The sequence below is a fragment of the Mycobacterium sp. NGS56 genome, assembly GCF_059812425.1.
The window spans coordinates 796,187-1,579,994 of sequence record NZ_JCALCQ010000001.1 but is presented as its reverse complement, the minus strand read 5'-3'; the positions used below and the strand labels follow the sequence as shown (position 1 = coordinate 1,579,994).

The following is a 783,808-nucleotide window of genomic DNA, read 5'->3' as shown; positions in this document are numbered from 1 at the left end:
CGCCATCGAACCGAGCGCTAGGCTCCACACGAGATGACAGATCACCTCTGGCTGCACTTCGCCCGGCACGGCCCGAACATCACGCCGCCGATCATCACCCGCGGCGAGGGTGTCACCATCTTCGACGACCGCGGCAACAGCTACCTCGACGGCCTGTCCGGACTTTTCACCGTGCAGGTCGGGCACGGCCGCACCGAACTCGCCGATGTCGCCGCCCGGCAGGCAGGCACGCTGGCGTTCTTTCCGCTCTGGGGCTACGCGACTCCCCCCGCGATCGAGCTCGCCGAACGCCTCGCCGGCTACGCGCCCGGCGATCTGAACCGGGTCTTCTTCACCACCGGCGGCACCGAGGCCGTCGAAACCGCGTGGAAACTGGCTAAGCAATATTTCAAGCTCACCGGCAAACCCGGTAAGCACAAGGTGATTTCGCGCGCGATCGCCTACCACGGCACCACCCAGGGCGCCCTGGCGATCACCGGGCTGCCCCGTTTCAAGGCGCCGTTCGAGCCGGTGACGCCCGGCGGATTCCGAGTGCCCAACACCAACTTCTACCGTGCGCCCGAGCCCTTCGGCACCGACCCGAAGGCCTTCGGGCAGTGGGCCGCGGACCGGATCGCCGAGGCAATCGAGTTCGAGGGCCCCGACACCGTTGCCGCGGTGTTTCTGGAGCCGGTGCAGAACGCGGGTGGCAGCATCCCGCCTCCCCCAGGCTATTTCGAGCGGGTGCGCCAGATCTGCGACTCCTACGACGTGCTGCTGGTCTCCGACGAGGTGATCTGCGCGTTCGGCCGGATCGGGTCGATGTTCGCCTGCGACGACTTCGGCTACGTGCCCGACATGATCACCTGCGCCAAGGGTATGACGTCGGGTTACTCGCCGATCGGCGCCATGATCGCCAGCGAGAGATTGTTCGAACCGTTCAATGACGGCGCCACCACGTTCCCACACGGGTATACCTTTGGCGGCCACCCGGTTTCGGCGGCCGTCGGGCTGGCGAACCTCGACATCTTCGAGCGTGAGAGCCTCAACCACCACGTCCGAACCAACGCGCCCGCGTTGCGCGCCACCCTGGATAAGCTCTACGACCTGCCCATCGTCGGCGACGTGCGCGGCGAGGGTTTCTTTTACGGCATCGAACTCGTCAAGGACAAGGCGACCAAGCAGACGTTCACCGACGACGAACGCGGGCCGCTGCTCACCCGAGTCGGTGCGGCGTTGTTCGAGGCCGGGTTGTACTGCCGCACCGACGACCGGGGCGATTCGGTCATCCAGCTGGCGCCGCCGCTCATCAGCGGCCAGGCCGAATTCGATACCATCGAAGCCATCCTGCGCATCGTGCTCGCCGACGAGTCCAAGCGCATCTAAAGTCCTGGGCATGGCCCAAAAACCCCGTATAAACCCGGTGCGGTGGCAGCCACCGCCGGTCGAGGAATTGCCCGGCATGCCGGCGCCGCGCGTCACCGTCGTCCCGCTGCCCGGCAACGGTCCCGAGGACGTCGTCGTCGACGCGGCCGGCCAATTGTGGACCGGCCTCGAGGACGGGCGCATCGTGCGGATTGCGCCCGGGGACAAACCCGCCGTCGTCGCCGACACCGGCGGACGGCCACTCGGCCTGCACGTCGCCCGCGACGGACGGGTCCTGATCTGCGATAGCCATCGCGGGTTGCTCGCGCTGGACCCGGACCACGGCACGCTGGACGTGCTTGTCGAATCGGTCGCCGGCAGACGGCTCAAATTCTGCTCCAACGTCACCGAAACACCCGACGGGACAATCTATTTCACCGAGTCGACGAGCGACTTTCATTTCGAGCACTTCACCGCCCCCATCGTGGAGGCACGCGCAACCGGGGGCTTGTTCCGGCTCGGCACGGACGGCACCGTCAGCACGCTGGCCGACGGGCTGTACTTCGCCAATGGCCTGACGCCCACGGCCGACGGGTCGGCGCTGGTCTTCGCCGAAACCCAGGCGCGCCGGCTGTCCAAGTACTGGCTGAGCGGGCCGCAGGCCGGATCGGTGACGCCGTTGGCGGTGCACCTGCCCGGCATGCCCGACAACCTGTCCACCGGCGCCGATGGGCGCATCTGGACCGCGATGGTGAGCGAAGCGAATTCGTCGCTGGAATGGATGCTGCCGCGCGCCCCGATCATCCGCAAGCTGGTGTGGCGACTGCCCGCGCGGCTGCAACCGCAGATCAAGCCAGAGGTCTGGGCGGTCGCGTTCGATCCGGACACCGGTGCGGCCGTCGCCGGCCTGCGCACCCGGCATCCGGAGTTCGGCTCCGTCACCGGCCTGGTCGAGGCGGACGGCAAGCTGTGGATGAGCACGATCAGCTTCTCGGCGCTGGCCCACGTGGACCTGGCGGCCACCGCGCTGTAAGCCTCGCTAGCCGCCGGGCACCCGCCTGACCGCGTCGGCGGCCATCACCACCTCGCGGGCGTGCGTGGCGGTCGGGTTGTGCCCGAATCGCGACACGGCGTTGCACAACCATGCCAGCGCCGACCGCAGCTCCGGGTCGGTGGCGGCGTCGCGGTGCAGCGTCAGCTCCGCCAACACCTGGTCGAACCCGGAACGCCGTACCTGCGTTGCCTTCTCGACCTGCTTGAGCAGATCGGTCAGCGCGCGAACACCGGGCGCAGCGCCGCCACTATTCCGCCGCCAGGCGGACCAAAACCGATCGCGTGAAATGGCAAAACTCCTGGAAATCAGGTGCGGTCGGTGGCTTCGAAATGACCGCGCGCCCAGCCTATCGCCGCTTTGCCGACACCGCCCAGTAACTTCCGCCTCACCAGTCACAGCGCGGCTCCTCGGATTCGGGCCGCCGATCGCTTACTGTGCACAGACGATGACCCTGTTACGTTCCGCATCATGCCTGGCAGCGGCACTTTTCCTAACGGCCGCCCCGGTCACGTTGGCAGCACCGGCGAACATGCCGCTCGCAAAGGCCGAACCCGGCGCCGAACCCGGCGCCGCGCCGGCTAACTGCCCGTTCAAGGTGAACACCCCGCCCGCGGTGGACTCGTCGGAGGCTCCTACCGCCGGTGACCCGCCGATCCCGCTGGCGGTGCCCGCCAGGCCCGTCGGCGGTGACGCACTGGGCAGCTGCGGCATCGTCGTCGCACCGAACACGCCGCCGCTGCCCAACGACGTCTCTGCCGACGCCTGGCTGGTGGCGGACCTGGACAGCGGCGCGGTCATCGCGGCCAAGGACCCGCACGGACGGCACCGCCCGGCCAGCATCATCAAGGTGCTGGTCGCGATGGCCTCCCTCAACGCCCTCAACCTGAACAAGTCGGTCCCCGGAACCGCCGACGACGCCGCCGCCGAGGGCACCAAGGTCGGCGTCGAGGAGGGTGGCGTCTTCACCGTCAACCAACTGCTGCACGGGCTGCTGATGCACTCCGGCAACGACGCCGCCCACGCGCTGGCCATGCAGCTGGGCGGCATGCAGCAGGCGCTGGAGAAGATCAACCTGCTGGCCGCCAAGCTCGGGGGCCAGGACACCCGGGCCGCGACGCCGTCGGGGCTGGACGCGCCCGGCATGAGCACCTCCGCCTACGACATGGGGCTGTTCTACCGCTACGCCTGGCAGAACCCGACATTTGCCGACATCGTCGCGACGCGGACGTTCAACTTCCCCGGCCACGGCGACCACCCGGGCTATGAGCTGGAGAACGACAACCAGCTGCTCTACAAATATCCCGGTGCTTTGGGCGGCAAGACCGGCTACACCGACGACGCGGGCCAGACGTTCGTGGGCGCGGCCAATCACGACGGGCGACGCCTGATGGCGGTGCTGCTACACGGGACGCGGGTGCCGATCGCCCCATGGGAACAGGCTGCACACCTGCTGGACTACGGCTTCTCCACCCCGCAGGGCACACAGGTCGGCTCGCTGATCGCTCCCGACCCATCCCTGGCGCCGGCCAAGCACGACGCCGCGGACCCGCTCGCCAATAACGCCGCGGCCGGCGGGATCATCGCATCCGCGGACGCCATGCCGATCCGGGTGGGCGTGGCGGTGATCGGCACCATCGTGGTGTTCACGCTGATCATGATGGCCCGCTCGCTGAACCGCCGACCGCAACATCGCTGAGCGCCGTGGCAAGCGGATCGCTGCGCGGACTGCAGGTCGGGCTGACCGCGGCCAGCGTGGGCGTCATCTACGGCTACGACCTGTCCATCATCGCCGGGGCGCAGTTGTTCGTCACCGAGGACTTCGGGCTGTCCACCCGCCAGCAGGAACTGCTGACGACGATGGTGGTGATCGGTCAGATCGCCGGGGCGCTGGGTGCCGGCGTGCTGGCCAACGTGATCGGGCGAAAAAGGTCGGTGGTGCTGATACTGGTCGGTTACGCCGCTTTCGCTCTGCTGGCCGCGTTCTCGATCTGTATGCCGATGTTGCTGACGGCGCGGTTGCTGCTGGGGCTGACCATCGGCGTGACGGTGGTGGTCGTCCCGGTCTACGTGGCGGAATCGGCACCGACGGCGGTGCGCGGTTCGCTGCTGACGGCCTATCAGCTGGCGATCGTCAGTGGCCTGATCCTGGGCTATCTGACCGGCTACCTGCTGGCGGGCACCCACAGCTGGCGCTGGATGCTGGGGCTGGCCTGCCTGCCCGCAGTATTGTTGCTGCCGTTGGTGATTCGGATGCCCGACACCGCCCGATGGTACGTGCTGAAGGGCCGGACGGACGACGCCCGGCGGGCACTGTTGCGAGTCGAGCCCACCGCGCAGGTGGACGACGAGCTCGCCGAGATCGGCCGCGCGTTGAGCGAGGCCTCGCCCGGGGCCGGGGGCGGTTTCTCCGAAATGCTGCGGCCCCCATACCTGCGGGCCACCGCCTTCGTGGTCGTCCTCGGCTTCTTGATCCAGATCACCGGCATCAACGCGATCATCTATTACAGCCCCCGCATCTTTCAGGCCATGGGCTTCACCGGCAATTTCGCGCTGTTGGGGCTGCCGGCGCTGCTTCAGGTCGCCGGGTTGGCGGCCGTCGGCGCTGCGCTGCTGTTGGTCGATCGGGTGGGCCGGCGGCCAATCCTGTTGTGCGGCACCGCCATGATGATCGTCGCCGACGTCGTGCTGATGGCGGTGTTCGGGCGAGGTCTGGGCGGCACGATCGTGGGGTTCGCCGGGATCTTGCTGTTCATCTTCGGCTTCACCATGGGTTTCGGCTCCCTGGGCTGGGTGTACGCCAGCGAAAGTTTCCCGTCCCGGTTACGCTCGATCGGGTCGAGCACCATGTTGACCTCCAATCTGGTGGCTAACGCCATCATCGCCGCCGTCTTCCTGAGCCTGCTCCATTCACTGGGCGGCGCAGGTACTTTCGCGCTGTTCGCGGTGCTCGCGGCGGTCGCGTTCGTCTTCGTGTACCGGTACGCGCCGGAAACCAAAGGCCGCCAGCTCGAGGACATCCGCCACTTCTGGGAGAACGGCGGCAGATGGCCGTGATCGCGGCGGGCACCATGGTGCTCGACGGTCAGGTGTGCAGTCCAGGGTGGCTCCAGACCTCCGGCGGACGGATCGCGGCGTGCGCGTCGGGCCCGCCAACCCGCGCGGCCGACTTCGACTTCCCCGATTGCACCGTGGTACCGGGTTTCATCGACATGCATGTGCACGGTGGTGGGGGTGCGTCCTACACCGACGCCGACGGCATCGACGACGCCGCCGCGTTTCACCTGCGTCATGGCACCACCACCACGCTGGCCAGCCTGGTCACCGCCTCGCCGCCCGACCTGCTGGGCGGGGTGCGCGCGCTCGCCGAAGCCACCGGGCGGGGCGCCGTCGCGGGCGTCCACCTGGAGGGGCCGTGGCTGAGCCGGGCGCACTGCGGAGCACACGACGCCACCCAGATGCGTGATCCGGACGCGGCGGAGATCGACGCGGTGCTGGCCGCGGGCGACGGCACGATCCGGATGGTGACGCTGGCACCCGAGCTACCCGGCGCCGACGCCGCGATCCGGCGTTTCGTGGACGCGGGAGTCGTTGTCGCGGTGGGACATACCGATGCCAGCTACGAACAGACCACGGATGCCATCGCGCTGGGCGCCACGGTGGGCACGCACCTGTTCAACGCGATGCCGCCGCTGCACCATCGCGAGCCCGGCCCCGCGCTGGCCTTGCTGCGCGACCCGCGAGTGACCGTCGAGGTGATCGCCGACGGCGTGCACCTACACCCTGACGTGGTGGCGGCGGTGATCGAGTCAGCGGGTGCGGACCGCGTCGCCACGATCACCGACGCGATCGCCGCCGCCGGTCGCACCGACGGCGCGTTTCGGCTCGGCGCGGTGCCCATCGATGTCGTCGCCGGTGTCGCACGGGTGCACGGAACATCGACGATCGCGGGCAGCACCGCCACCATGGATCGGCTGTTCCGCACGGTGCATGCCGATGCCGGCCTGGCCACCGCGGTGCAGACGACCGCCGCGACGCCGGCGCGGGCACTCGGGCTGCAGCGGGTGGGCGTTCTGCGCACCGGCTACGACGCCGATCTTGTTGTGCTGGATCAACGTCTGGGCGTATCGGACGTCATGGTGCGCGGCGCCTGGCGCGGCCAACCGTTGGAGGCTTGTTAACATCTAGCCCGTCAGCACCGGACGAGGGGCCCCGTACCCGGCCAGCGACAAGACGGCGCCGTGGAGGTGAGTGATGGCCTGGCTCGTCTTGATTGCGTCGGGGATCTTAGAGGCCGTGTGGGCGAGCGCCCTGAACAAGTCCGGCGGCTTCTCCCGGCTCGGGCCGTCGCTGGTATTCCTTGTCGCCCTGGCTTTTTCGATGACCGGACTGGCGATCGCCATGCGCACCCTGCCGGTCGGAACCAGTTATGCGGTCTGGGTCGGCGTCGGGGCGGTGCTCACGGTCGGCTACGCGATGCTGATCGGCGACGAACCGGCGTCGTTGATCAAGCTGGTGTTGATCGGAGGGATCATCGCCTGCCTCGCAGGCCTGAAGCTGGTCGACTAGCGATCGCGGCGGGTCAAGCGGGCGATGCGGGAAACTGTCAGCGCACCAACGGCTCCCAGCGCCATGGCGGTCAGCGTCTGGCGGGTATTGAGGCCCTCGTCCATCTGCACGCGTGGCGCGATGATCGCCGGGGCCGGAGGCGCGACGGGTCGGCGGCGCGGATCCTTGGAGGCAGTCGCCGCCCACGCGGTGCAGAACAGGACGAGATACGCCGTGATGTAAGCGAACACCATCAGCCCCAGCACCGGGCCGAATGCCGCGCCCGCCGGGCTGCGCAGCACCGTCCGCAGATAGATGGAGGCGACCTGTTTGAAGACCTCGAACCCGATCGCCGCGATCAGCCCGGCCCGCATCGAATCGACGAGGCTGACCTTTTCGCGGGGCAGGCGGGCGATCATCCAGGTGAACAGCAGCCACGACACCAGCGTCGCGATCAGGATCGAGAATAGCGAGAAGAGCCAGTCGAACACGACAAACTGTGGTATCCCAAGCCATCTCAGCAGCGCAGCCATGGGTGCGGCATGGCCGACGGTCGTCAGCGCGACGGTGGCCACGATGATCGCGAACGTCCCCAGCATCGCCAGCAGATCGGAAAACTTGTTGTGCACGAAGCCCGGTGACTCGATCTGTTCGTCCCACCACATCTCCGTCAACGCCTGGCGCAGGTGCGATATCCAGCCCAGTCCAGCCCACACGGCGGTGGCCAAACCGATCACACCGACCGACGTGCGGGCGTCGATGGCCGAGTTCATCAACTCGTGCAGCTGATTGCCCAGCGTGCCGGTCACCTGGGAACGGATGTGGTCGTCGATGGTGCTCAGCAGCTGCGGACGGCGCGCCAACACGAACCCGAAGATCGCGAAACCGACCATGAGCAAAGGAAACAACGCGAAAATCGTGTAATAGGTGAGGCCGGCCGCGAAGAACCCACCGTTGCGCTCATCGAACCGTTGGTAGGCGCGAATCACGTGATCGATCCACTCGTGTCGGGCCCGCAACCGATCGAATACGCCCGCCTTGGCCGGCTCGCTCATCGTACGGCTCCAATTGGAAGCAAGTCATCCTCGTTGCGCAAGGAACCCTAGTCGATCGTAGACCCGCCGAACGGTTTTTCCGGCCACATCCTCAGCGCGCTGCGCGCCGGCCGCGAGCACCCCCTCCAATTCGGCTGGGTCGGCGAGCAATTCGTCGACGCGGGCCTTGATCGGACTGACGAACTCGACGACCGCCTCGGCGGTTTCCTTCTTCAGGTCGCCGTAACCCCGTCCGGCGTAACCCGCGACGAGTTTGTCGACGCCAACGCCCGTGACCGCCGACTGGATGCTCAGCAGATTGGACACACCCGGCTTGGCGTCGGTGTCGAAGCGGATCTCACGCTCGCTGTCGGTGACCGCGGAGCGAATCTTCTTCGCGGACGCTGCGGGATCGTCGAGCAGGTTGATCAGCCCCGCATCGCTGGCAGCGGACTTGCTCATCTTCGTCGTCGGGTCTTGCAGGTCATAGATTTTGGCGGTGACCTTGGGTATCAGCAGGTCGGGAACCACGAAGGTGTCGGGGAACCGGCTGTTGAACCGCTGCGCCACGTCGCGCGCCAGCTCGAGATGCTGACGCTGATCTTCCCCCACCGGCACCAGCTCGGCGTCGTAGGCCAGTACGTCGGCGGCCTGCAGAACGGGGTAGGTGAACAACCCCACGGTGGTGGAGTCGGTGCCTTGGCGCAGCGACTTGTCCTTGAACTGCGTCATCCGCGACGCCTGCCCGAAGCCGGTGAAGCAGCCGAGCACCCAGGCCAGCTGGGAGTGGGCGGGCACATGGCTCTGCACGAAGATGGTGCTGCGGGCGGGGTCGATACCCAGCGCCAGGTACTGGGCGGCTGTGACCAGGGTCCGGCGACGCAGCGCCTCGGGATCCTGAGGGACGGTGATGGCGTGCAGGTCGACCACGCAAAAGAAGGGCTCGTGATCGTCCTGCAGCGCGACCCACTGGGTGATGGCACCCAAAGCGTTTCCCAGGTGAAGCGAATCGGAGGTGGGCTGCACGCCGGAGAAAATCCGGCGGGATCCAGTAGCGGTGCTCATGATGCACCGATCTTTTCACGGGAAGCCGCTGGGCCTGCACAGACGGGTGCGCCCGGACACCGCTCGCTTGCGGTACCGGCGGTACCGCATTTAATGTCGGCGGTATGGGGAGTAGCAAGGGGAGCACCTTGGGCACGCGGCCCGCGATTCACCTCGGTTCGGGTGAGCCGGTCCTGTTGCTGCACCCGTTCCTGCTGTCCCAGGCGGTATGGGACGACGTCGCCCGGCTGTTGGCCGACACCGGGCGGTACGAGGTGTTCGCCCCGACGATGGCCGGCCACAACGGCGGGCCGCCGGCCGGTACCTGGTTCCTGTCGTCCGCGGTGCTGGCCGACCACGTGGAACGCCAAATGGACGAACTGGGCTGGAAGACCGCGCACATCGTCGGCAACTCGCTGGGCGGTTGGGTCGCGTTCGAATTGGAGCGGCGCGGTCGGGCCCGCAGCGTCATGGGCATCGCCCCGGCCGGCGGATGGACCCGGTGGAGCCCCGCCAAGTTCGAGGTAATCGCCAAGTTCATCCTCGGCATTCCGCTGCTGGTGTTGGCCGCGCTGTTCGGCCCGAAGGTGATGCGCCTTCCGTTCAGCCGCCGGCTGGCCACGTACGCGATCAGTGCCTCCCCGGACGGAGTCAGCGACTCACAACTGCTCGGCTGCATCGACGACGTCGCCCACTGCCCCGCCTACTTCCAGCTGCTGGTCAAGTCGCTGCTGTTGCACGGCCTGCAAGAACTGGCCGAAAACGAAGTCCCGGCACACCTGGTGATCTGCGAGAAGGACCGGATTGTGCCCGCACCCAGGTTCAGTCGGCATTTCACCACTCACTTGCCCGACGACCACCAGGTGACCAAGCTCGACGGCGTCGGACACATCCCCATGTTCGAGGCGCCCGAGCGCGTCACCGAACTGATCATCAACTTCCTCGATGAGTGCAACTCGGCGAGCCGGGGCGCCAACCCATCGGCTAGTTAGCCAGTTTCTTTTCCAGGTTCTCGGCGATCGAGTTGAGAAACTCCTCGCTGTGCTGCCATTTCTGGTCGGGGCCGATGAGGATGGCGAGATCCTTGGTCATCTTCCCGCTCTCCACGGTGGACACCACGACGTTCTCCAGCGTCTGCGCGAACCCCGTCACCTCGGGGGTGTTGTCCAGCTTGCCGCGGTGCGCCAGTCCGCGCGTCCAGGCGAAGATCGAGGCGATCGGGTTGGTCGAGGTCGGCTTGCCCGCCTGGTACTGGCGGAAGTGCCGGGTGACGGTGCCGTGCGCGGCCTCGGCCTCGACCGTCTTGCCGTCGGCGGTCATCAGCACCGACGTCATCAGCCCGAGTGAGCCGTAGCCTTGCGCGACGAGGTCCGACTGCACGTCGCCGTCGTAGTTCTTGCAGGCCCATACATACCCGCCCTCCCATTTCAGGCAGGCCGCAACCATGTCGTCGATCAACCGGTGCTCGTAGGTCAATCCCTCGGCCTCGAACTGGTCTTTGAACTCCTCGTCGTAGACGCGCTGGAACTCGTCTTTGAACATGCCGTCGTAGGCCTTGAGGATGGTGTTCTTGGTGGACAGGTACACCGGCCACTTGGCGTTCAGCCCGTACTGCAACGAGGCGCGTGCGAAGTCCCGGATGGAGTCCTTGAAGTTGTACATCCCCATCACGACGCCGCCGTCCTCAGGGATGGACACCACCTCGTGCACCATCGGCTCACCGCCGTCGGCGGGGGTGAAAGTGATTGTCACGGTCCCGGGTTGGTCGACCTCGAAGTTGGTCGACCGATATTGGTCGCCAAAAGCATGTCGGCCGATGACGATCGGCTTGGTCCACCCGGGTACCAACCGCGGCACGTTCGAAATCATGATGGGCTCGCGAAAGATGGTGCCGCCCAGAATATTCCGGATTGTCCCGTTGGGCGAGGGCCACATCTGCTTGAGATTGAACTCCTGGACGCGGGCCTCGTCGGGGGTGATGGTCGCGCACTTGACACCGACGCCGTGCTTCTTGATGGCGTTGGCCGCGTCGATGGTCACCTGGTCGTCGGTGCGATCGCGCTGCTCGATACCCAGGTCGTAATAGTCCAGATCGATGTCGAGGTACGGCAGGATCAGCATGTCCTTGATCATCTTCCAGATGACGCGCGTCATCTCATCACCGTCGAGCTCCACGACGCGGCCTTTGACCTTGACCTTCGCTTCGCCTGCCATGTCAAGCCCAGCTTCCTGCTCGGGGGTCTAGCCTGTCGAAGCCGCTAGCGCCTCATTGAAGGTCTTGCTCGGGCGCATGATCGCCGTCGTCTTCTCTGTGTCCGGGTAGTAGTAGCCGCCGATGTCGACCGCCTGTCCCTGGGCTTCGGCGAGCTCGGCCACGATGGTGTCCTCGTTTCTGCTCAACGATTCGGCCAGCGCGCCGAAGTGCTTGCGCAACTCGTCGTCGTCGGATTCCGCAAGCGCCTGCGCCCAGTACAGCGCCAGGTAGAACTGGCTACCACGGTTGTCGAGTTCACCGGTCTTGCGCGACGGGCTCTTGTTGTTCTCCAGCAGCTTGCCGATGGCGGCATCCAGCGTCTTGCCCAGAAGCTTCGCGCGCTCGTTGTCGGTCTTGATCCCGATGTCTTCGAAACATGCTCCGAGAGCAAGGTATTCACCCAGGGAGTCCCAGCGCAAATGGTTCTCCTCGACGAGCTGGTGGACGTGTTTGGGCGCCGAACCGCCGGCGCCGGTTTCATACATTCCACCGCCGGCCATCAGCGGCACGATGGACAGCATCTTGGCGCTGGTGCCCAGCTCCAGGATCGGGAACAGGTCGGTGAGGTAATCGCGCAGGATGTTGCCGGTCGCTGCGATGGTGTCCTGGCCGCGCATCGCGCGCTCGATCGTGTACCTCATGGCCCACACCTGCGGCATGATCTGGATCTCCAGGCCCTCGGTGTCGTGTTCCTTCAGGTAGGCCTTGACCTTCTTGCGCAGCTCGACCTCGTGCGGCCGCTCGGTGTCCAGCCAGAACACCACCGTCATGCCGGAGTTGCGCGCCCGGGTGACCGCGAGCTTGACCCAGTCGCGGATCGCCGCATCCGTGACGATGGGCATGCGCCAGATGTCACCCTCCTCGACGTTCTGGGTCAGCAGCACCTCCCCGCTGTCGAGGTCGACGATGTTGGCGACGCCGTCCTCCGGTATCTCGAACGTCTTGTCGTGCGAGCCGTACTCCTCGGCCTGCTGCGCCATCAGGCCGACGTTGGGCACGGTGCCCATGGTCGTCGGGTCGAACTGTCCGTGGGTTTTACAGAAGTTGATGATCTCTTGGTAGATACGGGAGAAGGTGGACTCGGGGTTGACGGCCTTGGTGTCCTTCTGCCGCCCGTCGGCGCCCCACATCTTGCCGCCCGCGCGGATCATCGCCGGCATCGACGCGTCCACGATCACGTCGCTGGGCGAATGGAAGTTGGTGATGCCCTTGGCGGAATCGACCATGGCCAGCTCGGGGCGATGTTCGTGGCAGGCGTGCAGGTCCCGGATGATCTCCTCGTGCAGCGACGCGGGCAGTGACTCGATCTTGTTGTAGAGATCGACCAACCCGTTGTTGACGTCGACGCCGAGTTCGTCGAAGAGCTCCTGGTGCTTGGCGAAGGCGTCCTTATAGAAGATCTTGACGGCGTGGCCGAACACGATGGGGTGCGACACCTTCATCATCGTCGCCTTGACGTGCAGCGAGAACATCACACCCGTCTCGTAGGCGTCCTGCATCTGTTCCTCGTAGAACTCGACCAGGGCCTTCTTGCTCATGAACATGGAATCGATGACGTCGCCGTCGCGCAGCTCGACCTTTCCCTTGAGCTCGAGGGTCTGTCCGCCCTTGGTCTCCAGCACCATCTTCACGTTGCGCGCGTGGTCCAAGGTCATCGACTTCTCACCGTGATAGAAGTCGCCGTAACGCATCGTCGCGACGTGAGTGCGCGAGGCCGGTGACCAATCCGCCATGCTGTGCGGGTGCTTGCGGGCATATTCCTTGACGGCCTTGGGCGCACGTCGGTCCGAATTGCCCTGTCGCAGTATCGGGTTGACAGCGCTGCCTAGGCATTTGGCGTAGCGTGCGCGGATCTCCTTGTCCTCGTCCGTCTTTGGACTTTGCGGAAAGTCCGGGATTTTGTATCCCTTGCCCTGCAGCTCCTTGACGGCGGCGATCAGCTGGGGAACCGAGGCGCTGATGTTCGGCAGCTTGATGATGTTGGTGTCGGCGAGCTCTGTCAGCCGGCCGAGTTCACCCAAGTTATCCGGTACCCGCTGCTCTTCGGTCAGATGATCGGGGAACTCCGCCAGAATCCGGGCGGCCAGGGAGATGTCGCTGGTCTTGATCTCGATGCCCGCCGGCTCGGCGAAGGCGCGCACGATCGGCAGGAACGCGTACGTCGCCAGCAGCGGCGCTTCGTCGGTCAGTGTGTAGATGACGGTCGGCTGTTCGGCGCTCACGATCCCTCTCCCGGCGGCAATGATGGGGTTGAAATTTTGGGGGCTCAGCGTTCTGACTGCCACGTTATCAAGGGTGTTTGGACAGGTGTCGAGCTGCAGGTGCACCGCGATAGTTGGCACCGACTCGGCACAGTAAGATAACCTTCGTATTGGTCATGAGCGCCAGCATCAAGCCCCGGCTTGCTGGCCGGCAACCCTCCAACCGCGGTGGGGTGCCCCGGGTGATGACCAGGTTGAGTAGCCACACAACCGGCTATCCGGCAAGCGCGGGTCCGCCATGACGGGCCCCTGAGTAGACAGGGCAACGTGATGTGCATTCTCCTGGGCTTTCCGCGTCTCTTCGTGTGTCGCTGCTAACCCACCGCGCCGGATGACGCCCATCCCGGCGTCCCGGCCGTCGATCAGCAGATTCCCTACCAGCAGAAAGCAAAACCCGTGACCTCCGACAACGCCGATCACGACGCCGACCCGACCGCAAATTGGTCGTTCGAGACCAAGCAGGTGCACGCCGGCCAGCAACCGGACACCGCCACCAGCGCCCGAGCCCTGCCGATCTACCAGACCACGTCGTACACCTTCGACGACACCACGCACGCCGCCGCCCTGTTCGGGCTGGAAGTGCCGGGCAACATCTACACCCGCATCGGCAACCCGACCACCGACGTCGTCGAGCAGCGCGTCGCCGCGCTCGAGGGCGGGGTGGCCGCGCTCTTCCTGAGCTCAGGCCAGGCCGCTGAGACCTACGCCATATTGAACCTGGCTTGTGCCGGCGATCACATCGTCTCGAGCCCGCGGCTCTATGGCGGGACGTACAACCTGTTCCACTACTCGCTGGCCAAGCTCGGCATCGAGGTCACCTTCGTGGAGGACCCCGACGACCTGGATTCGTGGCAGGCCGCGGTCCGGCCGAACACCAAAGCCTTCTTCGGTGAAACGATCTCCAACCCGCAGATCGATGTGCTGGACATCCCCGGCGTCGCGCGGGTCGCACACGCCAACGGTGTCCCGCTGATCGTCGACAACACCATCGCCACGCCATACCTGATCCAGCCGTTCTCCCACGGCGCCGACATCGTCGTGCACTCCGCCACCAAGTACCTCGGCGGGCACGGCTCGGCCATCGCCGGGGTCATCGTCGACGGCGGCACCTTCGACTGGACGCAGGGCCGCTTCCCGGGATTCACCACCCCCGATCCGAGCTACCACGGCGTGGTGTTCGCCGAGCTCGGTCCGCCCGCCTACGCGTTGAAGGCGCGCGTGCAACTGCTGCGCGACCTGGGTTCGGCCGCTTCGCCGTTCAACGCGTTCCTGGTCGCCCAGGGCATCGAGACGCTGAGCCTGCGCATGGAGCGCCACGTCTTTAACGCGCAGCGCGTGGCCGAGTACCTGGCCGCCCACCAGGGCGTGGTGTCGGTCAACTATGCGGGCCTGCCCAGCTCACCCTGGCATGATCGGGCAAAGAAGTTGGCGCCCAAGGGAACCGGCGCGGTGCTGGCCTTCGAGCTGGACGGCGGCGTCGAGGTCGGCAAAGCGTTCGTGAACGCGCTAAGGCTGCACAGCCATGTCGCCAACATCGGCGACGTGCGCTCGCTGGTGATCCACCCGGCGTCCACGACACACGCCCAGCTGAGCCCGAAGGAACAGCTGAGCACCGGCGTCAGCCCCGGGCTGGTGCGCCTGGCCGTGGGCATCGAGGGCGTCGACGACATCCTCGCCGACCTGGAGCTCGGCTTCGCCGCGGCACGCAAATTCGGTGCGGCGGCACAGGCCTCGGGCACCGATCCGCAAGCCGTGGCGGCGTTTTGAGGGCACCGGCGGTGACGATATCCGACGCTGCTACCCAGCCGCTGCCGGCCGAAGGCGAAATCGGCGTCGTGCGCATCGGCTCACTGACCACCGAAAGCGGCGCGGTGATCGACGATGTCTGCATCGCCGTCCAGCGCTGGGGGGAGTTGTCCCCCAACCGCGACAACGTGGTGGTCGTGCAGCACGCGCTGACCGGCGACTCGCACATCACCGGGCCCGCCGGACCCGGGCACGCCACACCCGGGTGGTGGGACGGCGTGGCCGGCCCGGGTGCGCCCATCGACACCAACCGCTGGTGCGCGGTGGCCACCAATGTGCTGGGCAGTTGTTATGGCTCGACCGGGCCCAGCTCGCTCGCTCCGGATGGAAAGCCGTGGGGCTCCAGGTTTCCCCACATATCAGTGCGGGACCAGGTCGAGGCGGACGTCGCCGCGCTGGCGGCGCTGGGCATCACGGAGGTTGCCGCCGTCATCGGCGGATCCATGGGCGGCGCACGGGCTTTGGAATGGATAGTCAGCCATCCCGACAGGGTCCGCGCCGGACTACTGTTGGCGGTCAGCGCCCGCGCCACCGCCGACCAGATCGGTCACATGACCATCCAGATCGAGGCCATCCAGCGTGACCCGAACTGGCAGGGCGGCGACTACTACGACACCGGGCGCAGGCCGGATGTCGGGCTGTCCATCGCCCGTCGCTTCGCCCACCTGACCTACCGCGGCGAATTGGAACTTGACGACCGGTTCGGTAACGGCAGCCAGGGTGGCGAGGATCCGGCCAACGGCGGGCGCTACGCGGTACAAAGCTATCTGCAGTACCAGGGCGCCAAATTGGTAGACCGCTTCGACGCCGGCAGCTACGTGACCTTGATCGCGTCGATGAACCACCACGACGTGGGCCGCGGCCGTGGTGGAGTACGAAAAGCGTTGAGCGAGTGCCGGGTACCAGTCGTGGTCGGCGGCATTACCAGCGACCGGCTCTACCCGCTGCGCCTGCAGGAGGAACTCGCCGAGCTGCTGCCGGGCTGCACTGAATTGGACGTCGTCGAGTCCCTGTACGGACACGACGGTTTCCTGGTCGAATTCGAGGTAGTCAGCGAATTGATCCGGAAGACACTGGTGTTGGCGGACTTGAACAATGGGGAAGGCGCGTCTTAACGGTGGCATCGTCGCGGCACGACCGCTCCCTATCCTTCGGTTCTGCGGCCGCAGCCTACGAGCGGGGACGCCCTTCCTATCCCCCGGAAGCTATCGACTGGCTGTTGCCGGTCGGGGCACGACAGGTACTCGACCTGGGTGCCGGCACCGGCAAGCTGACGACGCGCCTGGTGGAACGCGGCCTGGACGTGGTGGCCGTCGATCCGATACCGGACATGCTCGAAGTGTTGCGTGCCTCGCTGCCGGAGACCCGGGCGCTGCTGGGCACCGCGGAAGAGATTCCGTTGGAAGACAACAGCGTTGATGTGGTACTGGTGGCGCAGGCCTGGCATTGGGTGGATCCGGAGCGGGCGATCCCGGAAGTGGCGCGGGTGCTGCGGCCCGGCGGGCGGCTGGGTCTGGTGTGGAACACCCGCGACGAAAGGCTCGGCTGGGTGCGCGAACTGGGCCAGATCATTGGCAGCGACGGCGACGGCGGCCGCACCCGGGTCACGCTGCCCGAGCCCTTCACCGAACTGGCGCATCATCGGGTCGAGTGGACCAATTACCTTACGCCGCAGGCGTTGATCGACCTTGTCGCGTCGCGCAGCTATTGCATCACCTCGCCGACCGAGGTCCGCACCCAAACGCTCGATCAGGTGCGCCAACTGTTGGCCACCCATCCGGCGCTGGCGAATTCGACGGGCCTGGCGCTGCCCTACGTCACCATGTGCACCCGGGCGACCCTGGCAGTCTGACTACTACTCCTGCCGGCTTTTGAACCAGCGCTGCGGATGCGTTTGCCGGTCGGTGATCTAGATCACCCGCGGAAAGCGACCACAACCACGTCCAGCGCCATGATGGCACGCTACATTTCCGACGACTTACTAATGGATTCCACCACTAGATGGGATGAACGACAACGTGATTCGTGCTCTACTGGTCGCCGCCGCTGCGGTCTGCGCTATCGCCGGGGCCACCTTTACCGCTCCCGCGGCAAGCGCCAGCGGGCCGTATCGGAACTGCACCGAGGCCCACCGGGACGGCCGGTACAACATCCCGAAGGGTGACCCCGACTACCGACCCAAGCTGGACCGGGACAACGACGGCATCGCCTGTGAAGGCTAATGAGGGCGTGTACCTAGTGCTCGGGGTCAAGTTCATGTCGCGCGAGGGAATCCGGGGCTTTTGCCCGCGTTCAGATCACGGTGTGGTCTCGATCTGACGGTCGTCCTTGCGAAACCGGGCCGCCTAATAACCGATGTCGCGGGCGCAGCGACCTCACGAAACGCTTATTGTGCGAACCTTTATCCCACCGTGTCACAAACGTAACAGTCATGGCTCAGAGTTCCTTACGTGATTCGAGTGCCGGTGACGCACTCCATGGCGGACGGGGAGGCTGGCGTGAAGGCACTTACACGAACTCATCAATGGATCTGGGTTTTTCGTCGTCAGCCCTTCACCATCCGCCTGCTGGCCGCGGCGGCCGGCCTGCTGACCGTGGCCTCTGCGTTCGCTGCGCCGGCCGGGGCGGAGGGCACCGGTGACGACTTCATCGACGCGCTCAACCACGCCGGCATCGACTTCGGCGAGCCCGGAAACGCGATGTCCGTCGGGGAATCGATCTGCCCGATGCTGTCGCAGCCGGGCGGCAACTTCGCGGCGGCCGCGTCCAGCGTCGCCGGTCGGGGCATGTCACCGATGATGGCCCGCATGTTCACCCAGATCGCGATCCAGACGTACTGCCCCGAGGAGATGGCAAACATCGCCAGCGGCAACCTGTCCGGCGCCTTGCCGCCGGGAATGCCGGGAATGGCCGGGCAAATTCCGGGCATGCCCGGACAACTGCCTGGCATTCCGGGCCAAATCCCAGGTATGGCAGGCCAACTACCCGCGATGCCCGGGCAGGCCCCGGCGCTGCCGAGGTTCTAGCGAGTGCCCAGCGGGTCGATCGTCCACGCGATATAGAACATCGCCGCCCCCACCGTCGCGGTGGTGATGAAGTCGATTCCCTTGCCGCGCACCACCAGCAGGCCGGCCCGGTCCTCGGACAACACCAGCCGCAACACCGCCGCCACGCCCACACCGATGCCTATCAACAGCGAACCGCGACGCCAGAAATTGGCCCCGACCAGGGCAAGCGCCGTGGCAAATACCAGTCCCACCAACATAATTGGCCATTGGGCCCGCAGCACGGCGCGCGCGGTCATTGCCGCTCGGCGAGCTCGACGACATTGGTCAGCAGGAACGCGCGGGTCAGCGGTCCCACGCCGCCCGGGTTCGGCGACACATGGCCGGCCACATCCCACACGTCCGGGTGCACGTCGCCGGTGAGCTTGCCGTCGACGCGGCTGACGCCGACGTCGAGCACCGCGGCGCCGGGACGCACCATGTCGGCGGTCAGCATGCGCGGCACTCCCACGGCCGCGACGATGATGTCGGCCTGCCTGGTCAGCGCGGGCAAGTCACGAGTTCCCGTGTGGCACAACGTCACCGTGGCGTTCTCGGAGCGGCGGGTCAGCAGCAGCCCCAGCGGGCGGCCGACCGTGACACCGCGGCCGATGACGACCGCGTGCGCCCCGGCGATCTCAACGTCGTAGCGGCGCAACAGGTGCACGATGCCGCGCGGTGTGCACGGCAGCGGGGCCGGGTTGTTGAGCACCAGCCGGCCCAGGTTGGTCGGGTGCAGTCCGTCGGCGTCCTTGTTCGGGTCGACCCGCTCTAACGCCGCGTTCTCGTCGAGATGCCTGGGCAGCGGCAACTGCACGATGTACCCGGTGCATTCCGGGTTGGCGTTGAGTTCGTCGATGGTCTCGTTGAGCGTCGCGGTGCTGATGTCGGCGGGCAGGTCACGGCGGATCGAGGTGATGCCCACCTTCGCGCAGTCGGCGTGCTTGCCCCGGACGTATGCCTGGGAACCCGGGTCATCGCCCACCAGGATGGTGCCGAGGCCGGGGGTGCGGCCCGCTGCGGTCAAGGCGGTCACGCGCTCTTTGAGGTCGACGAAGATCTCGTCACGGGTGGCCTTGCCGTCCAGCGTGATTGCTCCCACGCTGACAGTCTGGCACGCTCCCGGTATGTCTAGTCCTCCGGACGTCTTCAGTCCCGCGAAGCTCGGTCCGATAACCCTGCGCAACCGCACCATCAAGTCCGCCACCTTCGAGGCGCGCACGCCCGAAGCGCTGGTGACCGACGACCTCATCGAATACCACCGGCTGCCGGCCGCCGGTGGGGTAGGCATGACGACCGTCGCGTACTGCGCCGTCTCCCCCGGCGGCCGCACCGAGGGCAACGGGATCTGGATGCGACCCGAGGCCGTGCCCGGGTTCCGCCGGCTGGCCGAAGCGGTGCACGCCGAGGGCGCCGCGGTCAGCGCGCAGATCGGCCACGCCGGCCCGGTGGCCAACGCCAAGTCGAACCAGGCCAAGGCATTGGCGCCGGTCCGGTTCTTCAACCCGATCGGGATGCGGTTCGCCAAGAAAGCCACCCGCGAGGACATCGACCAGGTGACCGCCGGGCACGCCAACGCCGCCCGGCTGGCCATCGAGGCCGGCTTCGACGCCGTCGAAATCCACCTGGGCCACAACTATCTGGCGAGCTCGTTCCTGTCCCCGCTGATCAACCGTCGCGACGACGAGTTCGGCGGATCGCTGCAGAACCGGGCCAAGGTCGCCCGCGGCATCGTGATGGCCGTTCGGCGTGCGGTGGAAAAGGAAGGCACTCCCATCGCCGTGACCGCCAAGCTGAACATGACCGACGGCGTTCGCGGCGGCATCAGCACGGAGGAATCGCTGACCACCGCCAAATGGCTGGAGGAAGACGGCGGGCTGGACGCGATCGAACTCACCGCGGGCAGCTCGCTGGTCAACCCGATGTACCTGTTCCGCGGCGACGCGCCGCTCAAGGAGTTCGCCGGCGCGTTCAAGCCGCCGCTGAGTTGGGGCATGCGCATGACGGGCAAGAAGTTCCTGCGCGAATACCCCTACCGCGAGGCGTATTTGTTGCGCGATGCCAAGCTATTCCGCAACGAACTGAAGATGCCGCTGATTCTGCTCGGCGGAATCACCAATCGGGAAACGATGGATCTGGCGATGGCGGAGGGATTCGAGTTCGTCGCGATGGCCCGGGCGCTGTTGGCCGAGCCGGATCTGATCAACCGAATCGCGGCTGATGGCGCCCAGCACCACGTGCATTCGGCGTGCACGCATTGCAACCAGTGCATGCCCACCATCTACACCCGAACACACTGCGTGGTCACCGGCGCGCCCGACGCTCAGCGGTAAAGCACAGGGCTGCAAGCTACAGTTGTGGCGATGTCAGCACCAGCCCCGCCAGCGCTAACCGTCCATCACGAAGGATCGGAACGCACCTTCGCAGCGGGCCACGATGTAGTAGTCGGGCGCGATCTGCGAGCGGACATGCGTATCACCCACCCGTTGATTTCGCGCGCCCACCTGCTGCTGCGCTTCGATCAGGGCAAATGGCTGGCCATCGACAACGGTTCGCTCAACGGAACTTTCGTCAACGGCCGGCGCGTGCCGGTCGTCGAGATCCACGACGGCCAGAACTTGAACATCGGAAACCCGGACGGACCGCTGCTGACTTTCGACGTCGGCCGCCACCAGGGCATGGCCGGGCGTCCGCCCCGAACCGAATCGATGAACATCCCGGTGGCGGCACCGCCGCAGGCCGCGGCGTGGTCGGCGCAGCCGGCACCGCCCGCCGCCGCCCCACCTCCTCCGCCGCCCGGGCGCACGCCCAATTGGGCGGCACCGCCGCGACGACCGCAACCCGCGCCCGCGCAGCGGCCAGGGCCGCCGGGTCAGACCATGTACGGGGGCGGCGGTGGACGCCCACCCGCCGCGCCACCCCCGCCGCCGCGCAACGCCCCGCCCATCGCGCAGATGCCGGCCGCGGGCTCGGGCACCCCACATACCCAGATGGCCCCCGCCTCCGCCAAGCCGCCCGAGGTGGCGAACCTGGCGACGAAGATGTTCCAGGCGCTGCTGCCGTCGCGGTCCGGCGCGATCCAGCAGCCCGCCGGGTCGCAAACCATCGGCCGGGCCACCGACAACGACATCGTCATCCAGGACGTGCTTGCCTCACGCCACCACGCCTTCTTGATTCAGACGCCGCTGGGCACCGAGATCCGCGACGCGCACAGCGTGAACGGGACCTTCGTCAACGGCGTGCGGGTCGGTTCGGCGGTACTGACCGAGGGCGACGTGGTCACCATCGGCAACGTCGACCTGGTCTTCACCGGCGACGGCTTGGTCCGGCGCACCGAGGCCGCGACACGCAGCGGCGGGCTGGAGGTCAACTCCGTCTGCTACACCGTCGACCACGGCAAGCAGCTGCTGGACCACATCTCGCTGACCGCCCGACCGGGGACACTCACCGCCATCATCGGTGGGTCGGGCGCCGGCAAGACCACCTTGTCGCGACTGATCGTCGGCTACACCAGCCCCACTTCGGGCAGCGTGACATTCGAGGGCCACAACATCCACACCGAGTACGCGTCCATGCGCAGCAGGATCGGCATGGTCCCGCAGGACGACGTGGTGCACCGCCAGCTCACGGTCAACCAGGCGCTCAACTACGCGGCCGAACTGCGGCTGCCGCCCGATACCAGCAAAGAGGAACGGGCCCGCGTCGTCGCGCAGGTGCTCGAGGAACTCGACATGACCCAGCACGCGGACACCCGGGTCGACAAGCTCTCGGGCGGTCAGCGCAAGCGTGCCTCCGTCGCCCTCGAGCTGCTCACCCAGCCGTCACTGCTCCTGCTGGACGAGCCGACGTCGGGCCTGGACCCGGCGCTGGACCGTCAGGTGATGCTGATGCTGCGTCAGCTGGCCGACGCGGGCCGCACCGTCTTGGTGGTGACCCACTCGGTGTCGTATCTGGACGTGTGCGACCAGATCCTGCTGGTCGCCCCCGGCGGCAAGACCGCGTTCTGCGGGCCGCCCGACCAGGTCGAGTCCGCCATGGGGACGCGCAACTGGGCCGACATCTTCGCCAAGGTGGGTGCCGACCCGGACGAGGCCAACCGCAGGTTCAAGGAGCGCAACCAGCAGTCGTCGCGGCCACCGACGCCGGAGAGCCCGGCGGATCTGGGCGAACCACCGCAGACCGACCTTTTCCGGCAACTGTCCACGATCGCCCGGCGCCAGGTTCGCCTCGTAGTATCCGACCGCGGTTACACGATCTTCCTGGCGATTCTGCCGTTCCTCATCGGCGCGCTGTCGCTGACGGTGAAGGGCCCGCACCCGGGCCTCGGTCCGGCCGACCCGATGGGCCCTGCTCCCACGCAGCCGCAGTACATCATGGTGCTGTTGAACATCGGTGCCGTCTTCATGGGCACGGCGCTGACCATTCGCGACCTGATCGGCGAGCGCGCCATCTTCCGCCGGGAGCAGGCCGTCGGCCTGTCCACCACCGCCTATCTGCTGGCCAAGATCGCGGTGTTCTGCGTCTTCGCAACCGGCCAGGCGGCGATCGCGACCATCATCGTGCGACTGGGTAAGGGCGCGCCGACGGCGCATCCCCAGTTCTTCGGAAACTCGACGTTCTCGCTGTTCGTCACCGTGGCAGGCACCTGCGTGGCCTCGGCCATGCTCGGCCTGCTGCTGTCGGCCCTGGCGCAGTCCAACGAGCAGATCATGCCGCTGCTGGTGGTGTCGATCATGTCGCAGCTGGTGTTCTCCAGCGGCATGATCCCGGTGTATCAGCGCATCGGTCTCGAACAAATGGCGTGGCTGACGCCCGCCCGCTGGGGGTACGCGGCGGGGGCATCCTCGATCGACTTCCCGTCGCTGGTGAAGGTCAAGCAGATCCCGACCAACGACCCGATCTGGCAGCACTCCAAGCACATTTTCGTGTTCGACATGCTCATGCTCGCGGCGCTGTCGATCGGCTACACCGGCTTCGTCCGCTGGCATATCCGGCTGAAACGCTAGGCCGACCCCCCACCGCGACTTCTGGCCCTGGATGTGATGACTCGACCTGCGCAGCCCGTGCTGACGGCTCGATCCGACCGCTCCGAAGGTAGTTTCGCCGCCGGCCGCGACGTGGTGGTCGGCAGCGACCTGCGGGCCGACCTGCGCGTGGCACACCCGCTGATCGCCCGCGCGCACGTGCTGCTGCGCTTCGACCAGGGACGGTGGCTCGCGGTCGACAACCACTCGCTGAACGGGGTCTACCTCGACGGCCGACGGGTGCCGGTCGTCGACATCCACGACGGCCAGACGATCAACATCGGCAAGCCCGATGGCCCGCGGATCACCTTCGAGGTGGGCCAGCATACGGGCAACGTGGGCCTGCTCCCGCCGACCACGACGTCTTTCCCCATCATCAGCGCTCGGCCCGACGCCTCGGCGCCCGTGCGGGCGCAACCCACCGGCCCGGGACCCGCCGCCGCCCCGCCACGCCCGGCTGCGCGTCCGCCAAGGCCGCCCGCCGCGCCGCCGTCGCGTCCCTTCCCATGGCGAGACACACAGCGCACGTCGGCCGGCCCGAGCATCCCGCCGCCCGCCGCGACGCGCGCGGTACCGCAGTCCGGCGCGCTGAACCCGCCCACCGGCAGGAGCAGCGACGCCGGGGAGTTCCCGACCACCTGGGTCAGCGTCCCGGGAGGTGAATCCGAACGCCGGCCCGCCGCCGGCCGCGCCGCCTGGATCGGGCGCGCGCTCAACAACGACATCGTCGTTCACGACGTGCTGGCCTCACGCCATCACGCCTTCTTGAACCCAACCCCGACCGGCGCCGAGATCCGCGACGCGAACAGCATCAACGGCACCTTCGTCAACGGCGTCAGGGTCGGATCGGCGGCGCTGTCCGACGGCGACGTGGTGACGATCGGCAACGTCGACCTGGTGTTCCACGACGGCATGTTGGTTCGCCGCCACGAGGCGGCGACCCGCGCCGGCGGCCTGGAGGTGCGCGAGGTCAACTTCGGCGTCGACGGGAAGAACCTGCTCGAGCGCGTCTCGCTGGTCGCCCGGCCGGGCACCCTGACCGCGCTGATCGGCGGGTCGGGTGCGGGCAAGACCACGTTGTCGCGGTTGATCGCCGGGTATGCCACGCCGTCGTCGGGCTCGGTCACCTTCGAGGGGCACGACATCCACACCGAGTACGCCTCGCTGCGCACCCGGATCGGGATGGTCCCCCAGGACGACGTCGTGCACCGTCAGCTCACGGTCAGCCAGGCGCTCGGCTACGCCGCTGAGCTGCGCCTGCCACCCGACACCAGCAAGGCCGATCGCGCGCAGGTCGTCGCCCAGGTCCTCGACGAGCTGGGCCTGACCGAGCACGCGAACACCCGCGTCGACAAGCTCTCGGGGGGCCAGCGCAAACGCGCCTCGGTGGCGCTGGAACTGCTGACCGGTCCGTCGCTGCTGATCCTCGACGAACCGACCTCCGGCCTGGACCCGGCGCTGGACCTGCAGGTCATGACCATGCTGCGACAACTCGCCGACGCCGGGCGCGTGGTGCTGGTGGTCACCCATTCGCTGACCTACCTCGACGTCTGCGACCAGGTGTTGCTGATGGCACCGGGCGGCAAAACCGCGTACCTCGGCCCGCCCGGCCAGATCGGCGCGTCCATGGGAACCACCAACTGGGCGCACATTTTCGCCAAGGTGGGCGCCGACCCCGACGAGGCCAACCGCCGCTTTCTGGCCCAGAACAGACCCCCGCCACCCACGCGGACCGAGGCGCCCGCCGAGCTGGGCGCCCAGCCGCGCACCAGCAAGCGCCATCAGTTCTCCACGATCGCCCGCCGCCAGGTCCGGCTGGTGGTGTCGGACCGTGCCTACTTCGTGTTCCTGGCGGTACTGCCGTTCGTCATGGGCGCGCTCTCGCTGACCGTTCCCGGCAACGTCGGTTTCGGTTACGCGGATCCGGTGAGTGAGTCGGCCGGCGAGGCGGGGATGATCCTGACCCTGCTCACCATGGCGGCCGTGTTCATGGGAACGGCGCTGACCATCCGCGACCTGATCGGTGAGCGGCCGATCTTCCGGCGAGAACAGGCGGTCGGCCTGTCGAGCACGGCCTACCTGCTGGCCAAGGTCGCGGTGTTCTCCACGTTCGCGATCATTCAGGCGGCCATCGCCACGGCCATCGTGGTGCTGGGCAAGGGGCCGCCGACGCGGCCGGCGGTGCTCCTCGGTAACCCCACCCTCGAGCTGTTCGTCGGGGTCGCGGCGACGTGCGTGGCGGCGGCGATGATGGGTCTGCTGCTCTCGGCGCTGGCCCGCTCGAGCGAGCAGATCATGCCGCTGCTGGTGGTGTCGCTGATGATGCAGATGGTGCTCTCGGGCGGGATGGTGCCGGTCACCGATCGGATCTTCCTCGACCAGCTGTCCTGGCTGGTGCCGTCGCGGTGGGGTTACGCGGCGCAGGGGTCGACCGTCGACCTGTGGACGGTGTCGCCCGGCCCGCAAAGCCCGCGGGACAGCCACTTCGAGCACACGGCGGCGGCGTGGCTGTTCGACATGGGCATGCTCGCGGTGCTCACCGTCGCCTACGCCGCGCTGGTGCGCTGGCGCATCCGGCTCACCCGCTGAGCGCTGCTGGGTCAGCCGTCCAGCCGCAGCCCGTGGGCGAGCGCGAACGCCACCGCGTGGTCGACGTCGACGGGCAAGTCGCGGCCCTCGAATTCTTGGTCGACCCACCGCGTGGTCAATTGGCCGACAGGCTGGCCAGGGCGTATTCGCTGACCGCGATCAGGGCGTCGGTCGCCGACCTCCGATCCCTGGCGTCGACGGTGATCACCGGGATGTGCGTCGGCAGGGTCAGCGCCTCGCGCACCTCGGCGACCGGATAACGCGGCGCCCCGTCGAACTCGTTCACCGCGACGAGAAACGGCAGGTTGCGATGCTCGAAGAAGTCGACCGCGGCGAAGCTGTCCTGCAGACGACGGCAGTCGACCAGCACGACCGCGCCGATCGCGCCGCGCACCAGGTCGTCCCACATGAACCAGAAACGGCGCTGACCCGGCGTGCCGAACAGGTAGAGCACCAGGTCTTCGGCCAGGGTGATTCGGCCGAAATCCATTGCGACCGTGGTGGTCCGCTTGTCCGGGGTGGCCTCGAGCGCGTCGACACCCGTCGAGGCGTCGGTGAGCATCGCCTCGGTGCGCAGCGGCATGATCTCTGACACCGCACCGACGAACGTGGTTTTACCGGCCCCGAAGCCGCCGGCGATCACGATCTTCGTCGACGCATGAGCGCCGGAATCGCGCTGTACCTCAGAGTGCGCGTAGGCCACGCAGTGTCCTTCCTATGAGTTCGTGGCGCTCATCCCTGGTCGAACGCTCGGATAATGTCTTGTGCACTCGAACGTAGCCGGACAGGACCAGATCTCCGACCAGGACGCGCGCGACGCCCAGCGGAAGATCCAGCCGGGCCGAGATTTCGGCGACCGATGGGCTGTCGACGCACAGTTGGATGATTCTGCCTCGCGGATCGTTGAGCGGCCATCGGTGCGCCAGGCCCGGCTGCAGCGTCTGAATCGGCGCTTCGAGGGGAAGGTCGACGTTGGTGTCGGTCCGCCCCGACGTCAGTGTGTACGGGCGGACCAGATTTCCCTTACGGTGCGCCGGCCAGTTCTCGGAAGTGTCCATCGGATCTCACGAGTGCTGCTGCACGGCCGACCGGCGGGTCGACTGGACTACGCCGCCCACCCGCTCGACCAGGACGGCCATCTCGTAGCCGATCTGACCGATGTCGCACGACGCCACCGCGAGCGTCGCCAGGTGCGAGCCGTCCCCGACGCGCATCAGCAACAGGTAGCCATTCTGCATTTCGACCACCGACTGCAGCACCTGGCCGCCCTCGAACAGCTGCGCCGCTCCCACGGCCAGGCTGGACAGCCCGGATGCCACGGCCGCGAGCTGGTCGGCGCGTTCCCGCGGGAGATGCTCGCTGGCGGCGATGGGCAGCCCATCGACGGACACCAGCAGCGCGTGCGCGACGCCGGGGACCTCGCGGGCGAACCTGGTAACCAGCCAGTCCAGGGAGTTGTCCGATGACGTCATTATTGGTCGGATCCTTGGTCGGTCTCACGGGCGTGCGAACGTCCGGTGCGCACGCCACCGAAATGGCTACTGAACGAGGCGCGAACCGCCTCGGGGTCCCGCGCTAAAGGTCCGGTGGCCGCGTGCTGCGGCTCCCGGTGCGACGGGGATCGGCCGTTCAGGCCCTGGTCTGCTTCGGCCGGCTCGTCCTGTTGGATGCCGTTGGCTCCGCCGGGCACCAGCCGGGCGCCGGGCGTTCGCACCGGCAGGCCGTGGTCGGTGGTGTGCGCCTCGACGGGCTTCTCCTCGGCCGCGGCCGCCAGCGTCCAGCCGCGATCCCAGACCGACTGCCAATCCAGGTCGGGGCTGTTGACCAGGTCGTGTGGGTCGCCCAGCATCTCCGACAGCATCCGTCGATAGATGACGTCGTCGTCAGTAGTGCCCGCTTGGGCCTTCGGTGCCGCCGGGACGGACGAGAACGGGGTCGGTTGCGCCGGCTGCTCGTGCCGGGACTCCGCGCGGCTGTCCGCCTCCCGGGAGCGCGCGGAGAAGAACGCCGAGGTGTCCGACGCCGCCCGGGCCGGCTGCGCCTCCGCCGGTTTCGGCTCGGGCGCCGATTCGGGCTCCGAAACCGGCGTGGACGCAGGCTCGGGGGCGTTCTCCCACCAGGGGGTGGCCAGCTCGCGGCGCTGGCGGCGGGGTTGCTGTTCGGCGGGTGGGGCCGGAACTTCGGTGATGCCGCTGGAACCCGGGTTGCGGCGGGGCAGCAAGGTGACCGACGGCCCGGAGGCCTCCGCTGCGGTGCGCGCCGCCGGCTCCTGCGCGCCGCCGTTTTGCCCGGCGTCTTCCGCGGCGGTGGCGTTTGCGTTCGCGAGCTTGACGCTCGGCGAGGAGACCGCGCGGATGTGGCGGGGCGCCGTCGACTCGGCGACGGCCGAGCCGGCGAGCACCGTCGGCGGCAGGTAGACCTCGGCGGTGGTACCCGAGCCCTTTTCGTTGGGCGCCGGGCCGCGCAGGCCTACCCGGAGCGCGTGCCTGGCCGCGATCCGGCCGACCACGAAAAGACCCATGTGCCGGGCGTTGTCGGGGCTGACGTCGCCGCCGGCCTGCAGCCGCATGTTGGCCATGCGCCGGTCGGCGTCGTTCATGCCCAAACCGGCGTCGGCGATCCGCACCACGACGCCCCCGTCGCCGCCGCGCGACGCCGAGACGCGGGCAGAGGTCGCCGGCGGCGAGTAGCGCAACGCGTTGTCGATCAGCTCGGCGAACAGGTGGATGGCGCCGCCGGCGGCCGCGCCGATCAGCGCACAGTCGGGCAGCCCGGCGAGTTCGACCCGGCGGTAGTCCTCGACTTCTGACACGGCGGCGTTGATCACGGTGGCCAGCGGCACCGGGTCGCGCTGGTCGCGGGCGAGCGGCGCACCGGCCAGCACCAGCAGGTTGGCGCTGTTTCGGCGCAGCCGTGCCGCAAGGTGGTCGAGCCGGAACAGGCTGTCGAGCCGGTCGGGGTTCTCCTCGTTGCGCTCCAGCCGGTCGATGAGCGCCAGCTGCTGGTCCACCAGCGTGCGGTTGCGCCGCGACATGGTCTCGAACATGTCGTTGACCAGCAGCCGCAACCGCGCCTCGTCGCCGGCCAGCAGCAGCGCCTGGGTGTGCAGCTCGTCGACCGCGTGGGCGACCTGGCCGATCTCCTCGGTGGTGTACACCGGCAATGGGCTCGGAACCGGTTCAGCCCCACCGGCTTTCACGCTCGCGATCTCCTCTTCGAGATCGGTGTGGGCGACTTTGAGGGCGCCGTCGCGCAGGATGCGCAGCGGCCGCACCAGGGCGCGCGCCACCAGCAGCACCACCAGGAGCGCGACCACGATGGCGGCCAGCACCAGCACGGCGTCCAAGATCGCGGCCGAGCGGCGCTCGGCGGCCTGCGCGTGCACCGACTTGGTGACCGACGCGGTGGAATCCTTGATGACCTGATCGGCGATGTCGTCGGTGGTCTGGATCGAACGCAGCAGATCGGCGTTGTCGACGAGCACGCTGGCCGGATCGGACATGATCGCCATCCGCTTCACCATCTGCTGTTGCAGCGTCTTGGCCTCGGGCGATCCGGCGCCGAGCACTTCGCTCATGCCGAACAGCGTCGACGGTTCGGTGCCGGCAAGGGTGATCATCGACGTCCGCAGCTGCGGCTCGGGAAGCTCGGCCCCCCGGGTGATCAGGATTTTCTGCATCGTCATCTGTCCGCGGGCCCCGACCGCCCGGCTCAGGCCCTGCGCCTGGGCGCGGATCTTTTCGTCATCGACGCGGACCGAGGCGTTGATGACGTCTTCGGCCGTCAACAGGATCGGCGCGTAGAGCGTCACCCGCTCCCGCAAACCGAGTCCCGGGTCGGACGCCTTGCTCACCAGCATCTGACCGCCATCGAGCAGGTTGCTCACTCCCGAGCTGACCTCGGGGCTGACGTCGGTGTCGTCCAGCCTGCTCTGCAGCTCGTACTTGCGCGCCTCATAGTTCTTCTTGGCGCCCTCGGCGTCGCGTCCGGTGGAGCTCGCCAGCAGCGCGACGTCCAGTGCCGACATGTACTTGGTGATCACCGGCACCATGTCGGCGCGGGTGGCGGCCAGCCGCAGGCCGGCCGCGTTTGCCATGGCGCCGTGGATGCGCAGCGTACCGAACACCGTCGCCAATACCAGCGGGACCAGCACAATCGCCAGTACCTTCCAGCGCACCGGCCAGTTGCTCAGCGACCAGGTCGGCGGGCGTTTGGCCGACGCGGCCTCGGCACCGCCGTTGGGTGCCGGCTCTACGACATCCGCCCCGGCCGGGTTGGCCGGGCGGGTGAACATGGTCACGTCATCGCGGCCGTGCTACCGGCCGCTGAGCTGACACCGAGCGTTGAGAGAAACGAGAGGCTCATGAAACTTCCTGCTTTATTTGGCCCCGCCCCGCGCCAAATACGCGTGTGCGTGTAGGTGTGGCAATCCGACGAGTATGACAGCCCACGGCGCATGCCACCAGAATCGTTACTGAGCAGACAGGTCCCTCCAAGGTGGCGTCGCACCCGCGCGGTTAAGCCTGGCAAACACTTAGAGCGCGAGAGCCTAGGCCGGCCGAAGGAGCGCGACGAGGAAATCGGAGTCGTCGGTGAACGGGCGCATATCCCAGGTCGACAGCAGCAGATCGGGTGCGAAGCCCGCGTCGGCCGCATCGTTGAGAAAGTCGGCGAACTCGTATTCGCGGTAGGCGCCGAAGCCGATCGCCGCGCGGCCATCGTCGGCAATGTGGGCGCGTAGCCGGCTCAGCACCTGGACCCGGGTGCTCGGGGCAAGGAACGTCATGACGTTGCCGGCGGACACGATCACGTCGAAGGGTTCGGCGATGCCGCGGGCGGGCAGGTCCAGCTCGGCGAGGTCGCCGACCAGCCAGCGCGGGCCCGGATAGTCCTGCTCAGCCGCCGCGATCAGCGCCGGATCGACGTCGACACCGACCACGTCGTGACCGGCCTTGGCCAGATACCCGCCCAACCGACCGGGCCCGCAGCCGGCGTCGAGAATCCGCGCGCCGCGCGGCGCCATGGCGTCCACGAAGCGGGCCTCGCCGGCCAGGTCGTCGCCGGCGCGGGCCATGGCCCGGAAACGCTCGATATACCACTGCGAATGCCCCGGATCGGCAGTGACCTTCTGCATCCAGATGCTCTGCTCGACCATGGGACCATTATCCCGTTGTGTTCAAGCTGATGTTCTACGCGCCGCGGATCCCGCCCAACACCGGCAACGCCATCCGGACGGTGGCGGCGACGGGTTGCGAATTGCATCTGGTCGAGCCGATGGGATTCGACCTGTCCGAACCCAAACTGCGCCGGGCGGGCCTGGACTACCACGACCTCGCGTCGGTCACCGTGCACGCGTCGCTCGCGGCCGCCTGGTCGGCGCTGTCACCGCGGCGGGTGTTCGCTTTCACCTCGCAGGCGCCGACCTCGTTCGCCGACGTGCGCTACCACGACGGCGACGTGCTGATGTTCGGTCCCGAACCCACCGGGTTGGACGCCGCGACGCTGGCCGACCCGCACATCACCGCCCAGGTGCGAATCCCGATGCTGGCGGGCCGGCGCTCGCTTAATCTCTCCAACGCCGCGGCGGTCGCCGTCTACGAAGCCTGGCGGCAGCACGGCTACCCGGGCGCGGTGTAGCGACGAGTTGTGTATCACAGAAGAGTCAGCATCAATATGCCCATCTTCATCACGATCGGTTACGGCAAAAGGCCGGATACCGCCTTGACATTGAAGCGGCAATCGAGCGGGTGAGCCAGACGCCGTGTGCGGTCGCGCGCGGGATCGTCGAGGTTTGGCCTCTTCAGACCTGATTACCAGGCATTCCAGTGAGTGAGCTGCTCGGCGGGCAGCCGCTTGGCCCGGTGGAAGTCGGTGCCCTTGGTGTAGGCGATGGGAAACAGTCCGCCCTGGCTGTATGTGTCGTGCGGGATGCCGAGCACGTCCGCGACCTGCTGTTCACCGTCACCGAGCAAGTGCAGCGTCGTCCAGCAGGACCCCAAGCCCCGGGAGCGCAGCGCCAGGCAGAAGCTCCACACGGCCGGAAACAGCGAAGCCCAGAACGAGACCCCGCCCAGCGGCTGCTTCTCCTCCCGGCCGAAGAGGCAGGGGATCATCAGCACCGGCGCCTCGTGCATGTGCTCGGCGAGGTAGCTCGCGGAGTCGCGGACCTTGTCCATCCGCTCGCCGCGGGCGTCCCCTTCGCCGTACTCCGGGGTGGGCGAGGCGAGGTAGGCCCGCGCGTTCTTCAGGTACACGTCGGCGATCGCCTTCTTCTTGTCCGCGTCCTCGACGAACACCCATTGCCAGCCTTGTGAATTGGAACCGGTCGGCGCCTGCAGCGCCAGTTCGAGACATTCCATCAGCACGTCGCGGCCGACCGGCTTGTCGAAGTCGAGACGCTTGCGGACCGAGCGGGTGGTGGTGAGGACTTCGTCGACGGACAAATTGAGGGTCATGCAGTGGACACTACCGAGGCGGCCGGGCGCCGCCGAACGTGCACTCACGGCGAAGTTTTCGCGAATTTCTCGCCGTGAGTGCACGTTCGGCGCCGGAATCAGCGAAAGTCACGAGACTTCGAGCCGACGGACAGCGAAATGCGGCCCAACCGTTCGGCGACGACAGTGATCGCGCCGCTGGCGTTTTGCACCTGCCCGCGCACCAGCAACGCCGGGGCCGAGTTCGCCAGCTTGCGGTGCCGCGCCCAAACCCCCGGCGCGCAGAGCACGTTGATCATCCCGGTTTCGTCCTCGAGGTTGATGAACGTGACCCCCTGGGCCGTGCCGGGCCGCTGCCGATGGGTGACCGCGCCCGCGATCAGCACGCGGTCGCCGTCGGGCACCGAGCCCAGCTTCTCGGCGGGCACCACCCCCATCGCGTCCAGATCGGCCCGCAGGAACTGCGTCGGATAGCTGTCCGGGGAGACCCCGGTGGCCCACACGTCGGCGGCGGCCAATTCCAGCTCGCTCATCCCGGGCAGCGCCGGGATATGCGACGACGATCCCACCCCGGGCAGGCGGCCCGGCCGCTGGGTGGCCGCGGCCCCGGCCGCCCACAACGCCTCGCGCCGGGACATGCCGAAGCAGCCAAGAGCCCCCGCCGTCGCCAGCGCCTCGGTCTGCGGCACCGAAAGCTGCAGCCGGGTCGTCAGGTCCAGCACAGAAGCGAACGGGCCGTTGGCTTTTCGCTCGTTGACGAGTTGTTCGGCCAGGTCGTCGCCGATATGTCGGACCGCCCCCAGACCGAGACGCACCTCGGTTCCTCTGGCTTCCAAGGTGGCGTGCGCCAGGCTGGCGTTGACGTCCGGGCCGTGCACCGTCACGCCGTGCCGGCGCGCATCGGCCACCAGCGACTGCGGCGAGTAGAACCCCATCGGCTGGGCGCGCAGCAGCGCGGCGCAGAAGGCCGCCGGATGGTGCAGCTTGAACCACGACGAGTAGAACACCAGCGACGCGAAGCTCAGCGCATGGCTTTCGGGAAAACCGAAATTGGCGAAGGCTTCCAGTTTTTCGTAGGTGCGGTCTATCACCTCGTCCGGGGCGCCGTGCAGCGTGCGCATGCCCTCATAGAACCGGCCGCGCAGCCGTCGCATGCGTTCGGTCGAGCGCTTGGACCCCATGGCGCGGCGCAGCTGATCGGCCTCGGCGGCCGAGAATCCGGCACAGTCGACCGCGAGCTGCATCAGTTGTTCCTGAAAGAGCGGAACCCCCAGCGTCTTTCGCAATGCCGGCTCCATCGACGGGTGGTCATAAACCACTGGATCCAGGCCGTTGCGCCGCCGGATGTAGGGATGCACCGACCCGCCCTGGATGGGGCCGGGACGGATCAGCGCGACCTCCACCACCAGGTCGTAGAACACCCGCGGCTTCAGCCGCGGCAGCGTGGCCATCTGCGCGCGAGACTCCACCTGGAACACGCCGACGGAATCGGCGCGGGCCAGCATCTCGTACACCGCCGGTTCGGAGAGGTCGAGGCGGGCCAGGTCCACCTCGATCCCCTTGTGCTCGGCCACCAGGTCGATGGCATAGTGCAGCGCCGAGAGCATCCCCAGCCCCAGCAGGTCGAACTTCACCAAACCGATTGCCGCGCAGTCGTCTTTGTCCCACTGCAGGACGCTGCGGTTCTCCATGCGCGCCCACTCCACCGGGCACACGTCGGCGATCGGGCGGTCACAGATCACCATGCCACCGGAATGAATTCCCATGTGCCGCGGAAGGTTCCGGATCTGGTTGGCCAGGTCGACCACCGGTTCGGGGATGCCCTCCACATCGGGTGAGTCGGCCAGCCCGTTCCAGTGGCTGATCTGCTTGCTCCACGCGTCCTGCTGCCCCTGCGAGAAGCCCAGGGCGCGGGCCATGTCGCGCACCGCGATCTTGCCCCGGTAGGTGATGACGTTGGCGACCTGGGCGGCGTAGTCGCGGCCGTATTTGTCGTAGACGTACTGGATGACCTTTTCGCGCTGATCGGATTCGATGTCCATGTCGATGTCGGGCGGCCCGTCGCGGGCCGGTGACAGAAAGCGCTCGAACAGCAACTCGTTGGCCACCGGGTCGACGGCGGTGACACCAAGGGCGTAACAGACCGCGGAGTTGGCGGCCGATCCCCGGCCCTGGCACAGGATGTTGTTGTCCCGGCAGAACCGGGCGATGTCGTGCACAACCAAAAAATAGCCCGGGAACGCCAGCTGGGCAATGACTTTCAGTTCACGTTCGATTTGGGCATACGCGCGCGGCGCGTGCTCGGCCGACCCGTAACGGTCACGCGCCCCGGTCATGGTCAACTGCCGCAGCCAGCTGTCCTCGGTGTGCCCGACGGGCACGTCGAAGGGCGGCAACTGCGGCGCGATGAGCGCCAGGCCGAACGCGCACTGCTCGCCCAGCTCGGCGGCCGCGGTCACCACGTCGGGCCGCTGCCCGAACAACCGGGCCATCTCCTCACCCGAGCGCAGGTGCGAGCCGCCCAGCGGGGCCAGCCATCCGGCGGCCGAATCCAGCGACTCCCGCGCCCGGATGGCGCCCATCGCCATGGCCAGCCGGCGCCGCGACGGCCCCGCGAAATGCGCGCCGGTGGTGGCGACGACACCGACACCGAAGCGTGGGGCCAGCGCGGCCAGCACCCCGTTGCGTTCGTCGTCGAGCGGTTGGCCGTGATGGGTCAGCTCGATGCTGACCCGGTGAGCCCCGAACCGGTCCACCAGATTGGCCAGCGCCCGCTCCGCCGCCGATGGGCCGCCTTCGGAAAGTGCCTGGCGGACATGCCCTTTGCGGCAGCCCGTCAGGATGTGCCAGTGCCCGCCGGCGGCCTCGGTCAGCGCGTCGAAATCGTAGCGCGGCTTGCCTTTCTCGCCGCCGGCCAGATGGGCCGCGGCCAGTTGTCGCGACAACCGCCGGTAACCCTCCGCGCCCCGGGCCAGCACCAGCAGGTGCGGGCCGGGCGGATCCGGCTGCTCGGTGCGGGCACCCGGGCCAAGCGACAGTTCGGCGCCGAACACGGTGCGCATGTCGAGCTCGGCCGCCGCTTCGGCGAACCGCACCGCCCCATACAGTCCGTCGTGGTCGGTGAGCGCCAGGGCGCGCAGGTCTAGCCGGGCCGCCTCCTCGACCAGCTCCTCGGGTGTGCTCGCCCCGTCCAGAAAGCTGAACGCCGAGTGCGCATGCAGTTCGGCATAAGCGACGGATGAGCGGGACGCCCGGCCGTCATCCGGCGGCTGATACGTCGCTCGCCTGCGCGACAGCGGGCCGTCGGATTCCGGGCCCGCCGACTCCCCGGCGTGGCGGGGCTTGCTGTCGAGCACCCGCTCCATTTCCGCCCAGCTCGGCGGCCCGTTGAACCAGCCCACGAGTCCGAGTATATCGAACTGGTGTTCGATTTAACCGAGGCTCAGCACAACGGTTGTTAAGCCGAACTTCAACTCCTAAACAAGCTCTTAACGTGCGCGTACTACCGCAAATCACTGGGTCGACAGATACTGGCACAAGTTCAACAAAGCGGACTAGCGGGAGCCGGCATGGCACAGACACTGGATACGGCATTTCTTCAAGCCCACGATCCGGACCGGCATGCGAGCTTGGCGATCGGCGCGGTCGCCATCGTCGACGGCACCGCCCCCGATTACGAGCGGCTCAAACGCCTTCTGGCGGAACGCATCCAGCCGATCACTCGCTGCACGCAGCTGCTGCGTGCGCATCCGCTGCACCAGGAATGGATCGACTGCCCGGACTTCGACCTGGCCCACCACGTGCGCCGGGTAGCCATTCCCCACCCCGGCGACGAGGCCGAGCTGTCCCGGGCCATCGCCTACGCCCTGGAACGCACCCTCGATCTGAACCGCCCACCGTGGGAGTGCTGGGTCATCGAGGGCCTGCAGGGCAACCGGTGGGCGATCCTGATGAAAACCCATCACGGACTGCTCGACGGCAACTCGGCCGCCCGCCTGATCAGCAGGCTGTGTGACGACGCCGACGCGGATGTCTTCGCCAACAGTGCTGCGGCAAAACAGGTTTCGTCACCGGTCGCAGGCAAGCCTGGCTGGGTCGACGCGCTGTGGCGGGCTTCGTCGACCGCGGGCAACATCACCGGCGCCCTGGTCGACGCGATGTGGCCGGGGATGCGGACCGAGGCGGCCACCGCCCTGCGGCGCTACAGCACGGTACGCGTGCCGATCGCGGACGTCGACAGCGTCTGCCGCAAGTTCGGGGTCAGCGTCAACGACGTCGCGCTCGCCGCCGTCACCGAGGGATTTCGCACGGCGCTGCTCGGGCGCGGCGAGGAACCGCGGGCGGACTCGCTGCGCATCCTGGCGCCGATGCCGGTGCGCTCGGCGATGCTTTCACACCTGCCCGTCGAACACGACGATCCGGTGCGGCGGTTGCAGACGGTCCATACCAGGTGGCAGGCCAAGCAGACAGCTCAGCCGCGACCGGCCGGCATCGTAGAATCGATGATCGGCTGTTTGCCAACCACGTTGCGTAGCAACGTGTTACAACTGCTCTCCCACCTCCCGCAGCGCGCCATCGTAACCTTGGCCACCAACGTGCCCGGGCCACGCCGTCACCTGCGGGTGATGGGCCAGACCTTGGAGCGGCTGCTGCCGATCCCCCCGACCGCCGCGGCGCTGCACACCGGTGTGGCGGTGTTGAGCTACGGCGACGAACTGGTCTTCGGAATCACCGTCGAACAGGGCGACGCGTTCGACGTCAAGCAGCTGGCCGCAGGCATCGAGTTGGGCATGGAGCGCCTGGTGGCCCTAGGCGACGATTCCGTGTTGTTGTTCGCGCGCAAGCCTTCCGCGCGCCCGGTGGTCCGCCCCGTGCCGCCGACCCATCCCTCGGCGCCGGGTCGCGCGCGTCACTGACCCAGTCTCCGCACGGCGGACCACCGTGAGAAGGTGGGTCAATGGGCAAGTCCGGGCCGGTCATCATCGACCCGCGCCGCCACGACGCGGTGCTGTTCGACATCGACACCGCGCCGGGCTCCACACTGGCCGCACACCTGCGCGAAACCGGGGTGAGCAGCACCGTCATTTCGGCGGACGGTCCGGTGCAGGCGGCCAACCGCCTGGGGGTACGGCCCGGCCGTTGCGTCGTGGTCGCCGGGCACGCCGAGGGCGTCGAGGCCGCGCGCGCCGCCGGCTTCGCGCTGGTGATCGCTGTCGATCCGGCCGGGCACGGCGACGCGTTACGCGAGGCGGGGGCCGACGCGGTGGTCGCCGATCTGGACGACGTCACCGTGCGGACCGGCGATCGCCGCATGTCGCAGCTGCCCGATGCGTTTCAGGCCTTGGCCGACGGGCTGGCCGACAGGCGACCGGCAGTGTTCTTCGACTTCGACGGCACGCTCTCCGACATCGTCGATGACCCGGACTCGGCGCGGCCAGTCGCCGGGGCCACCGAGGCGCTGGTAAATCTGGCCGCGCGGTGTCCGGTCGCGGTGCTGTCCGGGCGCGACCTCGCCGACGTCACGAATCGTGTTGGCGTACCCGGTCTCTGGTATGCGGGTAGCCACGGTTTCGAGCTGACCGCCCCCGACGGAACGCACCACCAGAACGACGACGCGGCCACCGCCATCCCGGTGCTCGAGCAGGCGGCCGGTCAGCTGCGCGACCAGCTCGGCGCGATTGCCGGTGTTGTGGTGGAACACAAGCGATTCGGGGTGGCCGTGCATTACCGCAATGCCGATCGCGACCGCGTCGGCGAGGTGCTGGCGGCGGTGCGCGCCGCGGGTCGCCGCGACGAGCTTCGCGTCACCACCGGCCGCGAGGTCATCGAGCTGCGCCCCGACCTGGACTGGGATAAGGGAAAAACGTTGCGCTGGGTGCTTGATCACCTGCACGACGCCGGGTCGGTTGCCCTGACGCCGGTGTACCTCGGCGACGACATCACCGACGAGGACGCGTTCGACGCGGTGCGAGCCGATGGCGTGCCGATCCTGGTGCGGCACGGCGACGACGGAGACCGCGCCACCGCAGCGCTGTACGCGCTGGACGGTCCCGCTCGGGCAAGCGAATTCACCGCCCGGCTGGCGGATCAGCTGTCGCGCTAGCGACGGTCGCAAGCGCGGCGAAGCCGCGCGCAGCGGGCCGGCGCCATCAGCGCCAGCGACGGTCGCAAGCGCGGCGAAGCCGCACGCAGCGGGCCGGCGCCATCAGCGCCAGCGACGGTCGCAAGCGCGGCGAAGCCGCGCGCAGCGGGCCGGCGCCATCAGGACTGGGCGTATTCCACGGCGCCGTCGTCGAGCACCACCCGGGTGTCGGCCCCGTCCGGACCGGACGCCTCGGTGCGGAACACCGCCTTACCTTCCTCGGTACGCCAGATCAGCGTGGTCAGTGTCTCGCCGGGGAACACTGGCGAGGTGAACCGTGAGGCGATCGACGTGATGTTGGCCGCGACGCCCTGGCCCAGCTCGGCGACCAGCGCGCGGCCCGAAACCCCATAGGTGCATAACCCGTGCAGGATCGGCTTGGGGAAGCCGGCCAGTTCCCGGGCGAACCACGGGTCGCTGTGCAGCGGGTTGCGGTCCCCGGAGAGCCGGTAGATCAGCGCCTGGTCTTCGCGGGTGGGCAGCGCGACGCGCGCGTCGGGCTCGCGGTCCGGGAATTCCGGTGCGACCGGCCGCTGACCCGGCATCCCCCCGAAGCCGCCCTCGCCCCGAATGACGAGCGTGGTGAGCGTCTCGGCGATCAGCTGCCCGGATTCCGGGTCGGTGCCCCTGCCGCGCAACACCAGGATCGCGTTCTTGCCCTCGCCCTTGTCCTGGATGTCGGCGACCTCGGAAACCACCGAGAGCCTGCCCGCGGGCGGCAGCGGTGCGTGCAGCCGGATGCTCTGCGATCCGTGTAACAGCATGGCCCAGTTGAACTTTCCGACCAGGCCGGCCGCTCCGAAGGCCGGGCAGCAGATGACTGCATAGGTGGGCAGCACCTGCTGGTCGATGTCGTGGCTGTTCTCGGTGGTGAATGCCAGGTCGTCGACCCCGGCTCCGACACCGAGCGCGTAGAGCAGCGTGTCCCGGTCGGTCCATTCGAACTGCATGGGCTCGGTGACCGCCCCGACGGCACTCGGATCAATCGCCATGGAAGTCTCCTGATCGTTGGTAGGGATCCTCGGTCCACTCTGGCATCTGACGGAATCGCGGCGCGAAAGGCCCGCGACTCGGGCGACGGCGGACGTTCCTTGCCGCCCGGCGCCGCGTCGATCATCGCGCGAGCCGGGCTGGCCGAGGCCGCGCGGTAACAAACCGTCGCAAACCCTTCCCACCGGAGGCGTCGGCAGGGCAGGCTATCGACATGCCCAAGCGCAGCATGATCCGGAAAACCGCGGTAGCGCTCGCCGCGCTCACCGCCACCATGATCGTCGGCGGCTGCGGTGGTTCACCGCAGGCCAAGTCCATCACCGTGACATTCATCCGGCACGCCCAGTCCGAGGCCAACGCCAGCGGCACCATCGACACCGAGGTGCCGGGGCCGGGGCTGACCCCGGAGGGCAAGGGGCAGGCCGAACAGCTTGCGCACCAACTGGGCCGCAAGGACTACGACAGCATCTACACCTCAACCATGACGCGTGCTCAGCAAACCGCCGCGCCGGTGGCCGCCGCGCTGGGCAAGCAGGTGGAGGTGCTGCCCGGCATCCAGGAGATCAACGCCGGCTGGTTCAACGGCAAACCCGAGTCGATGGCGAAGTCGACGTACATGCTGGCGCCGGTGGACTGGATCAACGGCGACGTCTCCAATAGCATCCCCGGCTCGGTCAGCGGCAAGGAGTTCAACGACCGGTTCACCGCGGCGATCAACAAGATCTACAACAGCGGCCACCACAACCCGGTGGTGTTCTCGCACATGAACGCGATCATGGTGTGGACGCTGATGAACGCGCAGAACGCCAAGAACAGCCTGATGAAAAGCCACCCGATCCCCAACACGGGTCGCGTGGTGATCAGCGGTAACCCGATGACCGGCTGGACGCTCGTCGACTGGGACGGGATCCGCGACTTCCACAATTAGTGGCGATCGCAAGGGCGGCGTAGCCGGGCGCGGCGGGTCGCCACCATCGGGACGCGTGGCGATCGCAAGGGCGGCGTAGCCGGGCGCGGCGGGTCGCCACCATCGGGACCGGTCGCGCTGAAGATCACAGTTGACGTGTGCGGCTGCCACCGCCACCATGTCTTCATGCGGTATGTCGTTACCGGCGGTACCGGGTTTATTGGTCGCCGAGTCGTGTCTCGCTTGCTGGAATCCCATCCCGATGCGCAGCTGTTCGTGCTGGTACGACGGCGGTCACTGGGCCGCTTCGAGCGGCTCGCCGAACACTGGGGCGAGCGGGTGAAGCCGCTGGTCGCCGAGCTGCCGGAGCTGGAGCTGAGCGACGAGGTCTTCGCCGAGCTGGGCGAGATCGATCACGTGATCCACTGCGCGGCGATCTACGACATCACCGCAGGTGAGCCCGAGCAACGGGCCAGCAACGTCGAGGGCACCCGTGCGGTGATCGCGCTGGCGCAGCGGCTGGACGCGACGTTGCACCACGTGTCGTCGATCGCGGTGGCCGGCGATTTCGCCGGTGCATACACCGAGGACGATTTCGACGTCGGCCAGCAGCTGCCGACGCCGTATCACCAGACCAAGTTCGAGGCCGAGCTGCAGGTGCGCTCGGCGCCCGGGCTGCGTTATCGCATCTACCGCCCGGCGGTGGTGGTGGGCGATTCACGCACCGGCGAGATGGACAAGGTGGACGGGCCGTACTACTTCTTCGGCGTGCTGGCCAAGTTGGCCGTGCTCCCGTCGTTGACCCCGATCCTGTTGCCCGACACCGGTCGCACCAACATCGTCCCGGTCGACTACGTCGTCGACGCACTGGTCGCGCTGATGCATGCCGACGGCCGTGACGGACAGACGTTCCACCTGACCGCCGAGAAGACGATTGGCCTGCGCGGCATCTACCGCGGCGTGGCCAAGGCGGCCGGGCTGCCGCCGCTGCGCGGTTCACTCCCCCGCTCGGTGGCTGCCCCGGTGCTCAAGGTGCGCGGACGCGCCAGAGTGGTGCGCAACATGGCGGCCACCCAGCTCGGTATTCCGGCCGAGGTGCTCGACGTCGTGGACCTGGCTCCCACCTTTGTCAGTGAGAAGACTCGAAAAGCCCTGCGGGGCACCGGCATAGATGTTCCGGAGTTCTCCAGCTACGCACCCAAGCTGTGGCGGTACTGGGCGGAGCACCTCGATCCGGACCGCGCCCGGCGCGACGATCCACAGGGGCCGTTACAGGGCCGGCACGTCATCATCACCGGCGCATCCAGCGGCATTGGCCGGGCGGCTGCGATCGCGATCGCCGAGCGGGGCGCAACCGTTTTCGCGCTGGCCCGCAACGGCGAGGCACTGGATGCACTGGTCGACGAGATCCGCGCCAATGGTGGTGCCGCCCATGCGTTTACCTGTGATGTCACCGATTCCGCGTCGGTGGAACACACGGTCAAAGACATCCTGGGGCGCTTCGACCACGTCGACTACCTGGTGAACAACGCCGGACGGTCGATCCGCCGCTCGGTAATCAACTCCACCGACCGGCTGCACGATTACGAACGGGTGATGGCGGTCAACTACTTCGGCGCGGTGCGGATGGTGCTGGCGCTGCTACCGCATTGGCGGGAGCGCCGATTCGGTCACGTCGTCAACGTGTCGAGCGCCGGCGTGCAGGCACGCAATCCCAAGTACAGCTCCTACCTGCCGTCCAAGGCAGCGCTTGACGCGTTCTCCGACGTGGTGGGTTCGGAGGTGCTGTCGGACCACATCACCTTCACCAACATCCATATGCCGCTGGTGCGCACCCCGATGATCGTGCCATCCCACCGGCTCAACCCGATGAAGGCGATCAGTCCCGAGCGCGCGGCGGCGATGGTGGTGCGCGGGCTGGTGGAAAAGCCGGCCCGCATCGACACCCCGCTGGGCACCCTCGCCGAGGCCGGCAATTACTTCGCGCCGAAAACGTCGCGGCGCGTTCTGCACCAGCTCTATCTCGGCTATCCCGATTCGGCCGCGGCGCGCGGGCTCGCCGCCGAACCTGCGCCGACGCCGGCTACGCGGACTGCGCGGCGCAAGCCCAGCCGGCCCGTGCGCGCCGCCGCCCGAGGCATCCGGGCACCCCGTCCGGTCAGGCGGCTGGTCCGCCTGGTGCCCGGTGTGCACTGGTAGTCATTTCTGCAGTGTGAACTGGTTGACGTCGATGTAGCCGATCCGGAATGCGTCGGCGCAACCGGTCAGGTATTTCATGTACCGCTCGTAGACTTCCTCGGATTGCACCGCGATGGCCTCTTCCTTGTGGGCCTGCAGTGCGGCGGCCCAAAGGTCGAGCGTCTTCGCGTAATGCGGCTGCAGCGACTGCACGCGACTCACCGTGAAGCCGTTCGCAGTGGCGCGCTCTTCCACCATCGGTATCGACGGCAGCCGCCCACCCGGAAAGATCTCGGTGACAATGAATTTGATGAATCTGGCGAACGTGAACGAGATGGGCATGCCGCGCTCGGCCATCTCCGTCGGGTGTAGCCCGGTGATGGTGTGCAGCAGCATGATCCCGTCGTCGGGCAACAGGTCGTGCGCCAGGGTGAAGAACGCGTCGTAACGCTCGTGCCCGAAGTGCTCGAAGGCGCCGATGCTGACGATCCGGTCTACCGGCTCGTCGAACTGTTCCCACCCCTCCAGCAGGACCCGGGCCGAACGCGGGCTGTTGGACTCCTCGATCAGCTGTTCGACATGTTCGGCCTGGTTGCGGCTCAGGGTCAGGCCGACGACGTTGACGTCGTACTTTTCCAGGGCACGCATCATGGTGGCGCCCCAACCGCAGCCGACGTCGAGCAGCGTCATGCCCGGCTGTAGGCCGAGTTTGCCGAGCGCGAGGTCGATCTTGGCAATCTGCGCCTCTTCCAGCGTCATGTCCTCGCGCTCGAAGTAGGCGCAGCTGTACGTCTGGGTCGGGTCCAGAAACAGCCGGAAGAATTCATCCGACAAGTCGTAGTGGGCCTGCACATCGCCGAAGTGCGGCGTTAAATCAGTTCCCTCGGGGGGCTCCGACGTCGTTGGCATCGTGCCAGCCTAACCGCCGGTATCTTGGAAACAATGAGCGCGCCCGTTTTCGTCGACGTCGATACCGGCGTGGACGATGCGCTGGCGCTGATGTACCTGTTCGCCAGCCCCGACGCCGAGGTGGTCGGCATCGCCTCGACCGGGGGAAACGTTGGGGTGGACCAGGTTTGCGAAAACAATCTGGGCCTGCTGGAGCTGTGCCAGCGCACCGGTGTCCCGGTTTCCAAGGGCTCCGGACAGACCCTGACCGGGCCGATGCGGCTGCCGTCAAAAGTCCACGGCCCCAGGGGATTGGGCTACGCCGACTTGCCGCCGGGCACCCGCGGGCTCACCGACTACGACTCGGCCGGCGCCTGGATACGCGCAGCACGCGCGGCTCCCGGTGAACTCATCGGCGTGGCGACCGGGCCGCTGACCAACCTGGCGCTGGCGCTGCGCGCCGAGCCCGAGCTGCCGACGCTGCTCAAACGGCTGGTGATCATGGGTGGTTCCTACGATCACCGGGGTAACACCACCGCGGTGGCGGAGTGGAACATCAGTGTGGACCCCGAGGCGGCGGCCGAGGTGTTGGCCGCATGGCGTCCGGAAACCGTTGGGCGAGGGCGGCTTCCAATCCTGTGCGGACTGGATCTGACCCGTAAGGTTGCGATGACGCCCGATCATCTGGCGCGGCTGGCAGCGGCCGCGGAGTCGACGACGACACGGCTGAGCGAACACGACGCTCCTGGCACCCGGTCGGCGGCGTCCAACCCGCTGATCAGGGTGATCGAGGACGCGATGCGGTTCTACCTGGAGGCCTATCACGAACTCGGCCATGGGTATCGGGCGCACATGCACGATCCGCTGGCCGCCGCCGTCGCGCTGGATCCCGAACTGGTCACGACGCGCCCTGCGACGGTGGACATCGAGCTGACCGGAACGCTCACCCGCGCCATGACGGTGACCGATTGGTCGGACCGTCGAGAACCCAACGCGCTCATCGGGATTGACGTGGACGCGGCGGCATTCTTCGATCGGTTCATCGAACGGGTGGGACCGTTTGCGCGTCAATTAGGAGGTCTCTGATGAAGATTCGCGTGATCGAAGTGGTCCGGGCGCTGTGGGGCTCGGCGCTGCTGGTCGCCCCGGCCGAGGTGCTCCACCACATTCACGGGGTGCGGGTCGACCGCAAGGCGCTCGTCGTCACCCGGATCCTGGGCGCGCGCCACCTGACCCAGGCGCTGCTGTCGGGAATCAATCCCAGCCCGGAGGTGCTGGCGGCTGGGGTCTGGGTCGACAGCGTGCACTCGGCGACAGCGCTCGGCCTGGCCGCGGTCGACCGGGAGCGCGCTCGCGGCGGGGTGACAGACGCCCTCGTCGCGGCGTCGTGGGCGATACTGGGCTGGCGACACCTACGCGCCGGCAAAGCCAGGACCGACGCCGTGCGGGGCCGCGACCGGCTGGCCCGTACAGTGGTGGGCGCGTTGCCCGGTGGCCGGGGGCTGATGGCGCGAGCGGAGGCGGTCCGCGCCGAATAAGGCCAGGTGAGCGCGCGATTGCCGCAAAACGAAAGGTGGCCGTCCGACGTTTGCAGCGTTGGGGACAATGCACATTGTGTTTTCATGGTTCGGTGGGGAGTGGGCTCGACGTCCTGCGTTGGCAGCTCTCGAGTGTGAAAGGTTTTGCAAGTCATGACGGAGTTGGTTACCGGGAAAACGTTGCCCAATGTGGTGGTCACTGGCGTCGCCATGACGACCGCGTTAGCTACTGATGCCGAAACCACCTGGAAGTTGTTGCTGGACAGCCAAAGTGGTATCCGCAAGCTCGAGGATTCGTTCGTCGAGGAGTTCGACCTGCCGGTGCGCATCGGCGGGCACCTGCAGGAGGAATTCGACGCCGGACTGACGCGCGCCGAACGCCACCGGATGGGTTATCTGCAGCGGATGTCGACAGTGTTGAGCCGGCGGGTCTGGGAGAACGCCGGCTCGCCCGAGGTCGACAGCAACCGGCTGATGGTGTCCATCGGCACCGGCCTGGGGTCTGCCGAGCAGATCGTGTTCAGTTATGACGATTTGCGGGCTCGCGGTATCAGGGGGGTCTCACCGCTCGCGGTGTCGAAGTACATGCCCGACGGCGCGGCCGTCGCGGTGGGGCTCGAGCGGCATGCCAAAGCCGGCGTGATCACCCCGGTGTCGGCGTGCGCGTCGGGTTCCGAGGGCGTCGCGCAGGCGTGGCGCAACATCGTGTTCGGCGAGGCCGACATCGCCATCTGTGGTGGCGTCGAGGTCAGGATCGAGGCGGTCGCGATCGCGGCGTTCGCCCAGATGCGCATCGTGATGTCGACCAAAAACGACGACCCGGCCGGGGCGTGTCGCCCGTTCGACCGCGACCGGACCGGCTTCGTGTTCGGCGAGGCCGGCGCGCTCATGGTCATCGAAACCGAGGAACACGCCAAAGCACGCGGCGCCAACATCTTGGCCCGCATCATGGGCGCCAGCATCACTTCCGACGGGTATCACATGGTGGCCCCGGACCCCAACGGCGAACGCGCCGGCCACGCGATGAGCCGCGCCATCCAGCTCGCCGGGCTCATGCCGTCCGACATCGGCCACGTCAACGCCCACGCCACCGGCACCTCGGTCGGTGACGTCGCCGAGGCCAGGGCCATCAACAACGCGCTGGGCAGCAACAAACCCGCCGTCTATGCCCCCAAAGCCGCACTCGGCCACTCGGTGGGCGCCGTGGGTGCCGTGGAATCCATCCTGACCGTGCTCGCCCTGCGCGACCAGGTGGTCCCCCCCACGCTCAACCTGGAAAACCTCGACCCCGAAATCGACCTCGACGTCGTCGCAGGCAAACCACGGCCGGGCAACTACGAGTACGCGATCAACAACTCGTTCGGGTTCGGCGGACACAACGTGGCCATCGCCTTCGGGCGCTACTAGACCCGGGCACCACCGAATATCAGGAGACCTGCGATGACTATCACGGCCCCCGAGACGGTTGGCGAGTCGCTCGACCCTCGCGACCCGCTGTTGCGCTTGAGCAATTTCTTCGACGATGACAGCGTCGAGCTGCTGCACGAGCGGGACCGTTCCGGCGTCCTTGCCGCCGCGGGGACCGTGAATGGCGTGCGCACCATCGCGTTTTGCACCGACGGAACCGTCATGGGCGGCGCGATGGGCATCGAGGGGTGCACGCACATTGTCAACGCCTATGACACCGCCATCGAGGAGCAGAGCCCGATCGTGGGTATCTGGCACTCCGGCGGTGCCCGGCTGGCCGAGGGTGTGAAGGCACTTCACGCGGTGGGCCTGGTCTTCGAGGCGATGATTCGGGCGTCCGGTTACATCCCGCAGATCTCGGTGGTCGTCGGCTTCGCCGCCGGCGGCGCCGCCTACGGGCCGGCCCTGACCGACGTCATCGTGATGGCGCCGGAAAGCCGGGTGTTCGTCACCGGGCCGGACGTGGTGCGCAGCGTCACCGGCGAGGACGTGGACATGTGCTCGCTCGGCGGGCCGGAGACCCACCACAAGAAGTCCGGGGTCTGCCACATCGTCGCCGACGACGAGCTCGACGCGTACGAACGCGGCCGCCGGCTGGTCGGGTTGTTCTGCCAGCAAGGGCATTTCGACAAGAACAAGGCCGAGGCCGGTGACACCGACATCCATGCGCTGCTGCCCGAGTCGTCGCGCCGGGCCTACGACGTGCGGCCGATCGTGACCGCGATCCTGGACGACGAGACGCCTTTCGACGAATTCCAGGCCAACTGGGCGCCGTCGATGGTGATCGGCCTTGGCCGGCTGTCCGGCCGCACGGTCGGCGTGCTGGCCAACAACCCGTTGCGCCTGGGCGGTTGCCTGAACTCTGAAAGTGCCGAGAAGGCAGCGCGGTTCGTGCGACTCTGCGACGCATTCGGCATTCCGCTGGTGGTGATCGTCGACGTGCCCGGCTATCTGCCCGGTGTCGACCAGGAGTGGGGCGGGGTGGTGCGCCGCGGCGCCAAGCTGCTGCACGCGTTCGGCGAGTGCACGGTTCCGCGCGTCACATTGGTCACCCGAAAGACCTACGGCGGGGCCTACATTGCAATGAACTCCCGGTCACTGAACGCGACCAAGGTGTACGCGTGGCCGGACGCCGAGGTCGCGGTGATGGGCGCCAAGGCCGCCGTCGGCATCCTGCACAAGAAGAAGCTGGCCGCCGCGGCGGACCACGAGCGCGAGGCGCTGCATGACGAGCTCGCCGCCGAGCACGAGCGGATCGCGGGCGGCGTGGACAGCGCCATCGAGATCGGCGTCGTCGACGAGAAGATCGACCCGTCGCACACCCGCAGCAAGCTCACCGAGGCTCTGGCCCAGGCGCCCGCGCGCCGCGGCCGCCACAAGAACATCCCGCTGTAACTGGCCGGCGACGCCCGTTGTCGCCACAAGGTGATCCGCGAATCCGCTGGCGCTGATGCTATCGGATCCGAGAAGTCTGTCGTCATCCCCCGCCGCGGCTTAAGATCGCCGAAAGCGCTTGCCGCAGTTCCCCTTCGGGGTCATCGGGAAGTTCGTCGGTACGCCACCCGACGAAATCGTCCGGCCGGATCAGCAGCGCGCCCTCCGACGGCAGCCCGGTAACCGCCGCCCACTCGTCGCTGTAGCAGCGGTGTGCGGTCACCGTCGCCGAAGTCGCCGCCGCACACCACCGCTCGTCCCCGGACAACACGGTGAAACGGGGTCCCAGCAGGTCAAGTGTCGACACTCCCTCGCGAACCCAGACGTGCGGCAGCCGAGTGCCGGGTTGTGCGCGCAATTCGTCCACCAACCCGCCATCGCCCGCATCACCTGTCACGACCGCGGTCGAGCGGTAGCGGTATCCGATGAGCAGGGCGAACATCGAGCACTCCTCGTCGGCCGGCAACTGCGGCGCGTCGCCACCCGCGCGCAGCAGCGCCACGGACGGGCCGGTGAGCGACTGACGCGCGGCGAATCGGCCAACCGGATGACGCTCGGCCTGGTAGGTCGCCAGCAGTTCCGGTGCGGCGGTGCCGTGCAGAACGGCGGCGAGTTTCCAGGCCAGGTTGTGCGCGCTCTGGATGGCGGTGTTGGCTCCTCCGGCTTTGAACGGCGGCATGGTGTGTGCCGAATCGCCGACGAGAAATGCTCGCCCGCAGTGGAATTGGTCGGCCACCTGTTCGTAGGGTTGCCACGCAGCGACCTCGATGATGTCGATGTCGATCCGCTCGCCGATGGCCTTGATGAGCACCTCGCGGCAACGCTGCGGTGTGAAGTGATCGGCCGTCTCACCTGCGCCGGGAAAGTAGGTGGTGATGAACATGCCGAGATCGCCTTCGGCGACCAGGAATATGCCGTCCACGTCGTCGTTTTTCACCTGCACTCCGTCGCCGTCGTGTAACTCCGGGACGAATTGTCGCCATCGCGCCCGGAAGTAGACGAACACCACATAGATCGGTAGCGCGCCGTACCCCGATGTGGTGATTCCCAGCCCGTCACGGATTGGACTGTGCACGCCGTCGGCGCCCACGAGATAGTCGGCCCGGACGGTCTGCGACTCCCCCAACTCCGCGTCGCGCACCACCGCGGTGACTCCCGTTTCATCCATCGCGATCGAGGACAGCTCCGTGCCGTAGCGCACCTCGCTGCCGCCTCGTCGCGCCGCGTCGCGCAGGATCGGCTCGAGCCGGCTCTGCGGGCAATACTGCGCCGCCGGCTCCGGGCTGAGCTTGTCCAGTCCGGCGAAGATCGCGTCGACGTCTAGGCCCGGCCGTTGCACGGCGCTGTTGAGCGTGGGCCTGACCACCAGCGTCGAGACCCGTTCGGCGACCGCCCGCACCTCGTCGCGAACCCCCAGGCCGCGCAAGATTTCCGAGCTGCGAAAACTCAGGTTGCGGGCCTTTGGGTAGAGGAAGAATTCCCGTCGCTTCTCGACCAGGAGCGAATGCACCCCGTGCTGGGCCAGCAGCGCCGACGTGGCGAGGCCGCCAACACCGGCTCCGACGATCAAAACCGGGACACGCGTCGCCATAGCAACCACCTCCGAGCTCCAGAGCCGCCTGGCTTTTTTTGATAGTAACTATCATTAGCAATTTACTGTCACATTATCAATGAGTTCGTTGTTGGCCAAGGTCTCCCAATGGCTCACCGGCAATTCCTGCTAAAGGCCGTTGCGCTTTGACCGGGAGTGGGTAAACAACGCCTAGCGCGGGATCAGTTTGAGTCAGTCCTAACCGGAAGGGGCATCGGATGGTTCGTGAAGAGGGGGGCCGGTGGGACGTCGGCATCCAGGACAGCGCGGTTCACCTTGAGCGCATCTCTGAGAGCGACGAAGGGTTATTCGATGATTCGCTGTCACCTGAAGAGGCCCGTGACCTCGCCGGCCTGTTGACGAAATTCGCAACCAAGCTCGAGGAGGCCGCGGGCTCCGGCAAGACCGAGGGCTCCAAGGACAGCGGAGATTCCGAGGACTCCAACGACTCCGATGACTCCAACGACTCCGAGGACTCCAAAGACTCCGATGACTCCGATGACAGCGACGAATCGGACGACAGCGACGACAGCGACGACTCCGACGAATCCGACGACAGCGAAGACTCCGACGACTCCGACGAATCCGACGAATCGGACGACAGCAAGGACTCCAATGGGTCTTCGAACTAGGTTCGGTGCTCACCCCGCGCACGGCGGTTAGCGACGCGCGCCAAGAACTCGGTTGCCACTGGAACAGCGCGCTCTCGATCGCGCCCCACCAGTCCGATCCGCGTCCGCCGATCGACGATGTCGGAAACATCCAGCGCGCCCTCATGCGTGATCGCGTATTCGAATTCCGCTCTGGTGACGTCGATTCCCTCCACGACCGGTTCCGTGGGGCGCTCGCAGGTGGCGGAGCCGATCACCTTGGGCGCCTCGGCCCCGTAGCGCTGCACCAGTGACACCGGCGGCGCGGAGTCCGGCGCCGCCACCACCCCGGGGTTGGCCGGCGCCCCGATCAGCGGCAGATTGCGGGTCCGGCATTTCGCGGCCCGCAGCCGACGCACCCGGATCGCGCGGTCCAGCACATCCTGTGCCATATAACGGTATTCGGTAAGCTTGCCGCCGATCACGCTGATCACCCCGGACGCCGATTCGACGACGGCGTGTTCGCGGGAAACGTCGGCGGTGCGGCCTTCGCCGGTGTCGATCAGCGGCCGCAGCCCCGCATAGGCGCCGATGACGTCGGTCGCGGTAAGGCCGATCCCCAACCCGGTGTTCACCGTGTCGAGCAAGAACGTGATCTCTTCAACCGTCGGTTCGGGCACATCGGGAACGGGACCGGGCGCGGCCTCGTCGGTCAGACCGAGATAGACGCGGCCCAGCTGTTCGGGCATGGCGAAGACGAAGCGGTTGAGCTCACCGGGAATCGGAATGGTAAGCGCCGCAGTCGGATTGCCGAAGGCTTGGGCGTCGAACACCAGGTGCGTGCCGCGGCTGGGCCGCAGCCGTAACGAGCCGTCGATCTCGCCCGCCCACACCCCGGCCGCGTTGATGACCGCGCCCGCCGACACGTCAAACGATTCCCCGCCGCGCATGTCGGTCAGCCGCACCGACGTGCCGGTCGCCCGGGACGCCGACACATAAGTCAGGATCCGGGCGCCATGCTGCGCCGCGGTGCGGGCGACCGCGGTGACCAACCGAGCGTCGTCGATGAGTTGACCGTCGTAAGCCAGGAAGCCGCCGTCCAAGCCGTCGCGTCGCACGGTGGGCACCATCTTCACCACGCGCTCCGCCGAAATCCGGCGCGAGCGGGGCAGGGTCGACGCCGGGGTGCCGGCGAGGAACCGCAACGCGTCACCCGCCAGGAATCCGCCGCGCACCAGCGCTCGCTTGCCCGCACTCATCGATGGCAGCAGCGGCACCAGTTGGGGCATCGCATGAACCAAATGAGGGGCGTTGCGCGTCATCAAGATTCCGCGCTCGATGGCGCTGCGCCGGGCAATGCCCGCGTTTCCGGTCGCCAGGTAACGCAGCCCGCCGTGGACGAGCTTGGAACTCCACCGGCTGGTGCCGAAGGCCAGATCATGTTTCTCCACCAGCGCCACCCGCAGCCCGCGCGCCGCGGCATCCAACGCGATCCCGGCACCGGTGATGCCGCCGCCGATCACGATCACGTCGGAAGGCTCACCGTCGGCGAGTGCGGTCAGGTCGGCCGTGCGGCGCTCGGCGTTCAGGGCGGTCGGGTCGGGGATCACGACAGATATCCGTTCAGCGTGTGGGTGAGCTCGGTGTCCAGCGCTTGGGCGTCGAGCATCGCCTCGACGATCCCGGCCGACTGGATGGTGGATTGCGCGATCAGCAGCACCATGGTCGCCATCTGGACCGGATCGCCGAGCCGAACACTTCCGTGCCGCTGAGCCACCCGCAGCCGGGCGGCGAGCGCGTCAATCAACATGCGCTGGCTCGTCCCCAGGCGTTCGGTGATATAGGTCGACGCGAGATCCGAGTGCAGCACCGACATCACCAGTCGGTCCGCCCGCAGCAGATCGGTCACCGCAACTATCTGCCGCACAAGCGATTCACGATCCTCGCCGAGTAAAGGGGCGTCGCGCATCACTTCGGTGATGTGTTGGGTCAAAAGCGCCGCCACGATCGATTGTGTGTCCGGCCACCGCCGGTACACCGTCGGTCTGCTGACGCCCGCACGTCGGGCTATCTCGGCCAGGGTCACCCGCTCCACCCCGAAATCCACCACGCAGCTGGCCGCCGCGGCGAGAATCCGCTCGCCGGTGTCCAGTGGCGCATTACGTGTTGACAGCATGTGTAATACTGTAACGCATGACCGACCCTCACGGGCTCTTGCCACCGATGAAATGGAACGCGTGGGGAGATCCCGCCGCGGCCAAGCCCCTGTCGGAGGGGATCCGGTCCTTGCTGCAGCAGGCCGTGGGGGTCGAGGGGTCCCACACGGCCGAACTGCGATCCGACCAGGTCAAATTGCGCCCGTCAGCGTTGTCGCAGTCCGATCAGGAGGCCCTGGGCGCCATCGTCGGCGCCGAGTACTGCCGCACCGCGGACCCCGACCGGCTGCTGCGCGCGGGCGGCAAATCCACCATCGACCTGCTCAACCGCGCGGAACACGGCACCCAGGACGCGCCCGACGCCGTGTTGCTGCCCGCCGATGACGACGCCGTTGCCGCGATCCTGCGCTACTGCTCGGACCATCGCATCGCCGTCGTACCCTTCGGCGGGGGCACCAGTGTGGTCGGCGGCCTGGATCCCATCCGCGGGGAGTTTGCCGCCGTCGTCTCGCTCGATCTACGCCGGTTCGACCAACTGATCTCGCTGGACGACGTGTCCGGCCAAGCCGTTCTCGGGGCCGGGGTCACCGGGCCGGACGCCGAACGCCTGCTTGGCGCACAAGGCTTTTCGCTCGGTCATTTCCCGCAGAGCTTTGAGTACGCCACTATCGGCGGCTTCGCCGCGACCCGCTCCTCCGGTCAGGATTCGGCGGGCTACGGCCGGTTCAACGACATGGTGCGCGGGCTGCGCGTGGTCACCCCGGTGGGCACCATGGATCTGGGTCGCGCGCCGGAATCCGCCGCGGGTCCCGACCTGCGCCAGCTGTTGATCGGCTCGGAGGGCACCCTGGGCGTCATCACCCGGGTGCGGCTGCGCGTGCACCGCGTTCCAAAAGCGGTCCGCTACGAGGCGTGGTCGTTCCCCGATTTCGAGACCGGGGCGGCGGCCCTGCGCGCCGTCACCCAAAATGCCACGGGCCCCACCGTCATTCGGCTCTCCGACGAGGCCGAGACCGGAGTCAACCTGGCCACTACCGAGTCGATCGGCGAATCTCAGATCACCGGCGGATGCCTGGCCATCACCATGTTCGAAGGCACCGAGGAGCACGTCGAAAGCCGGCACGCCGAGACCAGCGCGCTCCTGGCGGCCCAGGGCGGAACCTCGCTGGGCGACGGTCCGGCGCGGGCGTGGGAGCGCGGCCGCTTCGGCGCACCGTACCTGCGCGATTCGCTGCTCGCGGCGGGCGCGCTGTGCGAAACGCTGGAGACGGCCACCGATTGGTCGAATGTCTCCGCGCTGAAAAATGCTGTCACCCAAGCGCTTATCGATGCGCTAGCCGCAACGGGTACCCCCGCCTTGGTGATGTGTCACATCTCCCACGTGTACCCCACCGGCGCCTCGTTGTATTTCACCGTCGTCGCGGGGCAACGGGGCAACCCGATCGAGCAATGGAAAGCCGCCAAAAAGGCGGCGTCGGATGCCATCATGGCCACCGGCGGGACCATCACCCACCATCATGCGGTCGGTGCCGACCACCGGCCGTGGATGCGCGACGAGATAGGCGAGCTGGGAGTGCAGGTGCTACGGGCCGTCAAGCAGACTCTGGACCCGGCCGGAATTCTCAATCCCGGCAAGCTGATTCCGTGACAGCCGAAGCCCGCCGCCGGGAAATCGGCAGGGTGACCGCGCTGACCAACCCGGTGTCGGGCCACGGCGCCGGGGTCCACGCCGCCCAGCGCGCGATCGCGCGGCTGCACCGTCGGGGCGTGGAGGTCGTCGAAATCATCGGCGACGACGCCCAGGACGCGCGGCACCTGCTCGGCGCGGCCCTGGAGAAGGGCACCGACGCGGTCATGGTGACCGGAGGCGACGGCGTCGTCTCCAACGCCCTGCAGGTGATGGCGGGCACCGACATTCCGCTGGGCGTGATCCCGGCCGGCACCGGCAACGACCACGCCCGCGAATTCGGCATTCCCACCAGGGATGTCGAGGCCGCCGCGGACATCGTCGTCGACGGCTGCACGGAATCCATTGACCTGGGCTTGATTCGGGACAGCAACGGAGTGGAGAAATGGTTCGGCACGGTGGCGGCCGCCGGCTTCGATTCGCTGGTCACCGATCGCGCCAACCGGATGACCTGGCCGCACGGCAGGCTGCGCTATTACCTCGCGATGCTCGCCGAGCTGTCGCAGCTGCGGCTCCTGCCGTTCCGCATGGTGTTCGACGGCACCAAAGAGGTCGATGCGGATATCACGCTTGCCGCCTTCGGCAACACCCGCAGCTACGGCGGCGGGATGCAGATCTGTCCCGGCGCGGACTACACCGACGGTCTGCTCGACATCACCATGGTGCACGAGGCATCCCGCACCAAGCTGGTCCGGCTGTTCCCCACCGTGATGAAGGGCACCCACGTCAACCTCGACGAGGTGAGCACGGCGCGGGCCAGATCGATTCACGTCGAGTGTCCCGGCATCAACGTCTACGCCGACGGCGACTTCGCCTGCGCGCTGCCGGCCGACATCTCGGCGGTCCCGGGCGCGCTACAGATTCTGCGGCCGGCCAAGCGGTAGGTCCCCCCGGTCTCCACGAACCATTAGCGCGTGTCCGAACGCGCTAGCTGTTTTGAGAGCCGCTTATTGCTTCCAGAGAGGCGGCCGGAATAAGCCGCCGATCCACTAACCGACTCCCCGGCTGAGCCAGGTCACCTCGCCGACGTCGCCGCCATCGCGGTAGGGCTCCAGCGCCTCATCCCAGGCGGTGCCCAGCACCGAGTCCAATTCCGCGGCCAGGGTGTCGGCGCCCTGGGCCATCATCGCCCGCAGACGCATCTCGCCGACCATGACGTCGCCGTTGGCGCTCATCGCCCCGCTCCACAGGCCGAGTTGCGGGGTGTGGCTGAACCGGTGGCCGTCGACTCCAGGGCTGGGGTCCTCGGTGACCTCGAACCGCAGCACGGACCAGGACCGTAAGGCGTTGGCCAGTTTGGCGCCGGTCCCCACCGGTCCGACCCAGTTGGTCACCGCGCGCAACTGTCCGGGCATGGCCGGCTGCGGCGTCCAGGTCAGATTCGCCTTGGCACCCAGGGTCGACGACAACGCCCACTCGACATGCGGGCAAACCGCCGCGGGCGACGCGTGCACATACACCACGCCGGTCGTCACGTCGGCGAATTGATTCGACGCTCGCATTTCCTGCTCCTTCGGTTCCACGAGGGACGTCTTCCCCAACGACCTGCGGACCCGACAAACAGGGCAGCTTGCTGAAATCTTCGATTTTTTGTGTGTCGTGCGTGTCTATTGTGCCTTGTGATACCCCTGTTGCGCTAGTGTGCGTTTCCCACTAGCCGTAATCGGCTATCACGGCGTCAGAAACCGCCGGCCAAGGCGCCAGTGCCCACTCCCCGAATTCGCGGTCCGTGAGGACCACCAGCGCCAGGTCTTTTTCGGGATCTGCCCAGATAAAACCGCCTGCTTGGCCGAAATGGCCGTACGTTCGCGTGGAATTATGCGCGCCCGTCCAATGCGGCGATTTCGAGTCCCGAAGCTCAAAACCCAGCCCCCAATCATTGGGCCGCTGCACCCCGTAACCAGGCAGAACGCCGTCCAAACCCGGAAACTGCACTGTCGTCGCCTCGGCGTGCAGGCCCGCCGAGACCGTCGCCGGGCGCAACAAGTCCCCGGCGAACGCCGCCAGGTCCGCCACCGTCGACCTCGCCCCGAATCCGGCGGCCACCGCGCCGCCGTCCAGGTGGGTCGCCGCCATGCCCAGCGGTTCGCACACCGCCTCGGCCAGGTAGCGCGCGAACTCGATGCCGGTGTGTTGCTCCACGGTCTGGGCGAGCACCGTAAAGCCATGGTTGGAGTAGATCCGGCGGGCGCCGGGCGCGGCCAGCACCTGGTCGGACTGCATCGACAAGCCCGAGGCGTGGGCCAGCAGGTGGCGGACGGTCGCCCCGGGCGGGCCGGCGGCCGTGTCGAGGTCGACCGCCCCTTCCTCGATGGCGACCTGCACCACCCGCGCGGCCAGTGGCTTGGTCACCGAGGCGAGCTCGAACACCCGCCCGACGTCACCGTGGCTGGCCAGCACGCCGCCGGGCCCAACCACCGCGGCGGCGGCGGCCCCGACCGGCCAGACTTCCAGGGCGTCGAGGGCCGCCATCACTTCCTGGCGATGTAGTAGTTGTTGATCGGGTCGGACTCGATCTCGGCCACGCTGACGTCCTCGAAGCCGGCATCCCCCAGCATCGAGACGGCCAGCTGCGTCCCCCAGGCGGTGCCCAGTCCGGCGCCGTCGGACGCCAGCGAGACCGTCATGCAGTGCATCAGCGATGTCGTGTACAGGTAGGTGCTCATCGGAACGCCGATGTTCTCCTCGAGCCGGCTCGACGCCTTGATGTCGGCCATCAGCAGCACGCCGCCGGGCCGCAGTGCCCGGTAGATGTTCTCCAAAACCCGCGCCGGCTGCGCTTGGTCGTGGATGGCGTCGAAGACGGTGACGACGTCGTAAGCGTCCGCCTTTTCCAAATCAGCCAGATTGTGGCTTTCAAAGGCCGCATTGGTCAGGCCACGATCGGCGGCTTCCCGGATCCCGGTGGCGATGGCCTCTTCGGAAAAGTCGATTCCGGTGAAGCGGCTGGCCGGAAACGCTTGTGCCATCACATTGATGGCGTGTCCGCTGCCGCAGCCGAAATCCGCCACCTCGGCTCCGGACCGCAGGCGCTCCACGAGGCCGTCCACCAACGGCAGCACCGCGTCGACCAACGCGGTGTCGTACACCACGCCGCTCTGCTCGGCCATCAACGCGTGAAAACGGGGAAACTCGCTGTACGGCAGCCCGCCGCCGGCGCGGAAGCACCCGATGATTTTTTGTTCGACCTCGGCGAGCACCGGAACGAGCAGGGTCACCAGGGCCAGGTTGTCCGGTCCGGCCTCACGTGTCAGCACCTTGGCGCGCTGCGGGGGCAACGAGTACCTTGCGGTATCGGGGTCGTACTCGACGACGCGCCCGGTGGTCATGCCCGCCAACCACTCTCGGACGTAGCGCTCGTTCAGTCCGGCCGCCGAGGCGATCTCCTCGCTGGTGGAAGGTGCCAGCCCGGCCATCGTGTCCAGCAGTCCCGTCTGATGCCCGATGCTGAGCAACAGCGTCAGACTGGCGCCGTCGATGGCAGAGGTCATCCGTTCGGTGAATTCTTCGGTGGTTTCCCAAGCTGTCACGCCCAGGGACGCTACACCGAGTAATCGGCCAGCCGGTTGCCAACGGTAGCAGGGTGAACACCCGCCACCAGATGTATGGCGACGAACGCCTAGGTTGGAGCCCATGAGTCAGACAGTGCGCGGCGTCATTTCACGCAAGAAGGGCGAACCCGTCGAATTGGTGGACATCGTTGTGCCGGACCCCGGGCCCGGGGAGGCTCTGGTCGACGTCATCGCCTGCGGGGTGTGCCACACCGACTTGACCTACCGCGAGGGCGGCATCAACGACGAGTATCCCTTCCTGCTCGGCCATGAGGCCGCCGGCCGGGTCGAGGCCGTCGGGCCCGACGTGACCGCCGTGGCGCCGGGCGACTTCGTCGTCTTGAACTGGCGCGCGGTGTGCGGGCAGTGCCGGGCCTGCAAGCGCGGCAGACCGCACCTGTGCTTCGACACCTTCAATGCCACGCAGAAAATGACGCTGACCGATGGCACCGAGCTCACGCCCGCCCTGGGCATCGGGGCGTTCGCCGACAAGACGCTGGTGGCCGCAGGCCAGTGCACCAAAGTCAATCCCGAGGCCGACCCCGCGGTCGCGGGCCTGCTGGGTTGCGGGGTGATGGCCGGCCTGGGTGCCGCGATCAACACCGGCGCGGTCACCCGGGATGACACGGTCGCGGTAATCGGTTGCGGCGGCGTGGGCGACGCCGCCATCGCCGGTGCGGCGCTGGTGGGCGCGCGGCGGATCATCGCCGTCGACACCGACAACACGAAACTGGAGCTGGCCCGCAAGTTCGGCGCCACGCACACCGTCAACGCCCGCGAACTCGACGTGGTCAAGACGATTCAGGACCTCACCGACGGGTTCGGCGCGAACGTGGTGATCGACGCGGTGGGCCGGCCCGAGACCTGGAAGCAGGCCTTCTACGCCCGCGACCTCGCCGGAACCGTTGTGCTGGTTGGTGTTCCGACCCCCGATATGCGCCTGGACATGCCGCTGGTGGACTTCTTCAGCCACGGCGGCTCGTTGAAGTCGTCGTGGTATGGCGACTGCCTGCCCGAACGTGACTTCCCCACGCTGATCGACCTGTACCTGCAGGGCCGTCTTCCGCTGGACAAGTTTGTCTCGGAGCGAATCGGGCTAGACGGCATCGAGGAGGCGTTCAAGCGGATGCACGATGGCAAGGTATTACGTTCGGTGGTGATGCTCTGATGGTGATGATCGATCGGGTGGTCACGCACGGCACCTTTGAACTCGACGGCGGCAGTTGGGAAGTCGACAACAACATCTGGCTGATCGGCGACAACTCGAATGTCGTGGTTTTCGACGCGGCGCACGACGCGGCGCCGATCGTCGAGGCGGTAGGGGGTCGCCATGTGGTGGCGGTGGTGTGCACGCACGGCCACAACGATCACGTCACAGTGGCGCCGGAACTCGGCAGCACGCTGGACGCACCTGTGCTGCTGCATCCCGCCGACGAGGTCTTGTGGCGAATGACCCACCCGGACAAGGATTTCCGTACGATATCCGATGGGCAGACACTGAAGATCGACGGCACCGAGCTGACAGCATTGCACACTCCGGGCCACTCCCCGGGATCGGTGTGTTGGTACGTGCACGACCTGGGCGTCGTATTCAGCGGCGACACCTTGTTCGCCGGCGGCCCCGGCGCGACCGGGCGTTCGTACTCCGACTTCCCGACGATTCTGGAATCGATTTCTGGGCGGCTCGGCAAGCTGCCCGGCGAGACCGTCGTGCACACCGGCCACGGCGACAGCACCACCATCGGTGACGAGATCGTGCACTATGAGGAATGGGTGGCCCGCGGACACTAGGCGACCAGACTGAGACCCGGACCGCACCGGTAAGGAGTGATACGCATGGCCAGCAACCTTGTCGCCACCGTGCCCGATCTGTCTGGAAAACTCGCAGTCATCACCGGGGCGAACAGCGGTCTGGGATTCGGGCTGGCTCGGCGACTTTCGGCAGCCGGCGCCGACGTCGTCATGGCCATCCGCAACCGCGCCAAGGGCGAGGCGGCGATCGACGAAATCCGCAGCACGGTTCCCGCGGCCAAGCTGACCATCAAACCCCTCGACTTGTCGTCGCTCGCCGCCGTCGCCGCGCTGGGTGAACAACTCAACACCGAGGGCCGTCCGATCGACATCCTGATCAACAACGCCGGTGTCATGACGCCGCCGGAACGCGCCTGCACCGCCGACGGATTTGAATTGCAGTTCGGCAGCAATCATCTCGGGCACTTCGCGCTCACCGCCCACCTGCTGCCACTGCTGCGAGCCGCCCAGGGCGCGCGAGTGGTTTCGCTGAGCAGCCTGGCGGCGCGCCAAAGCGGCAAGATCCACTTCGACGACCTCCAATTCGAAAAGTCCTACGCCGCCATGTCGGCCTACGGTCAATCGAAGCTGGCGGTGTTGATGTTCGCCCTCGAGTTGGACCGGCGCAGCAGCGCGGCCGGGTGGGGCATCCTGTCCAACGCCGCACACCCCGGCCTGACCAAGACCAACCTGCAGATCACCGGACCTTCGCACGGCCGCGAGAAGCCCGCGCTGATGGAGCGGTTGTACAAGGCGTCCTGGCGTTTCACGCCGTTCCTGTGGCAGGAGATCGACGAGGGGATTCTGCCGGCGCTGTACGCGGCCGCCGCGCCGCAGGCCGAAGGTGGCGCGTTCTATGGGCCCCGCGGACCCTTCGAGGCCGCCGGCGGCGGGGTGGCTTTGGCGAAGGTGCCCAAGCGCGCACGCAACGAAGACGACTGCCGGCGACTGTGGGAGCTTTCCGCGCAGCTTACCGGCGTGAGCTACCCGACGGCGAACTGACAATCAGCGCAACGATTATCGTTGATCCATGCCGCCTGAACCCCAAATGCCCGAATCGAGCATTGTGGTGCGGCCCGAGCCCGACTACACCGAGGCGACGCGGCTTCGGGCCGCCGGTTTGGCACGGGCGATCGCGGCGTTCGAGCGGGCCGCCGAACAGGTGACGCTGCCCAAGGCTCCGCAGCCGATCGTCATCGCCGACTACGGCGCCGCCCATGGGCATAATTCACTGAAGCCGCTCTCGGCGGCCATCGCGGTGTTGCGCCGCCGCACCCGCCGCGATCACGCAATCCTGGTGGCGCACACCGATGTACCTCGCAACGACTTCGCGGCGCTGTTCGAGACGGTGGCCGACGACCCGGAAAGCTATCTGCACTCCGACACCGCGACGTTCACCTCCGCGGTCGGCCGCTCGTTTTATGACCAGATCGTGCCGTCCAAAACGGTCAACCTGGGCTGGACGTCGTGGGCAACCCAATGGCTGAGCCGCACTCCCTGCGAGGTTCGCGATCACGTGCACGTCTCGCGCAGCGCAGACGAGGCGGCACACTCGGCCTACGCCGACCAGGCCGCGCTGGACTGGCATAACTTCGTCGCCTTCCGCGGCCGCGAGTTGGCTCCCGAGGGGCGGCTGGTGGTGTTGACGCTGTGCGCCGATGATGACGACACGGCAGGCTTCGCCCCGCTGCTCGATGCCATCGTCGAGGAACTGGACGATCAGGTGCGCGACGGGTTGCTGCACTCAGATGAGGTGCGGCGCATGAGCATTCCGACGTTCGCCCGTGCCGAGAAGGATTTTCGCGCCCCGTTCGCGCCGAAGGGCCGGTTCGAAGGCCTGATGATCGAGCACCTCGAGATGTTCATCGCCGAGGATCGATTCTGGGCTCGTTACCAGTTGGATCACGACGCAGAGGCTTTCGGCGCGCAGTGGGCGGCCTTCGCTCGCTTCGCGATGTTTCCGTCTCTGGTGGGCGCCCTCGACGGTGGTATCCACGACGAGCGAGCAGCGAAATTCGTCGAGCAACTTCAGGCCGGGCTCGCCGAGCGTCTGTCAAGCGCGCCCGAGCCGATGCGGATTCCGCAGGCGCTGGTCGTGCTGGTCAAGCGCGACACATCGCAGCGATGAGAGTTTCGGCACAGCGGCACAGCGGGTAATCCCTAGCAATCGTCAACCTGCGACCGCAAGGGGGTAAACGCATGAGCGTGCAGGACGATAAGGGGACTGAGGACGACAAGGCGACTAACAACGACAGGCAGTCGAGTCGAGCTGAACAAGCTGATCAGACCAGTCAAGGGGATGATGAGCAGCGCCTGACCGAGAAACCTGAGCCGGACGAGGGCGACAAAGAAGAGGCCGCCAAGATGATGGAGGCCTACAAGGACAAGCCCACGATCGTGTTGCCCGGCACCGGGGGAAGCGTGTCCGGCACCGCGGTCAACGACTGGCTGGACGACGACGGCAATCCTAAGCACGAAACGCCCGAGGGCTCGGATGCTCGAGGTGTGGATGCCCAGGACAAGGGCGATGACGAGCGCGACGAAAAAGCTCTGCAGAAGCAGATCGAGAAAGACAAGGCCCTCAACGAGAAGCTGAAAGAAGCCGCCCAGGAGGAGAACAAGGGCGAAAAGAGTAAAAAGGGCGAAAAGGGCTGAGCCATAGCCGGATTCCCGCCTCTGGCTTCAGCGTGCGGGCATCGGCCCCAATGCGCCGATGCCCAGGTTGCCCTCGATCTCCTGAATGATCTGGTTGACCCTGTCTAGCCCGGGAATGGGCTCGTTGACACCCGGAATGGGTGGAATCGCTGGCGCCGCCACCCTGCGCGGAGCCGCCGGACCCATCGGTGCGGCCGGTGGCGCCGCCTGAGGAGTCGCCCGAGGCGTGGTGGTCATCGGCGTCTCGGTCTCGGCGGGCGGGTTGGTGTCGGAGGTCGACGGCACCGGAACGTCCGGGGGCGGCGCGACGGGCTCGGCGCTCGCGCTCTTGGGAGCTGGCGGCGGAACCGCTGGCGTCGTGCTCAGGACCGGAGTTGGCGTGGTCGCCGATTTGTTCTGCGAGGTCAGTCCGATCGCCACGGCGGTCCCCACCAGCAGCACTGCCGCGGCGGTGATGATGATCGCCGCCGCAGGCAGCAGGTGCCGGCGAGAAGGCAGCCGCTTGCGGGGGCCGGGTGCGGATTCGGCGGCAACCGTCGGAGAGCTTGCCCGCGCCGCACGCCCCGTCGCGACCGCGGGGCTGACCCGCGAGTGATGCCCGGTCGCCGACCATGCCCGCGCGGTCGCGGTGGCGGGCGCGGCAGGCGCGGAGAGCGTCGCGCCGGCATCGCCGGAGCCGTGCGCCGCCCGCAACGCGGCGCCGACCGCTGCCGTGAGTTGCGGGCGCGGCGTCGTGGCCACGGGAACGCGGAAATGCCGCGACAGCGTGGTGGTGACGGTGGGCAGGTTCGCCCCGCCGCCCGTCGAGACCACCGCGACGAGATCACGGATTCCGTTGCGCGCCAAAGCCTCCTCCAACGCCGCGATCACGTTGTCCAGCGACGGGCGGATCGCGTCGTCGAGTTCGTGCCGGGTGAGCCGGACTTCGCCGCGCGTACCGGTCAGCCCGTCCGTGAGCGTGGCCACCATGCTCGACGACAACTGTTCCTTGGCGATCCGGCATGCGTTTCGCAGCCGGCTCAGCGAGCCGATCGCCGCGGTGCCGGTCGGGAACGCGCCGGTGGTCGGCATGTTGGCGATAGCGACGCCCAGCAATGCCTGGTCGATCAGGTCACCGGAGAAATCGCGGTGCCGAACGGTCGGAGCCAACGCGTGGTAGTCACCGTCGGCGCGCATCAATGTGATGCTGGTGCCGCTGCCGCCGAGATCGCAGACCGCCACGGTCCCGCCCGGCGGTATCCCCGGGCTGGTCCGCAGGGCGAGCAGTGTCGCCGCGGCATCGGGGATCAGCAGGATGGGCCGCGCGCGCCGCGACCATTCGGGGACCTCGCCCAGGGCGGCGCCGAGGGCCTCCACCGCGGCTGACTCCCAGTGGGCCGGATAGGTCACCGCGACGTCGTCGGGCACGGCACGGCCGCCGGTGGCGGCGGATGCGAGCGCCCGCAACGCGTCGGCGAGTAACACCTCGCTGCGGTGCACCGAGCCGTCGACGGCCACGACGCCACGCGGGTCGCCGACCCGGTCGACGAAGCCGGTGATCACCACGCCGGGGCCCTGCAGTCTGGGGTTCTCCGCCGGGAGGCCGACCTCGGCGGGACGATCCGGATAGAGCGTCAGAACGGGCTTGCGGGTAATGGCGTTGTCGGACGTGACGGCCGCCAGGTTGGTGGTTCCGATCGACAAGCCCAGCGCGGTCCCGACTCCATCGGCCATATTCGATCCCCGTATCCGCAGCACCAACTCGCATCGGCTAGCCGTTATTGTCCCGCCAACTCCTGTACTCCGCGTCAGCGGCGGCTATGCGCCCGCTGTGCGCCGGTCAGCGGATGCTGCCTTCGCCGGCGATCAGCGGGAGGTCGAGCGGGGTGACCCAACCCGGCCGCAGGTCGTTGACCGCGGGGACCGCATTGAGTGCTCGCAAGCCCGTCGCCAGGCATCCGGCCGCGGCCGCGTCCCGGCCCGAGCCGTCGGTGAAACGAAACGCGGTCTCCTGGAAGATGCTCGGGGTGCCCTCGATGTCGACGCGGTAGACGTCGTTGTCGTGGCCGGTCGGCCAGTCCGGGGCGGCATCCAGCCCGATCCGGTTGACGTGCTCGAGCTGGATGCGGGTTTCGCCCTGGTAGACGCCGTTGATGGTGAACCGGACTGCGGCCACGTGCCCTGGCTTGATGACGCCCCTGGCGGAGTTACGCTCCGTCGGGGTCACCCACTTGTCCCAGGTGGTGGTGATTTCGTCGAGCATGATGCCGGCGGCGTGCGCGATCATCGGGACGGTCGCGCCCCACGCGAAGATCAGCATGTCGCGGTCTTCGAGCATGGGCTTGAACTCGGGCTCGCGGCCGATGCCCATCTCGAATTCGTAGTCACCCTCGTAGTTGGTGTAGTCCAGCAACTCGGACGCCCGGACCCGGCGCACCTCCGAGCACAGCCCCATCAACGTCATCGGGAACAGGTCGTTGGCGAATCCGGGATCGATGCCGGTGGTGAAGCACGACGACTCCCCCAGCTCGCAGGCCTCGGTGATCGGCTGGATCCAGTTCGGCGGGTTGAGGCTCATGGTCGGCCAGACCCACGGTGTCATCGCGGTCGAGCACACGTCGATGCCGGCCCGCAGGAAGCGGGTGATCAGCGAGATGTTCTCCTTGGCGTGCATGGCCGTCGGACCGTAGTGCACCAGCGCGTCGGGTTTCAGGGCGATCAGCGCGTCGACGTCGTCGGTGGCGGTGATCCCGACCGGCTCGGGCAGCCCGCAGATGTCGCCGACGTCGCGGCCGACCTTGTCGGGGTTGCTGACGCCAACACCGACCAACTCGAACAACGGATGCTTGACGACCTCGGCGATCACCATCTTGCCGACGAAGCCGGTTCCGTACACCACCACCCGCTTTGAACCGCGTTCCGCCATGCTTTGACGCCACCTTTCCGGTCACCAGCCGAACATCACCATAAGCTTCCCTACCGTCGCTCGTGGTGACACGATGCAATTCATGATGAAGCACCTCGCCGGACCTTCGGTCCTGTTGGCCGTCGGTTTCGGTTTCGCGAATGCGTGCGGCGTGGCCCACGCCCTGCCCCAGATGCCGAAGGTTCGCTATGAGGTCAACGGGCCCGCCGTCGCCGAGTTCATCTACTACCAAACCGACAACGGGCAGCTGCATCAGGTGAATGCGCCGCTGCCCTGGTCGACGGAGTTCACCGGCTACGGCGGGGAAGTGTTCACCATCAGCGCGCAGGGGCCCGGCCCCATCTCCTGCAAGATTTTGGTGGACGGCAACGTGGTGAGCGCGGCGACGGCGACGGTGGGGGCGCCCGCCAGAACGGTCTGCACGCACTGACCCATCTCCCCCTCGAAGGAGGTTTCGATGAGCCTCAAGACGGGTCCCACGAACGCTCTGGCGCCGCGGACGAACGGGGCGCCACCGCCCGACATCCCGCTGGCCGACATCCATCTCGACTCGCTGGACTTCTGGGCCTTGGACGACGACGTCCGCGACGGCGCTTTCGCCACCCTGCGCCGCGAGGCGCCGATCTCGTTCTGGTCCGCGGTCGAGTACGAGGGGTTCGAGCCGGGCGGCGGGCACTGGGCGCTGACCAAACACGACGACGTGTACTTCGCGAGCCGTCACCCCGACATCTTCAGCTCCAGTCCCAACATCACGATCAACGACAACACCCCGGAAATCAGCGAATACTTCGGCTCGATGATCGTGCTGGACGATCCGCGACACCAACGGCTTCGCTCGATCGTCAGCCGCGCGTTCACCCCGAAAGTGGTGGCGCGCATCGAGGTCTCGGTGCGCGAGCGGGCCCGCCGCCTGGTCGCGTCGCTCGTCGCCAATCATCCCGACGGGGAGGCCGAGCTAATCAGCGAGCTCGCCGGTCCGCTGCCGCTACAGGTCATCTGCGACATGATGGGCATCCCCGAAGAGGACCATCAGCGGATATTCCATTGGACCAACGTGATTTTGGGGTTCGGCGACCCGGATCTGGCGACGGATTTCAATGAGTTCCTTAAGGTGTCGATGGACATCGGCGCCTACGCCAGCGCGCTGGCCGAGGACCGGCGATCCAATCACCACGACGATCTGACCACCAGCTTGGTGGAGGCCGAGGTCGACGGGGAACGGCTGTCTTCGGCAGAGATCGCGTCCTTCTTCATCCTGCTGGTGGTGGCGGGCAACGAGACGACGCGCAACGCGATCAGCCACGGTGTGCTGGCGCTGTCCCGCTACCCCGCCGAACGGGAGAAGTGGTGGACCAACTTCGACCGCCTGACGCCCACTGCCGTCGAGGAGATCGTGCGGTGGGCCTCCCCGGTGATCTACATGCGACGCACGTTGACCCGGGACTTCAAGCTCGGCGGCACCAAGATGAAGGCCGGCGACAAGGCCACGCTGTGGTACAACTCGGCGAATCGCGACGAGTCGACGTTCGACAATCCCTGGGTTTTCGACTTGGCGCGCACCCCCAATCCGCACTTCGGCTTCGGCGGCGGCGGTGCCCATTTCTGCCTGGGCGCCAACCTGGCTCGCCGTGAGATCAGGGTCGTCTTCGACGAATTGCGCCGCGAGATACCCGACATCGTCGCAACGGACGAACCCGCGCGGCTGCTGTCGCAGTTCATCCACGGCATCAAAACACTGCCGGTGGCCTGGACGCCGCCCAGGTAGGCCCGCCTCGAATTCCTTTCTGTCCGAAGGCATGTCGCCTGCTCACTTCCGCTAGCGCACGCGCTAGCGGGTTCGGCGAAGGCCCATGGCCCACCCGGAGACCCGCCCGGGAGGTATATCGCTGTTTCGAAACCGATAGCGCATGCGCTATCACGTCTGGGCGGCTTACGCTGACCACGTGACCATTCCCGCGTTTCCCGCCGCCGAGGTGCTGGCCGCCCGCCAGAAAATCGTGCTCGACCACTTCCACGACGAGGTCCGCCAAGCCTGGGACGACGTCTTGTCGACCTTTCCGCATCCGCGCTACGAGCTGATCCCCCAGATGCTCGTGCACGACGGCGACGCGGCGGTGCGCGACTACTACACCTACACGCGGGCCGCGTTTCCCGACCAGGACCACGAAATCATCGCGCTGCGCCACAGCGCCGACGCAGTGATCGTTGAATTCTGGCTGATGGGCACCCACCGCGGGTACTTGGGCAAGGTCCCGCCCACGGGCAGCCGGTTCCGCGTGCGCATGACGGCATACTTTGTCTTCGATGACACCGAAACCCTTGTCTGCGAACGTATTTACTTCGACACGCTGACCATGATCAAGCAACTCCTGGGCGGGCTGGACATGAGAAAGCCGGCCAATTGGTGGCTTGCCGCGCGCTGTGCGCGGGGGTTTTTGTCGATGTCGTCGGAAAAGCCCGACCCGGCGCTGACCAAAACCGCTGAGGCCTAGGCGATCACGTAATCGCTGAGCGGGAAGGTCTCGGCTTCTCGCACCGAGTTGAGTGTCGACGTCGGCCGCAGCAACGACGCCTCACCGCTGGGGCTGAAGTAGTACGAACGAGACGTCGCGCAGTTACCGGAGTAGAACACCGTGTTGTCCAGCAGTTTGGTCATCCGCTGCATGAACCGGTCGTTGGCCTCTTCGGTTACCTCGAAGGTCGTCGCGCGGCGGCGCTTGACCTCGCCTAGCAGCCTGTCCATGTGCCGCATCTGGTATTCGATGGTGTGGAAGAAGGACAGTCCGGAGAACGCGAACGGGCTTGCCAGTCCCAAGTAGTTGGGGAAGTGGGGAATGGACACGCCCTGGTAGGCCTGGAACCTGGTCTCCCGCCACCATTTACCCAGGTTGCGGCCCTTGCGGCCGACCACCTCGATGGCCGGGAAGTTGGCTTCCCACAGGTCGAAACCGGTCGCCAATACCAGGGTGTCGATGACGGCCTTACGTCCGTCGGTGGTGACGATGCCGTCCGGCTCGATCCGCTCGATCGAGTTGGTCTCCAGGTGCACGTGTGGCTTGGTGAACGCGCGGTAGAAGCCGTTGGAAAAGGTCGGCCGCTTGCAGCCGAGGTCGTAGTCCGGCGTCAACTTGGCGCGCAGTTCCTTGTCCCGGATCCACCGGAATCGGCTGATCTTGGCCAGGTCGGAGGCGGAAATGTTTCCGCGCCCCCGGGATTCCCGGAAGTGCAGCGCCCCCACGACCATGATGATTTCGAGGATGACGTCGGTCACCCACCGCAGCGCGCGCTGCGTCACCGGCATCCGCGCGAACAGACGCCGCACCGCCGGAGAGAACTCGAAGTCAAGCTTGGGTATCACATGGGTCGCGGTCCGTTGGTAGACCGTCAGCTCTGCGGCCTCTCTGGCCAGCTCGGGAACGACCTGCACCGCGGACGCGCCGGTCCCGATGACCGCGATGCGCCGCCCTTCGTAGCGGTAGTCGTGGTCCCACGCCGTGGTGTGGACCACTTTGCCCTGGAAACTGTCGATTCCCGGGATATCCGGCATGCGCGGCTGGGACAGGAAACCGGTAGCCGTGATCAGGAAGCGGGTCGTCAGCGTTTCGCCGCCGGCCAGCGCCACCCGCCACACCGCGGCCTCCTCATCCCACTGGGCACCTTCCGCCGTCGTGTTGAACCGCATGTGGCGGCGCACGTCGTACTTGTCGGCGACCTCCTCCGCGTACTGCTTGACCTCGGCGCCCGGCGCGAATAGCCGTGACCAGTCCGGCTTGGGCTCGAACCAATACGAGTACGTGGTTGATGGGATGTCGACAGCGATGCCCGGGTAGTGATTGACATGCCAGGTGCCGCCCAGGTCGTCCTCGCGGTCAAGGATGACGAAATTGTCAAACCCGAGGCGCTTGAGCTGAATAGCGGCACCGATGCCGCCGAAACCCGCGCCCACAATGATCGCGTCGAACCGGTCCGTGTCCACAGTCTTGCTCCGTGCTACCCATATTCATACTTAACGAAATCATAAGCTTTCCCTAAGATACGCAACTCTAATAGGGCGCCACGCCGATCGCATCAGAGCTTTGCCGGTATGTGACCATGCTGACACAAGAGCGGTAACCCATTGACGGATCTATCAGACCTGGTCATCCCGGCGATTAACCGCGTAAACGGCCGCCCTGCCCTGGGTTACGCGACCCTTGGCAGCCGGTGGCAAAGTCGCCACAACACAGGACGGAATCTCCTGGCCGGCTCGCCGCGGGCCGTCGCAGTTCTTATCTCGTGACGGGTCGGGCCGCAGGCGTCCCCTGCAGTTGGCCCGAAAACTCGTGGCATCGGCGTGCGCGTTCGGATCCTGAGCCATTACTTCGTTGAAGAAGGACTCGACATCAGCCACACCCAAGTTTTTCGCATCGCGGACGTACCGACCGTAATCATGCCCCGCCTTCAGCGAGTGATATTGAAGGGAAATAAGATCGACGGATAGGTCGTCGAAACCCGTTTCACCCGTTGCCATGTCGCCACCACCCTGACAGTGGGCGCCAGTCTGGTGCTCGCCGTCTCCGGCTACCATGAATGGACAACACCCAACGACGACTCGAATTGTTTACCGCGACCCACTGGGCCGGTGCGATAGCGGCGACGCGGCCGCTATCCGAGCCTGCCCTCGATACACAGGAAACGTCACCTATCGGTTGGCAACTTGACAGGTTTGGGAGGGGCTTGCATGGGCACTTTGGACGCCATGAGCGCACGTCACATCATCCGTTCCATCGGTTCAGCAGCGGTTATCGCAGCGTCGGGCGTGGCCGTGTCGGCCGTGTCGGCCGCCGTCATCCCGTCGGCCTTCGCCCAGTGTCCCGACGTGCAAGTGGTATTCGCCCGCGGCACCGGCGAAGCACCGGGCGTCGGCCCCACCGGCCAGGCCTTCGTCGACTCCCTGCGCCAACGCGTGGGCGGACGGTCGCTCGACGTCTATCCGGTCAACTACCCCGCCAGCGACCAATGGGCCACCGGCATCGATGGCATCAGAGACGCGGGCGCCCACGTCAATTCGATGGCCCACGACTGCCCCAATACCAAGATGGTGCTCGGCGGCTACTCCCAGGGCGCGGCCGTCATGGGCTTTGTCACCTCAGCCGCCGTACCCGACGGCGTCGACCCCAACACCGTCCCCAAACCGCTGTCCCCCGACGTCGCCAACCACGTCTCCTCAGTCGTGCTCTACGGCATGCCCAACGTGCGCGCCATGAACTTCCTCGGTGAACCGCCGGTAGTCATCGGCCCCGCCTACCAAGACAAGACCATCAAGGTCTGCGCCACCGAAGACCCGGTGTGTTCCGACGGGATGAACTTCGCCGCCCACGACACCTACGCCGACGACGGCGCCATGATCGACAAGGGCGTCGCCTTCGCCTCCAGCCACCTGGCACTGGGCGGGCAGGCTCCGGTCGCGGCGCCGGTGGGCGGGTTTGGCAGCTGAGGCGTCCCTAGCCGGTCGGGGCTTTGGAGTTCAGGAAGGCGACTATCCCCTGGGTGACGGCGTCGGCATATTTCGCCCGGCCGTCCGGACTTTCCATTCGGGCCAGGTCAGCGGCGTTTTTCATGTTGCCCAGTTCGACCAGGACCGCCGGGTACCGGGCCAGGTTCAGTCCCGCGAGGTCGTCGCGACCGTACAGGCCGTCCGAGCCGATGTAGTTGGCCGGCTGTAAACCGGACTGGACCAAGGCATCCCGCATCGCATGCGCCAGCTGCACGGCGGGTCCGGATTGGACGTCGTTGAGCGGCGGGCTGGAGTAGTTCACGTGGAATCCGCTGCCGGACGCAGGCCCACCGTCGGCATGGATGCTCACGATGGCGTCCGGGTGCATGGCGTTGGCCGCCGCGGCGCGCTGGTCGATGCAGGGACCGACGCCGCCGTCGCTGTCGCGCGACAGCTGGGTTCGAACGCCCATCTGGTTCAGTGCATCGTTGATCAATCCCACCACCGCCCAGGTGAACGCGTGCTCGGGATAGCCATCGTCGGCAGCGGCGCCCGACGTTTGACACGGCTTGGTGCCGCCGCGCCCATTGGTGACCTGCTGGTTGATCGACGCGTCATTGACGGCGTTGTGACCCGGGTCGAGAAACACCGACATCCCGGCCACCCCGGCCTTTGCCCGCGGGGTCGGCAGCAGTGCGCCGGCGGCGGCGATCACCGGCATCACACCGGCGACCTTCAGGACGTCGCGGCGGGCAACGGATCGCAGCCCACTTAGGCGATCACTCACCGCGCGATGGTAGCAATTCGCCCTTCGGCCGAGCCGCGGCGGTTGATGGTGCTGGTCGAAATGTACTGGCGTGCAACGGCATCGCGATCAGCCGCGCCCCGCGCGGGCGAGCAAACCTCGGAGTCATTCTCGCCACCGGATGTCGACGTACTAAAAGGTATGTTACGGTCGGCGGCATGTCCGTGGTCGAAAGCCGCCCTCTGCACGGCGTCACCGACGAGTTCGTCGCACGGCTGGCCGATCGCGCCGACGAGGCCGAGCGATTGCGGCGCCTACCCGCTCCGACCATCAGCGACTTCAGGCAGACCGACCTGTTTCGGTTGCTGCTGCCCGCCCGGTTCGGCGGCATCCAGGCCTCGTTTCCCGAACTGCTGCAACCGATTCGGCGGATGGCGCATGGCTGCGCATCGAGCGCCTGGACGCTCGGTTTCTACGCGCTGCACAACTGGATGCTGTCACTGTTCGATCCGCGCGCTCAGGACCAGGTTTTCGCGTCGGGCCCGGTGCTGGCGCCGGCTCCCCTGGCTCCCACCGGCCGCGGCGTCCCGGCCGACGGCGGAGTGCGCCTGACCGGCAGGTGGTCGTGGGCGACGGGCGCGATGGATGCCGATTGGGTGATCGTCGGCGTGCTCATCGAAAGGCAAGACCGGATCGATCCGGCGTTGGCCGTGCTGCCCGCCGAGCAGGCCGAGGTCGTCGACACCTGGCACACGGCCGGCATGCGCGGTACGGGCTCGCACGATCTCGTCATCACCGACGCGCTGGTGCCCGAATATCGATTGGTCGCCGTGGCCGACATCTACGCCGGGACGGCACCGGGCGCGCGCGAGCACGGCGTCCCGACGTATCGGTGGCCGATGGTTCCGGCGCTGGCGCTGACGGCATCCATGCCGGTGCTCGGGGCCGCGGAGCGGGTGACCGAACTGTTCGCTGAACGGCTCAGCGGGCGTGTGCTGGCCTACAGCGGGGTGGCGCAAAAGGATCAGCCGGCTGCGCAGATCCGGCTGGGCGAGGCCCGGGTACGGCTGAATTCGCTGCGGGCATTGGTGGCCAAGACCGCCGACGACATCGAGGCGATTGTGGTCAGCGGGGAACGGGTGAGCCGATCGGTGCGGGCCGACGCCCGGCTGGCGGCCGCGCGCACCGTGCACGAAAGTCGCGCGATCATCGCCGATCTCATGGAGGCCTCCGGCGCCAGCGTGCACTTCCTGTCGAACCCCATGCAGCGCGCCAAGCGCGACGTGGACATCGCCGCGGGGCACGTCGTGTTCGATTACGACACCAGCCGGGAGTTGGCCGGGGCGTTGGCGATCGGTGCGAAGATTTCACCCATCGCCATGATTTGAGTTGTCCGTCTCGCCCAGCATCAGGGCCAGGAACCGTTCGCGCTGCGACACCGACTGGGCCTGCTCCGCCGAGCTGGTGAGATGCAGCAGTCCGATTCCGGCCGCGAAGGTCAGTTCAGCGCGCAGCCGGGCGTCCTCGAGGCTGAAACCGTAGTCGCTATAGGCCTTTATCACGGTGCGCAGCAGGAGCCGGTCGGTGGCGCGGATGCTTTCGGCGGCCACCGGGTCCACGCGGGCCCACTCGCGCATCGCCCGCTCGAGCATCCAGTACTGCGGGCTGACCAGGGTTCGGGTCAGGGCAGACAGCCGTTCCCGGGGTGGCAGCCCGTCGAGCTCGCACAGCGCTTGGCGGTCCCGTTCGAGGAACTTGTTCCACGACTCGACCAGCGCGGCCCGATACTGCTCGATGTCCTCGAAGTGCCAGTAGAAGCTGCCGCGCGTGACGCCCGCCTGCTGGCAGAGGCGCTCGACTTTGAGTGCGCGCACCCCCTCCTCGGCGAGAACGGTATAACCCACCTCGAGCCAGTCTTCTGCGGACAGGCGGGTCGAAGGCTGCTTTCGCACCACCACACCATGCAGGTTACGGGAGGCGTTCCTGGCTCGTCGGCGGAACCGGGAGTCGGGCGGTGTCGTCGAGGTCGACGTCGAGCGCGTTGAGCATCAGCGCCAGGCCGGCATATCGGCTGATGACCATCAACGCTTCCATGGTGGCCTCCGAGCCGAGGGCAGTGTGCACCTGGTCGAACAGCGGGGCCGCGACGCGGCGGGAAGTCACCAGCTCGGTCGTCAGGCGCAGCACCGCCAGCTCGGTGGAGTCGAATTGTCCCGTTTGCCAATCGGACTCGGAGGTGACGGCGTCGATGGTGGCGGTGTCTACTCCGACCGTTTGCGCGACGTCTCGGTGTTGTCCCAGTTCGTATGCGCACTCCATGAGATAGGCGGTGCGCAGCACGATCAGTTCGCGAAGCCTTCTCGGCAACACTGGGCTGGTCAGGGCGGCGTCGCCGGCCACCATCCAGCCGGTGAACACCTTCTCGGCGTTGGCCAGTGCGCGGTAGACGTTGAGATTGCCCCGCCGCACGGTCAATTCGCGGGCGAGTTCGGTCATGTCTTCGGGCCGGCGATAAGGGACGCGGGTCATTTCGCGTCGATGTCGAGGTCGACGGCGTTGAGCACCAGCGCCAGGCCGTAGTAACAGCTGACGATCATCAGCAATTCGGTGAGTGCCTCGTCGCCGAGCAGGGTGTGGGCAGTGGCGAAGGTGTCGTCGCTGAGCCGGCGGGTGGTGCACAATTCTGTGACGGTGTCGATGACGGTGCGTTCGTCGTCGCTGAATCCGGCCGCGTCCAGGTCCGCGTTGTTCTGCAGGGCGTCGATTTGTTGGTCGTTGAGTCCCGCCCTGCGGGCGAAGATCACGTGCTGGGCGAGTTCATAGGGCGAGTCCTGCAGATGCGCCACCCGCAGAATAATGACTTCGCGCATCCGTGGGGTGAAGGTGGGGCTCTCGAAGAGCTGGCTGGCCATCTGCGCCCATCCGTCAAACACGTTGGGGGCGTTGGCGAGCAGTCGTAGCACGTTGAGGGTGCCGGGACGTGTCAGCAGCTCCCGGATTTGTTCCGGTTGTCCGTCCGCGCTGGCCAGAGACATTCGCGTCATCCGCCGAGGCCCTTTCTCGTCCAGGAAGGATCCCTCGACTGTAGTGAACACCTCGGTTCGGATGCATAGAGCGTTGCCGAAAACTGCTAGCTCATGCGCTATCGCATTCGGGCTCTACCCGCGGACCCGGCGCTCGCAGTCACGGCTATTTCGATTGCGTTTGATTGCGAGCTATTTCGCTTTCGCGCCGTCGCCGACCGTCATTTGGTCACGATAGCCGAGTTGTAGTTAGGGGCCCACGCCTGCTCGAAGACGGTGATGGGAACCTGCTCGTCGCGGCCGGTACTGATGCCGCTGTCGTTGAGATGCACCACACCGGCCTTGCTGTCAATGCCGGTGACCACCACGAAGTGGTTCGCAGAGTTCCGCTTCCCGGGCCGGTTCCAAATTGTTTCGGCATTGAGGATGACGATGACCTTGTGGTTCCCTCCCAACTTGCGCGCCACAGCATCGGTATCGGTCTGAATGTTGTCGGCTCTGATCCAGTAGTGCCACAGCAGTACCGGAAGGTCGGCGATATTGGTGGTGCCCGTTGGCTTCCAAATCGGCCCGTGACCCGCTGTGCTCGGTGTGTTTTCGGCCAAAGTGATCATCTGCTGCTCTGTTGGTTCGCGTCCCGTAATATGGCCGACCACATCGGCCACCGCCATTTCCCCACAGTCGGAACCGTGTTGCTCGCGCCAGTAGGGCGCGGCGGCGACGGGATCGCCATACATTCCCAACTCATGATCGGCGTCGGGGACGGGAGCGCCCGGGTTGGCGTGCACCCCAGCGGCCAGAATCACCGGCGACGCTGCCATCGTGGCGGACAACAAAACGACCCGGCCGACCGTTCGTGCGGCGCCGGCGACCTTTGCCCGCGTGGTGCTCGTCATGGGTGTCCGCTCCGGGGCCGCCGCGACGGCGTGTAGATGTGACGAAAGAGGTGCAGGTTATGGCCCTGGACGGAGATTGACAGAAAGTTGGCGCAAATACCCCACCGACACGCAGGTAGTTATCAATCGGGTAGCCGTAAGGCCCTAGACTGCGCGGCGCACGACTAGCACCCCGGCGGCCAGTGCGAATTCAAATAGGCTGCGGCGCATCGGTTTCCGGCGCGAGCGTCGTACTGAGTTGCTGTCCAGAATTGGCGGCGACATGCTACCGGCTTTCCTCTAGATCAGCGCACAATGGATGGGCACGTGAAAGTCGGGTTTCGCTGAGTAACACGTCCACTCCGACTTCGAGAAGCTCGCCATCATCAAATAAATACAAACCTTTCTAGGTAAATCCCTGCGAAGCCGCAGCCGTACGTCAGATACTGGCCGCGGCGATTGAACGCAGGAGGGGTGTCGTGTCGCTCGTCGGCAGCAAGTTCGGCAAATATGAAATCAGGCAGCTGCTTGGCGAGGGCGGCATGGGTGAGGTGTACGAGGCTTACGACACAAATAAGGGCAGAACCGTTGCTTTGAAGATACTCACCGCTAGATACGCCGATGATGAAACCTTCCGTGCTCGATTTCTGCGCGAGTCCCGCGCCGCCGCAGTCCTGCAGGAACCGCATGTCATCCCTATCCATGACTGGGGCGAAATCAACGGCGTTCTCTATATCGATATGCGACTGGTCCGGGGCCAGACACTGCATGAAATCCTCAAGAAGGGTGCCCTTGAACCGCACCGCGCTACCGATATCATCCGGCAGATCGCATCGGCTTTAGACGCTGCCCACGCTGTCGGCCTGATTCATCGTGACGTGAAACCGCAGAACATCATTGTTGCGCCAGAGGATTTCGCGTATCTGGTCGACTTTGGTATCGCCGAGGCGAGAGGTGACACGCACCTGACCATGGCGGGATACACGGTCGGCACCTTCGACTACATGGCTCCCGAACGATTCGGTGACGAGGAAGCAACGTCAGCGGTCGACGTCTACTCCTTGGCATGCGTACTTTACGAAACGCTCACTGGCGCCAAGCCTTTCCCGGTTCACAGTGCGGAGCAGGCCATACGGGCTCACGTGTCATCGCCGCCTCCGCGGCCAAGTGCCGTCAATCTTCACGTACCGGCCTCCTTTGACGACGTGATTGCCCGCGGCATGGCAAAGCACCCGGATGACCGTTACGGCAGCGCCGGAGCGCTGGGGCGTGCGGCGAAGCGCGCAATCGAGCCGTGCTCGCCCACCCCGGCCGGCACAGACACACTGCTGGCGCCCCACTACACCGGTGCGCCTCCGAGTTATCCGCTGTTCAATGCGCAATACCCCTATCCCGCAACGGTTCCGACAGGCGCAAGTGGTGCGGGGCAAGGCATCTCAAAAAAATGGATCTTGCTGACCGCTGTAGGGGTCGCTGTGGCGCTGTTAGTGGGCGGCATTGGACTGGTCTTTGCTGTACGCGCTCAACGAGATTCAAGCAACTCGGAGGCCTCGACTGCGCCCACTGTCACTTATACCAACCCCGTGCCAACATATGAGACTGAACCCCCAACCTCGGCTACCCAGTCGGCTCGATCACCCAATACGGCGAGCTCTGCACCACAAGACTCCGTGCAGCAGCTACGCCAGATCGCGGATGACGACCGATCGTACGTAAGCGCGCAACTCGCCGGCCGCTGGGTCCCGCAACTCAGCTCCAAGCGTCCCGGCGTCGTCGACAACGGCGTTGTGTGGGATAACACGAGGACGCTGCAGGAACACCTACAGCTCAGACAGCGCTATCCCAACGTGAAATTGCTTTGGTCAGGTGATTGGTCGACATTTTCTGCGCCGGACTTTTGGGTGACGGTCGCCGGCATCACCTTCACCGACTCCGCCGGCCCGCTAGCCTGGTGCAGGTCCCAAGGATTTGATCGAGACCACTGCGCCGCCAAGCTCATCAGCACGACGCATCCCGAACCGGGAAGTACGGCGTACAACTGATTCAATTCAATCTGCGTGCCGCGTGTACTCCCGCCGGCGCGATCTACAGACAGCCTAGGATCGATGATGATAATTCCCGGAGAGGTCATCTCCTATTTGGACATGTGCCGTGAAGAAGGCATTAACCTGCAGCGGGGCATGAACTATCGCAGCGGAAATCGCCCAAGCATCATCCTGATGAGTCGTCGACCTGGGGCGCCTTATGACGATCGCATTGAGCAAGATGGCCGCGTCTTGATTTATGAAGGCCACGACACACCACAGACACGAGGCGGCCCGGATCCGAAGACGGTCGACCAACCAGAGCGCGGGCCAGGCGGCACGCTAACGCAGAACGGCTTGTTCCTAGAAGCTGCGCGGCGTCATCGGGAAACGGGGAACTCCGCTGAACACGTGCGGGTCTACGAGAAGATGCGCACCGGGATTTGGGCCTTCAATGGCACGTTTCGCCTCCTCGATGGCTGGCGCGAGGAATCCAACGGACGAATGGTTTACAAATTCCGTCTCGAGGTAGATCCCGCCGCGACCCCATTCATCGATTCTCGAGAGTCACCACTTGAGCAAAACCGTGTGATCCCAACCAATGTGAAACTGGCGGTATGGAAGCGAGACAGTGGTAGGTGCGTGAAATGCGGAAGCAACGACAACTTGCATTTCGACCATATAATTCCCTACTCACGCGGAGGTTCGTCGTTGGTGGCCGACAACGTTCAATTACTGTGCGCACGTCACAATCTGGCGAAACATGACAAGATTGAGTGATCGAAGGAGGTTATCGCAGAACCGATTACACAGGCTTACACCAGCAGGGCGCGTTGCTGGCTCGCTCAATTTTGGGTTGCACTTTGTCCACTCGAATGTCGACGTTTACCGAGGCCTTCTGACGGTTGTCCCACTTGAAGCATCTAATTTCATGTACCTTTCACCCGGCGGGATACTGCTGCGGCCAGATTATCGGGAATCCAGGACATGACATCGGCATTGGCTTGTCACAAAGCCGTTGCGGATTTCGATAAGTTCATCGACGGTAGTTTGATCTCATGGGCTGGCTACCCGATATTTAAGTCACCGAGTGCAAAACGGTGTGTATGCCCGTCTAACCATTTTTCAAGCCGACCGACCCAGTCCACCAACCGATTGTCCGGCGGTGAGGAACCATAGGAACCACAATAGTGTGGCTTACTACGGCCGCGCCGGCAACGCCGCCAACCACCCATCCGAAAGCAACTCCAACAGCTGCCCATCCGGGTCCCGGATCATCGCCATCGCCTCACCCACGGTCGCGTCGACCACCGTTCCCCCGAACTCCGCAACCTTCCCCAACACCCCAGGAAGGTCGGACACCGAGAACGAGATGTGCGTCAGCCCGATTTGATCCATCACCCGCTCCGAGCCGGCGTGAACCTGCCGCTTCGAGTAGTCCATCAGCTCCAGCACCAAGCCGTCGCGCACCAGATACGTCGCGTGCACGCCGAGCGGCTCGGGCAGTCCTACCAGCTGGGAGGTCGGGCCGTCGGGCGGGTCGAGTTCCCACCAGAACTGGAACCCCAGCAACCCCTCGTAGAAGCGGCGCGATCGCTCGCGGTCCGTGACGCATAATCCAACGTGATTGAAAACCGTCCGATGGCTCGTCATGACAGCCTTTCCGCAGCAAATCGGGCCTCCACGGCCGCGCGGCCGGCCTCGAAGCCGCTTCCACCACCCAGCCCAAACGCGTAATAATGCAAAGATAATAAGCGCACCGCCGAGCAGGCAGATCACCTTCCGTTGGAGGGCTTTTCGATGGCCACACGTCCGAACGTCAGTGCCGACGCAATCGTTGACTTCGACCATCATTCCGACGCCTTCAACCTCAACGAGCTCGCCGTCAACGCCGACCTGCGGCAGCGATGTCCGGTGGCGTGGAACGAGAACTACGGCGGGTTCTGGTTCCTCAGCAGCTACGACGCCGTCAGCCAAACCGCCCGCAACGGAGGCACTTTCGCCCACAAATACGAGCCCAACGCCGAAGACGGCGTCGACTATCAGGGCGAGATGGGCGTCCCCCGCCCCGAAGGCCAGCCGGCCCTGGGCATCGGCGAGGTCGATGGCCCCTACCACCAAGCGCTACGGCACGCTCTGGCGCCGTTCTTCTCCCCCGGCGCCGTCGAGAAGCTCAAGCCCTTCATGGAGCAATCCGCGCACTGGTTCCTCGATCAACAAGTAACTAAAGGGCACATGGACCTGGTGCTCGACTATGCCAGCCCGGTCCCGGCGATCCTCACGATGAAGCTGATGGGCCTGCCCTACGATAACTGGCACCTGTACGCCAACCTCTTTCACTCCGTCATGGCCGTCTCGCAGGACAGCGACGAGTACGCCAGCGCGATCGCCAAAGTGCCCGCCATGATGGAAGAGGTCCTCGAGTTCGCCGCCAACCGACGGGCCGATGCCCGAGAAGACTTGACCAGCTTCCTCATTCAGTTCGAATTCGACGGCCAGCGCCTCACCGACGAGCAGCTGCTCAACATCCTGTGGAACCTCATCGGCGGCGGTGTCGACACCACCACCTCCCAGACCGCGCTGACCCTGCTGCACCTGGGCACCCACCCGGAGACCCGACAGCAACTCATCGACCACCCCGAGCTCTACCGCACCGCCACCGACGAGTTCCTGCGCTACTTTTCGGTCAACCAAACCCTCAGCCGCACAGTCACTCACGACGTCGTCCTCGCCGGCCAACGCCTGCGCAAGAACGACCGCGTCGTCATCAGCTGGCTCTCGGCCAACCACGACGAAAACGAATTCGACCGCCCCGATCAGATCATCCTCGACCGCACACCCAACCGCCACGTCGCCTTCGGGCTGGGCCCACACCGCTGCATCGGCTCGCACCTGGCCCGGTTGATGTCTGGCGTGCTGGTCAAGGCCGTCCTCGATCGCCTCCCTGACTACCAGGTCGACGTCGAGAACGTCCACCAATACCTGGGCAACCCGAGCATGACCGGCCTGGGCAAGCTCCCGGTCACGTTCACACCGGGGCAGACCCGGGAAACGCCACGCCCATGGTGACCCACCCTAACGCACGGCCAAGACCGGCCATCGGTGCCGCACACCTTTGAGTTCGTGGCGACCGCGGTCTTCGAAGGCAATCCGTGACCCGAGGACCAGCGGCGGAAACGCCCCGGACACCAGCACCTCGTCGGGCCCGGCGAGCGCCATGATGCGCGCAGCGATATGGTCCGCGATGCCATGCACATCGTGGTCGATCATCTCCACCTCGCCGGTATGCAGACCGGCCCGGATGTTGAGCCCTAAATCCTGCACCGCATCTCGAATGGCGCACGCACAGTTGATCGCTCGGGCCGGGCCGTCGAACGTCGCCAGCGCGCCGTCGCCGGTGAACTTGATGACTTCGCCCCGTGCGCCCAACACATATTTCTCCACGATCTCGTTGTGCGCGGCGAGGGCCGCGGCCCAGGCCTCATCACCGAGCGCTTCGGCGCGTTCGGTCGATCCCACGATGTCGGTGAACAACACCGTCGACAGCACCCGGTTGGTCGCCGCGGCCGCACGCGAGCCGGTGACAAACGATTCGATCTCGTCGAGCACCCGGTCGCAGTCGCCGGCGAACCACACATTGTCTTCCCCATCGAGCTCGATCAGTCGAGCATTCGGAATCCGCTCGGCGACAAAGTGAGCGTGCGCGCCGGTCACGTGGCGGTCATCGCGGCGATGGAGCACCAGCGTCGGCGCCTGGACGCTGTCGAGTACGGCCCGAATGTCGGTGCGCAGGAACAGGTTAAAGATGGCTTTGAAGTAGCCGGGCCCGCCGGCCAGGCGCTCGCCGCGAGCAAACCAGCGCTGCTTGCCGGCATCACCGCTCCAACTTGGGGCCAAAAGATCAGCGACGGCACCGGTGCCGACGGTGTCGCCGAAGGAGTCGACGTATCGGCTAAACGCCGGTTCGGGCATCCCCTGCGGATAATCGGCGGCCCGCAAAAACCGCGCGTAAGGGCTGAAGAGCACCAGCGAGCGGACGCGCTGCGGATGGGTCGCCGCCAAAAGCAGGACAGGAAGCGCCGACTCCGACATCCCGAACACCGACGCGCACTCGCTGCCGACGGCGTCGAGCACCGCGACCAGCCCGTCCGTCCAAGCCTGCATCGCCGGAAGGTTATGGATCGGCACGGCATCCGAACTTCCCATCCCGAGCAGGTCGGAAATGATCAGCCGGCTGAACGACGCCAGGTGGCGCAGGTGGCCCGCGACCGTCGGGTCGTCCCACAGCAAGTCGATGGGGAACGTCGCGGTGGGGACGAAAAGCAGGTCGGATCCGTTGTCAGAGACCAGTTGATAAGCGAGGTGTACATCGCCATCTCGCGCATAGACCGTTTGGGGGACGGCCGCCATGGTAGAAGCATGCCACTTCACACCCGCTCAGTGAGGCATCATGCGCAGCAAAGCGCCCGAATCGCTCAAAGCACTTGCGCCACAACACCGGCGATTAGTTCGTCGGGGGCTCGAATAATCCCGACGGCACTCAGTTGACCGCCGATGGCAAGCGACGCGATGCCGTGCACTAGCGACCAGAGCGGCGCGGCCACCTCTCGCGGGTCGCGACCCTCGACGATCCCCGCCTCCTGGCACTTGGCGATCGCGTCGAGCAGGTCGTCGAACGCCTGCTCTCCGGCGACCGCCATGCCCGGCTGCTCGGCCTTCAGCGACTCCGCGCCGAACATCACCTGATAGTGGTCGGGATGGGCAATAGCCCACTGCACATAGACCCGGCCGAGCTCGACCACCCGCTCCTTCGGATCCAAGACGCGCTCGGCGGCCGCAGCGAGGTCGGCGTGCAACGCGTGAAATCCCTGTTCGGCGACGGCGGCCAGCAGCTCGGCCTTATCGGCGAAGTGCCGGTACGGGGCCGCGGCGCTGACCCCGGCTCGTCGCGCCGCCTCGGTCAGGGTGAATCCCTTCGGCCCCTTCTCGGCCACCAGCGAGAGCGCGGCGCTGGTCAGCGCGCGTTTGAGGTCGCCGTGGTGGTAGCTCTGGCGCCGCCTGACGGCCGCCCGCTGCACTGCCATGTTGACGACATTAACATTACCGTCTATGTTAATGCTATTCACATCGGCGACCCAGGAGGCGACATGTCGAATCCGCTCGAAACCACATCCACGCTCGCTGGCACCCGGGACCGTGAGAAGACGGCCGACCTACTCGGTCAGGCGCTCGCCCAGGGCTACCTGCAGGTCGACGAGTACGACCAACGGCTGCAATCGGTGTTCCAGACGCACACGGCCGAAGAACTGCGCGAACTCACCGCGGGCCTCCCGGTCGATCGCATCCGGCGTCACGATCCCCGCCGGCGTGCCGCTCGCATCGCCGCGGCGCGTCGCGGACTGCGCGCCCACCTTTACGCGTACCTCGCCATGTGCGTCATCGTGCTCACCGTCTGGGCAGCCGTCGCCATGACAACCGACGCGACCTACTTCTGGCCCATCTGGCCCATCCTCGGTGCGGGCATCGGGCTGGTCAGCCACGCTTTATCGGTACCGCGTCGCCCAAAGTCATTGGAAAACGGAATAACTCATTAGATCATGCAGAAATCAGTGGCGCCACTTGGGAACTGGCGCGATCTTCGCACAGCAGCTGGTGCGACGGGCCCTCGGACCGATAGGCGACTTTCAAAAGGGCTAGCACATCCGCCAGCACGTTCGAGAAACGTGTCATGGCCGGAAGGCGGTTAGTCACGGGGCCTACACTATGGACGCTGCGCCGAGAGACAAAGCGCTCGTGGTGATTACGACGCGGTAGCGTACTGCAGCACGGGCTCCGACGAATCGACGTGGCCGTAGCTGATGATCCGCAGCCGGTTCGGGCGTACCTCGTAAACCACGCCGTCGACCGGATTGGTGACGTCGAACCCGTCCTCGACCCGCTCGGCATTGGAAAGCTCGATGTGGGCACCGTCGCGAATCCGCTCGCCGCGATAATAATAAGTCCCACTGAGGTTTTGACACACCACTGCCAACGACTTGCTCGTTCGCACCACGGCGGCCGGCGGATTACCCGGATCGCAGCGGGCGGTCTCGCCCACGAACCCCAACCCATCGGCGCCCTTCACCGGACGCGACAGTGTCGGCGTCAGCGGTGGCACGGAGGTCGTCGGGGCCGGAGGCGCCGCCTCAACCGTTTGCGACGGCGGCGAGGCCGAACCGTTGTGATGAGTTGCACCAACCAGATTCACCGATAACAGCAGCCCGGCGATCAACATGACTGCCGCCACCGCCGCCACCACGACGGGTGTGCGGCCGATCGCCGGCCAATGCCACGCCGACCTGGAGGCGGCGGGCGGCTCGGGGCGGTCAGCGGGCGCATCGAGCTCCGCAAGGGGGGCGGTCGGCAATGGATGCGTCTTCGGGGGACCGCTTCGCCCGGCCGCGGCACCCACGGGTTCGTAGGCGGCGAACACCGCCTCACTGGCGGCCCGGGCAAGCTCACCCGCGGAAGCGAACCGCGCCGCGCCCTGCTTGGCCATGCCCCGGGTGATGATGTCGTCGTACTCCCGGCCGACGCCGCGGCGCATGATGCTCGGCCGGGGCGCCGGCGCCAATATGTGCGCGCGCTTCAGCTCCCCCGCGTCCTCGCTTTCGAACGGCGGTTGGCCGGTGAGGCATTCGTAAAGCACACACGTCAACGAGTAGACGTCGGTCTGCGGTCCCACGCGTCCGGTGGTGAATCGCTCGGGCGCCATGTAGGTCCGCGAGATTTTCTCGTCGCCGGCGGCCTGGGCGGTGCCGAAGTCGGCAAGGTAGGTGAAGTGGTCGTGGGTGAGCAGGATGTTCTCAGGCTTGACGTCGAGGTGCAGCAACCCACCGGCATGCGCGGCGTCCAGCGCACGCGCCACTTGCGCGGTGATCGACGCGGCACGCGACGGTTCCAGCCCGCCCTGCTCGCGCAGCAGGTCCTTGAGGCTGCCGCCGTCATCGACCAGGAGCATATCGATGAACGGCACGCCTTCGATCTCGCCGAAGTCATGCAGCGGCAGGACATGTGGCTCCTGCAGCCGCGTCACCTTTCGGCACTCGCGCCAAAGACGTTGCTGGAAGCCAGGGTCCGCTGCCGTCTCGCCACGTAAGAGCTTGAGCGCGACCATCCGGTCTTTAACCGTGTCGTACGCGCGGTAGACCTCGCCCATGGCCCCGGTGCCGATCAGTGAGCGCAGCTCGTACGGCCCGAACCGGGTACCGAGCCGCGAACCGCGGGACGAGGAGGTCACTGCCGCACTCCTTTCTCAAGACAGTCCAGGTCGCGAGTTCCCGAATTGGGCGCCGACATAACGTGCGCAGCCTCACGCGTGTCGCTACTCCGAGACATCGCCGAGGGCCGCTATCGTTCGCCGGCCGGGATGACCAACAGCGACACGGCGCCAGTGCCACCCTAGCGGCAGCGGCACCGTCCAGTCTCGAGCCGCACGCCCCGATACAGTGACTAAGTGTCCGGCACGTAAGACGGTGAGGCCTTCGATGACCGACATGACGGCGCAGTTCGCGGGGATCGTCGGCGAGCACAACCTGCTCACGGGCGACGCCATCCTCGAGGACTATGCGCACGACGAGGTGCTGACCAAGCCGCCGCAAAAACCGGCATACCTGGCCAAACCCGCGACCGCCGACGAGGTCGCGCGGTTGCTCAAGCTCGCCACGGAAACCCGCGTGGCGGTGACGGCCCGTGGTTCGGGCACGGGCTTGTCGGGCGCGGCGATCCCCCGGGCGGACGGGCTGCTGATCTCCTTCGAGCGCATGAACGCCGTGCTGGAGGTCGACGTCACCAACCAGGTCGCCGTCGTCCAGCCCGGGGTGACGCTCACCGAACTGGACGACGCGACCGCCGGCACAGGGCTGCGGTACATGGTGCACCCGGGCGAGCTGTCGTCCAGCGTCGGCGGCAACGTCGGCACCAACGCCGGCGGCATGCGCGCGGTCAAGTACGGCATCGCCCGCCACAACGTGCTCGGGCTGCAGGCCGCGCTGCCCACCGGCGAGCTCATCCGCACCGGCGGCAAGATCGCGAAGGTCTCCACCGGCTACGACCTGACCCAGCTCATCGTCGGCTCCGAAGGCACCCTGGCCCTGGCCACCGAGGTGACCGTCAAGCTGCATCCGCGGCTGGACCACAGCGCCACCGTCCTCGCCCCGTTCGCCGACTTTGACCAAGTCATGGCAGCGGTGCCCAAGATCCTCGCCAGCGGTCTGGCGCCTTACATCCTGGAGTACGTCGACAACGTGACGATGGCCGCGCTGGTCCATACCCAGAATCTCGAGCTGGGCGTGCCCGATAACATCCGGGACAGCTGTCAGGCCTATCTGGTTGTGGCGCTAGAGAATCGGACCACTGACCGGCTGGACGAGGACGTCGAGAGAACCGGCGAACTGCTCGCCGAGCTGGGTGCGGTGGACGCCTACGTGCTCGAAGGCGGCTCGGCGCGCAAGCTCATCGAGGCGCGGGAGAAGGCGTTCTGGACGCTCAAGGCGCTCAACGCCGACGACCTCATCGACGCAGTGGTGCCGCGCGGCGCGATGCCGAAGTTCCTTTCCGGTGCGCGCGGCCTGGCGGCGGCGGCCGGCGGCGCGGCGGCGGGCTGTGGGCATGCCGGTGACGGCAACGTGCACCTGGCCATCTTCTGCCCGGACGCGGCGATTCGAAAGAAACTGTTGACCGACATCTTCGCGCTCGCAATGGAATTGGGCGGCGCGATCTCCGGCGAACACGGCCTGGGCCGGGCCAAAGCCCCGTACTTCGTGGAGCTCGAGGATCCGGTCAAGGTCGACCTGATGCGCCGGATCAAGGCGAGCTTCGACCCGGCGGGCATCCTCAACCCCGACGTCGCGTTCGCTGCGGGCGACGAGGTGTGAGCCCTCGCCGCCGCCCGAAGTGAACCAGCACACACAACGCGCAGTTGTGCCTTCACAACATATGACCTCTACTGACGCCCTCGTAGGTAGTGCACCATGGAAATCGCGACCCGTGGGTCCAACGACGAACTTACGGGTGCCCACAGACCCAACTTCATCGCGATGACGCGGCACGATACGCCCGCTCCGCGACCGCAGACGGCCCGATCCGAGGCCAGACGCGCCATAAGGAACGAGAACGCCACATGACCACCGCACGTCCCGTCAAGACCCGCAACGACGGTCAGTGGGCGCTGGGCGATCGCGAACCGCTCAACCACACCGAGCAGTTCAAAAACGACGACGCGCCGCTCAACGTGCGCGAGCGCATCATCAACATCTATTCCAAGCAGGGCTTCGACAGCATCGCCAAGGACGACCTGCGCGGCCGGTTCCGCTGGATGGGCCTCTACACCCAGCGTGAGCAGGGCTACGACGGCAGCTGGACCGGCGACGACAACACCGAGAAGATCGAAGCCAAGTACTTCATGATGCGGGTCCGCTCCGACGGCAAGGCGATGACCGCGCACACGATGCGCACGCTGGGGCAGATCTCGACCGAGTTCGCCCGCGACACCGCCGACATCAGCGACCGGGAAAACCTGCAGCTGCACTGGGTCCGGATCGAGGACGTGCCCGAGATCTGGCGTCGGCTCGACTCCGTGGGCCTGCAGACCACCGAGGCCTGCGGCGACTGCCCCCGCGGCATCCACGGCTCGCCGTTGGCCGGCGACTCGCTCGACGAAATCCTCGACCCGTCGCCCGCGATCGACGAGATCGTCCGGCGCTCGCTGAACAACCCCGAGTACGCCAACCTGCCCCGCAAGTACAAGACCGCGGTCTCCGGCCTGCAGGACGTCTCGCACGAGACGCACGACATCGCGTTCGTCGGCGTCAACCACCCCGAACACGGCCCCGGCCTGGACCTGTGGGTGGGCGGCGGCCTGTCGACCAACCCGATGCTGGCCCAGCGGCTGGGCGTGTGGGTGCCGCTGGACGAGGTCGCCGACGTCTGGGAGGGCGTGACCCGGCTGTTCCGCGACTACGGCTACCGGCGGCTGCGGGCCAAGGCCCGGCTGAAGTTCCTGGTCAAGGACTGGGGCGTGGAGAAATTTCGTGATGTTCTCGAACAGGAGTACATGAACCGCCGGCTGATCGATGGACCGGCGCCCGCGCCGGTCAAGCACACCATCGACCACGTCGGGGTGCAGCGGATCAAGAACGGGCTCAACGCGGTCGGCGTCGCGCCGATCGTCGGGCGGGTATCGGGCAGCACCCTGTCGGCCGTGGCCGACCTCATGGAGAAGGCCGGCTCCGACCGGGCGCGGTGGACCCCGTTCCAGAAGCTGGTGATCCTCGACGTCGCCGACGACAAGGTCGACGAGCTGGTCGCGGGGCTGGAGGCGCTCGGACTGCCGTCGCGGCCGTCGTCGTGGCGCAAGAACACCATGGCGTGCACGGGAATCGAGTACTGCAAGCTGTCGTTCGCCGAAACCCGGGTGCGGGCACAGACTTTGGTGCCCGAGCTGGAACAGCGCCTGGCCGACGTCGATTCCAGGCTCAACCTGCCGATCAGCGTGCATCTCAACGGGTGCCCGAACTCGTGTGCACGAATTCAGGTCGCCGACATCGGGTTCAAGGGCCAGTGGATCGACGACGGCGAGGGCAACTCGGTCGAGGGTTTCCAGGTGCACCTCGGCGGCGGCCTGGGCGAGCAGAGCGGCTTCGGCCGAAAACTGCGCCAGCATAAGGTCACCAGCGCCGAACTGGGCGACTACATCGACCGGGTGACACGCAAATACCTCGACGGGCGCCAGGACGGGGAGACGTTCGCGTCCTGGGCGCTGCGTGCCGACGAGGACGAATTGCGCTGAGGCCGTAGTGAACACACTGGTACTCACCGCACACGGCAGCCGCGACCCCCGGTCGGGCGCCAATGCCGAGGCCGTGGCCGACCGCCTGGCGATGATGCGGCCCGGCCTCGACGTGCGGCTGGCGTTCCTCGAGCTGAACACGCCGAGCTTCGCCGACGTGCTGGCCGGGTTGCCGGACAGTCGCCGCGCGGTGGTCGCCCCATTACTCCTGGCCAGCGCCTATCACGCGCGTTTGGACATCCCCAAGCAGATCGCCGAGGCCGGCGCCCATGGCATCCGGCAGGCCGACGTGCTCGGCGAGGACGAGCGGCTGGTCGCAGTGCTGCGCGAGCGACTCGTCGAGATCGGGGTTTCCCCGCTGGACGACGATCTCGGGCTCATGGTCGTCGCGATCGGTTCGTCGAACCTCGCTGCCAATGCACGCACCTCCAAGGTGGCGGCCAGGCTGGCTGCCAGTACCCAATGGGCCGGGGCCACAACGGCGTTCGCCACCCGGCCCGAGGCGTCGGTGGCCCGCGCCGCAGACCAGCTCCGCCGTCGGGGCGCGCGCCGGCTGGTCATCGCACCATGGTTCTTGGCGCCGGGCCTCATCACCGACGGGGTGTCAAACTTTGCCCGCGACAACGGCATTCTCATGGCGGCGCCGCTGGGGGCGCACCGGCTGGTGGCCGAGACTGTGCTCGACCGCTACGACGAGGCGCTGGCCGAGGACGCCGCGGCCTGAGCTTTCGACGCCGCCGTGCGGCTGGTGATGTGGCTGAGCAGGTCGCGGATCGCTCCGGCCGGCGGGGTGCGCCCGCCGATCCAAATGGCCCGAAACTTGCGGCGCAGATCCAACTTCGGGATGTGCACGGCGTGCAGGCGGCCGACCGCCAAATCGTCGGCGACGGCCAGCCGGCTCATGGTCGCCGGTCCCGCGCCGGCGAGCACCGCGGCGCGCATCGCCGCCGCCGAGGTCAATTCCAGCACGGGCGCGGCCTGTTCCATGTCCTCGCCGAGCACCCTGCGCAACGCCACTGTCAGCGAATCGCGGATGCCCGAATGCATTTCGCGGGCCACCAGCGGTGTCTGCGCGAGTTCGCGCGCGGTCACCACCCGCCCGCGTCGCGCCCACTTGTGTTCGGGCGCAACGACGATCACCAACTCGTCCCCTCCCACCACACAACTACCTAAACCCTTTGGCGTGCCCGGGTTTTCGACGAATCCAAGGTCGGCGCTGCCGTCGCGGACCGCGGCGATCGCGTGGTCGCTGTTGGTGGCGGTCAGAATCACCTGAGGCGCGGTATCGCCGCGCCGCGCCGCCTCGGCCTGCAGGGACAGCAGCCAGTGCGGCATGAGTTGTTCGGAGATCGTCTGGCTGGCCGCCACCCTGATCCGTCCGCGGCCTTCCTTTCGCAGCGAACCCAGGCCCGCATCGATCTCGCCGGCGACCTCGAGCAGGCGGGTCGCCCAGTCCGCGACGATCAGGCCCGCGGGCGTCAGTTGCGAACCGCGCGTGGTCCGAACGGCCAGGGTGACGCCGATCTGGGCCTCCATGGTGGCAAGCCGCCGGGATATGGCCTGCTGGGTCAGCCCGAGTTCGCGCGCGGCGCGGCCGAGGCTGCCGGTCTCGGCTATCGCCAAAAACGCCTCGAACGCGGCGAGGTCGGGCAACCGAGGGCTCAGCGGCATGGCGGTAGCTCACAATCAAATGGTGTGACACAACTATAGCTTGTGACACCACAACGCCAAGCCTCCCGTCCCGCCCGGAACGATGGGCGACATGACTCGCGCGGCCCAAGAGGTTCAGACCCCCCAGCCTGGGCCCGCCGTTTTGCGGATTACCGATCGCTTCAAACCAAGAGGCCGGTAGCCCCCGCGCGCGCTGTCGCGCTAAATTAGCCAGCCAGACTGTGTTTTGACGGCTCGCAGCCGGCAACCCCGCTGGCCAAAGGAAGGACATCACTCGTGGCCTACGTGATCGCCGAACCCTGTGTCGACATCAAAGACAAAGCATGCATCGAGGAATGCCCCGTCGACTGCATCTACGAGGGCGCCCGGATGCTCTACATCCATCCCGACGAGTGTGTCGACTGCGGTGCCTGCGAGCCGGTTTGCCCGGTCGAGTCCATCTTTTACGAAGACGATCTGCCGGACGAGCACAGCCAATACCTGCAGATCAACGCCGATTTCTTCACCGAGCTCGGCTCGCCCGGCGGCGCCGCGAAGGTCGGGCTGACCGAAAACGACCCGGCCCCGGTCAAGGCACTGGAGAGCAGAGCCGAGGCGTCATAGCCTCCGCGCTAGTCCCAGCCGGAGAGCCCGAAGGTGTCGCTCGGTCTGCGCCCGGAGAGTTTCTGAACCACCCACTGGTTCATCGAGACCTGTTGTTCGGCGGCTTCGACGGCCAGGCGGCTATGCAACTCCGGGGACGTCCTGATCACGATCGTGCCGCTGTAGCTGCGGTCCGCCATGGGCGTCGGCGGCGTTTCGCCGGTGTTCAGCATGATTTCGATGTGGCGGTCGACGGCCGTCTCGACGGCCTCGATCGCCTCTTGCGCGGTCGGCGCTTCGCGGCGCATGAACGGCAATTCGAGACACGAGCCCACGTATTCGCCGTGGTACGGCGACCATGCGACGCGGTAGGTGTAGTGGTTCACGCCGGGGTTGATAGCACGGGTGCTAGCGGATTCGCGAGTCACTTATCCCCAGCGGAGCGGTGACGGCCGCGGAGCGTTGTGCCGCCACACCCGGGGCGTCGGCGCCTCGTCGGGAGCCATGCGGGCCGTCCCGAATCAGCTAGCGCGGGCGCTATCACTTCAGAGAGTCCGCTACCAGTTTCGTAAGGTGGGGAAATGCGGATAGCCCGAATAGTCCACGTCATCCGGCAACTTGGGTCGTTGGGGGTCACCACCGTGACCGCGGCGTCCACCCTCAACGCCTACCGGCCGTTGGCGCGCAGCGGATACGCCTCGCTGTTTTCGTGGATGTTCGGGCTGGTCGTCACCGAATTCCCGCTGCAAACGCTGGTGAGCCAGCTCGGCGGACTGGCGTTGACCGGTCGTCGCCTGACTCGGCCCGTGCGAATAACCGCCTGGATTGTCGCCTGCCTCTCGGCGGTGGGCCTGCTGAACTTCAGCCGCGCAGGGCATCGGGCCAATGTGCCCCTGACCGAGGCGCTGGACAGCGGGCTGGGGACCGACCGGTTCACCGAGTCGGCAAGCCTGTGGAGACGGCCGTCCGGCGGCGGCACCGCCAAGACCCCCGGGGTGCTGCGCATGCTGCGGATCTACCGCGACTACGCCCACGACTCCGACATCAGCTACGGCGAATACGGCAGCGCCAACCACCTGGACATCTGGCGGCGTCCCGACCTCGACCCGGCGGGCAAGGCGCCGGTGCTCTTCCAGGTCCCCGGCGGCGCATGGACGACGGGAAACAAACGCGGACAAGCCCATCCGCTGATGAGCCATCTCGCCGAGCTGGGTTGGATCTGCGTGGCGGTCAACTACCGGCACAGCCCACGCAACACCTGGCCCGACCACATCGTCGACGTCAAGCGCGCCCTCGCCTGGGTCAAGGAGCACATCGCCGAATACGGCGGCGATCCCGACTTCGTCGTCATCACCGGGGGTTCGGCCGGCGGCCACCTGTCGGCGCTGGCCGCGCTGACGCAGAATGACCCGCAGTTTCAGCCGGGATTCGAAGACGCCGACACACGCGTGCAGGCTGCGGTGCCGCTCTACGGCATCTACGACTTCACCCGGTTCGACAAGACGCTGCATCCGATGATGCCGGGGCTGCTGATCAAGTCGATCATCAAGCAGAAGCCGTCGACACACCTGCAGACGTTCGAGTCCGCGTCGCCGGTCAACCACGTGCACGCCGACGCTCCCCCGTTTTTCGTCCTGCACGGAACCAACGACTCGCTGGCCTACGTCGAGCAAGCCCGCACGTTCGTCGAGAAACTTCGGCAAGTCAGCGCGCAGCCGGTGGTGTACGCCGAATTACCGCTCACCCAACACGCTTTCGACATCTTCGGCTCAATCCGCGCCGTCCACACCGCGGTGGCCATCGAGCAATTCCTCGCCGAGATCTACGCCGCGCACCTGCGGGCCGACGTCGTCGCGGCTCCCGAGGTGTCGTAACCGCTAGGGCTTCGGACGCACCCCGGCGGCGCGGTACACGAACACCGGTTCCACCGGAAAGCGCAGCGTCGTCCTGGGTAGGGCTGTCAGCACCTCGTCGGGAATTCGCTTCTTGTAGTTGAGCCTCATCGAGCCGCTGAAGGCCGGGTCGACTCCACGAAGGTCGATGTCGATGCCGAGGCCCTTGTCGGTGATGGTGGCCCGGCCCGGCCCAGAGTCGGTGTCCCACGCGCAGTCGATGGACCGTAGGTTGGCGTCGCCGCGCGCGGGAAAGGTGGCGACGACTCGGGCGGCGCTGAACGCGAACCCGCCCGTATACCGCGAGACGCCACCGGCCGAATACACCCCGGGCACATGGCCATTGAAGTGCCGGACCACCCCCACCCGGCCGGCGCTGAAGATGGTGCCCTCGGCTTCGAGTGCCTCACGCAGCGCCGCGGGCAACTGGCCGATCTGGGACAGATTGCGGAGGAACGCGAACACGTCCGAACCGTAGCCCCGCGTGCGGCCGGTCCGCAGGCTTATTGGACCGTCACGGTCAGCGTGTAGGTGCACGCCGGTTTGGCGTCCTTGTCCACGAAGCTGGTGTACGACGTGCTGACGGTGGTGGTTCCCGGTCTCAGCGCGGCGAACGTCCACTCTTCTTTGCCGGGCGCCCCCAGCGCGTCAGAGGTCGGCTGGACGAACTGGTGGCTGACTTGCTTGACGATCGATGCGTCGCCGATCTTGGTATCGGGCGTCCACCGGTACGGGGTGGTGTAGTTCGAGCCCAACTCCACCACCAGGGTGTTGCCGACGGAGAGGGTGGTGTTCTGGGCGATCTCGCTCTGCGTCAGCACATCCTTCATGGGAACCTGGAGCGTTCTGGTCGATGGCGGGTTTCGGGACGCGAAGTGGCAGCCCACCACCGTCGACAACGTCAGCATGGCGACTGTTACCAGTAGCCTGAGCTTCACCAAATCCCCCTTTGATTTCCGCCCCGGAGCCTAATAGGTCTGATCCAGACCGAAGATAGGCGACGACGCCGCCCTTCAGCGCGTCCGGCAGGATGGGCTGGTGTTTGGCCTCGAACTGATCGTTGCCCTGGTCTCCACCGTCATCGTCGGGACGGTCATCGGCCGGCGCTATCGCGTCGGGCCCCCGGTGTTGCTGATCTTGCTAGGCGTCCTGCTGGGGCTGATCCCCCACTTTGCGCACATCAAGGTGAACGGCGAGATATTGCTGCTGCTGTTTCTGCCGGCGATTCTTTACTGGGAGGGCCTAAACACCAGCTTCCGCGAGATCCGGGCCAACGCACGCATCATCGTGTTCCTCAGCATCGTCCTGGTGATCGCCACCGCGGTCGCGGTGTCCTGGACGGCGCGAGCGCTGGGCATGAATCCGCACGCCGCCGGCGTTTTGGGCGCGGTGCTGTCGCCCACCGACGCGGCCGCGGTGGCTGGTCTCGCGAAGAAGCTGCCACGCCGGTCGCTGACCGTGCTCAAGGCCGAGAGTCTCATCAACGACGGCACCGCCCTGGTGCTGTTCGCCGTCAGCGTCAACGTCGCGATCGGTGGGTCGTCGATCACCCCGCCCGAGGTGACCGCCCGGTTCATCGGCTCCTATCTGGGCGGGATCGCCGCCGGGCTGCTGGTCGGTGGCGCGGTGACGTTGCTGCGCAAGCGAATCGATGCGCCCCAGGAGGAAGGGGCGTTGAGCCTGCTGACGCCGTTCGCCGCCTTCCTGCTGGCGCAATCGATGGACTGCAGCGGCGTGGTCGCGGTGATGGTGTCGGCGCTCGTCCTCGCCTACGCCAGCCCATTGGTGATCCGGGCCCGTTCCCGGCTGCAGTCCTTTGCCTTCTGGGACATCGCGACCTTCCTGCTCAACGGCTCGTTGTGGGTGTTCGTCGGTGTCCAGATCCCGGGAGCGCTGCGCGGCATCGTGGGCGTCGACGGCGGAGTCCGGCACGCCCTGTTCGTGGCGCTGGTGATCACGGGCGTGGTGATCGTGTCTCGCATATTCTGGGGCGAAATCACCACGCTGCTGATCCGGCTCATCGACCGCCGCCAGGCGCAGCGCGAACGCCGGGTCAATTGGCGTCAGCGTTTCGTCACCGCCTGGGCGGGATTCCGTGGCGCCGTGTCGCTGGCGGCGGCGCTGGCCGTGCCGATGACAACCCTGAGCGGCGCACCCTTCCCGGACCGCAGCATGCTGATCTTCATCGTGACCGTCGTCATCCTGGTGACCGTCCTGGTCCAGGGCAGCACGCTGCCCGCGGTGGTTCGGTGGGCGAAGATGCCCCAAGATGTCACCCACGCCGAGGAATTGCATCTGGCTCGTTGTCGGGGAGCCCGGGCCGCCCTCGCCGCGCTGCCCACGGTGGCCGACGAGGTCGGCATCGGCGATGACTTGAGGCGGCGGCTGCAAAAGGAGTACGAGGAAAAGGCGGCGCTGGTGTTGGCCACCGAGGACGGTTCGCCAAACACCCGCATCGTCAAGGGCCGGGAGAAGCTCCGGCGGGTGCGCCTGGGCGTGCTCGAACACAAGCGCCGGGAAATCACCGCGCTGCGCAACCAGAACCTCATCGACGACATCGTGCTGCGCGAGTTGCAGAACGAGATGGATCTGGAGGAAGTGCAGCTGCTCGCCGCCGCTGCCGACGACGACGACGAGGACGAGTAGGGCCCGTCGGTGGCCGATCGTACAGTCGGCCCCATGCTGCACACCGTCGCGATTCGCGGGTATCGCTCGCTGCGCGAGGTCATACTGCCCCTGGGTCGTCTATCGGTGATCACCGGCGCCAACGGCGCCGGCAAATCCTCGCTGTATCGCGCCCTGCGCCTGCTGGCGGACTGCGGCCGCGGCGAGGTCATCGGGTCGCTCGCCCGGGAGGGCGGGCTGCAATCGGTGCTGTGGGCCGGTCCCGAGCAGCCGGCCGGCGCTCGACGCTCCGGGAAGACCGAGGGCACCGTGCGTACCCGGCCCGTGTCACTCGAATTGGGCTTCGCCGCCGATGATTTCGGCTACCTGGTGGATTTGGGTATCCCGCAGTCGGCCGGCAAATCGGTGTTCGCCCGCGATCCGGAGATCAAGCGGGAAGTGTTGTTCGCCGGCCCCGTGCTGCGGCCCAGTACGACGCTGGTGCGCCGGTCCCGAGTGTTCGCCGAGGCCAGCGCGGAGTCCGGCAGCGGTTTCGACGAGCTGTCCCGATCCCTGCCGTCGTATCACAGCGTGCTCGCCGAATACGCCCACCCGCATGCGCTCCCCGAGCTCGCGGCGGTGCGAGAACGGTTGCGCGGCTGGCGGTTCTACGACGGCTTCCGAGTCGACGCGGGAGCGCCCGCGCGGCGCCCGCAGGTGGGCACCCGCACCCCCGTGCTCTCCGACGACGGCAGCGATCTGGCCGCCGCGATCCAGACGATCCTCGAGTCGGGGTTCGAGGACCTCAACCGCGCCGTCGCCGCGGCATTCGACGGCGCCACCCTCTCGGTCGCCATCCACGACGGGCTGTTCGATCTCCAACTGCGCCAGCGCGGCATGCTGCGCGCGTTACGAGCGGCCGAATTATCCGATGGCACACTGCGTTTCCTGCTTTGGGCCGCCGCCCTGCTGAGCCCGCAACCGCCCTCGCTGATGGTGCTCAACGAGCCGGAAACCTCGCTGCACCCTGACCTGGTTGCCCCGCTGGCCTCGCTGATCCGCACCACCGCCGCGAAGACGCAAGTCGTGGTGGTCACCCATTCCCGCTCGCTGCTCGATTTTCTCGACACGACGCCGGTCGCAGACATCGAGGCCATCGCCGAGGGCCAAGCCGTCGAGATCGAGCTTTACAAGGACTGGGGCGAAACGCTTATCAGCGGTCAGAGCTTGTTGACGACGCCCCGGTGGGATTGGGGCACTCGCTAGCCGCGGGGTGCGTTCGCCGCGTCGGGCGCCTTCGCCGTCGCCCCTCGGCGGGGCCGTCGGCGGGGCCGAGTGTGAAACCTGGGCGGGGCCGCCCGGCGTGTCGCCGCCGTGGCTTCACACTCAAAGCCTTGGACGCACACTCAGCCGACGAATTCGGCGCGGCACAGGAAGCGGGCCTGCGTGCCCCGCTACAGCGTGGTTCGGGCCGCCAACGGGCGGTCAACGTCGCCCGGCTAGCGAAGTTCATACAGAGTTCAGGCACGCGTCGGTTCAGCATTGATGAGTGCACACGAGAACCGCGTGTCCTCACGTTATGCGTGTCGTACAGGTCGCCAATTTCTATGGCCCCCGCTCCGGCGGCCTTCGCACGGCAATCGACCGGCTGGGCGCGGAATACTGCGCCAGCGGGCACGAAGTCTTCTTGATCGTCCCCGGCCAACGCACCGAACGAGCCGAGCTGTATACCGGCGTCGTGCGAATCACCTTGCCGGCCCGCCTGATTCCCTACACCGGTGGCTACCGAGCGGTGATGCCGGGCCCGGTCAAGGCGCTACTGGCCGCGCTGCGTCCCGACGCGCTGGAGGTGTCGGACCGGCTCACCCTGCGATCGCTGGGGCTTTGGGGCCGCGACTACGGCGCCACGACGGTGATGATCTCCCACGAGCGCTTGGATCGCCTTGTCGGACAGCTACTCCCGCGTCGGGTCGCACAAAAGTTCGCCGACGTGGCCAACGCGCGCACCGCCGCGAACTACGACACCGTCGTGTGCACCACCGGTTTCGCGCGCGAGGAATTCGACCGGATCGGTGCCGAGAACACCGTCACGGTTCCGCTTGGTGTGGACCTGCAGACGTTTCATCCTCGCCGCCACTCCTACCTGGTGCGCGAAAAGTGGGCCGCGCCACCGCAGATGCTGCTGGTCCACTGCGGGCGGCTGTCGGTGGAAAAGCGTGTCGACCGCAGCATCGACGCGCTGGGCGCGCTGCGCCACGCCGGTGTCGACGCGAAGTTGGTGGTCGTGGGCGCGGGCCCATTGCGGCCCAGGCTAGAGCGACAGGCCGCGCGACTACCGATCGACTTCACCGGTTTCATCTCCGACCGCAACACCGTGGCACAGCTGCTCGCGTCGGCCGATGTGACGCTCGCGCCAGGGCCGCATGAGACATTCGGGCTGGCCGCGCTGGAATCGCTGGCGTGCGGAACCCCGGCCGTGGTCTCCCGCACGTCGGCGCTCAACGAGATCATCACCGCCGACAGTGGCGCGTCGGCCGACAACGACCCGGCCGCCATCGCAAAAGCGATCAGCGCCATCGTCAGTCGGCCTGAGTGCCGGCGACGCGTTTCCGCCCGGCGCCGCGCCGAGGACTTCACCTGGCACCGCGCCGCGACCGGCATGCTGGCGTCGTTGGGCGCACCGACATTCAACGACCCGCGCGGCGAGGCCGAACAGACCGATTAACGGTCAGAAGTCCGAGGCCGCCCACGTCCCCGGCGGGTAGGGCGGAACTCGTCCGGCGAAGGCGCCGTCGGTGAGCTTGCACAGCGTGTCGGAGATCGTCCCGGCGTTCGCGATGACCTTCGGCCGGGCGCCCGGTTCGACGTGGGCGATCACCGCGTGCCAAGAGGATCCGATGCCCCCTTGTTCGTACCAGATGAACCAGTCGCTGCCGCGATTGCCGGCGCGAATCAGGCGGCGAAACGGCGCGTTTGGATCGCTGATCGAATCGGTCGAATTGAACGGAGCCCCTATGTCGGCCATGGGCGGCAGGAGTTTGGTGAGCTCCGGCGGCACTTGCGCGAGGTGCCGCACCTCCTGCACGGGGGTCGTCAAGGCGCACTGGGTGTTTGGCATCGCGAAGGCTGGGGTCGCCAATGCGACAGCGGATGCGGCGCCCATGAGGATCAAGATGCAAGCCCGGGTCACGACGTGCCGTCCACGCGAGAGGACACGTCCGCCCCGACGACGATGTCGAGCGCGCTGAGAATCCCGGGTTTCGCCGCGCAGACCGCAGGGATCGCGTTCAGCACGCGGGCAGCGGTGGCCGTCGAGCCGGGCAGATCTCCGCCGTTGAGGGCGAAATCGACCTGCACGGGGGGCTCACCGTCGATCGTGATCCGAGTCAGCCGGCGAACGGCGCTACCCGCCGCGATCGCGGGCTGCCAGTCTTCTACCGGCTCGTCGGGCATCGACCAGATCGACGAGAATTGCACGCGCGGTTGCCCGTTCACGATTGCATCGAACCGCATCCGCACGCTGGCTATCGTGCCAGGCAGAATCTCACCGGCCGCAAAGCTATAACAACGTTCAGCTAGGGCGACATCGCGATACTCATGGACATCGTCCACAGTCCATCCGAGCCCCTGCGCTACGAGCCGCAATGGCGGCCCGATATGGCTGATCATCGCCCCCGCAGGGTAGACCTCGGCGTCCTGTTCTGGTGTACGGCCAAACCCCAGCCCCGCGAAGAACCCCGGTACACGGTACGCGCCGCAGGGAATGCGTTCTTGGATAATCACTTTCGTCGGTCGATCGGTCATGCTCGCCGCGTGTATGGCGAGGATGTCACTGGTAAAGCCCGGCGCAATGCCGGTAGCGAACAATGAGCTATTGCCTCGGCGGCACGCATCTTCGAGCCGCTCACGCGCTGAGTCCTCTAGTGACGGCGGATGAAACAGCGCGAAGAACGAGGGCGTCACGACATTCTTCCGGCTTGCCAGGAACGCGCACAGGTGGTCTACGACTTCGTTGCTGTCACGACCAGAGACCGTGGCGAAATAGGTCACGCTGTCGGCGTCGACCGCGAGAAAGTCCTCTACACTGCCGACCGCCTCGACGCCGACGGCGCTCTGCCCGACCAGGTCGCCCGAATCCCGGCCGACCTTGTCCCGGCTGTGCACTAGGTGAGCGACGAGGTCGAAATGGGGCGACCGCAGGATCTTTCGCAGCGCGTTCGACCCGGTATAACCGGTGCCCACATGCGCCACGCGATATTTTTCGCCCACTGCGGCTCCTGTTTGCTCTGCTGCTCACCAGCACACTACGTCACACTTTGCTGGAAGGGGACGCTTTCAACCAGGCGGCTAGGCTCGCTGCAAACCGATGAGGAGGATCAGGTGGGAGCACGCAGTCAGGTATTGATCACCGCCGCCGGGCTGGCGGACATCGTCCGGGCCGGCGATCCGGTGACCATCCTGGACGTGCGGTGGAGAGTCGATGCTCCGGACGGGCGGCCGGCCTACCTCGAGGGGCACATTCCGGGCGCCGTGTACGTCTCGCTCGACGACGACCTCAGCGACCAGACGATCTCCGGCAGGGGCCGTCATCCGCTGCCGTCGGGACGCAGTGTGGAGGCCGCCGCGCGTAGCTGGGGAATCCGGCAGGACGCCCTGGTCGTGGTGTACGACGACTGGAATCGCGCGGGTTCGGCACGAGCGTGGTGGGTGTTGACCGCGGCCGGGCTGGACAACGTGCGCATTCTGGACGGCGGCCTGGCCGCGTGGCGATCGGCCGGACACAGCCTCGAGACCGGGCCGGTCAACCCAACGCCCGGGAATGTGACTGTGCCGCACGATGATCTGTATGCCGGAGGGCGGCGCACGCTGACGGCCGAACAAGTCGCCGAAGACACTGTGACGCTGCTTGATGCGCGCGCACCGGAACGCTACCGCGGCGACATCGAACCGCTCGACCCCGTCGCCGGCCACATTCCCGGCGCGAAAAATCTCCCCAGCGGCTCGGTGCTGACGGCCGGCGGCACCTTCTTCGACGACGACTCACTGGCACAACTGTTGTCCGATCGCGGAATCGAGCGTCACGACGCGGTGGCCGCCTACTGCGGCTCGGGCGTCACCGCCACGGTCACCATCGCCGCGCTCGCCGCGGTGGGCCGGGAGGCCGCGCTGTATCCGGGATCGTGGTCGGAGTGGAGCTCAAATCCCGACCATCCGGTGGAACGCGGCGCCGGGTAGCGGTCAGCAGCCGGTCCAACTCTGCAGGAAAGCCGCGGTTACCCGGGCGGCGTTCTTCGCCGCGATCCGCATGTAGCAGAAGAACTGGAACGGAAAACCCGGCAGCTGCAGCGGATCGCCGGGCCCGTCGGTAATGGCCCGGATGCCAAGGAACGGGACACCATGCGTGTCGACCACGGCCTGCGCGGCCGCGGTCTCCATGTCCGTCGCGTCGAAGGCCGGGTCTGCCGCCGATACGATATTCAGGTTGCTGATCAGGGCGCGTCTCAGCCAGGGGCCCGTCGCCCGAAAGAAGTTGCCGGAATACAGCAATGAATGACCGGGCGTGCTGCGGGGCTGGCAGCCGAAAACGCTGCCGCCGTGCGGGATGCACGGGAACGCCACCCCTTTGTTGTTGTCCCAGCTGCACCCGTCGCCGCCGGCGAAAACCTGCGGCCGGTGCCGCAGTTTGATGAGCCCGGCAGCGTTGTCCAAAGCGACGGACAGTCCGGCTGCCGTGGCCAGCATTCCGGGGTCAACCGAATGAAATGTCTTGCCGCCGTCTGATGTCCACCGCGCCGGTACCGCCACATCCGCGATGCTGGTGCGGCCGCCCCCTCCGGCGACGCCCGAAAACACCACTGCACCAATCGTAATGGCGGACCCACCAGCGAAGCGGACGAAGGCGGTCTCGGTGGTGTCGGTGGCGTTCGTCAGGCCGATGCCGGTCATCGCCACGATCACCTTCTTGCCGCTTATCGATCCAAGGTAAAAACGCCGACGGTCAGCGACGACCACCGGATCGGGATCGAGCGTGGTGTGCGACAGCACCGCGTCGGCTTCACCCGGAAAGGCGGACAACACCAGCGTGCGCCGTTCGCCGCGATCCGCGCCACCACCCACCGACACAGTAAACGCCACGACGCGGATGACGCGGAAGGGCTCACGCCGCTTTGCCGATTCCGGCCCTCTACGTCTGGCCAGCGGTTAGTCTCAGCGGCGTCGCCGCGAAGCCGGGAGCACGGCGCGCACAGGAATCTGGGCTCGGGAGCCGAAGATGACATTTGTTTCATGCAACAGGATGATGAGCCGTGACATGATGCGCGACCCTGGGCGGCCGGCGGTCGCCGAACTAATCCACGTGTGGCTCGAACTATGCCTGCCCGCAAACTGACTGCGTCATGACCGGCCGGCTCGACGGCAAGGTCGCGATCATCACCGGCGCCAGCAGCGGCCTGGGACCGGTGCTGGGGTCGCTGTTCGTCCGAGAAGGCGCCAAGGTGTTGCTGGCCGCGCGGCGTACAGAGCTGGTCCAGGCTGCTGCGCAGGCGGCCGGTCCCGGCGCCATCGCGATGCGCGCCGATGTGACCGATGAAAACGACGTCGCCGCCATGGTGGGGCACGCGGTCGACGAGTTCGGCCACGTCGACATCTTGTGCAACAACGCCGCCGCACCCGGACAGGACCATTGGATCTGGGAGCAGACGCTGGACAACTGGAACGCCACCATCGCCATCGACGTCACCGCCGCGATGTTGTGCACCCGCGAGGTTCTCAACCGGTCGATGCTGCAGCGCCGCCGCGGCGTCATCCTGAACTTCTCCTCCACAGCCAGCTACGCGGGGATGGTCCGCAAAACGCACTACGTCACCGCCAAGGCGTCACTGCGCGCGTTCACCAAGGCCGTCGCGCTCGAGGTCGGCCCGCACGGCATCCGGTGCAATTGCATCGTGCCGGGGGCCATCGACACCGAACTGTGGCGCAAATGGGTGCAACGCACCGCGGACGAGCAGGGCGTGGACGCCGAAACCATCCGTGCCAGGCAGCTCAAAGGCGTTGCGTTGCAGGATATCTCCTTGCCCGAGGACGTCGCCAACCTCGCGTTGTTCCTCGCCAGCGACGAAAGCCGCACCATCACAGGCCAATCGATTCCCGTCGACGCCGGAGGGTACATGCAGGGATGAGCGGACCCGCCAAACTGTCGGTGGCGACCCCGGTGGTGACGATGTTTCCAGGCAGCAGCGGTGAGTGGGAAAAGACGGCGACCATCGAGGATCTGGCGCGCATCGCCGAGGCCGCAGACCGGCTCGGCTACCACCACCTGACCTGCAGCGAACACATCGCGCTGCCCGCGGCCGAGCGGGCCCGCCGCGGTACCCGCTATTGGGATCCGCTTGCCACCTTCGGCTACCTGGCCGCCCGCACCCAACGAATCCGGTTGGCCACCAACGTGCTGGTGCTCGGCTATCACCATCCGCTCGAAATCGCCAAGCGCTACGGCACCCTGGACCAGATCAGCGGCGGCAGGCTGATTCTTGGGGTCGGCGTCGGGAGCCTCGAAGAAGAATTTGAGCTCATCGGCGCGCCCTTCGACGACCGTGGCCCCCGCGCGGACGACGCGTTGCGGGCCCTGCGCGCCTCGCTGTCGGTCGACGAACCGGCCTACGATGGCGAGTTCTATTCGTTCGGCGGGATGGTCGTCGATCCCTGCGCGGTCCAGGAGCACGTACCCATCTGGATCGGCGGGCGCACGCTGCGATCCCTGCGCCGCGCCGCAACGCTGGCCGACGGCTGGGCCCCCTTCAACGTGAGCCTGCAGCAGGTCCGAGATTGGCTGGGCCGCTTCGACTTTCATCCCGGATTCGATGTCGTCTTATCCGCTCCCGCATTGCTCGACCCGATCGGCAAGCCGGAGAAGACCCGCGACCTGTTGGACGAGACCATTGCGGCTGGCGCGACCATCGTCAACGCAGCCTTCCGCCACACCTCGTTGCAGCACTACCTGGAGAGCCTGCAGGCCCTCGCCGAACTCCATCCCACGACCGGTGGCTCGGCGTGACGCGGGTCAGGGCAGGAATATTCAGCCTCACCGCCGCAGCACCCGAGGACGACGGCAGTTATCTGCGTTGGCACCTGCTGGACCACATGCCCGAGCAATATCAGCTGCCCGGCATCGTGCATGGGTTGCGGTGGATCGCCGATGGCGATTACCCCAACCACCGCCTGGCCGCAGACGGACCGCTCGGTGAGATCGGCAACGCGGTGCACTACCTGGTCGGCGATCCCGTCGAGCAGACCTTCGACGACTTCGTCACGCTCGGCCGCACCTTGCGCGAGAACGGTCGCTTTCCGGTGGTGCGACCGTCACTGCAGGTGGCCGGCCTGCGCCTGCTGCAGTGGCATTCGTCGCCGCACGCGTTGGTGTCCCCCGAGGTGGTGCCGTTTCGGCCGCATCGCGGCGTCGTGCTGATCGTCGAGGAACCCGCCGAGGGCCGGCCGGACGACTGGCTGCAGTGGCTGCATGCCGAGCACTACCCGGCCCTGCTCGCGACGCCGGGCACGGCCGGCGCCTGGACCTTCGGTTCCAGCGCCGGGTGGGGCCACCTGCCCCGCGGCTGGCGGACCGATCACCAGTACATCACCGTGGTCTACCTCGACGAGGATCCGCTGACCATCGTCGGTGCGCTGGCGCCCGTCATCGAAGAGCGTTGGCGTTCAACGGCGGTGCGTCCAATATTCGCCGGCCCGCTGCGCAGCATGGTCAGCTGGGAAGCCTGGCCGTAGGCCGCGACCGCTGCCTATGAGGCGCAGCAGGTGCGCTCCGTTTGGTCGGCGGGCCCGAAGGTCTCGGAGTCGGCCTTCACCGTGTAGATTTCCCACCGTTCACCGCTCGGGCCACTGACCCACACCTTGTCCTGCGTGGCGAAGCAACACGTTGTGTCGGTCTCTTCGTCGGTCAGCAGCCCGCAGCTGGCGAGCCGTTGGGATTCGCTATACACGCTCTCGCTGGAACCAACCTCGACGCCGAGGTGGTTCAGCGTGCCGCCGTGGCAGGGGTTCTCCAGCAACACCAATTTCAGCGGTGGCTCGGCGACGGCGAAATTGGCATAACCGGGTTTGACCTTGGCCGGGTCGACTCCGAAAAGTTTGGTGTAGAACGTGATTGCCTCGTCGAGATTGTCGACGTTGAGGGCCAGTTGAACACGTGACATGATTACCTTCCTTTCGCCGGCCATTCGGGAATCTCAGCAACGAATCTCGGTCGCAGGGCCAGCGAGACATAGACGAGGGCGACCAAGACAGGGACTTCGATGAGCGGTCCGACCACACCGGCCAGAGCCTGGCCCGACGCAGCGCCGTAGGTGGCGATCGCCACCGCGATCGCGAGTTCAAAGTTGTTGCCGGCGGCGGTGAATGCCAGCGTGGTGGTGCGGGCGTATCCCAATCGCAGCAAGACTCCAAGCGCATATCCCCCGGCCCACATGATCGCGAAGTACGCCAGCAGCGGCAACGCGATCCGCGCTACATCCCCCGGCCGGGACGTGATTTGTCGTCCTTGCAGCGCGAAGAGGATGACGATGGTGAACAACAACCCATACAGTGCCCACGGAGCGATCCGGGGCAGGAAGCGACTCTCATACCAGTTGCTGCCTTTTGCGCGTTCACCGAGACGTCGCGACAGGTATCCGGCCAGCAGTGGCACACCCAGGAAGATAAGTACGGATTTCGCTATCTGCCAAGCGGATACGTCGATATCAGTTGTGCTCAGCCCCAGCCAGCCCGGCAGCACCGACAGATAGAACCAGCCCAGGGCGGCGAACATGACGACCTGGAAGATCGAGTTCAGCGCGACCAGAACCGCGGCGGCCTCGCGATCGCCGCTCGCGAGGTCGTTCCAGATGATGACCATGGCGATGCAGCGCGCCAAACCCACGATGATCAGCCCGGTACGGTATTCCGGCAGATCCGGCAGCATCAGCCAGGCCAGAGCGAACATCACGGCGGGTCCGATCAGCCAGTTCAGCGCCGCCGAGGCCATCATGAGCCTGCGGTCAGCGGTGACGCCTTCGAGCTTGTCGTAGCGCACCTTGGCCAGCACCGGGTACATCATCACCAGCAGGCCTATTGCGATGGGCAACGAGATACCGTCGACTGCAACGGCGCCGACGGCCCGGCCCAGGCCGGGGACGAGCCGGCCGAGCAACAGCCCCGCGACCATGGCGATCGCGATCCATCCCGGCAGGAACCGATCCAATGTCGACAGCCGGGCGCCCATCGCCGTGCCGGTCGAGCTCATATCCCGCATTCCGCGGCCGACCGTACGTCGACGCTCAACACCGACGAAAGCTGTTGCAATGCAGCGGGAACCACCCAGTAGTACACCCAGGTGCCGCGCCGTTCGCAGTCCACAAGCCCCGCCGACCGTAGCGTCTTGAGGTGATGGGAGATCGTCGGCTGCGATACGTCGAATGTCTGGGAGATCTCGCAGACGCAGGCCTGGCCACCGGGGTGGCTGGCGACCAGGCTCAACAATCGCAGCCGCACGGGATCGCTCAGCGCTTTGAACATCGCGGCCAGCTCCGCGGCCTGCGGCTCGGCCAACGCCGCCGTCCCCAACGCGGGGCAACAGCCCGATTGATTTGACATTCATCTATATAAACACATATCGAATCAAAACGCCACAGTGGAGTTTCTCCAGTAGCCCGGTTCTAGTCAGGCGGGGGAACCGAAGCCGTCCTATAGTCCTCGTGACGTCCTAGTCCAAGGGAGTGCCATGACCAATGCCGACAATCGGCGCAGCCAGCGGTCGGTCGTTCGCGCGGCCGCTGCGCTCGGCCTGGCGGCGTTGGCGGCCGGCCTGCCGGCCTGTTCCGGCAAGGAGGATCACCGAGCCACCGCAACGAGTTCGGGTCCGCCGTTGGCAAGCACAACGGTAATGATCGATGGAAACAGGCACACGATCATCGCCGCGGTGGACTGCACGCGATCGGCGGCGCAGCCGAGCGCGTCGCCCCCGGAATCCGGTGACCTCACCACCCGGATCAGCGTGCACGACGATGCCGCATCGGTGTCGCTGGCCATCTCCGATGAGCAGCCGCCCAGCGTCGACGGCTTCGCCATTTCGCTCAAGCTGGACGACGGCCGATACCAATTGCCTTACCAGGGAACCAAATCACCCACCCAGGTCCAAGCAACCAAGGTCGGCAAGGGCTATACGGTTACCGGAACGGGCCAGGCGACCGTGCCCGGCCAAAGCGGTTTGCGGGACGTGACCTTCGGGATCCACGTGACGTGCCCGTAGGTTTGCCCCGAGCCCGAGCGCCCGTGGATGGCAAGTCACTTCTCGGTGCCGGCGCGACGGTCACTGAGCGATGTACTTGACGTCCAAATACTCATCGATGCCCTCTAGACCCCCTTCCCGCCCGTATCCGGATTCTTTGACTCCGCCGAACGGTGCGGCGGCATCGGAGATGACCCCGCGGTTCACCCCGATCATCCCCACCTTCAGCGCGCGACTGACCCGTGCGATCCGCCGCACATCGCGGCTGAAAACGTAAGCCGCGAGCCCGTATTCCGTATCGTTCGCCGCCGCGATCGCCTCATCCTCGTCTACAAAGGAGACCACTGGGGCAACCGGGCCGAAAATCTCCTCGCGTAGCAGACGGGCGTTACTCGATACCGTGTCCAACACCGTTGGCTCGTAGTAGTACCCCGTGCAGGCCGGCGCCTTGCCGCCAGCCCTGATGCGCGCGCCACGAGCCGTGGCGTCATCGACGAGCGCGGCGACCGCAGTGACCTGCCGCGCACTGATCAACGGGCCGATGTCCGTCGAGGGTGCGGTTCCCGGCCCGAGCCGCAGCGACGACACGCAGCTCACCAGTCGATCGACGAACTCCTCGACCACTTGCTGCGCGACGTAGAAGCGATTCGCGGCGGTACAGGCCTGCCCTCCATTGCGGAACTTCGCGGCGACGGCTTCCTGCACTGCGGTGTCGAGATCCGCGTCCTCGAAGACCAGAAGCGGAGCGTTGCCGCCAAGCTCCATCGACGTCCGCAGCAGGCGGTTGGCCGACAACTTGACCAAGTGCTTGCCCACCGGTGTGGAACCGGTAAACGTCAGCTTCCGCAATCGCGGATCCCGGATCAGGGGTTCGGACAACGCTGCGGCCGACGACGTGGGCAAGATCGACAACACCCCCTCGGGAAGTCCCGCGTCGGCGAAGACCTGACCGAGTAACTGCATCGTCAAAGGGGTTTCCGGGGCGGGCTTGACGATGATGGTGCAGCCAGCCGCCAGCGCCGGTGCGATCTTGCGAGTGCCCATCGCCAGTGGAAAGTTCCACGGCGTGATCGCCAGCACCGGTCCCACCGGTTCCTTGGTCACGACGATCTGGCCCGGTCCGGCGACCGCGGCTGCCGTGCGCCCTCCGATCCTGACCGCTTCCTCGGCGAACCAGCGTAAGAACTCCGCGCCGTAGACGACCTCCTTGCGGCTCTCCGCGAGGGGCTTGCCCATTTCGAGCGTCATCACGGCGGCGAACTGTTCCGCGCGACTGATCACCGATTCGAAGACTCGCCAGATGATTTCGCTGCGCTGCCGGGCCGGGGTCGCCGCCCACATCGGCTGAACCCTACTGGCGACGTCTAACGCGCGCATCGCGTCGGTCGGGCCTGCATCGGCTACTCGGGCCAGCAGTGCGCCGGTAGCGGGATCGACGACGTCAAACCGACGAGCGCTGCAGGGTTCCGCCTGTCGGTTGCCGATCCACAGATTTGTGGGGACCGAGTCGATCACTTCCGCAGCGTTGCTCGGCGGTACGAGACCGGTCACCCCCGCGGTCATGCCTTACCGCCATCGGTATTGATGATCACCCCGGTGAGCACGCGGGACTTGCACGTATCCGCCAAGTACACGTAGGCGCAGGCGTGGTCGGACGGGGTGGGCAGGACCCCCAGAAGGGTGTTCGCCCGTATGCGTTCGTCGCGGCCGTCGACGGTGCCGGCGGTCTCCGTCTGTCCGAGCGCCCGCAATCCCCCGAAGTTTGTACCGGTCGTGCCGCCTGGCGCTACACCATTGACGCGGACCTCCGGGGCGAGGTCCCGAGCCAGATGCGAGACCAGCCCGCGCAGGGCCCATTTCGCGCTTCCGTACAGGACACCACCGCCGACGGGATGAAAGGCCGACTCGGACAGCGTCAGCGTGACCGAGCCACGCCGGCGCCGCAGATGCGGGTAGGCGATACTTACCGCCAGCAAGGCGCTGAGAACGTTTGCCCGCCAGGACTCTTCGGCAGCGACTGCCAATTCGGACAAGCTCATATCTCGCAGCGATGCGTAAAAGTCGAACACGCCGACGCAGCAGGTCACATTGTCCAGCCCGCCGAAGCCGCTCACCGCGGTGTCGACCGCCTCGGTCAGCGTTGCCGCATCGGTAGCGTCGCCGACCATGAGCCGTACGGCGCTGCCATGATCACGACGTACCCGCGCGGCCGCCTCTGTGGAGCGCTCGATGATCGTGATCCGGGCACCCTCTGCGACATACGCGTCGACGACGCCGCGGCCGATGCCGGAGCCCCCGCCACACACCAGCATCGACGCCCCGGACAATCCACCGGTCACTGAACTGACCTCTTCCTTTCCGCCTCCGCCACAGCAGCATTGGCCACGCCGTCGGAGCGCGTGGCCGCGCTCCGACGGCGCCACGTGATCCACTAAAGGTGCCCGGCCTACTTCTCGACGGTGTGCGTGACACCGAACCTGTCGCCAACCTCCTTGATCACCTGCTGGTAGCGTCCGATGTGTTCCTTGGTGTCCCGGACGTGCACCTCCGGCACCAAGTCCTCGGTGTAGGGTGGCCGGCACTTGCCGACATGGATATAGCCCGCTTCGTTCACGCGTATCTTCTCCAAGGGAACGTTGTACTTCGAGAACTCCATGAAGTCCTGGCCGACCAGAAACGGCTCGTGCGCCCAGCGCAGCCGCTCGTTCAGCCACCGAGCATCGTCGATCCTGCCCTCCCGCAGGGCGTCGCGCAGGGCCAAGACCGGCGCCGGACCGCACGCGGTCGTCGACGACCACGCCATGCCCACCAGATCCTCGCCGTACATCTCCCATGCGGGTAGCCAATCGGTTTCGATCGGCATCAAAGGAAAGCACGTACCGGTGTGGGCCATGTCGTTGTGGTAGCGAAAACCCGTCGATGCCCCACCGGCGTACTTCACCGCGACAACCTGGGGCAGTTCCACCAGCGTGCGGTACACAACCCGTGGGATCACACCGCCGAAGGCAGCGGTGTTGTCGTAGACGACGATCGCCAGTTCTGGAACCGCCTCGGCCACATCGCAATAAAAGCGTTCCATGACCGGAGCGACCATGCTCCCCCACATCGGCCGCCCCAGGAGAGTGCCGGTGATGCCAAGATCGGCCAGGTACTTCATCCGGGCCACCGTGTCACGGGTGTTCAGCGTTGTCGTCCCGATGAACACCGGAAAGTCCGGGTTGACCGCGTTGACGGTCTCGGCAACGCAGCCGGCGAAACTCTTCCATTCGTCCAAAGTCAGTGTGGCGCATTCGCCGAGGGTGCCGTTGAGCGCGATGGCGTCCACACCGTCTTCGATCAGAATGCGGATCATCCGCTCGGTCTCGGCCAGGTCGACGGTGTCGGTGGCATCGACACGTTCGGCACCGGGAAGCGCCGGTGTCGGCGGATACGCCATGACTCCGCGCATCTCGCGTCCGGTCACTTTTGGCAGCTTGTTCATTCTTTCTGCGCTCCTTCTTTCATTGCTACAGTCGGGCGGCGGCGATCGCCGTCCCGGTCAGCCATGCCGAAACTGGTTGATAAGTAAGTGTTTCGAACGCCGCCCCCGCGGCGCCGGCGGCGACGAGCCAGGTGCGCACCTCGTGCGCCCCGTTGCCCGCCGCTTCGATCTGGGCCTGGCTGTAATCGATCAGGCGATGACGATCGCCGCTTTCCATCCGGTCGAGAAAATCACGGTCGAACCGCTCATTCACCCGGCCGGATTCGGCCATGCCGACCCAGTGCGACAGCCCGCCCGTCCCCAGGACGACGACCCGCTCGGCGATGCTCTGCGCCTCCACCGCGGCCCTGATCATGGTTCCGAAGTCATAGCAACGTCCCATCGTGGGGCACGGCGGGTTGACACCGTTGACGATCACCGGCACCAACGGCAGCCGTGACTGTGGGTCGATGTACTCCAGTGGCACGCAGAAGTTTTCGTCGAATTCGAGCTCTCCGCCGACCATCGCGGGGTCGAAGTCCGACTCCAGCGCGAATCGATAGAGGTGCTCGCCCAGAGCCGGGCAACCGCGGTATTGCCGTTGTTCGACCCGCAAGAACGCGGCCATCTCCGGGGTCACCGGGCCGAGGTAGGACTCAGCAGTGGCGATCGCGAACGCCGGCAGGTTACTGAGGAAGAAATTGGTGAAATGTTCGACGGACACAGCGATCACCGCATCGGGATCGAGCTGTTCCACCCGCCGTCGCACTTCGGCGAAGGCATCCTGGACGGCCGCGCGCTCGCTTGGTTGTGCCCGGTCGGGAAAACCCGTGAGGCCCGGGGCATGCGAGGCGGTGAATGCACCGACAATTTTTCCCATCTGATGCTTCCTCAGCCGATCTCTCCACGTATGCGGCCGTAATATTCGGCCCGATCGACGCCAATCTGCAGCGCGCAGAAGTAGAGCAGATATGGATTGACGCCACCGTCGTACAGGGCTTTCAGATCCAGGGAAGCCATGGCAACGCGTTCCTCTCCGTCGATGTGGTATTCGTCGAGAACGCCATTCGGATCAGCCCTGAACCTTTCGGCGAGGGTGGGATTCTTCCGCACATCCCACAACAATCTCTGAAGCGCGTACACCTGCTCTCGGTCTTCCTTCCGGCGCCGTGGTCCCAGTCGAAACGGTACGCAGGCGCACCGGGTTTCGCGTCACCCTTTGGGGTGAAACCGCTTGTGGACGCCCCCTACTCGGCGATCACGTCGTTCCATGGGGTCCGCCTGGCGATCGCGGCACGGTAGCGCGCTAGTTTTCGCGGCTCATTCACACACAGCGCGCCGCGGATCAGCCCACCGGCTCCGAAGAGGACAACCATCGATGTGTCGTTGTCTTGCCGCATGTGAATATGTTCAGCGCCGTCGGCGCGTCCGGCAAAACGGATCTTGGCATCGAACTGGTCGGACCAGAAGTAGGGAATCGACGCAAGGGGACCCGCGTGTCCGAGTAACGTGCGGGCTGCTTTTCGGCCCTGCTCGACCGCGTTGCTCCACTGTTCGACGCGCATCTGTTCGCCGAATAACGGGTTGTACCAACGCGCGATATCGCCGGCGGCGACGACACCGGGAGCACTCGTGCGCAGTTGCGAATCACAGACCACGCCATCGGACACAGCGACGCCACTACCCCGTAGCCAGTCCGTCGCGGGCGTCGCGCCCACTCCCGCCAAGACCACATCGGCGGCAAGCACCGTTCCGTCCCGCAAGTGCAGCTTGTAGCCGCATCCGTTGGTCTCGACCTGCGTGATCATGTTTTCGCAGTACATAGTTACGCCATGACTCTCATGCCGACGCTTGAACCAGTGACCCGCCTCGCTACCCAGCACCCGGGTCAACGGAGTTGGTGCCGCTTCGACCACTGATACGTCCATTCCGAGCGCGGACGCGGTCGCGGCGACCTCGAGTCCGATGAACCCCGCACCGATCACCGCGAGGTGGCTGCCCGCGTCAAATTGCGTATGCAGCGCTGTCGCATCGTCGAGGGTGCGCACCGTGTAAGCGTGTGCGTCGCTATCGAAGAGGGGAAACCGGCGCGCACGCGACCCCGTGGCCAGAATCAGCCCGTCGTAGTCGAGGTGCGCACCGCCGGCCAGTTGCACCCTGCGGCGGCGCGCGTCCAGGCCCACGGCGGGTCGGCCAAGACGTAGATCGACGTTGTGCGATGCATACCAGGCTGGTTGCTTGAGCAACAGTTTGTCGACGTCGGGACCAAGGCGCAAAGCGTCTTTCGACAGAGGCGGGCGGTCATACGGGAGATGGCGTTCGGCCCCGACAAGCGTGATCCGGTCTTGGTATCCGTTCTCGCGGAGGCTTTCGATCGCGTGCACTGCGGCCAGCGAAGCGCCCACGATGACGACCTGGCGCACCAGCTAGCCGTTCTCGACGGTGATGGCGCGGGCGGGGCAGGCGCGGGCCGCGTCCGCAGCACGCGCCCGCTGCTCTTCCGGCGGATCGTCCGTGAGCAGTACGGCCTTTCCGGAGACGTCGTCGAGGTCGAACAGTTCGGGCGCTTCCATCATGCAGCAGGCATAGCCCTGGCACGCCGTCAGATCGATTCGCACCTTCAAGCCCATCTGTGTTTATCTCCTCCCAGCAACAAGTTTCGGGGTTAACGCGGCAGGGATTGCCTGCGCATCCTCGAGGTGCCGCAGCTCCGGCTCGATGGTTGCGAGCCGTGCCGCCCGCGGCGTATTACGGCTGCGCAGGGCGGTCACCTCGCCGCCGCACACCACGGCACTGATGCCCGGGATATCGCCGATCGCCAGTGCTCCCCGCGCGTCGGGTGCGGTAGAACCCCACGGCGCGTCCATGATGACGAAATCGGCGGCGGCCCCTTCGTAGATCAACCCAGCTTCCAACCCCCAGACGCGAGCGTTGTTGCCAGTCGCCATTGCCCACACCCGAGCGGGATCCATCCCCGACAGCGAGGACAGCTCGGCGATTGTTTTGATCACTCCCAAGGGCATCACGCCAGTGCCGGTGGGCGTGTCGGAACCGATGACGACGCGGCGCAGCTGTCCGCAGTCTTCGGCCTTGCGCAGGATGCGAACCGCCGACTTCAAGTTGCCGGCCTGCACCAGCTGCAGCGCCATCGCGGTCTGCTCGATGACCTGGTCGACCCCAGATTCCGCCAGGGCGGTGGGCCCGCCGTTGATGTGCCCGCACACGTCGGGCCGCAGGGTCATCAGGTGCTCCGGCGATATCGGTTTGCTGCCGGGGATGCTCGCCCCGCCCGAATGACACATCACGGTGATCCCATGCTGTTGCGCCCACCGGACTTGATCCGCACCATCGGCCGGGTCAGCGTAGGCGCCAAAGCCGAATTTGGCCAGATGAATCCCCGCGCGCTGCAGCTCGGCGAAATCCTCCTCCTGAAGCGTCGGTTCCAACACCACCGCGCCCGCGTGAACGGTCATTCCCCCTGGCCGGAAATTGTCGAAGCACTCCTTCGCCGCGATCGCCAACGCCTTTACACCCAACGCGGTGTGTGGCCGCCCCTGCGCATGGATTTCGCCGGGAGAGATGACCCGGGTGATTCCCCCGTGGACGTAGCTGGCCAAAAAGTCGACCGTCTTCTGTCGGGGCGTGTAGTCACCGAGGACTACGTGACAGTGCGAGTCGATCAGCCCGGGCGCGACCGTGCTGCCCTGTGCATCGAGAACTGAATCCGCACTGTCGATTTCGTCGATCACGTCGGCGTGGTGACCGACCGCGATAATTACGCCCTCGCGGCAGACGACGCTGTCTGCGTCAGCGAGAACGGGCTCGTCCAGATCACCGGAGAGAACGGCGCCGGCGCCGGTGATGGCGAGGGTGCTCACACCGATGCCTTTTCCCGCGCCTGTTCCCGGGCCTCCTCGACTGTCATCCCACCGACCCGCGCGTTGATGCGGCCGCGGTTGGCGACAGCGGCGATCACCACCAGTTCGTCGGGATGGGGGGCATCGGGAAGGTGTACCGCGACCGCGTCGTAGTGGCTGCGCACCCAAATCTCGTCTTTGTAAGCCAGCGGAATGTCGATCACTACCCCTGGCGCACCGACCTTGGTGACCGAGGTGATCCACGCCTTGCCGCCACCCACGGCGTCGCGCAACGCGTTGCCGAAGATCGTCGTCAACGCCGCGTTGATGTGTTCCTGCTCTCCGTCGACGCCGACCAACCCGCCCTTGCCGTAGCTTTCGACCGGCTCACCCAGTAGCCGCGCCGCCTCGACTCCGAGCCATGTCCCCAGCTGCTGGGATGCCTCGACAAGCGAAGACAGGTCTTCGACGAATTCTTGCCCGGCGAATGGATTTTTGACGATCGCACACACGGCCACCTTGCGTAACGGCGCGCCATCAGAGCGCCCTGCAACGAGCCGGGTCTCGTCGACCACAGCAAAGGATTTACGAACGATCAGCCCGGGTCGTTGTTCCACCGGTCGCCTCCAAGTCTCATTTCGGTCGTGAACTCGTATGCGAGCGTATGGAGCGCAGGACATCGATTTCTTGCCCCAACTGGGTAAATTCGAGGGCTTCGCGCCACCCGACGACGCCCTGGGGTCAGACTGGGCGTGAGTTGTTTCATGCCCAACGTCTAATGTGAGGGTTGACACAACCATGGGCCTGATTCGGCTCACCGTCCCTGGCAACGCGTCGACGTCAGAAGGTGCAGAACCATGCAGTCGATAGACCTCGAAAGCTCAGACATTCGCGGCTCCTACGCGAGCGCGTTGCAAGCGGCCCTCACCCTCGACGAGGTAACCGCAGCCTTCATGACAGTGGCCGACGCCCTGATTGGCTCCGATGCCTTCGGTGTCTATCGGTTCAGCTCGAGTGTCTACGAGGTGGCGTCGTGCCACGCGTCGACTTCGTCGCACTTTCTGGACGCGTACGAACGCTTCGGTCGTGCGGACGACCCCGTGTTGAACTTCGCCGTCAACCGCAAAACGCCGATCGATTCGTCGCGGCTTAGTTCTCCCTCGATGTGGGAAAGCTCGGCTGCCCGCGCGGTATTGGCGATCGAAGGCTACTGCCACTCGCTGGAGGCACCGGTGATCGTCGGGGGCAACGTTTTCGGAACCATCAACTTCGCCCGTCGCACGGATCGGTCGGAATTCACCGAGGATGACCTGATCCTGGCCCAGTTCGCTTCCGAACAACTCGGCCTTGCGGCCGAACGAGCGCTGCGGTTCGAAGGTATCGGCCGCAAGGCAAACGTTCTGGAAGACGCTTTCGACCGCATGCCCCAAGCTGTCTTCATCACCGACCTGGAATCGCGGATTCTCTTTCAAAACCGCGCCGCGAGCACCCTGATCTCTTCGCGACAGTCATCGACGGGCCAATCGGTCTCCGATGCGATCGCGGATGCGATGCGCGTCTTCCGTACCGAAGACAAGCGTGTTCACACCCGCAGCGTGAAGAGCTCGGCCGGCCAAGATCTCATCACGAAGTCGTTCCGTCTGCCCGACTCCCAAAACGCCGCAATGACGTTGGCCTACCAGGCCGACCGTGAAGCGGCGAAAACCCTGCCCGTCTGGAATGTCTTGTCGCGCCGCGAACAGGAGATCGCCGAACTGGTCGCGCGGGGACTGACTACCAAGCAGATCGCCGGGCAGGCTTTCGTCAGCGAGAACACGGTGAAGCAGCATCTCAAGCGGATCTTCGCCAAGGCCGACGTCCACAATCGCGCGGAGCTTGTCCAGTTGATTTGGTCACACGGAGACAAACCAGAACGATAAGGCTTTTGCCACCTCGGAATCCGCCGGCAAAGGTACCCGTTCGGGGTTCGCGGCGGCCGTCTGCGCACTTTTAGATTGGTGACGTAGGCCGAGGCCGGCATCCGCATCGCGAGAGGCTGCACGATATTCAACCGGGTTCGCCGCGCCCGCAGGTCGACGACTCGTATCGATGCAAGAGAAAGAGGGCCACATGACCACCAGCGGTTCAGCCGTGTCGAACCAGGACGCGCTTTCGCTCATCGAACTGTTTCCGCAAGACGAGGATTGGTCGATACAGACCATGCGTCTGCTGGCCCAGGTGTCGGTTGGAGGTGCCGACCTTTTCGAGTGTAGCCGTACCGCGGCGCGCATCGGCACCAAAACCACCGACACGGAAATCTGGTACCGCGAATGGCACAAGACAGCCAATGACGTTGCTGCCCAAGGGGAAGAGGCGTTGGCGCGGGGCGAGCGGATGACCGCTCGTCGCGCCTTCTTCCGATCGTGCAGCTACCATCGTCACTCCGAGTTCTTCCTTAGCTCCGATGATCCGCGCCGCACTCAGGCATACACCGACGGCCGCAACAACTTTCGGCGCGCAGCCGAATTGACGGGTGGATTGATCGAGCGGATCGAAGTGCCCTTCGAAGGCCAGACGATGGAGGGGTACATTGTGCGTCCGGACGGGTCCGGGGCCGCTCGGCCAACGGTGCTCTTTCTAGGAGGCGCCGACTCATGGGCGGAAGAGCTGTATTTCCTCGGCGGCTCGGAGTTCCCCGCCCGCGGGATGAACGTTGTCATGGTCGACACCCCCGGCCGCGGCAGCTCACTGCGATTCAAGCAAATGTACAGCCGCCCAGACTATGAGGTGCCCGTGCAGGCTGTCCTCGATCACCTCGAACATCGTGGCGACGTCGATTCCGAGCGCTTTGGTTTGGCCGGAGTCAGTTTCGGCGGTTACTACGCCCCGCGTGCGGCGGCCTTCGAGCCCCGGATCAAAGCGGTGGCCGCGTGGTGTGGCACATGGAGCATCCTCACCGATTTTTACGAGTTCTATCCCGCGCTGCAAGATCAGCTGCAATGGCTGAGCGGATCGAAGGATGACGCCGAGGCCCGCCGCAAATTGGCCGCGTTCACCCTCGAAGGTGTCGCGGACCGAATCACCGTTCCCGTCTACGTCATGCACGGCACTCGTGACATCATCATGGACGTCGCCGGCGCCCGGAGGTTCGTCGACGCGCTAACCACGAGGGATGTCACCGTCGACATCTATGACGAGGCCGGCTCACTGCACTGCAGCTATGACTATCTTGTGGTCGCCGCCTCGCGCCTGGCCGACTGGTTCGTCCACCGTCTCATCGAATGAGCTTGCCGTCGCGGCGGGCAAAGACACCGGAGGCCGCCTGATCCCTCGGTTTGACGACGATCTGGTCGAGGTTGACGTGTGCTGGGCGGCTGGCGACGAACCCGATGACTTGCGCGACGTCTCGTGCGAGCAGTGGCTCGATGTCCTCGTATACGCCGGCGGCACGCTGCTCGTCACCACCGAAGCGAACCATCGAGAATTCGGTCTTCACCCGGCCCGGCGCGATCTCGGTCAAACGCACGGGCAGGCCGAGCAACTCGCCACGTAACGTGCGGTGCAGCGCGGCCTGGGCGTGCTTGGCGGACGTGTAACCCGATCCGTTATCGTAAACGCTCAGCGCCGCAACGGATGTGACAGTCACGATCAGTCCGTCGCCGGAGCCGACCAGCTTGGGCAGCAGAGCTTTGGTAAGACGCAAGGTGCCCAACACGTTGGTTTCCCACATCCATCGCCAATCGTCGAGGTTCGCGTCGGCCACGGAAGCCAAACCTTTCGCGCCGCCCGCGTTGTTCACCAACACATCGACTCGTTCGACCGCGTCGGCGAATTCTCGGACGGAGTCCTCTGACGTCACATCCAACGGCAGTGCGGTCGCATCTATGCGCTTAGCCAATCGACGCAGCCGGTCAATCCGTCGAGCACCGACGTAGACGTGAAATCCCCGCTCTGCCAACTCTTCAGCGGTGGCTTCGCCGATGCCCGAGCTGGCGCCTGTGACCACCGCCACCCGTTGCGCAATCTTCGAGGTATCCGTCATATCGGTCAGATCTCCCCACAGTTGGGAGTCGTGGGTACTCCGTTGAATCGGCCCGCGACCCACTGCATCCCACGCTCGCCGTCGACGAAATACGTCAGTAAATCGTTGATTGCCAGCTTGTTGAAGATCGGGGGTTCTTCGTTGGTCCAGAATTGAACGTCGGCGCCCTTGGCGCACCAGTCCAACGCCGTTTGGTGGGCGGCGCCCCACGGTATCAACGGGTCGTATCGATTGATATCGATGAAGACCGGCGCTTTCGGACTCAACGTGCCTACCCGCTGCGCGGCGAAGACGGTTTTGAGTGGATCGGACTCGAGCATCTGCTGATAGTCGGTGTTGAAGTAGGGCTGAGAATGCCGGAATTCGTATCGGATGACGGTTTGGCCAAAACACTCCAGCCGGGTCTGGTCAACAAGTTGCGCCCCCCTGGGCGTGAGGGTCTCCATCAGGCCGGGCCTGAGTTCGGGATAGGCGGCGAGAACGCCGTTGACCAGGTAACCCAGTCCGCCCTCGAGCAATCCGCCGTCGGCAAATGCTGGGATGAGGACGGGGTCAGTGGCCGGCGCACCGGCCCATGCCCCGACGACATGCAGCTCCGGAGCGTAGCTTGGGGCCAGCTCCACAGCTGAAGCTGACGCACCGCCGCCCTGTCCATATCCCCAAAAAGCCACCGGGCCATCTGGATTCAGTGAGGTGTCCGGCAGACGCATCGCGGCTCGTGCCGCATCGATCAGCGCATAGCCCTGGGGAAGCCGCATGAACGCCGGGGACGGGAGACCGGTGCCCACCCCGTCGTAGTCGGTGACCACGATGGCGAATCCGCGCGCCACCATGGTCGCGATGAACCCCTCCTCGTACCACATGGTGATGTCCGTGCCGCCGCCATAATGGATGCCCTGATTGGCAAGCCGGGACGGCGCACACTGGTCACCCAGACCGGGCAGGTTTGGCCCGTAGGCGATAAGGGGGCGCGGCCCAGTGCCGGGCCACGGATTGTCGGGTTCGTAGTAGGTACCGGTGACCGCGATCGGTACGCCACGATTATCGGTGCTGCGGTACATGATTCGCGTTCCGCGCGCCACATATGCGCCGAGCTGACCGGATGGCTCCAGCACCAACCGCGACGGCTCGGACCGAATCAGATCGCCCGGCACGCCGTCGGGCAACGGATCGGGAATCGTGTAAAACTCGGTGTACTGGCTCTCATCGGCGTGAGCCGTGGCGGGTGCGGCTATCAGGCACAGTAGCGCGGCCAGCACGACCGCAACGACAGCACACCGCTTGGTCACGCCCAGTCCAATTGACGTTAGCATTGGACTACACCACTTTATTGTGCGTCGCGGACGGTAAATTGTCATCGCAACTTGGGCATGCATGTGATTCCGGTCTCCTTTGAGCGGCATATGTGATTCAGGCCAAATCTTATTGGTCCAGACGACTCCATTTGTCACCCAGTTACGTACATTTATTAATGCATCGTTGCCCGGCGCGCGATTGCCGCGGTACGGAGAAAATTAGCGATGCCGCAAGAGGATGTTCGAGGATGCGCGGCCCGATCCCGCTGGTGCGCAATGTAAATCGACCGGACCCCTTATGCCGGGACACCCGGTATGGTCCAGCCTGCTGACGGCTGATTTACGATTACGGCGCTATTCTTTGTGCCGGTCTGAGTCGTTATTTTAATTGCCCGGGACGGCCGCCGCGAGTATTGATGTGAGCACGTCGGAATCAACTGCCGTCAATGCCTCCAAAACGACAGGATCGACAAATGCCTCGGTTCCTCTGCGTAGTGACTTAATGTGCAGCCGCGACCCATTGCCCCGAACGGCCGCCCGGACGACGACTTCTGCAAATTCATTCGTTAGGCGGAGGCTGTGCGAGTCACAATCTTCATGATGCTGGGTCATAACGCCGGCCTCACCTAGAAGAACATCGAAAGGTTGTGTGTGGACAGAGTGCTCTGGTCCAAAGCGACCCAGCGATGCGCGATCTTCCAGCCGGCATCCGCGCGCCGCACCCGATCGACCCGCTGGGCGGAGATGATGTTGAAATCCGTGACATCCCCCCGGCTGCGGTAGATCAATTCATTGGACCGTGCGATCAACTCCCCCGACTCCGGCGTCGTCTCGGTGATGACGTTGGTGATGAAGTGGCGCACTCGTGATGGCGGCTGCTCAGCCCAGGCGTATTCGGTGCTCAGCCGGTTTACTCGGATGGCGAGCGTCTGGCGCGTGTCGTCAAACGACTTCGAGTGCGACTCCCAGGCAGCGCCGTCCTCCCGGTTCAACCGCACCGGCATCACATAGCGGGCGTCCTCGGCGAAGAGCTCAATCCATTCGCCAAAACGCCGCTCGTCGAGCAGTCGCGCCTCGCGATAAAGGAATTGCTCTATCTCGTAGTGCGTCTCCATCGGGATGATTGCGCCCAGAGAATCCGCGGGTGCGGTCGTCATTTGCCCCGTTCCTCATCGCCGGACAGATACGCGGCCCACGTGGACCAAAGGTTCCGGAAGTTCGAATCATTCATGTATGGCTGGTACGCGCACCCCGGACCGGGGAAGCCCGCAACGGGCTGTTGATCGAGGCCCATGACGTACGGGAAGTCGAGCTCACGCACGACAGACCCCCTGAGCTGCCGGGTGATGTTGGTCCAGTTCTCCATGTCGTCCTGCTCGAACATTCCACCGGGACCGAAGGCCAAGGTATAGGCGCGGTAGACCTCCTGTTTGTACTCATCGGAGGCGGCCTTGGGCACCAGGCACCACGACGACATCTGCATTCGGCCAGCCGACAACGGTCGCACGTGGCGCAGGGTGGTGAACCGAACACCCGGTTCACCCGGGACCAGGCTGAACGGCTGACTCAAAAACGACAGGTTCGGGAACACGATCCCGACCGCCGTGCGCACCGGCGCGAAAACCTCGATTTGGTCGGCTGTGAGACGCCGCTCGAGGCAATCGACGATCTCGGGCGGGTATGCGAAAAATGGTGGAGTTCCCGGGGTTTCACCCAGCCCGATCCCGTGGCCCTTGCCCGGGATGTGAACGCTGTGACCAATGCTGTGTGTGCTTCCCGACGAGGCGAAATAGCCCAGGTGGAAACCGAACTGGTGGGTGACGGGGGTATGGTAACCGTCGCCAGAGCCATTCTCGGTGTACAACTTCCAGTCGCAGTTCGACTCCCAGATGTCTGGCGGCCCGTAGACCTCCACGCCGGTCTCGCTCGTCTTCAAGAAGTAATCTAGATAAAACTGGTAACCACCCAAGAAGTCTTCCAATGGTTCGACGTCGGGGTTGAGCGACCCGAAAATGAGGCCCTCGTAGCTGTCATTCCGGACCGGGACCAAACCCCAGTTCCGTTTGTCCAGGTTACCGCCGAAGGCTTGCCTGTGATACGGGACAGCGACCAGTTCGCCGCTGTTCTTGTACACCCAACCGTGGTAAGAGCAGCGAAAATGTGACGAATTGCCCAGGTCCGATTTGCACATTTGGTTTCCGCGATGCCGGCAAAGGTTGAGGTGCACGTGGATCCGCCGGTGCTCGTCGCGCGCGACGAGCACCGAGTTGTCGGCGATGGTGCGAACGACGTAGTCGCCAGGTTCGGGAATCTCGCTTTCGTGGGCGACGAAGTTCCAAGTGCGCCCGAACAGCCGCTCGACCTCCAACTGATATATCTCGGGATCGTTGAAGATTTTTGCCGGCACGATGCCGTCCGAGACGCCCGCGCGCAGTTTTTCGACGAGTTGCATCGCCCCGCGATCGGCGAAGGTGGTCAAAGTCCTTCTCCTAATCATTGATTCGCCGAATGACTCTTCGATTAATGAGCCACCGACTCGGCTTCATTATGGCTCCGCAAGTCGCCCCGGCGCTGGGCCCGAACGGGTACATTGCGAGCCCGCCACATGGCCACGGCTGGCGTTTGCGTCTTGCCCCGCCACCGATCAACTCAACAGGGTCCGGCTGCGGTCTGGGACTAGGACCAACGCACGGTCTGACGGTCGTTGATTACCGCGAAAAGTACCCCTTAGGGTGCTGATCGCCCTTGTTGCCCGGATTTACGCTGCTCGACACATTCGCAATACGGCGAAAGTGACATCGCCGATGAATCGCCCCGGGGTGTACGCGGACTCCCGGAAATCAACCGTTCGTCTGCAGAGGCCTTGCGTTCCACCAGAAAGGTGTAAGGATGACGATTCAGACCGACGAGTACGACGTCGACGGCATTCGTGTGTTGCGCACGGCGCCACTACAATTTGCTCGCACCGCTTCATTACTTCTCGTACACGGTGGATGCCACGGTGCATGGTGCTGGGACAAATACCTGCCGTACTTCGCATCAAAGGGTTGGGACTGTCACGCACTCAATTGGCGGGGGCGCGGGGGCTCAGCGCAGCTGGCCGAGACGGAAGCGATATCACGGCCGCTGGAGCATGTTGCAGAGGACATCGCTACTGTAGCGGAAACCTTCGCCGTTCCGCCGGTAGTAGTTGCGCACAGCATGGGGGGACTCGTCACCCTCAAGTTCGCCGAAACCAACGTGTATTCGGGCTTAGTGCTGATAACTCCCGTCCTACCCGGCGAAGTCTCGCCCGCGCCGATCGACCTCGTGGTCGATCCTCGGGAGCTTTGGGGACCACCGCCTTTGGACCTCGCCAAACATCTGTTCTTCACCGCCGCAAGCGAAGACGACGCGCGCCGCTATCACAGCATGCTGGTGTCGGAGTCGGCCCGGGCTGTCGAGCAAGCCGTCACCGGGAAGCGGGTAAGCATCGACCCGGTGAAGATCTCCGGACCGGTTCTGGTGGTCGCGGCGGAAAAGGACGTCTTGTGCCCGCCAGAAGAGGTTAAGCGTCTCGCCAACTTGCTTGGCGCGGATTACCGCTACGCCTCCGGCTTGGGCCATGGCGTTATGATGGCCCAAGACTGGAAGCACATCGCGCAGGCCATTCACCAATGGCTCACCACACATGTCGTCGGGTTGGACGTCGTAAGCAGTGCTTCGATTCGCCCCGACCCGTCGCTACTGACTAACGATGCCCGCTCGCTCGAGGCGATAACCTCGGTAGCAGACCATCTCTGAGGCCTCTCGAAGAGATTCCAACATAGACAGTGGTTGTCTGCCACGACCACCTCTGCGATGCTGACAGCTTGGATATCTTTGACCAGTGGCAAGACGGCGGCACCGAGCTTCGTTGGCGCTCGACGACCGCCGCTAACGATGGCCGAGAGGTCGCCGTGTTCAGTCGCCGGTGCGGCACTGCCGGCGCGCCCGCATTGGTGTTGGTGCACGGCTTTCCGACCAGCAGCATCGACTATTTCGCGCTGGCAGGCGAACTGAGCGCTGACTTCGACATCTATCTGCTGGACTTCCCGGGCTACGGGCTCTCCGACAAACCACGCGCGCCCTATGTGTACTCGCTGTACGACGACGCGCGCCTGCTCGTCTACGCGATCACTCAGGAATGGGGACTTACCGATTACCGGATGCTCACCCACGACCGCGGGAGCAGCGTCGGCATGATCGCGGTGGGCATGCTGGCCGCACACGATCCGCCGGCGGTACCCGTCGACTTGATCTTGACCAACGCCAACATCTATCTGCCGCTGTCCAACCTCACGGCCTTTCAGATCGCGCTACTCGACCCAACGACGGCGCGGGCCACCGCGGCGGCCACGACGCCGGAGATGCTGGCAGCCGGCATGGGCGCGAGCACGTTCATGCCGCGGCGGACGCTGGAAGACCCGGAGATCGCCGCATTGGCCAAATGCTTTGCCTATAACGACGGAATCCGCGTGCTGCCCGACACCATCCAATATCTCCACGAGCGTGCCGGCGACGAAACCGGTTGGCTGGAAATGCTTTCCACTAGTGACGTCAACACGACGGTGGTGTGGGGCCTCCACGACAACATCGCACCGTTGCGAGTCCCCAACCGCGTCTGGCAGACGTACCTGAAGAAGAAGCCGGGCCGCAACCGCTACTGGGTGCTCCCCAGCGCCGACCACTATCTGCAGTGCGACGCACCCGGGCAATTAGCCCAGATCGTGCGGCTCACCGCCCAGGGTGAGGATATTGCGTTGCAGACGTTGGGGAATCAGCCCGACGGCGCGGTGTTGGTGGATCAAAGCGACGCCTAGCCCCGCCGAGCCTGAAACTAACTTCACGCTCGGCTAAAAGGGCCGGCCCCTGCCTAACGGGTGACGACGGGCAAGCGGGCCCACCCACGCACGCTCGCGGTATGCGCCCGTTGGGCGTTCGCATAGTCGACTTCCCAGTCCGGCCAACGCTTCAGCACCTCTTCGAAGGCCACCCGCGCTTCAAGCCGGGCCAGCGCCGAACCCAAGCAGAAATGCAGGCCCTGCCCAAAGCTGAGATGGCTTCCCCGACGGTGGATGTCGTAGCGATCCGCATCCGGGAAGTGGCTTTCGTCGCGGTTGGCCGAGGCGTTCAGCAGCAGCATGAACGACCCCTCGGGAACCTTGCGACCATAGTGCTCGGCGTCTCGCGCGACGTAGCGGGCCTGCACCGGTGATGGCGGCTCGTAGCGCAGCGTCTCCTCGATCGCGCCGGGGATCAGCGACGGGTCCGCGACCAGTTCGCGGCGTTGATCGGGGTGATCGGACAACAGTTGACCCATGAAACCGATCAGCCGAGCGGTGGTCTCGTTGCCGGCACCGGCGATCATCGCGGTGTAGGCGAGCACCTCGGTCCGCGACAGCGGCCGCCGCGTGCCGTCCGGCTCATCGATTTCGGCCCGCAAGAGTTCGGTCATGAGGTCGTCGGATGGATGATTGGCCCGCCACTCGATATATTCGGCAAACAGGGCAATAGAATTCGCGAAGACATTCGCATCGACCGCGGCGGGGTCGCTCTCCCTGGACAAGGCGATGTTGGCGACGCTGCGGTCGCGGATCTTTTCTTGGTCCGCCTCTGGAATGCCCAGGAGGTAACCGATGGTCCGCATCGGCATCATCGCGCCGAGGTCCGCGATGAAATCGAAGCCACTCCCGCCGACCAGCGGGTCGAGCTCGCGGACACAGAACCCCCGCACCAGATCCTCCACAGCGAGCATGCGCCTGGGCGTGAAGACACGGGACAGCAGTTTGCGGTGCAGGTCGTGCAGCGGAGGATCCTCGAACAGCAGGATGCCCGGGGGCACTTCGATGTTCGCGAACAAGATGTCGGCGGTCGTGCCTCGGCCGGAACGATACGTTTCCCAGTTCGGCAGTTCGCGCACCACGTCGTCGTATCGACTGAGCGCGTAGAAGTTGTACTTCTCGTTGTAGTACAGCGGTGCTTCTTCGCGCATCCGCTTCCATACCGGATACGGGTCCAAGTCGATCTCGACGTCGAACGGGTCGTAATACAACTCGATGGTGTCTGTCATTTCCAATTCCTCTGGTAAAGAACGGCTCAGCCGTTCCGGTGCAGGAAGCCGTGCAGGATTGCCTGGATGAGTTCGTCGACGATGGTCTCCCGCGACGGCGGCTCGGTGCCGAAGTATGCGGACCGCAGCGCCGCCATGCCGGCGATCATCGCCACCGTCGAGTGGGCGGGCAGGTCGGGGTGGTCCGACCGCAGCCCCCGCAGGTGCATCCCCTCGGCGCTGATCTGTCCGAGCGAGGTGATGGCCTGCCTGATCTCGGCGATGCCGGCGTCGCCCTTTTCCTCCTCGCTCAGCGTTTCCGACGTCATCAGGGTCAATAGCAGGCCCTGGTTTTGGACGAACACGTCGTAGAGCTGCCCGACGAATCGCCGTGCCAGCTCTTCCTCGTCCGTCTCCTCCGGGACGACCGACTGCCAGGTCCGGCGGAACTCCTCGACGAAGTCGGTGAACGGCAGTACGAGCGCCTCGCGGAACAGCGCGGCCTTGGAACCGAAGTGGCGAAACAACAAGTGCTCGGTGACGCCTGCGGCCTGCGCGATTTCGCGCGTCGTCGTGCTGCGGTAGTCCTGTCGCGCGAAGCGCGCCCGGGCGGTATCGAGCAACAACTTGCGTGGCGCACCCCGAGGCCGGCGAACGGAGGCCGGCGCCTCCGCCATGCTGCGCTTGGTGGTAGACGGCCGCTGGGCCACGTCGTTGTCTCCTCACCGATGGTTGACTGCCCTTAGGATAGTGTGCACTATCTAACGAGTCGAGCTCGGATTCGAAAGGGGTGCGACCGTGGGCGCCGTCATCATGCTTGGCACGTTGTTCGGACTGCTCGTGCTGATATTCGGTCTGGTCCTGCGTTTTGACCCGCAAGCACGCCGGACTCAAGAAGAGAACCAATGAGCTCGCAGATGACACCGGTGATGCAGGCGGCCAGTGACTTCGCGCTCATCGGTGGCACCGGGTTCACCGCCCTGGGGATCTACCTCAGCGTTCGGCAGCACCGCCTGCACCCGCTCCTGCTGCTGTGCATCTCGGCGATCTCCTTCTCCTGGATCGAGGCGCCCTACGACTGGGCGATGTACGCGCAATTCCCGACCGCCATCCCGCGCATGCCGTCGTGGTGGCCGCTGAACATGACGTGGGGCGGGTTGCCGTTGTTCGTTCCCGTCGGCTACATCTCGTATTTCGTGCTGCCGGCCGTGACGGGCACGGCGCTCGGCCGATGGTTGAGCGCACGCTTCGGTTGGCGAAGGCCCCAAACGCTTTTGGTGGTCGGCCTCATCGTCGGCTTCTGCTGGGCGCTGTTCTTCAACGGATTCCTGGGCGCCAAGCTCGGAGTGTTCTACTACGGCCGGGTGATTCCCGGGCTGGCGATCCGCGAGGGAACACTGCACCAGTACCCGCTCTACGATTCGCTCGCGATGGCCATCCAGATGATGGTCTTCACCTACCTGCTGGGTCGCACCGACGCACAAGGACGCAATGTCATCGAGATGTGGGCCGACAACCGGTCGAAGAGCCGTGCGGGCGCGTCGATCCTGTCCGTCGTCGCGGTGATCGTCGTCGGAAACGTCCTCTACGGCGCGGTTTTCGCGCCCCACCTGGCCACGAAGCTGGGCGGCTGGGTGACTACGGCACCGCTTGGCGAACTGTTCCCCGGCGTACCGAACCAGCCGAAGTAGTGGCCGGCAAAACTCGGCGAGGAGTAGCGCTCAGCCGAGAGCCTCGGGCAGCACAATCTCGCCGACGCGCCTGAGGTAGGGCCATGCGATGTCGGGTGGTAGCCCGCCGCACAGCGGCGACAGGTTGAGCACCTGGCCGGCTTTGACGCGCGAGATCGCTTCGGGGACAGAGATAATCACGTGCGACGTCCCGGTCTCACGCAGTTCGTCGACGGTGTTGACGTGGCTGAAGCCCGCCGTGGTCTCGTCCCCGGGGTTCCACGCGGCGTAGCTGCGCACGTCGTGCAGCAGATGCTCGCCGACCTCCTTCCACGCCTGATCCACGTCGTCGGCGACGAACACGACCGAGGCGGTATTGCGGTCGGGAAACATCGTCGGCCCGGGCGTATGGCCGTGCTCGCGACACGCCTCTTCGTAGGCCTTTTGCATGCCCGGTGCGTTGGCGTTGCCCAGCATGCCCAGCCCGTACCTGCCGGCCCGGCGGGCCGCGGCGACCGTCCCCCCACCCCACATCAGGCCTGGGCCGCCGGGGGTCAGCGGGCGCGGTGTCACGGTGATCCGCCGTCCGTCTTCGACAACGGTCTCTCCGGCGAGCAGCCGCCGTAACAGCGCGAGCTTCTCGTCGCAGAGCCGGCCACGCTTCTTGATCGGCACGCCGAAGTGCTCGAACTCCTCGGGCCGGTAGCCCAGGGCCAGGATGTAGGAGGCGCGCCCGTCGCTGATGATGTCGAGCACCGCCATGTCCTCGGCGAGTCGCACGGTTTCGTAGAAGGGAAGGATCAGGATCAGACTCAGCGCCAGCCGCTGCGTGCGTGCGGCCACCGCCGAGGCCAGCAAAAACGGCGACGGCAGGTATCCGTCCTCGGACCCGTGGTGTTCACACAGGACGGCGGCCAGCCCACCGTGTTCTTCGGCCCACGAAGACATTTCGGGCGCCGCGGCGTACAGCTCGGCTGGGGACGCTGCCCATTCGGGATCGCGCATGTCGAAGCGCAATGTGTACACAGGCAAACTCCTAGCCGACCTAATCTTTGCGACGTACGTTACACCTTTAGTCGAATGCGTAAAGCGGCAGCGTGGTCGGGATGTCCAGCGAGCTCAGCAGGCCCGGGGGCGCGTCGACGGCGAGACGCCCGCCTCTGAACGACAAACACGGTCCCGAATTGTCGCTCGAAGGCGGACAAAACGCTGGTTAGCCCGCACAGCTGCAGACTAACCTAAAATTTGTTCGTTAAGATAGTGTCTGCTTTCTTAAATTCTTGACCGCGCGGATGGGCGGCTGTAGTTTCCAAGTCGGATGCTGGGCTAAAACCCGCCGGTTACGTAAGGGCAACGGCCGACCCGGCTTTCGTCGTGCGCGCGCACGCGCCTGAGGAGGAACAAGATGACGGCTCATCGTGTGGTGGTGTGGGCGACGGGTGGCATTGGCTCGATCGCCATCCGCGCTATTTCGCGGCGCCCCAATCTGGAGCTGGTCGGCGTGTGGGTGCACTCGGACGACAAGATCGGCAAGGACGCGGGCGAACTGGCCGGCGGTGAGCCGATCGGTCTGAAAGCGACCAACGACGCCGACGCGCTGGTCTCGCTCAAACCCGACTGCGTCATCTATGCGGCCAGCGGTCCGGAGCGGGACGCGCTGGCCATCCCGGATTACGTCAAACTGCTCGAAGCCGGGGTCAACGTCGTGACCACCAGCACCACGCGATTGGTCAACCCGCACGCCTACGAGCCCGCCCAGTGGCGCGACCAGCTGGTCGCCGCCGCCAAGCAGGGCCAGGTGTCGCTGTACGCGTCGGGGATCGAGCCGGGATTCGCCGCCGACTATCTGCCGCTGGTGCTGTCCACGCAATCGTCGTCGATCGACAAAATCCACTCTTTCGAGATCGGCCTGTATGACGACTACGGGGTTCCCGACATCATGAGTGACGCGCTGGGCTTCGGCCGCCCGCTCGACTACCAGCCCTGGATCGGCTTTCCCGGTGCCATCGCCGGCGAATGGCAAGGCCAGATCCGCTTGATCGCCGACGCGTTGGGGGTCGAAGTCCAGGAAGTCCGCGAAGGTTTCGACCGCGCCGTCACCAACCGGACGCTGGAGGTCGCGATGGGCACCGTCGAGGCAGGAACCTGCGGCGCGCTGCGGATGCAGGCGATCGGCGTGGTCGACGGTCGGGAAGCCATCGTCATCGAGCACGTCACTCGGCTCGCGCACGACGTCGCCCCCGACTGGCCCACCGGGATCGGCGACCTGTCCTACCGCGTCCTGATTTCCGGCGATCCGGACATCGACTGCACCATGGCCGCGACCCTGAAGGATCCCGCCAAGGCCGGCATCGGCGGGATGACCTCCGGGGCGGGCGCCATGGTCGCCACCGCAATGCGCGTCGTCAACGCCGTGCCGTACGTCGTTGCCGCGCAGCCGGGATTGCTGAGTTCGGTGGACCTTCCGTTGACGATCCCGCAAAACGCGTTTGTCGGGGGGTAGGTCGCGCCGGTTAGTCTGCGGGCGTGACGGTTAATCCGCTCGAGGAATTGAGGCTGCAGCAGCTCCGGCTTCGCACCAGCATGAAATGGCGCGCGCACCCCGCCGATGTCCTGCCACTGTGGGTCGCCGAGATGGATGTCAACCTGGCGCCGACGGTGGCCGAAGCGCTGCGTAAGGCCATTGACAACGGCGATACCGGATATCCCTACGGAACCGCGCTGGCCGAAGCCGTCAGCCACTTCGCGGCGCAACACTGGCAGTGGCATGACCTGGACGTCAGCCGCACTGCGCTGGTCCCCGACGTCATGCTCGGTATCGTCGAGGTGTTGCGCCTGCTCACCGATCGCGGTGACGCCGTCGTCGTCAACCCGCCGGTCTATGCGCCGTTCTACGCATTTGTGTCCCACGACGGCCGGCGCGTCATCGAGGCACCGCTTGCGGAAGGCCGAATTGATCTGAACGCCTTGGAGAATGCCTTCGTTCGGGCTCGCGCGGAAGGCAAAAAGGACACAAAGGTCGCCTATCTGTTGTGCAATCCGCACAACCCGACCGGATCGGTCCACACCGCCGACGAACTGCGTGCGGTCGCCGAGCTCGCCCGGCGATTCGGCGTGCGGGTGGTGTCCGACGAGATCCACGCCCCGGTCATCCTGCCGGGATCGCGGTTCACCCCCTTTCTCGCCGTCCCGGGGGCGGAGAACGCCTTCGCCGTGACCTCGGGGTCGAAGGCCTGGAATCTGTCCGGCTTGAAGGCGGCGCTGGCCATCGCCGGACCGGAGGCCGCGGCTGACCTGGACCGGATGCCGGAGGAGGTCAGTCACGGACCCAGTCACCTCGGCGTCATCGCGCACGCGGAGGCGTTTCGCAGCGGCGGCGACTGGCTGGACGCGACCCTGCAGGGCCTGGGCGAGAACCGGACGTTGCTTGGTGAGTTGGTCGCCGCGCACCTTCCCGGCGTGAAATATCTATGGCCGCAAGGCACTTACCTGGCGTGGCTTGATTGCCGGGAGCTCGGTTTCGACGAAGAAGTCACCAATGGTCTTGCGGTGGTTGCCGATCTGTCGGGGCCGGCCCGCTGGTTTCTTGATCACGCGCGAGTGGCGCTGAGCTCCGGTCACGTGTTCGGCACCGGCGGATCCGGACACGTGCGCTTGAACTTCGCCACGTCGCAGGCCATTCTCACCGAGGCGGTGTCGCGAATGGGCCGGGCCCTGGCCGCCGCGCGATAATGAATAAGCTTCCGGCACAATTGTTTTCGGCTATGCGGAGATCTCCTCGGCTCCCCGGCCCAAGTTGCGGAACCCTTGGGCGGGCTCCTTCATGCCGAGTGTGAAGGGCAGGGTGTCGAACTCGAACTTCGTCGTCGCGCCCAGCCGGCGGAAAAGGCTGCGCCGCGGCGGCGCGACGGGAACCTGCAACGCCGCAAGGTCGATGTAGTGTGTCGACGTTTCTCCGATTCCCTCGAAAACGTGCACCAACGGCATGCAGAGCTCGCGCATCGGTTGATCGAGGCATGCCGCGACGGGATCGGTCATCAGTACGTACTCGGCAACCGGCACCATGTTTTTCAGCATCCGGTGCACCAAAATGACATCGAAGCCGGCCAGCTCGACGTGGCGCTTCACCTTCTGATCCGCCACCTCGCCCACGTGTACGACGAACTTGAGCGACAACTTCTCGAGCTGTTCGCAACTCGCACACTCGCAGGCGATGTCATTTTTCATCTGCTCGCGCCGCTGCAGGAACGACGCGCGCATCCGTGACAGGCGCTCGCACACCACTACTTTGGCGTCGCTGTCCGGAGCCCAGAAGAACGCGGCGTCGCCCTCGAGCTTGGCCAGCTTCAAACCCTTGCCCGCGTTGATCACCGATTCCAACAAGCCGGCAACCGTAAGTTGGGCATGGGCGAGGTGCGTCCGGTTCCACTGCATGTAATGCGTGTACCCGCCGATGTCGGCTATGAGCAGAACCGCGCGCCGAATTGCCATGAAAAAACGAGTCTAATCTGCCTTGGTGCCCGACTCAATGAATCTGCCACTAGACGAATGAGCGTCGGCGCGAGAGGCTTACAGAGGTGCCGGTTCACTTCAGGAGCTGATATGCATGTGCTGCGAACCCCGGACTCCCGATTCGAGAACTTGGAGGACTACCCGTTCGTTGGGCACTACCTTGACGTAACCGCAAGCGACACCCGGCCGCTTCGCATGCACTACCTGGACGAGGGCACGATCGAAGGGCCGCCGATCGTTCTGCTGCATGGCGAGCCGACGTGGAGCTACCTCTACCGGACGATGATCCCGCCCCTGACCGACGCCGGGAACCGCGTGCTCGCGCCCGACCTGATCGGTTTCGGCCGCTCGGATAAGCCCAGCCGGGTCGAGGATTACACCTACCAGCGCCACGTGGAGTGGGTGATCTCGTGGTTCGAGCATCTGAACCTCAGGGATGTCACGCTGTTTGTGCAGGACTGGGGATCGCTGATCGGCCTGCGCATCGCCGCCGAGCAGTCCGACCGGGTCGCGCGGCTGGTGGTGGCCAACGGTTTCCTGCCCACGGCGCAGCGGCGCACCCCGCCCGCCTTCTACGCCTGGCGTGCGTTCGCTCGCTACTCCCCCGTCCTGCCCGCCGGCCGCATCGTCAGCGTCGGCACCGTTCGCCGGGTGCCGTCGAAAGTGCGGGCCGGCTACGACGCACCCTTCCCCGACAAGACGTATCAAGCCGGGGCGCGCGCGTTCCCCCAGTTGGTGCCCACCTCACCCGCCGACCCGGCGATCCCGGCCAACAGGAAGGCATGGGATGCCCTCGGCCGCTGGGAAAAGCCGTTCCTGGCCATCTTCGGAGCCCGCGATCCCATCCTCGGCCGGGCGGACAGTGCCCTGATCAAACACATTCCCGGCGCCGCGGGCCAGCCGCATGCCCGCATCGACGCCAGCCACTTCATTCAAGAGGACCGCGGCCCCGAACTGGCCGAACGCATCCAGTCTTGGCAGCAGGCCTGGCTCTGAGCGGAGGTCAGCGGGTGTTGATCAGCCGTACGAAGCCGCGCATGGCCGCCCTGCTGGCCGCGTGGCGCACCTGATCCAGGGTCGAACCTGCGTCCGCGGGGGGCGCCGCCCCCAGCCGCGGGAACAGCGAGAGCGCGTTGCTGCGATCGATCGCCGCCCGGGCGCCCGGGTCGAGGCCGGGGTAGGTTTCCAGGCCGGCGGCGAACATCTTTGCGACCGCCAGCGGAGCAAACGGAGAGTCAGAGCCGAAGGTGACGTGTCCGGGCTTGGCGAACGCGAGCAGGCTGGGCAGTGCGGCGGCGCTCGCGGACAAAGCGGTGTCGAAATAGAAGCCCGCGAAGTCGTCCAGGATGTCGAGCGGGCTGCCGCCGGTGTCGCCCACGATGGCCATCGCCAATCGATGCGAGGCGTATGGCACGAATCCGCCCGCATGACTGAGGATGAACCGAATGTTGGGGTACTTGCGCCGAATCCCGTTGCGGACAAGAAGATACGCCGCCCTGGTGGTGTCGAGCAGGAAATCTGCCGCGAACGGTACGGCGCCGTCCACGGCGGGGCCGGGTAGCTCGGCGGGATGGATGAACACCACGGCCGAACGCGCGTCGAGCACGGCGAAAAGGTCGTCCTGACCGTCCTGGCCGAGGTACGTCCCCGCATGGTTGGCCAGCAGCACGACGCCATCCGCGTGCAATTCGTCCAGTGCCCTGACTACCTCGTCGACGGACTCGTCGACGTGCGGCATGGGCACGGTTGCGAATAAGCCGAACCGATCCGGTTGTGCGGCAACGACACTGGCCAGTTCGTCGTTGAGGTCGCGGGCCAGCGCGGTGGCATCGCCGGGGTTTGGCATGAACGTGGTGCCGGGAGCCGACACTGACAGGATCGCCGTTCCAATGCCCACCTCGGACATGACCTCCAGCGACCCCTCCGCACTCCATTCCGGCACGGCGCGTCCGCCGGCCTCGTCAATTCCCGCCTTGCGCAGGAACGTTCGGTAGTCGGCCGGGACGGCGTGGTGGTGCGTATCGATTCGTAGCATCATTGCTCCTTGGCGGTAGTCATCAATTCTCCGCAATGCCCGCACTAAAATGTGGTGGTTTGGCGGTTTTCGGATTTCACGAGCGGCGAGTCAACACCTCATCGTCGGGCACATGGACCGACCCGGCGGCCATCGGCGCCACGAAGTACCGCTCGCCCTTGGCGATTGAGATTCGCCCCGCCCAACGTGGCGGTGACCTCAGCGGGTAACCGCGAGTACGGCTTCCGCCAATTCGGGGCGGCAGACCACAAGATCGGGCAACTTCGGGTCGGGCTGGTTGTATGCCAGCGCGGACCCGTCAATGCGAGAGGTGTGCAGCCCCGCCGCGCCTGCCACCGCCACCGGCGCGGCGGAGTCCCATTCGAATTGCCCGCCGGCATGCACGTACACATCGGACAGCCCCTGGACGATCGAGGCGACCTTGGCTCCTGCGGAACCCATTTCCACCAGGACTCCGTCCAGCGCATCTCGCACGCTCAAGGCGACGGCGGGGGGACGGGTGCGTGACACCACGATGCGCGGCTTGCCCGGCACGGCAGGCGGCGAATCCACGTCGGGAGTCGCCAGCGTGAGGCCCTGGGCCGGTAGCGCCACGGCGCCCGCGACGAGCTCGCCGGACTGCCAGAGTGCGACGTGCACCGCCCAGTCGTCGCGCCCGAGCTCGGCAAATTCCCGCGTGCCATCCAGCGGATCGACGATCCAGACGCGGTCCGAACGCAATCGAATCGGGTCATCGGCGCCCTCTTCGGACAGCACCGCGTCACCGGGACGCTCTGCGGCCAGCGCCTCCATCAGGAAATCGTGGGATCGCTTGTCCCCCGCGGCTTTCCGGTCAGCCGCTTCCGCGTCGGCGAATTCTTCTCGGACCCCGAGCAGTAGCCGACCGGCCTCGGTGGCCAGCCGTGCGGCCAGATCATGGTCATTCATCGGGAGCCCCGGGGAATCCTTTATATGTTGGTTCTAATGGCCGACTTTACCTTGTCATCCTGTTCCGCGGTCACCACCCCGGCGAAGAAGTTTCACCCGTAATCTGGTGACCGTGAGCGGCAACGCCAACGCATCTTTAGTGAGGCGGTTGCGGCACACCTCGCGGGGGCGCTGGATCGGGGCCGGCATCGTGGCGGCCGTGGTGCTGATCGGGGTCCTCGTCGTGGTGGGCGTGCAGCTGACCAGAAGCCAGCAGAGCGCGACGGCGCCCAGCACTCCGCCGTCGCCGGCACCGCCGGAGAGCTACGCCATCCCGGGGTGTTACAACCCGTCCGTTCCGCCGGTCGCGCGCCCCAAGAAGCTCAACGTGTTGGGCTGCGCCAGCGTGGCCGTTGCGCTGCAGGACATGTCGTGGAGTTCGTGGGGCCCGCAAGGCGCCGACGGGACAGGCACGGCGTTGTTCAAGCTCTGTGATCCGAATTGTGCGGCGGGATCTCAGCTGACCGAGCCGGTGATCGTGCACGCGTGGAATCCACAGCCGCCGCGGCGCGAGGCCATCTGCCAGGCCGGCTTGAAGATTTTCGCCGACATGATCCTGGCCTTCCCCCAAGGCGTTCCACCACCGAACGTCCAGAAGATGAACACCCAGTACAACGGGAAGCCGGCCGTGCATTTTGCCAACTACTCAAGCGGCGACACGCGTGGCACCCAATTCATCGGCTACACATTCTGTAACTAGCCGGCGCGGGTCAGCGCTCGCGAACGCCGCTAGACCTCGATGACGACTGCGCCACCCTGGCCGCCGCCGGCACACATCGCGGCGACGCCGACGCCACCACCCCGACGCGCGAGCTCGTAGGCCAAGGTCGTCACCATGCGTGCACCGGAGGCCGCGATCGGGTGGCCGAGGCTGCAGCCGCTACCGGAGAAGTTCACCTTCTCCTCGTCGAGGCCGTATTCGCGGCACGCCGCGATCGGCACCGAGGCGAACGCCTCGTTGATCTCCCACAGCGCGACGTCGCCTGGCGTCAGGCCGGCCCGCTGCAAGACCTTCCCGATGACCTTGACGGCGCCAAGACCGCAGTCGCGGGCCGGTACGCCCGCGGCGGCCCAGGCCCTGACCGTGCCCAGCACGTTGAGCTTCTCGGCCTGGGCGTAATCGCTGTCGACGAGGGCGACGGCGGCCGCGGCGTCGTTGGTGCCACTGCTATTGCCCGCCGTGATCGAGAAGCCCTCGATCTCGGGGTGCAGGACCTTCAGGCCGGCCAGCTTTTCGACGGTGGTGTCCCGACGCGGGTGCTCGTCCACGGCGAACTCGGTGACCGAGCCATCGAACTGGGTGATCTTCAGCGGCAGGATCTCGTCGGCGAACTTGCCGGCGTCCTGGGCCGCGACGGCGCGCTGATGCGAGCGGGCCGCCCAGGCGTCCATCTCCTCGCGGGTGATGCCGACCGCGTGCGCGGTGTTCCAACCCACGGTGATGGACATGTCCCTGGCCGGCGCATCCGGCGTCTCCACGTGCGTCGGCGGCATCCAGCGCTCCTCGAACTTCAGCTCGGGGCCGGGGATCCGCCAGTTGGTCAGCGGCGTCATCGACAGCGACTGCACACCGCCCGCGATGAGCACGCGCTCCATGCCTGAGCCGATCTGCGCCGCCGCATTGCCGATTGCGGTGAGGCTGCCCGCGCAGTGCCGGTTAACCGACTGTCCGGGAACGTGCTCCAGGCCCGTTGCGGTCGCCGCATAGCGCGCCAAATCACCACCGCCGTAATGTGATTCGGCGAAGATGATGTCGTCGATGTGTGCGGGGTCGACACCCGACCTGCGGACCACCTCGGGAAGCACGGCGGTGATCAGGGTCTCGGGAGGCGTGTTGACCAGGGTCCCCTTGAACGAACGGCCGATCGCGGTCCGGACGGCTCCGACAATGACGGGTGTTCCCATGTTTTCAACCTCGTTGTTGTGGGCGGTCAGACGCCGCGAATCGTATCAAATACTGTATAGGCAATAGTAATGGTCTAAATTCGATCGGCCGGGCTGCTGTGACGGCGCTAACAATTAAGCGGTTCGGGTAAACACGCGGGCCAAGTCGCCGCGACGTGCTGGAAGGCCAGCAACGTGCGCGGCATCATCCGCTATATCGACCGCGCCCAAGCAGGAGGCCGCACGGGCACAATGACTTCATGACAACCCGGCCGCTCGCCACCCGGGACGCCAACGAGCAACTCGCCTACCGCGTCGCGGCGATGCTGCTCGGCATCGGCACCCTGCACTTCGTTGCGCCCAAACCGTTCGACGCCATCATTCCGGTCGAGCTGCCGGGAAACCCGCGGCTGTACACCTACGGGTCCGGCGTGGCCGAGTTGGCGATCGGGGCGCTGCTGGTGCCGCAGCGCACCCGGCGATCCGCCGCGCTGGCCGCCGTTGCGCTGTTCATCGGCGTCTTCCCGGGCAATGTCAACATGTGCCGGTTGTGGTGGGGCAAGCCGTGGCCCATGCGCATCATCGCCCTGGCCCGGCTGCCGCTGCAGATCCCGATGATCACCACCGCGCTCAAGATCCGGCGCAACAGCTGACGCGCTGCGCCGGCAATAGTGACACGAAAGATATTCTTCCGCAACGGAAAACGGCTCCGCTCAGCCCAGGAGTGACCCGATCCGGTGCGCGGCAACTCAGCCGCGGCGCGAAACCCCAATAGCCTTCTGCCGTTTACCTGTTGACGGTAGCCATCCCCGGCGAGGCGTGCGTATGCTGTGGCCGCCGAGACGGTCCGACGATCGATTTCAATCCGCATGGCGCCGCGACCCTTCGTTTCGGGGTAGGTTGGCCGCGGGTTCGGTCGTACCGCCTTGAGGAGGGATACGTGAGCACATCGGAGAAGCCGTCCACGGCTCGCGCCGGGCAGCCGATCATCCACCTCTCCCAGCTGTTGCGTGCGCCAGTGCTGGCGCGTTCCGGCGAAACGGTCGGCCGGGTCGAGGACGTCATCGTGCGACTGCGCGGGGCCGAGGAGTACCCCCTGGTGGCCGGGATCGTGGCGGGAGTCGGCGGACGCCGTGTCTTCATCGGTGACAAAACCATCGACGCGTACTCGGCGGACCGAGTTCTGTTGACCAAGAACAAGGTTGACCTTCGCAGCTTCGAGCGCCGCGAAGGGGAGGTGCTGTTGCGCGCCGACGTGTTGGGCCACCGGTTGATCGACGTGGCCACCGTCGAGCTGGTGCGCGCCTACGACGTCGAGCTGGAGCAGAGCGGCGAAGGCTGGATGGTCACCCGCCTGGACACCCGCCGTCCGCCGCGATTGTTCGGGCTGATCAAACACTCGGGCGGGCATGCGTCTCGCGATTGGAAGGCATTCGAGCCGCTGATCGGGCACGCCCGCTCGGACGCGGTCCGGCGTCTTTCGGACCGGTTCGGCGAGCTCAAGGCCGCCGAGATCGCCGATCTTCTCGAGGAAGCGGACAAGGCCGAGGGCGGCGAGATTCTCGACCGCGTGCACAGCGACCCGGAATTGGAAGCCGACGTCTTCGAAGAACTGGACCCCGACAAGGCCAGCCGGTTGCTCGACAACATGCCGGACAACGAGGTCGCCGCGCTGCTGGGCCGGATGCGCGCCGACGACGCCGCCGACGCCATCGCCGATCTGCGCCAGTCCCGCCGCCGGCGCGTGCTCGAGCTGATGCCCGCCCCGCAACGCACCAAGGTCATCACCCTGATGGGATTCAACCCCGAAAGCGCCGGCGGGTTGATGAATGTCGACTCCGTGACATGCTCGCCGGCCACAACCGCGGGCGAGGCGTTGGCGTTGATCGCCGCCTCGCGCAGCATCCAGCCGGAAGCGCTGATCAAGGTGCACGTGCTCGACGATGACAAACGCCTTGACGGCGTTGTCTCCGTGATCACCCTGTTGCAGGTCGATCCCGCCGAAACCCTCGGGGCGCTAATGGATTCCGACCCGGTACGGGTGAATGCCGACGCGGACCTGACCGATATCGCGCTGCTGATGGCCGATTTCAATCTCTATTCCATACCCGTCGTCGACGAGCAGGACCGTCTGCTCGGAGTGGTCACCGTCGACGACGTGCTGGAGGCGACCATCCCCGAGGACTGGCGCCGCCGGGAGCCCGCGCCGCGCCCCATCCGCGAAATCGCCGGCGACGATGAGCGTGACACCACCCCGCCAGCGGGAGGCACCCCGCAGTGAGTTCCGGCGGCGAGGACACCACCCAGGCCGACGCGCGCGGTGTCGACGTGCAGCGCTCCCAGCGGGCGCAGGCGCGGCGCACGGCCGTGCTGGACAGCGCGCACGTGGGTGATATCGAGGGTGCGTTCGGGCGCATCAGCATTGCGGAGACCGAGCATGCCCGGACCTGGCGGACGCGGCTGCTGACCCTGCTCGCGATCGTGGGACCCGGAATCATCGTGATGGTCGGCGACAACGACGCGGGCGGGGTGGCCACCTACGCCCAAGCCGGCCAGAACTACGGCTACTCGCTGCTGTGGGTGTTGCTGCTGCTGATCCCCGTGCTGATCGTCAACCAGGAAATGGTGGTCCGGCTCGGCGCGGTCACCGGGGTCGGGCACGCCCGCCTGATCAACGAACGCTTCGGCCGCGGCTGGGGCTGGTTTTCGGTCGGCGACCTGTTCTTGCTCAACTTCTTGACGATCGTCACCGAGTTCATCGGCATCAGCCTGGCCGCCGAGTACATCGGCATCTCCAAATACGTGGTCGTGCCGATCTCGGCGGTGGCGCTGGTGGCGATCATGGCCAGCGGCAGCTTCCGGCGCTGGGAGCGGGCCATGTTCGTGTTCATCGCCGTCACGCTGCTGCAGATCCCGATGCTGTTGATGTCACATCCACAGTGGGTGCATGCGGCGAAGTCTTTTGTCGTGCCCAGCATTTCGGGCGGGATCAGTTCGGACGCGGTGCTGCTGATCATCGCCATCGTCGGCACCACCGTGGCGCCGTGGCAGCTGTTTTTCCAGCAGTCCAACGTCGTTGACAAGCGCATCACACCCCGGTTCATGGCCTACGAACGCGCGGACACCGTGCTGGGCGCCTTCGTAGTGGTGGTCGGCGCCGCCGCGCTGGTGATGACCGGCGACTGGGCCGCCCGCTCCACCCAGACCGTGGGCGGCTTCACCGACGCCGGGGCCGTCGCCCACCTGCTCGGCCAACGCCACGAGCCGCTCGGCTGGATCTTCGCGATCGTGCTGATGGACGCCTCGATCATCGGCGCCGCCGCCGTCACGCTGGCCACCAGCTACGCCTTCGGAGACGTCTTCGGGCTGAAGCACTCGCTGCACCGCGGCTTCTCCGACGCCAAGCAGTTCTACCTGTCCTACACCGCAATGGTGGTAGTGGCCGCGGCCGTCGTGCTGATCCCGGGTGCCCCGCTCGGGCTGATCACCACCGCCGTGCAGGCCCTCGCCGGTTTACTGCTGCCCAGCGCCAGCGTGTTTTTGCTGCTGTTGTGCAATGATCGAGAAGTATTGGGCCCCTGGGTGAATCGGTCCTGGCTGAACTGGGTCGCCGGGCTGATCGTCGGCACGCTGCTGCTGCTGTCGGGGATCTTGATGGCCACCACGCTGTTTCCCAACATCGATGTCCTGAAGGTTTGCGGCTACCTGGTAGTGGCCATGATCGTCTTCGCCGCCGCGGGCGCGCCCGCGCTGCGCTGGATGGCCCGCCGCCAACCCCCGCGGCCCGTCGCACAGCTTCCGGTCCGGGGCGTCGACCGCAGCACCTGGCGCATGCCACCGCTAGCGCTGCTCGAACCGGTCGTCTGGTCGCCCGGCACCCGGCTGGGCATGATCGCCCTGCGCACCTATCTGGTCGCCGGCGCGCTGCTACTCGTGGTCAAAGCCATTCAGCTCAGCCGCTGATCGTTTGCAGCCGGCGAGCCACCTCGCCGTACCGCTCGAAGCGCTCCTGATCGGCAACGGCGTTGTACATCACCAATCGCGTTGCCGTTCCGGCGTATTTCTCGATCAACGCGTCGGCCAGCCCGTCCCAGGTCGACTCGGTCGCGAAGACCGCGATGTGATCGTCGCTGACCTGGGCCGCCATCCCGGCGAAGTCGCCGGCCTTCTGCTTTTCCCGGATCCGGGCGGTCGTGCCCTCGAAACCCGCCTCATCCCAGATGAATGCGTAGTTGGGCGTACTGCCGTAGAAGGCCATGCTGGCGCGCACGGCTTCGCGTTGCGTGTCGAGCTCCTCGTCGGTGTCTCCGACGATCGTCATGACGGGCACGATGATCGCGATGTCCGACGGTGAACGTCCCGCTTTCGCCGCCCCTTCGGCAATCGTCGGCACGACGTGCCGGGCCAGGTAGCCCGGTTCGCCGATCGGGTGGACGTGCAACCCGTCGGCCACTTCGCCCGCCATCCGCAGCATCCATGGATTGACCGCTGCGATATCGACTTTGGGGTCCGGGGCGTCGATGGGCCCCGGGCTCCACTGCGGGGTGATGAAGTCGAGATCGTAGAAGTCGCCGTGGTGGTCGAGCGTCCCGGAGCGAAACGCCGCGAAGCACGCCTTCACGGCGAGCAGGTAGTCGCGCAGCCGCGGCCCGGGCCGCTCGAAGGCCGTGCCGTAGCGCCGCACCACATGGGTGCGTACCTGCGTTCCGAGGCCCAGCCGGAACTTGCCCTTGGTGGCCTCCTGCAGCTCCCAGGCCGCGGCGGCGGTAACAAACGGACTGCGCGGAAAGGCCACCGCGACGCCCGTCGACAGTTCGAGGCCGGGCGCGGCCTGCGACGCGACGGCGGCGTTCAAGTACGCGGTGCGGCCGGTCTCGGTGAACAACAGACCGGAGAACCCGGCCGATTGGGTCCGCCGGGCAAGGTCACCGATTTGGCCGAGCGGCTGGGGAATCGTCATCGCGTCGACATGCATGGTGGGAGCGTACGTCGAGCGATGAGCCGCGTCGCGAGCCGCGTTAGCCCCTTGCTCGACGACCGACCCAGGGTGTTAGCTCTGTAGTTGTCAGCAACCATCGTTCTTTCGCCTAACAGGAGGCCCCCGAACGTGCTTCGTGGATTGTTCACCGCTGGAGCAATCGCCATGGGAATTGCGGCGATGCCCATCGCCCTGGCCGATCCCTCGACGACGCCGCCGTCACCGACGAGTGGTGGCGGCGCCGCCCCCGGCCCCAGCGGTGCGCAGCCGTGCGTGGGGTTATCGATATGCACACCACCACCGCCGGACGCCCAGGGCAACCCGCCTTGCTATTACGCCGACGGCTGGCGCGCCAATGACTCTGGCGCCGGGATCGAGGTGTGGTACTTCCAGGACCCCAAGAGTCCGTCCCAACCGGAGAAAGTGACGGCGCTGGTCCGCAAGAAGGACGGCACCAGCGAGTCGCAGGACGCTGGCATCGAGCGCGGCCAACAGGTGCACCGCTTCGAATTCCCGGCCATCGCGCAATCCGCGGTTGATGAAGTCCTGTTCGTCAGCGGCGCCGGCCGCTGTTTTGTGATCGGACCATAAGCGGGAAGCCGGCGCGGTACGGCGAATGTGCCCGCGCGATCAGTGCCGTTCCGGTCGCCGGCTCACCGGGGCGGTGAAGCCTTCGGTGTCATCGAAGAACGCCCATTGCCCGTCGTCGTTGACCTCCATACGCCAACCCAGCTCGGTATCGCCGCTAACCGAGTTGACGAACCAGGTGTGCGCGGCGTCCGCATTGGCAAAACTCTTCGTCGCGACGACCCGGCCACCGGGGTCGATGACGCGAAACGCGGGCATGGGATCCAAGTATCCCTGCCAGCGAGTTTTCAATCGCAGAAATCGCCCATTTGCCCGGTAAACCCTGCGTTACACCGTGCGGGCCAACCGGCCTGCGAGCAGCTCGGCAAACCTCGCCGGATCGTCGAGTGCACCGCCTTCGGCCAGAAGTGCTGTGCCGTAGAGCAATTCCGCGGTTTCCGCGACCTCGGCGAGCGCAGCGTCGTCGTCCGCGTTCTTTTGCGCTTGCCGCAGGCCGGTGACGAGCGGGTGGTTGGGGTTGAGTTCGAGTATCCGCTTCCCCACGGGAATGGCCTGCCCGGAAGCGCGGTACATGCGCGCGAGGGCCGGTGTGATCCCGAAGGCGTCGGTGATCAAGCAAGCGGGCGAGTCCGTCAAGCGGTTGGACAGCCGAACTTCCTTGACGTGATCCGTGAGGGTCTCCTTCAGCCAGGTCAGCAGGTCGGCGAATTCCTTCTGCTGCTCCTCGCGCTCGGCCTCGCTCTCGTCATCGTCGGCGCTGAGGTCCACCTCGCCCTTGGCGATGGACTGCAGCGGCTTGCCGTCGAACTCGGTCACGCTTCCCACCCAGACCTCGTCGACCGGGTCGGTGAGCAGGAGCACCTCGTAGCCCTTGGCTTTGAAGGCCTCCAGGTGCGGCGACTTCAGGATCTGCTGACGCGACTCCCCCGTGGCGTAGAAGATCTGCGTCTGGCCCTCCTTCATGCGCTCCACGTACTGGGCGAGCGTGGTGGCTTCCTCCTCGCTGTGCGTCGAGGCGAATGAGGAGAGCGCCAACAGCGTCTCCCGGTTGTCGAAGTCGTTCAGCAGGCCCTCCTTGACGACCCGGCCGAATTGGGTCCAGAAGGTGCGATAGTCGTCCGGGCGCTCGGACTGCAGATCCTTGATCGTGGAGAGGACCTTCTTGGTCAACCGGCGCCGGATGGCCTTGATCTGCCGATCCTGTTGCAGAATCTCGCGCGACACGTTGAGCGACATGTCCTGCGCATCAACGACCCCCTTGATGAAGCGCAGGTATTCGGGCATGAGCTCGTCGCAATCGCCCATGATGAACACACGTTTGACATACAGCTGGATCCCGGTGTGGGCGTCCCGGTTGAACAGATCGAACGGGGCGTGCGACGGGATGAACAGCAGTGCCTGATACTCGAACGTGCCTTCGGCCCGCATCGAGATGACCTCGAGCGGGTCGTCCCAGGCGTGCGCGATGTGCTTGTAAAACTCCTTGTACTCCTCCTCGGAGACCTCTTCTTTGGGCCTGGCCCACAGGGCCTTCATCGAGTTGAGGGTCTCGGTCTCGATGGTGACCGTCTCCTCGCCGCTCTCTCCTTCTTCGTCCGAGGCGGCCGGTTCCCGTCGCACGACCTCCATCCGGATCGGCCACGCGATGAAGTCGGAGTACTTCTTGACCAGGCTCCTGATCTTGAACTCCGCCGTGTAGTCGTGCAGTTCGTCCTCGGCGTCCTCGGGCTTGAGGTGCAGGGTGACCGACGTTCCCTGTGGGGCGTCGTCGACCGATTCGATGGTGTAGGTGCCCTCGCCGCTCGATTCCCACTTGGTGGCCTCGCTCTCCCCGGCCTTGCGGGTGAGCAGTTCCACCTTGTCGGCGACCATGAAGCTCGAATAGAAACCGATTCCGAACTGGCCGATGAGTTCCTCGGAGGCCGCGGCGTTCTTGGCCTCGCGCAGTTGTTTGCGCAGCTCGGCGGTGCCGGACTTGGCCAGCGTGCCGATCAGATCGACCACTTCGGCGCGCGTCATCCCGATGCCGTTGTCGCGGACGGTCAGCGTGCGCGCGTCCTTGTCGACGTCGATCTCGATGTGCAGGTCGGAGGTGTCGACGTCGAGGTCCTTGTTCCGGAACGCCTCAAGCCGCAGCTTGTCCAGAGCATCGGAGGCGTTGGAGATCAGCTCCCGCAGGAACGAGTCCTTGTTGGAGTAGACGGAGTGGACCATCAAATCCAGCAGCTGGCGAGCCTCTGCCTGAAACTCCAACTGCTCAACTTGCGCGCTCATGCGATTCCTTTCGACAACATGACAAACCAAATTTACCGAGCCGCCGGCGAGTGGTGTGCGGTGGACCCGTGCTGTCCGGGGGCGATCGCTCTAGGCTGAACGGATGTCTGTTGCTCGACGCGAACGTGCCGCCCTGGTGGAAACCATGCGCGGCGTTGGGCCGGATGCGCCCACCCTGTGCGAGGGATGGAAGACGCGGGACTTGGCCGCCCACCTGGTAATCCGTGAATACCGACCCGACGCGGCACCCGGCATCCTGTTCCCCTTCTTCGCCTCTCACACGGAGAAGGTGCAGAACCAGGTGGCCGAGCGAAACGGTTGGGACGAGCTGGTGGGCAAGCTGACCGCCGGCCCGCCGGTCTACTCGCCACTCAGACTGCTCGACCCGGTGGCCAATGTGGCCGAGATGTTCATCCACCACGAGGATGTGCGCCGCGCGCAGCCGGGCTGGCAGCCGCGCTCGTTGGAGCCCGCGCTGAGCAAGTCGTTGAGGCGCACCCTGCCGCTGATGGCCCGGGTCACACTCGCCAAGACGCCCGGCCGCGTGGCGCTGCGCACCCCGGAGGGCAAGACGCTGCTCACCGTGGGTCAGGGGCCGGCGGTGACCGTGACCGGTGCGCCCGAGGAGCTGCTGCTGTTCGCGGTCGGACGACAGGCCCGGGTCGAATTCGACGGCGACGCCGCCGCGGTGCAGGCCGTCCGCGATGCGCCCAAGGGGCTCTAGGCGTCCGCTGTAGGGCGCGCGGTGTGCAGGGATCGTCACCGCATTTTAAGACCCGCTAGGGCATGCGCTATCGAGTGCGCCGCACGCGTCACCCAAAGGCCGCGCGCAGGTCCTTCTTGATCACCTTGCCGATTTGATTGCGCGGCAACGTTTCGACGACCACCAGGTGCTCGGGATGTTTGTGCCGGCTGAGACCCCGTGATTGGCAATGCCGCACAAGGGATTCCAAGGAAACACCACCGGCCGTCGCAGGGACCACGACGGCGCAGACGCGTTCGCCGGTGCGCGGGTCGGGAATTCCGATGACGGCGACTTCGGCGACGGCGGGGTGGGTGGCCAGCGCATTCTCGATTTCCAGGGCCGAGATGTTCTCCGCATTGCGGACGATCGCGTCCTTGGTACGGCCCGTGACGCGGACATTGCCGTCGGCATCGATCAGGCCGAGATCGCCTGTGCGCAACCAGCCGTCGCTATCGAACGCGTCGGCGTCAAGCGTCGGGTCGGCGTAGCCGAGGAAGCACTGGGGCCCCTTGAGCCGCAGCTCCCCTTCCTGTCCGGTGCCCACTTCGACGCCGTGGCCGTCGACCACGCGTACCTTGACCCCGGGCACTGGCGGGCCGACGGTATGGTCGAGCACTTCGGGTGCAGCGGTCAGTGGTGGCGAGGTGGCGCACGGAAACTCGGTCATCCCCCAGGCGTTCGCGATTCCGGCCAGGCCGAAGGTTTCGCGGACCTGGCGTCCCAGTTCGGCGGTGACGGGCGCACCCCCGGCGAGGCAGCCCCGGACCAACGGAAACAGCGGCCCATCGGCTTGCGCCCGTTGGGCTTCGAGGAAGGCAACGAAGAATGGGGTCGCGGTGCCCAGGAATGTCGGGTTGTGCGCGGCGATGGCCCATGGGGTGGTGGCCGGATCGAACGCCTCGAAAAGCGCCAACCGCATGCCGGTCAGCAGCGCGGTGGCCAGCATCGCGGCCCCACCGATGTGGGCGACCGGGAACGCGACCGGATCCACGTCGCTGCTGTTGGCTCCCACCATGCCCACCACTCCGGCCGACCCGGCGATGACCGACGTGTCGGTATGACGGATCCCCTTGGGGGCCGCGGTGGTCCCCGAGGAGTAGTAGACCCAGCGAGCGTCGTCGGCGGAACTTGGCGGGGCCGGAAGGGCGTCGACGGCGGCGCCGGGCAGCCGCAGCTCACCGGCGGCCGGGGGTGTTGCCAGGTCAAGGGTGATGACTTCAAAGCCCTTGTCCCCGGACAATTCCCGGGCCAAGCCGCCGTGATCGAAACCGCGCCAAAACTCGGGCACCACAAAAAATTCGGTATCCAGCTGGCCAGTGATGAAACCGACTTCGCTTTCGCGCAGAATCGGGATGATCGGATTCTGCACCGCACCGAGTCGGGCCAGTGCGGCCATCACCACCATGGTCTCCAGCGTGGTGGGCAGCTGCCAGGACACGACGTTTCCCGCGCGGATTCCCCGTTCGGCGAGGGCGGCGGCGGTCGAGCACGCCGCGTCGTGCAGCTGACGAGCCGTCAGGCTGCGACCGTACTCGTCGGCCAGAAGCGTTCGGCTCGATCCCCGCTGCGCCGCATCGCCGATCAACGCCCAGAACGTCACTGCGCGCCTCCCTCAGCCGGCCGATGGATCAGTGGACCGCGGACGAAACCCCGAATGCGCGATCGCGACGGACACCCCGGTACCGATCGGCCCGTTCGCGTCCACCACGACCGCCGAGCCGCTGGCCACCCCGTCGTGACTGTGGTGCGTCAGCGAGGCCAGCCCGATGTGGTCGCCCGCGGGCGGTCGGGTGAGCGTAAGGGTGTAGTCGACGTTGATGAATTGCAGGGAGTTGGTGCCCCAGTTGGCAATCGAAGCCGTGATGTCACCAGCCATCGCCGCGCGAGTGAAGGCGGTGAGTGGTTCCTCGTCGATCAATGGGCGTGTCTCGTGTATCCATGTGTATTTCGGGCCGTCCGTCTGAGGCCAGTCCGGATCGGGGTTCTGTGCCTCGGAACCCCAGTTGTAGGTCCGCATGAACAGCGTGGAATAGGTCTCGTCCAGCGGGATCGGTGGCATCTGCACCGGCGGTGACCAGATGTGCCCCTCGGGCTGCCTGCCGCGGCGCAAAAACAATGCGCTCGCCTGTGCGACCGGGGCGCCGTCCTGGATGATCACGGCTTCGATCAGCCGTAATCGGCGCCGGTCCTGCACCACCTGGGTGTGCACCTCGAGGGGCGCCAGTGCGGTTGGGCGTGGCAGGTCGACCGTCAACCGCGCCGGTTGCAGTTGCGCATCGTGAGCAGCGTCCTCGACCGCCCACGCCAACAGTCCGCCGACCACGTGGCCGCTCAGCGATGGACCCCATCCCCCGCGCGCGATTCTGGTTGGCAGGAAATGATTTTCGTCGCGCACGAAGTACGGCATCGGTTCCGCCCATTGAGCTTCATCCGGCACGATATCGGGCTCGGCCACTGCATGCCCCTCCGTGTGATGGGATTGCGGGCTCTGCTGAGGACCGCAACTGTGAATGTTACAGTTGCGCTTCCAGTCGCTGGGTACGCACCGTCGCGACACCCCCGACGCTCAGCCGATTGCGGCGCCCACCAGATGGCCGATCAGGTAGGTGATCGCCAACGCAAGACTGCCGCCTATGGCGTTGCGCAGCACCGCACGGCCCTTCGGCGCGCCGCCCAGTCCGGCCGAGACCGCCCCGGTGATCACCAGCGCCGTGAGTACCGCGACGACGGTGACCGGGACTCGCCACGTCGTCGGCGGGACCAGGATTGCGATCAACGGCAACAGTGCCCCAATCGCGAACGAGAGCGCCGACGACGATGCCGCCTGCCAGGGATTCGTCAACTCCTCGGGGTTGATGCCCAGTTCGACCTCGGCATGGGCGAGCAGCGGATTGTGGTCGGTGAGTTCCTCGGCCACGGTGCGAGCGGTGGCCGGCGTCAGGCCTTTCCCCTCGTAGAGCGTGGCGAGCTCGTCCAATTCGGCGACGGGATCCTCGCGCAATTCGCGGCGCTCCTGGCGCAAGAGGGCCTTCTCCGTGTCGCGCTGGGTGCTGACGGAGACGTACTCGCCCAGCGCCATCGACACTGCGCCCGCGACCAGTCCGGCGCTGCCGGCGGTGAGTATCGGGGCACGATCGACGGTGGCCGCCGCGACCCCCACGACGATGCCCGCGGTTGAGACGATCCCGTCATTGGCGCCCAGGACGCCCGCGCGCAACCAATTCAGCTTCGACGACACCGACCCGACGTGGGGTTCGTGCGGATGTGACGCAGTCGACACGGCCGCAACCATATAGAGGAAAACCCCGCCGGACTAGCCAACGAAGCCTTGCCAAACACGTCCGCGTGCCGCCCGACGACAGCGTCGATCCGCCGTCAAGAAGCTGGTAATGAAGCTGGGGCGGCCACGCGGCGTCTGGACGAGCTTGGCTGCGACATGCACGACATTGCAACGTTCGTTGGACGGCCGCCAAAAGTTCTGCACGGGCGAGTCACAGCTGATCCATAGAAAGCCTATTTAGCGTCGGGATTGTAAGGGGGGTGTTCCAAGGAACTTCCTTGTACGTAATCCCTAGTGGATAGGTGAAGAATTATGAAGTTGAAGCAACTTGTCGGAGGGGTGACCATCGCCGGAGCGCTCAGCGCTGCGGCCTTGGGAATGGGCGCCGGGTTCGCCAACGCTGCTCCCGGTGCACCACAGCCTCCGGGTGGTCACGGCGCCTCGCCTGCGGGTGGTCCTGGCGGTAACCATGGCGGGCCGGCTCCTGCCGGTCCCAATGATCCCGGCGGTCCCGACGGGCCCGGTGGTCCGGGTGGTCCTGGTGGACCGCATGGCGGCCCAGGTGGACCCGGCGGTCCCGCGGAGCACCCCGGTGGCCCAGGTGGTCCTGGCGGTCCCGCGGAACAGCCAGGTGGTCCCGGCGGTCCCGCGGAGCACCCCGGCGGCCCCGGTGGACCCGCTGATCGCCCCGGCGGCCCGAGCGGTCCGGGCGATCACCCCGGTGCCCCCAACGGATTCGGTGGACCCGATCCTCACCCTGGCGGTCCGTGGCACGGAGATGCCCAGCGTGGTTACTTCCACGGGGCGCCGTGGGGCGAGGGGCCCGGCCCGTGGGGGCCGGGTGCGCCGCCCCGGCCGGCGTGGGATCGACCGCTACCGCCACCCGGTGGGCACTGGGACTACGGCCCGATCAACTACTGGGGCTACCAGGAAACCCCAATCTGGGATCCTGGGTTCAACCAGTGGGGCTTCTGGCTCTTCGGAGTGTGGATCCCGCTGTGATCGATAGCTGACAAGACGCCCGCTTCGCCAATCGGCGAAGCGGGCGTTGTCGCTATATGCGATGGCGCCGAGCGGCTTCACGCCCCATGCCGGCTCTAACTTTTGGTGCCGACCGTCAGCAAGTCGGACACCAGCGCCGTCCACACAGGTCGCGGGATCCGATATTGGTCCGTGATGACGAAGCCGGCCTCCTCGAACAACGTCCGCATCTCGGGCGCGGACGTGTTGTGCTGGGGCTTCCATCGAGAGTTCGCGGATGACTGCAGCCGCGGTTGCCTCGTGCTCAGCGCCGAGACGGCCACCAGACCGCCCGGAGCCAGCACACGGTGGAATTCACGCAACGCCGCCGGTTGATCGAAGAAGTGGAAGGCCGAGGTCGTCACGACCGCATCGAGGGCGCCGTCGTCGAACGGAAGCCGCTCGGCCGGACCGCGCATCCAGTGCACCCGATCCGATCGGGCACGAGCCTGGCCGAGCATGCCGTCGGACATGTCGACGCCGTAGATCTCGTCGGGGTGTAGTTCACGCTCGATTCGGTCGGTCAAGATGCCTGTGCCGCAGGCTATATCAGCGATCTTGCGGGCGCCATGGTTGCGCAGCTGGGCAATCACCTCGTTGTGCGGCGGTCGGTATACCCACCGTTGCAAGAAGGGCAGATCGTAAGCCGGCGCGAGGAAACTCCACATCCGCGTGACGGCGTTGTTGAGCCCTCGTCGCTGCGGGGCGGTCATCTGCTCAGCACCGAGGCGTAGTAGATGGTGTCGGCCACCGATACGGAGTCGTTGGTCTGCGGAATCGCATCGAGACCGGATTCGGCCAACAGCTCACTCATCCGGATGCTGTCCGAACGCCAACCCAGGTTGTCCAGATAGACGGCGACGTCGTTGCGCTCGCCCTGGTAGCCGAGCTCGCCGAATTCCAGGTCGAAGCCGTGCTCTCGCCACTTCGCGGTGGCCCTGCTCATCATCTCGTGGGCTTTCTCGGTGTCTACCTCTGACATGTCCGGAATAGCTTCGCACGCCAGCCGGCTGCCGTCCGCGCTGAGTGCGGTGATGTTGTCCAACAGACGATCTTGCGCCTCCGGCGGCAAATACCCGAAGAGTCCCTCCGCGGTTCCCATGTGCCGGCGCCCAGCTGGTTCGCCGGCCGAATGTCGCGTTGCCGCCGGATGGCGGATTCCTAGCGCGGTCCGGGGTGTCCGGGGCCCGCCGGTCCCGCCGGTCCCCCGGGCCCACCAGGTCCACCCGGTCCCCCGGGTCCACCCGGGCCCCCGGGTCCGCCCGGGCCGTTAGCGAGCGGGGCCAAGAACACACACTCATTCAGATCGACGCTCCAGCCCCAACCGGGGGCGCATTCGCCGTCGGCGCGGCTGATCGCCGACGTGGTGAGCACCGTCACCGGCAACCCGGCCAACGCGAAAGCCACCGCGCCGATCACACAACTCCGCAGGTAATGTCTCATCGCCGACCTCACTTCATCGTTCGGGGCGTGATGGTCGCATCCGGCCCAACACCCGCGCCCATCATTGTGCGGCAATAAACCCGTTGAGGTGCTCGATTGGCGGGCATGGACGCCGTTGGCGTGCCGTGTCTTCAGTCGGTGACCAATTCGAAGACCGGGATGAGCCGATCGGTGCGTTGCTGATATTCGCCGAACCCGGGGGCGCGCTCGACCACCACCGGATAGATCGAATCCCGTTGGTCACGCGACAATTCGCGCGCGGTCGCGGGCTTCGCGGGTTCCGAGCCGATCTCGACAGACACGCGAGGGTTGGCGCGAATGTTGTGTACCCAGCTGGGGTTGTTGTCCCGGCCCGCCGCGGAGCCGACGACATAAATTTTGCCGTCGATATCGAAGTAGGCGACCGGGTTGACCCGTTGGGCGCCGCTTCGCGCACCAGTCGAAGTCAGCAGCAGCAGCGGGAAACCCTCGAATTGCCCGCCGACTTTTCCGCCATTGCGGCGGAACTCTTCGATGTTCTGCTCGTTGAACTCCCGTTCCGGGCTCAACGCGTCGTCAGCCATCTCGCCATCGTGGCACGCTGCGCGACTGTCCGCCACCGTCGCTGGACTTAGGCTGTGCGGCAAGATTATTCGACTCTCACCCGCCGCTGGCCGGCAGCGCTTGTATGCCGGCGGGGCCCACGATGCTGTTGCTCCCGCCCGGGTTGCTGATTTGCGGAAACGCTCCACCCGGCCCTTGCTGCCAGGTGATGTGGTTGCCCGAACCGCTGGCCTTGATGATGGCGACCGTCTGCAGGTTCACCGTGTTAGCAGAGCCGCTGACATCGACCTCGCCACACGACCCGGTCAAGGTGACGTTGGAGTCGATGCTCACGACATTGATCGGAGACTGATTCCCGCAGTCATAGGCGACGGTCGCGACGCTCTTGTCGATTTTTGCGGGTGCGACGTCAAGGGGCGCAGGCCAGCGTCCCACCGGGGAAGCGACCACCCCCGCGGGCGAAGTCGCGGCACCCCCCATCAGCACGATGCCCGCTATCGGCGCATGGTCGCCCGGCGCCGCGCCGGCAGCCCCGCCGAGGATTACCGTCGCCGCAATGAAGGGTGCCCGAATCATCATCGCGGACATATAGATTCAGTCCTTCGAATTGGCCCACTGTGAGGCGTTAACGCTAGCGCGTCTCCGCCGTGCTTGTGAACCCGACAGCGATCCACCAAAGCTGGTCAGCCAGCTGGCCGCAACGCGTCACCGCTGCCTGTGAGCGCGGCATCCCGGCAACGCACTCCGCGTACGGGCAAAAATCACCAAGCGGCGAACATGACTTTCGCCGGTGTGTCACTGCACCGCTGTCGGCGCTGCGGGTTCGATGGTGGTCAGTTCGGTGAGGCCGCTGACCTTGAGGACTGGGATCAGGACGGGGTGCGCGACCAGCTCGATCCGATCGGCGTTAGCGGCCAAGGCATTGATGGCCGCGCTGTCCAGGTACTCCACCGCGCTGAGGTCGACGAGCAACGCTCCGTCGCCGCCGGTGGCCTCGGTCGCGGCGCTGGCCAAGGCCTGACTGAACGCGTCGATATTGCTCAGGTCGATTTCCCCTGCGGCGACCAGCACGAATTTCCCGTCGCTGCCGCGCGCGGTGTCGAGCGTGAGCGGGGTGGTCATCAGATGATCCTCGTAGATAGATGGACGGTGGTGCCATCGGTATCCGGACGTATGTCGACATCGCGCATGAGGCTTCGCATCAGCGGGATGCCCCGGCCGCGATGAGGATACGAAGCCGGTTGCGGAGCCTTCCACGAGCCGGTGTCGGTGATGGTCAACTCGAGCTCGTCACCGAGTGCGATCGCGCCCAGACGAATTGTGCCCTGCGGTCTATGGCGATGACCGTGCTCGATGGCATTCGCGACGGCTTCCCCGGCGGCGACGAGCACGTTCAGGGCTTGATCGGGGTCCAACCGGGCCCGGGTCAACCAGTTGCGCAGGGCAGTACGGGTGGGCGCGAGTTGGCTGACGTCTGCGGGAAACGTCAGCTCCAACGGGGCCGGGTGGCGGTAGAGCAGCAGCACAACGTCGTCCTGGTATCCGCTGTGCGGCGCGAGACGGGACATGACCTGGTTCGCCACGTCCTCCAGTCTCAAGGCGCGGGAATCCTGCGCGACGGCCGCGACGCGGGAGATGCCATGGTCGAGCGGAACCCGGCGACGTTCGACTAGGCCGTCGGTGTAGAGCAACAGCGTCGAACGTGCCGGGATGGTGACACGGGCTTCCGGGCGAATCCAGTTTCCTCGTATCCCCAGGGCGATCGTGTGGCCATCGTCGAGAATCTCGGTGCTGCCGTCTCCATGTACCAGGATGGGCGGCGGATGACCGGCACTCGAGTAGACCAATTCACCCGTCTCGGGGGTAAGCACCGCACACACCGCGGTGGTGCACTGCGCGCCGGGCAGCCGCGCGGCAAAGCGGTCCATCCCCGCGAGAGCCGCACCGGGACTTGGGTTTTCGAACAGCAGCGCGCGGCAGGCACTGCGTACCTGGCCCATCACGCTGGCGGCGGCCAGGCCATGGCCGACGCAGTCGCCGACGATCAACGCGATGCGTCCATCGTCCAGCTCGACGATGTCGTACCAGTCACCGCCGACCTGGAGGGGCCGAGTCGCGGCCTGATAACGCACAGCGAAACCGTCGGGCAGATCGGAGGGGCCCAGGATCGCGTGCTGCAGCGCCAGCGCGGTCTCGCGCTGCTGATCTACCTGGTACACCCGCTGCAAACCCTGGCCGAGGCGGGCGGCCAGGACGGTGAGCAAGGTCTGGTCCTCGAGGGTGAATGGGCGCTGGGCGATCAGGTCCATCCATACGACCAGCACGCCTTCGGGGTGCTGCAGCGCAATGCCCGCGGTGCCGGGCTGCGCCGCATGGGGGGTGAGCAGGTCGCCGTCGCGCAAAGCGCCGAGCACCTCCTGCATGGGCGGCGGCAAATCGTCCCACTGCGCGGACTCGCCCACCGATACCACCCGCGGTGCGCCGAAAACGGTTCCGGTGGAGGGACTTTGGCTCGGGAAGGTGACGGCCAGAACGCGCCGCGCCCGCCAGAGCCGGCGCAGTTCCTCGGCGGCGGCCCGCACCGCGTCATCGACGGTGTCGGCTTGGGCCAATTCCTGGTTGAGCGCGTGTTCGCGGCCCGCCGCCAACGCCAAGGCGATCGCCGCGTGCCTTGCGAAGTCACTGACCAGGTCGAGGTAATCGTTACCGAACGCGGGCTGGTGCGGGTCACGTGCGACGGCGATGACTCCGAGCACGACTTCGTCCGCGATCAGCGGCATGACGATCGCGGAGCGTTCGCCGACGTCGGTGAAGCCCTCGATCGGGTATTGAAAGGAATCGGTGATCAGCGGGATGCCGCGGCGGGCCACGCCCCCGGTGGTCGAACCGTCCATCGGAACTTGTCGTCCGATTACCTCCGAGGAATACCGGCCCGCGGTCGCCGCGACAACCAGAGTGTCGACCTGGTCGACGGGCAAATCGGCCTCCCTGGGCACCAGCAGGATGGCCTGCTCAGCGCCGGCCAGCTCCAGCGCGCGGTTGACGATGAGCTGCAACGGCCCGGTCTGCGGGTCACCGGACAGCAACGCGGTGGTGATCTCGCGGCTGGCCCTAGTCCATTTCGCCGCTTCGCGTTCGCGCTCGAAGAGCCGCGCGTTGTCGATGGCGGCGGCCGCCGCCGTGGCCATGGCGCGCACGGCGCCTTCCTGCGTGTCGGAGAAGACCCGGCCTGGCCGGTCGTCGGCCAGGTACAGGCTGCCGAAGTTGGCCGCCCGCACGGTAATCGGGATGCCGAGCAGCGCATGCATCGGCGGTTCGTGTCCGGCCAGGTCGGCGGTGGCCGGATGGGTGCTCAGATCATCGATGCGCATGCCATCGCCCACCGGAAGATCGCCAAGCCGCCGGGCGGTCTCAACGTCGATTCCGGAATGCACGAAAGAAACGAGCGCCCCGTCGGGGGCGCGGATACCCAGGGCGGCGTAGCGGGCTTCGGTCAGCTCCATCGCGGCATCGAGGACTCGACGCAGCGTCACGTCCAGGTCCAGATCGGAGCCGATCTCGACGATGACCCGCACGAGTTGTTCCATCTGGTCGCGCGCCGCCACCAGCTCGTCGAGCTGATCATGCATCCGGCTCGCCAGGTCGCGCCGGCCCTGCCAGGTGAAAGCGGACTCGCCCTGGTCGCTGTCCATAGATACCAACGGTAAACGGTCGGGCGAACGCGACTGTTCGGTATCTGGATGGGTCCAGCGCCACGGCGGCCGTTTCAGCCACTGATGGGCGAGCACCGGCTCAATAGCTGGCCGCCATCCACCGAGGTCATGCAGCGTTGCTGGCACTCAATGAACTGCAGGCAGCGGGGCTTTACCCGATCTTGACCAGGTATTGAATTGTGCCGCCGAAGATAGCTGACGTGAGTACGCTTTCATCGGTGGAACTGGGCGTTTTGGGACCTCTCCAGGTCCGGCGAGGCGGAGCGTCCGTCGCCATACCGGGCGCGAAACCCCGCGCCATTCTCACGATGCTCGGATTGCACAGCGGTTCCGTCGTGCCAGCGGACACGCTCGTAGAGCTGCTCTGGGGCCAGGATCCGCCGCGCACCGCCGCCAAGGCCCTGCAGACCCACATCTCTTCGCTGCGTCGCACCCTCGGCGACGGCTTCGTGGTGACCCAGGGGGCGGGTTGGATTCTCGCCGAAAGCGAGGTTGATGCCGCGCGCTACAAGGCGGCGGCCCGGCTGGGACGCGAGGCCGCCACGGCGGGCGACACGAGCCAGGCGTTGGCCCGGTTCGAGGAGGCCCTTGCCCTCTGGCGCGGAATTCCCGAACTGCCCGACGGTCGGCGCGGCACGTCTGAAAAGACGCGATGGATCGAGAGCCACGCCGCGCTGGTCGAGGAGCGAGCCGACGCGCTGCTGGATACCGGTCGCGCCGCGGAAGTCATCGGTGATCTCGAGGGAGCGGTGGCTGACGCTCCGCTGCGGGAGAGGCGATGGGGTCAGCTGATGCTCGCCCTGTACCGCGCCGGCCGGCAAGGTGAGGCCCTCGGTGCCTATCAACGGGCTCGATCGCTGCTCGCCGACGACCTGGGGGTCGATCCTGGGCCAGAACTTCGCCGGCTCGAGGCCGCGATCGTCACTCAGGACGCCTCGCTGGATATCGCTGTAACACAACATGTTCCGTCGGTGATGCGCGCCGTCACATTCTTGCTCACGGACATCGAGGGGTCGACGGCGGCGTGGGAGGCGGATGCCGATGCCATGGCGGTGGCGCTGGCACGCCACGATGAGCTGGTCGAACAGGTCGTCACGTCACGTGGCGGTCGGCTGATAAAGACCCGCGGGGAGGGTGACGCGACATTTTCGGTCTTCGACCGACCTTCCGCGGGCGTCGCGGCGGCAATCGAGCTGCAGGACGCGATTGCCCACGAGCCGTGGGGGTCGCCGGACCCCATCCGTGTCCGCATGGCGCTGCACACCGGCGAGGTCGAGCTTCGCGACGGCGACTACTTCGGCCGAGCGGTCAACCGGGTCGCGCGATTGAGGTCCCTGGCCGAGGGCGGCCAAATCCTGTGCTCCGGTGCCACCGCCGAGCTCGTCATCGACTCGCTGGCCGATGATGTCATGCTCACCGACCTCGGGATGCGTCAACTGAAAAACCTCGCGCGGCCCGAGCATGTTTTCGAATTGCGATTGGAGACCGGTGCGGACCAACCGCAATCGCAGGCGCCCGTACCGCCGATGGAGCGGCCCAACGTCCCGGCCGTACTCGTCGGCGCGGGTCCATTCGTAGGTCGTGGCCGCGAACTCGAAGGGCTGCTTTCGGCGTGGCAGACGGCGCTCGCCGGTGGTGTGCGTGCGGTATTGATCGCCGGCGAACCCGGCGTCGGCAAGACGCGCCTGGCCGGTGAATGGGCGCAACAGGCTTACGCGCAAGGAGCGGTCGTGCTGTACGGCCGGTGCGACGAAGATCTCGGGGCCCCTTATCAGCCGTTCGCCGAAGCGCTGCGTTCGCTAGCACCGTGCGTGGGCGCTGACCGGCTCAGAGGGCTGCGCGGCGTCGAAGCGTTGCTGTCAATCGTGCCCGGGTTGGCCGACATCCTCCCCGACCTCACGTCCCCGGCACACGCCGACCCCGACACCGAGCGCTACGCCCTGTTCGATGCCGTCGTCGCGCTGCTGGAAACCGCTTCCGAGAGCGCGCCGGTGGTGATGATCGTCGACGATCTGCACTGGGCAGCCAAACCGACGCTGCTCTTGTTGCGGCATCTGCTGCGATTCGGCGACCATGCCCGCGTGCAAGTCGTCGGCACCTACCGCAGCACCGACCTCGACCGCTCGCATCCCCTCGCCGCGACGCTCGCCGACCTGCACCGCGACGGGACGGCCGACCGGCTAACGCTCAGCGGGCTCGGCGAAGACGACGTGACGGCCTATGTCGCGGAGGCGGGTTACGACGACGACGAACTCGCCCACGCATTGGCCTCTGTCACAGGCGGTAACCCCTTCTTCCTCATTGAGGCCTTGCGCCATGTCGATGAGAGTGGCGGCGTGTGGGACCAGAGCACCCTGCCCCAAGGTGTGCGGGAAGCAGTGAGCCGCAGGCTTTCTCGACTCCCCGCCGATACCAACAAGGCCCTTGCCGCGGCCGCGGTCGTCGGCAGCCGGTTTGCTCTGGAGCTGGTAGAGCGGGTGGTAGGAAGTGACCTCATCGACGCGTTCGACGAAGCACGCCAGGCCGGCATCGTCATCGAAGAGCCCGGCGGGTACTTCCGGTTCAACCACGCCATCGTCCGCCAATCACTGCTCGCCGAGCTGGCGTCCGTGCGCCGCATGCGACTGCACCAGCGCATCGCCACGACACTCGAGACGCTGCCCGGCGCCGACGATGAGCTGCTGGCCGAACTGGCCCACCACTATTTCGAATGCGCTTGGGCGGGAAACGCGGCCAAGGCCGCCTTCTACTGCCGGCGTGCCGCTGACCAGGCGATGGCGCGACTCGCCTACGAGGGTGCCGCCGACCTTTACGATCACGCGCTGCACGCGCTCGAGGACATTGACGACGAGCTTCCCGACCGCGACGACCAGACCGTTGAACTATTGGTTGCGCGCTGCGAGGCTTTGCTAGCCGCGGGCGACGTGGTTTCCGCGGTCGGTGCGGTCTCTCGATTACAAGCCGCGGCAACGGATTCGGCCCGGCTAGCAGCGTGGGCGACATGCTTCGAAGGCCAATTGTCGATGTTGATTCACCCCGAGCGATTGGACGACGTCGAAGTCGCCTTGGGGGCGGCCGCCACCAAGCTGGCCGAACTGGACGACGCCGCAGGAGAAGCCAAGGCGCACACCGTTCGCGCGGGTTGCCTCAACCGTCTTGGGCGGATCGGCGATTGCGAAATTGCCCTGGACGACGCCCTCACGGCGGCGCGGCGGGCGCGTGAACACCGCCGGGTGAACGCCGTATTGGCCGGTGCTCCGCTCGCGGCGCTGTGGGGCCCCAATCCGGTTCCGCGCGCGGGTGGAAGGTGTCTTGACGTGGTCCGGCTGCTGCGTATCACGACCGACTCCCCCGCCGTGGAGGCCACCTCCACGCGGTGCCAAGCCGTGTTGGAGGCGTTCCGCGGCCGTACGCCTGCCGCCCGGCGGATGATCGACTCGGCCCGCCGCACCCTCACCGAGCTCGGCCTGCGCCACGCGCTGCTGGAAGTTGACCAATTCGCCGGCATCGTCGAACTCATCGGAAACGATGCTGCCGCCGCGGAGCCGCATCTGCGCAAGGCCTGCAACGGCTTTCGCCGGATGGGGCTGGACGCCGACACCGCCGAAACCGCCGCGCTGTTGGGCCGCGCATGTCTAGCTCTAGACCGCGAGGACGAGGCGGGCGAATTGTGCGCGGAGAGTGAGCGTCTCGCCGGCCACGCACTCAAGGCGTCGATCGCCTGGCGGACGCTTCGGGCACACCTGCTGGCGCGCAAAGATGATTTCCAAGCGGCTCGACGGGTCGCCGAGGAAGCGGTCAGTCTGGCCGAACGCACCGACGCACTGGTCGATCACGGCGACGCATGCCTGACGCTGGCGACGGTTCTAGGCGCCGCCGGTGACGTCGCGGGAGCGCGCGCCGCCGCCGAGCAAGCGATCGATTTGTATGAGCGGAAAGGCGCTGCCGCGCTGGTGGACATGGCGCGGCAAATTCTCGGCGAGCCGGCTCAGCCGCCTACCCCGGCTCCCCCCGTTGCGCCCGTTGTCGAGCTGGACAGCGAATGCGTGCGAGTGGGTGAACGCGTCATGGCCGCTGTTCGTCGCAAGGACTGGGATGAGTTCGAGCGGCTGTTCGCACCAAATGTCTCGATCGAGAATCGGCGGAAGATCGTCGGCGTGGCCCTCCCATCGGACGCGGTGCGACGTGAGATGAGGCGTGATCTCGAAGCCGGCGTCACGCGTATCGACCATGTCATGATCGCTGCGCGAGGCGAGCGGCTGGCTCTGTCTCGATTGATCACGAGCGCTGTCGACGAGAGTCCCGGAGCGCCGCACGACGAGCTTCTGCAGCTATACGCCATCGACGAGAATGGCCAAGTCGTGCGACAGGTGTGGTTCGACGTCGAAGACATGGACGCCGCGATGGCCGAACTCGACGCGGCCTACGCTCGACTCGAGCACGAGCATTCGCAAACGCTTCAGCTGGAAAATGCCGCGACGCGCGCATACGAGCGCCTGCACGCGTATTTCAAAGCCCGCGACTGGGACGCGATAACCCAGCTCCTCACCGACGACTACTGCGGCGACGATCGTCGTTCGGTGGTAGGTTCGGGGATCCGACGCGGCCCGGATGCTGCGATCGAAGACTACCGGTCGGCCGCCGACATACACGTGACGGATGCGGGTTCGGAGACCATTGCAACCCGTGGGGCGCGCCTGGCCCTCACTCGTGCCCACTACGCGCGAAGCACCTTGGAATCGGAGACATTCCGCGTCGACTTCCTCCAAATCGTCGAACTCGACGCCGCCGACCGGATCGCGGCGATGGCCGCGTTCGACCTCGACGACTTCGACGCTGCCATCGCCGAACTCGATGCCCGGTATCTCGCTGGCGAAGCGGGGCCGCACGCGCACACGTGGTCGGTGATCGCGGGAACTTACGCCTCGATCAGGCGGCACGAATTCCCCGCGCTGACATCTGATTGCGTGACTATGGACCATCGACGGACCACTGCGTTTGCGCCCGGTGAGCTTCCCGCATACATCCGTGCCGGGTGGGACATCGGGCAAGAGATCCGACCGTACGTCGCGGTTGTGCACCGGTTGACCGATCTCGGAGCGGTCTGCAGCGCTGCGTCGCATGGCGTTTCGCATGAGGGCTTCGACGCCGAATGGCGGCACCTTGCCCTTTCGACGGTCCAGGGCGACATGGTCAACCGCTGCGAGATGTTCGACGACGCCGACCTCGACTCCGCGATCGCAAGATTCGAACAACTCAGCCGGCCGGCACCGCGATTAAAAAACACGGCCGCGCACGTATTCGAGCACGTGTGGTCGCACTTCGCGGCTCGCGACTGGGATACCATGGCGCAGACGGTCGCCGACAACTACGTCGGAATCGATCACCGACGAATCGTCGGCGCCGAAACCCAGCACGGTCGACATGACGTGATCAGAGACCTTCAAGCCGCCGCGGAAGTCGGATTCACGATCTCGATGGTGAACGCGATTGCGATCCGCGGAGAACGTCTGGTACTCGCGCGAAGTCGCGCCTCCGGCCCCGACCCCGAGTCGATCCGAAACGAGGCCCTCCACGTCGTGGAGGTTGACGCCGACAACCGAATCGCGACCGTCGTCTCGTACGACCCGGAGGACTTCGACGCCGCCATCGCCGAGCTGGACGCTCAATACCTCAGCGGCGAAGGGGCCACCCACGCGCAAACGTGGTCCGTCGTCGCGGCTAGTTATGCCGCGCTCAACAAGCACGAGTTGCCGATGACCAGGCCGGACTGCGTCAACATCGACCATCGACGGGAGACCGCGTTCGGGCCCGGCGATGTGAACGCATACATCAGCGCGGGATTGGATTCCGAGCAAAGAATCAACGTCTATGTCGAGCAAGTGCATCGGCTGAGCGACGTGGCCGCGGTCGTCACCTATGCGGCGCACGAGACCTCGAAAGAGGGCTTGCTCGCAGAGTGGCGCGGGATTGCCGTTTTCACGGTCGGCGGCGACATGATCAACCGCACAGAGGTTTTCGACGAATCGGATCTCGACGCCGCGATCGCCAAATTCGAACAACTGACCCGGCCGGCGCCGCAACTGGACAACGCGGTAAGCCGCGTGTACAAGCGCGTCCAGGCGCTATTCGCGGATCGCGATTGGGACGCGGCAGGCATTTGGTTCGCCGAGGATTACCACCACGACGATCGCCGTCGGGTGGTGAATGCCGGGGTCCGGCGCGGTCGGAAGGCCGCGATCGAAGACCTACGGGCGGCCACAGACGTCGGGTTGCTGACGAAGATCGCGTCGACAAGCATTGCCACCCGGGGTGAACGCCTTATCTTGATGCGCTTCCACGGGGCGAGCGACGACGAGGCGGTTCAGGTCGACGTCCTTCAGGTTGTCGAAATGGACGCGGGCGAGAGAATCGCTGCAGTCGTCGTGTTCGACATTGACGATTTCGATGCCGCCATCGCCGAACTCGATTCTCGTTATGGTGCAGGCGAAGCCGCACCTTACTCACATTCGTGGTCGGTCGTAGTAGAGACGTATGCCGCAGCGAACAGCCAACACCTCCGATTGACGTCCGACTGCGCGAATGTCGATCACCGACGAGCGAGAGCATTCGCCCCCGGTGAACTGACTGCATACTTGCACGCCACGTGGGAAATCGCACCCGACGTCAAGGGCTACGTCGAGGCGGTGCATCGGCTAGGCAGCTTCGGTGCCGTCGTCACCCACGTGGTGCGCGGAAGCTCGCAAGAGGGTTTCAACGCCGAATGGCGAGAACTCATTTTGGTCACCTTCGAAGGCGACATGGTCAACCGCTGCGAGCTTTTCGACGAGTCAGATCTCGAGGCTGCCCTCGCTAGGTTCGATCAGCTGCAGCCACGAACGCGACGACTGGAAAATCAAGCAAGCAAAATCAGCGACCGCTTCCTGGCATACTTCGCGGCACGCGACTGGGGCGCGATCGCCGAAATGACCGCCGACGACTTTTCGAGTGACGATCGTCGTCGAGTCGTGGGCGCGGGAGTCCAAGTGGGTCGAGACGTCGATATCGCAAATATGCGGGCGTGGGCTGATGTCGGCATCAGGAACATGGTGCCCGACGTCATCGCGATCCGAGGTGAGCGCCTTCTGCTCGCACGAACCCGGTTCTTGGGCCCCGAGCACGGGCCGAAGGCTTTCCACAGCGAGGTGCTCGGTCTCGTCGAGGTCGATGCCGAAAACCGGATCGCAGCCCGGGTCGTGTTCGACACCGATGACATCGACGACGCCACCGAGGAACTCGAAAAACGCTACATCGCAGGCGAAGCCGCACCTCATGCCCATACCTGGTCGGTGATCACTCGCGCCTACGCCGCGCTCAATCGGCGTGAGCATCCGCTGACGACAGTCGACTGGTCGAACGTCGATCACCGGCGAGGAATATCGTTTGCGCCCGGTGAAGGGTCTGCGCTACTGGCCAATTGGAATGCCACACCCGACTTGAGCAATTCCGTCGAGGCGGTGCACCGGCTGAATGACCTCGGCGCTGTGGTCACCTCTGTGTCACAGGAAACCTCGGATGAGGGCTTTCACGCCGAGTGGCGAGTGGTGAGTCTTCTGACGATCGAAGGTGACCTGATCGACCGCCTGGAAGTCTTCGACGAGCCGGACCTGTCGGCTGCCCTTGAACGCTTTGAGGCAATGCAGGCGCCGGCGCGACGACATCCGGAAAATGCGGCAAGCCGGCTGTATGAGCAATTCAAGTCGTACTATGCGGCTCGCGACTGGCGCGCGGTAACCGAACTGATGGGCGACAACGTTTGGAGTGACGACCGTCGTCACGTGATCAATTCCGGCGTCCGAGAAGGGCCGGCTGCTGTGATCGCCGAAATCGCGGGGCTGGATGACGCCGGAATCGACCTGACATCAGAAATCGTCGCGACCCGCGGCGAGCGGCTTGTCCTCAGTCGCCTCCGAACCACCGCGCGCGGCCAAGGACCCGATGGGTTCCACTCCATCGATTTGGACATTCTGGAGCTCGACACCGAAGGCCGCGCCGTAGCACGCATCGTGTTCGACCTGAACGACATTGACGCGGCATTTGACGAACTGGAGGCCCGATACATCGCTGGCGAAGCGGCCGCTCATTCAGACACGTGGTCGGTGATTGCCGGCGTACACGCGATGTTCAACCGGCACGAATATCCCGCCGCGGACTGGGTGACCATCGACCATCGACGAGGCACACCATTCGCCGCCGGCGACATGACTTCAGCCATTCACACCCTCTTCGATCTCACCCCGAATTTCAAAGTCCACATCGAAACCGTTCACCAAATAAACAGTTGTGGCGCGGTGATCACCAACTGCGCACACGGGTCCTCGCCGGACGGCTTAAGCGTCGAATGGCGCATGCTCATGCTTCTCGTTGTCGATGGCGACCGACTCACTCGCTGTGAGGTGTTCGACGAGACCGATTTAGACGCCGCGAACGCGCGGCTCGACGAGCTCACCCGGCCGCCATCGCGGCTGGACAATGCCGCGACCCGGGTGATCGAGCAGTTCCTGGCGGACTTTACGGCTCGCGACTGGGATGCCATGGCAGAGCTGATCGATGAAGACTTTTGCTCGGACGACCGCCGTCGGGGCATAAACGCCGGAATCCGACGCGGTCGCGAGGTCGAGATGGCGAATTGGCGCGCCACCGCCGAGGTTTGGACTTCTGATATGCGGGCGGCGGTCATTGCGACCCGCGGAGAGCACCTCGCGCTCTTCCGATTCACCTTCGTTAGCCAAGATTCGCTGCCCGCAGCCTTCCAAGCTGCGGCGCTTTCCGTCGTGCAGGTCAATGCTGACAACCAATGTATGGCTGTCGTCATTTTCGACCCCGACGACTTCGAAACCGCCTTCGCTGAACTCGAAACACGTTACCTGGCAGGAGAAGCGGTCGCCTATGCGCATACGTGGTCGACTCTGTTGCGGGGTTTCGCCGCGTTCAACGAACACAAGCTTCCCGCGACCACACCCGGCTGGGTGAATGTTGACCACCGGCGAGGGCGAGCGTTTTCGCCCGGCGACCTGGTTCCCTACATCCATGCCACATGGCAGGTGATGCCGCAAGCCAAGATCTACGTCGATGCGGTGCATCGGCTGAGCAACCTTGGAGCAGTCGTCACCCAGTCGACGCATGGGACGTCGCCGGACGGCTTCGACGCCGAGTGGCTCGAGGCTAACGTTCTGACTCTGGACGGTGACCTGATCAACCGCTGCGAGGTCTTCGACGAGACAGACCTCGACGCGGCGCTCGCGAGGTTCGATGAACTCACCGGCGAAGATCGGCCGAAGTGACGGCGCCACAACGGCAGCCGCTCTATCTGCTGGCGGACAGTCAGCTGCTGTTCTGGAGGCGTGACGGCAGACTGCTGCTCGAAACCGCCCTCGATGGATTGGCTCAGGACGCGCCGCTGAGCGCCGCCTACATCGGCGCCTCCAACGGGGATCGTCCCGAGTTCTACGAAATCTTCGAAGCCGCAATCGATGCCGTGGGAATCACCGAGCGTCGGATGATCGATTCGTCCTTCGGCCCGGACGACCGCGCATTCCTGGAGCGAGCCCGCTTGATCGTCCTCGCGGGCGGCGATGCGCGACTCGGCTGGAACACGTTCGAGGAAACCGGCATGACAGAGGTGATCCTTGACCGGCACACCAAAGGAGCCGTCGTAGCGGGCATTTCGGCCGGTGCCGTCCAGCTTGGGCGTTACGGAATCGTTGAGACTTCGGACACCGACGGGACGGAGTTATTCGGCGTGTTCGATCTGGTCCCCCTGGTCATCGACGCGCACGACGAGCGGACCGCGTGGGCGCGGCTCTCGCGGGCGATTCAGACACTGAAGGGATCTGTCACGGGGCTCGGAATTCCCACCGGCGGCGGAGTTATCGCCCACCCGGATGGCAACGTCGAGGCCCTGCGCCGTCCCGCACATAGATTGACGTTCGAGAGCGCTGGCGGGGTGCGCTCCGAATTGATCCTGCCGGTCAGCGGGTAGACGCCTTGCCGCGTCGTCGTGGCGTGCGGTGGGCTTCCACGACGTCGGCATTGGCCAGCGTCTGCGCTTGAGCGGCCAGTGTCGATGCCCTGTTGGCGTATGCGATGGCATCGGTGTCGTTTCCCGTTTCCGTGCCGTGCGCAGCGGCCAAGTGCCGTTTCGCCTCGTCCAACCGGGCTTGGGCCTCACTGCCGATGTTGGAGCGATACCTGGCGACATAGTCGGAGATTTGACGCACTCTGGCCTCCGCGGTGGACAACGCCCGCTGCGTCGAATGATCGCCCCCGCCAATGTCCAACTGGCCACTGCCCCGGGCGGCGCGCCGGCGGCGGCGCGCGCGCAACAGTATCAGCAGCAGGAGGAACGCGAGGATAAGCACGACCACGATCACGGCGATCGCGATCAGCGGCCAGACCGGCTTCGACGAGCTTGCCGGCTCAGACGCGCTCGACGACTTGTCCAACCCGTCGGCCGCGGCGACCGCAGCACCGCTCCAGTCTTTAGCGCCCAGTACCGGTTCAATCTGGGTGGTTCGCAGTTTGTTCGACTCGGCCGCTGTGAGGATCTGTGGCGGCACGCTGAACGCGCACGATTTGGTGTTCGTGGCCACGGCCAGCAGCGCGTCATGGTCGCCCATCGCGCTGGCACTGCGGGTCCGGTCGGCCCAGTTGTCGGGTTTGAACCTGTTGAAGTTGTCGACGTAGACCACCCACAGTTGAATGTGACGGTCGCGGTTGAGCCGGTCGATGGCGGCGCTGACCGCTGCCCGGTCGGACGCCGCCAACACCCCGGTGCTGTCAGTGATGTGATCGGTGAGCTTGGACGGCGGTTGCGCATCGGCAGGGGTTGCCCACAACAACGCCGCTGTGAGGATCGTCAGGACTACGCCGAACAGGCGAAAAACCCGCATAGGGGTAATCTAGCCGCCAATTCACGGCGGCGCGGACGTAGCTAGCGTCCGCCCGGCGGGTTGAGCACTCGCTGCGAGCACCTCGTTGACCAGCGGAATCCGCCCCGCCTCGTCCCTGGCAGGGCCCCCGGGCGTGCTGGACACCCTCTGGTTACGCGCGTAACCTCTCTCGCGCGACGGCAGCATTTCCGCGAGTGAAGGGCTATGAGGAACATTGAGTAACACCATTGCGGTCTTCAACCCGTCTACCGAGGAGCAGATCGCGGAAGTCCCCGATTCCGACCAGGCGGCGGTCGACGCGGCGGTAGCCCGGGCACGGGAGACCTTCGAGTCGGGGGTCTGGCGCAAGGCGCCCGCGTCGCACCGCGCGAACGTCCTCTTCCGCGCCGCGCGCATCATCGAGGACCGTACCGAGGAGCTCGCCGCGCTCGAGGCACAAGACAACGGCATGAACACGACCGCCGCGCGTCACATCATCCCGGTGTCGGTGGAGATGCTGAAGTACTACGCCGGCTGGGTCGGCAAGATTCACGGTGAGTCGGCCAATCTCGTCTCCGACGGCCTGCTCGGCACGTGGGAGACCTACCACACCTTCACTCAGCTCGAGCCCGTCGGAGTCGTCGGCCTGATCATCCCTTGGAACGGGCCGTTTTTCGTCGCGATGCTCAAGGTCGCGCCGGCACTCGCCGCGGGATGCAGCGCGGTTCTCAAGCCCGCCGAGGAAACGCCGCTCACCGCGCTGAAGTTGGAAGAGATCTTCCGCGAGGCGGGCCTACCCGACGGTGTGCTGAACGTCATCACCGGCTACGGCGAGACCACCGGTGCGGCGCTCACCGCGCATCCGGACGTCGACAAGATCTCCTTCACCGGGTCGACGGAGGTCGGGCGGCTGATCGTCAAGGCGGCCGCGGGCAACCTCAAGCGCCTGACGCTCGAACTCGGCGGCAAGTCACCGCTGATCATGTTCGACGACGCCAACTTGGACAAGGCGATCATGGGGGCCGGCATGGGACTGCTCGCCGGCTCGGGGCAGAACTGCTCCTGCACCTCGCGTATGTATGTTCAGCGCGGCATCTATGACCAGGTGGTCGAGGGCCTCGCCGGATTCGCGCGGATGCTGCCGATGGGCGGCAGCGATGACCCCGATTCGGTGCTGGGACCGCTGATCAGCGAGAAGCAGCGCAAACGCGTGAAAGGCATCGTCAACGACGGCGTGGCCGGCGGCGCGCAGGTGATCACCGGTGGCAAGCCGTTAGACCGCAAGGGCTACTTCTACGAGGCGACGATCATCACCAACACCACCCCGGACATGCGGCTCATCAAAGAGGAGATATTCGGCCCGGTCGGCTGTGTCATCCCGTTCGACGACGAGGACGAGGCGATCGCCGCCGCGAACGACACGCACTACGGGCTCGCCGGCTCCATCTGGACCGAGAACCTGTCTCGCGCCCACCGTGTCGTGAATGAGCTTCGCGCGGGCCAGATTTGGGTGAACTCCTCGCTCGCGGCCGACCCGTCGATGCCGATCAGCGGGCACAAGCAGTCGGGTTGGGGCGGCGAGCGCGGCCGTAAGGGCATCGAAGCCTACTTCAACACCAAGGCCGTCTACATCGGCCTCTGACGGGGTCGACGCCGCAGGATCCCGCAAGCACCATTTCGCTTGTCCACCAAGCCGACTCCCCACCCGCGCGGCGTTTCCCGACCGCAGTTGCGCACGGTGAGAGGCCGCGTCCGGAGGTCACCTCCAGGCCATCGCCTCGACCCTTGACGACGACGCTTGGGTTTGGATGGCGCAACGAGGGATACGCTGGATGTCGAGCAGGGTCCGCTTCAAGCCAGGTGGGAGGGGCGGTGGAAACCGTACTCGGTGTGTCGATGACGCCCACAGCGGTCCATATGGTCGTGGTCGAAGGGGAAAACGCCGATGGCGCCACGGTCGACACCGACGGGTTCGAAGTGCCCGCTGTTCAAGATCGGTCAAATCAGACGGCGCCGCATCAGGTTGTCTCGGCGATTCTGGGAACGCGGGAAGCAGCGGCTGATAGCGGTTGGCAGCTGGCTTCGATCGGCGTGACGTGGACCGACGCCACCGAGGCCGCCGCCCTGCAAGAGTTGCTGTCTGGTCAGCGGCTCGAGAAAGTCATGCTCGTCTCGGCCTTTCTGGCCGCGGCCGCGTTGACCCAGACGGTAGGCAGCGCGACCGGATACGCGCACACCGCGTTGTTGTTTGTTGAGCCATCCACGGCGACGATGGCTGTGGTCGACAGTGCCGACGGTTCGGTCGCCGGTGTGCGCCGCCAGGAACTCCCCGACGACGAATATGAAGCGTTGACCGCCTTAACCGCGATGGCCGCGGATGCCGCGACGATGGAACAGCGGCCAGACGGTTTGTTAGTCGTCGGCAGCGACGGTGTTGACATCGCCGCAATCCGGGAGCAATTGCAGGCAGCCAGTTCCCTTGTCTTGAGCACACCGGAAGAGCCGGAGCTGGCGTTGGCCAGGGGCGCGGCGCTGGCATCGGCACATCCGCCGCTGTTTTCGTCGTCGACCGCAGCGATCGCTTACGCGCAGGATCCCGCGACGGGCTCGCCCGTTCCGCATGCGGTGGCTCTCGGCTTCGCGGACGGCGTTGCCACCGTGGAACGCGGTGCGCCCGCGTTGGCTTATAGCGCCGATCGCGCAGAGGCGGGCGAACCCGCTGGTGCGTTCGCCACCGGCGCCTATCCACCGTTTCTCGGCGACGACGAATCGCTGGCGGGCTTCGGTGCTGCGCCGGGTGAGCAGCGGGCAACCCGACCGTTTTTGGTGGCGCTGAGCGTGTTGGCATTGTTTGTCGGCGGCGTCTTGGCCCTGGTCATCGCGCTGGCGATCGCGATTCGCCCGCATTCCGACACGAGACCACAAATCGGCGCACGCGTCGTCGCCCCGGCTCCGCCCGCACCGGTTCCGCCTGCCAACGCCCCAACGCCGGCACCGGCAGGTGTTGCACCGGCGCCGGTCGCACCAGCGCCTGCCGCCCCGCCGCCTGCACTACCGCCGCCCCCTGCGCTCCCGCCACCCCCGGGCGGGTTGCCCTTGCCTCCACCCCGTATTCCCGGGCCGGCTGCACCTCCGCCGGGGCCGCCGATCCCCCCGCTGCGCCCGCCGATCCCCGCCGGTCCGCCGGGCCTGCCTGTCCCGCATATCCCACTGCCCGGCATTCCGCATCTCTAGGACGAGGTCAGCGGGCGCGCACGTGAGGTGGAACGCGTGGGCTACGGATCTCCCCCGACGGCGTCGAGGTAGAACCATCGGCCGGCGCGGCGTTGGAAGCGACTGCGCTCATGCAGGCTGCCCGCGCGACCGCCGGACTCGTAGCGGGCCGTGAATTCCACTTCGCCGAAATCATCGTCTGGCCCACCCGCCAAGGTGTCGATCACCTGTAGGCCAGTCCAAACGATCTTTAAGTCGGCGGTCACGTCTGCCGGACGTGTGCGCGGATGCCAGGTGCGGAACAGGTAGTCGCCGTCACCGTAGGTGAAAGCCGAGTACCGCGAGCGCATCAACTCCTCGGCCGTCCGGGCCTGCGACTCGCCCTCATGCAACGGCCCGCAACAGGCGCGATAGCTTCTGTTGCTGCCGCACGGGCACGGCGGCCCGAGAAGGTCGTTCACATCAAAAGCTTGACAGAGCCTAGGGCGACTCGCCCGGTGGCGTCGCGCCTGCGGCGTCCTGCAGCACCCGCTGCAACTTGTCGAGCGGATCGCCGCCCGCGGGATCAAGCCGGCGCGGGGGGTTGTCCCCGTCGTCGATCGCGGCGCTGCCGAGCGGCGGTGGCGGTGGGGGTGGCGCCGCCGGTGGCGATGGTGGCGGCGGCGGTGGCGCTGTCGGCGGCGCGGCGCTGAGTGCAGACCTCTTGGCCGCCAATCGGTTTGCTGCTTCGTCGCGGATGGCGTGTCGCTGCGGGTCCGGGTCGGTGTTGCCGGCGAAGCAACCCTGCGGCGCGGCTTCGACGATGGCCAACGCACTCGTGTAGCGTTCGTCGGCCCGTGCGCGGTCCCCCGCCGCCGCGGCCCGGTCGCCCTGAGTCTCGCGAACCAACTCGAGATTGACCCGCACCGGGCAGGAACCGACGCTGTCGCTGCGGGCCATCGCGTCGGTGAAGCGAGCGTCGGCGTCCTCTAACCGACCGCTGAGCACGGCGGCCGTGCCCGCGACGAACGGCGCCCTCGCCGGTTCCACCACATTGACGACTCCGAGGATCGCCGCGTCCCGCCGCACCGCGGTTGCGTCGCCACTCGCAAAGGCGTGGGTTGCCGAATTGCCGGCCAACACAACCACAAACAGCTTGATTGCGACCAGCAGCGCGGCGGCGGCGACCGGCGCCGAATAAATGAAGAGCCGCCGCCGCAGCCGCAATCGCACCGGTCCGCGTGTCATGACGCCAAGTCCCGCCGCGCGATGCGACCGCGACGAAACTCGCGGACCGACAGGTAGATTTCCGCGAGCAGCAGCCCAGCCGCGAGCAGCGCAGGCAGCCAGTACAGCTCGGCGCGTTCGGAGGCGTCTACGCGGCTGGGCGGTGAATCGGGAAGGAGCGGCTGAAGGGGCGCTCCGAGGTCGCGGTGCAAGTAGTTGACATCGAGTTGTGCTGCCAATCTTCGCAATTCGGCTTCATCGATCGTTTCCGCGCGACCGTAACCCAGCACCGCTCCGCCGGCGACCGACCCCCGTATGAGGTTGAACTCGCCTTGTGTCACGCGCGATCCGGGCGCACCGGAGCCGAAGTAGAGCACCACGTTGCGCGAACCCGGGTACTGCTGTGTCGCCTGAATCAGCTGATATCGCAAGACATTGTCCGCCGCTCCCGCGTCGGCATCGGGACTCGGGCTCTGGGCGGTGAGCGCCGTGATGGTTGGGCGCAGACTCCAAACATCTTCGGAAAGCGGCCAATCCAGCGAAGCCTTCGAGGCGAAGCCGACGAGCGCATACCGTGCCGCGGGGTACCGTTTGATCAACGCCTCGATGTCCTCGCGCATGCCCACGATCCGTGGTTGACCGTAACCGTCGTTCTCGACCCCCGAGTAAGCCGAGCGATCGACGACGAGAAACACGTTGAGATTCGCGCCGGCGGGCGTTGCGCCCCGTTGGTTTCCGTCATCGAGAAGTGCCGGGCGGGTGGTCGCAGCGATGAGCATCAGCACCGCAAGCGTTACGGCAGCCCATCGCAACGCGGTCCGCCTTCGGCGTCCGGCCGAGAGCAGCGCCTGCCGTAGCGCCACCAAGCGCGCCAGCAATAGCGCGCCCGCGACGACGGCGAGGATCGGCCAGGGCAATACGGGCTGAAAGGTCATCGGCGCAACACCAGTAGGGCCACCGACAGCACTGCCGACGACAATAAGGCGATCACCAGCGGCACCACCGGCGCATCCCGGAAGTCCGCTGTCACAGCGGTGCCGTCGGCGCGGCGCGCCGGCGGCTTGTGCGCGCGAATCTCGTTGAGTGCCAGGGCCACTGATCGTGGATCCGGTGCACCGTACCGGCCACCGGTCTGCTCGGTAAGCGCGGCCAACGCACCGCTTGTGGGTGAGGGGGCCGTGTCGATCACATTGACTTGGGCCCGGGCGTGTTCGGCCAGGGCCCGGACACTGCCATCGGTGAACAGTTCGGCACGCTGCTCCCCGGCGGCGCGGAGATCCGCAGGACCGAGATAGATGACCGAGCGCCGGTCAGGGCCGCGCTGCTCGGCGGACGGGAACCCAGAGAGGCACAGCGCGAGAACGTCGTTCACGCTTGCGGCGTAGTCGGTGTAGGAAACCGGCGCTGTGAACGACGCCGACAGCGCCTGGCGGGCACCGATATAGTCGCCGAAGCGCGCGGCGGCGTACTGATGGTCGCGCGTCAACGGCACCAGACGCCGGTTGGCCGATGTCAGGCCGATGCGTTGCCCCTGAGGGGACGCCGCGGCCTGCCGCGCGAAGTAGTCGAGCAGCTCCGTCGTCGCCGCGTCGCTCACCGACTGCCCGACGCACAGCATGATGTCCTCGGGGTGGGCGGCGTCGAAATCCTTGCTCGGCACGGCGGGACGGGCGGCGGCCCAGGTCGCGGCGCTGAACATAACCGTCAGCACCACCAACGTCACAATCGTTGAGAGCGAGCGCAGCCGCGCCACTTTCGCGTACTCGGGCAACCGGGTAAGCCGCGCGACATTGGCCAATGGCCGCAGTCGCCTCCGGGCTGCGGTCATCGGAAGCAACGCGGCCAGCGCGACAACTGCGATGAAAGCGGCCGCTCCGACCGCAGCTACCGGCCACCACGTCAGGTCCACGCGCGGATCAACTCCTGCGCCTGGGCACTCATATCGGCGACATCGATGCGCGATTCGGCATTGAATTGTGCATCACCGAGCTGGGTGAGCAGCGGTGCCGCCGGGGCTAGTTCCCCGTCGGCAATCGCGTTGATCTGCAGGTACTGGGCGCGCGCACCGGTCGCTTGATGCAGAAAGCTGCGCACCGTCCGGCTGATTGCCGCACATGCCGTCGGAGCCGACATCCGCTCGGCGTCGTGCTCGCGCGCGATGCGCTGTACGCAGCGTGCGAATCGGTTGCGAATCAGCCAGCCGTGCATTCGCCGTACGATCGGGATGCGCCGTAATCGGTGTGACGGCAATGTCCACATGACAATGCCTGCATACCAGGCGATTACGGCTATAGTCAGCACGGCCGCCAGCCACAGCCAGCACAACGAGTACGGCTGCGGACCGAAGATGTGGCGCAGCAGGTCATCCGGCACGCGCGGCCACCTCGGTCAGGCGAACGAGTTCGCGCCGGATATCCCTGCTGCCGGCGATCGTCGCGTGCGCAATGGCGTGAGCGGTCAGGAACGCATCGAGGCGATCGCGGCGCGCCCGCTCGGCACGGCGGTACGCGGTGACGACCCGCGGGCCCAGGTCGGCTCCGTTCAGGACGAAGCGACCGGTGGCGACGTCGTACCCGTCGGTGTTGTCGGGGCCCACCGCGGGCATGTCCGACACCATCGCCCAGATGATGTCGTGGCGCGCGGTCAATCTGGTGAGCACATCGTCGAGCCCGCCGTCGACATCGGGCTCATCGGATACCACGACGATGAGCATGGTATGTCGGTAATGCGTTGCGACGTACTCGAGTTGGGCGGTGACGTCGCTGCGGCCGGGACGGGTCGTGGTGTGCTGGTACCAGCGGTGCAGCAAGCCCTCGATGTGCGACTCGCCGCGGCGCTGCGGAATGTTCACGCAGCCGCGGCGGTCACCATAGACCATGCCGATCTGATCGGATCGCCGTAATCCGATCAATCCCACCGCGCCCATGACGTGCGCGGCGACGTCGCGCTTGCACTCCCCGCTGGGGGCGAGCGCCGACATGTTGCGGCCGGCGTCGGCGACCAGCAGGATCTTGTGATGCTTTTCGGATACGAACCGTTTGATGAGCACGCCGCCCGAACGTGCGGAAGCCTTCCAGTCGATGTCTCGCACGTCGTCGCCGGGAACGTACGGGCGTAGGTCGTCGAATTCCATGCTGCGCGTATGCAATAGCGCGTAGCGCCCGCCTTCGAGTAACCCGCGGGTGTCGGTGCCGAAATGCGCCTTGGCGCGGTTGAGATGCTTACCCAAGATGACCTCAGGGCACGCGCACAGCACGCAGCGCCGCGTCGACCACGACCTCGGAGGTGATGTCAGCGCTGGCCGCCTCGAAGCCGAGGATGAGCCGGTGCCGCAGCACCCGGTGCGCGAGGTTCGCGATGTCCTCGGGCAGCACGTGCGCGCGCCCGGCCAGCACCGCCTGCGCCCGGGCCGCCTTGCAGAACGCGATGGTGGCGCGTGGGCTGGCGCCATACTCGACCAGGCGCGCGATCTGCTTGGGCAACGCTTGCGCGGGGTGGCGGGTGACGTCGACCAGTTGGCTGGCGTACAGCATCAGCGCACGGTCCATATGGACATGGCGCACCACCTCCTGCACGCGCAGAACATCATCGAGGCTCACTACCGGCGCAGTCGGCCGTCCCTTGTCGTAGATGCCGGCGTCGATCCGCGACATGACTTCTACCTCCTCCTGCGGAGAGGGGTAGCGCACGATCTCCTTGAGCAGGAAGCGATCGGTCTGCGCCTCGGAAAGCGGATAGGTGCCTTCCTGGTCGACGGGGTTCTGGGTGGCGATGACTAGAAACGGATCCTCGAGGGGGTGCACCTGCCCGGCGATGGTGGTCTGCCGCTCCTCCATCGCCTCGAGCATTGCGCTCTGCGTCTTGGCACTGGATCGGTTGATTTCGTCGAGTAGCACGATGTTGGCGTGCACCGGACCCAGTTGAGTGACGAACGAATTGGTCGCCGAATCGTAGATCTGGGTGCCGATGATGTCGCTCGGCAGCAGGTCGGGCGTGCACTGAATGCGCTGAAAGCGCCCGTGAATCGACTCGGCGAGCACTTTCGCGGCCGTGGTTTTGGCCAGGCCCGGCACGCTTTCGAGCAGGACGTGGCCGCCGGCGAGCAGGCCGATCAGGAGCGACTCGCGTAGGTCGCGCTGCCCGACAATCTTGGCTGCGAAAGCCTGGGAGATGGCGTCGACGGTCCCCCGGACGCTATCGATTTCACGCTGATCCGATTGTGTTTGTGCTGTAGACATACGTCCGCTGGGATACCCAGGTGCCGGAGAACGACACGCCAAGCTGCCCGCTTACTACGGTTTGTTCCCTTGCCGCTTGGCTTTGGCTTCAGCCTCCAGCCGCAGCCGGATTGCGCGCGCCCGCGCCTCGGCCGCCACCGCTTGGGCTTCCGCGGCTTGCGCTCCTGCCCAAACCTCGGCTGCCCGAGCTCGGGTTTCGGCGGCTTCCGCGCGCGCCCGCCCCTCGGCAGCCAGCGCTTCGGCCTCGGCGGCTTCTGCGCGCGCCTGCTCGCGTGCCCGCGCCTCGGCGGCCATGGCTTGGGTTTCGGCGGCTTCCGCGCGCGCCCGCGCCTCGGCGGCCAGCGCTTCCGCTTCGGCGGATTTTGCCCGTTCCCGCGCTTCGGCGGCCAGGGCCTGAGTTTCGGCAGCTTCTGCCCGCTTCCGCGCTGCGGCGGCCAGCGCTTCGGCTTCGGCGGCCTCTGCCCGCTTCCGCGCCTCGATGGCCCGGGCTTCGGCTTCGGCGGCTTCAGCGCGGGCCCGTTCTCGCACCCGCGCCTCGGCCGCCAGCGCTTCAATTTCAGCGGCTTCTGCCTCCGCCCGCGCCTCGGCGGCCAGCGCTTCGGGTTCGGCGGCTTTGGCCTGCTTACGGGCTTCGGCGGCCAGGGCCAGGGCTTCGGCGGCTTTGGCCTGCTTGCGAGCTTCGGCGGCCAGCGCTTCGGCTTCGGCGGCCTCTGCCCGCTTCCGCGCCTCGGCGGCCAGCGCTTCGGCCGCTGCGGCTTCTGCATGCGCCCGCTCCCGTGCCCGTGCCTCGGCCGCCAGCGCTTGCGCTTCGGCTGCCTCTGCCAGTGCCCGGGCCTCGGCGGCCACCGCTTCGGGTTCGGCGGCCAGCGCTTCGGCGGCGGCGGCTTCTTCCTGCGCCCGCGCTTCGGCGGCCAGCGCTTCGGCTTCCGCGGCCAGCGCTTCAGCTTCCGCCGCCAAGGCTTCGGCTGCGGCCGCGTCTGCCCGTGCCCGCGCCTCGGCAGCCACCGCCTCGGCGTCAGCGGCCAGCGCTTGGGCGGCGGCAGCTTCTGCATGCGCCACTGCCTCGGCTTCGGCGGCGCGCGCTTCGGCCGCCGCGGCTTGTGCCTGCGCGTCCGCCTCGGCTTTGGCGGCCAACGCTTCGACGGCCGCGGCTTGTGCCTGCGCCTCTGCCTCGGCTTCGGCGGCGAACGCTTCGGCTGCCTCGGCTTCTTTCTGTGCCCTCGCCACCTCTTTCTGCGCCCGCGCCTCGGCTTTCAATTCCCGTCGCGACGGCTTTTGCTCGACCTGGGTCGTGGGTTGGCTGGCGCGCGGCTGAAGGTTCCGCTTCTGGGTGCCGGTGGCGACCCGCGACTTTTGTTCCACCGCCCTGTACGGGCCGGCCAGGTAATCAAACAAAACCAGGGCCACGCCAGCCAGCAACACCAGCGGTAGGGCCAAGGTCGGGCATGTGACCATGCCCCAGAAGCCGGCGACCGCCACTGGAACCGCCAATAACACGGCGGCCCCCGGATACCTAGTGCCTAGTTGCAAAATATTCGCGGGCAACGCGGACGACCGCGCGACCAACGGAAGTCGATCCGGCCGACTACCGACGACTTTCTGCGATCCCACGATCCCTCACCCTCACGGAGACGCTGGCACACCTACAGTGGAGACGCTGGCACATAAACAGTACTGTGCGCGCGGTCGCGGCGGAATCTTAATTCTTAGTGTTTCCGTAGCAATTTCACCGCAGTACGGGCGTCACGCCAAGCAAACCGGCGGCGAGGTGAAGCAAGCCCGCGGCAAATGGCGGCTTCCGCAACGCCGCCGAGCGCCACATGCGGCTCATCCGCCACGCGGGTCGCACATGACACGCAGGAGTTGAGCGGGCACCGGGCCTCCTGCGCCGAGCGCCGGAATCCTCAATTCCACCGTGGATTACGCGTCAAGCCTCTACGCTGCCGATTAATCATGACGTGTCATCCGGCGAGGAGGCTCAGCGCATGAATTTCCACCCCCCATGGCGTCGCTCATGTCGATCGGTGTGGTGGCGGACGGCGTGGTGGGCGCATGGCCGTTCGGCGTAAAGAGATACCGTAGATGACCCCAGAACTTGCGCGTAGCAACGGGTTCGACTGGGACCGATTGGTGAAGATGCCCTCCGCGAGCGAAGAGTGGCATAAAGGGCACCAGGTTCTCAACTTTTATCCGATGGACAAGGATTATCGAGATTCACCGGCGGCTCGCGCAATGGTGACGGAATACTTTGCCGATGCAAAGCCTCTGAATACCGATGCGGCCGTGCTCAAGTTCGGCTCCGATGCCGTTAGGTTGCGCGGCGCGTACCTGGAGATGGGCGTGTGTACGGGAAGGACCATCAATTTCATCGCCGCGCTCAATCCGGAGCAACGCATTTGGGGATTCGATTCCTTTGACGGGCTTCCGGAAGAATGGGCTCGCACCGACCTTACCGTCCCCCAAGGTACCTTTCGGGTCAACACTGAAGGGTGGATGCCACCGGTTCTGCACAATGTAAGCCTGGTGAAAGGCATGTTTCACGAAACCCTTCCGCAGTTCAAATCTCAGATTCTGAAAACTACGCCCATCGCCTTCGTACATATGGATTGCGATTTATACGCTTCCGCAAAGGAGACCTTCGACCAGCTGGCCGATAACATCGTTTCGGGCACTGTGATAGTCTTTGACGAATTCTATAATTACCCCGAAGCCGCAGAACATGAATTCAAAGCATTTCAGGAGTTCCTGGATTGGAGCGGGAAAGAGGCTGTCTACCTCGCATACAACCAGTACTTTGAACAGGCGGTCGCTCAGATAATCTGAGACCCGGCAGAGCGGTCAGGAACGGCGGTCGACGCCTCGAGCTCTGAGTCGCGCCCGCGCCCATCTAGCGGGATCGAGCGCGTCTGACGGGACCCCCCTCCGCAGCCGGCAAACACCTTTACTCGACCTTGACCGTGCGTTGATTCAGCTCCCTGACTATCGCAACGTGAGTACGCTTCATGCGGTGGAACTGGGGGTTTTGGGACCTCTGCAGGTGCGGCGGGACGGCGCGCCCGTCGCAATCCCGGGCGCCAAACCGCGCGCGATCCTGACCATGCTCGGGCTGCACGGTTCTTCGATCGTGTCCGCCGAAACCCTGCTCGAGCTCCTGTGGGGCGACGATCCCCCGCGCACCGCCGCCAAAGCGCTCCAGACTCATATTTCCGCGCTACGGCGCACGCTGGACGACGGCTTCGTCCTGACCGAGGGAACGGGCTGGGTCCTCACTAAATCCGACACCGATGCGTCGCGCTACAAGGTGGCCACCAAGATTGGCCGTGATGCCGCAGCGGCCGGCGACAGCATCCAAGCGGTGGCCTACTTCGACGAGGCGCTGACCCTCTGGCGCGGAATCCCGGAGCTGCCCGATACCCGCCGAGGAGTATCCGAGAAGACACGCTGGATAGAGGGCCACGCCGCGCTGGTCGAGGATCGCGCCGATGCTCTATTGGCGACCGGCCGGGCCGCCGAGATCATCGGCGAGCTCGAGGCCGCGGTGTCCGACGCACCCCTGCGCGAAAGGCGATGGGGCCAGCTGATGCTGGCGCTCTACCGCGCAGGTAGGCAAGGCGAAGCGTTGGCCGCTTACCAGCGGGCGCGGTCACTGCTGGCCGATGAGCTGGGGGTCGACCCCGGGCCAGATCTTCGGCGGCTGGAAGCCGCGATCGTTTCCCAGGACGCATCGCTGGAAGTCCCCGTAGGACAACAGCTTACGACTGTGACACGCGCCGTGACCTTCTTACTCACCGACATCGAGGGGTCAACCGCCGCTTGGGAGGCCGACGCCGACGCCATGGCGATCGCGCTCGCGCGTCACGACGAGCTCGCCGAACAAGTCGTCACCTCCCGCGGAGGACGGCTGCTCAAGACCCGCGGTGAGGGTGACGCTACCTTCTCGGTCTTCGATCGGCCGTCGGCGGCGGCCGCCGCAGCTCTGGAGCTTCAAGATGCGATCGCCAAAGAACCATGGGCGCTGACCGAACCCATCCGCATTCGCATCGCGCTGCATACCGGCGAGGCAGAACTCCGCGACGGCGACTACTTCGGTCGGGCGGTCAACCGTGCTGCACGCCTGCGGTCCCTGGCGTCGGGCGGGCAGATCCTTTGCTCCGGTGCGACAGCCGAACTCGCTATCGACTCGCTGCCCGACGATGTCGTGTTCGACGACTTGGGGATGCGTCAGCTCAAAAACTTGGCACGCCCCGAGCACGTGTTCGAGCTTCGCTTGCAGGCTACCGAGGACAGTCCTACGGAAGAGACGACCGATGCACCCCTCGAGCGGCCCGGCCTTCCCACGGTACTGATCGGTCCGGGTCCATTCGTCGGGCGCACCCACGAACTCGAAGGGCTCGTGTCGGTTTGGGAGACGGCGCGCACGGGCGGCATCCACGCGGTTCTGATTGCCGGCGAACCTGGTGTAGGAAAGACGCGTCTTGCCGGCGAGTGGTCTCAGCGGGCCTATCAGCAAGGAGCCGTCGTGCTTTACGGCCGCTGCGATGAGGATCTCGGTGCGCCGTACCAGCCTTTCGCAGAGGCGCTACGTTCGCTGATGCCGTGCATCGGCGCCACCCGGCTACGCGGACTGCGCGGTGTCGAAGCACTACTCGCATTGGTTCCCGGGCTGACCGATGTCCTACCCGATCTGACCGCGCCAAGCCGGGCAGACCCGGACACCGAACGCTACGCACTTTTCGACGCGGTCGTAGCGCTGCTGGAAGTCGCGTCCGCGAGCGCACCCGTCGTCGTGGTACTCGACGATCTGCACTGGGCAGCCAAACCCACGCTGCTCTTGCTGCGTCATCTGCTGCGCTTCGGCGACCAGGCCCGCGTACAGATCGTCGGGACGTACCGCAGCACAGACCTCGACCGCTCACATCCGTTGGCGGCCATGCTCGCCGACCTTCATCGCAGCACTGATTCCGGCACTGCAAACCGCCTCCAACTCAGCGGCCTCGACGAGGGGGACGTGACCGCATACGTCAGCGAGGCCGGCTACGACGACGAAGAGCTCGCGCGGGCGTTGGCCTCGGTGACCGGTGGCAACCCGTTCTTCCTCATCGAGGCACTGCGCCATGTCGATGAAAGTGGCGGCGTTTGGGATCCGACTACCCTGCCGCAAGGAGTCCGGGAAACCGTGAGCCGCCGGCTGTCGCGGCTTTCGCCAGAGACGAACAAGGCCCTTGCCGCAGCCGCCGTGGTTGGCAGTCGGTTCGCCGTGGACCTCGTCGAGCGGGTGGTCGAGCAAGATCTCGTTGACGCTTTCGACGAGGCGTGCAAGGCGGGCATCGTCATTGAGGAGCCCGGCGGTCTATACCGGTTCAACCACGCCATTGTGCGACGGTCGCTCCTTGCCGAGCTGGCATCGGTGCGCCGCATGCGGTTGCACCAGCGTATCGCCGCGACGCTGGAGACCGAGCCCGGCGCCGACGACGAGCTGTTGGCTGACCTGGCGCACCACTACTTCGAATGCGCCTGGGCCGGAAACGCCGCCAAGGCCGTCGAATATTGCCGGCGTGCCGCAGACCAGGCGATGGCACGACTCGGCTATGAAGGCGCCGCCGAGCTGTACGACAGAGCACTGCACGCACTGGAGGAGCTCGACGACGAGCTCCCCGACCGCGACGACCAGGCCGCCGAGCTACTGATCGCGCGCTGCGAGGCCCTGCTGGCCGCGGGTGATGTGTCGTCGGCGGCGGGCGCGGTCTCGCAATTACAAGCAGCGACAGTCGATTCCGCGCGACTGGCAGCTTGGGCGACGTGTTTCGACGGCGAGCTGTCGATGCTGATCCACCCCGACCGACTGGACGAGGTCGAAACCGCGCTAGGCACGGCCGCGGAAAAGCTGGCCCGATTGGACGATGCCGCAGGGGAAGCCAAAGCGCACACCGTGCGCGCCACATGCCTGGCGCGCCTGGGGCGAATCGCTGATTGCGAAATCGCCCTGGATGAGGCTCTTACCGCGGCGCGGCGCGCGCGTGAACACCGCCGAGTCAACGCCGTGCTCGCAGGCGCGCCACTCGCCGCGTTGTGGGGTCCGAATCCTGTTCCGCGCGCCGGTGGCCGGTGTCTTGACGTGGTGCGGCTGCTCCGGATCACGACCGACTCCCCCGCGGTCGAGGCGACGTCGACGCGATGCCAGGCCGTGCTGGAGGCCTTCCGCGGCCGCGGCGCCGCGGCACGACGGATGATCGACTCGGCCCGGCGCACGGTGACCGACCTGGGCCTGCGCCATGCGCGTTTAGAAGTCGAGCAATTCGCCGGCATTGTCGAACTTGTCATCGATGATCCCGCCGCCGCTGAGGCGCCGCTACGTAAGGCCTACCACGGCTTTCGCCGTATGGGCCTGGACGCCGACACGGCCGAGACCGCTGCGCTGCTCGGCCGCGCGTGCCTTTTACTCGACCGGGATACCGACGCGGACGAATTATGCACGGAAAGTGAGCATCTCGCTGGTCACGCGCTGAAGCCCTCGATCGCCTGGCGCACGCTTCGGTCGCAGCTGCTCTCGCGCAGCAATGATCACGACGCGGCGCGTCGGTTCGCCGAGGCCGCCGTCAGCCTGGCCGAGCGCACCGACTTGTTGGTTGACCACGGCGACGCATGTCTGGCACTGGCTAACGTTTTGGCCACTGCAGGCGACGTCGCGGGGGTACGAGCCGCCGCTGAGCGAGCTGTAAGCCTGTGGGAGAGGAAAGGTGCTGCGGCGCTGGTCGAGAAGGCGCGTGTCCTTCTTGATGTGCGCAAGGTGCCGACTGCCCCGGCGCCGCCTGAAGCTCCGACCGTCGAACCCGATACCCCGTGCGTGCGCGTCGGTAAACGGGCAATGGATGCTGCTGCTCGCGGGGCCTGGGACGAGTTCGAGCAGGTGTTTGCACCCCACGTTCACGTTGAGAGTCGCCGGAAGGTCGTCGGCTTCACGCAAATCGACGTCGAATCGAGCGAGTGGGCACATGAGAACAGGCGCATTCATGAGACCGACCGCGTACGACCAAGCCAAGTCGTTATCGCCGTGCGCGGCGACCGGCTGGCTCTCACCCGATTAGAGTTGGGCACCGCCGACATGAGCCCGGGAGCGCCGCGCGATGAATTGCTCCAGCTTTACGGGATCGACATAGAGGGCCGAATCGCGCTGCACGTGTTCTTCGACGTCGATGACATGGACGCCGCGGTCGCCGAACTCGACGCCACACACGCCCGATTCGAGGAGGAGCAACACACGTCGGCACGGCGGCTTCAAAACGCCGCAAGCCAAGTGTACGAGCGCATCCAAGCGTGCTTCGCGGCCCGCGACTGGGATGCGATGGCAAACCTCATGGCGCAGGACATGATTGACCATGATCGTCGGCACGGGGTGAACGCAGAAATCCGACGCGGCCGTGATGCCGAAATCGCCAACAGTCGAGCAGTCGCCGAGTTAGGCAGCGAGAAGATTACGTCGAACGTCACCGCGACCCGCGGCAACCGCCTCGCGCTATGTCGCTCATGCATCTTCATGCAGGACAACCGCATCGAGTTTCTTAGCGTCATTGAGAGCGACACTGACGACCGGTTGGCAGCCCACCTTGCGTTCGACGTCGACGACTTCGACGCCGCCATAGCTGAACTCGATGCGCGCTACCTCGCGGGGGAAGCGGCGCCGTACGCGGACACGTGGGCAATGACCACAGCGGGCTACGCTTCACTGAATCGGCACGAACTCCCCGCGACGACGCAGGACTGGGTCAACATCGACCATCGAGCGGTCGTACCGGTTGAGGCAGGTGTCCTGGGCGAATCCATTCGCGCCGTGTGGGACCTCGTGCCGCAAGCCACCAACTACGTCGAGACGGTGCTTCGGCTAAGTAGCGTCGGAACGGTCACCACTCATGCGGTGCATGCGACGTCGCGCGAGGGCTTCGACGCCGAATGGCGAGACGTCATCGTTCTCACGTTCGAGGGCGAAAAGATCAACCGCTGCGAGGTATTCGACGAGACCGACCTGGATGCCGCGCTCGCGAGATTCGAACAGCTCGACCGGCCGGCACGGCGACTGGAGAACGCGGCAACACAAGTGTTCGAGCGCATGTTGGCCTTTTTCGAAGCCCGTGATTGGGTGGCCCTCAGCGGCGTAGTCGCCGAGGCCGAGTTGATCGACGATCGCCGGCGAGTGGTGAACGGCGGACTCCGACACGGTCGCGATGCCGGAATCGAGGAATTGCGGGCGGCGGCCGACATCGGCTTCACCATAACGATGGTGGACGTCAGAGCGGCTCGAGGCGAGCGTCTCGCTCTGGCGCGCGTTAGGGCGGCGGGGCGCGATCCCGCTGCGATCCAAAACGATGTACTGCAAGTCGTCCAGATCGATTCCGACGAACGGATCGCGGAAGTGATTACGTTCGATCTCGATGACTTCGAGGCGGCCATTGCGGAACTCGATGCGCGCTACCTCGCCGGGGAAGCAGCGACCTATGCGCGCACCTGGTCGGTGGTCGCGAAAACCTTCACCTCGGTCAATCAGCACGAGCTCCCCGCGACGACACACGACTGTGTCACCCTCGACCATCGCAGCGTCACCGCATTTGAGCCCGGCGAGCTGACCGCGTACATCCGGGCTTCGTGGGACCTCGCCGCGGAGCTGAACGTATACATCGAGGCCGCGCACCGGCTGAGCGACCTCGGCGCGGTTTACAGCTATGCGGCGCAGAGTATTTCACACGAAGGCTTCGACGGCGAATGGCGCGGAGCCAATGTTGTGACTGTCCAGGGCGACATGATCAACCGCTGCGAACTATTCGACGAAGGAGACCTCGATGCTGCGCTCGCGAGATTCGAACAGCTCAGCCGGCCAGGAGCGCAGCTGCAAAATAAGGCAAGCAAAGTGGCCGACCGCTTCTTTGGCCGCTTCGCGATCCGCGATTGGGACGCGATAGGGGAGGTCCTCGCCGAGGACGTTTCCGTTGAGGATCGTCGCCGGGCCGCGAATGCCGGCATCCGACGCGGAAGAGCCGCCGAGATCGAAGACCTGCAGGCGGCGGCCAGCGTGGGCTTCGCCGACTTGGCGCCGACCGTCATCGCAACCCGGGGCGAGCGTCTCATCCTTTCGCGCACTCAAGCCACCGGCCACGACCCCGAGGCGATTCGAGTCGAAATCCTTCAAGTCATCGAAATCGACGCCAACGAACGGATCGCAGCCCTCTTGGTGTTCGAGCTCGATGACCTCGAAGCCGCCTTCGCCGAACTCGAAGCCCGATACCTCGCCGGTGAAGCCGCGGCCCATGCGGCCACATGGTCGGTGATCACCGGCGCCTTGGTTGCGCACAATCGGCGCGAAGTTGCTGCCGCTACACCGGATGTGGTGAGTATCGACCATCGCCGGGTGGCATCGTTTGCACCCGGTGAGGGTATCGAATACATCCGTGCCGGATGGGACCTCGACATAAGCCTCGACATCTTCGTCGAGACACCACATCGGGTGAACGACTTCGGCGCCGTTTTCACGTGGGCGGCGTATGGAAGCTCGGACGAGGGCTTCGCCGCCGAGTGGCGGGGCGTCGAAATCATGATGGTCGATGGCGAAATGCTGAGCCGGGCTGAGGTATTCGACGAGGCAGACCTGGCCGCCGCGCTCGCGAAGTTCGATGAGCTAAGCCGCCCGACACCGCGGCTGGAAAACGCAGCAAGCCAAGTGTACGAGTGCTTCTTGAGCTGCTTCGCGAGCCGCGATTGGGAGACCATGGCCGAGATCTTGGACGACGAAGTCTGCATTGACGATCGTCGCCGCATGGCGAACGCCGGGACCCGATTTGGACGAGATGCCGAGATCGAAGACTCGAAGGCGGCCGCGAATGTAGGTTTCACGAAGTTGGCGCCGATCATCATTGCGACTCGGGGCGAGCGGCTCATCCTTTCGCGCACTCAAGCCACTGGCTATGACCCAGAGGCGATTCGAATCGAAGTTTTTCATCTCATCGAGATCGACACTGAAGAGCGGATTGTGGCGCTTGTAGTGTTCGAACTTGATGACTTCGACGACGCCATAGAGGAACTCGATCGTCGCTACCTCGCCGGCGAAGCTGCCGCCCACGCGCAGACATGGTCGGTGCTGGCAAAAACCTGTGCCCTGTTCAATCAGCACGAACTTCCAACGACGACGCCGGATTCGGTGTACGTCGACCATCGACCGGTCTTAACCGTCGAAGCGGTTGATCTGCCCGCATACCTTCGCGGGGTGTGGGATCAAACGCCTGACGCAAGGATCTACACCGAGGCCGTGCATCGGCTGTCCAATGACGGAGCCGTCGTCACCCATGCGGTGAGGGGGACCTCGCCCGAGGGCTTCAACGCCGAATGGCGGATGATCGACATTCTCACAGTCGAGGGTAGCCGGATCAGCCGCTGCGAGGTGTTCGACGAGTCCGACCTCGAAGGCGCACTCGCGAGATTCGAACAACTCGGCCCACCAGCGCCGAGGCTAGAAAACGCGGCAAGCCGAGCCTACGAGCGCATCTACGCGTGGTTCGCAGCCCGCGACTGGGACGCCATGGCCGCAAATGTGGCGCATAACTTTTCTAGCGAAGATCGCCGGCGAGTGGTGAATGCCGGGATCCGACGTGGTCGAGACGCCGGGATCGAAGATGTGCGGGCGATTGCCGACGTCGGCTTCACACTAACGCTGTTAGGGATCGTGGCGATCCGCGGCGGACGCCTCGCCCTTGTGCGTGTTCGCGCAGCGGGCCCTGACCCCGGGACGATTCAAAACGATGCCCTAAATATCGTCGAGATCGACGCCGAAGAACGGATCGTCGCGTCGATATCGTTTGACCTCGACAACTTCGACGCCGCTATTGCCGAACTCGACGCCCGCTATCTCGCCGGCGAAGCGGCCCCTTATGCCCACACGTGGTCGGTCATCACAGGTATCTACGCGGCGTTCAACCGGCACGAACTGCCTGCGACCGACTGGGTCACCATCGACCACCGGCGAGCCACGCCCTTCGCGCCCGGCACGATCCTCGCGTCCATCCGTGCCATCTGGGATCTCACCCCGGACCTCAACATCCACGTCGAGGCGGTGCATCAGCTCAGCAAGCTCGGAGCAGTGATCACCCATGTGCAGCGAGGAACGTCATCAGAAGGCTTTGACGTCGAGTGGCGACAGATCCAATTCTTAAGGGTCGACGACGACCGAATCGACCGTTGCGAAATCTTCGACGAAACTGACCTCGACGCCGCGCTGGCCCGCTTTGAGGAACTGCATCCGAATGTTCCCCAGCTGGAAAACGCGGCAAGTCAAGTCCTTGAACGGGTCTTCACCTACTTCGCTGCGCGCGACTGGAACGCGCTGGCGGAATTAGTGGCCGAAGACATTTGCTCCGAGGATCGCCGTCCAGTGGTGAACGCCGGCATTCGTCACGGTCGAGATGCCGAAGTCGCGGACATGCGAGCCATCGCGGACGTCGGGGCCAAGTACGCCACGATTACCGCGATGGCAACCCGCGCTGCGCACCTGGCCCTTTGTCATGTCCTTTTGGCGGTTGAAGATCAAGGGTCCGAGTCGTTCCGCACCGAAGCGCTCTGCCTGGTCGAAGTCAACGCCGACCACCGCGTCGCTGCCCGCCTGCTATTTGGCCTCGACGACATCGACGCCGCCATCGAGGAGCTTGACGCCCGCTTCCTGGCCGGCGAAGCGGCACCGTACGCGCGAACGTGGTCGGTCATCTCGAGCGCCTACGCCGCGATGAACCGGCATGAGCTTTTCCCGACGACGCCGGATTGGGTGAACATCGACCACCGACGACCAACGATTATCGTGGAGGGCCGCCTCAACGAGTTCCTGGAATCGCTGTGGAAACTCGCACCGGACGTCAGCTTCCGGGTAGAAGCAGTGCATCGATTGAATAACCTCGGGGCAGTCTGCAGTCATGTGGCACAGGGGATTTCACAAGACGGCTTTGAAGCCGAGTGGCGGGGAATAGAAGTCATGGCTGTCGACCGTGGTCTGATCAGCCGCTGCGAAATCTTCGACGCAACGGACCTCGACGCGGCGCTCACCCGCTTCGAAGAACTTCAGCCGCGCTCCCCCCGACTGAAAAGCGCTGTGGCGGACCGCTTCCTGACGCACTTCGCGACTCGCGACTGGGACGCCATGGCGCAGGACTTTGCCGAGAACTATCACTTCGACGATCGCCGCCGGGTCATCAACGCCGGAATCTATCGCGGTCGAGATGCCGCAATCAAAGACCTGCGGGTGGCTACCGACATCGGATTGACGACAACCGCCATCGTGGACATTATTGCGAGCCGGGGCGAGCGCCGTATTCTCACGCATTGGCGCGCCTCAGGACCCGACCCCGACGCGGTTCAATTCGATGTGCTGCAGGTCCTTGAGTTCGACACAGACGAACGGGTCGCAGCGGCCGTCATATTCGACCTCGACGACATCGACGCGGCTTTCGCTGAGCTTGACGCGCGGTACGTTGCCGACGAGGCTGCCGCCCACGCGCGCACGTGGTCAGTCATCACTGATACCTATGCCGCTTTCAACCGGCACGATCTCACCAAGGCCGACTGGGCCGTCGTCGACCATCGTCGGGTTGCACTGTTCGCTTCCAGCAACATGGTTGCCTCGGTCCGCGCCTCTTGGGAACAGACGCCAGACCTCAGCATCCGCATCGAGGCGGTGCATCGGATCAGCGCTGTAGGAGCGGTCGTCACGCACATTGCGCATGGGACCTCACCAGACGGTTTCGACGCCGAATGGCGAATGATCCAGGTCTTGACCCTCCAAGGTGACCACATCGGCGGCTGCGAGCTTTTCGACGAAGTCGACCTCGATGCTGCCCTCGCCCGCTTCGAGGAACTCCAAACGGAGCCGCGGCAAGTCGAGAACGCGGCAAGCCGAGTCGAGCAAAGCATCTTGGCCTCCTTCGTGGTCCGCGATTGGGACGCCATGGCGGGTCTGATCGCCGACGACATCCGCGTCGATGATCGTCGTCGCGTCGTGAACGCTGGTGCTTATCTCGGTCGAGATGCGGAGATCGCAAGCCTGCGAGCACTCGCCGGTGTCGGTGTCACAAATATGACCGCAATGACGATTGCGACCCGTGGGCAGCGCCTCGTCCTCAGCCGTCACTGCGTCTGGGACCACTGGTCTGGGCCCGGGACGTCGAAGGCACTAGCCGTCGTTGAGATCAACGCGCAAAACCAGGTCGTGTCGCGCGTGATATTCGATCCCGACGACTTCGAAGCAGCCATCGCTGAGCTCGACGCTCGCTATGCAGCCGGTGAAGCAAGCACCCACGCGGAAATCTGGTCGCTTGTTGCGCGGATCACCGCCGAGGTAAATCGGCAGGAAGTGCCCGCAACCACACCGGATTCGGTCTACATCGATCATCGACCGCTGGTGTCGATCGAGGGCGTTGATCTCGCCGCGTCCCTACATGCATTGTGGGACATCACTTCGGCTTTCAGCGCCTACGTCGATGCGGTGCATCGGCTGGATGAACTCGGAACCGTCGTCACCCAGGTGGTGAACGCGACCATGCGTGAGGGCGACGCCGAACTGCGGTACATCGAGATGGTCACATTCGAAGGCGACCTCATTAGCCGCGTCGAATGCTTCGACGAGGCAGACCTCGACACCGCGCTCGCCCGGTTCAACGAACTGCACTTTCAGGCGAGGCGGCTCGAAAATGCGGCAAGCCAAGTATTCGAACGCTTTCTGACGCACTACGTTGCCCGCGACTGGGACGTGGTTTCGGAGATGCTGGCAGAAGACATTTTCAACGACGATCGCCGCCGAGTGGTGAGCGCAGGCGTCCGCCGCGGTCGAGACGCCACGATCGCGAGCATGCGGGCCTCAGCCGACCTCGGGCTTACGTCCTGGGCCTCAACGGTTATCGCGACGCGTGGGGAGCTCCTTGCTCTGAGCCGCGATCGCATCTCGGTCCGAGACGAGCAGTCCGAGGCGGTTGTTGCCGAGGTCCTCGGCATCGTTGAGATCGACGCCGACGAACGGATCGTGACACGCATCGCATTGGACCTCGAGGACTTCGATGCGGCCATCGCTGAGCTTGACGATCGCTACGTTGCCGGCGAAGCCGCCACCTACGCGGATACGTGGTCGGTGATCGCGGGTGTCCAGGCCGCGGTCAATCGGCGCGAGCTTCCCGCGATGACGACCAATCCGGGTTACATCGATCATCGCCCGCTGGTATCCATCGAAGGGCCTGATCTGGCCTCATCTATTCGCGCAGTGTTCGACATCTTTTCCACTTACGACGTCTACGTCGAGGAGGTGCATCGGCTGGAAGAACTCGGCGCCGTCTACACCCAGGTGCACACAGGAACCTCGCACGACGGTGTTGACGCCGAGTTGCGGATGATCGAAGTTCAGACAGTCGAAGGTGGCCTGCTGAGCCGTGCCGAAGTTTTCGACGAGGCCGATCTCGATGTGGCCCTTGCACGATTCGACGAATTGCAGCCGCAGGCGCCGGGGCTGGAGAATGCGGCAAGCCGACTGTACGCCCGCTCCAACGCCTACCTCGCGGCTCGCGATTGGGACGCGATCGCGGAGCTGCTCGCCGACAATGTTTCCACGGACGACCGTCGCCGGGTGGTGGGCGGCGGCGTCCAACGCGGCCGAAATGCGCAGATCGCAAATATGCAGGCCGTTGTTGACCTAGGGGTCAACAACATCGAGGCGGTTGTCATCGCGACCCGCGGGGAGCGCCTCGCGCTCACTCGTACCCGCGTATCGGGTGGTGCCCAGGGGCCTGAGGCGTTCAGCGTCGAAATGCTCAACATCGTCGAGACCAACGCCGACAATCGGATCGCGGCGGCGGTCCAGTTCGACACCGACGACATCGACGCCGCGTTCGCCGAGCTTGATGCCCGCTACCTCGCGGGCGAGGCCGCCACACAGGCGCAGGCGTGGTCGCTTGTTGCACGTACCTACGCCGCGGTCAACCGGCGCGAACTTCCAGCGACGACTCCGGATGCGATTTACATCGATCGTCGACCGATCGTATCGATCGAAGGCGTCGATCTGGCCGCGTCTCTTCGTGCACTGTGGGACATCACTTCGGCCTTCAGCGTGTACGCCGAGGCAGTGCATCGGTTAGACGCACTCGGAACCGTCGTCACCCAGGTCGTAAACGGGACCTCGCAAGAAGGCTTCGACATAGAGGTGCGGACGATCGGCATATTCACAATCGAGGGCGGCCTTTTCAGCCGTGTCGAAATCTTCGACGACGCGGATCTCGATACCGCACTCGCCCGCTTCGATGAACTGCACGCACAGACGCGACGGCCACGAAACAGAGCAAGTCAAGTCGTCGAGCGGTTCCTGGCACACTTCGCCGCCCGCGACTGGGACGCGATAACCGAGGTTCTGAACGATGGCTACTACAACGATGACCGCCGTCGTGCGGTGGGAGCTGGGCTCCGGCGCGGTCGCGAATCCAATACCGCGGAAATGCGGACGACCGTCGACCTCGGCGTCGAGGTCATAACGTCACAGGACATCGCGACCCGCGGGGAGCACCTCCTCCTCAGTCGTGTCCGATGGTCCGCCAACGACGAGTTGGCTGGGGGGTTCCACACTGAAGCGCTCGGCATCGTCGAGCTCGACGCCGCCGAGCGGATCGCTGCAATCGTCACGTTCGATCCGGACGACATCGACGCCGCATTCGAGGAACTCGACGCCCGCTACCTCGCCGGCGAAGCCGCCGCCCACGCGCAAACGTGGACGAACATGATCCAGGCCCAGGCCGCCTACAACCGACACGAAGTAATGCCGACGACGCAGGACTGGATCAACATCGATCACCGGCGAGGTCGAGCGTTCGCGCCCGGCGACATGATCCCTTACATACGTGCCACCTATGACATGGCCCCAAACGTCAAGGGTCACATAGAATCCGTGCACCGGCTGAGCAGCCTTGGCGCGGTCATCACAGAGGTAGTTACCGGGACGTCACACGAGGGCTTCGATTTCGAGTTGCGCGAGATCGCCATTTTCACATTCGACGGCGACATGGTGAGCCGGTTCGAGATGTTCGACGAGGCAGATCTCGATGCCGCCCTCGCCAGATTCGACGAGGTCCATCGCTCGGCACCGCTGCTTGAGAACGTCGCGACACGCGCCCGTGTATGCGTCGCCGATGCTTTCAATCTTCGTGACGTGGAAGGCCTTCTAGCGCTGAACACTGCCGACGCGCGATATGACGACCGGCGACGGGGCCTGCGTGATGAGGGCTTGGCGGCCCGGCCCGAACTTGTGCGCGGGATTTTCGAGGCACCGAAGGGATGGCGGTTGGAAGTCGCGCCGCTCGCGGTCAGGGGATCCCGCCTCGCGTTGACTCGCGACACGTACCGCGACGTCAACGAATTCGACCGGCCAATCACTAACGAGCACTTGATGCTCACCGAACTCGATGCCGATGGACTAGTCCGCAACTCGGTGATTTTCGACTCCGACGACCTCGACGCCGCCTTCGAGGAGCTCGATGCCCGATATGTCGCCGGTGAGGCGGCCGCCCACGCGCACACGTGGTCGGTAATCGCGGGCGTCACCACGGCGCTCAACCGGCACGAATTGCCCTCTGCGGACTGGGTTGTCATTGACCACCGGCGAGGCACACCGTTCGCGCTCAGACGCGGGAGCGACACCAACGTCTATGCGTCCATCGGCGCGATTTGGGACCTGACGCCAGACCTCAACATCTACATCGAGGCCGCGCATCGGCTAAGCAACCTCGGCGCTGTCGTCACGTGGAAGGGGCGTGGGACCTCCCAAGAAGGCTTCGAAGCCGAGTGGCGAATGATCCAAGTTCCAATCGTCGAAGGCGATCTGATCCAGTACTGCGAGCTCTTCGACGAGACAGACCTCGATGCCGCCCTCGCCAGATTCGACGAGCTCGACCGGCCGGTCCCCCGCCTTGAGAATGCTTCGACCCGGACCTGGTCGCGCCTGGTCGATGCGTACAACCGCCGGGATATGAGTGCTTTCCTCGCCATGATGACTGAGGACATTCAATTGGACGACCGACGAAAGGGTCTGCGCGCCAGACTAACCGGGCTAGCAGTGTGGAAAAACGTCCAAGAACTGTTCCAGGCGCCAACCAGTTGGCGACTGAGCATGCAAGCCATCGCAATCAGAGGGTCTCATCTTTCACTGACTCGCCATTGCATCCGCGACATCGGTGCTGCCGACCAGCCGATCACCTGGGAGGTCTTGTCCGTGATGGAGGTCGGCGAAGACGATCTGATGCGCGAGCAGGTGACATTCGATCCGGACAACATCAACGACGCGTTCGATGAGCTCACCGCTCGGTGGATCGCATCTGGCGAGGTCGCCCACCCGGAGGTGATCGAGGCGGTGCAGCGGCTCAACGAAATCTCCAACCGCCATGACTGGGATGCGATCGCCGCCAGCCTCGATGGCGCTGCGTACGTCAGCCACCGGCAGCTCGCCCACGCACGCGCTGAGACGATCGATGACTACATGTCCTCGATCCGGACGTTGGCGTCGCTGGTACCCGATTACCGGGCCGAGTATGCCCAGATCCTTGCCCATTCGGGCTTGGGGGTACTGGCCGATGTGGTCGTGAGGGGCACCTCGACCGAGGGCGTCGCAATCGAAATCCCCCTCATCCAGCTCGGCCTTCTCGACCGTGACCGCGTCACCCGGGTCGAGTTCTTCGATCCCGACCAGCGCGACATGGCGCTGGCCCGGTTCAACGAACTCAGCCGAATGGATCAGCTGGAGTAACTGCCATCCATCGTGCTTCGCGAGGACCTATCGTCAGTGCATGAGGCGTCGAACGGTGCTGAAGCTGCCGCTGCTAGTCGCGGCCGGCACCACGCTGGCCCCCATGCCGCGCGCGGCAGCTGAGCAAAGCCCCTGGTCGCCCGACCGAGCCACCCGCTGGTATCAAGCGCAGGGATGGCTCGTCGGTGCCAACTACATCACCTCGAACGCGATCAACCAGCTTGAGATGTTTCAGGCCGACACCTTCGACCCCCGGCGCATCGATACCGAGCTCGGCTGGGCCCAGCTACACGGGCTCAACACGGTGCGGGTCTTCCTCCACGATCGGCTCTGGGCGCAAGACTCGGGAGGCTTCCAAAAACGTCTGGCCTCATTCGTCAGCATTGCGGCCCGCCATCGCATCAAACCAATGTTTGTCTTCTTCGACTCGTGTTGGGATCCGTTCCCCAACCCGGGGCGGCAACCGGCGCCGAAGCCTGGCGTCCACAACTCCGGCTGGGTGCAAGGCCCGGGCGCAGAACACCTCGATGACCTCGACTACCGCCGCACCCTGCGCGACTACGTCACGGGCGTGTTGAGGCAATTCCGCACGGACGATCGCGTTTTGGGATGGGACTTGTGGAATGAGCCCGACAATCCCTCGCGCGAATATCGCAAGGTTGAAAGGAAAGACAAGCTCGACCGCGTCGCCGACCTGCTCTCGCTGGCGTTCGGGTGGGCACGTTCGGCTAACCCGAGTCAACCGTTGACCAGCGGCGTGTGGGACGGCGCATGGGGAGATTCCGCGAGGCGTAGCGACATCGCTGACATGCAACTGAACAAGTCCGACGTGGTCACTTTTCACTGCTACGACAAACCAGCGGGTTTCGAGGCCCGGATCGCGGAACTTTCCCCATTGGGGCGTCCGATCATCTGCACCGAATACCTGGCGCGGACGATGGGCAGCACCGTTGACGGAGTCCTACCAGTTGCCAAGCGGCACAACGTCGGTGCGATCAATTGGGGGCTGGTCGCCGGTAAGACCCAAACCTACTTGCCGTGGGACTCCTGGGAGCATCCGTATACGACGGCTCCGAGGCTCTGGTTTCAAGACCTGATCCAGCCCGACGGGCGGCCGTACCAAAACTCTGAAATTCAGACCATCACGAAACTGACCAAGCTGTGACGACAGGACATGGGTTGCACAGAGCTTCGACGGACGGTTTGCGCGGTGGGATAGTCGGGCCCGGCTCAGCATGTCATCGCACCGGCCGGTCGACGTGATCGACCCACATCGACTGTTCTCGTAGAGGTGCCGGCCGGAGTGGCCGATGCGAGTCAAATTGTTGGTTGTCCGGCCACACCGGCTGCGGCAGGTCTCCGCGGCGCATGGCTCAGCCGGAAAACGGGTAGTCGCCACTCGACGCATTACTTGCAACCGAAAAGAAGGACACGCTGATGAGCGGCGCGGATAAAGCCCGGAACAAGCTGAACCGGGTTGGGGGCAAGTTCAAGGCGGCGATCGGCCGCGCGTTCAACGATCCGACGCTAGAGGACGAGGGCAGGGCAGATGAACGGACAACCCACCTGAGGGACGCGGGCGAAAAAGTCAAAGACGCCTTCCGGCCCCGGCGACATCGACAGATATAGCCGGGGAGCGCCAGCCAAATGGCCGGGGCGAGCAGTCCCACGGATGCCGTGCGGCGCGCTACATCCGAGCGCGGCGCGCAGATCGCGGCGCGCGTGGGGTATCTCATCAGTGGGCTGATGCACCTGTTGGTCGCCTACCTGGTCATCCGCATAGCCTTCGGAGGCAACGGTGATGCTGATCAGACCGGCGCGTTGAGAACTATCGCCGACACCACCGGCGGTTTCCTCGCTCTCTGGGCAGTAGCGGTGGCGCTGGTTCCCCTGATGCTTTGGCGGCTTGCGGAAACCGTTGTCGGGCTCCACCCGGCAGAACGTCGGCGTGATCCTCAAGATTTTCGAACGGTCAACCGGCTCAAGGCTTTCGGCCTCGCCATCGTGTATGCAGCGGTCGCCGTCACCGCGATGCAATTCGCGCTGGGCCGGCGCAAATCGAGCGCCGCGCAAAACGCGGGGCTTAGCGCGCGGTTGATGCAATCCACGCAGGGCAAATTGGTCCTCATCACGGTCGGCCTTGTGATCGTTGCAATCGGCAGCTACTTCGCCTACAAGGGAGCATCGCGGAAGTTCTGCAATGATCTCACCGTGTCACCCGGGCGGGCGATCACTGCGTTGGGTTTTTGTGGGTACGTCGCCGAAGGTGCGGTCTTGGCCGGTGCCGGCCTGCTGGTCGTCGTCGCCTCCATTCGCGCCGACCCGTCGAAGGCGACGGGTCTCGACGGCGCGGTGAAAACGTTGCGGGAAGCCCCGTTCGGCACAGGGCTGATCCTGCTGGCGGGAAGTGGATTTGCCGCCTACGGCCTGTACAGCTTCGCCCTGACCCGGTATTCGCGGATGTGACTCGGACTCAGAGCTTCTTGACAATTAGTAGGGCAATCTTCACCCCGTACCAGACAGCGCCAATCGCTTCGCCAGATACGGCCCCGTGCGACTGTGTTTCGCCCGTGCCACCTTCTGCGGCGGGCCGGCCGCCACGACCCGACCGCCGTCGCTGCCGGCTCCCGGTCCCAAATCGATCACCCAGTCCGCGCCCGCGACCATCCGCATGTCGTGTTCGGCTACCACCACGGTGTTGCCCGCGTCGACCAGTTGGTGTAGTTGACGATCGAGCAGATCGACATCGGCGGGGTGCAGCCCAGTGGTCGGCTCGTCGAGGACGTAGACAGTATGCCCTCGCCGGGGTCTCTGTAGTTCGGAGGCGAGCTTGATCCGCTGTGCTTCCCCGCCCGACAGCTCGGTCGCGGGCTGTCCGAGCCGGAGGTATCCCAGTCCAACCTCTTGCAGCGTGGTCAGGCTCCGCGCTGCGCTGGCGACGTCGGCAAAGAATTTCGCAGCCTCATCGACGGTCATCGCGAGCACGTCGGCGATCGTACGGTCGCGATAACGCACCTCAAGCGTCTCGTCGGAGTAACGCGCTCCTTGACATGCCGGACATGTCGCGTATGTGCCTGGCAGGAACAACAATTCGACTGAGACGAATCCCTCTCCCTGACAGGTGGGGCAGCGACCTTCGGCCACATTGAAGGAAAACCTGCCCGCTGTCCAACCGCGGCGACGCGCCTTGGGGGTCGCGGCGAATTCGCGGCGGACGGCGTCGAACAGGCCGGTGTAGGTCGCCAGCGTCGAGCGCGGTGTGCGTCCGATGGGGCGTTGGTCGACTGATACCAGCCGGTTGATCTTCTCGGCGCCCTGCGCCGTCACGCCGACACTCGCGTCGTGATCGAGATCGATGATCCCGCCGTCGGCTTCGTCGTCGTCGGGTTCGGCTTGCTCGACTGCTCGTCCCGTGCCGAGATGGCTGTTCACGACATCGCCGAGAACCTTGACGACGAGCGTCGACTTACCCGAACCGGATACACCGGTGACTGCGGTGTACACGCCAAGTGGGAAGTCCACCTTGAGGTCTCTCAAGTTGTGGAAGCGGATCCCGCGCAGCCGCAGCCACCCGGACTGTGTGCGGGCTTGACGCGACGGCCCCCCGGCCTCCTCGAACAGGTACTTACCAGTGACCGACCCCTCGATGTCGGCGAGACCCGGCACCGGCCCGCTGTAGAGCACGTCCCCACCAAGCTCCCCCGCCCCTGGCCCAACGTCGACGACCCAGTCGGCACGGCGTACCACGTCCATGTCGTGCTCGACCACGAATAGCGAATTCCCCGCGCGCCGCAAGCGATCGAGCACCTCGAGAAGCGGCTCGGCGTCGGCGGGGTGCAGTCCAGCCGACGGCTCGTCGAGCACATAAAGCACGCCGAACAGGCCGGCGCGCAGTTGCGTGGCCAGCCGCAACCGCTGCAGTTCGCCGGGTGACACCGTCGGGGTGCGGCGGCTGAGGGTGAGATAACCGAGCCCGAGATCCATGAGTACCTGCAGGCGTGCGACGAGGTCGGCGGCGATCCTGGTCGCCACTTCCGTAAGCTCACCGGATTGCGTTGACTCGTACGCGGCGGCGGCATCGGTCCGAGAAGCCGTCGGGCGCAACGTATCAGCAAGCTCGGCCAACGGCATCGCCGTGTAGTCGGCGATGGTGCGCCCGGCAAAGGTCACCTTCAGCGCCTCCGGGCGCAGCCCGGAACCGTCGCATACTGGACACTCGACGCTGTCGACGAATTGCAGCACGCGGCGGCGCATCATCGCGCTATGCGAGTTGGCCAATGTGTGGCGGACGTGGCGTTCGGCGCTGGAGAACGTGCCGTTGTAGTAATACTCGGCCTGCACGGGATGCTGACTCGGATCAATTTCGACTGTCGGCTGCTCATCGGTGAAAAGAATCCAATTACGTTGACGCTTAGGCAGTTTCCGCCATGGCTTGTCGATGTCGTACCCGAGCGTAACGAGGATGTCGCGCAGATTTTGGCCCTGCCACGCGCCCGGCCATGCGGCAACGGCACCTTCGCGGATGGTCAGCGTCGGGTCTGGTACCAGGGTCTCTTCGGTCACCCGGTGGATTCGCCCCAGCCCGTGGCACTCCGGACACGCCCCAACCGCGGTGTTCGGTGAGAACGCATCGGAATCCAGTCGTTCCGTGGCCCCCCGCGGGTAGGTCCCGGCACGGGAGAACAGCATCCTCAGCAGGTTCGACAGGGTGGTCACGGTGCCCACCGTCGACCGCGACGTCGCCGAACCACGGCGTTGCTGCAGTGCGACGGCGGGCGGTAGCCCGGTGATGTCATCCACCTTTGGCGCACCGGTTGGCAATAGCAGGCGACGGGCGTATGGAGCAACCGATTCGAAGTAGCGGCGCTGGGCCTCCGCATAAATTGTGCCGAAGGCCAATGACGATTTCCCAGATCCGGAGATTCCGGTGAACGCAACCAGCGCATCGCGCGGCGCCGCGACATCGACACCCCGCAGATTGTGGACCCGCGCCCCGTAAACGCGCACACAAGGGTCGATGTCGTCCGTAGTTGGATCGGACATTTTCCTCATCTTGCTCGGCCGAGTACCCCCGTCGCAGGTCGCGCAAGCGCGATGCTTGCTGCTCGACATCGGGACCGGCGCCCAGGTCGTTGTCGTCTACGCTGTCGAACTCCATCGATATCGTCTGTCCTAGCAGCGACGAGCGGGATTTGGTCTGCAACCCCGTTTTAACGGCTGACCAGCCGGGAATTCCGCCGTGGCCATGACGCAGACATCACCAAGTCGCATCCGCCTGAGTCATCATGCAGTGGAACTCGATGACGGGCGCCGGATCGGGCTTTCAGTCGGCGGCCGGGGAGTGCCGTTGTTGTTCATGCACGGGCTGCTGCTGAGTCGTAAGGCCTATCTGCGAATGCTCAGCCGGATCGCAGGTATGGGATTTCTCGTCGTCGCCGTCGATGCCGCCGGTCATGGCGATACCGGGCGACTGCCCGGCGACGCATGCGGCTTCACAGACCGCGCCGATTCGGTGTTGCGCACGCTGGACGCCCTCGGCATCGGGCAAGCGTTGTTCGTCGGCCATTCGATGGGCGGGCGAATGACGATCCACCTGGCGGCACGCGCGCCCGAGCGGGTACTCGCCGCCGTGCTGTTCGACCCGGCGGCCGGAGCCCGGTTCGACACGACCATCCCCAAACTGGTGAAGTCGCCCACCAAGGCGCTGGGCGCCGCCTACACCGCGGTCCGCGACACCCTGGGTGACCCGACGCAGCTGTCAGCCGCCGAGCAGCTCGGATACTTTCGCGTGCTGGCGGCGGTGGCGGTGCCAAACCTGCGTTATCCGATTGGAGCCGTCCGGACGATTAGGGCCATCGTCGAGTCCGGTGACTACACCTCGCTGTTGCACACCATGCGCGACGAGGGCATGCCCACCATGGTGGTGCACGCCGAGAAGGACATGATCGTGCCGTTCCCGCACGCATGGGACATCGCCAACGAGTCCGACGCCACGCTGTACAGGGTGCCCGACGCGTACCACTCGTGGATGATCGCCAATCCGCGGCAGGGCGCCGACGCGTTTCGTCAACTGCTAGACGGCGAACTAGGCGAGGTGCTGCGCGACGCTGCCGACGCCATGGGCATCGCAGACGTCGATGACCACGAGGCCTGGGAGCGCGAATTGCTGGACCCCGATGCGCTGCTTTTGGAGTTCATCCACGGTCGCGACCGGGTTGAGATCGGGGCGGAGGAGCTCGACCACGTCGAACTCGAACTCGTGCGGCAAACGGAGCGTTCGCACGAGCGGATGTCGTGGGCCCAACGAATGTATCGCAGGTGGGCCGTCAAGCATCTGCATGAGGCGCGATCGATGATTCGGCAGAAGACCCGGATTCAGCCGGAACGCCGCTGATGGTCAGCAGGGGCCGGTGTCCGCGACTCGCGAACAATGCATTCGATGGCAAAGCCGAAATCCATGGGCCACAGCTGGTTTCGCAGCTAACCGGCTGTTGCCGCGATGGCAGCAACGGCACCAACGGATTATCACGAAGATTCGCATAGCGCAGCATCTTTCGTGCACGTGCGGATGGCGCCGGGCTGTCCGTTGCTGCTTGCCAACTCAGCCGCAGCGGCGCCACGAACTGCCCGAGGATGTCCGACGGTATCGGTGTGCTGGTACCGATGTCACACGGCGGCCGCCTTTGCTGGCGATAGTGGGTACGAAACAGCACATCCCAAACCATCGTGATCTCACCGTAGTTGTTGTTGCTCTCGGTGAGCACGCGGGAATGATGCCAACGGTGAACGCCGGGGGTGCAAAACAACCAGTCGAGTGGGCCGCAACGCATATTGACATTGCAGTGCGACAGCATGCCGATGAACGTGGTGAACGAGAACAGCCATACCACCATGTCGTCGGGAGCGCCGAGTAAGTACAACGGGGCCATCGAGAACGCCATCATGAGCGCCGAGTCGACGGGATGGATGCGCCCGGTATTGAGATACCACAGGCGTGACACGCTGTGGTGCACAGCGTGATACGGCCACATCCAGGAAACGTTGTGAAATGAGCGATGGCCCCAGTACGCGCCGAAGTCGCCGACCAGCACCACCAATGCGATCTGCGCCGCAGCTGGCCAGACATGCGGCCACAATGAGCCTCCGACGTGGCGAGCGAGCCACTGCGCCACGCCGACCGTGCAAGCCAGCACGAAGCTGTCGGCCAGCGTGCCGGGCAGGCTGGTGCCGACCAGGGTGAAGACCACGTCGTGGGTGACTTGGCCGTCGGAGCGGACCCATTGGCGCTCGAACGGCAGCACGCGCTCCAGGCTCCCCAATGCGAGCGCGAGGGTGAAGTAGACGCCGGCGAGGATGAGGGAGCCGTTGACGCCGTGGCGCAGGCCTGCGGCGGTGATCGCACAGCTGATGGCGACGAGCAACGGCCATAGGATCCACGATGCGGCGAGGCGCATGCGCGGAGTTTACGGGTTTGCTGGCAACTCTCACGCCGTTTTCCTCAACGAGGTGACAAGCGATGAGAAAGCGGCGATGAGAAAGCGGGTCGACATATCACGATCACTACGCCGAGCACAGGGGCCCTAATCGTCGTCCCGTGGCCTTGAATCGGACCGGCTTGGCGGCCGCTTGATCCGATTGGCACGTGCTTTGGCTGACTTGCCGAATTGCCCGGCGCATGGTGGCATACTTTGCCCGTGCGCCTCAAAGAACGTCCGGGATTCGCCCGATCCCGGAACTCTTTTGGCTTCTTGGCGAATTACTGGTTTCGCTGCCTTAGCCACTTCAGCAACGATGATTTCGTCTTCATTGGATCGGGTTACGAGGAAGATCCGCCGATGGACTTGCCGTTGGAGGCGTCTGACGAGCCCAATCGGTTCTTCATCCAGCTCTATCACTGCGTGGCGACCCAAGTCGATCTCATCGGCCAGCGTGTGCTGGAGGTCAGTTGCGGACATGGGGGCGGGGCCTCCTACCTCATGCGCACCCTGTTTCCGGCCTCCTACACGGGACTGGACTTGAACCCGGTTGGCGTCGACTTCTGCCGCAAAAACCACGACCTGCCCGGCCTGGACTTTGTGCAAGGCGACGCTCAGGACCTACCGTTTCCCGAGCAATCCTTTGACGCAGTCGTGAATATTGAAGCCGGGTTTTGCTATCCATCGTTACCCCGTTTTCTCGCTGAAGTGGCGCGCGTGCTGCGACCGGGGGGGCATTTCCTATACGCCGATATCCGCCGCAGCGACCGTATCGCCCAGTGGGAGAAGGAGCTGAGCGATTGTCCCATGCGGCTCATATCGGAAAGTGTCATCAGTGAACAGGTTGCGCTGGGACTCGAAAAGAGTTTGCCGCGCTTGAAGGAGCTGAACGGCTACAGTCCGGCCTTCCTCGTCGACGCGGTGTGGGCGAAGGCCTGCCGCAAGGGACTGCACAACGGAGACTTGTCTTACCGGATGTACACCTTCGGCAGTGAGTGAGGCCGCGCCTACCCGCGCGCGGGTAGCGTCGGAAAGGACGGTTCGGCGTCGCGCCACAGTGTGCGATGCGGGACGCGGCGTAGACCTGACCGGCCGACGTCAGACCTGGAGCCCAAGGCTCGACTCTTCGACCGCGGGTCGACGGCAGCCGAGCGGGCAGCGGTGTTCACGACGGGAGGTCCGATGTCCGGATTTGGTCGAAAGACCGTGCTGATCACCTTCGGTCGGTCATACCTGTCACTTCACCTGGCCCGCCTGATGGGCGCCGCGGGACACGACGTGCTGATCACGGACTCGGTGCGGTTTCCCGTGACCAGGTTCTCCTCGGCGGTCAGAAAGACGTTCCGTGCGCCCCGGCCGAGGTATGAACCGGTCGAGTGGACGCGAGCGCTCGCGCACATAGTCCGCGAGGAGGGCGTAGACATGGTCGTGACGGTCCACGAGGGGACCGAAATCCTGGCAAACACCATCAAGCGATACCCCGACCTGTTCCCGGACACCCAGAAGTTGTTCTTGTCCAGTTTCGATCTCGAGGCCCGGCTGGAAAACAAGTACGAGTTCCAGGCCGCGCTCAAGACGCTGGGCATACCCACCCTCGACTTCGCACTCGTCCGCAGCCAGGAAGAGCTCGAAGCGTTGGACTTCGACCAACCCTTCGCCCTCAAGCGCGTCTACTCGCGCGGGTCGCAGGACGTCCACAAGGTGCGTCCGGGTGAACTGCCGCGCGGCCTGAGCTTCGAAGAAGACAATCCGTGGATCGCCCAGGAGTGGGCCGAGGGCGCGAACTATTGCTCGTATTCCGTGTGCCACGAGGGTCAGGTGAAAGCGCACGCGCTTTACCCGGTGCGTTATGCGATCGACGGCACGTCGTGCCTGATGTTCGAGTCCGTCCAGCACGAGGGCATCGCCGAATGGACGCGCGAATGCGTCAAGGCGTTCAATTTCACCGGACAAATGGGGTTGGACTTCATCGAGGTGCCCGGCCGAGGTCTCTTCACCGTGGAATGCAATCCGCGGGCCACCAGCGGAATCCTGTTGTTCGATCCGGAAACGCGGGTCGACCGTGCATTTTTCGGCGTGAACGACGAGGTCATCACGCCCCAGCCCGGTGCGTGCAAGATGCTGGGCCCGGGGATGTTGATGTATGGGTGGCGCAAATCGTCGCTTCAGGGCAACACGTTTCGTGGATTTCTGCGCGATTTCCGCCGCACCGACGACGCCGTGTTCACCCTCGCCGATCTCAGGCCGACGCTGGCGCTACCACTCGTCGCAGCAACCATTTTTGCCGAGGCCGCTCGTTATCGGGTGAACATCCCGGACGCGTTCATGCACGACCACGACTGGGACGGCGGTGACCTACCGCTGTGAATCGCGGTGCGCGCGGCAGAAATTGGTGATCCGGGCGACGCTGTTGCCGGGGGCGGTGAAGATTCCGCCGTGGCCTGCGCCGTCGATCCGTACGAACTCCGCGCCGGGGATCAATCGTGCCGTCGCCTCGCAGAGGGCCGGCGGAAAGAACAGATCGTGTTCGAATGCCAGGACCAGCGTGGGCACGTCGATCGCGCCGAGATGTTCCGGGGTCGGCTCGCCGGACGTGATCCACTGCTGCGACGCCATCAGCTGTCCTTTGAAGCCTTCCTGTCCGGCCCAACCGCTCTCGTAGCCGGCCGACAGCGCCTGCTGCCAGCCCCGTACGGTCGCCGGATCTTGCAGCATCGGCAGGTGAAGGGTGGTAAGCAACTGCTCGAAAACCAATACTTCGCGCGGCAATTCGCCGTAGCGCTCGATCAGGCCCAGTTCCATCTCCCCCACCATCGCACCCACCGGCGAGGGCTGCAGCCCGGCGAACAAGACCATCGCACGAACCAGCTCCGGTCGGCTACGCAGCAGCGTCTGGGCGGTGTAGCAGCCCATCGAGTAGCCGACGACGGTGGCCTGGTCGACTTTGAAATGGTCGAGGATGGCGGCGGCGTCGTCGGCTAGCTCTGCCACCGAGTACGGCGCGGCCGGTGCGCAGGATGGCGACATTCCGCGCGCGTTGTAGGCGATGACCTGAAATCCCGCATCGACGAGCGACTGGGGTAGTCCGCAGATGTTCCACGTAATGCTCGGCATGCCGAGGCCGCCGATCAATAGCACGGTCGGGCCTTCGCCGGACCTTTGCACCGAGAGCTCGACGCCCGGTTCTGCGATGACAAACTCGAAGCCGTCATTCGGCGTTGCGCCCGCTGCATCGGTCATTGGTTCCACTGTAATAGCGCTGCTGTGCGAGTCGCCAGGGTTGCCCGGATAGTTGTCTATCGCGTGATCTCGAAAGTGAATTCGTGGCCGCAGATGCAAATGCGGTCGCCGTCGGTCAGCGTCGCGCTAGCCCGGATCCGCTGCTCCCCGACATCGACGCCGTTGGCTGACCGGAGATCGGTGATGACAAAAGCATTACCGGTATCAACGATCACCGCGTGGGAGCGACTGACGGTGTCATCCTCGAGAACGATGTCATTCTCGGCGAGGCGGCCGATCCTGGTGACGGTTCCTCGCAGCGGATAACGTCTTCCGTGCGCATCGCGCAGGTGGGCAACGACGGATTCTTGCGCAGGCTCGGCGGGCCGCCGACGAGTCGCCGCAGCACGTTTGGCTGTCGCGCGCGCGACGTGCTCGACGTCCAGTGACTCTTGGCGAAGGATCCGCTGATGAAGGCGCTGCAATGTGGGACCGGGATCAATGCCCAAATCGTCCGCGAGCGTGGTTTTGAGTCGGGCGTAGGTGTCGAGCGCGTCGTATTGGCGTTCCGTCAGATAGTAGGCGCTGATCAGTTGTGCCCACAGCGGTTCTCGGTACGGATGCTCGGCCGCCAGGGCTTCGAGCTCACCAATGATCGAACGGGTTCGACCGCACGCCATTTCGGCTTCCGCTCGTGCGGTGAGCGCCATTAGCTTGTCCTCGGTCAGCGCCGCGGCGAAGGCATCCACGAATGGAAAGTCACGCAAATCCTCGAGCACCGGTCCACGCCACTCGGCCAGTGCGGCCGACAGGTGACCGCTGGCCTGTTCGAACCGGCCGACGGCCGACGCGTCGATTCCTGCTTTGTGTTCGATCGAGAAACGGCCTACGTCGCAATCCTTTTCGTGAAGTAGGAGCCGATACCCCGGCTGGATGCTGACTAGCATCGCGGCGGAATCGGCGCCAGCGCCGCTGATCAATCGGCGGATTCTGGAGACGTGTGCGTGCAGGCTCGCGCGAGCTTCCGGCGGCGGATTTCGTTGCCACGCAGCGTCGATCAATGCATCCACCGCAACGGTGCGGTTGCGGTTGATCAGCAGCACGGCCAGCACAGCTCGTTGTTTCGCCGCGCCCAACGGTAGGTCGTTACCGTCGGCACTGATCTGCAGCGGTCCCAAGAGCCCAAATCGCAACGCGCTATGGGTCATCGCGACAGCAAATCCTTCGCCTTTCCCTCACCACAGGTACACACGCGCGCTGCTTCCACCTGAACAGGTGATCCAGCTGTCCCCCGCTTGCTGCTGGCAGCGCATGAGAAAATTGGAGCCGTTGCACAGCGCGCCGGGCACGGTCTTGCAGTCGACAGCGCCCGGCGCCGAGACCGCCCGGGGTAGCGGGCTGGCGTTGCCGTATTCCGCCCAGTAGGTGCTCAAGACGCTGTTGGCAAAAAGACATGACGTTTCGGGGGTCCCGCGGCCGGCGTGGCTGCCGAACCCGGTGGCGTTCGGCAAGGAAAAGCCCTGATCGCAGGACTGGTGCAGGCTGCTCAGGTCGGGACCGGTCACCAATGGGGGCAGCGCAGCACGCGCCGGCGTCTCCTGCTGCGCGCTCGGCCCATTGGCGAAAAGGCCGATGTCCAAACCGATGCCCGCCAGAACCAAGACCGCCGTTATCGCGGTCACGCTTGGCAGCACCCATCGTCGCTTGCCTCGGCTGCGAGGCTCCGCGACCAAGGAGCCCGGTCGGACTGCTGCGGCGAGCGATCGAGTGCCGTCGACGATGGGGTCGGTGATGTCGCCTCCGCTTCCCAACGCGCGCTGGGCCGCGCGGGCCAGGGCGCCCGCCGATCCGTACCGGTCGTCGGGATGTTTGGCCATGCCGCGGGCGACGACGTTGTCGAGCGCGACCGGAATCCTCGGATTCACCTGACTGGGTCGCGGCGGTGGCAGGGCTAGGTGGGCCGCCACCACATGCTCAAGGCTGTCACCGGCGAACGGGGCGTCTCCGGTGAGAGTCTCGTACAACACGCACGCCAGTGAGTAGACGTCGACCGCGGGAGTGGCCGCTTCGTTGCGAAATCGTTCCGGCGCCATGTAATTCAGGGTCCCGATCTGAGTTCCCACCGTAGTCAGGCGCGGATCTCCTCGGCCCTCGGCTATTCCGAAGTCGACGAGATACACGAAGTCGGCCCCGGTGACGATGATGTTCTGCGGCTTGACGTCTCGATGGACTAATCCCTCGACGTGTGCGGCATCCAGCGCGGCGGCGATCTGACTGATGATCGCCACCGCGCGTGCGGGCGTCAGGGGGCCGTCCGCGATCAATTCCAGAAGCGTCTGCCCTTGCACCAGTCGCATTTCGATGTACAGACTGCCGTCGATCTCGCCCCAATCGTGGATCGGAATGACGTGCGGCTCCTGCAGAATGGCGGCGGCCTGCGACTCCCGCTGAAATCGTGTGCGGAACGTCGGATCAGTTGAGAGCTCGTCGGCCAGGATCTTCACCGCGACAGTCCGCTGTTTGCTGGTATCGAAGGCCTCGTATACCGCCCCGCCCCCGCCCTTTCCGAGCAGGCGCGTGAGGTTGTATTTGCCGAACGCCTCACCGACGCGCGAGTCCACCGCCATCCCCTTGATTCCTTCGGGTACCGACGAAGTATCTCGCTCGCGGCCCGCTCACGCACCGATTTGCCGAGGAAGCCTTTGGCTGCGGCTCGCCGAGCCGGCACAAGCCCGACGCAAGAAACACGCAAGGCAAGCGGCGCAGCCTCTACGTGCCAGCTCACAGCCAGCCAGGCCGGAGCCCAGATTCGGCCAAGATTTTCAAGGACACGAAGATGCTCAAGACAACGCATCACGCACCCCCCACGCCGCGAGACAGGAACCGTCGTAACACACATTCGCGCACCCGGTTCCGGCGACGGATGGAGATGGCGACGCTCGCGCTGGCAATCTCCATGCTCGCGGCGGGCATGGCCTCGTCGCCGACCGCACACGCCGAGCCCGACAATGCGCCGGCGGTGGCGGCCCACGGTGTCGAGGCTCCTCTCGAGAGCGTTCCCTGGTCGTACGTCGGTCCGGGCTGGATGCTCGCGATGTGGAGCCCGGTTCCGGGGTTGCACCCCGGTGAAGTGCCACCCCCCGGGTCACCAACCTGGGAGACGGCCACCACGACGCTCTACCTCGTCGATCCTGCGGGTGGTCGCTACCCGATCACCACCTTCCCGCCGCCGGGCCGGGGTTCGAGTCCGAGATTGGCCGATTGGTCGGGCGACGCGACCCGCGCCCTCTTCGTCACCGAGCAGAAGGACCACAACGCCATCATCCAGGTCGACCTGCACACGGGCGAGAAAACATCCTTCACCATCGACGGCAGCCACGCGTCCCCTCGCTACACGCGGCCGGACGGCAAAGCGATCCTGCTCGACAGATCGGATCTATCGAGGACCGGATCGCTCGAACGCGTCGACGTTGCGGGTAACCACCAGCTGACGTACCCGCTGGGCCAAGGTGTCGAGGGGTACCTCTCGACACCGGACGGCGCCCAGCTGGTGCTGGGCACCCACTCCGGCATGGCGTTGATGGGCAACGACGGGGTGGCCGGGGCTACTCTGCCGATCGCGGGGCAAAAAGACTGCAGACCTGTGCGCTGGTGGGACACCGGCGTTGCCCTCGCCCACTGCGGTATCTCCGCTGGGTCGCAGCTGTGGTTGGTGCCTATCGACGGCAGGACACCGACGGCTCTTACAGCGCCCAACGACGGGAAGGGGCCTGACTACGGCGACCTGAATGCCTGGCGGCTCCCGGCGGGGACCTTCCTGCAGGCAACCGGCGCATGTGGCGTCGTGTTCGTCGCCAAGCTCAACGACGACGGCACAACGTCACAGGTCTCGGTCCCCGGCGTGAAAGGCCGCAGCGTCGTGGTGGTCGGCGTCAACGGGGGCAACCTCGATCTGCAAGCCAGGGCCGGGTGTGGAAGCGGCCAGTCACTCATCGACTACAACCCCTCGGCCGGAACCTCGTCGGTGCTGCTCGGCCAGACCGTCAACGGCGGAGGCGTCGTCAGCGCAGTGCCCTACCCGGGCCAGCGGTAGTGAGCGGATGGTTGCAGTGTCAAAAACCGCCCGCCTGATCGCCCTTACCGCCACGATGAAGCGAGTGCTGCGGCTCGCGCGAGGCTCGGCAAGCCCGACAGCGTTGCCGTTCAACGCTATTGACCCCAACGGTGTGGCGGTGGACTTCAACGACGGTCTATACATCGTCGACTCGGGCGGCAAGCAAGTGCTGGAGCTAGCGCCCGGCGCAACCACCCCGACCGTCCTGCCCTTCACCGGCCTCAAACTGCCCACCCGAGTGTCGGTGGACACCAGCGGCCGTGTGTACGTCGTCGACCTGCATACGAACCGCGTGTTGGAGTGGGATCGTGGCGCGAGCGTTCCAATCGTGTTGCCGTTCAACGACCTCAAGGACCCTTCCAGCGTGACAGTCGACAGCACGGGCAACGTGTACGTCGACGATGGGTTGCATTTCCGCATTCTCAAGCTGCCGGTCCAGTGATGACGACGGCATGGGCTGGCCGCGTCGCGGCGATAGGTACCGACCGTGAGTACGAGGCCACCGTGGAGCCTGACTGAGCCTTAACTCCTGTAAGCGCTCTGAGATGAAAATTTGGTACTCGGCGGCCAGCTTATGGCCGCCATTAGTGGCAGGAATGGATCTGCAGAAATCGCCGGCTCGCTCAAGTGCGTTATGGGTGTCGAGTACAGAGTGTGCTGCAAGGAAGGAAACTATGGCGAAATCCATTCGGGTCGGCGTCCAGCTCTGGCCGGGAGGAACACCCGACTATCGGACCTGGCGAGACTCGGTGATCCAAGCCGAGCAACTGGGCGCCGATGCCATCTTTGGCTACGACCACTTTCACAAGGTGTTTAGCATTCCGTCGCAGGATGGCATGCCCCAGCTGTTACCAGACCAGCTTGACGTCAACAACTTCGAGGGCTGGACAGCTTTGGCGTCATGGGGCGAGATAACTCGGCGCGCCGAGATTGGATTGCTGGTGACCGGCGTCGGTTACCGCAATCCCGATCTACTCGCCGACATGGCCCGCACGGTCGACCACATCAGCGGCGGCCGGCTGATCCTGGGCCTCGGGGCAGGTTGGTACGAAAAGGATTACAGCGTTTACGGATACGAGTACGGAACCGTCACCTCTCGGATGGATTTGTTCGAGCAGCGCCTTGCCCGCATCCAGAACCGCCTCGAGCACCTGGTGCCGCAACCGATGCACGAGATCCCCATACTGATCGGCGGAATCGGAGTTCGGCGAACGCTGCCGATAGTCGCCAGACACGCCGACATTTGGCACACGTTCGCCAGTGTGCAGGAGTATCGCCGCAAGAACGCGATCCTCAAGGACATGGTCGCCGAGACCGGGCGCGACGAACGCCAAATAGAGCGCGCGGTCCATTGGACTGGACGAGACAACGCCGACGCCTTCCTCGGAGAGGGCGTCACGCTGTTCACGACGGAAGTTCACCCGACCGACGACGGTTACGACTTCTCGGAGTTCAAAGACATGTTGGCCTGGCGAGACGAAAGCCGATGAGGACTACGGAACCACTGTCGCAGGACTGCGGAGGGGAGTTTGAATAGATCATGACGAACACACTCGAGGGTTCGACCGCATTGGTGACTGGGGCGACGGCGGGCATCGGCCGCGCGATCGCTCTTCAGCTGGCTGTCCTCGGCGCCGAGGTTGTGGTGCACGGCCGCAGCGCCGAACGCGGTGCCGAGTTGATTCGCGAGATCGAAAATGCCAGCGGCAAAGCGCGTTTCGTCGCGGCCGATCTCGGGGACGCCGACGATGTGCGTCGCTTAGCCGCCGACGCGGGCGACGTCGACATCTTGATCAACAACGCGGGCGTTTACCGGTTCGCCGCAACCGCCGAGAGCGACGATGCCTTTTTCGACGAGCACATCAACGTAAACCTGCGCGCGCCGCATATCTTGATGCAGCAACTTGCCCCCGGCATGGCCGAGCGCGGCAGAGGTGTGGTCGTTAACCTGAGCACGGTCGCGGCTGGGACACCCGCGCGCGGAGCCGGAATCTACGGTGCGAGCAAGGCCGGCCTCGAACTGCTGACCCGCGTATGGGCGGACGAGTTCGGCCGCGACGGGGTCCGAGTCAATACGGTGCAGGCCGGTCCGACCGAAACACCTGGCACCGCAGCTACTCCCGGCGTCACTGACGCGCTCGGCGAGGTCACCACACTCGGCCGGGCAGCGGTCGCTGACGAGATCGCAAACGCCGTCACATTCCTTGCCTCACCCGCGGCCAGCTACATAAACGGCGCGATTTTGCAGGCCAGCGGCGGTCAGGCCGCGATCGCGCCGTGATCAGTAATCCACCGGAACATCGAAGGCCGTTACGAGCTGGCCGATGTCTCGGCGGCGCGAATTTGCCGGCCAAACCACCCATGTGCGCCGAACCAACGGGTGACCGACGAGCGGACTCCATGTCACGGATTCGGGAATCTGATGCGGCCAATTCGCGGGCGCCAGGGCGAATGAGCTACCCGCGGTGACCGCAGCAAGCTTGACCTCGGCGATGAGCTGCTGGTCCTCCGGCGGCGGCGGGCCCAGATCGACGCCATGACTGCGCAAGATGGCTGTGATTTCGTCGTGCCAGGCTGGGCTGTTCGATCGTGGGAAACAAAGCCATTGCAGTCCGGTCAGCGCGTCGAGCCGGATACCGTGCGAGCCGATGAGCCCGGCGGCGAGTTCGGACGCCAACAACACGCCCAGATTTTCGCGCACCACCAGCATCGCGTCGAAGTCTTCCGGGGCGGGCCGCTCACGGAGCAGGCCGACGTCGATCTCCCGACTGCGCAGCCCGGAAATCTGTGCAGCAGTTGACAAATGCCGGGGCATCACCCGCGTGTCCGGACAGTTCGCTGCGAACTGCTCGAGCGCGCCCTGCAGGAGGCCCGGCGGTAGCTCCATCGGCACCCCCAGCCGCAGCACCCCGCCACCTTCAGTGGTGAACTCGGCCATCCGGCGCAGCGCCTGATCGTGCCTGGCAAGGATTGCGCGTGCCTCCGTGAGCAGCGCGGCGCCCGCTGCCGTTGTCCGTACCCCGGTGCTGCTGCGCTCCAAGAGTTTGACGCCGAGCTGGCGCTCCAAAGAGCTCACGGTCTGTGACAAAGCGGGTTGGCTGATATTGAGTCGGCGTGAGGCGGCCGACATTCCGCCTTCTTCAGCTACCGCCACGAATGCCGTCAACTCTCGCAGCTCCATTCGTCCAGCCTAGGGCGGCGATCACAACGGTGAAGCCCCGTCCCGGACAATGTCCGCGCCGGGGCGATCTTCGCGCCGCGGTTAACGAGCGTTGGTCGAGTGCCGTTGGACGGCCCGGATGGAGTCGGCAAGTGTCCAGAACGATAAACCGAGCAGCGGGATGTCTTTGACGAGAAACTCACCCAGGAGGGAGATGGCCGGGAAGCCGCCGCCAGCCGGCTCGCCGATCCCCGGTGTTGTGAAGAGGAAGCCAACCGTGGACACAAACAGGACAATGGCCATCAGGCTTCCCACTACCGACAATCGCGGCGCGACCGGCTTGATCGCCAGGAGGAACGCGGCAGCGACCTCGAAGACACCTAACAGCGCCGAGAAGGTGTAGACCGGGAAAATTTGATAGACCAAACCCAGCCAGGGACTGTTGGCCACCAGCGGCTGAATCTGGTGTGCCTCGTAGTTGGCGAACTTGAGGGCGCCTATCCAGCCGATGACGATCACGAGACCGTATCGACCAAGGGCGCCGGCGACGGTCTCGATGGCCGACGTCCTGAGAAATACGCTGACTTTGGTTCTCATCTTTTCGTTCCAATCTGATCGATTGACTGGCTAGAACGGATTGCAGGGCTTGGTTCCTTCGTAGGATCGCCGCGCGATGCTGCTGACCTTCGAAACATCGTGATGCCGGTCGGTATGTCGGCGTCGCCAGTGCGAATTTCGATAACCGCGATTGGCTGTCCCGATAGCCATCGCCAAGAAGTGTTGATTGGCCGACCAAGCCAATTTCCGATGCCAAACTCCTTCGCGGACAACGGTGATCGTCATAGCCGGGCTATCAAACTGACATCGCGTACCTTCCGCTTTCCCGCGCACCGGCGACATCGGGCTTTGGGGTGGTCTTTCGGTGGAGGGTGTTCGTGCCGCCGCGAGTCGACCGTTCGCACAAACTTGGGAGAATCTTGATGACTGTCGATCTGGATCTAGAGGGTAGGACGCAATGAGCGAGGAGCAGTACGACGCGATCGTGATAGGGACCAGTCAGGGCGGTCGCTTTCTTCCTGTCGATCTGGCGAAAGCGGGCCAGAAGGTCGCGCTCATCGAGCGCGACCAACTCGGCGGCGTCTGCGTCAACACTGGGTGCACCCCGACCAAGACGATGGTCGCCAGTGCGCGCCTCGCCTACCAGGCGCGCCGCGCCGCAGAGTACGGCGTTGATACTGGCCCCGTAACGGTGGACCTGGCCGAGGTGCGCGAGCGCAAACGTGCCATGGTCGCCGGTGCGCGGCAAAACTACGCGAGCCGGTTGGCGCAGGACGGACTTGACCTGATCGACGGCGAGGCCCACTTCGTGGGGCCGAGGACCGTCGACATCGCCTTGACAAATGGCGGGACGCGGCAGATCAGCGCCGCGGTGGTCGTGATCGACACCGGCACCCGATCCAAGCCGCTGGAGATCCCTGGCGTCGCCGATGTTCCCGTGCTCGATTCGACATCGATCATGGAATTGAATGACCTCCCGGAGCACCTAGTCGTCCTTGGCGGGGGCTACATCGGGCTCGAGTTCGGGCAGATGTTCCGACGATTCGGCAGCCAGGTCACCATCATCCAGAGAGCCGCCCGCCTGCTGACCATCGAGGACGAAGATGTCTCCGACGAGGTCGCCGCAATCTTGCGCGACGAGGGAATCACGGTCCTGACGTCGTCGACGCCGGTCCGGGTTGAGCAGGCCGGCGGGAACCGCCTCCGGTTGACCGTGCGCACCAAGGACGGCGAGCGACAGGTCAAAGGCTCCCACCTACTGGCCGCCACCGGCCGCATCCCTAACACGCAGGCCCTCACCCTCGAGGCCGCCGGCATCCGTCTCAACGACCGCGGGTTCATCGACGTCGACGAATACCTGCAAACCAGCGCCCCGGGCGTCTACGCGATGGGCGATGTCAAGGGCGGGCCGGCCTTCACCCACAGTTCCTACGACGACTACCGCATCCTGCACGCCAACCTGATAGCGCACGAAAAGAAGAGCGCGCATGATCGCATCGTCCCCTATGCGGTGTTCATCGACCCGCAGCTTGGCCGCGTCGGCATGACCGAGCGCGAGGCCAGGGCGCAAGGACGCGACATCCGGGTGGCGAAGCTGCCGATGAGCGCTGTCATCCGGGCGATCGAGACCGGGGAAACGCGCGGTTTCATGAAGGCCGTTGTCGACGCGGGCAGCGGACAGATCCTGGGCTGCGCGGTCCTGGGCAGTGAGGGCGGCGAGATCATGACCGTGATCCAGGTCGCCATGTTGGGCAAGCTCACTTACACCGCGTTGGCGGATGCGATCTTCACGCATCCGCTTTTGGCCGAAGGCCTCAACACCCTCTTCGCGATGGTCGACGCCTAACTGGGTTTACTTGCGCGTCAACACGACCGAGACCCATGTAAGCATCGGCCGAAACACTTCAGTGTGGATGGAATGTTTTAGCCGACCTGCATTCCTGCCACCACTCCGCCCCGACGGATTGGTCAGGCTGGCGTCAGGTGGATCGGTAGGTGGGTCGGGCCACGTAATGAACTGTGCGTCGACCAGATGGTCGAGCCATTGGGGTTTAGGCGACTGACGTGGGTCACGAGGTGTCGAAGTACGGCTTGGGCTTCCATTCGAGCGAGTGGTGCGCCGATGCACATGTGTGGGCCGTAGCCGAAAGCGACGTGGTTTCGCGGGTTGCGGTCGGCGCGGTACTCGTCGGGTTCGTCGAAGGCTGCGGGGTCGCGATTCGCCGCCCCGAAGGAGAGCAGGACGCGTGACCCGGCGGGAATGGTGATGCCTCCGATTTGATAGTCGGCGCGGGTGTAGCGGTAGAGGTTCTGTATCGGCGTCGTGATGCGGAGGTGCTCCTCGACTGCGATCGGGATGAGGTCGGGGTTGGTGCGTATCAAGTCGTACTGATCGGGGTAATGGGCGAGAGTGTCGAACATTCCGCCGAGAAGGTTCGTGGTTGTTTCGTTCCCGGCGATCAACAGGTGAATTGCGATGATCCAAAGCTGACGATCGGTGAGGCTGCCATCGGTGTTGTGTTCGAGGAGGCGCCCCAGCACAGTGCCCGATCCTTTAAGTGCGCCGTGTGCGATTTGCTTCACGAAGTAGCGCTGCAACGCCACCATTGCGGATATGGATCTGGTTGCCTCTGCGAGACCTGCGCGTGTCGGGGTCAAATCCATGACCTTCACGGCGTTTTCTGACCACCGACGGAAGTCGTTGACGTCGTCTTCCGGTACCCCGAGGATCTGAGCGATCAGGCGGATCGGCATTGGTATCGCCAAGTGCTGCACGACATCGCAGCCGGGGTTGTTCAACAGGCCAGAGACGAGTTCCGCGGCTAGCTTCTCGACGATTCCCTGCCAGGCGCTCATGGCGCCCTTGCTGAATCCCGGCTGGATCTGCTTACGGAGTCGGGCGTGTTCTTCGCCGTCGGTCAGCACCGCGAGCGGTGCCGACATTCTCAATCGGGTGACCCCTTGAGTACTGGTGACCTGATCGGTGTCGCGCAGTGCAGCTCGCACGTCGTCGAGTCGGCTGACGATCCAGGTGGCTCGCCTGGGGTTGTAGTGCACGCGGCCACTTCTGTGTAGGGCGCGGTAGGCGTCGAATGGGTGTTCAGCAGTGATCGGATTCTGTGGGTCGTAGTCCGTGTTCACCGCGCCGGTCCAAGCGTCGTAGCCGCGCCGGCGGGTGCGCACGGCGGCAGCCAGGTTCATCCGGACGGCATTACTGAAAGGCCGAATGGCTTCGGCAACCCCTTGGGCGGTCTGACTGATCGACATTTCGCTCCCCTTACCCGAGCCACCGGCTTCACTGACCGCATCCGTGCCGAATTCGGACTTGATTGCGCACGATGTTGCCCGTCAAATGAATGACGTAACAAGCAGATACGATGGTCAACTGCCGACTCATTCGAGGATTCGCCATCATGACCCCGATGGTCGTTTCGACGGCACCGTTGATGTAGGTGAACATGCGCGCGTGTTCGGGGAAGCCGAGGCGGTTGATGGGGTCGAAGAACTTTGGAACAAGGAAGTGCGCGACACCGATCACGGTGACGATGACCGCGACGCGCTGTTCGCGGCCTCTTTCCGAACTACGAGCAGTTGTGTCGGTCATTGAAGTTGCCCAATCGTTCCGAATGCCACTGATTGTCGACCAGCTCGGGGACAGAGCATGCCGGCCCGCGCCTCCGGTGATGATGCACAGTTCCGCGCATTCGCGACCTTTCCGCTCGGCGGGAAGTCTCATTTCGAGGCGAACCTATCCCCCTCAATCGCGGTCTGACACCTAGCTGATCGGGTCCGCCACTATTTACGAGACATATTTTCTCGTAAATAGTGGCACAATGTGGCTCCGATGTATATGGCTGCCTCGCCCAGACGTACAGAAGACAGGACGCCCAAGATTTGCTTTAGGGTCGTGACGTGAGCCAACCTCGCCGAGGGCGACCGCGTAGCGCGGCCGTACATGAGGCCATACTCGACGCCACCCGCACCCTTCTGATCGAAGTCGGGTACAGCGGAGTGTCAATGGACAAGGTCGCCGCCAATGCCGGAGTGGGAACGCAAACGGTTTATAGACGGTGGCCGTCGAAAGCTCCTTTGGTGGCCGAGGCGGTAATGCAGGCCTATGCGCAAGCCGACTTCACGCTTCCAGATACGGGAGACACGGTCGAAGATCTGAGGACCTGGATGCACGAGTCCGCCGCGCTGAGTGCCGCCCCCGAGAACATCGCACTCGTCCGCGCTCTTGCCGCTGCCGCCGCTGAGGACCTTCGAGACCGCGACACCTTATACCAGCAACTCACTAGCCGCTTCCACGCTGCGGTGATGCAGCGGTTGCACACCGGCATCTCGTTGGGTCAAATTCGCGCCGACGCCGACATCGAAGCTGCCGCTGACGCATTGATTGGAGCCACGCTATATCGCATGCTCAGCGTCACATCGACCGTAGGCGAGGCGATGGGACGTTACGACGGGCTAATAGACACGTTGATGGGTGGCCTCTCGACGAGCTGACCCGATGGCCTTAAGTGATCCGGACGGAGCAGAGTGCAGGCTACGTCAGTTCCGCGCCGGCCCGCTCTCCCGACGACGGTGTCGCTTCGCGGGAATGAAGTCGAGGCGCCACCGCTCGTTATTCTTATCTGCGACAAATGTATTGAGCGCGTCATCGGTTCAGGCAGAATCCGCGACAGTCGAATGTGGAACTCCGAGTCCTTCCGCCAGATTCTGTAAGGCGATTTTGGCCAGGGGAAGATCGACGTCCAGTTCCCTGCCAAGACGTAGCGCCAGGCTGAGATCCTTCTCTCCCAGCGCGCACGTGTGGGTGAACGGCTGGTACAGGAAATGATCCGGGTCGAGTGGTCGGCTCATGTCATCGCGATACATCATGGCGCCGGCGCCACCGCTTTGCACGTCTGTATGACGCACAATACGGCCCAACGCTTGGACATCGAGGCCCGCACGTTCTGCCAGCTGCATCGCCTCACAAGCGGCCGCGAAGGAAGTGAAGGTCAGCATGTTGCGCGCCAGTTTCATTCGTGTGCCGGCGCCCGGCTCGCCGGCATGGACGACCATCGACGCCCACTGTTTGAACGCCGGCTTGACCCGTTCGTAGGTTTCCCGGCCTGCGCCCACCATGACAGCGAGTTCACCCGTCTTGACCGCCTCCACACCACCGCTGACCGGCGCGTCGATGAGCTGAATGCCCTTGGCTTGAAGCTCCGTTGCCAATTCGGACGCAGTGTTGTGGTCGATCGTGGAATGTATTGCGATGACGGTACCCGGTTCGGCGTGAGCGGTGAGATCGGCCACCACACCGCGGACTTGCTCGTCGTTGAGCACCATGACACTGATGATGTCGGCGACCGCCACGTCGCTCGCGGTCCGCGCCACTTCGGCCCCGGCTTCGGCGAACGGCATTGTGGCGCTAGTTCTTACGTCGAAAACAATCAGACCGCCGGGCCACTCGACGAGTCGCTTGGCCATCGGCGCACCCAAATTTCCCAGACCGATGAACCCCAACTTGGGTGCTTGAGTCTCAGCCATCGACATTCCTCCTTGGACGTGGTGACCGTCTGGTTATCTGCATTCTCACACCTGCCGCAGCAACATCGCCGTGGTGCCGCTGTTAGCTGCTCCTACGCCTACCGCAGCCAGCTTTGCATCGTGGACCTGTCGCTCTTTACCCTGGCCACGAATTTGCAAACACGCTTCGTGCAGATGTCCAAAGCCGTGCAAACGTCCTCCCGATAGCTGCCCTCCGGCAGTGTTGAGGGGCAATTCTCCGCCGAGCGAAATGCGATGAGGGTCCGAAACCCATTCCCCGGATTCTCCAACCGGACAAAAACCAAAGTCTTCGAGCCAGCAGAGCACGAAGACACTGAAGCCGTCATACAACGAGGCGACGTCGACATCGGCGGCGGTGAAGTCGGTCCGCTCCCAGATTGTGGACCATCGTGAGCTGATCCGGGTGATGTCTTGACCGCCTTCCCAAGTGAAGCGGTCGTGGTGAGCACAGTCGACCGCCTCGACGGTCACTGCCGGGTGGTCCAGCCCCGCGGCGTGCTCGGCGCGGGAGACAACGAATGCGGTGGCGCCGTCGCAGGCGATGTCGCAGTCGAACATGCACAGCGGGTCGGAGACCATGCGCGCGCTGAGATAGGTGTCGAGGTCGAGCGGATCGCGGTAGATCGCCGAGGGGTTGCGAGCGGCGTGGCTCCGTTGCGCGATGGCGATCGACGCGAGCTGCTCGCGAGTAAGCCCGTATCGCAACATCCGTGCGCGAATCTGAAGAGCCGCCAAGTTAGCCGCCGTGGCACCAAAAGGGATCTGCCAGGCCAGCATTCCGCCTGGACGGCCACCCCCGGAACCGTATCCTTTGCGTCGGCCGGCGCCTTGCGCGGTGCCCTCCCAGATGCTGCGCCAGCACAGCACGTGGTTGGCCAGCCCGCCGGCCACAGCGAGCATGGCGTCGACCACCGCCCCGAGCTGACCCGGGGACTCCACTCCCCCTGCGACCCAATTCGGCTCGATTCCCAAAGCGTCATGAATGTCACGCAGTGACGCCCCAGAGAACCCGAGGCCCGGTTGGGAACTACCGGGATACGTTGTGAGGCCATCTATGTCGGCCACCGTCAGACCGGCGTCGGCAACTGCGGCCAGACATGCTTCGGCGGTGAGCTCTAGCGGATCCCGCCCCAGTCGACGACCGATTGCCGACTGACCGATGCCGCTGATGATGGTCCGATCCGTCAACGCCTTAGTCATCAGCGCTCCGGTTCGAACAACGGAATGAATACCTCGTCGTCGCCATCTACACATCGATCGAAGATGACGCGCACCGGCATGTTCTGGGTGACGTCGTCAGGTTCGACGTTTACCAGGTTGGTCAGTAGGCGCACCCGTTCGTCCTCGACCGGATTTACGAACGCGATCAGGTATGGCGGTGGGAACCCAGGAAACCATCCGTGACGATTCACCGTCCAGGATTCGACAAACCCCTTGCCGCTGAGTTCGACGTATTCGGTCGCCGCATGGTCATGAGGGCACAACAGCGAGGGCGGCTGACAGAGCCGCCCGCAGGAGGTGCAGCGTTGCATGCGCAGCACTCCGTCCGCACCCGAGGTCCAGAAGGGCCGATTCAGCGCGGTAAGCGCAGGGGCGGGCCGGTGAGATTCTGGCATCTGCATCATGCGTCGTCGGTGAATTGGCCTGTTAACCAAAGACTCCCGGCGATTGCGAGTAGTCCACCGTCGATAGCTCGGTCATGCCACCATCGACTTGCAGTATCGTGCCCGTCACGAATGCCGCATCGTCTCCCGCTAAAAAAGCCACTGCCGGCGCAATCTCAACTGGATCAGCGCCGCGTTTCATCGGCGAGGCGGCTGCGGTCCGCGTGTAGTTGTCCCATTCGGTGCCGATCATCTTTTGCTGGGCCTCGGTCAGGGCAAACGGGCACACCGCATTGACTCGGATGCGGTGGCGAGCCCACTCGTTGGCGGCGACCTTGGTCAGCGCGGCTATCGCGCCTTTGGCCGCCGAGTAGGGAGCGGTGTAGGCGATGCCGGCCAGAGCGGACCCTGACACAAAGTTGATCACCGACGCCCGTCCGGACTCACGGAGGAACGGAAAGCAGAGCTGCATGAACCGGAAGGTCGCTTTCGGTCCAGTGACCTCTGAGAGTTCCCAATCCTTTTCGGTGACAAGTTCCAGCGCCTTGGGCATGGCGAAGAACTGGGCCGCATTGACCAAGACATCGATCCGGCCGTTCCCGGTATCGGCCACCTGATGCACGGCGCCTTCAATCGCTTCCCGGTGGGCCACATTGGCCTTGATGAAGGAGGCCCGGCCGTGGTTTGAACGAATCCGCTCTACGCGCTCCTGGCCCTTCTCGGCATTCAAATCGACGATAGTGACATGGGCGCCCAGACCGGCCAACTCCTCGGCAACCGCTCCTCCCAGCCCCTGAGCTCCGCCGGTGACCAGCGCGTATCTGTCCTCCAAACGAGACAACACCACTCCTTGTGCCATGTAACAATGGAACATCAGACGTTCTATTATTCAATAATTGCAGATCCTCGCCGCCGTGCCTAGTGGGGCTGGTCCAAGCGGCTGTGTAGTCAGTGCGTATGAAGACCCGCAGGCGGAGGGACGCGAATGGAAGTCAAGGTGGACCGCGACCAATGCGAGTCCAATGCGGTCTGCCTGCTCTGCGTGTCGTAACGCGATTGGCGCGCTTCAGCAGCCCGACATCGCGTGTCACGTAGCATTAAGAGCTCGGAATATAGGTACCGCACGCGGAGGAACGACATGTCGACTGACCGAGCAACTGCCGAAACAGAGGTCGCCGACGAGCTCGATCGACGCGAACAGATTCTCGACGCCGCCAATGAGTGTTTTACACAATTGGGCATCCAGCGCACCAGCGTGCAGGACGTAGCGCGGATGGCCAAGGTCTCCCGGGGCACCATCTATCGGTACTTCGTCGATCGCGACGTGCTTATCGAGGCGGCGATCGAGCATGGAGCTCAACGCTTTTACCGTGAGGTCGCCGCGGCGATGGAAAAGAAGACCACGCTCGCTGAAAAACTCGGCGCTATGGCCGAAACGAACGCAAAGATCCTCCTCGAACACCGCACCCGCAATCGACTGATGGCCGATGACGCCGAGCTCATGCGACACATGGTCTCCGATGGCGACAGTGCAGTCCGGCGCACGACGAAGTTTCTCGAACCCTACGTGCGCGACGCGCAAAAACGCGGTGAGGTCGGAGCAGGAATTAACGTCACAGCGGCCAGCGAGTGGCTCGCGCGCATCATCTATTCCTTCTCGACGGTCAATCAAGGACTGAGCTTCGATATGACCAAGCCAAAAACGGTCCGCGACTATGTAGAAAAGTTTGCCATCAACGGCCTGCGCTGAGGCGAGGCTTTTACCCGGAGCTGACCCGCCCACGCACTAAAACGGCTGCGGCGCATTGACGCGTTTCTGGACGCTTGCGGGCGATGATCCCCCTACGCCGATCACATAGCCGTTCGACTGTCGTGCCCCATGGAGGCGGGATCGGCCGCGAATTCGCGGACTATCGCCTGGATCGTGTACGACGCGGCCAGCCGACCGTCTTGGCTGAACACCCGCCCGTCGCCCTGCACCAGGCCGCGCCCCGACCAAAATGCGTGGTTGGTGTACAGCAACCAGTCGGCAATATCGACCTCGTCGTGAAACGCGATGGTGGCCTTGATGATCCCCGTCGATAGGCTGACGTGCGCGCGAGCTTCGCCTAGTCCACGGTGGGGAAGCATACCGGCCGCGATAGTCCAGTGCGTCGTCGACTGAGCGAGCAGCGCGGCCGCTAAATAGCGTTCACGCGGCGCCTCACGAAATCGAACCCAGACATTGATCACTGGCGGTCCGACCCGGTCAGGGTCCGGATCGTAGGCCCCGTCAACCACGCGGATTTCGCGACCGGTCATCCCAAAGCCCGGAAAAGCTACCGCCCCATCAGGTCCCGGCACGTCCGGCATCCGCTCAGCGTCCCGCATTACCTCGCTCGCACCACGATCCGCGAGAATCATCCCCGCACTGCGTAGCTCGTCGCGCTGATTCACGCGAACTTCGGCCGACGAGAACGTTCTGCCACGGCGGAGAACATCGACGGTCAGTTCCACCGGTGCATCGAACGACGCCGCTTTGGTGAAAATCATCGATGCCGACGTAACTCTTTGCTCTGGAAGCACTTTCGATACGGCGACGATGGCCTCGGCGAGGAGTTGTCCACCCTCGACAACGTTGCGGCGGGTCGGTCCATGAGCCGGCCCAACGAAACAGCCGTTCCTCATGGGCTGAACATCGATCAGCCTCTGCAGCTCGTTTGCGTCTCCCCAAAGTGGGAACGTGACAGGAACCTTCGAGCCATCAGGCCAGTGTTCGACGACGACAACACGCAATGCATTGTCGTAGAAGGAGACGTGCCCCGCGATCGCGACAACTTCAGGCAACGGGGTGCGGTATGTCCACACCACGTTTTCGACTGCGGGGTCAGCACTATTCAACGTCCAGTAACTTGCTCGGCCCTTGAAGGGGCACACGGTGGTGTGGTCCGACGGCGCGAAGAGTTCCCACCGCACATCGGGTTCGGGGAAGTACAGCCGGTCGTCGTGGTCGGTCTCGGTGACCACGAGGCAGCGGTCACTTTCGGCGACGAGCACATCGCCGAACCACACTTGACCGGTATGAGGGCACGGGATTGCTTCGATTCGGTATTCGGGGTGATCGGGCCACGCTGATTGGACTTGCGCTGTCATGCCGTCACCGCCCTACGCATTAATGACGGCGGACGGACGACGAGCTGCTCGAGGCCGACGGCGGGAGAGTTCAGTGCACTCGCGAAAACGCCTGCCAGCACGTCGGCAACGTCTTCGGGCGTCATCAGCTGTTCCTGAAGCAGGCCGCGCGCGATCCAATCCTGGACAACCACCCCCAGCAGATCGGGGTCAAAGGCCGCGGTGAACTCCGTGGGCACGGTTCCTCCCACCGTAATGCAGCAGAACCGAAAACTCGGATGCTCGGTGCGCCAAGCGTTAAGGCTCTCCGACAGCGCGGCCTTACTGGACGAATAGGCGCCGAGGGCGGTCCTCGGCTGACCCACGGTTTCGGAGGACAGGGCGCTGACGATCGCGGCGGGCGCAAGCACCGGCACACAAGACTTGATCACTTGATGAACGCTGATGACGTTCGTACGCATTACGTCCAGCCAGTCGTCGGCGGAGGTATCGGCGAACATGCGCAACGGGGCGTAACCCACCGATATGAACAGCAAGTCGATGCCCCCCAGGGCGTCTCGCGCGACATCGGCGAGGCGCGCGCAATCCTCCATGCTGCGCACATCTGCGATCACGGCGCTACCGCGGCCGGCCTCGGTGGCAACCTCTTCCAGCCGATCCCGGCGGCGGGCGGCGATGAGCAACTCCGCGCCCTCCTTACCCGCACGCACCGCGAATGCTCGCCCAATCCCGGCCGATGCGCCCACGACCACGACGCGCTTGCCGGCCAAAGTCCGCTCACTCATGGCGCCCTCTTCTCACGTTCGCGGCTCAGCCCGCATCCGCCTTCGGAGAACACTAGTACATAGGTTGTTCAGTTGCGCCCAAGCCTGTCTTGCGCAGGACAAAGATCAGCGGAGACCGTTTATCGCGAAAGTTTCGACGTAGCGCCGCACCGTCGCCGGCTTGGACATGTCGAATGTCTGTGCCTCGTTGACGGTGGAAAACGAGTAGATGATGCGCGCCAGCCATTCGCTGGCGGCCGTCACATCGACACCGGCGCCGATCTCGCCGCGTTCCCGGGCGTCGCGAACGTAGGGCATCAGAAATGCCGTCGTGCGGCGCACTGCGGTGTCTCCATCGGAGATCATGTGTCGCATCAGCTCTGCATCATCGGCCATTAATCGGTTTCGAGTGCGGTGGTCAATCAGTATCTTCGCGTGGGTTTCGGCCATCGCACCAACCTGTTCGGCCAGCGTCGCCTTCGCGGCCATCGCCACCGCGACTTCGCGATAGAACCGCTGTGCCCCGAACTCGATGGCGGCCTCGATGAGCACATTGCGGTCCTCAAAGTAGCGGTACACCGTGCCGCGCGACACGTTGGCTGTGCGCGCGACATCCTGCACGCTGGTCCGCGCGATCCCGAGCTGGGTGAAGCATTCGTTCGCCGCTCCCAGAATTTGGTCCCGGCGATCGAACTCCTCGGTCGAGTCCAGCTCGGCAGTAGCCCGTTCCGTTGGCATTTTGCTCCTCGTGCCGTGATAGCCGCCCACCCGAAAAGCCCATATTACGCGACAAATATGCTCAATGTGTTCAATCTATGCCCATGATCGGGCTTGCGACAGGCAGATTAGTGGTCATTTCTACATCTTCCGTACTTTTGTTTAGTATGAGCCTTTGCCCGACGCGTCGCGTCAGGTTCAATCACGGAAGGAGCTGGGGGTGGACCTAGGCGTGGCGGGGCGCAACTTCGTGCTCGTGGGCGGCACCACCGGGATGGGGTTCGCCGCCGCCCAGCAACTCGCCGAAAACGGAGCCAACGTGGCTCTTTTGGCTCGCGATGGCGAGCGCGCCAGCGACCGCGCCGGGCAACTGAGCGCCGACCACGGCGTCCATGCGGTCGGCATCGCCGTTGACGCCGCTGCCACCGGCGACGGCGTGGACCGCGCTATCGATCACGCCGCCGCGTGCCTCGGTCCGCTGCGAGGTCTCGCCGTGACGGCTGGCCCCATGAACCAGCAGGGACCGTTCCTCGAACACGGCGACGACTCGTGGGACTGGTACTACCAGCTGATCCTGATGGCTACCGTCCGCTCGTGCCGCGCCGCCATCCCCCACCTGCAGCGCAACGGCGGCGGGACGATAGTGACCACCGCCGCGTACTCGGTTCGGGCGCCGAAGATTCTGATACCGCCCTACAACGCGCTGAAAGCGGCGGTGCTGACCTTGTCGAAGATCATGGCCAAAACGCACGGTCCCGACGGCATCAGGGTGAACACCGTGTGCCCAGGGTTGTTCGACACAGAGGTGAACGACTCCATTCGCGCTCAGCGGGCGGCGGAATACGACGTGCCATTGGAGGACGCTATCTACACGCACTTGGCAAGCAATCCGGACTGGAACATGCGGGTCGCACTTCGCCGCGGGGGTCGCCCCGCCGAGGCGGGCGAGCTGATCGCGTTCCTGCTCGGCGAGCGCGCGGCCTTCATGACGGGTGCGGCCATCAACATCGATGGGGGCACGGACTTCTGAGACGTTGGCGAGGCAGCATGACAGGTCTCAGATCCCGATCTCGTCGGCGAGCAGTCCCCGGTGGAACGTGGCATCTCCCAACAGGTGGCCGGAGGATTTTGCTCGCTTGTAGTAGAGGTGCGCCGGGTGCTCCCAGGTGAAGCCGATCCCCCCGTGAATCTGGATGTTGGCCGCGGCGGCGCGTGCATACGCATCCGAGCTGAATGCCTTGGCCAATGATGCCGCCGCCGGTAGTTCATCGGAGAGTTCCGCTGCAGCGCGCACCGCGTAATGTGCTATGCCGCGGGCACATTCGACGTCCAGCAAGACGTCGGCGCACTTGTGGCGGATGGCTTGAAATGATCCGATCGGCTTGCCGAATTGTCTGCGCATCTTGGCGTAGTCGACGGCCAGTTCGAGGCAGCGCTGTGCGCCGCCGACCTGTTCGGCGGCCAGCGCGGCACAACCGAGCGCCAGGGTCCGCACTAACACCGGCCACGCCGCACCATCGCGACCGACCAGCGACGCCGGCGTTGCGTTGAACTCGATGCGCGCCTGCTTGCGTGTCTGGTCCAAGGTCGACAACGGCCGGCGAATAACGCTGTCAACGCGGTCAACGGCGAAGAGCGACATGCCCGCCTCGGTGTGGGCCGCCACGAAGAGTACATCGGCGCTGCAACCATCGAGAACAAACGTTTTGGTTCCGTCCAACACCCAGCCGTCGCTTGTGCTGCGCGCCCGCGTCCGGATGGCGCCGGCTTCCCAGCGGCCCGATTCTTCGGTGACCGCCAGCGTCGCGACGGTGCCACCGGATGCGATGTTTGGCAGGTACCGCTTCTTGGCGGCGTCATCGCCGGAATGCATGATCAGGTTGGCGGTCAGCACGACTGCCGCGAAATAGGGCGACGGAAGCAGAGCCCGGCCCATTTCCTCGCAGACGATTCCGAGTTCGACGAAGCTGAAGCCCTGGCCGCCGAATTCTTCCGGGATGGCCAGCCCAACCAGGCCCATCTGGTCAGACATCTGAGCCCATACAGTCGGGTCGTAGCCCAGCGGCGATTCCAGCTGCCGACGCACCTCTGTCTCGTTGGCCTTGCTCGCCAGGAAAGAGCGCACGGTGCGGCGCAGTTCGTTCTGCTCATCGGTGAACGCGAAATTCATAGCATTGCCGGGCATTTCAGGTCTCCGTGGCGCCACGGCCGGTGGGGTCGACGCGAGGCACCTCGGCACCTCGACGCAGGGTGCGCAACCACTCGCCGACGACGGCCGGGGCCGGGACGGGCGCGTCGAAGCGTCCGGGATCGGCGGTCCAGAAAGCCTCCCACGATGGGAAGGCGTCGTGGAATGCGCCGTCGTGCGGCGGGGTACCCGGCCAGCGCATCTTGCGCGGCCCGACCGGCGGGTCGGTGATGTCGCTCTGGTACCAGAACAGCGGTGTGCGGCGGGCGAAATACCAATGGCCGTCCCGCCGTTCATAGCTGTCCAGATAGGCCAGCAGCTCGATGACCCAGTTCGACTCCGTCTCTAGGTCGTTGCGTGAATAGACGAGTCCGCTGGCGTTGTCGGCGTCGTGCACGTCGATGACGTGGCCGAGAACACCATGTGCGCTTCCCAACAGCGAGTGCCTGATCTGGGCGTCGTACCACTCCCGCATCGCCGCGCGGCCGCGACCCTTGCCCGGCACGCCGATGTCGTCCACGAAAAGATTTGCCAAGGAATCGAAGTCGCGCATGTCCAATGCCACCGCATACTTGGCGGCCAGTTGCCGGATCTCGTCGATGGCCTCCAACCGGGCGACGCGCGCCTTTAAGTCCGTCACGCCAACTCCCCGGACTCCAGTAGCTGCACCAACCGGTTCTTGTCGATCTTGTTGGTGGTGGTGTACGGCAGCCGATCGGCGTCGGGAAGGATCACCCATCTCTTCGGGATCTTGTAGGCCGCGAGTTCTGTTCGGCATGCGGCGACGAGCTCGTCTTGCGACGTGTGCCGGCCTTCGTTGCACACGACCACCGCACAGACCACCGCGCCCCTGTCCGCGTCGGGAACACCGACGACATAAGCGATCCGGACACCGTCGACGCTGGTGATCACCGCTTCGACCTCAACGGGCGCGACGTTGGCTCCCGAGGTCTTGATCATGTCGTCGGTCCGGCCGGTGAAGTACACGAACCCGTCATCGTCCAGATACCCAGCGTCCTTGGTGTGATACCAACCGTCGGCGTCGAACAGGTCGGCGCGCTGCCGCCCGATTATGCCTCGCATCATGGCCACACCTCGGACGCATATCTCGCCTACCGTGCCGTTGGCCACGTCCGCGCCGGAATCGTCGACAATCCGGTGCTCGTAGCCGGGCGCGGACACGCCGAGCGAACCGCGCTTGGCCTCGGGCACCGGCTCGTGCGGCGGCCACCACGTGTGCGAACTGCACGTTTCGGTCATCCCAAGCTGCGTTACCCGCAATGAAGGATCGGCGGCGCGCAGTTCCGGCGCCAGCAGGACCTGGTGGTATCCCTCCCGCAGGCTCGACAGATCGGTGCACGCGAAGTCGGGGTGATTCGCCAGCGCCGGACCGACGTGCGGGAAACCCGTTGCGTAGGTGGCCCGCTCGGATTCGAGGAGACGCAACACATCACCGGCGTCGAATCGATGCTCGGTCAGAATCGTCACCCCGGTCTGCATCGGCCCCAGCAGTCCGAAGACCAGTCCGCCCACCCAGAAGAACGCCATCGGGATGTAGACCCGGTCATGGGGCTTCCACTCGTGCTGGGTGGCGATGAAGCGGGAGTGTGCGATCACCGTGGCGTGCGTGTGGATGACGCCCTTGGGATCTGACATGCTCCCGGATGTGTAGATGACCACCAGGTCGTCGGAAGGGCGCACGGTAGATTCACACGCCCGCAGGAATGGATCGGACACTGGCTGCGGCCACGCCGTCGGCCAGCGCCGATCGGTGTCGCCGAGCGCAAATACGTTGCGCAAGTGCGGTAGTCGCTCTACAGCCAGCTGCTCGGCCGAGGTGGAAAAACCTCCGGCCGCCTCGGTGACCCGCGCGAGCATGTCTTTGCCGAGCAGCGAGTCGACCGACAGCAGCGTGTGGATGTCGGCATCACGAAGCAGCCATCTCAACTCCTGCGGCTGGAAGAAAGTGTTAATGGGCACCGCAACGGCACCGATCCGGGTGGCGGCCAGGAACGCGACGACGAAATCGGGGCCGTTCGGCGCGATCACTCCGACGCGCGCAGCTTTGGTCACCCCCGCGGCTATAAGTCGCCGGGCCATCTCGGCCGACCTGGAATCGGCTTCCGCATAGGTGATCCGCTCGACCGTGCCGTCACCGACCGACGAAACGATGAAGTCGTTGTCGCCGTAGTCAGCAACCAGACTGGCCAGCATCGCCGGCAGCACCGGTGCGTACGGCAACGGATCATAGGTGAACGTCCGTGCGGACTGCCTCATGGCGCGCCAGTCATTCCACCACCCAGCGTGGTTCACGCTTTTCGGCGAACGCGAGCATCCCTTCCCGGTAGTCAGGATGGGTCAGCTGGTGTTGCAGCACATAGCGGTAGGCGACGTCATTGGCCGCGTGCAGCCCGACGTCGAGGCTGGCCCACATCGCCTTGATGGACGCCTGGACAGTGGCCGGTGAGAGTTTCGCTATTTCCAAAGCGATTTCCCGGGCGCGCTGCTGCAGTCGGTCCGCGGGTACCACCTCGTTTATCAAGCCGATCTCGTAGCCTCGTTGTGCGCTGATACGCCCTTGCTTGGTCATCAGCCCCAGCTGCATCACCATCGATAGCGGCATTCGGCGCAGCAGCACCGCGGGCTCGAGCGCGAACACGTTGCCGACCGCCAAGTGTGTGTCGATCAGTTCGGCATGTTCGGCTGCGATGATCAGGTCGGAGTCGGCTACCTGATGTAGAGCGCCTCCGACCGCCATCCCGTTTAGGGCGCAGATGACCGGCTTCCATACGTTGTGGTGGAGCCGAGAACCGGGAATCTTGTTGCGGATGCCGCCCTCTGCCGTTGCCCGAATGTCCTGGCCCGCGGAAAATGCGCGGTCCCCCGCTCCGGTGATGATGGCCACTCGAACGTTGGGATCGTCGCGAACGTGCGCCCACGCATTGCCGAGCTCGGTGCGGGTCAGATCGTCGGTAGCGTTGAGCCGCTCCGGGCGGTTGATGGTGATCGTGGCGACATGCTCGCTGACCTCGAACAAGATTCTCTTCAGTTCCACGGCATCCCCTGGCATCGATATGTAGCAGCTAAACACTATAGCAGAATTTGTCTCATCGTCTCACCGGAGACTTTCATGGCATCCACTGGCCACCGGACACCGAAATCAGCTGGCCTGTCAGGTGTTTGGCGGCAGGTGAGCACAGGAATGCGACCACCCCGGCAACGTCCGCCGGTTCGCCCAGCTCCCCGGTCACGGTGGTCCGGCGCATCTGTGCCAGCTCGTCCTCGGTCTTGCGCCCCACTAGCCAGGGCGTCGCCGTGGTACCGACTACAACCGTGTTAACGCGCACGCCGTGCACACCCAACTGGACGGCCATCAGCCGGCTCAGTCCCTCCACACCCGCCTTAGCGGCCGCATAGGCCGGCGGACCGGTGCGCACGCCGTGGGCCGACACCGAGCTGATGTTGACGATCGCCCCACGGCCTTCGGCCACCATCTGTCGGGCCGCAACCTGCGCCATGATGAACGTGCCCTTGAGGTTGACTTCCACGATGCGATCCCAGTCCTCGTCACCCTGCTCGAGAAACGTTCCGGGCAGCGTCATCCCGGCGTTGTTCACCAGTGCACTAATGGGCCCGTGCTCGCGGGCGAGGTTGTCTAGCGCGTCCTCTACGGCGCCACGATCAGTGATCGACAGGCTTACGGGGATGAGATCTCCCGAACGTGCGGCGTCCGAATCAGATGTTCGTGCAATCGCTTTCGCGTTAACGTCGACTGCGGCCACCCGATGACCCGTGGAGATCAACTCGGCGACGATGGCCTCTCCGATGCCGCGGGCTCCGCCGGTGACGACCGCAAGCGGACGAGATTCAACCGACACGCTGACCCCCCGTCGTCGCTGCCGCACGCTCGATCGCGACGATGGAAGGCCGGACCAATTCAACGGCTTCGGCCATCAGCTTTGGCAGATTTCCCTGACCACCGCCGGCCACCCACACATCGATGGCTGCACGGTTGGCGCTATTGGTCAGCGTGGCGGCGAGACGAGGCCGCAAATCCGTCTCCCCATTGCTGTTTAGCCACCGCGCCACTTCGGCGGTGAGCTGATCAATCCAGTCTTCGTTGATCCGCAACATCGTTGCGCGCAGCGATGGCACGTTGTGGTACATGTTGGCGCGGACCACGAAGATCTCGGGCTGTTCGATGATCGCCTCCGCCACCGCGGACGACGCTTCGGCAAGGGCGCCCCACAAGGAGCTCGACCGCGCGGCACGGAACCGTCGAGTGGCCTCCTGGAGCCGATCGGCGTAGCCGTCGAACAGTATGTCGTCTTTGGTGGCGAAGTGGCGAAAGAATGTGCGCGGCGCTACACCTGCCGCGGCCGAGATCTGCTCGACTGTGGTCGTTTCGTAGCTCTGGGTGGCGAAGAGCTCGATCGCCGCGTGAATGAGTGCCTGTCGGTTGCGCAATCCGCGGGCCCGCCGTTGGTCCATGGTCATCCCCCTGCCAAGGTGGCAGTTCCTGAGCTCAACGCGACGATGTCACCTTGCAGTGTCCTGAAACGCACGGAATCTCCGGTTCGCCACATCTCGGTGCGCAGCGAGCCATCGAGTTCGACCGGCTTGGCAAACCGGCAACTCAAGGATGTCAACGACTGTGGATCGCCGTGGCCGATTTCGTTGATCACCGCCCGTGCGGCGAATCCCAGCGTGCACAGCCCGTGCAGGAACACGTCGTCGAAGCCGAATTTGCGGGCTGCGGCCGGGTCGATGTGGAGCTGGTTGCGGTCGCCGGACAATCGATAGATTGCGGCCTGTTCCGGCCGGATCACGTCGTCGAAGCATTCGTCCGGGGGCCCGTCCGGATCCGGCTCGGCCGACGGTCCCCGCTCGCCACCGAATCCCCCGGCTCCTAGGACCATGGTCTGCGACCGGGCGACAAAGACGGTTCCGTCTGCGTCGACCCCGCGACTGGTCAACTCGACGGCGGCGTGTTTGCCTTTGTCCCATACCGACGACACCTGAGCCTGCACTGATAGTTCGCCGCTGGCGGCGATCGGTCGATGCAGCTCCAGCGACTGGGCGGAGTGGACGATAGGGAACGTACCGAGGTCGAGAACACTGCGGAGATCCTTGACTGCCCACCAGTTGGCGATGAGGGCAAAGGTCGGCAACACCGCAGGACCGCAGGCCTCATTGAGCAGTGTCAACTCGGTGGGTGGGCGGGCGCCAACCCCCAGCGCGTAGAGGATCACGTCGGTCTGATCCCACGTGAATGACGCCGGCCTCAGGGGGGTCCCGACCACGGAGTCGGAGAGGGTCACGGCGCCTCCCTACGTTGAACGGATTGACGATATATGTTCAATCGTGCAATATAGTGGCAGTAACTGCAACTATTTTATTGAGGGTCTGAAGGAAGGACCGATATGAAGTTCGGCGTGTTCATCCTCGGCGACAAGCCCAACCACCTCAGCGAGAAAGAGGTGCTGGCCAACGTGCTGCAGGAAGCCCGCTGGGCGGAGGAACTCGGCTACGACGAGGTCTGGCTGGCCGAGCACCACTTCTCCCCGTACGGCATGCTCCCGGACCTCCCACAGGTAGCCACGGCCATTGCGGCGCAGACGGAGCGCATCCGCATCGGGACCGCATGCATGGTCGCGCCCTTCCACAATCCCATCCAACTGGCGGAGCGCATCGCGCTGGTCGATGTGCTGTCGGGCGGACGCTTCGACGCCGGCTTCGGACGCGGCTATCAGGCACACGAATTTCAGGGATTCGGCATCTCAATGGACGAGGCGACCGGTCGATACCAGGAATGCGTGGATATCGTCAACCGCCTGCTGACGGAGGAGAACGTCAGCCATCAGGGCAAGTACTTCCAGCTGGAAGACGTCACCGTCTATCCGCGCCCGGCACAGCAGCCGATACCGGTGTGGGGCACCGTGATGAAGACGCCGTCGAGCTTCGAGTGGCTGGCGGAGAAGGGTTTCGGTGCGATCATCGGCAACCCCTACCAAGTGGACCCCGACCTGCAAGGAGCGCTGGATATCTACCTGAAGGTGCAGTCCGAGAAGGGACTCGAAGCAGCCACCGGCAACGTATGGGCGCTGCTCAACGCGTTCTGCCATGAGGATGACGCGTTCGCCCGCAGCTACCCGCGTGAGAGTGTCGAGCTGTCCATTCAGACCCATCGCAAGTATTCGAGCCCCTTCGAGCGGGGCGGCGAGATACCGGCCGACTACAAGGCCTACTCGGACTGGTTCGACAAGCATGACAAGCAGAGCTACGAGCAGGTGCTGAATTCACACCTGACGCTGATGGGTGACCCGGACCGCATTGTGGAGAAGATGCGTACCGTCATCGACATGGGTTGGCGCAACATCATATTGCGCATGTCGCGAGGCGGGGCGATGGAACGCGCCAAGGTCTACGAATCGATGAAGTTGTTCGCCCAAGAGGTGATCCCGGCGGCCACCGAGCTCGCGGCAGCTGCGGCTTGAGCCAGCAGCTGGCCGACCGCATCCGCGCGGTTCTGGCGCTCGACCCCGGGGCACCCGCCATCGAGTACCACGGTTCTTGGACGACTTGGCAGGCGGTGGCAGACATCGCTTCGGGAGTTCAAAGCCAGCTGACAGCAGTAGGTTTGGACGAGGGGTCTGCTGTCGGCCTGGTGCTGCGTAATCATCCCGCGATGGTCGGGGCGATGCTCGGCGTGTTCTTGGCCAACGGTTGCATCGTCACGATCAACCCGTCACACGGGGACGCCGGACTCGCATCGGACATCCGTGGGCTGAGGTTGCCCGCGGTGGTCGCAGTGTCGACCGACTGGCAGCGCACCGGCGTCATCGGCGCCGCTGCCGGGGCGATGGGGCTGCAGGTGATGACCGAGCCAGCCGCCTGCGCAACCGTTGCCGGCCATGAAAATCCCGGGCCCGGCCCATTCCGTGAGCAAGCCGCCGGCATCGCAGTCGAGATGCTGACCAGTGGCACTACCGGCCCTCCAAAGCGAGTCCCGCTGTCCTACCGCTCTTTCGAGCACACGGTTGCCGCAGCGGGCGCGCACTACGGTTCGGGACATGTGCCGGAACTCAGACTGCGTTCCGGCATCGCGATCGTCGCCTCGCCGCTGGTGCACATGTCGGGCCTGTTTCGCACGCTGCTCAACGTCTGCGAGGGCCGAAAGATCGCACTGCTGGAGCGATTCCGGGTGCCCGATTTCGTGGAATTGGTGGTCCGACATCGGCCACGCGCCGTGAGCCTGGTGCCGTCGGCGCTGTCGATGGTGCTCGACGCCGGGGTGGCGCCTGAGGTGTTCTCCAGCGTCGAGGTGGTGACCTCGGGCACCGCGCATCTGCCCGTCGACATACAGGAGGAGTTCGAGCAGCGCTACGGCGTTGCGGTCTTGCCATCCTACGGCGCAACGGAATTCGCGGGCGGAGTGGCGGGCTGGAACCTTGCTTTACATCGGGAGTGGGCCGCAGCCAAACGCGGCAGCGTAGGACGGCCCCAGCAGGGGCGCGAAATCCGCGTCATGTCCATAGAAGGCGACAGCGAGATGCCGGCCGGCGAACAGGGTCGCATCGAGGTCCGTACCTCCGGTGGCGCCTGGGTGCGGACCACCGACCTTGGCCGTGTCGATGACGACGGCTTCGTGTTCATCGATGGGCGCATCGACGACGTCATCATCCGCGGTGGCTTCAAGGTCGCCCCCGCCGAAATCGTCGAGGTCCTGCGCAGTCATCCGGCGGTGCGCGACGCCGGTGTGGCCGGTCTGCCCGACGAGCGGCTCGGCCACGTGCCGGTCGCAGCAGTCGAGTTGGTACACGGTGGTCAGGTCACATCGGAGGATCTTCTGACCTATGTGCGCGAACGAGTCAGCCGCTATCAGGTTCCGGCCCGTCTGGTCATCGTCGACGAGTTGCCACGGACGCCCTCGCTCAAGGTCAGCCAGCCCGGCGTGCGCGGATTATTCGAAGGGGTGCGGAGTTGACAACCGACATCCGAGGGGCGGCGGCCGTCGTCGGTGTGGCCGACGAGGTCTCGCCGACCGGTGTGATCGACGTTCCGCTGCGGGAATTGGAAGCGCGCGTGGTCACCGCGGCGTTGGCCGATGCGGGCTTGTCGCTGCGGGACGTCGATGGCCTGTGCACCTGCACTGGCGGAGCGCTCATGCATTCGGTCGAACTGGCCGAATATCTCGGAATTACGCCACGATTCACCGATGCCACTCAAGCCGGGGGCGCCAGCTACGGGCTGTACGTCGAGCATGCCGCCGCGGCGATCGCCGCCGGTGAAGCCGAGACGGTAGTAATCGTCTATGCATCCACACCGCGTGCCGCACGAAAGCGCGGCGAAAAAGGCCTGGGCGTCTTCGCCACCCCCGAGCGGCTCGAGTGGGAGAACCCGTTTGGCGTGATGCTCCCGATCAGTGCCTACGCGCTGGCCGCCAACCGCCACATGGCCACTTTCGGAACCACCGCCGCTCAGCTCGCTCAGATCGCCGTCGACACCAGGCGTTGGGCGGTAATGAATCCGCGCGCTCACCTGCGCGAAACGATCACCGTGAACGACGTCCTGGACTCCGGCTTCATTGCCGAACCGCTGCACAAGCTCGAGTGCTGCCTAGTCACCGACGGCGCCGCGGCGCTGGTGGTCACGAGCGCCGAGCGCGCCCGCGACCTGGCCAAGCCGCCGGCCTTCGTCCTGGGTGCGGCGTCGGCGGCGTCGCACGCGATGATCTCCCAAATGCCCGACCTCACCGTCACCCCGGGGGGCCTTTCGGGGCCAGCCGCCTTCCGTGCAGCCGGCCTCACCCCGGCCGATATCGACGTGGTCGAGCTCTACGACTCGTTCACCATCACGGTGTTGCTGGCGCTCGAAGATTTGGGCTTCTGCCCGAAGGGCGAAGGCGGTCCGTTTGTCGCGGACGGCGCATTGGGACCCGGAGGAACGCTGCCCGGTCAGACGTCCGGCGGCGGGCTCGCCTACACCCACCCCGGGGCGTTCGGGGCATTTCTGCTCGTCGAGGCCACGCGCCAGTTGCGCGGTGAATGCGGCGAACGCCAGGTCCCAGAAACGAAAACGGCTGTCGCACATGGCACCGGCGGGGTGCTCTCGGCCACCTCGACGGTGATTCTGGGAACGGAGGCGGCGCTGTGACCGATACGCTGCCGGTCCCGGAGCCCAGCCCGGCGTCCGCGCCCTTCTGGGACGCGACCCGGCGTCGCGAGTTGAAGGTCCAACGATGCGAATCGTGCGCGCGGCTCGTCTGGTACCCACGGTTCGTCTGTCCGCACTGCGGCGGTTCATCGCTGGTGTGGGAGAAGTTGAGCGGCGACGGGGTCGTTTACGCGGTCAGCGTGCACCACCGCGCCGCGCTGCCCGCGCTGGCCGACATGGTGCCGTACTCTGTGGTGCTCGTCGATCTGGACGAAGGTGTCCGTATGATGTCGAACGTGTTCGGTCCCCCTCCCACAGTCGGTGACCGTGTCACCGTGGCGTGGGTGCCGCTCGAGGACGGCCGCAATCTCGCTGTCTTCGAACCGAAGTGAGTCCTGATACCGCGCTGCGGCGCGCCCGCGAAGAAGTCGTGCTCCGGCACGTCGCGGCCGAGAATGCGCGCGACCTGGACGCGGCGATGGCCACCTTCACCCATCCGCGCTACGAGATCATCCCTACGGGAACCGTTTTCGACGGTGACGAGGCGGTCCGCGCAATGTTGTTGCAGCAGTGGGTGGATCTCCCCATGCTGCGATATGCCGCCGAGGCGATCTACCACGGGGACGACGGTCTGGTCGTGGAGACGCGAACGACCGCACCTGGCACACCGCTCGACATGTTGAGCGTCAACCTTTTCGGCTTCCGCGGGCCCGATCTCGTCCTGGAACGTTGTTATTTCGACCGGATGCTGCTCGCTGCGCAACTCGAGTCGATCCGCACGCCCTAGTCATCGACAGCGTCACGGACCGCCTGGACGAGTGCGGGGGTGTCGCGGTCCCGATTCGCGCCAGGCAACGGCCAGTGCGTCATTCGCAGGTCGGTCACGCCGGCCTGCGCCAGCGCGGTCGCTCCCGCGGCGACCGCGGAGAGGTCGAGCCGGCCATCGGCACTCGTCTGCACACGCAGCGTCCCGGCAACACCGAACCCGTCCGGGTTTCCGCCGGCGCGTTCGACGGCGGCGCGCATTCGACTTATTCCCGCGGCGACATCCCGCGCATCCGGACCCCACGGGATCCAGCCCTGTCCAAAGCGAGCGAGCCGGCGAGCGACCGCTCGGTTCACCGTCCCGCTCACCCAGACCGGTACTCCGCCGGGCTGCACGGGTTTGGGCATCTGGTGTATCCGCTCGAAACTCAAATCGGCCGAGTGGTAGCTCACCTCGTTCTCCCGCCATAACCGCTGGCATACCTCGAGCGTCTGATCCAGGATCGCCCCGCGTCGGTCGAAGTCCACCGCAGCCGCGTCGTATTCCTCACGCTGCCAGCCGACGCCCACCCCGACATCGAGGCGGCCACCGGACAGAACATCCATGGTCGCAAGGGTTTTCGCAAGGACCGCGGCCGGACGCAGCGCGGCGAGCAAAATGTTCGTGCCCAGCCGGATTCGCTCGGTCCTTGCCGACAGGTAGGTCAGCGTCGTGAGTGGTTCCAGCCAGTGCCCGTCCGGCCCGGTCGGTTGGCGGCCGCCTATTGTTCCGCCCGTCCGTGGATCCGCGTACGCGTCCATGTTCATGCCGAACGCGACGTGTTCCGAGACCAGCAGGCGGTCCAATCCAGCGCCCTCCAACAGTTGCGCCCATTCGGTAAGGTGATTCCAATTGGACGGCGCCGCCGCCGAGTACGACGGAATCCCCATTGAAAGTTGGATCGGGGCAATCACTGAGTTTCTCCGATCGATGCGGTCCGGTCTTCGGTCGCATCGACGACGACCCTGCGATGCCTGATCTGCCACCGTCCTTCGCCGTCGAGCGAGTATTGGTCCAAGTAACGAATGTGCATGACGTGGTTGCGGCCGTCCGACTCGCCGCCACGAAAATGATTGGCCGTGCAGTAGATTTCGCCGACCGCCGACTCCCCCTCGACGACGTAGAGGCCTTGGGCGATGATGTGGGCGGTGCGTGGCCACCCCGCGACGATGCCGATTATCCGTTGAATCTCGCCGTGACCGGTCAACGTTCCCGGTTCGCGCCCGGGCCTTTCGACGAGCATGGACGCGTCGGGGGCGAACACCGCCAGAAGCGCGTCGCGATCTCGGCGATCGACCGCCGCAGCATACCTGCGGGACAGCGCTTCAAGTTCCGCATGGGCAACTGCCCGCGAGATATCCATCTGTTCCCTGTGCCGGCCGGATAAAGACCCGTAGACGATACCGCCAGAGGTTGTCGGGTCAGCGGCCGGCGGTTTCGGTGCGCGCCTCGTCGGAGGTTCGTGCGCCGAAGCTGGGCACGGTGACGAGCTCGCCGTCGTGCGTCTCGTTGACGCCACGCTGCAGCGGTATCAGGAGCGGCACGAATAGCAGTTGGTCGGCGACCATCGGTGTCAGCAGCCGGTTGTGTACGAAGCCGAATGAGCTTTTGGTGATCGGGTCGGCCCAGCCGATGGTCCCGCCCAGTCCGGCATGCCCAAAGCCCCGCAGTAGACCCGGCACCGGTGATCCGTGGTAGCCGAGGTGAAATGACATCGGGAACAAGACGTTGAGGTCCGGCCGGAAGCTGCGCCTGCCTGTCAGCGACTCGACCAATTCCTCCGAAAGGAATCGCTGCCCATCGATACTTCCGCCGTTGGCGAGCGCTCCGTACATCTTGGCGAGCCCCCGCGCGGTCACCACCGCATTCACCGCGGGAATCTCGCTGTCCAGCAGCGCCATGTCGCCCTGGACCAGGGAGGTGATGCCGGGTACGTAGGTCGCACCGAGCGGGCCTGGAACCGGCAGTTTGGCCATCAGCGAGATCAGCTGGCCAAGCACCGGCCCGCCCGAGAAGCGTTGCGGGAACATGGTCTGGGCGGCCTTCGTGGACCCGTCGGCCGGCGGCCGCCCTAGGTGGACACCGTCGGTGTCCAGTGGTCGCGCGATCTCCGTGCGGAATAGCTCCCGCATGCCCTTGCCGGTGATCGCGCGGGCCAATCCGGATGCCAACCATCCAAAAGTGAACGCGTGATATGCCGCCCGGCCGGCGAGGCGGTCAACGGACGCGGCGGCCAGCCGCTCTTCCATGAACCGGTGGTCGAGCAACTGTTCGGTGGTGATGGTCCCGAGCCGGGACAGGCCCGTCGTGTGACGCATCATGTCACGCACGGTGATGTCGGATTTACCGTTGGCGCCGAACTCGGGCCAGTACTGCGCGATGGGGTAGTCGTAGGACAGCAACCCACGGTCGGCGAGCCGATGCAGGACCGTTGACGCCACGCCCTTACCCGCGGAGAAGACCATCGCGCCGGTGTCCGCAGACCAGGGCACCTGCCCCTCGCGATCGGACCAGCCGGTCCACACGTCGACGACGGGTTCCCCGTCGACATACACAGACAGCGCCCCACCACCATACCGTGGGCCGGGAAAGAGCGTGGCGAAAGTTTTCACTGCGCAGGCAAATCGAGGGTCGGCGGCACCGCGAACATGGGTGGGCAGACCGTCACCGGCTTGCAGGGTTGGTCGCTCGGGCATCGCGGTCGAAGTTCTCCCCAACTGGCGTTTGAGCCGCCCATCGGACGACTGAACAAATATCGTATTGTTGTATTGTATGCTCGTCGGCGGATGCGCATCGCGAAGGAGTGGTGATGGCCACGCAAGTAGACATGGGAACCCGGGCCCTGAGCAGCGATCGTGCCCTCGAGTTGTACTGCCTGATGAGCAAGGTGAACCACAGCGACCAGCGCGTCCGAAAAGGGCTATCATCCGGCGAGATTGCCATGAGCTATTGGCCAGTCGAGGGACAGGAGGCGATGTCGGCCGGGGCGGCCCTTGCCCTCTCCGATAACGATCAGCTGGTCACCACCTATCGCGGTCTCGGTGATGTGGTGGCCAAGGGCATCGACCTACCCAAGTACTTCGCCGAAATTCTCGGCCGAAGCACCGGTTTGTCAAAGGGCAAAGCCGGGGCAATGGGCATCTACGACCCCGATCACGGGGTCGCGTGGACCACCGGCATCGTCGGCGCGGGGCCGCTGATCGCGAACGGGATCGCCCTGGCCTCGGACATAAAGGGCAGCGATCAGGTGGTCCTGGTGAGCTTCGGTGACGGTGCGACGAGCATCGGCTACGTCCACGAGGCCATGAACATGGCGGCGCTCTGGTCACTCCCTGTCGTGTTCTTCTGCCAGAACAACGCGTGGGCCGAATGCACTCCGGTGGCCGGCTACACGCGTTCTGCCCGGCTGTCCGACCGCGCCGCGGGCTACCCCATGCCAGGGGTCACCGTCGACGGCACGGATCCTCACGCGGTGTATCACGCCGTGGCCGAGGCCGCCGAGCGCGCGCGGTCCGGCGGCGGCCCATCGTTCGTCGAAGCGGTGGCATATCGCCTACAGGGCCACTATTTCGGGGACCAAATGCCGTACGCGGACCCCGACGAGCTGGCGGCCAAGCGCGCCGACGCCCCCTTCACGCGCTACCGGCGCCGTCTCATCGACGACGGTGTGGCCACCGAGCCGGAGTTGGACCGCATCGACGCCGACTTGAAAGCCGAGATCGATGCGGCGTTTGCCGCCGCCCGCGACGCAGAGCCTCCCGCTGTCGACGAACTCACCAGAGATGTCTTCGCCACCCACGGCACGCAGCTAGCGGCGCCAGTGACGCAGCGTGCCACGGTGCCCGAAGGCGAAACGGAGAATCTCGGCCTCGTGCAAGCGATTCACCGCACGCTGGATCGGGCCATGGCCGCCGACGAATCGATCGTGCTTCTCGGAGAAGATATCGCCGACCCGTCGGGCGGCATGTTCAAGATCACTGCCGGGTTGTCCACCAAATACGGCGCCGACCGGGTGCGCGACACCCCGATCGCCGAGTCCTCGATCATCGGTGCCGCCGTCGGTGCCGCGCTGGGCGGGCTGCGACCGGTCGCGGAACTGATGTTCATGGACTTCCTGGGTGTCGCCATGGACCAGATCGCCAACCACGCCGCCAAAATTCGCTACATGTCCGGTGGGCGACAGGGCGCGCCGATGGTCATCCGCGCCATGGTGGGGACCGCCGCCGGACCGCAACACTCGCAAGCGTTCGAAGCGTGGGCGATGCACACCCCGGGGATCAAGGTCGTGTGGCCCAGCACCGCCGCGGACGCCGTCGGCCTGCTCAATGCGTGCCTGGCAGAAGATGATCCGTGCCTGTTCATCGAGTCAATGAAGCTCTATTACGGAGGCGGCAAGGGACCCGTGCCGACCGCCGACTATGTGATTCCGCTCGGGCAGGCCGAAATCAAACGGCCCGGAACCGACGTCACGATCTGCACCTACGGCACCATGGTCCACGCCGCGCTCGATGCGGCTAACCAGCTTGAAACCGCTGGAGTTTCGGTTGAGGTCGTCGATCTGCGAACCCTGGTGCCGCTGGATCTGGCCACCGTGATCGAATCGGTTCGCAAGACCCGCCGCCTGGTCGTGGCGCACGAATCGGTCGGATTCTGCGGGCCCGGGGCCGAACTCGCCGCCGCCGTGGGCACCGAACTGTTCGGCGTGCTGAGGAGCCCCATTCAGCGGGTGGCCGGCACCTACACTCCGGTGCCGCGCGCGGCCACCCTGGAGGCGGCCTGCCGTCCCGATGCCGGTCAACTCGTCGAAGCCATCGGGAGGATTGTGTGATGGAGGTGCGGATGCCCAAGCCGGGCGATGCGATCACCGAAGCGGAGCTGACCGAGTTGTACGCAGCGGACGGGCACCACGTGTCCGAAGGCGACCCGCTCTATCAAATCGCCACGGACAAGGTCGAAATGGATATCGAGGCGCCGGCCTCGGGTGTCGTCTCCTGGAAGGTCAGCGCCGGCGAAACCTACAACGTCGGCGAGCTCCTCGCGATGATCGAGGAAGGGTGACAGCACTACCCGATTCGGTCGACGTTGACCTCGGCACCCCAGAGCTGATCGGGCGTATCGAGGGCGACACATTGACCGTTACGATCAGCCGTCCCGAGAAGAAGAATGCCGTCACGGCAGACGGCTATCACGGCATCAAGCGGGCAGCGATGATCGTTGCCGACGAACCGGGTTTGAGCTTCCTGGTCATCACCGGATCTGGCGAGGCGTTCTGCGCGGGTGGCGACATGAACGCGGTGGAGAACCCGGACCGGACGTGGGATGCATTCACCGAATCATACGACGGTACGCCGTTCGAAACGCTCGGCAAGATACCGAAAGTCGTCGTCTGCGCGGTAAATGGGATTGCCCTGGGCGGTGGTTTGGTGATGACGCTGTTCGCGGATCTGGTCGTCGCATCCGATCGAGCCCGATTCCGCGTCCCCGACCTCACCCGCGGGGTGTACGAGGCATTCGTCGCCGCTCGGCTGCCGCAACGGCTGGGAACGCTAAGAGCCAATCACCTTATCTATGGCAACGATTGGATCGACGCGCAAGAGGCCGAACGACTCGGCCTGGTCGGCAAAGTCGTGCCACACGACTCCTTGCTGCCGGAAGTGGACGCCTTGCTAGAACGAGTCCGAAAGACCGGCCCCGTCGCGCGCGCTGCAGTCAAACGCGAGATGGCGCGCGCGTTGCCGCCCGTGGACGTCACGGGCTACTGGTCGTCCATCGGTACCGCCGAACAGATCGAAGCTTTTACGGCGTTCTTACAGAAGCGATCACCAGCGTGGCCTGTCAACAACGACCGCGACGCTTTCGTCCAGACCCGTCGGCCTGCGTGGCTACCGTCTCAAAACGCCGACTAAACGCCTAACTGTCCGACTTTGCTCCCAGCATGCTGCCGCTCGGAAGGAACCACACCAGGATTAATTCGGCGCCCCGTTGCAGCGGTGTGCAGTGCTCCCCCGGACCGTCCCACCAGCAACCAGTGGTACTAGCCAGGATGGTAACGCGAGAACGATGTTGCCGAGCACGTCGACGGTGAATGTGGGCTTGATGAACCCGACTTCCATGCCGATTGTGGGGACCAAGGTGAACAAAGTGAGGACAAGCAGACCACCGCAGTAAATCTTCAACGGACGCGGCGCGAACGGAACGTGCCACGTTGAGAACGTGTTCAATCATCGGTTCGGACCGCCGTGACCTCCTCACGACTCGCGGCCTTGATGCGTTTGCATAGCTCGAAAGTGCGGTTGAGGGCGACCGCCGCCTCCTCCAGCGACGTGACGAAGCGCATGTAGTCGACCGGCATGACCCAGTCGACGCCTGCGTCGACCCACCCCTGCAGTTGGTCGGCCACCTCTTCGGGTGTGCCATTGATGAAGCTGCGGCTTGCCATTTCGCGCGTGGTACGAGCAAGAGCATTGTCGAGAAAGGATTGCTCGACTGAAAGTGGCTTGAGGTTCAGGTGATAGGTCCACTTGTCGGGTACGGCAGGTTCGATGCCCTCTTTGCGCCAATCGTTTGGGTTTACTCGGCCGAAGATCGCCGACTGCCAACGAATGACGGGATTGTCGAGCGCTCTCTCGATGACGTCGGGGTCCTCATGCAATAGAACTAGACTCCACATGCCGAACCGAAAAGTCGCAGGATCACGGCCCTTGCGTTCGAGATCCTGGCGGATATTTTTGATCTCAACGCTGGCGTGCTCGGGTGTGGACCACACATTTGGCACCGCTACCGCGACGCCGTCGAGATAGCTCGTTGCCAGGTCGATCAGCCTGGGGCCGCCACCCAGCGCCCACATTTGAGGGCGGTACGGCCTGGCGGACCCCAGGTAGGCCCCCTTGAGCGAAATGTGATGTCCCTCGAAGTCGACTGGCTCATCGGACTCCCACATTAGGTTGAAGATTCGGCAAAGATCCTCCATTCGGGCGAGTCCTTGAGAACGCTTGTGCCCATATGGTGCGCACTGCTTAACTTCACCCGCGCCAATGTGGAAGAGGGCTTTGCCCTTAGTCAATTTGGCTAGTGACCACATTGTTTGAATCAACTCCACAGGCGGGGTCCGTATGCAATCGGTGCCGATTGTCAGACCCATACCGGGGGCGCTGGTGGCAGCAACCGTCGCCGTGACGATTCCGGCGTCTAGTGAATCGGGCTCGTCGATGATCGCCGCGGCGGGCACGTTCGCCTCGTTCCAGATGCTGGGCGGCAAGAAGCCGACGGGCTGATCAGAGACCTCGATATAGTCGACAACGCCGCTGCGCTGAATGGTTTTCGCGTCCATTGCGGTCACTTCCCACGGAAGGTGCCGATCGCCGGAGATATTGACTGCGGTTTCCATCGTCATCTTATCGGTCCCGTCGAATGAGAGTCGTCGATCACGACCCGCTACGGGCTAGCTCCGCGGGGCTCATTTGTTCCACCGGTTTAGCTGGCGTCCGTCGCCGAAGCCGGTTCCGTAGCCGTGCGTGAAAGCGATGATGTGACTGACCACGATGCCGCTCGTGAAGAACAGCCAGCAAAACGCGGTGAGATGACACCCTGTCGGCGCAGGCGGACGGCAAGCGGGTTGCGTACAGGTTCTGCTGTGGTTGTCATCGCGACCCGGTTCCGTTGTGCTGCTGGGTGTCTCGGGCCAGGCGTTGCTCGTGGATTGTGACGAGCTGGCGGAACCCGAGCCGCGGGTAGTGCGGTTTGGGCTGAACTCCCCAGGTGTCTTGGGATGTCTTTTCGCCGGCCGCTTCTGCCGGGCTGAGTAGTGGGTAGGGATACTTGCACTGCCGGGTCTCATCGGAATACATGACCTTCTGTAGCTCGTCACATATCTCATGCATCGACAGCGTCGGCCAGCCGTACCAGACCACCAAAAACGGTACGAACAACGTGCCCTCGACCACCAGCGCAAAGAGGCACACATAGATCGCTCTACGTAGCCAGGTATGCAGTCCCTTGTAATACGCGGTGGTGCCCTCGGGGAGCACTTCCTCACGTGCGGTCTGCTCAATTTCGGATGGGGGGTTACTCACTGCCATCTCCCTTCACAGGAACTAGCTGCTTCAATCCGAGAACAGCTCGCGGTTGACGGTGTGCAGGTAGGGAATCGCCAAGAAAGGTGTGATGTAGAAGATGTCGTAGATCCACCAGGCAATGACGGGGAAACCGATGTTCGTGTAACGAAGGTCGGCGTACACGGTCATGTTGAACACGTAGCCGACCCAGATCACCACTCCGAACCAACAGGTGACGATCAGCCACTGGTGGCCCCACCGCTTCATCTGCAGGAAGGCGATCGCAGCGGCCATGCGCATCGGGAAAACGACCAGGACACAGGCCACCTCCCAGGACTTCTCGCCGGGCGCCCCGGACCCGCCGATCCAGAGTTGGTTGTAGTGCCAGAAGTAGCCGGCGTCGAAGAAGTTCCCCCACGCGACCGTGATCGTGCGATTGATCAGAGTGTGGTTGGCCACCAGATCCAGTGCCCATCCGAAACTATTCAGCGCCGCGTCGATGAACACCAGAAAACCGATCAGCGTGACCATCAACGGGCGGACTGAAAGTCCCTCTTTGCCGGCGCGACGCAGGATCGTCAAGCCGTAGAAGAAGATCGGAAACCCGATCACGCCCAGCACCAACGTGCCCATCAGAAATCCGCCGATCATCAGGTAGATATCGGCCTTACGTTGGACCCGCTTGGATTCGGCCATGTGGTCCTCGTAGCTCAACGAATTCGGCGCTGCGTTCTCGGCCACGGGCGGAAGAAGGTTGCGGTGTCCCGCTTTCAGCCTGGGATGGTTCATGATTGGCTTGTCACCAGCCCCGGTTGAAGCTCATGTACAGCTGAATGAAGAAGTTGCCCAACAGAAATCCATAGATTGCTATTTGGAACCAGAACAACGCCAATCGCCGCTTTCGGTCCTGTTCGTTGACTACCATGGCCGTTCCTTTCTCATAGATCGACTTTCTGCCTTGGGGGCTCCGGCCAGGCTTGCGACCGCCACTTCACGCAGGCCGTCGGAAATGGCGCCGTCCGTGCTCAGTGGCGCCAAGACAGACGCGGTGACCGCTTCCAGTTCATCGGCGCCGACCGCGATGAGCTGCGCGGCGGTCACCAACACTCGCGTCGACGGCGGCTCGAAGTGGAAGACCTCGTCGGCAGCACGGATGCTGTTGGCGCATTTGATCAGAGCCTCGGCGACGTCTCGGCTGACGCCCGCCTCGTTCATCAACACTTCGGCTTCCCGATCTGGGGGCAGGTAGTCCATCGCGATGGTGACGAACCGCTGCCGAAACGACGGCTTGAGCTCTTTCAACGAACTCCTGTATGCGGGGTTGTAGGAGCATACGAGCATGAAAGTGTCGGGCGCGTGGACAGTCTCGTTCGACCGGTCCAGATGCAAGGTGCGGCGATAGTCGGTGAGCGAGTGCAGGACGGCGAGTGAGTCGTGGCGTGCCTCCACCACCTCGTCCAGGTAGCAGATCGCCCCGTCACGCACGGCACGGGTCAGGGGCCCGTCGGTCCAGACGACGTCGCCGCCGGTTACCACGAATCGACCGACCAAATCGGAGCTGGTGAGGTCGTCGTGACAGCTCACGGTGACCGCGGGACGGCCCAATAACCCGGCCATGTGCTCGACAAACCGTGTTTTGCCGCATCCGGTCGGACCGGTGAGCATGACCGGGAGGCGCCGTTCGTAGGCCTGTTCGAAGAGTTTGACCTCGTTGCCGCTGACCGAATAGAAGTCGCTCAACATACACTCCTTGAGAATTATGGCTAGGCCGCGATGAGTTCGCGGTGAACGTGACCCAACACGCGCGGCAGCTCGTCGACCCGGCGGATGCGTCGTGATCGGCGCGAGCCGAAGACTTCGGGAAGTGGATCGACCCGCGTCAATCCCACCCCGATGTAGTAGACGAAAACGCCGGCATCTTCGGCCTCCTCGACGGCGTGGTTGACGTCCGCCCAGGCGTAGCGGCCCTCGTAACCCTCGTCGGAGATCAGGCCGTCCCCGATCACGATGAGTAACCGCCGCTCCGTCGGTTGCACCAGTAGCCGGGTCGTCAAGTGACGCAACGGTGCGCCAAGTCGGGTGTAGCCGGCAGTGACCAGGCCCTGAGTGCTGGGGGCGACGAAGTCGCGGTCGGTGAAATCCTTGAGGCAGCGAACCTCGACGCGGTGGCGAGTGTTTCCGGTGAAAACGAAGATCCCGTGTCTTTCCTTGGCCTGGGTCATCGCCTGTGACAGCGCGTCGGCACACTGTAATTCGAGCTGGAAGATGTGGCCCTGGTGTGCTCCGAGTGAGGAACTACCGTCCAGCAGAAGGCATGTTGTGACATCGCGGTGCGTCGGAATGAGGTCACGAAATACACGACCGTCGCTGAACTTGCCGGTCGATAGGTCGATGTAGTGATCGACGTAGCGGTCGATGTCCAGATCGCAACCGTCCTCGAGACCGTTCCGCATTACCCGCTGTGTGCGCATCTCGAAGTACCGTCTTAGGTCTGCTGGCCGGCGGCTCGGTCGTTGTGATGATGCGGTGTGCGTGCGTTCGAGCACCGCGACGTGATCGGGAAGGAACCGATTGGACCAAAAGTCCCACTCTGGATAAGGCACACCCACGCGTTGGTCCACAGAGATCTCGATCTCTTCGTCCTCGGGGCGGCTTGGTAAAGGGAGATTGGGGTTTTTGACGCCGCCTTCGCCGCCGACCGGTACCGAGTAAATGCGGTAGGCGTCCTGACGCCGTGACGTCCACGGCATCCTGCCCCACATTCTGCGGGTGCCTTCCACCATTCCGCGGCGGTTGGCGACGGGGCTAGGCAGCCTCCCAAGCAGCCGCCACGAGGGCAGCGGCGCGCCGGAATCTGCCAGGGCAAGGGCGTAGTCGAGCATCGCCTCGGCGTCGAGCTCGTCGAAGATCGGCTCCAGTCCGGGTAGTCGTCGTCGAAGTTCTGCCATCGTGCCGGGCCAGTTCGTCGCCAACCAGCCCATCGCGACGCGGCCCTCGATGACCATCAGGGCTCGTAGTTCCCGGGCCGTCAGTTCGTGAATCGAACGCTGCGCGAGGAGATCTTTCGAAGGTGCGCATTGCAGGCCCACGCCACAGGAAAGCGTGCGCAACGTCCAGTCCGGCTCCAGCATCGGGAAAGGCACGTTAATGATCGTGCGGCCGCTGTTCAGACTGAAGGCGCGGTGGGTCCCGGAAACAAGGCGTACGCCCTGGCGCTTACCACTCGAAAACGCCACCGCGACAAGGGAACAGCTTTTCTCAGCGTGGAGTGCAGATAGCGTGCCGTCAGCCATGGCCGGTTCCTGGAGCCGGAACCGGCAGCGTACGGGCCGCCCTAGGGGCGGACCTCAGAAGGTGCCGATGTTCGCCATCACCCAGTACCAGAACCAAATGATCAGTGCGCAGCCGCCCCACGCGACTACGAAGCGGATGATGTCTTCGACCATGACGAGACCTCCAAAAGGGTGGCGAATCTTCGAACTTGAAAGTCACCGGGCCTCCAGCCCGCGGCAGAAGTGAGCGAGGTACTTCTCGAGCATGGATACTCGGCCGGGCGAAGCCTCCCGGTTGGTGACCAGCAGCCCATACAAGCCGATGAGGAAGAAGACGGCGCTGGCACCGGCATCGACGTCGGCGCAGACCTCACCACGGTCTCGGGCCATCTCGATCTGCTGGATGACGATGAGCACGATCGGGTGCGTCGCCGAATCATTCAGCTCGGGTTGAGTGGCCGAAAAATAGAGGTTGAGAACGTCACGGAACAGCACATTGCCCAAGCGCTCTTCCTCTGCCACAACGCCTTTGATCACCTCGGCCAAAGCCGACTCGAGGTCGACCGTTGAGGTTAGCGCTCGGGTGAGTTCGTCGGCGATCTTGGTCTCCTCGCGGCGGGTGAGCTCGGCCAATACGTGTTCCTTAGTGGGGAAGTGGAAGTAGAAGGTGCCCCGAGCTACGCCTGCGCCCAGCACAACCGCATTGACATCGGTGTCGGCGACGCCGTTGCGCCCGAACTCACGCACAGCAGCGTTGAAAACACGCTCACGCGTCTCGATCCGTTGAGCTTCACGACTCGGGAACTTCACATCCGGGCGCCTGAGGCCCGCACCGTCAGCAAACGACCGCGTCGCATTTGCCATCCAAACCCCTTGGTACACGTAAATCTATCTGCGCACGCTAACTCTATAGCCAATTTCTGACGGTCGTCAATGACTAATGTCGACGACGAATGTCAAAAGAAGATCTGCGCCTTACGGGCGCCGTCTCGCGCGTGCGGGGCACCGAGGAACGTGACAAATGAACATAAAGTGTTCTATTATTCACCCTGATGACAGACCTGCCTGAGGGCACCTCGGAGCTCACCGGGTGCGACGAGATCCTTGTTGCTGTCCACGGTCCCGTGCGGATCGTGACGTTGAACAACCCCGACAACGCCAACGCGGTCAACAACAGGATGCACACCGCGTTCACCCGGTTGTGGGGCACGCTGGCCGACGACCCCGACGCCCGGGCAGTGCTCATCACCGGCACCGGCGACTACTTCTCCGCCGGGGGAAACCTGGTGGAATGGCTGGAAACCCACGTCAACAACCCGGTCACACGCCGTGCCGGAATGCGCGACGCACGGCGGATCGTGCGCGACATGATCGACTTTCCCCTGCCGGTGGTCGCGGCCGTCAACGGGCCCGCCGTCGGCTTCGGGTGCAGCATCGCCGTGTTGTGCGACATCGTGTTGATGTCCGACCGGTCGTTCTTCGCCGACACCCACGTCGCGAGTGGTCTGGTCGCCGGCGATGGCGGGTCGGTGCTGTGGCCGTTGCTGATGAGCCTTATCAAGGCAAAGGAGTACCTGATGCTCGGTGAACGCATCAACGCCGACAAAGCCGTAGAACTCGGCTTGGCCAACCGCGTTGTACCGCACGCGCAGATCAAACAGGAGGGCCTGGCAGTGGCCCACCGCCTGGCCGCGCTGCCGCCGCGGGCAGTGCAGGACACGAAGAGAACGTTGAATCTGCATGCCCAACGCGCGATCACCGGCATCCTCGAGTACGGGATATCGGCTGAGACAGAGTGTTTCACCACACCCGAGCACCGGGCTGCTATCGACAAGTTCCTGAACCGGTAGGACTGGTCCGATGGTCGACGACGCTGACGCGGACGCTCTGCTAGTCCGTTACGAAGAGCGGGACGGCATCGCTGTGGTCTTATTGGACCGGCCGCGCCAGCGTAATGCCTTGTGCTACGAATCGTGGACCGAGCTATCGATCGCACTCGGTGGCATCGTTGCGTACGGCGCCCGCGGTGTGGTCTTGGCCGGCGCGGACGGATTCTTCAGCTCCGGAGGTGATTTGAAGACCGGACCCGCCCGTGGCAGCGGGCCGTTGGGGCCCGCAGGCCGCGTCGAGCACGCGCAACGAGTGATGGAACAACTCAAAGCTGTGCCGGTGCCGACCATCGCGGCGGTTGAAGGCGCGGCGATTGGCCTCGGCTGGAGTCTGGCGTTGTCGTGCGACCTAGTTGTAAGCGCCTCCGATGCCTTCTTCGCTGCTCCATTCGTGGCACGCGCGGTGATACCCGACGGCGGGCTGGCCTGGCGCCTCACTCAACAGCTGGGCCGACACCGCGCGGCGTCCCTATTACTGCGCGGCATACGGCTATCGGCCGCCGAGGCCGAACGGCTAGGACTGGTGACCGACGTCGTCGAACCCGGATCGGCGATCGATCGCGCCGTCGCGATAGCCAACGAACTAGCACAGGCCGATGCAGGGGCGGTGGAAATGACGAAACGGTTGATCAATTCTGCTGAAAGTGCGCAACTTGCCGCCTTTCATCCGCTTGAGCTGGCAATGGCGACCGTAGCGCAGCAACGTTCGGCGGCCACCGAGGGACGAGCCGCCTACTCCTGATTTCAGCGGGGCATGCCCAGCCCAACCGTCGAGATCAGATCTCGCTGAATCTCGCTGGTGCCCCCGCCTATCGAGTGCAGGAGAGACAGCAGCAACCCCTCCGAGAAATGGCCATCGAGCACCGAGTCCGGATCGTCCGGCATGAGTTCGCCTGCGTGCCCGAGGATCTGGGCCCCGAGCCCCCGCAATTCGGCGGTCAATTCGGAGTGATACAGCTTCGATAACGACGGCAGTGCGGCATCCATGGCACCTTCGGCCTGCAGGTGTGCCACCCGATACGACAGGGCGCGACCCACCTCGACGCGTTCGACGGCGCGAGCGAGCGCAACGCGATTGGCCGGATCGGACAGTGGGTCGTGCGTCGATCCCTTTTGCGCGTGGCACCAGTCGATCAGCTCGTCAAGATAGCGCTGAGCCTGAGCGGCCCTGGTGATATTCGACCGTTCGACGTCGAGCAGTGCCTTTCCGACCGTCCACCCCTCCCCCTCGGCCCCGACAAGATTGGCCGCGGGAACCCGCACACCATCGAAGAACTCCTCGGCAAAGGTGGGGTAGCCAGTCATCGACCTGATGGGTCGACGGGTGATCCCTGGCGAGTCCAGGTCGACGAGAAAGAACGAGATTCCGGCCTGACGCTTGCCCGCCACCGGCGACGTGCGGGCCAGGACGAAGATCCAGTCGGCGAGCACGCCGTTGCTTGTCCACGTCTTCTGCCCGTCCAGGACGTAATAGTCGCCGTCTCGTCGAGCGGTCATCCGCAAGGCCGCCAGGTCCGAGCCCGCCTCCGGCTCCGAATAGCCCTGTGCCCACATACGTTCCGAGCGCGCGATGGCCGGCAGATGCTCCGCTTTCTGTTCTGACGTACCGAATTTGAACAATACTGGCGCCAACATGTTCACCCCGTTGGTGTTCACCAGTGGCGCGCCCGCATACGCAAGCTCTTCACGGATGACCACCTGCTCCACGACACCGCGGCCGCCGCCTTCGTACTGGGCCGGCCAGTGCGGCACAAACCATCCCTGCTCGTGTAACGCCTTACAGAACAAGACCGCACGCTCGTGGGCGTCGCGCGGCAGGTAGTCGGGATTGGCCGCAGTCCGACGGAACTCGTCAGGCAGGTTGTGCGCCAGCCAATCACGCACCGACGCACGAAGTGACTCGGTGTCCTCGTCCCCGCCAAACCGGATGATCGGCTGAAGTGGCATGGTCAGATGCGCTCACTGGGTTTGGAACTCTTCTTCATCAGCTCCGCGAGGAACTGCTGGAACTCCTGGCTACCGGTCACCACCGCCTGAAGGTCGTTGCTCGCTTGTTGGTGCGTGCGGAAACCCATTGTTTCCCACGCCCGGATTACACCTGATTTGACGGCCTGCAACGTGATCAGGGGCGCGGTGGCAATCTTCGCGGCCAGTTCCTCGACGGCGGCTTCGAGTTGATCGGTGGGCACCACTCGATTCACCAGACCGAACTCGAGCGCTTGCGCGGCAGTCAACCGTTGAGCCGTGTACAAATATTCGGCCGCCCGCTTGTAGTTCATGAACACCCACGGCTCGAACATCGTTTCGGCACCGGGCAGCCCAAACCCCGGCACCAGAGGCATCTGGAACCACGCATCCTCGGAACAGACGGTGATCTCGGGAATCAGCGCCCAGGTCGTGCCCCCACCGATCGCGTAGCCGTGTACCTGGGCGATCACCGGCTTGGGGAACTCCCACAACTTGAGGACGGGCCACAGGAACAATTGCGCCGCAGAACGCCACACTTTCCCCGATGCTTCCAGCTCGGCTTTGAACTCCGGGTACGCGCCGGTGGGGACGTGACCAGAGCAGAAGCCCTTGCCATTGGCTTTGATGATGACCACCTTCACGTCGTAGTCGTACTGCGCGTCGTCGAGGGCCGCGTTGACGCTATGGACCATTTCCGAGCTCTGCGCGTTGGCGGCGTCAGGATTGTTCAGGATGATGCGCGCGATCGGGCCGTCCTTCTGGTAGATCACGTGCTCCAGTTCTCGCGTTTCCACTTCGGTTCTTCCTCCTCAACACCGGGCGGCCCACCACCGCATGGTGCAACTATACAGATAATGTATTACTGTTCTTCAGGAAAGGACGGTGCCGATGACGACAACAGACTTACGTTGGGATCCGTTCGACCGCGCCCTGCACAAGGACCCCTACGCCGTCTGGAAACGGCTGCGCGACGAAGCGCCGACCTACTACAACGAACAGTACGACTTCTACGCGCTCAGCCGGTTCTCCGACGTGCTGGAGGCGTCGCTGGACACCGAGACGTTCTCGTCGGAGCACGGGGTCACCCTGGATGCGATCAGCGAGCAACCGTGGCCGTCGCCCAGGGCGATGATCATGATGGACCCGCCAGATCACACCGCGTTGCGAAAGATGGTCAATCGCACCTTCTTCCGAACCGAGATTGCCCGACTCGAGGACCGCGTCCGGACGCTGTGCAGCCATTATCTGGATGCCTTCGTCGGTACCGATGGCTTCGACTACGTGCGTGACTTCTCGATGAAGTTACCGGTGATGGTGATCAGCTCGCTGCTTGGTTTTCCCGAAGAAGATCACGACAACCTGCGCGAGTGGTCGGATGCCCAGCTCCACCGCGATGAGGGCACAACCCAGCTCAGCGAGGACGGCCAGCAGGCCAACGTCAAACTGCTCGGCTACTACGCCGACCAGATTCAGCGCCGCAGGGTCGCACCGAGCGACGACATCGTCGGCAACCTGATGACCTCCGACCTCGTCCAGGCAGGTCGCCAGACCCGTCGCCTCGACGATCGTGAAGTGTTGATGTTCATCGCGATGATCAACGTCGCCGGCAATGAGACGGTTGCGCGCCTGCTGGGATGGGCCGCGCTGACACTGGCGAACTATCCCGATCAACGCGCCAAGCTGGTGGACCGCCCAGAACTGATCAGCAACGCCGTCGAGGAACTGCTGCGTTACGACGCCCCATCACCAGTACAGGGGCGCTACACGAAACGCGACGTCACCTACAACGGCACCCTCATTCCAGCCGGCTCGCGCGTAGCACTGCTGACCGGATCGGCGGGCCGCGACGAACGCCAATACGAGAACCCGGACGTCCTTGACGTCGAGCGCGCGGGAATCCGTCACATCAGCTTCGGTCACGGTTCGCACTTCTGTCTGGGCGCGGCGCTGGCCCGCCTCGAGGCCCGCGTGGCGCTGGAAGAGACGCTGAAGCGTTTTCCCGCCTGGGATGTCGACGAAGACGCCGTGACCTACGTGCACACCAATTCGGTGCGCGGGCCCGCCAGCGTGCCGATCCGGCCGTGACCCCCGACCTCGCGGCGCACACACAGGACGCGGTGCGCTGGCTGGTTCTGGACCGACCGGACGCCGGCAATTCGGTGACGCGTGCCATGCAGCGGAGCCTGATCGAGAATCTTCAGTCCGCATCCAGCGATCCCGACATCAGAGCGGTGGTGCTCACCGCTCGGGGCGACCGGCATTTCTGCACCGGACCGAATCTCCACGATCCAGGAATGCAACCCAAAAAAGACAGGGTCGCCGGCGACGCCGCCCGCATTCTGCACACTGGGTCTCAAGCGGTGGTCTCAGCGTTGCTGGACTGCGAAAAGCCCGTGCTGTGCGCGCTCAACGGCATCGCCGCCGGGGTGGGCGCGAGCATGGTGCTCGCCTGTGACCTCATCGTGGCCGCCGAAAGCGCGCGACTCATAGAGCTTTTCACGCGGCGAGGGCTCGCGCCCGACGGTGGTGCCGCATATCTGCTGGCCCGTAAGGTGCCCTTCAATGTCGCCAAGCAGCTGCTGTTTTTCGGCGAGGAACTGTCCGCGCCCGAGGCCTACCGGATCGGCCTGGTCAACAAGGTGGTCGCCGACGGCGACCTCGAGGACGAGGCGGCGGCCTGGGCGCGGCGGCTCGCTAAAGGACCAACACGTGCGCTGGCGGCGGCCAAGGCGATGCTCAACCAGGCACTCGACGTGGGTCGTGACGCCGCCCTTCGAACCGAGGCATTGTTGGTGGAACAGGTAGCCGCGACCGACGACGTCGCCGAAGGGATGGCTGCCTTCGTCGAGCGACGCGATCCCGACTTCCGCGGACGGTGACGGCTACCTAGCGAATGTCATTGCTAGAGGCCCAGCTTCAATCCTGCGCCGGCGTCGACGAATATCTGCTGTCCGGTAACGTAACGGGATTCGTCCGACGCCAGGTACACCACCAGGTGGGAGACATCATGCGGCTCGATCCACGGGACGGGCATCGCCTGCAGGATCGGAAAGACGATTTCGGCGTCCTCGCGGCTCGGTTCGGGCAGGTCCGGACGAAACGTCCGGTACATCGGGAGGTTATGCAGCATCCCGGTGTTGACGTTGGTCGGGTGCACGGTGTTGATCCGGATCTGCTCGGGTGCCAGCGTCAAGGCCAGCCCCTTCGTGTACTCGCACAGCATCTTCTTCGCCAGTCCGTAGCCGGCGCCCCCGGGACCTTGCGGCCCACCGCCGGTGGCCAGGTCTTTCTGCGGAACCAGTCCGGCGATCGAGCCGGTGACAATTATCGACGCACCCGAGCGCAGGTGTTCCATGCTGATATGAATGGTGTTGATGACACCAACGAAGTCGACGTCGAAGGCATCGGTGAAACCGCGTGACGGAACATCGTTGCCTAGCGGGCAGATGCCTGCGTTCGCCACGACGACATGGAGGCCGCCCAACTCGGCGACGGCCTCGTCGATCGCCTTCTTCAGCGCGGCGCGGTCGCGGACGTCGACGACCGCTGAAACCGCGCGGCGACCCGACTTTTCGACGAGCTTGACCGTCTCGTCCAGATCCTCCCTGGTAGCAAGCGGGTACTCGTTGGTTTCGATGTCGGCGCACATGTCCAGCGCGATGATGTCGGCGCCCTCGTCGGCAAGATGGACCGCGTGGCTGCGGCCCTGTCCGCGGGCGGCACCGGTTATCACGGCCACCTTGCCGTTCAAGCGCTGCATCTGCTCCTCCATGGTCATTCGACGAGCCAGCTGCTCGGCCGCACACCCGGCACAAGCCACAGGACCGTTGTTCCTGCGGGCGCCGCGACCCCCGACAGCATTATTGGATAATAGAACACTCAGTGTTAATCTGTCACGTGTGTGGATACGGCGCCTAGTCTGATTCGCGTGAGGGAAAGCGAGTGACGCTGCACCGCGAGGCCGCGTCCCTGGACGGCCGGGTGGCCGTGGTGACGGGAGGCGGGGCCGGCATCGGCCGCGCCGTTGCGTCAGCGTTCGCTGAATTCGGCGCAAAGGTCTCAATTTGGGAAAGGGATGCGCAGACGGCGACAGCTGCGGCCCGGGAAATCGACGGCCTCGCGTGCGTCACCGACGTCCGCGACGCTGAGCAGGTTGATGCCGCCCTGGCCGCCACCGTCGAGAAGCTAGGAACCCCAAACCTATTGGTGAACAATGCCGGTGGAGTCTTTTGGTGTGGTCTGCTCGAAACCTCCCCCAACGGATGGGACGCGTTGATCCGCATCAACCTGACCCAGGTCTTGCTGTGCACTCAACGGGTCGCCCGCGCCATGGTCGAAGCCGGCACGGGCGGCAGCATCATCAACGTCAGCACGATCGAGGCGGTGCGGGCGGCGCCCGGGTTTGCCGCCTATGCAGCGGCGAAGGCCGGGGTTGTTAACTTTACGAAAACCGCTGCGCTCGAACTCGCGCCGCACGGTATCCGTGTCAACGGATTGGCTCCCGACTTCACCCTGACCGAAAGCCTCGCGAAGATGGCCCCTGCCGGGGCCGAGAACGCCAGATTCATGGTGCCGATGGGCAGAGCCGGCCACGTCGACGAAATGGCAGGGGCAGCCGTCTTTTTGGCCAGCGATCTCAGTGCATACGTGACCGGACAGACATTGCATGTCGACGGCGGTACGGCAGCGGCTGGGGGCTGGTACCACCATCCCCAGACCGGGCACTACATCCTCGGCCAGCCGACGCCCATCACTTGATGCGACCCCATAGAAGTCAAATGCAATGCATCCGTTCATGACTCATCCCATCCACACGTTGGAAGACATCGACCAATAACTGTGGCGGAGGAGGATTCGGTGGTCACGATAGATCCAGCCGTACAAGCCATGCTGGCGCGCGAAGAGATTCGCCAACTGCCGTTTCGCTACGCCACCGCGATCGAAACCCGCGACGCCGACGCGATGGCTGATCTGTTCGTCCCGCATGCGCGGTTCGGTGATTATGGAGAGGGTCGCGACGGCGCGCGCCGTCTCATGTCCGACAGCCTCGACGCCAGCGTGTTCGCTGTCATTCTGGTCGCCAACCACCTCATCGAGCTCGACACCGAGGACAGGGCACACGGGCAGGTCTGGGCGCAGTGCTTCGCTCAGGCGCACGCCGAGGGATTCATCGAACAGCTCATCAAGTACGAGGACCGCTACGAGAAACACGAAGAGCGTTGGTGTTTCTTGCACCGCCGGCATCGGCTGTTCTACGGCGTCAACAGGCCCACCTCACCACTGACGCAAAGCGCCGCAGACTGGCCGCGAAATCAGACTGGCGTCGGAGATCTGCCGCTGGCCGATCCGGTGTTCGTCGCCTGGTGGAGCAATGCAACGAAAACCGCTGTGCCACAATCTGATAGAGAACAGCCGTGATGAATCGCTGCCTTGCCGACGGCTTAGCCTTCCCGGAGAGTCCGATCGCCTTGGATGACGGCTCCGTTCTGGTGTCGGAGATGGCGGCCGGCCGGATCTCTCGAGTCCGCCCCGATGGGGCTACCGAGACAGTCGCCCACACGGGTGGCGGACCCAACGGCGTGGTCAAACTCCCCGATGGACGGTTGATCGTGTGTCAAAACGGCGGGTCCAAGTTCGGGGTCGGGCCGTGGCCATACGACTTCAACGGCTGCGTAAACATCTTCCGGCCGATAGGGCCGCCCGACGAACCCGTCACCCCCGCGCTGCAAATCATCGAATCCGACGGTAGCGTCAGCACGCTCGCTACCGAGTTCAGCACGCGTTCCGGTAAGACGCTGCCTCTGGTGCGGCCCAGCGACATTTGCGCTGACAGCCACGGCGGCTTCTATCTGACCGACGCAGGAACGGCACAGAGCCGCACCCGCAGCGTGACCGGACTCCTCTATGGCACGGTCGACGGCGACCTGCGTGAAATTATCTACCCGCTCGAGATGCCGAATGGGGTCGCGTTGTCACCCGACGGCTCGTCGCTATACGTGGCAGAGACGCGCACGCGCCGTATTTGGGAATTCAAGCTCGACGGACCGGGCGTGGTGGGCCGGGCGCGGGGTCTGGCGACGGTGCCGAGCGGCGGCCCGCTGAACGTTGGAGGGGCCGACGGGCTGTGCGTAGACCCCGCCGGCCGAATCCTCGTCGCGACCCTGGGGACGGGCGGGGTCACCGTCTTGTCCTCGACCGGCGACTTTCTAGGTGCGATTCCCGCCGACGACCCGATGACCACCAATGTCGCATTGAGCAGCGATGCCCGCACCCTATTCATGACGCTCGCATCATCGGGACGACTGATGAGCATCGCGAACTGGTTGGACAACTCGAGCATTGCGCGGGCGTCACCGTGAAAACCTCGCTTGCCGAACGTCGCCTGCCGTTCGCTCGCACCGGCAGATCTCTGGTCATTTCGGGGGCGATCGTTCCGACTTTCACGGGCTCGGCGCTGATCGCAGCACTGACCGCCTGGGCCTTGCCCACCGGTGCGGCGCTGAGCAAACACCATGTGATGTTGGTCAATATCGTTGCCGCACTGTGCTACTCCGGCACCGTCTTGCCCTTGGCCGGGTTATGGGCGTACATCTGGATGAGCCTGCCTGCGGGGGCAAGCGATGTCACCGTGCGCCGCGTCGTCCTGGCCATCCCAATGAGGATGGCGGTAGTCCACGGGACCGTATGGTCGGCAGCGGCCGCGGTTTTTGCGCTCATCAACATCCACACACCCTGGCTGGCCGCGACGCTGGGGGTGTCGATTCTGCTCGGTGCCATCGTGACAACCGCACTGGCCTATTGGATGTGCAGGATTTCGCTGCGGCCGACGGCGGCCAGGTTGCTCACCGACAACCCGCCGACACGCCCGCGGGGGCCCGGTCTTCGGTTGCGTGCCGTGAGCGCCTGGGTAATAGGAACGGGAGTTCCGACGCTGATGGTCATGCTGGTCGCCGAAAGCGCCTTGTACGTCGAATATTCCGCGCATCGACTTGCGCTTCTCGTTCTCGTACTCGGGGGGTGCGCCATGGCCTGCGGCCTGGTAATCGCCGCCTTCAACGCGTCGACCATCGCCGACCCCATCGACGAGATAAGGCGGGGTATGCGGTACGTCGAGCGGGGCGACTTCGACGTATCGGTTCCCGTCTTCGACGCCTCTGAGCTCGGGCTGCTGCAGGCCGGCTTCAACACCATGGCCAGTGGACTTCGCGAACGTGAGCGCCTACGCGATCTGTTCGGTCGGCACGTCGGCCGTGACGTAGCGCGCCTGGCGGAGCAAGTCGCCCGCAATGGGGTCGAGACCGAAATGGGCGGTGCGAAATGCGAAGTAGCGGTGTTGTTCGTCGATCTGGTTGGCTCGACACGGCTGGCCACCACACTAGACCCGGACGAACTGGTGATCATGCTCAACGAGTTCTTCGCCGTGGTCGTCAGCGTCGTTGAGCGCCACAACGGTTTGATCAACAAGTTCGAGGGCGACGCCGCCCTGGCAGTTTTCGGCGCCCCGAATGCCAACGCCCGGGCCGCCGCGGACGCACTCGCGACGGCGCGTGAGCTCAACATCCGACTCAACCGGGCGAACGAGGACATCAAGGTCGGCATTGGGGTGTCGGCCGGCAAGGCGGTCGCCGGAAACATCGGCGACCCCAACCGGTACGAGTACACGGTGATCGGAGACCCGGTCAACGAGGCGGCACGGCTGACCGAGGTCGCCAAGCTGTCCGACGGTGTCGCAGCGTCGGGTGCGGCGCTGAGCCGGGCGGATGAGTCGGAGAGGCGGCGGTGGCGCGTCATCGACTCCAAAGTGTTGCGCGGACGAGACAATCCGACCCAAATCGCCGTTCCAATCGATCAATGGCTCAAACCTTCTGAGACTTCTGCTCCTCCATCTTGTTCATGAAAGCCTCCATGCCGACCCCGCCATGCCTTGCCATGACCTCGTCGTAGTCATAGTCGGCTGGGTTGCCGTCATTCGGGCGCCACCCGGAGTCCGCCGTGCAGGACTTGAAGCCCTCCTCCGGGAATGCATACCAGCGCCGAGTGTTGAGCTCGACGATCTTGGCAGCTTCCTCGTCGGGTACATCGGCCAGCATTTCCTCGGCGCGCGCTCGGCTCTTGGGCCAGAACGAGTCCGAGTGCGGATAGTCGCACTCCCAGGTGATGTTGTCTATTCCGATCTGGTGCCGCATAGCCATCCCGACTTCGTCTTCGATAAAGCATCCGGAGATGTTGCGCCGGAACAGCTCCGATGGCGCCACGGTCGGGTGAATGTTTTGGTAGTACTTGTGTTTGCGCCAGACGTAATCCGCGCGCTCGACCAGGTAGGGCATCCAGCCGACGCCACCTTCGGAGAACGCCACTTTGAGGTTCGGGTGCTTATGGAACACCGGCGAGAAGATGAGCTCGGTGGCCGCGGCCATCGATGTGGTGCCCATCAACGTGATCATCACGGCGAACGGGCCCTCCGGCGCCGTCTGGGGCGGGAATCCGCCACTGCCGAAGTGCATCACCGCCGTCAGATTCGTCTCTTCCAACGCCGACCACACCGGCTCCCAGTACGCGGTGTGATAACTGGGCAGCTTAAGGTTGGTCGGGTTATCGGGGAGGCCGATCGCCCGGGCTCCCTTGGCCGCCACTCGCTCGATCTCGGCGACGATGAGCGCTGGATCCCACAGCGGAGTGATCGCCATAGGGATGAAACGGGCGGGGTCTGTAGCGCACCACTCATCGAGGGAGAAGTCGTTCCACGCCTTGACGCCCAGCAGCGCCAGTTCCTTGTCCTCCCCCTCGAGGAAGACCGTGCCGCAGAATCGGGGAAACGACGGAAAGCACAACATTCCATGGACACCATCGATGTCCATGTCGGCCAGGCGGGCCTTCGGGTCATAGCATCCAGGGATCATGTCGGCGTAGCGGATCGGATCGACGCCGAACTCTTCCGGGGGCTTGCCCGCGACCGCGTTCAGCCCGATGTTGGGATACGGTCGGCCCTCATAGACCCACTGCTGCGTAGGCGGAGCACCCTCGCGCGGGAAGTCGACGATGCGAGGACCCTGGTCGATGTACTTCTTCGGCAGCCTGTCGATCCAGACATGGGGTGGCTCGATGAGGTGATCGTCGACCGACAGAAGTTTCATCGATGGTTGCAGCGGCATCGTCGCGTCCTCAACTTTTCTAATTCATGCGTTACAGTACAACTAAACACTTTATGCCTAACTGACTATAACGCCGATCTCCACCTAGGCTCAAACCAAAGGTGCACTGAGGAGAGACGATGGACCCGCATGAGCGCATCCCCCATGACGACTGGGCCGACCAGGATTTGCTCACCAAGGGTGAAGCGGCCGAACGGCTCTCCGCGGAGATAGCCGAGGTCAACGCGAAACTCAGCGAGGCCCATGCGGGTGACGAGATCCTCGAACGGCGGCTCAACGGTCTCAAAGAGGCGTACAGACACCTGACCGAGGCCGAACCAGGGTAACCGGCACCTGCTCAGGCGCGTGGCAGTCCAAGCACGCGCTGCGCGACGATGTTGCGCTGGATTTGCGCAGTGCCCCCGTAGATGCCGGCAGCGCGCGACCACAGGTAGATGTCCCATTCCAGGCCCTCGGTGAGCAGAGGGCCGCTGGCGCACAGATCCATCATGGTGTGACCCAAGTACTGGTCGGCCCGGGCCATGAGCAGCTTGTCGACCGACCCCTCCGGCCCCGGAAGTTTTCCGCGTTGGCGCTCCGTGAGTGAGCGCTGAACCTTGATCTGGAGAGCGCGTAACTCCACGTAGGCCTGCCCAAGCCGGGCCCGCGCCGCGGGTGAGTCGAGGAGCCAGCCGGTCCGGACGTCGTTCTCGAGCCGCCGCAATTGTGTCGAGAGCCGGCTGACCCAGTTGATGTCGCCGGGACCCCGCTCGTAGGCCAGCAGTTGGCTGGCGATGGACCAGCCCTGGCCGCGCTCACCCAGCAGATTGGCCACGGGTACGTCCACGTCGTCGAACGTGACCTCGGTGAATTCGCGGTTGCGCGCGGCATTCACAATCGGGCGGACCTGGATCCCTGGCGTCGACATCGGTACCAACAGCGCCGAGATACCTGCGTGCTTAGGGGCGTCCGGCTCAGTGCGGCACAGCAGGAAACACCAGTCGGCCACGGCCCCGAAGCTCGTCCAGATCTTGCGGCCATTGACGCGGAACCGCTGATGCCCCTCGGTCTCGATCAACTCGGCGCCGGTCTTCAGGCCCGCGAGGTCGGATCCAGCCTCGGGTTCGGAGAACCCCTGACACCACCGCACCTTTCCGGACAACAGACCGGGAAGCAGGGTGTCCCGTTGCTCGTCGGTACCGAACAACCGCAAAGCGTTGCTCAGGTGGCCGACCCCTTCAATAGGCGGGGCGCCGGCGCGGCCGAGTTCGTCATTGAGTATCGCCTCGTAGATGGGGGCCTTTCCGTGCCCTCCATACTCGACGGGGAAAGAGAGCCCGATGTACCCAGCTTTGTAAAGCGTTTGGTGCCAAGCGTTTTGCGCATCAGCGCGGGCGGCTGGATCCTCGGGGATCGAAGCGTCCGCGGCGTGTTCGGAAAGCCACTGCCTTAGCTCGGCGCGAAACTGCGCTTCTGGCGCGTTGTCGTTGAAGTCCATCGCTACGCCAACTCTCGGTTGGCCAACCGCATCGCCGCGATGGCGTCATAGTGAACCACCTCGTCACCGAATAAGCGCCGGTCCAGCAGGGTACGACGTAGCCGCAGATGCGATATGTGCTCCCACGTGATCGCGATGCCGCCGAATACCTGAACGGTCGTCTCCACCACCTCGCGGCCCGCCGCGGCAGCGTATGCCTTCGCCGTCATCGCAGCCAACCGCGCCTCCTCAACCGGCAGTTGGTCGATCGCCCACGCGGCGTGCCACAGGCAGCTGCGGGCGCCTTCGACTTGTACCAGGGCATCCGCGAGCAGGTGCCCCACCGCCTGGAATGAGCCGATTTTGACTCCGAACTGCGCGCGTTCACCGGCATAGCGCACCGCATCGTCGAGCGCGCCTTGCATGACGCCGACAAGGTCGGCGGCGAGCGCGGTCATCGCCAGCGACTCCACCCGCTGCCAGCGCTCATCACTGATGGGCTCTCCCGTCGCGACTGCCGAAGCTGCCAGATCGGCCGGCGTGCGGCGCAACACGCGGGTCAGGTCGAGGGCAGCCGCATTGTCACCATCAAGCGGCGCGCAGACGAGCTTGCGTTGACCATCCGTTCGGACCGCTAGTAGTGCGTGGGTAGCACCCGCCGCGTCGAATGCCACTCCTGGCTGATTCGCCGCTGCGAATCCCCCCAGGTCAATGGTCAGCACAGGCGCCGCCCGCAGGCTTCCGTCTGCGACGAGCTGCAGTTCCTTCTCGGCGCTGGCAGCCTCCAAAAGCTCGGTCGCCAGCACCGCTTGGCCTATCACCGGTACGGCGCTGAGAGTTCGTGCGAGCTGCTCGATGACGATGGCTGTTTCCACGCCGCTGGCCGGGAGTCCGCACAGGGCAGGCGAACGCAGCGTCGGCACACCAAGTTCGACAACCTGGCGCCAGTGTGCGTCGAGCGCGCGGTCGGTAGGTAGTTGGTCGGGGCCGGTGACGCCGAGACTCTCCCCCAGCCGAGTGGCGGTGTCCTGCAGCAGTCGCTGCTCGTCGGTGAAGGCGATGTCCATGGTCAGCGCAGGGTCATCTCCACGCGGGTGTAGCCGCGCACGGTCGCGGTGAGCACCCGCTCGTGCGCCCCGATGCCGTAGTTCGGGAACTTCTTGGCGATGTACTCGAACACCAGTTGCGCCTCCCGGCGCGCCAGCCACTGCCCAAGACAGATGTGGATTCCCCAGCCGAAATAGACGTCGGTGCCCCGAGGCCGCCCGATGATGAAACGGTCGGGGTCTTTGTATCGACGCTCGTCGCGGTTCGCGCTGCCCAGTAGCAGCAGCACCCAGTCTCCGGCGTTCATGGTGACACCGTGCCGCTCAATGGGCCGCGTCAGCGTGCGGGCCACCCAATGACTCGGGGTGTCATAACGAAGTGCCTCGTTGACGGCGACAGGAATAAGGTTGCGGTCTTTGACGATTCGCTGCCACTGGTCGGGATGCTCTGCGAGGGCGACCAAGCCGTTGGAGATCAACTTCTGAGTGGTTTCCGACCCCGCGGCTGAAAGCAGGTTGCAGAACATGAGCACCTCGTGCGCGGTCAACGAGCGCTCACCGCCGGCCTCGGGGTCGTCGAAGGTGGCCTGCAGCACGATGCTGATCAGGTCGTCCCCGGGTTCGGTACGGCGCCGTTCGATGAGGTCGCCGATGTACTGGCTGATCATCCGATTGGCCTCGATGGCCTTGGCCGGCATGACCACTTCGCCTTCCTCGCGCGTCAGGAAGGCTTCCCACCAGACGCGCAGCTGCGCACGATCGCCGTGCGGCACGCCGAGCAGATCGCCGATCACGTCGGTGGGAACCGAGAACGCGAACGCCTCCATGGCGTCGACGGTGGTTCCGGGGCGCAGCCGGTCAAGATGTGTGTTGACGACCGCTTGCAGGGCGGACTCCATCGCGGCGACCGCTTTTGGCGTGAAGAAGCCCTTGAGCACACCGCGAATACGGTCGTGGCGAGGGGGGTCCATCGAGATTACGGAGTATTTGCGGCCGTCGTTGTCGGGGTTCTCCGGTGCCGGACCCAGCTTGGACGAGAACGTCTCCCAGTCCCGAAGGGCCCGCGAGACGTCGTCGAACCTGGACAGCACCCACCAGCGGTCCTCGGGATCCCGGTAGACCGGTGCCTCGTCGCGCAGTCGCCGGTAGACGGGGTACGGATCGTCGAAGATCGCCTTCGAGAACGGCGAATACATCAGCTCGCTGGTGGCCGGCACAGCCATGACTCTATCATTTGGCTGAACAATCGAACGTTTTGTGATCAGTTGATCACTGTCTAGGGTGGCGTTCAATCAACTCCAGCCAGTTGCCGTCGGGGTCGGTGGCCATCAGGCCGCGGTTGCCACCTTCGAAAGTCACCGTCCGCTCGGGTCGTGCCCGCCCCCCGGAGCGCTCGATCCGCGCGATGAGTTCGTCGGGGTCGTCGACGCGAAACGACAGATGACTGAATCCCACCGCGTTCATCTGCCGCGGTTCAATATTCCCGTGAACCCCCGGCTCCGCGTAGCTCAGCAACTCGAGGCGGAATCCGTCCCTCTGCAGGTAAACAAGGTCAAGCACCAGTCCGGGCACGTCTAGCAGTTGTGCTGTCTGAGGCCCTTCGACGTGCATTCGACTGACCTCATCGAATCCGAGAGCCTCGCAATAGAATTCGATGGACCGTTCAACGTCACTGACGCACAGCCCGATGTGAGTGAGTCGGTGGCCGCCGCTCATGTGGCGTCGTCGACAACTTCGTCGAGCAGTGCGTTGTGTTCGCCAACAAGAGGCGGGCGAGTCAGGGTGGTCGTCGGTGTGGCACTGAATGCGTACGGTGTGCCCGGGTAATTGAACGTTTCCCCTAACTCCGGGTGGGGCACCGGCATCTTGAATCCGCGGGCGGCGACATGTTCGTCCTCGAATGCCTCGTCAGGTGACAGCAACGCTCCGGCCGGGAATCCGCGGCGCTGGCTTTCCAGGAAGTACTCCTTGGCGGGCAACCGCGAAGCGATCAACGTGATCGCCTCACGGGCCGCCGTCAGGATCGCGGTGGTCTCGTCGTCTGTGCCGATCTGCGCGATGTCCACTGGTGTGTCGCGTGAGGCGGCCAGTTCCAGGAACACGGTCTCGGGCAACTCGTCGATTAGATCGAGCTCGGTGAGCCACGCGAGCAGGTTGGCGAACTCGTGTGGTTTCCGGGGCAACACGCCGGTGGTGGCGTACGCGCCGTCTGCGCACAGAACTTGGGTCCGCTGACTCGGCGTGAAGTATGCATGCCGACCGGTCTGTCGAACGCATGTCTCGTTGTTGACCAGCCAGTGGTAGGTCACCTGCTCGGAACTGACATTGCAGGCAGCGTTGACGCTGACGTCGACCAGCTGCCCTTCTCCGGTCTGGTCGCGATGGGCAAGCGCAACCAATGCTCCGATCGCGCAGTACATTCCGGCTATGTTTGCGGATTGCTCGCCGGCACCGCGGATCGGTGGCAGTGAATGGTCGTCGTAGCCGCAGTTCCACACCGGGCCCCCTCCAGCAAGCATGGTGAGGTCGGTGACCGGTTGGTCGGCTCGGGTGCTGTTCAGGCCGAACGGGCTGACCGCTATCCAGATCAACGACGGGTTATTGGCCACGGTCTTGCCGTAGCCAAGCGGGCCATCGCCCACCGGCCCGGCCCCCGAAATTGCAATGTCGGCGCGCGCGATCAGGCGCTGCAGCGCAATTATCCCCTGCGGGGTCTCGAGATCGATGGTCACCGAGCGCTTTCCGGCATTTCCGCCCCACCAGCGCAGGCTGGCATCGGGCCCGGGAACCTCGAGCGCAAACGGTGGCCGCGACCGGTGTGGAGATCCGGTCGGAGGTTCAACGACAATCACGTCGGCGCCGAGTTCGGCGAGCACCCGCCCACCAATGGGCGTGAACTGGTCGCTGATCTCGACGACGCGAATTCCGGCTAGTGCGTTCAGATCACACCCTGCTTCGTCAGTTCGTTCAGTTCCTGACCGCTGTGACCGAGCAATCCGCCCAGCACCTGGCGGTTGTGTTCGCCGAGGCAGGGCGCCGCCCGCGAAATATTCCACGGCGAGGCCGACATTCGCAGCGGCAGCCCCTCGACCCGCACCGTCCCGATCTCTGGGTGCTCCACGGCCGGGAAGAGACCCCATTCGGCCAGGTCGGGATCTTCGTCGATGCGTTCACGGGGCGACTTGACAACGCTGGCGGGAACTCCCGCAGCGGTGAGTTCGCTTGCCAGGACAGAGGCGTCACGCGTCCGGGTGCATGCGCTGAGCAATTCATCGAGCTCGTCGGCGACGCGGAGCCGCTGCTCGAGTGTCGCGAACCGGTCGGCAGTCAGTTCCGGTTTGTCAACGACTTTGGCAAGCAGCGCGACATCGCGATCGTCGCGGCAAGCGATGGCGATCCACCGGTCCTCGCTCAGGCACGGGTAGATCCCGTGCGGGGCCATCTCACCAAAGTCGGCGCGATTGCCGTGGGGACTCCCGGTTGAACGGGCGCGCCGCTTGTTCACGGTCCAGTCGAGCACCTCGGTGGGCAGCATGGCGATGCCGGCCGGCACCGTCGCCAAATCGACGTGCTGGCCTTCACCCGTGCGTTCGCGATGGTGTACCGCCGCCAGAATCGCGACGACCATGTAGTACGCCGCGATGTGGTCCATGTAGGAGAAACCCCATCCGGCGGGTTCCCTGCCGGGCAGCCCAGCTGTGAACGTGAGCCCGCTCAGGGCTTGCACGATCGGGCCCCAGGTCTTGAAATCCCGATACGGACCGGTGTGGCCGAAGCCGCAGTTCGACACATAGACAATGTCCGGTTTGATTCGTCGCAGCTCGTCGTAGCCGAAGCCCATCCTGGCCAGCACGCCGGCTGCAAAATTCTCACACACGATGTCGGACACCGCGATCAGCTCGCGGAGCAGGTCCTTACCGGCGTCGACGCGCAGGTTGATGGTTACGCCGAGCTTGCCCACGTTGTGGTTGTTGAAACCGCCGCCCAGGTTGACACCCCTGCGATCATCGACAAATGGGCCCACGCCGCGCAGTGCGTCCCACATCCCGCGGGTAACCGGATCCTCGACCCGAATCACCTCGGCGCCGAAGGCCGCCAGAATTTTCGTCGCGCCGGCCCCGGCCAGCTGGCCGCCCAGGTCGCACACGCGAAGATGGGATAAGGCGCTGGTCACTGTGTAACAATAAAACAGATTTTGTTCTTCTGCCAACAGGCTGGGTGCATGCGTGGTTGGGTGGCCGGTGCTCGCAGATTGACACTTAATGTTCTATTGTTCACTTTATGGTGACGATCGCAGCCGCCCGGTTCGACGAGCCGGCGTTCTACCTCGGCGACCCGAACGCGACATTTGCGCAGTTGCGCGAAGCCGATCCCGTGCACTGGTACGAGGAGGGCAAGTTTTGGGTTATTACCAAATATGAAGACATCAAGGGCATCTCGGCTCGTCCGGAGAAGTTCAAGTCCGAGCGTATCGGCATAATGATGGATCTGATCGCGCACCGGGAGGGCCGCGACCCACAGGGATACCAGGGCCGCGGCATCATGTTCATGGATCCCCCGGAACACCGTGAGCACCGCAAGGCCATCGGCGTCCGTTTCACGCCGGCGGCGGTCGCCAAGATGGAAGCGCGGGTGCGCCAAGTCGTCAACGACGTCCTCGACGGCCTGCCGGATGGTGAGTTCGACTGGATCCAGCGGATCGCCGAGCCCATTCCCGTCTATGTTTTCGCCTACCTACTCGGAGTACCTGAGGAGGATTGGCCCAGGGTCGCAGGTTGGGCGACCACAATCGCGAACGTGGGCAGCGGGGTGGCCAGTGACGATGACCTCGCGTTCATTTTCGAACACATCGGCCCGTACCTGCTGGGTCTGGTCGCCGAACGCAAGGACAATCCACGAGACGATCTGCTCACCTTGTTGTCGGAGGTGAGGGTCAACGGAGAACCTTTCAACGAGACCCAGGTGATGATCTACGCGCTGACCCTGCTGGCGGCGGGCAGCGAAACCACGCAGAGCCTGATCGCGGGAATCGCAGACTGCCTCGACGGGCATCCCGACCAAGCGGAGAAGTTGTTCGCAGACCCAAGCCTGAGCGCCAACGCGGTCGAGGAGGTCCTGCGGTACTGGACGCCGGTGATGAGCATGGCCCGCCAGGCCGCCAACGATGTGAACCTGCGCGGCGCGACCGTAAGCAAAGGCGACGGCGTGTTGCTGGCGTATGCATCGGCCAATCGCGACCAGGACCATTGGGGACCGACCGCCGAGCAGTTCGACATCACCCGCGACGACGCCGCAAGTCACCTCGGATTCGGTGTGGGTGAACATTTCTGCATGGGCGCCGCGCTCGCCCGACGAGAGGCGCGCCTCTTGCTGGACGAAATCGTTAAGCGCGCCACCGGCATTCACGTGGTCGGCGAGCGGGTGCCGCGGGCGTCCGCGCTAGTGCATACCCACGATCGCTTGCCGGTCGTGCTGAACTACCGCTGAGAGGCGCATCGATGAGCGGACCGATGGACGGCGTGCGCGTCCTGGAGGTCGCGCAGTGGACGTTCGTTCCTGCGGCGGGTGCTGTGCTGGCGGACTGGGGTGCCGATGTGTTGAAGGTTGAGCACCCTCGCACCGGCGACTCGCAGCGCGGGCTGCGTCAGCTCGGCAACATCACCGTCGAAGGCCGGCGTAATCCCGTGATGGAGCATGCCAACCGGGGCAAGCGGTCGATCGCGCTCGATGTTTCGACGCCCGATGGCCATGAGCTGCTGATGGACCTCGCGCGGACCAGCGACGTGTTCCTCACCAACTTCCTGCCCGACGCCCGCAAGAAGCTCAAGATCGACGTCGACGACGTGCGGGAGGTCAACCCGAAGATCATCTATGCCCGCGGCAGCGCCTATGGCCCGCTCGGCGACGATGGCGCCAAGGGCGGCTACGACATGACGGGCTTCTGGTGTCGTGCGGCGGGGGCTGCCAGCACCACTCCGGGTGACCTGGACGGAGTAATCGCGCAACCAGGCCCCGCGTACGGCGATTCACTTGGCGGCATGACGATCGCTGGTGGCATCGCCGCAGCGCTATTCGAGCGCGAACGGACGGGCGTGGCACGCACAGTGGACATCTCGCTGCTTGGTGTCGGAGTATGGGCAATGGGCGTGGCCGTCAACGCCGCCCTGGTCAGCGGCGAGCCGTGGGTGGCTAATCCGGCCGGTGCCAACGTAGCGCCGCACAATCCACTCACCGGTTTCTACCGGACCAGTGACAATCGATTCCTGGGACTGTCTATGCTGCAGGCGTTTCGGTACTTCCCAGAATTCTGCGCACGTGTAGGAGTTCCTGAACTTGCCGCCGATGAGCGATTCGCCAGCCATGAGCTGCTCACCGAGAACGCCCACGAGGCAACCGACGTGCTGCGTGTCGCCATCGCGACACACCCTCTTGAACACTGGCGCAAAGTGCTCGCGGACTTCGACGGCCAGTGGGCCCCGGTCCTCAACACGGCCGAGGTGGCGACTGACCCGCAGGTACGCGCCAATGGCGGCATCGTCACAATCGATCGCGACGGCGAGTCTTTCGACTTGGTGGCCAGTCCAGTGCTGTTCGACGAGACGCCTTTGCGTCTCGGTCCATCACCGGAGTTCGCCGAACACACCGAGGAGTTGATCCTCGAACTCGGTGACGATTGGGACCGGATCATCGCGCTCAAGGACAGCGGCGCCATCGGCTGACGGACCACCCGCACGGCTTATCGGGCGGCCAACTCGAGACGGTTCAAGCGCCGAACCAGAATGCTGGGCAACCACTCCCCAACGTCGGCCGCCTCGATCCAGCTGGTGCGCGCCAGCAGCATCCGGAAGACGATCTGAGCCTCCAATCGCGCCAGTGCGGCCCCCACGCAGAAGTGCACCCCCTTGCCGAAGGTCAGGTGACCTTTGGGGTTACCGCGGTCGAGGCGGAATTCGTTCGGCGCATCGAAGTGGGCTGGATCGCGATTAGCCGCTCCCCACATCAGCAGCAGATGAGAGCCGGCGGCTACCTCGACTCCGCCAAGCGTGGTGTCGCGCATGACGTGTCGGTAGTGGCCACGAAACGGCGCCTCGCAGCGCAGTGCCTCTTCGATGAAGGCGCCCAGGGATTCGGGGTTGTCACGAAGCCGCTTTTGGACCTCGGGTCGGTCGGTCAGAATCCACGCCGCGCTTCCCAGAAGTGATGCCGTCGACTCACCGGCGGCGCTGAATAGGGTCAGCATTATCCGGAGAGCTGGAGCTTGCTCAAGTTCTCCGGACGAACAGCGTGCGGCCAGGTCACTGATCAGACCGTGGTCGGAGTTCTCGGCTGCCTTTTCGAAGTGCTCCATCACGTACGTGGACAGTTCGGCTGCCCCAGCCCAGGCGGACTCGAGCTGTGCCGGCGTGACAATCCCGTCGAGCAACGTCGTGGTGGCGTAGCCGAGGCGGATGAGGTCGTCGACGTCGTCGTCGGGCAGGCCCAGCAACCTGGCCACCACCATCATCGGAAGCCGGTTGGCCACAGCGCTCATCCATTCAATCTGACCGCCGCGCAGATGCTCGTCCCACAACTGATCGGCGGTATCGGCGGCGAACTCCTCGATGATGCGGACGCGCTTGGCGGACAAGTGCGGTAACAAGATTTTGCGGTGCATCGCGTGCACCGGATCATCCGCGGTGGCCAACACGTGAGATTGATCCCCCGGCGCACCCAGCTCAAACGGGGTGACTGTCCCGTCGTCGTGATAGACCATCGTGGCCGTGAGGTTCGAAGAAAAATCGTCGACCCGTTCGACGGCCTCCATCACGGCATCCCAACCGCACACGGCGTAGAACGCCGAATTTCCGATGCGATGCACCGGCGCCACAGCACGCATCTGGTCATACAACGGATAGGGGTCCTGTACCGCGTCCGCGCCGAAGAACCGGATCGGATTATCAAGAACCGTCATGGATTGACCTCGCTATAACATTGAAGCCGGCCCGCTGCGCCAGCACCGCGGCCCCGAACCCATGCCCAGGATTCACCGGCCCAGCACGGCGACGACGCAGGACCCGCCACCGCCCATCGCCTGCGCCAGCCCGATCCGAGGATTGGGGACTTGCCGCGAATCCGCTTCGCCGCGAAGCTGACTGACAATCTCAGCTGCCTGCGCCAATCCGGTTGCGCCGAAGGCGTGACCACGGGCGAGGCAACCACCGTCGGTGTTCGTTGGTAAGCGGCCGCCTGACGCCAGGCTACCTGATTGGGCGAGGTCAGCCACTTCCTTGACGTCGGCCAGGCCCATCGCGATGAGTGCGGTGATCTCCTCGCTGGCGCACATGTCGTGCAGGGAGACAATCCCGATATCAGATGGGACGACCTGCGCAGCGTCGAAGGCCCGCTGAGCGGTCAGCGTGATCTGTGACGGAGGGCCAACGCATGGGCCCTTGGCGGGCCAAGTCGGGTCCTGCGGCCAGCTCGTCTGCTCGATCGAGTTGACCGCCACCGATCGCGGTCGGTCTTCGCCCGTCACCACGATCGCGGCTCCGCCGTCGACCGAGGCGTGACACATCATCTTCGTCAGCGGCTCGGCGACCATGCGGGCAGACATCACCTGCTCGACGGTCACCTCGTCGTCGGTTCGGCGCGCCGCCAACGGATTCAGCCGTGCTTGGTTGTACGACTTGGCTGCGACCGCACCGATTGCCTCCGGACCGCAATGTGCCTCGTAGAGCCACCGGTTAGCCTCGATAGCGTAGTGAACCTGCGGCGGGAAGCGGTCCCAGAAATCGACCGCAGCCGGTACCACCCCGCCGGGTTCGAGAGCCGTCGTCTTCTCGTAGCCGATCGCCAGAGCCGTGCGGCAACGGCCCGACGCGACCGCCCAGACGGCGTGCCGCAACGCGACCATGCCTCCGGCTGAGGCGCTTTCGATGGCGGTCACGGGAACTCCGGTGCGGCCCAGACGATGCGCCACCTTCAACCCTGTCTGGGGCGGCGCCATCGAACTGGAAGTGAAGACCTCGCCGACGGCCTCGTAGTCGAGACCCGCATCTCCAAGCGCTATCTCGGCGGCCGTGACACCGAGATCCGCCAGCGCAGTATCACCGTACTTGCCGAATGGGGTGATGCCGACTCCGGCAATGCGTACACCGGTCACGTCGGATCCCCTTCGAACACCACAGTTGCGATGTCACCCAAGGTCTTTTCGACGACACGACCGACTGTGCCCGGTTCCGGCCTCGGCCCCAATACCAGCACCTGAAGCCGCCCGTCGGGGGTGTCCACCCATGCGACGCTGTAGCCGTCCTGGCCATAACCGGGGATCGGCGATTTCGCCGGTACGAAGGTCGAGGCCCACACCGTCGCGGTCGGGTCACCGGGCATTGGTCATCCTTTCGTGACGAGCGTTTGCATTGCCCAGCGCCGGCGGCGGCGCCAGCGGAATAGCGCCCAGGCCCGCGAATCGCCATGGCAGCCCGACCAATCGGGCGGTACCGATTTCGGGGTCGGGATGAGTGATTTCGGGGAAGAATCCGCGGGCCCTCAGATGCTCGTCGGTCACCAGTTCCTCGGCGCGCCGCACCGGTTGGGCGCGCACCCCCGCGGCGCTCAAGCGCGCGGCCACGTCCTCAGCCGACGCAGCCACGATTAACGCTGCCAGTTGCTCGGTTACCACGCCGTGCGGCGAATCCTCCTGCGCTTTGAGTAAGCCGGCTAAACACGCCCAGTCACTGGGTTCAACGAGTTCAACAGCTACCCAACGGCCATCGCGGCTTCGGTACACCCCGCGGTGCGAGGCCGCCGCGTTGGCGTTCACCGGCCCTTCGGCGACCGAGGCCGCAGCGACGAACTCGGCCACCGTCGACGCGACCACCTCGGCCATGGACAGGTCAATCACCGCTCCGATATCGCGGGCGGGCCCGATGGCCCACGCGGCTATCACCGTGGCGGCCACCACCGAGGACAGCGGGTCGGCGAGGACCGTACCGAGCCGCGCGGGTGACCCGTCGGAGCCGATGGTCAGCCCGGCCAGACCCCCGTAGGACTGAACATTGTTGGCGTACACCCGGTATCCCGCCATGGGGCCTGTCGACCCGAACCCCGACACCCGAACCGCGAGTCGGCCCGAGCCGGTGACCGCAGAAGGATCCACATCCAGCCGGGTCAGTCGGGACGCGCCGACGTTCTCGATAAGCACGTCGGAGTCCGCCACCGCTGCGGCGACATCCTGCACCGCTCGGCCAGGCTCGATCAGAACGCTCCGCTTGGAATGGTTGGCCACCGCGAAATAGGCACCGCGCTCGACGCCTGGTTGGCCTCCGGCGAAGGGGCCGATGCGTCGATAAATGTCGAGTCGCTCCGGATCTTCCAGCCTCACCACCCGCGCTCCCATGGCGCCGAGTAGTGCGCCGATGATCGGTCCGGCCAACACGTGGGTCAGTTCGACGATCTTCAGGTCGGTCAAGCGACCGGTACGTCGGTGATCGGATTGCCCACCCGTGTGCACCAGCCATGGCGGGTCCAACACGGACACTGCCACACCGCAAAGTTCCATCGTCGAAATCGCTCTGCGAGAGGCGAATTGGGGCGAGGTCAGGATTTCCGCGGGAGTATTGACCGGTGTCGACGGCACACCGTTGGCCTGGAGCAGCGCTGCGCACGCTTCTTTGTCATGCGTCGCCGCCCACGCACTGACATGTTCATTGATCAGGTCGGCGTGGTCGATCCGGGCGTCTCGTTCGTCGAGCCCCTCGGCCCACGCCGGATGGCCCAGTGCGGCAAGCAGACCCTGCCACTGGTGGTTTTCCACCGCGGTGATGCGAACCATCCCATCGCGGCACCCGAACAAACCCGACGGCGCAACATAGCGCCCGCTGCCCGCCTTGCCCGGGCACGCGTAGAGCACATGAGCGCACTCTGGCAGAGCCGCGGTGAACGCCACTGCCTCCTGGACTGATACGTCGACGAATACCGACGTGTGCGTAGAGTTGCTCTGATCGAGGCCGTGCAACGCTGCCAACGCCACGGCCGCGCCCGCCGCCTTCAGCGCGACATAGCCCGGGGCGGGCACCGGCGCTCCATCCGCTCCCTCGATCGTGGCGAGCAGCCCGCCGGCAGCCTGGGCGACCAGTTCACCCCCCAGCTGCGACGACCGCGGTCCGTCGAGTCCGAAGGGGCTGACAGTCACCACAACGGCGTTGTCGGCCATAGGTGGGTCCACGGCGGCGTTGTGGTCCACGATCACGATGTCGTGTTCATTGATCAGTGCCGACAGGTCCGGTGGCGATCCGACGATCCGCTTGCCGCGATCGAGGGTCAAGTCGACGGCCGCGACGGGCCCCGCTGGGGTGCTGAACACGGGCCCGACCCGGCCGGTCGTTTTTGCCCCGGACACCTTTGTGACGGCAGCACCGAGGCTAGCCAGCAGGGCCGTAGCAGCCGAACCGGCTATCCCGTCGCCGATTTCGAGGATGTTGATTCCTGATAGGAAAGAAATTTGATCGGTAGCGTTCACATTCCACGCTCCTCGTTGGCGGCGGAGCGATGCCGGCCGGTGAGCCAGCGCGTCACCGCGTCGCGGTGATGCGCGCGTCCTCCGAGCCCCGCCGCAACACTCGCCGCGCGGCGAAGGTGAACGTGGGCGTGGTGCTCCCAGGTGTAGCCGATGCCGCCGAACACCTGGGTCGCGCCCTCAGGGACGGCGCGCAGCGAGTCGATACCCCAATATGCGGCAAGCGATGCCAGCGCCGCAGCGTCGGGATGCCCCTGCTGGCACGCGTCGGCGGCGCGGTTGACAAGGGCCCGTCCGACTTCGATCGCGCACCGCTGGTCGACGAGGCGGTGCTTGACCGCCTGGAATGCACCAATTGGGTGGCCAAACGCGGTGCGCTGCTTGGCGTATTCGACCGCGGATTCATTGGCGGCCGAGGCGATGCCGACCAGTTCGGCTACCTGGGCGACCCGTGCACGCATTGTCGCGCCGCGATGGCGGACCTCGGCTGGCTCACCCGACTCGATGACCTCAATCGGTGCTTCCTGCATGGAGATTCGGGCAGCAGGATTGTGATCCAGTGGAGTGACCGCCTCACATGTCACGCCTGCGCCGGTCGGATCGATCACACCCAGAACAGCCTCGTCGTTGGTGCCAGCACAGACCAGGAGCCTGGTCGCAACCGCAGCGAAGGGCACAAGCGGCCATACTCCGGAGATGTTGCCGGCGCCGGTGAGTTCCCCGCGCTCGGGTAGCACCAGGCTGATGCCGTCCGCGCACCGATCCTCGCACCAGCCTGCGGCAGCCGCTATGCCCAGCGGGACCGGGGCCGCCGCCGCGCCTGCCGCCTCGGCCAGCACGCACAACTCGCGAAGACCCTCGCCTCCCCCGCCGCCCGCATCGCTCACCAAGACATCGGGCCATCCCAACTCGGCGATGGTCTGCCACAACGTCGGGTCGAAGACCGGCCCAGGGCCGTCGAGCAGGCTGCGGAATGCGTGCGGCGACCATGCCCGCCGCAGGATATCGTCGGCCGATTCGCGCAGCCGTGCGAGTTCTTCTGCAGTGTCAGCCATCTCGGTCAACGACGACAGGGAATTAGGGGTCACGGGGCAGCCCCAACAGCTTCTCACCGATCACGTTGCGCTGGATTTCCGATGTACCCGCACCGAAGGTCGCGGCGCGCATCAACAAGTAGCTCTGAGCGACATTGCCGTTCTTGCTCGCCCCCACCGAGCCGCGCTCCAGCGCGCCGGCGGGGCCGGCGAGGTCCAACCCGAAGTTCGCCATCGCCTGGTCGACCTCCGAGGTGAGCAACTTGGCCACCGACGCCTCCGGGCCCGGGCTGACACCGCGGACGCCCGCGGCGGTCGCCTGCGCCGAAATCTGCCTCAGCGCCTCCACCTGTGCCGCGAACCCGGCGATCCGATCGGCTACATAGCTGTCGCTGAAGCCGTTGCGAGTCAGCGCATTCTCTTCCTGTGCCATCCTGACCAGGATCGCGAGTCGCCGCTCGATGCGATGCGTGCGACTCTGGCCAACACGCTCGAAGCCCAGCGTGGACTTGGCCACCGTCCAGCCGCCGTGCAATGGCCCGAGAACATTGATGAGCGGCACACGCACCGAATCGAAGAACACCTCGTTGAACTCCGCCTGCCCGGTGATCTGCCGTATCGGGCGCACCTCGATTCCGGGGGTTCCTAACGGCACAAGGATGTAACTGATTCCATGGTGCTTATCCGCTGTCACATCGGTACGCGCCAGTATGTAGATCCAGTCCGCGTACTGGGCCTTCGAAGTCCAGATCTTCTGACCGGTGATCACCAATTCGTCACCGTCGATATCGGCTTTCGTCTTCAGCGCAGCCAAGTCGCTGCCTGCCTCGGGCTCACTGAAGCCCTGACACCACACCTCTTCCCCAGACAGAATCTTGGGCAGATATCGTGCGCGCTGCTGGTCGTTGCCCCACTGAATGATGGTGGGCCCCAACTGATTGACGGCGCTGCGATTAATGGGCTCGGGCGCGTGGGCTGCAGCCAACTCCGCGTTGAAGATCAGCTGCTGCACCGGTGTGGCGGCGCGGCCGCCGAACTGCACAGGCCAAGAGATCGCGGCCAGACCCGCGTCGTGAAGCCGTCTCTGCCACAACCGCATTCGGTCCAGGCGGTCGGTCTCGTTATCGCCGGGGCCCCGCACGTCAGACGTCAGCGCTGATGCGAGAAAAGCGCGGACCTCATCGCGGAACTCGCGATCAGCGTCGGCGAGGATAACGCCATAGTCTGGCTCGGTCACGCTCCACCGCGAAGGATCGAGGCCATCCGCACCTTCATGTCCCCGTACGTGATCGCCGTGGCACCTGCCTTCGGCGCGCGGCCAGCGTCGACCTTCGGGGCGGACAGATCCAAGCCGGCGATCTTCCCACGCAATGCCGCAACGGTGCAGTTCGCCCTTTCGAGCCGTTCAACGCCCGTGTAGCCGAAAGCACGGGCGGCGTTTTTCCACGTGATCGCTTCGACCTCCTCAGCGCTGCAGCCCTCCAGTTGGGTAGCGAGCTGCTCGGGTGCGTCGGGCCAGCTGCTGTCCGAGTGCGGGTAGTCCATCTCCCAACAGATGGTTTCCACCCCGATGCGGTCGCGCATCTCGATGCCCACACGGTCACGGATGAAACATGACATGAAGTTGCGCCGGAACACGTCGGTGGGGCTCAGTCCATCACCGAGGTCGTCTCCGGTCCACGCCCGCTGGCGGGAATAGATGTCCTCGAATCGCTCTAACAGGAACGGGATCCAGCCGATCCCGCCCTCAGATAGGGAGAACTTGATAGTTGGAAACTTCGTCAGGACCGGCGAGAACAGCAGATCGGCCGTGAACCGCTGGGTGTCAAGCGGGATCATCGCGTTGTACGCGAGGTAGGTGGTGAGGTCGGACGGCACGGGCATGCCGCCACCCGTGCCGATGTGGATGTTCACCACGCTGTTCTCTTCGCACAGCGCCTCCCACAGCGGGTCCCAGTGCGGGTCCTGCCACGGCGGCTGGCCGTAGTTGCCGATGTGCTGTGGCGCCGTCACCGCGCGGCAGCCCAGCCCCGCCAGCCGGTGCACCTCGGCTGCGGCCAGCACCGGATCCCACAGCGGCAGAATGCCCATCGGGATGAACCGGTCGGGATGACGGCCGCACCAGTCCTCGATGTGCCAATCGTTGTAGGCGCGCACCATCACCTCGGAGACCTCACGGTCACCCCGGTAGGTAAACAGCGCGCCGGAGATGGTGGGAAAAGATGGAAAACACAGCGAAGCCAACACGCCGGACGCGTTCATGTCGTTCACGCGCGCGTCGACGTCGTAACAACCTGCCCGCATGTCGCTGAATCGGGAGGGCTCAAATCCCCACTCGTCATTGGGCCGGCCCGCCACCGCGTTGAGTCCGATGTTGGGTAGCTGCAGACCGTCATACTCCCAAAAACACACGCCGTCGGCGTCCTCGACAATGCGCGGAGCGTCGTCGGCGAAACGGCGTGGCACCCGCCCAGAGAACATATCGGGCGGTTCGACGGTGTGGTCGTCCACGCTGATCAGCACCAGATCGAGAGGATCAATCACCTGATGCATTTTAGACTAATTAACAGATTATGTCTAAGTGTTCTATCCGGGCCGACGCTCAGTGGCGAAGTCCTGCACCCAGCCCGCCATCAAGCCGTAAACGGCCTCCATGGCTTCGCGCGCGGCGGCGTCGTCACCAATCGGCTCATAGTCGATGTCCCAGACCACGATCGATTCCCCAACGGCATCCGCGCTTTCGGAGACGGTATTGACCGCCACAAATCGGCTGACCGGCATCGGATTGTTGGCGATCTCGTAAGATAGCGCGCGCTGGTCCGGCTTGATCCAGATGAGTGTCTCGATTACCGGCTTCTCACTGGTTGCGGCGATGAACCGTCGCATGCCTGGTCCTTCGCCCTCGACCCGGACATCACTGGGCCCGGGGATCCAATCGACGTTGCCGAAGTCAGCCAGGACTGCCCAAACTGCGTCCGGCGGTGCTGCGAGCTGCTTGGTGACCGTAAACGATGGCATTCGCTGAAGGTACCACCACCATGTAACAGTTGATCGACTACTGTTTTTATGTACTGCCGCGTGTGCGAAGGAGGGTGACATGAGCGCCGACGCCACCGCCGAAGGCGAATACGAGGTCGATGACGACTGGGTCCGTTATGAAGTCGTCGAACCGCACATCGCCCAGATCACCATCAACCGGCCGGACCGGCGCAACGCAATCCTGTCGCCCGACATGCACAACCTGTTCAAGGAGCGGCTGACCCGTGCCGAAGACGATGATGCGGTCAAAGTCGTCATCCTCCTGGCCGAGGGCAAGGACTTCTGCAGCGGCGACGATGTGCGCCGGCTCCCGGTGGAGCAAGCAGGGCTGACCAAGGGGAAGCGGTTGCCACAGACTGCACGCCTAGGCAATGCTCGACGACTACACCGGCACCTGACCAACTGGCTGGAGTTTCCCAAGACCGTGATCGCGGCCTGCCAAGGCGCCACGCTGGGCGCCGGAATGAATCTCGCTCTAGCCGCTGACATCCTGGTTGTTTCCGACGACATGTATCTCGCCCGCCCGCAGGCGCGCATCGGGTTCGCAGGATTTTCCACAGCTATGCCGTTGGCGCTGCTCAAGTTAGGACCTAATCGCGGCTACGAGGCAATGATCACCGGCCGCAAGGTGACGGCAGCTGAGCTGCGCGAATGGGGCGTGGCCGCGTCAGTGGTGCCCGCCGAGTCGTTACGCCACGAAGCCATGCGGTACGCCCACGCGATAGCCCACCACTCAGCCGACGGGTTGATGGTGGGAAAGCACGCGCTGATCGCGTTCTGGCACGCAGTCGGAATGGCACAGTTCGGCGACTGGGTTCCGATGGGCCACACCGTGTTCAGCAACCTGTCCTGGCGTGATGATGAGTTCAACTTCATGAAGGAACGCAGTTCTCGCGGCGGCCGGGAGGCCATGGCCGAGCTCGAGCGCCGCTATTCCGAGTGGGGATTCGAATAGTTTCATTGATGCGACACCTATACAGATCTTGTATGTGTGTTCTGTATGCTGAAGCAAACGGCACGGGGAGCTGAATGACGATGGGTGTGCTTGACGGACGTACTGCACTGGTAACCGGCGCGGGACGGGGAATTGGGGCTGCGGTCGCCGAGGGCCTGGCAGCCGAGGGCGCAACGGTCCTGGTGTCGGATGCCGGAGTCGGCGTCGACGGGACCGGCCATGACGCGAGCCCGGCCGAAAGTGTGGCCGCGGCGATCACGAGCCGGGGCGGCAAGGCTTTCCCCGATACCACCGACATCACCGACTTCGCTGCGTGCGCGGATCTCATCGACCGCGCCGCCGAAACGCTCGGCGGCTTGGATGTCGTCGTGAACGCCGCGGGAATCCTGCGTGACGGCATGGTATTCAAGATGAGCGAGCAGGACTGGGACGCAGTGGTCTCCGTGCACCTCAAAGGTACGTTCAACGTCACCCGGCACGCTGCGGCATGGTGGCGCGCCAACCGAGGCGGGCAGTACCGACTGATCACGTTCACGTCGATGTCGGGACTGCAGGGCGCCCCCAGCCAGCCCAACTACGCTGCCGCCAAGATGGGCATAGTTGGCCTGACATTCTCGTGTGCCAACGCATTACGCAACTATGGGGTGCGGTGCAATGCAATCGCGCCGATCGCCGGAACCCGCATGACCCAGGGCATCAAGGGTGGTGGGAGCATGGATTACTCGGACTCCAACATTCGCCTTTCGCCCAAGAACTGCGTGCCGCCTGTGGTGTATCTGGCTAGCGCGCAGTCTGATTGGCTTAACCGGCGAGTCATCTTCGCCGGCAACGGCCGCATCAGCTTGATGTCCAACCCGGTCGTCGAACGCGAAATCGTGTCGACCTCGGGAACCTGGGATATCCCGACTGCTTTCGCCGAGATCGAGACGTCGTTCAAGGAAGCCGTCCTGTATCCCAACATCTTCGACAAGCCACCCGCCAGCTGAGACGGAGAGGGTGATCATGACCGAGCTTGCCACCGAGCGGGTGCCCAAAAAGTACGCCTGCGGTGAGACGTTCGTGCCGAAGAGCAGGTATGTTGATGCGGAGTTCCTGCAGCTCGAGTTGGATCGATTGTTCACCCAGGTTTGGCAGCCTGCGTGTCGCGAAGAGGAAATCCCCTCCCCCGGTTGTTATTACGAGTACACGATCGGGCGGCAATCTATCGCCGTGGTGCGCCAGAAGGACGGCGGGATCAAGGCGTTTCACAACGCTTGTGCGCACCGTGGGATGAAAATTGTGCAAGGCAGCGGATGTTCGCAGGACAAGGAGTTGCGCTGTGGTTTTCACGGCTGGCGTTATGGCTTAGATGGACGGTCATCGTTCGTTCCTTGCCGTGACGAATTCGCCTCCCGCCCACGGGAGAAATGGGGCCTAAGCCCCGTCGCTGTTGACACTTGGGGCGGTTGGGTGTTCATCAGCATGTCGAAAAGCCCGCCGGATCTGCTCGAATGGCTGGACCCGCTGCCGACCGCGCTGGCGCCATTCCGGTTGCAGGACATGCGCTACCGCTGGCGCAAGCGTACCGTTTTGCCCGCCAACTGGAAGACGGTTGTCGACGCATTCATCGAGGGCTACCACACTCCTGGCACCCACCCGCAAACGATGCGATCTGCAGAGGGCCCGCGGCCATCGGCGACGCCCGCTGCGCCGCAGGAGTACGTCTACGCTCCGTACACGCCAACAATCACATACAAAAACCACTCCCGGTTCGTGTACACCCAGCGTCCTGAACACGCCAGCCGCGACAGCGCTCGTCAGGAACTGGCGGCGCGACCGGAAGTATTCGCAAATTCGATGCAATACCAATATTTAGAGGTCGGCTCGCTGGTCACCGAACGCGACTACCGTGCCGCGCAAAAACTGGCGACCCAGGACCCCAGTGACGTCCCGCCGTTCGTGCTCTATCACCAGCTGTGTGAGGAACTCGCACGCGCGGAAGGCGTCGACTTTCCGCAGATGTCGATGGAGCAGTATTTCGCGGGCAACGGCGACTGGCATGTGTTTCCCACGATGGTCATCCTGGTCGAAAAATCGTGCCTGCTCGGATACCGCATGCTGCCCGATGCCGAAGATCCGAATCGGTGCACGTTCGAAATGTTCTCGTTGGAGCATTTCGCGCCCGGAGAGGTTCCGCAAACACAGTGGCAAGTGTTCGAGCGATGGCAGGATCACGACGCCTGGGGCGAGTTGCCGTCGCAGGACTTGAAGAACATCGGAGCCATCCACGCCGGCATGCATTCGGCGGGCTTCGACGGGCTATGGCTTAACACCGCTCAGGAAATGTCGATCCGGAACGAGCACGCGATCGCCGACAGATACCTGTTCGGCTTGGGCGACGCCGACCAGTGAAGGCACGGAACCTGGCCAATTGTGGTGTCCCTCTGACCTACTCGATGCGAACCAGACGAGCCTCAACTTCGTTGGGACACTTTGCGACAGCGAGGTGCGTCCTTCTGCTTCGGTGTGCCACCCCGATCAAGCGTGTCGCTTGTGGATCGGCGGCGACGTCATCCGTGGATAGAGGACGAGCACGATGGCGATGCCATCGCGTGCGTAATCCACGAATTACACGGCCGGCAGCGTGACCTCCACGATCATTCCGCCCATGATGAAGGAGAGTTGGGTATTGGTGAACCGCTTGCCGTGGCGGAAGAACTGGACCATCGCATACCCCTCGAATAGCCCGACAAAGAAGGCGATCCACTCAAGGCCGTGGCCGCCAGGCCGTGAGGATCAAAAGGCTACTTGGCAGCAGCACGGCGACCGTGAGCACAATCGTCTGCCAGACCGCGGCCCCGGTCGTGAAGTGCTCCAGGTGTGTGAGATGAAAGATCAGGTGTGGGATGGCGAACAGCAGGTACGCACCCAGCGCAATCCGCACCATGCGGTGCTCCAATGTGGCTGCGGCGACAACGAATACGAGCGCGAGTGAGAGATTCATGGCGCCGTAGTCACGCATGAGATGTTCGGAGAACGGCGGGATGAGGTCCACCCAGGGCACGTAGTCGTAGAAAGCCCGAGGGGCCAGCGTCGCGACGAGCCCGACCGCGATCTGTACGAATGCGAAAAACCAGACCCCGGCCCGAAGCACGATCAGCCGGGCGTTCACCGCGACCCCCTGCGTCGGCGATGCGACCGGGGCAGGTAGGCGCGGATGGCGCCGCGGTACGGCCGTTCACCTGCGGTGTGCTGTTCATTGAGGTATTGCTCGAACGTGATCGTGCCGGTGGCGTGCTCCGGGGCTAGTAGCCCGCCGGCCCGTATCCCGTCAAACACCTTGCCGGGCAAACGGATCGGGGCGATGGCTCGGCGTTTACCGACGATCGACAGGTAGCTGCGGGCAAGGTCGTCGAGCGCACGCGCCTGCGGGCCGCCAAAATCCGGTGCCCGCCCGATCGGCTCGCCCAGTGCCAACCGGGCCAACCGTTCGCCCACGTCGCGAACGTCGACCGGTTGGAACCGCAGGCCCGACGGCAGTGCGATGACCGGCGGCTTGGCGAGCACGCGCAATAGGAAGGCGATCAGGTCGTGAAACTGGGTCGCCCGCAGCACGGTCCACGGCAGGCCCGACTCGGCGATCGTGCGTTCGTTGGCGAGCATCGTGCGGTAGAAGGCGAATGGGATGCGGTCAATTCCGACGATCGAGACATAAACCAGATGCGGTGAGCCCGCCCGTTTCGCCGCCGCGACCAGCTGCTCGGTGGGATACACGCAGTGCACGATCGTGTCGACGCCGTCCAGGGCCGCGTCGAGCCCAGCACCGATCTGCACGTCCCCCACGACGTGCCGAACGTCGGTGGACTGCCGGGGGCGCCGCCCGCGACTAAGAACGCGGACCTCGTTCCCCGCCGCCGTCAGGTGATCGACAACGACGCGGCCCACGGTTCCCGTGCCGCCGGTTACGAGTACAGAGTTCGTCATACCCTATGAACCGGACAGGCCCGCAGGATGTGACAGCTGCTCAGCGAGAAACCGCAGTTTGTCGGGATTGGCCAGGATCCGCACGGCCGCTATCCGCTCGCCCGTGATCTCGAAGCACAAGACGCCGGCCAATCTGTTGCCGTCGAATGCCAGCATCGCCGGCTCGCCGTTGACCTCGACGGAATCGAGGCGCAGCTGTATCTGCGCCAGGTTTCGGGTGAACACCCGCGCCACGTACTGGGCCATCCGGTCGCGGCCCGAGACCACGCGCCGGGCGGCCGCCACCTTGCCGCCGCCGTCGGCCGTGGAGGTCACATCAGCGGCCAGGATTTCGACGAGTCCGGCCACGTCACCGGCGGTGGCGGCGGTGAAGAAGCGATCGACCAGGGACCGCCACTGTGCCCGATCCGGTCGGTGCACCGGCTGACGGCGTTCACTCAGTCGCTGCCTCGCTCGCCGGTACAGTTGCCGGACGTTGGCTTCCGACATCTCGAGGATCTCGGCAACTTCTGAATGGCTGTACGCGAACGCCTCTCTGAGCACGAACACCGCCCGCTCGTTGGGCTTGAGTTGCTCCATCAAGCTCAGCAACGCGATAGACACCGACTCGCGTTGCTCGGCGGTCTCCTGCGGGCCGAGCGTCCGGTCGTCGGTGAGGACTGGCTCCGGAAGCCACGGCCCGGGGTAGACCTCCCGTCGAGCGCGGGCCGACGTGAGCCGGTTGAGGCACAGGTTCGTGACGGCTTTGGTAAGCCACGCGGGCAGCGATTCGATGAGCGCTGAGTCTGCGCCGTGTAGTCGCAGGTATGCATCCTGCACTGTGTCTTCGGCTTCGCTCGCCGACCCCAGCAGTCGGTAGGCCAGCCAGAACAGGCGCGGCCGCTGAGCCTCGAAGTCCTCCACGAGGTCGGTCACACTGCCAAGACTGCCACGTCTCGAATGTCGCCGGATGGCCCCGACCGGAGAGCGGGTGCGGTCTCAAAGTTGATGTCGCGGGTGCTACGGCCTTGCGGCCACCGCTAAGCGGAACGCTCTGCTACTCCGGGGTCAGCTGCTCCCCCTCGATACTTGCCGCGTCACTAGGGTCAGCTGTTACGTCGATGGCTACGCCTTTGGGGCGCAGGTGACGGCGAGGATGGTGCTCGCGACCAGCTCGGGATCATCGACCGTCGGAGTGTGACCGAGGCCCGGCAGGATGGTGAAGGTCGCGCGGGGTAGGCGGTCGCGGGCGATGGGTTCGCACAGCTCGAGTGGAAGAATCCTGTCTTTTTCGGCCCAGGCGATGGTGATTGGGCACGGCAGGGGGTCCATCGGTGCGACCTGCTCGTCGGCCTTGTCGAAAATGTCGCCAGTGATGGTGCATGCGAGGGACACTTCGCCGATTTCGATGGCTCGCTCGTAGCTGAGTCGATCTCCGTGCAGCGTCAAATCGGTCAATGAACGTCGGCGCACCCCCGGCGATTTCAATAGATGTCGGGTGATGGGGCGCATCAAGCGGCCTACCGCGAACCGCCGTCGCAGCCTCTTCGTGACCTGAGCCCGTAGATCGTCTGACCACAATCCACCCGGTGAAAATGCGCAGACGGATGCCGCCCGGCCACGACGCGCCAATTCGAGCGCCACGAATCCACCCATCGAATGGCCCGCTAAATGCGGCCGATCTAATCCGCGTTGGTCGAGGTAGCGTTCGGACTCATCGATCACGTCCCAAATCGTGACGGGTCGCCGCCGCACAGCTGGCCCTCCGCGATGACCGAGGGCTGACGGTGTGTAGACGTCGTGGTGGGCGGATAGCAGCGGCGCAATGTCCCGCCATTGATCGCCAGACCAGGACCCGCCATGCAGGAGTACAAGAGGCGACAGTCGCGAGGTCATCCGCCCAGCTTGGCAGAGAAATCCCTTCTTTCTATGGGTTTCACGGCTCGGCGTTGGGAGGTGGCGGCGGCCGTCTTATCGCCCGACGCAGCTCGGCCTGAATGACAAACTGCGTTTTGAAAACGCTGCCGCCCACCGTCTTGGCCGCCCTCGGGCGTGGAGGTGAATTGCCGATCCCGGTGGCCGCACCACAACGTGACCGAATGGACCTGTGGCTTCTGAGCAATACGCTGTCGCTGCTGAAGCACTGGTACTCGCTCGTCGCGACTTTGACCTGCCCGACCGCGTTGACGACGACGTTACGGTGAACGACGATACCGGCGAGTCAAGCGCTGCCGGGTCGACGATCACGGCGGCTCAGTTACGGCGTGCGGTGATAAACGCCGACTTGAGTACGGCTAACGATGACCGCGGCGGCCGAACCCCGTTAGGGCTGCCCTATGACGTCCAAACCTGGGACCCCTGCGGGCAGCCCAGTATCCTGCCCCTCAACAATCGACTGGAACAAGGGGTTGTCGGGTTGAACTCCGGGCGGTTGGTCAGCCACCGCCGGGTTGGGGTCTGAGGCGTCGGTTGGGTCCGCGGCCGCGCTGGGAAGCGCGATGCCTGCCGCCAATAGTGAGGCGCCAACACAGGCCGCGATGACGCTAATGAATTTATTCATGGAAATCACCTCTTCACGATCCGCAGAACGCTACGCCCTATGGCGCTTGGACAACAGGGTCACGCGGGCCGCGTCCCAATACTCGGTCACTCAGCCTTTCGCCACGCCAATTAGCGCTGTGAATTAAGGACGTGGGGACAGGCCAAGAAAACCTGGGTGTCGTGGGCAAGTTGTTTGAACATATAACTAGTCGGCACTTTCGGGGTCGCGGCGTGCGCCGCATAACCGCCAGCCCAGAGAACAAGGGCGCTCGCCCCTGCAATCCCGAATCTAGCCAGCGGCCCCGACAGCGGGGTACCAGGACGGCGCGCGCTGCCACGCCCAAATTTTAAACAGTGTGGCGAAACCGAGCGCGAGCTTCGCGCTGCTGCCGCGTCGGAATTCAGCCACGGGCGTGGGGCTACGCGCCGACCTACAAGCGCGGACTTCATCGCCGGAAAGCTGTGGTAGTTACTCACGCTTCCGTTAAGTGACGAACGCGCGCACGATGGAGGGGTCCGCAGTCTCACCAGGACGAGAAGGGGGCGGGCGATGAAGGCAAATGTCGGCGACTACCTCGTGGTAAAGGGCACAACCACGGAACGGCATGATCAACATGCTGAGATCATCGAGGTTCGCTCGCAAGACGGCTCGCCGCCATACGTGGTGCGTTGGCTGGTGACCGGGCACGAGGCGACGGTGTACCCCGGGTCTGACGCGGTGGTCGTCACCGCCGCTGAGCATACGGAGGCCGCACGACGCACTGCCGCGCGGGCCCGCCACGCCGCCACAACCGACACAGCGGTTCCGTGAGATTTGCTGGACCAAGAGTAATTCGACGAGAGTCAGGTGTGTCGGCCAACATGGCCAGCTCACCCGGGTTCGGCCGTTCCGAACGGTTACCCGCTTCAGTCGGAAAACCGACCCGCGATGCGTGTGTCGACTTCCAAACCGCTGGCGTCTTCGGGGATCTGTGGTTAGTCCAGCTTCGACATCTCGGTCTTCGAGGCCGCCGCTCCGGTGGAGAGCATAGCGGCTTCGTCGTTCCGACCCCCGGATGCTTGCGGTGTTGCTCGTTCCAAAAACCGGAGCAGTTCGACGGGGAAGGGAAGCACCAGGGTCGAGTTCTTCTCCGCGGCGACTTCGACCACGGTTTCTAAGAGCCGCAACTGAAGCGCAGCCGGGTGCACGGCCATCGTCTCCGCCGCTTGGGCCAGTTTTTCAGATGCCTGTAGTTCACCGTCAGCGGTGATAACCCGAGCGCGCCGCTCACGCTCCGCCTCGGCTTGGCGCGCGATCGACCGCTTCATCGAATCCGGCAGTACTACATCCTTGATTTCCACGCGGTCGATGTGAATACCCCAGCCCACCGCGGGGCTGTCGATCATCAACTCCAGGCCCTGATTGAGACCCTCGCGGTTGCAGAGTAGGTCGTCCAGGTCGCTTTTGCCGATGATTGAACGCAGCGACGTCTGCGCGACCTGGCCAATAGCGGACACGTAGTCCTGTACGTCGACAACCACACGCACCGGATCCGCAACCTTGAAATAGATGACAGCATCCACACGCACGGTCACGTTGTCGCGCGTGATGCCATCCTGGGCGGGCACCGGCATCGTAATGATCTGCATGTTCACCTTCTTGAGGCGATCGGCGATTGGAATCAGCATCGTGAGCCCCGGTCCACGGACCCCGGTTTGGGCACGTCCGAAACGAAAGACGACGCCTTGTTCGAATTGCTTGACGACCCGAACGTTTGTGCCCAGCCAGAGCACACCAAGGCCGAACGCTGCGGCCAATGCGTAAAGGATGATCATTATGTCCACTTCCACCCGGCAAGACCTGTCAGTGCTTCTCGGCGAGTCCGGGCGACTTACAGCCGACGAAACGTCGAGATCCCTCCAGTATGGGCCGATCACTGCAGACGTGCTGGGACCTCCGATCGAGGTCACGGCTGTGGCCCCCAGCGCAGGGTCAGGCTAGATCGTCCGTACAGTGCCCCCGGTCGTCGGGCAGCATGCCGAAGTCGCCGGTTCGCCTGCACGGCAAGACGTTTGCGGTTGTTGACGGGAACGCGAGTACAGTAGTTCGATGGTCGTCGCCCCGTCCAATGAGCGGATGATCGCTGGGGTCGCCGCCGCGACCGTCTCGCTCGGAATAGCCCAGCTGGTGGGCGTCCCGTTCGGTGCGCGAGCCGATGCGCGTGCTGCGATCGGCTCAGTGGCCGTCGACCTGACACCGGGTCCCATCAAAGAGTGGGCCATTCAGACCCTGGGCTCGCTGGACAAACTCTTCGTGGCCGTCGTTGTGCTCGTGGTGATCGCTACGATCGCTGCAATTGCTGGGACCCTTGAGACTCAGCGTCGCCCGCTCGGTAGCGCCATGGTCGGCGGGGCGGGCGTCCTCGGATGCCTTGCGGTGCTGTCGCGGCAGGGTGCGACAGCACTCGACACCATCCCCACCGTCGCGGGCGCCGCCTGCGGCGTGGCGACCCTTCGCCTGCTCACCCGTCGGTTTTGGCCCGCCCTGGGAGACCCGGGGGACGGGGCCGACCACGACGAGCCGGATGCCGGCCGGCGCAGGTTGATCATGTTGGGATTGCTCGGATTCGGAGTAGTGAGTGGCGCGGCGGGTGCGGTCATCACGCGGTTGGTGCATTCGGTGGCCGCTGACCGCATCAGCTTCACACTTCCCCGACCGCGCACATCGGCGCCACCAATACCTGCTGATGTGCAACCGAACGGCGTTGCGCTACCGAGCTTTGTCACCGCCGGCGCCGACTTTTACCGGGTGGACACCGCACTCAGTGTTCCCCAACTCAGCCACGGCGACTGGCGGTTGCGCATCCACGGCATGGTGGACCACGAAGCCACCTACAGCTTCGACGACCTCGCCCACTTTGACCTGGTCGAAACGGTGACGACGTTAACCTGCGTGTCGAATCCCGTTGGGGGCAAATTGATTTCGACGGGTATCTGGACAGGCTACCGGGTGGCCGATCTGTTGGCGGCGGCGGGCGTGCACGCGGATGCCGATATGGTCCTCTCGACGTCGATCGACGGGTTCACCGCCGGCACGCCGGTGCAGGCGCTCACCGATGGCCGCGACGCGCTTCTGGCCGTCGGCCTCAACGGTCAGCCGCTGCCGATCGAGCATGGCTACCCGGCCCGGCTGGTGGTACCCGGGCTCTACGGGTACGTGTCGGCCACCAAGTGGGTCGTCGAGATGGAGCTGACCCGCTTCGACAGAGCGGCGGCGTATTGGACGCGGCAGGGCTGGGCACCGCGCGCACCCATCAAGACGGAGTCGCGGATCGACGTGCCGAAAAGTGGCCAGAGGGTGCCGATCGGGCCCGTGGTGTTCGGCGGTGTCGCGTGGGCCCAGAATCGTGGGGTGCGGGCCGTGGAGGTCCTCATCGACAATGGCGGGTGGCAACCCGCGCAACAGGGTGCCAGTTATTCCAACGAGACATGGCGATTGTGGAGCTTTCCCTGGCAGGCGAAAAGCCCCGGGAGACACAGCATCACCGTGCGCGCGACCGACAACACCGGCGCTACTCAGACGGCAGATCGGGTTGGTGCCGTCCCCGACGGCGCCACCGGCTGGCACACGGTGGACTTCACCGTGGCGTAGAGGTGAAGCGCTATTTTGACGAGAGTCTCCGCCAACTGAATAGCGCAATCACGATGCCGATCAGCACCGTGATCGGGCCAATGATGGACCAGGTCGTGGTGTTGCTCATCGGGCTTCCGCCGAGCACTCCAAATCCCTGGAGCGCCCAGATCAGTCCGAACACTGCGACAATCAACCCAACCGCGAATGTAACGACGAAAGCCCTTCGCATATAGGGATCCTACGCGGCAGAGAGGGGATATCGCGCCCTTGACCCCGCAGACCGCGCAGGCCATGGCTGGTTTCAAGGATTTCCCAGGGTCGGTTGGATCGCCTGTACTGATCCGCCAAGCAACAGTGGCACGTTGATTGACGTTGTCCCCTTGCCCCCGCGGCTGGCTTCATAGGAGCTGACCTGTCGGCGGGCCGGGTCGTTAAAACTGGTGCCCGGCATCCGCAGGAAGGTTCTCGTAACCACGCGGATGAGGTCGACGTCCCCAGCCATGTAGTGCCACTGCATCTTCCATCAAGCAAAATCCTGCGCAATCATGCCGTTCGGTGATCACCGCGCAGGTGGTCAGCGATCACTTCAGTGGTCAGCGCCAGATAGTGGCATCGCGCCCGGCCGCATATCCACCGGTACCGTCGGCGCGGGGGTTAATACGCATTAATTACGCTATCTCATAAGGTATCTGGGTAACCGCGACGGCCGGGAACCTGCTCCGGCGCTGCTGGGCAGCCCAATCCCATGCGCGTTACGCGTCAAGGTAAGCATGCTGTGACCCAATCACTTCGACACCTGCATAAAATTTGCTTCGGCCCGTAGCGTTCCAACGGATACTGGTTATATTCGGGCTTGGTTGTGAACGAGGGGGATCGATGCGGTGTGCCAAGGGCCGGCTTCGTCGTTCTCATCGGGTACGGGCTGAACTCGGACTGGTTGAAGAATGTATTCGCCGGTGGTGTTGACCAAAGTCAATTCCACGCAGTGAGTTTGGGCACTAGAACGAAGAAGTTGAGCCAATGGGGTCGCCGAGAGCAGCCGATTGTCGATGTCACGAATCGCTCTCGGCGATGCGCTGCTGCACGGCGACATCAACGCTTTCTTGCGGTACGTCTCTGGGTCCGCTGGCTAGCCCTTAACCCAGAGGTTGATGGCGCCTATCAGCATGAGCGTGACGGCGCAGATCAGGCTTACGGCTGCGTCCCGCCATTGCCTCCGGACTCGGCAGTAAGGCGAGGTCACCGCAGCGGGACCAGCGTGTTTCCCGCGCGAACCGTTCGGTTGTGGAAAACTTCAGCGCGATCAGAGGGAGAGGCGCGTGACGACCACCCATACCGAACGGCTCCCGCTGCTGACCCGGCGCGACCGCATCATCATCACCATTACCGTGATCGCGTCCATGGCGACAGGGGTTCTCAACTTCACCCACGCGAATGCAGTGCTGGCGTTCACCATCTCCGCACTCGCGTTGGCCACACTGGCATCTCTGGTCGGCCGTTCGGTGGAGGCGCTCGGAGACCGGCTCGGGCCCAACGCCACTGGGATATTGCAGACGGCGCTGGGAAACCTGCCCGAGTTGTTCGTCATCCTGTTCGCACTCAAGGCAGGCCTTTACGGCGTGGTGAAGGCCACCATCGTCGGCTCGATTCTCTCCAACGCGCTGCTCGTGCTCGGGCTCGCATTCGTGGCCGGCGGGATCAAGCACGGCCGCCAGCGCTTCGCCGCCGACGACGGGCGCACCCTCGGACTGATGTTCACCCTCGCGGTGTTCATCCTGGCCGTCCCCTCGCTCACCGCTGCAATACACACCCCGGCGCAACAGCACGAACGGGCGGTGTCGGTCGTCGTCTCCATCGTCATGCTCACGCTGTTCGCACTCTCGCTGCCCGCCACACTCGGAAACCGGACCCCCGACTCGGCGCTGCAAGCCGGTCATAGCCCCTCCAGAGCGACCTCTCCCATTGTGGCCAGCCCCGAATCGGCCGAAGCCGCCAGTGCCGCGACAGCTCACGGCGAGTGGCCGCTGGCGATGGCCATCGGCATGCTGGCCGGCGCCGGTATAGGTGCGGCCTTCGTGTCGGAATGGTTCGTCGCCGCCCTCGAGCCAGCGATGCATGCAGCGGGAATCAACGAGGTTTTCGCCGGCCTGGTGATCGTGGCCATCGCCGGCAACGCGGTGGAGAATTTCGTCGGCATTCAGCTGGCTGCCAAGAACCAGATGGACTACGCGGTTCAGGTGGTCCTCCAGTCGCCCGTCCAGATCGCGCTCACCGTCGCCCCGATCGTCTGCCTGGCGGCGGTATGGCTCGGCCAGCCCGGTTTCGATCTGGTGTTCTCGCCGCTGCTGTTGGCGTCGATGATTATGTCGGCGCTGGTCGCGGTGCTGGTCACTTTCGACGGCGAGTCGACCTGGTTCGAGGGAGCAGTGCTCATCGCGCTCTATGTGGCGATCGCCACGTCGTTCTGGTGGGGATGAGCGGCCCCAACGGTCTGATGGTCCGCCCTCCAATCACCCGAAGGCGAAACGACAAGCATCACCCGAAGCAATACATTTGGCCCGTCGAGTGTGTAGTCGGCTTGGATGGCGTCGGGACTTCGAGGAACCTACGTCCGACACGGCCGTTGGTTCAGACCGCGACGAGCAGGCTGGCTGCAAAGATACTCAGGGACTTGCCCATCTAGGAAAGGTGGACGCTACAGACGTTCGCCTCGCCGTTGATCAGGTCAGCAGCTTTCTCGGCGAGCATGATCGTAGGAGCGTTGGTATTGCCACGCGGCACGACAGGCATTACCGAGGCGTCGACCACTCGCAGACCTTCGACACCGCGCACACGTAATTGCGGGTCTACCACGGAAAACTCACCGCTACCCATCGCACACGTGCCCACCGGGTGATACATCGTCTGGGTGCGGGCGCGGGCGGCCTGTGTGAACTCGGCGCCGTCAGTGCAGCGCGTCGGAAAGAACAGGGCGCCCAAGTGTGATGCGAGCGGACCGGAGGTGCTCATGTCCATGAACGCCTCGGCGCCTGCGAGCACGGCCTCGAAGTCTCCGGGTTCCCGAAACAGTCCGAGGTCGATCAACGGGGTATCTGAGGCGTTGGCAGAGCGCAACCGCACCGTGCCTCTGCTCACCGGATCGAGCAGCGACACCGTCCCGGTAAACGACGGAGTTGAGGGCGGCACCAGACCGTCAGCGAAGGCCATTGGTGCCACATGGATTTCGATATTGGGCGTTACCGTATCGCCCGTCGTGCTGCAGAATGCACCGACATCGCACAGCGCCGAGTTCAGCGGCCCGGGCTCACCGGCCTGGAATTGTGCCATGGCCTTGGGATTAAGGGCGAGGGCCAGCATATCGGTGGCATCGCGGGTACTCCAGATCATGGGCAGTGTCGGGTGATCGTGCAGATTGGCGCCAACTCCGGGCAGATCCGCCGCTACATCGATGTCCTGCGCACGCAGATGTTGGGCCGGGCCGATGCCCGAAAGCATCAGCAGTTGAGGCGAGTTGATGGCCCCGGCGCTGAGCAGCACCTCCCCCGCCGCGTGCGCCACACGCCGTGCACCATCGTGGTCATAGACCACACCGACCGCGCGCTCGCCATTGAGCAGGATGCGGTGAACCAGGGCGCGCGTCCGGACGGTCAGATTCTCCCGCTCCAGCGCCGGGCGCAGGTAGGCATCCGCCGCCGAGCAACGCCTGCCCTGCGCCTGGGTGAGTTGAAACGGGCCGACACCGATCTGCTGCACCCCATTGAAGTCGTCGGTTCTCGGTAGCCCCCAGGCCGTCGCGGACTCCATCCACTTCAGGTTGAGGTCGTGCAGATAAACCGGGTCCTGCACATGCAGTGGGCCATCCACGCCGTGCAGCGGTCCGTGTAGCCGCGCGTTGTGTTCGGCGCGGACAAAATATGGCAGCACCTCGTCGTAGCGCCAGCCCGCGGCTCCGTAGTCGGCGTCCCAACCGTCGTAGTCCAGCCGGTTACCGCGGATGTAGACCATCGCGTTCATCGAGGAGCAGCCACCGAGCACACGCCCCCGCGGTATGCAGACGCTGGTGCCCGTTCCGGACTGCTTCACCGACCGGTACGCCCAGTCCATCTCGGTGCCGAACAGCGTGCCGAACAAGGCCGGAATATGCACCTCGGGCGGGGAGTCCTCGCCGCCGGCCTCCAGCAGTAGCACCCGGGTCGACGCGTCAGCGCTGAGCCGATTGGCTAGCACGCAGCCCGCACTGCCGGCGCCGACCACGATGTGGTCGAACTCATCAGATTTGGGCATGGCAAAACCCCTTCGTAGACAGAGCGAATCGAGCAGAAAGCGACAGGAGTGGGTAGTTGCGGTCAGGTCTTCGTGCCGCGGTTAGTCTTAACGAGCCGTGGTAGCCGCCCGGTGCCCGGGTCAGCCAGGCCGAGTATGCGTGCGACGGCGCGGCGCGCGCGCATCGCAGCTCTCTTGTCGGCGAACAGCTGCACGGCGAGGTTCATCGCCGTGAACGTACCGATCAACTCGAAAACCACCTGCGCGACATCAGTGCTCGGGGGCAGGTGCCCAGCGTCGCGGGCCTCGCCAATGGCGTGTGACAGCTTGTCCTGCCATCGTCCAAACAGCTCGGCCACCGCCGCGCGCACCGGTCCGCCGCGAGCATCGAATTCGACCGCTGCGGTGGTGAACAGGCAACCGCCCGGGAAGGATTCTCCTTCATTCAGCAGATACCGAATCCAGCCCTCGCAGAGCGCCAGCACGCGCGGTAGACCCTGGTCCACATGCCCGGCTGGCTCGAAAGCGATGGCCTCGAACACCTCGTAGCCTTTATCCAAGGTGGCGATCTGCAGCGTTTCCTTCGCGCCGAAATGGCCGATCACACCGGCCTTGCTCATGTTCAGGTCGGCGGCCAGCCGACCGAGGGTCAGTCCATCGAGTCCCTCGACCGAGGCGATCGCCACGCTACGAGTCAGGATGCGATCACGAGTGCGTGCGGCCTCCACAGCAGACGCTCTAGGCGACATAGCAGTCACCATAGAACAGACTTCCCTACTTAAGCAACCGATCGATCGGACGCTAAATACATTTGGCCGGTGGGGCGAGCGGGGCTCGAACCCGCGACCAACGGATTATGAGTCCCTAGCCAATTCGTCGAAGACCAGGAGACACCGTTTAGCTTCGACGCATCAAATCGCGTGTGAGACAATGAATCTGGCCGTTGCCGGTACGGTTACAGTACGCCCTGAGTACGGCTACACATCGCCCCTGGTCGCCGGGGTGAGCCGGGCTAAGCGGATGTTAGCTAGAGGCAAGCCGCTAATACGCGAACCCCTGCAGTTTTAACTTCGGTTGGGCACGAAAATGTTCAGATCGTGGCCGTCGAACGTAGCTGCTCAATTTCGGCCGTGTCGTAGCCGGCCAGGCGGGTGAGCACCTCTTCCGTATGCTGCCCGACGTGCGGCGCTCCTGGCGGTGCGAATCCGTCGTCGGGATTGGTCTTTATGCACGTGCCCACCATCCTCTTCGCGGTCCCGTCAGGCTGTGCTTGCTCGTAGACAAGTCGGCGAGCCTTCGTGTGGTCGTCGTCGAACAGATCGGCGCCCAAAAACGCCGGCGCACCGGCGATATCGGTCGCGACAAAGAAGTCGGTCCATTCCCGGCGAGTGCGGGCCTTGAAGATCGCCGTCAACTCGTTGCGCAGCCAAGCCTCTGCCTCAACATCCTCTCCCGGCTTCTGGCGGCCCGGTTCGTATAGATCCATCCTGTCGAGTGACTCGCAGAACCTCAGCCAGAACTTGTCCTCGAGGGCATTGAACACCACATAGTTGCCATCGCGCGTTTCGTAGTACTGGTATCTAAGCGAAGCGCGGATTCCCTCGCCGTAAGCCGGTTGACCGTTGGCCAGCGCCGAGAGGTGTTGAAAGTTCCAGTTGATCGCGGCATCAACTTGCGCTACTTCGATGTACTGCGCCCTGCAGTCTCGCCCCGCAGCGTGCAGCCCGGCGAGTACACCCATCGCTGCGTACAGCGGTCCCGCCAGAACACCGGTTGTGCCTGTCGCCGCTCCCGAAAGACGTGGGGTTCCGTCCGCCGCGATGATCGGCGGACTCAACCCCGCGAAACAGTCGAAGGACAGCCCGTGTGTGGGTAATCGGGTGTACGGCCCATAGCTGCCCATGCCGTTGAGCACGCAATAAACAACTGTCGGGTTGACTGCGACGATGTCGTCGTAGCTGAAGCCCAGCCGGTGCGCGGTTCCGTAACGAAGTCCGTCGATCACCACGGCCGATCTCGCGGCCAGGCGACGAAACGCATCTTGACCGTCAGTCGTTTTCAGGTTTATTGCCACACTCTTCTTGCCGCGGTTCCAGTGAGAGTCCTGCAGCTCGCCACCGGAAACCGCCGAACCGCGGAAACCACCGCCGCCAGGCGGCTCCACCTTGATCACCTCTGCGCCGAGGTCAGCCAGATGCCCGCCCAGTGCATCCGCGGAGAAGAGTGACACCTCGAGGACCCGGACATCTTTGAGAAGTTCCATAAGCGACCTTTCCTTCTCGGATTCCGGACGCAACGCGGCGCGGCGCGTCTTCAACAAGCGCGGTGCGACTACAGCATGGTGATTGATTTCAGCTCGGTGTATTCCTCGAAGCCCCAGCGACCCTGCTCTCGGCCGAGTCCACTTTGCTTGAAGCCGCCGAACGGCCCCCCGCCGTTGAACATGCCACGCGCCGGTAGAGACCAGCCGGGGCCCTGCCCTCCCCCCGGATTGGCTCCTAGATCGACACCGGGTGCGACAGTCTGCACCATGATGGTGCCGGTTCTGACCTGCCTCGCGACGTTGAATCCCTTCGCGGCGTTGCGGGTCATTACCAGACCTGCCAAACCGTAGATGGAGTCGTTCGCGATACGGATGGCTTCGTCTTCGGAGCGATAGGTCATCACCGACAGCACAGGCCCGAACACCTCGTCCTGACATAAGCGCATGTCGCTGCGGCAGTCGACAAATGCCGTCGGTTCGTAGTAGAAGCCGCGTTGGAGGTGTTCGGGACGTTTGCCGCCGACCACCAGCCGCGCGCCGTCTTGTAGGCCCGCCTGAACGAAGGATTCGACTCGCCGACGCTGCTGATCCCTGATCAGCGGACCAACAACGGTCGTGGGATCGCGCGGATCCCCGACCGTGATCATTGGAGCCATGGCTTTAAGGCCCTCGACATAGGCGTCGAGCAGGTGCTCGGGCAACAGAAGTCGAGACGTGACGGTGCATGCCTGTCCGGCATGCATCAGCACCTGCCCGAATCCTGTTCCCGCAACGTCGCTTTCGGTGACATCGTCGAGGACGATATGCGCGCTCTTGCCGCCCAGCTCCAGCTGTGCGCGTTTCATCGTTGCCGCCGATAGTTCACGAATGCGCCGACCGATCGCCGTCGAACCGGTGAACCCAATCATGTCAACGCCTTTGTGGGTACACAGCTCCTCTCCCACTTCCGCACCGCCCACAACCACATTGAACACACCGGGCGGAAGGCCGGCTTCCTCGCTGACCTTGGCCAACTCCAGGGCGTTCATCGGGGTCCACGGGTGAGGCTTGAGCACCACAGTGCAGCCGACGGCCAAGGCCGCCAGGCACTTTTGAATGTTGATCGAAAAAGGAAAGTTGAAGGGCGTGATGACGCCGACCACCCCGACCGGTTCGCGAACGACCGTCACGCCGCCCAGGCCAGTCGGTGAAACTATGGGCCCGCCCGGTGTCTCCACCCACTTCACATCGTGTTCGACGAACTCGCCGTAATAGTGGGCCGCCTCGATCGCGCCGCCAACCTGAATCAGGTCCGTGATGAAGCCGGTCGAGCCGATCTCGGCGACGACTAGCTCCCGAAGCTCCGCTTTGCGCTCGTCGAGGATCTCAGCGAATCGCTTGATGATCTTCGCCCGCTCCCGGACGGAGATCCACGGCCACGGACCTTCGTCGAACGCTCGCCGGGCAGCCTCGATCGCCATTGCCGCCTGCTTTGGTCCACCGTCGACGACTCGTCCGATCAACTCTTCATTGGACGGATCGATGACCTCGATGGTGCCGAGGGCGTTGTCGCTCAACCACTTACCATCGATGAAGCTCTGGTACTCACGCATCAAACAATCCCTCAGCCAGTGAGAAAATTGCTACGCCAGGGTCGGATACGCGGCGGGCTCAAAGTCGAAGACCCGGCGAGCATTACCCTGCAGCACTTTGTACTTGTCGAGGTCGGACCGGCCGTCGAGTGCCTTATGAGCGGCCTGAAGGGAGTTGGGCCACAGGCTGTCGGTGTGCGGATAATCCGTTTCAATCATCACATTGTCGACGCCGATGGAGTCGAGGTTAGCCGCCCCGAAGTCATCCTCAATGAAGCAGCCATACATGTGGTCGCGGAAAAGCTGGCGCGGTGACTCCGGAAAAATCTCGGGGTCGGTGGGCACCGGGGTCAAGCGCATCGTGGCCGGATCGACCGCCCAGTTGTTGGCGCGCAGGTACTGGTAGTCGGTGGCGACATGTTCTGCACGCTCGATGAGGTAGGGGATCCAGCCGATGCCGCCCTCGGCCAGCACGATCTTCAGGTCGGGGTACTTCTGAAGCTTGCCCGAGAACAACCAATCCGTGGTTGAGTTCGCGAGATTGAGGTTGATGTTGACCGCCTGAACCCCGAAAGGTGCGTCAGGGGATGTGGTCGGGCTAACCGACGACGAGCCGATGTGCGTGCACAGCGGCATCTTCGTCTCGTTCACCGCCGCGAAGAAGTCGTCCCATGCCCCCGAGTGGATGGACGGAAATCCCAACGGGTGCAGGTTCTCCGAGAAGGCAATGGCTTTGGCACCCTTGCCGGCGCACCGTAGCGTCTCCTCGACGGCCAAACGGGTATCCCACAACGGAACGATGACCATGGGGATGTAGCGACCGGGCGCCGCCGCGCACCACTCATCTATGACGAAGTCGTTGTACGCCCGCACGCACTTGAGACCCAGATCGCGGTCACCGAGGTGGGCGAACATCTGACCACAGAACCTTGGGAAGAACGGAAAGTTCAGTCCCGCGATCACATGATCCTCGTCCATGTCAGGGATGCGGGCCACCGGGTCGAAGTATGCGCGGGGCATATCGTCGTAATTCACTGGAAGCGGGGAATACTCGGCCGGCCTTTGGTGAGCCGCGACCAAGATGCCCAGCACCGACGCGCGCGCTTGCTCGTAGACCCACGTATCGACGCCGTCGATGCGCTCGACGTGTGGCACTCGATCGCGGTCGGCGGCCGATGCGCGGTCGACCCATAGATTCGGTGGCTCGATGATGTGGTCATCGACGGAGATCATCCATTGAAGATCTTGCTTGTCCACAAGTTCCTCCTTGATTTCGCTATTACGTTGGCTGCGAGACGATATCGGCGGTCGCCTGCCGCCTCTCACCGGCTGATGCCGGCACCCGGCGTGAAGACGACGGGCAGGGCGCGGTAGCCCCGGGTGACCGAGTTCCCGTGAAAATCAACTTTTGCCCCAGGGGGGATGGCGTAGTCGGGTATCCGATTCAGGGTCTGCTCGACGCCCACCCGAAACTCGAGCCGGGCGAGATTGGAGCCCAGACAGCGATGGACGCCGGCTCCGAACCCGAGGTGACGATTTGTCTGCCGGTCGAGAATGCACTTGTTCGGCTCGTCGAACTCGCGCGCGTCGCGGTTGGCGGCCGCATAGTTCACGACGACCGTCTCTCCGGGACAGAACTTGTGGTCGCTTAGTTCAACCTCTTCTGCGACTGAGCGATGCAGTCCGTGGACCGAACCGGCGAACCGGATGAATTCCTCTATCGCCACGGGCATCAACCCGGCTTCGCGTACGAGTCGGTCGCGATCCGCGGAATGGGTGCCCAGATAGAAGAAGGCGAACGACATTGCACTAGAGGTCGTTTCGAGCCCCGCTTGCACCAGCAGCATCACATTCGCGACAACGTCGTCGAAGCTCAATTTCTCGCCGTCGATCTCGGCGGCTAGTAGAACGTCGATCAGGTCATCACGCGGCGGTTCACCACGACGCTTGTCGATCTCCTCGCGTACGCGGAGGTAGAGATTCGTCATCGAACCGTTTCGGATCTCTTCGCTCTCACCATTGATCGCGAGGTCGGCTGTCTCGATGTAGAGCGGCACGTCCTCAACGGGCATGCCGAGTACGTACCGGAAGAACACGATTCCAGGTTGCTGCCATGCAACGTCTGCGAGATCGCCGCTGCCCAGCTCGATGAAATTGTCGATCAACCCATCGGTGACCGCACGCACCTGAGGTTCCAGCTCCTTCATTCGGCCCGGAGAGAAATACGGATTGAGAACTTTGCGAAGCTGTTGCTGCCGTGGGGGATCCAAGGTGATCACGATGTCGCCGAACGACATCGGGTTGCCCTCGAGTCCCAGGGGCTTGCTGGAGAAGCTGCGCCAGTTCCGCAAAATCTCGTAGCAGTCGTCGTAGCGGGTGGCGATCCACGCGCCCCCCGGCGTGGGGCCCAGGAATGGCACGTCCTGGTGACTGAACGGTCCGTTCTCCTGCATCACCGAGTAGACCTCGTAGAGGAATTCTTGATCGTTGAAATCCTCGTGACGAAGGTCGAGGTTCCGGGCGTGTTCCTCCGGTGATTTGCTCACCATAGGTAGTCCTTTCCGCCCCCGCCGACCTCGAGACACCGCCAGCGGTCAGCCCGGCCAGACAGCCACCATCGAGAGGCCGACCACATTCCAGGCACGCCGCAATCGTGCCGCCGTCCACGTGCCATCTGCGCCGGCCCTCAGATTTCTCGCACACGCCGAAATTCGCTTTGGCAGCACAGTAAATCGTCGGCCCCGCGGAGTCAAGTCGCACTCGATAACTACCTGAAAGCACTTAGGATCGACGCGCCCGCGCAGGGCGCGAACGGGCGGCACGCGTGCAGGCGTCCCCTCAGCCGACGGCTGCTCGCTAAAGTATGTGTGATGACCACAGGCGCGCGGCGGCGAGTTCGCGACAAGGACGGCAAACAACGAGCCCTCCTTGAAGCAGCCGCTGAAGTGTTTGCCGAAGCGGGATACGCGGCCGCCGCGACGAAGGAGATCGCCCGTCGTGCGGGCTGCTCCGAGGCGATGCTGTTCCACTACTTCGTAGACAAGCGAGGCATCTTCGAGCAAGTCGTTTCTCGACAGATCGCGGACCTGGTCAGTGAGGCAGAAGAGCAAGTCGTGGCGGATCTGCCTACGCGCTTCGAGGACTATATCGAGCGGCTTTTCTTTGCGAGATTAAGGATCGATGACCGGGACAGCGGCGTTCCCGGCTGGGACATCTCCGGTCGGGCGTTGTCAGATCCCGACTTCTCGCTGCGGGTGCTGCAACCCAATCACGCACGCCGTACGGCCGTGATTGCCGAAGGCGTTCGCCACTATCAGGCCGCGGGGCAGATCCGGGCCGACGTCGACGCCGACCTGTTCGCCGAGCTGCTGGCCAATTTCATCATTTTCACGACGAGCCTCGGACCACGCTGGTTTGGTACGGCCGAGTCAGACATCCGCGCGCAGATCGAACTGGGTTCGCAAATCCTCGCCAAAGGGGTAAGCACGTCCACTACGAAGCCGCCCGCCAAACGCAGCGGGCGGGTCCAACGGTCCCCCAAGGTGCGTGCGGCCGACTGAAAGCCCCAACGACTCAACCCTGGCCAGGGTTATCGAGTCGCACTTGACACGTCAGCTTTCCCGTCGCTAGCGTCGTTGCCAACCAAGCCGTAGCCATGCGGATGCAGAACGCTCTGCTCGACCGGCACGAGCGTGAGGACAGGAAGTGGCGTGTGTGCACTCATCGGGGTGGGTAACGCACTTCAGCAGACATTGACACGGAAAGCCACACGATGATCGCTCTGCGTGGGATTCGTGTCGTCGAGTGGGCGACGGAAATTTCGGGCCCGTACTGCACCAAGTTGTTCGCCGACCTCGGAGCGGAGGTCATCAAGATAGAGGATTCGGACGGGGATCCGTTCCGCCGCAGGACGATTGGCGATCAACACGAAGCCGGCGCGCTGTTCAAATTCTTAAACGCCGGCAAGCGGTCGGTCGTTGGCACTTCGCTGGCCGACCTGGAGCCCCAGATCGTTTCCGCCGATGTGTTCGTCGATTCTCTGGGCCCCGAAGCACTCGACCGCGAGGCCCTCCTACAGCGAGCGCCACACCTGGTGATCGTGGCGCTCTCTCCTTACGGCTTGACCGGACCGTACCGGGACCGACCCTCGACGGAGTTCACGATCCAGGCCGAGAGCGGAACCCTGGCGTTGCGAGGTCGTCCGGACCAACCGCCCATTCAAGCCGGCGGCCGAGTCTTCGAATGGGTAATGGCCAGCTACGCCGCCGTCGCGGCGCTTGGTGCATTGCGGCGAGTTCAACTCGGAGGCGCAGGCGAAATCGTGGACTGCTCATTGCTGGAGACGTGTCACCTCAGCGCCAGCGGATTCGCCGACCTCTACCACGAGTTGGCCGGTCGTCCCCGTTTGACCGTGCCGGCGCGACAGGTTGAAATCCCTTCCATCGAACCAACGGCGGACGGATGGGTGGGCTTCAATACCAATACCCGCCAACAATTCGAGTCGTTCCTGGCAATGATCGGCCGACTGGATCTGCTCGACGAGGACCAAGCCTGGGCCGCCGCCACGACGCGATGGGAACGCCGGGAGGAGTGGAATCGGATTGTGCGGGAATGGACGGCGCAACGTTCCACAGACGAGATCGTCGCGTTGGCCTCCGATCTGCGGATCCCCGTCTCACCCGTCAACAATGGCCAGACCGTGTTGGACCACCTTCAGTTCGCGGCGCGCGGCGTGTGGGGCAGGTATGCCGACGGCAGCTTTACCCACCCGTTGGCGCCGTACCGGATCAATGGCCGACGCCCCTCCCCCACCGCCGGCGCTCCCCCGCTCGGCGAAATGGCAAAAGTACCTGCCCACAACAGGATTACGACCACAGCCGACGGTGCACCACGACTTCCTCTGGAGGGCATACGAATTCTCGACGCGACAGCGTGGTGGGCGGGTCCCTGCTCCACCCACATTCTCGCCGCGCTCGGCGCTGAGGTCATTCACCTGGAGTCGACGGACCACCCCGACGGCGCACGGATGGCGGCCGCGGCGTTTGCAAATCAGTCTCAGTGGTGGGAGCGGTCGGGGATGTACTTGGCGACCAACGCCAACAAGCAAGGGCTCACGCTCGACCTGTCTTCGCCCGAAGGGCGGGGGCTGCTTTTCGGGCTTGTCGAACGCTCGGACATTCTGGTCGAGAACTTCTCGCCCCGCGTCTTCGACAATTTCGCCATCACGTGGGAGGCCGTCAGTGAGCGGAACCCCCGAATCGTGATGGTCCGCATGCCTGCCTTCGGGCTCGACGGACCGTGGCGCAACAACGTGGGTTTCGCGCAAACGATGGAGCAGATGACTGGAATGGCGTGGGTGACCGGTCACGAGTACGACCAGCCGCGAATCCCCAGAGGCCCGTGTGACCCACTGGCTGGAATGCACTCCGCATTCGCCATGCTGGCCGGACTTCGGCGACGCGACGAAACCGGCCAAGGGTGCTTCATCGAAGTATCGATGGTTGAGTCCGCGCTCAACGCCGCCGCCGAGCAGGTTGTCGAATTCACCGCCTACGGGAACCTGATATCGCGATTGGGAAACCGCAGCCGTGACGCTGCCCCACAAGGGCTCTATCCGTGCGCGGGAACCGAACGATGGCTGGCGATCTCGGTCGCCACGGACGAGCAGTGGCGCCTACTCAAGTCGGCTCTGCGCGAACCGGATTGGGCAAACGACCCCGCGTTGGACACTTATGACGGGCGCGTGCGGGCACATGATGTGATCGATAAGCACCTCGAGCAATGGGCTGCCCAATACGATTCCGCGGCCGCCGCACAGTTGCTCGTTGAACGTGGTATTCCGGCTGCAGATTTGGCAGACGCCAGGGTCGGTTCGATGCACCCTCAGCTGGCAGCACGGGGCTTCTTCGAAAGCCTCGACCATCCCATCGTGGGACGGCATCACGTGCCTGCGATTCCCTTCAGGTACCGCAGCGTTGAGACGTGGTATCGGTCGGCAGCGCCGACCTTAGGGCAGCACAACGCGAGCATCCTCGGCGACCTACTGGGCCTCAACTCCGCATTGATTGCAGCGCTCACAGAAAAAGGAGTCATCGGGACCAGCCCAGGCGGATTGGACTAGACAACGTGAAACTTCATGTCGACAGGGAAACGTGCCAAGGCCACAGCCGTTGTTACGCGGCGTATCCCGAATTGTTCGACATCGACGACGAAGGGACCGCCGTCGTGACCATGGAAGATATCCCGTCCCGGTGGGAAGACCGGGCGCACAACGCAATCGCGAACTGCCCGGAGCGTGCCATACATATCCTCGAGGAGTCGCCATGAAGACCAAGGGAGCAGTTCTGTGGGGGCCGAACGAGAGGTGGTCGGTGGAAGAGATCGAACTCGATCCGCCACAGGAAGGCGAGCTACTCGTCGAGTTCGAAGCCACCGGTCTATGCCACTCCGACCACCACATCCGCACCGGCGATATGTTCGGGGTGAGTTTCCCCTTGATAGGTGGGCACGAAGGGGCGGGCGTCGTTCAGGAGGTTGGTCCGGGAGTCCGCGATATGGCGGCGGGAGACCACGTGGTCACGTCGTTCCTACCGGCGTGCGGCCGCTGCCGCTGGTGCGCCACGGGCCGTCAGAACCTCTGTGATTACGGGGCGATCATCCTGGCGGGGGTCCAGGCCGACGGTACCTTTCGGCGCCGAGCCAGAGGACGGGGCATCGGGGCGCTCTCGGGCGTTGGAAGTTTCGCGCAGTGGGGTGTGTTGTCGGAGGCTTCCGTCGTCAAGATCGACGACGATGTGCCGCTGTCGCGCGCATGTCTTCTCGGTTGCGGCATCACCACCGGCTGGGGTTCGGCCGTGAATACCGCCAACGTCAGTCCCGGCGACGTGGTTCTCGTGGTCGGCTGCGGAGGGATCGGCTGCGGTGCCATTCAGGGCGCGCGGCTGGCAGGAGCGGAGCATATCGTCGTGGTGGATATCGAACCGAACAAGCGCGACAAAGCGTTTCAGTTCGGGGCCACACACTTTGCCACCTCGATGGAGGAAGCAACCCAGTTAGTCGGTGAGATCACGCACGGGGTCATGGCCGACTCGGCCATCCTCACGCCAGGTGTGCTCGAAGGCGCGATGATCAACGACGCGCTCAACGTGGTGCGGAAGGGCGGTGCCGTGGTGGCCACCGCCCTGGCATCGATGTCCGACGTGACGCCGACGCTGCCCCTGACGTTGTTCACGCTGTTCCAGAAACGCCTGCTGGGCAGCCTGTACGGCGAAGCCAACCCGCGGGCCGACATCCCTCGACTGATCAGCCTCTATCGAAGCGGCAAGCTGTTGCTCGACGAAGCCGTGACCACGGAGTACAAGCTCGACGACGTCAATGAGGCCTACGACGACATGCTCGCCGGCCGCAACATTCGCGGGGTGATCATCCACGAGCACTGATGTGTCGAGAGGCAGATCCGCATCATCTTTTAGCCCGCGCAGGTGATCCACCTACTCGCAGTGAAAGGATACATTTTATGTCTTCGCCAGCGGATATCGTCCGCCACTTCTGCGCTTTGATGGAGAAGCGAGACGCCGAAGCGTTACGTCCCCTGCTCGCCGAAGGGGCCGTTTATCAGAACGTCGGAATGCCTTCCTTCACCGGACCGGACGCCATCGTGGAGAACATGGCGGCCCAGTTCGCTATGTTCCCGGACGCCTACGCCTTCGAGATCGTGAACCTCGCCAGCGACGGTTCCGTGGTGCTCACCGAACGCCTGGACTACATCCAGACTCCGGATGGACGCAAGCCGGCCATCCCCGTAATGGGGACCTTCGTCGTCGATGGCGACGGGAGGATCACACGCTGGACCGACTACTTCGACCTGAATCTGACGATCAAGCTGCTTCAAGGCGAGGACATCAGCGCACTGGTGCCCGCGTCCGCATGAGTTGGCACATCATGATTCGAACTTAGCTGAGGATTAGGAGCCATGCGGGTGCCACGGGCCGTCGCCAAATTCAATCGTCGAGTCACCAATCCAGCGGCTCGGTCGATCACGCCGTGGCTTCCGTACCAAGGGACGCTCGAACATGTCGGACGCAAATCAGGCACGCGTTATCTAACGCCGCTGTTGGTCTTTCCCACCCCCGACGGCTTCGTCGTCCTCATCGGGTACGGGCTGCATTCGGACTGGGTGAAGAATGTTTTGGCCGGCGGACAGGCGGTATTGCACAGGCGCGGCAGTAGTATCGAGCTGGTCAATCCTCGTCTTGTGAGTAAGGCCGAGGGCGCAGCGATCGTTTCGGGGCCATCAGGGATGTTCTACCGCCTGTTTCCGTATAACGAAGCAGCGATGGTGTTGACCAAGGTCGATTCCACGCAGTGACTTTGGGATCACAACTACCCAGTCCAGACACCAGCCGCCGCGGTGCCCCAATACCGACGCGACCGCCGCAACTCCAAGAGGCTCGCGGGGAGTGTTGAGGATCAACCGAAACACTGTCAGGCATCACCCGAAGCCGAAACGTCAAGCATCACCCGAGGGCGGGCGACGGCCTGTTGTAGATTCGCCTACTTGTCTAGCGGCTGGTACAGGGCGGTCGGCACCGGAGCCTGGTGTGCGACGTTTCGATTGAGGGAAGGCGGCGGCGACCCCTGACGAACGGTAGTCGCTTAGCGTAGGAGGATGGCATGAACGGTCACTCGCCTCGGCGGGCCAGGTAGCCGGTGCGGACGCACGGTTGGCAAGGCGCCCCGCCCAAAAGCGACGAGGAAGCCGTCGAGCGGATCCTTGGGGCGGCACGACGCGCCATCGATGCCCGCGGTATCGGCATGCGACTGACCGACGTCGCACGCGACCTTGGCGTGACCCGGCAGACGGTCTACCGCTACTTCCCCAGCGCCGAGGACCTCTTGGTGGCCACGGCGGTGTCAGATGCTGGGCCTTTCCTCGATGGCCTGACGCGGCACCTGGCCGGCATCCACGATCCCGCGGAGGCGGTCATCGAGGCGATCGCCCATGCACTCGAACAGTTACCCCAGGAGAAGTACCTCGGCCTGCTGCTCACCTCCGATCAGAAGGGGGCGTTCTTCGCGGGTGTGACCTCCGATGTGGCGCGGTCATTCGGTCGGCTGATGATCGACCGATTCGAAGTCGATTGGAGGGCGGCAGGCTTCGACGATGAGACCCTCGACCGATTGGTCGAACACATGTTGCGCGTGCTCCAGTCCCTCGTCATTGATCCTGCGCACCCCGTTCGCGACGCTGAACAGCTGCGGGACTACCTGCGTGAGTGGGTTGCTCCGGCGATCACGCATCACCGCAAGCGCCGCCCGAGTGAGCGCACTAGGCGCGGTAACACGCACGTTCGTTCCTGATTCGGCAATAGCGGCCGCGGCCCGGTTAAGCGGTCGCGGCTCGACGTGGATCGGCGCCGATATCTCCTGCTACCGATCCAGTGCCCGTCGTCGCCGCATACGCGCCGATGACCACCGCGATCGACAGCACGAACGTCACGACCGCATACGAGAACGATCCAGTTGGTGCACCGCCGGCAGTCACCCCGTGGGTGGCCGCAATGTAGTCCGGCAGGGCAGCAGCCCAAAACGCCACGCACGCAATCAGATACACCACCGCACTGATGAGTCCGAAGTAATCTCTGCGCATTACGGCGGGCACCGACGCCGGATCGGCGATACGCGAACGGTATGACGCGACGAACACCCATAACGTCACCACGCCGCACACGGCGATCAGCAACCATGTCCCGACCAGCCGTCCGGTCTCGATCGACGCGCCCGCCAGGTCGATCAACGTCGCGGGCGCCGAAAACAGGAACTGCAAGGGCCACACGCAGACGCAGACGATGACGACGTCACGCAACAGTCGCCACCGACCACTGCGCATCCGTGACACCAACAGTGTCAACAGAGCCAGACCGAACGGTAGCCCGATGGAGAAGGCCTGAAGGTTCACCAGCGGGACGACTCCCAATGCGGGCTGCGACGTCGAAAGCTCCTGGTTCCACACCCACCATCGGAACTGCACGCCAACGGTATCCACGATCTCGTAGAGACAATGAAAGACAAATGCCACACACGCCGCGCCGATGACCGGATGATAGCGGCGCAGAACCCCGGTGCGCTGCACCAGAACCCAGGCCAGATACGCGTACGCCGGGTACATCGCCACGATGTACAGCGGTAAGCGGTCGTAGAGGAACTGCACAGAGAACTGGTTGTGCACAAAGGTCAGACCCATCGGTTTCTCGAGCCCGAACCACTGCGGAAAGTAGGCGATCGGCTCGATCAGCAGCAGGCTGAAAATCGAGCAGATCCATAACACCAGGTTCGAGGACTCCGTCGTGGTTCGCCGCCACCACAACGCGTGCAGCAACGACGCCACCGCGCTGGCGATGAGCAGCAGTTCAATGACGGGCATCGTCCAACTTTGCAGATCGAGCGGATTGGTGAAGGTGATGATCGGGTTGCCGTCACACTGCAATCCCCCCAGGCCGGCTGACAGCCGCGCGAACTCCGCGGTGCAAGTGTTCATGGCATGCCTCCAAGATGCGGCTGGCACGACCATACATAGTCGCGTTAGTGTCTTGTCAATACAACGGTAGGGCGTATTCCGACGACCACCCGGAGGGATCGATTGTGACAGTCACCGATGGCCGCTTGGGGTACGACCTGATCGACGACGCCCTGACACGGCGCGCGCTGAAGGTGGTGCTGGACAAGACCACCGACTTGGCCGAGGACGTGCTACGCGTGCCACTGAACTACTACAACGACGCCAAGCTGACCGAGATCGAGGAGTCACAAATCTTGCGCCGAACACCGCTTGCGGTGCTGCCGAGTGCGCAGGTCCGCAACGCCAACGATTACGTCGTCCGCTCAGTGCTCGGCCAGTCGCTGTTGATCACCCGCGACAAGGACGGGACCAGCCACGTTTTCCTCAACTACTGCCGGCACCGTGGGGCCATGCCTGCCTGCGGATCGGGCAATGCCACCCGCTTTACCTGCCCGTACCACTCGTGGACCTACAAGAACACCGGCGCATTGGTTACCGTCCCGGGCAAATCGGGATTCGCCGGGGTGGAGTTCGCCGACTACGGACTCGTAGAGTTGCCGAACGAGGAAAAGTACGGCTTCATCTGGGCGGTGCTCACCGCCGGCGGTGTCATTGACGTGAACGCGCACCTGGGAGAGGTAGCACCTCAGTTGGCACAGTTGAAGTACGACTCATTCGGTTACCACGACTTTCGCGAATTCGACTCTGAGGTGTCCTGGAAGGGAGCCTTGGAGGCTTTCGCTGAGGGCTACCATTTCCCGTTCGTGCACGGCGAGAGTCTCATCGGGATCAACGCACTACCCAACACTCACATCTACGACGAGTACGGCAAGCACCACCGCATCGGGTTTCCGTTCCACTGGATCACCAAGCTCGCCGAAGATCCGAGCGGCTCCTGGGACGTCCGCGACAACATGGGCCTCATTTACTGGATCTACCCCAACCTGATCCTGGCCAACAGCTCGGTCGGAGTGGAGATCATCGACATGCTGCCAGCTGGCTCACCCACCAGGTGCACGGTGCGCCACACCTGGATGGCCCGCTATCCCGCGACGAACGACGAGACACGCGCCGGCTACGACGCCATCTTTGCCGCCGTCCACGCCGCGGTCCGCGACGAGGACTTCGCCATGTTGCCGCAGTGTGGGGAAGCGGTCCGCATGGCCCAGCATGACCACATGCTCATCGGCCGCAACGAAATTGCGGTTCAGCACATGATCAAGGTGATCGCCGAGCAACTCGGCGTCGCCCTCGACTAGCCATAGACGTTGACATCTCCCCAGTCAGACGTTCGGCCAGTGAGGTACCGCAGGAGCCACCAATGCCCGATCTGAGAGTGCGCCGGCTGCGATTCGATTTCTCCGAACCCGTTCCGGTGGTATGGCATCCGGACAACCCTGCCTTCTCGCATGCCGTCAACCTGATGTCATTCACCGCGATCTGCTTCGAGAAGATGATCGTCGAAGCCGTCAAGGAGGCTAGACCGCACTTCACCGACTCCGAGGTGGCTGCAGAAGCCAATGCGTTCCTGCGCCAGGAGGCGCAACACGCCAGCGCCCATCGACAGCACATCGGTGCATTGATAAGCCGATACCCGGGCCTGCAGAACACCCTCGATGCGATCATGGCCTCCTACGACGAGATGACGAAGGTTAGGTCATTGGCCTATCGATTGGCCTACATCGCCAATCTGGAGGCCACCTTCACCCCATCGTTTCGGTTCCTGCTCGACAACGACGACAAGATGTTCCGGCCCGGCGACGACCGCGTCGCGTCACTGTTGTTGTGGCACATGGTCGAAGAGATCGAGCACCGCAGTTCGGCGCTAATCATCTTCAATGCCGTCGTTGGCAAGCCGTTCTATCGCCTCCGCGTCGCGCCGAGCGTCATCCACCACATCATGGCCACCCTCGTTCCGCTCTATGTAGAGGGCATCAATGCCTACGTGCCGGCCAGCGAGAGGGTCCTCGATGCCCGATCGATGTCGGCGTCATGGCGCATCCGTCAATTGCTATACAAGTTAGCCAGGCGCGACCGTCCAGACAGCTCGCCGGTCGCCGGCATGCTGACCGATGTCAGCAGGAAAGACAAGATCGCGGCGTTGCGCGGCCTAATCCTGAGCCAGAATCCGTTCTTCGATCCCGCTGACGAGCGACTACCCGCGCTTGCCGACGAGTGGTTTGACCGCTACGAACGGGGAGATGACGTCACCCGGTGGTACGGCACCGAGGTGCCATCCGCACCATGAACTTCGCGAGGCGCGTCGTACGCGTCCTCGTCAGGATCTGCACCACAGACAACCGCGAGCTAGCTGCAGCCATGCCATTCAGCTCGGTTCACCGCCCCGCTGATTTTCGACGCGCTGGTCCCGACGATGCCCGACTGCGGGATGTGTCTTGATCTCGGCACGCTGGGCCCCATGTCAGTTGTCGACCGCCCGTGCAAGACTCAGCGCGCGGTCTGGCAGTCGCGGCCAGGCGTGCAATCTCGTTGTCGCTACCAACTTCACAGCTCGCCATAGGGCTTCCGAATTAATCCGACCTCCCGTAATTCGTCAGCCGAGCACTTCGTCTGTCCAAGCCACGATTTGGGGTACGAGCTGCTTCCAGTTCGCCCAGACTGACTCTCCGCGGTCCCGGCTGGCTTCGAATCGGTCGAGGAACTCCCGGTCTCCCCAAACGGGATCGACGAGATGTGCATTCTGCAGATTCGCGGCTAGGCGTTCCGACGTCGCGCGGGTGTGATAGTAATCGCTTTCACCGCTGCGAAATACGAGTATGGGAAGAGTGATCGCTGCGGCTTCCTCATCCGAAAGCCCCGCCACTAGTGGGTTGCCGCATGCGCAGTAAGCATGAGCCCACCGTTCCATCGTTTCTATGAATTTATGCTTGTCCTGCGCAAGGAATCGGTCGCGGTTACGGGGGTTGCGTTCGATGACCTCGGCCCACGTGGGAAGGGCGGCTACATCGGCCATGGTTCCGTTCCACGCCGCCCGGATCGAGGGAAAGTTGTACACCTCGGCCAGCGACATAGTGCCGAACGCTCCGCCGCTGACCCACCACATCACAACGGCACAAGCAATTTTGGGGTTTCGCGCCGCAGCGAGTAATGAGATCCGCGCCCCTCCGGAGCCGCCGACCAACACCGTCGGTCCGAGGTCCAAATCTACGATGAGCCGGGCGAGTGAATCGGCCTGCATCACCGACTCCGAGCTGCCTTCGAAACACACCGCTGACGCGCCACAGTTGAGTCGATCGTAAATCACTACTTGCTTACCCCGATCAGCGAGCGCTTCGGCCATCTCGCGAACTCCCCCAGCATCCTTGCTGAAGCGGCCGCCACCGGTAAGTATGTATGGCTCACCTTCGCCGATGATCTCATAAGCGATCTCAAGGTCACCTTGTTGCATTACTGGCATAACTACTCTCTCCGACAAGGTAATTGGTTGCTGGGCCCTGTTCTTCCCGGAACAGCTCATCAATCATCATGTAGGCATACGGTTCGTCCACCAGGGCGGATCATCGTCGCGGAGTGGATCTCGTCAGCAATCATCGACGCCGAAGATGAAACGGTCCGCGATGCGGTGCTCGTTGCGGATCGACATCTCCTGGTTGGTGTTGAGCCAGAGCCCCTCGAATCCGCGCGAGTGCATACCCGCGTGAATCGCGTCGATGTTCACGAGGTCCTGCGTGGGCAGTTCGCCCCAGCCATCATGGTCCTGCCAACGCTCGAACTCGAGCCAGCTGGACTCCGGAACCTCACCAGGCGCGAAGTGTTCCAGCGAGAACATCTCGAACACACACCGATTCGGGTCTTCTGCGTCGGGGAGCATGCGATAGCCGAGCACGCAGGACTTCTCCACGAGGATGACCAGGGTGGGAAAGACATGCCAGTCACCGTTGCCCGCGAAGTACTCCTCCATCGACATCTTCGGGTAGTCGACACCCTCGGCAATGGCCAATTCCTCGCACATCTGGTGATAGACCATGAATGGCGGGATGGGACCGGGTTCCATACCGGCCATTTGCTGTGCGACCCGGTAATCACGCTCGGTGACAAGGGAATTGACCTCGAGGAACTGGTACTGCATCCCGTTCGCGAAGATCTCCGGCGATGCCTCCCGCTCCGCGCGTGCTGCGCCGCGGTTGCTGTCGGGCCGCACGGTGTAGGTGAACCGCGAGTGGTTCCGGTACACGGTGGTTGGTGTGTACGGCGCGTAGACAAACTCGTGGGGTGCCGCAGGCTCGGTCGAGGGCCGCACGCCCTGATCGCTCCGCACCGTCTGCGGGTGCGTGCCGGGCGAGTGGTAACCCTCGATGAACGCGTCGATGACGGTCTTGTAATTGGCGGCCAACGGGGTTCGCTTGCGCCAGCGGAAACGCATGTCCTGTAACCGGAAGGGCGCGAGCGCTGTCGGAAGCGGGTCGAGCCAGTCGAGGAGATCCGGCGGATTCTCGGCCATGCTGATGAACACCCAACCGCCCCACGTCCCTACCGACAGCGGGCGCAGCGCCCACTGCTCCCTTGGTCGGTTGAGGAACTCGTCACGGCACGGGACGAACGACGAGCGGCCGTCGAGCGCGTACCGCCAGCCGTGAAACCCACAGCGTAGCTCGCCGTCGACCGCGCATCCTTGTCCCCGCACCACCTTCATGCCGCGGTGGGTGCACGCGTTGTAAAAGGCCCTGATGCTCCTGTCCTTCTGCCGCACCACCATGATCGATTGCCGGCCGATCGTGTATTCGGAGTAACTTCCGGGGTCGGGAATCTCCTCCTCCCGACACGCCGTTTGCCACACCTGTGTGAAGAGATGGTCGAGTTCGAGTTGCAAGAACTCGGGATCGATGTAGCGGCCTTTGGGGACGAACGTCTCACCGCACGCATAGCGAGGCGGCACCTTTCCAGTCATCTTCGACTCGGCTGCGTCTTCAATTACGGTCATCGGCTACCCCTTCCGGTGCGCCAGTGCGCAGGCGCCTCGTCGCAATTGTTGGAACTAATCACGCTTCCTCGAACGACCTCTCGAACCTGGCTAACGCGTTCCTCGGCCATATGGTTTGACACTCATCTACAGCGCGATGGGGACGCTGGCCGGACCGCGCACTGAGCTGGTGTGGACGTACTCGACGTTGGCCTCGTCGACCTCCCACTGAGGGAAGCGCTTCAGCGTCTCCTCCAGCGCCACCCGGGCCTCCAGCCGGGCCAGCGCCGCACCCAGGCAGAAGTGGGAGCCGTGTCCGAAGCTGACGTGGCGGATCCCGGTTCGCGTCACGTCCAAGACGTCCGGGCGCTCGTACTGACGCTCGTCGCGACCCGCCGAGCCGGTCAGCAGGACCACCTTCGCTCCGGCCGGAATCACCCTGCCGTGGAAGGTGGTGTCGCGCAGGGCGAAACGCCCCTGGACTGGGGACGGCGCGTCGTATCGCAGCAGTTCCTCCACCGCGCCGCCGATCAATCCGGGATCCGTCACCAACTTCGCTCGCTGCTCCGGGTTGCGCGCCAGCGTGAGTGCCGCCCAACCGAGAAGTCTGGCGACCGTCTCGTTGCCCGCGACGTTGATCATCGCGATGAACATCAACAGTTCGCCGTCATCCAGCCGGCGTGGTTGCGCATCGGGCAAGACGACGTCGGAATTCATCAGATCGCTGACAATGTCCGTCGTACTGTGTTGGCGGCGCAGTTCGATCTGCTGTTGGTAATAGCCGTAGAGATTCGCCGAGGCCTCCATTCCCGCGGCGCTGAGTTCCGTGCTCCCTTCCTCGCGATGCAGTTGCGCGTCCGACCACTCGCGCAGGTTGTCGTGGTCCTCCTCGGGGAAGCCGAGGAGCGAGCTGATCACCATCACCGGCAGCTTGGCGGAGAAGTTCTGAACGTAGTCGAATCCGCCGGTGCCGACGTATCGATCCAGATAGCCCCTGCACAATTCGCGGACGCGGTCTTCCAGCTGAGCAATCCGGCTACGAAAGAACGTGCGGTTGACCATCTTCCGCAAGCAGGTGTGGTCGGGAGGATCCATCATGATCATCGGCTGGGGCGCGGGCAGAGGTTCTTCGCTGATCGTGTCGAGGATGATGCCGTGCTTCGACGAGAAAGATTCGGTGTCCAGCGATGCCGTCATCACGTCGTCGAACCGGCTGAGGGCGTAGAAGTCGTAATCCGGGTTGTAGTAAACAGGCGCTTCGTCGCGCAACCGTTTCCAGACCGCGTACGGGTCCTTATGCAGGGCACGGTCGAACGGATCCCAGCGCAAGTCCGTCGTTGTCATCGACACCACCCTCCGTGCGGAACACTATTACAGAAAATGTTTAATAGCACTACTATGCTCTAGCATCCTCGGGGACCCGGCCAATGAGCTTCAGGAGGTTATTTGTGGAGACGCGGAAGATGGACCACGTCGTATACGAGAAGGATGGAGCAATAGCTCGCATCATCTTGGACAATCCGGATCGCGCCAACGCCCAGACTTCCGAGATGGTCCACAGCGTCAGCGAGGCGCTCGATGACGCGCAGTACGACTACGACATCAAGGTCGTCATCATCAAAGCGAACGGCAAGGGGTTCTGCTCGGGTCACATTCCCGACGGCAGCTATCCCGAATTCAAGGCCGAGAGCGAGGCGTCCGGGAAAATATGGCGCTCGGCGGCGCAGTTGTTTCTGTGGCCTGTCCTGAAGCTCTGGGAGTTTCCCAAGCCGGTCATCGCGCAAGTGCACGGGTACGCCATTGGCGGCGGCACTACCTGGGCGCTCATTCCGGAGATCACGGTCTGCAGCGACGACGCCTGGTTCCAAATGCCGCTCGTTCCGGGATTCGGCCTGCCCGGTTCGGAGACGATGTTCGAACCGTGGGTGTTCATGAATTACAAGCGAGCCGCCGAGTACCTCTACACCGCGCAGAAGATCACCGCCGGGCAGGCTCTCGAGTTCGGTTTGGTGAACCGAGTCGTGCCGCGCGATCGACTCGAGGCGGAGGTAGAGGAGCTTGCGGCGCAGATCGCCAAGGCACCACTGATCACGTTGCAAGCAACCAAGGCCGGGATCCTGCGGGCGTGGGAGAACATGGGCTTCCGGACGCATCAGCAGGCCAGCAACGACCTGCAAGCGGTCGTGACCGGTTCCCGGGAATTCCGGGACTACATGGCCGAGCTGATGAAGAAGGCCGCCAAGCCGTCCGACCGGATCTGATCCCCCCGCTCGTGACGTTGGGGCAGTTCGGTGAATCTTGTTGTCATCAGGGCGTTTCAGTCCGTCCCGGACTTTTGGTGATCCAATGGTTTGCGGTGGGTAAGGCCAATCAGGCGTGCAGCGTCTGACGCGACACCGCGACCTTCCTGGCGACCTGCCAGATCGCCAACCCATCACTAATGACCGACAACAAGGCCTGATATCGCTGCTGAGCCACGCTCAATTCCGTCATCCAGGGACTGTCAAGGATCAGCCGAAGTAGCTGTCAAGCATCAGCCGAAACACCGTCAAGCATCACCCGACGACGAAATGTCACGCATCAGCCGAGGTAATACAACATTCAGTGTGGGGCGAGCGGAGCTCGAACCCGCGACCAACGGATTATGAGTCCCTTTTCGGCGCGCTTCCGACCAGGAGAAACCGTTGGCTAAATTGGCGCAAAATGCCTGCTAGACGGGAAACTTAGGCGTAGCCGGTACGGCTACGATTCGGGTTCGATACGACCTAGTGTCACCCTCGGTCGCCGGTAAACGCCGGTGCGGGATCTGCGCGCGGCTGCTAGCTACGGCAGTTTCGGTGAGTTTTGCACGGTCCAGCGCCGAGTGGCGCCCGCCGTCGACGCCCGACGCGCGGTACAGCGTCTTCTGCAACCGGCAGACAGCGCTTAGCGCGGCGCCCGAGATCGTTCAATTAGCTTCGCGGATCAGACCTTCCAAGTAGGCGAGGGCTTCGGCGCCGTCGTCGGCGATGAAGACCAGATCGATGATGGGCACCGGAAGGAAACGTTCCTCGTCCATTCGCTGGAGCTGAATCGTCAAACCGTCGTAAAACCCGGCCGTGTTCAGCAGCACGACCGGCTTGTCGTGCAGCTTGTGCTTCCTCTGCTCCAGGACGTCCGTCGCCTCGTCGAGCGTGCCGAGGCCGCCTGCCATCACGACGATCGCGTCCGCGCGCTCGATCAGCAACGCTTTGCGCTCGGCGAGGTCCTTCGCGAACACCATCTCGTCGGCGTCCTTCCTCGCGAACTCCCGCAGCAACTCGACCGAGATGCCGACGAGCCGCCCGCCGGTCTCCCGAACGCCATCGGCGACGACCTTCATCAGACCAGTGTCGGATCCACCCCACACCAAACCGTGTCCGCCGTTGCCGATGAGCTCGGCGAATTCTCGGGCGGGCCGCGTGTAGCGCTCGGCGAGGTCGGCGGAGGATAGGAAGACGCAGATGTTCATCCGGTCATTCGCTGTCAACGACGGTCACGATGCCCGGAGGTGCCTCGATCGCTTCGAGAGTCCGAGAGGCGGCCGTATCGATGTGCACGCGTGGTGCGTTGGGACGCGACTGTTCGAAGTAGGTGCCAGGACCGTAGAGGAAGCCGTACCGGATGACGACACCGTCCACGGCGAGCACCGCCTCTTCGAGTGCTGCGACAGCGGCGGCTTCCGCGCCGGGTTGCACGGTCCATGCAACGCTCTGGGCCACGATCTTGATGTAGCCCAAGCCTTTTGATGCCTCGATCAGATTACGGGTGCCTTCGACGCGTATTCGCGCATTGACTTTCGAATCCTCGGGTAAGTCTTTCAGATCGTCGGGAAGATCTGTCAGCTCGTGAAGTATGAGGTCGGGCGCGAACGCCTGAACGGCGGCCGTGAGCGCCTGACGGTCGAATACATCACAGACGATCGGTTGCGCACCGGTGGCGGCCAACCGGCCGGCCTTCTCCGGCGAGCGCGTCATCGCACCGACGGTGTGACCGGCGTTCCGCAGCAACGGCACCAGTCGCTGGCCGATGACCCCGGAGGCGCCGGCGAAAAAGATGCGGCGTGAGGTCGACATCAGTGCCCTTCGAGCAGATACGGCACAAATCCGTGCAGATAGACCTCGCAGATCATCGATGGCGGAATGGGCGCGGGCGCCGCCGACCGTGCTACGGCGACCGCCGCAGCGGTGAATGCCGTGGGGCTGACAGTAGTCCCCTCGATTTGCATAGTGTTCTCCTTTTGTGCGGCCTCACAGCGGTGCCAACGACGCTTTTGTGATGCTGAGTACAGTCTACAATACTCAGGAATGGATTGCCTTCCCGTCACCTTGTTCTAGTCGAGTACCTGCGCATGAAGGGTGAATGAAATGACTACGGTAAGAGCGGCTGCAGTACAGATGAGCCCGGTGCTATACAGCCGTGATGGCACCACTCAGAAGGTTGTCGACAAGATCGCCGAACTCGGGCGCCAGGACGTAGGATTCGCTGTCTTCCCCGAGACGATCGTGCCGTACTATCCCTACTTCTCCTTTGTCCAAAGACCTTTCGAGCTGGCCGCTGAGCAACTGAGGCTGATCGATCAGGCCGTGACCATACCGTCGCCCACAGTCGACGTCATCGCCGATGCGACCAGGCAAGCGGGAATCGTGGTGTCCATCGGTGTGAATGAACGCGATGGCGGCACGCTCTACAACACGCAGCTCCTCTTCGATGCCGATGGCACCCTCATCCAGCGCCGTCGAAAGATACTGCCCACCTTCCACGAACGGATGGTGTGGGGACGGGGGGATGCCTCCGGTCTTGCGGCCGTCGACAGCGCCGTGGGGCGGATCGGCCAGTTGGCGTGCTGGGAGCATTACTACCCGCTGGCACGCTATGCCGTCATCGCTGACGGTGAGCAGATTCACGCAGCGATGTGGCCGGGCTCGTTCGGCGGTCCGCTTTTCGCGGAGCAGACCGAGTTGAGCGTCCGCAATCACGCACTCGAATCGGGCAGTTTCGTTGTCAACTCCACCGGCTGGCTGGATGCCGATCAGCAAGCGCAGATCATGGCCGACACCGGGGCGCCGATCGGCCCGATATCGGGCGGCAGCTTCACCGCGATCGTGTCACCTCTTGGCGAATTGCTAGCTACGCCCTTGCGTTCCGGCGAGGGCGTTGTGATCGCCGATCTCGACTTCTCGTTGATCGATCAGCGTAAGTCGAAGATGGATGCCATCGGCCACTACAGCAGGCCCGAACTGCTCAGTCTGTTGATCGACCGCACACCGGCTGCTCACGTCCACGAGCGAGTCGAGCCCCACAACGCCGATAGGAAAACCGAGGCCGACCATGTCCACGTCTGATCCACTTGCGATCCCGTTCGGCGGCGTGCGCCTGCGGTTCGACAGACCGGCTCGCGAACTAAGCGCGTCGAGGCACTCAGCGGGCGACTTCGGTGAAAGCCAAAGCCAAGGTCCCCTTCAAAATCTGCCAATGCGGCTGCGGCTATTAGGTAATCCGGGATTCGGGAGGGCGGACATCGCGATGAAACGGGGGCTCGGCAACGCCCTCGCGCTGGGACTAGTGATCGTCGGCGCCGCGGTCTTGCTGCTGGCTTCGTTCCTACCGCTCGTCGAGCCGCCAGCCGCAGGGTCGCTGAGGTGGTCGCGGCGCGGGGATTCCGGCGACACGCCGGGCGTTCAATCCCAACCTTGGGTTTACCGAGGGTGTAAAAGCTCACGTCACACCAGTCACACGGTCGGCGCGCCCCGGCGTGTACCCCGGCGGCGGTGCCCAGTTTGCTAGCGGCCCACGCTCTGCACACGCTCTGCGCCCCACGCCGCGACGACGCCGCGAAAAACGGGCTCTCAATTGCACGGGGATGCCCCTGCGAGGCGCTGACCAGGGGAAATACGGTGGGGCGGGCGGGGCTCGAACCCGCGACCAACGGATTATGAGTCCGCGGCTCTAACCAACTGAGCTACCGCCCCCGACGGAGTAGTTCCGTAGGAAACGGTACCAAGCCCAAACAAGTAGGGCCGTGCAACCTGCTGACGCCGTCGACAGGCCGTGCCGGCTGGGGATTCGGGGTTAGCTAATGTCCGCAACGGAAACGGCCGGAGGGCTAAGTCCTCACGGCCGTTTTGATTCGGGTAGACGAAAATCGTTGCACCACAGCGGTGCTGGGCCGCTTAAGACTGGCTCGCCCAACTTGCTTTCGCGGCTTGGTCTTTGATCTTCGGAATCACCTCGGGCGCGTAGACATAGATCGCCGACTCGACCTCCCACTCCGCCTGCGCCTGACTCAACGGGGTGGTGCGGGTAATCATGTTGACCAGCTCCTGCCCCTCGCCGAACGGATTGGGGTTGGACCGCACCTGATCGGCGAACCAACGCCCCTCGGCGGCCTCATGGCAATCGGTGTACTCGGCGGTGTGGACCATCTTGTTTTGCGCGAGCAGGTTGACGTACTGCTCGTCGGCCGGAGTCAGATTGCAGGTAGCCGAGGCTAGCGGAGCCGACAGCACCGCACCTCCGAACATCGAGGCGCCCAGCGCGACGCCGGCTGCCCACACCGAAGGCACTCGAACGCGCGAACGTGTACGGGTGCTTGTCATTTCGAACCTCCCTCTGCGCGGAACGCAGTCGCTTCCGACGCGACCCCAGCAAGAAATTTCGTAAACAAAAACGGAAAGCCTTCCAGACCGCAGGCCTATGACGCACGATCCATGGCCATCCGGCTCGGGCCACGTTGCCGTCTTGTCACTTCTCGGTGTCGTATCAGTGTCGTCGAACGGGCTAAAAGTAGCGAATGACCTCCGCACACAGCGGAAACGCACACTTGCGTGTCAGTGTACGAATGGTTAACATTTCGTGCCCTCGGCCAAGCGCTGCGACCGGCTGCTGGTTGAGGTCAGCGCGCCGAGGGCTCAAGGCTCGTACAGCTGGGCGCCACTCAAGCGTCGTCCGCAAACGTCAGCTGAATACAGTCTGGCCGTCGGCGTCGATCAGGTACCGCTGCGTGCCATGCTCGACGCGCGGCGCATCGGCGCCCAATGACACCGCGACTTTGTTGCTGGCGTTCCGCATGATGTCGAAGGTGAGCTCCACGGCCTCGGACTCGGAGAACCGGGAGCGCACCTCGGCGACATCGTCGGCGACGAGGTGCGCAGGGGTCCAAATTAATGCATCGGCATAGCGCAGCGCTGCTTTAGCGCGGTCGTCGAGCAAACTCGACGACGCGAAGCGTTCGATCTCCGCGTACAGCGTTTCCGAACCGCCGGCATCGAGTGCGCCGCCCTCGCGTAGCGAGTTGCACAACCGGCAATTGTGCTGCGCCGCCCCGCGCAGCCGTACCAGTTCGGAGGTGATGGGGTCGAGCGCACGCATTCGCGCCACCGCGATTAAAAAGTCGTTGAAGACCAGATCCGACGGGTCGGTGGTGTGATCCCAGGTGATCGGTTGGGCGACCCAGCCCAGATACTGCGCGCCGACGCCGAGGGCTTCCAGCCCGGCCCGCACCCGGGGAATGAAGTCGGCGATATATATCTGCACGACGACGTCAAAGGTGCTGTCCCCCAGCTGCTTCCACAACCGCGACCGCTGCTGGGCGGTGACCGACGACACGTCCGCGCTGAATTGCTCGGCGAACTCGGCGACGGCGACCTCGGCTTCCGATTCCGGCTGGCCCACCTCGACGCTCGCGGGCAGCGGCGGCAGCGACATCGTCTGTGCGCATACCCGCCGTACCAACGCCGCCACGCGACCGTCGCCCGGGCATAACGACACCAACCGGGTGAGCTGGTCTTTTCGAACAGAAACCGGTGCCGCCATTCGTCACACGCTAGAACGCGCGGTGCCCGGCTGCAATGAATTACTGGGCCTGGCTCACCGATGACATATGGAAGTCGGGGATCCGCAGCGACGGCATGGCGGCGCGGGTGGCCCAATCGCCCCACTCGCGCGGCAGGGTCTTCTCGCTGACGCCGGCCTGGGTGGCCCGTCGCAGCAGGTCCAGCGGACTCTCGTTGAACCGGAAGTTGTTGACCGCGGCGGTCACCTTGCCGTCCTCGATGAGGTAGACACCGTCGCGGGTCAGCCCGGTGAATAACAGTGTGGTGGGGTCGACGACGCGGATGTACCACAGTGTGGTCAGCAGCAGGCCGCGCTCGGTGGTTGCGATCATCTCGTCCTGGCTGGCCGTTCCGCCGGTCATCACCAGGTTGTCGGCGGCCACCGCGACCTCGGCGTCGTATTTGGCGGCCGTGGCCCGCGGATAGGCCAGCGCGTTGATCACCCCCTCGCGGATCCAGTCCACGTGCTTGATCTCCGCGCCGTTATCGAACACCGACACCGTCTCCGAGGAGCTGCTGACCGCGACGAACGGCGTGCAGACCAGGCCCGGCGCCATCGGATCGGAGAAGAGCGTCAGCGACAGGTCGGTGAGCCGCTCCCCCACCCGGGTTCCGCCGCCGGGCGCCGAGAACGCGGTCCGGCCCTCCTGGGCCCCGCGGCCGGGCATCGACCAGGCCATGTAGATCATCATGTCGGCCACGGTGGACGGCGGCATGATCGTCTCGTAACGACCCGCCGGCAACTCGACATTGCGCTGTGCCCAGCCCAGCCGCGTCGAGAGCTGCTCGAGCAGCGAATCGATTGGCACATCGACGAAGTCGGGTGTGCCGACACCCGCCCAGGCGCTGGCGTCGCCGCGTTTGGCGTTGATCTCCACCGCGCCGGTGGGCTGGGTGAAACGTCGGCGCACTCCGGTCGACGAAGCCAGGAACGTTGTCGTAACACTATGGTGGGCAAAGCCGTACAGCCGGTCCTCGTCGCGGAACGCACGGCTCAGCGAGTCGGCGACATCGGAGAAAACCAGGGGTCCGGTGCCGGGTACCGGCGCGTCCCAATCGACCGGCACACCGGTGTCGGCAAGCAGCGGCGCGGCATCGCCGGCCTCGGGCGCCGCGCCGGCCGCCTCCTGCGACGCCGCCACCAGCCCGGGCAGCACCCGCGGATCGGCCTCGGCGGACACGATCGTGCCAATGCGCGCGCTGGAGCCGCGACGCACCACCGATATCACCGTGACGCTGCGGCTCACCGAAACCCCGTTGGTGGTCATCGAATTGCCTGCCCAACGCAGCGTGGCCTCGACCTTGTCGGTAACCAGCACCATGGTCTCGTCGGCTCGGCCGAGCTTGACCGCCTCATCGAGCACGATGTTGACGACATGCTGCGCAGTAATCATCGGCGCCGCTCCGCATCGCCTCCGGCGTGGATCATCGGCCGCCCTCGGTACGGGTGTTGAGCACGTTGACGCCGCGGAACAACGCCGACGGGCAGCCGTGGCTGACGGGCGCGATCTGCCCGGGCTGGGCCTTACCGCAGTTGAACGCACCGCCCAAGCGCCAGGTCGACGTGCCCCCGACGGCCTCCATCGAATTCCAGAACTCGGTCGTGGTGGCCTGATAGGCGACATCACGCAACTGACCGTCCAGCCGACCGTCGCGGATCCGGAAGAAGCGCTGGCCGGTGAACTGGAAGTTGTAGCGCTGCATATCGATTGACCATGACTTGTCGCCCACGATGTAGATGCCCTCTTCGACCCGGCCGATCAAGTCGTCGGTGCTGATGTCGTCGGGTGCCGGCTGAAGCGACACATTGGCCATGCGCTGGATCGGCACATGATGCGGCGAGTCGGCGTATGAGCATCCGTTGGAGCGAGGCTGCCCCAGCCGGTGGGCGAACACCCGGTCGAGCTGGTAGCCGGTGAAGATTCCGTCGCGCACCAGATCCCAGCTTTGCGCTGCGACCCCTTCGTCGTCGTAACCGATGGTGGCCAGGCCGAATTCGACGGTGCGGTCGGCCGTCACGTTCATCACAGGCGATCCATACCGCATGGTGCCCAGCTTGTCCGGCGTGGCGAACGACGTTCCGGCGTAAGCCGCCTCGTAACCGATCGCGCGGTCGTATTCGGTTGCGTGCCCGATCGATTCATGAATCGTCAGCCACAGGTTGGAAGGGTCGATCACCAAATCTTTGCGTCCGGGAATTACGCTGGGCGCCTTGATCTTTTCGGCGAGCAGCGACGGCAGCTTCACCAACTCGTCGGTCCAGTTCCACACCTCGTCGCCGGCCACGGCCTCCCAGCCCCGCCCAATCGGCGGCGCCAGCGTCCGCATCGAATCGAAGCTACCGGCCGCGGGGTCGACGGTCACCGCTTCCAGCGAGGGCAGCACCCGCACCCGCTGCTGGGTGATCGAGGATCCGAAAGCGTCGGCGTAGAACGTCTGCTCCTTGACGGCGGTCAGCACCGCCGACACGTGATTGACGCCGTCGGCGCTCAGCAGCCGACCGGAGTAGTCCTCCAGCACGGCGATCTTGTCCGTCGTCGAGATGTCGAACGGGTCGATCCGGTAGTTCGACACCCAGGCCGCGTCCGCATAGACCGGTTCGGGCGCCAGCTCAACGCGCTCGCTGCTCAGCGTCGCCAGCGTGGTGGCGACGTGCACTGCGCGCCGCGCCGTCTCCGCGGCCACCGGCGGCACCAGCTCCGCGTGCGAGGCGAACCCCCAGGTGCCGTCGACGATCACGCGCACCGCCAGACCCACCTCACGATTGATCACCGCGGTCTCCAGCTCGCCGTCGCGCAGCTGGATGATCTCGGTGATGATGCGATGAACCCGCAGGTCGGCGTGTGTCGCCCCGGCCGCTTTGGCCGCCGAGAGCGCGGCTTCGGCCAAGTCGTGGCGCGGCAGGTCCAGGAAGTCGGCATCGATCCCCCGGTTCGGTGTCACGCTTCCACCGTAACGACCGGTCGCCACAAACCCCGCCGGCGCCCGCTTTAATTACCCCATGGCCAGCGCGGTACGCGGGATTCAACCTCGGTCGACCGCGCTCGGCTACGCCCTGCTGGCGCCCAGCCTGTTCGGCGTACTCGCCTTTCTGCTGCTGCCCATCCTGGTCGTGCTGTGGCTGAGCCTGTGCCGATGGGATCTGCTCGGCCCGCTGCACTTCGTCGGCCTGTCCAACTGGCGCTCGGTCCTGACCGACGCCGGGTTCGGCAACTCCCTGATCGTCACGGTCATCTTCGTGGCTATCGTGGTGCCGGCGCAGACCGTCTTGGGACTGCTGGCCGCGACCATGCTGGCCCGCCAGCTTCGCGGCACCAACCTGTTTCGCACCCTGTTTGTGCTGCCCTGGATTTGCGCGCCGCTGGCCATCGCGGTGCTGTGGCGCTGGATCCTGGCCCCCACCGACGGCGCCGTGAGCACCGTGCTGGGACACAGCATCGAATGGCTGACGGATCCCAGCTTTGCGCTGCCGCTCGTGTCAGCCGTGGTGGTGTGGACCAATGTCGGCTATGTCTCTTTGTCGTTTCTGGCCGGCCTGCTGGCCATTCCCGAAAACATCCACGCCGCCGCACGCACGGACGGCGCCACCGCATGGCAGCGGTTCTGGCGCATCACGATGCCCATGCTGCGACCGACCACCTTCTTCGTGTCGGTAACCGGGATCGTAAGCGCAGCACAGGTTTTCGACACGGTATACGCCCTCACCGGCGGTGGACCGGCCGGCAGCACCGATTTGGTGGCCCATCGTATCTACGCCGAGGCTTTCGGTTCGGCTGCCATCGGCCGGGCGTCGGTGATGGCGGTGGCGCTGTTCGTGATCCTGATCGGCGTCACCATGGTTCAGCAACTCTATTTCCGGCGACGGATCAGCTATGACCTCACCTAGTCGGGCCACCAATGCGGCGATCTATGCCGGGCTGTCCTTGGGCGCTTTGATCACGTTGGCGCCGTTCGCGCTTGGATTGATGACGTCGTTCACCTCGGCACACCAATTCGCCACAGGTACCCCGTTGCAGCTGCCGCGGCCGCCCACCCTGTCGAATTTCGCCGATCTGGGCGGGGCCGGGTTCGGCCGCGCCGCCGCGGTGACCGCCTTGATGACCGCGGTGATTCTGGTAGGCCAATTGACCTTTTCGGTGCTGGCCGGGTATGCATTCGCGCGCTTGCGTTTCCCGGGGCGTGATGCGCTGTTCTGGGTGTACATCGCGACGCTGATGGTGCCGGGAACGGTCACGGTGGTGCCGATGTATCTCATGATGGCCCAGCTCGGCCTGCGCAACACGTTCTGGGCATTGGTGCTGCCGTTCATGTTCGGCTCCCCGTACGCGATCTTCTTGCTGCGCGAGCACTTCCGGATCATCCCGAACGACTTGATCAACGCCGCCCGCCTGGACGGCGCGAAGACCTTGGACGTGATCGTGCACGTGGTGATCCCGTCCAGTCGCCCGGTCCTGGCCGCGCTGGCACTGATCACCGTGGTCTCGCAATGGAATAACTTCATGTGGCCGTTGGTGATCACCAGCGGACACAAGTGGCGCGTGCTCACCGTCGCGACCGCCGACCTACAATCGCGGTTCAATTCCCAATGGACGTTGGTGATGGCGGCGACCACGGTCGCGATCGCCCCGCTGATCGCGCTGTTCGTGGTCTTCCAGCGCCACATCGTTGCGTCGATCGTCGTCTCGGGGCTCAAATGAGGCGGCGATGCGGCGAGATTGCCGCCATGGCTGTCTTTTCCGCCCATTCACGACCCCGACGGCAATTTGGGCACACACGACGACCCCGACGGCAATCGGAGCGTCCACGGTGACCCGGCCGCGCTTTTCGACACTGGCCGCGGGATCAATCGCACTTGTTGCTGTGCTGCTGGCAGCGATGGCAGTGCTGCTGGATTACTCCGGCCAGCCCCATGGTGGCAAGACTGTCGTCACGGTACGCATCTGGGACGATCAGATCGGTGCGGCCTATCGACAATCCTTCGAAGCATTCAGCCGCGCCCATCCCGACATCGACGTCCACGTGAACTTGGTGGCGTACTCGACCTACTTCAACACCCTGCGCACCGATGTGGCCGGCCGCAGCGCCGATGACATCTTCTGGCTGTCCAACGCCTACCTGGCGGCGTATGCCGACAGCGGCCGGCTCCTCAACATCGGCGAAGTACTCGGGCCCAGGGCCGCCTCGGATTGGGAGCGCCCGGTCGTCGAGCAGTTCACTCGTAACGCCACGCTGTGGGGCGTGCCGCAGTTGACCGATGCCGGAATCGCGCTGTACTACAACGCCGATCTCCTCACCGCGGCGGGCGTCGATCCCGCCCAGCTGAACACCCTGCGGTGGAGCCCTGACGGAGGGGATACATTGCGCCCACTGCTGGGCCGCCTCACCGTCGACGCCAACGGAAACCGCGGCGACACATCACGTTTCGACGCAGCGCGGGTGCGACAGTGGGCGTACAACGCGGCCAACGACCCCCAGGGCATCTACCTGAACTACATCGGTTCGGCCGGCGGCGTGTTCCAGCGGGGCGACACCTTCGCGTTCGACAACCCCGCCGCAGTGACGGCCTTTCGGTATCTGGTCGATCTGATCAACCGTGACCACGTCGCGCCGCCCGCCGCCGACACGAACGACAACGGCGACTTCTCCCGCAACCAATTCCTGGCCGGCAGAATGGCGCTGTTTCAATCCGGCACCTACAGCCTGGCGCCGGTCGCGCGCGATGCCCGCTTCCAATGGGGTGTGGCGATGATGCCAGCCGGCCCGGCGGGCCGGGTCAGCGTCACCAACGGCATTGCCGCGGCGGGCAATGCGGCGACGAAGCACGCCGCCGCCGTGCGTCAGGTGCTGGCCTGGATGGGCAGCAAACAGGGCAATGAATATCTGGGGCGTTACGGAACCGCCATTCCCGCGGTGTCCGCGGCTCAACCGGCCTACTTCCGGTACTGGGCCACAAAGGGTGTCGACGTCACGCCCTTCTTCACCGTCCTGGACGGTCCGCGCATCGAGGCTCCCGGCGGGGCGGGCTTTGCCGCCGGAAATGACGCCCTGAAATCGTACTTCGACGAAATGTTTTTGGGCCGAGGCGATGTCGCGGCGACCTTGCAGCGGGCTCAGGCGGCGGCCAACACCGCCGCGGCGCGCCAGTGAGGTCTGGTCAGTGGGTGTCGCCCGACTTCGGCTCGACCGTCTCGTCGTTGAGCGCGCTGTGGTGACGGCCCCAAACGAAATAAGAAATGGTCGCCAGGAGCACCCAGCCGCTGAACGCGATCCAGGTGTACCAGTGCAGACTGGCAAGGATGTAGCCGCAGGCCGCCACCGAGAGGAGCGGCGTGACGGGATAACCCGGAACCTTGAATCCCCGAGGCAGGTCTGGCTCACGCACCCGTAAGACGATCACCCCGATGGATACGACGACGAACGCGGTGAGCGTGCCGATCGACACCATGTCGGCGAGCTTTTGCAGCGGGATGAAGGCGGCCAGGGCCGAGGCGGCGATGGCGACGATCACCGTATTGGTCACCGGGGTCATGGTGCGTGCGTTCACCGTCGCGAACAGCGCGGGCAGCAGCCCGTCGCGTCCCATGGCGAACAGGATGCGGGTCAGGCCGTACATGGTGACGAGCGTGACGCTGAAGATCGAAATGACCGCTCCGGCAGCCAGAATCGTGCCGGCCCAGCCGCCGTGGGTGACGTTGTCAAGAATGGTGGCCAGCCCGGCTTCCTGCTGGCCGGCGAAGTCCTGCCACGGCTGGGTGCCCAGCGCGGCCACCGCGACGAGGACATAGACGCCGGTGACGGTCAGCAGCGCGCCGATCAGTGCGCGCGGCATGGTCTTCTGCGGGTTGTTCACCTCGTCACCCGCGGTGGACACCGCATCGAGCCCGATGTAGGAGAAGAAAATGGTGCCCGAGGCCGAACCGATACCGGACACGCCGAAGGGCGCGAAGTCGCGGAGCCGGCTCGCGTCGAACGCCGTGAAGGCGACCACGGCAAAGACCACCAACACGCCGAGTTTGATCATCACCATGATGGCGTTGACCATGGCCGATTCGCTCGCGCCGCGGATGAGCAACAACGCGCACATGGCGATCAACAGGATCGCCGGCACATTCATGTACCCGGGCTGGGTATCCCACGGCGCGGCCGACAAGGCTTGCGGCAGCTGCAATCCCAGGACACTGCTCAGCAGTTTGTTCAGATAGCCGCTCCAATTGACCGCGACCGCGGCGGTAGCCACTCCGTATTCCAGGAGCAGGCAGGCCCCAACGCCCACGGCCATGACCTCGCCCAGCGTGGTGTAGGCATACGAATACGACGACCCTGAAACCGGTACCGCCGAGGCTAACTCGGCGTAACAGACGGCCGCGAGCCCGGCGGCGACGCCGGCGAGAAGGAAGGAGACGATCACCCCCGGGCCCGCTTCGGGGACGGCCTGGGACATGACGAAGAAGATGCCGGTGCCGACGGTGGAGCCGATCCCGAACATGGTCAGCTGGAACGTTCCGATGCCGCGCTTGAGGTGATCGGCGGTCCCGCGCGCGGCGTGCGCACCCACCACCGGGCGCCGCCGCAGCATCTGTTCTTTCAGGCTGATCGACGTGGCTGGCAAGCGCCCCTCCTGTGGCCGGATCAGCTGATTATGAAGCAGCCTCCCGCAATACCGCAGCAAGCTGGCCGACGGCCCACTCGATCTCCTGGGCGGTGACCACCAACGGTGGCGCGAAGCGCAGCGTCGAACCGTGGGTGTCTTTCACCAGCACGCCGCGATCGGCCAGTCGCAGGCTGAACTCCTTGCCGCTGCCCAGCGAGGGGTCGATATCGACGCCGGCCCACAACCCCAGGCCCCGTATCTCCTGGACCCCGTGGCCGAGCAGCTGTCGCAGCCGCCGATGCAGATGCGCGCCCAGCGCGGTCGCCCGGGCCTGGAATTCGCCGCGCGCCAGCATGGACACCACGGTGGCGCCGATCGCGGCGGCCAGCGGATTGCCACCGAAGGTCGAACCGTGTTCGCCGGGGTGCAACACGCCCAGGACGTCCTGGTCGGCCACCACCGCCGACAGGGGAACCACTCCGCCGCCCAGCGCCTTGCCCAGCAGGTAGACGTCGGGGACCACCCGCCACCGATCGCAGGCGAACGTGTAGCCGGTGCGGGCCAGGCCCGACTGGATCTCATCGGCGATCATCAGCACGTTGTGCTCGCTGCACAGTGCGCGGACCGCTGGCAGGTAGTCGTCGGGCGGGACGATGATCCCGGCTTCGCCCTGGATCGGCTCCAACAGCACCGCGACGGTGTTGTCGTCGATCGCTCGAGCCAGAGCTGCGGCATCTCCGAACGGCACCGAACGGAACCCCGGCGTGAAGGGGCCGAATCCGGTTCGCGCCGTGGGGTCCGAGGAAAAGCTGACGATGCTGATCGTGCGGCCGTGAAAGTTGTTGTCGGCCACGATGATGTTGGCCTGATCCGCGGGAACGCCCTTGACGTCGGTGCCCCACTTTCGAGCGACCTTAAGGCCGCTTTCGACAGCCTCGGCGCCTGAGTTCATCGGCAGCACCATGTCCTTGTCGCACAAGTAGGCAAGTGCAGCACAGAAGGGTCCGAGCTTGTCGGAATGAAATGCGCGGCTGACCAACGTCACCGTGTCGAGTTGGGCATGCGCGGTGGCGGTGATCTCCGGGTTTCGGTGACCGAAGTTCACCGCGGAATAGGCGGACAGGCAATCCAGGTAGCGTCGACCGTCGATGTCGGTGATCCAAGCACCCTCGGCGCTTGCCGCGACCACCGGAAGCGGCGAATAGTTGTGCGCGGCGCGCCTTTCCACCAGCCTGATCGCCGTCTGGACTCGACTGGCGGTGACCATCTGCGATGTCTGCGCATCGAGAATCGTCATGGGAATACCTCCAATGTGCAGCACTTGACGGAACCGCCGCCCTTGAGCAGCTCGGACAAATCGACGCCGATCGGCTCGAAGCCGGCTCGGCGCAGCTGCGCCGCGAAGCCCGTTGCCTCGCAGGGATACACGACGTGCAGGCCGTCGGAAACCACGTTGAGGCCCAGTACGAAAGCGTCGGCAGTGTCGGCGACGATGGCATCCGGGAACAGCGCACGCAGTTGCTCCTGGGCGGCGACGCTGAATGCCGGCGGGTAGAACGCGATGGTGTGATCGTCGAGAACAGCCAGGGCCGTGTCGAGATGATAGAAGCGAGGGTCCACCAACTCCAGTGAGACCACGGGCGCGCGCAGCGCCGCGGAGATTTCCGCATGCGCACGGCGGTCGGTGCGAAATCCCCAGCCGGCCAACACGATCTCGCCGACCTTCAGTATGTCGCCTTGTCCTTCGTTGATGTGACGGGTGTATACCGGCCGGTAACCGACCGACGACATCCAGTGGGCGTACGCGCGCGATTCGCCGGCCCGCTCGGCGAACCGGAACCTGGCGACGAGCGCGACATCGTGCGCGACGAACCCGCCGTTGGCGGCATAGACCATGTCCGGAAGCCCGGCCACGGGCTGAACCACATCAACGTGATGCCCCAGTCGTAGGTAGGTCTCATACAAGCTTTCCCACTGCGCTTGCGCGAGGCGGGCATCGACGGGTGCGGTGATGTCCATCCAGGGGTTGATCGCGTATTCGACCGCAAAGAAGGCCGGCGGCGTCATCGCATACCGACGGACGCTCGGCATGCGGCCGGGCGTGGCCCGCCCGGCCGCCCGCCCCGCGGTTCGAGGAGCTACCAGGCGTTGTTCCGTCATGAATCAACGATATTGAGGGCCCAGAAGTTAATCAAACTACACATCTTGCGTGTCTACCGTTACTTTATTGCGCTAGAATTCTGGATACGTCGATTTGTTGTCATCTCCGGGAAAGGAGCGCGATGGATCGCTTGGACGAGACCGACGAGCGCATCCTCGCCGAACTCACCGAGCATGCGCGGGCCACCTTCGCCGAGATCGGGGAGAAGGTGAATTTGTCTGCGCCGGCGGTGAAGCGGCGCGTCGACCGGATGTTGGACAGCGGCGTCATCAAGAGCTTCACCACCGTCGTCGACCGCAACGCCTTGGGCTGGAATACCGAAGCTTATGTGCAGGTGTTCTGCCACGGCCGGATCGCGCCCGACGAACTGCGAGCGGCGTGGGTGGATATTCCCGAGGTGTTCAGCGCCGCGACAGTCACCGGCACCTCTGATGCGATCCTGCATGTGCTGGCCCGCGACATGCGACATTTGGAGGCCGCATTGGAAAGAATCCGGTCCAGCGCCGACATCGAACGCAGTGAGAGCATCGTGGTGTTATCCAACCTGATCGACCGGATGCGGCCTTGACGCGCGGCGGTCAGCGCCGCCGACATCAGCCGACTTGCGGCAACAGGGTCTCGATCACTACTGCGGCGGTGCAGACGAACAAGGTGATCGCAAGTGTCAACCAGTCAGCCAGTTTCGGCCGTGCCGGGCTGGCGGATAGCTGACCGATGCCGCCACGGGCGGTAATCGCGTCGCCCATCTCGTCAGCGCGACGGAGAGTCACGACCACCGCCGCGGCCATCAGGTCGATCATCCCCCGTCTCTGCTGCCGGAGCCGTGCCCTGCGGCCTGAGGGTATTCGATTGGGCCGCAACAGACGAGCGGCGTAGAGCACATGAAATTCGTCGAGCAGCATCGGAAAGGCGCGCAGCGCGAGCGCCAGCGCCACCGCCCATTCGTCAACCGGAATGCGCAGCAATCTCAGCGGACGCCCCAACGTCGCTACCGCGGGCGCGATTTCGGCAACGTTCGTGGTCCACGACACCATCGCTCCAAGCCCCAGTAATACGAGGGTCAGCGCGGTGATCCTGAAGAAGTGCAGGGCTCCACCAAGCCCGATGACCACATCGCCTATCGGTACCTTGGGTGCGCCGCCAGCCAGCGCCGCGGTCACAAAGCCCAACGCGAGAAGGGCCCACAGCCACCGCGGAATCGGCGGCAGAGCGCCACGCGGAATCCGTGCAATCCGGACCGCCGCTGCCACCAGTGCCGCCACCAACGCGATCGTCGTCCATCCCGGATAGAACGTCAGCAGCACGGAAACGCCGAAGACGACCAGCAATTTAGTACCGGCCCATAATTCGTGAATGGCCGAACTCCCGGGCACCGGGACCAGCAGGACGACCGATCTGGAACGGCGCCGGTTCGCATTGGCCGCCCTGGTGAAAGTTGTCATCCCGCCAGGCCTCCCCCGGCGGCAGTGGTAGACACCGTTTCCAGCGCACCGTCGCGTAAATGGATTGTCCGCGGACACACCTCATCAAGTCCGACGAAATCGTGCGAAATGACCACCAAGGTCAGGCCACGCGTCCGGCGCAAATTCGCAAGCACTCGCCGGAGGCCGCGCTGGCTGCTGGCGTCCAGCCCGGCCAGCGGTTCGTCGAGAATCAACACCCGGGGCGAACACGCCAACAGTCCGGCCAGCACCACGCGGCGCATCTGTCCTCCGCTGAGTTGATCGATGCGCCGCTCGGCAAGCACAGGATCCAGTCCGACCGCGGTCAACGCAGCGGCCACGCGGTCGTGGTCCGTGGGCGAAAAGCCCGCAACCGATGCCAATTCCCGGTCGACGTGGCTGCGCATCAACTGCAGTCTGGCGGTCTGGAACGACAAAGCCACCGCGCCGACGTGCTGATGGGTGGGTTCGCCGTCGATAAGGCAGACGCCCTCGGTGGGCACCGTCAGCCCAGCCATGATCCACGCAAGTGTCGACTTGCCAGATCCGTTGCCGCCGTGGATCAGAAGTCCATCGCCTTGCTCCACCGTGAAGTTGATGTCGCGCAGAGCCGTCTTCGCCCATGGTGTCCCACTGTGATATTCGTGCCCGACGCCCATCACCTCGATGACCGGTGTGTTGGAGCCGGGACTGGCCGCGCCGGTGGGCAACGGCGCGGGCGCGATTTCGACCATTGCGCGGTTGTCGGATGAATCGCTGAGGTTGATTGTGCGATCCGCCGATGCGGCCTCATTGTCGAAATGCGTGATATGCACCAGGGCGGTCCGGTGCCGTTCGGGGAGACCGGACAGCACGTCCAATAGGAGTTCGCGGCCCGGCTGGTCGATCATGCTGGTGAACTCGTCAGCGATCAGCAGCGAGGGCTCCCGGGCGAGTGCGGCGGCTAGTGCCAGCCGCTGCAGTTCCCCGCCGGACAGACTTCCGGTGTCGCGCTCGGCGAGCCCCTCCAGGCCGACCTCCCCCAGCAGCCGATTCACATCGACTTCGGTACCCGGCGGCAACCCCCAGACGACATCGTCGGCGACCCTGGTGCCCAAGACCTGGGTTTGTGGGTGCTGAAGCACGAGCGATGTGCCACCGACCCTTCCCAAACCCACTGCGCCAGGCCGATATACGGCACCCGACGTCGGTTCCCGGCCCGCCAAGATCAGGGTCAAGGTCGTTTTACCGGAACCGTTCGCGCCCACAACCGCGACATGTTCGCCGACCCGGAGGTCGAGGCTGATCTCACGCAAAGCATCTTGGCTGGCACCGGGGTAGCGGAATCGCACGTCGACCAATCGGACCGGCACCGGGCCGATCGGGCCCTCCGAGAATCCAGCGCTGTCAGTTGCGTCCAGCTTGTGCACATCCGGAATGTTGTGCATCCGCTCTAAGAGCCGCGAGAGTACCCACCACCCGATCAACGACGAGACCATCACCCCGTAGGTGAGGTAACCGAGCAGCAACGACGGCCAGTTGTGCAGCCCAAAGGTGAAGCACCGCTGCACCCCGGCGGCGACTCCTTGCAGATGCACTCGCACCAGGAACGCATTGACGCCGTCCACATTGGCGGTCACAACGTGAAAGATCAGATGCCGCAGCCGGGTTAAGACCTTCAACATTGCGACGGTCACTGCGCCAATAACGGCTCCGGCGACAAACGACCAGACCACCACAGTCGATGGGCCGCGGCCCTTGCGCTTGACAAGCCCGGTCAATCCGCCGATATAGGCGCAGATGAGGACGGCCGCCAAGCTGCCCAGTCCGGAAATGAGGAAAGTGATCATCCCGGCGGCAACCGTGGCGGCGACCAGCGCTCGCAGCCGGTAGCGGTATGCCAACAGCGCCATCGGCACCGTCCCCAGCAGTGCCAACCCCTGAGCGAACGGGATGAGCGAGGCAATAATTGCGATCACCGCGCAAAGGGCACCCATGACCGAGCCCTGCGCCAACTCGGCTGGTTGTAGCGGTCCACCCCGGTCTCGCAAACGGACCGGGGGCGGGGTTTTCACTTCAACGATTCTGCCAGGCCGCAGTGCTAACTCCCGCCATCACATTCGTCTGAGGTGCGAACGCCCGAAACTCGTCCTATTTCGGCCTCGCTTAGCAAAGCTATGCAACGATGGATGCATGGACAACGTCGTCGAAGCCGCAAAACTCGAGGGAGCGCAGGGCCTGGGAGCCGACCTGCTCGCCGTGGTCGCGCGGCTCAACCGCATGGCAACCCAGCGCATCCAGATGCCATTACCTGCAGCGCAGGCCAGGCTGCTGGCCACCATCGAAGCTCACGGCGAAGCCCGAATAGGTGACCTGGCCGCCGTCGATCACTGTTCGCAACCGACGATGACGACGCAAGTGCGCCGCCTCGAGGAGGCCGGCCTGGTCACGCGGATGGTCGACCCGGGAGATGCGCGCGCGGTCCGAATTCGCATTACGGCCGAGGGCCGGCGCACGCTCAACGCGGTTCGGGCCGACCGCGCCGCCGCGATCGAACCGCAATTGGCGCTGCTCGACCCCTCGGACCGTCAGGTGCTGGTACAAGCGGTGCAAGTATTGCGCGGGCTGCTCGACAACGACTCGCGTGCCAGTTCCGTTGCGGGTCGGCGCACCACGGTGTGAACGCTGATGGTTGGAGCTGGGGCAAGGGTAGACAGTTAAGCGAACGCGGCGACCGGCGCTTGCGGGCGTGATCAATCAACTGGTGAAAGGTGGCGGGGAATGCCGACAGAGGCTTCGGCCCTTCCGGCCTCGCTGACCGTATGGGCCGGACCGACGAGGTATGTCTTCAACCCTGGCCGCGACGTGATCGTGGGCTACGGCCCGGGTTGCGACATTCCGCTGGAGCCTCTCGACCACGATCCGCAACGGCCGCCGGCGCCCCGAGTCGACGTGATCCTGCGGTTCACCGGAACTCAATGGGTGGCTATCGATCTGAGCCGTCGCGGCATCTTCGCCGGCGGATCACGACTGCCCACCGTAGAGATCCGCGACGGCCTGGGGATCGCCATCGGGGATCCCCAGGCCGGCCCCCGCCTCGTCTTTCAAACCGCACCCTCGGCCGCGGCGCCCGGTCATCCCCCGGCCGGTGGCCCGGCGTATCCCCCGCACAATGCGCCGCAGGCGCCTCCGGTTCCACCACCGGGCACGCGGACGCCGGCTGGTCCGCACGAGCCCGACCCGCGGCTGCCCACCCAGAGCGCCACCCAGCGCATGCCCGTCGTCGCGCCCCCGCCGCCCGCCGCTCAGCAACCACTTCAGCCCACCCCGCCGTCACCGCCGCCCGGTGCGGCCGCCCCGCCCCCGACGGCCCCGGCTCCGCCACCGGTTCCACCGATGGCCCCGCCCCCGGCGGCTTACGACCAGCAAAAGGGCCCGAGTCTGATCGAGCGCATGGTGACCAGCAAGCTGCGCGCGCAGCGCCCGTCGTTCCGCACCGCGCAACCCGACTCCACCCATCGCCTGCCGCTGCGGGCCGCGTCGCGCACCACGGGGATGACCGCATATCAGCTGGGCCTGAGGGCCGACGGGCACCAAATCCTGTCGGACATCTCCTTCATCGCGCGTCCCGGCGCCATGACCGCGGTAACCGGACCGTCGGCCGCACGTAATTCCGCGCTGCTCACGCTGCTGGCCGGCACCAGAGCACCCAGCTCCGGACGCGTCACCGTGGACGGACACGACGTCCACGCAGACCCGGAGTCCATGCGGGCCCACATCGGGTTGGTCCCCCGGGTCGATCGTCTGCATCCTCAGCTCACGGTCGCGCAGACCGTGAAGTATGCCGCCGAAATCCGGCTGCCCCCGGACACCTTGCCCGAGGAACGTGACCGCGAGGTCGGCCAGATTCTCGACGAACTCGAGCTGACACCGCACCAAGGCACCAGGATCCGCAAACTGGCACCCGACGTGCGCCGGTGCGTTGGCCTGGCGGTCGAGCTCGTCTCCCGGCCGAGTCTGCTCGTCGTGGACGAGCCAACCGCCGGACTCGACGGGGCTCAACAACGTCAGGTGATGGCGATCCTGCGGCACCAGGCCAACATTGGCTGTGCCGTCGTGGTCGCGATCTCGGCGCGCACGTCGCTCACCGACTTGAACGCGTGCGACCAGGTCTTGGTGCTCACCGCCGCGGGCACGATGGCCTACCTCGGAACGCCCTTGCAGATCGAATCCGCGATGGGCACCACCGACTGGTCGAGCGTGCTGTCACGGGTCGGCGCAGATCCCGACGGAGCCCACCGCGCCTTCCGCGCGAGGCAGCAGACGGCTGCCCCGACCACCCCTCCCGAAGTCGCAGCACCCGGTCCTCCGCAGCCCGGGCTGTCCAGGAACCGCCAGATCCGATGGGTGGCCCGACGCGAGGCTCACCTGCTTCTCGGCGATCGCGCCTACTTTGCGTTCCTGGCTATCCTGCCGTTCGTGTTGGCGGGGCTGGCGCTGCTGATTCCCGGTGATTCCGGCCTGATGAAGCCCGGTCCGGGCAGCACCAACGCCCATCAGGCCATCGAGATCCTGGCCGCCCTCAACGTCGCGGCGGTGATCATCGGCACGGCGCTGACGATCCGCGCGCTGGTTTGCGAACACAGAATCTTTCGGCGCGAGCAGGAGGTCGGTCTGTCCGCGCCGGCCTACCTGACCGCCAAGGTCATCGTGTACGGCCTGGCCGCGGCCGTCTGGACGGCCGTCGCGGTGGCCATCGTCATCGCGGTCAAGGGCGGCCCCGGGGGAAGCTCCGTCTTGCTGCACAACGCCACGGTCGAGCTGTACGTGAGCATGGCCGTCACCGCGATCGTGTCCGCCCTCGTCGGCCTCGCGCTGTCGTCGCTGGGGAAGTCGCTGCGGGAGGTTTTGCCGCTGATGGTGCCGGTGATCCTGGCGTCCGCGCTGTTCAACGGGAGTCTGGTGCAGCTGGTGAGTGTGTGGGGCCTGCAGCAGGTCAGCTGGTTCGTCCCGGCCCAATGGGGATTCGCGGCCGCGGCGTCCACCGCGAATCTGCGCAGGGTCGACTCGCTTGCCGCCGACGCCGTGACGTGGACCCACTACAGCGGTTGGTGGGTGTTCGACATGGGGATGCTCGTCCTGTTCGGGGTGATCGCGGCGGGGTTCACCCTCTATCGGCTGCGGTCGCCCCTCGGCGAGAGCCGCAACCCGCCGCCCGACCGCGAGCCGCAAAATCCTCAGCGCTGAGTACCGGCGCCGGGCGCCGACGGCCGTCGCAAAGTTCTGCTCCCCGACATGAACATCGTCGCTGTTCGCCGTGACGCGAACCGCCCATTACTGTCGTTTTATGGCGCCTGAACCCACTACCACTGCCGAATATCTGCGCAATGCCTTGGACGGGCGTTGGCGCGACGTCAGAAACCGGATGCGAGACACCCTCACCGAGGACCTGTTCCGCCCGCACTACACACCGAACACCGTGATCGCCCGCACCAAAGTGGCGGAGCAAATGAGAATCATGGCGGCGTTCGGCGCGGCTGCCGACAGTTTCAAGAAGGAACACGGCGGCACGGGCGACGTCGGTGCGGCGATCACGATGATCGAGATGCTGGCGATGTCGGATCTGTCGCTGATGGTGAAGGCCGGCGTGCAGTGGGGCCTGTTCGGCGGGGCGGTGGAGAACCTGGGGACAGAGCGCCATCACGAGCTCTACGTGCCCAAGATCATCAGTCTGGATCTGCGGGGTTGTTTCGCGATGACCGAGACCGGACATGGCAGCGACGTGCAGTCGCTAGAGACCACCGCGACCTACGACGCTGAGACGCAAGAGTTCGTCATCGACTCCCCCACCCCGTCAGCCCGTAAGGACTACATCGGCGGCGCCGCCGAAACCGCAACCATGGCAGCGGTTTTCGCGCAGCTGATCACAACCGAGGACGGCAAGCCGGTCAATCACGGTGTGCACTGCGTGCTGGTCCCGATCCGGGACGAGGACGGCAATGACCTGCCCGGGGTCACCACGTCGGACTGCGAATACAAGGGCGGACTGCCCGGCGTCGACAACGGGCGCATCGTGTTCGACCATGTCCGCGTCCCGCGGGTAAACCTGCTCAACAAATACGGTGACGTCGCGGCAGACGGCACGTACAGTTCGCCGATCGACAACCCGAACCGCCGGTTCTTCACCATGCTGGGCACCCTGGTCCGCGGCCGGATCACGGTGGGCGGCAGCGCGGGCGCCGCCGCCCGCGTGGCGCTGGATATCGCCACCCGGTATGCGTTGCAGCGCAGGCAGTTCACCGCACCTGGTGACGACTCCGAAGTGCTGATCATGGACTACCTGGTGCACCAGCGCCGACTGTTTCCGTTGATCGCGAAGTCCTACGCACTGCAGTTCGCGCAGAACGAATTGGTGGGCAAGTGTCACGACGTGCAGAGCGCTGACGCGCCCGACGCCGACGAGCAACGCGAACTCGAAGCGCGTGCCGCCGGGCTGAAGGCGGCCAACACCTGGCATGCGAGTCGGGCGATTCAGGAGTCCCGCGAGGCGTGTGGCGGCGCGGGTTACATGGCCGAGAACAGGCTGATCGGGCTTCGGGGCGACACAGACGTTTTCACCACCTTCGAGGGCGACAACCATGTGCTGACCCAATTGGTGGCCAAGGAACTGCTCACGGCCTACGCCGACGACATCAAAAGCATGAGTCCGGTCGAATGGGTGCGCTTCGCCGCCAGTACCGTGGGTGAACGCGTCGTCAAACGCACTGCGGCAGAGGCGATTATCCAAACGATCGTTGACGCCCGGCAAGACAGCGAGGAAGAGGGCAGCCTCTTCAACCGCGGCACGCAGATCACGATGTTCGAGGACCGCGAGGAGTATCTGCTGGCATCGGTGGCCCGTCGCCTGCAGGCCAAATCCAAAGAGATGTCGGCATTCGACGCGTTCAACTCGGTGCAGGACCACGTTTTGCACGCAGCCAGCGCGCACATCGATCGAGTCATCCTCGAGGCGTTCGTCGCCGGGATCGACGCGTGCCCTGACGAGCAGGCCCGCGAACTGCTGGGCATCTTGTGCGACCTTTACGCGCTATCAGTCATCGAGGTCGACAAGGCCTGGTACATCGAGCACCGCTATCTGTCCACCGAACGCGCCAAGGCGGTCACCCGGGGGATCAACGACCGATGTCGCGCGCTGCGCCCGCATGCCGAGACGCTGGTCGACGGCTTCGGCATCCCGGAACGGCTCCGTTACGTCGAAATGCTGCACCCGGAAAACCTGTCCGAGGCCGTCACCAGCTGACGGGCCGCTCAGCGGTCGTCAAGCCACCACGCGCCCGGCGCCTGGGCCAAAACACTATTGGTTCGGCACCTTGCCGAGGGTTTGCAGCTTGCCGTCTGGGCCGATCCGGAACTTGACCGTCCCGATCCCGGTGGGACAACACGGCTGATCGTTTCCCTTCTGCCATTGGTATTGAACGGTCACGGTGTCATCCGAGGGCGGCAGCACGGTGATGTACGGCTTCGGGCTCGAGGTGGGGCTACCGAGCGGCGTGTTGTGGTCGAAGAAGATCAGTTGTTGCGGGGTCGATTCGCTGGCGATCGTCGGGATGATCTGCACCCAGTACAACCGGCAGTTTCGCGTGTGGCCCCTGCCCATCTCGACCCAGATGGTGCCGGGGATGGTGATCGGAACCGCGGTGATGGCCCGGCGCACGGTGTCGCCCGTGGGTCCATCGGAGTCCTTGCAGGTGTCGGGCCGGGCCGGTGGTGGCGCGGCGGGCTTCCAGCCGCAACCGGAGGCCAGCAAAATCAGAACGATCACAATGAGCTGACGCACGCGGTGAGCTTAGCGAAGACTGTGAATGTCCCATCGGTTTGGTCAAAAACCCTGTTCTGAGCAGCGTTTCGACGGGCATGCTGAGTAGCCTCGAGCGGGACAGACGGTCAACGATGACCTGCGCTAACGCGATCCTTAGCCGTGTGTACCCCCGGCGAATTCACACCGGCGCGTTGGCGGTTGAGAGAAAGAAGTAAACCGGGGGAAATTCCGGGCAGCGATGCCGAAACATGCCTGCCCCACAATGAACTCACCCGATGCGGAGCTAACCCGTAGGCACTTGACGGAGGGACGTGAGCGTGGCCAGGGAGTCCATGGCGCGTGAGAACGCCGTGAACACCATGTGCGCTTACTGCGGCGTCGGTTGCGGCATGGTGTTGCAGATCACAACGGATCCGCAAACAGGCCGCGATCACGTCGCCAAGTCGGTTGGGAGCAAGGAACATCCGGCCAACTTCGGGCGGTTGTGCACCAAGGGCACCACCACCGCGGACATGCTGAAAGCGCCCGGCCGGATGGCCTCAGCGCATGTGCGGGCCGACCGCAGCGAACCACTCGAGCCCATTGACATGGACCGGGCGATCACCCAGTGCGCGAAGCGGTTACGCGCAATCGTCGATGAGCACGGCGCGGACTCCTTCGCTATGTACGTGTCCGGGCAGATGTCCATCGAAGCGCAGTACCTGGCGAACAAGCTGACCAAAGGCTTCATCGGCACCAACCAGATCGAGTCGAACTCGCGGCTGTGCATGGCCAGCGCGGGCTCTGGATACAAGCTCTCGCTGGGTGCGGACGGACCGCCCGGGTCGTACCAGGACTTCGAACGTGCCGACGTCTTTTTCGTCATCGGCGCCAACATGGCCGACTGCCACCCGATCCTGTTCTTGCGCATGATGGACCGGATCAAGGCGGGCGCGAAGCTGATCGTCGTCGACCCGCGCCGCACCGCGACCGCCGACAAGGCCGATCTTTTCCTGCAGATCGCTCCGGGAGCCGATCTGGCACTGCTCAACGGACTGCTGCATCTGATCGTCGAGAACGGCCACATCGACGCAGATTTCATCGCCGAATTCACCGAGGGCTGGGAGGTGATGGCCAGTTTCCTGGAGCAGTACACGCCCGACATGGTCAGCGCGGTGACCGGCATACCCGAACAGGACATCCGCAAAGCGGCTCAAATGATCGGTGAAGCGGAGAATTTCATCAGCTGCTGGACGATGGGCCTCAACCAGAGCACGCACGGCACCTGGAACACCAACGCCATCTGCAACCTGCACCTGGCTACCGGCGCCATCTGCAAGCCAGGAAGCGGGCCCTTCTCGCTCACCGGCCAACCCAACGCGATGGGCGGTCGCGAGATGGGTTACATGGGCCCGGGTTTGCCGGGTCAGCGTTCGGTGACATCGGACGACGATCGCGAGTTCGTCGAAAACCTATGGGGCATTCCCCACGGAACGCTGCGCACCCAGGTCGGCAGCGGCACCATCGACATGTTCTCCCGAATGGCCGACGGGAAGATCAAGGCGTGCTGGATCATCTGCACCAATCCCGTTGCCTCAGTGGCCAATCGAAAAACGGTACTGGCCGCACTGGAAAGCACCGAATTGGTGATCGCGCAGGACGCGTTCTTCGAGACCGAGACCAACGAATACGCCGACGTGTTGTTGCCGGCCGCCCTGTGGACGGAATCCGAAGGGGTCATGGTCAATTCCGAGCGCAACATGACCTTGTTCCAGCCGGCGATGCGGGCGCCCGGCCACGCTCTGCCCGACTGGCAGATCATCGCCCGGATCGCCTGCGAGATGGGATTTTCGGGGGCGTTCAGCTACGAATCCGCCGAGGAGGTCTTCGAGGAGATCAAGCGGTTCTCCAACCCGAAGACGGGCTATGACCTACGCGGCGCCAGCTATGAGCGACTGCGTAAGGGTCCGCTGCAGTGGCCGTGCGCTCCCGAAACCGAAGGCGACCGCAACCCAATGCGTTATGTCAACGACGGTGTCAGCCAGACGCAGTTGGTCCGCGCCGATGGCAGCGTGCCGCGGTTGGCCTTCCCGACGCCAACTGGTCGTGCGGTGTTCTTCGCCCGTCCGCACCTGCTGCCCGAGGAAATGCCCGACGACGACTACCCCTTCCTGCTCAACACCGGCCGCCTGCCGCACCAATGGCACACCATGACCAAGACCGGCAAGGTGGCGAAACTCAATAAACTCAATTCCGGACCGTTCGTCGAGGTCCACCCCGACGACGCCGCCCGCCTCCAGATCATCGACGGCGATCAGATCGAAATCGCCTCCCGCCGAGGGCGTGCCGTGCTGCCGGCCGTCATCAGCGACCGGGTGCGGCCCGCCAACTGCTTCGCCCCCTTCCACTGGAACGACGCCTTCGGCGAATATCTGTCGATCAACGCCGTCACCAACGATGCGGTCGACCCGATCTCGAACCAACCCGAATTCAAGGCGTGCGCCGTCACGTTGACAAAGGTCGCCGTCTCGCAACCTGTCTCGGGCACCGAAGCGCCGGCACCGCGCGACACACTACCACCCGCGCCCACGGAGGTACGAGAAATCAGCGTGTCACAAGTCGACGCCCTGGCCGAATTGCTGGGTGTGGCAACGCAACCCAAGCCGGAATTCAACGAGCTCGGTCGCTCGTATCTTGCCGGTATGCTGTCGGGGCTTCGCTCGGACGCGGGTCGGCGTGCCGGTGGGGTGCCCACTTTGCCGCTGAGCGCGCCGTTCGATTCCAGCACCCGGCTCTGGGTGGATGGCCTGCTGGCGGGGTTGTTCTCGCGCATCGACGGACCGGAGCCAGGGGCGCCGCCAGAGGGGGCCCGGTCGAACTCGCCGACCGCCCAGCAACCGCCCGCCGTGACCGCCGGCGCCAAACCCGCGGCCGAGCGCGCTCCCATCGTGGTGCTGTGGGCATCGCAGACCGGGAATGCCGAGGAACTCGCCGCCGAGATCGCGGCGCGGTTGGGCACCGCGGAGCTTCCCGTCGTGCTGCACAGCATGGATGACTTTCCGCAGGCCGAGTTGGCGACGACGCGGGAGCTGTTGCTCGTCACCAGCACCACCGGTGACGGCGAAGCGCCCGACAACGGCGCCGGCCTCTGGCGGGTGCTGACATCCGACAGCGCGCCGCGACTCACCGGCACCCGCTACGCGGTACTCGCGCTCGGTGATTCCAACTATGACGATTTCTGCGGTCACGGACGCAAGTTGGACGCGCGCCTCGCCGAGCTGGGAGCGGTGCGCATCGCCGACCGGGTGGATTGCGAACCCGACTACGACGACACCGCCGCGAAGTGGTTGAGCGACATCATCGAAGCCCTGACCCGGACGCCGACCTCCGTCGGCGGAGACGGTGCTACGCCGACGCCGGCCCGCGCTTCCGCGGTTGTGGCGCCATCCCGCCCGAGCACGCCCGCCGCCAGCACCTACAACAAGAAGCGCCCGCTGGTCACGGGCATGATGCGCAACACCGTGCTGAGCCAGCCGCAATCGACAAAAGACGTGCGCCACTTGGTTTTCGACATGCCGGAGGAATCCGTGACCTATGCGGCCGGTGACGCGCTGGGCGTGTGGCCGCGCAATAGCGACGAGTTGGTCGACCAATGGCTGTCGGTCACCGGACTGAATGGGCAGACCCCGGTCGAGGTCGGCGAGCACGGTCTGATGTCGTTGCGTTCCGCGATCACCGAGCGAATCGAGATCGCCCATATCAGCCGGGACCTGGTGCGGTTCGTGCAAGAGCGCACCGCTGACTCAACACTCGCGGAGCTGTTGAAGCCGGAAAACAAGCGCGCACTGTCGGAGTGGGCGTGGGGACGCCAGTCCATCGACCTGCTGTCGAAGCTGCCGGTCTCCGCGTCGGCCCACGAGTGGCTGCGGGTCCTCAAACGCCTTCAGCCGCGGCTGTACTCGATTTCGTCCAGCCCGAAAGCTTTCCCGGGAGAGGTTCACCTGACAGTCTCCCCGGTGCGGTTCAACTTCCAGGGCGTGCCGCGCCGCGGGGTGTGTTCGACCTACTTGGCCGACCGCTCACCCGGCGACCGAGTGGCCGTCTATCTGCAGCCGTCGAGCAACTTCCGGCCTCCGAGTGAGTCGGACACGCCGATGATCATGATCGGTCCCGGGACCGGCATCGCGCCCTTCCGCGGTTTTCTGCAGGAACGACGGGCGCTCGGCCACACCGGACCCAACTGGCTGTTCTTCGGTGAGCAGCACGCCGCCACCGACTTCTATTACCGCGACGAACTCGAGCAGATGCGTGATGACGGGTTCCTCACCGAGTTGGACCTGGCGTTCTCACGCGACCAGCAGCAAAAGGTCTATGTGCAGCACCTGATGCGCAAGCGTGGAGCCCAGCTGTGGAGCTGGCTGCAGGACGGCGCCCAGCTGTACGTCTGCGGCACCGCCGATCCCATGGCCAAGGACGTGGACCGGACGCTCTGCGAGATCGCCGCCGAATTCGGCAACCTGGACCCGGACGCAGCAAAGGACTACGTCCGATCCCTGAGCGCCGACAAGCGCTACCACCGCGACGTCTACTAGCGTCGATCGGCCATTGCCGCCCCAAGCCGTAACACAGCGGAAACATCGCACACCCGCCGCCGAAACTTCCGCGTCGCACGATTGGCCTCATAAGGTCGCGCGCCTGAAGGAGTGACGACATGGTGGCTCGGGAGTGTGATGGACCCGATCGGGTCTTGAAGAACGGCTGCCCGCTGCAATGCCGGCTGCGATCCGCCGGCATGGCCGATGAATCCATCAGTGACCAGTGCGACTGGGCAGGGTTGCCGGTGAACCTGGATTTTGCGTTCTCGCGAGATCAACGCGACAAGGTTTACACGCAGCACCTGATGCGCAGGCGCGGCACGCGGTTCGGGCCATGGCGACGGGGTGGCCATGTCTGCGTCTGTGAGATCGCCGGGGACGAATCGCTCACCAGCGGCTAGCGACGCTGCTCGGATTCAACGGCGCGACTTTGCCTCGCAACGCGGCCGACGCAAAAAATCACCGAGGTTGAAATCCCCTGACGCTTCCACGCCGTAGCTTTTGCGGGCGTTGAGCTGCGCTGACCCGCCCACTGACCCGGCTCACACGTGCTCCGGCCGCGGTTGGCGCCCGCTCGACGGATGGCCAGTAATCCGCGTTCCGGGTACTAAAAAACATGCCGATTGCCATGAGCCGAAGACCCGCGCAAGCCTCCGCCACGCCGACGCCTGCCGATCAAGAGGTTTGAAAAGCATGGTGAGCGTGACGATCATCGAAACGTCGGGCTTGGGTGACCGCAGCTATCTCATCAGCGACGGTGAGGTTGCCGTCGCGGTGGATCCGCAACGAGACATCGATCGGGTGCTCGAGCTGACTAAAGACCTGCGCATCACCCACGTGCTGGAAACCCACATCCACAGCGACTACGTGACCGGCGGCCTGGCACTGGCCAGAGCGACCGGCGCCCAATACGTCGTTCCCGCAGGGGAAGAGGTCCATTTCGACCGCCGCGCGGTTGAGGATCGCGACCGGATCGACACCGGCGGAATACATCTGGAAGCGTTGTTCACCCCCGGACATACCCACCATCACGTCAGCTATGTGCTGCGCGAGGATTCCGGGGACACTATCGGCGTCTTCACGGGCGGGTCGCTGCTGTTTGGTAGCACCGGCAGAACGGACCTGGTCGGTGACGACCACACCGAGGAATTGGCCCGGCGGCAATACGATTCGGTCCGGCGCCTCGCCGATGAGCTGCCTTCGGAGACCGCGATCTACCCCACCCACGGATTCGGCAGTTTCTGTTCGGCGACCCCGCCCGACGGTGACGCCTCCACCATCGGCGAACAACGCCTCATCAATCCGGCGCTGACGAAGGACGAACAGGAATACGTCGACGAGCTTGTGGCCGGGCTTGCTGCGTATCCCGCCTACTACGCGCACATGGGCGTCATCAACAGGGCCGGCCCCGAAGCGGCGGACCTCTCCCCGCCCAAACCGGTGGACGCGCAGGAGCTTCGGCACCGGATCGACGCCGGCGAATGGGTGGTCGACCTTCGGAACCGAACGGCGTTCGCAGCAGGGCACCTGCGCGGCAGCTACGGATTCGAGCTGTCGGGGTCTTTCGTGAACTACCTCGGGTGGCTTTACAGCTGGGGCGCACCGCTGACGTTGATCGGTGAGGACACCGAGCAAGTCGCCGACGCTCAGCGCGAGCTCGCCCGCATCGGCGTCGATCGCCTCACCGGCAGCGCCACTGGCGACATACGCGCGCTGGCCGATGGTGCGACGCTGGGCAGTTACCGGGTCGCGTCGTTCAAGGACCTCGTCGACGCGCTCGACACCGGCACGGTCACCGTCGTCGATGTTCGTCAGTCAAACGAATTCGACAACGGCCACGTGCGTGATGCGGTCAACATCGCGCTGCACGAGCTGCCGGAGCGCCTCGTCGAACTACCCGAAGACCGCGAGCTTTGGATCCACTGCGCCAGCGGATACCGGGCGTCGATCGCCGCGGCTCTGCTCGACCGGCAGCAACGCCGCGTTGTGCTCATCGACGACGACTACGACAACGCCGAAAACCTGAGCATCACCGAGGTTCACGGTGATTGAAAATGCCTGCCGTCGCCGCGATCGCGCGTAGTGACTAAAGTGAGGCGCCCACAACGGGAGGAAACACCATGAGCGCACCGACCGCCGACGCCATCACGTCGGCCGAGCTGCACGAGCGGCTCGGATCTTCGACCGCTCTGCGCATCGTTGATGTTCGGACACCCGCGGAGTTCGAAACCTCACACATACGCGGGTCTCACAACGTGCCGCTGGACATACTGGACGAACGCTCCCGCGAGATTGCCCAGCTTTTGGGCGGGGATCGGGAGACCGTCCTGGTATGCCGTTCGGGGCAACGCTCTACCAAGGCCCTAAAACTTTTGCGCAACGCGGGTTTGACCGGTAGTCGCGTGTTGGAGAACGGCATCCTCGACTGGGAGGGACAAGGCTTTTCGGTTGATCGCGGCGCCCAGCGATGGGACCTCGAGCGCCAGGTACGCCTCGTCGCGGGATCGGTCGTACTTTCGTCCGTCCTCGGAAGCGTCGTCGTCCCGCGACTCAAATGGCTGGCCGCCGGGATTGGAGGGGGCCTGACTTACGCCGCGCTATCCAACACCTGCGCGATGGCGACCGTGCTCTCCAAATTGCCGTACAACCGCGGTGCAACGTTGGATGCCGAGACGGTTCTGTCGCGACTGGACGGTCACTAGGCGGTCGCCGCTTAACGCTTCGCCAGGTCCGGCTGCCCGTACACCGCCACCACCACGGTGCGGTCCATACTGTTGTCCGACCACACCCCGATGGTGGTGTTGGCGCAGTCGCGGATGATCGCCATGTGGTCGGCGTTGTAGTACCACTGATTGACCAGTTCCAGGCTGCTGATGGCGATCGCCGGATTGATGGCCACCGTCTCAGCGGCCCTGCCGCGGAAGCCGGCGGCGTTGGCGCGGTCTTGTGGCGTGGATCCGTCGGAGCCGATGTCACCGTCGATGTTTCGGTTGTTCATCATGTCTTCGGCGTGCCATTCGGCGGCCAGGGTGAGCGCGTTGTTTCTGATGACGTCATTCGTGCAGCCCACCTGGTGCTGCAGGGTGTAGACGGCAGAGACGACCGCGCTGTTGAGCCGCTTATTGTCGGCCTGCGCGACCGGAGCCGCCAAAACGGCTGTGCCCAGCAAAACGACGCCGGTGGGCACCACCCGGGCGCAACGGCGTACCGATAGTTCCATGGTCGTCCCTCGGATTATGTGGGCTCGAAACGCGACACCAGCCACCGGCCGTTGACCTTATCCAGGGTCACCCGCACTACGGGCTGGGTGTCGGTGGGAGCGCCCGCCCCGATGGTCACCGTCTGGTCGACATACACCAGGGCCACGGCGTGGTTCTCGGTCGCCGAAACAGAGGCCGCCGCAATCGCTTTGGCCACCGACGAGATGTGCTTCTCCTTGGCACCGGGCACGACGACCTGGCGGGTCAGCTCGCCGTAGGCATCCTTGAACTCACCGGTGAGCCGTTCGCGCGCCGCGGCGAGGTCGTTTTCCACCGTGTCGGCGTGATAAGTCAACAACGCGACCGTGTCGTCGCGGGCGGCCTGCACCGATTCGGTCCGGGCCTGTGCGAGATTGTCGGCGGCCCCCGCCGACCACTTCAGGTACCCCGCGCCAACCGCCAAAGCCAGTGCGAGCGCGGGCAATATCCCGTAGGCGAGCACCCGTGACCACCCGATGGGGCGCTTTGTCCGCTCGGCCGCCGGCTGCACGTCGGTGGACGATTTGGATGCGTCCGGTTCGTGTTGCGCGGCAGCTGTTGCCGAGTCCAGTTGCTCGTCGGCGGTATCGACTTTCACGTCTTCTTTCAACGTCGTCATGGCACGAACACCACGTTGGAGACCTTGGCGTCATCGCCGACAGATCGGACCTCAATTCGCATGCGCCACTCCCGCGGCGCCTCCTCGCCCCCGGCGGTGCGCGACTTCACCGCGACCGCAACCAAAACCTGGGCGGAGTCGCCGCGTTGTGATTCCAGTCCGGCGTCGGTGACCGTCCCTTCCGATTTCGACTGCGCCGCCTTGACAACCTCCTCGAACGGCTTGGCCCGCTGCTCGAAGTCATCCCGGAATGCGCCGGTGGCCAAATCGAGGATCCGCTGCACGTCGGTGTCGACCTGCGTGTAGTTGATCGTGGTGAGGTTCACCGCGCCCTGACGGGCAGTCGCGACGTACAAGTTCTGCCGGGCCTGGGCCTCGTGCTTCTGGTAGACGCGGTAGCCGAGCCAGCCGCTCAGGCCGGCCAGCGTCGCCACGATGAGGCCGCTGGCCACCAACGCGGATCCGGTGCGCGAAAGCCGCCGCCCGCGGATGACCTCGCGCCACCGCGCGAGCCGCCCCAAGGTCCGACTCTCGCCATCCCCGTCCTCGGCGTAGATCTTTTCGGCCTCTTCGGACTCGGCTGCGTCGATGTCCTCGGCAACGTCGATTTCCGTTGGCTGGTCGACGGTTTCCTCCGCCTCGGGCGTATCAGGTTTGTCCGCCATGGTGCTCCTTCAGACTTTCAGGGTTGCGGGACGAGTAGTTGTTGCCAGTTCTTGGCACGCGGGTGGGCCAGGTCCGATTGGGTATAGCGGCGTCCGTCGGGCCCGAGATAGTCACCGGTGGCCGGGTCGTAGGACGCGACCGCGGGCGGCGGGGGCGACACGGGCGCGGGCGGTAGTGCGGTGCCCCGCGGCGGTGGTAGCCGCGGATCCTGGCCCGGCGGATATAGCGGGACGCCCTGGCCGCTGGTGGTGGCATTTGGATCGCCTTTCCAGTTGTAGCCGTCGTTGAGCGGCACGTACTCCTCATCGCTTTCGCACAGTTCGACGGTGGGCGCGCGCTTCCACGGCTTGCCCTCACACGGAATGTTGCGCACGCCACGGACATTGAACTCCGAGTCTTGCGGCACGCGGCAGAACAGGTCCGCGGCGGGCCGGTCCGGGGCGTCGACGCTGGCCGGTGAGCGGCGCTGCTGCGGCGGCAGGTAGCCGGTTGTGCAGGGCGGCGGCAAGTTGAGGTTGAGGTTGAAGTCCAATTGGGCGCCCCGGTACTCCTGCTTGGTGTTCGAGCTTGGCACGATGATCGCCGCCATGGCCGCGATGCCCTGCGGCAGCAGCACCAGGAGTTGTTCGATGTCGTGGCGGTAGACGACGGCGATATCGCCGAGGCTCACCAGATTGGCGAACAACACCGGTAACGCGGGCGCCACCCGATCCAGCATCGCGCGGCCTTCCTCGATGCCGGATGTGCCCTGAGTCAACAGGTCTCGTACCGCGGCATCCTGCGCCTTGAACTGCGCCATGATGGCCGCGGTGCGGTCGGCCCACGTTGCAATGGCGTCGGATGTCTGCACCTGCGAGTTGAGTACCGCCGGCGACTGGTCGATGAGGGCGGCGAGCGGGTCGATGGTCCGGCCTCCTGCTACGGCCAGCGCGGTCGACCCGTCGACAATCCGGGACAGTTCCGGCCCGAGGCCGCCGACCGCCCGGTTGGTCTCGTCGATGACGGTCCGCAGGTTGTCGCGTGGGATCGCTTGCAGCGCACGGTTGGTCATGTCAAGCAGGTGGCCGATGTCGACGGGAACGTCGACATGCCCGGCGGTGATGACGTCGCCGTCACGCAGCATCCGGGAATGTTGGCCGTCCCTGCCGGGCTGCGGCGTCAGCTCGATGTACTGCTCACCGATCGCGGAGCGGCTGTGCACCGCCGCCTGCACCTCGGAGGGCACCTTGACCCCCGACCTCAAGGCCAGCACAGCGCGCACCCCGGTCGCGGTGACGCCGACCGACTTCACCTGTCCCACATCGGTGCCGCGGTAGGTGACCACCGACGTCTCGTAGAGCCCGCCCGATCGCGGCAGGTCAACCGTGACCTTATACTCCCCGATCCCGAACAACGTGGCGGGCAGCTTCATGAAGTTGAATGCCATTGCGCCACAGGAAACGACGGTCACCAGAGTCAGGATTGACAACTGGATCCACGTCCGGCGATTCAACCGAAGCATTCAGTATCCCCCGAAATGGTATGGATAGGTCAGCGGGTTGCCCCCGGTGACCGGGCTCGGCTGCATGCCGATGGTGCGGCCCCATTGCAGTTCGAGTTGGGTGAGGTTGCCTTCCCATCGCGAGCCGGTGAACAGTCCTTGGTCGATGCGACTCAACGTCAGGTCGACCACCAGCGTGAGGTTGGCGTAATCGCCGCGAAACCAGTTCCGCACGGTCGATGCCGGCCACGGGTAGGTCGCCAGCCCGTCCAAACCCTTGGTGAGCGAGGGCCCGGCGTCGGCCAGCGACCGCAGGACGGGTGCGATGTTGCGCAGATTGTTGACCAGAGATTCCCTGCTCTGGTGGATGGTGTCGGCGGCGATCGCGCTGAACTTGCCGACCTGATCGATCGTGTCGGCGATTTTCGTCCGCTCCTTGGCCAACACGTCGAGCGCTTTGGGCACGGACGTCAGCGCCTTGTCGATGACCGTGTCGTTGGCGGCGACCTGCCCTGCTAACGCGTTGAGGTTCTCGGCGGCGGCAATGATGTCGTCGGTCTGATCGTTGGTGCGCGCGATGAATTCGTCGATCTGGCCGAGCAGGCTGCGCATGTCGTTCTCGCGGCCGGCGAACGCCTTGGCCACCGCCTGCGTGATCTCCTGCAGCTGGCCGATTCCCCCGCCGTTGAGCAGGATCGACACCGACGCCAGCGTCTGTTCGGTGGTGGGATACAGACTCGCGCGTGACAACGGGATGACCGACCCGGCTTTGAGTTGACCGACCGGCCGCTCGTCCTTGGGCGGCGCCAGCTCGATGTGCATCGAACCGAGCAGGCTGGTCTGCCCGAGCTTGGCGGTCGAGTTGGCCGGCAGCCGCACATCGCCATCGATGCGCATGGTCACCAGCGCGTGCCAATCTTGCAGCTCGATCTTGGTGACATTGCCGACGTTGACGTCGTCCACCCGGACACGGGTGTTCTCCTGGATGGTGACCACATCGGGCATCTGCGCCTGAATCGTGTAAGAGCCCGGTCCCCCGCCCGCGGTGCCGGGCAGCCTGAACGAATTCAGGCCGCGCCAGCCGCATGCCGGCAGGGAGGCAATGCATACCAGTCCGAGGACAACGGCCACCGCGCGTCTCATGACGGCCCCGTGGGAAGCATCAAGCTCTGCAGCACCTGGATCGAGTTGGACGTCGTGTTCGCGGGGGGCGCGTCGGCGGGCGGCGCGGCGTCGGCGGGCGCCGGCTGCTCGGGTGGCGGCGGGGCAACATCCGGCGGCGCGGGTGCGTCGGCCGGGGGCGTGTATCCGGGCCGCAGCCAGTCCTCGCTGTAGGTGATCTCGCTGGGCCGGGCCTGTGTCCCGACGAACGGGTTGATCCCCGCCGGAATGTAGTTGTAGATACGGTTTTTGATGATCGGGTTGAGATACTGCAGGCACAGTTTCGACACCCGGGCCAGGCGCGCCCGCGACGCGGCCTCGATCGAGCTGCAGATGAACTGCGGGATATCGGCGAAGTTGTTCAGCGCCAGGATGCCGGTCATCGCGCTCTGCGCCGGCTGGTAGATGTTCAGGAAATTCTGGAACACCGTCGGGGCGATGTGCAGGATCTGCTTGATATCGCCGCGGCTGTCGTTCAGCGCCGTCGTGATGGAACCCAGCCGGTCGAACGTGACACCCGCCGCTTCGCGGTTCTCGGCCAGGAAATCACGCACATCCGTGAGCGCCCCGTCCAGCGACTTCAGCGCGCTGCCCACTTCATTGGGCGTGTTCGACAGCAGCGTCGTCACGCTCGCCAGGTTCTGGTTGAACGAGCCCAGCAGGTCGCTGCTGGAATACAGCGCGGACACCAACAACTGCAGGTTGCGCACGGTGCTGAAGATGTCGTCGGCGTGATCACCGAGCGCCGAGATCGCCTCGGACAGCTTGATCACCGTGTCGCGTGCGGTGTCTCCCTGGCCGCGCACATTGTCGGCCGCCGAGTCAATGAACTCGCCGACGGAGTTGACGCCGCCCGGACTGGTGGGCTGCAGGGCATCGGTCAGCTTCTCCAGCTGCTTGCGGAAGTCATCCCACTCGACCGGAACCGCGGTGCGGCTCAGCGGAATCGAGGACCCGGCGCTCAACTTGGGACCGCCGGAGTACGCCGGGACCAGCTGAATTGCCCGCGATGTCACCAGCGACGGCGACAGGATGGCGGCGCGGGCATCGGCCGGAATCGAATACTGTTTGTCGACTGAGAACGTCACCTTGGAGCTGGCGGGCTGGGGCTCGATCTTGTCGACCACGCCGACGGCCACGCCGAGGATGCGAATCTCGTCACCGACGAACAAGCCGTTTGCCTCCGCGAAATACGCAGAGTACGTGTTCTTTTCGACGTCCTTCCACAGCTTGTTGCCGACCAGGAACGACGCCACGGCCAGCGTCAGGATCAAGCTCGCCGCCGTTGCTTTGCGAAGGGTGCCTCGACTGATATTCATGGCGCATCGAAATCGTGCGGCGAGGGCGGCGGAATGGTGCGGATGGGCGGCGTCGACGGCGGGGGCGACGGTGGCTGAGACCACAGCGGCACCGGCGCGTTCTCCGGCGGCACAGGCGGGGTGCCGGTGGGCGGGTCGACCGCCTCCGACGGGAGCTTCTGGTTGGGGTCCAAGAACCGGTCATACATGTCGGCATCCAGTACCGGCCCACCGATCTGGCCGGGAACCAGGTTGGCCACGTAGGCCTTGAAGAACGGTCCAGATCCCAAGCATTCGCCGAATGACATCGCATAGCGCTTGAACTTGGGCAGCGTCTTTTGAATGTCCTCCTTGCGGTTGTCGAGGATTTCGAGCACACCGTTGAGCTTGTCGAGGGCCGGCTTGAGCTGTGTCCGGTTGTCGTTGACCAGGCCGGAGATCTGGTGCGAAACCGCGGTCAGGTTGTTCATCAAGGCGTCCAGCGAATCTCGTTCGTCCAGCAGTGCGGCAAGCAGTGCGTTGGAATTCGCGACCAGTCCGGCGACCTGCTGGCTGCGCTTGCCCAGCACAGTCGAGACCTTGTTCGCGTTGCCCAGCAGGCTGCGCAGCTGTGCGTCCCGTCCGTTGAGGGTGTCGGAGAACCGAGCGACACCCTCCAGCGCCGGCCTCACATTGGACGGCGTCGCTTTGAGGGTGTTGGCCAATGTTGTGAGGGCCGTGGACAATTGGGCGGTGTCTAGGCCGCTGATCGTGGTCGTCAGATCGCCCAGAGCGTCGGGAAGCTCATACGGCGAAGTGGTGCGCTCCAGTGGGATGGTGCCCGACAACTTCCCGCTTCCGCGCGGCGTCAGCTCGAGCATCTTGGCGCCCAGTATGGTTTCGGTCTTGATGGCGGCCTCGGTGCGGTCGCCCAGATCGATGCCTTTGTGCACGGTGAAGCCGACCCGGACCTTGCTGCCCTCCAGCCGAAGGTCGGAAACGCGGCCCACGCCCATGCCCGAAACCCGTACGGTATTACCCGGTTTGATGCCCCCGGCTTCGGCGAAGTACGCCGCGTAGTCATCCGTGTTCTTGATGAACGGCAGCTTGTTGTACTGGAAAGCAACGATAGCCACACAGGCCAGGATGACGGTTCCCATCACGCCCAGCAGGAAAGGGTTTCGCCGGTCAGCCGGTTTGCCGGTGGGCAGTTTCAGCTTCATCGCGGTGTGCACCGCCCGCTGGGCTGGCCCAACAGTTTGACGAAGATCGGGTTGCCCCCTTTACCGTTCAGCTTGAGCAATACCTCGCAGAAGTAGAAGCCGAAATAGTCACCGTTGAGGCCCTGTCGGGCGAGTACCTGGTAGATGTCCGGAAGGTCCGTCAGCAGTTTGTCGACGTATTCTTTGTCGGACAGCACCTGCCCTGACACCCGATCCGTCTCGTGCACAACATCTTTGATCGGCTGGCGGGACTGGGCGAGCAGATCGGTGATCGAGCCCGCCGCCGCATCGATGTAGGCAAGGCCGGTGGAGATGTCGTTCCTACGCTGTGCCAGCCCGTCCACCAGCTGGGCCAGCTTGTCCACTCCATCAGAGAACTCATGGTCACGTGTGGCGAAGGTGTGCAGCACGGTGTTCAGGTTGGTGATCAGCTGGCCGATCAGCTCGCTGCGCCCGGCCAGGGTTGAGGTCAATATCGATGTTTGCGACAGCACCGAAGCCAGCGTTCCGCCCTGCCCCTGGAAGATCCGCAGCAGTTGACCGGATAAGGCGTTGACCTGATCCGGGTCCAGCGCGCGGAACAACGGGCGGAAACCACCGATCAGCGCGTCGAGATCGAGCGCGGGCGACGTCCGTGCCAGCGGAATGGTCGCCCCGGGCAGCAGCCGGCGCGGCGACCCCGGGGTCTCCTCGAGCGCGAGGTAGCGATCGCCGATCAGATTCTCGTAGCGCACGACGGCCTTGGTGCCCTCGCTGAGGCGCACGCCCTTGTCCACCGCGAAGTCGACTGTGACCGTGCCGTCGCGATGCAGATCGAGATCGCCGACCTTGCCGACTTCCACCCCGGCGATGCGCACGAAGTTGCCGGACTTCAGGCCGGAGATGTTGGTGAAGATCGCGCGGTAGCCCGTGCGGTCCTCGAACCGCAGCTGACCGAACACCGCGATCAGCGCGAAGGTGAACAGCAGGCAGACCGCGGTGAAGACCCCGACCCGCAGGATGATGCTGGATAGCTTCCTTCTCATGGCGGCGGCTGCCCCCCGCGCCAGAAGTAGCGTGGCGCTTCTGGAGGGTTCTTGGTAGTCGGAAACCAGTTGGCCCACCACGGATTACCCGCTGCCACGTTGGTGCGGATCTCGTTCGGGGCCGCCCCCCAGCCGGTATCGGTGACCAGCGCACGCACCGGGAAGTTCGCGCTGGGGTCGGGTAACGAACCGCAGCTGGGCTTGCCCCCCGGACCGCCGGTGGCGTTGACCTTGGGCAGGTGTTTCGGGAAGCGATATGGATCGTCGCCGAAAAGCAGTGCGGCGTCCAGGATCACGGAATAACCGTTGCCCCCCAGCGCGTCGCGACCACCGTGGTCGACGTACCACTGCGCCCCCTGGAAAAGGCATGTATAGGTCGGCGAGTATTTCTGCAGCAGCGCCATGGTCGGGTTGAGCAGGTTCATTGACCGCACGATGTTCGATTCGTTGCGGCCGATCACGTTGATGCCGGTCTGGCTGAAGCCGATCGCCGACAGCAATAGCGAATCCAGCGCGTGCTGGTCGTCTGTCATGGTGGCGCTGGTCGTCGTCGCCGAATCCAGGATGGACAGAATGTTCTGTGCGGCATCGGAATAGATGCCGGCGGTCTTGCCGAACAGCCGCCAGTCCCTGCCGACGGTATCCATGCGCGGGTTGACGGTGAGAAGCACGTTATTCGCGTCGCTGATCGCCTGCCCGATCCGATCGCCCTTACCGCGCACCGATTGTGCGAAGGCCGATAAGATCGAGTTCAGCTTTGCCGGGTCGAGCGCTTGGACTACCGACTGCAGATTCTCGAATACGGTGTTGACTTCGACGGTGACGTTGCGCGAGCGCAGCATCGCGCCGGGTTTCAGCGACGTGGCACTGGGATGATCCGGAACGATCAGATCGACATATTTGGAGCCGAACGCGGTGGTCGACTTGATCTCAGCCTCGAGGTTGCTGGGCAGATACTTGAAGGCGTCCGGTTGTATCTTCAGCTGCAGCCGGGCCGACTTCACGTCGGTGCCGATCGAAGCGACCTGGCCCACCTGGACCCCGCGCAGCTTGACCTTGGCGCCGTCTTCCATCACCAACCCGGCACGGTCCGACACCAGCGTGAGCGGCACGAAAGCCTGAAATTTGCCCGAGAACGAGGCCGCGGTCATGGCGATCAAACCGCCGATCAGGATGAACAGGGTGGGTGCCCACCAGATCGGGTCAATCTTGCTGTGGCGGGTCCTGTTTCGCTGGAATGCCCCGCCAGTCCGGTGATCACTCATCCGGTCATCCCGACAGGTTGAAGTTGCCGGACTGCCCGTAGACGGACAGTGAAATCATCAGGCACACGAACGCCGTCACGATCATGGATGACCGTACCGACCGCCCGACCGCTTCCCCGACCCCCGCCGGACCACCCGTGGCGGTGAAACCGTAATAGGTATGAACGACCATCACGCCGGCCGCCATGGTCAGCGCCGCCAAAAATGACCAGAACAGGTCGGTGGGCCGCAAAAAGGTTGCGAAGTAATGCTCGTAGACGCCTCGTGACTGTCCGTACACGTAGATCGTGAGGAACTTGGCAGCGATGAACGACATCAGAACCGCGACGGCGTAGAGCGGAATGACGACCAGGATCCCGGCGATGATCCGGGTGGACGCCAGGTAGGTGACCGCGCGGATGCCCATGACTTCCAGCGCGTCGATCTCCTCGTTGATGCGCATCGCGCCCAGCTGCGCCGTCGCTCCGGCACCGATCGTGGCGGCCAGCGCCAGGCCGGCGGTGCAGGGTGCGATCATCCGGACGTTCAAAAACGCCGAAAGGAATCCCGTCAGCGCTTCGACGCCGATGTTGGACAGCGTGTCGTATCCTTGCACCGCGACGAGGGCGCCGGTGGTCAGCGTGAGAAAGCCGATGATCCCGACCGTGCCTCCGATGACGGCCAACGCGCCTGTGCCCATACCCATCTCGGCGATCAGCCGCAGCAGTTCCCCCGGGTAACGCCGTATCGCATCGACGGTGGCCGTCAGGGATTGGCCGTAGAACACGGTCTGCTCGCCCAGCTTGCGGGTGGAATCCGTCAGCCGGGGGCCAAGGGTGACGAACCACGACGGCTCGCGCGCGGCATCGGTCATTTGGCCGTCACCTTCACCCCCAGCGCGGTGGTCAGGATGTTGATGAAGAACAGGGCCATGAACGAGAAGACCACGGTCTCGTTCACCGCGTTGCCGACGCCGGTCGGGCCACCGCCCACCGACAAGCCCTTGTAGCAGGCGATCAGGCCGGCCGACAGCCCGAACAGGGTCGCCTTGATCAGCGAGATCACCACCTGCGGCAGCCCCGTGACCAACGTCATTCCGGCGATGAACGCACCGGGTGTGACGTGCTGGACGAATACCACGAAGATGTAGCTGCCGGTCAGCCCGGTCACCGCCACGACGGAGTACAGCAGGACGGCGACGAACGTCGCGGCGATGATGCGCGGAACCACCAGCGCCTGAACCGGATTGACGCCGATCACCTTCATCGCGTCGATTTCCTCGCGGATGGTGCGCGCACCCAGATCCGCGCACATGGCCGTCGACCCGGCACCGGAGACGACCATCGCCGTGACAACCGGTCCGACCTGGGTCACCGAGGCCAGCCCCGCACCGGCACCCGAGAGATCACCCGCGCCGATCTCGACGAGCAAAATGTTGAGGACGAACACGATGAGCACCGTGTACGGAATCGACAACATGATGGTCGGAAAAATGGAAACCCGGGCGACAAACCAAATCTGCTCGAGAACTTCCCGCCACGCCCAGGGCCCGCGCACCGCCGCAACCAACGCCTCGGCGCTGAGCAGAAAGAACTGGCCCAGCGCGTTCATGGGCCGCGCGAGGGTCGCCGCGGTCACGCTGCCTGTCCAACTCAACGGCGGTCTTTGACTCAACCCGACCCCCATGTTCGTAACAGCGTTTATACGTTCGTAATTCGCTGGCCCTAAAGCAAACAGCACTGTTCACATGCGCCGCGTCTGTTTGAGCGCACTAGATGAGGGAATGTACGGGCAAAACAATGCCCGGCGTTAGGTTTGCGATCAACAAGAAGAAATGTGGGCGGCGTCCGTTGATGCTCAGCCAGACTTTCTATCGCCCAGAGCGATCGGCCAGGCAGTTCGCCTGCGAGATCAGTTGGTGCCGGGCCGGCCCCGCGGCCCGCGCAGTGGCGGCCGGCAGACGGACCGATGCCCGACCGGTGGCGCCCGCAGGCGGTGGGGCCGCCATTCAGAAGAATCGGGGTACCCACCCGAAAAACTGCGCGAAGCAGCGCTTTTACATGCAGCACAGCATGCGCCGCATGCGCGGCCTTCCGTCCCCTCCGAAACCAGATGAGCACCCACGGCCACCGTCCCGTTCGGCTGTCGTCGCCGATCGCCACGGTTCGGGTAAGTCCGCTTCGATGCAAGGGTTTGCTTCAGTCTGACCGTAATGGCGCTACCACGAATGAAGAATTGACGGTTCTGGATAGACTCTGCCGGTGACAAGTGGGCCGTCGTCATATCTGGTGTTGGCGTCGCAGCGCAGCGGCAGCACGCTGCTGGTCGAGTCGCTGCGCGCCACCGGCGTGGCCGGCGAGCCTCAGGAGTTTTTCCAATACCTCCCGACCACCAGCCAGTCGCCCCAGCCTCGGGAGTGGTTCGCCGGCGTCGACGACGAGTCGATCCTGGGCCTGCTCGACCCGCTGGACGTCGGGACACCGGACCTGGCGCCACCCGAGATCTGGCGTTCCTACATTCGTACGGTCGGACGCACGCCGAACGGGGTGTGGGGCGGCAAGCTGATGTGGAACCAGACGCCACTGCTGTTGGACCGTGCCAAAAACCTGCCCGACCGAAGTGGCGAGGGCCTGCTGGCGGCGATCACCGATGTCGTGGGCGAGCAGCCGCTGCTGATTCACGTCTACCGGCCCGATGTGATTTCCCAGGCGGTGTCGTTTTGGCGAGCGGTGCAGACTCGGGTCTGGCGAGGCAGGCCCGATCCGGTTCGCGACGCGCGCGCCACCTATCACGCCGGGGCGATCGCCCACGTAGTCAGCATGCTGCGCGCGCAAGAAGAGGGGTGGCGGAACTGGTTCGCCGAAGAAGACATCAAGCCCATGGACATCTCGTATCCGGTGTTGTGGCGCAACCTGACTCAGGTGGTGGGATCCATTCTCGAGGCCCTGGGGCTGGACCCGCAGCTGGCGCCCGAGCCGGTGCTGGAACGCCAGGCCGACCAGCGCTCCGACGAATGGGTGGACCGCTACCGCGTTGACGCCGAGAAGTACGGCCTGCCAACCTGATATACCGTGGTCGCTACCGTCGCGCTCGGCATCGTGTTGCTGACACCACCCGTATTCGGTTGGAGCGCACGACTCTAGGGTTCAGCACACCAACCGCGTCTTGCTATTCGCCCGGCTGGGCGGGCACTCGAATCTCAGTGCCCGGCGCGGCCGGCGCTCGGCACGGCGGCAGGCCTTACTCACCTCGAGCGGCTTGCGTCCGGCCTGGACAACCGACGACACGCCGGCTTTCCCTCGGCGGCACGCGCCCCCGGCGCACCCGCTTGGTCGGTGTGCCCCTTATTGCGACCGCCCCGCGTGACGCCGGCAAGCAGGTGGACGAGCTTTGTCCCACCGCAAGGGGGCCCGCTCGTTGAGCGGAGTAAGGAGTAAGTCCTGGCCAGAAGGCTGACGCCGGGCTGAGCCGAACGACCGACCACGTCCGATGGCTCACGTCCGATGGCTATAGTGGTGACATGCAACACCGCGTACAGCCGCGCTTTGTCCCGCCGCGCCGCCTCGCCGTGGACTGTTGTTGCTGTTGCTGTTGTTGTTGTTGATTCCCGGGCTCTTGGCGCCGCGAAACGGTCAGCGATCTGCACGGACGCCTGCTCACCAGGGATGGCGCTGGATGATGGGGCGCAACGCCGGACCCCGGTCGCGCTGGCCATCCCCACGGAGATGAACATAGAGTTCGGTATTAGCTGGCAGGCCGAGGCCTGGTCCTACGTCGTTGGAGACAATAGGTAGATGAGCATCGCGGAGAACGTCACGGAATTGATCGGTAACACCCCGCTGGTCCGGCTCAACCGGGTCACCGAAGGTGCGGTCGCCGACGTCGTCGCCAAGCTGGAATTCTTCAACCCAGGCAACAGTGTCAAGGACCGCATCGGAGTCGCGATGATCGACGCGGCCGAGCAGGCGGGCTTGATCAAACCTGACACCATCATTCTCGAGCCCACGAGCGGCAACACCGGCATCGCCCTGGCGTTGGTGGCCGCGGCCCGTGGGTACCGTTGCGTGCTGACGATGCCCGAGACCATGAGCGTGGAAAGACGAATGTTGTTGCGCGCCTTGGGCGCCGAGATTGTGTTGACGCCGGGCTCCGAAGGCATGCCGGGTGCTATCGCCAAGGCTGAGGAACTGGCCAAAAGCGACGACCGGTATTTCGTGCCACAGCAATTCGAGAACAAGGCGAACCCCGCGATCCACCGCGCCACTACCGCGGAGGAAGTGTGGCGCGACACCGACGGCAAAGTCGATATCTTCGTCGCCGGCGTCGGCACCGGCGGCACCATCACCGGTGTGGCGCAGGTGATCAAGGAACGCAAACCCTCAACACAATTCGTCGCAGTGGAGCCGGCCGGGTCGCCGGTGTTGTCCGGCGGGCAGAAAGGGCCGCACCCCATCCAGGGCCTCGGCGCCGGGTTCGTCCCGCCCGTGCTCGCGATGGATCTGGTCGACGAGGTGATCGCCGTCGGCAACGAGGAGTCCATCACCTTGGCCCGGCGATTGGCCGCAGAAGAGGGGCTGTTGGTCGGCATCTCTTCGGGCGCGGCGGTGGTGGCCGCGCTGCAGGTGGCTCGCCGGCCCGAGAATGCAGGAAAGCTTGTCGTCGTGGTCCTACCCGACTTCGGCGAGCGGTACCTCAGCACGCCATTGTTCGCCGACCTGGCCGATTAGCCGTGCTCGAAGCCATCCGACGTGACATCCGAGCGGCCAGGGAGCGCGATCCGGCCGTTCCGACCACGCTGCAGGTGATCTTTGCCTATCCAGGCGTGCACGCCATCTGGTGCCACCGCATCAACCACTGGCTGTGGCAGCGCGGCGCAAAGCTGGCCGCGCGCATCACCGCCGAAATCACCCGGATTCTGACCGGCGTCGAGATTCATCCAGGTGCCGTCTTGGGGCCCGGTCTTTTCATCGACCACGCGACCGGCGTGGTGATCGGTGAGACCGCCGAGGTGGGCGAGGACGTGACGCTCTACCACGGCGTCACCCTCGGGGGCAGCGGCAGGGACACCGGCAAACGACACCCCACCATCGGTGATCGGGTGACCATCGGGGCGGGAGCGAAGATTCTGGGCGCGATCAAAGTCGGTGACGACAGCCGCATCGGCGCCAACGCCGTGGTGGTCAAAGAGGTTCCGTCGAGTTCGGTGGTCGTCGGGGTGCCCGGGCAGGTCATCAGCCGCAGCCGTCCAGGCAGTCCGGACGACTGGATGATGCCCGACCTCGTCGGCGTCAGCCTGCAGTCGCTGCTGACCCGGGTGACCAGACTCGAAGCTCATGCGGACGGTGCTCAAACCAATCACGTCATCAGGCCGCCTGAAGCCGGTGTCTGGCACGGCGAGGATTTCTCCATCTGACCACAGATGTGAAAGATCGTGGAGCCCAGCTGAACACACGCTGATCGTCGGTATTCGCCACCCTGCACCGAACCCTGTGTACCGCGTTCCACGGGCTTGAGCTCGGCGAAGTATTACTCATCCTGAACATAACCCGGGCATGGAATGCATTGCCGCCCGCGGCGTTGCACAGTGAGTTATGACCACGACGCATGACCGCGCCAGCCTCGAGGACCGCTCATGACCGAGCTACATCTGGGGGTTGGGTTGGACGGCTATGGTTGGCATCCCCAAGCGTGGCGATACGCGTTCGCGCACGACGCGACGGGTGGCGGCCAACTCAGCGGGCGCTATTGGGCCGCACTGGCCGGCACCGCCGAGCGTGGGCTGCTGGACTTCCTGACGATCGACGACAGCCTGGACGCACAGCCCGGGCGTCGGGCCGAAATCTCCCCGCGGCGCCTAGCGGGACGCGCCGATGCCACGCTGGTGGCCGCCCGGATCGCCCCGGCCACTAGAAGCATCGGCTTGATTCCGGTTGCGACTGTCACGCATACCGAGCCGTTCCACGTGTCGAAAGCGATTGCAACACTCGACCACATCTCGCATGGCCGGGCTGGCTGGCAGGTGCGGGTGAGTCCGACGGCGCACGAAGCGGCGCTGTTGGGCCGGCGGGCCGCCCCCGAAAGCCACGCACTGTTCGACGAAGCGGCCGACGCCGTCGAGGCGGTGCGTCGCCTCTGGGACAGCTGGGAGGACGACGCCGTCATCCGCGACGTCGCGACCGGTCGCTACATCGACCGCAACAAGCTGCATTACATCGACTTCGCCGGAGAGTACTTCTCGGTCAAGGGGCCCTCGATCACCCCACGGCCGCCCCAGGGCCAGCCGGTGGTGACGGCGCTGGCACACACCAACTACGAATTCGCCGCAGCCAACGCCGACCTGGTGTTCGTCACTCCGCACGACGAGGCCTCGGTGCGAGCGATCCTGGCCGAGGTCAGCAGCGCGCAGCGCGCTGCTGGACGCGAGATCGGTGTCTATGCGGACCTGGTCGTGTCGCTCGCCGACGATCCCTTGGCGCCGGCGCAGGCCATCTCGTCCGACGCACACGTATTCATCGGCACCACAAGCGATTTGGCGGAGCTTTTGCTCTCCTGGCAGGACGCCGGGGTCGACGGGGTGCGGCTACGGCCCGCGATCAACGCCATCGACCTGCCCGCCATCGTCGACGACCTGGTGCCGCGGCTGCAGCGCGCCGGGCGATTCCGCACCGGGTACCGCGACGGCGAGACCCTGCGCGCACGGCTGGGTCTGGCGCCCGCACCGAACCGCTACGCGACGGTGCCCTCATGACCGTCGCTCCCCTGTCGATCCTCGACCTCTCACCCATCAGCGCCGGCAGCGACGCGGCGACGGCACTGCGCAACAGCATCGACCTGGCCCAGCACGCCGAACGCTGGGGCTATCGGCGCTACTGGCTCGCCGAGCACCACTTCGTCGCGGTGGCCAGTTCGTCACCCGTGACATTGATCGGCCAAATCGCCGCGGCCACAGAACGAATCCACGTCGGCTCGGCCGCGGTGCAGGTCGGCCACACGACGGCGCTTGCCGTGGTGGAAAGCTTCGGAATCCTCGATGCGCTCTACCCGGGTCGCATCGACATGGGGCTGGGTCGATCCGGGCAGCGGCGCCAAGAGGCGGCGACGTCGTCAACGGCCACATCCGAACCTGCGCCCGCGCCCTGGCGTGAGGTATCCGGCGTTGTTATCCCCACGCCCTTCGACCAGACGCCACTGATGAAAAGCGGCCGGATCCGGGCCCAGGCGTCGGTGCTCGCCCAACCGTGCGCGCGACCCCCGGACTTCGCCGAACAGCTAGCCGACATACAAGCACTGCTGGACGGCAGCTACACCGTCAATGGCCATGAACTGCACGCGGTTCCGGGCGAGCACGCCCAGCTGACGCCGTGGATCTTCGGCAGCACTAAGGGCCAAAGCGCCGAGGTGGCCGGTGCCCGGGGGCTTCCGTTTGTCGCGAGCTACCACATCACCCCCGGCACTGCGATCGACGCGATCACCGCGTACCGCAACGCATTCCGCCCCTCAGCCCGGCTGTCCGAGCCATATGTGGTGGTGTCGGCCGACGTCGTGGTCGCCGAGGACAGCGCGACCGCACGCCACCTCGCAGCCGGTTACGGCCGCTGGGTGCATTCCATCCGCAGCGGCCAGGGTGCCATCCCCTACCCCGATCCGGACTTCTGCCAGCCGTTGACCGAGGACGAGCAGGCGCTGGTAGCCGACCGCACCGCAACACAATTCGTCGGCAACCCCGACGAGGTCGCCGACCGGCTCGAGCTGCTGCGCCGGGTCACCGAGGCCGACGAATTGGTGATCACCTCCGTGACGCATCGACACGTCGACCGGCTGCACTCGCACGAACTGATCGCCAAACGATGGGGATTGACTGGATGATCATTCGAGAAGCAAGCCGCCGCAAGCAGATACATCTGGGTGCACACTTCCCCGGGGTGAACAACACCACGGTGTGGTCCGATCCGAGCGCAGGCAGCCAGATCGCATTCGAATCCTTTGTGCACCTGGCTAAGTCAGCCGAACGGGGACTGTTCGACTTCTTCTTCCTGGCCGAAGGACTGCGGCTGCGTGAGCATCGCGGCAAGATTCACGACCTCGACGTGGTCGGCAGGCCCGACACCTTCACGGTGCTGGCCGCGCTCGCCGCGGTCACCAGCAACCTGGGCCTCGCCGGTACCATCAACACCACATTCAACGAACCCTACGAGGTGGCAAGGCAATTCGCGACGCTGGATCACCTCTCCGACGGGCGGGCGGCCTGGAACATGGTCACCTCCTCGGATGCGTTCACCGGGGAGAACTTCCGCCGTGGCGGATTTCTCGCCCATGCCGACCGGTACCGCAGGGCCGAGGAATTCATCACCGTGGCGCGGCGGTTCTGGGACAGCTGGGCACCCGGTGCGGTGGTCGCCGACGTCGATGCCGGAGTCTATGCCGATCCGTCCCGCATCGAAAGCGTCGACCACAAGGGTCCGCAATTCGACGTCCACGGCCTAGCCTCGCTGCCCGCTGGGCCGCAAGGCCATCCGGTGCTGCTGCAAGCCGGTGACTCCGACGATGGCCGCGACTTCGGCGCCAAGCATGCCGATGCCCTGTTCACGTTGCACGGGTCGCTTGAAGCGGGCCAGCGCTACTACGCCGACGTGAAAAGCCGCGCCGCAGCCCACGGGCGAGACCCCGACCAGCTCAAGGTTCTGCCCGGCGCGACATTCGCGCTCGGCGACACCCCCGCGGAGGCGCAGGAGAACGCCCGCTATATCCGCGAGCAGCAGGTGAGCGGCCCGACCGCGATCGCGTTCCTCGAGCAGGTGTGGGGACGCGACCTTTCGGCCTACGACCCCGACGGGCCGCTTCCCGACGTCGAGCCCGTCGAGAACCCGAATATCACCCGAGGGCGGGTCCGGCACGGCGATCCGAAGACTGTCGCCGAAACGTGGCGCGCGCGAGCGACGGCCGAAGGCCTGTCGATCCGTCAGCTGATCATCGAAGTGACCAGCCGCCAGCAGTTCGTCGGGACTCCGCGGCAGGTGGCCGACGAGATCGATCGCTACGTGCAGTCGGATGCCTGCGACGGCTTCATCCTGGTGCCGCACCTGACGCCGCACGGCCTCGACGAGTTCGTCGACAAGGTGGTGCCGCTATTACAGGAGCGCGGTAGCTTTCGCACCGAATACCGCGGCCACACGTTGCGCGAGCATCTGGGCTTGGTGCCCACGCCGGGGCGGGCGGAACATCGGGCCGCGGTCGGCTGAGTTGCTCCCCCGCCTGGACTCGAACCAGGAACCCTTCGGTTAACAGCCGAATGCTCTGCCAATTGAGCTACAGGGGACTAACCCGATCGCGGGACGACTCTAGCGTACTGGCACGAGCGCACCCAACTACCGGGGACCGGCCCCGGACGCGAGCGCGGCGCAGCGGGTCGCCGGCCGGTGAGGCAGGATGGAGCCATCGATCGTCGGGAGGAACGTTTTGATCCGGTATGTCGTGGTGCTTGGACTGGGTTACGTGCTGGGCTCGAAGGCCGGGCGTCGGCGGTACGAGCAGCTCGTCGGCACGTATCGCGCGCTGACCAGCAGTCCAATGGCCAAGTCAATGATCGAAGGGGGACGCCGTAAGGTCGCCAATCGAATCTCCCCGGACACCGGTTTTGTCACGCTGACGGAGATCGACGACCAGACGGCCGTCGTGGAACGCGACGTCGACGCCGCGGCCGAGGACGCGCTGGCTCCGTCTAATCGCCGCCGCTAGCCTGCTCCAACAGGCTGCGCCGGTAGGACTCCATCGCCACCAGGTCGCCGAACAGGGCGTGGTACTCGTCGCCCTGCTCGATCGGCGACATGCGCTGCAGCTTCGACTTCACCTCGGCGATCTGCCGGCCCATCCACACCTCTTGCAGGCGGGCCAGCACGCCGCCGATGTATCGCGGCAGCTTCTCCTCGTCGACCTGGATGGCCTCCACGCCCAGCTCGCTGGCCAGGCCGGCCGTCAGGGGCGACGAGGCATGCTCACGCACCGCCTCGATCCACTGCCCGCCCGAAATCCCGCTCGACGTACCGCCCGCGGTCGCGATGGCCGCGCGGATGGCGGCGTAGCCGGGATGCGTGAAGCTTTCCACGGTCAGCGAGTCGAACACCGGCCCCGCGAACGCCGGGTACTGCAGGGCCGCCTTCAGCGCCTCCCGTTGGGGCCACAGCGTGGGGTCACGTGGGTCCGGACGGCCGACGGCTGCCTGCGCCGCGGCGGGCGCCGACTCGGCGGCGCGGCGGGAAGCTCTGGGCGCCGAACCGCCGCGGGCTTGCGCGTTGGTGGTTTTGGCCTGGCTGCGCACCCGGTCGATGACCTGGGCGACATCGTCCCAGCCGACCCATCCCGCAAGCTGGCGGGCGTACTCGTCGCGCAGCGTCGAGTCCTTGATCTGGCCCACCATCGGCACACAGCGGCGCAGCGCGGCAACCCGGCCCTCGGCGCTGTCCAGATCCATCTCGGCGATCGCTGAACGGATCGCGAATTCGAACAGCGGCGTCCGCCGCGCGACGAGATCGCGTAGCGCGCCGTCGCCGGATTTCAGCCGCAGATCGCAGGGATCCATGCCGTCCGGCGCGACGGCCACAAACGACTGTCCCGCCAGGTTCTGCTCGCCGCCGAACGCCTTGAGCGCGGCGGCCCGTCCGGCCGCGTCGCCGTCGAAAACGTAGATCAGTTCGCCGCGAAAGAAGCTGTCGTCCATCATCAGTCGGCGCAGCATCGACAGATGCTCGTCGCCGAACGCGGTCCCGCACGAGGCGACCGCGGTGGTGACGCCGCTCAAATGCATCGCCATCACGTCGGTGTAACCCTCGACGACGACGGCCTGGTGTCCCTTGGCAATGTCGCGTTTGGCCAAGTCGAGGCCGAACATCACGTTCGACTTCTTGTACAGCAGCGTCTCGGGGGTGTTGATGTACTTGGCTTCCATCGGATCGTCGTCGAACAGCCGCCGGGCCCCGAAACCGATCACCTCGCCGGCCGAACTCCGGATGGGCCACAACAACCGGCGGTGGAAGCGGTCCATCGGTCCGCGGCGTCCCTGCCTAGACAGGCCGGCCGCTTCCAGTTCTTTGAACTCAAAACCCTTGCGCACCAGATGCTTCGTCAACGAATCCCAGCCCGACGGCGCGAAGCCGCAACCGAAGTGACGGGCCGCGTCGGCGTCGAAGTTCCGCTCTGTCAGGTACTGGCGGGCGGGTGCGGCCTCGTCGGATTCCAGGGCCGCCGCATAGAACTCCGCCGCCGCCGCGTTGGCCGCGACGAGCCGGCTGCGGCTACCGCGGTCGCGCTGGACGCTGGTGGCCGAGCCGGAGTAATTGATGGTGTGGCCGATCCGGTCGGCCAGCAGTTCTACGGCCTCGACAAAACTGACGTGTTCGATCTTCTGGATGAACGCGTACACGTCGCCACCCTCGCCACAGCCGAAGCAGTGGAAGTGGCCGTGGTTGGGGCGGACGTGAAAGGACGGCGACTTCTCGTCGTGGAACGGGCACAGGCCCTTGAGCGAATCGGCGCCGGCACGCCGCAATTGGACGTAATCGCCGATGACTTCATCGATGCGCACCCGTTCGCGGATGGCCGCGATATCGCGGTCGGGAATCCGGCCGCGACCCCGGGCACGGCCATCGCCCTCCGCGCGTGAACCTACCGGGCTCGACATCGGCTCAGTCTAAGGCGCGACGGCGAAAGCTAGCCGGTACCGATGACACCGCAGGCGACGCGATCCATCGCGTTCTCGGTGTCCTGGGCGCCGTGCAGCATCAGCGCGGTCTTGTTGCCCGCCAGCAGATCGTCCCGGTTGAACGAATCGGTGGTCGTCACCAGGTACGCCGAGCCGTCCTGACGCACCTCGAGCGACGCCAGATCGCCGCTTTCCGGCTTACCGGTGTGGCCGGGGGCCTGGTAGTGACCGCCGGCGGACAAGAAGTTCCCGGGCGCACCACCGGTGGGAGCCACCGAGTTCGGCTCGCACTTGCCGATCTCGTGCACGTGCAGGCCATGGATGCCGGGCGTCAAGATGCCCGGCGCCACCGACTTCACGGTGACGGTCACATAGCCGCCGGTGAAGTCGAAGGTCGCGGTGGCCGCCGAGCGACCATCGGGCGTCTTCAGTTCCGCGCTGAGCGACCCGCCTGCGGGGGCCGGGGTCGTGGTCTCACCGGACGACGTCGGGCCGGCACTCTTCACCGGAGGGGTGGTGCCCGGCTGGGTGCTCGCATGCTGCGGTGAACTGCAGGCTGTCATGGCGACGACGGGAAGTCCCATCACGAAGGAGGCCACAAAGGACGAGCCGCTGAATGTCTTCATGCCGGCGAGCCTAACTCGCGGCGGCTCCGCTTTTTCCCGGACCGGACGACTTGGAGCGCGCCGGTGGCTAGCGCCCGGCTTGGCGCACGTCGATCCGTTCGAGCCGACCCTCGGTGTACGACGCGATCTGGTCGACGATGACCCGCCAGCGGCCGCCGTCATCGGCAGCGGTGTTAAAGGCCGCAGCAAAGACCGGATCGAGCGTTCGGGGCGCCCCCGCATACAGCCAGTGCGCCACCCGGTGGATGCGCTCACGCTGTCCGGCTTGGGTTTCCTGATGCCGCGGATCGGACATGATGAATTGCAGGGCCAAGATTTTCAGCAAGGCGACCTCGGCACGCACCAGGTCGGGAACCCGCAGTTCGGCCTGATAGCGCACGAGCGGTCCGGGACCCGCCGCCGCGCGGGTGGTGGAGATGGCGGCCGAGGCGAACCTGCCGACCAACTCACTGGTCAACCGTTTCAGCGCGACCGAAGCCGCGAGCGTGGCGTCGTACTTGCCGACGGCCGCGACCACCGGCAATGCGGAAAGCCGCCGCGCGGCCGCCATGAAGTCATCGGCACGTACCCGGGAGAATTCGGTCTCGCCCAACTCGGCCAAGGCGGCGGCCTCGTCATCGTCGCCGAGCACCCGCAGGTCGATGCGTTGAGACACCACACCGTCCTCGACGTCGTGCACCGAGTACGCCACGTCGTCGGCCCAGTCCATGACCTGCGCTTCCAGGCACATGCGGCCCTCCGGAGCACCCGCTCTAACCCAGGTGGCCGGCTCGCGATCGTCATCGTAAAACCCGAACTTGCGTTGTCCTTCGCCGCGGGGCCACGGATACTTGGTAACCGCGTCCAGCGATGCCCGAGTCAGATTAAGCCCCGCGCTATTGCCTTGCGCATCAAGAACTTTGGGCTCAAGGCTGGTCAAAATTCGGAAGTTCTGGGCGTTGCCCTCGAAGCCCCCGTAATCCGCTGCGACCTCATCGAGGGCGCGTTCACCGTTGTGGCCGTAGGGCGGGTGGCCGATGTCGTGGGCCAGCCCCGCCAGCTCGACCAGGTCGAGGTCGCAGCCCAGGCCGATCGCCATCCCCCGCCCGATCTGGGCCACCTCGAGCGAGTGAGTCAGCCGAGTGCGCGGTGTATCACCTTCTCGCGGCCCGACCACCTGAGTCTTATCGGCCAGTCGGCGCAACGCGGCGCTGTGCAGAACCCGCGCGCGATCGCGGGCGAAGTCGGTGCGGTGCTGACCCTCGGTGCCCGGCAGACCCGCAGTCTTCGGCGCTTCGGCCACCCGTCGCTGCCGGTCGAAGTCGTCGTATGGGTCGTGCTGGTTTCCGGTCACCGACGCACAGTCTGCCAGGGAATGCCCGCCGGAGGCCGACTCGACTCAGGCCTAATGGGATGCGTTGCGGCGGGGTTGTGCCCAACCACTGCGCTTGGCATCGGGTCCTATTGGCCTGCATCGCGGCGGGGCTAGATTGGCCCTATGCGCACCGCTCGCCTGATCGCCGCGATCGCGACGATCCTCACGGTCGGCCTCACCGGGGGGTTGCTGCTGGCCCCGTCCGCAGGCGCGCAACCACCATTCCGGTTGGCCGACTACGTCACTGACAACGCCGGAGCGCTGTCGGATTCCGGGCGCAGCGCGGTCAACGCCGCCCTGAACAAGCTGTACACCGACCGCCACATCCGGCTGTGGGTGGTTTACGTCGACAACTTCTCCGGCCACCCCGCGGCCGGATGGGCACAACGCACCATGAGCAGCAGCGACCTGGGCGACTACGACGCGCTGCTGGCCGTCGGCACCGTCAGTCATGACTATGCGTTCCTGGTGCCGTCCACGATCAAAAGCATCAACGCAAATCAAGTCGATAAGTTGCGGCGCAACAGGATCGAGCCCGCCCTGCACAACGGCGACTGGAGCGGCGCCGCGGTGGCGGCGGCCAACGGGCTGGACACCTCGCCAAGCTCGTGGGGCCGCGTGGCCATGCTGGCCGTATTGGCGGGCATCCTCATCGCGCTGGCGATCCTGTTATTGGCCATGCATTATCGCGGCAGGCGCCGTCGCGCCGCGGCGCTGGCCGCGGCACGCCGAGTCGATCCCACCGACGCGAACGCGCTGGCGGAGGTTCCGCCGCAGGCACTCGACGACCTCTCCCGCGAACTGGTGGTGGACGTCGACAATGCGATCCGCACCAGCGCGAATGAATTGGACCTGGCCGTCATCGAATTCGGCGAGGACCGCACCCAGCCATTCACGCAGGCCGTGACGAACGCCAAAGCGGCTCTGTCCCAGGCATTCACGATCCGGCAGCAACTTGACGACGCGATACCCGAGACACCGGCGCAGCGCCGCGACCTGCTGACCCGGCTGATCGTCTCGGCGGCGCGCGCCGACCGCGAACTGGAGTCGCAAACCGAGGCCTTCGAGAAGTTGCGCGATTTGGTGATCAACGCCCCCACCCGCCTGGACTCGCTGACGCAGCAGTACGTGGAACTCACCACCCGCATCGCGCCGGCCGAACAACGACTCGCCGCTCTGCACAACGACTTCAGTGCCGCCGCGTTGACTTCGGTGTCCGGCAACGTCACGACGGCCAAGGAGCGGCTGGTGTTCGCCGACCGCAACATCGGCACCGCCCGTGAGCTTGCCGCCCAAGCCGTCAGCGGAGAGCAAACCCGTCTGGTCGATGCCGTCCGGGCCGCCGAGTCAGCGCTGGGCCAAGCTCGCTCGCTGCTCGACGCAATCGACCACGCGGCCGGCGACATTGCGCACGCCATCGACCGGCTGCCGTCGGCGATGACCGACATTCAGAACGACATCACGCGCGCACACGAACTGCTGCAGCAGACAGCGAAACTCAAAACCGCCCACACCAGTGATCTGGTCGCGGCGCGCGACGCCGCCATCAGGGCCGTCGAAAGCGCACGAGCCGGTGCTTCCGACGATCCGCTGAGCGAGTTCGCGCAGCTGACGAAGGCTGATGCCGCCCTCAACGGCCTGCTGGCCACGCTGGCCCAGGAGCAGGCCGCGGCCGAACAGCTGAACCGGTCATTGGAGCAGGCGGTGTTCACCGCGCAGTCGCGAGTGCGCGCGGTGTCGGACTACGTCGATACACGTCGGGGCAGCATCGGCCCCGAAGCTCGCACCCGGCTGGCCGAAGCCAAACGGCATCTGGAAGCCGCGCAGGACAAGCGATCGACCCTCCCCTCCGAGGCGATCGCGCACGCCAATGCGGCATCGACGCTGGCTGCCACGGCGCAGTCCCTGGCCAACGACGACGTGCAGCGGGCGCAGCGCGCCTACATGGGTCGCGGCGGCAGCGACATGGGTGCGATGCTCGGCGGGATCATCATCGGCAACGTCCTCAGCGGGGGCATGCGAGGCGGATTCGGCGGTTGGAGCCCGACCTCGTTCGGCGGCAGCCCGAGTTCGTCCGGCGGCGGTTTCATGGGTGGCGGCGGCCGATTCTGAGCAGCGCGTAACCCCGGCGATCGCAGCGGCTTTGGGTTTTCTGCGGTCTCAACCAGCTGCCGGGGAATGCGGTATCACGCCTGGGGTCCTTGGCGTCGTCTCGCCTTCGCGCCCACTTCGCGCACCATCCGCGGCCTGCGTCGGGCGGGGCTCGTCGGCCGTCTGCTCGGGAGCTTGGGCGCCGACGTCCGAGTTCGGCGCCCAATGGTCATAGTCATCTGGCGGAACGACCACGCCCCACTTGAGGGGAACCGACAGCCCACCGAGCACGCCGGACTCACCTCGAACCGCAGACACCGTGTCATCCGGCAACGGCGAACGGAGAGGCAAAAGCACGTCTGCCCCCTTCCACAGCCGACGAAAGCGTTCGGATGCTGTGGCGAATCGAATTCACGCCTACCGATTCACATCGTAAGACAAACTGAAGAAAATATGCGGGAATCGCCGAAGATACTTTTATCGAGCACATGCTCAACGGTGCGCAACCCTGCTGTCAGCTTCGCGAGGACAGCAGCCGAGCGCCGCCATCCACATGGCGACGCCAGGCGTCCGACACTGCTATGCAGTGGGGAGCCGATCCCAGACCCGTTGGTATCCAAGGCTTTAGGGCCGTAATCGAGGCAGTCTCCGAATAGCCGAACCGGGCCGTCCATAGCGACCTGGTAGTCGGTTCTGGCTCTGGTCGCCCGGTGAACCAGTGGACCGGCGGCGGGTTTTTACGACACGTATTAGATGAATTCGTGCGTCGTCATACAACGGTTGTTGCCGCGCATGTACGTATATCCGAAAGCGTTAATTCGGTTGTTTTGCACAATATGCACGTCTACACCAGCAGCCCCGCCGCACTATCCCGGCCGGTTGCGTGGAACCACCTTGGGACGAGACCTCACCACCTGTGCCCTGGTCCCGCGGTCCTCCCCCTCGGGACTCTTCTCGTCCACCGGCATCGCCGCCATCGGTGCGCCGCTACCGGACTCGGTTGCTGCCGCCGCAGCCGACGCCTCAGCGTCCACACCGGTCAATGCCGGAGCGGTGAGGTAAGCGGGCATCGACCCTTGCCACGCGGGGGGCACCGACATCGACCCGACGAACCGCGCGCTGCCCAGTCCGGCCGTCGCAACGCCCAGGGTGCCCAACCCCCCACCAGCCAACGGCGGCAGGTCAGATAGCGCGCTACCCGCGCTTTGGGGCGCACTGGGTTGCGCGCCGGCAGCGCCGACCAATTCCGGTGCCGCCGGGGGCGCCAATGCGGGGGGCGCCGCGGGTGGCGCCGGGCCCGCACTCTGGGCAAGCGTCATCATCGGCGTCATCAACGCGGTTGCCGGGTAGGCTCCGGCCTGCGCGACGGTCGACAATGCGGCCACCGGCGTCGACGAGAGCACTGACGTCAACGACGAGACGGCCGGCGAGAGCGCAGAAAACGCCGACTGCAACTGGGCGGCGAAAGCGGTTCCCAGCGACGACAACCCCTGGAAGAACTGCGACGCAAAACTCAAGGGTGTGGCCGCCAATGCGCCCAGGTCCGCCAGATCCGCAGACTGCGCGCTACCTCCCAGGGCCGCCGGTGGCGCGCCGAAATTCGGCAATGCCTGCGCCATCGATTGAGCCCCGGCCTGATAGCCCAGCATCGCGGCCACGTCTTGCGCCCACATCTCGACATACTCGAGCTCGGTCTGCGCGATCGCCGCCGTGTTCACGCCGAAAAAGTTCGTCGCGATCAAGACGAGCAGCCGGGCCCGATTCGCCAGCACCTCCGGCAGCGGCACCGTCGCCACCAGCGCCTCCTCGAAAGCCAGGGCCGCCATCCGGGCCTGCAAGGCCGCGACCTCAGCCTGTGCCGCAGCAATGAGCAGCCATTCCACGTAGGGCGCCGCGGCCGTGGTCATCGATACCGACGACGGCCCGAGCCAGGGGCCACTGGCCAAATCCGAAACCACCGTGTCGAAAGACGATGCCGAGGATGACAGATCGACTGCCAGCCCATCCCAGGCCGCGGCCGCCTCGAACAGAGGTCCGGACCCCGGGCCGCCAAATATCAGGGCCGAGTTGATCTCAGGAGGGAAGAACACAAATGCGGGAATCAATCGCAACCCCAACCGACCGAGTCAACGGCTCCTGCCCCGGACGGCTCAACGTTCACCCGAGGCGTTAGTCACCTACTTATACCGCAGTCGGGATCTTAAGGTACCCGCACGCGATAGGCCGAATTCTGTGACGACGTATCGCCACATGCGCGACGAAGAGCTGCGGCCCTACAGCGGCGCAGAAAATCTTTTACGACGCCTGGAAGGACCCCGGGAAGTACGCGATCAACAGCCCTTGAGGCGCACCGCCAGATAATCGGAGACGGCATTCATCGGGACCCGTTCCTGGGACATGTCGTCGCGCTGGCGTACCGTAACGGCGTCGTCCTCGAGTGAGTCGAAATCCACCGTCACGCAAAACGGTGTTCCAATCTCATCCTGGCGCCGATATCGCCGTCCGATGGCACCGGCGTCATCAAAATCGATATTCCAGAAATTGCGTAATTCGGCGGCCAAGTCTCGCGCTTTGGGACTCAAGTCGGCGTGGCGAGACAGCGGAAGCACCGCAGCCTTGACCGGAGACAGGCGCGGGTCGAGACGCAGAACAGTGCGTTTCTCCATTTTGCCCTTGGCGTTCGGGGCTTCGTCCTCCACATAGGCGTCGATCAAGAACGCCATGAACGACCGCGTCAGGCCGGCGGCCGGCTCGATCACATACGGCGTGTATCGGGTGTCGGTGACCTGGTCGTAGAACGACAGGTCGACGCCGGAATGCTTGGCGTGCGTCGACAAGTCGAAATCGGTCCGGTTGGCGACACCTTCGAGCTCACCCCACGGGTTACCGGCGAAACCGAACTTGTACTCGATATCGACGGTGCGGTCGGAATAGTGCGACAACTTGTCGGCCGGATGTTCAAACAACCGCAAGTTCTCGGGGTTGATACCAAGCTCGACATACCACTGCAACCGGGTGTCGATCCAGTACTGATGCCATTCCTTCGCCGTCGACGGCTCGACGAAGAACTCCATTTCCATCTGTTCGAACTCGCGGGTCCGAAAAATGAAGTTGCCCGGGGTGATCTCGTTGCGAAAACTCTTGCCTATCTGGCCGATGCCGAAAGGCGGCTTCTTGCGGGCCGTCGTCACCACGTTGGCGAAGTTGACGAAGATGCCCTGCGCGGTCTCCGGGCGCAGATAGTGCAGGCCCTCCTCGGTCTCGATCGGACCCAGGTAGGTCTTGAGCATCATGTTGAACTCGCGCGGCTCGGTCCACTGGCCCGGCTCGCCGGTCTCTGGGTCGCGGATGTCGGCCAGGCCGTTGGGCGGCGGATGCCCGTGTTTGGCTTCGTAGGCCTCGATGAGATGGTCGGCGCGATAGCGCTTGTGGGTGATCAACGACTCGACCAGCGGGTCATGGAAGACCTCGACATGCCCGGAGGCAACCCACACTTGCCGCGGCAAGATGATCGATGAATCCAGGCCCACGACGTCCTCGCGTCCGGTGACCACCGAGCGCCACCACTGCCGTTTGATGTTCTCCTTGAACTCCACGCCCAGCGGGCCGTAATCCCACGCCGATCGCGTGCCGCCGTAGATCTCGCCGGAGGGAAAGACGAAGCCGCGCCGTTTGGCGAGGTTCACTACGGTGTCGATGACAAACGCCACGGGGTGGTGCACTCCCTCTCCGGGTTTGGGCGGGCACGCGCGGCGGTAGACCGCGGTGCGCAGAGCATCAGTCATGGTAGCGATCGACGCCGGGGTCTTTGACATGCGTCATCATGCATGTGACAGTGGATGGCAGCCGATAACGACATTCAATGGCGGATACTTTTCCCACTACCTGGCACTTCTCGAGGTGATGCCGCTCCGATGATGACGTCCCCGTCACCTTCTGCCTCGATGCCCGCCGCCGACGACGGCGACTCGGACCTGGGCGTGGTCGCCCACGACCACGAACCGCTCGGCGCCGGCGGGCGTTCCGGCCTAACCGCCTATCCCGTGCCGCCGCCGCGGGACATCCTCGATGCCGCCGGTGAGTTGTTGCGCGCGCTGGCCGCGCCCGTGCGAATCGCGATCGTGTTGCAGTTGCGCGAGTCCCATCGCTGCGTGCACGAGCTGGTGGACGCGCTCGGCGTGCCCCAGCCGCTGGTCAGCCAGCACCTGAAGATTCTCAAGGCGGCCGGGGTCGTCACCGGGGAGCGATCCGGTCGCGAAGTGCTGTATCGGCTCGCCGACCATCACCTCGCGCACATCGTGGTGGACGCCGTCGCGCACGCCGGTGAGGAGCCGCGCCAATGACCGGGACCAGCGTCCGCTCCACCCGGCAGCGTGCCGCGATCTCCACCTTGCTGGAGACGCTCGATGAATTTCGCTCGGCCCAAGAGCTGCATGACGAGCTGCGCCGGCGCGGCGAGAACATCGGCCTGACAACTGTTTACCGGACGCTGCAGTCGATGGCCGCGGCCGGGATGATCGACACGCTGCGCACCGACACCGGCGAGTCGGTCTACCGCAGGTGTTCCGAGCACCATCATCACCACCTGGTCTGCCGCGGCTGCGGCGCCACCATCGAGGTGGGTGATCACGAGGTCGAGCAGTGGGCCGCGGAAGTGGCCGCCAAGCATGGCTTCTCGGATGTCAGCCACACCATCGAAATCTTCGGTACCTGTTCGGATTGCAACGGCCGATAGCCGATTACGCCGTCAGCGTCCGACGTATCCCCGCTCCGGTGTCCAGCACCAACAGGATCAGCGTCCTCAAGGCTTCGTCGGTCAGGCCGCCGCCGGGGAAGTTGTAGCGCAGCATCACGTCGGCGGTTTTCGACGCGCCCTTGCCCGAATTACGTTGCACGGCCTTCTCATTGATCTTCTCTATCAGGTTTACGCTGCCGAAATTGCTGTCGCGGGCCTGCGCGGCGACTTGTTCGCTGACCTTCTTGGTCAGCGGCAGATCCCACGCCAAGATCTGGGTGAGCGACACCAGGTCGAGGCCCTCGGCGATGGTCACCACGCGCAGCGAGGCGATAGTGCCGTCGTGGCGCACGGTGACCGCGCCGTCGGGCTCCTCCTCAAGCGAAAGGACGTCGCCGAGTATCGACGCCAGGCGTTTCTGTAGCGACGGCACTATGCACTCCCGAATCTGCGGTTGCGAGAAGCGTATTCCTCACACGCCGCCCATAGGTCGCGGCGGTCGTAGTCGGGCCACAGCTTGTCCTGAAAGACGTACTCGGCGTACGCCGCCTGCCACAACATGAAATTGCTGGACCGATGCTCCCCCGAGGTCCGCAGGAACAAATCCACATCGGGAATGTCGGGCCGCTGCAGGTGATGCGTCACCGTCGACTCGCTGATACGCTCCGGATTCAGCCGGCCGGCGGCGGCCAAGCGCGCGATTTCCTTTGTAGCCTCGGCGATTTCGGCGCGGCCGCCGTAGTTGACGCAGTAGTTCACGGTGATCACGTCGTTGTCCTTGGTCATGTCCTCCGCGATCGCCAATTCATTGATCACGCTACGCCACAAGCGTGGCCGCGAGCCCACCCACCGGATCTTGACCCCGATTGTCTTCAGGTTCACCCGACGCATGCGCACCACATCGCGGTTGAACCCCATCAGGAAGCGGACCTCCTCGGGGGAACGCTTCCAGTTTTCCGTGGAGAATGCGTAGAGGCTGAGCCATTTGATGCCGATTTCGATTGCGCCGCAGACGATGTCGATCACCACCGCCTCGCCCGCCTTATGGCCGTCGGTGCGGGTCAGCCCCTGTTGGGTCGCCCAGCGGCCGTTACCGTCCATCACGATGGCCACATGATTGGGCAGTCGGGCGGCCTCGATTCTGGGCGGGGCCGCCTTGGAGATGTGCTGTGGTGGCCGGCACGGCCCCCCGTCGGCGGACGGCGGCAGCTCCGGAAAGACGACCGGCCAGGTCGACTTGTCGGGAAACACCGGATAGTCGTCGGGTGCGGGGGGCAGCTGCGGGAAATCGGCTGACGCCCTTGCGGGCTCGGCCTTTCGGCCAGAGCCGCCGGCCCAGAGTTTAGCCACAGTCCATATCCTGCCCGATCAGCGCCGCGCGCTGTTCGGCAATGGTGCGATCGACGTGATACGTCCGTTCCACGAGCGGCAACGTTTTGAGCTGCCGCTCCAAATGCCACTGCAGGTGCGCGGCCACCAGACCGCTGACGTAGTTGCGGTGCGATTGCGGCGTTTTTTCGGCGAAGTCCCAATCGCCGTCGTGGAGCGCGGACATCAGGTCCAGCACTCCCGGTGGTGGCGTCGTCGAACCGGCCGGGCGGCAGTGTGTGCAGACGCTGCCGCCCGCACCGACGTGGAATGCCCGATGGGGACCGGGAGTGGCGCAACGGGCGCAATCTCCCAGCGCCGGCGCCCATCCGGCGATGCCCATTGCGCGCAGCAGGTAGGCGTCGAGCAAAAGGCCCCGGGACCGCCGGCCGTCGGCCACCGCCCGCAACGCACTCACCGTGAGCCCGTGCAGGGCCGGGGCGGGCGCCCGCTCCTCGCCGGCGAGGCGCTCGGCGGTTTCCAGCATGGCGCAGCCGCAGGTGTAACGGCCGTAGTCATTGACGATGTCGGTGGCGAACGCGTCAATGGAGACGACCTGGATGACGATGTCGAGGTTGCGGCCGGGATGCAGCTGCACGTCGATGTGTGCAAACGGCTCCAGCCGCGCACCGAATTTGCTGCGAGTGCGGCGCACGCCCTTGGCGACCGCACGGACCAGCCCGTGATCGCGAGTAAGCAAGGTGACGATCCGGTCGGCTTCGCCGAGCTTGTGCTGGCGCAACACAACAGCTCGGTCTCGGTATAGCCGCATCACAACAGTTTTGCACCCCGCCGCGACATTATGGGTATCCGCGCCGTTAGTCTCGTACCCCGTGATTGGCGCTTCTGGGTCGGGTCCTGGGTCCATTGCAGGATCCGGCCACCGGCGCCTGCCCACGCTGACTGACCTGCTCTATCAGCTGGCCAGCCGGTCGGTGACGTCCACCACATTGGTGGGCCGCTCCCTGCACGCCATCCACGCCAGCCAGCCCACACTGAACGCCTTCCGGGTGGTGCTCACCGAATCAGCGCTGGCCGACGCGGCGGAGGCCGACCGGCGACGCGCGGCCGGGGACACCGCCCCTCTGCTGGGGATCCCGATCGCCGTGAAAGACGACGTCGACGTTGCCGGGGTGCCCACCGCCTTCGGGACCGAGGGGTCGGTCCCGCCGGCCACGCACGACGCTGAGGTGGTGCGTCGCCTGAAGGCCGCCGGCGCCGTCATCGTCGGCAAGACGAACACCTGTGAACTCGGCCAATGGCCGTTCACCAGCGGACCCGGCTTCGGCCATACCCGCAACCCCTGGTCGCGCCGGCACACCCCGGGTGGATCGTCCGGCGGCAGCGCGGCGGCGGTCGCGGCCGGCCTGGTCACCGCCGCGATCGGCTCCGACGGCGCCGGCAGTATCCGCATCCCCGCGGCGTGGACGCACCTGGTGGGCATCAAACCGCAGCGTGGCCGCATCTCGACCTGGCCGTTGCCGGAGGCCTTCAACGGCATCACGGTCAACGGTGTGCTGGCCCGGACCGTGGCTGATGCGGCGTTGGTGCTCGATGCCGCATCAGGCAACGTCGAGGGCGATCGGCACCAGCCGCCCCCGATTACCGCGTCCGACTATGTGGGGAAAGCCCCGGGCCCGCTGAACATCGCGCTGTCCACCCGGTTCCCGTACACCGGCTTCCGGCCGAAGCTGCACCCGGAAATCCTGGCCGCGACGCGAGCCGTCGGCAAGCAACTCGAATTGCTCGGCCACACCGTGGTGCCGGGCAACCCCGATTACGGCATGCGGCTGTCCTGGGACTTCCTCGCCCGGTCCACCTCGGGCCTACGGGAGTGGGAGGAGCGACTGGGCGACGGCGTGGTGCTGGACCCCCGCACCCTGTCCAACCTGCGCATCGGCGCGTTATTGGGGCAAGCCATCCTGCGCACCGCCCGCCGCCACGAAGCGGACGACCAACGCCGGGTGGGCTCGATATTCGACATCGTCGATGTCGTGTTAGCTCCGACCACCGCCCAACCGCCGCCGCTGGCGCGTGCCTTCGACCGGTTGAGTGGCTTCGGCACCGACCGCGCCATGATCGCGGCGTGCCCCCTGACGTTCCCGTGGAACGTCCTGGGCTGGCCGTCGATCAACGTTCCGGCCGGCTTCACCTCCGACGGTTTGCCGATCGGTGTGCAGCTGATGGGTCCGGCACACAGCGAGGGCCTGCTGATTTCGCTCGCCGCCGAACTGGAAGCCGTCTGCGGATGGGCCAGCGAACAGCCGCAGTCGTGGTGGGACCAGACCACCGATGCTCCCGGCTGACGTCTTAACCACCAGCAAGCGTTTCCGCAGGTATTAAGGCGAATCAGCCGCTGACAACCCGGGTACTCGTTGGCGATGGACCAATCGACCGCTCCCCTGCTCGAGGCGCTGGCAGATTATCGGGACAAGAACCGCTACGGATTCACGCCACCGGGCCACCGCCAAGGTCGTGGCACCGATGACCGCGTGCTGCAAATTCTGGGCCGCGAACCGTTCCTCGATGACGTGCTGGCCAGCGGCGGGCTGGATGCGGGCATGGCGAACCGCGGCCGACGACTTCGAGCCGCCGCCGGATATCGCGCTGCCTTCGCCGGCGGATCGCCAGCGCGGCACGGCTGTGACCGTTAAAAGCCCAGTCGGCCAAGCTGTTTGGGGTCGCTCTGCCAATTTTTGGCGACCTTGACGCGCAGGTCGAGGTACACCTTCGTGCCCAGCAACTTCTCGATCTGGGCGCGCGCGGCGGTACCGACCTCTCGCAGCCGGGCGCCGCCCTTGCCGATGACGATGCCCTTCTGGCTGTCGCGTTCGACGTAAAGCAGGGCATGGACGTCGATCAGGTCGTCACGATCCGGCCGCGGGTTGACTTCGTCGATGACCACCGCCAACGAATGCGGCAGCTCGTCACGAACGCCCTCGAGGGCGGCCTCCCGAATGAATTCGGCCATCAGAACCTCTTCGGGCTCGTCGGTCAGCTCACCGTCGGGGTAATACGCCGGCCCATGCGGCAGCGCGGCGGCCAGCACGTCGATCAAGATGTCCATTTGAGCGCCGGTCACCGCCGACACCGGAACGATCTCGGCAGAGTCACCGACCAGCTCGCTGACCGCCACCAACTGCGCGGCTACCCGATCTTTGGGCGCCTTGTCGATCTTGGTGACGATCGCGACCAGAGTCGTCTTCGGCGCGGTCGAACGGATTTGTTCGACGATCCACCGGTCTCCCGGACCGATCGCTTCGTCGGCGGGAATGCACAGCCCGATCACGTCGACTTCGGAATAGGTATCGCGCACAAGGTCGTTGAGGCGCTTGCCCAGCAAGGTGCGCGGTCGGTGCAGGCCTGGCGTGTCGACCAGGATGATCTGGAAGTCGTCTCGATGCACGATGCCGCGGATGGTGTGCCGGGTGGTCTGTGGCCGCATCGAGGTGATCGCGACCTTGGTCCCGACGAGCGCATTGGTCAGTGTCGATTTCCCAGTGTTGGGGCGACCGACCAAACATACGAAGCCGGAACGAAATTCAGTCATGCGGCCCGGGCTCCTCGCCATCGGGCGAATCGTCGGATTCGACCGGGCTGAGCAAAACGGTGTTAATCCGTACCCGGCCCCGGTGATCGGTGCCGCCTTCGGCCCGCAGCCGCAGACCGTGCGAAACCACCTCGGCGCCCGGCAGCGGCACCCGGCCCAATTCCAGGGCGAGCAGGCCGCCGACGGTGTCGACGTCGAGGTCGTCGTCGAACTCCACGTCGTATAGCTCGCCCAGGTCTTCTATCGGTAGCCGCGCCGACACCCGGAAGTGCTTGTCGCCCAAGTCTTCGATCGGCGCCGTCTCCGCCTGGTCGTACTCGTCGGCGATCTCGCCGACGATCTCTTCCAGCACATCTTCGATGCTGACCAAGCCGGCGATCGCGCCGTACTCGTCGACGAGAAGAGCCATGTGGTTGCGGTCGCGCTGCATTTCCCGCAGCAGAGAGTCCAGAGGTTTGGAATCCGGCACGAAGACCGCGGGGCGCATCACCGTCGACACCGGAGGGGTCCGCCCGCCGTCGCCGGACAAAACCGTATGCTGAACAAGGTCTTTCAGATACACGACCCCGACGACGTCGTCGACGTTCTCGCCGATCACCGGGATGCGGGAATGCCCGCTGCGCACCGCCAAGTTGATGGCCTGGCTGGCGGACTTGTCGCTTTCGATCCAGATCATCTCGGTGCGCGGGACCATCACCTCGCGGGCCGGGGTGTCACCGAGTTCGAAGACCGACTGGATCATCTTGCGCTCTTCGGCCGCGACCACGCCGCGCTGCTGAGCCAGGTCGACGACTTCGCGCAATTCGATCTCGGAGGCGAACGGCCCGTTCCGCAGCCCGCGGCCGGGGGTCACCGCGTTACCCAGCACCACCAGCAACCGGCTGATCGGCATCAACAGCCACGAGATCGCTTGCAGCGGAAGCACCGTCGTCAGCGCAATGGAGTAGGCGTTCTGACGACCGAGGGTGCGTGGGCCCACCCCCATGACGACGAAGCTGGTCACCACCATGATGGCGGCCGCGCCGAACAATCCCCATCTCAGCCCGAAGTTGTCATAGAGAAACACCACCAGCAGTACGGTCGCCGTGATCTCGCAGGCGATCCGCAGCAGCACCACCAGGTTGATGTAGCGCGGCCGTTCCGACATCACCTTGGACAACGCCACCGCCCCGGGCCGCTCGTCGCGCACCAACTCCTGAACCCGGGCCAGCGACACCGTGCTGATTGCCGCATCGATCGCCGCGAACAGCCCGCCCAGCGCGATCAGCGCGACTGCACCGAACAGCTCAGACCAGCCCGTCAATTGTCGACATACCTTGACTCGGTCACTGACTCCCCTGTGGCTTTGGCCTGCAGCTTAGGTGTCAGCCTGCTGCTCCCCGCTCCGATTCCGGCGGTTGAGCAACCAGGCGATCAGACCCACCACTACCGCAAACCCCCCGAAGCGCAACGGCAGCGTCCACCCTGATTGTTGGGGCTGACCGGGCTCCTGGTGGTGAACGGCCAGTAGCACCAAGAAACTGCCGTCGTCCGTCGGCCCGACGCCCGGTGTCGGCTGGGTCTTGATCACCCTGATCTGGGCGGGGGCGCTGCTGGAATTGTCGATCTGCCCCCACGCCAGCGTGGAGTCGTCGAGCAGGAAGGTATCCTGACCGCCCGCCGGTTGGCCGCCGTCGTGACCCACCACCGCAACGTGGCCCACTTCGACGGTCTCGCCTTTGGCGGGAACGAACACCGTGACATTCTCGTACAGCTTCGGCGGAACCGGCGGCTTGTAGTCCGGTGGCGGCGCGCCGTTGTTCGGCGGCGGTATTGAGCCCCCGCCGTAAAAGCTGCCGGCCGCCACATAGCTGTCGCTGACCGCGGTGAACGGGGCGACGCCGACGCTGGTCGCGTCGAGCACCATCCGCGCTCCGCGCGGCAGGTACGCCTGCTGGTAGGCGCCGTTGTAGAAGTAGTGCAGCGTAACCGGCTGATTGAGCGGGTTGTAGATCGTCGGGCGACGATAGGCGTCGTCGTAGTCGAGGTACTCCCAGTGGCGCGGCCGGACGAACTTCTGATCGTCAATCTTGAGGATGTCGACGTTGTCGCGGTGAGAACTCACGACGTTCTGCACCTGCTGGTTGGGATCAACCTGGGTGGGCGGCTTCGGTGGGTTGGCGGGGTCGACGCGCGTCAGCGGTGCGGCCTTGGCCGCCGCGATCGCCAACGACGGCGCATCCAGGCCACGCGGCGGTGCCACCACCGGGGCGTTCCGTGGTGCGTCCGGCCCCGGCGGACTGATCTCCTGCACCGGAAGCAAACCGGAGTTGGGCGGCGGAAGTATCAGCGGACCCTCCACCGGCGACGGGAGCGGGGGCGGCTCGTACACCGGAATGGGAATTGGCGGAATTGGCTTGGGCGCGGTGCTCGGGGGTCCTTGGACGCCATGGCGGTCCTCGTTGCATACGTTCGCCGTGTGATAGGCGTTCACGTAGAACATGCAGTGCTCGCAGGCGACCGGGTTCGATCCCGCGCCGGCACACGGGGCCGCCAGCGCTTGAGTGTCGGTAATGACCCACACCGGCAAGGGCGCGAACGCGATGGCAGCTGCCGCCAGAATGTTGAACGGCCTCAATTGTCGAAATACCTTGACTTGTCGAGCAATCGACGGTCCCGTTCCTGCTGGCGGTCCTGGTGGTAGGCCTCGACCTGGTCGGCGACCCATTCTTCGAGCAACCGGTCCTGCAGGGCGAACATCTCCTTCTCCTCGTCCGGCTCGGCGTGGTCGTAACCGATCAGATGAAGCACGCCGTGGATGGCCAGCAGCGCCAGCTCGTGCCCCAGACTGTGGCCCGCCGAGGCGGCCTGACCGGCGGCGAATTCCGGGCACAGCACGATGTCGCCCAGCATGGAGGGTCCCGGCTCGGGGGCGTCCGGGCGTCCACCCGGCTCGAGCTCGTCCATCGGAAAGCTCATCACGTCGGTCGGGCCGGGCAGGTCCATCCAGCGCATGTGCAGGTCGGCCATCGCGGCGGTGTCCAGGAGCACCATCGACAGCTCGGCAGCCGGATTGACGTCCATCTTGGCGATGACGAACCGCGCGACGCTGATCAGTTCGGCTTCGGAGACGTCAATACCCGATTCGTTGGATACCTCAATGCTCATAGAACCCACTCACCGCACCATCATCGGCGACCGTGCGAGCCCGTCGCCCGCCGCGACGCCCGGTTCATCGCCAGACCAGGCTCTTCGAATTTCGCATAAGCGTCGACGATCTCCGAGACCAGCCGGTGGCGGACCACGTCCACACTGGTCAGCTCGGCGATGTGGATGTCATCCACGCTGTCCAGGATTTCCATCGCCGAGCGTAGGCCGGATTTCGCGCCGCCCGGAAGGTCGACCTGCGTGATGTCGCCGGTGACCACGATCTTCGATCCGAAGCCCAGTCTGGTGAGGAACATCTTCATCTGCTCGGCGGTGGTGTTCTGCGCCTCGTCGAGGACGATGAACGCGGAGTTCAACGTGCGGCCGCGCATATACGCCAGCGGAGCCACCTCGATGACTCCGGCGGTCATCAGTTTGGGGATCAGCTCGGGATCCATCATGTCGTACAGTGCGTCATACAACGGCCGCAGATAGGGATCGATCTTCTCGCTGAGTGTGCCGGGCAAAAAGCCAAGCCGCTCACCGGCTTCCACGGCCGGGCGGGTCAAGATGATGCGGTTTACCTGTTTGGTCTGCAACGCGTTGACCGCCTTGGCCATCGCCAGATACGTCTTGCCGGTGCCGGCCGGGCCGACCCCGAAGACGATGGTGTTGGCGTCGATGGCGTCGACGTAGCGCTTCTGATTGAGCGTCTTGGGCCGGATCGTCTTGCCCCGCCGCGACAAGATGTCCAGGGTCAGCACTTCGGCCGGGGACTCGTTGTCGGTGCCGGCCAGCATGGCGACGCTGTGGCGAACCACCTCCGGGGTCAACGGCTGGCCACCGGCAACGATCGCGACCAGTTCGGAGATCGCCCGCTCGGCGAGCGCGACGTCGGCGGGCTCACCCGCGAGGGAGACCGCATTGCCACGCACATGCAAGTCGGCGTTCAAGCTGCGCTCCAGGGCCCGCAGGTTCTGGTCCGCCGAACCCAACAAGCCCATCACGACATCGGGCGGAACATCGATGCTGCTACGAACCTGAGCAGAGGCCGGGACGGCTCCGGCAGCGTCAGCGGCGCTGGTCTCGCGGGGTGTCACGTGGCTCTCGATGCCTGCTTTCTCGGCTTGTCGGTGGGTTGCTGGGCCGTCTCAGTCTACGCCGAGGGCTCCGGTTGGTCAGTGTTCAGCAACGTACTCGACGCCGCGTCGCCGTCGCGACCCGGCGGCGCAACGTCGTTTGCCGGCACGTCCCCGCGCTGGTCCCAGCGCGGGGTCAGCACCCCGAGCGCGCCCAGGGCCACAGCCGCGGCCGTCGACGTCCGCAGCACCTGGGGACCGAGCCGCACCGCCGCCGCGCCGGCGTCGCACAGCGCCGCCATCTCGTCCTCTGCGATCCCGCCTTCTGGACCGACCAGCAGCAGCAGTGAATTCGCTTGTGCCAGATCGATATCGGCGAGTCGGTCGGTGGCCGACTCGTGCAAGGCCAACGCCGTTGCGCCGGCGCCCACCTCCGCGCGAATCCGCTGTGTCAGCTCCGTGGTGGACAACACGCCGTCGACCGGGGGGATGTGCGCCCGACGGGACTGCCGGGCCGCCGACCGGACGACGGCACGCCATCGGCGCAACCCCTTGTTGACCCGATTGCCCTGCCAGTTAGCCACGCAGCGCGCGGCGTGCCACGCGACGAACGCGTCGGCGCCGGCCTCGGTGGCCAGCTCGACGGCCAGCTCCGAACGCTCCGACTTGGGCAGCGCCTGCACGATGGTCACGGACGGGGACCCCGGCGCCACACTCCAGCGCTCGAGGACCCGTGCGCGCAACCCGTCGCGCCCGGCGTGCTCCACCTCGCAATGGGCCAGGGTTCCGGCGCCGTCGCCGAGGACGAGTCGCTCGCCGGGACGGATTCGCCGCACGGAGGCGGCGTGAAAACCCTCGTCGCCGCCCAGCACGGCGAGCGAGCCGGGCTCGGGCAGCTTGTCGAGGTAGAACAGGGTCGCGACCATGGCGCGCCTCCGGGCGCCAGACTAGCGACCGGTGAAGGTTTCGCGGAGCCGGCTGAACAAGCCTCCGCCGGCGTGAGTCGAGCGGACCTCGGGCACATCGCGGCTGCGGTGAGTCTTGAACTCGCGCAGCAGTTCGGTGTCGCGGTGGTCCAGCCGGGCGGGAACCACCACCTCGACGTGGACATGCAGGTCACCTCGGGTGCCGGACCGCAGATGCGGCATGCCGTGACCACGCAGCGTGATGACCGAGCCCGGTTGCGTCCCCGGCGGAATGGTGATCTCGCTGACGCCGTCCAAAATCGCGTCGATGGTGATGGTGGCGCCCAGCGCGGCGTCAACCATCGGCACCGAAACCGTGCAGTGCAGGTCGTCGCCTTCGCGGACGAAGACGTCGTGGGCCTGTTCGTGCACCTCGACGTACAGGTCACCGGCCGGCCCGCCACCGGGCCCGACCTCGCCCTGCGCGGCGAGCCGCACGCGCATGCCGTCGCCAACGCCGGCCGGGATCTTGACGCTGATCTCGCGGCGGGCGCGCACCCGGCCGTCGCCCATGCACTGGTGGCACGGATCGGGGATGACGACGCCGACGCCACGGCACGTCGGACACGGCCGCGACGTCATCACCTGCCCCAGCAGCGAGCGCTGCACCGTCTGCACCTCGCCGCGGCCACCGCAGGTGTCGCAGGGCACCGGTACCGAATCACCGTTGGTGCCCTTACCCTGGCATCGGTCACACAGGACCGCGGTGTCCACGGTGACCTGCTTGGTCACGCCCGTGGCGCACTCTTCGAGGTCAAGCCGCATCCGCAGCAGCGAGTCGGAGCCCGGCCGCACCCGCCCGATCGGACCGCGGGAGGTCGCGCCGCCGCTGAAGCCGCCGCCGAAGAAGGCCTCGAACACGTCGCCCAGGCCGCCACCGAATCCGCCGAAACCGCCGCCCGCCGCGGCCGCGTTCTCCAGTGGGTCCCCGCCCAGGTCGACGACCCGCCGCTTCTCGGGATCGCTCAACACCTCGTATGCGACGCTGATCTCCTTGAATTTCGCCTGCGCGGCCTCGTCGGGGTTGACGTCCGGATGCAGTTCGCGCGCCAGCTTGCGGTACGCGCGCTTGATCTCCGCGTCGCTGGCGTTTCTGCTCACGCCGAGCAGCCCGTAGTAATCGCGTGCCACGCTTGACTCTCCTATACCTGGTTTTTTCCCGCGCCTACCCATCCTGCGGGTGCGCGTTCATCGAGCACCCAGGACTTCGCCGATATAACGAGCAACCGCAGCAACGCTGGCGATAGTTCCCGGATAGTCCATCCGGGTGGGCCCCAGCACACCCATTCCCCCGTAGACGGTGTCGGGGGTGCCGTAGGCGGTGGTCACCACGGAGGTGCCCAATATCTGCTCGGCGGCCGTCTCGTGGCCGATGCGCACCGTCACTTTACCGGCTTCCTGCTGGACGGCCAGCAAGCGAAGCACCACCACCTGCTCCTCCAGCGCTTCCAGTATTGAGCGCAACGAGTCACCGAAATCGGCCGCGTTACGGGTCAGGTTGGCGGTGCCGCCCAGCAACAGGCGCTCTTCGGTGTGCTCGACGAGCGATTCCAGCAACACCGTTGCCGACCGGCCAACGGCGTCACCCAAACCTTCTGGGCTGGTCAGCTGTCCCGCGAGGTCGGCGACCGCCACCGACGCGGCGGACAGCTTCTTGCCCACCAGCGCCTGGGCGAGCATCTCGCGCAGCTGAGAAAGTTCGTGATCGTCGATGACGTCACCGAGTTCGACTACCCGCTGGTCGACACGGCCGGAGTCGGTGATGACGACCATCAGCAGCCGGGCCGGGGTCAGGGCGATCACTTCGAGGTGACGCACCGTGGACGACGACAGCGTGGGGTACTGCACCACGGCCACCTGTCGAGTCAGTTGCGAGAGCAGCCGAACCGCCCGCCGCAGGACGTCATCGAGATCGACACCGGACTCGAGGAAGCTCTGAATCGCGCGCCGTTCGGCCGAGGACAGGGGCTTGACTTCGTCGAGCCGGTCGACGAATTCGCGGTAACCCTTCTCGGTCGGCACCCGGCCGGAACTGGTATGCGGCTGGGTGATGTAGCCCTCGGCCTCGAGTACCGCCATGTCGTTACGGACCGTGGCGGACGAGACGCCCAAGTTGTGGCGGTCCACCAACGCCTTGGAACCGATCGGCTCTTTGGTGGCGACGAAGTCGGCGACGATGGCGCGCAGCACCTCGAACCGACGGTCATCGGCACTTCCCACCGGCCGCCACCTCCTTCGATACCGCCTTGACCGGATTCATTTTACGGACACGGGCGGCGCCGACGGTTATCCGCGGCGGTTCGGCGGAGCCGGTGACCGCAGGGATCACCGCCAGTCGTCGCCGTCACACCGGCGGTGCTGTCGAAAATTTTCTTCGAACGCATCGGTGCTGGCGGACATCAGTCCGGCTAGCCTTTCCAGAATGAACCGGTCGTGCCATAGCAATGAGTCGGGAGCGGTCGGCCGATGATTTTCAAGGGCGTGCGCGACGGCAAGCCGTATCCCGAGCACAATCTGTCCTATCGGGATTGGTCCCAGATACCGCCGCAACAGATCCGGCTCGACGAATTGGTCACCACGACAACGGTGCTCGCGCTGGACCGGTTGCTCTCCGAGGACTCCACCTTCTACGGCGACCTCTTCCCCCACGCGGTGCGGTGGAGGGGCATCACCTACCTCGAAGACGGCCTGCATCGTGCGGTGCGGGCCGCTTTGCGGAACCGCACCGTGCTGCACGCTCGGGTGTACGACATGGATGTGCCGCTGGGCTCGCCCGCGTAAGCGTCACACTCGAGGCTCCCCGCGTGTCGACCTAGTAAGGACGTTGGTTTCTGACCACAACTTGCCAGGAGGATCGCCATGTCACGGCTGCAAGGAGTCTCCGACCGCGACGCCGGCCTCGGCGCCAAAATCGCCTTCTTCTTCACCAAACGCAAGCTAGCGCAGATGGCCGGGCTCGAAACCGCGGGAATGTTGGAGCCGCTGCGGATGTATGCGCATATCCCTCGATTGCTCAGCGCCTACGGCAAGTTGGAGCAAGCCGAGTCGAAACTTGACATTCTCAGCCCCCGTCACCGTGCGCTGGCGGAGCTCAAGGCAGCGACGACGGTGCGCTGCGAGTACTGCATCGACCTCGGCTCACAGATCGCCCGGAAGTGGGGCATCACCGACGAAGAGCTGCTGGCGATGGCCAACTATCGCAACGCCGTCTGTTTCTCCGACGTCGACAAGCTGATCCTCGAGTACGCCACCGCGATGAGTCGCACCCCGGTCGAGGTGACCGATGAACTTTTCGATGCGCTGCGTGCCCACTTCGACACGCCGCAGCTCGTCGGCCTGACCCACGTCATCAACCTGGGCAACATGCGCGCCCGGTTCAACATCGCCCTCGGTATCGGGTCGTCGGGCTTTTCGGCTGACCGAGTGTGTGCATTACCCGAGACCGATCGGCCATGACGGCGGATCCGTCATTGGCGGCTCGCTTCGAGGCGGCCCGACCGCAGCTGGGCGCCATCGCCTACCGCATGCTGGGCTCGCTCGAGGACGCTCAGGATGCGGTGCAGGAGGCGTGGCTGCGGCTGAGCCGTAGCGCCGAGTCGGACGGGATGAACCGCATCGCCAACCTGGACGCCTGGCTGACCACCGTGGTGGCGCGCATCTGCCTGAACGTGTTGCGCGACCGCCGCACTCACGGCGGCGAGGAACTTTCCGGTCACCTGCCGGATCCGATCGTGGACGCCGTAGGTGAATTCGACCCCGAGCACCGCGCGATGCTGGCCGACGCGGTGGGGCTGGCGCTGTTCGTTGTGCTGGACACGCTGCCGCCGGCCGAGCGGCTGGCGTTCGTGCTGCACGACGTGTTCACCGTGCCGTTCGACCAGATCGCGGCCATCGTCGATCGAACGCCGGAAGCGGCCCGCAAGCTGGCCAGCCGGGCCCGACGCCGGATCGAGCAGGCCGACCCGGCTCCCGACGGCACCTTGGTCGCGCAACGGGAGGTGGTCGACGCCTTCTTCGCGGCGGGGCGCAGCGGCGACTTCGACCGCCTGGTGGCGGTGCTCCATCCCGACGTGGTGTTGCGTGGTGATTTCGGCGCCGACACGGCCGTTTTCCGCGCCGAGGGGGCATCCTCGGTGGCTCAGCTGGCCCGCAGTTATGCCGGTCCGGAACGCGAAGTGCGCGCCGCGACGGTGAACGGTGCCGCCGGAGCGGTGATTTTTATCGCCGGCCGTGCGGCGTCCATCATGGGTTTCGTGGTGCGCGGCCACAGAATCCGCGCCATCGACGTACTGGCGGATCCGGCGCGCATCGCCAGATTGGACCTGCGCGCATTACACGCCGATCACTGACCGGCGGCCTCCAGCAACTCCATCGCCGACGCCCGCGACAGCACCCAGCCGCCGCCCTGGTTGACGAAAGTGACGTTCTGCGTGACCGGCGACGTCAGTTTGGGGCCGGAGACCGCGACGTCGGCGGTCGCCGAACCGTCCGCGGCCGGCTGGACGTTGGTGACACCGAACGACAGCGGCAGGTCGCCGTTCTTGGCCGCCTTCTGCAGCTTCTTGTCGGCAACGTGCGCGGCCATTCCGCTGATGCCGCCCTGCACGAGGTTGCTCTTGTTGGAGAAGGCGACTTTGGGGTCGGCGAGGGTGGTGAGCACGCCGGTCAGCTGATCGGAAGTGGGCACACTGGCATTCATAAGCGGCTGCGCCGGCGGCGGATCCTGCAAAAGCGGCGCACCGACGGTGGTAAGCCGCACTCCGGCGGCAAGCTCACTCGGCGTCGCGGCCGAGGCCACGCCCGCGGCCACGCCCCCGACGATGGCCAGCGCTGCCACCCCGGTGGCGATGGTCTTGACGATTCCCATGGTCCCCCCTCCAGACGAGCACGAATCTCGACGCATGACCAGCGATCCGCATCGCCCATTGGTGGCGGCGTGGATGGTGTCAGCGTGCCCTTTGCGTCCGGTATTTCGCGGCTGGGCACCGATACGTTACGACATTCCGATATGGAAGAAACGTGACCGAACTCCTGCGCCCGCTGTGCGAAGACACGCGCTGATGCCGCCGGGCCGACCGATCGGTGCGTACCGGGCTTCAACGCCAATCCCCATGCGCCGCCGTGCGGGGCGCATGGGGATTGGTTTGAAGCGTCGGTATTACTCGACGCCGAATTGTCTTAGTTGGTCGCCGTCGCCGCCTGCAGCAGCGCAAGCGCCGCGTCGTGTTGCAAGACCCAGTTTCCGTTCTGGTTGACGAACACCAGGTGCTTGTTGACCGGCCCGGCGAACTTCGGCCCCGTGATGCCCACGTCGGCCTGGGCCATGTTCGGACCCGCCGGCGCGATGTTGGTCACGTTGAACTGCTCGGGGAAGTTTCCGTTGCGATACGCCTTGCGCAGGTCGTGATCAGCGACCATGCCCTCGTTTTGAGGAATGCCGTTCTCGACGAGGTTGGTCTTGTCCCTGTAGTTGACCCCAGGGTCGGTTACCTGGGTGCAGAGATTGGCCAGTTGGTCAGCCGTCGGCAACTGCCCCGGCACTCCCGGCGGCGCGGGCGGAGGCGGCGGCGGGTCCTGCGGCAGTGGCGCGCCGACCGCGGCAAGTTTCACCTGATCGAGGCCGATCGGTGCGGCAATGGAAGCCACGCCGGCGGCGGCGCCGCCAATGGCGGTCAAGGCCGCCACGCCCGTGGCAACGGACTTCACGGATTTCACAGGTCCCCCTTCGATACACATGAACCGTGGCGGATATCTGCCGATGTCCGCACGCGGTCACACGTCTCCAATGGATGAAGATGGTGTAAGTGTGCACCGTGACTTCGGATTTTGTGTCTCAGGTGGGTCACGTTACGACGACGCTACGATCGCGACATGCGAAAATACGCAGAATATTCTGTGCCCCAAGCAGGTGGCGGCGGTAAATTCGACCGCTGTCGTCAAAGCGGTTGACGCTCATCGTGTCTGCGTCCCACCGAATACCTGGACGGGCTCACGGTGGATCCCAACACCCGGTCGGATAGCAGTCCAAGGCAGCTCAGGTTGGGAAAACCGGGGCCCTGGGTGAGTCCTGATAAGTTCGGCAGGAACAGCTTTGGTGTCACGTCTGCGACGGCCAGGTCATAACCTATCGACTCCTGCAGCCGCTCTGAGGTCAGCGGCCCACCCAGACCGAGTTCTAGCAGATCGAGTGCGTCCTGACTGAACAACGTTGCGAACCAAAGCGAGTCAGCGCCCGACCCGTCGATCACGAGATCAAACCCGTGTACCGTCTCGAGATTCTCGCCGCCGCGGTTGGTGGACAGCGTCAGCCGGATCTGCCCCTCCTTGCCTACCGCATGCGCGACACGGCCCCGCAGGTGGTGAATGCGATCGTCGGCCAGCAGCGCTTCCTGCACACTGGACGAAAACACCCCACGGTCGGTGCGGGCCAACGCATCGCGGCGTTCGTCAAGGGTGAGGGCCGGCCAGTTGGTGGGATCGGAGAACAGCGAGTTCTCGAAAAACCCCTCCCCGCGGGTGAACAACGTGGCCTGTGGTGAAATCACGGTGATGCTCGATACGCGGTGGCGGAACAGTTCATAGAGCATCGCCGCGGCCGTCTCACCCCCGCCGATCACCGCCACCCGCTCCGCATTGATCCGGTCGTGATTGGCGGCGCGATCCCAGAATTGGGCAATCGACAGCATGCGCGGATTGCCCGGAAGCAAAGACCTTTCGGCCTGGCCGGGGCCGGTGATCATCAACGCATCGGCGTGCACCGTGGTTTCGTGGGTGTGCAGCGCCCAGCGGTCCCCGGTGATCGCCAATCGCTCGACGTCTCCGTGCACCACGTTCATTCCCACATGGTCGGCGACCCAACTCAAGTATTGGCTCCACCGGCGATGCGTCGGCGCCGGTCTGCCGCGGTCGATCCACTCGGCGAACGACGCGGTTGCGATGAGATATGACTGCCAGCTATAGCGGGTCATCCGCTCGTCGAGTTCGGCATTGCGGCGCGGCACCAGCGCGGAACGGTAGGGAAACCCGACGTCCTTTTCGGGGCTGGTGCCCAAGCGGTGCGCGCCATCGGTCCAGCCGCCGCTGGCCTGCCAGTTCGCCGCGACGCCGATCCGCTCCACGGCGACCACGTCGGGGACCTCGACGCTCATTTCGCGCAGCGTGAAGGCTTTTGCAGCCACCGCCACCGCTTTGGCGCCGGCACCTAGGACCGCCAATGTGCTCATCTCACCATCTCCCGCAGTGAATCGATCCAAATCTCCTGTAGTACAGCGATATCCGCGTCATCGAGGATGTCGGGCAGGGCGCGCCACTGCGCTGCCAGTACCCGCTCCCCGCCATAGGTCAGCACCACCGCCGCGATGGCGAGCTCATGGCGCACGGCCAGCTCTGGCTCCGGCACCGGCGACGTCCCCGCGAGTAACTCGCGCTCGAGCCGCAGTCCCGTGCCGCCGTCGGTGTGGGCGGCACCGAGATAATTCAGCAGCAGTTGCGGTGGTGAAAAACCGGCCAGGCGCTCGGCCGTGTCGTCGCGTAGGTAGCGCAGCAACCCGTAGTCGAGCCCGTCGCCGGGGATCCCCGATAACCTCTGCCCCACCTCGTGCGGATCGGTCGAGTGCAGGCGTACCGGGTAGATGGAGCTGAGCAACCCGACCGTGTCGCTGGTGTCGATGGTGTGTGCACCCGGGCCGTCCACCAAATTGTCGGCGCGGCCATGTGTTTCGAGTGCGAGCAACGGCGGCGCGGTGCGTTGACCGCGCCGCTCGCGCCAGCGTGTCACCGTCGCAGCGGTGGCGGCCACCAAGAGCATGGGCAACGACAGGCCCGATCCCAATAGCCGTCGCGTGACTTCGGCGTCGGTGGCCACGTTACGAACGATCAGGTTGCGGGCCCGGTCGCGGCTTGGATCGATCCGGCGGGCACCGAGGTCGGGATCGTCGCCGTCCAGTTGGGATGCCCAGAAGTCCACCGTGTCCAATCGGTGTGCCCGAGCGGTGAGCGCGTCTGCCCAGCGCCGATAGCTGGTGGGTTCCCGAATGGGTGCCGGTGAGCAGCCGTCGGCCGAGGCCGCTATGGCGGCACCGAGTTCGCCGAGGACGACCCGCCACGACGCCGGGTCCAGCGCGACGACGTGCGCGGCCACCAGCAGAACGCTCTCTCCCGCCGGCGGGCGTAACCACACCACCGACAGCAGCGTTCCGTGTTCGGGGTCCAGTCGGTCGACCGCCTGAGCGACCTGGGCGGGCACCGCGGCAACCAGATTCCCAACCACCTCAACCTCTTTGACGATGCCGGCGATATCGAAGGCCGGTACCGGCTCCAACGTCATGGTGGAACGGTTTACCCGGGTGCGCAGCACTTCGTGGCCCTCGATGATGCCGGCCAAGGCCGCATCCAACTGTTCGCGGCGCACTGTCTCGGGCAAGCGGATGGCTTCGGTTTGGGCGAGCCTGCGCGGGTCGCCGAATTCGTAGAGCCATCGGCCGTTGGGCAGCAACGGCATTGGCCCTGTTCCGGTGTCCACCTGCTGGGCGGCGGCCGTGGTCTCCGAGTCGATCGCTTCGGCCAATTCGCGAACATTGCTGCACTCGAGGATAAGCCTGGCGCGCAGCGCTATTCCACGTGCTCGAGCCGCTTGTACCACCGACAGCGCCATGATGCTGTCTAAGCCAAGTTGCAGGAAGTCCGCCGTGACGTCGACGCGCGGTTGCCCGAGCAACTCGACGAGCAGTTCGGCCAGCGCGGATTCGGTGGCGGTCTCGGGCATCGCCGCGCCGACCTCGGACCCCTCCTGATCGAGAGCGGCCAAAGCCGCTTCATCCAGCTTTCCGTTGGCGGTCAAGGGAATGTCGTCGACCAGGACGATTCGCTGTGGAACCATGTAGCGCGGCAACCGCCTACTGAGCATGCTCCGCAGCTCGGCCGTCGCGGGCCGGCCGGTGGCCGTGTCGGCGGCCACGTACGCGGTGAGCCGCGTGGCGCCCCGGTGCTGCTGTGCCAGCACTGCAGCGTGCCGCACGGCCGGGTGCGATTCGAGGGCGGCGGCGATTTCGGCGGGTTCGACGCGGTGGCCGCGGATCTTCACCTGGGCATCGGCGCGTCCGACGTATTGCATTGAGCCATTGGGCAATCGGCGCACCAGATCTCCGGTGCGATACATCCGTTCTGCCGGTACAAACGGGTCGGCGACAAAGCGGGCCGCGGTCTCTGGAGCGCGGCCCAGATAGCCGCGGGCCAGCTGGGCACCGGCCAGATAAAGCTCGCCGGTCGCTCCGCAGGGCGCCGGGCGCAGCGCGGAATCCAGCACGTAGCCACGGGTGTGCCGGGTCGGCCGCCCGATGGCCGGCTCGTCGTGCTCGGCTATGACGGCGACCACCGCCTCGACCGTGGTCTCGGTGGGTCCGTAGCAGTTGTATGCCGTCATCGACGTGGCGCCGCACATGTTCCGGATCCGGTCCCAGGCCGAACTGCCGACGGCCTCGCCGCCCAATGCCAGCACGCTCAGGGACGCCTCGGTCAGCAAACCAAAAGCCTGCAGTTGCGCAAACATCGAAGGCGTGGTGTCGATCATGTCGACACCGTGCGCAGCGATCAACGCGACAAGCGCCTCGGCATCGGTCTGGGTCTGCTCGTCGACGACATGCAGGCCGTGCCCGTCGAGCAAGCCGACCAGCGGCTGCCACGCGGCGTCGAACGCGAACGACCATGCGTGGGCGATGCGCACCGGCCGGCCCAGCTTGTGTGCCGCGGGCCGCAACACGAGGTCCAGATGATCGTCGGCGTAGGCGCCCAGCGCACCGTGAGTTCCGATGACGCCCTTGGGTTCTCCGGTCGTTCCCGACGTGAACACGACGTACGCGGCCTGGGCGAGTGGAACTTCTACCGGGTTGAAGTCGTCGCCGTGCGGTTCGCCGGCCTCCAGCAGCTCGTCTGTCAGCTTGTCGTCCAACACGATCAGCACGCCCGATTGACGCAGGATCGAGTTCACCCGTTCGGAGGGCATTCCCGGCTCCATCGGGACGCACATGCCGCCGGCTTTGAGCACGGCGAGTATCGCAATGACGTAACGCGGCCCCCGGTAAAGCCGGATTCCCACCGGCGTTTCGGCTTTGACTCCATTTCGGGCGAGTCGTGCCGCCAGCCGGGTGCTGAGAAGATCCAGTTCGCGATAGCTCAGCGTGCCGCCCACCCAGCTGATCGCAACGTGGTCCGGTGTCCTCGCCACGACGTCAGCGAACCGGGCGTGGATACTCAACGGCGATATCGGCTTTGGCGTGCCTGCGGAGTTCGGCGGGTCCGCCTCATCGTCCAGCAGGACACTGACGTCACGCAGCGGACACTCCCAGCCCCGCAGCAACCTTGCGGCGGTGGTGAGCAACCGCTGCCCGAAGGTGGCGGCCGGAACGGCGCCCAGCGCCCCGTCGATCGCTTCGATCAGCACCACCAGCTCGCCGCCTTGCAGATGGGCGGCGATGGCAATGGGGAAATGTGACAGGGTTTGCAGGGCGGACGGGCGGAACGTCACACCGCCCGCGGACAATTGGCCACCTGCGGTCAGCCGGTCCATCGGAAAATTCTCGTAGACCAGCAGGGTGTCGAACATTTCGCCGACCCCGCCGAGGGTCCGAAGTTGGGCATGCCCGAGATGGCTGTGCTCGCGCAGCAGCGCGGCGGTGCGCTGCACCGCGCGGCACTGCTCGCCGACCATCGCGGCCGGATCGAGACGCACGCGCAACGGCACGGTGTTGATGAACAGACCCACCATGGTCTCGACGCCGGTCAATTCGGGCGGCCGACCGGAAACCGTAACCCCGAAAACCACATCGTACGTGTCGGTCAGCCGTGACAACACCAGCGCCCAGGCCATTTGCAGCACGGTGTTGATGGTGACGCCGCAGGATCGGCTCTCGTCGATCAGTCGCGCGGTGGTCTCGGCCGGCACCCGCAGCTCGGTCGTGCGCGGCAGCGCCGTCTGTCGGTCCTCGGTCTGCTCGATGGATCCCAGCGAGGCGGCGAGCAGGGTGGGTCCTGGCATACCCGCCAGGTGTTCGCGCCAGACCCGGTGGCTGGCTTCCGGATCGCGGCTCGCCAGCCAGCCGATGTAATCGCGGTACGGCCGCGGGGGCGCGGGCAGCGCCGACGCATCGCCGCCGGCCTGGTACAGGATCATCATCTCGTTGACGAAGACCGGCAACGACCAACCGTCGATCACGATGTGATGGGCGGTCAGCACCAAACGCCATTGCGCGCCAGGCAATTCAATCAGTAAGAAGCGGAGCGCCGGCCCGCGTTCCAGATTGAACGGTCGCCGACGTTCGCCACTTTCCAGCGCCGGCACGTCGTCGGGTGTGGCGGCGATCAAGCGCCAAGGCAGCTCGACGCGGGACGGCACGATCTGCACCGGTCGCGGGATTCCCCGGCTGAAGAAGCTGGCCCGCAGATTCGGGTGCCGCACCAACATCTGCTCCGCGCAGCCGCGTAGCAGCGAGACGTCGAGTCCGCCGAAGATGTCCGCCGCTATTCCGATCACGTAGGGGTCGTCAGCCGCTTGCCCGTCGGCGAATTCGGCGAGCGTGGTCAGCGAATACAAGCCCTCCTGCAGCGGGCTCAGCGCCATCACGTCGTCGATGTCGGGCGCGACATCGGTTCTGGCGGCCGTCATGTCGCACCTTCGCGCGACGACGAGAAAAGTTGCGTCACGGCAGCCAAATCCGATGGCGATAGTCCGGAGGTACTCATCGGCTCGAAACGGATGTCGGTCGCCGTCTCGTCCCGTGCGATGTCGGCCCCGTCGTCGCTCGGGGCGTCCAGCGCGGCGGCCAACTGCTGCACCGTCGGGTTCTCGAAGATCATGCGCGGACTCACGGCCAGGCCCGCCGCCCGCGCCCGCGCGGCGAGCTGGACGGACAGGATGCTGTCGCCGCCGAGGGCGAAGAAATCGTCGAAGCGCCCGATTTCCGGGGTCGACAACAGTTCCGCGAATACCTTGGCCAGCGCCCGTTCGGTGTCGGTGCGCGCGGGTTCGGCCTGGCCGCCGGTGCTGACCGCCGGCCGCGGCAGTCCGGGTCGGTTCAGCTTGCCCGATTCGGTTTTGGGGAGGACGTCGAGCACGGTCAGCGACGACGGCAGCATGTAACCCGGCAGGACCGTGGCGATCGCAGCACGCACCTCCCCTGCAAATGTCGCCTTCTCCGCGTCGTCGGTGATCGACCGTTGGGGCACAACATATCCGGCCAACGACGTGCCGCCGTGCACCTCCCAGGTGCGCGCCGCCGCGGCGGCGACTCCGTCGGCTGCCGCCAGCGCCGCCTCGACCTCCGCCAGCTCTACGCGGAAACCCCGCACCTGCACCTGGTGGTCGGAACGTCCGATGAATTCCAGTTGGCCGTCCTCGGTCCATCGGGCCAGGTCGCCACTGCGGTACAACCGCGATCCCGGCTCCGTCCCATGGGGATTGGCGATAAATCGCGCGGCGGTCAGGCCCGGGCGTTTCCAATAGCCTCGGGCCAGCTGGTCACCGGCGTAGTACAGCTCGCCCACCACGCCGACCGGCACGGGACGCAGCCCGTCGTCGAGCAGGTAGGCTTCGGCACCCGGGACCGGCCTTCCGACAAGCGGATTCGACAAACCCAACGGTCCGCGGGACACCGCGCCTGAGGTCTCGGTGGAACCGATGTTGTTCAGCAGCTCGGTGCCGGCTCCGGCGTCATCGCCGCACACCGACACCAGCCGGTGCAGCAGCGCCGTGCTGACCGGTTCGCCACCGCACACCAGCCGTGACAGTGCGCGCACGGCGTCGGGCCGGCTGTCCACCAACGCCGAGACCAAGCTGGGCACCGCGGTCACCTGGGCCACCGAATGCCGGTTCATCAAGTCCCCGAGCATCTCTGGATCGCGGTGCTCGGCATCGTCGGCCAGGATCATGGTCGCACCGGCCGCCAGGCCGGCCAGCATCTCCATGCCGCCTTCGAGGAACGTGATCGACGCCTGTGCCAATCGGACGTCCTGCGTTCGCGGCGGGTAGTGCCGCAACTGCCAATCGAGCCGGGCCGCCATCGAACGATGGGTTCCCACTGCGCCTTTCGGCTTGCCGGTGGACCCGGACGTGAACACCAAGTACATCGGGTCGTCGGGGTGCGGTAGCGGCAACCCGCTTGACTGCGGGCTGATCTCGTCGTTGTCGACCATGGCGCGTACCTGTGGATCGTCCAGCGAGATCAGCTCGACCCCGGGCACCTGCGGCATGCTGTCCACCGCTTCGACCGTGGCGACCACAACCGGCGGTCGCACGTCGTCGAGCATGAATTGCTTTCGCGCCAGCGGATAACCGGGGTCGATGGGAAAGTAACCGGCGCCGGCCTTCATGATGGCCACCAACGCCACCACCAGCTCCACGCTCCGCCGGGTCGACAACCCGACCAACGATCCGGGACCCACCCCGTTCTTGACCAGCAGCGCGGCCAAGTTGTCCGAACGGCGGTGCAGGGCAGGGTAATCGATGCTCTGTTCGCCGCAGCGTACCGCGATGCGATCGGCGCCCCACGCCCGGCTGGGTTCCAGCAATTCCGGGATGGTGCGCGGCCGGTCGCGCGGCGGCCGCTCGCCGCGGCTCCATTGCCGCAGAATGCGGTGCTGCTCCCCGACCTCGACCAGCTGGACCTCCCGCAAACTCTGGTCGAGGTCGTCGGCAAACGCGGTGAGCGCCCGGGTCAGCCATTGGGCCAACCGCTCGACGGTGGTCCTGGCGTAGAGCTCGGTACGAAAGATGACATTGCAGTGGTAGCCGATGTCGCCCGAACCGTCGGTACCGAAGAAGTTGACGCTCAGATCGGCGTGCGCCATGTCGAAGATCGGGTCCAGCGACGTGCACACGGTGTCCTGCTCTTCGCTGCCCTGGGTCGCGGTCTCGATGACCCGCGTGGCGGACAGGTGATCCCGGACGTGCACGACGACCTGGAACAGCGGGTTTCGTGACAGCGAGCGCACCGGGCTGACGCTGTCGACCACGCGGTCGAACGGCAGGTCCTGGTGCGCGTAGGCGGCCAGGGCGGTGTCCCGGGCCCGCTCGAGCAGTTCACGCAGCGTCGGGTTGCCGCCCATGTCGTTGCGCAGCACCAGGATGTTGACGAAAAACCCGATCAGCTGGTCCAATTCCGCTTCGGTGCGGCCCGCGACCGGGGTACCCAGCGGAATGTCGGTTCCCCCACCGGCTTTGTGCAAAACCACGGCGACGGCCGTTTGCAGCAGCATGAATTCGGTGATGCCCAGCTCGCGACACAGCTCACCGAGCCTGGCGCGGGTTTGCGAGTCGATGTGAAAGTCGACGGACTCCCCCTCGCCGCTGGGAACCGGCTGGCGCGGAAAGTCCGGACGCAGGCCGGTGTCCTCCGGCATCCCGGCCAGCTGCCGCGTCCAGTACTCCCGCTGCTCGGCGGCGATCGGCGATTCCTGGCCGCCCGCGTCCCCCAGGAACGTGCGCTGCCACGCCGCGTAGTCGGCGTACTGCACATGAAGCGGCGCCCAGGACGGCGCTTGTCCGCCGCGCCGGGCCCGGTATGCCGTCATCACGTCGGAGAACAGCACGCCCGCCGACCAGTGGTCGGAGGCGATGTGGTGCACGACCAGCGACAGCACGTGCTGCGCCGTGTTCTCGGTGCGCAGCAACGCGACCCGGATCGGCAATTCGGCGTCCAGCGCGAAGCAGTGGCACCGCTCGACGTCGAGCTGCCGTTGCAGCCAGGCGTCGTCGGGTCCCTCCTCGCGGCGCACCGGAAACTCGACGTCGGTTGGGCCCACCACCTGATAGGGCACACCGTCCAACTCGACGTAGCTGGTGCGCAGGATCTCGTGTCTGGCGACGACATCGCCGATGGCGGCGATCAGCGCATCGATGTCCCACGGCCCGGTCAGCTTCGCCGCAAACGGGATGTTGTTCACCCAGCTGGGCCCGTCGACGCGGTAGGCGAACCAGCTGCGCAGCTGCGACGCCGAGAGCGGCATGGGCTCGTCGTGCGCGGTGGTGATCAGCCTGGGTCGCCGCGGCGTGAGTTCACCCGAACCCAACCGGTCGATCCGCTCGGCCAGCGCACCGACCGTGGCGAGTTCGAACACGTCACGAATGCCGATTTCCACGCCGCACTCCGCGCGAATCGCGATGACCAGTTTGGTGGCCACCAGCGAGTGGCCACCCAGGTCGAAGAACGAGTCGTCGACGCCCACCCGCTCATGGCCGAGCAGGCCGGAAAACAGTTGCGCGATGCGGTGTTCGGTGGGAGTGGTGGGATCGCGGTATTCGGTGACCACCGCGATCTGAGGTGCTGGCAGTGCGGCATGGTCGATCTTCTGGTGCGCGGTGATCGGGATTTCGTCGAGCACCACATAGGCGGCCGGGGCCATGTAGTCCGGGAGCGCTGCGGCCACCCGGGCCCGGATGCGCTCCACGTCAACCGTTTCCGTGCCGGAGCCCTGAGCCGGCGTCACGTATCCCACCAGGCTCTTGCCCAATTGGGGCAGGTCCACGGCCAGCACGACCGCCTGCCCAACGCTGGGGTCGACCGAGATCGCGGCCGCGATCTCCCCCAACTCAATGCGGAAACCGCGGATCTTCACCTGTTCGTCGGCGCGGCCGACGAACTCGATGTCCCCGTTGGCGTTGCGGCGGGCCAGGTCGCCGGACCGGTACATCCGCCCGCCGGGCGTGAACGGGTCGGCGACGAATCGCTCGGACGTCATCTGCGGCCTGCGGTGATATCCATGCGCGACATGTGTTCCGGCGATGTAGATTTCACCGATCACGCCGACGGGAACCGGCTGCAACGCGTTGTCGAGCAGGTACACCTGGGTGTTGATCTTAGGCCGGCCGATGGGCACCACGCGGGTACCCTGGGCGCCCTCCACGGGGTAGCTGGTGCAGTTCACCACGGCCTCGGTCGGCCCGTAGAAGTTGTACAGCGAGGCGTCGAAGGTGGCGTGGAACTTGTCGGCGACCTCGCCGGGCAGGGGCTCTCCGCCGATGGGCACGCGCCGCAGGGTCCGCCACTGGCCGACGCCGGGCAATGACAGGAAGAGCCCCAACAGCGACGGCACGAAGTGCATCGACGTAATGCCCTCATGCGCCAGCAGGTCGGTGAGGTAGCCGATGTCGCGCAGCCCATCGGGCCGCGGAATCACCAGGCGGGCGCCCATGATCAGCGTGCCGAAGATCTCGCCCATCGAAACGTCGAAGCTGGGCGAGGCGACCTGCAGCAGACGATCGGTGTCGTCGACGCGGTATTCGTCGCCGAACCAGACGAAGTATTCGGCGATGGGTGCGTGCGGCACGGGAACGCCTTTGGGCAGCCCGGTGGAACCCGAGGTGTAGATCAGGTAAGCGGTGTTTTGTGGGCTGAGCGGTCGGACCAGCTCGGACGGCGCGGTGACCGGATAGTCTGCGGCCATAACCGGTTCACGCAACACCAGTTTGGCGTCCGCGTCCTCGAGAATGAACGTCAGCCGGTCCTCCGGGTAGGTGGGATCCACCGGCAGATAGACCCCGCCCGCTTTGAGCACCCCGAGCGCGGTGATCACCAATTCCGGAGACCTGTCCAGCAGTACCGCGACGCGATCCTCGGTGCCGATTCCTTGTGCGATGAGCCAGTGCGCCAACCGATTCGACTCTTCGTCGATTTCCCGGTAGGTATAAGGGCGGCCCTCGTAGACGACGGCGACGGCGTCGGGCGTCAGGCCGGCCCTGCGGCCGACCAACTCGGGCAAGGTGCTCGCCGGGGTGACGAATTGCTCGCCGGTCGAAACGGCGCGCAGCCACTCGGCGTCTTCGGCACTCATCAATGCGCAGGCCGACAGCTTCGCGTCGGGCTCAAAGAGCAGACCGTCGAGCAAGGCTCCGTAGTGGCGCAGCAATTGCTCGACCAGCGGCTGATCCAGCACCTCAACCAGGTATTCGGCCTCGACGAGGCCGCCGCCGGAGCCGTCTGGCGTCCGATCCAGCTCGACCATCAAACTCAGCGGCAATTGGTTGAAATGTCCGCGCAATTCACCGCGTTCGCAACGCACGCCCGGCGGGCAGAAGCCGACACCGTCGGGCTCTCGTTGCCCGAAGCTCACGCGGGTCATCCGGTCGGCGCCATGGCGACGATCGGGATTCGATTCCCGCACCAGCCAGTCCAGGTCGGCCCGCGAATGGGCGAAGGCGCCCACCGCCTCGACGCGGGTTTGGTGCAACAGCTCGCGAAACGTCTGGTGCGGCGCAGGCCGCAGCCGAATCACCACGGTGTTGCCGTAATAGCCGATGACGTCCTCGGTGCCCACGCCGCGGTTGAGCACCGGGGCCGCGACCAAGAAGTCGGTTGACTGGGTATAGCGGTGCACGAGCGCGGCGAAGGCGGCCATCAACACCATGTACGGGGTGGCGCCCGTTTCGCGGGCCAGCGCGGCCGCCCGATCGACGATGTCGACCGACAGCTGCGCGGACGCGCGCTGCGCGCGCCAGGTGGTGGGCACCACCGAACCGTTGGGCCCGGGAAGCTCGAGGGGCTCCGGCAGGTCGGCCATCAGCGGTCGCCAGTAGTCCAGGTCCGACTGGCGAATGGAGGTCGGATCCGACGAATGATCCCTCGGTACTGGCCCATCGGCGAAGGTGTCCGGGTCGGTGTATGCGCGGGTCAGATCCGCGAAGAACGGCTCCCACGAGCCGTCATCCCAGGCGATGTGGTGCGCGGTGATCAGCAGCATCAGCTCGTCGTCAGTCAGATGCGCCACCGTGATTCGCAACGGCGAATCCTTACTCAGGTCGAATGGCCGACGAAAGTCGCGCTGCGCCAGCACATCCAGCCGCAGCCGGCGCGCTTGATCGGTCAACTCGGCCAGGTCGTGCTCGGCCCATTCCGGTCGCAGGTCCTCGCGGATCACCGGATGCGGGACGCCCTCGCCGTCTGCTGCGTACGTCGTGTGCAACACGGGGTGCCGCCCGGCGACGGCGTCGACCGCATGGTGCAACCGCGCGGTGTCGACCGTGCCGGAAAGGCGGTAGGAGACGCAGATGTTGAGCAGCGCGCTGTCGGGATCGGCGGACTGCACGAACCACATCCGGTGCTGGCCCACCGACATGCGTGGCCCGTCGTCGGACACCTGCGCCGGGGCCGTCGTCCTGGCCAGGCCGCGTTCAGCGAGCATGCGGCGCAGTAATTCCAGGCGCTGTTCGTCGAGTGGGGTGCCGACGCCGGTGGTATTTGTCACGCTAGGAGTCCAGCCTTTCTAGCATCGCGAGCGTTGAGTGATGTGCACCGTTGGCGACGCCCGCGCGCCCGAATGAGGGTGGCGTCGCGGGCCCGCCGGCCGAGTCGGCACGCAACGCCTCGATCAGCTCTGTCACGGTGATGCCGCCGAGCATGCGGGACACCGGAACCGAATTGCCTACCGTGCGGCGCAGGCGCTTACGTAGATCGAGTGCGAGCAACGAGTCCACGCCCAGGTCGATGAGCGATGTGCCCGGGTCAATCGAGAGCGAATCGCCCAGGTGCAGCGTTGCGGCCAATTCGGCCCGCACTATCTCGGCGAGCGGCTTCTCAACCGAGACTTCACGGTCCGCACCGTCGCCGCAGGGCGAGACGATGAACGGCATTGGCATTCCCTGGCTTTCAAAGAACACCTGGAGCCGCTTGAAGTCGGCGTCGAAAATCAGTGGATCGCCCGCGTAGCGATACAGACTGGCTTCGATCGCCTGCTCCGGCTCCATTGCCACTAAACCTGATCGTTCGGTGCGGGTGATCTCGTGGCCCGCCACTACGCCGGCACCGTGCCACAGGCCCCATCGGATCGCGGTGCAGTCGCGTCCCGTGGCACGCAACTGGGCGGCCAACACGTCGAGCATCCGGTTGGACGCCGCGTACGCCGCGTGGGCGTGCCCGCCCCAGACTCCGAATACCGATGAGCAGGCCAGGATCCGGCAATCCGGCCGCAGCGGCCACACGTCGGTCAGCGCCGCCAATCCGTCGACCTTGGCCGCGCAGACCGCCGCCACATCCGAACCGGTGAGATCCGAACTCAAGCGCGCCTGCGCGATGCCTGCGGCGTGAATCAGCAATGACGCGCCCGACCCCGCATAATTCGCCGCGATGGCGGCCAGCGCGGCGCGATCGGTGATGTCGCACCGGGGGGCACGCACTTCGGCATCATGCCGGCCACCGAGTTCACGCAGTACGGTCGGATCAACGCCGTTGCGGCTCAACAGGGTGATGGTCCGGGCGCCGCGCCTCAGGCAATACCGCGCGTACTGCAATCCGATGGCCCCGCTGCCACCGGTGATCACCACGTCGTCCAGCGCAGCCGCATCGAGCGGTCGCCGCGTCGTCGACTCGCGGCACGCACTCAACGTCCGGCCGTAGAGTCGCGGCGATTCGGCGCCCCGCAACGCGACCTCGGCCGCCTCGCCGAGCAGCACCTCGACGACGGCTTGCGCCGTGGCGGGATCGACATCGCGGTGCGTGAGGTCGAGATGCCCGAAGGCCTGGTCCGGGAACTCGAAGCTGACGCTGCGATGCATGCCCGCCAGCGCAGCCTGCGCCGGAGAGGCGGGGGCATCGTCCCGGTCGATCTGTTCGGCACCGGCGGTGAGTAACCAGACGGCCCGACACCTAGGGCCGATCAACGCGGGGTAATCGGGCAGGCCCGCATCGGGCCGACCGGCGATCTGCTCGATTGCCGCGGGGGCGTCGAGCTCGTCGAGTTCCGGGGCGGCCACCACGAGGACTTCCGCCTCGTTCGGTGACACCGCTCGGCGGTCATCATGTCCCGCAACGGCGTCGACGAGTCGCTGCGTCAGGGCACCTGGACCGAAGAAGCCGATGTCCACGGTGGTTACGCTCGTCGTGATCGGTGCCGACATCGGCCGCCACTTTTCGACAGCCACGGTGAGCGCCGGCGCAGGCGCCGGTTCGGTCACTCGTTCCGGTGCCGCCCAGAGGTGCACCGCCCGCATCGGCGCGTTCGGGAACCCCCGCAGCGCGGGCCGCTCGGCACCCGGGACCGCGTCGGCCCACCTTGAGCCGGGGTCCGCGATCGCAATGGCGGCGATGTTCGCCGACAGCGAATCGGTGATGGCGCGGTCGCGATGCCCCGAGCCGACGATGACGCTCGCCTCGTCATCGACGATGCCGCCCAGAGGATACAGCAATGACGGGTGCGCCGAGAGCTCCACGAACGCGTCGGCCCCGCAACCGCGGGCATACTGCACAGCGAGATCAAATCGCACGGTGCCGCAGAGGTTTTCATACCAATAGTCACCGAAGTCGGTGGTGTCAGCCAACTCGGCGCCCAGCGTGGAGCCGATGAATCTCACCGGCCCGTCGCGGAATGCCGACTTCGGCGTCAGCTCGGCCAGACTCGCTCGCAACGGCCGAAGCGCGCTGGTGTGTCCGGGATAGTCGACGGACAGCTGCTGGCTGAAAATGCCACGCTGTTGGGCCAGCCGCACCGCGCCGGCCACCGCCTGCTGGTCACCGGCGACGACGGTCGACGACGGGCCGTTGACCGCCGAGACTTCCAGCCAGCCGGGCGCCTCCGCCAGTAGCGACTCCGCGATGTCGAGTCCGGTCCCGAGCACCGCCATCGCGTAGCAGCCGGTCAACTGGTCGACAACCGTGGCGCGCGCAACCACCAACGCGACCGCGTCCGACAAGGCAAGCGCTTCCGCCACATACGCGGCCGCCACCTCGCCGAGGCTATGACCGATGGCGATATCGGGCAGCACCCCGTAGGACCGCCACGCTTCTGCCAGGCTCACCGCGTGGGTGAACTGCGCCGCCTGAATCTCGGAGCGCGACCAGCCGCGCTCTTCATCGCTGACCAGATATGGCAGCGGAGAAGGGAATCCGGCAGATACGAAAGCTTGCGTGCACCGATCGGCGGCCGCACGGTAAGCCGGCAGCTGCCGGTACGCGTCGGCTCCCATCGCCTGCCATTGATTGCCCTGGCCCGGGAACACGAACGCGACGCGCCGCGGCGTCGTCTGGGCGCAGTGCGAGACCAACTCGTGGTCCTCGTCGCGAGCGATCGCGGACAGTGCCGCGACGAGTTCGGTGCGGTCCGCCGCTCGCACCACCGCACGGTGACGTCTCACCCGGCGCAATCGCAGCAGGGTGGAGGCGACCGCGGCGGTCAGATCTGGCGAGTCGTCGACGCGACCCAGGTAGTCCGCGATCGCCGAGGCGTCCCGGCGAATCAGCTCCGGGTCGTGGGCGCTGAGCAGCACCGGAACGCGCCCGTCCGGAAGTCGATGGGTGAGCATCATGCGACCTCGGGGACGGAAACGATCAGATGTGCGTTGGTGCCCGCGATCCCGAACGCGGAGGCCGCGGCGGTACGTTGCCCATCGATGGCCGGCCACGGTGTCAAAGTCTGCGCCAATCGCAAACCCTGTTTCTCCCATTCGATTTCGGGGCTTGCTTCGCTCGCGTGCAGGGTGGGTGGCACGGCGCCGTGTTCCGCAGCTACCAGCACTTTGGCCAGCCCCAGCGCGCCGGCCGCGGCCAGCGAGTGACCCACATTGGATTTCACCGAACCCAGCCATGCTCCGCTGCCAGGTTCGGTATCGCCGTAAGTCTGGGCAAGCGACCGCAACTCGGTTCGGTCACCGAGTCGGGTTCCGGTGCCATGGCCCTCGATCATTCCCACCTGGGCCGGTTTGATCCCGGCCTGGCTGATCGCCCGCCGGAACAGCCGTACCTGGGCATCGCCGCTGGGCGCGCTCAGACCGGCACTGCGCCCGTCCTGATTCATAGCCGTGGCCCGCACCTCGGCGACTATCTGTCGACCGGCGCGCAACGCGGCCGATTTACGTTGCAGCACAAACATCGCCGCCCCCTCGGCCCACACGGTCCCGCTGGCCCGCGCGCTGTAGGGGCGGCAGTATCCGTCGTCGGAGAGTGCGTGTTGTTTGGAGAACTCGACGAAGAAGCCCGGCGAACCCAGCACGTTGACCCCACCCGCGATGGCCAGATCGCAGTCGTCGTTCTGCAGGGAGCGCGTCGCGACGTGGAAGGCCACCAGCGCGGATGCACACGAGGAGTCCAGGGTCAGTGCCGGCCCGGTCAACCCCAGCGTGTAGGCGATGCGGCCCGAAATCACACTGAGCGCGGTGCCGGCCAGCAGATGACCGCTGTGTTCGGAGAACGTGGCCATCTCGGGTCCGTAGCCGGTGGCCGAGGCGCCGACAAAGCAGCCCACATCGTGTCCGGCCAGGTCGTCTGGATTGATGCCACTGTTTTCGCACGCGCGCCAGGCCACCCGCAACGCAACCCGCTGCTGCGGGTCCATCACGACCGCCTCGCGGGGTGAGATGCCGAAAAACTCTGGATCGAAAGTCGTTGCCCCGGTGAGGAAACCGCCGCGGTCATGGATCTCTTTGAAACCGCTGCGCCGCGAGCCGGCGAGCAGTTCGTGCACCGCCCAGCCGCGGTCAGTGGGAAAGGGGCCCAGCGCCTCACGGCCGTGCGCCAGCAGATCCCAGTAACCGTCGGGTGTTTCGATGCCGCCGGGTGCCTCGACACCCATCCCCACGATCACGACCGGATCGGCATCCTCGCCCTCGAGGCCCCGGGCAAAACCATCGTCAGACATTGCTGATCACCCGGCATTCACCTGTGCGGCGATCGCGTCGACATGGTCGTAGACGTAGAAGTGCCCGCCGTCATACAACGACACCGCGAAGGATCCGGCCGTGTGCCTTTCCCACTGCTCAAGCACGCCGGCGGTGACGCGATGGTCGTCACGGCCACCCAGTACGTGAATGTCGGCGCCGATGCGGACATCGCGGCTGGGTTCATACCCATTGAAGGCCTGGTAGTCGGCGCGCACCGCGGTGGTCAGTAGTTCGCAGAACTCTTCGTCGGCGAGCAGTTCGGGGTCGGTGCCGCCCAAATCGGCGATTTCGGCCAGCAGCCCGTCGTCGGTGGTCGGCAGTTGGGGCATGTCCGCGACGACGCACGGCGGCGGACCGGCCGATACCCAAAGCTTCTGTACGGCCGCGCCATGCCTTTGGGCCACAACGGCGAACTCGAAGGCGACGACGGCACCCATGCTGTGCCCGAACAACTTCAGCGGCGCGACGCTGGGCCACGGCGCGGCCCGGAACAGGCTGGCGGCCAGATCGTGCACGCTGTCGTGGGCGGGTTCGGTGAGGCGGTCAGCCCGCTGGGGGTACTGCATGACATAGGTGTCGCCACCGGCGGCCAGCGCGGCCGCCAGCACCCGGTAGCTCGCGGCGGCGGCACCGGCGTGCGGAAATATCACGGTGGCACCGGTGGACGACGCGTCGCCGTGCGCCCTGGTCAGCTTGATCCAGGACGGGAACGTGGCAGACACGGTGATCAGGTCATTCAATGTCATTGTGCCGTATACGATTTCGTAGCTTGTCGAGCGGCCGCCAGAACCGACTCGGCGTCCATCCCGACGACCTCCAGGTACAGCTCGGCGACCTGGTCCAGCCGGCCGGGATAGTTCTCGCCGGCGCTGAGCACCGCGGCCAGCGCCGACACGGTTCGGTTGGCGAAGACGTCGGCGACGATGATGTGCGGTGCGTCCAGCCAGGCCCGAATCCTCGCCACGGCTTGGGTGGCGAGCACCGAATCACCGCCGAGCGCGAAGAAGTCGTCGTCGATTCCGATGTTTTCTTGGCCGAGTAGATCACCGACGATCATTGCCAGTGCGGACTCCAAGGGCGTCGACGGTGACCGGTAGCCAGGCCGCCGTACTTGCCCGACGGCGGTCTTCAATTCACGCGCGGCGGCGCGCCGGTCGAGCTTCCCGGCATCGGTGAAACCGATCCGCTCCACAACCATGATGTGGCGTGGGACCATGTACGCGGGGACCAGCTCACCAAGAAGCTGCCGGATGCGTTCGGCGGTCAAAGAGGAGTCGTCGGTGCACACCTGCGCGGCGAGCACATCCGATTCCCCGGATACGGCGATCAGGGCGGCCACCGCCGTCCGCACGCCGGGCACGCGCCGCAACGCGGTCTCGATCTCGCCCAACTCGACGCGATAACCGCTGATCTTCACCCGCTCGTCAGCGCGGCCAACGAATTCGAGGGTGCCATCTGGCCAGTAGCGGACCAAATCGCCGGTGCGATACCAGGTTCGGTCGTCGTGCTCGACGAAACGTTGCGCGGTGAGATCGGGACGTCCGCGGTAGCCGCGCGCGATGCCGCGCCCGGACACCCAAAATTCCCCGGGGACCCAGTCGGGGCAATCAGCGCCGGTGTCGCCGACGACGCGACAGGCGTTGTTGGGAAGCGGGACACCGAAGGGCAGGGCCGTCCAATCTTGCGGCATCGAGTCGGTTACCTCGAAAATGGTGTTGTGCACCGGGGTTTCGGTGGCCCCGCCGAGGCCCGCGAAGCGCAGGTTCGGCGCTTCGGTCCGTAGGCGGCGTACCACCTCGGGTCGCACCCAGTCGCCCCCGGTGGGGATCACCCGCACCGACGACAGCCGCCCGCGGCCGACTTCACTCAGCATCTCCAGCCAGCCGGGCATGAAGTGCAGCACCGTGACTTTATAAGTGTCGATGAGCCGGGCCCAGGCGTCAGGATCGCGCCGCTGCGCTTCGTCGACCACCACGATGGCCCCACCGGTGCGCAGGGTGACGAACACGTCCATCACCGAGATGTCGCCTTCCAGTGTCGACAGCGCCAGGCATCGATCCGCGGGGCCGATCTCGAAGTGGTGGCCGATGAATTCCACCGTGTTCATGGCCGCGTCGTGGGTGACCTCAACACCTTTGGGCTCGCCGGTCGAGCCCGATGTGAACAACACGTAGGCGAGTTCGGCGGGATCGATTACCGCTGAAGCAATCTGAGCAATCGGGCACCCGTCGTTAACCACCTCGGCTATGACCAGTTCGGGTACCGGCATGGACAGTCGTTGTCCGCCGCACACCAGGGCCAAGCTCACCCGCCCGGTTTTTAGGATGCGCTCGGTGCGATCACGGGGCTGGTCGACGCCGATCGGCAGGTAAACGGCGCCGACCGACAGGATGCCGAGCAACGCCGGAATCTGCTCGGCGGTCTTCGGGCCCATCACCGCGATGGTGTCGCCGGCGGCGATGCCGGCGGTGCGCAGCGCCGCGGCCACGGCCCACGCCTGGTCGCGCAGTTGCGCGTAGCTGAGGTCACCGGTACTGGCGAATATCGCCGGGGCGTCGGGCTGCCGCTCGGCTTGCCGAAAGAACCCGTCGTGCAACGCTTCTCCGCTGGCCTGGGCGGTGCGAGCATTGGCCGCATCACGTACCGCGCGCTGTGCCTCCGGCAGCGCCGGGGGCCCCGGCGCCTCCCATGCGTCGTCGGCGGAGGCCAGCCGGTGCAGCTCGTCGATGTGGTAGGCGAACATGGCGTCGATGACACCCGACGGGAAGATGCCCTCGCGCACATCCCAATTCACCAGGACCCCGCCGTCGAACTCGGTGACCTGCGCGTCGAGCAGCACCTGCGGCCCCTGGGAGATGATCCATCCCGGCGTGCCGAACTGGCCGACCACGTCGGGACTGAACAGCTCGCCGAGCCCCAGCGCGCTGGTGAAGACCACCGGCGCGAGCACCTGGGTACCGCGGTGGCGGCTGAGGTCGCGCAGGACCGACAGCCCGGGATAGGCGGAATGCGCGGCGGCCGTGCGCATCGCGTCCTGCACCGCGCGTGCCCGCGCGGTAGCGGTGTCGGCGCCGATTAGATCGATGTCGAGCAGCAACGAGGAGGTGAAGTCGCCAACCAAAAAGTCGACGTCCGGGTGCAGCGCCTGGCGCCCGAACAGCGGCACGTTCAGCAGAAAGCGTGAGGTGGTCGACCAGCGGGCGACAGTGTTGGCGAATCCCGCGGCCAGCGCCATCGCTGGGGTGACGCCGCGCGCTCGAGCGCGGGCGAACAGCGCATCGCGTGTCTTGGGGTCCAGCCAGTGCCAGCGTCGGGTGCTGTGGTTGGCGCCCCGGCCACCGGTCGACGGCAACGCGGGCGGGTCTGGCAGCTCCGGGAGGCGCCGCGCCCACCAGGCCCGGTCGGCCTCGCGTGCCGGCTGCGGCTGTGCGCTTGCCGCCTCGATAGCTTGGCGGTACTGGCGGTAGGTGTAGCTCAGCTGGGGGAGATCGCGGCCGCCGTAGCAGGCGGCTAGATCGGCCATCAGCGTGCGATAGCTCATCGCGTCGGCCGCCTGCATGTCCAGGTCCACGTGCAGGCGCGACCGCTCGCCCGGTAGCAGCGTCACCGCCAATTCGAACACCGCGTCGTCGAGCTGCTGATGAGATTTGGTGGTGCGGATCGCGGTGAGCCGCTGTTCGGCCTCTTCGGCGCTCAGCGAGCGCAGGTCCTCGACGCTGACCGGGAAGGCGCCGCTCTCGTTCACCGGGGTGATGCGCTGATTTCCGTCGGGTAGGAACCGCACCCGCAACATCGGATGGCGACGCGCCAGCGCGGTGGCCGCCGTGCGCAGGCGCTCGGGGTCGACCGGGCCACCGTCGAACTCCACGTACAGATGACCGGCAACACCACCCAGCTGCTGGTTGTCATGGCGACCGACCCACATCGCGTGCTGCATCGGGGCCATCGGGAACGGCTCGTCCGCCCCTGACAGGTCGGCGTCGCCGGGAGCCTCGGCGGTCAGGATCGGCTGGCAGGCGCCCTTCCGGTCGGCGCCGACCAGAGCGGCCCAGGCTTCGATCGTCGGGGTCTCGGCAAGGGTGGCGAAGTCGATGGCGATGCCCTGGCGCCGCCAGCGGCCGGCCAACGTCATGATCCGAATGGAGTCCAGGCCCTGGGCGATCAGGCTGCGACCCGGCTGAACTGCATCGACGTCGACGCCGAGCAAATCGGCCACCTCCGCCCGGATATTCTCCGAGCGTGCCGAGGCGTGCACCACAGACCCTCCCCGATTAGCACAGGCTGCCCTAATTTTTTGGTTACCCTATCCTTACTCGCGGCATCCCCGCTACTAGCCCTGCCCGGAGTCCCGCTAGAGGAGCCATGAGCCCGAACACACCGCAGCCGACGCCCGGAGTCCTCGACGGGTTCGTGCCCTTCCCAGCGGATCGGGCCGCCGCCTATCGGGCCGCCGGCTACTGGGCGGGACGGCCCCTGGACACGATCCTGAGCGACGCGGCCCAGCAATGGCCCGATCGAGTCGCCGTCCTCGACGCCGTGGGCGATGACGCGATCAGCTATGCGGAACTCGACGACTTGGCTGACCGCGCGGCCACCGGACTGCGGGGCGCGGGTATCGCGCCAGGCGACCGGGTGTTGCTGCAGTTGCCGAACGGCTGCCAGTTCGCGGTGGCTCTGTTCGGCCTGCTGCGGGCAGGAGTGATCCCGGTGATGTGCCTGCCCGGACATCGCGCCGTCGAGCTTGGGCATTTCGCCGCGGTCAGCGAGGCCACCGGACTGCTGATCGCCGATACCACAGGGGGTTTCGACTATCGGCCGATGGCGCGGGAGCTAACCGAGGAGCACGCCGAGCTCAAACACGTCATCGTCGACGGCGACCCGGGGCCGTTCATCTCATGGGCCCAACTGTGCGACCAGCCGGCAATCGGTGCGCCGCCATCGTCACCCGACCCGGGATCGCCTGCGCTGCTACTGGTTTCCGGCGGAACCACGGGAACACCCAAACTCATTCCCCGCACGCACGACGACTACGTTCTCAACGCGAAGGCCAGCGCGGAACTCTGTGGGCTCACCTCAGCCGACGTCTACCTGGCGGTGCTGCCGGCCGGCCATAATTTCCCGCTCGCCTGCCCGGGCCTGCTCGGTGCGATGACCGTCGGCGCTACCACCGTTTTCGGCACCGACCCCAGCCCCGAGGCGGCCTTTGCCGCCATCGCACGCCACGGTGTCACGGTGACCGCCCTGGTGCCCGCATTGGCCAAGTTGTGGGCGCAGGCCTGCGATTGGGAACCCGTGACACCAAAGACGTTGCGGCTTTTACAGGTTGGTGGCGCCAAGTTGGAACCCGAGGATGCGCATCTGGTGCGCAGCACGCTGACCCCGGGTCTGCAGCAGGTGTTCGGGATGGCCGAAGGACTGCTGAACTACACCCGGTTAGACGATCCGCCGGAACTCACCGAGCACACCCAGGGGCGGCCATTGTCGCCCGCCGATGAACTGCGCGTCGTCGATGCGGAGGGTCAGCCGGTGGCCCGGGGCGAGGAAGGCGAACTCCTGGTCCGCGGGCCCTACACATTCAACGGCTACTTCCGCGCCGAACGCGACAACGAACGCAGCTTCGACCCCGACGGGTTCTTCCGCAGCGGCGACGTGGTGCGGCTGCGTCCCGACTGCTATCTGGTGGTGACCGGCCGAGTCAAAGACGTTATCTGCCGTGGCGGAGAGACGATCTCCGCGGCAGACCTCGAGGAGCGGCTGCACAGCAACCCGTCGATCCTCTCGGCCGCGGCCGTCGGGCTGCCCGACGCCTACCTGGGCGAGAAAATCTGTGCCGCGGTGGTTTTCAACGGACCCGAGCTATCGCTGGCGGAGTTGAACGACTATCTCGACGCCCGTGGCGTGGCCGCGCACGCGCGGCCCGATGTCCTGGTCCCGATGGACTCACTGCCAACCACGCCGATCGGCAAGATCGACAAAAAGGCCATCGTCCACCAGGTTTCGGCTCAACAAACTCACGCGCGACGGTAGGGCCGCGGGCGTTTCCCACCCTCCGGTAGGGGCGTGCGATCAGCCCATCGCCGCGTAGAGGTCGGCCAGCAGGCCCGCGGTGGTACGGAAGTCCATGCACTGGTCGGTCACGGACTGGCCATAAGTCAGCTCGCCGCCGCCGAGCGATTGGGCGCCGGCCACCAAGAAGCTTTCCAGCATCAGACCGGCGATACCGCGCTCGCCGGCGGCAAGGCGTGCGGCCACCTCCGCGGTGACCTCGGCCTGTCGCTCATGGTCTTTGGCGGAGTTGGCATGGGAGCAGTCGATCATGACTTGGGTGGAAAGCCCTGCCTGGCTCAGCAGCTCGATCGCGGCGGTCACCGAGGCGGTGTCGTAATTGGGCCCGGCCGTGCCGCCTCGAAGGATCACGTGACAGTCGGGATTGCCGACGGTCTCGATGATGGCCGCGCGACCGACGTCGTCGGTACCGAAGAAATGGTGTGCTGCCGCAGCGGCTTTGACGCCGTCGATGGCGACCTGGATGTTGCCGTCGGTGCCGTTCTTGAACCCGACCGGCATGGACAGGCCGGACGCCAGCTGGCGGTGAACCTGCGACTCGGTGGTCCGGGCGCCGATCGCGCCCCAGGCGACGGCGTCGGCGATGTACTGCGGGCTGGTGGGCTCCAGGAATTCACATCCCACCGGCAGGCCCACGTCGATGATGTCGAGCAATAGTCCACGCGCAATGCGGATTCCACGTTCGACGTCGAAGCTGCCATCCATGTTGGGATCGTTGATCAGTCCCTTCCATCCGATGGTGGTGCGTGGCTTTTCGAAGTAGACCCGCATCACGATCTTCAGTCGGTCCACGTACTCGGCCGCGATCGGCGCAAGTCGGCGAGCGTAGTCGAGCGCGGCGACGGGATCGTGCACCGAGCAGGGTCCGACGACCAGTAACAGCCGGTCGTCACCGCCGGCCAGGATCGCCGAGATCTCGTCGCGGTCTCGTTGGACGGCCTGCGCACGTCGAGCCGACAACGGCAGCTCGGCGCGGATCACGGCCGGAGCCGAGAGTTCGCGAAACGAAACGATCCGATGATCGGACGTATCGATGGTCGTCGTGTCGCACTTGAGGATGGACATGGAGGGTGTGTGCCTTTCTCTGCCGGCTGCCAGGGCACGCCCGCTGATTCCCGATGCCCTGAAAAGCGAAAAGCAGCGACCTTGTGGTCACTGCTGGGCTCCGGGTATCAGTCGTGCGGTTGCGTCAACCAGACGCTGCATCGCCGGCTCCACCCGGAGCCACGATAAAGCGCCAGTACGCGCGCACGCCGATGTTCACGTCGGCGAAGATACCACGCTAAGGCGGGAGCATTGAGCGCCGGGGTGCGCGCAATCAGCGCAGATCGAGCGCGGCGATCTGATCGAGGAACGCGCGCGCGGGCGCCGACGCGCTCGCCGAAACGGCGAGGCCGAGGCGGCGCACGGTCCGGGGCAGCAGCGGCCGCACCGCGACACCCGGCAATTCGGGCAGGCCTGCACGGGGCAGGATGCTGACCGCCAGCCCGGCTCGCACGATCTCGAGCGTCGCGGAAATCTCCCGCGCTTCGAAGGCGAGGTCGAATTCGATCCCAGCGCGCCGCGCGATCGGCATGAACACTTCCGCGCAGCCACCGGTGCCACGAACGAATGGCTCCTTGGCCAAGTCGGCGTAGGTGATGGTGTCCTTGGGTGCCAGCGGGCTGTCGGCCGGCACTACCGCAACCATTTGCTGCTCGCCGAGGACCGCCACGTCGAGACCCTTGACGGGGAGGCTGACCACGCCGGCCTCGGCGGCGCCCTGATCGAGCCAATCCAAGATCTCGTTCTCGCTTCCCTCCAGCAGCCGGATGGTGACGGCCGGATGCCGCCGGGCGAACGCCTGCAGCTGCGGAGCGACGAGCGTGGCGGTAGCCGACGGCAGGCTCGCCAGGCTCAGCGTCCCGGTGACGTCACCCGCCAACCCGGCGACCTCGGTACGCATCAACGTCAGTTGGCGCACCGCTTCGCGCGCGTGTGTCAACGCGATCGCACCTGCGTCGGTGAGGGACAGCCCGTCCCGCCGACGGAGGAACAGCGGCAGTCCCAGCTCCTTTTCCAGCGTGGCGACGGTGCGGCTGACGGCCGGTTGGGATAGCCCGAGTCGTCGGCTCGCCGCCGTGAAACCGCCCTGATCGACCACCGCGATAAACGTCTTGAGCTGCGACAATGTCGTCATCGATCCTCCATAAGCGCAATGTGATCGCCCATATCAACAACGTTATGAGTAATTGGCTTTCCAAAGCGTTCAAGTAATCATAGGAAAGCTTGCGAAGGAGGGCACCATGGTCGCACGGCGGGTACTGATCACCGGGGCATCGAAGGGAATCGGCCGCGCAGTCGCCGACCGACTCGCCGCGTCCGGCAACATACCAATCGGTCTGGCCCGCAGCCGGCCCGACGAGTTTCCGGGCGAGTTCTTCGAGGCGGATCTCAGCGACCGCACGGCCACCGACGCGGTACTCAAGCGTGTCGAAACGTCCGGGCGAGTCGACGCAGTGGTCAACAACGTAGCGATCGCCCGGTTCGGACGCATCGGCTCGATCAATCTGGACGATCTGTTCACCACGTACGACTTGAACGTGCGAGCCGCCGTACAGGTGGTCCAGGCGGTGCTGCCCGGCATGCTGGCCAATGGTTGGGGGCGCATCGTCAACGTCACCAGCTTCACCACATTGGGCACCGCGGAGCGCACGCCCTACGCGGCGACGAAGGCCGCACTGGAAGCGTGCACCCGGATCTGGGCCGGTGAACTCGCGCAGTCCGGCATCACGGTCAATGCGGTGGCGCCCGGCCCCATCGAGACCGAGATGTACCGCGAACTCAGCCCGGTCGGATCCGATCGCGAAGCGCATATCCTGCAATCCATTCCGTTGCGGCGCGTGGGCACACCGCGCGAGATCGCGCACGCGATCTGCGCCCTGCTGGACGAGGATGCCGGCTACATCACCGGTCAGATCATCCGAGCAGACGGCGGTGGAAGCATCGCCGCTTGATGGTCCGTCACGTCGAGGACGAAAACCGCCCGCAGTCAAGAGCGGACGCACGAAAGGAGAATTGTGGCTCACGCCCTCTTCGCGAACGTCATCGCGCCCGAGGACATCGTTTGGCACGAGACCGATCTCGGTCCGAACTTTTGGATAAGCGACGAGCTGGTCGGCACGGAGTACTCCACGCTGTTCAGCGCGCAGCTGACGAAGTTCGGCCCCGGTGGCGGATCCGCACCGCATCACCACGACTACAACCACGCGTTCTACTTTTTCAGCGGCACCGGCCGCGTACAGCTTGGTGAGCAGTTCTGGGAGACCAAGCCGGGTACCGTGGTCAAGGTTGCTGCGAACGTCGTACACAGTCTCGTCAACGCCGGCGCCGACGACCTGGTGTTCCTCGTGGTCTACGACCCTCCGCATGTAGCAACGGATTAGCCGCCATCGTCTGCGCGCAACGCATCGATCAGTCGGTCCATCACCGCACCGGCGTCCGCGCGGGCCTTACGCTGATCGTCGGCGCGCGCGATGTAGAGCGTCGCCTCGCGCAGCGCCCCCATGATCGTCAGGGCGGTCGCCTCGACGGGCTGGTGGGGGATGCTGCCGGACTCGATGGCGTCGGTGAGTAGTCCGGTCACGAATCCGATGTTGTAGCGCTGTCCGATGTCGCTCCAACGTTCCCAACCCAGGACCGCCAACGCCTCGAGCAGCACGATGCGCTGGATCTCGGGTTCGGCGCACGCGTCTAACCAAAGACCTGAACAAAGTCGCATGATCTCGACGGGATCGGAGTGCCCCGAGGCCGCGACGGCCTCCCCCATCCGAGCGGCCATCTCACCCTCCACCCGCTCGAATACCGCCGCGAATAACTCTGTCTTGTCAGCGAAATGGTGGTACAGCGCTCCGCGCGTCACCCCCGCGTTGCGGACGATCGTTTCCAGGGATGCGTCGGCGAATCCCACCGACGCAAACAACGGCCGGGCGGCACCGATCAACGCATCACGCGTCTCGGCCGCACGCTCGGCCTGCGTGCGGCGACCATCCTTCGCCATCAACCCGTACCTTTCACACCTGCGTATGCATTTTCATACATACCGTATGAAAGGTCCGCGACCCTGCTACCGGCTGATGTGGCGTCGCGGTTTGCGGCCGCCTCAGAACACCCTGAGCCGGCGAACGATATCCAGCGATGACGGATCACCCTCGGTCTGCACGCCCAGATCCTCCCATGTGCCGCGCTGGGTGACCCACCGTACAAAGACCTGCGAATCGGTCGTGATACGCGCCGCGACCTCGGGGCGCTCGCCGATATGCAGGGTTCGCCCGCACAGCCCGTCGAGGCTTACCTCTACGCTGGCGGGTAAGTCGTTGAGCAGGCGCACATTCTGTTGCGGCAGTGCCGCTTCAATCCAGTCAAGAGTGGGGGCAAGCCGCAACTCGTCGACGGGCGGGGCTTCTCCCTGCAATGGCCCATCCGGCGGGAAGAGGTCATATCGCACGTGAATGAAGGACTCGAAGACAAAGGTCGTCGGCACGACCGAAGCCGGATAGGTCCCGACGTCCCCTATAGGTATGTCGATCTCCTGAGTCTCGATCGCGGCCAGTACCTCCAGCCCTTGCGCACTGACCGATTCATAGTCGGCCACCACCTCTTTGGGTGTCATCGAACGTCGCGAGGCGACATAGAGATCCGCGGCGCGTTCGGCAGGTAATTCACCAGGGCTGGGCAGTGTCGACGGATCGACGGCCAGCCAGAAGCTGCATGCCATGTGCGACAAAAGGTCCTGCACCGACCAGCCGGCGCATCCACTGTCTTTCTCCCACATCGCATCCGGCAGCTGCGAGCACAGCTCCAAAACGATCTCGCGTTCTTCCACTATGGCGTCGAGCGTGGCACCCATATAACCCAACCTTTCAGATACATACCGTATGTATAAACATACACACTGTATGTATGAGGTCAAGCGCTCGGTTGCGGGAAGTGGCGCCGCACGGGACTACGACCTCAAGCAACGGATCTAAGACCGCTACTGTCAGCCGGCGTCACGGCCTCGCTGACGCCGGGTACTCGGGGAGCCAACGCACCGCGGCGATGCGTTCGCTGAGTTCCGCGTCGCTGCGCGCAGGGGCGACGCCGTCCGCGACGGCTTGCACGGCGACGGCGTGCGCGATCCGGACGGCGACATCGGGCACGTCTGACCATGCGGGCAACAGCGGCTGGTCGGGGTCGGTGAGGGCCGGCGAGGCCTCGCCCAAGGTCTCTGCGGCGACCCGCAACATCTCGTCGGTGACCCGGGTCGCCTGAGCCGCGGTGACGGCGAGCCCCATCGCAGGGAAGATATAGACGTTATTGCATTGGGCTACGGCGTGTTCCGTGCCGTTTCGGTGTAGCGGCGCGAAGGGTGACCCGGTGGCGATCAGGGCGCGTCCGTCGGTCCAATGGTCCAATTCCGCTGGGTGCGCCTCGGCTCGGCTCGTCGGGTTGGAGAGCGGGAAGATGATCGGTCGTTCCGCCTTGCTTGCCAGTTCGCGCACGATGCTCTCGGTGAAGGCACCCGCCGCGGTCGACAGGCCGAGGAGCACGCCCGCCTCGACATGGTGAACGACATCGGCGAGCTGCGCGGGCCCTGACAGGCCCCATCCCGCTACACGACCGGCCGGCTGCGCGAACTCGCGCTGGGCACCGGAGAGGTCGGTGCGGTCATCGGTGATCAGGCCAACCACGTCGACGACCCAGATGCGCTGTGAGGCAGCCTGTTCGGACAACCCCTCGTTCACCATTTGACGACGAATCATGTCCAGCACCCCGATACCGGCCGAGCCGGCGCCCAGCATGACGACCTGTTGCTGAGAAAGCGGACGGCCGGCGACTTTGGCGGCGCCGTGCAACGCGCCGACGGTGACGGCGGCCGTCCCCTGGATGTCATCGTTGAAGGTGAGCAGTTTGTCGCGGTAGCGGGCCAAGATCGGCAGGGCGTGCGTGGTCGCGAAGTCCTCCCACTGCAGCAGCACGTTGGGCAGATGTTTGCGGACGGCGGCGACAAACTTGTCGATGAACGCGTGGTAGTCGTCGTCGCCGACGCGCCGGTGCCGCCAGCCCAGGTATTGGGGATCGTCGAGGAGCTCGCTGTTGTCGGTGCCCACGTCGAGCACGATCGGAAGCGTCCGCGCGGGGTCGATGCCACCGATCAGGGTGTAGAGCGACAGCTTTCCGATCGGAATGCCCATTCCCCCGATGCCCTGGTCACCCAGGCCGAGAATGCGCTGACCATCGGTCACCACGATCACATCGACCTCGCGCTGCGGCCGATTGTTCAGCACCTCGTCCAGGCAATCACGTTCGGCGTAGGAAACGAACAACCCCCGCGGCCGCCGGTAGATCTCGCTGAAACGCTGGCAGGCCTCACCCACGGTGGGCGTGTACACGATCGGCAGCGCTTCGGCGATGTGGTCGTGCAACACGCGATAAAACAGGGTCTCATTGCGGTCCTGCAACGCCCGCAGATAAATGTGTTTATCGAGATCGTCACGCCGAGTAGAGAATTCATGCCAGCAATGCTCGGCTTGCTGCTCGAGCGTCTTCACCGCCGTCGGCAGTAGACCCAGAAGACCCAGTCGCCGCCGCTCGGCCTCGGTGAAGGCGGTGCCTTTGGTGGTCAACGCATCGAACAGTCTGGCCGGCCCGCGGAGCTCATCGGGCATCGTCAACCTCCCTTCTCTGGGAATTTCACGGCCAGGCGGAGTATCGAAACCATCATCGACGATCGAGGGTGCTTTGTCTGCGCATAACCGATGTCACCGCGCCACCGCAGCTGGGCCGCCTGACCCAACGTGAGATCGACGCCAGGACGGCCGTCATGAATGGGCGAGTCGCTGATCGTCATCACGAGAACCACCCGAATGATCGCGCGCCCCTGACGCGGGCGCGGCATCGCAGCTGGTAGCGTAAGCGGCACTGTGAGTTTCAGAGTTGCAAAGCCTTCACGGTGGTCACGACGGCAATCTGCGTCGGCCATCGTTGCTGCACTGGCCCTACTCGCAGCTGCGTTCGGTTGTGGGGCTTTGCAAGCCGAGACGACAACCGACACGATGCAGCCGGGGGTGGTGGCATCATCGGCCGGCACCGTTTCGGACGGGATGCAGCTCACCAACGACTCGGTTCCTGTCCGGCGTCTCGGCGTTGGCCCCAGCGTGAACGATGACAAGGCGTTCAAAGGCGGCGGGTTAAAGCGGGGTCGGCCAACCACTTTGGCGCTTTCCACGCCACGCTCGCCCGGATCTGCGGTACCGCCGATGACGGGGTTTGTTCGGTCTCAGCAGCGGCCCGATGGACCCCCGCGCGCGCCGGCATCTACCCGCGTTGAGCAGAACCTTCTGATTCGATTCTGCGTCGCCCGCTGCTGATCAAGCACAACGGCTTTTCGGCGAGCTACGCCATGGCGCCAGCTTGAGCGAATAACCGCAATAGGGTTCGCGTGCTCGGCGCAGACTGATCCGCTTGTCATGGCAATTTGGGTCGACGCGATCTTCGCTATCGAAGCCACATTCGCCCGCAATCGGTTTGCCGGTTCGGCCGAACCCCGAGGCCACGCCGCGAACCGCCAGCGATGTGGTTCGTCGCGCCGCCTTTGCGCGACGGCTGGGCGATTTCAATCATTCACCACCTGCTCGGACTACTGACCGCATGTTGTGTGCGACGGCACCAACGTCCACCGCGATGCCATGAATCGGCGAGGTCAACCAAGACGGGCACCAAGAAATTAGGGATGGACATGGATTTTGGCGCATTGCCGCCCGAGATCAACTCGGGGCGGATGTACGTGGGGCCCGGGCCCGCAAGTTTGCTGGCAGCCGCCGCCGGTTGGGAGTCGCTGGCCGCGGAGCTGACTGACGCCACTAGCGGCTACCACACCGTGATCGCGGCCCTTACCGACGAGTTTTGGTCTGGACCGGCGTCGATGTCGATGGCGGCCGCGGTAATGCCCTACATCGCCTGGATGACGGCGACCGCCGAGCAATGCGGGCAGGCGGCAACGCAGGCCACGGCCGCCGCAGCAGCATTCGAAACCGCGTACGCGGTGACGGTGCCACCTCCTCTGATCGCCGCAAACCGCGCTCGGTTACTGGCATTGATTCAGACAAACATCTTCGGGCAGAACACCCCGGCCATCATGGCGGCCGAGGCCGAGTACGGCGAGATGTGGGCCCAGGACGCCGCCGCGATGTACACCTACGCCGCTAATTCCGCTGCGGCATCGAGGCTTTCGCCGGTACTGCCGCCACCGCAGTCGACCAATCCAGCCGGCCCCGCCGGACAGCTCGGCGCCGTCACCCATGCAGCAGCCCAGTCCGGTACTGGCGCACAGTCAACGACGACGCAATGGGCCTCGACGGTGCCCCAGACTTTGCAAGGCCTCTCAACTCCCGGCTCATCCTCGACTGCCGGCTTATCACAGGCGGCGATGGGCACGGGAGCGTCGCTGGGATCCTCGGGAGCCTCCGCCCCACTCAGCTCACTGTCGGGTGTGACCGGGGCCTCCGGGAAGGGTGCGACCAAGACCGTGAGCAGCGGTGCGGGCGCCGCCTCGGGAGCGGCCTCGGCGCTCGCCGCTGCCCCCGCGGCGGACGGTGCCGCGGCGGGGCTGGCCTCCGAGGCGGCCGGGTACGGCGCCGACGGCGCCGGTCTGATCGCCGACGGCGGTGGTATCGGGATCGACCTCTACGGCCTCGATCTGGACTACCAGGGATTGGCGCTGGACGAAGCGGGCGCCGGGTCCATCTTGGGGGCCGAGGGCGTCCAGGGCATAGCCGGCTTGGGAGGCACGGGCGCCGCGGCCGGTTTGGGAGGCCTCGAGCCCCTGGCGGGATTGGGTCAGGGCGCCTCGGCGAGCGTGGGCCAAGCCAGTTCGCTGAGCACCTTGTCCGTACCCCCGAGTTGGGCGACGACGGTTTCGTCGGTCGCCCCGCTTCCGGGGCTCAACAGCGGTGCCATGCCGGGCGGGTGGGCCGTCGCACCCGGGGCATCGCCGGGCACCGCAGTGTCCAAGCTGCCGTTGGGCGGCATGGTCGGGCGCGAATCGGAGGGAGCGGTTCAGCGCGTCGGCATGCGCGTCTCGCTCATTCCGCATTCGCCGGTGGGCGGATGACCCGCCCGTGTGAAGGCCGAAGCCGGCGAGAGGTGACCTACCCGGCTGCAGACGCACATGGAGGAGCAAAAGATGCCCGACCGGGTGTTATCCGCCGAACTGATGCGCCAACACCGCGAAATAGGCACCGCTATCGAATGTTTCATCGACGCACTCGATCGCGGCAACCGGCAGCCCGAGCTACTGAGGGCGACGATGGATGCGCTGCGTCGGCACATTTACCTCGAGGAGATCTTCCTGTTCCCGCCGATTCGAAAGGCCGGAATAATGATGCCCGTCTTCGTGATGATGCGTGAACACGGCGAGCTGTGGCGGACGATGGAAACCCTCACGCAGCTGCTTGCTGACGGAACAGGCAGCCCGCGGCTTGAGGACACTTGCGAACAGCTGCTGGACCACCTCCACAAGCACAACTTCAACGAGGAGCCGGTCGTATATCTGCATGCCGACTACGATTTTCCGGCGCCAACGAGCGCGCAGCTGACCCGCTTCGTCGACACGGGCCGCATTCCCGATGGCTGGGTGTGCCAGCAGGCGGGCACGAAACGCACACGGTAACCGGCCATTTGCGGCTTGCCTTTCGATCCTCGCTGCCTCCACGAGCCGGTCACCGTCGATCATCCGGGGCGGCACGGCACTTCCCTGACGTTCTCTCTGAGTAGCGCGCTCCATCAGCCTCAGCGCGCGACAAGGATGTCGAGTTCTGGCGTGTCCGAGCCTGTCAGCCGTCGGTGCATGGCCCAGGCGATCCGGGCGCCCTGGATCTTCGCGCGTTCGGCGTTGGGTCCCCGGAACATCGCGTCGACGGTGTCAGTCCACATGGTCAGCCAGCGGACAAAATGACGGCTGCTCAACGGGACTCTTTGATGGACGCGGCGATGGGCGTGCAATGCGCTGCCTTTGTACAGGCCGGCGCGGAACAGCACAGTCTCCCAGAAGTCGGCCATCACCGGGATGTGCGATTCCAGACCTGTCAACCGCAACTCCGTGAAGGGCTCGGCGAGGACGTCGTCGGCCATCACCCGGCCGTAGAACCGGCGCAGCAGCGCCTCCACGTCCGCGCGGACGCACACGTCGGAGACCGCATGGCCCACAGGGTTAGAGAGCTCACTCATCCGTGATCACCCTGGCAAGACACAACTCGGGTTCGACGAAGGGCTCCAGCTCGGCTCGCATCCCCGGCGCGGAGCCAACCGACTTTTGCGGACCTGCCAGGCCCCGCAGCAGCCCCCGGTGCAAGGCGCACGTCACCTCCGGGTGAGCACGGGCCAGATCACGAACCGGGCAGCTGTGCAGGCGAATTGTCCGCTGGTTGCCGCGGGTCGATTTTTTGGTGGGAACCAACTCGGGACCGAATCCCATCCGGTCGAACACCGCCGTGATCGCCGCCGACCGCTCGTCAGCCGCCTCCCTCGATGCAGAACCGCCTGGAACATGTTGCCCCGCAGCGTCTTCGTGCGGACTCTCATCAGCGATTCGCTCGGCCCATCGCCGACCGGCGGCTTCGGCGCGGCGACGCCGCTTGTCGGCGGTATCGCCGAGTTCAAATGCCAATATCTCGGCAAGGACCCGATAGTCCAGCCGCTCGCGCACCGCACGGTATCCGGTGCGGGGACGACCCACACCGGTGCGCGTGATCCGGGTACGTTCGACGAGTCCCTCACCGCACAGCGCGTCGAGATGGAAGCGCACCGTGGTCGTGTGCAGCCCGAGGCGAGCGGCGAGTTCGACTGCATCAACTGGTTCGTCGTGCGCACGCACCAGTTCGAGAACTCGCTGGCGCTGCCGGTTACGCCCCAAGCGATGCGATCGTCCGGCCTCGTCCTCGTGGTGCTCACCCAACGCATCCATCCTCTCGTCCGGTTGCCTGCTTTTAAATGATATTTTTCATTAATAATACCAGGCCGCCCGGGTTGCGCCGCGCCGCCACTCGACGCGGCACCACCGCCCACACCGCGGCGTGTGTTGACCGACGTGTTACGACTGACGAGGTGAGTCTCGGCGGTGGCAGCGACCACTGCCTCGATCGCCTTTCGGGCTACCCGGAGCGTCCTGAGAGGCGCGACGTGGTTAGACGTTGGCGACGAGTGACAGCCCTCGACGGCCATGTATTCGTTTGCGTTGCTTGCTGATCGCTACCAGACGCGCCACCGCCTGTTCGATTCCGCGAGCCAACGCATCAATGTCGGATACGGCTTCGTAGTCTGCGAGGACGCCAAAAAACAGGTCCTCGGCATAGCTCAGCATTGCCACCCCGGTTCGCAATTGCATCGCAATCGGCGGGACCGGGAACACACTGACCACCGGCCGGTCCATGAGTCGCAGTGGCTGACGGGGCCCGGGGACGTTCGTTGCGAGGGTGGTCACGCCGCGCTGCGGTAGCTGGATCAACAACCGGACCGCCCATGCGGTCAGGGGAAATGGAATGCGATTGGCCATCGACACGAATGCATGACCCGCCTGCCGCTGGCCGTTTGACTTCGTACGGTCCAAGCGGGAATGGACGGTCCGCAGCCGCTCTATCGGGTGCTCCTCGTCGACCGGTAGGTAGGGCAGCATCACCGATACGCGGTTATCCGTCTTGTCCAACGCCTCGGCAGTCCGCATCGACACCGGCACCAGCGCGCGAAGCGCATCCGGAAGCGGCTCTTCGCCCCGCTGCACAAGGGTGTTGCGGTAGCTCTCCGTGATTGCGGTCAGCGCAACGTCATTGATGGTGACATCGAAGGTTGCGCACACCTGCGCGACGTCGGCGAGGGGCACCCGCGCGACGCCGTAGCGGCGCAGCGTGGTTATCGGTCCGTTGAGGGACGTCGTTGTGGGGCGCAGCAAGCCGGCGGCGATCTGCGCGGCACCCAGGGCCGTGCGGGCGGCGGTGGCCGTCATGGCGGTCGTCGTATGCCACACTCCACCCAGTATGTTCCGTGGGTTGAAGCCCGGCATGGTCCGTGAGATTCGTTGCGCTTCAGATTCTTTAGTGGCGTGGATAGAGCTTACGAAGCTCTCATGGGTGCCGCTGGGATCGGGGTCGCACAGCCCGACAAGCATGTGGGTGGCCGCGATTCCGTCGGCCATGCAGTGGTGAATCTTGGTGAGCATCGCCCACCGGTTTTCGCTGAGCCCTTCGATGATCCAGATTTCCCACAGCGGACGATCCCGGTCGAGGCGCCGGGAAATCACGTCGGCAGCCAGCTGGAACAACTCCCGGTCATCGCCGGGCCGCGGCAGCGCGATGTGCCGTACGTGACGGCCCAGGTCGAAGTCCGGATCGTCCACCCATTCGGGTGCACCGAGGTCGAAGGGACGAGTGCGCAGGCGCTGTCCGAATCGGGGGCACATCCGGACCCGTTGAGCAAGAGTCGCCATCAGCGCCTCACGGTCTGGGATCGGCCCCCCGATGACCGCCAGGCCGCCGATCGCCAAACTCACGTGCCGGTCCGCGTCCTCCGCCTTCAGAAAGCCGGCGTCAAGCGTTGTCAGTTGATCCACGGCCGCCACCTCCCAACTTATCTGCAACTAGTGGTAACACCAATCTTCCGTCGCCCGTCGCCGTGACACCAGGGCCAAAAGTCCCCGAAGTCGAGGCGCTCGTGCACCCGGCAGCGTCAGACAACTTCATGTTCCGTGACTCAAAGACGGTCTGGCGCTGTGCATTAAGCTTCAACGCCATCGGGTCAGACGGTGCTGTCACCATCGTGGCCTTGTCATCCCGAGCGACCATTCTCCAGTTGCTCCGCGCTATTTAAAGGATATTATTCATTTATAATGGGGTATGCGCAAGAGGAGGTCGGTCACACCGGAAGCCGGACGCAGTCGTGTTCGATACGCGGCCGACCGCCGAAATCAGGGTGGGTGACGGATAGTGCGCTCTTTCATGAGATCTCGGAGGCGGGCGATTCTTCGGAGGTACTTGCGCAAGGCGTGGCGATGAACCCCGGGACCGGCACCGAACCGGCCTGCCTACGTTCTCAATCCTTGGGATCCCAGCGCTGCCGTCCGCACTGGCGATGACACCTTGCGTGGCGGTATACACATTCAGGTATCCGAGAGGCCTCACGTGATCTAACTCTGGGTATCTCCCGCGTACTTCTCGACGAGCCCCCGCTTGTAGAGCTTCCCGGCGTCAGTCCGCGGTAACTGCGTCTCGAAATGCAGCGACCGCGGACACTTGTAGTGCGCCATGCGATTCCGTAGCCATGCAATGAGTTCCTCGGCAAGTCGGCCCGACGCCCGGGCGGGATCCGCCAACTGCACGACGGCTGTCACCGACTGTCCCATCACCGGATCCGGCACGCCGAACACTGCGGCGTCGACCACGAGTGGGTGACTGATGAGAAGATTTTCGGTCTCCTGCGGGTAGATGTTTACTCCGCCGGAGATGATCATGTGGTTGCGGCGATCGGTGAGGTACAAGTAACCCTCGTCATCGAGGTAGCCGACGTCGCCAACCGTGACCCACCCTTCGGGACTGCGGGCCGCAGCCGTTTTGGCTTTGTCATTGAGGTACTCAAACGGGTAACCGCCCTCATAGTAGATTTCACCGACTTGCCTCGGCCCGAGTTCGGTGCCCTCCTCATCGAGGATGTGCGGTGTACCAACCATGGGTCTGCCCACGGATCCTGGATGCGCCAGCCAGTCGTCGGCTCGGATGAACGAGATTCCGGCACCTTCCGATGACCCGTAGTACTCGTCAATGATCGGCCCCCACCAGTCGATCATCTGGCGCTTGATCTCGGGCGGACACGGGGCGGCGGCGTGGACGACGCGTCGCAAAGTCGATAGGTCGTAGCGCATCCGAGTTTCGTCGGGCAGCCGCAGCATTCGCACGAACATTGTCGGTACGAACTGTGCGTGCGTGACGCCATGGCGCTGGATGGCCTCGAGCGCGTGTTCGGCGTCGAACTTCTCCATCAGAACCGTTGTGGCGCCCGCGGCCTGCGCCGCCATTGTCCACATGGCCGGCGCGGTGTGGTAGGTCGGGGCAGGGCTCAAGTAGATCGAGTCGTCGCGCACCCCGAGGGCCTCGAAGACGGGCGTCGATAGATTCGAAAGACCGGCGCCGCGTGGGGCCGGCGGCCGGCGGATTCCCTTCGGGCGACCCGTGCTGCCCGCGGAATACTGCAAAAGCTGACCATCGCTTTCATCGGCGATCGGTGTCGCAGGTTCGGCCGCCACGCATTCGGGATAGCGCAGCCAGCCTTCCAGGTCATCGTCGGCAATCAGCGCAACCGGTGGTAGACCGGCGGGCAGGTGCCCGGGCAATTCACGACACACACCCCGCATCACCCGTGAGGAGATGATGGCCTTCGCTCCACTATCTGCCACGATGTAGGCGATCTCGGAGTGGCTCAGATGCGTGTTGACAAGCGTGTAGTACAACCCGCTTCGCTTGGCGGCCCACATCGCGGCGTGGATGCGCGCGTTGTTCTCCATGAGCACTGCGACGGTGTCGCCGGCGACCAGGCCCGAACGTCGCAGGAAATGGGCCAGCCTATTAGCGCTGGCTTCGAGGTCCGCGAAGCTCACGATGGTGCCGGAATAGTGAAGGACCACAGCGGGTTTGGTGGACGTTGCGTGATCACGCAACTGCATGAAGGCCCCTCTGGCTCTGGCGGAGAAATGTGTTCGCGTCCGTGGCGCCGCGGAACGCTTCGACAAGCGGTGACAAGACCTCGACAGCGCAATCGCCGTCCGCAGGCACCGCGGCGGTGCCCGGGCATCGGGGAGCCCGGCAGCGATCAGTGCCGGGCCCGACGCTTCCGACGCCGTCACATCTTCTTCCAGGGTTGATCCCAATGATCGATCGCCGCGACCTCGCTAAGCGGTTTGCGCCGCACCGGATGATGGCCGCCCTTGGGCCAGCCCACCGTAAGCAGGGTTGCGATCTTCCAGTCGTCGGGAATGCCGACCATGGACCGCAGCTGGTCCTCGCAAGACCCGTGCCACAGGGTGATCGCCGCGCCTAGTCCTTGTGCGCGAGCGGCCAGGAGGAAGTTTTGCACCGCGGGAAAGATCGAGCCCCCCTGCTGTAGCTCAGTGGTTCCTCGCTGTGGCTGGACACAGAACAGCACTAGCACTGGGGCCGCACCACCAACGCTCATGTGCTCAGCCATCGTTCGCAAAACGCGTGATTTGGGATCGTCAGCCCCGTTGTCGGGCACCGATATCCGATAGAACTCGGTCATAACGTCCCATGTCCGGTGTGCCGCCTCCGTGACCAGATCGCGCACCCTGCTCGACCTCAAGAGGACGAATTTCCACGGCTGCTGATTGCCTCCGGACGGAGCCCAACTCGCCGCACGCAGACAGGTGTCGATGACCTCGTCCGAGACAGGATCGTCACGATAGCGCCGCACGGCCGACGCGGTGCGCATGACCTCCCACAGGTCCGCCGACGCCAGTGGGAGAACTCTGTCGCTCACGCCTTCACCCCCGCGGGCAGCACGCCTCGCCAGGTTGCGCCGCGCACCGGGCCCGTGACCAGCGGCAAATCAAGCGTCGACAGCAAGCCGGTCGGGGCGGCCATCACCGCGGGGATCGCGTTGAGTTCGCGCATGACGGTCGCGTAGGTCAGGCCCCTCATGTTGTTGCCGCGACCATGCATCTCGATGTCGACGGTGTAGGTGGGTAGACCGTCGACGATGACCCGGTAGCCGCCGTGCGGTGACGGATGCCGCGGCCAATCAGGCGCAGCCCCCTTTCCCATTCTGGTGACATGTTCCAGCACGACTCGTTCCTCTCCGTTGACCATTCCGGCGAGTTTGAATCGCATGCCGCCCATGGTCCCAGGTTCGATCCACCCAGACGCAACCTCGTATCGCTCTGCTGCCAACCACTTTTCGATGGATGTTTCGACGCTCTCGAGCGGGAGTCCGACGCCGTCGGCGACCAGGTGGACAGTGGGTGCCCACAACGCGGCGAGACGGTCCGGGTCGAACAGCGGTGCCGGGTGGTCAGGGGGGTGCCCGAATCCCATGAAGTCGAACATGATGTCGGGTTGATTGATCGGACCGTAGTCGAGTAGCTCGAGCATCGTGATGCGGTCGACACGACTACTGAAGCCCGTCATAGTCAGCGCGATCACGTCGTTCGCCCAGCCGGGGTCAACACCGCTGTTGAAGAAGCTGGTGTCGCCCTCTACGCACGCCGCCGCAAGCAGTTCAACCGTTTCCTTGTCGGCCGCCGGCGGGTAGCACATGGGGACCAGCGAGGTGCACACCACATGCTTGCCCGCGCGCAGGCAGCGCGCGATGTCCTGCGCGGCATCGTGATAGCGGTAGTCACCCGATGCGAAGTAGGCCACCACGTCCGCCTTCATCGACAGCGCGGCTCCGATGTCCCGGGTGGCGATGACGCCGGTCGCGGGCATCCCGCACAGCTCGCCCGCATCCTTGCCGTCCTTGGCTTCGGCGTGCACCACCACGCCGGCAAGCTCGAGGCCTGGGTGCGCGATGAGGGCACGCAACGCACCGACCCCGACCTGGCCGGGACCCCACAGAATCACCCTTGGCTTCCGCTGACCTTCCGCCATCTGCACCCCTTCCGGCCAACACGGACCCGAACTGTGAGAACATCACTTCTCATATATTGATAACACCATTACCAGTAGCAGACGAGAAAGAGGCGAGAGCGGTGAGCGAGTACGAATTCCTGAAGTGGGACACATTCGACGACGGCATGATTGTTCGGATCTCGTTGAACCGCCCCGACCAGCGCAATGCCCAGAACCGCGGCATGCTTGTCGAACTCGATGACGCCTTTGCGCGCGCCGAGGCCGATGACACCGTTCGCGTGGTTATCCTCGCCGGCGAGGGCCCGATGTTCTCGTCCGGTCACGATATCGGCTCCAAACAGGCTCGCGCCGAGTTCAGCCCGGGGCCTGGCCAGCATCCGACCGTGACCGTCAACGGCGGTACCCGCGACGGCGCGGAGAGAACCATGCTGCAGGAATGGCATTACTTCTTCCAGAACAATCTGCGGTGGCGCAATCTGCGCAAGATCACCATCGCCCAGGTCCACGGCGACGTTTTCTCCGCGGGGCTGATGCTGATCTGGGCTTGTGACCTCATCATCGGAAGCGAAGAGGTGCGCTTCGCCGATGTGGTCGGCACCCGGTTGGGGATGTGCGGGATGGAGTATTTCGGCCATCCGTGGGAATTCGGTCCGCGACGCACGAAGGAGCTCATGCTCACCGGCGACGCAATCGACATCGAAGAGGCTTACCGGCTGGGCATGGTCAGCAAGATCTTCAAGCGCGACGAACTGGCCGAGCGCACCCTGGATTTGGGGCGACGCATCGCACAGGTGCCGACGATGGCGGCCCTGCTGATCAAGGAGTCGGTGAACCAGTCGGTTGACAACATGGGCTTCTACAACGCATTGCAGTCCTGCTTCGCCCTGCACCAGTTGAACCACTCCCACTGGGCGCAGATCCGCGAGGACAAACTCCCCACCGCGGGCGAGGAGCAGGGGGTGCCGAACTGGCGGACGGCTCCCCCGGTTGTCCTGGCCGTCAAGGACAAGGTGCGGTCGGACGCGTGACCGATATTGCTTCACCCACCGAACCGACGCCGCAACCCATGAACGTCACCATCGCGGGCCACCTCTTCGCCGGGTTGCCGTTCTACGACGTCGTCGATACCGACGACTCGGTCGTCGTCGATCTGCACAACCGTCCAGACCTGAGGAACATCCGCGGCGCGCTGCAGGGCGGGTTGGTCGCCACAGTCATCGACATCGCTGGCGGGCGGCTGGCGGTCAAGCACGCCGGGGACGCCGACGGTGCAGGCACCGCTGACATGTCCATCCATTTTCTGGCTCCGATCGTCGAAGGCCCGGCGCGCGCGACCGCCACGCTGGTGCGCGCGGGCAAGCGGTTGATAGTCGTCGGCGTTGACGTTCACGACGTCGGCCGAAACCGGCTGGCGGCGCGCGCGACGCTCAGCTTCGCGGTGCTGGCGCGCCGAGATCCAGGTCAACCCGCAGTGGCCCCGTAGCGCTCGTCGGCCACTCGGTCCAATGCGACGGCGGGCTCGCCGAAAACCATTGCCCAGCCCCGCACCCGGCGATAGTAGAGCTGGATGTCGCCTTCCATACCGAATCCGTATCCGCCGTGGATGTGCAAGCTGCGGCGCGTCGCGTCGCGCGCGGTTTCGTAGGCGAACGCGAAGGCCATGGCCGCCAGTTCGCGAACACGGTCCGGCTCGTCGGCGAATGCGCACGCCGCTTTCAGCCCGAGCAACCGCGCTCCGTCGGCGGCGGTGGCGCTGTCGGCCAACGGATGTGACACAGCCTGGAAGGTGCCGATCGCCATCCCGAACGCATGGCGTTGTTTGGCGTAGTCGACACCGATCTCCACGGCCTTCCTGGCCGCACCCGCCAGCGCGACAGCGGTCAGTGTCAGCCACAGGTCGAGCGCCCCGGAGAACAGGTCGTGTGCCTGCTCTCCGGCGGCGAGCACGAGCGATTCAGGGCCAATCACGATGTCCGCCAGCGGCATTGACGCGAGATTTCTCACCGCGGTGCTGTTGTTCCCGGTCGGCACTGCCAGCAGCCGCCCCTCGGCCAGGGCAATCACATGGTCTGCGACCGCGCCGGCGGGTACCAGTCCCAACTTCACTCCGCACCCGGCGCGAGGCGCGAAGGTGACCAGTTGGTCACCGGCGAGGACCGTGCTCAACAACTCTTTACCGGCCTCGCCCGAAGCGGCTAGCAATCGCGCGGCGACCTGCCCTTCGATGATCGGAGCCGACGCGATGGCCCTGCCGAACTGTTCGGCGATCAACGCGAGTTCCAACTCCGAGGCACCCCATCCCCCCGCCGCCTCGTCGACGGCCATCTCGACTGCCCCGGTCTCCAGCAGCGCCTTCCACAGCTTGAGATCGAAGCCCGACGGTTCCGCGGCCCGCACACGCTCGGAGGTCGACTCGCGCGCCAACAGTGCGGCGAACGAATCCACCAGCTGCCTCTGTTCGCCCGTCAAGCTCAGGTCCACGATCACCCGTCCCAATCACCCGCGGATATGGTTACTCTCAAATTTGAGAGTAACATTGTCGCGCACAGTGCCCGATTCGCGCGCGACTACAGATTGGCGTGCATACATGCATTTTCAGCTCGACGCAGCCTCCGCAAGCTACCGGGACGGCGTCCGCGCGCACCTGCGGGACGTATTGACCCCCGAATTCGAGGAGCAGATCTACCAGAGCGGTGTCGCACACGACGACGGATTCGCCAAAGCACTCGTCGAAAAGGGCTATTTCGCACCGTGCTGGCCTGTCGAGCTCGGCGGACAGGACCGCGGCATATGGGACGATCAGGTTCTCAAAGAAGAACTCATGCGCTTCGACGCGCCGATGTACCTTTCCGAGACGACCAGGATGGTGGCATCGATCATCCGCGAGATCGGTACCCCGGCAATGAAGGATCGCATCCTCGCCGGCGCGATCAACGGCGACATCACCATCGCCCTCGGCTTCACCGAGCCGGAGTGCGGGTCGGATGTCGCGGCGGCGGCCACCAAGGCCGTCCGCGACGGCGATGATTGGGTGATCAACGGCTCAAAGATGTTCACCACCAACGGTCACATCGCCGACTACATTTTCCTGCTCGCACGGACGAATCCCGATAAGCCCAAACACAAGGGCCTGACGATGTTCCTGGTGCCGCGTGATTCCAACGGCTTTGCGGCACAGGCGGTATGGACGCTCTCCGGGGAGCGAACGAACATCACTTTCTACAGCGACGTCCGCATCGGCGACGAGTGGCGGATCGGCGAAGTCGACGGTGGCTGGCAGGTGCTCGGGCTGTCCTTGCAGGATGAGCACGCGTCCGGCTGGGGCCCGCACCTGATCCGCCTGTTGCACCATGCGGAACGCTGGGCCACCACCACGTCCGACGACGGCTCGCGTCCCATTGCGAACGCAGACGTCCGGCGCCGGCTCGCCCGAGTCGCCATCGAGAGCGAGGTGTCGATGCTGTTGCAGCGGCGCTGCGTGTGGATGCTGGAGCAGGGCGAGATGCCGGTGGCCGAGGGACCGATGTCCAAGGTGTTCAGCACGGAGGCCCTTGAACGCGCCAGCCAGGACATCATCGAACTCGTGGGCCCAGATGGCCTTCGGAGCTATCTCGAACCGACCGCGCCTGAGCACGGTCGGTTCGACCACTCACTGCGCTTCTCTTTGGGCACCACGATCTACGCGGGCACCAGCGAGGTCCAGCGCACCATCATCGCCCAACGCGGGCTCGGCCTACCCCGTTAGCTTCTTGACCCGGCGAGCCGACGACGCACTGGGTCCCGCCTTGCGCGCGGGCCGGGCCTTGATGTCGTTAGCGGGCGGTGTCACAGCTTGTTTGCACCACGCCCACAATTGATCCTCGGTGAGCTTGGTTCCCTTGCCGCCCAAATGAAAAACGCCGATTTGAGCGAGCGCGGTGAGAGTGGTGTTCAGCAACGTGGTCAGCTGCGCGGGGGTCAGATCCGTGCGCACGAGTCCCGCCCGGGCACACGACGTGATGATCTTCGTCAGCAGCTTCAGGTGGGGCTCCCACACCTTGGCGAAGTCGTCCGGACGCTCGATTTCCAGGCTCAGGTTGTAGATGGTCATGACGCGGCCGCCGACAGCTTCCGACGACTCCGCCCGCGACAGGACACCGCGACAGAACGCCTCGAGTTGCTCCATCGGGCCGTCGGCCGCGGCAACGTCCTGCCGGATGTCCTCGGTGAACTGACTCGTGACGTTCTCGTAGAGCGCCAACATGAGTTCTTCTTTGCCGGCGAAGTGTTGGTAGAACGCCCGCAGGCTCAGATTGGACCTGTCGATGAGTGTCTGAATCGTGAAGTCGGCCTTGCCCGACTCCTCCACCAATTCCAGCGCGGTGGCCAGAAACCGCGAACTGCGGGCCAGGGCACGGGCCCTCGCGGTGCTCAGGCGCCGCTCGATCGTGCGCTGCTGCCAGCTACCCGGCAGCTCGACATCGGTATCTACCAATTCCAAGCCGGTTTCGACGTCTGAACCGGCGGGCTTCTTCGTAGGCATAATGCGGCCAGAATACGCGTTCTCCGTCAGAAATGCGCAATCTACCTACCCGTGTATGTTGATTGTCACTGCATGTAAGTGCGGATTTCCGCCCTATCCCTTCCTCGCCACCACGCGACCGCTCTGTCGGCCCTCCGGGCCACGAGCGCGCCTCCGACGACGGCCTCGGTCGGCACCGCATGGGTAAGCCATATCAGGCGCCGGGCGACTCCGACCCGATCCGATGCGGTACCGTGGAAACGGTCATTCTCGATTGCGGGAGCTATCATGCCCGTTCTGAAGTCGTGGGCCGTTGTCGAAGGAGTGCAGCGTTGAGCGCAGATATCCTGATCGTCTCGCCGGACGACCACCTGGTGGAGCCGGCCGATCTCTGGACCAGCCGGCTGCCCGAGCGCTATAGGGACATCGGGCCGCGGATCGTACGCACCCGGGGCCGCATGGATCCGAGCGTCACTTCGGATGTCGCGTTCGTCGAAGACGACGAGGGACGCGACGCGGACATCTGGCACTACGAGGACGCGGTCATCCCGATCCCACTCATCAGCGCGGCCGCCGGCTATGAGCTCGACGAGCTGAGCACCGATCCCATCACCTACGACGAGATGCGCCCAGGCTGCTACCGCCCCGCGGACCGGCTCGCCGACATGGACCTCGCCGGCATCGAAGCCTCGGCCTGCTTCCCCAACACTCTCGTCCGCTTCTGCGGCCAGCGTTTCCTGTACGGCAAGGACAAGGAACTCGCCAGGCTCTGCGTCGAGGCCTACAACGACTTCCAGATCGACGAGTGGGGCGGCAGCTCCAACGGTCGGTTGATCCCGCTCGGCATCATCCCGCTGTGGGACGTGGAACTGGCCGCCAAGGAGGTCGACAGGGTGGCGGCCCGTGGCATGCACGCGGTGTGCTTTTCCGAGCTGCCTTCTCGCCTCGACCTACCGTCGATTCACAGCGGCTACTGGGACCCGTTCTTCGCCGCCTGCGAACGAAACCAGGTGGGAATCATGCTGCACATCGGGTCGAGTTCTTCGCTCACCAAATCCTCGCCGGACTCGCCGCACGTCGTCACTAGCGCGCTGATGGCGGTCAACTGCACCATCGCCATGGTCGACTGGCTGTTCTCCGGCAAGCTCAGGCAGTTCCCGGACCTCAAGCTGGCCTTCGCCGAGGCGCAAGCGGGCTGGATCCCCTACTACCTGCAACGTGTCGACGAGGTCTGGGAGGACCGACGCGCCTGGGGTGGCATTCACCCGCTGCTGACCGAACCGCCGAGCACCCAAGTGCCCGGCCGAGTATGGTTCTCCACCTTCGGTGATTCGGTCGCATTTCGCATCCTCGATCTGGTCGGCGAGGACCAGCTCATGTTCGAGACCGACTACCCGCACAACGACACCAACTGGCCGCACAGCATGGAGGTCGCCAACAAGGCGACGGAGGGTCTCGACGAGGCGACCAAGCGAAAGGTGTTGTCCACCAACGCGAAGACGTTCTTTGGGATGGTGTAGCGCCGGCCCAAGCGCTACCAACCGCTATTAAGCGCTACAGCGCCTTCCACTCCGGCTTACGCTTCTCGAGGAAGGCGCGCGGCCCCTCGATGGCATCTTTCGTCAGCGCCACCTTCATCCGGTAGTTCTCGGCCAGTAGCTCTGCCTCGTAGATGGGCATCGTCAACCCCTTGCGCACCGCCATTCGTGAACCCCGCACCGCCAGCGGTGCATTCGAATTCACCACCTCGGCGATCTCCCACGCGCGCGCCATGAGCGCGTCGTGGGCGACCACCTCGGTGAAGACGCCCAAATCATAGGCACGCTGCGCGTCAAGCTTTTCGTGCTTGCCCATCAAGATCAACCGCATTGCCACCGGCAGCGGCAGGATCCGGGCAAGCCTGACCCCTTCGCGCCCGGATGTCACACCGATACTGACGTGCGGGTCCATCAACGTCGCGCGTTCAGACGCGACGGTGATATCGGCCGTAGTCACGAGGTCCATGCCGGCACCGCAGGCAATGCCGTTCACCGCGCAGATGATCGGCTTGGTCATGTGGAGCCAGGGCGGGGTCGCCTCCTGCGGTGCGTCCCACTGCCGCATCGAGCTCAGGATGGGCTCGCCCTGGTTGTCGATTCCCGCCGCGTTCTCCATGTCATGGTCGGCGGCCTTGTTGACGTCTGCCCCGACGCACAGGGCACGGCCGGAACCGGTGATGATTACCGTCCAGATGTCCTGCGAACGTTCGATTTCCGCATAGGCCACGGCTAATTCGGCGATCATCTGGTCGTTGATCGCGTTGAGCACCTCGGGACGGTTGAGGGTCACACACGCGGTGTGACCGCGAACCTCGACCTCGATCGTGTCGTACTGCGTCACCTGGTCAGGCTCCTTCTCTCAAAGCCTCCGCGGGAGGGCTGTTTTCACTCTGCGGCGGCAGCGACGCGAGCGGTCGGTTTGATACCCAGGATGTCGTGAAATCTTTCGCAGTAGCGAGGCCAGACATCGGGGTTCAGCAGGCGCGGCGGCATCGCGCCGGCGAAAATCGTCTGCCATTGCACCGCAGTCGCGACGGCGATGTCCCGCGCCGCCTCCACGGTGATGCCCGCGGTGTGCGGCGTCGCGACGACGTTATCGAGCTGCAACAGCGGGTTGTCCTGCCGTGGTGGCTCCTCGTGGAACACATCGAGGCCCGCTCCCGCGATGCCTCCGCTGACGAGTGCGTCGAGCAGTGCCTCCTCGTCATGGACCGGCCCGCGCGCCGTGGTGATGAAAAAAGCGGTCCGCTTCATCGCGGCGAATTGCGCTGTGCCGATGAGCCCTTGCGTCTCGCTCGTCAATGGGCAGGTCACCTGCACGAAGTCCGAACGCTCGATCAGCTCGGCAAGGGTCACCTGCCGCACGCCGCGACCTTGCGCTTTGGCATCGTCGAGGTACGGGTCGAAGACCAGCACCTCCATCCCGAATGGCGCACACAACTCTACGAGTCGGCCCCCTATGGCGCCGAGCCCGATCACACCGAGCGTCTTGCCGAGTAGCTGACTGCCTTGCAAGGCAAGTCGATCTCCGAGGGGGCCGGCCCGCAAAGCCCGGTCCGAGACGGTGATCTTCTTCGCGAGGTCGAGCATGAATCCCAGTGCGTGCTCGGCCACCGCCTCGGCCCCCGGGCCGGAGTTGTTGCATACCGCGATTCCCGCGCGGGTGCAGGCATCGACGTCGATGACGTCGTATCCGGCCCCGGCCGAACAGACGGCGAGCAGGGAAGAACAGCGCTCGATCAGCTCCTTTCCCGCCAGCCACTGCGCGCCATCGGCCACGGCCGCGACATCGGTTCGCGTGGCAACTTGATAGCCGTGCGCTGACTCCAATGTGGCCCAACCCGTTTCGGCGGGCGCGCTGAGATCGAGTTTGACGACGTCGATGTCGGAGTGTTCGAGGATGTCCCCTGCGGCGGGGTCAGTCCACCGCTCGACAACCAACCGCGGTCGTGGCGCGCCGGTCATGTAGCTTGTGCGCCTGTCACGCCACCGGTCATGGCCGCGCCTTGGGTTTGGCCTGGGCTGCCTTGAACATGTCAGCCAGCGCGACGTCTACATTGCGGTAGTCATTACGGGCGATCGCGCCGTCGCGCCCGGGCACCACGTCATAGCCCAGCCGCAGATCCTTGTTTTCCATGTGGAAATACTCGCGACCGATCGGCAGACGACGATCCTCGCGCGCGACCTCCATCCAGGCGCGCAGGAAACAGCGGGCTTTCTTCGGGTCGTTACTACTGACGAAGTCGGACCGCGAGTGGCACATGGCGAAGTTGTTGGCCACCGCCGCTTCGCCTGATTCCAAACGGAATTCGACCTGCTGCTCGACGAGTACGTTGCGCAGCAGCTCGACGGCCTCTTGTTGCTTCGGGGTGAACGCGCGCCCAAGGGTCTGCATGGCCGGGAAGATGCTGCTGTAGGTGAAATTGATGCAGATTCGTCCGTCGATCTGCGAGAAGACCGGGACGTCGTAGGGCGTGATGTCGGGCTGATCGTCGGGTTGTTCGCTGCGCCGGTGATGTGGAAACCCTTGGTAGAGCACGTCAAGCAAATCCGGGCGTTCGGCCAGGATGCGGTTGTGCGCGGCAGGTCCGCTCGCAAACTGGCTCTCCCCGCCCTGAGCCGCCGGATATACGCACAGCAGGGACAGGATGTCGGCGGCGTCGTTGTGCATGGCCAGTTCCGCGCGGGATTTGGTGCCGCGTGCGGGTTGCACACCGCCGGGCAGGATCTCCTCTTGAACGCGCACCATCCGGTGCCCGAAGGAGTTGTTCGACACGAGATATCCGAGGTGTGTGCAGAATGCCCAGTAGATGCGCTCGAGGTCCTCGATCGGATGCTGTTCGACCGGAAATCCGCGCACGCACGCAAGGCCCTTGCCGAACATCAAATCCTGGTAGAGCCGCGCCAGATCGTCGTCGAGGTCTGGGTGCCGGGCGTCCTCGGGCGTGATGTCATCTCGGTCCTTTTTTGCGGTTGTAACCAGGATCGATTCCAGCGCAGCCACATTGCGGGCGGACAGGTCGAACGCGAAATCTTCCTTGCTGGTGAAGTCGGCGCCGGTCCAGGCCATTGGGTCGGTGACGGGTTTGGTGTAGATGACTGTCGGCATCCGGTCCTCCTGATGTGTTGACGTCGCCTCGGCTATCGGTGTCATTCGTCAAGCTGGTTCCCGTGATGGGCCCTCCAGTCCGCGGAGCGCTTGTGCGCGGGTCGTGGCCGCCTCGGTCATCATCCCGATGTCAGTCCCCGCCGAGATAAATCGCAATCCCAGTCCCACGAACCTCTTCAGCAGGTCAAGGGACTTAATTCCGGCTATCCCGAGCGCCACGCCGTGACTACGACAAGCCGCCGCGACCGATTCTACTGCACGGTGGAAATGCTCATTCTCATACTGTCCGTGTATCCCCATTTCGGCGGTCAAGTCACTCGGCCCCAGGAGGATCATGTCGATGCCGTCGACCGACGCGATGGAGTCGGATGCCTCCACGGCCTCCGGGGTCTCGATCATCACCGCCACGACCGTGCGTTGTTCGAGCGACTCCACCAGTTGCGGCGCCGGTCGTGGTTGATACCCGCTGACCGCATTGGCGCCAGATACTGACCGATTACCGATAGGCGGAAACCTCGCGGCGCGAACCACGGATTCCGCTTCTTTTTTCGAATTAACGTGCGGCACAATGATTCCTACCGCGCTGCCATCGAGAACCCGCGCTATAACGCTCGGATCGTGGGAAGGAACTCGCACCAGGCCGGAAATCCCGGCACCCAGCGCGCTCACACATAGCATCTGCGCCGTATCCAGGGATGTCGACGTGTGCTCGAGATCGACGTACACGGCGTCATACCCGCATGCCGCCGCGACAGCCGGAACGTCGGGAGTGCGTGTGTTGAGCAGCGCCAGGCACAGCACAAGTGCGTCTCCTCGCAACGCATCGCGCAGCGCTGTCGTCATAGGCCCACGTTAGCCGACCGAGAATAGCGTTTCCATATTTCCGTCAACGAGCATTATCGGCTGCAGCGATGATGTGATAACCATTAGCTATGCCGACCAACCGCGTCGCGATCGTGGGTGCAGCTCTTTCCGACTGCGGTCGGGTTCCCGACAAGACCGCGATGGCACTGATGGCGCAGTCCTCGCGCCGAGCCATCGCCGACGCGGGCCTAGGCAAGCACGATATCGACGGCTTCGGCGGGCACGGCACGCTGCTGCCGCCGGTGGAAGTCAGCGAATACCTCGGCCTGCGACCGGCTTGGGTCGATGCGACGAATGTCGGCGGATCATCCTGGGAAGTGATGGCCGGGCACGCCGCCGCCGCGATCGCGGCCGGCGAGATCGAGGTCGTTCTGTTGACCTACGGATCGACCGCCCGTTCCGACGTCAAGCGCCGGGTACGCGGGTCGGCTGCTGCACTGGGCACCGGCGGCGTATTGCAGTACGAGGCGCCGTACGGCGCCACCCTGATCGCCAAGTACGCGATGGCGGCCAGGCGGCACATGATCGAATTCGGCACCACCGTGGACCAGTTGGCCGAAGTCGCCGTGGCGGCCCACGAGTGGGCGGCCATGACCGACAACGCATTTGAGCGTGACCGCATCACCCTTGCAGACGTCGCCGCCGCGCCAATGCTGGCCGATCCGTTTACCTCCAAGCATGTGTGCCTGCGCACCGATGGCGGTGGCTCCGTTGTGCTCGCCAACGAGCGGGTGGCTAAAGCTTGCGCGAAGGAACCGATTTGGATCCTCGGTGCTGCTGACGCGACGTCGCACGTCAGCATGGGCCAGTGGCCCGATTTCACGACGTCGGCGGCGGCACGCTCCGGCCCGAAGGCGTTTGCGCAGGCGGGCGTGCGCCCGGCCGACATCGATGTGTGCCAGCTCTACGACTCCTTCACGTCCACCGTCCTGCTGACCGTGGAGGACCTCGGCTTCTGCGCCAAGGGCGAAGGCGGGTCCTTCATCGAGTCCGGGGCCCTTCGCCCTGGGGGCGCGCTGCCGACGAACACCGATGGCGGCGGCCTGGCGTCGTGCCACCCCGGCATGCGGGGCATGTTCCTGATGGTCGAGGCGGTCAGACAGTTGCGGGGAGAATGCGGACAGCGCCAGGTCAGCGGGGCCCGGCTGGCATGCGTCCATGCGATGGGTGGTTTCTTCACCCATAGCGCCACGATGATTCTCGGGAGGCAGTAGTGACGGCTCCTGATCGGCCCACGACCGATGCCGACAGCCAAGCATGGTGGTCGGCCATCCAGGACCGAAGGCTGACGGTCAACGGCTGCCGGTCCTGCGGTCAGACCTCCCTCTACGCGCGGCCGTTCTGCCCGCATTGTTGGAGTGAGGACGTCGAGTTGGCGGTGGCCAGCGGTCGCGCGCGCCTGTACACCTGGAGTGTCATCCATCAGAATGGCGCACCCTTCGATGCGCGCACGCCCTACGTGCTGGCGATGGTGGACCTCGCCGAGGGGCCCCGGCTGATGACAGTCGTTGAGAACTGCCGCGTGGAAGACCTCCGCGCCGAGATGGAGTTGGTGATCGCCTACCGCGAGGGGGAAAACGGGTTCGTCGTCCCGGTATTCCACCCGGCAAGCCTGTAGGGCCCCTGCGGGGCACCACCCTCACCCGGTCACGACAAGACGCGCGGCCAGCAAACGCTGCCGGCCTGCGGAGCGCGCATCGAGTGTGTTCCTATCGATCTTCCCATTGGCGTTGACGGGAAGTGACTCCTCCCAGAACACCAGTTCCTCGGGCAGCTTGTATTTGGGCAACCCCGCCGACACGAGCGCATTGGCGACGTCCGACAACGACATCTGGACATCGGTGTCGAGAACCATTGCCATTGCCAGCCGCTCCCCGGTCACAGCGTCGGCGACGGAGTATGCCGCGCATTCTCGTACTCCGTCGATCCGCGCGACAGCCTCTTCGACCTCCGCTGTGGGAATCTTCATCCCGTTGCGGATCACGATCTCTTTGATCCGGCCGATGATCCGTATCCGACCGTCGGTCAGGTCCGCCACATCGCCTGTGCGGAACCAGTCCCCGTCGAAGGCTTCGGCGTCGTCCGAGGCGTCGGTGTATCCGAGGAACGCATGCGGACCACGGACACAGCATTCCGTCGGGTCGCCGGCGGAGCCGACCCGCACATCCACGTCATTGAGCGGGACGCCGTCATCGGCGTGGCGCACCTGTGCGGGCTCGCCGCGCAGGCCCGAGGTGCTCACCGGCACTTCGGACGATCCGTATGCCCGCATGACGATGATGCCGAACTCGTTCTCGATTCGCTCCACGATGCGCCGATCCAACATGGTGCCGCCGAGATACACTGCACGCAAAGGGATTTTCCTGTTTCGGGCCACCGCCTCGTCGAGCATCCGGTTCAGCAGCCGATCAGGGCCGCCGTACCATGTCGCAGCGGAATCGACCAGCAGATCACACGTCGCCGCCGGGTCCCATCGGTCCTCGAGAGTCACCGGTGCCGCGAGCATCGGACCGATGAACAGCGCCTGCACCACCCCGGTAACCGATGCCAGCGGGCTGATCAGAAAGATCCGGTCGTCCGGACCCAGGCCCGCCCCCGCGATGTAGTTCGCCGACGCCTTGATCAGCGTGCTCAAGGAGTGGATCACGCCCTTGGGTCGAGACGTCGTGCCCGAGGTATAGAGCACAAAGCAGGGCTCGTCGGCCGACCGCGCTGGACGCAACGCCTGCGCGGCACCCACCGGCTCGCCGGCGCACGGTTCGATCCAGCAACAACGCCCAGCCAGGGCTGGTTCAGCGCCGGCGGCCCAGTTCGGCGCTGCGCCGAATTCGGCACCGGTGCGCGTGAGAATGTCCGCGATCTGTCTGGTTCCCGCACTGCGCGGCACGAGCAGCACCACCGCATCGGCGCGCAGCGCCGCGTGGACCGCTACCACCGAGTCCACATCGTTACCGACAACCACGACAATCGCGCTGCCCGGCGCCACGCCGGCATTCACCATGGCGTGGGCGGCCGCATCGACCCGCTTGTCCAGTTCACCGTAGGTCAATTCGGTTCCCCGATCGACGACGGCCGTCCGAGCGGAGTGCCGCGCCGCGGTGGATCGCAGCACGTCGACGGGCTGCGCTGTCCAGAAACCGGCTGCGCGGTAGCCGGGTCGCATTTGTTCGGCTCGCCGGCGCGCATGTCGCAGCAACTCAGTCGGGCCGCTCATGGTGCTTCCTCCGATGCAAATGATTGTTCTCGATTGAGTAAATGTAACCTCTCACACATGCAGTCAATGACTTTCGACAACCAGGTAGCCATCGTGACCGGGGCCGGCGGCGGTTTGGGCCGCTGCCACGCCTTGGAGCTCGCTCGGCGCGGTGCGCGAGTCGTGGTCAACGACCTGGGTAGCGCGGTGGACGGCAGTGGTGCCTCGACATCGGCGGCCGAAAGCGTGGTCGATGAGATCGCCGCCGCAGGTGGGACGGCGATCGCTAACCATGACTCGGTCGCCACCGAGGCGGGGGGCGCGGCCATCGTGGCGGCGGCGATGGACGCCTTCGGGCAGGTGGACATTCTGATCAACAACGCGGGAATCCTGCGCGATGCCGCGTTCAAGAACATGACGGCCGATCAAATCGACGCGGTGATTACAGTCCACCTCGAGGGCACGTTCAACGTGACGCGCGCGGTATGGCCGATCATGCGCGAGCAAAACTACGGACGGATCGTCCAGACGACTTCGGGGACCGGGCTTTTCGGCAACTTCGGTCAGGCGAATTACGGCGCGGCGAAGATGGGCGTGGTCGGGATGATGCACGTGCTGGCCATCGAGGGACAGCGCAACGGTATCGCCATCAACGCCATCGCACCAATCGCGCGTACGCGGATGACCGAGGACATCATGGGCGAGGCGGGTAAGGCCATGGACCCAGAACTCGTCACCCCGGTGGTCGTCTACCTGTCACACCGCAGCTGTGATCGAACAGCCCACATCTACTCGGTGGGCGGCGGCCAGGTTTCGCGTGTCTTCATCGGAGTCACCAAGGGCATCGAGGATGGTGGGCTCACCGCAGAGGCCGTGGCCGACTCGATCGACCGGATCGACGACAGTTCGACATTCACGATCCGCGGGGGGCCGACGAAGGGCTGAACCTCAGAACCCTTGGAATCGCGGCGTGCGTCGCTCGGCGAACGCCCGTAAACCCTCAGTCAAGTCCGCAGTCTGCGACACGACCTCCTGCGCCCACGCCTCCTGTTCGAATGCGCGATCGCGACCGGACTCCGACGACACCGCCAACAATCGCTTGGTGAGTGCGAGCATCACCGTCGGGCCGGCGGCGAGCCGTCCGACGATCTCTTCGGCCGTGGCGTCGGCGTCGTCGGGCGCGACGACGCGGTTGACGAGCCCCAGGCGCTCGCACGTCGCGGCATCGACGGGCTCGCCGAGCATCAGCAGTTCTGTGGCCTTACGCAGCCCCACGATTCGGGTCAGGAGGTGAATGGCGCCCGAATCCGGCAGGATCCCCCGGTGCACGAACGCTTCGACAAGCTTTGCCTCCGTGGACATGACGACCAGATCGCACGCCAGCACCAGACTGGCCCCCGCGCCCGCAGCGGTGCCCCGGACCGCGGCGACCACTGGTTTGTCGCAGTCCAATATGGACGCAACCAACCGCTGCCACCCCTGCTGGAGCATCCGAGCGACATCGCCGGGCCGCTTGTCGGCAACGGGTTGCGCGGACGGGTCGGCGTCCGACGCCCGTGGCGCCAGGCCCGCGCCCGCACAGAAGTGTCGCTCGCCCGTCGCGCGCAACAGCACGGCACGAACACCGGGATCGTTGTGCGCCCGCGTGAATGCATCCGTGAGCGCATCACGAGCTAAGGGCGACAACGAATTTCCGACATCGGGCCGGTCGATGGTAATTCGTTGCACTCCGTCGTCACCGACGGCCACCACGATGCCCGGCGCTTCGTCTCTCATCATCGCGTCCCCTGCGTTAACTGCGTTTCCGTTTTTCGGGTATCTTAATTCTCATGCCGGAAACCGGTCACATTACCGACGAGGGACTGGCCCGGCTGCGCGCGACAATCGGTATCGCCGTTCCGCATACCCAGCCGCCTCATTACTTTCGCCCGAACGAGGACAGCTTCCGCCACGTGGCTGAGAGCTACGGCGACGCCAACCCGCTGTGGGCCGATCCCGAGTACGCTGCCAAATCCGTGTGGGGCGAGTCCATCGCCCCGCCGGCGCTGGTCGGCGGTGACACGTTGATCGGTGAGGACGAGGTGACCACGCTCTCCGATGAAGACCGCGAACTGACCAAAGGCGATCCGTTGCGCGGCGTCCATGCCTTCTACGCCTCGTCGTCGCGCGAATGGTGGGCACCCTTGCGCGCTAACCACCGGGTCTTCCGGCGCAACGCTCTGGTCGCAGCGTTGGACAAGACGAGCGAATTCGCCGACCGCGCCGTCCACGAATGGTCGGCACAGGTGTTTCGCGACGACGAAGGCGTCATCCTGGGTGGCCAGTATCGCAACATGATCCGGACCGAGCGCAGCAAGGCGCGCGGGCGCAAGAAGTATGACGAAGTCGAACTGAAGTCTTGGAACCCCGATGAGATCGCGGAACTGGACGAGAGATACGCGCACGAGTCGCCGCGCGGCGCCGAACCGCGATGGTGGGAGGACGTCAATGAGGGCGACGACGTCGGGCCGTTGACGAAAGGCCCGCTCACGGTCACCGACATGGTCTGTTGGCATGTCGGCATGGGGACCGGAATGTATGGCGTGCGTCCCCTGCGGCTGGCATGGCGCAACCGGCGCCGCATTCCTCGCTTTTATACGCCCAACGAATACGGTGTGCCCGATGCGCAGCAGCGCGTGCACTGGGAGCCTGACGCCGCCCGCAATGCGGGTAATCCCACCACCTTCGACTACGGTCGCATGCGCGAGACGTGGCTCATCCACTTGTGCACGGACTGGATGGGTGACGACGGATGGCTGTGGAAGCTCGGCTGCGAGTTCCGGCTGTTCAACTACGTCGGCGACCTGCACACCATCACTGGAAGGGTGGTGCACAAGTACCTCGCCGCGGGTGACCGTCCCGCCGTCGACCTCGAGCTGGCTGCGACCAACCACCGTGGCCAGGTCACGGCGCCCGGCTACGCGACGATTTTGCTGCCCAGCCGCGAGCACGGACCCGTCCGGCTTCCGGATCCACCCGGCGGGGCGAGGAACCTCGCGGAGCTGCTCACCGTGGTGTCAGCACAATTCACCGAGCGCTGAGACATGAGTTACGACAGCGTGCCCGGTCTGCGCGCCGAACAACAGGGCCCGGCCCTGCGCCTGACCTTGGACCGTGCCGACCGCCGCAACGCGGTCAACGACGTGATGCTCGACGCGTTGATCGCGCATCTGGCCGCCGCAGGCACTGACGAATCGGTGCGTGTCATCCGCATCGACGCCGAGGGGCCGGACTTCTGCGCCGGATCGGATCTGATCGCCAACAACGCTCGCTCGGAGCGCAAGCCGCGGGTGGGCAGTACACAGCGCCGGCTGCCAAACAAGGCCAACCGCCTAATCCCATTGATGCTCGAGACGCAGGTCCCCATCGTGTCGGTGGTGCGCGGTTGGACCGCCGGTCTCGGGTTCCACATCGCGATGGCCGCCGACTTCTGCGTGGCTGCCGACGATACGCGGTTCTGGGAACCGTTCATGGCCCGCGGCTTCACCCCGGACAGCGGCGCGGCCTGGCTGCTGCCTCGGCTGATCGGCATGGTTCGCACGCGCCAGCTCTTAATGCTCGGCAGGGAGATCTCGGGGACCACCGCGGTCGAGTGGGGCATCATCCACGATGCCGTTGCTGAGAGTCAATTAGAGTATGCTGCAAGCGAATTGGTCACCGCCCTTTCCGATGCCCCCACAGTGGCACTGGGTCTGACCAAGTGGCTGCTGCAGAGCGGCAACGGGCTCGACCTCGACCGCCACCTGCAGAACGAGGCGATGGCACTCGAACTGTCCAGCCGCAGTGAGGATTTCCGCGAAGGGTTGGCCGCTTTCCGGGACAAACGCGATGCAAAGTTCCAAGGGCGATGACCGCACTGCCGATCAACGAAGCCACCAGCGCCGCCGACGCCGTCGCGGTGGTCGAGCGATGGGTCGAAACCGAGGTGCCCGCCACCTGGCGGACGGCCGCCGCCAACGGACCCGCTGCGCTGCGGACGGTGCGCAGTTCGGCGGACTATCGGAAGTGGTATCCGGTCTTCGCCACATCCGGCCTCGTCGTGCCGACGTGGGCGCGCGAACACGGCGGCCTGGGTGTCGGCAACGAGGTCGCCCGCGCGGTCGAGGAGGTGCTCCGTCCGCTGCGGCTCACGCGGCTGAATCCGTTGGGGCTCAACAATGCCGCGGCGGCGCTATTCAGCCACGGCACCGAGGAACAGCGGCTGCGGTTCTTGCCGCCGATTGTGCGCAACGAGGAGAAGTGGTGCCAGCTCTTCAGCGAGCCCGGGGCCGGGTCCGACCTTGCGTCGCTGGCCACCCGCGCCGTTAAGGACGGCGATACCTGGGTGATCTCCGGGCAGAAGGTGTGGACCACGTGGGCCGACGAGGCCGATTTTGCGATCCTGCTCGCCAGAACCGATCCGGAGGCGCCCAAACACCAGGGCATCACCTACTTTCTGCTCGATATGCACCAACCTGGCGTTGTTGTGAGGCCGCTGCGCCAGATTACCGGCGAGTCGGAGTTCAACGAGGTGTTCATCGACGACGCACGAATTCCCGACGCGCAGCGCGTGGGAGCGGTCAACGACGGATGGCGAGTCAGCGCATCAACGTTGTCCAGTGAACGACAGATGGTTTCGGGTTCCGGGTCGGGAGGCATGGGCCGGCTCGGTGGCTCCGGCGCCGAACGCCTGATAACTCTTGCACAGGAGACCGGCCGGTGGGACGACCCCGTCATCCGTAACAAAGTCATGCGGTTGTGGGCACAGGAGCAGATCCGGGGCTGGACCAACGCCCGAGTGCGCGCGGCGCTTTCGGCCGGCCAGTCCCCCGGCGCCGCATCCTCGATCGGCAAGGTGCACCAGGCCACGTTGAACCAACAGATTCAGGACCTCATGGTCGATCTGCTGGGCACAGACGCTGTCGCCTGGCCGGCCACCGACGACCCCGATGCCCTGCCACGCGATGTCCACGGAATGATGCGCAGCCTCGCCAACGCCACCGAGGGGGGCACTACTGATATCAACAAGAACATCTTGGGTGAGCGTGTGCTCGGGTTGCCCAAGGAGCCGGACCCATGGAAGGGCAAGCCCTGGAAGGATATCCCGCGCTCGTGACCAGCTACCAGCGGCTGGTGGTGGAGGTATGCGACGGCATCGGCTGGCTCATCCTGAACAGGCCGGACGCGGGCAACGCCTTCGACTCGTTGATGCTTGACGAACTCGAGTCCGCCTGGGCCGCGCTGGACGGCGATCGCGACGTTCGGGTAATCGTGAATACCGCCAACGGGAAGGCATTCTGCACCGGAATGGATGTGGTTCAGGTCGCGCGCGACAAGGAGGCGATGCGCCGGCACTCGCGGCGCACCAGGGATGCCGAATTGAAGATCTCGTCGTGGCACTGCGGCGTGTGGAAGCCAGTGATCGCGGCCGTCAACGGGATTTGCGCAGGAGGTGGTCTGCACCTGGTGGCCGACGCCGACATCGTGATTGCGGCCGACGGAGCCTCATTCGTCGATCCGCACGTCTCGGTCGGCCAGGCCGTCGCGTACGAAGCGATCACGTTACTGCGTAAATCGCCGATGGAAGCAATAACCCGAATGGCGTTGAGTGGTAACGGCGAACGCATCTCGGCGCGGCGCGCCTACGAGTTGGGCATTGTGTCCGACGTGACACCGGCCGACCAGCTCCGCCCCGCGGCAGCGCGGCTCGCCGCCGCGATTGCCACGAATGCGCCGACGGCCCTGCGCGCCACAAAGAAGGCGCTGTGGCATTCTCTGGAAGTCGGTTTGACCCAAGCCCGCAACGACGCCGCCGAGGAAATCTGGCGGTTGCGCAATCACCCCGATCACGGCGAGGGCGTCCGGGCATGGCGCGAGAAGCGCACGCCTCAGTGGCAACCGCTGTCGGACGCAGTGGAGGCTTCATGACGTATCAGCGGCTTGTCGTGCAGCGGCGCGGGCCGGTCGGTTGGATCATCAACGACCGGCCGGACCGGCTCAATGCGTACGACGTCGTGATGCGCGAGGAATTCCCCAGAGCATGGGCGGAATTGAACGCCGACCCCGAAGTCCGGGTCATCGTTCATACCGGTAATGGGCGGGCCTTCCAGGTGGGCGCCGATGTCGAAGAGCTCGACGGCGAGGCCGTGTTGCAGTTTCAGGAAACGATGAGGACCTTGGACCTGAAGTTGACGGCGTGGCACTGCAACGTCGACAAGCCGGTAATTACGGCCGTCAACGGGGTTTGCGCCGGCGGCGGGTTGCACTGGGTGGCCGACGCCGACATCGTCATCGCGTCGTCGGATGCGAGCTTCGTCGACCCGCACGTGTCGATTGGCCAGGTGAGTGCACTGGAGACGATCGCCCTGATGCGAAAGATGCCCGCCGAGGCCGTGTTACGGATGGCGCTGGTCGGCAGCCACGAGCGGCTGAGCGCCCAGCGGGCATACGAGCTCGGCATGATCAGCCAGGTCGTCGATCCGCCCGACAGGCTGCGCGAGGTCGCCCAGGAGCTGGCCGAGAAGATCGCCAAGAATTCTCCCGCCGCGATGCGCGCCACCAAGCGGGCGCTGTGGGGCGCTTTGGAGTACGGCCTCACGGATGCGTGTCGGGCCGGCGCCAAGCACCTGACGTCGATGTGGGGACACCCGGATCAAAACGAGGGACCGGTGGCCTTCGCGGACAAGCGAACTCCGAACTGGGCGCCATTGGAGGCCGATTCGTGAGTCTCGCGCAGCTGCTGGACGCCCTACCCGAGGTCGCGGTGCACACGCTGGACGCCGATGTGTCCCGCGATGAGCTGAAGGCCAGTGCCGACCAGCTCAGCGGGTTGCTCGCCGAGAGGGGCCTGACGCAGGGGCAGGTTGTCGCCGCGATGCTGCCCAACGAAGCCACCACCATAGCGGCGCTGTTCGGCGTGTGGCGCGCCGGCGGCGTGTACACGCCACTGAATCCCAGGGCTGCGGACGCCGAGATCGTGACTCAACTCGAGACGTTGCGCCCCGTTGCCATCGTCACGACTTCCGAACTGGCCGAACGCTTCACGACTTTCCAATTGCCCATCGTGAGCGGCAAGGACCTGTCGTGGGCGGCGACCGCCGGCACACACCACCAGGGCGATCCCCGCCAGTACGACGCAGATGTGGCCCTGCTGCAGTTCACTTCTGGCACAACCGGCCCACCGAAGCCGGTGCCGCTGCGTCACACCACGGTGCTCGACCTCATCGATCGACTCCTCGCTAAACTTCGCGGGACGAAACCAGCCACTGACAAACCGAAGCGCCCTCCGATGCCGAACCTGGTGCCGCTGTCGCTGTCGCTGTGGGCCGGCATCTATCAGGTGTTGTTCGCATTCCGGGCCGGGTCGGGCGTTGTTTTGATGGACCGCTTCTCGCCTACCGACTTCGCCGCGCTGGTCCGACGGCACCAGCTGCGGTCCACGGTGCTGCCGCCCGCGGCACTCACTATGGTCCTGCACGACGACTCGGTGAACGACTTGTCGCCACTGAAGATCGTGCGGTCGATCACCGCTCCACTTTCGCCGGTCCAGGCGGGCAGATTCCGGGACAAATTCGGGGTGATCGTGCTGAACTCCTACGGCCAGACCGAGCTGGGTGGCGAGGTGGTGGGCTGGTCGGCTGCGGACGCCCGCGAATGGGGTGAGACCAAACTCGGGTCCGTCGGGCGGCCACTGCCAGGCATCGACGTCACGATCGCCGACGACGAGGTGATGGTCCGCACGCCCACGACCGCCGCCCGAAAGATCGATGCCGCCTTCTTGGACCGGCTCACCGACGACGGCTGGTTCCACACCGGTGACTTGGGTTGGTTCGACGACGACGGGTTCCTGTGGCTCGATGGCCGCGTGTCGGACATGATCAACCGCGGTGGGCTCAAGGTGTTTCCGGGCGCCGTCGAGGACGTGTTGGTGGCGGCCGACGGAGTGCGCGAAGCGGCCGTGGTGGGTATCCCCGACGAGCGGGTTGGCGAGGTGCCGTGGGCGTTCGTGGTGAAAGGCGACGAGTCGATCTCCGAAGGCGGTCTCGTGTCGTGGTGCCGCGAGCGCCTGACGCCGTACCGCGTGCCCGTGCGCATCGTGTTCGTCGAGCAGTTGCCGCGAAACGACGTGGGCAAGGTGGTCAAACGCGAACTCGCGGCGCTCGCCAAAAGCTGAGGTGCCCAACATGTCAACAGTCGTTCTCGGCCCCGGCGACCCGCTGACGACCGCGCTCACCGACGGACTCGGCGCTGTCGCAGCAGAAATCGATGCGCCACTAGCGCCCCCGATCGACGCTGTCGTAGTCGTCGTCGGCCCCGGCTCGACGACGGTGGATGCCGGCGAGACGATGTGGCGGGCGCTCGTTGCTCTGCAACATGCCCATTCCGCCATGAGGCAGCACGGCGGCCGAATCGTGCTCGTCGTTCCGACGATCGGCATCGCGGGGGCCGCCGGATTGGTGGGCTACACGACGGCTATTGAGGGTATCCGGGCGATGGCGAAATCGGCAGCGCGGCAATGGTGTTCTCACGGCGTGACAGTCAACCTCGTCGCAGCGCCGGTAAGTCTGTTCGCGCCGGGCGTTGACGCGTCCCATCTGACCGCGCCGGCGTTCTGTGATGACCACACGCTGATCCACTCCCTTGTGGAGACAACGAAGTTCCTGCTCCGTCGCGACCTCGATCACCTCGTCGGGGCGACCATTGTTGCGGACGGGGGTTCGGTGATGGTGCCGTGAGGCTGGACGGTCACACGGTCCTGGTGACCGGTTCCGGGGCAGGTGTGGGACGTGGTATCGCGAGGGCCCTCGCCGCCGAAGGCGCGCATGTCGTGGTGGCAACCCGCGCGGAATCCGGATGCGATGTTGTCGGCGGGATCTCCGCACGAAGGCAGCGGGCAACCTGGACGCGTTGCGACGTAACCGTACCCGAACAGGTCGCGGAGGCTGTGAACGCCGCTCTTGCCGCCACCGGCCGGCTCGACGCGGTAGTACACAACGCCACGAGCAGCAGTTCCAGCCAGCCGCATCGGCTCGAGGAGGTGAGCCGGCCGCTGTGGGAAGACCACTACTCGGTGTCGATCGGCGGCGCCCAGAACTGCGCGGCCGCGGCATTCGATGCGCTGAAAGCACGTGGCGGCACCTTCCTGGTCATGACCTCGCCGGCGGGTATCGAGGGCAGCGCCACGCTTCCCCTCTACGCGACGATGAAGGGTGCGCTTCGCGGTTTCGCGAAGAGCCTGGCCCGCGAATGGGCGCCCCACGGAATTACCGTCAATGTGGTTTCACCGCTTGCCTATTCGCCTGCGATGACCGCCGCGATCGAAGCCGACCCAGCGATGGAAGAACGCCTGTCGCGACGGGTGCCGCTAGGCCGGATCGGTGATCCCGAGCGAGATATCGGGACCGCCGTCGCATTTCTGGTGGGCCCGGCCGCCCGTTACATCACCGGGCAGACCCTGGGCGTCGACGGCGGCCATTTCATGAACCTGTAGCGCCGATCGCAGTCGAATACGGTCGTTTGCTAGTGTGAGAATCATAATTCTCAATTACAGGAGGCGTTGTGAGTGACGACAAAGCATTCGAAGTGTGGGACGCCGACAACCACATGTACGAAACGATCGACGCCTATACGCGATATCTGCCGGAGAAGTATTCCGACGCGCTGAAGTTCGTCGACGTCAACGGCCGCAAGAAGCTCCAGGTCCTCGGTGTCATCACCGAGACCATTCCCAACCCGACCTACGAGGTGATCCCCACCCCTGGCGCGTGGGCCGATTACTACCGCGGGATCAACCCGGAGGGCAAGACGCTGCGCGAACTCGCCGAGCCGATCCGTTGTCCCGACGAGTTCCGGCGCCCCGACCTGCGCCTGGCGTTGATGGACCGCCAAGGTGTCGACGGCGCGGTGATGTTCCCGACCACGGCCGGGATGCTCGAAGAACGGACGAAGTCCGACACGGAGCTCACCCATGCGGTCACTCACGCCTTCAACCGCTGGCTGCTCGACGAGTGGACGTTCAACTATCAGAACCGCATCTTCGCGGTCCCGGCGATCTCGCTCAATGATCCGGCGAAGGGCGTCCAAGAGCTCGAGTGGTGCCTGGAGAACGGAGCGAAGACGGTCCTGATTCGGCCGGCGCCGGTACCGCGGGAGGACGGCACCTCGCGTTCACCCGCCCTGCCCGAGTTCGACGACTTCTGGCGGATGGTCGAGTCATCGGGTATCGCGGTCCAGATGCACAACTCCGACGCCGGTTACGACCGCTACCTCTCCGACTGGGAGGGCGGCGACGAGTTCCAGGGCTTCCAGCTGACGAAGTTCCGCGGGTTCATCTACGAGGAGAGCCGCCACATCTTCGACACGCTCGCCGCTTTCATCGCGCACGGGGTGTTCGAGCGGTTTCCCGGCCTGCGCATCGGTGTGGTCGAAAACGGCGGCTCGTGGGCCCAGCGCTTGATGGATGTATTCGATCGGGTGTACCGCAAGAAGCCACGTGAATTCAGCGAGCACCCCTGTGATGTCTTCCGCAGGCATGTGTGGGTGAACCCATTTCACGAGGAGGACATGTCGCATCTCATCGACATCCTCGGTGCGGATCGCGTGATGTTCGGATCCGACTACCCGCATCCCGAGGGGTTGGCGGCGCCGACGGACTTCGTCAAGGAACTCGAGCATTTGCCCGCGGTCACCACGGCACGAGTGATGGGCGGCAACCTCAGGGAGCTCATCGGCCTCTAGCCAAGTTCGGCAAAGCGCTCGAGGTAGGTCCAGGCAATGTCCGGCGGAATGCCGCCACACAACGGTGCGATGTTGAACATCTCCCCCGCCTTTACGCGCTCCCTCGCCTCGCTTACGGACAGGATCACGTGGGAGGACGCCGCGCTACGCAGCTCGTCGACGGTCTTGGCGGGTGTGATGTTCGCCGACACCGTGCTGGCCGGATTCCACTCCGAGTACGCCATCGCGTCGTGCAACAGATACTTGCCAATCTCGTCCCATGCGGCATCGACGTCGTCCGCGACGAAACAATTTGTGGCCGTATCGCGTTCGGGAAGCAGCGTGAATCCCGGCTCGAAACCACTTTCGCGGCAGGCCTGCTCGTAGGCCTCCTTCATTCCCGGCACCACCCCGTTGGCGAGCAGTCCGAGACCGTTGCGCCCGGCCCGCCTGGCAGCGGCCAGGCTCGCCCCACCCCACATCATCATCGGCCCTGCTGGCGTGCGCGGTCGCGGCGTCACCCTCATCCGGCGGCCGCCGTGTTCGACCTGCTCGCCGGCCAGTAACCGACGAAGGATGCCGAGCTTCTCGTCGGCCAGTCGTCCCCGATCCGACAGTGATAGACCGAAGTGGTCGAACTCCTCTGCGCGGTAACCGATCCCGAACACATAGCTCGCGCGGCCCGCGCTGATGTGGTCCAGGACCGCCATGTCCTCGGCCAATCTCGCGGTGTCATAGAACGGGAGGATGATCACCAGGTTCAGCATCAGCTGTTTGGTGCGTGCGGCGATCGCCGCGCCCAGCATCAGGGGCGAGGGCAGGTAACCGTCGTCGGCGCAATGATGCTCGCACAGCACCGCCGCGACACAGCCCCGGGTTTCCGCCCACGCCGCCATCTCGCTGGCCGCGGCGTACAGCTCTGTCGGATGCGCCCCTATCGACGGCGCCCGCATGTCGAACCTCAGCGTGAACATTATTGGCCCGATGTCCTCCCGTTACTCTGGATTCACCGACTCCCGAACTGGGTGCGTAGTTCGTTCTTGAGCACCTTGCCGGTGAGGTTGCGAGGTAGCGCATCGACGATTTCGAGTCGTTCGGGCGTTTTGTGCTTGCTCAGCCCGCGAGCTTGACAGTATTCGAAGACCGACGAGAGCGTCACCGCCGCACCTGGGTGCACGACCACGACGGCGCACACGCGCTCGCCCGTTCGCTCATCCGGTACGCCGATCACCGCGACGTCGGCCACCGCCGGATGGCTCGCCAGCACCCCCTCGATCTCGAGTGCCGAGATGTTCTCCGCGTTACGGATGATCGCATCCTTGATGCGCCCGGTCACGATGACGTTGCCCGTGTCGTCGATTCGCCCCAAATCACCTGTGCGAAACCACCCGTCGGCATCGAACGCTTGGGCATCCAGGGAAGCATCGACGTAGCCGAGGAAGCATTGCGGCCCTTTGAGCCGCAACTCCCCATCCTCCCCTGGCGCGACCTGTCGCTCGCATTCGTCGACGACCCGTACCGCAACGCCTGCCACAGGCTTTCCAACCGTATGATCCAGCAGCTCCGGGGGCCCGTTCGGCGCTTGCGAGGTAGCGACCGGAAATTCGGTCAGGCCCCAGGAATTGGCCACGCCGTCCACTGAAAACGTCTGCCGCACTTGGTGACCCAACTCCGCAGTGATCGGCGCGCCTCCGCCAACGCAGCCGCGCAGCTGGGGATAGAGCGGCTTGTCGCCGTGCCTGGCCTGCGCCGCCATGAAGGCGACAAAGAAGGGAGTGGCGCTGCCCAGCAGCGTCGGGCGATGCGCGGCGATGGCCAGGGGGGTCTCAACGGGATCGAAGGCGTCAAAGAGCACCAACCGCATGCCGGTGCGGAGGCTGGCGGCGAGCATGGCGGCTCCCCCGATGTGCGATACCGGAAATGCGATCGGGTTGACATCGCTACTGGAGGCTCCGACGATGCCGACGACGCCTGCCGAGCCGGCGATGACCGAGCGGTCGCAGTGCCGCGCGCCTTTCGGGGCCGCCGTCGTGCCCGACGAATAGTAGATCCACCGGGGGTCCTCATCAGATGTCGGCGGCGCGGGAAGAGCCGCCGGATCGCCGGCGGGCAGCCGAAGCACGTCGGTGATGGGCGCGTCGTGGTCGATGACCAGCACAGCCATCGAATGCTCATCGGCGAGCTGACGCGCGAGCGCGGTATGGTCGAAGCCGCGCCACAATCCGGGCACGATGATGACCTCTGTCTTGAGTTGCCTTGTTGCGAAACGTAGTTCGCTCTCTCGCCATATCGGCAGGATCGGGTTCTGGACCGCACCGAGGCGCGTCAGAGCCGCCATGACGACCATCGTCTCGATCGTGGTCGGCAGTTGCCATGACACCACCGTGCCCGGCCGAATTCCCGCCTGCGCCAGCACCGCTGCGCAGGTCAGCGCGGATTCACGCAGCTGTCCGCACGTCAGGGCACGCCCGTAATCGTCGGCGACCACCACGCGTTCGGGGTACGCCCGCGCTGCCGTCTCGAGCAGGGACCAGTAGGTCTGCGCTGCAGGTTGCGCGGTCATCGGCTCGGCAGATGCAGCCGACGCTTGGCGAGGATGTTGCGCATCATCTCCGAGCTACCGCCCGATATCGTGTAGGCACGCGACCACAGCCAGCACTCACGCAACCGTTGTTTGGCCTGTCGCACCTCATGATCGGCTGCGCCCACGGACGACGCCGTTGCGGCCAGCTCTGCGCCAAAGGCCGCGACCCGGTGATAGGTCTCGGCAAAACTCAATTTGGCGATCGAACCGTCGCCTGGTTGCTCGTCACCCGATGTCAGCCGCTCCACGTGATCATCGATGAATGCCTTGGCGACCTCCGCCTCGACCGCCAATTCGGCCACCCGCTGCCGGATATCGTCGGACTTCAGCGCCGGTGCGCCGTCGATTTGTGCATGACTGGCCACCGTGACTAGATCATCGATCAACAGTTCCAGCAGAATGACGTTTCCGCCGATGCCGAATCGTTCAAAGTCCAAGCCCGCCATGATGATCGACCAGCCTTGACCCACCTCGCCGATGATGCTCTCGGCACCGAGCCTGACTCCGGTGAGGAACACCTCGTTGACCTCGATCGCGTCGCCGATCGTGCGGATCGGACGAACCTCGACGCCTTCCGCCGAGAGCGGCACGGCAAACACCGACAGCCCATGGTGGCGTGACGAGGTGGGATCCGTGCGGATCAACGCAAGGCCCATGTCGGCCCAGTGGCCGTCGGTGATCCAAGTCTTCTGCCCGTCGATAAGCCAGCCGCCATCGTCCTGCCTTGCGCCGCGGCTGCGGACCGCGGCGATGTCGCTGCCGGCGTCGGGCTCACTGAGCAGCTGGCACCACACGTGCTCGCTGCGCCGGATCGGTGGCAGCAGCGTTCGCTTCTGCTCCTCGGACCCGAAGTGCAGGAGCACGTGGGCGGCGAGGTTCACCTGATCCACCGGGCGCGGTGCGCGGGCGCGCAGAATTTCTTCGCTCACGATGCGGTCATGCAGCGGGTGATGATCGGCGCGACCGCCGTATTCGACCGGCCAGTCCGCTCCGACGAGCCCCGCCTCGAACAGGCCGGCAAACCACCTTCGCAGCTTGGCTTCCTGTTCGGCCGTCTCAGGAGCTCGGTGGCCCTCGCGCGCCTCGATCGCCGGTGCGTGTTCGGTGATGTGTGCTCTGACCCGATTCCTGAACTCTGCCAGCTGCGTCTCAGTGGGCCGATCCCCGAACGTGCTCACCAACCCGACACCTCCGCCAGCAGCGCCCGGCTCGATCGGGCCGTGCCCACCAAGTGACCGTTGGTGAAGACCCGCCGCAGCTCGAAGTGCAGCGGGTACTCCCAGGTAAATCCGATACCACCCGATAGTTGCATGCATTCGTCGACCGCGGCTGGCGCGTTTGCGGCTACAAAGGCATGCGCCGCTGCACTCAACACGGTTGCCCTCGCGTCGGCCGAGGCGAGAGCGCGGGCGCCCCGCATGACGACGGCCCGCGCTTTGACCTCGAAAACCAGGAGCTCGACGAGCCGGTGCTGAATCGCTTGGAAACTGGCAATCGGCGCGCCGAACGCCACGCGCTCCCGCAGGTACGCCGTCAGCCGCTCCAGGGTCATGGACAACGCGCCGACGGAGTCGGCCGACACGAGCAGCCTGGCCATCGCGGTCAGCTCGTCGGCCCGTTCGGGCGACCCGATCAACGCGAGAGGCGCATCGCTCAGATCGACACGCCATACCGTTCGCGTGACGTCCAGCAAGTCACCGTCCACCTCGAACCGTGCGGGATCCAGGTTGCGTATCAGGTGGATCCCGTCGCGCCTCAGCAGGACAACGAAATCGATGTCATCGCGGATGACCCGCACGGCGTCATCGTGGAGGGCCAGACCCGCCGTCTCGGTACCGGCCAGCAAGCCGGGCAGCAGCTGCTCCCTGACGTCGTCCGACGCCGAGGCGACCGCGGCAGCGGCCAACGTGGTGCCAAACCATGCCGACCTATCCTGTGCTCGTCCGAGCTCCTCTGCCACGACACACGTTTCGACCGGACGCCAGCCAGCCCCGCCCCTCCCCGCATCGACGAGCAGCCCGGTCCAGTCCATGGCAGCAAGGTCCTTGACGGACCCCTTGTCCGCGCGCCCGGCCAGAAACTCCCGTGCCGACTCCTGGAGAAGGTCGAGGTCGACGTCTCCGTCTGCCATCGGGCCGTTAACTCCGGGAGAGCAGCTGATAGGCGTTGTCGCGCATGATCCGCCGCTTGGCGTGATCATCAAGCGGGTCAAGGAGTTTCACGAAGTCGGCGGGCTCGGCCAAGCCTTCGGCGTGCGGATAGTCCGAGCCCATTACCAGGCAGTCGTCGTATCCCAGGCCCGCGACGATCGATGGGATGTCGTCCTCGGGGTACGGCACGACGCGGACATGGCGACGGAAGATCGCCGACGGCCGCTCGGTCAGCTTCCCTCCGATCCACGGACCGTTGCGGCCCATCCCCCGGCTCTTGTCCATGTGCCTGGTGAAGAATGGTACCCATTCGGCCCCGTGCTCGGCGACGAGGACGTGCAGACCCGGGAAGCGACCGAAGAGGTTGTCGAAGATGAGCGCCGACAACGTTTCCTCGATCGGCCGCTGGCCATAGATATTCATCCACTGCCAAGCCGACATGTGCCAAGAGGCGGGGTCGGAGTTCTGCCCCCACGCGGGTGAGATCGCATCGAAGTACCAGAACGGCATGATGTGGAACACCAAGATGCAACCGGCCTCTTGCAGGCGCGCGTAAATGGGGTCGAAGTACGGGTCCCCGGGTGATCGTCCGTAGGCCGGCCCGGTCGGCAGCAGCACAAATTTCGCACCTTGCGCGATGATCGCCTCGGTCTCTGCGATCGCAGAATCCAAGTCACGCAATGACATCAGCGCGGTGGCGAAGATCTTGCCGTCGTAGTTGAAACCCCACTCCTCGTCAAACCATCGGTTGAACGAGCGCAGATTGGCATACAGTGCCGGTGTGTCATCGACGTAGTGCTCGGCGGCCAGGGCCATACCGCTCGGATAGATGACCATACCCTCGATGTTCTGGTCGGCCATGACGCCCAGGCGTGCGGCACGCTCGATGAATTCCGCTCGCATGGGTTGCGGCTCGTAGGACTCTTCAGGGTTGCCCGATCCCATTTGCTTGAGCATCTCCTTGAGCGAACCGGGCCGGTACGCGACATCGAGACCCAAACCCCCTTCGCTGTTGAAGGTGGCGACGCGATGCCCGGCAAGGATCACCTCCACGCCGTCCGCACCCCGCACGGTGGTGATCGCCCGGTCCCGAAACTTCTCCGGCAGGTAACGGGTGAACGCGTCCCTTGTCTCGTAGCAGTGGGTGTCGCAGTCAAAGATGCCGTAATCGAGTTTCGTCGTCACCGCTTCGCTCCTTCGAACGAGAATGAATATTCTCTATTTTCAAAAAACATACTATCCTGATCCGACAATGCCCATCCCGGACCGGATGACCAGGACGCCTTCGCTTAGCGGCCGGCCCGGTCGCGGCCGCATAGAGGAAAATATGACCCAATCAATGCCGCTGACCGACAACATGATCGGTGGACCTGGATGAGCCTTTGGGTTGCCCTTCCGCTCGAACGGGTTCACCCCGCGGTCCCGATGCGGTCGGCGCGAGAGGTCGCGCGTGCCGGGCAGTGACGTCGATGACCTTCGCAGGATGGTTCGCGACTACCTGACTGCGATGTCACCCAGTGAGACGGTTCGCAAGCTGATGGCAACCGACACGGGGTACGACGAGGCGTCCTGGCGCCGAATGGCCGGAGAGTTGGGCCTGCACGGCATCGCCGTTCCCGAGAAGTGGGGCGGGGCCGGCGCCGCCATCACCGAACTTGCGGTGGTCTTCGAGGAAATGGGGCGCGCCCTGTTGTGCTCCCCCTTTTTCGCCACCGTCGGGCTGGCGACACAAGCCGTTCTCGCCAGCGGCGACACCGGGGCGAGCGAACGGTTTGTCCCAGCGTTTGCCGACGGCTCGATGACCGCCACGCTGATCCTCAATGGCCGACTCGGTGCATGGGAGCCCGCGGCCGTGATGTTGCGGGCCGTCCGCGACGGCGGCGGCTATCGGATGCACGGTGAGGCGCCGCTCGTGATCGACGGCCACACCGCCGACGTGGTCCTGGCGGCCGCCACCACGCCGGCGGGCATCTCGTTGCTCGCGGTGCGCGGCGACGCGGAGGGTGTTCATCGCACGCCGCTGGCCGGACTCGACCGCACCCGCAAGGTGGCCCGGGTGAGCTTCGACGGCGCGAAGGCCGAGCTGATCGGAGGCGACGGCGGTGCCGCGAACTTCCTGGCGCGCGCATCGGATCTCGCTCTCGTCGTCCTGGCGGCCGAACAGGTCGGCGCCGCGCAACGCTGCCTCGACATGGCCGTCGACTACGCCAAGAACCGAATTCAGTTCGGTCGACCAATCGGCAGCTTCCAGGCGATCAAACATCGGTGCGCGGACATGCTTGTCCAGGTGGAGGGTGCGCGTTCGGCCGCGGCGCATGCGGCCGACGTGGCCGACACCGACGGCCTGCCGGCCGCGGCGTCGGTCGCGAAAATGGTGGGTTCGGAAGCCTTCCTGCACGCCGCTCTCGACAACATGCGCATCCATGGCGGCATCGGATTCACCTGGGAACACGATGCCCACCTGTTCGTCCGGCGCGCCAAGGCCACCCAGTTGATCTTCGGGGACCCCGACTACCACGCCCAGCGCCTAGCCGATCTCTTCACTGCTGCGGAATGAAAGGACCCATGTGACCGTCTCCTTCTCCCTCGAACTGCCCACCCAGCGTGTAGAGGCGGTGGACGAATTCGTCAGCGCCGAGGCCATCGCCGACATTGCGCGAGCTGCCGAGGCAAGCGGATTCGCGGCGGTCCACGTCACCGACCACCCCGCACCCGACGCGAAGTGGCTCGATCACGGCGGCCACCACGCGCTTGATCCATTCGTCGCGTTGGCGTTCGCCGCCGCTGCAACGTCCGGCGTGAAGCTGCTGACCAACGTCTACATCGCCGCCTACCGCAACCCGTTTCTTGGCGCGAAGTCGATCCAAAGCCTGGCCGTGCTGTCGAAGGGCCGACTGATCCTCGGGACCGCCGCGGGGTACCTCAAGCCCGAATTCAGATCTCTGGGAATCGATTTCGACAACCGCGGAGCATTGCTCGACGAGGCGTTGGACGTGCTGGACAAGGTGCTCACCGGTGAGGACATCGCCTACGAGGGAACGTCGTTCACCGCCCGCGGTGTCCGACTGCGCCCGTTGCCGGCGACGCGACCACCGGTATGGGTCGGCGGTAACAGCAAGCCCGCCGTCCGCCGGGCGGTATCGCGCGCGCAGGGATGGGCGCCTTTCAACACGTTCGGTTACGCCGCGGCGTCGCGGACCGCGGAAATCTCGACGATCGACGACCTAGAGCTCGCCATCGACTGGGCCAAGCAGTACGCGGCTGAAATCGGCCGCACCACGCCGCTGGACATCTGCTTCTCTGCCGGAAACCTGTTGGACGACAGCCGATCGGCCGACGAACGTCACGCGACCATCGCCAGGCTTTCCGCGTCGGGGGTCACCTGGCTCACCATCGCGCCCCAGGGTGCCGACCGGGCCGAATTCATCGATCGTTCCCGCGCGTTCGCCAAGCAGTTCATCACGGCCTGACGCCTCCTCATGCCATCAGGCTGTCGGCCGCGAATGCGTCCACACTGATGCGGCGATGGGCGAATAGCCACCGACCGTTCACCGGGACCAGCACGTCGCGGTAGCGGCCCCAGTGGTCGAGCCCGACATCCGTGTGAACGGCGAAGTAACTACTGACCTCGACCCTGTCGCGGGCGACCGACCCGAACCGGACGCTGGCGACATGGTGCCGGACATGTGTCGGTGCCCGGCGCGCCGATCGCGATGGCCGGGTCACCGCGGCGCCGAGACCGGCCTCGATTTCCGCCGGACCGGTCAGTGGCTCGGCGGCTCCGGTGAACTGCAAGACCCCGTCATCCCCGAAGCAAGCGGCCAGTGCGTGGAGATCGAATCGATCGGTGGCCGCTGTGTAGTCGGCCAATGTCTGCCGCACCGACTCCCGCACTTCGAGTTCCCAAGCCTCCATCTAACCTCCCAAGTTAACGTTTGTTGTCGGCACACGATAACGTGTGTTCTCATGCCACAACCACGGCTGCAAGACCTGCTGACGCCTGCCACCACGGCGCTGGTTACCCAGGAGTGCCAGGGCGGGGTGATCGGGCCGCAGGCCGGCTTGCCGTTTCTTGCCGAAGAGGCTCGCCGCCAAGCGATTCCCAACATCGCCAAACTGCTGACCGCGGCAAGGGCGGCCGGTGTCGCAGTCGTGCATTGCCTGATTCAGAAGCGGCCCGACAACCTAGGGTCGAACACCAATGCCCGGCTTTTCATCGCCGGGAAATCGTTCGCGGCCGACTTGACCCCTGGCAGTCCCGGCGCGTCGGTTCTGCCCGAACTCGGACCTGCGCCCAGCGATCTGGTGCTGACCCGGACCCACGGAGTCGGGCCCATGACGGGTACCGATCTCGACTCCGTGCTACGGAACATGAACATCAAGACCATTGTCGGAGTCGGTGTTTCGGTGAACATCGCCATTCAGAACTTCGTGATGGACGCGGTGAACCGCAGCTATCAATTCGTGCTGCCGCGCGACGCGGTCAGTGGGTATCCGCGCGAGTATGCCGAGTCCATCATCGACAACACGTTGGCACTGCTCAGCACCGTGACCACTACGGATGCCGTGGTGGACGCGTGGAAAGACATCTGCACGCCCTGACCCGATCTGGATGTTCGGGATCGATGGTGATAACGTCGTTCTCAAATAGCGTAAATGATCATATTCGCTGCTCAGGAGGAGAAGTTCCATGTCTTCCCGTTCCTTGCCGTACCCGGTTTTCGACGTCGACAACCACATGTACGAGACGACGGACGCGCTCACGAAGTACCTGCCGAGGGAGCATCGCGGAAAGGTCGGCTACGTCGAGGTCAACGGCCGGCCGAAGCTCGTGGTAAAGGACCACATCAGCCATATGATTCCCAACCCGACGTTCGAGCGGGTGGCCCGGCCGGGAAGCGCCGAGGACTACTTTTTGGGCAACAACCCTGAAGGCCTCAACTTCCGCGAATTCATCGGCGAGGCAATGAATGTCATCCCGGCCTACCAAGCTCCGGCACCCCGACTGGAGCTGATGGACGAGTTGGGCATCGACCAGTGCGTGATGTACCCGACCCTCGCCAGCCTCATCGAGGAACGCACCACCGATGACGTCGTCCTCACCCACGCGATCATCCACGCGCTCAACGAGTGGATGCACGAGCACTGGACGTTCAACTACCGCGACCGGATCTTCCCCACCCCCGTCATCTGCCTGCCGCTGGTGGACGAGGCCATCAGGGAATTCCACTGGGGCGTGGAGCGCGGTATGAAGACGTTCCTCGTCCGGCCTGCGCCGGTACCCAGCCGCTTCGGCGGCTCGCGGTCCATGGGGTTGCCCGAGTTCGACCCGTTCTGGGAAGAGGTCGTCAACGCCGGCATGCCGGTCACGATGCATGCCTCCGATAGCGGATATCAGAAACACCTCATGGAGTGGGAGGGCGGCGACGAGTATCTGTCGTTCAAGCCGAGTGCGCTGCGCGAGGTCGTGATGGGCCACCGGGCCATCGAGGACACCCTGGCCGCGATGATCTGCCACGGTGCGCTGTCACGCTTCCCGGACTTGAAGATTTTCTGTGTCGAAAACGGCAGCGGGTGGGTGCGCAATTTGCTCGAGCAGCTCAACACGGCGTACAAGATCATGCCCAAGGAGTTCGACGAGCATCCCGTCGAGGTGTTCAAGCGCAACATCTACATCCACCCGTTCCTGGAGGACGACCTTCAGGGAATCATCGACATCATGGGCGAGGACCACGTGATGTTCGGCTCGGACTTCCCTCACCCCGAGGGCATCGGTGACCCACTGAGCTTCGTGGACCGTCTTGACGGGATACCGGAATCGGTACAGGCAAAGATTATGGGCGGCAACGCTATTGAGCAGCTGGGCCTCAAGGTCCCGGCGTGACGCAAGCACCGGCCGCTCCCACGGTGTACAACGGCATCTCCGAATTCGAGGCGCACGTCGGTGAGCACCTCGGCTACAGCGACTGGCGACAGGTGACTCAGAACGAGATCAACCTGTTCGCCGAGGCCACCGGCGACCATCAGTGGATTCATGTCGATCCGGAGAAGGCAGCAGCCGGGCCCTACGGCAAGACCATAGCCCACGGATATTTGACGTTGTCGCTCGTACCCATTCTGGTGCAACAGATTTACCGGGTAACCGGGCTGGCAATGCAGGTCAACTACGGTTCGGACAAGCTACGATTCCCCGCTCCCGTTCCGGTCGACTCCCGCATCCGGGCCGGGGCCGAGTTGCTCAAGGTAGAGCGTGACGACAGGGGCGGCCGGGCCACGGTGCGCGTCACCGTCGAAGTAGAGGGAAACGATCGGCCGGCGTGTGTGGTCGACACGATCGCCGCGATGGTCGACGCCTAATCCGGCCCCGGAAAGCGGTACGCCCTCGCAAATAGCCCGGGGACCAAACATCAAGCGTTCAGGACACGTTCGCCGATGATCCGTTGTTCACGCAATGCGGCGATCTCCGCATCGGAAAGCCCAAGCGCCCCAAGGACCTCGGCGTTATGCTGCCCAAGCGTCGGGGCCGCCGTCCGGTGCTGGTGCACGGGACCCGGTGAAATCCGAAATGGCCAGCCGGGAAATCTCTGGCGACCGGTGATCGAATGGTCCAGGTCCTGGTAGAAGCCGCGCGACTCAAGCTGTCCGACGTCATACATCCGGTCGGCGGCAAGCAGCCGCTCCGCGGGCACCCCAAGGCGCGCGAGCGTGGCAACGAGCTCGTCCGCGGGCTGCGTGCACGTCCAGCTGGTCATGATCTCGTCGAATTCGTCGTGGTGTTCCCTGCGGGCCTGCGCGGTCACGAACCGGGCATCGTCGCGCAGGTCATCGCGGTCGATGGCATCCAGCACCGAAAGCCAGTCAGCATCGTCGCGCACGGACAGCGCCACCCACTCGTCGGCGATGCTGGTGGGGTAGACGCCTTGGGCGTATTCGCGGTGGCGGTTTCCCTCGCGAGGACGCACCGTGCCCGTCAACGAGTACTCGATGACGGGTTCGGCGGTGACCGCCGCACCAATCTCGATTTGTGCGGCCTCGATCAGCTGACCTTCGCCGGTGCGGCGTCGATGTTCGAGGGCGGCCAGCAGCGCGACGCAGGCGTGCACGCCGGCAATCGGGTCAGCGGGCCCCTGCAGATTGCACGGCGGTCCGTCTGCGTACCCGGTCACGGCCGACATCCCCGCCACCTGTTCGATGTTCAGTGCCCAGCCCACGTAGTCGCGCCACGGTCCCTCCAACCCGAATCCGGGCATCCGCACCATGATCACGGCAGGGTTGACTTGCGAGATGGAGTCGTAGTCCAGCCCAAATTGCTCCACCACGCGCGGCGAGAAGTTCTCCACCACCACGTCGGCCTCGGCGGCCAGGCGCAGCGCCAGCTCCCGGCCTTCAGCGGAGGTCAGGTCCAATGTGATGTCGCGCTTGTTGAGATTGGTTCCCTGCCATAGGGGCCCGCGCTCGTACCAGTCGTCGCCCTCGCGCAGCAGCGCACCCGAGTAGCGATGCCCATCGGGGCGCTGAATGGATTCGACCTTGACGACATCGGCACCGAACGCGCCGAGGTAGCACGTCAGATACGCGCCTGCCCAGAAGGTGCTCAAGTCGAACACCTTCAAACCGGCGAACGGCAGCGCGATGTCTAGGGCGTTCGTCTCGCGCTGGGCCGCGTTGCGTTCACTCCACCCGGCCGGCACTCCCCTTCGGACGTCGGGAGCGGGCAGCGGCGGCGGGACCGGGGTCTTCGAAAGCCGGAACGGCGCACCGGGTCTCGTGAATCGCCCTGCGCCCGAGCCCGCTTCGAGGAAAAAGCCCCGCTCGGCGTACTGCGGAGAGCTCAGGATGGTATCGCCGTTCGTGACCGGCGCCGCCGGTATCCGCATGGCCTGACTCAACTCGACGAGATCGGCAACGGACATCGAATCGAGGAAGGGCTGCGCCTTCGCGAAAAACTCATCGCGCTCAGGCCCGCCCAGCATGATCGCCAGCTGATGCTCGCCGAACTCGGGCAGCCCGATCATCGCGCACACATCCAGCCAGTGCTGACCCGTCAAACAGTTGATCCCGATCCAACCGTCGGCGGCCGGCACGATTCCCAGCATCGGTGCCGCTTTGGAATTCGTCGGTAAGCCAAGGCTTTTCAGGCGTGCAGCCATCAGCATCGGATAGGGCAATGTCGACAGCAGCGACTCGAACATCGACACATCCACCTCGACCGGCCGACCCGTTCGGGCCGCGGCGATCCGCAGCGCCGTCAACGCGCCCAGGGCCGCGTACCCGCCGGCGATGTACTCCGGGATTCGGGCACCGGCCTGCACCGGCTCCCGACCGGGCTCGCGCACGTTGACCCATCCCGCCGCAGCTTGCAGGGTCAGCGGAGTCGTCACCCTGCTGGACAGCGGTCCGTCCTGACCGAAGTTGGAGATCCTGACCACGACAAGATTCGGGTTGAGCCGTTCGAGGGTGTCCCCGTCCAGGCCCCAGTCCGAACGCTCCGTCGTGCCTACCGGCAGGTTCTCCACCAGCACGTCTGCCGCAGAAATCAATTCGTGGACTGCTGCGATGTCGTTTTCCCTCGTCAGATCGATTGCGGTGCCGCGCTTTCCTGCGTTCAAGTACTCGAACAGCCCGCCATGCGGCGGATCCGGATTTTCGGACGGGAACGGACCCCATCGACGCAGGGGGTCACCTTGTAGGGGCTCGATCTTGCACACGTCGGCGCCGAGATCGACGAGCAGCTTCGCGCAGTAGGGGCCTGCGATCTCGGAGGCCACCTCGACGACGCGCAAACCGGCCAGCGGCCGGTTCACGCGGGTATCCCGATGGCCTTGGGCTCCATGTAGGCCCGCAATCCCATTACACCGCCCTCCCGGCCGATTCCGCTCTGCTTGAAGCCGCCGAACGGGGCGTCTCCGGGGATCGTTCCGTTGATCGACACCTGCCCGGTCCTGATCCGGCGGGCGATGGCGACCGCGCGGTCGACGTCGCTTCCCCACACCGCACCACCCAGACCATAGGCCGAGTTGTTGGCGATGGCGACCGCGTCATCGTCGTCCCGGTACCGCAACACGGTGAGTACGGGACCGAACACTTCCTCTTGCGCGATGTAGGAATCCGCCGATGCACTGCGAAGGATCGTCGGCTCGAAATAATAGCCGCTGCCCAAATCCTTCGGTGTGGCTCCGCCGGCCACCACGGTTGCACCGTCGGCTTCGGCGCGCTTGACGAATCCCTCGACGCGGTCGAGATGTTCGCGACTGATCAGCGGTCCCATGGTGACGGCCGGATCGACGGGGTCACCGATCACGACGGTGCGAGCCAGCGCGGCGAGCCGGTCCACCACCTCGTCATGAATCGCGTCGGAAACCAGCAGCCTGCTGTTGAGGATGCAGGCCTGGCCGGCATGCATAGTGCATCCCTCGAACAGCAGCCGCTCCAACAATTCGTCGGTGACGTCGACGTCGGGCAGTAGTACGGTCGCAGACTTGCCGCCGCATTCCAGCAAAACGCGCTTCATCGAGGTCGCGGCGGCCGCCATCACATCGCGGCCGACGGCCGAGCTGCCGGTGAAGCTGACCATGTCGACCCGAGGATCCAATGTCAAGCTCCTGCTGGCCTCGACACTGGTCGGCGTCACCACGTTGACGACGCCTGCCGGAATGTCGGTGTCCTCATCGATGATTCGCGCCAACGCCAACCCTGCCAGTGGCGTCAGCGGCGAAGGCTTGAGCACAAGTGTGTTGCCGGCCGCCAGCGCCGCACCTAGCTTCATGACGTTAAGGGTGTGCGGGAAGTTCCATGGCGTCATAGCGGCCACCACACCGAGAGGCTCGTAGCGCAACAGCGTGGTGCCCGCGGCACCCCACGCGTCCAGCTGAGCCTCTTGAGGCTCGATCGCGAGTTCGGCGGCGTGACCGACCATGAATGCCGGACCCTCGACGTGAATAATCCGCTCGTTTGCCGTACAACCCCATTCGGCCTGCGCCAGCGCGTAGATCTCCTCGCCTCTGGCCATCAAGGCATCGCTGAGTTGTCGCAGGCATCGCGCGCGTTCCGCGGGTTCGGCCGATGGCCACGCGCCGGCGTCGAATGCGGCCCGCGCCGCCGCGATCGCTTGCTGGACCTGTGCGACGCTCGCGTCGGGTGCGGTGCCGATCACTTCCTCGGTGGCGGGGTTGACGACGTCGTAGCGCCCACTATCCGCGTCTACCCACCGGCCATCGATGAAGTGCCCGTATGCGTCGAGGAGAGACCGAGAGCCAGCCATCGCCTGCCTGCCTTCCTGACTGCTTGACCGCGCCGCAGCGGGGCAACGCCATTGAAAACTTACATACTTCGACTGTGTGTACACGGCTACCACCACGCCGTCAACAGGCAATTAACCCTAATCTATCGCTATATACGCTTCGATTGACAGGTGCGTCGCGTGTACGGTAGACACCTTGGAAACGGACATTCTTTCGTAATGTGTCCGAGCAGCTCTGTGTCGAGGAAGGCCTGCTGTGCCCACTACCACCGTTCCGTTGCACTCACCGGACTTCTACGCCGGCGACCCCTACCCGGTCTACCGGGAGCTTCGCAACACCACTCCCGTCGTGTGGAACGACGTCACGAACTTCTGGGCGCTGTTGAAGTACGAGGACATCCGTTACGTCTCGGGCCACCCGCTGACGTTCTCGTCAACGAAGGGCATCTCGATTCCCGATCCCGCCCAGCCTGCACCCGTTCAGGAGGGCAACCTCATCTTCACCGATCCCCCGCGTCACCGGCAGCTTCGCAAGCTAATCAACTCCGGTTTCACGCGCCGCCAGGTGCAGTTGCTGGAGCCCAAGGTGCGCGAGATCGTGAAGGGAATCGTAGACAGCGTCGACCCGTCGCGCGAGTACGAATTCGCCGAAGAGATCGCCGCACCCCTTCCCACCCGGCTGATTGCCGAGATGCTCGGTGCCCCGCCCGAAGACTGGGAGCAGTTCCGCGCATGGTCGGACGCCGCGGTTGGCACGGCCGACCCGGATATCGAACTGGACTCGGTCGTCGCACTCGGTGAGTTGTACGAGTACTTCACCAAGCTCATCGCCGCACGACGTTGCGGCGAGGTCAGTGGGCAGGACGATCTGCTGAGCATCCTGGCCGCGGCCGAGGTCGACGGCGAGCAACTCACGGACGCGGATCTGCTGAACTTCTCTTTCCTGCTATTGGTCGCCGGCAACGAGACGACCCGCAACCTCATCGCACTCGGCACGTTGGCGCTCATCGACCACCCCGATCAGTTCGCCCTGCTGCGAGCGAACCCGGCGCTGCTGCCCTGTGCTGTCGAGGAAATGCTGCGATTCACCAGCCCGGTCACCCATATGGCCCGCGAGGCCACCGAGGACGTCGAAATCCGCGGTCAGCAGATCAAGGCGGGCGACACCGTTGTCATGCTTTACGGCGCCGCCAACCGCGACGAAGAGATTTTCGGGCCCACCTGTGAAGAGTTTGACATCACCCGTAACCCGAACCCGCACATCGCATTCGGTGCGGGCGAGCACGCCTGCCTTGGGGCTCAGCTCGCTCGCCTCGAAGCCAGGGTGATGTTCGAGGTGCTGTTGGGCACCTATCCGACCATCGAGCTCACCGGTGACGTGTCACGACTTCGCGCCACCATGGTGCCGGGGGTGAAACGCATGCCGATCCGACTGGGAGCCGGCAACTGATGGACTTCGACTACACGCCCGAGCAAGAACAGCTGCGACACTACTATCGGACGCGCCTCGAGGCGGTGATGACCCCGGAGCGTCGCGCCGCCGTCGCCAACCTCACCGAGGGGGGTGCCGCAATGACCGAGTGCCGGCGCGCCCTCGGTGAAGCCGGGCTGCTCGGAGTCGCTTGGCCGGTGGAATACGGTGGCGGCGGGCTGACGGCACTGGAACAGTACATTTTTTCGGAGGAGGCGCGGCGAGTCAACGCGCCGTTGCCGATGATCACGCTCAACACGGTGGGCCCCACCCTCATTCAATACGGAACCGACGAGCAAAAGTCCAAATTCCTGCCCGCAATCCTCAAGGGCACGGTCGATTTCGCGATCGGCTACTCGGAGCCCGGCGCCGGCAGCGATCTCGCGTCGCTGCGCACCACCGCTGTGCGCGACGGCGACGAGTTCATCATCAACGGATCGAAAATGTTCACCAGCGGCGCCGAGTTCGCCGACTACATCTGGTTGGCGGCGCGCACCGACCCAACTGTCAAGAAGCACAAGGGAATCACATTATTCATCGTGCCGACCGACTCACCGGGCTTTTCCTGGAAGCCACTTCACACCATGCCGGGTGTGTCCACGTACTACACGTTCTACGATGACGTCCGAGTCCCGGAGAGTGCCGTCGTGCTCGGCGAAAACCAGGGTTGGACGCTCGTGACGAACCAGCTGAACCTGGAACGCGCCGCCCTCGGCAACCTCGGTGCGCTGGAACCGCTCTTCAATAAGACGCTCAAATGGGCGTCCACGACACCGCTCGACGACGGCTTGGTCATCGACCAGCCCTGGGTGCAGCAGGCGCTGGCCCGGGTCGAAGCACAAGTCGCCGCCTACCGGATGCTGAACTTGCGCGTGAACGCGACGATGAGCTCTGGGGCGCTCGGCATGGGCGAAGCCTCCGCGGCAAAGGTATTCGGTACCGAGCTCACCCAACAGGTTGCTCGGGAACTTCTCGACGTCGTGGGGCAGGCGGGTGTGCGCAAGGGCACGGCGGCCCCGCTCAAGGGCGAGCTGGAAAGCGCCTACCGCCTTGCGGTCATCAACACATTCGGCGGCGGGGCAAACGAGCTTCAACGCGACATCATCGCTATCGCCGGTCTCGGGATGCCGCGCGCGCCCCGCGACATGCGGGCCGCCAGCGCATCGGAGAAAGGAAGCTCCAACCCGTGACCGAGACAACGAAAGACGAGCTGCGCGAACGCCTCGATGCCCTCATCGGAAAGCCGATCAGTTCAGGGCAGCCCGTCAAGGCGCCAGATCCCGTTAACGCGGCCATGATTCGGCACTGGGCGTACGCGTTGGACGATCTGAACCCCGCATACCTGGATCCGGAGTTCGCCGCTTCCTCCCGCTACGGCGGCCTGGTCTCACCTCCCGTCATGCTGCAGTCGTGGACCATGGCCCCACCCAAACTGGTCGGCATTCACGAACGCGGCGGAGTCCCGGTCGAGCTCAAGGAGAACCCGCTGCAGTTCCTCACCGACGCCGGCTACACCGGCACCGTCGCCACCAACTCCGAGTTCGAGCTCGAGCGATACCCGCGCGTCGGCGACGACATCACCGCCGAAACCGTTTTCGAGACCATCTCCGATGAGAAGAAGACAGCGATGGGCATGGGATACTTCGTCACCTGGATTACGACCTACCGCGATCAGAACGGTGAAGTGATCGGCCGCCAACGGTTCCGTACCCTGCGATTCAAGACAGGAAGCTGATGGCCAACAGACTTGCCCCTTCGATCAGTCCGGACACCGAGTTCTTCTGGTCAGGACTCAAAGACCATAAGCTGCTGATCCAGCGGTGCACGGACTGCAAGACGTTACGGGTGCCGCCTCGCCCGATGTGCGGAAGCTGTCAATCACTCAACTGGGATTCCGTCGAATCGACCGGGCGTGGAACGGTTTACAGCTTCATAATGCCGCAATATCCGCCGCTGCCGTTCCTCCAGTACCCCTACGTGGTGGCACTGATCGAGCTCGACGAAGGCGTGCGCATCGTCTCGAACCTGTGCGACATCGAGCCAACGACCATCGAGGTCGGGCTACCAGTCGAAGTCTTCTACGAGAAGTTCGAAGCAATCCCGAGCGGCGAAGAGCTGGTGCTGCACCAGTTCCGGCCCGCGCGCTGACAAGCGAGGCGTCAAGCGAGCATGGACTTTTCCTTCACCGAAGAACAAGAGACCGTCGGCAAGGTGGCCCGTCAGCTGTTCGAGCACCGAGCCACGCCCGAACATCTCACCGACCTGGAATCGGGCCCGGTCCGGCACGACCCCGCGCTGTGGCGCGAGCTGGCTGCGTCGGATTTGCTGGGCATCGCGCTACCCGAGGCCATCGGCGGTAGCGGTGGTGGCTTCCTCGACCTCGGCGTCCTACTCGCCGAGGTCGGCTGGAGCGTAGCGCCGGTCCCCGTTTACGCGACGCTCGTGCTGGGCGCGGACACGATTGCGCGACACGGGGACTCAGCACTTCAGCAGCGTTACCTACCGAAGGTAGTGGATGGCAGTGCAATCCTGACCGCAGCACTCACCGAACCGGGCAACTCCGATCCCACCGCGCCACGCACCGCCGCGCGGGCCGATGGGGACACCTGGATCCTGGACGGCAACAAGGAACTCGTGCCCGCGGCGCAACTTGCCGACGCCATCGTGGTTTCGGCCCGGGCCGACGACGGCGCGGGCCTGTTCGTCGTCGACTCGCAGACCGACGGCGTCACCGTGACGGCGGCGGACACCACCGACGGTGAACCCTACGGAGACGTGGAACTCGCCGGCGCCATCGGACACCGGCTCGGCGTTGACGGTGCCCGCGCGGTCGGTTCGCTGTACACCCGGGCACTTATCGGCCTATGCGCCATGCAGGTCGGCGTGGCCGAACGAGCGCTGAGGCTCGCCGCTTCCTACACCAGCGAACGTGAGCAGTTCGGCAGGCCGATCGGCTCGTTCCAGGCGGTGCAGCAACGGCTGGCCGATGCGTTCATCGACGTCGAGGCCATTCGCTGGACGACCTGGCACGCGGCGTGGTTGATTGCCCAGGGCCGGCCCGCCGGCCGCGAAGCGTCCATCGCCAAGTTCTGGGCGGCCGAAGCGGGGGCACGGGTCGTCGCGTCGGCCCAGCAGGTGCATGGCGGCATGGGTATCGATGTCACCTATCCGCTTCACCGTTATTTTCTGTGGGCCAAGCAGATTGAGCTTTCACTCGGCTCGGCCTCCCAACAACTGGCCCGGCTCGGCGCCGCCTACCCGGAAGGAAGCAAATGACCTCCACCGTCGACCGCACCACAACGCTGGCATTCAACTCCATCAACGTCGGCGACGAAATCACGCCGATGGACGTTCCGGTGACCACCACGCTGATAGTCGCCGGCGCCATCGCGTCCCGTGACTACATGCCGGTGCACCACGACCGGGACTTCGCGAATTCGCAAGGCTCTAAGGACATTTTCTTGAATATCCTGACGACCAACGGGCTGTGTGTGAAGTTCTTGCACGACTGGGCGGGTCCCGAGGCGATGATCAGGAAGCTTTCCATTCGTCTCGGCGTGCCGGCCTACCCGAATGATCCGATGCGCTTCACGGGATCAGTTACGGACAAATCGTCGACCGACGGCGAAGGACTGGTCGAGGTTACCTTCAAGGGCACCAATAGCCTGGGGGACCACGTCTCCGGCACCGCGGTGCTCAGCCTGCTCAAAGGCGTGGATGCATGACCGACGGCATTGGCGGCAAGGCTGCCCTCGTCGGGATAGGCCAAACCGAATTCTCCAAAGAATCGGGCCGAAGCGAGATGCAGCTCGCCTGCGAGGCGGTGAAGGCCGCTATCGACGACGCCGGGCTGCGCCCCTCCGAGATCGACGGCATGGTCACCTTCAGCGTCGACGACAACGAGGAAATCGAGGTCGCCCGCAATGTCGGAATCCGCGACCTGACCTTCTTCACCAGGGTCCCCCACGGGGGCGGGGCGGCCGCGGGAACCGTGATGCAGGCCGCGATGGCTGTCGCGACGGGTGCGGCAGAGGCGGTAGTGTGCTACCGCGCCTTCAACGAGCGCTCCGGCTTCCGCTTCGGCGGGGCCGGCCGCCAGCCGGGCGTAACACCGTTGTGGATGGCGCCGTACGCGCCGTTCGGGTTCATGACCCCGGCAGCCTGGGTCGCGTTGCACGCCCAACGGTACATGACGACCTACGGCGTCACCAACGCCGACTTCGGCAAGATCTCCGTCATCGACCGCAAGCACGCGGCGAACAACCCCGACGCCTGGTTCTACGGAAAACCGATAACCCTTGAGCAACACCAGCAATCGCGATGGATCATCGACCCGGTGCTGAGACTCCTTGACTGCTGCCAGGAAAGCGACGGCGGCGTCGCAATGGTTGTGACGAGCGTCGAGCGGGCGCGAGACTTGGCCAAGCCGCCCGCCGTCATCACGGCCGCCGCGCAGGGTGCCGCCTACGACGGCGAAGTAATGACGAGTTATTACCGCGAAGAGATCACGGGCCTGCCTGAGATGGGTGTCGTCGGCGCCAAGCTGTGGCGAGACTCCGGCCTCAAGCCGCAAGACATTTCGACGGCATTCCTCTACGACCACTTCACACCCTTCGTCTTCACTCAACTCGAGGAACTGGGGTTCTGCGGACGCGGGGAGGCAAAGGACTTCGTCTCGGTCGACGACCTGTCCATCGGCGGCCGCATGCCGATCAACACCAACGGTGGGCTGCTGGGCGAGGCCTACATCCATGGCATGAACGGCATTACCGAGGGCGTGCGGCAGGTGCGCGGCACGTCCCACAATCAGGTGGACAACGTCGAACACGTGCTCGTCACCTCGGGGACGGGCGTCCCGACGAGCGGTTTGATCCTCGCGCCCGATCGCTGAGTACGGAAGCGAGGCAGCCTGGTGACGCACGCGACCGCGGTCGACACACGCGCAGTACTCATCTCGGCCGCGTTCGCATGCTTTCGCACACAGGGCTTGCGGAAGACGACGATCGTCGACATCGCCAGGGCCGCAGGTGTTTCCAGGAGCACGTTCTACGAGTATTTCCGGGACAAGGAAACGATCGTCGAGTCCTGCGCGGAAGCGGCCTCGCAGAGCTTCTATCGCAGGCTGGCCAAGGCGATCGACCGCCACGGCGGGAGCACGCTAGAGGACAAGTTGGTACGCGCCGGCGTCTTTGTCACCCAGGCCCGTCGGGTGGTGGAGCCCGAGTCGTATTTCGACCAAGAAGAGGTCAACCTGATGTTGACCAAGAACGCCTCGACTCTCCTGCGGGAATGCAGCGAGTTTCTCGCGCCCTATGTCTCGGCCGCGCGGCTCACCGGCGAGGTGCGCTCTGACCTCGACATCCGCGCGGCAACGGAGTGGTTCGCTCGGATGTTGTTCTCGCTGTTCACAACTCCGTCGCCCTATCTCGACATGGGTAACGACGACGCCGTCGCCGACTTCATCCGCGGCTACGTGGTGCGCGGATTCTTAAACGGCCGGTTCAGGACGCGCTAGTCGCTCGCGGGCAGCGTTGCACCCTTGGCTCTGCAGCCGCATCCGGAAATCATCTCGAAATGCTGCCTTCACGGAGGAAGTTGACGGTGTATGCCTGGTACGTCAGACCGTTGGGATCGAGGCCGATGAGCTCGACGAAGGGGTACCACTCCGGGGAATCGACGAACCAGTCCCAACGAGTGATGTGGCCCTCCTCGTTGGTCCACGCGTAGTCCCATTCGTGGAGTTCGAGCACGGTCCCGTCGGCCAGCGTTCCCGCATAGGTGTCGCGGACCGCGAACCCCCAATCTGCGGCCGCGCAGTCAAACCGCGTAACGATCCGAAAGTCGGGCAAGTGCTTCCACCACATGCGAAATTCGCAAGTGGGCATGTCACCATCCGGCGCGAAGTTCTGCATCGCCTCCAGGACCTCATCAGACGCGAGGTTCGCCATCGGGCTCTCCGCCCCGTTGTTGAAGAGGGGGCACATCATCACCGCGTCCGGTGCGTAGATCCACTCATCGCCGTAGCTGATCTTCTTGGTCTCCGGAGCCATCGCGTACGTTTCCCATTTTGCATGGGCGATCCTGCGGTGCAGTCGCTCGATCCGACATCACGTTGTCCCCTTCTTACGCACGGGAACATTGGACCAGCCACAGACATTCGACATCGCGACCCGCCGCAACCCGCTGCGATCGATTTCGTACTCCGGGATGAGGTCAAGCAGAGCCTCCAGCGCGATGCGGCTCTCCATCCTCGCCAGCGCCGCCCCCAGGCAGCTGTGCACGCCGTAACCGAACGCGAGGTTGAAACCCATCTTGCGTTCCCGGTCGATGTCGAGTCGATCGGGATCCGGAAACATCCGCTCATCGCGTGTCGCCGCGCCCGTAACGAGCAGGACGGCGCTGCCCGCGGGAATTGTGCTGCCGTGCAACGTGACATCGCGGGTGGCGGTGCGGATCTGATACTGCGACGGTGCCTCGTAGCGCAATAGCTCTTCGATCGCCGCGGGAATCCTGCTCCGGTCAGCACGCAGCTTGTTCCACTGGTCCGGAAAGTCGGCGAAGGCAACCATGGCGTTGCCGACGAGCTTGGTCACGGTCTCTGCGCCTGCTCCCCCGAGCATGGTCGCGAACCCGGTGATATCCACGTCAGTGAGCTTCTCCACCTGGCCGTCTCGCTCGATCTCGGTCTCGATGAGTCGGCTGATCATGTCGTCGCGGGGCTCGGCGCGACGCTGCTGGACCAGGTTGTAGTAGTAGATCCCGGTCTTTGTGGAGGCCTCGAAACCTGCTCGGGTGGTGGCGATCTCACCTGGGCGTCGTTCAATGAGCAGATCGAGCCAGACCCGAATCTGGTCGCGGTCCTGCTTCGGCACACCCAGCATGGTGGTGATGACCTCGTTCGGAAACAGTGCCGAGAAGTCGGCCACCACGTCGAAGGAGGATGCGTCGAGCGCGTGAATGCGTTCGTAAACCTTTTCGCGCACCATGTCTTCCAGCGAGGCGATGGCGCGCGGAGTGAAAACGTTGCTCACCAGCTTTCGCATCTTCTGATGTTCGGGTGGATCCATCGAGATGATCACTTTGGGAACTGGCAGTGCGTCGTCGTGCGCCTGAACCATGTCCAACGTGGCGCCCTTAGCCGATGAAAAGGTTTCGTGGTCTTTGGTTGCGCGCGCAACGTCGTCGTAGCGGGTCAGCGCCCAGAAATCCCACTTCGCGCTGTAATAGACCGGAGCCGTGTCGCGCAACCGCCGGTAGGTGTCGAACGCTCCGTTGAAGAAGTCTTCCGAGAAGGGGTCGAACTCGACGGAGTCACCGGAAACAACCTGCGGCGCGGTCGGGCTCATAGGATCGCTCCGGCTTCCTTATAGCCCATGATGGTGTCCCAATCCAAGCCCGCATCCATCAACACCTCTTCGGTGTGTTGGCCGTGCTCGGGTGCCCCCGACGGTACAACGGCCTGTTCGTCGAATTGAACCGGGTTCGTGGGCAGTGAGTACGGCGAACCATTCATCGTCATGGTGTTGGCGATATAGCCATTCGCGGTCACAGCCGGGTCGTGGCACAGCTCCCCCGGCGTCTGAACCACGCCCCAGGCGCCGGAAACGTCGGCCAGCGCTTCACGCCATTGTGCGAGTGTACGTTGCGCGAACGCATCGTCCATCAGCGAGATCAGCTCTGCGCGATTAGCGAAACGCGCAGCGGGATCGGCGAATCGGACATCATCGATCAACTCGGGTAGACCGATGGCGCGCATCGTTTCCGGATAGAACTTGTCCAGTTGCAGCATCATCAGCTGGACGTAGCGGTCATCTTTGGTGCGGTAGGTCCCCACTAAGGGATTGGGTGCGTCGGCGTGGCTGTACTTCGGAACCGCGCCGCCGCCGTGGATCTGGCTTACGGCGACATCGGGGCTGAGGTTCCAGGCCGCCAATCCCAGCAGGGAAACATCCACCACCGATCCCCGGCCGGTAGTGGCCTTTTTGTACAACGCGGCCGCGATTCCGCCCGCGATCGTCATCCCCCCGAGCAGGTCGCCAAAGGCCGGCCGCGAGCGCACCAGCTCATCAGCGTCTTCAGTGAGCACGGTGGCAATACCGCCGCGCGCCCAGTAAGAGACGCCGTCATAGCCCGGCTTGTCCGAGTCGGGCCCCTTCGGCCCGTGGCCCGACCCTCGCACGTAGACGATGCTGGGGTTGGCAGCCGTGATGTCGTCGACGTCGATGCCCAGTTTTCTGCGGCGGCTTGGCAAATAACTGGTGAGAAAGACATCACACGTCGCGGCAAGCTTGCGGATGACGTCTTGGCCACCGGGGGTACTGAGGTCGACGCCGATCGACTTCTTACCCCGATTGGGTATCTCGATCATGTAGTTGACCGTGCCGCCGCCCTCGTCGACGATGCCCATCGTGACGAGCCCGCGCTGCGGGTCACCGCCCTGGCGCGGCTCGACCTTTATGACCTCGGCCCCCCACTCCGCCAGGACGGCGCCGGCCGACGGCACGAAGGTCCAGGCGGCAACCTCCAGCACGCGGACACCGCTGAGAACTTTGTCGATGGAAATGACGGCCTCCATGGGGTGCGGTGCGAGGGTGCGAGCACACAAACAGATCAGCAACGGCGATAACGCTCATTTGCATTCTACGAGAATCCCAGTTTCGTACCTATTTGTAAACCGCATCGGCCGACGACCGCGGTGCGAGTACCCAGGGCTACGGGCGCGCCGACAGTCGTGCGGGCAGCGCCGGGTCTCCGTTGTCCCAGAAGGCGCGCCACGTCGGCATCCGCTGGGGCATGGCCGCGCGCAATTGAATGTCGGTCGGCCAGCGCATGAACTCCGGACCTGGGCGCTCCGTCACGTCGACCGAATACCAAGGGTGTTCACGTCGCTTGACGAAGCACCACCGGCCCTCGCGGCGCTCGTAGACGTCGTCGTAACGCATCGTGATCACGTACCACCCGTCACCGTCCTCGTGTTCCGCGCGGCAGTAGACAGATCCGATCGCATGGTCGGCGTCGACGAGGTCGAAGTGATGACCACAGATCAGGTGAATGCTCCGGTAAAACCGCCGCAGCACACGGTCGTACCAACGCTTCAACGCCGCCCTGCCTGCGCCCTCCGCACCCGCGTCGACATCGTCGACGAACAAGTCCACCAGTGTGTCGAGGTCACGGGCGTCGAGGGCCATCGCATACCTGCTCGGCAGCTGGCCGATTGCGATGCTGGACTCCAGCCGGTCCAACCGTTCCTCGGCGCTCGGACTCGACGAATCTGACGCCATGACGGAAAGTGTAGCCAGCAATGAGAACAGGTGTTCTCGTAATCCGGAAAGCCTACTATCCTGCGCTCATGCCCTTCCCGAACATTTCGCCCACGATTCCGACACTGGTGAGGTCATGCTCGGGCCGGTTCGGGGACAGGCCCTTCCTTATCGCCGACGGGCAGGAATTGACCTATACCGAGCTTGACCGGCGCTCGGCCGCACTAGCGACTAATCTGATCGCCGAGGGCATCGGCAAGGGCGACCACGTCGGAATCCTGATGCCCAACAGCATCGAGTGGGCATTGGCATGGTTTGCCACGACACGCATCGGGGCGGTCGCCGTTCCGCTCAACACCTTCTACAAGGGTTCCGAACTGGCCTGGACTGTCCGCCATGCCGACCTTCGGGCGATTCTCACGTGGTCGCGGTTCCGCAACCATGACTTCCTCGCTCGTCTGCAGGATGCGCTGCCCGGGCTGGCCGATCAGCGCGAACCGGGCCGCATCGCGGTACGCGAGGCCCCATTCCTCCGCACGGTTGCGGTGTGGGCGCCATCCGATCGGGCCTGGACGACAACGATCACGGACGGGGACACGCAGTCGCATACCGACACCGACTTTCTCGTCTCCGTCGAATCGTGTGTGACACCGGCCGATGACGCGATGATCATCTACACCTCAGGCAGTACCGGCGACCCCAAGGGACCCGTACACAGCCAGGGCACACTGGTCCGCCACACCTACAACCTCACGTTTATGTACGCCGTCACCCACGACGACGTGATGTTCACCTCCATGCCCTTCTTCTGGGTGGGCGGGCTGATCACCGGATTGCACGCGGTGATCCACCACGGCGCGACGCTGGTGACCCAGCCCGCATTCGACGCAGCAGAGGCGTTGGAACTCATGGAGCGACACCGCGCGACCATCGCGCTGGGCTGGCCGCAGCAGGGTAAAACATTGGCCGAACATCCCGAGTTCTCTGCCCGCGATCTGAGTTCGGTGCACCGCACCAGCATGCCCGCGATGGTGCCACCCGAGCGTCAGCCCAAGGGCTCCAGCGGCCTTGGGATGACCGAGCTGTGCGGCAATCACCTCGGCGTCGACCCGTATCTGCCGCAGCCGCCCGAGCGCTCCGAAACCGGCGGCCCACCCATCGAAGGGTTGCAGCATCTGCTCGTCGACCCTGACACAGGACAGCCGGCGCCCGTCGGCGCGCCGGGCGAAATATGGGTTCGCGGTTACTCATTGATGCAGCGTCTGCACAAACGTGAGCGCGAGGAGGTGTTCACCCCGGATGGCTACTACCGGACGGGTGACTGCGGAGTTGAGTACGACGACGGCTGGATCAAGTTCACCGGACGGCTGGGGGATCTGATCAAAACCAGCGGCGGCACCAACGTCACGCCGAGCGAAGTCGAACTGGCGCTTGGTGACTGCGACGGCGTGCTTGAGGCGTACGTCGTCGGGGCAGAAAGCCCGGAGCACGGGACGGTAGTCGCCGCGGCCGTGGTGCCGCGCGGGGAATCGACTCTCGACGGCGAGTCCCTGCGGGCTCAGCTGCGTGACCGGCTGTCCACCTACAAGGTGCCCAAGTTCATCTGGGTCACCGCAAAACAGGACCTCCCGTTCACCGCGACCGGCAAGGTCAAGAAGTCGGAGTTAGCGCAGCGGCTCAGCGGGTTGCTGGCGCACCCCTAGGGCGCAGCCGGCTGGCCGTCGGGCATTTCGGTGGCCATCAGCGTCAACGGAACGCCGCACCCATCAAGGACAATTTCCAATCTCGGAGAACAATAATTCTCATTGCGGTAGATTTGCCGCGGCACACTCGACCACCGCTGCAGAGAGGCGCTTCGTGGCACTCGAACAGTTCAAGTTAGACGGTCAGGTTGCGATACTGACGGCGCCGGGCGCGGCGTCGGCGAAGGCATCGCCAAGGTACTCGCGGAAGCGGGCGCCACCGTCGTCGGTTTAGGGCAACAATCCACGGATTCCGAATCGGCCCGCCCCGGAAAGAGATGCGCGGACAGCGAGCGCGTGGTGCGGACGGCGGTCGATGAGTTCGGCCGCATCGACATCCTGGTCAACAACGTGGGATTCGCGACCTCGGCCCATTTCTGGGCCGCACCGACGACAACCTCCGACAGACCTTCGACTACTGCGAGCTTGCACCGAAAATCCGCGTCAATGCCATCGCCCTTGGCGCGTTTATGACGACCGGGCTGCAATCCAGCTTCGACCTGATGCCGGACTCCGAGGAGAAACTGAAGGAGTTGACGCCGTTGCATCGTATCGGCGACGTCGCAGACCTCGGCCGACTGACGTTGTATCTGTGCACTCGCGATTGCTACGCCACCAACTCAACCTTCATCGTCGATGGGGGCCTACAGGGGCCGAATTCATCCCTCCCCATCCCCGATCTGTAACCAGCAGCACCCGACAAAGGAGCAATCACATTGGCGGACAGGGTCTTACGCGTAGCAGTTATCTCGACAGGCGGCGTGGGCAGCATCGCGTTACGCGCGATCAACCGCCGCGCGCACCTCGATCTGGTCGGTGTATGGGTGCACAGCCCCGAGAAGACCGGCCGCGACGCCGGCGAGGTTGTCGGGCTCGGCCTCATCGGCGTAACGACCACTGCCGATCTCGACGACATCATCAAACTCAAGCCCGACTGCGTGGTCTATGCGGCCACAAGCGCCGACATGGATGCGGCGGCGGTCCGCGATTATGTCTGCTTTCTGAAGGCCGGCATCAACGTCGTCACCACCAACACGCCGGGAATGATGTTTCCCGACAGGTGGATTCCGGAATTGGCCGATCAGGTGCGTGCCGCGGCACTCGCGGGCGGCGTCACGATATACACGTCAGGTATCGAACCGGGATTCGCCGGCGACCAGTTCGCCGTCATACTGTCGACCTTGTCCAACACCATCCGCTCGGTTCGCGCGCAGGAGATCTTCGATTACTCGGCTTACCCCAACGAGTACTTGATGTTCGACGCGATGGGCTTCGGCCGTCCGCTGGACTTCACCCCGATGCTGGAGCTTCAGGGCGCACAGCAGTTCGCCTGGGGACCACCTATTGGCCTGGTGGCGCGCGCATTAGGAGTCGAGCTTGACGAGGTCACCGAAAGCTATGAACGGGTGATCACGCCGCGCGACCTGCACGTGGCGTGCGGACTGATTCCAGCAGGCACCTGCGGAGCGGTGCGGGCCGAGACGACCGGGGTGGTCAACGGCCATCCGATGATCACCATCGAGCACATCAACCGTATGGCGCCCGACTTGGCACCCGAATGGGCCTCGGCGCCGAACGGCACCTATCGCATCGTCATCGAGGGCGAACCCCACATCCACTGCGATCTTCGCTTCGGCACCGAAGACACCCCGGCATCGGGGAACGACAACGCGATGGAGGCGACGGCCATGCGCGTGGTGAATGCCATCCCGTACGTCATCGACGCGGCCCCCGGCATCGCGACCTCACTGGATCTGCCGATCACCGCGCCCCGCGATGCTTTGGATTTCGGCTAAACGGTGAACATCGGGCCGCGGGGTGCGCCCCTGACCTCGTTGCCGCCGTCGATCGCAAAGCTCTGCCCGGTCATCCAACTCGACTCAGGGCCCGCCAGATAACGGACGCCGGGCGCGATATCGTCGGACACCCCAAGTCGGCCCAGCGGAACGCGCTCGAGGAAGCTGCTGGTCAGCTCTTCCAGGTGAATGTAGCCCTGGGTGGTGGCCGCCTCGGTCAAGCCCGGCCGGACGGCGTTGACGCGAATTCCCTTCGGACCGAGCTCGGATGCCGCGACGCGGATCATCATCTCCAGCGCGGCTTTGCCCGCCGAGTAGTGGCCCAGACCCTCCATCGGAATCTTCGACGACGTGGACGAGATGAACACGATCGATCCACCGTTCGTCATGAGTGGCGCCGAGTAACGCATCGCGAGGAAGTTCGACCGCAGATTGCCCATCACGAAATTGGTGAAGGTCTCAAGGTCCTGCTCGATCAGCGGGCCGGTGCCCCCGATGGCCACGGTGCCGACCACGATGTCCAGCCGCCCCTTGACGTGGTAGGCCGCCTGCGCGGCTGCCGCGACGGTAGCCTCGTCCTCCGGATCACCCTTATGGGTCACGATTTCGGCGTCCGGTGCGACGGCGAGGATCCCGTCACGGGTCGCATTGAGGCGCTCCCCCGATCGCCCGAGAAGATAAAGCGTCGCACCATCGGCGGCCAACAGCCTCGCGCTCGCTTGGGCAATTCCAGCCGATGCGCCGAGGATGAAAGCGGTCTGACCGTCGAGTGCGCCCATTGCATCACTCCTTCGTTGAGTACCAAGGGTAGAATACTAATTCTCGCTTAAAGGTAAAGCTGGTTCTCTGCGCTGGTGCGTTGGTGTACCGTACCGGTGTGCCAGACATGACCGGCAAGGTCGTCCTCATCACCGGTGCCGCCCGCGGCCAGGGCCGCGCGCACGCCGTCAGGCTCAGTGCGGATGGTGCCGACACAATCCTCGTCGACATTGCCGGCCCATTGCCGCCCAGCGTCCCCTACGATTCGGCCACCCCGGACGAGTTGGCGGAAACCGCCGACCTTGTCGCCGCCAACGGCAGGCGTGCCGTCACGGCGATGGTGGACACGCGCGATCACCCCGCCCTGTGCGCGGCCGTCGACAAAGGAGTGGTCGAGCTGGGCCGGCTCGACGTGATCGTTGCCAACGCGGGCATATGTTGTCCAGCCCCCTGGGATCAGGTCTCCCCCAGCGATTTTCAGGACACCGTCAACATCAACCTGGTCGGTACGTGGAACACTGTGATGGCCGGCGCCAAGCACATCATTGCCGGAGGACGCGGCGGGTCGATCATTCTCATCGGATCGGTAGCGGGGGTGAAGATGGAGCCGTTCATGGTCGCCTATACGGCAAGTAAGCACGGCGTCACGGGGCTCGCTCGCTCGTTCGCGGTGGAACTCGGCCGTTACAACATCCGGGTGAACAGCCTGCACCCGGGGTCGGTTGCGACGCCGATGGGCAGTGGCCGGATGATCGAAGCGATGCAACAGGCCGCGGAGTCCTACTCCCTCCCTCAATTCGGCTTCAGCAAGCAGCTCCTGCCCAATGCGGTGACGATGCCCGAGGATGTCGCGAACGCGGTCGCGTGGCTGGCCTCAGACGAGTCGAAATTCGTTACCGCCTCAGCTATATCCGTCGACGTCGGGGTTGCCCAGGCCTAGCAGGATCGCGGTCAGCTCCGCCGGCCGTGAGTAGAAGGGCGAATGGCCGCCGTCCAACTCGACGATCGACGCCCCGATTCTGTCGACCGCATTGCGCCGAGCCCACGACTCTCCCACCGCACGGTCGTCGCGCATGAGTACGTAGGTCGTGGGCGCGTCGGGCCACCGATCGATCGGGCAACGCTCGGTGAACACGGTGAATGATTGGTGCCGCAGTTCGTCAAAAGCCCGCCGGGCGAGTGCTTCCGGACAGTCGTGGTAGAAGCCGTCACGCACGGACTCCCAGGTCAATCCGAAGGGCCCGGCACCGTGCTCTTGTGGCTCCGGGAACGTGATGGCGTCGGGGTTGGCGGCCAGATGTTCGACGAACGACTGGCCGGTCACCGGCAGCAGGCCAGCGACGAATACCAGCCGGGACACCGGGTACAGCGTGGCGAGGACGGGCGCACACAGTCCCGAAATCGAATGCGCCACCACCACAACATTCGTCGGTGCCCAGTCCTGGACGGCACGCTCTATCGCGTCGAGCGCCACTCGCGCCCAGTCCCCCGCGCCGGCCGAGTCGTCGTCGACCGGCAGGTCCGGTGCGACGACCTGGTGGCCCTGCCGCACAAGCTCTTGAGTGACCGCGTCCCAGGACGATCCGAAATGCATCCCGCCGTGCAGCAGGGTGAAAAGGGTCAACGTGCCGCTCGCGAGAGTCTGCCGACGATTTCAGGCCCGGCCAAAGGCAATTCGATGACGCCGGGGGCGGCGTCCACCACGCGAGGAATTGCATTTACGGCGGCCATCGCCGTGGCCGTGATTCCGGGATTGACCCGGCCTTCCTCGGACTGTTCCAAATACAGCTCCAGGCTCACGCTGGGGTCGCCCTGAACGCGGAACACCATCCCGCCCTGTCCCTGGCGTGAGGGTTTCGGCCAGCGGTCGGGCCATGGCGTCGAACTCACCGTCGCGAAATATTGCACTGCCACCACTTTTCGGTCGTCGACGACCCCCGACAACTGCCAGCGATGCGCGCAAATCGTTCCGGCCGGCACCACGCCGATGGCGGTTGACAGGTCGGCTGGAGCGAGCAGGGTCTCCCAGTCCAGTTCTACGCGGTCGAGGTCGATGCCGAGTACGCCCGCGATATAGCGCACGACCGTCTCCCAGTCATGATTCACCTTGCCGGAGGCTATCCGGGCGGGCACGTGGCCGTCGGGCTTGCCGAAACCCATCGACTCGTGCAACACATCCCAGATTGGATACGACTTATCCAGGTCGAGCGCGTATTCATCCATCCGGTACGAATCCACCCTGCCCACGCCGGAAAGCAGGGCGGTGGGCAGGTTGAGACTGATGAAGCCGGGCTCGCTACCGGTAGCGTAAAACGTCGAATTGCCTTTGCGCGCCGCTTGATCGAGCGCGGTGCGCCAGCGGGGTGGCGCAGCGGGCGGATACACGAGTGGGATCGTCGAGATCGTCACGACATTGATCCCCGCCGCCAGCAGCACGGCAATGTCGGCGACCGCATCATCCTCCCGACGGACCGCTGTCGCGCAGTAGGTCACGCAGTCGGGTTTCAGTCCAACGATTTCCGCGACGTCTCCTGTTGCCGTGACGCCAACATCCGCCAAGCCGCAGAGGCCGCCCGCATCGGATCCGATCTTGCCCGGCGTGGAGACCTTCACTCCGACGAGCTCCAGTGCGGGGTCGAGAATCGTGGCCCGCAATGCTTCCCGCCCGGTGAGTCCCGTGCCGATATGAGCGACGCGATAGCGGGCGGCCGTGTAATCACCCATCAAGACTCCCTGCGGTCTACTTGTAGAAAGGACCGGGCTTGCCCGATCGCTCGAGATGCCCGTACGGGTCGTACAACTTGATATTCGGATACGGGTTCTGCTCGTAGGCGGGTTTGGACAATCCCGCGACCCGCAACCCGGACAGCGCCGCCAGCGGCGCCGCGAAGGAGACGAGACCCACCGCCAAGGAAATCAGCAGCTGGCGCGTCAACGTGACCGTGCTACCTCCGGGCCGCGCCGGGAGCCGCCGGGCGATCCGGTTGATCAGGATCAGCTCGCCACTATTGTCGCGGACGCACATCACGGCGACCATGCCGAAGATGATGGAGTCGTAGACCGCCATGATCAGTGGGAAATGAATATGGCCGATCTGCAGCGTTGGACCGACGGCCTCGGTGTAGAAGAAGATGCCGAAACGCATCCAGGTGAACTGGATCAACCCGTTAATGGGGACTGCGACGATTGTTGCGCCGATGAAGACCCCGACCAGACGATGGCGGGCCAGCCAGGCGTTGCGTTGCATCGGCGGGTCGATGAATCGGTCATGCAATTGCAGGAATCCCAGACCATTGAGCAGGTAGTAGGCGGCATATCCGCCGAGAAAGGCCAACGCGGGCTCGAGGTTCGGCGAGATGTTCACATACGGCCACGACAGGGGGAAGTGCAGCATGCGCGGGTCGAAGATCGCGAAGGTCGCCCAGTTGGCCAGGGGATCCAGCGCTCCGGTGATGAGGCCGGCGAACGCGATGACCACGGTCCAGTGCACCTTGCGCTGCCGGACCGAGAGCCATACCAATGTCGCGATCAAGCCGATCGCCATCGGAATGGAACTGAGGGCGACAGCCAGCGGCCAGTTGTCGAAACCGAGGAACGGCGGATACGGCGGCGCGGTCGGGTCGGGATTGGTGGTCCGCGGGTCGCCGTGTGTGCCCGATTGGATGCTCGCTACTGTGACGACCGCGAAGGCCAGGTAGGCGACGACGAAGATTGCCCACCCCACCCAGGTCCGCGACGATGAATGCGTCCTGGAATCAAGGGTATTCGTCATGTCGCGACCGTGTCCGCGGGCATTCCGCTGTCGCCCTTGATCACGGGCATGTTCGTCCACGTCCCCTGGTCGTCGCGATACCATCCAGCCGGGCCAGCACGACCTTGCCCTCGAAATTGAGGTAATCAAGATGAACGACCACGCGGCCTCCTATTCGGCGAGCGGGGCTCGTCTCAAGCACCCCGGACGAGAATAACAATTCTCGCATGAGAGAATCGGCTGACTATCTGGCGAAGGAAACGGGTATGGCCGACCGACACTCCAACATCGCGGGGACGCGGATGCTGATCATCGGGGCATCGTCCGGTATCGGACAGGCGATGGCCCTCGCCGCCCACTCCAGGGGCGCCGAGGTGGCGCTCGCGGCGCGCCGGTTGGACGTCCTGTCCGAGCTGGCCGATCGGCTGAGCGGTTCGGCGTACGAGCTCGATGTGTCGGACCCGCGTGCCGTCGAAACGGTTATCGGCGACGTCGCTGCCAAGTTCGGCAGCCTCGATACGGTGGTATTCACCAGCGCTGTCGTGCCGTTCGCGCTGATCGAAGACACCGATGTCGCGACCTGGCTGCATGCCTACGCCGTCAACGCCGTCGGTGCCTCCCACGTGCTGCGGATGGCGCTACCCCACCTGGCCGAAAACGCGACGGTTGTCGTCGCATCGAGCCATGACGTCGGTCGTCCACGCCCCGGTGTGGCCGCCTATCACGCGAGCAAGGCCGCTCTCGACGAGATCCTGCGCTCCTGGCGGGCCGAGCACCCCGAGCTCGCCCTGATCCGGGTGAGCGTCGGCCCCACGTGTGACACCGAGATCCTGCGCGGCGCAGACCGCGACCTGCTGGCCGACCTGTACCGGGCCTGGGCGCAGGGCGGCCAGATTCCAGCCGAGATGTCCGCCGTTGAGGATGTCGCCAACGCGATGCTGTCCCTGATCGCGGTTTCGCGTGCGAACCCTACGGTCGTCAGCGAGATCGTGCACCTGGCGCCGCGAATCATCAGAAACCCTACGCCCCCGAGAGGATGACTTAATGGACCTTGGTTTCGAGGGCGCGACGGCCGTTGTGACCGGCGGAAGCAAGGGGATGGGGCTCGCGATCGCCGAAACCTTTGGGGCCGAGGGGGCCTCGGTGGCGATCATGGCGCGCGGGCGGGCAGCGCTGGACGCTGCGGCGGAGCGCGTCCGCCGTGCCGGCGCCCCCGAAGTCCTGGCTATCAGCGCCGATATGGCCGACGCCGAGTCCATCGCGTCGGCGTTTACATCGGTCGCCGATTCCTGGGACAGCCTGAATGTGCTGGTGCACACCGTCGGTCCGAGTGCCGGCACCTTCGAGGAGCTCACCGACGATGACTGGCACGCCGCATTCGATCTCGGCACGCTGTCAGCCGTGCGCTCGGTCCGGGCCGCACTGCCGTTGCTGCGAACGGCCGACTGGGCTCGCATCGTCACACTTTCGGCGCATTCGATCCAGCGCCAGAGCGCGCGACTGGTCGCCTACACGGCGGCCAAGTCGGCACTGTCGAGTTTGACCAAGAACCTGTCCAAAAGCCTGGGCCCCGAGGGCATCCTGGTCAACTGCGTCTGTCCCGGCACCATCGTGACGGCCAGCTTCACCGAGATTCTGCGTGATGTCCTCGCCGCGGACGGGCTGGACTCGTCGGACCCGAAAGACGTGATGAAATGGGTCGAAAAGACCTACGGTCATCCCTGCGACATCGGTCGCGCCGGGCTACCCGAAGAGATCGCCTCGGCCACCACCTATCTGGCGTCGCGGCGAAACGGCTACGTGACGGGAGCCACCGTCAACGTGGACGGCGGATCGGACTTCATCTGATCAACATGCGAAGGGAGTCTATAAGGTGACCGGCGAATCCCGACGGCTGCGAATAATCCAGTGGGCGACCGGTGCGGTGGGCACCGAGATGATCAACACGATCCTCGACTACCGCCCCGACCTCGAACTGGTCGGGGCGCGGGTGTATTCAGATTCCAAGCACGGCGTCGACGTCGGGACGCTGGTCGGACGGAGCCCCATCGGGATCACCGCCACCACCGACGTCAGCGAAATCCTGTCCACGGATTGCGATCTCGTGCTCTATGCGCCGTCGTTCACCAGTCTCGACGACGTGTGCGCGCTGCTGGAGAGCGGGAAGAACGTCGCGACCGTCTCATTCCTGTTTTACCCCCAGCGCATCGGGCAAGCCGACCGTCGGCGGCTGCTGGCGGCCTGCCGCAAGGGCAACAGCACCATCCACGCCAGCGGCCTCAACCCGGGCAACCTGTCGGGCGTGCTGCCGCTGGCGCTGTCCGGCATGAGTCGCACGATCGATCGACTCACCCTGCAGGAGCGCGCCGACTGGTCGCTGTGGGAGAGCACCGAAATCACGTTTGACGGAATGTGGTTCGGTCGCCCAGTCGACCACATCACCCCGACCGCAAACGACTTCCTGACCTTCAACACCGCCCTGTTCACCCAGCAGACATGGTTCATCGCCGATACATTGAACGCCGCGATAGACGACGTCACGGTCAGCGTCGACGCAGTGCCGGCAACCAAGGACTTTCAGATCTTCGACCATGAGGTGCGCGCTGGTACGACCGCTGGTCAGCGCTGGAACTTCGTCGGACACCGCGACGGTGAGCCGCTTATCGAGTTCGAGACACTATGGACGGTGGGCGGCAAGTATCCGGAGCACTGGCCTAAACCGGACGATGGGTGGACCCTTACGCTCGAAGGTGATCCATCGATGCGCGTGCACTTCTTTTGCCTGGCCAGCTATTCACGGCCGGCGTCGGTCGCCGAGCATGTCCGCGCGGGCTTGGTCGCCGTTGCGCTGCAGGTCGTCAACGCCATACCCGCGATATGTGCCGCACCCGCAGGTTTTGCCACCATGGCCGATCTGCCGTTGATCCGTAGTTATACCGGCTTCGGTGATCCGCCCATCGTCGTCGCGGACTGACATCGGCGGGTGCCGATCGCGTCAGCGGGCGTCGTCGGCAACCACCCGAAGATCGGCTCTCCGACCGGTCACGGGCCGCGTTGCGAGTTATCGGGAGCCGCCGCGAAAACATGCTCCATTTCGTCGAATATGCTGCCGGGCACGAACATCTCCGACTCATCGAGGATCCGGTCGAGGTTGGCCGCCACGTCCTCGGCGGCGAAGGCGCCATCGCCGCCGAACCAACCGCTTGTCACACCGAAGGTAATCATTTTGCCTCCCCTCCGAGTACGGCACCGCACGGTCCAGCACGGTGACGATGCGGGGCGGCCGAACGGCTACCGTGAAAAACGTCATCAGACGAGCCCACGCGCCAGGGCGAACATGGCGGTGGCCGCGTCGAGTAGCTCCGGTGTCAGCATGTTTCCGGTGTACTCGACCCAGCACCAGCTTCGCGCCGGCCGCACCCCCGACGAGGCGAGTGTCACTGAACCGAAGACGTGCAGCGGGCTCCCACTCGATTCGAAGCCGAAGGTGTAGGAATCGGCGCCGATGTTCGCGTCGAGCTTGGTCATCCTTCCGGACTCGTTGAATATCGGCTTCGCAGCGATGTCCTCATGCACCGTGGTAACACCGTCTTTGAGCTGATAGCCCGGGCCGAAGGTCACGCCTTCGCGCCCCTGCCAGAAGCTGCCGCCGCCCAACTGCCCATCGTCGAATTCGTGCAGCCAGGACACCCACATGCCTTGCAGATGGCGGGCGATGGGGAGCTCGGTGTACACCTTTCCTGGCGGTCCGTACGCGAAGTCCTGGTGTGCGTAGCCGGAAACCTCGACGCCATCGACCTTGCCGGTGGCGTACATCAGCTCATGGCGGTAGTAGACGTCGTCGTCGATGCCTTGTTGCGCGGGCACGAATGTGAGGACGATATCGCTGACCGTCCGGCCATGTAACTCCCATCGGTTGCTCGCATCGTGCCAGTGAAACCCGTTGGCATCGCGCTCGATTCGTCCGCTGGGATACAGCAGCTGGACAGTCGCGCCGTCATCGACGTATTGCAGCGGCTCGAACCAGTCGAGCGTCGAGTACTCGGCGTAGAGGTGAGGTGCATCGATCCCGAGGTCCATCGGCAGTGAGCGAAATCCGCACACTGGAGACATGACATGGGTCATTCCGGTAACGAAGTCGTCGCACCCACGCACCCCCCAATAGCTTTGACCGGATGCGTCGGCAACGACTGCCCCCAACCAGATGCCCGACAGTCCCATGCCCGGCGTGGGGACCCATTCGCGTCGGTAATGGGCGAGGGATGGGGGCTGGCGAATGACCTCGAAATCAATCGATTTGAGCACTCAATCCTCCTCGCCGGGATGCGACGGTTGTCGGGATCTTCGAGCAACTATCTTGTTGGCACGACACCGCGCTCAGTCCAGTGCGCGACGAACGGGGCGATAGTCGACAGGTCGTAGAGTCCCGGTCGTGCCGCAATCACGGCCGGGATCGCGTTGATGGCGTGCATGGCGGTGGCCAGGCAGCCCTGTTCGGCGTGATCCTCGCCGTGAGAACCGATCACGAGATGAAGACTCATGCTGGGCTTCCCCTCGACGGTCACCGCATAACCGATTTCTGTTGGCCAGTCGGGGGCCAGATCGTCAGCCATCCTGGTGAGATGTTCGACGGCGAGCGTGGTGTCGCCGCAGTCGACTTCGACGCCAAAACGCATGGCCCCCACGGTTCCCGCGGGAATCTCCCCGGCCGCCACCACCAGCGCCCGCGGCGTCGTCGCGACCTCACGAAACCCCACGACCGACCGGATCTCGAGACCGAGGGCCTGCGCAAGGACCGTCGCGCTGCCGATCCAGGCGCTCGCGGCGTAGTCGGTGTTCGTCAGCAAGGGGGTGGTGTCGCCGGGCGTGTGGCCGAATCCCATGGCGTTGAAGATCAAGTCGTGGCTGGCATAGGTCGAGTAGTTCAGCACCTCCCGCACACTGATCCGGTCGGCCCGCTCGGTGAGCCGGGACAGGACCGGTGCCAGCGACTCGCCGATGAAGCCCGGGTACAGGCCCAGCCCGAGAAACGAGGAACCCCCGGATTGGCAAGCCTTTTCGATGCCGCCGGCCAGAGATTCGTGCAGCGAACGGGGATGTATGAACCGGCTGCCGGTGGCCACGACATTCTTGCCCGACGCCAGCAGGTCGCAGACATCGGCGAAGCAGCCGGGTGTGTCGATCTCGACCTTGCCCATGTAGAGCACCACGTCGGCATCGGTGGCGACGACCGCTTCGCGATCGGCCGAGGTGAGCACGCCCGCTTCGGGCGCTCCGCACAGAACACCTGCGTCGACGCCGGCTTTGGCCGGGTCGTACACGCGCACGCCAACCAGTTCCAGGTCCGGCCGGCTCACGACGTGACGCAACGACATCATGCCCGTCACGCCCGTCGCCCACTGGATCACGCGAGTCATGTCAGGCAGTCCTCAATCCCACACCACGTCGAGACGTGGCGGCGAACGGAACATCGTGCCCGTCACAAAGGGCGCTGGCGCGTCTGGGTCAATCCGCAGGCCGGGCAGTGCGTCGAGCAGCGCGTTGAAAATCTTGGTGCTTTCCAGCCGGGCCAAGTGCATTCCCAGGCACACGTGCGCACCATGACCAAACCCGATGTGCGGCTTACGTTCCCGGAATATGTCGAAGGACTCGGCATCATCCCAGCGCGTCTCGTCGTGGTTGGCACTGCCCAGGTTCACCATCATCGTCGAACCCTTCGGAATGCTCATGCCGAAGAATTCGACGTCGGCGCTGACCTCCCGGATGAAGTTCAGCAACGGTGTCTCCCACCGGACGCCCTCCTCGATCGCTTGCGGCAACAAGCTGCGGTCGGCGCGCACCGCCTCGAGCTGGTCGGTGTGGGTCAGCAGACCCAACGCGAGGCTGGCGGTCGACCGCGACGTGGTCTCGGCTCCTGCGGGGAGAAGATTGCGCATGAACCCGTAGATCTGCTCATCCGACATCTTGACGCCGTCGATCTCGGCCTGCGACAAGATGGTCACCATGTCGTCCTTTGGCGACTTACGCCGGTCGGCGAGCACCCCGATGAAGTACTCCTTCATCTCCGCGGACGCCTTCATCGCGGTTTCCATGTCGGCGCGAAAGCCAAGCAGGTCGATGGCCAACCGGTGAAACTCGCCGATATCCGACTCGGGCAGCCCGAGAAGGGCAGCGATGATCCGGACTGGGATCGGCATGAACACCGCATCGACCAAGTCCGCGCGTTTGTCGTCACGGAACTTCGCGATCGTGCGATCCACCAGCGGGCCAACAAGCTCGGTGTCCCAGCGCTTCATCGACGATCGGGCGAACGCAAATTCGTGCAACCGGCGATAGGTTGCGTGCTCGGGCTCCTGCATCTCCAGGATCGTCGGACCCTGCAGCGGCCTCACCATGTCCTCATAGATTCGGGTGCTGAACGTGATGTTGTCGGTGAAAACGGCCTTGACTGCGTCGAACGAGTACGCCGTGAAGGTCTTCTTGCCGTCAGGGCCGCCCTCGGAAACGCCCATTTCCGGCCAGCCCGGGTGGACAGCCGCCTTTGCCCGCAGCTCCCGCAGCAGCGGATAGGGAGTCGCATCGCCGTCTGCGCCCATCCCGGCGTTGAACTTCTCCTGCGCCTCACGAATACGCTGCTCGATGTCGTCAGCAACCGTCGGCTCCACCACCTGCACCTCCCGTACGGTCGGCAAAACTTCCAGCTTCCCGGTTGCAAACCTACATGATGTAGGTTGAACCAACCAGAACCTGGCCAGATCGCGAAAGCAGAACCTGGAGAATTCGATTGGCTATTCGAGTTGCGCAGTGGGCGACGGGCGCCGTCGGTCGCGCCGCGCTGCAAGAGCTCATTGAGAATCCCCATTATCAGCTGGTGGGCGTACTTGTATACGATCCCGCGAAGGTCGGCCTCGACGCCGGCGCGCTGTGCGGACTACCGCCGACCACCGGCGTGGTCGCCACGGCAGACAAGGATGAGATCACCGCGCTGTGCGCGGATGTCGTCGTGCACGCGGCCAGCAAGGCGCATGCCATCGAGACGAACGCCGAGGACATCTGCCGCCTTCTGGCCGCCGGCAGCACAGTCATCACCACGACGTCGTATAACCACCTGCCCACCTATGGCGCGGACACCGAGGCGGCGTTCGCGAAGGCCTGCCAACAAGGCGGATCGAGGTTCCACGCAGCAGGTGAGAACCCGGGGTTCATGTTCGAGCGTTTGGTCGCGACGGTGACGGGGTTGAGCAAGACGATCGATCGCATCGACCTCTACGAGGCCACCGACGTGTCAGCCGTCGACAGTCGGCCCATGCTCGTCGACCTGATGGGCATGGGCAGGCGCCCAGAAGACGTCAGCATCGATTCCCCGATCATCAAGAAGCTGGACCTGGCCTATCGCCAAGCGCTCAATGCGACGGCCGACGTGCTCGGAATTACCCTGTCGCACATCGATGTGGCGGTCGACGCCACCACCCTGCCCTATGACATCGAGGTCCTCGCCGGCACAATTGACGCGGGAACAGTTGTCGGACAGCGTTTTTCGTGGGTGGGACATTGGTCGGGTCGACCGTTGCTGGCCATTCACGAGGAGTGGGTGTTGACACGCGACCTTCCTCAGTGGGGCATGGCCCCCCTGGCGCCTGGTGAGAAGGCGCCGCTGATTCGCGCGGTCATCAGGGGTGAGCCGAGCTTCGAACTGCAACTCGACGTCGGCTCCGACGGCCAGGCAGCAGTGGGCCAGCACGCCATGCCGGGTCATCTGATGATCGCGATGGGTGCGGTTCGCGCCATTCCCTACGTGCTTGCCCAACCGCCGGGCATCGTGACCGCACCGGTGTTCGGTGCGATCCAATTAACTTGAGCCCGGGGCCACCGCGCGTGCGATGTGGTCGCTGGGCGCCGCATAAAACACATGCGCGCTGCCATCCGGTAGCACCCGTCGGGCCACAAGATAGTCCGAACCCATCCAGCCCTGTCTTATGAACCGTCCGAACCGAAGGAAGGTGCCCGGGGCGCCGCTGGCCGACGGGACGAGCTTCACCTGCTCCATACCGTTCTTAACCCCCTCGCCGGTCAGCGGGCGCGCGGCGGCGAGGCCCCGCACGATCACGGTGGCCGCGTCGTGGGACAGGCCCGGCATCGAGTGTGCGGGCCGGCGGCCGTATCGGGCCTCGAAGCGGTCGAGGAAGGCCTGGCCCACGGTGTTGCGCTCGTCGTAGCTGTCCAGGCCGATCCAGCCGGACAGGTGCCGCATCCATTCCGCGCTGATGTGGGCCATTTCGAAAGCCGTCGTCGTATACCGCGGGGGATCCCAGCCCGCGGCCAGCAGCGCATCCGTGAAGCCCCAGAGGCCGTGTCCGAACCCGACGTGCACCAGTGCGTCGGGTTCCGATGCGCGCAGCGCGGTTACCGCCTCGGACTTGTCGGCTTCGACCTGGGGAATCGCCACCGTCGCAACGACCTTCAAACCCGCGGCATCGTATGCCCGTTGCGCAAAGCCGAGGTATTCATTACCGATCAGCGAGGCCTCGTAGGCAATGGCGATGCGCGACCGGCCATCGCCGATCATCACCGCGGCCAGCATTACCGGCTCCTCGGGCATCGAGCCGTTGTTCAACGCGAAGCACCAGTCACCGAGCGCTCCCTCCGATCCCGAGAGGGTGACGATCGGTACTCGCGCCGTGGCCTCGACGTGCGAACGCAGCGGCACCACGTTGTCCGATACCCACGGCCCGTAGATGGCAAGACAGCCCTCCGCCACAAGCTCATCGAAGGCTCGTTCGACCGCAAGGTAGGTGCCGTTCGGCAAGCCAACCACGTTGCGTGTCACAAGTTCGATCGGCCGGTCGAGCAGACCCGAGGACAGCGCTTCGTCCATCACCAGCCGCAGGGCGTCAACACTGTCGTTGTCGGTGTCGCCGGTGGTCGGATAGTCGTTGAGCAGGCCGACTTTCAGGGGAGCGACTGAACCGTACGCGCGAACCTCGTCGTCTGCCATAGCGGCAACATACCGGATGAAGGTAGAGGGTATCGACGGGGACGTCAGACTTCATGCCTGCGGAAACCATCGTTTACGAAAAGCGCATATAGCGCTTTTGGCGTGTTAGCTTTTCCGGATAGGGGTCGCCGCTCTAAGGAGGAGCAATGACGCTCATGTCGCCGCTCGGAGCCAGTGCGCCACCGACGGAGAAGAAGTATCGCGTGATCCAGTGGGGCATAGGCAATGTCGGCACCTTGGCGTTGCGACACTTTGCGAACAACCCCCTCTACGAAGTGGTCGGGGTACTCTGCAATCGCCCGGAGAAAGTCGGCAGAGACGCAGGAGAACTCGTCGGGGTAGGGCCAATCGGCGTGCTAGCGACCACCGACAAGTCCGCCCTGGAGGCCCTCGACGCCGACTGCGTGTTCTACGCGCCACTGTGGTCGGACGTCGACGAGATCTGCCGCCTGCTGCGCGGGGGAAAGAGCGTCGTCGCCTCGGGCGGCGCGTGGTGGCATCGGACCGAAACCAACAGCGCGGACATCGACAAGATCGAAGCGGCGTGCCAAGACGGCGGTACTTCGTTCCATGGAGGTGGCATCCACCCTGGTTATGCGGCGGACCTGCTAGTTCTGACATTGGCCCGAATCGTCGGCAAGACCGACCACATCCACATCTACGAGGCGGTGAACTTCAACAAGGACACGTTGAAGTACCTGGACGAGATGGGGTTCGGGAAATCCCCGGCCGAGTTCGCCAAGGGCAATCTTTTCCAAGACGCTTGGTCATTGTTCGCGCAGTCGCTGACGATGGTCGTCGAAGGGCTGGGCAAAACTGTCGAGAAATTCACGACGGACGTGGAATTGGGCACGGCCATCCGCGATATCCCCTATGAGGGAACTCCGGATATGGATATGCCGGGCCTCAAAGGTGTGATCAAGAAGGGCACCGTCGCGTCCCAGCATCACCTCTGGACCGCATGGGTGGACGGCCGGCCGTTCATTACCCTGCATGAGCTCTACTCGTTCATCGAACACGACGCAATCGACCCGAAGCCGGACTGGGAGCCGTACTACCACTACCGGGTGGTGATTGAAGGAGACCCAGGTACCGAGCTGATCCTGCGGGGCAGCCAGCATGCGCGAGACCACGCGAAACCCGGCTACATCGGTTACGCCTGGACTGCGATGGAACCGGTGAACTCCATTCCCGCCATCTGCGACGCCTCGCCCGGTTTCAAGTCGCACGCCGACCTCGGGCTCATGACTGTTCGCGGCATCGTGCGCTGAGAACGGCCCCAACCGGCAGTCAACATACAGACTAAATGTTGATACGATCGTCGACATGGCGAAGCGCGGTGGGACGGACGTGGATCGGCGCGCCCGAGGCGAGCAGACCCGTCGCGACCTGATCGACGCGGGTCGAGAAATCTTCGTGGAACTTGGATACTTCAACACGAGCATCGGTGACCTGGTGGCGAAGTCGGGTGTCGGTACGCGCGGCGCCTTCTACCACCACTTCAAAGACAAGGCCGAGCTGTTTCGCGCCGTGTTCGAAGATGTCGAGAACGACCTCACGCTGCGGTCCATCGCCGCTCCCCCGCCCGGGGCGGACCCATGGGAGCGGCTCACGAGCGGTTTGCACGGATTCCTCGAAGCGGCACAGGAACCCGCGGTACAGCGAGTGATGCTTATCGATGGACCGGTGGTTCTGGGCTGGGAGGCCCTGCGCAAGATACAGGAGGGCAATAGCATCGCCCTCATCAACGAGGTGGTCCGCGAGGCTATCGCAGCCGGCATCATCGACGACCAACCCGTCGGGGAGCTGACACACATGCTGGTCGCCGCGCTCGAGGAGGCCTCGCTTCTGGTCGTGCATGCCGCAAATCCCACCGCGGCCCGCCGTCGAGCCGCCAAGGTCCTTGACCGGCTTCTGCTTTCATTCGCGGTCAAGCCCCGAAAAATATTGCGGCGGTGATCGTTTTGACTGCCGCATGCGGACGGTCGCTGCCCTGATGAAAACGTTCATTTCCGAAAACTGAATACAGTTCTTCCGGTAACTGATAGCCTCGCTCTCAACCTCTGTGCAAGGAGACCCATGCAGCCCGAAGACATGATCTTGGTGAGCGTCGACGACCATCTGGTGGAGCCTCCGAACCTGTTCGAGGGCAGGGTCGCGAGCAAGTATGCCGACGAGACACCGCGAATCATTCGCCAACGTGACGGCTCGGAGGTCTGGACCTTCAACGGCGCGATCGTTCCCAACATCGGGCTCAATGCTGTGGCCGGTCGCCCACGCGAAGAGTACGGCGTCGAGCCCACCGCCTTCGACGAGATGCGGCCGGGGTGCTACGACATCCACGAGCGGATCAAGGACATGGATGCCGGCGGCGTGCTCGGGTCGATGTGCTTCCCATCCTTCCCTGGCTTCGCAGGCCGGCAACACCGCACCCGCGAGCAGTGCACGGTGGGCGCTCTGCGCGCCGAGGTTGGTGACCACGACGTCGCGGTCCGCAGCTTTGACCAGGGCCGATTCGAACGCACCGCGGGCGCGACCCTCGGCTCCGTAAGTGCGAAGCTCGATGTCTGACAACGGACAACGCTCGGTGCGGGTCGCGGTCGTCGGCGCCTCTTCCGGCCTCGGCCGATGCATCGGCACCGGCCTCGCCCAGCGCGGCGCCCACGTCGCTCTGCTGGCACGCCGATATGACAGGTTGGTCGACGCGGCCAAGGAAGCCGGCAATGGGGCCGTGGCCGTCGCTTGCGACGTCACCCTTGCCGACAACTGCCAGAAAGCCATGTCTGAGGTCGTCGCCGCACTCGGTGGCCTCGATGCCCTCGTGTACACGACCGGCGTGGGCGTGCTGGCGCCACTGCGCGAGGTGACCGCGGATCAATGGGCGCAGTTGTTCGCCACCAATGTCATCGGTGCCTCGCTCATCACCGCGGCTGCGGCACCACACTTGGCCGCGGCGGCGGGCTCCGCGGTGTACCTGTCTTCACTGAGCGCGTCCTACACCACTCCGTGGCCATTACTCGGGGCCTACGCGGTTTCCAAGAGCGCACTGGACAAGCTCGTCGAGGCCTGGCGCACCGAACATCCGGAGATCGCCTTTACTCGCCTCGCCGTGGGCGACAGTCTCGGCGGGGCCGGCGACGCGCAGACGGAATTCAACAAAAGCTGGGATCCCGACGCCCTGGAATCGGCAATCAGATTCTGGATGGAGAACAAGTACATGCAGGGGGGCCTCGTTGACGCCGAGCACCTGACCGATGTCGTCAATTCCGTGATCCGCTGCGGCAATAGCAGTTTCATCCCCTATCTGACCTTGGCCCCGCGCGCCTCCGACGCAGTGAAGGAACTTCGGCAATGGTGAACCACGAACCGCGCATGCTCATCGACGGCAAGCTCGTCGAGTCCGAGACGGGACGGCAGTTCGACAACATCAACCCCGCGACCGAAGAAATCCTCGGCGCCACCAGCGACGGGACCCGCGCCGACATGGAATGCGCCGTCGCTGCGGCGCGGCATGCGTTCGACAACACCGAGTGGTCACGCGACGGCGCGGCGCGGGCCGCCGGACTACGGCAACTGCAGGCAGCGCTCGAGGCCGAACGCGAGGACCTGCGCACCGAACTCGTCGCCGAAGTGGGCTGTCCCGTGCTGTCGACCTACGGGCCGCAGCTCGACGTCCCCCTCAATGAAGCCCTAACCTGGCCCACCAGGATGATCGACGAATTCACTTGGAAGCGTTCACTTCCCGACAAGGACGCTTTCGGCATGGGCAGCCTCACCACCCGCGAAGTCTGGAAAGAGCCCATCGGTGTCGTCGGCGTCATCACGCCGTGGAACTTCCCGTTCGAGATCATCCTCAACAAGATCGGGCCCATCCTGGCGATGGGCAACACCTGCGTGCTCAAACCCGCCCCGGACACGCCGTGGAACGCCACCAGAATCGGCCGCATCATCGCCGAGCGCACCGACATCCCGCCCGGCGTCATCAACATCGTGCCATCATCCGACCACCTTGTCGGCGAGGTGATTTCGAAATCCCCCCTGATCGACATGGTCGCTTTCACCGGCTCGACGGCGACCGGCAGGCGCATCATGGCTGACGCTGCCCAGACCGTCAAACCCACCTTCCTCGAGCTCGGGGGCAAGTCCGTGTACCTCGTCCTCGACGAGGACGGTGACATCGGCGGCGCGGTTGGCGGCAGCGCATTCGTCTGCATGCATGCCGGGCAGGGCTGCGCCATGCCCACCCGCCTGCTCGTGCCCAACTCTCGCTACGACGAAGCTGTCGAGATCGTCAAAGCCGCAATGGAAAAGAACAAATACGGCGACCCCACGGATCCTTCGGTGCTGCAGGGCCCGTTGGTCTCCAGGAAGCAGCACGATCGAGTCCTCGGCTACATCGAGAAGGGCAAGCAGGAAGGCGCCCGCCTGGTTACCGGCGGCGGGGTGCCCAAGCATCTACCGAAGGGCTATTTCGTCGAGCCGACGGTGTTCTCAAATGTCGACAACAAGATGACCATCGCACAGGAGGAGATCTTCGGACCCGTGCTGTCGGTGATCGGATTCGACGGCGACGACGACGCTGTGCGAATCGCCAACGAATCCATCTACGGCCTGTCGGGTGTGGTGTTCGCCAACGACCTCGACCGCGCCAAGTCTGTTGCGGGCCGGATCAGAACCGGCACGCTCGGCATCAACGGCGGACTGTGGTACGGCGCGGACGCCCCGTTCGGTGGGTACAAGCAGTCCGGCGTCGGCCGGCAGTGTGGCATCGAGGGGCTCGAAATATTCACCGAGACAAAGACTGTCGGCTGGCCGGCGTCCTAATCCCCAAATCCTTAGGGAAAGAGTCCAGATGAAGTCCAAAGCAGCGGTATTGCGCGGCGTCGGTGTGGACTGGGAAGTCACCGACGTGGAGCTCGACCCGCCCCACGCGGGCGAAGTGCTGGTCAAGATGGCCTACGCGGGGATCTGCCACTCCGATGAGCACTTCTACACCGGCGACAGTGTCCCGACAGCCGAGATGGAAGAGATGATGCGGGCCGCAGGGCTTTCCGTGCCCGAATGGTTCCCCATGCTCGGCGGTCATGAGGGAGCCGGGGTCGTCGAAACGGTCGGCCCAGAGGTCAAGACGCTCAAACCCGGTGACCATGTGGCCATCTCGTTTCTTCCTGCCTGCGGTAACTGTCGATGGTGCGCGACAGGCTACACCTACCTGTGCGACGTGGGTGCCGACATCTATGACAAGGCGATGACCACCGATGGCACCCGGCGGCGTCACCTGGCGGGTGAAGACCTCATGGCGATGATGCAGGTCGGCACCTTCTCCGAATTCGTGGTTGCATCCGAGCGCTCGCTGGTCAAGGTGCACGATTGGATCCCCTTAGAGGCGGCCTCGCTGGTCTCCTGCGGTGTGACAACGGGATTCGGTTCAGGTTCGGTTGCGGCAGGCACCCAACCGGGTGACACGGTCGTGATAGTCGGTGTCGGCGGCATCGGCATGAACGCCGTGCAAGGCGCGAAAGTCGCGGGCGCCAAACACATCGTCGCCGTCGACCCCAACGAGTTCAAACGCGACATCGCGCCGACTTTCGGCGCCACCCACACCGCTGTCGACACCGGCGCCGCGCTGGAACTGGTCAAGGAGATCACCTGGGGCGTGATGGCCGACAGGGTCGTTCTCACCCCCGGGGTGGTGCCCGCAGACATGGTGATGATGGGAATGATGTTGTTGCGCAAGGGCGGAACATGCGTACTGACCGCAATGCCCAAGATCACCGACCTGATGGTACCGATGGTCCTTACCGACATGATCAGCTCGTGTAAGACATTCAAGGGTGTGCTTTACGGCGAGATGAACCCGCGGGAAGCCATGCCGAAACTGTTGGCGATGTACGAGGCGGGCCTGATCAAGCTCGATGAGCTGGTCACGCAGAAATACAAGCTCGACGACATCAACGAGGCCATGAAAGACCTTCGAGCCGGCAAGAATATTCGCGGCGTCATCGCCTTCGACTGATACCGTGCGCCGCGGGGCCGCGTTGCGACAACATGACGCGGGATAGAACTCCGTCATACCCACGAAAGCTGCCATTGACCAATGTCACCATTTGGTGTTGACTGCGTTGTATGACGGACGGCGTTCCGGCTCGCGGGTCGTTGCGATCCCGCGGCGCGGCAGCGGTGAGTACGTACACCCTTCGGCCGATCACCAGCGTGATTCCGCCCGAACGGCCATGGGGCCTGTGGCTATCACGCCAGATCATCGCCGGGATCATGGGGACCTTCGGCCCCTCACTTGCGGGCGCCCGCGTCGAGTCGGTAGACGTCAAGCTGCCCGACGGCCGCCGGGTCAAGGGTGAATGGGTTTATGGACCACGCACACCCACAAGCGAGACCGCGCGCTCGTCAATCAACGAGGGTGCGATTTACTACGTGCACGGCAGCGGGTACGCCGTGTGTTCGCCAAAGACGCACCGCCGGTTGACATCCTGGCTCTCGGCCCTGACCGGCCTTCCGGTGTTCTGCATCGATTATCGGCTTGCGCCGCGCCATCGCTTCCCCAGTGCGGCCGACGACGTCCGGGCGGGCTGGGACTGGCTGGCCACCGCCGTCGGCGTGCCGCCGAAACAGGTTGTGATCGCCGGAGATTCGGCGGGCGGTCACCTGTCGGTCGACTTGCTGCTGCAGCCCGAGATATCCAGCAGTCCCCCCGCCGCAATGGTGTTGTTCTCCCCGTTGTACGACCTCACCTTCGAACTCTCGCTCGCGCGCGAACGGATTCGCCCCGATCCGGCCACCCGGGCGGCGAGCGCGGTCCGCCTTGTCAGCCTCTATCACCGCGGCATCGACCTCACCCACCGGCGGTTGACGCTCGATGTCGCCGGCGCCCCTGCACTTCCCCCCACCCTCATCCAGGCCGGTGGCGCCGAGATGCTGCAGGAGGATGCGCGCCAGCTCGCCGCCGACATCCGCACCGCCGGCGGCAGATGCGAACTGCAGATCTGGCCGCACCAGGTGCATGTCTTTCAGGCGTTGCCACGCATCACACTCGAGGCCGCCAAGGCCATGGCCTACGTCGCGCGATTCATCGCTCACGCCCTTCAGGATGCGCGCGCCGTCACCGAGGAGGTCCACTGACGATGCTCGGGCCTCTGGACAGACTGCTCGGCGGGTCGAAAACCAGCCGTGGCGCCCTAGCGGTGGTCACCGGCGCCGGAAGCGGCATCGGCGCTGCATTCGCCGTCGAACTGAGCAAGCGCGGCGGCGCGGTGGTGTGCAGTGACATCGACGACGCGGCCGCGCACCGGACGGCAGACACGATCACCGCACACGGCGCGAAGGCGGTCGCAATCCGTTGCGACGTATCACGAATCGAGGATGTGCAAGCGCTGGCCGAACAGTCACAATCCTGGTTCGCGGCGCCACCCACGCTGGTGATCAACAACGCCGGGGTGGGCGCGGGCGGTGCCGCCATCGGCGAGACACCGCTGGACGACTGGCTGTGGACCCTGGGCATCAACCTGTGGGGGCCCATTCACGGCTGCCACGTGTTCACCCCGATCCTGCGTGATGCCGGGCGGTCGCACGCGCCGCGGGGCATCATCAACGTGGCCTCGGCGGCGGCATTCGGTGCAGCGCCCGGCATGGCCGCCTATAACGTCAGCAAGGCCGGTGTGCTCTCACTCTCGGAGACTCTCGCCGCCGAACTGGCCGGCACGCCGGTGCGAGTCACCGTGCTGTGCCCCACCTTCGTCAAAACCAACATCCTCGAGTCCGGCCGCATCAGTGAGCAATCCAGCGAACTCGCCGGAAAACTGATGCGCTGGACCGGATTATCCGCGGAGAAGGTCGCGCGTACCTGCTTGGACGCCCATGACCGCGGCGAGCTGTACTGCATGCCGCAAATCGACGCGAAGATCGGTTGGAACATCAAACGGCTCGCCCCACAGACATATACGCGTGCGGCCGGCCTGGTGTCCCGTATCAACCTGCCCTGATCACTCGACGCAAAGGAGCTACCGGTGGCCATCGACATGGAAGCCATGCTCGCCAAGATCAAGGATCGCCAGTGGGCGCTCGTTGATATCGGCTGGGACGCAGCCGGCGCCGAGATGATCAGTGATGAGCAACGGCCACAGCTCAAGGCGTTCATGGCCGACCTGTGCTGGATCGAGAACATCGGCGCCAGGGGCTTCGCGGCACTGGCGAAAAAGGCACCCACACCGACCATTGCCGAGATCTACCGCTACTTCCACGCCGAGGAGCAGCGGCATGCCAACGCCGAACTAGCGTTGATGAAGCGTTGGGGCATGCTCGAGGACGGTGAGATTCCCGAGCCGAACGTGAACATCCGACTGGCCATCGACTGGCTGGACCGCTGGGCCGACGACATGCCGCTGTCTCTGCTCGGCACCGTCATTCCGATGCTCGAAGTCGCACTGGACGGCGCCCTATTGAAATTCCTCCTCGACGAGGTGCACGACCCCGTTTGCCACCAGGTCTTCGAGAAGATCAACAACGACGAATCACGCCATCTGGTCGTCGACTTCGAAGTTCTCGACATGATTGGGCACGCGAAGATCCGACGGCTACTGATCGACTTCGTCGGTCACAATGCCACTCCGGGTCTCATCATCGGTGCGATCATGGGCGCACCGCTGATCAACAGGATTCGCAACGAGATCACCGCCATGGGCATGGAGCCAGAGCGGCTTTACCGGGCTGTGAAGCGATTTAGAGAGCTTGGTGATCGCGGCGAACGTACCAGGCGGGTACCGACTTACCGTTTCCTGAGGCATTACGCCGGAGTGGTCACAAATCCACGCCACCCGTACCACCTGCTGGCGAATTCGATGGTCTGGCTTTCCGACCGATATCCGCGACTCCTGCTTCCGTCTGTACCGACGTGGGTTGCAGAACTCACGCACGAGCCGGCGGCGTGACCGTGGTGAACAACCGCACCCATGCAGCGCTCATCGTCGGAGCCGGCTTCACCGGACTCGGGGCGGCAATCCGCCTGGCCGAAGCCGGAGTCGACGACATCGTGCTGCTGGAGCGCGCCGACCGAGTAGGCGGGACCTGGCGCGACACAACGTATCCGGGGGCCAGCTGCGACGTCCCATCACTGCTGTACTCGTACTCATTCGTCAAGAACCCGACGTGGTCCCGCACCTATTCGCCCGCCCCGGAGATCTATCGGCATCTCGAGGTCATGGCGGACAGGTTCGACGTCCGCGGCCGCATCAGGTTCGGCCACGAAGTGAAGGGCCTGACCTTCGACGAGGAGGCCGGCGTCTGGACAGCCACCACCAAGAACCGCAAGAAGTTTCGCGCCCGTACCGTGGTCCTGGCATCCGGCCCGCTCTCAGACGTCAGCTTCCCCGACATCCGGGGGATGGAAACCTATCGCGGACACAAGATCCACAGCGCACGCTGGGACCACGACTACGACTTCGCCGGCAAGCGCGTCGCGGTGATAGGGACCGGCGCCAGCGCAATTCAGATCATCCCCGAGCTGGTCAAGCAGGCCGGGTTCGTCAAGGTGTTTCAGCGCACGCCGTGCTGGGTGCTGCCACGACTGGACGTCGCCACTCCGCCGGCCGTCCAATCGTTGTTCACCAAAGTGCCTGCCACCCAACAGCTTGCGCGCCAGGCACTGTACTGGGGCCACGAAGCCAGCGCCACGGCGCTAGTGTGGGACACGCCGCTGACCTCGCTGGTCGCCCGGCTCGGGCGGGCACACTTGCGCGCTCAGGTGAAAGATCCGTGGTTACGACGTCAGCTGACGCCAGACTTCCGGCCGGGGTGCAAGCGCATGCTGGTCTCCAGCGACTACTACCCCGCGCTGCAAGGCGACAACTGCAAGCTCATCGACTGGCCCATCGCCACCTTGAGCCCGGCCGGCATCCGCACCAGCGACGGCATCGAACACCACCTCGATTGCATCGTGTTCGCCACCGGCTACGACGTACACCTGACCGGTCCGCCGTTTCCGGTCACCGGGCTCGGCGGCCGGTCGCTGGCCGCCGAATGGGCCGATGGCGCACAGGCTTACAAGAGCATCAACGTGCACGGCTATCCCAACCTGTTCGTCATGACCGGCCCCAACTCCGGGCCCGGCCACAACTCCCTGCTGGTTTACATCGAAGGCCAGCTGGACTACGCGGTACGCGGGATCAGCGCCATCCTCAACAACGACCTGCGTTACCTCGATGTGCGCGAAGAGGTCCAACGTCACCACAACGAGCGGCTCCAGCGTCGGCTCACCAAGACGACCTGGATGTCGGGCTGCCGCAGTTGGTACCTCACCAAGGACGGATTCAACGGGTCGATGTACCCCGGTTTCGCCACGCAGTATCTTCGCCAGATGAAAGATTTCCGATACGAGCACTATCGGGCGGTGACGCGTCACGCCCAGACGCAGACCACCGCGTCGGCCTGAGACGCCACTGACATGGCAACCGAACGCGCATCGCGGCCCGAACCCGGCACCATCGCCAGCGTGCTGCACAACGTGCGGCGCGCGCCCAAACGGGTGCGGCGCCAATCGCGGGAATACCGCCAACTCATCGAGGGAGCGGTGTCACAGCTTTTCGATGCGGCCGCGCGGCACCCGCACGGCGCCGCGAACTCCGGTGAGTACCGGATCGATGACCTGGCCCGGCTCGCCGGCACCACCACGCGCAACATCCGGGTCTACCGCGACCGCGGACTGCTGCCGCCTCCACTGCGAGTGGGCCGAATCGCGTTGTTCAACGACACCCACCTGACCCGGTTGCGGCTCATCACCTCGATGCTCGACCGCGGCTACAACATCGCACACGTGCGAGAAATGCTCAGCGCGTGGGAGGAAGGCAAAAACCTCGGCGACGTGCTGGGACTCGAAACCGCCATCGTCGGCACCTGGACCACCGAAAAGCCGGAAACGGTACCGCTGGCCGAGGCCCGACGCCTGGTCGACGACGCCGACGCGTTCGAGCGCCTGGTGGCGCTACACGTGATCCGGATCGATGGGACGCAAGCCACCATCACCCGCCCGAAACTCATCGAAGCCTTCAACGAGATTCGCAGCTACGGCGTCGAATTCGACAAGCTCATCGACCTTCACGAGCAGATCGTCCCCGAGATCGACAAGATCAGTGACATGCTGGTGCGCGCGGGAGCCGAGCACGTGCTGAATCGCATCAAGCCCGGCGAACCCCTGCCCGCCGACGCCGAAATCGCCGAGCTGATCACCATGCTGGTGCGCTTCCGAACTCAAGCGGTGGCCACCGTCACCGCCACGCTCGCCTCGTCGATCGAAGCCAATATCGAATCACTCGTCGGCCACATATTGGCCGACTATCTCGAATCGAGCTCTACGGCCTGAGCCTGGCTCGGTGTGGACACCAGCCGCTGGCGGGCACATCGCGATCAGAAAGCTAGTGGCGCGCAATCAGATACGGCGCGAGTGTGGACAGCTTTTCGCAGGTCTCTTCGAATTCGCGGTCGGGCGTCGACCCTTCGATGATGCCCGCACCCGCCCTCAGCCATGTCCTACCATCACATTCGTAAGCCGCCCGCAGCGTCAGCGCCGCATCAAGCCCCCCGTCGGCTGAAACCATCACGACCGCACCCGAATACAGCCCGCGGGGTCCCTCGTCGAGACGCATGATCGCTTCAACGCCATTCGCTTTCGGAATACCCGACGCGGTGACCGCCGGGAAAAGGGCTTCGAGTGCATCCATCCGGTCATTCCCCCTGCCCAGCCGACCGCTGACCGTGGAGCCGAGGTGCTGCACGCTCCCCCGCTCCCGCACCGTCATGAAATCGGTGACGACAGCGGTGCCCGGCTCGGCGATCTCGGTCATTTCCTGCAGTGAACTGCGCACCGAGATAGCGTGCTCGACAATCTCTTTGGAATTCGACTCCAGGTCGTTGCGTGCCTGGCGGTCACGGACCTCACCGCGCCCGAGCGCGCGGGTGCCCGCGAGCGGTTCGGTCACCACGAGGCCGTCGTGGTGGACGGCCGCGACCAGTTCGGGGCTATAACCCACGGCGCGAATGCCGGCCAGCCGCAGCAAAAACGACCTCACCGGCGTGTTGTGCCGACGGGCCAGCCGATAGGTGGACGGGAAATCAAGCGCGAAAGGCACTTCGAGCGACCGGGAGAGGATCACCTTGTGGTAGCGGCCCGCGGCGATCTCGTCGACGGCCGACGCCACGCGCTCGCGATAGGCGGACGGGTCAGCGGCCACGTCGACGGCTGAGGCGTCGCGCACATCGGGCACGCCGTCGTTTAGCACGCTTTGCACTTCGTCCCGGCGGCCCGCCGACGTACCGAACAGCCGGACCTCCTCTTCGGTCACCACAATGCGGCCGCGCGGCCAAAACACCCGGGCCAGTGCGGTTCCCGGGGCCAGGCGCTGCTGCAGCCCGTAGCGGTACACGCCGAATTCGAAGGCGATCCAGCCGAAGAGCTGCTCGGTTTCCAGCAACAGCCGATCGATGGCTTCGCCGAGGACGGGCCCAGGCCTGCCCGACCATTGTTGGCTTCGGGTCACACCGTCGCGGCTGACCCGCAGCTCGTCGCTGTCCAGCTCGATCATTGCGCGCACGCCCGTGGCCAGCACCCATTCACCGCCGCGCTCGTAGAGCAGATACTCTTCCCCGACGCGCTCGGACAACTCCACCACCAGCGCGGCCGCCAGGTTCGCCGGATCGATGTGCCCGAGGAGCGGAATCGACGGCGACTCAGAGCCGGCGGAATTTGTCTCGACGCTGACCTCGGTCACGGTTAGTAAATGTAGCCTAACCTATGTAGCTGTGCGCAACCGATTCCACGATCCGTCCCCTCGGATGCCGCAGTCGGCTTGACGTCGGCCCATCGGGTGCGTTCCTTGAAGCATGCCGCGCACCGCCCGCCTGTCTGCGCAGCCGGGCCAACTACCTCCGCCGTCCCAGATCGCCCCAGCCAGTTGGGAACATCGCCACTCGAAATGTTTCCCGACCGTTTACGTCGCGATCGCACAGCCGGCGGCTTTAGCGGTCAGACTTTTCCTAGCGCTCACTGCCGCCCACGGCCGGCCCAGCCGCCGGTAACGCACCGCACAAATCGGGGACGGCATCACGCCGTCGCGCGTCCCATCAGGGTGGCCAAAATATTGGCTTGACAGTCAATGCACAGTAAGTTCACAACAAACTATCCGTCCCCCATTCAGCGGTTGCGCGAGCGTTGTTGCTTCGACGAATCCGGCTTGACCTGCTATTTTGCCAGTCTTCGTCAGCTCGTCAGCCGGCCGCTTGCCTGTGTGTATCCAAGTGGCGGCAAGTCAGTGCCGGGGATACGTTCTTGACGGTCGTCGGGACGTTTCGTGGTTGCCCGTTTGCGGACGGTGCTTCCCAGATCGGCGCTCTAACCCACGGAGGCATCGATGCTGCAAGAGTTCTGGCACAACTTCACCCATAACTTGTTCAAGCCGCTTCTGCTGTTCTTCTACTTCGGGTTCCTGATTCCCGTTCTCAAGGTGCGGTTCGAATTCCCCTACGTCATCTATCAGGGCTTGACCCTGTATCTGTTGCTGGCGATCGGCTGGCACGGCGGTGAAGAACTCGCACAGGTCAGTGCGTCGAGCGTCGGGGTCATCGTGGGCTTCATGGTCCTGGGCTTCGTGCTGAACTGTCTGATCGGCGGCCTGGCCTACCTGGGCCTCAGCCGCCTCAAATCGCTCCGAAAAATCGACCGCGCGACCATCGCCGGCTACTACGGGTCGGACTCGGCGGGAACGTTTGCCACGTGCGTGGCCGTCCTGGCCGCGGTGAACATCGCGTTCAACGCCTACATGCCGGTGATGCTGGCTGTGATGGAGATCCCAGGCTGCTTGGTGGCGCTGTATTTCGTGGCGCGACTGCGCCATCGGGGCATGGACTCAGCGGGCTACATGCCCGACGAGGCCGGCTACTCGCCGCCCGTCAAGGTCGGGGTCGGGCCCGGCACCGCCGCGCGTCCTCCGCACGGCCAGAGTCTCGAGAGCCAGGAGGAAGCCGCCATCGAGCAGGAGCTCGAACTGTCGCTGGAAAAACTGGAGCACCCGGACTGGGAGCCCAATTCGAGGCCCGCGCGCGCCAAGAGCAAAAGGGCGCCGATTTTCTCCCGCGAACTTTTCCAGGAGGTCTTCCTCAATCCCGGCCTAGTCCTGTTGATGGGCGGCATCATCATCGGCCTCGTCAGTGGACTGCAGGGGCAGAAGGTCGTGGCCGACGACGACAAATTCTTCGTGCTGGCTTTCCAGGGCGTGCTGTGTCTGTTCCTCCTCGAGATGGGGATGACGGCGTCGCGCAAGTTGAAGGACCTGCGCACCGCGGGTCCCGGGTTCATCGTTTTCGGCCTGGTGGCGCCGAATGTCTCTGCGACACTGGGCATCGTCGTCGCCTGCAGCTATGCATCGCTGACGCACGCCGACTTCAAGACCGGAACCTATGTACTATTCGCGGTCCTGTGCGGCGCGGCGTCCTACATCGCGGTCCCGGCGGTGCAGCGCCTGGCGATCCCCGAAGCGAGCCCCACACTGCCATTGGCCGCGTCATTGGGCCTGACGTTCTCCTACAACGTCACCGTGGGGATCCCGCTCTACATCGAGATCGCCCGCGCCTTCAAGCATTGGTTCGGCGTCTGACCGCACCGACATCGCCGCTAGCCCAACAGCGTTCGCACCACCGCATCGGCCAGCAGCCGCCCGCGCGGAGTCAGGACAAGCCTGTCACCGTCGGACACCAGCAACCCGTCGGCAACCACGCCGTGGGCGCGGTCGCGCTCGGCGGCACTGAGCAGATCAACCGGAAGCCCTTGCCGCAGTCGAGTTTTCAATAGTAGATCCTCGGTGTGCAAGGCCTCGGCATCGAGCTGCTCGAACCCTGCCACCGGCAGCGACGCGGCGCTCAACCTCTCCGCATAAGCGTTGGGATGCTTGACGTTCCACCAGCGTGTCTTACCTACGAATCCGTGCGCACCCGGCCCCGCGCCCCACCACTGACCGCCGTCCCAGTAACCGAGATTGTGCCGGCACTCACCGCCGGGCCGCGACCAGTTGGACACTTCGTACCAGGACATGCCCGCCTGCGACAACCGCGCATCCACCAATTCGTAGCGGTGCGCCAACACGTCGTCATCGGGTGCCGCCAGTTCGCCGCGCCGGACTCGCCGGGCCAGCGCGGTGCCTTCCTCGACCACCAGCGCATAGGCGGACACGTGGTCCACGCCGGTCTCGATCGCGGTGTCGACCGAGCACAACAGATCGTCGTCGGACTCCCCCGGAGTTCCGTAGATCAAATCCAGGCTCACGTGCTCGAAGCCCGCGGCCAACGCCTCGCGGGCCGCGGCCGCGGACCGATTGGGTGTGTGGATGCGGTCAAGAACACCCAAGACCTTCGGGGCCACCGACTGCATCCCCAGCGATACCCGGGTGTAGCCGGCCGCTCGGACGGCGTCGAAGAAATCCGGCCATGCCGACTCGGGGTTGGCCTCGGTGGTGACCTCGACGTCGGGTGCCAGCGTGAAGTGCTGACGCACCATGCCCAGCAGCGTCGCCATCCGCGGGCCCCCGAGTAGTGAGGGCGTCCCGCCACCGACAAACACGGTGTCCACGGGGGGCGCCTGCAATCTTGCTGCGGCCAGTTCCAGTTCCGCCCCCAGCGCGCTGAGCCAGGCGTCGGGATTGACACCACCCAGCTCGGCCGGCGTGTAGGTGTTGAAATCGCAATAGCCGCAACGGGTTATGCAAAACGGCACATGCACGTAAATGCCAAACGGCTGCCCCGCGACCACCCCGACGTCGGGCAGGTCGACCCGTTCCTCGCGAATGGCCATGCCACATGATCCCACGACGAACCGGGCGACCCGGGTTGTCGGTTTCGGTCGCGACGCCGACCCGCGCACAACGAACGGTCGCATGAACTTCCAAGGTTTTTCGCGTGCGATTTCCCAGAGTCGGCCGGTAATTTTAATCACCGTGAGCCAAGATTTACCCTGCTCGCGCGGCCCCTCGGCATCCGTGGCACAATGGTGGACGTGACTGTCGACCAGCCCAGCGTGCAGATTGTGCTCGTGGCGCGACGGCACATTGATCTCAAGCGCGTTTGCAGCTGTATCTGTCTGCCTTGACGTGGTAGACCCAGGCCCCCCTGCGTCCCCAGCTGGCCGATGGTTCCGTGCCGCCCAAAAGTGCCGGTGAACTGTGCTGGCCGCGCTGGCGATCTTTTTGAAGGAGAGAACTTCCGATGACCACCGCCCGACCCGCGAAGGCCCGTGACGAGGGCCAATGGGCACTGGGGAATCGTGAGCCGCTGAACGCGAACGAAGAAATGAAGCAGGCCGGCGCCCCGCTGGACGTACGCGAGCGCATCGAGACCGTTTATGCCCGCAACGGCTTCGACAGCATCGACAAAAGCGACCTGCGGGGGCGTTTCCGCTGGTGGGGCCTGTACACCCAGCGCGAACAGGGCTACGACGGCACGTTCACGGGCGACGACAACGCGGACTTGCTGGAAGCCAGGTACTTCATGATGCGGGTGCGGTGCGACGGCGGTGCGCTGTCGGCGGCCGCGCTGCGCACGGTGGGCCAGATCTCTACCGAATTCGGCCGCGACACCGCCGACATCACCGACCGCGAAAACGTCCAGTACCACTGGATCGAGGTGGAGAACGTACCCGAAATCTGGCGGCGGCTGGCCGAGGTCGGCCTGCAGACCGCCGAGGCGTGCGGTGACTGCCCCCGTGTGATCCTGGGTTCACCATTGGCCGGGGAGTCGCTCGACGAGGTTCTCGACCCCAGTTGGGCGATCGAGGAGATCGCGCGCCGCTACATCGGTCAGCCCGACTTCGCCGACCTGCCGCGCAAGTACAAGACCGCGATCTCGGGTCTGCAGGATGTGGTGCACGAGGTCAACGACATCGCGTTTATCGGCGTCAACCATCCAGAGCACGGCCCGGGGCTGGACCTGTGGGTGGGCGGCGGGTTGTCGACCAACCCGATGCTGGCCCAGCGGGTCGGCGCCTGGGTGCCGCTCGAGGAGGTGCCCGAGGTGTGGCACGCGGTGACCTCGATCTTCCGCGACTACGGCTACCGACGGCTGCGGTCCAAGGCGCGGCTGAAGTTCCTCATCAAGGACTGGGGTATTGAAAAATTCCGTGAAGTTCTCGAACAGGAGTACCTCAAGCGTCCACTGATCGACGGTCCGGCTCCCCAGCCGCTGAAGCACCCGATCGACCACGTCGGTGTGCAACGGCTCAAGAACGGTCTCAACGCGGTGGGCGTCGCCTCGATCGCGGGACGGGTGTCGGGCACCATCCTCACCGCGGTGGCCGAACTCGCCCAGCGGGCCGGCTCGGACCGGATCCGGCTCACCCCCTACCAGAAGCTGGTGATCCTCGACGTGCCCGACGACAAGCTCGATGCGCTGATCGCTGGTCTGGAGGCGCTGGGCCTGCACTCGCAGCCCTCGCATTGGCGCCGGAATGTGATGGCGTGCACCGGGATTGAGTTTTGCAAATTATCTTTCGCCGAAACTCGGGTCAAGGCACAGTCTTTGGTGCCCGACCTCGAACACCGCCTCGCGGATATCAACGAGCAACTCGACGTGCCCATCACCGTCAACATCAACGGATGTCCGAATTCATGCGCGCGCATTCAGGTCGCCGATATCGGACTCAAGGGCCAGATGGTCGACGACGGACAGGGCGGCTCGGTCGAGGGTTTCCAGGTTCACCTGGGCGGCAGCCTGGGTCTGGACAGCGGGTTCGGTCGAAAGCTGCGTCAGCACAAGGTGACCAGCGACGAGCTCGGCGACTACATCGAGCGGGTCACACGCAACTTCCTGAAATATCGCGACGAGGGTGAACGTTTCGCACAGTGGGCAATGAGGGCAGACGAGGACGATTTGCGATGAGCGAACGAACAACCAGGCTTCCAGAAGCCGAACTGCGTGCGCTTGCCGCCCGCGGGGCGGCCGAATTGGAGGGCGCCAGCGCCGCCGACGTGTTGCGATGGACTGACGAGACATTCGGCGGCATCAACGGGCCCCGCGGCTGGGCCACCTGCAACTATGTGGTGGCCTCCAGCATGCAGGAGGCCGTGCTGATCGATCTGGCGGCCAAGGCGCGTCCGGGTGTGCCCGTTGTATTCCTGGACACCGGCTACCACTTCGTGGAGACGATCGGCACCCGCGACGCGATCGAGTCCGTTTATGACATCCGGGTGCTCAACGTCACTCCCGAGCAGAGCGTCGCCCAGCAAGACAGACTGCTGGGCAAGGACCTGTTTGCGCGCGATCCGGGAGAATGCTGCCGGCTGCGCAAGGTCGAGCCGCTCGGCAAGACGCTGCGGGGGTTCTCGGCGTGGGTGACCGGGCTGCGCCGGTCGGAAACGGCGACCCGTGCGAACGCACCGGTGGTCGGTTTCGACGAGGGCTTCAAGCTGGTCAAGGTCAACCCGATGGCGACGTGGACCGACGAGGACGTGCAGAACTACATTGACGAGCACAGTGTGCTCGTCAATCCGCTTATCTACGAGGGGTATTCATCGATAGGCTGCGAGCCCTGCACGGCCAAGCCGTTGGCGGGTGCCGACCCGCGCAGCGGACGCTGGCAGGGCCGGGCCAAGACCGAATGCGGTTTGCACGCGTCGTAGTGACAGCGCGCAAACAGGCGACGACCGGCCCGTCAGGCCGACGTCAACGTGTTCTCGTCCTCATCGGCCGCGTCCGCGCTACTCACGTTGGTTGATTTTAGGGCGATCGGCGGAACCCGGGTGGCACGCACGTAGACCGTGTCGCCGTCGCGCAGGGCCAGCGCCTCCGCGTCACCACGGGTGATCTGGGCGGTGAAGAAGCCCCCGGTGGCGGCGCTGGTCAACTCGACCCGGACCTCGAAACCCAGCGTTACCACCCGGTCGACGACGGCGCGCACCACGCCGACGGAATCGGCGGTGCCGTCTCCGCCGGCGATCGCCATCTGGGGGTTGCGACCCACCCGGATGTCATGCGGGCGCACCAGGATGCCGTTAAGGGTGGATACCGCACCGAGGAACGACATCACGAACGCGTTCACCGGGGAGTCGTAGACGTCGGTTGGGGAACCGATCTGCTCGATGCGGCCATGGTTCAACACGGCGATGCGGTCGGCGACGTCCAGTGCCTCGGCCTGGTCGTGGGTGACCAGCACCGTGGTCACGTGCACCTCGTCGTGCAGGCGCCGCAGCCACGCCCGCAGATCCTCGCGCACCTTGGCATCCAGCGCGCCGAACGGCTCGTCGAGCAGGAGCACTTGCGGATCGACGGCCAGCGCCCGGGCCAATGCCATCCGCTGTCGCTGACCGCCGGACAGCTGATTCGGGTAGCGAGCCTGCAGCCCGCTCAGTCCCACCACCTCTAGCAGGTTGTCCACTTTGGCTTTGATCTCGGCTTTGGGTCGCTTGCGGACCTTGAGCCCGTAGGCCACGTTGTCGCGGACCGTCAAATGCTTGAACGCCGCATAGTGCTGGAACACGAAGCCGATGCCGCGGCGCTGCGGTGGCACCCGGGTCACGTCACGGCCGTAGATCGTGACGGTTCCCGTGTCGGGCTCATCGAGACCGGCGATGGCACGCAGCAGGGTTGACTTGCCCGAACCGCTGGGACCCAGCAATGCCGTCAGCGAGCCGGTGGGCACGACGAAGTCCACGTGGTCCAGAGCGACGTAATCGCCATACCTTTTGTTCGCGTCACGCACGATGATGGCGAGGTCGTCGCGATTGGTGCCGGCATCAGTCACGGTCATTCCCCTCGTCAGGCCTGTCTGGCCGCTCGCGTGCGGCGCGCATCAAGCGCCACCTGGAAAACCAACACCAGCACGGCAACTCCCATCAGCAGCGTGGACAGCGCGTAGGCGCCGTACTCCGCGCCGCGGTTGTAGCGATCAGAGACCAGCAGTGTCAGTGTCTGCGACTTCCCCGGCAAGTTCGACGACACCATGAGCACGGCACCGTATTCCCCCAGGGTACGTGCGATGGTCAAGACGATGCCGTACGTCAGGCCCCATCGGATGGACGGCAGGGTGATCCGCCAGAAGGTCTGCCACCAGCCCGAACCGAGGGTGGCGGCCGCCTCCTCCTGATCGGTTCCCAGCTCGTGCAGCACCGGCTCCACTTCACGCACCACGAAAGGCAGCGTGACGAAGATGCTGGCGAGCACAATGCCCGGCAGGCCGAAGATGATCTTGAACCCGAGGTCTTGCTCCACGAACCCGAGCGCACCGGCCGACCCCCACAACACGATCAACGCCACGCCCACAATGACGGGCGATACCGCGAACGGCAGATCGATGACGGCCTGCAGCACGCCCTTGCCACGAAACCTGTTGCGCGCGAGAACCAATGCCGTGGGAATACCGAAGACGACGTTGAGGGGCACCACGATGGCCACCACCAGAAGCGTCAGATTCAGCGCCGATATCGCAGCGGGGGTGCTCACCCAGGCGTAGAACTGGCCGAGCCCGGGTTGAAAGGTCCGCCACAGGATCAACGTCACCGGGACGACGAGCAGGACGAAGATATATCCGAGCGCGACGAATCGCAACCAATAGCGCACTCCCGCAGACGATGTCATGCAGACAGCTCCTCTCGCTTGGCCGCGCGCCCGCCCACGATCCGCAGGATGAGCAGCACGACAAACGAAATGGCCAGCAAGACAATCGATATTGCGGCAGCGCCGGTGCGGTCGTCGTTCTCGATCAAGGTGCGTATCCACTGCGACGACACTTCGGTCTTGCCAGGCACAGCGCCACCGATGAGCACCACGGATCCGAACTCACCGATCGCCCGTGAAAATGCCAGGCCGGCACCGGATAGCAACGCCGGCAGCAGCGACGGCAGCACGACGGAGGTGAAGATTTTACGTCCGCTGGCACCGAGCGACGCCGCGGCCTCTTCGGTTTCGCGGTCCAATTCGAGTAGTACCGGCTGGACGGCGCGCACCACGAACGGCAACGTGACAAACGCCAGCGCCGCCGTCACACCCCATGCTGTGTGCTGCAGATGCAGGCCGACCGGGCTGTTGTTGCCGTACAACGCCAGCATCACCAGGCTCGCGACGATGGTGGGCAGCGCGAACGGCAGATCGATGATCGCGTCGACGAGCCGCTTGCCCGGAAAGTCATCACGCACCAGCACCCACGCGATCACCAGGCCGAAACCCAGGTTGAGCAGGGTGACCCCCGCTGAAATCGTCAGGGTCACCCGGAACGACTCGACCGCGGCATTCGATGAGACCGCGAGCCAGAAGGCCTGCCAGCCGCCACCCGCGGATTGCCAGGCGATTGCCGCCAGCGGCAACAACACGATCACCGACAGCCACACCGTGGCCGCGCCGACCCGAAGGGCGGTGGTCCCGCGGCCGCGCCCGGCAAGCGGTCCCGGTGGCACGTCACCGTTGTGCTCGGGCCGGATTGCCGCCGGGTCCGGCGTGATGGTCGTCATCCGGTGGCCTTCGTGTAGATCTTGGTGATGCTGCCGGTGGTCTTGTCGAACAATTGCGGATCCGCCGTGGCCCAGCCACCCAGGTCGGCGATGGTCCACAGTTTCGTCGGCACCGGGTACTGGTTTCGGTAGTCGGCGGCGACGCCCGGATCGACCGGGCGGAAACCCGCCTGCGCCCAAACCTTTTGAGCCGCAGCCGTGTACTGGAAGTTCTTGAAGGCGACGGCGGCATCCAGATGCGGGCTGGTGTTGACCACGGCCACCGGATTGTCGATCCTGAAGGTCTGCGGCAAATTGATGTGTTCGACCGGCTTTCCCGCCCGCTCGGTGGCGATGGCCTCGTTCTCGTAGCTGATCAGTACGTCGCCACTGCCCTGAATGAAGACATCGGTGGCTTCCCGCCCCGACCCGGGACGCAGTTTGACGTGTTCGGTCACCAACTTTTTGATGAAATCCACACCGGCGTCGCGATGGGCGCCGCCTTCACTCTTGACGGCGTACGGTGCGAGCAGGTTCCATTTGGCCGATCCTGAACTCAGCGGACTGGGGGTGATGACCTCGACTCCCGGCCGTAACAGGTCATCCCAATCCCTGATGTTCTTCGGATTGCCCTTTCGCACCACCAGCGTGACCACGGAGCCGAACGGGATTCCCTTGGTGGCGTCGACATTCCAGTCCTTGGAAACCTTGCCGGCCTTCACCAGACGAGCGATGTCCGGTTCGACGGAGAAGTTGACGACATCGGCCGGCTTGCCGTCGACAACGCCGCGGGACTGATCACCCGACGCCCCATAGGAAGTGACGACTTGCACGCCCTTGCCCTCATCGGAGGCGTTGAACGCCGGAATTATCTTGCTCCACCCCGGTTCTGGGACCGAGTAGGCGACCAGGGTGATGCTGGTTCGCGCGTTGGACAGTCCGCCGCCACCGACGGCATCACTGGCACCGCCGTGGCATCCGGCGATGAGGCCGGCGATCAGGGCGAAGGCGAGGACGGGCCGCCAACCTGATGCGGTCCTGATGTGCATTGCGGGCCTTCCGATGTGGAACATATGGGATTTCGGTCCCGTTACCGCGGATAGGCACCTAGAACTTCAGGAGAATTCGAAAACTCCAGACCAGACCGGGTACGGGTGTGGCAGTCAACGACAACAGTGCACGAAGGCATAGCAGCCCGGAATGCCAAATGCCATGCGCATGGCCGGAAGCCTAACAGGAATTGACGTTGCCGCCACCGCAGCGGGCGCCGAGCGAACGGCATCCCCGCTAGTGGTGCATCAGGTGGGTTACCAGCCATGTGACGACGACCAGCGCCACCAGGATGGCGAGAACCAGCGTGACATGCGACCGCGGCATGGGCCCTACTCGGATGTCGCGTCAGCGTGGCGGGCGCGGCGCATCAGCTCGATGCCCTTGCCGAGCAGGCCATCCAACAGGGCCGCCGCGGCGTAGGCCACCACCAGCACGATCGGCACCACCACCATGGCCTGCAGTACGAAAGGGAGCCCCGAAAGCCAAAGCTCGTTGCCGTCCCACCAATCGAGGAACGCGTTCACGGGGCCCACCCTATTCGGCACCGCTGCCGAAGACCAATATGAGGACCGGCGCATGGCTACCGTCCCGAGGCCACGACCTGCCCGATCGACGGCGCCGGACCGGCGGGCACGGTGCTCGCCCGCCATTGTCCGTCCCGGCATCAACATCACGGCGACGGAAAAGCACGCCGACCTCGTGTGCGCGGCCCGAACTCGCCCGCGTATGCGCTTTACGCAGGGGATACCCGCGCGCCACGCCACCTCGGCGAAAGGTTGGACGCGAGACCGCTGAGCAGCGATGATGTCCAGATGGTTCTGCATGCCCAATCCGAAGACCAGCCGGCCGACGCCATGCCCGAGGATGCGTTCCAAGCCACCTCCGCAGCGTCGCTGTCGTCGTCCATCGACTTGCGCACGCCGGGGCCCCTCGCTCCCAGCGCCGCCCTCCGGAACCCGTTCCCGCCCATCGCCGACTACGCGTTCCTGTCAGACTGGGAAACCACCTGCCTGATCTCCCCGGCCGGCTCGGTCGAATGGCTGTGCGTGCCGCGACCGGACTCCCCCAGCGTCTTCGGCGCGATCTTGGACCGCAGCGCCGGCCACTTCCGGCTGGGCCCCTACGGCGTCTCGGTGCCCTCGGCCCGCCGGTACCTTCCCGGCAGCCTCATCATGGAGACCACCTGGCAGACCCACACCGGGTGGCTCATCGTGCGTGACGCGCTGGTCATGGGGCCCTGGCACGACCTAGAGCGGCGGTCGCGGACGCATCGCCGCACGCCGATGGACTGGGATGCCGAGCACATCCTGCTACGCACCGTGCGGTGCGTCAGCGGCACCGTCGAATTGATGATGAGCTGCGAGCCGGCGTTCGACTATCACCGCGTCGGCGCCGCCTGGGAGTACTCCGCTAACGCGTACGGCGAGGCCGTCGCGCGCGCCACCAAGGAACCCGACGCCCACCCGACGCTGCGGCTCACCAGCAACCTGCGCATCGGGCTGGAAGGCCGGGAGGCACGCGCGCGCACCCGGATGAAAGAAGGCGACGACGTGTTCGTCGCGCTGAGCTGGACCAAACACCCGGCGCCGCAGACGTACCAGGAGGCCGCCGACAAGATGTGGCAGACCACCGAGTGCTGGCGGCAGTGGATCAACATCGGTAACTTCCCCGACCATCCGTGGCGCGCGTACCTGCAGCGCAGCGCGCTGACGCTGAAGGGCCTGACCTACTCGCCCACCGGTGCGCTGCTGGCGGCCAGCACCACCTCGCTGCCGGAAACGCCGCAGGGCGAACGCAATTGGGATTACCGCTACGCCTGGGTGCGCGACTCGACGTTCGCGTTGTGGGGTCTGTACACGCTGGGGCTGGACCGCGAGGCCGACGATTTCTTCGCCTTCATCGCCGACGTCTCCGGCGCCAACCACAACGAGCGGCACCCGCTGCAGGTGATGTACGGCGTGGGTGGCGAGCGCAGCCTGGTCGAAGAAGAGCTGCATCACCTGTCCGGCTATGACCATGCCCGCCCGGTGCGCATCGGCAACGGCGCCTACGACCAGGTCCAGCACGATATCTGGGGTTCCATCCTGGATTCGTTCTACCTGCACGCCAAGTCGCGCGAGCAAGTCCCGGAGACGTTGTGGCCGGTGCTCAAGAAGCAGGTGGAGGAGGCGATCAAGCACTGGCGCGAGCCGGACCGCGGCATCTGGGAGGTGCGCGGGGAACCGCAGCACTTCACGTCGTCAAAGGTGATGTGCTGGGTGGCGCTCGATCGCGGAGCCAAGCTGGCCGACCGGCAGGGTGAGAAGAGCTATGCCCAGCAGTGGCGGGCAATCGCCGAGGAGATCAAGAACGACATCCTGCAGCACGGGGTGGACTCCCGCGGGGTGTTCACCCAGCGCTACGGCAGCGACGCGCTGGATGCCTCGCTGCTGCTGGTGGTGCTGACGCGGTTCCTGCCGCCCGATGACCCGCGGGTGCGCAACACGGTCGTGGCGATCGCCGACGAACTCACCCAGGAAGGCCTGGTGCTGCGCTACCGGGTCGAGGAGACCGACGACGGGCTGTCCGGCGAGGAGGGCACCTTCACGATCTGCTCATTCTGGCTGGTGTCGGCGCTGGTCGAAATCGGGGAGGTGCGGCGCGCCAAACGCCTGTGTGAGCGGCTACTGTCCTACGCCAGCCCACTGCACCTCTACGCCGAGGAGATCGAGCCGCGCACCGGCCGGCAGCTGGGCAACTTCCCGCAGGCGTTCACCCACCTGGCGCTGATCAACGCGGTGGTGCACGTCATCCGCGCTGAGGAGGAAGCCGACGGCTCTGGGATGTTCCAGCCCGCAAACGCACCCATGTAGTGGCGATCGCGAGCGCGGCGATCGCGAGCGCGGCGAAGCCGGGCGAAGCGGGTCGCCACCATCAGGTAGTCAGTGGCGATCGCGAGCGCGGCGAAGCCGGGCGAAGCGGGTCGCCACCATCAGGTAGCTACCCGAACGCGGCGAAGCGCGCGGTGTCAGCCCAGAGCGCTGACCTTGTCCATCAGGGCACGCGCGATGTCGGTGGCGCTGGAGTTGATGTCCGCCGATCCCGGGTCAGAGGACCGTCGGCCGCCGAAGAACACCACCTGAACCTCGACGAGGCAGTTCGACCGGACGCCGATGGCGCGCGCCTGTGGTGTGGGCCGCAGGGGCGGCATGTTGGGCAGTATCGATGTCGCGGTTTTGGTGGCCGCGACGGTGGAATCGGTGGCGCGGACATCGCTGATGACGTTCGTTGTGCTGATCGGACCCGACTGTTCCGATGTCGTCATGCCGTTGCACTGCTGCCACTGCTGGGAGAACTGCGCGAACAACGCCTGGGCCTGCGTGGCCGATGGGAGCGTGACCACGCCTTCCTCAACCACGATCACCTGCGCCGGTTCGCCATTGTTCCACCACGACTCCGACGCAACGTCTTTCACGTCGGCGGACCGGTAGACGCCGTGCTGCAACATCGCCGTCACGCCCAGGCAACCGGCCTGCGACGTCGATCGCTTGACCTGATAAAGCTTCTCGGGCCCGCCGAATTCGGCCGGATCCCGCGCCACGAAGGTCTGATTGAGCATCCGCGAGAGCGTCGCGCCGTCGAGAAGCACTTGCTTGACCGTCGTGCCGCGCAGCGGTCCCGGCTTCAGGTTTGGCGCCGGCTTGGCCGTGCCCGCCACTACTCCACCGCAACCCGTCGCCAACGCGGCAACCGCCACCAGCGCCGTCGCCATCCCACGTATTCGCATGGCTATTTTTTGCCCTTGTCCCCCGCGGCGTCGGCGGACAGCGCCGCAACGAACGCCTCCTGCGGCACATCGACGCGCCCGATGGTTTTCATCCGCTTCTTGCCTTCCTTCTGCTTTTCCAGAAGTTTGCGTTTACGGGTGATGTCGCCGCCGTAGCACTTGGACAACACGTCCTTACGGATCGCGCGAATGTTCTCGCGCGCAATGATTTTCGATCCGATGGCGGCCTGGACAGGCACCTCGAACTGCTGACGCGGGATGAGCTCTTTGAGCTTGGTGGTCATCTTGTTGCCGTAGGCCGATGCCCCGTCCTTGTGCACGATCGCACTGAACGCGTCGACCGCCTCGCCCTGCAACAGAATGTCGACCTTGACCAATTGAGCCTCCTGCTCGCCGGCCTCCTCGTAGTCGAGGCTGGCGTAGCCGCGGGTGCGTGACTTCAGCGAGTCGAAGAAGTCGAAGATGATCTCGCCCAGCGGCATGGTGTAGCGCAACTCGACCCGTTCGGGCGACAGGTAATCCATGCCGCCCAGCTCGCCGCGGCGCGACTGGCACAGTTCCATGATGGTGCCGATGAATTCGCTCGGCGCGATGATCGTCGTCTTGACCACCGGCTCGTAGACCTCGCGGATCTTGCCCTCCGGCCAATCCGACGGGTTGGTCACCCGGATCTCGGTGTCGTCCTCTTTGATCACGCGATAGACCACGTTGGGCGACGTGGAGATCAGGTCTAGATTGAACTCGCGCTCCAGGCGCTCCCGGGTGATCTCCATGTGCAGCAGACCCAAGAAGCCGCAACGGAATCCGAAGCCCAGCGCCACCGACGTCTCGGGCTCGTAGGTCAAGGCGGCGTCGTTGAGTTGCAGGCGGTCCAGGGCGTCGCGCAGAACCGGGTAGTCCGAACCGTCCACCGGATACAGACCCGAGTAGACCATCGGCTTGGGTTCGCGGTATCCGGTCAGCGCTTCGGCGGCACCGTGGCGGGCCGTCGTCACGGTGTCACCCACCTTGGATTGACGGACGTCCTTGACGCCGGTGATCAGGTAACCCACCTCCCCGACGCCGAGGCCGTCGCTGGCCTTCGGCTCAGGCGAGACGATGCCGACCTCGAGCAGTTCGTGGGTGGCGCCGGTCGACATCATTGCGATGCGTTCGCGCGGGGTGATCTTGCCGTCGACCACCCGGACGTAGGTCACCACGCCGCGGTAGATGTCGTAGACCGAGTCGAAGATCATCGCCCGCAGTGGGGCGTCGGCCTCACCCTGCGGGGGCGGCACCTCGCGCACCACGTGATCGAGCAGGTCGGCGACGCCGTCTCCGGTCTTGCCGGAGACGCGCAGCACGTCACCCGGCTCGCAACCGATGATATGGGCGATCTCGGCGGCGTAACGGTCCGGGTCGGCGGCGGGCAGGTCGATCTTGTTGAGCACCGGAATGATGTGCAGGTCGCGGTCCAGTGCCAGGTAGAGATTGGCCAAGGTCTGCGCCTCGATGCCCTGCGCGGCGTCGACCAGCAGCACCGCACCCTCGCACGCCTCCAGTGCGCGCGACACCTCGTAGGTGAAGTCGACGTGGCCCGGGGTGTCGATCAGGTGCAGCACGTAATCGGTGTCGCCGACTTTCCACGGCAGGCGCACGTTCTGGGCCTTGATGGTGATCCCGCGTTCGCGCTCGATGTCCATCCGGTCCAGGTACTGGGCACGCATCGATCGCTCGTCGACGACGCCGGTGAGCTGGAGCATCCGGTCGGCCAGCGTGGACTTGCCATGGTCGATGTGGGCGATGATGCAGAAGTTCCGAATCTGCGCCGGCGCAGTGAAGGTCTTGTCGGCGAAACTGCTGATGGGAATCTCCTGGTGCGTGCAAGCTTATCGGGGCGCTGCGCGGCCGTTTCCGGGGCGTTCGCGGGTATGTCCAGCGTATCCAGACAGGGCCGCCGGAACCTACTTGGACACAATCGCACCCCGCCGCTCGCGTCTATGCTGCGAATATGCCGTCTCCCCGAAAGTCTCAGTGGAAGACGTTTCAGCGGTTCGCCGAGAACTTCGTATTCAACAACGCCCCTCGCCTCGTCCGACAGGTGCAGAACTCCCAGACCGTGCTGCGTGAGCTGCAGCAGGCGGTGCGGATCACCGCGAATGTCATCGCCGCGGTGGCGCCCCCACCTTCCGACACGCCCGTCTCCGGCCGGCCGGTGACCAGCGGCAGCCTGCCGACCGCGCAACGCGCCCGCAAGCTGGTGTACGCGCCGAGCCTCGACGGCCGGGCCGATCCCGGCGAGATCGTCTGGACCTGGGTGGTCTACGAGGACGACCCCACGCGGGGCAAGGACCGCCCCGTCCTGGTCGTGGGGCGAGACCGTAGCGTTCTGCTGGGCTTGATGGTGTCCAGCCAGGAGCGCCACGCCGCGGATCACGACTGGGTCGGAATTGGTTCCGGCCCTTGGGATTACGAGGGCAGGCCAAGTTGGGTCCGGTTGGACCGGGTGCTCGACGTGCCCGAAGAGGGCATTCGCCGTGAAGGCGCCATCCTGGATCGCGAGATCTTCGATGTGGTGGCCGCGCGATTGCGCGCCGAGTACTCCTGGCGCTAGCGCGTCCGGCGATGCGCCGAGCGTGCACTCACGGCGAGAAAACGACTTCGTCTTCGCCGTGAGTGCACGTTCGGCGAGCGGGGCCGCGCCGGGCGATCCGCCGAGCCTGGGCGATCAGCCCTGGGTGATGTAGGACTGCAGCTGTCGCTGCTCGGCCTCAAGTTCTTCCATCCGGGTCTTCACGACGTCACCGATGCTGACGATGCCGATCAGCTTCTTGCCGTCGAGCACCGGCACATGCCGCACCCGATTCTTGGTCATCAACACGCTGATGGCGTCGACCTCGTCGGTCTTGGCGCAGGTGGCCAGCATCGAGGTCATGATCTTGGACACCGGGCGCGACAGCACGCTCGCGCCATGCGTGTGCAGCTGGCGCACCACGTCACGCTCCGACACGATGCCGACCACACCCTCGTCGCCGACCACGACCATGGCGCCGATGTTTTGGTCGCTCAACCCCGCAAGCAGCTCGCGAACCGTCGCGTCCGGATTGATGGTCACCACCGCCGCGCCCTTGTTTCGCAAGACGTCCGCTATCCGCATCGAGGCCTCCAGCCGGGTTGTGATCCGCTTCACACCAGGTTACGGGTTCCTCGCGCGGCGGAAAAGCCACCAGAGAAACCTCATACAGATCGTGTCCAAAACGGTGAAAGCGCGGCTGATCCCTCGGTTGGCCCACCCGCAGGCACCGGGGGCTTGCAAGATGGGTCCATGATCGAGGTCACGCTGCTGGGCACCGGAAGTCCGATTCCCGATCCGAACCGCGCCGGGCCGTCAACTCTGGTGCGTGCCGGCGGGCAGGTGTTCCTGGTCGACTGCGGGCGTGGCGTGCTGCAGCGCGCGGCCGCGGTCGGGGTGGGCGCGGCCGGAGTGTCGGCGTTGCTGCTCACCCACCTGCACAGCGACCACATCGGGGACCTCGGCGATGTCCTCATCACGCGGTGGATCGGCACGTTCACCCCGGATCCCGCGCCGCTGCCCATCATCGGACCGCCCGGCACCGCCGAGGTGGTCGCGGCGACGCTGAACGCGTTCCGGCACGACATCGGCTACCGGATCGCCCATCACAGCGACCTCAACGAGCCGCCGGCGGTGGATGTCCGCGAGTACACCGACGGCCCCGTCTGGGACCACGACGGGGTGGGCATTCGGGTGGCCCCGACCGATCACCGGCCGGTGGCCCCGACCATCGGTTTTCGGGTCGATCACCAGGGCGCCTCGGTGGTGCTCGCCGGTGACACCATTCCCTGTGCCGGCCTGGATGAGCTGGCGGCGGGCGCCGACGCGCTGGTGCACACCGTGATCCGCAAGGACATCGTCGTCACCATCCCCCAGCAGCGGCTGCAGGACATCTGCGACTACCACTCGTCAGTTGAGGAAGCGGCGGCGACCGCGGCCCGCGCGGGGGTGGGCACCCTTGTCATGACGCATTACGTGCCGGCGCTGGTACCCGGCCAGGAAGAACAGTGGCGGGCCCTGGCGGCGACGCAGTTCGGTGGGCGCATCGAACTCGGTGACGATCTGCACCGGGTCCAGGTCGAGGCATCCACATGACGATCGCCGGCGGCGGCTCACCGGACCGGCGAACCTCGTTGCGCCGCAGGCGATAGGGCAACGCTCGCCACCATCAGCCAGGTGAGCGCCAGGACCCGCGCGACCGGCAGGATGACGCCCAGCGCCGGCCAGATCAGCACCACCACGGTCACTTCCGCGAGGACGGCCGTCGCCAGACCGATCCGGGTGACCGATCTGGGCAGCACTCCCGTGCCGGACGCCGCGATTGCGCCGACCAGCAGCCCCAACGCCGCAATGTGGCCCGGGCCGCCGGTGAGGAATACCAGTAGGTACAGCGCTCTGACCAACGCCGCGTCAGCTCCAACTTCCGGTATCGACAACGTCCAGCCCAGCAGTCCAGCCAGGCCGAGCGCACCGGCGGCCAAGGCGCCACCGGTCAGAGCGATCGCGGCGGATCTGCTGCTTGCCTCGAGTTGCCGCAGCCGGGCACCGGCGATCGCCGCGTAGAGCGCCAGCGGCACCGACGACGCGAACGTCGCAACGGCGACGATGCGCACGGCCACCGACTGGGCACGGACGTAGCTCGTGACGGCACTTGCCGGCCCGTAAGGCAACGGCATGACGCCGCCCACGGCAACCCCGATCGCGATGCCGCCGATGAGCAGACCGATGCAGGCCAGGGATAGCGGCACCAGGGGCCCCCAGCCACGCCCGGGTGGGTTCCCATCGCGCCGAGCCGCGCCCTCGGCTAAATCATTCATTCCTGCAACGGTATCCCCGGGGTCGGCCACTGTCGGCGAATATCACCGGGCTAGGCCAGCCGGGTCACCTCCACGATCACGTCGAGGTCGGTGGCGCCCTCGCCGGAATAGATGCCCTTCAACGGGGAGACGTCGGCGTAGTCGCGGCCCGCGCCCACGCCGACGTACTGCTCGGTGATCTCGGTGTCGTTGGTGGGGTCATAGCTCCACCAGGCACCAGTCCACGCCTCGATCCAGGCGTGGCTTCGCCCATCCACGGTGTCCCCGACCACGGCCTCGCGTTTGGGATGGAGGTAGCCCGAGACGTAATGCGCCGGAATTCCCATGCTGCGCAACAACATCAGCGACAGGTGCACGAAGTCCTGGCAGACGCCCTTGCCCTGTTTGAGCGCGTCCAGCCCCGACGAGGCCACGCTGGTGGTTCCGGGAAGGTATTCGAGTTCATTGCGCACCCAATCGGCGGCGGCGACAACGGCCTCGGCCGGCTTGTGGGACTTGCTGATCTTTTTGCCCACCGACGCCACCCGCTTGCTGGCCGGCGTGTGCTCGGTGGGGCGCAGCAGCTCGTCGTAGCGATCGATCACTACCTCCGATTGCAGGTCGCCCCAACCGACTTCCGACATCAGCGGTTCGGCTCGCTCGGTTTCGACGACCGAGGATGACATCACCGTGAGATCTGTGTGGGGGGCGTGCAGGTCGAACGCCGTGACCGCGGTGCCCCAGTAGTCGATGTAGCGGTAGGACCGCGTTGCCGGGATGGTTTCGACCCGGTTGAGGATGACGTTCTGCCGGGTGTTCGACCGCGGGGTCAGCCGGGCCTCGTTGTAGGAGGCGGTCACCGGCGACTGGTAGGCGTATCCCGTGGTGTGCACGACGCGCAGCCGCCACATCAGCCGTCCCCTTTCCTGCGGACCAGCCGGGCGCGTTGGCCCGCGTCCGACCACGCCACCCAGGGCGTCACGTGAAAGTACTGCAGCGCCAACGCCTCTCCGACGTCATGGCAGGTCCGCTGCAGCCCGGCCAGACGGCTCTCCAGCGATTCCAGCAGCGCTCCCGGCTGGACGAACTCCAACTCGCTGCGCGCCTGACCGAGCAGCCGCTGCGCCTCGGCGGTGGCCCCAATCCGGCTCTGTCGGTTGTGGACGAGTTCGTCCAAGTTGTGTTCGGCCAGTCGCAGCGAGTAGAACACCGAACGCGGAAACAGCCGGTCCAACAACATGAATTCGACGACCCGGCCCGCATCCAACACACCACGGTAAGTCCGCAGGTAGGTGTCGTGGGCGCCCGCCGAACGCAACAGCGTCACCCACGCCGGGGACGAGGCGCTGTCCCCGACCCGCGACAGTAACAGCCGCACCGTCATGTCGACCCGTTCGATCGCCCGACCCAATACCATGAACCGGTAGCCGTCGTCGCGGGACAGCGTCGAGTCGGCCAGGCCGGCGAACATCGCCGCGCGTCGTTCGATGAACGACAAGAAGTCGTGCGGCCCAAGGCGTTTGGCGGCACGCTCCCGTTCAGGCAGGGCATGATAGGTCGTGTTGAGGCACTCCCAGATCTCGCTGGACGTCACCTCGCGCGCTGACTTCGCGTTCTCGCGTGCCGAGGTGATGGCGTCGACGATCGAGCAGCCACCCTGGGTGTTGGTGCTGTAGGCCACCAAGTCGGTCAACGACCACACATCCAGGTGGTGATCCGGCGGGTCGATGCCGAGCACCCGCAGCAAAAGGCGCGAAGCCTGGTCCGGGTCGACGCTGGAGTCCTCGAGCAACTGGTGCAGCGCCACGTCCAGGATGCGGGCGGTGTCGTCGGCGCGCTCGACGTAGCGGCCGATCCAGTACAGCGCCTCGGCGTTACGTGCCAGCATCGTGCACCGCCCTTTGTTGCTGCTGCTGCTCGAGCTGCTCGCGCCGGGGCAGTTCGGTGGGTTGCGCCTGCTGAGACGACATGGACGTCAGCCAGGACGCGTCTTCCAACGGGTCGGGCATCGAGGTGGGCAGCGAGCGCACCACCTCAGCCGCCTCGAGCTCATGGTCGCCGGCCGCCGCCCGCGACGCCAGCACCCAGGTGTCCTTGGAGCCGCCGCCCTGACTGGAGTTGACCACCCGCGACCCCTCGACCAGGGCCACCCGGCTCAGCCCGCCGGGCAGCACCCACACGTCGTCGCCGTCGTTGACCGCGAACGGTCGCAGATCCACGTAGCGGGGCGCCAGGGTATTGCCGATCTGCGTCGGCACCGTCGACAGTTCCATCATCGGCTGCGCGATCCAGCTCCGGGGATCGTCGCGAATCTTCTTGGCGACGGCAGCCAACTCCTTGTCCGAGGCCTCCGGACCGAACACGATGCCGTAGCCGCCGGACCCCTCCACCGGCTTGAGAACCAACTCGTCGATGCGGTCCAGCACCGCTTCGCGCTCGTCATCGAGCCAGCAGCGCAAGGTCTCCACGTTGGCCAGCAGGGGCTTTTCGCCCAGGTAGTACTCGATCATGGTGGGGACGTAGGTGTAGACGAGTTTGTCGTCGCCGACGCCGTTGCCGATAGCGCTGGAGATGGAGACATTGCCGGCGCGCGCGGCGTTGACCAGGCCGGCCACTCCCAGCACCGAGTCGGCGCGGAACTGCAGCGGGTCCAAGAAGGCGTCGTCGATGCGCCGATAGATGACGTCGACCTGGCGCTCGCCCTCGGTGGTGCGCATGTACACCTGGTTGTCGCGGCAGAACAGGTCGCGCCCTTCGACCAGCTCGACACCCATCTGGCGGGCCAGCAGGGAATGCTCGAAATAGGCCGAGTTGTACACACCGGGGGTCAGCACCACCACCGTCGGGTCGGCCTCGTTGGTGGCCGCGGAGTTGCGCAGCGCCCGCAGCAGGTGCGAGGCGTAGTCGTCGACGGCGCGCACCCGGTGGGTCGCGAACAGGTTCGGAAAGACGCGCGCCATGGTACGCCGGTTCTCCATGACATAGGACACACCCGACGGCGAGCGCAGGTTGTCCTCGAGGACCCGCCAGACCCCCTTTTCATCGCGGATCAGATCGATGCCCGCCACGTGGATGCGCACGCCGTTGGGCGGGACGATGCCCATCGCCTGCCGGTGGAAATGTTCGCAGGAGGTGACCAGGCGGCGTGGGATGACATTGTCGTTCAATATCTCCTGGTCACCGTAGATGTCATCGAGGTACATCTCGAGCGCCTTGACCCGCTGGGTGATGCCGCGCTCCAGGCGCGTCCACTCGGCGGCCGAGATAACCCGGGGCACCAGGTCCAGCGGAAACGGCCGTTCCTGGCCTGATAACGAGAAGGTGATCCCCTGGTCGAGGAAGGCGCGGGATAGCGCTTCGGCGCGAGCTTTCAATTCCGAGGCGTCCGACGGCGCAAGCTCGGCGTAGATACCCCGGTAGGGACCGCGGACAGCGCCCTGGGCATCGAACATCTCGTCGAACGCCATCTGGTAGGCGTCCGAAGACTCGTTGTATCCACCAAAAATGCGCTCAGAACGCGCAGCGCGAAAACCCCGCTTGGTCTCGTCAAGCTGGTTTGTAAGACTCACTGTTCAGATGCTGCCTCAAATCGACGTTCTGGCAGCCCACGGGTTCCCATTTTGGGAGAAAACGTAACTCACTGATAACCTGGGCAGTCGCTGTGGTGATATCCGGCGCCCCACAAAACGTCTAATCGAAGAAGGAACTCCAGCGTGGCCAACATCAAGTCGCAGCAGAAGCGCAACAAGACGAACGAGCGCGCTCGCCTGCGCAACAAGTCGGTGAAGTCGTCGCTGCGTACCGCCGTGCGCGCGTTCCGCGAGGCCGCCCACGCCGGCGACAAAGAGAAGGCCGCCGAACTGCTGGTGTCGACCAACCGCAAGCTGGACAAGGCGGCCAGCAAGGGCGTGATCCACAAGAACCAGGCCGCGAACAAGAAGTCAGCGCTGACGAAGGCGCTCAACAAGATCTGAGGCCCTGCAGGCCGACGGCGCCCGCCCCCTCTAGTGGCTGCGCTGGGCGGCTAGCTCGGCAACCTGTCTGACCGCGGATTCCAGGGCGTAGTCGGCGTCCACCACCGCTCCCTTGACGTTCGCGTTGAGCGTCGCCACCACCTTCATCGCCGACGCCACCGAGTCACGCGACCAACGCCGAGCCTGTTTCTGCGCCTTCTGCACCCGCCAGGGCGGCATCCCGAGCTGTGACGCGAGCCGATAGGGATCCCCCGACAGGGGGCCGACCCGACCGATCGTGTGGATCGCCTCGGCCAGAGCATCGGCCAGCACCACAAGTGGCTCCCCCCGCATCATGGCCCACCGCAACGCCTCGGCGGCTCCCTCGACGTCGCCGGTTACCGCCTTGTCCGCGATGTCGAAGCCCTTCACCTCGGCCTTGCCGCTGTGATAGCGACGCACCGCGGCGGCGTCGACCACCCCGCCGGTATCGGCGACCAACTGCGAGCAGGCAGAAGCCAACTCCCGCAGATCGGAACCGACCGAATCCAGCATCGCGGTCACGGTGTCCTCGTCGGCCTTGACGCGCAGGCCGCGAAATTCCTTGCGGATGAAGTCGATGCGTTCGCTGAGTTTGGTGATGCGCGCGCAGGCATGCACCTCGGCGCCGAGGGACTGCAGCTCGGCGGCAAGCGCCTTGGCTCGCCCACCCCCCGAGTGCACCACGACCAGCACTACACCCGTCGGCATGTCACTCGCGGCCGAAACAATCACCGCGGCAGCGTCTTTGCCGGCTTCGGCGGCGGCCTCCAGCACGACGATGCGCTCGTCGGCGAACAGTGACGGACTCAGCAGCTCGGCGAGCTCATACGTGCTGACGTCGCCCGCCCGCATCCGGTTGACCGGAACGTCCTCGGTGCCGGCCCGCTTCCGCGCCGACCGCAGCACGTCGGCTACCGCCCGTTCGACCAGCAGTTCCTCGTCTCCCAGGACCAGGTGCAACGGCGAAACTTCGCTCATCCCACGATGGTGTCACGCCCTACCGACTGTGCCGCCCGGGGATCCAACAGCTCAACAACTCGTCTAACCCAGCCCGGACAGCGCCCAGGCCAGCCCAGTAAGCGCCACGAGTGCACCCACGATGCGGACGAGCCGCCATCGCCACAACACCACCACCAGCACCGTGACACCGCCGACGATAAGCGTGCCGGGCACACCCTCCGGCACCGGCAGCGTCGCGCCCGGCATGTGGGCCGCCCAGCGGGCCACACCGTCCACCCACCACAACTCGGGACCGGTGAACCGGATCAGGAGCCGCGCCGCGGCCGGCCATACCCCGCAGAGCGCGGCCGCGGCGGTGCCGAGCACCGTGATCGGCGCGATGACGGCAGCCACGACCAGGTTCGCGAGCGCGGCAACCACACTGAATCGGCCCGAGATCGCCGCGACCAAAGGCGCGGTCACCACCTGCGCCGCCCAGGCGACGGCGAGCGCGTCAGCCAGCGGCTTGGGCCATCCCTTTGCGACCAGTCGCCGCGACCAAACCGGCGCGACGACGATCAGCGCGCCCGTGGCGACTACGGACAGCGCGAACCCCACGTCGACGGCCAACGCGGGGGCGACAGCCAGCAGCACCAGCACGGTGGCGGCCAGGGCCGGAATGGCTTGGCGCCGACGCGAAGACAACATTCCCGCCAGCGCGATGGCGCTCATCACCGCCGCCCGCAACACACTCGCCGTCGGCTGCACGACGATGACGAAGGCCACCAGCGCCAGTGCGGCAAACGCGATGGCCGCCCGGGGGCCGATCAACCGCGCCGAGAACAACACCGCGCCACACACGATCATCACGTTTGCACCCGACACGGCCATCAGGTGCGTCATGCCCGCGGCGCGAAAGTCGCGGCTGGTGTTGCCCGGCACCGCCGAGGTGTCGCCTAACACCAGCGCGGGCAGCATCGCCGCCTGTTCACCGGGCAGCGTCTCGCGGACGGCGGTGGCGAATCGGCTGCGCACCCCATGCGCGGCCCGCTGCACGGGGCCTGCGGTGCCCAAGGTCGGCCGGCCCGACGCGTTGAGTACCGCGACCGTCAGGTCACGACGGATCGGCCGGGTGATGCGCGCGGTGAACCGCATCGGCTGGCCCACCATGACGGAGCCGAAGTCCGAGGCACGCGCGAAAACGACGACCCGCCCGGTTGTTTCGACGGTGCGCAGGCGTTGCAGGGTCGCCCGAAACATCAAGCGGCTGCCGCCCAGCGACACTGCGCTCTCGGTGGGGACGACCGTGACCGGAACGCTGTTGCTGAAGACCGCGGTGATCGGGTGATGAACGACGGCGTCGGTGCGCAGCGCGATGGCGAAGCCGTAGCCGGCCCCCACCATTCCGATCGCTGCGAGGCCGGTGGTGATCGCCCGGAGCCGCGCATTTCGCCCGCGCCGGCGCACCGCACGCCACGCCAGTGCACCGACCCCGGTCAACGCGACGCAGCACCAGGGGAGAATTTGGCCGGCCTGCCACCAGATCCCGCCGGCGGTCACCGCCCAACAGGTCAACGCGGCCGGTACCAGGCGCACATCGACACGCCCGGAGGCAGATCCACCCGGCTCGGGATGAACCACCGGGATCAGACACGGACAAGGGCGCGCAGTTTCTCCAGCCTCGCCGGCCCGATGCCCTCGACTTCGCCGAGCTGGTCGACGCTGGTGAATCTGCCGTTGGCTTGCCGCCACGCCACGATCGCGGCGGCGGTGACCGGCCCCACCCCGGGCAGAGCGTCGAGTTCCTGAACGGTCGCGGTGTTCAGGTCGACGGCCTGGCCGGCCTTCGGCTTGACCGGTCCCGGCGCGGATGGCGGTACCTTCGATGTGGGTGTCGACCCGGTGGCCACCGAGCTGCCCAGCGCCGTCGGCTGGCCCGGGGCCGGAGCGAGACCGACCACGATCTGTTCGCCGTCACCAAGCGGTCGGGCCATGTTCAAGCCAATGGTGTCCGCGCCGTCCATCGCACCACCGGCGGCCGACAGCGCATCGGCGATGCGCGCACCCGGTGCCAGGGTCACCAGACCCGGCGTGTGCACCAGGCCGACCACGCTGACCACCACCGGTCGGTCGGGACTCGGCGGCTGCGCGGCGCCCGGGCCGGCCGATGACCTGGGGGCCGCGGTCGACACTTTCTCCACCGGTGGCAGCTTGGCCGTCATCACCGGCGCCGGGCGGTCGCGCAGCAAGGTGAACACCGTGACCAGCACCGCAAGCGCCGCAATGATCGCCAGCCCGATGGCGCCGGCCCGTCCGGGGTCGGCACGCACTTTGGCCACCCAGCCGCGGTCTTGCGACGCGTCGGGGAGCCACCGCGGGAGCAGCGAATTCTGGTCATCATCGCCGGTGTCCTCCGAGGCCGACCGTTCGTCCCCGGGCTCGGTGTGCGCGTCGGTCTCCGGTTCAGCGCTGAGCCGTCGCTGGAGGCGCTCCGCCGGGAGTTCTGTTCGCATGGTCCGACGGTAGGTCCGCGCACCACCACGACGGCACCGTTCAACCGCGCCGCCGGGCCGATCTGTGGATTAACCCGAGGCTGTGCACAGGGCGTGTGAGGGATGGGTCAAGATGGAAGCCGAGCGAACGACCGGCATCGCCAGAAAACAGCTCTGGGCGCTGCGTCGTCCCGGTCACCGGAGAAACGACAGGAGGCTGCCATGCAATTGGCGCTCACACCAGAGGAAGCCGCGTTCCGCGACGAACTCCGCACCATCTACACGACCAAAATTCCGGAGGAGCTGCGCGAGCGGGTGCGCCAGGGCTCGGCGCAAGCGATCCACGAGGACATCGTCACCAGCCACAAGATCCTGCACGAGCACGGGCTGGCGGTGCCGAACTGGCCGGTCGAGTGGGGCGGCAAGGACTGGACGCCGACCCAGCATCAGATCTGGGCCGACGAGATGCAGCTGGCGTGCGTCCCCGAACCGCTGAACTTCAACACCAAAATGGTGGGCCCGGTAATCGCCGAATTCGGTTCGGAGGAGGTCAAACAACGCTTCCTGCCCCCGACGGCTAGCCTGGACATCTGGTGGTGCCAGGGCTTCTCCGAGCCCGAGGCCGGCTCCGACCTGGCGTCGCTGCGCACCACCGCGGTCCGCGACGGCGACGACTACGTCGTCAACGGTCAAAAGACCTGGACCACACTCGGCCAGTACGCCGACTGGATCTTCTGCCTGGTCCGCACCGATCCGCAGGCGCCCAAGCGGCAGGCCGGGATCTCGTTCCTGCTGTTCGACATGGGTACGCCGGGCATCACACTGCGGCCCATCAAGACGATCGACGGCGGACACGAGATCAACGAGGTGTTCTTCGAGGACGTCCGCGTACCCGCCAACCAGCTTGTCGGAGAAGAGAACCAGGGCTGGACATACGCGAAGTTCCTGCTGGGCAACGAGCGCACGGGCATCGCCGGTGTGGGGCGGACCAAGGTGCGCCTCGCCGAGGTCAAGAGGCACGCCGCGGCCACCGGCGTGCTCAACGACCCGCTGTTCGCGGCGCGGCTGGCCGAGGTCGAAAACGAGCTGCTGGCATTGGAACTCACGCAGTCACGAGTGGTGACCGACTCGGCGGACGGCCAGCCCAACCCGGCGTCGTCGGTGCTCAAGCTGCAGGGTAGCCAACTGCAACAGGCCGCCACCGAACTGCTCGTCGAGGTGGCGGGGCCGGATGCGCTTCCGGCCAACGGCGAAGACATCTCATCGCCTTCCTGGGCGCAACACAGTGCGCCCCATTACCTCAACTACCGCAAGACAACGATCTACGGCGGTAGCAGCGAGGTGCAGCGCAACATCATCGCGTCGACGATTCTGGGATTGTGAGGCAGCCATGGACTTTCAGCTGAGTGACGAGCAAGCCCTGCTCCGAGACACCACCCGCGACCTGTTGTCGCGCACCTACGACCCGGAAAGCCGCAACAAGATCATCGGCTCCGACCTCGGCTGGAGCCGCGAGGTCTGGAATCAGCTCGCCGACACCGGGATTCTCGGTCTCGGCTTCGAGCCAGAAGAGTCCGGCCAGATTGAGATCATGGTGGTGCTCCATGAGGTCGGCCGCCGATTGGCCCCCGAACCGGTGCTGCACGCCGCCTTGGGACCCGGTGCGCTGATCGCCGAACTCGGCAGCGCCGAGCAGAAGCAACTGCTCGACGAGGTCGCCGGCGGACAGCGGCTGCTGGCGTTCGCCCACCTCGAGCCCGGCCGGCGCAACCCTTCCGCCGAGGTGAGCACGAAGGCTGCGCAGCAAGGTGATTCGTGGACACTCACCGGTCAGAAGAACCCGATACTCGCCGGGGACTGCGCCGACACCTTGGTGGTCAGCGCCGGGTTGCCGAACGGCGGCACCGGGCTTTTCCTGGTCGATGCGGCATCGGTGACCAGGCACCCGTACCGGACGTTCGACGGACAGCGCGGCGCCCAGATCGATCTGGATTCCACCGCCGCCGAACCGCTCGGCGAGGCACGCGACGCGTCAGGTGCCATCCGTGACGCCGTCGTGCGCATCCAGTCGGCGCTGTGTGCCGAAGCGCTGGGGGCGATGGAGGAATCGCTGCGCCTGACCACCGATTACCTCAAGACCCGCAAGCAGTTCGGCGTCACGCTCAACAAATTCCAGGCGCTTACGCAGCGCGCGGCGGACATGTATGTGTCGTTGGAATTGGCCCGCAGCATGACGTTGTACGCGGCGATGTCGATCGCCGACGGCAACATCGACCCGTTGATCGCGTCGCGGGCCAAGCTGCAGATCGGTCGCTCGGGCCGGCACATCGCTCAGGAGTCGGTCCAGATGCACGGGGGTATCGGCGTGACGGCGGAATATCCGGTCAGCCACTACGCCGCCCGACTCACCGCGATCGAAAACACCCTGGGAACCTCGAATGAGCACCTGCACAACCTGATTGACCACATCGGCGACTACGACCTGGCCCGTCTGTAAGGCATGGCCGAGCCCGCGGAACTGAGTGAGAAGGTCATCGAGTTCTTGTCGGCCGGCACCCGCACCGGGATGCTGGGTTACCTCGCCGCCGACGGCCGGCCGCTGGTCGCGCCGGTGTGGTTCGTGGTCGACATCGGGCAGGACGGCGCCGAGCTGGCGTTCAACACCGGGCGCGACACGTCGAAAGGCCGTGCACTGGCGCGTGATCCGCGCGTGGTGATCTGCGTCGACGATCCCCATCCGCCGTACTCGTTCGTCCAGGTGCAGGGTCTGGCCACGGTCAGCGAGGATGCGCATGAGGTCCGCGACATCGCCACCCGCACCGGTCGCCGCTACATGGGCGCAGCACGCGCGGACGAATTCGGCCGTCGCAACGGCGTTCCCGGTGAATTGGTGGTGCGGGTGCGCCCGACCAAGGTCAACGCAGGATTCGAGATCAGCAACTAGTTCGCCCACGGCAAAGGAGCCGCGATGAGCAAGGCAAGCACGGACCGTCCGCTGCGGGTGATCCAGTGGACGACCGGAAACATCGGTCGCCGGTCGCTGCACGCCATCATCGGGCGGCCAGACTTGGAACTGGCCGGGGTGTATGCCCATGGCGCCGACAAGGTCGGCGTCGACGCCGCCGACCTGGCGGGCTGGGCGGAGCCGACCGGCGTGCAAGCGACGAACGACATCGACGCGCTGTTGGCCCTGGGCGCCGACGCATGTTGCTATAACCCGTTGTGGCCCAGCGTCGACGAGTTGGTACGGTTGCTGGAATCGGGAGTCAACGTGTGCACCAGCGCCGCGTGGATCACCGGTGGCAAACAGACGCCACAGGACTTCAAACGCATCGAGGACGCCTGCCATAAGGGCAATTCGACGATCTTCGGCAGCGGCGCGCACCCGGGCATGACGAACATGGTGGGCATGGTGCTCTCCGCCTCGTGCGAGCGCGTTGACGAGATCCGGATCACCGAGTCCGTCGACTGCTCGACCTACGAGTCGGCGGAAACTCAGACAGCGATGGGGTTTTCGCAAGCTCCCGATACCCCGGGACTGGCCGAAAACGTCCGGCGCGAAAGCGAAGTCTTCGCGGAATCGGCCGCGATGATGGCCGACGCGATCGGGGCGAAGCTGGACAAGATGACCTTCGACGTCACGTTCACTGCGGCCACCGATGACTCCGATCTGGGCTTTATGAAGATCCCCGCCGGAACGGTCGGCAGCGTCTACGGCTACCACCGCGGCTGGGTTGGCGATCGCAACGTCGTCAGCGTCGGGTTCAACTGGACCATGGGCAGTCACGTCGTCCCGCCCAAGCCGCTCGAGCACGGCCACGTCATTCAAGTGTTCGGGTTGCCCAACATGCGGACCGTGCTGCACTGCCTGCCACCCAAGGACTGGACCGAGCCCGGGTTCATGGGACTGGGAATGATCTACACGGCGATGCCGGTTACCAATGCCGTCCCGGCCGTGGTCGCCGCTCCGCCCGGGATCGTGACACTGGCGGATTTGCCACCTGTCACCGGCCGGCTGGCCCACTAGCGGATATGCCGTCCGCCACAGGTGGCGGCCCCGCGAGGAACGCTTGCGTGCACTAAGGTTAGTATCCCTAACTGAGCAAATGTTCCGTTGACATCGGTGTCGTCGGCGACGGTTGGTGAGCTTTGCGGAAGGCGGTCAGGTGGTGACTAGTCCGGGCTCAGGTCCCCGCCCCGGCTTGATGGCCCGCGCTTTGAGACAAGTGTGGATCCCGCTGGTGCTGGTCGTCGTTCTGGCGGTGTCGGCGCTGATCGTGTCGCGGCTGCACAAGATCTTCGGCTCGGAAGACCTCAACGCAAACGCCGGCAAAGGGATCGAAATCGTGCAGTTCAATCCCAAGGTCGTCGTCTACGAAATCTCCGGCTCCCCGGGTACGACGGCCAATATCAACTACTGGGACGAAAACGCCGACACCCACCAGGTCAACAACGCCCCACTGCCGTGGTCGACCACGATCTCGACCACGCTGCCCTCGGTCAGCGCCAACATCATGGCGCAGAGCGACGGCGGCACGATCAGTTGCAAGATCACCGTGGACGGCGTCGTCCGCGACAGCCAGAACTCCGACGGCCATAACGCCCAGACCTTCTGCCTGGTGAAGTCCGCATGAGCGATGTGAACAGCAAGACCGAACGCGACCTGAGCACCGCCGACACCGGCCCGATCAAAACCGGCGGCCTGTCCAAGGCCGAGCGGGGCCACCGGCCTTACCTGCCCCACGCGATCCGCATCTTCGCGGTACCGATCATCTTGGGCTGGGTGGCCATCACCGTGTTGGTGAACGTCATCGTTCCCACCCTGGAGAAGGTCGGCGAGGCGCACTCGGCGCCGATGACACCGCTGGACGCGCCGTCGATGAAGGCGATGATGCGCCTGGGCCACAATTTCCACGAGTTCGACTCCAACAGCACCGTGATGATCGTCCTGGAGGGTCAGCACCCGCTCGGGCCGGACGCCCACCAGTACTACGACAAGCTGATTCGGCAACTCCGCCAAGACCCCAGGCACATTCAGCACATCCAGGACTTCTGGGGCGACCGGCTCACCGCCGCGGGCGCTCAGAGCGCCGACGCCAAGAGCGCTTATGTGCAGGTGAACCTCGCCGGAAACCAGGGCACGACGCTGGCCAACGAGTCCGTGGACGCCGTTCGCAAGGTGATCGACGAGAACAGGGCGCCACCCGGCGTGAAGGCCTACGTCACGGGTCCCGCGGCGCTGTCCGACGACATGCACATCATCGGCAACGCCAGCCTGGCCAAGATCACGCTGTTCACCCTGGGCGCCATCGCGATCATGTTGCTGCTGGTTTACCGGTCCATCGTCACCACGCTGGTGCAGCTGTTCATGACCTTTGTCGCGCTGGCCTGCTCGCGCGGAGTCGTCGCGGTTCTCGCTTACCACAACGCATTCGGGCTCACCACCTTCGCCGCCAACATCTTGACCATGCTGGCGATCGCGGCGGGAACCGACTACGGAATCTTCCTCGTCGGCCGCTATCAGGAGGCATTGGCCGCCGGCGAGGACCGAGAAAGCGCGTACTACACCACATTCAAGGGCGTCGCCCCGGTCGTCTTGGGATCGGGCTTGACGATCGCGGGCGCGACTTATTGCCTGAGTTTTTCGCGGCTGCCGTGGTTCAACACGATGGGCGCACCCGTGGCGATCGGCATGCTGGTCGTGGTGCTGGCCGGCATCACGCTGGGCCCCGCGGTGGTCTTCGTCGGCAGTCGCTTCCATCTCTTCGAACGGCAGGCCAAGCGCGGTCGGCTGTGGCGCCGGGTGGGCACCGCCGTTGTGCGTTGGCCCGCACCGATTTTGGCCGTCAGCGCCGCGATCGTGTTAGTCGGCATGATCGCGCTGCCCAGCTTCCACACGAGCTACAACGACCGCCATTACCTGCCGTTGTCAGCCCCGTCCAATCAGGGGCAGGAGGCCGCCAATCGGCATTTCTCCGAGGCACGGATGAACCCCGACCTGTTGATGGTCGAGTCTGACCACGACATGCGTAACCCGGCAGACATGCTCGTCTTGGACCGGGTGGCCAAGAACGAGATGCGCACGCTCGGCATCGCCATGGTCCAGGACATCACGCGACCGCTGGGCATCCCGATCCAGCACAGCTCGATTCCGTTCCAGAACAGCGTACAAAGCCAGACGACGATGCAGAACATGAGCTTCCTCAAGGAGCGCATGAACGACATCCTGAAGATGGCCGATGACCTGCAAACCCAGATCGACACCACGCAGCGCCAGTATGAGGTGTCGTTAGACCTGGCCAACGCCGCCGACGACAGCGCACGGACCACGGCGGTGACGTCGCAGATCACCGACACGCTGCGCGATCACATCGCGGATTTCGACGACACCTTCCGGCCGATCCGCACGTACTTTTACTGGGAGAAGCACTGCTACGACATTCCGGTGTGCATCGGATTGCGGTCCCTGTTCGACACGTTCGACGGCTTCGACCAACTCGCCGAGCAGTTCCACTACCTCACAACCGACATCGCGCACACCGCCAAAGCCACCCACGACCTCAATGCGCTGTTCCCCACGCTCATCACCACGCTGAAGACCACCAGGGGCATCACGCTGACGCTGTATCAGACGTTCAAGGCGATGATCAACCAGATGGAGGCGATGAGCAACACCGCCATCGTGATGGGGCAAAGCTTCGACAACTCCAAGAACGACGACTTCTTCTACCTCCCGCCGGAAGCCTTCGACAACCCCGATTTCCAGACGGGTCTGCGCATGTTTCTGTCGCCGGACGGTAAGTCGGCGCGGTTCTTCATCACCCATCAGGGCGACCCGATGTCGCCGGAGGGCATCGCGCGCGTCGACGCCGAACGCACCGCGGCCCAGGAGGGCTTGAAGCAGTCGTCGCTGTCGGATGCCAGGGTCTATCTCGGCGGAACCGCCGCAACGTTCAAAGACATGGCCGATGGCGAGAAATACGACTTGATGATCGCCGTGGTGTCGGCCCTGACGCTGATCTTCATGATCATGCTGCTGCTGACGAGAAGTGTGGTGGCCGCGCTGGTGATCGTCGGCACGGCGGCCAGCTCGATCGCCGCGTCATTCGGTCTGTCCGTGTTGATTTGGCAGGACCTGTTCGGCATCCGGATCCACTGGATCGTGATGGCGCTGTCGGTCATCATCCTGCTGGCCGTCGGGTCGGACTACAACCTGCTACTGGTCTCCCGGTTCCGTGAAGAGATCCATCGCGGGCTCAAGACGGGGATCATCCGGTCGATGGCCGGCACCGGTGGTGTGGTGACGGCGGCGGGCCTGGTGTTCGCCTTCACCATGGCGTCCATGCTGGGCAGCGATCTGCGCGTGCTCGGTCAGTTCGGGTCCACGGTGTGCATCGGTCTGTTGCTCGACACGCTGATCGTGCGCACGCTGCTGATGCCCTCGATCGCCACCCTGCTCGGACGGTGGTTCTGGTGGCCGCAGGTTGTACACCCGCGCGGTGACAACGCGCGGCGGCCGGTGAACGCCTAGTCCGAGAGTGGCGAACCGGCCACGCCCCGCTCGCGATCGCTAGTCCGCCGGGGGAGCCCTACGCTCACCGCGACCGCGCCCGCGCCGACATGCACCGCGAGCACCGGTCCCAGTTCGGTGATGATCGGCGGCTCGCACGCCGGTAACCGCTCGCGCAGCGCCGTCGCCACCTCTTGTGCGCCGACCGGATTGTTGACGTGGTGCACAGCCAGGGCGGCGACGTCCTGGCCGACGACCTCACAGACCCGTTCGATCATCGTCTGCGTCGCATGGCTCACCGTGCGCACTCGTTGAGCCAGAACAAGTTTGCCATCATCGATACGCAACAGCGGCTTGAGCGCCAGGGCGGTGCCGAGCCACGCCTTCGCCCCGCCGATGCGCCCGCTACGGCGCAGGTTGTCCAGCCGTTGCACCACCATGAAGGCATGCCCGCGGTCCACGGCGGCACGCGCGGCGTCCGCGACGGCCTCGACGTCCCCGCCATCGGCCGCGGCCCGCGCGGCGGCCAGAGCGACGAAACCGGTGCCCATCGCAGCCGATTTGGAGTCGACGACGCGCACGTTCGGGTCGAGGTCGGCGGCGGTACGCTCGGCGGCGCGGCAGGTGCCCGACAGCGCCGCCGAGATGTGGACTGCCACCACGCCGTCGCCGCCGCTGTCGGCCAGCGCCTGCTGGTACACGTCGGCCAGTTCGGCCGGAGTGGCCGCCGCGGTGGTCGCCGCTAATTTGTATATGTCGCCGGGAACGTCGTCGACACCATCACGCAGATCGTTGCCGTCGAGCAAGATGTGCAGCGGAACGACACGTATCCCCCACTTCTCGAGCAGGTCGGCGGGCACACGTGCCGACGAGTCGGTCACCACCACGACGGTCACAAGCGCTACCCGCGGCGCTTCTCGTGCGCCACGCCGGCTTGATTGCGCGGCTCCTCCTCATCGCGCTGCGCGCTCTGCATCGTTGCCACGCCGGCTTGATTGCGCGGCTCCTCCTCATCGCGCTGCGCGCTCTGCATCGTTGCGACGCCGGCTTGATTGCGCGGCTCGTCCTCATCGCGCTGCGCGCTCTGCATCGTTGCCACGCCGGCTTCGGCGAGCGCCTTGAGCATCAGCTCCGCGACCGCCTGGTGAGCCTCGAAATTCCAGTGGATGCCGTCGGGGTTTCCGCGGCCGTTGATAATCTGCTCGGCGACAGCGGCTTTGAGATCCACCAAGGGTACCTGGTGGCTTTGCGCCCATTCGGTGATGGCGGCCACCGTCCCCGCGCGACCGTGGTGGGCCCTTCCGTAGGTGTCGGCGATATGCACCGACGGCAGCGACGCCACGATCGGGATGCCCGGGCGATTGAAATCGATTGCGCCACGCGTCTGTTCGAGATAGTAGGCGCTCAGATGCGGAGGCAGGGCCGGCCGGGCGATCGGAGAGAGCCTGGGCTGCGCCCAGCCATAGCCGTCACGGACCCAGCGCCGCAGCCAGGGCGGCCGCACGTAGCGGATCAGCTCGCGCAGCGCGGTGGGCAGCACCGACGGCAGCGAATCCATGCCGCCGGTGGCGAAGATGACCGCGCCGGCCCTGGGGAGCGCCGCCCACGCCCGCGGGTCCTGGGTCGCCGCCCACCAGATGTCGCGGCAGGTCCAACCGATGCGGCCGATCAGCTCGACATCCCAATCAAGTTGTGCCGCAACAATATTAGGCCATATTCGGGGATCGTCGGCGGGAAGTCCCCCGGTCGGACCGTAGTAGGCCAACGAGTCGGCGAAAATCAGCAGGGTGGGCTTGGGCTCAGAGGACATCGTTGGACACCTGCGCGGAAGCGTTCCACACATCCAGACGCCAACGGATGCTGTTGAATTCGTCGGCGGGATCGTCGTTATGGCCGGAAAGCTGCACCCAGCTGGCATTGCCCATGCCACCCAGAATCGGCCAGTTGGCAACGGGAAGCTTCAGCAGCGCGGCCGACAGCGCGGCGATCAGGCCGCCGTGAGCCACCAGCACCACCGGGCGATCCGGCCCGTCGGGGTCACCCCATTCCGGCTCGCTGGATACCAATTCGGCGACCAACGGCACGCTGCGTGCCGCGACGTCGACCCTGCTCTCGCCGCCATGCGGCGCCCACGTGGCGTCTTCGCGCCAGGCCAGCCGTGCGCCGGGAGCCTGCGCGTCGACCTCGGTGTGGGTCAACCCCTGCCAGTCGCCGAGATGGGTCTCCCGCGCCCGCTGGTCCACCCGGACCGGCACGCCGGTCACCTCCCCCAGCCTGATCGCCGTGTCGTAGGCGCGATGCAGATCCGACGACACGATCAGCAACGGCTGCAGCTTGCCCAGCACCTCGGCGGCCGCAACGGCCTGTGCCCGCCCGAGTTCACTGAGTTCGGAATCCAGCTGGCCCTGCATCCGGCTACCCGCGTTGAACTCGGTTTGCCCGTGCCGCAGCATGATCAGACGACGAATTCTCATTGCGCGCCCGATTCTTCGGAGTGGTCACGGTTCTCGTCCACGTCTACCGACACCACCGGGCAGTCACCCCACAACCGCTCCAGGGCATAGAAGTCGCGGTCTTCCTGGTGCTGGATGTGAACGACGATGTCGCGATAGTCCAGCAACGTCCAGCGGCCTTCCCGGGTGCCCTCGCGACGGGCGGGCTTGTAACCGGCCTTGCGCATCTTCTCCTCGACCTCGTCGACGATGGCGTTGACCTGTCGCTCGTTGGACGCCGAGGCGATCACGAAGCAGTCCGTGATGGCGAGCTGGGCCGAGACGTCGATGACGACGACATCGTCGGCCAGCTTCGCGGCCGCGGCGCCCGCGGCCACCGTCGCCATGTCGATGGCCTCCTGCGTGGCGCTCATGGGTGTTCCCCAGTGGTCAAGCGCGTTTCGTTCGCGATCATGCGAGGCTCCCCGTCGTCGCGGTAGAGCCGGCGTTTGGAGACGTACTGCACGACGCCGTCGGGCATCAAATACCACAGCGGTCGGCGCTGCGCTGCGCGACGGCGGCAATCGGTCGAAGAGATGGCCAGCGCGGGGATCTCGACCAAGGTCAGGGCGTCGTCTGGCAGCTCGCCCAGCACGCCGGTGATGTGTTCGCGCCGCAGCTCGTAGCCGGGCCGGCTGACCCCGACGAAGCGCGCCAGCTCGAACGCCGTCTCCCAGCCCTCCCACGACAGAATGGAGGCCAGCGCGTCGGCCCCGGTGATGAAGTAAAGCTCAGAGCCTGGGTTGAGGGCGCGCAGGTCAAGCAAAGTGTCTTTGGTGTAGGTGGGGCCGGCGCGGTCGATGTCGACCCGGCTGACCGAGAACCGCGGATTGGATGCCGTGGCGATCACCGTCATCAGATATCGGTCCTCGGCAGCAGAGACGTTCCGCTCCTTCTGCCAGGGCTGCCCGCTGGGCACGAACACCACTTGGTCGAGGTCGAACAGGTCCGCGACCTCGCTGGCGGCAACCAGGTGACCGTAATGAATGGGGTCGAAAGTCCCACCCATCACTCCTAACCTGCGAAGCTGCTTTTGCACGATTTGCCAGCTTACTTGAGCCGGTGCTAGGGCCCGATGTTCCAGGCGTTGGTCACATGCGCCACACCAGCCTCTAATTCGGGCGGCATGCAGTGCGCCCGCCTCACAGCGCCAAATGCTGCCGAAGACACCGGTCTGCCCGCGGTTGTCGCTGTGAGGCGGGCGCGAAGGGCGCGGCCGCGGACGGATACGCGTGTGGCCGATGTGAATCGACGCGGCGCCCGCACCCCTACACCGGCAGCAATTGGTCGATCACCGCCGCCAGCTGCTTGGCGGATCTGCACTCGTGCATCGCGATGACTTCCTGGTAGCGCGGCACCGCCGAGTCACCGCTGCCCCACAGATGCTTGGGCTCGGGATTCAGCCAGTGCGCGTGCCTGCTGGCCGTCACCATGTGGGACAGCAGCTCGGTCTCCGGGTTGCGGTAATTGGTGCGGCCATCCCCGAGCACCAGCAGCGAGGTGCGCGGTGACAGCACGTTGGGGAACGACTGCATGAACGACGCGAACGCGTTGCCATAATCGGAATGGCCGTCGCGACTGTAAACGCCCGACTCCCGGGTGATCCGCTGGATCGCCACCGCCAGGTCGGCCTCCGGACCGAACATGTGGGTCACCTCGTCGGTGGTATCGATGAATGCGAACACGCGAACACGCGAGAATTGTTGTCGCAGAGCATGTACCAGGAGCAGGGTGAAGTGGCTGAACCCGGCGACCGAGCCGGACACGTCGCACAGCACCACCAGCTCCGGCCGTGCCGGACGCGGCTTGGCCAGCACGACGTCGATCGGGACCCCGCCGGTGGACATCGACTTGCGCAGCGTCTTGCGCATATCGATCGATCCGGCCCGGGCGCGTCGACGGCGGGCTGCCAGCCGGGTCGCCAGTGTTCGGGCGAGCGGGGCAACCACCCGGCGCATCTGGCGCAGCTGATCACCGGAGGCGCGCAGGAATTCCACATTCTCGGAAAGCTGTGGGATGCCGTACATCTGGACGTGATCACGACCCAGCTGCTCGGCCGTGCGCCGTTTGGTCTCGGAATCTACCATCTTGCGCAACTGGGTGATCCGCTGCGCGGCAAGCGCTTTAGCGATCTCCTCCTGGCTGGGAGTCGGTTCGTCACCATATGAGGCGAGCAGCCCGGCCAGCAGCTTGCCCTCGAGCTCGTCCAGCGCCATGGCCTTGAGCGCCTGGTACGACGAGAAGGACGGGCCACGACTGGAGCTGTACTTGCCGTAGGCCTCGACGATCCGGGCGATCATCGCGACCAGCCGCTCGTCCATGTCGGCGAGGTCGGGATTCTCGGTCAACAGGTCCACCAGCATCTGGCGCATCGCCTCGACGTCGTCGGCCGGCAATGCGTTGTCGTCTGCCAAGTCGTTGGCGTCGTCATCGGCGACCACCGCGCGTGCGCCCAGCGCCGCCGGGAACCACAGGTCGAACATGGCGTCATAGGTCTCGCGGTGATCGGATCGGCGCAACACAGCGCACGCCAAGCCCTCGCGCAGCACCTTGCGGTCACCCAGGCCGAGCGTCGCCATCACCCGGCCGGCGTCCACCGTCTCCGACGGGCCGACCGAAATCCCAGCCCCGCGAAGCGCTTCGACGAATCCCACCAAATGGCCGGGCAGCCCGTGCGGGGCGAGTGGCCGGGAGGGTCGGATGCGGCGGGTGGCCATCGCGATCGTCCTAATTCAGCCGCAGCTCGCCGGTCGCGCGCTGCTGGTCGGATTGATGTTTGAGCACCACCCCGAGCGTGGCCGCGACGACCGCGTCGTCGATGGTGTCCAAACCCAGCGCGAGCAGCGTGCGGCCCCAGTCGATGGTCTCGGCGATGGACGGGACCTTCTTGAGCTGCATCCCGCGCAGCACCCCGATGATGCGAACGAGCTCCTCGGCCAGATGCGCGGGCAGCTCGGGAACCCGGGACAGCAGGATGCGGCGTTCCAGGTCGGCAGTGGGAAAGTCGATGTGCAAGTACAGGCAGCGGCGCTTGAGCGCCTCGGACAGCTCACGCGTGGCGTTGGAGGTCAGCACCACCAGCGGCGTTCGCTCGGCCACGATGGTGCCCAGTTCCGGAACGGTGACCGCGAAGTCGGACAGCACCTCCAGCAGCAGGCCCTCGATCTCGATATCGGCCTTGTCGGTCTCGTCGATGAGCAGCACGGTCGGCTCGGTACGCCGGATGGCCGTCAGCAACGGGCGCTGCAGCAGGAACTCCTCGCTGAACACGTCGTCCTTGGTCTGATCCCAGTCCCCGGACCCGGCCTGGATGCGAAGGATCTGCTTGGCGTGGTTCCACTCGTAGAGCGCGCGAGCCTCGTCCACGCCCTCGTAGCACTGCAAGCGCACCAGCCCCGAGCCGGTGGCCTGCGCGATGGCGCGTGCCAACTCGGTCTTTCCCACGCCGGCCGGACCTTCCACCAACAACGGCTTACCGAGCCGGTCGGCCAAGAACACGGCGGTCGCGGTGGCCGTGTCGGGCAGGTAGCCGGTCTCGGCCAGCCGCCGCGACACGTCATCGATGTCGTCGAACAACGGCTTGGACCGGGCGGGCACACTCACAATCGGTTCTCCTAAAAACGCTTTCTCCACGCGGGTATCAAGCCGGACGAGTTTGTCCGTCTCCCCACGCAATCCATTTGGTCGAGGTCAATTCGGGCAGCCCCATCGGACCGCGCGCATGCAATTTCTGTGTGGAGATGCCGATTTCGGCGCCAAAACCGAACTGCTCACCATCGGTAAAGGCGGTGGACGCGTTCACCATCACCGCGGCCGCGTCCACGCCGTCCGTAAACTTCTGCGCCGCAGCCATATTGGTGGTCACGATGGCCTCGGTGTGTCCGGTGCCGTACTCGTTGATGTGAGCGATCGCGGCGTCGATACCGTCGACCACCGCCACCGCGATGTCCATCGACAGGTACTCGCGACGCAGGTCATCCTCGTGCGCATCCTTCGAGAAACCGCCGTGCACGGTCACGCCGGCGTCTTGCAGGGCGGTCACCAGCCGGGGCAGCGCGTCTTCGGCGATCGCGACATCGACCAGCAGTGTCTCTGCCGCGTTGCAGACACTGGGCCGACGGGTCTTGGAATTCAGCAGGATTCGCTCCGCCACCTCCAAGTCGGCACCTTCGTGCACGTAGACGTGACAGTTGCCGACACCGGTCTCGATGGTGGGCACCTGCGCGTCGCGGACGACCGCGTCGATCAGGCTCGCCCCGCCGCGCGGAATCACCACGTCGACCAGGCCACGGGCCTGGATCAGATGCGTCACCGTGGCGCGGTCATCGGCCGAAAGTAGTTGAACCGCATCGGTGGGCAGGTCCTCGCTGACCAGCGAAGCACGCAACACCTGGACCAGCGCCTGGTTGGACCGCGTCGCCGATGAACTCCCGCGCAACAGCACGGCATTGCCGGACTTGAGCGCCAATCCGAAGGCGTCCACGGTCACGTTGGGCCGGCCCTCATAGATCATGCCGACGACGCCCAACGGGACCCGCTGCTGACGCAGCTGCAGCCCGTTGGGCAACGTGTAACCGCGCAACACCTCACCGACCGGGTCGGGCAACCCCGCGACCTGACGCAGGCCGGCGGCGATGCCCTCAACGCGTTTGGCGTCCAGCGCCAAGCGATCGAGCATCGCCGACGGCGTGCCGGCGGCCCGTGCGGCGTCGAGGTCTTCGGCGTTGGCCGACAGGATCAGATCGCGGTGCGCGGCTAGCGCATCGGCCGCAGATCGCAGCGCTTGGTCCTTGGCGACGGTCGGCAGCAACGCCAGGACACGTGACGCAACCCGGGCGCGGCGTGCGGCGTTGTGCACCTCCTGGCGCAAGTCAGGAAGCGATGGTGCTTGCAGACTCATCAAACCAGGGTATCGGGCGCCAAAACCCCAGATGGTGGCGACCCGCGCTCCGCACTGCGCACCTTGCTGCGCCGCTCTTCGATGATGTTGCCGAAGTTCTGCAGCAACACGGGCGCACGCGTCACCAGGTGCTCAATGTGCTCCCGATCGATCTCCAGCGCCGTGACCTCTTCGAGGGCGTACGCGCTGGCCAGGTTGGGTTGCCGAGTCAGCGCGGTCAGCCCAACGAACGACCCCGTGACCAGCGTGCTGATCGGAACCAGCGAGCCGTCGTCGGCGGTCGCCGTCAGCTGCACGCGCCCGGAGACCAGAAACGTCATGGCCGTAGGGACCTGGCCGGCGTACTCCACCACCTCGCCGGCGCCATAGCGCACGATCCTCGCGGCGGACCGCAGCGATCGCTGCTCCTCGGCGCCGATCCGCAACGCCGGCGCCACCACCGTGTGCAGCGCGTGCTCCACACGTTCGACGGTGGAGAAGTCGTCGTCGGCGCCGTCGAGGTGCAGATTCTCCCGTCGTGTCGCATACCAGGCCCAGCGCAGGAAAGTGGCCTTGGCGGCGCCGTCGTCCGCCGGTGAATTCAACCCGATGGTCGTGCGGTACTCGGCCGCACCCAACGGGACCGTACGCGGTACGCTGCCGGCCTTGAGCTGGGGCAACAGTTGGGCGATGCGTGACAGCAACGCGCACACCCGGTCCGGCGGGTCGACACTGGAGAACGTCGTCGTCACCGACAGCTTGTGCCCGCCGGGCGGACGAGAAAGGTTCGTGAACGCGTTGCTGGCGAGCACCGAGTTCGGCGTGACCCGAATGCCGCTGCCGGTGTCGATGTGCACGGACCGCCAATTCACCTCGACCACGCGTCCGCTGGCCGTGCCGGTGTCCAGCCATTCATCGATGCGGAACGGCTGCTCGAACAACATGAACAGGCCCGACACGATCTGGCCGACGGAGTTCTGCAGCATCAGACCGATGACGACCGATGTGACACCCAGCGCGGTGAAGATACCGCCGATGCGCACGCCCCAGATGTAGGACGACATCACCGCCAGACCAACACCGATCACGGCCAACCGGGCGCAGTCCAGGAAAATGGTGGGAAGCCTTTTACGCCAGCTCTTTTCCGGCGCGCCTTCGAACATCGTCGCGTTGAGGCCGGACAGCACGAGCACCAGCACCAGCAGGCCGAACACCGTGGTGAGGAGACGCACCGGAACGTCGTCGGCCGGGACCTGCGAGGCCTTAACCAGCAGGAGCAACAGCGCACCGAGCGGCAGCAGATAGTTGCGCACCAGGCCGACCTGCCGGGCCAGTGGGCTGCTTCTGCGCAGCAGGGCGTCCTGCAGCTCGGTGAGCGCGATCAGCCCCAGCGGCAACCCGGCCGCAATGCCGATCGCCCAGTAGAACCATGTCGAGGTGAAGAGGTTCATCAGCGCTCCAATAACCGGTAGATGGCCTGATCGGTACCGCCGACGGAGATGGTGCCGGCGGCGGTGAACTGCCGGACATCCCGCATCGCTTCGTACACCTGCGAACTGACATAGACCCCCGGCTGCGGCGCGCCGCTGTGCATTTGGTAGGCCAAACTGACTGCGCCACCCCACATGTCATAGACCAGGCTGGAGCGGCCGACCAGCCCGCTCACCACGTTCCCTGTGTTCACACCTACTCGCAGGCCCAGCTGGTGCACCGATTGAGCATTGAATCGGTCGATGATGCGACCGATTTCGAGGGCGAAGTCGACCGCGCGATGGATGCTGTCCAGCCGGGGGGTGACCGCCCCACAACTGGCCAGATAGCCGTTGTGGAAGGTGCGAATCCGTTCGACACCAAGGGCCTCGGCGGCCGCATCGAACTGCCGGAAGAGATCATCGACTGTGGCGACCAACTCGTCTTCGGGCAAATCGCTGGATATTTCGTCCAGGCCGATGATGTCGGCATAGATGATGGCGACGTCCTGATGCTTCTGGGCGATGGTCTCCTCGCCCTCGCGATAGCGTTGCACCACCGCTTCGGGCATCAACGACAGCAGCAGGCGATCGTTTTCTCGGCGCTGCTCGTTGAGCAGCTCTTCCTTGATCGCCAGACTCCGACTCATCTCGTTGAATGCCGCCGTGAGGTCACCGATTTCGTCACGCCGCTGAACCGGGATGTTGATCTCGTAGTCGCCGGAGCTGATCTTGCGGGTGCCCTCTTCGAGGCGCCGGACCGGTCGCACCGCACGCTGCGCGACGAACATCGAGGCCACACAGATGGCGAAGATCATTGCCGCGACAGCGATCACCATCTTCTTGCTGAACCTGCCGAGTCGGGCGTATGCGTCGGAATTGTCGCGCGTAGCGAGGATCGACCAGTGCAGGTCGGAATTGGGGATGTTGAGCGGCGCATAGGCTTCCAGCTCCCTATTGCCCATGTAGTCGGTGGCGCTGACCACGCCCGTCTCGCCGCGTTGGGCGGCGCGAAGACCGGCGGTATCGACCGGCTGCACCAGAGTGGTGGTGCCCAGCCTGATCGCCCGGTCGACCACGTCGGGCGGTGTGCCGCCGTCGATCGCCGAGCGCCGGTATTCTTTGGGGTTCTCAATGAATACTCTTGAATCGGACCGCATCAGGTCATCTGGTCCCGCCAGATACGTTTCGGTCGCCGGTCCCATACCGCCTGCATCCCAATGCTTGTCGGCCGTCATGATCTTGTTGATCTTCGCGACCGGCACCGGCAGCGCCATCACTCCCTCGAACTTTCCGTTCATGCCGATCGGTGACACCACCCACGCCGTTGGTGTATCGAGTGCCGGCTGGTACTGCTGGAAGTCGGTGACCCAGACGAAGTCGACATCGTTGGACGCGAGGGCTTTCTGGTATGCCTCCCGCAGTTTCGATTCGCGGTACGGGCCGGTAAGGACGTTGGTCCCGAGATCGGGACCCTTGCGCACGCTGTAGACGACATTGCCTTGCATGTCCAACAACAGCGCGTCGCGATAGTCGAACCGATTGACGATGCCGCGCATGTAGAAGTCGAAGCGCGCGTTGGACGCCGACCAGGCGCTGCCGTCGCCGGCGTCGGGGACGGGCAGCGCATCGGGGTTAGCCCGCGGAGCGGCGGTGTAGTAGGCCTGAATGTACTTCTGCGCGTTAGCACTTGGCAGGACGGCCCTGATATCGATGGTGTCGCCGGTGATCTGCTTGATCGGTTTGATCATGTCGTTGTCGTAGTAATCGACCAGCGACTGCTGTTGGGCGGGCGAGATCGTCGCATTGTTCAGTTGAGCGAAGTCCGCCGTGAGGGCCGTCGTCGCCTGGTTGATGCCGAACCCGCCACTCCAAATGATCAGCGAATTCGACACCTCGCGAAAAAGCGCCTGCACCGCCCGCTTCTGGGATTCGCGCATCTCGATCAGACGTTCGGACTCGACCTGCCGCAACGCGTTGCGCCCCGATGCCGCCGCGATGGCACCGATCACCGCCACGCCCAGGATGCTCGACAGCAGCATGGTGATCAGAATTTTGGACTGGATACCGAACCGGAATCGGGACAGCGCACGCCGACGCTTGGTGGTGGATTGAGCCGGTTCAGGATCGCTATGGGGCTCAGCGTCCGTTAGCTCGCGAGTGGTCAATCGCCTGCCCCTTTTCTCGGATCCAGCTCCCCTAACGCAGCAGAATATCGCGCGGACATCGAGTTATTCGCCGTTTGCCGTGACGCGATTCGGCGTCACGGTGCTGGTGCCGGCGGGTGTGCTTTGCCTCGCCGCCACGACTAACGTCATTGCTCATGGCCGGGGTCTGCGTCGTGGGCAGCGTGAATCTGGATCTGTCGCTAAGTGTCGATGCCCTTCCGCGGCCCGGGGAAACGGTTTTGGCGTCATCGTTGGCGCACGCCCCCGGCGGCAAGGGTGGAAATCAGGCGGTGGCGGCGGCGCGCGCCGGTGCCCGGGTGCAATTCGTCGGCGCGGTGGGCGATGACGCGGCCGGCGGGCAATTGCGCGCGCACCTCGAGGCCAACGGCGTCGGACTGGACGGAGCCGTCGAAATTCCCGGCCCCAGCGGCACGGCAATCGTGTTGGTCGACGCCAACGCCGAGAACACCATCGTTGTCGCGCCGGGTGCCAACGGTCGTTTCACACTCACCGACGACCGTGCCCGCGCGGTCGTCGGTGACTGCGATGTGCTGTTGACCCAGCTGGAGATCCCGCTGCGCACCGCGGTCGCCGCGGCGCGACACGCCCGCTCGTCCGGCGCGGTCGTCCTCGTGAACGCTTCGCCCGCCGGTCAGGACTCCGACTCGTTGGGCGATTTGGCGGCCGCCGCGGACGTGGTGATCACCAACGAAGAAGAGGCCGACGAATGGCCCTGGCGTCCAAAGCATTTAGTGGTAACGCTGGGCGCGAGCGGCGCCCGTTACGTTGGCGTGGACGGCGAGTACACCGTGTCGGCTCCGACGGTGGATGCGGTGGACACCACCGGGGCCGGCGACGTGTTCGCCGGCGTGCTGGCCGCCAATTGGCCAACCAATCCCGGCTCGCCAGACCAGCGGCGGATCGCCTTGCGGCGCGCCTGCGCGGCAGGTGCGCTGGCGACGCTGGTGGCCGGCGCTGGTGATTGCGCACCGGACGCCGCTGCGATCGACAAGGCGCTCCGGGACGCGTCCTAGCCGCGCTGCCCGCCAATCCGGCCCATGACGACTACGCCTGGCCACCACCGATCCCGGGCATGGCCCACACCGCTACACGCTCGATCGAACCTACCAGCGCACGGTGGGCCATCACCCCGCTGACCTGCGGTTGGCAGTGTTTGGCAGCGGCTGGCGTCGATCTGGCAGTGGTTTGCGAGCAGCGTCGGTGGCGATCGCAGTCCGCCGTCGAGAAAGGAACATCATGTCCGCAATCACGATCGACCGCACCGGTACCCGGGACGGCTTGCTTCGCCTTGCCATGCGTGCCGACGCCGCCATCAGCGCGCTGGTCGGCCTGGCCGGTATCCCGGTGGCCGGCTGGCTCGCCGACCTCTCGGGCACCACGAAAGCGTTCGAGTACGGCATGGGCGCCTTCTTGATCACCTACGGCGCGGTGGTGTTCGGGCTGGCCGCCTTGCCGTCGGTACGGCGCGCCGGCATGGGCGTCATCATCGCGAACGTGACATACACGGTCGCCGCAATCGTGCTCGTGCTCGCCGACGTCTTCCCGTTGACGTCGACCGGCGTGGTGTTGAACCTAGCGGCCGGCGTTTACACGCTGGTGTTCGCCGAAGTGCAATACCAGGGATGGCGCCGCGCAAGGGCTTGATCAACACGCTCAGGGCCCGCTCGGTGCGCCCGAGCGGGCCCGCGAGTGTGCGAACTAGTCCTCCGGAATCTCGCGTTCGATCTCGTCGAGCCAGATGCGCGCCGACATATCGGACGGGGCGCGCCAATCCCCCCGCGGCGACAGCGAACCGCCGTGCGACACCTTGGGCCCGTTGGGCAGGGCGGACCGCTTGAACTGGCTGAACGAGTAGAACCGCTGCACGAACACCTGCAGCCAATGGCGAATTTCCTTCAGCGAGTACGACGGCCGTTTGTCCTCGGGGAAGCCGGGCGGCCAGATGCCCTGTTCGGGATCGCTCCACGCATGCCAGGCCAGGAAAGCGATTTTCGACGGCCGGAATCCGTAACGCAGCACATGGAACAGTGAAAAGTCCTGTAGTGCAAACGGGCCCACTTTCGCCTCGCTGCTCTGCAGCTCTTCCTCTTCGCCGCTGGGAACCAGCTCCGGGGTGATCTCGGTGTCGAGCACCGACTGCAACACCTCGCTGACCTCCGGCTCGAACTGTTCCGACGAGATGACCCAGCGGATCAGGTGCTGGACAAGCGTTTTGGGTACGCCGCCATTGACGTTGTAGTGCGACATCTGGTCGCCGACACCGTATGTCGACCAGCCCAATCCGAGTTCGGACAGGTCTCCGGTGCCCAGCACGATCCCGCCTCGCTGGTTGGCCAGGCGGAACAAGTAGTCGGTGCGCAAACCGGCCTGAACGTTTTCGAAGGTGACGTCATAGACTTCCTCGCCTCGGGCGAACGGGTGATCCATCTCCTTGAGCATCAGTTCCGCGGTCTGGCGAATGTCGATCTCGGAGAACGTCACACCCAGCGTGCGGCATAGCTCGGCCGCGTTGCGTTTGGTGTGGTCGCCGGTCGCAAAGCCGGGCAGGGTGAACGCCAAGATGTCACTGCGTGGGCGTTGTTCGCGATCCATCGCGCGTGCGGCGACGATCAGCGCGTGCGTCGAGTCCAGCCCACCGGAAATCCCGATGACGACCTTGGGGAAATCCAGTGCGCGCAGCCGCTGTTCGAGACCGGCGACCTGGATGTTGTAGCCCTCGAAGCAGTCCTGTTCCAGCCGTTGCGGGTCGGCGGGAACGAAGGGGAATCGCTCGACCTCGCGACGCAACCCGATATCGCCGCCCGGCGGGTCCAGCCGGAACGGGATTCGCCGGTAGTCGTCCGTCGTCGTCCGATGGTGGCGGCGGTTGTCGTCGAACGTGCCCATCCGGAGCCGTTCCGAGCGAAGCAATTCGATATCGACGTCGGCGACGCTGCGCCGCTCTCCTTTCGGGAAGCGCTCGGACTGCGCCAGCATCACACCGTTCTCGAACACCATGGTCTGACCGTCCCAGGCCAGGTCGGTCGTCGATTCACCTTCCCCGGCAGCCGAATACACGTAAGCGGCCAGGCACCGCGACGAGGCCGAACGGGCCAGCAGGCAGCGGTCCTCGGCGCGACCGATCGTAATCGGACTGCCGGACAGGTTGGCCAGCACCGTCGCGCCTGCGAGCGCGGCCTCCGCGCTGGGCGGGATCGGCACGAACATGTCCTCGCAAATTTCCACGTGCAGCACCAAACCGGGCACGTCGGAAGCCTCGAAAAGCAGGTCGGGGCCGAATGGCACCTCGAGGCCGGCGACGTGGATGCTCCCGCGCTCGTCGTCTCCTGGTGCGATCTGGCGGCGCTCGTAAAACTCCCGATAGGTGGGCAGGTAGGACTTCGGCGCCACCCCGAGCACCTCGCCGCGGTGGATGACGACGGCGGCGTTGTAGATCCGGTGCCGATGGCGCAACGGGGCACCGACCACCAGCACCGGCAACAAGTCGGCCGAGGCCGCGACGATCTCCGCGACGGCCTTCTCGACATCGTCAAGCAACAGATCCTGCAGCACGATGTCTTCGATGGAATAGCCGGACAGCGTCAGTTCCGGAAAGACGGCGAGCGCAACGGCATCGTCATGGCATTCCCTGGCCATCCTCAGGACCGATTCGGCGTTCGCGGCCGGGTCGCCGATGACGGTGCGGTGCGTGCACGCGGCGACGCGGGCAAAGCCCTGGCTGTAAGAGTTGTAAAAGTCCATCGCCCTTCCATTGTCGTCCCATGCGTGTCAACCGGGAGTCGGCGGGTATCCCCGACGCCATGAGTGACACGGCTGTCTTAGTGGTCGACATGATGAACACATATCAGCATCCCGATGCTGAAGATCTAATACCCAATGTGGCGAAGATCATCGAGCCTTTGACCGATTTGGTTCGCCGGGCACGTGAAATCGACGACGTCGACCTGGTGTACGTCAACGACAACTATGGGGACTTCACCGCGCAGTTCTCCGACATCGTTCATGCCGCACGCGACGGGGCCCGGCCCGATCTGGTGAAGCCGATCCTGCCCACCGAGGACTGCCGCGTGATGACGAAAGTCCGGCACAGCGCGTTTTATGCCACGGCACTGGCATACCTGCTCAACCGGCTGGAAACGAAGCGGTTGATCATCACCGGTCAGGTCACCGAGCAATGCATCCTCTACACCGCCCTGGATGCCTACGTGCGGCACTTCCCCGTCGTGATCCCAACCGATGCCGTCGCACACATCGATGCCGACCTGGGCGCGGCGGCGTGCACGATGATGCAGCAAAACATGGCCGCGGAGCTCACCACCGCGGCGGACTGCCTGGGCTAAATCCCCTACGCTGGGTGAGTGACCGTCGGCTGCGCAGAATCGCCCGAACTGGTCACTCTGCTGGCCGGCCGTCGATTCGCGGTGCTGACGGGCGCGGGCATCTCCACCGATTCGGGCATTCCCGACTACCGGGGACCCGATTCACCTCCGAGCAATCCCATGACGATCCGCCAGTTCACCAGCGATCCGACGTTTCGGCAGCGGTACTGGGCACGCAACCACGTCGGTTGGCGGCATATGGACGAGACGCTGCCCAACGCGGGCCACCGAGCACTCGCCGAGCTCGAGGCCGCATCGGTGGTCACCGGCGTGATCACACAGAATGTCGACCTGCTGCACACCAAGGCCGGCAGCCGAAATGTCATCAACCTGCACGGCACCTACGCGCAGGTGGCCTGCCTGAGCTGCGGAGCCACCATGACCCGTGCGGCATTGGCCGAACGGCTGGAGACGCTCAACCCCGGGTTCATCGAGCGCGCCGAAGCGATCGGCGGGCTGGCGGTGGCTCCCGACGCCGACGCCGTCGTCGCCGACACCGCGTCGTTCCGGTATCTGGGTTGCGACCATTGCGGCGGCATGCTCAAGCCGGACATCGTCTACTTCGGCGAAAGCGTCTCCAAAGATGTTGTGGCAGAATCGTTTAGGTTGGTGGAACAGGCCGACGCGTTATTGGTCGCCGGCTCGTCGCTGACCGTGTTCTCCGGCTACCGGTTCGTCCGCCACGCCGCCGCGCTGGGCATGCCGATCGCCATCATCAACCGCGGCCAGACCCGCGGCGACGACCTGGCCACCGTCAAGGTCGACGGCGGGTGCTCGGAGTTGCTGACGCTGCTCGCCGACGAATTAGCGCCCCTGCCAACGCGTTAGAAAGTACATGGCATGCTGCGGATGGCGTGCACGAAGTTACCGGCCAAGTAGCTGGGCTCGCCCGCCTGGACGTCCGGCAGCTGGCGAAACAGCTCACCGAATATCGCCCGCAGCTGGGCCCGGGCCACGTGCGCACCGAGGCAGAAGTGCAATCCGCCGCCGCCGAAGCCGACGTGCGGATTGGGGTCACGGTTTAAGTTCAAGCGTTCCGGGTGGTCGAATACCTCAGTGTCCCAGTTGCCCGATGGATAGAACATCACCACCTTCTCGCCGGCCTGGATCGTCTGCGCGCCCAGCTCGAAATCCGTTGCCGCCGTGCGACGGAAGGTCATGACCGGCGTCGCCCAGCGGATGAACTCCTCGATGGCCGTCCCGATCCGGTTGTCGAAATCCTCGAGTAGCCAGGCCTTCTCATCGGGAAAATCGGTGAGCGCCCTCAGCGTATGGCTGATGGTCTGCCGAGTGGTGTCGTTGCCCGCCACGGAGAGCAGGACGAAGAACGCGGCCACCTCCGCGTCTTCCAGGCGGTCACCGTCGACCTCGGCGGTAACCAGGCTGCTGATCAGATCGTCGCCGGGGTGCTTCCGGCGTTCCGTGGCCAGGCTGCCGACGACTTGGTGCAGATACAGCTGGTTTTCCACCAGGACTTCCATCGCCGGGCGCCCGTTGAGGAATTCCGGGTCGGCCCAGGACACCAGGGCATCGGTCGCGTGGGCCATGCGCTCACGCTCGGATTCCGGAATCCCCATCATGTCCGACAGGGTGCGGATGGGCAGTTCCTTGGCGCAGCGGTCGACGAAATCCGCACCACTGCCGGCGGCCCGCAGTTCTTCGACGATGGCCTTGGCGTTGGCCTTGATCGAGTCTTCGATGCGGCGGACCTGCCGGGGGCTGAGCGCGGCGTGAGCAAGCTTGCGCAACTTGGTGTGTCGCGGAGGATCCATCGCCAGGAAGGACTGCGACGCCTCGAGCAGCTCCACCGGGATGCTCTCGAACATCACGCCCCGGCCGGACATGAAGACCTCGTTGTTGCGGCTGACGGCGACGATGTCGGCGCGCCGGGTGACCGCCCAGAAGCCGGGGTCGGTCGGGTCCGGCATCAATGAGTCTTCGACCGGCGGATGCCAGCTCACCGGGCGTTCGGCCCGCAGCACGGCGAACGAGCGTTCCCGGTCCGCCGCGGTGGTGGACCAGAACGCCCGCGAGGACAGATCGATCTCGTCGTAGGCACGGCCAGTCCTGTCGGTGCCAGATTTTCCCGTCATCACGGCCATGGTGATCCTCCGTCTCGTATGACCCCGGTCACAGCTTCCCCGCGACAATATGCCTAGACACTACGTCTAGTCAATATGTCGACGGATCGGTTATGCTCGGCGCATGCCGTCGCTCACCCGCAAGCCGCAGGGGCACCGAGGTGCGGCGCGCGAGCAGCGCCGCGAACAGATGGAGCGCCGCCTGCTGGACGCCACCGAACGGCTGATGCGCGACGGCGCGAGCTTCACCGAACTGAGCGTGGACCGGCTCTCGGGCGAGGCCGGCATTTCCCGGGCCAGCTTCTACATCTACTTCGAGGACAAGGGCCATCTGCTGCGCCGGCTCGCCGGCCAGGTGTTCGGCGATCTGACCGACGGCGCGCGCAGCTGGTGGAGCGTGGCCGGCCGGCATGACCCGGACGACGTGCGAACGGCGATGAGCCGCGTCATCGCCACCTACCGGCGGCATCAGGCGGTGTTGGTCGCACTCAACGAAATGGCCGCCTACGACGCGCTGACGGGGCAAACGTATCGCGAACTGCTGACTGGGATCTCCGAGCAACTCACCCACGTCATCGAAGACGGCCAGGCCGATGGCGCGATCCGCCCCGAGCTGGCCCCGCTGACCACCGCCAGCGCGCTGACCTGGATGGTCGAACGGGCCTGCCAGCAGAACCTGCCGACGGAGCCATCCGACTACGACGCCGAGCTGGCCGCCACCCTGGCCGAAATCGTATGGGGTGCACTGTATCTCAAGCCGACCTCGGAGCGCTGACCCGACTCATCTCGATGAGCCGACAGTCCGACCACGAGGTCAACCCCAAACGTGCTGGCGCATGCGCTAGCACGTTTGGAAAAGTCCTATTAGTCCCGAAGTGGCGCCCACGGATTAGTCGCGAAGTGGCGCCCACGGCTTAGTTCCAGAGTGACGCCCACGGCTTATCCCGAAGTGGCGCCCACGGATCAGTCCCGAAGTGCCGCCGGCCACGGCGCACCAGGATCGTCCCTTACACCGCCACCAAGTCGTCGGCGTGCACCGCGGGCCTGCGCAGCTCGCCGGGCAGCTCAGAGGTTGAGCGGCCCATCATGGTGGTCAGTTCAGTCGCGTCGTAGGCGACCACGCCCCGGGCCACCATCACCGCGTCCGGGTCGCGCAGTTCGACGACATCACCGGCGTAGAACCGCCCGGCCACCGCGGTGATCCCGGCGGGCAGCAGCGAGCGACGCTGCCGCACTACCGCGCGCACGGCCCCCCCGTCCAGGGTCAGCGCGCCGGCCGCCTCAGCGGCGTAACGCACCCAGAACCGACGTGCGGACATCCGCACCGGGCGTGCGGCGAACACCGTGCCGACCGAGGCGTCGGTGAGCGCGGTCGCGGCGTCGGCCGCAGCGGCCAGCAGCACCGGAACACCGGCGTCGGCGGCCAGCAGCGCCGAGGACATTTTCGATGCCATTCCGCCGGTGCCCAAATCGCTTCCGGGTCCGGCGATTACGCCGATCAGATCCGCGGATCCCGCAACTTCTGCGATGAACCTCGCGCCGTCGGTCTTTCGCGGATCCGTGTCATAAAGCCCATCGATGTCGGACAGCAGCACCAACCCTTCGGCACCGACCAGGTGAGCCACCAGCGCCGAAAGCCGGTCGTTGTCGCCGAACCGGATCTCGTTGGTGGCCACAGTGTCGTTCTCGTTGACGATCGCCACCGCGTGCAGTGCGCGCAGCCGGTCCAGCGTGCGCTGGGCGTTGGTGTGCTGGGCCCGCATCGAGATATCGTGCGCACTCAGCAGCACCTGCCCTACCGTGCGGCCGTAGCGGGCGAACGCGGCGCTCCACGAATTCACCAGCGCCACCTGACCAACGCTGGCCGCAGCCTGTTTTGTCGCCAAATCCCTGGGACGGCGAGACAATCCGAGCGGCTCGATGCCAGCGGCGATGGCTCCGGACGACACGATGACGACGTCGGTACCCGCCTTCATCCGCGCCTCGATCGCATCGGCCAGCCCGGCCAGTCGGCCCGCGTCGAACACCCCGGCCGGGGTGGTCAGCGCGTTGGTCCCGACCTTGACCACCAGGCTGCGAGCATTGCGGATGGCGTCGCGATGGGGGCTCACGACTCCTCACTGTGCTCGCGGCGCTGGCGCCGGGCAGCCTTACGTTCGGCCGCGCCGATGCGCTCGGTGCGCTCCAACCGTGCGTCGGTGCCACGGCCCGACAACGCAACCTGTTGCCCCGCAGGCGTTTGCGGCTCCCAATCGAACGTCATGTCTCCGATGGTCACTTCGCAACCCGGTCGCGCGCCCAGCCGCAGCAACTCCTCTTCCACACCGAGGCGCGCCAGGCGGTCGGCGAGATATCCGACGGCCTCGTCGTTGTCGAAGTTGGTCTGGCGGACCCAACGTTCGGGCCGCGCGCCGCTGACGACGAAAGCGCCCGGCTGCTGGGAATCCGGCTCGACACTGAAGCCGCTGTCATCGACGGGAACCGGGCGAATCACCGGACGCCGCGGCACGATTTCGGGCTGCGCGGCCTGATAGTCCGAGATCATCTTCCATAACCCAAAGATCAACGGCTGCAAACCCTCTCGCGCCACCGTCGACACCAGGAACACCGGCCAGCCACGCTCGGCGATCTCGTCACGAACGAATTCGGCGAGCTCGCGCGCCTCCGGCACGTCGATCTTGTTCAGCACCACCGCGCGGGGCCGTTCGGTCAGATCACCCAACGTCGCATCCCCTTGCAGGGTGGGCGTATACGCCGCGAGTTCGGCCTCCAACGCGTCGATGTCGGAGATCGGGTCGCGGCCGGGTTCGGCAGTCGCGCAGTCGACGACATGCACCAGCACGGCGCATCGCTCGATGTGCCGGAGGAAATCCAGGCCCAGGCCGCGGCCCTGGGAGGCACCCGGGATCAGGCCGGGCACGTCCGCGACGGTGAAGGTGTGCTCACCCGCCGACACCACGCCGAGGTTGGGAACCAACGTGGTGAAGGGGTAGTCGGCGATCTTGGGCTTGGCCGCCGAGATCGTGGACACCAGCGAAGATTTGCCGGCCGAGGGAAAGCCGATCAGGCCGGCGTCGGCGACCGTCTTGAGTTCCAGAGTCAGGTCGCGGGTCTGGCCCTGTTCGCCCAGCAGCGCAAAGCCGGGGGCCTTGCGCGCCCGCGATGCAAGAGCGGCGTTGCCAAGCCCGCCGCGGCCGCCGGCGGCGGCTTCGAAGCGGGTGCCCGCGCCGACAAGGTCGGCCAGCATCCGGCCGTTTTCGTCGAGGACGACGGTGCCGTCGGGCACCTTGACTTCGAGGTCGGTGCCGGCGGCACCGTCACGGTTGCTGCCCATCCCCTGCTTGCCCGAGGGCGCGGTGACGTGCGGATGGAAATGGAAATCGAGCAGGGTATGCACCTGCGGATCGACGACGAAAATAATGCTGCCGCCGCGGCCGCCATTGCCACCATCGGGGCCGCCGAGCGGCTTGAATTTCTCGCGATGAACCGAGGCGCAGCCATTACCCCCGGCACCGGCGCGCGCATGGATGACGACGCGGTCGACGAACCGAGGCATCGTGGATCACCTCACCTTCGCCTGGCGACGACGCGGACCGTAACGGTCGGCTGAGGAGCCAGGCTATCCAATCAGAGCCGGGCGCCGAAATCACCGGGCTGGGCCCGGAAACACCGTCAGTCGGTGGCTTGTCCGGCCGCCACGATGTTGACGGTCTTGCGGCCGCGCTTGAGGCCGAACTCGACGGCGCCGGCTTCCTTGGCGAACAAGGTGTCGTCCCCGCCGCGGCCGACTCCCACGCCCGGGTGGAACTTGGTGCCGCGCTGCCGAACGATGATCTCGCCCGCCTTGACGATTTGGCCGCCGAATCGCTTCACGCCCAGCCGCTGCGCGGCGGAATCGCGACCGTTGCGCGAGCTGGAAGCGCCCTTCTTGTGTGCCATGTCTGTCGCCTCCGCTACTACTTGATTCCGGTGACCTTCAGGACCGTCAGCTGCTGACGGTGTCCCTGACGCTTGTGGTAGCCGGTCTTGTTCCTGAACTTGTGGATACGAATCTTGGGGCCCTTGGTGTGCTCGAGCACCTCGCCGGTCACCGCGACCTTGGCCAGTGCGGCCGCATCGCTGGTCACCTTGGCTCCGTCCACCACCAGGGCAACCGGCAGCGACACGTTCGAGCCTGGCTCGGATTCGAGCTTCTCGACCTTGACCACGTCCCCGACGGCGACCTTGTACTGCTTGCCGCCCGTCTTCACGATTGCGTAGGTCGCCATCGTTGCTCCTGCTCCTTCTTCTAACCGCTGCTGTGCGCGTCGCGCGCGAACCAACCGCGGTGCACGTGGTGGGTCTGGGTTGCGGGCCTACGCCGGCTCCCGGGAGTCCCGCTGCCGCCGGCCAAACTTAGTCGCCCGGCCTGACGACAACTGTCCAAGGGTACGTGACCAGCGGCTACAGGGTCAAACCGGACGCGACCGCCGTCTTCTGGTCGGCCGACTCAGTCGGCGTGGATCGGCGGTCCGGCCGGCCTGCCCGCAGCGCGTCTGCGCCGGGGGCGTCCCGCGCCGGCCTGGGCGGCGACAGCCGGGCCTGGCCCGGTGTCGTCGGAATCGTCCTCGGTGTCCAGATCGTCGTCGTCGATCTCGAGATCCTCGTCATCGTCGCCGAGGTCCTCTTCGTCGTCGATGTCCTCGTCCTCGTCGTCGATGTCCTCGTCCTCGTCGTCGAGGTCGTCGTCCTCGTCGGCGTCGTCGTCATCGTCATCGTCCGAATCTTCGTCGCTGTCGTCGAAGTCCTCGGTGTCGGCGCCGTCGCCCGGGCGACCCGGCTTGTCCTGGTCGAGCTCGTCGGTGGTGTCTTCGGTGATCTCGTCGGATTCGTCATCGTCGGGCTGCGCGGAGGAGCCGGCGGCCATCGCCTTGAACATCGGATGCTCGCCGGGAGCATGGGCGGGCACCTTGGCCACCACCTGCTCCTCGGTTTTGTTCTTCTTGCGCCTGCCCCGGCGGCCACCACCGGATTCGGACTTGCGCCCATTCGACGAGGCCGAATCGACCGGGTCGGTGTGCAGCAGGATCCCGCGCCCACCGCAAGTCGAACACGACGTCGAGAAGGCTTCGATGAGGCCGGTGCCCAACCGCTTGCGGGTCAGCTGGACCAAACCGAGCGACGTCACCTCGGAGACCTGATGACGGGTGCGGTCGCGGGCCAGCGCCTCGGTCAGCCGCCGCAGCACCAGATCGCGGTTGGACTCCAGCACCATGTCGATGAAGTCGATGACCACGATGCCGCCGATGTCGCGCAGCCGCAGCTGGCGCACGATCTCCTCGGCCGCCTCGAGGTTGTTCTTGGTGACCGTCTGCTCGAGGTTGCCCCCCGACCCGGTGAACTTGCCGGTGTTGACGTCGACCACCGTCATCGCCTCGGTCCGATCGATCACCAGCGTGCCGCCCGATGGCAGCCACACCTTGCGCTCCATCGCCTTGGCGAGCTGCTCATCGATGCGATGCACCGCGAACACATCCGGCCCGGCCTGCCCGTCCGGGCCGTCGGGCGTCTCGTACTTCGTCAACTTCGAAACCAGGTCCGGGGCAACGGAATTCACATAATCGTTGATGGTGTTCCAGGCCTCGTCACCGGAGACGATCAGGCCGGCGAAGTCCTCGTTGAACAGGTCGCGGATCACCTTGACCAGCACGTCGGGCTCTTCGTAGAGGGCCACCGCCGCGCCTGCGGCCTTCTCCTTGACCTCGATCGCCTTGGCCTCGATCTGTTTCCAGCGCTCCTGCAAGCGGCTGACGTCGCCGCGGATGTCCTCTTCCTTCACCCCCTCGGACGCGGTCCGGATGATCACACCGGCGTCCGACGGCACCACTTCACGCAGGATCTCTTTGAGCCGTTGACGTTCCGTGTCGGGCAGTTTGCGGCTGATCCCGGTCGACGACGCCCCCGGCACGTAGACCAGATAGCGCCCCGCCAGCGACACCTGCGTGGTAAGCCGCGCCCCCTTGTGCCCGACCGGGTCTTTGCTGACCTGGACGACGACATAGTCGCCGGGTTTGAGCGCTTGTTCGATCTTGCGATCGGACCCACCGAGTCCGGCGGCTTCCCAATTGACCTCGCCGGCGTAGAGCACACCGTTGCGGCCGCGGCCGATATCGACGAACGCCGCCTCCATCGACGGCAGCACGTTTTGCACGATCCCCAGGTATATGTTGCCCACCAGCGAGGCCGACGCGGCCGACGTGACGAAGTGCTCGACGACGATGCCGTCCTCGAGCACCGCGATCTGGGTATAGCGCGATCCCTGATGGGGCTGCTCGGTGCGGACCCGGTCGCGCACGACCATCATCCGCTCGACCGCCTCGCGGCGGGCCAGGAATTCGGCCTCGGTCAGCACCGGGGGGCGGCGCCGGCCGGCGTCGCGGCCGTCCCGGCGCCGTTGCCGCTTGGCCTCGAGCCGGGTGGAGCCGTTGATGCCCTTGATCTCGTTGTTCGAGCCGGCGGAGTCGTCACCGCCACCCTTGCCGTTGCGGGGCGACCGCTCGTGCACCACCGTGTTGGGCGGGTCATCCGGCGATGACCCCTCGTCGTTGTCGTCGCCCGATCCGGATTTGCGCCGCCGGCGCCGCCGGCGGCGGCGATTGCCGCCGTCGGCCGAGCCGTCGTCACCGTTATCCGAGTCGTCCGAGTCATCGGAGTCGTCGGAGTCCTGTCCGTCGGAGTCCTCGGAGTCCTCAGAGTCCGCCTGACCGCCCTTCTTGCCCCGCGGTTGCGCCTCGTCGTCGTCCTCGTCACCTTGACCGTCGGATCCGCCCTGCTCGCCGCGCCCGCGGCCACGACCACGACGGCCGCGGCGCCGCCGCCGGTTCGACGGCCGGTCGGTCTGCTCGTCGTCATCGCCGTCGGAGGCGTCGGTGTCGTCGGCGTCTGCGCCGTCGTCGGCGCCGGTTTCTTCCTCGCGGGTATCGATCGGCTGCGGCGCGACGAACAGCGGCATGTAATGCGGCCGCTCGTCGGCACTGTCCGGGCTCTCGAGCAGCAATCGCGATTCGGGTTCGTCGGCGGCGCTCGCTTCGGAGGCCGCCGGCGTGCTGACCGCATCCTCACCGGTCGCCGGCGGTTGCGCGGACGACGCCAGCAGGTCCCGTACCCGGACCGCGTCGTCGCGGTCCACGGTGGAATGCGCGCTGCGGATTCGTCCGTCCAGCTCGCTCAAGGCGTCCAGCACCCGCTTGCTGGTGGTTCCCAGCGTTCGGGCCAGCGAATGAACTCTTAAGCGGTCCGGCAGTTCCTCCGGCCGAGTCGATTCTTCTGATGGGTCTGCAGTCGGTGCACCGTCTACCACGTATTCTCCTCAAGCCCCCGGGCGCGTCATTGCGACGCGGCCACGCGAGGGCTTCGCTATGGACCCGGGTCACTTCTCCCGGGCTTGTAATGGTCTCGCCCCGAGCGGCCCAGGATCGCAGACCCACTCGGCGCCGTGCTGAATGACGGCCTGACATGCAGCGAACCAAGGCGACGAGGCTATGGTCGCGCTTGTCTAAGTCTTCATTCGGGTGTCTGACACCGGTCCGGCGACGTTCACCCGAGACCAGTATCCCACATCACGCCACCGCCCCAGCCACACATGATGCGGCCACTTCAGCAAAGTTACTCGGGACCGCGCCGCGGCAGCTATCGCCGCAGGTCTAGGCCTTGGGAAACCAGAGTGCGATTTCGCGTTTCGCGGACTCCGCCGAATCAGACCCATGCACCAGGTTGAACTGGGTCTCCAGCCCGAAATCGCCCCGGATCGTGCCCGGAATCGCCTTCTCCACGGGGTCGGTGCCGCCCGCGAGCTGCCGAAATGCGGCGATCGCCCGCGGCCCCGCCACGATGGCCGCCACCACCGGTCCCGACGTGATGAACTCCAGCAGCGAGTCGAAGAACGGCTTGCCGTCGTGTTCCGCGTAGTGCTGGGCGGCAAGATCGCGGCCGACGGGCCGTAGCTCCAGCGCGGCGATGGTCAGGCCTTTGCGCTCGATGCGGCCGATGATCTCCCCCACCAGCTGCCGCTGCACGGCGTCGGGCTTGATCAGTACCAATGTCCGTTCGGTCACGGCGGACAGCGTACATAATCAGCCGGCCACGGGGTCGGGTGATGGCTCGGGGGCCGCTGCGCGGTCCGTCACACCATTACCCGGCCTACCCCTGCCTGCGCCGGACCTCGGCGCGGAAGTAGGCGATCAGTCCCCACAACCCGGTGAACAGGACGCCGATGAAACCCACACCCGGATAGATCGCGAAGCCGGCGAGCAGGATCACCTGCACGCCGAGGTTGGCCCAGATCGCCCAGGGTTTGCGCTGAACGCCGGCCATCAGGATCAGCAGCACGGCCAACCCGATCAGGTAGACCAGCGAAGCTGTCGTCAGGCCGCCGCCCACCGCGCCCACCACGGGGATCGCGAGCAGCACCACGATGGCTTCCAGGAACAGCGTCAAGGCCATCACCGCGCCGAAGCTCCGCCACGGGTCGCCCGGTGACGCCGGGGGCTGCTCCTCGGGGTTGTCGGGCGCGTCGGTCATTGCGGATCACGACCGAACAGGGTCCTCGCCGCCCCAGCGGTGACGGCCGAGCCGGTGATGACGATGCCGGTGCCGGAGAAGGCTTCGGCTGGCCCGTCCGCCGCGGCGTCGTCCACCAGCGCCGTCGCGACGTCGATGGCATCGCGCAGGTTTTCCGCGGTGCTCACGCGGTCGGGCCCGAACCGCTCGCGGGCCGCCAAGGCCAGCGACTCGACATCGACCGCCCGCGGAGATCCGTTGTGGGTCACCACGACAGCGTCGAACACCGGCTGCAGGGCGGCCAGGATGCCGTCGACGTCCTTATCCGCAAGCACGCTGAGCACCCCGACGAGATAGCGGAAGTCGAATTCACTGGCCAGGGTCTGCGCCAGCGCCGACGCACCGGCGGGATTGTGCGCGGCGTCGATGAACACCGTAGGTGCGCTGCGCATCCGCTCCAGCCGGCCGGGGCTGGCGGCGGCGGCGAAACCGGCACGAACCGCCTCGACGTCGAGCTGACGCTGCGCACCGGCACCGAAGAACGCCTCAACCGCCGCGAGAGCCAGCACGGCGTTGTGCGCCTGATGCTCACCGTGCAGCGGCAGGTAGACATCGGAGTACACCCCGCCCAAACCCTGCAGCTGCAGCACCTGCCCACCAATCGCGACCTGGCGGCCCAAGACGGCGAACTCCGAATCCTCTCTGGCCACCGCGGCATCGGCTTGGACGGTTTGGGCCAGCAGGACTTCCATCGCCTCGCGAGCCTGACGCCCGATGACCGCGACGGTGTCGGGTGCGCCCTCGGGCGCCCGCGTGATGATGCCGGCCTTCTCCCCAGCGATGCCGGCGAGATCGTCGCCCAGGTACTCCACGTGATCGATGGAGATCGGGGTGATGACCGCCACCGGGGCGTTGATCACGTTGGTGGCATCCCAGCGTCCCCCCATCCCCACCTCGATCACGGCGACGTCGACAGGGGCGTCCGCGAACGCGGCGAACGCCATCGCGGTCAGCACCTCGAACTTGCTCATCGCGGGGCCGCCCTCGGCCTGCGACTGCGCGTCGACCATCTGCACGAACGGCTCGATCTCACGGTAGGTCGCCACGTAGCGCGCCGGGCTGATCGGCTTGGAGTCGATGGAGATGCGCTCCACCGCCGATTGCAGGTGCGGGCTGGTGGTGCGCCCGGTGCGCCGGTGTAGAGCGGTGATCAGTGCGTCGATCATCCGCGCCACCGAGGTCTTGCCGTTGGTGCCCGCGACATGGATGGATGGATAGGCCAGTTGCGGCGAGCCCAGCAGGTCCAGCAGCGCGCTGATCCGGGTCAGGCTCGGCTCGATTTTGGTCTCCGGCCACCGCTGGTCCAGCAGGTGCTCGACCTGAAGCAACGATGCGATCTCGTCCGGTGTGGGGGCCGGGTCGGGGATCTCGCCGGCAATCTCGTCTTGCGGCCAGTGCGGATCCGGCGGCCACTCGGGCGGCTCAGTCATCGGACACTCATTGCAGCCCGGCTAGCCGCGCGTTGATCCGCTCGGTTTCCTCCTGGGCCAGGCGCTGACGGTCCCGGATCTTGTCGACGACGTGGTGCGGGGCCTTGCCCAAAAAGTCGTCGTTGGCCAATTTGGCGGTGGTCGACGCCAGCTCCTTGTGCGCCGCGGCCAGGTCCTTTTCCAGCCGGCGACGTTCGGCGGCGACGTCGATGGTGCCCGAGGTATCGAGCTCGACGACGACGGTGCCGCCGGACAGGCGCACTTCGACCGACGCCGACGGGTGAAAATCCGGGTCGGCGCCGGTGAGCCACGCCAGCGACGCCACCGCGCTTACCTGGGTGCCCAGATCGGATGCGTCGACGCCGGTCATCCGGGCCGGCACCTTCTGGCGGTCCGCCAGACCTTGATCGCTGCGGAACCGCCGCACCTCGGTCACCAGCTTCTGCATATCGGTAATCCGCTGTGCGGCAACCTGATCGAGGCTGATGCCGGAGGGCTGCGGCCAGTCGGCGATCACCAGCGACTCGTGTTCGGCCGCGCCACCGGTCAGAGCCTGCCACAGTGCCTCGGTGATGAACGGGATCACCGGGTGCAGCAATCGCAGCAGAACGTCCAGTGTCACCGCCAGCACCGCCGTGGTATGCGTAATCCCTTCGGCCAGTTGCGTCTTGGCCAATTCGACGTACCAGTCGCAGAATTCGTCCCAGGCGAAGTGGTAGAGCGCCTCGCAAGCGCGACTGAACTCGTAGCTGTCGAACGCCGAGTCGACCTCCGCGCGAACCTCTTCCAGTCGCCCGAGAATCCATCGGTCGGCATCGGTGAGCTCGGCGGGCACGGGCAGCGGGGCCAGCTTGGCGCCGTTGAGCAGCGCGTAGCGCGTGGCGTTGAACAGCTTGGTACAGAAGTTGCGTGACGCCCGGACATGGTCCTCGCCGATCGCCAGATCACCGCCGGGACTGGCGCCGCGCGCCAGCGTGAACCGCAGGGCGTCCGCCCCGAAGGTTTCCACCCAGTCCAGCGGGTCGATGACGTTGCCCTTGGACTTGCTCATCTTGCGGCCGGACTCATCGCGGATCAGTCCATGCAGGAAGACATCGGTGAACGGCACCTGCGGACCGCGGCGCCCGTCCAGGGTGATGGCTTCGTCGTCACTGACAAAGGTGCCGAACATCATCATTCTGGCTACCCAGAAAAACAGGATGTCATAGCCGGTAACGAGAACGCTTGTGGGATAGAATTTTTCGAGTTCTGGAGTCTGTTCGGGCCAGCCCAATGTGGAGAACGGCCACAGGCCCGAGGAGAACCAGGTGTCCAGCACATCGGGGTCCTGTGACCAGCCTTCTGGTGGTGTTTCGTCGGGCCCCACGCAGCGCTGTTCGCCGTTAGGGCCGTACCAGATAGGGATGCGGTGGCCCCACCACAGCTGACGCGAGATGCACCAGTCGTGCATGTCGTCGACCCAGGCGAACCATCGCGGTTCCAGGCTGGCGGGGTGAATCACGGTGTCCCCGTTGCGCACCGCGTCGCCGGCGGCCTTGGCAAGCGATTCCACCCGTACCCACCACTGCAGGGAAAGGCGTGGTTCGATCGGCTCGCCGCTGCGCTCGGAGTGCCCAACGCTGTGTAGGTACGGCCGCTTCTCGTCGACGATCCGTCCCTCGTCCGCCAGCGCCTCGCGCACCGCGACCCTGGCTTGGAATCGGTCCATGCCGTCGAATTGCGTTCCGGTGTCGGTTATTCGACCCTTGGTGTCCATGATCGAAATCATCGGCAGCTGGTGGCGCACGCCGATCTCGAAATCGTTGGGGTCATGTGCGGGCGTGACTTTGACTGCACCGGTGCCGAATTCGGGGTCCACATGCTCGTCGGCGACCACTACGAGCTGACGATCCACGAAAGGGTGCGGCAGGCTGCTACCGACCAGGTGTCGGTAGCGCTCGTCGTCGGGATGCACCGCGATCGCGGTGTCACCGAGCATCGTTTCCATCCGGGTGGTGGCCACAACGATGTGCGGCTGCGAGTCGTCCATCGACCCGTACCTGAAGGACACCAGCTCGCCTTCGACTTCTTGATAGTCGACCTCGATATCCGAGATCGCGGTCTGCAGCACCGGCGACCAGTTGACCAGCCGCTCGGCCCGATAGATCAGTCCGGCGTCGTAGAGGCGCTTGAACATCGCCCGGACCGCCCGCGACAGACCCTCGTCCATGGTGAAGCGCTCGCGGCTCCAGTCCACACCGTCGCCGAGGCGGCGCATCTGTACACCGATGGCGCCGCCGGACTCCCTCTTCCAGTCCCAGACCTTTTCGATGAACAGCTCTCGGCCGAAGTCCTCTTTGGTTTTGCCGTCGACCTCGAGCTGCTTTTCCACCACGCTCTGCGTCGCGATGCCGGCGTGGTCCATCCCCGGCTGCCAGAGCACCTCATAACCCTGCATCCGCTTACGGCGAGTCAGGGCGTCCATCATGGTGTGTTCGAGGGCGTGGCCCATGTGCAGGCTGCCGGTGACGTTCGGCGGTGGCAGCACAATCGAATACCCGGGCTTGGGGCTGTTCGGGTCCGCCGCGAAGTACCCCGCGTCCACCCATCTCCGGTAGATCGCGCTCTCGGCCCCAGCTGGATCCCACGACTTGGGCAGGTCGGTGGCGGGGCTGCGGCTGGCGGTCACCCGTCAATTCTAGGGAGCGGTGTTTGCCCTCATGTAAGCGCCCGAATGCGTGAGCCGGGTCACTAATCCAGCCGTTCTACCTCTAATGCCACGCCCGCGGCAGGGAATCGGTCCAGCAGCGCGTCGCCCATCGCGGCCGCGGGGGTGAGGACGCCATGCAGATCGGTGAGCTTGTCACGATCCGCCGCCAGGGCGAGGCCGCACTCCCCCAACAACACCGAAGTCGCCTTGTAACCCGGGTCGCCGCGCTGTTCCATGCGCGCCACGTAACGCGCGCCGGTGGTTGTCGTGGTGAAGGTCTCGATCCGGTAGTAGCCGCGTTCCCGGGCGGCGTCACTCGGGCCGGTTCCGGGTTTGGGCACGATGCGCTCGACCAGTTTGCGCGGCAGCAGCCGGAAATACCGGCTGCCCAATCCGAAGGTCGCCGCGCCGACCCCGCCCACCACAGCGGATGCCACCGGAGCCAGTGGTGACGAGCCCAAGCTCATGCTTTCGCTATACCGCAACTGGCGTCCGTAGGCCCAGTCCAGTAATGCATTGCTGCGCCGCACGATTCGGGTGTTATAAGGCGCCATCAAAAAGCCCGACGTCCACAAACCCTTCAGCTCCGGCGCGATCCGATCACCACGACGCCACGGCAAATCGGGCTGCGGGCCGATATCGGGTTCGGCACTGCGGTCCGTGGTCAATGTGTACGGGTCGGCGAGCTGGCGGCGAGCGTCCGGATCGCGGGAGGCGGTATCGAGCACTTCGAGCATCGACGCGACGGTCCCGCCGGACACGCCGCCGGAGAAGGACCGGACGACCAGGTCGGTGTCGCCGAGTTCTCTGGCGCCGCCGTCGCGTGCCGCCCGGTAAAGCGCATACACGCTGAGGTCGGAAGGGACCGAATCGAATCCGCACGCATGCACGATGCGCGCGCCGGTATCCGCGGCCTGTTTGTGGTACAGGTCGATGCTTTCGCGGACGAACATCGCTTCGCCGGTCAGGTCGGCGTAGTCGGTGCCAGCTGCCGCGCACGCGGCCACCAGCGGCAGACCGTAACGGGTGTAGGGCCCGACCGTGGTGATGACGACCTGGGTGCGGGGCGCCATCTCATTGAGCGTCGAGGGCGACGAGGCGTCGGCATTCAGAATGGGCCACGACTGCGCGGCGTCGCCCAGCGTGTCACGGACGGCGCGCAATCGGTCGGTCGATCTGCCGGCCAGCGCGATCCGTTTATCCGGTGCCGCGCCGGCCAGGTATTGGGCGGTGAGTTTCCCGACGAAGCCGGTCGCCCCATACAGCACTATGTCGAATTCGCGCGGCGTTTCGGTCACGGGCCCGACGCTACCCGACGCCCGGAGCCGCACCCCGTGGAAATAAGAAGTGCCGGGCACAGGGCCCGGCACTTCTTATATGTATGGCGAATCCGCCGATTGCGGCTGCGGCTCAGCCGCGGCGCCCGCAGACCGGCCAAGCGCCGATGCCCTGCGAGTGCAGCACGTTCTCGGCGACTCGGATCTGCTCCTCGCGACTCGCGCCGGCGGGAGAGCCCGATCCACCGTTGGCACGCCAGGTGCTCGGGGTGAATTGCAGGCCACCGGAGAAGCCGTTACCGGTGCTGATCCCCCAGTTTCCACCCGACTCGCACTGCGCGATGGCGTCCCAGTTCACGCTGTACGCCCGGTGGGCGGGTGGCGGCGGGACGTCCGGGCCAGGCGGCGGGGCGTCCGGAGCCGGCGGCGGCGGAGCGTCCGGAGCCGGCGGCGGCGGAGCGTCGGGAGCCGGAGGCGGCGGAGCGTCCGGGGCGGGGCCGGCGGCCGGCGCGGTCGGGTCGAAGCCCGCCGGTACCTCGTCCGCGTTAGCGGTGGCCGACGGGATGGTCACGAGCGTGCCCGTGACCGCGGCAAGAATGAGCGTCTTTCGGACGTTCTGCAAAATTGTTCCTTTCGCGGTGCGCGCGCGCCAAAGCAAGCCCACGGATGGGCTGAAGCTGTCTGATTGATGCCTGCTTCGAAACGTGCCGTCTGGGTCAGGCACGGCAGCGGCGGGCTAGGTCTGCCCGGCGGGTGTTACCCACCGACCACGGTCGGGCTTTCGCCGTCCGCGGCGCCGCTCGCACGCGGGTCCGTGGATTCAATTATCTGATTACTCTTCCGTAACCCGTTGTGGGCTAACAGGGACCGTAGAGAACCTGCGCGCGTTCGTCATCTTCAGAAATCGGGTATCTCGTTTCAGTAACGGACCGATCACGGTGCGGCAGCATGGGTATTCACGCAGGTCATTGCGGCCATCGTGGAATCAACCCCCAACTGGATCAGCGAGACAGATGGTGAGCCGAATCACCCGCATTTTGTGAGCTGGCGCACGTTTATTTGCCGCTTGGCCGACCGATTCGCCAGTGCTTCAACGGATCCGATTCCGCCGTTGAGAGCCGGCGGAGGATACCGCAACTTCCACGAACTTCAAACTCGCAAGGTGCGGCGCAAGCGAGGAAACCGAGAAGGTATCGACTTTGCCTGTACACGAGCACAATTCGTGGACAAGATCATCGTGCGCTGCCGTGTCTTTCATGCCGACAGCGTCCCCGCCCATGTATTGTCCTGGTCGGCAACGCTTGTCGTTCAATCAAGCATAACTGCAACGCTTTTCAAGCAAATACGCTGATGTCGAGTGCTTCGACGGGGTGGCCTCACGCCCACTTCTGAGCAGCGCTCTTGTGCGCGTAGGGAGAATGTATTCAAGGCAATCCGATTTTGCTGGAACGGCCTACGTTTCATTGGCAGAGCGCGGCTACATGCATCGCCGGAAATTGATGGACACCGCCTATAAGCGCTTCAAAGCACCACTGCTACAACAGATCACGATGTAGGCCTGTCGAGCTCTTGTCTTGCTCGATGCCTTGTCGTCATACCGAAACGTGCATAAGTTCTGGAAAAAACCGAAGTGGCTAAAGCCATGTTTCCAACGCGGCCTATCAATCGGCCGAATTCGCCGACTATGCAAGGTCCGCCGCGACGTGAGCGCTTCGGCCGTCGGCCTTCAGCTCCGGGACTGCGCCAGGGCGAGCAAGTCGCTCTCCGTATTGACGTTGGCCAAAAAGCGCGACTCCGGCAGCACGATCTGCTGCGCGTCCGAGGCATCGATCAAGGCGCGCATCGACCGGGCGCCGCCGGCGACCAGGCCGTCGATCCGCTCGGCCAGGTCCGTGCGGTACACCGCGGCCAGGTAGTGGCTGCGGCCGTCCCACGGCAGCACGATCTCGGCATTGGTCTCGGCGGCCAGACGCACCAGGTCGTCGATCAATTCCGCAGACAGGAGCGGCATGTCGACGGCGCAGACGAAGGCATACCGGGCGCCCGCCTCCGCGGCCGCCCGCAGCCCACGTCCTGTCGCCGGCAGGGGGCCCTGGCCGCGAACCTCGTCGCGGATGACTTTCGCCTGCACCGGCGGCAACGGTTGCCCCGGCGCGGCCATCACGAAAACCGGCTCGCAGCGCTGCGCGATCACCCCGGCGACGTATTCCAGCAGCGTGGCGGCACCTCCGGGGCCGGGCAGGGTGGCCTTGTCGCGCCCCATGCGCCGCGATTCTCCGCCCGCCAGCACCACCCCAGCTAACGACACCGCCTGTTGTGTGTCGGATTTCTGGTCGCCCACGTCAGTCGACGGTCCAGGTGTCGCGCCCACGCAACAGCGACTGCAGCGCGGCGGAGTCGAACGGCTTCGCCGACTGGGCTGCCTGGACCTGCGAGCGCGCCGCATCGTCGTAGGTCGGCCGGCTGATGTCGCGGAAGATGCCCAGCACGGTGTGTTCGAGATTCTGGTCCGACAACCGGGACAGGGCGAAGGCGTAGGCCGAGTTGTCGCTGTGCGCGTCATGCACCACGATCTCGTCAACCGACACGTCCGCCGTCTTGGCCACCTCCAGCCCGAAGCCCGACCTCACCACGCAATATTCACCGTTGGCGCCGAACACGATTGGCTCGCAATGGCGGACACTGATGACCCGGTCCTCCGCGCCCTCCTTGCGCAGCGCGTCGAACGAGCCGTCGTTGAAGATCGGGCAGTCCTGCAAAATCTCGACAACGGCGGCCCCCCGGTGCCCGGCGGCGGCGCGCAGCACCTCGGTCAGTCCGTTGCGGTCGGAGTCCAGCGCTCGGCCGACGAAGGTCGCCTCGGCGCCCAGGGCCAACGACACCGGATTGAACGGATGGTCGAGCGATCCCATCGGGGTCGACTTGGTGACCTTGCCGACCTCTGATGTCGGCGAGTACTGACCCTTGGTCAAACCGTAGATACGGTTGTTGAACAGCAGGATGGTGATGTTGACATTGCGGCGCAGCGCGTGGATCAGGTGGTTACCCCCGATCGACAAGGCATCGCCGTCGCCGGTGACCACCCACACCGAGAGGTCCTCGCGGGCCAGCGCCAGACCGGTGGCGATGGCCGGCGCGCGACCGTGAATCGAGTGGAAACCGTACGTCTCGAGGTAGTACGGAAACCGGCTCGAGCAGCCGATACCGCTGATGAACACGATGTTCTCGCGGCGCAACCCGAGGTCGGGCAGGAAGTTGCGGATGGTGTTGAGAATGACGTAGTCCCCGCAGCCCGGGCACCAGCGGACCTCTTGGTCGCTAGTGAAGTCCTTGGACTTCTGCGGCTGGTCCTCTGTGGACAAAGTGGGGACCCCGTCGTTTTTGGTCAACTTCGCGGTCACACCAAGGTCTTTGCCCGCCAAATTGCCGATCACGTCAGTCACGAGCGTCGCCCCTCCTCATCGCTTCGCTCTACGTTGTCGCCGTCCTGAACCACTGAGCTCATGCGTCGGCTCCAACCGTTGCTGCCGCCATCCTGGCGACCATCGTCTTGTCGTTCTCGACTTCGGCCAGCGTCCCGCCCAGCGCGGCGCGAATGACGCGGCCGATCTCGTCGGCCAGGAAGGCGACACCTTGCACCTTGCTGACCGATTGCACATCGACCAGGTACTTGCCACGCAGCAGGAACGCCAATTGACCCAGGTTCATCTCCGGCGCGACCACCTGCGGGTAGCGGCGCAGCACCTCACCCAGGTTCGCCGGGAACGGGTTGAGGTAACGCAAGTGAGCGTGCGCCACCTTGATGCCCTTGCGCCGCGCGCGCCGGCAGGCTTCACCGATCGGACCGTAAGAGCTGCCCCAGCCGATCAGCAGCAGCTCGGCGTCGCCGGTCGGATCGTCAACTTCCAGATCGGGGACCGAGATCCCATCGATCTTGGCCTGGCGCAACCGCACCATGAGATCGTGGTTCACCGGCTCGTAGGAGATGTTGCCCGAGCCGTTCGCCGCTTCGAGTCCGCCGATGCGGTGCTCGAGCCCGGGGGTGCCGGGCACGGCGAACTGCCGGGCCAGCGTCTCCGGGTCACGCGCGTACGGCTGGAACGGCTCGTCGGGCTTGGCGAGGGTGTGCGTGATGCTCGGCAGCGTGCTGACATCCGGAATGCACCAGGGCTCCGAGCCATTGGCGATCGCGCCGTCGGACAACACGATTACCGGGGTGTGATACGACACCGCGATGCGTGCCGCCTCGAGCGCGGTCTCGAAACAGTCGGAGGGTGAGCGTGGAGCCAGGACCGCGACGGGTGACTCGCCGTTGCGGCCGAACAGCGCCTGCAACAGGTCGGCCTGTTCGGTCTTGGTGGGCAGCCCGGTCGAGGGCCCGCCGCGCTGCACGTCGACGACGAGCAGCGGCAGCTCGGTCATCACGGCCAGCCCGAGCGCTTCGGACTTCAGGGAAATGCCCGGGCCTGACGTGGTGGTCACGCCCAGCGCACCGCCGTACGAGGCGCCGATCGCGGCGCAGATGCCACCGATCTCGTCCTCGGCCTGGAACGTGATGACGTTGAAGTTCTTGTGCTTGGACAGCTCGTGCAAGATGTCGGACGCCGGTGTGATCGGGTAACTGCCGAGCAGGACCGGAATGTCCGCCAGCTGGCCGGCCGCCACGATCCCGTACGCCAGCGCGGTGTTGCCCGAGATCTGGCGGTATTCGCCCGACGGCAGGGTCGCCCGGGACACCTCGTAAGTGGTACCGAAAGCCTCGGTCGTTTCGCCGTAGTTCCAACCGGCCTTCAACGCCAGCACGTTGGTCTCGGCGACCTCGGGCTTGCGAGCGAACTTCTCCCGGATGAACTTTTCGCTGGTTTCGATCGGCCGCCCGTACATCCATGACAACAGGCCCAGCGCGAACATGTTCTTGGCGCGCTGGCCGTCTTTCTTCGTGGCGCCGATCGTCTCGACGGCCCCCAGCGTAAGCGTGGTCATCGCGACGGAATGCACGACGTAGTCCGACAACTCGTCGGTCTCGAGCGGGTTGGTTACGTAGCCCACCTTGGTCAGGTTGCGCTTGGTGAACTCGTCGGAGTTCGCGATCACCATTCCACCGCGGGGCAGATCCCCGATATTGGCCTTGAGCGCAGCGGGATTCATCGCGACCAGAACGTCGGGCCGGTCGCCGGCGGTCAAGATGTCGTAATCGGCGATCTGAATTTGGAAGGACGAGACGCCGGGCAGCGTGCCTGCAGGGGCACGGATCTCGGCGGGGTAGTTGGGCTGGGTCGCCAAGTCGTTGCCGAAAAGCGCTGCCTCGGATGTGAACCGGTCTCCGGTGAGCTGCATGCCGTCGCCGGAGTCCCCGGCGAAGCGAATGACGACCTGTTCGAGGCGCTGGCGGGCAGATCCGTTGGGCGACGCCCCATGTGAGTCTGATGCGGCTCCGCTGCCGTTCGGATCCACGTCTTTGCCTCCACTATGTTCGCCGGACAGACACTCCGCCGACGTCCCAGGTTACGCGCCTTTGGAGCGGCCTCAGCACGCTGGCGCTTTCGTGTCACTGCCGGTATCAATTATGGCATTTCTTTGAGGGTTGTATGGCCGTCCCCTATGCATGTCACGCCGCCGTTTTGTCGGCAAAACACGAAGTCAGCTAAGGGCTACTGGCGAGTACAAATCAAACTGTGTTATTGGTCACGTCTTGCGCGTTAGTACTGTCGTCCATACCGTGGCCCCCTCCGGAGCCGTTGGAAATCGGTGTTCAGATGGCGCGTGAGGCGGCCGCGGCGGGGACCCAGCAAGACCAACGAAGGGTTGCAGCCGGCCGCGACAACGAGCGGGTCCGCGGAAAGAAGAGGGAGTCGAGAAGTCCAGGCCGTGCTCAAGAAGCCGGGTAACGGCGTCGCTCGCGATGCCGGTGCGCTCCGAGGACGAAGTAGTTAGGCGCTCTTGTCCCGACGTTCCGAACGGGACGGCTTGCGCGGGACGATCGTCGGCAACACGTTGTCCTGGACGGTCTCCTTGGTCACCACAACCTTGGCGACGTCGTCGCGGCTCGGGATGTCGTACATCACGGGCAGCAGGACCTCTTCCATGATGGCCCGCAGGCCGCGAGCGCCGGTGCCGCGGTGGATCGCCTGGTCGGCGATCGCTTCCAGGGCGTCATCGGTGAACTCGAGCTCCACGTTGTCCATTTCGAAGAGCCGTGTGTACTGCTTTACCAGCGCGTTCTTCGGCTCGGACAGGATTTTCACCAACGACTCGCGGTCCAGGTTGGTGACCGAGGCGACCACCGGCAGCCGGCCGATGAATTCGGGGATCAGGCCGAACTTGATCAGGTCTTCGGGCATCACGTCAGCGAAGTGATCGGTGGTGTCGATCTCGGCCTTGGAGCGCACCTCGGCCCCGAAGCCCAGGCCACGCTTGCCAACGCGCTCGTAGATGATCTTCTCCAGGCCCGCGAAGGCCCCGGCGACGATGAACAGCACGTTCGTGGTGTCGATCTGGATGAACTCCTGGTGCGGGTGCTTACGCCCGCCCTGCGGGGGCACCGACGCCTGGGTGCCCTCCAAGATCTTCAGCAGGGCCTGCTGGACGCCTTCCCCGGAGACGTCGCGGGTGATGGACGGGTTCTCGCTCTTGCGGGCGATCTTGTCGACCTCGTCGATGTAGATGATGCCGGTCTCGGCGCGCTTGACGTCGTAGTCGGCGGCCTGGATCAGCTTGAGCAAAATGTTCTCGACGTCCTCACCGACGTAACCGGCTTCGGTCAGGGCGGTGGCGTCGGCTATGGCGAACGGGACGTTGAGCATCTTGGCGAGCGTCTGGGCCAGGTACGTCTTTCCGCAACCCGTCGGCCCGAGCATCAAGATGTTGGACTTCGTCAGCTCCACCGGCTCGTGCCGCGAGTCCCGGCCCTTTTCACCCGCCTGAATCCGCTTGTAGTGGTTGTAGACGGCCACGGCCAGCGTCCGCTTGGCGGTGTCCTGCCCGATGACGTATCCCTCAAGGAACTCCCGAATCTCGATCGGCTTGGGGAGTTCATCAAGCTTTACGTCGTCGGCATCGGCCAGCTCCTCTTCGATGATCTCGTTGCAGAGGTCGATGCATTCATCGCAGATGTACACGCCGGGGCCAGCAATGAGCTTTTTGACCTGCTTCTGGCTCTTCCCGCAGAACGAGCACTTCAGCAGGTCACCGCCGTCTCCGATGCGCGCCATGGTGCTGAGGGCCTACTTCCTATTCGCCGTTCGTCTTGCCTGTCCCCGGATGTATTCACCGACGCTACCCGCTTGATCGGGCCCGACGCGACCATAGGGGCCGAATCGCGTCGGTGGTATTCGTGCGTGTCCGTATGGATGAAACATATAGCCAGACGGTGCCCGCAACTCGCGAAAGACGCGCTTTGCGTGTCTTTGGCGTGTCGCGGTCGTAACGCTGCCGAGGCCGACCGGCCTACGACATTGCTTCCGCTGGAGGTGCCAACCCAACGCCGATGATCACGCGAGGCCTGGGCGAACCCCTAAGAAATCACCCTACAGTGGCGACGTGGGTTTGGCTGTGGGCTTCGAATGGCCCAGTGGACCCGTCGTGCTCGACGGCGGCTTGGCCACCGAGCTCGAAGCTCGCGGCCATGACCTTTCCGACCCATTGTGGTCGGCGAGGCTGCTCGCGGACGCCCCGAACAACATCGCCGCCGTGCATGCCGCCTACTTTCGGGCCGGTGCCGCGATCGCGACGACGGCCAGCTACCAGGCGTCGTTCGAGGGTTTCGCCAATCGCGGATTCGATCGCCGACAGACGGCAAGGCTGTTGCACAGCAGCGTCGAGCTCGCGAAGGCGGCACGGGACGAGGTGGGCGTCGACGGCCTCCTCGTCGCGGCCTCGATCGGCCCGTACGGCGCGGCACTGGCCGACGGATCGGAGTACCGCGGACGCTACGGCCTGTCGGTAGCCGACTTGGCGCGGTGGCATCGGCCACGGTTGGAAACCCTGGCCGACGCCGACGCGGACGTGCTCGCGTGTGAAACCGTGCCCGACGTCGACGAAGCGGAGGCCCTCGTTGAGCTGGTGCGCTCGGTCGGCAGACCGGCCTGGCTGAGCTACACCGTCGACGGGGACCGGACCCGCGCCGGGCAACCGCTGGCCGACGCGTTCGCGGTGGTGGCCGGCGTCGACGAGATCGTCGCGGTCGGGGTGAACTGCTGCGCGCCCGATGACGTGTTGCCCGCGATTGCGAGCGCAGCGGCCGTCGACAAGCCCGTCATCGTCTACCCGAACAGCGGCGAACGCTGGGACGCGTTGCGGCGCAGCTGGATCGGTCCATCGCGGTTCCGCGCGGACCTCGCGACCCAGTGGGTCGCGGCCGGGGCCCGGATCGTCGGCGGATGCTGTCGGGTCGGTCCCGCCGCTATCGCCGAACTTCGCCGAGCGTGTAATCAGGTCGAAAAATTCGGCAAAGATTCGCCGTGAGTGCACGTTCGGCGAAGGGGACCGAGGGCGCTAGGCGGTTTGCGCCGAAAGCTTTCGGTACTCCAGCACGGTGTCGATGATCCCGTAATCCTTGGCCTCTTCGGCGGTCAGGATCTTGTCGCGGTCGGTGTCCTTGCGAATGACCGACGCGTCTTTGTTCGTGTGCCGGGCGAGCGTGGTCTCCATCAGCGTGCGCATCCGCTCGATCTCGGCGGCCTGAATCTCCAGATCGGAGAACTGCCCCTGGATCACGCCCTGCAGCGACGGCTGGTGGATGAGCACCCGGGCGTTGGGCAGCGCCATCCGCTTGCCCGGCGTCCCGGCGGCCAGCAACACCGCCGCCGCCGAAGCGGCCTGCCCCAGGCACACCGTCTGGATGTCGGCGCGCACGTACTGCATGGTGTCGTAGATCGCCATCAGCGAGGTGAATCCGCCGCCGGGCGAGTTGATGTACATGGTGATGTCGCGGTCGGGGTCCAGCGACTCGAGCACCAGCAACTGCGCCATGATGTCGTTCGCCGACGCGTCGTCGACCTGCACGCCGAGGAAGATGATGCGTTCCTCGAACAGCTTGTTGTAGGGGTTGGACTCCTTGACGCCGAAGCTCGAGTGCTCGATGAACGACGGCAGGATGTAGCGCGCCTGGGGCTGGGTTTCGGGGTTCATCGGGCTTCTCCATTGGTGATGTGGGCGGCGCGGGTGATGATGTGGTCGACGAACCCGTATTCCAGGGCTTCCTGCGCGGTGAACCAGCGGTCGCGGTCGGAGTCGGCCTCGATGCGCTCGATCGTCTGGCCGGTGAACTCGGCGTTGAGCCGGAACATCTCCTTTTTGATGACGTGGAACTGTTCGGCCTGGATGGCGATGTCGGCCGCGCTGCCGGTCACCCCGCCCAAAGGCTGGTGCATCAGGATGCGGGCGTGCGGCAGCGCGTAGCGCTTGCCCTTGGTGCCGGCGGCCAACAAGAACTCCCCCATCGAAGCGGCCATGCCCATCGCGTAGGTGGCGATGTCACAGGGCGCCAGCACCATCGTGTCGTAGATCGCCATACCCGCACTGATCGATCCGCCCGGCGAGTTGATGTAGAGGTTGATGTCCTTGCTGGCGTCCTCGGCGGCGAGCAGCAGAATCTGCGCGCACAGCCGATTGGCGATTTCGTCGTTCACCTCTGAACCCAGGAAGATGATGCGCTCGGACAGCAAGCGCTCATAGACGGAGTCCGTGAGGTTGAGACCCTGCGAGTTTGAACGCATGTCAGTCACGACTGGGTTACCTGCTTTCTCGAGATCTGTATTCACGACACTAGCCAACCGGGCCCGCCGTTTCGCGGCCACGCACCCCCGAATGCGCCACGTTCGCTCACAGCTTCATGGCGCGGTCACTCCCCCGCGTCGGCCGCCTCGGATTCGCCGGCCTCATCCGATTTCTCGTCGGCCCCTGTGACGGATTCGCCCGCCTGCTCAGCGTCGCCAACCGCTTCGGTCTCGGCGTCCCCCGAGCCCTTGCCGAAGAATTCGCTCGTGTCGATGGCGTTTCCGGCGGTATCGGTGACGGTCGCCGCCCGGATCACCTCGGCGATGGCCAGCGTCCGGCGCACATCGGCGAACATGGCCGGTAGCTGGTTGTTCTCCTGGAGGTAGGCCAACAGCTGCTGGGGCTCGATGCCGTATTGCCGCGACGTGGCCACCAGGCGCTCGGTCAGGTCGTCCTGGCCAACCTGGACTTCGAGTTCGTCGGCCAGGGCGTCCAGCAGCAGCTGCCGTTTGACGTCCGTCTCGGCGGCGGTGCGCGTCTCGGTCTCGAACTCTTCGCGCGACTTACCCTGCTGGGCCAGCACTTCCTCCAGCTTGGATTCGTCGTGGTCGAGGCTGTGTAGGGCGTTGTGCAGGGCGCTGTCAACCTGCGCCTTGACGATCGCTTCCGGCAGCGGCACCTCGACCTGCTCAAGCAGTGTGTCGAGGGCGGCTTCGCGAATGTTTTCGGCTTGCTGAGCCCGCTTAGTTCGGCCGACCTGCTCGCGCAGGTTGGACTTCAGCTCTTCGATGGTGTCGAACTCGCTGGCCAGCTGCGCGAACTCGTCGTCGGGCTCGGGTAACTCACGTTCCTTGATCGACTTGACCGTGACGGTCACCTGCGCGTCCTTGCCAGCGTGCTCGCCAGTCGCCAGCTGCGCGGTGAACTCCTTGGATTCGTCGACCGACAAACCGACCAGGGCTTCGTCCAGGCCCGCGATGAGCCGGCCCGAGCCGACCTCATGGGACAGGCCTTGCGCGGCGGCACCCGGGATCTCTTCGCCGTCGATGGTGGCCGACAGGTCGATCGAGACGAAGTCACCGTCGGCGACGGGTCGGTCCACTCCGGTCAGGGTGCCGAATCGGGCACGCAGAGACTGCAGTTCGGCGTCGACGTCTTCGTCGCTGACCTCGATCGGGTCCACCGACACCTTGAGCGCACCGGGATCCGGCAGGGTGAGCTTGGGGCGAACGTCGACCTCGGCGGTGAAGGCCAGCTGTTCGCCGTACTCCTTCTTGGTGACCTCGATCTCGGGCTGGCCCAGCGGGTGCACCTCCGACTCGGCGACGGCCTGCCCGTACCGCGCGGGCAGCGCCTCGCTGACGACCTGATCGAGCATCGCCTCGCGACCGAACCGCGCCTCCAGCAACTTCGCCGGCGCCTTGCCCGGGCGGAAGCCGGGCAGTCGCACCTGCCGGGCCAACTCCTTATAGGCGCGCTGGAAATCGGGCTCGAGTTCCGAGAAAGGGACCTCCACGTTGATGCGCACCCGGGTGGGGCTCAACTGCTCGACGGTGCTCTTCACGGGTGTGCTCCTCAATGGTCGTTCGTTGCTCGTTATCGGCCTCGGTGTGTCGTGCTCAGGGCACCGGGCCGGTGGTGCTGGTCGGGGTGACAGGATTTGAACCTGCGGCCTTCCGCTCCCAAAGCGGATGCGCTACCAAGCTGCGCTACACCCCGCGCTGACCTCGATGATCCTAAGGCCCCTCAACACCGGGTTGGCCACGGGCTTCGCAGCGACGTCACAGACCTCACGGAGCGATCACAAAACCGAGTCGATTAGATTTGATCTTTGTCGCCAGCTACAGTCACGCTCGACTGAACACTGCGGGCGTAGCTCAATGGTAGAGCCCTAGTCTTCCAAACTAGCTACGCGGGTTCGATTCCCGTCGCCCGCTCGGGCTAATTATCTGCTCGATAGAAAGGCGCCATGAGCGACCTGAAGACCGACGCGTCAATCCATGGCTCATGCGCCTCGGACTTCGTCGGCGTTCGCGACGCGTTCGAGCGCAATTTCACGCACGGCGATGAAGTCGGCGCGGCCGTCGCCGTGTGGGTCGACGGGTCTGTGGTCGTCAATCTGTGGGGCGGCTGGGCCGATGCGGCCCGGACCCGGCCGTGGCAGCAGAACACCTTGACCACCGTGTTGTCCGGCACCAAGGGGCTGTCGGCCACCTGCATACACCAGCTCGCCGACCGCGGTGAGCTGGACCTACAGGCTCCCGTCGCGCACTACTGGCCCGAGTTCGCCCAGGCGGGCAAACAAGACATCACGCTGGCGATGGTGATGGGCCACCGGTCCGGGGTGATCGGTCCGCGCACCCGGATGCGCTGGGAACAGGTCGCCGACTGGGACTACGTCTGCGAACAACTCGCCGCCGCCGAGCCGTGGTGGGAGCCGGGAACCGCGCAGGGCTATCACATGACCACCTTCGGTTTCATCATGGGCGAGGTGTTTCGTCGGGTGACGGGCCGGACCATCGGCCAATACCTGCGCACCGAGATCGCCGAACCGTTCGGCGCCGACGTTCACATCGGGTTGCCGTTGCGAGAGCAATACCGCTGCGCCGAGCGGGTCAACAAGCCGCATGCCCGCGATCTGCTGGCCGAAGCGCAGGCCCCCGGCTACCCGACGAGCCTTGCTGAGCACCCGAAGGCGGGGCTGTCCATCTCGATGGGCTTCGCCCCCGATGACGAACTCGGCTCGCACGACCTGAGTCTGTGGCGCGAACTCGAGTTCCCCGGCACCAACGGGCAGGTCTCGGCGCTGGGATTGGCGACGTTCTACAACGCGCTCGCGCAGGAGAAGGTGCTCAGCCGGGAGCACATGGACCTGGTGCGGGTCTGCCAGGGCGGCCTGGAGACCGATCTGGTGTTGGGACCGCGGGTGGCCGACCACGGATGGGGGCTGGGTTACATGCTCAACCAGCGATGCGTCAACGGGCCCAACCCCCGGATCTTCGGGCACGGCGGACTGGGCGGCTCGTTCGGGTTCGTCGACCTGGAGCACCGCATCGGCTACGCGTATGTCGCCAATCACTTCGACCCGACCAAGGCCAACGCTGACCCGCGCAGCCTGGTCCTGTCCAACGCGGTCTACTCCGTGCTGGGAGTGATCTAACCCCTAACGCAAGCGCGCCCTGCCAGGTCGGCAGGGCGCGCTTGTTTGCGTGAGTTGTCGGGTCACCGATGCCAGCCGGGAGGGGGCGGCCCACCTGGCCCGCCCGGACCCCACGGAGCACCGGGGCCGCGGGGCCCACCCGGACCCCACGGGGCACCAGGTCCGCCGCGGCCCCAACCCTCATGGTGCCAGTCGTGGCACCTGTTCCAGTCCCAGTTGTTGCCCCAGCCCGGGTCCCACCACTCACCCGGACACCATTGCGGGAAGGGCCCGGGGTGAGCCTGCGCGTCAGTTGCGACGCCCAAGCCCGCCAAACCCAGCCCGCCTATTGCGAGGGCCGTTGCGGCCAAACGTGGAAGAGTTTTCACGAGATCTTTTCTACCCATATCGATGCTTTGGCTAAACAATCAGTGCCAGGTTTCGGGTCTGCCGGTCCGCACCGTGTCGTCCCCGCTGCGGTTGCGCCGGCGAGCCGGCTCACTTTTGGCAGGTAGGGCACCAGAAGACGTTTCGGCCCTCCAGCACTGTCGTGCGGATCGGATCACCCGACACCCGGCAGGGTTCGCCGGCACGTCGATAGACGTAGGTGCGCGGCCGATCGGGCCGATACGACGGTGCGCCGTGGTCGTGCTCGGGCCGCACCACGATGATCTTGCCACGACGCAATCCGACCTTCATCAGCGCGACCAGATCGATCCAGGCCGCCTCGAACTCGTCCTCGCCGACCTTGCGGCCGGGGCGGAACGGGTGGATCCGGTGGCGGAACAACAACTCGCTGCGATACACGTTGCCCACGCCGGCCATCACCGTCTGATCCATCAGCAGTGCGCCAATGGGCCTGCGGGACTTGGCGATCCGCTTCCACGCCCACGACGGATCGGCGTCGCTACGCAGCGGGTCGGGGCCCAGCCTGGCCAAGACTGCGCTGACCTGACCTTCGTCGACGACCTCGCACACCGTCGGGCCACGCAGGTCGGTGCCGTGATCGACGCCGATCATGCGCATTCGCACTTGCCCGACCGCCTCGGGAAACAGCCCGTCGCCGGGCCGTTCCCATTCGGTGAAGGCCCCGTACAGCCCGAGATGCACGTGCACTATCGGGCCGCCGGTGTAGTGGTGGAACAGGTGTTTGCCCCACGCGCTGGTGCGCTGCAGCACCCGCCCGTCGACCACCGCGGCCGAATCGGCGAAACGGCCCTGTGGGCTGGACACCGCGACGGGGGCACCGGCGTAACGGCGTTGGTGGAGGCGGGCGAGCCGGTGCAGGGTATGCCCTTCGGGCACGTGCAGACCTTTCCTGCGTCAGTCGGCGGCGCCGGGCACCGGCGGGGCTTGATGGGTTCGTTCGTATTCGGCGAGTATGTCGATACGCCGTTGGTGGCGTTCGGCTTTCGACCACGGAGTGGTCAAGAAGGTATCGACGATGGCCAGCGCCTCGGCCACGGTGTGCATGCGACCGCCGATGCCGATCAGTTGGGCGTTGTTGTGTTCACGGGCCAGCGTGGCCGTTTCGACGCTCCAGGCCAGCGCGCACCGGGCGCCCGGGACCTTGTTGGCGGCGATCTGCTCGCCGTTGCCGGACCCGCCCAGCACGATGCCCAGGCTGTCGGGATCGGCGACGGTGCGCGTGGCGGCGGCGATACAGAAGGCGGGGTAATCGTCTTCGGCGTCGTAGCTGAAGGCGCCGCAATCGATCGGCTCGTGCCCGGCTTTTTTCAGGTGGTCGATGATCTGCTGTTTGAGCTCGAATCCGGCATGGTCAGAGCCGAGGTAGACGCGCATGCCCGCAATCCTTACATAGCCACCCGCCGCGCCGGTGGCTGCGATCGCGACCCGATCGGTCTAGTCGAATTCGGGCTTCTCGGTGCGAGTGCGCTTGAGCTCGAAGAAGTGTGGGTAGGACGCGAAGGTGACCGAGGCGTCCCACAGCTTGCCCGCTTCCTCGCCGCGCGGAATCTTGGAGAGCACCGGCCCGAAGAACGCCACATCGTTGACGTGAATGGTCGGCGTGCCGACATCGTCGCCCACCGCGTCCATGCCGGCGTGGTGGCTCTTGCGCAGCGCCTCGTCGTATTCCTCGCTGTTGGCGGCCTCCGCCAACTCGGCCGGCAGGTCCGCGTCGGCCAGCGCCAGTTTGATCACGTCCTCGAGCTCTTTGTTGCCCTCGTTGTGGATCCGCGTCCCCATCGCGGTGTACAGCGGCCGCAGCACCTCGGCGCCGTGGGCCTGCTCGGCGGCGATCGCAACCCGCACCGGACCCCATGCCCGCTTCATGTTCTCGCGATATTGCTCAGGCAGGTCTTCGCGGTTTTCGTTGAGCACCGCCAGGCTCATCACGTGGAAATTGACCTCGATGTCACGAACCTTCTCCACCTCGAGAATCCAGCGCGAGGTGATCCACGCCCACGGACACAGCGGATCGAACCAGAAGTCGGCCTTGTTCTTCGCGGCGGCGGTGTCAGGCATGACGGATCCTTTCATGAGGTAAAAGTCTGATCAGCACAACCGTAGGCGTCTGCGTCCTGTTCCCGATCTGCCCGACCCGTAAGTTGGACACGTGGCTCTCCCAAACCTCACCCGCGAACAAGCCGTCGAGCGCGCCGCCCTGATCACTGTCGCCAGCTATCAAATCGACCTCGACCTCACCGACGGCTCCGGCGGTCCCGGCGAACGGACCTTTCGCTCCGTCACCACGGTGGTGTTCGACGCGCTCGCCGGGGCCGACTCGGTCATCGACATCGCCGCCGACACCATCCGCGGCGCCACGCTCAACGGACGCGATCTGGACGTCTCCGGCTACGACGAGTCGACGGGTATCCCGCTGTCCGGGCTGGCCGACCGCAACGTCGTCGTGGTCGACGCGGACTGCCGCTACTCCAACACCGGTGAGGGTCTGCATCGGTTCGTCGACCCGGTCGACAACGAGACCTACCTGTACTCGCAGTTCGAAACCGCCGATGCCAAGCGCATGTTCGCGTGCTTCGACCAGCCCGACCTGAAGGCGACGTTCGACGTGCGGGTGACGGCACCCACGCATTGGAAGGTGATCTCCAATGGCGTGACGGTGTCGGTCAACGACGGGCTGCACATCTTTGCGACCACGCCGCGGATGAGCACCTACCTGGTCGCCTTGATCGCCGGCCCATACGCCGAGTGGAACGATTCCTACACCGACGAGCACGGCGAGATCCCGCTGGGCATCTTCTGCCGGTCCTCGCTGGCCAAACACATGGACGCCGAGCGGTTGTTCACCCAGACCAAGCAGGGATTCGGTTTCTACCACAAGAACTTCGGCATGCCCTACGCATTCGGGAAATACGATCAGCTGTTCGTCCCCGAATTCAACGCCGGCGCAATGGAGAACGCGGGCGCGGTGACGTTCCTGGAGGATTACGTCTTTCGCAGCAAGGTCACCCGGGCCTCCTATGAGCGGCGCGCAGAGACCGTGCTGCACGAGATGGCGCACATGTGGTTCGGGGACCTGGTCACCATGGCCTGGTGGGACGACCTGTGGCTGAACGAGTCGTTCGCAACCTTCGCCTCGGTGCTATGCCAAGCCGAGGCAACCGAATTCACCGAGGCCTGGACGACGTTCGCGACGGTCGAGAAGTCGTGGGCCTACCGTCAGGATCAATTGCCGTCGACGCACCCGATCGCGGCCGACATCCCCGACCTGGCCGCGGTCGAGGTCAACTTCGACGGCATCACCTATGCCAAAGGCGCTTCGGTGCTCAAGCAGCTCGTCGCCTATGTCGGGCTCGAGCACTTCCTAGCCGGGCTGCGCGATTACTTTCGCGCCCACGCCTTCGGCAACGCCACCTTCGACGATCTGGTCGCCGCCCTGGAGCAGGCGTCGGGACGGGATCTGTCCGACTGGGGTCAGCAGTGGCTGAAAACGACTGGACTGAACACGTTGCGACCGGAGTTCGACGTCGACAGCAACGGCAAGTTCACCCGGTTCGCGGTGACCCAGAGCGGAGCTGCCCCGGGTGCCGGCGAAACCCGAGTGCACCGGTTGGCGGTCGGGGTCTACGACGCCGACGCAACCGGGAAGCTGGTGCGGGTGCACCGCGAAGAACTCGACGTTGAGGGCCCCGTAACGGAAGTCCCTGCGCTGCTTGGTGTTTCGCGAGGCCAGCTGGTGCTGGTCAATGACGACGACCTGACGTATTGCTCGTTGCGGCTGGACGCCGAATCGCTACGCACTGCGCTGGAGCGCATCGCCGACATCGCCGAGCCGCTGCCGCGGTCGCTGGTTTGGTCGGCCGCCTGGGAGATGACGCGCGAGGCCGAGCTGCGCGCCCGCGACTTCGTGGCCCTGGTCGCGGGCGGAGTGCACGCCGAGTCCGAGGTCGGCGTGGCGCAGCGGCTGCTGCTACAGGCGCAGACCGCGCTGACGTCGTACGCCGAACAGGGATGGGCGCGCGAGCACGGCTGGCCACAGTTCGCCGACCGGTTACTGGAGTTGGCTCGCGGCGCGCAGCCCGGTTCGGATCACCAACTCGCGTTCGTCAACACGCTGTGCTCGTCGCTGCTGTCCACCCGGCACGTCGTGACGCTGACGGACCTGCTCGACCGCGACCCCGCCGACTTGGGGCTGCCCGGCCTCGAAATCGACACGGACCTGCGGTGGCGGATCGTGACGGCGCTGGCCGGCGCGGGCGAGATCGACGCCGACGGGCTCGCGACACCGTTCATCGACGCCGAGATTCAGCGCGACCCGACCGCCGCGGGCAAGCGCCACGGCGCCCAGGCCGCGACAGCTCGACCTCAGTTGCAAGTCAAAGAGGCAGCCTGGACGACGGTGGTCGAGGACGACACCATGGCGAACATCACCGCCCGCTCGATCATCGCGGGCATCGCCCCGCCTGGGCAGGCGGAGTTGCTCAAGCCGTTCACCCCGCGCTATTTCGAGGCGATCTCCGGAGTCTGGGCCCGCCGGTCCAGCGAGGTGGCCCAGACCGTCGTGGTCGGCCTCTACCCGCATTGGGACATCAGCGACGACGGCGTCGCCGCGGCAGACAAGTTCCTGTCCGACCCACAGGTGCCGGCCGCGTTGCGACGCCTCGTGCTCGAGGGCCAAGCCGGGGTGAAGCGTTCGTTGCGGGCGCGCCAATTCGACGCCGGCGACCGCTGAGCCCCAGCCGCAGGACTAACGGCTAGGCCGGTGAAATCCCGGCGCTCAGCACGCGGATCGCGCTGACCAGCCCGTCGACCAAATCGCCCCGCTCGAACGCCGAAGATGCGGCGGCGACGCCCAGCGGTGCGGCCGACTCGGCGCCGCGGCCACGAACCTGCTTGCCGTAGACCACCTCGATGACCTTCTGATCGGGTGAAACGGCCAAAAGCACCGCGTTGTCCGGCGTCGGCACGTCGGCCAAGATCTCACGGGCGCGCGCGGCGGTGTCGCCGCCCAGGTCGCCTAGATAGATCGCGAAGCGCGTCTTGGACGCCCGGGAGCCGAATTTCAGCGCGTCGTCCACGGCGACCAGGTCTTTGGTCGAAAACGGGAATTGCACCGACAGTTCACCCGGCTCGGTGACGCCGGAGATCCGTCCGCTCGTGGTGACCACCCAGCCGGGCGGCAGCTCGGTGGGTTCCTTCGTCGCTACCTCACCACGTGCCACTGGCGCCACCTCCGACCGCGAATTCCGACGTACCGTGCTCACCGTGTCCGCCGTGGGCGTGGCCCACGTCTTCGCCGGTAGCAGCCCACAGGATCGGCGGATGCGTCCACTTCTCGCCCAACTTGTAGGCCGCTGGGTGCGGTCCCTTGTGGGACCAGATCAGCACCGACAGCACGATCACCAGCAACAGCGGTATTCCGACGATGAACAGATGGACATGCATAGGACTCACGACGCAAACCGTATCCCACGAAGGGATCTAGCGGCGCGACCGGACACCGGATTCGCCGATCAGGCCGCGCCCTCGCCGAGGTATCGGGCCCAAGCCGGATCCAGCTCCTTGACCGTCGACAGCAGCCGCCAGTGCTGCCCGGTCGGCGGCAACGGCGGGCGGCGCAGGGACCAGCCGAGCTCGCTGAGCAGCTTGTCGCCCTTGTGGTGGTTGCAGGTCGAGCAGCACGCGACGCAGTTCTCCCAGGAATGATCACCGCCGCGGCTGCGGGGCAGCACATGGTCGACGGTGTCCGCCTTCGCGCCGCAATAGGCGCAGCAGAACCGATCGCGGTGCATCAGCGCGGCGCGGGTCATCGGGACGCGCGCCCGGTAGGGGACGCGGACATAAGACCGCAGCTGGATCACCGAGGGCACCACGATCGAGCGGGTCGCCGAGTGGATGACCGGCCCGGCCGGATCGTGGTGGACCACGTCGGCCTTTCCACAGATCACCATGACGATCGCCCGGCGCACGGGCAGCGCGGTCAGCGGCTCATAGGTGGAATTCAGTAGCAGAACCCGCCGGCGGCTCCAGATGGAAGCGCCCTCCGCGCGGGCGGGCGGATGGATCTCCAGGCTATGCAGCGACGACACGGTTGTGGGTCCCGTTAACCCAGCCGCGGCTACCTGACTGCGGTGGCTGCGGCGTCTTTTGCCCTGCGCCATAGATCCTCCGCGAACAGTCCACCATGATTCGGCGCCAATCGCACCCCTCTTGGCAGGTGAACGCCGTGTCGATCCGGTGAACACCAGGCATGGGGCCGGGCCGCGTCCGAGTGGCGCCGCGAGGATGCACCACAATGGACGGCGATGGATCAGGTAACAGAGTCCTTCTACGACGCGGTCGGCGGTGCCGAGACATTCCACGCGATCGTGTCCCGCTTCTACGCGCAGGTTCCCGAAGACGAGATCCTGCGTGAGCTGTACCCGCTGGACGATCTCGAGGGCGCCGAGGAACGCTTGCGAATGTTCCTAGAGCAGTACTGGGGCGGTCCGCGCACCTACTCCGACCGACGCGGCCACCCCCGGCTGCGGATGCGTCACGTGCCCTTCCGGATCACTCCCCTGGCGCGTGACGCGTGGCTGCGGTGCATGCACACGGCGGTCGCGTCGATCGATTCGCAGACGCTCGATGACGAGCACCGGCGCGAGTTGCTCAACTATCTGGAGATGGCTGCCGACTCACTGGTCAATTCGCCCTTCTAGATACCTCGCAACCGAACGGAGCAGCATGAGCCCCGCCGCATGGTGGTCGAACGCGGTCTTTTACCAGGTATATCCGCGATCGTTCGCCGACAGCAACGGTGACGGCGTCGGCGACATCGACGGAATCGTCGCCCACCTGGATCACCTGGAGCGGCTGGGAATCGATGCCATTTGGCTCAGCCCGGTCACCGTCTCACCGATGGCCGACCACGGGTATGACGTCGCCGATCCGCGCGACATCGACCCGCTGTTCGGCGGGATGTCCGCGATCGATCGGCTGATCGAGGAGGCGCACCAGCGGGGCATCAAGATCACGATGGACGTGGTGCCCAACCACACCAGCTCCGCGCACCCGTGGTTCCAGGCGGCGCTGGCCGCCGGCCCCGGCACCGACGCCCGGGAGCGCTACTACTTCCGTGACGGCAGGGGGACCGGTGGGGCTCTGCCGCCGAACAACTGGACGTCGGTCTTCGGCGGGTCGGCCTGGACGCAGGTGGTCGAGCCGGATGGCAAACCCGGCCAGTACTACCTGCACCTTTTCGACACCGAGCAGCCGGATCTGAACTGGGAGAACCCGGAGGTCTTCGAGGACTTCGCGACATCGCTGCGGTTCTGGCTCGATCGTGGGGTCGACGGCTTCCGTATCGACGTCGCGCACGGGATGGCCAAGCCGCCCGGCCTGCCCGACGCCAAGGCCGGCGTCAAGGTGCTCAGCCACACCGACGACGACCCGCGTTTCAACAACGCGGCCGTACACGACATTCACCGCAAAATCCGCAAGGTCGTCGACGAGTATCCCGGGGCGGTGACCATTGGCGAGGTGTGGGTGTTGGACAACCTGCAGTGGGCCGAGTACCTGCGGCCTGACGAACTGCACCTCGGCTTCAATTTCCGGTTGACCAAGATCGACTTCGAAGCCGACCAAATCCATGACGCCATCGAGAACTCACTTGCGACCACCGCGATCTATGACGCCGTCCCGACCTGGACACTGTCGAACCACGACGTGGACCGCGAGGTGACTCGCTACGGCGGCGGCGACGTCGGGCTGCGCAGGGCGCGGGCTATGGCGATGGCAATGCTCGCCCTGCCGGGCACGGTGTTCATTTACAACGGCGAAGAGTTGGGCCTGCCCGACGTGCTGGATCTGCCCGAGGAGGTGCTGCAGGACCCGACCTGGGACCGGTCCGGACATACCGAGCGGGGCCGCGACAAGTGTCGGGTACCGATGCCGTGGTCCGGCGAGCAGCCCCCGTTCGGGTTCTCGTCGTCGTCGCAGACGTGGCTGCCGATGCCGGAAAGCTGGGCGGCGTTGACCGTCGAGAAGCAGAGCGGCGATCCCGACTCCACCTTGTCGTTCTTCCAGCGGGCGCTCGAATTGCGAAAGCGCCGCGTGGAATTCGATGGCGAGCGCATCGAGTGGCTGGATGCGTCCGGCGATACGGTGATCTTCCGGCGCCCCGGTGGGCTGATCTGCGCGCTGAACAGCGGTGAATCGCCGACGACCCTGCCCCCCGGCGAGTTGATCCTGGCCAGCGCGCCGCTGCTGGAAGGCAAACTGCCACCGGACTCCGCGGCCTGGCTGGCGTAGCCGGCTGGGTCGGCCGCGAAGCCCGGTGAGCATTTCGCGACGGACTGCTCTATATGTTGTGGATGGCTTGCTACGAATGGACAGTGATCGGTGCCGGGGCGGCGGGCATCGCCGCGGTGGGAAGGCTGCTGGATCACGGAATCGCGGGCGAACGGATCGCCTGGATTGATCCGGCCTTCGCCGGCGGCGACATCGGCCAACGGTGGCGGTCTGTTTCCAGCAACACCCATGTGGCGCTCTTTCTCGAATACTTCAACGGCTCCAAGGCATTTCGGTTCTCCGATGCACCGCCAATGCCGCTCAAGGAGATCGATCCGCAGGAGACCTGTGCGCTCGGTCTCGTCGCCGAACCCCTGGTGTGGATCACCGAGCAGCTACGCGGGCAGGTCGACAGCATCGCGACGACCGCCACCGCGCTGTTCTTGGAGAACAGGCAATGGCGGATCGAGACGCAACAAAGCGACGTCTCCGCCAAGAATGTGATCCTGGCCGTCGGCGCGGATCCGAAAAAACTTTGCCACCCCGACCTCCAGGAGATCCCCGTCCAGGTCGCACTGGATCCCGGCAAGCTGGCCGAAGAACAACTCGAGGGCGCGACGGTCGCCGTGTTCGGCTCGTCGCACTCGTCGATGATCGTGCTGCCGAACCTCCTGCGCCATCCCGTCAAGCACATCGTTAATTTCTATCGGAGCCCACTGAAATACGCTGTCTACTTTGAGGATTGGATCCTGTTCGACGACACCGGGCTGAAGGGCCAGGCCGCCGTCTGGGCTCGTGAGAACATTGACGGGGCGCTTCCCGACCGGCTCGAGCGGTGCTGGGTATCGAGCCCGGAATTCGACGAGAAACTGGCGCAGTGCGATCGCGTCGTCTACACCGTCGGTTTCCAGCGCAGGAAGCTACCCGAGACCCCGCAGTGGGGGCAGCTGGACCACAACCGCACCAACGGAATACTGGCCCCCGGCCTGTTCGGGGTGGGCATCGCCTTCCCCCAGTACGCCGAAGACCCGTACGGATACGGGCAGTTTCGGGTGGGCCTGAAGAAATTCATGGACCATCTCGACGCCGTCCTGCCGCTGTGGCTGCTCTACGGCCCCTGAGCATCGCGAGCGATCCCGGTCCGCAATCGCTTTAAACTCAGCGTGATCCGTTTGCAAAATCGACCAGGGCCGGTCGCGTCAGCCGAGCAACAGCGCGGGATCGCCGCGGCGGCGATACACCGAACCGAACCGGGCGTCCAGACGCAACCACGTCGGCAGTATCCGGACCCGGATGAACTCGTCGGCGGCGACCGCATCGGGCGCCTGCGGCAGAAACCCCATCGCGGTCAACGCGAACACGCAGCGCATGGGCAGTCCCACCTGCACGTCGGCCGAGCTGACCTGAATGACCACCTGATCGAGCAGCGAGGAAGGCGGGCCATGAGAACTGCCGTGCTGCTTGGCAAGTTCGGCGCCGCGTTGCGCCAAGTCCAGCACCACCCGGGCCGGTATGTCTTCGAGATGGGTGAAGCCGGATTCCGGCGGCAACGCACCCCGCCACGCGGAATCCATCGCGAAGCCGGGATCGACGTAACCCGAGGCACCCATCGCGGAAAGGCCGCGCGCCAGCGCATCCGCGGCCACCGAGAGATCGCCCGGCCGCACCTCGCCGACCACTACCCGGCTGGCCAGCACGTCGAAACCCGTTGCGACCCAGGCGGTCAGCAACCCCGGGGATCGGGTTCGAAATCGGATGATCGCGGCTTCATCGAGTCGCAGCGCGCGGTCGACGAAGGCGGCGAGATCCGTGCGGTGGGCGTCCCTGGCGTCGGCGCCCAGCCATAGACCCCGGTCGGCTACCTGATCCACCGCTGCAGATACTCCCGGTGTTGTGGCGAGAGGCGCACCAGTCGCTGCTCCTCGATGTGCACGGCGGCCAATTGCGACTCGGCGATGACGGCGGGCTTCGACTCGGTAGCCGCGGCGACCGAGCGCACCTCGTAGCCCAGCGTAAAGTCGACCGCCCGCAACCGCTTGGTCCACATGGTGACCTGCAGCGGCGAATCCACCAGGCGCAGCTGGTCTTTGTATGTCACCTTGACTTCGGCGATGAGCAACCCGATGGTTCTGATGTCGACCTCGAACGCTTCGCGCAGGAATTGGACACGCGCCTCCTCCAGGATCGTGACCATGGTGGCGTGGTTGATGTGCTGATACATGTCGATGTCCGACCAGCGCACTGGCACGGGCGCGACAAAGCCGACGCTCAACTCGATGATCCTCTTCCACTGGTGCGGGTCATGCGACGGATTTGTCGCGCGGCGACTGACAGCGTGGCGAGATCCTTGTTCCCGCTTTCCTGGATCTCGATGAGCGTGCGGCGGGCCCGCTCGACCCTGGAGGCACTCAGGTGTTCCCACTCGGCGATCTTCTCTTCACCACTTTCGTCCGGCTCCCCTACGGCGAGCACATCGAAGCACAGCGATCGCAACGACGCATAAATGTCGTCGCGAATCGCCAAGCGCGCCAACGAGTGCCACCGGTCCTGGCGGGGCAGTTCGGATACCGCGGTCAAGAGGCCATCGGTGCCGAGCCGGTCCATGAGCGCGAAATAGGTGTCGGCGACCTCGGCGGCATCGATGTCACTGATGTCGCCGATGTCGATGATGTCGAGCAGGCTGAAGCGGTAGAGCCCGGCGGCCACCGAATAGGCGAGGTCCTCGGGCGCACCCTGGGAGGTGAATTCCGCGGCTTCCTTTTCGACGATGGCCTTGTCGTCGCCGCGCAGCCACTCCGACATGCGGGGCGTCAGCGCCTGGACCTTGGCGGCGAACCGGTTGATCTCGGCGCCGACCGCCAGCGGCTGCGGGCGGTAGTTGAGCAGCCAGCGTCCGGCACGGTCGATCAGCCGCCGGGTGTCCAGCGTGAGCCGATCCGACAGTGCGACGGGTAGATTCGCAGCGCGGATGTGCCGCCATGTCGCTCCTACCCCGAAGATCGCGTCGGTGGCGACGTAGGTGCGCACCGCGTCGACCGATCCGACGCCGACGTCTTCGACGATCCGGAAGGCGTAGCTGATGCCGGCGGAGTCCACCAGGTCGTTGATCAGCATGGTGGTGACGATCTCGCGCCGCAGCTGATGCGCGCGGATCTCCGGAGTGAACCGCTCCCGCAAGGGTTTCGGGAAGTACAGGGGCAGTCGCGAGGCGAACACATCCTGCTCGGTCAGCTCGGTCTCGAGCATCTCCTCCTTGAGCCCCAGCTTGACGTGCGCCATCAAGGTGCACATCTCCGGTGAGGTGAGCCCGATGCCTGCCTCGGCCCGCCGGGCGATCTCTTTCTCCGACGGCAGAGCTTCCAGGTCGCGGTGGATGCCGCGCTGGTCCACCAGATACTGAATCATCCTGGCGTGCACCGGCAGCAGGCTCGCAGCGTTCGCCCGGCTGGTGCCGATCAAATCGTTCTGGTCGGCATTGTCGGCGAGCACCAGCTGAGCGACCTCGTCGGTCATCGATTCCAGCAGCGGTTTGCGCTCTTCGGGCTTGACCTTGCCGGCGGTCACCAGGGAGTCGATCAAGATCTTGATGTTGACCTCGTGGTCCGAACAGTCCACACCGGCCGAGTTGTCCACGGCGTCGGTATTGATCCGGCCACCCGCCAAATCGAACTCGACGCGACCCAGCGCGGTCACGCCGAGGTTGCCGCCTTCGCCGATCACCTTGGCGCGCACTAGACTTCCGTTGACCCGCACCGGATCGTTGGCGCGGTCGCCGACATCGGAGTCGGATTCGGATTCCGCCTTGATGTAGGTGCCGATGCCGCCGTTGAACAGCAGATCCACCGGCGCCTGCAAAATCGCCTTGATCAGATTCGGCGGGGTCATCTCGATAACCCCCTCGTCCGACCCCTCGATGCCTAACGCGTCGCGGACCTGCGGGCTGACCGGGATCGCCTTGTGCTCACGGCTGTACACGCCGCCGCCGTCGCTGATCAGCGACGTGTCGTAATCTTCCCAGCTGGACCGCGGCAGGTCGAACATCCGCTTGCGTTCTTCCCACGAACCCGCGGGGTCGGGGTCGGGGTCTAGGAAGATGTGCCGGTGGTCGAAGGCGGCGAGCAGTTTGATGTGCTTGCTCAGCAGCATGCCGTTGCCGAAGACGTCGCCGCTCATATCGCCGATCCCGACCACGGTGAAGTCCTCGGTCTGCGTGTCGACATCCATCTCCCGGAAGTGCCGTTTGACGGCCTCCCAGGCCCCCCGGGCGGTGATACCCATGGCCTTGTGGTCGTAGCCGACCGACCCGCCGGACGCGAACGCGTCGCCGAGCCAGAAGCCGTAGGACTTCGCGACATCATTGGCGATGTCGGAGAAGGTGGCGGTGCCTTTGTCCGCCGCCACCACCAGGTAGGCGTCGTCGCCATCGCGCCGGACGACGTCCCTTGGCGGGCTGACCTTTCCGGTCGCATGGTCGACGTTGTCGGTGACGTCGAGCAGTCCGGAGATGAACAGCTGATAGCAGGCGACGCCCTCGGCGCGGCTGGCGTCGCGATCGGCGGCGGCGTCGCCGGTGGGCAGCGGCGGCCGCTTGAGGACGAATCCCCCCTTGGCGCCTACCGGCACGATGACGGCGTTCTTGACCGCTTGCGCCTTGACCAGGCCCAGGATCTCGGTGCGGAAGTCGTCTCGACGGTCCGACCAGCGCAGGCCACCGCGGGCCACCGGTCCGAACCGCAGGTGCACGCCTTCGACGCGCGGTGAGTAGACGAAGATCTCGTATTTGGGGCGCGGCAGTGGTAGTTCGTCGACCAGCTGGGCGTCCAGCTTGATCGCCAGCACATTGCGCGCCCTTGCCGAATCCTCGCTCCTGACAAAGTAATTGGTGCGCAAGGTAGCCTGTACAAGCGATGCGAAGGCACGCAGAATGCGGTCGGTGTCCAGCCCCACCAGTGCGTCGACGTCGGCGGCGACCGCCGCGGCGGCGGCCTGCGCATCGCGGTTCGCCGAGGAATCGGGGCTGGGGTCGAACAGCGCCTCGAAGAGCGCGACCAGCGACCGTGCGGTCGAGGGGTGTTCGTTGAGCACCGACTCTATGTGGGACTGGCTGTAGGGAAAGTTCGCCTGTCGCAGATACTTTGCGTAGGCCCGCAGCAGCACGACCTGTTGCCATCGAAGGCCCGCGCGCATCACCAGCTCGTTGAACCGGTCGATCTCGAGGCGGCCCTGCCAGATCGCGGTGACCGCGTCCGCGAACAACTCGGCCATCGCGTCGCGCTCGGCTTGCGTCGAGGCCAGCTGGATGGTCGGGTGCGGTGAGATCTTGAACTGATAGATCCACACCGGCAGCCCGTCGGGTCGGTTGACCGTAAAGGGGCGCTCCTCGAGCACTACCACACCCATGCTCTGCAGCATCGGCAGCAGCTCGCTCAGCGAGGCGGTGCGTCCGCCCAGGAACCAGGTCAGCTGCGCGGTCCCGTCATCGCTTTCGACGAACACCAGCTTGACCGAGTTGTCCTGCAGCTCATTGATGATGGCGATGTGGTCGATCGCATCGGCCGGGGTGACCGCCTGCTTGTAGACCTCGGGGAAGGCGGCCGCGTAGTACTCGGCGTCAGCGTGCCCCGCCGAGCCTTCCGAGGCCGCCGCGACCAGTCGGTCGGTCCAGGTACGGGCGGCTTCACTGAGCAACGCCTGAATGCGGATCCGGTTGTCTTCGGAAACGTCGACCGGTGCGGCGCTGGGCCCATCGGAAGGCAGGCGAACCATGAAATGCATTAGCGCCCAGGGTGATTCACTGACCCGAGCAGTGAATTCCAGTCGGGTGCCGCCGAATTCGCGCACCAGGATGTCCTCGATCTGCAGCCGCACCGCGGTGGTGTAGCGGTCCCGGGGCAGATACACCAGGCAGGAAACGAAATACTGCAGGCGGTCGGCGCGCAGAAACAGCAACGCGTTTCGTTGCGGTCCCAGATCCACTACCGCCTTGGCCATCGCCAGCAGTCGTTCGGCACCGAGGGTGAACAGCTCCGAGCGGGGAACGGTCTGAATGACGTCGAGCAGCAGCTGCCCCGGATGAATCGGGTCACTGTCGGCCATCGCCAGCGCATCACGCACGCGGCGCGAAATCATCGGAATCTCAAGGACATCGGCGTTCATCGCGGCCACCGTGAACAGGCCGACGAAACGGTGCTCGATCACGGCACCGTCTACGTATTCACGAACCGCGATCGCATACGGGTAGGCGCCGTAGCGCAGATAGCTGCCCACCACGGACTGCGCCAACACCAGCAGTCTGCCGTCGTCGGTCAGCCGGGGGCGCGAGCCGGTGCGGGTGCGCAGGACGCCGAGGCCGGGTGTCCCGTCGCCGGAGACCTGTCCGTCGTGCACGTGGCAGCGCTGATAGCCGAGCAGTAGGAAGTTGCCGTTGCCCAGCCAGCGCAGCAGCGCCGCGACGTCGTCGCGGTCCGGTGCCGAGAAGTGGTCCTCGGCGTTGGCCTCGACTTGCGCGGCCAGATCGTTGAGCGCGGCGATCAGGCTCGCCGCGTCGCTGGCGACCTGTTGAACGTCGGCCAGCACCCTGGGTAACAGCCGTTCGACCTCGGTGAGGCCCTTGCTGTCGACCGACGGCAGCAGCTGCACATGTATCCACGCCTCGCCGGCGTATTGCGATGCGCCTTCCGCTTTGGCTTCGACCCGCAGCAGGTCGCCCTCGGGGCTGCGCTTCACCTCGAACACCGGCGTCATGATCGCCGTGTATGGGACGCCGAGCCGGTGCAACAGCACGGTGACGGAGTCCATCAGCATGCCGCCGTGATCGGTGACGACTTGCAGGGCAGGCCCGAAGCCAGCTGGGTCTTCCGCCGAGTACACCGCGACGCGACTCTCTCCGTCGGGGCGGTGCAGGCCAAGGCGATAGTGCGCGCTCAGCATGGCCGGGGTCACGATCGCCGCCGGCACAGTCAGGTCGATGGGTCTGGTTTCCGCGCCCCCCGACTCGTCGCTATGCGGACCCCGATAGCTCTCGACGTAGGCTTTCGAGATCCACTCAGGAATGTCCTGCTGCCGGGTGAAGCTGGTCCACGGCTCGAGACCTTGTCTGGCTCCGGGATCGATCGTCATGCCGATAGCTCCCAACTGGCGACGGTTGTCAGGGCGCTCCGTCGCCCCGTTCCGTGGCAATGCGGGGCAGAGCCGACACTAGTCGCGCGTCAGCTTGCGGTGGGTCACTCTGTGCGGCCGCGCCGCTTCGGCACCGAGCCGCTCGACCTTGTTCTCCTCGTATGCACCGAAGTTGCCCTCGAACCAGAACCATTTGGCCTCGTTGTCGTCGTCACCCTCCCAGGCCAAGATGTGCGTGCAGGTGCGGTCCAGGAACCATCGGTCGTGCGAAATCACCACCGCGCAACCGGGAAATTGCTCCAGGGCGTTCTCCAGCGAACTCAGCGTTTCGACGTCGAGGTCGTTGGTGGGCTCGTCGAGCAGGATGAGGTTTCCGCCTTGCTTGAGCGTCAGCGCGAGGTTGAGCCTGTTGCGCTCGCCACCGGAGAGCACGCCGGCCGGCTTCTGCTGATCTGGTCCCTTGAACCCGAACGCCGACACGTAGGCCCGCGACGGCACCTCGGTCTGCCCGACGACGATGTGATCCAGCCCGTCCGAGACGACTTCCCACACGTTCTTGTTGGGATCGATGCCGGCGCGGGTCTGGTCGACGTAGCTGAGCTTGACGGTCTCGCCGACCTTAACCGTGCCGCTGTCCGGCTGCTCGAGACCGACGATGGTTTTGAACAAGGTGGTCTTGCCGACCCCGTTGGGGCCGATGACACCGACGATGCCGTTGCGCGGCAGGGTGAAGGACAGGTCCTTGATGAGGGTGCGGCCGTCGTAGCCCTTGTCGAGGTGCTCCACCTCGACCACCACGTTGCCCAGTCGCGGACCGACGGGGATCTGGATCTCCTCGAAGTCGAGCTTGCGCGTCTTCTCGGCCTCGGCGGCCATCTCCTCGTAGCGCTGCAGCCGCGCCTTGCTCTTGGCCTGACGCGCCTTGGCCCCGGAGCGCACCCACGCCAACTCCTCGGTCAGCCGCTTCTGCAGCTTGGCGTCCTTGCGTCCCTGCACCGCCAGCCGCTCGGCCTTCTTCTCCAGATACGTGGAGTAGTTGCCCTCGTACGGGTACGCGCGGCCACGGTCCAGTTCCAGAATCCATTCGGCGACGTTGTCCAGGAAGTACCGGTCGTGGGTGACCGCCAAGATCGCGCCGGCATAGGAGGCGAGATGCTGCTCTAGCCACTGCACGCTCTCGGCGTCCAGGTGGTTGGTGGGCTCGTCGAGGAGCAGCAGGTCGGGTTTGGACAGCAGCAGCTTGCACAGCGCAACGCGGCGACGCTCACCACCGGACAGATTGGTCACCGGCTCGTCGGGCGGGGGGCAGCGCAGCGCGTCCATGGCCTGCTCCAGCTGCGAATCGAGGTCCCACGCGTCGGCGTGGTCGAGCTCCTCCTGCAGCCGGCCCATCTCCTCCATCAGCTCATCGGAGTAGTCGGTGGCCATCAGCTCGGCGACCTCGTTGAAGCGGTCGAGCTTGACCTTGATCTCGCCCAGGCCTTCTTCGACGTTGCCGCGAACGGTCTTCTCCTCGTTCAGCGGGGGTTCCTGCAGCAGGATGCCGACGGTCGCGTCGTTGGCCAAGAAGGCATCACCGTTGTTCGGCTTGTCCAGGCCCGCCATGATCCGCAAGACGCTCGACTTGCCGGCGCCGTTGGGGCCAACGACACCGATCTTGGCGCCTGGATAGAAGCTCAACGTGACGTCGTCCAGGATCACCTTGTCGCCGTGCGCCTTGCGGACCTTTTTCATCGTGTAGATGAACTCAGCCATGCCGCGGTTATGCCTTTCTGATTTGCGAGTGATCTCGCGGACCATCCTAGGCATCGCCCGGTAGCCCCAGCCCCGCGCCCGAGCCGAGGCTCAGGCGGGAACGGAAAGCGGGGCCTCCTCGGTGGCGTCACTTGTGCCGGCCGGATCGTCACCGGCCAGCTCGTCCTCGCCGCTAACGTCCACGGCATCGGCGGGAGTTCCCGGCGCCTTGCTTTCCTGCCCGGAAGACGGACCGGTATAGCCGGGCTTTTCGATGCGCACGATGACGCGGGACAGGTCCGGCCCGACCGCGGTTGCCCGCATCTCCACCGACGAGCGGCGGTTGCCGTCGCGGTCCTCGTATTCGCTGGTGTACACGTGACCCACCACGATCACCGGTGCCCCCTTGCCCAACGCGGCACCCACCCCGGTGACCAGCTTTCCCCAGCAATTGACCGTGACGAACAGCGAGTGCCCGTGCTCCCAGCCGCCGTCACCGGTGCGCCGGCGCGAGTTGCTGGCCACCCGGAATTTGAGGACCTCTTGGTCGCCGACCTTGCGGCGGGCGGGGTCGTTGACGATGTGACCGACGACCGTAAGCGGGGTTTCAAACATGAGCTGATCCCTTCTCGATTGCAGTTGGCTATGGCTGCCAGTAAGCACCGCGCTACCGACGACGCCGCGGGCAACGGGGGCCGAAAACCCGACGGGCCGGGCGTCGCTGGGGAAGAAATCGGGACTGTGGATCAGTCCGGATCAGCGGGGGTCTGGCCGGATCGGTTGGGCTTGTCGCCCCGCGCCAACTGCGCCAGCATCGCGTTGTAGGCCACCAGGTCAGCGTCATCGTCGCGTTCGGCGGCCCGGTCCAACCGCGTGGCGGTGCGCCGATCGCTGCGCGCCCACTGGATGAGGAGCGCGAGCATGACGATCACCAGCGGGAATTCCCCCGCCGCCCATGCGATCCCCCCGCCCAGGCGCTGGTCACCCAGCAGATCGGTGTGCCAACCCAGGCCGAGCGAGCGGTAATAGTCTGCGGCGAGCACCTTCTTGGTGCCCATCAGCACCACCCCGAAGAAGGCGTGCAGGGGCAGTGATGCGAACACCACGGCCACCTTCGCCAGCGGCGGGAGCGGCCTCGGCGTCGGATCCACCCCGATCACCACCCAATAGAACAGGTAGCCGCTCAGCAAAAAGTGGGCGTTCATGGCTAGATGCCCGGCGTGGCTGCTCGCGGTGATGTCGAAGAGGTTCGACAGGTACAGCCCGTAGAACCCGGCGACGAACAGCACGGTGGCCACCACTGGGTTGGTGAGAAATCGGGACAAGCGGCTGTGCAGCGCGGCCAACAGCCACTCCCGCATGCCCGGCGGATCGTCACGGCCGGCCGCGGGCAGCGCCCGCAAGGCCAGCGTGACCGGGGCGCCGAGCACCAGCAGGATCGGGATCAGCATCGACAGGCACATGTGGACCACCATGTGCATGCTGAACATCGCCGGCATGTAGCGCCCCACGCCCGACGACGTGGCGAACAGCAACACCAAGCAGCCGAGCAACCAGGAAAAGGTCCGCCCCGGCGGCCACTTGTCACCGCGGCGGACCAGCCGCACCAGCGCCGCCACATACAGGGCGGCGAAAACGAGGGCGGCGGAACCGAAGATCAGGTCGAACCGCCAGTCGAACAGGATGCGCGCCACGGTGGGCGGCCCGTCGAAGTCGTAACCGATCTCGGCTTCGGGAATCGACGGCAGCCGAGACGGCGGTGGCGGCGGCGGGGTGCGGCCCAGCCCGACGGCGATGCCGAACGTCAGGCCGAAGACGGCGGCCTCGATCAGCGTCAGCCGAAGCAACGCACCACGTGCTCGCGCCGGGCTCGGATCCGCTTGCAGCGCAGCCACACTGACACGCCGCTGGCGCCAGCCGAGCGCGCCCAAAAGGCACAGCGCGACGAATTTGGCGGTCACCAGCCGCCCATAGTCGGTGCTGAACAGGTCGGACGGCGGCACCCGGACCAGGGCGTTGACCAGTCCACTGAATGCCATCGCGACCCAACACCACAGCGCGATCATCGAGAAACGCCGGGCGGCCAGCCCGAGGTGACCACCGCGGCGCAGGGCGTTGGCAAGCACGGCGAGCAGACCACCGGCCCACAGGCTGGCGGCGACCAAGTGGATCAGCAGGGCGTTGGTGGCCAGGTCGTGTGAACCGCCGGCCGACGAGTGACCGGTCAGCCCCAGCGGAATCAACGTCATCACCGACGCGGCGAGCAGCACCGGCGCCCACGACCAGCGCAGCACCGACAGGCTCGCCAGCGTGATCACCGCGGCGAGGATCGCGGTCCAGCGCCAGGCCGAGGCGTTGGTGATCAGACCCGCCAACGACCACATCCGCATCGCACTGATGTCGGCGACGGGATGACCGGACACGTCAGAGATGGTCAGCGGGACAAGGAGTGCGGCACACACCGCCCACACCCCCGATGCCACCGTCCCGAGCCGAAGGGCCCGATAGCCGCCGGCGTCGAGCACACCGCTGCGCTGCGGCGGCACCAGAAACGCGGCGAACAGAAACGACCCGACCGCCAGCACCGCGGCGATCTCGCCCACCGCCCGGACGAACGGTAGGCCTAGCGTGGTCACCTGGCCCGGATCGGGTAGGCCCGTCACGGTCAGCGCGCTGGCCAGCGAGAGCGTCCCGATGCCGGCGGCAGTGCAGCCCGCCAGCATGGCCACCCCGACCAGGACCGGCCACACCAGCGCGCGGCGCTGGGTTGAGCGCTCGGTCGAGGCCTTGCCGGCTGGCGGGGCGACGGTCATAGGTCCAGGGTATGGGCGGGCCCGCCGGCTAGTGGGCCTGGCTGTCCAGAAGGTCCCGACGGGCCCTGTCCTCCCGGGCCACGAACTGATCGCGCGCGATCTGCCCCACATAGTTGAAGTCGTGCAGGATGTCGCGCAGCTCTTGCAGGAAGGCGCCTCGCCTTTCCGCCAGGTCCGGCGCGGCCGCGATCAAGTTCTGGTCCTCGACAACCTGCCGTGCGGTGGCGAACAACAACGTCGACACCGATTCGCTGCTGCGGATCCTGGTCTGCGCCACATACTGCCGGCCCACGCCCAACGCCAAGGCGGTCAGTTCCTTGTGTCCGATGTCGGCCGGTGCGTCGCGCAGGACGTCGGCGACGATCTCATAAGCCTCGAAGAACACCCGCAACATCGCTTCCGCCATCAGCGGACGCTTGGCGAACAACAGCGAGCGGATTTCGTCGCCTCCGGCGGCGACATGGGCTTCCCAATTGGCGTGCCACGCCATCTCTTCGGCGATGTTGTCCCGGAACGTCGCCGAGTCCGCGAAGTAGAAGTCGAACTTCAGCAGATCGCGCAGTCGCATCGTCTGGGTCCAGAAGGCCTCCATGCGGTCGCCGTCGGCGTGGCGGGCGTGTGCCAGTGCGAGTTCGACGATCGACGTCTCCAAAAAGGCGTGGATCACCGAGTTGCGGTAGAACGCTGCGGCGTGCTGTTCGTCGGGCGCGATGCGCCACACCGGTTCCCGGCCGCCGTCGACCCTGGTGATGGGGTGTCCGTGGGACAACGCATCGACCGCCGCGCGCACCCCGTCGTGGGTGCGCAGCCGCAAGGCGCTGGTGGACATCGGGTCTTGTTTGCGTTCCAGGTAATCCAACGAGTCCTGCAGGGTGTGGTGCAGCTGACCGAGCGTCAACGCCGCGCCACGGGTGGTCAACAACAACGCGCAGACCAGTCCCGTCGCCGTCACCGGGGTCGCCTGCAGGATCCGCCAGGCGACCTCGAACGACATCTTCTGCAGCGCAAGCCGTTTGGCGTCCGGATCGTGGGTCAGCGGGCCGTGCGGTGCGCCCAGGTACTGCCGCATCGACACGGCTTCGGGGAATCGGACGTAGATCTTGCCGTAGTTGCGTTCACCCTGCGCGCGGATGAAGTTGTACAACCAGCCCACGCCTTCGGGCGTCTTCTCGCCGCCGCGGGCGTAGGCGGCGTATTCGGCGGTTTCGTGCAGCTGGTCAAAGCTGATCGAGACCGGTTGCAGCAGAATATCTTCGCTGCGGCCATCCAGATATGCGTCGGCGACGTAGGCCAGCAGGCCGAGCTTGGGTGGCAGCATTTTTCCGGTGCGCGAGCGGGTGCCCTCGATGGACCAGCTCAGATTGAACCGCTTCTCGACGATGTAACCGACGTATTCGCGCAGCACGTACTTGTAGAGCTGGTCGTTGCCGATGTTGCGACGGATGAAGATGACACCGGATCGCCGTAGCAACGGCCCCATCACGCCGAACGACAAGTTGATGCCGGCGAACACGTGCACCGGCGGTAACCGGTTCTCCTGCATGGCGACCGGCACCACGGCGCCGTCGATGTAGGACCGGTGGGAGAACAACAGCACCGCCGGGTGAGCTTCCAGGCCGGCCCGCATTGCCGCAACCTGATACTCGTCGTAGTCGATCTCCGGATCGAACCCGCGGCTGAGCATCCTGCCGAGGACCCCGACGAGGTCGACCGACGCCCTGCTCCAGCCGGTGGCGAGTTCGTCGAGCATCTTCCCGGCTTCGTCGACGGTGGCGCCGGGAATCTTGGCCAGGCCGACGCGAAACCGGTTGGAGGCCAGAATCTCCGGCTTCACCAGCCGAGGCGACTTGTACTGCGGTCCGAGGATCCGATATTCAACCCGTTCCATCGCCAATATGGCGCGGCGGATCACGAATTGGGCGAAGTCGTTCTTGTCTTCTCCGACGGTGGTGTCGCGCCATTGCCGGCGAAGTTCGGACACCGTGGCCGCCTCGCCGGCTACCACCCGGGCACGCTGGGGAGCGGTCCGCACGATCTGTTCTTGCTGACGGTGGTTGGGGTGGTAGGGATCACGGCCGGGGAGCAGCCCGACCAGCTTGGCAAATCGGCCACGATCCGGTTCCGGCAGCCAGAACACTCGCACCGGCACGATCGAACGGTCTTCCCCGGATTCGAGCTGCTCGGCCAGGGCCGTCATCGCGTCCGGCGGCGCATCGAGCGCCGGCAGTTTCACCAAGCCGAAATTCGCTCCCGGATGGTCGCCGCGCTGGCGATCCAGCCACGCCGTCACCAGTTCCATCTCGACCGGTGAGGCCATCGACGCCAATACCAGCGAGTCTCGTGCGGTAAGGACCGCGCTGCTATCTGCAGCCGGTTCGGTCACGGACGCCCTCGGGGCGGCGATTCCGGCGCCTCGGCGCTCACGGTCGCCCCCTCGGGCGCGGGTCGTTGCGCCTCGCCGTCTTTCAGGGCGGCCTGGGATTCATGGGGGTTTACCTTGGGCGCCTTCGCTTTCGGCGCGGCCTTCTTGGCCGGCGTCTTCTTCGGCGCGGCCTTCTTACCCGGCGTCTTCTTCGCCGGCGTCTTCTTGGCGGGCGTCTTCTTGGCCGGCGTCTTCTTGGCGGGTGCCTTGGCGGTCCGGCTCTGGGCGTTGTCTGCCGCCTTCTTCTCGGCGTACAGGTCGACCTCAGGAAGCTCGTCGACGGGCCAGTTGGCGAGCGTGTCCAGGTACAGCTGGCGAACCTCGGCGATCCGCTCCGGCAGCGTCTCAAGCGTCCAGTCCTGCACCGAGATCGGCGGAAAGACCGCGACATCGACGGTGCCCGGGTTGATCACCGTCGAGTTGCGGGCGGCGACCAGCTCGGCGTTGCGGATCACGATCGGGACGATCGGGATGCCGGCGGCCATCGCAATCCGGAACGGCCCCTTCTTGAATGGACCTACCTCGGTCGTGTCGACTCGGGTGCCCTCCGGGGCGATCACGATCGAAAGCCCCCTGCGGGCACGGTCTTCGACTTCGTGCAGCATCTCCACCGCGGCAGTCTGGTCATCGCGGTCGATGAACACGCCGTCCACCAGCCTGCCGACGGTGCCCATGATCGGGTCTTTCTGCAGTTCCTTCTTGCCCACACCCACCCAGTTGTCGCGCACCAGCGCACCGGTGATGACCGGGTCAACCTGGTTGCGGTGGTTGAAGATAAAGACCGCCGGGCGTTGCGCGGTGAGATTCTCTCTGCCGATGACGTTGAGATGCACGCCGGCAATCGCCAGCGACAGCTGGGAGAAGTTGGAGGTAAAGAAGTTGACGCCGCGGCGCCGGTTGCGGGTCAGCACACCGATGCCGACCGCGCCTGCGGCGACAGGGAACATCGAGCCGAAGCCGGCGAGAGTCCGCAACTGCCGGCGCAGGCCCACCGGGCCGCGGCTGCTGAATCGCAGGATCGGCCATCCGCGGCGCTTGGCCACCGCGGCCATCTTGCCTTCGGGATTCGTCGGCCGCGGGTTGCCGACAAGATACATCAGGGCGACGTCTTCGTCACCGTCGGCGTAGAAGTAGCTGTCTTTGAGATCGATGTCGTGCTCGGCCGCAAAACGTTGTACCGCAGCGGCTTTGCCAGGTCCCCACAGGATCGGCTTCTGGACGCCACCGGTGAGCATGCCGTCGTCGGTGGTCTCGAACTTGTTGGTGAGCATGTTCGGAATTCCGAGGAACCGCGCGACCGGGTTTACCTGAATGGTCAGCGCCGACGAGCTGAGCACGACGGTGTGGCCACGAGCCATGTGCGCCCGCACCAGCTCGCGCATCTCCGGGTAGATCCGCGACTCGATCCGCTGGACGAACATGCGCTCCCCGATCTCTTCCAGGTCGTCGAGCAGTCGACCGGTCAGCGCGGCGGCGGCCTTACCGATGAGGTCCTCGAATTCGATACGGCCGAGGGTGTGACTCAGGCCGGCCTGCACCATGCCGAGCAGCTCCCCCACGCCCATGTCGCGGCGCAGCAGCCGCTCCTGGGTCAGGATGAGCGCGGTGAACCCGGCGACCAGTGTGCCGTCCAGGTCGAAGAAGGCGCCGATCTTGGGGCCCGTGGGGCTGGCCATGATCTCGGCCACCGAGCCGGGCAACCGCATTTCCTGCCCGGTGTTTTGGGTTCCGCGGTCGTCGGGCTGCTCGGTCGACGCGCTCATGAGCCGGCCACCGATCGCGAGGACACGGCCGGCTCGGTGAACGAGGCGGGCACCGCCCGCGGTGGTGGGTCACCGGCCAGCGCCAGGATCTCGTCGAAGCCTTCGAGCAGGCATTGGGCGAACAGCGCCTCGTTTCGCACCGAGGCCCTGTCGTAGCGCACGGTGATGGTGCACCATCCGCCGCGCGAAATCAGCACCACCATCATCGCTACTCCAGGCAGCGGCCCAATACCGTACTGCCGCAGCACTTTAGCACCGGCGATGTAAGTGTCGCCCGGAAAGACCGGTACGTTGCTGGCCTGCACATCGGATCCGATCACCGAGCCGGTGATCCCTTCGAGCACCGCGGTCGGCAAGACGCTGAGCACCGGAGCGATCGAACCGATGATGTTCATCGCGGGCTCGTCGCGCCGCTGCGTCATCTGAGCGCGGATCTTTTTCATCCGGGAGACGGGGTCGGCCGTACCGATCGGCGCCGCTAGATTGACGCCGGTGAATCTGTTGCCGCCGGCCGTATCCGCTTCGGCCCGCAGGTTGACCGGCACCGCCATCGGCAGCGTGCTGATCGGCACGCCGAACGCCTGGTGGTAACGGCGCAAGGCGCCGCACACCCCCGCAAGGTAGGCGTCGTTGATTGAGCCGCCACCGGCCTTTGCGGCTTTGTGCAGGTCGGAAAGCGAGATGTCGATGGCCTCGCTACGGGTTGCGAGGCTGCGCCGTCGTAGCAGGGGCGACGGCTCTGCAGCCCGGTTGAGCACCCGCATGCCCGACACGGCGTACCTGACGATCCCCGAAACCGTCGCCGTCGGCTCCAAGACCGCCCGCCCTGCCGCCGCTACCGCGCCGGACAGTGCGCTCATGGCGCCGCCGACAACGGCGAACGGCAGGTGGTTAATGCCCTGGCGCATCAGGTCATTGGACGTCAGATCCTGCGGTACGGGCAGCGGCAGCGTCGGCTTGGCCGGCGGATTGCGCTCGAGGTCATAGATTTCGGCGAACATTTGGACCCCGCCGACTCCGTCGGTGACAGCATGGCTGACGTGCAGCAGCGCCGCGGCCTTGCCGTCGGCCAGACCGTCGACCAGGGTGGCCGTCCACAGCGGCCGCGAAATGTCCATCGGCGACTGCAGGATGAGCTCGGCGAGGTCGAATACTTCACGCAGCGTGCCGGGCTCGGACACCCGCACCCGGCGCACGTGGAAGTCCAGGTTGAAATCGGGATCGACCACCCAGCGCGGCGCCGCGGTCGGCAGAGAGGGCACGACCACCTTTTGCCGTAGCCGCAGCACCCGTCGCGATGCGTTCTCGAATCGGGTTCGAAACTGTCCCCAGTCCGGTGTGGTGTCCAGTAGCTCGAGAGCCATGATCCCCGACCGGGTGCGGGGGTTCGCCTCTCCCCTGTGCAGTAGGTAGTCGACCGGCCCGAGCTCGTCGGACAGCTTCATCGCCTCGACGGACTCAGTCATTGTCATCAGTTCGACGCGCCAACCTTGTCACCGTCGATCAAGCCTCCTGCCTTGGACCCACCAACTCCACTGGTCTACCCAACGCTAGTCGGGTTACCGCGCTGGTGAAAGGAGCGGCGAGTGCCGGGACGCGAGCTCAGCTGGCCGAAGTGGCCGTCAGGGGCAGCAAATCCAGGAGCGCGCTGACGCGCCGCGCATAGACGACGCCGAGGAAATCCGCGACCGCGTCAGCTGCCAGCCGCGATCGGACCGTCGGCGTGATGTCGAAAGCGTGATGGGCATTGGCGAGTTCGGCGTGGGCCACGGTGGCCGCGCCGGCCGCGCGTAGCGCCGCGCAGAACACGCGAGCCTGTCCGCTGGGCACCACTTCGTCCTTCTCACCGTGCAGCACGAAGAACGGTGGGGCGTCGCCGTGCACGTAGGAAATCGGCGACGCCGCCGCAAAGCGCTCCGGCTCGTCGGCGTAGCGGGCCTTCAGCACGAATTGCTCCAGGAACGGGAGCATCAGTTCGTGCATGTTCTCGAAGTCGGTGAAGTCGTAGACACCGTAATACGGCGCCACCGCCTGCACGGTGGTGTTGGCGTCTTCGAATCCGGGCTGGAAGGCGGGGTTGTTCGGGGTGAGCGCCGCCAGGGAGGCAAGGTGACCGCCCGCCGAACCGCCGGTGATGGCGATGAAGTCGGGGTCACCGCCGTAATCGGCGATGTTCTCCCGCACCCATGCGATTGCCCTTTTGACGTCGATGAGGTGCGCGGGGAACGTCGCTCGCGGGCTCTTGCTGTAGTCGATCGAGACGCAGATCCAGCCGAGTTGGACCAGTCGGCTCATCAACGTGTAGGCCTGCGGACGGCGGCCGTTGATCGCCCAAGCTCCGCCCGGCACCTGAATCAGCACCGGCGCCCGGCAACCGGGCGCCAAATCGTCGCGCCGCCAGACGTCGAGCAGGTTGTCGCGGGGACTCGGCCCGTAGGAGATGTCGGAAGTCTGCGCCGCATAACGGTGGTGGGGTCCGGGCCTGCTTATCAGTCGACCGCGCGGGGCGCACACGGCCCCGACGGCGGCGGGGTGGCATATCTGCTCACGAAATTCGGGGCCGAAGGACTCCTCGAGCGCGGCCGTGAGGGTTTGGTCCGCCCGCTGGGCGGCCAACGCCGTACCGACGCGGCCAACAGACGGATGAGAAACCCGCGACAGCGCGTGTCCGGTTACCACGTGCGGAGGAAACTCGGTGAAAAGCCACCCGGCGAAACAGCCCAGCGCGAACGGCCCGCCGCGCAGCACCAGATTGCCCAGCTGATAGATAGCGCGGGCCTCTGCCGCCAGGCGTGCCGCCCGGGCGTGCGCCCACGAGCAGTGCGAAGTCAAATTGCCGGCCACGCTCATTGCAACGCCACCCCTCGACGCTATGCACACGCCTCGTTGCGTTAACGGCCGATGGCCGGCCGATGTAATACGTGTGTCGAGGGTGCCTACCCTAACCGATAAATGGGGCGCCGTAACGGTTTTCGTGCGCGTGGCGCCGCGAAATCGGGTCCGTGGCTGCGGTTGGATAGACTGACCTGCACATTGCCTCCGTAGCTCAGGTGGATAGAGCAAGGGCCTTCTAATCCCTAGGTCGCACGTTCGAGTCGTGCCGGGGGCACCCACCGAGCCCCCAAGTGCGCCTGCGTGTCCAGGGTGCGCTCCTTATTCGACAATTTGTCAACTAGCATCTGGAGCGTGGACGCACGCCGGCTAGGGCGTTTGCTGGGTGTCGCAGTGGTGACAACTTGGGCGACGCTGCTGTGCCCACCGATTTCCACGTCCGCGGCGTCCTGCCCGGACGTCGAGGTGACGTTCGCCCGCGGCACCGCTGAGCCCCCCGGCGTCGGCGGGGTCGGAAGGGCTTTCATTGATTCCTTGCGCTCTCAGATCGGGAGCCGCTCCCTCGGGGTGTATGCGGTCAACTACCCCGCCGACGAGGATTTCGCCCCGTCCGCGTCCGCGGGCGCCAACGACGCTCATGCTCACGTCCAATCCATGGTGGCAACCTGCCCGAATACCAAGCTGGTGCTCGGCGGATACGCCCAGGGCGCGATGGTGATCGATCTGATCACCATCGCCCAGGCACCGATCGGGGGCCTGATCCCGCAGATACTGACTGCGGACGAGGCCGACCATGTTGCCGCGCTCGCTCTGTTCGGAAATCCGTCGGACCGGTATCTGGGTGCACCGGTGAGCGAGGTCAGCCCGTGGTATGGCGCGAAGGCCATTGACTTGTGTGCACCTGGCGATTCGGTGTGCACTCCGGGCGGCCCCTTGGCGCCGCCGTCGCACGACGAGATGTTCTCGGCGGCGCATCTGTCTTACCAGGGGTCCGGAATGCCCGGTCAGGCCGCCGCTTTCGTGGCCGGCCGTCTCTGAGTCGACTAATTGAGTTCTTTCGCCGATTCGCCGGGTGGTGGCGCCATGCGTTGTTGCCGAACCGCATGTCCCGGCCTTCGGCACGACCGAAACACGATTCGATCGAGGCTGGACCCTTGGTTACGAGCTCACCGCCAAAGCCGATGGCGCGGCGGGCCTCGTCGCTTGTCGAGCTCCGACGGCTAACCCACCGCAACGCGGCAATGACCACCCTCACACTGAATGCGCTATCGAATTCGAAAAGTCACCTCCTGGTGACCGCGAGGCCCCGATCGGCGGATGTGCGGCGAATCGACGGTGGTGATCGCCCGCGGTCAGGCCGGCGGGGCCCTGACGGGGGCGCCGGCGTCGGCACAGTGCCGCAGGTCACAGCCATTTCTGCGGGCATGATTAGCGCCGCTAAGCGCTCATACGGGACCGCCGGTAATGGCATTTGGGTCGGTTTTATTACTGGTCAGTAAACCCGAAATTAGTCGGAGCCAATGCTTAAAGAATGCGGTTTAATCATTACGGACAGCGTGTCAAGCGAGCAGATGGCGCCGATGGCGGGATGATTGGCAAGAGCGTCTTCTCTTCGAGGGGGTTGGCGATATATGGCCGCGGATGAATGGCAGCCGGTGGTGCGCGTCGGGCAGCCGAAGTTCATAGCTGGCGTGGGTAATCGAATCAAAGTCGAAGTCAAGACGAGAGGTTGGTTGAGCCGCGACTGGCGTTGTTACTTCGGCACGCACGTCTCTCAACAGCAGCTTGACGCGCGATACTCTTCCTATCCGTGCTGGGACGAAGTCCAGCGTATCGAGGGTTCCTGCGGAGAGCATGAAGCGGAGCTCTACATCGAAATGATCGATGCCGCAATCCATTATGCGAACAATAAGCTGCGTAGCAATGCGCTGCCGAGGGCGATTCCGCATGGAGCGCGCATCGAGCGGCGGGGCTGCGCGGTGCGCGAGCGCCAGGCCGAACTCGATGAGCTGGCGAAGAGGCTAGCGAAACCCGAGCTGTAACGTCTCGCGCAAAATTCGACGCCACAACCGGGCCGGCAAGCGGCGTTGAGACCCGTCCAGTGGGCTCGCGTCTCCCCGCACGTTTTGCCAGGTCGACTCAGGGATTGAGGCGAATACGTCAAATGCGGCAGATAACGTTTTGATAAATCCATCATTACTTATAGATACCGATATCCGCCGCCCCCTCCCGCAAAGATGTCACGTTTTGCGCGGCAGGGTCAAAGGCGCTTCAGCCGCTGGCTAATATCGTTCGGCCATTGGAGCGAGCCAATAGGGTGGCTTGCCGGTGATGAATGCCGTACTTATCCCGCTGGTTCTCGCTAACCACGTTCACACCGTCTCACCCCCCTCGGACGGCGCGAAGTAGTCTTACCTCGCCCGTGACGCTGCCGCCGATGAAGGCCGAGCGGATTCACAAGCCATACGCGAAGCCGGAGGTGCCCGATGGCCCAGTCCGAAGCGATCCTTTTCAACGTCACCGACCGGGTCGCGCTCATCACCGTCAACGATCCCGATCGACGCAACGCGATAACCGCCGAGTCGTCGGGGCAGCTGCGCGAGGCCGTCGAGCGGGCCGAAGCCGACCCCGATGTGCATGCCGTGGTGGTCACCGGGGCGGGCAAGGCGTTCTGCGCGGGCGCCGATCTCAGCGCCCTCGGGGCTGCCGGAGGTGGAGCGGCCGAGGCGGGCCTGCAGCAGCTTTATGACGGTTTCATGGCCGTTGGTAGTTGCCGGCTGCCCACCATTGCCGCCGTCAATGGCGCGGCGGTGGGCGCGGGCCTGAACCTGGCCCTGGCCGCCGATGTCCGCATCGCCGGACCTGACGCCGTGTTCGACGCACGATTCCAGAAGTTGGGGCTGCACCCCGGCGGAGGTGCGACGTGGATGCTGCAGCGGGCGGTGGGCCCACAGGTCGCGCGGGCGGCCCTGTTGTTCGGTATGCGGTTCGACGCCGACGCCGCCGTGCGGTACGGCCTGGCGCTGACGGTAGCCGAGGATCCGGTCGCTGCGGCGACGGAGCTCGCCGCGGGTACGGCGGCGGCCCCGCGGGAAGTGGTGCTGGCGACCAAGGCCACGATGCGCGCCACCGTAAGTCCCGGATCGCTGGACAACGAGCAACATCAGCTCGCCATGCGCGCCGAGCTCGGGCCGCAGTCACACTCCATCCAATCACCGGAATTTGCACAGCGTTTGGCCGCGGCGCAGCGCAGGTAGCCAATGGGTCCCGTCCTGCCACGCTGCTGACGAGAGACCTACAGATCCAGCAGTGCGGTTTCGGGTGACTCGATCAGGTCCCTTAGCTCGCAGACGAATTGGGCCGCTTGCGCACCGTCGACGATGCGGTGGTCGAACACACACGTCAACGACATCGTGGGGCGAGCCACGATCTGCGTTTTCGCGACGATGGGCCGCGGCCTGATCGCGCCCATGCCGAGGATGGCGGCTTCGGGATGGTTGATCACCGGCACACCGTCGTCCACGCCCAAGGCCCCGAAATTCGTCACGGTGAACGTCGAGCCCCGTAACTCCCCCGGCCCCAGGCTGCCGGCACGCGCACCGGCGATCAACTCGGCTGCCCGGCAAGCCAGTTCGCGGGTCGTCTTACTGTGGGCATCGATAACGACCGGGACAAGCAGGCCACGTTCGGTGGCCACGGCGATGCCCAAGTGCACACGATGCTCAACGCGCACCTGCGGTCCCTGCGGCGAGTCGACCCACGTCGAATTCATTATCTCGTTGTGGCGCAGCGCGACGATCAGCAATCGCAACATGAGCGCGAAGGGCGTTATGGTCTCCCCCGCCGTACTGAACCGTTCCGACAGTCGGACCAACTCGGTGCACTCGACCTCGACACCGACCTTCGCCGCCGGAATCTCCCTGTGCGACACCGCCATTTTCTCCGCCATCCAGGCCTGGACGCCCCGGACCGGCCGGAGATCGGCGCCATTGCCGTTCCCGCGGGCCGCCGACATCACGTCCTCCCGCGTGATGATGGCGCCGGTGTGCGGCACCGAGTTGAGGTCGACCATCAACTCTTTGGCCAACTTGCGTACCGGAGGGGCGGCAAGCGGGCGGGAGGGACGTCTGCTGGTATCGATGCCGGAGTCGGCGCCATAACCGACCAGCGTGGGCGTGGCCGTGTCGACGGCCAGCGGTTGCCCGCTGACTGGCGCGGTATCTATCCGCAGCAGCACCGCTCCCACCCTGACCACATCGCCTTCGGCGCCGTTCGTTTCGACGATCCGGCCCGCGTACGGACTCGGAATTTCCACCTCGGCCTTGGCGGTCTCCACCGTGCACAGCACCTGATTGAGCTCGACGTCGTCACCCATCGCCACATGCCACTGCGTCACCGTGACTTCTTCGAGTCCCTCGCCGAGGTCGGGGACGCGAAAGGACTTGATCCGCTCCTCGCTCATGGCTGCGCCAACACGCGTTCGACGCTGTCCAACAGCCGGTCGGGACCGGGCAGCCACCACCTCTCCAGCCGCGCCGGCGGGTACGGGGTGTCGAACCCGCACGCCCGCAACACCGGCGCCTCCAACTCGTAGAACAACTCCTCTTGGATGCGGGCAGCCAAGCCCGCTCCATAGCCCAGGCTTCGCGGTCCCTCGTGCATCACCACGCAGCGTCCGGTCCGGCGGATCGATGAGGCGACGGTATCGAAGTCCAGCGGCACCAGCGACCGCAGGTCGATGACCTCCAGGCTCCAACCGTATTGCCGCTGCGTCTCTTCGGCGGTGCCGACGGCGGTGCTGACCAAGCTGCCGTAGGTCACGACGGTCACGTCGGTGCCGGGTCGGCGCACCATCGCCTGTCCGATCGGCGGTTCGGGCCGGATGACGTCGACCAGCCCGCGCCCCTGATACCGGCGCTTGGGCTCCAGATACATGACCGGGTCCGGGCAGGTGATGGCGTGGCGCAGCAGCCAATACGCGTCGGCCGGGCTGGACGGCACCACCACCTTCAAGCCGGCGGTGTGTGCCCAGTAGGACTCGGTCGAATCCGAATGATGCTCGGCGGCACCGATTCCCCCGAAGGAAGGGATGCGCACCGTCACCGGCATGTTGATTTCGCCGCGGGTGCGGGTGCGATACTTCGCCAGGTGGCTGACCACCTGATCGAAAGCGGGGTAAGAAAACCCGTCGAACTGGATCTCGGGCACCGGTACGAAACCGCGCAGCGCCAGGCCCACCGCGATCCCGATGATGGCGGACTCCGCGAGTGGCGTATCAAAGCAACGGTTCTCGCCGAACGCCGCGGCCAGCCCCTCGGTTACCCGAAACACTCCTCCCTCGACCGAGACATCCTCGCCGAACACCAGCACCCGATCGTCGGCTGCCATCGCGTCGTGTAGCGCGCGGTTGAGGGCCTGCACCATGGTCAACGACTGAGCGCCGAGCGCGACGTCCTGCACCGCCGCGATCGGTGTTTCCTCGTGGCCGGCCGGACGATCAGCGAGCTGAGTCATAAATGCCTCTCAATCACTTCGTTCGAGCTCGGCGCGCAACTGCTGTCGCTGCGCCTGCAATCCCGGCGTGATTTCGGCGTACACCGACGTGAACACCTCGTCGATGTCGATATCGGGCGCGTCGAACACCGCATCGCGCAACTCGGCCCGCATCCGCTTCGCACGGCCAATAACCCGTTCTGCCAACCGTTGTGACCACAGGCCCTGGCCTTGCAGGTAGCTGCGGTACCGCGCGATCGGTTCCAGCGCCGACCAGTGGTCGACCTCGTCCTGCGTCCGGTATCGGCTCGGATCATCAGACGTGGTGTGCGGGGCCAAGCGGTAGGTGACCGCCTCGATCAATGTAGGGCCGCTACCGGCGCGGCCCCGGGCGGCGGCCTCGGCCGTCACCGCAAAGCAGGCCAGCACGTCATTGCCGTCCACCCGGATTCCGGGCATTCCGTAACCAATCGCTTTGTGCGCCAGCGACGGCGCGGCGGTCTGCTTGGATATCGGCATCGAGATCGCCCATTGGTTGTTCTGCACGAAGAATATGCAGGGGGCGTTGAACACGGCCGCGAAGTTCAGCGCCTCGTGCACGTCTCCCACGCTGGTGGCGCCGTCGCCGAGGAAGGCCACCGTCACCGAATCCTCGCGCAGGCGTTGGGTAGCCATCGCCGCGCCCACGGCGTGCAGGGTCTGAGTGCCGATCGGAATCGACAGCGGCGCGCAACACTTTTTGGTGAAGTCCAGGCCGCCGTGCCAGGTGCCCCGCCACGCGGCCCCTACGTGTCCGGGCGGAATACCGCGCACCAAAAATGCTCCGAGTTCCCGGTATTGGGGAAACAACCAGTCCGTCTTACGCAGGCAAGCCGCGGCACCAACCTGTGCCGCTTCCTGACCGTGGCAGGAGGCGTACAGACCCAGCTCCCCTTGCCGCTTGAGGTTGACGAATTCGGCGTCCAGCTCGCGGGTGATCACCATCATCTCGTAGAGCCAGCTCAGCGTCTCTGCGGGAAGCTCACGGCTGTAACGGTTTTGGGACGCCGGTGAACCATCCGGCGCGACGAGTTGCACCGGCTCGAGATCGACAGTCATCGACGTCGAAGACATCTGCGCCACACCGCCTCTCCCGTCGGGTGCCGCGTGGCTGGGTCAACCACAGCGGGTCCCGGCAAACGGTCAGCCGGGACCGACCGCGAGCGGAGATCGATCGCCAGTTACACGAAAGGCTTCGCTCGCCGCGACACTGACGTACTCACCATTATGCGCTCAAACCGGAAGAGACCGGGTTGATTGCGGTGTCGGCGCAGCGTGTCGCGCTTCAGTGCCCGGGCCCCGTTCGGTGCTTTGGCAGCCGTCACTCAGGGACGGTCTCACCCGCCCTGCGCAACGTCATTTGCGCGTGCTTGAGCACCGGCGAATCGACCATTTGCCCCTCGAAGGCGAAGACTCCGCGTTCGGACCGCGCGGCCGTCAGCACCCGCCGTGCCCAGTCCAGTCGCTCCTCACTAGGGCGATACGCCTCGCGGACTACCGGGATCTGGCTCGGGTGAATGCACACCGTTCCGCCGAAGCCCAGCGCGACGGCGTCCTCGGCCTCCGCCCGCAAGCCATCGAGATCCCGGATGTCCAGATGCACCGCGTCGAGCGCGACCCGCCCGAAGGTGGACGCCGCGAGCAAGGCCGTCGACCGCACGTGATGAGCGACGTCGCGGTAGGTGCCGTCGGCCTTGCGGCTGGAGCTACCTCCGAGCGTGGCCACCAGGTCCTCAGCGCCCCACATCAGCGCCACGGTGCCCGGTGCCGCCGCGATTTCGGTGGCGAACACCGCACCCCGCGGCGTCTCCAGCAGCGCGATCACCTCAAGTGGCGCGAGCGCTGTCACCTGCGCGGCGGATTCGGCCTTGGACAGCATCACCGTCGTGTACGCGGTGCCGGCCAGGGCTTCGAGATCGAGAGCGTATTCCGCCGTGGCGGCCGCGTTGAGCCGTACTGCTGTGCGCTCGGGGTCAAGCGGCGTATCCCGCAGCGCGTTGCGCGCCGCTGGCTTGTCCGCCTCGGCCACGCCGTCCTCGAGGTCGAGGATCACAACATCGGCGGCGGCGGCGGCCTTGGCGAAACGCTCGGGGCGGTCGGCCGGGCAGAACAGCCATCCGGGACCGGCGGTTTGCAGGTTCACGTGGTCTCCTGGTCGCTTGGGCGCTTCTGCACCAGCGTGGTGCGCACCGCGCGCGCGACGACGTCGCCGTGCTGGTTGCGTCCCGTGTGCTCGAGGGTGACGATGCCTTCGCCGGGCCGACTCTTCGATTCGCGCCTGCCCGTGCACACCGTCTCCGCGTACAGGGTGTCGCCATGAAAGACGGGCTTGGGGAAGGACACCTCGGAGAAGCCGAGGTTGGCCACGATCGTGCCGAGCGTTAACTGCGACACCGAGAGCCCGACCAGGGTGGAGAGGGTGAACATGGAGTTCACCAGTCGCTCACCCCGAAAGCCGGGCTGTTCGGCGGCCCAGGCCGCGTCGAGGTGCAGCGACTGGGTGTTCATGGTGAGCGTGGTGAACAACACGTTGTCGGCCTCGGTGATCGTTCTGCCGGGCCGGTGCAGATACGTGGTGCCGATCTCGAATTCCTCGAACCACAAGCCGCGCTGAACAATTGACTTGGCATCCGTCATGAGCGACGCTCCCCATCGCTGCGCTCTGCATCGTCGCCGGCGCGCGTCACGACAGCCCCAGCGATCGCGCGATGAGCATCAACTGCACTTCGGTGGTTCCTTCACCGATCTCGAGGATCTTGCTGTCGCGGTAATGCCGCGCCACCGGATATTCGTTCATGAAGCCGTAGCCACCGTGGATCTGCGTCGCATCGCGGGCATTGTCCATCGCCGCTTCTGAGGCGATCATCTTCGCGATTGCCGCCTCCTTCTTGAAGGGCTTGCCCGCCAACATCTTTGCCGCCGCATCATAGTATGCGGTGCGCGCCACATGGGCACGCGCCTCCATCCGTGCGATCTTGAAGCTAATCGACTGGTAGGCGCCGATCGGCTGGCCGAAAGCCTGGCGTTCCTTGGCGTACTTGACGCTTTCGTCGACGCAGCCCTGCGCCGCCCCGGTCGCCAGCGCGGCAATCGCGATGCGGCCCTCGTCCAGTATCGACAGGAAACCCGCGTAGCCGCTGCCTCGGGCACCCAACAGGTTCTCCTCCGGGACGCGAACGTCGTCGAAGCTCAACGGGTGAGTATCCGACGCGTTCCAGCCGACCTTGCTGTACACCGGTTCCACGGTGAATCCTGGTGTGCCATTCGGCACGATGATCGAGGAGATCTCTTTTTTGCCGTTCGCGTTGGTTCCGGTGACGGCGGTGACGGTGACCAGGGAGGTGATTTCGGTGCCGGAGTTGGTGATGAATTGCTTGCTGCCGTTGATCACCCAGTCGCCGTTGTCGAGCCGTGCCGTGGTGCGGGTGCCTCCGGCGTCCGAGCCGGCCCCGGATTCGGTGAGTCCGAAGCCGGCGAGGGCGCGGCCGGCGGTCAAGTCGGGCAGCCACTTCTGCTTTTGCTCTTCGGTGCCGAACCGGTAGATGGGCATCGCGCCGAGGCTGGCTCCGGCCTCCAGAGTGATCGCCACCGATTGGTCGACCTTGCCCAGTTCCTCCAGTGCGAGCGAAAGCGCGAAGTAGTCACCGCCCATGCCGCCGTACTCCTCGGGGAACGGCAGGCCGAACAGGCCCATCTCCCCCATCTTGGCGACAACTTCGTACGGGAAGCTGTGCTCCTCATCGTGTTTGGCCGACACCGGCGCAACCACGGTGCGCGCGAACTCGGCGACAGTGTCACGGAGATCTTCGTATTCCTTGGGCAATGTCCCCGCGGTGATGGATGTGGTCATGATGCGTCCTTACTCGAATCAGCTGCCGCGCTGGACTCTTCGGGCACCAGTCGGGCCAGCACCTGGTCCACCGTCACCTGGTCACCCACGGAGACCAGTACTTGCACCTGTCCGGAGACCGGCGCGGCAAGCGAATGTTCCATTTTCATCGCCTCGACGACGACTACCACGTCGCCCTCGGAAACGTCGGTGCCCGAGGTCGCCTGAACCGCGATCACGCTGCCGGGCATCGGACTGACGATCTCGGCCCGCTGCGCGCCCGCGGCGCGGTGGATTTTGTTTTCCTCGGCTTCCCGCAGGTGCCAGGTTCCTCGCTCGTCGGCGATCCACAGATGGCGGTCGGCTTCGGCCCAGCTATAGGTCCGCCGCACACCGTCCAGCGTCATGCTCAGCCGCGTCGGTTCGAGTTGCCCTGCGGCGAAACGGGGTTCACCCTCGCCGACCTGCACCGTGGCCGCCTCGGGCATCCCCCACACCGACACCGTCTCACTGCGCAGCGGGGTACGCATGTCGGTGCGGACCGGTGCCGGGCTACCGCCGACGCGCCATCCGGTCGGCTCCGCCCAGGGGTTGCCCCCGAAGCGGCGAGCGCGGGAAGCCAGGGCCGATTGCCGATAGAGGCCGGCGGCCGCGAGCACGTCGTCGGGAGCCGGCAGCGGAGCGAAGTCCGCCACGCGTTCGTCCAGCAGAGCGGTGTCCAGATCGCCGGCCTGCACCCGCCCGTCGGCGAGCAGAAATCGGAGGAATTCGATGTTTGTCTGAACGCCCAGGATCACGGTGCGGCTCAACGCCCGGTCGAGTTTCGCCAGCGCCTCGCCGCGGTCGGCCCCGTAAGCGATCACCTTGCTCAGCATCGGGTCGTAGTCGCTGCCCACCAGCGTGCCCGCCAACAACGAGGAGTCGACCCGCACACCGTCACCGGACGGCTCGGAAACATGCAGCACCGGTCCACCGGTCGGTAGGAATCCCCGCGCCGGATCCTCGGCGTAAACCCGGGCCTCGACGGCGTGTCCGCGCAATTCGATGTCGTCCTGGGCGAACGCCAGCTTCTCGCCGGCGGCCACTCGCAGCTGCCACTCGACCAGGTCCAGCCCGGTGACCGCCTCGGTGACCGGATGCTCAACCTGCAGGCGGGTATTCATCTCCATGAAGAAGAACTCGTCGGGCCGGGCCGCGGAGACGATGAACTCGACCGTGCCCGCGCCGACGTAATCAACGCTGCGCGCGGTGTCGCAGGCGGCCGCCCCGATGCGCGCCCGCGTCGCCTCGTCAAGCAACGGCGAAGGCGCCTCCTCGATCACCTTTTGATGGCGGCGCTGCAGGCTGCACTCACGCTCGCCGAGGTGCACGATGTTGCCGTGCGTGTCGGCGATCACCTGCACCTCGATGTGCCTGGGCCGCAGCACGAATCGTTCCAGAAACAATGTGTCGTCGCCGAACGACGAAGCGGACTCGCGCCGCGCCCCCACCAGCGCCTCGCCCAACCTGCCCGGTTCTTCCACCAACCGCATGCCCTTGCCGCCGCCGCCCGCCGAAGGCTTGATCAGCACCGGGTAGCCGACCTCGTCTGCGGCCGCGACCAGTTCGTCGTCGCTCAGCCCCGGCCTTGCGACACCGGGTACCACCGGCACATCGAAGGCGGCGACCGCGTTCTTGGCGGTGATCTTGTCGCCCATCACCTCGATCGCACGAGCCGGCGGCCCCAGGAACGCGACTCCGGCTCGCTCACAGGCGGCGGCGAAATCGGCGTTCTCGGAAAGGAATCCGTACCCAGGATGGATCGCTTGGGATCCGGTGCGCACGGCCGCCTCGACGACCTTGTCGATGTTGAGATAACTCTCGCGTGCCGCGGCGGGTCCCAGCCGCACCGCTTCGTCGGCTTCGAGCACGTGCCGCGCACCGTCGTCGGGATCGCTGTAGACGGCGACCGAGCGGATGCCCAGCCGGCGCAGGGTTCGGATCACCCGCACCGCGATCTCGCCGCGGTTGGCCACTAGAACGGTCTCGAACACTGCACTCACATCCGGAAGACGCCGTAGGAGACCGGCTCCAGCGGTGCTTGAGCGCACACCGAGAGAGCCAGCCCGACAAAGGTTCTGGTGTCAGCGGGGTCGATGATCCCGTCGTCCCACAGCCGCGCCGTGGAGTAATAAGGATTGCCCTGATTTTCGTATTGTTCGCGAATGGGAGCCTTGAACGCCTCTTCCTCGTCGGCCGACCATGGTTTGCCGGCGCCGGCAAGTTGCTCGGCGCGCACGGTGGCCAGCACCGACGCGGCCTGTTCGCCGCCCATCACCGAGATGCGGGCGTTCGGCCACATCCACAGGAATCGTGGCGAATACGCCCGGCCGCACATCGAATAGTTTCCCGCCCCATAGGAGCCGCCGATCACGACGGTCAATTTGGGCACCCGCGCGCAGGCGACGGCGGTGACCATCTTGGCGCCATGTTTGGCGATGCCACCGGCCTCGTAGTCGCGGCCCACCATGAAGCCGGCGATGTTCTGTAAGAACAGCAATGGTATTTTGCGCTTGTCGCACAACTCGATGAAATGTGCTCCCTTCAAGGCGGATTCGCTGAAGAGAACGCCGTTGTTGGCCACGATTCCCACTGGGTGGCCGTGAATATGCGCGAACGCGGTCACCAGCGTCTTGCCGTAATTGGCCTTGAATTCGCTGAATTCGCCGCCGTCGACCAGCCGCACGATGACCTCGTGCACGTCGTAGGGCACCCGCGGGTCCGGCGGCACCACGTCGTAGAGCTGCGTCTGAGCGCACGTGGGCGGGAGCGGGGACCGCAGGTCCCAAGGGCTGGGCTCGCGCGGGCCGAAGGTTTCCGCGATCGCGCGGACGATCCGCAGGGCGTGCTCGTCGTCTTCGGCAAGGTGGTCGGTGACGCCGGAAACCCGGGAGTGCAGGTCGCCGCCGCCGAGTTCCTCGGCCGACACGACCTCTCCGGTCGCGGCCTTGACCAAGGGCGGACCACCCAAGAAGATCGTGCCCTGCTCGCGAACTATGACGGCCTCATCGCTCATCGCCGGCACGTAGGCGCCGCCGGCCGTGCACGAACCGAGCACCGCCGCAACTTGCGGAATCTCCTTGGCGCTCATGGTCGCCTGGTTGTAGAAGATGCGGCCGAAATGTTCGCGGTCGGGGAAGACCTCGTCCTGCCGCGGCAGAAACGCGCCCCCGGAGTCCACCAGGTAGATGCAGGGCAGCCGATTCTGCAGCGCCACCTCTTGGGCGCGCAGATGTTTTTTGACCGTCATGGGGTAGTAGGTACCGCCCTTGACCGTCGCGTCGTTGGCGACGATCACGCACTCGCGGTCCGACACGCGGCCGATGCCTGTGATGATCCCTGCTCCCGGAGACTCATCGTCGTACATACCGTCCGCGGCCAGCGGTGAGAGTTCCAGAAACGGGCTACCGGGGTCGAGTAGGCGGTCCACGCGTTCGCGGGGCAGCAACTTGCCCCGGCTGACGTGACGTTCCCGTGCACGCTCGTTTCCGCCCAACGCGGCCGCCGCCAGCTTGGCGTTCAGCTCAGCCACCAGCCGACGGTGCTCATCGGCGAACGACGCCCCGGTTGAGACGGGCGAGGTCACCACGTTGTCCATGGCCGCAGCAGCCTCCTTGCCGTCGTGCGGTCGGATTTTGAGTTAATGTCCATTAACTCAAGGGCTGAGAATACCATCGCCGCCGTTGCCGGTCCAGGCAGGACCGCCCTCGTGACGAACGCGAGTTAATCGCGAATAACTCATGCTAGGTTAGGGCCAATTGACCAAACGGAGGTCCGTCATGACAGCGTCCGCCTCCGAGGGCCGGGCCAGTCCCGCTGACGCTCCAAATCGCCGGCGCCAGTTGAAGTCCGACCGTCGTTTACAACTGCTGTCCGCCGCCGAGCGGCTGTTCGCTGAACGCGGTTTCCTGGCGGTGCGGCTGGAAGACATCGGTGCCGCCGCCGGGGTGAGCGGTCCGGCCATCTATCGCCATTTCCCGAACAAGGAGTCGCTGCTGGTCGAGTTGCTGGTGGGCATCAGCACCCGCCTGCTCGCCGGTGCGCGGCAGGTACGGACCCACAGCACCGATGCGGCCGCCGCACTGGACGGGCTGATCGATTTTCATCTGGACTTCGTGTTCAACGAACCCGACCTCATTCGCATCCAGGATCGTGACCTCGCGTACTTACCCCAGGCCGCCGAACGGCAGGTGCGCAAATCCCAGCGTCAATATGTCGAGGTCTGGGTGGGAGTGCTGCGGGAACTCAACCCCGACCTGGCCGAGGCCGACGCCCGGCTGACCGCGCACGCCGTATTCGGCCTGCTGAATTCGACGCCGCACAGCATGAAGCCCCTCGACACTTCGCGGAGCAAATCCGTCGGCGCGGCGAGGGCGCGCACCGTGATGCGGGCCATGACCGTGGCCGCGCTCGCGGCCGGAAATCAACGCCCCTGAGCTCCCCGTCCTAGCTGACGCAGGCCTGTAACACCGAGGCCAGGTACCCTTGCAAGCCATGAGGTGGACATGAACGATTCACGTCCTACCGAGCGCTTTCCTACATCGCCGGGGCCACAGCAGCCGAGGTATTCGCCCTCCGCTGATCCCGCGTACGCCGACCAGACGCCCTACGCGCAGAGCTACGGCGGGACGACGTCGCCGTGGGCGCCCACCCCGAACGAGACGAACACGACCAAGCCGCTGCCGGCGTACTGGCAGCAAGACCTACCTCCGTCGGGCGACGCACCGAGGGGCATGGTTCCCCCGCCACCCGTCGCCCCGAGACCGTCGTCGCGATGGGTGTGGATCGGCGCAGGCGCGGCGGTGTTGCTGGTCGTCGCCTTGGTGATAGCGCTGGTGCTGGCGAACGACGCGATCAAGACCCAGACCGCCGTCCCCCCGTTGCCGGCGATGCCGGAGCCGAGCACGGAGGCCCCGACGACGTCGACGCACAGGTCACCGTCGTTCATTCCGGCCCCGATACCGCCGACCAGCGGGCCCAATTCGCCGCCCGAGACCACCGGGCAGGTCGTGATGCAAGACGTCGTCTACACCGTCTCGGGTGAGGGTCGCGCGATCAGCATCATGTACATCGATACCGGCGGGCTCATCCAGACCGAATTCAACGTCGCGCTGCCGTGGAGCAAGGAGGTCAGCCTGTCGAAATCGGCTGCCCACCCGGCCAACGTCACGATTGTCAACATCGGCCACAGCGTCACCTGCACGCTCACCATCGACGGGGTTCAGATCAGCAAACGCGTCGGCGGTGGTTTGACGGTCTGCGACGCCCGCGGCTAGGCGTTGTTCGGGCCGCCTACGACGGCTCGGCCGCGGGTTCGGCCACCGTGGCGGCGCGCAGCGGAACCCGGACGGCCAGCATCGCCAGCAGTCCGGCAATCAGCACCAGCAAAATGCCGCCCAGGCCGGCGCGCACGGCGCCGAAGACGTCGACGAATACCGAGAACAGCCACGGTGCCACGAACGCCACCGCCCGCCCGGTCATGGTGTAGAGACCGAACGCGACCCCTTCCCTGCCGTGCTTGGCCATCTGCAGCAGCAAAGCGCGCGACGACGATTGCGACGGCCCGATGAACATGCACAACACCAGCCCACACACCCAGAAGGCCACCGATCCGGACAGCGCCATCAGGGTCAGCCCCAGGACGACGATCGCGAACAGTGACGCCACGATGACGGGCTTTGACCCGACGCGGTGATCGACGAACCCACCCAGCACCGCGCCCACCGCCGCGATCACACTGGCCGCCACCCCGAAGATCAGCACGTTGGCCTGCGAGATGCCGTACACGTTCACGCCGAGCACGGCACCAAACGCGAAGATCGCCGAAAGCCCGTCCCGGAAGAGCGCGCTGGCGAACAGGAAGTAGACCAGGTTGCGATCGCGCCGCCACTCCGCGGCGACTTCCGTCCACAACTTGCGATAGCCACCCAGCATGCTGGTCGGCCGGCGGCCCTCCGACGACTCGGTAAGCCGGTGCGCGACGAACAACAAGGGCAACGCCAGCACCGCGAACCAGATCGCGGCCACCACCATCGCCTCGCGGACATATAGCCCGTCCCGCAACGGAACTCGCAGCAGGCCGCGTGTCGCCGTGGGCCCGGTGCCGGATCCGGAGATGAAGCCCGTGTAGATCACCAGCAGCAGCAGGACGCTCCCGACATAACCCGCTGCCCAGCCGAATCCGGATATTCGCCCCGCCGTCTGCGGCGTCGAGAGCTGCCGCAGCATGGCGTTGTACGGGACGCTGGCCAGATCGCCGCAGGCCGCGGTCGCTCCAAGCAGCACCAGACCCGCCCACAGGTAGCCGGGATGCTCGCGGATAAAGAACATCAAGCTGGTCAGCGTCACCGCCGCAGCCGTCAGCACACTCAACGCCACCCGCCTACGGTGCGGCGACTCCACCCACACGCCGACGGCGGGCGCGAGCACGGCGACGGTCAGGCCGGCGATGGCCGCCGCGCGGCCCAGCCAGCTCGCCGGCGTCGTGGCACCCGATATGCCGGCCCCTACGCTGCTGGTCAGGTAGACGGAGAAGACGAAGGTCGCCACGATCGCGTTCAGGCCGGTCGAGCCGCAGTCCCACAGGGCCCACGCCACCACACGCGATCGCGCGGGGGTGGCGGAACGCGACTCCTGCCGGCTCATGTCCGGCACTCTATCGGCGCTCGCGATCGCCTGCGGGTCCCGTTTGGACCGCTGTCTACCATTGGCCCATGCCGCTACCCGCTCCAAGCCCCGAGGCGCGCGCCGTCGTCAGCGGAGCTTCGCAGAACATCGGTGAAGCGCTCGCCACCGAACTCGCCGCTCGCGGACACAACCTGATCGTCACGGCGCGCCGCGAAGACCTGCTCAAGGACCTGGCCGCTCGCCTGACCGACAAGTACGGCGTCACCGTCGACGTGCGCCCCGCCGACCTGGCCGATCCGGGCGAACGCGCGAAACTGTGCGACGAGCTGGCGGCCCGACCCATCTCGATCCTGTGCGCCAATGCGGGCACCGCGACCTTCGGTCCGGTCGCCACGCTCAATCCGGCTGGCGAAAAGGCCCAGCTGCAGCTGAATGTCCTTGGGGTGCACGATCTCACATTGGCCGTGCTGCCGGGAATGGTGGAGCGTGGGTCTGGCGGGATACTGATTTCCGGTTCGGCGGCGGGCAATTCGCCGATCCCGTACAACGCGACGTACGCGGCCACCAAGGCCTTCGCGAACACCTTCAGCGAATCCCTGCGCGGCGAGCTGCGCAAATCCGGAGTCAATGTGACGCTGCTGGCGCCGGGCCCGGTACGCACCGACCTGCCCGACGACACCGAGGCCTCGATCGTCGAGCGACTGGTGCCGGATTTTTTATGGATCTCGACCGAGCACACCGCCCGGGTGTCGCTGGATGCGTTGGCACACAACAAGATGCGAGTCGTTCCGGGCCTGACGTCCAAGGCGATGTCGGTGGCCAGCGGGTACGGTCCGCGCGCCATCGTGGCGCCCATCGTGGGCGCGTTCTACAAGAAGCTCGGCGGCGGGTAGGCGCTATTTCCGGCGGCGGCCGGAACCGAAGATGCCCTTCACTGCTTCGCGTATCGCGGTGTTGATCCCGCTTTTCACGGTCGGGTTCTGCAAGACTTCCTCCCACATGGACGGCCCCTTCGAGCCCTTGGGCTCCGCCGGCTCCGGCATCGGCGGGACTGGCTCGTTCGGCGGCACCGGGGGGTATTCGGACCGGGTTTGCGGTGGCTGCGGCGCGGATTGGGTCTGCGAATCCTGCGGGACGGATTGAGGCTGCGCGGGCTGGGACAGCGTCTGACCGTACTTCGCCTGCAGCGGACTGTTTTTCGCCGCGCCGCCGATCGCATCGTTGCCGATCGACGCCATCAGCGAGCGGGGTACCCGCATGCGCGTCCACGCGACCGGCGTCGGCGCGCCTTTCTCGGACAACACGGTGACCACCGCCTCACCGATTCCCAGCGACGTCAACGCCGACTCCAGGTCGTAGACATCGGTTTTCGGGTAGGTGCGGACGGTCTTGCTGAGCGCCTTTTGGTCGTCGGGCGTGAACGCCCGCAACGCGTGCTGAATCCGCGCACCCAGCTGGGAGAGGATGTCGTTGGGAATGTCGGTGGGCAGCTGGGTGCAGAAGAACACCCCGACGCCCTTCGAGCGGATCAGCTTCACGGTCTGCTCGACCTGCTCGAGGAACGCCTTGGACGCGTCGGCGAACAACAGGTGCGCCTCGTCGAAGAAGAAGACCAGTTTCGGCTTGTCCACATCGCCGACCTCGTCCAGTTGGGTGTACAGGTCGGCGAGCAGCCACATCAGGAAGGTGGAGAAGATGACGGGACGCACCGACTGGCCGCTGAACTCCAGCAGCGAGATGATGCCCTGGCCCTGGTCGTTGAGGCGCAGCAGATCGTTCGGGTCGAGCTTGGGTTCGCCGAAGAAGGTGTCGCCGCCCTCGGCATCGAGATTCACCAGTGCGCGCAGGATGACGCCCGCCGTGGTCGCCGACACGCCGCCCAGGGATTTCAGGTCTTCCTTGCCCGCGTCGCTGGTCAGGTAGCCGATGGCGCCGCGTAGATCGTCCGTGGTGACCAGGCGACGGTTTTGATCCTTTGCCCAATGGAAGATCAGCCCCAGCGTCGACTCTTGAGTAGCGTTAAGCCCCAGCACTTTTGACAGCAGAACCGGCCCGAAACTGTCGACGGTCGCTCGGATCGGCACACCGATTCCCTTGGTGCCCAACGACAAGAACTCGACCGGAAACCCAGTCGGCTCCCAGTTGTCGCCGGTGTCCTTGGCGCGTGCGGCGGTCTTGTCGTTACCTTCGCCCGGCCTGGCCAACCCGGACAGGTCGCCCTTCACGTCGGCCATCAGGACGGGGACACCCGCGGCGCTGAGCTGTTCGGCGATCAGTTGCAGCGTCTTGGTCTTGCCGGTTCCGGTAGCCCCGGCCACCAGGCCGTGCCTGTTGATGGTGGCCAGCGGAATGCGGATCTGCGCCGCCGGATCGGCGTCGCCGTCGATCACGACCGTGCCCAATTCCAGAGCCTGGCCGTCGACCGCGTAGCCGTCGGCGATCCGCGTCGCGGCCGTGGCCGCAGAATCGGTGCTCATCGTGCTACGCCTCTCTTCTCCGATGATTCGGCATGCAGTTCGACAACGCTCACCCTACGTCTCCACCTCATCCGGGGGCGAGGTCCGGCACGGGCGTCACCGGCGCCTAGTCTGAGCGCTGTGCGAGACGAATTGGTGTGGATCGACTGCGAGATGACCGGACTCGACCTGGGTTCGGACAAGCTGATTGAGATCGCGGCGCTGGTGACCGACGCCGATCTGAACGTTCTCGGCGACGGAGTCGACGTGGTGATCCACGCCGACGACGCCGCGCTGGCGGCGATGGGCGACGTGGTCAGCGAAATGCATGCGCGCTCTGGGCTGACCGACGAGGTGCAGGCATCCACCGTCGACCTGGCGACCGCCGAGGCGATGGTGCTGGATTACATCGGCGAACACGTCAAACAACCCAAGACGGCGCCGCTGGCCGGCAACTCCATTGCCACCGACCGCGCCTTCATCACGCGCGACATGCCCGCGCTGGATTCGTTCTTGCACTACCGCATGATCGATGTGAGCTCGATCAAAGAACTGTGCCGGCGCTGGTATCCGCGGATCTACTTCGGGCAGCCGGTCAAGGGGCTTTCCCACCGCGCACTGGCCGACATCCACGAGTCCATTCGCGAGTTGCAGTTCTATCGGCGGACCGCGTTCGTTGCGCCGCCGGGGCCGTCTACCAGCGAAATCGAGGCGGTGGTCGCCGCCCTTGACGGCGGAAAAGACGCACCGGGGACAAACGATTCGGCCAGCGCGCCACCGACCGGCTAGTATCGACGTCGCCGCTCGTTGACCATCGTCGTGCGAAGGTCGGCTTGCGGCCGTGGTGGGTGTAGTTCAGTTGGTAGAGCGTCAGGTTGTGATCCTGAATGTCGCGGGTTCGAGTCCCGTCACTCACCCCACTGGGTCAGGGAGCGTCGCCGCTTCCTGACCTCTTGTTTTCCGACCACTTGCGACGCTACTGCGACACTGAGCGCCAAGGGAGCTCCGGTGAAGAGTGCCGCAATGAGGCGCTTGGGCGTATGACCGCCGGTTCTTGTGTGCCGCCGTTAGTGGCGTGATCTATCAGAACCCGGCAGGGCTATAGTTGCAGCCCACGATTGAGCGACCGCGGAATTCTTTACCATCGACATTTGAGCCGATTCGGCGTTGGATCGTTCAGGGTCGGCTCGTCGCGTATCGCGTTAAGCCACGCTCATTCCGGTTGGATCACGATTCGATCGTGAAGCTCGCAGGCCCAAGCGGCAGTGCGGCGTAGCGAACGACCGCGAAACGATCGCGCACCACGACGGGCCCGCGGAACACAATGGAACCATCAGTGACGGGTCCTACCTGGCGGGAGCAATCCATGAGCGGTGAAGAGGAACAGCTAGCACTCGCGGTGTGGGACGCAATCGCGGACATACTCAACCGGGTCGTCCACGAGCTACCCGAACCGGGCCGCGACGAAATACAGCGCACTGCCAATGCACTTCGAGACGATGCCGTTAAGTTGCTGTGGTCGCGCGGATCAAAATCGCCGCTGTATCCGTTCGCCCGAGAGATGGCGTTTGCCGTTCTCGACTGGTGGAATGACCCGTCGCACGAAAACTTCGTCAACTTGGAGCGCGCAAGCAAGGCGTACGAAACGGCCCGGCTCGGGCGTTAGGACGACAGCCTGTTTGTTATGGCGCTGGCGCGCTGACGCCTGCTGCTGAGCGCGGGACTCGCACGTGAACCGTTGTGGTGCTTGTCCAGCGCAGGCCTGTAAGCGTTTCTGCCATGCGCTGGCTGCCCCGCCCCTTAAAGAGGCCCACAGGCGGGCGCCCCACTGCCCGAGGACGGCCCAGAAGCTGCACTGACCGGTCCGTCAGGTGTTGGCGTTGCCCGCTTTCCACTGCGCCCAGGGGATGTTCCAGTCGCCCAGGCCCTCGATGCCCGGCAAGGTCGACCCGACCGTATGCACCACCTCGACGACGTCGCCACTCTTGCTGTGTTCGTAGAACCACTCGGCGTTGCTCGGGCTCACGTTGAGGCATCCGTGGCTGGTATTGGTGTGGCCCTGGGCGCCCACCGACCACGGCGCCGAGTGCACGAAGACGCCGCTGTAGGACATCTGTGTGGCCCAGTCGACTTCGGTGCGATATCCGTTGGGCGAGTTGACCGGAACACCATAGGTCGATGAGTCCATGATGATGTGCTTGAACCGCGCGCCAATGATGTAGATCCCGTTGGCCGTCGGGGTGCTGTCTTTGCCCATCGACGTCGGCATGGTCCTGACGACGTCACCGTTGACCCGCACGGTCACCGTCTTGGTGGTGTCGTCGGCCGTCGAGATCACCTCGTCGCCGATGGTGAAGTGCGTCTTTACGTTGTCCTCGCCGAACATCCCATCGCCCAGATCCACCCCGTAGGTGTTAACCGCCACATCGACGGTGGTCCCCGACTTCCAGAAACGCTCTGGGCGCCAACGAACTTCACGGTTGTTCAGCCAATAGAACGCGCCCTCCACCGGAGGGTTGGTGGTGATGGTGATGGCTTTTTGGGCCGCCGCCCGGTTCGCGATGTTCTCGTCGAAGCGGATCGCCACCGGCTGACCGATGCCTACTACGTCGCCGTCGGACGGATTTACGTAGGGCATGGTCAGGTGCGCGGGTGAACTGGTCTCGAACGTCATTTGTTTGTTGGCCGCCCCGCCCAGGCCGGTCGCCTTGACGTTCAGCGTGTAGCGCCGGTTGTAGCCCAGCTGCTCGGTGGTCGACCAACGCAGGCCGTCGGGGCTCAACTGCCCACTGATCGACTTGCCGTTCTCGTTGACCATGGTGACCGACGCGAGCACGCCATCGGCGACGGTCACCGTCACCGGCGCGTCCACCGTCACACCGACGGCGCCGTCGGTCACCGAGGCGGTGAGTTTTGGGACCAGCAAGTCGGCCAGGGGCGTGCCCTTGTCGAAGATGACCTTCGGCGGCGCCGCCGCGTGGTCGCCGTTGCAGGCGCCAGCGAACACAGCAATCGGAACGATCGCGGCCACCAGCCACGATCGTGATCTCCGCAAACGCGCCATCAGTGACCTTCCGCCCGATTCTCTAGTTGGTCACCGCTGACCAGCGAGGTAGCTGCAGGCATTCTAATGGCTTTTGCCGACACTCCCGTGCGCAAGCGAGCCGGGGCAGCCGATCGGTGTCGCCACCGCAATGAATTCGTCATTCTGGCGAGGTCCAGAGCCCGCCAGGCACCCTATTACACCGGCGAGCCGGCCCCGTCGTGCAGCTGCGCCTCGACCCGGTCGCGGGTGCTGACGGCCTCGAGGCGAGCCAGTTTGACGATGGCCGCGGTCATCACCAGCGCCGCCACCACCAGGGCGATCGTTCCGGCGCGACCCGTGTTCAGCGTCTCGCCGAGAACGACGACGCCGAGCACGGCGGCCACCACCGGCTGTGACATCTGCAGGGTCGGCATCGACGCGGTCAACGGACCCGCCCGAAACGCCGACTGACTCCACGCCACGCCACCCAGCGCCACCAGAATGCAGGCGTACAGCTCCGGGGTCCGGGTCACCGCGCCCGCTCCGTCGCCGAACCGGGCGACGACCTCTTTGGCGAGCACCGCGAAGACGCCCCACAATGCCCCCGACGCGAAGGCGAACAGCGCCGCGGCGGCGGCGCCGCCCCATATCCGGCCGACGATCACGCAGCCGACCAACAGCGGCCCGAGCACAGCGGCCACCGCGGCCCAGGTCCGCAGCGAGGCACCCGTATGCCCGGCCTGAGGGTTGCCGACGGTTACGAATACGATCACCGCCGCGGTCAACAAAGCGGCCCATACCCATTCGCCCCCGGTCACGGTGCGGTGCAAGAACCTGGCGTTGATCGGCAGCGCGAACAGCACCGAAGACATCAGCAGTGCCTGCACCAATAGCACCGAGCCGTCACCAAGCGCCGCGGCCTGTAGCGCGATGCTTGCCACGAGCAGCAGTGCGCCCCACCACCACCGTTGATTGCGAAGCAGGCCGGCGAACAATTCGACGGAGCCGACCGCTCGGTCCGCGACGCAGTGCGCCGCGCGCTGCTGCAGGACGTCGCCGAGCGCGATGCACAGCGCAGAACTCAGAGCCAGCAATGCGGCGATATTCACTTGGGCCATAAGGGTTTCTCCGTCGATGTCCGGCAGCGCGGGCGTCATTTCTGCGAAAGTCCTTGCCCTACCAGGCTCCTCGTATCAGCTACGACCGGACGCGGCTCTGGTTGGCCACCTTCTGATCATTGACTGCGGCACCTCGGGGGCATCGCGGGCCCAGCGGCCGCGCCCGACCGCGACCTCGCCGCCCTCGCCGGTCATGGGCCGGTTCCGCAACGACACCAACCACCGGGGAGCCCACCATGTCCAGTGGCCGAGGAAGTGGATGAAGGACGGCACCAGAACCATCCGCACCAAGGTGGCGTCGACGAGCACACCGAGCGTCAGACCCAAGCCCAGCATTCGCATGAAGGACACATGCGCGGGGATCAGCGCGGCAAAGGAAATCGACATCACCAGCGCGGCGGTGGTGACGACCCGGCCGATGCCGGCGATGCCCAGCGCGGTGCTCTCGTCGGTGGCGTGGCGTGCCTCGGCCGGCGGCGGCGGGGTCTCACGAATGGCTTGCGAGGCCAGCCAGTACTCGTGAATGCGCGAGACCAGGAACACCTCATAATCCATAGCCAGCCCAAAAGCGATGCAGAACAACAATACTGGAATGTTCGCGTTCAACGTCCCATTGGGAGTGGTGCCCAGGGCGCCCAGATGCCCATCCTGGAATATCCACACCATCGCGCCGAATGCGGCCGTCAATGACAGGACGTTGCACACCAGTGCCTGCAGCGGCAGCACCGCGCTGCCGGTGAGCAAGAACAGCAGCGCGAACGTGATGATCGCGATCAGCCCGAACACCAGTGGCAGTCGATTGGTGATCGCGTCGACGCTGTCGCGGTTGATCTGTGCCAGTCCGGTCATCTCCACCGACCGCCCCGCCGGCCCGCCGACCTGATGCAGCCGGTCTAGCTGTGTGTTCGAGGCCCGCGAATACAGTGGCGCCGTGCTGCCCACGGTGAGAAATGCGCTGCCGTTGGCCATGCCGGTGGCGGCGGCGGGCGCCCCGACCCGATTCCCCGCCACGAATGTCCCAATCGGTGCGCTGACCGCGGACACGTCGGGCACCCGGGACAGCTCAGCGGCGTAGCGCTGCAGCTCGCCGGCGCTCAACCCGCGGGCGTCGGGAACCACCACGGACACCGAGGTCCCCAACCCGTTAGCGAAGTCGTTGTCCAGCATGTCGGCGACCTGGCGCGCCGACGCCGAGCGCGGTAGCACCCGCTCGTCGGGAAAACCCCACTTCACGCCCAGAAAAGGCGCCCCAAGTAACAACAGCAGCGCGACGACGCTCAAGCCGACCGGCATCGCCCGGCGCAGGACGAACTTGGTCGACCGGTACCAGAACTGCGACACCAGTGGCTGGTGAGCCGGATCGCGGAATGACCGCTGCCCGTGCAGGATGCGATGCATCGCGCGACGGGCGTCCATCGTGTTCAGTCGGGGCCCCAGCAGCACGATGGCGGCCGGGGTCACCACCACGGCCGCGATCGCGACGATGACCGCGGTGGCCACGATGGTGTAGGCCGACGATTTCAGGAAGTACATCGGGAACAGCGCCATCACCGCCATCGACAAGCCAACGGTGGTGGCGGAAAACAGCACGGTCCGCCCGGCGGTGGCCATGGTGCGATACAACGCCCGGTCGCGATCCTCGGTGCGCGCCAACTCCTCGCGATAGCGAGTGATGATCAGCAGGTTGTAGTCAATGGCCAGGGCAAGGCCCATCGCGATGCTGAGGTCCAGCGCGTACGTCGACACATCGGTGGCCAAGCTGATCAGCCGTAACACCGACATGGTGCACGCTACGGCCAATGCGCCCAGGACAATCGGCAGCGTCGCCGCCACCACTCCGCCGAGCACCCACACCAACACCGCGAAACTCAGTGGAATCGCGATGGACTCCATGAGCAGCAGGTCACGCTGGTTCTGGTCGTTGATCTGCGCATACGCAACCGCCATCCCGCCGGCGCGCACGGTGACGCCGTCCCGGTCATGCACCAGGTCCTTCGTCAGCGTGCTGGCGTATTTCTGCGCGTCGTTTTCCCCGCCTTTGAGGCCGGCCACGATCATTGCGGACTTCTCGTCCTTGCTCACCAGTGGGGCCGCAGCCGCAGGCGGCGACGTCCACGCCGACGAAACGTTGAGCACCCACGGCGAACGTTTGAGCTGGTCGACGATGTCAATGCCGACCCGCCGTGCCTGATCACCGCGGGCGCCGGTGGGCGCGGTCACCACGATCAACATCTGCTGATCGGTCTGGTTGAACTTGTCCCGAAGGGTGTCGCTCGCCCGCGAAGACTCGGAGGTGGGGTCCTGGAACCCACCGCCGGAAAGCTTGTTGACCACGGGCAGCCCGAAGATCGCGCTCCCCAGCAGCACCAGCACGCCAACCGCGATGATGCGGCGCGGCGCGGCGATGGCAAGCCGGGTGATTACTCGCAGCATGCCGTATCGCCTACCCGAAACCGCGCGCGTTGACCCGCCCAGCTGCGAATTGCTCACATCAGCCCGGGGTGGCGGCGTCCTGTCGATCTGCCGATGGAGGTTTGACGCTCGGGCACCGGGGTATCGAATGTAAAAGCACACTCGGTACCTAGATTTGGTGTGCGCAGTGCCGGTTTGCCTGGGCTACATGCAGATTGGATGTGCGATGGACGACACGGACGACACGGACGACGGCACCAATATTCGGCATCCCACCGAAGCGGACTGGCAGGCGGTCTTCGAGAATCAGGCCCGGACTTTCGGCGATCCGGTGGGCCCGGAAGATCTTGAAGCGTGGAAACGCCGAGTCAGCCTCGATGACATCCTGATCGCCGAGGATCTCTCCGATCCGGAGCATTCGAATTTGGTGGGCACGTCCATCATCTATCCCTCGCAGCTCACCGTGCCGGGCGGTGCCCACTTGCGGGTCGCTTGGCTGACGATGATCGCCGTCGCGTCAACGCATCAGGGCAAGGGGCTGTGGGCCCAGCTCAGCGCCCAGGGACTCGGAATCCTGTTGGACCGTGGTTATCCCGTCGTTTGCGGCGTTCCGACACAGACTGCGATGTACGACGGCTTCGGCGCCGGTGTGTCGAGTTACAGCCGCACCTACTCCATTGACCGCCGCTTCGCGAAGTTGCGCGGCGCGCCGAGTCACCTTCGGGCGCGTGAGGTCAACGCCGCCGAGGCGCGACGAAACGTTCCCGAGATCTACGAACGATGGTGTGCCGCAACCAATGGCGCGATATCCCGCAATGGTGCGTGGTGGGCCGACTACATGGACGACCGAGCGACCCAGCGCGGCAACGGATCTGCGCTACATTACACCATCCATCCCGACGGCTTTTTGACTTACCGGGTGGTCGGCTCACACCAGCATGCGTTCCGTCCACCGCTTGGCACGGTGGTCGTCGAGGACTTCTGCCCCATCACCGACGAGGCGCACACCGAGCTACTGCAGACGTTGCTGGTATTGGAGATGTTCTATCGCATAGAGATCGACGTGCCACCGGATGACCCGCTGCCCCTCAAACTCGTCGACCAACGCGCGGCTGAAACGACGGGCGTGAGCGACTTCCTGTGGGTGCGTATCAACGACGTGCCCGAAACGCTCGGAGCACGTACCTACGCCGCCGATGCCGACATCGTGCTGGAAGTCACCGACCCGCTCAACCTGGCGGGAGGGCGCTTTCAGTTGCAGACCCGCGACGGCGTCGGAAAATGCACGCCCCATGACGGGTCGGCAGACATCAAGATCGGTCTGGCCGACCTGGCCAGCATCTACATGGGGGCGCATCGGGCTTCCCAGCTCGCCCGCGCCAACCGCATCACCGAAGTGCGCCAAGGAGCGCTGGGCGAGCTGGACGCCGCCTTCATGGCCGAGCGGGCACCGTACACCGGCACCGTGTTGTGAGGCCACAAAACACCCTGTGCCGCAGCGCCTTTCGCAGCCCCCCGGTATCGCGGCATGAGAAGTCGACGGCAGCCGGTCGATGGTTGGCCGCGGCACGCGGGGACGTCTACGGGCCTGTTCAGCTTCGGGCGGCTATCCTGGAAGAAGGTCTGGATTTCACTCCGTGGCGCAACGCCTGTTATTGTCGCCTACGCGGTCTCGGCCGACCACAAGCGCCGTTAGCTCAGTTGGTAGAGCAGCTGACTCTTAATCAGCGGGTCCGGGGTTCGAAACCCTGACGGCGCACTTCAAAGCCTATTTCCCGGGGGGTCACCCTCCCGGTGGGGCGTTGATGCGTTGCTCATTGCAGCGTCGCCCACCCCTGGGCCGGCCTTGGCGACGGCGTGGAACCGTTCAGTGCTGCCTGTTCCGCAGTTCCTCGAACGGTCCCGATCGGGCCAGGATCAGCCGCTGACTACCAGCACCCACGCGGGGAAGGCCATCGCGATCCACATGCTCGTGTCGCCGGCGATCAGCAGCCCCACCGCCACCAGGTAGCTGATCGCGACCAGCCAGCGGGGCATCAGGCCAGTCCTCAGCCAGATGGTGGCCAGCGACAGCATGAACACCGCCGCCATCCGGATCGCGTAGGTCTTGGTCGCCGCCAATACGACAAATCTGCCGAGGTCGATCACGCCGGCTCGCGCAGGCGAGTCGATCGCGCCCGTATTTGTGGCCACCAGTCCGGCGACCACTGGGGCCGCAACGAATGTCATCGCGAGAAATAGCGGCCCGCTGCCCAAGAACACCGAGGCCAAAAATCGGTCCTCGAAGCGTCCAAGCCCGTCGCGCACGACACCGATGAACCAAAGGAAGCTGATCCCCGCGGACGGCATCAGTGCCGTCGCGGTTACGAGGCTGCTGTGCTAGATGCTGAGCCATCTAGTCGAATCCTGGGCGGCCCTGTTGTCATATCTGGTCGGGGTGGTGATCGTAGCGATGACAATCAACTTGGTCATCGAGATGAGCCAGCGCACCGGCTGAGAGTCGCATCGATGTCAGCGGACGCCATGCGCACCCGCACTTCTAAAAGCAGGTGCTGACGTGGATTCGCCGGCCGCCTCCGACGCAAACGCCTGCTCGTGGCGGTGGTGGCGGGGGCGGGGGTGGAAAGTCTTGCGGTAGCGGCGCATAGGCGTCCGGCGGCGGGGCAAACGTGTTGACAGTATCGGCTAGGTTGGCGCACCCGCTAACGGAAACACGCCTGCCGACACCCGCGCAGACGTCGGCTTCCGCCACCCCGGAAGGCTCCACGGCGGCCCATATCTCTGGAATAGCAGTCAGGGCCAATATCGCTATCCCTGCGGTCGTCCAAGACCGCTTCCACAAGTTCATAGTGATCTCCTTTCCATCACGGCTGGGTTCTTCGGGCTGACACGCGCACCGAGGGCCCTAGCGGATTCCACTGCGACACAGGACTATTGGGCCGATTGGTGCAGCATTTGCGCTCGGTAGCCGATTTAAATTCGAACATGACCAGGTTTCGCGCTACATCGTTCAGGGAGTGGTGGCCTGCCCAATCAACGGAGTCCACTGGCAACGCTGCCGAATATCAGTCATCGGTTGACGGATTCCCTCCAGGTCGGCCTCTTCTTGTGGGTTGGCCTTGAAGTAGCTCTGCACCTGGTCCTGGATTTGATCTTTCGGCTGGTCTTGAAGGCCGGTGTAGAACCCGTTTACGTCCGGGTGAGTGAGTAGGTAGGTCGAGAGGGCTGCGGCAACACCAGCCGCGACACTGGCCACGTTCGCAGCTGTGCAGTCCGGCGGGCGAGGCGGCGCGTCGGCCGCGGCGCTCGCCGCGCTAGCAAACAACAGGGTGCCGGTAACCGCGCCAGCGCCGATCGCGCCGACCACCATCCGATGCGGAATGATTCCTGGGACCAACATGGCTGACTCCTCCGTTCTGCTACTGAACCTGGCCGGAGCCCGGTGGCGGTCGTTGCGCACGTTCAGCTAACCACAGCTGATACCGCGCCACTGCGATATCGCGAATGGATTAAGAAAATTTCGTCGCATTGGAAACGGGTACGTCGGCCAAGATCACGGCGTAGCGTCGCGTCCACCGGAATAGCGAATGGAGAAGGACGATGCCGGCGACCGACCAAGACTGGAGCAAACCGGCCGCGATGGCCATCCCCAGGGAGGGCTATTTCGAGCTTGAGCGCGGTCGCTACGGGCCGGTATATCCCCGCACGCCGGCGTGTTACGGCTTTTCGATCATCGCCAAAGTCAAGGAGGGACGGGAGGAGGCCGTCCGTGCGTATGGCAAGCAAATCGAAGAGGCGATCAAGGGCAGCCCCGACGTGCTCGCGCCGCTGCGGCTGCATTACCTGCGCTGGGTGCTCTTCGACGTCGGCTCGGGACTGCACTTCCAATATCAGGGCATCTTCGACACCGACTTCGACAAGTACACCGAGGATGCGGTGCAACTGTTCAGCCAGACCGGAATCACGACGGTGTTCACGAACTTGGAGGGCTTCCCGGAGGACTGGAAGGAAAACCCTGAGGCATTCATCAAGTTCGTCCGCGACCACCAGTTCCCGAGCTTCTTGGAGTACGGGGAGTACCCCTACGTCACCGCCGACGAGATCAAGAAGGCACTACGGCTCAAGGCCGCCTTCCAGGACATGCTGGACCAAATGCAGTAATACAACAGGGAATAGGGCTGATGCTTGAACTTGACGAAATCCAGCACATCCTGTTGACCCGCACCCCGGCAATGACCGGGCGCTACGAGTTCCTGTCGTTTGACGAACCCGCCGGTGGCCGGGCATGGCTTTCCGAGCTGGTCGATGTTGTCGAGTCGGCCGCGTCGGTACGAGAAACCATGGATAGCACCAAGCGGTGGGTCACATTGGGCTTCACCTGGAACGGGCTTCGCGCGCTGGGTGTGCCCGAGGATTCGCTCGCAAGCTTCCCCGATGAGTTTCGTCAGGGGATGGCCGCCAGGGCCGACATTCTCGGCGACACCGGGCGCAACCACCCCGAGAACTGGGGCGGCGGACTGGCCAGTGACGATCTTCACGCGATTGCCATCCTGTTCGCGCGAGATGACGACGAACATGTCCGCGCCACCGCAGCGCACGACGACTTGGTAAGCCGTTGCCAGGGCGTGCGTCGGTTGTCGTATCTGGACCTGAACGCGACACCTCCGTTCAACTACGCCCATGACCACTTTGGTTTTCGAGATCGCCTGTCCCAGCCGGTGATTGAGGGATCCGGTGAGGTGCCGACGCCCGGCTCCGGCGCGCCGCTAAAAGCCGGCGAGTTCATCCTCGGCTATCCGGACGAGGTCGGCCCGGTGGCCAACTTGCCGCAGCCCGAAGTGCTTTCGCGCAATGGAACCTATGCAGCGTATCGGCGGCTGCAGGAGCACGTGGCGTTATTTCGTGACTATATCCGTTCCAACTCGGCTACACCGGATGAAGAGGAGTTGCTGGCCGCTAAGTTCATGGGCCGTTGGCGTAGCGGCGCTCCCTTGGTCCTCGCACCTGAGCGGGACGATCCTGAGTTGGGTGCGGACGCCATGCGTAACAACGACTTCAACTACAAAGACATGGACCCTCACGGTTATGCCTGTCCTCTGGGCGCTCACGCCAGGCGACTCAACCCACGAGACACCGCGCATAACATGAATCGGCACCGAATCATTCGCCGAGGCGCAACTTATGGGCCGGCACTGCCCGAGGGTGAACCCGACGACGGGGTGGACCGCGGCATAGCAGCGTTCATCATCGGCGCCAGTTTGATCCGGCAGTTCGAGTTCGCGCAGAACGTGTGGATCAATGACCGCACGTTCCACGAACTCGGCAACGAACATGATCCGATCTGCGGAACGCAAGACGGCACAATGGATTTCAAAATTCCCAAGCGGCCAATCCGCCGAACTCTCAAGGGACTGCCCGCGTTCACCACTTTGACCGGTGGGGCTTACTTCTTCCTTCCAGGCATCAATGCCATGCGCTATCTGGCGAATCTCGAATGACCGCAGAGGAACGATCGTGAGCACACTGCCCGCCGCTCGCACCTACAACCAGACCCACATCCGGCGTCCACGCAGCGGCGGGCGGCGCATCAGCATCTACTGGACCTGGAGCTACCCATGGGAGTCCCAACGCGACGTTGAGGCATTGGACAACCGCTTCTCCACGATGACGGAAGTCCGCAGGACGGCATGGCCGGCGTATGAGGGACCGGAGTGGAACGAGGCTAACTTTCTGCAAGGCATCGCCGGGACGTTGGAGCTTTTTCACCGCTCCACGTTGGCCTTCCAGGACTTGGCGGGTGAAGCGACGGGGCATCCGGTCTCAGTGTTCCAACGCATCGACCAGGCTGGTTACAAGCTCCTGATCGACGAACGGATATTGGCCGACACCGACACCCTGATGGTCTTCGGGCTTGACCACCTGGTCGGTGAAGAACAAGCAGAGGCCGAAGAAGTCTCAGCCATTCGTGAATGGCTGAAACGAGAAGGCACCTGCCTGCTGTTGGCTCCCCACCACGACGTCGGGTTCACCGACGACATGGCGCAGCGGCAGATGGAGTACCTGCACCACGGCGATCCCCTGGTGCCGCGACAACAACGCTTCACCGCATACACCCGCTCACTGATGGCTGCCCTCGACGTTCCGGTTCGCAACATTTGGGGACTCCGGCCGGCCGTTGTGGAGGACACGAACGAAATCGCTGCTTTGACGAAATTTCAGGACCTGGACGCGGCCGGGCTGCTCGACAATGTCACAACGTTGAACTTCCATCCGCATCTGCCGCACTATGAATTGACCGCGCCCGAGAGCGACTCGTTGAGGGTCCTGGGTAAGCAGCGCGTTGACCCGAACCGGCAGCATCCGTTCACCATGGCCGGAAACACCGAATTCAATGCGCTGATATGGATGCCGCCCACGGACGAGCGAGCAGGTGACATCGTCCTGGTCGACTCGACCAACTTCACTACCTTGTTCGGCGGCACGGAGAGTCTGAAGATTTTCTGGCACAACCTCGCCACAATGAAATGACTGCGGCTATAGCCGAACCACACGACGGCGGTGCGATAAGACCGGTCAATGCGGATCTCAGAGGGCCAATGCCAGCGACGAGCACTGGCCCGAAGCATATCCGCGTGGACCCGAATCGGTGAGAGGTAGGGGCATTGCATAGCGAGACTGCGTTTGTCCTGACCATTTTGGCGCTCTGCTATGCGATGTTTTCCGGGCTCTTCCGAAGGTGGTGCCTCGCCGCCAGGGCCCATATTCGTCGCGTTCGGGGCCCTTCTTGATCGATTCGGAATCGGATCAGTCAACGCGGGCGAGCACACCGCAGCCTTTACGGTTCTTGCCCAACTCGCGCTAACAGTCATTCTGTTCAACCAGGCGTCCGTGCTCGACCTGCGGGCCTTGCTGCGAGGAAGGTGTGTGGCACTTCGCCTGCTCACGGTCGGCATACCGGTGACTGTCGCCTTGGGCACCGTTACCGCCGTCATTTTGCTTCCGCTGCTGCCGTTTTGGGAGACCGTGTGCCTTGCGGTGATCGTGGCGCCCACCGGGGTTGCAATGATCCATGCCCTCGTCGAAGACCGCCGCATTCCCGAGCGGGTAAGGGACGCCCTTTCAGTCGAAAGCGGGTTCTATGACGGATTCGCGTTAGCGGCCCTGCTCGCCGCGCTCGCGTTTGCTTCCGAGCGGACTGATCATGCCCCGGGGTACTGGGCGTGGTTTGCGATCCGCGCCGAGCTCCTCTCGGTGGGCGTCGGTGCCATCATTGGCCTGATTGGCGCGACGGTGATTTCGCGATCGACGGTGCGCGGTTGGATGAGCGACACCTGGGCGCAATTGGCCACCGTGGCACTGGCGTTGATCTGTTTTGGGATCGGCGAACGGATGCACGCCAGCGGGTTCGTGACCGCCTTTGCCGGCGGGCTGGTCTACGCGACCGTCTTACCCAGAAGCGAACTTAAACCGGCGACGACGCAGGTTCCGACGCGGCCGGCGAGCTTCTCGAGCTGCTCATGTTCGCCTTGTTCGGCAGTTTCGCGCTCATACCCGGATGGAGGGAGGTTCGTTGGCCGGTAGTGGTGCTCGCGGTCGTGGCGTTATTCGTGGTACGTGTAGCAGCAGTGAGCGTTGCTTTGGTGGGCAGTGGCGTGCCGGTCCGCAGCAGAATTTTCATGGGGTGGTTCGGACCCCGCGGAATCGGAAGTCTCGTTTTGGGCTTGCTGGTGGTCGAACAGGGAAACATCCACCAGGCAGCCTTGATCAAGCAAGCCGTGGTGGTCGTCGCGACGATAAGCCTGCTCATCCATAGCCTCACCGCACCGGTGGGAATTCGACTGTGCCGGCCCCGCGACACGCGAGTCAATATGCCCTCCACCCAACCCCCCAAGCTCACCTCGGAGACCAGGAGACTTAGTCGGGATGGCACTAAGACAGCCGACGTCCTGGAGCCCTGGCGTCTCAAAGGTGCGTAAGAGCAGATTTTCCAACTGGCCCAACACGAGCCCCACGGCGTCAGCGATCTTTTGCACTCCCGGTCCCCCGAGTTTTGCACTCGCCGCAGAAGCTGGATCAAACAGACCACGTTGGGCGCTCGGGCGGAGCAGAATCTGAACGCGTATGCACCCAAACTTGGTGCGCGCTTAGCCGCCTCGGCGAGAAAGGAGCTCTGGCCGCCAAGATGAGGAAAATCCTAACTTGCGCTTCGATGGTGTCTTTCGGCTTCTGTGCGTCGATTTTTCTTCCCGCCGACTCGGCTCACGCCGACCTGTGCCCGTATCCGGGCGTTGGGACCGGTGGCGGCGCATTGTTCGGGCAAGGTGGCTTTTGCGACTATCCGACCGAGATCAACGGGTCGCATATGCATTGCGAGGCAGGCGGTTTCGGTGTCAACGGCATCATCGGCCAAGCAACCAACAGCGGCAGTAGCTTCGCATTCGGCGGCGCCGGCGTCGGCGCTCTTAGTTGTAGCTGGCGCTGCCCAGACGGCGCGATGGCACCGGCACCTAACCCACCGGGGCTGTGGAGGGAATACATGGTGGTGATGAAGTCCACGAATTTCTGCAAAGACCACATGGAGCCCAACGGGTTTTGGAGTGAACCGGTTTTACCGACTGAGGGAATCCCGCCGGGTGGGCAACCAACGGAGGCACCGGAAATACCGGGACGACCGGTCCCCGCACCGGCACCCCCGTCACCACTGCCGACACCAGGGATACCGGGAGCATTAACACCAGGCATACCGAATCCTCCGGGTCCATAATGGCCGAGAACAGTTAGGGCTTGTCATCAAGCACAAGGCGGGTTCACCCGATGGGTGACGAACTGCCTGAAGTCCTTGTCCTACCATCGCTGCGATGACCTTTTCCGAGGGGACTTGTGAAGACTGAGCTCAAGTGGGTCGAACCCTTCGAGGGCCACTTGCACGCCAACATCGACGATCGCAGCGAATATCGGGTCCATGCGGTCTCGACGGGCGGCTTCCGTGCCGAGCGCGTCGACGACGGCTTGGTGCATCACGGCCTGGGCCGGGCCGCCAGCGCCGCCGAGGCGCAGGCGATTTGTCAGGACCTGCACACACGGGCCGTCCGGCACGCCGCGTGGGAGGCCTACATGGCCGAGAACGACCCGCCGGGCTGGGAGTAGCCGAAGCACCGTCGCGGGGTCGTCACGGATTTCAGCGCACCATTTGCCGTCGTATCCGACGCAAAAGCCCCTCTTACAGGTAATTTCTTGCTTGCACCGTCGGCGCCGAAAGCGCCGATAGGCCCCTTGGGACACGCTGCGTCGAAGGAGCTGCAATGGGGTTCATCCGGCCCAACCTGCCCGTCGTCGACATGGCGGAGTGGACCACTCGCTCCCGCGCCGAACGGATCGTCCCGATGGCGCGCCACATCGCCCAGCACGGTTTCGGCACCCCACTGGTCATGCATGTGATGTACGGCGTGAAGATCGCGCTGTACATCCTCGGGGGCTGGCTTTTCGCGTGGTCGACCCGGGGTATTGGCGGCTTTACCCAGGTCGGCGGGTGGTGGTCGGAGCCGATCGTGTTCCAGAAGGCCGTGCTCTACACGATGCTGTTCGAAGTCATCGGCCTCGGCTGCTGCTTCGGGCCGTTGGCCGGGCGCTACTTCCCCCCGATGGGCTCGATCCTGTACTGGCTGCGGCCCGGCACCATCCGCTTGCCACCCTGGCCCACTCGGGTGCCGTTGACCAACGGCAGCAACCGAACTCCGTTCGACGCGTTGCTCTACGGCATCCTGCTGGTGCTGCTCGCGTCCGCGCTGCTGTCCGATGGCGGCGGGCCAATTCCGACGCTGAATACGACGATCGGCGTGCTGCCGTGGTGGCGGACGGCCGCGATTCTGGCGGTGCTGGCCGTGCTCAGCTTGCGCGACAAAATCATCTTTCTGGCTGCGCGCGGCGAGGTGTATGCGCCGCTGGCGCTGACGTTTCTGTTCGCCGGCGCCGACGTCATCGTCGGGGCCAAGGTCGTGTTCCTGGTGATCTGGCTCGGCGCGGCGACCTCCAAGCTCAACAAGCACTTCCCATTCGTGATCTCCACCATGCTGGCGAACAATCCGTTCATACCCTCGGGCGCACTCAAGCGATCGATGTTCAAGCATTATCCGGACGACCTGCGGCCCAGCGATTTAGCGGGTTTCATCGCCCATTTCTCAACCGCCGTCGAAGGATTGGTGCCGCTGGTGCTGTTCTTCTCCCCCGGCGGCTGGCCCACCGCCGTCGCCGCATTCGTGATGATCGTGTTCCACCTCAACATCCTGCTGGCCTTCCCCATGGGCGTGCCGCTGGAGTGGAACGTCTTCATGATCTTCGGGGTCTTGTGGCTGTTCGTCGCGCATGCACGCCTGGGCCTGTCTGACATCACCCACCCGGTGCCCGTCGCCATCCTGTTCCTGGTCATCGCCGGAACGGTCGTCGCCGGAAACCTCTACCCCCGCAAGGTGTCGTTCCTGCCCAGCATGCGCTACTACGCGGGCAACTGGGACACCACGGTGTGGTGCGTCAAACCGTCGGTCGACGAAAAGATCCGCACCGCCTCCCGCGCGCTGGGCCCGATGTATCACCTGCAGCTCGAACGCCTCTACAAGACCAAGGAAGAAACCCTGGTGCCCATCCACCTCGCCTACGCCTTCCGAGGGATGAACACCCACGGCCGCGCGCTCTACACGCTGGTACACCGCGCGCTGGCCGGCTACGACGAGGCCGACTACAACCTCTGCGAGGGCGAAAATATCTGCGCCATGGTGCTCGGCTGGAACTTCGGCGACGGGCACATGCACAACGAATGCCTCATCGAGGCGCTACAGCAGCGCTGCGGGTTCGAGCCCGGCGACGTCCGGGTGGTCATCCTCGACGCTCAGCCCATCCACCAACAGCGACAGGAATACCGGCTGGTCGATGCGGTGACGGGCGAATTCGAACGCGGCTACTGCGAGGTCGACGACATGGCCACCAGCCAGCCCTGGGCCGACGACATTCCGGTGTACGTCCAGACCGGACGCGTCACCGATCCCTGACGCGGCGCACCGCCACCACCACGACGAGGACCCCGACCCCGGCCAGCGACGCCAGCACCACGGGCTTCTGCACGAATCCGATCACCCGGATCTTCAGGTCGTCGGCGAGGCGCCGCGGGTTGGCCCGCTCGGCAAGTGAGTCGACGGTGGCCGCCAGCTGATCACGGGCGACGTCGATGTCCTGCTTGATGGCTTCGGGGTCCCGGTCCGCCACTATGTCCTCCAACTCGCCCACTATCCAGCTCCTACACCTGCCCGAACTACCCTAGATCAGTTAGCGCTAACCCCAACGCTCCGGTGAAAAGAAAGGTACTTACCTTGACCGAGACCACGCGGCTTGCGCCGGGCGACAAAGCGCCCTCCTTCAGCCTGCCCGACGCCGACGGCAACAAGGTGTCGCTGGCCGACTACAAGGGACGTCGCGTCGTCGTGTACTTCTATCCGGCCGCGGCGACGCCAGGGTGCACCAAACAGGCGTGCGACTTTCGGGACAACCTGGCCGAGCTCAACGGCGCCGGCATCGACGTCATCGGGATCTCCCCCGACAAGCCGGAGAAGCTCGCCAAGTTCCGTGACGCCGAGAAGCTGACCTTCCCGCTGCTGTCCGACCCCGACCGCAAGGTACTGACGGCCTATGGCGCCTACGGCGAGAAGCAGATGTATGGCAAGACGGTCACCGGTGTCATCCGCTCCACCTTCGTGGTCGACGCGAAGGGCAAGATCGCGGTCGCGCAGTACAACGTGAAGGCTGCACATACGACAACATTTATCGAGCGTGTTCTCAGCGCCTCGTAATCACGTAATCAACATGCTTGTACGGCGAGATCCGTTGAACCCCTTCGGTTCTCCGTCGATGGACTACCGCTTGCCTTGACACCCGTCCGGTGTCGGAGCACAATTCGCGACGCCCGAGTCGTATCACCGAAATTCGAGAGGCCGCCGCGATGAGTGCCGCCGAAACCCCCCAACCGCTGACTATTGTCCGCCCAGGCGAAGGCAGGGCGGGCAACCTGGGCTCGATCGGGGTGGTGTTCAAGCTGTGGGGCGAGGACACCGGCGGCGCGGTGGCCATCGTGGAGCACCCGTTCCCTGTGGGAGCCCTCGTGCCGCCACACCTGCACACCAGGGAAGATGAGTACTCGATCGTCACCGAGGGCGAAATCGGCTTCCGCTCAGGCGACCGCGAGGCCGTGCTCGGCGCGGGCGGCTACATCACAAAGCCGAGAGGCGAACTGCACACCATGTGGAACGCGGGCTCCACGCCTGCCCGCATGATCGAGGTGATCAGCCCAGCCGGTTTCGAAAAGTTCTTCCGCGACCTGGCCGACCTGACGACCGACGGCGCCCCACCCTTCGAGGCCATCGCGACACTCGCAGAGGCCTATGGACTCCAGTTCGGCGAACCCCCGTGGCTACCCGAGATCATCGCCCGCTACAACCTCATCCCGCCCGGCTGAAAGTGTAGCCGTGCCGTCTGTCTCGCTCGCCTAACCAACCGGAGCGCCACGTCAGCCTCGACCTAAACCACGTCGGCGGTGTTCAAGGCGCCGTGCGTGTTCTTCGCCCAGTACAACGTAAAGGCGACCGGCCACGTCGCCAAGCTTCGCCGCGACCTGTCGGTTTAGTGGCGATCGCGAACGCGGCGAAGCCGGGCGAAGCGGGTCGCCACCATCGGATCTAGTGGCGATCGCGAACGCGGCGAAGCCGGGCGAAGCGGGTCGCCACCATCGGATCTAGTCAGTCGCCGATGACGGCGGCCTCGGTGTACTCGGTGATGGGCCGCGCGATTCCTTGTTCGTCGCAGACCCGCTGCAGCTTCTCCAGCGTCTCGTCGATCCCCGGGCCGAGCCGCCTGCCGGGCGTGAAGGTCGCGGGAAGGTGCTGCATGCCCTGGATCACGCCGATCGTCCGATAGTGCACTGTGCCCTCGGGGTCGCAGCGATAGTCACCGATCCGCTCGAGCACCGCCGTAAGCATCGACTTGAACACGACGCGCGCGACATTGGAGCCGATGCAGCGGTGGATGCCGAGCCCGAAGCTGAAGTGCCGGTTGTTCTTTCGGCTTAGGTCTAGTCGATTCGGATCGGGGAACACCGCGGGGTCACGGTTCGCCATGGCCCAGGACAGCCACAGGCGATCGCCCTCCTTGAAATGGGTCCCCGCGATCTCGAGGTCGGCGGCGATGGTGCGACCGTCGCCTGGAGCGGGCGTGAAGTAACGCAGAAATTCCTCGGTCGCCGAGTCGAGCAGCGTGGCCAGTTCCCGCTTCAACAGTTCGCGCTGCTCGGGATTTTCGCCCAGCCATTCGAGTGCGTGTGCGGTCAGCGCCGTCGTCGTGTCGAAACCTCCGCCGATGATCAAGCCGAGCATTCCGAGCAGTTCGGCGTCGGGGGCGGGTTCGCCGTCGATCTTCAGTCTTGCCAATGCGTCCACTATGCCGGGGCGTGGGTTTTCGCGAATCTCAAGGAGGTGGTTGAACAGGTCCGCTCCCATCGCCATTGTCTGCTCCAAAACCCTTGGGGCGTCTGGCGAATCGGCCGGGGTATAAACGCCGGCGTGGGCCGGCTCGCAATAGAGCTGCCACTTCCTCAGTGGAACGCCCATCATCGCCAGAGTCAGGACCGCGGGCACGACGTTCGCTAGGTCGTCGACAAAGTCGATCCGTCCGGCTTCGATCTTCTCGTCGATGCTCGCCCGCACGATCTCGTCGACAAATGGCTTCCAGCGCTTCACGGCTGCCGGCGACAGGTAGGGGTTGAGGATGCTGCGGTAGGCCGAGTGCTCGGGTTCGTCCATCTCGAGCATGCCGCCACGGACGCCGTTGCCCTGCTTCAGCGTAGGGATCGTGATGCCTTTATAGCCGGTGCCATCACCGGTGACGTCGTGGTCGTTGGACACGTGCGGGCATCGAGCGAGCTCGAAGACTTCCCGGTTGCCTGCGGCCACCCAATGCCCGTCGTAGGTGTCGGTCCACGCCACCGGGCATCTAGCGTGCATTTCCTCGGTGATTGCGGTGAACCGCTCGCGGTAATCCGGGCTGTGGCGATCAAAGTGGTATCGGTTGGTCTTGCCGGCCTTGTCTGCCTTGCCGGTCAGGGTGTTCTCCGTACTCACAGTGGCGTCTCCCGCTGACGAGTGGCTGCACATAAAAAGCAGTATGCGGCGAGACGATGGATCTACCTATGCTTTCTGGTCTTCGACACCTCTACAGTTGGGATCGGTAGCCGCAGCGAACGCCAGAATTTCGCTAGTGGCTCGCCCGTAAGGGGCCAGGCACGGCCAACGTGATTAGGACCTTCGGATGGATACACCTCGATCCTTAGCTCGGTTCATCGCGAGTGCGCTTGTTTCTGGCGGCATAGCAGCGGCAGGTCTGGGACTGGCCGCACCCGCCCAGGCCGGGCCGTCCTACTGGCACTACTGCCCCGGCCAGAAATGGGGCTACACCGTTCCGATACCGCCAGGATTCGACCTGAGCGTGTGCCACTGGTTCGCCGTGACCGTTACCAGCGGCCCGTCCGGCCCGGTGTATCACTTCGTGGAGGCCAATCCGGCCGACGTACCCCCACCGGCACCCGGATTCCCCTGGCCGTGACAGTCGCGACTTCGGCACGACGCCACCAAAACCGAACCGCAGAGCTGATTATTGAGCGATGAACCCGGAAGAAGACCCGGAGAAGCAAGACCCTGAGGAATACGCGACCTGGAGCGCGGCGTCGGGCAGCCGCCGGGTGCCGCGCCCCGGCTTTCCGGAACGTCTGACACTGGCCCGAATGGTGGGCGTGTACTCGGGGAAACCGGGTGGCGGTGGTTGGGGGCCGTCGCGAGGCTGGCGAATACGCCGCGAGGATCGGGGATATTGGTGTGTGCGTTCGCGATCGCGGCTTTCTTGGGTCATTACTCCGCTACCACCGTGCACGGAAATCTCACAATGATCAATGGCGGTGCGAAGGACACCATCGGCTGCAACGACGGAAACCTGAGGCTGGAAGACGACAACAACACCTATACGGTCACCGGCCACTGTCGCAGACTTGACGTCTCCGGAAGCGCAAATCACGTCACCGGCGACAGCGCCGACACCATCAGTGTTTTCGGCGACGACAACGCGATGGTCTACCACTCCGGGCCGCCGACGATCAACAAGACGGGTTACACCAACATCGTGTCCTTGCGCCAAAGCACCCGATGATCGGCGAGTCGCACTACTAGCCCAGGTTGGCCAGCAGCAGCGCCTCGCTGATCGCTGCGCGTTCCAGCACGCCCAGATGCAGGCTCTCGTTGATGCTGTGGGCCTGCGTCGCCGGGTCTTCCATACCGGTGACGAGGATCTTCGCCTCCGGGAACACCTCGGCGAATTCGGCGATGAACGGGATCGATCCGCCCATGCCCATGTCGATCGGATCGGTCCCCCATCCCTGCCGGAACGCGGCGCGCGCGGCGTCATAGACACTGCCGGTGGCGTCGATGGCGTAGGGCTCGCCGACATCGCCGGGAAAGACGCTGACGTGTGCCCCCCACGGCGCATGCTGTTGCAAATGGGCGGTCAACGCGTCCAGGTGCGCCGCGGCGTCCCCGCCCGGCGCCACCCGCATGCTGATCTTGGCCCGGGCCCGCGGGATGAGGGTGTTCGACGCTTTCTCAATCGGTGTGGTGTCGATACCGATCACAGTGATCGCAGGCTTGGCCCACAGCCGCTGCGGCGCCGAACCCGATCCGATTTCGGAGACCCCGTCCAGCAGGCCGGAGTCGGCACGCACCCGCTCGGGCGGGTAATCCACAGCGGCGACGGTGCTTTCGTGCAGGCCGGCGACGGCCACGTTGCCGTCGTCGTCGTGCAAACTGGCCAACAACCGCACCAGCACGCTCAGCGCATCGGGCACCACACCGCCCCATATGCCGGAGTGCAGGCCGTGGTCGAGCGTGGCGACCTCGACCACGCAGTCCACCAGGCCGCGCAGCGTCACCGTCAGTGCCGGGACCTCGGCGCTCCAGTTGTCCGAGTCGGCGATCACGATCACGTCGGCGGCGAGCGCGTCGCGGTGCGCGGCAAGCAGCCGGCCCAGGGACGGGGATCCCGATTCCTCCTCGCCTTCGACAAAGACCGTCACGCCCACCGGCGGCTGACCGCCGTGCGCGCGAAAGGCCGCCAAATGTGTTGCGATACCAGCCTTGTCGTCGGCGGTTCCGCGTCCGTAGAGCCGACCATCACGCTGGGTGGGCTCGAAAGGCGGCGACCCCCATTGGCCGCGATCGCCTTCGGGCTGGACATCGTGGTGGGCGTAGAGCAGCACGGTCGGTGCGCCGTCCGGCGCCGGATGATGGGCGATCACGGCCGGGGCGCCGCCCTCGCTGACGATCCGCACATCACCAAAGCCCGCCTGCGACAACAGATCCGCGACGGCCTGCGCACTGCGGTGTACCTCGTCGCGGCGGGCGGGGTCGGCCCACACCGACTCGATGCGCACCAAATCTTCCAGATCGCGCCGTACCGACGGCAGCACCTCACGGACGCGCTCAACCAGATCGCTCATGCCCACGAGGCTAGTCGGTCGGCGTCTCCAAAACGGCCACCGCGGCGGCGGTATCCCCTTCGTGCGTCAGCGACACGTGAATTATGACGTCGGCCAGGTGTTTGGCGATGTCGCCGCTCAGCCGAACCCGAGGTCGGCCCCACATGTCGGTGACCACCTCGATGTCGCGGTGGATGTCCTCCGGCAGCACCGGACGCTGGGCGAACCGCGATCCGGACCAGGCCTTGATCACGGCCTCCTTCGCAGCCCAGCGGGCCGCCAGGTGACGCGCCGCCGACGAACTCTTGTCCGAGGCGTCGCGGCGCTCCCCCGGGGTGAACGTCGCGGAGAAGACGGTTCCCGGTTGGTCGACCTGCTCGGCGAAATCAGGAATGGAGACCAGATCGATCCCCACGCCGACGATTCCCATGGGTCGCCAGGTTAACGGATGGCCGGGCCCGGCGACGATGCGGTCCGCGGAGCGCACCGAGACCGAGCCGCGCTGTACACCGACGTCATCCGGCGGAGACCTGGTAGGCCTCGCCGTCACCCAGCCGCGAATCGGGGTTCAGCAGCATCGCCGCCTCCTGACGTTTCTCCGGCACGTCGGTGTCGAAGCGGCGGTTCGGCGGCCGCTCGTACATCGGCGCGCCGCCGGCGATCGCCGATGCCAGCCGCCGCTGACCGGCCAGCAGGCGGGCGTCTGCCCGCCGCTGGTAGTCGGCACGCTGTTCGGGGTCGAGCGCGGCGACGAAAGCCTGCGGGTGCACCAGCGCGACCAATCCCGAAACGTGGCCGAACCCAAGGCTGGTCACCAAACCCGCCTTGAGCGGGAACTTGTCCCCGAGTCGCAGCGTCTCTCGCACCCACACGAAGTGGGCCGAGCCGGCGAGCTCGTCGTCGACGCAATCAAGGCTGCGGTTGGGCGGGATCACACCGTCGCGCAACATCTGGCAAAGCCCCATCATCTGGAAGACCGCAGCGCCGCCCTTCGCGTGCCCGGTGAGGCTCTTCTGCGACACCACGAACAACGGAGCACCCTCGGAACGGCCAAGTGAGTCGGCGAGCCGCTCGTGCAGTTCGGTCTCGTTGGGATCGTTGGCCAAAGTCGACGTGTCGTGCTTGGAGACCACCGCGATGTCGTCGGCGCCCACCCCGAGCTTGGCCAGCGACCGCGCCAGCGCCGAATCCTTGCCGCCGCGAGCGGCGCCCAGCGCGCCCAGCCCCGGCGCCGGAATCGAGGTGTGCACGCCGTCGGCGAACGACTGTGCGTACGCCACCACCGCCAGTACCGGCAGCCCCATCTTCAGCGCCAGGTCACCGCGCGCCAGCAGGATGGTTCCGCCGCCCTGCGCCTCGAGGAATCCCAGCCGGCGCCGATCGTTGGGCCGGGAGAACTTCGAGTCGTGGATGCCCCGGCCCCGCATCATGCCGGTGTCGGCGGTGGCCGCCATGTCACCGAAGCCGATGATGGCTTCCAGCGTCAGGTCGTCGAATCCGCCGGCGACCACCAGCTCCGCCTTTCCGAGGCGGATCTTGTCGACGCCCTCCTCGACCGATACCGCCGCGGTCGCGCACGCGCCCACCGGATGGATCATCGCGCCGTAGCTGCCGACGTAGCTCTGAATGACATGCGCGGCAACGACGTTCGGTAGAACTTCCTGCAGGATGTCGTTCGGCTTGCTGCGGCCCAGCAGGTTGCCGTGATACATCGTCTGCATCGACGTCATGCCGCCCATGCCGGTGCCTTGCGTGCTGGCCACCAGGCCCGGGTGCACCCACCGCATCAGCTCGGCCGGGGTGAATCCGGACGACAGGAACGCGTCGACGGTCGCGACGATGTTCCACAGCGCCACCCGGTCGGTCGAGCTGGCCATGTCCTGACTGATGCCGAACACGGTCGGGTCGAACCCGGTCGGGATTTGCGCACCAACGGTCCGCGACAGCTTGGTCTTTCGCGGCACCCGAATCTCGGTGCCGGCCTTGCGGATGACCTGCCAGTCGCTGGAGTCGGGCACCGGCCGGATGACGGTGTGATCCGGGTCGAACTCGACGAAGGCGCGCGCGTCAGCCTCCGAGGACACCACGAACGCAAAGTCCTTGTCCAGGAACACCGATACCAGCAGCGGTGCGGCATGGTCGGGATCGATCGCGCCGTCATCGACGAATTCGCGAATGCCGCAGCGCTCGACGACGGTGTCGTGATAGCGCTCGACAAGTTCGGACTCGTCGACCAAGTCACCGGATTGCGTGTCGTACCAACCGGGTTGGGGGTCGTCTTCCCAGCGGATCAGGCCGGTGGTCCAGGCCAGCTCCAAGACGCCCGCCGCCGACAGCTCGTTGTCGACCTCCATCTCGAAGCGGGTCCGCGACGAGCCGTAGGGACCAAGTTCCGCGCCACCGACGATGACCACCATGTCGGCCGGGTCGACGTCGAGGTCTGCCCATTGCGGCGGTGGTGCCGGGGTGAAGCCGCGCGGCGGGGACGGCAACGCGGCGATGGCGCCTTCGGCATGGGCGGCTTCGGCCTCCTCGTCCGATGTCGAGGTGGCTTGCTCGCGGGCTTTGGCGGCCAGCTCGGCCATGTCGAGGTTGGCTTCGCCCAGCCCTCCGGTCAGGTCCGCGTTGATCGGCGCACCGGCCGCGGCGACCTTGGACTCGATGTCGCAGAGCGACAGCAACATTGCTGCCATCTGATCGGTCGAATATGTGGTGACGCCGGCCTCTTCGACCGCGTCGACGATCGCGTCGTTGTGGCCCATCAGGCCGGTGCCGCGGGTCCAACCGATCAGCGCGTGTGCCAGGCTGACCCGGGCCGCCCACGAGGACTCGGCGTGCCAACGGCTCACCAAGGCGTCCAGCGCCGACTTGGCTTCACCGTAAGCGCCGTCACCACCGAACATTCCGCGGTTCGGTGAACCCGGCAGCACCACGTGCAGCCGCGACGCGATGTCGCGCTCGGCGCCGATCTTCGACAGTCCGCCGATCAACCGCTGCACCGCCCACAGCAGCACCTTCATCTCCATCTCGGAGCGAGAGCCGGCCTCGGACATGTCGCCCGCGACGCGCGGTGCGGCAAACGGGAACAGCAACGTCGGGGTCTGCGCGTCCTTGATGTGAATCGACTGCGGCCCAAGACTTTCGGTCTGCTCTGTACCCACCCACTCGACCAGCGCGTCGATGTCGGAGTAGGACGCCATGTTGGCCGCGACCACCCACAGCGCCGCGCCGAACCGGGCGTGCTCGCGGTAGAGCCCGCGGTAGAACGCCAGCCGCTCGTCGTCCAGCTTGGACGTCGTGGCGATGACGGTGGCACCGCCGTCGAGTAGTCGCCCGACGATCGACGCGGCGATCGAGCCCTTGGAAGCGCCCGTCACCACCGCGACTTCGTGGCTGTACGGGCCCGGATCCGGGTTCTCGGCCCCTGCCGCGATGCGACCGTACAGCGACGCGTGTATCTGACGGCCCGCGGCCAGGGCCTTGCCCTGCCACCAGGTGGCCTGGGTGGCCACGACATGGCCTGCGCCCTCGAACCTTTCGGACAGGTCCACCCACCGGGCATCGATGTCACCCTCGTCACTGAGCCAGAGCTTGACCAGGTCTTCGCGAGCGCTGGCCCACCGATCGTCGAACAATACGGCCTTCTTCGGCTCGAACACCGGCGACACCAGTCGTGGCCAGTCGGCGCCGAGTTCGGCGGTGACCAGGTCGATGAGCTCGGCATCGGTGGCCGCCGGCGAAACGCCGACCGGGTCATCCAGGCCCAGCTGGTTGAGCACCAGGCGCGCCGCCGAGGCCAGCACGCCGTCGCGCCCGGTGATCTGGTCGGTGAATTCGCCCAGCGCGGCGGCGTCGACGGTCGCGCCGCCACCACCGCCGGAAGACGGCAGCGCCACCGCGATGCCGCGACGCCCGGCGACGGAAGCCACCGCGGCGTCGATCGCCTTATCGACGGAAGCGGCGTCGGCCAGTGCACCTTCGTGCAGGTGGCCCATGGCGCCACCCCGGACACTGGTCCCCTCGCGGGTCCCCAGCGCGACCTCCACCGTGACGTGCTTGGCCCAACCCTCGCCCAGTTCCCAGGTCTTCTTGACCCGTTCGGCGATGGCACCGGGCCGCTTACCCGAGGGCCCCAGCACGGTGCGTAGCTGATCGTTGATCGCGTCGGAAAGCACTGGGCCAAAAGGCTTATAGGTGCGTGCCAGCTTGGTCACCTGCGCGCGCAGCCCGGCCAGGTCGGCTTCGGCGGCACCGTCGATTGCCCCCAGGTTCAGCTCCGAGCCCAGGTCCACCAGCAGCTGGTTGCGCCGCGACGACGCGCCGTCGGTGATGGATTCGATGGAGTCCAGTTCTTCGATCTGATCGATGCGCATCTTGGCCGACAGCGCGATCAGCGCGAGTGTGGCATCGGCGGCGTCGAATCCGATGTCGTCCGGTCGGGCCGCACCCGACGACGCGGTCGGCGCGGGGGCGGGGGCCGGTGTCGCCGCAGTCGCTTCCGGAGCGGAGGCACTTTCGGCGGGTGCCTCCGGCTCGTCCTCGTGCTCCGGCTCGGGGTCGGTGTCGGTGGCGAACAGCACCGCCGCGTCGCGCTCGGCATTGAGCACTTCCACTGTGCTGTGGGCGTATTCGGGCAGCTTGAGGGTGTTGGCGGCCAGACCCGCTACGGTCGGCGCGGACTTCACACCGATCTCGACGAACCGCTCCACACCGCGACCGCCGGCGGCCTCTTCGGTGAACAGCAGGTCCTGGGTCTCGATCCAACGCACCGGGCTGGCGAATTGCCATGCCAGCAGCTCGATGAGGACGATGCGCGCCATCTCGATCCGGCGCTCGGCAAGCCAGCTGTCGTAGTCGGCGAGGATCGGGTCGAGCGGCTCGGCCGGCACCAGGTCGCGGATCTCCTGGATGAAGTCGCGGTCGAGCGTGAACGGACGCGGCACCAGGTTGGGGATGTAGCGCCCGATGATGACGTCAGGGTCCTTGTCGCGCGGCATGACGCGGTCGAGCGATCGCCGGAACTCCGCCACGCCGACCCGCAGGACGCGCGAGTGGAACGGCACGTCGATACCGGGCACCAGAATGAACGAGCGCTTGCCGCCGGTGATCTTGCGGCGCCGCTCCACCTCCGCCTCGAGGGCCTCGAGGCCGCGCACCGTGCCGGCGATCGCGTACTGCGACCCGCGCAGGTTGAAGTTGACGATCTCCAGGAATTCGCCGGTGCTCTCGGCGATTCCCGCGACGAATTCGGGAACCTGGTCGTCGGGCAAGTCGATCTGCGAGGGCCGGATGGCGGCCAGTCGATAGTTGGACCGGCCCAGCTCGTCGCGGGGCACGATGTCGTGCATTTTCGACCCGCGGTGAAACACCGTCTCCAGCAAGGCTTCCAGCTCGTAGATGCCCGTCACACAGGCCAGCGCGGTGTACTCGCCGACGGAGTGACCGCACGCGATCGCGTCTTCGACGAACGCACCCTGCTCGCGCATCTCGGCGACCTGCGCCGCGGCCACCGTCGCCATCGCGACCTGGGTGAACTGCGTCAGATACAGCACGCCCTCGGGGTGGTTGTAGTGCACACCGCTGGCGATGATGCTGGTCGGGTTGTCCCGCACCACGTGCAGGACCGAGAAGCCCAGGGTGTCGCGGGTGAACTTGTCCGCTTTGTCCCACACCTTGCGGGCGGCCTTGGACCGCGCCCGGACGTCCATGCCCATGCCCTTGTGCTGAATGCCCTGTCCGGGGAACGCATAGACCGTGCGCGGCGCGGCCAGGCGTGCCGTCGCCGACATCACCAGATCCGATCCGATCCGGGCGGTGACCTCCAAAACCTCGGCACCCTGGTCGATTCCGACGCGGTCGACGCGGAACGCGACCTCGTCACCAGGACGCACCATGCCCAGGAAGCGCGCGGTCCAGCCGATCAGCCGCGCCGGCGGGCGCGCCTGGCCATCGGTGGCGGTCACCGCATGCTGGGCGGCGGCCGACAACCACATGCCATGCACGATGGGCGATTCCAGGCCGGCCAGCAACGCGGCGGCCCGGTCGGTGTGGATGGGGTTGTGGTCACCGGAGACCACCGCGAAGGGGCGCATGTCGACCGGGGCGGTGATGACGACGTCGCGGCGGCGCCGCCGCGGGGTGTCGGTCGCGTTCTCGGAGATCGCACCGCCGGCGCGCGTCGGGTCAGCCAGTTCGGCGGCGCCGGTGCGTCCCAGGATGGCGAAGCGCTCCTCCAGGGTGGCGATTCCCTGACCGTCGGTGTCGGTGATGGCGACCGAAACCGGGACGACACGACCCATGTCCGTGTCGATGGCCACCGAAGCCGTTGCGGTGATTGTCAATTGCGACTGGACGCGCGGCAGCTTACCGACCATGTGTGCGGCGTGGTCAAGATGCACCAGGCTCAGCAGGCCCTCGACCACGGGGGCGCCGGTATCGGTGACGGCCGAGCCGATCGCCGAGAAGACTGCGGGCCAGCACGGCCCGACGAGTGCGTCGGGCACGGTGCTGAGGCTGGGCGCCAACGGTTCTCCGAACGTGGCCGTGACACCGGTGTGGTCGGCGACCCGCTCGGGGTCCCAGTCCACCGTGACCGTGGCCGTTCCGTCGATTACCGCAGGCAGAAATTGCGGTCCGTCGACCCCTGCGGCAATGGCCAGCACCGCACGCATGGCCGTGGTGGCATCCTCGGTGGAGACCACCGGGGTGGCTCCGTCAACAGTGTTGGGCGGCAACGTAAACGGGATGTCTACCCAGGTGCCCGACACGGGGACGCTGAGCACGACGCGGTCGCCGTCGACCTGAAGCTGCGCACCGGTGGACGAATGTGTGGCGCGGCGGCTCTCGGGTCCGTCATGCACCAGCCAGTCGGTGGGATCGGCGATTCGATGGACCGGGTTGGTCGCCGTGCGACCGGCCCACTGCACATCGGGGGCATCCAGCACGACGGCCAGCGGTCCGGTGACGTCGGCGCGGCCGATCCGGCGTGAGGTGACGGCCGTGGGCTCCGCCCCGGCGGCGAGCGCCTCGTCGATGGCCGCCTGCTCGAAGCGGTCCAGCAATTCACCGACGGGCTCGTCCATCCGGGTGATGCCGGCCACGGCCGCGGTGCCTGGAATGATGCATACCTGATCGGCGTCGTAACGCGCGTCGTGCGCCTGCCACAGCGAATCGCTACGCCACCAGCGCCGCACATCCTTGTCGATCACCGGCACGAAGTTGACCGGCTTGCCCAGCAGCTTGCACAGCGAGACGAAGAACGGGACATCGGCCGGGTGCAGCTGTACGTGTTCGGCGTCGGGGTAGTGCGCCAGCAGGGTGGCGATGGCCTCGGAAGGGTTCTCCAGTAGCCGCGCACCGTCATCGGTGGAGCCGTCGAAAAGCGTCTCGATGGGACCGAAATCCTGTGCATGCAAGCGCGCCTCGGCCCGTTGCAGCATCTGCTCGAACCGGTCGCGCCAGGTGTCGGCCAGCCACGGGCTTCCCGGCGACGCGGTGTCCGCGGTGGAATCACCGTCCCCGATGCACAACTCGACGTAACGCTGCAACCACTGCAGGTAGGTCATCTCGCCGGCATCGCCGAAGTACGGCTTTGCGGTGTTCGCCATCGCCGCGATGATCTCGTCGCGACGCTGCGCGACCGCGTCCGCATCACCAGCGACCTCGTCGAGAAGCCGGCCGCACCGCGACGCGCTGTTGTCGATCTCGTGGATGTCCGCGCCGAGCTGGCTACGGCTGGAAGCCATTCCGCCCGAGGCTTTTCCGGCGCCGATCCACTGATCGGTCCCCTGGGTTTCGACCAGCATCCGCTTGACCGACGGCGACGTGGTGGCCTCCTTGGCCGCCATCGCCGCGGTGCCGACCAGGATGCCGTCGATCGGCATCAGCGGGAAGCCGTATGCCTGCGCCCAGCGTCCGGACAAATATTCGGCCGCCCGCTCCGGCGTCCCGATGCCACCGCCGACGCAGACGGTGATGTTGGAGCGCGACCGCAATTCGGAGTAGGTGGCCAGCAGTAGGTCATCGAGGTCTTCCCACGAGTGGTGGCCGCCGGCGCGGCCGCCCTCGATGTGCGCGATCACCGGCTTGGTGGAGACCTCGGTCGCGATGCGGATGACAGAGCGGATTTGCTCGACAGTGCCGGGTTTGAAGACGACGTGACTGATGCCGACCTCGCCCAACTCCTCGATCAGGTCGACGGCGTCCTCCAGGTCCGGGATGCCGGCACTGATCACCAGACCGTCGATGGCGGCACCGGACTGGCGCGCCTTCTGCACCAGCCGCTTGCCGCCGACCTGCAGCTTCCACAGGTACGGATCCAGAAAAAGCGCGTTGAACTGGTAGGTGCGGCCGTCTTCGAGCAGCCCCGACATCTGGTCGATGCGGTCGGCGAGGATCTCCTCGGTGACCTGCCCGCCGCCGGCCAGCTCGGCCCAGTGCCCGGCGTTGGCCGCGGCGGCCACGATCTTTGCGTCGACGGTGGTCGGGGTCATGCCGGCCAGCAGGATCGGCGAGCGGCCGGTCAGCCGGGTGAACTTCGTCGAGAGCTTGACCCTGCCGTCGGGCAGGCGAACCAGCGTCGGAGCGTAGCTCGACCAGGCCCGCGCCACCTCGGGAACCGCACCGACGGTGAAGAGGTTGCGCTGCCCCCCGCGGGTCGCCGCGGGCACGATGCCCACACCCAGACCACGGATCACCGGGGCGGTCAGCCGGGTCAAGATGTCGCCGGGCCCGAGGTCGAGAATCCAGCGAGCCCCCGCGTCGTTGATTCGGGTGATCTCCTGCACCCAGTCGACCGGACGCACCAGTATCGACTCGGTGAGCTGCCGGGCCAGCTGGACGTCCAGGCCGACCTTCTCTGCCCAGCCGCCGACGATGTCGATGCCGTCGGCCAGCCGGGGCGTGTGGAAGCCCACCTCGACCTGCACCGGATCGAAGACCGGCGAGAAGACGTCGCCGCCGCGCAGCTTGTTCTTCCGGTCGGCTTCTTCGTTCTCCGAGATCTGCTGGCAGTAGAGCTCGAACCGAGACAGTTGTTCCGGGGTGCCGGTGATGACGACCGAGCGGCGGCCGTTGCGGATGGACAAGACGGGCGGCAGCACGGTGCGCACGTCCTGCGCGAACTCATCGAGCAGCCGGCCGATGCGGTCGGGATCGGCGTTGGTCACCGACACCATCGGCGGGCGGTCGCCAAGCACCGAGATGCCGCGCCGACGGGCCACCAGCGTCCCGGCGGCGCCGATCAGCTGGGCCATTGCCAACAGCTCGACATCGCGGGCACCGCCGGCCTTGAGCGCCTCGACGGCGAGCACACCTTGGGAATGTCCTGCGACGGCCACCGGCGGCGTCACCTTGAGGTCCATGCCTTGCCTTGCCAGCGCACGCACGGCCGCGATCTGGGTGAGCAGCACGCCCGGGATCGACACCGCGGCCGAGGTCAGGTGCTTGTCCGAGGGGACCGGATCCTCGGCCGCCAGCGCACGCACCCAGGTCAGCGGCTCGAAGCCGATTGGTCGCACCACGACCAGTTCCTTGGCCACCGGTTCCAGGAGCAGGCTGACCTCACCAACCAGGGTTGCCAGTTCGGGCTCGATGCCGGCCGACGACACCAGTTCCTCGAGGGTCTCCAGCCAGGCGCTGCCCTGGCCGCCAAATGCAACGGCGTAGGGCTCGCCGGCCGTCAGTCGGTCGACCAGAGCAAGTGTGTCCCCGGTTTGCGGGTTCTTGCCGCCCTGCGGGTCCTGCCCGTCGCGGTCGGCGGACACCCGGTCGTGCTCGTGGATCGTCACCTGTTCTGTCTCCCCTATATGCGTCTTTAGGTCTCGTGCGTCTGGCGGTCACCACCGCAGGGCGGGGTCCTGTCGATGCGGCGTGGTTCAGCGTCGAATCACAGCCGGGAAACGGCGGGCCGATGTGTTGTCGGCGGACCGCTCGGGTGGGAAGAAGCGGTGCTACGGACTCCATCGGCTGTACTAAGAGTCTCATAAGGATCGGCGCTCGTTTTGCGTGCTGATCGGTTACTGGTGAGTTCTACGCATGGGTAACCGTGTCCTGGGTAACACGCGCTTTCACCGGCGGCGAGGAGCCGATGAACAAACCCGCTGCATGCAGGTGGTTACGGTCGAGTAGCTATAACTGCGCAGATCAAGGCTGTCTTGTTATCGAATCGTTACATAAAAATTTTTGGTCGCCGAGCGCCGTCGCGGGGCAGTCGGCCGCCGCGGACGCCTATCGGCCACCTGCGCGCGTCCGAAAAATGAGCGAACGAGTGTTTGCTGGAATCTTTAAGAGTCGGCGTCCCGGCCTCGCCGGGCGACGCCGTTGGGCGCTAGGCCCACTGGCCGAATTGAGGCTTGAGGATCTCGTTGATGTCCACGCCGACCCCACCGACGCACCGTTTGTCGATTTCAACCTGGTGCAAATTGGCAGCCGGGTGCGTGTATCCCTTGGGCGAGCCCCAGTTGTGCTGCCAGAAGTAGGAGCCCAATCCATCGTGCAGCGCCCAGTCGATGGTTTTCGAATTGGCGTACACGCCTGTGCGCTGATGGCCGATTACCGATTCCCAAGAACGCAGGTAGGGCGCCACCTGGTTTTTGTACTGCTCGTAGGAGGGGTCGTCGTCGATCGAGGCATAGATGGGCGCGCTGGCCGGCCCACCGGCCGCGGCGTGAAGCTGCATCCCCCGCTGCGCGTGTTGCAGGCCGGCGTTGGCACCGCCAAGCCAGTCCGCCGTGCTGGCCTTGCCGTATTGATAGCAGGACACGATTTTGAGCCCATTGCTATTGAGGTCGCGCGCCTCGCTGACTTGGATCGGCTTGCCGAGCATCCAATTGCCGCCGGGGCGCCGGTCCGACACGTACCGAATCGAACCCACCGCGCCCGCGGCCCGGATCTGACTGGCCGGAATGACCCCGGCCGCATAGTCCAGCAGGGTGCCGAGCGAAGCCGACCCCGACGGGGTGCTCACCGACGTGGCCGCGACGCCCAGTCCAAGCAGGGCCGGGGTAGCGGCCGCAAGTTTGAGCAGATCTCGTCGCGAAACGGATGACACAAGCCACAGGGTACGACAGAAACCTCGTATGCCCCGTTGATCACACCGGTCACATGTCCGTCACAGTGCCGCAACGTTCGTTTGACCGGGTTGGCGCGCGGGCAGCACGATGACGCTCACGGCTTCCAATCCGCGGCGAGCCGTCTGCCGAGCGATCTCCTCGATGAATTGGGCGGCCGCCTGGCTGATTGAACCCGCCCAGGCGCGAAATCCCTGCACGATCACCGGGTCACGCTCTAGAAGCGGTTGCACGCCGCGCAGCACGCCAACCACGTCCTCGGGCAGGGGATCTGTCAGCTGCTGGTCGATCCAGCTGCGCGCGAGCTCTCGTGCCGCAGCATCGTCGTCGCCCAACGCGATGACGTCGGCTGCTAGGTCGCGCAATCGATCGAACAGCATGTTGTGGCCCGGCGTGTCGGCCAGCTGCGAAAGCAGGGTGCTGGCCGCGGGCGGGAGGACCATTTGCCCGAACAAGGCGGGGACCGGTAGGTCCCACTCCTCGAACAAGTCGGTGTACATCGCGGCGACGGGCGCGGACAGTGGGGCGCTGAGCCGCCCGATCACCCCAATGCTGTCGCGGTGCGTGGTGGCCAACCGGTGCAGGATGTGTTCATTCAGGTCCGCGTCACCACACTCGGTGGCGGCATCGATGGCTTGAATCAATTGATCGAGCCGCTCTCGTTGCCGCACCAGCAGCTCCCGATGCTCGTCGAGCAGGCCGGCCAGCGTGCTGTGCCCGCCCTCGATCAAACGGTGAATGTCGTTGATACCGACGCCGAGGCTTCGCATCAGGTCGATGCGCAGCAAGTCGAGAACCTGCTCGACTCCGAAGACCCGGTAGCCGTTGGACAGGTGTTGCGCGTGCAGCAAGCCGATTTTCTCGTAATGGCGAATTCGGCCGGAAGCGATGCCGGTCAAGGCCGTGACGTCGCCGATCAGCAACTGCTCAGCCACCCCTTGACCTTACAACCGTCACAAGGTCTGTACTGGACAGATGGAACACGACCAGCTAATCGACCTGACGCGGCGTGCGTTGAAGCTGGCGCGGGACAAGGTGACCGACCTCGCGCCGGCCCAGCTCACGGTCGACGCGCGTGACTACACGAGTATGGAGCGGCACAACCGGGATTGGGCCATGCTGCTGGCCAGTCCGCAGTTGGTCGGCTATGCCTCGGAGCTTCCCGCCCCCGGCGCGTATTGCACCAAGACGGTGATGGGCCGATCCGTCCTGCTGACCAGAACAACAGAGGGAACGGTCAAGGCGTTCAACAACGTGTGCCTGCACCGCCAGTCGCAGGTGGCAACGGGATGCGGCACCGCCAAGCGGTTCACCTGCCCCTACCACGCCTGGACCTACGACAACACCGGGCGCCTGATGGCGGTTCCCGGACGCGAGGGATTCCCAGAAGTGACCGTCAAGTCCGATAGCCTGACCGAACTCCCGGCCACCGAATTCGCTGGATTCCTTTGGGTGGCACTGGATCCCGGGGCGATTTTGGACGTTGCGGCACACTTGGGCCCGCTCGCGGAGGAACTCGACTCGTGGGGCATCGGGCGCTGGTCCCCACTGGGCGAGAAGGTGCTGGACTCCCCGATAAACTGGAAACTGGCGATCGACACGTTCGCGGAGAATTATCATTTCGCCACCGTCCATCGGCAGACGTTCGCCACCATCGCACGCAGCAACTGCACGGTGTTCGACTCTTACGGGCCGCATCACCGACTGATCTTCCCCCTCAACACCATCCTGGAACTCGACGACGTGCCCGAGGATCAGTGGAATCCGTTCCATAACATGGTGGTGATCTATGCGTTGTTCCCCAACATCGTGCTGTCGGTGACCATCGCCAACGGCGAGCTGTTCCGGGTCTACCCGGGGGATCGGCCCGGTAGGTCAATCACCGTCCACCAGAACGCAACCCCGCAGGACGTCGCCGACGAGTCGGTGTCCGCCGGCGCCCAGGCGGTCTTCGAATACGCGCACGCCACCGTGCGCGACGAGGACTACCGACTGGCCCAGGGGCTGCAAGCCAATCTCGAGTCCGGAGTCCGCGACCACTTGGTGTTCGGCCGCAACGAACCCGGGTTGCAGCATCGCCACATCATGTGGGCCCAGGCGCTTTCGCGGTCAACCGACGTCGGCTGACAAGACCGCGATCAGATCGTCGAGAAGCGTTGCCAGCATGCCATTTTCGACTGGCACCGAGCTGAACAGCAACTCGATCGCATCCTTGCGGCGGCCGGCCGCCACCAGCGGCACGACCTGATCCACCATGGCCTGCAATTCGGGCTGCGGCGGTGCCAGATTCGCGACGGTAGTGGACAGCACGTCGACGAGCTCCCAATCCCGGTACAGGGCCAGCGAGCGTTCATTGAACGCGAAGCCCGCGACCGGTTTTCCCCGCATGGTCCCGTGGTAGCGATAGGGGCCCTCCATGTACTCGATGGGCAGCCCATGCGCGGGCGCCGCCACCAGGGGCTCTCCGATCAGTTCCAACTGCAAAGTGGGACAGCTGATCCGGTGGCGGTCGGGCATGTACCGGGCCGGCGCGAGAGGCCGCACCAGGGGCTGGATGGCCTCCGGCCACCGCACGTAGCTGCTGACCGTCACCTCGATGTCTTCGGCACATTCCGGCGCGATCGCTGGGTCCGGGTGGCTTGTCGTGACACCCGTGAACGGCTGCGGTGCATTGCCGTTGGTGCGGTCGAACTGTCGCCAGATGCTCAGGTCGACCCCATTGTCGAAGTTGATGGTGCGCCATTCGTGTGACCTGGCCCGTGGATCCCCACCGGAGCCCCCGCCGCCGGCGTACTTGGGGAACCACTGCCGATCGACGTGCCCACTGGTGCCGCAGACCTGCTGGACCACGTCTCCCCAGCGCAGGGTGCCGGTCATCGCCATGCCGGTCTGGAAGTAAGAGTAGGTGTCGCTTTGACCGAAGCAGACGATCCTTCCGTTATAAGTCGATGCGCCCACCGGTGTCGGTGCGCGCGTGGGGGTTACGGCCAGATCCAGTCGCATGGGCCGCTCGCACTGATCCTTGCCGACCAGGCTTACCCGGTAAGTGTAGGGCAGCAGTCGGCCATCGCCGTTGCGGCTGGTCGTCCACGACGCGGTCCCCGCGCTGCTGTGGTAGTGGATGTCGAGATGGCCCGCCGCCATCGTCAGCTTGCGCTGGGCGCCGGGCTCCATATTTGCCGGTGGCATGTCGTAGTCGGTGAAGGTGCCGTAGTCACCGGTGTCGAGGTCGAACAGCGCCATCGTGTAGAAGTCCGCGACGACCGTGCCCCCGGGACGGTTCTTGTTGAAGATGGTCAGGAACGCCAACGATCGATCAATCTCGGCGGCGTCGAGCTGACCGGCGATGAACCAGGTGTCTGACTCCTGGTCGGGGTGTTCGCCCTCGGCGGCGGGGAAGTTCAACTGGTCGTCGCCGGACACCAACTGGAACGGGTAACTGCGCCAATCGCTGATCATATGGGGCCTCGCTGCTTTTTTCGCTATGTTAGCGTGAATAGCGACTTTTGCGGTCACGGTCTGATCCCCTGAGGAAGTGCCCCGATGACAGAGACTGCCGGCCATCGCTCCTATAACGAGTTGTTCATCGGGGGCCAGTGGCGCAAACCCGCCAACCCGCAGCAGCTCGCCGTGATCTCACCGCACTCCGAAGAACCGGTCGGGCATGTGCAAGTCGCGGGCCCCGAGGACGTCGAGGCCGCGGTCGCCGCCGCGCGCCACGCGTTCGATCACGGTCCCTGGCCACGCATGAGCCATGCCGACCGGATGGCCAAGGTCGAGCACCTCGCCGGGATCTACGCCGGCCACGCCGACGAGATGGCCGACCTCATCACCGACGAGATGGGATCACCGCGCAGCTTCAGCCGGATGGGCCAGGGCGCGGCCGCCGTAGCGCTGATCCACCTGTCGCTGGCCGCCGCCCGCGAGTTTCCGTGGCAGGAACGCCGCCAGGGTGCGCTCGGCGAAGTACATCTGCGCAGGGCCCCGGTCGGGGTGGTCGCGGCGATTGTGCCGTGGAACGTGCCGCAGTTTTTGATCATGCCCAAACTGATCCCCGCGCTGATCGCGGGTTGCACGGTCATCATCAAGCCGGCACCCGAAACCCCTTTGGACGCTTTGTGGTTGGCCGAGATGATTGAGCAGATCGGGCTGCCCGAAGGCGTGGTGTCGGTGCTGCCCGGAGGCTCCGAGATCGGTGAGGAGCTGGTGCGCCATCCCGGCGTGGACAAAGTCGCGTTCACCGGGTCCAGTGCCGTCGGCCGCCGGATCGCAGCCCTGTGCGGTGAGCAGCTCAAACGGGTCAGCCTGGAGCTGGGCGGCAAGTCCGCGGCGATCATTCTCGACGACGCCGACATCGGTAAGACGGTGGCCGGGTTGAAGTCCGCCGGGCTGATGAACAACGGCCAAGCCTGCGTCGCGCAGACCCGGATTCTGGTCAGCGACCGTAAACATGACGAGGTCGTCGACGCCCTGGCGGACATGATGTCCACGCTGAACGTCGGCGACCCGGCCGACGAGGCGACGGACATCGGACCGCTTGTGGCGCAACGACAACAGCGCCGCGTCCAGGACTACATCAAGTCGGGCAGCAGTGAAGGCGCCCGCGTCGTGCTCGGTGGCGAACAGAGCTTGTTCGAGCGCGGCTGGTATGTGCAGCCCACGCTGTTCGCCGACGCGACCAACGACATGCGCATCGCCCGGGAGGAGATCTTCGGTCCGGTGCTGACGGTGCTGCGCTACCGCGACGAGGACGACGCGATCCGCATCGCCAACGAGACCGATTACGGCCTGGCCGGTTCGGTGTGGACCGCCGACGTCCAACACGGCCTGGATGTCGCGGCCGCGGTCCGCACGGGAACGTATGGCATCAACATGTACACCCTGGACATTGGCGCACCGTTCGGCGGCTTCAAGCAGTCCGGCATCGGGCGCGAGTTCGGGCCCGAGGGGCTAGACGAGTACGTCGAGTTGCAGACGCTGGTATGCAAGGGCCAGTTGCCGCCGCTATAGGCTTTGCGGTTGTCGGGCACTGCATCAACGACGCGGTAGGCGACCGGGCTGTATGCATTGTTCGATGCCGCAACATATCTGAGCTCGAACGATTTGCCGCAGTGATCGATGCCGCATCAAGCTAGTTGGTCGGTGGTGGTTGGGGTTGGAAGGGTTCATACCACCACCAGTTGGCGCGTTCGCCGGTGGGTCCGGGGTAGGGCGCCACCGTGGGTGGGGGTTGAGTGGGTGGGCGTGCCAGCGATCCCGGGCTCAGTGCTCGGCCGGTGTCATCGGTGACGGTGAGCGCGCCGGGGTATCCGGTGATGGTCAGGACGCCTCGATGGTGTGCCCGGTGGTGATAGGGGCATAGCAGCACCAGGTTGGCTAATTCCGTGGGGCCGCCGTCTTCCCAATGCCGCAGGTGATGGGCGTGCAGACCGCGGGTGGCACCACAGCCGGGCACCACACAGCTGCGGTCGCGATACTCGAGTGCGCGGCGCAGCCGCCGGTTGATCAGCCGGGTCGCCCGCCCGGCGCCGATGACCTCGCCGTGGCGTTCGAACCACACTTCACAGGTGGCATCACAGCTCAGGTAGCGGCGTTCGGCGTCGGACAGCAGCGCACCCAGATGCAGGGCCGCGGCGCGCTGCTGCACGTCGAGGTGCACCACCACCGTGGTGTGCTGCCCGTGCGGGCGGCGGGTCGCCTCGGCGTCCCACCCGGCCTCCACCAAGCGCATGAACGCCTCGACGGTGCCCGGCAACGGCGGCCGCTGACCCCAAGCGCGGTCGCCGTCGCCGTGCTCGCGCGTGAACTCGGCGATCAGCGCATCACGATGAGAGGCCAACGCCGCCTCGAACTTCGCGGCATCGGGTTGCGGAAGTCTGATCCGCCAACAGCTGCCCTCGTCGTCGGAGGACTTGGTGATCGAGGCCTGCGGTTCAAGCCCCTCGGGCCGCGGTTCGGGGTCGGGTCGCGGTTCCAGCCTGACCGCGCTGCGCAGCTGGGTAACCGTCGCGACGCTGGCCAGCTGCGCGTAGTGCGCATCAGAACCCTGACCGGCACGCGCCGCGATCACCCCGACCTGATCCAGCGACAGCCGACCCTCCCGCATACCTTGGGCGCAGCGGGGAAACTCCTGCACCCGGCGCGCGATCGTGCTGATCGTGTGGGCATTGGCCGGCGAGCAACCCGTCTTCGGGGCCACCAACGCCGGCACCGACCGCGCACCGGTAACACCACCGAGCTCGTCGCGATCAATCTCGGCCACGATCTCCACGATGCGCCCATCAATCGCGTTGCGCTGACCGCACAACTCCGCCAACTCCCCGAACAACACCTCAAGACGCTCGCTCGCGGTCACCCCCACGGCGCCAGCGGATGCGGTCAACGACATGACCACATCATCGCAGCCACCACCGACAAAACCGGACCGCCCGGACGTGCCACGGTCGCGCCCGAGGTGCCCGGATGTGAGTTATGCGACACCGTGGTGCCGGCATGAGGCGATTCCGATTTGCGCTATCACCGGCGCTATCGCGAAGCAAACTCGCCTGATGGTCGCGCAGCCCCGCGAGATCCCGTCACGGCGGGTCGAAAGATGGCGGGATTTACGGGGATCGATTGGAAGCTGTGTGTTTAACCAGAATCGCTGACCAGTAGGCGATAGCCAAAATTCAACTGTTGTCGTTCAAGCAGTTCCGCGTGTCCCCCCAACAGCTCAAGCAGTCGGTCAATCGGTACGTACAGCGCATTGTTGATCCGAGCGGCGCCGGTTCCAGCCTAAGCTACTGCAGGTCGACCGACTTCCCGGTGGCGGCCGCATGACCCGCACGATAACCGAAAACCATTGCCGGGCCCAGGGTTCCGCCTGCACCGCCGTAGGCGCGTCCGGTGACGCCGCCCATCGCATTGCCAGCAGCGAACAGGCCCGGTATCGGCTCGCCGCGGATATGCAGAACGCGGGCATCGTGATCGGTGCGCGGTCCGCCCTTGGTGCCCATCGCACCGATGCTCACCGGTACGGCGTAGAACGGGGCGGTATCGATGGGGCCCAGCGTCTTACCGGCCGGCGTGGTCGCGCTGTCATCGCCCCAATATCCGTCGTAGGCGCTGGAGCCGCGGCCGAAGTCGGGATCCGCACCGCCAGCAACATGACGGTTCCAGCGTTCGACGGTGCGGGTCAGGCCGTCGGCGTCGATGCCGGTCTTGGCGGCCAACTCGGCAAGGTCTGCCGATTCGCAGAACCAGCCCGGGACCGGTTGGCCCGGTTCGGTACCCAGAAATCCATAGCGCTGCAGGTGAATCGAATCGAACACCATCCACCCGCGATCGTTGACGTAGCCGCCGCGGGGATCCAGGTAATGGAAGGCGCCGGCCATCGAGTTGTAATCGCAGGCCTCGTTGACGAAGCGCCGGCCGGCCGAGTTGACGATGATGCTGCGAGGCCTCGTCCTTTCCAGCCGCACGCTGCGGCTGCGCGGCTTGCCCCCGATGGTGTCGCCCGGGATCTGCACGATCGGCACCCACCACGCTTCGCCCATGTTGGCCAGGTCGGCCCCCTGTTCCATCGACATGCGCAGACCGTCGCCGGTGTTGTTGGGCGGCGAGACCGCGCCGTGCATGGGGCCGCGCAGAAAGGCTTGCGTCAGAGCCGGATCCCACTCGAAGCCGCCGGTCCCCAGGATGACCCCGTGCCGGGCGCGCACACTGATCGTCCGATCCGGCAGGGCCACGCGTACCCCGGTGACTTCTCCGTCGTCGGCGACGAGTCCTTCGGCCCGCGCCTTGGTGTGTGGGGTGACCCCGGCGTCCAGCAGGCCCTTGAGGAGCCCCGCGACCAGCGCGGTGCCGGCGACGCACAGATGGCTGGTTCGGTCGTCGATCGCAGCGTGCAGGCGCGCCCTGGTCTCGGCATCGAAACCGACGTTGGACCAGTCGGCCGGGAAAGACGTGATCTGCGTTGCCCATTCGCCGAGTTGGGCCAGGTCGAAGGGAGCCGCGCTCAGTGACCGACCGCCCGTCGGCCGCCCGCCCGGCAACTCGGGGCGGTAGTCCGGGAACCCGGTCGCAATCTCGAACCGAAGACCGCTGTGCGCCTCGATGAAATCAAGCATCCCGGGTCCGGTGCGCACGAACGTTTCGACCAACTCGTCGTCCATCGACCCCAGTGACTGGGCGCGCAAATAACGCATCGCGTCGGCTGCCGTCAATTCGCCGTCGGGGCAACGGTTATGAGCGGGGATCCACACGATGCCGCCGGACACGGCGGTGGTCCCGCCGACGGTCGCAGCCTTTTCGTAGACCTCCACCGAGGCGCCCGCGACGGCCGCGGTCAGCGCGGCGGTGAGCCCGGCGCCGCCGCTGCCGAGCACGACGACGTCGACTTCGTGGTCCCAAGACATGGACTGCCATCCCTTCAGCTCAGTGCTAGCTCAGGAGCTCGGCCAACTGCTCGGCGGCCTTGACGACCGCGTCTTTGCCGCGCATCACCACGTCTTCTCGGTGTGAGATGAGGTTGATGCACGTGGGTGGGGACGGCGCCGGTCGGCGCACCCCCACGGCCAGACCGTAGGTGTTCGGTTCGATCTCGCCGTAGGTCGTCACCCAGCCGCGTTCGCGCGCCACGGACACCAGCTCGCGTTCGCCGGGGCGCGGGGGCATGCATGCGAGCAAGGCGATCCCAGCGGCGCCGCGATCGAGCGGATATCGGCTGCCCTCATGGAAAGACAGCTGGTACGCGACATGGCTGGGCACGATCACCGCGATCGCCACCTGCTGGTCGCCTTCGGCGATGAGCAGGGAGACCGTCGTGCCGAGTTCGTCGGCCAGGGCGCGCAGCGTCGGCAGGCTCACTTGGCGCACGTTGCGGTCGAAGGCGGCACCGAGCACGGCCAGGCCCGCGGCAGGTCGGTAGCGGCCGTCCTCTCCCTTGGCCACCAGGCGGAAATCGGCCAGCGTGGTCAGCAATCGATAGGCGATGGTGCGATGCACGCCCACCTGATCGGCGAGCTGTTGCACCGTCAGCCCGCCGGGGGAGTCCGCCACCATCTGCAGCGCGGTCAGACCCCTGGCCAGGGTCTGCGAACCGGCACTGGACCCGGTCACAGCCTTGACAGACCTTCCCCTGAGAGCGAAGCTCTATATATAACGCACATTAGTGTGCGATATTAGCACACCAAGTAAGTCGAAAACGAGAACGACATTTCCTCGATCTGGAGGCCGGTCAGCACCGTGGCGGAGTTCGAGAGCATATGGAGCGATCTCCAGGGCGTCGCGTTCGAGCAGGGCTACCTCGACGCCGGAGGGATACGGACCCGCTACCTGCGCGCCGGCGATCCCGGCAAGCCCGTGCTGGTGCTGCTGCATGGGTCAGGCGGTCATGCCGAGGCCTACGTGCGCAACCTCGGCGCACACGCCGAGCACTTCTGGACGTGGTCGATCGACATGCTGGGCCACGGGTACACCGACAAGCCGGGACATCCGCTGGAAGTCGGCCACTATGTCGAGCATCTGATGGCGGTGCTGCGCACCATCGGTGTGGATCGCGCCTACCTCAGCGGCGAATCGCTCGGCGGCTGGGTGGCAGCGCGCACCGCGGTCGATCATCCGGATGTGGTTGCGCGACTGGTGCTTAACACGGCCGGCGGATCTCAAGCCGATCCCGTGGTGATGCAGCGGATCATCACCTTGTCCATGGCGGCCGCCGAGGACCCGACTTGGGAAACGGTGCAAGCGCGCATCAAATGGCTGATGGCCGACAAGTCCAAGGCTTACGACGATCTGGTTGCCAGCCGCCAACGGGTATATCGGCAACCGGGATTCGTCTCCGCGATGAGCGACATCATGGCATTGCAGGATCCAGAGATTCGCGCACGCAACATCCTCGGCCCGGACGAATACGGGTCGATCATCGCGCCGACGCTGGTGCTGTGGACCAGTGACGATCCCACCGCCGACGTGACGGAGGGTCGTCGAATGGCGTCGATGATTCCCGGCGCGCGCTTCGAGGTGATGCCCGGCTGCGGTCATTGGCCACAGTACGAGGACGCCAAGACCTTTAACCGGCTGCACCTCGACTTTCTGCTGGACCGGTGATGGCCACGCCGGGGCAGGAGATTCCTGAGATCGAGACCGACGTCCTGGTGGTGGGCGCGGGCCCGGTCGGTTTGACCCTCGCCAACATCCTTGGCCTGCAGGGCATCCGCACCGTTGTGGTCGACGAGCGGGACACCCTCATCGACTACCCCCGCGGGGTCGGCCTTGATGACGAGGCGCTGCGGACCTTCCAGTCGATCGGGCTCGCCGACCGGGTACTGCCGCATACCGTGCCCAACCAGATTCTGCGGTTCGTCGACGCCAAGCGCCGAGTGCTCGCCGAAATGGCCCCGCCGGACGCATGTTTCGGGTGGCCGAAGCGTAATGGCTTCGTGCAACCGCTCGTCGACGCCGAATTGCTCTCCGGACTGGATCGATTCGAACACGTCCAGGTGTGGTGGGGACGTCCGATGACGGCATGTCACGAAAGCGCCGAGGGGGTGACCGTCGAGCTCGGTGGCGGCGCCGGTAACGACGGCGACGCCTCATGTGTGCGGACGCGATACGTTGTCGGGTGCGACGGCGGCCGCAGCATCACGCGCCGCGTGATGGGTGTGTCGTTCGATGGAACGACGTCGTCGACCCGTTGGCTGGTGGTCGACATCGCCAACGACCCGCTGGGACACCCGAACAGTGAGGTCGGCGCCGATCCCGAACGCCCGTACGCCTCGATCTCGATTGCCCATGGAATTCGCCGCTTCGAGTTCATGATTCACGCCGACGAGACCGATGAGCAGGCCGAAGACCCGGCGTTCCTGACGCAGATGCTGGCCAGGATGGTGCCTCACCCCGACCGGGTCGATGTGATCCGGCGCCGGGTGTACACGCACCACTCGCGCATCGCCGGCGCGTTCCGCCGGGGCCGGCTGCTGCTCGCCGGGGACGCCGCCCACCTGATGCCGGTGTGGCAGGGACAGGGTTACAACAGCGGGATCCGCGACGCGGCGAACCTCGGCTGGAAGCTCGCGGCGGTGGTGAGCGGCCGGGCCGACGACAAGTTGCTGGACACCTATGACGTGGAACGCCGCAAGCACGCACGCGCGATGATCGACTTGTCCACCATGGTGGGCCGAGTGATCTCACCGACCAACCGCCGCGTGGCGACGGCCCGCGATCTTCTGGTGCGGTCGGCGTCAATCGTGCCGTCGCTCAAGCGATATGTGCTGGAAATGCGGTTCAAGCCGATGCCCCGCTACGAGCACGGCGCCGTCGTGCACGCGACACCCGGGCGCCCCGATTCGCCGGTGGGCACGCTGTTCATCCAGCCGCGTGTCGACACCCGCGACCAGCAGGACGTGTTGCTCGACGACGTGCTCGGTTCGTGGTTCGCCGTGCTGTCCTGGAACAACAACCCGCGCAAGATCCTCGGTGATGTGGCGTTCGCAAACTGGAAAGCGTTGGGCACCCGTTTCTTTACGTTGCGCCCGGCGACCCAGCTGCACTGGACCGGGCACGACGATCCCGATGTCGTGGTGGTGGGTGACCGGCACGGTGGCCTCAAGTCATGGTTCGACACCCACTCGGACTCGGTGCTGTTCCTGCGGCCCGACCGATGCATCGCGGGTGCCTGCATCGCTCAGCGCGCGCCCGACCTGAGCGCCGCGCTCCTTGACGCGCTCACCCTGACGCCGCGAGGGGGTGATTTGCAAAGTGGCACTGGCTCTGTGCTGTATGTCGCACAGCCCGCTCCTGAATCTTCCGGGGCCGTCGCGGGACCTGCTTGATGACATCGAAGGCGCAATCGCCGAAGCCCGAAGGTTCGTCGAAGACTATGACCCCGAACTGGTGGTCAGTTTCTCCCCGGACCACTACAACGGGTTCTTCTATAAGGTGATGCCGCCCTTTTGCATTGGCACCAGCGCCCGCGGAGTGGGCGACTACGGAACCCACGCCGGACCGCTGAATGTACCCGAAACACTTGCGACCGACTGCGCGAAGGCGGTCCTCGACGCCGGTGTCGACATCGCGGTGTCGGCCAGCATGGACGTGGACCACGGCACGGTCCAGCCGCTCGAAAAGCTCTTCGGGGACGCCACAGCGCGCCCCCTGATACCGATCTTCGTCAACGCGATCGGCGTGCCGCTGGGCCCGATGCATCGCTGCCGTGCACTCGGTGCCGCGGTCGGCAACTACCTGGCCACCCTGGACAAGCGAGTCCTCCTCCTGGGATCGGGCGGGCTCTCGCACAGCCCGCCGGTGCCGACCCTGGCAACCGCGCCCGCTCCGGTGCTGGAACGGATCGTGCACGGCCGACCCATGACGTCCGAGCAGCGACAGGCCCGGCAAGCGGCCATCATCGATGCGGCCAAAAATTTTGCCGCAGGCCAAAGTGACCTGCAGGCACTCAACCCGACGTGGGACCAGCGATTCTTGGCGATCATCGACGGCGGCTGGCTGGACGAATTAGACGGCTGGTCGAATTCATTTGTCGCCCACGAGGGCGGCAGCTCGGCGCAGGAGATCCGCACCTGGGTGGCGGCGTTCGCGGCGCTGGACGCAGCGGGACCCTACGAAATCACTGGGCGCTTCTACAAACCCGCACCCGAACTGATCGCCGGTTTCGCCATCAGAACGGCACTTCCGAAATGACGGTCGCGGTGCACGGTTTCGATCACGTTGTCGACGTGCTCATCGTCGGCTCCGGCGGCGGCGGCATGACGGCCGCGCTGACCGCGCAGGCCGGCGGACTTGAGCCATTGGTGGTCGAAAAATCGTCCTATTTCGGAGGTTCCACCGCTTTATCCGGCGGCGGCATCTGGGTGCCCGGAGCCCCCGCCCAGCGCCGGGAGGGCTACGTGCCCTCGCCGGAAGCCGTCGTCGGCTACCTCAAACAGATCACCGACGGACTGGTCAGTGAGGCGCGGCTGCGCCAGTACGTCGAGAGCGCGCCGCAGATGCTGCAGTTCTTGGAGCAGCTTTCCGGATGGTTCGAATTCGTGTGGAAACCCGGTTATGCAGACTACTACCCCGAGTTACCCGGCGGCTCCGAACTCGGCAGTACGATCAACGTGCCCGCCATCGACCTGCGGAAGTTGGGCCCCGACGAGCACCGACTGTTGCAGCCGCTGGCCTTGGCCCCCAAGGGAATCTGGCTGGGGCCCAAGGATCTCCGCACGTTCTACCGGATCAGGCAGTCGTGGGCGGGCAAAGGCATGCTGCTGAAGTTGGTTGCGCGAATGGTGCGGGCGAGGGTGTTCGGCGAGCGGATGGCGGCCATCGGACAGTCGTTGGCGGCCCGGCTCCGGCTGGCGCTGCGAGATCGTGGCATCCCGCTCTGGCTGGACTCGCCGATGGTGCAGTTGCTCACCGACTCGGACGGATCGGTCACCGGCGCGGTGGTGGAACGCGAGGGTGATCCGCAGCGGATCGGTGCGCGCTCGGGCGTCATCCTGGCCTCGGGAGGGTTCGACCACGACCTCGCCTGGCGCAAAGAACTTCTGCCCGAGGTGGACCAGGACTGGAGCTTCGGCAATCCCGCGGCCATGGGCGACGGCATCCGTGCCGGCATAGCGGTCGGAGCCGGGACGGACCTGCTCGATGAGGCCTGGTGGTTCCCGGCGATCCAATGGCCGGACGGGCGCATGCAATTCATGCTCAACGAGCGGATGATGCCGGCACAGTTCATCGTCAACGGTGCGGGCAAACGCTTCATCAACGAGGCGGCCCCCTACATGGACTTCGGTCACGCCATGATCGAGGGGCAGAGATCCGGGGTAAGCCATATCCCGTGCTGGCTGATCACCGACCACAGATCGTTCAACCGCTACGTCGTCGCGGGGCACCTGCCGGTACCCAAGATCCCAGGTGCACCGGTCCCCACCGGCCGCAAAATCCCATCGGCCTGGCTGGAATCGGGTGTGGTCAAGGCGGCCACGACGTGGAGCGAAATGGCGGCGAAGATCGGCGTCCCCGCAGAACAACTCGCCGAAACCGCCCGCCGTTTCAACGAACTGGCCCGCAAGGGCCACGACGACGATTTCAACCGCGGGGACAGCGCGTACGACAATTACTACGGCGACCACACCTTGCCCAACCCGAACCTGTATCCGCTTGGTGATCCGCCGTACTACGCCTTCCGTATCGTGCTCGGGGACCTGGGGACCTCGGGCGGCCTGTTGACCGATGAACACGCCCGCGTGCTGCGAACCGATGGCACCGTGCTGCCCGGGCTCTATGCGGTGGGCAACGCTTCCGCGGCGGTGATGGGTCGCAGCTACGCCGGTGCCGGCGCGACCATCGGCCCAGCCATGACGTTCGGCTACGTCGCAGCCAAACACGTTGCGGCCCAAGCGGCCAGCCGAGCCATTAATACTCATAGGAGGTAACGAATGAAAATCTCACTGTTCTACGAATTCGCCCTGCCCCGGCCCTGGGCGCCCGACGACGAGCATGTCTTGCTGCAGGACTGTCTCAACGAGGTCGAGGCCGCGGACAAAGCGGGTTTTTCCACCGTGTGGCTGACCGAGCACCACTTCCTCGAGGAGTACTGCCACTCGACGGCACCGGAGATCTTCTTGGCGGCGGCCAGCCAGCGGACCACGAACATTCGGCTGGGATTCGGCATCATGCACCTGCCGCCGGCGGTCAATCACCCCGCCCGCGTGGCCGAGCGCATCGCCACCCTGGACCTGCTGTCCAATGGTCGTGTCGAATTCGGCACCGGGGAATCCTCGTCGGTCGGTGAACTCGGCGGATTCAATATCGATCCCGCCGATAAGCGGGCACAGTGGGAAGAGGCCCTCGAGGTCTCGATCCGCTGCATGATCGAGGAGCCGTTCACCGGCTTCCACGGCGAACACGTCCAGATGCCGGCGCGCAACGTCGTTCCCAAGCCGCTGCAAAAGCCGCACCCGCCGGTCTGGGTCGCCTGCACGCGACCGGCCAGCGTCCAGATGGCAGCCCAAAAGGCGATTGGCGCCTTGAGTTTCGCCTACACCGGTCCCGGACCACTGACCGAACGGGTCAACGGCTATTACAAGGAGTTCGAGGAGAACGGCGTCCCGGTCACTCCCGGGATCAACCCCAACATCCTCGCCATCGGCGGTGACCTGTCGATGATGGTGGCCAAGTCCGATGAGCTGGCCCTGCAGCGGCTCGGGCAGGGCGGCGGGTTCTTCTCGTTCGGAATCATGCACTACTACATGACGGGTGTGCACACGCCGGGTCGGACCGGGGTGTGGCAGCGGTATCTCGAAGAGGTGGAAAAGGATCCGACGCTGGCGTACGGACCCGGCCGGGGCGCGATCGGATCCCCGGCCACCGTGCGTGAGTTTCTGCGCGGCTATGAGGAGAGTGGCGTCGACGAGATCATCTTGCTGCTCAACCCGCGCAGCCACGAAGGGACCATGGAATCGATTGAGCTTATGGGCAAAGAGGTCCTCCCTGAATTCATCGAGCGGGACGCAAAGGCTGTGGCGGAAAAGGCCAAGCGGCTGGAACCCGTCATCGAGAAGGTGGAGGCGCGTCGGCCCGAATCGAGCGCACCGCAATTCGACGAGGATTACTCGTTTGGTGGACTCCCGACTGGCCGTGGCGGTAAGTTCACCGCCAGCGAGATCCCGGAAGCTATGGCGGAGATCAACGAAGGACGCGTTCAGGCGGCGCAGCGCGCGAAGGAACAGCAGAAGTAATCTCGGACGGCATCTGAGTCGGAAGAATTTCGAGGCGAGCCTTGGGAGCGATCGACGAGCTGTGGCGCTACGACGGAAGCCGTGCGGTGGTGACCGGATGTGCTTCGGGCATAGGCGAACACGTGGTGAGGCAGCTCACCGAGCTTGGGGCCGAAGTCATCGGGTTGGACAAGCGGCGACCAGACTTCACAATCGACGAATTTCATGAGGTCGACCTGGCCGATCAGACATCGATCGAGTCGGCGGTGGCGGCGGTGACCGGGCAAGTCGACGCGCTGTTCAATGTTGCGGGCGTGTCGTCCGGGATCGGCGATGCGCCGCTGGTGGTGACCATCAATTTCTTGGGGCTGCGCCATGCCACCGAGGCGCTGGTCCCGAAAATGGTCGCGGGGTCTGCCATTGTCAGCGTGTCATCGCTCGCGGCGGCCGCGTATCGGGAGCATCTGCGGGACGTGGCGCCGCTACTGGGTACCGCGACGATGCAGGAGGGTATCGAGTGGTGCGCTGCGCATCCCGATGCGCTCGGCACCGGCTATCAGTTGTCCAAGGAAGCGGTCATCCTCTACACCATGCGCCGCGCCACCCTGTTGGGCGCACGGGGAATTCGCATCAACTGCACCGGTCCCGGAGTCACCGAGACCCCGATCCTGGACCAGCTGCGCACGGCATACGGGCAGGGCTTTCTCGACGACATTCCCAAGCCGTTGGGCCGTGTTTCCGGCCCGGCCGAACAAGCCGCCGTTCTAGTCTTTTTGAATAGCCGTGCCGCCAGCTACATTTCGGGCCAGGTGGTATGGGTCGACGGCGGCAATGTGGGTGCGTCGATCGCGCGAGAACTCGAGGAAGGACACGCACCGTGGCCGGTATGACCGACTTTCGGCGGGTCGCTCGCGACGTCAGCAACTGGGGCCGGTGGGGAGACGCCGACGAGCTGGGCACCCTGAACTTCATCACCGCGGAAAAGGTGGCCCAAGCCGCAAGCCTGGTCCGCCACGGAAAGGTGTTCCCGTTGGGCGTGGACTTCGGTGCGTCCGGTCCACAGGGCGCCTTCGGGTTTCGGCACAATCCCATTCACGTAATGACCGTGGACGGCGGCGATGTGAACACCCTTGCTCGGTACGGGTCCGACTGGCCGAGTAACCTGGTGGCCCAGCAGCTGAGCGGTTACATGACCGCAGACAACCCCTTCCGCTTCAACGACGACATCATCATCATGCCGTTGCAGGCGGCCAGCCAGTGGGACGCGTTGTCTCACGTCTACTACGACGGCCACCTCTACAACGGCTTCCCGGCCGATTCGGTGACCAGCCTGGGGGCCTATCGCTGCGGCATCGACAAGGTCGACGGCAAGGGCATCACGTCACGGGGCGTACTACTGGACCTGGTTCGTCACCGGAACGCGGATGTCTTCCTGGAAGCCGGAAACCCAATCTCACCGGAAGAACTGGATGACGTGGTGCGCGCGCAGGGGGTGACGATCGGCCGAGGCGACATCGTGCTGATCCGAACCGGCTGGTGGGCAAGGTTTCTCATGACCGGCAACAAGACAGAAGGCTATTCCGGGTTGGACTGGCGATGCGCCCAGTGGCTGCACGACCACGAGATCGCCGCCGTCGCGGCGGACAACCTCCAAGTCGAAGACCTGGTTTCGGGCGTCGAGGGGCTTACCTTTCCCTTGCATCTGCTCTGCCTGCGCGACATGGGGCTGATGTTCGGCGAGTACTGGGATCTCACCGCGCTGGCCGAAGACTGCGCCGCCGACGGCGTCTACGAGTTCCAGCTCATCGCCCCACCGCTGAGAGTCGTTGGGGCAGTGGGCTCACCGGTGAACCCGATCGCGATCAAATGAGGCTGCGTAAGACCATCACGGTGGACGGACTGACCACCAGCTATTTGGAAGCGGGCGACGGGGACCCGGTAGTGTTGCTGCACGGCGGGGAGTTCGGTGCGGGCGCCGAGCTCGGCTGGGAACGCAACATCGAAGCGCTTGCCGCGCGACACCGGGTCCTGGCGCCGGACCAGTTGGGGTTCGGGGAATCCGCCAAGGTCATTGACTTCGTCGACGGCCGCGGCATGCGGATTCGGCACGTGGCGCGGTTTTGCGAGCTGGTCGGTGTCGACTCGGCGCACTTCGTCGGCAATTCGATGGGAGCCATCAACCTGCTCACCGACGCCACGTCGGGCACACCGCTGCTACCAGCGCGCAGCCTGGTGATCATCTGCGGCGGCGGGGAGATCCAGCAGAACCAGCACTTCGAGGCGCTACAGAACTACGACGCAACGCTGCCGGCGATGCGCCGCATTGTCGAAGCGCTGTTCTTCGACTCCGGCTACCCCGCCGACGACGCCTATGTGTGCCGCCGTTACGAATCGAGCACCGCGCCGGGGGCATGGGAGGCCGTCGCCGCCGCCCGGTTCCGCCGTCCCGGCGCCACACAGGCCGCGACCCCATTGCCCGCGCGAGCCTACGAGAACATCGGCGTGCCAACACTTGTCGTCGAAGGTGGCGAGGACAAGCTCCTACCGGCCGGCTGGGCTGCCGAGATCGCCAAGCAGATCGATGGGGCCCGCTCGGTTGTAATCGACAAGGCCGGACACTGCCCCCAGATTGAGCGGCCCTCGGCGGTCAACCAGCTGCTGATGGATTTTCTGGGCGGGCTCTGAAACGTCAGAAGGCGTAGTCCACCCGGGTCATCATTCCGGCTACCTGGTGATAGGTGTTGTGGCAGTGCATGACCCAGGTTCCGGGATTGTCGGCGACGAGAACCGCAACGAGCCTCTGCTTCGGCAGCACCATAACGGTGTCCTTGCGCGCGCCCGGGCTGCCGTCGGCCCTGATCACTTGGAACGTATGCCCGTGCAGATGAATCGGGTGATACATCATCGTGGTGTTGTCGAACGTGATGGTGGGCCGTTGGCCCTGCTGGACGTGCAGAGGATTGGTCTTTGCGTAGGGCTCCCCGTTGATCGTCCAGTTGTACTGCATCATGTTGCCGCCCAGCACGACCGGCAGGTTGAGGCCGGGATCGGGACGTCCTAGGTTGACCGGTGTTGTCGCGGTGAACATCTCGATGGTTCCCACCCGCTTGGTGAGCTCGCCCGGCTGGAACTGCGGGTCTGGCGCACCGCCCGCGGCCGTAGCGAGCAACCCGCGTGCCAGGCCGTTCTTGCCCTCGGCGAGGGCGACCAGTGGGAAGACGCCGTCCGCGGCGGTCACGATGACGTCGTAGCGTTCGGCCATCCCGATCAGCAGCGCATCGACTTGTGTGGGAACGACGGGGTAGCCGTCGGTGTGCGTCACGGTCATCGGGTGGCCGGCGAGTGCGACCCGGAAGGTGGTGTCGGAGGCGGTGTTGATCAAGCGGATGCGGATGCGTTGGCCGGGTTTGGCGTTAAACGTGATGGGAGAAGCCGGGATTCGGCCATTAATCAGATAGTAGGGGTAGGCGATGTCGCCGGCGTCGCCGCCGAGGAGATCGCTGGTACCGCCCCTCGCCGCCGGGGGCGGCGGTGCCGGGCTGGTCGAGCTGGCCGGGCTGGTCGACGTCGTCTCGCTCGTCTCGGTCGTCGTCGTGGGGGATGTCTCGGTTGTCGAAGTCGTCGTTTCGGGCGTGGTCTGCGGGGGTTTGTTCGGGTTGCTCAGTTCGCCGTAGAGCTGCTGAGGACTCTTACCGACGCCATCGGTCCAATCATCAAGGACGACGATCCATTCGGCGTCGTAGTTGCCCTCGGTCGGGTCGTCGACGATGACCGGCAGATACAGACCGGTGTCTGTGTCCAGGCCAGTGTGCGGGTGTGCCCAGTAGGTACCCGAATTCGGTACGGAGAACCGGTAGGTGAAGTCGTGGCCGGGTGCGATGTCGGGTGTCGCAGGTTCTGCGCCGTCCATGTCGTTGCGCAGGGAGACGCCGTGCCAATGCACCGACGTAGGATGGTCGAGTCCGTTCGACACCGACACCACGACCTCGTCACCGATGCTGGCACGGATCACCGGGCCCGGGATGCTGTTGCCGTAGGCCAGCGTGCGAATGACCGGCCCGCCCAGGTCGACCTCGGCCTGCTGGGGCGCCAGCTTGGCGGTGACGGTTCGGCCACTGTGCGGTCGGGCGGACTCGGCCTCGGCGATGGCCGCGGCCATTCGGGCACTGCCCGACGGTTCCGGCTTGGTTTGGCTGCACGCTGTCAGCGCCAACCCGCCGGCGAAGCCGGCAGCCATGAAACCGCGTCTGGTGAGCCGAGTTCCGCCGAAGGGACCGCCACTTGTGGGTTGCACGGCAATCGGCGCTCCTCGTCTTTGGCTCACCCCAACGTCCTTGTGCTTGGATGCTAGGCGGAGCGCAACCGCGCGCGCTAGGCTTCGCGAGCATCGCGCGGCGCATGCGTACGTTCCGAACGGCGCGTGGATGACGCCGATATTTTTGTGTGCGCGAAGGTCGGTGGGCCGAGCCGCGCCCCATCAAGGAGTCTTTTCCCGAGGAGCTTCTATTGGGCACCGCTGCGTGCCTGCGCGGCCATCCAGTCGCTGAAGGTCGTGGGGTAGACGACCAGTTCTTCGCCGTCGATGGGAACGATGCTGCGATCATCGAGCACGGCACCGTAATAACGGGCGCCGTTGTCCGTCACCACCGTGCGGGCATCACCCGTCGCCGCGAAGCGGGTCCGGATGAAGTCGTCCATACCATGCTTTTCGGGACCGGCGATATTGATCACTCCATTGACGGGATCGCCCGATGCTGCACGCGTGACCGCCAGGGCCACATCCGCGGCGGCAATGGGCTGGAACGCCCCATGCGGCGCGCGAACGGTATCACCCTCGGTGAACGAATCAGCAATGCCGTCAACGAATTCGAAGAACTGCGTTGCCCGCACGATCGAGTACGGCGCCCCCGATTCCACGATCGTTTTTTCCTGCGCAATCTTGGCTCGCATGTATCCGCTTTCGGCCGCCCGGTCGGCGCCCACGATCGATAGGGCGACATGATGCTGCACGCCCGCGGTCCGCTCCGCGTCCAGCAGGTTGCGGGTAGAGGTGGTGAAGAAGTTCAGGACGTCGTCGTCGGCCCAGGACGGGGAGTTGGACACGTCCACGACCGTGTGGACGCCGGCGACCGCTTCGGCAACACCTTCGCCGGTCACGCTATTGACACCCGTCCTTGGCGATGCTGGGACCGCGTCGTGTCCCAGCTCGGTGAGATTGGCGACGACCTGTGACCCGATCAACCCGCTGCCACCGATTACCAACACCTTCATGATCACGCCTTTCCCAAGTTTCCCGACGAACTGGCCTTCCCAGCATGGCCTAGACGTCGACGGGGCGGAACCCCGGCTAGGTAGCGGCCAAACGATCGCCGCGGACGAGGCCCGCGGCGTCGTTAAATCAATTGCTTGACTTAACGCGGCAGGCGCCGATTAACTCGTCGTGTGGCTAACGAATTGGACGGCAAGGTCGTCATCGTCACCGGCGCGGCGTCCGGCATCGGCCGCGGTCTCGCGGAGCGCTTTGTGGCCGAGGGTGCACAGGTCGTCATCGCCGACGTCGAGACCGATCGCGGCGAGGCCCTTGCGAAGTCGCTCGGGGTCAACGCCGTCTTCCGGCAGACCGACGTCTCCGACCCCGGACAGGTGGGAGCGCTGGTGTCTGGTGCCGTCGAGAAGTTCGGCGGCCTACACGTCATGGTGAACAACGCCGGGATTTCCAGCCCGCTGCGCAGGCTGCTGGACGACGACCTCGGCGATTTCCACCGCGTGATGGGGGTCAACGTGTTGGGCGTGATGGCGGGAACCCGAGATGCCGCACGGCACATGGCCGAACACGGGGGCGGGTCGATCATCAACATCACCTCGATCGGCGGCATTCAGGCCGGCGGCGGCGTGATGACCTATCGCGCGTCCAAAGCGGCCGTCATCCAATTCACCAAGGCCGCGGCAATCGAGCTGGCGCACCACGAGATTCGGGTCAACGCCATCGCGCCCGGCAACATACCGACGCCGATCTTGGGGAAATCGGGAACCGGCATGGACCCCGAACAGCTCAAGCAGTTCGAGGCGCGGATCCGCGAAACGATGCGGGAGGATCGGCCGCTGAAGCGCGAGGGCACTCCCGACGACGTCGCCGAAGCCGCGCTGTACTTCGCCACCGACCGCTCGCGCTATGTCACCGGCACGGTGCTCCCGGTCGACGGCGGGACGGTGGCGGGCAAGCCGATCCGATCCAAGAAGCACGGCTGACGTCGCCGCACGGCTCCAGCCTGACGATGAGGTCGCGTCCGGCCTAGACACGGCCGAGGCCGCAGCATACTCGGTGCACAATTTAAATCAATCGCTTGACTTAAACCCTGGGTAGGGGGTTGACTGATCCGATGACCACCGTCGGCCGGACCGTGCGCACCGAGCGGGCCAGTTCCACCCAGGAGGCGATCCTGGTGGCCGCCGAGCGGCTGTACGCCGAGCACGGCATGTTCGCGGTGTCCAACCGGCAGGTCAGCGAGGCTGCGGGACAGGGCAACAATGCCGCCGTCGGTTACCACTTCGGCACCAAGGCCGACCTGGTGCGTGCGATCGAGCACAAGCACCGCGGACCCGTTGAGCAACTCCGCGAACAGATGGTGTCCGACCTGCTGGCGTCGGGGGAGTCCGACGAATTGCGTTCCTGGGTGGCCTGTTTGGTGCGTCCGCTCACCGATCACCTGGAGCAGCTCGGAAACCCGACGTGGTACGCGCGGTTCGCTGCGCAGGCCATGACCGATCCGGCCTACTACAACATCATCGTCAAGGGCGCGCTCAGCTCGCCGTCGCTGGTGCAGGTGGTGGACGGCTTCAACCGCTGCCTCCCTAACCTGCCGGCCGATGTGCATTTCGAACGCAACATCATGGCCCGAAACCTGTTGATGCACACCTGCGCGGATCGTGAACGCGCTTTCGCGACAGGCTCATTGACGTCTCATCGTTCATGGCGGGCTGCGGCGTCCGGGCTCATCGACGCGATCGTGGGTTTGTGGCTGGCGCCCGTGACGGCGTACGAGTGAAGGACTCGCGGATGAAGGTGACTGTCGACCAAGATGTTTGCGCTTCTTCGGGGAACTGCGTAATGAATGCGCCCGAAGTGTTCGATCAGCGCGATGACGACGGCGTCGTCGTCCTCCTCAACCCCAATCCGACACCCGAGCAGGCCGAAGGCGCGCGGCGGGCGGCGGCGGCCTGCCCCGCGCTTGCCATCCACATCGAGGAATGACATGTCAGACACACTGGTGAGTACCGCAACAGCGCAGACCTCCGATATCCCGGACTACCCGATGGCCAGGGAGCCGCGCTGCCCGTTCGCGCCGCCACCGGACGTGATGGCGCTGGCGAAAGCCAGGCCGCTGTCCAGGGTCCGGATCTGGGACGGCAGCACACCGTGGCTCATCACCGGCTACGAGCAGGTGCGCGAGCTGTTCTCGGATTCCCGGGTCAGCGTCGACGACCGGCAGCCCGGATTCCCGCACTGGAACGAAGGCATGCTGTCCACGGTGCACAAGCGCCCGCGGTCGGTCTTCACCTCCGACGGTGAGGAGCACACCCGGTTCCGGCGCATGTTGTCGAAGCCCTTCACGTTCAAGCGCGTCGAAAACCTGCGCCCGACCATCCAGAAGATCACCGACGACCACATCGACTCGATACTCGCCGGACCGCAGCCCGCCGACATCGTCACCGCGCTGGCGCTGCCGGTGCCCTCGCTGGTGATCAGCCAGCTGCTTGGCGTTCCCTATGAAGACGCCGACATGTTCCAGCACCATGCCAACATCGGCCTCGCGCGTTACGCCACCGGTGCAGACACCGTCAAAGGCGCGATGAATCTCAACAAATACCTCGCCCAGTTGGTCGAGGCCAAGATCAAGAATCCGGCCGAGGATGCAGTTTCCGACCTCGCCGAGCGGGTGAAGGCCGGCGAGCTAAGCGTGAAGGAGGCCGCCCAGCTGGGCACCGGGCTGCTGATCGCCGGGCATGAGACCACCTCCAACATGATTGGCCTCGGGGTGCTCGCGCTGCTGGAAAACCCAGACCAACTGGCCGTCATCCGCGACGCCGAAGATCCGAAGGTCATCGCAAGCGCCGTGGAGGAGCTGCTGCGTTATCTCAGCATCATCCAAAACGGTCAACGCCGCGTCGCGCTGGAGGACATTCACATCGCCGGCGAGACGATCCGTGCCGGCGAGGGCATCATCATCGATCTCGCCCCGGCCAACTGGGATCCCGACGCGTTCGCCGAACCGGAGCGACTGTACCTGCATCGGTCGGGCGCGGACCGCAACGTCGCATTCGGCTACGGTCGGCATCAGTGTGTGGGTCAGCAACTCGCCCGCGCCGAACTGCAGATCGTGTTCCACACCCTGGCCCAGCGCATTCCCACACTGCAACTTGCCATTCCGATCGAGGAGGTTCCGTTCAAGGACGACCGACTCGCCTACGGCGTCTACGAACTGCCGGTGACCTGGTAGCCCGGCTCGCTACCTACTGAAATGCGGAACCGAACGGAGGGTCAACGATGACGACTCAGACAGGCACGCTCTACCCGCCCGGAGGTTATGGCGCTCCAAAGGATCGGCGTGGGCACGCCGCGGACAGCGATGTCGGCTTGCCGCAGGGGACCGTGGTCTTCTCGGCGGACAACCACATCTCGCTGGCGGATGACATCTTCTATCAACGCTTTCCGGACGACCTGAAGGACAAGGCGCCGCGGATCTGGTACGAGGATGGCGCCTACCAAGTCGGCCGCAAGGGACAGTCCTTCCTGCCGGGAGACTTCAGCGCCGTGCTGATGCAGTACGACGACCTGCCCGGTGCCGCGAGCACCAACATCGACGCCCGGATCCAAGAGCTGCACGACGACGGCGTCGAGAAGGAACTGGCTTTCCCCAACGCGGTGCTGGCGCTGTTTCACTACCCGGACAAACAGCTTCGCGAGCTCGCCTTCCGTATCTACAACGAATACATCGCCGAGCTCCAGGAGCGCTCGAACGGCCACTTCTACGGAGCCGGCCTGATCAACTGGTGGGACCCGCAAGGCACCCGCAAGACCCTGGAAGAGCTGAAGTCGTTGGGGCTCAAGACCTTCTTGATGCCGTTGAATCCCGGCAAGGGCGACGACGGCAACCCGATCGACTACTCCAGCACTTCCATGAGGCCGGTGTGGGACGAGATCGAGGCCGCCGAACTTCCCGTCGCGCACCACATCGGGGAAACACCGCCGAAAAGCCCGACCGAGTTCAACAGCGTCGTGGTCGGCATGATGATCAACATCGACGGATTCCGGGAGACGTTCTCCAAGTACATCTTTGGCGGGATTCTTGACGACCACCCCGGATTGCGGATCGGCTGGTTCGAAGGCGGAATCTCCTGGGTGCCGTGGGCGCTGCAGGACGCCGAGCACTTGGTCGCCTCCTACCAGCACATGTTCAACCGGCCGCTGCAACACGACGTGCGCCACTACTGGGACAACCACATGAGCGCGTCGTTCATGGTCGACCCGCTCGGTCTCCAGCTGATCGACGGGATCGGGGTCGACAAGGTGATGTGGTCCAGTGACTATCCACACAACGAAAGCACTTACGGCTATTCCGAGAAATCACTGAAAGCCGTCGTCGATGCTGTGGGTCGAGACGATGCGGTGAAGATCGTCAGCGACAACGTCACGAAGTTCCTGGGCTTGTAGTGGCGACGTTCGCACAACTTGGCTCCAACACCGGTAGCGGACTGGTGATACCGGAAACGCCCGACCTGACTCGCCTGCGCCGAGAGACGGGGTCCCGGCTGCGTTCGGCGATGACCGAGCGGGGTGTCGGCGCGATGATCCTGTTGGGCAACAACGCGGTGGTCTATGCCACCGGGGCCAGCTGGCCTCTCGGCGACGCCGGATTGTCCTACGTCGAACGGCCGGTGGCCGTGGTGCTCGCCGACGACGAATGGCCGCACTTGTTCCTGCCCTTCCGAGAGGGAGCCGCGCAGGAAACGGACTTGCCCGCCGATCACCTGCACGGGCCCGTCTATCTCGAATTCGACGAGGGTGTCCAGCATTTCGCGCGTCAAATGACCGATCTCATTCCGGCCGAAGCGGTCGTCGCGGTCGACGAATTGACCGGCGCCATGTCGCGCGCCACGAAGCTCATGTTCCCGGGTGGTGCACCCGTCGACGCCGCGGCCATCGTCAGCGCCGCCAAGTCGGTGAAGACGCCGGACGAATTGTCCTGCATGCGCACCGCGATCCGGATCACCGATGAGGCGATGGTCGAGGTGCAGAAACGCCTGGCCCCCGGCATCCGTCAGATCGATTTGTCGGCAAGCTTTTTGCGCCGCGCCTTCGAACTGGGCGCCACGGCCAGCATGCTCGAGCCGATCTGGCAGGTGATGCCACCGAGCAAAGCCGAGGGAGTGTGGACCACGCACGGCGATTTGGCGCTGCCGCTGCTGACCACCGAGCGCGAGCTGGCCGAAGGCGACGTGCTGTGGACCGACGTCAGCATCACCTATCAGGGCTACTGTTCCGACTTCGGGCGCACCTGGATCGTCGGGCGGGATCCGTCCCCGCGCCAGCAGGCGCAGTTCGACAAATGGTTCGAGATCATGGGAGCGGTGCTCGGCGTCGCCAAGGCCGGTGCCACGGCGGCAGATCTGGGCCGGGCCGCCATCAAAGCCAATCGCGGCACCAAGCCGTGGCTGCCGCATTTCTACCTCGGCCATGGAATCGGCGTCAACGCCGCCGAGATGCCGATGATCGGAACCGATCTCGGTCAGGAGTTCGACGAGAATTTCGTTCTGCAATCCGGCATGGTGCTGGTGCTGGAGCCGGTGGTGTGGGAGGACGGCACCGGCGGCTACCGCAGCGAAGAGGTCCTGGTGATCACCGAGGAAGGCTGGATCCGTTTGACCGACTACCCCTATGACCCCTATGGCAACTGAGGTCCTGCCCGACGAACGCACGCTGCGCTCTGGCCGCCGCCAGCGGGCGCTGGCCCAGATGGCGGCGCACGATCTCGACGTCCTGGTGCTCGGCCGGCAAGCCAACGTTCGGTACGTCACCGGGGCTCCGCAACTGTGGGTCGCCGGCACTCGGCCCTTTGGCCCAACCTGCGTGCTGATGCGTGAGAGCGGGGCCGTGCACCTCCTCAGCACCTGGGACGAGGGTGTTCCCGAAGACATCCCCCACGAGAACCTCTACGGCATCTCGTGGAACCCGATGAACACGATAGCTGCCCTGCAGCACATCGACGGGGCGGCCACCGCACGGCGCGTCGGAACCGACGCGCTATCACCGGTTTTCGCGCAACTCCTGCCGACGGCGTTTCCCAACGCGCAGCTGGTCGACGGCGAGCTGGCCATGCGGGCCGCGCGCCGCATCAAGACGGACGAGGAGATCGCTGCGCTGCGGGAGTCCGTCGCGGTGGCCGAGTCGGCGCTGGCGGCGGCGGTTTCCGAATTGCGGCCGGGGATTAGCGAACAGGCGCTGGCCGGCGTCTTGCTAGAGGCCTCCGCGGCCGGCGGCGTGAGCACGCCGTCGAATCAAGATGTCGCATGGGTGACGTCACGCAAGCACCCGTGGCGGCGCGCCCACGGCGATGGTCGTATCCGCGACGGCGATCTGGTGGCGTTTTCGGCCGGAGTGCTGGCGGGAGGCTACGTCGGCGAAGTGGGCCGGACCTGGCCCGGCGACAACCGGCGTGCGCCCAACGGTGCAGCGAGCCTGCATGCGCGTTGGGAACGCTTGTGGGACAAGCTGTTCGCCGCCTGCCGGCCCGGCGCGGGAGCTAACGAATTGCTTGCCGCCTACCACGCTGCGGGTGAGCCCGAGCCACCGATGCCGGTTGCCCGCGGCCTGGGCATGGGGTTCGATCCACCCGTCGTTTCCAAGCACTTGCTCACCACCGCCGCCGAGGAACGCCTGGAGCCGGGAATGGCGCTGGCCGTGACGGCGTACGTGTGGGAAGAAGGTGTCGGCGCGGTATTCGGGCGAGAAGCGGTCCTGGTCACCGCGGCCGGCGCCGAAGTGCTTACCGCGAGCCCGTTCTGGCAGCCCTAGCCATGCCCGAGCCCTCGGAGCCGGCAGCCGAAGAGATCATTCGGTATCACAAAGACGCTGCGACGCGGATCGCCACGATCACATTCGACCGGCCAGGTTATCTCAATGCGCCGACGATCGCCGCGCGCCTGCGGTACGCGGATATACCCCGCGAGGTTCGTTTCGCAGCGGCGCCACCCTCGGCCAGTGGTATGCCAACCCGAATTCGGGCATCCGCGGGCTGCAGGATTTCAAGAAGATCAGCATCCTGGAGGCCAAGGGCTACTGCTATGGCTGGCACTTTTACCAGGCCGCCGACGCCGACCTGGTCATTTCCAGCGACGATGCGCTGTTTGGACATCCATCGTTTCGGTATTACGGATGGGGTCCCCGCATGTGGTGGTGGGCACAGACCATGGGCATCCGGAAGTTTCAGGAAATGGTGTTCACCGGACGGGCTTTCACCGCCGCCGAGATGTATGACTGCAACTTCCTCAACAGCGTGGTTCCCCGGGATCAACTCGAGGCAGAGGTGGAGAAATACGCGCCGGCCTGCGCCAGTAACCGGCCCACGGACACGGTTTTCATGCAGAAGGTCTTCTTCGAGATCATGAAGCAGTTTCAGGGTGAATACCTGGGCAGCATGCTCAGCGGCGTCTTCGAGTCGATGGGCGGTAGCGTGCGCCCGGATGTCGCCGACGAGTCGATGCTCGACGACGCGATGAAACGGGGCCTGGGCGATGCGGTCAAGGACAACGACCATAAGTTCCCCGCCGAATGGCGGCTGAGCAACAAAGCCCGCAAGAAGGCCCGTGCCGACAACGGCGCCAAAGCGAAGAGAAAGAAATAGTGGCGCGACACCGCGTCGAAGCGCCGCTGAGTGGCTATACCGTCATCGACCTGTCCACCGGTATAGCCGGCGCATACTGCACCAAGTTGCTCGCCGACGCCGGCGCTGATGTCGTGAAAGTCGAATCGCCACAGGGCGATCCGTTGCGTAGGTGGTCGGCTTCGGGTGCGGCCATCCCGGCTGGCGCAGACGGCGCGTTGTTCAGCTTTTTGGCGGGGGCAAAGCACAGCGTCGTGGTCGATCCTGACAAGGACGCCGACACCGAACTGGCGGACCGGCTCCTGGCTTCCGCCGACGCGGCCGTATGGTCGGCCGGCTCGAATGTGGCTGAGCATCCGGATTTCTCACCACACGTCATCCGGGATCGCCATCCGCATCTCACCGTCACCGCGATCACGCCGTTCGGGTTGGAAGGTCCGTGGCACGACCTCCCGGCGACCGAGTTCACCCTGCAAGCATGGTCGGGAGGGATCGTCGGGCTTGGCCGCGGCGAGCAGGAGCGTCCGCCTGTCTTCGTCGGCGGCCAGGTCGGCGAATACCTGACGGGTGCCTACGCAAGCGCGGCCACCTTGGCATCGCGATGGCGTCGAATCGACGGCGGTACGGGCGAACTGGTGGACCTCTCGATGCTGGAGACACAGATCCTCTGCCTCACCTACTACCCGGTTTCCTATTTCGAGGTGCTCGGCCGGCCATGGCGAGAAATGCGGCGGCCCACGATTCCGGGAGTGGCTCAGGCCAAGGATGGCCTGGTGAGCCTCGGCTGCGGGACCGCGCAGCAATGGTTCGACTTGTGCGCGATGGTGGGCCATCCCGAGTGGATCGATGAGGAATCGCCGCTGTCGATCACCGAGCAGGCCAACATCCATGCCGACGAAATCTTTTCCTGGTTAGCCGGCACACCGGTCGACGAAATTCGGGAACTGGCCTCGGCGTTCCGCATTCCCAACGCGCCGGTCGCCAGCGGCGCCAACGCCACGTCCTTCGATCAGTTCATGCAACGTGGCGCCTTTGTGCGTAATCCGCGCGAGGGCTTCATGCAACCGAGTCACCCGTATCGGATGCGGCCCGCGCAGTTGCGCCCGCCGCAACCGGCGCCGCGGCTGGGAGAGCACACCGAGTATTACCGCGACGAGAAACTTTCGGTGCGACCGGCGCCGGACGGTGTAGCGAAAGCGCTGCCGCTGAGCGGACTTCGGGTTTTGGACATGACGACCTTCTGGGCGGGACCCTGCTGTACCCATGCTTTGGCCTTGCTCGGTGCCGAGGTCATCCACGTCGAATCCACCCGCCGCCCGGATGGCACCCGGATGATCGCCGGCATACCGATCACCGAGGAGAAGTGGTGGGAGAAGTCGCCGATCTTCGAGGCACTCAACACCAGTAAGAAAGGTTTGACCCTCGACCTACAGACTACGCGCGGCCGCGAATTGCTGCGTGAGCTCATCGCGACGTGTGATGTGATCGTGGAGAATTTTACGCCGCGGGTACTGGACCAGATCGGGCTGGATTTCTGCACCATTCAATCGATTCGGTCGGACACGGTGTTGGTGCGGATGCCTGGCTTCGGCCTCGACGGCCCGTGGCGCGACAACCCGGCATTCGCCTACGTCATCGAATCGGCGTCCGGCCTGAGTTGGCTTACCGGCTATCCGGATCGCACGCCGTATGACCCGTATTCGATCGGCGACGCATGCGCCGGAGTGCACGCGCTCAACGCGATACTGCTCGCGCTCGAGCACCGACGCCGTACGGGCGAAGGCGTGTTTGTCGAAGCGGCGATGGTCGACGCCGCACTCAGCATCTCCGCCGAGCAGGTCATCGAGTACTCGGCGTACGGGGCCCTGCTGCAGCGCGCGGGCAACCGGGGGCCGACCGCCGCGCCGCAGAACCTCTACCTCAGCGCCGACATCGACGAATTCGGCCGGCTTGATTGCTGGGTGGCCATCGCGGTGGCTACCGATGGCCAGTGGGACGGTTTATGCCGTGCCCTCGGATCGCCGTCCTGGGCAACGGATCCCAGGCTCTCAACCGACGCCGGCCGGCGCACGCACCAGGAATTCATCGATGAGGAACTCGGTGCGTGGTGCGGGCACCGCAGCCGCGACGAGATCGTCAAGACCCTGTGGGACGCCGGCGTGCCGGTGGCCAAGGTCATGCAACCGCACCGTCAAGCTGAACTGGACCAGTTGGCGTTCCGGGGTTTCTTCGAGGAGGTCGACCATCCGGTCAACGGTCCGGCCAGGCTCAGCACCGTGCCGATGAGGTTCTCAGCCGGGCCCCATGAATTCCACACTGAGCCTGCGCCGCTGCTGGGGCAGCACAACCATGAACTGCTGTCCGGTCTGGGTTTGTCCGACTCGGACATCGCCGGGCTGGAATCCGACGGCGTGATCGGCCGCACACCGGCCATGCGCGCGAGGAGCTGACCGACCATGGCAATCGACCCCTCGAACATTTTGCTCACCGATCGTGTCGCGGTCGTGACGGGCGGGGGAGCGGGCATCGGGCGCGGAATCGCAGCCGGGTTGGCGGCATTCGGTGCCCGGGTGGCGATCTGGGAGCGCGACCCGCAGACCTGCGCGCAGGCGGCCGCATCCATCGGTGCGCTGGGAATCGTAAGCGATGTCCGGGACAGCGAGCAGGTCGACGCCGCGTTGCAGCGGACCACGGCCGAACTCGGCACGCCCACGATTCTGATCAACAACGCCGGGGGTGCCTTTCCCTCGCCGTTGCTCGAAACCAGCGAAAACGGCTGGGACGCATTATATAAGGCGAACCTGCGACACGTGCTGCTCTGCACCCAGCGAGTGGCCCGGCAATTGGTTACCGGCGGCGTTGGCGGCAGCATTGTTTCGGTGACGTCGATCGAGGGCGTGCGCGCCGCCCCGGGCTACGCCGCGTACGCGGCGGCCAAGGCCGGCGTGATCAACTACACCAAAACCGCGGCACTGGAATTGGCGTCTTACGGTATCCGGGTCAACGCGATAGCGCCCGACATCACCCTCACCGAAGGCCTCGCCGCGCTCAACAGCGACGCAGCGACGACGGCCATGGGCAATATCGTGCCGCTCGGACGTCCCGGCCATGTCGACGAAATCGCCGGCGCCGCGGTCTTTCTGGCGTCCGACATGTCGGTCTATCTCACCGGGCAGACGCTACACGTCGACGGCGGCACCCACGCCGCCGGCGGCTGGTACCACGACCGGCGGACCGGGGCCTACCGGCTGGGCCCGTCCGACTAGTGTTTCCACCCTTCGGCGGCCTGTTGATCGAAGGTGCGATCGATGCGCTCAAACCTGCGCTTGACCGAGGCCCGGGCCGCTTCGTGCGGCAGGATGTACAAGCGGTTGGCCGCAATCGCGTCGGCGGTGAGCCGGGCCACGTCATCGACTGACACTGCGTCATCCTGCGTCGGCGGAAGCTGTCCGAACCCGCTCGCCAGGTCGGGCGCTGACGCGAGCCCGTCATCGGCGGCGCGAATTCTTTCCGAGTTCGCGACCAATCCGGTTTCGATGACCATCGGGCAGAGCACCGAGACGCCGATGCCGTTGTCCTTGAGTTCCCGGGCCAACGTTTCGGCCAGCCCGACGACCCCATACTTGGCGACACCGTACGCCCCGAGCCCGGCGTTGGGCACCAGCCCGGCAAAGGAAGCGGTGAACGCGATGCGGCCGCCCCTGCCCTGCTCGATCAACTTCGGCACGAACGCCTCGACGGCATGGATCGAACCCCACAGATCGATGTCGATCACCCAGCGCCAGTCTTCGTGCGTCATCGTCGCGAGCGGTCCCGCCACGACGATGCCGGCGTTGCTGAACACGACATCGACCTGACCCAGCAGCCGGAAGGACTCATCCGCCAGGTGAACCATTTGATCGAGGTGTCGCACGTCGCACGCCACCCCGTGCGCCTCGAACCCCTCGGATTCAAGGTGCGCCACCGCCCGTTCCAAAGCGGACTGATCGACGTCGGCCAGCACCAGGCGCGCGCCGCGGCGGGCGAATTCGGTGGCGGTGGCCAAACCGATGCCGCTTGCACCGCCGGTGATCACTGCCCCGCGTCCCGCGAAATCGTCCATAGCTGCCGAGCGTATTACTCGCCGCGGGACCGGTGTGAGAGACATCATGTGGATAGGCCGCTAACTATTAGGGCACAATATAAATATGGCCGCACCCACTGCGCGCGACATCGATCCGTTGGCCCTCGAACACCAGGTGTGTTTCGCGTTGGCGACGACCAACCGCGCGGTCCTGGCGGTGTATAGGCCCCTCTTGGAGCCGCTCGGCCTGACCCATCCGCAATATCTGGTGATGCTGGCACTGTGGGACCACCACCGCAAAACCCCCGCGGCGGACCGTTTCCCGTTGTCGGTCAAGCAGATCGCCGCCGCGCTGCAGATGGATTCCGCCACGATGTCGCCCATGCTCAAGCGTTTGGAGGGGCAGGGGCTGATCACCCGCGCCAAGAATGCGGCCGACGAGCGCACCACCGACGTGATGCTCACGCAGCGTGGAATCACCTTGCGGGAGAGGGCACTTGCGATCCCGCCGGCTGTCGTGGCACGTCTGGGGGTCGAACTGACCGAACTCGAGAACCTCCATCAGATCCTTACCCGCATCAACGCCGCCGCCGTCGCGGCCAACGCATTGCATGCCTGACATCACCCTAAGGAGCCCACCATGACCGACGCAAAACCCAATCTCTGGCAGCGGATCGGCTATTCCTACGGCCGGCGGTTGCCCGACTCGATGCGCAGTTGGGTGGCACGAGATCTGGCCGGCGAGGGGGCCATCCGCCGGCACATGATCAGGTGGGCGATCCCGCCCCTGCTGGTCCTTGCCCCATTCTGGCTGCTGCCCGCTTCGCTCTACGTGCACACGGAGATGACCGCGCCGCTCTACATCTGGGCGTTGCTGATAACCCTTGCGCTGAACAAGGTCTGGCGCCGGCACCGGCTGGCAGTCCATGGATTGGACCCGAACCTGGTCGACGTGATCGCCCGCCGCAAACAGGCGAGGATGCACGAGGACTACATCGCCCGCTACGGGCCGCGACCCGAATCGGCCGAATGGCAGTCGAATAGCAGCCCTTTCTAGCGACTACTTGAGGCAGCTACCCGCATCGATGGGCAGGGTTACGCCGGTGACATAACGAGACTCATCGGAGGCGAAAAAAAGCACCGCGTTGCTGATGTCGATCGGGTCGACCCAGGGAATCGGCAGTGTGTGGAACATCTGGCAAATCGGCGCCATGTCGTCGGGACCGGGGTTCTCCAGGTCGGGCCGGAACATCTTCCAGGTGCCCTCGTTCATGATCATCGGGGTGCTCACGTGCGTGGGGTGCACGGAGTTGACGCGAATCATGTGCTGCCCCAATTCAACTCCAAAGGCACGCATCAGGCCGACGACGCCGTGCTTGGCGGCGACGTAGTGTCCGGTGTGCGGGTAGGCCTTGAGCCCACCGACCGAGCTGGTCAGGATGATCGACCCGCCGCGGCCACCGGCCAGGATGTGTGGAACGCCGGCTTTCACGCTCTTCCACACCCCGGACAGGTTGACGTCGATCATTTCCGTCCAGTCTTCTTCGCTGGTCTTGTCCAAAGTCTCGCCGCCGTTGCCGATTCCGGCGTTGGCGACGATGATGTCGAGCCGGCCGAGCTGCTCGACGCCGTTGTCCACCGCCGCCTTGAGTGCGTCGAAGTCGCGCACATCGACTTCGGCCGTGAAGATCCTGCGGTTGTGCCCCTTGACCAGGTCAGCGGTCTCGGCGAGGTCTTCGGGCGTCGACGCCGGGATCGCGGTGTCCAGCACGCCCTCGCGGATGGGCTTGCAGATATCGACGGCGATGATGTCGGCGCCCTCTTGGGCCAACCGCACTGCATGGCTGCGGCCCTGACCGCGCGCCGCTCCGGTGACGAAAGCGACCTTGCCCTCAACACGTCCGGTCATGACTACCTCAACTCCTGACTTGATCTGATCGGCACGCCATTGCGGAGAACGAATGCGTTCGCAGGACCGCGGGTCTTGCCGCCCTTGAACTCTGTCACCGCGTCATCACGGGTGTCAATGACGAATCCATTTTGGCTATCTGTGGTTCTAGATATTAGAGAATCTCATTCTCACCGGCAAATGGCGCGCGGTAATCGCTCATTATGAGATGAGGGCGCGGCGAGGGCGCTACGCGATGAATCCGCGTGAGCAGAAGTCCCACACCTCGTCGGCGGTGATGGGGTGCATCGTGGCGTCGTCGGGTCCGCCGCTGGACTGCGCGATGAACATGACGGTCTGCATCGTCATGGCGGCGACGCGTTTGGGATTGATGGTGGTGCGCAGCTTGCCGGCGTCGTGGGCCGCCTCCATCAACTCCGTCAGCAACGCGAGCAACGGTGCGTGAGCTACCTTGACCTCAGCCGGATGCGTCACCAGCAAACGAGGGGCAAAGTCGGTGAACAGCGGTCGCTTGGCCGTCGGGTCCGGGCGCGATGCCTCATACAGCAGTTGAACGGCCACGTGCAGCCGCTCCAACGGATCGGTTTGGCTCTCCGTGGCGGCGCGGATCTGGTCGGCCGATCGGCTCAGGGCATCTTCGAAGAGCGCCAGCAGCAACTCGTGCTTGCCGTCGAACTGCAGGTAGAAGCTGCGCAACGACTGGCGGGAGCGGTCCACGACCTCCTGCACGGTAAAGTCCGTGCTCCCCTTTTCGATGATGATGGCCTGGGCGGCGTCGAGGAAGCGCTGAACACGCTGCGCGGCGCGCAGTTTCGCCGTCTTGATGGACCGCTCGACGGCACGCTGCTTCCAGGCCGGCTCTTCACTGGGATTGGTCACGGCCGGCTCAGCTGATTGCCGCGAGGGGAGAACATGGTTGGACTCTACCGGAGAACGCCGTGACATCGCTGCGCTCTACCCCCTCACGGATCACGTGTCGGAGATTGTAACTTTCTTACGACGAGAATAGTATTCTCCCAGACGTGTCTATGGAAGCTTAATCGCAAGAGCGAACCGCGACGTCGGCGGAAACCCGGATCTACCGACGGCGCGGTGTGCTCAGGACCATCCCGGGAAGTGCCGTGCAGCTGACGTTTGACGCCGACGTGGAGGCGTTTCGGGCCGAATTCGTCGCATTCCTCGACGCACATCTGCCTTCCGAGGCCGAGGCGTTCGTGCGGCCCCAGTCGAGTTCGGACATACCGGAGTGGGCCCGTCGATGGCAGCGCTTGCTGTTCGACAGCGGCTGGCTACAGCCCGGCAACCCGCCGGAGTTCGGTGGGCGCAACGCGACGCTGTTGCAGCAATACGTGTACCGCGAAGAGCTGTCGCGGCGGCGCATCTATCAAAGCTTCAATCCGCAGGGTGTCGGCATCATCGCGGCGTCATTGCTGTCGTTCGGCACACCCGAACAGAAGCAACGCTGGGCGGTGCCGATATTGCGGGCGGAGATCACCGCATCCCTTGGGATGAGCGAACCCGGCGCGGGCTCGGATCTCGCCTCGTTGAAGACGCGCGCCGTGCGCTCGTCTGATTCCGAAGGTGGCTACTTCGTCGTCAACGGGCAGAAAGTGTGGACATCGGGTGCCCATCACGCCGACGTATTGCTGACATTCGTGCGCACCGACCCGGACGCGCCAAAACATAAGGGTATCAGCGCTTTACTGATTCCGACCGACACCCCAGGTGTGGTCCGCCGCCCCTTCGCCTCGGTGGGCGACATCGACGACGTCGACTTCAACGAGGTCTTCTTCACCGATGTACGCGTGCCGGCCGAGAACTTGGTGGGCGAGCTCAACGCGGGCTGGCGCGTTGCGACCGGTTCGCTCGGCCACGAACGCGCGATGCTTTGGCTGGATTACGCAGACATGCTGCACGCGTTGACCGTTGAGTCCAGGACCTCGGGTCCGGTGCACCGGGATCACTACGCGACGTTGGTGATGGATTTCTATGCGATGCGGTTACTGGGGTCGGCGACGTTGGCCAAAGCCGCGCGTGGCGAAGAGGATGTTCCCGCTCAGTCGGTGCTCAAGTTGCTCGGTTCGGAGTCGATGCAACGCGCCACTGAGGACGCGCTCAACGCCAAGGACGGTGACGGTCTGGCATTGCGTGCGGTCACGGCCCCGTTCGCGCCCCTCAACCTGGATAGCCACTACGGCAGCTGGTTCGACCGGTATACCCGTACCTTCGCCGCGACCATCGCGGGCGGCACCTCGGAAATCCAGCGCAACATCATCGCGGAACGCGTACTAGGGCTGCCGCGCAACTGATTTGCGTTGTCAGCGCTTCCGGGTGTCCAGCTGGGCGTAGTAACCGACGGCGACGAGGCCCGCGACGATCGCGATCGCCCCTAAAACCATGCCGGCCATGGCGGCTCGGGGATTGTTCGCCTCACCGCGGGCAACCCTGCGCCGGGCGATGTCGCCCGTCACCACCGCCGCGATGCCAAAAGGCACTCCAAGCAGCAACCAGCAGGTAAGGAGTCCAACCAGGCCCAGCAGCACCGACGCGACGCCGAACTGGTTCTGCGGTGCATCGGGGTGACTCATGCGTCCCATCCTGTTGGAGGTATCGGCACGAGTCTACGTGGACATACCACCCGCATGCCCCTACCGTCACCGCCGGCATTCAGCGAAATCGACGCCACCGTGGTGACCACTCGAACTTGTGCGCTCTAGCGTCGATCTCGGTTGACAATCCGCGTGGCCGCCTGGGCCGCGACCATTAGAGCTGCGCGAGTCGCGGCGCAGAACCGGCCGCCACCAACGCTTTTCCGGCCGCACGCGTCAGTTCCCGAGAGCTGCCCAGCAGTCCGTCGAGGATCAGCGACCGCTTGATGTGGTGGTGCAGCGGATGCTCGGCGGTAAAGCCGATACCGCCGAGTACCTGCTGGCAGTGGCGTGCGGAGGTCAGCGCGGCCTGACCGGCCGCGGCCTTGGCCAGCAGGGAAGCCAGCCCCTGCGGGTCGTCGCATTCCGTCGCGGCCTGCAGTGTGGCCTCGGCGCCTTCGATCGCGACGAGTGTCTCGGCTAGCCGGTGGCGGATCGCCTGGAATGAGCTGATATGGCGGCCGAATTGAACGCGGTCCACGGCGTGCTGCCGAGCCAGTGACAGCATGGCGCGGCTGGTGCCGACCAGCCACCACCCCACGGCCCGCCAACACGCCTGCAGTGCTTCTGACGGCAAGGGATCCTCTTGCGGCACAGGGTGTATCGGCAGCAGTTCATCGATGGCCGAGCCGGGGCGGTCGCGGCGCTCCCACACTACCCAGGAGCCGCCGGCGAACGGGAGCGGCAGTGTGCCTCCCGGCGCGTCACCGCCCGCGCACAGCACCACGTCGTTGAGCACGGGTGCGTGCGTGCCTGTCTCACCGAGCAGCTCGAATACCAGAGGGATTGCGACATCGGGCATTTCCTCGAGCATGTCGCGCCAGCCGAGGTCGGTCAGCGCCTCATCGAGCTTGGCTCCGGAGGCGGCGTTCATCGTCGTCCGCAGCGACTCAGCCAGCAGGCGCAGCGATTCGGGGTCTGACTCGATGTCTGCCGCAGGGGCCACGATTCACTCCTTCCCGAGATCGAGCAGCCGGCGAGCGATGATATTGCGCTGGATTTCGGCGGTGCCGCCGTAAATCGTCGCCGCGCGCGAGTACAGGTATTCCGAGCGCCACGGTGTATCTTCGAGCTCGAGTGTGCCGGGCAGCATATCGCGGACGGTGTCATAGAGCCGCTGCTCCGCGGAGGAAAGCAGCACCTTGTCGATGGAGGTGTCGGGTCCGAGTCGGGCGCCGTCGCGCATCCGGTGCTGAGTGGCGCGTGACCGGCAGCGCAGCGTGTGAAGCGCCAAATAGGCGCCGCCGAGCGCGGATTCGTCGGGTTCGCCGACTTTGGATGCCGTAGTGATCAGCTCGTCGAAACGCGAATAGAGGTAGGCGATCCGCTGCCAGAAACAGGCGGAACGCTCATAGGGCAACAGGTCCATGGCCAGTCGCCAACCGTCCCCGCGCTTCCCCAGCATCCGGCTGGCCGGAATCACGACGTCGTCGTAATACACCTCGCAGAATTCGTCGACGCCGTGCATCGTCCGCAACGGACGGATGGTGATGCCCGGAGTGTCGAGATCCACGAAGAACGCGGTGATTCCGTCGTGCCCGGGCGCGGTGCGGGTGAGCAGGACGCACCGGGTGGAGAACTGCGCGAAGCTGGTCCAGACCTTCTGCCCGTTGACGATCCAGTTGTCGCCGTCCTGGACCGCCCGGGTCGTCAGCGACGCCAGATCACTGCCGGAACCGGGCTCGGAAAAGCCTTGGCACCATTGCTCTTCACCGCTTAGCAGGCGCGGAACCATTTCTTTGGCGAGTTCGGCCGGTGCGTAGTCGATCATCGTCGGCGCGAGCACCTCCAGCAACGAATAGGGCCCGGGTTCGGCCAGGCGGCGGCCCACCACCTCTTCGCCGACGATCGCCCGCAGCACCGCGGGACCACCCAATCCGCCGACCTCAACCGGCCAGCCGAACCGCATCCAATCGGCGTCGTAAAGCGCACGGCTGACCCGGGCGAACTGCCGCATGTGCCCCTGCAGCGAGCGGTCGGGCCCGGGGGTCAGATCGTTGTCGTCGAGCCACGCGCGCAGATCGGCCCGGAACTGCTCGACATTCACTTCGATTGGTCGGCTCCTTTAAGTCGCTGGCTGGGCCGCAGAGTCACCTGCGGGACGCCCGATGGCGTGCGGGCGTCCGGAGTCGTGTACACCGCTGCGGCGGATGAAGGTCATGGCGCGGGTCTTCAGTCGCCACCCGTCGGCCGTTCGCACATAGGTGTCACGGTAGTAGCCGATCCGCATGTCATGGGTGGCGTGATCGATGAAGCACAGCGGTTGAGTGCCGCTGGCCGCATCCCCGTCCAGGTCGACGACCGCGGTTCCGGTGAGAAACAAGCCCTTTGGGGCCGCAGCCACCAACTCCGGAAATCGGCTCAGGCTGTAGGTCTCACCGAAAGCACTGTAAGTGCCGTCGGGTGTGAAGACGGCGACGAGGCCCTCGATGTCCCCCTGGGTGATGGTGACCGCGTAGCGGCCGAGGAGCTGCTGGATCTCGACCAGGTCGTCAGTTCTGGTTGGGCCGCTCTTAGACTGATCCGGCGTCGACATAAACCTTGCCGCCTTTCATGACGAAGCTGACGTGCCGGGTAACCGTGATGTCTTGCAACGGGTCTCCGGGCACCGCGATGATATCCGCGAACTGGCCTGGCGCCAGCCGGCCCCGGTCGCTCGAGTTGATGAGATCGGCCGCTGTGGTGGTGGCCGCGCGCAGTACCGCCAGAGGCGGCAGACCCCACTCCACCAGCGTGACGAGCTCGTCGGCGTTGCGGCCGTGGGGTATTGCCGGGGCATCGGTGCCGACGGCGATTTTCACACCGGCCTTGTGCGCGGCCAATATCGAGGTCCTCGACTTCGGGAACATCTCGGCCGCCTTGGCCTGCAGCTCCGGCGGTGCGTGCGAGACGTCCATTCCCTCGGCCAGCCGCCGCGTGCTCACCAGGAACGTGCCGTTTTCAACCATGCTGGCGATCGCCTCGTCGTCGATCAGAAAACCGTGTTCGATGCAGTCGATGCCGGCGTCGACGGCATGCTTGACGGCCTCGGCGCCGTGGGTGTGTGCGGCGACGCGCATTCCGCGCCGGTGCGCCTCGTCGACGATAGCTCGCAGCTCCTCGTCCGAATAATGCTGCGCCCCAGGTGGTCCCGTCAGCGACATCACGCCGCCCGAACAGCAGACCTTGATCAGCTCGGCGCCGTGTTTGATCTGGTAGCGCACCGCTTTACGGATCTCGTCGATCCCGTTCGCGATACCTTCCTCGATGGTCAGGTCCAGCACGTGCGGTGCGAACGCCGCGAACATCGTCGGGTCCAGATGTCCACCGGTCGGTGTGATGGCGTGACCGGCCGGCACCACCCGCGGCCCGTCGATCCAGCCCGCGTCGATCGCTTTGCCCAGCGCGACATCGAGCAGGTAGCCGCCGGTCTTGACGAACAGGCCGAGGTTGCGCACCGTGGTGAACCCGGCGCGCAAGGTGCGGCGGGCGTTGCCGACCGCGCGCAACATTCGCGTCGGCGGATCGTCTTGAACCTGTGACAGGCCGGGCTTTTCGCCTCGCCCGCCCATGAGCAGGTTGACCTCCATGTCCATCAGGCCCGGCAACAGAATCTGGTCGCCGAGATCGATGACAGTGTCTTCTGGGCCCGTCGAGCCCGAACCCCCGACGTCTACGATCCGATCGTCCTCGACCTTCAGAATCCCGGGCCGAAGGATCTCCCCGGCATCGATGTCGAGCAGCCCAGCGGCCTTGAGCGTCAGCACCGCTTAGATCACCGGCTCCCGCACTACCTCAACCCACGCCGCGCCACTGTCGGGAACCCGCGGCTGCTTCCAGGCCTCGATCGGGAACGACACCATGACCAGCGATTGCATCATGTGCATCAAAGTCTTTGCGTCGTCTGGCAGATCGTCCAGTGGGAACTTGTCGCAGTAGGCGATGACGTCGTTGAGCAACGGGAACGCGGCGTCGTAGAACTCCTGCATCTGCGACATCGTGGAGGCCAGGCGTTTGGCATAGCGCTCAGGCTCGGTGGCCAGGTCCCAATCCAAATAGGGCTCCAGGGCCGCGAATTCAGACGGTAACGCCATTGCGCTGGTGCTCCTTCACGTAGTCAGCGGTCGTCTTGTGCAGATGACGGATCAAGACTTCCTGGTCGCATAGCAGGAACTCCTTGACGGCCCGGGTGCCGATCATGGTCTGGGTCGCTTCCAGGGTGTTCGCGTCCTGCAGCGCATATTCCTTGAACGTTACCGCGGCCAGCTCTTGTGCCAGGCGTTCCCGCGCGTTGCGCGGTGGGACGAAATACAGCGTGGATTCGAAGATGTGCTTGTCGACGGCAGTCGGCCAATAGTGGTAGGTCAGGTACCAGCCCGGCTCCCAGATCAGCAGCATGAAGTTCGGGTAGAAGAGCCACGAGTCGATGCCCCACTGCGGGACCCGCTTCACGTTGACGCCCGGTGGCAGTTCCAGCTTCTCGATGATCTCCGGCTTGTCCCACGGACCGAACAAACCGCTGCGCAACACCTGGTCCATCGGCTTGACCATGGACATGTCCGGCGGCGGGGCCTGACCACCCCAGGTCGACTGCAGGTTGTGCGGTCCGGCCAACTCGTAGTGCAGCGCCTCGTAGCCGAACTTCTGGATCTTGGCGGCTTCCTCCTTGGTGTACTGGCCCTGGTGCAGGATCGGCGCGTGGTAGAACTCGACGAACGCGTCGATGAACAGCTTCCAGTTGCTGCCGACCTCGGCCCGGTAGGAGTAGGTCTCCGTCATCTCGCCGAACGGGTAGCCCTCGATGCTCTTGGCCAGCGGCCCGAGATAGTCGATGAGCGGCGCCGCGTTGTCGTCGAAGTTGATGAAGATGAAGCCCTCCCATACCTCGCAGCGCACCGACGCCAAGCCGTAATCGCCCTTGTCGACGTTGAAGAACTCTTCCGGCTGCTGGATGAAGGTCAGGTCACCGTCGAGGCTGTATCGCCAGGCGTGGTACTTGCAGGTGAACTGCCGGCAGGTGCCGGAGGTCTCCTCGTTGGGAAAGTCGTTCCACACCAACTTGTTTCCGCGGTGCCGGCAGACGTTGTGGTACGCCTTGACGGTGCCGTCCTTGGTCTTGACGATGATCACCGACGTACCCTTGCCGGCCGACGGCAGCTCTCGGGTGAAGTAGCTGCCGGTGCGCGGGAGCCGATTGACCCGGCCGACGTTGAGCCAGGTCTTCCTGAAGACGGCGTCGCGTTCGGCCTCGAAGAACGCCGGATCGATCGAATCGGTGTAGTCAACCGGGCCGGTTCCGAGGTCGGGGTAGTTTTCTGTCCAGCTGCCGACGGCTGGCTTGGGGAAGTGCGGCAACGTTCTAACCTCTCGTGTCAGTGTTGTTCGGCGGGTTCGAGCTGGACGCCAAAAGTGTTGAAGGCCATGGCCAGCAGGGCGTAGCAGCCGACCGTGAAGACGAAATCCATGCGCTGCTGGTCGTTGAGGCGCTCGCCCAGTGCCGCCCATGTCAGGTCGGACAGCTCCGACTTGTCATCGAGTTCATCCACGCCGGTGATCACCGCGCGGTCGAACGCGTCGAAGTCCGCGCCGCTGTCATCGCCGAATCGCTGTACCGCCGCGATCTGGTCGTCGGTGAGCCCTTCGTCCTTGGCCATCCTGACGTGGTGTGACCACTCGTACGCGCACTGGCGACGATGAGCCACCCGCAGGATGGCCAGCTCGCGGACGCGGGCCGGCAGCGTCGACGACGTGAGGAGGTGGACATTGAAGCGCAGAAACGCCTTGGCGAGCGCCGGGTGGTGAGCCAGCGTGGAAAGCGCGTTGTTCGTGTCCGCGCCACGCATCGCCGAGAGTGCGTGCTGGGTAGCCTCGTCCCACTGGTCGGCGGGGAGCGGCTGCAACCGCATCAGCAGTGTCCTCTCGGTGAAAGAGAATCATATTCTCATTTGCAACTAACAGACTGGCACGAAACGCGCGCCCGGTCAATGCCGGGCTGCCGAGGCTCGAGCAGGGCGCCGCCTAGCGCGGCCGTCCGGCCAGATGGCCCTCGCCTGGACCGCACGCCGCAAGCGATTTCTCACGCCGGGTTCCGACTCACTGCGTTCCACGTGGTAGCGGAAAATTCGCCCCTGAGCTCGGCTGCTGGTCAGGCGGCTGCCAACGGTGCAGCAACCTCTGGATGTTGATTCTCGTCAGGCGAGAAGATAGTTTTCATTTTAATGATCTTGGCACGGGACAGCGATTCGCCGAGGCTGTAATCGATCCAATGGATCCGATGGAAGGGACGGCCATGAACAAAGAAGACATGATCCTGATCAGCGTCGACGACCACACCGTCGAGCCGCCTGACATGTTCAAGAACCACCTGTCGAAGAAGTACCAGGACGACGCGCCCCGGTTGGTGCACAACGACGACGGCTCAGATATGTGGAAGTTCCGCGACACGGTCATCCCGAACGTGGCATTGAACGCGGTGGCCGGCCGGCCCAAGGACGAGTACGGCATCGAGCCGACGGGGCTCGACGAGATCCGGCCTGGTTGTTACAACGTCGACGAACGCGTCAAGGACATGAACGCCGGCGGCATCCTGGCCTCCATCTGCTTCCCGTCGTTCCCGGGCTTCGCCGGGCGGTTGTTCGTCACCGACGATCACGACTTCTCTATCGCGCTGGTGCAGGCCTACAACGACTGGCACATCGACGAGTGGTGCGGCGCCTACCCGGCGCGGTTCATCCCGATGGCGATCCCGGTGATCTGGGATGCCGAGGCGTGTGCCGCCGAGGTGCGACGGGTAGCCAAGAAGGGCGTGCATGCGCTGACATTCACCGAAAATCCGGCCGCCATGGGTTACCCGAGCTTCCACAACGAGTACTGGAACCCGTTGTGGAAAGCGTTGTGCGACACCGACACCGTGATGAACGTGCACATCGGGTCATCGGGCCGGCTGGCCATCACCGCGCCGGACGCGCCGATGGACGTGATGATCACGCTGCAGCCGATGAACATCGTGCAGGCCGCCGCTGACCTGTTGTGGTCGCGGCCGATCAAGGAGTATCCGGACCTCAAGATTGCGTTGTCCGAGGGCGGGACCGGCTGGATTCCCTACTTCCTGGAGCGCGCCGACCGCACCTACGAGATGCACTCCACCTGGACGCACCAGGACTTCAAGGGCAAGCTGCCCAGCGACGTCTTCCGCGACCATTTCCTGACCTGCTTCATCAGCGACAAGGTCGGAGTGGCGCTGCGCAATATGATCGGCATCGACAACATCTGCTGGGAAGCCGATTACCCGCACAGCGACTCGATGTGGCCGGGCGCGCCGGAAGAGTTGTGGGATGTCTTGTCGATCAACAACGTTCCTGATGACGAGATCAACAAGATGACCTACGAGAACGCCATGCGCTGGTACTCATTCGACCCCTTCACACACATTTCGCGCGAACAGGCCACCGTCGGTGCGCTGCGTAAGGCCGCCGAGGGGCATGACGTGTCCATTAGGGCGGCGGGCCACGACAAGGACAGCCGAGGTGGGTCGTCCTTTGCCGATTTCGCGGCCAACGCGAAAGCCCTTACCGGCAACAAGGACTGACAAACCGGTCTCGGCCTCGGGTGAGCCGTGTCGACATTGCACTCAGGGTCGCCCTGTCCGGCAATACGCGACCACCACGGCAATCTCGCCGTCGGCAATGAATGAGGAGATCTAGCAGTGCCTGGCGCCGGAATGAACTTTGAGCTGACCGATGACCAGGAATTGATCCGTCGGTCAGTGGCGGAGCTGGCGGGAAAATTCGACGACCAGTACTGGATGGAGAAGGACCAGGCGCACGAGTTCCCGACCGAGTTCTACCGCGCCATCGCCGATGGCGGCTGGTTGGGAATGACGATTCCCACCGAATACGGCGGTCACGGTCTCGGCATCACCGAAGCGACGATCCTGCTCGAGGAGGTCGCGAAGTCGGGTGGTGCCATGAACGCCGCCAGCTCGATCCACCTGTCCATCTTCGGCATGCAGCCGGTCGTGGTGCACGGTTCCGATGAACTCAAGGCACGAACGTTACCCGCCGTCGCGACCGGTGAAGTGCACGTCTGCTTCGGCGTCACCGAACCCGGTGCCGGGCTTGACACTTCGCGGATCACCACGTTCGCCAAGCGCGACGGTGATCGCTACATCGTCAACGGTCGCAAGGTCTGGATCTCCAAGGCGATGGAATCCGACAAGATCCTGTTGCTCACCCGGACCCAAAGTTATGACGAGGTGACCAAGAAGACCGACGGGATGACGCTGTTCATCACCGACCTCGACCGCAGCCGGGTCGACATCCGCCCGATCCGCAAGATGGGCCGCAACGCCGTGAGTTCCAACGAATTGTTCATCGACAATCTCGAGGTGCCGGTTGAGGACCGAATCGGTGAGGAGGGCAAGGGCTTTCAGTACATCCTCGACGGCCTCAACCCCGAGCGGATGCTCATCGCGGCCGAGGCTCTCGGTATCGGCCGGGTGGCGCTGGAAAAGGCGGTGAAATACGGCAATGAGCGCGAGGTCTTCGGCCGGCCCATCGGGATGAACCAGGGATTGCAGTTCCCGCTCGCTGATTCGCTGGCTCGGCTCGATGCCGCCGAACTGATGCTGCGCAAGGCGACATGGCTTTACGACAACGGCAAACCGTGTGGCCGCGAGGCCAATACGGCCAAGTATCTCTGCGCCGACGCGGGCTTCACAGCCGCCGACCGGGCGCTGCAAACCCACGGCGGCATGGGTTACGCCGAGGAGTACCACATCACGCGGTACTTCCGGGAGGCCCGGCTGATGAAGATCGCGCCCGTCAGTCAGGAAATGATTCTGAACTTCTTGGGAGCCAACGTCCTGAAGTTGCCGAAAAGCTATTAGGTCTAACGTCGAACGTGTAGTCACGGCGAATTTTTGGTGATTTTTGCGCCCTCAGTACACACTCGGTGATGATGGATCCACATTCGGGCGAGAGGCAATCGGAGTAGAGCTATGCGCGAAACAGTCATCGTCGAGGCCGTGCGTACACCGGTGGGGAAGCGGAACGGCGCGCTGTCCGGCATGCATGCAGCCGACCTCTCCGCGGTCGTCCTCACCGAACTCCTCGAACGCACCGGCATCGGTCCAGACGTCATCGACGACGTGATCTGGGGCTGCGTGTCCCAGGTGGGCGACCAATCCAGCAACATCGGTCGCTACGCGGTTTTAGCAGCCGGTTGGCCCGAAACCATCCCAGGGACCACGGTCAATCGCGCATGCGGGTCCAGCCAGCAGGCGCTCGACTTCGCGGTGCAGGCAGTGATGTCAGGCCAGCAGGATGTCGTCGTGGCCGGTGGGGTCGAAGTCATGAGCCGTGTTCCGCTCGGCTCGGCCCGGGCAACCGGGATGCCGTATGGTCCGAAAGTCCTTGCCCGCTATGACAATTTCTCGTTCAACCAGGGCCTGTCGGCGGAGATGATCGCCAAAAAGTGGGGGTTCTCGCGCAACAGGCTCGATGAATTCTCCGTCGAATCCCACGAGCGGGCCGCGGCGGCCCAGGACGGGGGCGCATTCACCGAACAGATCGTGCCGGTGTTCGTCGACGGAGCCGATAGCAACGTCTGCACCGCCGATGAGGGCGTGCGGCGCGGCAGCAGCGTCGAGAAGCTCGCCACGCTCAAGCCGGCCTTCGCCGAAGACGGCGTGATCCACGCGGGTAATTCGTCGCAGATCTCCGACGGCGCTGCCGCGCTGCTGGTGACCACCGCCGAGATGGCTGTCGAGCTGGGCCTGGTACCGATCGTGCGGTACCTGGCGGGCGCGGTGACCGGAGCGGATCCGGTGCTGATGCTTACCGGCCCCATCCCGGCGACCGAAAAGGTGCTGAGCAAGGCCGGCGTCGCGCTGTCCGACGTGGGCGTCTTCGAGGTCAATGAAGCCTTCGCGCCGGTGCCGCTGGCCTGGCTGGCGGAGACGGGCGCGGACCCGGCACGGATGAATCCACTGGGCGGCGCCATCGCGCTAGGACATCCGCTGGGTGCATCCGGGGCGGTGCTGATGACACGCATGGCGCATCACATGCGCGACAACGGCATTCGTTACGGACTGCAGACCATGTGCGAGGGCGGCGGCACAGCCAACGCCACGCTGGTGGAGCTGGTGAACTAGCGGCGGCGGGCCGTCGCGGACAAAACTCGAGCCAGGTGACCCTTGTCACAGCGGCCAAACTAACCTACTGTGTGTTCACTTGGTTGGTTTTTCCGGCGTCGATACAAAAGCGCGAGGAGGTCGTGGTGCCTGTCGCACGCCGATACGACACGCTTCTCGCCAAGGGGGAGGACCGCAAGCAGCGGATTCTCGACGTCGCGCAACGCCTGCTCACCCGCAACGGCTGGCGCAGCACGACACTCGCCCAGATTGCCGGCGAGGCCGGGGTGACCCCCGCGGGGCTGCTACATCACTTCGAATCGAAGGAGCAGTTGCTGCATGCGGTGCTCGATGCCCGCGATCTCGACGACGACACGCATGCAGACCGGACCGGTGACCTGTTCGCCCAGATCGCCGCGGTCGCAGACCGTTTTTACCGGGCCCCCGAACTGGTGGGCACCTTCACGGTGCTGCTGGTGGAGAACATCCTTCCCGAGGCTCCGTTGCACGACCGCATGCTGGCCAGGCACCGGGCCGCGACCGACATCGTCGCCGATCTCATCCGTCGCGGTCAGGCCGACGGCCGGTATCGCGCAGACATAGACCCCGCCGTCAAGGCAGTGGAAATTCTCGCTTTCGTCCACGGAATGGAAACCACATGGTTACTCGATCCTTCGATCCCGCTAGCCGAGGCGTTCAAGCAGTACGCCGAGGCACTGGCGCGGGATTTCGCGCCCACGAAGAACCCCGAGACGACATGAGATACCGGCTCGACGTCATCGCCGCCACCGTCCTCGACGTGGTGAGGTTCGCCGGCGGCTGGATCTTCGACCGGGCGATGGCGGGTTGGGACGTTAGCGTGCTGGTCGCCGACCACCCCGACGACCGGCCGCTGCAGATCGTCGGCGCCCAGATGCTCGACCTCGAAGAGGCGTTGGCGTCGGTGCAATCGCGTCCGCGCCCGCAGGCCCTGGCGGCCGCGGCGGACCTGTTCGGCTGCGACGCGCGGGTGCGCCAGGGCGTGCTGCAGGCACTCGATCACGGTGTCACCGAGGTCACGCTGTGGGGGGAGGATTGGCCGTCCGAACTCGATGACAGCGTCGGCGTGGTGCAACACGAGCTGAGCATGGCCGCCCAGACGTTCAAGGCCCAGGCATTGGCGGCCGCGGCCGCACCGCAAACCGCGATCGGTCATGTGGAGACCTTCCGCAGCGGGCTGCTGGCGTGGCCGTCGGTTGCCGCCGACCTGGTTCCCGCCAGCTAAGGCGCAGCCCGAACCGCACGCGACTTCCAGTAGTTCGGGTGATTCGTCGTTCGATCGGCCTCCGGCAACGGCCCTCGTTGACGACCACCACCCCGTGTGAAAATGTAATACTCATCCGCGAGAGGCACGTTCTCACTAGCCGAGATCCAAGGAGCGGCAGATGGCGAAGGAATTCTCCGAGTTGGACTTCTTCCGCGGCAGCGAACTCATCGCAGACCCGTACCCGTACTACGAGGCGCTGCGCGAGCGTTGCCCCGTCACCCGGGAGAGCCATCACGGCGTCACCATGATCACCGGATGGGACGAGGCGTGCGTGGTTCTCAACGACGCCGAGACGTGGTCCTCGTGCATCTCGGTCACGGGCCCGTTTCCCGGTTTTCCCGTCCCGATCGAGGGTGACGACATCACCGAATTGATCGAGCAACACCGCGACGAGCTGCCCTTCAGTGACCAACTGCCCACCCTTGACCCGCCGACCCACACCAACCATCGCTCCCTGCTGATGCGTTTGATCACCCCGAAGCGCCTCAAGGAGAACGAGGACGCCATGTGGGCGCTCGCCGATCAGGCGCTCGACGATTTCCTGGCGCCCGGGCGTGGCGAATGGATCAAGGGCTTCGCCGGGCCGTTCACGCTGCTGGTCATCGCCGACCTGCTGGGCGTGCCCATGGAAGATCGAGACAAGTTCGTCAAGGGCATCCGCGAGCACTCGGGTGGCGGCATCGGTGGCACCGGCAAGGAATCGCTGGCACACAGCCCGCTCGAATTCCTCTACGGCCTGTTCTCCGATTACGTCACCGACCGCAGGCGCGCCCCCCGCGACGACGTGCTGACCGGCCTGGCCACCGCGACGTATCCCGACGGTTCGGTACCGGAAGTCGAGGACGTGGCGCGCGTCGCCGCCAACGTCTTCTCGGCGGGCCAGGAGACCACCGTGCGGCTGCTGGGTGCGGCGCTGCAGACATTGGGGGAACGCCCCGACATCCAGGCGCGGTTGCGGAAGGACCGCAGCCTCATCCCGAATTTCATCGAGGAGTCGCTGCGGCACGAGAGCCCGGTCAAGGGCGACTTCCGGATGAACCGGGTGCCCGTCAACGTCGGTGGCGTCGACCTGCCCGCCGGCAGCACCGTGATGATCGTGCAGGCGGCAGCCAACCGGGATCCGCGGCGGTTCGAAGAACCCGCCACCTTTGATCCGGCCCGCAAGAATGCGCGCCAACACATCTCGTTCGGGCGCGGCATCCACAGCTGCCCGGGAGCGCCGCTAGCACGTGCCGAAACCCGGGTGGCGATCGAACGGTTGCTTGACCGCACGACGGACATCAGGATCGACGAGAGCGTTCACGGGCCGGCGAATGACCGCCATTACCAATATGTTCCGACGTACATCCTGCGCGGCCTGACCGAACTGCACCTGGAGTTCACGCTGGCATGAAGGTATGGGTAGACGACCAGAAGTGTCGCGGCCACGGCATGTGTCTCACGCTGTGCCCCGACGTGTTCAGCCTGACCGAGGACGGTTACGCCGAGGCCATAGATTCCGACGTTCCAACGGAAATGGAGGCGGCAGCTCAGGAGGCAATCCAATGCTGTCCCGAGCAGGCGATCAGCGAGAAATAACCGAATACACCGGCGAGTAGGAGATTCTTCAGTGGCTAAGGGCTATGTCATCTTGACCGAGGCCATCAAAGATCCGGAAGGCATGAAGGCGTATGCGCAAGCCGCCGGATCGGCGATGAGCGGTGCCACCATCCTGGCGGTAGACACCGCGCCCAAGGTCATCGAAGGCGACTGGCATGGAGACCAAACCGTCGTACTGGAATTCGAGTCGGTCGATGCCGCTCGGGCTTGGTACGAGTCGGAGGGCTACCAGAAGGCGGCGAAACTGCGGCAGGCCGCGGCCGACTGCAACGCGGTCATCCTCGCCGGACTCTGATCGCTACTCTCCGACGATGGAGATGGCCTGCCGGGGACATTGACGGACGGCCTCGCGCACGTCCGCCTCGTTCTCCGGCGTGACCTCCTCCTGGTGGACGGTCAGCATGTCGTCGTCGCCGAGCTCGAATATATCGGGGTTGATGCCCATGCAGACACCGTTGCTCTCGCAGAGCCCCCAATCGACTTCGATCTTCTTCGTCACCGTGACCCCTTACCGAAGCACCTTGACGGGCACGTTCTTCCAGCCCGCGACGTTTTGCATGTTCACCCGTTTGCAGCCCGCCCAGTCCACTTCATAGCGCGGCATGAAGTCGAGCAGCCTCTCCAGCGCGAGGCGGCTTTCCAGCCGGGCGAGCGCGGCGCCGAGGCAGCTGTGAATCCCGTACCCGAGCCCGAGGTGCTGCGCCTCGGTCTGGTCACGCTCGATGTCGAATGTGTCGGCATCGGTGAAGGCCTCCGGGTCGCGGTTCGCCGCGGCGCCGCAGAGGAACACCGGCTTGCCGGGAGGGATAACGCCACCGCTGACGTGGGCCTCTTTGAGGGTGTAGCGGACGTTGTACTGCACCGGTCCCTCATAGCGCAGTAGTTCTTCGACCGCCCCCGGGATCTTGTTCCGGTCCTCCTGCAGCTTTTGCCACTGGTCGGGATGCTGGGCGAAGATCACCGCCGCGTTGCCCATCAGTTTGGTGACGGTCTCGGCACCAGCGCCGCCCAGAAGGGTTGCGAACCCGCAGATCTCGATGTCGTCGAGCTTGCGTAGGGCACCGTCTTCGCCGGGGACCTCGGCCGCGATGAGCCGGCTGATCATGTCGTCCTGCGGTTCCTGGCGCCGCTCCTGCACCAGGCTGAAGTAGTACATGGCCGTGTCGATGTTGGCCTGCATGCCGGCTTCGCTGACCTCGATCTGGCCCGGTTCGTGAGAAAGGCTGGTGTCGATCCAGTGGCGAACCTGTTGGCGGTATTCCTCCGGCACGCCGGCCATCCGGGTGATGACCTCTACCGGGAAGGGTCCGGAGAAGTCCTGTACCACGTCGAAGTTGTCCGAGTCGACGGCACCCAGGTACTTGTCGATGACCTCGATGATGGTCTCGCGCTGCGATTGAATAGCCCGCGGAGTGAACGCCTTATTGAGCAGGCTGCGCATGTGCCGATGCTCCGGGGGGTCCATGAAGATGATCGACTTCTGCTCGGGGCTGATGCCCCTGCGCACCATCGCCAGGTCACAGCCGCGTGCCGAGGAATACGTCTCGAAGTCCTTGAACGCTGCCGACACGTCTTCATGACGGGTCAGCGCGTAAAAGTCCTCCTTTTCGTCGTAATACAGGGGCGCGTCCTCGCGCATCCGCCGATAGATGTCGAACGGATTGTTGAAGTAGTCCTCGGAGTACGGGTCGAAGACAACCTTCGCTTTTGTCACTGAATCCTCCTCAGCGGCGAGGTCGGGCTGAACCTTTACAGCGGAGTCCCTGACTGTAACGTCAACGGTAATACCTTCGTGACGAACCGGAAAGACCAAAACGCTGGTATTTCGCGCCCTCTTCGCGGCGCACGGTGTGTCTGCTCGTTCCCAGACGGCCCGCCATGGGGCGGTCCACCGGCCCCGCGCCGTTGAATTCGACCTTCATCGGCCCCTCATCGGGGGTGGTTCATCAGGGTCAGGGCCGCGTCGGCTGCATCGAGCACCGCGCCGCCCTTCACCCCGGCCCGGTCGGCAAGGTCGACGACGAGCCGGACATCTTTTTGCAGCAGCCCTCCCGCAACACCGGCTAACCGATTCAGCCCCCCGATCCCGCCGAGGGCATTGAGCGCGAAGCTTTTTCCACTGCTGCGGGAGACCACCTCGGTGAGACGATCCGGTTGGACGCCCAGCTCCTCGGCCAGTGACAGGGCGGTGGCCGCGGTGGCCACGTGGGCGGTGAACAATAAGTTGTTGAGCAGTTTGGTGGTCTGCCCGGAACCCAGCTCGCCGAGGTGAACGACCGGATCGGCATAGGTCTCGAAGATCGGACGGCAGCGTTCGACAACGTCGGTGTCGCCGCCCACCATCACCAGCAGACGGCCCTCGGCTGCCGCGCCCCCGCCACCGCTCACCGGCGCGTCGATGACGGAAACGCCGTACGGGGCGGCCTTGTTCGCAAGCTCTCGGCAGGTGTTCGGGTGCACCGTGCTGTGCACGATGATGGCGCTGCCCGGCTTCATCGCCTTGAGCAATCCGTCTTCGCCGCAAGCGACTTCGTCGACGTCGGCGTCACCGACCACACAGAGGCAGACCAGATCGCTCGCCGCGGCGAGCTCCGCCGGGGACCCGGCGATTTTGGCTGGGGTGTCGGCGAATGCCTCGAGGGCCTCCGGCCTACGCGCCCACAGGGTGGTGGGGTACCCGCCCTCGGCGATCCGCCGGGCCATTGGGCCGCCCTGGCTGCCCAACCCGATGAACCCGACGTGGATCATCCTGCCTCCAAATCGGATTCCGTGTTCGTCGCACCATCAACCACGCATTCCCGCACGAAACCAAGAACTTTCGAGTGGTAGTCAGGGGCCGCGTGGCTGAGGCTGATGTTATGCCCGGCGCCCGGTTGTCGATGCACGACGAACTGCGGCACCCCGGCGAACAGGGCGCCAATCTCGGCCACCGCCGCGTCGTCGGTCTGCCAGACCTTTTCGTGCTCGGCGATGCTGAAGTGCACCGGGACCCGTACGGTCGGCCCGAGCTCCGGGAAAGTCTTTCGCGCCCAGTCCGACACCATCTGGTCCTCGTAAGACGGGGCCGACGGCGAAACCGTGGCGCCGCCGAGGACCTCGGGCGGATAGAGCTCTTCTGGGCTCCACAGCAATTCGCGCATGCCCGACGGGCGGCGCTCGCGGGTAGCCGTTTTGAGTATTTCCTTGGCCGCGGGCAGGTAGTGCCTGCCAGTGCCCGCGAGCTCGATGCCGAGCAGGTCGGTACCTCGCGCGTCGGCGGCCATCCGTAATGTCAGCTCGCAGCCGCCCGAATGGCCCCACACGAATACGCCTGCGCCACGCGGACGTTCGCCGAGGATGCGATCCACAGCACCGTAAGCCAGGTTGACCCGCTGCTCGCCGGAGACCATCGCTTCAGGATAGGGTGCCGAGCTTCCGTAGCCGGGCCGATCGAGGGCCACGACGGTGAATCCGGCTGCCGCACTGGTGCGCAACAGCGAATACGACGGATGACCCGGGCAGTCGAAATACATTGCGGTGGTTCCACCCCCGTGGATCGCCACGATCACGGCCTTAGGATCGTCGGCTTCGGCGACCAACGCCGACATCGGTACGCCGTGCACGATGACGAGCCGGGGATGGGGAGCGGTACTGCTCATGCGTCGGCCCGTAGCAAGATCACGCCGCTGGGCGTGAGACCGCCGCTGCTGACCACACCGACGCGGGCGTCGGCGACTTGACGGTCACCGGCCTCGCCGCGCAGCTGCGTGACAGCCTCATGCAACAGGCCCATGCCGTGGGTGCGGCCGTGCGAGAGCTGACCACCGTGCGTGTTGAGCGGCAGCTGACCGTCGCGCGCGATGTTCTTGCCGCCGTCCAGGAATTCCTTCGCCTCACCTATCCCGCAGAAGCCCAGCGCCTCGATCCAGGAAAGGCAGTTCATGGTGAAACCGTCGTACAGCTCGGCCACGTCGACGTCCGACGGCCGCAGCGACGTGCGCGTCCACACATGCGCCGCCTGGCCCAGCACCTGCGGCTCGTGGGTGAGAGTGCTTTGGTCCCAGTCGATTCGCTCGATGATCTGAGTCCCTACGGCTTCCACCAGCACGGGCGGCTTGGCCAGGTCGCGGGCGACGTCGACGGCCGAGACGATGACGGCGATGGCGCCGTCGCACGGGACGTCGCAGTCGTAGAGGCCGAATGGCGTGGTGATGGGACGCGCGTTGAGGTAATCGTCCATCGTCATCGGCGACCGGTAGATGGCGGTCGGGTTGAGTTCGGCGTTGGTGCGCTGGTTCAACGCGATCCAGCCCAACGTTTCTTTCGTGGTGCCGTACCGGTGAAAGTGCCGCTGCGCGTTCATGGCCAAGGTGTGTGCCGCAGACGTGGCGCCAAATGGCATCTGCCAGCCTGACATCCGGCCCATCGACGGAGTGATTTTGCCCTGCTTCATCAGCTCGCCATTGGTGGCTTCCCACAGCGTTCGGAAGCACAGCACGTGACGCGCCAAACCGCATGCGACCGCGAGCATCGCGGCGATCACCGAGCCGCCCGGGCCGAACGTCTCCATGGCGCCGTTGTGCCACGTCGGCCGAATGCCCAGCGCCGCTTCGAGGGCGGTGACACCGCCCTCGCCAAAACCGCCGACGTTGATCGCACCGGGATAGGTGGACAGGCCGTCGATGTCGGAGTACGTGAGGCCGGCGTCGGCGATGGCCGCTTCGCATGCCTGCACCGTCAGCGCCAACGGCGGCTGCATCAACCGGCGGCCGATCGGCGACATGCCGATGCCGGTCAGTGCGACCTTGTCTTCGAACTTCTCCGGAGTGAGCATGGGCCGGACGTGTTCGACGAAGCGGTCTGGAGCGACCTCGTCGACTGGCAGTTGATCGGAATCGGCACCAGCCCCGCTCTCCTGCAAGGGCCGGAACAGCGGAAACCACACGTCTTCGACCTGCTCGAAGACGACCTCGACCTGCTGTCCGAGTTCGAGGTCGGCGAAATCGCACTCGACGATGTTGGTGGTCAATCGCACTCGCGGGTCCTCGGCGATCGCCACCTGCGCGATCACGTAAGGCGCCGTAAGCCCGGGCAGACTGAATCGCTCGTTGATGGTGAATCCGGCGAGCGTCGCCCTCCCGGATACCTCCCGCACGCCCACGTCAAGTGAGCGGCAATACCGGCATACCGGCGCCGGCGGATGGATCAGCGATTTGCAGCTTCGGCATTCCTGCAGCCGCAGCCTCCCGTCGGCCCCCGACGTCCAGAAGAATTCGTTGTCCTGCGTGATCAGGGGCAGCGGGCGTCCGGGTCCTGGCACGTCACCTCCGGAAGTCGGACGGCGGGCGGTAGGCCCGTTATACGAATCGGAGAATTACGTTATCACTGCCGAGTGGAAACGATCATCCCGTGGGCGCCGGCCGATCGAGCTCGTCAAACCGCGCGAGCGCGGCGCCGAGGTCCGTCTCGTCGAAGATTTCGCACCGGCTGATGAGGTCGCCATCGATCGTGAAGAGGTCGATCACCCGCCACTCGGCGTGGAAGCCTTCGTGCGAGGTCCCATACACCGCTGCCGTGATAACCGCTCCGAGGTCGCTCAGCCGGTGCACGGCTTCCACATAGCTCTTGAAGTCCGCTGCGATGTCCCAGAAGGCGCGGAGGGATGCGGGCCAATCATTCGCCTCGATCGTCACGAGCGGCCGGTGGTCGATGTAAACCCAATTCGGGGTCGTTGCGGGAAGCTCGTGCCGGTTGAAACCGGCGCAAAAGCGGGAGTTGACCGACCACGTGCGCGCGTGGTCGGCCGCTTCGCCGGCAAGGTAACGGGCGTCGAGTTCCTCGAACGCGGCGTCGATGTCGTTGGGGTTGAACGAGACGGACCGACCGAACCGCTCGTCGGCGTCGATCTCCATCACGACGAGCACATCTGTGAGGAATCCTTCCTGTCCTTCATCGCGGAACGACAAGCGCTGTCGCACGAGGGCAAGGCGCTCTCCGCGGGTCGCGATGACGGCCGACGTCATGTAAGTGGTGCGGAGGTCGGCGATCACCCGCAGGTCTGCGATCTGGGCGTCTCGACCATGTCGGACTCCCGCCCCTATGACCCGACGGCGATCGTCCTGGGCGAAATCATCTGCCAGCATCTGCGCGATGCTGTCCCAGTCGCGCGCGTGGAAGTGCGTCAAGAAGCGCTCACCCACTCGGCTCGCCGTGTTTTCCAGCCGCGGCCTCGCATGTAGTTCGTCAAACCGCGCGAGGGCGTCGTCGATGTCTGCCTCGTCGAAGATTTCACAGCGGCTGATCACGTTGTCCTCAACAACGATGAGGCTGATCATCCGCCATCCGGCCTCGAAGCCGTCTTGTGAGGTTCCGGTCCCTACGTGGGTGACGACCGCCCCGCGGTCGGTGAGCCGATGCACTGCCTCCAAATACGTGGTGAGGTCAATGAGCTCGTCGAAGGTATTACGCAGGTATGCGGTCAGATCGCCGGATTCGATCAGTGCGATGCTCCGATGGTCGACGTTGATCAAGTTCGGTGACGTCGCGGCGAGTTCGTGACGATTGGCCGCGGCATACGCTTGCACAATGACCGACCATGTCTGCTTGTGAGCCGCCGCCTCGCCTGCGATGTACCGCGCGTCGAGTTCCTCGAATGCGGCGTCGATGTCGTCGGCGTTGAACTGGACACGTGCCACGATCTGGTTTTCGGAGTTGATCTCAGATACGCCTAGCTCCTTGTGCCCCGACCAGCTGTCGAGGCCGAAGTAAGAAGCCAGTACGAGGCGCTCCCCGCGGACCGCAATCACCGTTGGCGTTATGTCCGTTACTCCGACGTCGGCGATAGCGCGCATGTCCGCAATTTGGGCATCGCGACCGCGCCGGGTCCCGACGTTCACGACGCGACGACGATCGTCCATCAGAATGTCGTCAGCTAGTAATTCGGTTATGGAGTCCCAGTCGCGGGCCGCGAAGTAGCTCACGCAGCGTTGCTCCACTTGGCTTGCCGCGTTTTTCGGACGCGGTGCCTGCGGTTGCAGCTCCTCGAAGCGGGCGAGCGCGGCGTCGAGGTCCGCCTCGTCGAAGATTTCCAAATCTTTGATGAGATCGCCTTCGACAGTCAGTATCTCGGTTGTCCGCCACTCAACGGCTAAGCCTTCCGGCGAGGTCCCATGCATGATAAAGGCGGCGACCACTCCGAAACTGCTGAGCCGGTGCACCCTTTCGATGTGGATGGTGAGGTCTGGCGTGACGTCCCAGACGGCGCGTAGGGCCGTCGGCAGATCGCCCCCCTCGAACGCGGGAAGCCGGCGGTGATCGACGGCGACCCAGTCCGGCGTCGTCGGCGGTATGTCGTGCTTGTTGACTGCGGCGAACCACCGCGTGATGACCGACCATGTCTCCGCGTGGCCGGCCGCCTCTCCGGCGAGGTATCGAGCATCGAGCTCGGCAAAGGCGGCATCGATGTCGTCGAGGTCGAACGAGATGTTCGCCAGGAACCGCCCGTCGGAATTAATTTCCGCGATGTTGAGTACCTCCGTGAGGAATGGCTCAGATCCTTGATCGCGTCCCGAAAAACTGGTCCGCGTCAGGGCGAGGCGCTCCCCGCGCGTCGCGATGACGGCCAATTTGAGGTTGGTGATGATCCAGAGCTCGGTGATAGCGCGCATGTCCGCGATCTGGGCATCCCGGCCATGTTGCACGCCTGCGCCCACTACCGGCCGACGATCGTCACTGAAAGAGTCGTCCGCCAATAGCTCTGCCATAGCGTCCCAATCGCGCGACTCGTACCGCGTCAGGAAGCGCTCGCCCGCTTGGCTTGCCGCATTTTCCAGTTGTTGCACTGGTGATTGCAGTTCGTTAAATCGAACGATTGCGGCGTCAAGATCTTCCTCGTCGAAAATCTCGACGCGGGTGGCCAAGTCACCTTCAAATATGAAAAGGGCGATGTTTTGCCACTCGGCGTCGAGGCCCTGGCGCGAGGTCCCGTGCAACGCTTGGGTGATGACCGCCCCGAGGCCGCTCAGTCGATGGACCGCGACGATGTGGTGGCGGACGTCAGGCGTGTCATCAAACGTGGCACGCACGAACGGGACGATGTCGCCTGGGGCGAAGGCGATCCCGCGCCGGTGGTCGATGTTAACGAAACCAGCTGCTGTCGGGGGTATCTCGTGGCGGTTGAGCATGGCGTGGGTCTGGTCAATGAGCGACCACGTGTGCGCATAAGGGGCCGCTTCGGCGGCGACGTAGCGGGCGTCGAGCTCCGCGAACGCAGCCTCGAGGTTATCGAGATCGAACCCGATGTGCGCCGAGATCCGACCGTTGGTGTCGATCTCGGCGATTATCAGCATCTCGGAAACGAACTCTCCGTTGCGCGGATCGCTGCCCGGGGAATGCATACGAGTGAGGACCAGGCGCTCGCCGCGGGTCGCGATCACGGTCAACGTTATGTTCTCCGCAGCAACAACATCGGCCAGGGCTCGCTGATTTGCGATTATGGCCTCGCGGCCATTCCAGAATCCACTATTGACCACGCGGGAACGATTGTCGATGGAACTGTCGTCAGTGAGGATCTCGGCCATCGCCGCCCAGTCACGGGTCCCGAAATACGCAAAGAAGCGCTCCTCCGCTCGGCTCGCCGCGTTCGCCAGCTGTCGTGCAGGCGGATGCAATTCATCAAAGCGGGCGAGTGCCGCGTCCAGGTCCGCCTCGTCGAAGATCTCGCACCGGCTGAGGCGGTTACCGTCGATCATGAAAACGCTGATCGTCCGCCACTCGGCGTCGAAGCCCTCTGGGGATGTCCCTGTCATAGCGATGGTTAACACGACGCCGAGTTCGCTGAGCCGATGCACGGCTTCGATCCGGGTTCTGACGTTCTGTGTAACGTCCCATGTGGCGCTGGCGAGTGCGTCTATGCCCCCCGCATCGAGACCGTCTAGCCGCCGATGGTCGATGTATACAGAATCTGTTGTAGCGTAATCGATTTCACGACGATTGAATGCGGCGCAAGCCGCCACGATGACGGACCACGTATGCGCGTGGGCTGCCCCTTCGCCGGCAAGATATCTCGCATCAAGCTCGGCGAAGGCGGCGTCGACGTCGTCGAGGTCGAAAGCGACGACGGCGGCGATTCGTTCATGCTCATTGATCTCGACGACGCTGAGTAGCTCTGTGAGGAAAGCATCGCGCCCTTCGTCGCGGCTCGAATAGCGGGTACGTGTGAGGAGGAGGCGCTCCCCGCGCGTCGCAATGACAGCAGTAGTGATCTTCGTGATCCCCAGGTCGGCGATCGCCCGATTGTTTTCTATCTCAGCATCTCGGCCATGCCGAACGCCGGCGCTTACCACCCGACGGCGATCGTCAGTGGAAAAGTCCTCGGCTATGAGCTCTGCCAAGACTTCCCAGTCGCGGGCCGCGAAGCACGTCTGGATTCGCTCGATTAGTCGGCTTGTCGTGTTTTCCAGTCGTGGTGCCTGCGAGTGTAATTCGTCAAAGCGAGCGAGCGTGGTGTCGAGGTCTGCCTCGTCGAACAACTCGCCGCGCTTGATCAGATCACCGCTGACCGTTACGAGTTCGACGATTCGCCACTCGGCGGCGAAACCCTCTTTTGACGTGCCATGCGAGACCTGTGTGAAGACTGCGCCGAGATTGCTCAACCGGTGAACAGCTTCGATGTAGATATTCAAGTCCGGCGTGAAGTCCCACATGCCCCGGATGCTCGCGGTAGGGTCACCCGCCTCGACCGTTACAAGTGGTCGATGATCAAGTAATTCTGTTGGCGTCGTGGGAAGTTCGCGCTGGTTGAAAGCGGCGTGGACCCCGCTGATGACGGACCAGGTGTGCGCGTGCGCGGCTGCTTCACCGCCGAGATATCGGGCGTCGAGTTCGGTGAACGCGGCCGCGAAGTCGTCGGGGTCGAACACTACGGCGGCCGCGATCCGTTCGTCGGCGTCATACTCAACGACCTGGAGCATATCGAGTTCAACTGCATCGTGGTTGTGGCCCGAATTGTGGACGCGCATGAGGATGAGGCGTTCACCGCGGGTCGCGATGATGTCCACCGCGATGCGCGTCAATAGCCCGATGTCGACGCCCGTCCGCAGGTCTTCGATTGCGATATCCCGACCGTGCCGAACCCCGCTATTCACGACTCGACGGCGGTCGTCGTTGTAATAATCCTCGGCGAAATCCTCCGCCAGGGCGTCCCAGTTGCGGGCCTCGAAGTGCTTCAGGAAGCGCTCTTTCACAGCATTTTTCAGGCGCGGTGCCGGCCGACTCAGCTGATCGAATCTCGCGATCGCAGTTTTCAGATCGGCCTCGTCGAAAATCTCGCTGCGACTGATCATGTCACCTTCGACCGCAAGGATCTGTACTCCGCGCCACTCGGCATCGAACCCATCTTGCGTGGTTCCATGGGCTGAATGGGTGACGACCGCTCCAAAGTTGTTTAGTCGATGCACGGCCTCGATGTGCGTACTGATGTCTTGTCCGAGCTCCCATCCCGCGCGGATGTAAGAGATTAGGTCACCGGGTGCGTATGCCGCCCCGCGGCGATGGTCGATATTCACGAAGTCCGGTGTCGTCGGGGCAAGTTCGTGACGCTTGATCGCGGCGTATGCTCCGGTGACGAGCGACCAGGCGTGCGCAAAATCGGCCGCTTCACCGGAGGCATAACGGGCATCGAGTTCTTCGAGCGCGCCATCGATGTCGTCGGGATCGAAGATAAAAAGCATCGCGACCCGGTTGTCGGCGTTGCTCTCCACGACGTTGAGTACGTCCGTGTGGAATGCCCCGGGCTCTTCATCGGGGCCCGAGTAACGCGCACGCGCGAGGACAAGGCGGTTGCCGCGGATCGCAATAACGGTCGACGTCACCTTCGTCATCCCGAAGTCGATGATTGCCCGACCGTTAGCCACCACCGCGTCTCGACCGTGCCCCACAGCATGGCCTATGACTCGACGGCGATCCTGCGTCGTAATGCCGTCGGCGAATGTCTCTGCAAGGGCAGCCCAGTCGCGTGCCATGAAACACGCGTTGGAGCGTTCGTGCACTTTGCTTGCCGCATTTTCGAGTCGCGGTGTCGGTCGGCTGAGCTGCTCGAACCTCGCGATCGCGGTGTCCAGATCCGCTTCGTCGAATAGCTCACAGCGGCTGACCAAGTCGTCTTCGACCGTGCAGATGAACACGATCCGCCATTCGGCATCGAAGCCTTCCTGTGAGGTTTCATGCCCAACATGGGTGAAGACCACTCCCAGGTCGTCGAGCAGATGGACGGCCTCGACATGGTTGCGAATACTGTGGTTGTGGTCTAAACCGGCACGTGCGTAGTCGATTACCTCACCAGCCGGGAAAGCTGCGCCGCGCCGGTGGTCGATACTCACGCAGTCCGGCGCCATCGGGGGCAGCTCGTGTCGGTTCAGCGCGGCGTAGTTCTCCGCAATGACAGACCATGTGCGCGCATGGGCTGCCGCGTCGCCGGCGAGGTAACGGGCGTCCAGCTCGGCGATGGCGGCGTCGAAGTCGTCGAGACCGAACGCGATTGCCGTGACGATCCGATAGTCGGCGTTGGTCTCGACGATGACGAGCACCTCCGAGAGTAGTGCCTCGGACCCTGGATCACGATTTGTAAAGCGGCTACGCAGGATGACGAGGCGTTCGCCGCGGACCGCGATGACGCGCGAATCCACGTTCATGACGGAGAGGTTGGCGATCGCTCGCATGTCCACGATTAGGGCGTCTCGACCATGTCGAATTCCCGCGCCCACCATCCGACGGCGATCGTCCATGACAATGTCGTCGGCCAGTAGTTCTGCCATGGCGTCCCAGTCGCCGGCCGCGATGTGGGCCAAGTAGCGCTCACCTATTTGGCTTGCCGCGTTCTCCGGCCGATGCGCCTGCGGCAGTAAAACCTCAAATTTCGTGATCGCGGTGTCCAGGTCCGCTTCGTCGAATAGCTCACAGCGGCTGACCAGTTCGCTTTCGACCATGCAGATGAACACGATCCGCCATTCGGCATCGAAGCCTTCCTGTGCGATTTCGTGCCGGACATGGGTGAAGACCACTCCGAGGTCATTGAGCCGATGGACGGCCTCGACATAGTTACGGATGTTGTGTTCGTCGTCCAAACTGGCACGGGCGTATGCGATTACCTCGCCGGGGGCGAACCCCGCAGCCCGCCGGTGGTCGATGCTCACGCAGTCCGCCGTCATCGCGGGCAGTTCATGGCGGTTGATCGCCGAGTAGTTTTCCACTATGGCGGACCACGTGTGCGCGTGGGCGGCCGCTTCGCCGGCGATATAGCGCGCGTCGAGTTCGGCAATGGCGGCGTCGAAGTTGTCGGCGTCGAATACGACAATTGCTGCAATCCGATTGTCGGAGTTGATTTCAACGACACCGAGCGCATCGCTCTGGAACTCGTCGGATGCAGTAGTGCGGCCAGACGAGCGCGTGAGGACTAGACGCTGGCCACGGACCGCGACAACGACGGACGCCATGTGCGTGAATCCGGCCTCGACCATCGCCCGCAGGTTCGCGATCTCGCCGTCCCGACCGTGCCGGACCCCTGCGTTTACGGCGCGCCGACGATCCTCGAGTATGAAATCGACGGCCAGGACCTCTCCCAGCGCATCCCAGTCACGAGATGCGAAATGCGACGAGTAGCGCTCGGCCACTTGGCTTGCCGAGTTTTCCAATCGATGGACCTGCGGGTGTAGTTCCTCGAACCTCGCGATCGCAGCGTCGATGTCTGCCGCGTCGAATACCTCAGAGTGCCCGATCAGGTTCCCCTCGACCAGCAAAATGTTGGCCCCTCGCCATTCGGCATCAAAGCCCTCTTGTGACCTCTCGTGGGCCACATAAGTGAACATCGCCCCAGAGTTATTCAGGCGATGCACGGCCTCGATATAGATTCGGAATTGTCCGAAATCTCGCCCAGCGCGGGCGTATGCCGCCAGGTCGGCGTAGCCGAACGCTGACTCACCTCGGTGGTCGATGTCCACCAAGCTCGATGTCGTGGGCGGGAGTTCATGGCGGTTGAGACCGGCATACGCCCCAGCAATGACCGACCAGGCATCCGAGTGAGCGACCGCGTCACCGGCGAGGTAGCGCGCGTCGAGCTCGGCGACGGCTGAGTCGAAGTCGTCGAGCTCGAACACGACAACGCCCGCGATTCGCTCCTCGGCGTTGATCTCGACGATTTGAAGGGCGTCGTTTTGAATCGCTTCGGGGTCACGGCCCGAAACGCGGACTCCTGTGAGGGCGAGGCGCTCGCCGCGAGTTGCCAGGACGTCCAACATCGTCATCGTGAATCCGACAGCAGCGGTTGCCTGAGCATCTTTGATATTGGCATCTCGACCATGCAGGATCCCGGCGTTCACCACCCGCCGGCGATCGTCGACGCAGACGTCCTCAGCCGATATTTGAGCCACGGCGTGCCAGTCGCCGGCAGCAACATACGAGTAAAGACGCTCGAATACACGCGTTGCGGTGTTTTCCAGCCGGGGTGCCGGCCGACTAAGTTCTTCGAATCTCGCGAGCGCAGCATCGAGGTCGGCCTCGTCGAATAGCTCGCTGCGATTGAACTGGCCGCCTTCCACCGTCCCGACGGCGATTTCGTGCCACTCCGCCTCGAAGCCTTCTTTCGTGATTCCACGGCCCTTGTGAGTCACCACTGCGCCCAGATTGCTCAGTCGGTGCACGGCCTCGATGAAGATTTTGATATCCGGCGCGACGTCCCACGTGGCACGGATGTAAGGGGTCATATCTCCGGGCGTGAACGGCGCCACCCCACGGTGGTCTACGCTCACCAAGTCCGGCGCCGTCGGCGGCAGCTCGTGTCGGTTGACCGCGGCATAGCTGTCCACGAAAAGCGACCATGTTTGCGAGCAAGCCGCCGCTTCGCCGGCGAGGTATCGGGCGTCTAGCACGGCGATTGCCGCGTCGAAATCGTTCGTGTCGAAAGCGAAGATCGCCGAGATTCGCTCGTCAGCGTCGGTCTCCACTATCTGTAGGAGATCGACGCGGAACGCGTCGGGTTTATCGTCGAAGCGCGAGAACTGATTCCGGGCGAGGACGAGGCGGTCCCCACGGGTGGCAATGGTGTCTGACGCTGTTTGAGTGACTTCCAGGCCCGGGGCCGTCCGGAAATGCCTCATCATCGCATCTCGACCCCGTTGAATCCCAACGCCTACGACAGCACGACGATCGTCGCCGTACAGTTCGGCGGCGAAGTTCTCCGTTAACGCGTCCCAGTCGCGGACGGCGAAGTTCGCCAAGAAGCATTCATTCGCCCGGCTTGCCGTGTTTTGCAGCCTTGGCCGTGGGTGTTCCTCCTTGAGGGCATGCGCTGCGTCGAGTTCGGCCATAGCCGCGTCGATGTCGTCGACGTCAAACCACACTTGCCACGCGATTCGACCCTTGTTGTCGATGCCGTATAGCTGGAGCAATTCGTCTTGCGGCGCTCCGGCGGTTACATCGAGGGTGCCCAACGTAAGTCGAGCGAGAGCGAGGCGCTCGCCTCGTACGGCAATTACGACATGACGCGCCCGCATGATTCCCGCCTCGAGATCGCGCCTCGTCTGCCGTATCACATCGCCCGACCGGAAATCGGTAGGCGTGAAGCCGACTATTTTCCGCCGACTCTCTATAGTGCCGTCGGGTGCGAACAACCGCTCGAATTCGTCCCAGTCCTCGTGATCAACAGCGGCCGTGACGCGTTCGCTGGCTTGGACGGCCGCCGTGTGGAGCTCGACAGCGGGCGGTTCGGGTGCAGCCGGGGCGGTCGGGATGGGCTTGCCGAGAACCAGGCGCGCCCGCTCGACAAGTGTTGCAGCGCCTTTCCGTTCGTACAGGTCCGCCGCTTGCTCGGCGGCGGCTCGAGCCCCGGCGACGTTGCCGGCGGCGCCCAAGACCGTTGCCAGTGTCAAGCAGGCGTCGCCATGATCAACCAACGCGTCGGTGTGCTCGGCCACGCTGACAGCAGCCTCCGCGACTCGGCGAGCCTCGTCGTGGTCGTTGCTGCGCGAAAGCAGCCGCGCCCGAAGTGTGCGCCAGGCGATCGACGCCTTCAGGGCGTGTCCGGCGAGACGCTCACTCTCCGTGCATAATTCGTCGGCCTCGTCACCTCGGTCGAGTGCGAGGCACGCGCGGCCGAGCAACGCGGCGGTCTCGGCGGTGTCGGCATCGAGGCCCATGCGGCGAAATCCGTTGTATGCCTGTCGTAAATGCGGCTCGGCCGCAGCAGGATCGCCGACTACGAGCTCGACGATGCCGGCGAACTGCTGGACCTCCAGAACGGCATGGCGCAGGCCGAGTTCGGTGACCGTGCGCCGGGCCGAGTCGATCATCCGCCGCGCTGCCGCGGCGCGTCCACGGAAGGCCTCCAACATGGCCTGGCACCGCGTCGACGTCGCCTCGACCGCGGGGGAGTCGGTCGTGATTCGAAGCAGCCGCACCACGTCCAGACACCGGCCACCAGCGCGCGGAACGGGATTGGGCCCCCACAGCGCCGCTAGCGGCGCGTTCGCCAGAACTGCATTCACCCGGCGGTGCTCACGCGCGCGTCGTGCCGCGGTCAGAGCGTCGTCCAGTGCGATTTCGCAGTCACCGATTCTCCCGAGCCGGGCGAGGCACGCTGCACGGACGGTGTGCGCCATGGCTTCTCCGGCGGCGTCGTCCAATTCGGCCAGCTTGCGGGCGGCTGCGCCCACCGCGGGTTCGATCTCGTCGAGTCGCTCAGGATGGACCAACATCGAGAGTTGTCCGTCGAAGCACGTTGCCCATGCGGCCAACCGAGCCGAATCGCGCGTCGCTTCCTGTAGTTGCGCCACCGCGCCGGCCGCCGAGGTGACGTCACCCGCCGCCAGCAGTGCCTCGCACCGGGCGATCAGTACCGCGGCAACTTGGTCGTCACGGTCGGGGAGTTCGTCATCGATCTCCTCCAGCGCGTGACGGGCCCGGTCGTAAAGGTCGGCGGCGCCCTCGTAGGCGAGGCGGGTCATCGCTTGGTCCGCCGCACGCCGGCAGTACTCGACGGCCTTGGCCGCGTTTCCCGCCCAAGCACATTCAAAGTAGTGATGCGCCAGTTCAGCGAGCAACTCGTCGTCCGCGCCGGGCTCGTTCTCCAGTGTTGTGGCGATGCGCTGGTGCAGCCGTAACCGGCGTACAGACGGCAGCTCTGCAAGCAGCGACTGTCGCACGATGGCGTGGTTGAACCGATAGTGACCGCTTGACTCTTCGATCACGATTCCGGCCTTGCACGCCTCGTCGAACGCATCGACGAGGTCAGCCTCGACCACGCGCTCGACCAGTTCCAAGCCGAATCGGCTGCCGACGACAGCGGCCGCCGCAAGGGCTTTGTTCGTCTCCGCCGGGAGCCGGGTAAGTCGGCGGCTTACGGCCTCACGAACCCCTTGCGGCAGGGTGCCCGGATCCCAATGGCCGCCACTCTCGTCGACGTGGCGCAGTGCCTCGATCAGGAAGAACGGGTTGCCTCCGGTGACCGACGCCAGCGCGCGCGCCAGCTCTTCGTCGTCGTAGCCCGCCTCGACGACATACGCGGTGACGTCCTCCTCGTCCAGCCCGCTGAGCGCAATGCGGTCAGCGGTGCGGTCGCGGTGCAGGTCGGCGAGTGTTGCCGCCAGGGGATGGGCGCGGTCGAGGTCGGTGCTGCGATATGTGCCCAGGATCTGAACGCGGGCGTGCTCGCCGAAACGCAGGAGATGCCGCAATAGGAGCAGGGTGGGTTTGGCTGCCCAGTGCAGGTCATCAAGGACCAGTACGACGGGCGCGCTCCCGGACGCGAGTCCCAACAGCGCGACGACAGCGTCGAACAGTGCGTAGCGTTCGGTGTCCGGATCGGCGCGGGCCGGCGCGGCAAGATCGGGCAGGAGATCGGTCAGGCCCGGGACCAGTGGGAGCAGTGCCTCCGCGCCGCGCATTCCGCGAAGCCGACTGCTGCCGAGGCACGGTACGAGCGCACGTAGCGCTTCCGCGAATGGCTGGTAGGGCGCGCCGAGGTCCTCGTCGCAGCGGCCATAAATCACCAGGGCGCCTTGGTCGTAGGCCTGTCGCGACCATTCCCCGGCCAGACGTGTCTTGCCGACACCGGGTTCGCCGGCGATCAGCACCGCGTTCGTGGCACCGGCGAGGGAGGTCTGCCACGCAGCAAAAAGCCGTGCGAATTCGTGCTCGCGGCCGACGAATGGCCCCGGGCCGGCCAGCACCGTGGGCAGGCTGGGGCGCTCGATGGGTGTATCGGTTGCCACTGCCACACGACGGTCGTCGGCGGTCTCCAGCCGAAGCTCGAAGACGTGCTCGGGGCGCGCGAGGTTGCGCAGCTCGCGCATCCCGAGGTCGGTGAGCACAACGTCGTCGCGCAGTGAGTCGACGACGAGCTCGGCGGTCGCGCCCGAGCAGAGGGTCTGCCCACCTACGGCGAGTGACCGCAGGCGCGCGGCGCGGTTGACTGCCCGGCCGAAGTAGTCGCCATCGCGCAGTTCCACCTCGCCGGTGTGCAAGGCCACGCGGACGCGCAGCGGCACCCGCAGCGACCACGGCTCATCGCCGATCGCTTCCTGTAGCTCGATCGCGGCAGCCGCCGCCGCCGACGGCCGATCGAAGACCGAGAACGTGGCATCGCCCTCGCCGCGCGTTTTGATCAGCCGCCCGCCGTGTGACGTGACGACCCGCTCGACGAGCTCGTCGTGCCGCGCCAGCGCTACCGCCATGTCTTCGGACTCAGCCTCCCAGGCAGCCGTCGACCCCTCGATGTCCGTCAGTAGGAACGTCACAGCGCGGGTCACCGACGAAACATCTTGTGTGCCAGGCATGTCCAGCGACACGTCCTGCGCAACGATCGCCGCCTCGAGTCGGCGAAGATCCAGTCCCGGGTCAACCCCCAGTTCGTCCGCGAGCAGCGCGCGGGCCCGTTGATAAGCACCGAGGGCTTCACCCTGCCTGCCGGCGCGGTAGAGGGCGAGCATCAGCTGACCCCAACGCCTCTCGCGCAGGGGCGCATCGGCCACCGCGGCCTCGAGTTCGCCGACGATCTCTGTGGCGCGGCCGGTCGCGAGCAGCGCGTCGGCCCGATCCTCTTCGAGCGCGGCATGGCCCTCGATCCATCGCGTCTTTTCGGATGTTCCGCGCCGCCCGTCGGGCAGCTCCGGGATACCGCGCCAGAGGGCGAGCGCCTCCTCGAAGCGGGCCACCGCTTGGCTGGGATCACCGGCGGCCGCGGCGTCGCGTCCCAGGCGGGCCGCCGCCTTGTAACGCGAGGCGTCAACCTCGCTTTCGGCGAGCGTCCAACCCGCTCCCTCCGTCAGAACAAAGCCGTCGCCCAAGGCGCGGCGCAGCGTGGAGATGTGGGTCTGCAGGGCCTTGGCGGCGGTGCGTGGCGGATCCTCGCCCCACAGCAACTCGACGAGCGTGCCTGCCGACACAACCGAACCGTCGCGCAAACCCAGCAGCGTGAGAATGGCACGGGGTTTGGCGCCCGGGATTGTCACGGGCGCTCCGCCTTGCCGGACCTGCAGAGGGCCTAAAACCCGCAGTTCCACAGATGGAAGCGTACTCACGTGCTCTATCGTGGGCGAGGCAATTCAATACTTGGTCAAGATCGGGTAAAGGCGCCGCGCCGGTTATCTAGCTAACTTCAGCCTCGGCAGAGACGTGCCGCCGTCAGTACGGCACCCAGACGCCGTTGAAATATGCACCCCACTGGTGAAAGCCGACACTCCACATCGGTTCGTTCGGTGACCACCATGGCCGTGGCGGCGGGGGCGGCACGTCCTGCGACGCAAATGGGGGCGCGTATGGCGGCTTGGGCGCGTACCACTCTGGTGACGCGGGCGGCGGTTTGCATTCGAACGTCGCCACATTCCACGACATGTTGGAATCGCACTCCGCCGAGCTGATCCCCGGCGTCGCGATCACCGTGGCCGCGATCGCGCCCGTGGCAGCCACAACGACAGCGGTCAGACGACGAAATAACCACCTCATGGTGGGCCTCCCCTTGGCGTCATCCCGGCCTGGGATGACGCCAGCCTATTGCGTCGATACCGCCACGACCAGAAAAAATCATTCCGGAACGGCACACCGCCGGCGTGGCATGTCCGTCCGGCCGGGAGTTATGCGCGTCACCGTGGTATCAAGTACTTAATATTCGGAGGGCTGGTTGCTCGACGCCGAGAAGATCCTGATCACCGGTTACTTTCTGTGTGAGGTCCTCAGCGCGTAAATCCCCACTCTGCCTCGTTCTCTTCGGTTTTGAGATGCTCGGCAGGATCCTCGGTGTCGGCGAGCGGCGGCTGAGAAGCGCGGGGGGCGCGCTCACCGATTTCGGTAATCGCGTGTACGGGGCAGTCGAGCAGCGCGCGCATGACCGCGTCGCGATCCGGTTCCGCCACCGTGCCGTCCCCGATGAGCGATGCGTATCCCCAATCGTCCAGCGAGAAGTATCCCGGCGCGTGCTTGGCGCAGATGCCGAAGCCGTCGCAGACTGTGCGGTCGAGACGGATTTTCATGCTTGCCTCGCAGGTTCCGCCTCGTAGGGACGGTCCGCGCGGAACGGGCCGCGTGCGCAGTCCGGGCACGTGCCGTCGAGATGGACGCGGACTTCGTTCGGGAACTGATCGAGCAGGCTGGCGGCAACGTTGGTGGCGGCATCCAGCGTCGCGCACGCGCCGCGTCCCCGCAGCAGCACCGACCAGCGGCGCAACCGTTCGACATCTTCTGTCGTCGCCGCACCGTCGCGCAGCGCCCCGGCGGCCGCGGCCATCGCCGCCGTCCCGTTGAAGCAGGATCCGCACTGTCCGGCGTTTTCGCGGTCGAAGTACGCCAGCACCGACGCCGCGACCGCAACGGGACACTCGTCGGTGATGACCGAGATCGCGCCGCAGCCCAGACCGCTGCCGACGCGGCGCATCGTCTCGTGGTCCAAGGTTGTCGCCAACACCGAGCGGTTGAGCAGGCCGGCGAAGTAGCCGCCCATCAACGCTCCCCGAACGTGGTCTGCCGAAACACCATGCAAGGCAAGCAAGTCGGTGAACGCTAGGCCGTGGGGGAGTTCGTAGAGGACCGGCGGCCTACCCGCGCCGGTGATGGTGGCCAGGAAGGTCCCCGGCGACAGCGTGGTGCCTTCCGATCGATATTCAGCCGAGCCGTGGCTTTGCAGGTAGGGCAGGTTGGCCAAAGTCTCGACATTGCTCACCAAGGTGGGCCGGTCATCGACTCCCGCCTCGAAGGGCCGCGGCGGCTTGTCTGTCGGCTTGGCCGGGCCGCCGTTGATGGCCCGAACCGCAGCGGTCTCTTCGCCTGCCACGTATCCGGGCTGCACGGTGCGAAGGTCGATCGTGACGCCCAGGGTATCGGGATCCAGCTCGCCGAGCGCGGAGTCGACGCTGTGCGCCGATTCCTGGTCGGACACGTAGACGTAGGCGCGGTCAGCGGCCACGATCGTCGCGGCCAGCCGCAGCCCGTCGAGGACCAGGTGAGGGCGATTGCGCAGCAGCCAGCGGTCCTTGACCGAAGCCGGTTCTCCCTCTTCGCCATTCGCGACAACGACGGGGGGACCCATGAATCGTCCGTTGTCGCGCACCGACCGCAGCTTCACCGCCAGCGGAAAGGCCGCACCGCCGCGGCCGACCACACCACCGGATTCGACTTCGCGCAGGAATGCATCGGCGTCGGCAAGCGGACGGTAACCGCCGAGCTTGCGATAGGCCGCCAGGTCTTCCCGACCTTGGCCGGTCTGCTCATTCAACAGCCGCGGGGCGCACCCAGGTGCGCTGACGGTGGTGACGTTGGTGGATTCGGTGGTGCTCACGGTCGGCCCGCCATCGTCTTGGTTAGGCTTGCGCACATGCGAACTGCGGTGGTGCGTGTCAACGTCGACCCCGACAGCGTGCTCACGCCCGCGCAGCTACGGGACGGCATGGCGGCCCTCCTCGAGGTTGCGGACGAGGCCGGCGTCGGCGTCGTTGAAAAGGACCTCGCATCCATGCCGGCGAGTCGTCGCGGGGTGGAACTGCTCATTGCGGCCGAAGATGGCGATACGGCCATGGGCACGGCTATCGAGTTGTGCACCAAGGTCTTCGGTGTTGGACCGGTCCCGGGCGTGATCACCTTTGTCAGCCGGGGAACTGACGACGACGCGCACGGGGTGCTGTCCGCGTTCGGGTTGACCGGTGACATCGAGCGCACGCCCGGCGACGACGGATTCGACATCGTCCACGTGACGCTGCGGGAGTCCGACCTCGAACGGATTCCGGAAAGCCGTGTACACACGGCGCTGGAGGCGTCGCTCAATTGTGAGGTCTACATTCATACCGTGTAGCGCCATTACGAGCCCAGGAACTCGAGAATCGCGGGTGCCGCTTGCACCCAGGTGTCGAACATGTTGAAGTGCTGTACCCGGCCCGCGGCCCGGTCTTCGGACGCGCGCTCCCAGGCGTCCTCGGGCCAGGGCGGATCGATGAGCTTGGATCCCTTGATCAGGCAACTGACCTCCAGCGACGTCCGCTTCGGGTGATCCAAGTCGTTCTCGCCGCCGCGAATGATCAACGTAGGGACCTTGATCCGGTCGAACATCTCGTCCTCGACGCCCGGGATCGTCTGTCCGGGCTTGGAGACGAAGGCGTTGAGCCAGCGCAGCATCAACTTGAGGAACTCGCCGGAGTCGAAGTCGAGGAACCGCTGCTTGTTGTTCGGGTTCTCCTCGATGCGCTCACGCCACTCGGCCACCTTCATCACGCCGTCCATGCCCGTGCCGCGCACCGCGAGGATGCTGGGAACGATGTAGAAGGAGCCGAGCACGAAGGTTCCGTAGGTGCCCCCGACGATGTTCCACACCACGAGCTTGGTGACCATGTCGGGGTAGAGCATCGTGGTCAGCATGGAATCCCTTGCCCCACCGGAGCCTCCGGCCAGAATGCAGCGCTCGAAGCCCAGGCCGGTCACCAGCTTGTGCAGCGTGTCGGCGCGCATATGCGACTCGCTCTGTCCGTAGAACTGCACATCCGAGGCACCGCAGTTGGGCCGGTCCCACAGCAGCACCCGATAGCCGCCCGCGGCCAGAGCATCGGCCAGCGGACGCAGGCCGGGGATCTCCTTGCTGAACCGGCCGCCCGGCGTAAGGGCAATGAGATCGCCAGAGTCACCGAGGATTTCGTAGACGACATTTCCCCCGTTGATCTCGATAGAAGGCACCCGATTCTCCTGTAGCTAGGCCTGAACCAAAACGTCGTTGCCGACGACGCGCACCGGATAGGTACGGATACTCCATTCGGGCTTGACCGCGGTGGTGCCGGTCGCCAGCTCGAAACCCCATTGGTGCCAGGGACAGTAGATGTACTCCAGGTCGCGCACCATGACGGAATCGCCCGGCGCGGTCTCGTCGACGATCGTGCGCCCCCGGGGTCGTCCCGAACACAGCGGCCCGCCTTGGTGGGGGCAGTAGTTCGCGATGGCGTAGAACGTTCCGTTGACGTTATAGACGCCGACGCCGTGCCGTCCGATCGGCACCAGTTTGTGTGTGCCCGGCGGGATTTCGTCTACGGTTGCGACGACGTGCTCGCGGCCCTGGGCGAGACGTGGCTCGGGCCGCTTGGTTTCTTCCGTCAACTCAGAGCACCCGGGTCTGACCCTCAAGGACCGGAACGGTCTCGGGCAGGTGATAGGTCGCGATGCCGTTCTTGTACATGACCGCGTCGCGGGCGTACTTGGGCAGGTGCTTGACCAGCCAGCGCGGGTCGTCGAACGTCCAGTGCGGGTAGTCCGAGGAGAAGAGCAGAATCTTCTCGCACTCCATCCATTCCAGCGCGCGGGTCAGCTGGGTCTTGTCTTCCGGGTAGTCGAGCGGCTGGGTGGTGAACTTGATGTGGTCTTTGACGTACTCGGACGGCTTGCGCTTGATGTCGAGCCACGACCTGCGTGCGTCATAGATCGCGTCCATGCGCCACATCAGCGGAAGGATCCAGCTGAACGCGTGCTCGACGAACACGATTCGCAGCGTCGGGAATCGGTCGAATACACCGTCGAAGATCAGGCTCATCACCTGGTTGGCCGCCAGCAGCGAGTACGTCACCATGAAGTCGTGGTTGTAGCTGGGGAATCCCACCGGCGGAATCGGCAGCTCGTCGAACTGGCTGCGTGACAGGTGGCAGCTCACGGTGATGTCGTGTTTGGTGGCCGCCGCCCAGATCGGGTCGTATTTAGGGTGGCCCCAGGACGGTCTCGGCTCGGCCTTGATCAGGATCTGCGCCATGTAGGGGTGCCCAGCCCAGCGCTCGATTTCGCGGGCGGACTCTTCCGGCTCCTCGATGGCGGCACAGATGGAACCGCGCCACCGCTCGTGCCAGTTGTTGTGGCTGTCCAGCCAGTGATTGGCCTGCCAGTCGTTCAACGCGGCCGACATCGCATGCTGCGCCTCGGGTAGGCGGGCCGGGTAGGCGCCCGGTTCCAGGATCGCGATGTCGGAGCCGGCTTCCATGATCAGCTGACGGAACGCCAAATCAGGGTCGCTGCAGGGAAACTCGCCGTTGGGAGGGAAGGAGTCCACGCGCATCGCGTAGGAGTGCGCGTAATCGGGCGCGTCGTAGTAGATCTGCTCGCCAATGGAGCGAGTGAGGAAGTACTTACTGCGCCACGGCTCGGGGATATACGGGAGCAACTCTCCGCGCTTGGGGGCCGGGTGAACATCCGAGTCGACGCAGCGGACGGCTATACGCTCGGTAGCGGGAACCCGCTCCTGCGAATGGGTCAACGTCATCTGGTTCTCCTCAGTCTTTCGCGATCTTTCTACTGTGCGCCCACCCCGGCAGGAATGTCTATGCCGTACAGCTGCGCCGCGTTGCGCCAGCACAGCTTCTCGCGCTGCTCGGCGGACAACGCGCTGGGCAACTTCGTGACATCGCCGCACTGCCAGTGTGGATAGCTCGAGCCGAACATCACCATGTCGTCTTTGCCGGTGAAGCCGAACCACTCGCCGGCGAATTCGACGTCGCCGGGGCCGTCGAGACTGCCCTGAACGAAATACACGTGACCCGGCAGGTAATCGCTGGGAATCCGCGGGGCCCATGGTGTCTGCTCGAGGTGCGGCCGGCCGAACGTGTCCATGCGCCAGATGAACGGCGTGATGAAGTCGGCGGCGCCATCGCCCCATACGAATTTGAGGCCGTCGAACCGCTCGAACACTCCCTCGGCGATCATGTTCATCTGGTGATACACGTAGTTCAGCGCCATGAAGCTGACGTACTGCTCGTAAGTGCGGGTGTTCCCGTTCGGCGTCGGCGGAAACGCGATGCCCGAGCCGACTTCGATGTGCGCGGCGACGGGAAGCCCGGCGTCGACGGCGGCCTCCCAGATGGGCCAGAACTGCGGTTTTCCGTAGAGCTCACGGGATTGCAGCGGCACGCCGATTTGGACCACCCGCGGATGTGCGCGCCATCTCTCGATCTCGCGCAGCGCGCCGGGGATGTCGTCGGGGTTGACCCGGATGGTGCCGCGGAACCGCTCGCCGAACTGGCTGGACTCCAGCCAGTTCGACACCATCATCTCGTTGTGCGCGGCGTGCAGCGCGCTGCCCAGGTGCCGGTCCGGCATGATGCCGCGCGCCATCGGATGCAGGACCGCCACATCGACCCCGCGCTTCGAAAATAGTTCATTGGCAACGAAATCCGGATCCGAACCAGGGTACTGGCGGTCGGGACCTTCGGTGTTGGGCGCGTACTCACCGCCGGGGGCGCCATACCAGTCCATCTCGTAGTCGGGGAAGCCGCGGCTCTTGAACGGCTCGCGCAGGGTCTTCCGCAGCGCTTTGTTGGACGGGAAGAAGATGTGCACGCTCGCGTCGATCAACGGTGCGCTGGTTCCGTCAGTGTGTGTGATCACGAAGGCCACCCTTCGGCTCCGGCGGCTGAAGCCGGCCGTGCGAGGTCATATGATAGCCAATCTAACATTTTCTTCAGCGGTCCATCAATGGGTTTCCGGTAAGCATTTCGTTTAATCATCATCCCTGGTAGCGGGCATTTTATGGGTTTTCGAACAAGTCTGATTCTTTTTTATGGATAATACCATTCTCCCGTCCAGGGACAGCCGCGATCCGCATGGTTGGTCACCACGACGGCTGACCCCCGATGGGCTAGTCCGAAGTCCCGCCTACCGTGACGCCGGCGGCCCGCTCGAACGGTTTGATCACCGTCGTGAAGTCGGACTCCGCCCCCTCCTCGCGGGCGAGTGCCTCCCAGAGCCGGCCAACAGTCTCGGCAACTTCGGCGGGCACGCCAAGCGCCTTCGCTTCGTCAAGGTAAAGGCGCACGTCTTTGAGCATCAGCCCCGTCGCAAAGCCGTAGTCGAAGGTGCGCGGCAGGATCGCGCGGGGGAACTTGTCGCGGCTCGCGCTCGTCGCACCCGATCCGGCATTGAGCACCTCGATCATCACTCCTGGGTCGAGGCCGGCCTTGACGCCCATCACGACCACTTCCGCGGTCGCGGTCAAGACATTCGCCGCCAGAAGGTTGTTCGCCAGCTTCATCGTCTGCGCCGAGCCGGGCTTGTCGCCGACATACACCGGCCGGCCCAGAGTCTCGAGCACGGTTCGCACGGCCTCGAATTCCCCGCGCGGGCCGGACACCATGAGCGCCAGCGTCCCTTTCTCGGCGCCCCCGACACCGCCGCTGACCGGGCTGTCCATCGCCGCGATGCTGCGCTGGGCCAGCAGGCCATGGATCTGCACCGCCGTTCGGCTGCCGACGGTGGACAAGTCGACGTAGCGCTGCACCCGCGCGCCTTCGATCACGCCCGCGGGACCGGTGGCCACCTCGAGCGACGCGCCCGGGGTGGGAAGGCTGGCCAGCACCGTGTCCGCGCGGTCGGCGACCTCCTTGGGTGACGACGCCGGTCGTGCCCCCAGGGCGGCGACGCGCTCGACGGCTTCGCCGCGCGTGTCGAAGGCGACTACGTCATGCTGTTCTTCGATGAGGCGACATGCCATGGGAAAGCCCATGTTTCCCAGCCCGATGAATCCGACGTCCACGACGCGCCCCTTTCCTCGATGGTGGCGACCCGCTGCGCCGGCTCCGCCGCGCTAGCGATCGCCACGGTCCCGGTCCAGTTCGGCGAACGCCTCACCCGCGATACGAAAGCTGTCGACGGAGGCCGGCACGCCGGCGTAAATGGCCACCTGCAGGAAGACCTCGCGGATCTCCTCGCGGGTGACACCGTTGGTCACTGCGGCCTTGATGTGCGTGCGTAACTCGTTGGGTCGGTTGAGCACCGAGATCATCGCCAAGTTGAGCATGCTGCGGGTTTTGCGTGGCAATTCCTCACGGCCCCACACCGCGCCCCAGCAGTACTCGGTGACGAGATCCTGCAAAGGCCCGGTGAAGTCATCCGCGTTGGCCAATGCGCGGTTGACATATTCCTCGCCCAGTACCTCCGAACGGATGTGGAGACCCCGCTGATAGGTTTCGCGATCCAATGCTTTCCTCCTTCAAAGGTGAACGACGACGGTCTTGGTGGCGCTGAATGTATCGAGCGCTTCGTAGCCCTTCTCGCGGCCATAGCCGGACTTCTTGAAACCGCCGAACGGCAATTCGACTCCGCCCCCGGCACCGTAGGTGTTCACGTACACCTGGCCCGCGCGGATCCGTGCGGCCAGCCGGTGTGCACGGGATAGATCGGTCGTCCATACCGCGGCGATCAGACCGTACCGCGTGCCGTTGGCCAACTCGATCGCCTCGTCCTCGGTGCGAAACCGATTGACCGTCAGAACGGGGCCGAAGATCTCTTCCTGGGCGAGCGGCGATGCGGGGTCGACACCGTCGATGATCGTGGGGGCGAAGTAAGCGCCGTCAGCCAGTCGCGCATCGTCCGGAGGGCCACCGCCGCAGAGGATTTCGCCCTTGACGTTGTCGGCGAGCATGGTTTGAACCCGATGTTGCTGCTTTCGGGAGATCAGCGGGCCGAGGTCGTGGTCCTCGATGCCGGGCCCGATGGTGGCCGACGACAGATGCTGGCGGACCACGTCGACCAAGGTGTCATGAATCGTGTCGTGTACCAGCAGGCGTGACCCGGCCGAGCATGTTTGGCCGGCGTTCTGCAGAATCGCCTTCGCGATCGACTCCGCGGCGCGAGCCAGATCCGCGTCGGGAAATACGATCTGCGGGGACTTCCCGCCCAACTCGAGCGTCGTGGGCGTCACCCGATCGGCCGCTGCACGGGCGACCACCGACCCGATCTGAGTCGACCCTACAAAGCCGAGATGGTCGACATCGGGATGCGCGGCCAGCGCCGCACCGGCCTCGGCACCGATGCCGGTCACCACATTGAACACTCCCGGCGGCAAGCCGGCCCGCACCGCCAGTGCGGCGAGTTCGACTGCCGTTCGGGGTGTTTCGTCGGCGGGTTTGACCACCGCGCAGTTGCCCACCGCGATCGCGGGAGCCACCGCCCGGGCGAGTAGTTGCATCGGATAGTTCCAGGCGATGATGTGACCGGTCACTCCGAACGGCTCGCGCCGGGTGTAAGCGTGTAGATCCGTTGAGAGCGGGATGGTTTGGCCGCAGTAGGAGTCGATGGCGTGGCCGTAGAAGCGCAAATACCGTGCGGCGACGCCGGCATCGGCGCGTGCCTGGCGCAGCGGCTTTCCGGTGTCCTCACTCTCCATCCGGGCTAACCCGTCGCTGTTCTCCTCAATGACGTCGGCGATCCGCGTCAACGTTGTTGCCCGCGCCTCCGGTGAGGTGTCCGGCCAGTGCTTCGACGCCGCTCGCGCTGCCCGGACGGCGCGATCCACTTCATCACTGCCGCCGCGCGCCACCGGTCCGAGGGATCCTCCGGTTGCCGGATCGATGTTGTCGTACACGTCCGTCGAGGGCACCGATTCGCCGTTGATGAATGACTGTGTGCTGGTCACGTGGCCCTGACCTCTTTCGTCGCGCCGACGGATATCTACACGTTAATGTATATTTCCGTGGTCACGACAACCCGGCGTGGACGCCCAACGCAGGCCGAAGCAAAGAAGCTCCAACAAAAGCTGCGCAAGGCGGCCGTCGCGACGTTCGTCAAGCATGGCTACGACGGCACCAGCATGGACGCGATCGCCAAGGCGGCCGGCATCACCCGGCGCACTCTGTACGCCCGCTATCCCGACAAGCGTGCGGTCTTCCTCGACGTAATTCCCTGGGCGCTCACCCGAAGGACGGAACGTGAAGAATCCTTCGAAGCGGAAGACGGCGACCTGCGCGACGCCCTGGTAGCGGTCGGGCGCGCTGGTCTCGCGCGGGCGATCGATCCTGACATCGTGCGCCTGAAGCGCATCGCGATGAACGAGTCGGCACGGTTCCCCGAATTCGCCGTCAGCGCGCATTCGATGACCTGGTCGCCCCGTCACCGGCAGGTGATGGACCTGCTTAGTCACCACCAAGAGGCCGGGGTCATTGAGATCGACGACCTCGAGTTGGCCGCCGGCCACTTCATCGCGCTGGTCGAGCATCTACCCGCGCGGCTGGCGGACTGCGGAATCTACCGCGATCCCGAGGAGGACGAGCGCCACTTGCAACACGCGGTAGACCTGTTCCTGCGCGGCATACTGCGGCGGGGCTGAACTCGCGATGGCATGGCTGGGGCTGGTACTGGTGCACGGTGGAGCGCATGCTGCCGATTCCTGGGATCTCACGGTTGCCGAGTTGTCCCGGCAGACACCGGAATTGCCGGTCCTCGCCATCGATTCACCGGGCCGCGGCAGCCGGCCGGCAGATCTGACGGCCGTCACAATCGCCGACTGGGTGAACTCCGCGGTTGCCGATATCGACGACGCCGGTCTTGGTGATGTTGTGGTCGTGGGGCATTCGATGGGTGGGCTGACCGTGCCAGGCATCGTGGCGAAGCTCGGGGCCGCGCGAGTGCGGGAGATGATCCTGCTGGCGGCGTTCGTGCCGCCGCAGGGCTCGTCCGTGGTGCAAGCACTACGCGGGCCCCTGGTCCCATTGGCGCGATCGGCGGGTCGGATTCACAGGTCGTTCCCCATGCCCAGGGCGGTCGCGCGTTTCGCGTTCTGCAACGGCATGACGCGTGAGCAACGCGCGCTGACCCTGTCCCGACTGTGCATGGAATCACCGAACGTCATTTTCGAACGGGCCGACCGCAGCGACCTGCCCAGCGAGGTGCCGCGGACGTGGATCATGACGCTGGCCGATCGAGCACTGTCGGTGCGCCAGCAGGTTGACGCGATCAGATCCCTCGGCGGTGTCGACACGATGATCTGCGTCGACGCCTGCCATGACGTGATGTTCTCTCGCCCACGATGGCTCGCCGCCACGCTGGCCGATCGGTGCCGCCGGCACGCCGGTCTCTAGGGGCCGAGACATTTCGTTGAAAATTGTCATTGACAGTTTTCAACGAAATGCGGCACGATGCCTTTGATGACAGCGCAAATTAATGCGAAGCCGCGGGGACGCCAAGCGCAGCGGCTCGAGACTCGCCAACGTGTCTACGACGCGGCGATGGCGGAGTTCAAACGATCGGGAATGGCGGACGCGGATATCGCCGAAATCATCTCGGCAGCCGGGGTTGCCCGCGGAACCTTCTACTTTCATTTCCCCACCAAGGAGCACGTTCTTGAGGAGATTGAGCGAGGTTTGGTCACCCGGTTGGCGGGCGATTTGGACCGCTTTGTCGCCGCCGCGCCCGACGTATGGGCGACTCTCTCGGAGGTAGTGCGCCTGGTTCTGGCGGCCGAGTCCAGGTTTGGGACACGGCTATTCAGGGATGTTCTGGCACTGCACTTTTCGCAGACTCGACCACCTGGATTCGGCAAGCCCGCGGACCATCCACTGGTGGCGCTCGTCGCCCAGCAGATCGCCCGGGCTCAACGCGAGGGAGTCGTCCGTGCGGAGGCAAACCCCGAGAACAGTGCGCTCTTCTTTCTGATGGGGTTCTATGCGCTGCTCGTCACCAATCACGACTCCAAGCCGGCGCGCGGTCGTGTACTCGATGAGTTCGTCGCGAATACACGCCATGGGCTAGGGGCCCGATAAGTCGACCGGGCGTCAATTGATCGATTGGAGGATCAACTGTGTGGCAGGAATTAGTGCGACTTGGTCTCGGATGGGGCGCAGCGGCTGCGCTGGTGGGCTTTTGGTACTACGTCCTGCGCGGCATCGGCACCTTCTAGTCGGCACCTCCACCCGTCCGACTAACGCAACGCCGAAGAAATCCATCGACCGTTTGAGAAGGGAGCCAGCCAACATGAACCCGGAACGGCGTAGAAAGCGGGCCCTGATCGTCTTCCAGATCTTCATCTACGGCTACCTGCTGCTGATGTTCGGAATCCAATTGTCGATGTGGGCGACGCGGGACTGGTAGGACCGACGATGAATCCTCCTCTGATCAAACGTTTTTCCGGCCAGCAACGCCCTGCCGCAATCGCATCGTCCGGCGCCGAGTCGATGTCGCTTGACGACCAAATCGAGCAGAGCAGGTTGGCACAGCGACGGGCCGACAAATGGCTGATCGCCGGAACGTTACTGATGGGGGCCAACGTGCCCGGCATCTTCGGTCTACCGCTGTTTCTGTACGGGTTGGCTTTGCTTCGACGGGCATTGAAATCCGGGCTGTCGGTACGCCCGATCATGGTCACGTTGATCGGATACCTGGTCATACTCGATGCCGGGCTCAACCTGCAGGGCTGGATCCTCGACATGGTCGCCAATCACTCCCTCATCTACCGCGTCCTGTATACGGCGTGGGGCAACGCTTTTGACGCCGGATATTTCTGGCACTACAACCAACTGTGGATCGGCGGCGCGAGCGCGCCGGGCGAAAAGAGTTGGGAAGTCGCTCTCATCCTGACCGTGTTCCCCATGCGGATCGCCGCGGCCATAGCCTTTCTCCAGATGAAGCGCTGGGGCTACCAGTGGCTATTGGTCACGTGCTGGTTCGGCGTTGTGATCTGGGTCGGTTACGTGATGAACATGACCGTGTACGCCGATGTCCGTTATTCGGGGGTGGTGTTCCCGGTATTCGGATGGTGGATCTACGACATCATGTACATCACTCCATTCCTGGCGATTCCTTACCTGCACACCGTTAATCGCGAAATATTCACGGATTAGGGAGACGCCAATGACTACATCGGCGGACGAGCGCAATCGGCTGGATGAATTGGTGCTGGGTGACGAACTGCCGTTGGGCACCACCAAAGAGTATGCGCGCCTGCACAAGTGGCTGCGACGCGGCATCATGGTTTGTTTGGTCGGGCTGGTAGTCGAAGGGGCATTCACCCTGCCATTCTTGGCGATTTGGTATGGATACCCGACCCTGAGCTTTCGTGACATTTGCAGCGAGCTGATGAAGGTGCGCTACAGCAACGAGTCGTTGGAATGCCAACATCCTTACCCTTTCCCGGGCCCGCCGATCAGCGGCGCGCCCGAAGGAGCGGGCATCAACACGGCCAAGGACCAGTGGGGAATCCAGCCCGTACCGCAATATCCGCGGTTGGGGTTCCGCGAGCTGGTCAGGATCCACGATCAACGGATCGCACGGCAACAAGCCGGGCGCGATCACGCAACGCCGCATCCGTGACGGGTGGAATCCGCCTCGACCGCCGACGGACAATAATATACAGTAGCGTGTACTTAATGACGGTGCGGTCAGAGAGGAGCCATCGATGACATCCGCGACCGAGCGGCTGGTCCAGCTGGTAGGAGCCAAGGATTGCTTCGACATCGAGCCCACCGAACTGCTGCCGCTGCAGTTGCAGGCGGCCAATGAGCGCCTTGAGGCTCAGGCCCAACGCATTCCGCTGCTGGCCAACCGCGCCGAATCCAGTGGCGTCACAGAGATCGAACGACCCGCCGACCTGGTGAAGCTGCTTTTCGCCCACACCACCTACAAGACCTACGCGGAAGGCTGGCTCAACGACGGCCAGTGGGATCGGATGGGCAAGTGGCTGGCCACCGTCTCCACGCGGGATGTGGCCGGGCTCGACACCAGCAGTGTGCAGACGCTGGACGACTGGATCAAGCAACTCGAGACGGTAGGTCACTACCTCTCCTGCTCCAGTGGAACCACCGGGAAGCCCGCCATGCTGTCGTGCACCGAGGGTGACATCGAACTGTCGGCGCGGATCAACATCGAAGCGCTGCTGTGGGCAACGGGCTTGACCCGCGGCGAGGATCGCAAATTCCTTGGCCTGGGACCACAATTCGCCGCTCCGCGTGAGGATGCGATCCGTCAGGCGATGGTCGATTGCTTCTCGTCGAAGTATCCGCCCTATCAGTTCGGCGATGGCGAACCGATCACCGTCGGGTCGATGGTGGACATCATCACACTGCGCCGCAAACTCACCGACGGCACCGCGCGTCCCAGCGAGATCGCCGAGTTCGAGCGCATCGCTACTCAGCGCGCGAACGATATGGACATCTCGGCCAAGAAGGCAATCGACGCAGTGGTCGAGGCCCGTGACCTGCCTCTGCTGGCAACCGGCATGTTCGCGACGCTGTATCAGATCGCAGAGGGCATCCGTGGAACGGGACACGGCGGCGGCGATTTCAATCCGAATAACGCGATGATGGTCGCCGGCGGACTCAAAGGCGCTGCGCTACCGGGCAATTACCGCGAATACGTGATGGAGACGTTCAACGTCGCCGAAGAGCGGCTGTATCACGCGTACAGCATGCGCGAGATCAATGCGACATTTCCACTGTGCCATGCCGAGCGGTACCACGTCTCACCCTGGGTAATCGTGCTGCCGCTGGATGCGGCCGGCGAAAGGTTATTGGATCCCGCTGACGGCGAGATCGAGGCTCGGGCAGCCTTTTTCGACGCATCGATCGAGGGACGCTGGGGTGGCGTGATCAGCGGAGACCGGGTCAGTGTCAGTTTCAGAAAGTGCGCATGCGGGCATCAGGGCCCAACGGTGGGCCGCGAGATCACGCGGTACGTGGACCTGCCAGGCGGCGACAAGATCACCTGCGCGGGCAGCATCGACGCCTATGTCCGAGGCGTCGCATGACCACGTTGGCGGCGCCCCATTTCGTCCGGGGCGTATTTACTGAAGGGGACGTTGTCCGTCAGCGATCCCGAGATCTGGGTGCCGACTTCGTCACTCCCGCAATCGATCTTGACGCACTGGTCATGCCACGGTCGCAGCTGCCGCCGCTGCTGAACGTCAAGCTCGCCGAGATCATCGACTTCCTGGCTGAAACGGGCGAACGCCTGAACTTGGACCGCAACTCACACCTGCAGCACTGCCTGGAACTGATCGCGGCCACAAACCCGTTGCCGCGGCGCGTTGTGGAGAATCTCTATCACCAGGCCCCGATGTACCTGACCAAGCCGCTCTTGGAAAGCATGGTCGATTCGAACTTCGCCAATCGAGAGGAGCTGGACGGATGGGTCGAGCGCGTCGACCTATACGGCAACAAGGGTGCGGTGCGGGCGTTCCCGTCGCGAATGGTGCACATGCTTGCCGGCAATGCCCCGTCGGGATGCGTCGCGTCGATTGCGCAGGGCGCCCTGGTCAAGGCTGTCAATCTGTTCAAGATGCCGTCGAGCGACCCCTTCACCACGGTGGCGGTGCTGCGCACCATGGCCGAGATAGACCCGAAACATCCCGTCGTGCAATCGATGTCGGCGGTCTACTGGCAGGGTGGCGACACCACCATCGAACGCACGCTCTACCGGCCGCAGTACTTCGACAAGATCGTTGCCTGGGGAGGCGGCGAGGCGATCAACAACGTGATCCAGTACCTGGGCCCGGGAATTCAATTGATCTCTTTTGATCCGAAGTCCTCGATCTCGATGATCGGGCGCGAGGTGTTCGAGTCCGACGATCGCGTCGCCGATGTCGCCGATCGGCTGGCGGCCGACACCACGGTGTTCAACCAGGAGGCCTGCTTGGCCAGCCGCTTCGCATTCGTGGAAGGTGAACGGCCCCAGGTCGAATCGCTGTGTGGCGCGCTGGCGCAGCGGCTGGCCGTGGATCGCGATTTGGCCTCGGCCGTCGGCCCTCCGCTGTCGTCGGAGGTGCGCGACGAAATTCAGGTGATGGAGGCCATGGGCGATCTCAAGGTCTGGGGCGGCTTCGACGGGCGTGGCCTGGTGATCCTTTCGGATCGACCCGTCGAATTTCAGCCCACCAATAAGACTTCGAACGTTGTCATGGTCCCGTCGCTCGACGACGCGGTTCGCTATGTCAACGTCGCCACACAGACCATCGGTGTGTACCCGTTCGAGCGCAAGGCGCAGCTGCGAGACCGGCTGGCAAGCGCAGGAGCCCAACGTCTGTGCCGGCTGGGAACCGCGAACGCGCATGTGCTCGGCAGCCCGCACGATGCGATGTATCCCCTGCAGCGGTTCGTGCATTGGATGGGCGACGACGACATCACCCGGGACGGCGTCTGACCTTACGAGCCGCGCAGCGCGCTAGGTTGCGTGAGGGAGCCGGAGAAGGAGAAGCAGTGACCGGAGCAAGCGCGGACATCTGGGAAGTTATGTCGACGGCGCGCACGATCCGGCGCTTCACCGACGAGCCGGTCGACGACGCCACCTTGGCGCGGTGCCTCGAGGCGGCCAGATGGGCCCCCTCGGGCGCCAACGCGCAAGGCTGGCGTTTCGTGGTGCTGCGGTCGCCCGAGCAGCGGGCCGTGGTGGCCAAGGCCGCGGCACAGGCGCTGGCGGTGATCGAGCCGGTCTACGGCATGAGCCGGCCCGCCGCCGACGACAACAGCCGGCGCGCCCGCACCTACCGCGCTACGTACGAATTGCACGACCGCGCCGGTGAATTCACCTCGGTCCTGTTCGCCCAGGCGCACTACCCGACGGCCTCAGAACTGCTGCTCGGCGGTTCGATCTTTCCCGCCATGCAGAACTTTCTGCTGGCCGCGCGGGCCCAGGGGCTCGGCGCCTGCCTGACCAGCTGGGCCTCCTATGGCGGTGAACAACTGCTGAGAAACGCCGTCGGTGTGCCGGAGGGCTGGTTGGTGGCCGGTCACGTGGTGATCGGGTGGCCCAAGGGAAATCATGGGCCGCTGCGCCGCCGTCCCTTAGCCGAGTTCGTGAACCTCGACCACTGGGATAACCCCGCCAACGACCTGGTAACGGGCGGTTAGGTCGCGGAAGGGATTCAGCTCGTCACCGGCATTCCGGTGAACCCATGCCCGGATTCAGAGATTATTACTTCCGCAACCGAGAATGTTATTCTCGCCTGACAGTCACGACGAGAGGCGACGCGGATGCTGTTGGAGTTCGATGCTGATCAGCGACTGTGGCAGGACACCGTGCGCGACGCCGTCGCGAAGCAGTGCCCGCCCTCGCTGGTGCGCAGCGTGGCCGAAGAAGGCGTCGACCCGAGCCCACTGTGGAAATCGTATGTAGACCAGGGCTGGACCGAACTCAGCGATGCCGACAGCGCCGTCGAGCTGGCCATCGTGCTCGAAGAGCTCGGCCGCGCCACCGACCCCACCCCATTCCTGGCAACGATGAGCCAGTACGCACCGCTGGCCGCCGACCGGTTCGACCCACATCAGTCGGGCACCGCGGTGTACGGCGGCATCACGGCGCACCGCGACGCCGAGGGCTGGGTGCTGGACGGCACGGCGCGCCATGTGCTTGACGGTGACCGCGCGGATCGGCTGGCGGTGGTGACCGATGCCGGGGTCTTCCTCGTCGAGTCCAGTCAGGTGACGGCTCGGCGCTCGGCGGTGTTCGACCCGGTGCTGCACGTCGCCGATCTTTCGTTCGCGCAAGTTCGGGTGCCCGACAGCGAGCGGCTCACGGTCGACGCCGAGCGCGCCCACCATCTCGCGCTGACCGGCATGGCGATCACGATGGTCGGCGCGTGCCAACGCATTCTCGACCTGGTGCTCGAGCACGTGAGTAGCCGACAGCAGTTCGGGGTGGCGATCGGCTCGTTCCAGGCCGTCCAGCACAAGGCCGCCGACATGCATGTCGCCATCCAACGGGCCCGGGCCCTGGCGTATTTCGCCGCGTTGACGATAGCGGCCGACGATCCACGCCGCCGGCTCGCGGCGGCGATGGCCAAGGCATCGGCGGGAGAGTGCCAGTCGCTGGTGTTCCGGCACGGCCTACAACTGCACGGCGCAATGGGATTCACGTGGGAGAACGATCTGCAGTTCGCGCTGAAACGAGCCAAAGCGGGTGAGCTGATGCTCGGCGGCGCGGCAGAACACCGGGCGCGGATCGCGGAGGAATACCGTGCAGCTGACTTTTGATTCCGACGTCGAGGACTTCCGGGCCGAGTTCTCGGCGTTCCTCGACGAAAATCTGCCTCCCGCAAGCGAAACCCTCGAGCGTCCCCGGTCCGTCTCACACATGCCGCAGTGGGCGCGCGACTGGCAGCGGCTGTTGTTCGACAACGGCTGGTTGCTGCCCAGCCAGCCGCCGGAATTCGGTGGTCGTAACGCGTCGGTCATCCAGCAGTTCGTCTACCTCGAGGAACTCAGCCGGCGCCGGATCTACCACAGCTTCAACCCGCAGGGCGTGAACATCGTTGCGGCATCGCTGTTGTCGTTCGGAAGCGACGAGCAGAAGCGACGCTGGGCGGTGCCGATCCTGCGGGCCGAGATCACCGCGTCGCTCGGGATGAGCGAACCCAGCGCGGGCTCCGACCTGGCGTCGCTACGCACCCGCGCCGTGCTCGACGGCGACCACTTCGTGGTCAATGGCCAGAAGGTGTGGACCTCGGGCGCCCACGACGCCGACATCTTGTTGACGTTCGTCCGTACCAACCCAGATGTGCCGAAGCACAAGGGAATCAGCGCGCTCGTCATCCCCACCGATACCCCGGGTCTGGTGCGCCGTCCGTTCCCGTCGATCTGCGGCGCCGATGATCTGGATTTCAACGAGGTGTTCTTCACCGACGTGCGGGTGCCGGCCGAGAACCTGGTCGGCGAGCTCGACCAGGGTTGGCGGGTGGCCAACGGATCGCTGGGGCACGAACGCACCATGATGTGGCTGGGTTTCGCCGATCGGCTCGAGAACATGATCGACGACTTCCATCCCAGCACCGAGGTTGAGCGCGATCAGTACGCCAGCACGATCATGGACAAGCAGGCGCTGCGCTTGTTGGGCTCCGCGGCCCTGGCCCGCGCCGCGCGCGGCGAAGACGACGTGGCCGCGATCTCCGTGCTCAAGCTGCTCGGTTCCGAAGCGGAGTTGCGTGGCATGGAGCTGGCTTTGACGGCCGCGGGATCCGACGGGCTTGTGCACCCGGCGCTGACGGGGCCGTACGCGCACATGAACCTCGACCACTACTTCGCCAGCTGGTTCGAGCGCTACGCGCGCAGCTTCTCCGGGACCATCGCCGGTGGCACCTCCGAGATCCAGCGCAACATCATCGCCCAGCGGGTGCTCGGCCTGCCCCGGTCAGTGTGAATCCACGGCTTTGAGCGGGAAGCCACGACGGTTGCCGTCGGCGTGTCTCCGCCGCCAGCGCCCGGCGAAAGTTGTGGGTGCACACTCGACGGCCGAGTAAGCCGACGGCCAGAGGCGCGCGGGCCCAGGGCCCTGGATCGGGTCTAGACCGGGTCGAACTTGGTGATCAGCCAGGCGCCGTTGACCCGGGTCAGGCTCACCAGAACACTGCTGGAAGCCATCGCGGGGTCGGGATTGTCCTTGCTCGTGGTGCTCTGATCGACCAGCACCAGCACGACGCCCGAATTCGGATGCAATTCCTGAACCGCGGCCCCCAACACCCGAGCGCTGGTTTTCAGTGACTTCTGTTTGGCCGCCGGAGCCACGATCTGCTCGGTGAACTGGTTGTAGTACGACAAGAAGTCCCCGGACAGATGAGACTTGGCGGCGGCGAAGTCCTTGTCAAGTGAGTCGGGCGAGTAGGACAGCAACGCGACCGTTCCGTCGGACGCCGCACTGACGACCGCGCTCGCGACGCCGGCGTCGGTCTGCTTGTCCGGCCGGTACTGGTGGAAGTACAGCCACGTCGCCGCGGCACCGGAAATCAGCAGCAACGAAATCAGGATCACCGGAACGACTTTCACCGTGCGCCGTACGCGCGATTCACCACGTTGAATTCGCCGGGTTCGCTCCGAAAAGTCGTCGGCGGTGTCGATGCTGTCGTCGTCCTTACTCACGGAACGAACTCCAGTTTGGACATCTTGTATTGCCCGCCGTCATCTGTGACGGTCACCTTGAGCCGCCAGTTGCGTGGTTCGTTCTGGGCGCCCGCGGCGTTGGTGATCCGCGATGTCGCCGCGACGAGCACCAACGCGGAATTCCCATCGATGGATTGCAGGGCCGCCGCATTGACGGTTCCCTGGGTCACCACTTTGGACTGCTCAACGACGGTCGTGAAATCTTTTGCGCGCTGCGCGAAGTCGTCCCTGAACTGGCCAGTGCTGCTGTCGATCACCCGCTGGACGTCCTGCTTGGCCTTACTGAAGTCCAAGGAAATCATGTTGACGACCCCTTGCCGGGCCCCCGCGACGAAGTTCGCGACGCGTTGGTCGTGCTCGGTTCGTTCATGGCGGTGCCACACCATGTATCCGCTGGCCCCGACGAACGCACAGATGAGGACGATGACGGCCGCTTTCCACGCCACGGACCAAGATGGCATTCGCACGCGTCGCCCAGACCGGCCCAACGTGGATTCCGCTTCCGCCTCTTCGGCGGATTCGTCGGAGGCTTCATCGTCCTCGGGCTTCACGCCGTCGGCGTCGGTCGCGTCCTCGTCGGTGACGCTGTCGGTCTTCGCCTCGGTGGTCTCTGGCGCGGTGGTGTCGGCTGCGTCCTCGCCGCCGTCGGATTCTTCTGCGGCGCTCTCGGCCTCGGCTTCTGCCTCAGCTTGGGCTTGCGCTTCACGCCGGAGCCGGGCCGCGCGAGCGCGGGCGCGCGCCGCGGCCGCCAGCGCTTCGGCTTCGGCTGCCTCGGCCTCGGCTTCCTCGAGCAACGCCTTCGCGTCGGCTTTCGAGGTGGCGGCATCTTGCGGCGGTTTCTTCTCCTCAGCCATTGCGCCTACTGCCCGTCGCCCTCATGATCGACTGACTCCTGTACCTCTCACGCGGCTACCATCGCACGAGCGAGAACGGCCAACTGGCGGTGCCCCCCGGCCCACCACCGCAGCCCGTGTCGAAGGTCGAGTCGACCTGACCGGTCAGCGTCACCGGATCCCACGAGTAGACGTCGTGCGAGGGAAAAAACTGGACCACGCAGCGCACGCCGTCCGGTACGTCAACGGGCAAGATGTAGCGGCCGTTAGACAGGTGAGCGTCGGCCTTCCAGGGCGCCGCTTGTCCGTTGGGTTGCGGAACCCCTTGGACGGTGAGGCATTCCGGCCCTTGGTCATATCTGCACGGTCGAATGGCAAAGATCCAGCTGTGGCCAGGATCCCGGGGGGTGTCCAGCCGGTAGTTGCCAACCTGCATGTCCGCGTGGGCGGTCGGGGTCAGAGACAGCCAGGCTGTGGCAAGCGCAAGGCTCACCGCCAAAGTCTTCACCGATGCGTCTCCCATCTCTGCACACGCGCCTGGCCTGAATATAGAGCGCGGTCACGCTGAACAGCCCTACTCGGAGAAATTGCGGCAGTCAACGACCGGTTCGTCCCGACCTACTCAGTCGATAACAGCGGCTTCCTTGCGTTCGGTGATCGGTCTGGCGAGCTCTTGCTCATCGCAGATGCGCTGCAGCTTCTCCAGTGTCTCGTCCAGGCCGGCTCCGAGTTTGCGACCCGGCGTGAAGGTGGCCGGCAGCTTACGCATGCCCTGGATGACGCCGATGGTCTCGTAGTGGACGGTGCCCTCCGGATCGCACCGATAGTCGGGCATCCGGTCCAATACCGCGGTCAGCATCGATTTGAACACGGTGCGCGCCACGTTCGACCCGATACACCGGTGAACCCCCAGCCCGAAGCTGAAGTGCCGGTTGCCTTTACGGTCGAGGATGATCTCGTCCGGGTCGTGAAACACCGCTGGGTCGCGGTTGGCCATTGCCCACGAAATCCACAACCGCTCACCCTCTTTGAACTGGGTGCCGTCGAGCTCGAAGTCGTTTGCGAAGGTCCGGCCATCCCCGGGCGCGGGGGTGAAAAAGCGCAGAAACTCTTCGGTCGCGGGGTCAAGCAGGATTTTGCGCTCATCGCTGAGCAGCTGTCGCTGATCCGGGTGCTCCGAAAGCCATTCAAGCGAGTGCGCCGTTAGGGCGGTCGTGGTGTCGAAGCCACCGCCGATGACCAGGCCGAGGTTCCCCAGGATTTCCAACTCCGGTGCCGGTTGGCCGTCGATCCGCATCTCGAGCAGACCGTTCACGATTCCGGGCCGCGGATTGGCGCGGATCTCGATCATGTTGTTGACCATGTCGAGCCCCATCTCGCGGTGCATCGCGGTGACGCGCTCGATATCGGGGGAGTGCTCGGGCGTGTAGACCGCGGCGTGCACCGGCTCGCTGTACATGTTCCATTTCTTCAGCGGGATGCCCAGCATCGCCAGCGTGAAGACAGCGGGCACAATATTGGCCAGGTCGTCGACGAAGTCGATGCGGCCGCTCTCGATCTTCTCGTCGAGGCAGGCGCGCGTCACGTCATCGATGAACGGTTCCCAGCGCTTGATCGCCGCCGGGGACAGATACGGGTTGAGCACCGTTCGGTAGATCCGGTGTTCGGGGTCGTCCATCTCCAAGATCCCGCCGCGCACCGCGCTGACCCGGCTGGCGGTGGGGATCGAAATGCCTTTGTAGCCGCGGCGTTCGCCGTGGATGTCGTGATCGTTGGAGACGACGGGGCAGCGGGCCAGCTCGAAGACCTCGCGGCTGCCGGCCGCGACCCAATGGCCGCCGTAGGTTTCCGTCCACGCCATGGGGCACTTGGCGTGCATCTCTTCGGTGATCTTCTTGAACTGCGACCGGTACTCGGAGGAATGCCGGTCGAAGTGGTACCGGTTCTTCTTGCGGTCGCTGTCGTTGACGACGTCGTCGACACTCAACGCTCTAGTCTCCCTATGTGTTTCGCTAGCCAAGGACTCGGGTCGGGTCAGGCGTCGTCGGTGATCATGATGGCCTGCTCGGGACAGGACAGGGCGGCTTCACGCACCTGGTCCTCGCGATCGGGGGGTACCACCTCGTCGATTGCCGACGAACTGCCGTCGATGTCGCTGAGCTGAAACGATTCCGGGGCGATCATCGCGCACAGGGTGTGGCCCTGGCACCGTTCCGAATCCACCGAGACCTTCACGGGCTTTCTCCTCTCACACTGATTGCCGGACGTCGCTGACAAGTCGCCACCGCTTACGTGTTGCGACCGCCGTTGACGCCCAAGATCTGACCGGTGATGTAGCCGGCTTCCTCGGACACCAAAAACGCGCATGCAGCCGCAATGTCTTCGGGCGTACCCATTCGCCGTACCGGGGTCCGCGCAATGGTCTCGTCGATGTCGCCGAGGAATCCGTTCTTCTCGGCCGCACGCAGCATCGGGGTGTCGATGAAACCCGGCGGCACCGCGTTGACCGTGATGCCCTTGGGCCCGTACTCGAGTGCCAGCGACTTCGTCAGGCCGTTGACCGCCGACTTGGCCGCCACGTAGTGACTCATGAAGGGCGCGCCGGAATGCGTGCTCGACGACGAGATGTTGACGATCCGTCCCCACCCCGCCTCGACCATGTCGGGCAGCACCGCCTGGACCGTATGGAAGACGCCGTTGAGGTTGACGTCGATCACTCGGTGCCAGTCCTCGAAGGTGATGTTGCTGAACTTTTTGAACCCGTCGAGTCCGGCGGCGTTCACCAGCACCGTCACCGGCCCGAGTTGGGCACGGATGGCCGATAGCGCCGCATCCACTTGCGATCGGTCCGTGACATCGGCAGCGAACGCGAAGTCGGCCTCCGACGGGCGCAGGTCAATGGAGGCGACATTCAAACCGTCGGCGCGCAGGCGTCGCGCAACGGCGAGACCGATGCCGGATCCGCCACCGGTGACTACCGCGGTCTTCACGTTGAGGCCTCTACTCCGAAGCGGGCCATTTCAGTCACAAAGAATCTCCCTTACAATTATGAGAACCTTACTCTCCGCGCGGAGCGGCATGCAACACGCGCGCAACAGCACGTCCTGCCTGCATAGAGCGGCCCAGGCTGGCGGCGTTCGAGCGTTTCCGGCCTGGTCAGCACCCCGATACCATTCCTGAGACTTTCTTGAATTATCGAAACTCGAATGTAAGATTCGCCGGGGAGGAGAATGAAGTTATCGTGATCGCCACCACGTTAGGGGGTCAAGGATGCCTGCCCAGGACACGGCCGAGCCCGCCACTGGAATCACAGTGACCATCGCCGTGCCAGCCGCCTCGGCGGAAGGAGCCGGCGCATGAGGCCGCTCGAAGGCATCCGCGTCCTCGAAGTCGCCATGTACGGGTTCGTGCCGTCGGCGGGTGCGGTGCTCGCCGAATGGGGCGCCGACGTGGTCAAGGTCGAGCACGCGGTGACCGGTGATCCCCAGCGCGGGCTGCGGCAGACCGGGATGCTGCGCGTCGAAGGCGATCCCAACCCCAACATCGAGCACGCCAACCGCGGCAAGCGCAGCATCGGACTCGACATGTCGGTGCCCGCGGGCAAGGAAGTGCTGTACGAGCTGGCTCGTCGCGCCGATGTCTTCCTGACCAGTTTCCTGCCAGACCACCGGCGGAAGTTCGGCATCGACGTCGACGACATTCGCACCGTCAACCCGAACATCGTCTACGCGCGGGGGAGCGCGCTCGGCCCGCGCGGCGAAGAGTCGACCAAAGGCGGCTACGACATGACCGCCTTCTGGTGCCGAGCCGGCACCGCCGCCACCATCACCCCCGCCGGCATGCCGGGCATGATCGCACCGCCCGGACCGGCGTACGGCGACACCATTTCGGGTACCAACCTCGCCGGTGGCATCGCGGCGGCGCTGCTCAAGCGTGAGCGCAGTGGCGAACCGTCCGTCGTCGACGTGTCCCTGTTGGGCAGCGGGCTGTGGTCGATGGGGCACACAGTTGCGCTGACGAACCATTTGGGGCAGCGCCTGGAAGCGCCGCCACCCGGGGTGCACGGGGCGCCCAATAACCCGTTGGTGGGGCTGTACACGACATCCGACGGGCGCTACATCTCCTTCGTGATGATGCAGCCCACCAAGTTCTGGGCCGACGTGTGCCGCCATGTCGACCTGCCGGAGTTGGCGGACGACCCGCGCTTCGACACCGTAGAGAACATCGCCGCCAACACGGCCGATGCGGTGGAACTGCTGACCAAGGCCATCGCCACCCGCACGCTGGCGGAGTGGAGCGAACGCTTCGCTACGCTCGCCGGCCCGTGGGCTCCCGTGCAGGACACCCTACAAGCGGCCAACGACGCACAGATCCGCTCGAACGAGTACCTGGTGCGGGCGGGTGAACTCGAGCTGGTGGCCAACCCGGTACAGTTCGACGTCGCAGCGCCACAGACCGGGCCAGCGCCCGGATTCGCTGAGCAGACCGACGAGATCCTAAGGGAGCTAGGCCTCGACTGGGACCGCATCATCGAACTCAAGACGGCCGGCGCCGTCACCTAAAACTCTGGAGCCGCAATGTGTCAGCCCACCAACGAATGTGACGTTGTCTGCGCCCGCGCTGCGGTTACAGGCCGTCCGATAACGGTTCTGTGTTTTTTGCTCCACCTGGACTCGGCATGAGTCATAATCGCCGGACGCTTCAAGACGGGGAGCTGAGCGTTTTGGGGCGTCAACTCACGCGATTGAACGGAGGCCCCGGCGTGAGGATCCGAAGCGCTGCCGCGCCGATGATGGGCGCCGAATCTCAGCTGTCCGCTGGGCGTTTCGTGGTCGGCGGGGCCTGTTTGGGACGGCTGGTTGAGCCGACGTTACCTCAACCTGTGCGCAACAACAAGACTGCCGGTCTCGTAGCGCGGGGAGGGGCAGCCGCCTATGGCGACTAAGGGAGCAGACCACTGGTCGGCGGGGTTGCCGCAGCTGAAACTGAAGTGGGACCTCTCGGGGCCCATGCAGGCCGTCGGCGCCCTGTTCGCAATGTCGGCGGACGCGGTCAAGTTTGCGTTCCGCCGTCCTTTCCAGTGGCGCGAGTTCTTGGAGCAGTCGTGGTTTGTCGCGCGGGTGTCGCTGGCTCCCACCTTGTTGGTAGCGATCCCGTTTACCGTCCTGGTGAGCTTCACGCTCAATATCCTTCTGCGCGAGCTGGGCGCGGCGGATCTATCCGGTGCGGGTGCGGCATTCGGTGCGGTCACCCAGCTGGGCCCGCTGGTCACGGTTTTGATCGTGGCGGGGGCGGGTGCTACGGCAATGTGTGCTGACCTGGGGGCCCGAACGATTCGTGAAGAGATCGACGCGATGGAAGTGCTGGGCATCAACCCGGTGCAACGGTTGGTCACCCCGCGCATGCTGGCTTCCGGACTGGTCGCCTTTTTGCTCAACAGTCTCGTCGTCATCATCGGCGTCCTTGGCGGCTACGTCTTTTCGGTGTTTGTGCAGGACGTCAATCCCGGTGCATTCGCCGCGGGTATCACCTTGCTCACCGGCGTGCCCGAAGTGGTCATTTCGTGCGTCAAGGCAGCGCTTTTCGGCCTCATCGCCGGGTTGGTCGCTTGCTATCGCGGCCTGTCGATCACCGGCGGTGGCGCCAAAGCTGTCGGCAACGCGGTGAACGAAACCGTGGTCTATGCGTTCATGTCCCTGTTCGTCGTCAACGTGGTGGTCACCGCGATCGGCATCAAGATGACGGCGAAGTAGGGCGATTATGGCGCTGAGGGCTACATATCCGCGATTAAGCCGCCAACTCGAGAGGCCGGTCGCCCTGATGGGGCGGATCGGCGACCACACCCTCTTTTACGGCAAGGCGCTCGCTGGGGTGCCCTTCGCAGCCAAGCATTACACGCGCGAAGTCGTTCGACTGATCGCCGAGATCAGCATGGGCGCGGGCACTCTGGCGATGATCGGCGGAACCGTGGTGATCGTCGGGTTCCTGACGCTCGCGGCGGGCGGCACCTTGGCCATTCAGGGGTACACCTCGCTGGGCAATATCGGCATCGAGGCGCTGACGGGGTTTCTGTCCGCGTTCATCAATGTGCGCATCGCGGCGCCGGTGGTCGCCGGGATCGGTCTGGCCGCCACCTTCGGCGCCGGGGTGACTGCTCAGTTGGGCGCCATGCGGATCAACGAAGAAGTCGATGCCTTGGAGAGCATGGCCATTCGGCCCGTTGCCTACTTGGTGAGCACCAGGATTCTGGCCGGAATGATGGCTATCACCCCGTTGTACGCCATCGCCGTCATCCTGTCGTTCGTGGCCAGTCAATTCACCACGACGTTCCTGCTCGGACAGTCGCAGGGTTTGTACCAGCACTACTTCAACACCTTCCTGAACCCGATCGACTTGTTGTGGTCGTTCCTGCAGGCCATCTTGATGGCACTCACCATCCTGCTGATCCACACCTACTACGGTTATTTCGCTTCGGGCGGCCCGGCCGGTGTCGGTAACGCGACCGGTAATGCCGTGCGCACCTCGCTCATCGTCGTGGTCTCGGTAACACTGCTGGTCTCGCTCTCTATCTACGGCACGAACGGCAACTTCAACCTGTCCGGTTAGCTTCAGGAGGTGGAACGGCAGTGACGCAGAGTGTGCCAGCGGGTCGCGGCGCGGTCGCCGGCCGACCCCCGCGCACCGGTCATGCGCGGCCGCCGGCCGGACGGAATTACCTGCCACCCCTGCTCGGACTGGCCACCGTCGTCATTATTGGCGTGATTTTTGCCGTCGCGGTGGGTCTGTTTCAGGGCTCTTTCACCGAAACCGTGCCGGTGACCGTGATCTCGCAACGAGCCGGCCTGGTGATGAACCCGGACGCCAAGGTAAAGATGCGTGGCGTGCAGGTGGGTAAGGTCGACTCGATCCAACCGCTGCCCAACGGCCAAGCAGCCATTCATTTGGCGATGGACCCATCCCAGTTGCACTTCATCCCCAGCAATGTGCTCGTCAACATCGCGTCCTCGACGGTATTCGGCGCGAAGTCCGTCGAACTGGTGCCACCCGATCAGCCCTCGGCGCAGCGGCTCCGCGCCGGCCAGACGCTGCAGGGCCAGCACGTCATGGTCGAAATCAACACGGTGTTCCAGCAACTGGTGTCGGTGCTGTCGCATATCGACCCGCCGAAGCTGAACGAGTCACTGGGTGCGCTGGCACAAGCGTTCAGCGGGCGCGGCCCCCAGCTTGGCCAATCGCTGAGCGACTTGGATTCGTTTCTGGCCAAATATGAGCCGAGCCTTCCCGCTCTCAGGCATGACCTTGCGGTCTTGCCGGCGGTGTCCAACGCCTACGCCGACGCGGCACCAAACTTGGTGAAGACCGCGGCGAACGCGACCCGGATCAGCAAGACACTCGTCGATGAGCAGCACAACCTGGATGCGTTGCTGATCAGCGCGATCGGCCTGGCCGACATCGGAAACGACGTCTTGTCCCAAAACCGCGAACCGCTGACGAACGTGCTGCATCTGTTGGTGCCGACCACCGATCTGACCAACGAATACCATGAGGCGCTCACCTGCAGCTTCGGCGGACTGATAACGATCGCGCACAGTCCGCCGCTGTCGGAACCGAGCATCAACATCTCGGCGAGCCTCACGTGGGGCGGCGAACGCTATCGCTATCCGACGAACCTGCCCAAGGTTGCGGCGACGGGCGGCCCGAAGTGCTTGGGGCTGCCGCAAATACCGTTCAACTCGGCACCGCCGCAGTTCATCACCGATATCGGCGCCGACCCGGTCGGGTACGGAAACCCGCAGCTGCTGATCAACTCCGATCTCCTCAAGCAGCTGTTGTACGGGCCGATTGCCGGCCCGCCGCGCAACTCCGCTCAGATCGGACAACCCGGATGAGGACGCGCGCCACGCTGATCAAGTTCGCGATCTTTGCGATCGTGATGGCGATGCTTACCGCCTTCCTGTTCTTCATCTTCGGCCAGTACCGGACGGGTTCGACGTCCGGATATTCGGCGGTGTTCACCGACGTGTCGCGCCTGAAACCGGGACAATCGGTACGGGTCGCGGGGATCCGCGTGGGCACGGTCAACGACGTTTCACTGCAGCCCGACAAAAAAGTGGTGGTGAAGTTCGACGTCGATCGCAACGTCGTCCTCACCGAAGGCTCCCGGGCGGCGGTCCGCTACCTGAACCTGGTGGGCGATCGCTACCTCGAACTCGTCGACGGCCCGGGCTCGACCAGACGCCTGCCGGCCGGCGGTCAGATTCCCGTCAACCGCACCGCGCCGGCGCTCGACCTCGATCTACTGCTCGGCGGATTGAAACCCGTTACCCAGGGCCTGAATGCGCGCGATGTCAACGCGCTTACCTCGGGTTTGTTGCAGGTCTTCCAGGGTCAGGGCGGGACTCTCGAGTCCCTGTTCGCCAAGACGACGTCGTTTTCGAACGCCTTGGCCGACAACGATCAAACCGTGCAGCAACTCATCGACAACCTCAACATCGTCATAGGCACGATCGACAAGGACGGCAAGCAGTTCTCCGGTGCGATCGATCGCCTCGAGCGGTTGGTCAGCGGGCTGTCGGACGACCGCAACACCATCGGCTCCGCCATCGACGCCCTGGACCACGGAACCGCCTCGCTGGCGGACCTGCTGAGCAGCGCGCGGCCGCCGCTGTCCGGCACCATCGACCAGTTGAGTCGCCTGGCACCGGTTCTCGATGGCGACAAGGACCGCCTCGACGCCGCAATCGCCAAGGCGCCGAAGAACTACCGCAAGCTGGTCCGGCTCGGCGTCAACGGCGCCACCATCCCGTACTACCTATGCATGTTGGAACTGCGGGGAACGGATCTCTCGGGCAAGACGGTGAAAGCCCCCATATTCAGGTCAGAAGCTGGAAGGTGCACGGAACCCTGATGCTCAAGTATCGCGGAGCTGCACTTGTCAAGGCCGGACTCATCGGCGTCGTTCTGGCGGTGATGGTGATCTTGGTGGGCCTGTCGCCCGACCGGTTCACGCAATGGGCGACGATGGTCAGGTACCAGGCGCTGTTCACCGAAGCCGGCGGCCTCGCCACGGGCAACCCCGTGATCGTGTCGGGGATGAAGGTCGGCACTGTGTCGGATGTGAAGCTGCGCCATGGCGATGCGCTGGTGACGTTCGCGATGAAGGGCAACATCCTGCTGGGGTCGGAGACGTCCGCGCACATCCGCACCGGCACGCTGCTGGGCGAGCGGATGCTGACGTTGGAGTCCGCCGGCGCCGGCACGATGCATCCGATGGCCCTCATTCCCGTCTCGCGCACGTCTTCGCCCTACTCGCTGACGGAAGCGGTGAGCGACCTGACCACCGACACCGCCGGAACGAACACCACTGCACTGAATCAGTCATTGGACACGCTGGCAGCGACGCTCGACCAGATCGCGCCGCAAATGGGGCCGGCCTTCGACGCACTCACCCGCTTATCGCGGACCCTCAACAGCCGCAACAAGAGCCTGGGCGAGCTGTTCAAGAGCGCCGGCGACGTCACCGGTGTTCTTTCCGAACGCAGCATGCAGGTCAACAAGCTCATCCTCAACTCCGACTCTCTGCTGCAGGTGCTGGTCGCGCGCCGGCAAGAGATCGTAGATCTACTGGCCAACACGTCAGTGGTGGCCAAGCAGCTCACGGGATTGGTGCACGACAACGAGAGCAAATTGGCGCCGACGCTGGAGAGGCTGAATTCGGTGCTGGCGATGTTGGAGAAGAACCGCGACAACATCAGCAAAGCACTGCCGGGTCTCGCCAAATTCGAGATCACGGTCGGTGAGGCCATCTCAAGCATGTATGCGTACTCGGCGTTCGTCCCCAACTTCCTTGTCCCGCAGCTCTTCCAACCGTTCTTCGACTACCTTTGGGGTTTCCGCACCTTCGATACTTCCAAGGGTCCCGGCCACCCGTCCCCCGTACCTCGCGCGCTGATTCCGTGGCCGTACAACGGTATTCCGGTGTGCCCCGGCTGCACGTTGGGCGGCAGAATCGGAGGATCGCAGTGATCCCCCGCAAGAGGCTAGGGGCCTTGACCGCGGTTGTCCTGGTCGGACTGATCATTGCCGGTGCTGCCGTTCTCGTCCGCAATGCGTTCTACGGCCCGAAGACGATCACCGCTTACTTCACCACCGCCACCGCGATCTATCCCAATGACGACGTGCGGGTCTCGGGTGTGAAAGTCGGCAGCATCAAATCCATTCAACCGCAAGGCACGCAGGCCAAGATGACCCTCAAGGTCGAACACGATGTGCCCATTCCGGCGGACGCCAAGGCGATTATCGTTGCCTCGAATCTGGTGTCCGCCCGCTATGTCCAGCTCTCGCCGGCCTATCGAGACAGTGGGCCGGTCATGCGAGATGGGGCAGTGATACCGATCGAACGCACCGCAGTGCCCGTCGAGTGGGACGAGGTCAAAACCCAGTTGATGCGGCTGGCAACGGATTTAGGGCCGAAGAGTGGTGTATCGGGCACGTCGGTGGGCCGGTTCATCGACAGCGCCGCCAACGCGCTGGACGGCAACGGCGACAAGCTGCGGCAGACACTCGGTCAACTGTCCGGGGTAGGCCGAATCCTCGCCAATGGTAGCGGCAACATTGTCGACATCATCAAAAACCTGCAGACATTCGTCGGCGCGCTGCGGGACAGCAACGTCCAGATCGTGCAGTTCAACGACCGCCTGGCCACGCTCACCAGTGTGGTCAATGACAGCAAATCCGACCTGGACGCGGCGCTGACCGATCTGTCGACGGCGGTCGGCGAGGTGCAGCGTTTCATCGCCGGGACCCGCAACCAGACGAGCGAGCAGATCGCCAGGTTGGCCGACGTCACGCAGGTCCTGGTCGATAAGCACATGGCTTTGGAAAACATTCTGCACGGCGCACCGAACGCGCTCGGCAACTTCTTCAATGACTACAACGCCGACACCGGAACCATCGTGGGTGGCTTCGGGATCATGAACTTCGCGAATCCCACGTGGGGCGGTCAGCTTCTGCTGTCCTTCCCGGGCTGCACGCAGATCGGCGCCATCGAGAACGTCACCGCAGTCGAATCGGGCAAGCTGTGCTCGTTGTTCCTCGGCCCGGGGCTGCGACTGCTCAACTTCAACAACTTGCCGATTCCCATCAACATATTCCTGCAGAAGTCGGTGGACCCGTCCAAGATCCTCTACAGCGAATCGCGTCTAGCGCCCGGGGGCGAGGGCCCCAAACCGGGGCCACCGGAAATCCCGCCGGCGGTGTCCGCCTACACCGGTTTGCCCGGTGATCCGGTGGGACCACCGGGTGCGGTGCCGCCGGCGCGGATACCGGGCGCGGCGATGCCGTTGCCGCCGCCGCCGTCCACACCGGAAGCGCCACCTCCGCCTCCCGCGCCGGGCGTGTCAGGCATGCTGCTGCCGGCGGAAGGGCCACAACAATGATCGCCCGGGTTGCGGCTCGGCGGGTGTTCTCAGTCGGGTGTTGCGTGGTGTTGACGGCGACGGGATGCGCATTCCACGGCCTTAATTCACTCCCACTGCCCGGCGCGGTCGGACGTGGCCCGGGGGCCGACATCTACCACGTCGAGCTTCCGAATGTCGGCACGATGGAGTCGAATTCGCCGGTGATGGTCGACGATGTCGTAGTCGGCAGTGTCGGAGCGATGCGGGTGCAGGGCTGGCACGCGGATGTCGAGATCTCGGTGAAGCGCGACGTCGCCATCCCGGCCAACGTGGTCGCCACCGTCGGTCAGACCAGCCTGCTGGGGTCGATGCACGTGGAGCTCAACACGCCACTCGGCCAGCAGGGAAGGGGACGGCTGCAGCCGGGCGCCACCATCCCGCTCAGCCGGTCGTCGGCCTACCCGTCGACAGAACAGACGCTGTCGTCGCTGGGCGCGGTCGTCAACGGTGGCGGACTCGGACAGATCGGGGAGATCATCCACAATTTCTCCGCCGCCCTGTCCGGGCACGAGGGTGCCGTACGTGATTTGCTCACTCGTCTCGACACCTTCGTGGGAACGCTGGACGATCAGCGGAACAACATTGTCGACTCCATCCAGGCGCTGAACCGGCTCGCCGGCACATTCGCCGGACAACGCGACGTTCTCACCCAGGCGCTGCAGAAGATACCGCCCGCGCTCGATGTGCTGATCAAGGAGCGGCCGCGCCTGACGGCCGCCCTGGACAAACTTCGCGTCTTCAGCAACACCGCCACCCGATTGATCAACGACTCTCAGGCCGACCTGGTCAAGAATCTGCAAAACCTGGCGCCGACCATCCGAGCGCTCGCCGACGTCGGGCCGGAGTTCGGAACGGCGCTCGCGGCCGGGTTCGTGTTCCCCTTTACCCAGAACTTCGTCGACCGAGCCGTCCGGGGCGACTATTTCAACCTGCACGTCGAGCTCGATCTGTCGATTCCAAGGCTCAAGCGAGGACTGCTGTTGGGGACCCATTGGGGGGAGCTCGACGCGCCGGAGCCCCCAGCGCCGGGGGAGCCGTATTACTTGAATTACACGCACGACCCGATGCATGACCCCCTGAGGCCACCCTGGGTTGACCCCGCGAGCCTCCCTCCGCTGCCAGGCCCTCGGCCGGCTACGGCTCCGCTGCCCGGACCGCCGCCGGGTGCGGCACCACTGCCCGGACCGCCGCCGGGTGCGGCACCGCTCCCTGGACCTGCGCCGGGTGCGGCGCCAGTGCCGGACGCGGGTCTCGGTCAAACGGCGCCGCCCGCAGAGGCGCCCGGAACGGGATCGGGTGGATAGATGCTGACGCGCTTCGTCCGTATCCAGCTGGCGATCTTCGTGATCGCCGGGACCATTGGCGTGATCGCGATGGTCCTCTTCTACATCCAAGCGCCGACGCTACTGGGCATCGGTCGGATGACCGTGACACTGGAGCTGCCGGCCACCGGCGGCCTGTATCGGTTTTCCAACGTGACCTACCGCGGGGTTCAGCTCGGCAAGGTCACCTCGGTAAGTCTGACACCGACCGGCGCGAAAGCCACACTGTCGCTTAGCAGTTCGCCGAAGGTCCCCGCGAACCTGACGGCGAAGGTGCTGAGCGTTTCCGCGGTGGGCGAGCAGTACGTGGACTTACAGCCCAAGACCGATGCGGCGCCCTACCTGCACGACGGCTCCGTAATCGCCATGCGCGACACGACGATTCCGCAGCCGGTCGGGCCGATGCTCGACCAGCTCAATGCCTTGGTTCAAAGTATCCCGAAGACCAAACTCGGCCAATTGCTTGACGAGTCCTTCCAGGGCTTCAACGGTGCCGGCTACGACCTTGGGTCACTGATCGATTCCTCGCAGACGCTGTCCCGCGACGCCAACGGCGTCGTCGATCGCACCCGAGCCCTCACCGAAGACACCGGGCCGCTGCTGGATACCCAAGCGCGCACTACCGACTCGATCAGGACGTGGGCACGCAGCTTCGCCGGCATCTCGGATACGCTGGTGGACAACGATTCCCACTTCCGCACCATCTTGGAAAGAGGCCCTGAGGCTGCGAACGAGGCGTCGCGGCTTCTAGAACAAATCAAACCGACGCTGCCGGTGTTGCTTGCCAACCTGACCACCATCGGGCAGATCGGTGTGACCTATCACCCCTCGCTAGAGCAGCTGCTGGTGTTGCTGCCGTCGGCGGTTGCTATTGAGCAGGCCGCCTCCCCCACAAATGATCCCGACGGTCTGGCCAAAGGCGACTTCGCACTCACGATCGACGATCCGCCCATCTGCACGGTCGGATTCATGCCGCCCAACACATGGCGATCCCCGGACGACCTCAGCGACATCGACACACCCGACGGGTTGTATTGTAAACTCCCGCAGGATTCACCGCTCTCGGTTCGCGGCGCCCGCAACTACCCCTGCATGGGTCATCCGGGCAAGCGGGCCCCCACTGTCGAAATCTGCAACAGCGACAAGCCATTCATGCCGTTGGCGATGCGCCAGCACACTCTCGGTCCCTACCCCCTGGATCCGAACCTGCTTTCCCAGGGGGTCCCGCCCGATGACCGGGTTACTTCCAATGACCGGATCTTCGGGCCGGTCGAGGGAACGCCACTGCCGCCGGGAGCGGTGCCGCGCGGCGCACCCGCGGGGCCGCGGGGCGAAAATCCACCACCGGGCACGGTTGGGGCCGCTGTTCCGCCGGTGCCGTCGTCGGGCCCCCCCGCGCTGGCGCCTATGTCGAGAATGTCGGCCGACATCCCACCCATAGCACCACTCGACGTCCCTGCTCACGGGGAACTTCCAGCGGCGCCTGCCGCGCCCGCACCGCCCGATCCTGCACCCGCCGACGCGGCCGGCGGCGGAGGACCGCAGGCGGCGCCAAGCTCATTCGGAGCCAAGGCATCCAAGCCCGCGCCGTCGATCGTGGTGGCAAAGTACGATCCGCGCACTGGTCGTTATGTCGGTCCCGACGGCAAGTTGTACCAGCAGTCGGATCTCGTTGCTCCGAAAGCGCCCAAGACGTGGAAGGACATGCTTCCGACCTGAAGCATTCTTGCGATTCCGGAACGGTCTGGAATGAGCAGGGCGATAGAGCTACGAACGGCCGGTCAGCTCAACTTGTCCAGGCGCAGCGGCATGGTGATATCGAGCCATTGGTTTTGCCCGCACGCTCCGGTCGGGCCAACCGTTTTGTCCTTTCCGGCGAAGGTCGACGACCCGAGTTGATATCCCCCGTACTCGTTCACCGGATAGAAAAAGAAGGTCTGCTGTCCGGTGAACGCGGTACCGTCCTCGCACCTTTCCCAGTTCGGCACTTCGCGTTTCGACTTCCACATCTGCCCATCGATCATGTATATGGGTGCGCTCCAGCCCTGATCGCTGGTCACCGTGCCGTGGCATTCCTGAAACGTGACGCACGATGAGCTGATGGTCCATGTCTGGATGACCGTGGGCTCGCCGTAATATTGATCATTCCGCTGTGCATAATCGCCGATTGACGTGGCGCGGAACGTCCCGTTGACGGCCACCTCTTCCTTCGTCGTTGCCCCGGCTGTGGATGCGGTGCCCAATATGCCGAAAACCGTGGCAGTCAACAGCGTTGCGGTAGCAAGTGTTCGAACTGAACGCATCAAGTGCTCCTCGACGGGAATAATCCGACAGCGCCTATGGCAGCTTTTCGGCATCGGTTGCGGCGTTCTTGTGCGATGAGAATAACACCGGCGCGGCCGCCTGGGAACCGATTGAAATCGAAGTTGGCAGCGGTCACAACAGTGGATCCAATTTCGAGATCAGCCAGGAATTTTTGATCTTCGTCAATGTCACCCGGGCGCTGCTTGCCGTTGTCTGCGGTTCAGGCACCGCTTTGCTCGTAGCGGTCTGGTTGATAAAAACCAAAACGATGGCTGAATTCGGGTGCAATTCCGAAACGGCGGCCCGAACCACCTGGGCCGTCTCTGTGACCTGCTTCTGCTGCGCCATCGCCGCGATCTGTTCGGTGAACTTGGTGTAGTAGGCGAGAAAATCACCGGTCAAATATGACTTCGCCTTGGCGAAATCGCGGTTCAGATCGCCGGGAGAGTACGACAGCACCGCTACGGAACCGTCTGACGCCGCGCGGATTGCCCGCTGCGCCGCCGCGTCACCGATCTGCTGATCCGGCCGGTACATAACGAAGAACAAACCGGCAGCGACGCCCACCGTCGTCGCAACCAAAACCGTCCCGACTATCGAACGCCACCGCGCCGAACACGGGCGGATCCAGCGCTTGATCGTGGCCAGTGCTGTGGTGCGAGGCGATCCCGACGAAGCGGGTGGCCGCTCACTCTGGCCGGGCGGCGTGGTCTCGGTGGCGTCCAGCGACGAGCCATGCTCGACAGTCATTGCAGGAAATCGACTTTCGACATTTTGAGCCGACCGCCGTCTCGCTTGAGGTCGACGCTGAGCCGCCACACGACAGGTGGCTGCATTGTGTTGTCGGCATTGGTGACATCGGATTTCGCCGCGACAAGCACGACCGCCGAGTCATCGGTCAACGATTCGACCGCGACGGCTTCCACGGTGGCCTTGCTGCGCGCCTTCGACTGCGCCGCCTGCTTGGCCATTAGGCCTGACATCACCGATATCTGGTTCTTGAAGTCGCCCGTCGAATCGTCGATGACCCGCTGGAAGTCCTCCTTGGCATGATTAGCGTCAATCGACATCAGCGCCGTGACCCGTTGCGTAGCTGCCGCAGTGAATTCAGCGGCGAGTTGCCGTTTGTGCGCGATCACATTGTGCTGCCACACCATGTACCCGCTGGCACCGAGGGAAGCGGCAGCGAGCACAATGCCGACGCCGGCGGCTATTGTTTTGCGCCCCGGGCGGCGGAGCCACCGTGGTCGCCCACGACCCCGCAACGGCAACCGTTTCCGAGTCCACTTCGGGGGGCGCTGCTCGACATCTTGGGAAGGGGCGGTTTCGGCTGCCTCGCGCAGCTGCAAGACGCGTGCCCGCGCCGCCTCGGCGCGCGCTTCAGCCTGGGCGACTTCGTTGTCTTCGTCCAGTTCCGAGGCGGAAGCTGTGGCACCGGCGGTCGACTGCGGTTCGTTGGGATCAGTCGCCTCCGCCCGGCCGCGATGGTCGGCTTCAGGCCCCTCCGGATCGTGCACGGAGAACGAGCTTATCACTTCGGTCCGGCCCCAACGGCGTCGTCCCACAGCATAAATCGTGCCCCTTACATGCGGAAATGTTCGTCCGGCAGATAACGAGGCGTAGTGAGTCGGGGTGGCCCGGCGCCGACGGATCCTTGGTTCAGATGATGCTCTCCAACGAGGAGAATTTTCTTTTCGGATGTGGCAGAGTAATCGGGTGCGATCGTTCGTGGCCCTGGTTGCTGCGTTGCTCGGCGCGGGTGTGCTGGCGGCGCCGCCGGCCATCGCCGGGCCGACGGTCTGCGACTACCCGGCCTGCACCCCAGGCATCATGCCCCATCAGGTTCTCGGTGCGCCGTGTGACAACACCACCTACTATGCCTTCGGTGTAGCCGACGGATACGTTTCCTTCGCCTCGGAACCCGGACGGCTGATGTTCTGCGGCTCGCCGCGGAGATACCAGCCGCGATGGTTCCGGTCACCGCCGATGGCGGGGGTCAAGGAAGAAAACGCGGAGTGCTCGAACTATCTGAACTACGTCGCGCAGGCGCCTGATGGCCTGTTCCTGATCTGTATTGCTCACGACGGCATAACAAGCTGGGTCCGCGCCGACACATAGGCGCGTCAGCCGTGGGGTTCACGCGGCAGGCCGAGCAGGCGCCGGCTCAAATCGGTAACCCGATCGAGCAAGGTCTCGTCGTCGATGTCGGCGACCAGCGGATGCATGACAGCCGTGCTGAGCGCCCCGGAGAACATGGCGGCCTCGATCCGCCCGTCCAGGCCCGCATCACTTAGCAGCACCCGGTACAGACGGTCCATGAAAAGTTGAAATGGCTTGTGCTCGGCCAGCAACCGGACGACGACGGGATCGAATTGCAGCGTGCGCACCAACCGGCGATCGCGAACGGCCATCTCAACCACGCGCACCAACAACGCGTCCCGTGCCTGGGGGCCGTCGTCGTATGCCTCGGCCTCCTCGAGGGCCGGCTCAAGCCGGCCGAGTTCGCGCTCGGTCACGGCGATGACGATCTGTTCTTTGGTCCGGAATTGATGGTAGACAGCGGCTTTCGTGATCCCGACGGCGTCGGCGATCATCTGCAGTGACGTGCCGCTGACACCGTGTGTGGCGATGAGATCCAGCGCGGCATCGAGGACCCGCGTCCGGGCCGGGCTGTGCTCGATGAGCCAGAATTGCTCACCGGTGACGGGCTGCCGTGCTGTTCCCACGCACCGAGACTAGACGACGCCCTTGACCGTGGCTAGCCGATCGGCTAGCTTCGCTCACTAGCCGTGTTTCGGCGGCGATTTCGTGCGGGGAAGGAGTTTCGATGTCCGACGTCGGCGGAAACGATGCAGACAGTGGCGAATCCACCCGGACCGCGTCGCGACGAACCGACGGCGAGCTCATCCTGCTCTGGACGTTGCCGGTGGCGCTGATCCTTTGGATCGTCTCCTTCTTCCTGTTCCCGGGATTCAACCCGCCGATGTCACCCACCATGCCCGCGGATGAGGTGGCCGCCTTTTACCGCGATCCGGGGCACATTCCGCAGATCCGTTCGAGCATGATCTTGTTCAACTGGTTCGGGGTGTGCCTCGTGCCGATCCTGGCCCTGATTGTGCTGCAGATCCGCCGCATGGCCCATCGGACGCCGATCTTCTCCTACGCCATGCTCGGATGTGCGGCCGGCGGGCCGACGCTGTTCCTCGTCGCCAATGTGTGCTGGCTGCTGGCCGCCTTCCGGCCGGAGCGCAGCCCCGAGCTGACTCAACTGCTCAACGACCTCGGCTGGATCACCTTTACCATTCTGGTCCCATTTTTCATCGGGCAGTGCGTAATCCTGGCCCTGGCAGTCTATTTCGATGATCCGTCCCGCCCGGTGTTCAACCGCTGGGTGGCACACTTCAATCTTCTCGTGGGGGCTGCCCTCGTGCCGGCGTCGTTCGTCGGCGTTTCGTTGACCGGCCCGCTGGCCTGGGACGGCTTGCTGTCGTTCTGGGTGAAGAATGTTGCCATCGCCATCTGGATCGTCGTGATGGGCTTTGTCTTGGGCCAGGCCGTTCATCGCGAACGTGCCGAGAACCGCGGGCGCCCAAATGACTTGGCGACCGCATGAGTGCGGTGATCACCCCGCCCACGTCCCCGGCAACGCCGCCCGAAGGTCCACTGCATCACCGGATCGGCTGGCACCTGAGGTGCGACCCCAAGCGAGAGCTGTGGTTGGCGTGGGCTGTGCTCATGGTGTTCTACACCCTGTTCTTCCCGATGTTCTTCATCGTGGCGCAGGTCCAGCCGCCGCCGGAGCCCACCTGGGACCTCGCGACGCAGGCCCACTGGTTCGCCGAACGTCACCTCGGCATACCCGTCGGTTTCGGCGTCATCTTCGCCATCAGCGGCATGACCGCGGTCAACAACGCCCTCATCGCGTATTCGATGCGGCGCATGTCGGTCAGCCGCGCGTTCGGCTATTCGTACCTCGTCATCTACTCGCTCGCCGCGGTTCCCGGCATGCTGCTGCTCAACATCGCGCTGATCGTCGGCACGCTGCGCCCGGAACGCGACCCCCGGGTGATCGGCTGGCTCTATGACTTCGCCTTCTTGTCTTTCGACGGGACGATGGGGGTGTTTTTGATCGGTTCGCTCATCTGGATGGTGGCGATCCTGCTCGACAAGAATCGCGTCTTCCCCAAGTGGTTCGGATATCTCAACCTGTGCAACGCGCTGACCGAGGTGGTCGTGGCGCCCTGCTGGATTTTTAGGCGCGGCGTGTTCGCGTGGAATGGCGAGATCGCTTGGTGGCTGGACATGGTCGTGTTCGGCGTTTACCAAGTCACCTTCATCGTCATGCTGTTTCAGATGATCCGACGCGAAGACTTCGGTACCGGACCCCTGCCCGCGCTGCCGCAAAAGAAGGCGGCTGCACGATGACAGACCTGGCGCAAAAGCGAGGACGGGACAAGGCCGTACCGGGGCAGCCCGACATGTGGGCCTTCGTATTGTTCGAGACCCTGGTTTTCACCGCGTATTTCGCCTTTTACCTGTTCTCACGGGGCCGCAATCCCGAGCTGTTCCTGCACTCGCAGGCCCACCTCGACCTGCGGGTGGGAGTCTTCAATACTTTGGTTCTGTTGCTCAGCTCATGGTCGGTGGCGAGGTGTGTTCAGTCGGCGCGTGCCCGCGCTTACCGGGCGGCCCTCAGGGACGCCTTCATCACGGCCGCATTCGCCGTGGTGTTTTTGTTTTTCAAGGTGTTCGAGTGGGCGCGGTTGATTCAAGCCGGAAATGGCATAGACCGCAACGACTTCTTCATGTACTACTTCTTTCTCACCGGGATCCACTTCGTTCACCTGCTGATCGGCTTCGTCGTCCTCGGCGTCATCGTCTACCAACTCCGGAGTCCGGCACGGCGCTCCCAGGAAATCGTCGAAACCTGCGCAACGTATTGGCACACCGTCGATTTCCTGTGGGTGCTCATCTTCGCGCTGCTCTACGTGGTGAGGTGAGCCAGTGAAATTCAACAAGAGGCTGCTGTTTGTTTGGATGATCTTGGCCGCGCTGACGCTGGCTTACCTGTGGATAGATCGCTCCGCCGGTGGGTTGCTGAAGTCCAGTGCGGTGGTGACCTCGAGCGTCATCGTCATCGCACTTATCAAGGTGCGCATCATCTTTCGCGAATTCATGGAAGTGCGAGACGCCCCGGTCCTACTGTGCCGACTCACCGACGCATGGGTGGTGCTGATCGCCGCCGTCTTGCTCGGCAGCTACTTCGTCGGCATGCAGGTCCGGTAGCGCTCGCCGGTGACTAGGCCACCGGCGCGATCGCGTCCGCGGTGGTGAATCTCAGGTGCAGTTCGCTCAGGCCCCGCAGGATGTACGTCGGCTCGTAAGTGTAACGACGATCGGCGGCCGGCCCGTGATGGGCTTCGTCGATTTCGATGTGCGGCATCCGGTCCAGGATCCGCTCGATCGAGACACGCCCCTCGACGCGGGCGAGCGGACCGCCGGGGCACGAATGTACGCCACGGGCGAACGCCATGTGTTCGCGAACGTTCTTGCGCCGCAAGTCGAACTCGTGTGGGTTCTCGAACCGGCGCGGGTCGCGGTTGGCGGCGCCCGGCAGGATCATCACCACGGTGCCCGCGGGGATGTCGACACCGCCGATGGTGGTGGTCTTACGGGCCAGCCGCGAGTCGCTCTTGACGGGGCTGTCCATCCGTAGCGATTCCTCGATGAAACCGGGAATCAGGCTGCGGTCGTCGCGCAACTCTTGCTGGATATCGGGCCGGTCACCGAGCACTTGCAGGGCCGCGCTGAGCAGCTTCGCCGTGGTCTCCTGTCCGGCGGCGAAGAGGAACGTCGCCGAGCGGACCACCTCGATAACCGGTGGCGTCGATCCGTCCGGGTACTTGGCTTCCGCCAGGAAGGTCAACACGTCGCCGCGGGGCGCACCGCGCCGATCCTCGATGTAGTGACAGAACTTGTCGTCGAGCCACTCCAGCGGGTTAATTCCCACCGACTCGTGGTCGAGGGCACCTACGCGCGCCTCGGGGCGATCGGCACCCAAGACCTTACGGAACTCTTTGTGGTCGGATTCCGGAACTCCGAGCAGGTCGGCAATCACCAAGGTGGCGAACGGCTTGGAATATTCGGCGATGAATTCGCACTCACCGATGCCGAGGAACTCGTCGAGTTGACGGTCGGCGAGGCGCCACATGAACTCCTCGTTCTGCTTGAGCCGGCTCGGGGTCAGCAACTTGGCGAGCACCGACCGGGCCTTGGTGTGGTCCGGTGGATCCATGGTGACCATGTGCTCGTTCATCGGGAAATAGCTGCGATGCGCGTCGATCTGGGGGCTGATGTCGTCGCCTTCGGGCGTGAACGGAAGCGGCGGGAAGGGTCCGCCGAGGGCGACGATGTTGGAGAACGTATCCGGGTCCTTATAGATTTCGCAGGCTTCGTCATAGCCGGTGACGGCGACGACCCCGTAGTGCGGCAGCCGCAGCACCGGGTTCTGGCTGCGCAGGTAGTCGAAGTAAGGGTGCGGATCTGGGACCAGTGACGGATCGGTGAAGAAGTCGATCGAGTCGAAGGTGCTCATCGGATTGCGTCTCCCTGCGCTGGGTCTACCGGTGGTATTCGGCGGCAAACGGTACCGCCGCCCGATTCCGAGATCGAAAATGTGCTGAGCACCTGCTTAGCATGGCGGTAATGTCAGGGTCAAGGTCGCAACGCCGCATCACGATACGATCCGTGTGGTCGGCACGGGATGGCACACAGTACGGAGCAGGGACATGACATCGGCCCGCAGAATCGGGGCGCCGGACGCCAAAAATCGTGGTCTTTTGCTCGATGCCGCCGAGCGGCTGATGCTCGAGGAGGGCTACGCCGCGGTCACGTCGCGCCGCCTCGCCAACAAAGCCGGGCTGAAACCTCAACTGGTGCACTACTACTTCCGGACCATGGAAGAGCTGTTCCTGGAAGTCTTCCGACGCCGCGCGGAAGAAGCGCTCGAAGTGCACGCGCAAATGCTGAAGTTGCCACAGCCGCTGTGGGCGCTGTGGCGATTCGGCACCGATCCCGCCTTCACACGGATTTCCATGGAATTCATGGCGCTGGCCAACCACCGCAAGGAGATGCGCGCCGAAATCGCTTATTACGCAGAGCGTTTTCGCGAAGAACAGCGCCAAGCGGTGGCTACGGCCCTGGAGCGCTACGGCTCCAAAATCCAAGACGGAGGTCAAGACATCGACATCCCTCCGGTGGTGTGGACGGTGTTGATGAGCAGCCTGTCGCGGTTTCTGGTTCTCGAGCAGGCGATCGGGATGTCCGCCGGACATGCCGAGACGTTGGAGTTGGTGGAGAACTACTTGCGCCGCCTGGAAGGCGAACCGCAGCCGATCGAGGGTGTGCCGGAGAACTGGGTGGTTCACCAGTTCCGCAGTGAGCAAAGCACGCCTTTGGGCCCGTCCTTGGATACGACGACGGCGCCGTCTACCGCCAGGTCGCAGTGAAGTCCCGGCGTGCCGGGTTCGGTGCCCGTGCTCGCCACGACCATCGCGTACACGTCGGGTTTGGCCAAGTCCAGCTCGTAGCTCCACGGTTTGCCCGGGGCGATATCGATGTCGACGTGTGGTGTGAATGAGTAGGTGTTGTGGCTGTAGTCGGAGAATTTCTCCGGCTCGTGGTCCAGGTAGTAGATGCTGGTGTAGATCGGATTCTGCGCGCTGACCGTGTACTTGACGTGATGCATGACCGGGTCATCGGCATGCGCCCGTCCGCTTCCCACCAGTAGACCCGCCGCTGCCAAAAGAGAAGCAAGCGACACGACGGAACCGACACCCATCGCTGTCTTCAAAGTGGTCATGACGCTCCTCCGGACGCCGGACGTGATTTGGTGTTGCGGGTCATGATTCGTTCCGCGGCCTGCCAGTGCGGGTCGGCAACCCATAACCGTGCGAAGGATGCTATCGCCTCGTCCGGGGAAACTCCGCGGATTACCCGCTTTATCTCGGTCGCCGGGCGCCGGGTCAGCGACCTCGCGATGGCTCGCCATCCTTCGTCGGGCGAGTCGAAGACCTGACGGCGCACGACCTGGTCCACCAAGCCGATGCGCTCGGCGTCGACCGCCGTGAGGGTCATTCCCGAGCCGGCCAGCAACAGCGCCTTGCTCTTTCCGACCAGCGCGGCCAGCCGCTCGGCTCCACCCCAGGCCGGCATGATTTCCAGCTGCACCTGGTTGAAGGCGATCTTGATGTCGTCGGCGGCCACCCGGATGTCGGCGGCGACGGCGACTTCTGCGCCGCCGCCGAACGCGTGGCCGTTGAGGGCGGCGATGACCGGGGCGGGGAAGTCCGCCAGCTGATCGCAGATGGAGCGCATCCGCCGGGCCATCGCCGCGGCGTCCTCCTCGGTCCGCAGCGCGCTCAACTCCTTGAGGTCACCGCCGGAGACGAAAGCTTTGTCTCCGGCGCCCTTGATCACCAGCGCTTCAGCGCCTTTCGCCACATCGAGCGCCTTCTCCAGCTGGTCCATGGTGTCCAGACCGATGGCGTTGCGCGCATGGGGGCGGTCGATGGTGACCACCGCCAGCCCGGCGTCAATCTCTAGGTCCACCACGTGTTATCGCTCCTCGGCACAAACCCGATATTGGCATTCTCTTTTCGCGAGAATAACATCATCGCTGCAGGCCCAAGAACTTTCGTCCGTGAGATAGAGGTGGCTGATGCGCAACCCAATCGTGGCCGCGGCCGCGATCCTTGCCGTTGCATTGGTTGGGGCCTGCACGTCGCGGCCACCGACCCAACTCGCCAGCACGGCTTCAGTGACCGTCAACGGCACCGACCGGAATTTTCACGTCGTCAAGTGCGGCCAGCGGGAGTGGACTCGGACGATCGACATCGGCAGCGATTTTGCCGGGGCCAAACTCGTCATCGACGAGAGCGCACAACCGGCGACAGTCGAGTCGGTGCACATCCAGAACCTGGGTGGCTTCAGCGGGATGTACTCGCGAGGCGGCGACGGGACCGCGGGCATGAGCATGACCGGCGACAAATTCACCGTCAGCGGCACCGCCAACGGCTACCTGACCGCAAAGCCCGGTGAACCGGCTGACGCCACGTACAAGATCTCCGTGGCGTGTTGACCAGGCCGAACCGGCGGGCGGCGGGGCCACGTTGCGATTAGGCGCTTGTAGAGAATAGTATTCTCACAAAATGCGAAGGAGGATCTCATGGGCCAGTTGTCACACCGGGAGGACGTCCCGTTTCCCATCTTTGACGCGGATAACCACCTGTATGAGCCGCCCGAGGCGCTGACCAAGTTCCTGCCCAAGCAGTACAAGGACTTCGTCCAGTACGTGCAGATCAACGGGCGGACGAAGATCGCGATCCGCGGCCATATCAGCAACTACATTCCCAACCCGACCTTCGAGGTCGTCGCCCGGCCGGGTGCCTGGGAGGAGTACTTCAAGTACGGAAACCCGGACGGCAAGAGCAAGCGCGAGCTGTTCGGTGAGCCGATGCGCGCGATCCCGGCGTTCTTCGAGCCCGGCCCGCGCCTGGAGAAGATGAACGAGCTGGGTCTGGACCGCACCCTGATGTTCCCGACACTGGCCAGCCTCCTCGAGGAACGGCTGCGCGACGACCCGGTCGCCGTCCATGTCCTGATTCACGCGCTCAACGAGTGGCTCGACGAGGTCTGGGGCTTCAACTACCAGAACCGGATCTTCACCACCCCGGTCATCACCCTGCCGATCGTCGAGAAGGCGATCGAGGAGCTGGAATGGGCGGTCAAGCGTGGTGCACGTGCCATCCTGATCCGTCCCGCTCCCGTTCCCGGCTTCCGCGGCCCACGTTCGTTCGCGGTGCCAGAGTTCGACCCGTTCTGGGAGCGGGTCGTCGAGCACGACGTTCTGGTCGGCATGCACTCCAGCGACAGCGGCTACTCCCGGTACACCTCCGAGTGGGACGGCGCCGAACAAGAGATGCTGCCGTTCCAAACCAATGCGATGGGCATCCTCAACGAGTGGCGGCCGATCCAGGACGCGGTGGGGTCGTGGGTAATTCACGGCGCGCTCTACCGCCACCCGAAGCTGAAGGTCGCGATCGTCGAGGCCGGTTCGAAGTGGATGAACCCGCTGCTGGACGGCCTGGCCGAGGTCTTCCGCAAGGCCCCCGAAGTCTTCCCAAGCGACCCCGTCGAGATGGTCAAGAACCGGATCCACGTGAGCCCGTTCTTCGAGGACGGCATCGACGATCTGGTGAACCTCGTCGGCGTGGACCGGGTGTTGTACGGGTCGGACTGGCCGCACCCGGAGGGGTTGGCGGAGCCGACGTTCTACGTCAACGCGCTGTCGCACCTGTCCGTGGACGACCAGGCAAAGATCATGGGCGGCAACCTCGGTCGACTCGTCACGGTGTGACCCGCGCTGCCACGATCAAGGGCGCGAAGCGCCCGATGAGGAACAGCGCAAGATGACCGAGGCCCGTCAGCCATGGCAGACCATCCCCGAGATGGTCTTGAGTGCAGCGGATCGCTTCGGCGATGCCGAAGCAGTAGTCGACGGTCCGCTGCGCTTGACTTTCAGGCAGGTAGTCGAGCGGATCCGTTGCGCCGCAGGCGCCTTCGCAGAACTCGGCATACAAAAGGGTGACCGGGTCGCGATCTGGGCACCCAATTCGGCCGAGTGGATCATCGCGGCGTTCGGGTTGCTCACCGCGGGCGGCGTGCTCGTCCCGGTCAACACGCGGTTCAAGGAAGAGGAAGCCGGCGACATCATCGCCCGCAGCAAGGTGAGGGCCGTCCTGGTCCAAAAGGGCTTTCTAGACCAGGATTACGCCGTGCCCGCCGGCGTGCCGGTCATCGACCTGAAGTCCGATTTTCTGCTTAGCGGCTCGCCCTTCGAGCGTCCAGTGTGCAGTACCGACACCTCGGACATCATCTTCACCTCGGGCACGACCGGGCGCCCAAAGGGGGCGATGCTCAATCACGGTCAGACGCTGCGCATGTACGAGGAGTGGGCGACGCTCGCGGACCTGCGCGAGGGTGACCGCTACCTGCAGATCAACCCCTATTTCCACACGTTCGGGCTGAAGGCGGGTCTGGTCACGTCGTTCCTGCGCGGTGCCACAATGCTGCCCGTCGCGGTGTTCGACGTCGACACGGTGGTGGATCTCATTGCACGCGAACGCATCACGATGCTTCCCGGACCGCCGACGCTGTATCACTCGTTGCTAACGGTGACGGACAAGTCCAAGCTGTCGTCATTGCGTGCGGGAGTGACCGGCGCCGCCGACATCCCCGTCGAGCTGGTGCGTCGCATCCACGACGAACTGCCGTTTCAGACGCTGATGACCGGTTATGGTCTCACCGAGGCCGGCAACGTCACCCTTTCCCTGCCCGGCGATTCGTTTGAGGACGTCGCCACGACCGCGGGCGTGCCGTGCGAGGGGGTCGAGGTGCGCATCGCCGATGACGGCGAGGTGCTGGTCCGCGGTTACGGAGTCATGCAGGGGTATCTCGACGAGCCGGAGGCCACCGCCCAGGCGATCGATCGCGATGGGTGGCTGCACACCGGAGACCTCGGTGACTTCACCCAGACCGGGCGGCTGCGCATCGTGGGCCGCAAAAAGGACATGTTCATCGTCGGCGGCTTCAACGCCTACCCGGCCGAGATCGAGGGCTTCCTGCTCAACCACCCGGTCGTGGCACAGGCCGCGGTCATCGGTGTGCCCGACGAACGCATGGGCCAAGTCGGAAAGGCGTTTGTGGTCCGCACCGGCGATGTCAGTGCCGACGAATTGATCGCCTGGTGTCGTGACCGTATGGCGGGATTCAAGGTGCCGCGCACGGTAGAGTTCCTCACTTCACTCCCACTCAACGCGACGGGGAAAGTGATGAAGGACCGACTCCGATGAACAACGGCGATATTCATTCGATGGTGATCGCCTCGGACTATCGTGTCCCCGATCCCACCCGGGTATGGCCGCTGTTGAAGCGCAACAAGGCCGCTCTGGCAGATATCGGCGCGCACCACGTGCTGGTCTACACCTCCACCCGCGACCACGGCCGGGTAC

The 783,808-nt window shown here is 65.2% G+C and carries 681 protein-coding genes, 7 tRNA genes, 13 pseudogenes and 2 riboswitches (1 of these 703 only partly in view); of the genes and pseudogenes, 318 read left to right on the top strand and 383 right to left on the bottom strand.

Annotated elements, in window-relative coordinates; genetic code table 11:
• The first annotated feature begins 33 nt into the window (after window positions 1–33).
• The gene (locus tag AC5Y4F_RS07245) at window positions 34–1,365 is read left to right on the top strand and encodes an aspartate aminotransferase family protein (RefSeq protein WP_499995732.1); all 1,332 of its coding nucleotides are present in this window, start codon (window positions 34–36) and stop codon (window positions 1,363–1,365) included.
• 10 nt (window positions 1,366–1,375) lie between these two features.
• Entirely contained in the window at window positions 1,376–2,377 is a 1,002-nt protein-coding gene (locus tag AC5Y4F_RS07240; RefSeq protein ID WP_499995730.1) for an SMP-30/gluconolactonase/LRE family protein, read from the top strand.
• Between the two features lie 6 nt (window positions 2,378–2,383).
• Here the strand turns inward: AC5Y4F_RS07240 and AC5Y4F_RS07235 are convergent, their stop codons facing one another.
• The gene (locus AC5Y4F_RS07235; RefSeq protein ID WP_499995810.1) at window positions 2,384–2,617 is read right to left on the bottom strand and encodes a hypothetical protein; all 234 of its coding nucleotides are present in this window, start codon (window positions 2,615–2,617) and stop codon (window positions 2,384–2,386) included.
• A gap of 310 nt (window positions 2,618–2,927) precedes the next feature.
• Here AC5Y4F_RS07235 and dacB1 point away from each other — a divergent pair, with 310 nt between their 5' ends.
• The 4 genes from dacB1 to AC5Y4F_RS07215 all read left to right on the top strand — a co-directional run bounded on the left by dacB1 (window position 2,928) and on the right by AC5Y4F_RS07215 (window position 6,964).
• Window positions 2,928–4,094, top strand: a complete 1,167-nt coding sequence (dacB1, locus tag AC5Y4F_RS07230) for a D-alanyl-D-alanine carboxypeptidase DacB1 (RefSeq protein WP_369829661.1) — start codon at window positions 2,928–2,930, stop codon at window positions 4,092–4,094.
• A gap of 5 nt (window positions 4,095–4,099) precedes the next feature.
• Window positions 4,100–5,452 carry a sugar porter family MFS transporter gene (locus tag AC5Y4F_RS07225; RefSeq protein ID WP_499995729.1) on the top strand — a complete coding sequence of 451 codons (1,353 nt, stop codon included), beginning with the start codon at window positions 4,100–4,102 and terminating at the stop codon, window positions 5,450–5,452.
• Window positions 5,443–6,576 carry an N-acetylglucosamine-6-phosphate deacetylase gene (gene nagA / locus AC5Y4F_RS07220; RefSeq protein WP_067929931.1) on the top strand — a complete coding sequence of 378 codons (1,134 nt, stop codon included), beginning with the start codon at window positions 5,443–5,445 and terminating at the stop codon, window positions 6,574–6,576. Before AC5Y4F_RS07225 ends, nagA begins: the two co-directional genes overlap by 10 nt.
• Window positions 6,575–6,638: riboswitch (guanidine-III (ykkC-III) riboswitch) on the top strand. It overlaps the preceding gene by 2 nt.
• Window positions 6,639–6,649: 11 nt before the next feature.
• Window positions 6,650–6,964: a DMT family transporter gene (locus AC5Y4F_RS07215; RefSeq protein WP_067929929.1), complete on the top strand. Its 315-nt coding sequence runs from the start codon at window positions 6,650–6,652 to the stop codon at window positions 6,962–6,964.
• On the opposite strand, the gene yhjD is transcribed toward AC5Y4F_RS07215, so the two are convergent.
• Window positions 6,961–7,998 carry an inner membrane protein YhjD gene (gene yhjD / locus AC5Y4F_RS07210; protein WP_499995727.1) on the bottom strand — a complete coding sequence of 346 codons (1,038 nt, stop codon included), beginning with the start codon at window positions 7,996–7,998 and terminating at the stop codon, window positions 6,961–6,963. The two genes, AC5Y4F_RS07215 and yhjD, sit on opposite strands and share 4 nt — an antisense overlap.
• Before the next feature lie 24 nt (window positions 7,999–8,022).
• Window positions 8,023–9,042 (bottom strand): tryptophan--tRNA ligase, encoded by a 1,020-nt coding sequence (trpS, locus tag AC5Y4F_RS07205; protein ID WP_067929927.1) that lies wholly within the window; start codon window positions 9,040–9,042, stop codon window positions 8,023–8,025.
• Window positions 9,043–9,215: 173 nt separating this feature from the next.
• Between trpS and ephH the strand changes: the two genes are divergently transcribed.
• Window positions 9,216–10,013 (top strand): epoxide hydrolase EphH, encoded by a 798-nt coding sequence (gene ephH, locus AC5Y4F_RS07200; RefSeq protein WP_067929977.1) that lies wholly within the window; start codon window positions 9,216–9,218, stop codon window positions 10,011–10,013.
• Here ephH and AC5Y4F_RS07195 read toward each other — a convergent pair.
• Complete coding sequence (locus AC5Y4F_RS07195; protein WP_067929926.1) at window positions 10,006–11,235, bottom strand: NADP-dependent isocitrate dehydrogenase; 1,230 nt, start codon at window positions 11,233–11,235, stop codon at window positions 10,006–10,008. The two genes, ephH and AC5Y4F_RS07195, sit on opposite strands and share 8 nt — an antisense overlap.
• Window positions 11,236–11,262: 27 nt before the next feature.
• On the bottom strand, window positions 11,263–13,497 hold the full coding sequence (locus tag AC5Y4F_RS07190) for an NADP-dependent isocitrate dehydrogenase (protein ID WP_499995725.1): 2,235 nt from the start codon (window positions 13,495–13,497) through the stop codon (window positions 11,263–11,265).
• 151 nt (window positions 13,498–13,648) lie between these two features.
• Window positions 13,649–13,770: riboswitch (SAM riboswitch) on the top strand.
• Between the two features lie 162 nt (window positions 13,771–13,932).
• On the opposite strand from AC5Y4F_RS07190, the gene AC5Y4F_RS07185 reads away from it, so the two are divergent.
• The 5 genes from AC5Y4F_RS07185 (at window position 13,933) to AC5Y4F_RS07165 (ending at window position 18,368) form a co-directional block, all read left to right on the top strand.
• Window positions 13,933–15,303, top strand: a complete 1,371-nt coding sequence (locus tag AC5Y4F_RS07185; protein ID WP_499995724.1) for a bifunctional o-acetylhomoserine/o-acetylserine sulfhydrylase — start codon at window positions 13,933–13,935, stop codon at window positions 15,301–15,303.
• A gap of 11 nt (window positions 15,304–15,314) precedes the next feature.
• Window positions 15,315–16,457 (top strand): homoserine O-acetyltransferase MetX, encoded by a 1,143-nt coding sequence (gene metX, locus AC5Y4F_RS07180; RefSeq protein WP_067929923.1) that lies wholly within the window; start codon window positions 15,315–15,317, stop codon window positions 16,455–16,457.
• Between the two features lie 2 nt (window positions 16,458–16,459).
• Window positions 16,460–17,194, top strand: coding sequence for a class I SAM-dependent methyltransferase (locus tag AC5Y4F_RS07175; RefSeq protein WP_499995722.1), 735 nt, complete (start codon window positions 16,460–16,462; stop codon window positions 17,192–17,194).
• Window positions 17,195–17,348: 154 nt separating this feature from the next.
• Window positions 17,349–17,564, top strand: a complete 216-nt coding sequence (locus AC5Y4F_RS07170; protein ID WP_067929921.1) for an excalibur calcium-binding domain-containing protein — start codon at window positions 17,349–17,351, stop codon at window positions 17,562–17,564.
• A gap of 276 nt (window positions 17,565–17,840) precedes the next feature.
• Entirely contained in the window at window positions 17,841–18,368 is a 528-nt protein-coding gene (locus AC5Y4F_RS07165; RefSeq protein WP_499995720.1) for a DUF732 domain-containing protein, read from the top strand.
• On the opposite strand, the gene AC5Y4F_RS07160 is transcribed toward AC5Y4F_RS07165, so the two are convergent.
• Both AC5Y4F_RS07160 and AC5Y4F_RS07155 read right to left on the bottom strand, forming a co-directional pair.
• Window positions 18,365–18,646, bottom strand: a complete 282-nt coding sequence (locus AC5Y4F_RS07160; RefSeq protein ID WP_499995719.1) for a DUF3017 domain-containing protein — start codon at window positions 18,644–18,646, stop codon at window positions 18,365–18,367. The genes AC5Y4F_RS07165 and AC5Y4F_RS07160 overlap by 4 nt on opposite strands.
• On the bottom strand, window positions 18,643–19,488 hold the full coding sequence (locus AC5Y4F_RS07155) for a bifunctional methylenetetrahydrofolate dehydrogenase/methenyltetrahydrofolate cyclohydrolase (RefSeq protein ID WP_067929919.1): 846 nt from the start codon (window positions 19,486–19,488) through the stop codon (window positions 18,643–18,645). Before AC5Y4F_RS07155 ends, AC5Y4F_RS07160 begins: the two co-directional genes overlap by 4 nt.
• Before the next feature lie 25 nt (window positions 19,489–19,513).
• Between AC5Y4F_RS07155 and AC5Y4F_RS07150 the strand changes: the two genes are divergently transcribed.
• The 3 genes from AC5Y4F_RS07150 to AC5Y4F_RS07140 are packed head-to-tail and all read left to right on the top strand — an operon-like array spanning window position 19,514 to window position 25,999.
• Entirely contained in the window at window positions 19,514–20,719 is a 1,206-nt protein-coding gene (locus AC5Y4F_RS07150) for an NADH:flavin oxidoreductase (protein ID WP_067929918.1), read from the top strand.
• A 30-nt stretch (window positions 20,720–20,749) separates the two neighbouring features.
• Window positions 20,750–23,392 (top strand): ATP-binding cassette domain-containing protein, encoded by a 2,643-nt coding sequence (locus AC5Y4F_RS07145; RefSeq protein WP_499995717.1) that lies wholly within the window; start codon window positions 20,750–20,752, stop codon window positions 23,390–23,392.
• A 36-nt stretch (window positions 23,393–23,428) separates the two neighbouring features.
• Window positions 23,429–25,999, top strand: coding sequence for an ATP-binding cassette domain-containing protein (locus tag AC5Y4F_RS07140; protein WP_499995716.1), 2,571 nt, complete (start codon window positions 23,429–23,431; stop codon window positions 25,997–25,999).
• Between the two features lie 115 nt (window positions 26,000–26,114).
• Here the strand turns inward: AC5Y4F_RS07140 and AC5Y4F_RS07135 are convergent, their stop codons facing one another.
• The 5 genes from AC5Y4F_RS07135 to AC5Y4F_RS07115 form a co-directional block, all read right to left on the bottom strand.
• The gene (locus AC5Y4F_RS07135) at window positions 26,115–26,702 is read right to left on the bottom strand and encodes a GTP-binding protein (protein ID WP_067932763.1); all 588 of its coding nucleotides are present in this window, start codon (window positions 26,700–26,702) and stop codon (window positions 26,115–26,117) included.
• Complete coding sequence (locus tag AC5Y4F_RS07130; protein WP_067932761.1) at window positions 26,683–27,057, bottom strand: DUF742 domain-containing protein; 375 nt, start codon at window positions 27,055–27,057, stop codon at window positions 26,683–26,685. Before AC5Y4F_RS07130 ends, AC5Y4F_RS07135 begins: the two co-directional genes overlap by 20 nt.
• A gap of 6 nt (window positions 27,058–27,063) precedes the next feature.
• Complete coding sequence (locus AC5Y4F_RS07125; RefSeq protein ID WP_067932759.1) at window positions 27,064–27,471, bottom strand: serine protease inhibitor; 408 nt, start codon at window positions 27,469–27,471, stop codon at window positions 27,064–27,066.
• Window positions 27,471–30,293: a sensor histidine kinase gene (locus AC5Y4F_RS07120; RefSeq protein WP_499995714.1), complete on the bottom strand. Its 2,823-nt coding sequence runs from the start codon at window positions 30,291–30,293 to the stop codon at window positions 27,471–27,473. The genes AC5Y4F_RS07125 and AC5Y4F_RS07120 overlap by 1 nt, the downstream gene beginning before the upstream one ends.
• 255 nt (window positions 30,294–30,548) lie before the next feature.
• Complete coding sequence (locus tag AC5Y4F_RS07115; RefSeq protein WP_067932757.1) at window positions 30,549–31,154, bottom strand: class I SAM-dependent methyltransferase; 606 nt, start codon at window positions 31,152–31,154, stop codon at window positions 30,549–30,551.
• 17 nt (window positions 31,155–31,171) lie between these two features.
• On the opposite strand from AC5Y4F_RS07115, the gene AC5Y4F_RS07110 reads away from it, so the two are divergent.
• A complete protein-coding gene (locus tag AC5Y4F_RS07110; RefSeq protein ID WP_499995712.1) occupies window positions 31,172–31,636 on the top strand; it encodes a tRNA (cytidine(34)-2'-O)-methyltransferase in 465 nt (154 codons plus the stop codon).
• Between the two features lie 173 nt (window positions 31,637–31,809).
• On the opposite strand, the gene AC5Y4F_RS07105 is transcribed toward AC5Y4F_RS07110, so the two are convergent.
• Together AC5Y4F_RS07105 and AC5Y4F_RS07100 are read right to left on the bottom strand one after the other, a co-directional pair.
• A complete protein-coding gene (locus tag AC5Y4F_RS07105) occupies window positions 31,810–32,454 on the bottom strand; it encodes a nitroreductase family protein (protein WP_499995710.1) in 645 nt (214 codons plus the stop codon).
• Window positions 32,455–32,552: 98 nt separating this feature from the next.
• Window positions 32,553–35,834, bottom strand: a complete 3,282-nt coding sequence (locus AC5Y4F_RS07100) for an error-prone DNA polymerase (RefSeq protein ID WP_499995708.1) — start codon at window positions 35,832–35,834, stop codon at window positions 32,553–32,555.
• 168 nt (window positions 35,835–36,002) lie between these two features.
• Between AC5Y4F_RS07100 and AC5Y4F_RS07095 the strand changes: the two genes are divergently transcribed.
• Both AC5Y4F_RS07095 and otsB read left to right on the top strand, forming a co-directional pair.
• Entirely contained in the window at window positions 36,003–37,349 is a 1,347-nt protein-coding gene (locus tag AC5Y4F_RS07095) for a wax ester/triacylglycerol synthase domain-containing protein (protein WP_067932748.1), read from the top strand.
• 41 nt (window positions 37,350–37,390) lie between these two features.
• Window positions 37,391–38,536: a trehalose-phosphatase gene (otsB, locus tag AC5Y4F_RS07090; protein WP_067932746.1), complete on the top strand. Its 1,146-nt coding sequence runs from the start codon at window positions 37,391–37,393 to the stop codon at window positions 38,534–38,536.
• A gap of 158 nt (window positions 38,537–38,694) precedes the next feature.
• On the opposite strand, the gene AC5Y4F_RS07085 is transcribed toward otsB, so the two are convergent.
• Window positions 38,695–39,567: a MaoC/PaaZ C-terminal domain-containing protein gene (locus tag AC5Y4F_RS07085; RefSeq protein WP_067932744.1), complete on the bottom strand. Its 873-nt coding sequence runs from the start codon at window positions 39,565–39,567 to the stop codon at window positions 38,695–38,697.
• Window positions 39,568–39,779: 212 nt separating this feature from the next.
• Here AC5Y4F_RS07085 and AC5Y4F_RS07080 point away from each other — a divergent pair, with 212 nt between their 5' ends.
• Complete coding sequence (locus AC5Y4F_RS07080) at window positions 39,780–40,493, top strand: histidine phosphatase family protein (protein ID WP_499995706.1); 714 nt, start codon at window positions 39,780–39,782, stop codon at window positions 40,491–40,493.
• Between the two features lie 165 nt (window positions 40,494–40,658).
• Window positions 40,659–42,671 carry an SDR family oxidoreductase gene (locus AC5Y4F_RS07075; RefSeq protein ID WP_499995705.1) on the top strand — a complete coding sequence of 671 codons (2,013 nt, stop codon included), beginning with the start codon at window positions 40,659–40,661 and terminating at the stop codon, window positions 42,669–42,671.
• On the opposite strand, the gene cmaA1 is transcribed toward AC5Y4F_RS07075, so the two are convergent.
• Window positions 42,672–43,559, bottom strand: coding sequence for a cyclopropane mycolic acid synthase CmaA1 (cmaA1, locus tag AC5Y4F_RS07070; protein ID WP_067932738.1), 888 nt, complete (start codon window positions 43,557–43,559; stop codon window positions 42,672–42,674). It abuts the gene before it with no gap.
• A gap of 33 nt (window positions 43,560–43,592) precedes the next feature.
• On the opposite strand from cmaA1, the gene AC5Y4F_RS07065 reads away from it, so the two are divergent.
• From AC5Y4F_RS07065 to AC5Y4F_RS07050, 4 genes are all read left to right on the top strand, one after another.
• The gene (locus AC5Y4F_RS07065) at window positions 43,593–44,624 is read left to right on the top strand and encodes a nucleoside hydrolase (RefSeq protein ID WP_499995703.1); all 1,032 of its coding nucleotides are present in this window, start codon (window positions 43,593–43,595) and stop codon (window positions 44,622–44,624) included.
• Complete coding sequence (locus AC5Y4F_RS07060; RefSeq protein ID WP_499995701.1) at window positions 44,624–45,076, top strand: hypothetical protein; 453 nt, start codon at window positions 44,624–44,626, stop codon at window positions 45,074–45,076. The genes AC5Y4F_RS07065 and AC5Y4F_RS07060 overlap by 1 nt, the downstream gene beginning before the upstream one ends.
• Window positions 45,077–45,229: 153 nt before the next feature.
• Window positions 45,230–46,483, top strand: a complete 1,254-nt coding sequence (gene kasB, locus AC5Y4F_RS07055) for a 3-oxoacyl-ACP synthase KasB (protein ID WP_499995699.1) — start codon at window positions 45,230–45,232, stop codon at window positions 46,481–46,483.
• Between the two features lie 33 nt (window positions 46,484–46,516).
• The gene (locus tag AC5Y4F_RS07050; RefSeq protein ID WP_067937609.1) at window positions 46,517–47,938 is read left to right on the top strand and encodes an acyl-CoA carboxylase subunit beta; all 1,422 of its coding nucleotides are present in this window, start codon (window positions 46,517–46,519) and stop codon (window positions 47,936–47,938) included.
• Window positions 47,939–48,020: 82 nt separating this feature from the next.
• Here AC5Y4F_RS07050 and AC5Y4F_RS07045 read toward each other — a convergent pair whose 3' ends face one another.
• Window positions 48,021–49,568 (bottom strand): FAD-dependent monooxygenase, encoded by a 1,548-nt coding sequence (locus AC5Y4F_RS07045; RefSeq protein ID WP_499995694.1) that lies wholly within the window; start codon window positions 49,566–49,568, stop codon window positions 48,021–48,023.
• 218 nt (window positions 49,569–49,786) lie between these two features.
• Here AC5Y4F_RS07045 and AC5Y4F_RS07040 point away from each other — a divergent pair, with 218 nt between their 5' ends.
• Window positions 49,787–50,200 (top strand): hypothetical protein, encoded by a 414-nt coding sequence (locus AC5Y4F_RS07040; RefSeq protein ID WP_067937613.1) that lies wholly within the window; start codon window positions 49,787–49,789, stop codon window positions 50,198–50,200.
• Here the strand turns inward: AC5Y4F_RS07040 and AC5Y4F_RS07035 are convergent.
• Window positions 50,197–51,768 carry a glycerol-3-phosphate dehydrogenase/oxidase gene (locus AC5Y4F_RS07035; protein WP_499995690.1) on the bottom strand — a complete coding sequence of 524 codons (1,572 nt, stop codon included), beginning with the start codon at window positions 51,766–51,768 and terminating at the stop codon, window positions 50,197–50,199. The two genes, AC5Y4F_RS07040 and AC5Y4F_RS07035, sit on opposite strands and share 4 nt — an antisense overlap.
• The gene (locus AC5Y4F_RS07030) at window positions 51,765–52,334 is read right to left on the bottom strand and encodes a TetR/AcrR family transcriptional regulator (RefSeq protein WP_067937616.1); all 570 of its coding nucleotides are present in this window, start codon (window positions 52,332–52,334) and stop codon (window positions 51,765–51,767) included. Before AC5Y4F_RS07030 ends, AC5Y4F_RS07035 begins: the two co-directional genes overlap by 4 nt.
• Before the next feature lie 47 nt (window positions 52,335–52,381).
• Here AC5Y4F_RS07030 and AC5Y4F_RS07025 point away from each other — a divergent pair, with 47 nt between their 5' ends.
• Both AC5Y4F_RS07025 and AC5Y4F_RS07020 read left to right on the top strand, forming a co-directional pair.
• The gene (locus AC5Y4F_RS07025) at window positions 52,382–53,962 is read left to right on the top strand and encodes an FAD-binding oxidoreductase (protein ID WP_499995808.1); all 1,581 of its coding nucleotides are present in this window, start codon (window positions 52,382–52,384) and stop codon (window positions 53,960–53,962) included.
• Window positions 53,959–54,885 carry a diacylglycerol kinase gene (locus AC5Y4F_RS07020; RefSeq protein ID WP_499995687.1) on the top strand — a complete coding sequence of 309 codons (927 nt, stop codon included), beginning with the start codon at window positions 53,959–53,961 and terminating at the stop codon, window positions 54,883–54,885. The genes AC5Y4F_RS07025 and AC5Y4F_RS07020 overlap by 4 nt, the downstream gene beginning before the upstream one ends.
• A gap of 105 nt (window positions 54,886–54,990) precedes the next feature.
• On the opposite strand, the gene AC5Y4F_RS07015 is transcribed toward AC5Y4F_RS07020, so the two are convergent.
• The 3 genes from AC5Y4F_RS07015 to AC5Y4F_RS07005 all read right to left on the bottom strand — a co-directional run bounded on the left by AC5Y4F_RS07015 (window position 54,991) and on the right by AC5Y4F_RS07005 (window position 57,531).
• Window positions 54,991–55,503 carry a DUF3145 domain-containing protein gene (locus AC5Y4F_RS07015; RefSeq protein WP_067937660.1) on the bottom strand — a complete coding sequence of 171 codons (513 nt, stop codon included), beginning with the start codon at window positions 55,501–55,503 and terminating at the stop codon, window positions 54,991–54,993.
• Window positions 55,504–55,654: 151 nt separating this feature from the next.
• Window positions 55,655–56,473: a serine hydrolase domain-containing protein gene (locus AC5Y4F_RS07010; protein ID WP_499995686.1), complete on the bottom strand. Its 819-nt coding sequence runs from the start codon at window positions 56,471–56,473 to the stop codon at window positions 55,655–55,657.
• The gene (locus tag AC5Y4F_RS07005) at window positions 56,473–57,531 is read right to left on the bottom strand and encodes a class I SAM-dependent methyltransferase (RefSeq protein WP_499995685.1); all 1,059 of its coding nucleotides are present in this window, start codon (window positions 57,529–57,531) and stop codon (window positions 56,473–56,475) included. The genes AC5Y4F_RS07010 and AC5Y4F_RS07005 overlap by 1 nt, the downstream gene beginning before the upstream one ends.
• A 103-nt stretch (window positions 57,532–57,634) precedes the next feature.
• Here AC5Y4F_RS07005 and AC5Y4F_RS07000 point away from each other — a divergent pair, with 103 nt between their 5' ends.
• The 5 genes from AC5Y4F_RS07000 to AC5Y4F_RS06980 all read left to right on the top strand — a co-directional run bounded on the left by AC5Y4F_RS07000 (window position 57,635) and on the right by AC5Y4F_RS06980 (window position 61,998).
• Window positions 57,635–58,720 carry an S-(hydroxymethyl)mycothiol dehydrogenase gene (locus AC5Y4F_RS07000; protein ID WP_067937625.1) on the top strand — a complete coding sequence of 362 codons (1,086 nt, stop codon included), beginning with the start codon at window positions 57,635–57,637 and terminating at the stop codon, window positions 58,718–58,720.
• Entirely contained in the window at window positions 58,720–59,343 is a 624-nt protein-coding gene (locus AC5Y4F_RS06995; RefSeq protein ID WP_067937626.1) for an MBL fold metallo-hydrolase, read from the top strand. Before AC5Y4F_RS07000 ends, AC5Y4F_RS06995 begins: the two co-directional genes overlap by 1 nt.
• A 45-nt stretch (window positions 59,344–59,388) precedes the next feature.
• A complete protein-coding gene (locus tag AC5Y4F_RS06990; protein WP_499995684.1) occupies window positions 59,389–60,345 on the top strand; it encodes an SDR family oxidoreductase in 957 nt (318 codons plus the stop codon).
• Window positions 60,346–60,373: 28 nt separating this feature from the next.
• Window positions 60,374–61,471, top strand: coding sequence for a class I SAM-dependent methyltransferase (locus tag AC5Y4F_RS06985; protein WP_067937630.1), 1,098 nt, complete (start codon window positions 60,374–60,376; stop codon window positions 61,469–61,471).
• 71 nt (window positions 61,472–61,542) lie between these two features.
• Window positions 61,543–61,998 carry a hypothetical protein gene (locus tag AC5Y4F_RS06980; RefSeq protein ID WP_499995682.1) on the top strand — a complete coding sequence of 152 codons (456 nt, stop codon included), beginning with the start codon at window positions 61,543–61,545 and terminating at the stop codon, window positions 61,996–61,998.
• A 27-nt stretch (window positions 61,999–62,025) separates the two neighbouring features.
• Here the strand turns inward: AC5Y4F_RS06980 and AC5Y4F_RS06975 are convergent, their stop codons facing one another.
• Entirely contained in the window at window positions 62,026–63,711 is a 1,686-nt protein-coding gene (locus AC5Y4F_RS06975; RefSeq protein ID WP_499995678.1) for an Hsp70 family protein, read from the bottom strand.
• A 106-nt stretch (window positions 63,712–63,817) separates the two neighbouring features.
• Entirely contained in the window at window positions 63,818–64,903 is a 1,086-nt protein-coding gene (locus AC5Y4F_RS06970) for an NAD(P)H-dependent amine dehydrogenase family protein (protein WP_067937634.1), read from the bottom strand.
• 82 nt (window positions 64,904–64,985) lie between these two features.
• Between AC5Y4F_RS06970 and AC5Y4F_RS06965 the strand changes: the two genes are divergently transcribed.
• The 3 genes from AC5Y4F_RS06965 (at window position 64,986) to AC5Y4F_RS06955 (ending at window position 67,395) form a co-directional block, all read left to right on the top strand.
• On the top strand, window positions 64,986–65,333 hold the full coding sequence (locus tag AC5Y4F_RS06965; RefSeq protein ID WP_197520640.1) for an MmpS family transport accessory protein: 348 nt from the start codon (window positions 64,986–64,988) through the stop codon (window positions 65,331–65,333).
• 27 nt (window positions 65,334–65,360) lie between these two features.
• On the top strand, window positions 65,361–66,668 hold the full coding sequence (locus tag AC5Y4F_RS06960) for a cytochrome P450 (RefSeq protein ID WP_067937639.1): 1,308 nt from the start codon (window positions 65,361–65,363) through the stop codon (window positions 66,666–66,668).
• Between the two features lie 178 nt (window positions 66,669–66,846).
• A complete protein-coding gene (locus AC5Y4F_RS06955; protein ID WP_067937664.1) occupies window positions 66,847–67,395 on the top strand; it encodes an ester cyclase in 549 nt (182 codons plus the stop codon).
• Here AC5Y4F_RS06955 and AC5Y4F_RS06950 read toward each other — a convergent pair.
• Together AC5Y4F_RS06950 and AC5Y4F_RS06945 are read right to left on the bottom strand one after the other, a co-directional pair.
• Window positions 67,392–68,879 carry a flavin-containing monooxygenase gene (locus AC5Y4F_RS06950; RefSeq protein WP_067937640.1) on the bottom strand — a complete coding sequence of 496 codons (1,488 nt, stop codon included), beginning with the start codon at window positions 68,877–68,879 and terminating at the stop codon, window positions 67,392–67,394. The genes AC5Y4F_RS06955 and AC5Y4F_RS06950 overlap by 4 nt on opposite strands.
• 292 nt (window positions 68,880–69,171) lie before the next feature.
• Window positions 69,172–69,413 (bottom strand): annotated as a pseudogene (locus AC5Y4F_RS06945) (acyl carrier protein).
• 210 nt (window positions 69,414–69,623) lie between these two features.
• Here AC5Y4F_RS06945 and AC5Y4F_RS06940 point away from each other — a divergent pair.
• The gene (locus tag AC5Y4F_RS06940; protein ID WP_499995674.1) at window positions 69,624–70,379 is read left to right on the top strand and encodes a cutinase family protein; all 756 of its coding nucleotides are present in this window, start codon (window positions 69,624–69,626) and stop codon (window positions 70,377–70,379) included.
• A 7-nt stretch (window positions 70,380–70,386) separates the two neighbouring features.
• On the opposite strand, the gene AC5Y4F_RS06935 is transcribed toward AC5Y4F_RS06940, so the two are convergent.
• The gene (locus tag AC5Y4F_RS06935) at window positions 70,387–71,166 is read right to left on the bottom strand and encodes an Rv3717 family N-acetylmuramoyl-L-alanine amidase (RefSeq protein ID WP_197520630.1); all 780 of its coding nucleotides are present in this window, start codon (window positions 71,164–71,166) and stop codon (window positions 70,387–70,389) included.
• A gap of 176 nt (window positions 71,167–71,342) precedes the next feature.
• On the opposite strand from AC5Y4F_RS06935, the gene AC5Y4F_RS06930 reads away from it, so the two are divergent.
• A complete protein-coding gene (locus AC5Y4F_RS06930; RefSeq protein WP_499995672.1) occupies window positions 71,343–72,512 on the top strand; it encodes an acyl-CoA dehydrogenase family protein in 1,170 nt (389 codons plus the stop codon).
• Here the strand turns inward: AC5Y4F_RS06930 and AC5Y4F_RS06925 are convergent.
• From AC5Y4F_RS06925 to AC5Y4F_RS06910, 4 genes are all read right to left on the bottom strand, one after another.
• Window positions 72,492–73,028 carry a TetR/AcrR family transcriptional regulator gene (locus AC5Y4F_RS06925; protein WP_197520636.1) on the bottom strand — a complete coding sequence of 179 codons (537 nt, stop codon included), beginning with the start codon at window positions 73,026–73,028 and terminating at the stop codon, window positions 72,492–72,494. The two genes, AC5Y4F_RS06930 and AC5Y4F_RS06925, sit on opposite strands and share 21 nt — an antisense overlap.
• A gap of 64 nt (window positions 73,029–73,092) precedes the next feature.
• Entirely contained in the window at window positions 73,093–73,653 is a 561-nt protein-coding gene (locus AC5Y4F_RS06920) for a carboxymuconolactone decarboxylase family protein (protein WP_067937361.1), read from the bottom strand.
• The gene (locus AC5Y4F_RS06915) at window positions 73,650–74,168 is read right to left on the bottom strand and encodes a carboxymuconolactone decarboxylase family protein (protein ID WP_499995671.1); all 519 of its coding nucleotides are present in this window, start codon (window positions 74,166–74,168) and stop codon (window positions 73,650–73,652) included. The genes AC5Y4F_RS06920 and AC5Y4F_RS06915 overlap by 4 nt, the downstream gene beginning before the upstream one ends.
• Before the next feature lie 200 nt (window positions 74,169–74,368).
• Complete coding sequence (locus AC5Y4F_RS06910) at window positions 74,369–75,043, bottom strand: C39 family peptidase (protein WP_499995668.1); 675 nt, start codon at window positions 75,041–75,043, stop codon at window positions 74,369–74,371.
• Between the two features lie 458 nt (window positions 75,044–75,501).
• On the opposite strand from AC5Y4F_RS06910, the gene AC5Y4F_RS06905 reads away from it, so the two are divergent.
• Window positions 75,502–77,064 carry a serine/threonine-protein kinase gene (locus AC5Y4F_RS06905; RefSeq protein ID WP_499995665.1) on the top strand — a complete coding sequence of 521 codons (1,563 nt, stop codon included), beginning with the start codon at window positions 75,502–75,504 and terminating at the stop codon, window positions 77,062–77,064.
• A 63-nt stretch (window positions 77,065–77,127) separates the two neighbouring features.
• Entirely contained in the window at window positions 77,128–77,826 is a 699-nt protein-coding gene (locus AC5Y4F_RS06900) for an HNH endonuclease (RefSeq protein WP_499995664.1), read from the top strand.
• Between the two features lie 420 nt (window positions 77,827–78,246).
• Here the strand turns inward: AC5Y4F_RS06900 and AC5Y4F_RS06895 are convergent, their stop codons facing one another.
• Window positions 78,247–78,699 (bottom strand): VOC family protein, encoded by a 453-nt coding sequence (locus AC5Y4F_RS06895; protein WP_499995662.1) that lies wholly within the window; start codon window positions 78,697–78,699, stop codon window positions 78,247–78,249.
• 147 nt (window positions 78,700–78,846) lie between these two features.
• On the opposite strand from AC5Y4F_RS06895, the gene AC5Y4F_RS06890 reads away from it, so the two are divergent.
• Complete coding sequence (locus tag AC5Y4F_RS06890) at window positions 78,847–80,115, top strand: cytochrome P450 (RefSeq protein ID WP_499995660.1); 1,269 nt, start codon at window positions 78,847–78,849, stop codon at window positions 80,113–80,115.
• A gap of 6 nt (window positions 80,116–80,121) precedes the next feature.
• On the opposite strand, the gene AC5Y4F_RS06885 is transcribed toward AC5Y4F_RS06890, so the two are convergent.
• Both AC5Y4F_RS06885 and AC5Y4F_RS06880 read right to left on the bottom strand, forming a co-directional pair.
• Window positions 80,122–81,456: an alpha/beta fold hydrolase gene (locus AC5Y4F_RS06885; RefSeq protein WP_499995658.1), complete on the bottom strand. Its 1,335-nt coding sequence runs from the start codon at window positions 81,454–81,456 to the stop codon at window positions 80,122–80,124.
• Between the two features lie 65 nt (window positions 81,457–81,521).
• A complete protein-coding gene (locus AC5Y4F_RS06880) occupies window positions 81,522–82,130 on the bottom strand; it encodes a TetR/AcrR family transcriptional regulator (RefSeq protein WP_499995656.1) in 609 nt (202 codons plus the stop codon).
• Window positions 82,131–82,193: 63 nt separating this feature from the next.
• Between AC5Y4F_RS06880 and AC5Y4F_RS06875 the strand changes: the two genes are divergently transcribed.
• Window positions 82,194–82,640 (top strand): DUF1707 domain-containing protein, encoded by a 447-nt coding sequence (locus tag AC5Y4F_RS06875; RefSeq protein WP_067937375.1) that lies wholly within the window; start codon window positions 82,194–82,196, stop codon window positions 82,638–82,640.
• A gap of 206 nt (window positions 82,641–82,846) precedes the next feature.
• On the opposite strand, the gene AC5Y4F_RS06870 is transcribed toward AC5Y4F_RS06875, so the two are convergent.
• Entirely contained in the window at window positions 82,847–84,325 is a 1,479-nt protein-coding gene (locus tag AC5Y4F_RS06870; RefSeq protein WP_067937377.1) for a protein kinase domain-containing protein, read from the bottom strand.
• Window positions 84,326–84,572: 247 nt separating this feature from the next.
• On the opposite strand from AC5Y4F_RS06870, the gene AC5Y4F_RS06865 reads away from it, so the two are divergent.
• The 3 genes from AC5Y4F_RS06865 to AC5Y4F_RS06855 all read left to right on the top strand — a co-directional run bounded on the left by AC5Y4F_RS06865 (window position 84,573) and on the right by AC5Y4F_RS06855 (window position 88,598).
• Entirely contained in the window at window positions 84,573–85,961 is a 1,389-nt protein-coding gene (locus tag AC5Y4F_RS06865; protein ID WP_499995653.1) for an FAD-binding oxidoreductase, read from the top strand.
• Window positions 85,962–86,206: 245 nt separating this feature from the next.
• Window positions 86,207–87,874 (top strand): nitrite/sulfite reductase, encoded by a 1,668-nt coding sequence (locus AC5Y4F_RS06860; RefSeq protein ID WP_067937381.1) that lies wholly within the window; start codon window positions 86,207–86,209, stop codon window positions 87,872–87,874.
• 7 nt (window positions 87,875–87,881) lie between these two features.
• Complete coding sequence (locus AC5Y4F_RS06855; RefSeq protein WP_067937383.1) at window positions 87,882–88,598, top strand: sirohydrochlorin chelatase; 717 nt, start codon at window positions 87,882–87,884, stop codon at window positions 88,596–88,598.
• Here AC5Y4F_RS06855 and AC5Y4F_RS06850 read toward each other — a convergent pair.
• Window positions 88,562–89,545 (bottom strand): LysR family transcriptional regulator, encoded by a 984-nt coding sequence (locus AC5Y4F_RS06850; RefSeq protein ID WP_067937385.1) that lies wholly within the window; start codon window positions 89,543–89,545, stop codon window positions 88,562–88,564. The two genes, AC5Y4F_RS06855 and AC5Y4F_RS06850, sit on opposite strands and share 37 nt — an antisense overlap.
• Window positions 89,546–89,821: 276 nt before the next feature.
• On the opposite strand from AC5Y4F_RS06850, the gene fdxA reads away from it, so the two are divergent.
• Window positions 89,822–90,148, top strand: a complete 327-nt coding sequence (gene fdxA / locus AC5Y4F_RS06845; protein WP_007770504.1) for a ferredoxin — start codon at window positions 89,822–89,824, stop codon at window positions 90,146–90,148.
• 8 nt (window positions 90,149–90,156) lie between these two features.
• On the opposite strand, the gene AC5Y4F_RS06840 is transcribed toward fdxA, so the two are convergent.
• Window positions 90,157–90,513: a type II toxin-antitoxin system HicB family antitoxin gene (locus AC5Y4F_RS06840; protein WP_067937386.1), complete on the bottom strand. Its 357-nt coding sequence runs from the start codon at window positions 90,511–90,513 to the stop codon at window positions 90,157–90,159.
• 195 nt (window positions 90,514–90,708) lie between these two features.
• Between AC5Y4F_RS06840 and AC5Y4F_RS06835 the strand changes: the two genes are divergently transcribed.
• The gene (locus tag AC5Y4F_RS06835; RefSeq protein ID WP_067937388.1) at window positions 90,709–92,001 is read left to right on the top strand and encodes an alpha/beta hydrolase; all 1,293 of its coding nucleotides are present in this window, start codon (window positions 90,709–90,711) and stop codon (window positions 91,999–92,001) included.
• Between the two features lie 3 nt (window positions 92,002–92,004).
• On the opposite strand, the gene AC5Y4F_RS06830 is transcribed toward AC5Y4F_RS06835, so the two are convergent.
• Both AC5Y4F_RS06830 and AC5Y4F_RS06825 read right to left on the bottom strand, forming a co-directional pair.
• The gene (locus AC5Y4F_RS06830; protein ID WP_067937390.1) at window positions 92,005–92,484 is read right to left on the bottom strand and encodes a hypothetical protein; all 480 of its coding nucleotides are present in this window, start codon (window positions 92,482–92,484) and stop codon (window positions 92,005–92,007) included.
• A 38-nt stretch (window positions 92,485–92,522) separates the two neighbouring features.
• Window positions 92,523–92,957 carry a protease inhibitor I42 family protein gene (locus AC5Y4F_RS06825; RefSeq protein ID WP_067937392.1) on the bottom strand — a complete coding sequence of 145 codons (435 nt, stop codon included), beginning with the start codon at window positions 92,955–92,957 and terminating at the stop codon, window positions 92,523–92,525.
• 100 nt (window positions 92,958–93,057) lie between these two features.
• Between AC5Y4F_RS06825 and AC5Y4F_RS06820 the strand changes: the two genes are divergently transcribed.
• The 3 genes from AC5Y4F_RS06820 to AC5Y4F_RS06810 all read left to right on the top strand — a co-directional run bounded on the left by AC5Y4F_RS06820 (window position 93,058) and on the right by AC5Y4F_RS06810 (window position 97,348).
• Window positions 93,058–94,665: a Na+/H+ antiporter gene (locus AC5Y4F_RS06820; protein WP_067937394.1), complete on the top strand. Its 1,608-nt coding sequence runs from the start codon at window positions 93,058–93,060 to the stop codon at window positions 94,663–94,665.
• 33 nt (window positions 94,666–94,698) lie between these two features.
• Window positions 94,699–95,889: an AAA family ATPase gene (locus AC5Y4F_RS06815; protein ID WP_067937395.1), complete on the top strand. Its 1,191-nt coding sequence runs from the start codon at window positions 94,699–94,701 to the stop codon at window positions 95,887–95,889.
• Window positions 95,890–96,202: 313 nt separating this feature from the next.
• Window positions 96,203–97,348 (top strand): glycosyltransferase, encoded by a 1,146-nt coding sequence (locus tag AC5Y4F_RS06810; RefSeq protein WP_499995644.1) that lies wholly within the window; start codon window positions 96,203–96,205, stop codon window positions 97,346–97,348.
• Between the two features lie 3 nt (window positions 97,349–97,351).
• On the opposite strand, the gene AC5Y4F_RS06805 is transcribed toward AC5Y4F_RS06810, so the two are convergent.
• Together AC5Y4F_RS06805 and AC5Y4F_RS06800 are read right to left on the bottom strand one after the other, a co-directional pair.
• The gene (locus AC5Y4F_RS06805; protein WP_231986418.1) at window positions 97,352–97,720 is read right to left on the bottom strand and encodes a hypothetical protein; all 369 of its coding nucleotides are present in this window, start codon (window positions 97,718–97,720) and stop codon (window positions 97,352–97,354) included.
• Between the two features lie 89 nt (window positions 97,721–97,809).
• Complete coding sequence (locus AC5Y4F_RS06800; protein ID WP_499995641.1) at window positions 97,810–98,892, bottom strand: NAD(P)H-dependent amine dehydrogenase family protein; 1,083 nt, start codon at window positions 98,890–98,892, stop codon at window positions 97,810–97,812.
• A 111-nt stretch (window positions 98,893–99,003) separates the two neighbouring features.
• Here AC5Y4F_RS06800 and AC5Y4F_RS06795 point away from each other — a divergent pair, with 111 nt between their 5' ends.
• Complete coding sequence (locus tag AC5Y4F_RS06795; RefSeq protein ID WP_499995640.1) at window positions 99,004–99,858, top strand: sulfurtransferase; 855 nt, start codon at window positions 99,004–99,006, stop codon at window positions 99,856–99,858.
• A 3-nt stretch (window positions 99,859–99,861) separates the two neighbouring features.
• On the opposite strand, the gene AC5Y4F_RS06790 is transcribed toward AC5Y4F_RS06795, so the two are convergent.
• Complete coding sequence (locus AC5Y4F_RS06790; protein WP_499995638.1) at window positions 99,862–100,758, bottom strand: 5'-methylthioadenosine/S-adenosylhomocysteine nucleosidase family protein; 897 nt, start codon at window positions 100,756–100,758, stop codon at window positions 99,862–99,864.
• Between the two features lie 260 nt (window positions 100,759–101,018).
• Between AC5Y4F_RS06790 and AC5Y4F_RS06785 the strand changes: the two genes are divergently transcribed.
• From AC5Y4F_RS06785 to AC5Y4F_RS06775, 3 genes are read left to right on the top strand one after another with little or no spacing between them, the layout of a single operon-like run.
• Complete coding sequence (locus AC5Y4F_RS06785) at window positions 101,019–101,801, top strand: SDR family NAD(P)-dependent oxidoreductase (RefSeq protein WP_499995637.1); 783 nt, start codon at window positions 101,019–101,021, stop codon at window positions 101,799–101,801.
• Complete coding sequence (locus AC5Y4F_RS06780; RefSeq protein ID WP_499995635.1) at window positions 101,798–102,676, top strand: LLM class F420-dependent oxidoreductase; 879 nt, start codon at window positions 101,798–101,800, stop codon at window positions 102,674–102,676. The genes AC5Y4F_RS06785 and AC5Y4F_RS06780 overlap by 4 nt, the downstream gene beginning before the upstream one ends.
• The gene (locus AC5Y4F_RS06775; RefSeq protein ID WP_499995632.1) at window positions 102,673–103,401 is read left to right on the top strand and encodes a hypothetical protein; all 729 of its coding nucleotides are present in this window, start codon (window positions 102,673–102,675) and stop codon (window positions 103,399–103,401) included. Before AC5Y4F_RS06780 ends, AC5Y4F_RS06775 begins: the two co-directional genes overlap by 4 nt.
• 14 nt (window positions 103,402–103,415) lie before the next feature.
• Here the strand turns inward: AC5Y4F_RS06775 and AC5Y4F_RS06770 are convergent, their stop codons facing one another.
• From AC5Y4F_RS06770 to AC5Y4F_RS06760, 3 genes and pseudogenes are all read right to left on the bottom strand, one after another.
• Window positions 103,416–103,829: an ArsI/CadI family heavy metal resistance metalloenzyme gene (locus tag AC5Y4F_RS06770; RefSeq protein WP_499995630.1), complete on the bottom strand. Its 414-nt coding sequence runs from the start codon at window positions 103,827–103,829 to the stop codon at window positions 103,416–103,418.
• Between the two features lie 44 nt (window positions 103,830–103,873).
• Window positions 103,874–104,923 (bottom strand): annotated as a pseudogene (gene arsB, locus AC5Y4F_RS06765) (ACR3 family arsenite efflux transporter); the annotation flags it as partial.
• Window positions 104,911–105,264 carry an ArsR/SmtB family transcription factor gene (locus AC5Y4F_RS06760; RefSeq protein WP_499995629.1) on the bottom strand — a complete coding sequence of 118 codons (354 nt, stop codon included), beginning with the start codon at window positions 105,262–105,264 and terminating at the stop codon, window positions 104,911–104,913. The pseudogene arsB and the gene AC5Y4F_RS06760, both read right to left, overlap by 13 nt.
• Window positions 105,265–105,391: 127 nt before the next feature.
• On the opposite strand from AC5Y4F_RS06760, the gene AC5Y4F_RS06755 reads away from it, so the two are divergent.
• Window positions 105,392–105,919 (top strand): lipoprotein LpqH, encoded by a 528-nt coding sequence (locus AC5Y4F_RS06755; RefSeq protein WP_499995628.1) that lies wholly within the window; start codon window positions 105,392–105,394, stop codon window positions 105,917–105,919.
• A gap of 60 nt (window positions 105,920–105,979) precedes the next feature.
• Here AC5Y4F_RS06755 and AC5Y4F_RS06750 read toward each other — a convergent pair whose 3' ends face one another.
• The 9 genes from AC5Y4F_RS06750 to AC5Y4F_RS06710 form a co-directional block, all read right to left on the bottom strand.
• Window positions 105,980–107,461, bottom strand: a complete 1,482-nt coding sequence (locus tag AC5Y4F_RS06750) for an NAD-dependent succinate-semialdehyde dehydrogenase (RefSeq protein ID WP_067937417.1) — start codon at window positions 107,459–107,461, stop codon at window positions 105,980–105,982.
• Window positions 107,458–108,237, bottom strand: coding sequence for an SDR family NAD(P)-dependent oxidoreductase (locus AC5Y4F_RS06745; protein WP_499995626.1), 780 nt, complete (start codon window positions 108,235–108,237; stop codon window positions 107,458–107,460). Before AC5Y4F_RS06745 ends, AC5Y4F_RS06750 begins: the two co-directional genes overlap by 4 nt.
• 107 nt (window positions 108,238–108,344) lie before the next feature.
• Window positions 108,345–109,379 carry a dihydrodipicolinate synthase family protein gene (locus AC5Y4F_RS06740; protein ID WP_499995624.1) on the bottom strand — a complete coding sequence of 345 codons (1,035 nt, stop codon included), beginning with the start codon at window positions 109,377–109,379 and terminating at the stop codon, window positions 108,345–108,347.
• A 25-nt stretch (window positions 109,380–109,404) separates the two neighbouring features.
• Window positions 109,405–110,238: a DODA-type extradiol aromatic ring-opening family dioxygenase gene (locus tag AC5Y4F_RS06735; protein WP_067937424.1), complete on the bottom strand. Its 834-nt coding sequence runs from the start codon at window positions 110,236–110,238 to the stop codon at window positions 109,405–109,407.
• A gap of 11 nt (window positions 110,239–110,249) precedes the next feature.
• On the bottom strand, window positions 110,250–110,501 hold the full coding sequence (locus AC5Y4F_RS06730) for a hypothetical protein (RefSeq protein ID WP_197520632.1): 252 nt from the start codon (window positions 110,499–110,501) through the stop codon (window positions 110,250–110,252).
• A 104-nt stretch (window positions 110,502–110,605) separates the two neighbouring features.
• On the bottom strand, window positions 110,606–111,781 hold the full coding sequence (locus AC5Y4F_RS06725) for an NAD(P)/FAD-dependent oxidoreductase (protein ID WP_499995622.1): 1,176 nt from the start codon (window positions 111,779–111,781) through the stop codon (window positions 110,606–110,608).
• A gap of 3 nt (window positions 111,782–111,784) precedes the next feature.
• A complete protein-coding gene (locus tag AC5Y4F_RS06720) occupies window positions 111,785–111,988 on the bottom strand; it encodes a ferredoxin (protein WP_499995620.1) in 204 nt (67 codons plus the stop codon).
• 6 nt (window positions 111,989–111,994) lie between these two features.
• Window positions 111,995–113,236 (bottom strand): amidohydrolase family protein, encoded by a 1,242-nt coding sequence (locus tag AC5Y4F_RS06715; protein WP_067937431.1) that lies wholly within the window; start codon window positions 113,234–113,236, stop codon window positions 111,995–111,997.
• Window positions 113,233–113,832, bottom strand: coding sequence for an amino acid synthesis family protein (locus AC5Y4F_RS06710; RefSeq protein ID WP_499995618.1), 600 nt, complete (start codon window positions 113,830–113,832; stop codon window positions 113,233–113,235). Before AC5Y4F_RS06710 ends, AC5Y4F_RS06715 begins: the two co-directional genes overlap by 4 nt.
• Window positions 113,833–114,072: 240 nt before the next feature.
• On the opposite strand from AC5Y4F_RS06710, the gene AC5Y4F_RS06705 reads away from it, so the two are divergent.
• Together AC5Y4F_RS06705 and AC5Y4F_RS06700 are read left to right on the top strand one after the other, a co-directional pair.
• On the top strand, window positions 114,073–115,134 hold the full coding sequence (locus AC5Y4F_RS06705) for a LuxR C-terminal-related transcriptional regulator (RefSeq protein ID WP_067937437.1): 1,062 nt from the start codon (window positions 114,073–114,075) through the stop codon (window positions 115,132–115,134).
• 190 nt (window positions 115,135–115,324) lie between these two features.
• The gene (locus tag AC5Y4F_RS06700; protein WP_067937441.1) at window positions 115,325–116,479 is read left to right on the top strand and encodes an alpha/beta hydrolase family protein; all 1,155 of its coding nucleotides are present in this window, start codon (window positions 115,325–115,327) and stop codon (window positions 116,477–116,479) included.
• Here the strand turns inward: AC5Y4F_RS06700 and AC5Y4F_RS06695 are convergent.
• From AC5Y4F_RS06695 to AC5Y4F_RS06680, 4 genes are all read right to left on the bottom strand, one after another.
• Window positions 116,469–117,236, bottom strand: coding sequence for an SDR family oxidoreductase (locus AC5Y4F_RS06695; protein WP_067937443.1), 768 nt, complete (start codon window positions 117,234–117,236; stop codon window positions 116,469–116,471). The two genes, AC5Y4F_RS06700 and AC5Y4F_RS06695, sit on opposite strands and share 11 nt — an antisense overlap.
• Window positions 117,237–117,241: 5 nt before the next feature.
• On the bottom strand, window positions 117,242–118,549 hold the full coding sequence (locus tag AC5Y4F_RS06690) for a lipase family protein (protein ID WP_082947710.1): 1,308 nt from the start codon (window positions 118,547–118,549) through the stop codon (window positions 117,242–117,244).
• Window positions 118,550–119,157: 608 nt separating this feature from the next.
• Complete coding sequence (locus tag AC5Y4F_RS06685; protein WP_197520633.1) at window positions 119,158–119,688, bottom strand: aromatic-ring-hydroxylating dioxygenase subunit beta; 531 nt, start codon at window positions 119,686–119,688, stop codon at window positions 119,158–119,160.
• Window positions 119,685–121,010 carry an aromatic ring-hydroxylating oxygenase subunit alpha gene (locus tag AC5Y4F_RS06680; protein ID WP_197520634.1) on the bottom strand — a complete coding sequence of 442 codons (1,326 nt, stop codon included), beginning with the start codon at window positions 121,008–121,010 and terminating at the stop codon, window positions 119,685–119,687. The genes AC5Y4F_RS06685 and AC5Y4F_RS06680 overlap by 4 nt, the downstream gene beginning before the upstream one ends.
• Window positions 121,011–121,420: 410 nt before the next feature.
• Here AC5Y4F_RS06680 and AC5Y4F_RS06675 point away from each other — a divergent pair, with 410 nt between their 5' ends.
• Together AC5Y4F_RS06675 and AC5Y4F_RS06670 are read left to right on the top strand one after the other, a co-directional pair.
• Window positions 121,421–122,314 (top strand): alpha/beta hydrolase, encoded by an 894-nt coding sequence (locus AC5Y4F_RS06675; RefSeq protein WP_082947713.1) that lies wholly within the window; start codon window positions 121,421–121,423, stop codon window positions 122,312–122,314.
• A 68-nt stretch (window positions 122,315–122,382) separates the two neighbouring features.
• On the top strand, window positions 122,383–123,372 hold the full coding sequence (locus AC5Y4F_RS06670) for an alpha/beta fold hydrolase (protein ID WP_067937517.1): 990 nt from the start codon (window positions 122,383–122,385) through the stop codon (window positions 123,370–123,372).
• Window positions 123,373–123,425: 53 nt separating this feature from the next.
• Here the strand turns inward: AC5Y4F_RS06670 and AC5Y4F_RS06665 are convergent, their stop codons facing one another.
• Window positions 123,426–124,622: a cytochrome P450 gene (locus AC5Y4F_RS06665; protein WP_067937447.1), complete on the bottom strand. Its 1,197-nt coding sequence runs from the start codon at window positions 124,620–124,622 to the stop codon at window positions 123,426–123,428.
• A 26-nt stretch (window positions 124,623–124,648) separates the two neighbouring features.
• Window positions 124,649–125,311, bottom strand: a complete 663-nt coding sequence (locus AC5Y4F_RS06660; RefSeq protein ID WP_067937449.1) for a TetR/AcrR family transcriptional regulator — start codon at window positions 125,309–125,311, stop codon at window positions 124,649–124,651.
• Window positions 125,312–125,506: 195 nt separating this feature from the next.
• Here AC5Y4F_RS06660 and AC5Y4F_RS06655 point away from each other — a divergent pair, with 195 nt between their 5' ends.
• A complete protein-coding gene (locus AC5Y4F_RS06655) occupies window positions 125,507–126,292 on the top strand; it encodes a spirocyclase AveC family protein (RefSeq protein ID WP_499995613.1) in 786 nt (261 codons plus the stop codon).
• Window positions 126,293–126,322: 30 nt separating this feature from the next.
• Here the strand turns inward: AC5Y4F_RS06655 and AC5Y4F_RS06650 are convergent, their stop codons facing one another.
• Window positions 126,323–127,297: an LLM class flavin-dependent oxidoreductase gene (locus AC5Y4F_RS06650; RefSeq protein ID WP_067937452.1), complete on the bottom strand. Its 975-nt coding sequence runs from the start codon at window positions 127,295–127,297 to the stop codon at window positions 126,323–126,325.
• Window positions 127,298–127,676: 379 nt separating this feature from the next.
• Here AC5Y4F_RS06650 and AC5Y4F_RS06645 point away from each other — a divergent pair, with 379 nt between their 5' ends.
• Window positions 127,677–128,774: an NAD(P)H-dependent amine dehydrogenase family protein gene (locus AC5Y4F_RS06645; protein WP_499995610.1), complete on the top strand. Its 1,098-nt coding sequence runs from the start codon at window positions 127,677–127,679 to the stop codon at window positions 128,772–128,774.
• A gap of 23 nt (window positions 128,775–128,797) precedes the next feature.
• On the top strand, window positions 128,798–130,003 hold the full coding sequence (locus AC5Y4F_RS06640; RefSeq protein ID WP_499995608.1) for a MalY/PatB family protein: 1,206 nt from the start codon (window positions 128,798–128,800) through the stop codon (window positions 130,001–130,003).
• Between the two features lie 30 nt (window positions 130,004–130,033).
• Here AC5Y4F_RS06640 and AC5Y4F_RS06635 read toward each other — a convergent pair whose 3' ends face one another.
• Window positions 130,034–130,762: a DUF2652 domain-containing protein gene (locus AC5Y4F_RS06635; protein ID WP_067937460.1), complete on the bottom strand. Its 729-nt coding sequence runs from the start codon at window positions 130,760–130,762 to the stop codon at window positions 130,034–130,036.
• Between the two features lie 111 nt (window positions 130,763–130,873).
• Between AC5Y4F_RS06635 and AC5Y4F_RS06630 the strand changes: the two genes are divergently transcribed.
• Window positions 130,874–131,779: a haloalkane dehalogenase gene (locus AC5Y4F_RS06630; RefSeq protein WP_067937461.1), complete on the top strand. Its 906-nt coding sequence runs from the start codon at window positions 130,874–130,876 to the stop codon at window positions 131,777–131,779.
• 7 nt (window positions 131,780–131,786) lie between these two features.
• Here the strand turns inward: AC5Y4F_RS06630 and AC5Y4F_RS06625 are convergent, their stop codons facing one another.
• Together AC5Y4F_RS06625 and AC5Y4F_RS06620 are read right to left on the bottom strand one after the other, a co-directional pair.
• Window positions 131,787–132,818: an amidohydrolase family protein gene (locus AC5Y4F_RS06625; protein WP_499995807.1), complete on the bottom strand. Its 1,032-nt coding sequence runs from the start codon at window positions 132,816–132,818 to the stop codon at window positions 131,787–131,789.
• A 198-nt stretch (window positions 132,819–133,016) separates the two neighbouring features.
• Complete coding sequence (locus AC5Y4F_RS06620; protein ID WP_499995607.1) at window positions 133,017–133,745, bottom strand: 3'(2'),5'-bisphosphate nucleotidase CysQ; 729 nt, start codon at window positions 133,743–133,745, stop codon at window positions 133,017–133,019.
• Between the two features lie 148 nt (window positions 133,746–133,893).
• On the opposite strand from AC5Y4F_RS06620, the gene AC5Y4F_RS06615 reads away from it, so the two are divergent.
• A complete protein-coding gene (locus tag AC5Y4F_RS06615; RefSeq protein WP_499995805.1) occupies window positions 133,894–134,484 on the top strand; it encodes a hypothetical protein in 591 nt (196 codons plus the stop codon).
• Window positions 134,485–134,513: 29 nt separating this feature from the next.
• Here the strand turns inward: AC5Y4F_RS06615 and AC5Y4F_RS06610 are convergent, their stop codons facing one another.
• Window positions 134,514–135,689 (bottom strand): thiolase family protein, encoded by a 1,176-nt coding sequence (locus tag AC5Y4F_RS06610; RefSeq protein ID WP_499995605.1) that lies wholly within the window; start codon window positions 135,687–135,689, stop codon window positions 134,514–134,516.
• Between the two features lie 239 nt (window positions 135,690–135,928).
• On the opposite strand from AC5Y4F_RS06610, the gene AC5Y4F_RS06605 reads away from it, so the two are divergent.
• The 3 genes from AC5Y4F_RS06605 (at window position 135,929) to AC5Y4F_RS06595 (ending at window position 139,631) form a co-directional block, all read left to right on the top strand.
• Window positions 135,929–136,321, top strand: a complete 393-nt coding sequence (locus AC5Y4F_RS06605) for a DoxX family protein (protein WP_499995603.1) — start codon at window positions 135,929–135,931, stop codon at window positions 136,319–136,321.
• Window positions 136,322–136,608: 287 nt separating this feature from the next.
• Entirely contained in the window at window positions 136,609–137,949 is a 1,341-nt protein-coding gene (locus AC5Y4F_RS06600; protein ID WP_067937468.1) for a magnesium transporter MgtE N-terminal domain-containing protein, read from the top strand.
• Window positions 137,946–139,631 carry an NRAMP family divalent metal transporter gene (locus tag AC5Y4F_RS06595; protein ID WP_067937470.1) on the top strand — a complete coding sequence of 562 codons (1,686 nt, stop codon included), beginning with the start codon at window positions 137,946–137,948 and terminating at the stop codon, window positions 139,629–139,631. Before AC5Y4F_RS06600 ends, AC5Y4F_RS06595 begins: the two co-directional genes overlap by 4 nt.
• Here the strand turns inward: AC5Y4F_RS06595 and AC5Y4F_RS06590 are convergent.
• A complete protein-coding gene (locus tag AC5Y4F_RS06590) occupies window positions 139,621–140,643 on the bottom strand; it encodes a TIGR03617 family F420-dependent LLM class oxidoreductase (protein ID WP_499995601.1) in 1,023 nt (340 codons plus the stop codon). The genes AC5Y4F_RS06595 and AC5Y4F_RS06590 overlap by 11 nt on opposite strands.
• Window positions 140,644–140,775: 132 nt before the next feature.
• Here AC5Y4F_RS06590 and AC5Y4F_RS06585 point away from each other — a divergent pair, with 132 nt between their 5' ends.
• Entirely contained in the window at window positions 140,776–141,237 is a 462-nt protein-coding gene (locus tag AC5Y4F_RS06585) for a hypothetical protein (protein ID WP_499995600.1), read from the top strand.
• Between the two features lie 39 nt (window positions 141,238–141,276).
• On the opposite strand, the gene AC5Y4F_RS06580 is transcribed toward AC5Y4F_RS06585, so the two are convergent.
• On the bottom strand, window positions 141,277–141,492 hold the full coding sequence (locus AC5Y4F_RS06580) for a hypothetical protein (RefSeq protein ID WP_499995598.1): 216 nt from the start codon (window positions 141,490–141,492) through the stop codon (window positions 141,277–141,279).
• 69 nt (window positions 141,493–141,561) lie between these two features.
• Window positions 141,562–143,508 (bottom strand): molecular chaperone HtpG, encoded by a 1,947-nt coding sequence (gene htpG, locus AC5Y4F_RS06575; RefSeq protein ID WP_499995597.1) that lies wholly within the window; start codon window positions 143,506–143,508, stop codon window positions 141,562–141,564.
• Between the two features lie 103 nt (window positions 143,509–143,611).
• On the opposite strand from htpG, the gene AC5Y4F_RS06570 reads away from it, so the two are divergent.
• Entirely contained in the window at window positions 143,612–144,232 is a 621-nt protein-coding gene (locus AC5Y4F_RS06570) for a TIGR03085 family metal-binding protein (RefSeq protein WP_067937479.1), read from the top strand.
• Between the two features lie 88 nt (window positions 144,233–144,320).
• Here the strand turns inward: AC5Y4F_RS06570 and AC5Y4F_RS06565 are convergent, their stop codons facing one another.
• The 3 genes from AC5Y4F_RS06565 to AC5Y4F_RS06555 form a co-directional block, all read right to left on the bottom strand.
• On the bottom strand, window positions 144,321–145,853 hold the full coding sequence (locus AC5Y4F_RS06565) for a class I adenylate-forming enzyme family protein (RefSeq protein WP_499995595.1): 1,533 nt from the start codon (window positions 145,851–145,853) through the stop codon (window positions 144,321–144,323).
• 12 nt (window positions 145,854–145,865) lie between these two features.
• Window positions 145,866–146,708: a thioesterase family protein gene (locus AC5Y4F_RS06560; protein WP_067937483.1), complete on the bottom strand. Its 843-nt coding sequence runs from the start codon at window positions 146,706–146,708 to the stop codon at window positions 145,866–145,868.
• Between the two features lie 111 nt (window positions 146,709–146,819).
• The gene (locus tag AC5Y4F_RS06555) at window positions 146,820–147,533 is read right to left on the bottom strand and encodes a VIT1/CCC1 transporter family protein (protein ID WP_067937523.1); all 714 of its coding nucleotides are present in this window, start codon (window positions 147,531–147,533) and stop codon (window positions 146,820–146,822) included.
• Window positions 147,534–147,845: 312 nt separating this feature from the next.
• Here AC5Y4F_RS06555 and AC5Y4F_RS06550 point away from each other — a divergent pair, with 312 nt between their 5' ends.
• Window positions 147,846–148,535, top strand: coding sequence for a chitin-binding protein (locus AC5Y4F_RS06550; RefSeq protein WP_499995593.1), 690 nt, complete (start codon window positions 147,846–147,848; stop codon window positions 148,533–148,535).
• 95 nt (window positions 148,536–148,630) lie between these two features.
• Here the strand turns inward: AC5Y4F_RS06550 and AC5Y4F_RS06545 are convergent, their stop codons facing one another.
• The 7 genes and pseudogenes from AC5Y4F_RS06545 to AC5Y4F_RS06515 form a co-directional block, all read right to left on the bottom strand.
• Complete coding sequence (locus tag AC5Y4F_RS06545) at window positions 148,631–149,266, bottom strand: class I SAM-dependent methyltransferase (protein WP_067937487.1); 636 nt, start codon at window positions 149,264–149,266, stop codon at window positions 148,631–148,633.
• Window positions 149,263–149,649, bottom strand: a pseudogene (locus AC5Y4F_RS06540) (class I SAM-dependent methyltransferase); the annotation flags it as partial. The gene AC5Y4F_RS06545 and the pseudogene AC5Y4F_RS06540, both read right to left, overlap by 4 nt.
• A 65-nt stretch (window positions 149,650–149,714) precedes the next feature.
• On the bottom strand, window positions 149,715–149,996 hold the full coding sequence (locus AC5Y4F_RS06535; RefSeq protein ID WP_197520635.1) for a hypothetical protein: 282 nt from the start codon (window positions 149,994–149,996) through the stop codon (window positions 149,715–149,717).
• A 131-nt stretch (window positions 149,997–150,127) separates the two neighbouring features.
• On the bottom strand, window positions 150,128–150,559 hold the full coding sequence (locus AC5Y4F_RS06530; RefSeq protein ID WP_067937525.1) for a nitroreductase family deazaflavin-dependent oxidoreductase: 432 nt from the start codon (window positions 150,557–150,559) through the stop codon (window positions 150,128–150,130).
• 76 nt (window positions 150,560–150,635) lie between these two features.
• Window positions 150,636–151,127: a DUF3060 domain-containing protein gene (locus AC5Y4F_RS06525; RefSeq protein ID WP_499995590.1), complete on the bottom strand. Its 492-nt coding sequence runs from the start codon at window positions 151,125–151,127 to the stop codon at window positions 150,636–150,638.
• A 207-nt stretch (window positions 151,128–151,334) separates the two neighbouring features.
• Window positions 151,335–151,661, bottom strand: coding sequence for an STAS domain-containing protein (locus AC5Y4F_RS06520; protein WP_499995588.1), 327 nt, complete (start codon window positions 151,659–151,661; stop codon window positions 151,335–151,337).
• Window positions 151,661–154,231: a SpoIIE family protein phosphatase gene (locus tag AC5Y4F_RS06515; RefSeq protein ID WP_067937493.1), complete on the bottom strand. Its 2,571-nt coding sequence runs from the start codon at window positions 154,229–154,231 to the stop codon at window positions 151,661–151,663. Before AC5Y4F_RS06515 ends, AC5Y4F_RS06520 begins: the two co-directional genes overlap by 1 nt.
• Window positions 154,232–154,470: 239 nt before the next feature.
• On the opposite strand from AC5Y4F_RS06515, the gene AC5Y4F_RS06510 reads away from it, so the two are divergent.
• On the top strand, window positions 154,471–163,575 hold the full coding sequence (locus tag AC5Y4F_RS06510; protein ID WP_499995803.1) for an ATP-binding protein: 9,105 nt from the start codon (window positions 154,471–154,473) through the stop codon (window positions 163,573–163,575).
• Window positions 163,572–164,273, top strand: coding sequence for a Type 1 glutamine amidotransferase-like domain-containing protein (locus tag AC5Y4F_RS06505; RefSeq protein WP_499995584.1), 702 nt, complete (start codon window positions 163,572–163,574; stop codon window positions 164,271–164,273). Before AC5Y4F_RS06510 ends, AC5Y4F_RS06505 begins: the two co-directional genes overlap by 4 nt.
• Here AC5Y4F_RS06505 and AC5Y4F_RS06500 read toward each other — a convergent pair.
• Window positions 164,263–165,183, bottom strand: coding sequence for a TPM domain-containing protein (locus AC5Y4F_RS06500; protein ID WP_499995582.1), 921 nt, complete (start codon window positions 165,181–165,183; stop codon window positions 164,263–164,265). The genes AC5Y4F_RS06505 and AC5Y4F_RS06500 overlap by 11 nt on opposite strands.
• Window positions 165,184–165,397: 214 nt before the next feature.
• Here AC5Y4F_RS06500 and AC5Y4F_RS06495 point away from each other — a divergent pair, with 214 nt between their 5' ends.
• Window positions 165,398–166,804: an aldehyde dehydrogenase family protein gene (locus AC5Y4F_RS06495; protein ID WP_499995581.1), complete on the top strand. Its 1,407-nt coding sequence runs from the start codon at window positions 165,398–165,400 to the stop codon at window positions 166,802–166,804.
• A gap of 218 nt (window positions 166,805–167,022) precedes the next feature.
• Window positions 167,023–168,396, top strand: coding sequence for a DUF7159 family protein (locus AC5Y4F_RS06490; protein WP_499995580.1), 1,374 nt, complete (start codon window positions 167,023–167,025; stop codon window positions 168,394–168,396).
• 41 nt (window positions 168,397–168,437) lie between these two features.
• Here AC5Y4F_RS06490 and AC5Y4F_RS06485 read toward each other — a convergent pair whose 3' ends face one another.
• The 8 genes from AC5Y4F_RS06485 to AC5Y4F_RS06450 are packed head-to-tail and all read right to left on the bottom strand — an operon-like array spanning window position 168,438 to window position 175,298.
• Complete coding sequence (locus tag AC5Y4F_RS06485; protein ID WP_067929811.1) at window positions 168,438–168,836, bottom strand: YchJ family protein; 399 nt, start codon at window positions 168,834–168,836, stop codon at window positions 168,438–168,440.
• 19 nt (window positions 168,837–168,855) lie between these two features.
• Window positions 168,856–169,602 carry a hypothetical protein gene (locus AC5Y4F_RS06480; protein WP_499995579.1) on the bottom strand — a complete coding sequence of 249 codons (747 nt, stop codon included), beginning with the start codon at window positions 169,600–169,602 and terminating at the stop codon, window positions 168,856–168,858.
• Window positions 169,599–170,516: a vWA domain-containing protein gene (locus AC5Y4F_RS06475; RefSeq protein WP_499995577.1), complete on the bottom strand. Its 918-nt coding sequence runs from the start codon at window positions 170,514–170,516 to the stop codon at window positions 169,599–169,601. Before AC5Y4F_RS06475 ends, AC5Y4F_RS06480 begins: the two co-directional genes overlap by 4 nt.
• Complete coding sequence (locus AC5Y4F_RS06470; protein ID WP_067930451.1) at window positions 170,513–171,490, bottom strand: vWA domain-containing protein; 978 nt, start codon at window positions 171,488–171,490, stop codon at window positions 170,513–170,515. Before AC5Y4F_RS06470 ends, AC5Y4F_RS06475 begins: the two co-directional genes overlap by 4 nt.
• Window positions 171,481–171,954, bottom strand: coding sequence for a hypothetical protein (locus tag AC5Y4F_RS06465; RefSeq protein ID WP_499995576.1), 474 nt, complete (start codon window positions 171,952–171,954; stop codon window positions 171,481–171,483). The genes AC5Y4F_RS06470 and AC5Y4F_RS06465 overlap by 10 nt, the downstream gene beginning before the upstream one ends.
• The gene (locus AC5Y4F_RS06460) at window positions 171,944–172,810 is read right to left on the bottom strand and encodes a DUF58 domain-containing protein (RefSeq protein ID WP_067930470.1); all 867 of its coding nucleotides are present in this window, start codon (window positions 172,808–172,810) and stop codon (window positions 171,944–171,946) included. Before AC5Y4F_RS06460 ends, AC5Y4F_RS06465 begins: the two co-directional genes overlap by 11 nt.
• A gap of 7 nt (window positions 172,811–172,817) precedes the next feature.
• Window positions 172,818–173,819 carry an AAA family ATPase gene (locus tag AC5Y4F_RS06455; protein ID WP_067930446.1) on the bottom strand — a complete coding sequence of 334 codons (1,002 nt, stop codon included), beginning with the start codon at window positions 173,817–173,819 and terminating at the stop codon, window positions 172,818–172,820.
• 54 nt (window positions 173,820–173,873) lie between these two features.
• Window positions 173,874–175,298 (bottom strand): hypothetical protein, encoded by a 1,425-nt coding sequence (locus AC5Y4F_RS06450; RefSeq protein WP_499995574.1) that lies wholly within the window; start codon window positions 175,296–175,298, stop codon window positions 173,874–173,876.
• A gap of 603 nt (window positions 175,299–175,901) precedes the next feature.
• Here AC5Y4F_RS06450 and AC5Y4F_RS06445 point away from each other — a divergent pair.
• From AC5Y4F_RS06445 to AC5Y4F_RS06425, 5 genes are all read left to right on the top strand, one after another.
• Window positions 175,902–176,642 (top strand): TylF/MycF/NovP-related O-methyltransferase, encoded by a 741-nt coding sequence (locus AC5Y4F_RS06445; protein WP_499995572.1) that lies wholly within the window; start codon window positions 175,902–175,904, stop codon window positions 176,640–176,642.
• A gap of 184 nt (window positions 176,643–176,826) precedes the next feature.
• On the top strand, window positions 176,827–191,613 hold the full coding sequence (locus tag AC5Y4F_RS06440) for a nuclear transport factor 2 family protein (protein ID WP_499995801.1): 14,787 nt from the start codon (window positions 176,827–176,829) through the stop codon (window positions 191,611–191,613).
• 40 nt (window positions 191,614–191,653) lie between these two features.
• Complete coding sequence (locus AC5Y4F_RS06435; protein WP_499995571.1) at window positions 191,654–192,778, top strand: glycoside hydrolase 5 family protein; 1,125 nt, start codon at window positions 191,654–191,656, stop codon at window positions 192,776–192,778.
• A gap of 272 nt (window positions 192,779–193,050) precedes the next feature.
• On the top strand, window positions 193,051–193,242 hold the full coding sequence (locus tag AC5Y4F_RS06430; RefSeq protein WP_499995569.1) for a CsbD family protein: 192 nt from the start codon (window positions 193,051–193,053) through the stop codon (window positions 193,240–193,242).
• An 18-nt stretch (window positions 193,243–193,260) separates the two neighbouring features.
• A complete protein-coding gene (locus AC5Y4F_RS06425) occupies window positions 193,261–194,079 on the top strand; it encodes a DUF1206 domain-containing protein (RefSeq protein ID WP_067930429.1) in 819 nt (272 codons plus the stop codon).
• A gap of 39 nt (window positions 194,080–194,118) precedes the next feature.
• On the opposite strand, the gene AC5Y4F_RS06420 is transcribed toward AC5Y4F_RS06425, so the two are convergent.
• Window positions 194,119–196,665: an excinuclease ABC subunit UvrA gene (locus AC5Y4F_RS06420; RefSeq protein ID WP_499995568.1), complete on the bottom strand. Its 2,547-nt coding sequence runs from the start codon at window positions 196,663–196,665 to the stop codon at window positions 194,119–194,121.
• 193 nt (window positions 196,666–196,858) lie between these two features.
• Here AC5Y4F_RS06420 and AC5Y4F_RS06415 point away from each other — a divergent pair, with 193 nt between their 5' ends.
• Window positions 196,859–198,007 carry an alpha/beta fold hydrolase gene (locus AC5Y4F_RS06415; RefSeq protein ID WP_499995800.1) on the top strand — a complete coding sequence of 383 codons (1,149 nt, stop codon included), beginning with the start codon at window positions 196,859–196,861 and terminating at the stop codon, window positions 198,005–198,007.
• On the opposite strand, the gene AC5Y4F_RS06410 is transcribed toward AC5Y4F_RS06415, so the two are convergent.
• Window positions 197,940–199,067, bottom strand: a complete 1,128-nt coding sequence (locus AC5Y4F_RS06410; protein WP_067930421.1) for a sterol desaturase family protein — start codon at window positions 199,065–199,067, stop codon at window positions 197,940–197,942. The two genes, AC5Y4F_RS06415 and AC5Y4F_RS06410, sit on opposite strands and share 68 nt — an antisense overlap.
• A 240-nt stretch (window positions 199,068–199,307) precedes the next feature.
• On the opposite strand from AC5Y4F_RS06410, the gene AC5Y4F_RS06405 reads away from it, so the two are divergent.
• Together AC5Y4F_RS06405 and AC5Y4F_RS06400 are read left to right on the top strand one after the other, a co-directional pair.
• Complete coding sequence (locus tag AC5Y4F_RS06405; protein WP_369829663.1) at window positions 199,308–200,087, top strand: phthiotriol/phenolphthiotriol dimycocerosates methyltransferase; 780 nt, start codon at window positions 199,308–199,310, stop codon at window positions 200,085–200,087.
• Between the two features lie 183 nt (window positions 200,088–200,270).
• On the top strand, window positions 200,271–201,455 hold the full coding sequence (locus AC5Y4F_RS06400) for an ATP-grasp domain-containing protein (RefSeq protein WP_067930467.1): 1,185 nt from the start codon (window positions 200,271–200,273) through the stop codon (window positions 201,453–201,455).
• On the opposite strand, the gene AC5Y4F_RS06395 is transcribed toward AC5Y4F_RS06400, so the two are convergent.
• The 3 genes from AC5Y4F_RS06395 to AC5Y4F_RS06385 are packed head-to-tail and all read right to left on the bottom strand — an operon-like array spanning window position 201,444 to window position 204,934.
• Window positions 201,444–202,328, bottom strand: coding sequence for an alpha/beta fold hydrolase (locus AC5Y4F_RS06395; RefSeq protein ID WP_067930417.1), 885 nt, complete (start codon window positions 202,326–202,328; stop codon window positions 201,444–201,446). The two genes, AC5Y4F_RS06400 and AC5Y4F_RS06395, sit on opposite strands and share 12 nt — an antisense overlap.
• A 56-nt stretch (window positions 202,329–202,384) precedes the next feature.
• The gene (locus AC5Y4F_RS06390) at window positions 202,385–203,515 is read right to left on the bottom strand and encodes a BTAD domain-containing putative transcriptional regulator (RefSeq protein ID WP_067930414.1); all 1,131 of its coding nucleotides are present in this window, start codon (window positions 203,513–203,515) and stop codon (window positions 202,385–202,387) included.
• A gap of 27 nt (window positions 203,516–203,542) precedes the next feature.
• Window positions 203,543–204,934 carry a serine/threonine-protein kinase gene (locus AC5Y4F_RS06385; RefSeq protein WP_067930412.1) on the bottom strand — a complete coding sequence of 464 codons (1,392 nt, stop codon included), beginning with the start codon at window positions 204,932–204,934 and terminating at the stop codon, window positions 203,543–203,545.
• Window positions 204,935–205,236: 302 nt separating this feature from the next.
• Between AC5Y4F_RS06385 and AC5Y4F_RS06380 the strand changes: the two genes are divergently transcribed.
• The 4 genes from AC5Y4F_RS06380 (at window position 205,237) to AC5Y4F_RS06365 (ending at window position 208,702) form a co-directional block, all read left to right on the top strand.
• Complete coding sequence (locus AC5Y4F_RS06380) at window positions 205,237–206,400, top strand: hypothetical protein (protein WP_231986255.1); 1,164 nt, start codon at window positions 205,237–205,239, stop codon at window positions 206,398–206,400.
• A gap of 16 nt (window positions 206,401–206,416) precedes the next feature.
• Window positions 206,417–206,863: an NHL repeat-containing protein gene (locus tag AC5Y4F_RS06375; protein WP_156749902.1), complete on the top strand. Its 447-nt coding sequence runs from the start codon at window positions 206,417–206,419 to the stop codon at window positions 206,861–206,863.
• Window positions 206,864–207,095: 232 nt separating this feature from the next.
• Entirely contained in the window at window positions 207,096–207,911 is an 816-nt protein-coding gene (locus AC5Y4F_RS06370) for an LLM class F420-dependent oxidoreductase (RefSeq protein WP_067930407.1), read from the top strand.
• 50 nt (window positions 207,912–207,961) lie between these two features.
• Window positions 207,962–208,702: an SDR family NAD(P)-dependent oxidoreductase gene (locus AC5Y4F_RS06365; RefSeq protein ID WP_499995564.1), complete on the top strand. Its 741-nt coding sequence runs from the start codon at window positions 207,962–207,964 to the stop codon at window positions 208,700–208,702.
• On the opposite strand, the gene AC5Y4F_RS06360 is transcribed toward AC5Y4F_RS06365, so the two are convergent.
• Both AC5Y4F_RS06360 and AC5Y4F_RS06355 read right to left on the bottom strand, forming a co-directional pair.
• On the bottom strand, window positions 208,703–209,602 hold the full coding sequence (locus AC5Y4F_RS06360; RefSeq protein ID WP_067930402.1) for a LysR family transcriptional regulator: 900 nt from the start codon (window positions 209,600–209,602) through the stop codon (window positions 208,703–208,705).
• An 81-nt stretch (window positions 209,603–209,683) separates the two neighbouring features.
• On the bottom strand, window positions 209,684–210,178 hold the full coding sequence (locus AC5Y4F_RS06355; RefSeq protein ID WP_499995562.1) for a YkgB family protein: 495 nt from the start codon (window positions 210,176–210,178) through the stop codon (window positions 209,684–209,686).
• A gap of 418 nt (window positions 210,179–210,596) precedes the next feature.
• Here AC5Y4F_RS06355 and AC5Y4F_RS06350 point away from each other — a divergent pair, with 418 nt between their 5' ends.
• Window positions 210,597–211,985 (top strand): mercuric reductase, encoded by a 1,389-nt coding sequence (locus AC5Y4F_RS06350; protein ID WP_499995560.1) that lies wholly within the window; start codon window positions 210,597–210,599, stop codon window positions 211,983–211,985.
• Between the two features lie 122 nt (window positions 211,986–212,107).
• On the opposite strand, the gene AC5Y4F_RS06345 is transcribed toward AC5Y4F_RS06350, so the two are convergent.
• On the bottom strand, window positions 212,108–213,406 hold the full coding sequence (locus tag AC5Y4F_RS06345) for a cytochrome P450 (protein ID WP_499995558.1): 1,299 nt from the start codon (window positions 213,404–213,406) through the stop codon (window positions 212,108–212,110).
• Between the two features lie 28 nt (window positions 213,407–213,434).
• Window positions 213,435–213,875: a DoxX-related protein gene (locus AC5Y4F_RS06340; protein WP_499995557.1), complete on the bottom strand. Its 441-nt coding sequence runs from the start codon at window positions 213,873–213,875 to the stop codon at window positions 213,435–213,437.
• Window positions 213,876–214,051: 176 nt separating this feature from the next.
• On the opposite strand from AC5Y4F_RS06340, the gene AC5Y4F_RS06335 reads away from it, so the two are divergent.
• Window positions 214,052–214,645, top strand: a complete 594-nt coding sequence (locus AC5Y4F_RS06335) for a TetR/AcrR family transcriptional regulator (RefSeq protein ID WP_499995555.1) — start codon at window positions 214,052–214,054, stop codon at window positions 214,643–214,645.
• A 159-nt stretch (window positions 214,646–214,804) separates the two neighbouring features.
• Here the strand turns inward: AC5Y4F_RS06335 and AC5Y4F_RS06330 are convergent, their stop codons facing one another.
• Genes AC5Y4F_RS06330 through AC5Y4F_RS06315 form a run of 4 tightly spaced genes read right to left on the bottom strand, consistent with a single transcriptional unit; the run spans window position 214,805 to window position 218,161 of the window.
• The gene (locus tag AC5Y4F_RS06330; protein ID WP_067930461.1) at window positions 214,805–215,677 is read right to left on the bottom strand and encodes an NAD(P)-dependent oxidoreductase; all 873 of its coding nucleotides are present in this window, start codon (window positions 215,675–215,677) and stop codon (window positions 214,805–214,807) included.
• Between the two features lie 45 nt (window positions 215,678–215,722).
• Window positions 215,723–216,898: a thiolase family protein gene (locus AC5Y4F_RS06325; protein ID WP_067930385.1), complete on the bottom strand. Its 1,176-nt coding sequence runs from the start codon at window positions 216,896–216,898 to the stop codon at window positions 215,723–215,725.
• Entirely contained in the window at window positions 216,898–217,314 is a 417-nt protein-coding gene (locus tag AC5Y4F_RS06320; protein WP_067930457.1) for a Zn-ribbon domain-containing OB-fold protein, read from the bottom strand. The genes AC5Y4F_RS06325 and AC5Y4F_RS06320 overlap by 1 nt, the downstream gene beginning before the upstream one ends.
• Window positions 217,315–217,345: 31 nt before the next feature.
• Window positions 217,346–218,161, bottom strand: coding sequence for an SDR family NAD(P)-dependent oxidoreductase (locus tag AC5Y4F_RS06315; RefSeq protein ID WP_067930384.1), 816 nt, complete (start codon window positions 218,159–218,161; stop codon window positions 217,346–217,348).
• Window positions 218,162–218,440: 279 nt separating this feature from the next.
• Between AC5Y4F_RS06315 and AC5Y4F_RS06310 the strand changes: the two genes are divergently transcribed.
• Window positions 218,441–219,052: a TetR/AcrR family transcriptional regulator gene (locus AC5Y4F_RS06310; RefSeq protein ID WP_499995553.1), complete on the top strand. Its 612-nt coding sequence runs from the start codon at window positions 218,441–218,443 to the stop codon at window positions 219,050–219,052.
• 101 nt (window positions 219,053–219,153) lie between these two features.
• Here AC5Y4F_RS06310 and AC5Y4F_RS06305 read toward each other — a convergent pair whose 3' ends face one another.
• The 3 genes from AC5Y4F_RS06305 to AC5Y4F_RS06295 all read right to left on the bottom strand — a co-directional run bounded on the left by AC5Y4F_RS06305 (window position 219,154) and on the right by AC5Y4F_RS06295 (window position 221,915).
• Window positions 219,154–220,434: a DUF427 domain-containing protein gene (locus AC5Y4F_RS06305; RefSeq protein ID WP_499995551.1), complete on the bottom strand. Its 1,281-nt coding sequence runs from the start codon at window positions 220,432–220,434 to the stop codon at window positions 219,154–219,156.
• Window positions 220,431–221,198: an SDR family oxidoreductase gene (locus tag AC5Y4F_RS06300; RefSeq protein WP_499995549.1), complete on the bottom strand. Its 768-nt coding sequence runs from the start codon at window positions 221,196–221,198 to the stop codon at window positions 220,431–220,433. Before AC5Y4F_RS06300 ends, AC5Y4F_RS06305 begins: the two co-directional genes overlap by 4 nt.
• Window positions 221,199–221,303: 105 nt before the next feature.
• Window positions 221,304–221,915 (bottom strand): TetR/AcrR family transcriptional regulator, encoded by a 612-nt coding sequence (locus AC5Y4F_RS06295; protein WP_067931253.1) that lies wholly within the window; start codon window positions 221,913–221,915, stop codon window positions 221,304–221,306.
• A gap of 199 nt (window positions 221,916–222,114) precedes the next feature.
• Between AC5Y4F_RS06295 and AC5Y4F_RS06290 the strand changes: the two genes are divergently transcribed.
• Entirely contained in the window at window positions 222,115–222,924 is an 810-nt protein-coding gene (locus AC5Y4F_RS06290; RefSeq protein WP_499995548.1) for an SDR family NAD(P)-dependent oxidoreductase, read from the top strand.
• Between the two features lie 27 nt (window positions 222,925–222,951).
• Here AC5Y4F_RS06290 and AC5Y4F_RS06285 read toward each other — a convergent pair whose 3' ends face one another.
• From AC5Y4F_RS06285 to AC5Y4F_RS06255, 7 genes are all read right to left on the bottom strand, one after another.
• The gene (locus AC5Y4F_RS06285) at window positions 222,952–224,079 is read right to left on the bottom strand and encodes an acyl-CoA dehydrogenase family protein (RefSeq protein ID WP_499995547.1); all 1,128 of its coding nucleotides are present in this window, start codon (window positions 224,077–224,079) and stop codon (window positions 222,952–222,954) included.
• A gap of 1 nt (window position 224,080) precedes the next feature.
• Complete coding sequence (locus tag AC5Y4F_RS06280; protein WP_067931027.1) at window positions 224,081–224,722, bottom strand: nuclear transport factor 2 family protein; 642 nt, start codon at window positions 224,720–224,722, stop codon at window positions 224,081–224,083.
• The gene (locus AC5Y4F_RS06275; RefSeq protein WP_082947454.1) at window positions 224,719–226,359 is read right to left on the bottom strand and encodes a class I adenylate-forming enzyme family protein; all 1,641 of its coding nucleotides are present in this window, start codon (window positions 226,357–226,359) and stop codon (window positions 224,719–224,721) included. The genes AC5Y4F_RS06280 and AC5Y4F_RS06275 overlap by 4 nt, the downstream gene beginning before the upstream one ends.
• 10 nt (window positions 226,360–226,369) lie before the next feature.
• Window positions 226,370–227,137 carry an enoyl-CoA hydratase-related protein gene (locus AC5Y4F_RS06270; protein WP_082947455.1) on the bottom strand — a complete coding sequence of 256 codons (768 nt, stop codon included), beginning with the start codon at window positions 227,135–227,137 and terminating at the stop codon, window positions 226,370–226,372.
• Window positions 227,138–227,210: 73 nt separating this feature from the next.
• Entirely contained in the window at window positions 227,211–227,960 is a 750-nt protein-coding gene (locus tag AC5Y4F_RS06265) for an SDR family NAD(P)-dependent oxidoreductase (RefSeq protein WP_067931034.1), read from the bottom strand.
• Window positions 227,950–228,573 carry a TetR/AcrR family transcriptional regulator gene (locus tag AC5Y4F_RS06260; RefSeq protein ID WP_067931036.1) on the bottom strand — a complete coding sequence of 208 codons (624 nt, stop codon included), beginning with the start codon at window positions 228,571–228,573 and terminating at the stop codon, window positions 227,950–227,952. The genes AC5Y4F_RS06265 and AC5Y4F_RS06260 overlap by 11 nt, the downstream gene beginning before the upstream one ends.
• A gap of 2 nt (window positions 228,574–228,575) precedes the next feature.
• On the bottom strand, window positions 228,576–229,403 hold the full coding sequence (locus AC5Y4F_RS06255) for a MaoC/PaaZ C-terminal domain-containing protein (protein WP_067931040.1): 828 nt from the start codon (window positions 229,401–229,403) through the stop codon (window positions 228,576–228,578).
• 102 nt (window positions 229,404–229,505) lie between these two features.
• On the opposite strand from AC5Y4F_RS06255, the gene AC5Y4F_RS06250 reads away from it, so the two are divergent.
• From AC5Y4F_RS06250 to AC5Y4F_RS06230, 5 genes are read left to right on the top strand one after another with little or no spacing between them, the layout of a single operon-like run.
• A complete protein-coding gene (locus tag AC5Y4F_RS06250) occupies window positions 229,506–230,579 on the top strand; it encodes an LLM class flavin-dependent oxidoreductase (RefSeq protein ID WP_067931043.1) in 1,074 nt (357 codons plus the stop codon).
• Window positions 230,576–232,069 (top strand): class I adenylate-forming enzyme family protein, encoded by a 1,494-nt coding sequence (locus tag AC5Y4F_RS06245; RefSeq protein ID WP_067931046.1) that lies wholly within the window; start codon window positions 230,576–230,578, stop codon window positions 232,067–232,069. Before AC5Y4F_RS06250 ends, AC5Y4F_RS06245 begins: the two co-directional genes overlap by 4 nt.
• Window positions 232,066–233,238, top strand: a complete 1,173-nt coding sequence (locus AC5Y4F_RS06240) for an acetyl-CoA acetyltransferase (protein ID WP_499995544.1) — start codon at window positions 232,066–232,068, stop codon at window positions 233,236–233,238. Before AC5Y4F_RS06245 ends, AC5Y4F_RS06240 begins: the two co-directional genes overlap by 4 nt.
• Window positions 233,235–233,630, top strand: a complete 396-nt coding sequence (locus tag AC5Y4F_RS06235; RefSeq protein WP_067931052.1) for a Zn-ribbon domain-containing OB-fold protein — start codon at window positions 233,235–233,237, stop codon at window positions 233,628–233,630. The genes AC5Y4F_RS06240 and AC5Y4F_RS06235 overlap by 4 nt, the downstream gene beginning before the upstream one ends.
• Window positions 233,627–234,025, top strand: a complete 399-nt coding sequence (locus tag AC5Y4F_RS06230) for a nuclear transport factor 2 family protein (protein WP_231986268.1) — start codon at window positions 233,627–233,629, stop codon at window positions 234,023–234,025. Before AC5Y4F_RS06235 ends, AC5Y4F_RS06230 begins: the two co-directional genes overlap by 4 nt.
• On the opposite strand, the gene AC5Y4F_RS06225 is transcribed toward AC5Y4F_RS06230, so the two are convergent.
• Genes AC5Y4F_RS06225 through lipL form a run of 3 tightly spaced genes read right to left on the bottom strand, consistent with a single transcriptional unit; the run spans window position 234,022 to window position 236,739 of the window.
• A complete protein-coding gene (locus tag AC5Y4F_RS06225; protein WP_156749919.1) occupies window positions 234,022–234,954 on the bottom strand; it encodes a TIGR03619 family F420-dependent LLM class oxidoreductase in 933 nt (310 codons plus the stop codon). The genes AC5Y4F_RS06230 and AC5Y4F_RS06225 overlap by 4 nt on opposite strands.
• A complete protein-coding gene (locus AC5Y4F_RS06220; protein WP_067931058.1) occupies window positions 234,954–235,406 on the bottom strand; it encodes a nuclear transport factor 2 family protein in 453 nt (150 codons plus the stop codon). The genes AC5Y4F_RS06225 and AC5Y4F_RS06220 overlap by 1 nt, the downstream gene beginning before the upstream one ends.
• A gap of 58 nt (window positions 235,407–235,464) precedes the next feature.
• Entirely contained in the window at window positions 235,465–236,739 is a 1,275-nt protein-coding gene (gene lipL, locus AC5Y4F_RS06215) for an esterase/beta-lactamase LipL (protein ID WP_499995541.1), read from the bottom strand.
• A gap of 113 nt (window positions 236,740–236,852) precedes the next feature.
• On the opposite strand from lipL, the gene AC5Y4F_RS06210 reads away from it, so the two are divergent.
• From AC5Y4F_RS06210 to AC5Y4F_RS06200, 3 genes are read left to right on the top strand one after another with little or no spacing between them, the layout of a single operon-like run.
• Window positions 236,853–238,871, top strand: coding sequence for an alpha-ketoacid dehydrogenase subunit alpha/beta (locus AC5Y4F_RS06210; protein WP_067931259.1), 2,019 nt, complete (start codon window positions 236,853–236,855; stop codon window positions 238,869–238,871).
• Window positions 238,872–238,882: 11 nt separating this feature from the next.
• Window positions 238,883–239,101 (top strand): lipoyl domain-containing protein, encoded by a 219-nt coding sequence (locus AC5Y4F_RS06205; protein ID WP_499995539.1) that lies wholly within the window; start codon window positions 238,883–238,885, stop codon window positions 239,099–239,101.
• On the top strand, window positions 239,098–239,949 hold the full coding sequence (locus tag AC5Y4F_RS06200; protein WP_067931067.1) for an enoyl-CoA hydratase/isomerase family protein: 852 nt from the start codon (window positions 239,098–239,100) through the stop codon (window positions 239,947–239,949). Before AC5Y4F_RS06205 ends, AC5Y4F_RS06200 begins: the two co-directional genes overlap by 4 nt.
• A gap of 311 nt (window positions 239,950–240,260) precedes the next feature.
• Here the strand turns inward: AC5Y4F_RS06200 and AC5Y4F_RS06195 are convergent, their stop codons facing one another.
• From AC5Y4F_RS06195 to AC5Y4F_RS06165, 7 genes are all read right to left on the bottom strand, one after another.
• Window positions 240,261–241,436 (bottom strand): LLM class flavin-dependent oxidoreductase, encoded by a 1,176-nt coding sequence (locus tag AC5Y4F_RS06195; RefSeq protein WP_082947457.1) that lies wholly within the window; start codon window positions 241,434–241,436, stop codon window positions 240,261–240,263.
• A gap of 247 nt (window positions 241,437–241,683) precedes the next feature.
• A complete protein-coding gene (locus tag AC5Y4F_RS06190; protein WP_499995536.1) occupies window positions 241,684–242,121 on the bottom strand; it encodes a hypothetical protein in 438 nt (145 codons plus the stop codon).
• Between the two features lie 24 nt (window positions 242,122–242,145).
• Window positions 242,146–242,886: a hypothetical protein gene (locus tag AC5Y4F_RS06185; protein WP_082947458.1), complete on the bottom strand. Its 741-nt coding sequence runs from the start codon at window positions 242,884–242,886 to the stop codon at window positions 242,146–242,148.
• Between the two features lie 10 nt (window positions 242,887–242,896).
• A complete protein-coding gene (locus AC5Y4F_RS06180) occupies window positions 242,897–243,022 on the bottom strand; it encodes a hypothetical protein (RefSeq protein ID WP_255404995.1) in 126 nt (41 codons plus the stop codon).
• Complete coding sequence (locus tag AC5Y4F_RS06175) at window positions 243,016–243,840, bottom strand: CbbQ/NirQ/NorQ/GpvN family protein (protein ID WP_067931076.1); 825 nt, start codon at window positions 243,838–243,840, stop codon at window positions 243,016–243,018. The genes AC5Y4F_RS06180 and AC5Y4F_RS06175 overlap by 7 nt, the downstream gene beginning before the upstream one ends.
• 20 nt (window positions 243,841–243,860) lie before the next feature.
• Window positions 243,861–245,390, bottom strand: coding sequence for a nitric oxide reductase activation protein NorD (locus AC5Y4F_RS06170; protein WP_499995534.1), 1,530 nt, complete (start codon window positions 245,388–245,390; stop codon window positions 243,861–243,863).
• A 195-nt stretch (window positions 245,391–245,585) separates the two neighbouring features.
• Entirely contained in the window at window positions 245,586–246,179 is a 594-nt protein-coding gene (locus tag AC5Y4F_RS06165) for a TetR/AcrR family transcriptional regulator (protein ID WP_067931082.1), read from the bottom strand.
• 242 nt (window positions 246,180–246,421) lie between these two features.
• On the opposite strand from AC5Y4F_RS06165, the gene AC5Y4F_RS06160 reads away from it, so the two are divergent.
• The gene (locus tag AC5Y4F_RS06160) at window positions 246,422–247,219 is read left to right on the top strand and encodes an enoyl-CoA hydratase/isomerase family protein (RefSeq protein WP_499995531.1); all 798 of its coding nucleotides are present in this window, start codon (window positions 246,422–246,424) and stop codon (window positions 247,217–247,219) included.
• A 10-nt stretch (window positions 247,220–247,229) separates the two neighbouring features.
• Window positions 247,230–248,000 (top strand): enoyl-CoA hydratase/isomerase family protein, encoded by a 771-nt coding sequence (locus tag AC5Y4F_RS06155; protein ID WP_499995529.1) that lies wholly within the window; start codon window positions 247,230–247,232, stop codon window positions 247,998–248,000.
• A gap of 2 nt (window positions 248,001–248,002) precedes the next feature.
• Here the strand turns inward: AC5Y4F_RS06155 and AC5Y4F_RS06150 are convergent, their stop codons facing one another.
• Complete coding sequence (locus AC5Y4F_RS06150) at window positions 248,003–249,205, bottom strand: acyl-CoA dehydrogenase family protein (RefSeq protein ID WP_499995527.1); 1,203 nt, start codon at window positions 249,203–249,205, stop codon at window positions 248,003–248,005.
• Between the two features lie 2 nt (window positions 249,206–249,207).
• Complete coding sequence (locus AC5Y4F_RS06145) at window positions 249,208–250,020, bottom strand: enoyl-CoA hydratase-related protein (protein ID WP_067931089.1); 813 nt, start codon at window positions 250,018–250,020, stop codon at window positions 249,208–249,210.
• 94 nt (window positions 250,021–250,114) lie between these two features.
• Between AC5Y4F_RS06145 and AC5Y4F_RS06140 the strand changes: the two genes are divergently transcribed.
• Both AC5Y4F_RS06140 and AC5Y4F_RS06135 read left to right on the top strand, forming a co-directional pair.
• Window positions 250,115–251,311 (top strand): cytochrome P450, encoded by a 1,197-nt coding sequence (locus AC5Y4F_RS06140; protein WP_067931092.1) that lies wholly within the window; start codon window positions 250,115–250,117, stop codon window positions 251,309–251,311.
• Complete coding sequence (locus tag AC5Y4F_RS06135; protein WP_499995525.1) at window positions 251,308–252,105, top strand: enoyl-CoA hydratase/isomerase family protein; 798 nt, start codon at window positions 251,308–251,310, stop codon at window positions 252,103–252,105. Before AC5Y4F_RS06140 ends, AC5Y4F_RS06135 begins: the two co-directional genes overlap by 4 nt.
• Before the next feature lie 23 nt (window positions 252,106–252,128).
• Here the strand turns inward: AC5Y4F_RS06135 and AC5Y4F_RS06130 are convergent, their stop codons facing one another.
• A complete protein-coding gene (locus AC5Y4F_RS06130) occupies window positions 252,129–252,986 on the bottom strand; it encodes a mycofactocin-coupled SDR family oxidoreductase (protein WP_067931268.1) in 858 nt (285 codons plus the stop codon).
• 182 nt (window positions 252,987–253,168) lie between these two features.
• On the opposite strand from AC5Y4F_RS06130, the gene AC5Y4F_RS06125 reads away from it, so the two are divergent.
• From AC5Y4F_RS06125 to AC5Y4F_RS06110, 4 genes are all read left to right on the top strand, one after another.
• Window positions 253,169–253,984: an SDR family NAD(P)-dependent oxidoreductase gene (locus AC5Y4F_RS06125; RefSeq protein WP_067931097.1), complete on the top strand. Its 816-nt coding sequence runs from the start codon at window positions 253,169–253,171 to the stop codon at window positions 253,982–253,984.
• A 99-nt stretch (window positions 253,985–254,083) separates the two neighbouring features.
• Window positions 254,084–254,644, top strand: a complete 561-nt coding sequence (locus AC5Y4F_RS06120) for a nuclear transport factor 2 family protein (RefSeq protein ID WP_231986271.1) — start codon at window positions 254,084–254,086, stop codon at window positions 254,642–254,644.
• Entirely contained in the window at window positions 254,644–255,585 is a 942-nt protein-coding gene (locus tag AC5Y4F_RS06115; protein WP_067931100.1) for an SMP-30/gluconolactonase/LRE family protein, read from the top strand. The genes AC5Y4F_RS06120 and AC5Y4F_RS06115 overlap by 1 nt, the downstream gene beginning before the upstream one ends.
• The gene (locus AC5Y4F_RS06110) at window positions 255,582–257,123 is read left to right on the top strand and encodes an adenylate/guanylate cyclase domain-containing protein (RefSeq protein WP_082947460.1); all 1,542 of its coding nucleotides are present in this window, start codon (window positions 255,582–255,584) and stop codon (window positions 257,121–257,123) included. The genes AC5Y4F_RS06115 and AC5Y4F_RS06110 overlap by 4 nt, the downstream gene beginning before the upstream one ends.
• On the opposite strand, the gene AC5Y4F_RS06105 is transcribed toward AC5Y4F_RS06110, so the two are convergent.
• Complete coding sequence (locus AC5Y4F_RS06105; RefSeq protein WP_067931103.1) at window positions 257,083–258,378, bottom strand: amidohydrolase family protein; 1,296 nt, start codon at window positions 258,376–258,378, stop codon at window positions 257,083–257,085. The two genes, AC5Y4F_RS06110 and AC5Y4F_RS06105, sit on opposite strands and share 41 nt — an antisense overlap.
• Window positions 258,379–258,497: 119 nt before the next feature.
• Here AC5Y4F_RS06105 and AC5Y4F_RS06100 point away from each other — a divergent pair, with 119 nt between their 5' ends.
• On the top strand, window positions 258,498–258,704 hold the full coding sequence (locus AC5Y4F_RS06100) for a hypothetical protein (protein ID WP_499995523.1): 207 nt from the start codon (window positions 258,498–258,500) through the stop codon (window positions 258,702–258,704).
• Between the two features lie 11 nt (window positions 258,705–258,715).
• On the opposite strand, the gene AC5Y4F_RS06095 is transcribed toward AC5Y4F_RS06100, so the two are convergent.
• From AC5Y4F_RS06095 to AC5Y4F_RS06070, 6 genes are read right to left on the bottom strand one after another with little or no spacing between them, the layout of a single operon-like run.
• Window positions 258,716–259,855, bottom strand: a complete 1,140-nt coding sequence (locus AC5Y4F_RS06095) for an acyl-CoA dehydrogenase family protein (RefSeq protein ID WP_067931110.1) — start codon at window positions 259,853–259,855, stop codon at window positions 258,716–258,718.
• Between the two features lie 2 nt (window positions 259,856–259,857).
• Window positions 259,858–260,901 carry an acyl-CoA dehydrogenase family protein gene (locus tag AC5Y4F_RS06090; protein WP_067931113.1) on the bottom strand — a complete coding sequence of 348 codons (1,044 nt, stop codon included), beginning with the start codon at window positions 260,899–260,901 and terminating at the stop codon, window positions 259,858–259,860.
• A gap of 2 nt (window positions 260,902–260,903) precedes the next feature.
• A complete protein-coding gene (locus tag AC5Y4F_RS06085; RefSeq protein WP_067830678.1) occupies window positions 260,904–262,103 on the bottom strand; it encodes a cytochrome P450 in 1,200 nt (399 codons plus the stop codon).
• Between the two features lie 46 nt (window positions 262,104–262,149).
• A complete protein-coding gene (locus AC5Y4F_RS06080; RefSeq protein ID WP_067931115.1) occupies window positions 262,150–262,596 on the bottom strand; it encodes a VOC family protein in 447 nt (148 codons plus the stop codon).
• Window positions 262,593–263,804: a CoA transferase gene (locus tag AC5Y4F_RS06075; protein WP_499995798.1), complete on the bottom strand. Its 1,212-nt coding sequence runs from the start codon at window positions 263,802–263,804 to the stop codon at window positions 262,593–262,595. Before AC5Y4F_RS06075 ends, AC5Y4F_RS06080 begins: the two co-directional genes overlap by 4 nt.
• 14 nt (window positions 263,805–263,818) lie before the next feature.
• Complete coding sequence (locus tag AC5Y4F_RS06070) at window positions 263,819–265,054, bottom strand: CaiB/BaiF CoA transferase family protein (protein WP_499995520.1); 1,236 nt, start codon at window positions 265,052–265,054, stop codon at window positions 263,819–263,821.
• 107 nt (window positions 265,055–265,161) lie between these two features.
• Here AC5Y4F_RS06070 and AC5Y4F_RS06065 point away from each other — a divergent pair, with 107 nt between their 5' ends.
• Both AC5Y4F_RS06065 and AC5Y4F_RS06060 read left to right on the top strand, forming a co-directional pair.
• Complete coding sequence (locus AC5Y4F_RS06065; protein ID WP_499995517.1) at window positions 265,162–266,367, top strand: cytochrome P450; 1,206 nt, start codon at window positions 265,162–265,164, stop codon at window positions 266,365–266,367.
• Between the two features lie 11 nt (window positions 266,368–266,378).
• Window positions 266,379–267,599, top strand: a complete 1,221-nt coding sequence (locus AC5Y4F_RS06060) for a CaiB/BaiF CoA transferase family protein (RefSeq protein ID WP_499995514.1) — start codon at window positions 266,379–266,381, stop codon at window positions 267,597–267,599.
• A gap of 17 nt (window positions 267,600–267,616) precedes the next feature.
• On the opposite strand, the gene AC5Y4F_RS06055 is transcribed toward AC5Y4F_RS06060, so the two are convergent.
• The 8 genes from AC5Y4F_RS06055 to AC5Y4F_RS06020 form a co-directional block, all read right to left on the bottom strand.
• A complete protein-coding gene (locus AC5Y4F_RS06055; RefSeq protein ID WP_499995513.1) occupies window positions 267,617–268,831 on the bottom strand; it encodes a cytochrome P450 in 1,215 nt (404 codons plus the stop codon).
• 72 nt (window positions 268,832–268,903) lie between these two features.
• The gene (locus AC5Y4F_RS06050) at window positions 268,904–270,022 is read right to left on the bottom strand and encodes a thiolase family protein (RefSeq protein ID WP_067931130.1); all 1,119 of its coding nucleotides are present in this window, start codon (window positions 270,020–270,022) and stop codon (window positions 268,904–268,906) included.
• On the bottom strand, window positions 270,019–270,249 hold the full coding sequence (locus AC5Y4F_RS06045; RefSeq protein WP_067931133.1) for a hypothetical protein: 231 nt from the start codon (window positions 270,247–270,249) through the stop codon (window positions 270,019–270,021). The genes AC5Y4F_RS06050 and AC5Y4F_RS06045 overlap by 4 nt, the downstream gene beginning before the upstream one ends.
• The gene (locus tag AC5Y4F_RS06040; protein WP_499995511.1) at window positions 270,239–272,380 is read right to left on the bottom strand and encodes a CoA transferase; all 2,142 of its coding nucleotides are present in this window, start codon (window positions 272,378–272,380) and stop codon (window positions 270,239–270,241) included. The genes AC5Y4F_RS06045 and AC5Y4F_RS06040 overlap by 11 nt, the downstream gene beginning before the upstream one ends.
• Entirely contained in the window at window positions 272,377–273,465 is a 1,089-nt protein-coding gene (locus AC5Y4F_RS06035; protein ID WP_067931135.1) for an acyl-CoA dehydrogenase family protein, read from the bottom strand. The genes AC5Y4F_RS06040 and AC5Y4F_RS06035 overlap by 4 nt, the downstream gene beginning before the upstream one ends.
• Window positions 273,455–274,648, bottom strand: coding sequence for an acyl-CoA dehydrogenase family protein (locus tag AC5Y4F_RS06030; RefSeq protein ID WP_499995509.1), 1,194 nt, complete (start codon window positions 274,646–274,648; stop codon window positions 273,455–273,457). The genes AC5Y4F_RS06035 and AC5Y4F_RS06030 overlap by 11 nt, the downstream gene beginning before the upstream one ends.
• Window positions 274,645–275,964 carry an amidohydrolase family protein gene (locus tag AC5Y4F_RS06025; RefSeq protein WP_082947462.1) on the bottom strand — a complete coding sequence of 440 codons (1,320 nt, stop codon included), beginning with the start codon at window positions 275,962–275,964 and terminating at the stop codon, window positions 274,645–274,647. Before AC5Y4F_RS06025 ends, AC5Y4F_RS06030 begins: the two co-directional genes overlap by 4 nt.
• A 33-nt stretch (window positions 275,965–275,997) precedes the next feature.
• Entirely contained in the window at window positions 275,998–276,429 is a 432-nt protein-coding gene (locus AC5Y4F_RS06020; RefSeq protein WP_067931141.1) for an SRPBCC family protein, read from the bottom strand.
• A gap of 79 nt (window positions 276,430–276,508) precedes the next feature.
• Between AC5Y4F_RS06020 and AC5Y4F_RS06015 the strand changes: the two genes are divergently transcribed.
• The 3 genes from AC5Y4F_RS06015 to AC5Y4F_RS06005 all read left to right on the top strand — a co-directional run bounded on the left by AC5Y4F_RS06015 (window position 276,509) and on the right by AC5Y4F_RS06005 (window position 279,796).
• Window positions 276,509–277,405, top strand: coding sequence for an enoyl-CoA hydratase/isomerase family protein (locus AC5Y4F_RS06015; RefSeq protein WP_499995507.1), 897 nt, complete (start codon window positions 276,509–276,511; stop codon window positions 277,403–277,405).
• A gap of 80 nt (window positions 277,406–277,485) precedes the next feature.
• Window positions 277,486–278,391: an SDR family NAD(P)-dependent oxidoreductase gene (locus AC5Y4F_RS06010; protein ID WP_067931147.1), complete on the top strand. Its 906-nt coding sequence runs from the start codon at window positions 277,486–277,488 to the stop codon at window positions 278,389–278,391.
• Window positions 278,392–278,407: 16 nt separating this feature from the next.
• Complete coding sequence (locus AC5Y4F_RS06005; RefSeq protein ID WP_499995503.1) at window positions 278,408–279,796, top strand: aromatic ring-hydroxylating oxygenase subunit alpha; 1,389 nt, start codon at window positions 278,408–278,410, stop codon at window positions 279,794–279,796.
• Between the two features lie 355 nt (window positions 279,797–280,151).
• Here the strand turns inward: AC5Y4F_RS06005 and AC5Y4F_RS06000 are convergent, their stop codons facing one another.
• The 4 genes from AC5Y4F_RS06000 to AC5Y4F_RS05985 form a co-directional block, all read right to left on the bottom strand.
• Window positions 280,152–280,556: a hypothetical protein gene (locus AC5Y4F_RS06000; RefSeq protein ID WP_231986275.1), complete on the bottom strand. Its 405-nt coding sequence runs from the start codon at window positions 280,554–280,556 to the stop codon at window positions 280,152–280,154.
• Window positions 280,553–281,368, bottom strand: coding sequence for an SDR family oxidoreductase (locus tag AC5Y4F_RS05995; RefSeq protein WP_067931150.1), 816 nt, complete (start codon window positions 281,366–281,368; stop codon window positions 280,553–280,555). Before AC5Y4F_RS05995 ends, AC5Y4F_RS06000 begins: the two co-directional genes overlap by 4 nt.
• A gap of 3 nt (window positions 281,369–281,371) precedes the next feature.
• Complete coding sequence (locus tag AC5Y4F_RS05990; RefSeq protein ID WP_499995499.1) at window positions 281,372–282,283, bottom strand: RNA polymerase sigma-70 factor; 912 nt, start codon at window positions 282,281–282,283, stop codon at window positions 281,372–281,374.
• Between the two features lie 189 nt (window positions 282,284–282,472).
• The gene (locus AC5Y4F_RS05985) at window positions 282,473–283,243 is read right to left on the bottom strand and encodes an alpha/beta fold hydrolase (protein WP_067931156.1); all 771 of its coding nucleotides are present in this window, start codon (window positions 283,241–283,243) and stop codon (window positions 282,473–282,475) included.
• A 1,195-nt stretch (window positions 283,244–284,438) separates the two neighbouring features.
• On the opposite strand from AC5Y4F_RS05985, the gene AC5Y4F_RS05980 reads away from it, so the two are divergent.
• Window positions 284,439–284,699, top strand: coding sequence for a DUF1918 domain-containing protein (locus AC5Y4F_RS05980; RefSeq protein ID WP_499995496.1), 261 nt, complete (start codon window positions 284,439–284,441; stop codon window positions 284,697–284,699).
• 164 nt (window positions 284,700–284,863) lie between these two features.
• Here AC5Y4F_RS05980 and AC5Y4F_RS05975 read toward each other — a convergent pair whose 3' ends face one another.
• Window positions 284,864–285,703: an SPFH domain-containing protein gene (locus AC5Y4F_RS05975; protein WP_499995494.1), complete on the bottom strand. Its 840-nt coding sequence runs from the start codon at window positions 285,701–285,703 to the stop codon at window positions 284,864–284,866.
• Window positions 285,704–285,977: 274 nt separating this feature from the next.
• Between AC5Y4F_RS05975 and AC5Y4F_RS05970 the strand changes: the two genes are divergently transcribed.
• Window positions 285,978–287,519, top strand: coding sequence for a molybdopterin-dependent oxidoreductase (locus AC5Y4F_RS05970; RefSeq protein ID WP_499995492.1), 1,542 nt, complete (start codon window positions 285,978–285,980; stop codon window positions 287,517–287,519).
• Window positions 287,520–287,529: 10 nt separating this feature from the next.
• On the opposite strand, the gene AC5Y4F_RS05965 is transcribed toward AC5Y4F_RS05970, so the two are convergent.
• Entirely contained in the window at window positions 287,530–287,730 is a 201-nt protein-coding gene (locus AC5Y4F_RS05965; protein WP_067931175.1) for a hypothetical protein, read from the bottom strand.
• A gap of 1,090 nt (window positions 287,731–288,820) precedes the next feature.
• Between AC5Y4F_RS05965 and cax the strand changes: the two genes are divergently transcribed.
• Window positions 288,821–289,978 (top strand): calcium/proton exchanger, encoded by a 1,158-nt coding sequence (cax, locus tag AC5Y4F_RS05960; RefSeq protein ID WP_499995489.1) that lies wholly within the window; start codon window positions 288,821–288,823, stop codon window positions 289,976–289,978.
• A 202-nt stretch (window positions 289,979–290,180) separates the two neighbouring features.
• On the opposite strand, the gene AC5Y4F_RS05955 is transcribed toward cax, so the two are convergent.
• From AC5Y4F_RS05955 to AC5Y4F_RS05930, 6 genes are all read right to left on the bottom strand, one after another.
• On the bottom strand, window positions 290,181–291,785 hold the full coding sequence (locus tag AC5Y4F_RS05955) for a GMC family oxidoreductase (protein ID WP_067931180.1): 1,605 nt from the start codon (window positions 291,783–291,785) through the stop codon (window positions 290,181–290,183).
• A 62-nt stretch (window positions 291,786–291,847) separates the two neighbouring features.
• Window positions 291,848–292,384 carry a TetR family transcriptional regulator C-terminal domain-containing protein gene (locus AC5Y4F_RS05950; RefSeq protein WP_499995488.1) on the bottom strand — a complete coding sequence of 179 codons (537 nt, stop codon included), beginning with the start codon at window positions 292,382–292,384 and terminating at the stop codon, window positions 291,848–291,850.
• Between the two features lie 470 nt (window positions 292,385–292,854).
• Window positions 292,855–294,027, bottom strand: coding sequence for a CaiB/BaiF CoA transferase family protein (locus tag AC5Y4F_RS05945; protein WP_499995485.1), 1,173 nt, complete (start codon window positions 294,025–294,027; stop codon window positions 292,855–292,857).
• A 68-nt stretch (window positions 294,028–294,095) separates the two neighbouring features.
• On the bottom strand, window positions 294,096–295,619 hold the full coding sequence (locus AC5Y4F_RS05940; RefSeq protein WP_499995483.1) for an aldehyde dehydrogenase family protein: 1,524 nt from the start codon (window positions 295,617–295,619) through the stop codon (window positions 294,096–294,098).
• Between the two features lie 30 nt (window positions 295,620–295,649).
• Entirely contained in the window at window positions 295,650–296,855 is a 1,206-nt protein-coding gene (locus AC5Y4F_RS05935) for an amidohydrolase family protein (RefSeq protein ID WP_082947464.1), read from the bottom strand.
• Window positions 296,856–296,920: 65 nt separating this feature from the next.
• Window positions 296,921–298,147, bottom strand: coding sequence for a cytochrome P450 (locus AC5Y4F_RS05930; RefSeq protein ID WP_197520464.1), 1,227 nt, complete (start codon window positions 298,145–298,147; stop codon window positions 296,921–296,923).
• A gap of 321 nt (window positions 298,148–298,468) precedes the next feature.
• On the opposite strand from AC5Y4F_RS05930, the gene AC5Y4F_RS05925 reads away from it, so the two are divergent.
• The 7 genes from AC5Y4F_RS05925 (at window position 298,469) to AC5Y4F_RS05895 (ending at window position 304,958) form a co-directional block, all read left to right on the top strand.
• Window positions 298,469–299,158, top strand: coding sequence for a TetR/AcrR family transcriptional regulator (locus tag AC5Y4F_RS05925; protein WP_067931191.1), 690 nt, complete (start codon window positions 298,469–298,471; stop codon window positions 299,156–299,158).
• Between the two features lie 212 nt (window positions 299,159–299,370).
• Entirely contained in the window at window positions 299,371–301,719 is a 2,349-nt protein-coding gene (locus AC5Y4F_RS05920; protein WP_499995478.1) for a CaiB/BaiF CoA transferase family protein, read from the top strand.
• A gap of 5 nt (window positions 301,720–301,724) precedes the next feature.
• On the top strand, window positions 301,725–301,925 hold the full coding sequence (locus tag AC5Y4F_RS05915; RefSeq protein ID WP_067931198.1) for a ferredoxin: 201 nt from the start codon (window positions 301,725–301,727) through the stop codon (window positions 301,923–301,925).
• Entirely contained in the window at window positions 301,922–303,037 is a 1,116-nt protein-coding gene (locus tag AC5Y4F_RS05910) for an NDMA-dependent alcohol dehydrogenase (RefSeq protein ID WP_499995476.1), read from the top strand. Before AC5Y4F_RS05915 ends, AC5Y4F_RS05910 begins: the two co-directional genes overlap by 4 nt.
• Window positions 303,038–303,114: 77 nt before the next feature.
• Window positions 303,115–303,528, top strand: coding sequence for a limonene-1,2-epoxide hydrolase family protein (locus AC5Y4F_RS05905; RefSeq protein ID WP_499995474.1), 414 nt, complete (start codon window positions 303,115–303,117; stop codon window positions 303,526–303,528).
• Between the two features lie 42 nt (window positions 303,529–303,570).
• A complete protein-coding gene (locus tag AC5Y4F_RS05900) occupies window positions 303,571–303,966 on the top strand; it encodes a nitroreductase family deazaflavin-dependent oxidoreductase (RefSeq protein ID WP_067931206.1) in 396 nt (131 codons plus the stop codon).
• A gap of 341 nt (window positions 303,967–304,307) precedes the next feature.
• Window positions 304,308–304,958 (top strand): TetR/AcrR family transcriptional regulator, encoded by a 651-nt coding sequence (locus tag AC5Y4F_RS05895; protein WP_067931209.1) that lies wholly within the window; start codon window positions 304,308–304,310, stop codon window positions 304,956–304,958.
• Window positions 304,959–304,983: 25 nt separating this feature from the next.
• Here AC5Y4F_RS05895 and AC5Y4F_RS05890 read toward each other — a convergent pair whose 3' ends face one another.
• Window positions 304,984–306,135 carry a hypothetical protein gene (locus tag AC5Y4F_RS05890; protein ID WP_499995473.1) on the bottom strand — a complete coding sequence of 384 codons (1,152 nt, stop codon included), beginning with the start codon at window positions 306,133–306,135 and terminating at the stop codon, window positions 304,984–304,986.
• A 104-nt stretch (window positions 306,136–306,239) separates the two neighbouring features.
• On the opposite strand from AC5Y4F_RS05890, the gene AC5Y4F_RS05885 reads away from it, so the two are divergent.
• Together AC5Y4F_RS05885 and AC5Y4F_RS05880 are read left to right on the top strand one after the other, a co-directional pair.
• Entirely contained in the window at window positions 306,240–307,415 is a 1,176-nt protein-coding gene (locus AC5Y4F_RS05885; RefSeq protein ID WP_499995472.1) for an aromatic ring-hydroxylating oxygenase subunit alpha, read from the top strand.
• Window positions 307,416–307,477: 62 nt separating this feature from the next.
• Entirely contained in the window at window positions 307,478–308,404 is a 927-nt protein-coding gene (locus tag AC5Y4F_RS05880; RefSeq protein WP_499995471.1) for a metal-dependent hydrolase, read from the top strand.
• A gap of 306 nt (window positions 308,405–308,710) precedes the next feature.
• Here the strand turns inward: AC5Y4F_RS05880 and AC5Y4F_RS05875 are convergent, their stop codons facing one another.
• From AC5Y4F_RS05875 to AC5Y4F_RS05865, 3 genes are all read right to left on the bottom strand, one after another.
• On the bottom strand, window positions 308,711–309,574 hold the full coding sequence (locus AC5Y4F_RS05875; protein WP_499995470.1) for an alpha/beta fold hydrolase: 864 nt from the start codon (window positions 309,572–309,574) through the stop codon (window positions 308,711–308,713).
• Between the two features lie 123 nt (window positions 309,575–309,697).
• A complete protein-coding gene (locus AC5Y4F_RS05870; protein WP_499995469.1) occupies window positions 309,698–311,098 on the bottom strand; it encodes an aromatic ring-hydroxylating oxygenase subunit alpha in 1,401 nt (466 codons plus the stop codon).
• Window positions 311,099–311,224: 126 nt separating this feature from the next.
• On the bottom strand, window positions 311,225–312,421 hold the full coding sequence (locus AC5Y4F_RS05865; RefSeq protein ID WP_067931288.1) for a cytochrome P450: 1,197 nt from the start codon (window positions 312,419–312,421) through the stop codon (window positions 311,225–311,227).
• A gap of 102 nt (window positions 312,422–312,523) precedes the next feature.
• Between AC5Y4F_RS05865 and AC5Y4F_RS05860 the strand changes: the two genes are divergently transcribed.
• Both AC5Y4F_RS05860 and AC5Y4F_RS05855 read left to right on the top strand, forming a co-directional pair.
• Entirely contained in the window at window positions 312,524–312,577 is a 54-nt protein-coding gene (locus AC5Y4F_RS05860) for a hypothetical protein (RefSeq protein WP_369829672.1), read from the top strand.
• Window positions 312,574–313,338 (top strand): enoyl-CoA hydratase/isomerase family protein, encoded by a 765-nt coding sequence (locus tag AC5Y4F_RS05855; protein ID WP_499995797.1) that lies wholly within the window; start codon window positions 312,574–312,576, stop codon window positions 313,336–313,338. The genes AC5Y4F_RS05860 and AC5Y4F_RS05855 overlap by 4 nt, the downstream gene beginning before the upstream one ends.
• A gap of 112 nt (window positions 313,339–313,450) precedes the next feature.
• On the opposite strand, the pseudogene AC5Y4F_RS05850 reads toward AC5Y4F_RS05855, so the two are convergent.
• The 4 genes and pseudogenes from AC5Y4F_RS05850 to AC5Y4F_RS05835 all read right to left on the bottom strand — a co-directional run.
• Window positions 313,451–313,570 (bottom strand): annotated as a pseudogene (locus tag AC5Y4F_RS05850) (IS481 family transposase); the annotation flags it as partial.
• Window positions 313,571–314,024: 454 nt separating this feature from the next.
• Window positions 314,025–314,567, bottom strand: a complete 543-nt coding sequence (locus AC5Y4F_RS05845; protein WP_067931227.1) for an LOG family protein — start codon at window positions 314,565–314,567, stop codon at window positions 314,025–314,027.
• A gap of 4 nt (window positions 314,568–314,571) precedes the next feature.
• Window positions 314,572–315,171: an NAD-dependent epimerase/dehydratase family protein gene (locus AC5Y4F_RS05840; RefSeq protein ID WP_067931230.1), complete on the bottom strand. Its 600-nt coding sequence runs from the start codon at window positions 315,169–315,171 to the stop codon at window positions 314,572–314,574.
• A complete protein-coding gene (locus tag AC5Y4F_RS05835) occupies window positions 315,171–315,323 on the bottom strand; it encodes a hypothetical protein (RefSeq protein WP_156749915.1) in 153 nt (50 codons plus the stop codon). Before AC5Y4F_RS05835 ends, AC5Y4F_RS05840 begins: the two co-directional genes overlap by 1 nt.
• Before the next feature lie 139 nt (window positions 315,324–315,462).
• Here AC5Y4F_RS05835 and AC5Y4F_RS05830 point away from each other — a divergent pair, with 139 nt between their 5' ends.
• Entirely contained in the window at window positions 315,463–316,440 is a 978-nt protein-coding gene (locus tag AC5Y4F_RS05830; RefSeq protein WP_499995468.1) for a nitrilase-related carbon-nitrogen hydrolase, read from the top strand.
• A gap of 553 nt (window positions 316,441–316,993) precedes the next feature.
• Here the strand turns inward: AC5Y4F_RS05830 and AC5Y4F_RS05825 are convergent.
• The 5 genes from AC5Y4F_RS05825 to AC5Y4F_RS05805 all read right to left on the bottom strand — a co-directional run bounded on the left by AC5Y4F_RS05825 (window position 316,994) and on the right by AC5Y4F_RS05805 (window position 321,873).
• Window positions 316,994–317,067, bottom strand: a tRNA-Ile gene (locus AC5Y4F_RS05825).
• Window positions 317,068–317,268: 201 nt separating this feature from the next.
• A complete protein-coding gene (locus tag AC5Y4F_RS05820) occupies window positions 317,269–317,694 on the bottom strand; it encodes a hypothetical protein (RefSeq protein ID WP_499995467.1) in 426 nt (141 codons plus the stop codon).
• A 358-nt stretch (window positions 317,695–318,052) separates the two neighbouring features.
• A complete protein-coding gene (locus AC5Y4F_RS05815) occupies window positions 318,053–318,910 on the bottom strand; it encodes a carboxymuconolactone decarboxylase family protein (protein WP_499995466.1) in 858 nt (285 codons plus the stop codon).
• Window positions 318,911–318,950: 40 nt separating this feature from the next.
• Window positions 318,951–320,324, bottom strand: a complete 1,374-nt coding sequence (locus tag AC5Y4F_RS05810; RefSeq protein ID WP_499995464.1) for a metallopeptidase TldD-related protein — start codon at window positions 320,322–320,324, stop codon at window positions 318,951–318,953.
• Between the two features lie 31 nt (window positions 320,325–320,355).
• Window positions 320,356–321,873 (bottom strand): TldD/PmbA family protein, encoded by a 1,518-nt coding sequence (locus tag AC5Y4F_RS05805; protein WP_067940234.1) that lies wholly within the window; start codon window positions 321,871–321,873, stop codon window positions 320,356–320,358.
• 58 nt (window positions 321,874–321,931) lie between these two features.
• Between AC5Y4F_RS05805 and AC5Y4F_RS05800 the strand changes: the two genes are divergently transcribed.
• The 3 genes from AC5Y4F_RS05800 (at window position 321,932) to AC5Y4F_RS05790 (ending at window position 325,077) form a co-directional block, all read left to right on the top strand.
• Window positions 321,932–322,816: a carbohydrate ABC transporter permease gene (locus tag AC5Y4F_RS05800; RefSeq protein ID WP_499995463.1), complete on the top strand. Its 885-nt coding sequence runs from the start codon at window positions 321,932–321,934 to the stop codon at window positions 322,814–322,816.
• On the top strand, window positions 322,803–323,627 hold the full coding sequence (locus tag AC5Y4F_RS05795) for a carbohydrate ABC transporter permease (RefSeq protein ID WP_499995461.1): 825 nt from the start codon (window positions 322,803–322,805) through the stop codon (window positions 323,625–323,627). Before AC5Y4F_RS05800 ends, AC5Y4F_RS05795 begins: the two co-directional genes overlap by 14 nt.
• A gap of 109 nt (window positions 323,628–323,736) precedes the next feature.
• Entirely contained in the window at window positions 323,737–325,077 is a 1,341-nt protein-coding gene (locus AC5Y4F_RS05790; RefSeq protein ID WP_499995459.1) for an extracellular solute-binding protein, read from the top strand.
• Window positions 325,078–325,084: 7 nt separating this feature from the next.
• Here AC5Y4F_RS05790 and AC5Y4F_RS05785 read toward each other — a convergent pair whose 3' ends face one another.
• Genes AC5Y4F_RS05785 through ddaH form a run of 3 tightly spaced genes read right to left on the bottom strand, consistent with a single transcriptional unit; the run spans window position 325,085 to window position 328,681 of the window.
• Window positions 325,085–326,539 (bottom strand): amino acid permease, encoded by a 1,455-nt coding sequence (locus AC5Y4F_RS05785; RefSeq protein ID WP_067940245.1) that lies wholly within the window; start codon window positions 326,537–326,539, stop codon window positions 325,085–325,087.
• A 28-nt stretch (window positions 326,540–326,567) separates the two neighbouring features.
• The gene (gene rocD, locus AC5Y4F_RS05780; RefSeq protein WP_067940248.1) at window positions 326,568–327,818 is read right to left on the bottom strand and encodes an ornithine--oxo-acid transaminase; all 1,251 of its coding nucleotides are present in this window, start codon (window positions 327,816–327,818) and stop codon (window positions 326,568–326,570) included.
• Window positions 327,815–328,681, bottom strand: a complete 867-nt coding sequence (gene ddaH / locus AC5Y4F_RS05775) for a dimethylargininase (protein ID WP_499995456.1) — start codon at window positions 328,679–328,681, stop codon at window positions 327,815–327,817. The genes rocD and ddaH overlap by 4 nt, the downstream gene beginning before the upstream one ends.
• Before the next feature lie 122 nt (window positions 328,682–328,803).
• On the opposite strand from ddaH, the gene AC5Y4F_RS05770 reads away from it, so the two are divergent.
• Window positions 328,804–329,250, top strand: coding sequence for an Rv2324 family transcriptional regulator (locus tag AC5Y4F_RS05770; RefSeq protein ID WP_067940254.1), 447 nt, complete (start codon window positions 328,804–328,806; stop codon window positions 329,248–329,250).
• Between the two features lie 25 nt (window positions 329,251–329,275).
• Here AC5Y4F_RS05770 and AC5Y4F_RS05765 read toward each other — a convergent pair whose 3' ends face one another.
• Entirely contained in the window at window positions 329,276–330,124 is an 849-nt protein-coding gene (locus AC5Y4F_RS05765; protein ID WP_499995454.1) for a CbiQ family ECF transporter T component, read from the bottom strand.
• Window positions 330,121–332,100, bottom strand: coding sequence for an ABC transporter ATP-binding protein (locus AC5Y4F_RS05760; RefSeq protein ID WP_499995796.1), 1,980 nt, complete (start codon window positions 332,098–332,100; stop codon window positions 330,121–330,123). Before AC5Y4F_RS05760 ends, AC5Y4F_RS05765 begins: the two co-directional genes overlap by 4 nt.
• 196 nt (window positions 332,101–332,296) lie before the next feature.
• On the opposite strand from AC5Y4F_RS05760, the gene AC5Y4F_RS05755 reads away from it, so the two are divergent.
• The 3 genes from AC5Y4F_RS05755 (at window position 332,297) to AC5Y4F_RS05745 (ending at window position 337,403) form a co-directional block, all read left to right on the top strand.
• Window positions 332,297–332,785, top strand: a complete 489-nt coding sequence (locus AC5Y4F_RS05755; protein ID WP_067940264.1) for a MarR family winged helix-turn-helix transcriptional regulator — start codon at window positions 332,297–332,299, stop codon at window positions 332,783–332,785.
• Between the two features lie 99 nt (window positions 332,786–332,884).
• Window positions 332,885–335,350 (top strand): ATP-binding cassette domain-containing protein, encoded by a 2,466-nt coding sequence (locus AC5Y4F_RS05750; protein ID WP_499995453.1) that lies wholly within the window; start codon window positions 332,885–332,887, stop codon window positions 335,348–335,350.
• A 100-nt stretch (window positions 335,351–335,450) separates the two neighbouring features.
• Window positions 335,451–337,403: an acyl-CoA dehydrogenase family protein gene (locus AC5Y4F_RS05745; protein ID WP_067934432.1), complete on the top strand. Its 1,953-nt coding sequence runs from the start codon at window positions 335,451–335,453 to the stop codon at window positions 337,401–337,403.
• A 54-nt stretch (window positions 337,404–337,457) separates the two neighbouring features.
• On the opposite strand, the gene AC5Y4F_RS05740 is transcribed toward AC5Y4F_RS05745, so the two are convergent.
• A complete protein-coding gene (locus AC5Y4F_RS05740; protein ID WP_499995795.1) occupies window positions 337,458–337,925 on the bottom strand; it encodes an LppP/LprE family lipoprotein in 468 nt (155 codons plus the stop codon).
• A gap of 329 nt (window positions 337,926–338,254) precedes the next feature.
• On the opposite strand from AC5Y4F_RS05740, the gene AC5Y4F_RS05735 reads away from it, so the two are divergent.
• The 4 genes from AC5Y4F_RS05735 to AC5Y4F_RS05720 all read left to right on the top strand — a co-directional run bounded on the left by AC5Y4F_RS05735 (window position 338,255) and on the right by AC5Y4F_RS05720 (window position 345,198).
• Window positions 338,255–342,493: a bifunctional nitrate reductase/sulfite reductase flavoprotein subunit alpha gene (locus tag AC5Y4F_RS05735; RefSeq protein ID WP_499995793.1), complete on the top strand. Its 4,239-nt coding sequence runs from the start codon at window positions 338,255–338,257 to the stop codon at window positions 342,491–342,493.
• A 155-nt stretch (window positions 342,494–342,648) separates the two neighbouring features.
• Entirely contained in the window at window positions 342,649–342,897 is a 249-nt protein-coding gene (locus AC5Y4F_RS05730) for a hypothetical protein (protein ID WP_369829704.1), read from the top strand.
• Between the two features lie 295 nt (window positions 342,898–343,192).
• Complete coding sequence (locus tag AC5Y4F_RS05725; RefSeq protein WP_067934708.1) at window positions 343,193–344,548, top strand: MBL fold metallo-hydrolase; 1,356 nt, start codon at window positions 343,193–343,195, stop codon at window positions 344,546–344,548.
• Window positions 344,549–344,616: 68 nt separating this feature from the next.
• A complete protein-coding gene (locus AC5Y4F_RS05720; protein ID WP_499995451.1) occupies window positions 344,617–345,198 on the top strand; it encodes a rhodanese-like domain-containing protein in 582 nt (193 codons plus the stop codon).
• A gap of 11 nt (window positions 345,199–345,209) precedes the next feature.
• Here the strand turns inward: AC5Y4F_RS05720 and AC5Y4F_RS05715 are convergent, their stop codons facing one another.
• The 11 genes from AC5Y4F_RS05715 to AC5Y4F_RS05665 are packed head-to-tail and all read right to left on the bottom strand — an operon-like array spanning window position 345,210 to window position 356,041.
• Window positions 345,210–345,716, bottom strand: a complete 507-nt coding sequence (locus AC5Y4F_RS05715) for a CAP domain-containing protein (RefSeq protein WP_499995449.1) — start codon at window positions 345,714–345,716, stop codon at window positions 345,210–345,212.
• A 14-nt stretch (window positions 345,717–345,730) separates the two neighbouring features.
• Entirely contained in the window at window positions 345,731–346,354 is a 624-nt protein-coding gene (locus AC5Y4F_RS05710) for an Rv1363c family protein (RefSeq protein WP_231986366.1), read from the bottom strand.
• Complete coding sequence (locus tag AC5Y4F_RS05705) at window positions 346,351–347,019, bottom strand: Rv1363c family protein (protein WP_499995447.1); 669 nt, start codon at window positions 347,017–347,019, stop codon at window positions 346,351–346,353. The genes AC5Y4F_RS05710 and AC5Y4F_RS05705 overlap by 4 nt, the downstream gene beginning before the upstream one ends.
• Before the next feature lie 17 nt (window positions 347,020–347,036).
• Window positions 347,037–348,521 carry an MCE family protein gene (locus tag AC5Y4F_RS05700; protein WP_499995445.1) on the bottom strand — a complete coding sequence of 495 codons (1,485 nt, stop codon included), beginning with the start codon at window positions 348,519–348,521 and terminating at the stop codon, window positions 347,037–347,039.
• On the bottom strand, window positions 348,522–349,643 hold the full coding sequence (locus tag AC5Y4F_RS05695) for an MCE family protein (protein WP_499995443.1): 1,122 nt from the start codon (window positions 349,641–349,643) through the stop codon (window positions 348,522–348,524). It abuts the gene before it with no gap.
• Complete coding sequence (locus AC5Y4F_RS05690; protein ID WP_067934445.1) at window positions 349,640–350,980, bottom strand: MCE family protein; 1,341 nt, start codon at window positions 350,978–350,980, stop codon at window positions 349,640–349,642. The genes AC5Y4F_RS05695 and AC5Y4F_RS05690 overlap by 4 nt, the downstream gene beginning before the upstream one ends.
• Window positions 350,977–352,161: an MCE family protein gene (locus tag AC5Y4F_RS05685; protein ID WP_156750050.1), complete on the bottom strand. Its 1,185-nt coding sequence runs from the start codon at window positions 352,159–352,161 to the stop codon at window positions 350,977–350,979. Before AC5Y4F_RS05685 ends, AC5Y4F_RS05690 begins: the two co-directional genes overlap by 4 nt.
• A complete protein-coding gene (locus AC5Y4F_RS05680) occupies window positions 352,158–353,186 on the bottom strand; it encodes an MCE family protein (protein ID WP_067934447.1) in 1,029 nt (342 codons plus the stop codon). The genes AC5Y4F_RS05685 and AC5Y4F_RS05680 overlap by 4 nt, the downstream gene beginning before the upstream one ends.
• Entirely contained in the window at window positions 353,183–354,451 is a 1,269-nt protein-coding gene (locus tag AC5Y4F_RS05675; protein WP_067934449.1) for an MCE family protein, read from the bottom strand. The genes AC5Y4F_RS05680 and AC5Y4F_RS05675 overlap by 4 nt, the downstream gene beginning before the upstream one ends.
• Before the next feature lie 4 nt (window positions 354,452–354,455).
• Window positions 354,456–355,304, bottom strand: coding sequence for an ABC transporter permease (locus AC5Y4F_RS05670; RefSeq protein ID WP_067934451.1), 849 nt, complete (start codon window positions 355,302–355,304; stop codon window positions 354,456–354,458).
• Window positions 355,301–356,041: an MlaE family ABC transporter permease gene (locus AC5Y4F_RS05665; protein WP_369829705.1), complete on the bottom strand. Its 741-nt coding sequence runs from the start codon at window positions 356,039–356,041 to the stop codon at window positions 355,301–355,303. The genes AC5Y4F_RS05670 and AC5Y4F_RS05665 overlap by 4 nt, the downstream gene beginning before the upstream one ends.
• A 650-nt stretch (window positions 356,042–356,691) precedes the next feature.
• Here AC5Y4F_RS05665 and stf0 point away from each other — a divergent pair.
• The 6 genes from stf0 (at window position 356,692) to AC5Y4F_RS05635 (ending at window position 363,669) form a co-directional block, all read left to right on the top strand.
• Window positions 356,692–357,495: a trehalose 2-sulfotransferase gene (stf0, locus tag AC5Y4F_RS05660; RefSeq protein ID WP_499995437.1), complete on the top strand. Its 804-nt coding sequence runs from the start codon at window positions 356,692–356,694 to the stop codon at window positions 357,493–357,495.
• 729 nt (window positions 357,496–358,224) lie between these two features.
• Window positions 358,225–359,157: a cysteine synthase A gene (gene cysK / locus AC5Y4F_RS05655; RefSeq protein WP_067934457.1), complete on the top strand. Its 933-nt coding sequence runs from the start codon at window positions 358,225–358,227 to the stop codon at window positions 359,155–359,157.
• 2 nt (window positions 359,158–359,159) lie between these two features.
• Window positions 359,160–359,843, top strand: a complete 684-nt coding sequence (gene cysE, locus AC5Y4F_RS05650) for a serine O-acetyltransferase (protein ID WP_067934459.1) — start codon at window positions 359,160–359,162, stop codon at window positions 359,841–359,843.
• 219 nt (window positions 359,844–360,062) lie between these two features.
• Entirely contained in the window at window positions 360,063–361,178 is a 1,116-nt protein-coding gene (locus tag AC5Y4F_RS05645; RefSeq protein ID WP_067934460.1) for an LLM class flavin-dependent oxidoreductase, read from the top strand.
• On the top strand, window positions 361,175–362,296 hold the full coding sequence (locus AC5Y4F_RS05640; protein ID WP_067934462.1) for an LLM class flavin-dependent oxidoreductase: 1,122 nt from the start codon (window positions 361,175–361,177) through the stop codon (window positions 362,294–362,296). Before AC5Y4F_RS05645 ends, AC5Y4F_RS05640 begins: the two co-directional genes overlap by 4 nt.
• Window positions 362,293–363,669: an NtaA/DmoA family FMN-dependent monooxygenase gene (locus AC5Y4F_RS05635; protein WP_067934463.1), complete on the top strand. Its 1,377-nt coding sequence runs from the start codon at window positions 362,293–362,295 to the stop codon at window positions 363,667–363,669. The genes AC5Y4F_RS05640 and AC5Y4F_RS05635 overlap by 4 nt, the downstream gene beginning before the upstream one ends.
• A gap of 4 nt (window positions 363,670–363,673) precedes the next feature.
• Here AC5Y4F_RS05635 and AC5Y4F_RS05630 read toward each other — a convergent pair.
• Window positions 363,674–363,746 (bottom strand) — tRNA-Asn (locus AC5Y4F_RS05630).
• A 140-nt stretch (window positions 363,747–363,886) separates the two neighbouring features.
• Between AC5Y4F_RS05630 and AC5Y4F_RS05625 the strand changes: the two genes are divergently transcribed.
• A complete protein-coding gene (locus AC5Y4F_RS05625; RefSeq protein WP_067934465.1) occupies window positions 363,887–364,165 on the top strand; it encodes a hypothetical protein in 279 nt (92 codons plus the stop codon).
• Here the strand turns inward: AC5Y4F_RS05625 and dnaG are convergent.
• The 3 genes from dnaG to AC5Y4F_RS05610 form a co-directional block, all read right to left on the bottom strand.
• Window positions 364,149–366,104, bottom strand: coding sequence for a DNA primase (gene dnaG / locus AC5Y4F_RS05620; protein ID WP_067934467.1), 1,956 nt, complete (start codon window positions 366,102–366,104; stop codon window positions 364,149–364,151). The genes AC5Y4F_RS05625 and dnaG overlap by 17 nt on opposite strands.
• Before the next feature lie 29 nt (window positions 366,105–366,133).
• Entirely contained in the window at window positions 366,134–366,751 is a 618-nt protein-coding gene (gene sodC, locus AC5Y4F_RS05615) for a superoxide dismutase[Cu-Zn] (protein ID WP_082947609.1), read from the bottom strand.
• Between the two features lie 67 nt (window positions 366,752–366,818).
• Complete coding sequence (locus tag AC5Y4F_RS05610; RefSeq protein ID WP_067934469.1) at window positions 366,819–368,084, bottom strand: deoxyguanosinetriphosphate triphosphohydrolase; 1,266 nt, start codon at window positions 368,082–368,084, stop codon at window positions 366,819–366,821.
• A gap of 144 nt (window positions 368,085–368,228) precedes the next feature.
• Here AC5Y4F_RS05610 and AC5Y4F_RS05605 point away from each other — a divergent pair, with 144 nt between their 5' ends.
• A complete protein-coding gene (locus tag AC5Y4F_RS05605) occupies window positions 368,229–370,217 on the top strand; it encodes a TPM domain-containing protein (RefSeq protein WP_499995431.1) in 1,989 nt (662 codons plus the stop codon).
• Between the two features lie 48 nt (window positions 370,218–370,265).
• Here the strand turns inward: AC5Y4F_RS05605 and AC5Y4F_RS05600 are convergent, their stop codons facing one another.
• The 3 genes from AC5Y4F_RS05600 to AC5Y4F_RS05590 form a co-directional block, all read right to left on the bottom strand.
• Complete coding sequence (locus tag AC5Y4F_RS05600; protein WP_082947610.1) at window positions 370,266–370,487, bottom strand: hypothetical protein; 222 nt, start codon at window positions 370,485–370,487, stop codon at window positions 370,266–370,268.
• A gap of 575 nt (window positions 370,488–371,062) precedes the next feature.
• Window positions 371,063–372,301, bottom strand: a complete 1,239-nt coding sequence (locus AC5Y4F_RS05595; protein WP_499995791.1) for a PPE family protein — start codon at window positions 372,299–372,301, stop codon at window positions 371,063–371,065.
• Between the two features lie 225 nt (window positions 372,302–372,526).
• A complete protein-coding gene (locus AC5Y4F_RS05590) occupies window positions 372,527–373,918 on the bottom strand; it encodes a glycine--tRNA ligase (RefSeq protein ID WP_499995789.1) in 1,392 nt (463 codons plus the stop codon).
• Between the two features lie 192 nt (window positions 373,919–374,110).
• Here AC5Y4F_RS05590 and AC5Y4F_RS05585 point away from each other — a divergent pair, with 192 nt between their 5' ends.
• Window positions 374,111–374,539, top strand: coding sequence for an ArsR/SmtB family transcription factor (locus AC5Y4F_RS05585; protein WP_197520561.1), 429 nt, complete (start codon window positions 374,111–374,113; stop codon window positions 374,537–374,539).
• Complete coding sequence (locus tag AC5Y4F_RS05580) at window positions 374,536–374,931, top strand: Fur family transcriptional regulator (RefSeq protein WP_067934475.1); 396 nt, start codon at window positions 374,536–374,538, stop codon at window positions 374,929–374,931. Before AC5Y4F_RS05585 ends, AC5Y4F_RS05580 begins: the two co-directional genes overlap by 4 nt.
• 4 nt (window positions 374,932–374,935) lie before the next feature.
• On the opposite strand, the gene AC5Y4F_RS05575 is transcribed toward AC5Y4F_RS05580, so the two are convergent.
• The 3 genes from AC5Y4F_RS05575 to recO are packed head-to-tail and all read right to left on the bottom strand — an operon-like array spanning window position 374,936 to window position 377,071.
• The gene (locus AC5Y4F_RS05575) at window positions 374,936–375,364 is read right to left on the bottom strand and encodes a hypothetical protein (protein ID WP_067934477.1); all 429 of its coding nucleotides are present in this window, start codon (window positions 375,362–375,364) and stop codon (window positions 374,936–374,938) included.
• A complete protein-coding gene (locus AC5Y4F_RS05570; RefSeq protein ID WP_082947611.1) occupies window positions 375,364–376,281 on the bottom strand; it encodes a decaprenyl diphosphate synthase in 918 nt (305 codons plus the stop codon). Before AC5Y4F_RS05570 ends, AC5Y4F_RS05575 begins: the two co-directional genes overlap by 1 nt.
• Complete coding sequence (gene recO, locus AC5Y4F_RS05565; protein ID WP_499995428.1) at window positions 376,274–377,071, bottom strand: DNA repair protein RecO; 798 nt, start codon at window positions 377,069–377,071, stop codon at window positions 376,274–376,276. The genes AC5Y4F_RS05570 and recO overlap by 8 nt, the downstream gene beginning before the upstream one ends.
• Window positions 377,072–377,132: 61 nt before the next feature.
• Here recO and AC5Y4F_RS05560 point away from each other — a divergent pair, with 61 nt between their 5' ends.
• A complete protein-coding gene (locus AC5Y4F_RS05560; protein ID WP_067934481.1) occupies window positions 377,133–378,605 on the top strand; it encodes an amidase in 1,473 nt (490 codons plus the stop codon).
• A 75-nt stretch (window positions 378,606–378,680) separates the two neighbouring features.
• A pseudogene (locus AC5Y4F_RS05555) lies at window positions 378,681–378,890 on the top strand (ornithine decarboxylase); the annotation flags it as partial.
• A gap of 59 nt (window positions 378,891–378,949) precedes the next feature.
• Here AC5Y4F_RS05555 and era read toward each other — a convergent pair.
• The 8 genes and pseudogenes from era to hrcA all read right to left on the bottom strand — a co-directional run bounded on the left by era (window position 378,950) and on the right by hrcA (window position 387,239).
• Window positions 378,950–379,849 carry a GTPase Era gene (gene era / locus AC5Y4F_RS05550; protein ID WP_499995425.1) on the bottom strand — a complete coding sequence of 300 codons (900 nt, stop codon included), beginning with the start codon at window positions 379,847–379,849 and terminating at the stop codon, window positions 378,950–378,952.
• Entirely contained in the window at window positions 379,842–381,152 is a 1,311-nt protein-coding gene (locus tag AC5Y4F_RS05545) for a hemolysin family protein (protein WP_499995424.1), read from the bottom strand. The genes era and AC5Y4F_RS05545 overlap by 8 nt, the downstream gene beginning before the upstream one ends.
• 54 nt (window positions 381,153–381,206) lie before the next feature.
• Window positions 381,207–382,466 carry a hypothetical protein gene (locus AC5Y4F_RS05540; protein WP_499995423.1) on the bottom strand — a complete coding sequence of 420 codons (1,260 nt, stop codon included), beginning with the start codon at window positions 382,464–382,466 and terminating at the stop codon, window positions 381,207–381,209.
• Window positions 382,463–382,996, bottom strand: a complete 534-nt coding sequence (gene ybeY / locus AC5Y4F_RS05535) for an rRNA maturation RNase YbeY (protein WP_067934488.1) — start codon at window positions 382,994–382,996, stop codon at window positions 382,463–382,465. The genes AC5Y4F_RS05540 and ybeY overlap by 4 nt, the downstream gene beginning before the upstream one ends.
• Window positions 382,997–383,016: 20 nt before the next feature.
• A complete protein-coding gene (locus tag AC5Y4F_RS05530; protein WP_067934489.1) occupies window positions 383,017–384,075 on the bottom strand; it encodes a PhoH family protein in 1,059 nt (352 codons plus the stop codon).
• Between the two features lie 85 nt (window positions 384,076–384,160).
• Window positions 384,161–384,980 (bottom strand): annotated as a pseudogene (locus tag AC5Y4F_RS05525) (16S rRNA (uracil(1498)-N(3))-methyltransferase).
• A 21-nt stretch (window positions 384,981–385,001) separates the two neighbouring features.
• Window positions 385,002–386,150: a molecular chaperone DnaJ gene (dnaJ, locus tag AC5Y4F_RS05520; RefSeq protein ID WP_067934493.1), complete on the bottom strand. Its 1,149-nt coding sequence runs from the start codon at window positions 386,148–386,150 to the stop codon at window positions 385,002–385,004.
• A 57-nt stretch (window positions 386,151–386,207) separates the two neighbouring features.
• Window positions 386,208–387,239 carry a heat-inducible transcriptional repressor HrcA gene (gene hrcA, locus AC5Y4F_RS05515; RefSeq protein ID WP_067934494.1) on the bottom strand — a complete coding sequence of 344 codons (1,032 nt, stop codon included), beginning with the start codon at window positions 387,237–387,239 and terminating at the stop codon, window positions 386,208–386,210.
• A 246-nt stretch (window positions 387,240–387,485) separates the two neighbouring features.
• Here hrcA and AC5Y4F_RS05510 point away from each other — a divergent pair, with 246 nt between their 5' ends.
• The 3 genes from AC5Y4F_RS05510 to AC5Y4F_RS05500 all read left to right on the top strand — a co-directional run bounded on the left by AC5Y4F_RS05510 (window position 387,486) and on the right by AC5Y4F_RS05500 (window position 389,368).
• Window positions 387,486–387,800: a type II toxin-antitoxin system VapB family antitoxin gene (locus tag AC5Y4F_RS05510; protein ID WP_067934496.1), complete on the top strand. Its 315-nt coding sequence runs from the start codon at window positions 387,486–387,488 to the stop codon at window positions 387,798–387,800.
• 78 nt (window positions 387,801–387,878) lie between these two features.
• Window positions 387,879–388,475: a carboxymuconolactone decarboxylase family protein gene (locus AC5Y4F_RS05505; RefSeq protein WP_067934498.1), complete on the top strand. Its 597-nt coding sequence runs from the start codon at window positions 387,879–387,881 to the stop codon at window positions 388,473–388,475.
• On the top strand, window positions 388,472–389,368 hold the full coding sequence (locus tag AC5Y4F_RS05500) for a sigma-70 family RNA polymerase sigma factor (protein ID WP_499995418.1): 897 nt from the start codon (window positions 388,472–388,474) through the stop codon (window positions 389,366–389,368). Before AC5Y4F_RS05505 ends, AC5Y4F_RS05500 begins: the two co-directional genes overlap by 4 nt.
• Here the strand turns inward: AC5Y4F_RS05500 and AC5Y4F_RS05495 are convergent.
• The 9 genes from AC5Y4F_RS05495 to AC5Y4F_RS05455 form a co-directional block, all read right to left on the bottom strand.
• Window positions 389,362–389,886: an MTB12 family secreted protein gene (locus tag AC5Y4F_RS05495; protein WP_067934502.1), complete on the bottom strand. Its 525-nt coding sequence runs from the start codon at window positions 389,884–389,886 to the stop codon at window positions 389,362–389,364. The two genes, AC5Y4F_RS05500 and AC5Y4F_RS05495, sit on opposite strands and share 7 nt — an antisense overlap.
• Before the next feature lie 311 nt (window positions 389,887–390,197).
• Window positions 390,198–390,734, bottom strand: a complete 537-nt coding sequence (locus tag AC5Y4F_RS05490) for an MTB12 family secreted protein (RefSeq protein WP_067934505.1) — start codon at window positions 390,732–390,734, stop codon at window positions 390,198–390,200.
• A gap of 221 nt (window positions 390,735–390,955) precedes the next feature.
• Window positions 390,956–392,242: an NADPH-dependent L-lysine N(6)-monooxygenase MbtG gene (gene mbtG, locus AC5Y4F_RS05485; protein ID WP_067934506.1), complete on the bottom strand. Its 1,287-nt coding sequence runs from the start codon at window positions 392,240–392,242 to the stop codon at window positions 390,956–390,958.
• On the bottom strand, window positions 392,239–396,678 hold the full coding sequence (locus AC5Y4F_RS05480; protein WP_499995416.1) for an amino acid adenylation domain-containing protein: 4,440 nt from the start codon (window positions 396,676–396,678) through the stop codon (window positions 392,239–392,241). The genes mbtG and AC5Y4F_RS05480 overlap by 4 nt, the downstream gene beginning before the upstream one ends.
• The gene (locus AC5Y4F_RS05475) at window positions 396,675–403,250 is read right to left on the bottom strand and encodes an amino acid adenylation domain-containing protein (RefSeq protein WP_499995415.1); all 6,576 of its coding nucleotides are present in this window, start codon (window positions 403,248–403,250) and stop codon (window positions 396,675–396,677) included. Before AC5Y4F_RS05475 ends, AC5Y4F_RS05480 begins: the two co-directional genes overlap by 4 nt.
• A 1-nt stretch (window position 403,251) precedes the next feature.
• Window positions 403,252–406,299, bottom strand: coding sequence for a mycobactin polyketide synthase MbtD (gene mbtD / locus AC5Y4F_RS05470; protein ID WP_499995788.1), 3,048 nt, complete (start codon window positions 406,297–406,299; stop codon window positions 403,252–403,254).
• Window positions 406,299–407,630 (bottom strand): beta-ketoacyl [acyl carrier protein] synthase domain-containing protein, encoded by a 1,332-nt coding sequence (locus AC5Y4F_RS05465; RefSeq protein WP_499995414.1) that lies wholly within the window; start codon window positions 407,628–407,630, stop codon window positions 406,299–406,301. The genes mbtD and AC5Y4F_RS05465 overlap by 1 nt, the downstream gene beginning before the upstream one ends.
• Before the next feature lie 6 nt (window positions 407,631–407,636).
• Window positions 407,637–408,398 carry a thioesterase II family protein gene (locus AC5Y4F_RS05460; protein ID WP_067934513.1) on the bottom strand — a complete coding sequence of 254 codons (762 nt, stop codon included), beginning with the start codon at window positions 408,396–408,398 and terminating at the stop codon, window positions 407,637–407,639.
• Window positions 408,395–411,910, bottom strand: a complete 3,516-nt coding sequence (locus AC5Y4F_RS05455; RefSeq protein ID WP_499995413.1) for a non-ribosomal peptide synthetase — start codon at window positions 411,908–411,910, stop codon at window positions 408,395–408,397. The genes AC5Y4F_RS05460 and AC5Y4F_RS05455 overlap by 4 nt, the downstream gene beginning before the upstream one ends.
• 104 nt (window positions 411,911–412,014) lie before the next feature.
• On the opposite strand from AC5Y4F_RS05455, the gene AC5Y4F_RS05450 reads away from it, so the two are divergent.
• Complete coding sequence (locus tag AC5Y4F_RS05450; protein ID WP_499995411.1) at window positions 412,015–413,679, top strand: (2,3-dihydroxybenzoyl)adenylate synthase; 1,665 nt, start codon at window positions 412,015–412,017, stop codon at window positions 413,677–413,679.
• 39 nt (window positions 413,680–413,718) lie between these two features.
• Here AC5Y4F_RS05450 and AC5Y4F_RS05445 read toward each other — a convergent pair whose 3' ends face one another.
• Window positions 413,719–414,783, bottom strand: a complete 1,065-nt coding sequence (locus AC5Y4F_RS05445; protein WP_499995410.1) for a 3-deoxy-7-phosphoheptulonate synthase — start codon at window positions 414,781–414,783, stop codon at window positions 413,719–413,721.
• Between the two features lie 253 nt (window positions 414,784–415,036).
• A complete protein-coding gene (locus AC5Y4F_RS05440; RefSeq protein ID WP_499995408.1) occupies window positions 415,037–415,897 on the bottom strand; it encodes a LysR family transcriptional regulator in 861 nt (286 codons plus the stop codon).
• A gap of 106 nt (window positions 415,898–416,003) precedes the next feature.
• On the opposite strand from AC5Y4F_RS05440, the gene AC5Y4F_RS05435 reads away from it, so the two are divergent.
• Window positions 416,004–416,714: an SDR family oxidoreductase gene (locus tag AC5Y4F_RS05435; RefSeq protein ID WP_499995407.1), complete on the top strand. Its 711-nt coding sequence runs from the start codon at window positions 416,004–416,006 to the stop codon at window positions 416,712–416,714.
• Window positions 416,715–416,777: 63 nt separating this feature from the next.
• The gene (locus tag AC5Y4F_RS05430; protein WP_067934521.1) at window positions 416,778–417,143 is read left to right on the top strand and encodes a cupin domain-containing protein; all 366 of its coding nucleotides are present in this window, start codon (window positions 416,778–416,780) and stop codon (window positions 417,141–417,143) included.
• Here the strand turns inward: AC5Y4F_RS05430 and AC5Y4F_RS05425 are convergent.
• From AC5Y4F_RS05425 to AC5Y4F_RS05410, 4 genes are all read right to left on the bottom strand, one after another.
• Entirely contained in the window at window positions 417,140–417,757 is a 618-nt protein-coding gene (locus AC5Y4F_RS05425) for a TetR/AcrR family transcriptional regulator (protein ID WP_499995406.1), read from the bottom strand. The genes AC5Y4F_RS05430 and AC5Y4F_RS05425 overlap by 4 nt on opposite strands.
• 102 nt (window positions 417,758–417,859) lie before the next feature.
• Window positions 417,860–418,606 carry a DinB family protein gene (locus AC5Y4F_RS05420; RefSeq protein WP_082947612.1) on the bottom strand — a complete coding sequence of 249 codons (747 nt, stop codon included), beginning with the start codon at window positions 418,604–418,606 and terminating at the stop codon, window positions 417,860–417,862.
• 142 nt (window positions 418,607–418,748) lie between these two features.
• Window positions 418,749–420,407 (bottom strand): NAD-dependent malic enzyme, encoded by a 1,659-nt coding sequence (locus tag AC5Y4F_RS05415; protein WP_499995404.1) that lies wholly within the window; start codon window positions 420,405–420,407, stop codon window positions 418,749–418,751.
• 2 nt (window positions 420,408–420,409) lie between these two features.
• Complete coding sequence (locus AC5Y4F_RS05410) at window positions 420,410–420,721, bottom strand: hypothetical protein (protein WP_499995812.1); 312 nt, start codon at window positions 420,719–420,721, stop codon at window positions 420,410–420,412.
• Here AC5Y4F_RS05410 and AC5Y4F_RS05405 point away from each other — a divergent pair.
• The 3 genes from AC5Y4F_RS05405 (at window position 420,663) to AC5Y4F_RS05395 (ending at window position 423,409) form a co-directional block, all read left to right on the top strand.
• Window positions 420,663–421,109: a hypothetical protein gene (locus tag AC5Y4F_RS05405; protein WP_499995403.1), complete on the top strand. Its 447-nt coding sequence runs from the start codon at window positions 420,663–420,665 to the stop codon at window positions 421,107–421,109. The genes AC5Y4F_RS05410 and AC5Y4F_RS05405 overlap by 59 nt on opposite strands.
• A gap of 368 nt (window positions 421,110–421,477) precedes the next feature.
• A complete protein-coding gene (locus AC5Y4F_RS05400; protein WP_499995402.1) occupies window positions 421,478–422,851 on the top strand; it encodes a PPE family protein in 1,374 nt (457 codons plus the stop codon).
• Window positions 422,852–422,923: 72 nt separating this feature from the next.
• Window positions 422,924–423,409 (top strand): hemerythrin domain-containing protein, encoded by a 486-nt coding sequence (locus AC5Y4F_RS05395; RefSeq protein WP_499995400.1) that lies wholly within the window; start codon window positions 422,924–422,926, stop codon window positions 423,407–423,409.
• Window positions 423,410–423,528: 119 nt separating this feature from the next.
• On the opposite strand, the gene AC5Y4F_RS05390 is transcribed toward AC5Y4F_RS05395, so the two are convergent.
• From AC5Y4F_RS05390 to AC5Y4F_RS05365, 6 genes are all read right to left on the bottom strand, one after another.
• On the bottom strand, window positions 423,529–423,966 hold the full coding sequence (locus tag AC5Y4F_RS05390; protein ID WP_067934527.1) for a group III truncated hemoglobin: 438 nt from the start codon (window positions 423,964–423,966) through the stop codon (window positions 423,529–423,531).
• A complete protein-coding gene (locus AC5Y4F_RS05385; protein WP_499995787.1) occupies window positions 423,959–424,693 on the bottom strand; it encodes a helix-turn-helix transcriptional regulator in 735 nt (244 codons plus the stop codon). The genes AC5Y4F_RS05390 and AC5Y4F_RS05385 overlap by 8 nt, the downstream gene beginning before the upstream one ends.
• A 228-nt stretch (window positions 424,694–424,921) precedes the next feature.
• Window positions 424,922–426,340 carry a WS/DGAT/MGAT family O-acyltransferase gene (locus AC5Y4F_RS05380; RefSeq protein WP_499995398.1) on the bottom strand — a complete coding sequence of 473 codons (1,419 nt, stop codon included), beginning with the start codon at window positions 426,338–426,340 and terminating at the stop codon, window positions 424,922–424,924.
• A 573-nt stretch (window positions 426,341–426,913) separates the two neighbouring features.
• On the bottom strand, window positions 426,914–428,443 hold the full coding sequence (fadD4, locus tag AC5Y4F_RS05375; RefSeq protein ID WP_499995397.1) for a fatty-acid--CoA ligase FadD4: 1,530 nt from the start codon (window positions 428,441–428,443) through the stop codon (window positions 426,914–426,916).
• A 176-nt stretch (window positions 428,444–428,619) separates the two neighbouring features.
• Entirely contained in the window at window positions 428,620–429,225 is a 606-nt protein-coding gene (locus AC5Y4F_RS05370) for a nitroreductase family protein (RefSeq protein WP_067934539.1), read from the bottom strand.
• 44 nt (window positions 429,226–429,269) lie between these two features.
• The gene (locus AC5Y4F_RS05365) at window positions 429,270–430,355 is read right to left on the bottom strand and encodes an NAD(P)H-dependent amine dehydrogenase family protein (RefSeq protein WP_067934732.1); all 1,086 of its coding nucleotides are present in this window, start codon (window positions 430,353–430,355) and stop codon (window positions 429,270–429,272) included.
• A 128-nt stretch (window positions 430,356–430,483) separates the two neighbouring features.
• Between AC5Y4F_RS05365 and AC5Y4F_RS05360 the strand changes: the two genes are divergently transcribed.
• The gene (locus AC5Y4F_RS05360; RefSeq protein ID WP_499995395.1) at window positions 430,484–431,392 is read left to right on the top strand and encodes an enoyl-CoA hydratase; all 909 of its coding nucleotides are present in this window, start codon (window positions 430,484–430,486) and stop codon (window positions 431,390–431,392) included.
• Between the two features lie 38 nt (window positions 431,393–431,430).
• Entirely contained in the window at window positions 431,431–431,847 is a 417-nt protein-coding gene (locus tag AC5Y4F_RS05355; protein WP_067934544.1) for a PaaI family thioesterase, read from the top strand.
• Here the strand turns inward: AC5Y4F_RS05355 and AC5Y4F_RS05350 are convergent.
• Window positions 431,826–432,845 carry an acyl-CoA dehydrogenase family protein gene (locus tag AC5Y4F_RS05350; protein ID WP_499995393.1) on the bottom strand — a complete coding sequence of 340 codons (1,020 nt, stop codon included), beginning with the start codon at window positions 432,843–432,845 and terminating at the stop codon, window positions 431,826–431,828. The genes AC5Y4F_RS05355 and AC5Y4F_RS05350 overlap by 22 nt on opposite strands.
• 106 nt (window positions 432,846–432,951) lie before the next feature.
• Here AC5Y4F_RS05350 and AC5Y4F_RS05345 point away from each other — a divergent pair, with 106 nt between their 5' ends.
• Complete coding sequence (locus tag AC5Y4F_RS05345; RefSeq protein ID WP_499995392.1) at window positions 432,952–434,109, top strand: acyl-CoA dehydrogenase family protein; 1,158 nt, start codon at window positions 432,952–432,954, stop codon at window positions 434,107–434,109.
• Here the strand turns inward: AC5Y4F_RS05345 and AC5Y4F_RS05340 are convergent.
• The gene (locus AC5Y4F_RS05340; protein ID WP_064951555.1) at window positions 434,098–434,886 is read right to left on the bottom strand and encodes a TetR/AcrR family transcriptional regulator; all 789 of its coding nucleotides are present in this window, start codon (window positions 434,884–434,886) and stop codon (window positions 434,098–434,100) included. The genes AC5Y4F_RS05345 and AC5Y4F_RS05340 overlap by 12 nt on opposite strands.
• 311 nt (window positions 434,887–435,197) lie before the next feature.
• Between AC5Y4F_RS05340 and AC5Y4F_RS05335 the strand changes: the two genes are divergently transcribed.
• Window positions 435,198–436,385: an amidohydrolase family protein gene (locus tag AC5Y4F_RS05335; protein WP_067934548.1), complete on the top strand. Its 1,188-nt coding sequence runs from the start codon at window positions 435,198–435,200 to the stop codon at window positions 436,383–436,385.
• A 34-nt stretch (window positions 436,386–436,419) separates the two neighbouring features.
• Here the strand turns inward: AC5Y4F_RS05335 and AC5Y4F_RS05330 are convergent, their stop codons facing one another.
• Genes AC5Y4F_RS05330 through AC5Y4F_RS05315 form a run of 4 tightly spaced genes read right to left on the bottom strand, consistent with a single transcriptional unit; the run spans window position 436,420 to window position 440,355 of the window.
• Window positions 436,420–437,244 (bottom strand): enoyl-CoA hydratase/isomerase family protein, encoded by an 825-nt coding sequence (locus tag AC5Y4F_RS05330; protein ID WP_064951552.1) that lies wholly within the window; start codon window positions 437,242–437,244, stop codon window positions 436,420–436,422.
• Between the two features lie 44 nt (window positions 437,245–437,288).
• The gene (locus tag AC5Y4F_RS05325) at window positions 437,289–438,368 is read right to left on the bottom strand and encodes a hydroxyacid dehydrogenase (RefSeq protein ID WP_499995391.1); all 1,080 of its coding nucleotides are present in this window, start codon (window positions 438,366–438,368) and stop codon (window positions 437,289–437,291) included.
• Window positions 438,369–438,396: 28 nt separating this feature from the next.
• The gene (locus tag AC5Y4F_RS05320; RefSeq protein ID WP_499995390.1) at window positions 438,397–439,512 is read right to left on the bottom strand and encodes a TauD/TfdA family dioxygenase; all 1,116 of its coding nucleotides are present in this window, start codon (window positions 439,510–439,512) and stop codon (window positions 438,397–438,399) included.
• Window positions 439,513–439,560: 48 nt separating this feature from the next.
• Window positions 439,561–440,355 carry an HpcH/HpaI aldolase family protein gene (locus tag AC5Y4F_RS05315; protein WP_067934553.1) on the bottom strand — a complete coding sequence of 265 codons (795 nt, stop codon included), beginning with the start codon at window positions 440,353–440,355 and terminating at the stop codon, window positions 439,561–439,563.
• 89 nt (window positions 440,356–440,444) lie between these two features.
• Here AC5Y4F_RS05315 and AC5Y4F_RS05310 point away from each other — a divergent pair, with 89 nt between their 5' ends.
• Both AC5Y4F_RS05310 and AC5Y4F_RS05305 read left to right on the top strand, forming a co-directional pair.
• Window positions 440,445–441,590, top strand: a complete 1,146-nt coding sequence (locus AC5Y4F_RS05310) for an acetyl-CoA acetyltransferase (protein ID WP_067934555.1) — start codon at window positions 440,445–440,447, stop codon at window positions 441,588–441,590.
• Window positions 441,590–441,994 carry a Zn-ribbon domain-containing OB-fold protein gene (locus AC5Y4F_RS05305; RefSeq protein ID WP_067934556.1) on the top strand — a complete coding sequence of 135 codons (405 nt, stop codon included), beginning with the start codon at window positions 441,590–441,592 and terminating at the stop codon, window positions 441,992–441,994. Before AC5Y4F_RS05310 ends, AC5Y4F_RS05305 begins: the two co-directional genes overlap by 1 nt.
• A 21-nt stretch (window positions 441,995–442,015) precedes the next feature.
• Here AC5Y4F_RS05305 and AC5Y4F_RS05300 read toward each other — a convergent pair whose 3' ends face one another.
• Window positions 442,016–443,539, bottom strand: a complete 1,524-nt coding sequence (locus tag AC5Y4F_RS05300; RefSeq protein ID WP_082947620.1) for a class I adenylate-forming enzyme family protein — start codon at window positions 443,537–443,539, stop codon at window positions 442,016–442,018.
• A 108-nt stretch (window positions 443,540–443,647) separates the two neighbouring features.
• On the opposite strand from AC5Y4F_RS05300, the gene AC5Y4F_RS05295 reads away from it, so the two are divergent.
• Window positions 443,648–444,514, top strand: coding sequence for an SDR family NAD(P)-dependent oxidoreductase (locus AC5Y4F_RS05295; RefSeq protein ID WP_067934560.1), 867 nt, complete (start codon window positions 443,648–443,650; stop codon window positions 444,512–444,514).
• A gap of 3 nt (window positions 444,515–444,517) precedes the next feature.
• Here the strand turns inward: AC5Y4F_RS05295 and AC5Y4F_RS05290 are convergent, their stop codons facing one another.
• A complete protein-coding gene (locus AC5Y4F_RS05290) occupies window positions 444,518–445,345 on the bottom strand; it encodes an enoyl-CoA hydratase/isomerase family protein (RefSeq protein WP_067934735.1) in 828 nt (275 codons plus the stop codon).
• 53 nt (window positions 445,346–445,398) lie between these two features.
• Between AC5Y4F_RS05290 and AC5Y4F_RS05285 the strand changes: the two genes are divergently transcribed.
• The 9 genes from AC5Y4F_RS05285 to AC5Y4F_RS05245 all read left to right on the top strand — a co-directional run bounded on the left by AC5Y4F_RS05285 (window position 445,399) and on the right by AC5Y4F_RS05245 (window position 454,324).
• Entirely contained in the window at window positions 445,399–446,649 is a 1,251-nt protein-coding gene (locus tag AC5Y4F_RS05285; RefSeq protein ID WP_499995388.1) for a hotdog family protein, read from the top strand.
• Window positions 446,650–446,652: 3 nt separating this feature from the next.
• A complete protein-coding gene (locus AC5Y4F_RS05280) occupies window positions 446,653–447,459 on the top strand; it encodes an enoyl-CoA hydratase/isomerase family protein (RefSeq protein ID WP_067934562.1) in 807 nt (268 codons plus the stop codon).
• Window positions 447,456–448,703, top strand: coding sequence for an acyl-CoA dehydrogenase family protein (locus AC5Y4F_RS05275; RefSeq protein WP_067934564.1), 1,248 nt, complete (start codon window positions 447,456–447,458; stop codon window positions 448,701–448,703). Before AC5Y4F_RS05280 ends, AC5Y4F_RS05275 begins: the two co-directional genes overlap by 4 nt.
• The gene (locus AC5Y4F_RS05270; protein WP_499995786.1) at window positions 448,700–449,515 is read left to right on the top strand and encodes an enoyl-CoA hydratase/isomerase family protein; all 816 of its coding nucleotides are present in this window, start codon (window positions 448,700–448,702) and stop codon (window positions 449,513–449,515) included. Before AC5Y4F_RS05275 ends, AC5Y4F_RS05270 begins: the two co-directional genes overlap by 4 nt.
• A complete protein-coding gene (locus AC5Y4F_RS05265) occupies window positions 449,512–450,312 on the top strand; it encodes an enoyl-CoA hydratase/isomerase family protein (RefSeq protein ID WP_499995386.1) in 801 nt (266 codons plus the stop codon). The genes AC5Y4F_RS05270 and AC5Y4F_RS05265 overlap by 4 nt, the downstream gene beginning before the upstream one ends.
• Window positions 450,309–451,760 carry a class I adenylate-forming enzyme family protein gene (locus tag AC5Y4F_RS05260; RefSeq protein WP_067934566.1) on the top strand — a complete coding sequence of 484 codons (1,452 nt, stop codon included), beginning with the start codon at window positions 450,309–450,311 and terminating at the stop codon, window positions 451,758–451,760. The genes AC5Y4F_RS05265 and AC5Y4F_RS05260 overlap by 4 nt, the downstream gene beginning before the upstream one ends.
• A gap of 10 nt (window positions 451,761–451,770) precedes the next feature.
• Entirely contained in the window at window positions 451,771–452,322 is a 552-nt protein-coding gene (locus tag AC5Y4F_RS05255; protein ID WP_067934738.1) for an SDR family NAD(P)-dependent oxidoreductase, read from the top strand.
• Entirely contained in the window at window positions 452,319–453,077 is a 759-nt protein-coding gene (locus AC5Y4F_RS05250) for an SDR family NAD(P)-dependent oxidoreductase (RefSeq protein ID WP_067934567.1), read from the top strand. The genes AC5Y4F_RS05255 and AC5Y4F_RS05250 overlap by 4 nt, the downstream gene beginning before the upstream one ends.
• Before the next feature lie 113 nt (window positions 453,078–453,190).
• Window positions 453,191–454,324: an amidohydrolase family protein gene (locus AC5Y4F_RS05245; RefSeq protein ID WP_067934740.1), complete on the top strand. Its 1,134-nt coding sequence runs from the start codon at window positions 453,191–453,193 to the stop codon at window positions 454,322–454,324.
• Here AC5Y4F_RS05245 and AC5Y4F_RS05240 read toward each other — a convergent pair.
• From AC5Y4F_RS05240 to AC5Y4F_RS05220, 5 genes are read right to left on the bottom strand one after another with little or no spacing between them, the layout of a single operon-like run.
• The gene (locus AC5Y4F_RS05240) at window positions 454,321–455,277 is read right to left on the bottom strand and encodes an LLM class flavin-dependent oxidoreductase (protein ID WP_067934569.1); all 957 of its coding nucleotides are present in this window, start codon (window positions 455,275–455,277) and stop codon (window positions 454,321–454,323) included. The genes AC5Y4F_RS05245 and AC5Y4F_RS05240 overlap by 4 nt on opposite strands.
• Before the next feature lie 32 nt (window positions 455,278–455,309).
• Entirely contained in the window at window positions 455,310–456,866 is a 1,557-nt protein-coding gene (locus AC5Y4F_RS05235; RefSeq protein ID WP_499995383.1) for a class I adenylate-forming enzyme family protein, read from the bottom strand.
• Window positions 456,863–458,065 carry an acyl-CoA dehydrogenase family protein gene (locus AC5Y4F_RS05230; RefSeq protein ID WP_499995382.1) on the bottom strand — a complete coding sequence of 401 codons (1,203 nt, stop codon included), beginning with the start codon at window positions 458,063–458,065 and terminating at the stop codon, window positions 456,863–456,865. Before AC5Y4F_RS05230 ends, AC5Y4F_RS05235 begins: the two co-directional genes overlap by 4 nt.
• Window positions 458,062–459,018 (bottom strand): acyl-CoA dehydrogenase family protein, encoded by a 957-nt coding sequence (locus AC5Y4F_RS05225; protein WP_067934575.1) that lies wholly within the window; start codon window positions 459,016–459,018, stop codon window positions 458,062–458,064. The genes AC5Y4F_RS05230 and AC5Y4F_RS05225 overlap by 4 nt, the downstream gene beginning before the upstream one ends.
• 7 nt (window positions 459,019–459,025) lie before the next feature.
• Window positions 459,026–460,222, bottom strand: a complete 1,197-nt coding sequence (locus AC5Y4F_RS05220) for an amidohydrolase family protein (RefSeq protein ID WP_067934577.1) — start codon at window positions 460,220–460,222, stop codon at window positions 459,026–459,028.
• A 265-nt stretch (window positions 460,223–460,487) separates the two neighbouring features.
• Between AC5Y4F_RS05220 and AC5Y4F_RS05215 the strand changes: the two genes are divergently transcribed.
• Together AC5Y4F_RS05215 and AC5Y4F_RS05210 are read left to right on the top strand one after the other, a co-directional pair.
• Window positions 460,488–461,594: an acyl-CoA dehydrogenase family protein gene (locus AC5Y4F_RS05215; protein WP_067934578.1), complete on the top strand. Its 1,107-nt coding sequence runs from the start codon at window positions 460,488–460,490 to the stop codon at window positions 461,592–461,594.
• Window positions 461,595–461,604: 10 nt separating this feature from the next.
• Entirely contained in the window at window positions 461,605–462,507 is a 903-nt protein-coding gene (locus tag AC5Y4F_RS05210; RefSeq protein WP_067934580.1) for a TIGR03619 family F420-dependent LLM class oxidoreductase, read from the top strand.
• 7 nt (window positions 462,508–462,514) lie between these two features.
• Here the strand turns inward: AC5Y4F_RS05210 and AC5Y4F_RS05205 are convergent, their stop codons facing one another.
• Window positions 462,515–462,952 carry a nuclear transport factor 2 family protein gene (locus AC5Y4F_RS05205; RefSeq protein WP_067934582.1) on the bottom strand — a complete coding sequence of 146 codons (438 nt, stop codon included), beginning with the start codon at window positions 462,950–462,952 and terminating at the stop codon, window positions 462,515–462,517.
• A gap of 51 nt (window positions 462,953–463,003) precedes the next feature.
• Between AC5Y4F_RS05205 and AC5Y4F_RS05200 the strand changes: the two genes are divergently transcribed.
• From AC5Y4F_RS05200 to AC5Y4F_RS05190, 3 genes are all read left to right on the top strand, one after another.
• Window positions 463,004–463,639: a cysteine hydrolase family protein gene (locus tag AC5Y4F_RS05200; protein WP_067934584.1), complete on the top strand. Its 636-nt coding sequence runs from the start codon at window positions 463,004–463,006 to the stop codon at window positions 463,637–463,639.
• A gap of 88 nt (window positions 463,640–463,727) precedes the next feature.
• Window positions 463,728–464,921: an amidohydrolase family protein gene (locus AC5Y4F_RS05195; RefSeq protein ID WP_499995380.1), complete on the top strand. Its 1,194-nt coding sequence runs from the start codon at window positions 463,728–463,730 to the stop codon at window positions 464,919–464,921.
• Complete coding sequence (locus tag AC5Y4F_RS05190; protein ID WP_067934588.1) at window positions 464,918–465,394, top strand: MaoC family dehydratase; 477 nt, start codon at window positions 464,918–464,920, stop codon at window positions 465,392–465,394. Before AC5Y4F_RS05195 ends, AC5Y4F_RS05190 begins: the two co-directional genes overlap by 4 nt.
• Before the next feature lie 50 nt (window positions 465,395–465,444).
• Here the strand turns inward: AC5Y4F_RS05190 and AC5Y4F_RS05185 are convergent, their stop codons facing one another.
• Window positions 465,445–467,841 (bottom strand): CaiB/BaiF CoA transferase family protein, encoded by a 2,397-nt coding sequence (locus AC5Y4F_RS05185; protein ID WP_499995379.1) that lies wholly within the window; start codon window positions 467,839–467,841, stop codon window positions 465,445–465,447.
• Window positions 467,838–469,298, bottom strand: coding sequence for an aldehyde dehydrogenase family protein (locus AC5Y4F_RS05180; protein ID WP_499995378.1), 1,461 nt, complete (start codon window positions 469,296–469,298; stop codon window positions 467,838–467,840). The genes AC5Y4F_RS05185 and AC5Y4F_RS05180 overlap by 4 nt, the downstream gene beginning before the upstream one ends.
• Window positions 469,299–469,554: 256 nt before the next feature.
• Between AC5Y4F_RS05180 and AC5Y4F_RS05175 the strand changes: the two genes are divergently transcribed.
• From AC5Y4F_RS05175 to AC5Y4F_RS05140, 8 genes are read left to right on the top strand one after another with little or no spacing between them, the layout of a single operon-like run.
• Window positions 469,555–470,727 carry a cytochrome P450 gene (locus AC5Y4F_RS05175; protein WP_082947621.1) on the top strand — a complete coding sequence of 391 codons (1,173 nt, stop codon included), beginning with the start codon at window positions 469,555–469,557 and terminating at the stop codon, window positions 470,725–470,727.
• Entirely contained in the window at window positions 470,727–471,938 is a 1,212-nt protein-coding gene (locus tag AC5Y4F_RS05170; RefSeq protein WP_499995377.1) for an acyl-CoA dehydrogenase family protein, read from the top strand. The genes AC5Y4F_RS05175 and AC5Y4F_RS05170 overlap by 1 nt, the downstream gene beginning before the upstream one ends.
• Window positions 471,935–472,483: an FAS1-like dehydratase domain-containing protein gene (locus AC5Y4F_RS05165; protein WP_067934598.1), complete on the top strand. Its 549-nt coding sequence runs from the start codon at window positions 471,935–471,937 to the stop codon at window positions 472,481–472,483. Before AC5Y4F_RS05170 ends, AC5Y4F_RS05165 begins: the two co-directional genes overlap by 4 nt.
• Window positions 472,483–472,896 (top strand): Zn-ribbon domain-containing OB-fold protein, encoded by a 414-nt coding sequence (locus tag AC5Y4F_RS05160; protein WP_067934601.1) that lies wholly within the window; start codon window positions 472,483–472,485, stop codon window positions 472,894–472,896. The genes AC5Y4F_RS05165 and AC5Y4F_RS05160 overlap by 1 nt, the downstream gene beginning before the upstream one ends.
• A 21-nt stretch (window positions 472,897–472,917) precedes the next feature.
• Window positions 472,918–474,024 carry an acyl-CoA dehydrogenase family protein gene (locus AC5Y4F_RS05155; RefSeq protein WP_067934603.1) on the top strand — a complete coding sequence of 369 codons (1,107 nt, stop codon included), beginning with the start codon at window positions 472,918–472,920 and terminating at the stop codon, window positions 474,022–474,024.
• Window positions 474,021–474,473, top strand: a complete 453-nt coding sequence (locus AC5Y4F_RS05150; RefSeq protein ID WP_067934606.1) for a MaoC family dehydratase — start codon at window positions 474,021–474,023, stop codon at window positions 474,471–474,473. The genes AC5Y4F_RS05155 and AC5Y4F_RS05150 overlap by 4 nt, the downstream gene beginning before the upstream one ends.
• Window positions 474,470–475,639 (top strand): lipid-transfer protein, encoded by a 1,170-nt coding sequence (locus AC5Y4F_RS05145; RefSeq protein WP_064951520.1) that lies wholly within the window; start codon window positions 474,470–474,472, stop codon window positions 475,637–475,639. The genes AC5Y4F_RS05150 and AC5Y4F_RS05145 overlap by 4 nt, the downstream gene beginning before the upstream one ends.
• A 21-nt stretch (window positions 475,640–475,660) precedes the next feature.
• Entirely contained in the window at window positions 475,661–476,263 is a 603-nt protein-coding gene (locus tag AC5Y4F_RS05140; RefSeq protein WP_082947613.1) for a TetR/AcrR family transcriptional regulator, read from the top strand.
• A 49-nt stretch (window positions 476,264–476,312) separates the two neighbouring features.
• On the opposite strand, the gene AC5Y4F_RS05135 is transcribed toward AC5Y4F_RS05140, so the two are convergent.
• From AC5Y4F_RS05135 to AC5Y4F_RS05120, 4 genes are all read right to left on the bottom strand, one after another.
• The gene (locus tag AC5Y4F_RS05135) at window positions 476,313–476,798 is read right to left on the bottom strand and encodes a hypothetical protein (protein ID WP_231986369.1); all 486 of its coding nucleotides are present in this window, start codon (window positions 476,796–476,798) and stop codon (window positions 476,313–476,315) included.
• Window positions 476,799–476,855: 57 nt separating this feature from the next.
• Entirely contained in the window at window positions 476,856–478,094 is a 1,239-nt protein-coding gene (locus AC5Y4F_RS05130) for a cytochrome P450 (RefSeq protein ID WP_499995373.1), read from the bottom strand.
• A complete protein-coding gene (locus AC5Y4F_RS05125) occupies window positions 478,091–479,323 on the bottom strand; it encodes a CaiB/BaiF CoA transferase family protein (RefSeq protein WP_067934613.1) in 1,233 nt (410 codons plus the stop codon). Before AC5Y4F_RS05125 ends, AC5Y4F_RS05130 begins: the two co-directional genes overlap by 4 nt.
• Window positions 479,324–479,459: 136 nt before the next feature.
• Window positions 479,460–479,990: a nuclear transport factor 2 family protein gene (locus AC5Y4F_RS05120; protein WP_082947622.1), complete on the bottom strand. Its 531-nt coding sequence runs from the start codon at window positions 479,988–479,990 to the stop codon at window positions 479,460–479,462.
• Between the two features lie 107 nt (window positions 479,991–480,097).
• Between AC5Y4F_RS05120 and AC5Y4F_RS05115 the strand changes: the two genes are divergently transcribed.
• From AC5Y4F_RS05115 to AC5Y4F_RS05105, 3 genes and pseudogenes are all read left to right on the top strand, one after another.
• Entirely contained in the window at window positions 480,098–481,711 is a 1,614-nt protein-coding gene (locus AC5Y4F_RS05115; protein WP_499995371.1) for a class I adenylate-forming enzyme family protein, read from the top strand.
• A gap of 154 nt (window positions 481,712–481,865) precedes the next feature.
• Window positions 481,866–482,436, top strand: a pseudogene (locus AC5Y4F_RS05110) (SDR family oxidoreductase).
• A gap of 30 nt (window positions 482,437–482,466) precedes the next feature.
• Complete coding sequence (locus tag AC5Y4F_RS05105) at window positions 482,467–483,546, top strand: NAD(P)H-dependent amine dehydrogenase family protein (protein WP_499995369.1); 1,080 nt, start codon at window positions 482,467–482,469, stop codon at window positions 483,544–483,546.
• On the opposite strand, the gene AC5Y4F_RS05100 is transcribed toward AC5Y4F_RS05105, so the two are convergent.
• Window positions 483,543–484,325 carry an SDR family NAD(P)-dependent oxidoreductase gene (locus AC5Y4F_RS05100; protein WP_067934622.1) on the bottom strand — a complete coding sequence of 261 codons (783 nt, stop codon included), beginning with the start codon at window positions 484,323–484,325 and terminating at the stop codon, window positions 483,543–483,545. The two genes, AC5Y4F_RS05105 and AC5Y4F_RS05100, sit on opposite strands and share 4 nt — an antisense overlap.
• A gap of 107 nt (window positions 484,326–484,432) precedes the next feature.
• Between AC5Y4F_RS05100 and AC5Y4F_RS05095 the strand changes: the two genes are divergently transcribed.
• Window positions 484,433–485,245, top strand: a complete 813-nt coding sequence (locus AC5Y4F_RS05095) for a mycofactocin-coupled SDR family oxidoreductase (protein ID WP_499995784.1) — start codon at window positions 484,433–484,435, stop codon at window positions 485,243–485,245.
• On the opposite strand, the gene AC5Y4F_RS05090 is transcribed toward AC5Y4F_RS05095, so the two are convergent.
• The 3 genes from AC5Y4F_RS05090 to AC5Y4F_RS05080 are packed head-to-tail and all read right to left on the bottom strand — an operon-like array spanning window position 485,207 to window position 488,077.
• Window positions 485,207–485,929, bottom strand: a complete 723-nt coding sequence (locus AC5Y4F_RS05090) for an alpha/beta fold hydrolase (protein WP_499995367.1) — start codon at window positions 485,927–485,929, stop codon at window positions 485,207–485,209. The genes AC5Y4F_RS05095 and AC5Y4F_RS05090 overlap by 39 nt on opposite strands.
• Window positions 485,926–487,029, bottom strand: coding sequence for a dihydrodipicolinate reductase (locus AC5Y4F_RS05085; protein ID WP_499995366.1), 1,104 nt, complete (start codon window positions 487,027–487,029; stop codon window positions 485,926–485,928). The genes AC5Y4F_RS05090 and AC5Y4F_RS05085 overlap by 4 nt, the downstream gene beginning before the upstream one ends.
• Before the next feature lie 16 nt (window positions 487,030–487,045).
• Window positions 487,046–488,077: a hypothetical protein gene (locus AC5Y4F_RS05080; RefSeq protein WP_499995365.1), complete on the bottom strand. Its 1,032-nt coding sequence runs from the start codon at window positions 488,075–488,077 to the stop codon at window positions 487,046–487,048.
• A 245-nt stretch (window positions 488,078–488,322) separates the two neighbouring features.
• Between AC5Y4F_RS05080 and AC5Y4F_RS05075 the strand changes: the two genes are divergently transcribed.
• The 3 genes from AC5Y4F_RS05075 to AC5Y4F_RS05065 all read left to right on the top strand — a co-directional run bounded on the left by AC5Y4F_RS05075 (window position 488,323) and on the right by AC5Y4F_RS05065 (window position 491,030).
• Window positions 488,323–489,096 carry an SDR family oxidoreductase gene (locus tag AC5Y4F_RS05075; protein WP_067934629.1) on the top strand — a complete coding sequence of 258 codons (774 nt, stop codon included), beginning with the start codon at window positions 488,323–488,325 and terminating at the stop codon, window positions 489,094–489,096.
• A gap of 4 nt (window positions 489,097–489,100) precedes the next feature.
• Window positions 489,101–489,904: an SDR family NAD(P)-dependent oxidoreductase gene (locus AC5Y4F_RS05070; protein WP_499995363.1), complete on the top strand. Its 804-nt coding sequence runs from the start codon at window positions 489,101–489,103 to the stop codon at window positions 489,902–489,904.
• A gap of 88 nt (window positions 489,905–489,992) precedes the next feature.
• On the top strand, window positions 489,993–491,030 hold the full coding sequence (locus tag AC5Y4F_RS05065; protein ID WP_067934743.1) for a dihydrodipicolinate reductase: 1,038 nt from the start codon (window positions 489,993–489,995) through the stop codon (window positions 491,028–491,030).
• 68 nt (window positions 491,031–491,098) lie between these two features.
• Here AC5Y4F_RS05065 and AC5Y4F_RS05060 read toward each other — a convergent pair whose 3' ends face one another.
• The 4 genes from AC5Y4F_RS05060 to AC5Y4F_RS05045 form a co-directional block, all read right to left on the bottom strand.
• The gene (locus AC5Y4F_RS05060; protein WP_499995361.1) at window positions 491,099–491,281 is read right to left on the bottom strand and encodes a hypothetical protein; all 183 of its coding nucleotides are present in this window, start codon (window positions 491,279–491,281) and stop codon (window positions 491,099–491,101) included.
• A gap of 84 nt (window positions 491,282–491,365) precedes the next feature.
• Window positions 491,366–492,361 carry a hypothetical protein gene (locus AC5Y4F_RS05055; protein WP_499995358.1) on the bottom strand — a complete coding sequence of 332 codons (996 nt, stop codon included), beginning with the start codon at window positions 492,359–492,361 and terminating at the stop codon, window positions 491,366–491,368.
• Window positions 492,362–492,408: 47 nt separating this feature from the next.
• A complete protein-coding gene (locus tag AC5Y4F_RS05050) occupies window positions 492,409–493,473 on the bottom strand; it encodes an NAD(P)H-dependent amine dehydrogenase family protein (RefSeq protein WP_067934634.1) in 1,065 nt (354 codons plus the stop codon).
• Window positions 493,474–493,485: 12 nt separating this feature from the next.
• Entirely contained in the window at window positions 493,486–494,724 is a 1,239-nt protein-coding gene (locus tag AC5Y4F_RS05045; protein ID WP_499995783.1) for a cytochrome P450, read from the bottom strand.
• A gap of 116 nt (window positions 494,725–494,840) precedes the next feature.
• Here AC5Y4F_RS05045 and AC5Y4F_RS05040 point away from each other — a divergent pair, with 116 nt between their 5' ends.
• Window positions 494,841–495,914, top strand: coding sequence for a dihydrodipicolinate synthase (locus AC5Y4F_RS05040; protein ID WP_499995357.1), 1,074 nt, complete (start codon window positions 494,841–494,843; stop codon window positions 495,912–495,914).
• Here AC5Y4F_RS05040 and AC5Y4F_RS05035 read toward each other — a convergent pair.
• Window positions 495,906–497,051, bottom strand: coding sequence for an ABC transporter substrate-binding protein (locus AC5Y4F_RS05035; RefSeq protein WP_499995356.1), 1,146 nt, complete (start codon window positions 497,049–497,051; stop codon window positions 495,906–495,908). The genes AC5Y4F_RS05040 and AC5Y4F_RS05035 overlap by 9 nt on opposite strands.
• A gap of 146 nt (window positions 497,052–497,197) precedes the next feature.
• Here AC5Y4F_RS05035 and AC5Y4F_RS05030 point away from each other — a divergent pair, with 146 nt between their 5' ends.
• From AC5Y4F_RS05030 to AC5Y4F_RS04980, 11 genes and pseudogenes are all read left to right on the top strand, one after another.
• On the top strand, window positions 497,198–498,322 hold the full coding sequence (locus tag AC5Y4F_RS05030) for an NAD(P)H-dependent amine dehydrogenase family protein (protein ID WP_067934639.1): 1,125 nt from the start codon (window positions 497,198–497,200) through the stop codon (window positions 498,320–498,322).
• A gap of 55 nt (window positions 498,323–498,377) precedes the next feature.
• On the top strand, window positions 498,378–499,010 hold the full coding sequence (locus AC5Y4F_RS05025) for a TetR/AcrR family transcriptional regulator (RefSeq protein WP_067934641.1): 633 nt from the start codon (window positions 498,378–498,380) through the stop codon (window positions 499,008–499,010).
• Window positions 499,011–499,130: 120 nt separating this feature from the next.
• Window positions 499,131–499,484, top strand: a pseudogene (locus AC5Y4F_RS05020) (amidohydrolase family protein); the annotation flags it as partial.
• A 130-nt stretch (window positions 499,485–499,614) separates the two neighbouring features.
• Window positions 499,615–500,409 carry an SDR family oxidoreductase gene (locus AC5Y4F_RS05015; RefSeq protein WP_499995354.1) on the top strand — a complete coding sequence of 265 codons (795 nt, stop codon included), beginning with the start codon at window positions 499,615–499,617 and terminating at the stop codon, window positions 500,407–500,409.
• Window positions 500,403–501,875 (top strand): aldehyde dehydrogenase family protein, encoded by a 1,473-nt coding sequence (locus AC5Y4F_RS05010; protein WP_499995353.1) that lies wholly within the window; start codon window positions 500,403–500,405, stop codon window positions 501,873–501,875. The genes AC5Y4F_RS05015 and AC5Y4F_RS05010 overlap by 7 nt, the downstream gene beginning before the upstream one ends.
• A 28-nt stretch (window positions 501,876–501,903) precedes the next feature.
• A complete protein-coding gene (locus tag AC5Y4F_RS05005) occupies window positions 501,904–503,067 on the top strand; it encodes an NDMA-dependent alcohol dehydrogenase (RefSeq protein WP_499995351.1) in 1,164 nt (387 codons plus the stop codon).
• 110 nt (window positions 503,068–503,177) lie between these two features.
• Complete coding sequence (locus tag AC5Y4F_RS05000) at window positions 503,178–504,188, top strand: alpha/beta hydrolase (protein WP_499995350.1); 1,011 nt, start codon at window positions 503,178–503,180, stop codon at window positions 504,186–504,188.
• A 2-nt stretch (window positions 504,189–504,190) separates the two neighbouring features.
• Window positions 504,191–505,048, top strand: a complete 858-nt coding sequence (locus AC5Y4F_RS04995; RefSeq protein WP_499995348.1) for an SDR family NAD(P)-dependent oxidoreductase — start codon at window positions 504,191–504,193, stop codon at window positions 505,046–505,048.
• Between the two features lie 24 nt (window positions 505,049–505,072).
• Complete coding sequence (locus tag AC5Y4F_RS04990; RefSeq protein WP_067934652.1) at window positions 505,073–505,993, top strand: reductase; 921 nt, start codon at window positions 505,073–505,075, stop codon at window positions 505,991–505,993.
• Entirely contained in the window at window positions 505,990–507,492 is a 1,503-nt protein-coding gene (locus tag AC5Y4F_RS04985; protein WP_499995347.1) for a flavin-containing monooxygenase, read from the top strand. Before AC5Y4F_RS04990 ends, AC5Y4F_RS04985 begins: the two co-directional genes overlap by 4 nt.
• Window positions 507,493–507,504: 12 nt before the next feature.
• Window positions 507,505–508,419, top strand: a complete 915-nt coding sequence (locus AC5Y4F_RS04980) for a MerR family transcriptional regulator (RefSeq protein WP_067934655.1) — start codon at window positions 507,505–507,507, stop codon at window positions 508,417–508,419.
• A gap of 52 nt (window positions 508,420–508,471) precedes the next feature.
• Here the strand turns inward: AC5Y4F_RS04980 and AC5Y4F_RS04975 are convergent, their stop codons facing one another.
• Window positions 508,472–509,824, bottom strand: coding sequence for a salicylate synthase (locus tag AC5Y4F_RS04975; protein ID WP_067934658.1), 1,353 nt, complete (start codon window positions 509,822–509,824; stop codon window positions 508,472–508,474).
• Window positions 509,825–510,463: 639 nt separating this feature from the next.
• On the opposite strand from AC5Y4F_RS04975, the gene AC5Y4F_RS04970 reads away from it, so the two are divergent.
• Window positions 510,464–511,705, top strand: a complete 1,242-nt coding sequence (locus AC5Y4F_RS04970; protein WP_499995345.1) for a sodium-dependent bicarbonate transport family permease — start codon at window positions 510,464–510,466, stop codon at window positions 511,703–511,705.
• A 17-nt stretch (window positions 511,706–511,722) separates the two neighbouring features.
• On the opposite strand, the gene hemW is transcribed toward AC5Y4F_RS04970, so the two are convergent.
• Complete coding sequence (gene hemW / locus AC5Y4F_RS04965) at window positions 511,723–512,895, bottom strand: radical SAM family heme chaperone HemW (RefSeq protein ID WP_499995343.1); 1,173 nt, start codon at window positions 512,893–512,895, stop codon at window positions 511,723–511,725.
• A gap of 192 nt (window positions 512,896–513,087) precedes the next feature.
• Here hemW and AC5Y4F_RS04960 point away from each other — a divergent pair, with 192 nt between their 5' ends.
• The 3 genes from AC5Y4F_RS04960 to AC5Y4F_RS04950 all read left to right on the top strand — a co-directional run bounded on the left by AC5Y4F_RS04960 (window position 513,088) and on the right by AC5Y4F_RS04950 (window position 515,713).
• Window positions 513,088–513,189, top strand: coding sequence for an Ms4527A family Cys-rich leader peptide (locus AC5Y4F_RS04960; protein WP_369829702.1), 102 nt, complete (start codon window positions 513,088–513,090; stop codon window positions 513,187–513,189).
• 116 nt (window positions 513,190–513,305) lie between these two features.
• The gene (locus AC5Y4F_RS04955; protein ID WP_499995342.1) at window positions 513,306–514,973 is read left to right on the top strand and encodes a nitrite/sulfite reductase; all 1,668 of its coding nucleotides are present in this window, start codon (window positions 513,306–513,308) and stop codon (window positions 514,971–514,973) included.
• A complete protein-coding gene (locus AC5Y4F_RS04950; RefSeq protein WP_067934663.1) occupies window positions 514,970–515,713 on the top strand; it encodes a phosphoadenylyl-sulfate reductase in 744 nt (247 codons plus the stop codon). Before AC5Y4F_RS04955 ends, AC5Y4F_RS04950 begins: the two co-directional genes overlap by 4 nt.
• Window positions 515,714–515,745: 32 nt before the next feature.
• Here AC5Y4F_RS04950 and AC5Y4F_RS04945 read toward each other — a convergent pair whose 3' ends face one another.
• The 5 genes from AC5Y4F_RS04945 to AC5Y4F_RS04925 all read right to left on the bottom strand — a co-directional run bounded on the left by AC5Y4F_RS04945 (window position 515,746) and on the right by AC5Y4F_RS04925 (window position 520,101).
• A complete protein-coding gene (locus AC5Y4F_RS04945) occupies window positions 515,746–516,840 on the bottom strand; it encodes a sulfate/molybdate ABC transporter ATP-binding protein (protein WP_156750052.1) in 1,095 nt (364 codons plus the stop codon).
• A gap of 8 nt (window positions 516,841–516,848) precedes the next feature.
• Window positions 516,849–517,667, bottom strand: a complete 819-nt coding sequence (cysW, locus tag AC5Y4F_RS04940) for a sulfate ABC transporter permease subunit CysW (protein WP_067934666.1) — start codon at window positions 517,665–517,667, stop codon at window positions 516,849–516,851.
• On the bottom strand, window positions 517,664–518,536 hold the full coding sequence (gene cysT, locus AC5Y4F_RS04935) for a sulfate ABC transporter permease subunit CysT (RefSeq protein WP_499995338.1): 873 nt from the start codon (window positions 518,534–518,536) through the stop codon (window positions 517,664–517,666). Before cysT ends, cysW begins: the two co-directional genes overlap by 4 nt.
• The gene (locus AC5Y4F_RS04930; RefSeq protein ID WP_067934670.1) at window positions 518,533–519,564 is read right to left on the bottom strand and encodes a sulfate ABC transporter substrate-binding protein; all 1,032 of its coding nucleotides are present in this window, start codon (window positions 519,562–519,564) and stop codon (window positions 518,533–518,535) included. The genes cysT and AC5Y4F_RS04930 overlap by 4 nt, the downstream gene beginning before the upstream one ends.
• A 333-nt stretch (window positions 519,565–519,897) precedes the next feature.
• Window positions 519,898–520,101 (bottom strand): hypothetical protein, encoded by a 204-nt coding sequence (locus AC5Y4F_RS04925; RefSeq protein ID WP_369829703.1) that lies wholly within the window; start codon window positions 520,099–520,101, stop codon window positions 519,898–519,900.
• Window positions 520,102–520,380: 279 nt separating this feature from the next.
• Between AC5Y4F_RS04925 and AC5Y4F_RS04920 the strand changes: the two genes are divergently transcribed.
• Complete coding sequence (locus tag AC5Y4F_RS04920) at window positions 520,381–522,420, top strand: glycoside hydrolase family 15 protein (protein ID WP_067934673.1); 2,040 nt, start codon at window positions 520,381–520,383, stop codon at window positions 522,418–522,420.
• On the opposite strand, the pseudogene AC5Y4F_RS04915 reads toward AC5Y4F_RS04920, so the two are convergent.
• The 3 genes and pseudogenes from AC5Y4F_RS04915 to lepA form a co-directional block, all read right to left on the bottom strand.
• Window positions 522,385–522,493: pseudogene (locus AC5Y4F_RS04915) on the bottom strand (gamma-glutamyl-gamma-aminobutyrate hydrolase family protein); the annotation flags it as partial. The gene AC5Y4F_RS04920 and the pseudogene AC5Y4F_RS04915 sit on opposite strands and share 36 nt — an antisense overlap.
• Before the next feature lie 82 nt (window positions 522,494–522,575).
• A complete protein-coding gene (locus AC5Y4F_RS04910) occupies window positions 522,576–523,334 on the bottom strand; it encodes a sensor domain-containing protein (protein WP_499995337.1) in 759 nt (252 codons plus the stop codon).
• Window positions 523,335–523,336: 2 nt separating this feature from the next.
• A complete protein-coding gene (gene lepA / locus AC5Y4F_RS04905) occupies window positions 523,337–525,184 on the bottom strand; it encodes a translation elongation factor 4 (RefSeq protein WP_082947617.1) in 1,848 nt (615 codons plus the stop codon).
• A gap of 140 nt (window positions 525,185–525,324) precedes the next feature.
• Here lepA and AC5Y4F_RS04900 point away from each other — a divergent pair, with 140 nt between their 5' ends.
• Window positions 525,325–525,927, top strand: coding sequence for a type II toxin-antitoxin system PemK/MazF family toxin (locus AC5Y4F_RS04900; RefSeq protein ID WP_067934678.1), 603 nt, complete (start codon window positions 525,325–525,327; stop codon window positions 525,925–525,927).
• 114 nt (window positions 525,928–526,041) lie between these two features.
• Here the strand turns inward: AC5Y4F_RS04900 and AC5Y4F_RS04895 are convergent, their stop codons facing one another.
• Window positions 526,042–526,470 carry a CBS domain-containing protein gene (locus AC5Y4F_RS04895; protein ID WP_067934753.1) on the bottom strand — a complete coding sequence of 143 codons (429 nt, stop codon included), beginning with the start codon at window positions 526,468–526,470 and terminating at the stop codon, window positions 526,042–526,044.
• 168 nt (window positions 526,471–526,638) lie between these two features.
• Between AC5Y4F_RS04895 and AC5Y4F_RS04890 the strand changes: the two genes are divergently transcribed.
• Window positions 526,639–527,481, top strand: a complete 843-nt coding sequence (locus AC5Y4F_RS04890) for a ribonuclease Z (protein ID WP_067934679.1) — start codon at window positions 526,639–526,641, stop codon at window positions 527,479–527,481.
• A 17-nt stretch (window positions 527,482–527,498) separates the two neighbouring features.
• Here AC5Y4F_RS04890 and AC5Y4F_RS04885 read toward each other — a convergent pair whose 3' ends face one another.
• The 4 genes from AC5Y4F_RS04885 to AC5Y4F_RS04870 are packed head-to-tail and all read right to left on the bottom strand — an operon-like array spanning window position 527,499 to window position 531,751.
• The gene (locus AC5Y4F_RS04885) at window positions 527,499–528,203 is read right to left on the bottom strand and encodes a hypothetical protein (protein ID WP_499995335.1); all 705 of its coding nucleotides are present in this window, start codon (window positions 528,201–528,203) and stop codon (window positions 527,499–527,501) included.
• A 50-nt stretch (window positions 528,204–528,253) separates the two neighbouring features.
• Entirely contained in the window at window positions 528,254–529,093 is an 840-nt protein-coding gene (locus tag AC5Y4F_RS04880; protein ID WP_067934684.1) for a transglutaminase family protein, read from the bottom strand.
• Window positions 529,093–530,070 (bottom strand): alpha-E domain-containing protein, encoded by a 978-nt coding sequence (locus AC5Y4F_RS04875; RefSeq protein ID WP_067934686.1) that lies wholly within the window; start codon window positions 530,068–530,070, stop codon window positions 529,093–529,095. The genes AC5Y4F_RS04880 and AC5Y4F_RS04875 overlap by 1 nt, the downstream gene beginning before the upstream one ends.
• The gene (locus AC5Y4F_RS04870; RefSeq protein ID WP_499995334.1) at window positions 530,057–531,751 is read right to left on the bottom strand and encodes a circularly permuted type 2 ATP-grasp protein; all 1,695 of its coding nucleotides are present in this window, start codon (window positions 531,749–531,751) and stop codon (window positions 530,057–530,059) included. The genes AC5Y4F_RS04875 and AC5Y4F_RS04870 overlap by 14 nt, the downstream gene beginning before the upstream one ends.
• 144 nt (window positions 531,752–531,895) lie before the next feature.
• On the opposite strand from AC5Y4F_RS04870, the gene rpsT reads away from it, so the two are divergent.
• Window positions 531,896–532,156 (top strand): 30S ribosomal protein S20, encoded by a 261-nt coding sequence (gene rpsT / locus AC5Y4F_RS04865; RefSeq protein ID WP_067934690.1) that lies wholly within the window; start codon window positions 531,896–531,898, stop codon window positions 532,154–532,156.
• A gap of 30 nt (window positions 532,157–532,186) precedes the next feature.
• On the opposite strand, the gene holA is transcribed toward rpsT, so the two are convergent.
• The 3 genes from holA to AC5Y4F_RS04850 form a co-directional block, all read right to left on the bottom strand.
• Complete coding sequence (holA, locus tag AC5Y4F_RS04860) at window positions 532,187–533,137, bottom strand: DNA polymerase III subunit delta (protein ID WP_231986373.1); 951 nt, start codon at window positions 533,135–533,137, stop codon at window positions 532,187–532,189.
• 81 nt (window positions 533,138–533,218) lie between these two features.
• Window positions 533,219–534,712, bottom strand: coding sequence for a ComEC/Rec2 family competence protein (locus AC5Y4F_RS04855; RefSeq protein WP_067934693.1), 1,494 nt, complete (start codon window positions 534,710–534,712; stop codon window positions 533,219–533,221).
• A 50-nt stretch (window positions 534,713–534,762) separates the two neighbouring features.
• Window positions 534,763–535,629, bottom strand: a complete 867-nt coding sequence (locus AC5Y4F_RS04850; RefSeq protein WP_499995333.1) for a helix-hairpin-helix domain-containing protein — start codon at window positions 535,627–535,629, stop codon at window positions 534,763–534,765.
• A 201-nt stretch (window positions 535,630–535,830) separates the two neighbouring features.
• Here AC5Y4F_RS04850 and AC5Y4F_RS04845 point away from each other — a divergent pair, with 201 nt between their 5' ends.
• From AC5Y4F_RS04845 to AC5Y4F_RS04820, 6 genes are all read left to right on the top strand, one after another.
• Window positions 535,831–536,991, top strand: a complete 1,161-nt coding sequence (locus AC5Y4F_RS04845; RefSeq protein WP_499995331.1) for an acyl-CoA dehydrogenase family protein — start codon at window positions 535,831–535,833, stop codon at window positions 536,989–536,991.
• Window positions 536,992–536,998: 7 nt separating this feature from the next.
• Window positions 536,999–538,105 (top strand): acyl-CoA dehydrogenase family protein, encoded by a 1,107-nt coding sequence (locus AC5Y4F_RS04840; RefSeq protein WP_067934699.1) that lies wholly within the window; start codon window positions 536,999–537,001, stop codon window positions 538,103–538,105.
• A 3-nt stretch (window positions 538,106–538,108) separates the two neighbouring features.
• Window positions 538,109–538,552 carry a PPOX class F420-dependent oxidoreductase gene (locus AC5Y4F_RS04835; RefSeq protein WP_067934701.1) on the top strand — a complete coding sequence of 148 codons (444 nt, stop codon included), beginning with the start codon at window positions 538,109–538,111 and terminating at the stop codon, window positions 538,550–538,552.
• A 24-nt stretch (window positions 538,553–538,576) separates the two neighbouring features.
• Window positions 538,577–539,635 carry an NAD(P)H-dependent amine dehydrogenase family protein gene (locus AC5Y4F_RS04830; RefSeq protein ID WP_499995330.1) on the top strand — a complete coding sequence of 353 codons (1,059 nt, stop codon included), beginning with the start codon at window positions 538,577–538,579 and terminating at the stop codon, window positions 539,633–539,635.
• A 178-nt stretch (window positions 539,636–539,813) separates the two neighbouring features.
• The gene (locus tag AC5Y4F_RS04825; RefSeq protein WP_499995781.1) at window positions 539,814–540,242 is read left to right on the top strand and encodes an MmpS family transport accessory protein; all 429 of its coding nucleotides are present in this window, start codon (window positions 539,814–539,816) and stop codon (window positions 540,240–540,242) included.
• Entirely contained in the window at window positions 540,239–543,139 is a 2,901-nt protein-coding gene (locus tag AC5Y4F_RS04820; protein ID WP_499995329.1) for an MMPL/RND family transporter, read from the top strand. Before AC5Y4F_RS04825 ends, AC5Y4F_RS04820 begins: the two co-directional genes overlap by 4 nt.
• Here the strand turns inward: AC5Y4F_RS04820 and AC5Y4F_RS04815 are convergent.
• The 10 genes and pseudogenes from AC5Y4F_RS04815 to AC5Y4F_RS04770 form a co-directional block, all read right to left on the bottom strand.
• On the bottom strand, window positions 543,136–544,014 hold the full coding sequence (locus tag AC5Y4F_RS04815) for a DegV family protein (RefSeq protein WP_067938791.1): 879 nt from the start codon (window positions 544,012–544,014) through the stop codon (window positions 543,136–543,138). The two genes, AC5Y4F_RS04820 and AC5Y4F_RS04815, sit on opposite strands and share 4 nt — an antisense overlap.
• A 185-nt stretch (window positions 544,015–544,199) precedes the next feature.
• Window positions 544,200–544,928: pseudogene (gene octT / locus AC5Y4F_RS04810) on the bottom strand (diglucosylglycerate octanoyltransferase); the annotation flags it as partial.
• On the bottom strand, window positions 544,918–545,592 hold the full coding sequence (gpgP, locus tag AC5Y4F_RS04805; protein ID WP_499995327.1) for a glucosyl-3-phosphoglycerate phosphatase: 675 nt from the start codon (window positions 545,590–545,592) through the stop codon (window positions 544,918–544,920). The pseudogene octT and the gene gpgP, both read right to left, overlap by 11 nt.
• A complete protein-coding gene (gene rsfS / locus AC5Y4F_RS04800; protein WP_067938798.1) occupies window positions 545,589–545,984 on the bottom strand; it encodes a ribosome silencing factor in 396 nt (131 codons plus the stop codon). The genes gpgP and rsfS overlap by 4 nt, the downstream gene beginning before the upstream one ends.
• Window positions 545,981–546,649, bottom strand: coding sequence for a nicotinate-nucleotide adenylyltransferase (gene nadD / locus AC5Y4F_RS04795; RefSeq protein ID WP_082947753.1), 669 nt, complete (start codon window positions 546,647–546,649; stop codon window positions 545,981–545,983). The genes rsfS and nadD overlap by 4 nt, the downstream gene beginning before the upstream one ends.
• A gap of 229 nt (window positions 546,650–546,878) precedes the next feature.
• On the bottom strand, window positions 546,879–548,327 hold the full coding sequence (locus AC5Y4F_RS04790; protein ID WP_067938802.1) for a vWA domain-containing protein: 1,449 nt from the start codon (window positions 548,325–548,327) through the stop codon (window positions 546,879–546,881).
• 10 nt (window positions 548,328–548,337) lie between these two features.
• A complete protein-coding gene (locus tag AC5Y4F_RS04785) occupies window positions 548,338–549,213 on the bottom strand; it encodes an AAA family ATPase (RefSeq protein WP_067938804.1) in 876 nt (291 codons plus the stop codon).
• Window positions 549,214–549,250: 37 nt separating this feature from the next.
• A complete protein-coding gene (locus AC5Y4F_RS04780; protein ID WP_067938806.1) occupies window positions 549,251–550,510 on the bottom strand; it encodes a glutamate-5-semialdehyde dehydrogenase in 1,260 nt (419 codons plus the stop codon).
• Complete coding sequence (locus AC5Y4F_RS04775; RefSeq protein ID WP_499995326.1) at window positions 550,510–551,940, bottom strand: mechanosensitive ion channel domain-containing protein; 1,431 nt, start codon at window positions 551,938–551,940, stop codon at window positions 550,510–550,512. The genes AC5Y4F_RS04780 and AC5Y4F_RS04775 overlap by 1 nt, the downstream gene beginning before the upstream one ends.
• The gene (locus AC5Y4F_RS04770; RefSeq protein WP_499995324.1) at window positions 551,940–554,126 is read right to left on the bottom strand and encodes an adenylate/guanylate cyclase domain-containing protein; all 2,187 of its coding nucleotides are present in this window, start codon (window positions 554,124–554,126) and stop codon (window positions 551,940–551,942) included. The genes AC5Y4F_RS04775 and AC5Y4F_RS04770 overlap by 1 nt, the downstream gene beginning before the upstream one ends.
• 155 nt (window positions 554,127–554,281) lie before the next feature.
• On the opposite strand from AC5Y4F_RS04770, the gene AC5Y4F_RS04765 reads away from it, so the two are divergent.
• Entirely contained in the window at window positions 554,282–555,160 is an 879-nt protein-coding gene (locus tag AC5Y4F_RS04765; RefSeq protein WP_499995323.1) for a ribokinase, read from the top strand.
• Window positions 555,161–555,383: 223 nt separating this feature from the next.
• The gene (locus tag AC5Y4F_RS04760) at window positions 555,384–555,791 is read left to right on the top strand and encodes a hypothetical protein (protein WP_067938816.1); all 408 of its coding nucleotides are present in this window, start codon (window positions 555,384–555,386) and stop codon (window positions 555,789–555,791) included.
• A 54-nt stretch (window positions 555,792–555,845) separates the two neighbouring features.
• Here AC5Y4F_RS04760 and AC5Y4F_RS04755 read toward each other — a convergent pair whose 3' ends face one another.
• Complete coding sequence (locus AC5Y4F_RS04755) at window positions 555,846–557,888, bottom strand: NAD(+) synthase (protein ID WP_067938818.1); 2,043 nt, start codon at window positions 557,886–557,888, stop codon at window positions 555,846–555,848.
• Between the two features lie 59 nt (window positions 557,889–557,947).
• Between AC5Y4F_RS04755 and AC5Y4F_RS04750 the strand changes: the two genes are divergently transcribed.
• Window positions 557,948–558,487, top strand: coding sequence for a cysteine hydrolase family protein (locus AC5Y4F_RS04750; protein WP_499995780.1), 540 nt, complete (start codon window positions 557,948–557,950; stop codon window positions 558,485–558,487).
• Between the two features lie 18 nt (window positions 558,488–558,505).
• On the top strand, window positions 558,506–559,354 hold the full coding sequence (locus AC5Y4F_RS04745; protein WP_499995321.1) for an SIR2 family NAD-dependent protein deacylase: 849 nt from the start codon (window positions 558,506–558,508) through the stop codon (window positions 559,352–559,354).
• Here the strand turns inward: AC5Y4F_RS04745 and AC5Y4F_RS04740 are convergent.
• Window positions 559,351–560,628 carry a cytochrome P450 gene (locus tag AC5Y4F_RS04740; RefSeq protein ID WP_499995320.1) on the bottom strand — a complete coding sequence of 426 codons (1,278 nt, stop codon included), beginning with the start codon at window positions 560,626–560,628 and terminating at the stop codon, window positions 559,351–559,353. The two genes, AC5Y4F_RS04745 and AC5Y4F_RS04740, sit on opposite strands and share 4 nt — an antisense overlap.
• Window positions 560,629–560,731: 103 nt before the next feature.
• Here AC5Y4F_RS04740 and AC5Y4F_RS04735 point away from each other — a divergent pair, with 103 nt between their 5' ends.
• Window positions 560,732–561,382: a TetR/AcrR family transcriptional regulator gene (locus tag AC5Y4F_RS04735; protein ID WP_499995319.1), complete on the top strand. Its 651-nt coding sequence runs from the start codon at window positions 560,732–560,734 to the stop codon at window positions 561,380–561,382.
• Window positions 561,383–561,614: 232 nt separating this feature from the next.
• On the opposite strand, the gene proB is transcribed toward AC5Y4F_RS04735, so the two are convergent.
• From proB to AC5Y4F_RS04680, 11 genes are all read right to left on the bottom strand, one after another.
• On the bottom strand, window positions 561,615–562,718 hold the full coding sequence (gene proB / locus AC5Y4F_RS04730) for a glutamate 5-kinase (protein WP_499995318.1): 1,104 nt from the start codon (window positions 562,716–562,718) through the stop codon (window positions 561,615–561,617).
• Entirely contained in the window at window positions 562,715–564,163 is a 1,449-nt protein-coding gene (obgE, locus tag AC5Y4F_RS04725; RefSeq protein ID WP_499995317.1) for a GTPase ObgE, read from the bottom strand. Before obgE ends, proB begins: the two co-directional genes overlap by 4 nt.
• A gap of 116 nt (window positions 564,164–564,279) precedes the next feature.
• Complete coding sequence (gene rpmA / locus AC5Y4F_RS04720) at window positions 564,280–564,546, bottom strand: 50S ribosomal protein L27 (RefSeq protein ID WP_067938839.1); 267 nt, start codon at window positions 564,544–564,546, stop codon at window positions 564,280–564,282.
• 17 nt (window positions 564,547–564,563) lie between these two features.
• Window positions 564,564–564,875 (bottom strand): 50S ribosomal protein L21, encoded by a 312-nt coding sequence (gene rplU, locus AC5Y4F_RS04715; protein ID WP_067938841.1) that lies wholly within the window; start codon window positions 564,873–564,875, stop codon window positions 564,564–564,566.
• A 221-nt stretch (window positions 564,876–565,096) separates the two neighbouring features.
• Complete coding sequence (gene rne / locus AC5Y4F_RS04710; protein WP_499995315.1) at window positions 565,097–567,946, bottom strand: ribonuclease E; 2,850 nt, start codon at window positions 567,944–567,946, stop codon at window positions 565,097–565,099.
• Between the two features lie 343 nt (window positions 567,947–568,289).
• Window positions 568,290–568,700, bottom strand: a complete 411-nt coding sequence (ndk, locus tag AC5Y4F_RS04705) for a nucleoside-diphosphate kinase (protein WP_067938845.1) — start codon at window positions 568,698–568,700, stop codon at window positions 568,290–568,292.
• Window positions 568,701–568,785: 85 nt separating this feature from the next.
• A complete protein-coding gene (locus AC5Y4F_RS04700; RefSeq protein WP_067938846.1) occupies window positions 568,786–569,166 on the bottom strand; it encodes a DUF4233 domain-containing protein in 381 nt (126 codons plus the stop codon).
• A complete protein-coding gene (gene folC / locus AC5Y4F_RS04695) occupies window positions 569,163–570,635 on the bottom strand; it encodes a bifunctional tetrahydrofolate synthase/dihydrofolate synthase (RefSeq protein WP_067938851.1) in 1,473 nt (490 codons plus the stop codon). Before folC ends, AC5Y4F_RS04700 begins: the two co-directional genes overlap by 4 nt.
• A gap of 7 nt (window positions 570,636–570,642) precedes the next feature.
• Window positions 570,643–573,303, bottom strand: a complete 2,661-nt coding sequence (locus AC5Y4F_RS04690; protein WP_067938853.1) for a valine--tRNA ligase — start codon at window positions 573,301–573,303, stop codon at window positions 570,643–570,645.
• Between the two features lie 62 nt (window positions 573,304–573,365).
• Window positions 573,366–574,622, bottom strand: a complete 1,257-nt coding sequence (locus AC5Y4F_RS04685) for a saccharopine dehydrogenase family protein (protein WP_067938856.1) — start codon at window positions 574,620–574,622, stop codon at window positions 573,366–573,368.
• A 112-nt stretch (window positions 574,623–574,734) separates the two neighbouring features.
• Window positions 574,735–575,223 (bottom strand): transglycosylase family protein, encoded by a 489-nt coding sequence (locus AC5Y4F_RS04680; protein ID WP_067939047.1) that lies wholly within the window; start codon window positions 575,221–575,223, stop codon window positions 574,735–574,737.
• 357 nt (window positions 575,224–575,580) lie between these two features.
• Between AC5Y4F_RS04680 and AC5Y4F_RS04675 the strand changes: the two genes are divergently transcribed.
• Window positions 575,581–575,952 carry a hypothetical protein gene (locus AC5Y4F_RS04675; RefSeq protein ID WP_156750197.1) on the top strand — a complete coding sequence of 124 codons (372 nt, stop codon included), beginning with the start codon at window positions 575,581–575,583 and terminating at the stop codon, window positions 575,950–575,952.
• A 375-nt stretch (window positions 575,953–576,327) separates the two neighbouring features.
• Here AC5Y4F_RS04675 and mobA read toward each other — a convergent pair whose 3' ends face one another.
• The 4 genes from mobA to clpX all read right to left on the bottom strand — a co-directional run bounded on the left by mobA (window position 576,328) and on the right by clpX (window position 581,812).
• Window positions 576,328–576,942, bottom strand: coding sequence for a molybdenum cofactor guanylyltransferase (gene mobA / locus AC5Y4F_RS04670; protein WP_082947754.1), 615 nt, complete (start codon window positions 576,940–576,942; stop codon window positions 576,328–576,330).
• Between the two features lies 1 nt (window position 576,943).
• Window positions 576,944–578,044, bottom strand: coding sequence for a 2-oxoacid:ferredoxin oxidoreductase subunit beta (locus AC5Y4F_RS04665; protein WP_067938859.1), 1,101 nt, complete (start codon window positions 578,042–578,044; stop codon window positions 576,944–576,946).
• Window positions 578,045–578,102: 58 nt separating this feature from the next.
• Window positions 578,103–580,055 (bottom strand): 2-oxoacid:acceptor oxidoreductase subunit alpha, encoded by a 1,953-nt coding sequence (locus AC5Y4F_RS04660; protein WP_067938861.1) that lies wholly within the window; start codon window positions 580,053–580,055, stop codon window positions 578,103–578,105.
• A 476-nt stretch (window positions 580,056–580,531) separates the two neighbouring features.
• Window positions 580,532–581,812 (bottom strand): ATP-dependent Clp protease ATP-binding subunit ClpX, encoded by a 1,281-nt coding sequence (clpX, locus tag AC5Y4F_RS04655; RefSeq protein ID WP_067124554.1) that lies wholly within the window; start codon window positions 581,810–581,812, stop codon window positions 580,532–580,534.
• 328 nt (window positions 581,813–582,140) lie between these two features.
• Here clpX and mmuM point away from each other — a divergent pair, with 328 nt between their 5' ends.
• Window positions 582,141–583,064, top strand: a complete 924-nt coding sequence (gene mmuM, locus AC5Y4F_RS04650; protein WP_067938864.1) for a homocysteine S-methyltransferase — start codon at window positions 582,141–582,143, stop codon at window positions 583,062–583,064.
• Between the two features lie 30 nt (window positions 583,065–583,094).
• Here the strand turns inward: mmuM and clpP2 are convergent, their stop codons facing one another.
• The 4 genes from clpP2 to AC5Y4F_RS04630 form a co-directional block, all read right to left on the bottom strand.
• Window positions 583,095–583,730, bottom strand: a complete 636-nt coding sequence (gene clpP2 / locus AC5Y4F_RS04645; RefSeq protein WP_067938866.1) for an ATP-dependent CLP protease proteolytic subunit ClpP2 — start codon at window positions 583,728–583,730, stop codon at window positions 583,095–583,097.
• A complete protein-coding gene (gene clpP1, locus AC5Y4F_RS04640; protein ID WP_067938868.1) occupies window positions 583,727–584,317 on the bottom strand; it encodes an ATP-dependent CLP protease proteolytic subunit ClpP1 in 591 nt (196 codons plus the stop codon). Before clpP1 ends, clpP2 begins: the two co-directional genes overlap by 4 nt.
• Window positions 584,318–584,442: 125 nt before the next feature.
• Window positions 584,443–585,882, bottom strand: a complete 1,440-nt coding sequence (gene tig, locus AC5Y4F_RS04635; RefSeq protein ID WP_067938870.1) for a trigger factor — start codon at window positions 585,880–585,882, stop codon at window positions 584,443–584,445.
• 78 nt (window positions 585,883–585,960) lie between these two features.
• Window positions 585,961–586,037 (bottom strand) — tRNA-Pro (locus AC5Y4F_RS04630).
• Between the two features lie 147 nt (window positions 586,038–586,184).
• On the opposite strand from AC5Y4F_RS04630, the gene AC5Y4F_RS04625 reads away from it, so the two are divergent.
• Window positions 586,185–586,255 (top strand) — tRNA-Gly (locus AC5Y4F_RS04625).
• Between the two features lie 32 nt (window positions 586,256–586,287).
• A complete protein-coding gene (locus tag AC5Y4F_RS04620; protein WP_067938872.1) occupies window positions 586,288–587,478 on the top strand; it encodes a serine hydrolase domain-containing protein in 1,191 nt (396 codons plus the stop codon).
• A gap of 62 nt (window positions 587,479–587,540) precedes the next feature.
• Here the strand turns inward: AC5Y4F_RS04620 and AC5Y4F_RS04615 are convergent, their stop codons facing one another.
• The 4 genes from AC5Y4F_RS04615 to AC5Y4F_RS04600 form a co-directional block, all read right to left on the bottom strand.
• Window positions 587,541–587,864 (bottom strand): Mtp family mycobacterial-type pilin, encoded by a 324-nt coding sequence (locus AC5Y4F_RS04615; RefSeq protein ID WP_499995311.1) that lies wholly within the window; start codon window positions 587,862–587,864, stop codon window positions 587,541–587,543.
• 91 nt (window positions 587,865–587,955) lie between these two features.
• On the bottom strand, window positions 587,956–588,762 hold the full coding sequence (locus tag AC5Y4F_RS04610) for an Fpg/Nei family DNA glycosylase (protein WP_499995310.1): 807 nt from the start codon (window positions 588,760–588,762) through the stop codon (window positions 587,956–587,958).
• Between the two features lie 18 nt (window positions 588,763–588,780).
• A complete protein-coding gene (locus tag AC5Y4F_RS04605) occupies window positions 588,781–589,260 on the bottom strand; it encodes a ribose-5-phosphate isomerase (protein ID WP_067938878.1) in 480 nt (159 codons plus the stop codon).
• A gap of 60 nt (window positions 589,261–589,320) precedes the next feature.
• Entirely contained in the window at window positions 589,321–589,944 is a 624-nt protein-coding gene (locus tag AC5Y4F_RS04600; RefSeq protein WP_499995309.1) for a mycothiol-dependent nitroreductase Rv2466c family protein, read from the bottom strand.
• Between the two features lie 91 nt (window positions 589,945–590,035).
• Here AC5Y4F_RS04600 and pepN point away from each other — a divergent pair, with 91 nt between their 5' ends.
• Complete coding sequence (pepN, locus tag AC5Y4F_RS04595; protein WP_499995308.1) at window positions 590,036–592,615, top strand: aminopeptidase N; 2,580 nt, start codon at window positions 590,036–590,038, stop codon at window positions 592,613–592,615.
• 22 nt (window positions 592,616–592,637) lie between these two features.
• Here the strand turns inward: pepN and AC5Y4F_RS04590 are convergent, their stop codons facing one another.
• From AC5Y4F_RS04590 to AC5Y4F_RS04580, 3 genes are all read right to left on the bottom strand, one after another.
• Entirely contained in the window at window positions 592,638–593,105 is a 468-nt protein-coding gene (locus AC5Y4F_RS04590) for a DUF5130 domain-containing protein (protein ID WP_067938891.1), read from the bottom strand.
• Window positions 593,092–593,328, bottom strand: coding sequence for an aa3-type cytochrome oxidase subunit CtaJ (gene ctaJ, locus AC5Y4F_RS04585; protein ID WP_067938895.1), 237 nt, complete (start codon window positions 593,326–593,328; stop codon window positions 593,092–593,094). Before ctaJ ends, AC5Y4F_RS04590 begins: the two co-directional genes overlap by 14 nt.
• A gap of 68 nt (window positions 593,329–593,396) precedes the next feature.
• Window positions 593,397–594,044, bottom strand: a complete 648-nt coding sequence (locus AC5Y4F_RS04580; protein WP_067938898.1) for an HNH endonuclease — start codon at window positions 594,042–594,044, stop codon at window positions 593,397–593,399.
• Between the two features lie 144 nt (window positions 594,045–594,188).
• On the opposite strand from AC5Y4F_RS04580, the gene AC5Y4F_RS04575 reads away from it, so the two are divergent.
• The 3 genes from AC5Y4F_RS04575 (at window position 594,189) to AC5Y4F_RS04565 (ending at window position 597,275) form a co-directional block, all read left to right on the top strand.
• Window positions 594,189–594,584 carry a globin gene (locus tag AC5Y4F_RS04575; protein ID WP_067351931.1) on the top strand — a complete coding sequence of 132 codons (396 nt, stop codon included), beginning with the start codon at window positions 594,189–594,191 and terminating at the stop codon, window positions 594,582–594,584.
• A 25-nt stretch (window positions 594,585–594,609) separates the two neighbouring features.
• Window positions 594,610–596,175: a glycoside hydrolase family 13 protein gene (locus AC5Y4F_RS04570; protein WP_499995306.1), complete on the top strand. Its 1,566-nt coding sequence runs from the start codon at window positions 594,610–594,612 to the stop codon at window positions 596,173–596,175.
• 83 nt (window positions 596,176–596,258) lie between these two features.
• The gene (locus AC5Y4F_RS04565; protein WP_499995779.1) at window positions 596,259–597,275 is read left to right on the top strand and encodes a pyridine nucleotide-disulfide oxidoreductase; all 1,017 of its coding nucleotides are present in this window, start codon (window positions 596,259–596,261) and stop codon (window positions 597,273–597,275) included.
• Window positions 597,276–597,353: 78 nt separating this feature from the next.
• Here the strand turns inward: AC5Y4F_RS04565 and AC5Y4F_RS04560 are convergent, their stop codons facing one another.
• From AC5Y4F_RS04560 to lipQ, 10 genes are all read right to left on the bottom strand, one after another.
• Entirely contained in the window at window positions 597,354–598,025 is a 672-nt protein-coding gene (locus tag AC5Y4F_RS04560) for a DUF8185 domain-containing protein (protein ID WP_499995305.1), read from the bottom strand.
• Window positions 598,013–598,426 carry an acyl-CoA thioesterase gene (locus AC5Y4F_RS04555; protein WP_067938904.1) on the bottom strand — a complete coding sequence of 138 codons (414 nt, stop codon included), beginning with the start codon at window positions 598,424–598,426 and terminating at the stop codon, window positions 598,013–598,015. The genes AC5Y4F_RS04560 and AC5Y4F_RS04555 overlap by 13 nt, the downstream gene beginning before the upstream one ends.
• Window positions 598,423–603,273 carry an NAD-glutamate dehydrogenase gene (locus AC5Y4F_RS04550; RefSeq protein WP_067938906.1) on the bottom strand — a complete coding sequence of 1,617 codons (4,851 nt, stop codon included), beginning with the start codon at window positions 603,271–603,273 and terminating at the stop codon, window positions 598,423–598,425. The genes AC5Y4F_RS04555 and AC5Y4F_RS04550 overlap by 4 nt, the downstream gene beginning before the upstream one ends.
• 78 nt (window positions 603,274–603,351) lie before the next feature.
• Window positions 603,352–605,028, bottom strand: a complete 1,677-nt coding sequence (gene ettA / locus AC5Y4F_RS04545) for an energy-dependent translational throttle protein EttA (RefSeq protein WP_067939056.1) — start codon at window positions 605,026–605,028, stop codon at window positions 603,352–603,354.
• 90 nt (window positions 605,029–605,118) lie between these two features.
• Entirely contained in the window at window positions 605,119–605,622 is a 504-nt protein-coding gene (locus AC5Y4F_RS04540) for a single-stranded DNA-binding protein (protein ID WP_067938909.1), read from the bottom strand.
• A gap of 131 nt (window positions 605,623–605,753) precedes the next feature.
• A complete protein-coding gene (locus tag AC5Y4F_RS04535; RefSeq protein ID WP_067938911.1) occupies window positions 605,754–607,820 on the bottom strand; it encodes a bifunctional copper resistance protein CopD/cytochrome c oxidase assembly protein in 2,067 nt (688 codons plus the stop codon).
• A 28-nt stretch (window positions 607,821–607,848) separates the two neighbouring features.
• Window positions 607,849–610,203, bottom strand: a complete 2,355-nt coding sequence (locus AC5Y4F_RS04530) for a glycerol-3-phosphate 1-O-acyltransferase (RefSeq protein ID WP_067938913.1) — start codon at window positions 610,201–610,203, stop codon at window positions 607,849–607,851.
• On the bottom strand, window positions 610,200–612,005 hold the full coding sequence (locus AC5Y4F_RS04525; RefSeq protein ID WP_067938915.1) for an HAD-IB family hydrolase: 1,806 nt from the start codon (window positions 612,003–612,005) through the stop codon (window positions 610,200–610,202). Before AC5Y4F_RS04525 ends, AC5Y4F_RS04530 begins: the two co-directional genes overlap by 4 nt.
• Window positions 612,002–613,471: a WS/DGAT/MGAT family O-acyltransferase gene (locus AC5Y4F_RS04520; RefSeq protein WP_156750203.1), complete on the bottom strand. Its 1,470-nt coding sequence runs from the start codon at window positions 613,469–613,471 to the stop codon at window positions 612,002–612,004. Before AC5Y4F_RS04520 ends, AC5Y4F_RS04525 begins: the two co-directional genes overlap by 4 nt.
• A gap of 136 nt (window positions 613,472–613,607) precedes the next feature.
• Window positions 613,608–614,855: an esterase LipQ gene (gene lipQ, locus AC5Y4F_RS04515; RefSeq protein ID WP_067938919.1), complete on the bottom strand. Its 1,248-nt coding sequence runs from the start codon at window positions 614,853–614,855 to the stop codon at window positions 613,608–613,610.
• 185 nt (window positions 614,856–615,040) lie between these two features.
• On the opposite strand from lipQ, the gene AC5Y4F_RS04510 reads away from it, so the two are divergent.
• The 4 genes from AC5Y4F_RS04510 to AC5Y4F_RS04495 all read left to right on the top strand — a co-directional run bounded on the left by AC5Y4F_RS04510 (window position 615,041) and on the right by AC5Y4F_RS04495 (window position 618,094).
• Window positions 615,041–615,114 (top strand) — tRNA-Arg (locus AC5Y4F_RS04510).
• Window positions 615,115–615,191: 77 nt separating this feature from the next.
• Window positions 615,192–615,875 (top strand): cutinase family protein, encoded by a 684-nt coding sequence (locus tag AC5Y4F_RS04505; protein WP_197520671.1) that lies wholly within the window; start codon window positions 615,192–615,194, stop codon window positions 615,873–615,875.
• Between the two features lie 593 nt (window positions 615,876–616,468).
• Window positions 616,469–616,879 (top strand): hypothetical protein, encoded by a 411-nt coding sequence (locus AC5Y4F_RS04500; protein WP_067938922.1) that lies wholly within the window; start codon window positions 616,469–616,471, stop codon window positions 616,877–616,879.
• 444 nt (window positions 616,880–617,323) lie between these two features.
• Window positions 617,324–618,094, top strand: coding sequence for an enoyl-CoA hydratase (locus AC5Y4F_RS04495; protein ID WP_067938924.1), 771 nt, complete (start codon window positions 617,324–617,326; stop codon window positions 618,092–618,094).
• 38 nt (window positions 618,095–618,132) lie between these two features.
• Here the strand turns inward: AC5Y4F_RS04495 and AC5Y4F_RS04490 are convergent, their stop codons facing one another.
• From AC5Y4F_RS04490 to AC5Y4F_RS04455, 8 genes are all read right to left on the bottom strand, one after another.
• Window positions 618,133–619,299 (bottom strand): dihydrolipoamide acetyltransferase family protein, encoded by a 1,167-nt coding sequence (locus AC5Y4F_RS04490; protein ID WP_499995301.1) that lies wholly within the window; start codon window positions 619,297–619,299, stop codon window positions 618,133–618,135.
• On the bottom strand, window positions 619,296–620,351 hold the full coding sequence (gene bkdB, locus AC5Y4F_RS04485; RefSeq protein ID WP_067938929.1) for a 3-methyl-2-oxobutanoate dehydrogenase subunit beta: 1,056 nt from the start codon (window positions 620,349–620,351) through the stop codon (window positions 619,296–619,298). Before bkdB ends, AC5Y4F_RS04490 begins: the two co-directional genes overlap by 4 nt.
• 9 nt (window positions 620,352–620,360) lie before the next feature.
• Window positions 620,361–621,443, bottom strand: coding sequence for a pyruvate dehydrogenase (acetyl-transferring) E1 component subunit alpha (gene pdhA / locus AC5Y4F_RS04480; RefSeq protein ID WP_499995777.1), 1,083 nt, complete (start codon window positions 621,441–621,443; stop codon window positions 620,361–620,363).
• Window positions 621,444–621,690: 247 nt separating this feature from the next.
• Window positions 621,691–622,512: an HpcH/HpaI aldolase/citrate lyase family protein gene (locus tag AC5Y4F_RS04475; protein WP_067938932.1), complete on the bottom strand. Its 822-nt coding sequence runs from the start codon at window positions 622,510–622,512 to the stop codon at window positions 621,691–621,693.
• Window positions 622,509–623,006 (bottom strand): MaoC family dehydratase, encoded by a 498-nt coding sequence (locus AC5Y4F_RS04470; RefSeq protein ID WP_067938935.1) that lies wholly within the window; start codon window positions 623,004–623,006, stop codon window positions 622,509–622,511. Before AC5Y4F_RS04470 ends, AC5Y4F_RS04475 begins: the two co-directional genes overlap by 4 nt.
• 46 nt (window positions 623,007–623,052) lie before the next feature.
• A complete protein-coding gene (locus tag AC5Y4F_RS04465) occupies window positions 623,053–624,219 on the bottom strand; it encodes an acyl-CoA dehydrogenase family protein (RefSeq protein WP_067938938.1) in 1,167 nt (388 codons plus the stop codon).
• Complete coding sequence (locus AC5Y4F_RS04460) at window positions 624,216–626,231, bottom strand: acetyl/propionyl/methylcrotonyl-CoA carboxylase subunit alpha (protein ID WP_499995776.1); 2,016 nt, start codon at window positions 626,229–626,231, stop codon at window positions 624,216–624,218. The genes AC5Y4F_RS04465 and AC5Y4F_RS04460 overlap by 4 nt, the downstream gene beginning before the upstream one ends.
• A gap of 5 nt (window positions 626,232–626,236) precedes the next feature.
• The gene (locus AC5Y4F_RS04455; RefSeq protein WP_499995299.1) at window positions 626,237–627,835 is read right to left on the bottom strand and encodes a carboxyl transferase domain-containing protein; all 1,599 of its coding nucleotides are present in this window, start codon (window positions 627,833–627,835) and stop codon (window positions 626,237–626,239) included.
• Window positions 627,836–628,016: 181 nt separating this feature from the next.
• Here AC5Y4F_RS04455 and AC5Y4F_RS04450 point away from each other — a divergent pair, with 181 nt between their 5' ends.
• Together AC5Y4F_RS04450 and AC5Y4F_RS04445 are read left to right on the top strand one after the other, a co-directional pair.
• Window positions 628,017–628,673, top strand: a complete 657-nt coding sequence (locus AC5Y4F_RS04450) for an SACE_7040 family transcriptional regulator (RefSeq protein WP_067938944.1) — start codon at window positions 628,017–628,019, stop codon at window positions 628,671–628,673.
• Between the two features lie 63 nt (window positions 628,674–628,736).
• On the top strand, window positions 628,737–629,513 hold the full coding sequence (locus AC5Y4F_RS04445; protein WP_499995298.1) for an MmpS family transport accessory protein: 777 nt from the start codon (window positions 628,737–628,739) through the stop codon (window positions 629,511–629,513).
• 16 nt (window positions 629,514–629,529) lie between these two features.
• Here the strand turns inward: AC5Y4F_RS04445 and AC5Y4F_RS04440 are convergent, their stop codons facing one another.
• Window positions 629,530–630,882 (bottom strand): MFS transporter, encoded by a 1,353-nt coding sequence (locus tag AC5Y4F_RS04440; RefSeq protein WP_499995296.1) that lies wholly within the window; start codon window positions 630,880–630,882, stop codon window positions 629,530–629,532.
• Window positions 630,883–630,950: 68 nt separating this feature from the next.
• Between AC5Y4F_RS04440 and cmrA the strand changes: the two genes are divergently transcribed.
• Window positions 630,951–631,757: a mycolate reductase gene (gene cmrA, locus AC5Y4F_RS04435; protein ID WP_067938955.1), complete on the top strand. Its 807-nt coding sequence runs from the start codon at window positions 630,951–630,953 to the stop codon at window positions 631,755–631,757.
• Between the two features lie 3 nt (window positions 631,758–631,760).
• Here the strand turns inward: cmrA and AC5Y4F_RS04430 are convergent, their stop codons facing one another.
• Window positions 631,761–633,341, bottom strand: coding sequence for a helicase HerA-like domain-containing protein (locus AC5Y4F_RS04430; RefSeq protein ID WP_067938957.1), 1,581 nt, complete (start codon window positions 633,339–633,341; stop codon window positions 631,761–631,763).
• 120 nt (window positions 633,342–633,461) lie between these two features.
• Here AC5Y4F_RS04430 and orn point away from each other — a divergent pair, with 120 nt between their 5' ends.
• The 3 genes from orn (at window position 633,462) to AC5Y4F_RS04415 (ending at window position 634,986) form a co-directional block, all read left to right on the top strand.
• Window positions 633,462–634,109: an oligoribonuclease gene (gene orn / locus AC5Y4F_RS04425; RefSeq protein WP_499995295.1), complete on the top strand. Its 648-nt coding sequence runs from the start codon at window positions 633,462–633,464 to the stop codon at window positions 634,107–634,109.
• 55 nt (window positions 634,110–634,164) lie between these two features.
• Window positions 634,165–634,240, top strand: a tRNA-His gene (locus tag AC5Y4F_RS04420).
• Window positions 634,241–634,686: 446 nt separating this feature from the next.
• Window positions 634,687–634,986 carry a hypothetical protein gene (locus AC5Y4F_RS04415; protein WP_499995294.1) on the top strand — a complete coding sequence of 100 codons (300 nt, stop codon included), beginning with the start codon at window positions 634,687–634,689 and terminating at the stop codon, window positions 634,984–634,986.
• 201 nt (window positions 634,987–635,187) lie between these two features.
• Here AC5Y4F_RS04415 and AC5Y4F_RS04410 read toward each other — a convergent pair whose 3' ends face one another.
• From AC5Y4F_RS04410 to AC5Y4F_RS04400, 3 genes are all read right to left on the bottom strand, one after another.
• A complete protein-coding gene (locus AC5Y4F_RS04410) occupies window positions 635,188–636,384 on the bottom strand; it encodes a L,D-transpeptidase (RefSeq protein WP_067938965.1) in 1,197 nt (398 codons plus the stop codon).
• A gap of 176 nt (window positions 636,385–636,560) precedes the next feature.
• Entirely contained in the window at window positions 636,561–637,463 is a 903-nt protein-coding gene (locus AC5Y4F_RS04405) for a DMT family transporter (protein ID WP_499995775.1), read from the bottom strand.
• A 75-nt stretch (window positions 637,464–637,538) separates the two neighbouring features.
• Complete coding sequence (locus tag AC5Y4F_RS04400; RefSeq protein ID WP_499995292.1) at window positions 637,539–639,896, bottom strand: MMPL family transporter; 2,358 nt, start codon at window positions 639,894–639,896, stop codon at window positions 637,539–637,541.
• 205 nt (window positions 639,897–640,101) lie between these two features.
• Here AC5Y4F_RS04400 and AC5Y4F_RS04395 point away from each other — a divergent pair, with 205 nt between their 5' ends.
• Together AC5Y4F_RS04395 and AC5Y4F_RS04390 are read left to right on the top strand one after the other, a co-directional pair.
• Entirely contained in the window at window positions 640,102–641,349 is a 1,248-nt protein-coding gene (locus AC5Y4F_RS04395) for a GNAT family N-acetyltransferase (protein WP_067938967.1), read from the top strand.
• A 212-nt stretch (window positions 641,350–641,561) separates the two neighbouring features.
• A tRNA-Lys gene (locus AC5Y4F_RS04390) sits at window positions 641,562–641,634 on the top strand.
• 108 nt (window positions 641,635–641,742) lie between these two features.
• Here the strand turns inward: AC5Y4F_RS04390 and AC5Y4F_RS04385 are convergent.
• Together AC5Y4F_RS04385 and AC5Y4F_RS04380 are read right to left on the bottom strand one after the other, a co-directional pair.
• Window positions 641,743–642,248, bottom strand: a pseudogene (locus AC5Y4F_RS04385) (hypothetical protein); the annotation flags it as partial.
• A gap of 637 nt (window positions 642,249–642,885) precedes the next feature.
• The gene (locus AC5Y4F_RS04380) at window positions 642,886–643,275 is read right to left on the bottom strand and encodes a heme-binding protein (protein WP_499995291.1); all 390 of its coding nucleotides are present in this window, start codon (window positions 643,273–643,275) and stop codon (window positions 642,886–642,888) included.
• A gap of 200 nt (window positions 643,276–643,475) precedes the next feature.
• Here AC5Y4F_RS04380 and AC5Y4F_RS04375 point away from each other — a divergent pair, with 200 nt between their 5' ends.
• The 7 genes from AC5Y4F_RS04375 to AC5Y4F_RS04345 all read left to right on the top strand — a co-directional run bounded on the left by AC5Y4F_RS04375 (window position 643,476) and on the right by AC5Y4F_RS04345 (window position 650,917).
• Window positions 643,476–644,036, top strand: coding sequence for a hypothetical protein (locus AC5Y4F_RS04375; protein WP_067938976.1), 561 nt, complete (start codon window positions 643,476–643,478; stop codon window positions 644,034–644,036).
• 20 nt (window positions 644,037–644,056) lie between these two features.
• Entirely contained in the window at window positions 644,057–645,373 is a 1,317-nt protein-coding gene (locus AC5Y4F_RS04370; protein ID WP_499995289.1) for a Dyp-type peroxidase, read from the top strand.
• Window positions 645,374–645,389: 16 nt separating this feature from the next.
• Entirely contained in the window at window positions 645,390–646,403 is a 1,014-nt protein-coding gene (locus AC5Y4F_RS04365; RefSeq protein ID WP_499995287.1) for a hypothetical protein, read from the top strand.
• A 180-nt stretch (window positions 646,404–646,583) separates the two neighbouring features.
• Window positions 646,584–647,456, top strand: a complete 873-nt coding sequence (locus AC5Y4F_RS04360) for a cation:proton antiporter domain-containing protein (protein WP_499995286.1) — start codon at window positions 646,584–646,586, stop codon at window positions 647,454–647,456.
• Window positions 647,393–647,851: a cation:proton antiporter domain-containing protein gene (locus tag AC5Y4F_RS04355; protein WP_499995285.1), complete on the top strand. Its 459-nt coding sequence runs from the start codon at window positions 647,393–647,395 to the stop codon at window positions 647,849–647,851. The genes AC5Y4F_RS04360 and AC5Y4F_RS04355 overlap by 64 nt, the downstream gene beginning before the upstream one ends.
• Window positions 647,852–648,755: 904 nt before the next feature.
• The gene (locus AC5Y4F_RS04350; protein ID WP_067939007.1) at window positions 648,756–649,022 is read left to right on the top strand and encodes a hypothetical protein; all 267 of its coding nucleotides are present in this window, start codon (window positions 648,756–648,758) and stop codon (window positions 649,020–649,022) included.
• 155 nt (window positions 649,023–649,177) lie between these two features.
• Entirely contained in the window at window positions 649,178–650,917 is a 1,740-nt protein-coding gene (locus AC5Y4F_RS04345) for a DUF3556 domain-containing protein (protein ID WP_067939015.1), read from the top strand.
• On the opposite strand, the gene AC5Y4F_RS04340 is transcribed toward AC5Y4F_RS04345, so the two are convergent.
• A complete protein-coding gene (locus AC5Y4F_RS04340) occupies window positions 650,904–651,131 on the bottom strand; it encodes a DUF3618 domain-containing protein (RefSeq protein ID WP_067939067.1) in 228 nt (75 codons plus the stop codon). The two genes, AC5Y4F_RS04345 and AC5Y4F_RS04340, sit on opposite strands and share 14 nt — an antisense overlap.
• Before the next feature lie 104 nt (window positions 651,132–651,235).
• On the opposite strand from AC5Y4F_RS04340, the gene bcp reads away from it, so the two are divergent.
• The 3 genes and pseudogenes from bcp to AC5Y4F_RS04325 form a co-directional block, all read left to right on the top strand.
• Entirely contained in the window at window positions 651,236–651,712 is a 477-nt protein-coding gene (bcp, locus tag AC5Y4F_RS04335) for a thioredoxin-dependent thiol peroxidase (protein ID WP_067939017.1), read from the top strand.
• A 149-nt stretch (window positions 651,713–651,861) separates the two neighbouring features.
• Entirely contained in the window at window positions 651,862–652,374 is a 513-nt protein-coding gene (locus AC5Y4F_RS04330; protein WP_067939069.1) for a cupin domain-containing protein, read from the top strand.
• 96 nt (window positions 652,375–652,470) lie between these two features.
• Window positions 652,471–652,542, top strand: a pseudogene (locus AC5Y4F_RS04325) (peroxiredoxin); the annotation flags it as partial.
• Window positions 652,543–652,654: 112 nt separating this feature from the next.
• On the opposite strand, the gene AC5Y4F_RS04320 reads toward AC5Y4F_RS04325, so the two are convergent.
• On the bottom strand, window positions 652,655–654,031 hold the full coding sequence (locus tag AC5Y4F_RS04320; RefSeq protein ID WP_499995283.1) for a cytochrome P450: 1,377 nt from the start codon (window positions 654,029–654,031) through the stop codon (window positions 652,655–652,657).
• Between the two features lie 187 nt (window positions 654,032–654,218).
• On the opposite strand from AC5Y4F_RS04320, the gene AC5Y4F_RS04315 reads away from it, so the two are divergent.
• Window positions 654,219–654,512 (top strand): hypothetical protein, encoded by a 294-nt coding sequence (locus tag AC5Y4F_RS04315; protein ID WP_156750200.1) that lies wholly within the window; start codon window positions 654,219–654,221, stop codon window positions 654,510–654,512.
• 336 nt (window positions 654,513–654,848) lie between these two features.
• Entirely contained in the window at window positions 654,849–655,109 is a 261-nt protein-coding gene (locus AC5Y4F_RS04310; RefSeq protein WP_499995281.1) for a DUF3060 domain-containing protein, read from the top strand.
• 16 nt (window positions 655,110–655,125) lie between these two features.
• Here the strand turns inward: AC5Y4F_RS04310 and AC5Y4F_RS04305 are convergent, their stop codons facing one another.
• The 5 genes from AC5Y4F_RS04305 to AC5Y4F_RS04285 form a co-directional block, all read right to left on the bottom strand.
• Window positions 655,126–656,451 (bottom strand): dipeptidase, encoded by a 1,326-nt coding sequence (locus tag AC5Y4F_RS04305; protein WP_067939026.1) that lies wholly within the window; start codon window positions 656,449–656,451, stop codon window positions 655,126–655,128.
• A 10-nt stretch (window positions 656,452–656,461) separates the two neighbouring features.
• Window positions 656,462–656,860 (bottom strand): holo-ACP synthase AcpS, encoded by a 399-nt coding sequence (gene acpS / locus AC5Y4F_RS04300; protein ID WP_067939028.1) that lies wholly within the window; start codon window positions 656,858–656,860, stop codon window positions 656,462–656,464.
• Window positions 656,861–656,945: 85 nt separating this feature from the next.
• On the bottom strand, window positions 656,946–666,218 hold the full coding sequence (locus AC5Y4F_RS04295; RefSeq protein WP_499995278.1) for a fatty acid synthase subunit beta domain-containing protein: 9,273 nt from the start codon (window positions 666,216–666,218) through the stop codon (window positions 656,946–656,948).
• Between the two features lie 539 nt (window positions 666,219–666,757).
• Window positions 666,758–667,480, bottom strand: coding sequence for a DUF1906 domain-containing protein (locus tag AC5Y4F_RS04290; RefSeq protein ID WP_499995277.1), 723 nt, complete (start codon window positions 667,478–667,480; stop codon window positions 666,758–666,760).
• A 60-nt stretch (window positions 667,481–667,540) separates the two neighbouring features.
• On the bottom strand, window positions 667,541–668,434 hold the full coding sequence (locus AC5Y4F_RS04285; protein ID WP_067939035.1) for a MerR family transcriptional regulator: 894 nt from the start codon (window positions 668,432–668,434) through the stop codon (window positions 667,541–667,543).
• A 40-nt stretch (window positions 668,435–668,474) separates the two neighbouring features.
• On the opposite strand from AC5Y4F_RS04285, the gene AC5Y4F_RS04280 reads away from it, so the two are divergent.
• Window positions 668,475–669,626: an aromatic ring-hydroxylating oxygenase subunit alpha gene (locus tag AC5Y4F_RS04280; RefSeq protein ID WP_499995276.1), complete on the top strand. Its 1,152-nt coding sequence runs from the start codon at window positions 668,475–668,477 to the stop codon at window positions 669,624–669,626.
• On the opposite strand, the gene AC5Y4F_RS04275 is transcribed toward AC5Y4F_RS04280, so the two are convergent.
• Window positions 669,609–670,958, bottom strand: coding sequence for a lipocalin-like domain-containing protein (locus AC5Y4F_RS04275; protein WP_067939040.1), 1,350 nt, complete (start codon window positions 670,956–670,958; stop codon window positions 669,609–669,611). The two genes, AC5Y4F_RS04280 and AC5Y4F_RS04275, sit on opposite strands and share 18 nt — an antisense overlap.
• An 84-nt stretch (window positions 670,959–671,042) precedes the next feature.
• Here AC5Y4F_RS04275 and AC5Y4F_RS04270 point away from each other — a divergent pair, with 84 nt between their 5' ends.
• Window positions 671,043–672,509, top strand: a complete 1,467-nt coding sequence (locus AC5Y4F_RS04270; protein ID WP_067939041.1) for an aldehyde dehydrogenase — start codon at window positions 671,043–671,045, stop codon at window positions 672,507–672,509.
• A gap of 121 nt (window positions 672,510–672,630) precedes the next feature.
• Here the strand turns inward: AC5Y4F_RS04270 and AC5Y4F_RS04265 are convergent, their stop codons facing one another.
• The 3 genes from AC5Y4F_RS04265 to AC5Y4F_RS04255 form a co-directional block, all read right to left on the bottom strand.
• Window positions 672,631–673,887, bottom strand: a complete 1,257-nt coding sequence (locus AC5Y4F_RS04265) for an HNH endonuclease signature motif containing protein (RefSeq protein ID WP_499995273.1) — start codon at window positions 673,885–673,887, stop codon at window positions 672,631–672,633.
• 391 nt (window positions 673,888–674,278) lie between these two features.
• Entirely contained in the window at window positions 674,279–675,895 is a 1,617-nt protein-coding gene (locus AC5Y4F_RS04260; RefSeq protein WP_067940065.1) for an FAD-dependent oxidoreductase, read from the bottom strand.
• Between the two features lie 25 nt (window positions 675,896–675,920).
• The gene (locus AC5Y4F_RS04255; protein ID WP_067940063.1) at window positions 675,921–676,598 is read right to left on the bottom strand and encodes an IclR family transcriptional regulator; all 678 of its coding nucleotides are present in this window, start codon (window positions 676,596–676,598) and stop codon (window positions 675,921–675,923) included.
• A 126-nt stretch (window positions 676,599–676,724) separates the two neighbouring features.
• On the opposite strand from AC5Y4F_RS04255, the gene AC5Y4F_RS04250 reads away from it, so the two are divergent.
• From AC5Y4F_RS04250 to AC5Y4F_RS04215, 8 genes are read left to right on the top strand one after another with little or no spacing between them, the layout of a single operon-like run.
• Window positions 676,725–677,588 (top strand): alpha/beta fold hydrolase, encoded by an 864-nt coding sequence (locus AC5Y4F_RS04250; protein ID WP_067940061.1) that lies wholly within the window; start codon window positions 676,725–676,727, stop codon window positions 677,586–677,588.
• Window positions 677,588–679,312, top strand: coding sequence for a bifunctional 3-(3-hydroxy-phenyl)propionate/3-hydroxycinnamic acid hydroxylase (locus AC5Y4F_RS04245; RefSeq protein WP_499995271.1), 1,725 nt, complete (start codon window positions 677,588–677,590; stop codon window positions 679,310–679,312). Before AC5Y4F_RS04250 ends, AC5Y4F_RS04245 begins: the two co-directional genes overlap by 1 nt.
• Window positions 679,260–680,177, top strand: a complete 918-nt coding sequence (locus tag AC5Y4F_RS04240) for a 3-carboxyethylcatechol 2,3-dioxygenase (protein ID WP_067940057.1) — start codon at window positions 679,260–679,262, stop codon at window positions 680,175–680,177. Before AC5Y4F_RS04245 ends, AC5Y4F_RS04240 begins: the two co-directional genes overlap by 53 nt.
• A gap of 8 nt (window positions 680,178–680,185) precedes the next feature.
• Window positions 680,186–681,913, top strand: coding sequence for an FAD-binding protein (locus tag AC5Y4F_RS04235; RefSeq protein ID WP_156750232.1), 1,728 nt, complete (start codon window positions 680,186–680,188; stop codon window positions 681,911–681,913).
• A 3-nt stretch (window positions 681,914–681,916) separates the two neighbouring features.
• Window positions 681,917–683,218: an LLM class flavin-dependent oxidoreductase gene (locus AC5Y4F_RS04230; RefSeq protein ID WP_499995267.1), complete on the top strand. Its 1,302-nt coding sequence runs from the start codon at window positions 681,917–681,919 to the stop codon at window positions 683,216–683,218.
• 41 nt (window positions 683,219–683,259) lie between these two features.
• Window positions 683,260–684,087 (top strand): coniferyl-alcohol dehydrogenase, encoded by an 828-nt coding sequence (locus AC5Y4F_RS04225; RefSeq protein WP_067940052.1) that lies wholly within the window; start codon window positions 683,260–683,262, stop codon window positions 684,085–684,087.
• The gene (locus AC5Y4F_RS04220) at window positions 684,075–685,067 is read left to right on the top strand and encodes a cyclase family protein (protein WP_067940050.1); all 993 of its coding nucleotides are present in this window, start codon (window positions 684,075–684,077) and stop codon (window positions 685,065–685,067) included. The genes AC5Y4F_RS04225 and AC5Y4F_RS04220 overlap by 13 nt, the downstream gene beginning before the upstream one ends.
• Entirely contained in the window at window positions 685,064–685,882 is an 819-nt protein-coding gene (locus AC5Y4F_RS04215) for an alpha/beta fold hydrolase (protein WP_499995263.1), read from the top strand. The genes AC5Y4F_RS04220 and AC5Y4F_RS04215 overlap by 4 nt, the downstream gene beginning before the upstream one ends.
• A 4-nt stretch (window positions 685,883–685,886) precedes the next feature.
• On the opposite strand, the gene AC5Y4F_RS04210 is transcribed toward AC5Y4F_RS04215, so the two are convergent.
• Together AC5Y4F_RS04210 and AC5Y4F_RS04205 are read right to left on the bottom strand one after the other, a co-directional pair.
• Window positions 685,887–687,434 (bottom strand): multicopper oxidase family protein, encoded by a 1,548-nt coding sequence (locus tag AC5Y4F_RS04210; RefSeq protein ID WP_499995773.1) that lies wholly within the window; start codon window positions 687,432–687,434, stop codon window positions 685,887–685,889.
• Window positions 687,435–687,700: 266 nt separating this feature from the next.
• Window positions 687,701–688,468, bottom strand: a complete 768-nt coding sequence (locus tag AC5Y4F_RS04205) for an SDR family oxidoreductase (protein ID WP_499995261.1) — start codon at window positions 688,466–688,468, stop codon at window positions 687,701–687,703.
• A 171-nt stretch (window positions 688,469–688,639) separates the two neighbouring features.
• On the opposite strand from AC5Y4F_RS04205, the gene AC5Y4F_RS04200 reads away from it, so the two are divergent.
• The 10 genes and pseudogenes from AC5Y4F_RS04200 (at window position 688,640) to AC5Y4F_RS04155 (ending at window position 699,344) form a co-directional block, all read left to right on the top strand.
• Window positions 688,640–689,446 carry an SDR family NAD(P)-dependent oxidoreductase gene (locus AC5Y4F_RS04200; protein ID WP_067940046.1) on the top strand — a complete coding sequence of 269 codons (807 nt, stop codon included), beginning with the start codon at window positions 688,640–688,642 and terminating at the stop codon, window positions 689,444–689,446.
• Between the two features lie 131 nt (window positions 689,447–689,577).
• Entirely contained in the window at window positions 689,578–690,243 is a 666-nt protein-coding gene (locus AC5Y4F_RS04195) for a TetR/AcrR family transcriptional regulator (RefSeq protein WP_067940044.1), read from the top strand.
• Between the two features lie 11 nt (window positions 690,244–690,254).
• Complete coding sequence (locus AC5Y4F_RS04190) at window positions 690,255–690,449, top strand: ferredoxin (RefSeq protein WP_007777468.1); 195 nt, start codon at window positions 690,255–690,257, stop codon at window positions 690,447–690,449.
• Window position 690,450: 1 nt separating this feature from the next.
• Window positions 690,451–691,695, top strand: a complete 1,245-nt coding sequence (locus tag AC5Y4F_RS04185; protein ID WP_067940042.1) for a cytochrome P450 — start codon at window positions 690,451–690,453, stop codon at window positions 691,693–691,695.
• Between the two features lie 152 nt (window positions 691,696–691,847).
• Window positions 691,848–692,909: an amidohydrolase family protein gene (locus tag AC5Y4F_RS04180; RefSeq protein ID WP_499995772.1), complete on the top strand. Its 1,062-nt coding sequence runs from the start codon at window positions 691,848–691,850 to the stop codon at window positions 692,907–692,909.
• Window positions 692,909–694,153 (top strand): M24 family metallopeptidase, encoded by a 1,245-nt coding sequence (locus AC5Y4F_RS04175; RefSeq protein WP_067940038.1) that lies wholly within the window; start codon window positions 692,909–692,911, stop codon window positions 694,151–694,153. Before AC5Y4F_RS04180 ends, AC5Y4F_RS04175 begins: the two co-directional genes overlap by 1 nt.
• On the top strand, window positions 694,143–695,270 hold the full coding sequence (locus AC5Y4F_RS04170; RefSeq protein ID WP_499995256.1) for a M24 family metallopeptidase: 1,128 nt from the start codon (window positions 694,143–694,145) through the stop codon (window positions 695,268–695,270). The genes AC5Y4F_RS04175 and AC5Y4F_RS04170 overlap by 11 nt, the downstream gene beginning before the upstream one ends.
• Before the next feature lie 2 nt (window positions 695,271–695,272).
• Window positions 695,273–696,099: pseudogene (locus tag AC5Y4F_RS04165) on the top strand (enoyl-CoA hydratase/isomerase family protein).
• Window positions 696,099–698,528 (top strand): CaiB/BaiF CoA transferase family protein, encoded by a 2,430-nt coding sequence (locus AC5Y4F_RS04160; protein ID WP_499995255.1) that lies wholly within the window; start codon window positions 696,099–696,101, stop codon window positions 698,526–698,528. Before AC5Y4F_RS04165 ends, AC5Y4F_RS04160 begins: the two are co-directional and overlap by 1 nt.
• A gap of 6 nt (window positions 698,529–698,534) precedes the next feature.
• On the top strand, window positions 698,535–699,344 hold the full coding sequence (locus AC5Y4F_RS04155; protein ID WP_067940032.1) for an SDR family NAD(P)-dependent oxidoreductase: 810 nt from the start codon (window positions 698,535–698,537) through the stop codon (window positions 699,342–699,344).
• Here the strand turns inward: AC5Y4F_RS04155 and AC5Y4F_RS04150 are convergent.
• Complete coding sequence (locus AC5Y4F_RS04150) at window positions 699,341–700,180, bottom strand: SDR family NAD(P)-dependent oxidoreductase (protein WP_499995252.1); 840 nt, start codon at window positions 700,178–700,180, stop codon at window positions 699,341–699,343. The genes AC5Y4F_RS04155 and AC5Y4F_RS04150 overlap by 4 nt on opposite strands.
• 85 nt (window positions 700,181–700,265) lie before the next feature.
• On the opposite strand from AC5Y4F_RS04150, the gene AC5Y4F_RS04145 reads away from it, so the two are divergent.
• On the top strand, window positions 700,266–700,760 hold the full coding sequence (locus tag AC5Y4F_RS04145; RefSeq protein ID WP_067940028.1) for a MarR family winged helix-turn-helix transcriptional regulator: 495 nt from the start codon (window positions 700,266–700,268) through the stop codon (window positions 700,758–700,760).
• Window positions 700,761–700,781: 21 nt separating this feature from the next.
• Window positions 700,782–701,198: a DUF5313 domain-containing protein gene (locus AC5Y4F_RS04140; protein WP_067940026.1), complete on the top strand. Its 417-nt coding sequence runs from the start codon at window positions 700,782–700,784 to the stop codon at window positions 701,196–701,198.
• A gap of 3 nt (window positions 701,199–701,201) precedes the next feature.
• Here AC5Y4F_RS04140 and AC5Y4F_RS04135 read toward each other — a convergent pair whose 3' ends face one another.
• Window positions 701,202–702,050, bottom strand: coding sequence for a mycofactocin-coupled SDR family oxidoreductase (locus tag AC5Y4F_RS04135; RefSeq protein ID WP_067940024.1), 849 nt, complete (start codon window positions 702,048–702,050; stop codon window positions 701,202–701,204).
• A gap of 228 nt (window positions 702,051–702,278) precedes the next feature.
• On the bottom strand, window positions 702,279–702,929 hold the full coding sequence (locus AC5Y4F_RS04130) for a TetR/AcrR family transcriptional regulator (protein ID WP_067940022.1): 651 nt from the start codon (window positions 702,927–702,929) through the stop codon (window positions 702,279–702,281).
• A gap of 242 nt (window positions 702,930–703,171) precedes the next feature.
• Between AC5Y4F_RS04130 and AC5Y4F_RS04125 the strand changes: the two genes are divergently transcribed.
• On the top strand, window positions 703,172–704,359 hold the full coding sequence (locus AC5Y4F_RS04125; protein WP_499995248.1) for an acyl-CoA dehydrogenase family protein: 1,188 nt from the start codon (window positions 703,172–703,174) through the stop codon (window positions 704,357–704,359).
• A gap of 9 nt (window positions 704,360–704,368) precedes the next feature.
• Here AC5Y4F_RS04125 and AC5Y4F_RS04120 read toward each other — a convergent pair whose 3' ends face one another.
• The 8 genes from AC5Y4F_RS04120 to AC5Y4F_RS04085 all read right to left on the bottom strand — a co-directional run bounded on the left by AC5Y4F_RS04120 (window position 704,369) and on the right by AC5Y4F_RS04085 (window position 710,583).
• Window positions 704,369–704,638: a DUF4190 domain-containing protein gene (locus AC5Y4F_RS04120; RefSeq protein WP_067940020.1), complete on the bottom strand. Its 270-nt coding sequence runs from the start codon at window positions 704,636–704,638 to the stop codon at window positions 704,369–704,371.
• Between the two features lie 175 nt (window positions 704,639–704,813).
• Window positions 704,814–705,572: an acyl-CoA dehydrogenase family protein gene (locus AC5Y4F_RS04115; protein ID WP_499995770.1), complete on the bottom strand. Its 759-nt coding sequence runs from the start codon at window positions 705,570–705,572 to the stop codon at window positions 704,814–704,816.
• Between the two features lie 75 nt (window positions 705,573–705,647).
• Complete coding sequence (locus tag AC5Y4F_RS04110; protein ID WP_499995246.1) at window positions 705,648–706,745, bottom strand: acyl-CoA dehydrogenase family protein; 1,098 nt, start codon at window positions 706,743–706,745, stop codon at window positions 705,648–705,650.
• Between the two features lie 18 nt (window positions 706,746–706,763).
• Window positions 706,764–707,234, bottom strand: a complete 471-nt coding sequence (locus tag AC5Y4F_RS04105) for a nuclear transport factor 2 family protein (RefSeq protein ID WP_067940013.1) — start codon at window positions 707,232–707,234, stop codon at window positions 706,764–706,766.
• A complete protein-coding gene (locus tag AC5Y4F_RS04100; protein ID WP_499995245.1) occupies window positions 707,212–708,444 on the bottom strand; it encodes a metal-dependent hydrolase family protein in 1,233 nt (410 codons plus the stop codon). The genes AC5Y4F_RS04105 and AC5Y4F_RS04100 overlap by 23 nt, the downstream gene beginning before the upstream one ends.
• Before the next feature lie 3 nt (window positions 708,445–708,447).
• Window positions 708,448–708,771, bottom strand: a complete 324-nt coding sequence (locus tag AC5Y4F_RS04095) for a hypothetical protein (protein ID WP_067940009.1) — start codon at window positions 708,769–708,771, stop codon at window positions 708,448–708,450.
• Window positions 708,755–710,032 carry an aromatic ring-hydroxylating oxygenase subunit alpha gene (locus tag AC5Y4F_RS04090; protein ID WP_067940007.1) on the bottom strand — a complete coding sequence of 426 codons (1,278 nt, stop codon included), beginning with the start codon at window positions 710,030–710,032 and terminating at the stop codon, window positions 708,755–708,757. Before AC5Y4F_RS04090 ends, AC5Y4F_RS04095 begins: the two co-directional genes overlap by 17 nt.
• A 17-nt stretch (window positions 710,033–710,049) precedes the next feature.
• Complete coding sequence (locus tag AC5Y4F_RS04085) at window positions 710,050–710,583, bottom strand: carboxymuconolactone decarboxylase family protein (protein WP_499995241.1); 534 nt, start codon at window positions 710,581–710,583, stop codon at window positions 710,050–710,052.
• A 383-nt stretch (window positions 710,584–710,966) separates the two neighbouring features.
• Here AC5Y4F_RS04085 and AC5Y4F_RS04080 point away from each other — a divergent pair, with 383 nt between their 5' ends.
• From AC5Y4F_RS04080 to AC5Y4F_RS04045, 8 genes are all read left to right on the top strand, one after another.
• Window positions 710,967–712,265 carry an amidohydrolase family protein gene (locus AC5Y4F_RS04080; protein WP_067940091.1) on the top strand — a complete coding sequence of 433 codons (1,299 nt, stop codon included), beginning with the start codon at window positions 710,967–710,969 and terminating at the stop codon, window positions 712,263–712,265.
• A 132-nt stretch (window positions 712,266–712,397) separates the two neighbouring features.
• A complete protein-coding gene (locus tag AC5Y4F_RS04075) occupies window positions 712,398–713,564 on the top strand; it encodes an acyl-CoA dehydrogenase family protein (RefSeq protein ID WP_499995768.1) in 1,167 nt (388 codons plus the stop codon).
• A gap of 111 nt (window positions 713,565–713,675) precedes the next feature.
• Window positions 713,676–714,830, top strand: coding sequence for a thiolase family protein (locus tag AC5Y4F_RS04070; protein WP_499995239.1), 1,155 nt, complete (start codon window positions 713,676–713,678; stop codon window positions 714,828–714,830).
• 125 nt (window positions 714,831–714,955) lie between these two features.
• Window positions 714,956–715,570, top strand: a complete 615-nt coding sequence (locus AC5Y4F_RS04065; RefSeq protein WP_067940089.1) for a TetR/AcrR family transcriptional regulator — start codon at window positions 714,956–714,958, stop codon at window positions 715,568–715,570.
• The gene (locus AC5Y4F_RS04060) at window positions 715,567–716,073 is read left to right on the top strand and encodes a hypothetical protein (protein ID WP_067939998.1); all 507 of its coding nucleotides are present in this window, start codon (window positions 715,567–715,569) and stop codon (window positions 716,071–716,073) included. Before AC5Y4F_RS04065 ends, AC5Y4F_RS04060 begins: the two co-directional genes overlap by 4 nt.
• A 160-nt stretch (window positions 716,074–716,233) precedes the next feature.
• On the top strand, window positions 716,234–717,508 hold the full coding sequence (locus AC5Y4F_RS04055; RefSeq protein WP_499995237.1) for a cytochrome P450: 1,275 nt from the start codon (window positions 716,234–716,236) through the stop codon (window positions 717,506–717,508).
• The gene (locus tag AC5Y4F_RS04050) at window positions 717,505–717,693 is read left to right on the top strand and encodes a ferredoxin (RefSeq protein ID WP_067939994.1); all 189 of its coding nucleotides are present in this window, start codon (window positions 717,505–717,507) and stop codon (window positions 717,691–717,693) included. The genes AC5Y4F_RS04055 and AC5Y4F_RS04050 overlap by 4 nt, the downstream gene beginning before the upstream one ends.
• A gap of 82 nt (window positions 717,694–717,775) precedes the next feature.
• Window positions 717,776–718,009, top strand: a complete 234-nt coding sequence (locus AC5Y4F_RS04045) for a DUF1330 domain-containing protein (protein WP_231986477.1) — start codon at window positions 717,776–717,778, stop codon at window positions 718,007–718,009.
• Window positions 718,010–718,012: 3 nt separating this feature from the next.
• Here AC5Y4F_RS04045 and AC5Y4F_RS04040 read toward each other — a convergent pair whose 3' ends face one another.
• The 10 genes from AC5Y4F_RS04040 to AC5Y4F_RS03995 form a co-directional block, all read right to left on the bottom strand.
• Window positions 718,013–718,213: a ferredoxin gene (locus AC5Y4F_RS04040; protein ID WP_007777398.1), complete on the bottom strand. Its 201-nt coding sequence runs from the start codon at window positions 718,211–718,213 to the stop codon at window positions 718,013–718,015.
• Between the two features lie 9 nt (window positions 718,214–718,222).
• On the bottom strand, window positions 718,223–719,428 hold the full coding sequence (locus tag AC5Y4F_RS04035) for a cytochrome P450 (RefSeq protein WP_067939990.1): 1,206 nt from the start codon (window positions 719,426–719,428) through the stop codon (window positions 718,223–718,225).
• A 61-nt stretch (window positions 719,429–719,489) separates the two neighbouring features.
• Entirely contained in the window at window positions 719,490–719,636 is a 147-nt protein-coding gene (locus AC5Y4F_RS04030) for a hypothetical protein (RefSeq protein ID WP_499995235.1), read from the bottom strand.
• Window positions 719,637–719,643: 7 nt separating this feature from the next.
• Entirely contained in the window at window positions 719,644–720,459 is an 816-nt protein-coding gene (locus tag AC5Y4F_RS04025) for an NAD(P)-dependent oxidoreductase (RefSeq protein WP_499995767.1), read from the bottom strand.
• Complete coding sequence (locus tag AC5Y4F_RS04020; protein ID WP_499995234.1) at window positions 720,459–721,352, bottom strand: alpha/beta hydrolase; 894 nt, start codon at window positions 721,350–721,352, stop codon at window positions 720,459–720,461. Before AC5Y4F_RS04020 ends, AC5Y4F_RS04025 begins: the two co-directional genes overlap by 1 nt.
• Entirely contained in the window at window positions 721,349–723,013 is a 1,665-nt protein-coding gene (locus AC5Y4F_RS04015; protein ID WP_499995233.1) for a thiolase C-terminal domain-containing protein, read from the bottom strand. Before AC5Y4F_RS04015 ends, AC5Y4F_RS04020 begins: the two co-directional genes overlap by 4 nt.
• An 82-nt stretch (window positions 723,014–723,095) precedes the next feature.
• Window positions 723,096–736,244, bottom strand: coding sequence for a nuclear transport factor 2 family protein (locus AC5Y4F_RS04010; RefSeq protein ID WP_499995765.1), 13,149 nt, complete (start codon window positions 736,242–736,244; stop codon window positions 723,096–723,098).
• A gap of 121 nt (window positions 736,245–736,365) precedes the next feature.
• Window positions 736,366–736,686, bottom strand: a complete 321-nt coding sequence (locus tag AC5Y4F_RS04005; RefSeq protein ID WP_067939981.1) for a hypothetical protein — start codon at window positions 736,684–736,686, stop codon at window positions 736,366–736,368.
• 227 nt (window positions 736,687–736,913) lie between these two features.
• Window positions 736,914–737,210, bottom strand: coding sequence for a ferredoxin (locus tag AC5Y4F_RS04000; RefSeq protein WP_067939979.1), 297 nt, complete (start codon window positions 737,208–737,210; stop codon window positions 736,914–736,916).
• Entirely contained in the window at window positions 737,207–738,511 is a 1,305-nt protein-coding gene (locus AC5Y4F_RS03995) for an NADH-ubiquinone oxidoreductase-F iron-sulfur binding region domain-containing protein (RefSeq protein ID WP_067940086.1), read from the bottom strand. The genes AC5Y4F_RS04000 and AC5Y4F_RS03995 overlap by 4 nt, the downstream gene beginning before the upstream one ends.
• A 36-nt stretch (window positions 738,512–738,547) precedes the next feature.
• On the opposite strand from AC5Y4F_RS03995, the gene AC5Y4F_RS03990 reads away from it, so the two are divergent.
• Complete coding sequence (locus tag AC5Y4F_RS03990) at window positions 738,548–739,021, top strand: hypothetical protein (RefSeq protein WP_067939977.1); 474 nt, start codon at window positions 738,548–738,550, stop codon at window positions 739,019–739,021.
• A 5-nt stretch (window positions 739,022–739,026) separates the two neighbouring features.
• On the opposite strand, the gene AC5Y4F_RS03985 is transcribed toward AC5Y4F_RS03990, so the two are convergent.
• The 7 genes from AC5Y4F_RS03985 to AC5Y4F_RS03955 form a co-directional block, all read right to left on the bottom strand.
• The gene (locus AC5Y4F_RS03985; RefSeq protein ID WP_067939975.1) at window positions 739,027–739,893 is read right to left on the bottom strand and encodes an alpha/beta fold hydrolase; all 867 of its coding nucleotides are present in this window, start codon (window positions 739,891–739,893) and stop codon (window positions 739,027–739,029) included.
• Window positions 739,894–739,908: 15 nt separating this feature from the next.
• Window positions 739,909–740,307 (bottom strand): Rieske (2Fe-2S) protein, encoded by a 399-nt coding sequence (locus tag AC5Y4F_RS03980; RefSeq protein WP_067939973.1) that lies wholly within the window; start codon window positions 740,305–740,307, stop codon window positions 739,909–739,911.
• Window position 740,308: 1 nt separating this feature from the next.
• Entirely contained in the window at window positions 740,309–741,454 is a 1,146-nt protein-coding gene (locus AC5Y4F_RS03975) for an amidohydrolase family protein (RefSeq protein WP_067939971.1), read from the bottom strand.
• Between the two features lie 29 nt (window positions 741,455–741,483).
• Complete coding sequence (locus tag AC5Y4F_RS03970) at window positions 741,484–742,575, bottom strand: amidohydrolase family protein (RefSeq protein ID WP_499995229.1); 1,092 nt, start codon at window positions 742,573–742,575, stop codon at window positions 741,484–741,486.
• A gap of 250 nt (window positions 742,576–742,825) precedes the next feature.
• Window positions 742,826–743,719 carry an NAD(P)-dependent oxidoreductase gene (locus tag AC5Y4F_RS03965; RefSeq protein WP_067939969.1) on the bottom strand — a complete coding sequence of 298 codons (894 nt, stop codon included), beginning with the start codon at window positions 743,717–743,719 and terminating at the stop codon, window positions 742,826–742,828.
• A 51-nt stretch (window positions 743,720–743,770) separates the two neighbouring features.
• The gene (locus AC5Y4F_RS03960; RefSeq protein WP_067939967.1) at window positions 743,771–744,163 is read right to left on the bottom strand and encodes a carboxymuconolactone decarboxylase family protein; all 393 of its coding nucleotides are present in this window, start codon (window positions 744,161–744,163) and stop codon (window positions 743,771–743,773) included.
• Between the two features lie 12 nt (window positions 744,164–744,175).
• On the bottom strand, window positions 744,176–745,600 hold the full coding sequence (locus AC5Y4F_RS03955; RefSeq protein ID WP_499995227.1) for an aldehyde dehydrogenase family protein: 1,425 nt from the start codon (window positions 745,598–745,600) through the stop codon (window positions 744,176–744,178).
• Window positions 745,601–745,645: 45 nt separating this feature from the next.
• On the opposite strand from AC5Y4F_RS03955, the gene AC5Y4F_RS03950 reads away from it, so the two are divergent.
• From AC5Y4F_RS03950 to AC5Y4F_RS03905, 10 genes are all read left to right on the top strand, one after another.
• On the top strand, window positions 745,646–746,290 hold the full coding sequence (locus tag AC5Y4F_RS03950) for a TetR/AcrR family transcriptional regulator (RefSeq protein ID WP_499995764.1): 645 nt from the start codon (window positions 745,646–745,648) through the stop codon (window positions 746,288–746,290).
• 7 nt (window positions 746,291–746,297) lie between these two features.
• Window positions 746,298–747,041 carry an alpha/beta fold hydrolase gene (locus tag AC5Y4F_RS03945; RefSeq protein WP_499995226.1) on the top strand — a complete coding sequence of 248 codons (744 nt, stop codon included), beginning with the start codon at window positions 746,298–746,300 and terminating at the stop codon, window positions 747,039–747,041.
• A 66-nt stretch (window positions 747,042–747,107) separates the two neighbouring features.
• Window positions 747,108–747,722 (top strand): TetR family transcriptional regulator, encoded by a 615-nt coding sequence (locus AC5Y4F_RS03940; RefSeq protein WP_067940080.1) that lies wholly within the window; start codon window positions 747,108–747,110, stop codon window positions 747,720–747,722.
• 411 nt (window positions 747,723–748,133) lie between these two features.
• Window positions 748,134–748,799, top strand: coding sequence for a hypothetical protein (locus AC5Y4F_RS03935; RefSeq protein WP_369829744.1), 666 nt, complete (start codon window positions 748,134–748,136; stop codon window positions 748,797–748,799).
• Window positions 748,800–748,809: 10 nt separating this feature from the next.
• On the top strand, window positions 748,810–749,268 hold the full coding sequence (locus tag AC5Y4F_RS03930; RefSeq protein ID WP_067939958.1) for a hypothetical protein: 459 nt from the start codon (window positions 748,810–748,812) through the stop codon (window positions 749,266–749,268).
• Between the two features lie 85 nt (window positions 749,269–749,353).
• Window positions 749,354–750,700: a hypothetical protein gene (locus tag AC5Y4F_RS03925; protein WP_067939956.1), complete on the top strand. Its 1,347-nt coding sequence runs from the start codon at window positions 749,354–749,356 to the stop codon at window positions 750,698–750,700.
• A complete protein-coding gene (locus AC5Y4F_RS03920) occupies window positions 750,697–752,091 on the top strand; it encodes an acyl-CoA reductase (protein WP_067939954.1) in 1,395 nt (464 codons plus the stop codon). The genes AC5Y4F_RS03925 and AC5Y4F_RS03920 overlap by 4 nt, the downstream gene beginning before the upstream one ends.
• A gap of 89 nt (window positions 752,092–752,180) precedes the next feature.
• Window positions 752,181–752,798 carry a nitroreductase family protein gene (locus tag AC5Y4F_RS03915; RefSeq protein ID WP_499995762.1) on the top strand — a complete coding sequence of 206 codons (618 nt, stop codon included), beginning with the start codon at window positions 752,181–752,183 and terminating at the stop codon, window positions 752,796–752,798.
• 123 nt (window positions 752,799–752,921) lie between these two features.
• Window positions 752,922–753,920 carry an acyl-CoA dehydrogenase family protein gene (locus AC5Y4F_RS03910; RefSeq protein WP_499995222.1) on the top strand — a complete coding sequence of 333 codons (999 nt, stop codon included), beginning with the start codon at window positions 752,922–752,924 and terminating at the stop codon, window positions 753,918–753,920.
• Entirely contained in the window at window positions 753,904–755,082 is a 1,179-nt protein-coding gene (locus tag AC5Y4F_RS03905; protein WP_499995219.1) for an acyl-CoA dehydrogenase family protein, read from the top strand. Before AC5Y4F_RS03910 ends, AC5Y4F_RS03905 begins: the two co-directional genes overlap by 17 nt.
• Before the next feature lie 143 nt (window positions 755,083–755,225).
• Here the strand turns inward: AC5Y4F_RS03905 and AC5Y4F_RS03900 are convergent, their stop codons facing one another.
• The 6 genes from AC5Y4F_RS03900 to AC5Y4F_RS03875 form a co-directional block, all read right to left on the bottom strand.
• Window positions 755,226–755,798 carry a hypothetical protein gene (locus tag AC5Y4F_RS03900; protein ID WP_067939947.1) on the bottom strand — a complete coding sequence of 191 codons (573 nt, stop codon included), beginning with the start codon at window positions 755,796–755,798 and terminating at the stop codon, window positions 755,226–755,228.
• Window positions 755,795–756,673, bottom strand: a complete 879-nt coding sequence (locus tag AC5Y4F_RS03895) for an Rv1363c family protein (RefSeq protein WP_067939945.1) — start codon at window positions 756,671–756,673, stop codon at window positions 755,795–755,797. The genes AC5Y4F_RS03900 and AC5Y4F_RS03895 overlap by 4 nt, the downstream gene beginning before the upstream one ends.
• Before the next feature lie 55 nt (window positions 756,674–756,728).
• Window positions 756,729–757,175, bottom strand: coding sequence for a hypothetical protein (locus AC5Y4F_RS03890; RefSeq protein ID WP_067939943.1), 447 nt, complete (start codon window positions 757,173–757,175; stop codon window positions 756,729–756,731).
• Window positions 757,176–757,274: 99 nt separating this feature from the next.
• The gene (locus AC5Y4F_RS03885) at window positions 757,275–758,639 is read right to left on the bottom strand and encodes a cytochrome P450 (protein ID WP_499995215.1); all 1,365 of its coding nucleotides are present in this window, start codon (window positions 758,637–758,639) and stop codon (window positions 757,275–757,277) included.
• Window positions 758,640–758,686: 47 nt separating this feature from the next.
• Window positions 758,687–758,887 (bottom strand): ferredoxin, encoded by a 201-nt coding sequence (locus AC5Y4F_RS03880; RefSeq protein WP_067939940.1) that lies wholly within the window; start codon window positions 758,885–758,887, stop codon window positions 758,687–758,689.
• Window positions 758,888–758,940: 53 nt separating this feature from the next.
• Entirely contained in the window at window positions 758,941–759,642 is a 702-nt protein-coding gene (locus tag AC5Y4F_RS03875) for an SDR family NAD(P)-dependent oxidoreductase (RefSeq protein WP_499995213.1), read from the bottom strand.
• 366 nt (window positions 759,643–760,008) lie between these two features.
• Between AC5Y4F_RS03875 and AC5Y4F_RS03870 the strand changes: the two genes are divergently transcribed.
• From AC5Y4F_RS03870 to AC5Y4F_RS03830, 9 genes are all read left to right on the top strand, one after another.
• Complete coding sequence (locus AC5Y4F_RS03870; RefSeq protein WP_499995212.1) at window positions 760,009–761,214, top strand: CaiB/BaiF CoA transferase family protein; 1,206 nt, start codon at window positions 760,009–760,011, stop codon at window positions 761,212–761,214.
• A 372-nt stretch (window positions 761,215–761,586) separates the two neighbouring features.
• Window positions 761,587–762,405, top strand: coding sequence for an MlaE family ABC transporter permease (locus tag AC5Y4F_RS03865; protein ID WP_067939934.1), 819 nt, complete (start codon window positions 761,587–761,589; stop codon window positions 762,403–762,405).
• A 7-nt stretch (window positions 762,406–762,412) separates the two neighbouring features.
• Window positions 762,413–763,258: an ABC transporter permease gene (locus AC5Y4F_RS03860; RefSeq protein WP_067939932.1), complete on the top strand. Its 846-nt coding sequence runs from the start codon at window positions 762,413–762,415 to the stop codon at window positions 763,256–763,258.
• A 20-nt stretch (window positions 763,259–763,278) separates the two neighbouring features.
• Window positions 763,279–764,541 carry an MCE family protein gene (locus AC5Y4F_RS03855; protein ID WP_499995208.1) on the top strand — a complete coding sequence of 421 codons (1,263 nt, stop codon included), beginning with the start codon at window positions 763,279–763,281 and terminating at the stop codon, window positions 764,539–764,541.
• Window positions 764,538–765,560: an MCE family protein gene (locus AC5Y4F_RS03850; RefSeq protein WP_499995206.1), complete on the top strand. Its 1,023-nt coding sequence runs from the start codon at window positions 764,538–764,540 to the stop codon at window positions 765,558–765,560. The genes AC5Y4F_RS03855 and AC5Y4F_RS03850 overlap by 4 nt, the downstream gene beginning before the upstream one ends.
• Window positions 765,560–766,678: an MCE family protein gene (locus AC5Y4F_RS03845; RefSeq protein WP_499995205.1), complete on the top strand. Its 1,119-nt coding sequence runs from the start codon at window positions 765,560–765,562 to the stop codon at window positions 766,676–766,678. Before AC5Y4F_RS03850 ends, AC5Y4F_RS03845 begins: the two co-directional genes overlap by 1 nt.
• Window positions 766,675–768,090 carry an MCE family protein gene (locus AC5Y4F_RS03840; RefSeq protein ID WP_499995203.1) on the top strand — a complete coding sequence of 472 codons (1,416 nt, stop codon included), beginning with the start codon at window positions 766,675–766,677 and terminating at the stop codon, window positions 768,088–768,090. Before AC5Y4F_RS03845 ends, AC5Y4F_RS03840 begins: the two co-directional genes overlap by 4 nt.
• The gene (locus AC5Y4F_RS03835) at window positions 768,087–769,415 is read left to right on the top strand and encodes an MCE family protein (RefSeq protein WP_499995202.1); all 1,329 of its coding nucleotides are present in this window, start codon (window positions 768,087–768,089) and stop codon (window positions 769,413–769,415) included. Before AC5Y4F_RS03840 ends, AC5Y4F_RS03835 begins: the two co-directional genes overlap by 4 nt.
• A complete protein-coding gene (locus AC5Y4F_RS03830; RefSeq protein ID WP_067939922.1) occupies window positions 769,416–771,152 on the top strand; it encodes an MCE family protein in 1,737 nt (578 codons plus the stop codon).
• A 62-nt stretch (window positions 771,153–771,214) separates the two neighbouring features.
• Here AC5Y4F_RS03830 and AC5Y4F_RS03825 read toward each other — a convergent pair whose 3' ends face one another.
• The 3 genes from AC5Y4F_RS03825 to AC5Y4F_RS03815 form a co-directional block, all read right to left on the bottom strand.
• Window positions 771,215–771,736 carry an Rv2253/PknI dimerization domain-containing protein gene (locus AC5Y4F_RS03825; RefSeq protein ID WP_067939921.1) on the bottom strand — a complete coding sequence of 174 codons (522 nt, stop codon included), beginning with the start codon at window positions 771,734–771,736 and terminating at the stop codon, window positions 771,215–771,217.
• 133 nt (window positions 771,737–771,869) lie between these two features.
• On the bottom strand, window positions 771,870–772,487 hold the full coding sequence (locus tag AC5Y4F_RS03820; RefSeq protein ID WP_067939919.1) for a hypothetical protein: 618 nt from the start codon (window positions 772,485–772,487) through the stop codon (window positions 771,870–771,872).
• Window positions 772,484–773,254 (bottom strand): Rv1363c family protein, encoded by a 771-nt coding sequence (locus tag AC5Y4F_RS03815; protein ID WP_067940077.1) that lies wholly within the window; start codon window positions 773,252–773,254, stop codon window positions 772,484–772,486. The genes AC5Y4F_RS03820 and AC5Y4F_RS03815 overlap by 4 nt, the downstream gene beginning before the upstream one ends.
• Before the next feature lie 181 nt (window positions 773,255–773,435).
• Here AC5Y4F_RS03815 and AC5Y4F_RS03810 point away from each other — a divergent pair, with 181 nt between their 5' ends.
• Window positions 773,436–773,855: a hypothetical protein gene (locus AC5Y4F_RS03810; protein WP_197520697.1), complete on the top strand. Its 420-nt coding sequence runs from the start codon at window positions 773,436–773,438 to the stop codon at window positions 773,853–773,855.
• A gap of 5 nt (window positions 773,856–773,860) precedes the next feature.
• On the opposite strand, the gene AC5Y4F_RS03805 is transcribed toward AC5Y4F_RS03810, so the two are convergent.
• Window positions 773,861–774,463 (bottom strand): TetR/AcrR family transcriptional regulator, encoded by a 603-nt coding sequence (locus tag AC5Y4F_RS03805; protein WP_067939918.1) that lies wholly within the window; start codon window positions 774,461–774,463, stop codon window positions 773,861–773,863.
• Window positions 774,464–774,564: 101 nt separating this feature from the next.
• Here AC5Y4F_RS03805 and AC5Y4F_RS03800 point away from each other — a divergent pair, with 101 nt between their 5' ends.
• Genes AC5Y4F_RS03800 through AC5Y4F_RS03785 form a run of 4 tightly spaced genes read left to right on the top strand, consistent with a single transcriptional unit; the run spans window position 774,565 to window position 777,023 of the window.
• A complete protein-coding gene (locus AC5Y4F_RS03800; protein ID WP_067939915.1) occupies window positions 774,565–775,350 on the top strand; it encodes a hypothetical protein in 786 nt (261 codons plus the stop codon).
• Window positions 775,347–776,162, top strand: coding sequence for a hypothetical protein (locus AC5Y4F_RS03795; RefSeq protein WP_067939913.1), 816 nt, complete (start codon window positions 775,347–775,349; stop codon window positions 776,160–776,162). Before AC5Y4F_RS03800 ends, AC5Y4F_RS03795 begins: the two co-directional genes overlap by 4 nt.
• A complete protein-coding gene (locus tag AC5Y4F_RS03790; RefSeq protein WP_067939911.1) occupies window positions 776,159–776,737 on the top strand; it encodes a cytochrome c oxidase subunit 3 in 579 nt (192 codons plus the stop codon). The genes AC5Y4F_RS03795 and AC5Y4F_RS03790 overlap by 4 nt, the downstream gene beginning before the upstream one ends.
• Before the next feature lie 37 nt (window positions 776,738–776,774).
• The gene (locus tag AC5Y4F_RS03785) at window positions 776,775–777,023 is read left to right on the top strand and encodes a cytochrome C oxidase subunit IV family protein (protein ID WP_067940072.1); all 249 of its coding nucleotides are present in this window, start codon (window positions 776,775–776,777) and stop codon (window positions 777,021–777,023) included.
• A gap of 13 nt (window positions 777,024–777,036) precedes the next feature.
• Here the strand turns inward: AC5Y4F_RS03785 and AC5Y4F_RS03780 are convergent, their stop codons facing one another.
• Complete coding sequence (locus tag AC5Y4F_RS03780; RefSeq protein WP_067939908.1) at window positions 777,037–778,332, bottom strand: cytochrome P450; 1,296 nt, start codon at window positions 778,330–778,332, stop codon at window positions 777,037–777,039.
• A 193-nt stretch (window positions 778,333–778,525) separates the two neighbouring features.
• Here AC5Y4F_RS03780 and AC5Y4F_RS03775 point away from each other — a divergent pair, with 193 nt between their 5' ends.
• The gene (locus AC5Y4F_RS03775; protein WP_499995196.1) at window positions 778,526–779,245 is read left to right on the top strand and encodes a TetR/AcrR family transcriptional regulator; all 720 of its coding nucleotides are present in this window, start codon (window positions 778,526–778,528) and stop codon (window positions 779,243–779,245) included.
• Here AC5Y4F_RS03775 and AC5Y4F_RS03770 read toward each other — a convergent pair.
• Together AC5Y4F_RS03770 and AC5Y4F_RS03765 are read right to left on the bottom strand one after the other, a co-directional pair.
• Window positions 779,161–779,598, bottom strand: coding sequence for an Rv2576c family protein (locus AC5Y4F_RS03770; RefSeq protein ID WP_499995195.1), 438 nt, complete (start codon window positions 779,596–779,598; stop codon window positions 779,161–779,163). The two genes, AC5Y4F_RS03775 and AC5Y4F_RS03770, sit on opposite strands and share 85 nt — an antisense overlap.
• Entirely contained in the window at window positions 779,595–780,350 is a 756-nt protein-coding gene (locus AC5Y4F_RS03765; RefSeq protein ID WP_067939902.1) for an enoyl-CoA hydratase/isomerase family protein, read from the bottom strand. Before AC5Y4F_RS03765 ends, AC5Y4F_RS03770 begins: the two co-directional genes overlap by 4 nt.
• Window positions 780,351–780,456: 106 nt before the next feature.
• Between AC5Y4F_RS03765 and AC5Y4F_RS03760 the strand changes: the two genes are divergently transcribed.
• From AC5Y4F_RS03760 to AC5Y4F_RS03745, 4 genes are all read left to right on the top strand, one after another.
• Window positions 780,457–780,876: a lipoprotein LpqH gene (locus AC5Y4F_RS03760; protein WP_067939900.1), complete on the top strand. Its 420-nt coding sequence runs from the start codon at window positions 780,457–780,459 to the stop codon at window positions 780,874–780,876.
• Between the two features lie 87 nt (window positions 780,877–780,963).
• Complete coding sequence (locus AC5Y4F_RS03755) at window positions 780,964–782,154, top strand: amidohydrolase family protein (RefSeq protein WP_067939898.1); 1,191 nt, start codon at window positions 780,964–780,966, stop codon at window positions 782,152–782,154.
• Between the two features lie 52 nt (window positions 782,155–782,206).
• Entirely contained in the window at window positions 782,207–783,649 is a 1,443-nt protein-coding gene (locus AC5Y4F_RS03750; protein WP_082947812.1) for a FadD3 family acyl-CoA ligase, read from the top strand.
• Window positions 783,646–783,808, top strand: partial view of a fatty-acid--CoA ligase gene (locus AC5Y4F_RS03745; protein ID WP_067939896.1) — the start only. The gene runs 464 nt beyond the window's last position; 163 of the gene's 627 nt are visible here — the first part of the coding sequence; the start codon lies at window positions 783,646–783,648; its stop codon lies off the right edge, out of view. Before AC5Y4F_RS03750 ends, AC5Y4F_RS03745 begins: the two co-directional genes overlap by 4 nt.

Coding starts and splice junctions, on each gene's coding strand:
- AC5Y4F_RS07245 (WP_499995732.1), top strand. CDS start 34: ATGACAGATCACCTCTGGCTGCACTTCGCCCGGCACGGCCCGAACATC.
- AC5Y4F_RS07240 (WP_499995730.1), top strand. CDS start 1,376: ATGGCCCAAAAACCCCGTATAAACCCGGTGCGGTGGCAGCCACCGCCG.
- dacB1 (WP_369829661.1), top strand. CDS start 2,928: ATGCCGCTCGCAAAGGCCGAACCCGGCGCCGAACCCGGCGCCGCGCCG.
- nagA (WP_067929931.1), top strand. CDS start 5,443: ATGGCCGTGATCGCGGCGGGCACCATGGTGCTCGACGGTCAGGTGTGC.
- AC5Y4F_RS07215 (WP_067929929.1), top strand. CDS start 6,650: ATGGCCTGGCTCGTCTTGATTGCGTCGGGGATCTTAGAGGCCGTGTGG.
- yhjD (WP_499995727.1), bottom strand. CDS start 7,998: ATGAGCGAGCCGGCCAAGGCGGGCGTATTCGATCGGTTGCGGGCCCGA.
- trpS (WP_067929927.1), bottom strand. CDS start 9,042: ATGAGCACCGCTACTGGATCCCGCCGGATTTTCTCCGGCGTGCAGCCC.
- AC5Y4F_RS07195 (WP_067929926.1), bottom strand. CDS start 11,235: ATGGCAGGCGAAGCGAAGGTCAAGGTCAAAGGCCGCGTCGTGGAGCTC.
- AC5Y4F_RS07170 (WP_067929921.1), top strand. CDS start 17,349: ATGAACGACAACGTGATTCGTGCTCTACTGGTCGCCGCCGCTGCGGTC.
- AC5Y4F_RS07160 (WP_499995719.1), bottom strand. CDS start 18,646: ATGACCGCGCGCGCCGTGCTGCGGGCCCAATGGCCAATTATGTTGGTG.
- AC5Y4F_RS07150 (WP_067929918.1), top strand. CDS start 19,514: ATGTCTAGTCCTCCGGACGTCTTCAGTCCCGCGAAGCTCGGTCCGATA.
- AC5Y4F_RS07145 (WP_499995717.1), top strand. CDS start 20,750: ATGTCAGCACCAGCCCCGCCAGCGCTAACCGTCCATCACGAAGGATCG.
- AC5Y4F_RS07140 (WP_499995716.1), top strand. CDS start 23,429: ATGACTCGACCTGCGCAGCCCGTGCTGACGGCTCGATCCGACCGCTCC.
- AC5Y4F_RS07130 (WP_067932761.1), bottom strand. CDS start 27,057: ATGGACACTTCCGAGAACTGGCCGGCGCACCGTAAGGGAAATCTGGTC.
- AC5Y4F_RS07125 (WP_067932759.1), bottom strand. CDS start 27,471: ATGACGTCATCGGACAACTCCCTGGACTGGCTGGTTACCAGGTTCGCC.
- AC5Y4F_RS07120 (WP_499995714.1), bottom strand. CDS start 30,293: ATGTTCACCCGCCCGGCCAACCCGGCCGGGGCGGATGTCGTAGAGCCG.
- AC5Y4F_RS07115 (WP_067932757.1), bottom strand. CDS start 31,154: ATGGTCGAGCAGAGCATCTGGATGCAGAAGGTCACTGCCGATCCGGGG.
- AC5Y4F_RS07105 (WP_499995710.1), bottom strand. CDS start 32,454: ATGACCCTCAATTTGTCCGTCGACGAAGTCCTCACCACCACCCGCTCG.
- AC5Y4F_RS07095 (WP_067932748.1), top strand. CDS start 36,003: ATGGCACAGACACTGGATACGGCATTTCTTCAAGCCCACGATCCGGAC.
- otsB (WP_067932746.1), top strand. CDS start 37,391: ATGGGCAAGTCCGGGCCGGTCATCATCGACCCGCGCCGCCACGACGCG.
- AC5Y4F_RS07085 (WP_067932744.1), bottom strand. CDS start 39,567: ATGGCGATTGATCCGAGTGCCGTCGGGGCGGTCACCGAGCCCATGCAG.
- AC5Y4F_RS07080 (WP_499995706.1), top strand. CDS start 39,780: ATGCCCAAGCGCAGCATGATCCGGAAAACCGCGGTAGCGCTCGCCGCG.
- AC5Y4F_RS07075 (WP_499995705.1), top strand. CDS start 40,659: ATGCGGTATGTCGTTACCGGCGGTACCGGGTTTATTGGTCGCCGAGTC.
- cmaA1 (WP_067932738.1), bottom strand. CDS start 43,559: ATGCCAACGACGTCGGAGCCCCCCGAGGGAACTGATTTAACGCCGCAC.
- AC5Y4F_RS07065 (WP_499995703.1), top strand. CDS start 43,593: ATGAGCGCGCCCGTTTTCGTCGACGTCGATACCGGCGTGGACGATGCG.
- AC5Y4F_RS07060 (WP_499995701.1), top strand. CDS start 44,624: ATGAAGATTCGCGTGATCGAAGTGGTCCGGGCGCTGTGGGGCTCGGCG.
- kasB (WP_499995699.1), top strand. CDS start 45,230: ATGACGGAGTTGGTTACCGGGAAAACGTTGCCCAATGTGGTGGTCACT.
- AC5Y4F_RS07050 (WP_067937609.1), top strand. CDS start 46,517: ATGACTATCACGGCCCCCGAGACGGTTGGCGAGTCGCTCGACCCTCGC.
- AC5Y4F_RS07045 (WP_499995694.1), bottom strand. CDS start 49,568: ATGGCGACGCGTGTCCCGGTTTTGATCGTCGGAGCCGGTGTTGGCGGC.
- AC5Y4F_RS07040 (WP_067937613.1), top strand. CDS start 49,787: ATGGTTCGTGAAGAGGGGGGCCGGTGGGACGTCGGCATCCAGGACAGC.
- AC5Y4F_RS07030 (WP_067937616.1), bottom strand. CDS start 52,334: ATGCTGTCAACACGTAATGCGCCACTGGACACCGGCGAGCGGATTCTC.
- AC5Y4F_RS07025 (WP_499995808.1), top strand. CDS start 52,382: ATGAAATGGAACGCGTGGGGAGATCCCGCCGCGGCCAAGCCCCTGTCG.
- AC5Y4F_RS07015 (WP_067937660.1), bottom strand. CDS start 55,503: ATGCGAGCGTCGAATCAATTCGCCGACGTGACGACCGGCGTGGTGTAT.
- AC5Y4F_RS07010 (WP_499995686.1), bottom strand. CDS start 56,473: ATGGCGGCCCTCGACGCCCTGGAAGTCTGGCCGGTCGGGGCCGCCGCC.
- AC5Y4F_RS07000 (WP_067937625.1), top strand. CDS start 57,635: ATGAGTCAGACAGTGCGCGGCGTCATTTCACGCAAGAAGGGCGAACCC.
- AC5Y4F_RS06995 (WP_067937626.1), top strand. CDS start 58,720: ATGGTGATGATCGATCGGGTGGTCACGCACGGCACCTTTGAACTCGAC.
- AC5Y4F_RS06990 (WP_499995684.1), top strand. CDS start 59,389: ATGGCCAGCAACCTTGTCGCCACCGTGCCCGATCTGTCTGGAAAACTC.
- AC5Y4F_RS06985 (WP_067937630.1), top strand. CDS start 60,374: ATGCCGCCTGAACCCCAAATGCCCGAATCGAGCATTGTGGTGCGGCCC.
- AC5Y4F_RS06980 (WP_499995682.1), top strand. CDS start 61,543: ATGAGCGTGCAGGACGATAAGGGGACTGAGGACGACAAGGCGACTAAC.
- AC5Y4F_RS06975 (WP_499995678.1), bottom strand. CDS start 63,711: ATGGCCGATGGAGTCGGGACCGCGCTGGGCTTGTCGATCGGAACCACC.
- AC5Y4F_RS06970 (WP_067937634.1), bottom strand. CDS start 64,903: ATGGCGGAACGCGGTTCAAAGCGGGTGGTGGTGTACGGAACCGGCTTC.
- AC5Y4F_RS06965 (WP_197520640.1), top strand. CDS start 64,986: ATGATGAAGCACCTCGCCGGACCTTCGGTCCTGTTGGCCGTCGGTTTC.
- AC5Y4F_RS06960 (WP_067937639.1), top strand. CDS start 65,361: ATGAGCCTCAAGACGGGTCCCACGAACGCTCTGGCGCCGCGGACGAAC.
- AC5Y4F_RS06940 (WP_499995674.1), top strand. CDS start 69,624: ATGGGCACTTTGGACGCCATGAGCGCACGTCACATCATCCGTTCCATC.
- AC5Y4F_RS06930 (WP_499995672.1), top strand. CDS start 71,343: ATGTCCGTGGTCGAAAGCCGCCCTCTGCACGGCGTCACCGACGAGTTC.
- AC5Y4F_RS06920 (WP_067937361.1), bottom strand. CDS start 73,653: ATGACCCGCGTCCCTTATCGCCGGCCCGAAGACATGACCGAACTCGCC.
- AC5Y4F_RS06915 (WP_499995671.1), bottom strand. CDS start 74,168: ATGACGCGAATGTCTCTGGCCAGCGCGGACGGACAACCGGAACAAATC.
- AC5Y4F_RS06910 (WP_499995668.1), bottom strand. CDS start 75,043: ATGACGAGCACCACGCGGGCAAAGGTCGCCGGCGCCGCACGAACGGTC.
- AC5Y4F_RS06900 (WP_499995664.1), top strand. CDS start 77,128: ATGATGATAATTCCCGGAGAGGTCATCTCCTATTTGGACATGTGCCGT.
- AC5Y4F_RS06895 (WP_499995662.1), bottom strand. CDS start 78,699: ATGACGAGCCATCGGACGGTTTTCAATCACGTTGGATTATGCGTCACG.
- AC5Y4F_RS06890 (WP_499995660.1), top strand. CDS start 78,847: ATGGCCACACGTCCGAACGTCAGTGCCGACGCAATCGTTGACTTCGAC.
- AC5Y4F_RS06885 (WP_499995658.1), bottom strand. CDS start 81,456: ATGGCGGCCGTCCCCCAAACGGTCTATGCGCGAGATGGCGATGTACAC.
- AC5Y4F_RS06880 (WP_499995656.1), bottom strand. CDS start 82,130: ATGGCAGTGCAGCGGGCGGCCGTCAGGCGGCGCCAGAGCTACCACCAC.
- AC5Y4F_RS06875 (WP_067937375.1), top strand. CDS start 82,194: ATGTCGAATCCGCTCGAAACCACATCCACGCTCGCTGGCACCCGGGAC.
- AC5Y4F_RS06865 (WP_499995653.1), top strand. CDS start 84,573: ATGACCGACATGACGGCGCAGTTCGCGGGGATCGTCGGCGAGCACAAC.
- AC5Y4F_RS06860 (WP_067937381.1), top strand. CDS start 86,207: ATGACCACCGCACGTCCCGTCAAGACCCGCAACGACGGTCAGTGGGCG.
- AC5Y4F_RS06850 (WP_067937385.1), bottom strand. CDS start 89,545: ATGCCGCTGAGCCCTCGGTTGCCCGACCTCGCCGCGTTCGAGGCGTTT.
- AC5Y4F_RS06835 (WP_067937388.1), top strand. CDS start 90,709: ATGCGGATAGCCCGAATAGTCCACGTCATCCGGCAACTTGGGTCGTTG.
- AC5Y4F_RS06815 (WP_067937395.1), top strand. CDS start 94,699: ATGCTGCACACCGTCGCGATTCGCGGGTATCGCTCGCTGCGCGAGGTC.
- AC5Y4F_RS06810 (WP_499995644.1), top strand. CDS start 96,203: ATGCGTGTCGTACAGGTCGCCAATTTCTATGGCCCCCGCTCCGGCGGC.
- AC5Y4F_RS06785 (WP_499995637.1), top strand. CDS start 101,019: ATGACCGGCCGGCTCGACGGCAAGGTCGCGATCATCACCGGCGCCAGC.
- AC5Y4F_RS06780 (WP_499995635.1), top strand. CDS start 101,798: ATGAGCGGACCCGCCAAACTGTCGGTGGCGACCCCGGTGGTGACGATG.
- AC5Y4F_RS06770 (WP_499995630.1), bottom strand. CDS start 103,829: ATGTCACGTGTTCAACTGGCCCTCAACGTCGACAATCTCGACGAGGCA.
- AC5Y4F_RS06760 (WP_499995629.1), bottom strand. CDS start 105,264: ATGTCAAATCAATCGGGCTGTTGCCCCGCGTTGGGGACGGCGGCGTTG.
- AC5Y4F_RS06755 (WP_499995628.1), top strand. CDS start 105,392: ATGACCAATGCCGACAATCGGCGCAGCCAGCGGTCGGTCGTTCGCGCG.
- AC5Y4F_RS06750 (WP_067937417.1), bottom strand. CDS start 107,461: ATGACCGCGGGGGTGACCGGTCTCGTACCGCCGAGCAACGCTGCGGAA.
- AC5Y4F_RS06740 (WP_499995624.1), bottom strand. CDS start 109,379: ATGAACAAGCTGCCAAAAGTGACCGGACGCGAGATGCGCGGAGTCATG.
- AC5Y4F_RS06735 (WP_067937424.1), bottom strand. CDS start 110,238: ATGGGAAAAATTGTCGGTGCATTCACCGCCTCGCATGCCCCGGGCCTC.
- AC5Y4F_RS06720 (WP_499995620.1), bottom strand. CDS start 111,988: ATGGGCTTGAAGGTGCGAATCGATCTGACGGCGTGCCAGGGCTATGCC.
- AC5Y4F_RS06705 (WP_067937437.1), top strand. CDS start 114,073: ATGCAGTCGATAGACCTCGAAAGCTCAGACATTCGCGGCTCCTACGCG.
- AC5Y4F_RS06700 (WP_067937441.1), top strand. CDS start 115,325: ATGACCACCAGCGGTTCAGCCGTGTCGAACCAGGACGCGCTTTCGCTC.
- AC5Y4F_RS06695 (WP_067937443.1), bottom strand. CDS start 117,236: ATGACGGATACCTCGAAGATTGCGCAACGGGTGGCGGTGGTCACAGGC.
- AC5Y4F_RS06690 (WP_082947710.1), bottom strand. CDS start 118,549: ATGCTAACGTCAATTGGACTGGGCGTGACCAAGCGGTGTGCTGTCGTT.
- AC5Y4F_RS06685 (WP_197520633.1), bottom strand. CDS start 119,688: ATGACGACCGCACCCGCGGATTCTCTGGGCGCAATCATCCCGATGGAG.
- AC5Y4F_RS06675 (WP_082947713.1), top strand. CDS start 121,421: ATGACGATTCAGACCGACGAGTACGACGTCGACGGCATTCGTGTGTTG.
- AC5Y4F_RS06665 (WP_067937447.1), bottom strand. CDS start 124,622: ATGACAGACACCATCGAGTTGTATTACGACCCGTTCGACGTCGAGATC.
- AC5Y4F_RS06655 (WP_499995613.1), top strand. CDS start 125,507: ATGAGCTCGCAGATGACACCGGTGATGCAGGCGGCCAGTGACTTCGCG.
- AC5Y4F_RS06645 (WP_499995610.1), top strand. CDS start 127,677: ATGACGGCTCATCGTGTGGTGGTGTGGGCGACGGGTGGCATTGGCTCG.
- AC5Y4F_RS06635 (WP_067937460.1), bottom strand. CDS start 130,762: ATGGCAATTCGGCGCGCGGTTCTGCTCATAGCCGACATCGGCGGGTAC.
- AC5Y4F_RS06630 (WP_067937461.1), top strand. CDS start 130,874: ATGCATGTGCTGCGAACCCCGGACTCCCGATTCGAGAACTTGGAGGAC.
- AC5Y4F_RS06625 (WP_499995807.1), bottom strand. CDS start 132,818: ATGCTACGAATCGATACGCACCACCACGCCGTCCCGGCCGACTACCGA.
- AC5Y4F_RS06620 (WP_499995607.1), bottom strand. CDS start 133,745: ATGAATGACCATGATCTGGCCGCACGGCTGGCCACCGAGGCCGGTCGG.
- AC5Y4F_RS06610 (WP_499995605.1), bottom strand. CDS start 135,689: ATGGGAACACCCGTCATTGTCGGAGCCGTCCGGACCGCGATCGGCCGT.
- AC5Y4F_RS06605 (WP_499995603.1), top strand. CDS start 135,929: ATGACAACCCGGCCGCTCGCCACCCGGGACGCCAACGAGCAACTCGCC.
- AC5Y4F_RS06590 (WP_499995601.1), bottom strand. CDS start 140,643: ATGCATGTCGACGCGATGACGATTCCCCAGCCGCTCGGCCAAATCGGT.
- AC5Y4F_RS06580 (WP_499995598.1), bottom strand. CDS start 141,492: ATGCCCGCGTTTCGCGTCATCGACCCCGGTGGCCGGGTCGTCGCGACG.
- htpG (WP_499995597.1), bottom strand. CDS start 143,508: ATGAGCGCGCAAGTTGAGCAGTTGGAGTTTCAGGCAGAGGCTCGCCAG.
- AC5Y4F_RS06570 (WP_067937479.1), top strand. CDS start 143,612: ATGTCTGTTGCTCGACGCGAACGTGCCGCCCTGGTGGAAACCATGCGC.
- AC5Y4F_RS06550 (WP_499995593.1), top strand. CDS start 147,846: ATGAAGTTGAAGCAACTTGTCGGAGGGGTGACCATCGCCGGAGCGCTC.
- AC5Y4F_RS06545 (WP_067937487.1), bottom strand. CDS start 149,266: ATGACCGCCCCGCAGCGACGAGGGCTCAACAACGCCGTCACGCGGATG.
- AC5Y4F_RS06535 (WP_197520635.1), bottom strand. CDS start 149,996: ATGAGACATTACCTGCGGAGTTGTGTGATCGGCGCGGTGGCTTTCGCG.
- AC5Y4F_RS06530 (WP_067937525.1), bottom strand. CDS start 150,559: ATGGCTGACGACGCGTTGAGCCCGGAACGGGAGTTCAACGAGCAGAAC.
- AC5Y4F_RS06525 (WP_499995590.1), bottom strand. CDS start 151,127: ATGTCCGCGATGATGATTCGGGCACCCTTCATTGCGGCGACGGTAATC.
- AC5Y4F_RS06520 (WP_499995588.1), bottom strand. CDS start 151,661: ATGACCACCCCGCTCACGCTCGACACCGCGCGCGGCAGCGACGGGAAA.
- AC5Y4F_RS06515 (WP_067937493.1), bottom strand. CDS start 154,231: ATGGACAGCGACCAGGGCGAGTCCGCTTTCACCTGGCAGGGCCGGCGC.
- AC5Y4F_RS06500 (WP_499995582.1), bottom strand. CDS start 165,183: ATGCGGGTTTTTCGCCTGTTCGGCGTAGTCCTGACGATCCTCACAGCG.
- AC5Y4F_RS06480 (WP_499995579.1), bottom strand. CDS start 169,602: ATGACACGCGGACCGGTGCGATTGCGGCTGCGGCGGCGGCTCTTCATT.
- AC5Y4F_RS06475 (WP_499995577.1), bottom strand. CDS start 170,516: ATGACCTTTCAGCCCGTATTGCCCTGGCCGATCCTCGCCGTCGTCGCG.
- AC5Y4F_RS06455 (WP_067930446.1), bottom strand. CDS start 173,819: ATGTCTACAGCACAAACACAATCGGATCAGCGTGAAATCGATAGCGTC.
- AC5Y4F_RS06445 (WP_499995572.1), top strand. CDS start 175,902: ATGACCCCAGAACTTGCGCGTAGCAACGGGTTCGACTGGGACCGATTG.
- AC5Y4F_RS06435 (WP_499995571.1), top strand. CDS start 191,654: ATGAGGCGTCGAACGGTGCTGAAGCTGCCGCTGCTAGTCGCGGCCGGC.
- AC5Y4F_RS06430 (WP_499995569.1), top strand. CDS start 193,051: ATGAGCGGCGCGGATAAAGCCCGGAACAAGCTGAACCGGGTTGGGGGC.
- AC5Y4F_RS06425 (WP_067930429.1), top strand. CDS start 193,261: ATGGCCGGGGCGAGCAGTCCCACGGATGCCGTGCGGCGCGCTACATCC.
- AC5Y4F_RS06420 (WP_499995568.1), bottom strand. CDS start 196,665: ATGAGGAAAATGTCCGATCCAACTACGGACGACATCGACCCTTGTGTG.
- AC5Y4F_RS06415 (WP_499995800.1), top strand. CDS start 196,859: ATGACGCAGACATCACCAAGTCGCATCCGCCTGAGTCATCATGCAGTG.
- AC5Y4F_RS06410 (WP_067930421.1), bottom strand. CDS start 199,067: ATGCGCCTCGCCGCATCGTGGATCCTATGGCCGTTGCTCGTCGCCATC.
- AC5Y4F_RS06400 (WP_067930467.1), top strand. CDS start 200,271: ATGTCCGGATTTGGTCGAAAGACCGTGCTGATCACCTTCGGTCGGTCA.
- AC5Y4F_RS06395 (WP_067930417.1), bottom strand. CDS start 202,328: ATGACCGATGCAGCGGGCGCAACGCCGAATGACGGCTTCGAGTTTGTC.
- AC5Y4F_RS06390 (WP_067930414.1), bottom strand. CDS start 203,515: ATGACCCATAGCGCGTTGCGATTTGGGCTCTTGGGACCGCTGCAGATC.
- AC5Y4F_RS06385 (WP_067930412.1), bottom strand. CDS start 204,934: ATGGCGGTGGACTCGCGCGTCGGTGAGGCGTTCGGCAAATACAACCTC.
- AC5Y4F_RS06380 (WP_231986255.1), top strand. CDS start 205,237: ATGGCGACGCTCGCGCTGGCAATCTCCATGCTCGCGGCGGGCATGGCC.
- AC5Y4F_RS06370 (WP_067930407.1), top strand. CDS start 207,096: ATGGCGAAATCCATTCGGGTCGGCGTCCAGCTCTGGCCGGGAGGAACA.
- AC5Y4F_RS06365 (WP_499995564.1), top strand. CDS start 207,962: ATGACGAACACACTCGAGGGTTCGACCGCATTGGTGACTGGGGCGACG.
- AC5Y4F_RS06360 (WP_067930402.1), bottom strand. CDS start 209,602: ATGGAGCTGCGAGAGTTGACGGCATTCGTGGCGGTAGCTGAAGAAGGC.
- AC5Y4F_RS06355 (WP_499995562.1), bottom strand. CDS start 210,178: ATGAGAACCAAAGTCAGCGTATTTCTCAGGACGTCGGCCATCGAGACC.
- AC5Y4F_RS06350 (WP_499995560.1), top strand. CDS start 210,597: ATGAGCGAGGAGCAGTACGACGCGATCGTGATAGGGACCAGTCAGGGC.
- AC5Y4F_RS06345 (WP_499995558.1), bottom strand. CDS start 213,406: ATGTCGATCAGTCAGACCGCCCAAGGGGTTGCCGAAGCCATTCGGCCT.
- AC5Y4F_RS06340 (WP_499995557.1), bottom strand. CDS start 213,875: ATGAGACTTCCCGCCGAGCGGAAAGGTCGCGAATGCGCGGAACTGTGC.
- AC5Y4F_RS06330 (WP_067930461.1), bottom strand. CDS start 215,677: ATGGCTGAGACTCAAGCACCCAAGTTGGGGTTCATCGGTCTGGGAAAT.
- AC5Y4F_RS06325 (WP_067930385.1), bottom strand. CDS start 216,898: ATGACTAAGGCGTTGACGGATCGGACCATCATCAGCGGCATCGGTCAG.
- AC5Y4F_RS06320 (WP_067930457.1), bottom strand. CDS start 217,314: ATGCCAGAATCTCACCGGCCCGCCCCTGCGCTTACCGCGCTGAATCGG.
- AC5Y4F_RS06315 (WP_067930384.1), bottom strand. CDS start 218,161: ATGGCACAAGGAGTGGTGTTGTCTCGTTTGGAGGACAGATACGCGCTG.
- AC5Y4F_RS06310 (WP_499995553.1), top strand. CDS start 218,441: ATGTCGACTGACCGAGCAACTGCCGAAACAGAGGTCGCCGACGAGCTC.
- AC5Y4F_RS06305 (WP_499995551.1), bottom strand. CDS start 220,434: ATGACAGCGCAAGTCCAATCAGCGTGGCCCGATCACCCCGAATACCGA.
- AC5Y4F_RS06300 (WP_499995549.1), bottom strand. CDS start 221,198: ATGAGTGAGCGGACTTTGGCCGGCAAGCGCGTCGTGGTCGTGGGCGCA.
- AC5Y4F_RS06295 (WP_067931253.1), bottom strand. CDS start 221,915: ATGCCAACGGAACGGGCTACTGCCGAGCTGGACTCGACCGAGGAGTTC.
- AC5Y4F_RS06285 (WP_499995547.1), bottom strand. CDS start 224,079: ATGCCCGGCAATGCTATGAATTTCGCGTTCACCGATGAGCAGAACGAA.
- AC5Y4F_RS06275 (WP_082947454.1), bottom strand. CDS start 226,359: ATGAGGCAGTCCGCACGGACGTTCACCTATGATCCGTTGCCGTACGCA.
- AC5Y4F_RS06260 (WP_067931036.1), bottom strand. CDS start 228,573: ATGGACCAACGGCGGGCCCGCGGATTGCGCAACCGACAGGCACTCATT.
- AC5Y4F_RS06250 (WP_067931043.1), top strand. CDS start 229,506: ATGAAGTTCGGCGTGTTCATCCTCGGCGACAAGCCCAACCACCTCAGC.
- AC5Y4F_RS06220 (WP_067931058.1), bottom strand. CDS start 235,406: ATGGATATCTCGCGGGCAGTTGCCCATGCGGAACTTGAAGCGCTGTCC.
- lipL (WP_499995541.1), bottom strand. CDS start 236,739: ATGCCCGAGCGACCAACCCTGCAAGCCGGTGACGGTCTGCCCACCCAT.
- AC5Y4F_RS06210 (WP_067931259.1), top strand. CDS start 236,853: ATGGCCACGCAAGTAGACATGGGAACCCGGGCCCTGAGCAGCGATCGT.
- AC5Y4F_RS06205 (WP_499995539.1), top strand. CDS start 238,883: ATGCCCAAGCCGGGCGATGCGATCACCGAAGCGGAGCTGACCGAGTTG.
- AC5Y4F_RS06195 (WP_082947457.1), bottom strand. CDS start 241,436: ATGACGATGGAAACCGCAGTCAATATCTCCGGCGATCGGCACCTTCCG.
- AC5Y4F_RS06190 (WP_499995536.1), bottom strand. CDS start 242,121: ATGGCAGTGAGTAACCCCCCATCCGAAATTGAGCAGACCGCACGTGAG.
- AC5Y4F_RS06185 (WP_082947458.1), bottom strand. CDS start 242,886: ATGAACCATCCCAGGCTGAAAGCGGGACACCGCAACCTTCTTCCGCCC.
- AC5Y4F_RS06180 (WP_255404995.1), bottom strand. CDS start 243,022: ATGGTAGTCAACGAACAGGACCGAAAGCGGCGATTGGCGTTGTTCTGG.
- AC5Y4F_RS06175 (WP_067931076.1), bottom strand. CDS start 243,840: ATGTTGAGCGACTTCTATTCGGTCAGCGGCAACGAGGTCAAACTCTTC.
- AC5Y4F_RS06170 (WP_499995534.1), bottom strand. CDS start 245,390: ATGGCTGACGGCACGCTATCTGCACTCCACGCTGAGAAAAGCTGTTCC.
- AC5Y4F_RS06160 (WP_499995531.1), top strand. CDS start 246,422: ATGACAGACCTGCCTGAGGGCACCTCGGAGCTCACCGGGTGCGACGAG.
- AC5Y4F_RS06155 (WP_499995529.1), top strand. CDS start 247,230: ATGGTCGACGACGCTGACGCGGACGCTCTGCTAGTCCGTTACGAAGAG.
- AC5Y4F_RS06150 (WP_499995527.1), bottom strand. CDS start 249,205: ATGCCACTTCAGCCGATCATCCGGTTTGGCGGGGACGAGGACACCGAG.
- AC5Y4F_RS06140 (WP_067931092.1), top strand. CDS start 250,115: ATGACGACAACAGACTTACGTTGGGATCCGTTCGACCGCGCCCTGCAC.
- AC5Y4F_RS06130 (WP_067931268.1), bottom strand. CDS start 252,986: ATGCAGCGCTTGAACGGCAAGGTGGCCGTGATAACCGGTGCCGCCCGC.
- AC5Y4F_RS06115 (WP_067931100.1), top strand. CDS start 254,644: ATGAATCGCTGCCTTGCCGACGGCTTAGCCTTCCCGGAGAGTCCGATC.
- AC5Y4F_RS06105 (WP_067931103.1), bottom strand. CDS start 258,378: ATGCCGCTGCAACCATCGATGAAACTTCTGTCGGTCGACGATCACCTC.
- AC5Y4F_RS06100 (WP_499995523.1), top strand. CDS start 258,498: ATGGACCCGCATGAGCGCATCCCCCATGACGACTGGGCCGACCAGGAT.
- AC5Y4F_RS06095 (WP_067931110.1), bottom strand. CDS start 259,855: ATGGACTTCAACGACAACGCGCCAGAAGCGCAGTTTCGCGCCGAGCTA.
- AC5Y4F_RS06090 (WP_067931113.1), bottom strand. CDS start 260,901: ATGGACATCGCCTTCACCGACGAGCAGCGACTGCTGCAGGACACCGCC.
- AC5Y4F_RS06085 (WP_067830678.1), bottom strand. CDS start 262,103: ATGGCTGTGCCGGCCACCAGCGAGCTGATGTATTCGCCGTTCTCGAAG.
- AC5Y4F_RS06080 (WP_067931115.1), bottom strand. CDS start 262,596: ATGAGCGGCGGCCACCGACTCACTCACATCGGGCTGTGCGTCAGTGAC.
- AC5Y4F_RS06065 (WP_499995517.1), top strand. CDS start 265,162: ATGGTGACGATCGCAGCCGCCCGGTTCGACGAGCCGGCGTTCTACCTC.
- AC5Y4F_RS06060 (WP_499995514.1), top strand. CDS start 266,379: ATGAGCGGACCGATGGACGGCGTGCGCGTCCTGGAGGTCGCGCAGTGG.
- AC5Y4F_RS06055 (WP_499995513.1), bottom strand. CDS start 268,831: ATGACGGTTCTTGATAATCCGATCCGGTTCTTCGGCGCGGACGCGGTA.
- AC5Y4F_RS06045 (WP_067931133.1), bottom strand. CDS start 270,249: ATGCCCGGTGACCCGACCGCGACGGTGTGGGCCTCGACCTTCGTACCG.
- AC5Y4F_RS06025 (WP_082947462.1), bottom strand. CDS start 275,964: ATGCATCAGGTGATTGATCCTCTCGATCTGGTGCTGATCAGCGTGGAC.
- AC5Y4F_RS06020 (WP_067931141.1), bottom strand. CDS start 276,429: ATGCCATCGTTTACGGTCACCAAGCAGCTCGCAGCACCGCCGGACGCA.
- AC5Y4F_RS06015 (WP_499995507.1), top strand. CDS start 276,509: ATGAGCGCCGACGCCACCGCCGAAGGCGAATACGAGGTCGATGACGAC.
- AC5Y4F_RS06010 (WP_067931147.1), top strand. CDS start 277,486: ATGGGTGTGCTTGACGGACGTACTGCACTGGTAACCGGCGCGGGACGG.
- AC5Y4F_RS06005 (WP_499995503.1), top strand. CDS start 278,408: ATGACCGAGCTTGCCACCGAGCGGGTGCCCAAAAAGTACGCCTGCGGT.
- AC5Y4F_RS05995 (WP_067931150.1), bottom strand. CDS start 281,368: ATGACGAACTCTGTACTCGTAACCGGCGGCACGGGAACCGTGGGCCGC.
- AC5Y4F_RS05985 (WP_067931156.1), bottom strand. CDS start 283,243: ATGACCTCGCGACTGTCGCCTCTTGTACTCCTGCATGGCGGGTCCTGG.
- AC5Y4F_RS05980 (WP_499995496.1), top strand. CDS start 284,439: ATGAAGGCAAATGTCGGCGACTACCTCGTGGTAAAGGGCACAACCACG.
- AC5Y4F_RS05975 (WP_499995494.1), bottom strand. CDS start 285,703: ATGATCATCCTTTACGCATTGGCCGCAGCGTTCGGCCTTGGTGTGCTC.
- AC5Y4F_RS05970 (WP_499995492.1), top strand. CDS start 285,978: ATGGTCGTCGCCCCGTCCAATGAGCGGATGATCGCTGGGGTCGCCGCC.
- AC5Y4F_RS05965 (WP_067931175.1), bottom strand. CDS start 287,730: ATGCGAAGGGCTTTCGTCGTTACATTCGCGGTTGGGTTGATTGTCGCA.
- AC5Y4F_RS05955 (WP_067931180.1), bottom strand. CDS start 291,785: ATGCCCAAATCTGATGAGTTCGACCACATCGTGGTCGGCGCCGGCAGT.
- AC5Y4F_RS05950 (WP_499995488.1), bottom strand. CDS start 292,384: ATGAGCAAGGCCGGTGTGATCGGCCATTTCGGCGCGAAGGAAACGCTG.
- AC5Y4F_RS05945 (WP_499995485.1), bottom strand. CDS start 294,027: ATGGAACTTCTCAAAGATGTCCGGGTCCTCGAGGTGTCACTCTTCTCC.
- AC5Y4F_RS05940 (WP_499995483.1), bottom strand. CDS start 295,619: ATGCGTGAGTACCAGAGCTTCATCGATGGTAAGTGGTTGAGCGACAAC.
- AC5Y4F_RS05930 (WP_197520464.1), bottom strand. CDS start 298,147: ATGGTGAGCAAATCACCGGAGGAACACGCCCGGAACCTCGACCTTCGT.
- AC5Y4F_RS05925 (WP_067931191.1), top strand. CDS start 298,469: ATGACCACAGGCGCGCGGCGGCGAGTTCGCGACAAGGACGGCAAACAA.
- AC5Y4F_RS05920 (WP_499995478.1), top strand. CDS start 299,371: ATGATCGCTCTGCGTGGGATTCGTGTCGTCGAGTGGGCGACGGAAATT.
- AC5Y4F_RS05910 (WP_499995476.1), top strand. CDS start 301,922: ATGAAGACCAAGGGAGCAGTTCTGTGGGGGCCGAACGAGAGGTGGTCG.
- AC5Y4F_RS05905 (WP_499995474.1), top strand. CDS start 303,115: ATGTCTTCGCCAGCGGATATCGTCCGCCACTTCTGCGCTTTGATGGAG.
- AC5Y4F_RS05900 (WP_067931206.1), top strand. CDS start 303,571: ATGCGGGTGCCACGGGCCGTCGCCAAATTCAATCGTCGAGTCACCAAT.
- AC5Y4F_RS05890 (WP_499995473.1), bottom strand. CDS start 306,135: ATGAACACTTGCACCGCGGAGTTCGCGCGGCTGTCAGCCGGCCTGGGG.
- AC5Y4F_RS05880 (WP_499995471.1), top strand. CDS start 307,478: ATGCCCGATCTGAGAGTGCGCCGGCTGCGATTCGATTTCTCCGAACCC.
- AC5Y4F_RS05875 (WP_499995470.1), bottom strand. CDS start 309,574: ATGCCAGTAATGCAACAAGGTGACCTTGAGATCGCTTATGAGATCATC.
- AC5Y4F_RS05870 (WP_499995469.1), bottom strand. CDS start 311,098: ATGACCGTAATTGAAGACGCAGCCGAGTCGAAGATGACTGGAAAGGTG.
- AC5Y4F_RS05865 (WP_067931288.1), bottom strand. CDS start 312,421: ATGACAACGACGGACTTGCGCTGGGATCCGTTCGACCGTGCCCTGCAT.
- AC5Y4F_RS05845 (WP_067931227.1), bottom strand. CDS start 314,567: ATGAACATCTGCGTCTTCCTATCCTCCGCCGACCTCGCCGAGCGCTAC.
- AC5Y4F_RS05840 (WP_067931230.1), bottom strand. CDS start 315,171: ATGTCGACCTCACGCCGCATCTTTTTCGCCGGCGCCTCCGGGGTCATC.
- AC5Y4F_RS05835 (WP_156749915.1), bottom strand. CDS start 315,323: ATGCAAATCGAGGGGACTACTGTCAGCCCCACGGCATTCACCGCTGCG.
- AC5Y4F_RS05830 (WP_499995468.1), top strand. CDS start 315,463: ATGACTACGGTAAGAGCGGCTGCAGTACAGATGAGCCCGGTGCTATAC.
- AC5Y4F_RS05820 (WP_499995467.1), bottom strand. CDS start 317,694: ATGACAAGCACCCGTACACGTTCGCGCGTTCGAGTGCCTTCGGTGTGG.
- AC5Y4F_RS05815 (WP_499995466.1), bottom strand. CDS start 318,910: ATGGCGGCACCGGTTTCTGTTCGAAAAGACCAGCTCACCCGGTTGGTG.
- AC5Y4F_RS05810 (WP_499995464.1), bottom strand. CDS start 320,324: ATGATTACTGCGCAGCATGTCGTCAACATCGTGCTCGATGAGGCGGTC.
- AC5Y4F_RS05800 (WP_499995463.1), top strand. CDS start 321,932: ATGGCCAGCGCGGTACGCGGGATTCAACCTCGGTCGACCGCGCTCGGC.
- AC5Y4F_RS05795 (WP_499995461.1), top strand. CDS start 322,803: ATGACCTCACCTAGTCGGGCCACCAATGCGGCGATCTATGCCGGGCTG.
- rocD (WP_067940248.1), bottom strand. CDS start 327,818: ATGACGATTCTCGATGCGCAGACATCGCAGATGGTCACCGCCAGTCGA.
- ddaH (WP_499995456.1), bottom strand. CDS start 328,681: ATGACGGAACAACGCCTGGTAGCTCCTCGAACCGCGGGGCGGGCGGCC.
- AC5Y4F_RS05770 (WP_067940254.1), top strand. CDS start 328,804: ATGGATCGCTTGGACGAGACCGACGAGCGCATCCTCGCCGAACTCACC.
- AC5Y4F_RS05765 (WP_499995454.1), bottom strand. CDS start 330,124: ATGACAACTTTCACCAGGGCGGCCAATGCGAACCGGCGCCGTTCCAGA.
- AC5Y4F_RS05760 (WP_499995796.1), bottom strand. CDS start 332,100: ATGGGTGCCCTTTGCGCGGTGATCGCAATTATTGCCTCGCTCATCCCG.
- AC5Y4F_RS05755 (WP_067940264.1), top strand. CDS start 332,297: ATGGACAACGTCGTCGAAGCCGCAAAACTCGAGGGAGCGCAGGGCCTG.
- AC5Y4F_RS05750 (WP_499995453.1), top strand. CDS start 332,885: ATGCCGACAGAGGCTTCGGCCCTTCCGGCCTCGCTGACCGTATGGGCC.
- AC5Y4F_RS05745 (WP_067934432.1), top strand. CDS start 335,451: ATGGCGCCTGAACCCACTACCACTGCCGAATATCTGCGCAATGCCTTG.
- AC5Y4F_RS05735 (WP_499995793.1), top strand. CDS start 338,255: ATGGCGCGTGAGAACGCCGTGAACACCATGTGCGCTTACTGCGGCGTC.
- AC5Y4F_RS05720 (WP_499995451.1), top strand. CDS start 344,617: ATGAGCGCACCGACCGCCGACGCCATCACGTCGGCCGAGCTGCACGAG.
- AC5Y4F_RS05715 (WP_499995449.1), bottom strand. CDS start 345,716: ATGGAACTATCGGTACGCCGTTGCGCCCGGGTGGTGCCCACCGGCGTC.
- AC5Y4F_RS05710 (WP_231986366.1), bottom strand. CDS start 346,354: ATGACGACGTTGAAAGAAGACGTGAAAGTCGATACCGCCGACGAGCAA.
- AC5Y4F_RS05705 (WP_499995447.1), bottom strand. CDS start 347,019: ATGGCGGACAAACCTGATACGCCCGAGGCGGAGGAAACCGTCGACCAG.
- AC5Y4F_RS05700 (WP_499995445.1), bottom strand. CDS start 348,521: ATGCTTCGGTTGAATCGCCGGACGTGGATCCAGTTGTCAATCCTGACT.
- AC5Y4F_RS05695 (WP_499995443.1), bottom strand. CDS start 349,643: ATGAGACGCGCGGTGGCCGTTGTCCTCGGACTGGTATGCATTGCCTCC.
- AC5Y4F_RS05690 (WP_067934445.1), bottom strand. CDS start 350,980: ATGAATATCAGTCGAGGCACCCTTCGCAAAGCAACGGCGGCGAGCTTG.
- AC5Y4F_RS05685 (WP_156750050.1), bottom strand. CDS start 352,161: ATGAAGCTGAAACTGCCCACCGGCAAACCGGCTGACCGGCGAAACCCT.
- AC5Y4F_RS05680 (WP_067934447.1), bottom strand. CDS start 353,186: ATGAGAAGGAAGCTATCCAGCATCATCCTGCGGGTCGGGGTCTTCACC.
- AC5Y4F_RS05675 (WP_067934449.1), bottom strand. CDS start 354,451: ATGAGTGATCACCGGACTGGCGGGGCATTCCAGCGAAACAGGACCCGC.
- AC5Y4F_RS05670 (WP_067934451.1), bottom strand. CDS start 355,304: ATGACCGATGCCGCGCGCGAGCCGTCGTGGTTCGTCACCCTTGGCCCC.
- AC5Y4F_RS05665 (WP_369829705.1), bottom strand. CDS start 356,041: ATGAACGCGCTGGGCCAGTTCTTTCTGCTCAGCGCCGAGGCGTTGGTT.
- cysK (WP_067934457.1), top strand. CDS start 358,225: ATGAGCATCGCGGAGAACGTCACGGAATTGATCGGTAACACCCCGCTG.
- AC5Y4F_RS05645 (WP_067934460.1), top strand. CDS start 360,063: ATGACCGAGCTACATCTGGGGGTTGGGTTGGACGGCTATGGTTGGCAT.
- AC5Y4F_RS05640 (WP_067934462.1), top strand. CDS start 361,175: ATGACCGTCGCTCCCCTGTCGATCCTCGACCTCTCACCCATCAGCGCC.
- AC5Y4F_RS05635 (WP_067934463.1), top strand. CDS start 362,293: ATGATCATTCGAGAAGCAAGCCGCCGCAAGCAGATACATCTGGGTGCA.
- dnaG (WP_067934467.1), bottom strand. CDS start 366,104: ATGTCGAGCCCGGTAGGTTCACGCGCGGAGGGCGATGGCCGTGCCCGG.
- sodC (WP_082947609.1), bottom strand. CDS start 366,751: ATGAAGACATTCAGCGGCTCGTCCTTTGTGGCCTCCTTCGTGATGGGA.
- AC5Y4F_RS05605 (WP_499995431.1), top strand. CDS start 368,229: ATGCGCACCGCTCGCCTGATCGCCGCGATCGCGACGATCCTCACGGTC.
- AC5Y4F_RS05585 (WP_197520561.1), top strand. CDS start 374,111: ATGATGACGTCCCCGTCACCTTCTGCCTCGATGCCCGCCGCCGACGAC.
- AC5Y4F_RS05580 (WP_067934475.1), top strand. CDS start 374,536: ATGACCGGGACCAGCGTCCGCTCCACCCGGCAGCGTGCCGCGATCTCC.
- recO (WP_499995428.1), bottom strand. CDS start 377,071: ATGCGGCTATACCGAGACCGAGCTGTTGTGTTGCGCCAGCACAAGCTC.
- era (WP_499995425.1), bottom strand. CDS start 379,849: ATGACTGAATTTCGTTCCGGCTTCGTATGTTTGGTCGGTCGCCCCAAC.
- ybeY (WP_067934488.1), bottom strand. CDS start 382,996: ATGAGCATTGAGGTATCCAACGAATCGGGTATTGACGTCTCCGAAGCC.
- AC5Y4F_RS05510 (WP_067934496.1), top strand. CDS start 387,486: ATGATTTTCAAGGGCGTGCGCGACGGCAAGCCGTATCCCGAGCACAAT.
- AC5Y4F_RS05505 (WP_067934498.1), top strand. CDS start 387,879: ATGTCACGGCTGCAAGGAGTCTCCGACCGCGACGCCGGCCTCGGCGCC.
- AC5Y4F_RS05500 (WP_499995418.1), top strand. CDS start 388,472: ATGACGGCGGATCCGTCATTGGCGGCTCGCTTCGAGGCGGCCCGACCG.
- AC5Y4F_RS05495 (WP_067934502.1), bottom strand. CDS start 389,886: ATGGGAATCGTCAAGACCATCGCCACCGGGGTGGCAGCGCTGGCCATC.
- mbtG (WP_067934506.1), bottom strand. CDS start 392,242: ATGAGCACATTGGCGGTCCTAGGTGCCGGCGCCAAAGCGGTGGCGGTG.
- AC5Y4F_RS05480 (WP_499995416.1), bottom strand. CDS start 396,678: ATGACGGCCGCCAGAACCGATGTCGCGCCCGACATCGACGACGTGATG.
- mbtD (WP_499995788.1), bottom strand. CDS start 406,299: ATGCTCACCCATCGACTTCCGGACGGGCGCGTTCCGGTGCTGCTCAGC.
- AC5Y4F_RS05465 (WP_499995414.1), bottom strand. CDS start 407,630: ATGTCTGACGATGGTTTTGCCCGGGGCCTCGAGGGCGAGGATGCCGAT.
- AC5Y4F_RS05460 (WP_067934513.1), bottom strand. CDS start 408,398: ATGACATTGAATGACCTGATCACCGTGTCTGCCACGTTCCCGTCCTGG.
- AC5Y4F_RS05450 (WP_499995411.1), top strand. CDS start 412,015: ATGAGCCCGAACACACCGCAGCCGACGCCCGGAGTCCTCGACGGGTTC.
- AC5Y4F_RS05445 (WP_499995410.1), bottom strand. CDS start 414,783: ATGTCCATCCTCAAGTGCGACACGACGACCATCGATACGTCCGATCAT.
- AC5Y4F_RS05440 (WP_499995408.1), bottom strand. CDS start 415,897: ATGACGACATTGTCGCAGCTCAAGACGTTTATCGCGGTGGTCGATCAG.
- AC5Y4F_RS05435 (WP_499995407.1), top strand. CDS start 416,004: ATGGTCGCACGGCGGGTACTGATCACCGGGGCATCGAAGGGAATCGGC.
- AC5Y4F_RS05425 (WP_499995406.1), bottom strand. CDS start 417,757: ATGGCGAAGGATGGTCGCCGCACGCAGGCCGAGCGTGCGGCCGAGACG.
- AC5Y4F_RS05420 (WP_082947612.1), bottom strand. CDS start 418,606: ATGGGTGCCACGCTCGACGCCATAGTGGAAGAACGCGAGATCGTTTTG.
- AC5Y4F_RS05415 (WP_499995404.1), bottom strand. CDS start 420,407: ATGCCCGATGAGCTCCGCGGGCCGGCCAGACTGTTCGATGCGTTGACC.
- AC5Y4F_RS05410 (WP_499995812.1), bottom strand. CDS start 420,721: ATGGCCGACGCAGATTGCCGTCGTGACCACCGTGAAGGCTTTGCAACT.
- AC5Y4F_RS05400 (WP_499995402.1), top strand. CDS start 421,478: ATGGATTTTGGCGCATTGCCGCCCGAGATCAACTCGGGGCGGATGTAC.
- AC5Y4F_RS05395 (WP_499995400.1), top strand. CDS start 422,924: ATGCCCGACCGGGTGTTATCCGCCGAACTGATGCGCCAACACCGCGAA.
- AC5Y4F_RS05390 (WP_067934527.1), bottom strand. CDS start 423,966: ATGAGTGAGCTCTCTAACCCTGTGGGCCATGCGGTCTCCGACGTGTGC.
- fadD4 (WP_499995397.1), bottom strand. CDS start 428,443: ATGCAGTTGCGTGATCACGCAACGTCCACCAAACCCGCTGTGGTCCTT.
- AC5Y4F_RS05370 (WP_067934539.1), bottom strand. CDS start 429,225: ATGCGCACCGCGTCGGCCGTGCGGCGCTATCGTGACGATCCTGTCTCG.
- AC5Y4F_RS05355 (WP_067934544.1), top strand. CDS start 431,431: ATGAACGTCACCATCGCGGGCCACCTCTTCGCCGGGTTGCCGTTCTAC.
- AC5Y4F_RS05345 (WP_499995392.1), top strand. CDS start 432,952: ATGCATTTTCAGCTCGACGCAGCCTCCGCAAGCTACCGGGACGGCGTC.
- AC5Y4F_RS05340 (WP_064951555.1), bottom strand. CDS start 434,886: ATGCCTACGAAGAAGCCCGCCGGTTCAGACGTCGAAACCGGCTTGGAA.
- AC5Y4F_RS05325 (WP_499995391.1), bottom strand. CDS start 438,368: ATGACCGGCGCGCCACGACCGCGGTTGGTTGTCGAGCGGTGGACTGAC.
- AC5Y4F_RS05320 (WP_499995390.1), bottom strand. CDS start 439,512: ATGCCGACAGTCATCTACACCAAACCCGTCACCGACCCAATGGCCTGG.
- AC5Y4F_RS05315 (WP_067934553.1), bottom strand. CDS start 440,355: ATGACGACAGCGCTGCGCGATGCGTTGCGAGGAGACGCACTTGTGCTG.
- AC5Y4F_RS05310 (WP_067934555.1), top strand. CDS start 440,445: ATGCCGACCAACCGCGTCGCGATCGTGGGTGCAGCTCTTTCCGACTGC.
- AC5Y4F_RS05300 (WP_082947620.1), bottom strand. CDS start 443,539: ATGCGACCCGGCTACCGCGCAGCCGGTTTCTGGACAGCGCAGCCCGTC.
- AC5Y4F_RS05295 (WP_067934560.1), top strand. CDS start 443,648: ATGCAGTCAATGACTTTCGACAACCAGGTAGCCATCGTGACCGGGGCC.
- AC5Y4F_RS05290 (WP_067934735.1), bottom strand. CDS start 445,345: ATGAGAGACGAAGCGCCGGGCATCGTGGTGGCCGTCGGTGACGACGGA.
- AC5Y4F_RS05285 (WP_499995388.1), top strand. CDS start 445,399: ATGCCGGAAACCGGTCACATTACCGACGAGGGACTGGCCCGGCTGCGC.
- AC5Y4F_RS05280 (WP_067934562.1), top strand. CDS start 446,653: ATGAGTTACGACAGCGTGCCCGGTCTGCGCGCCGAACAACAGGGCCCG.
- AC5Y4F_RS05275 (WP_067934564.1), top strand. CDS start 447,456: ATGACCGCACTGCCGATCAACGAAGCCACCAGCGCCGCCGACGCCGTC.
- AC5Y4F_RS05265 (WP_499995386.1), top strand. CDS start 449,512: ATGACGTATCAGCGGCTTGTCGTGCAGCGGCGCGGGCCGGTCGGTTGG.
- AC5Y4F_RS05255 (WP_067934738.1), top strand. CDS start 451,771: ATGTCAACAGTCGTTCTCGGCCCCGGCGACCCGCTGACGACCGCGCTC.
- AC5Y4F_RS05245 (WP_067934740.1), top strand. CDS start 453,191: ATGTACGAAACGATCGACGCCTATACGCGATATCTGCCGGAGAAGTAT.
- AC5Y4F_RS05240 (WP_067934569.1), bottom strand. CDS start 455,277: ATGTTCACGCTGAGGTTCGACATGCGGGCGCCGTCGATAGGGGCGCAT.
- AC5Y4F_RS05235 (WP_499995383.1), bottom strand. CDS start 456,866: ATGACCGCGCAACCTGCAGCGCAGACCTACTGGTCCCTGCTCGAGACG.
- AC5Y4F_RS05225 (WP_067934575.1), bottom strand. CDS start 459,018: ATGGCAGACGGAGACGTCGACCTCGACCTTCTCCAGGAGTCGGCACGG.
- AC5Y4F_RS05205 (WP_067934582.1), bottom strand. CDS start 462,952: ATGGAGGCTTGGGAACTCGAAGTGCGGGAGTCGGTGCGGCAGACATTG.
- AC5Y4F_RS05200 (WP_067934584.1), top strand. CDS start 463,004: ATGCCACAACCACGGCTGCAAGACCTGCTGACGCCTGCCACCACGGCG.
- AC5Y4F_RS05195 (WP_499995380.1), top strand. CDS start 463,728: ATGTCTTCCCGTTCCTTGCCGTACCCGGTTTTCGACGTCGACAACCAC.
- AC5Y4F_RS05180 (WP_499995378.1), bottom strand. CDS start 469,298: ATGGCTGGCTCTCGGTCTCTCCTCGACGCATACGGGCACTTCATCGAT.
- AC5Y4F_RS05170 (WP_499995377.1), top strand. CDS start 470,727: ATGGACTTCGACTACACGCCCGAGCAAGAACAGCTGCGACACTACTAT.
- AC5Y4F_RS05160 (WP_067934601.1), top strand. CDS start 472,483: ATGGCCAACAGACTTGCCCCTTCGATCAGTCCGGACACCGAGTTCTTC.
- AC5Y4F_RS05155 (WP_067934603.1), top strand. CDS start 472,918: ATGGACTTTTCCTTCACCGAAGAACAAGAGACCGTCGGCAAGGTGGCC.
- AC5Y4F_RS05150 (WP_067934606.1), top strand. CDS start 474,021: ATGACCTCCACCGTCGACCGCACCACAACGCTGGCATTCAACTCCATC.
- AC5Y4F_RS05145 (WP_064951520.1), top strand. CDS start 474,470: ATGACCGACGGCATTGGCGGCAAGGCTGCCCTCGTCGGGATAGGCCAA.
- AC5Y4F_RS05135 (WP_231986369.1), bottom strand. CDS start 476,798: ATGGCTCCGGAGACCAAGAAGATCAGCTACGGCGATGAGTGGATCTAC.
- AC5Y4F_RS05130 (WP_499995373.1), bottom strand. CDS start 478,094: ATGAGCCCGACCGCGCCGCAGGTTGTTTCCGGTGACTCCGTCGAGTTC.
- AC5Y4F_RS05125 (WP_067934613.1), bottom strand. CDS start 479,323: ATGGAGGCCGTCATTTCCATCGACAAAGTTCTCAGCGGTGTCCGCGTG.
- AC5Y4F_RS05115 (WP_499995371.1), top strand. CDS start 480,098: ATGCCCTTCCCGAACATTTCGCCCACGATTCCGACACTGGTGAGGTCA.
- AC5Y4F_RS05100 (WP_067934622.1), bottom strand. CDS start 484,325: ATGGGCGCACTCGACGGTCAGACCGCTTTCATCCTCGGCGCATCGGCT.
- AC5Y4F_RS05095 (WP_499995784.1), top strand. CDS start 484,433: ATGACCGGCAAGGTCGTCCTCATCACCGGTGCCGCCCGCGGCCAGGGC.
- AC5Y4F_RS05085 (WP_499995366.1), bottom strand. CDS start 487,029: ATGGGTGATTACACGGCCGCCCGCTATCGCGTCGCTCATATCGGCACG.
- AC5Y4F_RS05080 (WP_499995365.1), bottom strand. CDS start 488,077: ATGACGAATACCCTTGATTCCAGGACGCATTCATCGTCGCGGACCTGG.
- AC5Y4F_RS05075 (WP_067934629.1), top strand. CDS start 488,323: ATGGCCGACCGACACTCCAACATCGCGGGGACGCGGATGCTGATCATC.
- AC5Y4F_RS05070 (WP_499995363.1), top strand. CDS start 489,101: ATGGACCTTGGTTTCGAGGGCGCGACGGCCGTTGTGACCGGCGGAAGC.
- AC5Y4F_RS05065 (WP_067934743.1), top strand. CDS start 489,993: ATGATCAACACGATCCTCGACTACCGCCCCGACCTCGAACTGGTCGGG.
- AC5Y4F_RS05060 (WP_499995361.1), bottom strand. CDS start 491,281: ATGATTACCTTCGGTGTGACAAGCGGTTGGTTCGGCGGCGATGGCGCC.
- AC5Y4F_RS05050 (WP_067934634.1), bottom strand. CDS start 493,473: ATGACTCGCGTGATCCAGTGGGCGACGGGCGTGACGGGCATGATGTCG.
- AC5Y4F_RS05035 (WP_499995356.1), bottom strand. CDS start 497,051: ATGGCAGACGACGAGGTTCGCGCGTACGGTTCAGTCGCTCCCCTGAAA.
- AC5Y4F_RS05030 (WP_067934639.1), top strand. CDS start 497,198: ATGACGCTCATGTCGCCGCTCGGAGCCAGTGCGCCACCGACGGAGAAG.
- AC5Y4F_RS05025 (WP_067934641.1), top strand. CDS start 498,378: ATGGCGAAGCGCGGTGGGACGGACGTGGATCGGCGCGCCCGAGGCGAG.
- AC5Y4F_RS05015 (WP_499995354.1), top strand. CDS start 499,615: ATGTCTGACAACGGACAACGCTCGGTGCGGGTCGCGGTCGTCGGCGCC.
- AC5Y4F_RS05010 (WP_499995353.1), top strand. CDS start 500,403: ATGGTGAACCACGAACCGCGCATGCTCATCGACGGCAAGCTCGTCGAG.
- AC5Y4F_RS05005 (WP_499995351.1), top strand. CDS start 501,904: ATGAAGTCCAAAGCAGCGGTATTGCGCGGCGTCGGTGTGGACTGGGAA.
- AC5Y4F_RS05000 (WP_499995350.1), top strand. CDS start 503,178: ATGACGGACGGCGTTCCGGCTCGCGGGTCGTTGCGATCCCGCGGCGCG.
- AC5Y4F_RS04995 (WP_499995348.1), top strand. CDS start 504,191: ATGCTCGGGCCTCTGGACAGACTGCTCGGCGGGTCGAAAACCAGCCGT.
- AC5Y4F_RS04980 (WP_067934655.1), top strand. CDS start 507,505: ATGGCAACCGAACGCGCATCGCGGCCCGAACCCGGCACCATCGCCAGC.
- AC5Y4F_RS04970 (WP_499995345.1), top strand. CDS start 510,464: ATGCTGCAAGAGTTCTGGCACAACTTCACCCATAACTTGTTCAAGCCG.
- hemW (WP_499995343.1), bottom strand. CDS start 512,895: ATGGCCATTCGCGAGGAACGGGTCGACCTGCCCGACGTCGGGGTGGTC.
- AC5Y4F_RS04960 (WP_369829702.1), top strand. CDS start 513,088: ATGGTGGACGTGACTGTCGACCAGCCCAGCGTGCAGATTGTGCTCGTG.
- AC5Y4F_RS04955 (WP_499995342.1), top strand. CDS start 513,306: ATGACCACCGCCCGACCCGCGAAGGCCCGTGACGAGGGCCAATGGGCA.
- AC5Y4F_RS04950 (WP_067934663.1), top strand. CDS start 514,970: ATGAGCGAACGAACAACCAGGCTTCCAGAAGCCGAACTGCGTGCGCTT.
- AC5Y4F_RS04945 (WP_156750052.1), bottom strand. CDS start 516,840: ATGACCGTGACTGATGCCGGCACCAATCGCGACGACCTCGCCATCATC.
- cysW (WP_067934666.1), bottom strand. CDS start 517,667: ATGACATCGTCTGCGGGAGTGCGCTATTGGTTGCGATTCGTCGCGCTC.
- cysT (WP_499995338.1), bottom strand. CDS start 518,536: ATGACGACCATCACGCCGGACCCGGCGGCAATCCGGCCCGAGCACAAC.
- AC5Y4F_RS04930 (WP_067934670.1), bottom strand. CDS start 519,564: ATGCACATCAGGACCGCATCAGGTTGGCGGCCCGTCCTCGCCTTCGCC.
- AC5Y4F_RS04920 (WP_067934673.1), top strand. CDS start 520,381: ATGGTTCTGCATGCCCAATCCGAAGACCAGCCGGCCGACGCCATGCCC.
- AC5Y4F_RS04910 (WP_499995337.1), bottom strand. CDS start 523,334: ATGCGAATACGTGGGATGGCGACGGCGCTGGTGGCGGTTGCCGCGTTG.
- AC5Y4F_RS04900 (WP_067934678.1), top strand. CDS start 525,325: ATGCCGTCTCCCCGAAAGTCTCAGTGGAAGACGTTTCAGCGGTTCGCC.
- AC5Y4F_RS04895 (WP_067934753.1), bottom strand. CDS start 526,470: ATGCGGATAGCGGACGTCTTGCGAAACAAGGGCGCGGCGGTGGTGACC.
- AC5Y4F_RS04890 (WP_067934679.1), top strand. CDS start 526,639: ATGATCGAGGTCACGCTGCTGGGCACCGGAAGTCCGATTCCCGATCCG.
- AC5Y4F_RS04885 (WP_499995335.1), bottom strand. CDS start 528,203: ATGAATGATTTAGCCGAGGGCGCGGCTCGGCGCGATGGGAACCCACCC.
- AC5Y4F_RS04880 (WP_067934684.1), bottom strand. CDS start 529,093: ATGTGGCGGCTGCGCGTCGTGCACACCACGGGATACGCCTACCAGTCG.
- AC5Y4F_RS04875 (WP_067934686.1), bottom strand. CDS start 530,070: ATGCTGGCACGTAACGCCGAGGCGCTGTACTGGATCGGCCGCTACGTC.
- AC5Y4F_RS04850 (WP_499995333.1), bottom strand. CDS start 535,629: ATGCGAACAGAACTCCCGGCGGAGCGCCTCCAGCGACGGCTCAGCGCT.
- AC5Y4F_RS04845 (WP_499995331.1), top strand. CDS start 535,831: ATGCAATTGGCGCTCACACCAGAGGAAGCCGCGTTCCGCGACGAACTC.
- AC5Y4F_RS04840 (WP_067934699.1), top strand. CDS start 536,999: ATGGACTTTCAGCTGAGTGACGAGCAAGCCCTGCTCCGAGACACCACC.
- AC5Y4F_RS04835 (WP_067934701.1), top strand. CDS start 538,109: ATGGCCGAGCCCGCGGAACTGAGTGAGAAGGTCATCGAGTTCTTGTCG.
- AC5Y4F_RS04830 (WP_499995330.1), top strand. CDS start 538,577: ATGAGCAAGGCAAGCACGGACCGTCCGCTGCGGGTGATCCAGTGGACG.
- AC5Y4F_RS04825 (WP_499995781.1), top strand. CDS start 539,814: ATGGCCCGCGCTTTGAGACAAGTGTGGATCCCGCTGGTGCTGGTCGTC.
- AC5Y4F_RS04820 (WP_499995329.1), top strand. CDS start 540,239: ATGAGCGATGTGAACAGCAAGACCGAACGCGACCTGAGCACCGCCGAC.
- gpgP (WP_499995327.1), bottom strand. CDS start 545,592: ATGAGAATTCGTCGTCTGATCATGCTGCGGCACGGGCAAACCGAGTTC.
- rsfS (WP_067938798.1), bottom strand. CDS start 545,984: ATGAGCGCCACGCAGGAGGCCATCGACATGGCGACGGTGGCCGCGGGC.
- AC5Y4F_RS04790 (WP_067938802.1), bottom strand. CDS start 548,327: ATGGCCACCCGCCGCATCCGACCCTCCCGGCCACTCGCCCCGCACGGG.
- AC5Y4F_RS04780 (WP_067938806.1), bottom strand. CDS start 550,510: ATGAGTCTGCAAGCACCATCGCTTCCTGACTTGCGCCAGGAGGTGCAC.
- AC5Y4F_RS04775 (WP_499995326.1), bottom strand. CDS start 551,940: ATGAACCTCTTCACCTCGACATGGTTCTACTGGGCGATCGGCATTGCG.
- AC5Y4F_RS04765 (WP_499995323.1), top strand. CDS start 554,282: ATGGCCGGGGTCTGCGTCGTGGGCAGCGTGAATCTGGATCTGTCGCTA.
- AC5Y4F_RS04760 (WP_067938816.1), top strand. CDS start 555,384: ATGTCCGCAATCACGATCGACCGCACCGGTACCCGGGACGGCTTGCTT.
- AC5Y4F_RS04755 (WP_067938818.1), bottom strand. CDS start 557,888: ATGGACTTTTACAACTCTTACAGCCAGGGCTTTGCCCGCGTCGCCGCG.
- AC5Y4F_RS04750 (WP_499995780.1), top strand. CDS start 557,948: ATGAGTGACACGGCTGTCTTAGTGGTCGACATGATGAACACATATCAG.
- AC5Y4F_RS04740 (WP_499995320.1), bottom strand. CDS start 560,628: ATGGCCGTGATGACGGGAAAATCTGGCACCGACAGGACTGGCCGTGCC.
- AC5Y4F_RS04735 (WP_499995319.1), top strand. CDS start 560,732: ATGCCGTCGCTCACCCGCAAGCCGCAGGGGCACCGAGGTGCGGCGCGC.
- obgE (WP_499995317.1), bottom strand. CDS start 564,163: ATGCCTCGGTTCGTCGACCGCGTCGTCATCCATGCGCGCGCCGGTGCC.
- rpmA (WP_067938839.1), bottom strand. CDS start 564,546: ATGGCACACAAGAAGGGCGCTTCCAGCTCGCGCAACGGTCGCGATTCC.
- rplU (WP_067938841.1), bottom strand. CDS start 564,875: ATGGCGACCTACGCAATCGTGAAGACGGGCGGCAAGCAGTACAAGGTC.
- AC5Y4F_RS04700 (WP_067938846.1), bottom strand. CDS start 569,166: ATGACCGACGCGCCCGACAACCCCGAGGAGCAGCCCCCGGCGTCACCG.
- folC (WP_067938851.1), bottom strand. CDS start 570,635: ATGACTGAGCCGCCCGAGTGGCCGCCGGATCCGCACTGGCCGCAAGAC.
- clpX (WP_067124554.1), bottom strand. CDS start 581,812: ATGGCGCGCATCGGAGACGGCGGTGACCTGCTGAAGTGCTCGTTCTGC.
- clpP2 (WP_067938866.1), bottom strand. CDS start 583,730: ATGAACCCCGAAACCCAGCCCCAGGCGCGCTACATCCTGCCGTCGTTC.
- clpP1 (WP_067938868.1), bottom strand. CDS start 584,317: ATGCGTTCAAACTCGCAGGGTCTCAACCTCACGGACTCCGTCTATGAG.
- AC5Y4F_RS04620 (WP_067938872.1), top strand. CDS start 586,288: ATGAGCGACCTGAAGACCGACGCGTCAATCCATGGCTCATGCGCCTCG.
- AC5Y4F_RS04615 (WP_499995311.1), bottom strand. CDS start 587,864: ATGGGTAGAAAAGATCTCGTGAAAACTCTTCCACGTTTGGCCGCAACG.
- AC5Y4F_RS04605 (WP_067938878.1), bottom strand. CDS start 589,260: ATGCGCGTCTACCTCGGCTCTGACCATGCCGGATTCGAGCTCAAACAG.
- AC5Y4F_RS04600 (WP_499995309.1), bottom strand. CDS start 589,944: ATGCCTGACACCGCCGCCGCGAAGAACAAGGCCGACTTCTGGTTCGAT.
- ctaJ (WP_067938895.1), bottom strand. CDS start 593,328: ATGCATGTCCATCTGTTCATCGTCGGAATACCGCTGTTGCTGGTGATC.
- AC5Y4F_RS04580 (WP_067938898.1), bottom strand. CDS start 594,044: ATGGCGCAGGGCAAAAGACGCCGCAGCCACCGCAGTCAGGTAGCCGCG.
- AC5Y4F_RS04575 (WP_067351931.1), top strand. CDS start 594,189: ATGGATCAGGTAACAGAGTCCTTCTACGACGCGGTCGGCGGTGCCGAG.
- AC5Y4F_RS04570 (WP_499995306.1), top strand. CDS start 594,610: ATGAGCCCCGCCGCATGGTGGTCGAACGCGGTCTTTTACCAGGTATAT.
- AC5Y4F_RS04550 (WP_067938906.1), bottom strand. CDS start 603,273: ATGACGATCGATCCCGGAGCCAGACAAGGTCTCGAGCCGTGGACCAGC.
- ettA (WP_067939056.1), bottom strand. CDS start 605,028: ATGGCTGAGTTCATCTACACGATGAAAAAGGTCCGCAAGGCGCACGGC.
- AC5Y4F_RS04540 (WP_067938909.1), bottom strand. CDS start 605,622: ATGTTTGAAACCCCGCTTACGGTCGTCGGTCACATCGTCAACGACCCC.
- AC5Y4F_RS04535 (WP_067938911.1), bottom strand. CDS start 607,820: ATGACCGTCGCCCCGCCAGCCGGCAAGGCCTCGACCGAGCGCTCAACC.
- AC5Y4F_RS04525 (WP_067938915.1), bottom strand. CDS start 612,005: ATGAGCGCGTCGACCGAGCAGCCCGACGACCGCGGAACCCAAAACACC.
- AC5Y4F_RS04520 (WP_156750203.1), bottom strand. CDS start 613,471: ATGACTGAGTCCGTCGAGGCGATGAAGCTGTCCGACGAGCTCGGGCCG.
- lipQ (WP_067938919.1), bottom strand. CDS start 614,855: ATGAGCGTGGCCGGCAATTTGACTTCGCACTGCTCGTGGGCGCACGCC.
- AC5Y4F_RS04500 (WP_067938922.1), top strand. CDS start 616,469: ATGGCCGCGGATGAATGGCAGCCGGTGGTGCGCGTCGGGCAGCCGAAG.
- AC5Y4F_RS04495 (WP_067938924.1), top strand. CDS start 617,324: ATGGCCCAGTCCGAAGCGATCCTTTTCAACGTCACCGACCGGGTCGCG.
- AC5Y4F_RS04490 (WP_499995301.1), bottom strand. CDS start 619,299: ATGAGCGAGGAGCGGATCAAGTCCTTTCGCGTCCCCGACCTCGGCGAG.
- bkdB (WP_067938929.1), bottom strand. CDS start 620,351: ATGACTCAGCTCGCTGATCGTCCGGCCGGCCACGAGGAAACACCGATC.
- pdhA (WP_499995777.1), bottom strand. CDS start 621,443: ATGTCTTCGACGTCGATGACTGTCGATCTCGAGCCGGTGCAACTCGTC.
- AC5Y4F_RS04470 (WP_067938935.1), bottom strand. CDS start 623,006: ATGACGGATGCCAAGTCAATTGTTCAGCGCGGCTTGTGGTTCGAGGAA.
- AC5Y4F_RS04465 (WP_067938938.1), bottom strand. CDS start 624,219: ATGACCACATCCATCACCGCGGGGACATTGCCCAAGGAATACGAAGAT.
- AC5Y4F_RS04455 (WP_499995299.1), bottom strand. CDS start 627,835: ATGGACAACGTGGTGACCTCGCCCGTCTCAACCGGGGCGTCGTTCGCC.
- AC5Y4F_RS04450 (WP_067938944.1), top strand. CDS start 628,017: ATGACAGCGTCCGCCTCCGAGGGCCGGGCCAGTCCCGCTGACGCTCCA.
- AC5Y4F_RS04440 (WP_499995296.1), bottom strand. CDS start 630,882: ATGAGCCGGCAGGAGTCGCGTTCCGCCACCCCCGCGCGATCGCGTGTG.
- cmrA (WP_067938955.1), top strand. CDS start 630,951: ATGCCGCTACCCGCTCCAAGCCCCGAGGCGCGCGCCGTCGTCAGCGGA.
- AC5Y4F_RS04430 (WP_067938957.1), bottom strand. CDS start 633,341: ATGAGCACCGATTCTGCGGCCACGGCCGCGACGCGGATCGCCGACGGC.
- AC5Y4F_RS04415 (WP_499995294.1), top strand. CDS start 634,687: ATGAGCGGTGAAGAGGAACAGCTAGCACTCGCGGTGTGGGACGCAATC.
- AC5Y4F_RS04410 (WP_067938965.1), bottom strand. CDS start 636,384: ATGGCGCGTTTGCGGAGATCACGATCGTGGCTGGTGGCCGCGATCGTT.
- AC5Y4F_RS04405 (WP_499995775.1), bottom strand. CDS start 637,463: ATGGCCCAAGTGAATATCGCCGCATTGCTGGCTCTGAGTTCTGCGCTG.
- AC5Y4F_RS04400 (WP_499995292.1), bottom strand. CDS start 639,896: ATGCTGCGAGTAATCACCCGGCTTGCCATCGCCGCGCCGCGCCGCATC.
- AC5Y4F_RS04395 (WP_067938967.1), top strand. CDS start 640,102: ATGGACGACACGGACGACACGGACGACGGCACCAATATTCGGCATCCC.
- AC5Y4F_RS04380 (WP_499995291.1), bottom strand. CDS start 643,275: ATGTTGGTCCCAGGAATCATTCCGCATCGGATGGTGGTCGGCGCGATC.
- AC5Y4F_RS04375 (WP_067938976.1), top strand. CDS start 643,476: ATGCCGGCGACCGACCAAGACTGGAGCAAACCGGCCGCGATGGCCATC.
- AC5Y4F_RS04370 (WP_499995289.1), top strand. CDS start 644,057: ATGCTTGAACTTGACGAAATCCAGCACATCCTGTTGACCCGCACCCCG.
- AC5Y4F_RS04360 (WP_499995286.1), top strand. CDS start 646,584: ATGCGATGTTTTCCGGGCTCTTCCGAAGGTGGTGCCTCGCCGCCAGGG.
- AC5Y4F_RS04355 (WP_499995285.1), top strand. CDS start 647,393: ATGTTCGCCTTGTTCGGCAGTTTCGCGCTCATACCCGGATGGAGGGAG.
- AC5Y4F_RS04345 (WP_067939015.1), top strand. CDS start 649,178: ATGGGGTTCATCCGGCCCAACCTGCCCGTCGTCGACATGGCGGAGTGG.
- AC5Y4F_RS04330 (WP_067939069.1), top strand. CDS start 651,862: ATGAGTGCCGCCGAAACCCCCCAACCGCTGACTATTGTCCGCCCAGGC.
- AC5Y4F_RS04315 (WP_156750200.1), top strand. CDS start 654,219: ATGGATACACCTCGATCCTTAGCTCGGTTCATCGCGAGTGCGCTTGTT.
- AC5Y4F_RS04310 (WP_499995281.1), top strand. CDS start 654,849: ATGATCAATGGCGGTGCGAAGGACACCATCGGCTGCAACGACGGAAAC.
- AC5Y4F_RS04305 (WP_067939026.1), bottom strand. CDS start 656,451: ATGAGCGATCTGGTTGAGCGCGTCCGTGAGGTGCTGCCGTCGGTACGG.
- acpS (WP_067939028.1), bottom strand. CDS start 656,860: ATGGGAATCGTCGGCGTGGGGATCGATCTGGTCTCCATTCCTGATTTC.
- AC5Y4F_RS04280 (WP_499995276.1), top strand. CDS start 668,475: ATGGAACACGACCAGCTAATCGACCTGACGCGGCGTGCGTTGAAGCTG.
- AC5Y4F_RS04275 (WP_067939040.1), bottom strand. CDS start 670,958: ATGATCAGCGATTGGCGCAGTTACCCGTTCCAGTTGGTGTCCGGCGAC.
- AC5Y4F_RS04270 (WP_067939041.1), top strand. CDS start 671,043: ATGACAGAGACTGCCGGCCATCGCTCCTATAACGAGTTGTTCATCGGG.
- AC5Y4F_RS04265 (WP_499995273.1), bottom strand. CDS start 673,887: ATGTCGTTGACCGCATCCGCTGGCGCCGTGGGGGTGACCGCGAGCGAG.
- AC5Y4F_RS04260 (WP_067940065.1), bottom strand. CDS start 675,895: ATGTCTTGGGACCACGAAGTCGACGTCGTCGTGCTCGGCAGCGGCGGC.
- AC5Y4F_RS04245 (WP_499995271.1), top strand. CDS start 677,588: ATGGCCACGCCGGGGCAGGAGATTCCTGAGATCGAGACCGACGTCCTG.
- AC5Y4F_RS04240 (WP_067940057.1), top strand. CDS start 679,260: ATGTCGCACAGCCCGCTCCTGAATCTTCCGGGGCCGTCGCGGGACCTG.
- AC5Y4F_RS04230 (WP_499995267.1), top strand. CDS start 681,917: ATGAAAATCTCACTGTTCTACGAATTCGCCCTGCCCCGGCCCTGGGCG.
- AC5Y4F_RS04215 (WP_499995263.1), top strand. CDS start 685,064: ATGAGGCTGCGTAAGACCATCACGGTGGACGGACTGACCACCAGCTAT.
- AC5Y4F_RS04210 (WP_499995773.1), bottom strand. CDS start 687,434: ATGGCTGCCGGCTTCGCCGGCGGGTTGGCGCTGACAGCGTGCAGCCAA.
- AC5Y4F_RS04205 (WP_499995261.1), bottom strand. CDS start 688,468: ATGAAGGTGTTGGTAATCGGTGGCAGCGGGTTGATCGGGTCACAGGTC.
- AC5Y4F_RS04195 (WP_067940044.1), top strand. CDS start 689,578: ATGACCACCGTCGGCCGGACCGTGCGCACCGAGCGGGCCAGTTCCACC.
- AC5Y4F_RS04190 (WP_007777468.1), top strand. CDS start 690,255: ATGAAGGTGACTGTCGACCAAGATGTTTGCGCTTCTTCGGGGAACTGC.
- AC5Y4F_RS04185 (WP_067940042.1), top strand. CDS start 690,451: ATGTCAGACACACTGGTGAGTACCGCAACAGCGCAGACCTCCGATATC.
- AC5Y4F_RS04170 (WP_499995256.1), top strand. CDS start 694,143: ATGGCAACTGAGGTCCTGCCCGACGAACGCACGCTGCGCTCTGGCCGC.
- AC5Y4F_RS04155 (WP_067940032.1), top strand. CDS start 698,535: ATGGCAATCGACCCCTCGAACATTTTGCTCACCGATCGTGTCGCGGTC.
- AC5Y4F_RS04150 (WP_499995252.1), bottom strand. CDS start 700,180: ATGGACGATTTCGCGGGACGCGGGGCAGTGATCACCGGCGGTGCAAGC.
- AC5Y4F_RS04145 (WP_067940028.1), top strand. CDS start 700,266: ATGGCCGCACCCACTGCGCGCGACATCGATCCGTTGGCCCTCGAACAC.
- AC5Y4F_RS04140 (WP_067940026.1), top strand. CDS start 700,782: ATGACCGACGCAAAACCCAATCTCTGGCAGCGGATCGGCTATTCCTAC.
- AC5Y4F_RS04135 (WP_067940024.1), bottom strand. CDS start 702,050: ATGACCGGACGTGTTGAGGGCAAGGTCGCTTTCGTCACCGGAGCGGCG.
- AC5Y4F_RS04120 (WP_067940020.1), bottom strand. CDS start 704,638: ATGAGTCACCCCGATGCACCGCAGAACCAGTTCGGCGTCGCGTCGGTG.
- AC5Y4F_RS04115 (WP_499995770.1), bottom strand. CDS start 705,572: ATGAACGCCGCCTCCGGAGCCAAGCTCGATGAGGCGCTGACCGACCTC.
- AC5Y4F_RS04105 (WP_067940013.1), bottom strand. CDS start 707,234: ATGTCGACGCCGGATCAGTCTAAGAGCGGCCCAACCAGAACTGACGAC.
- AC5Y4F_RS04095 (WP_067940009.1), bottom strand. CDS start 708,771: ATGGCGTTACCGTCTGAATTCGCGGCCCTGGAGCCCTATTTGGATTGG.
- AC5Y4F_RS04085 (WP_499995241.1), bottom strand. CDS start 710,583: ATGCGGTTGCAGCCGCTCCCCGCCGACCAGTGGGACGAGGCTACCCAG.
- AC5Y4F_RS04080 (WP_067940091.1), top strand. CDS start 710,967: ATGAACAAAGAAGACATGATCCTGATCAGCGTCGACGACCACACCGTC.
- AC5Y4F_RS04075 (WP_499995768.1), top strand. CDS start 712,398: ATGAACTTTGAGCTGACCGATGACCAGGAATTGATCCGTCGGTCAGTG.
- AC5Y4F_RS04070 (WP_499995239.1), top strand. CDS start 713,676: ATGCGCGAAACAGTCATCGTCGAGGCCGTGCGTACACCGGTGGGGAAG.
- AC5Y4F_RS04060 (WP_067939998.1), top strand. CDS start 715,567: ATGAGATACCGGCTCGACGTCATCGCCGCCACCGTCCTCGACGTGGTG.
- AC5Y4F_RS04055 (WP_499995237.1), top strand. CDS start 716,234: ATGGCGAAGGAATTCTCCGAGTTGGACTTCTTCCGCGGCAGCGAACTC.
- AC5Y4F_RS04050 (WP_067939994.1), top strand. CDS start 717,505: ATGAAGGTATGGGTAGACGACCAGAAGTGTCGCGGCCACGGCATGTGT.
- AC5Y4F_RS04045 (WP_231986477.1), top strand. CDS start 717,776: ATGAAGGCGTATGCGCAAGCCGCCGGATCGGCGATGAGCGGTGCCACC.
- AC5Y4F_RS04030 (WP_499995235.1), bottom strand. CDS start 719,636: ATGAAGGTCGAATTCAACGGCGCGGGGCCGGTGGACCGCCCCATGGCG.
- AC5Y4F_RS04020 (WP_499995234.1), bottom strand. CDS start 721,352: ATGAGCAGTACCGCTCCCCATCCCCGGCTCGTCATCGTGCACGGCGTA.
- AC5Y4F_RS04005 (WP_067939981.1), bottom strand. CDS start 736,686: ATGAGGTGGTTATTTCGTCGTCTGACCGCTGTCGTTGTGGCTGCCACG.
- AC5Y4F_RS04000 (WP_067939979.1), bottom strand. CDS start 737,210: ATGAAAATCCGTCTCGACCGCACAGTCTGCGACGGCTTCGGCATCTGC.
- AC5Y4F_RS03990 (WP_067939977.1), top strand. CDS start 738,548: ATGCGAACTGCGGTGGTGCGTGTCAACGTCGACCCCGACAGCGTGCTC.
- AC5Y4F_RS03975 (WP_067939971.1), bottom strand. CDS start 741,454: ATGACGTTGACCCATTCGCAGGAGCGGGTTCCCGCTACCGAGCGTATA.
- AC5Y4F_RS03950 (WP_499995764.1), top strand. CDS start 745,646: ATGTATATTTCCGTGGTCACGACAACCCGGCGTGGACGCCCAACGCAG.
- AC5Y4F_RS03945 (WP_499995226.1), top strand. CDS start 746,298: ATGGCATGGCTGGGGCTGGTACTGGTGCACGGTGGAGCGCATGCTGCC.
- AC5Y4F_RS03940 (WP_067940080.1), top strand. CDS start 747,108: ATGACAGCGCAAATTAATGCGAAGCCGCGGGGACGCCAAGCGCAGCGG.
- AC5Y4F_RS03935 (WP_369829744.1), top strand. CDS start 748,134: ATGTCGCTTGACGACCAAATCGAGCAGAGCAGGTTGGCACAGCGACGG.
- AC5Y4F_RS03930 (WP_067939958.1), top strand. CDS start 748,810: ATGACTACATCGGCGGACGAGCGCAATCGGCTGGATGAATTGGTGCTG.
- AC5Y4F_RS03925 (WP_067939956.1), top strand. CDS start 749,354: ATGACATCCGCGACCGAGCGGCTGGTCCAGCTGGTAGGAGCCAAGGAT.
- AC5Y4F_RS03920 (WP_067939954.1), top strand. CDS start 750,697: ATGACCACGTTGGCGGCGCCCCATTTCGTCCGGGGCGTATTTACTGAA.
- AC5Y4F_RS03915 (WP_499995762.1), top strand. CDS start 752,181: ATGTCGACGGCGCGCACGATCCGGCGCTTCACCGACGAGCCGGTCGAC.
- AC5Y4F_RS03910 (WP_499995222.1), top strand. CDS start 752,922: ATGCTGTTGGAGTTCGATGCTGATCAGCGACTGTGGCAGGACACCGTG.
- AC5Y4F_RS03895 (WP_067939945.1), bottom strand. CDS start 756,673: ATGGCTGAGGAGAAGAAACCGCCGCAAGATGCCGCCACCTCGAAAGCC.
- AC5Y4F_RS03890 (WP_067939943.1), bottom strand. CDS start 757,175: ATGGGAGACGCATCGGTGAAGACTTTGGCGGTGAGCCTTGCGCTTGCC.
- AC5Y4F_RS03870 (WP_499995212.1), top strand. CDS start 760,009: ATGAGGCCGCTCGAAGGCATCCGCGTCCTCGAAGTCGCCATGTACGGG.
- AC5Y4F_RS03865 (WP_067939934.1), top strand. CDS start 761,587: ATGGCGACTAAGGGAGCAGACCACTGGTCGGCGGGGTTGCCGCAGCTG.
- AC5Y4F_RS03860 (WP_067939932.1), top strand. CDS start 762,413: ATGGCGCTGAGGGCTACATATCCGCGATTAAGCCGCCAACTCGAGAGG.
- AC5Y4F_RS03850 (WP_499995206.1), top strand. CDS start 764,538: ATGAGGACGCGCGCCACGCTGATCAAGTTCGCGATCTTTGCGATCGTG.
- AC5Y4F_RS03845 (WP_499995205.1), top strand. CDS start 765,560: ATGCTCAAGTATCGCGGAGCTGCACTTGTCAAGGCCGGACTCATCGGC.
- AC5Y4F_RS03835 (WP_499995202.1), top strand. CDS start 768,087: ATGATCGCCCGGGTTGCGGCTCGGCGGGTGTTCTCAGTCGGGTGTTGC.
- AC5Y4F_RS03830 (WP_067939922.1), top strand. CDS start 769,416: ATGCTGACGCGCTTCGTCCGTATCCAGCTGGCGATCTTCGTGATCGCC.
- AC5Y4F_RS03825 (WP_067939921.1), bottom strand. CDS start 771,736: ATGCGTTCAGTTCGAACACTTGCTACCGCAACGCTGTTGACTGCCACG.
- AC5Y4F_RS03820 (WP_067939919.1), bottom strand. CDS start 772,487: ATGACTGTCGAGCATGGCTCGTCGCTGGACGCCACCGAGACCACGCCG.
- AC5Y4F_RS03810 (WP_197520697.1), top strand. CDS start 773,436: ATGTGGCAGAGTAATCGGGTGCGATCGTTCGTGGCCCTGGTTGCTGCG.
- AC5Y4F_RS03800 (WP_067939915.1), top strand. CDS start 774,565: ATGTCCGACGTCGGCGGAAACGATGCAGACAGTGGCGAATCCACCCGG.
- AC5Y4F_RS03795 (WP_067939913.1), top strand. CDS start 775,347: ATGAGTGCGGTGATCACCCCGCCCACGTCCCCGGCAACGCCGCCCGAA.
- AC5Y4F_RS03790 (WP_067939911.1), top strand. CDS start 776,159: ATGACAGACCTGGCGCAAAAGCGAGGACGGGACAAGGCCGTACCGGGG.
- AC5Y4F_RS03785 (WP_067940072.1), top strand. CDS start 776,775: ATGATCTTGGCCGCGCTGACGCTGGCTTACCTGTGGATAGATCGCTCC.
- AC5Y4F_RS03780 (WP_067939908.1), bottom strand. CDS start 778,332: ATGAGCACCTTCGACTCGATCGACTTCTTCACCGATCCGTCACTGGTC.
- AC5Y4F_RS03775 (WP_499995196.1), top strand. CDS start 778,526: ATGACATCGGCCCGCAGAATCGGGGCGCCGGACGCCAAAAATCGTGGT.
- AC5Y4F_RS03770 (WP_499995195.1), bottom strand. CDS start 779,598: ATGACCACTTTGAAGACAGCGATGGGTGTCGGTTCCGTCGTGTCGCTT.
- AC5Y4F_RS03760 (WP_067939900.1), top strand. CDS start 780,457: ATGCGCAACCCAATCGTGGCCGCGGCCGCGATCCTTGCCGTTGCATTG.
- AC5Y4F_RS03755 (WP_067939898.1), top strand. CDS start 780,964: ATGGGCCAGTTGTCACACCGGGAGGACGTCCCGTTTCCCATCTTTGAC.
- AC5Y4F_RS03750 (WP_082947812.1), top strand. CDS start 782,207: ATGACCGAGGCCCGTCAGCCATGGCAGACCATCCCCGAGATGGTCTTG.